At 63.7% G+C, this 904453-nt stretch carries 890 protein-coding genes, 9 tRNA genes, 18 pseudogenes and 1 riboswitch (1 of these 918 running past the window's edge); of the genes and pseudogenes, 533 read left to right on the forward strand and 384 right to left on the reverse strand.

Translation table 11 applies throughout. From position 1 onward, the window contains the following. On the forward strand, positions 1-171 hold the 3' end of the coding sequence (locus IVA93_RS12610; RefSeq protein WP_247541675.1) for an NAD-dependent epimerase/dehydratase family protein. Its footprint begins 777 nt before the window's first position; only the last 171 of its 948 coding nucleotides appear in the window; its start codon lies off the left edge, out of view; the stop codon is at positions 169-171. On the opposite strand, the gene IVA93_RS12615 is transcribed toward IVA93_RS12610, so the two are convergent. Next, positions 159-1178, reverse strand: coding sequence for an MraY family glycosyltransferase (locus tag IVA93_RS12615; protein ID WP_204511779.1), 1020 nt, complete (start codon positions 1176-1178; stop codon positions 159-161). The genes IVA93_RS12610 and IVA93_RS12615 overlap by 13 nt on opposite strands. Further along, entirely contained in the window at positions 1175-2134 is a 960-nt protein-coding gene (locus IVA93_RS12620) for a lysylphosphatidylglycerol synthase transmembrane domain-containing protein (RefSeq protein ID WP_204511778.1), read from the reverse strand. Before IVA93_RS12620 ends, IVA93_RS12615 begins: the two co-directional genes overlap by 4 nt. 210 nt (positions 2135-2344) lie before the next feature. Between IVA93_RS12620 and IVA93_RS12625 the strand changes: the two are divergent. The 10 genes and pseudogenes from IVA93_RS12625 to IVA93_RS12670 form a co-directional block, all read left to right on the forward strand. After that, positions 2345-2615: pseudogene (locus IVA93_RS12625) on the forward strand (UDP-glucuronate 5-epimerase); the annotation flags it as partial. 7 nt (positions 2616-2622) lie between these two features. After that, positions 2623-4035, forward strand: coding sequence for a mannose-1-phosphate guanylyltransferase/mannose-6-phosphate isomerase (locus IVA93_RS12630; protein ID WP_247541676.1), 1413 nt, complete (start codon positions 2623-2625; stop codon positions 4033-4035). A gap of 184 nt (positions 4036-4219) precedes the next feature. Beyond that, positions 4220-5224, forward strand: coding sequence for a Gfo/Idh/MocA family protein (locus IVA93_RS12635; protein WP_026233387.1), 1005 nt, complete (start codon positions 4220-4222; stop codon positions 5222-5224). A gap of 39 nt (positions 5225-5263) precedes the next feature. Beyond that, positions 5264-6415 carry a DegT/DnrJ/EryC1/StrS family aminotransferase gene (locus IVA93_RS12640; protein ID WP_247541691.1) on the forward strand — a complete coding sequence of 384 codons (1152 nt, stop codon included), beginning with the start codon at positions 5264-5266 and terminating at the stop codon, positions 6413-6415. Positions 6416-6458: 43 nt separating this feature from the next. After that, entirely contained in the window at positions 6459-7985 is a 1527-nt protein-coding gene (gene murJ / locus IVA93_RS12645; protein ID WP_247541677.1) for a murein biosynthesis integral membrane protein MurJ, read from the forward strand. A 163-nt stretch (positions 7986-8148) separates the two neighbouring features. Continuing rightward, entirely contained in the window at positions 8149-8565 is a 417-nt protein-coding gene (locus IVA93_RS12650; protein ID WP_085348818.1) for an SRPBCC family protein, read from the forward strand. A 285-nt stretch (positions 8566-8850) separates the two neighbouring features. After that, positions 8851-9129: a DUF1127 domain-containing protein gene (locus IVA93_RS12655; protein WP_085348852.1), complete on the forward strand. Its 279-nt coding sequence runs from the start codon at positions 8851-8853 to the stop codon at positions 9127-9129. A 278-nt stretch (positions 9130-9407) separates the two neighbouring features. Then, complete coding sequence (locus tag IVA93_RS12660; protein ID WP_247392532.1) at positions 9408-11717, forward strand: xanthine dehydrogenase family protein molybdopterin-binding subunit; 2310 nt, start codon at positions 9408-9410, stop codon at positions 11715-11717. An 88-nt stretch (positions 11718-11805) separates the two neighbouring features. Next, entirely contained in the window at positions 11806-12252 is a 447-nt protein-coding gene (locus tag IVA93_RS12665; RefSeq protein WP_018457514.1) for a c-type cytochrome, read from the forward strand. 289 nt (positions 12253-12541) lie between these two features. Further along, the gene (locus tag IVA93_RS12670; RefSeq protein WP_085348820.1) at positions 12542-13837 is read left to right on the forward strand and encodes a cystathionine gamma-synthase family protein; all 1296 of its coding nucleotides are present in this window, start codon (positions 12542-12544) and stop codon (positions 13835-13837) included. Positions 13838-13914: 77 nt separating this feature from the next. Here the strand turns inward: IVA93_RS12670 and IVA93_RS12675 are convergent, their stop codons facing one another. Then, a complete protein-coding gene (locus IVA93_RS12675) occupies positions 13915-14331 on the reverse strand; it encodes a CHRD domain-containing protein (protein ID WP_007602019.1) in 417 nt (138 codons plus the stop codon). Positions 14332-14486: 155 nt separating this feature from the next. On the opposite strand from IVA93_RS12675, the gene IVA93_RS12680 reads away from it, so the two are divergent. Further along, positions 14487-15416, forward strand: a complete 930-nt coding sequence (locus IVA93_RS12680; protein ID WP_247541678.1) for a cytochrome c — start codon at positions 14487-14489, stop codon at positions 15414-15416. Between the two features lie 24 nt (positions 15417-15440). Here the strand turns inward: IVA93_RS12680 and IVA93_RS12685 are convergent, their stop codons facing one another. Continuing rightward, positions 15441-15686, reverse strand: coding sequence for an Lrp/AsnC ligand binding domain-containing protein (locus IVA93_RS12685; protein WP_007602021.1), 246 nt, complete (start codon positions 15684-15686; stop codon positions 15441-15443). A 129-nt stretch (positions 15687-15815) separates the two neighbouring features. On the opposite strand from IVA93_RS12685, the gene thiD reads away from it, so the two are divergent. From thiD to IVA93_RS12705, 4 genes are all read left to right on the forward strand, one after another. Beyond that, positions 15816-16616: a bifunctional hydroxymethylpyrimidine kinase/phosphomethylpyrimidine kinase gene (gene thiD / locus IVA93_RS12690; protein WP_247541679.1), complete on the forward strand. Its 801-nt coding sequence runs from the start codon at positions 15816-15818 to the stop codon at positions 16614-16616. A 205-nt stretch (positions 16617-16821) separates the two neighbouring features. Then, positions 16822-17634, forward strand: coding sequence for a UDP-2,3-diacylglucosamine diphosphatase (locus tag IVA93_RS12695; protein ID WP_085348823.1), 813 nt, complete (start codon positions 16822-16824; stop codon positions 17632-17634). 13 nt (positions 17635-17647) lie between these two features. Continuing rightward, positions 17648-18691, forward strand: coding sequence for a glycosyltransferase family 4 protein (locus IVA93_RS12700; RefSeq protein WP_247541680.1), 1044 nt, complete (start codon positions 17648-17650; stop codon positions 18689-18691). Between the two features lie 63 nt (positions 18692-18754). Beyond that, positions 18755-19738 carry a threonine/serine dehydratase family protein gene (locus IVA93_RS12705; protein WP_085348824.1) on the forward strand — a complete coding sequence of 328 codons (984 nt, stop codon included), beginning with the start codon at positions 18755-18757 and terminating at the stop codon, positions 19736-19738. Positions 19739-19810: 72 nt separating this feature from the next. Here the strand turns inward: IVA93_RS12705 and IVA93_RS12710 are convergent, their stop codons facing one another. After that, on the reverse strand, positions 19811-21613 hold the full coding sequence (locus IVA93_RS12710) for a caspase family protein (RefSeq protein ID WP_247541681.1): 1803 nt from the start codon (positions 21611-21613) through the stop codon (positions 19811-19813). A gap of 164 nt (positions 21614-21777) precedes the next feature. Here IVA93_RS12710 and IVA93_RS12715 point away from each other — a divergent pair, with 164 nt between their 5' ends. Further along, positions 21778-22221, forward strand: a complete 444-nt coding sequence (locus tag IVA93_RS12715) for an RbsD/FucU family protein (protein ID WP_018457525.1) — start codon at positions 21778-21780, stop codon at positions 22219-22221. Positions 22222-22251: 30 nt separating this feature from the next. Here IVA93_RS12715 and IVA93_RS12720 read toward each other — a convergent pair whose 3' ends face one another. Then, on the reverse strand, positions 22252-22569 hold the full coding sequence (locus IVA93_RS12720; RefSeq protein WP_018457526.1) for an antibiotic biosynthesis monooxygenase family protein: 318 nt from the start codon (positions 22567-22569) through the stop codon (positions 22252-22254). Positions 22570-22656: 87 nt separating this feature from the next. Between IVA93_RS12720 and IVA93_RS12725 the strand changes: the two genes are divergently transcribed. Then, positions 22657-23052 (forward strand): hypothetical protein, encoded by a 396-nt coding sequence (locus IVA93_RS12725; protein WP_018457527.1) that lies wholly within the window; start codon positions 22657-22659, stop codon positions 23050-23052. Positions 23053-23270: 218 nt separating this feature from the next. Here the strand turns inward: IVA93_RS12725 and IVA93_RS12730 are convergent, their stop codons facing one another. Beyond that, a complete protein-coding gene (locus IVA93_RS12730; protein WP_026233391.1) occupies positions 23271-24668 on the reverse strand; it encodes a hypothetical protein in 1398 nt (465 codons plus the stop codon). A gap of 75 nt (positions 24669-24743) precedes the next feature. Between IVA93_RS12730 and IVA93_RS12735 the strand changes: the two genes are divergently transcribed. Beyond that, positions 24744-25940, forward strand: coding sequence for an MFS transporter (locus IVA93_RS12735; protein ID WP_018457529.1), 1197 nt, complete (start codon positions 24744-24746; stop codon positions 25938-25940). Here IVA93_RS12735 and dgcA read toward each other — a convergent pair. Then, on the reverse strand, positions 25910-26905 hold the full coding sequence (dgcA, locus tag IVA93_RS12740) for an N-acetyl-D-Glu racemase DgcA (protein ID WP_018457530.1): 996 nt from the start codon (positions 26903-26905) through the stop codon (positions 25910-25912). The genes IVA93_RS12735 and dgcA overlap by 31 nt on opposite strands. A gap of 143 nt (positions 26906-27048) precedes the next feature. On the opposite strand from dgcA, the gene IVA93_RS12745 reads away from it, so the two are divergent. From IVA93_RS12745 to IVA93_RS12755, 3 genes are read left to right on the forward strand one after another with little or no spacing between them, the layout of a single operon-like run. Then, positions 27049-28182, forward strand: a complete 1134-nt coding sequence (locus IVA93_RS12745) for an MlaE family ABC transporter permease (protein WP_018457531.1) — start codon at positions 27049-27051, stop codon at positions 28180-28182. A gap of 2 nt (positions 28183-28184) precedes the next feature. Then, the gene (locus tag IVA93_RS12750; RefSeq protein ID WP_247377986.1) at positions 28185-28955 is read left to right on the forward strand and encodes an ABC transporter ATP-binding protein; all 771 of its coding nucleotides are present in this window, start codon (positions 28185-28187) and stop codon (positions 28953-28955) included. 16 nt (positions 28956-28971) lie between these two features. Beyond that, entirely contained in the window at positions 28972-29847 is an 876-nt protein-coding gene (locus IVA93_RS12755; RefSeq protein ID WP_018457533.1) for an MlaD family protein, read from the forward strand. A gap of 205 nt (positions 29848-30052) precedes the next feature. Here the strand turns inward: IVA93_RS12755 and IVA93_RS12760 are convergent, their stop codons facing one another. Together IVA93_RS12760 and IVA93_RS12765 are read right to left on the reverse strand one after the other, a co-directional pair. Next, complete coding sequence (locus IVA93_RS12760; protein ID WP_247541682.1) at positions 30053-35893, reverse strand: apolipoprotein A-IV repeat region-like domain-containing protein; 5841 nt, start codon at positions 35891-35893, stop codon at positions 30053-30055. Positions 35894-36036: 143 nt separating this feature from the next. Further along, positions 36037-36291, reverse strand: a complete 255-nt coding sequence (locus IVA93_RS12765) for a hypothetical protein (protein ID WP_157643026.1) — start codon at positions 36289-36291, stop codon at positions 36037-36039. Between IVA93_RS12765 and IVA93_RS12770 the strand changes: the two genes are divergently transcribed. Together IVA93_RS12770 and IVA93_RS12775 are read left to right on the forward strand one after the other, a co-directional pair. Further along, positions 36290-36664, forward strand: coding sequence for an Hpt domain-containing protein (locus tag IVA93_RS12770; RefSeq protein ID WP_247297148.1), 375 nt, complete (start codon positions 36290-36292; stop codon positions 36662-36664). The genes IVA93_RS12765 and IVA93_RS12770 overlap by 2 nt on opposite strands. A 166-nt stretch (positions 36665-36830) precedes the next feature. Continuing rightward, positions 36831-37151: a 2Fe-2S iron-sulfur cluster-binding protein gene (locus tag IVA93_RS12775; protein WP_007602043.1), complete on the forward strand. Its 321-nt coding sequence runs from the start codon at positions 36831-36833 to the stop codon at positions 37149-37151. A gap of 12 nt (positions 37152-37163) precedes the next feature. Here IVA93_RS12775 and IVA93_RS12780 read toward each other — a convergent pair whose 3' ends face one another. Next, a complete protein-coding gene (locus tag IVA93_RS12780; RefSeq protein WP_018457535.1) occupies positions 37164-37631 on the reverse strand; it encodes an acyl-CoA thioesterase in 468 nt (155 codons plus the stop codon). 182 nt (positions 37632-37813) lie between these two features. On the opposite strand from IVA93_RS12780, the gene IVA93_RS12785 reads away from it, so the two are divergent. From IVA93_RS12785 to IVA93_RS12795, 3 genes are all read left to right on the forward strand, one after another. Next, a complete protein-coding gene (locus IVA93_RS12785; RefSeq protein ID WP_018457536.1) occupies positions 37814-38842 on the forward strand; it encodes an NAD(P)/FAD-dependent oxidoreductase in 1029 nt (342 codons plus the stop codon). A 115-nt stretch (positions 38843-38957) separates the two neighbouring features. After that, the gene (locus IVA93_RS12790; RefSeq protein WP_026233392.1) at positions 38958-39560 is read left to right on the forward strand and encodes a DUF2147 domain-containing protein; all 603 of its coding nucleotides are present in this window, start codon (positions 38958-38960) and stop codon (positions 39558-39560) included. Positions 39561-39932: 372 nt separating this feature from the next. After that, the gene (locus IVA93_RS12795) at positions 39933-40289 is read left to right on the forward strand and encodes a hypothetical protein (RefSeq protein ID WP_026233393.1); all 357 of its coding nucleotides are present in this window, start codon (positions 39933-39935) and stop codon (positions 40287-40289) included. A gap of 55 nt (positions 40290-40344) precedes the next feature. On the opposite strand, the gene IVA93_RS12800 is transcribed toward IVA93_RS12795, so the two are convergent. From IVA93_RS12800 to IVA93_RS12840, 9 genes are all read right to left on the reverse strand, one after another. Beyond that, positions 40345-40614: a hypothetical protein gene (locus IVA93_RS12800; protein WP_247541684.1), complete on the reverse strand. Its 270-nt coding sequence runs from the start codon at positions 40612-40614 to the stop codon at positions 40345-40347. 261 nt (positions 40615-40875) lie between these two features. Continuing rightward, positions 40876-42417: a galactarate dehydratase gene (gene garD, locus IVA93_RS12805; RefSeq protein WP_018457540.1), complete on the reverse strand. Its 1542-nt coding sequence runs from the start codon at positions 42415-42417 to the stop codon at positions 40876-40878. A gap of 129 nt (positions 42418-42546) precedes the next feature. After that, entirely contained in the window at positions 42547-43995 is a 1449-nt protein-coding gene (locus IVA93_RS12810; protein WP_018457541.1) for an aldehyde dehydrogenase family protein, read from the reverse strand. Positions 43996-44012: 17 nt separating this feature from the next. Continuing rightward, the gene (gudD, locus tag IVA93_RS12815) at positions 44013-45356 is read right to left on the reverse strand and encodes a glucarate dehydratase (RefSeq protein ID WP_247541685.1); all 1344 of its coding nucleotides are present in this window, start codon (positions 45354-45356) and stop codon (positions 44013-44015) included. Positions 45357-45380: 24 nt separating this feature from the next. Continuing rightward, positions 45381-46325 carry a 5-dehydro-4-deoxyglucarate dehydratase gene (kdgD, locus tag IVA93_RS12820; protein WP_247619308.1) on the reverse strand — a complete coding sequence of 315 codons (945 nt, stop codon included), beginning with the start codon at positions 46323-46325 and terminating at the stop codon, positions 45381-45383. Between the two features lie 124 nt (positions 46326-46449). After that, positions 46450-47355, reverse strand: a complete 906-nt coding sequence (locus IVA93_RS12825; protein ID WP_027518955.1) for a LysR family transcriptional regulator — start codon at positions 47353-47355, stop codon at positions 46450-46452. 123 nt (positions 47356-47478) lie between these two features. Continuing rightward, positions 47479-48819, reverse strand: coding sequence for an MFS transporter (locus tag IVA93_RS12830; RefSeq protein WP_085383951.1), 1341 nt, complete (start codon positions 48817-48819; stop codon positions 47479-47481). A 298-nt stretch (positions 48820-49117) separates the two neighbouring features. After that, a complete protein-coding gene (locus IVA93_RS12835; protein WP_247337263.1) occupies positions 49118-51070 on the reverse strand; it encodes an SGNH/GDSL hydrolase family protein in 1953 nt (650 codons plus the stop codon). Between the two features lie 154 nt (positions 51071-51224). Then, the gene (locus IVA93_RS12840) at positions 51225-52307 is read right to left on the reverse strand and encodes a lysylphosphatidylglycerol synthase transmembrane domain-containing protein (RefSeq protein WP_018457547.1); all 1083 of its coding nucleotides are present in this window, start codon (positions 52305-52307) and stop codon (positions 51225-51227) included. A 416-nt stretch (positions 52308-52723) separates the two neighbouring features. On the opposite strand from IVA93_RS12840, the gene IVA93_RS12845 reads away from it, so the two are divergent. From IVA93_RS12845 to IVA93_RS12855, 3 genes and pseudogenes are all read left to right on the forward strand, one after another. Continuing rightward, positions 52724-53230, forward strand: a complete 507-nt coding sequence (locus tag IVA93_RS12845) for a YciE/YciF ferroxidase family protein (protein ID WP_007612365.1) — start codon at positions 52724-52726, stop codon at positions 53228-53230. Between the two features lie 153 nt (positions 53231-53383). Next, positions 53384-54787 carry an MFS transporter gene (locus IVA93_RS12850; protein WP_085348844.1) on the forward strand — a complete coding sequence of 468 codons (1404 nt, stop codon included), beginning with the start codon at positions 53384-53386 and terminating at the stop codon, positions 54785-54787. A gap of 112 nt (positions 54788-54899) precedes the next feature. Continuing rightward, positions 54900-57299 (forward strand): annotated as a pseudogene (locus IVA93_RS12855) (putative bifunctional diguanylate cyclase/phosphodiesterase). 2 nt (positions 57300-57301) lie between these two features. Here IVA93_RS12855 and IVA93_RS12860 read toward each other — a convergent pair. Then, positions 57302-57736: a hypothetical protein gene (locus IVA93_RS12860; protein WP_027566871.1), complete on the reverse strand. Its 435-nt coding sequence runs from the start codon at positions 57734-57736 to the stop codon at positions 57302-57304. A gap of 79 nt (positions 57737-57815) precedes the next feature. Between IVA93_RS12860 and IVA93_RS12865 the strand changes: the two genes are divergently transcribed. Then, the gene (locus IVA93_RS12865) at positions 57816-58403 is read left to right on the forward strand and encodes a hypothetical protein (RefSeq protein WP_247337387.1); all 588 of its coding nucleotides are present in this window, start codon (positions 57816-57818) and stop codon (positions 58401-58403) included. Positions 58404-58479: 76 nt separating this feature from the next. Continuing rightward, the gene (locus IVA93_RS12870) at positions 58480-59079 is read left to right on the forward strand and encodes a YdcF family protein (RefSeq protein WP_085383989.1); all 600 of its coding nucleotides are present in this window, start codon (positions 58480-58482) and stop codon (positions 59077-59079) included. 18 nt (positions 59080-59097) lie between these two features. On the opposite strand, the gene IVA93_RS12875 is transcribed toward IVA93_RS12870, so the two are convergent. After that, the gene (locus IVA93_RS12875; RefSeq protein WP_247412201.1) at positions 59098-60441 is read right to left on the reverse strand and encodes an aminotransferase-like domain-containing protein; all 1344 of its coding nucleotides are present in this window, start codon (positions 60439-60441) and stop codon (positions 59098-59100) included. A gap of 184 nt (positions 60442-60625) precedes the next feature. Here IVA93_RS12875 and IVA93_RS12880 point away from each other — a divergent pair, with 184 nt between their 5' ends. Next, positions 60626-60862 (forward strand): DUF1127 domain-containing protein, encoded by a 237-nt coding sequence (locus tag IVA93_RS12880; RefSeq protein ID WP_162496269.1) that lies wholly within the window; start codon positions 60626-60628, stop codon positions 60860-60862. 937 nt (positions 60863-61799) lie between these two features. Here IVA93_RS12880 and IVA93_RS12885 read toward each other — a convergent pair. Beyond that, complete coding sequence (locus IVA93_RS12885) at positions 61800-62225, reverse strand: universal stress protein (RefSeq protein WP_007602088.1); 426 nt, start codon at positions 62223-62225, stop codon at positions 61800-61802. Between the two features lie 104 nt (positions 62226-62329). After that, positions 62330-62863 (reverse strand): SixA phosphatase family protein, encoded by a 534-nt coding sequence (locus tag IVA93_RS12890; RefSeq protein WP_247409401.1) that lies wholly within the window; start codon positions 62861-62863, stop codon positions 62330-62332. Between the two features lie 194 nt (positions 62864-63057). Here IVA93_RS12890 and IVA93_RS12895 point away from each other — a divergent pair, with 194 nt between their 5' ends. From IVA93_RS12895 to IVA93_RS12935, 9 genes are all read left to right on the forward strand, one after another. Continuing rightward, positions 63058-64515, forward strand: coding sequence for an NAD(P)/FAD-dependent oxidoreductase (locus tag IVA93_RS12895; RefSeq protein WP_247409400.1), 1458 nt, complete (start codon positions 63058-63060; stop codon positions 64513-64515). 85 nt (positions 64516-64600) lie between these two features. After that, complete coding sequence (msrB, locus tag IVA93_RS12900) at positions 64601-65113, forward strand: peptide-methionine (R)-S-oxide reductase MsrB (RefSeq protein ID WP_026233843.1); 513 nt, start codon at positions 64601-64603, stop codon at positions 65111-65113. Positions 65114-65291: 178 nt separating this feature from the next. Further along, the gene (locus tag IVA93_RS12905; protein WP_085383940.1) at positions 65292-67544 is read left to right on the forward strand and encodes a flagellar hook-basal body complex protein; all 2253 of its coding nucleotides are present in this window, start codon (positions 65292-65294) and stop codon (positions 67542-67544) included. Between the two features lie 35 nt (positions 67545-67579). Then, the gene (gene flgK, locus IVA93_RS12910) at positions 67580-69463 is read left to right on the forward strand and encodes a flagellar hook-associated protein FlgK (protein ID WP_085348254.1); all 1884 of its coding nucleotides are present in this window, start codon (positions 67580-67582) and stop codon (positions 69461-69463) included. A 21-nt stretch (positions 69464-69484) separates the two neighbouring features. Next, positions 69485-71887 (forward strand): flagellar hook associated protein, encoded by a 2403-nt coding sequence (locus tag IVA93_RS12915; protein ID WP_247409398.1) that lies wholly within the window; start codon positions 69485-69487, stop codon positions 71885-71887. Positions 71888-71958: 71 nt separating this feature from the next. After that, entirely contained in the window at positions 71959-72741 is a 783-nt protein-coding gene (locus tag IVA93_RS12920; RefSeq protein ID WP_085348252.1) for a hypothetical protein, read from the forward strand. Continuing rightward, the gene (locus tag IVA93_RS12925; protein WP_247542125.1) at positions 72731-74380 is read left to right on the forward strand and encodes a hypothetical protein; all 1650 of its coding nucleotides are present in this window, start codon (positions 72731-72733) and stop codon (positions 74378-74380) included. Before IVA93_RS12920 ends, IVA93_RS12925 begins: the two co-directional genes overlap by 11 nt. A 1-nt stretch (position 74381) precedes the next feature. Continuing rightward, positions 74382-75635: an ATP-grasp domain-containing protein gene (locus IVA93_RS12930; RefSeq protein ID WP_204511748.1), complete on the forward strand. Its 1254-nt coding sequence runs from the start codon at positions 74382-74384 to the stop codon at positions 75633-75635. Beyond that, positions 75632-77131 (forward strand): pyridoxal phosphate-dependent decarboxylase family protein, encoded by a 1500-nt coding sequence (locus tag IVA93_RS12935; RefSeq protein WP_247409395.1) that lies wholly within the window; start codon positions 75632-75634, stop codon positions 77129-77131. Before IVA93_RS12930 ends, IVA93_RS12935 begins: the two co-directional genes overlap by 4 nt. 87 nt (positions 77132-77218) lie before the next feature. On the opposite strand, the gene flbT is transcribed toward IVA93_RS12935, so the two are convergent. Together flbT and IVA93_RS40765 are read right to left on the reverse strand one after the other, a co-directional pair. After that, a complete protein-coding gene (gene flbT, locus IVA93_RS12940; RefSeq protein WP_085348249.1) occupies positions 77219-77659 on the reverse strand; it encodes a flagellar biosynthesis repressor FlbT in 441 nt (146 codons plus the stop codon). Positions 77660-77731: 72 nt separating this feature from the next. Further along, complete coding sequence (locus tag IVA93_RS40765) at positions 77732-77866, reverse strand: hypothetical protein (protein ID WP_256464753.1); 135 nt, start codon at positions 77864-77866, stop codon at positions 77732-77734. Positions 77867-77978: 112 nt separating this feature from the next. On the opposite strand from IVA93_RS40765, the gene IVA93_RS12945 reads away from it, so the two are divergent. The 5 genes from IVA93_RS12945 (at position 77979) to flaF (ending at position 88650) form a co-directional block, all read left to right on the forward strand. After that, positions 77979-80252: a DUF1522 domain-containing protein gene (locus IVA93_RS12945; RefSeq protein ID WP_247789818.1), complete on the forward strand. Its 2274-nt coding sequence runs from the start codon at positions 77979-77981 to the stop codon at positions 80250-80252. Positions 80253-80609: 357 nt separating this feature from the next. Further along, complete coding sequence (locus IVA93_RS12950; protein WP_204511744.1) at positions 80610-82883, forward strand: DUF1522 domain-containing protein; 2274 nt, start codon at positions 80610-80612, stop codon at positions 82881-82883. A gap of 326 nt (positions 82884-83209) precedes the next feature. After that, positions 83210-85483 (forward strand): DUF1522 domain-containing protein, encoded by a 2274-nt coding sequence (locus IVA93_RS12955; protein ID WP_204511743.1) that lies wholly within the window; start codon positions 83210-83212, stop codon positions 85481-85483. Between the two features lie 215 nt (positions 85484-85698). Then, on the forward strand, positions 85699-87990 hold the full coding sequence (locus IVA93_RS12960) for a DUF1522 domain-containing protein (protein WP_247409393.1): 2292 nt from the start codon (positions 85699-85701) through the stop codon (positions 87988-87990). A 291-nt stretch (positions 87991-88281) separates the two neighbouring features. Next, entirely contained in the window at positions 88282-88650 is a 369-nt protein-coding gene (gene flaF / locus IVA93_RS12965) for a flagellar biosynthesis regulator FlaF (protein ID WP_007612319.1), read from the forward strand. Positions 88651-88786: 136 nt separating this feature from the next. Here flaF and IVA93_RS12970 read toward each other — a convergent pair whose 3' ends face one another. From IVA93_RS12970 to IVA93_RS12985, 4 genes are all read right to left on the reverse strand, one after another. Beyond that, complete coding sequence (locus tag IVA93_RS12970) at positions 88787-89146, reverse strand: hypothetical protein (RefSeq protein ID WP_247337285.1); 360 nt, start codon at positions 89144-89146, stop codon at positions 88787-88789. Positions 89147-89305: 159 nt separating this feature from the next. Then, positions 89306-89803, reverse strand: a complete 498-nt coding sequence (locus IVA93_RS12975) for a hypothetical protein (protein ID WP_027518929.1) — start codon at positions 89801-89803, stop codon at positions 89306-89308. Between the two features lie 11 nt (positions 89804-89814). Next, positions 89815-90180 carry a flagellar assembly peptidoglycan hydrolase FlgJ gene (gene flgJ / locus IVA93_RS12980; protein WP_204511741.1) on the reverse strand — a complete coding sequence of 122 codons (366 nt, stop codon included), beginning with the start codon at positions 90178-90180 and terminating at the stop codon, positions 89815-89817. After that, on the reverse strand, positions 90180-91304 hold the full coding sequence (locus IVA93_RS12985; RefSeq protein ID WP_026233176.1) for a flagellar basal body P-ring protein FlgI: 1125 nt from the start codon (positions 91302-91304) through the stop codon (positions 90180-90182). The genes flgJ and IVA93_RS12985 overlap by 1 nt, the downstream gene beginning before the upstream one ends. A 270-nt stretch (positions 91305-91574) precedes the next feature. On the opposite strand from IVA93_RS12985, the gene IVA93_RS12990 reads away from it, so the two are divergent. After that, positions 91575-91988, forward strand: a complete 414-nt coding sequence (locus tag IVA93_RS12990; protein WP_247297193.1) for a flagellar assembly protein FliX — start codon at positions 91575-91577, stop codon at positions 91986-91988. Positions 91989-91992: 4 nt separating this feature from the next. On the opposite strand, the gene IVA93_RS12995 is transcribed toward IVA93_RS12990, so the two are convergent. Further along, positions 91993-92364, reverse strand: coding sequence for a winged helix-turn-helix transcriptional regulator (locus IVA93_RS12995; protein ID WP_026233175.1), 372 nt, complete (start codon positions 92362-92364; stop codon positions 91993-91995). A 149-nt stretch (positions 92365-92513) separates the two neighbouring features. Between IVA93_RS12995 and IVA93_RS13000 the strand changes: the two genes are divergently transcribed. From IVA93_RS13000 to IVA93_RS13010, 3 genes are all read left to right on the forward strand, one after another. Beyond that, a complete protein-coding gene (locus tag IVA93_RS13000) occupies positions 92514-93125 on the forward strand; it encodes an NAD(P)-dependent oxidoreductase (RefSeq protein ID WP_204511739.1) in 612 nt (203 codons plus the stop codon). Positions 93126-93340: 215 nt separating this feature from the next. Then, positions 93341-93706, forward strand: coding sequence for an RNA polymerase-binding protein DksA (gene dksA, locus IVA93_RS13005; RefSeq protein ID WP_008554760.1), 366 nt, complete (start codon positions 93341-93343; stop codon positions 93704-93706). Between the two features lie 521 nt (positions 93707-94227). Next, positions 94228-95007 carry a 2-keto-4-pentenoate hydratase gene (locus IVA93_RS13010; RefSeq protein WP_018456425.1) on the forward strand — a complete coding sequence of 260 codons (780 nt, stop codon included), beginning with the start codon at positions 94228-94230 and terminating at the stop codon, positions 95005-95007. 292 nt (positions 95008-95299) lie between these two features. Here the strand turns inward: IVA93_RS13010 and flgH are convergent, their stop codons facing one another. Genes flgH through flgF form a run of 4 tightly spaced genes read right to left on the reverse strand, consistent with a single transcriptional unit; the run spans position 95300 to position 98787 of the window. Next, positions 95300-96067 (reverse strand): flagellar basal body L-ring protein FlgH, encoded by a 768-nt coding sequence (gene flgH, locus IVA93_RS13015; RefSeq protein WP_247486168.1) that lies wholly within the window; start codon positions 96065-96067, stop codon positions 95300-95302. Positions 96068-96070: 3 nt separating this feature from the next. Further along, positions 96071-97210, reverse strand: a complete 1140-nt coding sequence (gene flgA / locus IVA93_RS13020) for a flagellar basal body P-ring formation chaperone FlgA (protein ID WP_247337287.1) — start codon at positions 97208-97210, stop codon at positions 96071-96073. Between the two features lie 10 nt (positions 97211-97220). Then, positions 97221-98009: a flagellar basal-body rod protein FlgG gene (gene flgG, locus IVA93_RS13025; protein WP_007602131.1), complete on the reverse strand. Its 789-nt coding sequence runs from the start codon at positions 98007-98009 to the stop codon at positions 97221-97223. Positions 98010-98025: 16 nt separating this feature from the next. Further along, the gene (flgF, locus tag IVA93_RS13030) at positions 98026-98787 is read right to left on the reverse strand and encodes a flagellar basal-body rod protein FlgF (protein ID WP_085349414.1); all 762 of its coding nucleotides are present in this window, start codon (positions 98785-98787) and stop codon (positions 98026-98028) included. 379 nt (positions 98788-99166) lie between these two features. On the opposite strand from flgF, the gene fliL reads away from it, so the two are divergent. The 5 genes from fliL to IVA93_RS13055 all read left to right on the forward strand — a co-directional run bounded on the left by fliL (position 99167) and on the right by IVA93_RS13055 (position 105949). Further along, positions 99167-99667: a flagellar basal body-associated protein FliL gene (gene fliL / locus IVA93_RS13035; protein WP_007602133.1), complete on the forward strand. Its 501-nt coding sequence runs from the start codon at positions 99167-99169 to the stop codon at positions 99665-99667. A 19-nt stretch (positions 99668-99686) separates the two neighbouring features. Continuing rightward, a complete protein-coding gene (gene fliM / locus IVA93_RS13040; protein WP_018456420.1) occupies positions 99687-100889 on the forward strand; it encodes a flagellar motor switch protein FliM in 1203 nt (400 codons plus the stop codon). Further along, positions 100886-101332: a DUF6468 domain-containing protein gene (locus IVA93_RS13045; RefSeq protein WP_026233172.1), complete on the forward strand. Its 447-nt coding sequence runs from the start codon at positions 100886-100888 to the stop codon at positions 101330-101332. Before fliM ends, IVA93_RS13045 begins: the two co-directional genes overlap by 4 nt. 9 nt (positions 101333-101341) lie before the next feature. Then, positions 101342-102100, forward strand: coding sequence for a MotE family protein (locus tag IVA93_RS13050; RefSeq protein WP_018456418.1), 759 nt, complete (start codon positions 101342-101344; stop codon positions 102098-102100). 102 nt (positions 102101-102202) lie between these two features. Beyond that, a complete protein-coding gene (locus IVA93_RS13055) occupies positions 102203-105949 on the forward strand; it encodes a tetratricopeptide repeat protein (protein WP_247789819.1) in 3747 nt (1248 codons plus the stop codon). Positions 105950-106225: 276 nt separating this feature from the next. On the opposite strand, the gene IVA93_RS13060 is transcribed toward IVA93_RS13055, so the two are convergent. The 3 genes from IVA93_RS13060 to IVA93_RS13070 all read right to left on the reverse strand — a co-directional run bounded on the left by IVA93_RS13060 (position 106226) and on the right by IVA93_RS13070 (position 109357). Further along, positions 106226-107431, reverse strand: coding sequence for a multidrug effflux MFS transporter (locus IVA93_RS13060; RefSeq protein WP_018456416.1), 1206 nt, complete (start codon positions 107429-107431; stop codon positions 106226-106228). Between the two features lie 196 nt (positions 107432-107627). Next, complete coding sequence (gene fliP / locus IVA93_RS13065) at positions 107628-108389, reverse strand: flagellar type III secretion system pore protein FliP (RefSeq protein ID WP_247789820.1); 762 nt, start codon at positions 108387-108389, stop codon at positions 107628-107630. After that, positions 108386-109357 carry a flagellar biosynthetic protein FliO gene (locus tag IVA93_RS13070; protein ID WP_085358955.1) on the reverse strand — a complete coding sequence of 324 codons (972 nt, stop codon included), beginning with the start codon at positions 109355-109357 and terminating at the stop codon, positions 108386-108388. Before IVA93_RS13070 ends, fliP begins: the two co-directional genes overlap by 4 nt. Positions 109358-109704: 347 nt before the next feature. On the opposite strand from IVA93_RS13070, the gene flgB reads away from it, so the two are divergent. The 10 genes from flgB (at position 109705) to IVA93_RS13120 (ending at position 118641) form a co-directional block, all read left to right on the forward strand. Beyond that, positions 109705-110109 carry a flagellar basal body rod protein FlgB gene (gene flgB, locus IVA93_RS13075; protein ID WP_018456413.1) on the forward strand — a complete coding sequence of 135 codons (405 nt, stop codon included), beginning with the start codon at positions 109705-109707 and terminating at the stop codon, positions 110107-110109. A gap of 18 nt (positions 110110-110127) precedes the next feature. Continuing rightward, positions 110128-110553, forward strand: coding sequence for a flagellar basal body rod protein FlgC (gene flgC, locus IVA93_RS13080; protein ID WP_007602149.1), 426 nt, complete (start codon positions 110128-110130; stop codon positions 110551-110553). Between the two features lie 16 nt (positions 110554-110569). After that, on the forward strand, positions 110570-110878 hold the full coding sequence (fliE, locus tag IVA93_RS13085) for a flagellar hook-basal body complex protein FliE (RefSeq protein ID WP_007612285.1): 309 nt from the start codon (positions 110570-110572) through the stop codon (positions 110876-110878). Between the two features lie 63 nt (positions 110879-110941). Further along, on the forward strand, positions 110942-111205 hold the full coding sequence (gene fliQ / locus IVA93_RS13090) for a flagellar biosynthesis protein FliQ (RefSeq protein WP_007612284.1): 264 nt from the start codon (positions 110942-110944) through the stop codon (positions 111203-111205). A gap of 17 nt (positions 111206-111222) precedes the next feature. Continuing rightward, positions 111223-111993: a flagellar biosynthetic protein FliR gene (fliR, locus tag IVA93_RS13095; RefSeq protein ID WP_007612283.1), complete on the forward strand. Its 771-nt coding sequence runs from the start codon at positions 111223-111225 to the stop codon at positions 111991-111993. Positions 111994-112003: 10 nt separating this feature from the next. Further along, complete coding sequence (gene flhB / locus IVA93_RS13100; protein ID WP_085358953.1) at positions 112004-113083, forward strand: flagellar biosynthesis protein FlhB; 1080 nt, start codon at positions 112004-112006, stop codon at positions 113081-113083. A gap of 154 nt (positions 113084-113237) precedes the next feature. Further along, a complete protein-coding gene (cckA, locus tag IVA93_RS13105) occupies positions 113238-115820 on the forward strand; it encodes a cell cycle histidine kinase CckA (protein WP_085358951.1) in 2583 nt (860 codons plus the stop codon). 205 nt (positions 115821-116025) lie between these two features. After that, the gene (locus IVA93_RS13110; protein ID WP_247789821.1) at positions 116026-117033 is read left to right on the forward strand and encodes a Tim44 domain-containing protein; all 1008 of its coding nucleotides are present in this window, start codon (positions 116026-116028) and stop codon (positions 117031-117033) included. Positions 117034-117174: 141 nt separating this feature from the next. Next, positions 117175-117855 (forward strand): lectin, encoded by a 681-nt coding sequence (locus tag IVA93_RS13115; protein ID WP_247337289.1) that lies wholly within the window; start codon positions 117175-117177, stop codon positions 117853-117855. Positions 117856-117933: 78 nt separating this feature from the next. Continuing rightward, positions 117934-118641: a glutathione S-transferase gene (locus IVA93_RS13120; RefSeq protein WP_018456408.1), complete on the forward strand. Its 708-nt coding sequence runs from the start codon at positions 117934-117936 to the stop codon at positions 118639-118641. Between the two features lie 40 nt (positions 118642-118681). Here IVA93_RS13120 and IVA93_RS13125 read toward each other — a convergent pair whose 3' ends face one another. The 3 genes from IVA93_RS13125 to IVA93_RS13135 all read right to left on the reverse strand — a co-directional run bounded on the left by IVA93_RS13125 (position 118682) and on the right by IVA93_RS13135 (position 120399). After that, the gene (locus tag IVA93_RS13125) at positions 118682-119356 is read right to left on the reverse strand and encodes a methyltransferase family protein (RefSeq protein WP_247486166.1); all 675 of its coding nucleotides are present in this window, start codon (positions 119354-119356) and stop codon (positions 118682-118684) included. A 113-nt stretch (positions 119357-119469) separates the two neighbouring features. After that, on the reverse strand, positions 119470-119643 hold the full coding sequence (locus tag IVA93_RS13130) for a hypothetical protein (protein WP_018456406.1): 174 nt from the start codon (positions 119641-119643) through the stop codon (positions 119470-119472). A gap of 282 nt (positions 119644-119925) precedes the next feature. Further along, positions 119926-120399, reverse strand: a complete 474-nt coding sequence (locus IVA93_RS13135; protein WP_026233168.1) for a hypothetical protein — start codon at positions 120397-120399, stop codon at positions 119926-119928. A gap of 247 nt (positions 120400-120646) precedes the next feature. On the opposite strand from IVA93_RS13135, the gene IVA93_RS13140 reads away from it, so the two are divergent. After that, positions 120647-122302, forward strand: coding sequence for a fumarate hydratase (locus IVA93_RS13140; RefSeq protein WP_247789822.1), 1656 nt, complete (start codon positions 120647-120649; stop codon positions 122300-122302). A gap of 60 nt (positions 122303-122362) precedes the next feature. On the opposite strand, the gene IVA93_RS13145 is transcribed toward IVA93_RS13140, so the two are convergent. From IVA93_RS13145 to IVA93_RS13175, 7 genes are all read right to left on the reverse strand, one after another. Beyond that, positions 122363-123412, reverse strand: a complete 1050-nt coding sequence (locus tag IVA93_RS13145) for a DUF3616 domain-containing protein (RefSeq protein ID WP_247337295.1) — start codon at positions 123410-123412, stop codon at positions 122363-122365. Positions 123413-123495: 83 nt separating this feature from the next. Continuing rightward, positions 123496-124416 carry an SH3 domain-containing protein gene (locus tag IVA93_RS13150; RefSeq protein ID WP_247337297.1) on the reverse strand — a complete coding sequence of 307 codons (921 nt, stop codon included), beginning with the start codon at positions 124414-124416 and terminating at the stop codon, positions 123496-123498. A 14-nt stretch (positions 124417-124430) separates the two neighbouring features. Further along, positions 124431-124727 (reverse strand): hypothetical protein, encoded by a 297-nt coding sequence (locus tag IVA93_RS13155; protein ID WP_007602176.1) that lies wholly within the window; start codon positions 124725-124727, stop codon positions 124431-124433. Between the two features lie 104 nt (positions 124728-124831). Then, the gene (locus IVA93_RS13160; RefSeq protein ID WP_247337299.1) at positions 124832-125386 is read right to left on the reverse strand and encodes an inner membrane-spanning protein YciB; all 555 of its coding nucleotides are present in this window, start codon (positions 125384-125386) and stop codon (positions 124832-124834) included. Positions 125387-125398: 12 nt separating this feature from the next. Continuing rightward, entirely contained in the window at positions 125399-125974 is a 576-nt protein-coding gene (locus tag IVA93_RS13165; RefSeq protein WP_085384318.1) for a hypothetical protein, read from the reverse strand. A gap of 77 nt (positions 125975-126051) precedes the next feature. Next, the gene (locus tag IVA93_RS13170) at positions 126052-126321 is read right to left on the reverse strand and encodes a hypothetical protein (protein ID WP_247789823.1); all 270 of its coding nucleotides are present in this window, start codon (positions 126319-126321) and stop codon (positions 126052-126054) included. 40 nt (positions 126322-126361) lie between these two features. Continuing rightward, positions 126362-127759, reverse strand: coding sequence for a carotenoid oxygenase family protein (locus IVA93_RS13175; RefSeq protein ID WP_247337301.1), 1398 nt, complete (start codon positions 127757-127759; stop codon positions 126362-126364). A 106-nt stretch (positions 127760-127865) separates the two neighbouring features. Here IVA93_RS13175 and IVA93_RS13180 point away from each other — a divergent pair, with 106 nt between their 5' ends. Beyond that, positions 127866-128591 carry a TetR/AcrR family transcriptional regulator gene (locus IVA93_RS13180; RefSeq protein WP_085349392.1) on the forward strand — a complete coding sequence of 242 codons (726 nt, stop codon included), beginning with the start codon at positions 127866-127868 and terminating at the stop codon, positions 128589-128591. Between the two features lie 18 nt (positions 128592-128609). Here the strand turns inward: IVA93_RS13180 and IVA93_RS13185 are convergent, their stop codons facing one another. Then, positions 128610-129230 carry a hypothetical protein gene (locus IVA93_RS13185; RefSeq protein WP_018456398.1) on the reverse strand — a complete coding sequence of 207 codons (621 nt, stop codon included), beginning with the start codon at positions 129228-129230 and terminating at the stop codon, positions 128610-128612. A gap of 165 nt (positions 129231-129395) precedes the next feature. Here IVA93_RS13185 and IVA93_RS13190 point away from each other — a divergent pair, with 165 nt between their 5' ends. Continuing rightward, the gene (locus IVA93_RS13190) at positions 129396-129956 is read left to right on the forward strand and encodes an SET domain-containing protein (protein ID WP_085358931.1); all 561 of its coding nucleotides are present in this window, start codon (positions 129396-129398) and stop codon (positions 129954-129956) included. Between the two features lie 140 nt (positions 129957-130096). Here IVA93_RS13190 and IVA93_RS13195 read toward each other — a convergent pair whose 3' ends face one another. Then, positions 130097-130495, reverse strand: a complete 399-nt coding sequence (locus tag IVA93_RS13195; protein WP_018456396.1) for a hypothetical protein — start codon at positions 130493-130495, stop codon at positions 130097-130099. Positions 130496-130533: 38 nt separating this feature from the next. Next, on the reverse strand, positions 130534-130764 hold the full coding sequence (locus IVA93_RS13200) for a hypothetical protein (protein ID WP_026233166.1): 231 nt from the start codon (positions 130762-130764) through the stop codon (positions 130534-130536). Between the two features lie 101 nt (positions 130765-130865). Here IVA93_RS13200 and IVA93_RS13205 point away from each other — a divergent pair, with 101 nt between their 5' ends. The 3 genes and pseudogenes from IVA93_RS13205 (at position 130866) to IVA93_RS13215 (ending at position 132550) form a co-directional block, all read left to right on the forward strand. Further along, positions 130866-131687, forward strand: coding sequence for a helix-turn-helix domain-containing protein (locus tag IVA93_RS13205; protein WP_204511671.1), 822 nt, complete (start codon positions 130866-130868; stop codon positions 131685-131687). Between the two features lie 106 nt (positions 131688-131793). After that, positions 131794-131892 (forward strand): annotated as a pseudogene (locus IVA93_RS13210) (helix-turn-helix domain-containing protein); the annotation flags it as partial. Between the two features lie 52 nt (positions 131893-131944). Beyond that, positions 131945-132550 carry an MmyB family transcriptional regulator gene (locus tag IVA93_RS13215; RefSeq protein ID WP_247486164.1) on the forward strand — a complete coding sequence of 202 codons (606 nt, stop codon included), beginning with the start codon at positions 131945-131947 and terminating at the stop codon, positions 132548-132550. On the opposite strand, the gene IVA93_RS13220 is transcribed toward IVA93_RS13215, so the two are convergent. Next, positions 132538-133338: a thioesterase family protein gene (locus IVA93_RS13220; protein WP_085396044.1), complete on the reverse strand. Its 801-nt coding sequence runs from the start codon at positions 133336-133338 to the stop codon at positions 132538-132540. The genes IVA93_RS13215 and IVA93_RS13220 overlap by 13 nt on opposite strands. 168 nt (positions 133339-133506) lie before the next feature. On the opposite strand from IVA93_RS13220, the gene IVA93_RS13225 reads away from it, so the two are divergent. Further along, a complete protein-coding gene (locus IVA93_RS13225) occupies positions 133507-134172 on the forward strand; it encodes a DsbA family oxidoreductase (RefSeq protein ID WP_247337305.1) in 666 nt (221 codons plus the stop codon). An 8-nt stretch (positions 134173-134180) separates the two neighbouring features. Here the strand turns inward: IVA93_RS13225 and IVA93_RS13230 are convergent, their stop codons facing one another. Next, positions 134181-135344, reverse strand: a complete 1164-nt coding sequence (locus IVA93_RS13230) for a GNAT family N-acetyltransferase (protein WP_247409387.1) — start codon at positions 135342-135344, stop codon at positions 134181-134183. Positions 135345-135515: 171 nt separating this feature from the next. Between IVA93_RS13230 and IVA93_RS13235 the strand changes: the two genes are divergently transcribed. After that, positions 135516-135944: a YeeE/YedE family protein gene (locus IVA93_RS13235; protein ID WP_085349429.1), complete on the forward strand. Its 429-nt coding sequence runs from the start codon at positions 135516-135518 to the stop codon at positions 135942-135944. Between the two features lie 5 nt (positions 135945-135949). Continuing rightward, positions 135950-136417 (forward strand): DUF6691 family protein, encoded by a 468-nt coding sequence (locus IVA93_RS13240; protein WP_085349385.1) that lies wholly within the window; start codon positions 135950-135952, stop codon positions 136415-136417. A 57-nt stretch (positions 136418-136474) separates the two neighbouring features. Here IVA93_RS13240 and IVA93_RS13245 read toward each other — a convergent pair whose 3' ends face one another. Beyond that, positions 136475-136804, reverse strand: a complete 330-nt coding sequence (locus IVA93_RS13245; protein ID WP_204511667.1) for a hypothetical protein — start codon at positions 136802-136804, stop codon at positions 136475-136477. A gap of 110 nt (positions 136805-136914) precedes the next feature. Beyond that, a complete protein-coding gene (locus IVA93_RS13250; RefSeq protein WP_085349384.1) occupies positions 136915-137319 on the reverse strand; it encodes a hypothetical protein in 405 nt (134 codons plus the stop codon). Between the two features lie 231 nt (positions 137320-137550). Between IVA93_RS13250 and IVA93_RS13255 the strand changes: the two genes are divergently transcribed. After that, positions 137551-137784, forward strand: a complete 234-nt coding sequence (locus IVA93_RS13255) for a hypothetical protein (protein WP_018456385.1) — start codon at positions 137551-137553, stop codon at positions 137782-137784. 33 nt (positions 137785-137817) lie between these two features. After that, on the forward strand, positions 137818-139833 hold the full coding sequence (locus tag IVA93_RS13260) for a pyrroloquinoline quinone-dependent dehydrogenase (RefSeq protein WP_204513964.1): 2016 nt from the start codon (positions 137818-137820) through the stop codon (positions 139831-139833). Positions 139834-139879: 46 nt separating this feature from the next. On the opposite strand, the gene IVA93_RS13265 is transcribed toward IVA93_RS13260, so the two are convergent. Further along, positions 139880-140122 (reverse strand): PilZ domain-containing protein, encoded by a 243-nt coding sequence (locus IVA93_RS13265; RefSeq protein ID WP_085384306.1) that lies wholly within the window; start codon positions 140120-140122, stop codon positions 139880-139882. 178 nt (positions 140123-140300) lie between these two features. On the opposite strand from IVA93_RS13265, the gene IVA93_RS13270 reads away from it, so the two are divergent. Continuing rightward, a complete protein-coding gene (locus tag IVA93_RS13270) occupies positions 140301-140594 on the forward strand; it encodes an HdeA/HdeB family chaperone (RefSeq protein WP_085384333.1) in 294 nt (97 codons plus the stop codon). A gap of 117 nt (positions 140595-140711) precedes the next feature. Here the strand turns inward: IVA93_RS13270 and IVA93_RS13275 are convergent, their stop codons facing one another. After that, the gene (locus IVA93_RS13275) at positions 140712-141176 is read right to left on the reverse strand and encodes a PaaI family thioesterase (protein WP_018456381.1); all 465 of its coding nucleotides are present in this window, start codon (positions 141174-141176) and stop codon (positions 140712-140714) included. Between the two features lie 360 nt (positions 141177-141536). Between IVA93_RS13275 and IVA93_RS13280 the strand changes: the two genes are divergently transcribed. Together IVA93_RS13280 and IVA93_RS13285 are read left to right on the forward strand one after the other, a co-directional pair. Further along, on the forward strand, positions 141537-141848 hold the full coding sequence (locus IVA93_RS13280; protein WP_085349428.1) for a hypothetical protein: 312 nt from the start codon (positions 141537-141539) through the stop codon (positions 141846-141848). 105 nt (positions 141849-141953) lie between these two features. Beyond that, complete coding sequence (locus IVA93_RS13285; RefSeq protein WP_085349380.1) at positions 141954-142208, forward strand: hypothetical protein; 255 nt, start codon at positions 141954-141956, stop codon at positions 142206-142208. Between the two features lie 9 nt (positions 142209-142217). On the opposite strand, the gene IVA93_RS13290 is transcribed toward IVA93_RS13285, so the two are convergent. Both IVA93_RS13290 and IVA93_RS13295 read right to left on the reverse strand, forming a co-directional pair. Further along, the gene (locus tag IVA93_RS13290; RefSeq protein ID WP_018456379.1) at positions 142218-142451 is read right to left on the reverse strand and encodes a DUF6894 family protein; all 234 of its coding nucleotides are present in this window, start codon (positions 142449-142451) and stop codon (positions 142218-142220) included. A gap of 141 nt (positions 142452-142592) precedes the next feature. Next, entirely contained in the window at positions 142593-142781 is a 189-nt protein-coding gene (locus IVA93_RS13295) for a hypothetical protein (RefSeq protein ID WP_085384305.1), read from the reverse strand. Positions 142782-143079: 298 nt separating this feature from the next. Between IVA93_RS13295 and IVA93_RS13300 the strand changes: the two genes are divergently transcribed. Next, a complete protein-coding gene (locus IVA93_RS13300) occupies positions 143080-143349 on the forward strand; it encodes a DUF2798 domain-containing protein (protein ID WP_085384304.1) in 270 nt (89 codons plus the stop codon). Positions 143350-143985: 636 nt separating this feature from the next. Here IVA93_RS13300 and IVA93_RS13305 read toward each other — a convergent pair. Then, positions 143986-144153 carry a hypothetical protein gene (locus tag IVA93_RS13305; RefSeq protein ID WP_204511666.1) on the reverse strand — a complete coding sequence of 56 codons (168 nt, stop codon included), beginning with the start codon at positions 144151-144153 and terminating at the stop codon, positions 143986-143988. 258 nt (positions 144154-144411) lie between these two features. Here IVA93_RS13305 and recA point away from each other — a divergent pair, with 258 nt between their 5' ends. From recA to IVA93_RS13320, 3 genes are all read left to right on the forward strand, one after another. After that, a complete protein-coding gene (gene recA / locus IVA93_RS13310) occupies positions 144412-145500 on the forward strand; it encodes a recombinase RecA (RefSeq protein WP_026233157.1) in 1089 nt (362 codons plus the stop codon). A gap of 104 nt (positions 145501-145604) precedes the next feature. Further along, positions 145605-146591 (forward strand): hypothetical protein, encoded by a 987-nt coding sequence (locus tag IVA93_RS13315; protein ID WP_204511665.1) that lies wholly within the window; start codon positions 145605-145607, stop codon positions 146589-146591. 9 nt (positions 146592-146600) lie between these two features. Further along, positions 146601-147593, forward strand: a complete 993-nt coding sequence (locus IVA93_RS13320) for a hypothetical protein (RefSeq protein ID WP_247789824.1) — start codon at positions 146601-146603, stop codon at positions 147591-147593. Between the two features lie 133 nt (positions 147594-147726). On the opposite strand, the gene gcvP is transcribed toward IVA93_RS13320, so the two are convergent. From gcvP to gcvT, 3 genes are all read right to left on the reverse strand, one after another. After that, positions 147727-150591 carry an aminomethyl-transferring glycine dehydrogenase gene (gene gcvP / locus IVA93_RS13325; RefSeq protein WP_204513963.1) on the reverse strand — a complete coding sequence of 955 codons (2865 nt, stop codon included), beginning with the start codon at positions 150589-150591 and terminating at the stop codon, positions 147727-147729. Positions 150592-150753: 162 nt separating this feature from the next. Next, positions 150754-151122: a glycine cleavage system protein GcvH gene (gcvH, locus tag IVA93_RS13330; RefSeq protein ID WP_027567642.1), complete on the reverse strand. Its 369-nt coding sequence runs from the start codon at positions 151120-151122 to the stop codon at positions 150754-150756. Positions 151123-151133: 11 nt separating this feature from the next. Next, positions 151134-152282 carry a glycine cleavage system aminomethyltransferase GcvT gene (gcvT, locus tag IVA93_RS13335; protein ID WP_247486163.1) on the reverse strand — a complete coding sequence of 383 codons (1149 nt, stop codon included), beginning with the start codon at positions 152280-152282 and terminating at the stop codon, positions 151134-151136. 159 nt (positions 152283-152441) lie between these two features. Continuing rightward, positions 152442-152531: riboswitch (glycine riboswitch) on the reverse strand. A gap of 222 nt (positions 152532-152753) precedes the next feature. On the opposite strand from gcvT, the gene alaS reads away from it, so the two are divergent. Together alaS and IVA93_RS13345 are read left to right on the forward strand one after the other, a co-directional pair. Then, positions 152754-155447, forward strand: a complete 2694-nt coding sequence (gene alaS / locus IVA93_RS13340) for an alanine--tRNA ligase (RefSeq protein ID WP_026233155.1) — start codon at positions 152754-152756, stop codon at positions 155445-155447. A gap of 4 nt (positions 155448-155451) precedes the next feature. After that, on the forward strand, positions 155452-156678 hold the full coding sequence (locus IVA93_RS13345) for a cyclic nucleotide-gated ion channel (RefSeq protein ID WP_247409386.1): 1227 nt from the start codon (positions 155452-155454) through the stop codon (positions 156676-156678). A gap of 4 nt (positions 156679-156682) precedes the next feature. Here IVA93_RS13345 and IVA93_RS13350 read toward each other — a convergent pair whose 3' ends face one another. Both IVA93_RS13350 and IVA93_RS13355 read right to left on the reverse strand, forming a co-directional pair. Further along, positions 156683-157177 (reverse strand): DUF3455 domain-containing protein, encoded by a 495-nt coding sequence (locus tag IVA93_RS13350; RefSeq protein WP_247337317.1) that lies wholly within the window; start codon positions 157175-157177, stop codon positions 156683-156685. Positions 157178-157276: 99 nt separating this feature from the next. Next, on the reverse strand, positions 157277-158491 hold the full coding sequence (locus tag IVA93_RS13355) for an NADP-dependent isocitrate dehydrogenase (RefSeq protein WP_247542117.1): 1215 nt from the start codon (positions 158489-158491) through the stop codon (positions 157277-157279). Positions 158492-158849: 358 nt separating this feature from the next. Between IVA93_RS13355 and IVA93_RS13360 the strand changes: the two genes are divergently transcribed. Further along, the gene (locus IVA93_RS13360; RefSeq protein WP_247337319.1) at positions 158850-160049 is read left to right on the forward strand and encodes a TrmJ/YjtD family RNA methyltransferase; all 1200 of its coding nucleotides are present in this window, start codon (positions 158850-158852) and stop codon (positions 160047-160049) included. A 99-nt stretch (positions 160050-160148) separates the two neighbouring features. Then, positions 160149-161828 carry a tetratricopeptide repeat protein gene (locus IVA93_RS13365; protein WP_247789825.1) on the forward strand — a complete coding sequence of 560 codons (1680 nt, stop codon included), beginning with the start codon at positions 160149-160151 and terminating at the stop codon, positions 161826-161828. A 99-nt stretch (positions 161829-161927) separates the two neighbouring features. Here IVA93_RS13365 and IVA93_RS13370 read toward each other — a convergent pair whose 3' ends face one another. The 4 genes from IVA93_RS13370 to mddA all read right to left on the reverse strand — a co-directional run bounded on the left by IVA93_RS13370 (position 161928) and on the right by mddA (position 165181). Beyond that, the gene (locus tag IVA93_RS13370; RefSeq protein WP_018455515.1) at positions 161928-162677 is read right to left on the reverse strand and encodes a PaaI family thioesterase; all 750 of its coding nucleotides are present in this window, start codon (positions 162675-162677) and stop codon (positions 161928-161930) included. A gap of 28 nt (positions 162678-162705) precedes the next feature. Continuing rightward, positions 162706-163683 (reverse strand): NADPH:quinone oxidoreductase family protein, encoded by a 978-nt coding sequence (locus tag IVA93_RS13375; protein ID WP_247337323.1) that lies wholly within the window; start codon positions 163681-163683, stop codon positions 162706-162708. After that, the gene (locus tag IVA93_RS13380) at positions 163680-164312 is read right to left on the reverse strand and encodes a helix-turn-helix transcriptional regulator (protein ID WP_231190569.1); all 633 of its coding nucleotides are present in this window, start codon (positions 164310-164312) and stop codon (positions 163680-163682) included. Before IVA93_RS13380 ends, IVA93_RS13375 begins: the two co-directional genes overlap by 4 nt. Positions 164313-164377: 65 nt before the next feature. After that, a complete protein-coding gene (mddA, locus tag IVA93_RS13385) occupies positions 164378-165181 on the reverse strand; it encodes a methanethiol S-methyltransferase (protein WP_085358897.1) in 804 nt (267 codons plus the stop codon). A 149-nt stretch (positions 165182-165330) separates the two neighbouring features. Here mddA and IVA93_RS13390 point away from each other — a divergent pair, with 149 nt between their 5' ends. Together IVA93_RS13390 and cynS are read left to right on the forward strand one after the other, a co-directional pair. Further along, complete coding sequence (locus tag IVA93_RS13390; RefSeq protein ID WP_247337328.1) at positions 165331-166875, forward strand: bifunctional AfsR/SARP family transcriptional regulator/alpha/beta hydrolase; 1545 nt, start codon at positions 165331-165333, stop codon at positions 166873-166875. Positions 166876-167013: 138 nt separating this feature from the next. Continuing rightward, positions 167014-167502 (forward strand): cyanase, encoded by a 489-nt coding sequence (gene cynS / locus IVA93_RS13395; protein ID WP_018455520.1) that lies wholly within the window; start codon positions 167014-167016, stop codon positions 167500-167502. A 55-nt stretch (positions 167503-167557) separates the two neighbouring features. Here the strand turns inward: cynS and IVA93_RS13400 are convergent, their stop codons facing one another. Continuing rightward, positions 167558-167881: a DUF1476 domain-containing protein gene (locus tag IVA93_RS13400; RefSeq protein WP_018455521.1), complete on the reverse strand. Its 324-nt coding sequence runs from the start codon at positions 167879-167881 to the stop codon at positions 167558-167560. Between the two features lie 310 nt (positions 167882-168191). Here IVA93_RS13400 and purC point away from each other — a divergent pair, with 310 nt between their 5' ends. Together purC and purS are read left to right on the forward strand one after the other, a co-directional pair. Next, positions 168192-168959 (forward strand): phosphoribosylaminoimidazolesuccinocarboxamide synthase, encoded by a 768-nt coding sequence (purC, locus tag IVA93_RS13405; RefSeq protein ID WP_008974302.1) that lies wholly within the window; start codon positions 168192-168194, stop codon positions 168957-168959. Between the two features lie 12 nt (positions 168960-168971). Further along, positions 168972-169214 carry a phosphoribosylformylglycinamidine synthase subunit PurS gene (gene purS / locus IVA93_RS13410; RefSeq protein WP_026232966.1) on the forward strand — a complete coding sequence of 81 codons (243 nt, stop codon included), beginning with the start codon at positions 168972-168974 and terminating at the stop codon, positions 169212-169214. 10 nt (positions 169215-169224) lie between these two features. Here the strand turns inward: purS and IVA93_RS13415 are convergent, their stop codons facing one another. Next, a complete protein-coding gene (locus IVA93_RS13415; protein ID WP_247337330.1) occupies positions 169225-170241 on the reverse strand; it encodes a magnesium and cobalt transport protein CorA in 1017 nt (338 codons plus the stop codon). Between the two features lie 163 nt (positions 170242-170404). Here IVA93_RS13415 and purQ point away from each other — a divergent pair, with 163 nt between their 5' ends. Both purQ and IVA93_RS13425 read left to right on the forward strand, forming a co-directional pair. Further along, entirely contained in the window at positions 170405-171106 is a 702-nt protein-coding gene (purQ, locus tag IVA93_RS13420) for a phosphoribosylformylglycinamidine synthase subunit PurQ (protein ID WP_018455524.1), read from the forward strand. Next, positions 171103-172074, forward strand: coding sequence for a tripartite tricarboxylate transporter substrate binding protein BugD (locus IVA93_RS13425; protein WP_247337332.1), 972 nt, complete (start codon positions 171103-171105; stop codon positions 172072-172074). The genes purQ and IVA93_RS13425 overlap by 4 nt, the downstream gene beginning before the upstream one ends. Positions 172075-172118: 44 nt before the next feature. Here IVA93_RS13425 and IVA93_RS13430 read toward each other — a convergent pair whose 3' ends face one another. Then, positions 172119-172517, reverse strand: a complete 399-nt coding sequence (locus IVA93_RS13430) for a RidA family protein (protein ID WP_018455526.1) — start codon at positions 172515-172517, stop codon at positions 172119-172121. 153 nt (positions 172518-172670) lie between these two features. On the opposite strand from IVA93_RS13430, the gene IVA93_RS13435 reads away from it, so the two are divergent. Continuing rightward, a complete protein-coding gene (locus IVA93_RS13435) occupies positions 172671-173267 on the forward strand; it encodes a TetR/AcrR family transcriptional regulator (protein ID WP_085349363.1) in 597 nt (198 codons plus the stop codon). A 31-nt stretch (positions 173268-173298) separates the two neighbouring features. Here the strand turns inward: IVA93_RS13435 and IVA93_RS13440 are convergent, their stop codons facing one another. Together IVA93_RS13440 and IVA93_RS13445 are read right to left on the reverse strand one after the other, a co-directional pair. After that, positions 173299-174255 (reverse strand): DMT family transporter, encoded by a 957-nt coding sequence (locus IVA93_RS13440; protein ID WP_026232967.1) that lies wholly within the window; start codon positions 174253-174255, stop codon positions 173299-173301. 75 nt (positions 174256-174330) lie between these two features. Further along, a complete protein-coding gene (locus tag IVA93_RS13445) occupies positions 174331-174810 on the reverse strand; it encodes a PaaI family thioesterase (RefSeq protein WP_085384292.1) in 480 nt (159 codons plus the stop codon). A 183-nt stretch (positions 174811-174993) separates the two neighbouring features. Here IVA93_RS13445 and purL point away from each other — a divergent pair, with 183 nt between their 5' ends. Then, positions 174994-177204, forward strand: coding sequence for a phosphoribosylformylglycinamidine synthase subunit PurL (gene purL, locus IVA93_RS13450; RefSeq protein ID WP_204511658.1), 2211 nt, complete (start codon positions 174994-174996; stop codon positions 177202-177204). A 101-nt stretch (positions 177205-177305) separates the two neighbouring features. Here purL and IVA93_RS13455 read toward each other — a convergent pair whose 3' ends face one another. Beyond that, complete coding sequence (locus tag IVA93_RS13455; protein ID WP_018455531.1) at positions 177306-178484, reverse strand: acyltransferase family protein; 1179 nt, start codon at positions 178482-178484, stop codon at positions 177306-177308. A 188-nt stretch (positions 178485-178672) separates the two neighbouring features. Between IVA93_RS13455 and IVA93_RS13460 the strand changes: the two genes are divergently transcribed. Then, the gene (locus IVA93_RS13460; RefSeq protein WP_007602280.1) at positions 178673-178846 is read left to right on the forward strand and encodes a DUF1328 domain-containing protein; all 174 of its coding nucleotides are present in this window, start codon (positions 178673-178675) and stop codon (positions 178844-178846) included. A gap of 187 nt (positions 178847-179033) precedes the next feature. Here IVA93_RS13460 and IVA93_RS13465 read toward each other — a convergent pair whose 3' ends face one another. After that, positions 179034-179393 carry a DUF427 domain-containing protein gene (locus IVA93_RS13465; protein WP_018455532.1) on the reverse strand — a complete coding sequence of 120 codons (360 nt, stop codon included), beginning with the start codon at positions 179391-179393 and terminating at the stop codon, positions 179034-179036. A 210-nt stretch (positions 179394-179603) separates the two neighbouring features. Here IVA93_RS13465 and IVA93_RS13470 point away from each other — a divergent pair, with 210 nt between their 5' ends. Together IVA93_RS13470 and IVA93_RS13475 are read left to right on the forward strand one after the other, a co-directional pair. Next, entirely contained in the window at positions 179604-179840 is a 237-nt protein-coding gene (locus IVA93_RS13470; protein WP_007602284.1) for a BolA/IbaG family iron-sulfur metabolism protein, read from the forward strand. A 24-nt stretch (positions 179841-179864) separates the two neighbouring features. After that, positions 179865-181058: a low temperature requirement protein A gene (locus IVA93_RS13475; RefSeq protein WP_085358889.1), complete on the forward strand. Its 1194-nt coding sequence runs from the start codon at positions 179865-179867 to the stop codon at positions 181056-181058. A 25-nt stretch (positions 181059-181083) separates the two neighbouring features. Here IVA93_RS13475 and egtD read toward each other — a convergent pair whose 3' ends face one another. Both egtD and egtB read right to left on the reverse strand, forming a co-directional pair. Next, positions 181084-182055 (reverse strand): L-histidine N(alpha)-methyltransferase, encoded by a 972-nt coding sequence (gene egtD / locus IVA93_RS13480; protein ID WP_085384329.1) that lies wholly within the window; start codon positions 182053-182055, stop codon positions 181084-181086. 52 nt (positions 182056-182107) lie between these two features. Next, positions 182108-183400, reverse strand: coding sequence for an ergothioneine biosynthesis protein EgtB (egtB, locus tag IVA93_RS13485; RefSeq protein ID WP_247337333.1), 1293 nt, complete (start codon positions 183398-183400; stop codon positions 182108-182110). Positions 183401-183640: 240 nt separating this feature from the next. Here egtB and grxD point away from each other — a divergent pair, with 240 nt between their 5' ends. Genes grxD through IVA93_RS13505 form a run of 4 tightly spaced genes read left to right on the forward strand, consistent with a single transcriptional unit; the run spans position 183641 to position 187119 of the window. Then, the gene (gene grxD / locus IVA93_RS13490; RefSeq protein ID WP_007602294.1) at positions 183641-183967 is read left to right on the forward strand and encodes a Grx4 family monothiol glutaredoxin; all 327 of its coding nucleotides are present in this window, start codon (positions 183641-183643) and stop codon (positions 183965-183967) included. A gap of 3 nt (positions 183968-183970) precedes the next feature. Then, positions 183971-184522 carry an O-acetyl-ADP-ribose deacetylase gene (locus IVA93_RS13495; protein ID WP_018455537.1) on the forward strand — a complete coding sequence of 184 codons (552 nt, stop codon included), beginning with the start codon at positions 183971-183973 and terminating at the stop codon, positions 184520-184522. A gap of 46 nt (positions 184523-184568) precedes the next feature. Continuing rightward, positions 184569-185855: a serine hydrolase domain-containing protein gene (locus IVA93_RS13500; RefSeq protein ID WP_026232971.1), complete on the forward strand. Its 1287-nt coding sequence runs from the start codon at positions 184569-184571 to the stop codon at positions 185853-185855. Between the two features lies 1 nt (position 185856). Beyond that, a complete protein-coding gene (locus tag IVA93_RS13505; RefSeq protein ID WP_247337335.1) occupies positions 185857-187119 on the forward strand; it encodes a serine hydrolase domain-containing protein in 1263 nt (420 codons plus the stop codon). Here the strand turns inward: IVA93_RS13505 and IVA93_RS13510 are convergent, their stop codons facing one another. From IVA93_RS13510 to murI, 6 genes are all read right to left on the reverse strand, one after another. Further along, positions 187120-188187 carry a threonine aldolase family protein gene (locus IVA93_RS13510; protein ID WP_247337337.1) on the reverse strand — a complete coding sequence of 356 codons (1068 nt, stop codon included), beginning with the start codon at positions 188185-188187 and terminating at the stop codon, positions 187120-187122. A 90-nt stretch (positions 188188-188277) separates the two neighbouring features. Continuing rightward, a complete protein-coding gene (rpsD, locus tag IVA93_RS13515; protein ID WP_007602315.1) occupies positions 188278-188895 on the reverse strand; it encodes a 30S ribosomal protein S4 in 618 nt (205 codons plus the stop codon). 196 nt (positions 188896-189091) lie between these two features. Next, positions 189092-189859, reverse strand: coding sequence for an acyltransferase (locus tag IVA93_RS13520; protein WP_018455541.1), 768 nt, complete (start codon positions 189857-189859; stop codon positions 189092-189094). 105 nt (positions 189860-189964) lie between these two features. Beyond that, positions 189965-190348: a cupin domain-containing protein gene (locus IVA93_RS13525; RefSeq protein WP_018455542.1), complete on the reverse strand. Its 384-nt coding sequence runs from the start codon at positions 190346-190348 to the stop codon at positions 189965-189967. Positions 190349-190410: 62 nt separating this feature from the next. Beyond that, a complete protein-coding gene (locus IVA93_RS13530; RefSeq protein ID WP_085349355.1) occupies positions 190411-191184 on the reverse strand; it encodes an HpcH/HpaI aldolase family protein in 774 nt (257 codons plus the stop codon). 61 nt (positions 191185-191245) lie between these two features. Beyond that, the gene (gene murI / locus IVA93_RS13535) at positions 191246-192043 is read right to left on the reverse strand and encodes a glutamate racemase (protein WP_085349354.1); all 798 of its coding nucleotides are present in this window, start codon (positions 192041-192043) and stop codon (positions 191246-191248) included. A gap of 176 nt (positions 192044-192219) precedes the next feature. On the opposite strand from murI, the gene IVA93_RS13540 reads away from it, so the two are divergent. After that, positions 192220-192768 carry a cytochrome b gene (locus tag IVA93_RS13540; protein ID WP_256469931.1) on the forward strand — a complete coding sequence of 183 codons (549 nt, stop codon included), beginning with the start codon at positions 192220-192222 and terminating at the stop codon, positions 192766-192768. A gap of 106 nt (positions 192769-192874) precedes the next feature. Continuing rightward, positions 192875-193516: a glutathione S-transferase family protein gene (locus tag IVA93_RS13545; protein ID WP_085349352.1), complete on the forward strand. Its 642-nt coding sequence runs from the start codon at positions 192875-192877 to the stop codon at positions 193514-193516. 16 nt (positions 193517-193532) lie between these two features. On the opposite strand, the gene IVA93_RS13550 is transcribed toward IVA93_RS13545, so the two are convergent. Both IVA93_RS13550 and IVA93_RS13555 read right to left on the reverse strand, forming a co-directional pair. Then, positions 193533-194339, reverse strand: a complete 807-nt coding sequence (locus tag IVA93_RS13550) for a Crp/Fnr family transcriptional regulator (protein ID WP_027518831.1) — start codon at positions 194337-194339, stop codon at positions 193533-193535. 278 nt (positions 194340-194617) lie between these two features. Then, the gene (locus tag IVA93_RS13555) at positions 194618-195709 is read right to left on the reverse strand and encodes a SecDF P1 head subdomain-containing protein (protein WP_247486158.1); all 1092 of its coding nucleotides are present in this window, start codon (positions 195707-195709) and stop codon (positions 194618-194620) included. 253 nt (positions 195710-195962) lie between these two features. Here IVA93_RS13555 and IVA93_RS13560 point away from each other — a divergent pair, with 253 nt between their 5' ends. The 4 genes and pseudogenes from IVA93_RS13560 (at position 195963) to IVA93_RS13575 (ending at position 203187) form a co-directional block, all read left to right on the forward strand. Then, complete coding sequence (locus IVA93_RS13560) at positions 195963-197870, forward strand: acyl-CoA synthetase (protein ID WP_247409379.1); 1908 nt, start codon at positions 195963-195965, stop codon at positions 197868-197870. Positions 197871-198037: 167 nt separating this feature from the next. Then, positions 198038-199891, forward strand: coding sequence for a caspase family protein (locus IVA93_RS13565; protein ID WP_247789827.1), 1854 nt, complete (start codon positions 198038-198040; stop codon positions 199889-199891). A gap of 39 nt (positions 199892-199930) precedes the next feature. Further along, positions 199931-201736 (forward strand): caspase family protein, encoded by a 1806-nt coding sequence (locus tag IVA93_RS13570; protein ID WP_247409378.1) that lies wholly within the window; start codon positions 199931-199933, stop codon positions 201734-201736. 126 nt (positions 201737-201862) lie between these two features. After that, positions 201863-203187 (forward strand): annotated as a pseudogene (locus tag IVA93_RS13575) (LVIVD repeat-containing protein). A gap of 106 nt (positions 203188-203293) precedes the next feature. On the opposite strand, the gene IVA93_RS13580 reads toward IVA93_RS13575, so the two are convergent. After that, a complete protein-coding gene (locus IVA93_RS13580) occupies positions 203294-204466 on the reverse strand; it encodes a M20 aminoacylase family protein (RefSeq protein WP_247409376.1) in 1173 nt (390 codons plus the stop codon). A gap of 106 nt (positions 204467-204572) precedes the next feature. After that, positions 204573-205880, reverse strand: a complete 1308-nt coding sequence (purB, locus tag IVA93_RS13585; protein ID WP_247789828.1) for an adenylosuccinate lyase — start codon at positions 205878-205880, stop codon at positions 204573-204575. Positions 205881-206455: 575 nt separating this feature from the next. Here purB and IVA93_RS13590 point away from each other — a divergent pair. Next, entirely contained in the window at positions 206456-207040 is a 585-nt protein-coding gene (locus tag IVA93_RS13590) for a TetR/AcrR family transcriptional regulator (RefSeq protein ID WP_018455555.1), read from the forward strand. A 57-nt stretch (positions 207041-207097) separates the two neighbouring features. On the opposite strand, the gene IVA93_RS13595 is transcribed toward IVA93_RS13590, so the two are convergent. The 3 genes from IVA93_RS13595 to IVA93_RS13605 form a co-directional block, all read right to left on the reverse strand. Continuing rightward, the gene (locus IVA93_RS13595; RefSeq protein ID WP_018455556.1) at positions 207098-207400 is read right to left on the reverse strand and encodes a hypothetical protein; all 303 of its coding nucleotides are present in this window, start codon (positions 207398-207400) and stop codon (positions 207098-207100) included. Between the two features lie 143 nt (positions 207401-207543). After that, positions 207544-208194, reverse strand: a complete 651-nt coding sequence (locus IVA93_RS13600; protein ID WP_204511645.1) for a response regulator — start codon at positions 208192-208194, stop codon at positions 207544-207546. A 7-nt stretch (positions 208195-208201) separates the two neighbouring features. Beyond that, positions 208202-209572 carry a sensor histidine kinase gene (locus IVA93_RS13605; RefSeq protein ID WP_085351048.1) on the reverse strand — a complete coding sequence of 457 codons (1371 nt, stop codon included), beginning with the start codon at positions 209570-209572 and terminating at the stop codon, positions 208202-208204. 179 nt (positions 209573-209751) lie between these two features. On the opposite strand from IVA93_RS13605, the gene IVA93_RS13610 reads away from it, so the two are divergent. From IVA93_RS13610 to IVA93_RS13630, 5 genes are all read left to right on the forward strand, one after another. Further along, entirely contained in the window at positions 209752-210522 is a 771-nt protein-coding gene (locus IVA93_RS13610; RefSeq protein ID WP_085351049.1) for a MotA/TolQ/ExbB proton channel family protein, read from the forward strand. Beyond that, a complete protein-coding gene (locus IVA93_RS13615) occupies positions 210519-211205 on the forward strand; it encodes a DUF2135 domain-containing protein (protein ID WP_085351050.1) in 687 nt (228 codons plus the stop codon). The genes IVA93_RS13610 and IVA93_RS13615 overlap by 4 nt, the downstream gene beginning before the upstream one ends. Next, positions 211198-211803, forward strand: a complete 606-nt coding sequence (locus tag IVA93_RS13620) for a hypothetical protein (RefSeq protein WP_204511643.1) — start codon at positions 211198-211200, stop codon at positions 211801-211803. The genes IVA93_RS13615 and IVA93_RS13620 overlap by 8 nt, the downstream gene beginning before the upstream one ends. A gap of 116 nt (positions 211804-211919) precedes the next feature. Then, positions 211920-212660 carry a metallophosphoesterase family protein gene (locus IVA93_RS13625; protein WP_204511642.1) on the forward strand — a complete coding sequence of 247 codons (741 nt, stop codon included), beginning with the start codon at positions 211920-211922 and terminating at the stop codon, positions 212658-212660. A gap of 6 nt (positions 212661-212666) precedes the next feature. After that, complete coding sequence (locus IVA93_RS13630) at positions 212667-214091, forward strand: bifunctional serine/threonine-protein kinase/universal stress protein (RefSeq protein ID WP_018455564.1); 1425 nt, start codon at positions 212667-212669, stop codon at positions 214089-214091. Between the two features lie 24 nt (positions 214092-214115). On the opposite strand, the gene IVA93_RS13635 is transcribed toward IVA93_RS13630, so the two are convergent. The 4 genes from IVA93_RS13635 to rpe all read right to left on the reverse strand — a co-directional run bounded on the left by IVA93_RS13635 (position 214116) and on the right by rpe (position 215501). Further along, entirely contained in the window at positions 214116-214307 is a 192-nt protein-coding gene (locus tag IVA93_RS13635; RefSeq protein WP_085351052.1) for a hypothetical protein, read from the reverse strand. 21 nt (positions 214308-214328) lie between these two features. After that, positions 214329-214505: a hypothetical protein gene (locus IVA93_RS13640; RefSeq protein ID WP_162847283.1), complete on the reverse strand. Its 177-nt coding sequence runs from the start codon at positions 214503-214505 to the stop codon at positions 214329-214331. Positions 214506-214509: 4 nt separating this feature from the next. Beyond that, positions 214510-214650: a hypothetical protein gene (locus IVA93_RS13645; RefSeq protein WP_162847284.1), complete on the reverse strand. Its 141-nt coding sequence runs from the start codon at positions 214648-214650 to the stop codon at positions 214510-214512. Between the two features lie 149 nt (positions 214651-214799). Further along, positions 214800-215501 carry a ribulose-phosphate 3-epimerase gene (gene rpe / locus IVA93_RS13650; protein ID WP_018455567.1) on the reverse strand — a complete coding sequence of 234 codons (702 nt, stop codon included), beginning with the start codon at positions 215499-215501 and terminating at the stop codon, positions 214800-214802. Positions 215502-215751: 250 nt separating this feature from the next. Here rpe and IVA93_RS13655 point away from each other — a divergent pair, with 250 nt between their 5' ends. Next, on the forward strand, positions 215752-216546 hold the full coding sequence (locus IVA93_RS13655) for an EF-hand domain-containing protein (protein WP_085385053.1): 795 nt from the start codon (positions 215752-215754) through the stop codon (positions 216544-216546). Positions 216547-216558: 12 nt separating this feature from the next. On the opposite strand, the gene IVA93_RS13660 is transcribed toward IVA93_RS13655, so the two are convergent. From IVA93_RS13660 to IVA93_RS13670, 3 genes are read right to left on the reverse strand one after another with little or no spacing between them, the layout of a single operon-like run. Continuing rightward, entirely contained in the window at positions 216559-216771 is a 213-nt protein-coding gene (locus IVA93_RS13660; RefSeq protein ID WP_085351054.1) for a KTSC domain-containing protein, read from the reverse strand. A 49-nt stretch (positions 216772-216820) separates the two neighbouring features. Beyond that, a complete protein-coding gene (locus IVA93_RS13665; protein ID WP_018455570.1) occupies positions 216821-217816 on the reverse strand; it encodes a P1 family peptidase in 996 nt (331 codons plus the stop codon). Between the two features lie 58 nt (positions 217817-217874). Next, positions 217875-220685, reverse strand: a complete 2811-nt coding sequence (locus IVA93_RS13670; RefSeq protein ID WP_247486156.1) for a PAS domain S-box protein — start codon at positions 220683-220685, stop codon at positions 217875-217877. Between the two features lie 240 nt (positions 220686-220925). On the opposite strand from IVA93_RS13670, the pseudogene IVA93_RS13675 reads away from it, so the two are divergent. Further along, positions 220926-221311 (forward strand): annotated as a pseudogene (locus tag IVA93_RS13675) (response regulator). 81 nt (positions 221312-221392) lie between these two features. Here the strand turns inward: IVA93_RS13675 and IVA93_RS13680 are convergent. The 5 genes from IVA93_RS13680 to IVA93_RS13700 form a co-directional block, all read right to left on the reverse strand. Next, positions 221393-222511, reverse strand: a complete 1119-nt coding sequence (locus IVA93_RS13680) for a branched-chain amino acid ABC transporter substrate-binding protein (protein WP_018455573.1) — start codon at positions 222509-222511, stop codon at positions 221393-221395. A 156-nt stretch (positions 222512-222667) separates the two neighbouring features. After that, positions 222668-223408, reverse strand: coding sequence for an ABC transporter ATP-binding protein (locus tag IVA93_RS13685; RefSeq protein WP_018455574.1), 741 nt, complete (start codon positions 223406-223408; stop codon positions 222668-222670). Beyond that, the gene (locus IVA93_RS13690; protein ID WP_018455575.1) at positions 223405-224238 is read right to left on the reverse strand and encodes an ABC transporter ATP-binding protein; all 834 of its coding nucleotides are present in this window, start codon (positions 224236-224238) and stop codon (positions 223405-223407) included. The genes IVA93_RS13685 and IVA93_RS13690 overlap by 4 nt, the downstream gene beginning before the upstream one ends. Next, the gene (locus IVA93_RS13695; protein ID WP_247486155.1) at positions 224235-225554 is read right to left on the reverse strand and encodes a high-affinity branched-chain amino acid ABC transporter permease LivM; all 1320 of its coding nucleotides are present in this window, start codon (positions 225552-225554) and stop codon (positions 224235-224237) included. Before IVA93_RS13695 ends, IVA93_RS13690 begins: the two co-directional genes overlap by 4 nt. An 11-nt stretch (positions 225555-225565) precedes the next feature. Beyond that, positions 225566-226483 (reverse strand): ABC transporter permease subunit, encoded by a 918-nt coding sequence (locus IVA93_RS13700; protein ID WP_018455577.1) that lies wholly within the window; start codon positions 226481-226483, stop codon positions 225566-225568. Between the two features lie 338 nt (positions 226484-226821). Here IVA93_RS13700 and IVA93_RS13705 point away from each other — a divergent pair, with 338 nt between their 5' ends. After that, a complete protein-coding gene (locus IVA93_RS13705) occupies positions 226822-227358 on the forward strand; it encodes a hypothetical protein (RefSeq protein WP_018455578.1) in 537 nt (178 codons plus the stop codon). Here the strand turns inward: IVA93_RS13705 and IVA93_RS13710 are convergent. From IVA93_RS13710 to IVA93_RS13720, 3 genes are all read right to left on the reverse strand, one after another. Continuing rightward, the gene (locus tag IVA93_RS13710) at positions 227320-227712 is read right to left on the reverse strand and encodes a carboxymuconolactone decarboxylase family protein (protein ID WP_085351059.1); all 393 of its coding nucleotides are present in this window, start codon (positions 227710-227712) and stop codon (positions 227320-227322) included. The genes IVA93_RS13705 and IVA93_RS13710 overlap by 39 nt on opposite strands. Positions 227713-227819: 107 nt before the next feature. Beyond that, positions 227820-228602 (reverse strand): 3-oxoadipate enol-lactonase, encoded by a 783-nt coding sequence (gene pcaD / locus IVA93_RS13715; protein WP_247409373.1) that lies wholly within the window; start codon positions 228600-228602, stop codon positions 227820-227822. 36 nt (positions 228603-228638) lie between these two features. Beyond that, entirely contained in the window at positions 228639-229994 is a 1356-nt protein-coding gene (locus tag IVA93_RS13720) for a 3-carboxy-cis,cis-muconate cycloisomerase (protein ID WP_085396098.1), read from the reverse strand. Between the two features lie 184 nt (positions 229995-230178). On the opposite strand from IVA93_RS13720, the gene IVA93_RS13725 reads away from it, so the two are divergent. The 10 genes from IVA93_RS13725 (at position 230179) to IVA93_RS13770 (ending at position 238144) form a co-directional block, all read left to right on the forward strand. Beyond that, positions 230179-230625, forward strand: a complete 447-nt coding sequence (locus tag IVA93_RS13725; protein ID WP_018455582.1) for an SRPBCC family protein — start codon at positions 230179-230181, stop codon at positions 230623-230625. A gap of 164 nt (positions 230626-230789) precedes the next feature. Then, positions 230790-231275 carry a (2Fe-2S)-binding protein gene (locus tag IVA93_RS13730; protein ID WP_007602418.1) on the forward strand — a complete coding sequence of 162 codons (486 nt, stop codon included), beginning with the start codon at positions 230790-230792 and terminating at the stop codon, positions 231273-231275. A 33-nt stretch (positions 231276-231308) separates the two neighbouring features. Continuing rightward, a complete protein-coding gene (locus tag IVA93_RS13735) occupies positions 231309-232115 on the forward strand; it encodes an FAD binding domain-containing protein (protein ID WP_027518800.1) in 807 nt (268 codons plus the stop codon). Between the two features lie 62 nt (positions 232116-232177). Continuing rightward, positions 232178-233113 carry an AAA family ATPase gene (locus IVA93_RS13740; protein ID WP_026232979.1) on the forward strand — a complete coding sequence of 312 codons (936 nt, stop codon included), beginning with the start codon at positions 232178-232180 and terminating at the stop codon, positions 233111-233113. Positions 233114-233245: 132 nt separating this feature from the next. After that, entirely contained in the window at positions 233246-234448 is a 1203-nt protein-coding gene (locus IVA93_RS13745; protein WP_247486154.1) for a vWA domain-containing protein, read from the forward strand. Between the two features lie 9 nt (positions 234449-234457). Next, positions 234458-234781 (forward strand): XdhC family protein, encoded by a 324-nt coding sequence (locus tag IVA93_RS13750; RefSeq protein ID WP_007602422.1) that lies wholly within the window; start codon positions 234458-234460, stop codon positions 234779-234781. Positions 234782-234783: 2 nt separating this feature from the next. Then, entirely contained in the window at positions 234784-235485 is a 702-nt protein-coding gene (locus IVA93_RS13755; RefSeq protein ID WP_018455586.1) for an XdhC family protein, read from the forward strand. Then, positions 235482-237086 carry an NTP transferase domain-containing protein gene (locus IVA93_RS13760; RefSeq protein ID WP_247789829.1) on the forward strand — a complete coding sequence of 535 codons (1605 nt, stop codon included), beginning with the start codon at positions 235482-235484 and terminating at the stop codon, positions 237084-237086. Before IVA93_RS13755 ends, IVA93_RS13760 begins: the two co-directional genes overlap by 4 nt. A 194-nt stretch (positions 237087-237280) precedes the next feature. After that, complete coding sequence (locus IVA93_RS13765) at positions 237281-237670, forward strand: DUF4189 domain-containing protein (protein WP_018455588.1); 390 nt, start codon at positions 237281-237283, stop codon at positions 237668-237670. Between the two features lie 63 nt (positions 237671-237733). Then, positions 237734-238144: a PTH2-like family protein gene (locus IVA93_RS13770; protein ID WP_018455589.1), complete on the forward strand. Its 411-nt coding sequence runs from the start codon at positions 237734-237736 to the stop codon at positions 238142-238144. Positions 238145-238185: 41 nt separating this feature from the next. On the opposite strand, the gene IVA93_RS13775 is transcribed toward IVA93_RS13770, so the two are convergent. The 3 genes from IVA93_RS13775 to IVA93_RS13785 are packed head-to-tail and all read right to left on the reverse strand — an operon-like array spanning position 238186 to position 239407. After that, complete coding sequence (locus tag IVA93_RS13775) at positions 238186-238599, reverse strand: GFA family protein (protein WP_018455590.1); 414 nt, start codon at positions 238597-238599, stop codon at positions 238186-238188. A gap of 11 nt (positions 238600-238610) precedes the next feature. Beyond that, positions 238611-239075, reverse strand: coding sequence for an SRPBCC family protein (locus tag IVA93_RS13780; RefSeq protein ID WP_085351066.1), 465 nt, complete (start codon positions 239073-239075; stop codon positions 238611-238613). After that, positions 239072-239407, reverse strand: coding sequence for an ArsR/SmtB family transcription factor (locus IVA93_RS13785; protein WP_085351067.1), 336 nt, complete (start codon positions 239405-239407; stop codon positions 239072-239074). Before IVA93_RS13785 ends, IVA93_RS13780 begins: the two co-directional genes overlap by 4 nt. A 108-nt stretch (positions 239408-239515) precedes the next feature. On the opposite strand from IVA93_RS13785, the gene IVA93_RS13790 reads away from it, so the two are divergent. The 8 genes from IVA93_RS13790 (at position 239516) to IVA93_RS13825 (ending at position 246152) form a co-directional block, all read left to right on the forward strand. Next, entirely contained in the window at positions 239516-240211 is a 696-nt protein-coding gene (locus tag IVA93_RS13790; RefSeq protein WP_247409370.1) for a TetR/AcrR family transcriptional regulator, read from the forward strand. Then, positions 240208-240996: an HlyD family secretion protein gene (locus IVA93_RS13795; RefSeq protein ID WP_085351069.1), complete on the forward strand. Its 789-nt coding sequence runs from the start codon at positions 240208-240210 to the stop codon at positions 240994-240996. Before IVA93_RS13790 ends, IVA93_RS13795 begins: the two co-directional genes overlap by 4 nt. Then, positions 240993-241922, forward strand: coding sequence for an ABC transporter ATP-binding protein (locus IVA93_RS13800; RefSeq protein WP_018455595.1), 930 nt, complete (start codon positions 240993-240995; stop codon positions 241920-241922). Before IVA93_RS13795 ends, IVA93_RS13800 begins: the two co-directional genes overlap by 4 nt. Further along, complete coding sequence (locus IVA93_RS13805) at positions 241919-243082, forward strand: ABC transporter permease (protein ID WP_018455596.1); 1164 nt, start codon at positions 241919-241921, stop codon at positions 243080-243082. The genes IVA93_RS13800 and IVA93_RS13805 overlap by 4 nt, the downstream gene beginning before the upstream one ends. A 31-nt stretch (positions 243083-243113) precedes the next feature. Then, positions 243114-244421 (forward strand): adenylate/guanylate cyclase domain-containing protein, encoded by a 1308-nt coding sequence (locus tag IVA93_RS13810; RefSeq protein ID WP_085385048.1) that lies wholly within the window; start codon positions 243114-243116, stop codon positions 244419-244421. A gap of 154 nt (positions 244422-244575) precedes the next feature. Beyond that, positions 244576-244779, forward strand: a complete 204-nt coding sequence (locus IVA93_RS13815; RefSeq protein WP_247542111.1) for a hypothetical protein — start codon at positions 244576-244578, stop codon at positions 244777-244779. A gap of 162 nt (positions 244780-244941) precedes the next feature. Further along, the gene (locus IVA93_RS13820) at positions 244942-245115 is read left to right on the forward strand and encodes an amidohydrolase family protein (protein ID WP_473332692.1); all 174 of its coding nucleotides are present in this window, start codon (positions 244942-244944) and stop codon (positions 245113-245115) included. 122 nt (positions 245116-245237) lie between these two features. Beyond that, complete coding sequence (locus IVA93_RS13825) at positions 245238-246152, forward strand: PhzF family protein (protein WP_247409368.1); 915 nt, start codon at positions 245238-245240, stop codon at positions 246150-246152. A gap of 149 nt (positions 246153-246301) precedes the next feature. Here the strand turns inward: IVA93_RS13825 and IVA93_RS13830 are convergent, their stop codons facing one another. Together IVA93_RS13830 and IVA93_RS13835 are read right to left on the reverse strand one after the other, a co-directional pair. Then, a complete protein-coding gene (locus tag IVA93_RS13830) occupies positions 246302-246763 on the reverse strand; it encodes a DUF488 domain-containing protein (protein ID WP_247409367.1) in 462 nt (153 codons plus the stop codon). Between the two features lie 22 nt (positions 246764-246785). Continuing rightward, positions 246786-247607 (reverse strand): DUF72 domain-containing protein, encoded by an 822-nt coding sequence (locus tag IVA93_RS13835; protein WP_247409366.1) that lies wholly within the window; start codon positions 247605-247607, stop codon positions 246786-246788. A 115-nt stretch (positions 247608-247722) separates the two neighbouring features. Here IVA93_RS13835 and IVA93_RS13840 point away from each other — a divergent pair, with 115 nt between their 5' ends. From IVA93_RS13840 to IVA93_RS13855, 4 genes are all read left to right on the forward strand, one after another. Continuing rightward, positions 247723-248103: a hypothetical protein gene (locus tag IVA93_RS13840; protein WP_085351074.1), complete on the forward strand. Its 381-nt coding sequence runs from the start codon at positions 247723-247725 to the stop codon at positions 248101-248103. Positions 248104-248192: 89 nt separating this feature from the next. Beyond that, positions 248193-248396: a hypothetical protein gene (locus IVA93_RS13845; RefSeq protein ID WP_026232985.1), complete on the forward strand. Its 204-nt coding sequence runs from the start codon at positions 248193-248195 to the stop codon at positions 248394-248396. A gap of 259 nt (positions 248397-248655) precedes the next feature. After that, a complete protein-coding gene (locus IVA93_RS13850) occupies positions 248656-249789 on the forward strand; it encodes a glycosyltransferase family 2 protein (protein ID WP_026232986.1) in 1134 nt (377 codons plus the stop codon). Positions 249790-249795: 6 nt separating this feature from the next. After that, positions 249796-251298: a glycosyltransferase family 39 protein gene (locus IVA93_RS13855; protein ID WP_247409365.1), complete on the forward strand. Its 1503-nt coding sequence runs from the start codon at positions 249796-249798 to the stop codon at positions 251296-251298. 26 nt (positions 251299-251324) lie between these two features. On the opposite strand, the gene IVA93_RS13860 is transcribed toward IVA93_RS13855, so the two are convergent. Then, positions 251325-253214 (reverse strand): CHASE2 domain-containing protein, encoded by a 1890-nt coding sequence (locus IVA93_RS13860; protein WP_247409364.1) that lies wholly within the window; start codon positions 253212-253214, stop codon positions 251325-251327. 75 nt (positions 253215-253289) lie between these two features. Further along, positions 253290-253814 carry a FecR domain-containing protein gene (locus tag IVA93_RS13865; RefSeq protein WP_204511626.1) on the reverse strand — a complete coding sequence of 175 codons (525 nt, stop codon included), beginning with the start codon at positions 253812-253814 and terminating at the stop codon, positions 253290-253292. A gap of 645 nt (positions 253815-254459) precedes the next feature. Between IVA93_RS13865 and IVA93_RS13870 the strand changes: the two genes are divergently transcribed. Then, positions 254460-255533, forward strand: a complete 1074-nt coding sequence (locus IVA93_RS13870; protein ID WP_204511625.1) for a DUF2778 domain-containing protein — start codon at positions 254460-254462, stop codon at positions 255531-255533. Between the two features lie 72 nt (positions 255534-255605). Here IVA93_RS13870 and IVA93_RS13875 read toward each other — a convergent pair whose 3' ends face one another. Both IVA93_RS13875 and IVA93_RS13880 read right to left on the reverse strand, forming a co-directional pair. Continuing rightward, entirely contained in the window at positions 255606-256430 is an 825-nt protein-coding gene (locus tag IVA93_RS13875) for an SDR family NAD(P)-dependent oxidoreductase (RefSeq protein ID WP_018455609.1), read from the reverse strand. A gap of 22 nt (positions 256431-256452) precedes the next feature. Further along, complete coding sequence (locus IVA93_RS13880; protein WP_018455610.1) at positions 256453-257286, reverse strand: MurR/RpiR family transcriptional regulator; 834 nt, start codon at positions 257284-257286, stop codon at positions 256453-256455. A 135-nt stretch (positions 257287-257421) separates the two neighbouring features. On the opposite strand from IVA93_RS13880, the gene IVA93_RS13885 reads away from it, so the two are divergent. The 7 genes from IVA93_RS13885 (at position 257422) to IVA93_RS13915 (ending at position 264355) form a co-directional block, all read left to right on the forward strand. Beyond that, positions 257422-258714 carry an ABC transporter substrate-binding protein gene (locus tag IVA93_RS13885; protein WP_026232988.1) on the forward strand — a complete coding sequence of 431 codons (1293 nt, stop codon included), beginning with the start codon at positions 257422-257424 and terminating at the stop codon, positions 258712-258714. A 105-nt stretch (positions 258715-258819) separates the two neighbouring features. After that, complete coding sequence (locus IVA93_RS13890) at positions 258820-259740, forward strand: branched-chain amino acid ABC transporter permease (RefSeq protein WP_247409363.1); 921 nt, start codon at positions 258820-258822, stop codon at positions 259738-259740. 5 nt (positions 259741-259745) lie between these two features. Next, positions 259746-260789 (forward strand): branched-chain amino acid ABC transporter permease, encoded by a 1044-nt coding sequence (locus tag IVA93_RS13895; protein ID WP_026232989.1) that lies wholly within the window; start codon positions 259746-259748, stop codon positions 260787-260789. Beyond that, on the forward strand, positions 260786-261529 hold the full coding sequence (locus tag IVA93_RS13900) for an ABC transporter ATP-binding protein (protein WP_018455614.1): 744 nt from the start codon (positions 260786-260788) through the stop codon (positions 261527-261529). Before IVA93_RS13895 ends, IVA93_RS13900 begins: the two co-directional genes overlap by 4 nt. After that, on the forward strand, positions 261526-262227 hold the full coding sequence (locus IVA93_RS13905; protein ID WP_247392683.1) for an ABC transporter ATP-binding protein: 702 nt from the start codon (positions 261526-261528) through the stop codon (positions 262225-262227). Before IVA93_RS13900 ends, IVA93_RS13905 begins: the two co-directional genes overlap by 4 nt. Next, on the forward strand, positions 262228-262887 hold the full coding sequence (locus IVA93_RS13910) for an ATP-binding cassette domain-containing protein (RefSeq protein ID WP_085351085.1): 660 nt from the start codon (positions 262228-262230) through the stop codon (positions 262885-262887). 31 nt (positions 262888-262918) lie between these two features. Beyond that, a complete protein-coding gene (locus IVA93_RS13915) occupies positions 262919-264355 on the forward strand; it encodes an NAD-dependent succinate-semialdehyde dehydrogenase (RefSeq protein ID WP_247486151.1) in 1437 nt (478 codons plus the stop codon). An 18-nt stretch (positions 264356-264373) separates the two neighbouring features. Here the strand turns inward: IVA93_RS13915 and IVA93_RS13920 are convergent, their stop codons facing one another. The 3 genes from IVA93_RS13920 to IVA93_RS13930 form a co-directional block, all read right to left on the reverse strand. Then, positions 264374-265726 (reverse strand): caspase family protein, encoded by a 1353-nt coding sequence (locus IVA93_RS13920; protein WP_247486150.1) that lies wholly within the window; start codon positions 265724-265726, stop codon positions 264374-264376. A 110-nt stretch (positions 265727-265836) separates the two neighbouring features. Continuing rightward, positions 265837-266475, reverse strand: coding sequence for a glutathione binding-like protein (locus IVA93_RS13925; RefSeq protein WP_247409361.1), 639 nt, complete (start codon positions 266473-266475; stop codon positions 265837-265839). 13 nt (positions 266476-266488) lie between these two features. Then, complete coding sequence (locus IVA93_RS13930; protein ID WP_247542107.1) at positions 266489-267082, reverse strand: cysteine hydrolase family protein; 594 nt, start codon at positions 267080-267082, stop codon at positions 266489-266491. A 132-nt stretch (positions 267083-267214) separates the two neighbouring features. Here IVA93_RS13930 and IVA93_RS13935 point away from each other — a divergent pair, with 132 nt between their 5' ends. Both IVA93_RS13935 and lepB (IVA93_RS13940) read left to right on the forward strand, forming a co-directional pair. After that, a complete protein-coding gene (locus tag IVA93_RS13935) occupies positions 267215-268048 on the forward strand; it encodes a LysR family transcriptional regulator (protein WP_247409402.1) in 834 nt (277 codons plus the stop codon). A 109-nt stretch (positions 268049-268157) separates the two neighbouring features. Continuing rightward, entirely contained in the window at positions 268158-268904 is a 747-nt protein-coding gene (gene lepB, locus IVA93_RS13940; protein ID WP_247486149.1) for a signal peptidase I, read from the forward strand. A 115-nt stretch (positions 268905-269019) separates the two neighbouring features. On the opposite strand, the gene groL is transcribed toward lepB (IVA93_RS13940), so the two are convergent. Together groL and IVA93_RS13950 are read right to left on the reverse strand one after the other, a co-directional pair. After that, positions 269020-270660, reverse strand: a complete 1641-nt coding sequence (gene groL, locus IVA93_RS13945; protein WP_085351091.1) for a chaperonin GroEL — start codon at positions 270658-270660, stop codon at positions 269020-269022. Positions 270661-270704: 44 nt separating this feature from the next. Next, positions 270705-271019: a co-chaperone GroES gene (locus IVA93_RS13950; protein WP_007611913.1), complete on the reverse strand. Its 315-nt coding sequence runs from the start codon at positions 271017-271019 to the stop codon at positions 270705-270707. Positions 271020-271393: 374 nt separating this feature from the next. Here IVA93_RS13950 and IVA93_RS13955 point away from each other — a divergent pair, with 374 nt between their 5' ends. Further along, positions 271394-271681: an usg protein gene (locus IVA93_RS13955; RefSeq protein WP_007611911.1), complete on the forward strand. Its 288-nt coding sequence runs from the start codon at positions 271394-271396 to the stop codon at positions 271679-271681. A gap of 149 nt (positions 271682-271830) precedes the next feature. Next, the gene (locus tag IVA93_RS13960; RefSeq protein ID WP_085361709.1) at positions 271831-272370 is read left to right on the forward strand and encodes a cupin domain-containing protein; all 540 of its coding nucleotides are present in this window, start codon (positions 271831-271833) and stop codon (positions 272368-272370) included. A 12-nt stretch (positions 272371-272382) separates the two neighbouring features. Here IVA93_RS13960 and IVA93_RS13965 read toward each other — a convergent pair whose 3' ends face one another. Next, on the reverse strand, positions 272383-274509 hold the full coding sequence (locus IVA93_RS13965) for an O-linked N-acetylglucosamine transferase, SPINDLY family protein (protein WP_247367929.1): 2127 nt from the start codon (positions 274507-274509) through the stop codon (positions 272383-272385). Positions 274510-274612: 103 nt separating this feature from the next. Next, positions 274613-275863: a NupC/NupG family nucleoside CNT transporter gene (locus IVA93_RS13970; protein ID WP_247789831.1), complete on the reverse strand. Its 1251-nt coding sequence runs from the start codon at positions 275861-275863 to the stop codon at positions 274613-274615. Positions 275864-276021: 158 nt separating this feature from the next. On the opposite strand from IVA93_RS13970, the pseudogene IVA93_RS13975 reads away from it, so the two are divergent. After that, positions 276022-277259 (forward strand): annotated as a pseudogene (locus tag IVA93_RS13975) (MFS transporter). A 167-nt stretch (positions 277260-277426) separates the two neighbouring features. Here the strand turns inward: IVA93_RS13975 and IVA93_RS13980 are convergent. The 5 genes from IVA93_RS13980 to IVA93_RS14000 all read right to left on the reverse strand — a co-directional run bounded on the left by IVA93_RS13980 (position 277427) and on the right by IVA93_RS14000 (position 282377). Further along, on the reverse strand, positions 277427-278185 hold the full coding sequence (locus tag IVA93_RS13980; protein WP_018455301.1) for an SDR family oxidoreductase: 759 nt from the start codon (positions 278183-278185) through the stop codon (positions 277427-277429). 26 nt (positions 278186-278211) lie between these two features. Then, positions 278212-278970 (reverse strand): proteasome-type protease, encoded by a 759-nt coding sequence (locus tag IVA93_RS13985; RefSeq protein ID WP_247368066.1) that lies wholly within the window; start codon positions 278968-278970, stop codon positions 278212-278214. 122 nt (positions 278971-279092) lie between these two features. Then, the gene (locus IVA93_RS13990; protein WP_007611900.1) at positions 279093-279941 is read right to left on the reverse strand and encodes a transglutaminase family protein; all 849 of its coding nucleotides are present in this window, start codon (positions 279939-279941) and stop codon (positions 279093-279095) included. Between the two features lie 68 nt (positions 279942-280009). Next, positions 280010-280954: an alpha-E domain-containing protein gene (locus IVA93_RS13995; RefSeq protein WP_018455303.1), complete on the reverse strand. Its 945-nt coding sequence runs from the start codon at positions 280952-280954 to the stop codon at positions 280010-280012. A gap of 4 nt (positions 280955-280958) precedes the next feature. Continuing rightward, on the reverse strand, positions 280959-282377 hold the full coding sequence (locus IVA93_RS14000) for a circularly permuted type 2 ATP-grasp protein (RefSeq protein ID WP_027518749.1): 1419 nt from the start codon (positions 282375-282377) through the stop codon (positions 280959-280961). Positions 282378-282654: 277 nt separating this feature from the next. On the opposite strand from IVA93_RS14000, the gene IVA93_RS14005 reads away from it, so the two are divergent. From IVA93_RS14005 to IVA93_RS14015, 3 genes are all read left to right on the forward strand, one after another. Continuing rightward, a complete protein-coding gene (locus IVA93_RS14005; RefSeq protein WP_018455305.1) occupies positions 282655-283392 on the forward strand; it encodes a competence/damage-inducible protein A in 738 nt (245 codons plus the stop codon). Positions 283393-283428: 36 nt separating this feature from the next. Further along, complete coding sequence (gene gpt / locus IVA93_RS14010) at positions 283429-283956, forward strand: xanthine phosphoribosyltransferase (protein WP_026232919.1); 528 nt, start codon at positions 283429-283431, stop codon at positions 283954-283956. Between the two features lie 109 nt (positions 283957-284065). Further along, the gene (locus tag IVA93_RS14015) at positions 284066-284683 is read left to right on the forward strand and encodes a hypothetical protein (RefSeq protein ID WP_247789832.1); all 618 of its coding nucleotides are present in this window, start codon (positions 284066-284068) and stop codon (positions 284681-284683) included. Here IVA93_RS14015 and IVA93_RS14020 read toward each other — a convergent pair. Next, the gene (locus IVA93_RS14020; RefSeq protein WP_247367933.1) at positions 284680-284907 is read right to left on the reverse strand and encodes a hypothetical protein; all 228 of its coding nucleotides are present in this window, start codon (positions 284905-284907) and stop codon (positions 284680-284682) included. The two genes, IVA93_RS14015 and IVA93_RS14020, sit on opposite strands and share 4 nt — an antisense overlap. 4 nt (positions 284908-284911) lie before the next feature. Beyond that, positions 284912-285934, reverse strand: coding sequence for a methionine synthase (locus IVA93_RS14025; RefSeq protein WP_247367934.1), 1023 nt, complete (start codon positions 285932-285934; stop codon positions 284912-284914). Between the two features lie 110 nt (positions 285935-286044). Here IVA93_RS14025 and IVA93_RS14030 point away from each other — a divergent pair, with 110 nt between their 5' ends. Together IVA93_RS14030 and IVA93_RS14035 are read left to right on the forward strand one after the other, a co-directional pair. Beyond that, the gene (locus tag IVA93_RS14030; RefSeq protein ID WP_247367936.1) at positions 286045-286653 is read left to right on the forward strand and encodes a 2-hydroxychromene-2-carboxylate isomerase; all 609 of its coding nucleotides are present in this window, start codon (positions 286045-286047) and stop codon (positions 286651-286653) included. After that, positions 286653-287630, forward strand: coding sequence for an NADPH:quinone oxidoreductase family protein (locus tag IVA93_RS14035; protein WP_247789833.1), 978 nt, complete (start codon positions 286653-286655; stop codon positions 287628-287630). The genes IVA93_RS14030 and IVA93_RS14035 overlap by 1 nt, the downstream gene beginning before the upstream one ends. Before the next feature lie 12 nt (positions 287631-287642). On the opposite strand, the gene IVA93_RS14040 is transcribed toward IVA93_RS14035, so the two are convergent. The 8 genes from IVA93_RS14040 to IVA93_RS14075 form a co-directional block, all read right to left on the reverse strand. Next, positions 287643-288533: a crotonase/enoyl-CoA hydratase family protein gene (locus IVA93_RS14040; protein ID WP_085351100.1), complete on the reverse strand. Its 891-nt coding sequence runs from the start codon at positions 288531-288533 to the stop codon at positions 287643-287645. Between the two features lie 149 nt (positions 288534-288682). Further along, positions 288683-290104, reverse strand: coding sequence for an amidase (locus tag IVA93_RS14045; RefSeq protein WP_204511611.1), 1422 nt, complete (start codon positions 290102-290104; stop codon positions 288683-288685). Then, a complete protein-coding gene (locus tag IVA93_RS14050) occupies positions 290097-291269 on the reverse strand; it encodes a M20 aminoacylase family protein (protein ID WP_085351102.1) in 1173 nt (390 codons plus the stop codon). Before IVA93_RS14050 ends, IVA93_RS14045 begins: the two co-directional genes overlap by 8 nt. A 13-nt stretch (positions 291270-291282) precedes the next feature. Continuing rightward, entirely contained in the window at positions 291283-292788 is a 1506-nt protein-coding gene (locus IVA93_RS14055; protein ID WP_247299781.1) for a M81 family metallopeptidase, read from the reverse strand. A 212-nt stretch (positions 292789-293000) separates the two neighbouring features. Continuing rightward, entirely contained in the window at positions 293001-294650 is a 1650-nt protein-coding gene (locus IVA93_RS14060; protein WP_247368071.1) for an ABC transporter ATP-binding protein, read from the reverse strand. Positions 294651-294664: 14 nt separating this feature from the next. Beyond that, positions 294665-295552 carry an ABC transporter permease gene (locus IVA93_RS14065; protein WP_247367942.1) on the reverse strand — a complete coding sequence of 296 codons (888 nt, stop codon included), beginning with the start codon at positions 295550-295552 and terminating at the stop codon, positions 294665-294667. Positions 295553-295572: 20 nt separating this feature from the next. After that, positions 295573-296514 carry an ABC transporter permease gene (locus IVA93_RS14070; protein WP_007602533.1) on the reverse strand — a complete coding sequence of 314 codons (942 nt, stop codon included), beginning with the start codon at positions 296512-296514 and terminating at the stop codon, positions 295573-295575. Positions 296515-296681: 167 nt separating this feature from the next. Beyond that, on the reverse strand, positions 296682-297812 hold the full coding sequence (locus IVA93_RS14075; protein ID WP_247367944.1) for a M20/M25/M40 family metallo-hydrolase: 1131 nt from the start codon (positions 297810-297812) through the stop codon (positions 296682-296684). Positions 297813-298092: 280 nt separating this feature from the next. Here IVA93_RS14075 and IVA93_RS14080 point away from each other — a divergent pair, with 280 nt between their 5' ends. Beyond that, the gene (locus tag IVA93_RS14080; protein ID WP_247367947.1) at positions 298093-299700 is read left to right on the forward strand and encodes an ABC transporter substrate-binding protein; all 1608 of its coding nucleotides are present in this window, start codon (positions 298093-298095) and stop codon (positions 299698-299700) included. A 240-nt stretch (positions 299701-299940) separates the two neighbouring features. Continuing rightward, positions 299941-301536, forward strand: a complete 1596-nt coding sequence (locus IVA93_RS14085; RefSeq protein WP_345946592.1) for a glycosyltransferase family 39 protein — start codon at positions 299941-299943, stop codon at positions 301534-301536. Positions 301537-301740: 204 nt separating this feature from the next. Here the strand turns inward: IVA93_RS14085 and IVA93_RS14090 are convergent, their stop codons facing one another. Both IVA93_RS14090 and IVA93_RS14095 read right to left on the reverse strand, forming a co-directional pair. Beyond that, positions 301741-302991: a multidrug effflux MFS transporter gene (locus IVA93_RS14090; RefSeq protein WP_247367953.1), complete on the reverse strand. Its 1251-nt coding sequence runs from the start codon at positions 302989-302991 to the stop codon at positions 301741-301743. A gap of 160 nt (positions 302992-303151) precedes the next feature. Next, a tRNA-Leu gene (locus IVA93_RS14095) sits at positions 303152-303240 on the reverse strand. 172 nt (positions 303241-303412) lie between these two features. Between IVA93_RS14095 and IVA93_RS14100 the strand changes: the two genes are divergently transcribed. Then, a complete protein-coding gene (locus IVA93_RS14100; RefSeq protein ID WP_247367956.1) occupies positions 303413-303844 on the forward strand; it encodes a twin-arginine translocation pathway signal in 432 nt (143 codons plus the stop codon). Between the two features lie 25 nt (positions 303845-303869). Here the strand turns inward: IVA93_RS14100 and IVA93_RS14105 are convergent, their stop codons facing one another. Together IVA93_RS14105 and IVA93_RS14110 are read right to left on the reverse strand one after the other, a co-directional pair. Then, positions 303870-305072, reverse strand: coding sequence for an FAD-dependent monooxygenase (locus IVA93_RS14105; RefSeq protein WP_247367958.1), 1203 nt, complete (start codon positions 305070-305072; stop codon positions 303870-303872). A gap of 19 nt (positions 305073-305091) precedes the next feature. Continuing rightward, the gene (locus IVA93_RS14110) at positions 305092-305337 is read right to left on the reverse strand and encodes a zinc-finger domain-containing protein (protein ID WP_007602543.1); all 246 of its coding nucleotides are present in this window, start codon (positions 305335-305337) and stop codon (positions 305092-305094) included. A 303-nt stretch (positions 305338-305640) separates the two neighbouring features. Between IVA93_RS14110 and IVA93_RS14115 the strand changes: the two genes are divergently transcribed. Further along, positions 305641-306777, forward strand: coding sequence for a hypothetical protein (locus IVA93_RS14115; RefSeq protein WP_085396131.1), 1137 nt, complete (start codon positions 305641-305643; stop codon positions 306775-306777). Positions 306778-306811: 34 nt separating this feature from the next. Continuing rightward, positions 306812-307567 carry an alpha/beta fold hydrolase gene (locus tag IVA93_RS14120; protein ID WP_085396325.1) on the forward strand — a complete coding sequence of 252 codons (756 nt, stop codon included), beginning with the start codon at positions 306812-306814 and terminating at the stop codon, positions 307565-307567. Between the two features lie 147 nt (positions 307568-307714). Here the strand turns inward: IVA93_RS14120 and IVA93_RS14125 are convergent, their stop codons facing one another. Beyond that, positions 307715-308677, reverse strand: coding sequence for an AraC family transcriptional regulator (locus IVA93_RS14125; protein ID WP_247367960.1), 963 nt, complete (start codon positions 308675-308677; stop codon positions 307715-307717). A gap of 214 nt (positions 308678-308891) precedes the next feature. On the opposite strand from IVA93_RS14125, the gene IVA93_RS14130 reads away from it, so the two are divergent. Both IVA93_RS14130 and IVA93_RS14135 read left to right on the forward strand, forming a co-directional pair. Beyond that, positions 308892-309662 carry an alpha/beta fold hydrolase gene (locus IVA93_RS14130; protein ID WP_026232924.1) on the forward strand — a complete coding sequence of 257 codons (771 nt, stop codon included), beginning with the start codon at positions 308892-308894 and terminating at the stop codon, positions 309660-309662. A gap of 187 nt (positions 309663-309849) precedes the next feature. Next, positions 309850-310451: pseudogene (locus tag IVA93_RS14135) on the forward strand (hypothetical protein). Positions 310452-310608: 157 nt separating this feature from the next. Here IVA93_RS14135 and IVA93_RS14140 read toward each other — a convergent pair. Then, a complete protein-coding gene (locus IVA93_RS14140) occupies positions 310609-311967 on the reverse strand; it encodes a hypothetical protein (RefSeq protein WP_162496427.1) in 1359 nt (452 codons plus the stop codon). Between the two features lie 275 nt (positions 311968-312242). On the opposite strand from IVA93_RS14140, the gene cysE reads away from it, so the two are divergent. Both cysE and IVA93_RS14150 read left to right on the forward strand, forming a co-directional pair. Next, complete coding sequence (gene cysE / locus IVA93_RS14145; protein ID WP_007602549.1) at positions 312243-313067, forward strand: serine O-acetyltransferase; 825 nt, start codon at positions 312243-312245, stop codon at positions 313065-313067. Positions 313068-313217: 150 nt separating this feature from the next. Further along, on the forward strand, positions 313218-313436 hold the full coding sequence (locus tag IVA93_RS14150; protein ID WP_007602550.1) for a DUF3126 family protein: 219 nt from the start codon (positions 313218-313220) through the stop codon (positions 313434-313436). Positions 313437-313525: 89 nt separating this feature from the next. On the opposite strand, the gene IVA93_RS14155 is transcribed toward IVA93_RS14150, so the two are convergent. Beyond that, a complete protein-coding gene (locus IVA93_RS14155; RefSeq protein WP_026232925.1) occupies positions 313526-314110 on the reverse strand; it encodes a DUF1349 domain-containing protein in 585 nt (194 codons plus the stop codon). A 263-nt stretch (positions 314111-314373) separates the two neighbouring features. Further along, complete coding sequence (locus IVA93_RS14160; RefSeq protein ID WP_247789834.1) at positions 314374-315081, reverse strand: hypothetical protein; 708 nt, start codon at positions 315079-315081, stop codon at positions 314374-314376. Between the two features lie 222 nt (positions 315082-315303). On the opposite strand from IVA93_RS14160, the gene IVA93_RS14165 reads away from it, so the two are divergent. Further along, a complete protein-coding gene (locus IVA93_RS14165; protein ID WP_007602553.1) occupies positions 315304-315633 on the forward strand; it encodes a DUF6949 family protein in 330 nt (109 codons plus the stop codon). 91 nt (positions 315634-315724) lie between these two features. Beyond that, positions 315725-316255 (forward strand): gamma carbonic anhydrase family protein, encoded by a 531-nt coding sequence (locus IVA93_RS14170; protein WP_018455332.1) that lies wholly within the window; start codon positions 315725-315727, stop codon positions 316253-316255. Between the two features lie 2 nt (positions 316256-316257). On the opposite strand, the gene IVA93_RS41180 is transcribed toward IVA93_RS14170, so the two are convergent. After that, the gene (locus tag IVA93_RS41180; protein ID WP_247371639.1) at positions 316258-316422 is read right to left on the reverse strand and encodes a ribosome modulation factor; all 165 of its coding nucleotides are present in this window, start codon (positions 316420-316422) and stop codon (positions 316258-316260) included. A 142-nt stretch (positions 316423-316564) separates the two neighbouring features. Between IVA93_RS41180 and IVA93_RS14180 the strand changes: the two genes are divergently transcribed. After that, a complete protein-coding gene (locus IVA93_RS14180; RefSeq protein ID WP_026232927.1) occupies positions 316565-316864 on the forward strand; it encodes a hypothetical protein in 300 nt (99 codons plus the stop codon). A 103-nt stretch (positions 316865-316967) separates the two neighbouring features. Further along, on the forward strand, positions 316968-317336 hold the full coding sequence (locus IVA93_RS14185) for a hypothetical protein (RefSeq protein ID WP_247367965.1): 369 nt from the start codon (positions 316968-316970) through the stop codon (positions 317334-317336). Positions 317337-317515: 179 nt separating this feature from the next. On the opposite strand, the gene IVA93_RS14190 is transcribed toward IVA93_RS14185, so the two are convergent. The 6 genes from IVA93_RS14190 to IVA93_RS14215 form a co-directional block, all read right to left on the reverse strand. After that, positions 317516-318010: a hypothetical protein gene (locus IVA93_RS14190; RefSeq protein ID WP_247367967.1), complete on the reverse strand. Its 495-nt coding sequence runs from the start codon at positions 318008-318010 to the stop codon at positions 317516-317518. A 176-nt stretch (positions 318011-318186) separates the two neighbouring features. Next, the gene (locus IVA93_RS14195) at positions 318187-318918 is read right to left on the reverse strand and encodes an aspartate/glutamate racemase family protein (protein WP_247368074.1); all 732 of its coding nucleotides are present in this window, start codon (positions 318916-318918) and stop codon (positions 318187-318189) included. A 20-nt stretch (positions 318919-318938) separates the two neighbouring features. Beyond that, positions 318939-319817, reverse strand: coding sequence for an ABC transporter permease (locus tag IVA93_RS14200; protein ID WP_247367969.1), 879 nt, complete (start codon positions 319815-319817; stop codon positions 318939-318941). 3 nt (positions 319818-319820) lie between these two features. Beyond that, positions 319821-320780 carry an ABC transporter permease gene (locus tag IVA93_RS14205; RefSeq protein ID WP_007602562.1) on the reverse strand — a complete coding sequence of 320 codons (960 nt, stop codon included), beginning with the start codon at positions 320778-320780 and terminating at the stop codon, positions 319821-319823. A 4-nt stretch (positions 320781-320784) separates the two neighbouring features. After that, positions 320785-322074, reverse strand: coding sequence for an ABC transporter substrate-binding protein (locus tag IVA93_RS14210; protein WP_007602563.1), 1290 nt, complete (start codon positions 322072-322074; stop codon positions 320785-320787). Between the two features lie 42 nt (positions 322075-322116). Beyond that, positions 322117-323103, reverse strand: a complete 987-nt coding sequence (locus IVA93_RS14215) for an ABC transporter ATP-binding protein (protein ID WP_018455340.1) — start codon at positions 323101-323103, stop codon at positions 322117-322119. 265 nt (positions 323104-323368) lie between these two features. Here IVA93_RS14215 and IVA93_RS14220 point away from each other — a divergent pair, with 265 nt between their 5' ends. Continuing rightward, the gene (locus IVA93_RS14220) at positions 323369-324076 is read left to right on the forward strand and encodes a GntR family transcriptional regulator (RefSeq protein WP_018455341.1); all 708 of its coding nucleotides are present in this window, start codon (positions 323369-323371) and stop codon (positions 324074-324076) included. A gap of 40 nt (positions 324077-324116) precedes the next feature. On the opposite strand, the gene IVA93_RS14225 is transcribed toward IVA93_RS14220, so the two are convergent. From IVA93_RS14225 to IVA93_RS41185, 3 genes are all read right to left on the reverse strand, one after another. After that, the gene (locus IVA93_RS14225) at positions 324117-325046 is read right to left on the reverse strand and encodes a Bug family tripartite tricarboxylate transporter substrate binding protein (protein WP_247367970.1); all 930 of its coding nucleotides are present in this window, start codon (positions 325044-325046) and stop codon (positions 324117-324119) included. A 162-nt stretch (positions 325047-325208) separates the two neighbouring features. Further along, on the reverse strand, positions 325209-326021 hold the full coding sequence (locus IVA93_RS14230) for a helix-turn-helix domain-containing protein (RefSeq protein WP_247367974.1): 813 nt from the start codon (positions 326019-326021) through the stop codon (positions 325209-325211). A gap of 341 nt (positions 326022-326362) precedes the next feature. Further along, on the reverse strand, positions 326363-326620 hold the full coding sequence (locus IVA93_RS41185; protein WP_018455344.1) for a hypothetical protein: 258 nt from the start codon (positions 326618-326620) through the stop codon (positions 326363-326365). Between IVA93_RS41185 and IVA93_RS14235 the strand changes: the two genes are divergently transcribed. Further along, complete coding sequence (locus tag IVA93_RS14235) at positions 326612-328105, forward strand: CYTH and CHAD domain-containing protein (RefSeq protein ID WP_524536867.1); 1494 nt, start codon at positions 326612-326614, stop codon at positions 328103-328105. The two genes, IVA93_RS41185 and IVA93_RS14235, sit on opposite strands and share 9 nt — an antisense overlap. A gap of 120 nt (positions 328106-328225) precedes the next feature. On the opposite strand, the gene IVA93_RS14240 is transcribed toward IVA93_RS14235, so the two are convergent. The 4 genes from IVA93_RS14240 to IVA93_RS14255 form a co-directional block, all read right to left on the reverse strand. After that, positions 328226-328852: a transglutaminase-like cysteine peptidase gene (locus IVA93_RS14240; protein ID WP_026232931.1), complete on the reverse strand. Its 627-nt coding sequence runs from the start codon at positions 328850-328852 to the stop codon at positions 328226-328228. Between the two features lie 331 nt (positions 328853-329183). Then, on the reverse strand, positions 329184-329795 hold the full coding sequence (locus tag IVA93_RS14245) for a PilZ domain-containing protein (protein WP_007602573.1): 612 nt from the start codon (positions 329793-329795) through the stop codon (positions 329184-329186). Positions 329796-329863: 68 nt separating this feature from the next. Continuing rightward, entirely contained in the window at positions 329864-331030 is a 1167-nt protein-coding gene (locus IVA93_RS14250) for an MFS transporter (protein WP_247411116.1), read from the reverse strand. Positions 331031-331082: 52 nt separating this feature from the next. Then, complete coding sequence (locus IVA93_RS14255) at positions 331083-332330, reverse strand: MFS transporter (RefSeq protein WP_256464734.1); 1248 nt, start codon at positions 332328-332330, stop codon at positions 331083-331085. A 250-nt stretch (positions 332331-332580) separates the two neighbouring features. Between IVA93_RS14255 and IVA93_RS14260 the strand changes: the two genes are divergently transcribed. The 4 genes from IVA93_RS14260 to IVA93_RS14275 all read left to right on the forward strand — a co-directional run bounded on the left by IVA93_RS14260 (position 332581) and on the right by IVA93_RS14275 (position 336615). Further along, on the forward strand, positions 332581-333732 hold the full coding sequence (locus tag IVA93_RS14260; protein ID WP_085385017.1) for a zinc-binding dehydrogenase: 1152 nt from the start codon (positions 332581-332583) through the stop codon (positions 333730-333732). Between the two features lie 91 nt (positions 333733-333823). Continuing rightward, a complete protein-coding gene (locus IVA93_RS14265) occupies positions 333824-335563 on the forward strand; it encodes a serine hydrolase (RefSeq protein WP_247411121.1) in 1740 nt (579 codons plus the stop codon). Between the two features lie 10 nt (positions 335564-335573). After that, positions 335574-335987 carry a VOC family protein gene (locus IVA93_RS14270; RefSeq protein WP_247367994.1) on the forward strand — a complete coding sequence of 138 codons (414 nt, stop codon included), beginning with the start codon at positions 335574-335576 and terminating at the stop codon, positions 335985-335987. Between the two features lie 115 nt (positions 335988-336102). Beyond that, the gene (locus IVA93_RS14275) at positions 336103-336615 is read left to right on the forward strand and encodes a hypothetical protein (RefSeq protein ID WP_247367996.1); all 513 of its coding nucleotides are present in this window, start codon (positions 336103-336105) and stop codon (positions 336613-336615) included. A 37-nt stretch (positions 336616-336652) separates the two neighbouring features. On the opposite strand, the gene IVA93_RS14280 is transcribed toward IVA93_RS14275, so the two are convergent. Further along, positions 336653-337006 carry a cupin domain-containing protein gene (locus IVA93_RS14280; protein ID WP_219683835.1) on the reverse strand — a complete coding sequence of 118 codons (354 nt, stop codon included), beginning with the start codon at positions 337004-337006 and terminating at the stop codon, positions 336653-336655. Positions 337007-337384: 378 nt separating this feature from the next. Between IVA93_RS14280 and IVA93_RS14285 the strand changes: the two genes are divergently transcribed. Next, a complete protein-coding gene (locus tag IVA93_RS14285) occupies positions 337385-339382 on the forward strand; it encodes a DEAD/DEAH box helicase (protein ID WP_247368079.1) in 1998 nt (665 codons plus the stop codon). A gap of 65 nt (positions 339383-339447) precedes the next feature. Here IVA93_RS14285 and IVA93_RS14290 read toward each other — a convergent pair whose 3' ends face one another. Beyond that, a complete protein-coding gene (locus IVA93_RS14290; protein WP_247335658.1) occupies positions 339448-339957 on the reverse strand; it encodes a GNAT family N-acetyltransferase in 510 nt (169 codons plus the stop codon). 145 nt (positions 339958-340102) lie between these two features. On the opposite strand from IVA93_RS14290, the gene IVA93_RS14295 reads away from it, so the two are divergent. Beyond that, on the forward strand, positions 340103-340489 hold the full coding sequence (locus IVA93_RS14295; protein WP_085385012.1) for a COG4315 family predicted lipoprotein: 387 nt from the start codon (positions 340103-340105) through the stop codon (positions 340487-340489). Between the two features lie 13 nt (positions 340490-340502). Here the strand turns inward: IVA93_RS14295 and IVA93_RS14300 are convergent, their stop codons facing one another. Beyond that, a complete protein-coding gene (locus tag IVA93_RS14300; RefSeq protein WP_085361735.1) occupies positions 340503-341057 on the reverse strand; it encodes a PAS domain-containing protein in 555 nt (184 codons plus the stop codon). A 526-nt stretch (positions 341058-341583) separates the two neighbouring features. Between IVA93_RS14300 and IVA93_RS14305 the strand changes: the two genes are divergently transcribed. Then, positions 341584-342360, forward strand: a complete 777-nt coding sequence (locus IVA93_RS14305) for a rhomboid family intramembrane serine protease (protein WP_018455359.1) — start codon at positions 341584-341586, stop codon at positions 342358-342360. Positions 342361-342549: 189 nt separating this feature from the next. After that, complete coding sequence (locus tag IVA93_RS14310; RefSeq protein ID WP_085351136.1) at positions 342550-342978, forward strand: CBS domain-containing protein; 429 nt, start codon at positions 342550-342552, stop codon at positions 342976-342978. Positions 342979-342994: 16 nt separating this feature from the next. Here the strand turns inward: IVA93_RS14310 and IVA93_RS14315 are convergent, their stop codons facing one another. Then, positions 342995-344035: a patatin-like phospholipase family protein gene (locus tag IVA93_RS14315; protein ID WP_085361736.1), complete on the reverse strand. Its 1041-nt coding sequence runs from the start codon at positions 344033-344035 to the stop codon at positions 342995-342997. 242 nt (positions 344036-344277) lie between these two features. Here IVA93_RS14315 and IVA93_RS14320 point away from each other — a divergent pair, with 242 nt between their 5' ends. Together IVA93_RS14320 and IVA93_RS14325 are read left to right on the forward strand one after the other, a co-directional pair. After that, positions 344278-345351, forward strand: coding sequence for an RgsD C-terminal domain-containing protein (locus tag IVA93_RS14320; protein ID WP_018455362.1), 1074 nt, complete (start codon positions 344278-344280; stop codon positions 345349-345351). 309 nt (positions 345352-345660) lie between these two features. Continuing rightward, the gene (locus IVA93_RS14325) at positions 345661-345942 is read left to right on the forward strand and encodes a hypothetical protein (protein ID WP_018455363.1); all 282 of its coding nucleotides are present in this window, start codon (positions 345661-345663) and stop codon (positions 345940-345942) included. 895 nt (positions 345943-346837) lie between these two features. Here the strand turns inward: IVA93_RS14325 and IVA93_RS14330 are convergent. The 3 genes from IVA93_RS14330 to thrS form a co-directional block, all read right to left on the reverse strand. Next, positions 346838-348106, reverse strand: a complete 1269-nt coding sequence (locus IVA93_RS14330) for a serine hydrolase domain-containing protein (RefSeq protein ID WP_085361737.1) — start codon at positions 348104-348106, stop codon at positions 346838-346840. Positions 348107-348169: 63 nt separating this feature from the next. Next, positions 348170-348733, reverse strand: a complete 564-nt coding sequence (locus IVA93_RS14335; protein WP_018455367.1) for a nitroreductase family protein — start codon at positions 348731-348733, stop codon at positions 348170-348172. A gap of 93 nt (positions 348734-348826) precedes the next feature. Next, positions 348827-350908: a threonine--tRNA ligase gene (gene thrS, locus IVA93_RS14340; protein ID WP_247368000.1), complete on the reverse strand. Its 2082-nt coding sequence runs from the start codon at positions 350906-350908 to the stop codon at positions 348827-348829. A 186-nt stretch (positions 350909-351094) separates the two neighbouring features. Between thrS and IVA93_RS14345 the strand changes: the two genes are divergently transcribed. Together IVA93_RS14345 and IVA93_RS14350 are read left to right on the forward strand one after the other, a co-directional pair. After that, positions 351095-352267, forward strand: coding sequence for an MFS transporter (locus IVA93_RS14345; protein WP_085361740.1), 1173 nt, complete (start codon positions 351095-351097; stop codon positions 352265-352267). A gap of 92 nt (positions 352268-352359) precedes the next feature. Further along, entirely contained in the window at positions 352360-352749 is a 390-nt protein-coding gene (locus tag IVA93_RS14350; RefSeq protein WP_026232937.1) for a hypothetical protein, read from the forward strand. Between the two features lie 68 nt (positions 352750-352817). Here IVA93_RS14350 and IVA93_RS14355 read toward each other — a convergent pair whose 3' ends face one another. Further along, positions 352818-354161 carry an alpha/beta hydrolase family protein gene (locus IVA93_RS14355; protein WP_247368002.1) on the reverse strand — a complete coding sequence of 448 codons (1344 nt, stop codon included), beginning with the start codon at positions 354159-354161 and terminating at the stop codon, positions 352818-352820. Between the two features lie 330 nt (positions 354162-354491). Between IVA93_RS14355 and IVA93_RS14360 the strand changes: the two genes are divergently transcribed. Both IVA93_RS14360 and IVA93_RS14365 read left to right on the forward strand, forming a co-directional pair. Next, entirely contained in the window at positions 354492-355859 is a 1368-nt protein-coding gene (locus IVA93_RS14360; protein ID WP_085351144.1) for an APC family permease, read from the forward strand. 2 nt (positions 355860-355861) lie between these two features. After that, complete coding sequence (locus IVA93_RS14365) at positions 355862-357076, forward strand: hypothetical protein (protein WP_085351145.1); 1215 nt, start codon at positions 355862-355864, stop codon at positions 357074-357076. Here the strand turns inward: IVA93_RS14365 and IVA93_RS14370 are convergent, their stop codons facing one another. Both IVA93_RS14370 and yidD read right to left on the reverse strand, forming a co-directional pair. Further along, entirely contained in the window at positions 357077-357289 is a 213-nt protein-coding gene (locus IVA93_RS14370) for a hypothetical protein (protein ID WP_026232939.1), read from the reverse strand. A gap of 91 nt (positions 357290-357380) precedes the next feature. Next, on the reverse strand, positions 357381-357719 hold the full coding sequence (gene yidD, locus IVA93_RS14375) for a membrane protein insertion efficiency factor YidD (RefSeq protein WP_085385004.1): 339 nt from the start codon (positions 357717-357719) through the stop codon (positions 357381-357383). Positions 357720-357972: 253 nt separating this feature from the next. Here yidD and IVA93_RS14380 point away from each other — a divergent pair, with 253 nt between their 5' ends. After that, positions 357973-358872: a COG3904 family protein gene (locus IVA93_RS14380; protein ID WP_085385003.1), complete on the forward strand. Its 900-nt coding sequence runs from the start codon at positions 357973-357975 to the stop codon at positions 358870-358872. 57 nt (positions 358873-358929) lie between these two features. Here the strand turns inward: IVA93_RS14380 and IVA93_RS14385 are convergent, their stop codons facing one another. Then, entirely contained in the window at positions 358930-359385 is a 456-nt protein-coding gene (locus IVA93_RS14385; protein ID WP_007602629.1) for an iron-sulfur cluster assembly scaffold protein, read from the reverse strand. A gap of 229 nt (positions 359386-359614) precedes the next feature. Between IVA93_RS14385 and folE the strand changes: the two genes are divergently transcribed. The 4 genes from folE (at position 359615) to IVA93_RS14405 (ending at position 363305) form a co-directional block, all read left to right on the forward strand. Then, a complete protein-coding gene (gene folE / locus IVA93_RS14390; RefSeq protein WP_007602630.1) occupies positions 359615-360307 on the forward strand; it encodes a GTP cyclohydrolase I FolE in 693 nt (230 codons plus the stop codon). 27 nt (positions 360308-360334) lie between these two features. Next, a complete protein-coding gene (hisI, locus tag IVA93_RS14395; RefSeq protein ID WP_085351148.1) occupies positions 360335-360757 on the forward strand; it encodes a phosphoribosyl-AMP cyclohydrolase in 423 nt (140 codons plus the stop codon). Between the two features lie 131 nt (positions 360758-360888). Next, the gene (locus IVA93_RS14400; protein WP_018455378.1) at positions 360889-361923 is read left to right on the forward strand and encodes a transglycosylase; all 1035 of its coding nucleotides are present in this window, start codon (positions 360889-360891) and stop codon (positions 361921-361923) included. A 206-nt stretch (positions 361924-362129) separates the two neighbouring features. Next, positions 362130-363305 carry a DUF2336 domain-containing protein gene (locus IVA93_RS14405; RefSeq protein WP_247368004.1) on the forward strand — a complete coding sequence of 392 codons (1176 nt, stop codon included), beginning with the start codon at positions 362130-362132 and terminating at the stop codon, positions 363303-363305. A 122-nt stretch (positions 363306-363427) separates the two neighbouring features. Here the strand turns inward: IVA93_RS14405 and IVA93_RS14410 are convergent, their stop codons facing one another. From IVA93_RS14410 to IVA93_RS14420, 3 genes are all read right to left on the reverse strand, one after another. Further along, a complete protein-coding gene (locus IVA93_RS14410) occupies positions 363428-364006 on the reverse strand; it encodes an Hpt domain-containing protein (RefSeq protein WP_018455380.1) in 579 nt (192 codons plus the stop codon). A 31-nt stretch (positions 364007-364037) separates the two neighbouring features. Continuing rightward, positions 364038-364583 carry a response regulator gene (locus tag IVA93_RS14415; RefSeq protein WP_007611745.1) on the reverse strand — a complete coding sequence of 182 codons (546 nt, stop codon included), beginning with the start codon at positions 364581-364583 and terminating at the stop codon, positions 364038-364040. 87 nt (positions 364584-364670) lie between these two features. Then, positions 364671-365450, reverse strand: coding sequence for an NAD kinase (locus IVA93_RS14420; RefSeq protein ID WP_085384999.1), 780 nt, complete (start codon positions 365448-365450; stop codon positions 364671-364673). A 255-nt stretch (positions 365451-365705) separates the two neighbouring features. Between IVA93_RS14420 and IVA93_RS14425 the strand changes: the two genes are divergently transcribed. Beyond that, the gene (locus tag IVA93_RS14425; protein WP_085396189.1) at positions 365706-367271 is read left to right on the forward strand and encodes a S10 family peptidase; all 1566 of its coding nucleotides are present in this window, start codon (positions 365706-365708) and stop codon (positions 367269-367271) included. Here the strand turns inward: IVA93_RS14425 and IVA93_RS14430 are convergent. Together IVA93_RS14430 and IVA93_RS14435 are read right to left on the reverse strand one after the other, a co-directional pair. Continuing rightward, positions 367258-368646, reverse strand: coding sequence for a serine hydrolase domain-containing protein (locus IVA93_RS14430; RefSeq protein ID WP_247368010.1), 1389 nt, complete (start codon positions 368644-368646; stop codon positions 367258-367260). The two genes, IVA93_RS14425 and IVA93_RS14430, sit on opposite strands and share 14 nt — an antisense overlap. A gap of 115 nt (positions 368647-368761) precedes the next feature. Next, a complete protein-coding gene (locus IVA93_RS14435) occupies positions 368762-369304 on the reverse strand; it encodes a tetratricopeptide repeat protein (RefSeq protein ID WP_247368014.1) in 543 nt (180 codons plus the stop codon). A gap of 242 nt (positions 369305-369546) precedes the next feature. Here IVA93_RS14435 and IVA93_RS14440 point away from each other — a divergent pair, with 242 nt between their 5' ends. From IVA93_RS14440 to IVA93_RS14455, 4 genes are all read left to right on the forward strand, one after another. Next, a complete protein-coding gene (locus IVA93_RS14440; RefSeq protein WP_085384995.1) occupies positions 369547-369921 on the forward strand; it encodes a His-rich protein BRANT in 375 nt (124 codons plus the stop codon). Positions 369922-370310: 389 nt separating this feature from the next. After that, the gene (locus IVA93_RS14445) at positions 370311-370706 is read left to right on the forward strand and encodes a hypothetical protein (protein WP_018455387.1); all 396 of its coding nucleotides are present in this window, start codon (positions 370311-370313) and stop codon (positions 370704-370706) included. A gap of 286 nt (positions 370707-370992) precedes the next feature. Beyond that, positions 370993-371700, forward strand: coding sequence for an outer membrane protein (locus IVA93_RS14450; protein ID WP_247368017.1), 708 nt, complete (start codon positions 370993-370995; stop codon positions 371698-371700). A 253-nt stretch (positions 371701-371953) separates the two neighbouring features. Beyond that, complete coding sequence (locus tag IVA93_RS14455; RefSeq protein WP_018455389.1) at positions 371954-372196, forward strand: hypothetical protein; 243 nt, start codon at positions 371954-371956, stop codon at positions 372194-372196. Positions 372197-372235: 39 nt separating this feature from the next. Here the strand turns inward: IVA93_RS14455 and IVA93_RS14460 are convergent, their stop codons facing one another. Both IVA93_RS14460 and IVA93_RS14465 read right to left on the reverse strand, forming a co-directional pair. Further along, positions 372236-372490 (reverse strand): hypothetical protein, encoded by a 255-nt coding sequence (locus IVA93_RS14460; protein ID WP_018455390.1) that lies wholly within the window; start codon positions 372488-372490, stop codon positions 372236-372238. A 304-nt stretch (positions 372491-372794) separates the two neighbouring features. Further along, the gene (locus IVA93_RS14465) at positions 372795-373169 is read right to left on the reverse strand and encodes a hypothetical protein (RefSeq protein ID WP_018455392.1); all 375 of its coding nucleotides are present in this window, start codon (positions 373167-373169) and stop codon (positions 372795-372797) included. 102 nt (positions 373170-373271) lie between these two features. Here IVA93_RS14465 and IVA93_RS14470 point away from each other — a divergent pair, with 102 nt between their 5' ends. Next, complete coding sequence (locus IVA93_RS14470) at positions 373272-373436, forward strand: hypothetical protein (RefSeq protein ID WP_007602663.1); 165 nt, start codon at positions 373272-373274, stop codon at positions 373434-373436. Between the two features lie 3 nt (positions 373437-373439). On the opposite strand, the gene IVA93_RS14475 is transcribed toward IVA93_RS14470, so the two are convergent. After that, positions 373440-373841 carry a hypothetical protein gene (locus tag IVA93_RS14475; RefSeq protein WP_247368088.1) on the reverse strand — a complete coding sequence of 134 codons (402 nt, stop codon included), beginning with the start codon at positions 373839-373841 and terminating at the stop codon, positions 373440-373442. A 419-nt stretch (positions 373842-374260) separates the two neighbouring features. Here IVA93_RS14475 and IVA93_RS14485 point away from each other — a divergent pair, with 419 nt between their 5' ends. The 6 genes from IVA93_RS14485 (at position 374261) to IVA93_RS14510 (ending at position 379330) form a co-directional block, all read left to right on the forward strand. Next, the gene (locus tag IVA93_RS14485; protein WP_247368019.1) at positions 374261-374980 is read left to right on the forward strand and encodes a class I SAM-dependent methyltransferase; all 720 of its coding nucleotides are present in this window, start codon (positions 374261-374263) and stop codon (positions 374978-374980) included. 67 nt (positions 374981-375047) lie between these two features. After that, positions 375048-375761, forward strand: coding sequence for a class I SAM-dependent methyltransferase (locus tag IVA93_RS14490; protein ID WP_247368022.1), 714 nt, complete (start codon positions 375048-375050; stop codon positions 375759-375761). A 102-nt stretch (positions 375762-375863) separates the two neighbouring features. Then, a complete protein-coding gene (locus IVA93_RS14495) occupies positions 375864-377702 on the forward strand; it encodes a BamB-related PQQ repeat family beta-propellar protein (protein WP_085385060.1) in 1839 nt (612 codons plus the stop codon). Between the two features lie 75 nt (positions 377703-377777). Next, on the forward strand, positions 377778-378191 hold the full coding sequence (locus tag IVA93_RS14500) for a GFA family protein (protein ID WP_085384991.1): 414 nt from the start codon (positions 377778-377780) through the stop codon (positions 378189-378191). 176 nt (positions 378192-378367) lie between these two features. Further along, positions 378368-379099: a Crp/Fnr family transcriptional regulator gene (locus IVA93_RS14505; protein WP_247368024.1), complete on the forward strand. Its 732-nt coding sequence runs from the start codon at positions 378368-378370 to the stop codon at positions 379097-379099. Between the two features lie 3 nt (positions 379100-379102). After that, positions 379103-379330, forward strand: coding sequence for a DUF6894 family protein (locus IVA93_RS14510; RefSeq protein ID WP_085396202.1), 228 nt, complete (start codon positions 379103-379105; stop codon positions 379328-379330). A gap of 79 nt (positions 379331-379409) precedes the next feature. Here IVA93_RS14510 and IVA93_RS14515 read toward each other — a convergent pair. Continuing rightward, a tRNA-Thr gene (locus tag IVA93_RS14515) sits at positions 379410-379484 on the reverse strand. A gap of 167 nt (positions 379485-379651) precedes the next feature. Then, positions 379652-380161, reverse strand: a complete 510-nt coding sequence (locus IVA93_RS14520; protein WP_085396282.1) for a hypothetical protein — start codon at positions 380159-380161, stop codon at positions 379652-379654. 283 nt (positions 380162-380444) lie between these two features. Here IVA93_RS14520 and IVA93_RS14525 point away from each other — a divergent pair, with 283 nt between their 5' ends. Both IVA93_RS14525 and IVA93_RS14530 read left to right on the forward strand, forming a co-directional pair. Then, positions 380445-380930 (forward strand): hypothetical protein, encoded by a 486-nt coding sequence (locus tag IVA93_RS14525; protein ID WP_018458105.1) that lies wholly within the window; start codon positions 380445-380447, stop codon positions 380928-380930. Between the two features lie 41 nt (positions 380931-380971). Beyond that, positions 380972-381505 (forward strand): hypothetical protein, encoded by a 534-nt coding sequence (locus IVA93_RS14530; protein ID WP_247368027.1) that lies wholly within the window; start codon positions 380972-380974, stop codon positions 381503-381505. Between the two features lie 61 nt (positions 381506-381566). Here the strand turns inward: IVA93_RS14530 and rlmB are convergent, their stop codons facing one another. Beyond that, entirely contained in the window at positions 381567-382397 is an 831-nt protein-coding gene (gene rlmB / locus IVA93_RS14535) for a 23S rRNA (guanosine(2251)-2'-O)-methyltransferase RlmB (RefSeq protein ID WP_247368030.1), read from the reverse strand. A 206-nt stretch (positions 382398-382603) separates the two neighbouring features. Between rlmB and IVA93_RS14540 the strand changes: the two genes are divergently transcribed. Continuing rightward, a tRNA-Tyr gene (locus IVA93_RS14540) sits at positions 382604-382689 on the forward strand. 121 nt (positions 382690-382810) lie between these two features. On the opposite strand, the gene IVA93_RS14545 is transcribed toward IVA93_RS14540, so the two are convergent. Together IVA93_RS14545 and IVA93_RS14550 are read right to left on the reverse strand one after the other, a co-directional pair. Beyond that, positions 382811-383842, reverse strand: a complete 1032-nt coding sequence (locus IVA93_RS14545) for an LLM class flavin-dependent oxidoreductase (protein ID WP_247335734.1) — start codon at positions 383840-383842, stop codon at positions 382811-382813. A 156-nt stretch (positions 383843-383998) separates the two neighbouring features. Next, positions 383999-384925 carry a LysR family transcriptional regulator gene (locus IVA93_RS14550; RefSeq protein WP_247368034.1) on the reverse strand — a complete coding sequence of 309 codons (927 nt, stop codon included), beginning with the start codon at positions 384923-384925 and terminating at the stop codon, positions 383999-384001. A gap of 111 nt (positions 384926-385036) precedes the next feature. On the opposite strand from IVA93_RS14550, the gene IVA93_RS14555 reads away from it, so the two are divergent. Genes IVA93_RS14555 through IVA93_RS14565 form a run of 3 tightly spaced genes read left to right on the forward strand, consistent with a single transcriptional unit; the run spans position 385037 to position 388160 of the window. Further along, the gene (locus tag IVA93_RS14555) at positions 385037-386395 is read left to right on the forward strand and encodes an MFS transporter (protein WP_247789835.1); all 1359 of its coding nucleotides are present in this window, start codon (positions 385037-385039) and stop codon (positions 386393-386395) included. Continuing rightward, complete coding sequence (locus IVA93_RS14560; RefSeq protein WP_247335739.1) at positions 386392-386889, forward strand: GAF domain-containing protein; 498 nt, start codon at positions 386392-386394, stop codon at positions 386887-386889. The genes IVA93_RS14555 and IVA93_RS14560 overlap by 4 nt, the downstream gene beginning before the upstream one ends. A gap of 17 nt (positions 386890-386906) precedes the next feature. Further along, positions 386907-388160, forward strand: a complete 1254-nt coding sequence (locus tag IVA93_RS14565) for a metal-dependent hydrolase family protein (RefSeq protein WP_247335740.1) — start codon at positions 386907-386909, stop codon at positions 388158-388160. A 2-nt stretch (positions 388161-388162) separates the two neighbouring features. On the opposite strand, the gene IVA93_RS14570 is transcribed toward IVA93_RS14565, so the two are convergent. Both IVA93_RS14570 and IVA93_RS14575 read right to left on the reverse strand, forming a co-directional pair. Further along, entirely contained in the window at positions 388163-389143 is a 981-nt protein-coding gene (locus IVA93_RS14570) for an NADPH:quinone oxidoreductase family protein (RefSeq protein WP_085361854.1), read from the reverse strand. Between the two features lie 56 nt (positions 389144-389199). Further along, the gene (locus IVA93_RS14575) at positions 389200-391257 is read right to left on the reverse strand and encodes an ATP-dependent helicase (RefSeq protein WP_247403993.1); all 2058 of its coding nucleotides are present in this window, start codon (positions 391255-391257) and stop codon (positions 389200-389202) included. Positions 391258-391384: 127 nt separating this feature from the next. Between IVA93_RS14575 and IVA93_RS14580 the strand changes: the two genes are divergently transcribed. Continuing rightward, complete coding sequence (locus IVA93_RS14580; protein WP_085351217.1) at positions 391385-391975, forward strand: TMEM175 family protein; 591 nt, start codon at positions 391385-391387, stop codon at positions 391973-391975. 9 nt (positions 391976-391984) lie between these two features. Here IVA93_RS14580 and IVA93_RS14585 read toward each other — a convergent pair whose 3' ends face one another. After that, positions 391985-392371, reverse strand: coding sequence for a YciI family protein (locus IVA93_RS14585; protein ID WP_247336197.1), 387 nt, complete (start codon positions 392369-392371; stop codon positions 391985-391987). Positions 392372-392567: 196 nt separating this feature from the next. Between IVA93_RS14585 and IVA93_RS14590 the strand changes: the two genes are divergently transcribed. Then, positions 392568-392747, forward strand: a complete 180-nt coding sequence (locus IVA93_RS14590; protein WP_247368037.1) for a hypothetical protein — start codon at positions 392568-392570, stop codon at positions 392745-392747. Positions 392748-392776: 29 nt separating this feature from the next. Beyond that, entirely contained in the window at positions 392777-392980 is a 204-nt protein-coding gene (locus tag IVA93_RS14595) for a hypothetical protein (RefSeq protein WP_247336202.1), read from the forward strand. Positions 392981-392987: 7 nt separating this feature from the next. On the opposite strand, the gene IVA93_RS14600 is transcribed toward IVA93_RS14595, so the two are convergent. Beyond that, positions 392988-393701: a substrate-binding periplasmic protein gene (locus IVA93_RS14600; protein ID WP_247335757.1), complete on the reverse strand. Its 714-nt coding sequence runs from the start codon at positions 393699-393701 to the stop codon at positions 392988-392990. A gap of 361 nt (positions 393702-394062) precedes the next feature. Here IVA93_RS14600 and IVA93_RS14605 point away from each other — a divergent pair, with 361 nt between their 5' ends. Continuing rightward, the gene (locus IVA93_RS14605; protein WP_247335762.1) at positions 394063-396468 is read left to right on the forward strand and encodes an ATP-binding protein; all 2406 of its coding nucleotides are present in this window, start codon (positions 394063-394065) and stop codon (positions 396466-396468) included. Positions 396469-396820: 352 nt separating this feature from the next. Then, positions 396821-396894: transfer RNA gene (locus IVA93_RS14610), tRNA-Gly, on the forward strand. Between the two features lie 22 nt (positions 396895-396916). Here the strand turns inward: IVA93_RS14610 and IVA93_RS14615 are convergent. The 4 genes from IVA93_RS14615 to IVA93_RS14630 all read right to left on the reverse strand — a co-directional run bounded on the left by IVA93_RS14615 (position 396917) and on the right by IVA93_RS14630 (position 398742). Next, entirely contained in the window at positions 396917-397273 is a 357-nt protein-coding gene (locus tag IVA93_RS14615; RefSeq protein ID WP_247368039.1) for a site-specific integrase, read from the reverse strand. 435 nt (positions 397274-397708) lie between these two features. Beyond that, the gene (locus IVA93_RS14620) at positions 397709-397984 is read right to left on the reverse strand and encodes a hypothetical protein (RefSeq protein WP_247368041.1); all 276 of its coding nucleotides are present in this window, start codon (positions 397982-397984) and stop codon (positions 397709-397711) included. A gap of 165 nt (positions 397985-398149) precedes the next feature. Next, positions 398150-398323, reverse strand: coding sequence for a hypothetical protein (locus IVA93_RS14625; RefSeq protein ID WP_162847287.1), 174 nt, complete (start codon positions 398321-398323; stop codon positions 398150-398152). 128 nt (positions 398324-398451) lie between these two features. Further along, on the reverse strand, positions 398452-398742 hold the full coding sequence (locus tag IVA93_RS14630; protein ID WP_247368043.1) for a hypothetical protein: 291 nt from the start codon (positions 398740-398742) through the stop codon (positions 398452-398454). A 970-nt stretch (positions 398743-399712) separates the two neighbouring features. Between IVA93_RS14630 and IVA93_RS14635 the strand changes: the two genes are divergently transcribed. The 7 genes and pseudogenes from IVA93_RS14635 to IVA93_RS14670 all read left to right on the forward strand — a co-directional run bounded on the left by IVA93_RS14635 (position 399713) and on the right by IVA93_RS14670 (position 405235). Continuing rightward, on the forward strand, positions 399713-400147 hold the full coding sequence (locus tag IVA93_RS14635; RefSeq protein ID WP_247371725.1) for a hypothetical protein: 435 nt from the start codon (positions 399713-399715) through the stop codon (positions 400145-400147). Positions 400148-400595: 448 nt separating this feature from the next. Then, complete coding sequence (locus tag IVA93_RS14640) at positions 400596-400871, forward strand: hypothetical protein (protein WP_247362258.1); 276 nt, start codon at positions 400596-400598, stop codon at positions 400869-400871. 173 nt (positions 400872-401044) lie between these two features. Beyond that, complete coding sequence (locus IVA93_RS14645; RefSeq protein ID WP_247364656.1) at positions 401045-401800, forward strand: outer membrane protein; 756 nt, start codon at positions 401045-401047, stop codon at positions 401798-401800. A gap of 357 nt (positions 401801-402157) precedes the next feature. Further along, positions 402158-402658 (forward strand): annotated as a pseudogene (locus IVA93_RS14655) (metal-dependent phosphohydrolase); the annotation flags it as partial. A gap of 65 nt (positions 402659-402723) precedes the next feature. After that, a pseudogene (locus tag IVA93_RS14660) lies at positions 402724-403838 on the forward strand (AI-2E family transporter). A 151-nt stretch (positions 403839-403989) separates the two neighbouring features. Then, positions 403990-404484, forward strand: a pseudogene (locus tag IVA93_RS14665) (acetate kinase); the annotation flags it as partial. 262 nt (positions 404485-404746) lie between these two features. Beyond that, complete coding sequence (locus tag IVA93_RS14670) at positions 404747-405235, forward strand: potassium channel family protein (RefSeq protein WP_247362262.1); 489 nt, start codon at positions 404747-404749, stop codon at positions 405233-405235. Here IVA93_RS14670 and IVA93_RS14675 read toward each other — a convergent pair. Then, a complete protein-coding gene (locus IVA93_RS14675; RefSeq protein WP_247362263.1) occupies positions 405183-405869 on the reverse strand; it encodes a helix-turn-helix domain-containing protein in 687 nt (228 codons plus the stop codon). The two genes, IVA93_RS14670 and IVA93_RS14675, sit on opposite strands and share 53 nt — an antisense overlap. A 373-nt stretch (positions 405870-406242) precedes the next feature. On the opposite strand from IVA93_RS14675, the gene IVA93_RS14680 reads away from it, so the two are divergent. Further along, positions 406243-406866 carry a response regulator transcription factor gene (locus IVA93_RS14680; RefSeq protein WP_247364663.1) on the forward strand — a complete coding sequence of 208 codons (624 nt, stop codon included), beginning with the start codon at positions 406243-406245 and terminating at the stop codon, positions 406864-406866. Positions 406867-407053: 187 nt separating this feature from the next. Beyond that, positions 407054-407428, forward strand: a complete 375-nt coding sequence (locus IVA93_RS14685; RefSeq protein ID WP_026233508.1) for a response regulator transcription factor — start codon at positions 407054-407056, stop codon at positions 407426-407428. 15 nt (positions 407429-407443) lie between these two features. Here the strand turns inward: IVA93_RS14685 and IVA93_RS14690 are convergent, their stop codons facing one another. Genes IVA93_RS14690 through IVA93_RS14700 form a run of 3 tightly spaced genes read right to left on the reverse strand, consistent with a single transcriptional unit; the run spans position 407444 to position 410035 of the window. Continuing rightward, positions 407444-408055, reverse strand: a complete 612-nt coding sequence (locus tag IVA93_RS14690; protein WP_247362265.1) for an invasion associated locus B family protein — start codon at positions 408053-408055, stop codon at positions 407444-407446. 28 nt (positions 408056-408083) lie between these two features. Next, on the reverse strand, positions 408084-408335 hold the full coding sequence (locus tag IVA93_RS14695) for a hypothetical protein (RefSeq protein WP_247362267.1): 252 nt from the start codon (positions 408333-408335) through the stop codon (positions 408084-408086). Positions 408336-408346: 11 nt separating this feature from the next. Then, a complete protein-coding gene (locus tag IVA93_RS14700; RefSeq protein WP_247362270.1) occupies positions 408347-410035 on the reverse strand; it encodes an aspartate-alanine antiporter-like transporter in 1689 nt (562 codons plus the stop codon). A gap of 130 nt (positions 410036-410165) precedes the next feature. On the opposite strand from IVA93_RS14700, the gene IVA93_RS14705 reads away from it, so the two are divergent. The 6 genes from IVA93_RS14705 to IVA93_RS14730 all read left to right on the forward strand — a co-directional run bounded on the left by IVA93_RS14705 (position 410166) and on the right by IVA93_RS14730 (position 418297). Beyond that, positions 410166-410840, forward strand: coding sequence for a YoaK family protein (locus IVA93_RS14705; protein WP_247364666.1), 675 nt, complete (start codon positions 410166-410168; stop codon positions 410838-410840). After that, entirely contained in the window at positions 410837-412573 is a 1737-nt protein-coding gene (locus IVA93_RS14710; protein ID WP_247362271.1) for a SulP family inorganic anion transporter, read from the forward strand. The genes IVA93_RS14705 and IVA93_RS14710 overlap by 4 nt, the downstream gene beginning before the upstream one ends. 168 nt (positions 412574-412741) lie before the next feature. Continuing rightward, entirely contained in the window at positions 412742-415495 is a 2754-nt protein-coding gene (locus tag IVA93_RS14715; RefSeq protein ID WP_247362274.1) for an aminotransferase class I/II-fold pyridoxal phosphate-dependent enzyme, read from the forward strand. A gap of 14 nt (positions 415496-415509) precedes the next feature. Beyond that, the gene (locus IVA93_RS14720; RefSeq protein ID WP_247368047.1) at positions 415510-417210 is read left to right on the forward strand and encodes an aspartate:alanine exchanger family transporter; all 1701 of its coding nucleotides are present in this window, start codon (positions 415510-415512) and stop codon (positions 417208-417210) included. 31 nt (positions 417211-417241) lie between these two features. Next, positions 417242-417676, forward strand: coding sequence for a hypothetical protein (locus IVA93_RS14725; RefSeq protein ID WP_247362280.1), 435 nt, complete (start codon positions 417242-417244; stop codon positions 417674-417676). Between the two features lie 177 nt (positions 417677-417853). Further along, positions 417854-418297 carry a hypothetical protein gene (locus IVA93_RS14730; RefSeq protein WP_247368049.1) on the forward strand — a complete coding sequence of 148 codons (444 nt, stop codon included), beginning with the start codon at positions 417854-417856 and terminating at the stop codon, positions 418295-418297. Positions 418298-418396: 99 nt separating this feature from the next. On the opposite strand, the gene ppk2 is transcribed toward IVA93_RS14730, so the two are convergent. Both ppk2 and IVA93_RS14740 read right to left on the reverse strand, forming a co-directional pair. After that, positions 418397-419197, reverse strand: coding sequence for a polyphosphate kinase 2 (gene ppk2, locus IVA93_RS14735; protein ID WP_247789836.1), 801 nt, complete (start codon positions 419195-419197; stop codon positions 418397-418399). A gap of 36 nt (positions 419198-419233) precedes the next feature. Continuing rightward, positions 419234-419686, reverse strand: coding sequence for a hypothetical protein (locus IVA93_RS14740; protein ID WP_247789837.1), 453 nt, complete (start codon positions 419684-419686; stop codon positions 419234-419236). Between the two features lie 181 nt (positions 419687-419867). Here IVA93_RS14740 and IVA93_RS14745 point away from each other — a divergent pair, with 181 nt between their 5' ends. From IVA93_RS14745 to IVA93_RS14770, 6 genes are all read left to right on the forward strand, one after another. Next, positions 419868-420278 carry a hypothetical protein gene (locus tag IVA93_RS14745; protein ID WP_018458147.1) on the forward strand — a complete coding sequence of 137 codons (411 nt, stop codon included), beginning with the start codon at positions 419868-419870 and terminating at the stop codon, positions 420276-420278. Beyond that, entirely contained in the window at positions 420271-421503 is a 1233-nt protein-coding gene (locus IVA93_RS14750) for an HlyD family secretion protein (protein WP_247362291.1), read from the forward strand. Before IVA93_RS14745 ends, IVA93_RS14750 begins: the two co-directional genes overlap by 8 nt. Before the next feature lie 113 nt (positions 421504-421616). Then, positions 421617-422936, forward strand: a complete 1320-nt coding sequence (locus IVA93_RS14755; RefSeq protein ID WP_247368086.1) for a TAXI family TRAP transporter solute-binding subunit — start codon at positions 421617-421619, stop codon at positions 422934-422936. Positions 422937-423090: 154 nt separating this feature from the next. Further along, positions 423091-424734: a DUF3300 domain-containing protein gene (locus IVA93_RS14760; protein WP_247541810.1), complete on the forward strand. Its 1644-nt coding sequence runs from the start codon at positions 423091-423093 to the stop codon at positions 424732-424734. Then, the gene (locus IVA93_RS14765) at positions 424731-425648 is read left to right on the forward strand and encodes a DUF2950 domain-containing protein (protein WP_247411351.1); all 918 of its coding nucleotides are present in this window, start codon (positions 424731-424733) and stop codon (positions 425646-425648) included. The genes IVA93_RS14760 and IVA93_RS14765 overlap by 4 nt, the downstream gene beginning before the upstream one ends. Beyond that, complete coding sequence (locus tag IVA93_RS14770) at positions 425632-426099, forward strand: hypothetical protein (protein WP_247789838.1); 468 nt, start codon at positions 425632-425634, stop codon at positions 426097-426099. The genes IVA93_RS14765 and IVA93_RS14770 overlap by 17 nt, the downstream gene beginning before the upstream one ends. Before the next feature lie 41 nt (positions 426100-426140). Here IVA93_RS14770 and IVA93_RS14775 read toward each other — a convergent pair whose 3' ends face one another. The 4 genes from IVA93_RS14775 to IVA93_RS14790 all read right to left on the reverse strand — a co-directional run bounded on the left by IVA93_RS14775 (position 426141) and on the right by IVA93_RS14790 (position 430552). Beyond that, on the reverse strand, positions 426141-427547 hold the full coding sequence (locus IVA93_RS14775) for a sensor histidine kinase (protein ID WP_247789839.1): 1407 nt from the start codon (positions 427545-427547) through the stop codon (positions 426141-426143). Positions 427548-428003: 456 nt separating this feature from the next. Next, a complete protein-coding gene (locus IVA93_RS14780) occupies positions 428004-428201 on the reverse strand; it encodes a hypothetical protein (RefSeq protein WP_157643029.1) in 198 nt (65 codons plus the stop codon). A 278-nt stretch (positions 428202-428479) separates the two neighbouring features. Next, positions 428480-429478, reverse strand: coding sequence for a hypothetical protein (locus IVA93_RS14785; RefSeq protein WP_198293380.1), 999 nt, complete (start codon positions 429476-429478; stop codon positions 428480-428482). A gap of 231 nt (positions 429479-429709) precedes the next feature. Continuing rightward, positions 429710-430552, reverse strand: a complete 843-nt coding sequence (locus IVA93_RS14790; RefSeq protein ID WP_247789840.1) for a hypothetical protein — start codon at positions 430550-430552, stop codon at positions 429710-429712. A 234-nt stretch (positions 430553-430786) separates the two neighbouring features. Here IVA93_RS14790 and IVA93_RS14795 point away from each other — a divergent pair, with 234 nt between their 5' ends. Further along, positions 430787-431395, forward strand: coding sequence for a hypothetical protein (locus tag IVA93_RS14795; protein WP_231190730.1), 609 nt, complete (start codon positions 430787-430789; stop codon positions 431393-431395). 89 nt (positions 431396-431484) lie between these two features. Here IVA93_RS14795 and IVA93_RS14800 read toward each other — a convergent pair whose 3' ends face one another. The 9 genes from IVA93_RS14800 to IVA93_RS14840 form a co-directional block, all read right to left on the reverse strand. Continuing rightward, entirely contained in the window at positions 431485-433071 is a 1587-nt protein-coding gene (locus IVA93_RS14800; protein ID WP_247789841.1) for a class I SAM-dependent methyltransferase, read from the reverse strand. Positions 433072-433076: 5 nt separating this feature from the next. Continuing rightward, a complete protein-coding gene (gene tssH / locus IVA93_RS14805) occupies positions 433077-435716 on the reverse strand; it encodes a type VI secretion system ATPase TssH (RefSeq protein WP_247485943.1) in 2640 nt (879 codons plus the stop codon). Positions 435717-435813: 97 nt separating this feature from the next. Next, positions 435814-436878, reverse strand: a complete 1065-nt coding sequence (gene tssG / locus IVA93_RS14810) for a type VI secretion system baseplate subunit TssG (RefSeq protein WP_018457638.1) — start codon at positions 436876-436878, stop codon at positions 435814-435816. After that, the gene (tssF, locus tag IVA93_RS14815; protein ID WP_018457637.1) at positions 436842-438809 is read right to left on the reverse strand and encodes a type VI secretion system baseplate subunit TssF; all 1968 of its coding nucleotides are present in this window, start codon (positions 438807-438809) and stop codon (positions 436842-436844) included. Before tssF ends, tssG begins: the two co-directional genes overlap by 37 nt. Before the next feature lies 1 nt (position 438810). Beyond that, complete coding sequence (gene tssE, locus IVA93_RS14820) at positions 438811-439359, reverse strand: type VI secretion system baseplate subunit TssE (RefSeq protein WP_026233415.1); 549 nt, start codon at positions 439357-439359, stop codon at positions 438811-438813. A gap of 181 nt (positions 439360-439540) precedes the next feature. Continuing rightward, positions 439541-440026, reverse strand: coding sequence for an Hcp family type VI secretion system effector (locus IVA93_RS14825; protein ID WP_018457635.1), 486 nt, complete (start codon positions 440024-440026; stop codon positions 439541-439543). Positions 440027-440075: 49 nt separating this feature from the next. Then, positions 440076-441578 carry a type VI secretion system contractile sheath large subunit gene (gene tssC / locus IVA93_RS14830; RefSeq protein ID WP_018457634.1) on the reverse strand — a complete coding sequence of 501 codons (1503 nt, stop codon included), beginning with the start codon at positions 441576-441578 and terminating at the stop codon, positions 440076-440078. A gap of 16 nt (positions 441579-441594) precedes the next feature. After that, positions 441595-442122 carry a type VI secretion system contractile sheath small subunit gene (gene tssB, locus IVA93_RS14835; RefSeq protein WP_026233414.1) on the reverse strand — a complete coding sequence of 176 codons (528 nt, stop codon included), beginning with the start codon at positions 442120-442122 and terminating at the stop codon, positions 441595-441597. 124 nt (positions 442123-442246) lie between these two features. After that, a complete protein-coding gene (locus tag IVA93_RS14840) occupies positions 442247-443560 on the reverse strand; it encodes a type VI secretion system protein TssA (RefSeq protein WP_249808161.1) in 1314 nt (437 codons plus the stop codon). Between the two features lie 348 nt (positions 443561-443908). On the opposite strand from IVA93_RS14840, the gene tssI reads away from it, so the two are divergent. Genes tssI through IVA93_RS14885 form a run of 9 tightly spaced genes read left to right on the forward strand, consistent with a single transcriptional unit; the run spans position 443909 to position 457500 of the window. Next, the gene (gene tssI, locus IVA93_RS14845; protein WP_085348546.1) at positions 443909-445777 is read left to right on the forward strand and encodes a type VI secretion system Vgr family protein; all 1869 of its coding nucleotides are present in this window, start codon (positions 443909-443911) and stop codon (positions 445775-445777) included. A gap of 5 nt (positions 445778-445782) precedes the next feature. After that, positions 445783-446346 (forward strand): DUF6931 family protein, encoded by a 564-nt coding sequence (locus IVA93_RS14850; RefSeq protein WP_085383668.1) that lies wholly within the window; start codon positions 445783-445785, stop codon positions 446344-446346. 12 nt (positions 446347-446358) lie between these two features. Then, the gene (tagH, locus tag IVA93_RS14855) at positions 446359-447729 is read left to right on the forward strand and encodes a type VI secretion system-associated FHA domain protein TagH (protein ID WP_247368055.1); all 1371 of its coding nucleotides are present in this window, start codon (positions 446359-446361) and stop codon (positions 447727-447729) included. Between the two features lie 49 nt (positions 447730-447778). Further along, a complete protein-coding gene (tssK, locus tag IVA93_RS14860; RefSeq protein WP_018457628.1) occupies positions 447779-449116 on the forward strand; it encodes a type VI secretion system baseplate subunit TssK in 1338 nt (445 codons plus the stop codon). Then, positions 449113-450639 carry a type VI secretion system protein TssL, long form gene (gene tssL, locus IVA93_RS14865; RefSeq protein ID WP_026233411.1) on the forward strand — a complete coding sequence of 509 codons (1527 nt, stop codon included), beginning with the start codon at positions 449113-449115 and terminating at the stop codon, positions 450637-450639. The genes tssK and tssL overlap by 4 nt, the downstream gene beginning before the upstream one ends. A gap of 44 nt (positions 450640-450683) precedes the next feature. Beyond that, complete coding sequence (gene tssM, locus IVA93_RS14870) at positions 450684-454214, forward strand: type VI secretion system membrane subunit TssM (RefSeq protein ID WP_247368058.1); 3531 nt, start codon at positions 450684-450686, stop codon at positions 454212-454214. Beyond that, on the forward strand, positions 454211-454912 hold the full coding sequence (gene tagF / locus IVA93_RS14875) for a type VI secretion system-associated protein TagF (RefSeq protein ID WP_018457625.1): 702 nt from the start codon (positions 454211-454213) through the stop codon (positions 454910-454912). Before tssM ends, tagF begins: the two co-directional genes overlap by 4 nt. Before the next feature lie 6 nt (positions 454913-454918). Beyond that, the gene (locus tag IVA93_RS14880) at positions 454919-455695 is read left to right on the forward strand and encodes a PP2C family protein-serine/threonine phosphatase (protein ID WP_085348552.1); all 777 of its coding nucleotides are present in this window, start codon (positions 454919-454921) and stop codon (positions 455693-455695) included. Next, entirely contained in the window at positions 455692-457500 is a 1809-nt protein-coding gene (locus IVA93_RS14885) for a serine/threonine-protein kinase (protein ID WP_247541814.1), read from the forward strand. The genes IVA93_RS14880 and IVA93_RS14885 overlap by 4 nt, the downstream gene beginning before the upstream one ends. A gap of 9 nt (positions 457501-457509) precedes the next feature. Here IVA93_RS14885 and IVA93_RS14890 read toward each other — a convergent pair whose 3' ends face one another. Both IVA93_RS14890 and IVA93_RS14895 read right to left on the reverse strand, forming a co-directional pair. Then, complete coding sequence (locus IVA93_RS14890; protein WP_018457622.1) at positions 457510-458493, reverse strand: DUF4424 domain-containing protein; 984 nt, start codon at positions 458491-458493, stop codon at positions 457510-457512. Between the two features lie 98 nt (positions 458494-458591). Then, positions 458592-459152: a hypothetical protein gene (locus IVA93_RS14895; protein ID WP_244561181.1), complete on the reverse strand. Its 561-nt coding sequence runs from the start codon at positions 459150-459152 to the stop codon at positions 458592-458594. Here IVA93_RS14895 and IVA93_RS14900 point away from each other — a divergent pair. The 3 genes from IVA93_RS14900 to IVA93_RS14910 are packed head-to-tail and all read left to right on the forward strand — an operon-like array spanning position 459034 to position 463263. Next, the gene (locus IVA93_RS14900; RefSeq protein WP_247335903.1) at positions 459034-460761 is read left to right on the forward strand and encodes a hypothetical protein; all 1728 of its coding nucleotides are present in this window, start codon (positions 459034-459036) and stop codon (positions 460759-460761) included. The genes IVA93_RS14895 and IVA93_RS14900 overlap by 119 nt on opposite strands. Before the next feature lie 57 nt (positions 460762-460818). Further along, positions 460819-462597 (forward strand): caspase family protein, encoded by a 1779-nt coding sequence (locus IVA93_RS14905; protein WP_231190732.1) that lies wholly within the window; start codon positions 460819-460821, stop codon positions 462595-462597. 18 nt (positions 462598-462615) lie between these two features. Continuing rightward, on the forward strand, positions 462616-463263 hold the full coding sequence (locus tag IVA93_RS14910) for a DUF4384 domain-containing protein (RefSeq protein ID WP_026233409.1): 648 nt from the start codon (positions 462616-462618) through the stop codon (positions 463261-463263). Between the two features lie 18 nt (positions 463264-463281). Here the strand turns inward: IVA93_RS14910 and IVA93_RS14915 are convergent, their stop codons facing one another. Both IVA93_RS14915 and IVA93_RS14920 read right to left on the reverse strand, forming a co-directional pair. Next, positions 463282-464268 (reverse strand): hypothetical protein, encoded by a 987-nt coding sequence (locus IVA93_RS14915; RefSeq protein WP_204511544.1) that lies wholly within the window; start codon positions 464266-464268, stop codon positions 463282-463284. A 154-nt stretch (positions 464269-464422) separates the two neighbouring features. Beyond that, on the reverse strand, positions 464423-466171 hold the full coding sequence (locus tag IVA93_RS14920; protein WP_446480746.1) for a caspase family protein: 1749 nt from the start codon (positions 466169-466171) through the stop codon (positions 464423-464425). An 801-nt stretch (positions 466172-466972) separates the two neighbouring features. Here IVA93_RS14920 and IVA93_RS14925 point away from each other — a divergent pair. Beyond that, positions 466973-467533, forward strand: coding sequence for a hypothetical protein (locus IVA93_RS14925; RefSeq protein ID WP_026233406.1), 561 nt, complete (start codon positions 466973-466975; stop codon positions 467531-467533). A 649-nt stretch (positions 467534-468182) separates the two neighbouring features. Next, the gene (locus IVA93_RS14930; protein WP_204511542.1) at positions 468183-469142 is read left to right on the forward strand and encodes an OmpA family protein; all 960 of its coding nucleotides are present in this window, start codon (positions 468183-468185) and stop codon (positions 469140-469142) included. A 301-nt stretch (positions 469143-469443) separates the two neighbouring features. Here IVA93_RS14930 and IVA93_RS14935 read toward each other — a convergent pair whose 3' ends face one another. Together IVA93_RS14935 and IVA93_RS14940 are read right to left on the reverse strand one after the other, a co-directional pair. Beyond that, positions 469444-469650, reverse strand: coding sequence for a hypothetical protein (locus IVA93_RS14935; RefSeq protein WP_018457613.1), 207 nt, complete (start codon positions 469648-469650; stop codon positions 469444-469446). A 95-nt stretch (positions 469651-469745) separates the two neighbouring features. Then, positions 469746-470609 (reverse strand): formate/nitrite transporter family protein, encoded by an 864-nt coding sequence (locus tag IVA93_RS14940; protein WP_204511540.1) that lies wholly within the window; start codon positions 470607-470609, stop codon positions 469746-469748. A gap of 193 nt (positions 470610-470802) precedes the next feature. On the opposite strand from IVA93_RS14940, the gene IVA93_RS14945 reads away from it, so the two are divergent. From IVA93_RS14945 to IVA93_RS14960, 4 genes are read left to right on the forward strand one after another with little or no spacing between them, the layout of a single operon-like run. After that, a complete protein-coding gene (locus IVA93_RS14945) occupies positions 470803-471255 on the forward strand; it encodes a DUF2231 domain-containing protein (RefSeq protein ID WP_018457611.1) in 453 nt (150 codons plus the stop codon). Beyond that, complete coding sequence (locus IVA93_RS14950) at positions 471252-472586, forward strand: PQQ-dependent sugar dehydrogenase (protein WP_085351260.1); 1335 nt, start codon at positions 471252-471254, stop codon at positions 472584-472586. Before IVA93_RS14945 ends, IVA93_RS14950 begins: the two co-directional genes overlap by 4 nt. A 22-nt stretch (positions 472587-472608) precedes the next feature. After that, positions 472609-472812 carry a hypothetical protein gene (locus IVA93_RS14955; RefSeq protein ID WP_007611681.1) on the forward strand — a complete coding sequence of 68 codons (204 nt, stop codon included), beginning with the start codon at positions 472609-472611 and terminating at the stop codon, positions 472810-472812. A gap of 38 nt (positions 472813-472850) precedes the next feature. Next, positions 472851-473021, forward strand: a complete 171-nt coding sequence (locus IVA93_RS14960) for a hypothetical protein (protein WP_166520788.1) — start codon at positions 472851-472853, stop codon at positions 473019-473021. 54 nt (positions 473022-473075) lie between these two features. Here the strand turns inward: IVA93_RS14960 and IVA93_RS14965 are convergent, their stop codons facing one another. Continuing rightward, entirely contained in the window at positions 473076-473459 is a 384-nt protein-coding gene (locus IVA93_RS14965; RefSeq protein ID WP_018457608.1) for a type II toxin-antitoxin system VapC family toxin, read from the reverse strand. Then, a complete protein-coding gene (locus IVA93_RS14970) occupies positions 473456-473713 on the reverse strand; it encodes a type II toxin-antitoxin system Phd/YefM family antitoxin (protein WP_018457607.1) in 258 nt (85 codons plus the stop codon). The genes IVA93_RS14965 and IVA93_RS14970 overlap by 4 nt, the downstream gene beginning before the upstream one ends. Before the next feature lie 348 nt (positions 473714-474061). Between IVA93_RS14970 and IVA93_RS14975 the strand changes: the two genes are divergently transcribed. From IVA93_RS14975 to IVA93_RS15000, 6 genes are all read left to right on the forward strand, one after another. Then, positions 474062-475453 (forward strand): MFS transporter, encoded by a 1392-nt coding sequence (locus IVA93_RS14975; RefSeq protein ID WP_085351262.1) that lies wholly within the window; start codon positions 474062-474064, stop codon positions 475451-475453. Between the two features lie 123 nt (positions 475454-475576). Continuing rightward, positions 475577-476425 (forward strand): 3-oxoadipate:acetyl-CoA acetyltransferase, encoded by an 849-nt coding sequence (locus IVA93_RS14980; protein ID WP_085357982.1) that lies wholly within the window; start codon positions 475577-475579, stop codon positions 476423-476425. Between the two features lie 114 nt (positions 476426-476539). Next, complete coding sequence (locus IVA93_RS14985; protein WP_085351264.1) at positions 476540-477745, forward strand: MFS transporter; 1206 nt, start codon at positions 476540-476542, stop codon at positions 477743-477745. A 169-nt stretch (positions 477746-477914) separates the two neighbouring features. Continuing rightward, complete coding sequence (locus IVA93_RS14990; protein ID WP_018457602.1) at positions 477915-479144, forward strand: CaiB/BaiF CoA transferase family protein; 1230 nt, start codon at positions 477915-477917, stop codon at positions 479142-479144. 189 nt (positions 479145-479333) lie between these two features. Continuing rightward, complete coding sequence (locus tag IVA93_RS14995) at positions 479334-479549, forward strand: hypothetical protein (protein ID WP_018457601.1); 216 nt, start codon at positions 479334-479336, stop codon at positions 479547-479549. Positions 479550-479657: 108 nt separating this feature from the next. Continuing rightward, entirely contained in the window at positions 479658-480050 is a 393-nt protein-coding gene (locus tag IVA93_RS15000) for a RidA family protein (RefSeq protein ID WP_162847229.1), read from the forward strand. Between the two features lie 3 nt (positions 480051-480053). Here the strand turns inward: IVA93_RS15000 and IVA93_RS15005 are convergent, their stop codons facing one another. Further along, positions 480054-480716, reverse strand: coding sequence for a TetR/AcrR family transcriptional regulator (locus tag IVA93_RS15005; protein WP_085351267.1), 663 nt, complete (start codon positions 480714-480716; stop codon positions 480054-480056). A 220-nt stretch (positions 480717-480936) separates the two neighbouring features. Between IVA93_RS15005 and IVA93_RS15010 the strand changes: the two genes are divergently transcribed. The 3 genes from IVA93_RS15010 to IVA93_RS15020 all read left to right on the forward strand — a co-directional run bounded on the left by IVA93_RS15010 (position 480937) and on the right by IVA93_RS15020 (position 484079). After that, positions 480937-482172: an acyl-CoA dehydrogenase family protein gene (locus IVA93_RS15010; protein ID WP_007611657.1), complete on the forward strand. Its 1236-nt coding sequence runs from the start codon at positions 480937-480939 to the stop codon at positions 482170-482172. Between the two features lie 132 nt (positions 482173-482304). Continuing rightward, on the forward strand, positions 482305-483363 hold the full coding sequence (locus tag IVA93_RS15015; protein WP_204511538.1) for a phosphotransferase family protein: 1059 nt from the start codon (positions 482305-482307) through the stop codon (positions 483361-483363). Positions 483364-483452: 89 nt separating this feature from the next. Further along, positions 483453-484079 carry a LysE family translocator gene (locus IVA93_RS15020; RefSeq protein ID WP_085384222.1) on the forward strand — a complete coding sequence of 209 codons (627 nt, stop codon included), beginning with the start codon at positions 483453-483455 and terminating at the stop codon, positions 484077-484079. A gap of 206 nt (positions 484080-484285) precedes the next feature. On the opposite strand, the gene argE is transcribed toward IVA93_RS15020, so the two are convergent. Together argE and IVA93_RS15030 are read right to left on the reverse strand one after the other, a co-directional pair. Then, positions 484286-485458, reverse strand: coding sequence for an acetylornithine deacetylase (gene argE, locus IVA93_RS15025; RefSeq protein ID WP_247541818.1), 1173 nt, complete (start codon positions 485456-485458; stop codon positions 484286-484288). Positions 485459-486473: 1015 nt separating this feature from the next. Next, positions 486474-487259 carry an SDR family NAD(P)-dependent oxidoreductase gene (locus tag IVA93_RS15030; protein WP_018456438.1) on the reverse strand — a complete coding sequence of 262 codons (786 nt, stop codon included), beginning with the start codon at positions 487257-487259 and terminating at the stop codon, positions 486474-486476. A 134-nt stretch (positions 487260-487393) separates the two neighbouring features. Here IVA93_RS15030 and IVA93_RS15035 point away from each other — a divergent pair, with 134 nt between their 5' ends. Next, positions 487394-488092, forward strand: coding sequence for a histidine phosphatase family protein (locus IVA93_RS15035; protein ID WP_018456439.1), 699 nt, complete (start codon positions 487394-487396; stop codon positions 488090-488092). A gap of 67 nt (positions 488093-488159) precedes the next feature. Further along, positions 488160-488927: an SDR family NAD(P)-dependent oxidoreductase gene (locus IVA93_RS15040; protein ID WP_204511535.1), complete on the forward strand. Its 768-nt coding sequence runs from the start codon at positions 488160-488162 to the stop codon at positions 488925-488927. A gap of 156 nt (positions 488928-489083) precedes the next feature. On the opposite strand, the gene IVA93_RS15045 is transcribed toward IVA93_RS15040, so the two are convergent. After that, a complete protein-coding gene (locus tag IVA93_RS15045; RefSeq protein WP_247335926.1) occupies positions 489084-490334 on the reverse strand; it encodes a serine hydrolase domain-containing protein in 1251 nt (416 codons plus the stop codon). A gap of 162 nt (positions 490335-490496) precedes the next feature. Here IVA93_RS15045 and IVA93_RS15050 point away from each other — a divergent pair. Beyond that, positions 490497-490572 (forward strand) — tRNA-Trp (locus tag IVA93_RS15050). Positions 490573-490645: 73 nt separating this feature from the next. Here the strand turns inward: IVA93_RS15050 and IVA93_RS15055 are convergent. The 16 genes from IVA93_RS15055 to IVA93_RS15130 form a co-directional block, all read right to left on the reverse strand. Further along, on the reverse strand, positions 490646-491680 hold the full coding sequence (locus IVA93_RS15055; protein ID WP_247335930.1) for a Gfo/Idh/MocA family protein: 1035 nt from the start codon (positions 491678-491680) through the stop codon (positions 490646-490648). A 3-nt stretch (positions 491681-491683) separates the two neighbouring features. Continuing rightward, a complete protein-coding gene (locus IVA93_RS15060; protein WP_247370484.1) occupies positions 491684-492889 on the reverse strand; it encodes a class I SAM-dependent methyltransferase in 1206 nt (401 codons plus the stop codon). After that, positions 492882-494099, reverse strand: coding sequence for a class I SAM-dependent methyltransferase (locus IVA93_RS15065; RefSeq protein ID WP_247335953.1), 1218 nt, complete (start codon positions 494097-494099; stop codon positions 492882-492884). Before IVA93_RS15065 ends, IVA93_RS15060 begins: the two co-directional genes overlap by 8 nt. Next, a complete protein-coding gene (locus tag IVA93_RS15070; protein WP_247335955.1) occupies positions 494092-494712 on the reverse strand; it encodes a WbuC family cupin fold metalloprotein in 621 nt (206 codons plus the stop codon). The genes IVA93_RS15065 and IVA93_RS15070 overlap by 8 nt, the downstream gene beginning before the upstream one ends. Beyond that, positions 494690-495355: a class I SAM-dependent methyltransferase gene (locus IVA93_RS15075; RefSeq protein ID WP_247335958.1), complete on the reverse strand. Its 666-nt coding sequence runs from the start codon at positions 495353-495355 to the stop codon at positions 494690-494692. The genes IVA93_RS15070 and IVA93_RS15075 overlap by 23 nt, the downstream gene beginning before the upstream one ends. 25 nt (positions 495356-495380) lie before the next feature. Then, positions 495381-495773 (reverse strand): LIC12192 family sporadic carbohydrate cluster protein, encoded by a 393-nt coding sequence (locus IVA93_RS15080; RefSeq protein WP_204511528.1) that lies wholly within the window; start codon positions 495771-495773, stop codon positions 495381-495383. After that, on the reverse strand, positions 495766-496572 hold the full coding sequence (locus IVA93_RS15085; RefSeq protein ID WP_247335962.1) for a sporadic carbohydrate cluster 2OG-Fe(II) oxygenase: 807 nt from the start codon (positions 496570-496572) through the stop codon (positions 495766-495768). The genes IVA93_RS15080 and IVA93_RS15085 overlap by 8 nt, the downstream gene beginning before the upstream one ends. Next, a complete protein-coding gene (locus IVA93_RS15090; protein ID WP_247335965.1) occupies positions 496569-497687 on the reverse strand; it encodes a DegT/DnrJ/EryC1/StrS family aminotransferase in 1119 nt (372 codons plus the stop codon). The genes IVA93_RS15085 and IVA93_RS15090 overlap by 4 nt, the downstream gene beginning before the upstream one ends. Beyond that, positions 497677-498783 carry a DegT/DnrJ/EryC1/StrS family aminotransferase gene (locus IVA93_RS15095; RefSeq protein ID WP_247335969.1) on the reverse strand — a complete coding sequence of 369 codons (1107 nt, stop codon included), beginning with the start codon at positions 498781-498783 and terminating at the stop codon, positions 497677-497679. The genes IVA93_RS15090 and IVA93_RS15095 overlap by 11 nt, the downstream gene beginning before the upstream one ends. 8 nt (positions 498784-498791) lie before the next feature. Further along, on the reverse strand, positions 498792-499751 hold the full coding sequence (locus tag IVA93_RS15100; RefSeq protein WP_247335988.1) for a transketolase family protein: 960 nt from the start codon (positions 499749-499751) through the stop codon (positions 498792-498794). 10 nt (positions 499752-499761) lie between these two features. Beyond that, positions 499762-500610, reverse strand: a complete 849-nt coding sequence (locus tag IVA93_RS15105; RefSeq protein WP_247335991.1) for a transketolase — start codon at positions 500608-500610, stop codon at positions 499762-499764. Further along, complete coding sequence (locus IVA93_RS15110; RefSeq protein ID WP_247336010.1) at positions 500607-501602, reverse strand: phosphotransferase; 996 nt, start codon at positions 501600-501602, stop codon at positions 500607-500609. The genes IVA93_RS15105 and IVA93_RS15110 overlap by 4 nt, the downstream gene beginning before the upstream one ends. Before the next feature lie 29 nt (positions 501603-501631). After that, positions 501632-502243 carry a hypothetical protein gene (locus IVA93_RS15115; protein WP_231190734.1) on the reverse strand — a complete coding sequence of 204 codons (612 nt, stop codon included), beginning with the start codon at positions 502241-502243 and terminating at the stop codon, positions 501632-501634. A gap of 5 nt (positions 502244-502248) precedes the next feature. Beyond that, complete coding sequence (locus IVA93_RS15120; protein WP_247336013.1) at positions 502249-503250, reverse strand: NAD-dependent epimerase/dehydratase family protein; 1002 nt, start codon at positions 503248-503250, stop codon at positions 502249-502251. Between the two features lie 27 nt (positions 503251-503277). Further along, entirely contained in the window at positions 503278-504849 is a 1572-nt protein-coding gene (locus tag IVA93_RS15125) for a PfkB family carbohydrate kinase (protein ID WP_247789842.1), read from the reverse strand. Positions 504850-504932: 83 nt separating this feature from the next. Continuing rightward, entirely contained in the window at positions 504933-505961 is a 1029-nt protein-coding gene (locus IVA93_RS15130; protein WP_247336020.1) for an SDR family oxidoreductase, read from the reverse strand. A 161-nt stretch (positions 505962-506122) separates the two neighbouring features. Between IVA93_RS15130 and IVA93_RS15135 the strand changes: the two genes are divergently transcribed. The 13 genes from IVA93_RS15135 (at position 506123) to IVA93_RS15195 (ending at position 526326) form a co-directional block, all read left to right on the forward strand. Further along, complete coding sequence (locus IVA93_RS15135; protein WP_231190741.1) at positions 506123-506710, forward strand: SIS domain-containing protein; 588 nt, start codon at positions 506123-506125, stop codon at positions 506708-506710. A gap of 75 nt (positions 506711-506785) precedes the next feature. Continuing rightward, entirely contained in the window at positions 506786-508054 is a 1269-nt protein-coding gene (locus tag IVA93_RS15140) for a class I SAM-dependent methyltransferase (RefSeq protein WP_204511516.1), read from the forward strand. Positions 508055-508430: 376 nt separating this feature from the next. Then, on the forward strand, positions 508431-508622 hold the full coding sequence (secE, locus tag IVA93_RS15145) for a preprotein translocase subunit SecE (RefSeq protein ID WP_007602984.1): 192 nt from the start codon (positions 508431-508433) through the stop codon (positions 508620-508622). Further along, the gene (gene nusG, locus IVA93_RS15150) at positions 508622-509176 is read left to right on the forward strand and encodes a transcription termination/antitermination protein NusG (protein WP_007602985.1); all 555 of its coding nucleotides are present in this window, start codon (positions 508622-508624) and stop codon (positions 509174-509176) included. Before secE ends, nusG begins: the two co-directional genes overlap by 1 nt. Positions 509177-509306: 130 nt before the next feature. Beyond that, on the forward strand, positions 509307-509735 hold the full coding sequence (rplK, locus tag IVA93_RS15155; RefSeq protein ID WP_018456444.1) for a 50S ribosomal protein L11: 429 nt from the start codon (positions 509307-509309) through the stop codon (positions 509733-509735). 6 nt (positions 509736-509741) lie between these two features. Continuing rightward, on the forward strand, positions 509742-510434 hold the full coding sequence (gene rplA, locus IVA93_RS15160; protein WP_007602988.1) for a 50S ribosomal protein L1: 693 nt from the start codon (positions 509742-509744) through the stop codon (positions 510432-510434). 90 nt (positions 510435-510524) lie between these two features. Continuing rightward, on the forward strand, positions 510525-511472 hold the full coding sequence (locus IVA93_RS15165; protein WP_247370495.1) for a 2-hydroxyacid dehydrogenase: 948 nt from the start codon (positions 510525-510527) through the stop codon (positions 511470-511472). Positions 511473-512049: 577 nt separating this feature from the next. Beyond that, a complete protein-coding gene (gene rplJ / locus IVA93_RS15170; protein WP_027567495.1) occupies positions 512050-512568 on the forward strand; it encodes a 50S ribosomal protein L10 in 519 nt (172 codons plus the stop codon). A gap of 54 nt (positions 512569-512622) precedes the next feature. Continuing rightward, positions 512623-513000 carry a 50S ribosomal protein L7/L12 gene (gene rplL / locus IVA93_RS15175; protein ID WP_007602994.1) on the forward strand — a complete coding sequence of 126 codons (378 nt, stop codon included), beginning with the start codon at positions 512623-512625 and terminating at the stop codon, positions 512998-513000. A 482-nt stretch (positions 513001-513482) separates the two neighbouring features. Further along, positions 513483-517598 (forward strand): DNA-directed RNA polymerase subunit beta, encoded by a 4116-nt coding sequence (gene rpoB / locus IVA93_RS15180; RefSeq protein WP_018456447.1) that lies wholly within the window; start codon positions 513483-513485, stop codon positions 517596-517598. 125 nt (positions 517599-517723) lie between these two features. Continuing rightward, complete coding sequence (gene rpoC / locus IVA93_RS15185; protein WP_026233179.1) at positions 517724-521920, forward strand: DNA-directed RNA polymerase subunit beta'; 4197 nt, start codon at positions 517724-517726, stop codon at positions 521918-521920. Between the two features lie 191 nt (positions 521921-522111). Then, entirely contained in the window at positions 522112-524172 is a 2061-nt protein-coding gene (locus tag IVA93_RS15190; protein ID WP_018456449.1) for an FAD-dependent oxidoreductase, read from the forward strand. A 132-nt stretch (positions 524173-524304) separates the two neighbouring features. Continuing rightward, the gene (locus IVA93_RS15195; protein ID WP_018456450.1) at positions 524305-526326 is read left to right on the forward strand and encodes an ABC transporter ATP-binding protein; all 2022 of its coding nucleotides are present in this window, start codon (positions 524305-524307) and stop codon (positions 526324-526326) included. Here IVA93_RS15195 and IVA93_RS15200 read toward each other — a convergent pair. Further along, positions 526254-527492 carry an FAD-dependent oxidoreductase gene (locus IVA93_RS15200; protein ID WP_247370498.1) on the reverse strand — a complete coding sequence of 413 codons (1239 nt, stop codon included), beginning with the start codon at positions 527490-527492 and terminating at the stop codon, positions 526254-526256. The two genes, IVA93_RS15195 and IVA93_RS15200, sit on opposite strands and share 73 nt — an antisense overlap. Positions 527493-528131: 639 nt before the next feature. Here IVA93_RS15200 and rpsL point away from each other — a divergent pair. The 33 genes from rpsL to IVA93_RS15365 all read left to right on the forward strand — a co-directional run bounded on the left by rpsL (position 528132) and on the right by IVA93_RS15365 (position 548672). Further along, complete coding sequence (gene rpsL / locus IVA93_RS15205) at positions 528132-528503, forward strand: 30S ribosomal protein S12 (protein ID WP_007603006.1); 372 nt, start codon at positions 528132-528134, stop codon at positions 528501-528503. A gap of 15 nt (positions 528504-528518) precedes the next feature. Continuing rightward, positions 528519-528989: a 30S ribosomal protein S7 gene (gene rpsG / locus IVA93_RS15210; protein WP_007603009.1), complete on the forward strand. Its 471-nt coding sequence runs from the start codon at positions 528519-528521 to the stop codon at positions 528987-528989. Positions 528990-529019: 30 nt separating this feature from the next. Then, positions 529020-531092 carry an elongation factor G gene (fusA, locus tag IVA93_RS15215; protein WP_026233180.1) on the forward strand — a complete coding sequence of 691 codons (2073 nt, stop codon included), beginning with the start codon at positions 529020-529022 and terminating at the stop codon, positions 531090-531092. Between the two features lie 40 nt (positions 531093-531132). After that, complete coding sequence (gene tuf / locus IVA93_RS15220; protein ID WP_018456453.1) at positions 531133-532323, forward strand: elongation factor Tu; 1191 nt, start codon at positions 531133-531135, stop codon at positions 532321-532323. Between the two features lie 82 nt (positions 532324-532405). After that, positions 532406-532714 (forward strand): 30S ribosomal protein S10, encoded by a 309-nt coding sequence (gene rpsJ, locus IVA93_RS15225; RefSeq protein WP_002712302.1) that lies wholly within the window; start codon positions 532406-532408, stop codon positions 532712-532714. A gap of 53 nt (positions 532715-532767) precedes the next feature. Continuing rightward, complete coding sequence (gene rplC / locus IVA93_RS15230) at positions 532768-533481, forward strand: 50S ribosomal protein L3 (RefSeq protein ID WP_007603016.1); 714 nt, start codon at positions 532768-532770, stop codon at positions 533479-533481. A gap of 1 nt (position 533482) precedes the next feature. After that, positions 533483-534103, forward strand: coding sequence for a 50S ribosomal protein L4 (rplD, locus tag IVA93_RS15235; protein WP_007603018.1), 621 nt, complete (start codon positions 533483-533485; stop codon positions 534101-534103). Beyond that, positions 534100-534402, forward strand: coding sequence for a 50S ribosomal protein L23 (locus tag IVA93_RS15240; RefSeq protein WP_007603019.1), 303 nt, complete (start codon positions 534100-534102; stop codon positions 534400-534402). The genes rplD and IVA93_RS15240 overlap by 4 nt, the downstream gene beginning before the upstream one ends. A 12-nt stretch (positions 534403-534414) precedes the next feature. Beyond that, positions 534415-535248, forward strand: coding sequence for a 50S ribosomal protein L2 (gene rplB, locus IVA93_RS15245; RefSeq protein WP_007611609.1), 834 nt, complete (start codon positions 534415-534417; stop codon positions 535246-535248). Between the two features lie 12 nt (positions 535249-535260). Further along, positions 535261-535539, forward strand: a complete 279-nt coding sequence (gene rpsS, locus IVA93_RS15250; protein WP_007603021.1) for a 30S ribosomal protein S19 — start codon at positions 535261-535263, stop codon at positions 535537-535539. Between the two features lie 10 nt (positions 535540-535549). Further along, entirely contained in the window at positions 535550-535936 is a 387-nt protein-coding gene (gene rplV, locus IVA93_RS15255; protein ID WP_007603022.1) for a 50S ribosomal protein L22, read from the forward strand. Positions 535937-535954: 18 nt separating this feature from the next. Then, on the forward strand, positions 535955-536680 hold the full coding sequence (gene rpsC / locus IVA93_RS15260; RefSeq protein ID WP_007603023.1) for a 30S ribosomal protein S3: 726 nt from the start codon (positions 535955-535957) through the stop codon (positions 536678-536680). Positions 536681-536712: 32 nt separating this feature from the next. After that, the gene (gene rplP / locus IVA93_RS15265) at positions 536713-537126 is read left to right on the forward strand and encodes a 50S ribosomal protein L16 (protein ID WP_007603024.1); all 414 of its coding nucleotides are present in this window, start codon (positions 536713-536715) and stop codon (positions 537124-537126) included. 5 nt (positions 537127-537131) lie between these two features. Continuing rightward, the gene (gene rpmC / locus IVA93_RS15270; protein WP_007603026.1) at positions 537132-537338 is read left to right on the forward strand and encodes a 50S ribosomal protein L29; all 207 of its coding nucleotides are present in this window, start codon (positions 537132-537134) and stop codon (positions 537336-537338) included. Between the two features lie 13 nt (positions 537339-537351). Continuing rightward, on the forward strand, positions 537352-537600 hold the full coding sequence (rpsQ, locus tag IVA93_RS15275) for a 30S ribosomal protein S17 (protein ID WP_007603028.1): 249 nt from the start codon (positions 537352-537354) through the stop codon (positions 537598-537600). Between the two features lie 83 nt (positions 537601-537683). Further along, positions 537684-538052, forward strand: coding sequence for a 50S ribosomal protein L14 (gene rplN, locus IVA93_RS15280; protein WP_007603030.1), 369 nt, complete (start codon positions 537684-537686; stop codon positions 538050-538052). Beyond that, positions 538052-538366 carry a 50S ribosomal protein L24 gene (rplX, locus tag IVA93_RS15285; RefSeq protein ID WP_007603031.1) on the forward strand — a complete coding sequence of 105 codons (315 nt, stop codon included), beginning with the start codon at positions 538052-538054 and terminating at the stop codon, positions 538364-538366. Before rplN ends, rplX begins: the two co-directional genes overlap by 1 nt. After that, on the forward strand, positions 538359-538916 hold the full coding sequence (gene rplE / locus IVA93_RS15290) for a 50S ribosomal protein L5 (RefSeq protein ID WP_007603032.1): 558 nt from the start codon (positions 538359-538361) through the stop codon (positions 538914-538916). The genes rplX and rplE overlap by 8 nt, the downstream gene beginning before the upstream one ends. A 46-nt stretch (positions 538917-538962) precedes the next feature. Then, complete coding sequence (gene rpsN / locus IVA93_RS15295) at positions 538963-539268, forward strand: 30S ribosomal protein S14 (RefSeq protein WP_007611604.1); 306 nt, start codon at positions 538963-538965, stop codon at positions 539266-539268. A 14-nt stretch (positions 539269-539282) separates the two neighbouring features. Beyond that, positions 539283-539681: a 30S ribosomal protein S8 gene (gene rpsH / locus IVA93_RS15300; RefSeq protein WP_007603034.1), complete on the forward strand. Its 399-nt coding sequence runs from the start codon at positions 539283-539285 to the stop codon at positions 539679-539681. Positions 539682-539697: 16 nt separating this feature from the next. Beyond that, positions 539698-540231, forward strand: a complete 534-nt coding sequence (gene rplF, locus IVA93_RS15305) for a 50S ribosomal protein L6 (protein WP_007603035.1) — start codon at positions 539698-539700, stop codon at positions 540229-540231. An 11-nt stretch (positions 540232-540242) separates the two neighbouring features. After that, positions 540243-540605 carry a 50S ribosomal protein L18 gene (rplR, locus tag IVA93_RS15310; RefSeq protein WP_007603036.1) on the forward strand — a complete coding sequence of 121 codons (363 nt, stop codon included), beginning with the start codon at positions 540243-540245 and terminating at the stop codon, positions 540603-540605. A gap of 47 nt (positions 540606-540652) precedes the next feature. Next, positions 540653-541240 (forward strand): 30S ribosomal protein S5, encoded by a 588-nt coding sequence (gene rpsE / locus IVA93_RS15315; RefSeq protein WP_007603037.1) that lies wholly within the window; start codon positions 540653-540655, stop codon positions 541238-541240. Positions 541241-541265: 25 nt separating this feature from the next. Next, positions 541266-541472 (forward strand): 50S ribosomal protein L30, encoded by a 207-nt coding sequence (gene rpmD, locus IVA93_RS15320; protein WP_018456457.1) that lies wholly within the window; start codon positions 541266-541268, stop codon positions 541470-541472. Between the two features lie 72 nt (positions 541473-541544). Continuing rightward, positions 541545-542030: a 50S ribosomal protein L15 gene (gene rplO, locus IVA93_RS15325; protein ID WP_027518586.1), complete on the forward strand. Its 486-nt coding sequence runs from the start codon at positions 541545-541547 to the stop codon at positions 542028-542030. 152 nt (positions 542031-542182) lie between these two features. Then, the gene (secY, locus tag IVA93_RS15330; RefSeq protein WP_007611601.1) at positions 542183-543514 is read left to right on the forward strand and encodes a preprotein translocase subunit SecY; all 1332 of its coding nucleotides are present in this window, start codon (positions 542183-542185) and stop codon (positions 543512-543514) included. A 265-nt stretch (positions 543515-543779) separates the two neighbouring features. Beyond that, positions 543780-544673 (forward strand): adenylate kinase, encoded by an 894-nt coding sequence (locus tag IVA93_RS15335; protein ID WP_247789843.1) that lies wholly within the window; start codon positions 543780-543782, stop codon positions 544671-544673. Positions 544674-544860: 187 nt separating this feature from the next. Further along, a complete protein-coding gene (gene rpsM / locus IVA93_RS15340) occupies positions 544861-545229 on the forward strand; it encodes a 30S ribosomal protein S13 (RefSeq protein WP_018456460.1) in 369 nt (122 codons plus the stop codon). A gap of 122 nt (positions 545230-545351) precedes the next feature. Then, a complete protein-coding gene (gene rpsK / locus IVA93_RS15345) occupies positions 545352-545741 on the forward strand; it encodes a 30S ribosomal protein S11 (protein WP_007603045.1) in 390 nt (129 codons plus the stop codon). A gap of 111 nt (positions 545742-545852) precedes the next feature. Next, positions 545853-546884, forward strand: a complete 1032-nt coding sequence (locus tag IVA93_RS15350) for a DNA-directed RNA polymerase subunit alpha (protein WP_007603046.1) — start codon at positions 545853-545855, stop codon at positions 546882-546884. A 120-nt stretch (positions 546885-547004) separates the two neighbouring features. After that, a complete protein-coding gene (gene rplQ, locus IVA93_RS15355; RefSeq protein ID WP_018456461.1) occupies positions 547005-547421 on the forward strand; it encodes a 50S ribosomal protein L17 in 417 nt (138 codons plus the stop codon). Between the two features lie 159 nt (positions 547422-547580). Continuing rightward, positions 547581-548369 (forward strand): SDR family NAD(P)-dependent oxidoreductase, encoded by a 789-nt coding sequence (locus IVA93_RS15360; protein WP_247297052.1) that lies wholly within the window; start codon positions 547581-547583, stop codon positions 548367-548369. Between the two features lie 9 nt (positions 548370-548378). Continuing rightward, positions 548379-548672, forward strand: coding sequence for a DUF1330 domain-containing protein (locus IVA93_RS15365; RefSeq protein WP_204511511.1), 294 nt, complete (start codon positions 548379-548381; stop codon positions 548670-548672). A 30-nt stretch (positions 548673-548702) separates the two neighbouring features. On the opposite strand, the gene IVA93_RS15370 is transcribed toward IVA93_RS15365, so the two are convergent. Both IVA93_RS15370 and IVA93_RS15375 read right to left on the reverse strand, forming a co-directional pair. After that, entirely contained in the window at positions 548703-549716 is a 1014-nt protein-coding gene (locus tag IVA93_RS15370) for a zinc-binding alcohol dehydrogenase family protein (protein ID WP_247370502.1), read from the reverse strand. An 81-nt stretch (positions 549717-549797) separates the two neighbouring features. Further along, positions 549798-551411 carry an OprO/OprP family phosphate-selective porin gene (locus IVA93_RS15375; protein WP_247541011.1) on the reverse strand — a complete coding sequence of 538 codons (1614 nt, stop codon included), beginning with the start codon at positions 551409-551411 and terminating at the stop codon, positions 549798-549800. A gap of 309 nt (positions 551412-551720) precedes the next feature. Here IVA93_RS15375 and IVA93_RS15380 point away from each other — a divergent pair, with 309 nt between their 5' ends. Genes IVA93_RS15380 through IVA93_RS15390 form a run of 3 tightly spaced genes read left to right on the forward strand, consistent with a single transcriptional unit; the run spans position 551721 to position 555725 of the window. Then, a complete protein-coding gene (locus tag IVA93_RS15380) occupies positions 551721-553127 on the forward strand; it encodes a DegQ family serine endoprotease (RefSeq protein ID WP_247370508.1) in 1407 nt (468 codons plus the stop codon). Further along, on the forward strand, positions 553124-554455 hold the full coding sequence (locus tag IVA93_RS15385; protein WP_247370509.1) for a replication-associated recombination protein A: 1332 nt from the start codon (positions 553124-553126) through the stop codon (positions 554453-554455). The genes IVA93_RS15380 and IVA93_RS15385 overlap by 4 nt, the downstream gene beginning before the upstream one ends. A 55-nt stretch (positions 554456-554510) precedes the next feature. Continuing rightward, positions 554511-555725 (forward strand): RluA family pseudouridine synthase, encoded by a 1215-nt coding sequence (locus IVA93_RS15390; protein ID WP_247789844.1) that lies wholly within the window; start codon positions 554511-554513, stop codon positions 555723-555725. A 96-nt stretch (positions 555726-555821) separates the two neighbouring features. On the opposite strand, the gene IVA93_RS15395 is transcribed toward IVA93_RS15390, so the two are convergent. Both IVA93_RS15395 and IVA93_RS15400 read right to left on the reverse strand, forming a co-directional pair. Continuing rightward, a complete protein-coding gene (locus IVA93_RS15395) occupies positions 555822-557144 on the reverse strand; it encodes a collagen-like protein (RefSeq protein WP_247370514.1) in 1323 nt (440 codons plus the stop codon). Positions 557145-557634: 490 nt separating this feature from the next. Continuing rightward, positions 557635-558080: pseudogene (locus IVA93_RS15400) on the reverse strand (hypothetical protein). A gap of 74 nt (positions 558081-558154) precedes the next feature. Here IVA93_RS15400 and IVA93_RS15405 point away from each other — a divergent pair. The 5 genes from IVA93_RS15405 to IVA93_RS15425 all read left to right on the forward strand — a co-directional run bounded on the left by IVA93_RS15405 (position 558155) and on the right by IVA93_RS15425 (position 562469). Then, complete coding sequence (locus tag IVA93_RS15405) at positions 558155-558949, forward strand: ATP12 family chaperone protein (protein ID WP_204513951.1); 795 nt, start codon at positions 558155-558157, stop codon at positions 558947-558949. A gap of 57 nt (positions 558950-559006) precedes the next feature. Then, on the forward strand, positions 559007-560605 hold the full coding sequence (locus IVA93_RS15410) for a flagellar hook-length control protein FliK (RefSeq protein ID WP_204511504.1): 1599 nt from the start codon (positions 559007-559009) through the stop codon (positions 560603-560605). Then, a complete protein-coding gene (locus tag IVA93_RS15415) occupies positions 560602-560862 on the forward strand; it encodes an EscU/YscU/HrcU family type III secretion system export apparatus switch protein (protein ID WP_085351295.1) in 261 nt (86 codons plus the stop codon). The genes IVA93_RS15410 and IVA93_RS15415 overlap by 4 nt, the downstream gene beginning before the upstream one ends. A 69-nt stretch (positions 560863-560931) precedes the next feature. Further along, entirely contained in the window at positions 560932-561750 is an 819-nt protein-coding gene (locus IVA93_RS15420; RefSeq protein WP_247541020.1) for a penicillin-binding transpeptidase domain-containing protein, read from the forward strand. Between the two features lie 62 nt (positions 561751-561812). Beyond that, positions 561813-562469 (forward strand): carboxymuconolactone decarboxylase family protein, encoded by a 657-nt coding sequence (locus tag IVA93_RS15425; RefSeq protein ID WP_085384236.1) that lies wholly within the window; start codon positions 561813-561815, stop codon positions 562467-562469. Positions 562470-562576: 107 nt separating this feature from the next. Here IVA93_RS15425 and IVA93_RS15430 read toward each other — a convergent pair whose 3' ends face one another. The 3 genes from IVA93_RS15430 to IVA93_RS15440 form a co-directional block, all read right to left on the reverse strand. Next, entirely contained in the window at positions 562577-563572 is a 996-nt protein-coding gene (locus IVA93_RS15430) for a dienelactone hydrolase family protein (protein ID WP_085384237.1), read from the reverse strand. A gap of 79 nt (positions 563573-563651) precedes the next feature. Beyond that, positions 563652-564245 carry a hypothetical protein gene (locus tag IVA93_RS15435; RefSeq protein WP_247336087.1) on the reverse strand — a complete coding sequence of 198 codons (594 nt, stop codon included), beginning with the start codon at positions 564243-564245 and terminating at the stop codon, positions 563652-563654. Between the two features lie 141 nt (positions 564246-564386). After that, the gene (locus IVA93_RS15440) at positions 564387-564791 is read right to left on the reverse strand and encodes a DUF4260 domain-containing protein (protein ID WP_247336090.1); all 405 of its coding nucleotides are present in this window, start codon (positions 564789-564791) and stop codon (positions 564387-564389) included. Between the two features lie 147 nt (positions 564792-564938). Between IVA93_RS15440 and IVA93_RS15445 the strand changes: the two genes are divergently transcribed. After that, complete coding sequence (locus tag IVA93_RS15445; protein WP_018456481.1) at positions 564939-566471, forward strand: acyl-CoA carboxylase subunit beta; 1533 nt, start codon at positions 564939-564941, stop codon at positions 566469-566471. 124 nt (positions 566472-566595) lie between these two features. After that, entirely contained in the window at positions 566596-566943 is a 348-nt protein-coding gene (locus tag IVA93_RS15450) for a hypothetical protein (RefSeq protein WP_247336092.1), read from the forward strand. 10 nt (positions 566944-566953) lie between these two features. Here IVA93_RS15450 and IVA93_RS15455 read toward each other — a convergent pair whose 3' ends face one another. Both IVA93_RS15455 and IVA93_RS15460 read right to left on the reverse strand, forming a co-directional pair. After that, complete coding sequence (locus IVA93_RS15455; protein ID WP_247370516.1) at positions 566954-567106, reverse strand: hypothetical protein; 153 nt, start codon at positions 567104-567106, stop codon at positions 566954-566956. Between the two features lie 96 nt (positions 567107-567202). After that, a complete protein-coding gene (locus IVA93_RS15460; protein WP_247370518.1) occupies positions 567203-567850 on the reverse strand; it encodes a glutathione S-transferase family protein in 648 nt (215 codons plus the stop codon). 129 nt (positions 567851-567979) lie between these two features. Here IVA93_RS15460 and IVA93_RS15465 point away from each other — a divergent pair, with 129 nt between their 5' ends. Both IVA93_RS15465 and IVA93_RS15470 read left to right on the forward strand, forming a co-directional pair. Continuing rightward, positions 567980-568294, forward strand: a complete 315-nt coding sequence (locus IVA93_RS15465; RefSeq protein ID WP_085384239.1) for a hypothetical protein — start codon at positions 567980-567982, stop codon at positions 568292-568294. A gap of 128 nt (positions 568295-568422) precedes the next feature. Next, positions 568423-568701: a twin-arginine translocation signal domain-containing protein gene (locus IVA93_RS15470; protein WP_018456486.1), complete on the forward strand. Its 279-nt coding sequence runs from the start codon at positions 568423-568425 to the stop codon at positions 568699-568701. Between the two features lie 146 nt (positions 568702-568847). Here IVA93_RS15470 and IVA93_RS15475 read toward each other — a convergent pair whose 3' ends face one another. From IVA93_RS15475 to IVA93_RS15485, 3 genes are all read right to left on the reverse strand, one after another. After that, entirely contained in the window at positions 568848-569099 is a 252-nt protein-coding gene (locus IVA93_RS15475; RefSeq protein WP_007603074.1) for a GCG_CRPN prefix-to-repeats domain-containing protein, read from the reverse strand. 203 nt (positions 569100-569302) lie between these two features. Beyond that, positions 569303-570310: an alpha/beta fold hydrolase gene (locus IVA93_RS15480; RefSeq protein WP_275974733.1), complete on the reverse strand. Its 1008-nt coding sequence runs from the start codon at positions 570308-570310 to the stop codon at positions 569303-569305. A gap of 197 nt (positions 570311-570507) precedes the next feature. After that, positions 570508-571206 (reverse strand): winged helix-turn-helix domain-containing protein, encoded by a 699-nt coding sequence (locus tag IVA93_RS15485; protein WP_018456488.1) that lies wholly within the window; start codon positions 571204-571206, stop codon positions 570508-570510. 165 nt (positions 571207-571371) lie between these two features. Here IVA93_RS15485 and IVA93_RS15490 point away from each other — a divergent pair, with 165 nt between their 5' ends. The 3 genes from IVA93_RS15490 to IVA93_RS15500 are packed head-to-tail and all read left to right on the forward strand — an operon-like array spanning position 571372 to position 572929. Beyond that, the gene (locus IVA93_RS15490) at positions 571372-571680 is read left to right on the forward strand and encodes an NIPSNAP family protein (RefSeq protein WP_007603076.1); all 309 of its coding nucleotides are present in this window, start codon (positions 571372-571374) and stop codon (positions 571678-571680) included. Between the two features lie 37 nt (positions 571681-571717). Further along, a complete protein-coding gene (locus IVA93_RS15495; protein WP_018456489.1) occupies positions 571718-572068 on the forward strand; it encodes an antibiotic biosynthesis monooxygenase family protein in 351 nt (116 codons plus the stop codon). Between the two features lie 51 nt (positions 572069-572119). After that, positions 572120-572929 carry an isocitrate lyase/PEP mutase family protein gene (locus tag IVA93_RS15500; protein WP_085384241.1) on the forward strand — a complete coding sequence of 270 codons (810 nt, stop codon included), beginning with the start codon at positions 572120-572122 and terminating at the stop codon, positions 572927-572929. 57 nt (positions 572930-572986) lie between these two features. Here IVA93_RS15500 and IVA93_RS15505 read toward each other — a convergent pair whose 3' ends face one another. Beyond that, positions 572987-573379: a hypothetical protein gene (locus tag IVA93_RS15505; RefSeq protein ID WP_018456491.1), complete on the reverse strand. Its 393-nt coding sequence runs from the start codon at positions 573377-573379 to the stop codon at positions 572987-572989. Between the two features lie 164 nt (positions 573380-573543). Between IVA93_RS15505 and IVA93_RS15510 the strand changes: the two genes are divergently transcribed. Further along, the gene (locus tag IVA93_RS15510) at positions 573544-574197 is read left to right on the forward strand and encodes a trimeric intracellular cation channel family protein (RefSeq protein ID WP_085351305.1); all 654 of its coding nucleotides are present in this window, start codon (positions 573544-573546) and stop codon (positions 574195-574197) included. Position 574198: 1 nt separating this feature from the next. On the opposite strand, the gene IVA93_RS15515 is transcribed toward IVA93_RS15510, so the two are convergent. Then, positions 574199-575425, reverse strand: coding sequence for a c-type cytochrome (locus IVA93_RS15515; RefSeq protein WP_018456493.1), 1227 nt, complete (start codon positions 575423-575425; stop codon positions 574199-574201). Between the two features lie 280 nt (positions 575426-575705). Between IVA93_RS15515 and IVA93_RS15520 the strand changes: the two genes are divergently transcribed. From IVA93_RS15520 to IVA93_RS15560, 9 genes are all read left to right on the forward strand, one after another. After that, positions 575706-579197 (forward strand): indolepyruvate ferredoxin oxidoreductase family protein, encoded by a 3492-nt coding sequence (locus tag IVA93_RS15520; RefSeq protein ID WP_247370520.1) that lies wholly within the window; start codon positions 575706-575708, stop codon positions 579195-579197. 404 nt (positions 579198-579601) lie between these two features. Next, positions 579602-580759, forward strand: a complete 1158-nt coding sequence (locus IVA93_RS15525) for a thiolase family protein (protein ID WP_247789845.1) — start codon at positions 579602-579604, stop codon at positions 580757-580759. Continuing rightward, positions 580759-581148 (forward strand): Zn-ribbon domain-containing OB-fold protein, encoded by a 390-nt coding sequence (locus tag IVA93_RS15530; RefSeq protein WP_085360844.1) that lies wholly within the window; start codon positions 580759-580761, stop codon positions 581146-581148. Before IVA93_RS15525 ends, IVA93_RS15530 begins: the two co-directional genes overlap by 1 nt. 208 nt (positions 581149-581356) lie before the next feature. After that, positions 581357-582217, forward strand: coding sequence for a MaoC family dehydratase (locus IVA93_RS15535; protein ID WP_247370524.1), 861 nt, complete (start codon positions 581357-581359; stop codon positions 582215-582217). A gap of 150 nt (positions 582218-582367) precedes the next feature. Then, on the forward strand, positions 582368-583246 hold the full coding sequence (locus IVA93_RS15540) for an SDR family oxidoreductase (RefSeq protein WP_018455294.1): 879 nt from the start codon (positions 582368-582370) through the stop codon (positions 583244-583246). A 73-nt stretch (positions 583247-583319) separates the two neighbouring features. Beyond that, on the forward strand, positions 583320-584273 hold the full coding sequence (locus tag IVA93_RS15545) for a dihydrodipicolinate synthase family protein (protein WP_247541022.1): 954 nt from the start codon (positions 583320-583322) through the stop codon (positions 584271-584273). Between the two features lie 4 nt (positions 584274-584277). Beyond that, a complete protein-coding gene (locus IVA93_RS15550) occupies positions 584278-585093 on the forward strand; it encodes an NUDIX hydrolase (RefSeq protein ID WP_085384247.1) in 816 nt (271 codons plus the stop codon). Positions 585094-585172: 79 nt separating this feature from the next. Continuing rightward, complete coding sequence (locus tag IVA93_RS15555) at positions 585173-586099, forward strand: DMT family transporter (protein WP_247370529.1); 927 nt, start codon at positions 585173-585175, stop codon at positions 586097-586099. A 124-nt stretch (positions 586100-586223) separates the two neighbouring features. Next, positions 586224-588911 (forward strand): PAS domain S-box protein, encoded by a 2688-nt coding sequence (locus IVA93_RS15560; RefSeq protein ID WP_247370531.1) that lies wholly within the window; start codon positions 586224-586226, stop codon positions 588909-588911. A gap of 100 nt (positions 588912-589011) precedes the next feature. Here IVA93_RS15560 and IVA93_RS15565 read toward each other — a convergent pair whose 3' ends face one another. After that, complete coding sequence (locus IVA93_RS15565) at positions 589012-589362, reverse strand: GrlR family regulatory protein (RefSeq protein WP_085395594.1); 351 nt, start codon at positions 589360-589362, stop codon at positions 589012-589014. A gap of 257 nt (positions 589363-589619) precedes the next feature. On the opposite strand from IVA93_RS15565, the pseudogene IVA93_RS15570 reads away from it, so the two are divergent. After that, positions 589620-590110: pseudogene (locus IVA93_RS15570) on the forward strand (hypothetical protein). Positions 590111-590155: 45 nt separating this feature from the next. Here IVA93_RS15570 and IVA93_RS15575 read toward each other — a convergent pair. After that, positions 590156-590539: a VOC family protein gene (locus tag IVA93_RS15575; protein ID WP_018455287.1), complete on the reverse strand. Its 384-nt coding sequence runs from the start codon at positions 590537-590539 to the stop codon at positions 590156-590158. A 180-nt stretch (positions 590540-590719) separates the two neighbouring features. Here IVA93_RS15575 and IVA93_RS15580 point away from each other — a divergent pair, with 180 nt between their 5' ends. From IVA93_RS15580 to IVA93_RS15600, 5 genes are all read left to right on the forward strand, one after another. Beyond that, complete coding sequence (locus IVA93_RS15580) at positions 590720-591289, forward strand: hypothetical protein (RefSeq protein ID WP_018455286.1); 570 nt, start codon at positions 590720-590722, stop codon at positions 591287-591289. Positions 591290-591448: 159 nt separating this feature from the next. Beyond that, on the forward strand, positions 591449-591979 hold the full coding sequence (locus tag IVA93_RS15585) for a hypothetical protein (RefSeq protein WP_085351315.1): 531 nt from the start codon (positions 591449-591451) through the stop codon (positions 591977-591979). Between the two features lie 152 nt (positions 591980-592131). After that, positions 592132-592208, forward strand: a tRNA-Arg gene (locus IVA93_RS15590). A gap of 980 nt (positions 592209-593188) precedes the next feature. Further along, positions 593189-594343, forward strand: a complete 1155-nt coding sequence (locus tag IVA93_RS15595; protein ID WP_247789846.1) for a hypothetical protein — start codon at positions 593189-593191, stop codon at positions 594341-594343. Positions 594344-594345: 2 nt separating this feature from the next. Then, a complete protein-coding gene (locus IVA93_RS15600) occupies positions 594346-596529 on the forward strand; it encodes an AAA family ATPase (protein ID WP_247789847.1) in 2184 nt (727 codons plus the stop codon). Positions 596530-596960: 431 nt separating this feature from the next. Here the strand turns inward: IVA93_RS15600 and IVA93_RS15605 are convergent, their stop codons facing one another. Then, positions 596961-598667 (reverse strand): ATP-binding protein, encoded by a 1707-nt coding sequence (locus tag IVA93_RS15605; protein WP_247789848.1) that lies wholly within the window; start codon positions 598665-598667, stop codon positions 596961-596963. Positions 598668-599105: 438 nt separating this feature from the next. Here IVA93_RS15605 and IVA93_RS15610 point away from each other — a divergent pair, with 438 nt between their 5' ends. Genes IVA93_RS15610 through IVA93_RS15620 form a run of 3 tightly spaced genes read left to right on the forward strand, consistent with a single transcriptional unit; the run spans position 599106 to position 600191 of the window. Beyond that, on the forward strand, positions 599106-599414 hold the full coding sequence (locus tag IVA93_RS15610) for a hypothetical protein (protein WP_247789849.1): 309 nt from the start codon (positions 599106-599108) through the stop codon (positions 599412-599414). Continuing rightward, on the forward strand, positions 599407-599604 hold the full coding sequence (locus IVA93_RS15615; protein WP_247789850.1) for a hypothetical protein: 198 nt from the start codon (positions 599407-599409) through the stop codon (positions 599602-599604). The genes IVA93_RS15610 and IVA93_RS15615 overlap by 8 nt, the downstream gene beginning before the upstream one ends. After that, complete coding sequence (locus tag IVA93_RS15620) at positions 599592-600191, forward strand: phage tail protein (RefSeq protein WP_247789851.1); 600 nt, start codon at positions 599592-599594, stop codon at positions 600189-600191. The genes IVA93_RS15615 and IVA93_RS15620 overlap by 13 nt, the downstream gene beginning before the upstream one ends. A gap of 248 nt (positions 600192-600439) precedes the next feature. Here IVA93_RS15620 and IVA93_RS15625 read toward each other — a convergent pair whose 3' ends face one another. Then, a complete protein-coding gene (locus tag IVA93_RS15625) occupies positions 600440-600946 on the reverse strand; it encodes a hypothetical protein (protein ID WP_247789852.1) in 507 nt (168 codons plus the stop codon). Between the two features lie 139 nt (positions 600947-601085). Between IVA93_RS15625 and IVA93_RS15630 the strand changes: the two genes are divergently transcribed. The 8 genes from IVA93_RS15630 (at position 601086) to IVA93_RS15665 (ending at position 609572) form a co-directional block, all read left to right on the forward strand. Next, positions 601086-601592, forward strand: a complete 507-nt coding sequence (locus IVA93_RS15630; RefSeq protein ID WP_247789853.1) for a hypothetical protein — start codon at positions 601086-601088, stop codon at positions 601590-601592. Further along, positions 601589-603394 (forward strand): phage terminase large subunit family protein, encoded by a 1806-nt coding sequence (locus IVA93_RS15635; protein ID WP_247789854.1) that lies wholly within the window; start codon positions 601589-601591, stop codon positions 603392-603394. The genes IVA93_RS15630 and IVA93_RS15635 overlap by 4 nt, the downstream gene beginning before the upstream one ends. Before the next feature lie 6 nt (positions 603395-603400). Continuing rightward, a complete protein-coding gene (locus IVA93_RS15640; protein ID WP_247789855.1) occupies positions 603401-603760 on the forward strand; it encodes a hypothetical protein in 360 nt (119 codons plus the stop codon). A 3-nt stretch (positions 603761-603763) separates the two neighbouring features. After that, entirely contained in the window at positions 603764-605422 is a 1659-nt protein-coding gene (locus tag IVA93_RS15645) for a phage portal protein (RefSeq protein ID WP_247789856.1), read from the forward strand. A gap of 295 nt (positions 605423-605717) precedes the next feature. Then, complete coding sequence (locus IVA93_RS15650) at positions 605718-606368, forward strand: hypothetical protein (RefSeq protein WP_247789857.1); 651 nt, start codon at positions 605718-605720, stop codon at positions 606366-606368. A gap of 17 nt (positions 606369-606385) precedes the next feature. Continuing rightward, positions 606386-606736 carry a hypothetical protein gene (locus IVA93_RS15655; protein WP_247789858.1) on the forward strand — a complete coding sequence of 117 codons (351 nt, stop codon included), beginning with the start codon at positions 606386-606388 and terminating at the stop codon, positions 606734-606736. Between the two features lie 220 nt (positions 606737-606956). Next, positions 606957-609131, forward strand: coding sequence for a phage tail tape measure protein (locus IVA93_RS15660; protein WP_247789859.1), 2175 nt, complete (start codon positions 606957-606959; stop codon positions 609129-609131). 9 nt (positions 609132-609140) lie between these two features. Beyond that, a complete protein-coding gene (locus IVA93_RS15665) occupies positions 609141-609572 on the forward strand; it encodes a hypothetical protein (protein ID WP_247789860.1) in 432 nt (143 codons plus the stop codon). 503 nt (positions 609573-610075) lie between these two features. Here the strand turns inward: IVA93_RS15665 and IVA93_RS15670 are convergent. Together IVA93_RS15670 and IVA93_RS15675 are read right to left on the reverse strand one after the other, a co-directional pair. Beyond that, positions 610076-611248 (reverse strand): RelA/SpoT domain-containing protein, encoded by a 1173-nt coding sequence (locus IVA93_RS15670; protein WP_247789861.1) that lies wholly within the window; start codon positions 611246-611248, stop codon positions 610076-610078. Positions 611249-611343: 95 nt separating this feature from the next. Next, complete coding sequence (locus tag IVA93_RS15675) at positions 611344-611571, reverse strand: hypothetical protein (RefSeq protein WP_247789862.1); 228 nt, start codon at positions 611569-611571, stop codon at positions 611344-611346. Between the two features lie 123 nt (positions 611572-611694). On the opposite strand from IVA93_RS15675, the gene IVA93_RS15680 reads away from it, so the two are divergent. The 4 genes from IVA93_RS15680 to IVA93_RS15695 are packed head-to-tail and all read left to right on the forward strand — an operon-like array spanning position 611695 to position 614889. Then, a complete protein-coding gene (locus IVA93_RS15680) occupies positions 611695-612093 on the forward strand; it encodes a hypothetical protein (RefSeq protein ID WP_247789863.1) in 399 nt (132 codons plus the stop codon). Positions 612094-612112: 19 nt separating this feature from the next. After that, complete coding sequence (locus IVA93_RS15685) at positions 612113-612655, forward strand: thermonuclease family protein (RefSeq protein ID WP_346771680.1); 543 nt, start codon at positions 612113-612115, stop codon at positions 612653-612655. Positions 612656-612696: 41 nt separating this feature from the next. Beyond that, the gene (locus IVA93_RS15690) at positions 612697-613809 is read left to right on the forward strand and encodes a hypothetical protein (RefSeq protein WP_247789864.1); all 1113 of its coding nucleotides are present in this window, start codon (positions 612697-612699) and stop codon (positions 613807-613809) included. A gap of 3 nt (positions 613810-613812) precedes the next feature. Then, positions 613813-614889: a hypothetical protein gene (locus tag IVA93_RS15695; RefSeq protein ID WP_247789865.1), complete on the forward strand. Its 1077-nt coding sequence runs from the start codon at positions 613813-613815 to the stop codon at positions 614887-614889. Between the two features lie 25 nt (positions 614890-614914). Here IVA93_RS15695 and IVA93_RS15700 read toward each other — a convergent pair whose 3' ends face one another. The 4 genes from IVA93_RS15700 to IVA93_RS15715 all read right to left on the reverse strand — a co-directional run bounded on the left by IVA93_RS15700 (position 614915) and on the right by IVA93_RS15715 (position 618427). Then, the gene (locus IVA93_RS15700; protein ID WP_247789866.1) at positions 614915-616153 is read right to left on the reverse strand and encodes a tyrosine-type recombinase/integrase; all 1239 of its coding nucleotides are present in this window, start codon (positions 616151-616153) and stop codon (positions 614915-614917) included. Positions 616154-616436: 283 nt separating this feature from the next. Further along, on the reverse strand, positions 616437-616589 hold the full coding sequence (locus IVA93_RS15705; protein ID WP_018455284.1) for a hypothetical protein: 153 nt from the start codon (positions 616587-616589) through the stop codon (positions 616437-616439). Between the two features lie 161 nt (positions 616590-616750). After that, positions 616751-617716 carry an AraC family transcriptional regulator gene (locus tag IVA93_RS15710; RefSeq protein ID WP_247541031.1) on the reverse strand — a complete coding sequence of 322 codons (966 nt, stop codon included), beginning with the start codon at positions 617714-617716 and terminating at the stop codon, positions 616751-616753. A gap of 438 nt (positions 617717-618154) precedes the next feature. Beyond that, positions 618155-618427 (reverse strand): hypothetical protein, encoded by a 273-nt coding sequence (locus tag IVA93_RS15715; protein ID WP_018455281.1) that lies wholly within the window; start codon positions 618425-618427, stop codon positions 618155-618157. A 312-nt stretch (positions 618428-618739) separates the two neighbouring features. Here IVA93_RS15715 and IVA93_RS15720 point away from each other — a divergent pair. Next, positions 618740-619181, forward strand: a pseudogene (locus IVA93_RS15720) (host attachment protein); the annotation flags it as partial. A gap of 50 nt (positions 619182-619231) precedes the next feature. On the opposite strand, the gene IVA93_RS15725 reads toward IVA93_RS15720, so the two are convergent. After that, the gene (locus tag IVA93_RS15725) at positions 619232-619498 is read right to left on the reverse strand and encodes a hypothetical protein (RefSeq protein WP_247370536.1); all 267 of its coding nucleotides are present in this window, start codon (positions 619496-619498) and stop codon (positions 619232-619234) included. A 289-nt stretch (positions 619499-619787) separates the two neighbouring features. Here IVA93_RS15725 and IVA93_RS15730 point away from each other — a divergent pair, with 289 nt between their 5' ends. From IVA93_RS15730 to IVA93_RS15740, 3 genes are all read left to right on the forward strand, one after another. Then, positions 619788-620234, forward strand: a complete 447-nt coding sequence (locus IVA93_RS15730; RefSeq protein ID WP_007603109.1) for a hypothetical protein — start codon at positions 619788-619790, stop codon at positions 620232-620234. Between the two features lie 102 nt (positions 620235-620336). Further along, complete coding sequence (locus tag IVA93_RS15735) at positions 620337-621209, forward strand: DMT family transporter (protein WP_018455279.1); 873 nt, start codon at positions 620337-620339, stop codon at positions 621207-621209. A gap of 179 nt (positions 621210-621388) precedes the next feature. Next, positions 621389-622102 (forward strand): hypothetical protein, encoded by a 714-nt coding sequence (locus tag IVA93_RS15740; protein ID WP_524536863.1) that lies wholly within the window; start codon positions 621389-621391, stop codon positions 622100-622102. A 9-nt stretch (positions 622103-622111) separates the two neighbouring features. Here the strand turns inward: IVA93_RS15740 and IVA93_RS15745 are convergent, their stop codons facing one another. Then, a complete protein-coding gene (locus tag IVA93_RS15745) occupies positions 622112-622426 on the reverse strand; it encodes a hypothetical protein (protein ID WP_018455277.1) in 315 nt (104 codons plus the stop codon). A gap of 66 nt (positions 622427-622492) precedes the next feature. Beyond that, positions 622493-623896 (reverse strand): cryptochrome/photolyase family protein, encoded by a 1404-nt coding sequence (locus tag IVA93_RS15750; protein ID WP_247336224.1) that lies wholly within the window; start codon positions 623894-623896, stop codon positions 622493-622495. 191 nt (positions 623897-624087) lie between these two features. Between IVA93_RS15750 and IVA93_RS15755 the strand changes: the two genes are divergently transcribed. Next, positions 624088-625818, forward strand: coding sequence for a methyl-accepting chemotaxis protein (locus IVA93_RS15755; protein WP_247336117.1), 1731 nt, complete (start codon positions 624088-624090; stop codon positions 625816-625818). 56 nt (positions 625819-625874) lie between these two features. Here the strand turns inward: IVA93_RS15755 and IVA93_RS15760 are convergent, their stop codons facing one another. Continuing rightward, positions 625875-626534, reverse strand: coding sequence for a peroxiredoxin (locus IVA93_RS15760; protein WP_018455274.1), 660 nt, complete (start codon positions 626532-626534; stop codon positions 625875-625877). 392 nt (positions 626535-626926) lie between these two features. Between IVA93_RS15760 and IVA93_RS15765 the strand changes: the two genes are divergently transcribed. Then, a complete protein-coding gene (locus tag IVA93_RS15765) occupies positions 626927-627499 on the forward strand; it encodes a hypothetical protein (protein WP_085360898.1) in 573 nt (190 codons plus the stop codon). Between the two features lie 57 nt (positions 627500-627556). Here IVA93_RS15765 and IVA93_RS15770 read toward each other — a convergent pair whose 3' ends face one another. The 5 genes from IVA93_RS15770 to IVA93_RS15790 all read right to left on the reverse strand — a co-directional run bounded on the left by IVA93_RS15770 (position 627557) and on the right by IVA93_RS15790 (position 634066). After that, on the reverse strand, positions 627557-629416 hold the full coding sequence (locus IVA93_RS15770; RefSeq protein ID WP_247789867.1) for an alkaline phosphatase family protein: 1860 nt from the start codon (positions 629414-629416) through the stop codon (positions 627557-627559). Between the two features lie 914 nt (positions 629417-630330). After that, positions 630331-630648 (reverse strand): response regulator transcription factor, encoded by a 318-nt coding sequence (locus IVA93_RS15775; RefSeq protein WP_204511440.1) that lies wholly within the window; start codon positions 630646-630648, stop codon positions 630331-630333. A 48-nt stretch (positions 630649-630696) separates the two neighbouring features. Further along, a complete protein-coding gene (locus IVA93_RS15780; RefSeq protein ID WP_106944263.1) occupies positions 630697-631920 on the reverse strand; it encodes an ABC transporter permease in 1224 nt (407 codons plus the stop codon). Next, complete coding sequence (locus IVA93_RS15785) at positions 631917-632642, reverse strand: ABC transporter ATP-binding protein (RefSeq protein WP_204511439.1); 726 nt, start codon at positions 632640-632642, stop codon at positions 631917-631919. The genes IVA93_RS15780 and IVA93_RS15785 overlap by 4 nt, the downstream gene beginning before the upstream one ends. Continuing rightward, positions 632639-634066, reverse strand: coding sequence for an efflux RND transporter periplasmic adaptor subunit (locus IVA93_RS15790; protein ID WP_085351325.1), 1428 nt, complete (start codon positions 634064-634066; stop codon positions 632639-632641). The genes IVA93_RS15785 and IVA93_RS15790 overlap by 4 nt, the downstream gene beginning before the upstream one ends. Positions 634067-634709: 643 nt before the next feature. Between IVA93_RS15790 and IVA93_RS15795 the strand changes: the two genes are divergently transcribed. The 6 genes from IVA93_RS15795 (at position 634710) to IVA93_RS15820 (ending at position 637665) form a co-directional block, all read left to right on the forward strand. Continuing rightward, complete coding sequence (locus IVA93_RS15795; RefSeq protein WP_018455266.1) at positions 634710-635369, forward strand: response regulator transcription factor; 660 nt, start codon at positions 634710-634712, stop codon at positions 635367-635369. 165 nt (positions 635370-635534) lie between these two features. After that, on the forward strand, positions 635535-635936 hold the full coding sequence (locus IVA93_RS15800; protein ID WP_018455265.1) for a hypothetical protein: 402 nt from the start codon (positions 635535-635537) through the stop codon (positions 635934-635936). Between the two features lie 119 nt (positions 635937-636055). Beyond that, entirely contained in the window at positions 636056-636448 is a 393-nt protein-coding gene (locus IVA93_RS15805; RefSeq protein ID WP_204511438.1) for a curlin, read from the forward strand. Between the two features lie 32 nt (positions 636449-636480). Continuing rightward, positions 636481-636858 (forward strand): curlin, encoded by a 378-nt coding sequence (locus IVA93_RS15810; RefSeq protein ID WP_247336127.1) that lies wholly within the window; start codon positions 636481-636483, stop codon positions 636856-636858. Positions 636859-636932: 74 nt separating this feature from the next. Beyond that, on the forward strand, positions 636933-637355 hold the full coding sequence (locus tag IVA93_RS15815) for a curlin (protein WP_276018145.1): 423 nt from the start codon (positions 636933-636935) through the stop codon (positions 637353-637355). 19 nt (positions 637356-637374) lie between these two features. Beyond that, a complete protein-coding gene (locus tag IVA93_RS15820; RefSeq protein ID WP_204511437.1) occupies positions 637375-637665 on the forward strand; it encodes a hypothetical protein in 291 nt (96 codons plus the stop codon). A gap of 53 nt (positions 637666-637718) precedes the next feature. On the opposite strand, the gene IVA93_RS15825 is transcribed toward IVA93_RS15820, so the two are convergent. After that, positions 637719-638003 (reverse strand): hypothetical protein, encoded by a 285-nt coding sequence (locus IVA93_RS15825; RefSeq protein WP_018455258.1) that lies wholly within the window; start codon positions 638001-638003, stop codon positions 637719-637721. Between the two features lie 282 nt (positions 638004-638285). Here IVA93_RS15825 and IVA93_RS15830 point away from each other — a divergent pair, with 282 nt between their 5' ends. Then, complete coding sequence (locus tag IVA93_RS15830) at positions 638286-638726, forward strand: hypothetical protein (RefSeq protein ID WP_026232911.1); 441 nt, start codon at positions 638286-638288, stop codon at positions 638724-638726. 18 nt (positions 638727-638744) lie between these two features. On the opposite strand, the gene IVA93_RS15835 is transcribed toward IVA93_RS15830, so the two are convergent. Next, a complete protein-coding gene (locus IVA93_RS15835) occupies positions 638745-639587 on the reverse strand; it encodes a GNAT family N-acetyltransferase (protein ID WP_247336131.1) in 843 nt (280 codons plus the stop codon). A gap of 122 nt (positions 639588-639709) precedes the next feature. On the opposite strand from IVA93_RS15835, the gene IVA93_RS15840 reads away from it, so the two are divergent. Together IVA93_RS15840 and IVA93_RS15845 are read left to right on the forward strand one after the other, a co-directional pair. Beyond that, positions 639710-640414, forward strand: a complete 705-nt coding sequence (locus tag IVA93_RS15840) for an SDR family oxidoreductase (protein ID WP_085384467.1) — start codon at positions 639710-639712, stop codon at positions 640412-640414. 266 nt (positions 640415-640680) lie between these two features. Further along, complete coding sequence (locus IVA93_RS15845; RefSeq protein WP_204511435.1) at positions 640681-641502, forward strand: outer membrane protein; 822 nt, start codon at positions 640681-640683, stop codon at positions 641500-641502. Positions 641503-641572: 70 nt separating this feature from the next. On the opposite strand, the gene IVA93_RS15850 is transcribed toward IVA93_RS15845, so the two are convergent. Next, entirely contained in the window at positions 641573-642628 is a 1056-nt protein-coding gene (locus IVA93_RS15850; protein ID WP_204511434.1) for a serine hydrolase, read from the reverse strand. Positions 642629-642998: 370 nt separating this feature from the next. Between IVA93_RS15850 and IVA93_RS15855 the strand changes: the two genes are divergently transcribed. Both IVA93_RS15855 and IVA93_RS15860 read left to right on the forward strand, forming a co-directional pair. Continuing rightward, entirely contained in the window at positions 642999-643415 is a 417-nt protein-coding gene (locus tag IVA93_RS15855; protein ID WP_204511433.1) for an ArsR/SmtB family transcription factor, read from the forward strand. 2 nt (positions 643416-643417) lie between these two features. Further along, on the forward strand, positions 643418-643909 hold the full coding sequence (locus tag IVA93_RS15860) for an SRPBCC family protein (RefSeq protein WP_204511432.1): 492 nt from the start codon (positions 643418-643420) through the stop codon (positions 643907-643909). 120 nt (positions 643910-644029) lie between these two features. Here IVA93_RS15860 and IVA93_RS15865 read toward each other — a convergent pair whose 3' ends face one another. From IVA93_RS15865 to IVA93_RS15875, 3 genes are read right to left on the reverse strand one after another with little or no spacing between them, the layout of a single operon-like run. Beyond that, positions 644030-645250, reverse strand: a complete 1221-nt coding sequence (locus tag IVA93_RS15865) for an ABC transporter substrate-binding protein (protein WP_204511431.1) — start codon at positions 645248-645250, stop codon at positions 644030-644032. Between the two features lie 22 nt (positions 645251-645272). Then, positions 645273-646247 (reverse strand): Bug family tripartite tricarboxylate transporter substrate binding protein, encoded by a 975-nt coding sequence (locus IVA93_RS15870; protein WP_204511430.1) that lies wholly within the window; start codon positions 646245-646247, stop codon positions 645273-645275. A gap of 36 nt (positions 646248-646283) precedes the next feature. After that, positions 646284-647162 carry an IclR family transcriptional regulator gene (locus IVA93_RS15875; protein WP_204511429.1) on the reverse strand — a complete coding sequence of 293 codons (879 nt, stop codon included), beginning with the start codon at positions 647160-647162 and terminating at the stop codon, positions 646284-646286. Positions 647163-647371: 209 nt separating this feature from the next. Here IVA93_RS15875 and IVA93_RS15880 point away from each other — a divergent pair, with 209 nt between their 5' ends. Beyond that, entirely contained in the window at positions 647372-648214 is an 843-nt protein-coding gene (locus IVA93_RS15880) for a hypothetical protein (protein WP_204511428.1), read from the forward strand. A gap of 4 nt (positions 648215-648218) precedes the next feature. On the opposite strand, the gene IVA93_RS15885 is transcribed toward IVA93_RS15880, so the two are convergent. Further along, positions 648219-648881, reverse strand: a complete 663-nt coding sequence (locus IVA93_RS15885; RefSeq protein WP_085384464.1) for a response regulator — start codon at positions 648879-648881, stop codon at positions 648219-648221. After that, the gene (locus tag IVA93_RS15890; protein WP_018455245.1) at positions 648878-650263 is read right to left on the reverse strand and encodes a HAMP domain-containing sensor histidine kinase; all 1386 of its coding nucleotides are present in this window, start codon (positions 650261-650263) and stop codon (positions 648878-648880) included. The genes IVA93_RS15885 and IVA93_RS15890 overlap by 4 nt, the downstream gene beginning before the upstream one ends. 190 nt (positions 650264-650453) lie before the next feature. Here IVA93_RS15890 and IVA93_RS15895 point away from each other — a divergent pair, with 190 nt between their 5' ends. Continuing rightward, complete coding sequence (locus tag IVA93_RS15895) at positions 650454-651326, forward strand: DUF3280 domain-containing protein (RefSeq protein WP_247370547.1); 873 nt, start codon at positions 650454-650456, stop codon at positions 651324-651326. Between the two features lie 13 nt (positions 651327-651339). On the opposite strand, the gene IVA93_RS15900 is transcribed toward IVA93_RS15895, so the two are convergent. Genes IVA93_RS15900 through IVA93_RS15910 form a run of 3 tightly spaced genes read right to left on the reverse strand, consistent with a single transcriptional unit; the run spans position 651340 to position 654376 of the window. Further along, positions 651340-652371 (reverse strand): L-idonate 5-dehydrogenase, encoded by a 1032-nt coding sequence (locus IVA93_RS15900; RefSeq protein WP_247370549.1) that lies wholly within the window; start codon positions 652369-652371, stop codon positions 651340-651342. A gap of 26 nt (positions 652372-652397) precedes the next feature. Continuing rightward, entirely contained in the window at positions 652398-653165 is a 768-nt protein-coding gene (locus tag IVA93_RS15905; protein WP_085384460.1) for an SDR family oxidoreductase, read from the reverse strand. Positions 653166-653176: 11 nt separating this feature from the next. After that, on the reverse strand, positions 653177-654376 hold the full coding sequence (locus IVA93_RS15910) for a mandelate racemase/muconate lactonizing enzyme family protein (RefSeq protein ID WP_085351339.1): 1200 nt from the start codon (positions 654374-654376) through the stop codon (positions 653177-653179). A gap of 179 nt (positions 654377-654555) precedes the next feature. On the opposite strand from IVA93_RS15910, the gene IVA93_RS15915 reads away from it, so the two are divergent. Both IVA93_RS15915 and IVA93_RS15920 read left to right on the forward strand, forming a co-directional pair. Beyond that, positions 654556-655320 (forward strand): GntR family transcriptional regulator, encoded by a 765-nt coding sequence (locus tag IVA93_RS15915; protein WP_018455240.1) that lies wholly within the window; start codon positions 654556-654558, stop codon positions 655318-655320. Positions 655321-655345: 25 nt separating this feature from the next. Further along, positions 655346-656705, forward strand: a pseudogene (locus IVA93_RS15920) (MFS transporter). A 9-nt stretch (positions 656706-656714) separates the two neighbouring features. Here the strand turns inward: IVA93_RS15920 and IVA93_RS15925 are convergent. Then, positions 656715-657965, reverse strand: coding sequence for an arsenic transporter (locus IVA93_RS15925; RefSeq protein ID WP_018455238.1), 1251 nt, complete (start codon positions 657963-657965; stop codon positions 656715-656717). A gap of 286 nt (positions 657966-658251) precedes the next feature. Further along, positions 658252-660729 (reverse strand): PAS domain S-box protein, encoded by a 2478-nt coding sequence (locus IVA93_RS15930; protein WP_085384459.1) that lies wholly within the window; start codon positions 660727-660729, stop codon positions 658252-658254. A gap of 215 nt (positions 660730-660944) precedes the next feature. Here IVA93_RS15930 and IVA93_RS15935 point away from each other — a divergent pair, with 215 nt between their 5' ends. The 4 genes from IVA93_RS15935 (at position 660945) to IVA93_RS15950 (ending at position 665539) form a co-directional block, all read left to right on the forward strand. Beyond that, entirely contained in the window at positions 660945-662015 is a 1071-nt protein-coding gene (locus IVA93_RS15935; RefSeq protein WP_085384458.1) for a zinc-binding metallopeptidase family protein, read from the forward strand. A 182-nt stretch (positions 662016-662197) separates the two neighbouring features. Further along, positions 662198-664213, forward strand: coding sequence for an acetyl-CoA carboxylase biotin carboxylase subunit (locus IVA93_RS15940; protein WP_085384457.1), 2016 nt, complete (start codon positions 662198-662200; stop codon positions 664211-664213). Positions 664214-664376: 163 nt separating this feature from the next. Next, positions 664377-665243: an isocitrate lyase/PEP mutase family protein gene (locus IVA93_RS15945; RefSeq protein ID WP_018455234.1), complete on the forward strand. Its 867-nt coding sequence runs from the start codon at positions 664377-664379 to the stop codon at positions 665241-665243. After that, positions 665240-665539, forward strand: a complete 300-nt coding sequence (locus IVA93_RS15950) for an acylphosphatase (protein ID WP_007603158.1) — start codon at positions 665240-665242, stop codon at positions 665537-665539. Before IVA93_RS15945 ends, IVA93_RS15950 begins: the two co-directional genes overlap by 4 nt. An 8-nt stretch (positions 665540-665547) precedes the next feature. On the opposite strand, the gene IVA93_RS15955 is transcribed toward IVA93_RS15950, so the two are convergent. Both IVA93_RS15955 and IVA93_RS15960 read right to left on the reverse strand, forming a co-directional pair. Next, on the reverse strand, positions 665548-667068 hold the full coding sequence (locus IVA93_RS15955; protein ID WP_085351344.1) for a PAS domain-containing hybrid sensor histidine kinase/response regulator family protein: 1521 nt from the start codon (positions 667066-667068) through the stop codon (positions 665548-665550). A gap of 147 nt (positions 667069-667215) precedes the next feature. After that, positions 667216-668070, reverse strand: coding sequence for a LysR family transcriptional regulator (locus IVA93_RS15960; RefSeq protein WP_247336146.1), 855 nt, complete (start codon positions 668068-668070; stop codon positions 667216-667218). 112 nt (positions 668071-668182) lie between these two features. On the opposite strand from IVA93_RS15960, the gene IVA93_RS15965 reads away from it, so the two are divergent. Then, positions 668183-668605 carry a tautomerase family protein gene (locus tag IVA93_RS15965; protein ID WP_247789869.1) on the forward strand — a complete coding sequence of 141 codons (423 nt, stop codon included), beginning with the start codon at positions 668183-668185 and terminating at the stop codon, positions 668603-668605. 57 nt (positions 668606-668662) lie between these two features. Here the strand turns inward: IVA93_RS15965 and IVA93_RS15970 are convergent. Both IVA93_RS15970 and lipB read right to left on the reverse strand, forming a co-directional pair. Next, positions 668663-669369, reverse strand: a pseudogene (locus IVA93_RS15970) (DNA helicase). A gap of 184 nt (positions 669370-669553) precedes the next feature. Beyond that, positions 669554-670291, reverse strand: coding sequence for a lipoyl(octanoyl) transferase LipB (lipB, locus tag IVA93_RS15975; RefSeq protein ID WP_247370551.1), 738 nt, complete (start codon positions 670289-670291; stop codon positions 669554-669556). 79 nt (positions 670292-670370) lie between these two features. Here lipB and IVA93_RS15980 point away from each other — a divergent pair, with 79 nt between their 5' ends. Then, positions 670371-670613: a FliM/FliN family flagellar motor switch protein gene (locus IVA93_RS15980; protein WP_085351347.1), complete on the forward strand. Its 243-nt coding sequence runs from the start codon at positions 670371-670373 to the stop codon at positions 670611-670613. Positions 670614-670832: 219 nt separating this feature from the next. Then, a tRNA-Leu gene (locus tag IVA93_RS15985) sits at positions 670833-670917 on the forward strand. Between the two features lie 186 nt (positions 670918-671103). Here IVA93_RS15985 and fdhD read toward each other — a convergent pair. Beyond that, the gene (gene fdhD, locus IVA93_RS15990) at positions 671104-671937 is read right to left on the reverse strand and encodes a formate dehydrogenase accessory sulfurtransferase FdhD (RefSeq protein WP_204511422.1); all 834 of its coding nucleotides are present in this window, start codon (positions 671935-671937) and stop codon (positions 671104-671106) included. Between the two features lie 156 nt (positions 671938-672093). Here fdhD and IVA93_RS15995 point away from each other — a divergent pair, with 156 nt between their 5' ends. Both IVA93_RS15995 and IVA93_RS16000 read left to right on the forward strand, forming a co-directional pair. Further along, positions 672094-674415 (forward strand): FdhF/YdeP family oxidoreductase, encoded by a 2322-nt coding sequence (locus tag IVA93_RS15995; protein WP_204511421.1) that lies wholly within the window; start codon positions 672094-672096, stop codon positions 674413-674415. Positions 674416-674449: 34 nt separating this feature from the next. Beyond that, positions 674450-675058: a cysteine hydrolase family protein gene (locus tag IVA93_RS16000; protein WP_018455224.1), complete on the forward strand. Its 609-nt coding sequence runs from the start codon at positions 674450-674452 to the stop codon at positions 675056-675058. A gap of 12 nt (positions 675059-675070) precedes the next feature. Here the strand turns inward: IVA93_RS16000 and IVA93_RS16005 are convergent, their stop codons facing one another. The 5 genes from IVA93_RS16005 to IVA93_RS16025 all read right to left on the reverse strand — a co-directional run bounded on the left by IVA93_RS16005 (position 675071) and on the right by IVA93_RS16025 (position 679913). After that, a complete protein-coding gene (locus tag IVA93_RS16005) occupies positions 675071-676231 on the reverse strand; it encodes a DUF305 domain-containing protein (protein WP_247370554.1) in 1161 nt (386 codons plus the stop codon). Then, positions 676228-676407 (reverse strand): CsbD family protein, encoded by a 180-nt coding sequence (locus IVA93_RS16010; protein WP_085351350.1) that lies wholly within the window; start codon positions 676405-676407, stop codon positions 676228-676230. The genes IVA93_RS16005 and IVA93_RS16010 overlap by 4 nt, the downstream gene beginning before the upstream one ends. Positions 676408-676550: 143 nt before the next feature. Continuing rightward, entirely contained in the window at positions 676551-678155 is a 1605-nt protein-coding gene (locus IVA93_RS16015; protein ID WP_085351351.1) for an alpha-amylase family glycosyl hydrolase, read from the reverse strand. Between the two features lie 27 nt (positions 678156-678182). Next, on the reverse strand, positions 678183-678725 hold the full coding sequence (locus tag IVA93_RS16020; protein WP_018455219.1) for a hypothetical protein: 543 nt from the start codon (positions 678723-678725) through the stop codon (positions 678183-678185). 12 nt (positions 678726-678737) lie between these two features. Beyond that, positions 678738-679913, reverse strand: a complete 1176-nt coding sequence (locus IVA93_RS16025) for a zinc-dependent alcohol dehydrogenase (protein ID WP_247789870.1) — start codon at positions 679911-679913, stop codon at positions 678738-678740. Positions 679914-680084: 171 nt separating this feature from the next. Between IVA93_RS16025 and IVA93_RS16030 the strand changes: the two genes are divergently transcribed. Beyond that, the gene (locus IVA93_RS16030) at positions 680085-680867 is read left to right on the forward strand and encodes an SDR family NAD(P)-dependent oxidoreductase (RefSeq protein WP_247541069.1); all 783 of its coding nucleotides are present in this window, start codon (positions 680085-680087) and stop codon (positions 680865-680867) included. 331 nt (positions 680868-681198) lie between these two features. On the opposite strand, the gene IVA93_RS16035 is transcribed toward IVA93_RS16030, so the two are convergent. Continuing rightward, entirely contained in the window at positions 681199-681609 is a 411-nt protein-coding gene (locus IVA93_RS16035; RefSeq protein ID WP_083926391.1) for a response regulator, read from the reverse strand. 89 nt (positions 681610-681698) lie between these two features. Here IVA93_RS16035 and IVA93_RS16040 point away from each other — a divergent pair, with 89 nt between their 5' ends. From IVA93_RS16040 to IVA93_RS16060, 5 genes are all read left to right on the forward strand, one after another. Continuing rightward, positions 681699-682706: a chemotaxis protein CheB gene (locus IVA93_RS16040; protein WP_018455214.1), complete on the forward strand. Its 1008-nt coding sequence runs from the start codon at positions 681699-681701 to the stop codon at positions 682704-682706. An 8-nt stretch (positions 682707-682714) separates the two neighbouring features. Continuing rightward, positions 682715-682981 carry a hypothetical protein gene (locus IVA93_RS16045; protein ID WP_018455213.1) on the forward strand — a complete coding sequence of 89 codons (267 nt, stop codon included), beginning with the start codon at positions 682715-682717 and terminating at the stop codon, positions 682979-682981. A 170-nt stretch (positions 682982-683151) separates the two neighbouring features. Then, the gene (locus IVA93_RS16050) at positions 683152-686319 is read left to right on the forward strand and encodes a CheR family methyltransferase (RefSeq protein WP_247370560.1); all 3168 of its coding nucleotides are present in this window, start codon (positions 683152-683154) and stop codon (positions 686317-686319) included. After that, positions 686319-687065 carry a Crp/Fnr family transcriptional regulator gene (locus IVA93_RS16055; protein WP_018455211.1) on the forward strand — a complete coding sequence of 249 codons (747 nt, stop codon included), beginning with the start codon at positions 686319-686321 and terminating at the stop codon, positions 687063-687065. The genes IVA93_RS16050 and IVA93_RS16055 overlap by 1 nt, the downstream gene beginning before the upstream one ends. A 138-nt stretch (positions 687066-687203) precedes the next feature. Continuing rightward, positions 687204-687416: a hypothetical protein gene (locus IVA93_RS16060; RefSeq protein WP_018455210.1), complete on the forward strand. Its 213-nt coding sequence runs from the start codon at positions 687204-687206 to the stop codon at positions 687414-687416. A gap of 47 nt (positions 687417-687463) precedes the next feature. Here IVA93_RS16060 and IVA93_RS16065 read toward each other — a convergent pair whose 3' ends face one another. Then, the gene (locus IVA93_RS16065) at positions 687464-687748 is read right to left on the reverse strand and encodes a hypothetical protein (RefSeq protein ID WP_018455209.1); all 285 of its coding nucleotides are present in this window, start codon (positions 687746-687748) and stop codon (positions 687464-687466) included. Between the two features lie 309 nt (positions 687749-688057). Here IVA93_RS16065 and IVA93_RS16070 point away from each other — a divergent pair, with 309 nt between their 5' ends. The 7 genes from IVA93_RS16070 (at position 688058) to IVA93_RS16100 (ending at position 692119) form a co-directional block, all read left to right on the forward strand. Next, on the forward strand, positions 688058-688264 hold the full coding sequence (locus tag IVA93_RS16070; protein WP_018455208.1) for a hypothetical protein: 207 nt from the start codon (positions 688058-688060) through the stop codon (positions 688262-688264). Positions 688265-688266: 2 nt separating this feature from the next. Then, on the forward strand, positions 688267-688467 hold the full coding sequence (locus IVA93_RS16075) for a hypothetical protein (RefSeq protein ID WP_026232903.1): 201 nt from the start codon (positions 688267-688269) through the stop codon (positions 688465-688467). Positions 688468-688547: 80 nt separating this feature from the next. Continuing rightward, positions 688548-689624: a flavodoxin family protein gene (locus IVA93_RS16080; protein ID WP_018455206.1), complete on the forward strand. Its 1077-nt coding sequence runs from the start codon at positions 688548-688550 to the stop codon at positions 689622-689624. After that, positions 689621-690526, forward strand: coding sequence for an NAD(P)/FAD-dependent oxidoreductase (locus IVA93_RS16085; RefSeq protein WP_247336174.1), 906 nt, complete (start codon positions 689621-689623; stop codon positions 690524-690526). Before IVA93_RS16080 ends, IVA93_RS16085 begins: the two co-directional genes overlap by 4 nt. Before the next feature lie 18 nt (positions 690527-690544). Beyond that, positions 690545-691489 (forward strand): cation diffusion facilitator family transporter, encoded by a 945-nt coding sequence (locus IVA93_RS16090; protein WP_018455204.1) that lies wholly within the window; start codon positions 690545-690547, stop codon positions 691487-691489. A gap of 101 nt (positions 691490-691590) precedes the next feature. Continuing rightward, complete coding sequence (locus tag IVA93_RS16095) at positions 691591-691920, forward strand: four-helix bundle copper-binding protein (protein ID WP_007611368.1); 330 nt, start codon at positions 691591-691593, stop codon at positions 691918-691920. 10 nt (positions 691921-691930) lie between these two features. Further along, positions 691931-692119: a hypothetical protein gene (locus tag IVA93_RS16100; RefSeq protein ID WP_018455203.1), complete on the forward strand. Its 189-nt coding sequence runs from the start codon at positions 691931-691933 to the stop codon at positions 692117-692119. Between the two features lie 21 nt (positions 692120-692140). Here the strand turns inward: IVA93_RS16100 and IVA93_RS16105 are convergent, their stop codons facing one another. Continuing rightward, entirely contained in the window at positions 692141-692398 is a 258-nt protein-coding gene (locus IVA93_RS16105; RefSeq protein WP_240543306.1) for a hypothetical protein, read from the reverse strand. Between the two features lie 287 nt (positions 692399-692685). Between IVA93_RS16105 and IVA93_RS16110 the strand changes: the two genes are divergently transcribed. Then, positions 692686-693060, forward strand: coding sequence for a hypothetical protein (locus tag IVA93_RS16110; RefSeq protein WP_018455201.1), 375 nt, complete (start codon positions 692686-692688; stop codon positions 693058-693060). Positions 693061-693063: 3 nt separating this feature from the next. Here the strand turns inward: IVA93_RS16110 and IVA93_RS16115 are convergent, their stop codons facing one another. Continuing rightward, positions 693064-694383: a polysaccharide deacetylase family protein gene (locus tag IVA93_RS16115; protein WP_247392995.1), complete on the reverse strand. Its 1320-nt coding sequence runs from the start codon at positions 694381-694383 to the stop codon at positions 693064-693066. 190 nt (positions 694384-694573) lie between these two features. Then, positions 694574-695347 (reverse strand): polysaccharide deacetylase family protein, encoded by a 774-nt coding sequence (locus IVA93_RS16120; RefSeq protein WP_162496377.1) that lies wholly within the window; start codon positions 695345-695347, stop codon positions 694574-694576. A gap of 116 nt (positions 695348-695463) precedes the next feature. Here IVA93_RS16120 and mgtE point away from each other — a divergent pair, with 116 nt between their 5' ends. The 4 genes from mgtE (at position 695464) to tolA (ending at position 699462) form a co-directional block, all read left to right on the forward strand. Continuing rightward, on the forward strand, positions 695464-696885 hold the full coding sequence (mgtE, locus tag IVA93_RS16125) for a magnesium transporter (protein ID WP_018455198.1): 1422 nt from the start codon (positions 695464-695466) through the stop codon (positions 696883-696885). 222 nt (positions 696886-697107) lie between these two features. Beyond that, positions 697108-697425, forward strand: coding sequence for a type II toxin-antitoxin system RelB family anti-toxin transcriptional regulator (gene relB / locus IVA93_RS16130; protein WP_085351361.1), 318 nt, complete (start codon positions 697108-697110; stop codon positions 697423-697425). A 185-nt stretch (positions 697426-697610) separates the two neighbouring features. Then, positions 697611-698429, forward strand: a complete 819-nt coding sequence (locus IVA93_RS16135) for an aldo/keto reductase (RefSeq protein WP_018455196.1) — start codon at positions 697611-697613, stop codon at positions 698427-698429. A 49-nt stretch (positions 698430-698478) separates the two neighbouring features. After that, the gene (gene tolA, locus IVA93_RS16140; protein WP_085384444.1) at positions 698479-699462 is read left to right on the forward strand and encodes a cell envelope integrity protein TolA; all 984 of its coding nucleotides are present in this window, start codon (positions 698479-698481) and stop codon (positions 699460-699462) included. A gap of 541 nt (positions 699463-700003) precedes the next feature. Here tolA and IVA93_RS16145 read toward each other — a convergent pair. The 5 genes from IVA93_RS16145 to IVA93_RS16165 form a co-directional block, all read right to left on the reverse strand. Beyond that, positions 700004-700168: a hypothetical protein gene (locus tag IVA93_RS16145; RefSeq protein ID WP_247336178.1), complete on the reverse strand. Its 165-nt coding sequence runs from the start codon at positions 700166-700168 to the stop codon at positions 700004-700006. Between the two features lie 481 nt (positions 700169-700649). Then, entirely contained in the window at positions 700650-700862 is a 213-nt protein-coding gene (locus IVA93_RS16150) for a hypothetical protein (RefSeq protein ID WP_085395607.1), read from the reverse strand. A 200-nt stretch (positions 700863-701062) separates the two neighbouring features. Next, entirely contained in the window at positions 701063-701425 is a 363-nt protein-coding gene (locus IVA93_RS16155) for a hypothetical protein (RefSeq protein ID WP_231190835.1), read from the reverse strand. Continuing rightward, complete coding sequence (locus tag IVA93_RS16160) at positions 701422-702687, reverse strand: glycosyltransferase family 2 protein (protein WP_247541084.1); 1266 nt, start codon at positions 702685-702687, stop codon at positions 701422-701424. The genes IVA93_RS16155 and IVA93_RS16160 overlap by 4 nt, the downstream gene beginning before the upstream one ends. A 1111-nt stretch (positions 702688-703798) precedes the next feature. Beyond that, positions 703799-704512, reverse strand: coding sequence for a DUF599 domain-containing protein (locus tag IVA93_RS16165; protein ID WP_018455192.1), 714 nt, complete (start codon positions 704510-704512; stop codon positions 703799-703801). Between the two features lie 124 nt (positions 704513-704636). On the opposite strand from IVA93_RS16165, the gene IVA93_RS16170 reads away from it, so the two are divergent. The 4 genes from IVA93_RS16170 to IVA93_RS16185 all read left to right on the forward strand — a co-directional run bounded on the left by IVA93_RS16170 (position 704637) and on the right by IVA93_RS16185 (position 707438). Further along, positions 704637-705299, forward strand: coding sequence for a glutathione S-transferase family protein (locus IVA93_RS16170; protein ID WP_018455191.1), 663 nt, complete (start codon positions 704637-704639; stop codon positions 705297-705299). 327 nt (positions 705300-705626) lie between these two features. Next, on the forward strand, positions 705627-705830 hold the full coding sequence (locus tag IVA93_RS16175; protein WP_007611353.1) for a hypothetical protein: 204 nt from the start codon (positions 705627-705629) through the stop codon (positions 705828-705830). 159 nt (positions 705831-705989) lie between these two features. Continuing rightward, on the forward strand, positions 705990-706955 hold the full coding sequence (locus IVA93_RS16180; protein WP_085395608.1) for a hypothetical protein: 966 nt from the start codon (positions 705990-705992) through the stop codon (positions 706953-706955). Positions 706956-706997: 42 nt separating this feature from the next. Then, the gene (locus tag IVA93_RS16185) at positions 706998-707438 is read left to right on the forward strand and encodes a DUF1489 family protein (protein ID WP_085395609.1); all 441 of its coding nucleotides are present in this window, start codon (positions 706998-707000) and stop codon (positions 707436-707438) included. Here IVA93_RS16185 and panC read toward each other — a convergent pair. Next, positions 707435-708286 carry a pantoate--beta-alanine ligase gene (gene panC, locus IVA93_RS16190; protein WP_085395610.1) on the reverse strand — a complete coding sequence of 284 codons (852 nt, stop codon included), beginning with the start codon at positions 708284-708286 and terminating at the stop codon, positions 707435-707437. The two genes, IVA93_RS16185 and panC, sit on opposite strands and share 4 nt — an antisense overlap. Positions 708287-708567: 281 nt before the next feature. Between panC and IVA93_RS16195 the strand changes: the two genes are divergently transcribed. From IVA93_RS16195 to IVA93_RS16210, 4 genes are all read left to right on the forward strand, one after another. Then, the gene (locus IVA93_RS16195) at positions 708568-709491 is read left to right on the forward strand and encodes a division plane positioning ATPase MipZ (protein WP_018455186.1); all 924 of its coding nucleotides are present in this window, start codon (positions 708568-708570) and stop codon (positions 709489-709491) included. A gap of 345 nt (positions 709492-709836) precedes the next feature. Further along, positions 709837-710697 carry an alpha/beta fold hydrolase gene (locus IVA93_RS16200; protein ID WP_007603233.1) on the forward strand — a complete coding sequence of 287 codons (861 nt, stop codon included), beginning with the start codon at positions 709837-709839 and terminating at the stop codon, positions 710695-710697. A gap of 121 nt (positions 710698-710818) precedes the next feature. Beyond that, positions 710819-711568, forward strand: coding sequence for a vWA domain-containing protein (locus tag IVA93_RS16205; protein ID WP_018455185.1), 750 nt, complete (start codon positions 710819-710821; stop codon positions 711566-711568). A 53-nt stretch (positions 711569-711621) separates the two neighbouring features. After that, complete coding sequence (locus IVA93_RS16210; RefSeq protein ID WP_018455184.1) at positions 711622-712347, forward strand: DnaJ domain-containing protein; 726 nt, start codon at positions 711622-711624, stop codon at positions 712345-712347. A 224-nt stretch (positions 712348-712571) separates the two neighbouring features. Here IVA93_RS16210 and IVA93_RS16215 read toward each other — a convergent pair whose 3' ends face one another. Next, complete coding sequence (locus IVA93_RS16215) at positions 712572-714419, reverse strand: D-alanyl-D-alanine carboxypeptidase (RefSeq protein ID WP_026232897.1); 1848 nt, start codon at positions 714417-714419, stop codon at positions 712572-712574. Between the two features lie 373 nt (positions 714420-714792). On the opposite strand from IVA93_RS16215, the gene phaP reads away from it, so the two are divergent. The 5 genes from phaP to IVA93_RS16240 all read left to right on the forward strand — a co-directional run bounded on the left by phaP (position 714793) and on the right by IVA93_RS16240 (position 719567). Continuing rightward, positions 714793-715131 carry a phasin family protein gene (phaP, locus tag IVA93_RS16220; RefSeq protein WP_007603238.1) on the forward strand — a complete coding sequence of 113 codons (339 nt, stop codon included), beginning with the start codon at positions 714793-714795 and terminating at the stop codon, positions 715129-715131. 781 nt (positions 715132-715912) lie between these two features. Continuing rightward, the gene (clpS, locus tag IVA93_RS16225; protein ID WP_018455182.1) at positions 715913-716245 is read left to right on the forward strand and encodes an ATP-dependent Clp protease adapter ClpS; all 333 of its coding nucleotides are present in this window, start codon (positions 715913-715915) and stop codon (positions 716243-716245) included. Between the two features lie 290 nt (positions 716246-716535). Next, on the forward strand, positions 716536-718941 hold the full coding sequence (clpA, locus tag IVA93_RS16230; protein WP_018455181.1) for an ATP-dependent Clp protease ATP-binding subunit ClpA: 2406 nt from the start codon (positions 716536-716538) through the stop codon (positions 718939-718941). 81 nt (positions 718942-719022) lie between these two features. Beyond that, positions 719023-719319 carry a hypothetical protein gene (locus IVA93_RS16235; RefSeq protein ID WP_245288412.1) on the forward strand — a complete coding sequence of 99 codons (297 nt, stop codon included), beginning with the start codon at positions 719023-719025 and terminating at the stop codon, positions 719317-719319. Further along, positions 719259-719567, forward strand: coding sequence for a cupin domain-containing protein (locus IVA93_RS16240; protein WP_018455180.1), 309 nt, complete (start codon positions 719259-719261; stop codon positions 719565-719567). The genes IVA93_RS16235 and IVA93_RS16240 overlap by 61 nt, the downstream gene beginning before the upstream one ends. 46 nt (positions 719568-719613) lie before the next feature. Here the strand turns inward: IVA93_RS16240 and IVA93_RS16245 are convergent, their stop codons facing one another. The 5 genes from IVA93_RS16245 to IVA93_RS16265 form a co-directional block, all read right to left on the reverse strand. Beyond that, complete coding sequence (locus tag IVA93_RS16245) at positions 719614-721035, reverse strand: MFS transporter (protein WP_247789871.1); 1422 nt, start codon at positions 721033-721035, stop codon at positions 719614-719616. 146 nt (positions 721036-721181) lie between these two features. Beyond that, the gene (locus IVA93_RS16250) at positions 721182-721403 is read right to left on the reverse strand and encodes a hypothetical protein (RefSeq protein ID WP_162496372.1); all 222 of its coding nucleotides are present in this window, start codon (positions 721401-721403) and stop codon (positions 721182-721184) included. A 26-nt stretch (positions 721404-721429) separates the two neighbouring features. After that, positions 721430-722455, reverse strand: a complete 1026-nt coding sequence (locus IVA93_RS16255; protein WP_085351373.1) for an aldo/keto reductase — start codon at positions 722453-722455, stop codon at positions 721430-721432. A 116-nt stretch (positions 722456-722571) separates the two neighbouring features. Beyond that, positions 722572-722808 carry a hypothetical protein gene (locus tag IVA93_RS16260; RefSeq protein WP_085384439.1) on the reverse strand — a complete coding sequence of 79 codons (237 nt, stop codon included), beginning with the start codon at positions 722806-722808 and terminating at the stop codon, positions 722572-722574. A gap of 98 nt (positions 722809-722906) precedes the next feature. After that, positions 722907-723863, reverse strand: a complete 957-nt coding sequence (locus IVA93_RS16265) for an AraC-like ligand-binding domain-containing protein (protein ID WP_018455176.1) — start codon at positions 723861-723863, stop codon at positions 722907-722909. Between the two features lie 197 nt (positions 723864-724060). Here IVA93_RS16265 and IVA93_RS16270 point away from each other — a divergent pair, with 197 nt between their 5' ends. After that, positions 724061-725077, forward strand: coding sequence for a carbon-nitrogen hydrolase family protein (locus tag IVA93_RS16270; protein ID WP_018455175.1), 1017 nt, complete (start codon positions 724061-724063; stop codon positions 725075-725077). A gap of 26 nt (positions 725078-725103) precedes the next feature. Next, the gene (locus IVA93_RS16275) at positions 725104-726144 is read left to right on the forward strand and encodes a phenylacetaldoxime dehydratase family protein (protein ID WP_085384438.1); all 1041 of its coding nucleotides are present in this window, start codon (positions 725104-725106) and stop codon (positions 726142-726144) included. Positions 726145-726149: 5 nt separating this feature from the next. On the opposite strand, the gene IVA93_RS16280 is transcribed toward IVA93_RS16275, so the two are convergent. Next, positions 726150-726788, reverse strand: coding sequence for an HAD family hydrolase (locus tag IVA93_RS16280; protein WP_085351376.1), 639 nt, complete (start codon positions 726786-726788; stop codon positions 726150-726152). 233 nt (positions 726789-727021) lie between these two features. Here IVA93_RS16280 and IVA93_RS16285 point away from each other — a divergent pair, with 233 nt between their 5' ends. Both IVA93_RS16285 and IVA93_RS16290 read left to right on the forward strand, forming a co-directional pair. Beyond that, positions 727022-727318 (forward strand): hypothetical protein, encoded by a 297-nt coding sequence (locus IVA93_RS16285; RefSeq protein WP_085351377.1) that lies wholly within the window; start codon positions 727022-727024, stop codon positions 727316-727318. A gap of 76 nt (positions 727319-727394) precedes the next feature. Next, a complete protein-coding gene (locus IVA93_RS16290) occupies positions 727395-727595 on the forward strand; it encodes a hypothetical protein (RefSeq protein ID WP_018455171.1) in 201 nt (66 codons plus the stop codon). 42 nt (positions 727596-727637) lie between these two features. On the opposite strand, the gene IVA93_RS16295 is transcribed toward IVA93_RS16290, so the two are convergent. Continuing rightward, positions 727638-728678 carry a TRAP transporter substrate-binding protein gene (locus IVA93_RS16295; protein WP_204513945.1) on the reverse strand — a complete coding sequence of 347 codons (1041 nt, stop codon included), beginning with the start codon at positions 728676-728678 and terminating at the stop codon, positions 727638-727640. Positions 728679-728793: 115 nt separating this feature from the next. On the opposite strand from IVA93_RS16295, the gene IVA93_RS16300 reads away from it, so the two are divergent. The 4 genes from IVA93_RS16300 to tsaA all read left to right on the forward strand — a co-directional run bounded on the left by IVA93_RS16300 (position 728794) and on the right by tsaA (position 731455). Next, positions 728794-729738 (forward strand): lytic transglycosylase domain-containing protein, encoded by a 945-nt coding sequence (locus IVA93_RS16300; RefSeq protein ID WP_247541099.1) that lies wholly within the window; start codon positions 728794-728796, stop codon positions 729736-729738. 106 nt (positions 729739-729844) lie between these two features. Beyond that, complete coding sequence (locus tag IVA93_RS16305; RefSeq protein ID WP_018455168.1) at positions 729845-730585, forward strand: AzlC family ABC transporter permease; 741 nt, start codon at positions 729845-729847, stop codon at positions 730583-730585. Further along, on the forward strand, positions 730582-730932 hold the full coding sequence (locus IVA93_RS16310; RefSeq protein WP_018455167.1) for a branched-chain amino acid transport AzlD family protein: 351 nt from the start codon (positions 730582-730584) through the stop codon (positions 730930-730932). The genes IVA93_RS16305 and IVA93_RS16310 overlap by 4 nt, the downstream gene beginning before the upstream one ends. A gap of 31 nt (positions 730933-730963) precedes the next feature. After that, positions 730964-731455, forward strand: a complete 492-nt coding sequence (tsaA, locus tag IVA93_RS16315; protein WP_018455166.1) for a tRNA (N6-threonylcarbamoyladenosine(37)-N6)-methyltransferase TrmO — start codon at positions 730964-730966, stop codon at positions 731453-731455. Positions 731456-731564: 109 nt separating this feature from the next. On the opposite strand, the gene IVA93_RS16320 is transcribed toward tsaA, so the two are convergent. The 4 genes from IVA93_RS16320 to IVA93_RS16335 are packed head-to-tail and all read right to left on the reverse strand — an operon-like array spanning position 731565 to position 734564. Continuing rightward, positions 731565-731993 (reverse strand): HIT family protein, encoded by a 429-nt coding sequence (locus IVA93_RS16320; RefSeq protein WP_018455165.1) that lies wholly within the window; start codon positions 731991-731993, stop codon positions 731565-731567. A gap of 52 nt (positions 731994-732045) precedes the next feature. Further along, entirely contained in the window at positions 732046-733290 is a 1245-nt protein-coding gene (locus IVA93_RS16325) for a GNAT family N-acetyltransferase (protein WP_204511402.1), read from the reverse strand. A gap of 54 nt (positions 733291-733344) precedes the next feature. Then, entirely contained in the window at positions 733345-734091 is a 747-nt protein-coding gene (locus IVA93_RS16330) for a glycerophosphodiester phosphodiesterase (RefSeq protein WP_018455163.1), read from the reverse strand. A gap of 5 nt (positions 734092-734096) precedes the next feature. Further along, complete coding sequence (locus tag IVA93_RS16335) at positions 734097-734564, reverse strand: RidA family protein (protein WP_007611287.1); 468 nt, start codon at positions 734562-734564, stop codon at positions 734097-734099. A 234-nt stretch (positions 734565-734798) separates the two neighbouring features. Here IVA93_RS16335 and IVA93_RS16340 point away from each other — a divergent pair, with 234 nt between their 5' ends. Further along, positions 734799-735644 (forward strand): cell envelope integrity EipB family protein, encoded by an 846-nt coding sequence (locus IVA93_RS16340; protein ID WP_247541102.1) that lies wholly within the window; start codon positions 734799-734801, stop codon positions 735642-735644. A 65-nt stretch (positions 735645-735709) separates the two neighbouring features. After that, on the forward strand, positions 735710-736111 hold the full coding sequence (locus IVA93_RS16345) for a RidA family protein (protein WP_007603265.1): 402 nt from the start codon (positions 735710-735712) through the stop codon (positions 736109-736111). Positions 736112-736120: 9 nt separating this feature from the next. On the opposite strand, the gene IVA93_RS16350 is transcribed toward IVA93_RS16345, so the two are convergent. From IVA93_RS16350 to IVA93_RS16360, 3 genes are read right to left on the reverse strand one after another with little or no spacing between them, the layout of a single operon-like run. After that, the gene (locus tag IVA93_RS16350) at positions 736121-736528 is read right to left on the reverse strand and encodes an ACT domain-containing protein (protein WP_085351383.1); all 408 of its coding nucleotides are present in this window, start codon (positions 736526-736528) and stop codon (positions 736121-736123) included. Beyond that, positions 736528-737817: a DNA polymerase IV gene (locus IVA93_RS16355; RefSeq protein ID WP_085395620.1), complete on the reverse strand. Its 1290-nt coding sequence runs from the start codon at positions 737815-737817 to the stop codon at positions 736528-736530. The genes IVA93_RS16350 and IVA93_RS16355 overlap by 1 nt, the downstream gene beginning before the upstream one ends. Then, positions 737814-738125, reverse strand: coding sequence for a DUF3572 domain-containing protein (locus IVA93_RS16360; protein ID WP_027518410.1), 312 nt, complete (start codon positions 738123-738125; stop codon positions 737814-737816). The genes IVA93_RS16355 and IVA93_RS16360 overlap by 4 nt, the downstream gene beginning before the upstream one ends. Before the next feature lie 266 nt (positions 738126-738391). On the opposite strand from IVA93_RS16360, the gene IVA93_RS16365 reads away from it, so the two are divergent. Together IVA93_RS16365 and IVA93_RS16370 are read left to right on the forward strand one after the other, a co-directional pair. After that, the gene (locus IVA93_RS16365) at positions 738392-738757 is read left to right on the forward strand and encodes a response regulator (protein ID WP_007603272.1); all 366 of its coding nucleotides are present in this window, start codon (positions 738392-738394) and stop codon (positions 738755-738757) included. A gap of 14 nt (positions 738758-738771) precedes the next feature. Continuing rightward, the gene (locus IVA93_RS16370) at positions 738772-740145 is read left to right on the forward strand and encodes a PleD family two-component system response regulator (protein ID WP_018455158.1); all 1374 of its coding nucleotides are present in this window, start codon (positions 738772-738774) and stop codon (positions 740143-740145) included. Between the two features lie 241 nt (positions 740146-740386). On the opposite strand, the gene IVA93_RS16375 is transcribed toward IVA93_RS16370, so the two are convergent. Then, positions 740387-740758: a hypothetical protein gene (locus tag IVA93_RS16375; protein WP_085384430.1), complete on the reverse strand. Its 372-nt coding sequence runs from the start codon at positions 740756-740758 to the stop codon at positions 740387-740389. A 282-nt stretch (positions 740759-741040) separates the two neighbouring features. Between IVA93_RS16375 and IVA93_RS16380 the strand changes: the two genes are divergently transcribed. Beyond that, positions 741041-741232: a hypothetical protein gene (locus IVA93_RS16380; protein ID WP_085386298.1), complete on the forward strand. Its 192-nt coding sequence runs from the start codon at positions 741041-741043 to the stop codon at positions 741230-741232. 438 nt (positions 741233-741670) lie between these two features. On the opposite strand, the gene IVA93_RS16385 is transcribed toward IVA93_RS16380, so the two are convergent. Then, entirely contained in the window at positions 741671-742279 is a 609-nt protein-coding gene (locus tag IVA93_RS16385) for a TetR/AcrR family transcriptional regulator (protein ID WP_085384428.1), read from the reverse strand. Positions 742280-742408: 129 nt separating this feature from the next. Between IVA93_RS16385 and IVA93_RS16390 the strand changes: the two genes are divergently transcribed. Then, positions 742409-743647, forward strand: a complete 1239-nt coding sequence (locus IVA93_RS16390) for an MFS transporter (RefSeq protein WP_247297033.1) — start codon at positions 742409-742411, stop codon at positions 743645-743647. A 406-nt stretch (positions 743648-744053) separates the two neighbouring features. On the opposite strand, the gene IVA93_RS16395 is transcribed toward IVA93_RS16390, so the two are convergent. Beyond that, entirely contained in the window at positions 744054-744431 is a 378-nt protein-coding gene (locus IVA93_RS16395) for a PRC-barrel domain-containing protein (RefSeq protein ID WP_018455153.1), read from the reverse strand. A gap of 1140 nt (positions 744432-745571) precedes the next feature. On the opposite strand from IVA93_RS16395, the gene IVA93_RS16400 reads away from it, so the two are divergent. The 3 genes from IVA93_RS16400 (at position 745572) to IVA93_RS16410 (ending at position 746649) form a co-directional block, all read left to right on the forward strand. After that, entirely contained in the window at positions 745572-745790 is a 219-nt protein-coding gene (locus tag IVA93_RS16400) for a hypothetical protein (RefSeq protein WP_085351389.1), read from the forward strand. Between the two features lie 203 nt (positions 745791-745993). Continuing rightward, positions 745994-746215: a hypothetical protein gene (locus IVA93_RS16405; RefSeq protein WP_026232889.1), complete on the forward strand. Its 222-nt coding sequence runs from the start codon at positions 745994-745996 to the stop codon at positions 746213-746215. Positions 746216-746268: 53 nt separating this feature from the next. After that, positions 746269-746649 (forward strand): hypothetical protein, encoded by a 381-nt coding sequence (locus tag IVA93_RS16410; RefSeq protein WP_018455151.1) that lies wholly within the window; start codon positions 746269-746271, stop codon positions 746647-746649. A 251-nt stretch (positions 746650-746900) separates the two neighbouring features. Here the strand turns inward: IVA93_RS16410 and IVA93_RS16415 are convergent, their stop codons facing one another. Together IVA93_RS16415 and IVA93_RS16420 are read right to left on the reverse strand one after the other, a co-directional pair. Continuing rightward, positions 746901-747818, reverse strand: a complete 918-nt coding sequence (locus IVA93_RS16415; RefSeq protein WP_085395626.1) for an NADP-dependent oxidoreductase — start codon at positions 747816-747818, stop codon at positions 746901-746903. A gap of 369 nt (positions 747819-748187) precedes the next feature. Then, positions 748188-749000, reverse strand: coding sequence for an aminoglycoside phosphotransferase family protein (locus IVA93_RS16420; protein WP_247296504.1), 813 nt, complete (start codon positions 748998-749000; stop codon positions 748188-748190). A gap of 212 nt (positions 749001-749212) precedes the next feature. On the opposite strand from IVA93_RS16420, the gene plsY (IVA93_RS16425) reads away from it, so the two are divergent. Further along, on the forward strand, positions 749213-749896 hold the full coding sequence (gene plsY / locus IVA93_RS16425) for a glycerol-3-phosphate 1-O-acyltransferase PlsY (protein ID WP_085395627.1): 684 nt from the start codon (positions 749213-749215) through the stop codon (positions 749894-749896). A 1364-nt stretch (positions 749897-751260) separates the two neighbouring features. On the opposite strand, the gene rpmG is transcribed toward plsY (IVA93_RS16425), so the two are convergent. Both rpmG and IVA93_RS16435 read right to left on the reverse strand, forming a co-directional pair. Beyond that, the gene (rpmG, locus tag IVA93_RS16430; RefSeq protein WP_007603295.1) at positions 751261-751428 is read right to left on the reverse strand and encodes a 50S ribosomal protein L33; all 168 of its coding nucleotides are present in this window, start codon (positions 751426-751428) and stop codon (positions 751261-751263) included. Between the two features lie 124 nt (positions 751429-751552). After that, the gene (locus tag IVA93_RS16435) at positions 751553-752878 is read right to left on the reverse strand and encodes an LLM class flavin-dependent oxidoreductase (protein WP_247789872.1); all 1326 of its coding nucleotides are present in this window, start codon (positions 752876-752878) and stop codon (positions 751553-751555) included. A 215-nt stretch (positions 752879-753093) separates the two neighbouring features. On the opposite strand from IVA93_RS16435, the gene IVA93_RS16440 reads away from it, so the two are divergent. Next, on the forward strand, positions 753094-753654 hold the full coding sequence (locus IVA93_RS16440) for a hypothetical protein (RefSeq protein WP_247338479.1): 561 nt from the start codon (positions 753094-753096) through the stop codon (positions 753652-753654). On the opposite strand, the gene IVA93_RS16445 is transcribed toward IVA93_RS16440, so the two are convergent. Genes IVA93_RS16445 through topA form a run of 4 tightly spaced genes read right to left on the reverse strand, consistent with a single transcriptional unit; the run spans position 753655 to position 759978 of the window. Then, complete coding sequence (locus tag IVA93_RS16445) at positions 753655-754404, reverse strand: NUDIX hydrolase (protein WP_085351448.1); 750 nt, start codon at positions 754402-754404, stop codon at positions 753655-753657. A 33-nt stretch (positions 754405-754437) separates the two neighbouring features. Beyond that, positions 754438-754878 (reverse strand): DUF983 domain-containing protein, encoded by a 441-nt coding sequence (locus IVA93_RS16450; RefSeq protein WP_018458336.1) that lies wholly within the window; start codon positions 754876-754878, stop codon positions 754438-754440. Next, positions 754872-757226: a ribonuclease R gene (gene rnr / locus IVA93_RS16455; RefSeq protein ID WP_247296514.1), complete on the reverse strand. Its 2355-nt coding sequence runs from the start codon at positions 757224-757226 to the stop codon at positions 754872-754874. Before rnr ends, IVA93_RS16450 begins: the two co-directional genes overlap by 7 nt. Before the next feature lie 7 nt (positions 757227-757233). Beyond that, the gene (gene topA / locus IVA93_RS16460; RefSeq protein ID WP_247393830.1) at positions 757234-759978 is read right to left on the reverse strand and encodes a type I DNA topoisomerase; all 2745 of its coding nucleotides are present in this window, start codon (positions 759976-759978) and stop codon (positions 757234-757236) included. Positions 759979-760259: 281 nt separating this feature from the next. Between topA and IVA93_RS16465 the strand changes: the two genes are divergently transcribed. After that, positions 760260-760445: a hypothetical protein gene (locus IVA93_RS16465; protein WP_018458332.1), complete on the forward strand. Its 186-nt coding sequence runs from the start codon at positions 760260-760262 to the stop codon at positions 760443-760445. Between the two features lie 33 nt (positions 760446-760478). Here the strand turns inward: IVA93_RS16465 and IVA93_RS16470 are convergent, their stop codons facing one another. Further along, positions 760479-761063, reverse strand: a complete 585-nt coding sequence (locus IVA93_RS16470) for a flavodoxin family protein (RefSeq protein ID WP_245329522.1) — start codon at positions 761061-761063, stop codon at positions 760479-760481. A 182-nt stretch (positions 761064-761245) separates the two neighbouring features. Then, on the reverse strand, positions 761246-761716 hold the full coding sequence (locus tag IVA93_RS16475; RefSeq protein WP_204511390.1) for a winged helix-turn-helix transcriptional regulator: 471 nt from the start codon (positions 761714-761716) through the stop codon (positions 761246-761248). A gap of 121 nt (positions 761717-761837) precedes the next feature. Between IVA93_RS16475 and IVA93_RS16480 the strand changes: the two genes are divergently transcribed. Next, positions 761838-762611 (forward strand): SDR family oxidoreductase, encoded by a 774-nt coding sequence (locus IVA93_RS16480; protein ID WP_166517487.1) that lies wholly within the window; start codon positions 761838-761840, stop codon positions 762609-762611. Between the two features lie 177 nt (positions 762612-762788). Next, positions 762789-762971, forward strand: a complete 183-nt coding sequence (locus tag IVA93_RS16485; protein ID WP_018458328.1) for a hypothetical protein — start codon at positions 762789-762791, stop codon at positions 762969-762971. A gap of 70 nt (positions 762972-763041) precedes the next feature. Here IVA93_RS16485 and IVA93_RS16490 read toward each other — a convergent pair whose 3' ends face one another. Continuing rightward, a complete protein-coding gene (locus IVA93_RS16490) occupies positions 763042-763650 on the reverse strand; it encodes an FMN-dependent NADH-azoreductase (RefSeq protein ID WP_018458327.1) in 609 nt (202 codons plus the stop codon). 83 nt (positions 763651-763733) lie between these two features. Here IVA93_RS16490 and IVA93_RS16495 point away from each other — a divergent pair, with 83 nt between their 5' ends. Beyond that, positions 763734-764144, forward strand: coding sequence for a winged helix-turn-helix transcriptional regulator (locus tag IVA93_RS16495; protein WP_018458326.1), 411 nt, complete (start codon positions 763734-763736; stop codon positions 764142-764144). Here the strand turns inward: IVA93_RS16495 and dprA are convergent. Further along, positions 764141-765283, reverse strand: coding sequence for a DNA-processing protein DprA (gene dprA / locus IVA93_RS16500; protein WP_204511389.1), 1143 nt, complete (start codon positions 765281-765283; stop codon positions 764141-764143). The genes IVA93_RS16495 and dprA overlap by 4 nt on opposite strands. 91 nt (positions 765284-765374) lie before the next feature. Between dprA and IVA93_RS16505 the strand changes: the two genes are divergently transcribed. Continuing rightward, positions 765375-766619 carry an amidase gene (locus IVA93_RS16505; RefSeq protein ID WP_247338480.1) on the forward strand — a complete coding sequence of 415 codons (1245 nt, stop codon included), beginning with the start codon at positions 765375-765377 and terminating at the stop codon, positions 766617-766619. On the opposite strand, the gene IVA93_RS16510 is transcribed toward IVA93_RS16505, so the two are convergent. From IVA93_RS16510 to IVA93_RS16525, 4 genes are all read right to left on the reverse strand, one after another. Continuing rightward, positions 766611-767819, reverse strand: a complete 1209-nt coding sequence (locus IVA93_RS16510; RefSeq protein WP_247338481.1) for a patatin-like phospholipase family protein — start codon at positions 767817-767819, stop codon at positions 766611-766613. The two genes, IVA93_RS16505 and IVA93_RS16510, sit on opposite strands and share 9 nt — an antisense overlap. A gap of 144 nt (positions 767820-767963) precedes the next feature. Continuing rightward, on the reverse strand, positions 767964-768560 hold the full coding sequence (gene plsY / locus IVA93_RS16515) for a glycerol-3-phosphate 1-O-acyltransferase PlsY (protein WP_247338482.1): 597 nt from the start codon (positions 768558-768560) through the stop codon (positions 767964-767966). 32 nt (positions 768561-768592) lie between these two features. Further along, positions 768593-769900 (reverse strand): dihydroorotase, encoded by a 1308-nt coding sequence (locus IVA93_RS16520; protein WP_198959261.1) that lies wholly within the window; start codon positions 769898-769900, stop codon positions 768593-768595. Then, on the reverse strand, positions 769900-770847 hold the full coding sequence (locus IVA93_RS16525; protein ID WP_007603315.1) for an aspartate carbamoyltransferase catalytic subunit: 948 nt from the start codon (positions 770845-770847) through the stop codon (positions 769900-769902). The genes IVA93_RS16520 and IVA93_RS16525 overlap by 1 nt, the downstream gene beginning before the upstream one ends. 226 nt (positions 770848-771073) lie before the next feature. Between IVA93_RS16525 and IVA93_RS16530 the strand changes: the two genes are divergently transcribed. Genes IVA93_RS16530 through IVA93_RS16540 form a run of 3 tightly spaced genes read left to right on the forward strand, consistent with a single transcriptional unit; the run spans position 771074 to position 774296 of the window. Next, a complete protein-coding gene (locus IVA93_RS16530; protein ID WP_247338484.1) occupies positions 771074-771844 on the forward strand; it encodes a M15 family metallopeptidase in 771 nt (256 codons plus the stop codon). 20 nt (positions 771845-771864) lie between these two features. Next, positions 771865-773508, forward strand: a complete 1644-nt coding sequence (locus IVA93_RS16535; RefSeq protein ID WP_247362550.1) for an acyl-CoA dehydrogenase family protein — start codon at positions 771865-771867, stop codon at positions 773506-773508. A 23-nt stretch (positions 773509-773531) separates the two neighbouring features. Beyond that, positions 773532-774296 carry a CPBP family intramembrane glutamic endopeptidase gene (locus IVA93_RS16540; RefSeq protein ID WP_018458318.1) on the forward strand — a complete coding sequence of 255 codons (765 nt, stop codon included), beginning with the start codon at positions 773532-773534 and terminating at the stop codon, positions 774294-774296. On the opposite strand, the gene IVA93_RS16545 is transcribed toward IVA93_RS16540, so the two are convergent. Then, positions 774293-775216 (reverse strand): AEC family transporter, encoded by a 924-nt coding sequence (locus IVA93_RS16545; protein WP_247338486.1) that lies wholly within the window; start codon positions 775214-775216, stop codon positions 774293-774295. The genes IVA93_RS16540 and IVA93_RS16545 overlap by 4 nt on opposite strands. A gap of 3 nt (positions 775217-775219) precedes the next feature. Beyond that, positions 775220-775711 carry a Holliday junction resolvase RuvX gene (gene ruvX, locus IVA93_RS16550; protein ID WP_007603328.1) on the reverse strand — a complete coding sequence of 164 codons (492 nt, stop codon included), beginning with the start codon at positions 775709-775711 and terminating at the stop codon, positions 775220-775222. A 46-nt stretch (positions 775712-775757) separates the two neighbouring features. Here ruvX and IVA93_RS16555 point away from each other — a divergent pair, with 46 nt between their 5' ends. After that, entirely contained in the window at positions 775758-775973 is a 216-nt protein-coding gene (locus tag IVA93_RS16555; protein WP_247338487.1) for a hypothetical protein, read from the forward strand. Here the strand turns inward: IVA93_RS16555 and IVA93_RS16560 are convergent. Beyond that, positions 775960-776850: a LysR family transcriptional regulator gene (locus IVA93_RS16560; RefSeq protein WP_085351411.1), complete on the reverse strand. Its 891-nt coding sequence runs from the start codon at positions 776848-776850 to the stop codon at positions 775960-775962. The genes IVA93_RS16555 and IVA93_RS16560 overlap by 14 nt on opposite strands. A gap of 95 nt (positions 776851-776945) precedes the next feature. Between IVA93_RS16560 and IVA93_RS16565 the strand changes: the two genes are divergently transcribed. The 8 genes from IVA93_RS16565 (at position 776946) to IVA93_RS16600 (ending at position 784990) form a co-directional block, all read left to right on the forward strand. Continuing rightward, a complete protein-coding gene (locus IVA93_RS16565) occupies positions 776946-777920 on the forward strand; it encodes an NAD(P)H-dependent flavin oxidoreductase (protein ID WP_085351412.1) in 975 nt (324 codons plus the stop codon). A gap of 17 nt (positions 777921-777937) precedes the next feature. Further along, on the forward strand, positions 777938-779014 hold the full coding sequence (locus tag IVA93_RS16570) for an NAD(P)H-dependent flavin oxidoreductase (RefSeq protein WP_085351413.1): 1077 nt from the start codon (positions 777938-777940) through the stop codon (positions 779012-779014). A gap of 178 nt (positions 779015-779192) precedes the next feature. Next, entirely contained in the window at positions 779193-779480 is a 288-nt protein-coding gene (gatC, locus tag IVA93_RS16575) for an Asp-tRNA(Asn)/Glu-tRNA(Gln) amidotransferase subunit GatC (RefSeq protein WP_007611211.1), read from the forward strand. A 79-nt stretch (positions 779481-779559) separates the two neighbouring features. Then, positions 779560-779772 carry a hypothetical protein gene (locus IVA93_RS16580; protein WP_085351414.1) on the forward strand — a complete coding sequence of 71 codons (213 nt, stop codon included), beginning with the start codon at positions 779560-779562 and terminating at the stop codon, positions 779770-779772. Beyond that, positions 779769-781244, forward strand: a complete 1476-nt coding sequence (gene gatA, locus IVA93_RS16585; protein ID WP_085351415.1) for an Asp-tRNA(Asn)/Glu-tRNA(Gln) amidotransferase subunit GatA — start codon at positions 779769-779771, stop codon at positions 781242-781244. The genes IVA93_RS16580 and gatA overlap by 4 nt, the downstream gene beginning before the upstream one ends. Beyond that, the gene (locus IVA93_RS16590; protein ID WP_085383246.1) at positions 781235-781537 is read left to right on the forward strand and encodes a hypothetical protein; all 303 of its coding nucleotides are present in this window, start codon (positions 781235-781237) and stop codon (positions 781535-781537) included. Before gatA ends, IVA93_RS16590 begins: the two co-directional genes overlap by 10 nt. Then, positions 781534-783018, forward strand: a complete 1485-nt coding sequence (gene gatB / locus IVA93_RS16595; protein ID WP_247338488.1) for an Asp-tRNA(Asn)/Glu-tRNA(Gln) amidotransferase subunit GatB — start codon at positions 781534-781536, stop codon at positions 783016-783018. Before IVA93_RS16590 ends, gatB begins: the two co-directional genes overlap by 4 nt. A 1705-nt stretch (positions 783019-784723) precedes the next feature. Further along, positions 784724-784990, forward strand: coding sequence for a hypothetical protein (locus tag IVA93_RS16600; RefSeq protein WP_085351418.1), 267 nt, complete (start codon positions 784724-784726; stop codon positions 784988-784990). A 287-nt stretch (positions 784991-785277) separates the two neighbouring features. On the opposite strand, the gene IVA93_RS16605 is transcribed toward IVA93_RS16600, so the two are convergent. Further along, positions 785278-785370: transfer RNA gene (locus IVA93_RS16605), tRNA-Ser, on the reverse strand. Positions 785371-786695: 1325 nt separating this feature from the next. Here IVA93_RS16605 and IVA93_RS16610 point away from each other — a divergent pair. Next, complete coding sequence (locus IVA93_RS16610; RefSeq protein ID WP_085357377.1) at positions 786696-788267, forward strand: porin; 1572 nt, start codon at positions 786696-786698, stop codon at positions 788265-788267. A 317-nt stretch (positions 788268-788584) separates the two neighbouring features. On the opposite strand, the gene IVA93_RS16615 is transcribed toward IVA93_RS16610, so the two are convergent. Together IVA93_RS16615 and IVA93_RS16620 are read right to left on the reverse strand one after the other, a co-directional pair. Further along, positions 788585-789403 carry a YkgJ family cysteine cluster protein gene (locus IVA93_RS16615; RefSeq protein WP_026233575.1) on the reverse strand — a complete coding sequence of 273 codons (819 nt, stop codon included), beginning with the start codon at positions 789401-789403 and terminating at the stop codon, positions 788585-788587. Between the two features lie 201 nt (positions 789404-789604). Next, the gene (locus IVA93_RS16620) at positions 789605-791998 is read right to left on the reverse strand and encodes a lytic transglycosylase domain-containing protein (protein WP_247377568.1); all 2394 of its coding nucleotides are present in this window, start codon (positions 791996-791998) and stop codon (positions 789605-789607) included. Between the two features lie 293 nt (positions 791999-792291). Between IVA93_RS16620 and dapA the strand changes: the two genes are divergently transcribed. The 4 genes from dapA to IVA93_RS16640 are packed head-to-tail and all read left to right on the forward strand — an operon-like array spanning position 792292 to position 794782. After that, complete coding sequence (dapA, locus tag IVA93_RS16625; RefSeq protein ID WP_007603384.1) at positions 792292-793182, forward strand: 4-hydroxy-tetrahydrodipicolinate synthase; 891 nt, start codon at positions 792292-792294, stop codon at positions 793180-793182. A 52-nt stretch (positions 793183-793234) separates the two neighbouring features. Further along, positions 793235-793651 (forward strand): large conductance mechanosensitive channel protein MscL, encoded by a 417-nt coding sequence (gene mscL / locus IVA93_RS16630; RefSeq protein WP_162496383.1) that lies wholly within the window; start codon positions 793235-793237, stop codon positions 793649-793651. Positions 793652-793710: 59 nt separating this feature from the next. Next, positions 793711-794184: an SsrA-binding protein SmpB gene (gene smpB, locus IVA93_RS16635; protein ID WP_007603387.1), complete on the forward strand. Its 474-nt coding sequence runs from the start codon at positions 793711-793713 to the stop codon at positions 794182-794184. A 4-nt stretch (positions 794185-794188) separates the two neighbouring features. Continuing rightward, positions 794189-794782, forward strand: coding sequence for a peroxiredoxin (locus tag IVA93_RS16640; RefSeq protein WP_085351429.1), 594 nt, complete (start codon positions 794189-794191; stop codon positions 794780-794782). On the opposite strand, the gene IVA93_RS16645 is transcribed toward IVA93_RS16640, so the two are convergent. Continuing rightward, positions 794779-795453 (reverse strand): uracil-DNA glycosylase, encoded by a 675-nt coding sequence (locus IVA93_RS16645; protein ID WP_026233573.1) that lies wholly within the window; start codon positions 795451-795453, stop codon positions 794779-794781. The two genes, IVA93_RS16640 and IVA93_RS16645, sit on opposite strands and share 4 nt — an antisense overlap. Further along, complete coding sequence (locus tag IVA93_RS16650; RefSeq protein ID WP_007603390.1) at positions 795434-796081, reverse strand: LabA-like NYN domain-containing protein; 648 nt, start codon at positions 796079-796081, stop codon at positions 795434-795436. Before IVA93_RS16650 ends, IVA93_RS16645 begins: the two co-directional genes overlap by 20 nt. A 329-nt stretch (positions 796082-796410) precedes the next feature. On the opposite strand from IVA93_RS16650, the gene rpoZ reads away from it, so the two are divergent. The 12 genes from rpoZ to IVA93_RS16710 all read left to right on the forward strand — a co-directional run bounded on the left by rpoZ (position 796411) and on the right by IVA93_RS16710 (position 808914). Then, positions 796411-796803 (forward strand): DNA-directed RNA polymerase subunit omega, encoded by a 393-nt coding sequence (gene rpoZ, locus IVA93_RS16655; protein WP_007603391.1) that lies wholly within the window; start codon positions 796411-796413, stop codon positions 796801-796803. A gap of 209 nt (positions 796804-797012) precedes the next feature. After that, positions 797013-799298, forward strand: a complete 2286-nt coding sequence (locus IVA93_RS16660; RefSeq protein WP_026233572.1) for a RelA/SpoT family protein — start codon at positions 797013-797015, stop codon at positions 799296-799298. 45 nt (positions 799299-799343) lie between these two features. After that, positions 799344-800096 carry a pyridoxine 5'-phosphate synthase gene (locus tag IVA93_RS16665; protein ID WP_026233571.1) on the forward strand — a complete coding sequence of 251 codons (753 nt, stop codon included), beginning with the start codon at positions 799344-799346 and terminating at the stop codon, positions 800094-800096. Beyond that, positions 800093-800512 (forward strand): holo-ACP synthase, encoded by a 420-nt coding sequence (gene acpS, locus IVA93_RS16670; RefSeq protein WP_007611179.1) that lies wholly within the window; start codon positions 800093-800095, stop codon positions 800510-800512. Before IVA93_RS16665 ends, acpS begins: the two co-directional genes overlap by 4 nt. A gap of 248 nt (positions 800513-800760) precedes the next feature. Then, positions 800761-801525, forward strand: coding sequence for a signal peptidase I (lepB, locus tag IVA93_RS16675; protein ID WP_018458408.1), 765 nt, complete (start codon positions 800761-800763; stop codon positions 801523-801525). Further along, on the forward strand, positions 801522-802388 hold the full coding sequence (gene rnc, locus IVA93_RS16680; RefSeq protein WP_085357520.1) for a ribonuclease III: 867 nt from the start codon (positions 801522-801524) through the stop codon (positions 802386-802388). The genes lepB (IVA93_RS16675) and rnc overlap by 4 nt, the downstream gene beginning before the upstream one ends. After that, on the forward strand, positions 802378-803304 hold the full coding sequence (era, locus tag IVA93_RS16685; protein WP_018458406.1) for a GTPase Era: 927 nt from the start codon (positions 802378-802380) through the stop codon (positions 803302-803304). Before rnc ends, era begins: the two co-directional genes overlap by 11 nt. Before the next feature lie 21 nt (positions 803305-803325). Then, positions 803326-803706, forward strand: a complete 381-nt coding sequence (locus tag IVA93_RS16690) for a hypothetical protein (RefSeq protein WP_018458405.1) — start codon at positions 803326-803328, stop codon at positions 803704-803706. A gap of 122 nt (positions 803707-803828) precedes the next feature. Further along, positions 803829-804581 carry a DNA repair protein RecO gene (gene recO, locus IVA93_RS16695; protein ID WP_085353424.1) on the forward strand — a complete coding sequence of 251 codons (753 nt, stop codon included), beginning with the start codon at positions 803829-803831 and terminating at the stop codon, positions 804579-804581. Between the two features lie 100 nt (positions 804582-804681). Then, positions 804682-804966: a hypothetical protein gene (locus IVA93_RS16700; protein ID WP_247789873.1), complete on the forward strand. Its 285-nt coding sequence runs from the start codon at positions 804682-804684 to the stop codon at positions 804964-804966. Positions 804967-805026: 60 nt separating this feature from the next. Further along, on the forward strand, positions 805027-807285 hold the full coding sequence (parC, locus tag IVA93_RS16705) for a DNA topoisomerase IV subunit A (protein WP_247370589.1): 2259 nt from the start codon (positions 805027-805029) through the stop codon (positions 807283-807285). 84 nt (positions 807286-807369) lie between these two features. Further along, on the forward strand, positions 807370-808914 hold the full coding sequence (locus IVA93_RS16710; protein WP_204511382.1) for a GMC family oxidoreductase: 1545 nt from the start codon (positions 807370-807372) through the stop codon (positions 808912-808914). A gap of 53 nt (positions 808915-808967) precedes the next feature. Here IVA93_RS16710 and IVA93_RS16715 read toward each other — a convergent pair whose 3' ends face one another. After that, positions 808968-810038, reverse strand: coding sequence for a YeeE/YedE family protein (locus tag IVA93_RS16715; RefSeq protein WP_409363670.1), 1071 nt, complete (start codon positions 810036-810038; stop codon positions 808968-808970). Positions 810039-811431: 1393 nt separating this feature from the next. On the opposite strand from IVA93_RS16715, the gene IVA93_RS16720 reads away from it, so the two are divergent. Further along, on the forward strand, positions 811432-811821 hold the full coding sequence (locus IVA93_RS16720) for a nuclear transport factor 2 family protein (RefSeq protein WP_039800398.1): 390 nt from the start codon (positions 811432-811434) through the stop codon (positions 811819-811821). Between the two features lie 196 nt (positions 811822-812017). On the opposite strand, the gene IVA93_RS16725 is transcribed toward IVA93_RS16720, so the two are convergent. The 3 genes from IVA93_RS16725 to IVA93_RS16735 form a co-directional block, all read right to left on the reverse strand. Then, entirely contained in the window at positions 812018-812713 is a 696-nt protein-coding gene (locus tag IVA93_RS16725) for a DUF899 family protein (protein WP_018458398.1), read from the reverse strand. A 278-nt stretch (positions 812714-812991) separates the two neighbouring features. Then, complete coding sequence (chrA, locus tag IVA93_RS16730) at positions 812992-814377, reverse strand: chromate efflux transporter (RefSeq protein ID WP_018458396.1); 1386 nt, start codon at positions 814375-814377, stop codon at positions 812992-812994. Then, positions 814377-815195, reverse strand: coding sequence for a chromate resistance protein ChrB domain-containing protein (locus IVA93_RS16735; RefSeq protein ID WP_026233570.1), 819 nt, complete (start codon positions 815193-815195; stop codon positions 814377-814379). Before IVA93_RS16735 ends, chrA begins: the two co-directional genes overlap by 1 nt. A gap of 195 nt (positions 815196-815390) precedes the next feature. Here IVA93_RS16735 and dmeF point away from each other — a divergent pair, with 195 nt between their 5' ends. The 3 genes from dmeF (at position 815391) to IVA93_RS16750 (ending at position 818229) form a co-directional block, all read left to right on the forward strand. Beyond that, positions 815391-816338 (forward strand): CDF family Co(II)/Ni(II) efflux transporter DmeF, encoded by a 948-nt coding sequence (dmeF, locus tag IVA93_RS16740; RefSeq protein ID WP_018458394.1) that lies wholly within the window; start codon positions 815391-815393, stop codon positions 816336-816338. An 89-nt stretch (positions 816339-816427) separates the two neighbouring features. After that, entirely contained in the window at positions 816428-817267 is an 840-nt protein-coding gene (locus tag IVA93_RS16745) for an N-acyl homoserine lactonase family protein (RefSeq protein WP_018458393.1), read from the forward strand. Between the two features lie 83 nt (positions 817268-817350). Beyond that, positions 817351-818229, forward strand: coding sequence for a DMT family transporter (locus IVA93_RS16750; protein ID WP_018458392.1), 879 nt, complete (start codon positions 817351-817353; stop codon positions 818227-818229). On the opposite strand, the pseudogene IVA93_RS16755 reads toward IVA93_RS16750, so the two are convergent. Both IVA93_RS16755 and IVA93_RS16760 read right to left on the reverse strand, forming a co-directional pair. After that, positions 818226-818418: pseudogene (locus tag IVA93_RS16755) on the reverse strand (hypothetical protein). The gene IVA93_RS16750 and the pseudogene IVA93_RS16755 sit on opposite strands and share 4 nt — an antisense overlap. A 31-nt stretch (positions 818419-818449) precedes the next feature. Continuing rightward, entirely contained in the window at positions 818450-819607 is a 1158-nt protein-coding gene (locus IVA93_RS16760; RefSeq protein ID WP_247789874.1) for an MFS transporter, read from the reverse strand. Positions 819608-819791: 184 nt separating this feature from the next. Between IVA93_RS16760 and IVA93_RS16765 the strand changes: the two genes are divergently transcribed. Then, entirely contained in the window at positions 819792-821051 is a 1260-nt protein-coding gene (locus IVA93_RS16765; protein WP_026233569.1) for an adenylate/guanylate cyclase domain-containing protein, read from the forward strand. Between the two features lie 114 nt (positions 821052-821165). Here the strand turns inward: IVA93_RS16765 and IVA93_RS16770 are convergent, their stop codons facing one another. Then, positions 821166-822410: an MFS transporter gene (locus IVA93_RS16770; RefSeq protein ID WP_247789875.1), complete on the reverse strand. Its 1245-nt coding sequence runs from the start codon at positions 822408-822410 to the stop codon at positions 821166-821168. 167 nt (positions 822411-822577) lie between these two features. Between IVA93_RS16770 and IVA93_RS16775 the strand changes: the two genes are divergently transcribed. Next, positions 822578-823930, forward strand: coding sequence for an Nramp family divalent metal transporter (locus IVA93_RS16775; protein WP_018458388.1), 1353 nt, complete (start codon positions 822578-822580; stop codon positions 823928-823930). Between the two features lie 121 nt (positions 823931-824051). Here IVA93_RS16775 and IVA93_RS16780 read toward each other — a convergent pair whose 3' ends face one another. The 4 genes and pseudogenes from IVA93_RS16780 to hemB all read right to left on the reverse strand — a co-directional run bounded on the left by IVA93_RS16780 (position 824052) and on the right by hemB (position 827977). Then, positions 824052-824828 carry an arginyltransferase gene (locus IVA93_RS16780; RefSeq protein ID WP_018458387.1) on the reverse strand — a complete coding sequence of 259 codons (777 nt, stop codon included), beginning with the start codon at positions 824826-824828 and terminating at the stop codon, positions 824052-824054. Positions 824829-824991: 163 nt separating this feature from the next. Then, positions 824992-825531, reverse strand: coding sequence for an RDD family protein (locus IVA93_RS16785; RefSeq protein WP_039800407.1), 540 nt, complete (start codon positions 825529-825531; stop codon positions 824992-824994). Between the two features lie 156 nt (positions 825532-825687). Further along, positions 825688-826703 (reverse strand): annotated as a pseudogene (locus IVA93_RS16790) (IS30 family transposase). 212 nt (positions 826704-826915) lie between these two features. Then, positions 826916-827977: a porphobilinogen synthase gene (gene hemB, locus IVA93_RS16795; RefSeq protein WP_018456862.1), complete on the reverse strand. Its 1062-nt coding sequence runs from the start codon at positions 827975-827977 to the stop codon at positions 826916-826918. A 122-nt stretch (positions 827978-828099) separates the two neighbouring features. On the opposite strand from hemB, the gene IVA93_RS16800 reads away from it, so the two are divergent. The 15 genes from IVA93_RS16800 (at position 828100) to IVA93_RS16870 (ending at position 843526) form a co-directional block, all read left to right on the forward strand. After that, entirely contained in the window at positions 828100-828597 is a 498-nt protein-coding gene (locus tag IVA93_RS16800; protein ID WP_007611119.1) for a DUF6163 family protein, read from the forward strand. 406 nt (positions 828598-829003) lie between these two features. Next, on the forward strand, positions 829004-829522 hold the full coding sequence (gene ldtR, locus IVA93_RS16805) for a transcriptional regulator LdtR (RefSeq protein ID WP_018456861.1): 519 nt from the start codon (positions 829004-829006) through the stop codon (positions 829520-829522). Between the two features lie 203 nt (positions 829523-829725). Further along, positions 829726-829962 (forward strand): hypothetical protein, encoded by a 237-nt coding sequence (locus tag IVA93_RS16810; RefSeq protein WP_026233256.1) that lies wholly within the window; start codon positions 829726-829728, stop codon positions 829960-829962. 37 nt (positions 829963-829999) lie between these two features. Further along, positions 830000-830221: a hypothetical protein gene (locus IVA93_RS16815; RefSeq protein ID WP_018456859.1), complete on the forward strand. Its 222-nt coding sequence runs from the start codon at positions 830000-830002 to the stop codon at positions 830219-830221. Positions 830222-830468: 247 nt separating this feature from the next. Beyond that, positions 830469-831767, forward strand: coding sequence for a serine hydroxymethyltransferase (gene glyA / locus IVA93_RS16820; protein WP_018456858.1), 1299 nt, complete (start codon positions 830469-830471; stop codon positions 831765-831767). A gap of 29 nt (positions 831768-831796) precedes the next feature. After that, entirely contained in the window at positions 831797-832279 is a 483-nt protein-coding gene (gene nrdR / locus IVA93_RS16825; protein ID WP_007603426.1) for a transcriptional regulator NrdR, read from the forward strand. Further along, positions 832276-833424 (forward strand): bifunctional diaminohydroxyphosphoribosylaminopyrimidine deaminase/5-amino-6-(5-phosphoribosylamino)uracil reductase RibD, encoded by a 1149-nt coding sequence (gene ribD / locus IVA93_RS16830; RefSeq protein ID WP_018456856.1) that lies wholly within the window; start codon positions 832276-832278, stop codon positions 833422-833424. Before nrdR ends, ribD begins: the two co-directional genes overlap by 4 nt. Further along, complete coding sequence (locus IVA93_RS16835; RefSeq protein ID WP_018456855.1) at positions 833424-834047, forward strand: riboflavin synthase; 624 nt, start codon at positions 833424-833426, stop codon at positions 834045-834047. Before ribD ends, IVA93_RS16835 begins: the two co-directional genes overlap by 1 nt. A 72-nt stretch (positions 834048-834119) precedes the next feature. Continuing rightward, positions 834120-834611 (forward strand): 6,7-dimethyl-8-ribityllumazine synthase, encoded by a 492-nt coding sequence (gene ribH / locus IVA93_RS16840; protein ID WP_018456854.1) that lies wholly within the window; start codon positions 834120-834122, stop codon positions 834609-834611. A gap of 2 nt (positions 834612-834613) precedes the next feature. Then, on the forward strand, positions 834614-835111 hold the full coding sequence (gene nusB / locus IVA93_RS16845) for a transcription antitermination factor NusB (RefSeq protein ID WP_007611091.1): 498 nt from the start codon (positions 834614-834616) through the stop codon (positions 835109-835111). Positions 835112-835287: 176 nt separating this feature from the next. Beyond that, complete coding sequence (thiL, locus tag IVA93_RS16850; protein WP_026233255.1) at positions 835288-836286, forward strand: thiamine-phosphate kinase; 999 nt, start codon at positions 835288-835290, stop codon at positions 836284-836286. 235 nt (positions 836287-836521) lie between these two features. Beyond that, the gene (locus IVA93_RS16855) at positions 836522-838642 is read left to right on the forward strand and encodes a sodium-translocating pyrophosphatase (RefSeq protein ID WP_026233254.1); all 2121 of its coding nucleotides are present in this window, start codon (positions 836522-836524) and stop codon (positions 838640-838642) included. A gap of 650 nt (positions 838643-839292) precedes the next feature. Beyond that, a complete protein-coding gene (locus IVA93_RS16860; RefSeq protein WP_247789876.1) occupies positions 839293-840201 on the forward strand; it encodes a class I SAM-dependent methyltransferase in 909 nt (302 codons plus the stop codon). Further along, positions 840198-843257, forward strand: coding sequence for an amino acid adenylation domain-containing protein (locus IVA93_RS16865; protein WP_247789877.1), 3060 nt, complete (start codon positions 840198-840200; stop codon positions 843255-843257). Before IVA93_RS16860 ends, IVA93_RS16865 begins: the two co-directional genes overlap by 4 nt. Then, complete coding sequence (locus IVA93_RS16870) at positions 843254-843526, forward strand: acyl carrier protein (protein WP_007603436.1); 273 nt, start codon at positions 843254-843256, stop codon at positions 843524-843526. Before IVA93_RS16865 ends, IVA93_RS16870 begins: the two co-directional genes overlap by 4 nt. A 78-nt stretch (positions 843527-843604) precedes the next feature. Here IVA93_RS16870 and IVA93_RS16875 read toward each other — a convergent pair whose 3' ends face one another. Both IVA93_RS16875 and IVA93_RS16880 read right to left on the reverse strand, forming a co-directional pair. After that, entirely contained in the window at positions 843605-844606 is a 1002-nt protein-coding gene (locus IVA93_RS16875) for a Bug family tripartite tricarboxylate transporter substrate binding protein (protein ID WP_026233252.1), read from the reverse strand. Between the two features lie 85 nt (positions 844607-844691). Next, entirely contained in the window at positions 844692-845177 is a 486-nt protein-coding gene (locus IVA93_RS16880; protein ID WP_018456846.1) for an outer membrane protein assembly factor BamE, read from the reverse strand. A gap of 98 nt (positions 845178-845275) precedes the next feature. On the opposite strand from IVA93_RS16880, the gene IVA93_RS16885 reads away from it, so the two are divergent. The 16 genes from IVA93_RS16885 to IVA93_RS16955 all read left to right on the forward strand — a co-directional run bounded on the left by IVA93_RS16885 (position 845276) and on the right by IVA93_RS16955 (position 861080). Next, entirely contained in the window at positions 845276-845827 is a 552-nt protein-coding gene (locus IVA93_RS16885) for a ubiquinol-cytochrome C chaperone family protein (protein ID WP_026233251.1), read from the forward strand. Then, positions 845824-846387: a YceD family protein gene (locus IVA93_RS16890; protein WP_026233250.1), complete on the forward strand. Its 564-nt coding sequence runs from the start codon at positions 845824-845826 to the stop codon at positions 846385-846387. Before IVA93_RS16885 ends, IVA93_RS16890 begins: the two co-directional genes overlap by 4 nt. A gap of 297 nt (positions 846388-846684) precedes the next feature. Next, positions 846685-847746, forward strand: a complete 1062-nt coding sequence (gene plsX, locus IVA93_RS16895) for a phosphate acyltransferase PlsX (RefSeq protein ID WP_018456843.1) — start codon at positions 846685-846687, stop codon at positions 847744-847746. Next, on the forward strand, positions 847743-848723 hold the full coding sequence (locus tag IVA93_RS16900) for a beta-ketoacyl-ACP synthase III (RefSeq protein ID WP_026233249.1): 981 nt from the start codon (positions 847743-847745) through the stop codon (positions 848721-848723). Before plsX ends, IVA93_RS16900 begins: the two co-directional genes overlap by 4 nt. 133 nt (positions 848724-848856) lie before the next feature. After that, positions 848857-849198 (forward strand): integration host factor subunit alpha, encoded by a 342-nt coding sequence (locus IVA93_RS16905; RefSeq protein WP_018456841.1) that lies wholly within the window; start codon positions 848857-848859, stop codon positions 849196-849198. Positions 849199-849225: 27 nt separating this feature from the next. Beyond that, complete coding sequence (locus tag IVA93_RS16910) at positions 849226-849804, forward strand: MerR family transcriptional regulator (protein WP_018456840.1); 579 nt, start codon at positions 849226-849228, stop codon at positions 849802-849804. Positions 849805-849914: 110 nt separating this feature from the next. Then, positions 849915-849992: transfer RNA gene (locus IVA93_RS16915), tRNA-Pro, on the forward strand. A gap of 359 nt (positions 849993-850351) precedes the next feature. Then, the gene (locus IVA93_RS16920) at positions 850352-851566 is read left to right on the forward strand and encodes a virulence-associated E family protein (RefSeq protein ID WP_247789878.1); all 1215 of its coding nucleotides are present in this window, start codon (positions 850352-850354) and stop codon (positions 851564-851566) included. Between the two features lie 152 nt (positions 851567-851718). Next, positions 851719-852309: a hypothetical protein gene (locus IVA93_RS16925; RefSeq protein WP_247789879.1), complete on the forward strand. Its 591-nt coding sequence runs from the start codon at positions 851719-851721 to the stop codon at positions 852307-852309. After that, entirely contained in the window at positions 852239-852472 is a 234-nt protein-coding gene (locus IVA93_RS40850; RefSeq protein ID WP_276577885.1) for an HGGxSTG domain-containing protein, read from the forward strand. Before IVA93_RS16925 ends, IVA93_RS40850 begins: the two co-directional genes overlap by 71 nt. A gap of 38 nt (positions 852473-852510) precedes the next feature. After that, on the forward strand, positions 852511-853080 hold the full coding sequence (locus tag IVA93_RS16930) for a hypothetical protein (protein WP_247789880.1): 570 nt from the start codon (positions 852511-852513) through the stop codon (positions 853078-853080). Between the two features lie 87 nt (positions 853081-853167). Then, entirely contained in the window at positions 853168-854766 is a 1599-nt protein-coding gene (locus tag IVA93_RS16935; protein ID WP_247789881.1) for a class I SAM-dependent DNA methyltransferase, read from the forward strand. After that, on the forward strand, positions 854759-856069 hold the full coding sequence (locus IVA93_RS16940) for a restriction endonuclease subunit S (protein WP_247789882.1): 1311 nt from the start codon (positions 854759-854761) through the stop codon (positions 856067-856069). The genes IVA93_RS16935 and IVA93_RS16940 overlap by 8 nt, the downstream gene beginning before the upstream one ends. 12 nt (positions 856070-856081) lie before the next feature. Further along, complete coding sequence (locus tag IVA93_RS16945) at positions 856082-857107, forward strand: SIR2 family protein (protein ID WP_247789883.1); 1026 nt, start codon at positions 856082-856084, stop codon at positions 857105-857107. Between the two features lie 60 nt (positions 857108-857167). After that, positions 857168-860308: a type I restriction endonuclease subunit R gene (locus IVA93_RS16950; protein WP_247789884.1), complete on the forward strand. Its 3141-nt coding sequence runs from the start codon at positions 857168-857170 to the stop codon at positions 860306-860308. 106 nt (positions 860309-860414) lie between these two features. Further along, positions 860415-861080, forward strand: a complete 666-nt coding sequence (locus IVA93_RS16955) for a recombinase family protein (RefSeq protein WP_247454526.1) — start codon at positions 860415-860417, stop codon at positions 861078-861080. Between the two features lie 46 nt (positions 861081-861126). On the opposite strand, the gene IVA93_RS16960 is transcribed toward IVA93_RS16955, so the two are convergent. The 4 genes from IVA93_RS16960 to IVA93_RS16975 form a co-directional block, all read right to left on the reverse strand. Then, positions 861127-861726, reverse strand: coding sequence for a hypothetical protein (locus IVA93_RS16960; protein WP_247789885.1), 600 nt, complete (start codon positions 861724-861726; stop codon positions 861127-861129). 685 nt (positions 861727-862411) lie between these two features. Continuing rightward, a complete protein-coding gene (locus IVA93_RS16965) occupies positions 862412-862597 on the reverse strand; it encodes a hypothetical protein (RefSeq protein WP_247454523.1) in 186 nt (61 codons plus the stop codon). A 63-nt stretch (positions 862598-862660) separates the two neighbouring features. Further along, a complete protein-coding gene (locus IVA93_RS16970; protein WP_247789886.1) occupies positions 862661-863257 on the reverse strand; it encodes a hypothetical protein in 597 nt (198 codons plus the stop codon). A gap of 237 nt (positions 863258-863494) precedes the next feature. Continuing rightward, the gene (locus IVA93_RS16975; RefSeq protein ID WP_247454519.1) at positions 863495-864091 is read right to left on the reverse strand and encodes a hypothetical protein; all 597 of its coding nucleotides are present in this window, start codon (positions 864089-864091) and stop codon (positions 863495-863497) included. 267 nt (positions 864092-864358) lie between these two features. Here IVA93_RS16975 and IVA93_RS16980 point away from each other — a divergent pair, with 267 nt between their 5' ends. The 3 genes and pseudogenes from IVA93_RS16980 (at position 864359) to IVA93_RS16985 (ending at position 866363) form a co-directional block, all read left to right on the forward strand. Beyond that, positions 864359-865045 (forward strand): hypothetical protein, encoded by a 687-nt coding sequence (locus tag IVA93_RS16980; protein ID WP_247454517.1) that lies wholly within the window; start codon positions 864359-864361, stop codon positions 865043-865045. Beyond that, a pseudogene (locus tag IVA93_RS40925) lies at positions 865045-865209 on the forward strand (helix-turn-helix domain-containing protein); the annotation flags it as partial. The gene IVA93_RS16980 and the pseudogene IVA93_RS40925, both read left to right, overlap by 1 nt. A 29-nt stretch (positions 865210-865238) precedes the next feature. After that, on the forward strand, positions 865239-866363 hold the full coding sequence (locus IVA93_RS16985; protein WP_247789887.1) for a tyrosine-type recombinase/integrase: 1125 nt from the start codon (positions 865239-865241) through the stop codon (positions 866361-866363). Positions 866364-866511: 148 nt separating this feature from the next. Here the strand turns inward: IVA93_RS16985 and IVA93_RS16990 are convergent, their stop codons facing one another. Then, positions 866512-866940, reverse strand: coding sequence for a hypothetical protein (locus tag IVA93_RS16990; RefSeq protein WP_018456779.1), 429 nt, complete (start codon positions 866938-866940; stop codon positions 866512-866514). A 36-nt stretch (positions 866941-866976) separates the two neighbouring features. On the opposite strand from IVA93_RS16990, the gene IVA93_RS16995 reads away from it, so the two are divergent. Continuing rightward, a complete protein-coding gene (locus IVA93_RS16995) occupies positions 866977-867237 on the forward strand; it encodes a hypothetical protein (RefSeq protein ID WP_247539363.1) in 261 nt (86 codons plus the stop codon). A gap of 664 nt (positions 867238-867901) precedes the next feature. Here the strand turns inward: IVA93_RS16995 and IVA93_RS17000 are convergent. After that, positions 867902-868141 (reverse strand): hypothetical protein, encoded by a 240-nt coding sequence (locus tag IVA93_RS17000; protein WP_007603449.1) that lies wholly within the window; start codon positions 868139-868141, stop codon positions 867902-867904. A 331-nt stretch (positions 868142-868472) separates the two neighbouring features. On the opposite strand from IVA93_RS17000, the gene IVA93_RS17005 reads away from it, so the two are divergent. From IVA93_RS17005 to IVA93_RS17015, 3 genes are all read left to right on the forward strand, one after another. Then, a complete protein-coding gene (locus tag IVA93_RS17005; RefSeq protein WP_026232886.1) occupies positions 868473-869381 on the forward strand; it encodes a dihydrodipicolinate synthase family protein in 909 nt (302 codons plus the stop codon). A 142-nt stretch (positions 869382-869523) separates the two neighbouring features. Beyond that, positions 869524-870495: an SDR family NAD(P)-dependent oxidoreductase gene (locus IVA93_RS17010; protein ID WP_085353399.1), complete on the forward strand. Its 972-nt coding sequence runs from the start codon at positions 869524-869526 to the stop codon at positions 870493-870495. A gap of 275 nt (positions 870496-870770) precedes the next feature. After that, positions 870771-871889 carry an alpha/beta hydrolase family protein gene (locus tag IVA93_RS17015; RefSeq protein WP_018455141.1) on the forward strand — a complete coding sequence of 373 codons (1119 nt, stop codon included), beginning with the start codon at positions 870771-870773 and terminating at the stop codon, positions 871887-871889. Positions 871890-871899: 10 nt separating this feature from the next. Here IVA93_RS17015 and IVA93_RS17020 read toward each other — a convergent pair whose 3' ends face one another. Beyond that, positions 871900-872406 (reverse strand): MarR family winged helix-turn-helix transcriptional regulator, encoded by a 507-nt coding sequence (locus IVA93_RS17020; protein WP_247539362.1) that lies wholly within the window; start codon positions 872404-872406, stop codon positions 871900-871902. A gap of 406 nt (positions 872407-872812) precedes the next feature. Here IVA93_RS17020 and IVA93_RS17025 point away from each other — a divergent pair, with 406 nt between their 5' ends. Further along, entirely contained in the window at positions 872813-874369 is a 1557-nt protein-coding gene (locus IVA93_RS17025; protein WP_204511371.1) for a porin, read from the forward strand. Between the two features lie 304 nt (positions 874370-874673). Here the strand turns inward: IVA93_RS17025 and IVA93_RS17030 are convergent, their stop codons facing one another. The 3 genes from IVA93_RS17030 to IVA93_RS17040 all read right to left on the reverse strand — a co-directional run bounded on the left by IVA93_RS17030 (position 874674) and on the right by IVA93_RS17040 (position 876566). After that, positions 874674-875153 (reverse strand): GcrA family cell cycle regulator, encoded by a 480-nt coding sequence (locus IVA93_RS17030; protein WP_018455139.1) that lies wholly within the window; start codon positions 875151-875153, stop codon positions 874674-874676. A 73-nt stretch (positions 875154-875226) separates the two neighbouring features. Next, positions 875227-875424, reverse strand: a complete 198-nt coding sequence (locus IVA93_RS17035; protein ID WP_007603456.1) for a hypothetical protein — start codon at positions 875422-875424, stop codon at positions 875227-875229. Between the two features lie 200 nt (positions 875425-875624). Further along, positions 875625-876566, reverse strand: coding sequence for an acetamidase/formamidase family protein (locus tag IVA93_RS17040; protein WP_018455138.1), 942 nt, complete (start codon positions 876564-876566; stop codon positions 875625-875627). 164 nt (positions 876567-876730) lie between these two features. Between IVA93_RS17040 and IVA93_RS17045 the strand changes: the two genes are divergently transcribed. The 3 genes from IVA93_RS17045 to IVA93_RS17055 are packed head-to-tail and all read left to right on the forward strand — an operon-like array spanning position 876731 to position 879528. Next, positions 876731-877498 (forward strand): YdcF family protein, encoded by a 768-nt coding sequence (locus IVA93_RS17045; RefSeq protein ID WP_018455137.1) that lies wholly within the window; start codon positions 876731-876733, stop codon positions 877496-877498. A 54-nt stretch (positions 877499-877552) separates the two neighbouring features. Continuing rightward, a complete protein-coding gene (locus tag IVA93_RS17050) occupies positions 877553-878335 on the forward strand; it encodes a DUF169 domain-containing protein (RefSeq protein WP_018455136.1) in 783 nt (260 codons plus the stop codon). Between the two features lie 14 nt (positions 878336-878349). Continuing rightward, positions 878350-879528 carry a saccharopine dehydrogenase family protein gene (locus tag IVA93_RS17055; RefSeq protein WP_018455135.1) on the forward strand — a complete coding sequence of 393 codons (1179 nt, stop codon included), beginning with the start codon at positions 878350-878352 and terminating at the stop codon, positions 879526-879528. Between the two features lie 158 nt (positions 879529-879686). On the opposite strand, the gene IVA93_RS17060 is transcribed toward IVA93_RS17055, so the two are convergent. After that, a complete protein-coding gene (locus IVA93_RS17060) occupies positions 879687-880883 on the reverse strand; it encodes an FAD-dependent monooxygenase (protein WP_018455134.1) in 1197 nt (398 codons plus the stop codon). A gap of 146 nt (positions 880884-881029) precedes the next feature. On the opposite strand from IVA93_RS17060, the gene IVA93_RS17065 reads away from it, so the two are divergent. Then, positions 881030-881506, forward strand: coding sequence for a MarR family winged helix-turn-helix transcriptional regulator (locus IVA93_RS17065; protein ID WP_051112981.1), 477 nt, complete (start codon positions 881030-881032; stop codon positions 881504-881506). On the opposite strand, the gene IVA93_RS17070 is transcribed toward IVA93_RS17065, so the two are convergent. The 3 genes from IVA93_RS17070 to IVA93_RS17080 all read right to left on the reverse strand — a co-directional run bounded on the left by IVA93_RS17070 (position 881475) and on the right by IVA93_RS17080 (position 885716). Continuing rightward, entirely contained in the window at positions 881475-882731 is a 1257-nt protein-coding gene (locus IVA93_RS17070) for an O-antigen ligase family protein (protein WP_026232883.1), read from the reverse strand. The genes IVA93_RS17065 and IVA93_RS17070 overlap by 32 nt on opposite strands. A gap of 180 nt (positions 882732-882911) precedes the next feature. After that, on the reverse strand, positions 882912-884462 hold the full coding sequence (locus IVA93_RS17075; protein WP_018455131.1) for an undecaprenyl-phosphate glucose phosphotransferase: 1551 nt from the start codon (positions 884460-884462) through the stop codon (positions 882912-882914). Positions 884463-884582: 120 nt separating this feature from the next. Next, positions 884583-885716 carry a glycosyltransferase family 4 protein gene (locus tag IVA93_RS17080; RefSeq protein ID WP_026232882.1) on the reverse strand — a complete coding sequence of 378 codons (1134 nt, stop codon included), beginning with the start codon at positions 885714-885716 and terminating at the stop codon, positions 884583-884585. A 203-nt stretch (positions 885717-885919) separates the two neighbouring features. Here IVA93_RS17080 and IVA93_RS17085 point away from each other — a divergent pair, with 203 nt between their 5' ends. Next, complete coding sequence (locus IVA93_RS17085; protein ID WP_018455129.1) at positions 885920-888196, forward strand: GumC family protein; 2277 nt, start codon at positions 885920-885922, stop codon at positions 888194-888196. A gap of 183 nt (positions 888197-888379) precedes the next feature. Here IVA93_RS17085 and IVA93_RS17090 read toward each other — a convergent pair whose 3' ends face one another. Beyond that, positions 888380-889561, reverse strand: a complete 1182-nt coding sequence (locus IVA93_RS17090; RefSeq protein WP_018455128.1) for a GNAT family N-acetyltransferase — start codon at positions 889559-889561, stop codon at positions 888380-888382. A gap of 126 nt (positions 889562-889687) precedes the next feature. Here IVA93_RS17090 and IVA93_RS17095 point away from each other — a divergent pair, with 126 nt between their 5' ends. Beyond that, positions 889688-890731 (forward strand): polysaccharide deacetylase family protein, encoded by a 1044-nt coding sequence (locus IVA93_RS17095; RefSeq protein WP_247789888.1) that lies wholly within the window; start codon positions 889688-889690, stop codon positions 890729-890731. A 21-nt stretch (positions 890732-890752) separates the two neighbouring features. Here the strand turns inward: IVA93_RS17095 and IVA93_RS17100 are convergent, their stop codons facing one another. Continuing rightward, complete coding sequence (locus tag IVA93_RS17100) at positions 890753-890974, reverse strand: DUF2842 domain-containing protein (RefSeq protein ID WP_007603477.1); 222 nt, start codon at positions 890972-890974, stop codon at positions 890753-890755. Positions 890975-891067: 93 nt separating this feature from the next. Between IVA93_RS17100 and IVA93_RS17105 the strand changes: the two genes are divergently transcribed. Next, a complete protein-coding gene (locus IVA93_RS17105; protein ID WP_018455126.1) occupies positions 891068-892150 on the forward strand; it encodes a COX15/CtaA family protein in 1083 nt (360 codons plus the stop codon). Positions 892151-892163: 13 nt separating this feature from the next. On the opposite strand, the gene IVA93_RS17110 is transcribed toward IVA93_RS17105, so the two are convergent. From IVA93_RS17110 to IVA93_RS17125, 4 genes are all read right to left on the reverse strand, one after another. Further along, positions 892164-892508, reverse strand: a complete 345-nt coding sequence (locus IVA93_RS17110) for a hypothetical protein (protein ID WP_018455125.1) — start codon at positions 892506-892508, stop codon at positions 892164-892166. A 121-nt stretch (positions 892509-892629) separates the two neighbouring features. Further along, positions 892630-893910: an O-acetylhomoserine aminocarboxypropyltransferase gene (locus tag IVA93_RS17115; protein ID WP_018455124.1), complete on the reverse strand. Its 1281-nt coding sequence runs from the start codon at positions 893908-893910 to the stop codon at positions 892630-892632. Between the two features lie 138 nt (positions 893911-894048). Next, complete coding sequence (locus tag IVA93_RS17120; protein WP_018455123.1) at positions 894049-894633, reverse strand: CoA-binding protein; 585 nt, start codon at positions 894631-894633, stop codon at positions 894049-894051. Between the two features lie 112 nt (positions 894634-894745). Continuing rightward, on the reverse strand, positions 894746-895570 hold the full coding sequence (locus IVA93_RS17125; RefSeq protein ID WP_018455122.1) for an enoyl-CoA hydratase: 825 nt from the start codon (positions 895568-895570) through the stop codon (positions 894746-894748). 86 nt (positions 895571-895656) lie between these two features. Here IVA93_RS17125 and IVA93_RS17130 point away from each other — a divergent pair, with 86 nt between their 5' ends. The 6 genes from IVA93_RS17130 (at position 895657) to IVA93_RS17155 (ending at position 899342) form a co-directional block, all read left to right on the forward strand. Further along, positions 895657-896085 carry a PaaI family thioesterase gene (locus IVA93_RS17130; protein ID WP_007603483.1) on the forward strand — a complete coding sequence of 143 codons (429 nt, stop codon included), beginning with the start codon at positions 895657-895659 and terminating at the stop codon, positions 896083-896085. A gap of 157 nt (positions 896086-896242) precedes the next feature. Further along, positions 896243-896707, forward strand: coding sequence for a 50S ribosomal protein L13 (gene rplM / locus IVA93_RS17135; RefSeq protein ID WP_018455120.1), 465 nt, complete (start codon positions 896243-896245; stop codon positions 896705-896707). Between the two features lies 1 nt (position 896708). Then, positions 896709-897188, forward strand: a complete 480-nt coding sequence (gene rpsI / locus IVA93_RS17140) for a 30S ribosomal protein S9 (protein ID WP_007603485.1) — start codon at positions 896709-896711, stop codon at positions 897186-897188. 229 nt (positions 897189-897417) lie between these two features. Then, positions 897418-898650, forward strand: coding sequence for a GGDEF domain-containing protein (locus tag IVA93_RS17145; protein WP_018455119.1), 1233 nt, complete (start codon positions 897418-897420; stop codon positions 898648-898650). 57 nt (positions 898651-898707) lie between these two features. Beyond that, positions 898708-898944: a hypothetical protein gene (locus IVA93_RS17150; protein ID WP_018455118.1), complete on the forward strand. Its 237-nt coding sequence runs from the start codon at positions 898708-898710 to the stop codon at positions 898942-898944. 101 nt (positions 898945-899045) lie between these two features. Next, positions 899046-899342, forward strand: coding sequence for an antibiotic biosynthesis monooxygenase family protein (locus tag IVA93_RS17155; protein WP_018455117.1), 297 nt, complete (start codon positions 899046-899048; stop codon positions 899340-899342). Positions 899343-899348: 6 nt separating this feature from the next. Here the strand turns inward: IVA93_RS17155 and IVA93_RS17160 are convergent, their stop codons facing one another. Next, positions 899349-900485, reverse strand: coding sequence for an AI-2E family transporter (locus IVA93_RS17160; RefSeq protein ID WP_039799329.1), 1137 nt, complete (start codon positions 900483-900485; stop codon positions 899349-899351). Positions 900486-900621: 136 nt separating this feature from the next. Between IVA93_RS17160 and IVA93_RS17165 the strand changes: the two genes are divergently transcribed. Together IVA93_RS17165 and IVA93_RS17170 are read left to right on the forward strand one after the other, a co-directional pair. Continuing rightward, positions 900622-901326: a hypothetical protein gene (locus IVA93_RS17165; protein WP_026232881.1), complete on the forward strand. Its 705-nt coding sequence runs from the start codon at positions 900622-900624 to the stop codon at positions 901324-901326. Between the two features lie 90 nt (positions 901327-901416). Continuing rightward, positions 901417-902190, forward strand: a complete 774-nt coding sequence (locus tag IVA93_RS17170) for a gamma-glutamyl-gamma-aminobutyrate hydrolase family protein (protein ID WP_018455114.1) — start codon at positions 901417-901419, stop codon at positions 902188-902190. 318 nt (positions 902191-902508) lie between these two features. Here IVA93_RS17170 and glnA read toward each other — a convergent pair whose 3' ends face one another. After that, a complete protein-coding gene (glnA, locus tag IVA93_RS17175) occupies positions 902509-903918 on the reverse strand; it encodes a type I glutamate--ammonia ligase (protein ID WP_007603494.1) in 1410 nt (469 codons plus the stop codon). A 149-nt stretch (positions 903919-904067) separates the two neighbouring features. Then, a complete protein-coding gene (locus IVA93_RS17180) occupies positions 904068-904406 on the reverse strand; it encodes a P-II family nitrogen regulator (RefSeq protein ID WP_007603495.1) in 339 nt (112 codons plus the stop codon). Between the last annotated feature and the right edge of the window lie 47 nt (positions 904407-904453).

Below are 904453 nucleotides of genomic sequence, written 5' to 3' on the forward strand. Positions count from 1 at the left end.
CCGCCGGACCTGCTCGGGACGCTGCTGAGAGTGATGGGCCGGCCGGATACGCAGGACAGCCTGATCGGTTCGCTCGAGCTCAACCTGTCCAAGGCGATTGCGACCGGGTGGCAGCCGCCGGTGTCTCTCGACGAGGGGCTGCGGCTGGCGCTGGCGGCTCAGGACGCCTGAGGACGGGAGAACCGCCGCAGCACAACGCCGATCGCGATAGCGCCCGCCAGCAGCGCGATCAACGTGATCGTCACCGAGCCGGCGCGAGCGGTGGCGATGGCAAGCCCCGCGAGCACGAGATTGAGCGCGAACACCTCGCCGATCACGCGGGAGACCGTGAAGCCGTGGTCGGTGGCGCGCTGGTAGAAATGCGAGCGATGCGCCGACCAGAACTGCTCGCGCCTGGCGATGCGCCGGAACAGCGTGATGGTGGAATCCACGAGGTAATAGGCCGGCAGCAACAGCGCCGCGGCGGGCTGCCCGCGCCAAGCGAGCTCGAGCAGGCACCAGCCGAGCAAAAGGCCGATCGGCAGGCTGCCAACATCGCCCAGGAAGACTTTTGCGACCGGCTTGTTGAACGGCGCAAAGCCGAGCATGGCGCCGCACAGCGCCGCGGCGATCAGCGCGGCCGGCCACGACAGATCGCCGAGCAGTCCCAGCAGCAGCAGCGCCGCGGTGACCGGCACCACTTCCGCCACCGTCATCAGGTCGAGCCCGTCCATGAAGTTGACGAGGTTCACGAACCACACGCCCGCCAGCAGGATCAGTCCGCGCTCCAGGGCGAGCGGCAGCGCCGGCACGATGCGCGCGGTCTCGGGCGTGGTGAACACGACGGCACCGACGGCTGCGGCCTGCAGCACGAGCCGTACCAGCACCGGCAGCGACTTGATGTCGTCGGCAAATCCGACCACGGCGATCAAGACTGTCGCAGCGATCAGCGCCGGCGGAATCGCGACGTTCGCCCAGACTGCCCAGGCTGATGCGACCAGCAGCGTCGCTGATATCACGGCAATGCCCGCACCCTGCGGGGTCGGGATGCGATGAGAGGACCGCGCGTTGGGCCGCGCCAATGCGTAACGCTGGAGCAGGGGGCGGCTGGTCCAGGTGATGACGCCCGACACCAGCGCGGCAATCGCAACGGCAAGCAGCGAGGGGACGGCGCCGAGCGCATCGATGGCCGCGCTCACTCCGGCACTCCGAGCGGCGCCGATCCCTGCGCGGCTTTCTCGGCGCTGAGGATCCAGACCAGACCGCCGATCGCGCCGACGATGAAGTACACGGCGCCGAACAGCAGCGAGACGTTGACGCCCTCGTTTGCGGCCAGGCCCGCGAAGCCGAACGCGAGGCCCATGGTGGCTTCCCGCACGCCCCAGCCGGCGATCGAGATCGGCATCATCGTGATCAGCATCACCGGTGGCACCAGCATAAAGACGTCGCTGAATCCGACCGGCGCGGCGATCGATTGCACGACGCACCAGGCGACCACGACGGCCAGCACATGCACGGCGAGCGACAGGATCACGACGGCCGGTCCGCGCGAGCGGCTGAAGATCACGCGGTTGGCGATCACGGCACAGGCGTGGATGTGATGCGTGGCCCACCAGGTTTTCAGCCAGTGCCATTTCAGCGCGCCGAAGACCAGGAAGCCGAGGCCACCCGCGAGCGCCGCGAGGTCGACGAGCAGCAGCGCCGAGCGCCCGTGCGGATCGGCGATGAGGCCGTAGCTCCAGGGCAGGCTCGCGACGATCATGATCGCGAGCGCGATCAAACCGATCGCGCGGTCGACGAAGATCGAGTACGTCGCAGCGCGCCAGCCGGCGCCGGCGCGCGCGACGAGCCACAGCCGGACCGCATCGCCGCCGATCGCCGAGGGCAGGGTCTGGTTGAAGAACGATCCGATTACGTTGTAGCGCATGGCCCGGCCGAGCTCGAGCGGGGCGCCGCATGCGGCGCTGATCTCGCGCCAACGCAACACGCCGACGAAGATTTGCAGGAACGTGACGGCGATCGCCAAGCCGATCCAGAACAGGCTGGTCAGGGTGAAGCGCGAAAACAGTTCGGACAGATCGACCTTGCGTAGCGCCAGGTATAGCAGCGCTCCGGAAATCAGGATCTTGGCCGTCGACAGCAGGATTCGGCGCATTTCGCCCGCATGAACAAGGGTTTTGAAGCAACCCGACGCAAGGCGCCGAATTCGGCCGCTTTGGTATGGTTTTGGCGCCGATCTTGCAATAGCGGTGATCAGGAGCCCGCATGCAGGGCGGCCGGCTATTGCGGCCCCGTCGATGCGGAGGCTAAAGAGGCGCCGCGGGCGAAAGATCGGGCGAAGCGGTCCTTGGGAACAGGATGAGGGATCACCGCAGATCGTCCGGCTGCCGCAAATGCGCCGTCTAAGGTCTACAATGTCGGCAACCACCACCCGGAAGAGCTGATGCACGTCGTCGGAGTTCTGGAGCCGGAGCTGGGTCGGACGGCGATCAAAGAATTGCTGCCGAGAGACCTTTTGGAAACGTTCGCGGATGTCGAGGATCTGATGCGCGATAGCGGCTTTGCACCGTCAACGCCGATCGCGCACGGAATTCGTAATTTTTGTCACCTGGTATCGGAACGACCTCAAGGTTTGAAATGACGATGGACAAACGCATTATCCCCCTGATCATGTGCGGCGGTGCCGGAACGCGGCTGTGGCCGGCTTCGCGCGAGGTGCGCCCCAAGCAGTTCCTGCCGCTGTTCGGCACGCGCTCGACCTTCCAGGACACGCTGCTCCGCGTCTCCGAGGCCTCGCTGTTCGATCGCCCGATCGTCATTACCAATGCCTCCTACCGCTTCATGGTGCTGGAGCAGCTCGCGGAAATCGGCATCGAGGCCGACGTGATCCTCGAGCCGATGCGGCGCGATTCCGGTCCTGCGATCGCCGCCGGCGCGGTGTTTGCGCAGAACCGCTCGAGTGAGGCGATCGTGCTCGCGCTCGCCGCCGACCACGTGGTGCAGGACAATGCCGCGTTCGTCGCGGCGTGCCGCCAGGGCCTCACCGCCGCGAGCGCCGGGCGCATCGTCACCTTCGGCGTCAAGCCGGAGCGGCCGGCCACCGAATACGGCTATATCAGCCCGGGCGAGGTCATCTCCGGTGAGGTGCACGCGGTCGCGCGCTTCGTCGAGAAGCCGGATGCGGTGAAGGCGGCCGACTACCTCAATTCCGGCTATCTCTGGAACAGCGGCAACTTCATGTTCCCGGCCAGCGTCCTGCTCGACGAATACCGCAAGGTCGATGCGGCGAGCGTGGAGGCGATTTCCAATGCCGTGACCAATGCCGGTCGCGATCTCGGCTTCGTGACGCTGGAGCCCGAGGCGTTCGGCGCGGCCATGGCGATCTCGATCGACTATGCGGTGATGGAGAAGACCGCGCGCGCAGCGGTCGTGCCGGTGTCGTGCGGCTGGTCCGACGTCGGCTCCTGGCACGCGGTGTGGGAATTGTCGGACAAGGACGCGCAAGGCAATGCCGCGCACGGCGCCGCCGTGTTCGAAGATAGCCGCAACTGCAACGTCACCACCGATGCCGCGCTGGTCGCACTCGAAGGCGTTGACGATCTCATCGTGGTCGCGACCGCGGACGCGGTGCTGGTCTCGCGCCAGAAGGATGCCAACGGGCTGAAGCGGCTGGTCACAAAACTCAAGGCGGTCGCACCGAAGGTCACCGAGGAGCACCTCAAGGTGCATCGGCCCTGGGGCAGCTACCAGTCGGTCGACAATGGCGAGCGCCATCAGGTCAAGCGCATCGTGGTGAAGCCGGGCGGGCGTCTGTCGCTGCAGAAGCACCATCATCGCGCCGAGCACTGGATCGTGGTCCGCGGCACGGCCCGCGTCACCGTCAACGAGACCGTCAAAAGCGTGCACGAGAACGAGTCCATCTACATCCCGATGGGCGCGGTGCACCGGATGGAGAACCCCGGTAAAATCATGCTGGAGCTGATCGAGGTCCAGACGGGAAGCTATCTCGGGGAAGACGACATCATCCGGATTGAAGACGACTATCAAAGGTCGTAACCAGCACACTCCGAATCACGCGACCCGGGCCAAAAGAGTGGTCTCTTCCAGAGGCTTAAGGCCCGGGAAACGTGTAACTTTTTGAATCAAATCGTGTCCGGACCGCTAGCTCCGCATTCGCCACAAATGTGGCGTCCGTGCTAGAAGCGCCCCGGGGATTTGCGTTGAATCGGGGTTTGCTCACATGAGTTCCACAGGATCTGCACCGGCAAAGGCCGGCTTGCGCGTCGGCGTCATTGGCGCCGGCGTGATGGGCAGCAACCACGCGCGCGTGCTCGCGGGTCTTCCCGGCGTCAGCCTGGTCGGCGTCGTCGATCCTTCGCCGGCACATCGCACGCGGGCGATGGAGCTTGCCAATTGCGCGAGCTTCGAGACGCTCGACCAGCTGCTGGCCGAAGGCGTCGATGCCGTCACCATTGCGGCGCCGACTCATCTGCATCACGAGGTCTCGCTCGCCTGCATCGCCAAGAACATCCACGTGATGGTCGAGAAGCCGATTGCGTCCACGGTCGCGGAAGGCCGCGAGATCGTCACGGCTGCGCAAAAGGCCGGCGTGACGCTGATGGTCGGCCATGTCGAGCGCTTCAATCCGGCCGTTGCCGCCGTCAAGCAGGCGATCGCGGGCGAGGATATTCTGTCGATCGCGATCACGCGCGTCGGCCCATTCCCGCCGCGCATGTCCAATGTCGGCGTCGTCATCGATCTTGCCGTGCACGACATCGATCTGATCCGCTGGTTCACCGAATCCGACATCGTCGAGGTGCAGCCGCAATTGTCGAGTGCGGTCGCCGAGCGCGAGGACATCGCGCTCTTGCAGTTCCGCACCGCCAACGGCGTGCTCGCGCACATCAACACCAACTGGCTGACGCCGTTCAAGGCGCGCAGCGTCACGGTCGCGACCCGCGGCAAATACGTGATGGGCGATCTCCTGACGCGCCAGGTCACCGAATGTTTCGGCTTCAAGCCTGACGGCAGCTATTCGATGCGGCATCTTCCGGTCGGCCATGACGAGCCGCTCCGCGCCGAACTGATCGCGTTCCTCAAGGCCGTGCGCAACGGCGAGACGCCGGCGGTCACCGGTGACGAAGGCGTCGCCAGCCTCGAGATCGCGACGCAGTGCCTGGAAACGCCGTCGCGGCCCGCCGCCAAGTCGTCCGCCCTCAAGGGCCCGCGCCGCGTCGCCGGCTGATCCCATTCCATGTTGACCGATCAAAACCCGCAAGGCGCCATGAACCAGCATCTGCGTTCCGAACCCATTCCCTTCATCGACGTCGCCTCGCAGCGCCGCCGGCTCGGCGACTCGCTCGATGCCGCCGTGAAGCGCGTTCTCGATCATTGTCAGTTCGTCAACGGCCCTGAAGTCGCCGAGCTCGAGAAGCAGCTTGCGGCCTATTGCGGCGCCAAGCACGTCATCGGCTGCGCCAGCGGCACCGATGCGATCCTGATGGTGATGATGGCGAAGAATGTCGGGCCGGGCGACGCCGTGCTGTGTCCGTCCTTCACCTTCATCGCGACGGCTTCGCCCGTGGCCCGGACCGGCGCGACGCCGGTTTATGTCGACGTCGACGAGACCACCTTCAACATGAGCCCGGAATCGCTCAAGCGCGGCATCGCGACCGCCCGCAAGGCCGGCCTCAAGCCGGTCGCGGTGATTCCGGTCGATTTGTTCGGCCAGCCGGCCGATCACGACGCCATCGCGGAGATCGCCAAGGCCGAAGGCCTGTTCGTGCTCGATGACGCTGCGCAGGGTTTTGGCGCGAGCTACAAGGGCCGCAAGCTCGGCACCTTTGGGCTCGCCACCGCGACCAGCTTCTTTCCCGCGAAGCCGCTCGGCTGCTTCGGTGACGGCGGCGCGATCTTCACCGATGACGACGAGCTCGCGGCGACGCTGCGCAGCATCCGCGTGCACGGGCAGGGCGTCGACAAATACGACAACGTCCGCCTCGGCCTGACCGGCCGGCTCGACACCATGCAGGCCGCGATCCTGATCGAGAAGCTGAAGATCTTCGACGACGAGATCGCCGCCCGCAACAAGGTCGCTGAGCGCTACGCGCGCGGTCTCGGTAATGTGGTCACGGTGCCGCGCGTGGCGCCCGGCAATACGTCGGTCTGGGCGCAGTACACGATCCGCCTCCCTGAGGGTACCGACCGCGACGGCTTTGCCGCCGCGCTGAAGGCCCAGGGCGTGCCGACGGCGATCTACTACGGCAAGTCGATGCATCAGCAGACGGCCTACAAGCAGTACCCGGTCGCCGAGGGCGGCCTGCCGGGCTGCGAGAGCCTGTCGCAGGACGTCATCAGCCTGCCGATGCATGCCTATTTGACCGAAGCCGATCAGGAGCGAATCATCGCGGCCGTGCGCGGCGCGCTTTCAGCCTGATTTCCCCGTTTTGCTGCGCGAGCTCTTCCTTTAGAAGGGAACGATGCTCGGACGTATCTTCACGGTTGGTGGCTACACGCTGCTCTCGCGGCTGACGGGATTTGCCCGCGACATCATGCTTGCGGCGATTCTCGGCGCCGGCCCCGTGGCCGACGCCTTTTTCGTGGCGCTGCGGCTGCCCAACCATTTCCGTGCGATCTTCGCCGAGGGCGCCTTCAACGCCGCCTGGGTGCCGGCCTATGCGCACGTGCACGGTGAGCGCGGGGAGGGGGCGGCAAGATTGTTCGCCGACCGCATCTTCACGCTGCTGCTGGCCTCGCAGGTGGTGCTGCTGATCGTCGCCTGGGTGTTCATGCCGCAGGCCATGAGCATTTTGGCGCCCGGCTTTTCCGAGGACGCCGAGCAGCGCAAGCTCGCGATCGAGCTGACCCGGATCACCTTTCCCTATCTGCTGCTGATCACGCTGGTGACGCTCTACGGCGGCATGCTCAACGTGATGCAGCGCTTCGCGAGCGCCGCAGCCGCGTCGATCTTCCTCAACATCTCGATGATGATGACGCTGGCGCTCGCCGCATGGCTTCCCGGCGCGGGCCACGCTGCCGCCTGGGGTGTCCTGATCTCGGGTTTTTTGCAGTATTTCCTGCTCGCCGGCGATCTCGCCCGCCATGGCGGCCTGCCGCGCTTTGCGCCGCTCAAGCTCGACGAAGACGTCCGCGCATTCTTTAAAGCACTCGGGCCGGCGACGCTGGGCTCGATGGGCACGCAGCTCGCGCTGTTTGCCGACACCATCATCGCGACTTTCCTGCCGGCGGGCGCGCTGTCGGCGCTGTATTACGCCGACCGTCTCAACCAGCTCCCGATTGGCGTGATCGGCATTGCCATCGGCACGGTGCTGCTGCCGGAGATGTCGCGGCGGATCACGGCCAACGACCAAGACGGTGCGATGAAGGCGCAGCGCCGCGCGTTCGATTTAACGCTGCTGTTCTCGGTGCCGTTCGTCGCCGCCTTCCTCACCGTGCCCGACGCGATCATGCGCGCGCTGTTCGCCCGTGGTGCGTTCTCGAAAGCCGATGCCGCCGCTGCCGGCGCCACGCTCGCGGCCTATGCCATCGGCCTGATCCCCTTCGTACTGATCCGCAGCGCGGTCGCGACCTTCTACGCGCGCAAGGACACGGCGACGCCGGTGCGGGCGTCGCTGACCGGCATCGCGGTCAACGTCGCCTTGAAAATTGCCTTGATGGGATCGCTGGCCCAGATCGGGCTTGCGCTGGCCACTGCCGTCGGCGTCTGGACCAACCTGCTACTGGTGCTGTTCTTCGCGGTGCGGCGAGGCTTTCTCGTGCCGGACCGCGCCTGGCTGTTGTCGCTCGCCAAATTCCTGCTGACCGGGCTCATCCTGGCCGCCGCCTTCTGGCTCATCGCGCGCTTCAGCAGTCCTTCGTTGGGCTCGATGCACTTCCGGGACGAATTGACGCTGCTTCTGCTGGCCGTCGGAGGTACGATCGTCTATGCGCTCGCCATCCTTGCGCTGTTCGGGCGCCGCTGGCTGGTCTCACTGGTGCGGGGTTAACTTTTTCATATTTTCAACGCATCGACGGCTCGAGCTTGTCGGCACGGGCCAGTCTCGATCGTCCTTGGATGGACACATCTCGGAAGTGCGGCGGATGGACCCTGCACACGTGACGTGATGCCGTCACCTCGAGCCGGCAAAATTCGAACCAGGAGCACTGTTTATGAGGATCACCGTCGAAACCAACGTAGCAGCCCCCATCGATCAGGTCTGGCGCGCTTATACGACGCCTGCCGACATCATGAAGTGGAACGCCGCGTCCGACGACTGGCATACGACCAAGGCGACCGTCGACCTGCGAGAAGGCGGTGTCTTCTCATCGCGCATGGAGGCCAAGGACGGCAGCATGGGCTTTGACTTCGCCGGTACCTACACGAAAATCGTCGAGCACAAGCGTATCGAATACGCGTTCGGCGAGCGAAATGCCGAAGTCGAGTTTGTGCCCGGCCCGAAGGGCATTCTGGTTCGCGTGGTCTTCGATGGCGAATCGACGCACTCGGTCGAGCAGCAGCAAGGCGGTTGGCAGGCAATCCTCGACAACTTCGCACGATACGTGGAAGCGAAGCAGACGAAGTCCTGAGGCGTGTGTAGGGGCAAGAAAGCGCCAGAGTAAGGGACTCGCCTCCAGGATGCAGCGAACCTCTACACATCTCTTGATTTTGCGCGATCGCTGTGGTAGTCGCAGCGCATGATCAAATCGTCGCGCAAACTCAACCGCAACCACATGACCCGCTTCGGCTGGGCCGTGGAAGGAGTCGTGCGCTAGGAATTCTACGACGACATCTTTTCACCAGGCCCCGCCGGCATCGGACGGGGCCTTTTGTTTGGCCACGCTTCCCTGCCGGCACAACAGCAGGAGCGTCCCATGCCACCCCAACAGACGATCATGACATCCGAGCCGGAGAGGCTCCCCCTCGAGCTTGCCTCGACGTGGAGCATCCCAGGCTTGCTCGCGCGATACTGGCGTGCGCTCCAGGACTGGCGCTGGCGGCAGGGCCCACAAATCGCCTTGCGGGACCTGAGTGACCGGGAGCTGATGGATATCGGCCTGACGCGCGGCGAGATCGACTACATCTCGCCGGAACGGGCTATCGATAGGCTGAGGGATCACGCCAGAGATCTATGGAGCCGCGGGGGGATGTAACTGATGAGCCATCCGAAGCGGAGATGCGCTTTGCGAGCAAGCAGCCGTCAGCACGGCTGCTTGTTCTCAGGCGTGCACTGCAGGCGGGTTCGGCAACTATCATGCCATCAAGCGGACCGTTCCTCACGGCGAAATGACCGAGTTGCGGCGCTCCCGTTCCATCCTGCTCTGACAGGTGAGGGCGCTGGACGGTTTTCGCATGGCTAAACCCGTTTGCCTTGCCAGTTTTTCCACGGCAATATGCCGGCAAAACAACCATGAGAAACGGGACGAGAAAAATGGCGGCTCCCATCAAGTTTGGCGTTGGCCAAAGCGTGTTGCGCAAGGAGGATGACGCGCTCATCCGCGGCAAGGGCCGCTATACCGACGATTATGCGCCGCAGGCCGTGCTTCACGCCCTGATGCTGCGCTCGCCGCATGCGCATGCCAAATACACCATCGATGCGAGCCGCGCCCGCACCCTTCCCGGCGTCGCGCTGATCCTGACCGCCGATGACGTCAAGGATCTCGGCAATCTGCCCTGCCTGTTCAATCTCGAGACCGATCCCTTCACCGGGCCGCCTTACCCGATCCTCGCCAAGGACGAAGTGCGCCATGTCGGCGATTCCATCGCCTTCGTGGTCGCCGAGACCATCGACCAGGCCCGCGACGCGATCGAGGCGATCGAGGTCAAATGGAGCCCGCTGCCGGCGGTGACCGGTGTCGTCAATGCCGTGAAGAAGGGCGCGCCGCAGGTCTGGCCGGACAAGCCCGGCAACGTGCTGTTCGACGTCTCGATCGGTGACAAGAAAGCGACCGAAGCTGCCTTTGCCAAAGCGCATGCGGTGGCCGAGATCTCGATCGTCAATCCGCGCGTGGTCGCGAACTTCATGGAGACGCGCGCGGCGGTGTGCGAATACGACGCCAAGCGCGACCATCTGACGCTGACGGTCGGCAGCCAGGGCAGCCATCGCCTGCGCGATATCCTCTGCCAGAACGTGCTCAACATTCCGACCGACAAGATGCGGGTGATCTGCCCCGACGTCGGCGGCGGCTTCGGCACCAAGCTGTTTCCCTATCGGGAATACGCCCTGTTGGCAGTCGCCGCGCGAAAGCTGAAGAAGGCGGTGAAATGGGCCGCCGACCGTACCGAGCATTTCATGGGCGACGCGCAGGGCCGCGACAACGTCACCACCGCGAAGATGGCGCTGGCCGAGGACGGCAAGTTCCTGGCGATGGATTGCGACCTGATGGGCGACATGGGCGCGTATCTGTCGACCTTCGGGCCCTATATCCCGCATGGCGGCGCCGGCATGCTGCCGGGCCTCTACGACATCCAGGCGTTCCACTGCCGGGTGCGCACCATCTTCACCAACAGCGTGCCGGTCGATGCCTATCGCGGCGCCGGGCGGCCCGAGGCTGCTTACGTCATCGAACGTCTCGTGGACGCCTGCGCGCGAAAGCTCGACATGACGGTGGATGCCATCCGCCGCAAGAATTTCATCCAGCCGAAGGCGCTGCCCTACAAGACCGCGACCGGCAAAGTCTACGATTCCGGCGACTTCGCCGCGCATCTGAAGCGCGCGATGGAGATCGCCGATTGGAAGGAGTTTGGCAAGCGCGCCAAGGCGGCCAAGAAGAACGGCCTGATCCGCGGCATCGGACTTGCGAGCTATGTCGAGGTCTGCGGCACCATGGGCGAGGAGACCGCCAATGTGCGGATGGACCCCAATGGCGATATCACGGTCCTGATCGGCACCCAGTCGAGCGGGCAGGGCCACCAGACCGCCTATGCGCAGATCGTTGCCGAGCAGTTCGGCGTGGCGCCCGAGCGCGTGCACGTCCACCAGGGCGACACCGACATGATCGCCACGGGCCTCGGCACCGGCGGCTCGGCTTCGATCCCGTCGGGCGGTGTCAGCGTCGAGCGCGCGACCCGCGAGCTCGGGCAGAAGCTGAAGGAAATCGCGGCCCAGGCGCTGGAAGCCAGCGCCGGCGACCTCGAGATCACCGACGGCATCGTGCGCATCGCCGGCACCGACCGCTCGATCTCGTTCACTGATCTCGCCAAGCGGCCCGGCGCGGATCCCTCGAAGCTGAACGCGAGCGCGACCTTCGCCAGCGCCGACGGCACCTATCCCAACGGCACCCATGTCGCCGAGGTCGAGATCGATCCGGCCACCGGCATCATCAAAATCGTCAACTACGTGATCGTCGACGATTTCGGCATGACGCTCAATCCGCTGCTGCTGGCCGGCCAGGTCCATGGCGGCGCCATGCAGGGCATCGGCCAGGCGTTGATGGAGCAGGTGGTCTATGGCGCGGGCGATGGCCAGCTCGTCACCGCGACCTTCATGGACTACGCGCTGCCGCGCGCGGCGGACGGGCCGGCCTTCGTGTTCGAGACCGCCAACGTTCCCTGCAAGACCAATCCGCTGGGGGTGAAGGGCGCGGGCGAGGCCGGTGCGATCGGGTCCTGCCCGGCGGTCGTCAACGCCATCGTCGACGGGCTCTGGCGCGAATACAAGATCGACCACATCGACATGCCGGCGACCCCGGAACGGGTGTGGATCGCCATCAACGAGCACCATCGCCGTCACAGCCTGTGACAATCTTCCACGGGAATGAAATCTGCCGAGCGGTGTTGGCCCATTGAGGGGTCAGCACGATCCTGCATCAAGGAAAGGGATTTTGCGAATGAAGCGAGTGTTGGTGGTTGGGGGCGCGCTCCTGCTCGGTATGGGCGCGGTTTGGGCACAACAGGATTCCGTCAAGGAAGTGCAGACTCTCATGAAGGGCAACGGCAAGAACGCCGGCGCAGTGGCGGCCATGGTCAAGGGCGAGAAGCCCTATGATCAGGCCACTGTGGACAGCGCGCTGGCGCAGTTCGAGGACACCGCCAAGAAGCTGCCGCACCTGTTTCCGGCGAGCGCAAAGGGTATGAAGCCCGAGGGCGACTACAGCGCCTCGCCGAAGATCTGGGAGGACAAGGCCGGGTTCGATGCGAAGGTCGCGAGCTTCGCCAAGGTCGTCGGCGAGGCCAAGGGCAAGATCAAGGATCTCGACTCGCTCAAGGCGAATTTCCCCGCGGTCGGCAAGGAATGCGGCGGCTGCCACGAGACGTTTCGTGTGAAGAACGGTTGACGGAAGAAAAAGATTCGTAGCCCGGATTGCGCTTCGCTCCATCCGGGCTACTGGGAATCGGGAAAAAGCGGTTGCGAAAGCAGCCGCTTTTTTCATGTCGGCGCGCAGCGCTGCTGGAAATTCTATCCGCAAGGCCTGACGGATCGCTACCGGAGCAGCTATCTTTGCTCCAGCCGCCGCGGCATTGGCGTGAGCTTTTGACGCTGACGCATCTCGCTCCTGACTGCGTCACGACATCAGGAGTTCCAACCCGCGGCGAGCGCCTCAATCAGCAACAGCGAGACAAGCCATGGTAAAACCGTTCCCGTCTAAGACGCACATCGGCAACCATATGCTGCATCCGGAAACGCTGATGCTGACCTATGGCTATGATCCGCAATTGTCGGAAGGCGCCGTCAAGCCGCCGGTGTTCCTGACCTCGACCTTCGTGTTCAAGACGGCCGAGGACGGGCAGGACTTCTTCGATTTCGTCTCCGGCCGGCGCGAGCCGCCGGAAGGAATGGGCGCGGGCCTGGTCTATTCGCGCTTCAATCACCCCAACAGCGAAATCGTCGAGGACAGGCTCGCGATCTACGAGCGCACCGAGAGCTGTGCGCTGTTCTCATCCGGCATGGCGGCCATCGCGACCACGATCCTGGCGTTCGTCCGCCCCGGCGACGTCATTCTGCACTCCCAGCCGCTTTACGGCGGCACGGAAACGCTGCTGACGAATACGCTTGCGCGTCTGTCGATCGGCGCCGTCGGCTTCGCCGATGGCGTCGATGAAGCCGTGGTCAGCCAAGCCGCGGAGGAGGCCATGCGCAAGGGCCGGATTTCGATGATCCTGATCGAGACCCCGGCCAACCCGACCAACGGGCTGGTCGACATCGCGATGATGCGGCGTGTCGCTGAGAGCATCGGAAAGACCCAAGGACACGTTCCGATCATCGCCTGCGACAATACGCTGCTCGGGCCGGTGTTTCAGCGACCGATCGAGCACGGCGCCGATATTTCCCTGTACTCGCTCACGAAATATGTCGGCGGTCATTCAGATCTGATCGCGGGCGCCGCGCTCGGCGCGAAGGCGGTGGTGAAAGGCATCAAGGCGCTGCGGGGCGCCATCGGCACCCAGCTCGATCCGCATTCCTGCTGGATGATCAACCGCTCGCTCGAGACGCTGAGCCTGCGCATGGAAAAGGCGGATGCGAATGCGCGCCTCGTGGCGGACTATCTGCGCGATCATCCCAAAGTGGCCAAGGTGCACTATCTCGGTCATCACGACGCGGCGTCGCCGGACGGACTTGTGTTTGCGCGGCAATGCTCGGGGGCAGGGTCCACGTTCTCGTTCGACATCGTCGGGGGCAAGGCCGCCGCCATGAAATTCCTCAACGCGCTGCAAATCCTCAAGCTGGCGGTGAGCCTTGGTGGAACGGAGTCGCTTGCGAGCCTGCCTGCCACCATGACCCACTCCGGCGTCCCCGCCGACATCCGCCGGAAGATCGGCGTGCTCGATTCCACGATCCGGCTGTCGATCGGCATCGAGCACCCGTCGGATTTGATCGCCGACCTCGCGCAGGCGCTGAACGCAGCCGAACCTGAGGTGTGACGCCTGCGCCAGCGCTACGCGGAATCGAAAAGGGCGGTTGCGCAAGCAGCCGCCCCTTTTGTTGGTCTGTGCGAAGCTTACTTCGTCACCTGACCACGGATCTCGCCCCCCGGATTGGCCGCGGTGTGGATGTTGACGTAGAGTTTGCCGCCGAGCAGATCGGCGGCCTGCGCGTCGGTCAGCGTCGCCGAGCCCTCGGCCGGGCTGGTCGCAGCGCCTGGGATCGGGATCGCAACGCCGGCGTTCTTGCCGGGCTCGGCAGGTCCGTGGAAATGCGCGGCGGTGGCAGGGCCGGACAGGCCGGAATAGGTGACCTTCCAGGACAGCTTCTTGCTGGCGGCGTCGTAATCCAGATCGGCCGTTCCGGTGCCGCTGCTGGTCGTTGCGGGGACCTCCGACTTGGCGTCGAGCGTTGCTTTCAGCTTTTCCGCGCTGGCCGAACCCGCAAAAGCAACGGCGCCAAGCACTGACATGGCGATGACGATCTTGTTCATGATTTTTCTCCCTGCTGAACCCGTTTGGGCTGCCAAACTTCCAACAGCCGGCATTGCAGTTTATTCCCGTTTCAGGCCGCGGTGGGCTAAATTCTTCGTGGCTGGAGCCGCGAGGACATCGGTCATAAGCTTCGCCGCGATGACGAAAGGACCGCATGTTGCGACGAACAATCTCCGTGGCGCTGCTCGCCGCACTCGCCACAGCCGGCGTCTATTGGTGGCTCAGCGCGCCGGTGGGGGCGGCCGTCGGCACCGCGCCTGCCCGCGTCCCTGATCTTGCCAATGGCCAGGTGATCTTCAACGCCGGCGGCTGCGCCTCATGCCATGCCGTCCCCGACCAGCCCGATCGTCTCAGGCTCGGCGGCGGCGTCGCGATCAAGTCGCCGTTCGGAACGTTCTACGCGCCGAACATCTCGTCCGATCCGACCGATGGCATCGGCAAATGGAACGATGCCGAATTCGTCAATGCGGTGATGCACGGGGTCTCGCCGGACGGAGGGCATTATTTTCCGGCCTTTCCCTATACGTCCTATCAGCACGCCAGGCGCGAGGACGTGCTCGATCTCTTTGCGTACCTGAAAACGCTGCCGGCCGTCGCAGGCAAGGTGCGCGACCACGATGTGCGCTTTCCGTTCAACATCCGGCGTAACGTCGGCATTTGGAAATTCTTATTTCTGGACGACAAGCCCTTCGTCCCCGACAGCGCGAAGTCACCGCAGTGGAATCGCGGCGCCTATCTCGTCAACAGTTTTGGCCATTGCGCGGAATGCCACAGCCCGCGCAACGCGCTTGGCGGCATCACCGCCGCACAACGCTTCGCTGGAGGCCCCAATCCGGAAGGCGAGGGATGGGTGCCCAACATCACCCAGAAGGGCCTTGGCGAGTGGAGCGCGAAGGATATTGCCTATTTCCTGAAGACCGGCGAATTGCCCGACGGCGACAGCGTCGGCGGCGCGATGACGCGGGTGATCAAGAACACCTCGCAACTGCCGGACGACGATCTCGCGGCGATGGCGGACTATCTCAAATCGCTGCCGCCGGTGGACGGTCCGCCGCGTCCCAAGCGCAAGGAGGGCGGCACCTGATCGGGCCTGCCCTTTTTCGGACGGTCAACTCGCGCCAAACGCCTTGAAGGTGATGATGGTGAGGGTGTCCTGGATGCCGGGCAGCACCTGCACCTTCTCGTTGACGAAGTGGCCGATATCGGTGTCGTTGTCGACGTAAAACTTCACCAGCAGGTCGTATTGCCCGGCCGTGGAATAGATCTCGGAGGCGATCTCGGCTTCGGCAAGCGCATTGGCGACCACATAGGATTGGCCGAGCTTGCATTTGATCTGGACGAAAAAGGGAACCATCGCGGTCACTCCGAAAGCATATCTGACGGCTAATAGGCCAAACCCGGCCGGATTTAGCAAGCGAACTTGCTGGGCTGGGAGAGGCGCGCTAGGACGGGCCATGGCTTCGAAAACGCTGAAGAGCGCCCCATGACGACACCCGTAGCGCTGACCATTGCCGGCTCCGATTCGAGCGGCGGCGCCGGCATCCAGGCCGACCTGAAGACCTTTGCCGCGCTCGGCGTTTTTGGCGCTTCTGCCATCACGGCGCTGACGGCGCAGAACACCCGCGGCGTCACCGGCATTCACGCCGTGCCCGCCGAATTCGTCACCGCGCAGATCGACGCGGTGTTTTCCGATCTCGAGGTCGGCGCGGTCAAGATCGGCATGGTGGCGCAAGCCGCCAGCATCGATGCGATCGCGGCCGCGCTGTCGCGCTGGGCGCCCGGGCGTATCGTGCTCGATCCCGTGATGGTGGCGACGTCGGGCGATCGCCTGCTCGCGTCCGATTCCGTCGATGCCCTGCGCATCAAGCTGATGCCGCTGGCCTCGGTGATCACACCCAATCTGCCCGAGGCCGCGGCTCTGCTCGACGAGCCGGTCGCGGCCAGCGAGGCCGAGATCGAAAGCCAGGGGCGCCGGCTGCTGGCGCTCGGCTGTCGTGCGGTCCTGATCAAGGGCGGCCACGGCGAGGGCGCCGAGAGTATCGATTATCTCGTCGATGCCAGCACCACGATCGCGCTCGCCGCGCCGCGCCTTGCCACAAGCAACACCCATGGCACCGGCTGCTCGCTGTCCTCGGCGGTCGCCGCAGGGCTCGCCAGAGGCGAGGATCTCGAGCGCGCCGTGCGCAACGCCAAGACCTGGATCAGCGCGGCGATCGCCGCCGCCGACCGCTTCAGCGTCGGCCACGGACACGGCCCGATCCATCATTTCCATAAATTTTACTGACCGCCGGTCGCGAGCGCGCCACCGCTAGTCCCTCCCGCCATGCAGCTCCGGGTTCGTGCGGAGGGCGCTGCGACGCCATGTCGCCTGATTGTCGCATGCGACTGATATTCGCGGGTGGGCGAGGCAAGCGCGATTCGTATCCTAAGGTGCCTCAAAGGTTCAATTGGTCATCCCCCTGTCACGGGACATTGTTACAGGCTGGCGCATGGGAAGTTACGATGTGAGTGACGAGAGCCCGGAGCGGCGCTTTCGCACGTTGTTCATCTCCGACGTTCATCTCGGAGCCCGCGGTTCTCAAGCCGATCTTCTGCTCGATTTCCTGCGTTTCCATGATGCCGACACGATCTATCTCGTCGGCGATATCGTCGACGGCTGGGCGCTGAAATCGAGCTGGCATTGGCCGCAATCGCATAACGACCTCGTCCAGAAGCTTTTGCGCAAGGCGCGCAAGGGCGCCAAGGTCATCTACATCCCCGGCAATCACGACGAGTTCCTGCGCAACTATTACGGCACGCATTTCGGCGGCATCGACGTGGTCGAGAACACCGTCCACACCGGCGCGGACGGCAAGCGGTATCTCGTCATCCATGGCGACATCTTCGACCTCGTGGTGCAGAACGCACGCTGGCTCGCCCATCTCGGCGACAAGGCCTACGATTTCGCGATTCAGCTCAATCGCTTCGTCAACTTCTTCCGGCGCATGTTCAAGGTGCCGTATTGGTCGCTGTCGCAATGGGCCAAGCAGAAGGTCAAGAACGCGGTCAACTATATCGGCGCGTTCGAGCAGGCGCTCGCCGCCGAAGCGCGGCGCCACGACGCCGACGGCGTGATCTGCGGCCACATCCACTACGCGGTGATCCGCGACGAGGGCGGCATCCGCTACATGAATTGCGGCGACTGGGTCGAGAGCTGCACGGCACTGGTCGAGCACGACGAGGGCCATTTCGAGATCATCACCTGGGCGAACCAGGCCGAGAAGCCGGCACAGGTCCCGCAGATCGCAGCCAAAGCCGCATGACAAGGGCAGCCTGATGCGCATCCTGGTCGCGACCGACGCCTGGCACCCGCAAGTCAACGGTGTGGTTCGGACGCTGACCAAGCTTGCCGACGCCGCCAAAAGTCTCGACGTCGAATTCTCGTTCCTGACGCCGCAATGGTTCCGCACCTTTGCGATGCCGAGCTATCGGGACGTGCGGGTGGCCATGCCGCGCCCGGGCAGAATCGCGAAGCTGATCGAAGAGGCGCGCCCGGACAGCATCCACATCGCGACGGAGGGGCCGATCGGCCTGATGGTCCGCCGCTATTGCCGGCAGCGCAAGCTGCCCTTCACGACCAGCTTCCACACCCGCTTTCCCGAATATGTCCGCGCCCGCGTGCCGGTGCCGGGCTCGCTGATCTGGCGGGCGCTGCGCCGATTCCATAGCCCCAGCCGCGCCGTGATGGCGGCGACGCCGGCGCTCGCCAGTGAGCTGACCGAGCGCGGCTTCGACAATGTCGTGCTGTGGCCGCGCGGCGTCGACCCCCATCTGTTCCATCCCCGCGCGATCGATCTCTGCCTGCCGGCGCCGGTGTTCCTCTCGGTCGGTCGGGTCGCGGTGGAGAAGAATCTCGAGGCGTTCCTCGACCTCGAGCTGCCCGGCACCAAGGTGATCGTCGGTGACGGCCCGGCGCGTGTCGCGCTGGAGGAGGCCTATCCGGACGCGATCTTCCTCGGCGAAAAGCATGGCGAGGAGCTGGCGGACATCTACGCGGCCGCCGATGTCTTCGTGTTTCCGAGCAAGACCGACACGTTCGGCCTCGTTCTGCTCGAAGCCTTGGCGAGCGGCCTGCCTGTCGCGGCCTTCCCGGTGAAGGGCCCCCGCGACGTGATCGGCGATGCGCCGGTTGGCGCGCTCGATCACGATCTGCGCAGCGCCTGCTTTGCCGCGCTCGACATCTCCCGGCAGGACTGCGTGGAATTCGCCGCCAACTACACCTGGGAGGCCTCGGCCCGGGCTTTTATCGAGAGCATTTTGGCCGCCGGCGCCGTGATGCCCGGCCGGAACGGGGCAGAACCGGCGCGATTCGTCGCCTGAGGGGAAGAAGCCCTCGCCCGGAGATGCCTTGCCCGCGCCTCATCCGGCGCGATAACATCAGGCATGACAGAACAGCTTCTCCCGATCGGCCCTGCCGATATCGACGCCGCAGCACGCGTGATCGCACCCTTCGCCGTCCGCACCCCGCTGTTGTCCTTTCCCGTGCTCAACGAGCGTGTCGGCGCAAAGGTCTATCTCAAGCCGGAAATGCTCCAGCGCACCGGGTCGTTCAAGTTTCGCGGTGCCTTCAACAAGGTCGCCTCGATCCCGCAGGACAAGCGCGCCGGCGGCGTGGTCGCGTTCTCCTCCGGCAACCACGCCCAGGGCGTGGCGGCGGCGGCAAAGATCCTCGACATGCAGGCGACCATCGTGATGCCCGCGGATGCGCCGTTGTCAAAGCGCGAGCGTACCAAATCCTACGGTGCCGAGGTCGTGCTGTACGACCGCGACCGCGACGACCGCGAGGCGATCTCGCGCGGCATCGCCGAGAAGCGCGGCGCGACGCTGGTCAGGCCCTATGACGATCCCTTCGTGATCGCCGGTCAAGGCACGGCCGGCCGCGAGATCGCCGAGGACATGGCGGCACTCGGTCTCGCTCCTGACATCGTGGTAGCGCCGGCCTCCGGCGGCGGTCTGATCGCGGGCGTCGCGACGGCCGTGAAGGCACGCTTTCCGTTGGCCCAAATCGTCGTCGCCGAGCCCGAGGCATTCGACGATCATAGCCTTTCGCTGACCGCGGGCCATCGCGAGCCGCACGCACCCGCCGGCCGCACCATATGCGATGCGCTGATGGCCCTGATCCCCGGCGAGATGACGTTTGCGATCAACAGCAAGCTGCTCGCGCGCGGCGTCACCGCCTCGGACAAGGAAGTCGGCGCGGCCGTCGCCTTTGCCTATCGCGAGCTGAAGCTCGTGGTCGAACCGGGCGGAGCGGTCGGCCTGGCGGCGCTGCTTGCGGGACGACTTGATGTTGCCGGCAAGAATGTCGTCATCGTGCTCTCCGGCGGCAATGTCGACGCTGATCTGTTTGCCGAGCTGGTGGCCTGATAATCAATCTTCTGACATCAAGAAGGGCAGAGCGTCACCGCTCTGCCCTTTGTCGTGTGTGGCCGACCGCGATCAGTGCATGAAGCCGCGGTGGTTGTTGCCGCCGTTGCCACCCTGGCTCTGGTTCATCGACTGCCGGAAATTGTTGCTGCCGTTGTTGACGATCCGGTTGGTCTCATTGAACTGCGGGTGGTTGTTGTTCTGCACCTGCACCTTGTTCACGGGGTTGTTGCTGATCTTCGCCCCGTTGTTGATGCGGATCGGGTTGTTCTGCGTCTGAACGTTGACGGGCTTCGTATCGATGGTCGTGCCGCCCTTGCCGACATTGACCGGCATGCTCACGATCTTGCCAGGATTGCCACCGGTTGTGCCGTTGGCAGTACCATTCGGCGTCTTGTTGGTCGCAGGCAGCGTCACGATCTTGCCGATGCCGCCATTGTTGTTGGTGGTGTTGGTCGGCGCAGGCAGGGTCACGATCTTGCCCGGGGTCTGCGACGGCGTGCCGTTCTGCTGGTTGGGCTGGTTGTTGCCCGCGGGCAGGTTGACGATCTGGCCGACATGTCCGAGCTTGCCGATGCCGTTGTTGTCGCCCGACTTCTGCACGATCGGCAAATTGCCGTTCACTTGCGCGCCGCCATTACCCTGCTGCAGCGGCATGTATTTGGGCTGGCCGAGATTGCCGATCTTGAAGGTCGGGGCGATATTCTGCGGCGCCAGGAACTTGGTCGCCTGCATCAAGGGGATCTGCTTCGGCTGCATCTGGAGCTTCAGCGCGACCTGCGCATAGGGCGTGTTGCCGTAGCTGTCGTAGAAGTTCTTGTAGCCGAGCGGCGAGTTCGCGAGCACCGCCTTGTGCCAGGCCTGCGTGAGCAGCAGGTTGTTGAGCAGCCAGCGGACGTGATCGCACAGCGGGTCGTGCGGATACATCGTGATGAATTCCTGATAGTACTCCGGCCGTGCTTCGGACACGACGTAGTCATAGGCCTGGCGCGTCGAGCGGCTCGGCAGATTGGAGGCCATCTGCACCACAGGCGCATTCACCGGTGCGCGGCTGGCGGCAACCGCGGTGTCGCCGAAGAAGGTGAAGTCGGACGTGAGCGACGAGCTCTCCCACGGGATCTGCGCGCCGCTGGTGGTCTGGTTCACTTCGAGGCGCACGCGCTTGAACAGCTGCTCGATCGGCACGTTGGGCTCGCGCGCGACGTTCAGGAAGGCCTGCGTGTAGGGGCTGTGGCCGCCGGTGCCGTCCTGCGCTTCGGCGCCCGGCGCGGTCGAGTAGCCGACGATCGAGCCGTTCGGGGCATCGACGATGGCCAGGCCGCGGCCGGCATCGTTCACGTTCGGGAACGGGTTATTGCGGCAGGCATCGAGGATGACGATGCGCATACGGCTCGGGATCGTCTCCAGCGTCGACATCACGTCGACCAGGCGGACGGAGTTGTTGACGAGTTCGGTCTGGCTCGAGACCTTGGCGTCGACCGGAACGAGGTAGTTCTCGCCGGCGAGTTGCACGCCGTGACCGGCATAGTAGACCATCGCCACCGTGTTCGGACCACGCGCCGACACTTTGGCGGAGAAGTCCTGGACGACGCGGAGCATGTCGTTCTGGGTGAGGTCGGTCGCGGCGACCACTTCGAAGCCGGCGGAGTTCAGGAACTTCGCCATGGACTCCGCGTCGTTGTCCGGATTGGCGAGCTGCGGCGCGTTCTGATAGTTCGAATTGCCGATCACCAGCGCGACACGCTGTTCCGGGCCTTGCAGCGCGGTAGGGGCCGGCTCGACCGGGGCGACTTGCGCGGAAACTGGGCCGCAGGCAAAGCCGAACAGGCTCCCCAGCAGGCTAGCCGTCATCAGGAAAGGTTTTAGGCGGAACATGGCGTGCTCCCTTGGCACTGATCTCGATACGGTATTGGTTGCCGGCAAACTTGGCCGCGTTCGAGTTTGATGTCCGTGATCCCCATCACCATGGTAGGCTGCGTGATCTGAATCACGCTTGGAACCTGCCAAGGTGGGCGCCCAATGGGAGGACAGTCCGTCACATGCTGAAATCGATCGATCCGATCCTCACGCCCGACCTGCTTTGGCTACTGGCTTCCATGGGCCACGGCGACGATCTTGCTTTCGTCGATGCCAATCACCCCTCGGCGCGCATCGCGCAGAGCACGCATTCGCAGCGCCTGATCCAGTTGCCGGGCATGAGCATGGAGACCGCGATTCGCGCCATCATGTCGGTCTATCCGCTCGACGATTTCGATCCCGATCCGGTCCGCGTGATGATGCCGGTCGACGATCCCGACCGCGTCCCCGACGTGCAGCGCGCGGTGCTCGCGGAGATCGAGCGTGCCGCCGGCCGGCCCGTCACGCCCGGAAAACTCTCGCGGCCGGATTTTTATCGCGCGGCGGCGGCGAGCTTTGGCGTCGTACAGGTCGGCGACAGCAGCAGTTACGGATGCTTCCTGATCAGGAAGGGTGTGATCAGCTAGCAGCGCACGATCGAACGATGCGGGACGGCGTCACGCGTGCTCGAATGGTCCGACCTCGCGGATCACCTTGCAGATCTGCAGGAAGCCGCTGGCGTAGAATTCGGCATGTCCTCGCTTCATCGTCTCGACATGTTCGGGATGGGTGCGCCAGGCTTCGAGCGCTTCCTCAGAGGCAAAACGGAACACGGTGAGCTCCTCGCCGTCGTCGGCCTTGAACGACTTGACCGATACAAAGCCGGGAAGACGGCTGACGATGTCGTACATGCGCGCGCCGAGTCGGTCGTGTTCGTCGACAGAGGCGCCGTTACGCAATTGTAGATCGCCAATGACAATCACTTCACCAATCATATTTCTACACCTTAATCGATAGGATTCCTGCCGCTCGATCTGCTATTCGGTTCCGTGAGGGCTTTGTTACTTGGCACTCGAAATTGAATGGTCATTCCGCAGGCGGCCGTCTATCGTCCATCCATGTCACGCTTTTTATGTCTATCTGTCGCTATCGTCCTATCGCTGCTGCCGGCTGTCGCGCCGGCTGCTTCAATCCAAAAGCGTCCCAAGCAAGCTTGGCATGGCTACGGCTTCCTGCCGGGCTATCGCCAGCCGCTGAGCAACAGCATTCCCCTCTACAAGCAGAAGGAAGCGATGCGGCGGATGTCGCCTAGCGACCGGCGCCATTGGTACATCGATCCGGTTCCGCAATATTACGGCTGGGATGGTGAGTGGCGCTATTTCGGCCGGCCCGGCTTCGGCGGCGGCCGCTACAATGGCGGCAGTTTTGGGCCGTGCTGGACGCGGACGCCGATCGGTGCGGTGTGGAATTGCGGGTGATCGGCTGAGCATCCGTCATTGCGAGCGGAGCGCGCTGCGCTCGCAATGACGTTGAGAGAGTGTTTCCTCATTCCGCTCTCGTGCCGCGGACGCAGCGTGGCGTCTCTTCGACGGTGCGCTGCAGAGCCGGGGCCATGTGGCGACGGAAGCTGTGGCTCGTGGGTCCCGGATCTGTGCTTCGCTTGTCCGGGACACGAGACGGAGCAGGCCGCATCCCCTTACGAGAAGAACGCGATCTTCTCGGCCTGCGTCATGCGGCGGATGGGCGCCATGGGATCGTTGGCGGCGGCGCGGGGCTTTTGCAGGATGCCGCTGGCGAGGATGGTGGCGCCAAGTGAGGCTTCCGGAACCGGCGACGTCATCGGGAGCGTCGTGGCCTGCGCCGCGCCGAATGTCGCGGATGCTGCCATGACGGGCGCTGGCTGCTCCATCACTTCGGCGGCGGCTTCTGCAATGGCGTTGGTGAGGCGCGCCAGCGATTCCATCGCGATCGGCGCTTCCTCTACGGGCTCCTCCACCATCGCTGCGGCGGCGACTGGCTCTGGTGCGAACGGCTCGGGTGCGATCGGCTCCGGTATCTCGGCTGCGATGGGCGCTGCGGCCTCCGCAACCACCGGCTCCGGAACCGTCGCTTCCATCTCGACCGGTTCGATGATCTCGTCGAATTCCGGGTCTGGCGCGGCCATCTCCAGCGCGATGGCCTCGAGGATGGCTTCGTCCTCGGCTTCGGCGGCGGCATCGAGCGAAAATTCGTCCGTCACCTCCGCGAAGGCCTCAGTGGCTGGCTCTTCAAAAGCGGTGTCTTCAGGCGCGATCCGGCTCTCGGCGACGGTCTCCGGCTCGAGCGCGACGTCCGTCGCCTGCTCGGCAACGGAGAAGGCCTCGGCGACGATTCCGGCCGCTTCCATGGCGGCTTCGGGCTCGATCGCCTCTGCGATGCCCTGCGGCGCCTCCGTAAGAGCCACGGGTGCTTCGCTGGCCATCGCCGCAGGCGCGGCCTCCGGCAGCGGAGCTTCCGCAACGGGCGAGGGTGCCTCCTGCACCGGAGCCGGCGAGGGGCGCGCGGCCTGCGGCATTGCGTCAGCGTCGGTCTGGTCGATCCGGTCCTTGAGCAGATCGAATGCGGCCTTGAGGTCGGCGCGGGGGTCGATGGTGGCAACCTGCGCGCAGGCCGCCTCGATCGACGCGAGCTGCGAATCAATCAGGTCGCAGATTCGCCCGTCGGCGCCGATCTCGCGCCAGCGCCAGGAGATCTCCTTGATGATGCGCAGGCCGCGCGGAATCGGCGCGAGGCTCGCCTCGATCGCCGCGGGATCGAACGCCGCGATCGCAATCGTCTCGGCTTCGCGGATCGCGTGCCGGATCGCGACCAGCGCCTCGGGGAGGCGGTCCTCGACGACGGGTTGGCGCTGTGCCGCAAGGGCTTCTTCGATTTTCGCGACCGCGTCGAGCACCATGCGGGTATCGGCATTGCGGTTGCGCTTGGCGTATTCGCCGAGGAACCAGCGGCCGCGCGCGGTCTCCATGAAGGCTTCGCGGATCGCGTCGTAATCCTGCTCGTTCGGCTCGGCCGCACGGGCAGACATAGGCGAGAGGGCGAATGCTTCGTTGGCCATGTCAATCTCGTCGCGCAAATCACCGCGCGTTACAGTAACGATCATCACGATATCGACCGAATCGCAATTGGTTTAATGGCAGGCGAATCACAAATCCCCATCGCAGCAGCTCAGAAGCGGCGATTCGCCGTGAGCCTCGCGCTGTTCTACTCGGCCGTGTTCGCGGTGTCGGGAACGCATCTGCCGTTCTTTCCGCTCTGGCTGAAGGCGATCGGCATCGACGCGGCCTGGATCGGCCTCATCAACGCGCTGCCGGCGATCACACGCTTCACCACGCTGCCGCAGATCACCGCCTTTGCCGAAAAGCGACATGCGATTCGCGCCGGCATGATGGTGTCGGTGCTGGCGACGGCGATCGGGTTCACGGCGGTCGGCTTGCAGCAGCAGCCGCTGGCGCTGTTCCTGATCTATGCGCTGACCTGCATGATGTGGACGCCGACCATGCCGCTGACCGACGCCTATGCGCTGCGTGGCGTCGCCCGCTACGGGCTCGATTACGGGCCGGTGCGGCTGTGGGGTTCGGCAGCGTTCGCGGCCGGCTCGCTCGCCTGCGGCTATCTCGTAGACCACATCGCGGCGCGCGATCTGATCTGGGTCATCGTCGCCTGGGCCGGGGTTGCGGTCGCCGCCGGCATGCTGCTTCAGCCGCTCGACGACGTTAGGCGACGGACGACAACGGTGCACGCCGGCAAGGCGCTGCTGCGCGATGCCGGCTTCTGGGCCATCATCGTTTCGGCCGCGCTGATCCAGGGCAGTCACGTCGCGTATTATACGTTCTCGGCCATCAACTGGCAGGCCCACGGCCTCGGCGGGCTGACGATCGCGGGCCTCTGGACGTTAGGGGTGATCGCCGAGATCGTCGTGTTCGCGCTGTCGCCGCGCTTCTCGCTGCATCCGTCCTCGCTCATGGCGATCGGGGGCGCGAGCGCGGTCGTGCGCTGGGTCGTCACCGCGTACGATCCGCCGCTCGCGCTGCTCGCGGTCGTGCAACTCGGCCACGGCCTGACCTTCGGGATGACGATCCTCGGCACCATGAGTCTGCTGGTGCAGCGCGTGCCGTCGCATCAGATCGCGCGGGGGCAGGGTTATTACGCGGCGTGCAACGGGCTGCTGGGTGCGACCACCTCGATCGCGTCAGGCGCGATCTACGCTCGCATCGGCGACGGCCTCTATTATGTGATGGCGGCAATGGCCGCTGCCGGCGCGCTTGTGATCTGGTCGGCGCGGCACCGGCTGAAAGCTCATCCCCAGAGCGACGAGTCCGGCGGGTAGACCAGGCTGTCATCATAACGCAGGCCATGATCGCGGTCGCGCGTCAGCAGCAGCGGGCCGTCGAGATCGACGAAGCGCGCCTGCGGCGTCACCAGCATCGCAGGCGCCATCGACAGCGAGGTCGCGACCATGCAGCCGATCATGATCTCGAAGCCGAGCGCCTGCGCGGCATCGGCCATCGCCAGCGCCTCGGTGAGGCCGCCAGTCTTGTCGAGCTTGATGTTCACGGCGTCGTAGCGCTCGCGGAGTGACGCCAGCGAAGTGCGGTCGTGCACGCTCTCGTCGGCGCAAACCACCAGCGGCCGCTTGATCCGCGCCAGCGCGTCGTCTTGGCCCGCGGGCAGCGGCTGCTCGACCAAGGTGACGCCGACGGCCTCGCAGGCCGCGAGATTCTGCTCCAGATTGGCTTCGGTCCAGGCCTCGTTGGCATCCACGATCAGCTCGGATTCGGGTGCGGCGTTGCGCACCGCGGCGATCCGCTCCCCGTCGCCGTCGCCGCCGAGCTTGATCTTGAGCAGCGGCCGGTGCGCCGCCTTGGCAGTCGCCGCCGCCATGGCCTCGGGCGTGTCCAGCGAGATGGTGTAGGCCGTGGTGCGTTCGCCCGGCGCCGGGCGGTCGAGCAGGCTCCAGGCCCGCAGGCCCGCCGCCTTGGCTTCCAGATCGATCAGGGCACAATCCAGGGCATTGCGGGCCGCCCCGGGCGGCATGGCGGCTTGCAGGGCCTGGCGGGTGAGGCCGCCGGCCACGGCGTCCTGCATGGCCTGGATGGCGGCAAGGGTCGCCTCTGGCGTCTCGCCATAGCGGGGATAGGGCACGCATTCGCCGCGGCCGGTCAGGCCCTTCCGGCGGACCTCGGCCACGACGGTAACGGCCTCGGTCTTGGCGCCCCGGCTGATGGTGAAACTGCCTGCGATGGGAAAGCGCTCGATTCGCGCAGCGAGGGCAGGAACTTTGCTGGAAGTCATTTTGAACTCTGGCGAAATCTGAACCTGCTGGTTACCTCTAGCAACTAAGGTTAACCAGTTGGGGATACCTTCTCCGGGTAAGGGCGCGTGCGCAACCATCTGACTTCAACCGTTTTTCGCGCCCCGGCACGGGAGCGGACATCTTGAACGGCGATCCGAAGCTGGAACGGATTGCGAAGGGCAATGCGCTGGCACTCTGCGCCACTGGAACCTGGACCGCGAGCTTCGCGCCGGTCCTGGAGCGGATGGTGGCTGACGCCGAGAAGCTCGCCGGCGGCCCACAAAGCATCTTTATCGACGTGTCCGAGGTTGCCAAGCTCGACACCTTTGGCGCGTGGCTGATCGAGCGGCTGCGCCGCAGCCTGACGCAGGGCGCCGTCGAGGCGCAGATCGCCGGCCTCTCCGCCAATTATTCGAGCCTCGTGGACGAGGTGCGGCGGGTCAGGGCGACGCCTGTCGTCGACACCAGCACGATCACCATCACCGGCATGCTGGAGCAGATCGGCCAGACCGTGGCTGGGGTTGCCGGCACCGTGGCAGGCCTGATCGACATGCTCGGCGCGGTGCTCGCGGCGGGCGCGCGCACCCTGATTCACCCGCGCTCGTTCCGCTTGACCTCGACGGTGCATCATCTCGAGCAGGTCTGCTGGCGCGCGGTGCCGATCGTGGTGCTGATCACCTTCCTGATCGGCTGCATCATTGCCCAGCAGGGCATCTTCCACTTCCGCAGGTTCGGCGCCGACATCTTTGTCGTCGACATGCTCGGCGTGCTGGTGTTGCGCGAGATCGGCGTGCTGCTGGTCGCGATCATGGTCGCCGGCCGCTCGGGCAGCGCCTACACGGCCGAGCTCGGCTCGATGAAGATGCGCGAAGAGATCGACGCGCTGCGCACCATGGGGTTCGATCCGATCGAGGTGCTGGTGCTGCCGCGCATGCTGGCGCTGGTGCTGGCGCTGCCGATCCTGGCCTTCCTCGGCGCGATGGCCGCGCTCTATGGAGGCGGTCTCGTCGCCTGGCTCTATGGCGGCGTTGATCCCGAAGCCTTCCTGCTGCGCCTGCGCGACGCCATCTCGATCGACCATTTCATCGTCGGCATCGTCAAGGCGCCGGTAATGGCCGCGGTGATCGGCATCGTCGCCTGCGTCGAGGGCCTCGCCGTGCAGGGCAGCGCGGAATCGCTCGGCCAGCACACGACGGCCTCGGTGGTGAAGGGCATCTTCTTCGTCATCGTCATGGACGGCGTGTTCGCCATCTTCTTCGCCTCGATCGGGATGTGACGATGGTGGGCGAGATCCAGAACCCCATCATCCGCGTCCGCGACATCACCGTGCAGTTCGGCGCGACGCGCGTGCTCGACGGGCTCGACCTCGACGTCAAGCGCGGCGAGATTTTGGGCTTCGTCGGCCCTTCCGGCGCGGGCAAGTCCGTGCTCACACGCACGATCATCGGCCTAGTGCCTAAGGTCGCAGGAAGCATCGAGGTGTTCGGCGTCGACCTGGATGCCTCCAATACCTCGCAGCGGCGCGCCGTGGAGCGGCGCTGGGGCGTGCTGTTCCAGCAGGGCGCGCTGTTCTCCTCGCTCACGGTGCGGCAGAACATCCAGTTTCCGATGCGCGAATATCTGCGGGTGTCGCAGCGGCTGATGGACGAGATCACCATCGCCAAGCTCACCATGGTGGGTCTCAAGCCTGAAGTCGCCGATCGCTTTCCCTCGGAACTGTCGGGCGGCATGATCAAGCGCGTGGCGCTGGCGCGCGCGCTGTCGCTCGACCCGGATCTCGTCTTCCTGGACGAGCCGACCTCGGGCCTGGACCCGATCGGCGCCGGCGACTTCGACGAGCTGGTCAGGACCTTGCAGCGTACTTTGGGGCTGACCGTTTTCATGGTAACCCACGACCTCGATAGCCTTTACACAGCATGTGACCGCATCGCCGTTTTAGGCAACGGTAAGATCATTGCGGCAGGGTCGATCGCCGACATGCAGGCCTCGCAGCATCCCTGGCTGAGGCAATATTTCCATGGCAAGCGCGCTCGCGCGGTGATGGGCTGAGATGCCGGAGTAGCTGATGGAAACGCGCGCAAATTACGTGCTGATCGGGTCGTTCACGCTGGCGGTGATCGCCGCCGCGATCGGCTTCGTGCTGTGGTTTCAGTCGCTGCACACGACCAAGCAGCGCAGCCCCCTGCGCGTCGTGTTCGAGGGCCCGGCCGCGGGCCTGCGCAACGGCGGCAGCGTCAATTTCAACGGTATCCGGGTGGGCGAGGTGGTCTCGGTGAAGCTCGACAACCCGCGGCGGGTTGTCGCACTTGCCATGGTCGAGAACAACGCCCCGATCCGCAAGGACACCCTGGTCGGCCTCGAATTCCAGGGCCTGACCGGCGTCGCCGCGATTTCGCTCAAGGGCGGCGAGGAGGCGGCGCCTGCGCCGCCGCTCGACGAGGACGGCATTCCGACGCTGACGGCCGATCCCAACAAGCTCCAGGACGTCACCGAGGCGATCCGCGGCACGCTGCAGAACATCAACAAGATCGTCGCCGACAATCAGGAGTCGGTGAAGAACTCGCTGAAGAATCTCGAGACCTTCACCAACTCGCTCGCCCGCAACTCCGAGAAGATCGACGGCGTGATGGCCAAGGTCGACGGCGTCATGCTCAAGGCCGACGGCCTCATGCTCGGCCTCAACACGCTCGCCGGTGGCAAGGACGGCGGCGAGCTGTTCCAGGCGGTGAAGTCGATCCGCGAACTGGCCGACGATTTCGACAAGCGCTCCGGCGCATTGATGACCGACGGCCGCCGCACGCTCAGCGACATCAGCCGCGCCGTCAACAATTTCGACCGCAACCCGACCCGCGTCCTGTTCGGCGCCAGCAACAACGCGCCGCCGGCCGCGCCGCCGCCGCCCGAGCCGCCGAAACCCGCCGTGCCGGAGCGCAGGCGGTAGTAGGCGCGTTGCACTCGACCCTCTCCTTCGTCATTGCGAGCGAAGCGAAGCAATCCAGACCGTCTCCGCATAAGCAGTCTGGATTGCTTCGTCGCAAGAGCTCCTCGCAATGACGAGTTTGTAGAGGCGCAACGACGTTCCCAAAACAAAACGGAGGCCGTGAGGCCTCCGTTTTCATTCGTCATGCGTCTTGGCGACTGACCGCTTACCCCAGCCGGCCTGCTGCGTGAGCGAGCAGCGTGTACACCAGGCCCGTCTCCGAGGTCAGGTGGTTGCGCAGCTCCTGCGGGCCGCGGCCGTCGCGGGCGACTTCGTCGAGCAGGCGTTCGAATTCGGCGACATAGCGGTCGACCGTGGCCTTGAAGTTGCGGTCGGATCGATACTTGCGGGCGACCTCGTCAAAGGCCTTCTGGCCGGCGGGCGTGTAGAGGCGCTTGGTGAAGGCCTTGTTCTCGCCGCGCTGGTAGCGGTCCCACATCTCGGACGCGAGGTTGCGGTCCATCAGCCGGCCGATGTCGAGCGACAAGGATTCCAGCGGATTGCCGCCACCTTGCGGAGCCTGCGGCTGCGGAGCCGGTGCAGCCTGGCGGCCGCGCTGGGGCTCACGTCCGCTGGGCGCGCCCTGGTTGGCGTCCGTGCGGCTAAGCAGGTCGGACAACCAGCCGTCACGGCCCTGGTCATTGCCGGCCGGCGCCACCGGGGGAGCTTCGGTGCGGCGCGAGGAGGCCGGCATGCCGAGGTCCGGCGGCGGCAGCGTCGAGGCGCTGGCGCTCTCGCGCATGCGCGTCTCGGTGCTGCGCGCGCCGACGGCCGCCAGCATCGGCTCTTCCTGGCGTTGCACGCTGGCGCGGCCCGTCGTGGAGACGTCGAGGCCGCGGCCGTGCTGGGCCACGATGCGGTTGAGCTCGGCGAGGGCCTCGATCTGGTCGACGATCACCTTGCGCATCTGCGCAGTGCTCTCGGCCGCCTCCTGAGGCATCTCGAGCACGCCGCGGCGCAGCTCGTTGCGGGTGGCTTCGAGCTCGTTGTGCATCTCGAACGCCATCTGCTTCATGCTGGAGACGAGGTTGGTGAACTTCTCGGTCGACTGCTTGAACATCGCATCCGCCTCGTCGGTGGTCTGGCGGTAGATGTCGTGCATGGCCTCGACGGTCTGCCGATGCTCCTCTTCTGAGGCCGACCGCACCGCTTCGAACTGGCGCGTGATCGCGGCGGAACCGGCGCCGGCGGTCTCCGCGACGACGCGGGCGATGTCGCGGGCACGCTCTTCGGCGGCCGCCAGCGATTCATCGAGCAGGCCGGTGAAGCGCGACAGGCGCTGGTCGAGATCGGCCGTGCGCAGGTCGATCGTGGTGACAAGCGATTCCAGCGCCTCCTTGCGTTCGGCGAGCGAGGCGGTGGTGTTCTTGTTGCTCTGTTCCACGACCTGTGCGGCCTCGACCAGTGCCTTGCCGTGCGCGTCGAACTGGGTCGACAGCTCGCCGAGATCCTGGAGCGCCCGCGTGGTCTTACTGTTGAAGACGTTGAGCTGGTCTTCCAGGTTCTGCGTCGCAGCGCCGTTGCGCGAGGTGACGTCGTTCATCGCCGAGACGAAGTCGGCGACGCGCGTCACCAGCGCCCGCTCGAGCGAGTTGAGGTTGTCGTGCGCACCGGTCAGCACCTCCTGGAGCAGGATGTTGCCTTCGCGCAGTCGCTCGAACAGGGCGACCGTGTCGGTGCGCAGGATCTTGCTGGTCTCCTGCATCTCTGTGACCGCCGCGATCGAGACCTGGCGCGACTGGTCGATCGCCGCGCGGGAGGCCTGCTCGAGGTCCTTGAGCGACTTGTTGACGGCACCTGTCGCCATCTCGCTCGCCGAGTTGATGGTTCGCGCCACCTCGGAGCCGTTGCCCATCATGGTCTGCGAGAACGCATGTCCGCGCGTCTCGATCGACTTCAGCGCGTCGGATGTGACGCGGTCGATGTCGAGCGTGAGCTGGCTGGTCTTGGAGCCGATCGCGTCCACGAGCGAGCCGCGCTTGGCGTCGATCATGTTGGCGAGACGGTCGGACTGCTGCTGCACGTAGGTGACGATCTCGTCGGTCTTGCCGGTCATGGCCTGGCCGAAGCTGCTGCTGGCGGCGAGCACCGAGCGCTCGACGTCGGCCGAACTCGACTTGACCCGCGAGCTCGCCTCGTTGGAGGCGTTGATCAACGCGTTCTGGGCGTTGAGCGCGCTGGTCTGGATGTCGTTGGTCGCGTTCGCGGTGGCCGTGCTCAGCGTACGCTCGATCTCGCTCGAGATCGTGCGGATCTGGCTTGCGGCATCCGCCGAGGTCGAGGTCAGCGAGGTCTGCGCCTCACGCGCGCTGTTGAGGATGGTCGAGGCGGTGTCGGCGCCGACCGAGGTCAGCGTGCGCTCGATGTCTATGGTCAGCGACTTGATCTGGCTCGCAGCGTCCGTCGAGGCGGAGATCAGCGTGCCCTGGGCCTCGCGTACGCCGCTGGTGAGCGCCTCGATGGTGGCCCCGCCGGCGGTCGCCAGCGCGCGCTGCATCTCGGCCGCCAGCGAACGAACCTGGCCGGTCTGTTCGGCGGAGACCGCCAGCAGGGTGCTCTGGGCATCGCGGGCGCTGGTCGTGATCGTCTCGGCGGTCGACTGGCCGACCTGCGAGAGCGAGCGATGCACTTCGGCGGCGAGAGACTTGACCTGGCTCGCCGCATCCGAGGACGCGCTGACGAGCGTGCTCTGGGCTTCGCGGGCGCCGCTCATGATGGTCTCTGCCGTCGCGGTTCCCGCCATCGAGAGCGAGCGCTGCACGTCCGAGGACAGCGCCTTGATCTGGTTGGCGGTCTCGCTCGAGGCCGCGATCAGCGCGCTCTGCGCATCGCGGGCGCCGGCGGTGATCGATTCCGCCGTTGTGGTGCCGGCCATCGACAGCGAGCGCTGCACGTCGGCGGTGAGGGTCTTGACGTGGTTGGCGGCGTCCGAGGACGCCGTGACGAGCGTGGTCTGTACCTCGCGGGCACCGGCCAGGATCGAGGCGGCGGTCGCCGAGCCTGCTGACGACAGCGTGCGTTCGACGTCGGCGGTGAGAGTCTTGACGTGGTTGGCCGCATCCGAGGACGCCGTCACGAGCGTGGTCTGCACCTCGCGGGCACCGGCCAGGATCGAGGCGGCGGTCGCCGAGCCTGCCGACGACAGCGTGCGTTCGACGTCGGCCGCGAGCCCCTTGATCTGGTTGGAGGCATCGCCCGACGCGGCGACCAGCGTCGACTGGGCTTCGCGGGCGCTGGTCAGGATCGAGTTCGCGGCACCGGTGCCGACGGCGGTCAGCGCGCGCTCGACCTCGGCGGAGGTCATCTTGAGCTGGGCATTGACGTCGGAGGAGACCGTCATCAGCGACTGCTGCGCGGTGCGCGCACCGGTCTGGATGGTCTCGCTGGTGTTGACCACGAGGTTGGTGAGCGAGCGCTCGGCGTCCTCGACATGCGAGCGAATCGCGGTCGAGATCATCTCGGCGCGGGACATCATGTCCTCGCTGGCCTGGCGTCCGCTGCTCTCGATGCGGCCGGCGACGGCCTCGACGCGCGAGCCGAGCAGGTCCTCGAATTGCGCCACGCGCACGTCGATGTCGCTGGCGACCGAGCCGACCTTGGTCTCGATGGCCTGCTGGATGTCCTGGAAGCGCGCCGTGACCGTGTCGGTCAGGTGCATGCTGCGGCCATCGATGATCTCGGCGACGCCGGTGATGCGGCGATCGACCGCCTCGATCGCCTGCGCGGTGCCGTCCGTGAGTGTCGAGGTCAGCAGGGTGAGGCGGGAATCGATCGACTGCACGGCCTGCGAGGCGCCGTTCGTCACCGCGCTGGTCAGGTAGGTGAGGCGCGTGTCGATGGATTCGAGCGCCTGCGACGCGCCGCCGGTGAGGGTGGTCGTCAGATGCGTGAGGCGCGTGTCGATCGTCTGGATGGTCTGCGACGCGCCATCGGTCAGCGAGGTCGCGAGGTGGTTGAGGCGGTTGTCGATGGTCTCGACAGCCTGAGACGCGCCGTCGGTCAGCGACGTCGTGAGGTGGGTGAGGCGGGAGTCGATCGACTGGATCGCCTGCGCGGCGCCGTCGGTCAGCGACGAGGCGAGGTTGTTGAGCCGTCCGTCGATTGTCTCGGTGACCGACTTCGCACGGGTATCGAACGACTGTTCGAGCGCGGCGACGCGGCCGACGAGCTGTTCGTCGAAGGTCTTGATGTGACCGTCGATCGTGGAGTCGAGGCTCGAGATCTTGCCGTTCAGCGAGGCATCGAGGTTGCTGACACGTTCGCCGATCGTGGTCTCGAACTGCACCAGGCGCTGGTCGAGCACAGCCGTGATCGCGCCGCCATTGGCGGTGAAGCGGGTGTCGAAATTGTCGACATAGCTCTTCAGCGATTCATGGATGTCCTGCGTGCGCTGGCCCATCCGATCGACGATCTCGCCGCCGAAGGTTTTCACGGTGCGGTCGAACTCGGAGATGTGGCGGGTGATCAGCGCGCCCAGCGTGCCGGAGTCGCGGGCGAACTTCTCGACCAGCTCGGTGCCCTGGTTCTTCACCAGCTCGTCGAAGGCGCTCATCTGGAGCGACAGCGAGTCGTGCGCGGTCTCGGTCTGGCTGACGACCTTGGCGACCAGCGTGTTGACGGTGGCGTCGAGTGCTTCGCTGGCCTTGTCGCCGGAGGTCATGATCTGGCCGGCGAGGCGGTTGCCGGCGTCGTCGATCTTGGCGGAGAGGTCGTTGGAGCGCAGCTCGAGCTCGAGCAGCAGCGAGTCCGACGAATTCTTCAGGCTGTCGTGCACCTGCTCGGTGCGCTCGGAGATGCCGTCGACAATCGCGGCGGAGCGCTGCTCGAACTCGCCGGTGATGCGGTCGATGCGCTCGTTCAGCATCTCGTGGACACGGTCGGCGAGGTCGACGAATTCGTCGTGAACGTGGCCGGTCTTGAAATTGAGGCTGGTGGTCAGCCGCTCGCTGGCGTCGAGCACGGCGCGCGTGGTCTCGTTGCTGGCCTCCTCGAGGCGGTCGAGCAGGTCGCCGCCGCGCTCGCCGAGCGCGAGGATCATGTTGTCGCCGGCGTTGCTCAGCGCACCGGTGATGTGGGCGCCGCGCTCTTCGAGTGCGCCGGTGATGGACTTGGCGACCTCGTCGACGCGCGAGGCGATCGCGTCCGAGATCAGTGCGATGTCGTGGCGCAAATCGATCTGCACGCCGGAGATGGCGCTGCGGACCTGCTCGGCCTGGCCGACCAGATTGTCGCGCTGATGCGCGATGTCCTGGAGCAGGGCGCGGATGCGCACTTCGTTGTCGGAATAGGCGCGTTCGAGCGCCGCGACCTCGTTGGCGACCAGCGTCTCGAGCTCGCCGGCGCGCGCGATGGCGCGCTCGATGCCGTCGCCCATCGCCGCAACCTCGCGGCGGATGGCCTGGCCGACGGTCACCATGGAATCCGAAGCCGAGCCTTCCGGCTCGGAGAAGCGGATCGCAACCTGGGCCATAGCCTGCGCGACCGAGCTCATTTGCTGGCCGCGCCAGACGAGGCTCGCCAGGAAGAAGAACAGCATGATCGGCGCGAAGAACATCGTGACGAGGCCGGCAATGGCCAAGACGCCGCCGCTCTGGCCCATCGCCGCCTGGATCGAAGGCAAGAAGCCGACCGTCAGTGCGGCGCAGGCGGCGAGCCAGATGACGGTGAAGATTGTCGCGCCGGTGTAGATGTTGCGGGTCGGGCGTCCCGTCTGCAACGTCTGCAAGAGCTGGCCGATGGTCGCACGGTCGTCATTGGCGGCGCGGCGCGAGGAGCGCGGCTCCTCGATCGGGTCGAACATCGCGCGTTCGTTCGCGGCAGGGCGCGCGTCGAAGCTCGGTTCGTCGAACATCGGGGGAGCCGGTGGCGCAACCGGGGGCGACGTTTCGTTGCGCATCGAGGCGTTGCGGCTGGTGTCCGCGGCCGTGTCGCTGATGTTCAGGGCTTCCTGGATTGCAGAAAGCGCATCTTCTGTGGGGTCTTTGACCTTCTTCGGAGTGTTCGCCATGTTCAGTCCGAGCCCTCGTTACTTGTACGCGTCCCCCCGCGAGCTCTGCGCGCTACGCAAGCCCACAGTCCGGATCATGCCGCTTGCGCGGATCTCCGAGCCATCCCCACCCGGACGGCTTGTCCGCCAATTTCTCCAACATCCTATTGGCAGAGCGTCGCGAATGAAATGCCCGCGATTAAGACAATCTTAATCATCGTTAACAGGATCGTGCCGTAACGCCTTAGCAATAAATGGAATTCTCCACCGGACTCGCCGGATTGCGGCAACTTTTCGTCAATAAGCAGGCAGATTTGCGCAAAACGGCCAGAACATTTCGTTAACCATTTCCATGCTTGGGTGGAGGGAACTTGACCGCCGGACCGGCGGACATCGCGCGATGCCGGGGCCTGCGCCATGACGCCTGAACTGCAACGGATGGACTGGATGCCCTCGCCCCCGCTTGCACCGATCGAAAGCCCGCTCGACCTCGATCATCTCTCACGCATGACGCTCGGCGATTCCGAGCTGGAGCAGGAAGTGCTGGCGATGTTTGCCGAGCAGACGGTGCGCCTGATCGCGACGATGGCAGCGCTGCCGGCCGAAGCCGGCGCACTCGCCCACAAGCTCAAGGGCTCGGCGCGCGGGATCGGCGCCTTTGCAGTGGCGGATGCCGCAGCCAGCCTGGAGACTGCGATCCAGACCGGCCAGGGCCGGCCTCACGCCTTCGCCGCGCTGAAAGAGGCGGTGACCGAGGCTCGCGCCGCCATCGAGGCGATCCTGAATCCTTAGGCCAACAGGGCCCGAACCGTGCTGTAGTCTTTTGTTTTGACGGGTCTTCTTCCCGCGAAGCGGTATTCGCGACTTCATCAAAACGCTATGGCGCCGGGCTGACCGACCCGTTATAGGACAGCCCGGACCCTCCTTCATTCCCTAGATCGCGGCAGCACGAGCACACATGGCCAAAATCCACTTTGTCGATCACAAGGGCGAAACCCGTACGGTGGACGTCGAGAACGGCGCGACTGTGATGGAAGCCGCCATCCGCAACAGCATTCCCGGCATCGAGGCCGAATGCGGCGGCGCCTGCGCCTGCGCCACCTGTCATGTCTATGTCGACGAAGCGTGGCGCGAGAAGGTCGGTAGCCCGACGCCGATGGAAGAGGACATGCTCGACTTCGGCTTCGACGTGCGCCCGAACTCGCGCCTGTCCTGCCAAATCAAGGTCTCCGACGATCTCGACGGCCTCGTGGTGGCGACGCCGGAACGGCAGGCCTAACTCTCTTAGCTATCATGTGCAGGGCTGCGCGACCTCGATGCCGCGCTTATGCCAGGGGCTGAGCTTCTCGAGCACTTCCGCACTCAGCGGCGTTGGCCGGCGCGACGCCTCGTCGATCATCACGGCGACCGATGTCGCCGATGCAATGCACTTCCCTTCCGAAAACACCACCTGCTCGAACGTCACCGACGTTCGTCCCAGCTTCACGACGCCGAGACCGAGCTCGATCGTGTTCGGCCAGTGCAGCTCCGCGCGAAAATGGATGTCGAGCCGCACCATGATCCAGGCAAGTCCGGGCGGCGTCAGGCCGTATTCCGGGAGCTTCATCAGCGTGACACGGCCGGTCTCGAAATAGGTGGCGTAGACCGCGTTGTTGACGTGCTGGTTAGGGTCGAGATCGCCGAAGCGGACATTGTCGCTGAGGCGAAAAGGGTAGTCCTCCAGGCGCGGCGTCGTATCGAGGCGGCTTGGTGCGTTCACCGATTGATCTCCGTCATATCGTTGCTGGTTACAGCCCAGTTATCCTGACCCGGCAAGTGGGCGCGGCCGCGGGGCGCTCCCGCTTTTATGCCTTCCCTGATCCATCCCCGTTGGCTAGACAGGCAGGGTCACCTCGGCCCAAAGGGCGCCGTCCCACCGATATCGACCGATAAAGAGACGACATGAGCGACGCGATCAAAACCGATGTGCTGATTATTGGCGCGGGCCCCTGCGGTCTGTTCGCCGCCTTCGAACTGGGCCTTCTCGACATGAAGACGCATTTCGTCGACATCCTCGACAAGGTCGGCGGCCAGTGCGCAGAGCTCTATCCGGAAAAGCCGATCTACGACATTCCTGGCATTCCGCAGGTTTCGGGGCAGGGCCTCACCGACGCGCTGATGGAGCAGATCAAGCCGTTCCATCCGACCTTCCATCTCGGCGAGATGATCGAGACCGTGGAGAAAATCGGCGATCCGCTGTTCCGCTGCACCACGGACGCCGGCAAGGTGTTCGAATGCAAGGTGCTGGTGATCGCTGCCGGCGGCGGCTCGTTCCAGCCCAAGCGTCCCCCGGTGCCGGGGATCGAAGCCTATGAAGGAAGCTCGGTGCACTACGCCGTGCGCAAGATGGAGACGTTCCGCGACAAGAACGTGCTGATCGTGGGCGGCGGCGATTCCGCGCTCGATTGGACGCTCAATCTGCATCCGATCGCCAAGCGCATCACGCTTCTGCACCGTCGCGACGATTTTCGCGCCGCGCCCCACAGCGTCGAGCAGATGCGCGCGCTGGTCGCGGCCGGCAAGATGGATCTTCGGCTCGGCCAGGTCACTGCGCTGTCAGGCAATGAGGGCAAGCTGAGCGGCGCCACCGTGAAGGGCAACGACAACAGCGTGAACGAAATTGCCTGTGACACCATGCTGCCGTTCTTCGGGCTGACCATGAAGCTCGGTCCGGTCGCGAACTGGGGCATCGCGCTGGAGAACAATCTGGTGCCGGTCGAGACATCCGCGTTCGAGACCAACGTGCCAGGCATCTTCGCGATCGGCGACATCAACACCTATCCCGGCAAGATCAAGCTGATCCTGTGCGGCTTCCACGAAGGCGCGCTGATGTCGCAAAAAGCCCATCGCTACGTCTATCCGGGGAAGCGGCTCGTGTTCCAGTACACGACGTCGTCCTCCAGCCTGCAAAAGAAGCTCGGCGTCAACTGATGGCGGGGGCGATGCCTCATGTTTCTGGTGCTGGAACAGTTCGCGAAATCGCCGTAGTCTGCGGCCATTGCAGCTGGCGGCTTAGCAAGGCGATTGGCTCAGCAAGGTGATGAAAATGCGGACTCTCTTTTTCAGCTTTCGGCTGTTCTCGCTTCTCGCGCTCGCGATGACGCTCGGTGCGGTGAGCCCGGTTGTGGCGCAAGTGCAGCAGCCGACCGCCGCAGGCCTCTGGCAGAAGGTCGAAGACGGCAAGACGGTGGGATGGTTTCTCTTCATCGACCACAACGGTGTGTTCGAAGGCGTCATCGCAAAAACCTTCCCGCGGCCCGGCGACGACCCGAACGAGATCTGCGCCAAATGCACGGACGATCGCAAGAACGCGCCGGTGCTCGGGCTCTCCTTCATCCGTGACATGAAGCGCGACGGCTTGAAGTATGACGGCGGCAACGTGGTCAATCCTCGCGACGGCAACATCTGGAAGGCCAAGATGACGGTCAGCCCGGACGGACAGACCCTGACGATGCGCGGTTTCCTCGGCATCTCCCTGTTCGGCAAGGACGAGACCTGGACGCGTCTTCCCGACGCCAACATCGCGCAGGTCGATCCCGCCATCGTCGCGAAATATCTTCCGGCGCAAGCGACCGCCGCGACCAAGCCGGTGCCTGTGGCACCGGCGAAGAAGGGCGGCGCAATGATGGCGCCGGTGCCGAAGCAGTAGGTCTACGTCGCGCGCTGTGCCGCCTGAACTTCGGTAGCTCCACACACCGCCGTCATTGCTCGCGAAGGCGGGGATCCAGTACGCTGCAGCCTGCCCGCGTTCTTGCGCGGTGTCCCCCCGTGCGCAATCGCGCATGCGGCCAGCTATGACAGCGGAGATCTTGGCCCGCGAGCAGCGGTCATACCCGTCGAAAGACCAATGCGTGCCGGACTTGCGCCAGTAGTTCCCCGGAATGCGCGGTGGCGCCGGATTTGCATAGCTATCCGCAAAGCTGTTGGGGGATGAGTCGCCGTCCTTGACGCCTTCGCCGAGTCGCGGAAGGCGGACGGCAGTTATCGCCCCGCGGCGATGATCTCGATCCGCGGAGACGACATGAGACGTGCAATATCGTGTGCCGCCATGCTGCTGGTCCTGACGGTGCTGCTGACGGCCCCGATGATGGCGCGCGACGACGGGCGCTACGCCAACTCGCCATTAAAACCCTGGTTCGAGAGCCTGCACAGCGAATACGGCCAATGCTGCTCGGATGCCGACGGCTATATGGTCGCCGACGTCGACTGGGAATCCGACAAGGGCCGTTATCGCGTGCATCTCGAGGGCGAATGGGTGGTCGTGCCCGACGGCGCCGTCATTACCGAGCCGAACAAGATCGGCCGCACCATGGTGTGGAAGCACTATATCGACGGCCATCCGCGGGTGCGCTGCTTCATGCCGGGCAGCATGACGTAGAGTGAAACGTCATCCCGGGCGACGCGCAGCGTCGAACCCGGAATGGCGTCAAGGCTTAGCGCGCCTCGTTGTTCGCGCTGACGCTCGCAAGCCGCTTCACGCGTGGCGACAGCACCGACATCTGCGCGGGCGAGGCGGGCATGCCGGCGACGATCATCGCGGGCGCAGTCGACTGCTCCTCGACGCCTGCGCCGCCGAGCACCTGGACTTGCGTCGCCGAGATCGGAAACGACATCACTTCGTAAGAGGGAAGCTCGCCGGCGAACGCGCCTGACGAGTTGGCAATCATCGCTGCGGCAACGGCAACCATCGAAAGAACGCGCATTGGAAAATCTCCGTGAGAAGTGCCAATCGGAGGTTAGGTCGCGGTGATGCCGCAACAGGTTCGCCTGTGTGCGAACATTAGATCGCGGTCGCTGATCTATTTAATTGCGTGATGTCGAAGCGCCGAAGCGCGAAGGAAGTTTTCCACGCCAATGTTTCCGGGCGATTTCGCGGAAGTGGTCGCGCGGTGACGTGTCGGTGCCCTACGTGCCGAAACGGCACCAATGCATCCACGCGGCGAGGCAGCGTCCGCGCGCGGCGCTCAGGTCACTGGCGCCGGATTGAACAGCGTCAAATCGTTGTGGATGCCCCAACGATCCGACCAGGGCTTGGTGCGGCCGCTGGCGACGTCGAGGATCAGGCGGAACAGGTCCCAGCCGGTTTCCTCGATGGTCTTCTCGCCGGTGGCGATGCCTCCCGCATCAAAATCGATCAGGTCCTTCCAGCGTCGCGCCAGCTCGCTGCGGGTCGAAACCTTGATCACGGGCGCAGCCGCAAGGCCGTAAGGCGTGCCGCGGCCCGTTGTGAACACCTGCAGCGTCATGCCGGAGGCGAGCTGGAGCGTGCCGCAGATGAAGTCGGACGCCGGCGTTGCCGCAAACAGCATGCCCTTCTGCGTCGCCTTCTCGCCGGGCGAAAGGACGCCGGTGATCGCGCTTGATCCGGACTTGACGATCGAGCCGAGCGACTTCTCGACGATGTTGGCGAGGCCGCCCTTCTTGTTGCCGGGCGTGGTGTTGGCGCTGCGGTCCGCGCCGCCACGGGCCAGATAGGAATCGTACCAGGCCATCTCGCGGACCAGCGCGCGGCCGACGTCCTCGTTGATGGCGCGCCGCGTGAGCAACTGGATCGCGTCGCGCACTTCGGTGACTTCCGAGAACATCACGGTGGCGCCGGCGCGCACCAGCAGGTCGGCGGCGAAGCCGACCGCAGGGTTCGCGGTGACGCCGGAGAACGCGTCGCTGCCCCCGCATTGCAGGCCGATGACGAGATCGGCGGCCGGGCAGGTCTCGCGGGTGCGCTTGTTGAGGATCTTGAGGCGGGCCTCTGCCTGGGTCATGATTGCCTCGACGATGGCGCCAAAGCCGTCGAAGGCTTCATCCTGCATGCGCACGATGGCATTGCTGACGCCTTCCGGCACCAGACGCTCGGGCGCAAGCTTCTCGCAGCCGAGGCTGATGACCAGGATCTCGCCGCCGAAATTCGGGTTCTGTGCGATGTTTTGCAGCGTGCGGATCGGAATCACGGCATCAGGCGCGTTGATGGCGACGCCACAGCCATAGGCATGCGTCAGCGGCACGACGTCGTCGACATTCGGATATTTCGGCAGCAGCTCGGCGCGGATGCGCTTCACCGCATATTCCATCGTGCCCTTGACGCATTGCACCGAGGAGGAGATGCCGAGGATGTTCTTGGTGCCGACCGAGCCGTCGGAATTGCGAAAGCCTTCGAACGTGAAACCTTCGAGCGGCGGCAGCGGCGCGGGAACGGCGGTGGAGATTTCCAGCTTGTCGAGGGCAGGGGCCTCCGGCATGCGGATGCGCGCTTCGTCCACCCATTCGCCGGCCAGTATCGGCGCGAGCGCATGGCCGATCACCTCGCCATAGCGGATGATCGGGGCGTCCTGCGGGATGTCGACCAGCGCCGTCTTGTGTCCCTGCGGCACGAAGGCGCGCAGCGTCAGCCCGCTGGCGAAGCGGGAGCCGGCGGGAAGCCCGAAATCATTGACAACGATCGCGACGTTGTCGCGCTCGTTGAGCTTGATGTAGCGAGGCTGCTCTTTCGCTGCGACTGACTGGTCCATCTGCTTTACCTCGGAAACTCAAGTCGTAGGGTGGGCAAAGGCGCAAAGCGCCGTGCCCACCATGCTTCGTGCCGAACGTAAGCGGTGGGCGCGCCTCGCTTTGCCCACCCTACGATATCTTGCCCGTGGTTAGCCGGGATAGGTATAGGCGGTCTTCACCGTCGTGTAGAACTCGCGGGCATAGGAGCCCTGTTCGCGGGCGCCGTAGCTCGAACCCTTCCGGCCACCGAACGGCACGTGATAGTCGACGCCGGCCGTCGGCAGATTGACCATCACCATGCCGGACTCGCTGTTGCGCTTGTAGTGCGAGGCGTATTTAAGGCTGCTGGTGCAGATGCCGGAGGCGAGGCCGAACTCGGTGTCGTTGGAGATCGCGAGCGCCTCCTCGTAGTTCTTGGCGCGAATGACGGCGGCGACCGGGCCGAAGACCTCCTCGCGCGAAATGCGCATGTTGTTGTTGGCCTCGGTGAACAGCGCCGGCTGGAGGTAGTGGCCGGGCGTTTCGCGCTTGAGCAACTCGCCGCCCCAGGCGAGCTTGGCACCCTCGTCCTGGCCGATCTTGATGTAGCGCAGGTCCTGGTCGAGCTGGCTCTGGTCGACCACCGGGCCGATATGCACGCCGGCCTTGAGCGCGTCGTCCACCGTGAGGCCTTTCAGGCGCTCGGTCACCGCCGCAACGAAACGGTCGTGAATACCTTCGGTGACGATCAGGCGCGAGGACGCCGTGCAGCGCTGGCCGGTGGAGAAATAGGCGCCGTTGACGGCGACTTCGACGGCGGTCTTGAGATCGGCGTCGTCGAGCACGACCAGCGGGTTCTTGCCGCCCATCTCGAGCTGGAATTTCTTCATGTTGCTCGAGGTCACGCAAGCCTGCGCGATCTTGCGCCCCGTCTGCACCGAGCCGGTGAAGGTGATCGCGGCGACGTCGGGATGCTCGATCAGGGTCTGGCCGACCACGGAGCCCGAGCCGACAACGAGGTTGAACACGCCGGCCGGAATGCCGGAGCGGGTGATGATCTCGGACAGCGCATGCGCCGAGCCCGGCACCAGTTCGGCAGGCTTGAACACCACCGTGTTGCCATAGCAGAGCGCGGGGGCGATCTTCCAGGCGGGGATCGCGATCGGGAAATTCCAGGGCGTGATCATGCCGACGACGCCCATCGGCTCACGGGTGAGCTCGACGTCGATGCCGGGACGGACGGAAGCGCCCTTCTCGCCGATCATGCGCAGCGCCTCGCCGGCGAAGAATGCGAAGATCTGGCCGGCGCGCGCGACCTCGCCAATTCCTTCCGGCAGCGTCTTGCCTTCCTCGCGGGCGAGCAGGCGGCCGAGATCTTCCTTACGGGCGATGATTTCGAGAGAGATCTTGTTCAGCGCGTCATAACGCGCCTGGGGTGTCGACTGCGCCCAAGCGGGGAAGGCGGCCTTGGCGGCTGCGATCGCCTTCTCGGTCTGGGCCTTGTCGGCCTTGGCGTATTCGCCGACGACGTCGTTGGTGTTGGAGGGGTTGATGTTCTTGGTGACGGCGGAGCCATCGACCCATTCGCCGCCGATGAAGTTCTTCAGGATCGCAGTCATAGCTTCCTCCAGAGTTTTTAACGAACCAGGCAAGGACGCTTGTCGTCGAAGGTCCAGCCGGGGATCAGGTCCTGCATGGCAATAGCGTCATCGCGGGCGCCGAGTCCATGCTGCTTGTAGAGGTTATGCGCGGCGTCGATGGCGGCCCTGTCGATTTCGATACCCAGGCCCGGCCTATCCGGCACCGCGATCTTGCCGGCCTTGATCTGGAGCGGCTCCTTCGTCAGGGCCTGACCGTCCTGCCAGATCCAGTGTGTGTCGATCGCGGTGACCTTGCCGGGGGCGGCGGCGCCGACATGGGTGAACATGGCGAGCGAGATGTCGAAATGGTTGTTGGAGTGCGAACCCCAGGTCAGGCCGTTGTCGCGGCAGGTCTGGGCCACGCGCACCGAGCCTTGCATGGTCCAGAAATGGGGATCGGCCAGCGGAATGTCCACCGCGCCGAGGCGCAGCGCATGGGACAATTGCCGCCAATCGGTCGCGATCATGTTGGTCGCGGTCGGCAGGCCCGTTGCGCGGCGGAACTCGGCCATGATCTCACGGCCGGAGAAGCCGCCTTCGGCGCCGCAGGGGTCCTCGGCATAGGCGAGGATGCCGTGCATGTCCTTGCAGAGGCTGATGGCCTCGTCGAGCGACCATGCGCCGTTCGGATCCAGAGTCACGCGCGCATTCGGAAAGCGCCTGGCGATCGCGGTGACGGCCTCGATCTCCTGCTCGCCGCGCAGCACGCCGCCCTTGAGCTTGAAATCGGCGAAGCCGTAATGGTCGTGGGTGGCTTCCGCGAGCCGCACCACGGTCTCCGGCGTCATCGCCTCCTGATGGCGGAGGTTGAACCATTCCGCCTTGCCGGTCTCGCCGCCGACATAGTCGAGCTTGGATTTGCGGCCGTCGCCGACGAAGAAGAGATAGCCCAGCGTCTCGACGCTGGTGCGCTGCTGGCCCTCGCCGAGCAGGGCTGCGACCGGCAGGTTGAGATGCTGGCCGAGCAAATCGAGCAGCGCGGACTCCACGGCCGTGACGGCGTGGATCATGACGCGGAGATCAAAAGTCTGCTTGCCGCGGCCGCCGGCATCGCGATCGGCGAAGGCGGTCCTGATATCGGCGAGGATGTTGTTCATCGCGCCGACGGTCTTGCCGATCACGAGATCACGGGCGTCCTGCAGTGTCTGCCAGATCTTCTGCCCGCCAGGCACCTCGCCGAAGCCGGTGTGACCGGCATTGTCGGTGAGGATGACGATGTTGCGGGTGAAGAACGGCGCATGCGCGCCGCTCAGATTGAGGAGCATGCTGTCACGGCCTGCGACCGGGATCACCTGCATCGCGGTGACGACCGGTGCGCCAGTGATCTCGGTGTTGACCATCGCAGGCTCCTCCCTGTGTTGTTGTTATTCTGCAGCCTGTTGTGACGATCGGATGGCGGGCAGATTCTCCACCAGCGCCGTGACTTCCGCGATCTCCTGCTCGGTGAGGTCGGTCAGCGGCGGGCGGACCGGGCCGGAATCGCGGCCGATCACCTTCATGCCGGCCTTGATGATCGAGACCGCATAGCCCTTCTTGCGGTTGCGGATCGCGATGAGGGGCAGGATGAAGTCCTTCAGGCCGGCGTGGATCGTCGCGTGGTCGCGCTTGCGCACGGCGGCGTAGAAATTGGTGGCGAATTCCGGAACGAAGTTGAATACCGCCGAGGAGTAGGTGGTCACGCCCATGTCGAGGTAGGGCAGTGCGAAGGTCTCAGCGGTCGGCAGGCCGCCGATATAGGTCAGGCGGTCGCCGAGCTTGGTGTAGACGCGGGTCATCAGCTCGATGTCGCCGATGCCGTCCTTGTAGCCGACGAGGTTCGGGCAGCGTTCGGCGAGGCGGGCGAGCGTATCGGGCTGGAGGATGGCGTTGTCGCGGTTGTAGACGATGACGCCGATCTTCACGGAGGCGCAGATCGCTTCCACGTGGGCAGCAAGGCCGTCCTGCTCGGCATGGGTGAGATAGGGCGGCAGCAGCAACAAGCCGTCGGCGCCGGCCTTCTCCGCGCCGATCGCGATCTCGCGCGCGGTGGCGGTGCCGTAGCCGGTGCCGGCGAGGACGGGCACGCGGCCCTTGGTCTCGTCCACGGCGATCTTGACGACCTGCGGAACCTCGGCCGCCGTCAGCGAGAAGAACTCGCCGGTGCCGCCTGCGGCAAACAGGCCTGCGACGTCATAGCCGCACAGCCAGTCCATGTTGGCGCGGTAGGTCGCCTCGTCGAAGGAGTAATCCGCCTTGAACGGCGTGACGGGGAAGGACAGGAGGCCGGATCCGATCTTCTGGGCCATTTCCTGCGGGGTCATCTTGCTCATGGGCGCTGCTCCCTGGTCTCGTGTTGTGGAGGACGCAAAGGCTGCGCGTCCATGCGCCGTGGTTTAGGAGACCGTTCGATGCGGGTCCAAGCCAAAGCCTATATCGACCGATGCGAAATCAGCATCAATCTTCCATCACCTCCGCCGAGGACAATTCGCTCGCGATTTTGACGAGTGCCGAGAGCAGCGGATTCTCGTCGTCGCGGCGCCAGACCATGAACAACTCGACCGGGACGCGGGTGCGCAGCTTCAGCGGCCGCAGGCGGACGTCCGCGATCTTCAGGCTCGCGGCCGCCGCCGGCACGATGGCGAGGCCGAGGCCGGCGCGCACCATGGCGAGGATGGAGTGGATCTGGCTCAGGTGCTGCACATAGCGCGGCAGGATGTCGGCGCGGGTGAACAGCGCCACCAGCACGTCGTGGAAGTAGCGGCTCTCATAGGGCGAATACATCACGAAGGGCTGGTTGTCGAAATCCTTGATCGTGATGGTCTCGGCATTTGCCAGCGGATGCTTTTTCGGGATCGCGGCGAGCAGGGGCTCGGCGACGACGCGGCGGCTGGCGATTTCGGGGCGCGCGATCGGCGGCCTGAGCAGGCCGGCATCGATCTGGCCCGAGGTCAACGCCTCGAACTGGTCGCCCGACACCATCTCCTTCAGCGAGAAGTCCACCTCGGGCAGCTTGGCGCGGCAGGCGGCGACGAGCTCCGGGAGGAAGCCGTAGGCTGCGGCTGCGGTGAAGCCGATCTTCAGCGAGCCGGACTTGCCGAGCGCGATACGGCGGGCGACCTGCGAGGCGCTTTCAGCAAGCTTCAGGATGCGCCGCGCTTCCGGCAGGAAGCTGCGCCCGGCAGGCGTCAGGCGCACCGAGCGGCTGGTACGCTCCAGCAGCGGCGCATCGATGATGTGCTCGAGCACCTGGATCTGCCGGGACAGCGGCGGCTGGGTCATGTTCAGCCGCGCGGCGGCGCGGCCGAAATGCAATTCCTCCGCTACCGTGACGAAACAGCGGAGCTGGTTGAGGTCGAACATCGATACATGCCTTAGATGGATAAGGCGTTTCCCCGGCGCTTCTAGCATCGATTACTCCCAAAACAAAGACGGCGGCCGTGAAGCCGCCGTTAAGTTGCCTGGTCAAGCTCCCATGGGGAGCCCTCAGGAGGAACGTTTGAGCACCACGCGCTCGATCTTGCCCACGACCACGAGATAGGCGAATGCGGCCACCAGCGCATTGGCGCCGACGAATATCAGCGCCCCGTTGAAGGAGCCGGTCGCGGCCAGGATGTAACCGATCACGATCGGAGTGCTGATCGAGGAGAGATTGCCGAAGGTGTTGAACAGGCCGCCCGAGACGCCGCCGGCTTCCTTCGGCGAGGTGTCGGAGACGACAGCCCAGCCGAGCGCGCCGATGCCCTTGCCGAAGAAGGCGAGCGCCATGAAGCCGACCACCAGCGCCTGGCCGTCGACATAGTTGCAGGCGATGATCGACATCGACAGCAGCATGCCGCCGACGATCGGGATCTTGCGCGCCATCGTCAACGAGCCGGTCTTGCGCAGGATTGCGTCGGAGATGACGCCGCCGAGCACGCCGCCGATGAAGCCGCACAGCGCCGGCAGTGTCGCGACGAAGCCGGCTTGCAGGATCGAGAGGCCGCGCTCCTTGACGAGGTAGACCGGGAACCAGGTCAGGAAAAAATAGGTCAGCGTGTTGATGCAGTACTGGCCGAGATAGACGCCGAGCATCATGCGGTTGGAAAGCAGCTGGCGGATATGGTCCCATCCGGAGCCGGGCTCGGGCGCGCGCTCTTCCTTGGGAGCGTCGAGGTCGACCAGCGCACCACCTGCCTTGATGTAATCGAATTCAGCCTCGTTGACGCCGGGGTGCTCTTTCGGCCCGTAGACGGTCTTGATCCAGACCAGGCCCATGACGATTCCGAGCGCGCCCATCACGAAGAACACATAGCGCCAGCCGTAGTCGTGCGCGATCCAGCCCATCAGCGGCGCGAAGATCACTGTTGCGAAATACTGCCCGGAATTAAAGAACGCGGACGCGGTCCCTCGCTCGTTGCTCGGAAACCAGGCCGCGACGATGCGAGCATTGGCGGGGAACGAGGGCGCTTCGGCGATGCCGACAAGGAAGCGCAGGCCGAACAGCACGGTGATCGCGGTGCCGGCGCTGAAGAAGCCGACCCAGCCTTGCATCGTCGTGAACAGCGACCAGACGATGATGCTGAAGGCATAGACAAGCCGGGAGCCGTAGCGGTCGAGCAGCCAGCCGCCCGGCACCTGCGCGATCACATAGGACCATCCGAACGCCGAGAAGATGTAGCCCATCGCGACGGGATCGAGGTGCAGCTCCTTGGAGAGCGCGGGTCCCGCGATCGACAACGTGGCGCGGTCGGCATAATTGACGGTCGTGACCAGGAACAACATGGTCACGATGAACAGCCTGACGCGAGACCTTCTCACATCCGCTGCGGACATCACTGCGCTCATGACGCGCCTCCTTAGAACTCGAAACGTTTCCCCACTGCGACTCCTAGAGGTGCGCGCGGCAAAGTGTCCAAGTTCAAGGCAGTATCGATCGATGCTGCTTTTGGATTGATGGAACGGCAGGTGGGAGGAACGATCGAGGTGACGGCGAACCCGATCGCACCACGCGCGCCGTTGTCATTCCCGCGAAGGCGGGGAATCCAGTACGCCGCGACGTCTCGATTCAATTACGTCTGTCACGAAGTACTGGATCGCCCGCCTGCGCGGGCGACGACAGTGTGCGGGTAGAGGCCGCGCGCGTTTACTGCCGCGCGCCGGGCAGCAGCGGCGCGAGCAGCCCGCGTGTCACGCCCGGCGGTGCCGCATCCAGACCCAGCACGGCGCTTGCGGCCGGGAGCGCCGCGTCCGCCATCGCGGCGTGGCCTTCGGCGCTCGGATGCACGGCGCCGCCATAGACGGCGGAGAGCACGCCCCAGGTCGCGTCATGGATGTCAGTCGGCTGGCTTGCTGCCGGCAAGCCTTGCGGATAGGTCATCGCGGCGAAATAGCTGTCATTGGCGTCGCGGATCCAGCGCGCGCGCGGCAAATAGGCGCGGAATTCGGAGGCGCCGCGGCCGCACAGCATTGGCTGGCTCGCCGCGCTCACGATGTCAGGATTGAAGCTCTGGCCGTTCTCGGCAAAGCAGGTGCGGTCGAATTCAGGATCGTTGCCCGAATGCGCGCAGAAGCCGTGATCGGCGAACGCCGCCTGATGCGAATCCACGAAGGTCATGCGATCGGCCTCGGGATCGCGGCACAGCGCGCCGCGGGTGCAGGTGGCGAGCCCCTTCAGTTGCGGCAGGAATTCGGTGTCGACGAAAGTCGAGACGCGGGCGAGGCGCTGCGGATCGGCGTTGAAGGATGGATGGATGTCGAAGCCGGCGCGGCCGCCGCGGCAGGGCACCCCGCCATCGGCGAGCGCCGGGTTGGCGTAAGAGACGTAGACCACGTGCGAGAGGTCGCCGCCGACCAGCGGCTTCAGCGCCTCACGCAGCTTGACGAAATTCTGCGGCAGCTCGCGCGCCAGCGCATCGCGGGAATCATCGACGCTCGCCATCACGCCGGAGCGCCGGAATATCGCGCGCTCGGTTGCGGTCTCGACGATCACGTCGGCGACGAGGCCGGAGAAATAGACGTCGTTGGCGCCGACCGAGAGCAGCACGAGGTCGAGCGTGCGTTCGGGCTGGCGTTTCCTGGCGGCGGTCAGCGCCTCACGCAGCTCGGCGACCTGCGCGTTCACGCTGATATTGCAGACGCCGGTCTTTCCGGGCGGGCATTCGCGGGCGCGCTGCGAGCCGAGCAGCCCGTCGCTGATGCTGGCGCCGGTGCAGGCGAGCGGCAGAAAGGTCACCGCGACATGGGTGTAGCGTACCGCAAGCGCCAGCGCGGTGCGGGCCTGGTAGCTGTAGAGTGATCGGTGGCAAGGCGAATTGAACCAGAGCGCGCTGTAGCGCTGCCAGTTTGCAAGCGTATCCGGCGCTTCGCAGGCGCGGCCGCCCTTGAAGCCGGCGCGGCTCGGCCGGTAATACTGCGCACCGGCGGTGCCGAGATAGGAGCGGAAGCAAAAACCTTCGTCCGACAGCGCTAGCGGCCGGTCCGGATTGCCTTCGCCCGAGGCGATGCTGTCTCCGAGGCCAGCGACGAAGATGTCCCGGACCTGGATCTCGGTCTGGACCCGCTGGGTCGGATCGGAGCCGGAGGAGACATCGACGCTCGCGACCGTCTGTTTGCCGTAGCGGACCCGCAGATTGATCGGCTCGGCGCAGTCGAAGGTGGATTGTTGCGGCCCGTCGCCGTCGTCGAACGACCAGGCGCAGGTGGCGCCGACCGGCACCGCGCCGGCGAGGCGCACGGTGACGGGATGGTCGATGGGGGTGAGGTAGTTTTCCTTCGTGTTGTCGCGGGTGCAGGGCTGGTTGACCCGGCCCTGGAGGTCGATGCAGAGCCGGTTGACCATGTTGCGGGCCCAGCCGCGGCCCTCGCTCTGGAGCTCCAGCGATTGCTCGGCGGCGAGGATGCTGCGGTTACGCGCGTTCTCGACATGGAGCAGGAAGTCGCGCTCCTCGCGGAACAGCCGGAAGCGGTTGCGCACCTCCCAGCTGATCTGCATGGCGCCCGCGTCCTGCGCGGCCGTCCGCTCCGGCGGGAAGGCGGTGAGGAGCCCGGCGAGCAGCAGGGCACCGGCGAGGAAACGGCGATGGAAGAAAGGGATCATGGCCCGCGTCTTCAACGGCAAAGTTGAGGCGGAAATAAGAGAGCTGCTCTCCGCCTGCAACATTGGTCTGACGGTTTTGCGGGCCGGCGTCCAGCGGACTGTCGTGGGCGCATGATCTTTTCGGAAAACCGCTTCGCACTTCTCCGGATCACGCTCAGCGTTTGCTGGCCTGCCGCAGCGACCGCTCGCGCTCCATCGCTGCCACCTGCTTGGGCAGGTTGGCCTGCGCGCAGGCCTCCGCCAGCCGGCGGCGCTCCTGCCAGGGCTCCACCACATTCATCCAGAGCTCGCGTGCGCCCATGATGGAGATGGCAAGACCGAACGGGATCACGAAATAGAGGATGCGGAAGACGAGGAGCGTGGCCAGAAGCTGCTCGCGGCCGAATTCGGGCAGCGCCACCAGCATGGCGGCGTCGAACACGCCGAGCGAGCCGGGGGCGTGGCTGGCGAAGCCGAGCAAAGTCGCCAAAATGAACACCACGGAGAGCGAGAGGAAGTCGATCTGCGGAGTGGCCGGCACCAGAAGGTACATCGCCAGCGCGCAGAATCCGAGATCGACGACGCCGATCAGGATCTGCACCAGCGTCAGCGGCGCTGAGGGCAGCACCACCTTCCAGCCTTTCTGGCCAAGCTCGCGGCGCTTCTCGCCCATGCACAGCCAGACCAGATAGGCGCCGATCGAGGCGAGGCCGCCGATCGCAATCAGCCGGTTGATCGACGACGGCAGCTGATCCATGTAGGAGGCGGCATCCGGATGGATGGCCATGCCGATCGAGAGCACGAAGATGTTACCGAGCCAAAAGGTCAGGCCCGACAGGAAGCAGATTTTTGCGACGTCGATCGCATTCAGCCCGTAATCCGAATAGATACGGAAGCGGATCGCGCCGCCGGTGAAGACGGTGGCGCCGATGTTGTGGCCGATCGAATAGGACGTGAAGCTGGAGAGCGCTGCAATGCGATAGGGCACGTGCTTCTTGCCGATCGTTCGCAGTGCAAAAAAGTCGTAGAAGGTCAGCGTACAGAACGCGAAGCATACGCAGATCGCCGCCAGCCCGATATTGCCGCGGGGGATCTCGGTCAACGCGGTCAGGATGACCCCGGTGTCGATCCCCTTGAGCGTCCGCACCAGCGTGGTGATCGCGAACGCGATGATGAAGACGCTCGCCGCAACGCCGAGTCGCCGCCAGCCGATCCATCTCTTGAAGCCGCGCTTCAGCGCGGTCAGCAGTCCGTGCATTCATCCTCCCGGCGGGGGGCAAGACCGACCAGGCCAGACATTGGCCGGTCGGATGCGATCAGTGCCCGATGTGGGCTTGGATCGCTAGGCATGATGTAGCTCATTTAAGGCAAAAACAGTGACTTGTGCAGCCCTTGACAAGGATAGGTTCTGCCTTGGACCAGCCACTTTGTCATACGCGGTTCACATCGGACGCGCGTTAAGCATATGAGTCGGGGGATCGGTCGCGTCCGTCCGTGACATAGTCTCAGATCCTGCATGGCCGGCATTGTTCCAGCGCAAGAGATGAGGGCTTTTTTGGAACGACGATGCCGTGCGCTGGTTAGTGCCGCATCAGCAATCGAACATGGCGGAATAACCGGCTTCTCCTGCAAGCCGGTGCCTCCGTGTTCCCACAACCCGAGAGGATCGGACCGATGGGATTGTTCACAAAAGACATCAAAACCATGAACGACCTGTTCGTGCATCAGCTCCAGGACATCTATTACGCCGAGCAGCAGCTCACCAAGGCTCTGCCGAAAATGGCGGATAAGGCGACCGATCCGCAGCTGAAGCAGGGCTTTTTGACGCACCTCGAAGAAACCAGGGAGCACGTCAAGCGCCTCGAGGAAGTGTTCAAGATGCACGGTGCGCAGGTGAAGGCGGTTGATTGCCCCGCGATCGACGGCATCATCGAGGAAGCCGACGAGACCGCCGGCGAAGTCGCCGACAAGGCGGTGCTCGACGCCGCGCTGATCAACGCGGCACAGGCAGCGGAGCATTACGAGATCGTCCGCTACGGCAGCCTGATCGCCTGGGCCAAGCAACTCGGCCGCAACGACTGCGCCAGCGTGCTCGCCAAGACGCTCGAGGAGGAGAAGGCCACCGACAAGAAGCTGACCACGATCGCCGAGAGCAAGGTGAATCTGCGCGCTGCGAGCTGAGGCCAGGCGTAGCCAGAATAGAGCGTCGCGCGGCCATCCGCGCGACGCTCGAACATGACGCATCCGTCACGCATCCATCATTCGATCCTTGTCGTAACATGACGAGGGGCTGGAAGCGTATCGTTCGCATGGGGCTGCAACCGAGATGGCAGCATGCGAGTAAGCACCGCAAGATACGAAGCCTTCGAAGCCGGCGTGCCGCATTCCGGCTCCCGGCTTGCAACGTCCCTCACCCTTGCCGCGATGAGCCTTGGTTATGGCGTGGTGCAACTTGACGTCACCATCGTCAACACCGCGCTCGACGCGATGGGCAGGACGCTCGGCGGCGGCGTCGCTGAGCTGCAATGGGTTGTCAGCGCCTACACCATTGCGTTTGCCGCCTTCATCCTGACGGCCGGCGCGCTCGGCGACCGCATCGGCGCCAAGCGCGTCTTCATGGCGGGCTTCGCAATCTTCACCGCGGCCTCGCTCGCCTGTGCGCTGTCGCCCAATGCGACCGTGCTGATTGGGGCGCGGCTGGTCCAGGGCCTGGCGGCGGCGATCCTGGTGCCGAATTCTCTTGCCCTGCTCAATCATGCCTATCCGGACGACCGCGAGCGCGGCCGCGCCGTCGCGATCTGGGCCGCCGGTGCGAGCCTCGCGCTCACCGCGGGCCCCTTCGTCGGCGGCGCGCTGATCACGCTGGTCGGCTGGCGCGCGATCTTTCTCGTCAACCTTCCGATCGGCCTCATCGGCCTTTGGCTGAGTTGGCGCTATGCGACCGAGACCACGCGCGCGCCCTCACGCGAGATCGATCTGCCCGGCCAGCTCGCGGCAATTGGTGCGCTGGGGGCGCTCGCCGGCGCGATCATCGAGGGGGGCGCGCTTGGCTGGCAGCATCCGGCTGTGCTCGCGGCGTTCGCTTCAGCCGCTCTCCTGGCGGTGCTGTTCGTCTGGCGCGAGAGCCGCGCGACGCAGCCGATGCTGCCCCTGTCCCTGTTCGATCACCGGCTGTTCAGCCTGACCGCGCTCGTCGGCCTGCTCGTGAACGTCGCGATTTACGGGTTGATCTTCGTGCTCAGCCTTTACTTCCAGAGGATCAACGGCCTGTCGGCGTGGTGGACCGGTCTCGCCTTCGTGCCGATGATGGCGGTGGTGCTGCCGGTCAATCTGCTGGCCCCGCGCCTCGCCGAGCGTATCGGCCCGTGCCCGACCATCGTCGTCGGAGCCTGCGTCTCGGCGCTCGGCTGTCTCGGCCTGCTGTGGATCGAGGCCGGCACAAGCTATTGGGCGATCTTTGCGCAGATGATCGCGATCAGCAGCGGACTTGGGCTGCTGGTGCCGCCGCTGACCTCGACCTTGCTGGGCAGCGTCGAGAAGGCACGCTCCGGCATCGCGGCGGGCGTCCTGAACGCGACGCGGCAGACAGGCAGCGTGCTCGGCGTTGCGCTGTTCGGTTCGCTGGTGGCCTCGGAAGGCGCGTTTGTGACCGGCCTGCACCTGTCGCTGGTCGTGTCGGCGGCCGTGCTGCTGCTCGCCGCCGCCGTGATCGGCCTCGGCGCGCCTTCGCGCGGATGAACAATCCGAGCGATTGAACACAGCTTCCGTTCACCATCCCCGAAACAGGCACGTAGCCGGTTACCGACTGTCCATCTCTGTCGGTTCAAGTGCGGGTCGATAGGGGCCCGCAATGCATCAAGTTCTCTACTGTCTCACCGAGGAGCACGACTGGCGGCTCGTCGCGCTTGGCGGCGCGGTGTGCCTGCTCGCAAGCGCGGCGGCGATCAGCCTGTTTCACCGGGCGCGCGCGACGCACGGCTCCGGGCGTCTGGTCTGGATCGCCCTGGATGCCGCCGTCAGCGGATGCGGCATCTGGGCGACGCATTTCATTGCGATGCTCGCCTACGGGCCGGGCGGTGCCGGCGCCTACAACATCCCGGTGACGATCCTTTCCCTGATCTTCGCGATCTCCTTAACCTTCGTGGGGTTGAGTCTTGCGGCATCTTCCGTGCGCGCGCCGTGGATCGTGCTCGGCGGCGCCATCGTCGGCGCCGCGGTCGCGACGATGCATTATACCGGAATGGCGGCGCTGGAGATGCCGGCACGGGTCGACTGGATCGGGAGCACGGTTGCCGCCTCGGTACTGTTCGGAATTGTTTTCGCGGCGCTCGCGCTGTTCGTCGCTGCGCGGCGCGACGACCTCTTCCACGCGCTGACCGCAAGCACACTGCTGACGGTCGCCATCGTCGCACATCATTTCACCGCAATGGGCGCTGTCGTTCTGACGCCGGATCCGACGCTCGCGATCAGCGGGTTATCGATCCCGCCGGCCTAGTTGTCCTTTCTTACCGCGGGTGCCGCAGTTGCGATCATCGCGATTGCGCTGGTGGCCGCGCTGCTCGATCGCCGCGCCAAGGGCGAACTGGGCCGCCAGCAGGTCGTGCTGGATACCGCGCTCGAGAACATGTCGCAGGGACTGTGCATGTTCGATGCGGACGGCAAGATCATCCTGTTCAACGAGCGTTATGCTGCGATGCTTGGCCGCACCGACATCCTGCTCACCGGCCGACTGCTGGTCGACGTGCTGCGGGAGGAGCAGGCGAAGGGTCAGTGGCAGGGCGATGCCGGCGAATTCTTCGCGCGCCTCGTCGCCGACGCCCGCGAGAGCCGCACCACGACCGACATCGTGACCAGGTTCGGCCGCTCCATCCGGGTCGTCAACCAGCCGATGCAGGGTGGCGGCTGGGTCGCGACCTTCGAGGATATCACCGAATGGCTGGAGGCCCAGGCCAAGATCTCGCACATGGCCCGCCATGACGCGCTGACCAGTTTGCCGAACCGCGTGCTGTTCCACGAGCAGCTCGTGCAGGGACTGCGCCGGACCGGATCGGGCGACCAGCTCGCCGTGCTTTGTCTCGATCTCGATCACTTCAAGGACATCAACGACTCGCTCGGCCACCCCATCGGCGATGCGCTGCTCAAGGAGGTCGGGCGCAGGCTGAAGGTCACCGTCGGCGAGAGCGACACCGTGGCGCGGCTCGGTGGCGACGAATTCGCCGTGGTCCAGATCGGACGTTCCGAGGAAGCCGCGGCAAGGTCCCTTGCCGGCCGCCTGGTCGAGGTGATCTCGGCGCCTTACGAGATCGACGACCATCAGATCATCATCGGTGTCTCCATCGGCATCTCGCTGTCCCCGCAGGACGGCGACAATCCCGATGAACTGCTGAAGAACGCCGACCTCGCGCTGTACCGCGCCAAGGCGGATGGTCGCGGCACCTATCGCTTCTTCGAGACCGGCATGGATGCGCGCGCACAAGCACGGCGTCTGCTGGAGATGGATATGCGCGCGGCGCTGCAATGTGACGAGTTCCAGCCGTACTACCAGCCGATCCGCGACGTCGCCAGCGGTCGCGTCGTCGCGTTCGAGGCGCTGCTGCGCTGGAATCATCCGCAGCGCGGCCTGATCGCGCCCCTCAGCTTCATTCCATTGGCCGAGGAGACCGGCCTCATCATCCAGCTCGGCGATTTCGTGCTACGCTCCGCCTGCACCGACGCCGCGACCTGGCCTGACGATGTCGACGTCGCGGTCAACCTGTCGCCCGTGCAGTTCAGGAACCCAAATCTGATCGCATCCGTGACCGAGGCGTTGGCGTTGTCGGGCCTCGACGCGCGCCGTCTCGAACTCGAGATCACCGAATCCGTGCTGCTGCAGAACAGTGAGGCGACGCTGACCACCCTGCACGAGCTGCGCGCAATGGGCGTGCGCATCTCGCTCGACGATTTCGGCACCGGCTATTCGTCCCTGAGTTATCTGCGCAGCTTCCCGTTCGACAAGATCAAGATCGACCGCTCCTTCGTGTCGGAACTCGCGACGCGCGAGGATTCCATGGCGATCATCCGTGCCGTGACTGGCCTCGGCCGCAGCCTCGGCATCGTCACCACGGCAGAGGGGGTCGAGAACGACGGGCAACTCGAGCTGCTCCGGCGCGAAGGCTGCACCCAGGCGCAGGGCTATTTGTTCAGCAAGCCGCGGCCGGCTTCCGATGTCGCGATCATGCTGGACCGACAGCCGTTGCGCGCAACCGCCTGAGGTTAGCCGCGGCGCAGTGCGAAATGCGCGCCGCAGAACGCCATCACAGCACCGAGGCCCAGCGCGGCAATTCCGGCCAGCACGCCCGAGACCGTCGGCACCGGGCTCGGCGCCGAGGCCACCTGGCCAGCACCCGCAAGCAGCAGCACGCCGACCGCGATCAGGAATTGTCGCATCCGTTGCGGGATCTGGCCCGAGACGGCGCTCTGCATCAATGTCGCCGTGAAATAGCCGCCGGAGAAGCCGACGGAGGCGATCAGCCACCAGGCGATCGCCGCGCCCGCCGGTATGAACTCGTGCGTGTCCGAGTGCCAGAGGCCGCCGAGGTCGAGCCCGTAGCGCGCGCCCAGCATGTGCACGGCGAGCGCGAGCAGCACGCCGGAGATCACGGCGGCGCCGAGAATCAGGCGGCGTGGAAAAAAAATCGTCTCAGCCATGGCTCGCTTGTAGGATGGGGCAGGGCGCTCACGCAAGCGGATCGCAGAGTGGATCGCCCGGATAGGATCGATTGTGAAGATGCGGGATTCGGGAGCTGAGATGGCTGCGGGTGCGAGCTATGCCTACAAGGCGTCGCTGATCGGCTCGGCGCATCGCTTCGAGCTGACGGAGGAGGGGCTGTCCTGGCACATCGGCGGCCGTTCGGGCCTGTGGCGTTATGGCGAGATCAGTGCAATCCGGCTGTCGTTCCGCCCGGTGTCGATGCAGCAGCACCGCTTTCGCGCCGATGTCAGCCATGCCAGTGGCGGCCGCATCGCGATCCTGTCGACGAGCTGGCAGACCGCGGCCCTGATGGCGCCGCAGGACAATGGCTTTCGCAACTTCATCGTCGCGCTGCACGCGCGCATGGCGCAGGCCGGCAGCCGCGCCGAATTGACCGCGGGCCTTGGCCGCAGGACCTACGCGACAATACTGGCTTTTCTTGCGGTGCTTGCGGTGGCGATGACGGGGCTCCTGGTCCGCGCGCTCGCGATCGGCGAATTCGCCGGCGCGCTGTTCATCATCGGTTTTGCCGCGCTGTTCGCCTGGCAGATCGGCGGTTTCGTCCGGCGTAACCAGCCGCGGAGCTACAGCTTCGATCGCCTGCCGAGAGCGTTGCTGCCCTAAATGCCTTGCCTTTGGTGCAATGGGCCGCAATCAAACGTGACTTCGCGCCGTTGCGGCGGTGTCGCATCGTGCTGCCATGTCAACCCTTGATCGCAGCACGCGGAGGCCTTCGGCGGATGAGATCTCCGAGATCAACCGCGCCCATCTCATCGATACGCCGCTGCAGCCGGCGGACCTCCTGTTCATGTTCGGCACCCGAGAGGACGTGGCGCTGCGGGCCGATACGGCGGGGCGACTGTGGCGCCAGGGCTATTTTCGCTGGTCGATTGTCAGCGGCGGCGTGACGGCGGGCTCGGAGCAATCCGAGTGCACGATCATCAAGGCGGCGATGGTCGCGGCGGGCATTCCGGCTGACCGAATCCTCGAGGAGCATCGTGCCCTAAACACCGGCGAGAACGTGATCCTCTCGCTGCCGATCATCGACGCGGCGCTCGGGCTGCACAATGTCCGCCGCGTGATCTGCCTCGGCAACACCTGGACCGCGCGGCGTTATCCGATGACGCTGCACCGGCACTGGCCGGAGGTCGAGAAAATGCTGCTCACGGTCGACAGCTTTGCGACGTCGCGCGCGCTCTGGCACACCGATCCCGAATTTTGCCGCCGCATGCTGCATGAATGGGACAAGATCGAGCCTTACAAGGCGAGGGGCTTCATCGCGGAATGGCCGGCGGCCTGAGCTTGGGACAAGCGCGCGCTACTCCGTCGAGTCGAAATCCTCTTCCTTGGTGCCGAGCAACGACACGAGCGTGCGCAGACCGGAATCAAGCTGCTCGAACGAAGGCGGAGCGAGGGCGAGCCGCACTGCGTTCGGTGCGTGGCCATGGGCGATCGCGAAGGTCGAGGACGGTGTCAGCGCGATGCCGCGCCGGGCTGCCGCGGCGACGAAGGTCTGCGAGCGCCAGTGCGCCGGCAGCGTGAGCCAGAGATGATAGGAGCGCGGATCCGCGGCGAGCTGGTAGCCGACGAGCAGCCTTGCCGCGGTCTGCTGGCGGCGCGCGGCGTCGATGCGTTTCAACCGCGTCAGCTCGGCGACGGTGCCGTCTGCCATCAGTCGCTGTCCGGATGCCAGCGCATGACCGGACGCGATCCAGCCGCCGGTGCGGACCGCGCTCATCACGTTCTCGCGCAATCGCGGCGGCGCGACCAGGATGCCGAGCGCGAGGCCAGGGGCGACCTTCTTGGACAGGCTGTCGATCACGATGCAGCGGTCGGGGCCGAGCGCGGCCAGCGGCGTGTCATCGGCCAGGAAGCCGTAGACGGCGTCCTCGATGATGGTGAGATCGAGCTTCTCGGCGACGCGCATGATGTCGGCGCGCCGCGTCGCGTTCATGGTGACGCCGAGCGGGTTCTGGATGATGGGCTGGAGATACAGCGCCGACAGATGCGCCTCGCGATGTGCCTTCTGGATGGCGTCGGGGCGCGCGCCAAATTCGTCGATCGGAATCGGGACCAGCGTCACGCCGAGCCGCGCGGCGATGCTCTTGACGTAAGGGTAGGTCAGGGCCTCGACGCCGCAGCGGCCGCCGGTGGGAACGAGGGCTGCGAGGGCGGCCGCGAGCGACTGCTTGCCGTTGGCGGTGAAGACGATCTGTTCGGCCTGCGGCGCAAAATCCTTGCGCGCGAGATAGGCGGCGGCTGCATTGCGCGCGCTCTTGGTGCCGGTGCTGGTGGAGACGCGCAGTGCGGATTCGAGCGCGTCGACGCGTTCGAGGCCCGCAAGGCTTTTGGCGATCATTGCCCATTGCTGCGGCAGCAGCGGGTAATTGACCTCGAAATCGATCCGCGCGTCGCGCGGCTCGCTCAGCGCCTCGACCTCGCGCCTGATGTCGCCGGAGATGAAGGTGCCACGGCCGACCTCGCCGACGACGAGGCCGCGGCGGAGCAACTCCGTATAAACCCGGCTCGCGGTCGAGACCGCGATGCCGCGGTCATAGGCAAAATTGCGCTGCGGCGGCAGCCGGTCGCCGGGCCTTAACGTGCCGTTAGAGATATCCGAGGCAATGGCATCGGCAAGCTTCACGTACTCGAACTTGGACATTATTGCACCGAGAGCAATGTTTCACTTGCTCCGAGTAGTGTACTGGAGCATTTAAGTTCCATCAAGCTTCACGATTGAGCCGAGGAGAGCGAGAGCAATCCAATGGCAAATTAGGTGCATGCGCTCAGGCGCTTGCGCCAACGGCATCCGCTTCGCCGCGTGGACAACAGGCCGGAGAAGGACAATGACCACGATCTCGCAGACCGCCGGGCGGAGTTTACGCTCATCCTCGTCAAACGGATTTTTCCGCAAGCTGGCCAACGGCGCCTATGCGCTGTTCGACAGTCTGGAGCGCCGCTCCGCCGTCAAGACGCTGAACGACCTCGATGACCGCGCATTGCGCGACATCGGTATCACGCGCAGCCAGATCGAAGACGCGGTCTACGGTCAGGCCAAAGCAGAGCTGACGCGGTATTTGTAAGCGCTTCGCTCTTGTCCCGGACGCGCAGCAGCGTTCTGACGCTGCTGCGCAGAGCCGACGAGACTGGAGCTTCTGGCATACCTGCTTCGACATCGTTATTGCGAGCGCAGCGAAGCAATCCAGAAATCCCACCGCGGAAAGACTTTGGATTGCTTCGCTGCGCTCGCAATGACGGCGTTTGTGGACAGCACCCGTCGCTCCTTTAGCTCGCGCTTTCATTGCAGACACACCTTCGCCCTCTCGCGGCTTGTTCGCCCGAGCTTTGCTTGATCGCCTCACCCTCGAATGAAAGAGGGCGCAGGGAAGACCGGGCGCCGGCTGGCACCCGCGGTCCACTGTGCGAAGTTGCAGTAAAAAATCTGCACAGCGGCATACAGGTGAAGCCAAAACGTCCGGCCTTCCCTGCGCAGCGGTTTTACGGCTTATGCCGTGCTCTCCCCGGGGAGCGATGCACTATTGCCCCCGTCGCCTTGCGGATGGCTGATGCGCGAACCCGGTCGGGCCGCCACATCACCACAAGACTTGACGCACAGACCCCGGGCGTCAGGACGACACGGTTTTACCGTACGCTGTCAGCACCGGTCGTGTGCGCGACGCCTTCGCTCACGGTTGCCCGCCCTGCGCAACCATTCGCGCCGGTGTGGCCCAGCGTCCGCCGCTGTCCGGCCCGCGTTCGTGACGATCGCGATACGCCCCTCTTCCTTGGGCCGGGTTGCGGCGACACATACGTGATTTCCGAATTTCGGCAAAGTAGAATATTTTTGCGCGAGCGGATTGACCTGTCGTTTAGGTGTTTTGCCCGTCGCTCAACGCAAGGGCTTGTAGCCCGGATGAGCGAAGCGACATCCGGGATTCCCACCACGAGCTGCCCCGGGTATCGCTTCGCTCACCCGGGCTACGAGCTGGCAGCTCGCAATTGCGAGTTTCGCCGCAACGCTCAGTGCCTGACCACCAGCACGGAGCATTTTGCGTAGCGCACGACATGCCCGGCATTGGAGCCGAGGAAATAGGTGCGCATCGCCGGCCGGTGCGAGGTCATCACGATCAGCTCGGCCTTCATGTGAACGGCTTCCTCCAGGATCTCGTGATAGATGCCGCCCTGGCGCACCACGCTGGAGATGCGGGAAGGCTCGATGCCGGACTCGCGTGCGACGATGGCGAGGGCTTCTTCCGAGGTCTGGCGCTGCTGCTCGTCGAAATCGGCCGGCACGTATTCGGCCAGCATCACCGGCGTCATCGGCAGCACGTTGAGCAGGCGCACCACGCCGCTCCAGGTCTGCGACAGCGTTGCGGCGGTCGCGATCGCCGGCTTGGCCAGGTCGGTGTCGGCGAGGTCGATGGGCACGAGGATCGACTTGAACATCTGCGCCTCCAAATCTTCCAGTCAGGACGTCTTGCCGGCACGTCGCGCGATCAACCCGATCGAAACAGCCTTAGCTTCGAAGCAACCTTAACTTCGAAGTAGCCTTAGCTTCGAAGCAGCCTTGGACTGACGAACAGCACCAGCCTACCGCGGCGGTAAGCCACGTCACCCCAATCCTTGACGTCAAAATCGAAGATCGCAAGCCCCGACGTGGGCAGGTTGTCGGCGAGCGCCTTGGCGGCGGCCGGATCGCCGCCGCCCGTCAGCATCAGGGCGATCTCATGCATGCCCGGATTGTGGCCGACAAGCAGCAATTGCCTCGGATCAGCCGGAATGGTTGCAGTGCGAATGGATTCCAGAATCTGGGCGGGATCGGCGGCGTAGAGTTCCGGCAGGACCTCGACCTGCGGCGCTGCGACGCGGTCCTTCATGGTCTCCCAGGCAATGTCCCAGGTCTGCCGAGCCCGGACGGCATGCGATACCAGTACGGCCTCGGGAAAGGGGGGATGGGAGGCCATCCAGTCGCCGATCTCGGCGGCATCCTTGTGGCCGCGGTCGTCGAGCCGGCGGTCCTGGTCACGGCCGCTCGGCGCGTCAGTCTCGGTCTTGGCGTGACGCAGCAGCATCAAACGGCGCATGGCACTCTCGAATCGTTACGCGTTCCAGAATAATCTACAGGTGCCGGTTGAGGGCAAGGTGACAAGGGCCTGCACAGTCCTCTAAGGCGCGATGAGATTAGGACAATCCCCATCGCGCTTTAAATTTTTGTTTTGAGCATGATCTTTTCGGAAAACCGCTGCACACTTTTCCGGATCATGCTCTAAGAAACGGCATGAGCGAGACTTTCACAAGCGTGTCCCAGGAAGAAGCCGGCTTTCGTGAACGCGCGCGACTGTCGTTTGATCTCGACGCCGACATCTGCGTGATCGGGGCGGGGCTTGCAGGGCTCTCCATTGCGCTCGAGGCGGCCCGGCTGGGGGCCAGCGTCGCGGTGCTCGAGGGCCGCCACATCGGCTGGAACGCTTCCGGCAATCAACTCGGCACCGTGATGCCGGGCTTCGCGCTGCCGCTCGCCGAGCTGATCGAGCGCATCGGCTTCGAGGATGCGCGGGAATTGTGGACACTGTCGAAAGAGGGCGCCGAGTTCGTCCGGGCCAACGCCACCGAAGAGAACATGCCCGGGATCGGCCCGACCGACGGCGTGCTCGAGGTCTCCAACGTCGATGCCGGCGACCGGCTGATCAGCCGGTTGCAGATGCTGAACGAGGATTTCGACACCGAGGCCGAGGGCTGGCAGGTCGATCGAGTCCGCGCCGCACTCAAGACCGATCGCTACTTCCACGGCGTGCATTATCCGAAGGCGTTCCAGGTCGACGGGCGCAAATATGTGCACGGCCTCGCGGCGCTGGCGCGGCGCGCAGGCGCCCGCATCTTCGAGGACACGCCGGTCGTCAGCATCGATCATTCCGGCATCCGCAAGCGCATCGTCACGCCCTCGGCGCGGCTGCGCGCCACCCATATCGTGCTCGCCGGCAACATCGATCTCGGCGCGCCGTTGCGGCGCCTGTCGGAGACGCTGCTGCCGGTCTGGCGCTATGCCGGCATCACCGCGCCGCTCGGCGAGCGCGTGCACGAGATCATCGCCTTCAAGGGATCGGTGATGGATTCCGACGGCGTCGATCATTTCCGGATCGTCGATGGCGACCGGCTGATGTGGGAAAGTCCGGAGACCACCTGGGCCGCACGGCCGCAGCGCTTTGCAGGCAGCGTCAGGCGGCGGATCCGGTCGATCTTTCCCCAGCTCGGCAATGTCGAGATCACCGACATGTTCGGCGGCGCCACCGGCCAGACCGTGCATGGCATGCCGCAGATCGGCCAGTTGCGCAAAGGCCTCTGGGTCGCAAGCGGCTTCGGCCGCCAAGGCATGAACACCTCGGCCATGGCCGGGCAGATGATCGCCCGCAGCATCCTGTGGGGCGACGAGCGCTGGAAGCTGTTCTCGCCGTTCGAGCTGGTCTGGGCGGGGGGAACGACCGGGCGGGTTGCCGGGCAACTGGTCGGAATCTGGGGCAGGGCGAGTTCCGCCGCCGCAGGCTCGCTTGCCCGCTATCGCGAGCGTGCCAGGGTCAAGGACCGGGAACGCGAGGCGCGGCTGGCCGAAGCCAACCGGGCCGCCGGGACCGGTCCGCGCCGTCCGCCGCCCGGGGTTCGGCCCCGGCCGGCCCCACCGCCGAAGCCTGTGGCGGAAGCCGTGGAACCAGTCCCGCAGGACGACAGCGCCTCGCGATAAGGTGAGAAAAACTCCGCCCGGAAGTGTAACGTCGACGGTTAGAGCCCGTATCTCAGGGCGTAGACGCTCCCGCATGGAGAATGAGATGTTTGACCGCCGCATCCTGTTGACGACCGTCGCCGGCCTGTTCGGCCTTGCGGCCTTTCGCTGGCTCAGAGCATCGCCGGCTGAGGCTGGAGAGAAAGCCGCGCAAAAATTCGAGATCGAGAAGACCGACGCCGAATGGCGTGCCCAGCTCACGCCGCAGCAATATGAGATCCTTCGCAAGGAGGGTACCGAGCGGCCGGGCTCCAGCCCGCTGCTCAAGGAGCACCGCAAGGGCGTCTTCGCCTGCGCCGGCTGCGACCTGCCGCTGTTCGCCTCCGACACCAAATTCGAGAGCGGCACGGGCTGGCCGAGCTTCTACCAGCCGATCGAGGGCAATGTCGGCAAGACCGAGGACCGCACTTACGGCATGCTCCGCACCGAGGTGCATTGCCGGCGCTGCGGCGGCCATCTCGGCCACGTCTTCGACGACGGTCCGAAGCCGACCGGATTGCGCTACTGCATCGACGGTTTCGGGCTGGTCTTCCATCCCGCGGCGGCGTCCGCAACCTAGCTTTCGTCCCGGCAATTGTTGCCGGTCCCGGCAATTGTGCCCCGGTCATCAGGCCGGGGCTTTTTCGTTAAGTCATTGATTCTATGATAAAACCCGCATTGGCATAGCCCTTGCGACAGTCTCCTCCGACTGCGGCCATGGTCGACCGGCCGCCGAGATCGGATCTGGAGACAAAGTTATGGGTATCTTCGATGCAATGAACACCTCGGTGGGTGGCCTGCAGGCGCAGTCGTACGCGCTGCAGAACATTTCCGGCAACATCGCGAACTCATCCACCACCGCTTACAAGGGCATCGGCACCAGCTTCGTCGATCTCATTCCCGACTCCTCGGTCCCGAGCAAGCAGGTCGCGGGCGGCGTGACCGCCAACGCCAAGGCCACCATCACCACGCAGGGCACAATCTCGGGCTCCAGCGTCGCCACCAACATGGCGATCACCGGTGACGGCTTCTTCTCGATCCAGAAGGCGACGGGCGTCGTCGACAATGCGCCGGTGTTCAGCGGCGTCACCTATTACACGCGGCGCGGCGACTTCCAGCTCAATGCCAACGGCAATCTGGTCAACGGCGCCGGCTACTATTTGATGGGTGTCACAGTCGACCCGAAGACCGGCAACCCGCAAGGCAACGTTGCGACGGTCCTGAAATTCCAGAACAACTTTATCCCGGCGCAGGCGACGACCTCGATCCAATACGCTGCGAACTTGCCGACCCAGCCGAACACCGTGGCGAGCACGACGGCGGCAACCAAGACGCTGCTGGCCGCCGGCGGACTGAACCCGTCGGACTTCGCCGCCAACCCGCTGCCGGTCGGCACGCCGCCTCCGCCCTATGCAAACGCCACGACGTCCGGCGCTGCCGCGACCGGCAATGTCCGCTCGCCGTACTCGTCGACCACGGCGACCGGCACAACGGCGCTCCAGAACAACTCTGCGGCGGTCGCATCGACCACCACTTCGCTCGACAACGCCCTGGGTACGCATCTCGCCTCCACCACCCTCACCGCGCTGAGCGGCCAGGTGCTCAACATCAACGGCAACACGGTCACGTTCAACGGCGGCACCACCGTCACGACGGTCGGCAGCAACACCACGATCGGTCTCGGCGCGGGCACGACGGCCACCGTGGCCAGCATCCTGAGCGCGATCCAGACCGCCGGCGGCGCCGGCGTTATCGCATCGCTCAGCGCCAGCGGCAACATCGTGATCTCCAGCGGCACGAGCACCGACGTACCGGTTGGTAGCGGCCAGGCGGCCACGGCGCTCGGCATCAGCAGCGTGACGCGCGGCGGCAACGTGCTGTCCTCGCCCGCGATCTCGGGCGCCACGGTGCTGAGCGGCGCAGCAGCGGCCGGCGGCGCCGAGGTGATCACATCGGGCTTCTCCGCCGGCGACGTCATCACGGTCAATGGTCAGCCGCTGACCTTCGTGGCCGCCGGCGCGTCAGGCCCGAACCAAATCAACGTCACCGACAACATCACGATGCTGCTCGGCAAGATCGACGCTCTCTCCGGTGCAACGGGGTCGTCGGTCAGCAGTGGCGGCGTGATCACGCTGAACACCGGCACAGCTTCCAACCTTTCGGTGGCGAGCTCCAACAGCGCCGCCTTCGCCGCGCTTGGGTTCACCTCGACCATCACCAAGAATCGTGACGGCGGTGGCGTTGCCGGCACCGGCGGCGTGATCGGCAATGACATCGCGACCTTCACCAAGGAATCGATCAGCGGTGGCGCGGTGACCGCCTACAACGCGGCCGGCACGCCGGTGAACCTGCAATTGCGCTGGGCCAAGACCGACAGTGCCTCGCTCGGCGCCGGCCATGCCGATACCTGGAACATGTTCTACCAGACCGATCCGAATGCGACCGGCACGACGGTGGGCTGGGTCAATACCGGCCAGGCATTCACCTTTGCCGCCGACGGCTCGCTGACCTCGCCGAGCGGTTCGGGTATCACCATCAACAATGTCAGCGTCAGCGGCCAGTCGCTGGGCTCGGTCTCCTTCAACATCTCCTCGGGCGGACTGACCCAATATGCCAGCACCAGCGGCGCGGTCACCATCAACACCATCACCCAGAACGGCTACGCCGCCGGTCAGCTTCGATCGGTCGCCGTCAACAACAACGGCCTCGTGGTCGGAACCTTCTCCAACGGTCAGAACCTCGACCTCGCACAGGTCTCGTTGTCGCACTTCAACGGCACCAACTACCTGAAGGCGCAGGACGGCGGCGCCTACGCCGCGACTGAACAGTCGGGCCCTGCCATCGACGGTGCTTCCGGTTCGATCAGCGGCTCGTCGCTGGAAGGCTCGAACACCGACATCGCCGACGAATTCACCAAACTGATCGTGACCCAACAGGCCTATTCGGCCAACACCAAGGTGATCACGACGGCGAATACGATGGTTCAGGATCTTTTGAACGTGTTGCGCTGATTGGGGCGTGACGTAACCAAAGGCGGCAAGTCAACATGGGTTTGAGTTCAGCCCTGGCCAGTGCGATGAGCGGTCTGCGTGCCAATCAGGCTGCGCTCTCGATCGTTTCGTCGAACGTCGCCAACTCGCAGACGCCGGGTTACGTCGTCCAGACGCCGAACCAGATCGAGGTCACCACCGGCGACTTCGGCTCGACGGTGACGACGACCGGCGTCAGCCGCGAGCTCGACACCTATGTGCAGAAACAGCTGCGCACCGAGACCGGCGGCAGCGGCTACGCCGACCAGATGGCCAACATCCTGAAGCAGCTTCAGAATGTCTATGGCACGCCCGGCAACAGCGGTACGCTCGAAACCGCGCTGAACAGTTTCACCACGGCGCTGCAGGCGCTGTCGACCAACGCGGGCTCGTCGTCGGCGCAAACGGTTGCGCTCGGCGCCGCGCAGACGCTGGCGCAGCAGCTCAACCTCACCACCAAGGGCATCCAGTCGCTGCGCTCCAACGTCGAGCAGGATCTCAGCACCTCGGCGCTAGCTGCCAACGCGGCGATGCAGCAGGTCGCCGACATCAACTCCCGGCTCCAGGGCCTGTCGGAACACGACCCCTCTGCTGCGACACTGATGGACCAGCGCGACCAGGCCATCAACACGTTGTCGAAATATGTCGACGTCCACGTCACCACCGACGGGTCCAATCAGGCCAACATCTACACGACCACCGGCATCCAGCTGGTCGGCGCCGGGCTGGCGTCGCAATTCACCTTTGCGTCCGCCGGCGCGCTGTCGGCGACTTCGCTCTACAACATCGATCCGGCCAAATCCGGCGTCGGCGCGTTCAACATCAAGCTCCCGAACGGATCCTCGGTCGACGTCATCGCCAACAACGTGGTGTCTTCGGGCCAGATCGCGGCCGATCTGAAGCTGCGCGACCAGACGCTGGTGCAGGCGCAGAACCAGATCGACCAGTTCGCCGCGACGATGTCGAGCGCGTTGTCGGACAAGACCACGGCCGGCAGCACGGTCACCGGCCCGCCGGCCGGCTTCGATCTCGACCTTGCCGGGGCGGCGCCGGGCAACAGCGTCAACTTCACCTACACCGACACGACCACCAACACCAAGCGGCAGGTCACGCTGGTCAACGTGACCGATCCGGCGGCGCTGCCGCTCCAGAACCCCACCAACGCCAATCCGATGCAGATCGGGGTGAACTTCTCCGGCGGCATGGGCGCGATCGCCTCGGCGCTCAACACCGCGCTTAACGGCTCGCATCTGTCGTTCGCCGCCGCCCCGTCGCCGGCAACGGCGACCACATTGCGGGTTACCGACGACAACAGCGGCCTCGCCAAGGTCAATTCGGCCTCGATCACCAAGACGATCTCGTCGCTGACCTCGGGCAATCCGCAACTGCCGCTGTTCACCGATGGCGGGCAGGCGCTCTACACCGGTGCGATCACGGCATCGGGCTCGCAGATGACCGGCCTTGCCGGACGCATCGCCGTGAACACGCAGCTCACCACCGACTCGACCAGGCTGTCGGTCTACAACACCTCGCCGGTGACGCCCACCGGCGACACCACGCGCTCGGACTATCTCTATTCGCAGCTCACCTCGGCGGTGTTCTCCTATTCGCCGCAATCCGGTCTGGGCTCGGCGAGCCAGCCCTTCACCGGCAGCGTCTCGAACTACCTCCAGCAGTTCCTGAGCGTTCAGGGCAATGCCGCGACCCAGGCGACCCAGCTCCAGCAGGGCCAGAGCGTCGTGGTCTCGACGCTGCAGGCCAAGTTCAACTCGACCGCCAGCGTCAACCTGGACTCGGAGATGTCGAACCTGATCCAGCTCCAGAATGCCTATGCCGCCAACGCCCATGTCATGTCGGTGGTGCAGAGCATGATGAATACGCTGCTCCAGGCTCAAGTGTAACAAGTAGCAGGGCTCTGAAACATGTCGATCAGCAGCATCAACTATTCTTCGTCGGTTCTCGGCTCGCAGATCCGCAACATCAACCAGCAGCTCACCGACCTGTCGACGCAGCTCTCGACCGGCAAGCTGTCGCAGAACTATTCCGGGATGGGCACCAACGAGGGCTTTGCGATCGCCGGGCGCGCGCAGCTCTCCAACATTGCCGCCTATACCGACACGATGACCAACGTCAACGTCAGCATCAACCTCGCCAATACCGCGTTGCAGTCGCTGACCACGATCCGCAACACGGTGCAGACGGGCTCGGCCAACACCGCGCAGGATCTCAACGTCAACGGCCAGACGGTTGCGCAGAACACCGCGGCTGCGCAATTCGGCTCGATGGTCGGCGTTCTCAACACGCAATCCGGCAACCGCTATCTGTTCTCCGGAACCGCCTTCAACACGCCGTCGGTCGCGAATGCCGGCGACATCATCAACGGCACCACGACGCAGGCGGGCTTCAAGACCGTCATGGCGGAGCGTCAGGCCGCCGACCTCGGCGCCAACGGCATGGGCCGGCTGGTGCTGACGACGCCACAGCCGACGCCGAGCTCGGTGAAGGTGTCCGAGGACTTCGCGGCATCGCCATTCGGCCTGAAGATCGCCGCGGTCTCCTCGACGCTGACCGGCGCGACGGTCACCGGCCCGAGCGGCTCGCCGGTGTCGTTCTCGGTCGACCTCAACGGCGTCAATCCGAAAAATGGCGACAAGCTCAGCGTGCAGTTCACGCTGCCCGATGGCTCGACCGAGCAGATCGACCTGACGGCATCGACGGCGATGCCGACACCTGTCGGCAGCTTTGCGATCGACCCCGGTAATCCCAATGTCGTTCCGGTCGTTCCTCCGGACCCGAACATCACGGCGACGAACCTCAACACTGCGCTGAATACCGCGATCAAGAAGCTCGCCGGCACCTCGCTGGTGGCGGCGTCCGCTATCACGGCCGGTGACAATTTCTTCAATACGGCGGGATCCGCCACCGCGAATGTGGCGGCCACCGGCAATCTGCGCTCCTATACCTCGACGACCGGGACGGGCTCGGTCGCGTTGCAGGACAGCGCATTGGCGATTGCGTCTACGACCACGTCGCTCGATTCGTCGTCGACACCCCATCTCAACGGGACCATTCTCAACGCGCTCGCCAACGCTCCGACCGGTACCACACTGACCATCACCGGCGCGAGCGGCGCCCACACGATCACCTTCGACCCTACTGTCACTACCGTCACCACAACGGCCAGCGGCAATACCACTATCGGACTGGCTTCGGGCAGCGCCGCGAAGGTGTCTGATATCTTGAATGCGATCGCGACGGCGGCCGGCATCCCCGCCGCCAACGTAACTCTGAGCGCCGGCGGCAATATCCAGATCGCGACCGGCACCGGCACGGACGTGGCGGTCACCGGCGGCGCGGCGGCCACGGCGCTCGGTCTCAGCAGCGTGACGCGCGGCAGCGTGGCGTCGACGCCTCAGATCACCGGTTCAACTGTGCTGAGCGGCATTGCGACTACGGGCGGCCCGGAAGTCCTCTCAGCGGCGTTCCAGGCGGGGTCGGCGGGTCCGCCTGCCGTTAATCCCGATACGATCACGGTGAACGGTCAGACGCTGACTTTTGTCGCCTCGGGCGCCAGCGGCCCAAACCAGATCAACATCACCGACAACATCACAACTCTGCTTGGCAAAATCGATCAGATCACCGGCACCACGAAGCCGTCGACGATCCATGGCGGCGTGATCACGATCAACACGGACGATCCCGGGAGCCTCAATATCACGAGCTCGAACAGCACGGCGTTCGCGGCGCTCGGCTTCACGACCTCCCCGGTCACGGCGGCAAAGGCTCCGCTGCGCGTCGGCTCGTCGCCCCTCGGCTCGGCGACGACGCTGGTGAACGGCTCGGCCACCACCGTGCAATGGTACCTGGGCAATGACGGCCCCGGCTCGCCGCGCTCCACCGCGATGGCCCGGGTCGACGATTCCGTCACGGTGCAGTATGGCGCGCAGGCGAACGAGGACGCGATCCGCAAGGAGCTGCAGGCGGTCGCCGTGTTCGGGACGTTCTCGACCTCACCGACCGGGCAGTATTCGGGCGGGCAGGTCGCCGCGCTGAGTCTGCGGGTGACACAGGCCCTGACGAAGCAGCCAGGCGAGCAGCGCATCGAGGACATCCAGACCGACATCGCGATGGCCCAGAACACCATGAAGGACGCAGGCACGCGCCAGATCCAGGCCAAGGCGCAGCTCCAGACCATCATCGACCAGGCGGAATCAGCCTCGCCGGACCAGGTCGCGAGCGAGATCCTGTCGCTCCAGAATGCGCTCCAGGCGTCCTACCAGGTGACCTCGAACCTCGCGCAGCTCTCGCTCGTCAAGTTCCTGTAAGCGGGCGTTAAGGCGCCGTTAACCATGCCTCTTTACCTCTTGGTGAGAATTGCAGCGGGGCGGAGCTGACGATGTCGGAGAAGATGAAACTGGTGGTGGCCACGCCATGTTTCGGCGGGCAGGTGACGAGCATCTATGCGAGCTCGATCTTCGCGCTCCAGCGCGCCGTGCACGGCATGGCCAATCTCGAGCTCAAGGTTCTGCTGCGCGACGGCGATGCGCTGATCACGCGCGCGCGGGCCAATCTGGCCGCGATGTTCCTGGACGATCCCGAAGCGACGCACTTCCTCTTCATCGATGCCGACATCGGCTTCAAGCCGGAGCAGGTGTTCCGGCTGATCGAGTGCGGCGCGGACGTCGTCGCCGGCTGTTATCCAATCAAGCGGATCAACTGGGACAAGGCCGCGCGGGCGATCCAGTCCGGCCGCGCCGACGTGCCGGCCGCATCGCTCGACTACGTGCTCGAGATCGAGGACCCCGACCGCATCGTGGTAGTGAACGGCTTCACCCGCGTGCGCTACGCCGGCACCGGCTTCCTGATGATCCGGCGCTCCGTGCTGGAGGCGATGTGCCGCCATCCGGACTACGCGGCCCTGCAATTCTTCCACGAGCATTCGCACGATACGCTGGCGGCGAGCCACAACCGGTTTGCCTTGTTCGAATGCATGATCGATGCGGCGACCGGCACCTATCTGTCCGAGGACTTCGCCTTCTGCAAGCGCTGGACTGATATCGGCGGTGAGATCTGGGCCGACATCGAGAGCTCGCTCGATCACGTCGGACCGTCGGTGTTCCACGGCGACATCACCTCGCAATTCGCACCGGCGCCCGCGGCGGCGGCCGATGCGGCGTGAGCCTTTCGGGATGAGCGCCGGCGCATCCCGTCTGTCAGCCAGCGAGCGCGCGTCCGACGGCGGCTCGCGCTATCGCCTGCGCGATCTCTTCACACCACTGGATACGCTGCTCGCCTCCGGCGGAGATCCGCGGCTGGCGCTCGATCCGAACGACAGTGTCAACGCCTACGGCTGCGCGGCTTCGCCGGAGCCGGAGCTCTGGAATTTCGCCTCCGCGACCGCATCGACGATCTCGCAGATGGCCTACGACCGCGCCGCGCTGGCGCGCGAAGAGCTGATGCACAAGTGCCTGTTCGACGAGGTCGAAATCGCCTTCGACGCCCGCTGCGAGGACATGCGCGAGGAGCTGCGCGGCCACCTTGCGCTCTCGTCGCGGATCGACGTCGTGTTCTCGCCGTCCGGCACGGACTCCCAGCTTCACGCCCTGTTCGTAGCGCGCGCGGTGCTCGGCGCGGCGCCGGTGACGATCGTGGTCGGCGCCGACCAGACCGGAAGCGGGACGCCGCATACCGCACGCGGCCACCATCTCAGCACGATGACGGCAGGCGGCATGGCCGTGCGCAAGGACGGCGCGGTGACGGGGCTCGCCGGCGACAGCATCGCGGTGCCGCTGATCGACATGACGGCCGGCATTGCGATGCGCACCGATGCCGATGCCGCGGTGCTGCATGCGGTCGAGACCAGCCTCGCGCAAGGCCGGCGCGTTTTGTTGCAGATCATGGATTCGTCAAAACTCGGTTGGCGTGCCCCAAGCGAGGCGTGTCTCGACGAGATCGCGCGGCGCTGGCCGCGCAAGGTTCAAATTGTCGTCGATGCCTGTCAGGCGCGGCTCGGTCGCCGGCGGCTGCGCGCCTATCTCGACCGTGGTTACATGGTGCTGATCACCGGCTCGAAATTTTTCGGCGGACCGGGCTTCAGCGGTGCGCTGCTGTTGCCGAAAGGCCTGTCGCGGTCGATCGACCGGATGAGCCGGATCGCGCCTGGCATCTTCGACTATGCCGGTCGCTGCGACTGGCCGGTGGCGTGGACGATGCTGCGCTCGCGCTTTGAGCGCCGGCCGAATTTCGGTCAATGGCTGCGCTGGGAAGCCGCGCTGGCCGAGATCGGCAGCTACTACGCCGTGCCCGGGGCCTTCCGCGCCAGGATGCTGGCCGAGCTCGCAGCCGGCATCGACAGCATGATCGCGTTGTCGCCGTCGCTTCGTGCCATTCCAACCGCCATCGACAAGTCCAGCGCAGACGATGAGGAATTCGTGCAAGCCACGATCTTTCCGTTCACGCTGCTGCGCGGCGGCAAGCCGGTCTCGCTCGCCGAGACCGGCGCCGTGCATCGGGCGCTGGCGTGCGACATGGCCGAGGAGATCAGCGGCAGCGCGGCGGACCGGCAAGTGGCCGCCCAGCGCTGTCTCGTCGGCCAGCCGGTCCGACTGGAACGGCAGGACGGTGCGCCGCAGGCCGTGTTGCGCCTCTGCGTCGGCGCACGATTGGTGACCGAGGCATGGTCGCCGGATACAATGCAGGCGCAACGCAATGTGCAGCACGTTCTTGATCGCATCGCCCATGTGCTGGTGAAGATCGAGCTGCTGCTTGACCGTGGCGCGGTTGCGGCCGTGCCGGCAAAGTCCGCGTTCGAGGTGTGAGATGCAACATCCAGTTTCCGCGCCGAGCGGCGTGACCGCGCCGACCTATGCCGACCGCATCGGCTTTGCGCAGTTGACGCGCCGCGCCTTCGAGGGCGGTGACCTGCATCCGTTGCGCGAGCGGCTGCTGGCGCGGATCGAGGAGGGAACGGCGGAGGCCGGCGAAGGCCTCGATCTCTCGCTGATTGCCCAGCTTCTCGGCGAGAAGGAGGCTGGGCTGGTGATCCAGACCGAGGTGCTCTCCTTCCACCAATTGTTTCGTACGCCTTGCGCGGCTCCAAAACCCCGCCTGCGCGTGCTCGCGCTCGCCGCCGATATCGACATGGGCGGCAACACGCCGATCGACTTCCTGCTTGAAGATTCCGACATCGAGCTGTTGACGCTCTACGTTGTCAAGGGCGTCGGCCTGCCGGAGACTCTGCCCGAGCACGACGTCGCCATCGTGATCGCATCCGATTCCGAGGAGTGCCGGGAGGCGCTCGCGCTGATCGAGAAGGCCGCGCCGCACTGGCCGAAGCCGCTGCTCAATCGTCCCGATCTCGTTGGCAATCTCGATCGCGACAAGCTGTATCGTCTGCTGACGGGCGTGCCCGGCCTCGACATTCCCGTGACCGCCCCCACGACGCGTGCGCAATTGTCGGAGCTTTCGCGAGGCAGGATCGTTTGCGAGGAGATCACGGGCGAACTGCGCTTTCCAATGATCGTGCGGCCGCGCGGTACGCATGCCGGCGTCGGTCTCGCGAAACTCGACGATGCTGGAGCGCTCGCGGCCTATCTCTCCGAGCGACAAGAGCAGGACTTCTTCGTCGCACGTTTCGTCGACTATGCGAGTCCGGACGGGCTCTACCGCAAATATCGTCTCGCGATGGTCGACGGCAAAGCCTATGCGTGCCACATGGCAATCGCCGATCGCTGGGACATCTGGTATCTCAACGCCTTCATGGCGTTCAGCGAGGAGAAGCGGGCCGAGGAAGCCGTCTTCATGCTCGACTTCGACCATGCTTTCGCCGCGCGCCACAAAATCGCGCTCGACGAGATGAGCAGGCGCGTCGGCCTCGATTACTTCATCGTCGATTGCGCCGAGAACCAGAACCGCGAACTGCTGGTCTTCGAAGCCGACAATACCGCCGTTGTGCACAACATGGATCCGCCGGCCGTATTTCCGTACAAGCCGCCGCAGATGCGCAAGATCTTTGCGGCATTCACGGCGATGCTGTCGCGGCATGCAAGAGCGGGTGAGGAGAGTGCAGCATGAACGAGATCATCCGCAACACGCAAAGCTCCGTCACGCACACTTCGCTCGATCCGCAGGACTGGAGCGAGTTTCGCGCGCTCGCTCATCGCATGCTTGACGAGACGATCGACGGCATCGCCAACGTTCGCGCGCGTCCGGTGTGGCAGCCGATCCCCGACGGCGTTCGTGCGGCGTTCAAGGCCGATGTGCCGCGCGAGGCGAACGATCTCGCCGACGTCTATCGCGACTTCTCCGAACATGTCGCGCTCTATGCGACCGGGAACGTCCATCCCGGTTTCATGGGCTGGGTGCATGGCGGCGGCACCGCGGTCGGCATGGTCGCGGAAATGCTCGCGGCAGGCCTCAATGCCAATCTCGGTGGACGCGACCACATGCCGATCGAGGTGGAGCGCCAGGTCGTCGACTGGATGCGTCGCCTGTTCGCCTTCCCGGAAAGCGCGAGCGGCATCTTCGTCACCGGCACGTCGATGGCCAATCTGATGGCGGTGCTGGTGGCACGTACGAGTGCGCTCGGCACGCTGGCGCGGCAGTACGGCATCGGCAATGACGGTGCGCTGCTCACGGCTTACACATCGCGGGCCGCCCATGGCTGCGTCTCGCGGGCGATGGACATCGCTGGGCTCGGCAGCGATGCGCTGCGCAAGATCGGCGTCGATGCCGATCATCGCATGGACGTTGCCGCGCTACGTGCGCAGATCGCGATCGATCGTGAGGTCGGCTTCAGGCCGTTCCTGGTCGTCGCATCCGCCGGTACCGTCGATATCGGCGCGGTCGACGATCTCAAGGCGATCGCGGAGTTGTGTCGCGAGGAAGGAATCTGGTTTCACGTCGACGGCGCCTTCGGTGCGCTCGCGATTCTGTCGCCCCAGCTTGCGCCGCTGCTCGGCGGCATTGAGCTTGCGGACTCCATTGCGCTCGACTTCCACAAATGGGGACAGGTGCCTTATGACGCCGGCTTCCTGCTGGTGCGCGACGGCGAGCAGCATCGGCACGCCTTTGCGCAGCCCGCGGCCTATCTGCGTCGCGAGGCGAGGGGGCTTGCGGCCGGCGCAATCTGGCCCTGCGATCTCGGCCCCGATCTGTCGCGCGGCTTCCGTGCGTTGAAGACGTGGTTCACGTTGAAGACGTTCGGCACAAATCGGCTCGGTGCGGTGATCGCGCGAAGCTGTGCGCTGGCGAAATATCTGGAGACGCGCGTTCTCGCCGAGCCGCGGCTGGAATTGCTGGCGCCGGTCAATCTCAACATCGTCTGCTTTCGTTACCGCGCTGCCGACGAGGTCAACCGCGAGATCGTTGCCGACATCCAGGAGTCCGGTATCGCGGCGCCCTCAAGCACGACGCTCGACGGCAGGTTTGCGATCCGCGCCGCTATCGTCAATCACCGTACCGACGAGAGCGACATCGACGCGCTGGTCGCGGCCGTGCTGGAATTCGGCGGGCGTCGCAGCCGAGACGCTGTGATCGAGGTCGATGCGCCGCCGCTCGCGGCACACTAGCTCGATGCAGGTCTGAAACGACAACGGCCCCGGAGACGATCCGGGGCCGTTGTCGGTCGTGTTGGCTGGTCGCGCGAACGCGTGGGATCAGGCGGCGGTGCTGACGTCGTCCTGGCTCGCTTCGGCCTTGGGATGGGTGGCCTCGAACTGGCCCCGCAACTTCTCTTCATAGGCGATCAACTTGCGGGCATCCTTCAGGGCGCGATAGAGGTCGCCGTTGAGGATGTTGTTGTTGATGCCTTCGATGATCGGCCAGGAGCTCGGCACCGCGGTGACGATGTCTCGCACCAGGTTGAAATAGGTGCCGTGCTGGGTCTGCGGATCCGGCGAGATGTACATGAGCTGGACTGCCAGATAGACGAGCTTGGCGGGCGAGTCGGCGGTCTCCGGCGTGAGGATGTCGCGCTCGCGCAGGATCGGCACGTTGTCGCCGTCGATCAGAAGGCGGGCGCGCTGGTCGGTGTTGGTTATCACGCAGTTGCCGACGATGATGCGTTCGTGCGGTCTGAGCTCGACCTTGAGGGCCATGCCTGTTCTCCATCAACGCTTTCGTAACCGAGCGTGTGTTGCGGCGGGTCAGGGCGCAATACTCCATCAAGACTAGTTAACGAGTTGTAAATCCCGGCCGATGCCGCGGAAAAACTCAATCATTTCAGTGCTGAAATCGCCCGGCTGCGTGACCTGGCCAGTGTGCAAATGGGCCGAATCGCGCGCCGACTCAGTGAAAGCGCGCATTTCATTTCATGTTTCGTTAGAGGACTCCGCCCCACGGTCCGCCGGTCGCTGGGTCACTCGATCCATGCAGACGCGTAACAGTAAGCGTCGTTTACCAGAAAGGTAACACCCAATGTCCGGTATCGTTCTCTCCTCCTCGGTTCGTCAGAACCTCCTCTCCCTCCAGTCCACCGCTGATCTTCTCGCCACCACGCAGAACCGTCTGTCGACCGGCAAGAGCGTCAACTCGGCCCTGGACAATCCCACCAACTTCTTCACCGCACAGTCGCTCGACAACCGCGCCAGCGACATCAACAATCTGCTCGACGGCATCGCCAACGGCGTGCAGGTGCTGCAGGCCGCCAACACCGGCATCACCTCACTGCAGAAGCTGATCGACTCTGCGAAGTCGATCGCCAACCAGGCGCTGCAGACCACCGTCGGCTACTCCACCAAGTCCAATGTCTCCGCCACGATCGCGGGTGCGACGGCGGCCGACCTGCGCGGCACCACGAGCTTCGCCAGCGCGACCGCAAGCAGCAACGTCGTGTTTAGCGGCGCAGCGGGCGGCACCACGGCGGCGACCGGCACCACGACGCTCGGCGCCACCATCGGCTCCTTTGCAAGCACGGGCGCGACGGCTGGTGACGGCACCACGGCCCTGACCGGCGCCATCACCCTGATCGCCACCAACGGCACGACCGCGACCGGCCTGGCCGGCAACGCCCAGCCTGCCGATGGCGACACGGTGACTGTGAACGGCAAGACCATCACGTTCCGCAGCGGCGCGGCTCCGGCGTCGACCGCCGTTCCGAGCGGTTCGGGCGTCAGCGGCAACCTCGTCACCGACGGCAGTGGCAACACCACCGTCTATCTCGCGACCGCGACCGTCAACGATCTCTTGTCCGCGATCGATCTGGCCAGCGGCGTCAAGACCGTATCCATCACCGCGGGTGCTGCGACGATCGCCACGAGCGCCAGCCAGCCAGGTGCTGCCGTCTCGACCGCTGTCGGCGGCGCCGTCACGCTGAAGAGCTCGACGGGTGCGGATCTCAGCGTCACCGGCAAGGCCGACCTGCTCAAGGCTCTCGGCCTGACCACGGCCGTGGGCGGCGGCAACGCCACCGTCAACGTCAACCGGACCACGAGCGCGGCCTCGCTGGGTGCGACGATCGCCGACGGTTCGACGCTGAACGTCGACGGTCACGTCATCACCTTCAAGAACGCGCCGATCCCGGGCTCGACCGGTGCTCCGAGCGTTCCGAGCGGTTTTGGTACGAGCGGTAACGTCCTCACCGACGGCAATGGCAACTCGACGGTCTATCTGCAGGCCGGCACGGTCAACGATGTGCTCAAGGCCATCGACCTTGCCACCGGCGTGCAGACCGCGACGGTCAACGCCAACGGCACCGCGACGCTTGCGACCGCCACGGGCCAGACCAACTCGTCGATCAACGCCTCCGGCCAGCTCAAGCTCTCGACCGGCGTCAATGCCGACCTCTCGATCACCGGTACCGGCAATGCGCTGAATGCGCTTGGCTTCGCCGGCAACACCGGGACCTCGACCGCGTTCACCGCGGCCCGCACCTCCGGCGTCGGTGGCCTCAGCGGCAAGACCTTGACCTTCTCCTCCTTCAACGGCGGTACGGCGGTCAACGTCACCTTCGGCGACGGCACCAGCGGCACGGTCAAGACGCTCGATCAGCTCAACACGAAACTTCAGGCCAACAACCTGACGGCGACAATCGACGCCAACGGCCTGCTGACGGTCTCGACCACCAACGATTACGCGTCCTCGACCATCGGTTCGAGCGCCGCGGGTGGTTCGATCGGCGGCACGCTCACTTCGGCGCTGACTTTCTCGACGGCTTCCAGCCCCGTCCAGGACACGGTAGCCCAGACCTCGCGTTCGAACCTGGTCAGCCAGTACAACAACATCCTGAACCAGATCGACACGACCTCGCAGGACTCTTCGTTCAACGGCGTCAACCTCTTGAACGGCGACCAGCTCAAGCTGGTGTTCGACGAGACCGGCAAGTCGAACCTGAGCATCACCGGCGTGACCTACAACTCCAAGGGTCTCGGCCTCGCTGCGCTGACCAGCGGTGTCGACTTCATCGACAACTCCGCGACCAACAAGGTGCTGTCGAACCTGAACGCCGCGTCGAGCACGCTGCGCTCGGAAGCGTCGAGCCTCGGTTCGAACCTCTCGGTGGTGCAGGTGCGTCAGGATTTCAACAAGAGCCTGATCAACGTGCTGCAGACCGGTTCGTCCAACCTGACCCTGGCCGACACCAACACCGAAGCGGCCAACAGCCAGGCACTGTCGACCCGTCAGTCGATCGCGGTCTCCGCGCTGTCGCTGGCCAACCAGTCGCAGCAGAGCGTGCTGCAACTGCTCCGCTAACAAGCGGACGACATCGCAAGACGACTACGGCGGCGGGGCTTCGGCTCCGCCGCTTTCTTTTTAGGGCGGCATCAGAGTGCCGTTCGACGAAGTGCAACGATGCATTCGGATGCAGCCGATTGCTTACTCTGAGTTATGGTTGACAAGTCGCAAACGCCGGGTCGTTGCGCGAAAAAGCATCATGCTATCATGACGATATGGTCGAGCTTGAGATGGCTCCGATTGCTCATATGGTGAATCCGCGCAAGGACTGGCGCGACACGCTTCATGCTTTGTTAGCCGTCTACATTCACCGTCCCGGCATCGATTAATCCTAATCGAAGTTTGTTGCGTTGCGTACCAGAAGGGTAACACTCAATGTCCGGTATTGTTCTCTCCTCGTCGGTTCGTCAGAACCTGCTCTCCCTCCAGTCCACCGCCGACCTCCTCGCCACCACCCAGAGCCGTCTGTCGACCGGCAAGAGCGTCAACTCGGCCCTGGACAATCCCACCAACTTCTTCACCGCACAGTCGCTCGACAACCGCGCCAGCGACATCAACAATCTGCTCGATGGCATCGCCAACGGCGTGCAGGTGCTGCAGGCTGCCAACACCGGCATCACCTCGCTGCAGAAGCTGATCGACTCTGCGAAGTCGATCGCCAACCAGGCGCTGCAGACCACCGTCGGCTACTCCACCAAGTCCAACGTCTCCACCACGATCGCGGGTGCGACGTCGGCCGACCTGCGCGGCACCACGAGCTTCGCCAGCGCGACCGCAAGCAGCAACGTCGTGTATAACGGCACGGCCGGCGGCACCACGGCGGCGACCGGCACCACGACGCTCGGCGCCACCATCGGCTCCTTTGCAAGCACGGGCGCGACGGCCGGTGACGGCACCACGGCCCTGACCGGCGCCATCACCCTGATCGCCACCAACGGCACGACCGCGACCGGCCTGGCCGGCAACGCCCAGCCTGCCGATGGCGACACGGTGACTGTGAACGGCAAGACCATCACGTTCCGCAGCGGCGCGGCTCCGGCGTCGACCGCCGTTCCGAGCGGTTCGGGCGTCAGCGGCAACCTCGTCACCGACGGCAGTGGCAACACCACCGTCTATCTCGCGACCGCGACCGTCAACGATCTCTTGTCCGCGATCGATCTGGCCAGCGGCGTCAAGACCGTATCCATCACCGCGGGTGCTGCGACGATCGCCACGAGCGCCAGCCAGCCAGGTGCTGCCGTCTCGACCGCTGTCGGCGGTGCCGTCACGCTGAAGAGCTCGACGGGTGCGGATCTCAGCGTCACCGGCAAGGCCGACCTGCTCAAGGCTCTCGGCCTGACCACGGCCGTGGGCGGCGGCAACGCCACCGTCAACGTCAACCGGACCACGAGCTCGGCCTCGCTGGGTGCGACGATCGCCGACGGTTCGACGCTGAACGTCGACGGTCACGTCATCACCTTCAAGAACGCGCCGATCCCGGGCTCGACCGGTGCTCCGAGCGTTCCGAGCGGTTTTGGTACGAGCGGTAACGTCCTCACCGACGGCAATGGCAACTCGACGGTCTATCTGCAGGCCGGCACGATCAACGACGTGCTCAAGGCCATCGACCTTGCCAGTGGCGTCCAGACCGCGACGGTCAACGCCAACGGCACCGCGACGGTTGCGACTGCGGCCGGCCAGACCAACTCGTCGATCAATGCCTCCGGCCAGCTCAAGATCTCGACCGGCGTCAATGCCGACCTCTCGATCACCGGCACCGGCAACGCGCTGAATGCGCTTGGCTTCGCCGGCAACACCGGGACCTCGAGCGCGTTCACCGCGGCGCGCACCTCCGGCGTCGGCGGCCTTACCGGGAAGACCTTGACCTTCTCCTCCTTCAACGGTGGCACGGCGGTCAACGTCACCTTCGGCGACGGCACCAACGGCACGGTCAAGACGCTCGATCAGCTGAACACGAAGCTTCAGGCCAACAACCTGACGGCGACGATCGACGCCAACGGCCTGCTGACGGTCTCGACCACCAACGATTACGCGTCCTCGACCATCGGTTCGAGCGCCGCGGGTGGTGCGATCGGCGGCACGCTGACCTCCTCCCTGACGTTCTCGACGGCTTCCAGCCCCGTCCAGGACACGGTTGCCCAGACCTCGCGTTCGAACCTGGTCGGCCAGTACAACAACATCCTTGCGCAGATCGACTCGACCTCGCAGGACTCCTCGTTCAACGGCGTCAACCTCTTGAACGGCGACCAGCTCAAGCTGGTGTTCGACGAGACCGGCAAGTCGAACCTCAGCATCACCGGCGTGACCTACAACTCCAAGGGTCTCGGCCTCGCCTCGCTGACCAGCGGTGTCGACTTCATCGACAACGCTGCCACCAACAAGGTGCTGACCAATTTGAACTCGGCGTCGAGCACGCTGCGTTCGGAAGCGTCGAGCCTTGGTTCGAACCTCACGATCGTGCAGGTGCGTCAGGACTTCAACAAGAACCTGATCAACGTGCTGCAGACCGGTTCGTCCAACCTGACGCTGGCCGACACCAACGTCGAGGCGGCCAACAGCCAGGCGCTGTCGACCCGCCAGTCGATCGCGGTCTCCGCGCTGTCGCTGGCCAACCAGTCGCAGCAGAGCGTGCTGCAGCTGCTCCGCTAAGTAGCGGACGACATCGCAAGACGACTACGGCGGCGGGGCTTCGGCCCCGCCGCTTTTTTTTGCGCGTCATTTGTCATTCGAGCAGCCGTGCGACGCTCCGAAAAGTAACCAGCGGTTATGGTTAATGGAAAGTAAGCGCGGATAAAAGCCAATGATTTCAGCCTGATTGCCGGCCCGGACCACGCCTTCCCCGCGCTTATGGTGAACCCGTGCTTAATGCGGGCGCGCCTCGTTTCACCCTTTGTTAGCCATGTCGCGGCACGCTGTCCCCGTCACTCGATCCGAAGCGATCGAACGAAGACGCGTAAACCAGAAGGGTAAGAGTCATGTCCGGTATTGTTCTCTCTGCGTCGGTTCGTCAGAACCTGCTGTCTCTCCAGTCCACCGCCGATCTTCTCGCCACCACACAGAACCGTCTGTCGACCGGCAAGAGCGTCAACTCGGCCCTGGACAATCCCACCAATTTCTTCACCGCACAGTCGCTCGACAACCGCGCCAGCGACATCAACAATCTGCTCGACGGCATCGCCAACGGCGTGCAGGTGCTGCAGGCCGCCAACACTGGCCTGACCTCGCTGCAGAAGCTGATCGACTCTGCGAAGTCGATCGCCAACCAGGCGCTGCAGACCACCGTCGGCTACTCCACCAAGTCCAACGTTTCCACCACGATCTCCGGTGCGACGGCGGCCGATTTGCGCGGCACAACGAGCTTCGCCAGCGCGACCGCGAGCAGCAATGTGCTCTACAACGGCACGGCCGGCGGCACCACGGCGGCGACCGGCACGACGACGCTCGGCGCTACCATCGGCTCCTTTGCAAGCACGGGCGCGACGGCCGGTGACGGCACCACGGCCCTGACCGGCGCCATCACCCTGATCGCCACCAACGGCACAACCGCGACCGGCCTGGCCGGCAACGCCCAGCCTGCCGATGGCGACACGGTGACTGTGAACGGCAAGACCATCACGTTCCGCAGCGGCGCGGCTCCGGCGTCGACCGCCGTTCCGAGCGGTTCGGGCGTCAGCGGCAACCTCGTCACCGACGGCAGCGGCAACACCACCGTCTATCTCGCCACCGCGACCGTCAACGATCTCTTGTCCGCGATCGATCTGGCCAGCGGCGTCAAGACCGTATCCATCACCGCGGGTGCTGCGACGATCTCCACGAGCGCCAGCCAGCCAGGTGCTGCCGTCTCGACCGCCGTCGGCGGCGCCGTCACGCTGAAGAGCTCGACGGGTGCGGATCTCAGCGTTACCGGCAAGGCCGACCTGCTCAAGGCTCTCGGCCTGACGACGTCTACGGGTGCAGGCAACGCCACCGTCAACGTCGCACGGACGACGAGCGCGGCCTCGCTGGGTGCAACCCTTACGGACGGTTCGTCGCTCAACGTCGATGGTCACACCATCACCTTCAAGAACGCGCCGATCCCGGGCTCGACGGGTGCTCCGAGCGTTCCGAGCGGCTTCGGTGCCAGCGGTAACATCCTCACCGACGGCAATGGCAACTCGACGGTCTATCTGCAGGCCGGCACGGTCAACGATGTGCTGAAGGCCATCGACCTTGCCACCGGCGTGCAGACCGCGACGATCAACGCCAACGGCACCGCGACGCTTGCGACCGCCACAGGCCAGTCTAATTCGACGATCAATACGTCCGGTCAGCTCAAGCTCTCGACCGGCATCAACGCCGACCTGTCGATCACGGGCTCAGGTAACGCACTGAATGTATTCGGGCTGGCCGGCAACACCGGCAGCGCGTCGGCATTCACTGCGGCGCGCACCTCCGGGGTTGGCGGCATTGCCGGCAAGACCTTGACCTTCGCCTCCTTCAACGGCGGCACGGCGGTCAATGTCACCTTCGGCGATGGCACCAACGGCACGGTCAAGACGCTCGATCAGCTCAACACGCAGCTTCTGGCCAACAACCTGGCTGCCACGATCGACGCCAACGGCCGGCTGACCATCACGGCGTCGAACGACTACGCGTCCTCGACGATCGGATCGACCGTCGCAGGCGGCGGCATCGGCGGCACGCTGACTTCGGCGCTGACCTTCTCGACGGCTTCCAGCCCCGTCCAGGATGCGGTTGCACAGACGGCCCGCGCGAACCTCGTGTCTCAGTACAACAACATCCTGAACCAGATCGACACGACCTCGCAGGACTCCTCGTTCAACGGCGTCAATTTGCTGAACGGCGACCAGCTCAAGCTGGTGTTCGACGAGACCGGCAAGTCGAGCCTCAACATCACCGGCGTGACCTACAACTCCAAGGGTCTCGGCCTCGCTGCCTTGACCGTCGGTGTCGACTTCATCGACAACGCTGCGTCCAACCGCGTGCTGACCAACCTGAACGCCGCGTCGAGCACGCTGCGCTCGGAAGCCTCAGCGCTCGGTTCAAACCTCTCGGTGGTGCAGGTGCGTCAGGACTTCAACAAGAACCTGATCAACGTGCTGCAGACCGGTTCTTCGAACCTGACGCTGGCCGATACCAATGTCGAGGCGGCCAACAGCCAGGCGCTGTCGACCCGCCAGTCGATCGCGGTCTCCGCGCTGTCGCTGGCCAACACTTCGCAGCAGAGCGTGCTCCAGCTGCTCCGCTAAGTAGCTAGTATCGCTAAATAAAATCAGGGCGGCGGGGCCATTTGTCCCGCCGCTTTTTTTCGTCCGGAGGTGGGCAGGGAGGTTCACCAGCCATTAACCCTATCCCTTAAACCGGCGTTAACCATACTTTAAAGGAGACCCCCTAAGACTGGACAAAAGGCCGCTTTCAAGACCGGGCGGCCGATTCGTACCAGGTTCAAGAGGAAGACTCGCCAATGTCCAACATCGTTCTCTCGGCGTCCGTTCGCCAGAACCTGTTGTCGCTGCAGTCGACGGCCGACTTGCTGGCCACGACGCAGGAGCGGCTGTCGACCGGTAAGAAGGTCAACACAGCGCTCGACAATCCCACCAACTTCTTCACGGCCCAGGGGTTGGACAACCGGGCGAGCGACATCGGCAACCTGCTGGATGGCATCAACAACGGTGTGCAGGTGCTGCAGGCGGCCAACACCGGCATCACCTCGCTGCAGAAGCTGATCGACAGTGCCAAGTCGATCGCCAACCAGGCGCTGCAGACCACGGTCGGCTATTCCACCAAGTCGAACGTCTCCACCACGATTCCCGGTGCGACGCCCGCCGATCTCCGCGGCACGACCTCCTATGCAAGCGCGACCGCCAAGAGCAACGTGCTCTATACCGGCGCGGCCGGTGGCGTAACCCCAGTTACAGGGACCGCCGCGCTCGGCGCCTCGCTGGGCTCGACCGCCGGCGCCTTTACCGGCACAGCGGCGCTCGCGGCCGACGGCACCACCGCACTGTCCGGTACCGCCACGCTGCTCGGCACCACCGCATCTACCACCTTCAGCTCGGCGCCCGCGGACGGCGACACCATCACGGTCAACGGCAAGACCATCACCTTCCGCACAGGTATCGCCCCGAGCGCGCAGCCGACCGGCTGGGGCCTCGACGCCAGCGGACACATCGCCACGGACGGTAACGGCAATTCGATCGTCTACGAGGGAACGGCGGCTGCGCCCGGCGCGACCGTCAACGACGTCGTCAGCGCGATCGACCTCGCCAGCGGCGTCAAGACCGCGGCCATCAGCGCAGGCGCCGCAACCATCACTGTCAGCGGCTCGGCCGGTCCTATCGGAACGCTCCAGGTGGCATCGTCCATCTCGGGAGGCGGCGCGGTTACGCTGAAGAGCTCGACCGGTGCCGATTTGAGTGTGACGGGCAAGGCCGATTTCCTCAACAAGCTCGGTCTGACCCCGGCAACCGGTGCAGGCAATGCCAGCATCACTGCGGCACGATCGACCACCGCGGGTTCGCTCGGCTCTCTCGTTCAAGACGGCTCGACGCTGAACATCGACGGCCACACCATCACCTTCAAAAATGCCCAGACGCCCCAATCGGCGATCAGCGTGACCTCCGGCGGCGTCAACGGCAACATCGTCACCGATGGCAACGGCAATTCGACCGTCTACATCCAGAGCGCGACCCTCAACGATCTGCTCAACTCGATCGACCTCGCCACCGGCGTCAAGACCGCCAGCATCTTCAACGGCGCGGCGACGTTGTCGACCACCGCGGGCCAGATCCCCTCGTCGGTCAACAGCAGCGGCCAGCTTGCGCTGTCCACCGGCATCAACGCCGACCTGTCAATCACCGGCACCGGCAATGCGCTCAACGCGTTCGGTCTCAGCGGCAATACGGGAACGGCGACCGCTTTCGCCGCGGCGCGCAACTCCGGTATTGGTGGTGTCAGCGGCAAGACGCTGACCTTCACCTCCTTCAACGGCGGCGCGCCGGTCAACGTCACCTTCGGCGACGGCACCAACGGCACGGTCAAGACGCTCGACCAGCTCAATGTGCAGCTTCAGGCCAACCACCTGACGGCGACGATCGACGCCAACGGCGTGCTGACGGTCACCACCGTCAACGAGTACGCATCCTCGACCCTCGGCTCGAGCACTGCCGGCGGTACGGTCGGCGGTACGATCACCGGCGTGCTGGCCTTTACCACCGCGCAGCCCCCGATTCAGGATCCCGTCGCGCAGACCGCGCGCTCCGGCCTGGTCAGTCAGTTCAACAACATCCTGGCGCAGATCGACACGACCTCGCAGGACTCGTCCTTCAACGGCGTCAACCTGCTCAACGGCGACACGCTGAAGCTGGTCTTCAACGAGAACGGCAGTTCGACGCTCGGCATCAACGGCGTCGTGTTCAACGCGGCCGGTCTCGGTCTCAGCAATCTCGTTCCGGGCACGGACTTCATCGACAACGGTGCCACCAACAAGGTGCTGGCCAGCCTGAATGCGGCCTCGAGCACGCTGCGCTCCGAGGGTTCTTCGCTCGGTTCGAATCTGTCGATCGTGCAGGTGCGTCAGGACTTCTCCAAGAACCTGATCAACGTTCTGCAGACCGGCTCGGCCAACCTGACCCTGGCCGACACCAACGAGGAAGCCGCGAACAGCCAGGCGCTGTCGACCCGCCAGTCGATCGCGGTCTCCGCGCTGTCGCTGGCCAACCAGTCGCAACAGAGCGTGCTACAGCTGCTCCGCTAATTTCGCGGCGCAAGATCACTCATCGATTTCGCGGCGGGGCTAACGCTCCGCCGTTCATTTTACGGAGATCGCTAAGGCAGGATTAGCTGAGATCGACGCGCACCACGCGTGACGTGTTTACAGCGTGTACATGCGCGCCTAGCTTCACAATGACGAAGAACTCCGAGACCCGTAATAATCCGGAGTGCTTCCAAGCACACATGTAAGCAAATCTTAAGCGGTGCTGCCTAGGGTCGGGAAAGAAATCCTTAAGCGCGTTCAACGGGCTAGGTAACCTCCAGGGTGTGATTGATGTCGAATTCCGCTGCCTCGGCCTACGCGCGTGTTGCAACGACCACCGCATCTCCTCGCGACATCGAAGCGCAGACCCTACTCAAGGCCGCGAACAAGCTTCAGGATGCGATCAACAGCGCCGAGCCGTTCAGCGAGCAGACCACGCAGGCCCTGATGTTCAATCGCAAGCTCTGGACGATTTTCCTGAGCGAGGCCATGCGCGAGAACAATCCGCAGCCGATCGACGTCCGGCAGAAGATCGCCAACATCAGCGTGTTCGTGCTGAGCCAGACCGCCGCGCTGCAGATGAGCCCGCAGTTCGATCACTTCCGTCCGCTGATCGAGATCAACCGCAATATCGCCGCCGGTCTGTCCGGCCGTCCGTGATCGAGCACGGCTCGTTCCTTCAACACCAAATTATGCTGACGATACCGACAAGACGCAGATCAGGAACGTCGTCACCGGTCCCGCGACCGCTGCGAGCGATCTCGATGTTGCCGTTGCGACGCTCGACGCCTGATGGTCAGGCGCTGCGGTCCGTGCTGGCCGGACGCGAGGGCTCGGATTTCAAATCCTGCGCATGGAAATAGGCCCGCCGGCGCAGCATTGCTTCGTCGGGGAACTGGTTGACCACCGCGTCGGTCCTGTCGTTGACGATCTGGAAGACGAACGACGCCGCCGCCTGGTCGAACACGACCTGGCGTGAGACGTTCTCGTTGCTTCGCAAATCATTGCGTGCAGGCGCGCTCGCCTCGCCAGCGGCCACTGTCTGGCTCACGGGCAGATCGGTTTGTACGGCCTCGTTCGCCGCCGCATTCGACGTCGCTACGATCTGCACGGCAACCGGTATCCCCACCGGCCTGATGCTGAAATCTGTACTCATGGCAGCCTCCTGGTTGCCTCACGTGAGTCAAATCCCAACCCCTCTCAATACGCAACCATGGAACACCGGGATTGAACATCCGGTAAGGAAACGTGCCTAACCGCGCGACGATGTTGCCGCGCGGTTTTTCGTAAAATTGTCGCTTGTTGTTGCGCGCGCTCAGAGCGAGCGGCTGACCGCGAGCGGCGTGATGTGGCGCGGGCCCGGCGTGGCGCGTCGTCCCGCGGCCGTATAGGTGTTCGGCACGTTGCGCTTCTGGATCTCGGCGTTGACGCCGCGCACGACGCTCTCCGACACGGCGTGAGCGGTTGCGAGCACGGTGAGGTTGACCTGGAGCATCGCGCGGAATGCATCGTGGTGCCGATGCAGCGTCGAGAGCAGCTCGGGCGCGGATTTGGCGAGCTGGGCTTGGTTCGCCTTCAACTGGGTGACCGCGCCGACATAGTTTCGCGACAGCTCCTGCTTCTTGCTCTCGAGGGTCATCGCCTCGCGGACTTGGCCGGCGCGCACGAGCTCGGTCTCGCGCTCGATCAGACCGAGCAGGGCGCTCATCGCATCCATCAACTGCTCGGCGATCTTGCGCGCCTCGGCGCTGCCGGGTGCGGTGTTCGGGCGCTGCGCTTGCACGGGCTGACGCGAGGCGTTGAAATGGTTCATCTCGTTTGACCTTATGCCGTGCGGATCGTTTTTGCCTGCTGCATGATCAGGGTGCGATATACGTCGCTTGCGATGCCGACGCCGCCGGCGTTGGCGAAGTTCTTGGAATATTGCTCGGTCAGCATCGAGCGCCACACGCCGGTACCAGGCGTGTCGCCGAACGGGCCTTCGCCCTTCAGGCCCGAGGTCATCTGCGAGAACATGCTGTTGAGGAACATCGCCTCGAAGTCGGTGGCGATCTTCTGCGCCTTGGCCTGCTGTTTCGGCGAGACCTTTTGCAGTGCCGCGGCGAGATCGAAGTCCGGCCGGCCGTTGCGGCTCTCTACCGAGAAGGCGGAGCTGGCGACGCGTGCGGTGTTGACCATGCCGGTCTGCATCACATCACCTCGATGTCGGCTTCGATCGCACCGGCGGCCTTGATCGCCTGCAGGATGCTGATGAGATCGCGCGGGCCGATGCCGAGACCGTTGAGGCCGTCGACGAGCTGCTGAAGCGAGACGCCGTCCTTGACGACAGCGAACTTCTTGCCGTCCTCGGTGACGCTGACGCTGCTGCGTGGTGCGACCACGGTCCGCCCCCGCGACAGCGGGTTGGGCTGGCTGACCTGCGGGCTCTCGGAGATGGTGACGGTGAGGTTGCCCTGTGCGACCGCAACGGTGGCGACGCGGACGTCGCGACCCATCACGATGATGCCGCTGCGTTCGTCGATGATGATCTTGGCGGCGAGATCCGGATCGACCTGGAGCTGCTCGATCTCGGTGAGAAAGGCGACGACGTTACCCTTGAACTCCGGCGGGATCGCAAGCTGCACGGTCGATGGGTCGATCGGCTCGGCGGTCTTGACGCCGAGATAGTCGTTGATCGCGGCGGCGATCCGCTTGGCCGTGGTGAAGTCGGCATTGCGCAGCGCAAGCCGGACGTTCGGCAGGCGATTGAGCGCAAATTCGATCTCGCGCTCGATGATGGCACCGTTGACAATGCGTCCGACGGTCGGCACGCCACGCACGATTTTCGCCGCCTCGCCCTCGGCCTGGAAGCCTGAGATCGCGAGCGAGCCCTGTGCGACCGAATAGACGTTGCCGTCGGCGCCGAGGAGCGGGGTGACGAGCAGGGTGCCGCCCTGGAGATTCTTGGCGTCGCCGAGCGCGGAGACGGTGACGTCCATGCGCGTGCCCTGGGTGGCGAAGGCCGGCAGATTGCCTGTCACCATCACGGCGGCGACGTTGCCGGTGCGGATGGTGGCGCCGCGGATGTTGACGCCCATGCGCTCGAGCATCGCTTGCAGCGACTGCTTGGTGAAGGGGATGTTGTTCAGGGTGTCGCCGGTGCCGTTGAGACCGACGACGAGCCCGTAGCCGATGAGCTGGTTCTGCCGCACGCCTTCGATGTTGGCGAGATCCTTGATGCGCGATGTCGCGCTTGCAGAATTGACCGAGAGCGCCAGCGCTGACAGCGCGGCGCAGGCCACCCCCACAAGTCTCACCCAACGAACGCTTGGCATCCTCTGCTCCCCGAGGCTCCTCAAATCAAAGGACCATCACGACACTCCCATGACGAGCTGGTCCGACGCTGTCCTTGCGAGCACTGTGCCAACTCGGGGCAGCGGGGGTAGGTCGCTGAATAGGTTGAATAAATCTGTTTCGAGCGACCTCAGCCTGCGTTGTCCCTGAGGAGCGAAACTGCCGCCTGTCGGCAGATTTTGCCGAGCTGTTTACGGGCCGTTAACCATAAAACGGCGAATGTGGCGCATCGATCACCCGGATTGCTTCCGATGCGCATCTACGGACCGAACGGCACCACGCTTGGAACGCCGGCCAGCCAGGCCAGGCGGACGAGCTCAGGCACCTTCGTGCTACCCGACACCTCGTCGGCGCCGGAGACGCGAGGCGCCGCCGCACCGAAGGCGGCCGCCAACATCGACGGGCTGCTCGCGCTGCAAGGCATTGAGGAGGATCCCGTCGAGCGTCGCAAGCGCTCGGTCGTGCGCGGAAAGACCGCGCTCGACGTGCTCGACGATCTCAAGATGGGGCTCCTCTCCGGCAAGCTCAACGCCTCGACCGTGATGCGGCTGCGTGACGCTGCGGCGAACCTGAAATCGTCCTCCGGCGATTCCGGCCTGGATTCGGTGCTGTCCGAGATCGAGCTGCGCGTCGAGGTCGAGCTCGCCAAGGCCGGGCAGGCGTAGCGGCTTACGCCGCTTCATCCTTCAACTGCGCGTCATAGCGGCGCTGGGCGGCGAGCACGTCTTTCAGATTCTGTTCGGCCCAATCGCGCAGCGGATCGACGGCGGCGGCGAGCGTCACGCCGAGCTGCGTGATCGAATATTCCACGGTCACCGGCACGGTTGCGATGGCGTGACGCTTGATCAATCCGTCGCGCTCGAGCGACTTGAGAACCTGGCTCAGCATCTTCTGCGAAATGCCTTCGATCGTGCGGCGCAATTGATTGAAGCGCATCGGATCCTCGCGCAGCAGCAGCAGGATCAGTACCGCCCATTTGTCACCGACGCGGTCGAGGATCTGTCGCGTGGGGCAGTTCGCTGCATAGACGTCTGGCTTCATCGTCGGGTCCTCACGATCCATTCCGCTGATTTGCCGGCCGCCGCCGGTTACTCCCGTGTAATCAGGTAAGCACAAAGTGCTCTCTTAACACCAGCGCTCTTTGCGATATTTAGTCACCGTTGGTTACTACAGAAGCAAAGGAGCCTTCCATGAAAATCGCAGTTGCCGGCGCCTCGGGCCGGGCCGGGTCGGAGATCACCAAGGAACTGTCCCGCCGCGGCCACGCTGTTACGGCCATCGCCCGCAACCCGGAGAAAATCGCGGTCCTGCCGAACGTCACGCCGACCAAGGGGGATGTGCTCGACCAGCCAGCCCTTGCCAAGCTGTGGGCCGGGCACGACGTCGCCGTGAGTTCCGTGCACTTCCTGGCCAGCGACGCGCTCAAGCTGATCGGCGCGGCCAAGGACTCCAAGGTCGGCCGTTACCTCGTCGTCGGCGGGGCCGGCAGTCTGGAGGTCGCTCCGGGCGTCAAGCTGGTGACAACTCCCGGTTTTCCGGCTCAGTACAAGGCTGAGGCGGAGGCGGGTTCAGCCTTTCTCGACCTGCTGCGGCAGGAAAAGGAGCTGAACTGGACCTTCATCTCGCCGTCGGCCCTGTTTATCGAGGGAGAGCGCACCGGCAAATTCCGGCTTGGGACGGATCAGCTTCTCGCAGATGCGAACGGAAAGAGCTGGATCACCTTCGCGGATTACGCCATCGCGCTCGCCGACGAGATCGAGCGGCCGGCCCATGAGAGCCAGCGTTTCACGGTCGGCTACTAGGCCGTCGGCCGCTCCCGGGCCCTCCAGGATAAACCTTCCTGTGCAAGGGCTTGGGGGCGCCGGTCAGGCGAGCAGGGAAACATTGTCTGTCACAGGAGGCCGCTATATAACGCCCCGCTCAGCGGACCCCGTTCCGTGTACGAGTCGTTGCTTAGACAGATAGGCCGCCCTTGGAAAAGTTGAAAAACTACCGACCGACCGAAAAAGAGCCTTTCATGAACGACAGGCAGAAGGAGTACTTCCGCCTGAAGCTCCTCGCCTGGAAGGATGAGATCCTCAAAGAGTCCAAGCTCACCCTGCAAGCCCTGCAGGAGGAGAATGTGAACCACCCCGATCTCGCCGATCGGGCATCGTCCGAAACCGACCGCGCCATCGAACTCCGTGCCCGCGACCGCCAGCGCAAGTTGATCGCCAAGATCGACGCCGCGCTCCAGCGTATCGAGGACAACACCTACGGCTATTGCGAGGACACCGGCGAGCCGATCTCGTTAAAGCGGCTCGAGGCCCGTCCCATCGCGACGCTTTCGGTGGAGGCGCAGGAGCGCCACGAGAAACGCGAGAAGGTCTATCGCGACGAATAGAGTCCGAGCCGCAGCGATGCGGCTCTTTGTTTTTTGAACGCAAGGTGCGCCTTTTCGCGCCGTGATCAGCATTTTGCCTGTCGCTTGCAACCGCGCGTTTCGGCGCGCGGGCGCAATCGCGAAAAGTGAATCGCGATCAATGGGCTAGACTCAACTCCTCCGAACTCACGTGAGTTCGGATGAGAAACAGCCTTCACTTCAGGTGCGAGAGGTTTTGCGAGTCGCATCAAGGACATCGACTCGAATGCTGAGGCGCTGATCCAGCAGCTTCATACATTGCTGCAATCAGGCCTGTTGCGACGCTACAAGGCGTGCATCCCCATAAAGCCCGGACCAGCTCAATATTTCCTTAAACGCCGGCGCCGCCCGTGAGGTTTGCCATGATGTGGAACGATCAGCGTCCGCATCTCATCCAGCCTGGGCTGGCATGACGTGCTGCCGCGCGGCGCCCTGCGCTTGTCACGCCCCGGCGGGGATGCTGAAGTGCCGCCCTCGATTGTGGTGTGTAGGAGCCGGCGCCGATGGACAGAATTCTCGCAGCCGCAAAGGCGATCGCGCTGGCGCGCCGCAACCATGCGCCGCTAGCGGCGCTCGAAGTTCCTCCGGCCGATGAAGCCGAGGGCTATCAGGTCCAGCGGGCGCTGCACGATCTGCTGCTGCCGCATGCCGGCCCGCTGGTCGGTTACAAGATCGGCTGCACCAGCCAGGTGATGCAGGATTACATCGGGATTCCACACCCATGCGGCGGCGGCGTGTTCCAGAAAGGCGTGCACGACAGCGGCGTGCAGCTCGCGGCTGCCGACTATGTCCGCGTCGGCGTCGAATGCGAGATCGCGGTGCGGCTGAAGCGCAATCTCGCCGCCGGCGAGGCGCCGTTCACGGCCGAATGGGTCGGCGAAGCCGTCGAGGCCTATCATCCCGCGATCGAGATCGTCGACGACCGCTATGTGAAGTGGGAAACGATGGGCGCGCCGACGTTGATCGCCGACGATTTCTTCGCCGCCGGCTGCGTGTTGGGCGAGATCGTGCCGCGCTCGTCGGTGCCGGACCTGAAGGCCGTCAAAGGCCGCGCTATCGTCAACGGCGAAGAGGTCAGCCACGGCACCGGCGCCGACGTGCTCGGCCATCCCCACAACGCACTCGCCTGGCTCGCCAACCATCTCGCCGCCGAGGGCAAGGGTCTTCACGCGGGACAGCTCGTCCTGACGGGGAGTCTGGTCAAGACGCTGTGGCTGAAGGCCGGCGACAAGGTGCGGATGGAGCTGGACGGGCTGGGCGTGGTGGAGGCGGAGTTTACGTAGGCTCTGCGGGCACCGCGTCGTCATTCCCCGCGAAGGCGGGGAATCCAGTACGCCGCGGCTTCTCGGTTCATCGCTGACGTCTCGAAATACTGGATCGCCCGCCTTCGCGGGTGATGACAGTCGAGGGGGCGGAGAGGGGATAGCGGCGTCGCTACAATCGCGCGTCGCCGAGCGCTGTATGCAGCCATCGCCAAAATACATGCGGCCCTCGCCAGGGGAGCTAGCGAGGGCCGCGTCGTACATCGTCGTCCGCGCCTAGGTTCGCGAACACGATGTGGGAGCTCGGGAGAAGCTAGAAGGGCAGCAGCACGTCCATGACTTGCTGGCCGTAGCGCGGTTGCTGCACGTCCATGATCTGGCCGCGGCCGCCGTAGGCGATGCGGGCCTGCGCGATCTTGGTGGAATCGATGGTGTTGTCGCTCTGGATGTCTTCGGGACGGACGATGCCGGCGACGATGAGCTCGCGGATTTCGTAGTTGACGCGGATCTCCTGCTTGCCCTCGATCACGAGGTTGCCGTTCGGCAGGACCTGGGTGACGACCGCCGCGACGTTGGTCTGCAACGCTTCCTTGCGGTCCACGCTTCCTTTGCCCTCGCTGGACGCGGTCGAGTCGGCGGTGAGGATGCGGCCGGGCAACACCTTCTGCGCTTGGGCCCCCAATGTCTTGGCGCCGATGAAGTCGGTGATCCCGGAATCTTCCTTGTTGGTGCGGCTGCGCTGGGTGTCGTTTTCGATATTGGCCTTGTCGGTGATGTTCACGGCCACCGTCAGGATGTCGCCGACCTGATGGGCACGCTGGTCCTTGAAGAAGGCCCGGCTGCCGCTGCGCCACAGCGAGTTCGGATTGTAGGAGGCGACCTCGGGCTTCGGCATCGGCATCTGCACCGGCTTGTAACCGGGCTGCGTCGTCGGATTGTCGATCGCCGACAATTTCGGCTGCTCGCCGATCTGCGACAGACGGTCGATCGAGGAGCAGCCGCTCGCCAGCGCGCACGTCGCCAGCAGCAGGGCAGAGATCGCGATGCGACGGGGACGAAAAGCCGAACTGAACGTGGACATGACTTACTCTGACTTGGCTGGAGCTTGCGAGACGCGAACTTGCGGGATCTGGGCTTGTGCGATCTGGGCCGGGGATGCCGGGGCTTGGACCAGGTTCCGGACGAGGGCTGCGGTATCGACGGGGGCGGGCGCCTCGTCGCGCTTGAGCGAGGAGGTCTGTTCGACCGCGGCCGGCATCGGCGCGGCCTGGCTGGCGCCCTGGACCGTCACCTGGCCGCGGCCGGTGACGACGCCGCTCAGCGTGCGCTTGGTCTGCAGGTTGAGCACGCTGATGGTATCGCCCTCGGCGCCGCTCTCGATCGCCTTGCCGCGCGTGGTGAGATAGATTCCGGGAACCTGGTAGATGACGGTGACGTTCTGGTCGCGCTGCACGAAGTCGGGCTTGACGATGTCGGCGACGCGGATCGGCGTCCCCGCCCGCATCGGCCGGCGGAGCTGCATGCCGAGCGTGCGATCGCGCGAGGCGGCCTCACCGGTGACCTCGGCCTTCGGCCGCCGCTCCATGGCGACATCGGACGCCTTCAGGAGATCGACGCGGTCGATGTCGCGCGTCAGCACGGCCACTTCCACCGTTTCGATCGCGGTGCCGGTGAAACGCAGCTTGGTCGGTGCCGGATTGTTGTCGTTGTTGATCTCGAAGGTGATGTCGAAACGGCCGCTGCGGGCGTCGTAGCGGGTTGCCACCGGCTGCAGCACGCCGGTGTTGGAGGCATCCAGCCGCATGTCGGCAATGCCGCGGTCGAACGTGACGGTGATGTTGGCGGCATCGCCAAGTCCAAAGCGGCGCTCGAGCGCCGAGGCGACCGCGGTCTCGAGGTCCTTGTTCACGAGCGTGCGGGCGAGACGGGTGACCTGGACCTCCTTGATGTCGCCGGTCATCACGCCGATCACCTGCTTTGCGCGCAACACCGCCAGCACGTGGGCGACCGGCAGCGCACCGGTGGTGCCGAGATCGGGCGAGCGGTAGACCGGGATCAGCGCGGCCGAGCCGGCATTGTCGATGAGATCGCCGACCCGCACAACGTCCGAGGTCACGGTGATGCTCGCGCGCAGCGTCGGCGTCGCGATGAAGTCGTCGGCGGCCCGTGCGGGCAGCGCCAGCACGAGGAGAGCGGAGATCGTGGCGAGGGTGGTGCGGATCATCGTCATCACCTCAGCGGAACAACGCCGTGGTCGACTGCATCATCTGATCGGCGGCGCTGATCACCTTGGCGTTCATCTCGTAGGCGCGCTGGGCGGCGATCAGGTCGCTCATCTCCGAGACGACGTCGACATTGGCCTGCTCGAGGCTGCTCTGGGTGATATTGCCGAAACCCTCGGAGCTCGCGGTACCGTCCTGCGGCGGGCCGGAGGAGGGCGTCTCGGTGAACTGATTGTTGCCGACCGGCTGGAGGCCCGCTTTGTTGATGAATCGGGTCAGGCCGATCTGGCCCTGGACGGCCGAGGTCGACGAACCCGGCAGCGTCACCGAGACCTGGCCCTGCACGTTGATGGTGAGGCCCGAGGCGTTGTTCGGGATCGTAATCGTCGGTTGCACCGGGTTGCCCTGCGCCGTGACGATGCGCCCCTGATTGTCCATCTGGAAGGTGCCGTCGCGGGTGTACTGGTAGCTGCCGTCGGGCATCAGGATCTTGAAGAAACCTTCGCCCGTGATGGCCATGTCGAGGTCGTTGCCGGTCTGCGACAGCGTGCCCTGGGTCATGCTGCGCGGCGTGCCGACGGTCTTGACGCCGCCGCCGATGTCGACGCCGACCGGCAGGATGGTGCCCTGGTCGGACGACTGGGCGCCGACCCGGCGGACGTGTTCGTAAATCAGATCCTGGAACGCCGCGGTCTGCTTCTTGAAGCCGGTGGTGCGCAGGTTGGCGATGTTGTTGGAGATCACCTGAACGTTGAGTTCCTGTGCCGCCATTCCGGTTGCTGCGGTGTGAAGCGCCTGCATGTCAGTTCTCCCTCAATCAGGCCGGAACGTCGGCGAGCTTCTCGATCGCCGACTTGTGCATGTCACTCTGCTGCTGGAGCAGGTTGGCGATGGCGGTGTAGCTGCGCATGACTTCGACCATGCGGCTCATCTCACCGACCGAGTTCACGTTCGACTTCTCGACATAGCCCTGCTGCACGGTCGACTTGGTGTCGGCCTGCGGGACCGCGGAGCCGATGTCATAAAGGTTGGCGCCCAGCTTGGTCAGCTTGGCCGGATCGTCGAACGAGGCCATGCGGATCTTGCCGCGGATCGAATCGTTTTTGGCCGTGCCCTCGAGCACCGTGACGGTGCCGTCCGGCGCGACGTTGATGTCGTGGTCGGTCGGCTGGAAGGTGATCGGGCCGCTGGTGCCCAGCACGAGGTTGCCGTCGGAGGTGACGAGCTGGCCGGTGCTGTTGAGCGAGAATTTTCCGTCGCGGGTGTAGCGCTCGGCGCCATTGGCCTGAACCGCGAAATAGGCGTTGCCGCTGATCGCCATGTCGAGCGGATTCTTGGTCGGCTCCATCGGCCCCTGGCCGACGTCGCGGAAGGTGCCGCGGTCCTGCACATAGGAGACCCGGCGGTCGGAGCCGACGAAATTGTCCTCACGCGCGTTCGAGTTGAGGTACTCCTCGAACAGCGAATGATCGGCCTTGAAGCCGTTGGTGTTGGCGTTGGCGACGTTGTTGGCGATGACATCCATCTGCCGTTCCAACGTCATCTGTCGTGACAAGCCGATCAGAAGCGCGTTCTGCATCGGAAATCTCCCCTGAGTGAGATCTGCCAGCTCGCTCTCCCAAGCGCATCGGCCGATCCCGTGAACGAGACCTCGGGTTCTCCCAAACCTTGGGTCTCGGTCCTTTCTCAGCGAAACTCGTGCCAGGCGGGAAAATTATGTACTTTCAATGCCTTGTCTGTTTTTCGAGGATGCGGGGAGGCGGCAGAAAGGGTCTGTTAGCCATGTTTGCCCGGCAGATTTTTCCTAGTGAAGGCCCAATCGAAAGGTTCCGTTAACCATTATTACCGTAGCGTTTGCGCGTAAGAGGAGCACTGCGCTGGGGCATTTGTATCGCGTCACTGTCTGCCAGGAGCTTCGCTCTTTCGACCCTTTTGAGAGATGAGCGAGCGCGGCGATCATGGCAGAGAATGAAGCGGAAGGCGGCGGAGCCGCTGAGGGCGCGGAAGCCGCTCCGCCCAAGAACAAGTTCAAGCTGATGATCATGGTGGTGGGCCTGCTCGCCGTTCTCGGCGGCGGCGCCGCGACGTGGTTCTTCTTTTTCCGTCACGGCGACGACGAGCATCACGCCGAGGCGGCGCCTCCGCCGAAGCCGCCGGCTTTCGTCGAGGTTCCCGACATCATGGTCAACCTCGCCGGCGCGCCGGGCGAGCGCGTGCAATATCTGAAGCTCAAGATCGTGCTGGAGCTGAAGGAAGAGAAGCAGGTCGAGGCGATCAAGCCGACGATGCCGCGCATCACCGACATCTTCCAGACCTATGCGCGCGAGCTGCGCTCCTCCGACCTCAACGGTTCCGCCGGCATCTTCCGCCTCAAGGAAGAGCTGACCAAGCGCGTCAATGCGGCGGTGGCTCCGGTCCAGGTCAGCGCGGTGCTGTTCAAGGAAGTCGTGATCCAGTGAGCATGACGGGCTAGGGATCATGGCAGGCACCGACCAACCAGACCAGGATGCAATTGCCGCCCAATGGGAGGCCTCGCTCGATTCCGAGGATCCCGCTGAGGCCGCGAAGGCTGCTGCCGAAAACGAACTATCCGAGACCATGGCCCTGCAATGGGCGGCCATGGTCGAGGATGGCAGCCGCGATCTCGGCGCCGGCAAGAATTCCGGCGAACGCGTGCTGTCGCAGGAGGAGATCGACAACCTCCTCGGCTTCGCGGTCGGCGACGTCACGCTCGACGATCATTCCGGCATTCGCGCCATCATCGATTCGGCAATGGTCTCCTACGAGCGTCTGCCGATGCTCGAAATCGTCTTCGACCGCCTGGTGCGATTGCTGACGACCTCCTTACGCAATTTCACCTCCGACAACGTCGAAGTCTCGCTCGACCGCATCACCTCGGTGCGCTTCGGCGACTACATGAACTCGATCCCGCTGCCCGCCGTCCTCACCGTCTTCAAGGCCGAAGAGTGGGACAATTTCGGCATGGCCGTGGTCGATTCCAGCCTGATCTACTCGATGATCGACGTGCTGCTCGGCGGCCGCCGCGGCTCGAGCCAGCTGCGCATCGAGGGCCGGCCCTACACCACGATCGAGACAGAGTTGGTCAAGCGGCTGGTCGAAGTCGTCATGGCCGATGCCGAACAGGCGTTCCGGCCGCTGTCGCCGGTGACCTTCACCATCGACCGGCTCGAGACCAACCCGCGCTTCGCCGCGATCAGCCGTCCTGCCAACGCAGCGATCCTGGTGCGGCTGCGCATCGACATGGAAGATCGCGGCGGCAACATCGAGCTGTTGCTGCCTTACGCGACCATCGAGCCGATCCGGGGCGTCCTGCTCCAGATGTTCATGGGCGAAAAGTTCGGCCGCGACCAGATCTGGGAAGGCCACTTCGCCACCGAGATCGTCCAGGCCGAGATCTCCGTCGACGCTGTGCTCTACGAAGCCGACATTCCGCTCAAGCAACTGATGCGGCTGAAGGTCGGGGACACGCTGCCGCTGGACATGCGCGCGGATGCCAGCGTCACCGTTCGCTGCGGCGACGTCACCATCACCGAAGGACGCATGGGCCGGGTCGGCGACCGCGTCGCGATACGGGTGACGAAACCCTTGCGCAAGCCAAGTACGACACTTGCGATGTTCGAAAAGGTCGACGAGCAGAACAAGATGATGGAGGCCCCATGAACCACTCCCTGGGAATGGCGATCGAGACGCTGGTGGCTATCCTGCTGATGCTGACCATCGTCTACTGCGTCACGCTCAACAAGCGACTGACGCGGCTGAAGGCGGACGAGCATTCGCTGAAGGCGGTCATCGGCGAGCTGATCACCGCAACCGAGATCGCCGAGCGCGCGATCGGCGGGCTGAAGCTCGCCGTGCGCGACGTCAACGAGAACCTCGGCAGCCAGCTTGCGGCGGCGACCCAGATGTCCGAGCAGCTCTACAAGCAGCTCGGCGAAGCCGACAACGTGGTGCGGCGCCTGTCCAAGATCGCGATCGCCGCGCGCCCCGTGACGAACCCGGAAACGGTCGCCGCGCCCGCAGCCAAGCCTTCATCGGCGAAGGCGGTGGCGGCTGCGGCCGAAGCCTTCTCCGAGCGCCGACGATCCAACGGTCTTGCGGCATAAAGTCAGGGTATGAAGTCTTTTCGCAACATCCGCGTCATTCCGATCGTGCTGGTTGCCGTCGCTGGCTTGGCCACGCTGAAGGTCACGGGTCTTGTGATCAACGGCGGCTATGTCTTCGACTATAAGCCGAGCCAGACCAAGAAGTCGTGGGCGCAGGAGAATCTGAACTTCCCGGCCAGCCGCGAGGATCCCGATATCACGGGCTCGACCCATGGCGCGCCGAAGGAGGCGCCGAAGCCGGCCGCACCCGACACCAAGTCCGAAGGCGCCGCGGTCAAGGAGGAAGCCCAGCCGCAGATCTCCGCCTCGGAGCGCGCGATCCTGGAACGCCTGCAGTCGCGTCGCCAGGAGATCGAGGCCCGCCAGCGCGAGATCGACATCCGCGAGAGCCTGTTGAAATCCGCCGAGAAGCGCATCGAAAACAAGGTCGAGGAGATGAAGGCGGTAGAAACCCGTATCTCCGCGACGCAGGCCGAGCAGAAGGCCGCCGAAGCCCAGCGCATGAAGGGCCTCGTCACCATGTATGAGGGCATGAAGCCCAAGGACGCCGCGCGGGTCTTTGACCGGCTCGAGATGGGCGTGCTGATTGAGATCGCCTCGCAGATCGCGCCGCGAAAAATGTCGGACATCATGGGATTGATGTCCCCGGAGGCCGCCGAGCGGCTGACGGTCGAGATGGCCCGCAGGGCCAATGGCGGCGGCGATCAGTCCGCCTCGGCCGGCGAGCTGCCCAAGATCGACGGCAAGCCGACGCAAAAGCCGAATTGAGGGCTCATACTTAAGAAGTCCTTAATTGCCAAAATCTACAGTCTGGGGCAGGGGCCGGCAGCAATGCCGGCGTGGACCGTCGAACCGGAAGTAATGCCGCCAATGGCGCGAGACGCTGCCGCTGGATTTGTGTCGCGAGCCCGCGCCCTGGCGCGGAGGCTGTCGCGTCATGTCCGCGCGGCGCCGCTGCTGGCAGCCAGCCTGCTGATCGGCTTCACGGCGCCTGTCCGGGCGGCCGACGCGATCAGGGGCGAGGCGACTTTCTCGGCCAGCGGCGGCTTTGCCCGTCTCGTGATCAAGCTCGGGGAGGACGTCCCCTCCGAGGTTACGACGGCCGGCTCCATTCTCGTCATCCGTTTCGACCGGGCAGTCGACGTTCCCGTCGATCGCGTCCCGGAAGGCGCGCCCGACTACGTCAACTCCGCCCGCCGCGATCCCGATGGCGGCGCCATCCGCCTGTCGCTGGCGCGGCGCGTCACCGTCAACACCATGAATGCCGGCGAACGTACCTTCATCGACCTCTTGCCGGAGGGTTGGAAGGGGCCGCCGCCGAGCTTGCCGATGGACGTGGTCAAGGAACTCGCCGAGCGCGCGCGCGTCGCCGAACGCGCGCTGCGCGCCCAGCGCGCCGCGGCGGAGAGTAAGAAACGGCCGCAGATCCGCGTGCGCGCGTCGGTGCAGCCGACCTTCGTCCGCTTCGTGTTCGAGATGCCGGATGGCGTCGGCGTATCCTCCGTGCTCAATGAACAGAAGCTCACGCTCGCCTTCAACGCCAACCTGAATTTCGATCTGGCGGACGCGGTCGTCGCAGCGCCGCCGAACGTCGCCTCGATCAAGCAGAAGGCCGACATCGACCAGACCAGTGTCGAGATCGCGCTGATCGGCGATTCCGACGTGCATTCGTTCCGCGACGAGAAGAACTACGTCGTCGACATCTCCTTCCAGCCGGACAAGGGCAAGATGGCCACGTCGGCGGAAGCTGCGATCGCGCAGGCCAAGCCCGCCGCTCATGGACCGGCGCCTGCGCCTGAAAAGCCGGCGGCCGAGAAGCCCAAGGACGCGCATCGCGAGATCGCGCCGCCGACGTCCGAGACGATCGCGCGCGAAGCCAGGATCGATGCCAAGCCCGAGGTGAAGCCGGAAGCGCCCGCCGCCATGCCGCCCGCTGAAGCGCCGAAATCGGTGCCCGCTCCTGCATCCGAAGCCGCGCCCGCTGCGCAAGCGCCCAAGGAAGCGCCCAAGGAAGTTTCGAAGTCTGTCGCGCCAGTTGCAGACGCTGCGGTCGCGCCCGCCAAGCCGGTCATGGCCGAAGCGGCTCAAGAGGTCGTGAAGGATGCTGCCAAAGAGCCGGTCAAGGAGCCCGTCAAGGCCGCGCCAGCAGAGGCGCCCGCTGCGCCGCAGCCGACTGGTGCCAGCGTCGATGTCCGCCGCGACAGCGACGGCCTGCGGGTAACTTTCCCGCTTCAGGTCGCAACCCCTGCGGCGGCGTTCCGCCGCGGCGACACCGTTTGGCTGGTGTTCGATACGGCAAAGCCGATCGACGTCGAGGCGATCCGCACCAAGGGCGGCGCGATGATCGGCGAGGTCGGCCGCGTCCCGCTCGAGAAGGGACAGGCGGTGCGCATCCGTCTCACCCGGCCGCTGGTCTATTCGCTGTCGAGCGAGGAGGTCGGCAAGCAGACCAACTGGCTCTTGACGCTCGCCGACAAGATCCAGGCGACGCCGCTGCCGCTGATGATCTCGCGCAACATCACCGACCCGGCGCTCGCCAACATCGCGATCCCCTTCGCCAATCCGGGGCTCCTGCACAAGCTCACCGATCCCGATGCCGGCGACACGCTCTATGTCATCACCGCGCAGCGGCCGGTGCGCGGCTTCATCAAGCGGCAGGACCTCGTCGATCTCGCGCTGCTGGAATCCGCGCATGGCATCGCGATCCGGCCGAATTCCGACGAGGTCGGCGTCGAGGTCGGGGCCGACAAGGTCATCCTCGGCAAAAAGGGCGGGCTAACGCTGTCCCCGGTCGACATCTCGGCCGAGCGCGCGCCGACCGCAGTGCGGCCGGTCTTCAGCCCCGAAGGTTGGCGCAAGGGCCAGTCGGAAAATTTCATAGCGCGCCAGAACGAGCTGATCACGGCGATCGCCAACCTCGAACCGGCGATGCGTTCCCTGCCGCGGCTCGACCTCGCGCAATTCTACATGTCGCGCGCGATGTATCACGAGGCGAAGGCCGTCACCGAATTGATGCTCGCCGATCCTCTCAACAAGGAGGAGAGCGGTGCGCTGATCATGCATGCGATCGCGAGCATCCTGATCGGTCGGCCGGCGCAGGGCCTGAAGGACCTCGCCAACCCCGTGATCGGCAACAGCCACGATTCCCAGCTCTGGAAAGCGCTCGCCTATGCGCGCCAAGGCAAATGGGCGGACGCGCGCGAGAAGTTCAAGAACGTCGAATTCGCCATCGCCTCGCTACCGCTCGACATCCAGCGCATCGTGACGATGGAGGCGATGCGCGCTTCGCTCGAGGTGAAGGACTATGCCGGCGCCTCCAAGCGCCGCAGCGAGCTCGAGGTGGTCGGCGTCTCGCCCGAGGCCGCGCCCGGCTTTGCCGTGCTGCGCGGCCGGCTTGCCGAGGCGCTCGGCCACGACAAGGACGCGCTCGACGACTACAAGTTCGCCGTCGGCTCGTCCGATCGGCCGGCTGCGGCCGAGGCCAAGCAGCTCGAGGTCGCGCTGCGGCAGAAGCGCGACGAGATCGGCAAGGAAGACGCGTTGCGCGAGCTCGAAACGCTCTCGATGACCTGGCGCGGCGACTCGATTGAGGTCAAGACGCTGCAGATGCTGTCGCAGATGTTTGCAGAGAACGGACGCTACCGGGACGCGCTCACCGCGGCGCGCACCGCGACAAAGCTGCAGCCGAACGCAGAAGCCTCGCGCCAGGCGCAAGACCTCGCCTCCGACCTGTTTACGCAGCTCTTCCTGGGACCCAAGGGCGACGAGCTGCCGCCGATCGAATCGCTCGGGATGTTCTACGAGTTCCGTGAGCTGACGCCGATCGGCCGCCGCGGCGACGAACTGATCCGACGCCTCGCCGACCGTCTCGCCTCGATCGATCTGCTCGACCAGGCCGCCGAGCTCCTGCAATACCAGGTCGACCATCGCCTCGAAGGCGCGGCGCGTGCGCAAGTCGCCGCGCGCCTCTCCATGATCTATCTCGCCAATCGCAGACCCGACATGGCGATCACGGCGTTGCGCGCGAGCCGGATCAGCGACCTCTCAGGCGAGCTCAGGCAGCAACGCCTGCTGCTGGAGGCGCGTGCACAGAGCGACGTCGGCCGCCACGATCTTGCGCTCGATATCGTCTCCAACGTTACAGGCCGCGAGGTGCTGCGCCTACGCTCGGATATCTTCTGGGCGGCGCGGCGCTGGCGTGAATCCGCCGAGCAGATCGAGCTCTATTACGGCGAGCGCTTCCGTGACTTCAAGCCGCTCAACGCGGTGGAGAAAAGCGACATCATCCGCGCCGCCGTCGGTTATGCGCTCGCCGACGACTCGATCGGCATGTCGCGCTTCCGCGAGAAATATGCGCCGCTGATGAGCGAGAGCGCCGATCGGCTCGCCTTCGACATCGCGAGCAAACCGACCGGCGCTTCCAGCGCCGAATTTGCCGATATCGCCAAGCTGGCTGCCAGCGTCGACACGCTCGACGGCTTCCTGCGCGAGATGAAGCGGCGCTTTCCCGACGCCACCGCCCGCGCGCCGGCCTCTCCACAGGCCAAGGACGAGTCCGACCACACCGGCTCGCTGCCCACGATCCCCGTCGTGCGCCAGATCAAGATGACGCGATAGGACGCCGCTCCTTCTTGGCCTCGCGACAGGTACCCGTGAGCCAGCTCTCAGGTGACGGGCAGGGCCGAAGACTATCGCCCGCGTACTCATCAACCCGATCAGTCCGCGAGGACGTAGGCCTTGTCCATTCAGTCTTTGAGACCGGACATGGCCCGTTTGCCTGTGCTAGTCGGCTGAGGGCTCCAGGTCCATTGTGAGAAACATATGCTCCGCGAACCGATCTTAGGGCGTAGAAACAGGGGAAGCCGCTAAGGCCAGCAAGCGACGTTAACGGGCCTAATTGAGCTTTGCCCGGACCTGATAAATTGCCGAGCCCAAGCTCGAGGCAAGCACTAGCACAAGACCAAGCCCGATCATGGGGTTGCTTGCGATCACCGCCGCAAGCGATACGCCTAGCGCCGCGGCCAACATCTGCCAGAAACCTAACAGGGCCGAGGCAGCACCGGCGCGATCGCCGAATGGCGAAAGAGCTTGCGCGCTGCAGAGCGGATTGACCATGCCCATGCCCAGCAGGAATACACATGCGCCGACAAGAAATGGCAAAAAGCGCCCGTCGAAAAGCGCGAATAGCAACACCATGCCGCCGCCGACACAGGCCAGCGCGAGACCGATGCAAATCGATCGGTCGAGACCAAGGTGCGGAACAATTTTGGTAGCGATAATGCCGGCACTAAAGACGATCATGACAGTGCCTGCGAAGAACAGGCCGAGTTGCATGGGTGTGAAGTCGAGGCCTTCTATCAAGACACGCGGCAACGCCGAAAACATTGCAAACAGCGCACCTAAGATGAGGCTAACAGTTGCGGCAGGAACCACGAAACGGCGGTCAGTCGATAGCGACCAGTAATTCTTTGCGATCGTCGAGGAATTGAACTCGGCGCGTGGCGCGTGGTGCGTTTCTCCGAAAGCCGCAAGAAATGCCGAAGCGGCGACGACGGCAAAGATTCCGACGAACACAAAGGCTGAACGCCAGCCAAAAAAATGATCCAGCGCGCCACCGACCAGGGGCGAGAATCCAGGCGCCGCTGCCATCGCAACCATAACAAAGGTGAGCACGCGCGCTAGCTTTTCGCCCTGGAAAAGATCTCTTGCGATAGCTCGCGAAAGGACAGACGTGGCACATGCGCCACCGGCCTGCACAACGCGACCAATCAATAGTGCCGCCAAATCATTGGCCAACGCGCACCATATGCTACCTGCGAAAAATACAGCAAACCCGATCATCACGGGTATGCGCCGGCCGAAACGATCCGATAACGGACCGACAACGAGTTGTCCGACCGCGAACATGGCGAGGAATATGGTGATAGCTGACGTTACCTGAGCGCTGGTGACGCCCACCGCGACGGCGATACTCGGTAGCGAAGGCAACAAAATGTTGGTGGCCAACGTGCCACTCGCAGACAACGCAGCAAGAACGGCGACCTGAAGACCAAGCGGCACGACCCGAGCGAGTAGATGGTTTTCGATGTTGCTGGTCATAAGCCGCTTCGGATCTAGGGATGATGACCATCATATCAATGACCATTGAATGCGCAACCTGAGCATATTCCGATATGTCACGAGCCGCCGAACGCGCTGACGATGGCAGGCTTCCGTCTTGCGCTGGTAAGCTCAAGTGCACGCCTACAAGCATCGGGCTAGAGAGGATGGGGTCGCTGACCGCTACCCAGGACCGCTACCCCCCGTAACTCTGCACCAGACTGCCTGCCACCAGCGACCAGCCGTCGACCAGCACGAAGAAGATCAGCTTGAACGGCAGCGAGATCGTTGCCGGCGGCAGCATCATCATGCCCATCGACATCAGCACGGACGCGACGACGAGGTCGATGATCAGGAAGGGAAGGAACAGCAGAAAGCCGATCTCGAAGGCGCGCTTCAGCTCCGAGATCATGAAGGCGGGGACGAGGATGCGTAAGCCTAGATCGTCGGGGGTTGCCGGCGGCGGCTCGCCGGAGAGATCCAGGAACAGCTTGAGGTCCTTCTCGCGGACGTTCTTCTGCATGAAGCCGCGCAGGGGGACGGAGGCGCGCTGGAGCGCGTCCTCGACGCCGAGCTGATTGGCGACCAGCGGACGGATGCCTTCGTCGTAGGATTTTTGCAGGACGGGTCCCATCACGAAGAAGGTGAGGAACATCGCTAGCGCGATGATCACCGAGTTCGGCGGGGCGGTCGCGGTGCCCATTGCGGTGCGCAGCAGCGACAGCACGACCACGATGCGCGTGAACGACGTCATCATGATCAGGATCGACGGGGCGATCGACAGCACCGTGAGCAGCGCGATCAGCTGGATCGCGCGCTCGGTGACGCCGCCACCGCCAGCGCCTCCGCCGCCGAGATTGATGCTGATGTCCTGCGCATGTACCGGCATCGCGAGCGAAGCCGCGCCGATCAGGACAGAAAGAAGAAAAACTCTACGCGGGAGGGCCGGCAGCCTCACGAAGACGGCTTCGGACGGCCGAGCAACGAGGCCATCTCGTCTTCGAGATTTTCAAAGCTGGTCTTTTCCGGAGCCGGCTTTGCGGCAGGTGCCGGTGGCGCCGGCGGCTCGCTGCGGGCCACACGCGGAGGAGCGGCCGGGGGCTCCGGGGCGACCGGTGGGGCAAGCGTCTCGCCGGCGGGGCGGCGCAGCGCAGCTTCGAGCCGCTGCGCCATCTCGGCGAGATTCTGCTCGGCGCTCGATGGCCCCCCAGGAGCGGACGCCGGCGGCGGAACGGGCGGAGCCTGCGGCACAGGCGGAGGAGGCGCGGCTACGCGCTCGGAGCGCACCGGAGGCGCCTTTACCGGCTCGCTCTGGCGGGGCGGGCGCGGCATCAGAGGGGGTTCGTTGCGCGCAACGCGCGGCGGAATAGGTTCGGGACGCGGCTCGCGCTCGGGGCGCGGCGCGAGCGGCTCGGAGGTGAAGCCGGCCAGTGGCGGCTCGTTGCGGCGTTCGGCCAGCCCGGGAGCGGGCCGGCGCACTTCGTCGGCGAAGGAGGGACGCGCGGGCCGCGGTGGCGGCTCGGGCATTTGCGGCTCGGGATGATCGAGCAGCTCGGGCCGCGGTGCTTCGTCGGCCCAGCTGCTGGTATCATGCATCGGCGCAAGACGCGGCGGCTCGGCGGCATTGGAACGCTGCGGGAGCTGGTCGCGGCCGGGTGCTGCGCGCACGATGTTGGGTTCGACGACGATGTCGGTGGGGCCACCGATCATCAGAAGATGCTCGACATTGTCACGCCGGACCAGCACCAGACGGCGGCGGCCGTCGACCGCGGCGGCATCGATCACGGCGAGCCGGGGCATCCGGCCGCGCTGGGTGTTTGCGCCAAGCCGGCTGGTGGCGAATCGGCGAACCAGCCATGCAGCGACGCCGATCAACGCCAGAACGACGATGAACGCGACGATGAAGGTGATAGGGCTGCCTTGCATACTTGTCCCCGACAAATGGCGCTTGTCTCGGGCCAGTGGTCAGATGCGCCAACCACCGGCTTACGTTGCCCCAAACTGCGATTTCTTAACGTCCCACGGCAAGTTTTGCCGTCCCCAACTCTTAATAACCCATGAATCGCTCGATCCAAAACGACTTCTTGACCTGTGAATGCGCCGCCAAGCGGTTGGGTTAATGCCGCTTTTGGAGGCGTAGAATCACGGGGCACGCGCAGTGGTGTCCCGCCGGGGGACAACTGCCTGCGACCTCCTTAACCGGCTGTTAACCATACAGGCGGCAAATTCTGCCTACTTCGGACCTGGTCCGAGAGGCGGAAGGAGCCGCAACGATGTCCATCAACGATCTTCCGGTGCTATCGGCGCTTCGCACCAAGATGCAATGGCACCAGGAGCGCCAGCGCGTCTTGTCCGAGAACGTCTCCAATTCCGACACGCCCAAATTCCGTCCGCGCGACCTGGTCGAGCCGAAGCTGGACAAGAGCGGCGCCGTCACGGGTTCGATGGGTCCCTTGGCGCTCGCCCGCACCAGCGGTTCCCACATGGCGCCGTCAGGCGCGGCCTCCGGATTCGACCAGAACAAGAATGCGGGTTTTGAGACCCGCCCCGCGGGCAACGCCGTCAATCTCGAAGAGGAGATGATGAAGGCCGCCAGCAACCAGATGGACTATGCGGCGGCGACCTCGCTCTATTCGAAGAGCCTGCACCTGCTCAAGACCGCGATCGGCAAAGGCTAGAGCTAGAGGAAGCGCATCATGGCGAATGACAGCAGCGACTTTGCCCGTTCGATGGCGATCGCGACCTCCGGTCTGCGGGCGCAGGCCGGGCGCATGCGGGTGATCTCGGAGAACATCGCAAACGCGGATTCGACCTCGCAGACCGCCGGCGGCGATCCTTACCGGCGCAAGGTGCCGACGTTCTCCTCGGCGCTCGACCGTACACTCGACGCGCAGGTCGTCACCCTCGGCAGGATCAAGCCCGACCAGTCCAATTTCCGCACCAAATACGAGCCGAACAATCCGGCGGCGGATGCGACCGGTAACGTCAAATATCCCAACGTGAACTCGGTGGTCGAGATGACCGACATGCGCGACGCGCAGCGGTCGTACGAGGCCAACCTCAACATCATCAGCGCGACGCGCCGGATGATCCAGCGCACCCTCGACATCCTCAAGAGCTGAACAGGACATTTGAACCATGGCAACACCGACAATTGCCGCCAACGCCTATGCAAACCTCGCTCGCGTGCTGGAGAACAGCGGTGCCGGCAAGGGCAGCGAGCCGAGCGGGCAGTCCTTCGCCTCTCTTCTGAAAGATACTGTCGGCAGCGTCCTGGAGTCCGGCCGTAAATCGGACGCACAGACGGTGGCGATGGCCGCCGGGAAGGCCAACGTGATGGACGTGGTGACGGCGGTCGCAGATACCGACGTCGCCGTGTCCACGCTGGTCTCTGTCCGCGACCGCGTGATCGCGGCCTATGAAGACATCATGAAGATGCCGATCTGATTTTTCTGGTTCGTGTGTCCTCATCAAGAGGTGGGGATGAGAGTTGAATAAAGGAACTGCGAAATGACCGGACCGGAAACCCTCGACGTCGCGCGTGATGCGATCTGGACGATCGTGATCGTGTCGTCGCCCCTGATGGTGGTCGGCCTCGTGGTCGGCGTCGTCGTGTCGCTGTTCCAGGCGCTGACGCAGATCCAGGAGCAGACGCTGATCTACGTGCCGAAAATCCTGGCCATCTTTGCCACAATGCTGTTGGCCTTGCCATTCATGGCAGACGCACTGCATTCCCACATGCTGCGGATATCGTCGCGAATCATCGGCGGCTGAGGCACTATGCGCCTATCATGCGCATCGACGTCTCGCTGCTGCCGGCGCTTGCCGCCTCCTTCATGCTCGCCTTTGCCCGGGTCGGCGCGATGGTGATGCTGTTGCCGGGCCTGGGCGAGACCAATATCCCGACACGGATCAAATTGTCGATCGCGCTGCTGCTCACGCTGATCATCCTGCCGCTGCATCGCAATGCCTATCAGGTCGACATGGGCTCGATCGCGCCGCTGCTGGTCCTGATGCTGCATGAGATCGTGATCGGCATCGTGCTGGGAGCGACCGCGCGGGTGACGTTGTCGGCGCTGCAGGTTGCCGGTGCCGTGATCGCGCAGCAGATGGGGCTCGGCTTCGTCACTTCGGTCGATCCGACTCAGGGACAGCAGGGCGTGCTGGTCGGCAACTTCCTGACGATACTGGGGGTGACATTGCTGTTCGCCACCGACAGCCATCATCTGGTGATCGCGGCGCTGAACGACAGCTACACGATCTTCGCGCCGGGCGAGACCGTGTCGAGCGGCGATGTCGCCGCACTGGCGACGCGCGCCTTTGCCGCCGCGTTCCGCCTGGGCTTGCAACTTTCCGGACCGTTCCTGGTGTTCGGCCTCGTCTTCAACATCGGACTCGGCGTGCTGGCGCGGCTGATGCCGCAGATGCAGGTCTATTTCGTCGGCGTGCCGCTGTCGATCTTCGCCGGCTTCCTGGTGCTTGCCGTCGTGCTCACGGCGATGATGGGCACCTTTCTCGACTACTTCATCGGTGTCATGCACCAGATGATGCCACTCAAGTGATCGGTGATCGATGGCGGAAGACAACGATCCAGAGAGTCAAACAGAAGACCCGACGCAAAAACGTCTCGAAGAGGCGCTCGAACGCGGTGACGTCGCCAAGAGCCAGGAGATCAACACCTGGTTCATGATCGCGGGCGCCACGCTCGTCGTCTCGAGCTTCTCGGGATCGGTCGGCAGCGGGCTGTTGGCGCCGATGCGCAACCTGCTCGCCAATTCCTGGATGATCAAGACCGACGGCAGGGCTCTGCTCGCCCTGATGCAGCAGATCGAAGTCGCGGTGCTGGCGGCGGTGGGCGTGCCGCTACTGATGCTGGTGCTGGCGGCAATTGCCGGCAACGTGCTGCAGCACCGACTGGTCTGGTCGGCCGAATCCCTCAAGCCCAAGTTCAGCAAGCTGTCGCCTGCCGAAGGCCTCAAGCGCATCTTCGGCAAGCAAGCGGCGGCGAACTTCCTCAAGGGTCTCGGCAAGCTGATCGTGCTCGGCGCGGTCATGACCGTGATCCTGTGGCCGGAGCGGCATCGCATGGAGGCGATGGTCAGGCTCGATCCGGCTGCCCTGCTCGGCGCCTCCACCAGCCTGACCATTCATCTGCTCGGCGCGGTGGTCGCGGCGCTCGCGATCATCGCCATCGGCGACTATTTCTTCCAGTATCGCAGCTGGTTCCAGCGGCAGAAGATGTCGCTCCAGGAGATCAAGGAAGAGTACAAGCAGTCCGAAGGCGACCCGCACATCAAGGGCAAGCTGAGGCAGCTGCGTCAGCAGCGCTCCAAGAAGCGCATGATGGCGGCGGTTCCCAAGGCCTCCGTGATCATCACCAACCCGACCCACTATTCGATCGCGCTGTCCTACGAGCGCGGCATGTCGGCGCCGATCTGCGTCGCCAAGGGCGTCGACAACCTCGCTTTCAAGATCCGGGAGATCGCGCGCGAGCACGACATCCCGATCGTCGAGAACGTGCCGCTCGCCCGCGCGCTCTACGCCACCGTCGAGATCGACGAGGAAATCCCGACCGAGCACTACCATGCGGTCGCCGAAGTCATCGGCTACGTCATGCGTCTGAAGAGCGGATTCGGTGCCGGCCGGCAATAAAACCCCTGAAAAGTACTGGAAATGGCCGTAATCTGGGAATCAGCGTACCTTTCGCCCCTGCTGCCCTTGCGCCTGCGGGTCCGATTCAGGCAGGGAGGACCCTGCGCGCCCTGTAGCGCGTTGATTCTCTGCCGACAGGCTGTGCCAGCTTGAGATGACTGCTGAGACCGACCACGACCTCACACGCGAGCCCGTTGCGGCGCACGAGCCGTCGCCGCGCTCGGGCAGCATTGCGCTGGTGCTGCTGGTGGCCGCCGGCCTCGTCGCCGTTGCCGTGGGGTTGATGACGCTCGGGCGCGCGCAGGCCCAGCCCTATATCCTCGGCATCCTCGCCGTGCTGGCCATGGTCGGCCTGTTCAACCTGTTCGCCTTCGCCGCCGGCATCATCCGCTTCGTCGACCGCAATCTCGACGATCCCGTGATGGGGCGCATCGCCGACCACGCCTTCGACGGCCTCGCCGTGACCGACCCGCGCGGCCATGTGGTCTATTCCAATGCGGCCTATCTGACGCTGACCGGCGCCGCCGGGCCACAGGACGTGCGCCCCGTGGAACGCGTTTTCATCGGCAACCCCGACGTCTCCGAAGCGGTGTTCCGCCTGTTGAAAGCCGCGCGCGAAGGCAAGCGGCAGCAGGAAGAGGTGCGCATCTCCGGCCATGACGGCAGCCAGGGCCGCTGGCTGCGCATGCGGGTGCGGCCCCTCGGCACCGGCAAGCGCGAGACGAGATACGCGGTGTGGTCGATCGCCGACATCACCCGCGACCGCGAGCGCCAGGAGGACGTGTTCCAGGAACTCCAGCACGCGATCGAATATCTCGATCACGCGCCGTGCGGTTTCTTCTCGGTCAATCCGGCCGGCGAACTCGCTTACGTCAACGCGACGCTGGCGAATTGGCTCGACTACGACCTCGCCGAGATCGGCTCGGGCGGGCTGAAGCTCACCGACATCGTCTCCGGCGATGGTGCTTCGCTGCTCACCGCGATCGTGGCGGTGCCGGGCGAGGTCAAGACGGAAGTCTTTGATATCGACCTGCGCATGCGCACCGGCAAGACTATGCCGGTGCGGCTCTATCACAAGCTCGCCTTCGGCGCCGACGGCGCGCCGGGGCCGTCGCGCACGCTGGTGATCAGCCGTGCTCGCGACGAGCGCAGCGATCCGGACCGCGCCGCCGAAGTGCGCTTCATGCGCTTCTTCGACCATACCCCGATGGCGATCGCGACGGTCGACCGCGGCGGCAATGTCGTGCGCGCCAATGCGCGCTACGCCAAGCTCGGGCAGGCGCTGGGGCTCGACAGCGCCAGCAAGTCGATCTTCCGCGCGGTCAATTCGCGCGACCGGCATCTCTTGATCGCGGCTATCAACCAGGCCGCGGAGGGCCAGGCCGACGTCGCGCCGGTCGAAGTGGCGCTCGAAGGAACCAGAGAGCGCTGGGGCCAGTTCTTCGTCACGCCGGTGGACGCGGCCGAGAACGACGCGGAAGCCGCCATCGTGCACATGCTCGAGACCACCGAGCGGCGCGCGCTGGAGAACCAGATCAACCAGTCGCAGAAGATGGAGACTGTCGGCCAGCTCGCCGGCGGCATCGCCCACGACTTCAACAACGTGCTCTCCGCCATCATGATGGCGAACGACTTCCTGCTGAACGCGCACAAGCCGACCGACCCGTCGTTCCAGGACATCATGCAGATCAAGCAGAATGCGACGCGGGCCGCCACGCTGGTGCGGCAATTGCTGGCGTTCTCGCGCCGGCAGACGCTGCGGCCGCAGGTGCTCGACCTCGGCGATGCGCTCTCCGATCTCGCTATGCTGCTGCGCCGCCTGATCGGCGAGAAGGTCAAGCACGAGACCATCCACGGCCGCGATCTCTGGCCGGTTAAGGTCGACGTCTCCCAGTTCGAGCAGGTCATCGTCAACCTCGCGGTCAACGCGCGCGACGCCATGCCCGACGGCGGCAAGCTGATCATCCGCACCGCCAACGTCACCACCGAAGAAGCGGCCAGGCTGGCCTACAAAGGCATGCCGGCAGCGGACTACGTGCGGATCGAGGTCGCCGACACCGGTACCGGCATCCCCGCCGATATCCGCGACAAGATCTTCGAGCCGTTCTTCTCGACCAAGGAAGTCGGCAAGGGCACCGGCCTCGGGCTCTCCACCGTCTACGGCATCGTCAAGCAGACCGGTGGCTTCATTTACGTGGACTCCGAGCCGGGGCAGGGCACCTCGTTCCAGATCTTCCTGCCGCGCCATCATGCCGAGGCGGAGGTGCAGGTCGAGCAGCCGGCGCCGGTCGTGGGCGCCAGCAATGGTGCCGCGAAGGACGCCGGGTCCGCGGCGGACGCCAAGCCCCGCACCGATCTCACCGGACAAGGCACCATCCTCCTGGTCGAGGACGAGGAGGGTCTGCGCGCGCTCAACGCACGCGGCCTGCGCTCGCGCGGCTACACCGTGGTCGAGGCCGAGAACGGCGTCGAGGCGCTGGAGGTGCTGGAAGAGCAGAGCGGCGGAATCGATCTCGTCGTGTCCGACGTCGTGATGCCGGAGATGGACGGCCCGACGCTGCTCAAGGCGATGCGCGAGAAGAACCCCGACATCAAGTTCATCTTCGTCTCCGGCTACGCGGAAGACGCATTCGAGAAGAGCCTGCCCGAAGGTCAGCAGTTCGACTTCCTGCCCAAGCCGTTCACGCTGAGCCAGCTCGTGGCGGCCGTGAAGGAGACGATGGCGAAGGCGGGGTGAGGGCCTCAACGCAATGACGACGGAAAAGCGGAATTCCCGTCGCAAAAGCCACCGGTAACCCGCGACCGCGGCGCCTTCGCATACCCGGCCAAGCTGCCGCCAAAGATGGGCTTTTGCCACATCCCCGCGACTGAGGGCCGCAGTCACACGTTCCGATAGTGGCTTCCTTTTTACGGAAGGCTGCCCATCTTAGGGGCACGTCCCCATGCCGGGGATCTGGGACACCAACATGAATTTCTCGCAACGCTCCCGCAGTCTCTTCAAGACGATTGCCGTCGTGCTGGCGCTTGCGCTGCCGACTGCGCTGGCGATCTCGTCCGCCGACGCGCGCGTCGGTGGCGGCATGTCGTCGGGTTCGCGCGGTTCGCGCACCTATTCGGCCCCGCCGTCAACCACGACCGCGCCAGGCTCGACCTCGCAGTTCAACCGCACCTACACCCAGCCGGGTGCAGGCATGAATTCGGCCGCAGCTGCGCCCGCGCGCGGCGGCCTGTTCGGCCGGGCCGGCGGCTTCATGGGCGGCCTTGCGGCCGGCTTCCTCGGCGCGGGCCTGCTCGGCATGCTGTTCGGCGGTGGCCTGTTCGGCGGCCTCGGTGGCCTGTCGTCGATCATCGGCCTGATCATCCAGATCGTACTCGTGGTGGTCGTGGTTCGGCTGGCGATGTCCTGGTGGCAGCGCCGCCACACCCCGCAGGCGGCCTATGCCAATGCTGACGCCAGTGCCGGTCCCGGACCGCAGGCGAACAACCGTAGTGGTCTTGGTGGTGGTCTTGGCGGCGGCTTCGGCTTCGGCGCCAACAACAACGCGCCGCTCGAGATCAAGCCGGACGACTATGAGGCGTTCGAGCGCCTGCTCGGCGACGTCCAGTCCGCCTGGTCCAACGAGGACGTGGCCAAGCTGCACACGCTCGCGACGCCGGAAATGGTCTCTTATTTCGAGCAGGACCTCGGCCAGAACCGCGCACGCAACGTCGTCAACAAGGTCAGCGACGTGAAGCTGTTGCAGGGCGACCTCGCGGAATCCTGGCGCGAAGGCGAGACCGATTACGCGACGGTGGCGCTGCGCTTCGCGCTGACTGACAAGACGCTCGACCGCAATACCGGCGCAATTGTCGCCGGCAGCGAGCAGCCGGGCGAGGCCACCGAAGTCTGGACCTTTGCCCGACGTCCGGGCGGCGCCTGGGAACTGTCGGCGATCCAGCAGACCAACTGACCACAGACGACATGAGAACAAGGCGTCGTGCTTCTTGCACGGCGCCTTTTTCTTTGGGCGCCTCGCATCGCGGCATCGGAATAAGCGGGCCTGCGTCGGGTTGAAATCTGGCGGCCAACGACACCACAAATGGAGGACAGGATGATCCGCATTGAGAGATCCGTGACGATTTTAGGCCTCGCGCTCGCCGCGGCCTTGCTTGCGGCGCCATCGGCGCAGGCGCAGTCGGCCGACATGACGTTCTTCGTGACTTCCAACGGTCCTGGCAAAGGCGCCGATCTCGGCGGCCTGGAGGGCGCCGATGCGCAGTGCCAGAAGCTAGCCCAGGCCGGCGGCGCCGGCAGTAAGACCTGGCGCGCTTATCTCTCCACGCAGGCCGCCGACGGCAAGCCGGCCGTCAACGCGCGTGACCGCATCGGCAAGGGACCGTGGCAGAACGCCAAGGGCGCTATGATCGCCAAGGACGTTGCCGACCTGCACGGGCCGGCCAACAACCTCACCAAGCAGACCGCGCTCAGCGAGAAAGGCGAGGTCATCAACGGCCGCAGCGACACGCCGAACCGGCACGACATCCTGACGGGATCGCAAGCCGACGGCAGCGCATTTCCCGCGGGTGACGACAAGACCTGCAAGAACTGGACGTCGAGCACGCAAGGCGCGGCGGTCGTCGGCCACGCCGATCGTCAAGGCCTGCGCGATGACGAGCCGTCGAAATCGTGGAACAGCTCGCATCCCTCGCGCGGTCCCGACGGCGGCTGCTCGCAAGCCGATCTGAAGAGCACCGGCGGCGACGGCTTGCTCTATTGCTTCGCGTCGAATTGAGACGCGGAACTCGCTCCGCCGTCTTGGAGTTCGTGGTTGCGTGCTACACTCGCCACCACGCAATCACGGACCCCTTCTATGAAATACGAACTCTATTATTGGCCCGAGATCCAGGGCCGCGGTGAATATGTGCGGCTGGCGCTGGAGGAGGCGGGCGCGGCCTACGTCGACGTGGCGCGTGGCCCACGCGGCATAGCTGCGATGATGAAGATGATGGACGCGCACAAGGGCACGCCGCCCTTTGCGCCGCCGTTCCTCAAAGCCGGCAAGCTCGTCATCGGTCAGACCGCGAACATCCTGCTCTATCTCGGCGCCCGCCACGCCCTTGCCCCGAAGTCGGAGGCCGGTCAACTCTGGGTGCATCAGCTACAGCTGACCATCACCGATTTTGTGGTCGAGATTCACGACACCCATCATCCGCTCGGGCCCTCGCTCTACTACGAAGATCAGAAGCCGCCGGCGAAGAAGCGCACGGCCGACTTCTGGGGCGAGCGCGTGCCGAAATATCTCGGCTATTTCGATCAGCTCCTTGAGGACAATGGCGGCGCCTATGTCACCGGCCGCAGGCTGACCTATGTCGATCTCTCGCTGTTCCAGCTCGTCGCAGGGCTGCGCTATGCGTTTCCGAAGCGGATGAAGGCATTCGAGACAGATATCCCGGGGCTTGTTGGGCTGCACGACCGCGTCGCGGCGCGGCCGAACATCAAGGCCTATCTCGAAAACGAGCGCCGTATCCCCTTCAACGAGCAGGGCATCTTCCGCCGCTACCGCGAGTTGGATGGCTAGCCGGTCCGGCGGGAAGTGCCCAGCAGAGTGATGCGCGCGCTCACCACACGCCAGGCAGCAGGCGATAGCGCACGTGCGTCACATAGTCGGCATAGCCCGGCAGGCCCTCGCGCAGCGTGCGCTCCTCGATGCGAATGCGGCCCGCAAACAAGACGAGGAATAGCGGCACCATCAGAAGTCCCCACCATGAGCCCAGAAGCAGCGGCACGCCGGCGAAGAACAGGATCATGCCGCTGTACATGGGATGGCGCACATGGGCATAAGGCCCCGTCGAGATCACGTGCTGCGCGCGCTCGGCTTGCAGCTTCACCACGGGCGCCGCGAACGAGTTCTCGCGGAACACCCAGAGGATGAACAGCGTCGAGAGCAGGAACAGGGCGAGGCCGAGCACCTGCAGCGCCATCGGCATGTCGGAGGACCGCGTACGCCGGTCGAGCCCCATCGCCGCCAGCCAGACCAGCATCGCGACGACGAAGATGGTCATGAACACCTTGTCGGCAGCGGGCTGGTCCTTTTGCAGGACCGGCCGCAGACGTTCGGCGAGCAGTGCGGGGTCGACCCGGTAAAGCCACCAGCCGCAAAGCGGGCCGAGCAGGGCGGAGGTCGCGAGGAACACCCAGGCCGACGGCCAATGCAAGGTGCCGGCGGACGCGAACAGCAGCGCGCCCATGGCGGCGGTGGTGATCGTGCTCTGCAACAGGAGTCTTGCGATCATGCAGGTCTCAGGGTAGCCGCGCACGATATTGGTCCCGCTATCCGGCGAAGTTGCGGCCGGACACGCGAAAAGCCCGATCGACCGGATCGGGCATTTCATCTCGACGCGGCTGATCAGGCGAGCTGATCGATCCGAGTACCCTGACCCGGCGGCAGCGGCGCAGGCGGCGGCGGCTTATAGGTCGGGTCGTTGTCCTTGGTCTTGGTCTGATCGTCCTGCTGCTTGGTCGTGTCGTAGCTCGGCACCACGATCGCGATCGGCGGCGGCGAAACGGTAGAAACGCTCATCCACAAATCCTCACATATGGAACAATTGACCCTGCGCCGCGAGACGCAAAATTTCCTTCAAGCCAATCGTTAAAATGCGAGGGATCCGGTGCGGTGGAGAGGCCGCTTTCGTGCCGCCACACGCGCTGTTTCCGCGAGAGGACAGACCTCTCCTCGTCATTGCGAGCGCAGCGAAGCAATCCAGTCTGTCTCCGCGGAGGGATTCTGGATTGCTTCGCTACGCTCGCAATGACGGTCTGTAGTGGGCGGTGTGCTGTCAGGCGCACACCGCGCGGGGACCGCCTATTCGTCCTTGCCGCGCGTGATCGCGATGGACGCATCCGTCTTGGTGCGGGCGCATTCCATGTTGAGACGCCGGTAACGCATGCTGATCTTGTCGCCGCGCAAGAGCCCCATCCGCTTCAGGCAGCGTGTCGCGCCCGTCGTCGTATCGTCCTTGGTCACGGTGAAGACGATCGCGGCCATCGACCCCACCAGCGCAAAGAACTCCGGCTTGGGCTTGCGATCGCCCTTGGCATAGAGCTCGATCGAATATTTGTCGCCACGGCAAGCCACGGACAATTCCTTGGCCGCCGGATGAGTCAGGTAGACGACGTTGGCGGCGCGGAAATTCACCTTGAGGCGATCGACCTGGTTCGCCAGCTCCTTGGCGCTGTCATCGCAGCGGTCCGCGCGGGCGGGCGAGGCGATGGTCACAAGGCCGGTGATGGCGGCGGCGACCAGGATCGCGCCGCGGACGTGCAAGTTCAATGTCATGATGAAAAGCCCCTTAGCGGGCGCATTCAACCGTCGTCCCGCGCGTAGCGCAAGGGGTGCACCCAGGGTCTTCACCGGCATCATGAGAGCATGGTGTCCGCCGACAGCCGCCGAAAATAGGTCGCCGTGCCGTCGAATCGGGATGCCCCGACCGCACCAGAGCGCCTTCCCTTTGCGGCAAAAAAGCTTAGAACGCTTCTATGAAAGGGGCCCATGCGAGGGCTCCAAAACCCCGAGATTCCCGCCCATGAACGCTCCCACCACTTTCCCCGACCCCGCAAAGCCCGTTCCGCCCTACAAGCACACGCCGCTGTTTCCGCTGGGTAAGGACGAGACCCCCTACAAGAAGATCACGGCCGAGGGCGTGCGGGTCGAGAAGGTCCTGGGGAAAGACATGCTGGTGGTGTCGCGTGAGGCGCTGCGGGCATTGTCGGAAGCGGCCTTTGGCGACATCAACCACTATCTGCGGCCGGGTCATCTGAAGCAGCTCCGCGCGATCCTGGAGGATAGCGAGGCGAGCCCGAACGACAAGTTCGTCGCGCTGGACTTCCTCAAGAACGCCAACATCGCCGCCGGCGGCGTGCTGCCGATGTGCCAGGACACCGGCACCGCGATCATCATGGGCAAGAAGGGCTGCAACGTCATCACCGATGGTGACGACGAGGCGGCACTGTCGGAAGGCGCGCGCGATGCTTACCTGCGCCGCAATCTGCGCTACTCGCAGGTCGCGCCGCTGTCGATGTACGAGGAGAAGAACACCGCCAACAACATGCCGGCGCAGTGCGAGATCTACGCCGAGGGCGATGACGCCTACAAGTTTATGTTCATGGCGAAGGGCGGCGGCTCCGCCAACAAGAGCTTCCTCTTCCAGGCGACGCCCTCGGTGCTGACCAAGGACCGGCTGCTCGCCTTCCTGAAGGAGAAGGTGTTGACGCTGGGCACCGCGGCGTGCCCGCCCTATCACCTCGCGATCGTCATCGGCGGCACCTCGGCCGAGCTCTGCATGAAGACGGTGAAGCTGGCGTCGGCTCGCTATCTCGACGCGCTGCCGACCCACGGCTCGCCCGACGGCAACGCGTTTCGCGATCTCGAGATGGAGCAGGAAATTCTGAAGATGACGCAGTCGCTCGGCGTCGGCGCGCAGTTCGGCGGCAAATATTTCTGCCACGACGTCCGCGTGATCCGCATGCCGCGTCATGGCGCCTCGCTCCCGATCGGGCTCGGCGTGTCCTGCTCGGCCGATCGCCAGGTGCTCGGCAAGATCACCAGGGAGGGCGTCTATCTCGAGGAGCTCGAGCACAACCCGGCGCAGTATCTGCCTGAGGTCGAGCAGTCGCTCGGCGGCGAGGTCGTCAAGATCGACCTCAACCAGCCGATGAAGGATATCCTTGCCACGTTCTCGAAGTGCCCGACCAAGACGCGGGTATCGATGACCGGCACCATGATCGTCGCGCGCGATTCCGCGCATGCCAAGCTGCGCGAGCGGCTCGACAAGGGCGAGCCGCTGCCGGACTATTTCAAGAACCATCCGGTCTATTACGCGGGCCCGGCCAAGACGCCCGAGGGCTATGCCTCCGGTGCGTTCGGCCCGACCACTGCGGGCCGTATGGATTCCTTTGTCGATCAGTTCCAGGCCGCCGGCGGCTCGATGGTGATGGTCGCCAAGGGCAACCGCGCGCCAGCCGTGCGTGAGGCCTGCAAGAAATATGGCGGCTTCTATCTCGGCTCGGTCGGCGGCGCCGCGGCGAATCTTGCCGAGCACTGCATCAAGAAAGTCGAGGTGCTCGAATATCCCGAGCTCGGCATGGAAGCGATTTGGCGCATCGAGGTCGTCGACTTCCCGGCGTTCATCATCATCGACGACAAGGGCAATGACTTCTTCAAGGAGTTGAATCTCGGCTAGCCAGGTCCTGGCGTCCTTCCGCCGGTTCTTGGACCGGCGGAGGATTTACGCAGCCTGCGCTCAGCGCTTTATGCTGAACGATACAGCGCCGCCATTTTCCGCGCTGTCGAACATGACGAGGGCGCGAATGCTGGCTGAGTCTTCCTCGAGGGGAAGTAGAATCTCCGCTTTGGCGTCCGCTGTGACGGTGCTGAGGTCGAGCGTTGCCAACGGCTTTGCCGTCTTGCTGCTGCCGTCCCACAACCAAATTGTATAGGAAACCTTTTCATTCCGCGTCGGGCCTGCGAGAATCAAGATGCCGTCGTTCACCGCGGCAAGGTCCCGGATCCCGGTATTTTCCCCGAGTTCTAACGGGATCGAGTCCGGCTTGAGGTCGTCGGCCTTTGTGAACAGTGCTCCCGCATCGACGCTGAGCACATAGGCTTGCTTGTCGAGCGACGGTCCTCGCAGCCCGAAGTACATGCGTCCGTTCCTGACCGCGATCCCTTCGATATTAACGCCGCCCTCCGCAAGAGGCTTGTTGAATTTCGCTTTTACATATTTGTCGTTTTCAATAACCTCGCGCATCCGCGGGCTCGCCTCCACGCCATCGACCTTCTTAGCGTTGGGTTCGGTCTTGGGAATACCGGTTTGCGGATCCACGGCGATCCGAAACACGACGTAGCTCGACAGGTTCTCCTTGTCTTTCTTGCGGCTGCGGCCGTGCGAGCCGGTCACATAGAAGAAACCCTTTTCGTAGGCGACGCCTTCGGCATCGGGATCCTTGTCTTCATCGGAAAGCCGGATGAGCTTCCGTGGAACGAGGACGTTTCCTTCGATCGAGAAGAACTGCGCGTATTTCTTCTCATCATTGGCAATCAGGCACGACGTGAATTTTGGTGTCGTCGGCACGCACGCCGCGCCGCTCAGATTCATGCGCGGCTGATCCTCGAAGTTGTCGTCCTTGTCTTCCTTCTCAAAGATCGAGGCAGGCTTCCAGGCAGTCGCCTCCGGCGAAATCTTCGGCGGCAACGGTTCGCCGCGGCCGGCCGACGCCGTAGCTGCCAGCACAATGCAAACGAAGGCGGCGGTCAGTGATCGATGAAATGAAAGCGTGTCGTTGTGCGGCATTTTTCCCTTCCGCGTGCAATGCTTAACTACAACCCTGAATTGTTAAGGCAAGGGCGGCGATGTCGCGGAGCGGGATTTTCTCGTCAGCTACAATTCGTGACCTGGTTAGAGCACAGCCCGCGCCACCAGCCGCGGACGCCGTCCTGGCTCTCGACCAAGCCCCAGAGGCCGCTGCAGGCAAAGATGTGCTTCGGTCCGCCGTCGGTGTCGATCGCGCCGCCGAGCTCGCGCTGGGCGGGCGTCCATTTCGCATCGACGAAGGGTGCTTGGAACAGGCCGCCCATGCGTGTCGCGCCATTGGCGTAGGACGCGCCGACCTTGTTGGAGGCGACCCAGCCGCGTCCGGCATAGGGCTTTGGCGCGCTGCGCGGATATTTCTTGTCGTCCTCGTAGTCCTTGCCCGGCGGCTTGGCGCCTTCGATCAGAAACCAGCCGTTCTTGAAGCCGATGATGCGGAATTCGGTAAGCCAGCCGCCATCCGGCGTGTTCTCGCTGCCGCCGAGCTTGAGCCGGTAGGGCGGCGGAAGCGTGCCGAGCACACGCGCCTTGATCGATGGTTCGGCACGCACGTTGAGGCCATCAGGATCCTTGTCGACGGACCATGCGCCGAAATCGCAGGGCTCGGCACCGTCCGGAAGCGTTGAGCGCTTCGCGGCGAGATCGGCATGCAGCTTTGCGAAGTCGGTGTCGTCGGTGTCAGGATCGGGCCCGCTACGCGGTTTCAATGCGACCGAGACTGCGCGCGTCGCATCCGGCGTCAGCGCGACCACGAGAGCCTGGCGCGTGGCGAACACGCTTGCAGGTGACTTCGGATCGTTCGACGAGATCGGATAGACGGCGAGGTAGCCCGTTGCCCCTTCGGTTCGATAGGCCGTGCCGGCGACATAGCCTGCCGGTAGCATGGCGAGCGCGCTTGCCCGCCACGCCGGTTCGGCGTCGTCCGCGCTAGCCGCTTGTGTCGCGACACACAGGATCGTCGCCGCGATGAGACCGAGCGCGCGCACCGTTGCCGCGCGGCTTAGGCGCGCGTGCCGGTGAACGGGAAGCTGCCCATCGGGCCGATGCCCATCTCACCGCTCATGCTGTCGCCGGAGACGGTTCCGATGAATTCGAGCGTCAAGGGCATCGGATTGGTGATCGAGACCTTCCAGTTGACGGCATCGCCGCTGACGGTGCCATCGAAAATCTCGGCTGTATCGCCTTCCGCGCCCTGCGTCCCCGTGAGCGTGCCGCCGGCAGCCGTCAGGCTCAGCGTCGCCTTGCGCTCGCCCATGGGGGTCGTCAGGGTCAGAGTCCAGTTGCCGTCGACGGCCATTCGCGTCTCCCAAGATCCCGGCGGACCGCGACGATCCGCGGGCCAGTCCCGGCCGAGCGTATAGCGCAACTCGCCGCTCGCGCCTAACGCTCCGTTGGAGGCATTTAGGCGCGGGCGGCGGCGCGTCGTCGGCTGGTGACGATGAGGCGAAGCACGACGTATTGCACGGCGAAGGCGAGGATCTTGGCGCCGCCCGCGACCACCGTGATGTAGAACGCCCACAGCTTCAGATCGCCTGTGGAGGCGACGGCGATCATGCCGGCGCCGATTACGAACATCAGCGCGGCCCAGGCATAACCTGCAGCCGTCACATATTCCGGAACGGTCTCGACGACGATCGGCGGCATGTAGCGCAGCATCCAGCCCCGCTTGAGCATGATGGCGCCGATCGCGAAATGCGCGATCGAGGGCTTTGCGAGCATGAAGCGGGGATCGTTGGTCAGCAGCGTGACCGTGCCGAGCACGACGACGAGCGCGACGCTCGCATAGGTCATGTAATTGAGCTGCTGCCCCTTGACGCGCGAGTAGATCACCTGCGCGATCGCTCCGGCAATCGCCACCGACGTTGCCAGGACGACGTTGTCGGTGATGATATAGATGACCAGGAAGACGATGGCAGAGAAGAGGTCGGAGGCGAGGCGGGCGAATACGTCCTTCATCGTCGATCCTGTTCAGCGGGAGTTGGACATTGGGCTGGCCGGCGCACCGTACTTGATCTGCCGATATTCGGGATACCATTTTGTGAAATAGATCGCGCTGTTGCGGGCGGCGAAGGCGACCGCAAGGCTCGACCAGAGCGGCAGGCCGGGGACATAGAGCAGCACGAGATTGGCGGCCGCCATCAGCAGCGCAGCCGCGGTCCAAGCGCCCGTGATGACGTAATTGGCATAGAGAAAGCCGGGCATTGCCGCGGTCTCGGCCGGCACGGATTCGACCGCGTATTGCAGCGTGAAGGGACGCCGGACCAGCATCGAGCCGAGCGAGATGACGAAGATGCCGATGTCGACCAACAGCTTGACACCGAGCGTGCCAAGCGCCGGGTCGAACAGCGCGAGGTGGAGGCCGATTGCGGCGAATAGCAGCGCCGAGCCCATAGCCAGGATCTTCAGCGAGCGACCGCGCACGACATCGATCGCCACGGTGGCCAGACAGGTTGCCGAGGCTACGAATACGCTGATCGTGGCAGACGTCATCAGCATCAGGAAAGTGAAGGCGCCGTAGGGCGCGAGGATCAGGAAAATCGCCATGGTTCGCCTCGGTCAGGCCTTATCTTTACGGTGTAAAGATCAATATGTCAGGAGCGAGGCGGGGTCAAGTCAAATCTTTACAGTGTCAAAATGACGTAAGCGACTTCCAAAAATTGGATTGCTGCAACGGCTTGGTCGGCCATCTCATCAATGAAGCCGGCCCAGGACAGGTGCGGCAGCACAGGTAACCCAAGGGCGATCGAGAGGACGAAGGCGAGCAAGATACCGCCGTTGAAGATGGTTTGGCCGCTCCGCCGCGGCCGGATCATCGGGAGCGTGATCCCGGCGCAGATCAGGAACAGGATCAGGACAGCGAGGCGGTCTGCGGTGATCGAGGGCATATGCATGAGAGACCTTTTGGTGACATCAGCGATGTCGAGAGGAGAGCTACCGCGCGCCGACCCAACTGCCGTGAAAACCGTCGGGCACGCGATGGCCGAGCTGCACCAGCGCGACGGGGCCGGCCTCGACATCCTTGGCATTGAACACGGCGAGGTCGCTGCGGTTTTCCCGCGCGCGCCAGACCACCGCCAGCAGCCAGCCGTCGCCTTCCGCCGCATCTTTCGACCGCTCGACGAAGACCGGCTCGGAGATGGTGTCGCCGGCCGGCAGCAGATAATGGCCGAGGCGCGTTCCATTGCCATCGACATGGACGACGCCGGACAGCGCGCCGAACATCGGCAGCTTCGGATTGGCGCAGGCGTACCAGCCGTGACGGCTCTTCAATCCGGCGCGGCGGTCGTCGATGCGCGGGAATTCGCCGGTGAGATCGTCGAGATAGGTCTGCTGGAAGCGGTCGGTCTTCCCGGCAAGATCGAAGGTCCAGCGGCAGTGGCGAGCGAAGGATTTCTCGGGATTGGTGGGCGTGCCGTCGGGATGCGTAAATAGTGGTGCTTCCTCGAACTGCATGACGTCCGCGATGATGCGGTCACCGTCCTCCCAAGCATTCATGACGTGGAAGACGTAGCAGGCTTCAGCACGAAACCAGACGATCTCCTTCGCGCTGCCCTTGCGCTTGATCACGCCGACATAGGCGCCCTTGTCCGGCTCCCAGGCATAGGGCGGCCGGCCGCTGATCGCGCGCTCCATGCTGCCGGTGACGGGCAGGATCGGAAACAGCACGTGGTTCTCGGTGACGATGAAGTCGTGCACCATGCTGGCATAGGGCGCCTCGAAACGTTCGAAGCGCGTCGCCTTGCCGGACGCGTCGATCGAGCCGTAGGAGAGGGCAGGCGTCAGCGGACCCGCGGCGTTGTAGCCGAAGAACACCAGCTCGCCGGTGACGGGATCGATCTTCGGGTGCGCGGTGAAGCTGCCGGCGACACGGCCCTGATAATTGTGATAGCCGCGGGTTGCGAGCGTGCCCGGATCGATCTCAGTCGGCAGATGGGCTTCTTCCAGCGCAAGCAGCTTGCCGGCATGGAAGATGATGTTGGTGTTGGCGACGCCGCCGTCGGTGAGGTCTTGCGGCGCATCCGGCAGCTTGCGGCCGAAGCCCCCGAACAACGCGCGGCCGGCATCGTGCTCGGCCAGCCATTTCGGCGTACGGACCCAGCGATTGCGATGGCTGGCGCGGCCGTTCTCGAGGTGAAAGGCGTGCAGCATGCCGTCGCCGACGAACCAGTGCGCGCCGGGCGAGTCGAACTGCGGATTGGGGCCGTTGCGATAGAGCGTGCCGTTCAGTTCGCGCGGCAATTCACCGATGATTTTCAGGAAGGGCGCGTCGGCCTCAAACGGAATCGGACCGAGGTTGTGGCGGCGTTCGGCAACGGCGTCCTGCTGCACGGCGTATCCCTTCCTTATCTTTACATCGTAAAGATCAAATAGCCGTACGAGGGTTTTGGTCAAGTGAAATCTTTACACTGTCAATATTGCGTCCTATAGCTGGCCCATGGGCAAGAGTGAGATCAGGACAGAAACCGCGCGCGGTGGGCGCATTTCGAAGAAGGCGAGCGCGCCGGCGCGTTCCGCGCGACGACCGGCGAGCGTCAAGTCCGAGGCGCCCTATCACCACGGCGCGCTGCGCGAGGCGCTGCTCCAGGCCGCCGAACGGGTGCTGGAGCGTGACGGGCTCGCCGGCCTGACATTGCGCGCGGTGGCGCGCGAGGCGGGCGTCTCGCATGCCGCGCCCACCCATCATTTCGGTGACCTCACCGGGCTTCTCAGCGAGCTCGCGGCGGTCGGCTTCCGCCAGTTCAATGCGGCGATGGCGTCGTCCTCTGACACCGCCACCACCCCGCTTGAGCACGCGCTGGCGCGGCCGAAAGCCTATGTTGCCTATGCCCAGGCTCATCCCGGCATGTACGGCATCATGTTCCGCACCGAGCGCCTCGACTATTCCAGGCCGTCGCTGCACGAGGCCGCCGAGGCGTCCTTTGCGGGACTCGCCAATGCCGTCGGCATGATGCGGCAGGAGCAGATCCGCGGCGACGCGCTGACGCTCAATCAGGGCGCTGCGATCGCGCGCGCCTGGTCGATGGTGCACGGTTTTACGATGCTGCTGCTCGATGGACGGCTGGAGGATATTCTGGGGCGTCTGCCCGAGGGCACGACTCCCGAACGCCTGCTCGAGGCCATGCTGATGTCGCCCGTGACGGGGAAGCCGCCGGGCCCCTGATCGATTGCCGGCGAGCGCCTAGCGCATCGTCGCGAGCTCGACCGCGCGGCCGCGTGCGCCTATGATCTTCACCTCGTCCTTGCCGCAGGTAAAGCTGCGGGCGAACTCGTCCGCGGCCTTGCGCGCGAGCTCATTGGCGTTCGGGTTGGCGATCGCGTCGACATAGGCGACGTGGCAGACGGGGCCGGGTGGCAGCCGGGTCACGATGAGCATGGCCTTGGTGTTCGGCCGCCCCTGCTTGTCGGGATCGGTGCCATCGGCGATGTGCCAGCGCTGGATCATCGCGAACGGCTTGGCCCCAGCGGTGCGCCATTCGACGGTGGTTTCGGACGAGCTGAACGGAGCGAACCAGACTTTAGCCGCCGGTTCCTCGGCCGCGGCCTCGCGATTGCGGCCGACGGAGACGATTTCGCGAAGATCGTCTTCGGCGATCAGGACCACGAGGCCATCCTTGCCCTTGCAGACCCGCGTGGTGCTGCCGTCGAGCTCGCTGGGCTTTCCGATCTGGCGGCAATCCTTCGGGGCCGTCGAGGTATATTGGCTGCCCACGGATCGGGCGTCGGCTCGGTCGAGACCACTGCACATCAGCAACATGGCCAAGAGCAATAAGGCCAAGCCTGCGGTGGTGATGCGGAACATGACGACGCCTTTGATCGAGTGGGAACTCCGTACCATCAGACGTCTTGATTGTGGGCAAGGTTCAAACGGGGTCAACAGACACCTGACAGCGGCGCGGAATCGTTCTAGAAGAGCGGCTTCGCTTGGGCTCTTTCAGCCTCGTTCGCGTCCTCGTTTTTCGTGATCATGCCAGCCACCTCGTCCAACAAACCTTATCGCGTCGGCCGCTCGAAAACCGGGCTCGGCCTCTTCGCCACCAAGCCGATCAAGAAGGGCACCCGGATCATCCGTTATTACGGACCGATCCTGGACTCCCGGATTCCCGAGCACGACGACATCGAGAACAAATACCTGTTCGAGCTCAACGGTCGCTGGACCATTGACGGCTCCGTGCGCAAGAACCTCGCGCGCTACATCAACCATTCGTGCAGGCCCAACGCCGAATCCGACGTGCGGCCGCGCGAGCGCAAGGTTTTCATCCGCGCCATCAAGAACATCGAGCCGGGCGACGAGATCAATTACGACTACGGCACCGATTATTTCAAAGCCTACCTGAAGCCGATCGGCTGCAAGTGCGAATCTTGCGAGAAGAAGCGCAAGAAGCTGCGCGCCGAGGCGCGGGCCGAACGCGCCAAGGTGAAGGCGCGCGCGGAGCGCAAAGCCGAGAAGGCGAGCGTGAAGTCCGCCAAAAAGAAGAAGCTTAATGGTCATGCCGTCGGCAAGGCGAAGGGCCGCGCGCGGGCCTAGCCTGAGTTCGAGCTTCTGGCATAACTGTCATGCCCCGCGAAAGCGGGGCATTCAGTACGCCGCAGCTCCGTATGCGACGACTACCTCTGGAATACTGGGTCGCCCGGTCCAGCCGGGCAACGACAGCGAGTGATGTGGCCTCAGGCAGCCAGCACACTCCCGCTCCTGCGCAATCCCACATATTGCAGTTCGGCAAACACGCCGGTCGCGATCGCCTGCGCCACGACCATGAGCTCGCCGGCAAGGTTCGGCGACACCGCGCCCGAGAGCAGCAGCGCAATGCTGCCGACGGTCCAGGCCGCGTTGCCGACCACGACCAGCAGCACGAGCGGCTTTGCCACGGAGGCGCGTGAGGCGAGCCAGCCGACCAGCGCCGTGTAGGCGATCAGGAACAGGCCGGTCTCGCGCAGCAGCGCTTCGGGTAGGTTGAACAGCGAGGCGAACGCGCTGGCGCCGAACGTGAAACCGAGAGCGGCCACGCCGCTGAAGATCGCGTCGGCAAGAAGCGCGCGGCGAAGGAAGGTGGATGCGTCGATCATCGTGGGTCTCCATGGTTGGGGTGGGCTCGAGGTGAAACTCAGTGCAATCCACGCCACCAGGCGCGGAGCAGGCGGGCGAGGCGGAACGGGCAGAGGCTCCTGCCGACGCTGTGCTCGAAGGCCGTGACCTGCGCGACGACGTAGTCGCCGGTCGAATGCACCAGCGGCTCCGGCATGTTGAGGCTGCGCGCCAGCATCCGGGTTGCGAGCGCCATGGCCCAGGGAACTAGCTGGTCTGTGACGGTCCGGTAGAGCAGCAATGCGATCATGGTCGTCTCCTGTTGCGACCCAAGATGCGCCGGCCCGAGCACCAATTCGATTACCTCCGACGTAATGGAAGGGCCGAAATCTGCGTGCTAGGTTTTCGACCATGAACGCACATGCATCCACCGCACAGGCCGAACGCAGCCAGCCGGTCCATATCGGCGACCATTTGCGCGAATGGCGGCAGCGCCGCCGCATGAGCCAGCTCGATCTCGCCGGTGAGGCCGAAATCTCGGCGCGGCATTTGAGCTTCGTCGAGACCGGCCGCGCCGCGCCCTCGCGCGACATGGTGCTCAGACTCGCCGAACGTCTCGACGTGCCACTGCGCGAACGCAACGTGCTGCTGGTCGCCGCCGGCTATGCCCCGGCCTTTCCGCAACGCACGCTGGAGGATCCCGCCTTGAAATCAGCCCGCCAGGCGATCGACCTCGTCCTCAGGGCGCATGAGCCGAATCCGGCGCTGGCCTATGACCGGCACTGGAATCTGGTCTCCGCCAACCGCATGCTGGCGCCGCTGCTCGCCGGCATCCCGCAGCGGCTGCTCGGTCAGCCCTTCAACGTGCTGAGGCTTGCCTTCCATCCCGAGGCGCTGGCGCCGCGCACGGTCAATCTCGCGGAATGGTGCGGACATCTCCTGGAGCGGCTGCACCGGCAATGCGAGGCCACGGCCGATCCCGAGCTGATCAAGCTGTATAACGACTTGAAGAGTTATCCGATCCCGGCGCGCGCGGCGCCGCTGTCGAGCGACAATGTCGCGATCCCCTTCAAGCTGCGCCACGAGGGGGAGATACTAAGTTTCTTCTCCACCACCATGGTATTCGGTACGCCCGTCGACATCACGCTGTCGGAGCTGGCTCTGGAAACCTTCTTCCCGGCCGACGAGCGCACTGCCGAGCGGCTGAAGCAGATGGCGGCTGGCTTGCAGTAGTGCCGTTTACAGGAGCCGGTGGCGCTCGCATAATCCCCGGATGACACGCTCGTCCCGGCCATTACGGTCGGCCAATCCGGTCGGCGACCTTTTGCGCCGCTGGCGCATGCGCCGTGCATTGAGCCAGGCGGAGCTGGCGTTCGAGGCCGGCATTTCGATCAAGCATCTGAGCTATGTCGAGACCGGCAAGTCGGCGGCAAGCCGGGAGATCCTCCTGCAGCTCGCGACCGCCCTCGGTTTGTCGCTGCGTGATCGCAATGCGCTGCTGGAGGCCGGGGGGTTTCGCGCGACTATACGGCGAGCGCGATCTTTCAGCGCCGGAGCTTGCCGACGCGCGGCGCGCGATCGATCTTCTGCTCCGGCGGCACGAACCGTTTCCCGCGATCGTGACCGATCGGCGCTGGAACGTGATGGAGGCCAACTGCGCCGCGTCGCGGCTGATGACGATGCTGCTTGGGCAAGAACGCATGCAGCGGCCGCTCAATCACATGCGCATGTTCCTCGCGCCGGACGAGCTCAAGCCGTTCGTCGAGAATTGGCCCATCGTCGCGACCGCGTTGTTGTCGCGTGCGCGGCACGAAGCGATGGCTGCACCGCTCGACGAGGCCCTGCAATCGACGTGGCGCGAATTGACGCGGCTGCCGGAGCTTCCCGCACTCAGGATCGAGGACAACGTCGCGCCGGGGCCGCTCTGCGAAGTGCGCTTACGAAAGGGCGACGCCCGCATCGGTCTGATCGGTGCGGTGCTGACGCTCGGGACCCCGCAAGACGTGACGCTTCAGGAGCTTCGCGTTGAAATGTTCATGCCGGCGGATGCCGTGTCCGAGGCCACTCTGATCGCGCTTGCGGCTCAGGAGGCCTGAGCTCGCTCGGCGTCGCGGCGCTCAAAGCTCATGGCTTGCATCACCTCCGCAAACGGACCTTTGAGATCGCTCAGTGTCGCCATGGTCAGGCCCGCGCCGTTGGTGCCGACGCGCGTGGCGGCGCGGATCAGGATCCATTCGCTCTCCGGCGGTCGGAAGAAGTAGAGGCTGATCTCGGGATTGATAAAGGTCCAGTTGCGCATGTCGACGATCTGCGCAACGCCGCTCGAAAAGTCCGCGGCCTGCACCGCTTGGAGCAGTGGTGTGTTCGGTTCGCCCTCGACCAGGGGTGCATCAAGTCGCATCCAGGCGGCGGCCGGGCCGGGCTTCTCCAGCGCGCCCTCGATCAGCCGCACCGACACGTTCTGGAAATACCGGCTCCATTTCTGCGCGAAGGCCGCCGGTGCTGCGCCTGTCTCAGGCGTCTTGTCGATAGTCGCGGGCCTGGCGAAGGGATCGACGGGCGATTCTCCGCTCGGCGCCGTCAAGAGCGCCGTGCAACGGCCGATCTCGGTCTCTCCGTCCATCAGCCGCACCTGGGCGGTCTTGGCCTTGCGGCCGTCGCGCAACAATTCGGTGGTGGTCTGGAAGACGCGCAGGCCCGCCGGTCGCCACAGGTCGAAGGTCAGGCGCCGCACCGCGAAGCCGGATTCGGTGGCGAGACGGTCGATGTCGCGGGTCATCAGGGCGGTGGTGGCGCTTCCCTGCAACATGTCAGGCGACCACGGGCCGCCGGCATGCTCCGTAGCCCGGAACTGCTGGCCTTCCGGCTTGAAAATAGCGGTCATCGCGGTTTCCCCTCGTGCTTGATCGTGGCCGCGAGTATCGGGTCGGGTGAGGCCTGTCACAATAACCGCAGAGGTGAAGTCGTGAGCCATGCAGGACCGGTGCCTTGCGCCGCCTCCGGTTCGGTTTATCTTCCGACGAACCCGTACCGTCCGAAGGAGACGTCCGACATGAGCACGTTGAAACCGCTTCAGATCGACGTCGTTTCCGACGTGGTGTGCCCCTGGTGCTATATCGGCAAGCACCGGATCGAGAGTGCGCTGACGCTGGTGCCAGATGTTCCGGTCAAGCTCAATTTCCGTCCCTTCTTCCTCAATCCCTGGGTGCCGTCCGAGGGCATCAGCCGGGAGGAGTATCTCACCAAGAAGTTCGGCTCGGTCGAGGCCTACAAGGGCATTGCGGGACGCGTCGTTGCGGCGGCGGGCGAAGAGGGGCTCGTCTATCGGCCCGAGCTTGTCGCGCGTCAGCCCAACACCACCGACTGCCACCGCCTGATCCTCTGGGCCGAGGCGATCGGCAAGGCGCCCGAGATGAAGCAGCGCCTGATGGAGCTCTACTTCCGCGACGGCGGCGACCTCACCGATTTGAACGTGCTTGTGCAGGCGGCTGCCGATGTCGGCCTCGATGCCGACGACGTGCGCCGGCGCCTCGCCACCGACGAGGACGTCGCGCGCGTATCGGCGGACGCGCAGGAAGCCGCCGAGAAAGGCATCTCCGGCGTGCCGACCTACGTGTTCGCGCAAAAATACGCCGTCTCCGGCGCGCAGGATCCCAACATGCTCGCGCGCGCCATCCGCGAGGTCTCGGCGGAGATCAACGCCCAGGCGGCGGAGTAGGAGCCATCCTATTTACGAAGCAGGCGAACTGCGCGACGCGCCGCCGCGTAGGCGATGCCGTGCGCCGCGAGCGCTCCGTGAACCAGCGCCACGATGGGGTCGTTCCGCCGCAACGGTATCAGCACGTCGCCGACGGCGAAGCGCCCGCGCCAGATCGGATTGATCATGGGGTGATCGGCGCTCGCCGTGGAATCCGCGCTGGCGATGGCTGGATCGGCGCAGAGGCGGCGGGTGAGCTCGAGCGTGAGCTGCACGCCCGGCGAATATCTTGCAAAGCGCTCGTCGATGCCGAGCTTGAAGAAGAAAGCGCGATCCTGGTGGCGCAGCACGATGCCGGCGGCCACCGGCGTCGCGCCGGCGCGAAGGGTGACGATCTCGCATTGCCCGGTTTCTGCCAGCGCGGAAACGGCGCGGCGGATGAAGGTTGCATCGCCGGCATGCTGGACCAGCGCGGTTCCGCGCTTCCCCTTCCAGCCGCTGGCTTCGAGCTGCAAAAATGTCTCGAGCGCCGGCCCGATCTCGTCGGGGCTGCGCGCGACGTCGAACACGATTGCGCCGTGTTCTTCGAGGCGATGCCGTTGGCGGCGTAGCTCCTTGAGCTTTTTGGTGCCGAGCGCGTCGCGTAGCAGCGTCTCACCGTCCTGGGTCGCGTCGAGGCTGGCGCGGATGTAGGAGTTGAGGAGGCGCGGCTTCAGGCCGTCGCGATTCAGAACCTGGCTGAGGGCGGTCATTGCCGCCCCATCGAGCGCGACATCGTTCAGCACGAGCGCATGCGCCCCGGTTGCGCGGGCCTGCTGCAACAGGCGCGCCGCTGCCTCGATCGGGGCATCGCGGTCGATCAGCGGGCTGCACAGCGTACCATAGGGATGCGCGCTCACCAGCGCGGGCAGGGGGATCTTCCATGCCCGCCAGAGCGAGATCACCGGCATCAGCCCGATCAGCCGCGATCCATCGTATGCGGAAAGCGCCGAGGCATCGGTGCGGCCGCGCGCGGTTGCACTGACAGCGAGCTCCCAGCCCGGCAGGTAATATCCGTTCGGCTCGATCGCGCGCTGCGCGAGTGTGCGCCACTGGCCGGGTTCAATCGCCGTGAGCGGGACGCGCGCGCGCGCCGTTGCGGCATGCTTTGCCGATGCCGGATTGATCGCAGCCTGGTGCGCGATATCGACCACGTCCCGTCGTCTCCGTTCAGGAGGCCATGCTTAGCGCAAAGATTGGAAAATACAGTTGGGACACCGTCTCAATTCGAGTGGTAATATTAACGTTTCGTTGAGCATCCGGCCGCGAGCCGGCCGGATGCGCCGATGGATACGCCAGAATTGCTCTCGACCCGGAGGATCATCATGGTCGCCACATCTTTTACGCCGATTGCGTCGCTCCTTGGCGGCGCGTTGATCGGCCTGTCCGCCGTGCTGCTGATGTGGACGACGGGACGGATCGCCGGGGTCAGCGGTATCGCGGCGCGGCTGTTTCCGCCTTACGAGGATCGGCAATTCGCCGGCCGGCTCGCCTTCGTCGCGGGCCTTATCGTCGCGCCCGTTCTGGTGCGCCTTGTCACGGGAGGCCTGCCGGCGCAAACGATCGGCGCCGGAACGCCGCTTCTGATCGTCGCGGGATTGCTCACCGGCTTCGGCGCGGTGTGGGGCAGCGGCTGCACCTCGGGCCACGGCGTCTGTGGCTTGTCGCGGTTGTCGGCGCGATCGCTGGTCGCGACCATGACCTTCATGGCGGCCGGCATGGCGACCGTATTCGTGATGCGGCACTGGAGCTGACCGCGATGACAATCCTCATTCAATTCGGGATCGGTGTGGTCTTTGGGCTTGGCCTCATCGTCTCAGGTATGTCGAACCCGGCAAAGGTCCTGAATTTCCTGGACGTTGGCGGCATCCCGGCAGGAACGTGGGACGCAAGCCTCGCATTCGTGATGGCTGGCGCGGTCGCGGTGACCTTCATCGGCTTCAGCCGCGTCCTGAAATTGGCGCGGCCTGTCTTCGCCGATCGCTTCTATGTCCCAACGCGAAAAGACATCGATCCGAGGATTATCGCCGGTCCCGCCATCTTCGGTATCGGCTGGGGCCTTGTAGGCTTTTGCCCAGGCCCGGCGTTGACCGCGCTCGGATTTGGCTCGGCCTCCGCCTTCATCTTCGTCGCCGCGATGTGTGCCGGCATGGTGCTCGCCCGCTTCATCGCGCAGCTCTCGTCGGCAACGCGTATTGTCACGCCGGGAAAACCGCTCGAGATCTGACATGGACAGGACCGGGCGAGTTATCTCGTCCGGTCCTGCATTTCATGGCTTCATCGACTACCAGCGATCGCCGACACCAACGCCAACACTGACGCCGGGTGCGCGGATGCCGACGCCGCTGCGCGGACCATCGTCCCAGTCGCGATAGGTGCGGCGCTCATAGTAGCGGTCACGCGGCATCGTCGCGTAGGAGTCGCGCACGATCACACGCGAGCCGCCGCGGGTGCGATAGCAATTGCCGGAATCGTCGCAGACCAGCCGCACTTGTTGGACGAGATCGGGGCTGGTGTATTCGCTGGTCGTATAGACGTCGGCGGCCTTCGCGCCGCTCACCGCTGCCAAGGCTCCGACGCCAGCCAGCAACGCAATCGTGAATGTCCTCATCATGTCCTCCTCGAAACTGCCCTCGGCGGTAACAAGAAGGGGAGGCCATGATCGTTCCGGCAAAATTACAGGTTTTTCCCGGAACCGGATCGGACGTCGGCTTGATCCGTTTCCTAGATCGGCTCGTAGCTTTCCGATCCGCAGATGTCGTCCGCTTCGGCGCGGCGGCGATCGACCACCTTTCCGCCTGATATGGTCACGATGTAGGTCTGTGGCCCGAGCGGCGATCCGGTCGCCGAGGTGAGCTGCGCGCGGACGCAAGCTGTCCAGCCCGGTCCTCGTACCTCACGATGGGGTGTGGCGACATGCACCTCACGCGGATAGGACGTGCTGAGGAAGACGACTTCGATCTGCTCGCGCACGACGCGTTTGACGTCGGGGGGCGATTCGGGCGGCGGCTGCTCGGCCTCCTTCATGCGCATGAACTCGGGCACCGGTGCGCGGCTGTCGGCAAACCCGCAGGCCCCGAGCGCGAGCGCGCTGCCCAGCAGCGCGGCATGAGCAATAATCCGTAACATCCGTGAAGGTCCCCTGCGGGCCAAAACATAGGCACGAATGCGATCCGACGAAGACCCGGCCGATCAAAATTTGCTGAAGCCAGAATTCCTTGGAGCCAGGATTCTTGGAGCCAAGATTTCCTGAAGCCAAGATTTACTGAAGCCAAGATTTCCTGAAGCCCTGGAGCCCGCGGCATTGGCTATTCCATAATTGCCGGCTAGTTTGTACCCCAGACGAGGGGGATTGCGCCCATGAGGATTTTGGTCATAGCGGCCGCCGTGCTTGCGCTGGCGGTTGCCTCCGCGCAGGCGCAGATGGGCGGTGGCAGGCGTCAGCCTAACGAGGGCGGCCAGAAGGCGGACAACAAGCCCAAGGTCGACGAGAAGGCCTACAAGGCCGCACTCGAGCGCATTCCCGAGTCCAAGGAGAAGTACGATCCGTGGAGCGGGGCGCGTCCGCCTGAACCTGGCAAGAAGCCGAAATAGGTGAGGCGGGCCTTGGCGACCCGCTCCTGCTATTTGGCCGCTCTCATCACGCTCCTCTTGTTTTCGTCGCGGCCAGGCATCGCCTGGGAGAGCTGGGGTGGCGATCCCGGTGGCTCGCGCTTCTCGCCATTGCGAGAGATCACGCCCGACAATGTCGGCAACCTGGTTCGGGCCTTCGAATTCCACACGGGCGATCTCGCGGCGCGGCCGCCCGGGGTGATGCGGCGAACCAAATTCCAGGCGACGCCGCTGTTCGTCGAGGACAGCCTGGTCTTCTGCTCGCCTTTCAACGAGGTGATCGCGCTCGATCCCGGTACGGGCGCGCAGAAATGGCGCTACGATCCCAGGATCGCGATGAACCAGCGTCCCGCCAACCGCTACGTCTGCCGCGGCGTCACTTACTGGATCGACGATGAGGCGCCTGTAGATGCGGCATGTCGATCGCGTATCTTCATGGGCACCAACGATGTTCGCCTGATCGCGCTCGATGCGAAGACGGGAATCCCCTGTGCCGGCTTCGGCGAGGGCGGTGAGGTCAGGCCCGACATTGGCATGAAGCTGGAATGGCCGGGCGAATTCCAGATCACCTCGCCGCCGGCGGTCGGCCGCGGGGTCGTCGTGGTCGGCTCTGCGATTGGCGACAACCGCCGCGTCGACGCGCCGAGCGGTGTGGTGCGTGCGTTCGATGCGCGTAGCGGTCAGCCGCGCTGGACGTTCGAGCCGCTCAAGCGCGACGGCATCGAAGCCGGTCACGCCAATGTCTGGGCGCCGATGTCGGTCGACGCGGCGCGCGGACTGGTATTCCTGCCGACGTCCTCGCCGTCGCCGGATTTCTGGGGCGGCAAGCGGCCGGGCAACAACGAACATGCCAATTCGGTGGTCGCGCTGCGCATCGAGACGGGCGAGCTCGTATGGGCATTCCAAACCGTGCATCACGACGTCTGGGATTACGATCTGCCGGCGCAACCGACGCTCACGCGCATCGACACCGGCGATGGTCAGCGCGATGTCGTGATCCAGCCGACCAAGCAGGGCTTTGTCTTCGTGCTCGATCGCGACACCGGCAAGCCGGTATGGCCGGTCGAGGAGCGCAGCGTCCCGCAGGGGGCCGCGGAAGGTGAACGGCTGTCGCCCACGCAGCCATTCCCGACGCATGTGCCACAGCTGATGTCGCAAAAAATCTCGGCTGAGGATGCGCTCTCGCTCGTTCCGGGCCTGCGCCGCTCAGCATGCGAGAAGCAGTTTGCGGAGGCACGCAACGAGGGCCTGTACACGCCCCCCTCAACCCAAGGCACGCTGGAGTTTCCGTTCACCGGCGGCGGCGTCAACTGGGGAAGTGCGGCCTTCGACCCCGTCAACCAGGTCCTTTATGCCAACACCAGCCGGGCCGTTCATCTCATCAAGCTGATTCCGCGGGCGGAGGCGGCCGGGTTCGATCCTCCGCCCGGTCATGATTTCGGCCAGCAGACGGGTGCGCCGTTTGCGATGTCGCGTGCGGTGGCAATGTCGCCGCTCGGGCTTCTTTGCAACAAGCCGCCCTGGGGCGAGATGGTCGCGGTCGATCTGAAGGCCGGCAAGATCCTCTGGCGTTCGACGGTCGGCACCACCGAGGATCTCGCCCCGCTCGGCGTGCCGCTGCCGTGGGGTGCGCCGCTCGTCAACGGGCTCGCGGTCACGGCAGGCGGGCTCGTCTTCACCGGAGCGATGGACGCCTATTTGCGCGCCTTCGATGCGCGCAGCGGCAGGGAGCTGTGGCAGGGTCGGCTGCCCGTGCCCGGCGTCGCCAATCCCATGACCTATCTCTGGAAGGGCGAGCAGTATGTCGCGATCGGCGCCGGCGGCCACTCCGAGGCAGGCACCTCAATCGGCGACAGCTTCGTTGTGTTTCGCCTGGCACGGCCGGGCGAGGGGCCGTCGCTGTGGTCGCGTACGATCGATCGCCCCGGTGGACGATTTTTTGCGGCATCATCGGCGATCGCGCTCGCGATCGTCGCGCTCGTGGTTGCAAGCCTGGGCTGGCGTCGCCGACGTCGTGTCGCGCGAACATGACGCAGCGTCGCGCGCGCGATGCGAATGATCGTTCACATCGTATGCACTACTGTACGAAAGCGAGGCCGATGCGCCTGTCGCTACGCCAGACAGGGCGGCATTTCCGCACGAAATTGTCGCGCGCGATCGCGAGCGTGAACGATTGCGGCAATGTGACGAGGGCATCGAGGTCGATTGCGGCGCCGTCCGCCGACATGTTTCGCACCGTGCACGTGATGCCGCTGTTTTCAAAGGTGATCTTTCCACCCTTGAAAACACGGTGACGCTGCGCAGCACGCTTCTCGATCATCCGCGTTAATCCATAATGATCTTTGTGAAGTAGTGCATAGAAATTACGTTGAACTAAACTCAATACTGGCGCTACTTGCAGAGCGCTTCAGATTTCGTTTACGACGTCGAAGCGGAAGTCACTCCGCGGATTTCCCCAAGCCGTTCCTTTGTGGCGCTACGCGCCGATGGAGATATTGATGAAGACCACGTTTTCGCTTCTGTTCGCCGCAGCGCTCTCGCTCTCGTCCATGCCCGCCCACGCCACCAAGCTCGATCTCGCGACCATGAGCTGCAAGCAGTTCCTGGAGAGCGGCGACGACACCATCAAGATGGTGCTGACCTGGATGGACGGCTGGTACAAGGGCGACGAAGAGAATGCGATCATCGACACCAACGTATTCGTCGAGAACGCCAAGCAGTTCGGCAGCTATTGCGGAAAAAATCCCAACGTCAGCATTGTCACCGCGGCTGACGAAGTGCTCGGCAAGTAATTTCTGCCGCGTGTCGGCACGACGCGCGATCACAACCGCGCTTCCCGTCTCGACATGACGCCATTGAGAGCCGCGGTGCGCTTTGCGCTCACGCGGCTTTCTTCTTTCGGATGATGCTCATCCCGGCAGCATCGCGAACGCACTCGACACCATCGCCACCGGCTTGTTGTCGGTGGCCGAGAGCAGCGTGACCCGGCCAAAGCTCATGGTGCGTCCGAGTCGCACCACGCGGGCGTCGGCCAGTACGTCCGACGAGGAGACGGCGCGCATGAAATGCGTGGTCTGGTCGACCGTCGTCATCGGACGATAGCCGCGGTTGGCGGCGAGGTTCGCGATCACCATCGCGGTGTCGGCGAGCGCCATCAGCGCCTGGCCGCAGACCACACCACCGTTGCGGCACAGCCGCTCCGAGAACGGCATGCGCAGGAGCGCTGCCGGCTGCCAGTCCGGCACGTCCGGCGGCGGCAGGTGATCGATGCGCTCGACCGACAGGTTGAGATCCTGGACCCAGGGCGCAAAGACTTCGCCGAGGATGCGTCGGGCCTCACTGATGCCGAACTCGGCTTCTGGCTGCGATGGCATTGCTGTCGTTCCCTCCTGTATTGCCGGATGTTCGGCATTTCGAGCGGACCGGCGCGGCAAAGTCGCCGGTCTGCCGCGGGTCCCGTCGGCTTGAAAATGCCTGACTTCGCCCGGTATGATGCCATGGAGTGGGTATGGGTGGGTGATGTTGCGTAGGTATGTCCTCGTGTTTTGTCTGGCCGGGCTCGGCCTGTTGCTGAACGGGTGCACCAAGTGCGGCCCGATCTGGGACGACTGGCTCCACGCGCCGAAATCGTGCAGATCGGACCGGCTCTAGCGGGCCGAGCGGCCCCTGCGGTTGTGGCAGGGGTGACAAGGCGCGGGCGACCCGCGCCGCCATGGATGATCAAGGAGTCAATGATGAAGCTTTTCCGTATGGCCGCGGTGCTGGCTGTTCTGGCGGGACCGACCGTGCTGGCGGGACCGGCTTATGCGCAAATGCCCAATCTCAATTTGCTGCAGGAGGGGCCTGGCAAGACCCCCGAGGAGAAGGCCGCGGAGGCCGAGCGTGACAGGGCCTACAAGGAAACGCTGAAGAAGATTCCAGACTCCAAGGCGTCCAACGATCCCTGGGGTGGCATGCGCTCCGACCCGCCGAAGGCGTCGGCGGCGCCAAAGGCGTCGGCCGCAACCGGTGCGCCGAAGAAGAAGTCCGGCACGACTGCCAATTGACCTTCCGCCCGATCGGCGGCGGTTGATGCCTCCGGCCGGGACTCCTCTTTGATCGGCCTGCTTCCTACATTGCGCGGGAGTGTATCGCGTCGAGGAGAGCAGAACATGGCCGATCGTCCGCGGGATCTCGCCGAGCGGATGGCGCGCCGGCGCAAGATGGGCGGCAAGCCCGGCCCGAGGGCCGGCGACGGCTATCTGCGCGAGACCTTCACGCTGCCGCGCGCGGCGGCACGGGAGAGGGCGCAGGCTTTCTTCGCCCGCTACCCCAAGGCCGGCTATATGAGCGCGGTCGAGACCTGGCGCGAGCTGCCCGGCGGCGACATTGAATTCACGATGCGGCGGCTGCCCAGCGCGGATTAGGGCCGGCCCCTATTCGAAGGTTTCGGATGTGATGCGGATCCGGAACACGGGCTCCTTGGCCTCGTCCAGCAGCTCCATATTCCATTCGGAATTTTCCTGGAGCTTGCGGGCGATGCCGGCGGCCATGTCGGCGCAGACGCTTGTCATCTCCTTCCAGGCCAAATCGCGATCGGCAAATTCCGACGCCTGGTCGGCACAGCCGGAATAGCGGCCGTTCCGGATTCGAAAGAAGTAGAGCGGCATGGTTCGCACCGATCGCGCCTGATGGCTCCGTCCCCACGGCCATAATCGCGGGCAGTCCAATCCCAAACCATCGGCAGATCAATTCCGGGCGGCTACGGAATAGCCCCATGGGCGCCAGCCCACCGATCTCGGTCCGACGGCTCAGGCTGTGTCGCGTCCGATCGCCTTCAGCTCCCGATCGATGCGCAGCTGCACCCGTCGGATCGCCAAGAGATCGATCTTGGTCTCGGTCCTGCCGGTCTTGATCTGCTCGCCGATGCGGAACTGCCACTGCCAGATGCCGGGAATTGCCGTCTTGGCGACGGTGAACTCGATGCCCCTGTGATTCATGGCCATCTCCCACGATTCACTTCCATCACTGAGAACATGCTGGGCGGCATAATATTCCAAGGGAAAGCCAAACCTGTCGGTAAGCCCCGGATAGCTCACGGCTATCGCGCAAACGCACGCGCTCCGGAACATACGAAATCGAAATTCGAAAGACGTCGGCCGCGCGCGTCGGCGCGAGACCTCATGCCCGTGGTTCTCCGGCCAAGAACAGAGTTCCGAGAATGGGTAAGGGCGCCTTCCGGAACGCGGCGGCATGTGCCTTGCTTGGCCCGATGCGGCTAAGCAACATGGACGCGTCATGCCGGGCATTCCCCGCCGCTATTCTCATTTCGTGTTCGGAATCATCCAGTCCGGACTGACCTCGCTGATCGCCGCGGGCATCGCCAGCTTTCCCGCAGGGAACGCGCTGGACTTCCTGGCGCACTGGATGGTGTCGTGGCTGATCGCATGGGCGGCGATGCTGCCGATCGTGCTGCTCGCAGCGCCGGCGATCCGCGCCTTCTCGCTGCGGCTGACGCAGGAGGAGGGCGGTTCGCAAACCGGCCGGCCGGCAAGAAAATCAGCATGAAAATCGGAATGAAAAAACCCCGCTTGGGAGAACCAAGCGGGGAGAAGGTTATTGGAGGCTGAGGTGCTGGGCTGCAACACCATAGCCGGGCGACCCTAGCCGGCTCAGCTTACGACAGCCTGACAAGGCCCGACGGTGGCAGCAAAAGCCGGAGCGCGGGGGCCGCAGACTGGCCCCGCACCGGTCCCAATTTCGACATCCGTTCGCACAACTCAGGACACAACCGCAGGCGAGATTTCGCGGCGACGGTGCTGCCATGGGGGAAACGTGGCGTGCCGGCAACGGGGTGGCATCATGGACAACGTAGAGCGGTCATTCGCCGCCGCGACGGCGGCTGGCTTCGTCGTGCTGGTAATCGGCATCGGGTTGCTGGTTCTGCTGTAGGCGCTGTTGGGTGCGGAAGATGGCTCCGAGGGTGGAAAGGCCCGTGCGCGCCTTTCAAAAACGCGAAAACAACCCCATGCACAGTAGCGTGCCTACAAATTTCCCACCCAATCAATGGCTTACTGGTAGTATTTGGATACCATATCGGCTCAGATTCGCCTTTCACGGCCATCCGAATCCCGATTCCCGTGCCGATTCCCTGAGATCAACGGGCGGCCGCTCCGGCACCGTCGCCAGCGCAGTCCCAGCGGCCTAATGAACCTTGATCGCGTCCAGCGGCAAGCGGAGTTCGGCGGCACGCTCTTCGCGGTCTTTCTTGCGGAACTCGTTTTCCTTACGCTCGAACTTGCTCAGCTCCTCCCGCGCCGCCTCCAGCAGCGGAGTGCGCCGGGTCGTATCGTGATGCGTGTTGTTCGTCATGACTGAAGTCCCCAGAGTTGCGGTCTCGTCCAAGAGCTATCCAGGAGAAGGCCGCAGACCGCGAAAGGTTCGGTGCCGGACGATTGCGGAATTCTGACGGCGCACAGCGCATCCGTCTTTGATGCGCGTCAGGCAGCCAAAATCGCAAAAGAACATATTGCGAACCTAGAACAAATAGGGTACATTGTTTTTATCGCCGCGCCACCTCGCCAATCGTTTGTCCCTCACGCGAATCCTCGTCATAAGGAGCACGACCCGATGTCCACCACTGCCCTGCGTATCGTCGAAGGATCCTCCATGGACAAGAGTAAAGCTCTCGCCGCCGCGCTCTCCCAGATCGAGCGTCAGTTCGGCAAGGGCTCGGTGATGAAGCTTGGCAAGAACGACCGTTCGATGGATGTCGAGGCGGTCTCTTCGGGCTCGTTGGGGCTTGATATCGCGCTCGGGATCGGCGGCCTGCCGAAGGGGCGCGTCGTGGAGATCTACGGGCCGGAATCCTCGGGCAAGACCACGCTGGCGCTGCACACGGTGGCGGAAGGGCAGAAGAAGGGCGGCATCTGCGCCTTCATCGACGCCGAGCACGCGCTCGACCCGGTCTATGCGCGCAAGCTGGGCGTCAATATCGACGAGCTCCTGATCTCCCAGCCGGACACCGGCGAGCAGGCGCTGGAAATCTGCGACACGCTGGTGCGCTCCGGCGCGGTCGACGTGCTGGTGATCGATTCGGTCGCGGCGCTGGTGCCGAAGGCCGAGCTCGAGGGCGAGATGGGCGATGCGCTGCCGGGTCTGCAGGCGCGTCTGATGAGCCAGGCGCTGCGCAAGCTGACGGCGTCCATCAACAAGTCCAATACGATGGTGATCTTCATCAACCAGATCCGCATGAAGATCGGCGTGATGTACGGCTCGCCGGAAACCACCACCGGCGGCAACGCGCTGAAATTCTATGCTTCCGTCCGCCTCGACATCCGCCGCATCGGCGCGATCAAGGAGCGTGACGAAGTGGTCGGCAACACCACGCGCGTCAAGGTCGTCAAGAACAAGCTGGCGCCGCCGTTCAAGCAGGTCGAGTTCGACATCATGTACGGCGAGGGCGTCTCCAAGATGGGCGAGATCCTCGATCTCGGCGTCAAAGCCGGCATCGTCGAAAAATCCGGCGCCTGGTTCTCCTACGACAGCCAGCGTCTTGGCCAGGGCCGCGAGAATTCGAAAGCGTTCCTGAAGGCCAACCCCGACATCACCGCCAAGATCGAGACCTCGATCCGCCAGAACTCCGGCCTGATCGCCGAGCAGATTCTCGCCGGCAGCCCCGAGCGTGACGCCGACGGCGAGGAGCCGGCGGACGAGTAAGCTTCAACAGTAAAGTTTTCGCGAGGAGCGGGCGCTGAGGACGTTGAGTTGCCGACGTCTTCGGCGCCTGTTTCGTTTGGGATTGGTCGTGCTCGGGGGGCGCGATGAAGCGGTTGATCTTGACCAGTTCGTCCGGAAGCGGGCTCGCCCGATCGGGCTTGGCGGAGCTTGTCATCTCATCCTCGTTTCACTTTGAGTGGGGACCGCTGCCCTCGCCCGAGAAGCTCGCAGCCTTTTTCGCCGCGCGTTCGGCGAATCTCGGGCCGGGTGATCATTGGTCCGACTGGGGCATCCGGTGGCCCAAGGACATCAAGGCCCGCAAAGACTTGTCCCTTGCGAACTTCTGCGAGCAATATGACGTGGTTGAACTTTGGTTCGACCCAGCTCCCCGGGATCAATTGCAGCTCGTCTGGCTGCTGGACCACCTCAGCTCCTGCTCCTCGCTGGTGCGAAAGCTTAAACTTCGACTTGTGGCATCCGAGCTGACCACAGAACGCGGTGAGGATCTCGCTGCGTCCGAGCCGCACATTCAAGTCGTGCGTATCACGGCTCGAGAGTTCGAGACTGCCCGGTTGGCGTGGTCGGCCTACCGCGCGACGACCCCTGAGGCGTGCGTCGATCTCCTACACCAGGATCTCAGTGCATTGCTGATGCTGCGCCCGGCCTTGCTCGATCTCTTGGCAGAACTGCCGTCGCCTTTCACGGGTCTCGGTGCGACCGAGATGCGATTTCTGGAGCTCCTTGCTAGAGGGTTTGCAAACACGAATGCGTTGTTTCACCTGCGCTCGCAACGGCGCACATATGTGTTCGGAGAATTTGAGTTGGGTTCGTTGCTCGAGGGGCTCGCGCTCGGCCCCAAGCCCGTAGTGGCCGGGTTGGGCGACGAACTGCGCACGATCGATCGCGAAAATTTAAGAGCTCGGCACGAGGTCTATCTCCGCAGCCGGTTGTCGTTGACCGAGTTCGGCAGGGCCGTCCTGGCCCATCAGGAAGATTTCAGTCGCCACAATCCGATCGACCGCTGGTGGGGCGGCACGCACCTGACCAATGATCGGCTGTGGCGTTACGGTAATGTTTTGACGAAGCCTTGAGGCCACGGCATGACGCGGCTCATTGTCACGACCGACTCGTCCATCGCCGGCGCTATTCAACAGGCGGGCCTTGCCGACCTCGTGATTGCCATCGAGCGCCGGCTGGTCTGGGGACCGTTGCCAGCCGATGCAGAGCTGGACGCATTCTTTGCGCCGCGTACGACACAGCCCCGCGGGCTTCACTGGCTCGACGATACGCCGTCCTGGCGTCTCGAGGAATCAGGCGTGAAGGATCGAGGACTGATTGAACTGCTCGCGGAATATGACACGGTCGAGTTTTGGCGAGGGCCGGAGCCAAATGCGCAATTGATCCTGCTCTGGCTGCTCGATCATTGGGGCCGCCAACACGATGCAAATCCCGACTTTGTCGTGCGCTCCCTGTTCTTGGGTGTCAGGGATGTCGACCCACCGCGAAGCGAACTCTACCCGCCGGCTGTTGCGATCACACCTCGTCAACTCAAATTGGCCAAGCGTGCATGGCGGGCCTATCGCGCGCCGACCCCGCAAAGTTGGAGGGATCTCTTCAAGACCAATTTGAGCTGTTTGCCACAACTCGCCCCTCACGTGAGGGCTCTGCTCAACGAATTTCCGCGTCCCGCCTCAGGCCTTGGAGCCACGGAAGCGCGGATACTCCAGCTCATCGCGCGAGGCGGCATGCAGCCTTTCGATGTCTTTCCGGGCCATCAGAAGTGCAACGGGCTGGATGTGTATGGTTATTGGGAAGTTGGAGCGCTGCTTGACGGCCTTGCGCGGTGCGAGAGGCCGGCCGTGTCGGGACTGGATCAAGGTCCGTTTTCGCTAGAGATGCACGACGATTCAAGTCAGTTCGATCGGTATGAGCGGTCGCAATTGACGCTGACCGAGTTCGGAAAGGCGGTGTTGGGAGGCGACCAGGATTTTCGCCGGCACAACCGGATTGATCGCTGGTGGGGCGGCACTCACCTGACCAACGAGCGACTCTGGCGGTGGGACCCCGAGACCCGCTCGTTGGTTGCGCCCTAAATGCGTGTTCCGTGCCGGAGGGTGGGTTAGCGAAGTGTAGCCCACCTCTTCCATTTCGCCAGAGACAGAAGTGGTGGGTTACGCTAGCGACTGCGCTTCGCGCAGCCGGTGGCTAACCCACCCTACAAAACGGTTACTCCGCCGCCTCCGCGTAATCGCTCACCGGCGGGCAGGAGCACACCAGGTTGCGGTCGCCATAGACGTTGTCGACGCGCCCGACCGGGCTCCAGTATTTGTCGGTGCGCGAGGTGCCCGCGGGGAAGCAGCCCTCGGCGCGGGTGTAGGCGCGCTTCCAGTCGTCATCCGCGATGTCGTGCACGGTGTGCGGGGCGTGGCGGAGCGGCGACGCCTCGATCTTGAAGCGGCCGGCCTCGACCTCGGCGATTTCCTTCCGGATCGCGATCATGGCATCGCAGAAACGATCGAGCTCCGCCCTGGATTCCGATTCGGTCGGCTCGATCATCAGCGTGCCCGGCACCGGGAAGCTCATGGTCGGCGCGTGGAAGCCGTAATCGATCAGGCGCTTGGCAATGTCGTCGACGGTGACGCCTGAGGTCGTCTTCAGCGCGCGGGGGTCGACGATGCACTCATGCGCGACGCGGCCTTTCTCGTTCTTGTAGAGCACCGGGAAGTGCGCATCGAGCCTTGCAGCCACGTAGTTGGCGTTGAGGATCGCGATCTCGGTGGCGCGCTTGAGGCCTTCGCCGCCCATCATCAGAATGTAGATGTAGGAGATGGTCAGGATCGAAGCCGAGCCGAACGGCGCGGCCGAGACCGGTCCCACAGGCGCTTTCCCATCTGTCGCGGGATGGCCCGGGAGGAACGGTGCGAGGTGCGCCTTGACGCCGATCGGGCCCATGCCCGGGCCGCCGCCGCCATGCGGGATGCAGAAGGTCTTGTGCAGGTTGAGATGGCTGACATCGGCGCCGTAATCGCCGGGCCTGCTAAGGCCGACCTGCGCGTTGAGGTTGGCGCCGTCGAGATAGACCTGACCGCCATGGCCATGCACGATGTCGCAGATCTCGCGGATGTGCTCCTCGAACACGCCATGCGTCGAGGGATAGGTGATCATGACGGCGGCGAGGTCGTTCGAATGCTTCTCGGCCTTGGCGCGGAGATCGTTGACGTCGACGTCGCCGTTCTTCTCGCAGGCGACCACCACCACGTCCATGCCGACCATCGCGGCCGAAGCCGGGTTGGTGCCGTGGGCGGAGGAGGGGATCAGGCAGATCTTGCGGTGCGTCTCGCCGCGCGCCGCGTGATAGCCGCGGATCGCGAGCAGCCCAGCATATTCGCCTTGCGCGCCCGAGTTCGGCTGCAGCGAGATCGCGTCATAGCCGGTGATGTCGCACAGCCATTTTTCCAGCCGCGCGAACAGCGCGTAGTAGCCCTTCGCCTGCTCAGGCGGGGCGAACGGATGCAGGCTGCCGAATTCCGGCCAGGTCAGCGGCATCATCTCGGTGGTCGCGTTCAGCTTCATGGTGCACGAGCCGAGCGGGATCATCGCGCGGTCGAGCGCGAGGTCGCGGTCGCTGAGCTTGCGCATGTAGCGCAGCATCTCGGTTTCCGAGCGATGCGCGTGGAAGACGGGGTGGGTGAGGAAAGAGGTCGCACGCTTGAGCGTCTCCGGCAGCGCCTCGCGCGTGGTGGCGTCGATCTCGGCGTATGCAAGCTGCCCGCCGAAGGCGCGCCAGACTGCTTCCACCGTTGCGGGCGTGGTGGTCTCGTCGAGCGCGATCCGCAATGCAGTTTCGCCAGCGCCGAGATTGATCTTCTCGGCCGCCGCGCGCGCCACGATTTCGGTACGCTTCGCCCCTGCATCCACGCTGAGCGTGTCGAAGAAGCTGTCGGACTGGAGCGCAAAGCCGAGCTTGCGCAGGCCGGCCGCCAGCACCGCGGCGCGGCGGTGCACATTGCGCGCGATCTGCGAAAGGCCTTCGGGGCCGTGATAGACTGCATACATCGAGGCGATCACGGCGAGCAGCACCTGCGCGGTGCAGATGTTGGAGGTCGCCTTCTCGCGGCGGATGTGCTGCTCGCGGGTCTGCAGCGCGAGACGGTAGGCCGGCATTCCGCGCGAATCCACGGAGAGGCCGACGATGCGGCCGGGCAGCGAGCGCTTCAGCGCATCGCGCACCGCCATATAGGCCGCGTGCGGCCCGCCATAACCCATCGGCACGCCAAAACGTTGCGCCGAGCCGATGGCGATGTCCGCGCCGAGCTCGCCGGGCGAGGCGAGCAGTGTCAGCGCCAGCAGATCGGCGGCGATGATCGCGAGTGCGCCCTTGGCCTTCAGGCTGGCGATCGCGGGCCTGAGGTCGCGCACAGCGCCTGAACTGCCCGGATATTGCAGCAGTGCACCAAGCACGTCGGTCTTGTCGAGATCGGTGAGGGGATCGCCCACGACCAGGGTCCAGCCCAGCGGCTCCGCGCGGGTGCGCATCACGGCGAGCGTCTGCGGATGCACGTCCTTGTCGACGAAGAAGGCCTTTGCTTCGACCCGTGAGTGCCGCTCCGCGAGCGCCATCGCTTCGGCGGCCGCGGTGGCCTCGTCGAGCAGTGAGGCGTTGGCGACGTCGAGCCCGGTAAGATCGCAGATCATGGTCTGGAAGTTGAGCAGCGCCTCCAGCCGGCCCTGGCTGATCTCGGGCTGGTAGGGCGTGTAGGCGGTGTACCAGGCCGGACTCTCCAAGATGTTGCGCTGGATCACCGCGGGCAGGATCGTGCCGGAATAGCCTTGGCCGATCAGCGAGGTGAAGACCTGGTTCTGGGCGGCGAGTTCGGCCATATGCGCGATCGCTTCGGTCTCGCTCAAGGGCTTGCCGAGATCGAGTGGGGCGGCCTGCCGGATCGAGGCCGGCAGCGTCTGCGCCATCAGCGTATCGACGCTGTTCGCGCCGACGGCCTCGAGCATCGCGGTGACGTCGCGCGCGGAGGGGCCGATGTGGCGGCGAACGAAGCTGGTGGTGTCGCCGTTGGATTTGCGGTGCGCGGTCATCATGGGTCCTCGCTTCAGATGTTCTTGTCGCCGTCATGCCCCGCGAAGGCGGGGCATCCAGTAAACGCAGCCGCTTCGGCTAGGGCCGATTGGCCGCGGCGTACTGGATCGTCCGCCTTCGCGGACGATGACACCGAATATGAGGTCAGAGTTCGCATCATCTCACGCCGTGTGGGCCTTGTAGGCGGCTTCGTCCATCAGACCGCCGAGCTCGCTCTTGTCGGCAATCTTGATCTTGAAGAACCAGGCCGCGCCTTGCGCATCCGAGTTCACCAGTGCGGGCTCGGCGGCGAGCGCGGCGTTGGTCTCGAGCACTTCGCCCGTCACCGGCGCGTAGACGTCCGATGCGGCCTTCACCGATTCCACGACCGCGGCGGGTTCGGCCTTCTTCAGCGTGCGGCCGAGCTTGGGCAATTCGACGAACACGACGTCGCCAAGCTGCGATTGCGCGTAGTCGGTGATGCCGACGGTGGCGACATCGCCGTCGATCGCGAGCCATTCGTGGTCGGAGGTGTACAGCGTCGTGGTCATTTTCTCGGTCCTCAGCGTTTGTAGGTGTTTTTCACGAAGGGCATGGCGGCGATTTGCACGGCCAGGCGTTGGCCGCGCACCTCGGCGAAGAGTTTTGTGTCGATCGCGCTCGATGCGGTGGGCACATAGCCCATCGCGACCGGCGCATTCAGGCTCGGGCTGAAACCGCCCGAGGTGACCTTTCCGATCGGCTCGGCGGAGGTCGCATCCGCAAACAGCAGCGCGCCTTCGCGCACCGGCGCGCGGCCCTCGGTGCGCAGGCCGACGCGGCGGCGGGATGCGCCATGGTCGAAATGGGCGAGAATCTTTGCCGCGCCGGGGAAGCCCCCGGCACGCGCGCCGCCGGTGCGGCGGCTCTTCTGCACCGACCATTCCAGTGCGGCCTCGACCGGCGTGGTCGCGGTGTCGATGTCGTGGCCGTAAAGACAAAGCCCGGCCTCGAGCCGCAGGCTGTCACGGGCGCCGAGCCCGATCGGCATGACGTCAGGATTGTCCAGCAGGGCCTTGGCGAGCCGTTCGGCATAGCCGGCAGGAACCGAAATCTCGAAGCCGTCCTCGCCGGTATAGCCGGAGCGCGAGACGAAGCAGTCGAGGCCGGCGACCTTGTGCGGACCGGAATCCATGAATTTCATGGCGGGTGCTTCTGCACACAATTTCGTCAGCGCCGATTCCGCCTTCGGCCCCTGCAGCGCGATCAGCGCGCGGTCGGCAAGCGAATCGATCATGCAGTCGTCCGAGAGATTCGCGCGCAGATGCGCCTCGTCCTCGGCCTTGCAGGCGGCGTTGACGACCAGGAAGAGGTGATCGCCGAAATTGGCGACCATCAGATCGTCCAGAATCCCGCCCTCGGCATTGGTGAACTGGGCGTAGCGCTGCCGGCCCGGCGCGATCGCCAAGATATCCTGCGGCACCAGTCCTTCCAGCGCGCGGGCGGCGTCCTCGACCTTGCCGGATTTCGGCCTGAGTGCGATCTGGCCCATGTGGGAGACATCGAACAGGCCGGCTGCGTTGCGGGTATGAAGGTGTTCCTTCAGGACTCCGGCCGGATATTGCACGGGCATGTCATAGCCCGCGAACGGCACCATCTTGCCGCCGAGCGAGACATGCCGGTCGTAAAGGGGGGTGCGTTTCAGGGAGTCTTTGTCGTCGCGCGCAAGCATCGGGGGGCCCTCGGCGGTTCCCCGGGAACGATTTCCCGTGGACACCAGTCGAAGCCCCATCTGTCGCTGTGCCTGAGAGTATTATCCCGTCGGCGGACGCTGTCCGAACCTACCCTTTAAAAGGTCTTGGCCCGTCGGCGCCTCTTTCCAGATGCTGTCAAAGCCACGCGGTCCTTTTGCCTGAGAGTTTCCGGGGCGGTTGCTCCTTCGGCGCCGGCTACCAGTGCCGGTCTCTCCCGACGTGGCCGTACGATACAGATAGGTAAAGACCACAGGCCGGCCAAGCCTGTCAACGCGGCATCGGCGGCTTTCCAACGGATTACGCGACTGCGGCAACGCCTTGATCTGGCTGCACAGTTTCTGGACAGCCAAGCTGGCCTTGTCTAAAAGCGCATTGGCCCGCAGATATCAGCCCAAACTTGCGGTTTGGATGGCTGGAAGGCGGGTGCAAGCACACCCGATTGGATGAACATGAGCGGCGTCAACGAGATCAGGTCGACCTTTCTGAATTTCTTTGCCGAGAACGGCCACGAGATCGTGTCGTCCTCGCCATTGGTGCCGCGCAACGATCCGACGTTGATGTTCACCAATGCCGGCATGGTGCAGTTCAAGAACGTCTTCACCGGCGTCGAGAAGCGGCCCTATCAGCGCGCCACCACCTCGCAGAAATGCGTGCGCGCCGGCGGCAAGCACAATGACCTCGACAATGTCGGCTACACCGCGCGCCATCTCACCTTCTTCGAGATGCTCGGCAACTTCTCCTTCGGCGACTATTTCAAGGAGCGCGCGATCGAGCTGGCCTGGACGCTGATCACGAAGGAGTTCGGGCTCAAGAAAGACAAGCTGCTCGTCACGGTCTACCACACCGACGACGAGGCGGCCGGGCTGTGGAAGAAGATCGCGGGCTTCTCCGAGGACCGCATCATCCGCATCCCGACCTCGGACAATTTCTGGGCGATGGGCGACACCGGCCCGTGCGGGCCGTGCTCGGAGATCTTCATCGATCGCGGCGAGCACATTTGGGGCGGGCCTCCGGGCTCGCCTGAGGAGGATGGCGATCGCTTCCTCGAATTCTGGAATCTCGTCTTCATGCAGTACGAGCAGGTGACGAAGGAGGAGCGCGTGGCGCTGCCGCGTCCCTCGATCGACACCGGCATGGGGCTGGAGCGCATGGCCTGCATCATGCAGGGCGTCGACAGCGTGTTCGAGACCGACCTGTTCCGTCATTTGATCGACGCGACGGCGTCGGCGCTCGGAAGCGGACCGGACGAGAAGACCGTGGCCTCGTTCCGCGTCATCGCCGACCATCTGCGTTCGTCGGCCTTCCTCGTCGCCGACGGCGTGCTGCCCTCGAACGAGGGCCGCGGCTATGTGCTGCGCCGGATCATGCGCCGCGCGATGCGCCATGCGCAGCTGCTCGGTGCGCAAGAACCGCTGATGCATCGCCTGGTCTGGGCGCTGGTGCGCGAGATGGGCCAGGCCTATCCGGATCTGATGCGCGCGGAAAATTTGATCGAGGAAACGCTGCGGCTGGAAGAAACCCGCTTCCGCAAGACGCTGACGCGCGGCCTCGCCATTCTCGACGAGAAGAGCGCGTCCTTGAAGAAGGGCGACATGTTCGACGGCGACGTCGCCTTCACGCTGTACGACACTTACGGCTTCCCGCTCGATTTGACGCAGGACGCGCTGAAGTCGCGCGGCATCAGCGTCGACCAGGCTTCCTTCACCGACGCGATGGAGCGTCAGAAGGCCAAGGCGCGCGAGTCCTGGAAGGGGTCGGGCGAAGCGGCTTCCGAGGCGATCTGGTTCCCGCTGCGTGAGAAGCTGGGCGCAACCGAATTCCTGGGTTACGAGACCGAGAGCGCTGAAGGCGTGGTGACTGCGCTGGTCAAGGACGGCAAGGAAGCCACGAGCCTCAAGGCCGGCGAGACGGGCGCGATCGTGCTGAACCAGACGCCGTTCTACGCGGAGTCCGGCGGCCAGGTCGGCGACACCGGCGTATTGACCGGCGAGGGCGGCATCAAGTTCCGCGTCACCGACACCCAGAAGAAGCTCGGTGATTTCTTCGTTCACGTCGGCACATTGGAGAGCGGCGAGCTGAAGCTCGGCACCGCGCTGCAGCTCGAAGTGGATCACGGCAGGCGTTTTTCGATCCGCGCGCATCATTCGGCGACCCATCTCATCCACGAGGCGCTGCGCCAGGTGCTCGGCGACCACATCGCCCAGCGCGGCTCGATGGTCGCGCCGGATCGGCTGCGTTTCGACTTCGTGCATCCGAAGCCGATCACGGCGGAAGAGCTCGCGCGCGTCGAGGACATCGCCAACGAGGTGGTGCTGGAGAATGACGAAGTCTCGACCCGCGTCATGGGCGTGGACGAGGCCCGTGAGGCCGGCGCACGCGCCCTGTTCGGCGAGAAATATGGCGACGAGGTTCGCGTCGTCTCGATGGGCCGGACCGCGCGCGAGCGCGGCGCCAACGCACTCGGCTGGTCGGTCGAACTTTGCGGCGGCACGCATGTCAGGCGGACCGGCGACATCGGGCTGATCACGCTGACGGGCGAGAGCGCGGTCGCCTCCGGCGTGCGCCGCATCGAGGCTTTAACCGGCAACTACGCGCGAAAACACGCCAACGACACCATGGCGCTGGCGAAGACCGCGGCCCACGAGCTGCGCACCTCGATCGACGACGTCCCGGCGCGCATTGCCGCTCTGATGGAGGAGCGCAAGAAGCTCGAGCGCGAACTCTCCGACGCCCGCAAGAAGCTGGCGATGGGCGGCGGTGCAGCTTCGAGCAACGGCGCGGCCTCAGGTGTGCGCGAAGTCGGCGACGTCAAGCTGATGGCGCGCGCGGTCGAGGGCATCGAGATGAAGGATCTCAAGAGCCTTGCCGACGACGGCAAGAAGCAGATCGGCTCCGGCGTCGTCGCTATCGTCGGCGTCACCGAGGATGGCAAGGCCGGCGTCGTGGTCGGCGTCACCGCGGACCTCACTTCGCGTTTCAATGCAGTCAATCTGGTGAAGGTCGCCTCCGAAGCGCTCGGCGGCAAGGGCGGCGGCGGGCGGCCCGACATGGCGCAGGCCGGCGGCCCTGATGGCGCCAATGCGGCCGCGGCGCTCACGGCGATCGAAAAAGCCATGGCTGAACAAAAATCGGCCGGCGCGTAGGCAGGTGCGCCCCGTTCCGCGAGGAATTGGGCTTCGCGATCCCAATCTGAGGGATCGCCTCTACGAATTGCTGGAGCATGATCCGCTGGCCTACTCGGTCGGGTCGCGCTTCATCCAGCTGATCATCGGCGTCATCGTGCTCGATGTCGCCGCGATGATCCTTGCCTCGGTGCCGGAGCTGGACGCGCAATTCGGCGCGCTGTTTTCGGCGATCACCATCCTGTCCGTGATCGTGTTCGCGCTGGAATATGCGGCGCGGCTGTGGACCGTGGCGGGCCATACCCAGCGCGCAGCGTCCGCGCTGTCCGACCGGCTCAGCTATGTCTTCTCCGCACTCGGCATCATCGATCTGCTCGCGTTTCTGCCGGCCGCGATCGTGCTAGCCACGGGCCGGCATGCGACGCTGGCAGCGCTCGGCGTGCTGCCGTTCTTCAAGCTGGTGCGCTACTCGCCGGCGATGCGGTCGCTGCTCGCGGCCGTGCACGCGGAGCGGCGGGCGCTGATCGGCTGCATCGTCATCCTGATCGGCGCGGTTCTGACGTTTGCCTCGCTGCTCTATGCCATCGAGCGCGACGTGCAGCCGGACAAGCTCGGAACCATTCCGCAGGCGATGTGGTGGGCGATCGTGACGCTTGGCACCGTCGGTTACGGCGACGTCGTGCCGGTGACGGCGCTCGGAAAGTTCATCTCCGTCTTCACCATCATCAGCGGCTTTGCCATGATCGCGCTGCCGGTCGCGATCATCTCGACGGCGTTTGCGGAAGAGGTGAAGCGGCGCGACTTCGTGGTCACCTGGGGTATGCTGGCGCGGGTGCCGCTGTTCTCGCATCTCAGCGCATCCGAGATCGCCGACATCATGCGGCTGCTGCGGGCGCGCACGATCGAGCAGGGCGAGATCCTGGTGCGGCGGGGCGATGCGGCTTCGTCGATGTATTTCATCACCGCCGGCGAGGTCGAGATCGCGCTGCCGAACCAGCAGGTGCGGCTCGCGGATGGCACGTTCTTCGGCGAGATCGCGCTGCTGCATAAGACAAAACGCAGCGGCACGGTGACGGCGACACGCAAGACCCGGCTGCTGGTGCTCGACGCCCACGACTTTCACGCCCTGATCGAACGCATGCCGACGCTGGCCGCGCACGTCCACAAGACCGCAAAGGCGCGACTGGAGGGCAGCGGTGACCTTGCGGTGGCGGAGCTGGCGCAGGCGGAGCGCGACGGCACCGACCGCTGAGCGCTCAGCCCTTCTTCAGGAAGACGTAGTCGGCTGAATAGGGCGCGCTCTTGAAGTCGCCGGCCTTGTCGCACGCGCCGTCGAGCTTGCCGCCATGGGTGTTGATGCGCTGAACCGTGGTAACGGGCGTGAGGACGCCGCTGCCGCGGTGGGCGGTCACTTCCAGCTTCAGCCAGGGAATGTCGGCGGCAGTGGTACCCGGCGCATTGCCGGCGGCCTTGGCGGCCACGGCGCTGCCGTCGGCATGCTCCCAGTTCGGTCCGGCATAGTGCCGGCCGATCGTCTTGCCCTCGGCGAGCAGGGTGGCGATCGGTTCACGAAAAGCCCAGGCGAGCTTGCCGTCGGTGCCGGCCTTGCATTCATAGACCTGCGCGCCCTCGGCGTGGACGCTGAGCACGATGCTCTCGCCGGGCGCGGCGATGGCGTCGGGAAGCGGGTCGGCGGCCACAGCCGGTCCAGCGAGCAGCAACAGGCAGGGGACGGCAAGCTTGATCGACATGGTCGCATCTCCGCGCAAAGGTCCAAATAAGCGAACGGGCCGCGTTTGCGACGCGGCCCGTGATGATGTCCGGCCCAGTCGGGCGAAATTGCAGACGGCTTACGCCGCCAGCGCCTTGCCGAGGTTCTCGGCGACCTTGTCGAGGAAGCCGGTTGTCGAGAGCCAGCGCTGGTCGGCGCCGACCAGGAGCGCGAGGTCCTTGGTCATGTAGCCTTCCTCGACGGTGTCGACGCAGACCTTCTCCAGGGTGTTTGCGAACTTGGCGAGCTCGGCATTGTTGTCGAGCTTGGCGCGGTGCGACAGGCCACGGGTCCAGGCGAAGATCGATGCGATCGAGTTGGTCGAGGTCTCCTTGCCCTTCTGATGCTCGCGGTAGTGGCGGGTGACCGTGCCGTGGGCAGCTTCGGCTTCTACCGTCTTGCCGTCGGGGGTGAGGAGAACCGAGGTCATCAGGCCGAGCGAGCCGTAGCCCTGCGCCACCGTGTCGGACTGCACGTCGCCGTCGTAGTTCTTGCAGGCCCAGACATAACCGCCGGACCATTTCAGCGCGGAGGCGACCATGTCGTCGATCAGGCGGTGCTCGTAGGTCAGGCCCTTGGCGTCGAATTCCTTCTTGAACTCGCGCTCGTAGAGGTCCTGGAAGATGTCCTTGAACCGACCGTCATAGACCTTCATGATCGTGTTCTTGGTCGAGAGATAGACCGGGTAGTTACGCAGCAGGCCGTAATTCAACGATGCGCGGGCGAAGTCGATGATGGAATCGTCGAGATTGTACATCTGCATCGCGACGCCGGCGCCCGGGGTCTTGAACACTTCTTTCTCGATGACGGTGCCGTCCTCGCCGACGAACTTCATCGTCAGCGTACCCTTGCCCGGGAACTTGATGTCGGTGGCGCGATACTGGTCGCCATAGGCGTGGCGGCCGATGATGATCGGCTTGGTCCAGCCAGGAACCAGGCGCGGCACGTTCTTGCAGATGATCGGCTCGCGGAAGATCACGCCGCCGAGGATGTTGCGGATGGTGCCGTTCGGCGACTTCCACATCTGCTTGAGGTTGAACTCCTTCACCCGCGCTTCGTCCGGGGTGATGGTGGCGCACTTGACGCCCACGCCAACCTTCTTGATCGCCTCGGCGGCGTCGATCGTGACCTGATCGTTGGTGTGGTCGCGGTACTCCATTCCCAGGTCGAAATATTGCAGCTCGACATCCAGGAACGGGTTGATCAGCTTGTCCTTGATGTACTGCCAGATGATCCGGGTCATCTCGTCGCCATCGAGTTCGACGACGGGGTTGGACACCTTGATTTTTGCCATGATCGGGGAAGCCTCTTGGGAACGGCGCTTGTGGCGCGCCACGGGAATATCCGCCGCCTCTTAGCACCTGATAGCAGCGGGCGAAAGCCAAGGGATTATGCACTTTTAGCTCATCCAGCCTCCGCAGATGGGGGGCGGGAGGAGCCCTGCCGCGGGGGCCGGGCAGAGGGTTCAGGCAAGATTCAAAAGTCGAATCCAACCCGTTATTTCCCTTGAGAATTTCGTCAGGACAGGCAAACGACAGGCGAACGGGCAGCCGGCCCGAGAGCAGGTCGAGACCAGGTCAGGACCGGCCTTGAATCAGTTCATGAAGAGCGCCTGTCCAAGACCTTGAGAACCAGTGTGAAAGCGAAGCGAGATGTCCGGGACTGACAAGAGCAAAGCGGGCCTTTCCCTCGACGGTCCCATCGTGATCCTGGTCGAGCCGCAGCTTGGCGAAAACATCGGCATGGCCGCGCGCGCCATGGGCAACTTCGCGCTGAGCCGATTGCGCATCGTCAACCCTCGCGACGGCTGGCCCAACATCGCCGCCCAGCGCGCCGCGGCCGGGGCCGACTATATCCTGGACAAGGTCGAATTGTTCGACACGGTCGGTGAGGCCGTCGCCGACCTGGACCTGCTGTTCGCCACCACCGCGCGCCCCCATGACCAGGCCAAGCCGGTGGTGGGGCCGGAAGCCGCAGCTAGCGAGATTTCCGGGCACGTCGCGGCCGGCGGCAAGGCCGGTATCCTGTTCGGCCGGGAGCGCTGGGGCCTGACCAATGAGGAGGTCGGGCTCGCCAACCGCATCATTACCTTCCCGGTCAATCCGGGCTTTGCCTCGCTCAACCTCGCCCAAGCGGTGCTGCTGGTCGGCTACGAATGGTTCAAGCGGGCGACCTCCGGCGAGCTGCCGCACGCCATGCCGGAGCGCTCTGAGCGCGCCTCGCAGCACCAGATGCAGGCCTTCTTCGACAATTTGATCCGCGAACTCGACCGGGTCGAATTTCTGCGCCCGGCCGAGAAGCGCGACACCATGCTGGTGAACCTGCGCAACATCTTCACCCGGATGGAGCCGACCAAACAGGACATGCACACCCTCCATGGGGTGGTGATGGCGATCGCGGAAGGGCGCAAGGGCCCGGCCAAAGGCGGCGTGCTCGACGGCGAGCAGGCAACGCGGCTGCGTGCGCTTTTGGCCGAGCACGGTCAGGGCGGCGGCGTCCCCGACAGCGGCTCCACCGTGCGCGGCCTCGCCCGTCTGCTCCGCCGCAACCCAACCGATGCCGAGCGGCTGCTTTGGCAGGCCCTCACACGCGACCGCCGCTTCGCAGGCCAGTTCAAGCGCCAGACTCCTGTGGGGCGGCATATCCCGGACTTCGTCTCGTTCCCGCACCGGATCGCGATCGAACTGGTGAACACGGGCGAGAATGAGACGATCGTCGCGGATCGCGCGTCGCGGCGGGCGTGGCTCGAGGCGCGCGATTATCGCGTGATCGAGATGCGGGCTGCGGACGTGGAGCGGGATCTCGAGGCGGAGCTGGTACGGTTGCAGGGGCTGATGGCGGAAACAACATAACTTTGGGCACGCCGCCGGTTTGCGAGCGCCGCAAACGAGGGCTGTGCAAGAGCATGACCGGTTGCTAATGTCGTCCCGGGGAATTGAGTTGGGGACTGCATGTTCGGAATGACAGGCCGCGCGCTCGTTTGTGCGGCAGCAGGCGTAAGCGCGTTGGCATTGGCGACCTTGCTCGAAATATCGGGCGCTCGTGCGGAAATGGCCTTGAGCGCCAAGTGCAACGCGGCCGGCAATTTCAGTGTCGATGACCGCATTGCGGGCTGCACCGCCATGATCGAGGCAGCGACCGGTATGCAGCCAGCTGTGATCATGGCGCATTTCCGCCGCGCCATGTTCTACCGCCAGAAGGGCGAGATCGACTTTGCGATCGCGGACTACAATCAGATCATCGAGCGCGATCCGGGCAATCTGAACGCCCGTATCGCGAGGGCGTCTGCGTTTATTCAAAAGCGACAGCCCGAGGCCGCGCTGTCAGATTACGCCAAGGCAATCGAGCTCGATCCGAAGAGTACCTACGCATATATCGGACGTGCTCACGTCTATTCGGCGAGACGAGACTTCGTCCGCGCCATCGCCGACTATGATCAGGCTCTCCTGATCCATCCGGACAATGTCATAGCGTATGTCGAGCGAGGCCTTGCTTACATTAGCAAGGGGGATCCGGATCGGGCCATGGCCGACTGTGATCGAGCGGTCGAGATCAGCCCCCAAACCGGCGGCGGCCAACTGTGCCGGGGTCGGGTTTACTTCGCCAAGGGCAATAGAGAACGTGCATTGGCCGAACTCGATCAAACCACGCCGATCAGGCCAAAGGAGAATTTCTACTACTTCCGAGCCGAGTCCTTCTCTCAGCTGGGCGAACTCGACCGCGCTATCGCCGACTACGACCGGGTCATCGAGCTGAATCCACAAAGCCGGACTGCCTACGGCTGCCGCGGTGTCGTCTATGCTCAAAAGGGCGACTATGATCGCGCCATCGCCGATTACGACCAGGTGATCCGGCTGCTACATCAGGATCAAGGGATCTCGGGTGGTCTGCAGACGCGGATTCAAGGTCAGGACGGTGACCCCATTTCCACGTCCGTCGCGGGTGAATCAATTGCACTCGCTTCAGGGGACGGCCCTGTGCTCCGCGCTCGCGGGGTAGCCTACTACGCGAAAGGCGATCTTGACCGCGCTATCGCAGATTACGATGAGGCGATTCGCCTAAATCCCAAGGACAAGGATGCAATATCGTCTCGCGGCAACGCGTACAGGGCCAAAGGAGACTTCGACCGCTCGCTTGCGGACTACGATCAACTTGTACAACTCGATGCCAGGGATGCGCGCGCCTACTTTCATCGTGCAAGGGTCTATTGGCAGAGCGCTTCTTTTGCAAAATCGTTGGCTGACCTCGATCAGTCAATCCAGCTCAATCCAAAGGATGCCTATCCGGTTTTATGGCGCGAAATCGTTGCAAAGCGCAGCGACCAACAGAGCCGGCTGAGCGAGGCTGCGAAGCAGCTGGACGCGACGAAATGGCCCGCGCCGATCGTCAATCTCTTTCTCGGCAAGATGACGCCGGAGCAAGTGCTCAGCGCGGCGGACGACGCCGACCCGATGAAGAGAAAGTGGCAGTTCTGCGAGGCAAATTTCTATATTGCCGAGCGCGCACTGAAGGGCGGCTCCAAGGAAGAGGCGCTTAGGCTGTTGGATCAGGCGGCGGCCGATTGCCCGAAGACCTTCATCGAGAAGCAGGCGGCCGACGTTGAGCTCCTTTCGCTGCGAGCGAGCCGCTGACCTCGATCAGGCTTCCTAAGGCGGGCAAAGCGAAGCGTGCCACCATCTCACGTACCGAGACGGAAGTGCTGGGCATGGCGCTGCGCGCCTTCGGCCACCTTACGAAGGACGTCCGAGCTGCACTTCGCGCTGGACCGCAATCCATGTCGCTCGCGCCACCGCCAGCAATCTCCCGGCTTCATCGTGAAGCGCAGCTTCGGCCGCGCGTTTGCGGCCGTCGCGGCCGATGGGCCAGGCCGTGATGATGCAGCGTTCTCCCGGGCGCGGGCGGGCTTCGATCCGTGCTGACATTCGCCCCAGCAGCAGCGGTGCCTTGTCGAAGCCGCCGCTCTGTGGATCGCAATTGCAGGCAAAACCGGTGGGGCAGTCGAGCGCCGACCAGAGGAATTCCGGCGCGACGAGGCCGTCGTCGGCGGCGAGATTCTGATCCGGCGTCCAGCTCGCCGCGAGAACGGCGTTGTGACCACGGAGCGAGCCGGCAAAAATGCGCAAGCCGTCGCCTTTCGCCCTTGCCGGACCGCACACGAAACATGTCGGCAATGGATGCTCGTGCGGCTTGACCGGCGTCAGCAATTCGGCGGCGCAGGCGTCCTCGAAGCTGGCTGTCTCCAGTCGCGAAAGCTCCACGCTTGCCGGCTGCCCGGTCGCGACGATCTTGTTGCCGTCGCGAAGCTCCCATGTGCCGTCGTCGGTTGCGACCGCATCGAGCGGAGTGTCCAGCGGCGGCGGCGCGCGCAGCGTTATCTCCGCGGCGCCGGGAATGTGGCGGGCGAGCCGGCCGCAGACATAGCCGCCGTTGCCGGAGTTCGGAGGACCGCAAAAGCGTTTGTCGATGATGATCTGTGTCATCGGTTTTGTTCTCTCTTTCCGGCTCACCTTACCTGATCTTGAGGACAATTCGCCCCTGAACCGTTCGGTTGGCCACGGCGCGCATGGCTTCTCCGGCCTCCTCCAAACGAAGGACGCGATCGATGTGCGGACGGATTTTTCCCTCGGCCAGCAATTGCATCAGCGTGGCGTTCATACGCGCGGCATCAGCTGAGAATTTCTCCGCCCAGGCGCCGACGAAGACGCCGAGGATGGAATAGTTCTTCAGCAGCGGAAGGTTCATCGGGAGCTGTGGAATTTCGCCGCTGGTGAAGCCGATCGGCATCAGCCGTCCGCCCCATTTCATCGACCGGGCCAACTGCTCGAATATCGCGCCGCCGACATTGTCGAAGCCGATGTCGATCCCTTCGCCACCGGTGATCGCCTTGATCCCGTCGCGCAGATTCTCTGTGCGATAGTTGATGACCTCGCTGGCACCGTAGGCGCGCACCAGGTTCGCCTTGTCATCGGAGCCGATACCGGCGACGACGCGCAGGCCCAGGTGGCGGCCAAGGTCGACCGCGGCAAGGCCAACTCCGCCGGCCGCACCGGTGACGAACAGCGTTTCGTCGCGCTGCGCCCGGGCCCGCTCGACCAGCGCATAATAGGCCGTGCCGTAATTGTGCAGCACCGTCGCCGCGGCTTCGAATGCGACGCCATCCGGCAGTCGCACGGTTTTCGATTCCTTCGCTATCATCCGTTCGGCGTAGCCGCCGGTCCAGGCGCTGCACGCCACGCGGTCGCCAGGCGCGAATCCCGTGACTTTGTCGCCGACCGCGACGACGACACCGGATGCTTCCGTGCCGGGCACGAAGGGCGTCGGCGGCCGCATCTGATAGAGACCCGAGACCACCAATTGGTCCATGAAACTGACCGAGGCCGCATGGACGGCGATCAGAATCTCGTCGCCGGACGGCTTCGGCTCGTCGATTTCACTAAGGCGCAAATCGCCGGGTCCGGTGAATGAGCTGCATAGAATTGCTCTCATCGTGTCGCTCCAACGGATTGTCTGCATTCGGCAGGTTTGCGTAACGGCGTCGCATATCCCGCGACAAGCTTGACGAAATCTGCCTGTCGCGCTGCACCGGTCTTTTCAAACAGGCGCCGGACATGCGTCTTGATCGTCGTATTGGCGACGCCGAGTGCCGCCGCCACTTCGGGAACGCCGCCGAGTTCGACGATCGCGAGCATCACACGCAGTTCGGCTGGCGTCAGTTTGAACGCGTTACGGAGAGCTTCCGAACGAGGCAATATTGTCAGCGCCGCCTTGCGGACGAACAGTGCGGCAACCGCGCTGCAGGCGGCAGACGCATTGCGGCGCATGCCCGATGTGAGCGACAGGACATGGGCGACGTGGCGTTCTCCGTCCAGCCCGATCATCGAGATCGCGAGTCCGTTGATGCCATGCGCCTGGTCGCCGCGTCCCGCTGCCGCGAAGACTTGCCGCAACGTCTGGCTGACCGTGCTATCGCAGGCCATCAGAACCCCACGGAGCTCGAGGAGGACGTCGCTCGCATCGAGCATGGCCTGCCCGGCGGTATTGGCGTGAATCAGACGTCCGTCTGTGTCGACGAGAAATAGGCTGGCGTCGAGCCCATCGAGGGTATCAGCGAACACGGCGGCGTTTGCTGCCACCTGAACGGGCCCCCGCTCGACCGCAAATGCGCGGCATGGCACTGCGCTCATCGGGGTGCACCAGCGGAGCGAGGGGGCTGGCGCTCGTCCGCCGGGCGGCGCGTGAAGAGACGCGGCACCAGCATCGGAACGCGATGGCGATATTGCTGATAGGTCATGCCGAACTCGGCGATCAGATCGCGCTCCTCGAACTGCAGGGCGATCAGGATGTAGGCCGTGTTCGCGAGCGCGAACAGCAGATGGCCGGCGGTCATCTCGGGCGTAGCCCAGAACGCGAGCAGGAAACCCAGCATGATTGGGTGCCGCACGATCTTGTAGAGCAGCGGTGTTCTGAACGATTGACCTGGTATCTCGCTCCCGCGGAACGCGACGAAGGCCTGGCGGAGGCCGAACAGATCGAAATGATCGATCATGTGGGTGGAGGCGAACGCGATCAGCCAGCCGAGCCAATGCACGCCGATCAGCAACCAGGCCGCTATTCCGCTCGTTTGCCAGACCGGCGTCGGGATCGGACGCCACTGCCAGAACAGCAACAGCAGGATCAGGCTGGAAAGCAGCACATAGGTGCTGCGCTGGCAGGCCGCGGGGAGGAATTTGGCCGACCATCGTTTGAAGGCCGGCCGCGCCATCACGCTGTGCTGGATCGCAAACAGGCTCATCAGCAGCAGGTTGACGACGACGGCCACGCTCAGGTCCGTCGGGCTGCCGACATCGATCGACTTATCGATCGACATATCTATCGATTTGGGCACGACATAATTGCCGACGAAACCGAGCGCATAGAGAAATGAGACCGTGAAGATGACGTAGCTCACGATGGCGTAGAGCAGGATCAGGAGGCGCGAGATCATGTTTTTTCCTATTGTGCCTGATGCAGCCGTGCCGCATTCAGGAGCCTGAATTGCTCGCCCGCGAGCAGGCTCGATCTGCCCCGACTGCTATTGCCGGACCGTCCCCTGTGCGTCCCCCGGGGGGCGCCGCAAGGGGAGGGAGGACTTTCATGACGGCTTTCTCGCTGGGGACATTCGGGTTCCCTGAGGTCCACGCCGGCGGCCGCCCGATCAAGTTGGCCTTGCGCAAGGGCCTCGCGCTGCTGATCTATCTCGCGGAGGCCAAGGGCGCTGTGGCCCGCGAAATCGTGGCGACGCTGCTGTGGCCTGAAACTGACCGCGAGACCGGCCTTGCGCGGTTGCGGCGGCTGCTTCACCGAATCGAGCTGACGCTCGGTCAGCAGGTGTTCGAGACCGACCGCACCAGTCTGCGATGGTCTCCGGCAGTCGCGCTGCAGGTCGATGCACATTTTTTCGAGAGCGCCTGCGATCGCGGTGACTTTGACGAAGCCTGCCAGACTTATCGGGGAGATTTCCTCGCAGGCTTCTCGCCGGAGGGCTGTCCGGAATTCGACGACTGGGCGTTCTTCCGCCGCGAGGCGCTGCGGGGACGGCTGATGCACGCGCTGGAGCGTCTGGTGCAGGACAAGACCGCTGCCGGAGACTACTTCGCCGCGACCGCGCATGCGACCCGTCTGGCCGAGCTCGATCCTTTGAGCGAGGTCTATGGCCGGCATCTGATCCGCAGCCTGCTGCTGGCGGGCGACCGCAGCGCGGCAGAGCGGCACCATGCGGCACTGACGCGGCGGCTGCGTGACGAGCTTGGTGTTACGCCGGAAGCCGAGACCGCGGCGTTGATGAGTCCTGCGGCGGCACACTCCGTACCAGCGACGCGCTACGTCAAGGGCGCCGGTGTGCATCTGGCGTATCAGACCTATGGCAGCGGTCCGCTCGACATCCTGGTCATGCCCGGCTTCGTATCGCATGTGGAACGCGCCTGGGAGCATCCGGCGAGCCGAACCTTTCTGGCCTCACTGACGAAGCTGGGGCGTCTGATCGTGTTCGATCGTCGCGGGATCGGGTTGTCCGACCGGGTTGGGTCGGCGCCTGATATCGACGTCACCGCGGAGGATATCGGCACCGTGCTGCGCGCCGCGGATGCGCGCCGCGTCGTGCTGTTCGGCGCATCCGAGTGCGGGCCGGCCTGCATCAAATTCGCCGTCGACGAGCCGCGTCTCGTGGCCGGACTCATCCTGTTCGGTGCATTGGCCAAGGGCTGCTGGTCGCAGGACTATCCGCACGCGTTGCGCGCCAGCCAGTACGACGCCTGGAGCAAGCACCTCATCGCGCAATGGGGAGGTCCGGTGGGGATTGAGACCTTCGCACCCAGCCTTGCCGGCGATCCCCAGGCCCGCGCATGGTGGGCGGGGCTATTGCGCGCGGCCTCCAGTCCCGGCGGCATCTCGGCCGTGCTCGAGGCGTTTCGCGACGCCGACGTGCGGCAGCTTTTGCCGCAAATTGCCATGCCGACATTGGTGTTGCATCGTCGGGACGACAAGGCCGTACGGATCGCGGCCGGCCGCGATGTGGCGAGCCGGATCAAAGGTGCGCAATTCGTCGAGCTCGACGGCAACGATCACTGGTTCTTCGCGGGCGATCAGCAGCCGGTGCTCGATGCGATCAGGGGATTTACGGAAGCATTGCCGAGGCGATGAGGCGAGGCACGTAAATCCGTAGCCCCGGTCATTGGCACGTTTCGTGCCTGCCAAAGTGGCACAAAAAAGCGTCGCGTCTATCCGCTGCCTCGAGGAAATGAGCCGGCGCGACATAGTCTTAGCCAAGGAGACCCTGACATGAAACGCGAAGACCTCACCGAGAAGCTGCTCGACATCAAGCGCGAGAAGGGCTGGAGCTGGAAATATATCTGCGAGAAGATCGGCGGCTATTCCGAGGTGCTGATAACAGGCGCGATCCTCGGCCAGATGAAACTGACGAAGCCGCAGGCGGCCAACGCCGGCGAACTGTTCGGCCTGTCGAAGGCGGAGACCGCCATGCTGAACGAGGTGCCGATGCGCGGCACCGGCACGCCGATGCCGCCGACCGACCCGCTGATCTACCGCTTCTACGAGATGGTGATGGTCAACGGCCCGGCCTGGAAGGCGCTGATCGAGGAGGAGTTCGGCGACGGCATCATGTCGGCGATCGACTTCGACATGGCGATCGAGCGCGTGGCGAATCCGAAGGGCGACCGCGTCAAGTTCACGATGAGCGGCAAATTCCTGCCGTACAAATATTACGGCGCCAGCGGCAACGTGCCGGAATATGGGTTCAAGGAGGGATAGCTGGTTGGCATTCCGGGGGCGCGTCGCAGACGTGGCCCCGGAATGATGCTTCGCCTTATTTCCCGGCCTTCACCTCGGCCGCCGCCACCGCGATCAGCTCGTTCATTTTGGCGCGAATTGCCTGTTCGGTGACGGCCACGTTCTTGGCGGCGAAATCGGCCATGACCTTGCGCAGGACGTCGGCGTCACCGGCTTCCTCGAAATCGGCCGCGACCACCTCCTTGGCATAGGCCGTGGCGGCATCACCCGTGATGCCGAGCTTTTCGGCCGCCCACAGCCCGAGCAGCCGGTTGCGGCGGGCTTCCGCCTTGAATTTCTGCTCCTCGTCGAGGGCAAACTTCTTCTCGAAGCCTTCCTCGCGCTTGTCCAACGTGCTCATGCCTTTTCCAATTCCCTGCTGACTGGACCCGGCTGGCCCTCGTTGCGAGAGCCCCGGTGCATGCCTAGATAGGGGGCAGGAATCGGCAAAACAACGAGCCGTTAAGCCGCAGGCAAGGCGGTATAAGTTTGATGCCGGACGGCCGGATCGATTGTGCTGGGACAGCCAATCGGATAGGTTGCCTCAGGCTGGGTTCCCGTTCTGTTTTCTAGGGGTTCCGGGCCGTTCACGGCAGCTCCGCTGTGGGTCGTAGTCTCGTCAACCGGAGCACACCAAATACATGGATTTCAACAAAACACGGTACATCCCCATGAGCCGTCGGCGTCGCATTTATGAAGGCAAGGCAAAGGTTCTTTACGAAGGCCCGGAGCCCGGTACCCTGATCCAGCACTTCAAGGATGACGCCACCGCGTTCAATGCGAAAAAGCATCAGGTGATCGAGGGCAAGGGTGTCCTCAACAACCGGATCTCGGAGTACCTGTTTCAGCACCTCAACGACATCGGGGTGCCGACCCATTTCATCCGCCGCCTCAATATGCGCGAGCAATTGATCCGCGAAGTCGAGATCGTGCCGCTGGAAGTGGTGGTGCGGAACGTTGCCGCCGGCTCGCTGTCGCAGCGCCTCGGCATCGAGGAGGGCACGCAGCTGCCCCGCTCGATCATCGAGTTCTACTACAAGAACGACCAGCTCAACGATCCCATGGTGTCGGAAGAGCACATCACCGCTTTCGGGTGGGCGACACCGCAGGAGATCGACGACATCATGGCACTTGCCATCCGTGTCAACGACTTCCTCACCGGTCTCTTCCTCGGCATCGGCATCCGCCTCGTCGACTTCAAGATGGAGTGCGGCCGGCTGTTCGAGAACGAGATGATGCGGATCATCGTCGCCGACGAGATCTCGCCGGATAGCTGCCGCCTGTGGGACATCAAGTCGAACGAGAAGCTCGACAAGGACCGTTTCCGCAGGGATCTCGGTGGGCTGCTCGAGGCCTATACCGAAGTCGCCAAGCGTCTCGGCATTCTCATGGAGAACGAGCGTCCGGCGGGCTCCGGCCCGGTGCTGGTGAAGAGCTAAGAGGAATCTGACGTGAAGGCACGTGTTACCGTGACGTTGAAAACGGGCATCCTCGATCCGCAGGGCAAGGCGATCGAGGGTGCGTTGAAGTCGCTCGGCGTCGACGGCGTCGCCAGCGTCCGGCAGGGCAAGGTGTTCGACATCGAGCTCGCGGGCACGGACAAGGCGAAGGCGGAGGCGGCGTTGAAGGATGCCGCCGACAAGCTGCTGGCGAATACCGTGATCGAGAACTACCGGGTCGAGCTGATCGGGTGAACGGCATGGCTCACAGCCATCCGACCCGACGAAAACGCCAATACAGCGCGCCGCACGCCGTCAGCATCACGCCGAGCAGCGTGAAATAGCCGTACTCCCAGTCCAGCTCCGGCATGTGCTTGAAGTTCATGCCGTAGATGCCGGCAAGCGCGGTCGGGATCGCGATGATCGCGAGCCACGAGGCAAGTTTCTTGGAGACCGCCGTCTCCTGGGCCTGGCCGACCAGCAGGCTCGCTTCGAAGGCGAAGGCCAGCACCTCGCGCATGGAATCGATCCGCTCCTGGATGTTGCGGACGTGGTCGGTGACGTCGCGGAACAGCGGCTGCATCGTCGCGCGCACCATCGCAAGCTCGTCGTGCTCCAGACGGCGGCAGACCTCCACCAGCGGCCCGATCGCGGTCCTGAGCCGCAAGAGGTCGCGGCGCAGCATATAGAGCCGCTCGATCTGCGCCTTGCTGATCGCCTTGGAGAGCACGTCATCCTCGATGCTCTCGACCTCTTCGTGAATGCTCTCGAGCACGGGCGAGTAGTTGTCGACGATGAAATCGAGGATGGCGTAGAGGATGTAGTCCTCGCCGCGCGCGAGCGCTCGCGGGCAGCTTTCGCAACGTTCGCGCACCGGCGTGTAGGACGTCGACGCGCCGTGGCGCACCGAGACCAGATAGCCTTCGCCAACGAAGATGTGCGTCTCGCCGAAGGCGATCCGGCCCTCGATCAGTTGCGCGGTTCGCGCCACGATGAACAGGGCCTCGCCATATTGCTCGATCTTCGGTCGCTGATGGGCGTGGTTGGCGTCCTCGATGGCGAGCTCGTGCAGGTCGAACTGCTTCTGCACCGCGCTGAGCAGCGCCATGTTGGGCTCGTGCAGCCCGATCCAGACCACGTGGCCGGGCTTCGCCCGCCAGCTCGAGGCCTCGCTGATGGCAATATTGGCGACGCGCCGGCCGTCGACATAGGCACCGGCGGCGATCACGCCCTCGGTGGACACCGGCTCGGAGAGGGATGCGGGCAGCGAGGGGACATTCATGGCTTTAATCCCGGGCGAATCGATCGGCCGATGGCGGGCTATGGCCTGTGCACAACGCTCGCGGCCGAGGCTAGCACTGGTAAAATCCCCGTCAAATGGATATGTCTGCTCACGATTTGGCAGCCGTGCCAGCCCCATTCAATCTTCGTTCGGAACCTCTGCCATGAAAGCCGCCATCCTCGTCTTTCCCGGAATCAACCGCGAGCGCGACATGGCGCGTGCCTTGAGGCTGATCTCGGGCAGCGAGCCCGCGATGGTGTGGCATGCCGAGACGTCGCTGCCTGATGGCACCGACCTCGTGGTGGTGCCCGGCGGGTTCTCCTATGGCGATTATCTGCGCTGCGGCGCGATTGCGGCGCGGGCGCCGGTGATGGACGCGGTGCGCGACTATGCGGCCAAGGGCGGCCTCGTGCTCGGCGTCTGCAACGGTTTTCAGATCCTCTGCGAGTCCGGCCTCTTGCCTGGCGTCCTGATGCGCAATGCGCGGCTGAAATTCATCTGCCACGACGTGCATCTGCGCGTGGAGCGCTCCGACACGCCATTCACGCGCGGCTACAATGCCGGGCAGGTGATCCGCGTGCCCATCGCGCATGGCGAGGGCAATTATGCGGCGGACGCGGAGACCATCAAGCGGCTCGAAGGCGAGGGTCGCGTCCTTTACCGCTATTGCTCGGCTGACGGCGCGATCGACGATATCAGCAACATCAACGGCGCCGCGCAATCCATCGCCGGCATCGTCAACGACAAGGGCAACGTGCTCGGCATGATGCCGCATCCGGAAAACCACGTCGAAGACATCATGGGCTGCACCGACGGTCGCGGCCTGTTCGCCGGCCTCACCGCGCATCTGGAAAAAGCCGCGTGATTGCGTTCGTGCTGAAGCGGCTGCCGGCCGCTGTCGCCGTCGTTGCGTTCGCGACGGCCGCGTTCGCACAGGATTTCCCCAAGCGTCCCGTCACCATGATCGTGCCGTTCGCGGCCGGCGGCACGTCCGACGTGATCGCGCGCACGGTTGCCGAGCAGATGGGCATCGCGCTCGGCCAGACCATCGTCATCGAGAACGTCGCCGGCGCCGGCGGATCGACCGCACTGGCGCGCGCCTCCCGTGCCGAGCCTGACGGTTACACCATTGCGATCGGCAATGCCGGCACCAACGCCGCGACCTATACGATCTATCCAAAGCTGCCGTTCACGCCGGACTCCTTCGTGCCGATCGCCATGGTGGCGAAGACGTTCGGCATCATCGCCGTGCGCAAGGATTTTCCGGCAAAGGACCTGAAAGAATTCATCGCCTACGCCAAGGCCAATCCGGGCAAGATCAATCTCGGCCATGCCGGCGTCGGGTCCTCGAACTACCTGATCTGCAAGAGCTTCGTCACAGCCGCCGGGATCGACGCGACGCTGGTCGGCTATCGCGGCGCCGCCCCCGCGCTCACCGATGCGATCGGCGGCCAGATCGACGGCGTCTGCGATGCGGCAGCCTCCGTCTCGCAGTCGATCAACGAGAAGCTGGCGCGCGGGCTCGTGGTCGGCTCGACCGTGCGGCTCGCGACCCTGCCGGATCTGCCGACGTCGGCCGAAGCCGGCCTGCCCGAATTCGAGGCACAGGGCTGGAATGGTCTGTTCGCGCCCAAGGGTACTCCGCCGGCGGTCATTGCCAAGCTGAATGCCGCCGCGCGTACGGCCGTGGAAGCCGACGCGGTGAAGAAACGGTTCGCCGACCTCTCGACCGTTGCCCCCGATCCCGACGAGCACACGCCCGAGGTGCTGCAAAAGCTCGTGACGCGCGACGTCGAGAAGTACCGCAAGATGCTGGCCGACGACGCCAAGTAATAGCGCGAGGCTCCTGACGGTTGGCATCATCGCCACGAGAACGCTTACCCCGCAGCAGGAATGCGGGCGATCACCTTGATCTCGAAGTCGAACCCGGCAAGCCAATTCACTCCGACTGCCGTCCAGTTCGGATAGGGTGCCTCCCCGATCTCCGCAGCGCGAATTGCCATCACCTTCTCGATCTGCGTGGCCGGATCGGTATGGAACGTGGTGACGTCCACCACATCGTCCAGCGTGCATCCGGCCGCTGCGAGAACGGCACGCAGATTGGCAAACGCGCGTCGGACCTGGTCCTCAAACACCGGTTCGGGCGAGCCGTCCTCGCGACTTCCAACCTGCCCGGAGACGAAGAGCAGGTCGCCGGACCGGATCGCGGCCGAATAGCGGTGCGCTTCATAGAGGGCGTGGCGGCCGGCCGGGAAGATTGCGTCGCGCTTGGGCATGTCTGGATCCTTGATTGATGGATGGCGGTCGCAGCTGTGGTGGGCAGGGCCTGCCACTGGATTTCCACGAGCTGTTCATATACGTAGCGTATGTGGAATATGGATCACATACGGACCGTATGTCAATAGGGTCGGCAAATGGAGTTGGGAAGCATGGCGAAGGGCAAGCGCGCCGAGGCGATGGCGGAAAGTCGGGCCAAGCTCATCCGGGCCGCGCGCAGGGCGTTTGCCACACAAGGCTATGCAGCCGCGTCGATGGACGAGCTGACTGCTTCCGTCGGACTGACGCGGGGCGCGCTGTATCACAACTTCGAAGACAAGAAGGGGCTGCTCTGGGCCGTCGTTGAGCAGATCGACAGCGAAATGGCGGAACGGCTCCGCACGGCCCGCGAGCAAGCGCCGAGCTTGTGGCAAGGACTGCTTGCAGAGGGGACCGCCTATATCGAGATGGCGCTCGATCCTGAAATTCAGCGCGTCATGCTTCTGGATGGACCGGCCGTGCTCGGTGATCCATCCAAGTGGCCCGGCGAGAATGCCTGTCTTGAGATTACCATGCGAACCATTCGGTCGCTGATCGAACAGGGGATTGTGAAGCCCGTCGATGTCGAAGCGGCGGGACGCTTGCTGAACGGGGCTGCGCTGAGCGCAGCGCTGTGGGTCGCCGCAGCCGACGATCCGCCAGGCGTCCTGACCAAGGCCGTTGACGCCTTCCAAGCGTTGGCGAGCGGATTGTTGCGCAAGCCGCATTGAGTGCCTCGTGCCGAACGGCGGAAGCAGCGGGTCACCGCAGCTTCAACCGCTCCGTCGGCACCGTCATCGCGGCGACGCCCGCCATGACCAGCACCAGTCCCAGCGCCAGGTTCGAGGGCACGCTCTCGCCGAGCAGCAGCACGGAGAGGCCGACGCCAATCGGGATACGCAAATAGCCTTGTGCGTTCGTCGTCAGCGTGCCGAGCCGTCCCAGGCACATGTAGAACAGCATCAGCCCCAGGGCGCTGGACACGATGCCCATGACAATGGTGGCTGTGATCGCGGTCGGCGTCGGGTGCAGCGTCCAGGGCTGGTCGACGATCAGCGAAGGCGGCAGCAGCACGAGGCCGCCGAACAGCAGCGAGCCGGCTGCCACCACCATCGGATCGTATTCGGACAGCCGCAGGCCGAAGATCGTGGCGCAGGCGAACGAGATGGTGGCGAGCAGGATGGCGATCTCGGCCACGATCTCGCTGCCGAAGCCGCGCAGCGCATCCAGGCCCACGATGACGATTGTGCCGGCGAGGCCGAGGAGCGCGCCCAAGAGCTTCAACAGCGTTGCCGGTTCGTGACGCGTGATCAGCGAGGTGATCAGGAAGGCGAAGATCGGCGTGGTCGAGGCCAGCACCACCGTGTTCGAAGCCGGCACATATTGCTGCGACCAGGTGATGATCAGGAACGGAAAGGTCGAGTTGATCAATTGCTGGGTGGCGAACAACTTCCACGCCTTGGCGTCGGTCGGGATCCTGACGCCGCGCATCCACAGGATCGCGAACAGGAAGGCGGCCGCGATCAGCGAGCGCGCCGAGATGAAGGTCACGGGCGGGATCGTATCCAGCGCGAGCTTCGCCAGCGGATAGGTTGAACTCCAGCAGCAGGCCAGCGCGAACAGCAGCGCATAGTCGCGCCAGTTGCGCGCGCCTGTGGCGGGCATGGACGGCAATTGCGAGACTGTGGCCCGCCCCGTCGGCGATGTGCTCTGCGGCACCTTGATGTTGCTCCCCGGCGCGACAGCGCTGGACACAAGTCTGGGCGAGGGGGCGCCAAAAGGGAAGGCGGCGAGCTATGCGTTTGGCTGCGGTGCCGGCTTCCGCTTCACCCGCTTGATCGTACCGGAGAAGGTGAAGAGAGGCCGCCCGCCCGATATCAGCTTGCCGCGCAGGAAGATCAGCGAGCCGCCGGCGCGGGAGACCTCGCCGACGCATTCGATCAACTCGCCTTCGCGCGCCGCGTCGAGGAAGTCGCAGGCGAAATTGGTGGTCACCGCCGGCCCATCCAGTTCGTGGGTGGCGATCGCGAACAGGCAATAGTCGGCAAACGCCATGAAGCAGCCGCCATGGACGTTTCCGGAGCCGTTGAGGTGCTTTTTCTCGACCCGGAACGCCGAGCGGACGCTGCCGTCGTCCTCGATCTTGTGCCAGAACGGGCCGATATGGCTCTCAAAACTGTCACGAATCCAGGTTCGCCAGCCCTGGAATTCCCCATCGGTCGCGACGTGGAGGTCGGGGCGGCGAGGCGGGGGCGCTTTGGTCAATTCATGCAAGGAAATGGGCCTTCAATTGCGGGTCTTTTGTCCTTAAATCCGATCTGTCCGCGCTGTGCAATTCCTGTTCCCGCAGCCCCCGGCCGCAAAACGTGGGACAGCGGGAAAATGCGCCATAAAGGGCTTTTCCAAGCCGTCCGATGTTCCTAAGAACGGCCAACCGCCGTCGAAAGCCCAAATTCCATGAAGAACGAACCCAAGATCACCCCCGAGCTGATTGCCGCCCACGGGCTCAAGCCCGACGAGTATGAGCGCATTCTCAAGCTGATCGGGCGGGAGCCGACCTTCACCGAGCTCGGCATCTTCTCGGCGATGTGGAACGAGCACTGCTCGTACAAATCCTCGCGCCTCCATCTGAAGGGCTTGCCGACCAAGGCGCCCTGGGTGATCCAGGGCCCGGGCGAGAATGCCGGTGTGATCGACATCGGCGACGGCCAGGCCGTGGTCTTCAAGATGGAGAGCCACAACCACCCGAGCTACATCGAGCCTTACCAGGGCGCGACCACCGGTGTCGGTGGCATCTTGCGCGACGTTTTCACCATGGGCGCGCGGCCGATCGCCTGCCTCAACGCGCTGAGCTTTGGCGCACCGGAGCATGCCAGGACGCGGCATCTCGTCTCCGGTGTCGTCGCTGGCGTCGGCGGCTACGGCAACTCGTTCGGCGTGCCGACGGTCGGCGGCCAGGTCCGTTTCCACACCCGCTATGACGGCAACATTCTCGTCAACGCGATGGCGGTCGGCCTCGCCGATACCGACAAGATCTTCTATGCCGCCGCCTCCGGCGTGAACATGCCGATCGTCTATCTCGGCTCCAAGACCGGCCGCGACGGCATCCACGGCGCCTCGATGGCCTCGGCCGAGTTCGACGACAAGTCCGAAGAGAAGCGTCCGACCGTGCAGGTCGGCGATCCCTTTGCCGAAAAGCTGCTGTTAGAGGCTTGTCTCGAGATCATGGAGAAGGGCTGCGTCATCGCGATCCAGGACATGGGCGCGGCGGGCCTGACCTGTTCGGCGGTGGAGATGGGCGCCAAGGGCGACCTCGGCGTCGATCTCGATCTCGACGCGGTGCCGACGCGCGAGATCGGCATGAGCGCCTACGAGATGATGCTCTCGGAGAGCCAGGAGCGCATGCTCATGGTGCTCAAGCCCGAGAAGGAGAAAGAGGCCGAGGCGATCTTCAAGAAGTGGGGCCTCGATTTCGCCGTGGTCGGCTACACCACGCCGAGCAAGCGCTTCGTGGTCAAGCATGGCGGTGACGTCATGGCCGATTTGCCGATCAAGGAGCTCGGCGACGAGGCGCCGCTCTATGATCGCCCGCATGTCCCCTCCGCCGCGCTGCCGGTCGTGCATGCGCGCGAGGTGGCGGCGCCGATGGGTCTCGGTGCCGCGGTCGAAAAGCTGATCGGCACGCCCGATATGTGCAGCAAGCGCTGGGTCTGGGAGCAGTACGACCACGTCATTCTCGGCAACACCATGCAGCGTCCCGGCGGCGATGCCGCGGTGGTGCGCGTGCAGGACGGCCCGAAGGGCTTGGCGCTGACCGTCGACGTGACGCCGCGCTATTGCGAGGCCGATCCGTTTGAAGGCGGCAAGCAGGCGGTGGCGGAAGCCTGGCGCAACATCACCGCGGTTGGCGGCAAGCCGCTTGCGATCACCGACAATCTCAATTTCGGCAATCCTGAGCGGCCCGAGATCATGGGCCAGTTCGTCGGCTGCCTGAAGGGCATCTCGGAAGCCTGCCGTACGCTCGACTTCCCGGTCGTGTCCGGCAACGTCTCGCTCTACAACGAGACCAACGGCCGCGCGATCTTGCCGACGCCCTCGATCGGCGGCGTCGGCCTGCTCGATGATTTCACCAAGTCCGCGTCGCTCGCCTTCAAGGCCGAAGGCGAGGCGATCCTCCTGATCGGCGAGACCCATGGCTGGCTCGGCCAGTCCGTTTACTTGCGCGACATCTGCGGTCGCGAGGAGGGCGCGCCGCCGCCGGTCGATCTCGCCGCCGAGAGGCGCAACGGCGACTGCGTGCGCGGCATGATCCATGCGGGCACCGCGACCGCCGTGCACGATCTGTCCGACGGGGGCCTGCTGATCGCGCTGGCCGAGATGGCGATGGCGAGCGGCATCGGCGCCAAACTGCTCGCGGCGCCGACCTCCTTGGTGCCTCAGGCCTATTGGTTCGGCGAGGACCAGGCGCGCTATCTCGTCACCGTGCCTGAAACCGAGGCCGGCCGCGTGCTCGCCAAGATGCGCGGCTGCGAGGTGCCCTGCGTGCGGATCGGCACTACCGGCGGCGACGCGATCGCGATCGCGGGCGAAGCGCGTGTAACGATCGAGGCGCTGCGGACCTCGTTCGAGCGCTGGCTGCCGGAGTATATGGGCGGCAAGGCGGCCTGAGGGGCTGAACCGGTAGCCCGGATGAGCGAAGCGATATCCGGGTCTTTGTCGTGAGGTTTCCCGGATATCGCTACGCTCATCCGGGCTACGGGCATCGCACCTCACAACACGTGCGACGCCCCCGGAATCTTCCGTAGGGCCGCCGTCAGACCCCAACTCAGGATCACCGTAAGCACGAAGCCGATCGTGGCTTTCACGATCGCCGGCAGGCTGTAGTCGAACAGCGCGTACTGGATCCACAACGCGATCGGGTAGTGCACCAGGAAGATGCCGTAGGCATCCGCCTGCATGCGGTCGAGCAGGTTCGGGCCCGGCGACTTCTGGTGCAGGAAGAACGCGAGAATCGCGAGCAGGATCGAGCCTGAGAACAGCACGAAGAACGTACCGTAGATCGCCTGATACCAGTGCGGTTGTGGGTCGGGATTACCGAGGATCTCGCGCTTGATGTAGATCATGCCCCACATCAGGCAGTAGGGGATCAGCGTGGCGATCACCCACAGCCAGCGCTGTTTCGGCAACTGCCCGCCGGCGCTGAGGATGCCGCGATCGAAGTTGGCCGCTCCAACGCTGACGCCGATAAAGAAATAGGCGAAGTAGAGCAGGATGCGGCTCGCCTGCACCGAGAACGGCCCGAGCTCGAACCATTTGCTGCCGCCGAAATAGAGCAGCGCCGGCACGTAGGCGATTGCCGTGACGACGACGAGCAGCAGCCAGAATACGGCCGGCTGGTCGAATCCGCGCAGCGACACCCGGTTGCCCGGGTCGACCAGATGCGCGGAGACCCGGTAGAGCAGGCTCGCGGTCAGGTCGAATGCCAGCAGCACCCACACGAACCAGATCGGGCCGCTCGGCCACGGGCCAACCGTGATCGTCTTCCACCAGAACGCCGTGAAGCTCAGCCCGGGATCGTGCCGCAGCGCGATCGCGTAATAGGCGAGCGGGATGACGGTGAGCGCCGCGATCGCGAACGGCAGCCCGAGCCGCAACAGGCGGTCGCGGAGAAAAACTGACGGCGCCTTGCGCGCGATGCCCGGCCAGGTGAACAGTCCCGACAGGAAGAAGAACATTGCCATGAAGAAGCTGTCGGTGGCCAGCACGACCACGTCGAAACCGGCCCAGGACGCCGGATCGGTGTGCCCGAAATAGGTGTAGGGAATCACGGCGTGGTGCAGCAGCACCACCAGCGTCAGGAAGGTGCGGGCGCGATCGAGCGACAGATTGCGCGCCTTGGCCCTCGGCGCCGCGTGCGCCTCTGCCCCGATCGTCGCTGAATGTGACATCGTCATCGTGGCCGCCCCGGTCGCGCTTCTGTCCCGCCCGGACTTTGCCGCCGGGAACCGGATTCAGCAAGGGTCGTTTGGGACGCCCGCAGGCCTGAGACCGCCAGGAACCAGTTCCCTGCGACGAAGTTAGCGTTCGCCAAAAGGGCTTGAGGACCGCGGCAGGCGGTACAATTTCGGAGCTGGCGATGACGATCCTGAAATGGGCACTGATCTTCTTACTTGTCTCGATCGTAGCCGGCGTGCTCGGCTTCACCGGGATCTCGGCCGCCTCCGCCGACATCGCCCGCTTCCTGTTCTACGTGTTCGTCGCGATCTTCCTGGTGCTGCTGATCCTGGGGCTGACGATATTCAGGGCGTAGCGGGGGCGCTGCCCACGCACACAGTCGTCATGCCCGGGCTTGCCGTCTTCGCTGAAGCTTCGCCGGCCCAACATTATAGCCCGGCGAAGCCTCGGCGGAGCCGGGTCCCGGGCATCCACGTTGTTCTGTATCCGCGATTGCCCAAAAACGTGGATGGCCGGGACGAGCCCGGCCATGACGGAAGCAGCTACCCCAATTCCTCGATCTTCACCTTGTCCGGATAGAAGGCGAGATGGCCCGAAATCTCGGTCATCGCGGGAAAGGGTGCCTCATAGGTCCAGATCGCGTTGTCCAGTGTCTTGCCGTCCGCCTTGACGCTGTAATAGCTCGCATCCCCCTTGTAGGGGCAGTGGGTGACGCGGTCGGTGCGCTCCAGCAGCGCCATGTTGGCGTCCTGCCGCGGCACATATTGCACCGCCGGATATTTCGCCTCTTTCAGCGTCAGCGCTTTGGTGGTCTCGGCGATCACGATATCGCCGGCTGTGACGCGGACGCGCCGGGGATTTGGGGTGATGGTGATGGGGTGGTCGGGCCCTGGAAGCTTCATGATTTCACGCCTTTTTCGATCACTCTGCCGCGCGCGGCACTTTGTCGTGGCTTTATCCAGATCGGATCACCGATATAGTGCCGGAAGGCGTGACGTAGAAGGCCGTTCACGCTAAGTTTGGCCGCGCCGGAAGGTTGGCTTTGTAGAACCGAACCCCGGCAGCGATTCGACGACAAGACTGATTGCAGCCGAGACAGGAGCACGACCCGAATGCCAATGGACGCCCACGATATCGAGGCGATGATCAAGGCAGCGATCCCCGATGCCGAGGTGACCATCCGTGACCTCGCCGGGGACGGCGATCACTATGCCGCGACCGTGATCTCGGAGACCTTCCGCGGCAAGTCCCGCGTCCAGCAGCACCAGATCGTCTATCAGTCCCTCCGCGGCCAGATGGGCGGCGTGCTGCATGCGCTGGCGCTGCAAACCGGGGTGCCGGGCGCTTGATCTGATCGTGACGGGGTGATGACGATGGCTGCGGACAATCCGCGCGGCGCGATGTTTCGCGTCATCCTGCCAAACCAGCACAGCCGCGTCACCAATGCCGAGCTGTTCTTCGACCTGGTCTTCGTTTTCGCGATCACGCAGGTCTCGCACACACTCCTGCACCATTTCACGCCGCTCGGTGCGGTGCACGTCGCGGTGCTGTTTCTCGCGGTATGGTGGGTGTGGGTCTACACCGCCTGGGTCACCAACTGGCTCGATCCCGAGCTGACGCCGGTCCGGATCCTGCTCTTCCTGATGATGCTGGGCGGCCTCGTGCTGTCGACGACGATCCCGACCGCCTTCGAGGGGCGGGGCCTGTGGTTTGCGATCGCTTACGCAACGATGCAGGTCGGGCGCACCGCCTTCTGGATGATTGCCACGCCGCGGCATCGAACTGCGGTCCGGCACAATGCAATCCGCATCCTGACGTGGCTCTCGTTCTCCGCGATCTTCTGGATCCTCGGCGGCCTCGCCCATGACGAGGCGCGGCTATGGTTCTGGATCGTGGCGCTGACGATCGAATATGTCTCGCCGGCGGTGCGCTTCTGGGTCCCCAAGCTGGGCTTCTCGTCGGTCGAGGCCTGGGCGGTCGAAGGCGGCCACATGGCCGAGCGCTGCTCGCTGTTCGTCATCATCGCGCTTGGCGAGGCCGTTGTCGTCAACGGCGCGACGTTTGCCGAGCTTGACTGGACCGCGGACAACATTTCGGCCTTCGTCTCCGCGCTGGTCGGCAGCATCGCGATGTGGTGGGTCTATTTCCACAAGGGCGCCGAGGCCGGAGCCGAGCGCATCTCGAGATCCGCCGAATCCGGCCGCTTGGCGCGGCTCGCCTACACCTACCTGCATATGCCGATCGTCGCCGGCATCATCCTGACCGCGGTCTCCGACGAACTCGTGCTGAAGCATCCGGTGGGGCATTCAGATGTCAGGATCATCGTGAGCACGATCGGCGGGCCGCTGCTGTTCCTGGTCGGCACCATCCTCTTCAAGCACGCGATCCGCGGCTTCCTCCAGCTCTCGCACGGGATTGGCATCATCGCGCTCGCGGCACTGTGGTGGTTTGCCGCCGAACTGTCGCCGCTATGGCTGTCGGTCGCCGCGACGGTGATCATGATCGTTGTTGCGGTATGGGAGTCGGTTTCGCTGGGATCGACGCCGGAAGAAGCCGAGGAGCATTGAGCCGCCGCCGTTGGCGCCGGAGCGCTTACTCCGCCACCTCCAGCGCGTGCACCGAGAACATCTTCGCCGCATCCGTCCAGCTCTCGCGCACCCGCCAACCCGCGCCTTGCGCCAGCGTCGCGAAGCGCTCGATGCTGTATTTGTAACTGTTCTCGGTGTGGATGCTCTCGCCGGCGCGGAACGAAAAGCTGGTGCCGAGCAGGCGCACGGTCTGGCTCTTCTTGCTGATCAGGTGCATCTCGATGCGGTGCCGCTCGCGATTGTAGATCGCGCGATGGGTGAAGGCGGAAAGGTCGAAATTGCCGCCGAGCTCGCGGTTGATCCGCACCAGCACATTGAGATTGAAGCGAGCGGTGACGCCGGCGGCATCGTTATAGGCGTCGTGGAGCAGGCGCTCCTCCTTCTCGAGATCGGCGCCGATGATCATCTGCGCGCCGCGGCCCAGAATGGCGCGTGCGCTCTTCAGGAAGGCCTGCGCTTCATGCGGCTCGAAATTGCCGATGGTCGAGCCTGGGAAGAACCCGACCTTGGGCATGGTCGCCACCGCCTTGGGCAGCTCGAACGGCGTGGTGAAGTCGGCCGCCACCGGGTAGATGCCGAGTGACGGAAAATCCCGCTTCAGTCCGTTTGCCTGCGCCGTCAGGAAGTCGCCGGAGATGTCGACGGGCACATAGGCCGCGAACTTGCAGTGGTTGAGCAGCAGGCGGACCTTTGTGGTCGCGCCTGCGCCGAATTCGACGAGGGCCGCGTGCTCCGGAATGATTTTCGCGATCTCGCTGCCGCGCTCCTTCAGGATCGCTAGCTCCGTGCGCGTCGGGTAATATTCCGGCAGCCGCGTGATGGCCTCGAACAATTCAGATCCGGCCGCATCGTAGAAATATTTCGGCGACAGCTTTTTAGGCTGCTGCGACAGGTCCTCGATGGCCTCGCGGGCAAAGGCGGTGGTCTGTTCGTCGGGAAGATGGGCTTCGGCCAAGGCGCTAGCGTGCACATTCATGATACTCTCCTGAACGCGCTGTCCGGCGCGCATTTGTCGTCGGATGAGAATTTTACTCGTAGTCGGCGAGCCGCAGTCCCGTGAATTGCCAGCGGTGGTGCGGATAGAAGAAGTTGCGATAGGTGATACGGCTGTGCCCCTCCGGAGTTGCAAGCGAAGAGCCGCGCAGCACCAGCTGGTTGACCATGAACTTGCCGTTGTATTCGCCGAGCGCGCCTTCGATCGCGCGATAGCCGGGATAGGGCGAGTAGGACGATCGCGTCCACTGCCAGACGATGCCGAAGGCATCGTTGAGCTGGCCCGAGCGGGCCGCGACCTCCCATTCCATCTCGGTCGGCAGATGTTTTCCGGCCCAGCGCGCAAAGGCGTCAGCCTCGTAATAGCTGACGTGGCAGACGGGCGCGTCGGGATCGACCGGCTTGAGGCCGGCCAGCGTCATCACATGCCATTGGCCGTCGATCTCGCGCCAATGACCGGGGCAGTCCCAGCCCTCGTTGTTCACGGCCGCAAAACCGTCCATCAGCCACAGCGTTGCGGTCCGGTAGCCCCCGTCACGCATGAAGGCGAGCCATTCGCGATTGGTGACGAGATTGCGTGCGAGCTTGACCGGGCCGACGAGGGCGCGGTGCGCCGGCTTCTCGTTGTCGAAATGAAAACTATCATCGACGTGACCGACGGTGTGGATGCCTTCGTTCAGCGTCAGCCAATCCTCGCTGGCCGGCGTCGCGGCCGGGAAGCGCCAGTCCGGATCATAGGCCGGCGGGATCGGGTTCTGCGCGAAGGCGTGCAGGATGTCGGTGAACATCAATTCCTGATGTTGCTGCTCGTGATTGAGGCCGACCTCGACCAGCGGCGCGATCTCGCGAAGCTTGTCCTCGCCGGCGTCGCGGAAGAATTTCACGACGGCAGCGTCGACATGTTTTCGATAAGCGCCGACCTGATCGGCGCTCGGACGGGTGATGTCGCCGCGGTGATTGCGGGAATGGCGCGGACCGGCGCTGACGTAATAGGAATTGAACAGGAAGGCGAAGTCAGGGTGAAAGGGCCGGTAGCCCGCACAGTGCTCGCCGAGCACGAACTGCTCCCAGAACCACGTGGTGTGCGCCCTGTGCCATTTCGTCGGGCTCGCATCCGGCATGGACTGGATCTGCTGGTCCTCCGGCGACAGTGGCACGGCCCGGCGCTCCGTCTCGTCGCGAACGGCGAGAAACGCGTCTTCCAACCTCTGGGCAAGGCCGCCCAAATCGACCGACAGTGACGGAGCGGGGGCCGGAGCGGAGGCTTGTTTCGTCACGTTTTTCTCCAGACAGGACAAGAGAACGTTGTTGGTGTGGACGGGTTCCAAAACGCCGGGTTCGTCCTAGATAGGGGCTCCGTGACGGTATGAAAGTCCTCCCTGACGATGATATTCGTGGCATCATGCAATGGGCCGGTGCAGCCGAGAGCGGTCCACAAGAGGCAGCTCGCCGCCATTTTACTTTGGATGCACAACGGTTTGGGCTACATATATACCCAGGTATCGGGTTAGATCGGCGGAGCCAGCCCGAAGCAATTGGAGTGGGCTCCGCCCCATAAGGACACGGATATGAGCATCGAGGAATTCATCGCCAACGAAGTGAAGTCGAACGACGTGGTTCTGTTCATGAAGGGCACACCGCAATTTCCGCAGTGCGGGTTCTCCGGCCAGGTCGTCCAGATCCTCGACCACATCGGCGTCGGCTATAAGGGCCTCAACGTTCTCGAATCCGCCGAACTGCGCAACGGCATCAAGGACTATTCGAACTGGCCGACCATTCCGCAGCTCTATGTGAAGGGCGAGTTCGTCGGCGGCTGCGACATTGTCCGCGAGATGTTCCAAGCCGGTGAATTGCAGCAGCTCTTCTCCGAAAAGGGCGTCGCTGTCGCGGCCTGATACGTGACCCAGCTGACGCGCCGGATCGGCGGCGCGGAGCTCAAGGTCATCGTTGCTGACATCACCACGCTGAGCGTTGACGCCATCGTCAACGCGGCCAACACGTCGCTCCTGGGTGGGGGCGGCGTGGATGGCGCGATCCATCGGGCGGCCGGGCCCGAGCTTCTAGCCGCGTGCCGGAAGCTTGGAGGATGCCCGACCGGCGATGCCAAGATCACGAAGGGCTACCTTCTCCCTGCGCGTCATGTCATCCATGCAGTCGGTCCGGTCTGGCACGGCGGCACTCGCGGTGAGGCAGAGGCGCTGGGCTCCTGTTATCGCCGTGCACTTGAGCTCTGCGGGGCCAATCAGCTGACCTCCGTGGCGTTCTCCGCGATTTCGACCGGGGTTTACGGCTTTCCAGCCGACCAGGCCGCGAAGATTGCGGTCCATGCGACCATTGAGGCTCTGCCGGCCGCGCCGTTGGTCGTCGACGTCATATTTTGCTGTTTCTCGGAAAAGAGCGCGGCTCTGCACGCGGACGCTTTGGCGCGGTACGGCGGCCCTTGTGCCTGATGACGTGGTCGGTACACTCCGCCGGGCCATGTTCCGGGGAGGGGATATGATTTCACAGTCTGGACTGCGCGCGCTTGTCTGCGCCGCGCTTGTATCGTTAGGTACGATGTCGTTCGCGCGGGCGGAGGGCACCTACGAGATTCCGGCCGGCGCGCATTTCAATCCGGACAAGCTCGCGAGGATCACCGAGTTCTTCAAGAACGAGGTCGCGACCGGCAAGATCGCAGGGGCAAACGTCCTCATCAAGCAACATGGCAAGCCCGTCTACCACGAAGTCTTCGGCGTGCAGGACGCCGTCAGCAAGGCGCCGATCACCGACAAGACGATCTTCCGCCTGTTCTCGATGAGCAAGGCGATCACTTCCGTCGTTGCAGTGAAGTTGATCGAGGAAGGTACGATCAAGCTCGACGATCCCGTCTCGAAATACATTCCCTCCTTCGCCAATGTGAAAGTCGGCGTCGAGAAGAAGGCCGAGGACGGCACCAAGTCGCTCGAGCTCGTGCCGCCCAACCGGCCGATGACGGTGCACGATTTGATGACGCACACCTCGGGCGTCACCTACGGCTTCTATGGCGACAGCCTGGTCCGCAAGGCCTATCGCGACGCCAACATCTATGCCGGCGATTTCGACCTCGCGGAGTTCGCCGAGCGCATCGCAAAACTGCCGCTGCACAACCAGCCGGGCGCGCTGTGGCAATACGGCCATTCCACCGACATCCTGGCGCGGGTCATGGAAGTCGCGGCCGGCAAGCCGCTCATCGAGATCGAACGGGAGAAGCTGCTCGACCCGCTCGGCATGGTCGACACCGGCTTCTTCGTCACCGATCCCGAGAAGCAGAAGCTGCTGGCGCAGCCGGTGCCGAACGACAGCGATTTCCGGGTCGGGCGGATCAACGATCCGACAGTCGTCAAGAAGATCCAGTTCGCCAGCGGCGGTATGGTCACGACCATGGCCGATTATGAGCGCTTTACGCAGATGCTGCTCCAGGGCGGCAATCTCGACGGCAAGACGATTCTCAAGCCCGAGACGTTCAAGCTGATGGTGACTGACCAGATCGGCCTCAAGTCGGGCGTCGATCGCGATTATTTTTATTTCCCCGGTGACGGTTTTGGTTTCGGTCTCGGACTTGCGGTGCGCACCGACCCCGGCAACGCAAAACCGCCGCCGCCCGGCGATCTCGGCGAATTGAAATGGGATGGCGCCTCCGGCTGCTATTTCGTGGTCGACCCCAAGCAGGACATGTTCTTCGTGCTGCTGGAGCAGACCCCGACCGAGCGCCAGCGCGTGCAGCGAACATTGAAGCAGCTGGTTTATGAAGCGATGGAGAATTGACATGTTCGGGCGCCGCGCATTGATCGCGGCGCTCGTCCTTCTCGCCGGCGGCATCGTTGCGAAGGCAGGTTCCGAGAGACCTGCGGTCCACACGCTCGCGCCCGCGGGGCTGGCGAAGGTTTCCGACTACATCCGCAACGAGGTGGCCACCGGCAAGATCCCCGGAGCCATCCTGCTGCTTCAGCAGCACGGCAAGCCGGTCTATTATCAGAATTTCGGGGTCCGCGACGTCGCGACCGAACTCTCGATGAGCGCGGACACGATCTTCCGCCTCTACTCGATGTCGAAGCCGGTTACCTCAGTCATGGCGATGATGCTGGTCGAGGAGGGCAAGCTGTCGCTCGACGATCCCGTCTCGAAATACATTCCGGCCTTCGCCGGCATGAAGGTCGGCATCGAGAAGAAGGCCGAGGACGGCAAAGTCGCCCTGGTGCTGGAGCCGCTGGAGCGACCCATCACGATCAAGGATCTGCTGCGCCACACCTCGGGGCTGCCTTACGGCTATTACGGCGGCGGCATGGTGCGCGAGCTCTATGCGAACGCCAATCTCTTCAACAGCGATCTGACCAACGCCGAATTCGCCGCCAAGATCGCCACGCTGCCGCTTGTCGAGCAGCCCGGCACGGTGTGGGATTACGGCTATTCCACCGACGTGCTCGGCCGCGTCGTCGAAATCATTGCGGGAAAGACGCTGCTGCAGTTCGAGAAGGAGCGGCTGCTCGATCCGCTCGGCATGACCGAGATGGCTTTCTTCGTCGCCGATCCCGCCAAATTCCCGCGCATCGCCGAGCCGATGCCGGAGGATCGCAACATCAATCCGACGACGCAGGTCCGCGACATCAGGCGGCCTGCGACCTGGGAATCGGGCGGCGGCGGCATGGTCGGTACGATCGGCGACTACGCCCGCTTCGCCCAGATGCTGCTGAATGGCGGCACCTATGACGGCCGACGCTATCTCAAACCGGAGACCATTGCGCTGATGGCCTCGGATCATATCGGTCCGGAGACGAAGATCGCGCGCGACCAGAACTATTATCCGGGCGGGTCTTCCGGCTTCGGCCTCGGCTTCGCCGTGCGCACCTCGGTGCCTCCTGGAACAACGTGGCCGCTTGGCGAATATCGCTGGGACGGCGTCGGCGGCACGTTCTTCTTCATCGATCCCGAGGACGATCTGTTCGGGATCTTCATGGTGCAGACCCCGACGCAGCGCGGCCGGATTCAACTGGCGCTGAAGACGCTGATCTACCAGGCGATGGGGCGGTGATTACGCTCCGCGCACGATCTCGCGGATATATCCGATCGTCTCCTCGACCTGGCTCGCATTGACGTCGAGATGCGTGCAGGCGCGGATGCGGCCATCCATCATCGCAAGCGTCACGCCGCGCTGGCGCAGCGCCGCGACCATCTTGTCGCCGGGAATGCCGGTACCATCGGGCTTGAAGAACACCAAGTTGGTTTCGGGCTCCTGCACCTCGATGCCTGCGATCTGCGACAGTCCGCGGGCGAGCGCGCGCGCGTTGGCGTGATCGTCGGCGAGCCGATCGACATGATGGTCGAGCGCGTAGATGCAAGCCGCCGCGCAGATTCCGGCCTGTCGCATCGAGCCGCCGAGGCGCTGCTTCCACTGCCAGACCGCATCGATGAAGGCGCGCGAGCCCGCGAGCACGCCTCCGATCGGCGCGCCCAAGCCCTTCGAAAAGTCGATCCAGGCCGAATCCCACCCCGCGGTCATGTCGCGCGGAGAGATGCCGCTCGCAACTGTGGCATTGAGCAGGCGCGCGCCGTCCATGTGGGTGACGAGGCCATGTTGTTTCGCGATCGCGACGATCTCGTCGAGCGCGGCCTTCTTCCAGACCGTACCGCCGCCGATATTGGCGGTCTGCTCGACGCTGACCACCGTCTGCGGCGGCTGGTAGCGGGTACGCGGATGCAGCGCTCTGCGAAAGGTCTCCGGCGTGAACTGGCCGTCGGGTCCCTTCAGCTGCGTGACCTGAAAGCCGCCGATCGCGGCATGCGCGCCGCCTTCGCGCGCGATGATGTGGGCGCTCTCATGGGCGAGGATCTCGTCGCCGGGGCGGCAATGCACCAGCGTCGCGGTGACGTTGCACATCGTGCCTGACGGCATGTACACCGCGGCTTCCTTGCCGAGCAGCTCGGCCACGCGCTCGCACAGGGCGTTCACGGTCGGATCGTCGCCGACCTGCTCGTCGCCGACCTCCGCCCGCGCCATCGCCTCGCGCATCGCAGGTGTCGGCTTTGTCTGCGTGTCCGAGAGCAGATTGATGCGCACCGGCGGCGCCTTGGGATCGATCGGGGGAGGGGTATAGAGCATGCGACGCCTCCTGAAGGTAAACGGCCGCTGAAGTGTGGCTCTTTAAGCAAAAAAGGCCCCGGCGAACCGGGGCCTTTCGATATTCAGATCTTAGCGCGAATAGAATTCGACGACCAGATGCGGCTCCATCTGCACCGGGAACGGCACGTCGGAGAGGTGCGGGATGCGAATGTATTTCGCAGTCATCTTGCCATGGTCGACTTCGAGATAGTCGGGGGTGTCACGCTCGGAGAGCTGGCTGGCTTCGAGGACGTGGGCAAGCTGCTTGGATGATTCCTTGACCTCGATCACGTCGCCGAGCTTGACCAGATAGCTCGAGATGTTGACCTTGCGGCCGTTCACCTTGACGTGGCCGTGGTTGATGAACTGGCGCGCGGCGAAGATCGTCGAGACGAACTTGGCGCGGTACACAACCGCGTCGAGACGGCGCTCGAGCAAGCCGATCAGGTTCTCGCCGGTGTCACCCTTGAGGCGGCTGGCCTCGACGTAGATGCTGTGGAACTGACGCTCGGAGATGTTGGCGTAATAGCCCTTCAGCTTCTGCTTGGCGCGGAGCTGCACGCCGAAGTCGGAGAGCTTGCCCTTGCGGCGTTGGCCGTGCTGGCCGGGGCCGTATTCGCGGCGGTTCACGGGGCTCTTCGGGCGGCCCCAGATGTTCTGGCCCATACGGCGATCGAGCTTGTACTTCGCCTCACTGCGCTTAGTCATCGCGTCCTCTTCAGGTACTTGGTTTGAGGAAACGCGCCCTCCTGTGTGACGGGCTAGCCCGGCACTGACAGGTCCGATCCCAAAGCTTAAGGGACAGGACCACGGGTCGCGAAACGCTTCGCGGGCCGAAATCGGCCCGCGAGCAAGCGGCTTTTAGGGGGATTTGGGGCTCGCTGTCAATGCGAATGGCCCGGAATCACGTTCCGACTGCCCGGATCGACTTCGACCCGGCCGCACGCAATTCGGCAGCGATTTCAGTGTTCAGGACCTGTTCCAGCCGGGTCAGGACGCGGGCGATCGGGGCGGCGTCGGTGACCCGATGATCCCAGCGGATCACGACATGGATGGTCTGGTCAGGCCCGACCACCCCATAGCTGACGATGAAGGGGCCGGGCGTGATCGGGTGAAGCTCGCCACCGCCATAGGCGGCCACCGAGCTCACCGCGAAGCTGCCGAACCAGTTGCCGCGCTGCCGGCCGAAATTCAGCCCGATCGCCCAGGACAGCCGCCGCAACGGCAGCGGCAGGCGGGTCGCCCGCATGATCTTGCGAAACATGGGAATTTCGTCGATCGGGGCGGTCTTTGCGTGCCGGATCTCGGCGTCGACCGCAGTCAGCGTCATGGCCTCGGGAGCCGCGATTCGCTGCGGGATCACGCATTCCTCGCCGCCCTCGACCCGGGCAATGGCCACCGACGCTACGCTCTTCGGCAGCTCGTAAAGCGACGGCCAGGGCCATTTGGCATAGACGGTACGCAGGACCGGCTCGTCCCTGGCGACGAGGGCAAAAGCCTTGACGAACATGGCCGCCCAGCCGGCTGGCGCCATCGCGCCCGCGCGGGCCTCCAGCAGGGGGCCGATATCGAGCGAACGGGAAAGCGACACGAAGGGCACGCCCATCGAGGCGTGCATGAGGTCGATAATCAGGCGACGCGGCAGCGAAATGGTCTTGGGCGTCCCGCGCATCGCTCTTTGGTTTCCCCTGATTAAAGTTTGTGCAGCGAGCGGGGTTCCCGCTCGCCGCCTGCTCTAGCACGAACCAACCCGCGTGGGGCCGGTCGGTTCGCCGCATCAGGGCGCCGGCGAGGCCAGCGGCTTGGTCTTGTCGACGACGTAAACTCCAAGCACTTTCATAGCCTTGTCGCCGTGGGCTTTGGCGTCATGCACGACGCCCGCCGGGATCTGGTAGGAATCGCCGGCTTTCAGCCTCTTTTCCGGCTGCCCGTCGATGAGGAGATTGAGTTCACCTTCGAGCACGTAGCCGGTCTCGATGCCCGGATGGGTATGGCGTCCGGCCGCGCCGCCCGCCGGGACCTCCGCGATGGCCGTGATGGTGTTGTAGCCATCCGGAAACTCGACCTTCTGGAGCGGGGTGCGCTTGATGCCGGGCTGCTGGGCGAAGGCCGCAACAGCGAGGCCGGTGAAGGCGAGAGCGAGCAAAGTCTTTTTGAGCATGGTTTTTCCTCCCTGGAACGGCTGAGCCTAGCAGCGCCGCGGTTCCCGGCAAGACTCAATGGCTAGCGCTTGATCCCCTCGAACGCTGCCATGATGCCGCGCTGGAATAGCGACCAGTCGAAGCCGAGCGCGATCGCGCGGTAGCCGCGGTCGACCAGGGCGTTGGCCTGGTCCGCGGTACGGGCCACACCGCCGATCGGCACACCGCTTCTGAGGATGCCGGCCTCGGCCCGCGCCACCAGCTCCAGCAATTCCGGATCGTCCATCTGGCCGCGCTTGTTGATGGAGGTGGCGAGATCGCCGGGGCCGATCACAGCTACATCGATGCCGGGCGTGGCCATGATCTCGTCGATGCGGTTGACGGCGTCGACGTGCTCGATCGTGATCATGCAGATCATCTCGTCGTCGGCGCTGGCCATGTAGTCCGGCATCGACTGGCCCCAGCGGAATGGCGCATGGAACGGACCCCAGAGCCGATCGCCGCGTGGAGGATAGCGCACGCTGCGCACCGCTTTCTCGGCCTCCGCGCTATTGGTGATCATCGGGAAATTGATGCCGAAGGCGCCGATGTCCATCGGTGCCTTCGCAAGCCATGGCTCGTTCGCCGCGATGCGCACCAGCGGCGTGCATGGGGTGCCGGTGGTGGCCGCGATCATCGCATGTGCTTCGGTCAGTCCAATCGGCCCGTGCTCGAGATCGACGATGATCCAGTCGAGAGAGCGCGCCATGATCTGCACGGTCTGCACGCTCGGGATCGTCGCGATCGCGCCGAAGGCAGGACGACCCTCGCGCCAGAGCTGGCGAAGACGGTTGAGCGGCGTGGTCGGGACGGACATGGGAAGAACCTGTAGGAAACGACGACGGCGGACCCTAGCAGCGGGGCGTCGAGGCGCAAGATCAGGCTGGAATGCGGCCGCCGAAGAACGGCGTCAGCATGGTCGAAAGGCCATGCACGCGGTTCGAGGTGAAGATCATTTCGGCGCCGGATTGCGCGATGCCACCGGTGTGCGGGCCGAGCAGATCCGAGACGCGGCGGGCGATCGCGGGCGCCGGATCAATCCAGTCGACCGGCCAGGGGGCGAGCTTTTTCAGCCGGTCGAGCAGCAGCGGGTAATGCGTGCAGGCGAGCACCACGGTGTCGGTGCGTGCGCCTGCGTCCCCGGCATCGCCCACGAAACACGGGGCGAGCTCGGCGAGGATGGCGTCGTCGCTGACGGGAGAGCCGCTGAGCTCGGATTCAGCCAGCGCGGCCAACTCGGGCGAGCCGACCAGTGTCACCTCGCAACCCTGCGCGAAATCGCGGATCAGCGCCTTGGTGTATTCGCGCTTCACGGTGCCCCTGGTGCCGAGCACCGACACGCGGCGGCTCCTCGACTGCGCGCAGGCTGGCTTGATCGCAGGCACCGTGCCGACGAAGGGCAGGGAATAAGCGGCGCGCAGATGCGATAGGACCAGCGTGGACGCCGTGTTGCAGGCGATCACGACGAGGTCAGGATCGTGCATGCCGATCAATTCCCCCATAAGCGGCACCACGCGGGCGATGATCTCGTCCTCGCTGTGGTGGCCATACGGGAAGAAGGCGTCGTCCGCGACGTAGACGTAATGCGCGTCGGAGCGCGCAGCCACGACCTCACGCAGGACCGTGAGGCCGCCAAGGCCGGAATCGAACACCAGAATCGTCGGAGAATGGGTCACGTGAACACTCTAGCCCGCCATCGTTACCATTCGGTTTTTGGGGCGGTTTTGCGGCAAGGGCACTTAGGGCTATTTTGGAGCGATTCAATTTCGCGACGGCCACATGTTCCCGGTATCAGCTGCCGTACGGCGGTGCGGATAGGGACAGGCCCGCAAAACTCCGGAGCACCGACACGATCAGAAATACCAGTCACGGCTGGGGCAGCATTTCCCGATGGCTGCACTGGAGTCTGGCGCTGATCATCATCGGCATGATCGGCTTCGGGTGGTGGATGAACCACATCCCGGCGCGTCCCGACCGCTTCTTCTACCGCTCGATCCACGCCGATATCGGCTATGTGATCCTGCTGCTCACCGTGCTGCGCCTGGTGTGGCGCCTCGTCAACCCGACGCCGATCATGCCGGCCGGGACCTCGCGCTGGCAGAAGGTCGCCGCCCATTTCAGCCACGGCGCGCTCTACCTCGCCGTCATCATCGTCACCATGCTCGGCTGGGCGCATTCCGGTGCGCACGCACCTGATTATTCGAACTTCTTCGGCCTGTTTCACGTGCCGCAATTCACGGCTCCCGACCGCGCGGCGGCTGGCGTCTATGAAGACCGCCACATCCTCTTTGCCTATGTGCTGCTCGCCTTGATCGCGATTCACGTGATCGCCGCCGTGTGGCACCATTTCATCCGCCGCGACCGCATTGTGGCGCGGATGGTGACGGACGAGGCGGGGTAGGGCGGACATGGGAGGAAGCATCGCGCCCGCGATTGCTTCGCTGCGCTCGCAATGACGGAGTAAGGTGTGGGGTCACGAAACATCCAATTGCGTCGCAGGAGGCCTCATGCTCACCGTCCATCATCTCGGCAAGTCGCAGTCCGAGCGTATCGTCTGGCTGTGCGAGGAGCTGGGGATTCCCTACGAGTTGAAGCGCTATGCGCGCGATCCCGTCACCATGCTGGCTCCGGCCGAGTACAAGGCGCTGCATCCGGCCGGCACGGCGCCGGTGATCACGGATGGCGAGCTGGTGCTCGCGGAATCCGGCGCCGTCGTCGATTACATCGTTGCAAAATATGGCAACGGCCGACTCGTGCTCGGTCCCACTGATCCCGCCTTCGCGCAGTTTCTATATTGGGTTCATTTCGCCAATGGCAGCCTGCAACCCGGTATGGGACGGATGATGATCCTGAACCGGCTCGATCTCGCCAAGGACAATCCGACCCTGCTCGCGATGAAGGGGCGTCTCGATCGGGCCTACGATCTTCTCGACGCAAGGCTTCGCGAGGCCGAATATCTTGCGGGCAGCGCCTTCACGACCGCCGACATCATGACAGTTTTCTCGCTGACCACGATGCGCTACTTCCAGCCCTATGACCTCCAGCGCTCTCCGAACGTGGTCAAATATCTCGGCCGCATCAGTGCGCGGGCGGGCTATCGGCGTGCGATGGAGAAGGGCGACCCGGGCATGGCGCTGCTCTTGGACTGAGCGGCGAGGCGATCGCTCACGCGATCCTGTTCGTGGTGGCGGCCCTCTCTGTTGCCAGCTGCTTCTGCAGGCGCTCGATGTTTTGCAGCAGCCGCTGGCTAGTCAGCACCAGGAAGTAATAGCCGAACTGCGGGTCCTGGAAGTAGATCTCGAGCAGCCGGTCGTAGGTGATCGTCAGCACCTGGCCGTCCTCGATGCACTCGACCGTTCCGGTGCGCCGGTTGTCCGGCGTGAGGAAGCCGAGTTCGCCCATGAGCGTTCCGGGCAGGATCTCGATGTTGATCTCCTTGACCAGGAACTTGCCGGTGACGGTGAGGAACATCTCGTTAGCCGGATCGCGCAGCTTGAACAGCGTATCGCCGCGACGATATTTGCGCTCGGTCATGAACGGCTTGAGCCATTCGATCGACATGTCGCCTTCGGCTGCATGGCGCGCCTTCTTGACGAGCTTGAGCATCTGCCGCAGGCGCAAGGCGTTGATCGGTAGCAGCAGGAGATAGAGCAGGAAGGTCGACACGTTGGCGGAGAGCGCGCCGAAGACGGCGAAGAACGCGCAGCCGACCATGTTAGCGACGCGCAGCGGCACCATGGTCCGCATCAGAAGGGTAGCGACGAAGAAGCCGGCGCCGACCGCGGCGAACATATTGGCCAACGTGATATTCTGGACGAAGATCTCCAGCATCCGATTGAAGATCGAGTCATAGGTGACGTTGTTCGGATCGAGGCCCATCTGGACCAGGATCTTCGCGATCCTGAGGTTATCCGTCGCCGCCTCGAGAATGCGGTCGAGGATCGACGAAATGTCTGCGCTGCCGGACGGCATGGTACTATCCCCGCGTAAGGCCTTCAGTCCCGGTCGGTATTCTCGACACCTATAGCCGAAATCGAACGACGACCGCTTGAATGAAGTTTTGGGCCGCCGTGCCGCAAGAGGCAAATTTTAGCCTGATCGGGCGTTTCGGCAATTGCCTGTTTGGCGGTGCATATGGCCGTGGCGCGCCCGCGATTCGGGGGCCAGTGGGTACGAGCCTCGGCGTGGTCGACCTCGGCGGCCGACCGGGCGAGGGGGACCAGGCGTGGGCGTGGGGCGATCCCCCCGCCTTAGGGCTTGGCGGGCGGCACGACCTCCTGCTCGACCAAGCCGAGGTGCCCCGGCAGTGAACCAGCGCGCAGCAGCATGGCGACGCTGTTTGCTTCCTCCAGGGTGAAATTGCCGGAGATCTGGCCCGAGCCGCCGGTGATGGGCTCGCGGATGATGGGGGCGGAGATCACCTTGCCGTCGAGCACGATGGCGAAGGGCTTTGCGATATTCTCTTCGGTGATGTGGGCAAAGCGCCGCGTGCCGCGGCCGTTGAAGCGGAACGAGGCGATCGGCTCTTTCGTGGCGCTCGCAAACCCCGGGCCCGCATAGCTGATGTCGTCGCCGTCGAGCACGCTGTCCTTGGCGACCAGATAAAGGCTCTTGTCCTTGAAGCCGGGCAGGACTTCCGTGCCTGCCGGTGGCGTGCCGGATTGCGCCTGCTCCGGCGGCACCGAGAGGTCGATCAGGCGGAAGCCGACCTTGACCCTGCGGGCGAAGACCGCGGTGACGCGCTCGGGCTCCATCACACCGGGCAGGAAGATGCGGATGCGGTCGGTCCCATCGGGCTGGACGCTGGCCAGCTGGACGCCGGCCTCCTTCAGACGCTGCTCGATCATGGCGATGGCATCTTCGACGAGTTCGTGCAACCGCGCGGCGGATGCCGCATTGGTCGGCACGAGCCTGACCAGTCCGTCGCCGTCGGTCACGGCGAGTGCATGCGACGGCAATCCTTCCGCGGCCGACGCGAGCTTGCGCGCGAGTTGCTCGCGGCCCTTGACGTCGGCAATCTTCAACTCGACGCCGCCGTCGCGGATCGCAAGACCGGAGAAGGCGATCTTGCCCTCGCGCAGGTTCTTGTAGACGTCGTCGCGCAAATCCGTGACTACGCTCTCGCGCAGGCCATCGGTGTCCACCTTGTAGACGATGCGTGACCCGCCGAGCTTCTCCATCTTGTCGCCGATGAAGGCCGAGATCTTGGCGCGCATCTTGTCGAGCTGGCCGTCCTCGGCGAGTGCCGCGCGGGGCAGGGCGATCACCGATGTCATGATCCCCGCTGTCGCGGCGAGCGCGATGAACAGCCGGGTAGCGCAATCCCGCGGGGGCGTAGTCATGATCACCTCAGTCTTGCGCCAGGGCGCTGGCGAGGACGCCGGCATGTGAGTCCTATGCCAGTTCTTGGTCCCCGGATCGGGCGCGCAGGTTCAAAAGCCTCTCACCACAGCCCGAGGCCGTTAGGTCATGGACGAACGCCAAATCATCCATCATTCTGCCCGTGCTCGGCCGGCCCATCGGTCGAGGCCACGCCAAACCAAAATGTCAAAAGACAGGGGGCGCGGACATGCATCTGAGGGAGGACGGAATTCCATGGCGGGCATCCACGCGCTCGATCGGCTCATCGGCAGCGACTATCCGGACCTGGCGACGGACGCCGAGGTTCGAGCCTTCGAGCAGGTCCCTTACGCCGATCGCGTCGCGGCCGACAGCACCTATGACGCCATCAGGCTGGGTGCGGTCCGCAACCCCAACGGGCCGGCGATCCAGTTCCTGCAAAATGCCGATCCCGCCGACACGCCGGTCGTGGTCACGTACCGCGACTTCATCGCGCGCGTCACGCAGGCCGCCAACATGCTTCACGCGCTGGGCGTGGAGAAGGGCGACGTCGTCAGCTTCATGCTGCCGCTGGTGCCGGACGCCTTTGTAACGCTGTTCGGCGCGGAAGCCGCCGGCATCGCCAATCCCGTCAATCCGCTCCTGGAGCCGCACCAGATCGCGGAGATCCTCGAGGCCACGAATACGAAAATCCTGGTGGCGCTCGGGCCGATGCCGGGCACCGACATCTGGCAGAAAGTCGAGCAGATCAGGCCGCAACTCAAGCAGCTCAAGGCGATCGTGCAGGTGTTCGGTGCTGGCGATCCGGCGAGAGGAATCTTTGCCTTCAACGACCTCATCAAGCCGCAGCCTTCGGACCGCCTTATCAGCGGACGCAAGATTCTCGGCAGCGACATCGCCGCCTATTTCCACACCGGCGGCACCACCGGCACGCCAAAGCTGGTGCGGCACACGCATGCCAACCAGGTCTATCAGGCCTGGGCGCTCAATCTGCTGCTGAAGTCGAAGCCGGGCGCCAACATGCTGTTCGGCATGCCGCTGTTTCACGTCGGGGGCTCCTTGACGCAGGTGCTGACGACGCTGTCGGCTGGCGGTTCGCTGGTCGTGCTGTCGCCGAGCGGATGGCGCAACCCGAGTGCGGTGAAGAACATCTGGCAACTGGTCGAGCGCTTCAAGCCGGAGGCGCTGTCGAGCGTCCCCACGGTACTCGCCGCGACGCTCGCGGTACCGCCTGGCAATGCGGACATCTCCAGCCTGAAATATGCAGCCGGTGGGGGCTCCGCGATCCCGGTCGCGGTGGGGTCTGCGATCCAGGACAAGCTCAAGCTGCCGGTCGTCGAGGTCTACGGCATGACCGAGACCTCGAGCGTGCACACGCTGGCCTATCGGTCGCGGCCGATCCGGCTCGGTTCGGTCGGCCTTCCCATGCCTTACGCGCGGGTCCGCATCGTCCAGCTCGATGCCGAGGGCAAGCTGATCCGCGACTGCGCGCCGGACGAGATTGGCGTCGTCATCATGGCTGGCCCAGGCGTGTTCGGCGGCTATCTCAACGACGAGCACAACAAGGGTGCCTTCGTCGACGAGGTCTGGGTCAATTCCGGCGATCTTGGCCGGCTCGATGCCGACGGCTATCTCTGGATCACCGGCCGCGCCAAGGATCTCGTGATCCGCGGGGGCCACAACATCGATCCGGCGCCGATCGAGGAGATCATGTTCCGGCATGCCGCCGTCGGCTTTGCCGCCGTGGTCGGCCAACCCGACGCCTATGCCGGCGAGCTGCCGGTCGGTTACGTGCAGCTGAAGCCGGGCGCGACCGTCGAGCCGGGCGAGTTGGAGACATGGGTGCGCGAGCGTACGCCGGAGCGCGCAGCTGTCCCGGTGCAGGTCATCCCGATCGATCCGATGCCGGTGACGGGCGTCGGCAAGGTGTTCAAGCCGCAGCTGCGCTGGGACGCAGCCCAGCGCGTGTTCACGAAGGTGCTGACACCGCTCACTGAGCGCGGCATCGACTGCAAGGTCAGGGTCGGTGCTCACGGCAGCCACGGTTCGATCGCGACTGTGACGCTGGCGGGCCTGCCGGCGGATCAGCGCGAGGCGGTTGCGAGCGAGGTGCACGCACTGCTTGCACCGTTCGTGATGCGCCATGAGGTGGTGCAAATGTAGCGGACCCAACAGACGGCTTCGACCGTCGGCCCGAAAGCGGGGCGACGCTTCGCCGCATTATCCATAACGCCGGTAGAGCCTCTTATGTGACAAATATCACATAGGAAGAGTTGGTAATTGAGCGATGGTCCGAATAGTCTCGTGGAATTGCATCCGGGGGGACGCAAGTGATTCCGTTTCGGATAATTGCTTTGTTGATTTTGGCCATTGGCCTCGCCTGCGGACCGGCCCATGCGGACCGGCGGGTGGCGCTTGTCATCGGCAATTCCGCCTACAAGAGCGCGCCCAAGCTCGGCAATCCCGTCAACGATGCCACTCTGGTCGGCGGCATGTTCAAGAAGGCGGGCTTTGATTCCGTCGATGTCAGGCTGGATCTCAGCGCCAGCGAGATGCGGCGCATGTTGCGCGAGTTCGCCGGCAGGACCCGCGATGCCGATATGGCGGTGATCTATTACGCCGGCCACGGCATCGAGCTGGAAGGCACCAACTATCTCATTCCGATCGACGCGACGCTGGAGACGGATGGCGACGTACTCGACGAGACCATCCCGGTGGAGCGCGCGCTGTTCGCGGTAGAGCCGGCCAAACAGCTGCGCCTGATCATCCTGGATGCCTGCCGCGACAATCCGTTTTGCAAGACCATGAAGCGAACGCTGGCTTCGCGCGCGATCGGACGCGGACTCGCCAAGGTCGAGCCGACCAGCCCCAACACCATGATCGCCTTCGCGGCAAAGGCCGGTTCGACTGCGTCCGACGGCGATTCGAGGAACAGCCCGTTCGCCACCGCGCTGGTCGAGCACTTGCCCAAGCCGGGCCTAGATTTGCGCAAGGCGTTCGGATTCGTGCGCGACGACGTGCTGAGGAGCACCGGGAACAAGCAGGAGCCCTTCGTGTATGGCTCGCTGGGCGGCGATGACGTGCCGTTGGTTTCTGCCAAGCCGGCTGCAACCGGTCCGCAGGCAAATCCGCAGGATTCGATTCGCAGGGATTACGAGCTCGCGCTGCAGCTTGCCACGCGCGACGGTTGGGAAGCCTTCCTGGCGCAATATCCCGAAGGCTTCTATGCCAATCTGGCCAAGGGCCAGATGAACAAGATCGCTGCTGAAGAGACGCGCGCGTCGGCCGAGCAAAAAGCGAACGCGGCCGAGCAGCAGAAGGCAAGGCTCATTGCCGAACGCGCCCAGAAGGCCGAGCAGGACAAGGCGGCCGCGGCTGCCAAGGCCGCCGAAGAGGCCCGGGTCGCGGCGGAGAAGCAGAAGCAGATCGAGCAGGCAAGGGCGGACGCGGCCGAGCACCAGCGCAAACTGGCTGAGGCTGCCGCGGCAAAAGCACAAGCCGAGAAGCAGGCAGCGGAGAAGGCCAGGGCCGAGCTTGCCGCCAAGCAGGCCGCCGAGAAGGCGGAGCAGGCGGTAAAACCGGCGGCCGATCGGCAGATGCCTGAGGTCGAGCAGAAAGTTGCAGCCCTTGCGCCGGCGCCGGCATCCACATTGTCGGTGGCTGATCTGACGAAATCACTCCAGAGCGAACTGCGCCGCGTCGGCTGCCTGTCCGTCACTGCGGACGGCGACTGGAATTCAGCTTCGCAGCGCTCGCTGGCGCTGTTCAACAAATACGCCGGTACTCAGTTCGATGCCAAGCTCGCCAGCGCCGACGCGCTCGATGCCCTGAAAGCCAAGCCGGGACGCGTCTGCCCGCTCATTTGCAATTTCGGCTCCAAGGCCGACGGCGATCAATGCGTGAAGATTACCTGCCGCGCCGGCTATCGCGTCGGTGATGACAACGAGTGCGAAAAGATTCAGGAGAAGAAGCCGGTCGCCACGCGTGAGGATTCGCGGAGGCGGGATACGGACCGGAAGGCAAGCGAATCTTCGCCGTCCAGGCCTGAGGCGAGTGGACAGATTATTTGCAGCTCGACGGGATGTCGCCCGGTGCAAAAGGGATGTCGGCTTGTCAGCGGGACGATCCCCGGCAGGGTTAGTTCGAATACAGCCACAGGCGGCAACTTCGAGGTCTGCAATTAGGGTGTCACAGGCAATCGCCCGTAAAAGGCTCGGCGTTTCATGATCGTCTTGCGATCTCTTTCACTGTTGATTTTCGGTCTTTGGCTGGGGTGCGGATCGGCCCAGGCCGACAAGCGCGTTGCGCTCGTCATTGGCAATTCCGCTTACAAGAACGCACCGCGGCTTGCGAACCCGGTGAATGACGCCGGGCTCGTGGGCAGCATGTTCAGGAACGCGGGTTTCGATACGGTCGAGATCCGGCTGGACCTCAATGCCAGCGAAATGCGGCGATCGCTACGCGAGTTCGCGGCCAGGACGCGCGATGCCGACATGGCGGTGATCTACTATGCAGGCCATGGCATCGAGCTGGACGGCAGCAACTATCTCGTTCCGACCGATGCCATGCTGGAAACCGATGGCGATGTCCTCGACGAGACGATCGCACTGGATCGCGCGCTGTATGCGGTCGAACCGGCCAAACAACTCCGCCTCGTCATCCTCGATGCGTGCCGCGACAACCCTTTCGCCAAGACGATGAAGCGCACCCTGGCCTCGCGCGCGATTGGTGGCGGACTTGCCAAGGTCGAGCCGACCAGTCCGAACACGATGATCGCCTTTGCGGCCAAGGCGGGATCGACGGCGTCGGATGGCGACTCCCGCAACAGCCCGTTCGCGGTCGCGCTGACCGATCATCTCCCGAAGCCCGGGCTCGACTTGCGCAAGGCATTCGGGTTTGTCCGTGACGACGTCTTGAAGAAGACCGGCAACAAGCAGGAGCCGTATGTCTATGGCTCCCTGGGCGGCAGCGACGTGCCGCTGGTGCCGCTGAGGCCAGTCGCAGCAGGTCCGCAGGCAAACCCGCAGGACAGTGTGCGCAAGGACTACGAGCTGGCGCTTCAGGCCGGCCTGCGCGAAGCCTGGGAAGCATTCCTCCAGACCTATCCGGACGGCTTTTACGCCAACCTCGCTCGTGTGCAGTTGAAGAAGATTGCCGCCGAGGAGGATCGCACGGTGGCGACCGAGAAGGCGCGTCTGGCCGAACAGGAGAAGGCGAGGCTCGCGACCGAACGAGCCCAGAAGGCCGAGCAGGAGAAAGCCGCCGCAGCTGCCAAAGCCGCGGAAGAGGCGAGGATCGCGGCCGAGAAAGCCAAGCAGATCGAGCAGGCCAAGGCGGAGGCGGCCGAACGAGATCGCAAGGCGGCGGAAGCTGCCGCGGCCAAGTCGCTCGCGGAGAAGCGGGCGCTCGAGAAAGCGGCGACGGAGGCCGCAACGAAGCAGGCTGCGGAGAAGAAGGCGGCTGATGCCGAAAGCAGGAAGGTCGCTGCGCTGGCGCCGCCGCCGAGTGCTCCGCCGCCCGGCGATCTCGCGAAATCCGTTCAGAGCGAGCTGCGTCGCGTCGGCTGCCTTTCGGTCGCCGCGGACGGCGACTGGAACGCCGCAACGCAGCGCTCGCTGACGCTGTTCAACAAATATGCCGGCACCCAACTCGACGCGAAGCTTGCAAGTGTCGACGCGCTCGATGCGCTGAAGGCGAAGCCAGGACGCGTCTGTCCGCTCGTATGCAATTTCGGCTTCAAGGCCGACGGCGATCAATGCGCGAAGATCACCTGCCGCGCCGGCTATCACGTCGGCGATGACAATGAATGCGAGAAGGTGCCGGAGAAGAAGCCGGTGGTCACGCGCGAGGATTCGAAGAGGCGCGACCAGGACCGCAAGGAGGCGGAGTCCGCGGCTCCGAAGTCGCAGTCCTCTGGGCAGATGATCTGCAACAACGCCGGATGCAGACCGGTCGCAAAGGGCTGTCACCTCGGGCCGGTGCCCAATGCGAACGCCAGCGCCAAGATCACCGGCGAGGTCTGCAACTGAGGGCCAGGCAGCGGTGATGTCCGGCCGGACCAGACACGTCTGCGGTTGAGGTGAAGGGCAGGCGACACGAGGCTTGCGTGCCCCGCCGCAAGCGAGCATCATTCCCAAAAAAAATGGGGAAAACCGATGCTTGAGCTCTCGCGCCGCAGTCACCTTCAGCAATTGTCGGCCGTGCTCGGATCCGCCGCGCTGCCTGGGTGGTCGAGATGCGCTAGGGCTTCGGAGGCAGACATTCCCCCCGAGGGCATCGGCAAGGGCATCAAGCACATCTCCTACAGCGACATCGGCGGACGGCCCGACAGCGTGCAGGTGATGTTCAACCGGCAGCATGTCTATGTCGGACATATGTTCAGCGACGGCGTGACGGTCCTGGACGCATCCGATCCGCGTGCGCTGAAGCCGGTCAATTTCTTCACCGCGGGACAATACACTCGCACCCACCATTTACAGGTGGCGGAAGACCTGCTGCTGCTTGCAAACGGCGCCAACATCGTCGCGATGCAGTCCTACGACAATATGCGCGGCTATTTCGAGAACACGCTGGTCGACAGCATCACCAAGGCCAAGAAATTCCGCTGTGGGCTGTCGATCCACGACATATCGAAACCGAACGAGATGCGCGAAATCGCATTCCTCGAAATGCCCGGCTTCGGCATCAATCGGCTGTGGTGGCCGGGCGGCCGCTATGCCTATGTATCGGCGCATCTCGACGGGTTCACCGACCACATCCTTTGCGTGGTCGATCTCAAGACCATCACCAAGCCGGAGATCGTCGCGAAATGGTGGCTGCCGGGCATGAACCGTGCGGCCGGCGAGCCGGCAACGCCGAAGGGCAAGCGCTTTGCGCTCCATCACATGATCACGGCGGGTGATCGCGGCTATGCTGCCTGGCGCGATGGCGGCTTCACCATTCACGACATCAGCGATCCCGTGAATCCAAAGCTGCTGTCCCACATCAACTGGTCGCCGCCCTTCGCCGGCGGGACGCATACGCCGCTGCCGCTGCCCAAGCGACAGCTCGCAATCGTCGCCGACGAAGCGAACGCGGACAATTGCGCCAAGGGGCTGTTCCATACATTCGTTCTCGACGTGCGCGCGCCGGCAAATCCGGTGCCGATCGCGACCCTGCCGACCCCGCGCGACCGCGATTTCTGCACGAACGGCTCTTTGGTCCGCATAATCTGCACGAGAACCGCCCGGGCTCGTTCCAGAGCGAGGAGACGATCTTCGCAACCTACAACAATGCCGGCGTCAGGGTGTTCGACGTCAGGGACGCCTTCGCACCGGAGGAGATCGCGTATTGGGTGCCGCCGACACCGAAAAAGCTCATCGATCCGCGCCCGAACGTCGCGCTCGCGGCCAAAACCTGCGACGCCTATGTCCGGCCTGACGGGCTGATGTTCGTCTCCGACTGGAACGCCGGCATGCACGTGCTGCAATATCAGGGATGAGCGGTGTTGTAGGGTGGGCAAAGGCGCGAAGCGCCGTGCCCACCATTTGCAGCGGAGAAGTTTGTGGTGGGCACGCTTTCGCTTTGCCCACCCTGCGAGACCTGCACTAACCCGCCGGCATCCGCGTCTCTACCAGGCGCGCCCAATACGACGCGCCGTGGCCGAGGATGTTGTCGTTGAAGACGTAGGCCGGGTGGTGGCACTCGTTGCCGTCGCCCATGCCGACCAGGATCATCGCGCCGGGGCGTGCTTCCAGCATGAAGGAAAAATCTTCGGCGCCCATCATCGGAATGAACTTGTCGTTGACGCGCTCGGCGCCGACGATGTCGCGGGCGACGTCGGCGGCAAGGCCGGCCTCGCGCGCATGGTTCATCGTCACCGGATACATGCGCGTGTATTTGGTCTCCGCCGAGCCGCCATAGGCGCGCGCGATGCTCTCGGCGACTTCGCCGATGCGGCGCTCGACGAGATCGCGCACTTCAGGGTCGAGCGTGCGCACGGTGCCGCCGAGCTCGGCGATCTCCGGGATGATGTTGAAGGCCGTACCGGAGTGGAATTGCGTGATCGAGATTACGGCGGACTTCAGCGGATCGACGTTGCGCGCGACGATCGACTGCAGCGCATTGACGATCTGCGAACCGATCAGCACGCTGTCGATCGACTTGTGCGGACCCGCGCCGGCGTGGCCGCCCTTGCCGTGGACCGTGATCTGGATGTTGTCGGAGGAGGCGAGCATCGCGCCGGGCGTGGTCGCGAAATGTCCTTCGGGCAGGCCCGGCATGTTGTGCATGCCGTAGACCTCCTGGATGTTCCAGCGCGTCATCAGCCCATCCTCGACCATCGCCTTGCCGCCGCCGCCGCCTTCCTCGGCGGGCTGGAAGATCACCACGGCCGTGCCGTCGAAGTTGCGCGTCTCGGTCAGGTATTTTGCCGCGCCCAGCAGCATCGCGGTATGGCCGTCATGGCCGCAGGCGTGCATCTTGCCCGGGACCTTCGATGCATAAGGCACGCCCGACGTCTCCATGATCGGCAGCGCGTCCATGTCGGCGCGCAGGCCAATGGTCTTGCCCGAGGCGGACTTGCGGCCGCGGATCACGCCGATGACGCCGGTGCGGCCGATGCCCGTCACCACCTCGTCGCAGCCGAACTCGCGCAAGCGGTCGGCGACGATGCCGGCGGTGCGGTGGACGTCGTATTGCAGCTCCGGATTCTCGTGGAAGTCATGGCGCCAAGCGGCCATTTCGTCGGAGAGGGCGGCAACGCGATTGACGATGGGCATGGAGGCTCCGTCTCTGTTGTTGTTGCCGGATGAGCGAAGAGACATCCGGGATCTTTGTGAGAGAAGTCACGGGTATCGCTGCGCTCACCCGGGCTACGAATGACGCTCAGCTTTCACCGAACACGCGCTTGAAGATCGTGTCGACGTGCTTGAAGTGATAGCCGAGGTCGAACTGCTCCTCGATCTCGGCGTCGGTGAGATACTTCTTCACGTCAGCGTCCTTCTTCAGGAGCTGGAGGAAGTCGCCTTCGCCGCGCCAGACCGGCATGGCGTTGCGCTGCACGAGCTTGTAGGCGTCCTCGCGGCTTGCGCCCTTCTGCGTCAGCGCCAGCAGAACGCGCTGCGAATGCACGAGGCCGCCGAGGCGGTCGAGGTTCTTCTGCATGTTGGCGGGGTACACCAGCAGCTTGTCGATCAGGCCGGCGAGGCGCACCAGCGCGAAGTCGAGCGTCACGGTCGCGTCGGGGCCCATCATGCGCTCGGCGGAGGAATGCGAGATGTCGCGCTCGTGCCAGAGCACGACGTTCTCCAGCGCCGGCGTCACATAGGCGCGCACCATGCGCGACAGTCCGGTGAGATTTTCCGAGAGCACCGGATTGCGCTTGTGCGGCATCGCGGACGAACCCTTCTGCCCTTCGGAGAAGAACTCCTCGGCTTCCATCACTTCGGTGCGCTGCATGTGGCGGATCTCCACCGCGAAACGCTCGACCGAGGAAGCGATCACGCCGAGCGTCGAGAAATACATCGCGTGGCGGTCGCGGGGGATGACCTGCGTCGAGATCGGCTCGGGGACGAGGCCCATGGCTTTCGCAACATGCTGTTCGACGCGCGGATCGATCTGGGCAAACGTGCCGACCGCGCCGGAGATGGCGCAGGTGGCGACTTCCTTGCGCGCCACGATCAGGCGCTCCTTGGCGCGCGAGAATTCCGCATAGGCGTAGGCGAGCTTGAGGCCGAAGGTCACGGGTTCGGCGTGGATGCCGTGGCTGCGGCCGATGGTCGGCGTCATCTTGTGCTCGAGGGCGCGCTTCTTCAGCGCCGCCAGCACCTTGTCGAGGTCGGCGAGCAGCAGGTCAGCGGCGCGGGTGAGCTGGACGTTGAGGCAGGTGTCGAGCACGTCGGAGGAGGTCATGCCCTGATGCACGAAGCGCGCTTCGTGGCCGACGATCTCGGCGAGGTGGGTGAGGAAGGCGATGACGTCGTGCTTGGTCTCGCGCTCGATCTCGTCGATGCGGGCGACGTCGAAAGTAACGTCCTTGGCCTTGGCCCAGACCGTTTTGGCGGCCTCCTTGGGAATCGTGCCGAGCTCGGCAAGGGCGTCCGCCGCATGCGCCTCGATCTCGAACCAGATCTTGAACCGGGTCTGCGGCTCCCAGATCGAGGCCATTTCCGGGCGGGTATAGCGGGGGATCATTGGACTGCTCCAGGAAGGTGGGCGGGCGACCCAGAAGGGGCGACCTGCCAAAATGCTTTTTACGCCGTGACTTAGCAGAGCGGGGAGAGCGAAACAAACGGCACCGGCAACGTAGCGGGGGATGATTGGGCTGGGTGGGGGGCATCGGCCGGCCGCGGCGCGCGATGAGCGGCACGTGCCCCGGGGCCGCAGATATTAACTGTCAATCACGGATCATTGACTGACAGATATTGAAATCTGTCAGCGAGACGTGTATATCTGTCGTCGGACGCTCCGATTGGGCGTCTGGCGGCATCCCGGGAGCCCGACGTCCCAAACAAATGGGGGATTGAGGGTCGCAATTGAACAACAGGGACCGCCAATTGATTGGAGAATTACGACAATGACGACCGAAATCATCAATTTGACCGGGACGATTGGGCACTGGCTCAATTTACTGGTGGCGCGCCAGATCGCGGCGCAGGCTGCAAAACTGCCTCATTAAGGCGAGAGCTTTCCGAAACGACCGGCACGGGCGCTTCGGAAGCAGCTCTGTCGCCGGGTAACTGAGCCCTCAACGGGAACATGGTGCTGGCATGAACGAAGCCGTTATCTTGACGCCGGAGCGGATCCTCGAAGTCACCGAGGACGTGTTGCGGCGTTACGGACTGGCCAAAGCCACCGTGGTCGACGTTGCCCGTGCGCTCGATGTGAGCCATGGCAGCGTCTATCGCCATTTCCCGAGCAAGGCTTCACTGCGCGAAGCGGTTGCCAAACGCTGGCTTGACCGCATCGACGCGCCGCTGCTGGCGATCGCCAAGGAGCAGGGCCCGGCGCCTGACAGGCTCGACCGCTGGCTGCGCACGCTGTTCGCCGCCAAACGTTCGCGTGTGCTCGACGACCCCGAGATGTTCGACACTTATCTGACCCTGGCGCGCGAAGCCTGCGCGGCCGTCAAATGTCACAAGGACACCATGATCGACCAGATCGCGGCAATCCTGTCCGACGGCGTGACGCAGGGCGTGTTCGCCGTCGATGACGTCAAGACCACCGCGCGTGCGATCTTCGATGCCACAGTCCGCTTTCACCATCCGGCCCATGCCGACGAGTGGAAGGATGCCGATCTCTCGGCGCGTGTCGATGCGACGCTGGCGCTGGTATTGCGCGGGCTGAAGGCGTAGGCCGAATACTCCACGCGCTGTTCCAAAGCCGTTCGATCGCCCGCATGGGCGGCGCTTTTATCCGTCGACCTTGTGGGCGAGGGCACCATCGCGGAGCGAACGCGGATGGTGGGACTTTTTCCGCGCACGAAGAGCGGTACCCGCCAATGGCACGACCGGCGGGCTTTCCGGATACGCATTGACTTCAATTTCGACGAGGTCCTTCGCCCGCTTTCGAAGCCTGTAGAATGCAAGCTCCTGTTCGAGCATGGGGCAGTGGAATCGAATGGTTGCTGTGTCTGGCAAGCGGCAGAGTTCATCGATGAGCTCGCCGACAGTGATGAGCGCGGGATAGGTAGCTTCGCGGATAGCCTTACTCATGGCGGAACTCCTTCACTGCGGTACTAACTGGAGTTCGATGGCCTCCGTTCCAATCCGCATCGCAAGGCGGTCGAAATATACCTGGGAGACGCCCGCATGCGGAGGATGGCTCCGTGCGCCTGCCTTCAGGGAGGGGCAAACATCTAGATCTTCGTCAGTCCACAATTGGCTGCCAGCCGCACCAGCTGCGCATCCGTGCGCGCGCCGGTCTTGGTCTTGATCAGATAGTGATAGTTCTGCACCGTCTTGACGCTGAGATTGAGATGCGCAGCGATCTGTTCGGTCGTGGCACCGCCGGCGAACTGGCGCAGGATCTCGATCTCGCGTTCTCCCAATTGATCCAGCGCCGAGCCCGCCGACAGACTGTCCTCGGCCAAGATGTGCGCGATGTCGTCGCTCATGGCGCGCTCGCCGCGGGCAACGCTGCGGATCGCGGACACGACTGCGGACGGCTCGCTACTCTTGGTGACGAAGCCGCTGGCGCCGGCACTGAAGGCTGCCTTCACCAGAACGGCTTCGTTGTGCATGGTAAAGACGAGGATGCGCGCCCGCGGACTGCGCGCGCGGATGTTGCGGATGGCTTCCAGTCCGCTCGCGCCGGGCATCGAGATATCAAGCACGACGACATCAGGATCGCTCGCCTTGAAGGCGCTGTAGGCATCCGCAGCGTTGTCGGCTTCCGCCACGACATGCAGATCACCCTGGCTTTCCAGCACGCGCCGATAGCCTTGCCGCACGATCGGATGGTCGTCGACCAGCAGCACGGAAATGCCTGTTGCCGTAATCTCGTTCATGCCGGCCTCATGCGGCGAGCGGGATGGTGGCGGCGACGCTGAGTCCGCCTCGGGCGGGCAGGATCGAGAATGATCCACCGGCCGCTGCGACGCGCTCGCGGATGCCGGTGAGGCCGAAGCCGGCCGACTGCTTGACGCGTGCCGCGTCGCCGCCGCCATCGTCGTCGACACGGATCAGCAATGCATCGTCGTCGCCCGCGCGCCGTTCCACGCTGAGCGAAATCTCGCGTGCCGCGCCGTGGCGCAACGCGTTGGTCAGGCATTCCTGCGCGACGCGATAGGCCGTGATAGCGGCCGGGCCGCTGATGTCGGTGAGGTCGCCCTTGAGATCGAGCTGGATCGTCGGCCGCGCCGAGCTCTGCGAGCGCCAGCTATCCACCAAATTCACGAGGCTCGCCTCCAGTCCGAGCTCGGCGGGCAGGGGATTGCGCAGGCGCTTCAGCGCGTCGCGCAGCGAGGCCATCAGATGATGCGTGGCCTGCGAGATCATCCGCGCGTCCTGCACGATGTCGTCGCGCTTATCTGCCTTCGTGCTCGCCGTTTCGATGGTGTTGGCGAAGGCGAGGATGGCCGAGAGATTTTGTCCGAACTCGTCGTGCAGCTCGCGGGCGAGCGCGCGGCGTTCGTCGTCGCGGATCTCGATCAGGCGCCGCGTCAGCGCCGCGCGCTGTTCGGTCGCCTCCTCCAGCCGGCCGCCGAGCTCGCCGACGGCGCTGCCGATCATCGCCAGCTCCATCGAGCGGAAGCGCGGCAGTTTCGTGCGATAATGGCCGCGGGCCATGCGCTGCAAGGCCGTGACGATCGTGCGCGCCGGCGCCAGCGCATGCGCGATCGCGAGCGAGGCCAGCAGCGCGATCGCCGCCGCCATCAAAAGCGCGACGTCGATCACGTTGAGGATGTACTCCCAGGCGAGCGAAATGGCGGCCGTTTCATCCGGCGTCGCGACCACCGTTCCGGCGGTCGCCGCGCGGGGACTGACGGGCCGTATCACTTCGGCATGGCTGCCGAGGAAGGTCGGCACGATCGACGCGAACCAGCGCGGCGGCGTCTTGCCCAGCCCCTCGCTCTGGCCGCAGAGCGGCTTTTCGAATGCGATGGCCGGTTGGAATTCGACGCAGACGCCGGGCGAGATCAGCTTCATCGTCTCCAGCGTGCGCCACTCCGGAACCGGCAGAAGCTGCTCGCGTGTTCTGCTGCTACGCAACAGGAATTCGTGCCAATACAGGGCCTGAAGCGCCTGGGCGACCCGCTGCGCCGAGGCCGCAGTTGCCCGGTCGACGCTGCGATAGGCGTCGAACGTGGCCCAGATCGTCGCCGCCCCAAGGCAGAGCGCGACGATGAGAAACAGACGGGCGACAAGCTGAAGCACAAGGCGCATGCGATCACCCCAAAGTTTGCTAAGGTCAGCCTAACAACGCCGCCGCGCCTTGCCAATTGCGAGGCACGGCAAGATGGCAGCTCGGGCAAATTTCCCAAGCCGGATTGGGCATGGCTCTTTGGACGGGGGGCGGCGGCTTTGATCTAATGGGCGGAATTCACGGCCAGGAGCGGTGCAGCATGAGTTCGATGACGATTGGGCCAATCGCGGGGCCTGCTGCCGACCCATCCGAGCGCAGTGCGCTCCTGTTCTGGATGATCTTCACCGGGCTTTCGATCTTCGCCGTCGTGCTGCTGTGGCGGTTCGGCCTGATCCGCCTGATGCTGACCTCAGATCGGACCTACATTTCCAGCGTGATCGCGCTGCTCTATGTCCTCACCTGCGGTCACTGCTTCCTGCGCACGCGGGCCATTGCCCGCGAGGGCGCGGCGGCAAGGCGCTGCCGCGCGGTGCTTGCGGCCCCCGAGGGCGGCAGGGCGCTCGACGTCGGCGCTGCCGCGCTGCCGCGCGGGCTGGTGCGGGACCACATTGAGAGCCTCGTGACCAAGGCCGCGGCGCAGGACTACCGCCCCGTCGACCAGACGCTATTGCTGCGAACGCTCGCCGACCGGCTGCGCGGCTCCAACGGCTTCGGGGCCTTCGTCTCGGATACGCTGATGAAGCTCGGCCTGCTCGGCACCATCGTCGGCTTCATCATCATGCTGGCGCCGATCGCGGGACTGGATGCCGCCGACAAGGTCGCGATGCGATCATCGATGGGACTAATGAGCGACGGCATGGCGGTCGCGATGTACACGACGCTGGCGGGCCTCGTCGGTTCGATCCTGGTCCGCATCCAGTATTACATGCTGGATGCCGCGACCCAGAAGGTGTTCTCGGATGCGGTGGTGCTGACCGAGACCTATGTGACGCCGGTGCTGGAACGTAAGGGCGCTGGAATCGCGACATGATGGATGATTTCGGTCTCTATCCGCGCGAGGAGCCGTTCGATCCCTTGGGCGTGATGCTGTTCAAGGCGCTCCAGGTGATCGCTTTCCTGTTCTTCCTCGCGCTGCTCGCGGTCTCGCCGGACGCCAAGGACGGCAAGATCGACTCCAAGGCCGAGTTCATGATCACGCTGGACTGGCCCGACAGCCATCCCGACGATCTCGACCTGTTCGTGCAGGATCCCGTGGGCAATATCGCCTGGTATCGCCACCGCGAGGCCGGCTTCCTCACGCTTGACCGCGACGATCGCGGCGGAGCCAACGACTTCATCATGGTCAACGGCAAAAAGATTGCCTCGCCGATCCGCGAAGAGATCGTCACGGTGCGGGGCATCGTTCCCGGCGAATACACCGTCAATGTCTCACATTTCGTGGCTACGACCGGCGAGCCTGTGACGGCCAATGTGAAGGTGCAAAAACTCAATCCGACGGCGCAGGTGATCTTCGATAACAAGTTCACGGTCGATCACACCGGCGACGAGAAGACCGCGGTGCGGTTCCGGCTCGACGCCGAAGGCAAGGTCGTCAATGTGGACCAGCGGCCGAAATCGCTGCTGGAGACCTTTCGCAGCGGCTGGCGCAACGGCGCCGATCTCGACCCGAGCACCGGCGTGAGCAAGAACGCTGTGAGGGTGCGCCGTGACTAGCCTGCAAACGGTCATCCTCACGCTATCGATAGCCTACGCCGTCATCGGTGCGCTGCTGCTGGTCGTTCTGGTCTATGCGCGGCTGCATTGGTCGTTCAAGGCGGTCGCGGTGGTCGTGACCAGTGCGTTCTATGTCGTCAGCTTCACCGAGATGCGCGGGCTGCTCGGCTGGGCCAGCGCCGATCGGCTGCCGGCCTCGTTCAAGCTGCTGAAGGCCCGCATCGTCGAGCCGCATTCGCTGGAGGGCGATCCCGGCTCGATCTATCTCTGGGTCGAGCAGCTCGACGAGGACAATCGGCCGAGTGGCATCCCGCGCGCCTTTCGTGTGCCCTACAATGACAGGCTGGCCGACAAGACCCATGCGGCGGAGAACGAGATCGCGCTGGGACATCCGCAAGGCGGCCGGGCCGCCGATTTCGGCGGCGGCGATGGCAGCCTCATCGACATGGTCCGGGAATATGTGACGCCCAAGACCATCATGGAGACGAGCGGAGGCGATTCCTCGACCGGCGAATTCCTGGCACCACCGGCCGGCGCGCAGGGCGCCGTGTTCACGCCGTTGCCGCCGCCCCGGATGCCGCCGAAGGACGAGCAATAGGCTCTTCACCATCGCGACAGGGCAGTGCTGGCAAACCGCGCGCCGCTGGCGCATGTTCTTGAGCTCCCTCAATTTAGCCTTATCGGCTCCCAATAAGGTTCGAGGGTGGAGGGTGCGTGCTTCTCGCTGTCTTCTCGGATATCCACGGCAACCGGCAGGCGTTCGAGGCGTGCCTGAAAGTCGCGCGGGCGCGTGGCGCCGAGCGCTTCATCCTGCTTGGCGACTTCGTCGGCTATGGCGCCGATCCGGAATGGGTGGTGGATACCGCGATGGAGCTGGTTGTCCAAGGCGCCGTCGCCGTGCGCGGCAATCATGACCAGGCGGTGAATTCCTCGGCCGAGACCATGAATGCCGAGGCGCAAATCGCGATCGAATGGACCCGCGGCCGGCTCGACACCGCGCAGCGGCGGTTCCTGGCGGAATTGCCGATGCTGGTGGAGGACGGCGATCGCCTGTTCGTGCATTCGGAAGCCTCCAGCCCCCGAAGCTGGCACTATGTCCGATCGACCGCCGACGCAGCCAAGAGCCTGATCGCGACGCCGGCTCATGTCACGTTCTGCGGCCACATCCACCGCCCGGCGATCTATTCGATGTCGGTGACGGCGAAGATGTCGGGACTCGTGCCCAAGACTGACGTCTCCGTACCGCTGCTGCGCGGCCGGCAATGGATTGCGGTGCTCGGCTCGGTCGGCCAGCCGCGCGATGGCGATCCATCCGCGGCTTTCGCGCTGTTCGACACGGTCTCGTGCCAGATCACCTATTGCCGCGCGCCCTACGACGTCGAGACGGCCGCGAACCGGATCCGCGAGAACGGCCTGCCGCATTGGCTCGCCGACCGACTGTCGCAGGGGCGTTAGAGGCCGATGCCGAAACCCCTCGTCAAATCAGGCGCAGAGATCGACGGCTACACGATTGGCGAATGCGTCCATGCCGGCGGAATGGCGACGCTGTGGACCGTCACCCGTCCCGGCCTCGACGTGCCGCTGCTGATGAAAATTCCGCGGGTGTCGGAGGGCGAGGACCCCGCGGCGATCGTCTCCTTCGAGATGGAGATGATGATCCTGCCGCGGCTTGCGGGTCCGCACGTGCCCTCCTGTTTCGGCACCGGCGATTTCGCCCACCAGGCCTATGTCGTGATCGAGCGCATCTCCGGGACCACGCTCTACAAGCGGTTGCCCGACCTACCGCTGCCGTATGACGAGGCGCGGCAGCTCGTCGCCAGGATCGCAACGGGGCTTGCTGATTTGCACCGGCAGAACGTGATCCATCACGACATCAAGCCGAGCAGCATCATGTTCCGCGAGAGCGGCGAGGCGGTGTTGATCGACTATGGCCTGTCGCATCACAACCATCTGCCGGACCTGTTGCAGGAGGAATTCCGCCTGCCTTACGGCACCGCGCCCTATATGGCGCCAGAACGGTTGTCAGGGGTGCGCGACGATCCGCGCAGCGATCTGTTTTCGCTGGGCGTGCTGCTCTATTTCTTCACGACCGGCGAGCGGCCGTTCGGCGAGGGCGAGACACTGCGTGCGATGCGGCGCCGGCTTTGGCGCGATCCGCACCCGCCGCGCGGCTTGCGCGCTGATTATCCGCCCTGGCTCCAGGAGGTGGTGCTGCGGTGCCTCGAGATCGAACCGGTGCGGCGCTATCCGACGGCGTCGCAGCTCGCCTTCGATCTGACCCATCCGGACCAGATCAGGCTCACCACACGCTCGGAGCGGATGAAGCGCGACCCGTTAAGCGTCGCTTGGCGGCGCCGCTTCAACCAGGGCGTCATGCAGCCGCGCGCGAAATCGGATGTCGCAGCCCAGATCGCATCAAGCCCGATCCTCGCGGTCGCGCTCGACACGGTGGAAGGCGCCCCCGAGCTGAACGAAGCGTTGCGCGTCACCACCGAGCGTATTCTCGCCACGCTGCCGTCGGCGCGGCTCGCCTGTCTCAACGTGCTGAGGCTCAACCGCATCGCGATTGACAGGACGCTGGATGAGCAGGGCTCCAACAAGCATATCGACCGGTTGGTGGCGCTCAGACACTGGGCCACGCCGCTCAAGCTCGATGAGAGCCGGCTCTCGGCTCACGTGCTGGAAGCCGTCGATCCCGCGGCGGCCATCCTGGAGTTTTGCGAGGTCAACCACGTCGACCACGTCATCATCGGCGCGCGGCAGGGCTCGTTCAGGCGCACGCTGCTCGGCAGCGTCTCGGCCAAGGTGGCCTCGGAAGCGGCCTGCACCGTCACTGTGGTACGGCCGCCGCGAATGGCTGCGGATGCGGGCGAGGAGGCCGGATAGGGCCGCGCTCTGGATCCTGGAGGCTCAGGCCGCGTGAGCGGTGTGGACGGAGCGCTTGCGACGGATCGGCCAGGAGAATTGCGGGCCGGGCTCGCAGTGATCCGCGCTGCCGCCGAAGAACTGGATGATCTCGCGGCACGGCTCGCAGTTGAACAGGTTACGCGACGCGGATGCCTTGGTCATTTCCTTGAGGCAGTTCGGGCAATGCGGCTTCATGAGCTTGGTCCAGAAAAGAATTCAATGCCGGCGCGGTGACCGGAGCGGGTGATCCAGGTCCATCTCGGGCCCGGTGTCGTCGCGCATCTCGCCTTCGGTGCGTTCGAGCCGACCGAAGAAAAAATCGAGGTCAGGATGTGGGCGCCGCGGGATGCGGCACCGGCGCTTCGGCTGACGTTTCACGAGCGCGATCTGCATGGGGTCAGGCCCGATACCAGTCGCGACGAGCGATGCGGGCCGAGCGTACCGAGACCTTCACCGGTCCGGCCGATGGACCAAACACAACAAACGCACAAAAACCAAGCCACAACGCCACGCCAGTCCAGACCAGGGTCGTCGTCATGATGTGCTCCCGCGAAAACAGGCAAGAATCACTTGCGGTGATTTGCGCGAATCAGGGAAGCCCGGAGGAGTACGGATCAAGTTGCAAATTTAGGCATTACGCGCCGCAACACCCGTAGAGGCCGCACGTCTGCGGAGTCGAGCGGGCCCTCAGATCGCCTCGCCGCGTGCACCCGCGGCGGCGTTGCGGATTGCGGCGATGTTGGTCTTATAGGCGTCCTGCGTGCCGCCCCTGAACACGGACGTGCCGGCGACGAAGGCGTTGGCCCCGGCCGCAGCCAGGGGACCTGCGACGTCGGGCCCGACGCCGCCATCGACCTCGATATCGATCGGCCGGCCCGCTGTCATGGCGCGGATGTCGCGGATCTTGCCGATCGCGGAGGGGATGAAGGCCTGGCCGCCGAAGCCGGGATTGACCGACATCACCAGCACGAGGTCGACCAGGTCCAGGACGTATTCGAGGGCACTGATCGGCGTGCCCGGATTGAGCGAAACGCCGGCCTTCTTGCCGAGTGCGCGGATCGCCTGAAGCGAGCGGTGCAGATGGGGACCGGCCTCGGCATGCACGGTGATGTGGTCGCAGCCGGCTTTCGCGAAGGCCTCGAGATAGGGGTCACAGGGCGAGATCATCAGATGCGCGTCGAAGATCTTCTTGGTGTGCGGGCGCATCGCCTTAATGACGTCGGGGCCATACGAGATGTTGGGAACGAAGTGCCCGTCCATGACGTCGAGATGGATCCAGTCGGCTCCAGCGGCGTCCACGGCGCGCACCTCCTCGCCGAGCCTGGAGAAATCCGAGGCCAGGATCGAGGGCGCGATTGCCAGGGGGCGGGGAGCGAAGGCTTGGGTCATGGCGGTTTCCCGTGGCGGCCGTAGAAGATGGACTCGCCTAACATGGGCCTCTCAGCCGGGCAATGCAGGGGCGGCGTGCTTCCTGTGGGCGGAAATTTCTGCCGCGACCGGCATGAATTGCCGGTGTTCCGGGCCGTGCAAAGTGCGGTGAAAGCGGATTTAATTGAGCTTTTTGCGCTGGCACGGCGCTTGCTGACTTCACCTGAACAGAACATTGGCCGCGGCATGCCGCATTGGTTGGAGTTGTGCAATGTTGTTTGCTCTTGGGGCCGTATCGAGCGCACTCGACGCGATCCAGTCGCTGACGAATTCGAAATCGTCCTCGTCGACGCAGAAGACGGGATCCTCGCAAAAGCCCGCGACCAATCCGTTCGCGATCGAGAGCGGCAGCAACAGCACGACCGGCGCGGCCTCGTCGGTCAATGCGGGCAAGACCCCGCAGATCTCGCCGGAGACGATGAACGCGCTGTTCGCTGCGCAGAGCCAATCCTCGGACAGCACCGGCAGCGCCGCCAGCTCGACCTCGTCGAGTTCGACGTCCTCCTCCTCGACGCGCCGCGACGCCGCCTTGAAGGATCTGTTCTCGCAGATCGATGGGGACGGCGACGGCAAGATCACCAAGTCGGAATTCGAGAATGCGCTCGGCGCCGGCGGCACCAATCTCGCGCAGGCCGACGACGTTTTCTCGAAGCTGGATTCGAATACCGACGGCAGCGTCAGCCTCGACGAGATGTCGAAGGCGCTGAAGGGCGGCCATCACGGTCACCATCACGCGCAAGGCGCGGGCGATGCCTCCGGCAGCGGTTCGGGTTCCTCCTCGCGGTCCAGCGGCGGCTCGACCTCGACCTCGACGACCGGCGCCGACGGTTCGACCACCACCACTGTCACCTATGCCGACGGCTTCAAGATGTCGACGACGGTCCCGGGCGCCTCCAGCTCCCGTAATTCGGCGTACGATCTGTTCGCGCAGTTGATGCAGCGGCAGGGCGGGCAGGGACAAGGCGCCTCAGCGGCTGTCGGTTCATCGATGTCGATGAGCGTGTAACCTTGCTCACGGCTAGCCTGCATATTCGTGCGTGATGTCACGATAGACATACCGATCACGGATTTCGCGGTTGAAGAACGTACCCTTTGAGCGCACATTCTTGAGCGCGGCGGCGACCTCGGGCGGAACGTCCGCGTAGACATAGACGCGTCCGCTGACGAAAGTCACCGTCAGCTCGCGCCTATCGGGGGCGTAGCGGAAAAAGCGGATCACGGAAGACGGCATGGCGGTGCACCTTGTCGGCCAGGGTAACGCCGTGTCAGCCGTTTCGTTTCTATCCGAACCGGTCCTTCCACGCCGGCATTGCGCCGGCAAAGGGCAGGGCCGTCGCATTGTAGACGCCGCGAGCGATGGCGCGTGCGACCACGTTGGCGGCGATCGTTCCGAGCTCGGTAAGGCCGACCAGCGGCTCGATCGGCTTCTCGCCCGTTGCGGCGGCGAACAGCACGTCGCCGTCGGTCGGGGCATGCACCGGATAGATCGCACGGGCGAACCCGGTATGCGCGATCATCGCAAGCCGCTTGGCCTGGGGTTTGGTCAGCGTGGCATCGGTGACAACGACGCCGATCGTGGTGTTCTCGCGCGCGTTCGCGGCGGGTCCGCCCTTGATGCGCATCGCCAGCATGTCCGGTGTGAACGTGGACGGCAGGCCGCGCCCGCCGAACTCGCCGTTCTCCTCGAAGGGCGCAGCCCAGAACCAAGGCCCTTCGCCAACGGTTGTGCTGCCGACCGCGTTGACGACCATGATCGCGGCGACCTTGATACCATTGGCCAGGACCGCGGAGGCCGACCCCAGTCCACCCTTGAAGGTCGCGGTGGTGGCACCGAGGCCGGCGCCGACGCTGCCCAGTGCGAAATCGTCGCTGGCGGCCAACGCTGCGGCGTAGCCGAGGTCGCGATAGGGCGCGAAGCGTCCCCAGGCCTTGTCGCCGCCGTTGAGCAAGTCGAAAACGATTGCGCCAGGCACGATCGGAATCACCGCCTCGCGAATCCGCAAGCCGCGGCCTTGTTCGGCGAGCCAGGCCTGGATGCCGCCGCCGGCGTCGATTCCAAAGGCGGAGCCGCCGGACAGCGCGATGGCGTCAACGCGATCGACGGTGCTGGCGAGGTCGAGCAACGCGTCTTCGCGCGTGCCGGGTCCGCCGCCGCGAACATCGATGGCCGCAACCGCGGGGGCGTCGAAGATGATCGCGGTCGTGCCAGTGGCGATTTTCGCATCCTCGGCATGGCCGACGCGGACGCCGGCGATATCGGTGAGAAGGTTTTTCAAGGCGGCTCCGCAGGCTGAAAGGCGCGCGCTTCAGCGATATCGCAGGGATGCCGCAGGCTCAACCCGCGAGCGCGGTCCTCAGCATCTTGGCGAGCTCGGACTTACGGTAGGGCTTTGCCAGCAGCAGCACGCCGGAATCGAGCCGCCCGTGATGGACGATGGCGTTCTCGGTGTAGCCCGAGGTGAACAGCGTCTTCAGGTCGGGGCGGCGGCGAGCCGCCTCGTCGGCGAGCTGGCGGCCGTTCATGTTGCCGGGCATGATGACGTCCGTGAATAGCAGGTCGATGTCCTTGTCGGCGTCGATGATGACGAGGGCCTCGGCCGCGTTGGCGGCTTCGAGGGCGGTATAGCCGAGGCTCTTGATCTGGGTCACGACATATTGGCGCACCAGCGCGTCGTCCTCGACGATCAGGATCTTCTCGTGGCCGCCGGTGACGGGCGCGTTCTGCAGCGCCTCGAATTCGGTCTCCTGCACGCCGCTCGAGCGCGGCAGGTAAATCTTCACGCTCGTGCCGTGGCCTTCCTCGCTGTAAATCTTGATGTGTCCGCCGGACTGCTTGACGAAGCCGAACACCATGCTGAGCCCGAGGCCGGTGCCCTTGCCGACCTCCTTCGTGGTGAAGAAGGGATCGAACACCCGGTCCATCAACTCCGGCGGGATTCCGGAGCCGGTATCGCTGACGGCGATCATGACGTAATTGCCGGCCACCACGTCGGGATTCATGCTGGCATAGCCGTCGTCGAGGAAGATGTTGCGCGTCTCCAGCACCAGCGTGCCGCCGTCGGGCATCGCATCGCGCGCGTTCAGCGCGAGGTTGAGGATCGCGGTGGAAAGCTGGCCCGGGTCGATCAGTGCCGGCCACGCATCCTCGGTGAGTTGCGGCATGATGGTGATCTGCTCGCCGAGCGTGGGATGCAGGAGCTTTGCGGCCTCGAGCGTCAATGCGTTGACGTCGATTTCGCGTGGTTGGAGCGGCTGCTTGCGGGCGAACGCGAGCAGATGCTTGGTCAGTTGCGCGCCGCGCTCGGCGGCGTCGTCGATCAGCTTGGTGATGGCGGCGAGCTCGGGACGGTCAGCGACCGCGTCCGCCAAAATTCCGATCGTGCCGGTGATGACGGTCAGCACATTGTTGAAGTCGTGCGCGACACCGCCGGTCAATTGACCAATCGAATCCATCTTCTGGACGTGCCTGAACTGCGCCTCGGCCGCCTGCTTCTCGGTGAGGTCGCGGCCGATGAAGAAATGGCGCTTGACCGGCTCGGACCAGGTGCCCATCCAGTTCAGCGTGACCTCGTGACCGTCGTAGTGGTAGTAGCGCGCCTCGAAGCTGCGCTTGACCGCGCCACGCCGCGCCGCGCGCATCTCGTCGCGCGTCTTCTGGAGGTCATCGGGATGAATGAACTCGGTGGCGCTGTGCCCGATCATGTCTTCCGGATTCAAGCCGAGAATGGTCTTCACGCTCGGGCTGACCTGGATGAAATTGCCAAAACCGTCGGTGACCAGGATCAGATCCTGTGAGGTCTCGAAGATCCGCTGCCGCTCCTCGACCTCGCGGCGCAGTTTTTCTCGTGCCTGCTTCTCTTCCGTGATGTCGTGGGCGATCTTGGAAGCGCCGATGATCTGTCCGTTGGCTGATTTCAGCGGAGAAACATTGAGGACGACGTCGACCCGCCGGCCGTCCTTTCGGATCCGGACCGTCTCGTGCTGTGCGATCGTTTCGTTGCCGCCGACCCGGTTCAGGATACCCCTGACCTCGGCCTTGCGGTCCTCCGGGACGATGATGTCGATCGGCTGCCCGATGGCCTCCGCGGCGGCATAGCCGAACAGATGTTCGGCGGCCTTGTTCCAGCCCGTGATGACACCGTCGAGCGTCTTCGTGATGATGGCATCATTGGCGGATTCGACGACGGCGCCGTACAGGGCAAGGCGCTTGCCATAATAGTCGCGATCCAATGCCGACTGCTGGCGCAGCCTGCCGACGAGACCCAGCGTATGCGCCTGAAGGCGGACATTTTCGATCAGGAGCACCGCGAGCACGAAGGTCGCCGCGCAGAGGCCGTAGACACGACCGGCGTAGAAGCCGAGATCGAAGCGCGCCACGTTGACGATCGCCGACAGCGCGATGTCGAACAGCCATGCGCACATCACCACCATGAGCCAGACATCGATGACCGAATGCGGACGGCGGAACCACAGCGAGACCAGCGCGGCGAAGCTCAAGGACCAGACAAAGGACACCACGCCGATCATGATCTGCGTGTAACCGCCATCGCGCAGCAGGACCGGAAGCAGGTCGTGCTGCGCAGTGACGATCCAGGTCAAGACGATCATGATCGTGACGACGCCGACCACGCTGGCGTAGATCGCCTTGCTTGCCGAGCCCGTGATCCGGGCGCCGCCGTCGGCCTCCTTCAGCCAGGCGTAGGCCAGCACGCAGAGCGGAAAGCCGCCGTGCCAGATCATGTAGAGCCAGACCGTGGTCTGCTGGTTGGCCCCCAGCAGCCCGGTCGGCGAAAAAAGTCCGGGGAAGGTGAGGGCATGGACCACGGCCGCGGCGGCTGTGAAAAGATAGCCCGTCGCGAGCACGAGCAGCGCGCTGGTCCTGAGCACCGCAAACTGCGACAACAGCAGGACGGCGGTGACAATGTCCGCGACCACAAGGGCGGATTGATAGCTGGCGACGAAGGCTGGCACGGGCAGTAGCGCGATACCCGCGAAGGGCACGGCGACTGCGAACAGGATCGACGAGACGCCCACGATCGCCAATGCTGCGGTGCGGTCCTTCGGGGTAGCCGGCAACGTCGAAAGGAATGTGCTTCGATCGGTCGTCGCAGACACGTGCAGCTCGCGCAGATCGGTTTTGAGCATCTTCGCCAATCTCATTTGGCCCAATCAATTTCTGCCCATGGTAGCGGGTTCTGGGCACGCATCATGACAAAACCCACTACGACTCAACCGAAGGTTACAGTTTACTTAATTATGGGGGGAACGCGCACCGGGGATCGGGTAAGATGCGCTTTACTGGATGGTGCAATAATGCTCTCCCGCAGCTGCGGGTTCCAGGTTTGAACCAGGCATTTTGATTTCAGGATCCGGGAGTTGTTCCCTATGCCCCGCGTTCTCATCATCGACGACCAGAAGGACGTCCGTGCGATGGTCGCGATCGTGCTGCGCGTCAACCGTTATGAGGTCGTTGAGGCCGACAGCGGCGCAGCCGGGGTGAAAGCCTTACCGAGGTCGGCTTCGACGCGGCAATCGTGGACATTTTCCTCGGCGATACCAGTGGCGTCGAGGTCATCACGACCCTGCGCGAGCTTGCACCGAGCCTCCCCGTCGTTGCCGTGTCGGGGATGACGGCGCTGGACTTCATGGAACAATCGCCCCACCTCGCCAGCGTGGTCTGCCTGCAAAAGCCGTTTCGGCCGAACGATCTTCTTCAAGCGCTGAGGAAGGCCCAAGGCGCGGTGGACGGCGCGATACAAGCAGCAGTCTGATCCTGACGCAGGAAGAAACGCCCCGGGCGAGCCGGGGCGCGATGATGATTGGAGGAGGCCTTCAGGCCCCGGCAAGCGTGCTTAGGTGCCGTTGCCGCTGATCGCGGCGTAGCCGCCCTTGGCGTCCCATTTGTAGACGACGTAGTCGAGCTGCTTGATATCGCCCTTGGAGTCATACTCGATCGGCCCGATCACGGTATCCCACTTGCCGGCCTTGATGGCTGCCATGACCTTCTTGGCGTCGGTGGTGCCGGCCTTCTTGGCCGCCTCCGACCAAACCTGCATCGCTGCGTAGGTGTAGAGCGTGTAGCCCTCGGGGTCGATGTTCTTGGCCTTGAAGGCTTCGACGATCTTCTTCGCGGTCGGCTTGTTGCGCGGATCGGGGCCGAAGGTGAACAGCGTGCCTTCGCCGGCCGGGCCGGTGATGGAGGCGTATTCCTTGTCGGCGAGTGCGTCGCCGGCCATCAGCACGGTCTTCAGGCCCTGGTCGCGCATCTGGCGCAGGAGAAGGCCGCTCTCTTGATGGTAGCCCCCGACATAGACGAGATCGATGTTGTCGCGCTTCAGCCGCGAGACGATCGCGTTGAAGTCCTTGTCGCCCTTGTTGTAGGACTCGTACATCTTCTCGGTGACGCCGGCCTTGTTGAGCGCCTTCTTGGTCTCGTCCGCAAGACCCTTGCCGTAGGTGGTCTTGTCGTTGAGGATGGCGATGTTCTTGCCCTTGTAGTTCTTGGCGATGAACTGGGCGGCGACCAGGCCCTGCTGGTCGTCGCGGCCGCAGACGCGCGCCACGTTCCACAGTCCGCTATCGGTGAACTTCGGATTGGTGGAGGCGGGAGTAATCTGGAGCACGTTGCCGTCGGCATAGGCTTCCGACGCGGGGATCGACGAGGACGAGCAATAATGCCCGGCCACGAACGGAATTTTCGCGCCGGCGATCTTCTCGGCGATCGAGCGCGCCTGTTTCGGATCGCAGGCGTCGTCCTCGACGGACAACGCGAGCTTCTTGCCGTTGACGCCGCCGGCGGCGTTGATATCGGCTACGGCCATCTCGGCGCCGTTCTTCATCTGGCGGCCGAAGGCGGACTCGCCGCCGGTCATCGGACCTGCGACTGCGACGGTGACATCCTGCGCGAATGCCGCGCTCGACAGCGCGATCGATGCGCCGAATGCCAGACCGATGAGCTTCAGTGATTTCATGAGATACCTCGAGGGTGGTCGCCTGTGGAAGTTACCGGGCATGCCCGGTTCAAACCGGCGCCATTCTTGAATGAATTCGAGGAGAAGTCACCGGCAAAATACGGGCATTGGCAGAGATATCGCCAAATTCGGCCGCACGGGTTCGCCTTGGCGGCCTCAGCCGTGCCGGCCGCCTTCCAGGTAGGCGGCGCGAATCTCGGGGCGCTGCAACAACTCGGCACCGGTCCCGGCCAGGGTGATCAGGCCATTGACCATGACATAGCCGCGATGGGCGAGCTTGAGCGCGTGGTTGGCGTTCTGCTCGACGATCAGCACGGTCAGGCCGTCCTGCCGGTTCAGAGTGCGGATCGCATCGAAAATCTGGCGCGCGATCAGCGGCGCCAGACCGAGCGAGGGCTCATCAAGCAGGAGCAGGCGAGGGCGGCTCATCAAAGCGCGGCCGATGGCCAGCATCTGCTGCTCGCCGCCAGACAGGGTTCCCCCGCGCTGGCCGTAGCGTTCCTTCAGCCGCGGAAACAGCGTGAACACGCGTTGTAGCGTCACCTCGCGTTCGGCGTCGGTGCATTCGGTGGCGTCCGCCCCCATCTGGAGATTTTCCGCCACGCTCATGCGCGGGAAGATGCGGCGGCCTTCCGGCGATTGCGCGATGCGCAAATGCGCGATCTCGTGGGTGGGCACTTCGGTGATGTCGCGGCCTTCGTACAGGATCTGGCCGGCGCGGGCGCGGGGCTTGCCGAAGATCGTCATCATCAGCGTCGATTTGCCGGCGCCGTTGGCGCCGATCAGCGCCACGATCTCGCCGGCATTGATCTCGAGGTCAACGCCCTTCAGCGCCTCGATCTTGCCGTAGGCAGCGCGAAGGCCGTGGATCGCGAGCAGGGCAGTGGGCGACGTCACGACCCGCTCTCCATCACGGCCGCCGCCTCTTCCTCATCGGTGCCGAGATAGGCGGCGATCACCTTCGGATCGTCGCGAACCTCGCGCGGGGAGCCTTCAGAGATCTTCACACCGTGGTCCATCACCACGATATGGTCGGAGATCTCCATCACCACGGACATGTCGTGCTCGATCAGCAGGATCGAGGTGCCGAGCTCGTTGCGGATCGACAGCAGCAGCTCGCTCAGGGCGGCGCTCTCGCGCGCATTGAGGCCGGCGGCGGGTTCGTCCAGGCACAAGAGCGCGGGCTCGGTGCACATCGCGCGTGCGATCTCGAGTCGTCGCTGGTCGCCATAGGCAAAATTACCGGCAGCATCGTCGGCGCGATCGAGCAAATTGACGCGCTTGAGCCAGTCGGTGGCGAGATCGATCGCGCGCTTCTCGGCGTCGCGGTAGACGGGCGCGCCAATGAGCCCGAGCAAGGTGAAGCCGGAGGCGCGCATCAGCGCGTTGTGCTGCGCCACCATCAGGTTTTCCAGCGCGGTCATGCCGGGAAACAGGCGGATGTTCTGGAAGGTGCGGGCGACCTTGGCCTGCTTGGCGATGCGGAAATCGTTCAGCCGTTCCAGCGCGATCACCTTGCCGTCGTCATGGCCGAGGCGGATGGCGCCGCCGCTCGGCTTGTAGAAGCCGGTGATGCAGTTGAAGACCGTCGTCTTACCGGCACCGTTGGGTCCGATCAGCGCGGTGATCTTCTTCCGCTCGGCAGCAAACGACAGGTCCTGCACCGCGACGATGCCGCCGAAGCGCATGGTGAGCCGGTCGACCTCGAGAATCTGGTCGCGGCTCATCCGTGCCCCTCCTTGACGAGGTCCGATGAGATCGCGTGGGCCTTGGTCAGGTACACGGTCGGCGCGCGATGGCCGATCAGGCCGCGCGGCCGCCAGATCATGATCAGCACCATGGCCATGCCGAACACCAGCATGCGATAGCTCTCGAGGCTCCGGAACAGTTCGAAACCACCGATCATGGCGAGCGCTGCGAGCGCCACGCCAAGCTGCGAGCCCATGCCGCCGAGCACGACGATGGCGAGCACCAGCGCCGATTCCTGGAAGGTGAAGGATTCCGGGCTGATGAAGCCCTGGCGGGTCGCAAAGAACGCGCCGGCAAAGCCGCCGAACATCGCACCGGTCGCGAATGCCGTGAGCTTCGTCGTGGTGGTGTTGATGCCGAGCGCGCGGCAGGCGACCTCGTCCTCGCGCAGGGCTTCCCAGGCACGGCCGATCGGCAGGCGGCGCAGCCGGATCGTCACCCAGTTGGTGAGCAGCGCGAGCGCCAGGATCAGGTAGAACAGGAAGACGATGCGATGGGTCGGAGAATATTCGATGCCGAGTCTGGCGGCGAGCCCGTTGTCGCTGTTGTCGAGCGGGATGCCGAAGAAAGAGGGGCGGGGAATGCTGGAGACGCCGTTGGGGCCGCCGGTCAGATCCTGCCAATTAATGATGACGAGGCGAATGATCTCGCCGAAGGCGAGCGTCACGATCGCGAGGTAGTCGCCGCGCAGGCGCAGCACGGGGAAGCCGAGCAGCACGCCCCAGAATGCGGCGAGGACGCCCGCTAGCGGCAGGCAGATCCAGAATGACCAGCCGAAATTGGTCGCAAGCAGCGCGTAGGAATAGGCGCCGACCGCATAGAAGGCGACATAGCCGAGATCGAGCAGGCCAGCCAGCCCGACTACGACATTCAACCCCCAGCCCAGCATCACATAGGTGAGCACGAGGATGGCGAGATCGAGGATGTAGCGCTGGTCATAGAAGATCACAGGCACCAGCAGGGTGAAGATCAGAAGCGCCGGTGCGAGATAGCGGCCGAGGAACGACATTCCGCTCTGCACCGCCGGCGGCACCAGCTTCTCGGCGCCGGTCGGACCGATCCATTGCTTGAGCAGCTCGATCACGATCGAGCCGCCGAATACCGCGGCGACGAGGGAGGCGACCTCGCCGAAGCGCGTCCAATAGGTGAGCTGGCCGTCGGAACCGGCTTCGGTGCGGACGCCGACCATCAGCGAGAACAGCACCAGCGCGATCAGTGCGTTGACGCAGGCGGTCTTCAGGAGAGCGGGGATGCCCGATGCGGTTTTGGCCGTATTGATCGAGGGAGCTTTCACGCGCGCGACCGTCAGACTTTTTCGACTTCGGGGCGGCCGAGCAGGCCGGTCGGCATGAAGATCAGCACGACGATCAGGATCGAGAACGCGGCGACATCCTTGTATTCGACCGAGAAATAGGCCGACCAGAACGTCTCGATCAGCCCGATCGCGAGCCCCCCGAGCATGGCGCCGGGCAGCGAGCCGATGCCGCCGAGTACGGCCGCGGTGAACGCCTTGATGCCGGCGACGAAGCCCATGAAGAAATCGACCAGGCCGTAATAGAGCAGGTACATCAGGCCGGCCACTGCGGCGAGCGCAGCGCCGATCACGAAGGTCATGGAGATAGTGCGGTCGACGTTGACGCCGAGCAGCGCCGCCATGGTCTGGTCCTGCTCGCAGGCGCGCATGTCGCGCCCGAGCCGTGTGCGCGACACCAGCCAGGTGAAGATCGCCAGCAGCACGATGGTGGTGATGACCACCACGATCTGGATATTGGAGAGCTGGATGACGAAGCCATCGGCGCTCTCGTGCAGCGTATAGCCGCCGGTGATCACTGGCGGCACTGGCTTCACCCGCGCGCCTTGCGCCACCTGCGAATAGTTGGTCAGCACGAACGACATGCCGATCGCCGACAGCATCGGCGCGAGGCGGAAGGAGTGGCGCAGCGGACGGTAGGCGATGCGCTCGATGGTCCAGCCATACAGGGCGGTGATCGCCATCGAGACCAGGATCACGATCAAAAGGATCACCGGGACCGCAGTCAGGCCCGTCGAGACCAGCAGAAGGAAGGTGATCAGGGCGATGAAGCCGCCGATCATGAAGACATCGCCATGGGCGAAGTTGATCATCCCGACGATGCCGTAGACCATCGTGTAGCCGATCGCGATCAGCCCGTAGATCGAGCCGAGCACGAGACCGTTGATGAGCTGCTGGGCGAAATAATCCATAGGCTGCCGTACCCAAATCTGACGCGGCTCAAAGGGAGCTCTTCGAGAGAGTGCTGGTTTCTTCTCGGGCCCCGGCAGCCCTTAAGCATTCTCGTTTTGTAACAGGAGGGAACTGGCGGCTGCAACCGGCCTCGCCTCCGCATCAAGGCTTTTACAGAGATCATTTGGCGCTCCGGTTCCCCCGCAATGGGCGGAACCGGCTCCGTCAGCGCCATCGGATGCCTGTCGGGAGGCAGTTAAGGTAAACAAAGGGTTTAAATTGCCGCCACAGTCTGATGCGAGTTAGCTCCCGGCAGAGCCTTTCATCGAAGGCGCGGCCAAACGAAGCGGGAAGCGGCATGTTCGGAAACTGGCGGATCGGTTCGGTCAACGGCGCACTTCTGGCGGCCTATTTCATCCCGACCTGGACCCTCGTTGCCTTCAACATCATGGTGGCGCCGGTGCACGGCCTCTATGAGCGGCCGAGCGTCGCAGTCGCTCTTTTCCTCAGCGACCATCTCCAGATGGCGGGGATGGACACGGTGCGCGCCGCCTGGCTGCTGGCGCTGGGGCGCTTAACGGTGGTGGCGTTCTTTGCGATCTACCTTGCGCTGCTCTGCATCCCCCGTATCCGCAAGAACGGCGGCAGCGACGAAGCGCTCGGCATTGCGCTTGCGATCGGCAGCCTGATCTCGTTTGCGAGCATGATCATGGCCTCGAAGGTCGGCGAGATGGCCGCGCTGCGGCTGCACGCCACCGAACTTCTGCTCTTGCTCGGTGCCGCCATCGTGGTGGTGATCGAGCGGCCCGCGGCGGCGCCCAAGATCGTTCAGAAGCCCGTCGAGGCCACCCCGCCGCTAGGTCTTGAGCAGGCCGAGCTCCTGCACAATCGCTGAGGCTTCCTTGACGGCGTGGTTCGCCGCCGGCACGCCGCAATAGATCGCCTGCTGCAGCAGGATTTCCTTGATGTCGTTGGGCGTGAAGCCACCCTCGGCGAGGGCGGCGCGCACATGCAGGCGGAATTCATCCCATTGCCCAAGCGCAACCATGGTGCCGATCACCAGCACCCGCCGCGTGCGCTCGTCGAAATGCGGCCGCGTCCAGATCTCGCCCCAGGCGTAGCGCGTGATCATGTCCTGGAAATCGGTGTTGAATGCATTGCGACCCGCGATCGACTTGTCGACCCAGGCATTGCCCAGCACTTTTCGGCGCACGTTCATACCGGCATCGCGGCGTTTCTGGTCGTCCATGCTGTTTCCTCCTTCGTCATTGCGAGGAGCGAAGCGACGAAGCAATCCAGTCTCTCACGGCAGACGGATTTCTGGTTGCATCGCTGTGCTCCCAACGACGGTTGTGGCTAGCGTTGCGTCAAAAAGCCCACGACCGCGTCGGTGAATGCGTGCGGCTGCTCGACATTGGAAATGTGGGCGGCGTCAATGATGGTCATGCTCGCGCCGGGAATGCTTGAGCGGATCAATTCACCCGCCGAAATCGGCGTCGCCATGTCGTGGCGGCCGGCGATCACCAGTGTCGGGTTCTTGATGTTCGGCAGCAACGCGCGCTGGTCGAGCGTCGACAGCGCTTCGCAGCAGGCGAGATAGCCTTCGAGCGGCGAGGCCAGCAGCATCTCCTTCAGCTTGGCGGTGATGTCGGGCGCGCGCTCGCGGAAATCCTGGGTGAGCCAGCCGGCGATGACGGCGTCGGCGACGGCGGCGATGCCGCCCTTCTTCACCGCGTCAATGCGCTCGAGCCATTTGGTCGGCTCGGCGTAGTAGCAGGAGGTGTTGGCGAGGATGAGCTTGCCGAAGCGCTCCGGCGCGTTCGCGCCGAGCCATTGCCCAACCATGCCGCCCATCGACAGGCCGCACCAGTGCACTTTTTCGATATTGAGGTCGTTCAGGATGGCGAGCACGTCGCGGCCGAAGCGCTCCATGGTGTAGGGGCCGGGCGGAACGTTGGACTTGCCGTGGCCGCGGCGGTCGTAGCGGATGACGCGGAATATCTGCGTCAGTGCCTTCATCTGCGGCTCCCACATCTGCAGCGTGCAGCCGAGCGAGTTCGAGAGCATCAGCGTCGGCCCGCCGTCGCGGCCCTCGACGGAGACGTTGATCAGGCAACCGTCGGCATCGATCATGGGCATGCGGGCGTCTCCGTTTTATTTGCGCGCAGGACTGCTTTATTCGCGTTCGAGGCTGTCGAGCAGGCGGTCGATCAGGGCTTGGGAAGCGCCTTGATAGGCCATCGGCTCGAGCAACGCCGCAATTTTTTCCGGCGAAAGATGCGCAGTGACATGCGAATCGGCTGCGAGCACCTCGCGCAGATGCTTCTTCTCGGCGACCGCGCGCTTGCTCGCGGCCTCGATCAGATGATGCGCATCGCTCTTGCCGATCGTCTCGGCCAGCGCAAAGGTAACCGCTTCCGCCATGATCAGCCCGTGCGTCGCATCGAGATTGCTGCGCATGCGCGCGGCATCGACATCGAGACCCTCGGCGATGTCGACGATGGCGGCAAGCGCGCCGGAGGTGACCAGCATCAATTGCGGCAGCGTCGGCCATTCCGCGTGCCAGGGACCGGCGCTGCGTTCGTGGTCCTGCACCTGTGCGGCAAAAATCGTCGCTGCGAGCTGAGGCGCCATGGTCGCGCAGCCGAGCGCGCTTGCGGCTGCGACCGGGTTGCGCTTGTGCGGCATGGTCGAGGAGCCGCCGCGGCCTTCCCCGGCGGGCTCGAACGCCTCTGCGACGTCGGTCTGCATCAGCAGCGAGACGTCGCGCGCGATCTTGCCGCAGCTTCCGGCGAGAATCGCGAAGGCTGATGCGGCTTCCGCGATGCGGTCACGGTGGGTGTGCCAGGGGGCTTCTGGCAATGGCAGGTTCAGCTCCTGCGCCAGCCGTTCTGAAACGACGAGCCCCTTGTCGCCAAGTGCCGCAAGCGTGCCGGCCGCGCCGCCGAATTGCAGTGCGAGGCCCTCGCGGCGCAGCCGCCTGAGGCGGCAGCGGGCGCGGGCAAGGCTTGCGGCATATTCGGCGGCCTTCAGTCCGAACGGCATCGGCAGGGCGTGCTGGAGCCAGGTTCGCGCCACCATTGCCGTGTTGCGATGACTGCGCGCAAGTGCGGCAAAGCCCTTGATGGCGCGGCTGAGATCGGCGTCCAATGCATCGATGCCGGCGCGAAGCGTGAGCATGGTCGCGCTGTCGATGACGTCCTGGCTGGTCGCGCCCCAATGCACGTAGCGTGCGGCCTCGGCGTCGCCCTTGCCGACATTGGCGGTCAGAGTCTTGACCAAGGGGATCGCGAGATTGCCGGATCGAGTCGCGGCCTCGGCCAGCGCAGCCATGTCAAAGGTATCGGCCTTGCACGCGGCTTCGATCGGGCCCACCGCGGACGCGGGAATCACACCCGTGGCCGCCTCGGCTCGGGCGAGGGCTGCCTCGAAATCGAGCATATTCTGAAGGGTCGACCGGTCGTCGCAGACAGCGCGCATGGCCACGCTCGACAGCATCGGCGCGAGCAGGGGGGAGAGGGATGTGCTCATATTGTGCGGGACCTAACCACCATGACCCGCCTGTGCCAATCCCAAACCGGCGGCGCAAGCTTTTTGCAGTTGCGAATATGCATTGCACGTGACCGAGGGCCACCCTTTCTTTTGCCGCCTCCGTGCGGTACTTGAGCTGCATTATAGCTGCGCGATCCAAGTTCGGTATCCCGGGAGGCACCCAATGGCCATGACGATGAACGGCGAAGTCCAGCTTGCGGCGCCGCGCGAGGCCGTGTGGGCCAAGCTCAACGATGCCGAGGTGCTGAAGGCCTGCATCCCCGGCTGCGAGGAGCTGGAGAAGACCGACGATGGCGGCTTTCGCGCGACGGCGAAAATGAAGGTCGGTCCGGTGTCGGCGCGCTTCAAGGGCAAGGTCACGCTGTCCGATCTCGACCCGCCGAACGGCTACAAGATCTCCGGCGAAGGCGAGGGCGGGGTGGCCGGCTTTGCCAAGGGTGGCGCCGTGGTCAAGCTTGCGGAGAAGGACGGCGGCACGCTTTTGTCTTACGAGGTCGAGGCGCAGATCGGCGGCAAGTTGGCGCAGCTCGGCCAGCGTCTGATCAACGGCGCCGCCAAGAAACTGGCAGACGAATTTTTCGCGAACTTCGCCAAGGCGGTACAGGGCTGAAGGCCAATACCTCGAGCATTGCGCCTTTCGGCATATCGCGTTTTGTCATGGCGCCTTGCATTCCCGGTGATGTTGCCCCGGGGCATAATGGCCCATATGATGGGTTGGAATAATTATAAGAACCGCTTCGACGGGACCCGTCGGGGCGCTGATAGAGAGTGTTTATGGCAAAAATCTCCCTCATCGTGAACGGCAATCCTGTCACGGCCAATGTCGATCCCCGCACCCTGCTGGTGCAGTTCCTGCGCGAGAATCTGCGGCTCACCGGCACCCATGTCGGCTGCGACACCTCGCAGTGCGGCGCTTGCGTCGTGCATCTGGACGGCAAGGCCGTGAAGTCCTGCACCACGCTCGCCGTGATGGCCGATGGCCACGAGGTCAAGACGATCGAGGGCCTGGCCGCCGACGGCGCGCCGCTGCATCCGATGCAGGAGGCCTTCCGCGAACACCATGGCCTGCAGTGCGGCTTCTGCACGCCCGGCATGATCATGACCGCGATCGACATCGTCCATCGCAAGGGCAACGAGCTCGACGACCACACCATCCGCGAGGAGCTGGAAGGCAATCTCTGCCGCTGCACCGGCTACCAGAACATCGTCACCTCGATCTCCGCCGGCGCCAAGGCGATGGCGAAATCCGATCTCGCGTAAACCGCGCGCGCACTCTGCGATCAGGACATTCAGATGTACGATTTCAAATACCATCGCCCCGGGACCGTTCGGCAGGCCGCCAACCTCCTGGTGAAGAACGAAGATGCCAAGGTGATCGCCGGCGGCCACACGCTGATTCCCGTCATGAAGCAGCGCCTCGCCAGCCCGCCGCATCTGGTCGACCTCTCCCATATCGATGGGCTCAACACGATCGAGATGAAGGGCCGCGCGCTCGTGATCGGTGCCACCGCCAGGCATGCCGAGGTCGCAAGCTCCGCCATCGTCGGCGAGGCGATCCCGGCGCTCGCGAACCTGGCCGGCCAGATCGGCGATCCCGCCGTGCGCCACAAGGGCACGATCGGCGGCTCGCTCGCCAACAACGACCCGACAGCGGACTATCCGGCTGCCGTGCTTGCGCTCGGCGCCACCATCGTCACCAACAAGCGCCGCCTCAAGGCGGAGGAGTTTTTCCAGGGCCTGTTCACGACGGCGCTCGAAGCCGACGAGATCATCACCAAGGTGATGTTCCCGCTGCCGAAGAAGGCGGCCTATATCAAGTTCCGCAACCAGGCCTCGCGTTACGCGCTGGTCGGCGTGTTCGTGGCGCGGCGTCCCTCCGACGTGCGGGTCGCGGTCACCGGCGCCGGCTCCGAAGGCGTGTTCCGTGTCACCGCATTCGAGGAAGCTTTGAAGAAGCGCTTCGCCGCGAAGGCGCTTGACGGCATCGAGGTGCCGGCGGACGGCCTCAACAGCGACATCCATGGCAGCGCCGAATACCGCGCGCATCTTATCGGCGTGCTGACGCGGCGCGCCCTCGACGCCGCCAACGCCAAGGAGTGAGTGATCCTCACGCCTCGGCCCAAACTTGTCCCCGGTGAGGGCGTAGCGAGACTGGCTTTTTCATGACCTCAGCGGCCAATACGTCCGGTGCCAATACTTCAGTTGTATTGCCGGCATCGGTCGATTCGATGCTCGAACTCCTGACGTCGCGCGGCTATCTCGCCGAGCGATCGCTGGCCACGGTGACCTATCTGTCGCTGCGCATGGGCCGGCCGCTGTTTCTGGAAGGCGAAGCCGGCGTCGGCAAGACCGAGATCGCAAAAGTGCTGTCGGCGGCCTTGGGGCGGAAGCTGATCCGCCTGCAGTGTTACGAAGGCCTCGACGTTTCCTCGGCGGTCTACGAATGGAATAGCGCCGCGCAGATGATCGCGATCCGGATGGCGGAAGCCGCCGGCGACACCGATCGCGATCAGCTCTCCTCCGATATCTTCGCCGACCGCTACATGATCAAGCGGCCGCTGCTGCAGGCGCTGGAGCCCGACGTTGCGGGACCGCCGGTGCTCTTGATCGACGAGCTCGACCGCGCCGACGAGGCGTTCGAGGCATATCTGCTCGAAATCCTCAGCGACTTCCAGGTGACGATTCCCGAATTCGGCACCGTGAAGGCGCCGCATCCGCCGATCGTGATCATCACCTCCAACCGCACCCGCGAAATCCACGACGCGCTGAAGCGGCGCTGTCTCTATCACTGGGTCGATTATCCCGATGCCGATCGTGAGCTCGCGATTGTCAAGTCGCGCGTGCCGGGCATCTCCGCGAAACTGTCGCAGCAGGTCGTGCGCTTCGTCCAGGCGCTACGCAATCAGGATTTCTACAAATCGCCGGGCGTTGCCGAGACCATCGACTGGGCCACTGCGCTGTCGGAGCTCGACGCCCGCTCGCTGACCCCGCAAGTGGTCGGCGACACGCTGGGCGCGCTGCTCAAATACCAAGACGACATCACGCGGATGCAGGGCGACACCTTGCAGAAGGTGCTGAAGGACGCGACGAGCGAGTAACTTGTCATTCCGGGGCGCGCGGGAGCGTGAACTCTGGTGCGCAATTGCGCACCTGAGAATCTCGCGCCACAATCTCTGGATTCCGGGTTCGTCGCTTCGCGACGCCCCGGAATGACGGAGCGAGGAAAGACCATGGCCATCAACCACCTTGCGCCTGAACAGACCGAGCAGTTCGCCGACAACATCGTGGGCTTCGCCCGCGCGCTGCGTTCGGCCGGCATGCCGGTTGGGCCGGGTGCGGTCATCGATGCCATGAGCGCGCTTGAGGTGATCGACATCGGCCACCGCGCCGACGTCTTCACCACCCTGGAGGCGATCTTCGTCAAGGGCCACGAGCATGCGCTGATCTTCAAACAGGCCTTCAACCTGTTCTTCCGGGCGTCGGAAGAGTGGAAGCACATGCTGGATTCGGTGCCGCTGCCGGAGCAGGCCAAGAAGAAGCCGCAGGCCGGCTCCCGCCGCGTCCAGGAGGCGATGTCGCAGCCGCGCATGACGGAGACGCCGCAGCACCAGGAGCAGGATTTGCGCCTGTCGGTCTCCGACAAGGAAATCCTTCAGAAGAAGGATTTCGCTCAGATGAGCGCGGCCGAGATCACCGAAGCGCTCCGCGCTGTCGAGCGGATGCGGCTGCCGCAGGCCGAGCTATTGACGCGCCGGCACCGGCCTGATGCGCGCGGGCTTCGTCTCGATTTGCGCCGCACCTTACGCGCGTCCTTGCGCACCGGTGGCGACATCATCGACATCCATCGCCTCGGGCGGATCGAGAAACCGGCGCCGATCGTCGCGCTGCTCGACATCTCGGGTTCGATGAGCGAGTACACCCGCCTGTTCCTGCATTTCCTGCATGCCATAGGGGACGCGCGAAAACGTGTCTCGGTGTTCCTGTTCGGCACTCGCCTCACCAACGTGACCCGGGCGCTGCGCCAGCGCGACCCCGACGAGGCGCTGGCGAGCTGCTCGGCCTCGGTCGAGGACTGGGCCGGCGGCACGCGGATCTCGGCCTCCCTGCACAATTTCAACAAATTGTGGGCGCGGCGCGTGCTGAGCCAGGGCGCCATCGTGCTGCTGATCTCCGACGGGCTGGAGCGGGAAGCCGATTCCAAGCTCGCCTTCGAGATGGACCGGCTGCACCGTTCCTGCCGGCGGCTGATCTGGCTCAACCCGCTGCTGCGGTTTGGCGGCTTCGAGGCCAAGGCCCAGGGCATCAAAATGATGCTGCCGCACGTTGACGAATTCCGTCCGGTACATAATTTGAGCTCGATCCAGGAGCTGATCACCACGCTCTCCCGGCCGCTGCCGCCGCATCACCGCAGCTTGATCCGCTCCGCAGCCTGAGAGGTAGCCATGCTCGATCGCGACGAGGATATTCTGAAGGCGGCGGAGGACTGGCAGAAGGCCGGCCGTGGCGTCGCGCTCGCCACCGTGGTCGAGACCTGGGGCTCGGCACCGCGTCCGGCGGGCTCGAGCCTAGTCATCAACGACGAGGGCACGTTCCTGGGGTCCGTCTCCGGCGGCTGCGTCGAGGGCGCCGTGGTCACGGAGGCCATGGATGTGATCCAGAGCGGCAAGCCCAGGATGCTGGAGTTTGGGGTTGCCGACGAGACTGCCTGGAATGTCGGGCTGTCCTGCGGCGGCACCATCCGCGTCTTCGTCGAGAAAGTCGGCTAGCCGTGAAGCTCGAGATCCTGCACGAACTCAATACCGAGCGCGCCGCGCGCCGCGCGGTGATTTTGGTCACCGACACCGAGAGTGGTGAGCAGCGCCTGGTGAAGGCCAAGGATTTTGCCAAGGATCCATTAGGCGCCGAGCTCGACAAGCAGCTTCGCATGGGCAAAAGCGCCAGCGTCGAAGCCGGCGGCAAGAAGCTTTTCCTCAACGTCTATGCGCCGACCGCAAAGCTCGTCATCGTCGGCGCCGTCCATATCAGCCAGGCCCTGGCACCGCTGGCGCGCTCGCTCGGCTACGACGTCACCGTGGTCGATCCGCGCACGGCCTTTGCGAGCCCCGAGCGCTTCCCCGACGTTCCACTGGTCGCGGAATGGCCCGACACGGCGCTGCCGCTGCTCAACGTCGACGCCTACACGGCCTTCGTCGCGGTAACGCACGATCCCAAGATCGACGATCCCGCGCTGCTGCACGCCTTCGAGCGCAACTGCTTCTATATCGGCGCGCTCGGATCGCGGAAGACGCACGCCAAGCGCGGCGACCGGCTGCGGGCGCAAGGCGCCAAGGAGGCTGACATCGCGCGCATCCACGCGCCGATCGGGCTTGCGATCGGCGCGGTCTCGCCGTCCGAGATCGCGGTCTCGATCATGGCCGAGATCACGGCGGTGCTTCGCCTGCCGCCCAAAGAAAAAGAAGAAGCCGCATGAAGTTCGGCCCGGCGAGTCCCAGGGATGCGATCGGCGGGGTGACCGTCCACACCCTGCGCCAGGGACCGCTGGTGCTGAAAAAGGGCACGACGATCGGCCCGGCCGAGGTCGAGGCGCTGGAGCGCGCCGGCATCAAGGACGTTGTGGTGGTGCGGATGGAGGAGGGCGATGTCTCCGAGGGCATCGCTGCCGCCAGCATCGCGCTCGCGGTCGGCGGCGAGGGCATCCATGTCGAGCGCGCCTTCACCGGCCGGGCCAATCTGTTCGCCGCGCAGCCAGGCGTGCTGGTGATCGATCGCGCCGCGGTGGATCGCATCAACAATATCGACGAGGCCATTACCTTTGCCACGCTCTCCGCCTACAAGCCGGTGGTCGAGGGCGAGATGGTCGGCACCGTCAAGATCATCCCGTTCGGCGTCAAAGGAAACTTGCGTGATGCCGCGGTGAAGGCCGCGGGTCGCGACGTTCTGAAGATCGCGCCTTACGTCATCAAGCGCGTCGGCGTGGTCTCGACGCTGCTGCCCGGCCTGTCCTCCAAGGTGATCGACAAGACGTTGCGGGTCACCGCCGAGCGGCTGGCGCCAGCCGGAGCCGGCATCATCGCGGAGCGGCGGGTTCCGCATGAGGAGCAGGCGCTGTCGGCTGCGATCAAGGAACTGCTGGGACTTGGCGCCGAGCTCGTGATCGTGTTCGGTGCATCCGCGATCGCCGACCGCCGCGACGTGATCCCTGCGGCCGTGACCGGCATCGGCGGCGAGATCGAGCATTTCGGCATGCCGGTGGATCCCGGCAACCTGCTGCTGATTGCCCGGGCCGGCGCCGTGCCGGTGCTGGGCGCGCCCGGCTGCGCGCGCTCGCCGGTCGAGAACGGCTTTGACTGGGTGCTGATGCGGCTGCTCGCGGGCATCAAGGTGACGCGGTCCGAGCTGATGGGCATGGGTGTTGGCGGCCTCCTGATGGAGATCGTCACGCGCCCGCAGCCGCGCGCAAAACCGGAGATCGAGGGCAACAACCAGGTCGCGGTCATCGTGCTCGCAGCAGGCCGCTCGACCCGGATGGGTGGGCCGAACAAGCTACTGGCCGAGCTCGATGGCAAGAAGCTGGTGCGAATAGCGACCGAGCAGGCGCTGGCCTCCAAGGCGTCCGAGGTGATCGTCGTCACCGGCCATCAGACCGAGCTGATCGAACAAGCCTTGCAGGGCCTGAAGGTGCGTTTTGTCAAAAATCCGGATTTTGCCGGCGGCATCGCAAGCTCGGTCAAGGCGGGCATCGCGGCCGTTCCCGAGGCGTCCGACGGCGCCGTGGTCTGCCTCGGCGACATGCCGCTGATCGACGCCGGCCTGATCGACCGTCTCATCGACGCGTTCGCACCGGACCGCGGCAATCTCATCGTCGTGCCCGTCAGCGAAGGTCGCCGCGGCAACCCTGTGCTGTGGTCGCGCCGCTTCTTCAAGGAGTTGATGACGCTCGACGGCGATGTCGGCGCGCGCCATCTGATCGCCAAGCACACCGAGGCCGTCGCCGAAGTGCCGGTCGACGGCGAGAGCGCCTTCCTCGACATCGACACGCCGCAGGCATTGGAAGCGGCACGGCGGGGATAGCGGTTCGTAGGGTAGGCAAAGGCGCGCAGCGCCGTGCCCACCATCCCTCGACACGGTGGTGTTTGATTGGTAGGCACGCGTCGCTTTGCCCACCTACCGCGCCGCCCAGGCCTCAATTCAACGCCCCGTTCACCATCTGGAAACAACCGCCGCTTACAGTCACCTTCACCTGCCTTGGGGGGAGGGGTTTTTCCATGGCTTCGAACGTCGTCGCGCGCCGTTGCGCGATGTTTTTCTTTGCGCTGTCCGTCTGCATCGCGGGCGCTCGCCATATCACGGATGCGCATGCCGCCGGTGCATTTGCGGTCGGCAAGTGCGGCGCTTACGGCCAGGCCTTTGATTATGGCGCCGAGCACGAAGCCCGTGCGGCGGCGCAGAAGCAGTGCAAGGGCGATTGCACGACCGTGACGATGAAGCGCGCCTGCGCCGCGATGTCGGTCGATCTTTCCAATCCCTGCGGCGCCTATGGCTATGCCGTCAAGCCGAAGATCTCGACCACGCTCAATGCCGCCACGCGCGAATGCTACAAATACGGCGGCAAGGAATGCGTGATCCGCGCCTGGGCCTGCGACGCCAAGGGTTGATTCCTGTTGCAGTCATTCCGATCGTGCGTAGCATCGAATCCGGAATGACAGTCGGGGAGTTGCATGCAGTTCGATACCAAGATCGCCATCGTGATTCGTACCGATCTACAAGCCTGGCAGAAGCTCAACGTCGCGGCCTTCCTCACCAGCGGCATCGCCGCGGCCTTTCCGGAATGCATCGGCGAGCCCTATGAGGACGCGTCGGGCACGAAATATCACGCGCTGATCGGTCAGCCGATCCTGATCTATGGCGCCGACGGTCCCGCATTGACGCGCGCGCTCGATCGGGCCCTGACGCGCAACGTCAAGCCGGCGGTCTATACCGAGGACATGTTCAAGACCACTCATGATGCCGCCAACCGCGAGGTGGTGAGGGCAGTGGCGCGCACCGATCTCAATCTCGTCGGTCTCGCGATGCGCGCGGAGCGCAAGGTGATCGACAAGATCGTCGACGGGTTGAAGTTTCATAGTTGACGTGAACGCGCGGTCTTGCGCGCGCTTCCACCTGCGATGCCTCACCCCGGCGGCATGCCCGCGAATTTGGGCAGGTCAGGGTCAAGACGATCCCAGTGATGTCCGCGCGCGGCGAAAGTGACCGCCTGCGGCTTGTAGCGGGCGGGCTCGTCGAGGCTTGCGGCGCGGATCGTGAAGACGTCGGGCTGTGCCGCGAAGGTCATGTACACAGGCACGCCGCACTGTGTGCAGAAACCGCGCGTCTTCACGTTGCCGCTGTTGGCGACCATGTCCCAATGCTTTGCCTCGCCCGTCACCGTGACGCCGTCGCGTGCGAATGTCATGTACGAGCCGTGGGCGCTGCCGCTTTCGCGCTGGCAGTCCCGGCACTGGCAGTGATTGCTGAACAGCGGCTCACCGGCAATCGAATAGCGGATCGCGCCGCAGGCGCAGCCGCCGGTATAGGGCTTGGTCATGCGATTACTCCTTACTTGTCTTCGCCGCTGATCTCGTCGAGCTGGCGGACGACCTTCTTCCAGCCGCCGCTCATGCCCGTGTAGGCCGATTCGTTCCTGGGCAAGACGAAGCCCGCATGAACCAGACGGATCCGCGTGCCGTCCTCGACCGGGGTGAGGGACCACGTCACGACGGTGTCGAGCGGCGCGCCGTAGCCAATGTTGCGCTCATCGCCGCCCTTCCAGGCGTAGACGAGGCGGCGGTTCGGCATGACTTCCAGGACCCGGCAATGGATGACACCATCCCATGCGCCGCCCGGCGTGGTCTGGTAGGTGAAAGTGTTGCCTTCGACGGCCTCGAAACCGGTCGGCGGCATCAGCCAGCGCGCGATCAGCTGGGCGCTGGTCAGCGCCTTCCAGATCGTCTCCGGCGCATGAGGGAGCACCTCGTCGATGACGATGTCTTTTGTCTCGGCTTTCAATTCAACAGCACTCACGGGTCGATCTCCTTCAAGAGGTCACGCAGGTTCTGGAAGCGCTCGCGCCAGAACACGCCGTAATGGTCCATCCAGGAGACCAGCGGTTCGAGGCCTTGCGGCGCGGCACGGTAATAGACGTTGCGGCCCTCGGCACGCTCGGCGACGAGGCCGGCCTGCTTGAGGGACTTCAAATGTTGCGAGATCGCGCCTTGCGTCACGCCACTTCCCCGCGTGAGTTCAGCGACGCTGATCTCCGTGCTCTCGAACACGCGTTCGAAGACGGCGCGTCGCGTCGGGTCCGCGAGGGCGCGCATGACGGTGGTAACGGGATTTGGGGCGGCTTCGATCATAGAATTAGATTAGCCGTCGCTAATGAATTAGTCAATACTAATTTGTGGACCAGATTGGGTCCGCAGCGCTGTCTTGACTATGACTGACTGGTCAGTCATATCAGATAGATGACCAGGAAACCCGCCAAAGCCGCCACGCCGCCCGCAGCTCGCGCGAACGCGAAGGCCAATTCACACGCTGGCGAGGACGCGGTGCCCGCGTCGAGCCGTGCCACGCGCGCGGCGGAGCGGCGCGCGGCGATCGTGGATGCCGCGATGGAGGAATTCATCGCGCGGGGCTTTGCCGCGACGCGGCTCGACGACATCGCGAAGCGTGCGGGTGTCGCCAAGGGCACCATCTACCTGCACTTCAAGGACAAGGAATCGATGTTCGAGGAGCTGGTCCGGACGGTGATCGTGCCTGTCGTGACCCGGTTGACGGCATTGCCGCCACCGGCGGGCTCGGTGCGCGATCTGGTCGAGGCGTTCGCGAGTAACTTCCTGAAGGAGGTCATCGGCACCAGGCGCGGCGATCTCGTGCGCCTGATCGTGGCCGAGGGGCCGCGGTTTCCCTCCGTGGCCGACTTCTACTACCGCGAGGTCGTCTCGCGCGGCATCTCCGCCATGCGCGCCCTGATCGAGCTCGGCATCGTCCGCGGCGAGATCCGCCAGAAGAACCTGGCGCACTATCCGCAGATCCTGGTTGCACCCGCGATGATCGCGGTGATCTGGCAGAGCCTGTTTGCGCGGCACGCGCCGCTCGACGCGCAGGACATGCTGCGCGTTCATCTCGATTTGATTTTTGGCGAACGGAGCACGACATGAGGCCGTCGCAAGCAATTTCTGTACTCGCATTGATCGCGGTCCTCGCGACCGGGCTTGCCGGTTGTAAGGACAAGCGTGATCCCGGCTTCCAGGGCTGGGTCGAGGCTGACATGATCTTCGTTAGCCCAGACGAGGCGGGTCGCGTGACGAAGCTCAATGTCCGCGAGGGCGATCAGGTCAAGGTCGGCGATCACCTCTATTCCGTCGACGACGATCTCCAGCTTGCCGATCTCAATCAGAACAAGGCGACGCTGGCGAATGCGCAGCAAACCTACGATCGCGCGGCTTCGCTGAGCAAGACCGGCTCGGGCACGCAGGCCAATCTCGACTCGGCGGTCTCCGCCTTGCGCGTCGCCGAGGCACGGGTGGCGACCTCGGAGACGCGGATGGCGCGGCGCAAGGGCTTTGCGCCGGTCGCCGGTACCATCCAGCAGATCTATTTTCGCGAGGGCGAGATGGTGGCGGCGCAGCGGCCGGTGCTCTCGATCATGCCCCCCGGCAACATGAAGCTGCGCTTCTTCGTGCCGGAGACCGAGCTGCCGAAGCTTGCGATCGGCGATACGGTGCGGATCGCGTGCGACAATTGCGCCGCCGATCTCACCGCAAAGATCTATTTCATCGCAACCTCGGCCGAATACACGCCGCCTGTCATTTACAGCCTCGAGGAGCGCAACAAGCTCGTCTATCTGATCCAGGCGCGGCCTTCGCGTCCCGACGCCTTGCGCGTCGGACAGCCGATCGACGTCTATCTCAATCCAAAAACTCCGGTGGCGGACAAACGATGAGCGGCAATGGCATCGCGATCGACGTCAAGGGCCTGACCAAGTCGTTCGGCGGCCGGGAGGTCGTGCACGATCTGTCGATGCAGGTGAAACGCGGCTCGATCTACGGCTTCCTCGGGCCGAACGGCTCCGGCAAGACGACGACCATCCGCATCCTCTGCGGCCTGCTCACACCCGACAGCGGCGAGGGCACCTGCCTCGGCTACGACATCCTGAAGGACGCCGAAAAGATCAAGCGCCAGGTCGGCTACATGACCCAGCGGTTCAGCCTGTATCAGGACCTGTCGGTGCGCGAGAATCTCGAATTCGTCGCGCGGCTCTATGGCCTTGCCGACGCCCGCGGCGCCGCGCGCGACATGATCAAGCGGATCGGGCTCTCGGGGCGCGAGGAACAGCTCGCGGGCGAACTCTCCGGCGGCTGGAAGCAGCGGTTGGCGCTAGGTGCCTGCACATTGCCCAGTCCGAAACTGCTGCTGCTCGACGAGCCGACCGCCGGCGTCGATCCCAAAGCGCGGCGCGATTTCTGGAACGAGATTCATGCACTCGCGGCCGACGGTCTCACCGTGCTGGTCTCGACCCACTACATGGACGAGGCCGAGCGCTGTCACGAGATTGCTTATATCGCCTATGGCCATCTGCTCGTGCATGGCACCGTGGACGAGGTGATCGCGAAATCCGCGTTGACGACCTACACCGTGACGGGCGAGGACCTGAACGAGCTCACGGCTGCGCTCACCGGCAAGCCGGGAATCGACATGGTGGCGCCGTTCGGCACGTCGCTGCACGTCTCCGGCCGCGACGTCGCCGCGCTCGAGGCCAGCATCGCGCCGTGGCGCGAAAAAAGCGGACTGCATTGGCACAAATCATCGCCGTCACTGGAAGACGTGTTTATCGAATTGATGAGCCGTTCCAAGGACAATTTCCAATGAGCGCGGTCGATCATCCTGAACCCCAGCACGCAATCCGGGAGCGCTTCGGCTTCTGGAGGCGCTCCTATGCGATGCTGATCAAGGAGTTCATCCAGCTCAAGCGCGACCGCGTGTCATTTGCGATGATCGTGATGCTGCCTGTGATGCAGCTGCTCTTGTTCGGCTATGCCATCAACACCACGCCGCACAATCTGCCGAGCGCGGTGCTGCTTCAGGAGGATTCCGATCTCGCACGCTCGATCCTGAAGGCGCTGGAGAACACCGCCTATTTCCGCTTTCTCTACGAAGTCCACGACGTCGAAGATTTCGACAATCTCCTGAAATCCGGCAAGGTTCTGTTCGGCGTCGAGATCCCGCGCGGCTTCGAGCGGGCAGTGCGGCGCGGCGATAAGCCGGCGCTGCTGGTCGCGGCTGACGCCACCGATCCAGTGGCGGCGAGCGCGGCGATCGGCTCGCTCGGCATGGTCGTGCAGACCGCACTCAAGCACGATCTCTACATCGGAGATCCCCCGGAGATGCCGTTCGAGATCCGCGCGCACGCCCGCTACAACCCCGCCGCCGCGTCGAGCCTCAACATCGTGCCGGGCCTCGTCGGCACCATCCTGACCATGACCATGCTGATCTTCACCGCGCTCTCGGTCACGCGCGAGGTCGAGCGCGGCACGATGGAGAGCCTGCTGTCGATGCCGATCAAGCCGGTCGAGGTGATGTTCGGCAAGATCATTCCCTACGTGCTGGTCGGGTTCGTGCAGGCGTTCCTCATCATTGGCATCGGGGTCGGCCTGTTTGGCGTGCCGGTGCTCGGAAATCTGTTCCTGCTGGCGCTGCTCTCGACGCTCTTCATCACGACCAATCTGGCGATCGGGTACACGATCTCGACGCTGGTGCAAAACCAGCTCCAGGCGATGCAGATGTCGATGATGTTCTTCCTGCCGAGCATCTTGCTGTCCGGATTCATGTTCCCGTTCGCCGGGATGCCGGCCTGGGCGCAATATGTCGGTGAGTGCCTGCCGCTGACGCATTATTTGCGCATCGTCCGCGCCATCATGCTGAAGGGTGCGAGCATGCAAAATTTGCGTTTCGACGCGTTGGCGCTGGCGGTCCTGATGCTGCTCGCCATGACCATCGCCGTGACGCGCTTCCGCCGCACGCTGGATTGAGGCAAGATGCCCCTGGAATCAAGGGGGCGGAATGGTCAGTTTTGCGAGCAGGAAGGCCCGGCAGCATGCCGTGATGTCCGAAGACTTCGAGCGCGAGCTGACGCGCGAGGTGCTGCGCACCGAGCTCGTGCGAGTGAGGGCGCTGATCACGACGGGCTGCGTCATCGTCGTGTTCCTCACCGCGATCTACCTCGTCAATTCCTCCGTGGTGCAGCGGGTCTGGCGGGGCACGGAGGGGCTTGCCGAGGTCTATGGTCTCCTGACCGGCTTCATCCTGTTCGAGGTCTGGGTCCACAGCCAGATCAGGCGAAACCTCAAGCTCGACCGCGATCTGCCGGTGATCCGGCGCTATATCGGCGCGCTGATCGAGACCTCGCTGCCGACCGTCATCCTGATCCTGCAGATCCGCAGCATGGGCGCGAGCCAGGCGCTCGGCTTCGTCGTGCCGCTGATCTATTTCATTTTCGTCATCCTCTCGACCCTGCGGCTCGACTTCTGGCTGTCCACCTTCACCGGCTTCGTCGCTGCGGGTGAGTTGCTCGCTGTGGCGCTGATCTTCGATCCCGCCAGCGGGAGCGGCGAGCCGCAGATCTATTTCCACGCGGTGCGAAGCACCATCATCCTGATCTGCGGCGTGCTTGCAGGCGCGGTCGGTGCGCAGCTCCGCCGCCAGTTCGCCGCAAGCATTGCCGCAGCGACCGCGCGCGACCGGGTGACCAACCTGTTCGGTCAGCACGTGTCGCCACAGGTGGTGGAGCGGCTGATGGCGGCGGGGACGAGCGCCGCCGGCGACCTCCGCCGCGTCGCCGTGATGTTCGTCGATTTCCGCGGCTTCACCGCCGGCGCGCAGTCGCGCACCCCGCAGGAGGTGGTCGACCGGCTCGACGGCGCCTTCGCCGTCCTGGTCGACATTCTCGACCGCGAGGGGGGCATCGTGAACAAGTTTTTGGGCGACGGCTTTCTGGCCCTGTTCGGCGCGCCGCTGGAGACCTCCGACGCCGCGCACCGCGCGGTCGCCGCGGGCCGCGAGATGCTGACCGCGATGGAGCGCATCAACGCGCAGACGAGCTGGCCGCTCAGAATCGGAATCGGCATCCATTTCGGCGAGGTCGTCGCCGGCAATATCGGCTCGCCCCGGCGCAAGGAATACACGGTGATCGGAGACACCGTGAACTTCGCCTCCCGGCTGGAGGCGCTGAACAAGGAGTTCGGCTCGCAGCTCTTGATCTCGGCGGCGGTCCGCGAGGCGCTGGGCGAGGACGGCGACGATGCGGTGTCGCTTGGGGAGGTCGAGGTGCGCGGCTATGAGCAGAAGGTGGCGGTGTTTCAACTGGGGTGAGGGCCGCCGCCTGCGCCTTCACTTGTGAGTCGCGTTTCGTTGAAGCGGCTCGCGTTTCGTTGAAGGCGCGTGATGAAATATCCTTGGTAGCTTTTGGGTCTTGCACGGTGGAAGCCGAAAATCTCAGCTTCCCTTTGCCACCCGGAGAAAGCCAATGACTCGATCGATCCTTGTTGCAGCCGCCCTGATCGCCGCCGCTGTCACCCAAAGCCAGGCCGCATCGGCGCGGGACAGCGTGCCGCGCCGCGCCGCAACTGACGTGGCGACCGACTGCGTCAGGGCTCCGGCAGCAGGCGCGTATGCCTCTGCGCCTTACGCACAGCCGCCTTGCCTGCCCAACACGGCGTCCGCGTACTAACTCGCGGCAGAGACGAAGCCGGGCCGGTGAAGTCCGCCAGCCCGGCGTCGCGAACGCTGATGGCGGACTGCGCGGGATCTCGCGCTGGAGGCCGAGTAGATTCGGCGCCGTATCGCAACGCGCGCGGCCGGCGAAGATTTTGCGAAGACGGCCTACCCGCTGCTGCGCAACGCGTACGGCCTCGATCGACTGCTCTGGGGCAGCGACTGGCCGCACACGCAGTTCGAGAGGGCGCAAAGCTACGCGAAGAACCGGCGATTTATCGATGGGCTGATCGTCGATCAGAGTGAACGCGCGCAAGTGCTCGCATCGCCACGTTCGCTCTGCCGCTTTTGATCCGTCTTCCGCGATTGCTCCGATTGCACTCTATTTTGGGGCATGACGGGCGATGTCGCCGGCTTGTAGAGTGCCGGCGATGCAGCCGACCGAGGCTGCGCTTGCGTGAAGAGGAAGCGAAGATGCAGCGCCGCTACATCACCGTCGACGTGTTCACCGACCGCGCCTTCGGCGGCAACCAGCTCGCCGTGGTGCTGGATGCCGGCGGGCTCTCCACGCAGCAGATGCAGGCGATCGCGACCGAGTTCAACTATTCGGAGACGACCTTCGTACTGCCGCCGCGCGATAAGGCCAACGACGCCGAAGTGCGCATCTTCACGCCGGTGTTGGAGATCGCCTTTGCCGGTCATCCCAATGTCGGCACAGCCTTCGTGCTGGCGTCGCTGGCGAAGGAGCCGAAACCGCGCCTGCTGTTCGAGGAGAAGGCGGGGCTCGTGCCGGTCGAGATCGTGCGGGAGCAGGGCCGGGTGGTCAGAACGGAGCTGACCGCGCCGCAGCCGCTGGCGCGGTATGCGCCACTGTCACCTGCTGAAGCCGCGAGTTGCATCTCGCTCGGCGCGGATGACATCAAGACCGACAACCACGCAGCGCACGTCGTCACCGTCGGAAACGCGTTTCTCGTGCTGGAGCTGCATTCGCGCGAGGCGCTGAAGCGGGCCCGGCCGGATGCCGCGGCCTATGGCAAGATATTGCCACGCGATGGCGCCCGCTCGGTGTGGTTTTATACCCGTGACGTGCCCGCAGCGGAGGCGCCATGTGAGCGCCAGGCGCGCATGTTCATGCGCGGCGCCAGCGGCCTCACCGAGGATCCCGCGACCGGCAGCGCAACCGTCGCAGCCGCCGCGCTGTTCGCCGATCTCGATCCCAGGCGCGACGGCGAGTTGAGGCTCACGGTCGGCCAGGGCTTTGACATGGGCCGGCCCAGCGTCCTGCAGACGCGCGTGCGCAAGCAGGACGGCAAGATCGTCTCCGCCCATGTCGGCGGCAGCTGCGTGCAGATGATGGAAGGGACGTTGAGGCTTGATGGGGAGGGTTAGCTCTCTATTCCATCGTCATGCCCGGGCTTGTCCCGCCTGCGCGGCCGAAGCCGCTTCGGCGACGCGAAGGCTCGGGCATCCACGTTCTTCGTGCTGTGTGGCAAGGCGTGGATGGCCGGGACAGGCCCGGCCATGACGGAGAGAGTCGTTCAGGCCTGCCGTCCCGCCAAATTCTTCACCGTCACCCCATCGCGCTCCTCGATGATCTCCGCGATCATCTGGCGGTGGCAATGGGTGTGGTCGCGCTCGTAGCAAAGCAGGCAGACGGGACCGGCTTTCTTTACTAGTGCCGAGAGTTCGTCCATCTGCTCCCGGGCCTCCGGCGTCTTCAGGTGCTTTGAGAAAACCTTCTCCAGTACATCGTATTGCCCGCTGCGGGCGGCGAGGCGGCCTTCCTTGGGCGTGCCGAGCGCTGCCAGATGGACATAGGCGATGCCGCGTTCATCGAGGTCTGCGGCGAGCTGCCTCTTGGAAAAGCCGGGCCGGCGCGATGACGTCACCGCGCGCACGTCGACGACGAGCTTGACGCCGGATTGCTCCAGCTCGTCGAGCACTGCCTTCGGCGGCGTCTGCTCATAGCCGATGGTGAAGAGCTTTTTTGCCTTTGCCATGAGACACCTTTAGCGAAATACCTCAGCTCACCCGTGCGATCAGTTCCATCGCGCCGGCTGGCGCGCGCACCTTGCCCTCGTGGATGACATAGGCGAACACGTCGCGCGGCTCCTTCTTCGGCTTGGCCTTGTCGACCTTCGGCAGGTCGTCGGGTTCGCTTCCCTCGGCCCAGTTCTGAAAGCGCTTGGCCCAGGCATCGAGCTGCTTCGGCGGATAGCAGGTCTTGATCTCGTCATTGCCCTTCTGCAGTCGCGCATAGACGAAATCGCCGGCGACGTCGGCGATGGCCGGATATTTGCCGTGCTCGGCGAACACGACGGGCGTCTCGAATTCGCGGATCAGCGCGACGAAATCCGACGTGCAGAAACTGTCGTGACGGACCTCGACGACGTGGCGCAGCGCGCGTCCCTCGAGCTTGCGCGGCAACAGCTCGAGGAATTTTCCGAAATCGGCGCCGTCGAATTTTTTGGTCGGCGCAAACTGCCACAGCACTGGCCCAAGATGATCGCCGAGTTCCAGCACGCCGGAATCATAGAAACGCTTGATGGAATCCCCGGCCTCGGCCAGCACGCGCCGGTTGGTGGCGAAGCGCGGCCCCTTCACCGAGAACACGAAACCATCAGGCACCTCGCTCGCCCATTTGCGAAAGCTCTCCGGTTTCTGCGAGCCGTAATAGGTGCCGTTGATCTCGATCGAGGTCAGCTTCGAGGCGGCGTAGGACAGCTCCTTGGCTTGCGTGAGCTTCTCCGGATAGAACACCCCGCGCCATGGCTCGAAGGTCCAGCCGCCGATGCCGATGAAGATGTTGCCGGATTTTTTGGACGCGGTTTTTGCTTTGGCCACGGGAGGATCTCGGATGCGGGAGGAGGGCCTCCATCCTAATCAAACCAGTTGTGATTGGCCAGTTGCGACGTCCCGTCTAAGCTCGCGATAGGATCTGCGAAAAAAGGAGAACAAGATGCGGATGCTGATGGTGGGAGCGGCGCTCGTCATGATGACATCTGCTGCCATGATATCTTCAGTTATGGCCGACGATGACGATGCCAAGGGTGCGCAGAAGCTCGCCACGCAGGGCCGCGACGATTATTGGCATTGCCTGGCGCGGGAATATTCGCGCGTCGGCAATCAGGGCCTGTCGGAACAGGATTTTGGCCGCTCCGTCGCCGGAGCCTGTCCGTCGGAGCGACAATACTACCGGGTGGCACTGCTCGATTATCTCACCACGCAATATCCGGATATTGATGCCGGCGCCCATCTCGCGACCGCGAACAGGGCGGTGGAGGCGGCGCAGAAGGACATCGTGACGGCCTTCGTCAAGCACAAGCCGCCGCAGAAATAGCCCATTGAACCGGTGCGTCCGGCAAGCCCTTCCGGCAGCGCGCTCATCCATGGTATCACTGGGCGCATCTGGAACAGGGATGGGTTTCCATGTCGTCTGAGTCGGTGGGGGGCATTTTGGGCGCGATCGTCGCGGCGATTGTGCTTGCGGTCGCCGTCGTCTTTGGGCCGATCGGCCAGTACGGCAAGCCGCCCAAGCCTGCGAAGGCCGAGCCGGCCGGGGCTGCGGCGCCGGCGGCTCCTGCCGCGCCCGTGCCGCGAGGGCCGGTGATCAAGGAAGTCCCGAACCAATAAGGGCGTGAAAAAGGCCTCTTTCGCCCCTTGTAAAGCGGCGTTGCCGTTCCCATTTAGCTTCTAACGGCGACGTTGAGCGAAAAACTCCGGCGCTGGAACGACCTTGGAATAGCCCAGGCTGCGCCGGATGTACGCGCCGCCCGCCGTTCCGGGGTCGTTGGCATTTTGGGACCCCTTTTTGGGCCGCTCCCCAGAGAAACCCCGGCTTGCTGGCGCAAGTTCTTGGCAGCACAGGACGCGGCGGATATACGCTGCCGTCATGAATCAAGCGATCAGACCGGGCTCCGATAACCCACGGGCGGCTTCGCCGGCGCCCGAATTGTCGGTCGTCGTCCCGACTTTCAACGAACGCGACAATGTCACGGTGCTGTACCGGCGGCTGGAGACAGTGCTGGCCGGCATCGCCTGGGAGGTCGTGTTCGTCGACGATAATTCGCCTGATGGCACCTGGGACGTCGTGCGCGCGCTGGCCCAGCGCGATAGCCGCGTGCGCTGTGTCCGCCGTATCGGCCGCCGCGGCCTGTCGGGGGCCTGCATCGAGGGCATCCTGGCCTCCAGCGCGCCCTATGCGGCCGTGATCGACGCCGACCTCCAGCACGACGAGACGCAACTGCCGAAGATGCTGTCGCTGCTCGCGAGCGGGCAGGCCGAACTCGTGGTCGGCAGCCGCTACATCGAGGGCTACAAGAGCGAAGGCTTCAACAAGCAGCGCGCCGGCGCCAGCGCGCTGGCAACGGAACTCGCCAGGAAAGCGCTGCGGGTCGAGATCGCCGATCCCATGAGCGGCTTCTTCATGGTTCGCCGCGACCGCTTCGAGCAGCTCGCGCCGAAACTTTCCGTGCACGGCTTCAAGATCCTGCTCGACCTCGTCGCAAGCGCTAACGGCACCTTGCGCGCCATCGAAATTCCCTACACGTTCGGCGAGCGCCAGCACGGCGAAAGCAAGCTCGATTCCATGGTCGCGCTGGATTTTCTCGGCCTCGTTCTGGCGAAGTTCACCAACGATGCTGTCTCGTTACGCTTCCTGCTGTTCGCGATGGTCGGCGGGATCGGCCTCGTGGTGCATCTCACCACCCTGTTCATATCGCTCGAGCTGTTCAAGGAGCCGTTCGCGGAAGCGCAGGCCTCCGGCGCCATCGTCGCAATGACCAGCAATTTCGTCCTCAACAACTTCCTCACCTACCGCGACCAGCGGCTGAAGGGCTTTGCACTGCTGCGCGGCCTGATCGCGTTCTACATCGTGTGCAGCGTCGGCCTGCTCGCCAATGTCGGCGTCGCCTTCTCGGTCTACGACCAGGAGCCGATCTGGTGGCTTGCGGGTGCGGCCGGGGCGCTGATGGGCGTGGTGTGGAACTACGCGATGTCCGGACTGTTCGTCTGGCGCAAGAAATAGCTCACGATGGGCGGGGCTGATGCGCGGATCGTCCGCAATACCGCGCTGGTGATCCTTGCGCTGGTCGGCTTGCGGCTCGTCGCAGCCGCCGTCACGCCGATCACCTTCGACGAAGCCTATTACTGGATGTGGTCGCAGAACCTCGCTGGGGGATATTACGACCACCCGCCGATGGTTGCCTACGTCATCCGCGCCGGTACCCTGATCGCGGGCGACACCGAACTCGGCGTTCGCGTGGTCTCGATCCTGCTCGCGCTGCCGATGAGCTATGCGGTCTATCGCTCCGCCGCGATCCTGATCGGCGGCGCGCGGGTGGCTGCGACCAGCGCCATCCTGCTCAACGTGACGCTGCTGGCCTCGGTCGGCACGCTGATCGTCACGCCCGATGCGCCGCTTCTGGTTGCCTCCAGCTTCGTGCTGTTCTTTCTCGCCAAGGTGCTGGAGAGCGGCCGCGGCGTCTGGTGGCTCGCGGTCGGCGCAGCCGTCGGCGCGGCGCTACTGTCCAAATACACCGCGATGTTCTTCGGGCTGGCGATCCTGATCTGGATCGCGGCCGTGCCGAAACTGCGGCATTGGTTTCTCTCGCCTTGGCCGTATCTCGGCGGTTTCGTTGCCTTGGCGCTGTTCTCGCCGGTGATTCTCTGGAATGCCGATCATCAATGGGTCTCGTTCGCAAAGCAGCTCGGGCGCGCCAGGATCGAGGATTTTCGTCCGGTCTTCATTGCCGAGCTGATCCCGACCCAGATCGCGTTCGCAACCCCGCTGGTGTTCATCCTCGGCGCGATGGGGCTGCACGCGCTGACCTGGCGCCGGGCCGGCGCGCTGGCCTCGCGCGTGCTGATCGAGACGATGTTCTGGACCATCGTCGTCTATTTTGTCTGGCATTCGCTGCATGCGCGCGTCGAGGCCAACTGGTTTGCGCCGGTCTATCCGCCCTTCGTCATCGCGGCGGCCGCCGCCGCCAATCTCGTACAGTGGAAGCCGCGGCAGCGCAGCCTGGTGGATTTCTGCCTGCGCTGGGCCGCACCCACCGGCATCGTGATGTTTGCCGCGCTGATCGTGCAGGCCAATACCGGCTGGCTGTCCGGCTATCGCCGCGATGCGACCGTGCGCAGCGTCGGCGTCGGCTGGCGCGAGCTCGCTGCCGAAATCGAAGCGGTGCGCGTCCGCAATGGCGCGTCCTGCGTGCTTGCGCCGGACTACGGCACGACGGGCTGGCTCGCCTTCTATCTGCCGCGCGGCAGCTGCGTGGCGCAGCAAAACCAGCGCATCCGCTGGGCCAACATGCCCGAGCCGGATCCAAAGCTGCTTGCGGGCAAGCTGATCTATGTCGACGAGCTGCGCTCTGACGGCCATCCCGCCGTCCACGACCTCTTTGGGAAGGTGACGCAGGTCGCGCAATTGCAGCGCAAGCGCGGCCCGCTCGTGATCGAGACTTACAGCATCGATCTGCTCGAAGGCGCCAAGGGCGACGTGCTGGACCGCTCGCCACCGCCGGAAGCGCGGTAGCTCTTCCTCGGAACGATGACGAAGGTTCAGTCGATCATCTCGGCCTTGGTCGCGGCCTGGTTCGGCCTGTCCTGGTCGCGCCAGAACCAGACGGTCACGACGCCGGAGCGGCCGCGGACCTGCGTGAGCAGGGGGCCCGACAGAACGCCGTCGGGACCGCCCTGAAAGTCGGCCGCATCCAGCAGCGTATCGCTGAGCGCGAGCCGCGCGCCGTTCTGAACGGCAACCTCCATCAACCGGCTCGCGACGTTGACGGTGTCGCCCGTCGCCGTGATGTGCTGATGGCTTTCGCCGAGGCGCGAGGCGACGATCGGGCCGAAATGCGCACCGATCTTGAAGCCGAGCTGATCCCTGATCGCAGGCGGCAGCGACGCGATCCAGCGTTCGACGCCGCGGTGCAGGTCGATCGCGCATTTCAGCGCGCGTGCGGCGTCGTCGGGCATCGCGCCGGGCAGGCCGAACAGGATCATGGCGCCGTCGCCGAGAAAGCCGCTGATCATGCCGCCGCAATCGACCGCGGTCTTCTCGATCAGCGCGTGAAACGCCTTCAGAATGTCCTGGAGTTCGCCCGGATCGATCCGCTCGCTCAGCGCCGTGAAGCCGGAGAGATCGATGAAGACCACGGCGGCGTCCTGCCGGACAGGTGTCGACAGGAAATTCGGATCGCGCGCCAACCACTCCTGCACGGCCGGCGCCTGGAATTGCGCGAGCGACCGGCTCTTGGCTGCGAAATATTGCGTGCGGCGGCCTCCCGCCCATAATTGCACGCCGGCAAAGACCGCAACCGGCGGCACGGCTGCGGCGAGCGTGGTCGCGGCGTTCAGCCAGACGCCGTGCGTGAACGCAAACAGATTGAATCCGGCCCAGGCGATCATCACCGCGGCCGCCGCGACGATGCCGAGCGCGCTGCGCCGCCAGGCGAGCAGGCCCACAAGCAGCATCGGCAACAGGATCGCGATGAGCGCGTCGGCGATGTGGACCTTGCGGTCGCGCACGATGCTGTCGCCGGCGACGAGATGGGTGATCGCGGTGGAGACCACTTCGACGCCGGGCATTAGAGAATCGAACGGTGTTGGGTAAAAATCACCGCCGCCGGCGACCGAGGCCCCGATCACGACGATCCGGTTCTCGATCGCCGCGCGACTTAACGTGCCGTCGAAGATGCTCTGTGCGCTGACGGTGCGGATGGTCCGGCGCGGGCCGTAATAGGTGATCGGTAACGCGAAGTCGGTATCGGTGGGCACCGCGCGGTCGCCGAGCATCAGATGGTCCGGCGCGATCGTCAGCGACTTGTCGAGCGCGCGCGCCGCGACCCGCAACGGAAAGGACAGCTCGACCTTGTCGCTCGTCCGGAACAGCATCGGCACCGAGAGCGGTGAGCCCGATTGTCCGGTCGCAACATTGACGACGCCGACTTCGGCATGATCGGCGAACGCCGGCAAGGGCAGCAGGAAGCGCTCGGCCTGCGGCAGGGCGGCGAGGGGGCCTTGGCCGCTGGTCTCCACGGTCTCGCTGGCGGACGGGAAGACCGCTGCGGCGGCAAGGACGATGGGACCCGTAGCCAGCGTATTTGCCAGCGTAGCGTCGCCGATCGCAGCGCTGCGATCGACCAGCAGCAGGTCGATCGCGACGACCTTCGGCTTGAACTGCACGATGGTGTCGACGACGCGGGCGAGATCGGCGCGCGGCAGCGGATAGCTGCCGCCGCGCTTCACGACGGTGTCGTCGATCGCGACGATGGTGACGAGATCGGGCGGAACCCGCACGCCGCGGACCTGCGTCCGCCAATCCGTCAGCGTCGCCTCGAGGCGATCGAGAAAACGCAGATGACCGTTGGCGTGACCGGCATAGATGCCCGCGCCCCACAGTGCGGTGAGGACGAGTGCCACCAGGATCTGAACGCGTCGGCTACTCATGTGGTCGTGTTGCAATTTCTCTATCGTCCAAATGCTGTTCGCCGCGCCCAGGTGACCCGAACCATTGGCCAAGTCTTACTGACCAAGTCTTGCCATCAACGCGTCGACGCGCGGCTGGCCCCATGTCTTGACCGTCAACGGGCCTGTGGCTTCCACGTCGACGCCTTGGCCACGGTCTAATACCACGCTGCGCCCACCATTCCTGCGGCTCACGCCGACACGGCCGTCAGCCACGAAGACGGAGGTCTTGGCCTCTGCGACATCGACCGCCCATTTCGTGCCGCGCACCGCGGCGATCGCCTGCGGCGTCAGCACCTTGAAGGGATTGCCGCCGGGCTTCTTGGGCACCTCGACCAGCAGCGCTTTGCTGCTCAACTCCACCGAGTCTATATGTCCGTCGCGGTTAGCGTCCTTAAGTTCAAATCTGGCACCGCTTTCGGCAACGATCGTGATGCCGTTGTCGCAGCGCCAGGTCTGCGTACCGGCAGCAGACGGCGCCGCCGTGCAGCCCACATTGGCGGCAGGCTGGGCAATCGCATGTCCGATCAACAGAAACGACCCCGCCAGAGCGAAAAACCCTGCGCGCACGAACTCTCTCATGCCAGCCTCCGTTTGCGTGCTCGGCACCGTTCAAGGCGATCTTGATACGGTACCGTATCACACGCAGAGGCTGCTGAAAAGTGCCGGTTGCCGTAGCTATTTTCTCGCTGCGGCCTTTTCCAGTGCGGTGCGATCAACTTTCGGTCAGGCACCTGCTCGCGTACGCGGTGTAGCTGCTGACAACCGCGCTACGGCTGCGGAGGAGAGGGTGCTTGCGCACCGGCCTCGCGCAACGCTTCCCCGCTATCTTCCGGGTATTGAAGACCACGAAAACGACTTGGTTGGATGGCCTTAGAGATGCGGCCGAAGACGGTCGCCGGCAACGCCAATCCCGCCGAGAATCATAGTTAACAGACGCGCTTAAGTCCGTAATTCTGCGGGCTTTTTTCTCGAAATGGGACACCCGAACGGGTTGCCCCACATCCGCCCGAACTTAATCCGCATTTAACTAAAAGTGGCCTTAATGACGCTCCGACCCTCTGCGAGATGCTGTTCCCGGATCGTGACCAGCGGCGCTTCGAAGGGGGACTTAGTGACACCGTTCTGGACGCAAGGCGAATGAGTACGAGTATCGCTGCGCAAGGCATCGCGGCACGAAAGTCCAAAGGGTTCTCGAGCAATTCCTATCGGAAGCCTTCCCGGAAAATGACTACCCAAAACGTGCTTGGCGCCGCCGTGATCGGCTGCGTCGTGCTTGGCGCCGGCTGGACCATCTACAGCAACATCTTTGCCGCCAGCGTCTATCCGACCGTCGGCAGCAGCGGCTACGACGAGCCAGTGGTCAAGCGCGCGCCCAGGGTCGCGTTGCGCGAGGCCGGTGAGGCCGTCAAGGACGCCTTTGCGCTCTTGCCCGACCGGTTGCAGGTGGCAGCGCCGATCTCGCGCGAGATGTTCAATGATCGCTTTGCCGCGGCTGCAACCCAAGGCGTGACATCGAATGCGGCCAGCGCCGCGCCCGCAACCAAGGTCGCCGAAGCCAAGGACGCGCCGAAGCCGAGCGTGATCGCGAGGGTCGCGGAAGTCCTGAAGCCAGGTCCCGCCAAGATCGCTGACGCCGCGAAGTCCAAGCGCGGCGCTGACGCGCCGGTGCAGCTTGCCTCGGCAGATCCGGCCGAGATCGTGCCGGCGCCTGAGGCGAAGCCAAAATCGATTGCCGATCGCGCCAAGGCTGCGGTGATGTCGATTACCGGACCGCGCCAGTCGATGGTGGAAAAGCTCTGGGGCAAGCGCGAGCCGTCGGGTGGGCTGCTCGCCTATGCCTCGGCCGATGCCAGCGTGACCGCCTCCATCGCGCCGAAGGAGCAGAACCCCATGCTCGGCGGTTCGGCGCCCTATGAGCGTGACACCGCGGTCTACGACATCTCCGCTAAAACGGTTTACTTGCCCGACGGCACCAAGCTCGAGGCGCATTCCGGCCTCGGCTCCAACCTCGACGACCCGCGCTCCTCGCGCGTCCGCATGCGCGGTGTGACGCCGCCGCACATCTACACGCTGAAACCGCGCGAGGCACTGTTTCACGGCGTGCCCGCGCTGCGCCTGACCCCGATTGGCGGTGAGAGCGCGATCTACGGCCGCGACGGCCTGCTCGCGCATACCTTCATGCTCGGGCCCAACGGCGATTCCAACGGCTGCGTGTCGTTCAAGGATTATTACGCGTTCCTCGACGCCTACCGCAACAAGGGCATCCGCAAGCTCGCGGTGCTGGCGCGCGTGGACTAGGCTCAGTCAATTCGAGATCACGCAAAGGGCCGCTTGCAGCGGCCCTTTTCTGTTTCGCTTCGCGCGTGCGTTTTAGCCCGGCCAGCACTGCCCGCCGCCGTCGATCCGCAGCACCTGACCGGAAACGAAGGCGCCCATGGGCCCTGCGAAGAATTCGACAACGCGCGCGACCTCGTCGACGGTTGCGATCCGGTCGAGCGTGCCGGTCTCGACCATTCTGTCGGGGTCGACTGCACGCGTTCCGAGGAAGCGGCCGGTGCGGGTATCTCCGGGCGCGATGCAGTTGACGGCGACGTCGTAGGGGCGGAGCTGGTCGGCCAGGCATCGCGTGTAATGGGTCACGCCGGCCTTCGAGACCGCATAGATCGAGCCTTGGGTACGTCCCTTGAAAGCGGCGACGGAGCCAAGCGTCACGATGCGGCCTCGTCGGCGCTCCATCATGCCGCGCGCGACCGCCTGGCATGTCAGGATGGTGGAGAGCAGATTGCGCTCCAGCACCGCGCGCACGTCGGCCTCCTTGATATTCACCGCATCGTTCGGATCGGGCTTGCCGCCGCCGGCCGCGATATCGCCCCCGGCATTGTGCACGAGAATGTCGATCGGGCCGAGTGCCGCTTCGGTCTCCGCGATGACGCGTGCGATGTCCTCGCCCTTGGTGAGATCGCCGAGCACGCGCTGGCTGCGAACGCCGAATTCGCGGCCGATCTCGACGGCGACCGCGGTGAGGGTGGTGCCCTCGCCATACTCGGCCGGCCCGTTCTCGCGCATGCCGTGGATGGCGACGTCAGCGCCGAGCGCGGCAAGCTTCTCTGCAAAAGCGCGGCCGAGCCCGCGCCCCGCGCCGGTCACCAGTGCAACTTTGCCTGCCAGAAGCTTGTTGGTGTCATGCGATGTCATGATCTTGTTCCTGTTGTGAATGTCAGTCTGCGGCGAGGTCGAGGCCGATCGCCAACGCCTGCACGAGGCACATCGGTGCGACAAGCGTACGCAGCGCGGGCTCAGGCATGTCCTGGATCTCGAACACGACGCTCGCGCCCTCGACGATCGGGCTCAAAAGGCTGTCGGTGATGGAAATCGTGGGCACGCCCCGCGCGACGAGTTCGGGAAACAAGCGCGCCGTATCCGGATAGTAATTTCGGAAGCTGATCGCGACCAGCGCGTCGTCTGATGTCGCCGCGTGCGACTGCTCGTGGATGCTGCCGCCAAGGCCGTCGAGCAGGACGACGCGCCGTCCGAGCTTGCGCAGCACGTAGGCGAGGTGGATCGCAACCGGGAACGAGCCGCCCAGGCCGAGCAGATAGATGTCACGTGCCTTGGCAAGGATCGCGGTTGCGGCGTCGAGTTCGCGCGCATGGACGGATTGGCTGAGCGTGACCAGCGATGATTGCGCTTCGGACACGAAACGCGACAAGACCGCGGCCGGCTGGCGGCCGAGCACTGACTTCTCCTGGCTCTTCATGCGGGCGAGGCGCGCCTTGTAGCTTGGCGCGACGCCGGCGACGAGACGGGAGCGGAACACCTGCTGCATCTCGGTGAAGCCGCCGAACCCGAGCGCATGCGCGAAGCGAACGATCGCCGACGGCGGCACCCCTGAGCGCTGCGCCACCTCCGCCACGGTGCCGAGTGCGACATCAGTCGGGTGATCGAGCACGAACTCCGCGATCTGCTGCAGCCGGCCGGACAGTGCCCGGTGCCGCTGCGCGATCGCGCCGCGCAGTTCGTCATAAGTCATGGCGCCAGCCGCCTTGTTCATCGAGTCGGATCTCCGGATCGGCCGCCTGTTTAACGGCATTTCACCATTTGGATCAAATATTCTACTTTACATAACATATGGAATGAATATTCTAATCCCACAAGAAGCAAAAGACTTCGGAAACGGGAGGACACGATGAGAGGGCGTCAGATCTCACGGCGAAGCGTTCTGAAGGGCGGCTTGATGGCGAGTGTCATCGGCGGCACCGGAAGCTTCTTTGGGCCGTGGCGGGAGAATCATGCCTGGGCGCAAGGCGCGAAACCGATCAAGCTGGGCCTGACCTGCGATGCCAGCGGTCAATACGGCAACAGCGGCCAGGATGATTTCCGCGGCATCAAGATGGCGATCGACGAGATCAACGCCAAAGGGGGCGTACTCGGGCGCCAGGTCACTTTCATCACGGCGGACACCGAGACGACGCCAGCCACGGGCAGCCGCGTCGCGGAACGTTTCATCACTCGCGAGGACTGCACCATCCTGATCGGCGCGCTGCATTCGGGCGTCGCCAACGCCATCACGCAGGTCGCCAGCAAATATGGTGTGATCTACATGAACACCAATTCCTCCGCGCCCAGCGAAGCCGGGGAGAACTGCTCGCGCGTGAAATTCGTATGGGACGGCAACGGCACCAATTTTTCCAAGGCGTCGGTCAAGAACGCGGTGGACTCCATCGGCAAGAACTGGATGCTGCTGACCAACGACTATGTCTGGGGTCACACGACGTCTGCCGCGACCAGGACGCAGGTCGAGAGCGCCGGTGGCAAGATCCTCGACAATCTGCTGGTGCCGCAGAACACGCGCGACTTTACTGCCTATCTGCTGAAGATCCAGCAGGCCAAGCCCGATGTTGTGGCGACCGCAGTTGGCGGCGACGATATCAAGGCATTGCGCGAGCAGGTGGCGCAGCTCAAGCTCGACGGCAAGCCGGCCTGGATCAACAACCAGCAGGACTGGCCCGACGTATGGGGTGCGCCTGACAGCCTGTTCGGCGTGTTCGGCACCACCTGGTATCACAAGCTGCCGCTGCCCGGCGTCGCCGAATTCGTCAAGAAGTGGCAGGCCGCCAACAAGGACGGCCCGATCCCGGTGCCGGGCAACGTCTCCTACAACGGCTACATGTCCACGCGCGAACTGCTCCGTGCGATCGAGCGGGCAGGGTCGACCAACAACGTCAAGATCATCAAGGAGCTCGAGAGCCTGAAGGTCTCGGCGACCGACCGCATGCAGCATTTCGACGCCTACATGGATCCGATGACGCACCAGATGCAGCAGACGATCTACCTGGCGCGGCGCAACGCCAAGCCGGCCGACAATACCGATCTGTTCGAGATCATCAGCTGGACGGAGCCGAAATCCGCCGCTGACGATGCGGCACCCGGCAAGTGCAAGCTCACGCCCTACGAGCAGGTGCCGACCGTCGACTCCTAGAGACGGCGCGTCACGTCGCAGAACGAGCGGCGCGCGATCTCGTGCGCCGCGCACCGGGACCATCGGCGTCCCGGGTGAGACATGCCAGTTGCGAGAGTCCAAACCTTGTTCGACCTTCTTCCGCATCTCCTGAACGGCCTGACGCTCGGCCTGTTGTTCGCGCTGATCGCGCTCGGCTTCATGCTCATCGTCGGGCTGATGGAGCAGATCAACCTCGCGCACGGATCCCTGTTCGCGCTCGGGGCTTATGCCGCCATGCAGCTTACGGGGCCGCGCCCACCATTGCCGATGGAACTTGCGAAAGCGTGGCTCGCGCTGCCGCTCGGCTGGCGCTATGCGGCGACGTTGATCATTGCTCCCGTGATCGTGAGTCTGGTCGGCATGCTGATCGAGCTCTGCATGCGGCGCACTTACGGCAAGGATCCGCTCTACGGGCTGCTCCTGACCTTCGGCGCCGCGATGGTGATCGAAGAGATGATTCGCCTGGTGTGGGGCACGCGCGACTACGTGCTGCAGGTGCCGTCCGCCATCAACGGCGGCTTCCTGTTCGGCGACCTGATCTGGTCGACCTATCGCTTCTACGCAGCGGGCATCGCGGCCGGGGTCATCGGCCTGGTCTGGCTGTTGATCGAAAAGACCTCGTTCGGTGCGACGGTCAAGGCCGGCGCGCATGACAGCGAGATCGTTCGCGCGCTCGGCATCAACCTGTCGCGGTTGCGGATGCTGGTCTTCGTGTTCGGCACGATGCTGGCCGCGATCGCGGGCATCATCGTCGCGCCGATCTGGGGCATTCGCCCGCATATGGGCGTCGATGCGGTCATTCCTGCGTTCCTGGTGATCGTGCTCGGGGGCGTCGGCAGCTTTTGGGGTGCGGTCGTGGCGGGTCTTTTGGTCGGACTGTGTGTCGGCCTTGCCGGCGCCTACGCGTCCGAATGGTCGCTGTTGTCGATGTACATCTTGCTCGTGGCCGTCGTGACGTTCCGCGCGCGCGGCCTCTGGGGCAAGAAAAGCGTGCTCGAGGCCTAAAGGGAATGATTGTGGGACCAAAATCTTCACCGGACGCTGCGCGCCTCGTGACGCCGACGATGCTGGTGCTCTGGCTCGTGCTTGCAACGGTGCCGCTCTGGATCACGCGGATCGGGCTCTATCCCTATCTCGGGATCGAGATCCTGATCTGGTCGCTCTATGCGCTCGCATTCAACCTGGTGCTGGGCACCGCCGGACTTCCGTCGTTCGGTCATGGTGCCTATTTCGGCATCGGCGCCTACGCGTTCGGTCTCTGTCAGTTCGACATCCTCGCCAATCTCTGGATATGCCTGATTGCCGCGGCCGCGGCGGCAGGTCTCGCCGGCGTGCTGGTGGCGCTGTTCATCTCGCACAGGCGCGGCATCTATTATGCCTTCATGACGATTGCCTTCGGCCAGATCTTCTGGACACTGGCGATCAAATCGCACCGGATCACCGGCGGCGAAGACGGCCTTCTCAAGATCAAACGGTTGCCGGCCGATTTCGGGCTTGTGTCGTTCGATCTCACCGACAATGTCGCGTTCTACTATTTCGTGCTCGCCGTCTTTGCGGTCGGCACCGCCGCATTGTGGAGGCTGGTGCACTCGCCCTATGGCCGCGTGGTCGCTGCGATCAGGCAGAGCGAAGTTCGCGCGAGCCATCTCGGCTATAATGTGTGGCTCTACAAAGTCGCGATCTTTGCGCTGTCGGCCGCCGTCTCGGGGTTTGCCGGCGGATTGTTCGCCATGGCGCAGCTCGCCGCATTCCCCGACGTCATGAGCCTGCATCAATCCGGCTACGTCGTGATGATGACGCTCGTCGGCGGTGGCCTCGTCAGCTTCTGGGGCCCGGTGATCGGCGTATTTCTCTTCCTCACCGCCCGAGACGTGATCGGTGCGCTGACCAATGCCTGGATGCTCTATTTTGGTCTGCTGTTCATCGCCATCGTGCTGTTTCGCCCCGAAGGCATTGCCGGCGCGATATCCGCTGCCGTGCAGCAGCACTCACTCGGCGGCTTACGGCAGCGCGGTACCTCGGCGATGCGGCTGCTGTTCGGGAGCGGGCGATGAACATGATCGAAGCCGCGGCCGTTCATGTCCGCTTCGGCGACCGCGTGGTGCTGGAGAGCGTCGATCTCGCGGTCGCGGAGGGCGAGTTTCACGGTGTGATGGGCCCGAACGGTGCCGGCAAAACCACGTTCTTCAATGTCCTCACCGGCCGGGTGAAACCGAATCGTGGTCGAGTCCTGCTCGCCGGCGAGGATGTCACGGGCCTCAGCCCGCACCGCATCGCCGCCAAGGGCATCGCCCGCTCGTTTCAGATCATGACACTGTTCGACGAATTCTCCGCGCGTGACAACGTCATGATGGGCTTGCCCGAGTTTCGCGCCCGTGGCCACGATGTCGCGCGCGCAGCGGCGGGCGACAGCCGGCTTGCCGCGAAGGCCTCTGAATCGCTGGCGGCAGTCGGGCTTGCCGACAAAGGCGACATCCGCGCCAAGGACCTGTCCTATGGCGACCGGCGCGCGCTGGAGATCGCGGTCGCCCTGGCGCAGGCGCCCCGGCTGCTGTGCCTGGACGAGCCGACCTCCGGCCTCGGCTCCGACGGGGTGCACCGGCTCGCAGCCCTGATTGCTCGCCTGAAGGGGCGGCTGACCATCGTCGCGATCGAGCACGATATGGAGTTCCTGTTCTCGTTGGCTGACCGGATCTCGGTCATCCATTGGGGCCAGGTGGTGGCGCGCGGAACGCCACATGAACTGCAGCAGAACGAATGGGTGCGGCGCTCCAATCTCGGGAAGTTCGCATGATCCTCGAAGTGGACGCGGTCGATACCTTTTACGGTGAGACCCAGGCGCTGTTCGGCGCCTCGCTTGCCATCGAGCACGCCAAGGTGTTTGCGCTGCTCGGCCCTAACGGCGCCGGCAAGACGACGATGCTCCGCTCGATTCTCGGACTGACGCGTCCGCGCCGCGGCTCCGTTTGTTTCGACGGTCACGACGTCACGCGCGATCCGACCCACGAGATTGCGCGCGCCGGCATCGGCTGGGTACCCGACGACCGCCGGCTGTGTCCGACATTGACGGTTGCGCGCAACCTGTCGATCGCGCAAAAGCGCACGCGCTTTCGCCACTGGAGCGTCAAGGAGGCCGCTGCGATCTTCTCACCGCTCGAATATCTCATGGAGCGCGACTGCGAAAACCTGTCGGGCGGCGAAATGCAGATGGTGGCGATCGCCCGCGCGCTGGTCGGCTCGCCGGGACTGGTGCTGTTCGACGAGCCGAGCCAGGGACTGGCGCCGAAAATCGTCGGCGACGTGCTCGCGACGATCTTGCGCATGAAGGACGAGGGCATTGCCTCGCTGGTCGTGGAGCAGAACGCCGAGATCGCGCTGTCGGTCGCAGACCATGCCGCGGTGATCGATCGCGGCCGGATCATCTGGACCGGGGAGGCCGCGGCCTTGCGCGATGACCGCGGGCTTCGTCAGTGCTTGCTGGGAGTACAATAAGTGGCCGCACCGCTGCTCGTTCTCGACGACGTTCGAAAGGTCTATACACGGGGCCGCGTGATCCGCCGACCGACATTCACGCTACAGGCAAACCTGTCGCTGGACGAACCTGATATCGTTGGTGTCGTCGGCCCGAATGGCGCCGGCAAGACGACCTTGTTCGAGATGATGACGGGCTCGAACGCCCCGACCTCCGGGCGCGTGCTGGTCGCGGGCACCGATATCCATGGTGTCAAATATCGCGAGCGCGACCGGCTCGCGATCCACTATCACCAATCCTATCAGGTTAGGCGCTTCCGGAAGCGCATTCCGTCCGCCTTCCTGGCGCCGTCGCCAACCCGGACGCCGCTGGTTCACCTGTTCGACGAACCGCAGTTCAACCTGCAGGATGGCTATATCGGCTTCATGCTCGATTTCTTCCGCAAGCTGCGCGACGAGGGTCGGCTGGTCGTGCTCTGCATGCATCCGACGGCGGCCTGGCACCTCGACATCCTTGCCGAGATCGCCGGGCGATTCCTCTTTGTGGCCGGCGGTGGGGTGACACGCATGGCCGATTTCGGCGCTCTGGTCGCCGAGCCACGCTTCCGCTCCTATCTTGGGCCGGAGATGACAAAGGCGGCGGACGCGATTTGTCACCGAGCCACTCCCATCCCGACCTAACGCAGAAAAAAAGCGACCACAGGAGAATCCGTTGGCCTATTCGAACACCCAGCTTTTCATTGGCGGCAAATGGCGACCGGCCCATTCGGGCAAGGTGATCGAGGTCCGCAATCCCGCGACTGAAGAGGTGATCGGCACCGTCGCCCATGCCGGACGGTCCGACCTCGACGAGGCACTCGCCGCAGCCAGCGCCGGCTTCAAGATCTGGCGAAACGTTGCTCCCTTCGAGCGCTGCCGCATCATGCGCAAGGCGGCCGCGATCATGCGCGAGCGCAATGACGAGATTGCGCCGCTGCTCACGATGGAACAGGGCAAGACTCTTGGCGAGGCCAAGATGGAGGTGATGGCTGCCGCCGACGTGATCGAGTGGTTTGCGGAGGAAGCCAAACGCGCCTATGGCCGCCTGATCCCTGCGCGTGGGCCGGGCATCTACCAGCTCGCGATCAAGGAGCCGGTCGGCCCGGTTGCGGCGTTCACGCCCTGGAACTTTCCGATCAATCAGGTCGTGCGCAAGCTCTCCGCCGCACTCGGCGCCGGCTGCTCGATCATCGTCAAGGCCCCGGAGGAGACGCCGGCCTCGCCCGCACAGCTGATCCGCGCGTTTGCGGACGCTGGCGTGCCCGATGGCGTCATCAACCTTGTATACGGTATTCCCTCGGAGATCTCGGAATATCTCATTCCGCATCCGGTGATCCGCAAGATCTCGTTCACGGGCTCGACCCATGTCGGCAAGCAGCTCAATGCGCTCGCGGGCCTGCACATGAAGCGTGCCACCATGGAGCTCGGCGGTCATGCGCCGGCGATCGTTTTCAAGGACGCCGACGTCGCATCGGCCGCGAAAATTCTGGCGGCGGCAAAATATCGCAATGCCGGGCAGGTGTGCATCTCGCCGACGCGGATGCTGGTCCAGGATGACGTGTTCCGTGAATTCGTCGACAGCTTTGTCGACAGCGCCAAGTCGTTCAAGGTCGGCAACGGCCTCGATCCCGAATCCAAAATGGGCTCGCTTGCCAATCCGCGCCGTGTCACCGCCATCGAAGGCATGGTGCAGGATGCCGTCGGCAAGGGTGCAAAGCTCGAGACCGGCGGTAAACGCGTCGGCAACAAGGGCCATTTCTTCGAGCCGACCGTAGTGAGCGACGTGCCGAAGGATGCGCGCGCCATGAACGAGGAGCCGTTCGGCCCGCTCGCGCTGATTTCGCGCTTCTCATCCTTCGACGAAGTTGTCGAGGAGGCCAACCGCTTGCCGTTCGGGCTGGCGTCCTACGCCTTCACAAGCTCGGCCAAGACGGCGGCCGCGATCGGTTCGGCCGTCGAAGCCGGCATGATGTCGATCAACAGTTTTGGTCTGGCGCTGCCCGAAGTGCCGTTCGGCGGCATCAAGGATTCCGGCTACGGCTCGGAGGGCGGCACCGAGGCGATGGAGGGTTATTTCAACACCAAGTTCATCAGCCAGACGGGCGTGTGACCGGCCGGGGATGCGCAGCTAGCGTTTGACGAAAACCAGATTGCAGGCCCGCGCCTCGTTGCGCTTGCCGGTGCCGCGGGTGCGATCGAACTGCGCATCGACCGTAAAGGCGTAGGGCGAGCCGGGCGCGAGATTGTTCAGCGTGTACGCGCTCGCTCCCGTCGTGCCGCGCGCGCTCAAGGTGGTCTTGCCGTCCGCCGGGATCTGGCCGTCGATCTCGAGCCGGTTGATGTTGTTGCCCGGACCCTGCGCCTCGGCATGAAGCACGCCGTTCGTGACGGTGGCGACCAGAGGTCTGGTGAAGCCCTGCGCCTTGCCGGTGGCCAAGCAGTTCAACGTCACGTCCCAGCTGCCGTCAAAATCCTTGCTTCCGCCGCTCCGGGCGTTGCCTGACGGCGCGAGCGCCACCTTCTGCTTCAGCCCCTCGATCCGAGCTTTGGCGAGCGTAGCGAAGATGCAATTCGGGAATCTCGCGAGGTGATCCTCGAAAGCGCCCAGCGTACCGATGCCGTCGGCGGCCTTCCAGTGTGCTTCTGCTGCTGCGCAAGGGTCAGCCCGGGGCGCGGCTTGTGGCGCCGCCGGCGCCACCGTGACCGACACCGGTCCGTTCAGGTAGAACTTGCCGATGATCGACAGCGACAGCTCCGGGAGTTGGGTCTTGCCGCTGGAATCGTAGACGTCGCTGCTGATGTCGCGAAAGACTTCGCCGATCTCCTGCGGCTCCTCGATGTGCTTCAGGAACGCCGTCGTATAGGGACTGTTGCGGCCGCTGCCATCGGCCGCCGTCTGCCCGGACTGGGTTGAGAACGACACGATCGTGCCGCGCGGTGCTTCGACTTTCGACAGGCCCCGCCCGATCGAGGCGCCGCGCGTCATGCCGGCGGAGCGTTTCAAGGTTTCGGCCAGCGGATTGTCGCGGCAGGAATCGAGGATGAGCAGGTTCTTGGCCTGCTGCAGGTCGTTCACGATGTCGTCCACCCGCACGAAGCGCTTCAAATCGGCTTCGTCGCTCAGCACGGCATCGACAGGCATCAGATAGTTCACGCCGTTGTACTGCATCGCATGGCCGCTGTAGTAGAACATGGCGACGTCGGCTTTGCTCGCGGCGCGCGCGAAGCGGATGGTGAGGTCCTGCATGTCAGCTTGGCGCAGGTCGATGCCCTGGAGCACCTCGAAGCCGCTGCGCTTGAGCGAGGCGGCGACGTCTTCGGCATCGTGCGACGGGTTGGGAAGCTGCGCCGTACTGGCATAGGCGCCATTGCCGATCACCAGGGCGACGCGGGTTTCCGCCGATGCCGGCGCAACGGAAAGCCAGCAGACCAGGAGGGCAAGGCAAAGTCCGGCCGGGCAAAATCTGGAAAGAGCACGCATGAATGCCTTCCAAGGAAATGTCGAAAAATATCCCTCCAGATTAGCGCATGCCGCGCCGACATCAATGCCCTGCCGGAGCACCGCTCAGATTTCCCGGCCGTGACATCCTGTCACGCCGGGCTCGCCGCCATCGTCTTGCGGACGGCCATTTCGGTCGCAATCGCGTCCCGCACGGCCGGTCGCGCCTGCATGCGCGCGAGATAGGCCGACAACGATGTCCATTGCGCGACGTCGATTCCCGCGGGACGGAGCAACAGCAAAGCCCAGGTGAGATGGGCATCCGCGACGGTGAAGCTGTCGCCGACGAGGAATTCGCGGTCCGTCAGATGCGTGGCAGGCATCGATAATGTCTGCGCTATCCTTGCACGCGGCTTGGCGAGCGAGGCGTCGTCCTTGTACCAGAAGGTTGGAAACAGGAACGCCTTGTGGATCTCGGCCCCGACGAAACTGAGCCATTCCTGGAGCCGATACCGGTCGGGATTTCCGAACACGGGTGCAAGGCCCGCCTGCGGCTTTAGGTCGGCGATGTATTGCAGCACCGCGGCGCTTTCGGTCAGCCGTTCGCCATTCTCCAGCACCAGGACCGGCACCGCGCCCTTTGGGGAAACGCCGAGGAAATCGCTGCCGTCGTCCACGACCTGCTTGGTCTGGAGATGGACCGGATGATAGCGGGCCTCGATGCCCGCTTCCATCAGCGCGATGCGGCTCGCAAGCGAGCAGGCCATCGGTGAGAAATAGAGTTGCAGCATCGCCTACGCTCCTTCAGGTCAACGTCTCGGTTTGTGCGATGATCGCAAACCGGTCCGACAATTCGGCCAGGGCGACCTCCTGGATGATCCTTGCGGAGAGCGCTCCGCCGCGGCCGTCGGGAAGATCGCGTGTGGCGCAGGCATCGGCTGCGATCGTCGTGCGCAGGCCGAGGTCAAGCGCGGCGCGGGCGGTCGAGCTGATGCACATATGGGTCATGAAACCGGCCAGCACGATGTTCGTGCGTCCGGTTGCGGCCAGCCGGACTTGCAGGTCGGTGCCGGCAAAAGCGTTCGGCAGCGCTTTTTCGATCACGGCTTCGCTGGCGAGCGGCGCCACATTCCTGACGATCGCGCCGCGCGCGGCCTCGCGGTCGAACAGGCTGCCGGCACGTCCCTTGTGCGCGATATGGAAGATCGCAGCGCCGCTCGCCCTCGCGCGGGCGAGCAGGCGCGCGGCGGCGGCGATTGCGGGCTCCGCGTCCGGCAAGGCGAGCGGCCCGGCGCAATATTCGTTCTGGATGTCGATTAGCACGAGGCAGGAATCGGCGAGCCTGGGCGGAGTGAGATCGGCGCCGGACAATTCAAGCAAGGTTTTTGGGGCGATCATGTGGGTCGGGCCTTCCTAAGGCATATCGGATGGCGCCACAGTAGCGCGGCGGCGGCCTGCCAATGTGCAGGACTATTGCGGCATATGGCTGCAAATTTGCAGGAGCCCGTCGTGCCTGCTAGGCTCATCGCCATGAACTGGGACGATCTGCGCATCATCGCCGCGGTCAGGGACGAGGGCACCTATGCCGGCGCCAGCGCGCGGCTGCGCATCGACGAGACCACCGTCGGCCGCAGGCTCGCGCGCATCCAGCGCGATCTCGGCGTGCCGCTGTTCGATGCGGTGGACGGCCAGCGCCGGCCGACGCGGAATTGCGAGGCGGTGCTGGCGCATGTCGAGGCGATGGCCGCACATGCCGCCGAGATTGGTCGCGTCGGCGAGAGTCTGGCAGGCCCGGTGGGACGCCTGCGTATCGCCTCCACCAACACGGTTGCCGAGGTGGTTCTGTCGCCGCGCGCGAGCGACTTCCTGCGCGCCAACCCCGGCCTGACGCTGCAATTCCTCACCTCGAGCGAGAACGTCAAGTTCTCGCGCTGGGAAGCCGATCTCGCTATCCGGCTGCGCAAGCCCGACAAGGGCGACTTCGCGATCTCCAGGCTCGGTGACGTCAAGCTCTATTATTTTGAGCCTGTCACGACCGAAGGCGAGCCGGTGCTGTGTGCCTATCCGGACGAACTCGGTGCCATTCCCGAGATGCAATTCCTGCGTATGAAGCAAGCCCACGCGCGCTGCGTTACCGACAACGTTCGCGTCATCCGTAACCTGATCCGCGCGCATCAGGCCGCCGGCGTGTTGCCGGAGCATGTCTGCGCGGACTTACTCGGCGATCGCCGCCTGCGCGCCACGCTGCTGCCTGGGCGCCGCGACGTCTGGCTGCTGGTGCAGAACCATCTCAAGCGCGATCCGGCGACGCGGCTCACCATCGAATGGATCCGCCGCTGCTTCAGCGATCTCGCGCGCGGTTGATTGCGACCCGTGAACGCGATCCGCGCGCGGCGCGACCAAGTTATGGGATTGCGTACGCGCGAGGGTTGCGTAATCTCGCGACGACTACGGGCTTGATCAGGGCAGGCGCATGACCACTCTTCAGGAAACCATCCACCCGCAGGCCAAAGCGCGGGAATGGAAGGCGATCGTCATCCTGATCCTCCTGATTCCGGTGCTGTGGTCGCCGCCGTTCCTGTTTCGCATCTTCCTGTTTCAGCCGTTCAACATCCCGTCCGGCTCGATGACGCCGACGCTGGTCGTCGGCGACTACGTCTTTGCTGCAAAATATGCCTATGGCTATGGCCGTTATTCGTTTCCCTTCGCGCCGTCGTGGATCTCCGGGCGTGTCCGGGCCACCGATCCCGAGTATGGTGACGTCGTCGTGTTCCGGACGCCAAAAGACACCTCGGTTGACTATGTCAAGCGCGTGGTCGGGCTGCCCGGTGATCGCATCCAGATGCGGCAGGGCCAACTCATCCTCAACGACCGCCCCGTGACGCGCGTCGCTCTGAAGCAGGCATTCGCCGGCTGCACCTGCGGCGTGGATGATGGTGCGAAGGCCAAGCGCTGGCGCGAGACGCTGCCGAATGGCGCGTCCTACGTCACGCAAGACTGCGTCGACAACGGCTACTACGACAACACCGACGTCTATACGGTTCCGCCGGGCCATTTCTTCGTGCTGGGCGACAATCGCGACAACTCGAGCGACAGCCGCGTGATGTCGTCGATCGGATTCGTGCCGATGGACAATCTGGTCGGCAAGGTGACGCGGATATTCTGGTCGCTCGACCAGCACGGCGAACCGCACATGGAGCGGCTGGGGAAGGTGTGGTGAAGCCCCGCTGTCATTCCGGGCTCCGCGCTGCTCCGGGATGGGACCACCGAAGAAAAACAAAACCCCGGCATCGCTGCCGGGGTTTCGCATTTTGTCGTTTGCCGGAATGGCTGGATCAGAAATCCATGCCGCCCATGCCGCCGCCCGGGGGCATCGCCGGACCGGAGCCGCCCTTCTTGGGCAGCTCGGCGACCATGGCTTCCGTGGTGATCAAGAGCGCCGCAACCGAGGCTGCGTTCTGGATCGCGGTACGGACCACCTTGGTCGGGTCGATGATGCCCTTCTTGACGAGGTCAACATATTCGCCGGTCTGGGAGTCGAAGCCGTAGGCGTACGACTTGTTCTCGAGGACCTTGCCGACGATCACGGAGCCATCTTCACCGGCGTTGATCGCGATCTGGCGAGCGGGCGCGGAGAGCGCCTTGCGCACGATCTCGACGCCGGTCTTCTGGTCGTCGTTCTTGGTGCGCAGGCCCTTGAGCTGCTCGGAGGCACGGAGCAGGGCGACGCCGCCGCCCGGGACGATGCCTTCCTCGACCGCGGCGCGGGTCGCATGCATCGCGTCATCAACGCGATCCTTGCGCTCCTTCACCTCGACCTCGGTCGCGCCGCCGACGCGGATCACCGCGACGCCGCCTGCGAGCTTGGCAAGACGCTCCTGGAGCTTCTCACGGTCGTAGTCCGAGGTGGTTTCCTCGATCTGCGCCTTGATCTGCGACACGCGCGCTTCGATGTCGGCCTTCTTGCCGGCGCCGTTGACGATCGTGGTGTTCTCCTTGTCGATCATCACCTTCTTGGCGCGACCGAGCATGTTGAGCGTGACGTTCTCGAGCTTGATGCCGAGATCTTCCGAGATCGCCTGGCCACCGGTCAGGATCGCGATGTCCTGCAGCATGGCCTTGCGGCGATCGCCGAAGCCCGGAGCCTTGACGGCCGCGACCTTCAGGCCGCCACGGAGACGGTTCACGACCAGGGTGGCAAGCGCTTCGCCTTCGACGTCCTCGGCGACGATGACCAGCGGCTTGCCGGTCTGCACCACGGCCTCGAGCAGCGGCAGCAGCTCGTTCAGCGAGGAGAGCTTCTTCTCGTTGATGAGGATGTAGGCGTCGTCCATCTCAACGCGCATCTTGTCGGCGTTGGTGACGAAGTAGGGCGAGATGTAGCCGCGGTCGAACTGCATGCCCTCGACGACGTCGAGCTCGGTCTCGAGCGACTTGGCTTCCTCGACGGTGATGACACCCTCGTTGCCGACCTTCTTCATGGCGTCGGCGAGGAACTTGCCGATCTCCGCGTCGCCGTTGGCCGAGATGGTGCCGACCTGGGCGATCTCGTCGTTCGAGGTCACCTTCTTGGAGTTCTTGACGAGGTCCGCAACGACGGCTTCGACCGCGAGATCGATACCGCGCTTCAGATCCATCGGGTTCATGCCGGCGGCAACCGACTTGGCGCCTTCGCGCACGATCGCCTGGGCCAGCACGGTCGCGGTGGTGGTGCCGTCGCCGGCCGCGTCAGCAGACTTGGAGGCGACTTCGCGCACCATCTGCGCGCCCATGTTCTCGAACTTGTCCTCGAGCTCGATCTCCTTGGCGACGGTGACGCCGTCCTTGGTGATGCGGGGAGCGCCGAACGACTTGTCGAGCACGACGTTGCGGCCCTTCGGACCGAGCGTGACCTTCACCGCGTTGGCGAGAATGTCGACGCCGCGAAGCATCTTGTCGCGCGCATCGACCGAGAATTTGACTTCTTTAGCTGCCATCTGGATTTTTTCCTTAGGTGTTTAACTGGATAAGAGAGGGGCTCTTAGGCCGCCTTCTTCTTGGAAGCGGGGACGTCGAGGACGCCCATGATGTCGCTTTCCTTCATGATCAGCAGGTCGACATTGTCGATCTTGACCTCGGTGCCGGACCACTTACCGAACAGCACGCGGTCGCCGACCTTCAGGTCGATCGGGATCAGCTTGCCAGCTTCGTCGCGGCCACCCGGGCCGACGGCGACGATCTCGCCCTGCGAGGGCTTTTCCTTCGCCGTGTCGGGAATGATGATGCCGCCAGCGGTCTTCTCTTCTGCGTCGATGCGCTTGACCACGACGCGGTCGTGAAGCGGACGGAAATTCATGCAGTTCTCCTAAGCTTTTGCACGATTTGGGAATTTTCGGTTGTTAGCAGTCTGCGCCAGCGAGTGCTAGCACAGGCACAGCTGAGATAAGGCAGGATTTGGGCGGGAGCAAGGGCTTGTAGCAGAAAAATAGCACTCGGAGACGCCGCCTGCCAAAATCTCTTTCCATCGTTAATCGCGCTCTTCGCCCGTAGTAGCACGGAGCCACATCTGCTGCTAACGCGTTGAATTTCAACAGCTTGTTAAACTTTTAGGCTTGAGATGGATTGTCAGTTTGCGTCACATTTCTCTCATGTGAGCGCATCAGCAGCGGGTGGCTCTTAAGGCGCACCGGAAAGCCACCCCTTGAATGCGCTCCTGCAAAGGAGGTTGGCATGGGCTTGCGGAGTGGAGCCGTTTCGGACGATTTCCGGAAACAGCTGCTGGGTTACGGAATGACGACGGCGCAAATTCTCTATCGGATGCCGGATCATCCCTCGCTGCTCCAGACTTACGTCTGGCAGGACTACGACATGTTTCCGAAATTTCCGGCGCTGAAGGATTTTCTGGCGTTCTGGCAGGAAAAGCTCGACGGACCGCTTCACTCGGTGACAGTGGCGCATTCCAAGCTGATCAAGCCCGCCGAGCTGCGCGCGGTGGACGGCGTATTCCGGCTGCATTGAAGGGCGGAGCTGTAGGGTGGGTTAGCGTCAGTGTAGCCCCCCATGCTTCAACGCTTGCGCAAAGAAGTGGTGGGTACGTTAGCGCTAACCCACCCTGCGATTTCGCATTCTGTGCTAGCCTCTCCCCATAACAACAGGGGAGGCCGCCCATGGCCAAGAAAGCAAAATCGCGCAGCGCATCGCAAGCCGCGGTGAAGAAGCGTAGCGGGGCCAAACCCGCAGCACGATCCACGGCGCGCACGGCGGTGAAGGCAAAAGCCCCCACGACAACGGCAAAGTCATCCGTCAAGAAACCGGCGCGGCCCAAGCAGCGCATTGCGATCAGCCATCACCGCGAGGAAGACTTCAAAGCCGACGGTCTGCGTACCTACGCGAAATATCGCGACCTCGGCATCGCCGCCGCCAGCCATGGCCTCGCGCAGGCGCACGTGATCCGGCTGCAAGGCCCCTGCAATCCGGACGAAGTGTCGAAGCTGCACTTTCACGACGTCGAATTCCAGATGGTCTACGTGCTCAAGGGCTGGGTGAAGACCTATATGGACGGAGAGGGCGAGACGCTGATGAAAGAAGGTAGCGCCTGGACCCAGCCGCCGAAGATCAAGCACATGATCCTGGACTATTCGGACGACGTCGAGCTGCTGGAGGTGATCCTGCCGGCGGAGTTCAGGACTGTGGAGTTGAAGGCGTAGGCGAGGCGGAGATCAGCCGCCGTCGTTGCAATAGCGTTTCCACATCGCGCGATAGGCATCGTCCACCGCTTGCACGTATGAGATTGGGTTGCCGGCGGCGGCAGCCCTGATCTGTCCGGGCAGTTCGCCGCGCAACTTATCGAGCTCGCCGATCTGCAACCCACGGCTCGCTGCGATTTCGACATAGGCCTCATCGCTGTCCGCGACCCACTCCGGCAGGCCCAGCGCGGTGAGGATCGAGCCGGCAGCACGGCTCGGCAGGCTGTGACCGAGCTTCGCCACCACCGGCACGCCCATCTGCAAGGCTTCCCACGTGCTGACGCCGCCATTCTGCGGGAATGGGTCGAGGCCAATATCGACGCGATTGAACGTTACCAGATGTTCGTCTCGCGACGTGGCTCCGAGCAGATCGACGCATTCGGCCGGCAACTGGCAAGCGGCAAACCGCGCCAGCAGATTGTCGCGGACCAGCTGAGCGTCCAGTGCAGTATCCTTGATCAGCAGTCGCGAACCCGGCACCCGCTCGAGAATCCTAGACCAGACTTCCACCGCCTCGTTCGAAATCTTGCTGATGCGGTTGAAGACACCGAATGTGATGAAGCCGTTCGCGAGCGCCGGCGTCGGCGCCCGCGCAATCCCGGGTGGCAGCGGCGCCAGCGTCACAAAGCACGGCAGGTCAACGATGGTCTCCGCAAACAGATGCCGAACCGCGGCAGGAATCGCGACCGGGTCCGAGAATAGATAATCGATGGTTGGCAACCCGGTCCCGGTACCATGGCCCCAGCCATGCGCCTGAACAGGTGCCGGTTTGCGCGCAAACACACCGAGGCGGTTTCCGCTGGTGTGGCCGGACAGATCGATCAGGATATCGACGCCGTCGGCGCGGATCTGAGCGGCGAGGCGATCGTCGGACCATTGCGAGGCGTCGCGCCAGCGATCGGCGATCCCCTGAAATTCGCTGGTCGTCGCATCCGTTTTCGGTGAACAAGCGTAGCACACGATCTCGAACTGTGCCCGATCATGGTGCTGCAGGACCGGCTTGAAAATGAACGCCGCTGAATGTGTGTGAAAATCCGACGAGACATAACCCAGCACCAGACGGCGATCCGGATCGCGGCTGTTCTCATGCGATCCCGCCGCTGCTGAGGCGATCTTCGCACCGATCTGCTCCCACCATACATGTCGCGCTTGCTGATGCTGCGCAACGCTGGCGTCGGCCATGAAATCGAGGGTGAATATCTTGCTGGAGATCGTGCTCTGATCAGGCTCGATGTCGAGAGCTCTGTCGAAACTGGCGAGGGCTTCGTCGACCCGGCCAAGTGCCGCGAGACATTGGCCGAGCAGGCTGTGGGCCTGAGAGAAGCCGGGATCGGCCGCGAGAGCCTTCTCGCAATCGGACAATGCTTCGGCAACTTGCCGGGTCAGGAGCAAGATACTGGCCCGCCAGAGCCATCCATTCGCGTCGTCGGGTGCGAGGGCGATTGCGCGATTGCAATCCGCCATGGCTTCGTCAAATCGCTGAAGCTCCCGCAATGCAACGGCGCGGGTCGACAGCGCCGAGGCGTAGTCAGGCTTGATCGATAGCGCGCGGTTTAAGCTTGCGATCGCTTCGTCATAGGCGCGCACACGGCAGAGCGCCCAACCCCGGCCGTTATGGGCTTCGGAAAGTCTTCCGTCGATTGCGAGCGCCTTGTCGTAGCTCTCGAGCGCTTCCTGATAAAGTTCAAGGGCCGCGCTTGCGTTGCCGAGATTGGACAGGGCCAAGGCGTAGTTGGGTCGAAGGGCGAGGGCCTTCCGATAGCTCTCGCGGGCCTCATTGTGACGTTTCAGCCCGTTGAGCGCGACGCCCAGGCTCATATGGGCTTCGGCAGATCGCGGATCCAAGGCCACCGCTCGGCTCAGCAAAATTTGCGCCTGCCGATAGTTTTTGGATTCAGACTCCAAAGCGCCCAGCAAATGCAGCGCGATGAATTGGTCGGGCGCAAGCTCCAGGAGTTCGCGATAGGCCGTCTTTGCCTCGGGGAGAAGTCCCGCCTTGTGCAGCTGGAGGGCGCGCGCGAGCAACGGCCCTAGCTCGGCTTTTTGCCGTTTCTGAAGCCGGGCATTTTGAAATGCCCGCTGGCCTGCGCTGTTGCTCATGAATCAATTCCAGCCGAATCTCCTGAAGAGATTAACATGGAAGGATTGTCGCGATTGCGCTGCGCCCCATCGGAGCTGCGAGGGCGCCAGCCTCACACAAGCTTCACGTCAACACCCCCACCACTGCTCCCATCAGGCACGTCGTCAGCGTTCCCGACACGATCGACTTCAGCCCGAGCGCATTGATTTCCTCGCGCCGTTCCGGCGCCATCACGCCGAGACCGCCGATCATGATGCCGAGGCTGGCGAAATTGGCGAAGCCGCACATCGCATAGAGCATGATCAGGCGCGAGCGCGGATCGAGCGTGCCGGGCGGCAGCTTCGAGAAGTCGACATAGGCGATCAGCTCGTTCAGCACGGTTTTCGTGCCCATCAGGCTGCCGGCGGTGATCGCCTGATCCCACGGCAATCCCATGAGCCAGCACACCGGCGCCATCACGAGGCCGAGCAGGCGCTGCAACGAGATCGCAGCGCCGCCGACATCAGGCAGCAGGCCGAGGATCGCATTGACGAGATAGACCAGCGCCACCAGCACCAGCAGCATGGCGACGATGTTGATCAGCAGCTCGATCCCCGCGCCCGTCCCTTTCACGATCGCGTCCATCGTGCTGGAGACCTCCATCTCGGGAGCCTCCAGCGCGCCGCCGGTGCGCTTGTCGGATGTCTCCGGCACCATGATGCGGCTGACCAGGATCGCGGCCGGGGCACCCAGCACCGAGGCGATGACGAAATGGGCGGCTGCGTCGGGAATGAGGGGAGCAAGGAGCGTCGCATACAGCACCAGCACCGTGCCGGCGATGCCGGCCATGCCGCCGGTCATCACCAGGAACAACTCGCTGCGGGTCATTTGCGCGAGATAAGGCCGCACGAACAGCGGCGCCTCGACCATGCCGAGAAAGATGTTGGCGGCGGTCGAGAGTCCGACCGCGCCGCCGACGCCGAGCGTCCGCTCCAGCAGCCAGGCCATGCCGCGCACGACCGGCGGCAGCACGCGCCAATAGAACAAGAGCGTCGTCAGCACGCTCATGACCAGCACGATCGGCAGCGCCTGGAACGCCAGGACGAAATCGGCACCCGGTGCTTTCAGGTCGAAGGGCAGGGGACCGCCGCCGACATAGCCGAACACGAAGGAGGAGCCGGCGCGCGAGGCCGCCGAGATCGCGCCCACCGCGTCGTTGATGGCACCGAACGCGCGCGCGACGACGGGCACCTTCAGGAGAACGATCGCGGTGACGAAGGTGGCGACGAGGCCGATCGCCGCCTGGCGCAGCGAGGCCGCGCGGCGATTCTCGCTCAGGACCAAGGCGATCAACAGCAATGCGAAAACGCCGAGTGCCGATTGCAGCCGCAGCATGATGTCCCCAAACCCCGATGATTATGGCCACCCCTGCGTTGCAAACGCAATGCCGGGAGATTGTCGAAGCGTCTCGCTGTTGACAAGCAGGTCCGCGTCAGCCACGCGGAGCACGTCGACATCAGGAGCCGGATAGCCCGAGCGTGACCGAAGAGGCGATGCCAGACCAGCCCATATCGGGAAACCCGCCGGTCAGTGCCCGCGCGCTCCTCTCCCATCGCGCCTTTCTGTTCTTTCTGCTCTCGCGCAGCCTGTCGCGTTTCTCCAGCCAGATTGCGGCGGTCGCGATCGGCTGGCAGATCTACGATCTCACCGGCTCGGCCTTCGATCTCGGCATGGTCGGCCTCGTGCAATTCCTGCCCACGGCGCTGCTGGTGTTCATCGCCGGCCATGCCGCCGACCGCTACGAGCGCAAGCGCGTGGTCCAGCTCTGCCAACTCGTGGAAGCAGCGACCGCGCTCTATCTCGGCGTCATCACCTATCTCGGCTTGGTCAGCGAAGTTCAGATTTTCGTGGCCACCTTCGTGCTCGGCATTGCCGGCGCGTTTGAGAGCCCGACCACCGCGGCGCTGCTGCCGGCGATCGCGCCGCAGGGCTCGCTCCAGCGCGCCACCGCCGTCTCCAGCGGTGCGGCGCAGGTCGCGACCATTACCGGTCCGGCGCTAGGCGGTTTTGCCTACGCGGTTGCGCCGCATCTCGCCTACGCGGTCATGGTGCTGTTCTGGATCTTCGGGATGATCCTGACCGGCTTCATCCGGCCGCGCCCGCAGGCGATCGCCAAGGACATGGCGGGCGCCGACAATATCTTCGCCGGCGTCCGCTTCATCCGCGGCAATCCCGCGATCCTCGGCACTATCTCGCTCGATCTGTTCGCGGTCCTGTTCGGCGGCGTCACCGCGCTTCTGCCGATCTATGCCCGAGATATCCTCCAGACCGGTCCGATGGGGCTCGGGATCCTGCGCGCCGCGCCCGCGGTCGGCGCGCTGCTGATGACCATGGTGCTGGCCCGTCACGCCATTTCGCGGCATGTGGGCCTGCGCATGTTTCAGGCAGTGATCGTGTTCGGCGTCGCAACGATCGTGTTCGCGCTGTCGTCCTGGATGTGGCTCTCGGTGCTCGCGCTCGCCGTTCTCGGCGCGGCCGATACGATCAGCGTCGTGATCCGCTTCTCGCTGGTGCAGCTCGCGACGCCCGACGAGATGCGTGGCCGGGTCGGTGCGGTGAACTTCCTCTTCATCAACGCCTCCAACCAACTCGGCCAGTTCGAGAGCGGGGTGGCTGCCGCACTGTTCGGCGCGATGCCGGCAGCCGTGTGGGCGGCGTCTGCACGGTTGCGGTGGCGCTGTTGTGGATGAAGCTGTTTCCGAGTCTGCGCCGGGTGGAGAGTTTGGAGTAGGGGACTCGCTCCCTCCCCCGTCATTGCGAGCGCAGCGAAGCAATCCAGAATCTTGCCACAGTTGGCAGTCTGGATTGCTTCGCTGCGCTCGCAATGACCCGCTGGCGGAAGGCAGGTTGCAACCCCACGCATTCTACTGTGCATGGGGTTGTTTTCGCGTTTTTTGTTCAGCCGCGTCCCACGAACGGCATCTTGGTTGCCATGACCGTCATGGTCAGCACGTTGGCATCGAGCGGCAGGCCGGCCATGTAGGCAACGGCATCGCCGACCGCCTTCGCGTCCATGCGCGGCTCCTGCTTCGACGTGCCGTCGGGCTGCAGCACGCCGGGACCGTTGACCATGCGGTCGGTCATGGGCGTTGCGGCATTGCCGATGTCGACTTGGCCGACCGCGATGTCGTACATGCGCCCGTCCAGGTTGGACGCCTTGGTGAGGCCGGTGATGGCGTGCTTGGTCGAGGTATAGGCCGCCGAGAATGGCCGCGGCGCATGCGCCGAGATCGAGCCGTTGTTGATGATTCGGCCGCCGCGCGGGGTCTGGTCCTTCATGATGCGGAAGGCGTGCTGGGTGCACAGGAACGGTCCGGTGAGGTTGGTGTTCACCACCGCCTGCCACTGCTCGAGGCTGAGATCCTCGAAATTCACCGGAGGGGCGCCCATGCCGGCATTGTTGAAGAGCACGTCGAGCCGGCCATAGGTGGCCTTCACCTTGTCGAACAGTGCCGCAATCGAGTCCGGCTTGGTCATGTCGGCGGTGACGCAGAGGCTTTTTCCCGCGGGGCCGAGCTTGGCCGTCTCCTCGAGCATCTCGGGCCGGCGCCCGACCAGCACCACGGTGAAGCCTGTGTTCATCAGCGCCAGTGACGCCGCGCGCCCGACTCCAGTGCCGGCGCCCGTCACCACTGCGATCTTTTTCGCTTCACTCATCGTTTCCTGCCTTTTCTCTTGATCTGTCAGGTTTTGGATTCTTTTTCGTTCTTGTAGGGCGGCCGCGGAATGTTCTGATGCGCGGCGCGCAAGGCCGCCGACCAGCGCGAGCGCAAATCGTGGAAATAGGGCTCGCCCGCCTCGATGCGGTGGTTGAGGTCGGCCTCGCAGGCGTCGGCGCGCACCACCAGAACGTCGATCGGCAGGCCGACGCCGAGATTCGAGCGCATGGTCGAATCCATCGAGATCAGCCCGGTCTTCAGCGCCTCGTAGAGTTCGACGTCGTAATGCATGGCGCGGTCGAGCACCGGCTTGCCGTATTTGTGCTCGCCGATCTGCAGATAGGGTGTGTCGGTGGTGCATTCGATGAAATTGCCGGCGGTGTAGACCATGAACAGGCGCATGCGCGCGCCGTTGATCTGGCCCCCGAACAGGAAGGACACGTCGAACGATACGTCCTCAGTCCTCAGTGCGGGGCCCTCGGTCGCGTGCACGGCCCGGATCGCCCGGCCAATGCGCTGGGCGGCCTGGAACATGGTCGGCGCGTTCATCAGCGTCTCGATCTCACCGGTGTCGGGGTCTTCGAGGCCCTCGGTCAGCGTCGAGAGCACCGACTGGCTGATGGCGAGGTTGCCGGCGCTGGCAATCGCCATGATGCGGTCGCCGGGCTTGGAGAAGATGTGGAGCTTGCGGAAGGTCGAGACGTTGTCGAGGCCGGCATTGGTGCGGGTGTCGGCGATCATCACCAGACCGTCCCGAACCAGAATTCCGCAACAATAGGTCATTTCCTGTCCCCGAACGCGTTTGCGCGGATTACTAGCCAATTTCAAGGGCCGCTCCAACCCCCGATTGCCGCGGGGCGGCAGGGTGGAAACCGACCGTGGGTGAGCGGCGCGCGGGGCGCGGCTCAGCTCTGCCGCTGGGACTGCGATTGCGACTGGCCGCCACGGCCGGCCTGCTCGACCTTGACCGCCACCGACAGGGTCTCCGCGCCGCCGCCATAGCGGGTGCCGCGTACGGGGGCGGCGCCGAGATAATCGAGCCCGATCGCGACGCGGACATGGGCGTCGGTGGCGCAGATGCTGTTGGCGGGATCGAAGCCGACCCAGCCGAGACCGTCGACATAGGCCTCCGCCCAGGCATGGCCCGCGTCCTGATGCACCGTACCGTCGGAGCGCAGGAAATGGCCGGAGACGAAGCGCGCCGGCACGCCGCCGCTGCGGGCGCAGGCGATGAAGATGTGCGCGTAGTCCTGGCAGACGCCGCGCTTGAGCGTGAACGCTTCCGCCGCCGACGTGCCGCTGTTGGTGGGGTCCTCGTCGAAGGTCATGTGATCGCTGATTTGCGTCATCAGCGTGTGCAGGAAGCCCAGCGTGTCGCTCTCGGCCTCGCTACGCAGCTGGCGCGCGACCGCATTCATCGCCGGATTGACCGTGGTAAGGTCGGTGGCGCGCAAGAACATGCCGGCGGGAAAGCGCTCGTCGGCGCCGCGGAGAACGCCACCGGTGTCATGGGTCTCGATCAGGCCCTCGGCGGTGATCTTGATATCGCCGACCGGTCCGCAGGACAGCACATGGGTGACGTTGCCGAACGCATCCTCGTGGGTGTCGAGCTTGGTGTCGGTCGACACGTCGATCTGCCACTCCGCCACATATTGCCCGTCATGGCTGCCGGGCGTCATGCGCAGGATCTGGATCACGCTCGTGGCCTGCGGCTCGTAGCGATAGGTCGTGGTGTGCAGGATTCGCAGGCGCATGGTGGACCGTTGTTGTAGCGTCATCGATCCGGGCTAGCCCTGCGGGCGTCCCCGGAATGACAGCAGTATCAGATCAAATACTGCTTCGTGATGATTTCGCCCAGCCTGGAATTGTCTAAGATGAATTCCTGAATGAATTCATGCACGCCATGCTGGAAAATGTCGTTCATATTGCTGTGTTCCAGCCGGTTGCGAATGCCGCGGGCATGGCGCTGGGCCGGACCCTGGCGGCCATAGGCGACGCCGATCTGATCGAGATTGCGCACCAGATTGCCGTAGCAGCTTGCGAGCGAACGCGGCAGCGAATCGTTGAGGATGAGCAAATCCGCGATCAGCCAGGGCTTCAGTGTCTCGCGATAGACCCAGTGATAGGCCGTCAGCGCCGAAACCGAACGCAGGATCGAGGTCCATTGGTAGAAATCCAGCGGGCCGCCGACATGCTCCTCCTCGGGCAGCAGCACATGGTATTTCACGTCGAGAATACGAGCGGTGTTGTCGGCGCGTTCGAGATGCAGGCCCATCCGCGAGAACCAGTAGGCGTCGTTGCGCAGCATGGTCCGGTAGGCCGAGCCGTCGAAGCGCAGCGAGGTCTCCTGCACGAAGCGCAGGAACTTTGCTAGATCCTCGCGCGTGGAGGTCCCTCTGCTCCAGACCTCCTGCAACTCGATCCAGGCCGAGTTGATGGTATCCCACATCTCGCTCGTCAGCGCTGTGCGCACCGAGCGCGAATTCAGCCGCGCGGCCTCGATGCAATTCCTGATCGAGGACGGATTATCCGCCGAGAACGAGAGATAATCCACGACGTTGCGCTCGTTGGCTTCTTCGTACTGCTGATAGAAGCTTGCGGCGACGCCGGCGGTCAAGAGCGCCGAGTCCCATTCGTTGGTCTTGCCGATATAGGCGGCGGGAAGCGCGGTGACGCGCAGCGTCGCATCGATGGTGCGCGCGAGATATTCGGCCCGTTCGACGTAGCGGGCGAGCCAATAGAGGTTTTCGGCGGTACGCGACAGCATCTCTCTACTCGTCCAGGATCCAGGTATCTTTGGTGCCGCCGCCCTGGCTCGAATTCACCACCAGGGAGCCTTCCTTCAGGGCAACGCGTGTCAACCCGCCGGGGACGATCGTGGTGCTCTTGCTGCCGGTGAGCACGAACGGCCGCAGGTCGACGTGGCGGGGCGCAAGGCCGGATGCCGTGCAGGTCGGGCAGGTCGAGAGCGCCAGCGTCGGCTGCGCAATGAAGCCCTCGGGCTCGCGTTTGAGCTTCTCGCGGAAGGCTTCAATCGTCGCCTTGGTCGCGGCAGGGCCGATCAGCATGCCGTAGCCGCCGGAGCCGTGCACCTCCTTCACGACGAGCTCGCTCAGATGGTCCAGCACATAGGCGAGATCCTTCGGCTCGCGGCAGCGCCAGGTCTGCACGTTCTTCAGGATCGGCTCCTCGCCGAGGTAGAATTTTACGATGTCCGGCATGTAGGAGTAGATCGCCTTGTCGTCGGCGATGCCGGTGCCGACCGCGTTGGCGAGCGTGATGTTGCCGGCCGCATAGGCCGACATCAGCCCGGGCACGCCGAGGGCGGAGTCGGGCCGGAAGGTGAGGGGATCGAGGTAGTCGTCGTCGACGCGGCGGTAGATCACGTCGACCCGTTTCACGCCCTCGGTCGTCCGCATGAACACTTCGTTGTTCTTGACGATGAGGTCACGGCCCTCGACCAGCTCGATACCGAGCTTGTCGGCGAGGAAGGAGTGCTCGTAATAGGCCGAGTTGTAGACGCCCGGCGTGAGCAACGCGACGGTCGGCTCGCCGGAGGCGCTTTGCGGCGCCACCGAGCGCAAGGCGGATAGCAGCTCGTCCGGATAGCGTTCGACCGGCGCCACCCTGTGGCGGGCGAACAGGTCCGGAAACAGCCGCATCATGATCTCGCGGTTTTCCAGCATGTAGGACACGCCCGAGGGCGTGCGTGCATTGTCCTCCAGCACGATGAAGTCCTCGGCATCGACCCGGACGATGTCGATGCCGGCGATGTGCACGTAGACGTCGTGCGGCACCTGCTGGCCGTTCATCTCGGGACGGAAGACCGGGTTCTGAAAGATGAGGTCGTCGGGCACGATCTCGGCACGGAGGATATCGCGCCCGTGATAGATGTCGCGCAGGAACATGTTGAGCGCGCGCACGCGCTGCTTCAGGCCCTTCTCCAGCAGTGACCATTCCTTGCCGGACATGATCCGCGGGATCACATCGAAGGGGATCAGGCGCTCCGTGGACTCGGAGTCGCCATAGACCGCGAAGGTAATGCCGATGCGGCGGAAGAGGAGCTCGGCCTCCTGGCGGCGATATTCGAGCGCCTCGGGAGGCGTCTCCTTGAGCCAGCGCGCCAGCTCCTGATAGGCGGGGCGAAGGTCCCCACCGGGAATGTTCATTTCATCAAACGCGACTGCCATAGATCCCGACTTGTCTCCGCAAGGCGTTGCGCCATTCGACAGGTCGCGAGGCCCTGGTGAAGACCGCAACGTCCTGGCCATGCGGCAAGAGTGCATGACTTTCATGCGGTAGCAAGGGCCGGGCCAGCGCGATAAGCATGGGGAGAGGACATTTGCCGGGGATGGCCGGCGGCTTGCCTGAAAAAATGGCTGAGGACTGCTTATTTCGGCAGCAAAACCGCGTGACTTCAACGCGTTACCTCGGCAAAGTCGGGCCGATAGGTGAGGGACTTGAGGTATGAGCGAGATCGTCACGGCGGGTATTCTGGTCATTGGGGACGAAATCCTGTCCGGCCGGACCAAGGACAAGAACATCGGCTTCATCGCCGAATACCTGACCAATATCGGCATCGACCTGAAGGAGGTCCGGGTCGTCTCCGACGACGAGTCCGACATCATTGCGGCGTTGGATGCACTGCGGCATCGCTACACCTATGTCTTCACCACAGGTGGCATCGGGCCGACCCATGACGACATCACCGCTGATAGCGTCGCCAAGGCGTTCGGCGTCGGCATCGACCATCACCCGGAGGTGGTCGCCCGTTTCCGCGAGCGCTGGAGCGAGCAGGACCTCAACGAGGCCCGCCTGCGCATGGCCCGCATTCCTGATGGTGCCGAGCTGATCCAGAGCGCGACCATCCTCGCTCCCGGCTTCAAGATCGGCAATGTCATCGTGATGGCGGGCGTGCCCTCGATCATGCAGGCGATGATGGACATCGTCTCGCCCAAGCTGAAATCGGGCGTGCGCATGCTCTCTGAATCGGTCCGCGCCAATGCGCGGGAAGGCGACATCGGCAGCCCGCTGCGGGCGATTGCCGCCCAACATCCCGACACCATCATCGGCAGCTATCCCTTCATGGATGAAGAGCAGAAGCCGAACACCAATCTGGTGGTGCGCTCGCGCGATGCGGACAAGCTCGCAGCCGCAATGGCGGCGGTGAAGGAAATGCTGGCGGGATTGAACATCACCCGCTAGCAACCTAGCTGCCGGCAGACGAAGCAGGAGACGACGATGGCTGGTGAAGCACCGGAACTAAGTGCGGAAGAACGGGCGGGCCGCCCCTTTCCGGTGTCGTGGGACCAGTTCCACCGGGATTGCCGGGCACTGACCTGGCGGCTCAATGAAGTTGGTCCGTTTCATGCGGTGATCGCGATCACCCGCGGCGGGCTTGTGCCGGCGGCGATCGTGGCGCGCGAGCTTGGCGTGCGCGTGATCGATACGGTCTGCATCGCCAGCTATGACCACGACAAGCAGGGCGATCTCAAAGTGCTGAAGGGCATCTCCGAAGACGTGATGACGCTTGGCGGCGGCACCGGCAAGGGGCTCCTGATCGTCGACGATCTCGTCGACACCGGCAAGACCGGCAAGCTGGTGCGCGCGATGCTCCCCGACGCGCATTTCGCAACCGTCTACGCCAAGCCGAAGGGACGTCCGCTGGTCGATACCTTCATCACCGAAGTCTCGCAGGACACCTGGATCTTCTTCCCCTGGGACACCGCGCTGTCCTATCACCCGCCGCTTCGCGACGGGGCGGCGTGATTATCGCCGTCATTGCGAGCGCAGCGAAGCAATCCAGAAATGTGTCCGCGGAAACAGTCTGGATTGCTTCGTCGCTTCGCTTCGCTCGCAATGACCGGTGGAGGCGACCATGCCCCTGCAAAACCGCGTCACGCCGACCGGCGAGATCATCGCGACACCGCACCGCGGCATGTTCACCGGCAACCGCGGCATCATTCATGATCCCGCGACGAAGACGCTGCTGAAAAAGCGCTGGTCGTCGCCGGCCTGGATCACCTGCCTGTGCGAATTCCGCGGCTGGCGTCGGCCGGTGATGGCGCGGCGGAGCTGGACCGAGCTGTTCTTCCTCGACGAGGCCACGGCTTTTGCCGCCGGCCATCGGCCCTGCTTCTTCTGCCGCCGCGACGATGCGAAGCGATTTCGCGTTGCATGGGAGATGGGCAACGACGCCCGCGGCATCAGCGCCAAGGCGATGGATGCCGTACTGCATCGGGAGCGGCTCGATCGTGGCAAGAAACGGCTGCATGTGCTGTCGATGCCGCTCGCGGAATTGCCTGACGGCGCGATGGTGCAACAGGGCGATGACTGCTTCCTCCTCGCGCAGGGCAAGGCGCTGCTGTGGTCACCCGCGGGCTACGTCCTGCATCCGAGCGCCCTCGATCACCCGATGCTGTTGACGCCGCCTTCCACGCTGCGCGCGATCATCGCTGGAAATCAACTTGTGCTGCATCGGACCGCGCGCCGCTAGCGCAGCGGCTTGCCGTGCTCATCCACTGCGGTCCGCGCATCGCGCAGTGCCCATTCGCGGATCACTTGGCGGCAGCGCGTCAGCTCGGCTTCGCTCGCGGCATTCGCATCCTTCGACGCACGCTCCACGATTGCCTTGCAATTGAGAAGCACGGAACGATCCTCTGCGCGCGCCGACAGCGCGAACGCGGCAAGCGTTGCAATGGTGAACGCCAGACGGATCACATCCCTAACCCAGCTTCTCGCGTGCCAGCGCGGCACCCGCGCCGAGCGCCATCAGCTTGGCTTCGGCGATCTCGCGCCGCATCGGCGCCATGCCGCAATTGGTGGTGGCGATGATGTTGCTCTTGGGCACGAATTTCGACACCGCGTCGATCACCTGCACGACATCCTCGGCCGTCTCCACCGTGTCGCTGGCGACATCGATCACGCCGGCCTGCACGATCTTGGACTTGAGCAGCGCAAGCAGGTCAAGCGGCACCTTCGAGTTGCGGCACTCGATCGCGACCTGCTGGATCGGGCTGGCGTCGATCGCGGGAAATATCTGCTCGTACTGCCGCCATTGCGAGCCGAGCGTTTCCTTCCAGTCGGTGTTGGCCTTGATGCCGTAGCCGTAGCAAATATGCACGGCGGTGGCGCAGGTCAGGCCCTGCGCGGCGCGCTCCAGCGCCTTGATGCCCCAATCGTTGACCTCGTCCATATAGACGTTGAACGCGGGCTCGTCGAACTGCACGAGATCGACGCCGTCGGCCTGGAGCGCCTTGGCTTCCTCGTTCAGCAGTTCGGCGAACGCAAAGGCCATCTTGACGCGGTCGCCATAGTAGCGATCGGCAATGGTGTCGATGATGGTCATCGGGCCGGGCAGGGTGAATTTCAGCTTCTTCATCGTGTGCGCGCGGGCGACACGCGCCTCGTCGGCGTGGACGCGGCTCTTCAGCCGGAGCGGGGCGACGACCTGCGGCACCATCGCCTTGTAGCGATCCTTGCGGATACCCATCTCGACCTTGTGGGCGAAATCGATGCCCTCGATCTTCTCCAGGAAACCGTGGACGAAATGTTGCCGGGCCTGCTCGCCCTCAGTGACGATGTCGATCCCGGCGTCCTCCTGGACTTTAACGGCAAGCATCGTCGCATCGCGCTTGGCGCGGACGAGCTCGTCGCCTTGCGACTTCCAGGGCGCCCAGAGCATGTTGGGTTCGGCGAGCCATTCCGGCTTCGGCAAGGAGCCGGCGATCGTGGTTGGAAACAGCATGGCGGCCCTCTCGGCGGGTTATGATTGCGCCCCTTCCTGCCATGTCTTAACGTCGAGGTACAGAACAACAAAAGCCGCCTTGAAACCGGCGGCGCCGGACCGGAAACGCCATGATCGAATTCTTCTTCGACTGTTCCAGCCCCTGGACCTATCTCGCCTTCCACAACATCCAGCCGCTGGCCAGGGAGGTTGGCGCGGAGATCATCTGGCGGCCGATCCTGGTGGGCGGCATCTTCAATACGGTCAACCCAAGTGTCTACGCGCAGCGTGAGACGCCGGTGCCGCTGAAGGCGCGCTACATGAAAAAGGACCTTGCCGACTGGTCGCGCTCGGCCGGTCTCGCGATCAAGATGCCGCCGACGGTATTTCCGGTGAACAGCGTGAAAGCGATGCGCGGCTGCATCTGGCTCGGGCACGAATCGGTGCCTTTCGCCACGGCGGTGTTCGAGACCTATTGGGGCGAGGACAAGGACATCTCGCAGGATTCAGTGCTCGCGGAGATCTGCAGGAAGGTCGGCGTCGATGAGCAGAAATTCTTCGCGGGCATTTCGGGGCAGGGGATCAAGGATCAGCTCAAGGCCAACACCGAAGAAGTCGTCGCCCGCGGCGGCTTTGGCTCGCCGACGATCTTTCTCGGCAAGACCGACATGTATTTCGGCAATGACCGCCTGCCGTTGATCCGCGAGGCGCTGCTGCGCGGCAAGGCGAGCGCGGCCTGATGGTGCGGGCTGTCGTTTGCCGCGCGCTCGGCGCGCCCGAAAAATTGCAGCTCGAAGAGTTTCCGTCGCGCGAGCTGAAGCCGGGCGAAGTGCGCGTCGCGATCCGTGCCGCCGGCCTGAATTTTCCCGACGTGCTGATGGCGGCCGGCGAATACCAGCTCAAGCCGGAGCTGCCGTTCACGCCGGGCATGGAGGCGGCCGGCGACGTGACCGAAGTCGGCGCAGAGGCGAGCGGCGTCGCCGTCGGCGACAAGGTCATCGTCAAGATGCGGCACGGCGCCTTCACGGATGAAGCCGTGGTGACGCCGTCGCAGCTCACGCCGAAGCCATCCACGTTCGACTATGCGGAAGCCGCGACCTATCTCGCCGGGCACGGCACCGCCTATCACGCGCTGATCGACCGCGGCCGGGTGGTGCCGGGCGAGGTGCTGCTGGTGCATGGCGCCGGCGGGGGCGTGGGCCTTGCTGCCGTCGAGATCGGCAAGATGCTGGGTGCCACCGTAATCGCGACGGCGTCCAGCGACGAAAAGCTCGCGATCGCCAAGGCGCGCGGCGCCGATCATCTCGTGCGCTACGACCGCGAGCCGTTTCGTGATGTTGTCAAACGTATTACCGACGGGCGCGGTGCCGACGTCGTGTTCGATCCCGTCGGCGGAGAAGTGTTCGAAAACTCGATGCGTTGCATCGCCTGGGGCGCACGGCTGCTGGTGATCGGCTTCACCGGCGGCATCGGCTCGGCGAAAACCAATCTCTTGCTGATCAAAGGCGCCAGCGTGCTCGGCGTGCGTGCCGGCGAGGCCGTGCGGAAAAATCCACCGCTTGGCGAAGTGCGCCTGAGGGCGCTGCTCACATGGGCGGAAGAGGGCAAGCTGCGCCCTAACGTCTCGCATCGCCTGCCGCTGGAGGAGTTTGCGCAGGCGATGCGGTTGCTGATCGACCGCAAGGCGATCGGGCGTGTGGCGCTGGTGATGGACTAAGCGCCTACAAGGTCACTTGTACTCCCGCTCAGTCCACCACGGGAAATAATCCGGCATGTCGCTCGATACCTTGTTCTTGAACTGCGCGGGGCGCTTTTCCAGGAACGACACCACGCCTTCCTTCACGTCGTCGGAGCGGCCGCGGGCGTAGATGCCACGGCTGTCGACCTTGTGGGCTTCCATCGGGTCGTCAGCGCCCATCATGCGCCACATCATCTGCCGGATCAGCGCCACCGATACCGGCGCGGTCTTGGCCGCGAATTCCTTGGCGAGCGCGCGGGCGGTCGGCAGCAGATCATCGGGGGCCACGACCTTGCTGACGAGACGTCCTGCGAGGGCTTCCTGGGCCGGGAAGACGCGGCCCGAATAGCACCATTCCAGCGCCTGCGAGATGCCGACGATGCGCGGCAGGAACCAGCTCGAGGCCGCCTCCGGCACGATGCCGCGCTGGGAGAACACGAAGCCGAAGCGCGCGGCATCGGAGGCGATGCGGATGTCCATCGCGAGCTGCATGGTAACACCGATGCCGACCGCGGGACCGTTCACCGCGGCAATCACCGGTTTCAGGCATTTGAAGATGCGCAGTGTCACCTGGCCACCGCCGTCGCGCACCTGGGAATCACTGTAGTCGACCTTGCCGTCGGCGAAGCGCTTCACCGGTCCGCGACGCGCGTCGCGATCAAAGGTGTCCGCGCCCGACGAAAGATCTGCGCCCGCGCAAAACCCGCGACCGGCGCCTGTGACGATGATGGCGCGGACGTCGTCGTCCTTGTCGGCGGCGTCGAACGCGTCGATCAGCTCTCCTTGCATCTGCGCGTTGAAGGCGTTGAGCTTGTCGGGCCGGTTCAGCGTGATGGTGAGGATCTGCTCGGCGACCTCGTATTTGATCGTCTCATACGCCATGGTGGTTTCCTTCCTGTCCTGAATTCTGTCTCGAAGAGACGTCATGCATAGCCGCCAGCGTCCGTCTTGCGCGGACTGGGCATGTGGCGGCCAGTAAGAGAACGCGGATGGCCAGTCTAAACAACAAGCCCGGCCATGACGGAGTGTATCTAATTCGCCGGCGGGCTCGGCCAGGGCTTCTGCGGCCCGCGCAGGCTCTCGAAAGCCTTGGCCATGCCAAGCACGCCGATATCGTCGAAGCGGCGGCCGACGATCTGCACGCCGATGGGAAAACCCTTGGCGTCGAAGCCGCCGTTGATGGAGATCGCCGGATTCTCCGACATATTCCATGGCACGGTATAGGCAATGTGTTCGAACGGCTTCATGGGATCGTTGGTCGGCGAGGCCCACTCCGCCGGATAATTCACGTTCGGCGCGGTCGGCGAGATCACATAGTCGAGCTCGCAGAACAGCTTTGATGCCGCAGCGCGGATTGCCATGGTCTGGTTGAAGCCCCTGATGACGTCGACGCCCGAGAGCTTCGCGCCGGACTCGCCCCACTTGAAAATGTAGGGCAGCACCTTTGCCTGTTCGGCGGGCGTCAGCTTGGACAGATCGTCCCACATCCGTGCGCGCCAGAAGCTGTCGAGCCCGTCGAGCATCTCGCGCGTGAGGATGCCGTCGACCTCGGTGACGACGGCGCCTGCGGATTCGAACGCTTTCGCCGCCTTTACCGCGACCTCGCGCCCCGGTTTCTCCAGCGCCAGGCCAACGCCGGGATCGAGCATCAATCCGATGCGCAATTTGCGCGGGGATTTCTCCGGCCCCTTCCAGTTGAGGGGCTCCGCTGGAAGGCTCATGCCGTCGCGCCGGTCGGGTTTTGCGATCACGCTCATCATCAGCGCGCAATCGTCAACGGTGCGGGTCATGGGGCCGGCGACGCGGCCGACATAGGTGGGATCGATCGGCACGCGGCCAAAGCTCGGCTTCAATCCGACGAGGCCGCACCAGCCCGCGGGCAGGCGGACCGAGCCGCCGATATCGGTGCCGAGATGCAGCGGACCATAGCCAGCCGCCGCAGCGGCGCCCGCGCCGGCGCTGGAGCCGCCGGGGTTCTTGGAGAGGTCCCAGGGATTGCGGGCGAGCGCGTGGAAGGAGGACAGCCCCGAGGACAGCATACCGTAATCGGGCATGGTGGTCTTGGCAAAGATGATCGCGCCGGCTTCGCGCAGGCGCGCGGCGGGCGGTGCGTCCTTCTCGGCCGGCACGAGCTTGACGCTGGCCGCGCCCAGCGGCACCGGCACGCCTTTGGTCGCGATGTTGTCCTTCACCGTCACCGGCACGCCGTCGAGCGCTCCGGACGGCTCGCCCCCGGACCAGCGCGCGGTCGAGGCCTTCGCGGTCTCGCGCGCGCCGTCGGGATCGAATGCATAAAGCGCCTTGAGGTGCGGCTCCCACGCGGCGACGTGCGCGAGCACGTCTTCCAGCACCTCGCTCGGCGAGAACTGCTTGGCGCGATAGCCCGCGATCAGATCGACCGCAGAGAGATCGTGCAGCGAGGTGACTTCCTCTTCGACACCCTTTTTATGCATGGGCACCCACCGGCATCCGGGTCTCGATGATCCGGGCGAACATGCTGGCACCGATCGGCAGGATCTTGTCGTCGAGCACGAAGCCGGGATTGTGCACGGGCACCGAGCCGTCGTGGCCGACCCAGAAATAGGCGCCGGGAATGGTTTGAAGCATGTCGGCGAAATCCTCGCTGCCCATCTTCGGCTGGGCGCGGGTGATCACGTTGGCGGGGTCGACGATGGTGCGCGCGACCTCCTCGACCACCTTGGACTGCTCGACCTGGTTGACCAGCACATCGAAGGTGTCGCGGATGTCGACGTCGATCACGCACTGATAGGCGCTCGCAATGCCGGCGCAGATCGTGCGAATGCGTTCGCTGATCAGGATGCGGACTTCTTTCGAGAAAGTGCGGATGGTGCCGCAAAGATGCGCTTCGCCGGGGATGACGTTGTACGCCGAACCGGCGTGAATCTGCGTGATCGAGACGACGGCGGCCTGCAGCGGCTCGACGTTGCGGCTGACGATGGTCTGGATCGCCTGCGCCAGCGTGGTCGCGATGATCACCGCGTCCTTGGAGCGTTCGGGCATCGCACCGTGCGCGCCGTAGCCAGTGATGCGGAGGTCGAAGAAGTCGGCGCTGGCCATCGCGGGGCCGGGCAGGATCGCGATCTCGCCGTGGTTGAGGTCGGGCGCGTTGTGCAGGCCGTAGAGTTCGTCGCAGGGAAATTTCTCGAACAGCCCGTCCTTGATCATCGCGCGGGCGCCGCCGAGACCTTCCTCGGCCGGCTGGAAGATCAGGTGCACGGTGCCGTCGAAGTTCCTGGTTTCGGCGAGGTAGCGCGCGGTGCCGAGCAGCATGGTGGTGTGGCCGTCATGGCCACAGCCGTGGAAGCGGCCGGGGATTTTCGAGCTCCATTTCAGATTGGTGTTCTCCTCCATCGGCAGCGCGTCCATGTCGGCGCGAAGCCCGATACGCTTGCCGCTCGAACCCTTGCCCTTGATGACTCCGATCACGCCGGTGCCGCCGAGACCGCGATGCACCTCGATGCCCCAGCTCTTCAGCTTGTCCGCGACGATTCCGGAGGTGCGCACTTCCTCGAAGCCGATTTCCGGATGGGCGTGAAGGTCGCGCCTGATAGCAGTGAGTTCGTCGGCATAGCCGTCGATGCGGTCGATCGTGGGCATGTGTTCTGTCCAGTTAGCGTGAGGAGGGAGTGAAAATCGGGCCGTTCGGCTTGATGCGGATGCCCGGCCGCAGGCGCGTCCATGGCAGCGTGGCTGTGTCCGCGGGCATCGCGCCGGGGGCGGCGCAGATCATCAGCTTTTCTGCGATCGGCTCGAAATCGGCGCGGAAGTGCACCGAGCTCTTGTTGACCAAAATCTTCTCTTCGGTCGGCTCGATGCCGACATAGCGGTACATTGCCTGATCGGCGAGCTGCGCCTTATGCGAGGATACGACGACCCGGACATCGCCGATGCGAAGGCAGGCCGACGGGCCCATCTCCATCTCGCGGCCGCCGTAGTAGGGACCGGGCGCGATGAAGCGGCCGTCCGAAAGTTTTTCGACGACGAAGGTCGCACGATAGGGCTCGTCGCCGGGAATGCCGGACTTGCCGCCGAGCGACAGCGTCACGGTGGCACCGGCGCCGGCTGCATGCGCGGCCTTGGCCGATTCCGGATCGTAGATCGCGCCGGTCGCCGCGCTGGCCTTGTTGCGGACCAGCGCGCGTAGCATGCCGGTGGTGTCGGAATCGCCGCCGGCGCCGGGATTGTCCTGGGTGTCGGCGATGATGATCGGCTTGCTGGCGCCCTTCGAGAGTTCCATCGCGTGGCGTACGCCGTCATCAGGTGACCAGATCTTGCCGTCGAAATCGTCCTCGTGGCTTTCGATCAGCTTCACGATCGCATCCGCCGCGCGGTCGGCATCGGCTTGCGTCTTGCCATAGGCGAACACGCTCGGCCCGCAATCGCGGAAATCGGCGGCGGGGAAGCCGGGGGCAAAGGACAGCGTCGGAACCGCGTCGCTCTCCAGCGCGGCAAGCTTTTCGTAGATGCGTTTGGTCGGCTGGTCGTTGGTGCACTGCCAGCTGATCGGAATCAGAAACGGCAATTGCCGGAAGGCCTTTGCGAAACGCCGCTGTGTCTTCAGAAGCAATGCGAGATGTTGCGCGCAGGCGCGGCCGGTCTCGGCCATGTCGACATGGGGATAGGTGCGGTAGGCGATCAGCGCGTCCGCATGCTCAATCATTTCGGGGGTGACGTTGGCGTGGAGATCGAGGCTGGTGACCAGCGGAATGTCCTTGCCGATGACGCGGCGCACGCGCGCGAGAATCTCGCCTTCGCCGTCGTCGAGATGTTCCGTGACCATCGCGCCGTGCAGATCGAGATAGACGGCGTCGATCGGGCCGGCGGCTGCAATGCCATCGACCATGACCTTCACGATGCGCTCGAAGGCGTCCTTGGTGACATGCGCCGAAGGGCTCGCGCCGCAGGCAATCGTTGGAATGAGTTCCCAGCCGTGGGCCTCGGCGCTGTCGACGAAACCGGCGAGGCCGACATTGATGCGGCGCATCACCTTCAGCACGTCGGGACCTTGCGTCATCGCCGGCCAGCCGCCGCCGTGCTGGAAGTCCGCGAACGTCGCCTTCGTCGGAGCGAAGGTGTTGGTCTCGTGCAGGAAGCCGCCGACGGCGATACGTGTCATCAACTCAAGTCCAGCAATTGAAAGTGCGCGACGTTAGCCCTGTGCTTGCGGCGAGAGCAAGCCGGGAAGCAATCGCGCCGCGCATGGCGTCAAGCCGTTTTGGGAATGCTTGTCGCAACCACCGTCATTGCGAGCGAAGCGAAGCAATCCAGAATCCCTCCGCGGGGACAGTCTGGATTGCTTCGCTGCGCTCGCAATGACGAGGCGAGAGACTAGGCGCTGGCCGCCGCGCCCTCGGCCACCGGCCGGAAGTTCGCAAAATCCCAGCCGCGGCCTGGCGCTGCCTCGAGCAAGGCTCTGGTGTACGCCTCCTTCGGATGCGTCAGCACTTCGGCGGCCGGACCCTGCTCGACGACGCGGCCGTGTTGCATCACCATGACCTCGTCGCAGATCTGTGCTGCGACGCGTAGATCGTGAGTGATGAACAGGATGGCGATGCCGAGCCGCTGCTGGATCTCGTCGAACAGTTCCAGCACCTGCGCCTGCACGGAGACGTCGAGGGCGGAGACCGCCTCGTCCGCGACCAGCACGTCGGGATCGAGTGCGAGCGCGCGGGCGATCGCAATGCGCTGACGCTGGCCGCCGGAGAACTGGTGCGGATAGCGCGCGACCGCATCGGCGGGCAGGCCGACCAGCTCGAGCAATTCGCGCGCACGCTTCGTTGCGTCGGCATGCGACACGCCGTAATTGATCGGGCCTTCCGCGATGCTTTCGCCGACGGTGACGCGCGGGTTGAGCGAGCGGTAGGGGTCCTGGAATACGATCTGGATCTTCTTCCGATGCGGCTGCAACAGCCGCCGCGAAATGTCCGAGATCTCGCGGCCGGAGAGGCGCACGCCGCCCGAAGTCGGGTCGATCAGGCGGACGATGCAGCGCGCCACGGTCGATTTGCCTGAGCCGCTCTCGCCGACGATGCCGAGCGTGCGGCCCTTGCGCAGCGTCAGCGTGACCTTGTCGGCAGCGACGACTTCGCGGCCTTTACCGAAGAACGCGCGCTCGCGGTAGACCTTCCCAAGCTCGTTGGCTTCCAGCACCACCGGTTCCTTGGTCTCAAGCCGTGCCGCGCGCGGCACCAGGCTCGGCACTGCGGAAAGCAGGTTGCGGGTGTACTCCATGGTCGGATTGCGCAGGATGGAATCCAGCGTTCCGGTCTCCACCAGTCGGCCCTGCCGCATCACGGCGACGCGGTCGGCGATCTCGGCGACCACGCCCATGTCGTGGGTGATGAACAGCACTGCGGTTCCGTGATCGCGCTGGAGGTCGCGGATCAGGGTCAAGATCTGCTTCTGCGTGGTGACGTCGAGCGCGGTGGTCGGTTCGTCCGCAATGAGCAGCTTCGGTTCGAGCACGAGCGCCATCGCGATCATGATGCGCTGGCGCTGACCGCCGGAGAGTCGGTGAGGGTAGGAGGCAAAGATACGCTCGACCTGGGGCAGACGCACCTGCTCCATCATGTCGAGGATGCGCTTCTTGCGCGCCTTCGCGTCGAGTTTGGTGTGCGCGCGCAGGACTTCGTCGATCTGGCGGCCGACCGGCATCACCGGATTGAGTGCCGTCATGGGCTCCTGGAAGATCATCGCCATCCGGGTCGCGCGGAGCTGCCGCAGGCGGCGGTCGGTCGCGGTGAGAATCTCCTCACCGACCAGCTTGACGCTGCCGCCGGTGGGAACCAGCGTGCCCTTCGGCAGCAGACCCATGGTGGTCAGCGAGGTCACCGACTTGCCCGAGCCGCTTTCGCCGACAAGGCACAGCGTCTCGCGCTCGTGCACCTGGATCGAGATGCCGTCGAGGATGTTTGCAGCATTCGGCTTCTTGCCGACGGACACGATGAGGTTGTTGATGTCGAGGATGGGGCTGGTCATCGCTTGATCGGTCATCATTTGCCTTCCCGCTGCTTCATCCGCGGATCGAGTGCATCGCGGGCGGCGTCGCCGATCAAATTGATGCTGAGGATGGCGATCGAGAGCAGCAGGCCCGGCCAGAAGATCAGCGTCGGCTTGAGCTGGAAGTACTGACGGCCCTCGGCCATGATGTTGCCCCAGGTCGGCGTTTCCGGCGAGATGCCGGCGCCGAGGAAGGAGAGGATGGCCTCAGTAAGGATCGCGGACGCGCAGACATAACTGCCCTGCACGATCAGAGGTGCGATCGTGTTCGGCATCAAATGCCGCCACATGATCTTTGGCAGGGATGTGCCGACCGAGATCGCCGCTTCAACATAGGGCTCTTCGCGCGCCGATAGCACGACCGAACGCACCAGGCGTGCCACGCGCGGAACTTCGGGGATCGTAATCGCGATCAGCACCGTCCAGAGGCTGGCGCCGGACAGCGACACCACGGCGATTGCCAGCAGGATGCTGGGCATTGCCATCAGGCCGTCCATGATCCGCATCATGACGGAATCGACCAGCTTGAAGAAGCCGGAGACGAGGCCGATCGCCAACCCAATGACGATCGACATGATCGCCGAGCCGATGCCGATCAGAAGCGAAATGCGTCCGCCATACATCACGCGCGATAGCAGGTCGCGGCCATAGGCATCGGTGCCGAGCAGGAATTGCGCCGAAGAGGGCTTCAGCCGCTGCGAGGGCGCAAGCTGGATCGGATCATACGGCGCGATCAACGGTGCCAGGATCGAGATCAGCACAACCAACACCAGGCAGATGGTCGCCGCCGCGATGATCGGCGTCGAGGTCAGGAATCCGAGGCGCGGTCGCATCGGCGACGTGATCGGGATGGAGGACTGGGGAAGGGTATCGACCGACATTTTTGTTGTTATCCTTAGCCCTAGTACCGGATCCGGGGATCGAGCAGCGTGTAGGCGACGTCGATCAGGAGATTGACGACGACATAGATCAGCGACGTCAGCAGGATCATCGCCTGGATCACCGGATAGTCGCGCGCCAGCACCGCATCCACTGTGAGGCGGCCGATGCCGGGGATGTTGAACACGCTCTCGGTGACGACGACCCCGGAGATCAAAAGCGCAAAGCCGGTACCGATCACCGTGATCACGGGCACGGCCGCGTTGCGCAGCGCGTGCCGCATCATCACGGCGACCTCGTTGATGCCTTTTGCGCGCGCGGTGCGGACGTAGTCCTCGCCGAGCACGTCGAGCATCGCCGCGCGCGTCATGCGCGCGATCAAAGCGATATAGATGAAGGACAGCGCACAGGTCGGCAGGATGATGCGCTCGAAGAACGGCCCAAACCCGTTCGAGATGCTGCGGAAGCCCTGCACCGGCACCCAGCGCAGGTCGATCGCGAAGACCTCGATCAGGATGTAGCCGACCACGAACACCGGCACCGAGAAGCCGAGCACGGACAGGCCCATCACGAAGCGGTCGATCCAGGTGCCGTGCTTCCAGGCCGCGATCACGCCCAGAGGAACAGCGACGATGACGGCGAGGATGATGGTCGACAGCGCGATCGAGATCGACGGCTCGACCCGCTGGCCGATCATCTTCATCACCGGAAGGTTGGAGATGAGTGACGTTCCGAGATCGCCATGCAGCAGCTTGTTCAGCCAGGTGATGAACTGCACGATCAGCGGCTCGTTGAGGCCGAGCGAGGTGCGGATGCGCTCGAGCCGCTCCGGCGTGGCGTTGTCGCCGGCCAGAATCGCGGCGGGATCGCCCGGAGTGAGGCGGAGCAGGAGGAAGACGAACAGCGCCACCACGCCCATCACGGGCACGGCGGCGAGAATTCGGCGAAGGAGATATCCGAGCAAGTTGGATCCCGTCAGATGAGAGTCAAATCAGAGACAGCGGCTGGAGCCTGGGGTTCTGCCACCAGCCTAACATTTCAGCAATTCCCATGCCATCCGGGCCACCGTTTTTGCAGTGCGGTCAACTTGTTTCGGTGATCTGGCCCGTTTTGGCGATGTGGCTCGCGCCGTTACTCCAGAGTCGCGAGCAGCCCCGCCATCAGCCGGCCGCGTTCGACCAGACTTTCAACCTCGATATACTCTTCGAGCGTGTGGCCGTTGCCGCCACGCACGCCCAGGCCGTCGAGAGTCGGGATGCCCATTGCGCCCGTGAAATTGCCGTCGGAGCCGCCGCCGGCGCTCGCATGCGGCAGTTCTGCGCCAAGCGACTTGGCGATCCCGCGCGCCCTTTCATACAGCGCTATGGTGCCGGCATCAGGCTCCCAAACCGGACGTGTCACGCCGCGCGTCACCTTGAAGGTGACATCATTGGTTGTACCGGAGAGCGCCAGCATCCTCTCGACGCCGCGATCGAGGTCAGCCTGGCGCTTGGCCATCGAAAGCGCTTCGCCGGTGGCGGTCGTGGCAACGCAATTGACCCATTGACCCCCGTGCACGACGCCGACTGAAAACGTGCAGTCTTCGCCCGTCATCGCATCGATGGTGAGGATTTGCCGCGCCATCTCGCGAATCGCCGAGCGGCCTGCCGACAAGGTCGCGCCGGCGTGGCTGGGTCGGCCGGTCGCCTCGAGATTGAAGCGCGCGATGGCGTAACGTCCGGTGGTGACGCCGTTGTCGGCGCGGCCGGGCTCCGGCACCAGCACGTATTTGTTGCGCGCGGCTTCCGCCTCGATGATATCGCGCGTGGAGGGTGTGCCGACTTCCTCGTCGGGCGTGAACAGCACGGTGATCGGCAGTGGCGTCGTGAACGAGGCGCGGGCCAGTTGTCGGATGGCTTCCAGCGAAAGATAATTGCCGCCCTTCATGTCGTAGATGCCGGGGCCATAGCACTTGTTGCCCTCGCGGCGCCATTTCAGCTTCTCGATGGTGCCTGTGGGGTGGACCGTATCCATGTGTCCGGCGATCAGGATGCCCGGTTCGCCCTGCTTCGGATGCGGAAAGCGGGCGCGGATCACGCCGCCAAAGCCCTGGCGACCGGCGATGCGCTCGATCGTCGCACCCATGATCGCCATCTCCCGCGCTGCGATATCGAGCATGCGGTTCACGGCGCTCGCGTCCCAGGTCGGGCTTTCGCATTCCACCCAGCCGCGCAGACCCTGGAGCATCGCTTCGGAATCGAAGGGAAGATTGGCTGGATTCATCTCAATGTCTCTCCAATGTCTCTTGGGCTTTGGAACATGGAACGCGCATTGCATCGGCGCGGGGCAGGACAGGCGGAGAGTGTTGTAGAGCCAAACCGATCCTTGTGGAGCCCGTGTGCGCGCCGCTTGGGCTTGCGGCGAAACCGGATTGACGCGCTCGGCACCGTCTGCAAGTCTCGAAAAGATAAAGGCATTGCATGAGGTTCGTTCGCCTAAAGAACGAACCGGATGCTCAATCAATAACCTGCCTTTGAACAGTTTCACGTCAGGAGAACTTTTTATGTTTAAGTTGATGCGCCGGGGGCCTCGCGCGTTCGCCTCCAAACTTGCGCTGTCGCTCGTCGCGCTTTCGACCGCACTGGCCTCGCCGGTGCTTGCGGCCGGCAAGACCATCACGGCGGTAATGCATTCGGATCTGCGCATCATCGATCCGATCTTCACCACGGCCTACATCACGCGCGACCATGGCTACATGATCTACGACACGCTCGTGGCGCCCGATTCGAACTTCAAGATCCAGCCGCAGATGGCGGACTGGAAGATCTCCGACGACAAGCTCACCTACACCTTCACGCTGCGCGACGGCCTGAAGTGGCATGACGGTGCGCCGGTGATGGCGGAGGACTGCGTCGCCTCGCTCAAGCGCTGGGCCGCAGTCGATGGCATGGGCCAGAAACTGCTCGACTTCACCGCCAGCATCGAGGCGACCGATGCCAAGACCATCACGCTGAAGCTGAAGGAGCCCTACGGCCTCGTGCTCGACTCGATCGGCAAGCCGTCCTCCCGCGTTGCCTTCATGATGCCGAAGCGCCTGGCCGAGACGCCGCCGGACAAGCAAATCCCCGAGCAGATCGGTTCGGGTCCTTTCAAGTTCGTGCAGTCGGAATTCCAGCCGGGCGTGAAGGCGGTCTATGTCAAGAACACCGATTACGTGCCGCGCAAGGAGCCGTCGAGCTGGACCTCCGGCGGCAAGGTGGTGAAGGTCGACCGCGTCGAGTGGATCACCATGCCGGACTCGCAGACCGCGGTGAACGCGTTGCAGTCGGGCGACATCGACTTCGTGGAAAATCTGCCTTACGACATGCTCCCGTTACTGGAAGCGAACAAGGACATCACGATCGAGGTCTCGAACAAGTTCGGTTTCCAGACGCTCGGCCGGATGAACTTCCTTTATCCGCCGTTCGATAATGTCAAAGTGCGCCGTGCTGCCTTTCTGGCGATAAACCAGAAGGACGTTCTCGACGCGCTCGTCGGCAACGCCAAATATCAGAAGGTCTGTGGCGCCTTCTTCGTGTGCGATACGCCGTTCGCGACGGAGGCCGGTGCCGAGACCCTGGTGAAGGGCAACGGCATGGCCGAAGCCAAGAAGGCGCTCGCCGAATCCGGCTATGACGGCACCCCGATCGTGATCATGGCCCCCGGCGATGTCACGACGCTGAAGGCGCAGCCGATCGTTGCGGCTCAGTTGCTGCGCGAGGCCGGCTTCAAGGTCGACCTGCAAGCGACCGATTGGCAGACGGTGGTGAGCCGCCGCGCCAGTCAGAAGCCTCCGAAAGAGGGCGGCTGGAACATGTTCTTCACCAACTGGGTCGCGGCCGACGTCTCCAACCCGATCGCCAATCTCTCGATCGGCGGCCAAGGCAAGAAGGGCTGGTTCGGTTGGGCCGAGAACGCCAAGATCGAAAAGCTCAAGGACGACTTCGTTCGCGCCGCCTCGCTCGACGATCAGAAGAAGATCGCCTCTGACATCCAGAAGGAAGCCTATGAGCAGGTGATCTACATCCCGCTGGGGCAGTATCTCCTGCCGAGCGGCTGGCGCAAATCGCTGACCGGCGTGCTCGACGGTCCCGCGACCCCGCTGTTCTGGAACGTCGACAAGTCGGAGTAGGGCAAAGGCCCTTCCTTTCGTCCGGATCATCATGCGGCGCCGCTGTCATCAGCGGCGCCGCTCTTTTGCCAGTCTCGGTCCTTTGTTGACCTTACGCCGGCTGAGAAAGCGGATGCTTTCAACGTTCCCAGTCTGCGGTCATTGCTATTTGTTTCGATCCAGAACTAGATGTGTCGTGCTCGCGCATCATCTTCCTCCCTCCATTTGATTCCAGTGCCGATCGATTTTGCATTCCAGGCGATGGCCGAACGGTCCGATCGCGCGCCGGCACGATGGCGCCGGCCATTCCGGCGTTGGCTCGATGGCGTCGAGACGGGCTGGGCCGTGCCGCTTCTCGTCGCCTGCTTCGTCGGGATCTGGACGCTCTATCTGGCAGTCGCCTATGCCGGCAGCGGTCTGCACCCCGATACGCTGGAGGCCTGGACGCTGGGGCGGCATTTCGCGTGGGGCTATCCCAAGCATCCGCCATTGACCGGCTGGGTTGCCGCGAGCTGGAGCGCCATTTTTCCGCTCACCGACTGGTCGCTGCAATTGATGGCGATGGCCAACGCCGGGCTCGCGCTGGTCTTCGTCGATCGGATCGCGCGGCAATTCGTGAGGGGGCACAAGCGCGTCCTGGTGCTGTTGCTCCTGATGCTGACGCCGGCCTATCAATTCCATGCCCAGCGCTTCAACGCCAATGCGGTGCTGCTGGCGGTCTGGCCGCTGGCGACCTGGTGCTTCCTGCGCGCATTCGAGACCCGAGCGGCGTCGTGGGCGGTTGCCGTGGGATGCACGACGGCACTGGCCATGGTCGGCAAATATTATTCGATCTTCCTTGTCGCGAGCTTCACGTTTGCCGCGCTGGCGCATCCGGCGCGACGCGCCTATTTCACTTCCGCCTCGCCCTGGATTTCGGTCGTCGTCGGGCTTGCGGCGCTGTCACCGCATCTTCATTGGCTCGCGACCACGGGGGCATCGACCTTCACCTACGCGCTGAACCATGCCAACGGCACTGCGGCGAGTTCTGCTGCTGATGTCAGGAACTTCCTTTTGGGCCTGTTGGCGGCCATGAGTGTGTCAGCCGTCAGCTGGGTATTGATCGCCGGCACGCGGCTGAAGCAGTTTCCGGACGATTTCGCGGCGATGAATCCGGGCCTGCGGCTCCTCTTTTACGTTGCCGTCGGCACGATTGCGCTGCCGGTCCTGATCTCGCTCGTGATGGGCACCGATCTGCCGTCGCTATGGGCTTTGCAAGGGTTGTTTCTGTTCGCCATTCTCGTGGTCTGCGGCGCAAATTATTCAATCGAGCGCTTTTACACCGTCAACCTCACCGTGGTCGTGGCCGGTGTCGCGCTCACGGCCGTCCTCGTCGCCGCGCCGACCCACGCGGTCTATCGCAACGATCACGGTTACGAGGAGGGGCGCAATTTCTACGCGCAAGCGGCGAGCCGATTGACACGCGAGTGGCGCGAACTGACGGACGAGCCGCTCGCCGCCGTCAGCGGCGACGATTCACTGGCCTTCGCGACAGCCTTCTACAGCCCGGACCACCCGCACCACGTGCGGCCGTTCGAGGATCAATATCTCGGGGGCTTGCCGCACAAGACGACGCTGGAGCGCGGCTGGGCCGCGCTCTGTTTTCGCGATCAGGATGATTGCAGCCGGTGGATGGACTCGGTGGCCGGGCGCGCCGGGCATTTCATCAGGCGGGAACTTATCATACAGGCGCAGCTATGGGGCCGGCCCGGTCTCACGCGGGAAGTGGTTGTGCTGATGGTGCCGCCCCGTGGAAGCGGCGCGGCACCCGAAGGCATTGCGGACGATTTCAGCGCCAGCAGGCGCGCAACGGAATAGGCGTCTTGCTCAGCAGTGGCTGTCGCGGACCCGCTCGAGCCCTTCACTCGCGAATGGCACGGTGACGGCGGTCTTTTCGGCGCTCGACGGCGTGCGTTCCGTCTCCGCCCGTTCCGCGGCGTCGTGGTCTTTACGGTGTTTCGGTTCCATTGAAGCGCCCTTTCAAATTGTTGCAGTACAACATCGAGAGCGCCACGGAGTTCCTCAGCCGATGGCGCGATGATGCGGCCTGAACAACCGTCCTCTCTCCACCACCAGCACGATCGCGAGCGCGGCGAGGGACGACACGAAGAAGCCGACCGAGTACGGCAGCAACGTGCCGTCGAAGCTTTGTCCGATGGCCATGCCGACGGCGATGCCGATCAGCGTGGTGATCGAGCCGTAGAGCGAGGACGCCGTGCCGGCGATGTGGCCCTGCGGCTCCATGGCGAGTGCAGTGAAGTTGGCGACCATCATGCCGAACGAGAACATCATCAGCGCCGAGAGCACCATGAACAGGGGAAGCGGCAACGCGGCGAGGCTTTCCGTCAGCAGCATCACTCCCGCCACCGCGGTGTAGAGCGTCAGCGCGCCGTGCGAGATCACGCGCATGCCGAGGGTCCCGACGAATCGCGCATTGAGAAAGCCGGCAATGGCGGTGCCGGCCGCGATCCCGGCGAAGGCGAGCGGAAAATAATGGCCGAGGTGATAGATGCCGACAAAAACTTGCTGAGCCAAAAATACGTAGGCGAACAGCGCGCCCATGACGCTACCGGCGGCGAGCGCATAGCCGAGGGTTTGGCGATGGGTCACGGTCTGCCAGTAGGCCGTGAGCACGTCGGCCGGCGCAAGCGACCTGCGTTCGCTCTCAGGCAGGGTCTCCGGAAGCCGCAGCACGGACCATGCAAGCGCGAGCAGCCCGTAGAGCATCAGCACGACGAAGATGCCGCGCCATTGCGTCACCAGCAGCACCGCCTGTCCGAACGAAGGGGCGATCACGGGGACGGCGATGAAGATCATCATCGCAAGCGACATCACGCTCGCCATGCGGCGGCCGACGTAACAGTCGCGCACGATCGAGGTCGCGATCACGCGAGTCGCCGAGGTACCGAAACCCTGCAGTGCGCGTGCCAGCAGCAGCGTCTCGAACGACGGCGCCGCAATCGCCAGCACGCTTGCCACCGCATAGACCGCCATCCCGCCGAGCAGCACCGGGCGGCGGCCAAAGCGATCCGACAGCGGGCCCATGACGAACTGCCCCGCGCCAAAGCCGATCAGGAAGGTCGACAGCACCAGCTGAAGATGGTTGGCGACGGGGATATTGAAGGCCGACCCGATATTGGGCAGTGCCGGGAGCATCATGTCCATCGCAAGCGGATTCAGCGCCATGATCGACGCGATCACGATGACGAATTCGGGGAAACCCATGGGACGGTGTCCCGAGGACACCCAGTCGTCGGCATTGACGTCGGACAAGAAGCTCACCTCTGATTTGAGGCCCTTATCTATCTTCAATGCTGCGTTGCACAAGCAACGTTTCGGGATGGCTGGCAGGCGGTGCAGGAGCAGACAGGAATTGATGAGGTATCAGCGCTCGCGGCCGCCGCGCGCGGCGGGATCCTCCGCGCAGCTTTCGTGGTGCGGGCAGCCGGGGTCGAACCGGCACAGCGCTTGCGCGCCGAGGGATTTTAAGTCCCTTGCGTCTACCAATTCCGCCATGCCCGCTTGATCCAACGAGATCAGCCACTTAAGTCCCTTGCCGGCGGTCTGGAATTGGCATTTGCAGGCCGGAGGGGTGGTTCTTCCATAGGCGAGCCGGCGGCACAAGGCAAAGCCTCAATCCGGACATCTGTTGTTGCTTTAGGCATTCTCAATCGACGGGGACTATTCATCCGGCATGTCAGCTTTGATGCAATATCGCCTGCGCCCGTGCTGCGTGGTCGCCGCGCTGCTCGCGGCCGACTTCGCGCTGTCCGGCTGCGCCGGCATGAGCGAGACGGTCGCTCCGGCCTTTGCCGATCCCGCCAAGTACGAATTGTACGATTGCAAGCAGCTCGAAGGCGAGCGCAAGTCGATCGCCAACCGCACCGGCGATTTGCAGAGGCTGATGGAAAAGGCACAGACCGGCGCGGGCGGCGCCGTGGTGTCGGAGCTTGCCTATCGCAACGACTACATCGCAGTACGCGGGCAGGCGCAGATGGCCGATGACGCTTGGCGCCGCAACAAGTGCCGGGAAACGCCCCCCGAGGCGACGCCGGCCGCCGCGGCGCCCGCAGCCAATCCTGGCCCGATCAAGCCTGGCCCGAAATCGACAAGAGCCGTGCGCTGAAACGTCCTGACATCAGCGCCTCGCGTCAGGGCCGCCAGCCGTAGATCCAGTCCTGCCGTGCCAGCATGCGTTCCGGGCCGAGGGCGCGGACCGCAAGATCGCGCGCGAACGCGAGCGGCCCACTGAAATGATAGATGCGGCCCTGCTGCCGCGCGGTCCGCTGCACCCGCCGCACGCGCGCCTGGCGCGTCCGGCCGTATTGTCTCAGCGCTGCCGTGATGCCCGCGGTGGTCTCGGCGATCTCAGGGCTCAAATGCTGCGCGAGCACTGCGGCGTCCTCGATCGCCATGCCGGCGCCCTGGGCCGCAAACGGCAGCATCGCATGCACGGCGTCGCCGAGCAGCGCGACCGGGCCTTTACTCCAGGGGCAGTCGTCGGGGACGCCGAACAGCGCCCATTTCCGCCAGCTGTCGACTGTGGCGAGCATCATGCGCGCCGGCGGCGGCCAGCGCGGCGCGGCGAAGGCGTCCAGCACTTCGCGGGGATCGCCGGGCGTGCTCCAGCCCGGCCTGTTCCAGGTGCCCGGCAGCACCGCGACCACGTTGATCTGGCGTCCGCCCGCGATCGGGTAGGCGACGAGATGGGCATTCGGGCCCATCCAGAGCTGGACCCGGCGCGCTGTGTAGTCCTTCGGCAGTTGCGTGGCATCGAGCGTACCGCGCCAGGCAATCAGCCCGGAGAAGCGCGGCTGCACCTCGGGGAATAGATGCTGGCGCACCGTCGACCAGATACCGTCGGCGCCGATCAGCGCACTGGCGAGATCGCTGCGCCGGATCGTGCCGCTGCGATGAACCACCGTCAGCCCCTTGGCGTGAGGCGCGACGTCTTCGAAGGTCGCGCCGAGTTTCAGGTCGATATCGGGATGGTCGGAAACTGCGCCGGCGAGGGCGGATTGCAGGTCGGCGCGGTGCACCACCCAATAGGGGGCGCCGGCGCGCTCGGCGGCGGCTTCTCCCAGCGGCATGCGCAAAAGCTCACCGCCGGCCCGCGCGCTCATGATCGAGACTGCCTCCGGGATCACGGCGCGCAACTTGAGGCGCTCGGTGAGGCCGAGCTCGACCAGCACGCGGCTGGCGTTCGGGGAGAGTTGCAGACCGGCGCCGACTTCCTCGAGCCGCTCGGCCTTTTCCAGCACGATGATGCGGAAGCCGCGGGCCGCGAGCGCAAGCGCAGCCGTCAGTCCACCGATGCCGGCACCGGCGATGACAATCGTTCGGGAGAGCGCCACCCCTGGCCGATGGAAGCGGTCAGGCCACCTTGTCCTTCAGGACGCATTCCGGCGGACGGGCTTCGCCCGCCTTCAGGTCGGCGGCGAAACGGTACAGAGTCGAGCAGTACGGGCAGATGATCTCGTTGTCGTTGCCGAGGTCGAGGAAGACGTGCGGATGATCGAACGGAGGGTTGGCGCCCACGCACATGAACTCTTGCGAGCCGATCTCGATGACGGGGACACCGGCATCGTTGTGGAAGTGCGGGACGACATGGTCGGACATCGTACTCATCCTGGAGTGGCAATGGCGGCAGACACAATCACGACTGCCGCGGCATTATTAAGGCGCCGCGGACCATACTGGTGGGTGGAGATGATTGCTAGTCCAGCGGAACCGAAAGCTCCGCAATGCCCCATGCTCATTTGCTCATGCAAATTCGACACAATCTTGCGGCCTGAGAGAAGCCCTTCTTTCGTCGGGGACGTTGTGTCGCAATTTTGGCATACTATGTCTGTGGACGAGCGTAATTGCGACGAAAGACAACCGTTAGGCGTCAACGATCTCAGGACCGTCCAGGCTCTCCGCATGAAGTGGTTGCGAATCAGCACAGCGTTGACCGGTATCGCGGCATGCGGCTTCATGCTCGCGCAGGTAGCACCGCACGCCCGCGAGGCCGGGGCGATTCTGGCCGCCCAGGACGATCCCGCCGCGCTCTCAGAGATCAAGCTCGACGCGCTGCTGCGGCACAACGACCGCCTGATTCAAGACAACATCGAGGTCGCGCTCGCATCGGGCGATGCCGATCTTGCCGACAGTTTTGTCGCACTGGCGCGCGACCGCAACATCGCGCTGCCTGACGACCTCCTGAGCCATGTCGGTGACGCGGTCAAAGCCGAAAACTCCACCTCGCATTTCGCAAAACGGTTTGCCGCCGGTCTCGTTACCGGCAACGCGGATGATGTTGCGAGCTTGTCGGGAACCGTGGCCGGCGATCTCTTCGTCATCGGTGACATCAGGGACGTCGTCCGCGAGGGCAAGCACCTCGCCATGGGCGAGGAGACCGATCGCCTGGTGCTGGGCCTTGCGGCCGCGGGTCTCGCGGTCACGGCCGTGACCTACGTCTCCGTCGGCGGTGCCGCGCCGGTTCGCGCCGGGCTGACGCTGGTGAAGGACGCGCGCAAGGTCGGCCGGCTCGGCGAGGGACTAGCGGCATGGGCCGGCCGGTCCGCGCGCGAGGTCGTCGATACGCCGATGCTCCAGAACGCGGTTGCCTCCGGCTCGGTGCTGCGGCCGGGCCAGACCTTGAGCGCGATCAAGGCCGCGTTCCGCGCCGAGAAGGCCGGCGCGCTGGTTCGGCTCGGCAAGGATGTCACGCGCGTGGTCGAGAAGACCGGCACGCGCGGCGCGATGGATAGCTTGCGCATCGCTGAAGGTCCCAAGGACGTCGCACGCGCGGCGCGGCTCGCGGAAGCGCAGGGCGGCAAGACGCGCGCGATTCTGAAGCTGCTCGGCCGCGGCGCGCTGCTGCTGATCGGCGGGGCGTTCAATCTTGCACTCTGGCTGTTCGGTGCGGCGTTGACGCTGCTCGGCCTGTTGTCCTCGATCAAGGCGACGACGGAGCGCCTGACCCAGGCCTGGTGCGATCGCAGACGGGCGCGGCGACTTCGCCGGGCGCGGATCGCCGCCGAAGCCGTTCTGGCAAGCCCTGCCATCACGGCCTAAGATACCTCTTCCCCTCAAGATTGCGGAACTGATGATGCCGAGCTTTCACAACGGCGCCGTTGAAATTGCCTATCTCGACGAAGGCGAGGGCGATCCGATCATCCTGGTGCACGGCTTTGCCTCCAGCAAGAACGTGAACTGGGTCTATCCGACCTGGGTCTCGGAGCTGCGCAAGAACGGCCGCCGTGTCATTGCGCTCGACAATCGCGGCCATGGCGAAAGCGCAAAGCTCTACGAGCCCGCGCAGTACTCCATCCCGACCATGGCCGGCGACGTGCTCGCGCTGATGGATCACCTCGCCATCCCGCAGGCCGATCTCATGGGCTATTCGATGGGCGGACGGATGACGGCCTGGCTCTCCCTCAACGAGCCGCAGCGCCTGCGTTCGGCAATCCTTGGCGGCATCGGCATCGGCGGCCTGATCGAGGGCACCGGGCCCGGCGAGAACGTCGCGAAGGCGCTGGAAGCGCCCTCGCTCGACGACGTCTCCGATCCCGTCGGACGCACGTTTCGTGCTTTTGCAGACCAAACCCGTTCCGACCGCAAGGCGCTGGCCGCCTGCCTGCGCGGCACGCGCGATCTCATGACGAAGGACGAAGCCGCGCGCATCGACGTGCCCGTGCTGATCGCGGTCGGCAGCACCGACGACGTCGCGGGTTCGGCCAGCGCACTCGGTGCCATCATCCCGGGTTCGGAAGTGCTCGATATTCCCGGTCGCGATCACATGCGCGCAGTCGGCGACAAGGTCTACAAGACTGGCGTGCTCGATTTCCTCTCACGCCGCGCCTGAGGCGATGAGGCGGTTTCAGCTATCCTGAAATGTCTCGTTACAGTGGGCCATCCACTCCCTTCGGCAACCGTCCATTCCTGTACCTAGGGATCGGGGTTCGCTAAGGGCGCATATGAGACTCAGCTCGAAGCCACAGCTTTATCGAGGTCAATCGGATACTTGCAATTCCGATCCGTCCAACTGCGCACGGCCTCCGTCGGCGCGTCGCGCAGCCCGGTAACGGCCGGGCGACTGACCAATGTGCCGGTGAAACAACTTCGAAAACGCCGCTGCAGTCTCGTAACCGATCCGGTTGGCAATCCGTGCGATCGGTTCGTCGCTGGTTTCCAGCAGGAACGCCGCCTCCGCCATCCGGCGTTCGATCACATAACGTTGCATGGGCTGGCCCACGAGCCTAGTGAAGCGCGCCGAAAATGCCGAGCGGCCGAGCCCGACGCGACGGCCTAGGTCGCTCAGCGTCCAAAGCTGCTCCGGACTTTCGTGAATCAGCTTCAGCGCCGGTCCGATATGGGGGTCAGAAATGGCCCCGATCCAGCCGCCTTGCCCGGGACTGAGAGACGCGATCCAGCTTCGCAGCACCTCGACGAAGAGCACTTCCGTCAGTCGTGAAAGCGCGACGCCTTGGCCAGGACGCTCGAGCGCGGACTCGCTCATCATGCGGCGCAGGATGGCTTCAAGCCAACCACGGTCGGACGTCGGCTTCAGCAAGAGCACGGGTGGAAGCAACTCCAGCACGCTGCCAAACGTCGGCCGCGACACCGTGAAATTGCCGCAGAGCATGGTCGAGAGCGGCTTTGCACGGCTGCCGTGACGAACGAATCCGAGGCGTGGCGACGACCGTTCGATATCCACGATGCGCAAAGGCTCGGCCCGGCGATCCGAATAAAACACATGGGGCTCGCCACGTGTGATGACGACAAAATCGCCCCCGGTGATCTGGATTTCCTCTCCCTGTTCGAGCGCGAGGGTCGCTGAACCTTGGCTGAGATAGTGAAACAGGGCGTAGGGGCGCGCCGGCAACTCAAGATGCCAGGGATGGCCGAGCTCGAAGTGAAAGAGCAGCGTCCCGCCGAGACGAACCCGATCGAGCACCTGGGTGAGTATATCCATCCCCCGAGACTAGAACCGCGGACGATCGGACACAAGACACGGACGATTGGTCCCTATCGTCCGAGAGGTCCACGGAATACGTCATGCCACGGCGGGCCGACCGGACGTGCGGCAACCATTTCGCCAACGGCAGATGGAAGAACCGCGACCTTGCTGGAAACGCCTGTCCATTCCCCCGGACTACTTTCGTCCGACATGCCAACAGGAACAAACAATGCGAACTATTCTCCTCTCAGCCGCCACCGTCCTCCTGGCCGGAACGACGTTGGTCGGAGCCGTACATTCCGCCGAACTGCCCAAGGGGGCAGCGCACAACGTCGTGCTCGTGCACGGCGCCTTCGTAGACCAGACGAGCTGGCAGCCGGTTGCCGATATTCTCACCAAGAAAGGCTACAACGTCACGCTCGTCGAAAATCCACTCACTTCGCTCGCCGCCGACGTCGATGCGACCAAACAGGCGCTCGCGAAGCAAGCCGGCAGGACCGTTCTGGTCGGCCACTCATGGGGCGGCGTGGTGATCACGCAAGCCGGCAACGATCCCAAGGTTTCGGCGCTGGTTTATGTGTCCGCCTTTGCGCCGGAGGTCGGTGAATCGCTGGCGTCGCTGGCAAAGGCCGGTCCGCCGACCGAAGGCGGCAAGGCGATCCACCCCGATGCGAAGGGCAATCTGTACATCGATCCAAAGGTGTTTCCGTCAGCCGTCGCGGCTGACCTTCCTCCGGAGATCGCCGCGCACCTGGCCAACTCGCAGCTTCCGCTGAACCACGTTGCATTCGAAGCCCCGGTCGACGTTGCGGCCTGGCATGACAAGCCGACGTTCTACGTCATCAGCACGAAGGACAAAGTCCTCGCGCCCGAGGCCCAGAAGTCGTTCGCGGCCAGGATCCACGCCCAGACGACGGAAGTCACCGGCAGCCATGCCTCGCTCGTCGTCCATGCGAAGCAGGTCGCTGAGGTGATCGAAAAAGCCGCCCTCACGAGGTGACGGTGCCGCTCCCGGCGCTGTGGCGCCGGGAGCCCGCGCGCTCCCGCTCGACCATTTTAAGCCAGGCATCCGTAGAGTGCTGAAACGTCCTGACGACACTTCAGCTCACGGACGTGAACACCTCCAATCGCGGAACGCAACAAGTGTTGTCATGATGTGAGCGACGCATTGGAATGGACATTCCTGCATGTATAAGGCACTTCTTGTCACCCTCACTGCTGTGGCTCTTACCACCGTGTCTGCCGCGTCTGCTCCCGCCGTCAGCAGAGAGCCGCTGAATGCTGCGACGCTCAGCGCAATCAAATCGAAGTTCGGAAGGCTGATGAAATTGGCAAACAAGCATGATTTCAAGGCTCTGCATCGGATGTTCTGGCAATCGCCCTCGGCCCTTTTGGTGGCCAAGAGCGCGATCCCGTCCGAGGGAAACTGGGCCGGCTTATGGGGTAACGCGGCGATTGATCAATAGCTGCATTATATCGGTAGCCCGGTCCGGTCGTACTCGAGCCAGATTTTTCGAAGCTCAGGGTTGTCGGCCTGACGCGCGACGTCGCCGAGTCCTATGTGCCGATGAACATCACCGTCTCTTATGCGGGGCAAGATGGAACAGCCAGGCCGTTTCTCATGATCAGCAACTGGCTTCGCGTCGGGAAGGACTGGAGGGTCGCTTCCGAAATCATTCTTCCGGTGCCGGCGGCACCGGCACAAAGAGCTAGCCGCGGAACGCCTCAGTTGTTGTACGGCACTGACCGTCTCGCACTTGGGTCCGTTTTCACGCAGCCGGCTGACTAACGGCTGGTCGTGCTCATGCCACCGCCCCGCCGCGTGTGCCGATTTGCGGGGGCGATGAAGGGCTCCAAACACCCTTGAGAACGAATGCGCTGGTCTTACTGGATAAACGCGATCGCTGCTCGGACGAAACCAGGCACGATGGCGCTTCACCCCAATCTCACCGCGCTTTGCTGTCTTCCCCAAGGCGGCGCGCCAGCGCCATCAGCACGGTGAAGGTCGCAACCCACACCATCCGCGCGCCGTAGCGGTCGTGCGGGCCGGAGATCACGCCGCAGATGAAGGCATTGCCGAGCAGCGCCAGCGTGATGGTCGCCGCCAGCAAGGTCAGGTCGTCGAGCCGGCGGTTCGCGAGGGCATGCGCCAGCAGCGCGACCAGCGCCAGCATCGAGGCCAGCGCGACGGGAACGTGCAGCCAGTTGATGGTGTCGAAATCGAGTCCCCAATTCTGCTGGCGCGCGGCGCGCATCGGCGCGGCCTGCGAGGGGACATAACGTTCGATGATGCCGCGGGTGTGCGGGATCCAGCCATTGGTGCCTTCGCCGGTCGCCACATGCAGCAATTGCTGGCCCAGCGCCTGCAAGGCCGCGCCGGCCTGCCAAGCCGGATAGTCGGCGAGCGAACCCACGACGATGGTGCCCATCTCGTCGTTCATGCCTTCGAAGCGGCCGAGCGTGTTGAACATGCTCTTGCCCCACAGGAATTCGTCGGCGCTCGCCGGCAATTGGTCGCGATAGGGGCAGAGCTTGAGTTTTTCGCGTGGGCAATGGTCATTGAGATAACGCGCAACGATGCCGTCCTGCATCATGCGGCCGAAGGCGACGCCGGTGCCGCCGGGCGTCCACGTCCACTTGCCCGACAAGGCATGGTTCGCCGACACCAGCATCAGGCCGCCAGCGAGGATGGTGAGGCTCGCTTGGGCCAATCCGGCGATCGGAAGCCGGCGCCCCAGCAACGGCCGCGCCATCCAGCCGGCGATGCAGAGCCCGAGCAGCACGCCGAGCGTGGCGCTGTGGGTCGCGGCGGCAAAGGCCGTGAAGACGAACAGCGAGATTTTTTCGAGCGCCGAGGTCCGCGGCCCGCCGACGACCAGCAGGAATAGCGACAGCACCGACAGGCCTGCAAAAATGTCGGTGAGCAGCATGCTCGCAAGCCAGGGCAGCGCAGTCGACAGGATCAGGAGCAGGCTGATCACGACGAAACGGAACGTCTGCATCATCGAGAGCACGCGCAAGGTGAGCTGCAACAGCCACAGCGTGGCCAGCGACTGGACCGCGAGGTTGATCCAGAACCCTGAACTTTCGCCATAGTGCAGATAGATGCCGAAGACGGTGGAGCGGCTCGGGACGAGATAGCCCTCGTACCAGCGCGCCAGATAGCCTCCGGTATCCCATTGCAACAGCGGATAGCCGTTCCAGAATGCCGGCGCGATCAACAGGAGCGGCAGGGCGATGGCGGCGAGCCGCAGCCAGAGTGAGCCCGCGGCGCCCGCGCGCGCATGATCGGTGGTGATGGTCAAATCCGCTCCGTCCTCACTCGGACCATGCCCGTAATTACCGTTGAGGCGGAATTCACCAATAGTTTGACGCCGCCCGGCTTGAATTTGGCGAAACCCTGACCATTTTGAGCCGACCTTGCCGCCCGGGGTGTCGGAAGAAACTGTTGTGATTCAACGCGTTGGCATGCCCCCGCCGGACAACGCACTGTTCACTCTCAGGCAAGCCCGTCAGGACTTTGTCGCCTAGACTGTGTTATAGAACCAGTGAAACGAGCCAATTCGAAAGAGCAGATCTCATGGCAGTGCATCAGGTCAATCCGGGAGGAAAGCTTGCAACGCTTGATCCGATCTGGGATCGGATCCGCGGCGAAGCGGAGGACATCGTCCATCGCGAGCCGGAGCTTGCGACCTTCATCTATTCGACGGTGCTGCATCACAGCCGCCTGGAAGATGCGGTGATCCATCGAGTCGCCGACCGGCTCGATCATTCCGCGCTGTCGGGCGATCTCGTGCGCCAGACCTATGACGAGGCGCTGCGCGACGATCCCGATCTCGGCAACGCCTTCCGCGCCGATCTCGTCGCCGTCTACGATCGCGACCCCGCGACCTCGCGCTTCATCGATCCCTTGCTCTATTTCAAGGGCTTTCACGCCATCCAGACCCACCGCCTCGCGCATTGGCTCTATCTGAAGGGCCGCAAGGATTTTGCGTATTATCTGCAGAGCCGGGCGTCTGCGGTATTCCAGACCGACATCAATCCCGCCGCGCGCATCGGCCGCGGCATCTTCCTCGACCACGCCACCGGCTTCGTCTGCGGTGAGACTGCGCTGATCGAGGACGACGTCTCGATCCTGCATGGCGTTACGCTCGGCGGCACCGGCAAGGAGAACGAGGACCGCCATCCGAAAATCCGCCACGGCGTCCTGATCGGCGCCGGCGCGAAGATCCTCGGCAACATCGAGATTGGTCATTGCGCGCGCATCGCGGCGGGCTCGGTCGTGGTCAAACCGGTGCCGCACAACGTGACGGTCGCAGGCGTGCCTGCCAAGGTCGTCGGCGAAGCTGGCTGCGCCGAGCCGTCGCGCACCATGGATCAGATGATCAACGCCATGGGACTCTGAGATGGGCCTCTGAGGCGGGCCTTCGAGCTTGTCGGAAGGGGCGGATTTTCCGCCCCTTTCGTCCCAAAATTCTTTGGCAATTCATGCTGGCGGTTGGTCGCGTCTCGTCCTAAAACCCGCGCCAACCCAGATTTCGATTGGAGACTTGCCGTGGACGTCAAGGAAGTTAGGAAGCTCGACGCGTATTTGAAGCGCGTATTCGGCAATCCCAAGATCCGCGTCGTGCCGCGGCCGAAGAAGGATGATTCCGCCGAGGTCTATATCGGCGAGGAATTCATCGGTGTGCTCTTCGTCGACGACGAGGACGATGATCGCTCGTTCCAATTCCAGATGGCGATCCTCGAGGACGACCTCGTCGACCAGGAATAGTTCGGCGATCGTCTCGCTCAACGGGGCCGCGCGGGCGCGGCTCCATGCCTTTGCTTTCTTGCAAGAACATATATCTGCGAGGGTGATGTTCAGCTCAGGTCGTGCAGGTCTTTTCCGAGGGGAGGTGTCAGACGGAACGTCGAGAATACGACTTCTAGCCCCGCCCGTTCGGGTGTGCAGGCCATCGGTCCCACAAGGTAGGAGTTTGCTTTAGGAAACGCCGCCAGCCGCATGAGGGGCCAGGATTTGCCGTCGGCCGAAACCTGCAGACGAAGGACACCGTTGGCGATGGTCGCGCGGACCCAGAAATCGCTGGCATTATGCTCATAGGGTGCTGTCGCCCAGTCTGATTGCCCGTTTGTCAGCACGCTCGCGAGCATAGCGCGGCCATCCGACAATTCGATTCCGGCTTTGACCCAATGATGCGCGTCGAGGCGCACCATGATGCCCGCCTGATCATAGAGCGCCCGGAAATCGCCCTGAACACGCAAATCTGCGGTGAATGCTTCGCCTGTCGGAAAGCCCAGGAAATGTCCGCTATCGCGATTGAAGCCGTAATGGGTTTCGCGCCAGAAATCCGTGGCCTTGTCCGTGAGGATCCGCAGGTCATCACCCTCTGCCGCCCATCGCTGCGGTTCATTTAGCCACACACCGTCACTTCTGCGGAGAATCATGACTAACCTCTGTCGCGGATGCCTGCCGGTTCGGTCCGTGAGTCGGACGAGCACGGCATCGTGCATTGAGATGAAAAGGCAATGTAGCCGAGATTGCTTCGCTTCGCTCGCAGGGACGAGCAACAGCTTCACCGCCGCCCCATCCTGACACCATACGCGCGAAGCTGACTTCGAAAAATACGAAGCATTACAGGAGCTTGGCTACTGTGCATGGGGTTGTTTTCGCAGTTTTTGTTTTGGAGGCGCAGGTCGCGCGGTCGCGTTCAGCCCTTCGGGCCGCGCAGCTGCGCCGTCAGCTTCTCCATCGCTTCCGCCGTATCGCGCCACTGCGACAGCCAGCTGCGCGGAAAGCGGAAGGTGAGGTCGGCGCCGCCGACGCGGCGTTCGGCGAGGCACATGCCGGGCGTCGCACCATCGCGCGTGCAGCGCGCGGTCAGCGCGGGACTTGCGGCAGAATAGAGATCCTCGGTGCCGTAAGGCGTGTCAGCGCGGAACGTCCGCATCGTCAGCCCGTCCTGGGGCATTGCCGCGGCCTGGTCGAGATAGCGCGGATAAATCGTGGCTACGCGCTGCTCGGGCGAGAGCGCATCGCGATGTGCGGCGATCGACAGGAAGATGCGGTCGATCGGCTGCACCGCCGCATCCACGCTATCGGCGGTGACGTGCTTCGGCGCGCCCGGCGGCTCCAGCGAAGGGTACAGGAAGTCGAGATCGATCCGCTCCTGTGGCCCGGAGTGGCGCTGGATCTTCATGCGGATCGCGTTGGTCGGCAGGTTGAACAGCGTGCCGCCGACGCTCACCGGCAGCTTGTCCGGGGCGTTCGCGCCGCTCGGCCCCCAGGTCGGCCACAACAAATAGGCGACGAGCGCGACGGCGCACACCGCGGCAATGCCGCCGAGCACGATCGGGACGACGTGGGCCCGGGTGCGCACCCGGGGAGATTGAGGGGAAATTGCCGAAAACACCGTCATGAGCCGCGCGAATGAGCCGGAAGTCGGCCGATGGCCGACGAATCAGCGGCGAATATGCCACGTGGTGGCGATTTCGCGGAGCGTTGGCCGGCTGCAGGGAAGGGAGAGAGGCCTGCGTGGAACGGCTGGCGGCGTTAACCTTCCCTTAAGGATAATGTAGCGTTAACCGGCACTCTTTGTCACAGGAAGGTACCTCGCGTTGCGTAAGGGCGGACTGTTCCGATGACACCTGAAGCTCTCAACACATTCTTCTCGATCGGCATTGGTTTCGCGCTCGCGGGAGCGCTCGTGAGCGGATACCAGACGGTCGCACAGCGGCCGGCCGGCTTCGGTCTGTTGCAGGACGGCGTGGCGCCGAAGACCTTCGCGGCGGTTCCGTTCCTGGTGTTCGCGGCGCCTTTCATCATCATGCGCAATACTCTGCGCGGCAGGCAGGTGGAGAGCCGCCGCGTCGAATTCGTGATGATGGCGACCGTCATCGCCGGCTTCTGGAGCATGATGAGCGGCACCTTCTTCCTGATGACGCTCCGCGCGGCCGGCGTTCTGGTCTGATGCGCGCCGCTGTAGGGCTGCCTGCGCGGCGGCCCTTTGCGTCAAGGCCGCCGTTTCGCTATGGCTGGGGTTGACGCCACAGGAGACCCTCATGGCGATCTACGAGCTCGACGGGCAGGCGCCCGACCTTCCCGCCGACGGCAACTACTTCATCGCGGAGACCGCTACCGTGATCGGCCGCGTGCGCCTGAAGCCGGGCGCGAGCGTCTGGTTCGGCGCGGTGCTGCGCGGCGACAATGAGTGGATCGAGATCGGCGAGGGCGCCAACGTGCAGGACGGCTCGACCTGCCACACCGATCTCGGTTTTCCGCTTCAGATCGGCAGGAACTGTACGGTCGGGCATAACGTCATCCTGCACGGCTGCACCATCGAGGAGGGCGCACTCGTCGGCATGGGCTCAATCGTGATGAACGGCGCCAGGATCGGGCGCAACAGCATCGTCGGCGCCGGCTCCGTCATCACCGAGGGCAAGGAGTTTCCCGAACGGTCCCTGATCATCGGCTCGCCGGCGCGGGTGATCCGCACGCTCGACGATGCTCAGGTGCAGAAGATGGGGAGTGCTGCGAAGTTCTACGTCGCCAATGGACCGCGCTTCACAAAGGGCCTCAAGCGGATCGGGTGAACTCAGCTTCCTTCGGACTCGCGCGCTTCTATTGCGCTTGCGACCTTCTCGTGCCCCGCGGACCATAGGGCATGCTCATCGCTACCGTCCTGGTACGGATTGGCTTCCGCCGGAATGTTTTTACGCGCCGCGCGTTCGCCTTCTGCAAAAGCATCGCGATCGTTCATCGTGACTGCGCCTTTCTGTTTGCGGAGCAGAAGATCAGCTTGCGCGTGATCGTGCCCGCCTTCCCGGTTTCAAGCTGATGCGACGGCATTTGTTCCGGAACCGGTCCTTGCTGCGGCGGTTGATCGGCGAAGGAGAATTTCAATGGCCAGATTGCCTATAGCCCGTTCAATCAAGACCGTGATCGTGATCTTCGCCCTTGCCGCGGTGCCGGCCGCATCGTTCGCGCAAGCCACCGGCGGCTCCACAGGATCGGCCGGAGGTGTCGCCAATTCTCCGGCTCCCGCGCCAGGCACCAACAGTCTGGGGACCGCCCAATCGTCCGGTGCGAATGCACCCGGCGTCACCACTGGGACCGGCGCAGGTGGGTCCACCGACGCCGCCGTCAACGCCGAGAACCGGCTGCTCGACAAGAAGCTCAAGAGCATCTGCCGCGGCTGCTGACGCTCGCGGGGAAGTGAGACAGTGAGGCTGTCAGGAACGCCTCAAGCCGATTAGCTTGGTCCTGCTTTGGAGCGTGGAGGGTATCCACGCAGAGGATCGAGTGATGTTACGGAAGATGATGTTGACGGCGCTGGCTGTGGTGGCGGTTGGGTCGTCGATGCCGCAGGCGGCACAAGCGGGCGGTCACGGCGGCTGGGGTCATGGCGGCGGTGGCTGGGGCCATGGTGGCGGCTGGGGTCATGGCGGCCACTGGCATGGCGGTGGCTTCTGGCCAGGCGTCGCCATCGGTGCCGGTATCGCCGGCGCAGGTTACTACGGCGGGTATTACGGCTACGGCCAACCGTATTACGGCAATCCATATTACTATGGTACCGGATACGATGATGGCGGTTATGGCGGCTGCTACGTTGTGCGGAAGCGCGTCATGACGCCATCGGGCTGGCGCGTCCGCCCCGTGGATGTCTGCGAATAGGCGGCGGTACCCGTCAAAAAACAAGGCCGTTGACGCAATATACCGTCAACGACCTTGCCAGCCCCGGACATTGAAATCGGCTCACGCCATCCGGTAACGGCGAGCATCGCTTGGAATCACACGGGCGAATGTGATCCAGTTCACAAGTCCAAAAATTTAAGGGTGGCGGCGCCGGCTGCTCAGCCGCGCGAGCGCTTGCGTGCACTGGCATGGACACGATGCCGTGCAGGTTTCCTGCGGGTAACTGAGGGAGTCTCCGCCTCGCTCGCCCGGGCGCTGGCAAAGGATTGCCGCAGGCCATCGATGGACTCGTTGAGTGTCGAGACCTGCTCGGACAGACGCTTGGTGTCGGCCTGCTGGAATGCGAGCAAGCGCTTCACACTCTGGAGCTGGTCTTGCACGACCTGGAGCTGGTCAATCGATTCCTGCTGGGTTGCCTCCAGCCCCTTGGTCTTCTCGACCAGCTGCTCGGATGCCTGTGCGGTGCGAGCCTGCAGCTGCCGCGACGCCACCACCCGGTCGGTCTCAGGGGCCGCACCGGTATAGGCACGCCAGATCGCGATCGAGGTCACCCCCGCGATCAGGAGCAGGAGCGCGGCGGCGGTCAGCGCGATAGGCTGGGCGCCAAGGCGAAGGAGGGGATGGGACCGCGTGTCCTCTGCGAGATCGATCATCGCTGACAAAACCCAAATTGAAACTTGGTGAGTGGCGAAGACCGGCAACCTGAGGTTACCGGGGCGTCCCGAAAGCGTTACGTGTCGGCAAGGAATGGGACCAAAAAGAGGCTAAGAGCAAAAAAACCAACAATCAGGATGCCTTAGGGCATCCGTGCCCCCGTCAGAGGCAGAGATCAGGGCTGAAACAGCGAAAACGGACCGGAATAGGTCTTCGAGCGCGGCGCCGCGTAGGGCCCGAGCCGGGAGGTCTTCAGTCCCAGTCGCACCAGTGATTCTGCCAAGGTCACCGCGGCGGCGACGCCGTCGATCACGGGCAGGCTGTGCGTGGCGGCGAGTTCATTGGCGAGATCGGCCATGCCGGCGCAACCGAGCACGATGGCCTCTGCGCGATCGTCGCGGATCGCGGCCGTGATTTCCATAGAGATTTTTGCGAGCGCATCGGTGTTGCGCTCCTCGAGCGCGAGCACCGGCACCTCGGCGGCGCGGACGCGCGCGCAGCGTTCGGCGAGGCCGTATTTCCGCAAATTATGCTCGATCGGCACGATGGAGACACCGAGCGTCGTCACCACGGCGAAGCGCGCGGCAATCAGGCTCGCCATGTGGAAGCCGGCCTCGCCAATGCCGATCACTGGTGCCCTTGCCGCAGCGCGCGCGGCGTCGAGGCCGGTGTCGTCGAAGCAGGCGATGACATGCGCATCCGCGCCGTCGCGGTCGGCCTCGCGGATGCAGCCGAGCATGCCCGGCACCGCGAACGCCTCGTCGTAAAATCCCTCGATCGAGACCGGGCCCATCGTGGGCTGGCGCGCATCGATCACGGTGTCGGGCAGGGCGACCGCGCGCGCGGCAGCGGCGATCTTCACCGTCATGGACGCAGTGGTGTTGGGATTGACGACGTGAAGCCGCATCGGATCAGACAAGCCCCTTCTCAGACAAGCCCTTTGCCGGCGTCCGAGCCTTTGGCCGCCTGTCGCTTGTTGAGCATGTGGATGGTGCCAAGCGCAAGCGCGATCACCGTGAACGAGACGGCCGAGATCACGGTGCCGAGCGCATAGAGGTCGGGGTTCGTCACGGTGGTGGTGAGGCCCTGGAGATCGAGAGGCAGCGTGTTCACCGCCCCGATCGCCTGGCTGGAACGCGCGAGTTCGTCCCAGGACAGTGTGAAGCCGAACAGTCCAATGCCGATCACGGAGGGCAGGATGATCGGCAGCACGACATGACGGAACGCCTGCCACGGTGTCGCACCGAGATCGCGCGCGGCTTCCTCGAGCCTGGGATCGAAGCGATTGAAGATCGCGAACATGATGAGAAGGCCGAACGGCAGCGTCCAGGTCAGATGTGCACCGAGGCCCGAGGTGAGCAGACCCATCGAGGTCTCGAAATTCTCGTTCCAATGCGCCTTGATCAGATCGTCGATGATGCGGAATTCAAGCGAGATGCCGAGCGAGGTGATGATCGAGGGCACGATGAGGCTCGCGATCGCGGAGTAGAACAGGATGCTTTGCGCCTTGAACTTGCGGCGAAACGCCATGCCCGCTGCGACCGACAGCACGACGGTGACGATCATCACGATAATGCCAAGCAGCAGCGAACGGCGGAAGGCGGCGCCGAGATCGACGATGCCGGTGCCCTGGAACAATTTTGCGATCCAGAAAGTCGATACACCGTTCATCGGGAAGGTGAGGCCGCCCTGCGGTCCCTGGAACGACAGCACATAGATCGCGATCATCGGGCCGTAGAGGAACAGCGTGTAGGCCGCGAAGAAGATCGCGAGCACGTAGAAAGAGCGCGGGCGTCCTTCCTTCATGCTCTAGAGCTCCTTCTTGATGTCGACGATACGCGACATCATGGTGATGATCAGGAACGTGATGACGAGCAGGATCACGGCATTGGCCGCTGCTGCCGGGAATTGCAGCGCATTCACCCGCGTCTCGATGATCTTGCCGGCGGCCGCGATCTGCTGCCCGCCCATCACGCCGATGGTGATGAAGTCGCCCATCACGATGGTGATGACGAAGATCGAGCCGATCACGATGCCGGGTTTTGCCAGGGGAATGATGACGTTGACTAGCGTCTGGAAACCGGTCGCCCCGGCGTCATAGGCGGCCTCGATGAGCGATTTGTCGATGCGAACCATTGAGTTGAAGATCGGCACCACCATGAAGAAGGTGAAGAGGTGCACCAGCGCCAGCACCACGGAGAATTCGGAGAACAGCAGCCATTCAACGGGATGGTTGATCAGCCCCGTCTTCACCAAGCCTGAGTTGACAAGGCCATTGCGCCCGAGCAGCGGAATCCAGGCGATCATGCGGATCACGTTGGAGGTCCAGAACGGGATCGTGCAGAGCAGCGACAGTCCCATCTGCCAAGTTTTCGACTTGACGTGAAAGGCGAGGAAGTAGGCGACCCAGAAGCCGATGAAGAGTGTGATGACCCACACGAGGAAACAAAGCTTTAGCGTCTTCAGATAAGTCTTGGCGATGGTGCAGAGATCGGGGAGCTGCGCGATGCAGCCCTCGAACGTGTCGGTGTAGCCGCGGCCCGAGAAGGCCGGCAGCAACTGGTATTCGTTGTAGTCCCAGAACGAGACGATGACGACGAAGACGAGCGGGATCAGGAAGAAGGCGAGGAACACCAGCATCATCGGCCCGGCCTGGAGCCAGGAGATGAAGGAGGGTGACAGCCGCGCCGCTTTGCTGCGGCGCGCCGTCTCCGATCCCCGGACCAGGTCCGGAGATGCCTGTTGCAAAATGTCCTCCGACGTGTCCATCAGATTACGCCGCGATGAACTCGTTCCACTTGCGGACCATGTAGTCGTTCTCGTCCATCACGGCGTTCCAGCACGCGACGCCGCCCATGCGGTCCTCGTAGGAGCCGCCGTCGCGCACGGCGCCAGCCTTCTCGAGCAGCGAGCCGTCGGGCGCCTTGATGTCCTTCTCGGCCGCCTTGCCTTCCATCCAATAGGCCCACTCGTAAGGCTCCATATGCGCCTTCGCGGTGGAGAGCACGGCCGAGTAGTAGCCCTGGCGGTTGAGATAGGCGCCGGCATAGCCGGACAGGAACCAGTTGACGAACTCATAGGCCCATTCGAGCTTCGCACCCGAGACGCCCTTGGAGACGCAGAAGCCGGAGGCCCAGGAGCGATAGCCTTCCTTGAGCGGCTGGAAGGTGCAGGCAATCCCCATCGAGCGGACCTTCGTCACCGCCGGCGACCACATCGACTGGATCACGGTCTCGCCCGAGGCCATCAGGTTGACGCTCTCGTTGAAGTCTTTCCAGAAGGCGCGGAACTGGCCTGCCTTCTTGGCCTCGGTCATCACCTTCATGGTGAGATCGATCTCTTCCTTGGTCATGTTGCCCTTGTCGGCATATTTGTACTTGCCGGTGGCTTCCACGACCATCGCGGCATCCATGATGCCGATCGAGGGGATGTTGAGGATCGAGGCCTTGCCCTTGAACTCGGGGTTGAGCAGCTCGGCCCACGAGCTGATCGGACGCTTGATGATATCGGGGCGAATGCCGAGCGTGTCGGCGTTGTAGACGGTCGGGATCAGCGTGACGAACTCGGTGGCAGACGTCGCGAACTTCTTGGAGTCCTTGCCTTCGAGATAGAGCACCTTCCAGGGTGCGGTGCCCTGGCCGCCGATCTTCTTGCCGCCGGGCGTGACGCCCTTGGTGAAGACCGGCGTGATGTTGTCGAATTCCTTGATCTTCCTCGCGTCGAGGGCAAGGATGTTGCCCGACGGCACGATCTTCTTTAGCGCGAAATATTCGGTGTCCAGCACGTCGAAGGAATTCGGCTGGGTCATCACGCGCTTGGTGACGTCGTCGGTGGTCGCGGTGATATATTCGATCTTGATGCCGGTGTCCTTCAGGCACTGCTTGGAGATCTCGTCACCCTCGTTCACTGCGGTGCCGAGATAGCGCAGCACCTTCGGCTCGGCCGACATTACATAGGGAAAGCCTGTGATGGCGCCGGAGCCCGCGGCAAGTCCGGCGAGACCCGCGGTGCTCTTCAGTAGCGTGCGGCGGCTAAGGCCCTTCTTCCTGGTCGTTTCGGTCATATCAGTCACTCCTCTGTTGCGCATTCCGGTGATTGATCGGCGCTATTGCAGACGTTGCGCCTTGGCGGGATCCCAGATGGCCAGCACGCGATCGCCCGGCCGGAACTGGTGGACGTCGAAGGCGGCCTCGGGAAGGTGGGAAAACAGTGCGGTCCCGTCGTCGAGCGTGAGCGAGACGGCGATGTAGGAGCCCTGGTACTCGGTCTGGGTCAGCAGCGCGGGCGCGCCGAAGGCGCCGTCAGTGAACGGCGCGATGCCGAGCTGATCGGCGCGCACGGCGATGAGTTTGCCTGCGTCGCTGAGGACGTTGTGACCGCCGATGAAGCGCGCCACGAATTCGGTGCGGGGGTGATGGAAGATGTCGCGGGCGCTTCCCTGCTGTTCGATCCTGCCCTGGTTCATCACCACGATGTGGTCGGCCAGCGCCATCGCCTCTTCCTGGCCGTGCGTGACCTGAACGAAGCTGATGCCGAGTTCGCGCTGTAGCCGCTTCAATTCGCCGCGCATCCTTACCCGCAGGAACGGATCGAGTGCCGAGAGCGGCTCGTCGAGCAACAGGATCTGCGGCTCGGTGATCAGCGCGCGGGCGAGTGCGACGCGCTGCTGCTGGCCGCCGGACAGCTGTGCGGGGAGGCGGGCCGCATAGGGCGTCATCGCCACCAGCTCGAGCAACTCGCCGGCGCGCTTGTGCCGCGTCGCCCGGTCGATGCCGCGCATTTTCAGGGCAAACGCCACGTTGTCGAGCACGGTGAGGTGCGGAAACAGCGCGTAGGACTGGAACATCATCGCCGTGCCGCGCTTGGCGGGTTCGAGATCCGTGACGTTCTGCGGACCCAGGATGATGTCGCCTTCGCTGACGGCCTCGTGGCCGGCGATCATGCGTAAGGTCGAGGTCTTGCCGCAGCCGGAGGGGCCGAGCAGGCAACAATAGGTGCCGGCCGGGATCTTCAAATTGACGGTGTCGACCGCCAGCGTCGTGTCGTAGCGCTTGGTGACGGCGACCAGTTCGAGGGCGGCGGGAGTGGCCATGGCGTGTCCGGGGCGAGGGCGATGCTGCGCCTCTCTCCGCAAGGTCCATGCCAATCGCGCTTGAATCGTTCTCGGCCGGCCGAATTCCAAAACAGTGCAGCGGAGTCAGATCGTTAGATCGAATCCCACGGGCTTGGGCGGTTCGCTGCCTTCGCAGTTGCGTGCACACAAAACAGGCGCGGATTGTATAAAGTTTCGCCTGTGATTGGATACAGCTGGTCGATTAGGATTCAACGCCCTCGTCGACGATCGAGTCCTCACCCCCATGGCCGTCAAGTCCCGACCGAAATCCGACGCGCCAGATGCGAGCGATCGCGTCAGCCGCATCCGGGAAGGTGTGACTGCGGCGATCCTCGAGCATCGCCTGTTGCCCGGCACGAAACTCGGCGAGGACGAGATCGGCGAGATCTACGGAGCAAGCCGAACGCTGGTTCGCACCGCGCTGCAACAGCTCGCGCATGAAGGCATCGTCAACATCGAGAAGAACCGCGGCGCCTTCGTCGCGCGGCCGACGCCTGCGGACGCCCGCGAAGTGTTCGAGGCGCGCCGCCTGATCGAGCCGACAATCGTCGATCACGCCGTTGACGCGGTGTCGCCGGCCTGGATCGGGCGTCTCCAGCGGCATCTTGCCGAGGAGCGCGAGGCGGAGCTGCGTGGCGATGCGCGTGCTTCGGTCCGCCTCTCCGGCGACTTCCATCGACTCGTCGCCGAGATGAGTGGCCACAGCATCTATCTTGGTTTTCTCAAGGAGCTGATCGCGCGCTCCTCGCTGATCATCCTGCTCTACCGCCGGCACGACACGCCGGCCTGCGGCACCAATCATCACGCCGGAATCGTCGCCGCGATCCGCAAATGCGACAGGGAGGCCGCGCGCGCGCAGATGTTGTCGCATCTGAACGAGATCGAGGCCGAGCTGTTCCTGAAGGATCCCGCCGCCGACGAGTTGCGGCTCGCGGACGTGCTCGGGGTCTGACCTCCAGGAGGTGTCCGCACCCGGCTGGGCGCGGCGACGGCTATTGCGGCTCCAACCCGAGAGTCTTGATCGACTCGAGCCAGACCGGCCCTTCCTTTTCGTAGAGCGCAATCGAGGATGCGCGATCCATGGCCGGCTGGTCGACGCCGAAGGCATCGAGCAGCTTCTGCACGCGCTCCGTCTTGCCGCCTTCGACCATCAGCTTGGCGAGCATGTCGATCCGGTCTGCCGGTATCGTAGCGGGCGCCACCAGCGCGGTAAAACTGATGAGCTGGAAGACATTGCCCGTGACCCCTTGCTCAGCAAATGTCCTGGTCTCGGGCAGCTTCTTCATGCGCACTGGTGTCGGCACGGCAATCGGGCGGCCGATGCCGGTATCGAGCACCGGCAGCGCAGCCTGATAGCTGCCGACCGCCGCCTGGATCACCCCCGCGGCCAAATCCTGCCACATCGGCGCTTCGCCGCGGTAATGCACGATGGAAATGTCGAGACCGAATTGCCGGTTGAGCTCGGCGATCGCAATATGCGCGAACGAGCCGATGCCGTACGAGCCGGCCGTGACCTTGTTGCCACGTGCGTACGCGACGAACTCTTCGATCGTCTTTGCATTGGTGGCGGAATGGACCACCAACGGCAGATGCCCCGAAGGCGTCATCGCGACGATCGTGAAATCCTTGTCCGGATCATAGGCCAGCGATTTCAACAACAGCCGGTTACCGAGCAAGGTGGACGAGATCGTGTACATCAGCGTGTAGCCGTCGGCCGGAGAATCCTTCACCGACTGTGCCGCCAGCGCACCGCTGGCTCCGGTTTTGTTTTCGACAATGACCGGCTGGCCGAGCTTCTGCGAGATATAGTCGCCATAGGCGCGGGCGAAGGCATCGGTGATGCCGCCTGCCGGCGTGGAGACGACGATCTTGATTGCCCGGGTCGGCCACGCTTCGCCCCAAGCCGTTTCAGGGGCGGCCATCGTCAGGCATGCAATCGCGGCAGCCCAAATTCTCGCGGATGTCCGCACTTCAGCCTCCCCTTTTCCCTGTGTCATTGGGCAGCCGGCAGCCACCGCAACGAGGTTTCACACGGGCAGGAAGGGGGTCAAGAAATCAAAATATCGTTTCACTGTGTGAAATGATCATCGCCGACCTGCAGGAGAACCCGGCGCAGCAAGCTTGGCAGCGAGCGCCTCGGCAAGTGCGGAAGCGACCTTCTTCATCGGCGGTACGAAGCGCCGCACACCGTCCTCCAGACCGACCGCCTCGCGAAGCATCATCACGTTCATGCTGCCGAACAGGCGATTCCGCAAAACGACGGGTACGCCGATCGCCCACACTGCGCCCCCGAAGACGCGGCGGCTGTAGGTCTCGTCCATGACTGCGAACCCCGCGCTACGGATCGTGCGCAGCACTTTGGCAAGTCTGCCGGGATTGCGCGCCAGATCGTTCCAGGGCTCCGGACCAAGGGCCAGCCGTGCGGCAATGCGCTCCTGCTCGGCGGGTTCGCAGAAGGCGAGATAGGCGCGTCCCATCGAGGTGCCGAGGACGGGAAAGCGAAAACCCGGCGGGCGGCTGAACAGCAGCGATCCATCAACGCGCGTCGTGTGGGCGATGACCATGGACTCCTGATCGAGCACCGCGATGTCTGACGGCCAATGGATCTGCTTGCGGAATTTGTTCAGGATGGGTTCGGCGATGCCGCCAATCCAGGTCGGCTCATCATAGCCTGCGCTGAGCAGCAGCGCCCGTCCCGTCGGCGCGTAGCTGGCCGGCTCGGTACGACGTACCACATAACCTTCATGTTCCAGCGTCTCGAGCATGCGGACGATCGTTGACTTGTTCAGCCCCGTCGCCTTGTGCAGCGAGCCGACGGTCGACTGCCGTTCCTGATTGATCACCCGAAGGACTTCGAGGCCCCTGGACAACGCGATGACGGGACGGAACGACGTCATGCCAACTCCTTGTGATTGCCTGTGCCGCTAGCCGATGAAGCAACAGCCGGAGGGACAGGGCAGCGCGCTCGACGCCATCGCCACCGATTGCGGGAAGGTTGGCATGAGTCAAGCTCGCTGACGCGTTCATCTCGGTTTCGAGAAGGGCGGGATTCGCAGTCAACTCGATCGCTTGCTGTGCCCAGCGGCAATTTAGTTCCTGTGGTCAAGCTGGATTGTGCGCTCCCAGCCTCGTGTGGACGGTAGGGCGCTGCGACGTCAAGTGACTATTCCTCGCGAGCCACACCGGCTATAGGATGGCGCTCTGTCATCGAACTGTCATGTTACCGTAAATGCTGAAGTCAGACGCAACGCCGGTTCGCAAGGCTCCGAGCGCGCGGGATGGAAATCCTGTTGCAAGGGAAAACAAGAGAACGCAAGTCGTTGCTGGCTTCTTCAGGCAGCGTGAGCCGGCCGAACTCGTCGCGGAACCTGTGATCGATCAGACGCCATTGCAAGACGCGGAACCGGCAACGGAACCACTGCGGTCGAGCGCTGCCGCGCATGGTGCCGGTGAGATCGAGCTCAAGCTTTTCGTCGATGCCGATCGCATGGCGCATTTCAAGGCCGCGCCTGTGATCGCGATGAACGCGCGCAACAAGGGCGCGCGCAAATATCTCAAGTCCGTCTATTACGACACGCCGGAGCGGACGTTGCGTCGCCACGGCTTGAGCTTGCGCGTTCGTCAGAGCGGCGCGCGCTTCGTGCAGACCGTGAAGACCGATGCGGTGGACGATCCGCTCCGCCGTGGTGAGTGGGAGATGAGGGTACTGTCGCTTGCGCCCGATCTCGGTTTGGCAATGCCGTTCATTCCCGAGAAGCTTCGCGGCAACCTGGAAGCGCAGCCGCTCGAATCGGTCTTCACTGCCGATGTCCATCGCCATGCGCGGCCGATCGAACTGCCGTCAGGCACGGTCGAGATCGCCTTCGACCAGGGTGAGTTGACGGCCGGCGACCGTTCACTGCCGGTGAGCGAGATCGAGCTGGAGCTCAAGAGCGGCAGCGCGAGCGCGGTCTACGAGATCGCGCTGCGGCTCGCGGAGCACGGCGACGTAAAGCCGTCCATTCGCTCCAAATCGGCACGCGGCTTCGATCTTGCCGCCGACAAGCCACCCTCGGCGCGGCGTCCGCGAAAACTTCGTCTCGATCCGTCGGTGACATTGGACGAGGCGTTCGCGACAATCCTGCGTTCCTGCTTCCTCCATTTGCTTCAGTCGCTGCCGGCGGCCGAGGATGGCCGCAATCCGGAAGGAATCCATCAGCTGCGCGTCTCGCTGCGCCGGCTTCGATCGGCGTTGGATCTGATGGGGTCGGTCGGCGCGCTCAGCAATCTCGATGCGCTGCGGTTGGAAGCCAGATGGCTGGCGCAAGAGCTCTCCGCCGCGCGCGACTGGGATGTGTTCCGGCTCGATACCTTGCCGAAGATCGCAACAGCCTGTCCGTCGGTCGCGGGCTTCGATGCACTGGGCCTGGCTGCGGCCGGGCGCCAGTCCGACGCCTATCGCAAGGCGCATGGCGCCCTCGAAGATCGCCGCTGCGCCATGTTCCTGCTCGGCCTCGGCAACTGGATCGAGGCGCGCGGCTGGCGCAACGACGTCGCCACCGAGGATCTCGGCCAGCTCGCCGAACCCGCGGCCGACTTCGCGGCACGCATCCTATCGGCGCAATACGCCAAGGTGCTCAAGCGCGGCCGCCGCTTCAAGTCGCTTTCCGCCGAACAGTTGCACCGCCTGCGGCTCGCGACCAAGCGGCTGCGCTATCTCAGCGAGTTTCTGCTGCCGCTGTTCGCAGACCGCAAATCCACGCGAAAATTCTCGCGAAGGCTCGCCGGCTTGCAGGAGCAGCTTGGCGCCGTCAACGACATGGCGGTTACGGCATCATTGCTGGACGGGCTTGATACCGAGCCCGACGGCACCATCGCCGCGGCGGCGATCGCAGGCTGGCAGGCGCGCGCGTCGATCGGGGTGCAACCCGTCCTGCAAAGCACATGGCGCGATTTCACCGTCGCGCGCGTGCCCTGGTCGCGGCAGGCGCCGCAGAACTAAGCGAAGTACACCCTAACAAAGTTGCGGCCAGCCATTGGGGGATGGCTGGCCGCGCGCGAACCGGTCTGGGACGGGGAGGGGTGGGGATGTGACCGGGTCGCGTATCTCTTTCGTTTGTCTCTACTGATCCCTTGCGCTGGCGGTGGAGACCGCCGGCTTGGTGTCGCCGAGCGAGACCCAGACATTGGGATCGCTCTGCGACTGGCGCTTGACGAAGCGGTAGCCGGTCTCCGTCCAGGCAACGACGTTCTCGTTCTGATTGTCGAGAACGAACTCGCCCTTGTCGGTCTTCACCGTCAGCACCGCGTGTCCTTCGCCCTTCTTGTCGCGCACGACGGTGATGAGCAGGGCCTCGCGCGGCCATCCGGCATCGATCAGCATCTTGCGCTTCAACAGCACGTAGTCCTCGCAGTCGCCGTAACCGTCCGACGGCAGCGACCACTTTTCGATCACGCCCCAGTGCTCCTGGTCGGTCAAAGGCTTGACGGTCTCGTTGACCCAGCGATTGACCTTGACGAGGTCGCGCCATGCAGCCTGCGACATCACGATGTCACGCGGTTGCGTCGGTGCGCCCTGGCACTGAGCGGCATTGTCCGCACAGAACTCGACCCAGCCGATCGGCGCACGCGTGGTGTCGCCGAGGCTTGCGTAGAGCAGACGGCCTTCGCCGGCCTGCGCTGCCGCGCTCATTCCGAAGAGCATGGCGGCGAGCGCCAATCCCTTCCCCTGTCCCCTGAAATCAAACATTGCGGCCCCCGTTTCTTGTTGGGACCACATTGCGCAGGCAGCTTTTGAGTTGCCGCTAAGTCAGTCAAGTCAAGTCGAGACGAATGCAAGTAAAACACGCGGCGAATTCGATCTATACTTGAGTCAAATTTGAATAAAATTCGATATGACTGCAATTGATTCAAATTTTATGGATTAACGCGGAAACGCTGGCGGAACCGTTGTTTGCACGCTCCCGCAGCCTCCGCGTTAACCCGCGCGAGCCTCGACGCCACCCATGAAAAAGGCGGCGTCCGCATCGCGGAGGCCGCCTTCAGTACTGGAAATGCAGTGGTTTTGGTGCCTTCGCGCTTTACCGCGCGGTAACGCTCTCTTCGAGAGTTTCAATTGGCTGCGAATGCATGAACTCGAGCGCGAAGCCATCTTCGAGGTTTCGGACCACGCGGCCCTGCACCCGGCCGAGCAGAACCGTCGATTTCAGCGGGGGGCGGTTCTCCGCGGCGATGGCGGCGCCCGACAGCGAGAGGTCGATGATGCGGCAGGTCATCTTGGTGCCGTCCTCGAGCGTCAGCACCGCGATCGGATTGCGCGGCACGATACGATCGTGGCGGCGGTCTTCCGGCAAATTGAGGATGTCGCGGTTGGCCAGCCAGGTCAGCTGTGCGGCGAGCTTGTCGCGCTTTCGCGGCGTGGCACCGACCGTCATGGCGAAGCCATTGTCGATGATGCGGGTGATCTTGCCCTCGACGCGCCCGATATGGTCGAGATAGGCGACCACGCGGTCGCCGACATTGCCGATGCCGGGGGCCAGCAGCGCCAGCCCGCCCGGCGACATGTTGATCACCTGGCAGGGGAATTCACGGCGGTCCGGCAGCATGTAGCGGCCGAGCAGGTGAACCTTCACCCGCTGGAAACGCCGACGTTCCTCGGCGGCCGGAAGAAATTTTTTGTGCGCCAACGCCATTTTCACAACCCGACCCCCCGCCTGGCGGAGTCCGGGACGACCCTAAGGTGCACAGGGTTAATGCCGCGTTAGGATCGGGCACGGCGGTGACGAACAGACACAATGCGTTCGAAAAGCCACATCAGGGGCGGGCAGGCCAGCACTGTCAGCGCGCCGAGGTCGAGCGCGACCGCGGCCGTGCCGGCCGATTTGGCGAGCCGGCCCGCCACCGCCGGCCCCAGCATCATCGCGGCATAGAAGAGAGTGTAGAACACGCCCATCCCCATCGCCCTGGTTTGCGGCACGAGCACGCGGGCGGTCAGGCTCATGATCGGGCCGGCCGGATGGCCGCCGATCAGGCCGATCAGGACGAGGATCGTGATCACGGCGTCGGACCGGGTCAGCCAGGCCAGCAGCCCGGCGACCATCAGGCTGGCCGCGATCGCCAGCACGAAGGGGCGCTTGAAGCGATCGGCGAGATAGCCGCCTGCCGGCACCGAGATCACCGACAGCCACATCACGAGGCTGATCGCCGATCCCGCCGCGGCAATGCTCCAGCCTCGCTCGGCGAGCAGCGAGGGGCCGAACGAGAAGATCATGGCGAAGCCGACATTATAGAGGCCCCAGATCGCGCCTGCGACGATCACCGCCAGAAGCGCGAGCGGATCAAGCCGCCCGGAGCCGGCCGCGCTGGCGGTTGCTCCCGGCGGTGCTTGGTAGAACGTGATCAGCACAATGCCGATCGCGGTAAGCGCGCCGGCCACGAGGAACACGGCGCCCGCGCCATAGGCCGTGCCGATCGCCGGCAACACCAGGAGCGAGATCGCAACGCCGGCCGGCCAGGAGTTGACGAAGATCGCCATTGCGGTGGCGATCTCCTTCCCCGCGAACCAGTCAGTGCCCATCTTGGTGAGCTGCACGGTCAGCAGCACGCCGCCGGCGCCGGAGGCGAGCCGGCCCGCCATCTGCCAGCCCCAGACGTCGGTGGTGGCCATGACGAGGCTGCCCGCCGTCATCAGCAGCAGCGCCAGGATCGTGGTGGGCTTGTCGCCAAGCGTCCGGCCGATCGCGCCGCCCGGCAGCGCCAGCACGATGCCCGGTGTGAAATAGAGTCCGATCAGGATGCCGATATCGGCGAGCCCGACGCCGAAGCTCTGCTGCAGCAGCGGCGCGACCGCGGCCACGCTCTGGAACTGGAATGCGATGGTGAGGCGAACGACGAACAGGATCGCAAGTATGCCCCAGCGATTGCGCAACGCTTCATCTCCCCAAACCCTGTATCGAGCGTGCGGTGGGGAGACGCCGGAGTCAACCGGCCGTCTTCCTCGTCGCGCGCCCATAGAGAAGACATAGCAGTGCCAGCAGCACTGCGGCTGAGAGCCCGAGCGACCAGTGGATGCCGATCGCCGCACCGAACAGTCCGACCGTGATGCCGCTGAACGCCCGCATCCCAAGCCCCGCCATGTTGTAGAGGCCGACGACGCGACCGCGAATGTCGGACGGCGCGTTCAACTGCACCAGCGCCTGCGCCATGGTATTGAACGACAGCTCGAAGAAGCCTGCAAAGAACAACAGCACGATCGCGACCGGATAGATCCGCACCGAGGCGAAGCCGAGCAGCGCCACGCTCCACAGCATGGCGAGCATGATCGCGATGCGCGGCGTGCCCTTGAGCCGCCCCCAGGATTCCAGCGCGATGCCGGCGAGCAGTGCGCCGGCGGCATCGGCCGCGAGCAGCACGCTGTAGGAGATTCCGGGATCGCCGTGGCCGAGATCGCCGGCAAAGCCCGGAATCTGGGCGTGATAGGCATTGCCGATCATGAAGGAGGTGAGGCCGGCGAGCCATGTCATCGCCGTCAGCACCGGCTGCGTGCCGATGGCGCGGATGGTCAGCATGATGTCGGCAAGGCCGCGCACGGCGAAGCGCCGCACGGCGACACTCTTGTCCCGCACCGGCGCCCAGAACAGCCACAGCAGCATCGGCAGATAGAACAGCGTGTTGAAGATAATGCCATGCGAGGTGCCGAGCGTCAGCATGATAATGCCGCCGACGGCAGGTCCGACCAAAATGCCGAGATAGCGCGCCATCGCATTCAGCCGCACCGCGCTCGGAAGATCGGCCGGACCGACGAGATCATAGAGCAGCAGCTGGTTCGGCGTCTGCCACAACACGCCGGCGCAGCCATGGATCACCAGCAGCAGCATGGCGTGCCACATCTCGATGGCGTCGGTGATGAAGAAGAAACCCCATCCAGCCGAGGCCACGATGAACAGCAGCATGCCGCATTGAATGATGCGGCGCGGATCGACCCGGTCCGCCAGCCCGCCAACCGCGACCGAGAACAGCAGGAACGGCAACCAGTGCGACAGCACGGCAAAACCCGCCAGCGCCGGCGAATGGAATTTCTGGAACACCACCCAATAGCTGATCACATGCTCGATATTGTCGGCCATCATCGCCAGCACGTAAGCGATGAACTGGAGCCGGTAGGGCACCGACCTCATCGCTGCGAACGAGCCGGACGCGACCACGGGATTTTGAGGGAGGGGGTTCAAGCGGGCACCTGGGGTGGGACTTTGGCGCCGTGCCTACACGTTCGCCGTCGAGCGCTCAAGGCACTTGGGTGTGTGGAGACCAGGGTCCCGTAGCCCGGATGAGCGAAGCGATATCCGGGAATGCTGGCCCCGCATGTCGCTTCGCTCATGCGGGTTACGAGACCGCGGCTTGGCACCAGCGCGCATCTCACATACGCTTCGCTTCAGCCCGCACCAATCAATCATAACAGACGGGCAGCGAGGACACGCCATGGACCAGATCCGCGTCTGCACCCACGCAGGGCCGGGCAGCGAACCCGTCATTCGCACCGTGCCGTGGCCGAAGGTCGGCAAGAGGGCCGCGCTGATCAAGGTCGGCGCGTGCGGCGTCTGCGGCACGGACCTGCACATTCTGAAGGGGCATTGGCCGAAGCCGCTGCCGTGGCCGTTCACGCTCGGCCACGAGCTCGGCGGAATCATCGTCGAATGCGGCGACGAATTCACCGAGGACTTCATGAGCAAGCCGCTCAAGGTCGGATCAAAAGTGATGATCCCGCCGCTGATGCCCTGCGGCAGCTGCTATTACTGCATCCATTATCCCCTGACCGCCAACAAATGCCTGACGCCGGTCTATTACGGCCGCTATCTCGGCTTCGACAAGGCGCCTCACATGTGGGGCGGCTGGGCCGAATATGTCTATGTCGATCTCGACATGCTGCCGGGCACCAAGATCTACAAATTGCCTGACGACATGTCGCTGCGGTTGGGTGCGCTGTCGGAGCCGCTGACGTCCTGCATCCGCGCCTTCAATCGCGCCAGCCGCGCCGGCGGTTTTTCCTGGGGCGACACTGTGGTGATCCAGGGCTCGGGCCCGATCGGCATTCTCGCGGTCGCCGCCGCGCAGGAGATGGGAGCAGGGCGCGTGATCTGCGTCGGGGCGCCGGAGGAGCCGCGGCTCAAGCTCGCGCGCGAGTTCGGCGCCGAGGCGACGGTGAACATCGAGGAGATCAAATCGCCCGAGGCACGCATCGCGCGCGTGCGCGACATCGTCGGCGGCTTCGGCGCCGATCTGGTGATGGATTGCTCGGGCCATCCCTCCGCCGGCCCCGAAGGCATCGAGATGCTGCGCGACGGTGGCACTTATGTCGAGATGGGACAGTTCACCGACGCCGGCTCGATCGAGACTTCATGGCACCGCATCTGCACCAAGGATATCAACGTGCTGGGCTCCTGGGGTTTTACCGCCAACGATCTGCCGCTCGGCGTCGACATGCTCCATCGCACGGCGGGCAAATATCCCTGGCTGAAGATGCAGACAATCTATCCGTTCACGGAAGAAGGCGTCGCACAGGCGGTCAGGGATGCCATGGCGATGAAGACGGTGAAGTCGACTATCGTGCCGTGGCCGGAATTGGTGGAGTGAAGAGCACGCTATCGCGAAAAAAATCGTATCCGCGACTTCCATTTTACGTTGAACCAGCTAGCCTGCGCACCTCGCAAGGCCGGCAGGTGTCATGAACATTTCATCCGAATTTCCCGACGTTTCCCTCGCATCCCTTATCCCCGACATCGACCGACTTGCAGCTGACGCGATGGCGGTCTGGAAGGTGCCGGGCGCAGCGCTCGCCATCGTGCAGGACGGCAAGGTGGTGCTCACAGGCGCCTACGGCCAGCGCGACGTCGAGGCCGATCTGCCGGTCACGCCGCGTACCCAATTCGTGATCTGCTCGATCACGAAATCCTTCACCGCGACCGCGATTGCATTGCTGCATAACGAGGGGCTGCTCGACTGGACCAAGCCGGTCCGCGACTATCTGCCGGAGTTTCGCCTCTCGGATGCGGTCGCGACCGAACGCGTCACCGTTCGCGACCTGCTCAGCCATCAGTCGGGGTTACCGCGACACGACTGGCTTCACCTGCCCGGAGACCTCGCGCCGTCCGAGATGCTGCCGCTGATGCGGCATCTCGAACTGAGCCGGGACATCCGCGCCGCCTGGCAATACTGCAACCTCTGCTACAACGCCGCCGGTCTCCTCATCGAGCGCGTAACCGGCCAGAGCTATGAGGCTTTCGTCCGCGAGCGCCTGACAAATCGGCTCGGCATGACGGTCAGTTTCTCGCTCGATGAACTCGAAGCTGCACAGGAGCCGGCGCGGCCCTACAAGATCGACGTTGACACGCGGTCGCCGGCGCTGCGGCTGCCGATCCGCACCACGGCCGCAGGCGCCATCAACACGTCGGTGGCCGATCTTGCCAACTGGATGCGGCTGCATCTCGGCAGGGGCGAATTCGAGGGCGAACGCCTGCTGCCGGCATCGCTGGTGGACCAGCTGCACGCGCCGCTCGCGCCTGTTGGCAAGTCGGAATTTTCCGAGTTCGGCCACTGGCACTATGGATTGGGGCTTCAGTCCAACACGTATCAGGGCGAGCGCGTAGTATTGCACAGCGGCGGCTGGAACGGCTGGGGCTCGCTGATGACGCTGGTGCCGGACGCTGGCATCGGCGTGGTCGTGCTGACGAACCGCAGTCGAAACGAGGTCACATCGATCCTGACGTGGTACATCATCGACCGGCTGCGCGGCCGGGAGCCGGTCGACTGGCTCTCACGCTTCCGCAAGATGCGCGACGACTTCATCGCTCACATTCCTGCCAACAAGGAGGTGCGCGAGAAAGCGCGTCACAGGGACACAAGGCCGGCGCATGCTTTGTCCACTTATGCGGCGGACTATGCCCATCCCGCCTATGGTCTTATATCGATCCGCGAGCGGGACCACGCGCTGCACTGGTCGTGGCGCGGCATGGGCGCGCCGCTATCGCACTGGCATTTCGAGACGTTCGTCACGCCAGAGATCATCGACCAGCTCCATCCGGACAACCTGCCCATCACGTTCCAAACCGACCGCGACGGCAATATCGTGCACCTGTCCGTGCCCCTGGAGCCGATGGTGAAGGACATCGTGTTCGCACGCCGCGCCGCCGGCGAGTGTATAGATCCTGCGTTTTGCGAGCGATGCGCCGGGCTTTTCAAGAGCGGTGGCGTGAACCACAACGTGAGTCTCGACGCCGAAGGCCGGCTGATCCTGAAGTCCGATTTCCAGCCCGCCTATCGTCTCGAGCCGCAGCAGGGCCGCCGGTTTCGGATCGTCGAGCTGGACGGTTTTGCCATCGAATTTCGCGGAGAGGACGATCGGATTGACCAGGTCGTCTTTCATCAGCCGAACGGCATCTTCGTCGGCGACCGCTCGGTGAAGTAGGAGACGACCCATGGAGCCGCACTCAAACGACTCCCGCTCCCCCTTCAGCGCCATCCGCGCGATCGACTACACTGTCATTTTCGTGCGCGACATGGTGGCCATGCGCCGCTTCTACGAGGAGGTCCTCGCATTTCCGCTGCTGCGCGAACTGTCGCCGAACTGGATCGAATACGGCTTGGGCAGCAATACGCTGGCCCTGGCGAAGCCGGGCCGAACCGCGACTGACGCGCCGACGCCGGCGGGCAGTGCCGCGCTGCAACTGGCCTTCAAGGTCTCCGCAGCCGACGTCGATGCGTGTGCCAACGAACTGGTACGGCACGGCGTCGCGCTGCTGTCGCCGCCGACCGACCAGTCTTTCGGGCATCGAACCCTGTTCTTCCGCGACCCCGACGGCAATCTTTTGGAGGTCTATGCGGAGATCTGAAACGCGCGAGCGGCGGGCCCGTGCACGAAAAGTTCCACCGAAAATCCGCGAGTTATTCACGCCGGGGTGAAACTTAGGCCCAGGTTACGGCTTTGAGTTCACGGGAGAGTTCATCGTGAAGCAGATCCTGAAGCCCCTGACCTACATCGCGGCCGCCATCTACTTCCTGGTGGATGCGGTCTTCATCGCTGTGGCGAGGCCAATCTCGCGCTGGATCGGGCGGCATCTCCAATTGAAGCGATTGCGCGCCTGGATCAGATCGCTGTCGCCTTATTGCTCGCTCGCCCTGTTTTCCGTGCCCGTCATCATCCTGGAGCCGGTCAAGCCCGTGGCAGCCTATCTCGCGGCAACGGGCCAGGTCCTGAGCGGGGCGGCGACTTTTATCGTCGGCGAGCTGCTCAAGCTCGTGCTGGTCGAGCGCCTGTTCCATCTCACGCGTGACAAGCTGATGCGGATTCCGGCATTTGCCTGGACGTACGGCAAGTACTCCGAGGTGAAGGCGTGGCTGCAGGCAACCGACGCCTGGCGCGCCATCCGCGCACTGAGCCGCGCGGCCAGGGACACTCTTGTGCGGGCAAGAGCTAGACTGGTCGGCGGCTTCAGCAGCCTGGTGACCTCCAGGGATTAGGGCTGCAGGCATAGAGCTGCGCTGGGCGAGTTGCCCTCTATGCGAGCTTGCGGGCCGCGGCGGTGGCCTTGTCGCCCGTGTTCGGCGTGCCGGTCGGCTCGATGAGCAGGAGATGAACCTCCTCGCGCGCGACCGGTCGATGCTCAACACCTTTGGGCACGACATAGAGTTCGCCCGGACCGAGCGTCACCGTGCGATCCCGCAATTCGATGTCCAGACTGCCTTTCAAGACGAGAAAGAAATCGTCGGTGTCGTCGTGCTTGTGCCAGGTGAACTCTCCCTTCACCTTCACCACCATCACGTCGCAGTCGTTGAAGGTCGTGATCGTGCGCGGAGACCAGAAATCCCCAAAAGTCGCGAGTTTGTCGGCAAGCGATATGCCGTCGGCCATGTGTCACCCGTTGCTCTTTCGTGAGGCACGATCTGGGGTCGAATTGCCGACACGGCAAGACTTCTGGCCAGCCAATCGGCCGATCCTGCCTAGCGACGCGGTCTTCCACCCTGCCTCGCCCCAAAATCCCGCTATATGCAGTAAAATGCCCCGAAAACGCTGGATGTAGTGGGTCGAGCTGGCCAGTAAGCTTCTTCTCGGCATCACCAAAGCCATGCGTCATAGGCATGGTGATTTGCCCGCACTTGGCGTAAAGAGCGTCCAAATCAGATCACCACGCGTGCGGCTGGACCATTTGCCGCCTACGCAGCTTCAGGTCGCGCGGCTCGACGTTCCGCGCCTGGACCAACCAAGGTTTATCCCGTGTCTTTTCCGACCATGAGTGCGCCGCTCGCCCGAGCTTTGGCCGAGCGCAATTACGACCGTCCGACCCCCGTTCAGCTCGCCGTACTCACGGACGAGGCCGCTGACCGCGATCTCTTGGTTTCGGCACAGACCGGCTCCGGCAAGACCCTGGCCTATGGGCTCGCCATGGCCAAGGACCTGTTGGGCGACGCCGAGCGGTTCGAGCGGGCGGGTGCACCGCTTGCCCTGATCGTGGCGCCGACCCGCGAGCTTGCCTTGCAGGTCCATCGCGAGCTGGCCTGGCTGTACGAGCATGCGAGCGGGCGCGTCGTTTCCTGCGTCGGCGGCATGGACCCCAGGCGCGAGCAGCGCGAGCTTGCGGCCGGCGCTCATATCGTCGTCGGCACGCCCGGCCGGTTGTGCGATCATTTGCGCCGCGGCCGTCTCGACATCTCGGAATTGAAGGTAGTCGTGCTCGACGAGGCCGACGAGATGCTCAATCTCGGCTTTCGCGAGGACATGGAGTTCATCCTCAAGACCACGCCGGACACGCGCCGCACCCTGATGTTCTCGGCGACGTTCCCGCGCGGCATCGTCGCGCTGGCCAAGCAGTATCAGCAGCGGGCGTTCCGGATCGAGGTCGCCGGCGACGAAGGCGGTCACGCCGATATCGAGTACCGCGCGATCCGGATCGCGCCCGGTGATGCCGAGCACGCCGTCGTCAACGTGTTGCGCTTCTACGAGGCGCCGAGCGCGCTGGTATTCTGCAGCACGCGCGACGGCGTCCGGCACTTGCAGGCGGCACTGCTGGAGCGCGGCTTCTCCGTGGTCGCTTTGTCAGGCGAATTGACGCAGAACGAGCGAACCACGGCGCTGCAGTCGCTGCGCGACGGACGCTCGCGCGTCTGCGTGGCGACCGACGTCGCCGCCCGGGGCATCGATCTGCCGAGCCTCGATCTCGTCATTCATGCCGACCTGCCCAACGACGCCGAGGTCATGCAGCATCGCTCCGGCCGCACCGGCCGCGCGGGCCGCAAGGGGACGAGCGTCATGCTGGTGCCGCCCGTGCGGCGGCGGCGTGCGGAAATGCTGCTGAACGTCTCGGGCATCGACGCGGTCTGGGGGACGGCGCCGCAGCCGGATGAGATCCGCAAGCTCGATCACGAGCGCATGAAGGACGTGCTGTTCACGGAGGAGACCACCGCCGACGATCTGGCGCTGGCGCAGGCGCTATTGGCCGAGCGGTCGGCCGAGGAGATCGCCGCGTCACTCGCACGGCTCTATCGCGCGCGGCTGCCGTCGCCCGAAGACATTATGGATCCCGGCGAGCGGAGCAGCCGGCCGCGCGAGGATCGCGGCCGCAATGATACGCGCGCACCGCGCGACGATATCCGCGCATCGCGTGGCGATGATCGGCCCGAAAGGGCGCGGCCCAAAGCGGGAAAGTCGTCGTCGAAACATGGCATGGCGGATGGCAGCGTCTGGTTCCGGGCCAACATCGGACGAAAAAAGAACGCGGAAGCGCGCTGGCTGTTGCCGATGATCTGCCGTCGTGGCGGCATCGACAAGAACGACATCGGCGCGATCAAGATCATGGACACCACGACCGAGTTCGAAATTTCCGAGCGGGTCGCGGAATCCTTCGCCGTGAAGATCAAGCGTCCGGACAAGGAAGACAATATCCGTCTCGAGCCGATGGCGGATGCGCCGCAACGGCAGGCGGCATCGGAAGAGCGGCCCCACGCGCCGCGGCGCGAGAGCGGCGACAGCGATCATCGTGAACGCCAGGGCGAACGCGCGCGCGAGCCGAACGGGTTCAAACCGCAAGGCAAGCCACACGGCAAGATACACGGCAAACCGCACGAAAAGCCGTACGCCGAGCGCACGCCGAAATTCGACGATGCGCCTTCCTTCGCAAAGAAGAAAAAGCACAAGAACAAGTCGGGCCACGCTGAGCCCTCGGTCACGTCGTGGTCTGAGAAGGGCGCCGCCGGAAAGAAGCCGAAGACTAAAAAGAAGCATCGCGCCTGACTGGCGCTGCCCAGCGCGGACGGCAATGATGCCGCCGGATTGCGCCGGCGGCATCGTCTCAGAAATCAGGTGTGAGCAGCGAGATCGCGCAGCATGTAGGTTGCGCTGTCGCCGTAGGTCGCGAGCTTTACCCGCAGCTCCGCATCCGCCGTGACCGGCCGAAAGCCGAGACGCTCCCACAGCGGCCGCGTGGCGTAGACCGACACCAATGCGAGCGTCGCGATTCCTGACGCGCGCGCGAGCTGTTCGGTCGCAACGACATAGTCGCGCGCGACGCCGCCGCGAAAGTCGGGCAGCACCGCGATGTCATGCAAATAGAGGCAATCCGCATCGCCGGGCAATTGCTCGAGGAAGCCGTCGAGCGGCGGAATCCGGTGCTGCATCCAGGGATGCGCCAGACCGTAGCCGACGATCCCGTCGTCCGCGACGATCACGCGGCAGCCATAGGGATAGAGCCGCATCTTTTCCGCAAGCACCTCGGGGCGTTCAGGCAGATCGGGATGGATTTGCGCTGCGATCTTGCTGATCGCCGGCAGATCGGAGGCGCGGGCGGGACGCCAATGCGGCTTGCTCATGTCGATCCGTCGTCCATCTCCATCATCCCAGTTTATTCCGATGCGACGAGGCTTGCAGCGAAAAATATCTTTGCCGCGATCTCAGGAATACGACGGCTCGCGCGGCGTCCTACCCATGCAAGCCCATTGCCTGACAGGAGAGACCATGACGTCATCGATCCGCCTCGCGCTCACGCTCGCAATATCGCTGGCGCTGCTTCCCGCTGCCTTCGCGGCACCGCCGACCAAGACCGGCAAGACCGACAAAGGGAACGTGCTTACCGACGCCAAGGGCATGTCGCTCTATACTTTCGACAAGGATGGTGACAGCAAGTCGGCCTGCAATGGTCCGTGTGCGACCAACTGGCCGGTGCTGAAGGCCGAGGCGAGCGATGCCGCCGCCGACGGCTACACCGTCATCACGCGCGACGATGGCTCGAAGCAGTGGGCCTACAAGGGCAAGCCGCTCTACACCTTTGCCAAGGACACCAAGCCCGGCGACGTCACGGGCGACGGCTTTCTGAACGGCGCCTGGCATCTGGCGATGCCGTGAGCAGGGTGCACTCCTAGCGCAGCCCCTCATACACCATCAGCCCGCGTGCGATCTGCAGCTTGCGGATCGCGCGCGGCAGCAGTTTTTCCGGCTGGTGCAGATAGCGCCAGGAGGTGAGGGCGAACGGGCCCAGCGCGCCGCATTCGTCGTCGAACGGCGCGAGCACGCCCGTCACGCTCACCGGTGTATGCGGGCGGGCGTTGAACGGCAGCAGCAGCAGCTCGAGATACGCCTTGCTGCCGTCCTCGCGCGCGGCGGTGACGCCGGCGATTGCCCCGAGGCTCTCATCGGCGACGATGGTCGTGATCTCCTCGATCTCGCGGCGGCTAGCCTCGTTGAACAGCGCCGCAAAGCTCGCATCCTTGAGGTCGCGCCCTGCGAGGGCGCAGACGCGCGTGCCGGCGACGCGGAACGGAAAGCCGAGATGGGGCTCGCAGGACAGCACGAAGATGTCACCGAGCAGGCCGCGCACGGCGGCCGGATCGATATCGGCCCGGTCAGGGGCCCGCGCGGTGCCCCGCTTGGTGTCCCAATATGCGAAGAACTCGCGGCTCGACGGATGTTTCATGGCTGAACGCTTACCCCGGGGCGCAACCTCGCGGGACAAACCTGTCCCGCTTCAGTGCAGCCGCGATCCCTGTGTTGTTGTGCAGGAGGGGCTTTGCAGCGTCCATGCCGCAGCGGCATTTTCGGTGCTCCTGGCGCTGCCTTTGCGTCGTTAACGTTAAATTAACTATTCGCTTTCCGTGCACCGCCCCGCTGCTATGGTGATCGCGGTCGCAAGCCTCGCCGCTTTTCTCCAGGTTCTCGGCGAAGCCTGTACACAGGCGTCAAACAGTTTGGTCACCGGCCGCGGGGAGGGGTGGGGATACTCCCGTCTCTCTGGGTACCGGAAGTCCGACACGGATAGGCAGGGCTTTCCCAGGGCCCTGCCTTTTCCTTTTGTGCACTTGCGCAGCGCGGGCAAAGGCGACTATCTCCAAGGCCTGTCGTGAAGCCTGTCGCTCCGATCGCGCCTGAAAGCGAAGCCGCCCTTGGAATTCCCGCCAAATTCTCCGCCGCAAGATCCTTCGTCGCAAGATGCTTCGCTGGGGGTGCCGGCCGTCGTTGAGGAGGCTCCGCGCGAGCCGATCCTGACGCTGCCGTTCGCGCTGACCGCCTATATCCTCCTGCTCGCGGTGATCCATCTGCGGGTGCTGCTGCCGCCGGAGCTCGAGAACTGGACCATCGACGTCTTCGGCTTCATCCCCAAGCGCTACGATTCCTCGCTGCTCAATCTGGAGATCCCCGGCGGAGCCGGCGCCAAGGTCTGGACCTTCGTCACCTATTCGCTTCTGCATGCCAATCTCACCCATCTCGGCTTCAACGTGCTGTGGCTGTTGCCGTTCGGCAGCGCGCTGGCGCGGCGCTTTGGCGCCATCAGGTTCTTCCTGTTCCTCGCGGTGACGGCGGCGGCCGGCGCGCTCGCCCATCTCGTCACCCATGAGCACGCGGTGGCGCCGATGATCGGCGCCTCGGCCTCGGTGTCCGGCGCGATGGCGGCGGCGATCCGCTTCGCCTTCGTTCGCGGCAGCTTCCTGTCGTTCAGCCGATCGGATGCCGATACCGCCGCAAGAGTTCCGGCGCTGCCGCTGTCGCGCGCGTTGCGCGACGGGCGGGTGCTCGGTTTTCTTGCGGTGTGGTTCGGCGTCAACATCGTCTTCGGCGTCGGCGCGATTGGCGTCGACAGCGAGACCACGAGCGTCGCCTGGCAGGCGCATATCGGCGGCTTCCTTGCCGGCCTGTTGCTGTTCGCGCTGTTCGATCCGGTGCCGCGCGTGCGAAGTGATGCTGCGGATGCGTCATCACGGGACATTTCAGACCGCATTTGAAGCGGCGCTTGCGGCGCCGCCCGAATTCATCCATCATTCCCGAGAAGAATGTTCCGAAGCGACAGGCTGCTAGCGGCGATGCTTCGCAAAGCGCCTGAACGTGAAACCGGCGCTGAAACTGTTAGTTGAAGACTCGAAGAACAAGTCCGGACCGCGAACAGCGGACGGTTGCGATTCAGGGAGGCGACAATGACGGTACGTTCGATTCTCAACACCAAGGGCCACCAGATCATGAGCGTCGAGCCCGACGCCAAGCTGGCTGCCGCGGTCAAACTGCTCGCCGACAAGAAGATCGGCGCGGTGCTGGTGATGAACCAGAGCCGGCTGGAAGGCATCCTGTCGGAGCGCGACATCGTCCGGGTGATCGGCGAGCGCGGCGCCGGCGCGCTGGAGGAGCCGGTCTCGCAGGTCATGACCCGCAAGGTGGTCACCTGCAAGGAGACCGACACGGTCGCCGAACTCATGGAGATGATGACCACCGGCAAGTTCCGCCATCTGCCCGTGGTCGACAACGGCAAGGTGGTCGGCCTGATCTCGATCGGCGACATCGTCAAGCGTCGGGTGCAGGAATACGAGGCCGAGCAGGAAGCTCTGCGCGACTACATCAAGACTGCCTGATCAGTAGACCGCCTGATCAGGCCTGCTGGTCGGCTTTGGGCGCAGCGCCCTCGGGCGCGGGCGCCAGTTCGTGGATTGCCTCCTGGATGGACTCCAGCGCACGCTCGGCTGCGCGGGTGCCCAGCGCGATGAGGTCCTCGGAGCGGTGGAAATCGAACCAGCCGAATTGGCCGATCCGCGGTGTGATCAGCATGTCGGGCGGATCGCCGGCGAGGCGGGCCCGGGTGATACGGTCCTGCATGATGTTGAAAGCGTCGACCATCACCGAGGAGAGGCCGGGCCGGGCGCTGCCGCCGCCGAAGAACTCGCGCTTCACCGTCTTCTCAGGCGAGAAGAATCTCGGGAAGCGCCGCTTTGACGCCGGCTCTTCGGTCGCGGGGATCACCGGTTCAGGCATCGCGCCGTGCGAATAGACCGTCGTCGAATAGGTGAAGATGTCGCTGGAAAGATTTGCGGCGATGACGATTTCCGCGCCGAGCGCGCGGGCGGCCGAGACCGGCACCGGGTTCACCAATGCGCCGTCGACCAGCCAGCGATCGCCGATCAGGACCGGAGAGAAGATGCCGGGCAGCGCGTAGGAGGCGCGCATCGCGTCGACCACGCGGCCGCGCGTCAGCCAGATCTCGTGGCCGGTGCGGACCTCGGTCGCGACGGCGGCGAACTTGACCGGGAGATCCTCGATCTGGCTCTGGCCGCAGGCAGCCTCGAGCCGGGTCGCCAGCTTCTCGCCGCCGATCAGGCCGGAGCCGTTGAGGCGGATGTCGAGATAGCCGAGGATGTTGCGCATGCCTTGCAGGCTGCGGCCCCATTCTTCCAGCGTATCGAGCCGGCCGGCCGCATAGAGGCCGCCGACCACTGCGCCGATCGAGGTGCCGACCACGACGTCAGGCACGATTCCGTTGGCGAGCAGGGTCCTGATAATGCCGATATGAGCGAAGCCGCGCGCCGCGCCGCCGCCGAGGGCAAGGCCGATGACCGGCCGGCGGATGCTGCCCAAGCCGACTTTCTCGCCGACCTTATCGCTGTTCGAACCCCGACCCTTCAATATGTCCAGCACCGAAACTCTCCTACGCCGGGACCCGCCATCAGACTAGGCACCGCACTCGCGCTCCGCCAGAACCGGGCCGAAGCATGGTTTATGCCGGTTTGGGAAGCGCGCGGGGCAGGAGTATGGCGAGGAACGGGTGCCCCTGGGGTAATCACGCAGGCGTCAGCCGGGTTCCAAAGAACCGTATTGGCCGTATTTCTCGGGGATCCAGAGGCTTGAATTTGCCGCGTTTTCGGTGAAAAGCAGGTGGCATGACTCTCGGGGGTGACGGCATCATCGGATGGCGGCGCAGCGCATCGCTGCTGCCGGTGCTGGTCCTTGCTGCCTGCCTCTATACTCTTGGCCAAAATGCTGCGCAGGCGCAGCTTTTCTCCGATCGTCCGCCGCCGGTGCCGCCCGCTTCGGTGCCCGATCCCGGCGGTGCCGTCAGTCTGGCGCCGCCCTCCGGCCCGGGTGCCGGACCGCCGAGCCTGCCGCCGACCCTGTTGCAGCCGACCACGCCCAGCATGCCGCCGCCCGCGGTCACGACTGTGCCATCCGCCCCGCCGCTCAACGCGGCGGTGCCCGGACAGGGCGTGCTGTCGCTGACCGCGAAATACGGCAAGGACACCCCGCCGATCACCAGCGGCCTGGTCTGGCGCGTGTTTGCCGATCGTCCCGACGAGAACGGCACCTTCAAGCTGATTCGCGAAGATCGTAATGCCACGCCAAACATCGTGTTGCCGCCCGGCAATTACGTCGTGCATGTCGCCTTTGGCCTCGTCAGCGCGGTGCGCACCGTCAGCCTGAAAGCCGAGACCGATCGCGAGTCCTTCGTGCTGCCCGCCGGCGGCTTGCGCATCGAGGGCCGCGTCGGCACCAGTCGCATTCCGCAGAACCAGATCTCGTTCGCGATCTACAAGGGGAGCCAGTTCGAATCCGGCGAACGCGCCTCCCTGGTGCCGAACGTCGCCGCCGGCGACGTCGTGCTGCTGCCGGAGGGCACCTACTACATCATCTCGAATTACGGCGACGCCAATTCGGTGGTGCGCTCGGACATCCGCGTCCAGGCCAGCAAGCTCACCGACGTCACCATCACCCACCGCGCTGCCGTCATCACGCTCAAGCTCGTCAGCGACAGGGGCGGCGAGGCGCTCGCCAACACCGCCTGGTCGGTACTGACCCCGGGCGGCGACGTCATCAAGGAATCGATCGGCGCCTTTCCCCGCGTCGTGCTCTCCGAAGGCGAATACCGCGCCATCGCCAAGAACGAGGGCAAGGTCTACGAGCGCGGCTTCAATGTCGTCAACGGCGTCGACGGCGAAGTCGAGGTCGTCGCGCGGTAGTGCTTGAGCGGTGATGCCGCATGCGGCCCGACGCTGGTCTTCGTGCCTGGTGAACACTTCTCATTCAGCGCATGGATTCCCATATCTTATTACCGCCAGTCCCGTGTGCGAAATCAGATGCTTTCCGCTGCTCCGCTTGCTGTTGCGATTGTTGGCGTTTCGATTTGAACAGCTCTGGCAGCGCTACCAAGCAGGACCGATCAACACCGGCACCGCCGTATTCCAGCGGCGCCGCGACTTCCTCACAGCCGGTGCAAGATACCTATTTCCGATAATCAATTTTATTCGCTTTCCATCCTGCCGCGTTATATGTCGGACATCACTCCAACGGGGGAGGCCGGAGCAGGCTCGTGCGTCTGCGAGACCGGCAAGGAGCAGGGGACCAAGCTCGTCGGCATGTTCGAAGTGATCCTCACCAGGCGTAAGCGGTTCGGCTGGCGGTGGCAGGTGTGCGACCAATCCGGCAAGAAATTTGCCGATGGCTTCGAGCGCACTCGGCCGTCCGCCAAATATCATGGCGAGCGCGCATTGTTCTTTCTGTTGTCGCAGGCCCATCTGCGCAACCGCTTGGCGACGTCCAGCGAGGACTAGTCGGGACTGCGCGTGCAGTCCGATAAGTCCCGTAGCCCGGGTGAGCGAAGCGATACCCAGGACAGCTCGTGGTCGGAATCCCGGATGTCGCTTCGCTCATCCGGGCTACAAGACCTTGCGTTGCCCGACGGGCAAAACACCCAAATTGTCGGTCAACGCGAGCCGCGAAAATATTCCGCTTTACCGAATTTCGGAAAGGGTATGTGTCGCCGCAACCCGGCCCAAGGAAGAGGGGCGTATCGCGATCGTCACGAACGCGGGCCGGACGGCGGTGGACGTTAGTCACATCGGCGCGATCGGCTTCGCAGGGCGGGCAACCGTGAGCGAAGGCCTCGCGCACACGACCGGTGTGATCGGCGTACGGCAAAATCGTGTGGTCCTGACGCCCGGGGTCTGTGCGTCAAGCGTTGCGGTGATGTGGGTTGCCCAACCGGGCGCACGCGTCAGCCATCCGCAAGGCGACGGGGGCAATAGTGCATCGCTCCCCGGGGAGAGCGCGACATAAGCCGTAAAGCCACTGCGCAGGGAAGGCCGGATGTTTTGGCTTCACCTGTATGCTGCTGTGCAATTTTGTTCACGACAATCTCGCACAGTGGACCGCGGGTGCCAGCCGGCACCCGGTCTTCCCTGCGCCCTCTTTCATTTGAGGGTAAGGCATCGAGGCAAAGCTCGGGCGAACAAGCCGCGAGGATGCGAAGGTGCGTCTGCGATCCGGAATGCGATGAAAGTGCGACGCTTCCACCCACAGACTCCGTCATTGCGAGCGCAGCGAACCAATCCAGAGTCTTTCCGCGTGGGCAGTCCGGATTGCTTCGCTGCGCTCGCAATGACGAGGATGATGGGAGTATACGCCGCCGAGATCGCAAAGCTGCTCGCCGATTTCGGCGAGCGAGATTCACGGACGGCGTAACTCGGACGGATAGCAGTCGTAGACCAGCGCCTTGAAGGCCGGCGTGATGCGGCTGCGCTCGTTCTGGGTCTGCTGCATCAGCAGGTAGACCATGTCGAGCTTGGGATCGACGCCGAAATAGGTGCCACTGCCACTGTCCCATTTCAACTCGCCGAGTGAGCCCGGCGGCGGCGGTTTGGCGTTGCCGGGATCGGTCCGCACCGCGAGGCCATAGCCATAGCCGAAGCCGTCGCCCGGAAAATAGAAGTAATCGCGTCCGACGCCCGAGCCCGGCCCGACGTGATCGGTCGTCATGGCCTTGAAGGCAGCGGGGCTCAGATAGCGCTTGCCGTCGAACTCGCCGCCATTGAGCAGCATCTGCGCGAATCGCTGGTAGTCGGTGATGGTCGAGAGCAGCCCGCCGCCGCCGGACTGCCATTCGGGGTGATCGAGGCGCTCGCGCTCGGCGGCGAGCAGGATGTTGTCGTTCGGCAGCGGCCGCGCCATCCGCGCAAGCTCGTCCTCGGTCGCCAGCGCGAACTTGGTGCTGCTCATGCCGAGCGGATCGAAGATGCGCTGCTTGAGGAATTCGTACAGCGTCTGGCCCGAGATGATCTCGATGACGCTGCCGAGGACGTCAGTGGAATGACCGTAGCGCCACAGCGTTCCCGGTTGCCGTGCCAGCGGCAGCCTTGCGATGCGTTGGGCGAATTCCCTGTTGTTGAATTGACCTTCGAAGATATTTGCGGCCTTGTAGGCCTGCTCGACCCATTTGCCGCCGATGTAGTCGTAGCTGATGCCCGAGGTGTGCCGCAGGAGATCCTCGATGTTGACGGGACGGACCGGGGCCACGAGATCCAGGTGCAACGTGCCGTCGGGATTGGTGACCTCGAGGCCCACCTTGGTGTCGGCGAAGAGGGGAACGTATTTCGACACGGGGTCGGTGAGCGCGAGCTTGCCCTCGTCGATCAGCATCATCGCGCCAAGGCAGGTGATCGGCTTGGTCATCGAGTGGATGGCGAAGATCGTATCGGGCGTCATCGCGAGACCGGTCCTGGTGTCGCGCACGCCAATAGTCTTCAGATAGACCGGCTTGCCGTGCTGCTGGACCAGCACCACGGCGCCGGGCAGCCGGCCATTCGTCACCTCGTTGTCGAAATACGCTGTGATACGGTCGAGCCCGTCGGACGACGGCGCGGGGACGTCGGCGGCGCGGCTTCGCGCCATCGTGCCGGCCAGCAGCGCGGCTCCGACCAGAAATTCACGACGCTTCATCCGGGCTTCCTCCCTCGCCGGGATCAAAGCCGCAAGACGTCGAAGGCGTCAACACGCCTTCGATTAAAATCGCGTCACGATTTCAGAAAGGACCGGTCGCGGACGGTCTTCGCTCGGCCTGGTCGGCTTGCCGATATGGACGAAGCCCGCGAGCTTCTCGTCCGGCTTGAGGCCGAGGCCATCCAGCACGTCGCGATCGAACGCGAACCAGCCGGTCAGCCAGCAGGCGCCGTAGCCGAGCGCCGCCGCGGCCGTGACGATGTTCATAACGCTGGCCCCGGCCGACAATTCCTGCTCGAAGGCCGGCACCTTCGGATGCGGCTTCGTGAAGCTGACGATGCCGATCACCAGCGGCGCATCCGTGAGGCGTTTGCGCTCGGTCTCGACGTCGGCCGCCGGCGCGCCGGGATTCTTCCGGGCAAACACCTTCGCGATCACCTCGCCGGCGCGCTGGCGCGCATCGCCCTCGAAGATGATGAAGCGCCAGGGCGCGAGCTTGCCATGATCAGGCACGCGCGCGCCGATGGTGAGGATCGTCTCGAGCTCGGCCGGGGAGGGGCCAGGTCCGGACATCTCGCGCGGCTTGACCGAGCGGCGGGTCTTCAGGAGTTCGATGGCGTCGGGCACTGCGGTTTCCTCTTCGGCTGGTCGTCGGGCGTGCAGTCCCCACATAGGAATGCACGCCCGCAACCGAAAGCGAGTTTAGACCGATTTCAGATGTCAGGTCGCGCCACGCGCCCGCTTCACATCCGGCGGGGTCGCTTCGTCGACGAGGGCGGCGATGGCTTCCACCGTCGTCGTCACTTGCTGCCCGTCGCTGCCGAGCCGGCGGATCGAGACCGACTGCGTCTCGGCCTCTTTCTTGCCGACCACGAGCAGTGCCGGAATTTTGGCGAGCGAATGCTCGCGGACCTTGTAGTTGATCTTTTCGTTGCGCAGGTCGATCTCGGCTCGAAGTCCCGCACGCCGAACCTGCTCCAGCACCTGCTTGGCATACTCGTCGGCTTCCGACGTGATGGTGGTGACCACCACCTGCACCGGCGACAGCCAGAGCGGGAAGTTGCCGGCATAGTGCTCGATCAGGATGCCGATGAAGCGCTCCATCGAACCGCAGATCGCGCGGTGCACCATGACCGGCGGCTTCTTGCCGCTGTCGTGGTCGATGTAGAACGCACCGAACCGTTCCGGCAGGTTGAAGTCGACCTGCGTGGTGCCGCACTGCCAGTCGCGGCCGATGGCGTCGCGCAGCACATATTCGAACTTCGGTCCGTAGAAGGCGCCTTCGCCCGGATTGATCTCGGTCTTGATGTGATTGTTCTGCGACTGGATCTCGCGCAGCACCGTCGCCATCACGCGCTCGGCGTGATCCCACATCGCGTCGGTGCCGACGCGTTTCTCCGGCCGGGTCGACAGCTTCACAGTGAGATCGCCGGTGAAGCCGAAATCGGCATAGGTCGACAGGATCAGCTCGTTGATCTTCAGGCACTCGTCGGCGAGCTGATCCTCCATGCAGAAGATGTGCGCGTCATCCTGGGTGAAGCCGCGCACGCGCATCAATCCGTGCATCGCGCCGGACGGCTCGTAGCGGTGCACCACGCCGAACTCGGCGAGCCGCAGCGGCAGGTCGCGGTAGCTCTTCAGGCCATGCTTGAAGATCTGCACGTGGCCTGGGCAGTTCATCGGCTTCAGCGCGAACCAGCGCTTGTCTTCGGCCTCCTCGCCGGCCGACTGCGCCGCGAACATGTTCTCGCGGTACCAGCCCCAATGGCCGGAGGTCTCCCACAGCGACTTGTCGAGGATCTGGGGGGCGTTGACCTCGCTATAGTCACCGGCCAGGCGGCGTCGCATATAGGCGATCAGCTGCTGGAAGATGGTCCAGCCCTTGGCGTGCCAGAACACGACGCCCGGACCTTCCTCCTGGAAGTGGAAGAGGTCGAGTTCGCGCCCGAGCTTGCGATGGTCGCGCTTTTCCGCTTCCTCGATCTGCTTCAGATAAGCGTCGAGGTCCTCCTGATTGGCGAATGCCGTGCCGTAGATGCGGGTCAGCATCGGGTTGTTGCTGTCGCCGCGCCAATAGGCGCCGGCCACCTTCATCAGCTTGAAGGCGTTGCCGACCTTACCGGTCGATGTCATGTGCGGGCCGCGGCAGAGATCGAACCAGTCGCCCTGGTAATAGATCTTGATCGGCTCGTTGCCGGGAATGGCATCGACCAGCTCGACCTTGAACGCCTCGCCCTTGTCGCGGAACACCTGTTTGGTCTTTTCGCGATCCCAAACCTCCTTCGTAAAAGGCTTGTCGCGCGCGATGAGCTCGCGCATCTTCTTCTCGATCGCGGCAAAGTCTTCCGGCGTGAACGGCTCGTTGCGGAAGAAATCGTAATAGAAGCCGTTCTCGATCACGGGGCCGATGGTGACCTGCGTGCCCGGCCACAGCGTCTGCACGGCTTCGGCCAGCACGTGGGCGCAGTCATGGCGGATCAGCTCGAGCGCGCGCGGATCGTCCCGGTTGATCAGCTCGATCCTGGCATCGGCTTCGATGGGATCGTCGAGGTCGGAGACCACGCCGTCGAGCGCCATCGCGACCGTACGCTTGGCCAGCGACGGCGAAATTCCCTTGGCGAGTTCGAGGCCGGTGATGCTCTTGGCGTATTCGCGCCGGGCGCCGTCGGGGAAGGTGAGGGTGATTTTTTCCGGTGGGGTCACGGGTCTCAAATTGCTGAGGCTGTACTGGAAGCCGGATTCGGATTTGGGCTGCTCGGACTTGGATTGGTCCTTGGATGGGTCCTTGGGCTGGTCGGTCATGGCATGTCTCCTGAGGCTCACTCCTGCGAACGAGCGCAGGTAAGCGGGAACGAGCGATATATCAGGCGAGTCGGCCTGCGCAATCCGGCATTTCCAAGAAACCGGCGCGCAAAAGCGGAGGCGCTGCACGAACTATTCCGGGCAACGCCCTTTAACTGGTCGCAAGGCGGCTCTACATGCGTTTGCATGGAAAATGCACGCGCCGGCCGTTTCGCGCCAACCGCCCTGATGCTCGGCAATCTCGTCACCGGCTGCTCAGTACTGGCGCCGGCGGGCATGCTGCCGGAATTGGCGACGGGGCTCGACGTCAGCATCCATGCGGCTGCGCTCCTGATCACCTTCGGGGCTGTCATCCTCTGCATCGGCTCGCCGCTGACGGCCTGGCTCACCAGCCGGATCGAGCGCCGGGCGTTACTCACCACGACGCTGGCGGTGCTCGCTTTTGGCAATCTGGCCTCGGCCTTTGCGCCCGACTATGCGAGCCTCCTCGTCATCCGCCTGGTGATGCTCGCGGTCGGCGCGCTTTACACGCCGCAGGCCGCCGGTACGGCGGCGTTGATCGTGCCGGTGGAGCGTCGCGGCAGCACGATTGCCTACATCTTTCTCGGCTGGTCGCTCGCTGCCGCCGTCGGCCTGCCGCTGATCACCTTCATCGCCAGCCGCTATGGCTGGCGCGCGGCCTATGGCGGAATCGGCGCGCTCGGTTGCGTCAGCTTCCTGCTGTTGCTGATGCGGCTGCCGGGGGGCTTGAAGGGGACGCCGGTGGATCTGAAGACCTGGAGCGCGGTCGGTCGCAACAGAACGATCCGGCTTCTGCTTGCGATCACGATGTTGCAGATGTCCGGGCAGTTCGTGGTGTTCACCTTCATGGGGCCGCTGCTCAACAAGCTGACCGGTGCAGGGCCCGATGCGATCGGCCTGGTGTTCGCTCTCTATGGCGTCTGCGGCTTCCTCGGCGTTGTCATCGCGACCCGCATCGTCGACACCTCGGGACCCTATCGCACCTCGCTGCTGTTCACCTGCCTGCTGCTTGCAGGAATCACGGGCTGGGCACTCGGCGCCGGCACGCTCGCGTTGATGGCGGGTGCGGTCGCGATCTGGGGCCTCGGTTTTGCCTCGACCAATTCGATGCAGCAGGTGCGGCTGGTCTCGGCCGCACCGTCGCTGGCATCGGCGACCGTCGCACTCAACACCTCCGTCCTTTATATCGGCCAGGCGGTCGGCTCTGCCGTCGGCGGACTGCTGTTCGCCCGCGAGCTCCTGCATACGCTCGGCTTCGTCGCAGTCGGTTTCGTGGTGGTGGCGCTGATCCTGGTCGTCCTGACCCGGCCCCGGCCGGCAACAGCCGCCCCGGCCTGAACGGAAGCGTGCCTGTGTGCGCAAGGTGCTTGGCAAACCGCGCGCCGGGAGGCTAGAAGGCCGGTCATGGGGACCAAAGAGGGTTGACTGAGATGAGGATGATTCTGGCGGTTGCCGCGGTGCTCTATTCAGCTTCCGCTTTCGCGCAAGCCGACAAGCCACCAATGATCGGAGACAAGCCGTTGGTGCAGGTCAAGCCCAAAGGGACCAAGGCGGGCACCAAGGAGGCTGCGGCCAAGCCGGCTGCCGCGCCGAAGGGCAAGCCACAATCCATCGCGGCGCGGCTGCAGGCTTGCCTGGACCTCGATGACGGCACCAAGGACCGGCTCAATTGCTACGACGCCGTGATCCCGCCGACGCCAAAGCCGAAGCCGGCCAAGGCCAAGGGCTACGCCGATTGCCGTTTCTTCAAGGAAGAGGACGAGCGGCTGGCCTGCTTCAACGGCTTTGCCGAAAGCATTCCGAAGCTGCCAAAGACCTGAGGCAGATCAGGGCCTGCGACAGTTACAGGCCCACCTAGCCAAAATACCGACGGCGCAATATCGCGGGCTTACCGGCTCGACGGGGATGGATTGGTGGAGGCCACGCGCGTGAGCGCGAGTGATGGCGTCGCCGACATCTTCACCAGGACGTCCTTGAGCGGGTCCCGCGTCCACGCTCGCGTCACATAGTCACGATGCGTGATGCCGTCCCCGGTTTCGACGAACACCACGCTGCCCGGACGCAAGGGGCCGTCCATGTCTTCGGAGACGGTTATGCCTTTCTGCCGCAGCGTGCTCATCAGTTCGCGGTCGCGCCGTGCGGTGTAGCGGGTGTAGGAGCTGACGAAGAAGCCGGAGCGGTGGCTCTCGATCCATGAGGCGAACTTGTCCATTTCGCCATAGACGGCGTCGAGCAACACGACGCCGCGGACACGGTCACTGATGCCACCAACCTCGAGGCTCCAGGCCGTCGGCAGGAAGCCGCCGCTGTAGCCGACGATCACGATCGGCATGTTGGCGAAGGCGCGGGCGCTGTTGGGATCGCCGGTGAGGCGGGCGAGATGGTTCGCCGACTCGTCGATGAAGCGCTTGAGGCCGCCAGCCTGCCAGAATTTTCCTGCGCTGGAATCGGCGGCATCGACCGCCATCTGCGGTGCGAGCAGGATGGCGTTGGCGCCGGAATCAGTGATCTGTTGCGGCACCAGCTGGCGGTCGCGCACGTCGCGCTCCAGCGTCGCGCCATTGCCGTGGAAGAACACCACGATCACGCCTGGCTTCCGCACGTCGAAATGTTCGGGCACGTGCATCAGGACGCGGTTATCGTTGTAAGTCTCGTCCTGCCAGAACACGCGCCCGGAATAGCTGCGGTGGCCGCGGCGGTCGCCCTTGGAGATGTTGAGGAATGGCGCGTCGGAGGCAGGGTTGTTGCCGAAATAGGGGAAGGCTGACGATTTCATGCTGACGAGCGTCGTCAGGTCCTCGCGTGGCGGACGCTGGTAGGGGGCCTGCGGCGCGAGCGAAGCAACCTTGTAAGGCGCCTGCTCCGGCTGCGGCTGCACGGCGCGCTTGGGTGAGAAGTCCGACATCTGCCGTTGCAGAAAACCCTCGCTCGCGGATGGGAAGCGCTCCCTGAACTGGGGGGCCGGGAATCGATCCTCGAACGTGTCGTTGCTTGCGACTTGCTGGTTTGTCTTCGCAACGACCTGGACGTTGGCTTGGACGTTGCCTTGGGCATTGGCCTGCGAGTTCGCCGCGAGTGCTGCCGGATTGGGCGCCTTGCCGCATTGAACCAGTGTCAGCGACAACGGCACCAAGGCTGAGATCAGAGCGGTCCGAAGCGCACGACCGCGTGCGCCGGACGTGGTCCGGTCAGCGCGGATGTCAGCTCTCGGCTTCGGAACGGCCCCGACCATTCACCCATGACCCCAAGTCATGACCACAAGTCCATCGGCAATCATTAAGGCAATTGAGCCGATGGGCGTTTAGGCGACGTTAAGTATCCGGAGAAACTTCCCCACATCCGGAACGCTCAAAGGGACCACGCAATCGTGTCGTGATTGTGGGGGGAGGGAGACGGGATGTCCCGGTGTTTACGACGCTTTATTGCCCGCATCGTGCATTGATGGTGCTGCAGTACCGATTCGGCCCCGCCTCATTTAACCCTTGTTAACCCTGCTTGAATTGACTGGACCGAGCTGCACGATGCTTCCCACGAGACGTGACGCCTGAGGTTGAGGACGGCGATGACGGCATCAGATGCGGGTACTGCACCCTGGACCGGCCGGCTGACCGGAAGCGGGTCGGGGGTCTCCGTTCTGGTCGCAACCGCCATCGTCGTGGCCGACATGATCGGGGTCGGCGTCTTCACCAGCCTCGGCTTCCAGGTCAAGGACATTCCCTCGGGCTTCTCGATCCTCTTGCTTTGGACGGTCGGCGGCATCGTCGCGCTGTGCGGGGTGTTCTCCTACAGCGAGCTCGGCGCCATGTTTCCGCGCTCGAGCGGCGAATACAATTTCCTCGGCCGAGCCTATCATCCCGCCTTCGGCTTTCTCGCCGGCTGGGTGTCGGCGACGGTTGGCTTTGCAGCACCCGTCGCGCTCGCCGCGATGGCCTTTGGCGAATACGCCAAATCGGTGGTCCCCGATGTGCCGCCGATCCCGCTTGCCATCGCCGTGGTGTGGCTGGTCTCGCTCGTGCAACTGACCGGGGTCAGGCATTCCTCGACGTTCCAGTTGATCTCGACCATCCTGAAGGTCGTGCTGATCGTTGCCTTCCTGGTCGCCGGCTTCATCGTCGGCGTGCCGCAGCCGATCGCCTTCACGCCGCAGGCGGGTGATCTCGTGCATATCGTCAGCGCGCCTTTCGCGATCGGGCTCGTATTCGTGATGTATTCGTTCTCGGGCTGGAATGCCGCGACCTACATCATCGGCGAGATGAACATGCCGCAGCGGGACCTGCCGCGTGCGCTGCTCGCGGGCACGCTGATCGTGCTCGTGCTGTACGTCGCGCTGAATGCGGTGTTTCTCCATTCTACGCCGGTGGGCGCGCTCGCGGGTCAGCTCGATGTCGCCAGCGTCGCCGGCAGCGCGATCTTCGGCAATCTCGGCGGCCGGATCGTCGGCGCGATGATCTGTTTCGGCCTGATCTCCTCGATCAGCGCGATGATGTGGATCGGCCCGCGCGTGATGATGACGATGGGGGAGGATATTCCGGCGCTGCGCGTGTTCTCGCGGAGATCGGTGCGCGGCGCGCCGGCCTATGCCATCCTGTTTCAGCTCGCCGTCGCCAATTTGCTGCTGTTCACGCGCAGCTTCGAGGCCGTGCTCGACTTCATCCAGTTCGCGCTGCTGTTCTGCTCGTTCTTCACGGTCGCCGGCGTGATCAAGCTGCGCATCACGGATCCCGATTTGCCGCGGCCCTATCGTGCCTGGGGATACCCGTTCACGCCGCTCGTGTTCCTGCTCGTGACCGCGTTCATGATGTACTATTTATTGACTGAGCGGCCGGTGCAATCGCTATCGGGGATGCTCGTCCTGGTCTCGGGCCTGTTGATTTATGCTGTTTTCCGCAGGCGGCCGGTCGCCGCTGGCACGTCACACAATCGCGAATAGACATGTTTCGACCCATGAGAATTGCGGCCGTGGCTCTCGCCTTGCTGGCTGCGGCCGTCTCGTCCGCACGTGCTGCCGAGGCAACCTTCGACGACACCGCGCGCTTCCTCGCGGGCATGCAGCCTTCGGCGGATTCGCCGCTGGTGCCGCTCACAAAGGACTCGGGTTGGCAACGCCACGCGAGATTCTTCGACAGTGCCTTCGCCCAGCTCGAGGAGCGCCAGCTCGCGAAGATCCGCAACTGGGCCGACGTCAATTTGGCGGCGACCAAGCCGACCATGTTTTATTGGTTCAGCGGCCCCGACTTCCTCTACGCCAACGCCTTCTATCCCAAGGCCAGCACTTACGTGCTTGGCGCGCTGGAGCCGGTCGGTGCAGTGGCTGACCTGACGCGATTGCCGCGCAGTTCGGTCGGCGCCGCGCTCTATAATGTCGAGCGCTCGCTCGGCTCGATCCTGAGTTTTTCCTTCTTCATCACCAAGCAAATGAAGGTCGACCTGCACACCAACCAGGTCAACGGCACCTTGCCGATCCTCTACGTCTTCCTCGTCCGCTCCGGCAAGATCATCCGCAATGTCGAGATGGTCGCACTCGACGACAGGGGCGGCGTGCATGTCGGCAACGACAATCCAGGACCGAACGCGACGCGCGGCGCCCGCATCACCTTTGCGGGCCCCGACGGCGAGGCGCGCACGCTGTATTATTTCTCGACCGATCTCTCCAATTCAGGTGCACGCGCGGCAGGATTCCTGAAGTTCTGCGAGACGCTCGGACCCGGCAACAGCCTGATCAAGAGTGCGTCCTATCTGCTGCACTCCGGCAATTTCACCGTGGCGCGCGACTGGTTGCTCGCCAACAGCGCGACCATCGTCCAGGACGATTCCGGCATTCCGCTTTCGAGCTACAATTCGCGGCAATGGCGGTTCTTCCCGTTCGGCCGCTATCTCGGACCGATCGGCGAATTCCCCGGCCGCTACCAGGAACGCTACGCCGCGCTGTTCACGCGCGCCCAGCCGATCGATTTCGGCGTCGGCTACCGCTGGCGGATGCACGAGTCGAACTTGCTGCTGGCGGTGAAGGTGCCGGGAAGCGAGACGGCGCCGGGGGCGGAGACCACCTCGTCCGCCGAGCCGTCGCCGAAACCGCTGCGTCCGAAGCGGCCACGTCCGCCTGAGCCGGTCCCGCCGCCACCCGGACGCTTTTTCTGGTCCCGCTAATTACCAGTGCACGCTCTGGCTCGGCACGATGAATGCCGTCGTGCTAGGCGGCGTGGCAAGACTCGTCTCCAGATACCAGCCGGAGCCGACCACGAGCAGCAGCAGGGCGATGATGGCGAGCATGTCGAGGGTTCTGGGATCGTGGCCTCGCGAACCACCCCGGGAATCCGGTCCAAGTCTGACGTGAAAATGAGGGCTGATTTTCCAGCGCATTGTTGTTTCCTCCCGCGGGAGCATCACAGCAACGCGAGGAGAGAGTTTCGGTTCCACTCAAGGTAGCGACACCTGAGGCGCCGCATCATGCTCAGGATGCGTTGACGCCGCGCCAGCGGCCGTAGCGCCAAGGCAAGTACCAGCGCGCGCCCTGTGGTGCGGTGAGGGGCACGTTGTCGATGCCCGAGGTGCCGAAAGGGTTGCAACGGAGCAGGCGTGCGAGCGTCATCCAGCCGCCGGCCCACAGCCCGAACCGTTCGATTGCCTCGTCGCCATAGGTGGAGCAGGTCGGCACGTGCCGGCAATTGTAGCCAACCAGCGGCGAGAGCGTGTGGCGGTAGAGCCAGATCAGCGCGCGGGCGAATCTGCGTGGAAGCCGGAGCGCGCCCGCGACGGGATTGGAACAGGGCTCGCGGGCTGATTGCTTCATGGGCGCTTTGCTGAGATCGTGGGCGAGGTTTTGCGCGGTTCCGGTGCAGGGAACTGTAAGCTGTTGTTTGTACGTCATATTTTGCGTGCTTTTTGGGAGCAGTGCAGCAAATGCCTATGGACGAGCTGTATTCCCCCGGATACCATTTTTGTGACGTCCATGTGAGACTCATTGGAATGTCGGAACGGGGCTTGGCTGAGTCGGCTCGCCGTAAGGCTTGGGCTAAAGCTTGGGACTTGGGGAAGGGACCAGTTTGAAACTTCTGAAGGCACTCAATCTTCGCGGCTGGTTGCTGGTGGGAACCGCTGCTTGTGGAGTCGTGCTGGCTGGCGCCGTCGCGACGCTCGGGTCGTCTGCCCGGGCCGGTGCTGCCCTCGAAGAGCGCAAGCTGCCGATGAAGTTCAATTGGGTCGCCTGCGAGCCGAATTGCCGCGGTTGGGTCAGTGCAGTCGGCATCATCACCGCCGATACGCCCCGGGACTTCGAAGAGTTTTCCCGCGGGCGCCAGCTCGGCGGCGCCACCGTGGTGCTGGATTCCAGCGGCGGTTCCGTCAACGACGCGATCACGCTCGGCCGGCGCTTCCGCAATCTCGGACTTCTGACCACGGTCGGCGTTAGCGTTCAGAACCGCGGCGGGCAGTCGGCCCGTCCGGCAGTCGCGCCGGAGGCCTATTGCGAATCCATGTGCGTGTTCCTGCTGTTGGCGGGCAAGAAGCGCTACGTGCCGGAAGCGGCCCATGTCCGGGTTCACCAGATCTGGATGGGCGATCGCGCCGACGATGCCAAGGCGGCGAGCTACAGCGCGCAGGACCTGATGATCGTGGAGCGCGACATCGGCCGGCTTGCCAAATACACGTTCGACATGGGCGGTGCCGGCGATCTGCTGTCGCTCGCGCTCAGCGTCCCGCCCTGGGAAGATCTGCATCAGCTCGATGCAGGCGAGCTCAAGCTGACCAATCTCGTGACGACGGATCTCGTGGCCGACGTGCTGCCGCATGTCGACATCTCCGCGCCGGCAATGGCGGAGCTTGCACCGAAGACCCAGGCGAGGTTCGGTGCGGAACCGGAGCAGCCTGCGAAGTCGACCAAGACGGCGGAAGCCCTGGTGCCCACGGGCGGCGTGGCCACGCCGGTTGCGGCGTCGCAGAAGTAGCCTCGAATCTCTGATCTATTTCCGGGTCGAGCGACGAGCCCGGATCAGCCTCCGGAATCAGCCTTGCGCCGCAGCCGGCTGCTTCGCCTTCGCCTCGATCTGGCCGATGGCATCGACCACGGCATCGAAGGTCAGGAGCGTCGAGGCGTGGCGCGCCTTGTAGTCGCGGACCGGCTCGAGGAACTTGATCTCTTCCCATTTGCCTTCAGGAGGCGCGCCGTTCTCCTTCAGCATCTTGCGAACAGTTTCGCGTAACTCACGGAGTTCGCTCGCAGTCGATCCGACGATCTGACTTGCCATGATGGAGGAAGAAGCTTGTCCCAGCGCGCAGGCCTTCACGTCATGGGCGAAGTCAGTGACCTTCTCGCCCTCCATCTTGAGGTCGACCTTGACCGTCGACCCGCACAGCTTGGAATGGGCGGTGGCAGTGGCATCGGGATCCGGCAACCGCCCGAGCCGCGGAATATTCCCGGCCAGTTCGATGATCCGCTTGTTATAAATGTCGTTCAGCATGTGATGGAGTCCAGCAGGACCGGCCTTGGCGTGCGCCGTCCACAGCCTTATATAGGGTCGGAACTGGCGAAAAACAGTCCAGCGCTGCAGCAGTGGTGTGATCCAGAACCCTGCTGCCGGCGTTACGGCTTGCAGACTTTTCGCCGAAACTGTTCTCTCAGGCGTCCGGCGGTTCGCCGCCCCGTCTGCCGGTGACACTCCGGCCGCAAGGCCGTCGAACGGAGTCGACATGGACGCTACCATCAAATCCATCCGCCCCAACAAGCCCTCCGATCGGCAGCCCGAGAGCCGTCCGGCGGAGCTTGATCCTTCCGAATTCCTCGCCGCCGCCGTCCGCGCCGACCAGCCGCGCCCGGCGCGCGCCGAGGCCGAGCAGGCGGTGAAGACGCTGCTTGCCTATATCGGCGAGAACACCAACCGCGAGGGACTGCTCGACACGCCGCGCCGCGTGGTCGAGGCTTTCGACGAACTCTATCAGGGCTACCACCAGTGCCCGGCCGAGGTGCTCGATCGCACCTTCGGCGAGACCGCCGGCTATGACGACTTCGTCCTTGTGCGCGACATCGAGTTCACCTCTCAATGCGAGCATCACATGATGCCGTTCTACGGCAAGGCGCACATTGCCTATACGCCGGTGGAACGCGTGGTCGGCCTGTCGAAGCTTGCGCGCCTCACCGACATCTTCGCCCGCCGGCTCCAGACCCAGGAGCACATGACCGCGCAGATCGCGGCAGCGATCGACGAGATCCTCAAGCCGCGCGGCGTTGCCGTGCTGATCGAGGCCGAGCATACCTGCATGTCGGTGCGCGGCGTCGCCAAGCATGGTGCCTCCACCTTCACCAGCCGCTTCACCGGCATGTTCCGCGACAATCCGGCGGAACAGGCGCGTTTTCTGTCCCTGGTGCGAGGCCTGCAGCGCTGACCTCGCGAATAGACCGGCGAGGGCGTTGTGTCCGCTCACTCCCATGAAACCGAGGAAGGTCTCGCCTTCCTTCCGAGATTCGATGCGGCCGGGCTCGTCACGGTCGTCGCGACCGAATTTGCCACCGGCGACGTGCTGATGGTCGCGCACATGAATGACGAGGCGCTGCGCAAGACCATCGCGACCGGCGAAGCCTGGTACTTCAGCCGCTCGCGCAATGCCTTGTGGCGAAAAGGTGAGACCTCAGGTCAGACCCAGCGCGTGCTCGAGATCCGCACCGATTGCGATCAGGATGCGGTCTGGCTGCGCGTCGAGCAGATCGGCGCTGCGTGTCACACCGGCCGCCGGTCCTGCTTCTACCGCAAGGTCGAGGCCGAAGACGGCGGCGCCAGGCTCGTCTTTGTCGATGCGGACAGGCTGTTCGATCCGGACGCGGTGTACAAGAAGTAGTCCTGCCGTCATGCGGAGGGCGGCGCTGGCGGCCCGAATTTACCCCGCATTAACCATATCTGTCCCACGGTGAGACGACAGGGCGTCGAATTGCCGGCGCGCCTCAACGCCATGCGGGCGGGCACTTCATCATGTCGGTCGACAATTCCAGTGTCTCACAGGCGGCGGTCCTTGATCCGTCGCGGGCACGCGTCGCCAGTGCGATCAAGCAGGCCTCGAACGTAGGTGGCGTCAGCTTCCAGTACATGCTGACCACCGCCAAGATGGAATCGGATTTCGATCCCACGGCGGGGGCGACTACGTCATCCGCGCACGGGCTCTACCAGTTCATCGACCAGACCTGGCTTGGCACGGTGAAGGAAGCGGGCACCCAGCTCGGCTATGGCAACTATTCGGACGCCATCACCAGGACGTCGTCGGGCACCTACACCGTCGATGATCCCGCGATGAAGCGGTCGATCATGAAGCTGCGCGACGATCCGGAGGCCGCCTCCAGCATGGCGGCTGCGCTGACGCAGTCGAACAGCTTCAAGCTCACCGGCCTGCTCGGCCGCAGGCCGTCCGACAGCGAACTCTACATGGCGCATTTCATGGGCGTCGGCGGCGCCGCGAAACTGATCGCCAATGCCGAGGACAATCCGCAAGCGGTTGGCGCGCGGTTGTTTCCTAACGCGGCGTCCGCCAATCGCTCGATCTTCTACGCCAAGGACGGCCGCGCGCGCAGCATCTCCGAGGTCTATTCCGTGCTGGATGCACGCTACGCCGGCGCGGCAAATTCGAAAACCACCCGCAGCGCGATGGCGATGTATGGCGGCACGTCGACCACGCAGGTCGCGAGCGCCAACGGCGTACAGCCTGCCGCGCCCCTGATCGACAATGCCGCGTATCTCCAGACCTTTCCGAACACACGCGCGGTGATGCCGGTCAGCGCGACAGTGCCAACGACGGCCGCGGACAATACACCGATCACGCCGGTGTTTCGCTCGATCTATCAGCCCGGCGACACCACCCAGCCGGTCTCGACGACCGTGCAGAAATTGTGGGGCAACAATGCCTCGCTCACTTCGGTCGCACCCGCGACCTCGGCCGCATCGGGGACGCCTGACGTCCGGCCGCCCCAGCCGCTTGATCTGTTCAGCGATCGCAGCGGCACGTTCTCAAGCTAATACGCACTCCCGTGTCTCGGACACGTCGCAGCGGGAACGCTGCTGCGCAGGGCCCGGTGCGTGAACGGGCCGCCTTTGTTCCCTTAACAAAACGTCAATAAAACCAGCCAGTTATGGTGAACGCTTTATTAAGCGTCGTGGTTTATTTTGTGTTGCAGGTGACAAGCCGTCACCGCTTCGTCTTCGTTGCGTAAGCCGGAAGCACCATGATTGTTCGGCAGTTCATCAATTGGATCAGGACGGCGCCCGCCGGCGAGCGGGCCGAGGCGACGCGGGCGCTGGCCCGGGCCTGGCTGATCTCAGACCTTTCCCATGACGACCGTATTGCCGCTGAAGGCGCGCTTCTGATGCTGCTTGACGATCCCTCGCCGCTGGTGCGGCAGGCGATGGCCGAGGCGTTTGCGCGCAGTACCGAGGCACCGGCGTCGATCGTGCGGGCGCTGTCGGCGGACCAGCCGACCGTCGCGCTGCCCGTGCTCGAACATTCTCCGCTGCTGATCGACGCCGATCTCGTCGACATCGTCGCGACCGGCAGCGACGAGGTGCAGTGCGCGGTCGCCCGCCGCATCGCGCTGCCGGTATCGGTCTGCGCCGCCATTGCCGAAGTCGGCTGCGCGGCGGCAGCGCTCGAGCTGATCGAAAATCCTCATGCCGAGCTTGCGCCGTTCTCCTGGGATCGCATCGTCGAGCGTCACGGCCATCTCGCCGCGATCCGCGAGGCGATGCTGGTGCTGGAGGATCTGCCGTCCGCAACGCGCGCCGCGCTGGTGGCAAAACTCTCGGAGACGCTGGCTCAATTCGTCGTAGCCAGGAACTGGCTGAGTGCCGACCGCGCCGAGCGCATCGCGACCGAGGCGCGCGACCGCTCCACAATGAACATTGCGGCGCGCTCCCGCGGCGAAGACATGGAAGGGCTTGTTCGGCACCTGCGCATCACCGGCCAGCTCACCGCGGGTCTCATTCTGCGCGCGCTGCTGTCGGGCAATCTCGACCTGTTCGATGCGGCGCTGGCTGAGCTCGCCGAGCTGCCGCTGGCGCGCGTGTCCGCGCTGCTGCACGATCGCGGCGGCAACAGCCTGCACGCGCTGCTCCGCCGCGCCGGGCTTCCCGAGGCGACGTTTGCAGCCTTCCAGGTCGCGCTCGATGCCTGCCACGAGCAGGGCTTCGTCGACAGCGACGACAATGCAGCAAGGCTGCGCCGCCGCATGGTCGAGCGCGTGCTCACCCATTGCGAGACCGACCGCGGCGCGACCGAGCCGCTGATGGTCCTGCTCCGCCGCTTCGCCACCGAATCCGCGCGCGAAGAGGCAAGGCTGTTCTGCGACGAGCTGGTCGCGGACGAGACGGTTGATCCGGTCTATGACGATCTGATTGCGGCGTAACGAGACGTGTAGGGTGGGCAAAAGGCGCATTGCGCCGTGCCCACCGTCTCTCCGCACAATTCATGTCGATTGGTGGGCACGCTTCGCTTTGCCCACCCTACAACACCTCGCGAACGGCGAAGCTACCCCGCCGGCGCGATACTCGGTGCCAGGATCACCTCGAGATGCTCGGGGCGATCGCGGTTGGCGTCGGCGAGATAGTCATCGGCGACCTTGCGCAGGCGCCGGCTGAGTTCGGCGGAGACGCTGATGCTGTCGAGCTTGGTGTTCTCGTGCACGATGGCAAGGATGGCGTTGATGTGGTGCGTGAACAGCTCGGCCGGTACCTTTTCGAGATCGGGCGCGTGCTCGATGACGCGGCACAGGCTCTCGGCTACGCCCGCCGCCGCCGGATAGCCGAAAGTCGCGGCATCGCCCTTGATGTCGTGCGCGGCGCGAAACAACTCGTCGCGCCTGTCCTTGCTGAAGCCGTCGTGCCGGATGGCGACGTAGGCGGCCGACAGCCGGTTGATCTCGGTCGCCATCCAGTCCTTGAACTCGCCAGCAAGGCCCGCGAGCGCCTGTTCGGCGCGGCCGATCGGATCGTCCATGTCTTTGTCTTCGACGCGGCGCAGGACCGACCGCAGCGGGTTGGGCTGCGTGATGATTTGATGCGTGGCGAAGGCCGTGATCTCGATGTCTCTTGCGCTGTTCTTCGCCATGATATCGGCCTCGATCGTGAGAGACGTTGCGCTAGATGGAGGAGCGGGCCTTGTCGAGCAGCGAGGGCTGCTGCAGCACCTCGTGCTTTTCGCCGACGCGGCGCTCGGGGCCCATATAGGCTGAGTTGATGTTGCGGCGGCGGTCCGGGCCGAAATAGGTCTTGGTCTTGATGAAGGGGCGGGGACTGGCGACCACGTTGAGGATGCGCTGGTAGAGCCCCTTGGCCGAGATCGGCTTGGCCAGAAATTCGGTGACGCCGGCATCGCGCGCCACCGTGACGCGGCGCTTCTCGGAATGGCCGGTCAGCATGATGATCGGCGCGTAGGGATTGCCCTTGGATTCCGGCTGCCGGATCATCTGCGCCAGTTCAAGCCCATCGAAGATCGGCATCGCCCAGTCGGTGATGACGATGTCGGGCACGTAATGGCTGTACATTTCCAGCGCCGTGGCGCCGTCCTCGGCCTCGTAGACTTCACGCGCGCCAAAGGAATGCAGCAGCGTGCGCAGGATGCGGCGCATGTGCGGATTGTCGTCGCAGACGAGGAAACGCAGCTTGTTGAAATCGATGCGGAACATGGAGCCCGGGCCGAAGTGGTCAACTTTCGTTAACCATATCTCGCCGGGGGTTAATGAAGGGTTGCGATCGGCAGTCCGGCGGGCGGCTCAGGAGCCGAACTGTTCGCGCAGAATGCGCTCTTCCAGGCTGTGACCGGGGTCGAACAGCATGCGCATCGAGATGGTCTTGTCGGACAGCACCTCGACGCGGCGAACATCGCGCACCTCGTCGTGGTCGGCGACCGCCGCCACGGGGCGCTTGTCGCCCTCCAGCACCTCAATCACGACATAAGCCGTGTTCGGCAGCAGCGCGCCGCGCCAGCGTCGTGGGCGGAAGGCGCTGATCGGCGTCAGCGCCAGCAGCGCGGCGTTGATCGGCAGGATCGGTCCTTGGGCGGACAGATTGTAGGCGGTCGAGCCGGCTGGCGTTGCCACCATGATGCCGTCGGCGATCAGCTCGGACATGCGCTCGCGCTCGTCGATCAGGATCCGCAGGCGCGCGGCCTGGTAGGTCTGCCGGAACAGGGCGACCTCGTTGATGGCGTGATGCAGGTGGACGCGGTCGTTGGCGTCGGTCGCGCGCATCAGCAAGGGGTGGATTTCGGATTCCTGCGCCGCCTCGAGGCGGGCTCGAAGATCGACCGTCGAGTACTCGTTCATCAGGAAGCCGACGGTGCCGCGGTGCATGCCGTAGATCGGCTTGCCCGTATGCATGTGCTGATGCAGCGTCTGGAGCATGAGCCCGTCGCCGCCGAGTGCGACGACGATGTCGGCGTCCTTCGGGTTGCAATTGCCGAAGTCCCTGGTGAGCTGGCCGAAGGCGGCTTGCGCCTCGCTGCTGGGGCTGGCGACGAAGGCGATCCGGTCGTATCGCGCTGGCTTGGTCATGGCTTCCGGGCAGGGCCGCTGGCTCGAGAAAGTTCCGCCGGGCTCGTCTAACGATCTCGACCCCGATTGTCGAGGATGACCACCCTTCACAGCAGTCCGGCAACTGCCCATTCCGATTTGAGGATGAAACCGGGTCGATTTGTGCCCCACCGGGCTCTTCAGGCGCCGCCGGAGCCATGATCCCCCAAACCGTCGCAATTCCGCGCTAGCCTTGCGGTCCGCACCGGTGGTCGTCGCCGGGCAGGGAGAACGACCATGAATATGAATATGCCGGTGCTCCGCCGTGCGACCCTGGTGCTGGCGGTATCGGCATTCGCGCTCGCAGGATTGGCGCGCGCCGACGATCCGCCGCAGCCGCGCGCCGAGGCGGCAGCGCCAGCCGGACAGAAGGGCGGGCGCGGCGGCGCACAAAGCGCGTCGCAGAATGCATCGCCATCCGCCGAGCCGCACCGTCTTCCGTCGGATTCGACCACGAAGCAGACACTCGATCTTCCCGGCCGCAGCCTCAATTTCGCAGCGACCGCTGGTTCGATCCGCGTGTTCGACGGCAAGGGTGAGCCGGTGGCCGACATCGCCTATACATCCTATGAGCTCGACGGCGCAGACCGTGCGACGCGTCCCGTGACGTTCCTGTTCAACGGCGGGCCCGGTGCGTCGTCGGCATGGCTCCAGTTCGGCGCGGCCGGGCCGTGGCGGCTGCCGCTCGATGGCGAAGCGCTGTCGCCGTCCGCCTCGCCCGAGGTGAAGCCGAACGCGGAGACCTGGCTCGATTTCACCGATCTCGTCTTCATCGACCCCGTCAGCACCGGCTACAGCCGCTTCGTCGCGACCGGCGATGACGCGCGCAAATCGTTCTACTCCGTCGACGGCGACGTCAATTCGATCGCGTTGGTGATCCGCCGCTGGCTCGAGAAGCACGACCGGCTGACCTCGCCGAAATACGTCGCCGGCGAAAGCTATGGCGGCATTCGCGGGCCGAAGGTGGTGCGCCAGTTGCAGCTCCAGCACGGCGTCGGCGTCAGGGGATTGATCCTGGTGTCGCCGCTCCTGGACTTCCGCGAATTCACCGGCACCAGCCTCCTGCAATATGTCGCGACGCTGCCGAGCTATGTGGCGGTGGCGCGCGAGGCGAAAGGCCCGGTCAAGCGCGCCGATCTCGCCGACGTCGAGGCTTACGCGCGCGGCGAATTCCTGGCCGACCTCGTCAAGGGCGAGGCGGACAAGGAGGCCACCAATCGTCTTGCCGACAAGGTCGCCGAGCTCACCGGCATCGACCAGGCGGTGAGCCGTCGGCTTGCCGGCCGCTTCGACGTCGGCGAATTCCGCCGCGAATTCGACCGCAAGAACGGCAAGGTGACGGGGCGCTACGATGGCTCCGTACGCGGCCTTGATCCCTATCCGGATTCGAGCAGCTCGCGGTTCGGTGATCCCTCCGGCGATGCGCTGCAGGCGCCGCTGACGAGTGCGGCGGTTGACCTGTTGACACACAAGCTCAACTGGCGGCCCGACGGCTCCTACGAGGTGTTGAACGGCGCCGTCGAAGGCCACTGGGATTTCGGCCGCGGCATCAACCCGCCGCAGTCGGTCTCCGAGCTGCGCCAGATCCTCGCCACGGATGCGAAGCTGAACGTGCTGGTCGCGCACGGCCTGTTCGATCTCGCCACCCCCTATTTCGGATCGAAGCGGGTGCTCGACCAGTTGCCGGCCTTCGCAACGCAGCGGGTCAAGTTCGTGGTCTATCCCGGCGGCCACATGTTCTATTCGCGCGACGGCTCGCGGCAGGCTCTTCGGAGCGAAGTCGAGACTCTCATTCGGGAGTAGCCCGTCGCTTGCGCGGCTTGTATCGCCGCGCGATCTCGCGGGCTACGACGGCCGCAGGCTTGATATTGGCGCCCGCGATCCAGACGTCACTGACCTTGCCGCGCTTGTCGCGGACGCGGCGGACCGGCTCGCCGTGGCTGGAGTAGCCGGCGGCCCAGGCGAGCTTGCCGGTGTCGCGGCCGGTGACCTCGATCTCGGCGGCGTCCATGAACGGGTTGTTGAACTGGGGATTGGCGACCAGCACGCGGTTGCCGACCGGCACGAGGTCGTTCGCGCCCCAGATCGTCCACCAACGGCCGGTCCAGTCGCGCACGCGGCGGTCGGGTGCACCACGGGACTGGAAGACGCGCAGGATCTGCATCGCGCCGTCCATCCAGAACGGGGCCGCGCCGTCGATGGAGTTGCTGAGGATGCTGATCGCGAGCTCGCAAGCGGGGATGGAGCAGGTCCTGGAGATGTAACCTTGAAAGCCGCCGCCATGGCCCAACCAATCCCAGCCGTCGGTTTTGCCGGCGTTGACGCCGAGGCCGTAATAGGCCTCGAAGCTTTGCGGCACGCGCCAATGGTTTCGCGTCATCTCGCGGCGGCTTGCGACCGATAGCACGCTCTTTTTCGCATTGGGCGCGAGCTGCGCGTAGAAGCGGGCGGTATCGGCGGCGGTCGCGATGAAGCCGGCGGCGGAGGCCATCGCGTGCGCGGGATTGTCGCCGGGGATCACGCATCGCTCTCCGTACGGCAGCTTGCGAGTGTGGCCGCGCGCGAACGACGCGCCCTTGGGAAGCGGCGCGTCCGGCTCGGTCTCGCGCAGGCCCGCAGGTTCGATGATCTCGCGCTTGATCCAGACCGGGTAGGGCTCCTTCGTCACGGCCTCGATGACGAGACCGATCAGCCCAAAGCCGTGATTGGAATATTTGAAGCGTGTGCCCGGCTCGATTACGGTCGGCCGCTTCAATTCCGCGAGCAGCTCGTTCGCGTCGAGATAGGGACGGCTGTCGATGAACTGGCCGGAATCGGCGCCGTCGCGCGTCAGTCCCGCGCTGTGCGAGAGCACTTGCGCAATCGTCGTTTCGGCGACGCGCGGATGCAGGCCGGCGACATGTTGGCCGATGGAATCGTCGAGCCGGAGCTTGCGCTGCTCGCGCAGCTTCATGACGCCGGCCGAGGTGAAGCTCTTCGAGTGCGAGGCGATGCGGAAGCGGTGGCGCCGGGTGAGCTTCTCGCCGGTGTCGAGATTGGCGAGGCCGAACGCATGCTCGGCAACCACCTCGCCGCGATGGACGAAGGCGACCATGACGCCCGGCTGCTGGATTGTGGTGTGCTGGAATTCGATCCAGGAGCCGATGTAGTCGATCGCGGATCGCAGCCACTTGTCCATTGCGCACCGATTTACCAGGAGAGTGTTTGATGCGAGAGGCTAACCGAGAACGCAGAACGGGCACAACCCTGAGGTTGTGCCCGTTCGTCTCATTCGGAGATGCGATGTTCTGTCCTTAATAGACCAGCGTCGCTCCGGTCGGCTTGTCGAGCGCGGCGGCGAGCGAGCGATATTCGGAGCTGTCGGTGCCGGCGAGCGAGGCGAGCTTGTTCAGGTGATACTGCGCCTGCTCGCGGTTGCCCTGCTCGAGCTGCCAGAGGCCATAATACTGCCAGGTGCGGACGTGGTTCGGATCGTCCTTCAGCGCGAGCTCGTAATAGACCTTCGACGACTGGTAGTCGCCGAGCTTGCGATAGGAGTAGCCGATCAGATTGGCGACGTCGGCGACGTCGTCGCGCTTGAGCGACTTCAGCTGGCCGATCGCGCCGGTGTAGTCGTGATTGTCATAGATCGTGGTGTAGGCGGTGCGATAGGCAGCAAGGAATTTCGGATCGCTGACCGAGGAGCTCTTCTTCTTGCCCTTCTTGGTCGAGGTGTCGGATTTCGGTGGCGAGGAGGGCTCATCGCTGCCGGCGGCATAGGCGCTGTTCAGCACCGGAGCCGCTGCCAACGACACGGCGACAAGTCCCGGCACAAGAAGCATTGAGAGTTTGCGCATATAAGTTCTCCGGTATGGAACGTGGCGATCCTACACGATTGCCCAAAGACCGGAACACCCATCAGGCAAAAACATTCCCGGCATCCTGGCCTAGGGCGGATGACAAACTTGTCATCCAGATGAACGGGAGCCTGCTGTGGGCTTCAGATTGGGTTCAGTGCGAGCCTCCTAGGCTCCAACCTACGATCAGAGGGTTGGCGAGAGGGCGCCCGCCTCAAGATCCTTCCAAGAGGAGACCAACCATGTTGAAGACCATTTCCGCAGCCTTGCTCGCAGCCTCCGTGATCGCAGCCCCGGCCTTCGCAGCCGAGACCACCGCGACCACGCCGGTGATCAAGGCAGACCAGAGCCAGACCAAGGTGTCGACCACCGCCGCGAAACCCGATGCCGGCCTCAAGGCCAACGCCAAGGCTTCGGATGTCAAGGCTTCGGACGTCAAGGCCGATGCCAAGGTGGACACCAAGTCGAAGGCGATGAACGCCAACGCCGCCGTCACACCGGACGAGCACAAGACCGTGCGCAAGCATCGCCACCACCACAAGCATCTGTCAGCGAAGAAGTCGCTGAAGACGCAGCCGGACGTCACCAAGCCGGCGACGATGGAGAAGCGCAGCTAACGACTGAGCCTGCGCGGCGGCGTCCTAGCATTGCCCCGGCCGCCGCGTGAGGAATTCAGGCCCGGCCCGTTCGTCACGCCTTGCGCGAAAGCTCGAGGTGCTGGCGGCGGGCCGGTATGACCATGCTGAAGCCCGCGAGCAACGTCCCAGATTTGGCGGCCGCAAACAAAACCTCGAAAACAACCCCATGCACAGTAGCGGGTCGTAGATAAATCAATGGTTTAAGGGGTGGCGTATTTGCGGATTTTACGAATCCGTTTGACTCGTCGGGCAAAACACCTGTAGACATGCATCATTGCAACCTTGGGGCTGGAACGTCTCCGAGACTGATCGAGCGGAGAGCGTAAGCGGTGCGGCGACTAGCGGAACGCGCAGTGAGCTTGGCGTTGATGCTGGCACTGCCGCTGGCGCTCACGGGATGTTTCGGCAGCGATGGTGACCGTCCAACCCTGATGGAGGGGACCCAGGCCGGAGGTCCACAACCGTTCCCGGATAATTTCCGTGGCGACACGCTGGCCTTGATGCGCAGCTATCTGAACAATCCCGTCGGCGTGCGTGACGCCAGCATGGCCGAGCCGGCGCAGCGCGAGGTCGGAGGCCGCCAGTTCTACGTCAGTTGCCTGCACTTCACCCCACGCGAGACCGACGGCACCTACAAGGCCATGAGGGAGCGCGCCGTGATCTTCGTCAACGGCCGGGCGGACCGCGTCGTCGATCGCGCCAGCGAGCTGTGCGCGGGCGCGGTTTACGTACCCTTTCCGGAACTTGAAAAGATGACGCGGTAGCGCAAAGCCCACCTTCATCGCTTGGTGATAGACAAAGCCCGCCGGAGCTGCCGGATCACATTTCGGGGAGCTTTGAACGGGGTGGTTTCGCGTTGCGACTAATCGTTACGGAAGGTTTTGTTTCCGACGGAAAAAACCGTCGGCACGCGCCTGTCGGACGGAACAAAATCGCGCTGTTGCCGCTCCGTCACAGTAACGAACGATCAACGTTCCGGCATCGCCTCGAAGCAACCCAATTCACGCCACGTTGTTTCCTGAGTGTCGAATTGAAAGAACGGGGATAATCATGAAGAGGATTTTGCTGGGCGCGGTTGCCCTGCTTGCGCTGGCTGCGCCGGCTGCCGCAGCCGACATGCAGGCGCGCACCTACACCAAGGCTCCGGCCTACACGCCGCCGCAGGTGATCTACAACTGGACCGGCTTCTACATCGGTGGCCATGTCGGCGGCGCCTTTGGCGGCGACAGCAGCTTCCAGTCGAGCGACGCGCGCTTCCTCGGCGGTGTTCAGGGCGGCTTCGACTACCAGTTCGCGCCCAATTGGGTCATGGGTGTCGAGGCCCAGTATTCCTGGCTGCCGACCAACAACGGCGGCGCTACGTTCCCGCTGGGCACGCAGGTGACCTCCAATACCGACCAGCTCGGCTCGGTGACCGGTCGCATCGGCTACACTTGGGGACCGGCGCTGCTTTACGCGAAGGGCGGTTATGCCTGGCGCAATGGCGGTCTTGGCGTCAATGTCGCCGGCGTCCCGCAGCCCTTCACCGCCACCGGCAACAGCAAGGACGGCTATACCGTTGGCGCTGGCCTCGAATACATGTTCGCGCCGAACTGGTCGGCCAAGGCCGAGTACCAATATTACAACTTCGGCAACACGACGATCACCTCCGGTCCGGCTGACGTCGTCGGCGTCCGCGGCCGGGAGGACGAGCATACCGTCAAGGTCGGCGTGAATTACCGCTTCGGCTGGGGCGGTCCGGCAGCCTCGCGCTACTGACGCGCCACCAGCGACCCACGACCTGACAAAGGCCGGCTCTCGCCGGCCTTTCGTTTGCCCAGCCCTCGTTCGCAAGTCCTTTGTTTGCATCGCGTCAACCATCTGGCGCGTCATTTGCAGGCAAACGTTCTGGCGGGCGCTTTCTCACGCGCGTCATGGAGCTCGGGTAAAGCAAAAATAATTTTTGCAGCTTACGGAACTCGCGCGCCGGAACGCGTTATATGACAATTACCGGGCTGGTGGGACGACGGACATGCGTATCTTGGTGTCGGCTGTGGTGCTCTCGTGCTTCGTCAGTTTGCCGTGCGCTGCCCAAACAATCCTCAAATCCGAGCCTCTGATGCTGGCACCCTACGAGGTGGCCTTCGTCAAGGACGCCTCGTGCTCCTCCGGTAAGGTGCTGAAGGTCACCGGCGCGATCCGTGGGCTGCATCGCCGGAAGGCGTGCGTGGCTCTGGCGGGCGAGCAGGCGTCACTGGCCACCGCGACCCCCTAAGCTTTTCCTGAGCTCTGGCTTCCCAGCTTCGATTCCTCTTTAGGAATTCAGCTCAAGCTCCATCCTCGCTTGGCGATCAGCCTCGGCCTTGTTCCGGGCCGGGTCCTCGCCCTGTGCGGCCCGGCACGGCTTGATCTCGTAATCGTTGTCGAGCACCCGGCGTGGCCCGGGACGGTTGTCATCCGCAGTTACGTCCACGACGAGGCCACTTCGCTGCGCGAGCCTCCAGACGTCGGACTCGTCAGGATAGGCCTTGCTGATCTGGGCATCGTTGCAGAACAGGGCGTAGGGCATTGTTCCCGCTCCTGGAAAGCGCATTAACGAATTTGACGGGGTAGGGGTTCCGCTCGCCGGTCGATCACGCGGCCGTGATCAGGGCCGCCGGGTCCTGAGTCCTTAACGAGTCCTGAATCCCGAAAAAAAGAATCCACGGGACTCATTTGGCGGAATCAGCGGATGTTTTCGGTCATGACGACGGACCTGAAAACCTCTTGCGGGCACATGCTGCTGCCCCTCACGCTGGCCCTGTTCGGCGCCTGCGCGGCCAATCTCTGGCTAGTGTGGTCCTGGCTTTAGGCCAGCGACGGGAGATCCGGCTTTACTTGTCAGCCGGTGGACGGGAGGAGGGCTCGCGGATGGCGGCCCGCAATTTGGTCAGGGTGGCCGCGCAATATTCCTCGCGCTCCCGCTCGAACCGCTCCTGATGCTTGCGGAAATTGGCGATGCGGGCCTGTATTTCGGTGCGGACGTCGTGGCTCGCCACCCGGGGCGACGGGAGAGGTAACGGCTGCGGCGGAGCGGCCTTAAGTGGCTCGGTCCCGATGATGGTGTTGACGGGGGCGATCTGCACCGACGCGGCCACTGTCGCCGTCGGGATCTCCGGTGGATGCAAGTCATCCTTTTTGCCGGTTACCGATTGGACGAAAGCCATTGTCTGCGCGATCAGCGCGTCGCGTTCCGCGATCCACTTCATGGTGCACCCCTGTTGGCGCCATTCCAGCAAAGCTGGCCGGCCGAATCAAGAAGGTGTTGGGTGGGGGATTGCATATTTTTCCCGGCCGCCCGACAGTGGGGAATGGATGCCAAAGCAGACCATTCAGCCGAAGCCGAGGGCTTGAGGCTCGTCCGCGCGTTCCTATCGCTGCCGCCCGACAAACGGGCGGAGGTGATCGCGTTCGTTGAGGAGTTGGCCCGCGCCAAACGCCGTCCGGAGGAGGGCGCCGACGTCTCGCCGGGGTGAGCGCTAGCGCTCCCGCGGATTGAGGTTGGGCTCGAACGGCGCCCCGACCACCCGAACCGGCGTCGGCGTGGTCCCGTCTATTGCTACCGTTTCAGCCCGCTGCTTTGCCGGAGCCGGCCAGGGAGCCTGTTCGAACAGCGCAACAGCCCCGGCCAAGGCGCTACAGCACAGCGTCACCGTGGCCAGCAGAAACATGTTTCGATTTTCTTCCCTGATCCGCATGGGTCGACAACGGCCGACGCCCTTGACGGGTTCCGCCTGACCATGCCCGGATCGCTCCCCAAACTGCCGGCGGGACGCGATCGGGACATGGCCAGGACAAATCTGCAAAGACAAATCTTCAAAACCACGGATCGAGGTCGTCTCACGGCAGCGCAGATCGAGGTTGAGAAGCAAGCCGCCCATCAGCGCAAGCGCGATATGGTCAACCTTGCCGACGGCTTTGAGCGCGCAGCCGGCGAGATCAAGACGGTGGGCGCGGCGTCCACCGAGCTTGAAGCGTCGTCCTCGACGCTGGCCAAGTGCTTTCCACGGCCAAGATGCTGGTGAGCGACAGCAACCGGCTGGGTGGCACAAACTCCGGCGGCACGGCCCCCGGCAAGCAGCTGATTTATTGCGGCAGCAAGAGGGACATCGCGATCGCGAACAGGAAGCCCGTTGCGACGATCGCCGCGACAGCACCCGCGGTGATCTTGGCGATCTCTCGGCTGGTATAGGGACGCATGGGATGCGCATGCTACCTCATGTTGAACTCTGATCCAATCTGTGGTCAGTAGCCGCGCCCGAAATGCGTGCGGCCAACGTCCATTCCCGAAGGTCGATCCATGAACGAGGATATCAGCGACGGCTGGACCGCGTCCGCGGCTGCTTGGATCGTCGAGCAGGGTGAAGACGGCGACTATGGTCGCCGCTTCGTGCTGGACGCGCCGATGCGAGCGCGGATCGAAGGGCGCGGCTTCCGCAATGCGCTCGACGTTGGCTGCGGCGAGGGGCGCTTCTGTCGCATCATGCAGCGCGCCGGCATCCGCACCACCGGCATCGACTCGACCGAAGCGCTGCTCGCGCGTGCCATGGAATTGGACCCGCAGGGCGACTACCGGCTTGGCCGAGCTGAAACAATGGAGATCGAAGCGCCATTTGATCTGGTCGTCAGCTATCTCAGCCTGGTCGACATGCCCCATCTCGGTGCGGCGATCGGGAAGATCGTGGCAGCGCTGCGGCCGGGCGGTACGCTGCTGATTGCCAATCTGACCAGCTTCAACACCGCGGGTCCGCCCGACGGCTGGACGCGTGACGGCGACGGCGCCTTGCGCTTCAACATCGATCATTACATGGAGGAGCGGCCGACTTGGGTGACTTGGCGCGGCATCCGAATTCTGAACTGGCATCGTCCGCTCAGCACCTACATGACGCTGCTACTCGATCAGGGGCTCCTGTTGCGCCTTTTCGTCGAGCCGCAGCCCAGCGGCGGCGACCCCGACAGGAATGCCTTTCATCGCCGGGTGCCTTACTTCCACATCATGGAGTGGCAGAAACCGGTTTGAGGATGGGATGAGATTCGGATGGAACGCATGACCACAGTGTTCACAACGTAATCTTAAGGTCCGGACGATGATCTCCAAGCGCCCACCCGTGCTCGCCCATGAGCGGTTCACCGCCGACCGCGAGAATTTTGTCGGCCTCGGCCTCGCCGCGCGGTTCGAGCGGATCGAGCGGACCAACCTGTGGGGTGCGGCCAGTTCGGTGTCGGGCCTCGGCTCGGAGGATCCCGCGACCGTCGCGGTCCGCGAGATGCTTCCTGCACTGCTGCAACGGCTCGGCGCGCGCTCGCTGCTCGATGCGCCCTGCGGCGACGCGGGGTGGATCGGCCGCCTGAAGCTGCATCTCGACTACACCGGCATCGACATCGTGCCGTCGCTGATCGCAGCCAATCGCAAGCGCGTGGCTGGCGGTGAGTTGTCAGGCCGGTTTCTCGTTGCCGACATCACGCGCGGTGCACTGCCGCGCGCCGATGTGGTGCTGTGCCGGGACTGCCTGGTGCATTTGAGTTTCGACAACATCGTCCGCGCCGTCGCGAACTTTCGCGCCAGCGGCGCACGTTTCCTGCTGGTCACGACGTTTCCCGAATGGGACGATAATCGCGATTGCGAGGACGGCGACTGGCGGGCGCTGAACATGGAGAAGGCGCCGTTCGACTGGCCGGCGCCGCGCGAGCTGATCAACGAGCGTTGCGAAGAGGGCAGTGGCGGCTGGCGCGACAAGAGCCTCGGGCTGTGGCGGCTCGATGAACTGCCCGATCGTGTCCTCACTGCCCGGGGGATATGACGGACGCGGGCGGCACGTCCGTTGCGTGAGTGATTGCTCTCGCGCTATACTTTGGGTTGCATGATGCCGTCTCGCATTGCGGTGACGATGTTGGAGCACGCCATGAGACCGAGTGTTGTCGCCGTCGCCATGCTGGTCTGGTGCTGCGCGCCCGCGTTGGCGCAGCAGGACGTCGCTGCGCTCTACGCAAGCCACTGCGCGCAATGTCACGATGGCGGTGATGGCCAGAGCCGTGTGCCAGGCCGCGGTGCCATGCAGGCGATGTCTTTCGATCATGTGCTGGGAACGCTGACTTCTGGAAGCATGGCGGCGATGGCGAGGGACCGCAGCGACTCGGAACGGCGCGCGATTGCCGCCTTCGTCACCGGCAAGGCCGCGGTGGGCGACAATGCAGTCGATGCGGAGGGACGCTGCACGCAGCAGGTCAATTTCTTTCCGCAGCCGCTCGATGGTCCGCGCTGGAATGGATGGGGCGTCGACGCTGCCAACAGCCGCTTCCAGTCGACCGAAATGGCCGGCCTCACCGCGGAAGAGGTGCCGCGCCTGCGGTTGAAATGGGCTTATGCCTTTCCCGGCGCCTCGGTGTCGTTTGCGCCGCCGACCATCGTGGGCGGTCTGCTGTTTATCGGCGGCACTGACCGCAAGGTGCACGCGCTCGACGCGCGAAGCGGCTGCACGAGGTGGACGCTGCCGACCGATGCCGCGGTGCGCGGGGCGATCAGCTTCGGGCCGCTTCCCGGCACCGATCAGTTCGCGATCTTCTTCGGTGACCTGCGCGCCAATGCCTATGCGGTGAACGCACTGACTGGTGCGCTGATCTGGAAGACCAAGGTCGAGGAGCACCCGGCAGCGCGCATCACCGGAGCGCCGACGCTGCATTCCGGCGTGCTCTATATCCCGGTCTCCTCGCTCGAGGAGGCCGCCGGTTCGCAGGCCAGTTACGAATGCTGTACTTTCCGCGGCAGCGTGGTCGCGCTCGAGGCAGTGACCGGCAAGCCGGTGTGGCAGGCCTACACGATCCCTGAGGTGGCGCATCCGACCGGCAAGAATGCGAGAGGCACGCAGCTGTTCGGCCCGTCCGGCGCGGCGGTGTGGTCGGCACCGACGATTGATCCGAAACGCAACGCCGTCTACGTCGCGACCAGCAATTCCTATTCGAATCCACCCGCCGCAACCGCCGATGCGGTCCTCGCTTTCGAGCTTGCGACCGGTAAGCTGCTCTGGAAGCAGCAGGCGACGCCGAGCGACGCCTTCATCGTCGCGTGCTTCGGCGCGGACAAGACCAATTGTCCTGAAGATCACGGGCCCGACCACGATTTTGGCCAGTCGCCGATCCTCGTGACCTTGCGTGACGGCAGGCGCGTTCTTGCCATCGCGCAGAAGTCCGGCGTCGTGCACGCGCTCGATCCGGATGATGGCGGCAAGATCCTGTGGCAGACGCGGATCGGGAAGGGCGGTGCGCTCGGCGGCAGCGAGTGGGGCTCGGCCGCCGACCAGGATCGCATCTATGTCGCGAACTCCGACGTGCGGTTCCTGCGCGATGGTACGCGGCGGCTCGATGCCACCCAAGGCGGCGGTCTGTTCGGCCTCGACCTCGCCAGTGGGAAAATTGCGATGGAAGTATCTCCTGTCGCCTGTGGCGATCGCCTCCAATGCAGCCCTGCGCTGTCGGCTGCCGTGAGCCTGATCCCCGGCGTCGTGTTTTCCGGCGGCGTCAGCGGCTTTCTGCGCGCCTACGCGACGGCCGACGGAAAGCTGTTGTGGGAATACGACACGGCGCGAGACTATACGACGGTGAACGGCGCCCCTGCTCATGGCGGCGCGATCGACGGCCCCGGGCCGATCATCGCCGGCGGAATGCTCTACACCAATTCCGGCTACGGCCAGTGGGGCGGCGTCGCCGGCAACGCACTGCTGGCGTTCGAGGTTGCGAAGGAGTGAGGGTCCGTCCTGGATTGCTCTGCGCTCCAGCCGAGCGACAGAACCTGTCAGCCAATTGAGGAGGAAGGAGCTTCGATGATCGATGCCCAATGCAGGTGCGGCGCTCTCGCGCTGTCGCTTCCAGGACCTTCCAGCCTCGTCGTCGCCTGCCACTGCATTGACTGCCAGCGTCGAACCGGCGCGCCGTTCGGGGTCGGTGCGTTCTATCCGGCGGAGGGCGTCAGGATCTCAGGGACGTCGAAGGAGTACGTCCGGACAGCCGCAAGCGGCGGCAAGGTCCGCAGCTATTTTTGCCCCGAGTGCGGTTCGACGGTCTATTGGAAGGCGGACAATCTGCCTGCGATGATCGGCGTTGCCGTGGGCGCGATCGCGGTTCCGAACTACCCGGCGCCCATCCGCTCGGTTTTCGAACAGTCGAAACATGCCTGGGTGGAGATATCAGGCGCCGAGCACTTCCAGCAAAGCAGCGCACCGAAGCATTCGAAGTGAGCGTTGCGCGTCAAATTTCGCTCCAAGGCTTCGCGGCAAGATGAATTGACGCCGTTCCCGTGGGTTCCGCCGAGGGTTGGAATTTGCGGCAGTCCCTTTGCTTCGCGTGAGACAATAGCTAGCAGTCCGGTTTGGAACGAACGTGACAAAAACTCGTTTGCCGACCGGAGCCAACGATGAATAACGCCGAAATTTTCGAACCTTTCTTGAGGCGGTTGCGGGTCAGCACCGAAATTGATGAAGAGGACGAGGCCGCTATCCGTCATCTGCCAATCACGGTGAAACGGATGCCTGGCGGTCAGCCGGTCGTTTCTCTCGGAGATCGACCTTCGGCGTGCTGCCTTGTCGTTGATGGCTTTATCCTGAGATCAAAGATCGTCGGCAATGGCCACCGCCAAATCATGGCCTTTCACCAACCCGGCGACATTCCCGATCTGCAGGGTCTCTTTCTACATGTGATGGACCATGACGTCAGCACGCTTGGCGATAGCGTTCTCGGCTTCATTCCGCATGCAGCGGTGCGCTCACTGATAAGAAAGCGGCCTAACGTGGCCGAAGCGCTTTGGCGCGATACACTGACCGACGCCGCGATCTTCCGGGAGTGGATTTGCAACGTTGGTCAACGCGAAGCCACAAGCCGCGTGGCGCATCTCGTGCTTGAGCTTTACACCAGATTGAAGGCGATCGGCCGAGCGGACGGCCTGTCCTTCGATTTTCCGGCCTCTCAGGCACTCCTCGCCGACGCCGTCGGCACGAGTGTGGTCCACATGAATCGGGTCGTTCAGCAGCTACGTGCTCAGCGCGTGTTGGACCTGGAGCGGGGAAGAATATCGATTCTTGATGAAGCCAGGTTGCGCGAAATAGCAGACTTCGACGTGCTTTACCTTCATCTCAATCCGTCGCTCTGAGCCATGAAGTTCTACTTCGATATCAAGGACGACTTTTTCGCTGCGGTCGACGAGGATGGGGTGGATTTGCCCGGCCCGGAAGCCGCCGAAAGAGAGGCGATCGCAATGGCGACCTCGATTGCCAGAGACGTTGCGTCGGCAAAGGGGGCGCAGGTCCTCATTATAGTCAGGAACGAGAAGCACCCGCTGCTCGAGTTGAGTGTAACGGTCGCCCGGAAAGCTCTGACGTGATTGCGTGGGAAATCGATTCTAGCTGTCGTTAGACGGAGGAGTGCCCCGATCTATCAGGCCGCGGTGTTGGCTAAATCGGTGGTGCCGGCTGAGGGGATTGAACCCCCGACCTTCGGTTTACAAAACCGCTGCTCTACCGCTGAGCTAAGCCGGCGACGCCTGGAGAAGCGGGGCAGGCCCGGCCTAGGCCGGGGCTGTCCGCCCGTGCGCGCCGCAATACCAGACTTGACCGGAAAGTGCCAGAACCCGGGAGCCCCGATGCAGACATGAATCAGGCGGCCACGAGGGCCGCCCGATCTGTCGCGTTCGGTTCAAACCGCCTTACTGGCAGATGTGGCGGCGGCCGTCTTCGCCCTTGAACCAGGTGCCGGGCGTGCAGACGAAGCCGTTGCGCTGGGCGTAGGTGCGGGTGTCCCAGCCGCGGTTGTCCCAAGAATTATTCCACGAATTATCCCAGCCATTGTCGTAGGCGTAGGCGTCGTTGGTGGCACGGAACGGGGCGGTTGCGATCGCGCCCGCAGTCCCGATGGCCGCGCCGGCCACGCCAGCGGCTGCTCCGACTGCGCCGGCGGCGACGTCGGTCGGCCAGAAGCCGGTGCGGCTCCTGTTCCAGTCGTTATTCCAATCGCCGTTGTTGGTCTGGCGATAGGACACGCGACGATGCCGATAGCCGCTATCGGTGTACGGATTTCCCGGTCCGACGTTCTGGCAGTTGGCGTTGGGGAATTGCGCCGCGCAGCGGCCGGGATTGGTGATCACGGCCTGCGCCATGGCAGAGCCCGTCACCAAGGTCGCCGCAATCGCCGTGGCTCCGAGAAGTTTGATGTTCATGATTGTTTGGCTCCCGTTTTGTTGACGGGGGCTAAATGCCGAGGGCGCCGGACGTTCCGCTGAAACCGCCGGATTTTCGTCAGCCATAGTCAAACGGAAGTGAGCACGCGCGACGGTTCCGGACTGCAGGATCCGGCGGCGTTAATGCTTCGCTAGTTCGCTTTGGCGCATTTGAGCGGCGCGCAATCCTTACACATTAGGCTTACCGGCAATTGGTGAGAGGGCCTTAACCCTCTCTGCGCCGCCATCGGGTAGGTTGTCGCCGAATAAATGGGGTCCCCTCATGCGCGCTGTGGCGCTCGCTGCCTTTCTGATCGGACTGCCCGCGACGGCGTTTGCCGGCGGCGGCTTCGATATCGTCGTTCCCGGTCGCCCCGGCGTGCCCATCATCATCAACAACATCGACGCGTCCTATGCCGTGATCGAGGGGACCTGGGGCCTGGGGAAGAACGTCCAAGTGCAGCCCACGATCTATGGCGGACGCTATGTCGCCGAGCGCCAGCCCACGGACGTCGGCCACTACTACCCGACGCTGGGCCTGCGGCCCGGCTATGGCCGGCTCGAGGTCGAACCGCCCGCGAACCGCAAATTGCCCAAGCCGCCCGATAGCTATCACCAGAGCTGGGGCGCCCAATCGGCGCCGCTGCCGCCGCAGATGGACGTGCCCGTCAATCCGCCGCCGGTGATCCTCGCGCCTGAGTTCAACGACCAGCCGCGGCGTCCTCGGCCGCGGCCGCGTGCAGAGATGCCCGGCAAGCCGCCGGGTTAAGAAACGACAATCCAAAAAACGGAAATCAACAGGAGAGAGTAATGCGTCAGATGATTTCGGGACTGGTCGCGGCGGCTGCCGTGATGTTCGCCGCCACCGCGCCCGCCGCGGCCTGCGGCTTCGATCTGTGCCAGCCGGTCGCGCCGGTCTATTCCGGCTGTAACACCGGCTGCGGCGGTTATGGGGCAGGCTACGGGTATGGCTACGGCGCCTATGAGCGTCTCGCCGAGCCCACCACGCAATATTATCACGTCAACCAGGGCCCGACCTACACCGGCCCGGGCGCCTTCGCGCCGTATCCGACCTATCGTGAGGACGCGGTGGTTGCGCCCGCCAATTACGGCTACGGCCGTGGTTATGGCTATGGGCACGGCTATGGCTATCGTGCCGCCGCGGTCGAAGCGCCGGCCGCCTATCCCTACCGCCGCCCGTATTACCGTCCGTATCGCTACGGCTACGGCCCGCGCGCCGGCTATCTGCCGCGCACGCATTACGGCTACGGTCCGCGCTACGGCTACGCCCCGCGCCATGCGCCGTATTATGGCGGCCACCGTGTGCTGCGCCGCTATTACTGATCGCTTGATCGGTTGAGCCAACGAGACGCCCGTCCGCGATGCGGACGGGCGTTTTGTTTTGTTACCGCTTCATCAGCCCGAGCCGGCTCGCGCCGACATAGAGCGAGAGCACGGCGGCATTCGAGACGTTGAGACTCTTGATCTCTCCGGGCATGTCGAGCCGCGCCACGACGCTGCAGGTCTCGCGTGTCAATTGCCGCAGGCCCTTGCCTTCCGCGCCCAGCACCAGCGCGAGCGGCTCGCGCAGGGTGACCTCGGAAAGATCCGCACTGCCTTCACTGTCCAGCCCGACAGTCTGGAAGCCGAGCTCGTTCATCGTGGTCAATGCGCGGGCGAGGTTTTGCACCGTCACCATCGGGACCAGCTCCAGCGCGCCGGAGGCGGCCTTGGCCAGCACGCCGGTCGCTTCCGGACTGTGACGCGCGGTGGTGACGATCGCCTTCACCGCAAAGGCGGCCGCCGAGCGCAGGATGGCGCCGACATTGTGCGGATCGGTGATCTGGTCGAGCACCAGCACCATGCCGTCCTGCTCCAAATCCTCGATGTCGGGCGAGGGCAGGGGATCGGCCTCGGCGAGCAGGCCCTGGTGCACGGCGTCGGGCGACAGCAGCCGGTCGATCTCCTGGGGCCGGACGATCTCGGGCGTGACCGGGATCGCGATGTTCTCGTCCGCCAGACGCCTTGCGGCGTTCTCGGTCAGCGTCAGCTTGCGGATCTGCCGCTGGGGGTTGGCGAGCGCCATGGAGACGGTGTGCCAGCCATAGAGGATGACAGGCCCGTCGGCGTCCGAATCGCGATCGCGGCGGGCCGGGCGACCGGCCGATTTTCCGGGCCTGTTGAAGGGCTTAGACCCGCCGCGGGGGCCCCTCGGGTTGAATTTTCGATCCTTCATGGGCTCGCTTGTGTCACGGGTCCCGGAATATGGCAATTTGGGTGGTGTCGGGGGCGATTTTAGCTGTTCGCCTCGGTTGACTTTACCCCATCGCTTCGCCGATAACCGCGCCCGGTCGCGCCCCCATCCGGGCTGTCGCGGCCTTCACGTTCCATGGCCGTCTTCGGTCGCCGGCAAGGTCCGGCCCGATTGTGCTGCCGTCGAGCGGGGGAGTGTCCCGAGTGGCAAAGGGAGCTGACTGTAAATCAGCCGCCTTATGGCTTCGCAGGTTCGAGTCCTGCCTCCCCCACCAGCCTTCGCTCGCTTCGCGAGCTACGGCTCGGCAAGCCGGCACCGATGGTCATGGCGCGAAGTGAGCGAAGGCTGTCGCGCCGCAGCCCGGAGGGCGCAGGCGGACTGGGTAAGCGCGCAAGTCACCCCATCATCTCCCGCACCATCGGCACTACCTTCCGCCCATAGAGCTCGATGCTCTTCATCAGCTTGCCATGCGGCAGCGGGCCCGCCGAATACTTCAGCTGAAACCGCGAAATGCCGAGCGCCTTTGCCGTCTTGGCGATCTTGCGCGCGACCGTCTCGGGCGAGCCGACATAGAGCGAGCCGTGCTCGGCCTCGTTCACGAACTCGTCGCGGCCCATCGGTGGCCAGCCGCGTTCCCTGCCGATGCGGTCGCGCATCGCCTTGTAGTCGGGCCACAGCTCCTCGCGCGCCTGTTCGTCGGTCTCGGCGACATAGCCTGGCGAGTGCACGCCGATCGGCTGTGCCGGGCGGCCGAACTCCCTGAACGCGCGATGATAGAGCTCGACGAAGGGCGCGAAGCGCGCGGGATCGCCGCCGATGATCGCGAGCATCAAGGGCAAGTCGTAATGCGCCGCGCGCACCACCGATTGCGGACTGCCGCCGACGCCGATCCAGGTCTTGAGCGTGCCGTTCTCGACCGGGGGATAGACCAGCTGCCCGTTCAGCGGCGGACGCAGCTTGCCTTCCCAGGTCACCGGCTTCTGCGACAGCAGCGCCGCGAACAGATCGAGCTTCTCCTCGAACAGCGCCTCGTAAGCCCGCAGGTCGAAACCGAACAGTGGAAAGGACTCGGTGAACGAGCCGCGGCCGAGGATCACCTCCGCACGTCCGTTCGAGAGCGCGTCAAGCGTGGCAAAGCGCTGGAAGACGCGGATTGGATCGTCCGAGCTCAGCACCGTCACGGCCGAGCCGAGATGGATGCGCCTGGTTCGCGACGCGATGGCGGCCAGCACGGTCTCAGGGGAGGAGATCGCGAAGTCGGCGCGGTGATGCTCGCCGAGGCCGATGAAATCGAGGCCGAGCTCGTCGGCCAGCACCGCCTCGTCGACGACGTTGCGGATCACCTGTGCGTGCGGAAGCATCGCGCCGGAGGCGTCCCTGGTGACGTCGCCAAAGGTGTCCAGTCCGAATTCGAGCGGTGCGGTCATTGATGAGGTCTCTGCGGGCGCGGCTTGCGCGCCTGTCACTGGGGGAGGGGATTGCCTTGGTTGGAGCTAAGCAGCCGGGTCTGATGCACAATGCTGCTTCGAGAAACCCATTGTTTCCCTTTTTCATGGTGTCGGGGGGGCCCGCCGCCCGCGGCTTCAGTCGGACCTGGCGAACATGTCGACCAGGGTGTCGCGCAGCCAGCGCTGCGCCGGTACGGTGTCGTTGCGCTGGTGCCAGAACAGGCTGACGATGCGCGGCGGCGCCTTGAGCGGAAGCGGCATCCCGTGCAGGAACGGCGCGTGCCGGGATTGCGAGCGCAAATCGCTCGGCAGCACGGCGATCAGGTCGGACTGGCGCACGATTTCGTAGGCGGCGCTATAGTGATTGACGGTCGCGACCACGTTGCGCGACAGCCCGCGCGAGGCGAGGAAGAGGTCGTAGGACGGCAAGGTCTTGCCGGCGAGGCTCACATCGACATGCCCCGCGTTGAGGAAGCTGCGCGTGCTCAGCCGCTTCATCGCGGCGAGCGGATGGCTGCGCCGCATGAAGCAGGCGTAGTCGACGGTCCACAGCGAGCGCGAGCGGATGGCGGCCGGCTGCTGCGCCTCGTTGACATAGACGCTGAGGACGCAATCAACGCGATTGTCCTCGAGCTGGTCGGCGATCTCCAAAATGGTGTTGGGAACGGTATGGATTCGCGCCTTGGGCGCGACCTTGCCGAAATGGTTCAGCAGGTTCGGCATCACCAGCGAGGCGACGTAATCCGACATCGACAGGCTGAACTCGGTCTGCGCACGGTGCGGATCGAACACCTGCTCGTCGAGCGCGCCACGGACGGTTTCGAGCGCTTCGCCGATCGGTTCCCACAGCACCACGGCGCGCTGAGTCGGACGGATGCCGGTGCCGGACCTGACGAACAGGGGATCGCCGAGCGCGTCCCGCAGGCGTGCGAGCGCATTGCTGACCGCCGGCTGCGTCATCAGAAGCGCGTTGGCGGCGCGCGTGACGCTGCCCTCGGTCATCAGGGCCTCGAACACTTTCAGTAGGTTGAGGTCGAGCGAGCGAAACGACAGAACATTCACCCCAGTGATGTACTAGATCATGATTATAAATTATGACGATAATATCTCCTTGTCTATGGTTCCGCCCGGGAATGAGCGGAGTGCCGGGCCGCCAGACAGAGGGGGACTTTCATGTCGATGATCTCGGCGCGCATCGAGCGCCTTCCATTCGCACGCTTCCACGGGCATCTGCTGCTGATGGGCGGGCTCGGCTACATGTTCGACGCGATGGACGCAGCCGTGCTGGCGTTCATCCTGCCGGTGCTGCGCACGACCTGGAATCTGTCGAGCGTCCAGATCGGCGTGCTCGGCAGCAGCACCTATATCGGCTTCCTGTTCGGCGCGCTGCTGGCGGGCACGCTGGGTGACCTGATCGGCCGTCGCGCGGTGATGATGTCGGCGCTGGCACTCTATTGCGTCGCATCCATCGTCAGCGCTGCGGTGAACGACTGGTCGTCCTTCTTCGCCGCCCGCGTCTTCGCGGGCATGGGCACCGGCGCGGAGAGCGCGATCATTGCGCCCTATCTGGCGGAATTCGTCGCACGGCGTTACCGCGGCAGCTTTACCGGCGCGCTGGCCGGATTCTTCTCCTTCGGTTTCGTCGCGGCGGCCTTGCTCGGCTATTTCATCGTGCCCGCCTCTGAGAACGGCTGGCGCATCGTACTGGTGATCACCGCGGTGCCGGTCGTCATGCTGCTGTGGTGGCGCAGGGCGCTGCCGGAATCGCCGCGCTGGCTGGAAAGCCGGGGCCGGGAGAAGGAAGCCGCAGCCGTGCTGGACAGGATCGAGGCCGGATTTGCGAGCCAAGGCCATGTCCTGCCGCAACCGGTCGTCGAAATCACGGCGCCTGCCGTGACTGGTGGTACGCTGCTTGCCAATTTCGCCGCGCTCCTCGCCGGCCGCCAGGCGCGCATCACCATCATGACCTGGATCATGTGGCTTACGATCACGTTCAGCTACTATTCCTTCTTCGTCTGGATCCCCGGCCTTCTGGTCCAGAACGGCATGAGCATCACCAAGAGCTTCGCCTATTCGATCGCGATCTATTGCGCGCAAATTCCCGGCTATTTCAGCGCTGCGTACTTCAACGAGCGCATCGGCCGGCAGGCGACGATTGCCTCCTACATGGTGCTCGGCGGCGCCAGCGCGCTTGGACTTGCATTCGCGCAGAGCGATCAGCACATCATGGTCGCCGGAATCTTGCTGTCCTTCTTCATGAACGGCACCTATGCGGGGGTCTATGCCTATACCGCCGAGGTATTTCCGACGGCCGTCAGAACCACCGGCGCCGGGCTCGCCTCCGCGATCGGCCGCATCGGTGCGATCGTCTCGCCGATCCTGGTCGGCTATCTCTATCCCAATTTCGGCTTCGCCGGCGTGTTCGGCCTCACCACGAGCGTGCTGCTGTTAGGCGCGCTCACCGTGGTGCTGATGGGCGTGCCGACACGCGGCCGTTCGCTGGAAGAGATCGCGGCAGGCGAAGTCGCATGAGGGATACGAAACACCGATCCGATCCGCTGCTCTGCGCGGTGGCGGCCGCGCAGGGCAGGGCGAATCAGCCGGATGCCCTGTACTCGGCGCTGGACGGCGCCCTGAAGTCGGCGATCGGGCACAAGCTGTTCACGATCCTGACCTATGACGACGACACGAGGGAAGCCGCGCGGGTGTATTCCAATCTGCCCGGACCTTACCCCGCGGGCGGCCGCAAACGCCTGGCGCCGGGGCCGTGGACCGAGGCCGTGCTCGACCGCGGCGAGGCCTATATCGGCCGCACCCGGGACGATCTGCGCGAGGTGTTCTCCGATCACGAGCTGATCGCTTCGCTCGGCTGCGAAAGCGTGCTCAACATGCCCGTGCGCTGGCGCGGGCGCACACTCGGCTCGCTCAATCTGCTCCATGAGGCAGGCTGGTACGTCGAGGACGATAGCGCCGCGTGTCTTCCATTCGCCCAGCTCGCCTTGCCCGCGCTGCTCATCCAGTCCTGATAAGACAGGAGGTCGTCATGTCCCGTGTGCTCTTCAAGAACGCCGCTCTGCTCGATCCGCTTCAGCCGGACCTCCTGGAGGGACATCACGTGCTGGTCGAGGACGGTCTGATCAAGGAGGTCTCCGATCGGCCGCTCCAAGTGGAAACCGACCGCACCGTCGATCTGAAGGGCAAGACGCTGATGCCCGGCCTGATCGACCTGCATGTGCATGCGATCGCCGTCGAACTCAATCTGGCGCAGCAGGTGCACATGCCGAACGTGCTGGTGACGCTGCGCTCAACGCTGCTGCTGCGCGGCATGCTGCGGCGGGGCTTCACCACCGTGCGCGACGCCGGCGGCGCCGGCCATGCGCTGAAGCAGGCGATCGAGACCGGTCTCACCGACGGTCCGCGGCTGTTCGTCTCGGGACGTGCGCTCAGCCAGACCGGCGGCCACGGCGACATGCGGGCCCGCTCGGATTATCTTGCCAGCGACGCACCGTGCCCCTGCTGCGTGCGTGTCGGCGCGCTGGCGCGCGTTGCCGATGGTGTCGACGGCGTGCGCAGGGCGGCGCGCGAGGAACTGCAGATGGGCGCCGACCAGATCAAGATCATGGCTTCCGGCGGCGTTGCTTCACCGACCGATCCGGTCGGCGCCTTCGGCTACTCCGAGGACGAGATCCGCGCCATCGTCGAAGAGGCGCGCGGGCGTCAGACCTATGTGCTCGCCCACGCTTACACCGCTGCCGCGATCGAACGCGCGGTGCGCTGCGGGGTGCGCACCATCGAGCACGGCAATTTGGTCGATGCTCCGACCGCGCAGCTGATGGCCGAGAAGGGCGCCTATGTGGTGCCGACGCTCGTCACCTACGAGGCGCTGGCTAACGAGGGTGCCCAATATGGCCTGCCGCCCGAAAGCGTTGCCAAGATCGCCGATGTCCGCGACGCGGGCCTGCGTTCGCTCACGATCTACCGCGACGCCGGCGTGAAGATGGGGTTCGGCAGCGACCTGCTCGGACCGTCGCAGCGTCTGCAGAGCGACGAGTTCCGCATCCGTGCCGAGATTCTCGGTCCCCGCGCCGTCATCGCCAGCGCGACATTGGTCGGCGCCGAGGTGCTCGGCATGGAGGGCAAGCTCGGCCGCATCATGCCCGAAGCCATTGCGGACCTGCTCGTGGTCGATGGCAATCCGCTCCGCGACGTGGCCTGCCTGCTCGGCCAGGGCGAGCACATCCCGATGGTGATGAAGGCAGGCAAGGTCCAGTTCGACCGGCTGGGGGCGCGTAGCTAATCCTATTTCGAGATGCGCACGACCATCTTGCCAAGCGCCCCGCGCGTCTGCATCGTCCTGAACGCTTCCCGGAAGTCATCCAGCGCGAAGATGCGACCGACCACAGGCTTCAGCTGGCCGTCGACCAACCAGGCCGTCAGCTCCGACATCAGGCGCTTCTGCACCTCGGGCTCGCGGATTGGAAGCTGCGCGAGGTCGACGCCGAGCAGGGCGCCGCCCTTCAGCAGTGGCAGGTTGAATGGCAATGCAGGGATCGCGCCGGCGGCAAAACCGACCACGAGATGACGGCCGCGCCAGGCGATGGAGCGAAAGGCCTGTACCGAGATCTCGCCGCCGACGGGGTCGAAGATCACGTCGGCGCCGTGTCCTTCGGTCAATTCCTTCAGCGTGTCGCGCCAGTTGGTCTGCGTGTAGTCCACCACGGCGTCGGCGCCGTGCTGTCGCGCGAACGCGCGCTTGTCTGGTGTCGATGCCGCTGCGATCACACGGGCGCCGAGCTGCCTGCCAATCTGGACGGCCGCGATTCCCGTGCCGCCCGCTGCGCCCAGCACCAGAAGCTGTTCGCCTGCGCCGAGCGACGCGCGCGCACTCAGCGCATAGAGGGCGGTCAGGTAATTGGCACGAAACGAAGCGGCGACCTCGGCGGCGACGCCGTCCGGCAGGGGATAGAGCGCTTCGGGGGTGACGACGATCTCTTCGGCAAGCGCGCCCGAGCGCGTCATCCCCATTACGCGCATCCCGGGTTGATAGCCGCCTGGTGCGCCGGGGGCTTCGTCCACGATGCCTGCGAATTCGGTTCCGGGAATGAAGGGCAGGGGATCCTTGGTCTGATAGCGCCCCTCCATCTTCAAGCCGTCCACAAATCCGATTCCTGCAGCCTCTACCCGGACGCGCAGCTGGCCGGGCCCGATGCGTGGAGACGGAACGTCCTTCAGGGCGATTTGATCGATCGACGCGTATTGCTCGACGACGACGGCTTTCATGTCGGACCTCTGTTGTCCAGTTATGCTGACACGTCTCGACACCAGCCTCTTGTGTCTTACCGCCACATTCCGCGCATCCGCGCCCCGATGTCGACCTTCGGCCCTTGCGCCGCCGTGCGGGCCGCGCCTGCCCCAGCCTTCGGCCAGGCGGTGCGCTCGAACAGATAGACCAGCGGCTCCGGGATGAAGCGGGTGCGCGAGGCGTAGACGTGGCGGTCGCCCTTGGCTTGCTGGCCATGGGTGAAGAAGCGCTGCGGCACCACGAGGTGCAGATCGTCCTTGGCGCGCGTCATCGCGACATAGAGCAGGCGGCGTTCCTCCTCGAGCTCGGCGCTGGTGCCGGCGCCGAGATCCGACGGCATGCAGCCGTCGACGACATTGAGCACGAATACCGATTTCCACTCCTGGCCCTTGGCGGAGTGGATGGTGGAGAGGATCAGATAGTCCTCGTCGCGCAAGGGCGGCCCGGATTTGTCGCTGGCCGCATCCGGCGGGTCGAGCGTGAGCTCGGTCAGGAATTTCTCGCGCGAGGCATAGCCACTCGCGATCTGCTCGAGCTGCATCAGGTCGGCGCGTCGCGTCTCCGAATCCTCGTGGAGGCGATCGAGATGCGGTTCGTACCAGAGCCGCACGCGTTCGAGATCGGCCGGCCATTCCGAATAGCGCAGATTTTCGATGGTGCGGACGAAGTCGGTCCAGTCCGCGCCGGTGCGCGGCGGCACCGGGAGCTGGCCGAGCGCGGCGAGCGGATCGGAGCTCTCCGCCATTTGATCGAGCACGCGCTGCGCCGTCGCGGGTCCGATGCCCGGCAAGAGATGCAGGATGCGAAATCCCGCGACGCGGTCGCGCGGATTTTCGGTGAAGCGCAGCAGCGCGAGCACGTCCTTGACATGCGCGGCATCGAGAAATTTCAGCCCGCCGAACTTGACGAACGGGATGTTGCGGCGGGTCAGCTCGATCTCCAGCGGGCCCGAATGCGAGGAGGTCCGGAACAGCACTGCCTGGTGCTTCAGGAGCGCGCCTTGCTCGCGGTTGGCCAGCACTTCCTCGACGATGTAACGGGCCTGGTCGGTCTCATCGTGCACGGTGACGAGCTGCGGCTTTTGCGCGGAGCTGCGGTCGGTCCAGAGGTTTTTTGTGAAGCGCTCGCGCGCCAGGCCGATGACGCCGTTCGCCGCCGCCAGCACGGGTTGCGTCGAGCGGTAATTGCGGTCGAGCGTGATCATCTCGGCGCGGGGCGAGAAGCTCTGCGGAAAATCCAGAATGTTGCGGACCGTGGCGGCGCGGAACGAATAGATCGACTGCGCGTCGTCACCGACGACGGTGAGGCCGCGTCCGTCCGGCTTCAGCGCCAGCAGGACCGAGGATTGCAGGCGGTTGGTGTCCTGATATTCGTCGACCAAGACGTGATCGAAGCGGCCGCCGATTTCTTCCGCGATCAGCGCATCGCTCATCATCTGCGACCAGTAGAGCAGCAGGTCGTCGTAATCCAGCACGTGCTGGGCCTGCTTGGCCTCGACATAGGCCGCGAACAGGCCCTTCAGCTCGGCCGCCCAGCCTGCGCACCAGGGATAGTGCGCCCCCAACACCTTCTCAATCTCCATCTCGGCATTGACGCAGCGCGAGTAGATCGACAGGCAGGTGCCTTTGGCGGGAAAGCGGCTCTCCGTCTTCGACAATCCGCGCTCGTGCCGGACCAGATTCATCAGGTCGGCGGAATCCTCGCGGTCGTGGATGGTGAAGGCAGGATCGACGCCGATCCGCTCGGCATATTCGCGCAGCAACCGTGCGCCAATGCCGTGGAACGTGCCGGCCCAGCTGAGCGCGTCGCGCATGATCGCGGCATTGTTCTCGCCGAGCACTTTTCGGGCGATGCGCTCGACCCGGCCGGCCATCTCGGCCGCGGCGCGGCGCGAGAACGTCATCAAGAGGATACGGCGCGGATCGCTGCCCGCGACGATCAAATGCGCGACGCGGTGGGCCAGCGTGTTGGTCTTGCCGGAGCCCGCACCGGCGATGACGAGCAGGGGCGCGCCCACGGTCGCACCATCGGCCACGCCATGCTCCACGGCGCGGCGTTGCTCCGCATTGAGCGTGTCCAGATATGTCGCCACGAATCGCCCCGGTGAAACAGCCAGAGTCGGCGATCCCGCTGCGAATCGCAATGCGTCTGGACGGGACCGATGTTAAGACCTAGGGACAAGACGGCCCAAGGTTCCATTCCGAAAAGCGCCACCCGGCATGACCGAGCTCAAATCCGACCAGTTCGAGATGCGACGGCTGGAATCGCTCAGCAACACCATCTTTGGCGTCGCCATGACGCTGCTCGCCTACGACCTGCCCAGGGCCGCGGTCTTCACCAGCGCGCCCGACTGGAACGATCTCGCCCGGGTCTATTCCGGCAAGCTCGCGGGTCTTGCGCTCAGCTTCATCATCGCCGGCGTGTTCTGGATCAGCCATCACCGGCGGCTGGCGCGCCAGCCCGTCGGCAGCCGCGGCGCGGTGATCCTCAATTTGTTCTTCCTGCTGTCGATCGTGCTGCTGCCGGTGACCAACGGCCTCTACACCAACTACGCCACGAGCAGTGCGGTCGCCGTGCTCTACGGCCTGCACCTGACTGCAATCGCCGGCCTCAATGCCTGGCTGTGGTGGAGGATCCTGGGTGGCTGGCGCCACGAGATCATGGCCTCGCTGTTTCCGCTGCTGGTGTTCATCCCGGGCACGGTCGTTGCGGCGTTCGCGCCGCAAGTCGCGCCGTTCGTGTGGTTCATCGCCTTCGGCGGGCTGCTGATCCAGCGCTTCTATGTCGGGCCCACCGGGACGGACAATTAGGCCTGCCGTTCATTCGCCGGAGGGCGTCGCGCCGAACCCGTCGGCCGGCACGTAAAGCTTGACCGGGCGGATTTCGTAGACCGCTGAGGGATTGACCTGGCGCAGCGTCCGCGCCGCCGCGATCGCCGCCTCTTCCGTGTCGTACTCGACGAGGTGGAAGCCCAGAAGCTGCTCCTTGGTCTCGGCAAATGGGCCGTCCAGCACGACGCCCGCGCCGGGGCCGCGCAAGGTACGGGCCTTTCGGGTCTCATCCAGGCGGGCGGCCGGGCCAAAATGCCCGCTTGCCCGGAGGGGAGCCTGAACCTCGATGACCTTTGCCACGACCGCGGCGTCCTTCTCGGGCGTCCAGGACAAGATCTCGTCTTCCACATGATAGGCCAGGATGGCGTAAAGCATCGTCACCTCGTTGATTTCGCTGCGCGCGTCCAAAGGACGTATCACCACCGTCGCAGCCGACAATGGGGCTGCGGAAAATATTGCGCCGCGGGGTGCGGCGACGAAACCTTCCCGAAACCCGATTGCGGCCGAAAGGTGTGAACGCCGCGCGAAATCGGCGCGACTGATTGCCACCAAGAGCACTTCGGAGGCGGCCATGTCGACCATCAAGATCATCTGCGACGCGCGTCGGACGGGAAAGTCGGAGCTTGCGGATCTGCACGACCAGAGCAGCCACCATCGCTATTACGGCAGCTCGGCCGAGAGCGGCGGCGAGCGCATCGTTGAAAGCCGGCGCGGCAAGCGCCCGCGCGCAATGAACGTTTGCGGCTTCTAGGCCCAATGCTTGCGAAACAGCCTGCGACCATGAACGTCGTGCAGATATCGATCGCCGCGATGCCGTTCCTGCTCTCGCTCGCGAGCAGGTCCGGCAAGGCGATGGCGCCATGCCTGCTCGCGGGCATCTTCACCGTGCTTCTCGGCAGCGAGCCGCCGCGGGCGGCCATGGCCTGGTGCGTCGGGCTGTTGATCGCGGCGGTTGCGGTGCGGGAGCGGACTCGCACGACCTGACCGCGTGTCACATCCCGCTCAGCACCTGCTTGATCAGGGTTTCCCGCAACCGGGCGATTTCGCCGCTCGCCTCCATCTGCTCGATAATCCTTCCGACCTTCGGCACGAGATCGCGATGCCGTTCATGCAGATGGTGGTAGATGCTGATGCGCTCGAGGGGTGGTGAGAGCGGATGGATCCTGGCCTGGAGATTGAGCTTCCTCACCGCAGCCAACCCGCTGAAGAAGTCGGTGACCATCACGTCGATGCGGTCGGCGTCGAGCATCTTGACCATGTTGTCGAGGCTTGTCGTCGCCGTGACCCGGGTCATGCCGCGCGTACCGGCTTCCGACGAGCCGACGCCGCGTACGATGCCGATGCTGTAGTCCCTAATTGAATTCCAGCCGGCGACGTCGAACTGCAGTTTCGTGGTGAAGACAGTAGGCTCGATGTAATTGATCGCAGGTGTCACCTGGATCAGCGTCGGATAGTCGCGAGAGAGCGTTCCAATCCGCTGGACCTCGCCGTCGACCTCGCCGGTGCTCGACAGCGCGAGCGCGCGCTTGCCGGGGACATCCTCGAATTCGAGCTTGATGTTCAGCCGGGCATAGACCGCGCGGAGCATCTCGCCGCCGACATATTGATCGGGGATATCGGCGATGCGCGCCAGCCTGATGACCTCTTGCGCCTGCGACGGGCCTGCCGCGAGCAGCAACAGGCAGACCACGACTATCCGCCTCATGACGCATCTCCCTGGCCATGCCTCTTGGGCGTGCCCTGCTACCATCGGATTCCGGTGCCGCGATCTACCGGAGATGGCGGCTGCGCCGGTCCGCAACGTTGAGAGCGCGTTCCCGCTGTATGGCGGCTCCGGACTTTCACCGATGTCATTCTAGCACGCGAGGTGGTAGTTTGCCTGGGAAGCCTGCTGCTGGGCGCAAGATATGACCCCGTCGAGCTCAAGCCGCCCAAGGGCCAACAGGATCATCGGCCGACAAGATCGCCACGTGTATCGCGTGCTGAGGCAGCGCCTCAACCGTTCACCTGCTCGCGGCTGCGATCTGTAAGCTGAGCAGGTGCCGCCATTTTCGAGGACATGGTGCATGGGCGACGCAGGTGACGATGATATCAAGCGTGGCCGCGCCATTGCGCCGGCGGCTGCGAAGCAGGATTTGACCGGCATCGGCGCCCCGCTCGCGCCTCCGATGTTCGCGGCGCTCCTGTCGCGGATCTTCAACTGGTCGCGCAGCGGCGTCGGGCCTCGGCTGCTTGCCGCCGTGCTGCTGTTCTCATCGGTCGTGACGCTGACCCTGACCGCGCTCCAGCTCTATCTGGATTACAATCGTGAGGTCGGACTGATTGAGACGCGGCTCGACGAGATCGGCCGCAGCACTACGGGCAGCCTCGGAGAGAGCCTGTGGAATCTCGACCAGAACCAGCTCAAGCTCCAGCTCGATGGCATTCTGCGGCTGCCTGACATCCGTGCGGCGGAGGTCCGCGAGATCGCCGATCGGCCCAATCCGATCCGTGTCGAGGTCGGCGAGCGAAACACCCGTTCGATCATGACCCGGGACTTTCCGCTGAGCACGATGGTGCAGGGGACCTCGCGCGCCATCGGCACGCTCCGGGTCGAGGCGACGCTGACCGACGTCTATCAGCAATTGCTGAACAGGGCCCTGGTCATTCTGGCAAGCCAGGCGGCAAAGACGTTCCTCGTCTCGTTGTTCATCATCTACATGTTTCATCTGCTGGTGACCCGGCATCTCGTCGCCATCGCCGAGTACGTCGGCAAGTACAGCCTCGGACGGCCGCCGCCGCCGCTGCGCCTGGAGCGCCGGTCGCCTGACGATGCCGACGAGCTGGACAAGGTCGTCGTTGCTTTCAACGCCATGTGCGCCAACCTCGAACATGCCTATGGCGAGCTGCGCGAGGCCAATGGGAATCTCGAGCGTGACCTGAAGATACGGCAGCGCGCCGAGGAGAACGCCCGCGCGAGCGAGCAGCGCTTTCGTGATTATGCCGAGACCGCATCCGACTGGTTCTGGGAGACCGGCCCGGATCACGTGTTCACCTATATTTCAGATCGGGCCGGTGCTTTCGGCATGGACCCCAAGGCGCTGATCGGCAGGCGCCGTTCAGACGCCGCCTTCGACCACGATGCCGAGCCGCAGAAATGGCGCAGTCACTGGGCCACGCTGGATCGCCACGAGCCGTTCCGGAAGTTCGAGTATCGCGGCCGCGATGCGGCTGGCCGCGCGCACCATTTCAGCGTTAACGGCCAGCCGGTGTTCAGCGCCGACGGACGCTTCATGGGGTATCGTGGTTCGGCTACTGATCTGACCGAGCAGCACGAGACGGAGGAGCGGCTTCGCCAGTCGCAGAAGATGGATGCGATCGGTCAGCTCACCGGTGGCGTCGCGCATGACTTCAACAACGTGCTCACTGTCATCACCGGCACCATCGAGATCATCCGGGAGGGACTGGCGGACAAGCCCGACCTCGCCGCGATCGCCCAGCTCATCGACGATGCGGCGGCGCGAGGCGCGGAGATCACCTCGCAGCTCTTGACCTTTGCGCGTCGCCAGCCGCTGGAACCGCGCGAGATCGACGTCAACGGCCTCGTGCTCGAGACGGCGAAGCTGTTGAAGCCGATCCTGGGCGGAAACGTCGAAATCGTGACCCGCCTCGCGGACGACGCCTGGCCGGCGATGGCCGATCCGTCGCAGCTGTCGTCGGCGATCATCAATCTCGCCGTCAATGCGCGGGATGCGATGCCTGGCGGCGGCACGCTGACGCTCGAGACCGCGAACCGCGAATTCGATGGCGCGGATGGTGCCGGTGACGGCGACGCCACGCGCGGCGCCTTCATCATGGTCGCGGTGGCGGACACCGGCCATGGCATCCCCGCCGACATCCGCGACCGCGTGTTCGAGCCGTTCTTTACCACCAAAGGGGTCGGTCGCGGCACCGGGCTCGGCCTCAGCATGGTCTACGGCTTCGCCAAGCAGAGCGGCGGCAGCGTTGCGATCGAGAGTGAGGAAGGCCGCGGCACCGTGATTCGGCTGTTTCTGCCGCGATCTGCGGGCGGAGCGCAGGCGAGGGCCGGGTCGCTGCAGGCGCCCGCGGCGGCACGCGGGCACGAGACGATTCTCGTCGTCGAGGACGATCCGCTGGTGCAGGGCTATGTCATCGCCCAGCTCGGCAGCCTCGGCTATCGCACCCTCGCAGCCGGCGACGGCGCAACCGCGCTTGCGCTGGTTCAGCAGGGCGCCCAATTCGATCTGCTGTTCACCGACATCATCATGCCCGGCGGCATGAACGGGCAGGAACTGGCCGAGGCCGTGCGCCGCCTCCGCCCGGGGATGAGGGTGCTCTATACGTCCGGCTATACCGACAACGCCCTCGACGGTCATCTCGATCCCGGCGTTGCGTTGCTGAGGAAGCCGTACCGGAAGGCGGACCTGTCATCGAGGATCCGCGAGGTGCTCGCCGGCGAGCCGCTCGCCTGAGCAGCCGGCGCGCGATGCCAACGAAAAAGGCGCGGCGGGGGAAGGCCCCCGTCGCGCCCGATTTCTTGCTCGCTGGTCCAGGGCTGAGAGCGCCCCGATGCCAAGCCTCTATTCAAGGCTTAGCGGGCGATCCCAGCGAGGTGACAGCGCTTGGTAAAAGACACTGGATCACCTCCTTTCGTTGGTTGCGGAAGATTTCAATATAGGCGGCAATTCCGCCATTGTTAAGGGGAGGCGGGTCCGGAGGAACCAGCGGCTGTTCGCAAGGCCGGGAAAGCGCTGGAAGCCCCATCTGGGCAGTTGATCCTGGGCAGTTGAGACCGCCGCCCGGCCGTGTTAGGGAGCCCCTGTCGCGGGTGTAGCTCAATGGTAGAGCAGCAGCCTTCCAAGCTGAATACGAGGGTTCGATTCCCTTCACCCGCTCCAATTATTTCAATAACTTAGCGCGTTAAAGGCCTTTCCATTCTGACAAGCCGCGCATTCTCATTCTGACAAACGTTCCTTTCGCTTGTTTTGCACGGCGCTTGATGCGTTTCATTTGCGCATCTTGCTTTGCCTGATCGTCGTCGTGCAGATAGTGCGCCATAGCTGCCGTCGACGACCACTGACCCTTCTTCATTAGCTGCGTTTCCGTTAGCCCGGATGTGCTTGCTTCGGTCGTGCCGCCGTGGCGGCCGAAAGAGGTAAAAGTTAGCTCGGGCCGTAAACCTGCAGCCAAGATAATTTTCTTCGTGATGCGTTGGACTTGAGTCAGCGTCTCGCCCTTGCCAAACCAGGGTAGACTGCTCCCATCACGTCGCAACATCAGACCTCCTGTCGGACGCAGCTCCTTGATCGCACCGAGCTCTGCCATTAGCAGCGGGTAACATGCCTTCCCCTTGGCTTCTTTGAAGAGCTTTCGAAGAGCTGATCGACGAAAGCGGTGTCAATACTTGCGACCCGGCGCGTCCCCAGTCGTCGGCCATCTTGCAAGATGTACTCACCGATCATTTTGATGCCAGTCTCATGAACCCGGCACTGACCGGGGCTCAAAGGCTGAAGTCGCTTAGCTGTCTTCTGGGGACCACGTTTGACGGTAGAGATGAAACATCCAATCTACCGTGCCGATGACCACGCCAATGCCAATCGCATTTTGCGTCCTCGCCGCCCATGCGCCAGCTATCTGAAGCTCGACCTGAACAGCACATCCTGCAAGAACTCATCCTGCAGGATGCGGTGTACATACTGCCAGCAAGAGATGTTAGCGGCAGACGTAGCTGCCGTTAACCAGAACGCGGACACACGCGGTGCCCACCGCAGCCGCACCAACTGCCGCGCCGCCTACGACCGCACGCCTGGTGGTGCGCCGTGCAACGCCGGCCACTGACACGGGTGTCAAGGGGCGTCCGACCCGTGCTTCTGCCCGGCCTAGCGAGAGCGACAGGCCTTCGTCGGCCGACCAGTCGATTGAGCCGGACACTCCGAGGGCGATCACGGCACCTGCGAGTGATAATTTTGTGAGCATGCCATGCTTCATGATGGTCTCCGTCCTGTGAGAGTGAATTTGGATCGCTCATGGTTCGCTGCTCGGACCATTGATCAAGGTCAAGGAATCGCAAGAAAACGGTGCAGCTGGTAAGCGCGGGCGACACGCGAAGACGCTTCCAGCAGAATGGGGGCGGGAGCGAGCTTCTCCGACTCTTTACTTCTGCACGCAGAGCGGTCTCAGCGTCTCGTCGCTGCTGCGCGCTTTCGCGTATTCCATCAACGCCATCCGGGCTACCTCGCAACGCTCTGCGCTTGAAAACTCTTGTGTCGATATGACGGCGCCATTCGCGACGCCAAGCCAGCTGATGACGACCAGAACATAGGTCATGGTATCCTCCCCCTAGGCGTCGATCTCCTGAGCGCAGATTGGCGCGAGAGGCGGCGGCTCAATGAGCGCCGCCCATCGCGCCATCATCAAGCTCTATTGGCACACATACATGATGCCATCACCGCCCTTCACCAACGAGCCTGGGACGCATCCGGTGCCGTTGCGCGCCGCATAGTCGGCCAGCCGCTATAGCCGTAGCTCCACGGCCCGCCGAAGTAATAAGCTCGCACCGCGTACCAGGGCAAACCGTCATTCGTGTAGTAGTGACCGCGATAATAAGGAGTGACGTACAATCGGGCGGCCGCTTGGGCGTTGTCGAGTCGCAGCGAGATCCCGCTTCGGTCGGTCAAGCCAATGAACAGCGTCGTGCCGCATACGAGCGCGGCGACGGCAATCTTCCTTGCGCTTATCGACTTCATGGACGTTCTCAAAAAATGAACTTCAACGCCACAACACCAACGCCACAACAGGGCGGCGATTTGCGTTAGATCAAGGGAATCAAACAAATCGAATCTGCTTCTCCTTCGAATTCGCAGGATCAGTTCGGATCAAATAATGCGAATCTGGAGGATAGCACTCCAGCCCGACAAGTGCGGCCCACCATCGGAAAGCTCGCTGTCACGGTGGCAGCGCCGGCTCTCTCTGCACTGGAGCCAAGTATGCAATTGTGCGAGTGCTTTTCGCCAGAATGCTTCAGGCAGTCGGGGACGAGCTCGGAGACGGCATCGCGGTTCGGGATCTGCTCTTCATCAGCTCTGCCGATCGGTTCGTAGGATCCTGTTGCGCAGCGACCAATTTGCTGAACGCAAAGAAGAATCTGGCGACGACACCCTCGTCCGATCCGCGCTCATCACGAAGCGCCTCTGCCGCCATAAGCGACCAGCTTCTTGCCTCAGCCATCCAGACGGTGCGGTTTGCCGCATCCTCGCTTGCGAGCTGCCGACAAAGTGCTGCGCGCGAACTCAGCTCGAATTGACTCATCATCGTCCCTCCCTGCCAGAAGCTCGATGTACGCGGTGAGAACTCTGCGTTGCGTGCCACGTCTCTGCAATTGACCTTCCGGTCATTGTACCAAGGGGCATGTCACAGCCACTGACCAAGCCGCGCGATACTACGCGAGGCGGTGTTGCGAAAATTCAGTTTGTTGATCTGGCTCAAGCGACGCCGCATTCGAACGCGGTGAACATTAGCCTGCTGCAGCGTGCGTGCGCTTACCAGTGAAGCGCCACCGATGCATCAGCAAGTGCTTCACCAGGGGCGCGCCGCGGCGGAAGCAACGGCGGCTCGATTTAGGCAGCCATGCCCATGCAGGTCGCATTTCTTCACCAATCCTGCCGCCGTGGCCCGTTGCTTGCCAGACGAAGGTCTGCGGCGGCAATGGCGCCGACAATGCCCATCTCGCGATATCTGGTCTATGTCGGCGGTGCGTTGCTCGCGATGCTCTTCGTTGTGGACGCCCTGGTGCAGGATCGGCCTGCCATCCACGGTGGAGCTGCGCGCTCCGCGACCATCCGCATCCATTCCGATTGGAAATTGCCCGAGCGGGTCGTTCTCGACACTAGCCTGCCGACGATCGTCGCAACCGACATCGCCAAGGTCGAGCCTGGTGCCCTGCCGGGCGCCGACCTCTCACAGAGGCGCGCTCGCGAGGCCTTCGCTCAGCTAGGAGCAGCCGATGCCGAACGACCGCCGGCGCGTCCGTCGACAAAAGCTGATGTGAAGCCGCAGCGTCAAAACAAAAGTGCGCGGAGGCACATCGAAAAAAATATCCGCCTCGTCGCGCGGCCGCCGCAGTACGGCTGGTTTGGCAACCAGGTTTGGTGAGCGTCTCCGATCGTCGCATCTTCGGCGTGGGGCGCCTGCCATCGATACTATCAACGAGTGCACGTCGAGGGATTGCCCAATCAAATGTCCTTCAAGATCGGGAGTAACTGACATGAGTGAAACGTCAAGGTTTGAACGGTTAGATCGTCGCGGGGCTCTTTCATTGCCCGGATGGGCCGCTGTACTCGGATTGGCGGCACCCGGCACGGTGCTGTTAGGAACAGAAGCGCCGGCGCAGACGATCGGCATGGAGCGACGCCAGGAGAGGCGGGGAGCCCGCCACGAGCGACGTCAGGAACGGCGCACGGGCCGGACTGAACGCCGCCAGGAAAGGCGTTCAGGGCGCACGGAGCGCCGTGAAGAGCGGCGCAACTAGGACGTCAACATGCTCTCACCGATCATCGCTCGCCGGCAGAAGTCTGCTTGATCGCGATCCGGAAGCTGGCGGATGCCGCAGACCTGCTACGTCACATTCGAGGTGCACAAGCGTGGGACCTTGCCGAAGCGGCGAAGTCCACGGGAGACACGCACATTCGAGAGCGAAGCCGAGGCGCGGGCTTTCGCGCGAGAGAAATTCAATGAGGGATTGATCGTGTTTGCAGGCACGCTCAATCCCTTTTTGCCACGACGGCTGATTCCCTCGAGCGACATTCCGTCCTGGATAGAGCAAGACCGAGGCGGCGAGGTTGGCGGCCACGATGACAAGCGCGAACCGGAGAAATAGGCAGCATGTCTTGGTGCTTCATGCCGATGTCACGTTCGAAATGTCTTGAGTGTTGCCATTATGGCACGTGGAGTTTGTGCCCTCGCCCGTAGAGTTTCAGCTGGAAGTTGGGGGATGATCGCAGTGCAACAAGCCACCGTTCGAGCAATCAAAAAGCGGCCGGCAAGGAGAGCATGATGAAAAGACTTCTGCTGACAACCATTGGCGTGGTGACGCTGGCCATGGGACCCGCCATGGCTGCCGATATGGCCGTGAAGGCGCCGCCCCCGGCACCGATCATTCCGATCTACAATTGGACGGGGCTCTACATCGGCGGCAATGGTGGCTGGGCGCAGAACCACAGCTGCGTCGATTTCCTTGACGCGGCCGGCGTCGCCGTCGCTTCCGGCTGCCGCGATCGTTCCGGTGGTGTTATCGGTGGCCAGCTTGGTTATCGCTGGCAGGCCAGCCAGTGGGTGTTTGGTCTGGAAGCTCAGGGCGATTGGGCGGATCTCAGCAATCAGCGCGTCAGCCTGTTCGATCCAACGCTCTCCACGCGCGCCAAAACCAGCGCTATCGGCCTCTTCACCGGCCAGATCGGCTACGCCTGGAATGCGTCACTGCTCTACGTGAAAGGCGGCGCTGCGGTGACAGACAATCGCCTCAGCGTACTTGATACTGCGACCGGCGCCGAGCTCGCGGCGCAAAGCGCAACCCGCTGGGGTGGTGTCATCGGTGTCGGATTCGAGTATGGCTTCACGCCGAACTGGTCGGTGGGTCTCGAATACGACCATCTGTTCATGGGGCACCGGAATAATTCGTTTACGGTCGCTGATCCGCGACTTGCTGCTTTCGTGAACGATCGGATCACCCAGGACGTGGATATGCTCACCGTGCGCTTCAACTACCGGTTTGGCTGGGGCAGCAATCCGGTCGTCGCGAGGTACTGAACTTTCCTGGTCTGATGTCTTCAGGAGGCCGGCAGCGACGCCGGCCCTCATTTTTGCGCTTTGGCGCGTCCTATCCTCGGCGCCTGCCAACGCGATCGACCGGACCGCCGCGATTGGTCGGTGTGCCGGGCCGCACTGCTTCTCGTGCGCCAGCGCGCGCGACAGGACGCACCCCCAGGACGACGCCCGGTCTTGCAACGCAATGCGCGGGATAGTCCACGTATTGGCAGTATGCGACGGCGTTGGCGCTCCCAGAACTCGTGAAGACGAACCCGACCGTCATCAATGCAACTGCTAATGCGATGGATGGCTTCATTTTTGGCCTCCTGTTTTTGGAGCCGTAGTGGAAGCCTGCGCGTTGCGGACGTTACCGGCAAAACGGTTCGTCTGCCGCGAGAATCGTCCGATGCGGCTCTCGCGCCATAGAATGTCGATCGCTCAAAACTGTTCGTGCTGGAGCGGTTGGATTCCGTCGAGCGGCCGGGTTGCTCGGGCGATCGAATACACTCGGTTTCCTTACACGATGTCTTCCAATGATAGCCTGATCGAGGAGGAAGGATTGCTGTTGCGGGCCGCCGATCTCATCGGTCAGCTCGGCGATCCAACTACCTGAAGAAGTCCAACGCGCTGTTCTACGAATTCGAGGAGATCGGCCTCAACAGGACCTTGGGCTACGCGACGCCAGCGGACATCGTTTACAAATATCCGCCATTCTATTGGAGTAACGTAGCTCCCCAGATCCAGCCGGCGATACGTCATCTCAACGTGACGTCCCGAGGCCGGCAATGGATAGCGAGTCTCTACGGCAACATATTTCGGGCCGAGCGCGAGCTGACTCTGTCTGGACCTCAGCCCTAGAAGAGGCTCGACGCTTGATCTGGATCAAGCGTGCGGCGTGAGAGCAGGGGCTAGTTCGCCTCAGCATGCGCGGCATGGCTGAAGGCGCGTCCGTGAAAACACTCCGTCAGATATTCTCCGGAGACGAGATCATCCAGCTTCTGATCCGACTCGGATTGCTGGGGCTGCTGCTCGTCTGGGCGCTCCTCCTGGTCCGTCCATTCATCCCCATTTTGGCCTGGAGTGTCGTGCTTGCTGCTGCGCTGAACCCGGCGTTTCGGCGCCTCAGCGACATTCTCGGCGGACGGCCGAGCTTGCGGCGACGATCCTCACGCTCGTGAACCTGGCTGTGGTGATCGGACCGGCGACCTGGCTGGGCATGGGCGCGGTCGACGGGATCACCGATCTTGCCGCCCAGGTGACGGCCGGTGAATTGCATGTGCCTTCGCCGCCGCAGTCGCTCAAAGAGTGGCCAGTCATCGGGCCTCAGCTCTTCGATCTCTGGGATCAGGCGACGACCAACCTCCGGTCGCTCTTGCGCGCGGTCGTGCCCTATTTGAAGCCATTCGCGTCCACCTTGCTTGGGTTTGCCGGCAATGCTGGTGTGGGAACGGTCAAGTTTCTGCTGTCGGTGGCGGTGGCCGGCGTGCTGTTTCCGTATGGACCTCAGCTCGTGGCCGCAGGGCGCAGCTTTCTGTCCCGCATCGTGCCGGACCAAAGCGAGCATTTTCTGGACCTGGCAGGAGCCACGATCCGTGCGGTGGCTCAAGGCGTGATCGGCGTTGCCATCATCCAAGCCTTGCTGGCGGGAATAGGTTTCAAGCTCGCCGGCATCGCCAGCGCGGGCCTTCTTGCTTTCGTGGTGCTGTTGCTGTCGATCGTGCAGATCGGCGGGACCATCGTCATCCTGCCGGTCATCATCTGGATATGGACCGACAAGGAATTCCCGATCGCGCTCCTACTGACGGTGTTTCTCGTGATCGTGTCGGTGCTCGACAATATCCTGAAGCCGCTCGTCATGGGGCGCGGCCTGACCACGCCAGCGCTGGTCATCCTGATCGGGGTGATCGGCGGAACTCTCTTCCACGGAATCATCGGCCTCTTCATCGGACCGATCATTCTGTCTGTCGTCTGGGAGTTGACAGTCGCCTGGATCCGCGCTGAACGGGCTGCGCCCGCACAGCTGGCAATCGAGCGTTGACCTCGATGAGCTCGATGGAAGCTCTCGGGTGAAGATACGACGACCGGTCGGAGATGGTGGTGGATATGCCTGGCTCGCCCGCTGACGTTGCTCGGACCATCAGAGTCGATGCGGGGCGTCGGCATGCTGCAAAATTTGCGGTGTGAGTGCCATGGACACCATCCTTGTCATCAATGCCGGCTCCTCTGATCTCCGATTCCAGATCTACTCTGTCGAAGGAGAAGGCAGGCTACGGCAACGGCTCAAGGGGCAGATGGACGGCATCGGGCGCTGTCCGCGCTTGCGGGCGAGCAAGGCTGGCGGTGGTCCGCTCGCCAATCGCGCTTATCCAGTCGAAACAGTGCCGGATGTTGCGGCTGCGATGGACATCACCAGCACCTGGTTGCGGGACGAGCTTCATATAAATCCGATTGCAGTCGGGCACCGCGTCCTTCACGGCGGTCCAGAGCATGACCGCCCCGTCTTAATCGATCATGAAGTCATGGCCCGCCTGGAGCGGTTGACCAGGTCCGCACTTTTTGATCTGCCGCACAACTTGGCGCCAATCCGTTCCATTCTGGCGAATTTCCCGGCAATCCCGCAGGTCGCCTGCTTTGATGCCGCATTTCCCCGAACGCATGCCGCAGTCGCCGACCATTCTGCGGTTTCTCCGGCGAGCCGCATTCCGGTCCATGTCATCCCCTCCGACGAGGATCTTATGATCGCCAGGCACACGCTGGCACTGCTGATGAAGGGTAGCCCGAGAGCGCCAAGCTGAGCGTCATGACCGGGCTCCTTGGTGGCCGGGGTGCGGGCAATGAGCGTACACGCCCGCGCCACGTTGATCTGCATCAAACGCCCGCATCATACCGCGGGCCGGATGGCAGCGCTGACCAACCAAACCCCGGCAGCGTCGGAGGGAGCTCGCGATGGCTGTCCAATTTCTGCTCGGCACTTTCATTAGCGTGATCAACATCATGATTCACGCGCTGGTGACCGTTGCAGCGATCGACATCGCCCGCAGCGCGGGATTGAAGCATACAATGCGGCCCCGATCTCACATGATGGCGGTGATGGTCACGATAGCTGTCATTTTGATGGTTGCACACACGGTCGAGGTTCTTGTCTGGGCGCTGGCTTACGCTCTGGTTGGTGCCGCGCCCGAGGGGAGCGAGTTGCTGTATTTCACCTTCGTGAACTACACCACGCTGGGCTACGGCGATGTCACGCCAGTGCAGGGATGGCGGCTGACGGGGCCGATGACTGCCATGAACGGCATTCTGATGTTCGGCTGGTCGACCGCAGTCCTGTTCGAGGTGTTACGCAAGACCCTTGAACATCTCTCGGCAATCGCGGCGCCCGGCTTCAATTCTGGAGATCATCAAGAGCTGCGAGCTGATGCCGGTCCAGGAGCATGATCTGCCGCTGGGTGTTGCCGATGAAGCCGAGGATGCCGAGGTCGTGAAGGCGGGACAGGGCGCGGGACACGGTCTCCAGGGTCAATCCGAGGTAGTCCGCGATGTCGCGCCGGGACATTGGCAGGGCCAGAATTCCTGCGGCCGTTAGCCGCGTATCCATCTCGAGCAGGAAGGCCGCCACCCGCTCCAGCGAGGTCTTGCGGCCGAGCAGCAGCATGTGATCTTCCGCATGCTGAAGGTTGTTGGTGGTCATGCTGAGCAGGTTTCGGGCAACCATGGCATCGCCTTCTGCGACGAGTTCGAGGCTCTGCCGTTTAACCAGGCGTACGGTCGTGTCGACGATCGCTTCCGTTGTGAATCTATGCTCGCTGCCGTTTTCGAGCCCGAAGATGTCGCCAACCAGGTGGAAGGCGCCGATCTGGCGACGCCCGTCTGACAGGAGCTTGTAGCTTCGCACGGCGCCTGATTTGACCTGATAGACGTATTCGGCCGGCTCTTTCTCGCCGTAGATTTCGGTGCCCTTTTTATAGGTAAATTCGTTTAAACTGATGATCGGATTTGAACTGGTATTCAGGCCAAGCTCGCGGAGTGAATGATGCCGCGAGGAAGCGTCGGCAGCGTTGCGAACCAGCATGGTCAACTCCCGAACTGGTGCTGACGCGATAATCGCGAGCAGCTTATTTCCGTCACCGGGAATACGGAGCCGCCGATAAATCACCCTTCCCGCAAAGGTTGTTTAAGCCAAAAGCAGGCTTTGCAGCCATTGTCTGTAGGTGCATTGTACCAAAGTACAGGGACGGCGATGGTGCGCTGGATGAGAAACCTGTCAGAACATCTGTCGGATTGCGCGGCGTAGGCTTACGTCGCGCATTCCGCCCGAAGTCGTGCCACTGCGGGCGGGCTGCTTTCATTGATGTTGACCGCGGGCTGCGAGGCGTCTTGAATTGCTTCTAAGGCTTGCGCGAGCGGTGGTGTTCTGCTTGCAAGAACAGGTCGGGAGGAAAACATTGCCTGGCTTCGTCTATGTGGTCGACGACGACCCATCGTTTCGCACCGCCATCCAGCGTCGGCTCAAGCTTGCCGGCTATGAGGTTGTGACCTACGCGTCGGCGCAACAATTGCTCGAGGATCCCCCGGGCTCCGAACATCCGGGCTGCATCCTGCTCGACGTGCAGATTCCGGGCCTGAGCGGCCCTGAGTTGCAAGCGTGCCTCGCCCAACGACCTTCGCCGTTGCCGATCGTGTTCCTGACAGGGCATGCTGATACCGCAACGACTGTTCGCGCGATCAAGGCCGGCGCGGAAGACTTTCTGACCAAACCAGTATCTTCGGAACAGTTGATCGACGCGATCGAGCGCGCACTGGTTCGACAAGAGGTGGTGCGCGGCCAACAGGGCAAGCTGGATTCGTTTCGTGCTCGTTTGACGTCTCTGACGCGACGCGAGCGACAGGTCTTCGACCTCATCGTGCGCGGGAAGATCAATAAGCAAATCGCTTACGAGCTTGGAACCACCGAGCGCACCGTAAAGGCGCATCGGCACCAGGTGATGACAAAGATGCAGGTGCCGTCCTTGGCCGAGCTGGTCTCCGTCGCCGAGCGGCTCGGACTTCTGAGCTCGCAGCCGGCGTGAACCGTCGGACTGTTTGCGGTAGGTGACGTCAATCTCGCGATCAGACCTGTACGATAGGACAATACGAAATATTGTTGACAGATTCTGGCAACGACTGCCTAGTTGGCCGTTGGATTTGCGCAGGAACATTTGCGGCGCCTCGTCGTTGTGAGGCGGGTGCAGAGTGTTCGATGAGAAAGCTCACCCATTGTTTGCACGCAGGTCAATATACGTTGTGGATGACGATTCATCGATGCGGCGAAGCATGGAGCGGTTGCTGCGGAACCACGGCTTTACCGCGGTTGTTTTCGAGTCCGCCGGTGCATTGCTTAGTCATGGCCACCTCGAAGACGCGTGCTGCCTCGTGCTGGACGTCAATCTGAACGGCGAGTCGGGTATCGCCCTGCGGCGCAAGCTGGCAAGTGACGGCGCTAAGGTGCCTGTCGTCTACATCACGGGCAACGACAGCCAGGCAAATCAGGCGGCCGCGATCGATTCCGGCTGTGCGGCCTATTTGAGCAAGCCCTTCGCGGCCAGCGAGCTGATCGCAACGGTTGAACGCGCCTGCGCCAAGAGCGCTTGAGTTGTTCTCACCTGCTCACTCCTCGATGTCCTGCTCCAGGATCTGTGCAGGCGCGCCTTTGTGAGCCGGGCCGAACTGTGCCAGCGGCAATGACGTCGTCAGAGACAGAAGGTTGGAGTCGGTGACCTCAAGGACGAGAGCCGTGCCGGCATCCATGTCGTTGATGAACTTGGGATCGGCTGCGTCGGCGGCAATGCAGGTATTGCTCAGGCACCAGGTGTAAGGCAATGACTGGACGTTGGCCCCGTCGATCGTCAGCTTGACCGGCTTCTGCAGATACATGCCGACGGGAACAAACACTTGTAGGCGCGCAATGGGGTCGCCGTCACGCTCGATGAGGTCCACGCGGATTGCCATCTGACCCGTAGCAAACCGCCCCGTGATCGAGGTTCGGCACAGCATCGGCGTTCCTGCAGGCCGTACGCAAAGCTTTGTCCAGCCGCCATAGGTGATGTCCTTGGCTTCGCGCTGCCCGCGAGGTGCGATTTCGGCGGACTTTACCTCTGGGGTCGGCTTTGGCGCGGCTATATTCTGCGCTGAAGCTGGTCGGGCAACAGCCGCCGCGAACAATATCGACACGCAGACGAGCGCACGCCCGGACAAAAGCACTGAAGTTGCGTCGATCATGTTCTGCCTCCAGGCGCCAGCTCTGCGGCTATTTCTGCGCGTCAAGGAATCGTTCGACGAGCGGTGCCCACATCGGAATCGTGTAGGGCAAGCCGATGAGGAAATGTCCGTCGCTGACGGGCCGAACCACATAGGCGAACATAGGTAGCGGCAGTGGCAAGGCCCAGACCTCTTCCTGGATACGAACATTGTGGTCGGCGCCTCCCGGGGCTAGAAAGCAGGCCAGGATGCTCAATGCCGCGGCGAAATAGGTCACTGTCGAAGCATGCCGCAGGTTCACGCGCGCCTCCTTCAGCCGGCGAAAGTGCTGGCCACGATGATCGGTCCAAGCACGGTGAGCACAACGTTGCCGACAGCGTAAGGCACGGCGACTCCGAGGACGGGGGTTTGGCTTTCTGCAACTTCGCAGGCGCCGGTCACGGCCGCGTCGACCGTCATGGCGCCGGCCAGCGCTCCGCAAATGATGACCGGGTTCATGCGGAGCACGCGATGGGCAAACAGGGTGGTCACGATCAGCGGCACCAGCGTGACGACCAGGCCCATGCCGACCAGTAACAAGCCGTGCGACTGGATCGCGACCCAGGCCGCGTGGCCGTTGCCGAGCCCGATCGCGGCGATGAAGCCGCCGAGCCCGAGGTCGCTCAGCGTCTGCTGCGCTGCGGGAGGCATTGCACCCATCGTCGGCCGCCGAGAGCGCAGCCAGCCGCAGAAAAGCCCTGCAATCAGGGCGCCGCCGCCACCTCCCAACGTCAGGGGCACAGACCCGATCTTGACGCTCACGAGACCGGCAAGCAGACCTATGGCAATGCCTGCGGCAAGGAATGCGATGTCGGTACGGTCTTCGGAGCTCAGGATCTGTCCAACCTGCGAGGCGGCGCGCTCGATGTTGCGGGTGCTGCCGACCAGCGTCATGACATCACCGACATAGACGCGGGTCTCCGCGCTCAAGGGGACCTCGCGTCCCATCCGCGTCAAGGTGCGCAGGAACACGCCGCGCGCGGCGTCGCCGACGCGGTCGGCCACGTCCTTGACGGAGCGGCCGTGGAGCTTGCGATTGTCGACGAGGACGTCGACCACATTGCCTGGAAGAGCCTTCAGGATCTCGTCGGCGTCGATTTCGGTGCCAACAATCGGCTTTGCGGCGACAATGGCCGCCGTGCGACCCGCGATGACGATGTCGTCGGCCGCTTCAAGAACCGTGTCACGATGCGGCTCGACGTCAGCTCCCCCGCGCACGATCCGCTCGATTACACTGCGGCTGCCGATCTCGTCTTCGACGGCGCCGACCGTGCGTCCCGCCGCTGCCGACACCCGGTACGCGCGCGCCTGGAACTTTCGATAATGCAGATTTTCGGTCTGCGGCGGGTTTCCTCCTGACAGCTCCGCTTCCAGCTTCGCAGCCTCCGCCTTCAAATCGATCCGCATCAATTTCGGCGCGACAAAGGGTACGAACAGAAGCGTGAGGATGTAACCAAGGACGTACGTCACCGCGTATCCGGCGGCGATATTCGCCTCCTGCTGCTCCAGCACGTCCTTGGCGAGCCCGAGTTGGGCCAGCGCGCCGGACGCGGTGCCGATCACCGAAGATTGCGTCAGGGCTCCCGCAGCGAGCCCCGAAGCGGTGCCGGGACCGAGTGCGAATGCCTTGGCAAATATGAGAACGATGACAAGCCCGGTGCCGCCAAGCACGAGCGCGAGGGCGACCTGCGCCAAGGTCCGGATGCTCAGAGAAGCAAAGAACTCTGGCCCCGACCGGTACCCGATCGTGAATACGAACAGGCTGAAGAGGATGACTCTCAGTAGCGCTGGAAATGTGAAGGTGCCGAGCTGCCCGATCAGGACCGCCACGATGAGCGTGCATGCGGTGGTGCCGATCGAAAATCCAAAAATACGGACGCGGCCAAGGATGGTGCCGAGCGCGACCGACAGCAGCAGGAAGATTTCCGGCGCGGCAGAGATGATCCACCTGACGGTAATCATGGCGCATTGCCTCCAGTAGTTAGGGGCCAATCTCGTTGCCGAAAGCTGGCGACAGTTGATCCAGATCAATCCTGGTCGGCGGCAAGCTCGCTTCTTGTGGAGCCTCAAGAGTCAAAGCCGACCTTCGGACATGAGCACGATGGATACTGCCGCTGCTTCGTCGATACGCCGCGACGAAACGGTGCCGATTGCGCTGCTGCTTGCCTTCGCCGGGGGCTATATCGACGCCTTTACGTGGATCATCCACGGCGTGATGGCCAATGCCCAGACCGCAAACCTTGTGCTGTTGTGGGTTTATGGCTCGATCGGAAATTGGACGAAGGCGCTGCACTTCGTTCCGCCGATCCTTGCATTCGCCGCCGGTATCCTGGTCGCTGCATGGCTGCGACGGGCAACCGGAGCGCGCGCCAGCGCGATCGGTACGCTGATCGAAATCCTGCTGCTGGTTACTATCGCCATCCTGCACAATCGCCTGCCGGATCTTGCGGGAACGCTTGGCATTTCCTTCGTCGCCGCCGTACAGAGCGCCGTCTTCACGAGGGTCGAAGGCGTGCTCTACAGCTCCGTCATGATCACGGGCAACATGCGGCAGGCGATTGAAGGTGTGTTTGCTGTAGCGTCTGGCGAGGGGGCGCTACGGCTCCCCGGCATTTTCGTTGTCTTGTGTATCACGTTCGGCCTCGGCGCGGCTCTTGGCGCCTTCGCGACCAAGCAGATCCCGAATTTGGCGCTCGGTGTCCCCGTGATCGCGCTGCTGGTTGTGCTGTTGCGTTGCGAAAGTCCAGGCGAGGAGGCCAGCTCATGACCTCATCCAACCGCAGATCGCGCTGGACTTTCCTGTTTCCGCCGGCGACATGGTTGGCGCAGTACCGTAGCGCTTGGCTGCGTTCGGACGCCATCGCCGGCATTACGCTTGCGGCGTACGCCCTCCCTGTGTCACTTGCCTATGCGACGCTGGCGGGCCTGCCGCCTCAGATCGGCATCTACGGCTACATGCTCGGCGGCATCGGCTATGCGCTGCTGGGGTCGTCGCGCCAGCTTGCAATAGGTCCAACCTCGGCGATCTCGCTGATGATTGCGGCGACCGTCGGGACGCTGGCCGGCGGAGACGCGGCGAAATATGCCGAGATCGCGAGCCTGGCCGCCTGCGCGGTGGCGCTGCTGTGCCTGATCGCCTGGTTGTTCAAGCTCAGCGTTCTCGTCCGCTTGGTGAGCGACAGTATCCTGGTCGGTTTCAAGGCCGGCGCGGGACTTACCATCATGATGAGCCAGTTGCCGAGCCTGTTCGGCGTTGCCGGAGGCGGTCACAATTTTTTCGATCGCGCCATCAAGCTCGCGGGTCAGCTCGGCGGCATCAATTGGCTGGTTCTGGCGATCGGAGCCCTCGCTCTCTTGTCCCTGCTTGTGGGAGAGCGGTGGCTGCGGGGAAAGCCGGTCGGGCTCACGATCATGGCGCTATCGATCATGCTGGCGACACTGCTTGGCCTTCCATCGCTTGGCGTGCCGGTGACCGGCAAAATTCCGGAGGGATTGCCGGCGTTTGGACTACCCAGCTTTGGTCTGTTGGAGCCGGACGAACTGTTCCCGCTGGCTGCGGGATGCGTGCTGCTGGCCTATATCGAAGGTGTCTCCGCCGCGCGCAGCTTTGCTGCCAAGCATGGCTATGCCCTTGATGTCCGTCAGGAGTTTTTGGGGCTTGGCGCGGCCAACCTCGTCGCCGCATTCGGCCACGGCTACCCCGTGGCGGGCGGATTGTCGCAATCTGCCGTCAATGACAATGCGGGGGCGCGCACGCCCCTGGCTCTGGTGATCTGTTCGACGACGCTGGCACTGTGCCTGCTGTTCTTCACGGGAGCCCTGACGAATCTGCCCAAGGCGGTGCTGGCGGCGATCGTCTTTGCTGCCGTTTACAGGCTGGTGGACATCCGCGCGCTGTTGCGGATGTGGCAGGTCAGCCGCATCGACTTTAACGCTGCGGCAATTGCGCTGGTATCCGTGCTGCTCCTGGGGATATTGCAAGGCGTTCTGCTGGCGGCGATTGCCTCGATTGTCCTGCTCCTGGCGCGAGCCTCACGTCCGAATGTCGCCTTCCTCGGCCGGCTCCCGGGCACCGGCCGCTACTCCGATGATGCGAGGCACGAAGGCGTCGAGCCATTGGTCGGTATCATCGCCTTTCGACCGGAAGCCTCGCTGCTTTACATCAATGCCGAAACAATCCTGGAAACAGTGTCGGATGCCTTGCTGAAGTCGTCCGATATCAGGCTGGTTGTCTGCGATCTCTCCGCTTCGCCCTACATTGATTTGGCTGGGGCGCGCATGTTGCACGACCTTCACGACAAGCTCGCCTCGGTCCATATCGCCTTCTGCATCGTCGGTGCACATGCACAATTGCGCGATCTGCTGCGGGCCGAGGGATTGGCGGAAAAGACCGACAGTGCGATTTGGCTTCGCTCGGTCGACAGCGTGCTCGGTGAAAGCAAGCAATCGTCTGATCCCATATCGGAGGATCCGGCCGGCGTGTTGGCCACCCGGCTCTGATCCGATCTCTCTCGCCTGCAATCGGAATCGGGCAACCACCTCGGACGATATTGCATCGCGAGGTGCTTCGGGTCTCTTCAAGATGCGCGTCCGTTGACTTGGATCAATAAACCGAGGTGAGCGGGCATCACGATCCGGCTGCGACCTCGCAAAGATCCGGAGAGAGACATGTCCAAGGACGCCAAGCCTGCAGAGAAGCGCATCGATCAGTTCATTTCCGGGCCCGGCGGACGGGCAGACAACTGGCGCGATCTGGTCGAAGCAGCCAAAGCATGGGCGCGCGGCGGCGACCGTGCGATGTTTGACGCGGCCCTGGCCGATCTCTCCGTGATAGAGGAGTTTCACGGCTATCCGGGGCTGCAGTTGATGGCGGCTTTGCGGGAAGCCGCCTCGGCCGGGGATGCGGCGGGTTCACTTGCTCTCGCGACGCGCATTACGCAGGCGTTGATGACGAGATCCTTCCGCCAGCTTGCCGGCGACTGGGATGCCAAGGACGACGGCGACGGTGATGCGCCCGAGCTTGTGCCGTCAACTTTCGGATCGCATGCAGCTCGGCGACCCTATTTCGAAACGCTGGTCGTCACCGGCGTCTCCTCCGAGAAGTGGCCAGCTCTCGCTGCCGAATGGCGCAAGTTGCGGCGTCCGGTCGATTCGTTCGTCTATGAGCCGGTGATCGTCGGAAGTCTGGAAGACGCCTTCTGCGCGACGATGCTCAACCCCAATATCGCCGCCGTCGTCATCAACGAGGGGTTCGCTCTGCGCTCGCGTCACGACGCGCCGGTATTGCGCACCATGACCGCCGCCGCGGGGATCAATGACGAGTCGGACGCGTCCGCGCTCCGGCTAGCCCACGTCATCAAGCGGGTACGTCCCGAGCTCGACATCTATCTGATGTCGAATCGCGACGTCGAGGAAATGGCGGGGAACCCCGAGGCCAATGTGGCTCGGCGGATATTCTACTCCATCGAGGAGCTCCTCGAGCTCCATCTCTCCATCCTCGAAGGGATCCAGGATCGATTCGATACGCCATTCTTCGACAACCTGAAGAAATACGCGCAACGCCCGATCGGCACGTTCCATGCGCTGCCGATCGCTCGCGGCAAATCTGTCTTCAGGTCGGACTGGATCCGCGACATGGGCGAGTTCTATGGCTTGAATCTGTTCCTGGCCGAAAGCAGCGCCACCACCGGCGGCCTCGACAGCCTGCTGGAGCCGACCGGCACCATCAAGAAAGCGCAGGACAAGGCGGCACGCGCGCTCGGCGCGGATCGCGTGTTCTTCGTGACCAACGGCACCTCGACCTCCAACAAGATGGCGGTGCAGGCGCTGCTCGGGCCAGGCGATATCGCGATCGTGGATCGCAACTGCCACAAGTCGCACCACTACGGCATGGTTCTGGCCGGCGCCCAGCCGATCTATGTCGAAGCGTTCCCGATGACCGAGTATTCGATGTACGGCGCGGTGCCGCTGCAGACCATCAAGCAGGCGCTGCTGAATGCGCGGGCAGATGGCCGGCTGGACCGCGTCAAGATGCTCGACCTGACCAACTGCACCTTCGACGGCCACATCTATAACACCCGCCGGGTGATGGAGGAATGCCTCGCGATCAAGCCCGATCTGATCTTCCTGTGGGATGAAGCCTGGTTCGGCTTTGCACGCTTCTCGCCGTTCCTGCGGCGGCGGACCGCGATGGGCGCCGCGAACGAGATCGAGGCCTGGATGCACGACCCGAAATCGGTTGCGGCTTACGAGAAGCAGCAGGCCGAGCTCGACAAGAATCCATCGGACGAGGTGCTGCTCAAGACCCGACTGATTCCCGATCCGCGTCAGATCCGCTTGCGCGTCTACCAGACCAACTCGACCCACAAGTCGATGTCGGCAATCCGGCAGGGCTCGATGCTGTCGGTCAAGGACGTCGAATTCCATACCGTCGAGCAACAGTTCAAGGAGGCGGTGTTCACGCACGCGTCGACCAGCCCGAACCAGCAGCTCATCGCGAGCCTCGACGTCTCGCGGCGTCAGATGGAGCTCGAGGGCTATGGTCTGGTAGCGAACGCGATCGAAATCGCGTTCGCGATCCGCAAAGCGGTCAACAACAATCCACTGATCTCGAAATACTTCCGGATTCTCGGTGCGGACGCGATGGTGCCGGCGCAATACCGCCAGAGCGGCTTCACCGACTATCTGGCCACCGGCACAAACTGGGCGAGTGTCCTGAAGAGCCTTGACGACGACGAGTTCTGCCTCGATCCGACCCGCATGACGTTGGTGTGCGGCACCGCCGGATACGACGGTACGCAGTTCAAGGGAATCCTGGCAAACGAGTACAACATCCAGATCAACAAGACCTCGCGCAATTCGGTGCTGTTCCAGTCCAACATCAACAATACCCGGAGCGATGTTGCGCATCTGGTGAGGGTGCTGGCCGAGATTGCGGGCGAGGTCGATCGTGGACTGGTTCAGGGTGGCGCCAATGCGAAGAAGACCTTCGAGGCGCGGGTCAAGAGCCTGATGACCGATGTGCCCGACCTGCCGAACTTCTCGCAGTTCCACGACAGTTTCCGTGGCGATGCCGGCACCAGGACCAATGAGGGCGATATCCGCAGCGGCTTCTACTCGGCCTACGACGCGGCGGGATGCGAATATATCCGGCTCGGCGATCCCGAGATCGACCGTCGCCTCAAGGCCGGTCCCGACCTCGTCTCTGCCAGTTTCGTGATCCCGTATCCGCCGGGCTTCCCGATCATGGTGCCGGGGCAGGTCATCACCCAGGAAACCATCGACTTCATGCGCAAGCTCGATGTGAAGGAAATCCACGGCTACGACGCCAAGGAGGGGCTGAAGCTCGTACGTGCCGAAGCCCTGGCGAAGATTGGCCGGCCCAAGCCCGGCGCCGCGCCGAAGCTGAAGGCGGCATCGTAATAAAGGGGACGGACATGCAGAGCTTTTTCACGTTCTTGCAGCAGAACCCGTTTCTGTTGCTGTTCTTCGTCGTTGGCCTCGCCGTCTGGATCGGCCGTGCCAGCATCAAGGGTTACGGCCTCGGCATGGTCGCCGGCGCCATCGTGGTGGGCGCAGCCCTTTCGGTTTGGGCGTCGGTCTACGGCGTGAAGCTTGAGCTGAACACGTTCGCCAAGAGTCTGTTCTACTATTTGTTCATGTATGGCGTCGGCTTACGTGTGGGACCGTCCTTCATCAACAGCCTGAAGGGCGACGGTCTCAAGTTCTGCATCCTGGCGCTGGTGTCGAGCGTTCTCGGTCTGGCGCTTGTCGTTATGCTTTCAAAGCTCTTTGCGCTGCCGATCGGCGCTGCCGGCGGCATGCTGGCGGGGTCGCAGACGATGTCCGCCGCGATCGGCTCAGCCGAGCAGGCCATCACCTCAGGTGTCGTCAAGCTTCCTGACGGCATGAAGCCCGAGGACGCGTCGGGCATGATCGCGCTGTCCTACGGCATTACCTATATCTGGGGCACAGTCGGCATCATCTTGATCTGCAAATACCTGCCGCGCTGGTGGGGCGTCGATGCCAAGGCGGCTGCCAGGCAATACGAGAAGGAATTTGGCGTCAAGGATCTCGAGGGTGGCGGCCTGACCGGCTATCGGCAGTTCGGCCTGCGCGCCTACCGGCTCGAAAATCCGGCCCAGGTCGGCATGAGCATCGCCAAATTCCGCACGATCAACCCGGAATACCGCATCGTCAACGTGGTGCGAGGCGGTCAGCCGTTGGGAGCCGATCCCGACGTCGTGCTGCAAAAGGGAGACCTCGTCGCGCTCGGTGGCGCGACCGAGCATCTGACCGACAAGATGGGACTGATTGGCCCTGAGGTTGCCGACGCCAAGGCGCTCGGCATTCCCATGGATCAGGCGGACATCCTGGTCACCAACAAGGAGATGGTCGGACGCACCTTCGAGTCCTTCCGTGAGACCGCGATTGCCGGCCAGCTGCAGGTCACCAAGGTCGAACGTGGCGGCGTGCAGATTCCGGCCGGTCTCAAGACGGAGTTGCAGCGGATGGACATCGTCTCGGTGGTCGGTATCAAGTCGGCCGTCAACGAGCTCGGCGAGATGTGGGGACGCATTGCGCGGACCAACACTTCGACCGATCTGCTGACGCTCGCCGCCGGCATGATCATCGGCTTCCTGATCGGGATGATCGAATTTCCAGCCTTCGGCGCCAAGATCGGCCTCGGCAATGCCGGCGGACTGCTGCTGTCCGGCGTGATCGTCTCGTCGCTGGTCTCCCGACTGCGCTTCTTCGGCAACACACCGAACGCGGCGCGCAATGTGCTGGAGGATCTCGGCCTCGTGGTCTTCGTCGCCATCGTCGGCATCAATGCCGGCGCCGGGTTGTTGGCGCAGCTCACGGGTGCGGTCGCGTTGAAGATCTTCGTCGCTGGCTTCATCGCCTGCACGATCCCGCCGTTCGTCGTCTGGGCGATCGGCTTCCACGTCTTCAAGATCAATCCGGCCGTGCTGATGGGCGGCGTTGCCGGTGCGCGGTCGCACTCCGGTCCGTGCCGCGAAGCCGCGGTGGAAATCCAGAGCTCCGTGCCCTGGATCGGGTTCCCAGTCGGCTACGCCGTATCGGGCATTCTGCTCACCGTGTTTGGCTACTTCGCGATGATACTGGCTCAATAGATCGGCATAACAACCAGAGGAAACGAATCTCATGAGAAAAGTCGCCATCCGTGTCGCCTTGACTGCTCTGCTGATAAGTGCCGGCTTCAGCACGCCGTCGCAGGCAGAGACCGGCCAGGTCGCCGTGGTCTTCACCAAAGGCGGATTCATCGTCGGCGTCGGTGGCGGCGAGGGCGTTCTGCTGCTGCGGGGCCACAAATATCCCTTCACCGTCTCGGGCATGAGCGTCGGCTTCACAATCGGCGCCTCGACCACCAAGCTGGTCGGCCGCGCTCTTAACCTGAGGGGGCCGGAGTCGATCGAAGGCTCTTATGCTGTGGGCGGTGCGGGCGGTGCCGTCGCCGCCGGCGCAGGTGCCGTTCAGCTGCAAAACGGCAACGGCGTGATTCTGCAGCTTAGCGGGCCGAAGGTCGGTGCGGAGCTGTCAGCCGCTGTGGGGGGCGTGACGATAGCTTTGAAGCGGTAGAGCGGCAGTCGCGCCGCTTCGGCGGTCGCGGCGCTCTAGCTTGAATGGCGGCTGCTTCTCTCATGCACATAGGTCAGGGAAGCGGCCGCAACTCAGTGCCACGTTCGGGTGCCAACCGCGTTCCGCGAGGCATCGTCGAAAGCGGATCACGGCACCCATATCGAGGGAGGACATGCCATGCTTCGTTATCTTCTGGCTCTTGTTGCGGCCGTCGTTCTTCTCACGGCCACGCTCATTCCCGATGATGCCTATGCCCGCCGCGGAGGTGGCGGTGGTGGCTATCGTGGAGGTGGAGGGGGCATGCGCGCCGGAGGTTTTCATGGCGGCGCCGTTCACGCCGGACGGATCCATGGCGGAGGCGGGCGCCACTATGCAGGAGGTCCGCGGCCAAGCCATCCGATCGCCGGTCGTCCTGGCCGTCCAGGTTACCCCGTTGCGGGCCGTCCCGGTCGTCCGGTCGCCGGTTATCCGCGATATGGCTATCGAGGCGCGGCTTACGGTGCCGCCGCCGTCGGTGCGGCCGCCGCGGGCGCCTACGGATACTACAACAACAACTACAATAACGGTTGTTATCAGGACACGTACGGCAATTGGGTCTGCCCCAACCAGTATCCGTATTGAAAGAATGCGCTGCTGACGGACCCAGCGAAGTCCGTCGGCAGCATCGATCTGACCGTCAACGATCGGACCGCGCCCGCCGTGCGGCCCGCGATCACTTCGTCAATATCGTTCCGCGACGAAGTTCATCCCGCGCAAGGGGGCCTGGTCATTGTAACGTCCCTTGTCGGAGCGCTTCGGCAGCTTCACCTTGTCCTTCTTGATCCGCTTGTGCGGGATACCCTCCAGGATGTGCGCGATACAGTTCAGCCGCGCCCGCCGCTTGTCGTCGGACCGAATGATGTACCAAGGCGCGTCCTTCGTGCTCGTCTTCTTGAGCATCAGGTCGCGCGCGCGCGAATAATCATACCAGCGCTTGAAGGATTCGATGTCCATTGGGCTGAGCTTCCATTGCCGCACCGGATCGTCGATGCGGGCGTTGAAGCGGCGCTCCTGCTCGTCCAACCCGACCTCGAGCCAGATCTTGATCAGGATGATGCCGCCGTCGATGGCGTACTTTTCCATTTGCGGGCAGAGCGCGAGGAAACGATCGTGCTCGGCGGGCGAGCAGAATCCCATGACATACTCGACGCCGGCCCGATTGTACCAGCTCCGGTCGAAGATCACGATCTCGCCCCCGGCCGGAAACTGCTTCATGTAGCGCTGGAAGAAAAGCTGCGTCTTTTCGCGATCCGATGGCGCCGGCAGTGCCACCACCCGGAACACGCGCGGGCTGACCTTTTCCGTGATCGCCTTGATCGTGCCGCCCTTGCCGGCCGCGTCGCGGCCTTCGAACAGGACGATGACCCGAAGTCTATTTTCCTTCACATAATCCTGAAGATGGCAAAGCTCGATCTGGAGCTTTTCGAGCTCCTTCTCGTAGTCCTTGCGCTTCATCCGCTCTGTGGCTCGATCCTTCGCCATGCTGCTCCGCCTTCCGTCAATCCGGCCGAAACGTGATCAGTCGCCCCACGAAATGATGACGCCGATATCCCCGGGCACGCCGCCAGGAAAGTCGATGACCTGATAGCCGATCCGGTAGCCGCGCGGCTTGAGGTATTCGGTCCAGAGCTCGAATATCTCTTTTGGAATTCCCGTCAGCGTTTTCTCCCATCCTCCCTCCATCTGGTTGATGGCGCGGCCCTTGTCGGTGCACAGGGTGTTCGGGAAGCGGTAGACCTGCACCTCGGTCAGACCGTTGCGAACCGCGCGCTGGATGATGGTCGAGGCGAGCTTGATCTTCTCCTCCTTGGTCTTGCCGGACGGCTTGCTCAGCCGCTCGATCAGGGCGCGCTTCTCGGCTTCGGCGGCGGCGGCGAGGCGCACATATTCTTCGGCCTTTTTAGTGTCTTCGAGCGCCGCTTCCTTGCGGATTTGCGCGGCGTGGGGGATGAGATCATCGATGCCGGGCATGACTGACGAGCTCCTGGCTTGCTGTGGGGTAGAGTCAGGGCTAGGCTAGGTTCCGCGCCGTTCGGACCTTTGATTCATATCAATCAATTTCTCGCCTGCGTTGCCACGGTCGTTGTCTAGAGCGCGTACTGCCCTCATTCCTTTTGGTGGAGAGCTACCGTTGACCGAGCAAATTCACCCGTTGGCCCCGCATCATCTGCCGTTCTATCTCGCGCCGGGAAGCGGCACGGACGTGCTGATGGTGGTGATGGGGATCTTCCTGATCGGCAGCGTGCTCTGGGTCGGTACGCTCTATTGGAAGCTGCACAGCCTCCCCGAACGAATGGCGCACAAGTCGCAGAAGCTGCAGTTCGAGATCGTGGCCGTGCTGGGCATCATCTCGCTCTTTACGCACATGCACATTTTCTGGGTGGCCGGTCTTCTGCTCGCGATGATCGACCTACCGGATTTCGGCACGCCGCTGCGGAGCATCGCAGGCTCGGTCGAGAGAATCGCTGACGCGGCGCCCGGTGAGGGCCGCGAGCCCGAACTGCCAATCCTGCCGCCGGTCGAGAAGCCGATCGTCAAGGGGAAGGAACACAGCCATGTTTGAGCTCATGTTCTGCTCTCTTCTGACCATCCTGCCGGACTACCTCTACCGCCGCTATGCCCAAGGCAAACGTTTCGGCAAAGAGATCACGTTCTTTTCCATTTGGTACGAATTGCGATGGGGCATCACCGGCTGCCTGATGCTCACGATTTCTCTGATCACGATGATCTTCTACTTTCATCCGTCGACGACCTCGGCCACGCTCTATTTCCGCACGGTGCCGATCCTGCCCGAGGGTTCGGGCCGCGTCGCGGAAGTCAATGTCGGCTACAGCGAGGCAGTGAAGAAAGGCGACGTACTTTTCAGGCTGGACAGTTCGAAGCAAAAGGCGGCTTTGGAGACGGCCACTCGCAAGATCGCTGAGGTCGATGCCGCGATGACAAGCGCGGAAAACGACGTGGTCAAGGCCGAAGCGCAGATCCAGGAAGCCAAGGCCAGCCTTCAGCAGGCCAAGGACGAGTTGGACGTGAAGACGGAATTGCAGCGCCGCAACCCCGGCATCGTCCCGCAACGCGATATCGAGAAATTACAGGTCGTGGTCAACCAGCGGCAGGCTGGTGTGGACTCGGCCACTGCGTCCAAGACGTCGGCGACGTTGCGGCTTTCAACCCTGTTGCCGGCTGAAAAAGCGAGCGCCCAGGCGGCGTTGGCCGAAGCGCAGGTCGATCTGGACAAGACCTTCGTTCGCGCCGGCGTCGATGGCCGCGTGGAGCAATTCCTGGTCCGCACCGGTGATGTCGTCAATCAGCTGATGCGGCCGGCCGGCGTGCTGGTTCCGGACGGCGCCGGCCGGCGCGCCTTGCAGGCCGGCTTTGGTCAGATCGAGGCACAGGTGATGAAGGTCGGCATGGTGGCGGAAGCAACCTGCATCTCGAAGCCGTGGGTGATCATTCCCATGGTCGTCACCAGTGTTCAGGATTACATCGCAGCCGGCCAGTTCCGAAGCGGTGAGCAGCTGATCGAGGCGCAGAACGTCGGGCGGCCCGGCACGATCCTGGCCTTCCTTGAGCCCCTCTACAAGGGCGGCCTCGAAGGCGTGACGCCGGGTAGCAGCTGCATCGTCAATGCCTATACCAGCAATCACGAGGAGATATCCGCGAAGGAGACGGGCACGGGTCGGGCCGTCGCTCTGCATGTTGTCGACGGTGTCGGCCTCGTGCACGCCATGCTCTTGCGGATTCAGGCGCTGCTGCTGCCGATCAAGACGCTGGTGCTGAGCGGGCACTGACCGGTTTCGCTTTGGTTTGAATCGCACTTCGGTTCGGCGATGCGCCTCAGTTGAGCCGGTCTGGCATCATGAGCCAGTCCGACCACCCAGCGCATATTCACTATGAGGGCCACATGGTCCCTGCAAAAATGCCGATCTGGCTTCGTTCCTTCATTGTCGCCAGCGCTGTTGTGCTCGTGCTTGGAGCGGGCCTGTTCGGCTACCGCTGGTACTCTCACCCGACGACGCTGACCATCGCGGTCGGGTCGCTGGATGGCGAAGCCACGCGTCTGGTATCGGCGTTGGCGAGCCGGCTTGCCGTGGTGAACGCCCCGGTCCGGCTCAGACTGGTGGAAACGACCAACGCGGTTGATGCTGCCGAGCAGTATGCGGCGGAAAAGGTCGAGCTTGCTGTCGTCCGCGGCGACGTCGGCGACCTATCGCAGGCGCAGGCTATCGTGGTTCTCGCCCACGCCGTTGTCCTGCTGGTTGCGCCGCCGGGCTCCTCCATTACCGAAATCGCTGGTCTGAAGCGCACCAGCGTCGGCGTGATCGGCGGCGAGATAAATCGCAAGGTCGTCGACGTCCTCAGCGACGAATACGGCCTCGGACGCGCCAACGTGACATTCCGCAATCTCCAACCGGCAGACGCGCGGCGGGCACTCGATGCCAAGGAGGTACGGGCGATTCTGATCGTCGTTCCTCTTGCCGAAAAGTATCTGGCCCTCTTGCGCGGTCTCTTTCTGCAGACGCCGAAGACCGCGCCGGTCCTCCTTCCCGTCGAGGCGGCTGGTGCCATCGCGGAAAAGCAGCGCGCCTATGAAAGCTTCGATGTCCCGAAGGGCACGTTGCGCGGTTCGCCGCCTGTCCCGAGCGAGGATCTTACCACGCTGCGGGTTTCGTTCTATGTGGTCGCGCAAAAGCAGCTCAGCGCAGAGGTGGCGGGCAGCCTGGCCGACGCGCTGATGAAGGCGCGCAGGGACCTGCTCGGCGAATTGCCGATACTCTCTCAAATGACCGCGCCGAGCACGGATTCGGACGCCTTTCTCCCGGTTCATCCCGGCGCCGCGGCATTCTACAACGGAACGCAGCAGAGCTTTCTGGACGAATGGGGAAACATCATCTTTCTCGCGCCCATGATTTTCGGCGGCCTCATCTCGGTACTGGCGGCTGCCTGGAAATTCCTTCGGGTAGGCGATCCATCGAAGGCCGAACGGGGGCTGGACTTGCTGTATGCGTTGGGTGTGCGGATACGCAGGGCGGAGGCAGTAGCCGAACTGTCCGATATCGAGGCCGAAATCGACCGGGTTCTCCAGGCTCAGCAGGCCAAAGCCGCGGCAGGAGACGAAAATGCGCTCGATGTCACGACCTTGAATGTCGCGGCGCATCGCCTTCAGAGCCTGATTCATGATCGCCGGGTTTTGCTGTCCGCGCTCCCGGGCTCCAGCGCCTGAGCGGCGCGGCCGGATCTCGACCGGATCAAACGTCGGGCCGCCGTGGAATGTATAGCGCGGACTTCGAGAGAGCTCCTTGTTCCTTGATCTTGATCAATAAAGGTCACTGATCGTCCAAGATGCTTGGCCCAATGAGGGTTCAAGGGAGGACGCGATGCTTCGTTGCGGTAGAACTCTGATCGCGATGGTCCTGCTCTTGGCGCCCGTGCCCGCGGCAGCCCAAACTGCGGACACTTCGGCCGCCTCAGGTGCCCAAGCCCAAACGCCGGGTCAGCCGCGGGCGGCTGCCGAAATGCTCAAGCCCGAGCAGCTCGAAGCTCTGGTCGCACCGATCGCGCTCTATCCCGACGAGTTGCTTGCCAACGTGCTGGCGGCATCCACCTATCCTCTGGAAGTCGTTCAGGCCGATCGCTGGCTGAAAGAGCACAAGACTCTGAGGGGTGATGCCCTAAAGACTGAAGTCGAGAAGCAGCCGTGGGATGACAGCACCAAGGCGCTGGCCTCGACTGCTGAGGTCCTTTCCATGATGAGCGACAAGCTCGACTGGACCAAGGTGCTGGGCGACGCGGTGCTCGCGCAGCAATCGGATGTGATGGATGCGGTCCAGCGGCTGCGGACCAAGGCTTATGACAACAAGAAGCTGCTGACCACCACGCAGCAGAAGGTGAGCGTCAAGACCGAGGAAAGCAGGCAGGTGGTCGTGATCGAGCCGGCGGTTCCCGATACGATGTACGTGCCGTACTACGAGCCTGCGACGGTCTACGGCGCGTGGCCCTACACCGAGTATCCACCATATTACTTCGGCTACCCGTCCTACATCGGCGCAGGCGTCGTCGCGGCGGGTCTCGCGTTCGGCACAGCCTGGGCTATCGGTCGCTGGGGCAATTATTGGGGCGGCGGCTGCAACTGGGGTAACCGCAACGTCTATATCAATCACCGCACCACCAACATCGGAACTGGCTGGCAGCACAATCCGTCGCATCGCCAAGGGGTACGCTACAACAACGCCAACGTTCAGCAGCGCTTCGGCAATAGCAATCTGAAGGCCGGCGCCGCCGACCGCATGGATTTCCGCGGCCGCGACGGACAGCAAGTCTTGAAGCCGGGACAGGATCGGCCTGGTGGCGCAGATCGCGCTGGGGATCGTGCGGCAGATCGCGCTGGCGACCGAGGTGGCGACCGTCAAGGCGCCGGGGATCGCGCCAAGGCGGGAGGCGATCGCGCCAAAGGCGGTGGCGATCGCGCGGCCAAGGGCGGTGGTGCCAAGAATGCCGGCGCAAAGAGTGCTGGCCCTAAAGCCGGCGGCGCCAAGGGCGGGGGCGCCAAAGCCGCGAACCGCGGTGGTAGCGGAAGCGTGCTGAACGTGTCGTCGGGCCGCTCGGCGGCCGCAGCATCGGCGCGTGGTCATGCGAGCATGGCGAGCATGGGACCGCGCGGTGGCGGTGGCGGAGGTGCGAGCTTCGCCGGCCGAGGCGGCGGCGGAGGCTTCCAGGGTGGCGGAGGCCGTGGTGGTGGTGGTGGCGGCGGACGGCGTTCCGATATCGCGCTGAAGCATGACGTCGTTCTGCTCGGCCATCTCGCAAGCGGTCTTGGTTATTACCGCTTCAGCTATATCGGCAGCGACAAGGCCTATGTCGGCGTCATTGCGCAAGAAGTCGAGGACGTGAAGCCGGTAGCCGTCACCCGCGGAGCCGACGGCTATCTCCGGGTCTATTACGAAAAGCTCGGTCTGAAATTCCGTACCTATCGCGACTGGCTCGAGAGCGGCGCGCGGATTCCTGGCGAGGTGACGCCATGATGGGTTTGAAGTCGCTTCGTCTCGCCATCTTGCCGGCCATTATTGCGGTGGGGCTCCTGAGCTCGCCATCCCTTGCGCAGCAGTCCTATCCGACACCGGAGGATGCGGCAGCGGCGCTCGCTGCCGCCGTGAAAAGCGGGCCGGACCGGGCCATCCTGAAAGTCCTCGGCAGCGCTGCCGAGGACATCGTTTCCTCCGGCGACGAGGTCGCCGACGTCGACATCCGGAAACGCTTCACCTCGATGTATGATGCGAAGCATGCGATCAAGGCGGAAGGTAACAGGAAGGCAGTGCTGATGTTGGGTCCGGACGACTTTCCGTTCCCGATTCCGCTCGTCAACACCAGGACCGGCTGGGAATTCGATACCGCCGAAGGCCGCATTGAGGTGCTGTATCGCCGCATCGGCCGCAATGAACTCGACGCGATCCAGACCAGTCTCGCCTTTGTCGATGCCGAGAACGAATACGCCGACAAGGATCGCGGTGAGGGTACTGGCGTGTACGCGCAGCGCATCGTCAGCAGCGCAGGCAAGAAGGACGGGTTGTTCTGGCGCGACGACAGCGACCCGAGCCCGCTCGGTGCATTGGCGGCGCAGGCTTCCGCCGAAGGCTACAAGGCCGAGGAGGGGCCGGCGCCCTATCATGGCTACTATTTCCGCATCCTGAAGGGGCAGGGATCGAACACGCCAGGCGGCGCGCTGAACTATGTCGTCAACGGCAAGATGATCGGAGGTTTCGCACTGGTCGCCTGGCCGGCCGAGTACGGCAATTCCGGCGTCATGACCTTCCTGGTCAACCATGCGGGCGTTGTCTACCAGAAGGATCTCGGGCCTCGGACCAAGGTCCTCGTTTCCCGCATCAGCGCGTTCGATCCGGACCAGACCTGGAAGAAGCTGGATGGTGCAAAACCCTGAGCGACGCACGCAGATCTTGCGTGTGCTTCTTTGGCGTTTGGCACGCCTCGTGCTGCTCGCACTCCTTATCCCGACGACCCCGTCGTTTGCACAGGCATCCGCGCAGGTCCGGATCAAGATCGTAAAGGCGGGACTGCTCGTGGGCGGTGGCGCTGGGAGCGGCGTGCTGACCTATCGCGGCCGCCATCATCCGTTCCGCATCAGCGGGGTAAGCTTCGGTTTTACCGTCGGCGCTACCGTTGGGTGGCTCGAGGGCGGGGCTTCAGGCATTCGAGAGGTCAGCGATTTTGCCGGCGCATACAGCTCGGTCGGTGGCGGGGCCGCCCTGATCGGCGGCATCAATGGCGCTCAGCTGCGCAACGACAAAGGGGTCACGATGGTGCTGCAGGGACCAAAAGCCGGGGTGGAATTCGCCGCTAATCTCAGCACAATCATGATCTCTCTGAAGTGAGCGCGCGCGAAAGGCGGAATGGTCGTGACGGTCCCGTACCGTCATTGCACCGAAGCGGGGGCGGAGACGGGCATTTCCAGCTCGAAAACGGAGCCCCTGACGTCCGATTTGACCAGCCTCAGCTTTCCACCGCACCTTCCGACCAGGTTGGAGGAGATGGCCAGCCCCAACCCCATACCGCCTTGTTTCGTCGTGAAGAACGGATCGAAGATGCGCTCTTGGTGACGGGGTGTGATGCCGGTGCCGGAGTCTTCTACGGACAAATGGACCGTTGCGCCACCATCAAGGCTGGTTTTCATACGGAGCTGTCGTTGATCGGCGGGGACAGAACTCATTGCGTCAAGCGCGTTTTTGCAGAGGTTCAGGACAATCTGCTGAAGCTCAGTGCCGCCCAGAGCGACTGGGGGAATGTTGCCCTGAAACTCCGTAATTACTGTTACGCCATTGGCAAGAAGATCGTGCCTCAACAGTCTCAGCGCAAGCTCGGCGACATCCTCGACGTTTGCTGAAGCGCCGCCCTGCGCCGTTTTGATTGTCATCTCGCGAATGTTCGATATGATGTCAGCGGCGCGGCTGCTGTCCGCTTCGATGTCAGACAGGATGTTCTCGAGGTCCTCCAGTTCAAGGGGGGCAGCTCGCAGGTGACTCAGGCCTGTCGCAGCATTGAGCGAGATGGCCCCCAATGGCGATCTTAACTCGTGGGCGATCGCGCCAGTGACCGCGTCGATGCTGAGAAGCCGGTTCGCTCGTTCGCGTCGTTGCAGGGCAATGACGCTGGCAAGGCGCGAATAGATAAACATCGTTTCGATGAGCAATACGGTCAGCAACATGCAACTGCCGACGAGAACGAAACCGCGTGCTGCGTACCAACCGATGGTGAACCGAACCGAGCTGCCGATGATTGCTACCAGAAAGTTCGGCAAGTAGGCGAGCAAAGTCACCATCAGCCAGAGGTCAAGAATGGTGCGCATGCGTGCAAACAAAACGGTGAGAGCAGTCAGATTCCATAGCAAAAGCATCAGGTTGACCTGATTGCCGAGAGGGGTCTGGTGCCTGACGTCGTTCACGTAGAAATTAGGAAGCCATTCGGCTTTCGCGTTCACGATCCACGTCAGTCCTGCCACGGCGGCGCCGATGCACCCGACAACTATTATGATCGCGGCTGTTGCAGGTTTGCCTGGTCTGCCGCCGGCGGAATGATCCTTCGTGAACCCGTAGCCGAAAATCGCCGCGGGGAACGTTGCGTGCCATAGCACGTAAAGCCAAGCTGGGCTGTTCAGTCCATCCCCAATGACACCCGCGGAAGCGTATCCGTTCGGAAAGGCGAGCGTTTGCAAGAATGCGAATGATCCGCTGAAAACGTATCCGCTTGCCAGTGCGAGAAGTGCCCGTTGAGGCTGGATCGAAAATTGAGCAAATAGCAGGGCTGCCGTGATGAACTCGGCCAAGGCCAACGCGCCTGCAACACTGGAACGAAACCATTAATCTGGCCCAATTGGATCCGGGCGAACGGCGCGATGACCGCTGCAAGGACGATGAGCAAGACGGCGACACCCACCGCCCAGGCCTTTTGACGAGGGGTTGCGGGGATGTTCGCGATGATCAGTGGGAATTCTTGCTCATCATCGTAACCGGGCTCGGCGGCTGCGTTGGCTGATCGCTGGCTCGCTAGCGCAATGCCCGGCCCTGATGCTGTCGCACCGCCGACAAGTCCCATGAACTTGCGCTGGCTCATGCCGCCTCCGGGCCACGAGACAGCATCTTACTCGTCCCCACGCCCGTTGAAAGCCCGTAAGGGCAGACCAGGTTGAAGCCCCTCCGAGGAACGATCATGAAGCTTTGCGCCGCGTATACACCGGAATCCTGCAAGGACTGTGCGAAGCTTGCTAAAGCTTTCCCCAACCTTAATCCACAATAGTGTCGCGCCGGTTCACCGCGCCGGGATAATCATCCGGATCGTTGCTCGCCGGTTGAGCCCGGCAACACACCGGAAATTCGCCATGCGGGGCAATGTGCTGGTGTCGAGTTTGCTTAGTGTAGATTTGAACCTCGATCGATGATTTTGCGGTCTGGATTTCGTCGGCGGCTGCGAGGGCGAGCAAATTGTACGTCGAGCCCAGGCTATTCTGACCGCGGTTGTCGCGAGCTATGCGCCGCGCGCTAGCGACGCAGAAAACAGTCTGCCAGGACGTCGATTGCCTGTCGCATGGCGGCCGCGCAATTCTTCTCCGTGTGCTTGCGCTATGAAGCTGACCAGCACGCTGGACAAGTCGTAAAACTACTCTCGGAGAGAGGAAGAATGCGCTACCGCACCGCGTCGAATTATCGGCGTGTTGGTGCATCACTTGAGTAAGCTCCCGACCACTCCCTTGCGGCGGACCTACTCCAGGTGCCTTGCGCGCAGATCTTGAAGGTCCTTTTTCAATGCCGCCAGATCCAGCCCGCGAGGAAAAGTGAGGCGTCCAGATCGGATCACGAGCCGGACGTACGGATAGCGTTCCTCGGCAAGCATCGGCAAACTGATTTTGTATTTGTGCCAATCTTCAACGATGTGTGCCTGTTGCTCGACGTTGTATGAGTCCCAGGAGTCGCCGGGCGTGTACTCGTAGCCGGCACCGATTGTCTGCGCCCAGAAGGAGCGCGCCATCGTCCAGTTCGAATCGTTGAACGCCTGCCACACATGGGTCATTTCGTGCACGAAGAGGTCGCAAATTCGACCGAAGTTGTCGCACAGGAGGCCGAAGGTGGGGCTAGGAGATGCCAGGTTACTGAACGCGACATTGCCAAGATTGATGGCATACCGCATGCTCGGCACCATGGGATTGCTTCCTCTAAAGAACGGTCCGTCGTTCGTCCACGGTCTTCCGCCTGCTCCCAGGCCGTTGGTAATCGCGATCGTCTCCCACGGCGGCAGGGTCGGGCCAAAGACGTTGCGCGCGAAATCCCGTTCGCTGACGTCCAGCACGCGGGCGAAGTCGGGTCGGCTTCCTTCACATGCCGGTGGGATCGGGGCCACTGGTGTGGGCGCAACCGGTGGAATGGGCGCAATCGGCGGGGGAGGCGGCGTACCTGGCGGTAGATAGATGAAGCCGCCTTTCCATCCACCTTTCCCGCCGGTCGTACCGGAAGAAAACGCAAAATTCTGGCGGTCGGGCGATATCGCGCGGCAGCCTACATACTCGGCTAGGTACCAGTTCACCTGCCTTGTGGCTTGTTGGAAATCGCGCTGTTTGACGAGCTTGATGCCCGGAAAATTGAACTCGATGAGGTCCCATGGATCGATGCCGATCCGCTTGGCGAGGGATATCCAGGTCTCGCCTGCCGCCACCGCATGTCGCGTTCCCGCTGGCGGTACGTAGCTTGCGACGACAGGCTTCAAGGGCCTTTCCTGGTTCGGCAATGTAAGGACCTCCCTTGCTGAGTCCTGCAGAACTACTCTTGCCACCAATATTCATTGGTCGCCGTTACCTTGAGGCGGTTCGATGGTTCCATTCATTCGGACCGCGAACAGGTAGGCTAGGGAGGAGCCTCATTCGTAGCTTGGAGGCGTGGACAATCGAACCAGCAATCCCCGCTTTAGCGTCGGCCTTTTGACCTCGAGCCTAGCAGGTCATGCGTGCCGCTCGCTCACGGTTCCGGAGCACTCGAAACCGCCGAAAATTCCGCAGGAGCCGGTGACCGTGACGCGCAGATCTTTGCGCTGGTACATGTCGACCGAAACGCCCACGCGCGAAAAGTCGTTCGCGCTGTTCGGCAATATCAAGTCGATGTGTTCGGCCGCCCAACGCGGCACATGTGAGTTGCTCTTCCAGAACAGCTCATTGCCGGCGTGGTGCATGAAGTTCGGCCCGACCGTAAGGGCACCGTCCACGCCCTCGAACACGAAGCCTGTTTCGTCGATGTGCACGTTCACCCGGTCGGGTGCTACTGCGAAATGCAGCGAGGTGATGTCCTGGGGCTGCGGGTCTTTGCCGAATTGCGAGCTGTAGGCATCACTCCATTGTCCGCGGTCGCGTCCGAGCCCGAAGCCGTGCCGGCCCGGGAGATCCCGCGTTGAGAGTGGCTTGTCGGACAGCTTTGGGCGCCAGATCTCCCGAAACCCCTTGCCGATCGTTGCCGCCATCGACAGATCGAGAGCCCAATGCGACGCCTTTTCCGGGCTTTGCCCTTCGGCGAATGCGTCGAATCCGTCCGTCGTCTTGGCAATGCGCAGCTTCTTGATCAGCTCTTCCCAGTCCTTGGGCAGGAAGGTGACGCCGTCGAGCGTGGTCGTCGCGGCAGCGACACCATACTTCTCGAGTTGGTGTCGGATGTAGGGCTTCTCGTCATAAAGGCGCACATTCGGGTTGGCGCCGGCAAAGTAATTCTTCAAATCGATCTGCGGTCGCAGCATGGTCAATCGCGCCGCGATCTTCCGGTAAGTGTCGGTCGTCGTCGGATCGGTCGTCGTCATGGCGCGCCCTCCGTGGCAATCCTCACCTCAGATTGGTCTCGCCCGAACGGGTTCGGGTTCAATGTCTGCTCGTTCTATGAAGTTACCGAACGCCCCATGCCAATTACGGCAAGAGTCAAACCCCTATTGCCCCAGCACCGATGCAGTTTGAACCCGCCAACTGGAATCGGCGACCACTATGCAGGGGGTACTTTAAGCGGCGAGGACGATCAGATGTCACTGCGAGGCAGGGTATTGGATATACTCAATGGGCCGGCGGTAGCACGCATTCGTTTCCGATTTCCGATCCGCGGCAGCCACGTGACGATTGCGCCGCAAACGTTCCATCACGTCGCCCGCGCGATCCGGTTGGGGCGGGTCACCGTCAGGGCTCCGACGGATCTCGCGGCAGGCGTTGCCGCACAATATAACGATGTGGCGAGAACCAGGGCGGACGGCACAGCGGTCGCTGCGAACACGCTGGAGGTCGTGTCGGCGGCGGGGCGGATGGACGGAGCCTATATCGTCCATGAGAGCCTGCATGCAGCCTACGATCTGTTGCGTACCGGCCTCGACGCCAATGCCGAAGAGGCGTCCGCGTACGTCTGCACGGCGCTCTATTGCCGCATGACCGGCCTCCCGCGGCCGCGCTGGGCCAACGGCCCGATTTACGCCAATGCCGCTGAGGTCGCCAAAACGTTACTGTCGCAATACCAAAAGGGCGATCCTGGCATTCCCTGGGTCGGCGAGAGTGAATGGCGGATGCTGCGCGCCGGCGTGGGCCTTCATCCGGTCTATACCAGCGGACCCGGTGGTATTCTCACCGGATGGCTGCTCGGCCAGCAGTACACCCACGATGGCTGAGTGATGGGCACCTCGCCTGTTTCGGGAGGTAGCAGATCTTCTGGTTCCTTCCGCCACTCCTTCCACGGTGCCCGGCGCACATGAGCGCGTCAGGCGATTAGCAAGCCCAGCTTGCCGACCATCGCAAGCGAGCGTTGAACGCTTTCTCGCGTTGATAGCAGCAGCGGCTCGGCGGGCTTCCTGGCACGATCCTTCTGACCTACCTGGATGGTCGGGCCGAATTTCTCGGTCATTTCGGCCGTGATCTGGTCGATAGTCCGCGTACCATCGAGCAATTGCAGGAAATCCCTGGTTCGGTCGTCCTCCAACTGCACGGTTTGGTGGAGGAGATTGGTGACGAGCGGACCTGTTTGCGCTTGTTTTCGCGCGAGCAGGCTCGCCTGCGGATGCTCGGTCGCTTCCGTCAATAAGAAGGGACGCGACAGCAGGAACGAGACCTCGCCGCTGCAAGCTAGGATAAACATCGCCTCGGTCAACGCCTTTTGGTCATCATCTGCCTGCCCGCCGCCAAGCAGCACTCGCGCCCCATCGAGCAATTCGTCAAATGACAGCGCGCGAGGCCAAGCGCGGCCGAGGCATAGGTGCGCCGCCTTCAAGAGCGAATTGGTCACCGTGATCCTGCTACCGTCCTCATTTTCGAATTCCATCGCTGAATCGTCCGTTACGCAGGCGTCCGGATCAACCGGGCTCGTCGTGCTCAGCAAATAGAACCGGGTGACGAAATCGAGGTCGGTCTGGCGGGAGAGCGAGACGTTGTCGTGGCAGAGCAAGGTACGGCGAAAGCCGTTACCGTCGATAAAGTCCTGATACTGATCGCGTGCCATGAACTCGGTTTCCGGGAAGCGTTGCAACGTCGCGCGTACCTCCTCGGAATAGCCCGCCAGATTGCGTCGCGAGAAATCGGCGTCGCTTAGATATTGCAAGCCATGAGAGCCTGCAAGCTCGACAACCTCGTGCAGCAGGAAGGCCTCGGCGCCTTCGTCGAGATCGTCATGAAACAACAGCTCGTCGGGCGCCTTGAGGACGCGGTTGTACTGATCGCGCATGATCGCGCCGTGAACCGAGTTGGCTTTCGATCCCTCGCTCAAGAACTTCAAGATTGCGCGGGCCTGTCCTACTTTTTCTTTCATGCCGGTGAGGCGGCGGGTGTGATACCGCATCATGTCGCGGACCATGTCGCGCATATGTGAGTACGGGTGCGCATTGTAACTGACGTAGCAGACCCCCTGCGGCGCGAGGTTCTGTTTGAAGATCATCATCATCTTCTCGCGCACCGCCGGTGGCACCCAGGAATACACGCCATGCGCGATGATGTAGTCGAACCGTCCGAAGCTTGCATCGACATTCATGATGTCGCAGTGGAGAAGCTTGATGTTCTCCAGGCCCAATGTAGCGACATTGTTCTGACCGCGCTCGATCGTCACGCCGCTCAGGTCGACACCGACGAATTCGCTGTTCGGGTATTGAAAGGCCATCGGCAACAGGTTGCCGCCGACGCCGCAGCCAAGCTCCAGCACCCGGCAACGCTCGACCGGCGCCGGCTGCATGCCGTAAACGGCGGCCATGGTAGCAAGATGGTTGGGATGAGTAAGCCCATAAACATGGCCCGGGTAGTAGACCTCGTCGTATGGCGTTGGACCGATGTTTGGGTGACGATGCTCGGTTTGAATGTTCATCGTGCTCAATTCCACGAATATGCGAACTTGTTGTTGTCGATCGAGACACGTGCTTCCTTCACCTCTTCCTTGGCGAGCGACTTGCTGAGGAATTCGCGCGACAGCTCGGGGAGCAGGGTGTTGGTGATGATGTTGTCAATCATTCGCCCACCGGAGTCGGGGTCGTTGCAGCGCGACACAATGTGCTCGACGACCGCGTCGTCATAACCGAAGGTCGCGTTATGATTGTCGCGAAGGCGCCTTCCGATGCGGTCGAGTTGCAAACGCACGATCCCGGACAGCATCTCGTCCGATAGCGGGAAGTACGGTATCGAGACGATGCGTCCGAGCAGCGCCGCTGGGAACACCTTGAGCAACTCCGGCCTTAGCATCCTGGCGAGCTCTTCCGGCTCGTCGCGATACTTTGGATCGCGTGATAGGCCCATGATCATATCGGTGCCGACGTTGGTGGTAAGGATGATCAAAGTGTTCTTGAAGTCGATCCGTCGCCCGTTGCCGTCCTCCATGGTTCCTTTGTCGAATACCTGAAAGAAAATCTCATGGACGTCGGGATGAGCTTTCTCCACCTCGTCGAGCAGAATGACGCTATAGGGCTTGCGCCGGACGGCCTCGGTGAGGCGCCCACCTTCGCCATAGCCGACATACCCGGGAGGTGCGCCTTTCAAGGTCGAGACGGTGTGCGCTTCCTGGAACTCTGACATGTTGATCGTAATCATGTTTTGCTCGCCGCCATAAAGAGTCTCGGCAAGCGCCAGGGCGGTTTCGGTCTTGCCCACACCGGATGGGCCAGCCAACATGAATACGCCGATCGGTTTCGACGGGTTGTCCAGCTTAGCGCGGCTGGTCTCAATTCGCTTGGCGATCATTGTCAGCCCATGGGACTGGCCGACGACGCGGCGGTTGAGGATCTCCGGTAGCTTCAGCACGGTTTCGATCTCGTCGCGCATCATCCGGCCGACCGGGATGCCGGTCCAATCAGAGACAACGGACGCCACCGACTGCTGGTCTACATGGGCATAGACCATTCGCTTTTCCGGATTGATGGTCTCAAGTGTGTCGAACTTGCCGCGCAGCTCCGCGCGCCTGGCAGCCGGATCTTCGCCTTCCTTGGGCCTGGACAGGATTTCACGAATGCTGCGGATGTCCTTGATGAGCTCCTGCTCGACCGCCCAATCGCCATCGAGGTTCGTCAGCTTGTCTTTCAGTGCGGCGATGTCGTTGTCGATCGCGACAATGCGCTCGTTGTCCTCTATCCCAAGGTCGCCGTCGCTGACGAGCGCAGATCTCTCAGCTTCACGAGCGGCAATCGCCACGCGTGCATCCTCGATCAAGGCCGGCGTCGCGCTCTGGCTGATGGCTACGCGTGCCGAGGCTGTATCAAGCAGGCTGACCGCCTTGTCCGGCAACTGCCGTGAAGGAATGTATCGGTGGGACAGGTTGACTGCTGCGACGATCGCAGCATCCGAAATGCGAACGCCATGGTGCTTTTCCATCGGACCGAGAAGTCCGCGAAGCATGATGCAGCAGGTCTCCACATCAGGTTCATCGATCTGGATTGGCTGGAAGCGCCGGGTGAGTGCGGGATCCTTCTCGATGTACTGGCGATATTCCGCCCATGTGGTGGCGGCGATCGTACGAAGCGTGCCACGGGCGAGGGGAGGTTTCAGGAGATTGGCCGCATCGCCGGTACCGGCGGCGCCGCCGGCGCCGATGAGTGTGTGGGCCTCATCGATGAACAAGATGATGGGAGTAGGTGAGCTCTGGACCTCGTCGATCACCGACCGCAAGCGCTGCTCGAACTCGCCCTTCATGGAGGCGCCGGCTTGCATCAGGCCGATGTCGAGTGCGCAGAGCCTTACACCGCGCAGCGGTGGCGGCACGTCGCCGGCGGCAATGCGCTGCGCAAAGCCTTCGACAACTGCGGTCTTGCCGACGCCAGCCTCGCCGGTGAGAATTGGATTGTTCTGCCGCCGACGCATCAACACGTCGATCAGTTGGCGGATTTCTTCGTCCCGGCCAAGGATCGGATCCATTTCGCCCGATTTAGCCTTGGCAGTGAGGTCCTGGGAGAACCGGTCGAGCGGCGTCGTGCCCTTCGGACCAGCTTGGGCCGCGCCTTCCGTGCCGGCGCCAACCAGGCCCGATCCGTCCATCGGCCGCATGTCCTCCTCGTCGGAGCCGGTCCAGACAGCGCGGCGTTCCGCCGCCAGTGCGTCGACGTTGACCTTGGCAAATTCTCGCGAGAGGTTGTTCAGCGTGCGACGAATATCGTTCGATTTCAGGCCGGCAACGAGCAGATGACCGGTGCGGATCTGGGTCTCGCCAAAGAAGAGTGTGGCATAGTGCCAGCCGCGATCGAGCAGATCGATGACCGAATTCGCGACGCCCGGCATGTCGGTCTCGTTCTTAGAAAAGCCGCTGATCACGCCGGCCAGGTCCGACAATAAGCGCGCCCGGTCGAGCTTGTAGTGATCGACCGAGAGGCTGAGATCGTTGCCCTCCTGCTGCAGAATATGAAACAGCCAGTGCGCAAGCTCGACGTTGCGATTGCCGGCGCTCTTTGCGTGGCGCAGGGCCTGTATGAAGGCATCATAGCCGGCCCGGTTCAGCTTGCCCGTTACAGCTTCAATGCTGATGTCGGTCACGGCGGCTCCTCCTGCTCAACTCCTCCGCGGATGCTTGTCATCATGCGGAATTGGCTTCAAATTCCATAGCATTAGGCGATCAGCACTATGGATAGGTTCAAATCGCCGTGGCATTGGCTGCGGCGCTCCGGCGGGATCTCAATCGCTCCCCGAGCTGAAAGCGGGCATCGCGGCGATATTCTTCTGTGGAGGCCCAGTTCGGCGAGACCCAAGAAGTCCATCCAAGTCGACCACTTTGTCCGAGCCTGACCGGTACAACCTCTCCGGCAGGAATGGCGAGCTCTACCTCCCATTCCAATTCGTCGCCGACATAGAAGAAAACGGCGTCGGCCAGTGGCTCCGACAGGTTGGGTGTTTCGGTCGGCAGGAATTGTTCGTACTGAGCAAATGTTCTGACAAAGACCCGAACTCTGATCTTGTCCTCGACGCTGAACACGCGCGAGCCCAGAAGGGCGTCCTGACCGAGCCTCGCATGCGTTCCGCCGAGCCGGCTGCAGTGACTTGGGTCGAACGAGAGCCAAGTGCCGACGAATTCGTCGATCTCGACTTTGACCTCGAACAGTCCTTGCAGGAATCGCGTCAACCGTGATGCACACTTCGCCCTTGGCGCGACCAGTCCAGCGAAGCTGAGCTTCGCCATGTCCGGAACGGTATCGCGATCGGCGAAAACATCGGTGCCCAAGCCGGCGAAGGAGCCGACATAGGCAATGAAGCGATCGTCCGCCGGGCGGTCGTGCTGCGCGATCGGGCGCGCGTCGGCCCAGGCACGAAAGAAGAGTTGCAGGAAGCGCCCGTTAAACAGATCGAGAAAGCGCGGGAAAGCGTCATCCCGCATCAGCCACCAGCTGAGGCTTTCGTCGGTGGTGGCAATGGGCAGGGCGCCCTGCGGGCCCAGGAGGCCGAGAAATTTGACGAGTATCCTGAGCCGGCCACTCTGGTCGTCCACGGCCGCGAGATTCGAGGCGGGAAACTCCAGATAAGGCACTTGGCCGAGGTCGACATATTCGTCGCGGCGCGCGGCACTGTCACCGATCCGCGGTCGATCCGGGTTGGCGCGCTCGAACTGGCGTAACGTATGGAAGAAATCGAAACGCCAGGGCTCGGCCTTCATCTGGTCGATCAGGGTCATAGCGGTCTCCGCGTGCCCATGCGCGGCGGCCATCGCATGATCTCGCCGCGCTCCGGCGTCGAGATGACCGTCTGGGTGAAGGTGTTGAAGCCGGAATAGTCGGCAAAGAAGCGTTCCAGGATCGCCCCGAGCAAGAACACGCCGCTGCCCTCAAATGCCTTCTCGTCGAGTGTGACGATAATCTCTAAGCCACGTGCTGCGCCGCTGCCGGTGCGCTCACGCACGCGTCGCACGATGGGGCGGCTTTCTATGCTGCGCACGCCGCGGATCTTGCGTTCCGTGGCGTCGTCGAATTGGTCGGCGAACAAGGACAGCATCTCGCGCAGCGCTCCGGCGTTCTTGCCGCCACCGCGCTCGACGAGCCCAAGATAGTTGAGGCTGAGCATGTTGATGAGCCGCCAGCTGACAACGCCGCTGTTGACGATTTCGCTGCGGCTGCGCAATTGGGCCACCACCGGCTCGCGCGGCGGAGTCGGACCAGCGACGCACATCAGATCAAGAGATGTGTCGTCCAGCAAACGAAAATCGGCGCCGCCCTGGCCGACCGGCAAGTGCTCCGTGAGATGGCGATTGGAGCAGAGAGCCCGAACGCTCAGTTCGGCGACAGAGCCTTTGCCGCTCAATTCACCGGGCTCGAGCAGTGACAGGAACATGTCCGTCCCGGTGTAGTCTGAGGAGGCGCCGTATGTCTTTTCTTCCACTGTGCGGCGCCGCGGCAAGCGGCGCACAGTGAAATAAAGCCTGTCGGCCGACCCGCCGCTCCGGTCGACGGCGGCCGAATATAGCGGGCGCACGGGGCGCTTATCCTTCTCTGCCGGAAGGTGTGCGTAGACTTCGAGCACCTGGTGCGGTTCGTATTCCAGATAGCGGCTGCGATCTGGCACCACATGGTACTCGTGCGTATTCGACTTGACCGGAATACGGTCACTCGTCTTCTCGAACAGATTGATCGCCGGCGCGGTATAGAGCCTGAACGTCTCGGGGCGCACCGAGGCGGCCAATCGTGAACTGTGTTCATCGAATGCGAAGACAATATCGATCGATTTGCTGCGCAGCCGTGACATCACCCCGCGAAGTCCGGTGAGGGTAATGCCGAGGAACTTGCGTGGAAACATGAAGTATTCACGCAGCAATTCCGAGCCACGAAAGATCCGGTTATCGTTAGGAAATAGAGACTCATTCTCGTCGAAACCAATTTGCTGCACGCTGTCATGGGGGGCACGAGTCACCACCGGATCGCCAAAGTCGTCGAGATGCCGGAAGTAGACCCCCCTGCAATTCGAGATCAACTGCTCGTAAAGCGCGATGGCGTCGGATTCCGCACCGGACAGGTAGATCGGAAGCTCGCTCACGCGGCAGCCTGCGAACCACGTTTCCGGCTTGGTCCGAGCCTCCGCGTCCGGCGGCTCGTCCTCGAGCCGGGCCGCACTACGATGGGTCAACGATAGCCTCAGCCCCGCGATGACGTCACTGTCGATCGGGATACCAAGCGCCTGCAGAGCGCCCGCCGTCGAGAAATACTCGGCGCTTGTGACGTCAAATGGCCAGAGCACGATGTCGCGGCAAAGTCGAAACCGGCAGGAAAGACTTCGCTCTCTCTCGCGATAGGTCGCGTCGAAATAGGCGCCGCGCGCGATCTTCCTGCCGTCACGCAGCGCCGGGTCGGCATAGGGTGGCCGTGCGGTCACCAGCATGGCCGAAGGTGTCGGCGCAAGATAGTTCGGTACCAGTTGCTCGAGCAGGTTTGCAGTGAATTCCGGGAACTCGTGCTTGAGCTTGAGTTGAACGCGGGCGGCAAGAAAGGCAGCGCCTTCCAGCAGTCCCGTGATCATCGGGTCCGAGCGGTCTCGGATCAGGCCGCCGAGGCGCTCTGCGATACCTGGATATTCTTCGGCGAAATCTCCCGCCTGCTCGTACAGCAATGACAGTTCACGATTGTAGAAATCGAGGAATTCGCGATTCATGCTAAAGTCGATTGATCTGGATGTCGCCGCTGTCGAGATCGACGTCGGCGACAAATTCCACGGGGACGTTGAGCGGCTCAGCTTTGAGGTCGGCGTGAACGATGAAGCGCAGCTTCAGCTGCTCAGGGCCGACCGAGCCGTCGCGACGAACCCGAATCGTCTTGCGGTCGAGTCTGGGTTCGTAGGTCGCTAGCGTCTCGCGCAACGCGTCGGTGAGTTCGTCGTCCGTAACCTCGTCGATCGAGCGGTGGGCGATATCGGGGAAGCCGTAGTTCAAGATCGATCTCCGGACGCAATCCCGGTCGCTCAGATCCAAAGTCGATTCCAGAGCAATGGTATTGAGAAGGGCTTCAAGGTCATGAGAGATTTCCCGCCGCAACAGCGTTTCCGAGATGGGAAAGCGGCCGGCGCTACGCCGTCCGGCAATGACCCGTTCACCGAATTCATCGCGCAAATTGAGCTTCTTGCGCGCATCGCGAGCTTCATGAGCCAAGCGAAAGGCCAGCATTAGCGGGGGAGAGAGACGATCCCTCTTTGGAGTAATGGTCATTTACCTTCCCCAAGATGCCGGGCCCGCTATGCCCTTTCGCGGAGCATCAGCTGGTCTCCAGGATGGTTGTCGCCTCGGCAGGCGGTCGTGCTCGTAACCGCTCCCGCCGAGACGTCAACGCAATCGCACCGTGCGGCGCCGGCTCAGCTAATCGCAACCAACGCCAAGCAGAAGCCGACGATCAGGCCCATTCCTTGTTGGCGGGAACGTCCCAGCCAAACACCGGCGCCGCTCCAGCGCCGCCTTTTTCCGTCTGGGTCTTGTACGTCATCTTGACCTTGGCGAAATTCAGACTCACGTTTTCAGTGAGGCGATCTTCGCCGTGCGATCCGCCCGTCGATACACTCGTGACCAGAATGTGCTTCATCTCGATCTTGAGATACTCCAGCGGATTTTCGCCCGCCTTGCGCACCGTGAGGATCGCCGTATCAATGTGCTTGCCGTTCGCACAGACTTTGAAAAGCTCCGGCGTGGCCTTGTCGACGAAGTGCGTGAAGTGCAGGTCCTGGATGCTGACCTTACCGGCACCGCCGCCCGAACCGCTGTGGAAAGTGCCTGACTGGCTCTCGCCGAAAGACCAGCTCAAAATATCGATTTCGTCCTTGTGCTTGTCGTCCAGCGACTCGCCCTTAATCGGATCGAGTTTCAGGAAAATGTCGACAGCCATAGCATAGTCCTTTCAAATTTCTGCATGTTACGGTTGCGATGCTGCGGCGTCAGGAGCCGGGGCCGGGAAGGCGCGAAACCAGACTGAGGCCGACGTCCATCGCCTCCAACTGAAAGTGTGGACGAAGAAAGAAGCGCGCGTTGTAATATCCCGGGTTCTCCTCGTTTGCTATGACCTCTACCTTCGCAGCGGCCAGCGGCTTGCGCGCCTTCTGAGCTTCTGACGACAGGGCTGGATTGGCATCAACGTACTCGTTGATCCAGGTCTGCAGCCAGACCGTCAGCTCATCCTTCTCCTTCATGGATCCGATCTTGTCGCGAACCATGCACTTCAGATAGTGCGCAAAGCGAGACACAGCGAACATGTAGGGCAGTCGTGACGACAGGTTATCAGAGGCGGTGGCATCCACGCCTTTCTCGCCGAAATACTTCTTCGGCTTGTAGAGCGACTGAGCGCCGATGAACGCCGCCTTGTCGGTGTTCTTGCGATGGATCAGCGGGATGAGGCCCGCCTTCGCAAGTTCGTGCTCACGGCGATCGCTGATGGCGATCTCGGTCGGGCATTTCAGGTCGACGCCGCCGTCATCGGTCGGGAACGTGTGCGTCGGCAGGTTGATAACTTCACCGCCGGACTGCACACCGCGGATGCGCGTGCACCAGCCAAACTCCTTGAAGGCGCGGTTGATGTTGACGGCCATTGCGTAGGCGGCGTTGATCCAGCCGTATTTGTCGCCGGTGTGTCCGTCCGTCTCCTCTTCGAAGGCGAACTCTTCCACGGGCTCCGATTTCGCGCCGTAGGGGAGGCGGCCGAGCGCGCGCGGCATGCACAGGCCGAGATAGCGCGAGTCGTCCTGATCGCGCAGTCCCTTCCATGCGGCATATTCCGGCGTGTCGAACACCTTGCCGATGTCCCGAGGGTTGGACAGCTCGGTCCAAGAGTCCATTCCCATCAGCGTCGGCTCGGCGCCGCTGAAGAAGGGGGCGTGTGCGGCGCCGGCGATCTTGCTGAGATCGCGGAGCAGTTGCACATCGGTGGGGAGGTGACTGAAATAATAGTCGCCGATCAGGCAGCCGAAAGGCTCGCCACCCAGCTGGCCGAATTCATACTCATAGATCTGCTTGAAAAGGGGGCTCTGGTCCCAGCGTGCATCGGGATAAAGCCGCAGATTTCGATACAGCTCGTTCTTTGAGACGTTCATCACCCGGATTTTCAGGTTGGCGTCGGTCTCGGAATTGAAGACGAGGTAGTGGAGACCGCGCCACGCACTTTCGATTGCCTGGAACTCAGGTGTATGAAGAATCTCGTTCATTTGCGCGGTCAGCTTCTGGTCGATCCGCGCGATCATCTCCTCGATGGTGTCGAGGACGTCCGACTTTATGACGCTTGTGTCCTTCAACGCCTCTTGAACGAGCGTGGATACGGCGTTTTCGACTTCGGTCGCTGCACGTTCAGTGCGCGGTTTGAAGCTTTGCTTTAGCAGGCTGGCAAACTCATCAGCTTCGACGGTTTTGACTTGGGTAGGGCTCTCTGTGTGAACAGCTTCTTTTGCCATGGTCCCCATTCCTTCCTTAGCTCTCGGTGCCAGGTTCGCTCGACTGGCTTGTCGCGCGTTCCCGCAGCGCTGCCATCAGTTGAGGATCGGCGAGAAGTTTTTTCAGCTGGTCCTCGGCGGCCACCTTGCCGTCCATGTAGCGCAGCAGGTTGGCGAGTTGTTCGCGTGCCTCGAGCAGCTTGGCGGTGGCCGGCACCTGGCGGGCGACTGCCACAGGAGTGAAGTCTGCCATCTTGTTGAAGCGCAAGTTGACCGAGATCTTTTCGTCGGAACCATCGCTGAGGCGATTGGCGACGCGCGCCGTCACGCCGGGCTGGATTGCGGCCATGCGGTTGTCGAAATTGTCCATATCGAACTCGAGGAACTTACGCTCCTCGACCTTAGACTTCTCGATGCCGGGATTATTGCCGGAGAGGTCGGAGAGGACGCCCATGACGAACGGCAGCTCGATCAGCCGCTCGGCATCGTAAGGATCCTCGTATGTTATGTGCACGCGTGGTGCGCGGTTTCGTCGAATGAATTTTTGACCGCTGTCAGTAGCCATGGTTCCCCTCCCTGCGAAATCGCATCAGAAGCCAAATTGCACGACGCAGATTGACTAAGGCGTCTCAACTTGCGGTCGGCAAAACATCCTTATGTCCAGTTAGTGCCTTCGAGAGAAAGGTGGTTCAATACGATTTGTCGATTGTCTTGAGAGCGCCCTCAGGAAGGACATCATTCAAAAGGCTGAGGAAATCCCGCTGTGCGAGGTCGCGCGCGCGATCGACCAAAAAGGGGATCGGGCTGGACGGCTCCGTGGTTCGGAAAAACGACGCCACCTTCGTCAGCAGACCCAAGGCCTGCGCTCTATTTTCCACCGAAAAAACAATATCTTGGGCGCTCTCATCCGTCGTTGATGAGAGCGGGGTCGCGAGCTCCGCCATCCGTTCGATCGGCAGGTCGAAGACTTTGTCCCGCCCGATGTTGATGGCAGCGCTCTCCACGTGGGACGGCACCAGCATCCGCATCACTTCAATAAATGATTTGCCGACCATCTCCTGCGCTTGACGTACCAGCAACAGCGCCGGGTTGGATGGTTCCATTCGGGCAAAATAGGCGGCCGCTGCGCCGAGCGCTGCGGACGCCTGTGCAGATGAAGCAAACATCGTGGTTGCGTCCAACGGCACCTGCGTATCGACGGGACCGGCATCTTCCGCAGTTGCGGCAATCGCCACCGGATCACGCAATGCGACAAGACCCGCAAGCCATGCAGCCATGCCGTCAACCAAGCCGGAGAGCCTGTCGAGGCTGATAGGTTGCCCCGAATTCATCTTCTCACGCCAGGTCGCCTTGATACCTGCGATTTCAGCAGCGACCGCGGAGCACCGCGCGCTGATTGCCTTGAGAGTATCGAGATCCGTCTCGCTGACGATGCGCTCGATAGTCGCGAGATCGAGCCCGTCGGCGTCGGCATCGCCGGCGGGAATTTCGCCTTGCGCGATTTGATAGGCACGGTAGTTGAGGTTGCCGTGTCTGCGGTTCTCGATCAGGGGGAGGAACTGGAGCGGGTTGATCACGGTCGGAAACACGTCGATTGCTTCGACCGTGACGGCCCGAAGCGCGTAGTCGCCGTTCTCACCCCTCGGATGTACCGCTTCCCACTGCTCGCGCAGCAGCAAGTTGGTCGCCCTCAGGCAGTTAAGAAAGCCGTCGAGATCGCGGTTGAGGATTGAAAACTTCGCGAGCAGCAGGTTTAGGCGCAGATCGCGGGTACGCGCCAGGAGGGGCTGTGCAGCGGCAAATTGGCCGGCAAAATCGACTGCCTTTGGATCGAAGCGTCCACGCTCCCCATTGGCATTGACGACCTCGAAGAACGACATTGGCAGCAGGGATTCCGCACCTGCGAAGAAGTTCAGATATTGGACGTCTCCGATGGCGTCGAGATCCGGTCCGCAGGGATCGTCAGCGGTAATGGGCAGCGTCAGGGAGGCGACATCAAGCATGCGAGGATCGTCCATCTGCTCGGTCACGGCCCCGCTGCCGAGCCGTGACGACTAAGGGATCGCGCGGGGCGCATGATCCGATTCTATACCTATGGGTCAGATGCCTGCTGATCTTGGTTCATTCCCGAAGATCATGCCATTTTCCCGTGAACCGGCAAGCTCTTGGAGCCGACTACTTGATGGCCAGGGTGGTTCTTTGGACGGCTGTCGTGAAACGTCAGGGGGCCAGCCCCGGGGCGGACTTGCCGGTACTGCCAATTGGCGGGGCAGGATTTCCGCGGATCTTGCATACGTCTGATCAGCTCTTTGCAGCGGGTCATTCGATCGAAGGAGGGAGTTTAAGCCCACATGGGCCAGCTTACTCAGGATACCCGCCTCTGCGAACTCAAGACGCCTCTTGGCAAAGACGTTCTGGTTTTTGCCGGATTCGAGGGCTCGGAAGGTCTCAGCGAACTGTTCGAGTATCGCATAGAGTGTCTCAGTGAGGATGCCGACCTCGACTTCGACCGAGCCATCGGTCAGCAATGCACGCTGACCATAAAGCTGCATGAAAAGGAGCGCGAGTTCAGTGGCATTCTGACGGAGGCCCAGTGGCTCGGGGTAAGGAACGACTATTTTAGCTACCGGATCGTGCTGAGGCCCTGGTTTTGGCTGTTGTCGCGGACCACCGATTGCCGGATCTTTCAGGACAAGAAAGCGCCCGACATTATCAAGGAGGTATTCAACGAACGCGGCTTCACCGATTATGAATCCAAACTGACCGAAGAGGGGTCCTGTCCGAAGCTCGAATATTGCGTTCAGTACCGCGAGACTGACATGAATTTCGTGTGCCGGCTGATGGAACAGCACGGCATCTACTACTTCTTCAAGCACGAGGGCGGCAAACATACGCTGGTGTTGGCGGATTCCAAATCGTCGCATAGCCCGATCAACGGTCTTGCTACGATTCCCTATATCCCGTTAACAGGGGCAGATCGTCGAGGCGAGCAGCATATCTACGAATGGGTCTCGGAGCGCCGGTTTCGAACCGGCAAGATCGAGCTTAACGACTACAACTATCAAAAGCCCAACGCGCAGATGATCAGCGACGCCAAGGGCTCCGAGCACTACACCCGGTCGGAGATGGAGTTTTACGACTATCCAGGGAAGTTCAAGGAAAAATCCGACGGCGAGCGCTACGCGAAGATCCAGCTCCAGGCCGAGCAGGCAATGGACCGAAGGCGCCGCGGCAACGGCGACGCCGTCAACCTGTTCCCCGGTGGGTTAACGAAGCTTGAAAAGCACTCCAAGGATTCGCAGAACGTGGAATATCTCGTGGTGCGAGCCACGCACTCGTTCTCGATCGAATCTTATCGCACCGGAGGTCCGAGCGACGCCGGGCAACACGTCTATTTCGGCAGCTACGAGTTTCTGCCGAGCGATCGGCCGTTTCGAGCGCCAATGACGACGCCGAAGCCAAGGATCAATGGCATCCAGACTGCCAAGGTAGTGACCAAAGACGACAATTCGAGCGAGGAAATCGACGTCGAGTCGCTCGGCGAAATCTATGTCCGCTTTTTCTGGGATCGCAAGAAGAAGCGGTCGTGCCGGTTGCGCGTCGCCCAGGTTTGGTCTGGCAAGCGCTGGGGCGGTCAGATTATCCCACGCGTCGGGCAGGAAGTCGTTGTCGAATTCCTGGAAGGGGATCCGGACCGTCCCCTGGTGATCGGCACCGTGTACAACGACGAATACAAGCTGCCTTACGATCTGCCGTCGAAAAAGACGATTGGCGGCTTGAAGTCGGACTCCACCAAAGGTGGCGGCGGCTTCAACGAGTGGAGCTTCGAGGACAAGAAGGGGTCCGAGAAGATCACGGTGCATGCCGAGAAGGACCATGACGTGACGGTCCGGGACACCGAGACACGGACCATCGGCGAAGCTGCATTCGGCGGCGATACCCGCAAGACCACGCTCAAGAAAGGCAATGACAAACTCGATATCGAATTGGGCGGTCAACACATCACGCTGGCCATGGACCAGTCTGTCAATGCGGGCATCAGCATCACGCTCACGGCCAACGCCAATATCACCCTGCAGGTTGGTCCCAGCCAGATTATCCTGACCCCGGCGGGCATCGTCATCAACGCGCCGACGATCGCCATGACAGCGCAGGCCGGCATGGCGCTTGCTGCCGGCGGTCCGCTGGTCGCTCACGGCACTCCAACTCTTGTCGGCTGACGATCATGGGGCAGGTTCGATTCGGAACGGTACAGGATCTGTTTCAGGCCTATCCGTTGGCGCGCTATGATGTCGGCAGAGCCGACGCTGACAAGCCTTCGCTGGATTTCCTTCAGGAGGCCGCCGACGCGTGCAATTGGCACGCGGCCGTGTCTTATTGTGCATACCTACTTCCAAGGCGTGTGGCAATTGGCTGGGGATGTCGCTCTCTGCGACGGATGTTCGATCATTTCGATGCCAGCGATAGCAGGTCGCTCAATATTGTGGAGACCTGGGTCCGGCAACCGGACGAGCAGTCCCGGAACAAGGCGCTGGCTGTCGGCAATGCCAACGATCCTGAGCAGCCGGCAACGTGGCTGGCGCTGGCGGCCGGCTGGTCCGGCGGAAGCGTGGTTCCCCCGGAATTTGCGCCCGTGGAAGCCAAGCCAGATCAGGCCGCACGGGCGGTGCGTACAGCACTGCTGATTGGCCTCTGCCGGCTCCCCCGTGACTTCCGGGACCAGATAATGACGTCGTGCCTGGAGGATGGTATTCAATTGGCACGCGGCGAACCGCGCCCTCCGCGCTAACGAGACGATGTGATGGTGCTTCGCTTTAATATCGAGAACGAACCGAATCTTCCGGACGGCGGACCTGTGACGTTTACGGTCACCGGCAGGCGTTCGGTCGATATTGGCCGGGACCGTCACCTCGACTGGACGCTGCCGGATCCGGCGCGGACTATTTCCGGAAAGCATTGCGAGGTGCACTTTCGCGACGGTGGCTATTGGCTGCACGACGTCTCGACCAACGGCACCTTTCTCAATGGTGCCGACCAGCGCATGCGGGGGCCGCACCGCTTGCGCGACGGCGATCGGCTCACGATCGGCCACTACATCATCGGAGTTTCGCTGGAGGATGAGGCTGGCGGGCGTATCCCAAATCAAGCGGCGCAACTGCACGAACCCTCGGTCCAGCAGCATGCGGATTACGGAGAGCTTTGGACGGCCGATCGTGACGTTCCGCCGCCGATCGATCCGCAACTGTTGAAGAAGCCACGCGAGGCGGCGCGGCCCGTCAATCCGGGGTTCCTTGATTGGGCAGCGAGCGTGCCGGCGCCGGGTGTAGACCCATTTCGATGGTCATCGCCGACGTCTACGTCCCAACCGTCCGTGCAGGACGATGACATGAACTGGGCAGCCGGTCCGGTCACCGCGCCGAAACCGCAAGTCGAGCGCCCGCAAGCCATCCCGACTCCACGCCGGCCGTCGGTTTGGATCGATGATGAACCAGTCGCTGCCCAGCCGCCAACATCGCCATCGCACCCGCAGGTCGAGACGGCGCAAGCAGCAGACGAGCGACCTGTCGCGGCCAAGCCAGTCGGTGGTACCGAGTTCGCGCGACTGGTGGCGCGCGCTGCGGGATTGCCGGAGAATTTCTTCGCCAGCAAGTCCGATGCCGAACTCGCCGAACAGCTTGGCATCATCTTGCGTATGACCGTGGACAATCTGATGGCGCTGCTGCAAGCGCGAACCCAAGCCAAGCAGCTGACCCGTAGCACCAGCCAGACCACCGTCCAAGCCCTCGAAAATAATCCGCTGAAATTCTCGCCGACCTCGGAGGAAGCGATGCGCATTCTCTTTGGGCCGCCGACACGCAGCTATCTCGATGCACAGCGCGCCTTTGCACAGGGCTTCAGTGATCTCAAGTCACATCAGTTGAGAACCTATATGGCGATGCAGCACGCTGTCCATGAGCTGATTGCGGGCATAGATCCGACGCTGATGGCGCGCGAGCTCGAGCTTCAGCGTGGCGCAAGCTCCTGGCTCGGCACGAACAAGGGCAAACTCTGGGACGAGTTCTTGACGCGCTGGAAAGCGCATCTTGGCCGCGAGAACAACGCGCCGATCGAAACCTTTATGTTGCTTTTCTCGAACTATTACGACCGCGGTGATAAGCCCGGCTCAAAGTAAACTCTCGGCGACCCACGAGGTTGCCTACAATTTCTAAGTGGATATAGGAATGTCTTGGTACAGCAAGGTCTTCTGGTCGGAAGGTTTGTTTCTGCGGCCGCATCATCTGCAGCAGAACGACCGCTACATCGAACACTTGCTGGAAAAGCGCGTTCGCTACACGACACCATACCCTTGGGGCTTTGCCGAGCTAGAGATCGATAGGGATCTTACCGAACAGAGCAAATTCGCGGTGCGCAGTGCGTCCGGCCTCATGCCGGACGGTACGCCGTTCGATATCCCTGCGGACAGCCCAATACCCGAATCGATCGAGGTGCCGGAGACGGCTGCAGGCCAGATCGTCTGGCTGATGATGCCGGTCGCGGCGCCAAACACCCGCGAGGTCGACGAGGACCGCACCGACAGCGCCAGTCGTTATGTTCGCACTTCGGAAACCTTCATCGACTCGACCTCGGCGCTCCGCATCGAGGAAGAGATCGACATCGCTTATCCGCGCCTGTCTTTCGAACTGCGCAAGACGAGCAAGCCCGGATACATGGGCCTGGGCATCGCGCGCATTCTGGAGGTGCGCGACAAGAACATCCTGTTCGACGACAAGTTCGTGCCGCCGATGCTGGTCTGCGCCGCGCATCCGATCATCGATGGCTGGCTCAACCGCATCATCGGCTGGGTTGAGACTAAACTCGACGAGTTGGCGCGTTACGCCGTCGATCCGTCATCCGGTGGTGGGTTGCAGAGCGTCGACTATCTGGTCCTGCAAGTGCTGAACCGTACCATTCCCGTGCTGACTCATTTCCAGCGCTCCGGCAGCGTTCACCCGGAGCGCCTGTACGAGGAATTGCTGAGGTTCGCGGGTGAACTTGCGACGTTTTCCACGGCGGAACGGCGGGCGCGCAACTATCCGGCGTACAATCACGACGATCTCGAGAACGTCTTCACACCCTTGGTGAGCGACATCCAGGACTTCTTGAGCGCGCGGCTGGGTCGGCGGGCGATCCGCCTGGAGATCATCGAGCGCGCACAGAATGCGTTCGTATCGCCGATCCGCGATCGAGCGCTATTCCGAAATGCGACCCTGGTGCTGGAAGTTGCCGCACGGCGGCCGCTTGTGGAGATCCAGAACGATTTCCCGCACCTGTTCAAGGTCGGGCCGAACACAAAGATGAACGAGATCGTGCACGCAAACCTGCCGGGCCTCACGTTGGCGCATTTGCCGACGCCGCCGCCGCATATCCGGGCCATCACGGATCACGTCTATTTCTATCTCGACCGCAAGTCACCGCTGTGGCCCGAGTTCAGTACGGCTGCGTCGATCGGAATGCATTTTTCCGGCGACTGGCCCGAGCTTGAGCTGTATCTTTGGGCTATCCTGGAAGACAGGCCATGAGCGACAAGGACAAGCCGGTCAATCCTTTCGGGCGGGGCGAACGGACGATCATCCGTCCCAACCCCGGCGGGAAGTTGCCGCCGGCGCCGATCTCTCAACCTCCGCCGGGTGGGGGGCCCGCAGCACGCCCAGCCTATTCGCCATCACCCGTACCCTCTCCCGGCACGCCGGCCCCACCACCATCCTTTTCGCCCGTTCCACAGGGCTCGAACTACGCCTCCGCGCCGGCCAGCCATCCAGCCGAGGAATGGATTTCGACACCCGCGCAAGGCCAGGTGCCGCAACCCTTGATGCCGCCAGGGCCGCCGTTGCGCGTTGACGATCTGGTCGCGCCAAATGCCAATCCGGTGATGCGCGCTGCGGGCCCGTTGCTGCAACTGCTCGGTCGGTTGCGTGTGGCGCTCATGCGAGCGTCGTTCGCCAGCCTGATGGAGCAGGTCGCAGACGCGATCAAATTCTTTGAGAAGGACATCCGTTCAGCGGGCATTTCCGAGCACCAGGCCAACACAGCAAAATACATCCTGTGTGCCACTGCTGACGATATCGTGCAGCACATCCCAACCGAAGAGCGTCACGTCTGGACGCAATATTCGATGCTGAGCCGGTTCTTCGGCGAGCGTGTCGGCGGCGTCCGTTTCTTTGAGATCCTCGACCATTTGAAGGTTGATCCACTGGTCAACTATCCGGTCCTCGAACTTCAGCACGCCTGCCTTGCGCTTGGTTTTCAGGGCATCCACCGGACGTCAGGGGGCGGACTTGCGAACCTGCAACTGATCCAGCGCAACCTCTATGAATTGCTGCGCCGGGTTAGACCGAAAACGATGAGCGACCTGTCGCCCAACTGGCGCGGGCAGGCGCTGGCGGGGCGCCGGCAGCGTCTGCGTGTTCCGGTCTGGCTCGTGGCAGCCGTGGTCGCCGCGCTGCTGACCGGGTCCTATTTCGTTCTGCGGACGCTCCTCGCTGGACGGGCAGAGAATGCTGCTGAGGTGGCGCTCGCGCTCCATCCGGCCGGTCCGATCGAACTCAAGCGTCAGGTCGTTGCACCACCCCCACCGCCGCCGCCTCCGCCGCCGCCGGATCGCATTACCCAGTTGCAACGCATCCGCAATGCGCTCGCGAAGGAGAACACCGCCTGCGCCATGACGGCGGACCAGACCCCCAGCTTCATCGTGATCAGGGTCTGCGACCTGGCCTTGTTTGCGTCGGGCCAAGCGACCATCCTCGACGGCTTTAAGCCGATCGCTCTCCGCGTCGCAGCAACCCTCGACAAGGAGCCGGGACGGATCCGGGTCGTCGGCCATACTGACAGTTCGCCGATCCGCACAGTCCGCTTCCCGACCAATTTCGAGTTGTCGGTCGAGCGCGCCAAGGCGGTTGCCGCGGCACTGAAACCTGGCTTGAACGATGGTTCGCGCGTCGACGTCGAGGGCAAAGGAGCAGATGCGCCGATTGCCAGCAACACAACGCCCGAGGGACGTGCCAAGAACCGGCGCGTCGAGATCTTTATCGAACGCAGCGAATAGGCACACACCGCCGGATCAGGTGGTTTTGCGACGGGTACGGTTAGATGCTTGCCAAGGACATTCTTCGCATCGTTCTCTACGGGGTCGGGCTCAGCTCGCTCGGAGCGGTGATCTATTTCGCCGGTCCCTTCATCGCATTCGGCGATTGGCGGCCGCTGGAGAACCATATCGTCCGGCAGATCGCTATTCTGCTGCTCACCACGGCCGGGGCAGGCATCGTTGGCCTCAATCTGTTCAAGCGGCGCAAGGGTGCCAAGGAGATTGCCGATGGTATCGCTGGTGCAGACCAGCCCGTCAGCGATGAACCAGTGCTCAAGGAGCGCATGAAGGATGCGCTCGCGACGCTGAAGACCGCCAGCGGCAACAAGTCGGGCTATCTCTACGATCTCCCCTGGTACGTCATCATCGGTCCGCCCGGCGCCGGCAAGACGACGGCGCTTGTCAATTCCGGGCTCAAATTTCCGCTCGCGCGCGGGGCAACGCCCGCGGCGATCGCAGGGGTCGGCGGTACCCGCTACTGCGATTGGTGGTTTACAGAGGAGGCGGTGCTGATCGATACCGCCGGCCGCTACACCACCCAGGACTCCAACAGCAAGGCCGACAAGGACAGCTGGCTGGCGTTCCTGGACATCCTGAAGAAAAGTCGGTCGCGCCAACCGATCAACGGCGTTCTTGTCGCCATCAGTATCGAAGACATCCTGACGCTGCCGAAGCAGGAGCTCGCACTTCATGCCGATGCCATCAGGATGCGCCTGCTCGAGCTGCATCAGAGACTCAAGGTCAGCTTCCCAGTCTACGCGCTATTTACCAAAGCGGATCTCGTTGCCGGCTTCACCGAGTATTTCGCCTATCTCGGGGAGGCCGGCCGCCGTCAAGTCTGGGGTGCCACGTTCCAGACCGCCGACAAGACCCAGAATCTGGTTGGGCAGATCCCGTTCGAGTTCGACCGTCTGCTGGAGCGCCTGAGCGAAGAGACGCTCGACCGTCTGCAGGACGAGCCGACGCCCCAGCACCGCGTGCAATTGTTCGGTTTTCCGGCACAGATGGCGCGGCTCAAGCCTCAGATCCACGATTTCCTCAACCTGATCTTCGAGCCGACGCGCTATCACGTGAACGCGAACCTGCGCGGATTCTACTTTACCTCGGGTACGCAGCAGGGCACGCCGATCGATCAATTGATCGGATCGCTGGCGCGCACGTTCGGCGCTGAGGAAGTCGGTTCCGGATCCTATTCGGGCACGGGCAAGAGCTTCTTCCTTGCCGATCTGATTTCCAAGGTCATCATCGGCGAGGCCGACTGGGTCTCGACTGACCGTGCCGCGGTGCGCCGCGCGCTGGTCCTGAAGACCGCAGCCCTGTCATTGATCGGTCTGGTCTCGATCGGGCTGATCGCAGCTTGGCTGGTGAGCTACAAGCGGAACGCCGATTTGATCGAGCAAAGCCTGCAGGCGGATAGCGAGTATGCAACCGCCGGCGCGGCACTTATCAAGCAGACGTTGATTGCCGATCATGATCTCGACAAGGTGCTGCCGCTACTCTACCGGCTTCGCAACGCCCCGGCGGGCTACGGATCGCGCGGCGAATCGGTGCCTCTGTCGGCTCGCTACGGGCTCAGTCAGCGCGCCCGGCTGCTGTCACCCTCGAAAGCGGCCTATCACACCGCGCTTGAACGCATGTTCCGACCGCGCCTGCTGTATCGCCTGGAAGAGCAGCTCAATGCGCGCATAAACGAGCCTGCCTTCGTCTATGAGGCGCTCAAGGTCTATCTGATGATCGGTGGCCTGCAGTCGCCGGATCGCGAGCTGATCCGCTCCTGGATGCAACGTGACTGGGCGGATAATCTCTATCCTGGCGCCACCAACGCAGAAGGGCGGCGCCTGCTCGACGAGAACCTCGTGGCAATGTTCGACCTCGAGACCGAACAGCCGCCCTTGGTCGAACTCGACGGCCGGTTGATCAAGCAGGCCCAGAACTCCTTGGCGCGCCTGAGCGTGTCGCAACGAGCGTACGAGTTTCTGAAATCGGAGGCTCGCGCGTCGATCGCCGGCGACTGGATCGCCAGCCGCCATGGCGGACCCGACATGGGTGTCGTGTTCGAAACCACGACCGGGCAGCCTTTGGACGCCGTGCGGGTACCTGAGTTCTTCACGTATAACGGCTTCCATCAGAAGTTCGTCGCCCGGCTGTCCGGATTGTCTGAGCGGATGAAGCGGGAGCGATGGGTTTTGGGGGATGCCGGCCAGCAGTCGGCCATCAACCAGCAGTACGACAATCTGGCCGGCGATCTGCTCAGCATCTATTCAAACGATTTCGTGACGACCTGGCGAACGGCGCTCGGGAGCCTGCGCCTGAAGAAGCTGCTCGCCGACAAACCGAAATATGAGGTGCTTCGGGCGCTTTCGGCGCCGACCTCGCCGATGCGGCAAATTCTGGAGTCGGTGCGCGACGAGACGGTGCTGACCAAGGAACGGGCGAAGAGCGCTTCGGCGCCAGCTGCCGCATCGGCGCCAGCACTCTTCACGAATGCTCAGGATGGACCGCCTGGCACGATGATCGAAGCACAGTTCAAGCCTTACCACGCAGCGCTCGAAGGCGAGAGCACCCGCCGGCCAATCGACTCGACCGTCGCGAACCTGAACGACATCGCGCAGAACCTGACGCTGATCATCGAGAATCCCCAACTGACCGCACAAGCCACAGCTGCGCTCCAGAACCAGGTCGCAGCGCTCCGCAACAACGCCTCGCGCATGCCGCCGCCATTCTCCGATATGTTGCGAGCAGCAGCCGCGGAGTTCGAAGGTAGCATCGCGGCTTCAACCGCCGGACAAATCCTGCAAACGTTGCGCGATCAGGTCACGCCGGTCTGCCAACAGACCGTGACTAACCGCTACCCGTTTATCCGCGGCAGCGGCCAGGAAGTTCCGCTCGCGGATTTTGCCAAATTGTTCAGTCCGAATGGCGTTATGGACAGGTTCTTCACCCAGTACCTGGCACCTTATGCCGACACGTCGCGGTCGGACTGGGCTTGGCGAAAGGAGAGCCCCGTTGGTCGGTCGTTCTCGCCCGAGACGCTCAAACAATTCCAGAACGCGGCTTATATCCGGGATGCGTTCTTCCAGACGGGCGGCGGTGTGCCCGCCGTTTCATTCGCGATCCGACCCCCTGGGGCACCGGGACCAGGCGTGACAGTTAAGACCGAGATCGGTGGCACCACAATTGCGAGCCCAACCATTCCCGGATCGGCCCCTCCGTCCTTGTTCGGCGGGCCGCAACCTACGCCACCGCCACCGCCGCAGACCAACTCGCCGACTACTATCCTATGGCCGGGCCCAGCGCCGCGAACGGCAATTTCAGTCAGTAACGATACCGGCCCGCCATCCGTGCTTGAGCGCATTGGTCCCTGGTCGTTGTTTCGGATGTTGGAGGCGGGCTCGTTAGTGGTGAAAGCGGAAACCGCCAGCGCGAGTTTCATCGTCGCCGGGCGCGAGCTCAACTATCAAATTTCGACCGGATCGTTGCGCAACCCGCTGAACCTGTCAGTGCTGCGCGAGTTTCGTTGCCCGACCGGGATATGACCATGCGTTGCGGGATATTCGGCAAAATCGGTGCGAAGCGCGATTTCATCGCGATCGCGACCCCGCGCAGCTTCCTGGAAGCCTGGGAGCCGTGGGTACAGGCTGCGCTGTCAGCAAGTCGCCACCAGCTTGGCCCAGGATGGCAACAGGCCTTTCTGACCGCGCCGGTCTGGCGGTTTTGGCTCGGCGCCGCGATCTGCGGCACGACAGTGGCGGGTGCGATCATGCCCTCGCTCGATGGGGTGGGGCGATACTATCCCTTGACCCTGCATGCGGTGACCGGCGAGGCCGTCTCGCTGCCGCCGCCGAGCATTGATCCGCAGGACGAATGGTTCGGGCAAGTGGAGGCGTTCCTGCTTTCGACCCTGGATCGGGCCGCAACCTTCGAGCAGATCTCCGATGCATTGGATCGGCTTTCGGTGCCACGACTGCAGGAGACCATCACCGGCGATCCGCCGGTCACGTCGCTTGGTACTGCGGCAATGGGGAGGGCTTCGGCGGTCGAAGCCTTCGCGGCGTCGTTTGCAGCACTTTGCGCTGCCAACCCACAGGTCTACGCCGCGGCTAGCTTCTGGTGGACCGCCGGAGGGGAAGGCTTCCCGCCAATGGCGCTGAGTTGTCGCGGATTGCCAGATCCGTTTCACTACGTCACGCTGCTGACCGGTGATCTCGGACCCGCGGCATCCGGGAATGGATGACGCGCGATGGTGCATATTCCGTCCTTGTTCGATGTTGGCAGCGTCACCCATGCCGGACGCGTGCGGGAGCGGAACGAGGATTCATGTTTGGTACGAACCGACGTTGGTCTGTGGGCGGTCGCCGACGGCATGGGGGGGCACGAGGCCGGTGATCTCGCCAGTCGCATCGTAGTGCAGTCGCTCGACGCTATCGCTACACCAGAATCAGCCGCAGACCTGCTGGCGGAATGCGAGGAGCGGCTTTTCAGCGCAAACCAGCAGATACTGGCGCTTAGTCATGAACGACAGGGTGCCACCGTCGGGACCACAGCGGCGGTTCTGCTCGTTCGCGATAACTATTATGCCTGCATATGGGCGGGTGACAGCCGGGTCTACCTTATTAGTCGCGGCGCAATTCGCCAGGTCTCGCATGATCACAGCGAACTGGAGGAGCTGATCGCAAAAGGTGCGCTGTCGCGCGAAGACGTGAATGATTGGCCGAGCAATGCCATTACGCGTGCCGTCGGTGTCGCCGATGATCCGGAATTCGAGGTGGTGACAGGCCCGGCCGAGCCAGAAGATATCTTCGTGATCTGCAGCGATGGCCTGACCAGGCACGTGCAGGACGACGAGATCCTGCAGCACGCGGCTACGCGACGCGCCCAGGCGGCTTGCGATGACATGCTCGCGCTGGCTCTTGATCGTGGCGGGCTTGACAATTTGACGATTGTGATCGTGCGACTACTGACGCCACGATCTCAGGGGACGACAAGATCTCCGCTCAATCGGGAGCCGCAACCATGAGTCCGAGCGATCCGTTCCGATCGTCCTATCACGGCGTGCCGCCCGGCACCCGTCTCAATGGCATTTACGAGGTCGAAGCGGTGATCGGCGCGGGCGGCATGGGTGAGGTCTACAAATGCCGTGAGATCCAGACTGGATCGCCTATTGCGGTGAAAATGCTACTGCCCGACGTGGTTGATAACGAGGCCGCGCTCGCGCTGTTCCGTCGAGAGGCCGCGGCACTCCACAATCTTCCGCACGACGCGATCGTTCGCTACTTCCTGTTTACCGTCGAGCCGGTGCTGCAGCGACCTTATCTCGCGATGGAGTTCGTGAATGGCCGCTCGCTCTCGAACATGCTCGATGATGGGCCGTTGACCTTCGAGGCGCTGATCAGGCTGAGGCAGCGTGTCGCATTGGGACTGGAGGCCGCACATGAGCACGGCATCATCCATCGCGACGTGTCTCCGGACAACATCATCATTCCGCTCGACGACGTCAGTCGGGCCAAGATCATCGACTTCGGCATCGCTCGGTCGACCCAAATGGGCGACAAAACCATCATCGGCTCGGGCTTCGCCGGCAAGGACAACTACGCATCGCCGGAGCAAGTAGGGTTGTACGGCAATGACGTGACTGCGAAATCCGATGTCTACAGCCTCGGTCTTGTGCTGTTCCATGCGCTGACCGGACAGAAACTCGACATGGGCGGCAGCCAATTTCAACTGGTGGAGAAGCGCCGGCGTGTGCCCGATCTCGGTGGTGTGGATATGCGCATCCGACCTTTGCTGGAGCGGATGCTGCAGCCTGATCCGGCATTGCGCCCCACTATGGGGGAGGTCGCCAGCTGGACGCCAACCGGTTCCGCCCAGACGCCGGCCGCGCCGTTATATGGCTTCGATCCGCTGCGGCGGCCGGAAAGCGCGCCGCCGGCGCCGCAGGACAGGATGCCGGAGATCGCGCGGAGTCCGCGCCGCCTCTGGCTGGGGGCGGGCGCCGCGGCATTGTTGCTGCTGGTCGGCGGTGGTGGATATGCCTTCTACAAGCTGGTTTGGTCAGCGCCAGGCACCGCGGTCTTGTCGCCACCCCCGAAACTCGCCGGAGCAATGGCGCCGCCGAAGGTCGAGCCCGCTGGACCACAGCCCGGACGCCAAGAGCCGGAGAAGTTGCCCGCGCAGCCGACGGCGACGCAGTCTCCGGCACTCGATGGGCCAGGGCGCGCCGAGCGCATCCGCAAATACGTGGCCCAATATTCCGGCGGTGACTGCTTCTTCGTGTTGCCGATTGCCGTGAGCCCAAATGCCGCTGTCATCGAAGGGTTCGGTACCTCGACCGTCCCATTCGACACGTTCGACAAAGCGTTTCGGCGTGAGCAGGGTTTCGAGGCTTCGATCGGCGTCAGGCAAGTGACCCAGGCGCAATGCCCAGCCGTCAAGTTCTTGAGTCAGGTCGGGAGCGATCAGGCGCGAATGCCACGCATCACCTTGTCAGCGACAGAGCTGAAGGGCGGTGAAACCCTCAATGGGACCATCGAGAACTTTGCCAACCGCGTGGTGGAGCTCCTGATGGTATCTGATCGCGGCGAAGTTCAGAGCCTGTCTTATCTTCTGAAGCCGGGCATCGACTCACTTTCGTTTACGCTCCCGACGGCGCGCGCGAGCGGTCCGCAACTGCTATTGGTCGTGGCGGTCCCGCAGGTTCTCGACTCGTTGCGCCAGCCGCGACCGATCGCCGCCGACACGTTCTTCCTGCAGGCGCTAAGCGAGGCTCAGCGCAATAAGATGACTGTCATCGCGGCCGTGCGCTACGTGCTGCTCACCAATTGACCGGCACGCTCAGAATGTTCCGATCACCAGGATTTTCAGGTCGGCATCCGGCTTGAAGTCGCTTGCCGTATATTCAAGCGTGTTTCCAGTAGCGGACGATGCCTTTAGCCGCCCAGGACAGAAGCTCACCAAGCGGTCGCTGCCGCCTGGGTCGATAGTCAGCTTGAATGACCGGATCGGCCCAGCCCAATTCGCGCCGGTCTTGAGCACGTACGATATGCGCCGCTCCTGGAGATTTGCGCCGTTGGTCTGGTTATTGCCCGTGCGCTTGTCGAGCTCGGCAAGGAACGTATCCTGGATGCAGTATTCTTTCCGGTAACGCGCAACTTCCTGACCGAGTGCGCTGCTGCGGCGCAGGCTCGAGCGCAGAATGGTGTCAGGACTGGAGCCGACGCTCGGCCGGTACTGGTGTTCGACCGTGACGCTGCGCACGGGCGGAAACAACTGCTGGCGCACAGCCGAGGTCTTGACGGTCCACCCCGGCGCATATTGCTGGCGACCGTTGTCGCTCATTCCGGCAGGCATCAGAAGTCCGTCGTCCACAAGCCGGGTCCGGGTCGCCGCGGGCAGGTCGGTCACTCGGATCTCGCGGCCACCAATCGGCAGCAGCGGCAACTTGAGTTCGCGGAGCAGGGCACTGACATCCCTGTTGCCAACCATGGCGCGCTGATCGACGGTCAGCGGCGCCGGGTTGCCATCGACCTTGGTCTCGAATTCGACGAAGTTGATCGGATCACTTGACGGCAATGCAACATTCTCAGCCTCCGACAGGTCGATGTCGGGCAGCGGAAAGGCAACATTAAGCGTGACCGGCTTGGCGGTGAGGTTCGCGAATTGGTAGCGAACGCTGATTCTGTCGAGCGTGATACGAAGGTTCTCGCTCTCCATGGCCACGTCATTGGTGCGTACGAACTGGAGCCCACCGATCGACAATTCCGCAGCCGAGTCGTTGGCGCGTGCCGGCCAGCCTGTCGCAACGAGCAGCGCGACCATCAGGGCCGGTATAAGGAACGACAGTCGGGCGGAGGGTTCGTTCGGCAAGCTAGTCTGTATGCGGCGTCGCAGCATTTGCCGGCTCCATCCGATGCGGGTCAATCGATCGGTTGATAAAGATCGCCCCATTCGGGCTTCCAGACCCCGTCTGGATCGCACACCACGAGCGCGAGCTTGACGTCGTTAGCCAGCCGGATCGCGCCGCGAAAAGCATCCTGAGCCGGCAATTGCGCGCTGACTTGGTCGGTGGTCAGCCGCCCTTGGCTCGCGGCGGCAGGCAGCACGATCGCTCCGGAGGCACCGTCACTGTCGCGTTTCAGGAGCAGCGTGACCGCGTCGGGCTGGACTTCGTTCACTTGCTCAAATCTATTCCGGGCCATGGTTTTCCTCCGCAAGCTGAAGAAATTTCGGACTATCACCGTCCAGTGATAGAATTGAACGCGATTGAGATTGCTCACCACTAATTGACGCGCGGCATCAACGGCATCTCGGATTAGTCGATCCGACGCGGCGATCGGTTCGGGGTACATTGAGGCGAATATGCTTCGTCCAAAACATTGGATCTGGGTCTTCATCGTTAGCGCGGGCATTTTCGGAACCAAGGCGCACGCCGACGATACTGTCGTACGCAGCTTTACCGGCGGTTCGGCTGCTTCCATGGTCGGCATAGTCCCGGCCAGCGAGGACGTGGAACTCGCGGGACCGCAAGCACTCAGCGCCGACGGGCAGGGCAACCTGTTTTTGCTCGATCAGATCAACGGTCGGATCATCCAGTTTGACCCGAAACAGCCGAACTCCGATCCCGACGTCCTCAAGATGCCGAAAGACGTCCAGCCGACCGATCTCGTCGTCCATGACGACGACATAATGGTTTGGGACGGCGGCGTACGGACGCTGAAGGCGGCGCCGGGGCAATCCACGCGCGGACTCGGCGGTGACGTGATCCAGCTTGAGGAGGTCTCGAGCCGTGGGGCAAACGACCAGGTCGCCGTCTCCGCTTTCGCCCAGATGGGATCGCAGGCACCCGGCAGCGCGGCGGACCTGCTCGATCAGAACACCCGCGCGGCCATCATCAGGACGACCCGGCAGCCTGACCGGCAATACGTGGCTTCTCGAAGCAAGGGCTCGGTGATCGCCGACATCATTCCGGACAAGGGCAATGCCAGCGTACGGGTCGAGATCCAGACCATGGTCACCAACGAAACCATCGGCCAACTCGGCCTGCGCGTGCGCAACCAGCTCGGCACGGTGGAGTTTCTCGAGATCGACAACAGCGACCGCTTCTACGTGCTGGCCGAGGACGTTCCGCCATCAGGAAAGAACGCCTCCACGTTCGTCGCACGCTATGCCGCGAACGGGCGTCTCGAGGGAATCTATGAGCTTCCTCTGGAAAATACGCCGCTGACCAGACGGTTCGTCACGGTGTCGGGCAGTGGCGATGTCTATTTCCTGCGAACCAAGCCGGACGGTATCGAAGTGATTGGCGTCGGGTTCCGACCTCTGACCAATGCCTCGATTATCGACGTGCGGCCGTCGCGAACGACGACGGCGCCGGCACCACAATCCGGCGTCAAATTTGACGCTTCGGCCGCCGTGAGGCCGTCCAATCGCCAGCAGGCGATCGAGACCGCGTTTGCGTTCGAGGGTATCCAGTGGAAGCTGACGCAGGCGAACTACGGCAACGATCCCGACAGCCAATGCAGCGGCTTCAGCCGTGTTCGTCGGCCGTGGTATCTGCAGGGAAAAGTGAACCAGGAGGTGCGCGGCGTACCGTATTGCTGGGGCTGCCACGGTTCGCTCGCGAACTTCCGGCAGCGGATCGAGAGCGGAACGCTGGCTGGCAATGTGTGCACCCGCAATGCGCCACGGCCCGATGTGGCGGGCGTCGACTGTTCGGCATTCGTCAGCGCCGCGTGGGGGCTCTCCGTCCACTATACGACTGCAGCTATCCCCGCGATCGCTGCGCCCGTGGCAAATCCTTGGGACCTGAGGCCCGGCGATGCGCTGAACAAGCCAGGCTCGCATGTGATGCTGTTCCTGCGGTTCACGCCTGATCGCAAGGCCGAGGTGATGGAATCCTCGACCGGTGGCTGCAACGGCCGCGTCTGTCGCAACGTCTATCCATTGGCGAGCTTGCTCGCGCGCGGCTATGTTCCGGTCCGCTTTCGAGCGTTCGCGGATGATCAGACGACGGTTTCAGCGGGCGCCTATCAGGAGCAGACTGAACAACCGCCGGCGGGCCGCAAAACGGCAGGCAAAAGGCGCTGAACCCAGTGTGTCGCCAGAGCTACAAAATGGGTAGGCATGATGTCGAGGTGGATCACGATGCGGATGCCCAGAGGACTTGACTGCGGGATCGGGCGGCTGTGCGCCACCATCGGGCTCGCCGCGTTGATCGGACTGACAATCCCGCGGGCGCATGCGGCAGGAGATTTGTCGCTCAGCAATCCAGATGGGGCGGCGGTGCGTGCGCTCGTGATCGGGATCGACGACTACCAGCACGTGCGCAAATTGAAGGGTGCGGTCGCTGACGCTACGGACATCGTGACCAGCCTTAAATCCATGGGGGTTGGCGACGTCGTCGAACTGACTAACGCGCAGGCCGACAGGGCAGGCGTCCTGCGCGAGATCAGTGCACTGGTGGAGCGGACCAAGAACAACGACCTCATCTTTCTGTCGATCGCCGGCCATGGCACCCAGGAGCCGGAGCGCGTCAAGGGCGCGGAGCCGGACGGGATGGAGAACGTGTTCCTGCTGCCAGGCTTTGAAACCACGCCAACCGGGTCCGTTGAGCGGGTTCTGGGCAGCGAGTTCAACCATTTCATACGGCAGTTCGAGCTGCGCGGAGCGAGGGTGATCTTCGTGGCTGACACCTGCCACGGTGGCGGTATGGTGCGCGACATCGATCCGCGTGCCGCTGAGATGAGCTTCCGGCAGGTCCCGCGCTACACGTTGCTGGTCGACGAACTGAAGCCGATGTCGGACAGCAACGATCCGAAGTCTGAACTTGACCTTGACCACACGGCGTTTCTGGCCGCGGTGGACCGCTACACCAAAGCGCCGGAAGTCCGCATCCCTGGCATCGATGGCCTACGCGGGGCTCTCAGCTATGCGGTCGCGCGTGCGGTGGAAGGTAGCGCGGACATCAATCACGATGGGAAGGTGACGCTTAAGGAGCTTTTCAGCAACGTTCGGCAGGTGGTCTATCAGCTCTCGGACCAGCGGCAGAATATCGTGACTGTATCATCGCCAGCTCAGACGCCGGATACCGACGTCGCCTTCGGATTGACGCGCGGTGTCGTGCTGATTCAGGGGCCGGCCGCGAGAGCGGCCTCGGGTCAGGCCGGAGCCGGGGTGCCCGTCGATGGACAGGCGCCCGCACCGTCGGCTGTCACGGCCAAGGCTCCAACCATTCCGACCCTTGCGGGGGCGGCCAAGGAACTTCCGATCGCCGGCGCGCCGGGGCCTCTACGCCTCGTTGCACCAATCCGGCTGGCGGCGCTGGACGGCAAGACTAGCTATTTTGTAAGCGTGAAGCCAAAAGATGTTTCCGTGCAGGCTGTTCAACCGACGGACAATCCCGACCTGATCTGGGATCCTGTGTCGCACGACGTGATCGCTTGGGGTGATGTGGTCGCCTACGGGATGGACGTTGCCAGCCTGCCGACGGTGATTGATAGGACTGCGGCAATTCGTGAACTCAAGCGCATTGCGACACGGTCGCCGCAGGTGATGCGTATTTGGCCAGACGATCGCCAACAACGTGCTGGCCAGACCATCGAAGTTGACTTGTCTGATGTGGCATCAAGGGCGGTGCTGCTGTTCAATGTGTCCGGCGATGGCACCATCCAATTGTTGTATCCGGTGGGTGCTGATGCGGCGTTGGCCAGATCGGCGAGTTTGCGCCTACCGCTCAGGGTCGGCGAGCCGTTCGGTGCGGAACAGATCGTTGCGGTGACTTCGCAGCAACGCATGGTCGAGCTTGAGACAGCCCTAGTGCAGTTCAACCGGCGTCGCGCCTCGGGGCAGGTGATCAAGAGTCTCGAGCGTTACTTGCCCGCGGACGCGCGAATCGCCTCGATCGGCTTCTTCAGTGCTCCCTGACTCTTAGGGGAGCACGCCATGCCGTCATCGCAGTCGATCCGCCGCAAGCGAGCATGGTTCGCATTCCTGCTGCTACAGGCGGGCAGCGGACCTGCGTCCGCAGCACCGTTGCCGACGGGGGCGTTGCATATCGGCACGACGTACGTACCTTGGCTTTGGCCCGCACAAGCGGTGCGCAGGCAGACCAATACCGCGAGTGTGTCCCTTCAGATCCTGCCGAGTCAGACCGTCAACGTCGGCGCCAAGGTCTCGTTCGGCGTCACCGCCAGGAGGCCTGGATATCTCATTCTGGTTGACGTCGACTCGGAAGGGCGGATGTCCCAGATCTTTCCGACCCCCGAGCTATTGGCGCAGTCGAACGAACGCGACATTAATCTCGTCAAGCCGGGTGTCGAATTTGTCGTCCCTGCTCCGGCGGCGCGGCAGCGTGGTTTTGAATATGTCGTCGCACCGCCGACGGGGTCCGCAGTGATGATCGCCATCCTGAGCGAGCTGCGCGTGCAATTGCTCGATTTGCCGGACATGCCTCGCAAGCTGGAAGGTCAGGCGGACGCGTTGAGCTATCTATCGGCCTGGACCAGTGAGCTGCGCGTGCCGGACAACAGCAGCGGAAAGCTCGTGACGAACAATTGGTCGTTCGACGTCAAATCCTATTCCATCAAGTGAGTCCTGTGAGGCTTGGGGCTATAGCTTGCTCAGTCGGCTGAAGAAGCCACCGCGGGCGATCATGTAATGAATGTCCTTTGGAAAGGGAAAAGCACTGCGAATGTTGGAAATCGCGTGCTGGAGGAATTCCCCGTCCAGCGGCGCAGGCTTATGCCGCGGTTGGTCCGCGACCTGCGGTATCATGAAGCGATCCACGAAAGCCGCGTCAAGATCGTTGACCCTGACCATCTGTCCAAATGCCGGGAACAGGTCGTAATGACCCAAGCTTACGTTGAGATTCTTGAGGGCAGGGCGCTGAGGCTGGGTTTGATTGCCATCGGCCGTCGCCAGCCCGCGCCCGATCAGGTCCAGCTTCACCGATTGCGGGAGAGTTGACGGACCATACACGATCTCGAGGGCGTGGCCGCTCTGCCCAGATAGCCACTGGTACCAAAAGGTCGCATCGTCGGGCCGCGCATTGGCACCGTAAAGGCAATCAAATCCCCAACAAGCCGTCAGCTTCCCCTGATACTTTCCGAGGCTCCCGACGAGATTGCGCATGCCGTCACCACCGCCGGAGTGGCATGCGATGATGAGCTTGCCGATCTGGAGCTGAGGAATGGACGTCGAGGAGATACCCAGGAACCTGGCCAGAGCTCCAAGGATCTCCTCGAGATAGCGTTCACCCCAGTTCGCGGTGGCCAGGTCGGACACGCTGTAGTTTCCGGCAAAGGTGTTGCCCACAGCGTATTCGTAGCCCAGGAACGGCGCGATGAGCACCACGTCCTTGCCGGAATCCCGCACCTGTTCGCGCAGCCGCGCTGGATCGTTGTGGAAAAGGAATTCATGGTTTTTGACGTAGAAGCCGTGAAGCCAGATCACGACATCGAATTTGGTGGCGGCTGTTGGGTGCTTTGGCGGAAGATAAACCGCCGTTGGTTTCATGCCGGGCGCCTGCCGCTTCGTGAAGAGCGTCACCCCAGGAAAGGCGTTGGCGTCCTTTTGCTCAAGCTCACACGCAACCACGCAGGTCGCTCCGATTCGGCCACATCAGGCTTGGCACTTGGTCGACCTGACGTTAGCTCGGCCACTCGTCATGCTTGCGATCCCAAATCCACCGGGCCTCGCACCGTGGCAACTCGGCGCCGTGCCAGCGCGCAGTTGTGTAGGAGCGGTGAGGCTAGTGGCATACCTCGACATTGGCCTCGTTGCCTGGCCCGCCACCGCCGCGATATTCAAGATGGCAGCCGCGCTGGACCGGACGGCAGCTGCTGGCGTTGCATATGATCTGAGGACTGACCGTCGCATGGCCCACCGCAGCGCCATAGCCGCCTGCGCTCGCCTGCGCCCGCTGACGCAATGGCCGATCCTGCCGCTGACTGTCATTGCTCTTGGCGGCATTGGCGGGCCTGGCGCGCTGTTTCTCGCATTCATTGTCGTCGTTGAGGAACGAGCCCCTTGCACAGGAGATTCTGCTGCAGTGGTCGCCGTCAGCCTTGTAGCCATGATCACAGATCAGGGGACAGACCCGGGACGGCTTGAGCTTGATTGCGTCAAGCGCGTCGAGACTTGCGAGCTTGGCGTCAAATTTGGTTCCGGCGTGCTGGTTGAAGAGAGCCAAGGAGCGCTGGGAGGCCGCATTCCATCGGCCATCTACGCTACCGGTGAAGCAGCCGACGCGGTTCAATTCGCTTTGTACGGATTTGGTGATATCGGCTTTTGCGATATCGGTCTGGCGCGGCTCGGCGCTGAGTGCGGCAAGCTTTGGCGGCGTATTGTCGTCAGCCAGCGCAGCGACTGTAGGATTGTCCGCGAAGGCACTCCCAACAGCCGGCTTATTCCCGGAGAGAGCCGCAACGATTGTAGATTCGGACGCAATTCGTTTCCGTTCTGCCTCGGTGGCCTGCTCCTGCGCGGCCTGTTTCGCCTTCTCGGCGGCAATTCGGGCGTCTTCCGCAGCCTTCAGATCCGCGGCCGCCTTCTCTTGGTCGGCACGCTGGGCGCCCTGCGACATCAGCCGAGTTTTCTGCTGTTCCGCCTGCTGCGCCTTCGCCGTTGCCGCGACGCGTGCGTCCTCAGCATCGAGCTGATTAAGCTGCAGCTTGGCAAGATTTGCGTAGTATCCGTCCGGATGCTGGTTCAGGAACGCGTCCAGAGCGGGCTTGTTGCGTAGTTGCAAGGCCAATTCGTAATCACGACGAATTTCTGCCTGGGGGTTGGCTGCTTGCACCGGCTCATCAGCCTTGGCAGCGGGAACAAGTGCAACGTCTTCGCCGCCCAGCGAGCCGTAGACATAGGGCTCCTGTCGGTTGCCGGTGGCTTGCAAGACATCATCGCGGACGAAGCCGAAGGCCCTACGCAAGTCGAGCCCCGGCTTTGCGATGTACTTTACGAGAGCCGTCGCATACGGACTATTCTTGCTGTTGCCATCGAGTGCGGTTAGTCCGGCTTTCGCGGCAAACGCGATCAGCGTGTTGGAGACGGCGGGTTCGACCCTGGCCAGCCCGCGGCTGATTGATCGAGAGGCAACTGTACGCTTCATCGAATCGGCAAACGGATTGTTGCGGCACGCGTCGACGATCACCACGCGCAACTGTCTCGCAGGCTCGATTGCCAGCAGGACGCGGTCGAGTGAGAATGCTTCGTCATAAATATCAGTGTCACGTTCGAGTCTGGCGTCGGTCGGGATCAGATAGTTTGTCCCGTCGATCTCGATGCCGTGGCCAGCATAGTACACCAGGGCTATGTCCGCATTGCGCGCCTGATCGGCGAATTCTCTCAGGGCCCGCCGCATATCGGTCGCGGCGAGGTTGAGCCTTGAGTCAACCACATCGAAACCTGCGCCCTTCAAGGTTTCAGTGATGGCGGCAGCGTCGTTGGCCGGGTTTGGGAGCAGAGGGGCATTCTGATAGTTGGCATTGCCAACCACCAAAGCCACGCGCTTTGTCGCCCAGGCTGGCTGGGCTGCCAGTAACAGCGAAGCGGCAAGAAGAAGCAAAACTCGAAGGTGCCTGTATAACCTCATGGCGAACACCCAACCTATGCTCATCGAATGATAACGTCGCGAAGATGGCCGCGTAAGGCATAATTACTGAATTCACACGCCACTGGCCGCTGGCCTATCTCCGTACAGTACCAGTTTCGAGCCCGATCCATTCCTATGTGTTGTCTGGCACTGCGCTCGCGTTCAAACGGCACGGAAGAAATCGCGGGCCGGCGCTGTGTGCCGTTTCATGAGGATGATGGGCACCCGCCAGTATCGATGTCTCGCGCTGGCGAATTAAGCTTTTGAAATTATAGGATTATTGCACTTAACCGTGTTCGCGGCAGTGCAGCAGAGCCTCTGGCTTAGTTCAAACGAAGATTCCGCGGTCGGCAGATCGAGGGGACGTGAAGTCCAGAACGCCGGCTTGCGGGTCAATCTCTCGGTTACAGCTTGCGCGGAGGTCAGGAGCCCGTCAGTTCGGCTTTCCATGGTCCCCGGTGCTCGATCTTCAGGTTCCTGCCGGACGCTCGCCCCGGCAACTGCTCCTTCGCAATGAGGGAACCAGTCTCCGAGTCGCGAAGGCGGGCCTTGGTCGACCAGTCGATCGCGTCGGTGGCCGCTGCCGGAAGTCGTCACTGCGCAAGTCGCCAGCCGACTTAATCAGAAAGCCCTGAATATAAGCCGCTCTATTTCGAACGATAGCGTACGGAGATACAATCGCAATTCCGAACTTTGGAGAAGTTGATGCCCATTCCGTTGAGGATTTACATCACGCCATTTGCCGATAGGGGGAGCGTTGAGCCCGGGCAATGGAGCAGCGAGACAGCCAAGAAGGCGCTCGACGTGGTCAATACGATCTGGTCAAAGGCCAAGATCGCGTTCGTGATCAGCGATTGCTTGATGGAGAAGCCGCTCGACATGGCAAAGAGCGCGCGCAGCAATGACCAGCGATTGCTGGGTGTTCTTGCCTCTCGGCACGATCCGGACAATGCCGTCCACATCTACCTCGTCAATTCGATTGAAAATCTGGCCGCCGGTGGAAGCTCATACCCCAATAGCCAACCGGAGCCGGCAAGCTTCGTCCAATGGTATGGCAATGACCACGCCAATGGACGCGCCTGGGCTCACGAGCTCGGCCATCTAATGAGCCTCGATCACGTCGAGATCGACTATTCCAATGAGAAGCAGGCGGCGCGGCGTGTCAAGAACCTCATGACGATAGGATTGAGCGTCGGTTCTGACCTGACGGGCCAGCAGATTGATGCAGCCAAGGGTTCAAAGCTGGTCAAGCGATTTGGTGGATAAGTCCGTGGCCGGCCGCAGAATTTGTCAGCTCCGTCGTTCTGCACATTGCGCGCCTTCGCCAGGTTCCTATTCGCGAGATCCTCGTCGCTCCAATCCAGGCGTTGGGCGCAAGAGTCCATGATTGCGATCACGCTGGTAGCCACTTCTCCCGCTTTGGGAAACGCCATCCGCGATTAATATGCAAATGACCCCAACGATGAGATCACCAACGACCATATCAAGTGCTTCCGGGATATTGCAGCTGCGCTAGACGACGCTTACCGTTTCGCTCTATTTTTGATGGGCGATCAGGCAGACGCAGAACAAGCCGGTAACCGTACTATCCAGATGCGCTGCCGATTTAACGTGGTTGGGTAGCGGCCCTCCAAGTCTAGGGCGATCGCGCGAAGTCGTCGTGCTGTACGAATTCCAGGGCCCGTCCTATCGCGACTCTCTTATATCGTAGCTGCTCCGATCGCGACAGTGATGTCGCGTATTGCACAAGCGCATACTCCTTCGGTGCCAGATCGAAATGGGAGCAAGGTCACAACCTTCGTTGCAGCTGTCGATTTGAACTTCTCTTTTCCTGCCTGCACTAAAACAAGGTGGTCCTGCGGCCGTCCGGACGATCACCGACGAGTTCCTATTTGTCGATTGCAGGTCGAAGAGAATGTTCCACAAAACCGGTCCGGGCAAGGTTGACGTCGATCTGGATTTTTCGGGAGTGGGGGTTTTGCACGCGCGGCTTTGGAATTTCGATTTCGATGACTTTGCCGGCTACCAGTTTCGGGGCTTGAAGACAGAGCACTTCGAATTTCTGAAGAACAAGGTGGTTCCCCTGGTGGAGCACGACGCTGGTCAGATCTGGATGACGGGATCCGCGAGCCGGATCGGTACGGCTGATTGGAATATGACGACATCAGCCAACCGCGTCATTACGGTCGCGCGGTCTCTGTCAGAGATGGGCATCCGCCCGGAGCAAATGCAGACGCACGCCATCGGCAATACGCAGACGGCAAATCACAGGCTGGACGAAGACAACGATAGATCAGTGGTCCTTTGGGTTCTGCCTAAGGTCTATTTCGAACCGATCATAAAGCCAGACTTGCCCCGACCCGTTCCGCCGAAGCCAAAGGTCAGTCGAAATTCCAAGATAGCCATGCTGCTTGAGGTCGACGGTTCGATCTCGTTTGCAGCGAGAGCGGCCATCAAGCGCATCGTGAAGGGCAGGGCCGGAGCCGGGATTGCGTTTGCCAGCGCGTTGTTCTCCATATGGGACACGGAAAACAATTTGAAGTGCACCTACGTCTATGCCGCGGTCGGCCTAGGCTTCGGCTTGACCCTTCCGAAGACCGGCGGCAGATCGGGGACTCTGCATGGCCCCTGGAATTCGTTTACGACCGAAAAGCCCATCTCCTGTTCGCAGTTCGGCAAGTCAATGCGCTTTACGACTATCGGGATAGGGGACTTAAGCAAGAACTGGATCTTGCTGGAAACGCCCAGAGGAGTGAAGGACGTCTACTTGAGCATCAGCACGGGCACGACCATCGGCGGCGGCGCGTCGACCTACCCAGCCCATTTGAGCGCTTTCGTCCCGCTGGAGCGACCGAAGCCGTTTGGCGGGCCTTGAGTGAATCGGCTCATCATAACCTTTAGCCGGCGTCGGCGAGGGGAGCTCCGGGTTGACCCGCCGTAGTGATCTCAATGGGTCAAAAAACGCCGAAAATGTCAGAATAGCCTTTGAAGACACTACAGTATTTCGAGACTTCCAAGCTGAATACGAGGGTTCGATTCCCTTCACCCGCTCCATCCCAACAATTGATGCATCTTGATTGACCGACTTTGACCGTCAAGTCGGTCCCGGTGACGGCTGGAGCTTGGAGCGGGCGGCCTTGCGATAACCGGGTGCGTTTCGGGTCGGCAGAGCGGCTCTATTCCTGTTTGCTGTCCTTCTCCTCGCGCTGCTTCCGGGCACGATCGACTGCGCCGCCCTGGGGCTGCCCGCTGACCTTCACGCCGGGGAGATGATCGACCTTGTTGTTGGCGGTATCTTCGGCACGCTGCAATTCACGATCGATGATGTCGCGTGATCCTTCGGCCGGGTCCTTGTCGAATGGGCTCTTGGTATCGGTGCTCATGATTGATCCTGCTCGTCGGCGCGCGTTGATTTGCCGAGGCAAGCTCGGCTCGGGCCCATCGTTCCTGTCGAGGCGGCAGCTTTTGTGCAGGCTCTTTACTCCCTGTGGTCGCGGATTTCGGGGGCGACCTGTCCGTAGTTCAGCAGGGCCACGAGGGTCGTTCCGCCCAGAATATTGCCGAGGAGTGTCGGTACGAAGAAGTCCGAGGCATATTGCGAGAGCGACGCCAGGCCGCTCTGCACCAGGAAGGCGCACTCGACCGAGCCCGCGATGATGTGCGCGAACTGGCCGAGCGCGACCACATAGGTCATCACGACGACGAGGTGCGGGCGCGATCCCTTCACGGCAGGCAGTAGCCACGCCATCAAGGCGATCAGCCAGCCGGCAAAGATCGCCCGGACAAGGGTCGTCGCGAACGTACCCTCGATGGTGTGGCGGCTGAGATCGACGAAGGCGCCCACGATGCGGGGTTCGAAGATGCTGGTGTGCGCGAGCACGGATCCAACGGCCCAGGTTCCTGCGATGTTGGAGGCGAGGACCAGGCCCCAAAGCTTGATCACGCTCCCAAGCGTGCCGAGATCCCTGTTGTGCAACAGCGGCAGCATCGGCGTCAGGGTGTTCTCGGTGAAGAGCTGCTGCCGTCCCAGCACCACGACCAGGAAACCGACCGTGTAGCCGAGCGGAGCCACCAGCCGTCGGGTGGCCTCATCGGAAATCAGCGCGTGAAACTCGCCCTGGACAATCAGGGACAATCCCATCGAAAGGCCGGCGGCGAGGCCGGACAGCACGATGGCCCACCATCGCCGTTCCAGTTCCTGCTCACCCTCGGCGCGGATTGTCTCATGGATCAGCGCTGCGCTAGGCCGGCTCTGGGATTCGATCTGTTTCGTCTGGCGCCGCGAGACGCCGTCGAGCTTTGAGGCTGGATTGAAGGAGGCGCCGTCGCCAGGCTGGTCCACTCCGCGGTCTCCTGAAGGGCAGGTTCATCTCAATGCCGGGATCAAGGCTCGGAGCGGCAAGGGGTTCCTGGTAAGTGCTCGCACGCCGCAGCATTGTTGAGGCACAGCGGCGCCGTGGTCGACCATCAGGAACCTTCGTGGAAAGCGGGTGTTTTCTACCGGGGCGGGGTGGCGATCTGACGAGAGGCCAACCGTGCAAGACAATTTGCGTGTGCGCTCGACCGCGCAGATCGCGGGCCATCCGATTCATCCGATGCTGGTGCCGATACCGATCGCTTGTTTCATCGGAGCGCTGTTGACCGATATTACCTATGTCGTCAGTGCCGAGATCATGTGGGCGGATTTTTCCGCCTGGCTTCTGGTCGTCGGCGTCATCTTCGGCGTACTGGCGGCGATCGCGGGCCTGACCGATTTTCTCGGCAACCGTCTGGTGCGGGCGCAACCGCCGGCCTGGCCGCATCTGATCGGCAACGCGGTGGCGTTGGTCCTGGCGATCGTCAATGCGTTGATCCATACGCGCGATGCCTGGACCTCGGTGTGGCCGACCGGGCTCATTCTTTCAGCCATCACCGTATTGATCCTGCCGGTCACCGGCTGGCTCGGCTGGGCGATGGTGTATCGCCACGGTGTAGGAGTTGCGCGATGAACTCCGCAATCGTTCGGGTGCTGTTGTGTGCCTCGCTGCTGTGTCTCGCCGGCTGCAATGACGGCAGTGGCGATCCGAAGGCGCAAACCGGCGCCAACCCGACGCTGCCCGACATCCAGCAATACCTGCTGCCGCCGATGCACATCGCCCGTATCGTCGGCTGGAAAAAGGACGAGACCCCGGCCGTCGCGCAGGGCTTGCAGGCCAAGGCCTTCGCGACCGGCTTGCAGCACCCCCGATTCCTCTACGTGCTGCCCAACGGCGACGTGCTGGTGGTGGAATCCAAGGCGCCGAAGGGCGCTCCGATCAAGCGGCCCAAGGAAATCGTGATGGGATACATCGAGTCCTGGGCGACATCAGGCGGCGACACCGGCGCGAGCAACCGCATCACGCTGCTGCGCGACAGCAACGGCGACGGCGTGCCGGACGTGCAGAGCGTCTTCCTCGACCATCTCAACTCGCCGTTCGGCGTCGCGCTGGTCGGCAACGATCTCTATGTCGCCAACACCGATGCGATCGTCAGATATCCCTACACGGAGGGTGATACGAAGATCACCGCGCCGGGCACGGTGCTGACGCCGCTGCCGGGCGGACCGATCGATCATCACTGGACCAAGAGCCTGGTCGCGAGCCCCGACGGTTCAAAGCTTTATGCCGGCGTCGGCTCCAACAGCAACATCACCGAGAACGGCATGGAGGCCGAGCACAATCGCGCCGCGATCCTCGAGATCGACCGTGCCAGCGGCCGCTGGCGCATCTTCGCGAGCGGCTTGCGCAATCCGAACGGCCTCAGCTTCGAGCCGCAGACCGGGACGCTGTGGACGGTGGTGAACGAGCGCGACGAACTCGGTCCCGATCTCGTGCCGGACTACATGACGTCGGTGAGGGACGGCGGCTTCTATGGCTGGCCCTACAGCTATTACGGCCAGCACGTCGATCCTCGCGTCAAGCCGGAGCGTCCTGATCTCGTCGCCAAGGCGATCGTGCCTGACTATGCGCTGAGCTCGCATGTCGCGCCGCTCGGCATGGCCTTCAACACGAGCGCGAGTTTGCCGGCGGCCTATCGCGGCGGCGCCTTCGTCGGCGAGCACGGCAGTTGGAACAGGCAGGTCTTGAACGGCTACAGGGTGGTGTTCGTGCCGTTCACGGATGGCAGGCCGAGCGGCCCGCCGCAGGACGTCGTCACCGGCTTCCTCAACAGCGACAACCAGGCGCGCGGGCGGCCCGTCGGCGTCGCCATCGACAAGACCGGCGCGCTGCTGGTCGCCGATGACAGCGGCAACACGGTGTGGCGGGTGACGGCGGCGCACCCGCAGCTCACGCAGCGATAGATAGATCTCGAGGAGTTACACCATGGGCCTTGCTCAATACACGATCGTGCCGGTGCAGGACGAATGGGGCGTGCTGCACGACGGCGACGTCAAGAACAGATACTCCACCAAGGAAGCGGCCTTCGAATCGGCGGTGGCTGCCGCCTCGCTGGCGCTTCGCGAGGGACACGAAGTCCATGTCAGCGTGCCCGGCCGCGAAGCCGGCGAGAACGCGCTGGGAATTTGATGGGACACTCCGAGCAGAACACACTTCAGGAGGCTGCGATGACCAAGCCCCGTGAACCGAACGGCATTGAACCCTCCCGCTCTGAAGACGACATTCAGCGAGACCAGCTCGGGCCGCGCGGCGTGCCGGGTGCGCCGGATCCGGCCAAGATGACACCCCAACGCGACAAGAAAACGCCGAAGCACGTCGATCCCGGTCACACGGCCTGACGGCTGCCCCGCGGCTTTTCTGTTCGGCCGGTAAGTCGGCGCCCGGCCGTCGACTTACGCCGCCGCAACGATATCCGTCTTGGCAAAGTCGTCGCCGACATAAAGAAGTGCGCAGCCATGCTCCTTGGCGACATCGTAGGCGAAGCAGTCACCAAAGTTGAGACCGGCAGGACGAATGCCTTTGCCCCAACGCGAGTAGATTTGCGCCACGCGTTCGGCCGAAGCTTGGGTCACCGAGATCACGTTCAAACCGAGATCGTTAATCAGCTTGTTCATCTCTTCGTCGACGCCCCGCCGTGCCGCGACGATCAGGCTTTCTGCAACGGAGGCCGCCGAGATCAGGATGTCGTCGGCGGTGTCCAGCGCGGTGATGCAAGCATCGGCTTGCGGTTCGTCGAGCACGATCGCCATCAGTGCGGAGGTATCGACTGCGATCATTCCGGCAGTCCGTCATCGCCGAAAAGAAAGTCCTGACTGCGCGCGGCGCTCGGTCCGGGAATAGCTTTGGCCCCGCCGGTCCTTCGCGCCGCCTCAAGCGCGGTCCGGCGGGTGGCGCGGTCCGGCGAAAGCTTGACCGGGACGAGCCGTACCGCGGGATGCCCATGTCGCGTCAGGATCACCTCGTCGCCGGCCTCTGCGCGGCGGACAAGATCGGTCAATTGTCCTTTTGCGTCGGTAACGGAGACCCGCATCTCATTGTCCTTCCTCAGTTTCCATAAAATGGACCATGCAATGGTCCAATGTCAACCACCTCCCACCCCACCATCGCCGGACGCGATCTCGCGGTTGATCTCGGCATGAGCCTGCCGGCGGTGTTCGCCGGAACGTGGGCTCTCCGTACAAAATAACATCATGTTAGGTTTGTCGAATAACTGGGTAATTGTGTTAGCCCGGCGAAAGCTTATCGTCGCCACCAAGCAGACACCCATCGGCAATGACAAGCGCTCGCGAAACTCCGCAGAGCGGCCGGAGAGTGCTGCCCAATTTTGAGCGAAGCCCGTCAACGGGACGTCAGCAAAACCCAAGGGAGGAATCTTGAGATGACCGCGATCCATCAGATGAGTCAGTCCAGGAAAGCCGCTGCCAGCGGCTGGATCGGGTCGGCTCTCGAATATTATGACTTCTTCATCTACGCGACCGCCGCGTCACTGATTTTCCCGCAAATCTTCTTCCCGTCGGAGAATCCCACCGTCGCGATCGTCGCCTCGTTGGCGACCTATGGCGTCGGGTATGTGGCCCGGCCGATTGGCGCGTTCGTCCTCGGGCACTGGGGCGACACCCATGGCCGCAAGACGGTTCTCATCATCTGCATGTTCCTGATGGGCATCTCGACGATGGCCGTGGGTATCCTGCCGACCTACCAGCAGGTTGGCATCCTGGCGCCAATTCTGCTCGTCATTCTGCGCCTCGTGCAGGGATTTGCCGTTGCCGGCGAAATCTCAGGCGCAAGCTCGATGATCCTGGAGCACGCGCCGTTCGGCCGGCGGGGCTTCTATGCCAGCTTCGCCCTTCAGGGGGTGCAGGCCGGACAGATCCTCGCCGCAGCAATCTTCCTGCCGTTGGCGGCCTATATGCCGACCGAGGCCTTCAACAGCTGGGGCTGGCGGATTCCCTTCCTGCTCAGCTTCTTCGTCATCGTCGCGGGCTACATCATTCGTCGCGAAGTCGACGAGACCCCTGCTTTTGCCCGCGAGGGCGAGCGGGGAGAAACGCCGCGCGCGCCCATCGTCCAGGCGATCAAGCTGAGTTGGCGCGACATGCTCAGGGTCATCTGCATGGCGCTGATGAATGTCATTCCTGTCGTTGCGACCATCTTCGGCGCGGCCTATGCGGTGCAGCCGGCCTACGGCATCGGTTTTGCCAAGGACGTCTATCTCTGGATTCCCGTGCTCGGAAACATGCTGGCCGTGTTCGTCATTCCCTTCGTCGGCAATCTCTCCGACAAGGTCGGCCGCAAGCCCCCGATCATCGTCGGCGCGCTTCTCTCTGGCTTGCTCGCCTTTGGCTACCTCTATGCCATCAGCATCAGGAATGTGCCGCTGGCAATATTGGTGTCGCTGCTGATGTGGGGCGTCGTCTATCAGGGCTACAACGCGATCTTCCCGAGCTTTTACCCGGAGCTGTTTCCGACCCGCACCCGCGTCTCGGCGATGGCGATATCGCAGAACATCGGAACCACCATCACCGCATTGCTGCCCGCCCTGTTTGCGACCGTCGCGCCTCCCGGCTCGACCAACATTCCGTTGACGGTGGGGGCGATTGCCTTCGCTATCACGGTCATCGCCGCGCTGGCCGCCCTGACCGCGCGGGAAACCTATCGGATCAGGATCGACGATCTCGGCAATCCCAATGCGGTTCCAATGCTGCGGGCAGATTATGACCGTCAGCGCGCCGGCGATGCGGTGAGCGGGGCTGCCACGGTTCGGACCTGACGGGTATGGTAGAGGCAACTGCCGCCGCGATCGATGATGTTCGCGGCGGCAGGGCCTCACTGCATAGTCAGGCCGCCGATTCGAATTTGGTGCGCGCGAGCGCAATCAATATGAGGTTGCAAGATGAACCCCGTCGTCATTGCCGTCGCAATCACCGGCTCCGTTCCGCGCAAGAAGGACAATCCCGCGGTCCCGATTCTGCCGTCCGAGCAGATCGAGTCGACGCACCAGGCCTTCGAAGCCGGTGCCACGCTCGCCCATATCCATGTTCGCAACGATGACGAGACGCCGTCCTCCGATCCCGAGCGTTTCGCCCTGGTGCAGGCGGGGATCAAGAAGCACTGTCCTGACATGATCGTTCAGTTCTCGACCGGAGGGCGGGGCCGCGATCCCTCGGCGCGCGGATCGTCGCTCTACCTGAAGCCGGACATGGCCTCGCTCTCCACCGGTTCTGTGAACTTTCCGACCATCGTCTACGAGAACAGCGCCGCGCTGGTCGAGACCCTCGCCACCGGGATGAAGGCGAATGGCATCCGGCCGGAAATCGAGATCTTCGATTTGTCGCATCTGCATGGCGCCCGCCGCCTGATCGAGGCGGGGCTGATCGACCAGCGTCCGCACGTGCAGTTCGTCATGGGCGTCAAGAACGCCATGCCCGCGGACGAGCATGTCCTCGACATCTTGCTGGGAGAGCTCAGGCGGCTGATCCCGAAGGCGACATGGACGGCAGCGGGGATCGGACGCCACCAGGCCGAGGTCATGGGCTGGGCGCTCGCGCGGGGCGCCGATGCGGTCCGCACCGGACTCGAGGACAATATCAGGATCGACAAGGCGCGCCTTGCCGCCAGCAACGCGGAACTCGTGGCCATCGCCGGTGAGGCTGTCGCGCGTCACGGCCGCCGCGTGGCGACTGCGGCCGAGGCGCGATCCCTGCTCGGGCTCGCGGGGCTGGGAGCTCCTGCCGCCACCTGACATGCTCCTGGCCGCCTGCTGCCATTCGACCGCCGGCGTTTCCCTGCGCTGAGTCCGGGGGTAAGACAGATATCACAGGCGTGATCGGCGCCTGCCGGGCAGGCGACGATTGGAATGCGGTTCTTGAAATCTGACAGCAGGCTCATCGGGGTCCTGCTGGTGCTTGCGGTCTCCCAGCTTGTCGGGTGGGGTACGATAGGTCTTCCCGCCATCGTCGGACGCGATCTCGCGGCTGATCTCGGCATGAGCCTGCCGGCGGTGTTCGCGGGGACGTCCGTTCTCTATGTGTCGATGGGGCTGTGCGCGCCCTGGCTCGCCAGGTCGTTTGCGCGGCACGGCGCACGAAAGGTCATGATCTCAGGCACGGTCCTCACCGTGCCGGGCTTCATCCTGCTGTCCCTCGCGCGCGAGCCGATGCTGTATTTCGCGGCCTGGATCGTCCTTGGCATCGCCGGCAGCGCCACGCTTTCGACCGGCGCCTATATCATGCTGAACGAGGTCGCCGGGCGGCAGGCCAAGAATGCCATCGGCGCGCTGATGCTGGTGACGGGCCTGTCGAGCAGCATCTTCTGGCCGACGACGTCGTTCCTCAGCGGTTTGCTCGGCTGGCGCGGGACGTGCCTCGTCTATGCAGCCATGATGGTCGTCATCAACCTTCCGCTCTATGCATTCTTTGCACCGCGCCGGAAAATCGTCGGTGATCGTGGCGGCGAGCCGGTGAAATCTTCGCCGCCGCCTACGATTCCCAGGAGCACCTTCAGCCTCGTCGTTGCCGCGATCACGCTGAATGCCTTCGTCAATTTTGGCATCGGCGCCATCATGATCGAGTTGCTCCGGGCGGAGGGGCTTCCCCCGGCGCAGGCGCTTGCGTTTGGCTCGATGCTGGGCGTGATCCAGGTCAGCGCCCGCGGACTCGATTTTCTCGGCGGAGGGCGGTGGGATGGAATCACGACCGGGCTCGTCGCCGGCACGGCGCTGCCGATCGCCATGCTGCTGCTGATGACGAGCGAGGGCGCGACCTGGGCGGTTGCGGCCTTCATCCTGCTCTACGGCGCCGGCAGCGGCGCGATGGCGGTGGCGCGGGCAACGATCCCGCTCGTGTTCTACGATCAGACCGAGTTCGCCAAGGCGATGTCGATGATCGCGTTGCCGCTCAATCTCGCCTCCGCGGTCTCGCCGCCGCTCCTTGTCGGCCTGCTCACCCAGTTCGGCAGCCGCGGCGCGCTCGGTCTCACCTTCGTCTGCTCCTGCGCCACGGTGCTGATCCTGGTCCTGCTCGGCCGCCGCCGGCCGCAGGTGGCTGCAGCGGCTGCAACCTGAGAATATTCGCCATGCGGAAATTCACCGCGCGGTGACCTGCGCCGGGCGGGCTGGGGGATGGCCGTATGCCCACAGTGCAGTGCTCGGACCGCCAAAATAGTGTATCCGCAGGGAGCGCGTCCCGCGATCTCGCCGCCGCGCCAAGATCCAGTTCCCGGAGGAATTCGACATGTCGGCCCTGCCGCTCTCAGGCATCAAGATCCTTGACCTCACCCGCGTGCTTGCCGGGCCCCTGTCGGCCCAGATGCTGGGCGATTTGGGCGCGGAGGTGATCAAGATCGAGCGGCCGGGCACCGGTGACGACGCGCGCGCCTTCGGCCCGCCTTATCTGACCGACCCCGACGGCAAAGCCAACAACAACAATTCATTCTACCTCTGCGCCAACCGCAACAAGAAGTCGGTCACGGTCAACATCGCCAAGCCCGAGGGGCAGGCGATTATCCGCGAGCTCGCCAAGGATGTCGACGTCTTCATGGAGAACTACAAGGTCGGCGATCTCAAGCGCTACGGCCTCGACTACGAGACCATCAAGGCGATCAATCCCGGCATTATCTACTGCTCGGTGACCGGCTTCGGCCAGACCGGCCCCTATGCGCCGCGCGCCGGCTACGACGCCATCCTGCAGGCGATGGGCGGCCTGATGAGCGTCACCGGCCATATCGACGGCGAGCCCGGCGAGGGCCCGATGAAGGTCGGCCCGTCGATCGTCGACTACATGACCGGCATGAACACCTCGATCGGGATTCTCTCGGCGCTCTATCATCGCGACGCCAATGATGGCGTGGGGCAGCATATCGACGTCTGCCTGTTCGACACCGTCATCGCGTCGTTGTCGCACTGGCTGCAGATCTACCTCGTCAACGGCAAGACGCCGCCGCGCCGCGGCACCTGGGGCAATGGCGGCATGCCGGCCGGCGTGTTCCGCTGCACCGACGGCGAGCTGATGCTGGTGGTCGGCAATGACGGCCAGTTCCAGCGCACCTGCGCCGTGCTCGGCGCGCCCGAACTCGCGAGCGACAAGCGTTTCGTCAGGAACAACGACCGCGTCGTGCACGGCAAGGAGATCATGGCGATCTTCGCCGGCCTGTTCCTGAAGCAGCCGGTGGCCTATTGGCTGGACAGATTGGAGGAGGCCGGCGTGCCCTCCGGCCCGATCAACAATTTCGAGCAGGTGTTTTCCGATCCGCACGTCCAGTCGCGCGGCATGCGGGTGAAGGTCGATCATCCCTTCCAGCCCGATCTCTCGCTGATCCGCAACGCGCTGACGCTCTCGGAAACCCCGATCAAGGATTACCGCGCCCCGCCGCTGCTCGGTGAGCACACCCAGGAGGTGCTCGCCGGCAAGCTCGGCTACGATGCCGGCAAGATCGAGACGCTGAAGCAGCAGGGGATTATCTAGCTTCGGCGGAGCGGCGCGCGCGGTTTGGCCTGATCGCCACTGGATAAAAAGGGACGTCAGCATGACGCTCCTGCGGCCTTGCGCGAACCTTGCGGGCAATCCCCAGATAATTCCGGTCCGTACTCACACAGGCTTCCGCTCCGCGCGCGACTCAGATTCGATCGGTCCACTCAGTCCGGGAGGGAACGCATGTCCTACACGATCGGGTTTCAGGCCAAGAACCAGAAGGCAATTCTGGCGACCGAGGCGGCAACGGCCAACCAGGCCGTCGCGATCATTGCCGCGTTGCGGCAAAGCGCCGACGAAATAAAGTTCATCCGCTCGCCGCAGGAAGGCGACATGGGCATCGAGATGCTGCTGCTGCTCGCCAAGGAAGAGGCCGAGGAGATGCCGCAGCACGCCTAGGCGGCTCGGCGACCAAACTTCGATCAGAAGCGAAGCATGACGGCTGCAACATGCTGTAGCAAGCCGTCATCTCGCTTGGACCGAAGGTGGCCGCCCATGAATCTCGAAATGAAACGCGAAGCGCTCCGCGTCGAACCGATCTCGACTTTCCTCGATCGTCGGCAGGCGCCGGTCTCGCCGGTCACGCGCGCCGGCAACATGATCTTCGTCGCCGGCCTGCCGCCATTCGACCCCGAGACGGGCGAGATCGCGGACGTGCCGATCGAACGGCAGAGCGAGCTGATCATGGAGCAGATGAAGCTGTGCCTTGAGACGGCGGGCGCGAGCCTCGACAACGTCATGAAGTGCAACGTCTACTGCACCTCGACCAAGCACTTCGCCGCGTTCAACAACGTCTATGCGCGCTATTTCCCGCACGATCCGCCGGCGCGGATCTTCGTCTGTACGCCGGAATGGTTCGGCCCCTTCGACGTCGAGATCGACTGCATCGCGATGATGTGAAGGTTAGCGCGCCGCCACTTTTGACGGCGCCTTCGCCTCCGTCCGTCCCGCCGTCAGCGCCATCGTCGCCACGCTGACGACGCGCGCGACCACGTCCTCGACATCGTCGAGGTCGCATTTGCCTTCCGACAGTTTCGTCAGCCGCTCGCTCTCGCGGATGGTGTGGTGCGCCATGGCGAGCGCGAAGTTCAGGCCCCAGTAAATATCGACGTCGCTGCGGTCGGGCAGGGACCTTCGCATCGCGCCGGCGAATTTGCGCAAATGGTCGATCTCGCGATTCTTGATGCGGCGGATCGGCGGCACGGATTCGATCGAAGCGCGGATCATGAAGCGCGCCGCGCTCGAGCGCTGGTTCTCGGGACCGAGGCAGCCGCGCAGCGTCGGGCCGACCAAGGCATGCAGGATTACCTCGATCGGCGCGCGGCCGCCGCCTTGTTCTTCCGCCGCCTTCAATTCGCGCAGACGCTCGCGATTGGTGGCGATCGAGCGTGTCACGAACAGCTCCGCGATCAACTCGTCCTTCGAGCCGAAATGATAGTTCACCGCCGCGAGGTTGACATTGGCCTCAGCGACGATGTCGCGCAACGTCACGTCGCCGAACCCGCGATCGGCATAGAGCCGTTCGGCAGCGGCGAGAATGGCAGTCCGGGTATGATCGCTGGCCATGGGAGCCCCTCGGGGAGGGAGTTGCAATTCAAACAGTTGTATGAAACTATCGTTTGAAGGCCGGGAAAGTCAATCCGCAATCGGGACTCGTTCGCAAACGCGAATGGGTTCCGGAGCATCCGCAAGCCGCGCATTCGCACTTGCGGGTCGCACAATGCGGGTGGACAGTCCGGCGCAAAACAAGTTCGCCAAACGAGTTGGCAAAGACGAGGAGCGTCCCATGGATTTCGATCTGTCGCCGAAGCAGAAGGAATGGCTCGACCGCGTGCAGTCCTTCATGGCCAAGCACGTGCGCCCGGCGGTGCCGGTCTATGATGAGCAGGATCGCAGCGGCGAACGCTGGAAGGTGATCCCGGTGCTCGAGGATCTCAAGAAGAAGGCGAAAGCCGAAGGCCTCTGGAACATGTTCATGCCGCCCAACGAGCATGAGGACGACGAATTCCGCGGCGCGGGACTGACCAATCTCGAATACGCGCTGCTCTCCGAGCAGATGGGCCACATCTCCTGGGCTTCGGAAGTCTTCAATTGTTCCGCGCCCGACACCGGCAACATGGAAGTATTCATGCGCTACGGCTCCAAGGAGCAGAAGCGCAAATGGCTGCGTCCGCTGATGGACGGCGAAATCCGCTCCGCCTTCCTGATGACGGAGCCGGCCGTGGCCTCGTCTGACGCCACCAACATCGAGACCAGCATTGTGCGCGACGGCGACCACTACGTCATCAACGGCCGCAAATGGTGGTCGTCCGGCGTCGGCGATCCCCGCTGCAAGATCGCGATCCTGATGGGCAAGACCGACTTCAAGGCGGCCAAGCACCAGCAGCAGTCGCAGATCCTGGTTCCGCTCGACACTCCCGGCATCAAGGTCGAGAAGATGCTGCCCGTGTTCGGCTTTGACGACGCGCCGCACGGCCACGCCCAGGTGCTGCTCGAGAACGTGCGGGTGCCGAAGGAGAACATCCTGCTCGGCGAAGGCCGCGGCTTCGAGATCGCGCAGGGCCGCCTCGGTCCCGGCCGTATCCATCACTGCATGCGCACCATCGGCAAGGCCGAGGAGGCGCTGGAGAAAATGGTGAAGCGGCTTACCTCGCGCACTGCCTTCGGCAAGCGGATCGTCGAGCATTCGGTGTGGGAGCAGCGCATCGGCGAGGCCCGCACCAACATCGAGATGACGCGGCTGTTGTGCCTCAAGGCCGCCGACATGATGGACAAGGTCGGCAACAAGACCGCGCAGGCCGAGATCGCCATGATCAAGGTCGCAGCCCCCAACATGGCGCTGAAGATCATCGACGAGGCGATCCAGGCCTTCGGCGGTGCAGGCGTCTCGGACGAAGCCGGCCTCGCCAAGGACTACGCCCACATCCGCACGCTCCGTCTCGCCGACGGCCCGGACGAGGTGCACAATCGCGCCATTGCCAGGCTCGAGGTTCGGAAGTATGCAAACTCTTCCAGTCATTAAGCGGGAGAGCACGCTGGCGCTCCCGATTTGAAGAAATGACAGGGCATGATCCGTGATCGGATGACCGCTTGACGCAAGTGCGCTGGGGGTTACCGATTAGGATCATGTTCGGACTGAAGAGGGAGCGTCATCGTGGCTGACGGCGTCAGGAAAGACGAAGAGTTCTCGGGCACCAAACCGGTCGAGGAGCGTCATCGCATCGACGAGATGCGGCTCGAAGCCTGGCTGCGCGAGAACGTCGAGGGTTATGAGGGACCGCTGGTCGTGCTCCAGTTCAAGGGCGGCCAGTCCAACCCGACCTATCGGCTCGACACGCCGAACCGCTCCTATGTGATGCGCCGAAAACCGTTCGGCAAATTGTTGCCGTCGGCGCACGCGGTCGATCGCGAATATCGCGTGATCGCGGCGCTGGGAAAGCAGGGCTTTCCGGTCGCGAAGGCCTATGCGCTGTGCCAGGACGACAGCATCATCGGTTCGGCCTTCTACATCATGTCAATGGAAGACGGCCGGGTGTTCTGGGATCCGACGCTGCCGAGCCAGACGCGGGATGATCGTCGAAAGATCTTCACCGGCAAGATCGAGACCCTGGCAAAACTCCACATGTTCGATCCCGTCGCGATCGGTCTTGGCGACTTCGGCAAACCCGGCAACTACTTTGCCCGGCAGATCGACCGCTGGACCAAGCAGTACCGCGCGTCCGAGACCCAGACCATTCCGGAGTTCGAGAAGGTCGCCGAATGGTTGCCGAAGACCGTGCCGGAGCAGGCGCGCGTCTCGATCGTCCACGGCGACTATCGCCTCGACAACATGATTTTCCACGCGACGGAACCACGCGTGCAGGCCGTGCTCGATTGGGAATTGTCGACGCTCGGCGATCCCATGGCCGACTTCACCTATCTGCTGATGCAGTGGGTCATGCCCGGCCTGGACGGCGCCGACCTCAAGGCGCTCAACATCCCGAGCGTGGAGGAGGCCGCGCAGATCTATTGCAACGTCACCAAGATGACGGTGCCTGACCTCAACTGGTATTTCGCCTACAACCTGTTCCGTCTCGCCGGCATCACGCAAGGCATCGCCGGCCGGGTCCGCGACGGCACCGCGGCGAATGCCAAGGCGCTGGAGTCAGCCAAGCGCACCGTTCCGCTGTCGAAGGCGTCTTGGGAGTACGCGCAGAAGGCGGGCGCGGTTTAAGGAATCCGAAGGCGCGGCTGACGGCCGCGCCTTTGCTTGCGTTCCTCTCGTGTCTGGACACGGGACAGAATGACGAGAGAGATGCCCGCATGATCGATCACACCACCCTCATCACCTACATCCTCATCGTCCTCGGCTTCGTCTTCATTCCCGGACCGGCGACACTCCTCACCATGGCGCGCGCCGCGAGCTCGGGGACCAGGGTCGGCATCGCGACGGGCGCGGGAATTGCGGCCGGTGACGTGGTCCACACCACCATGGCGATCGTCGGCCTCTCTGCGATCATCGCAACGTCGGCGCTCCTGTTCAGCGTCGTCAAATACGCGGGCGCGGGCTTTCTGATCTATCTCGGCATTCGCGCCATGCTCGACAAGACGCCGCTCGAGGTGAATGGCGGCGCGCCCGCGATCAGCGCAGTACGGGCATTCCGGCAGGCCGTGCTGACCGAGGTGCTGAATCCGAAGACCGCGCTGTTCTTCCTCGCGTTCCTGCCGCAGTTCGTCCGGCCCGAGCATGGTTCGACGACGCTGCAGCTCGCGCTGCTCGGTGCTGTGTTCGTGTTGCTCGGCCTCCTTAGCACGGTGGTGTTCGCCGTCGGCGCCGGCCGTCTCGGCGATTTGCTACGCCGCCATCCAGCCGTCGTGAAATGGCAGGGCAAGGTGGTCGGGACCATCTACTGCGCCGTCGGCGTGCGGCTGGCTTTGCAGGAGCGATGAGGCGCACCGCTCATTCGTAGCCCGGATGAGCGCAGCGATATCAGGGACAGCGACCCCGCATGTCGCTACGCTCATGCGGGCTACGGGGGTCTCCAGACGCTCGTCATTGCGAGCGAAGCAGCGAAGCGAAGCAATCCAGAATCTTCGCACGGTGGCAGTCTGGATTGCTTCGTCGCAAGAGCTCCTCGCAATGACGCGGAAACACCTCACCCCTTCACGCAATGCGCGATCAGCTTCTCCACGAAGCCTGCGCATTTCTCCAGCTCCGCCATCTCCACGAACTCGTCCGGTGTATGGGCCTGCGCGATCGAGCCGGGGCCGATTACGACGGACGGGATATCGACCATGCTGGCAAACAAGCTCGCCTCGGTACCGAAGGCGACCTTGGCGTGGTCGTTGCGCCCCGCGAGGCTCTTGGCCAGCGTGACAATGGCTGCGTCGGCGGCGGTGTCGAGCGCGGGATAGTCGAGGATCTCTTCGAAGTCGATGCCGCACTCCGGGTGTCGCGCCTTCATCGCCGGCTCGATCTCGGTCTTGGCCCAGGCGACGATCGCATCCGTCACCTCCCTGGACTCGGTGATGCCGATGCCGCGGCATTCGAAATCCACCGTGCAGGTATCGGGCACGATGTTGAGCGCGGCGCCGCCATGCACGATGCTGGTGAGCAGCGTCGAGTGCGGGACATCGTAGAGGCTGTTCGTAGCTTTCGTGCTTGCGAGTTGCAACGCGCGGCGGCGGATTTCGACGATCAGCTCGGCGGCGTATTCGATCGCGTTGACGCCCTCGGGCGCGATCGAGGAGTGGCGGGCGAGGCCCTGGAACGTGGCGCGCACGCCGTGCTTGCCCTTGTGACCGATGATGACCTTCATCTCGGTCGGCTCGCCGATGAAGGCGCCGAGCGGCTTGATCCGTTTCTTCGCGACCTCGCGCAGCATCGGCCGCACGCCGACGCAACCGATCTCCTCGTCATAGGAGATGGCGAGATGAATCGGCGTTGTCAGCTTCGCCTCCAGCATCTCCGGCACCATGGCAAGGCACACCGCGACGAATCCCTTCATGTCGGTGGTGCCGCGGCCGTAAAGCTTGCCGTCGCGCTCGATCAGCTTGAAGGGATCGTGGCTCCAGTCCTGGCCGACCACAGGCACCACGTCGGTATGGCCCGACAGCACCAGGCCGGGGCGGTCCTCGGGTCCAATGGTGACCCATAGCGCGGCTTTCTGTCCGGTCTCGTCGACGATGCGCTCACTCTTGACGCCGTGTGCGGCGAGATAGCTCTCGATATGCGCGATCAGGGGCAGGTTGGAGCGATCGCTGATCGTGTCGAAGCCGACGAGGTCGGCGAGCAGCTTGCGAATACGGTCGGGTCTTGAGCTTGGCATTGTCACGTTCTTGTCAGGGGGATGGAAGCTGAAGTGCTTGCACGAACCATACCAACGTCGCCTCTGGTAGAGCAAATCAACACAGACCGGTAGCCCGGGTGAGCGAAGCGATACCCGGGACAGCTCGTGGTCGGAATCCCGGATGTCGCTTCGCTCATCCGGGCTACAAGACCTTGTGTTGCCTGTCGGGCAAAACACCCCAATTGCCGGTCAACCCGCGCCGTCGAAAATATTCCACTTTACCGAAATTCGGAAATCACGTATGTGTCGCCGCAACCCGGCCCAAGGAAGAGGGGCGTATCGCGATCGTCACGAACGCGGGCCGGACAGCGGCGGACGCTGGGCCACACCGGCGCGAATGGTTTCGCAGGGCGGGCAACCGTGAGCGAAGGCGTCGCGCACACGACCGGTGCTGACAGCGTACGGCAAAACCGTGTCGTCCTGACGCCCGGGGTCTGTGCGTCAAGTCTTGTGGTGATGTGGCGGCCCGACCGGGTTCGCGCATCAGCCATCCATGAGGCGACGGGGGCAATAGTGCATCGCTCCCCGGGGAGAGCACGGCATAAGCCGTAAAACCGCTGCGCAGGGAAGGCCGGACGTTTTGGCTTCACCTGTATGCCGCTGTGCAGATTTTTTACTGCAACTTCGCACAGTGGACCGCGGGTGCCAGCCGGCGCCCGGTCTTCCCTGCGCCCTCTTTCATTCGAGGGTGAGGCGACCAAGCAAAGCTCGGGCGAACAAGCCGCGAGAGGGCGAAGGTGTGTCTGCGAACGGGAATGCGAATGGAAGCGCGACCCTGCCACCCACAGACTCCGTCATTGCGAGCACAGACTCCGTCATTGCGAGCACAGCGAAGCAATCCAGGCTGACGCCGCGGAAAGACTCTGGATTGCTTCGCTGTGCTCGCAATGACGATGCTGAAGCAGTTGCGCGCCAAAACTTCTGTCTCGTGCCCCGGACGCAACGCAGCAGCGTGAGAAAGCTGCAGCGCGTCCCGGACGCGAGAGTGCGTGAACTAAACCGGCTTCCCCGTATACGGCATCGACGCCGTCAGTCCGCCGTCCACCGGGAAGGCCTGGCCATTGACGTACGACGCCTCGTCGCTGGCCAAGAACAGTCCCATCGCGGCGAGCTCGTGCGGCTGGCCGGGGCGCTTGAGCGGATTGAGCTGGCCGATCTTGTCGGCGGTGCCGCGCTCCTTGGCGCGGTCGAAGATCGGCTTGGTCATGCCGGTCTCGATCAGGCCCGGGCACACCGCGTTGATGCGCACACCGGTGCCGGTGAGCGAATAGGCGGTGGTCTGCACCAGGGAGATGACGCCGGCCTTGCTCGCGGCATAGGGATGTCCGCTGGCGCCGGCCTTGAGGCCCGCGACGGACGCGGTGAGCACGATCGCGCCGGACTGCTGCTTCACCATGTGCGGCATCGCATGCTTCACCGCGAGAAACGGCCCGATCAGGTTGATGCGCAAGACTTCCTGCCATTGCTCGACGGTCTGCTCGCCGAGCGGAACGAGTCCGCCGGAGACGCCGGCATTGGCCCAGATCACGTCGAGCCGGCCGTGCGTCTTCACCGCCTTGTCGATCACGGCCATGACGTCCTTTTCGGAGCCCGCATCCGCCATCATGGCTTCCGCGACACCGCCGGCCTTCTTCACCTCGTCGACCGTCTCCTTCACCGCCTCGCTGCGATCGACCGCGATCAGCTTGGCGCCTTCCCTGGTGAACAGCAGCGCGGCCGCGCGGCCGATGCCGCTGCCGGCACCGGTGATGATGACGGATTTGCCTTGCAGACGGCCCATGCGGTTTCTCCCTTTGGTTCGCGCGCGACGCTTGCCGCGCGACGGAATTTCAAACAAGATTTCAAACGGTAAAGTGTCTTGAGACACGTTCGCTACTGACGTACAGCGACATCAGACGGGATGGAAGGGTTTCGATGGCAGGTGCAGACAAGCCCAAAGTGGTCACGACACGCTGGTGGTGGGTCCGTCACGCGCCCGTGCGCAATGACGGTGGCAACATCTACGGTCAGTCCGATCTCGCCTGCGACACCAGCGATACCTACGTCTTCAATGCTGTTGCCAAGGTGCTGCCACGCAAGGCGGTCTGGTATTCGAGCAATCTGATGCGCACCCATCAGACCGCCGAAGCGATCTGGGCCGCCGGATTCCCGAGGCCTGCATCGATGAAATGGGAGGCGGACCTCGCCGAACAGAATCTCGGTCGCTGGCAGGGCATGAACCGCGCCGAGTTCATCGCCAGCCGTCCCGTCGGCTCGAGCTGGTTTGCCGACATCAACGAGCCTGCACCCGGCGGCGAAAGCTTCATGGACCTCTACAACCGCACCCGCCGCACCATCGAGCGGATCAACAATGAGGCCGCCGGGCAGGACGTGATCGCGGTCGCACATGGCGGCACCATCAAGGCGGCGCTGGGGCTGGCGCTCGACAATCAGCCGGAGCGAGGGCTCGCGTTCGATATCGACAATTGCTCGGTGACGCGGCTCGACTATTTCGCAAGCCCCGAACGCAATGTCTGGCGGCTGCCGATGGTGAACCAGCAGCCGTGGATCGCGGACGATGCGCATGCGGCGATGCATCAACCCGCGGGACCGGAAGTCAAGAAGCTCGCCTGAGCAATTGCCGGGTGGCGCGGACGCGGCGTAAGCTTCAAGCAATCAAAACGTACTCTGGGAGAGAAACATGACCTTGTTCGACATGAAGGGGAAAGTCGCCGTCATCACTGGTTCGACGCGCGGCATTGGGCTTGCGATCGCCGAGCGCATGGCCGAGCACGGCGCCAAGGTGGTGATCTCCTCGCGCAAGGCCGACGTTTGCGACCAGGTCGCCAAGAGCATCAACGACAAGTTCGGCAAGGGCACGGCGGTGGCGATCGCCGCCAATATCTCGTCGAAGGAAAACCTGCAAAACCTCATCGACGAGAGCAACCGCGCCTTCGGCAAGATCGACGTGCTGGTCTGCAACGCCGCGTCGAACCCGTATTACGGCCCGCTCGCCGGCATCTCCGACGATCAGTTCAGGAAGATTCTGGACAACAACATCGTCGCCAACAACTGGCTGATCTCGATGGTGGTGCCGCAGATGATCGAGCGCAAGGACGGCTCGATCATCATCGTCTCCTCGATCGGCGGCCTGAAAGGCTCGACCATCCTCGGTGCCTACGCGATCTCGAAAGCCGCAGACATGCAGCTCGCGCGCAATTTGGCCTGCGAATACGGCCCACACAACATCCGCGTGAACTGCATCGCGCCCGGCCTGATCAAGACCGATTTCGCGAAAGCATTGTGGGACAATCCAGAGAATTTGAAAGCCTCGACCGCGCGTTCGCCGCTGCTGCGCATCGGCGTCCCCGACGAGATCGCGGGCGCCGCGGTGTTCCTGGGCTCGAAGGCCGGCGACTTCATGACCGGCCAGACCATGGTGATCGACGGCGGCGCCACGATCAGTTGACGCCCCAGTAGGTGTCATCGTCCGCGAAGGCGGACGATCCAGTACTCCGCGGCTGTAGTCGTGTGAACGAATTGCCGCTGCGGAGTACTGGATGCCCCGCCTTCGCGGGGCATGACAGCAAGTGTGGAGGTGCGACGCTGCGACCAGGCGAAGCCCTCAATCCACCGCCGCGTACACCAGATCCCGCACCAGCGTTCGCGTAAAATCGCGCTGCCCCGGGCCCTGGCTCATGAACACGACGAACAGATCCTCCTTCGGATCGATCCAGAAGAACGTCCCCGCAATGCCGCTCCAGAAAAACTGGCCGACGCTGCCGGGGAAGGGGGCGATGCCGGCCTCGCGGCGCACCGCGAAGCCGAGGCCGAAACCATGGCCGGGTGACAGCAGCGTGCCATTGGTCTGCACATTCGGGCCGAGATGATCGGAGGCCATCAGCTCCAGCGTCTTGCGGCCGATGATCCTGTTGCCGTCGAGCGTGCCGCCATTGCGCAGCATCAGCGCGAAGCGAGCATAGTCCATGGTGGTGGAGACGAGGCCGCCGCCGCCGGACTCCATGATTGGCTGCTCGAGCATGTTGAACAGCGCGACCTTGTCGCCGGTCCAGGGATCGGCCGCGAACGGTTCGGCGAGCCTGTTGGCATTGGCCTCCGCTGTCGAGAAACCGGTCTCGGCCATCTGCAACGGCGCGAGAATGCGCTCGGTGAGGTACGTGCCGAGCGACTTGCCGCTGACGACCTCGATAATGCGCCCGAGGATGTCGGTCGAGCGACTGTAGTTGAACTCGTCGCCGGGATGGCAGACCAGCGGGAAGCTCGCCACCAGGGCGGCGTGCTCGGCATTGGTGATCTTGCGGCTACGCACCCGCGAGTTTTGATAGATCTTGTGCACGGGGCCGTCGCCCTGGTGCTCGTAGGTCAGGCCGGAGGTGTGGCGGAGCAGGTCCTGCACCGTCATCGGGCGCTTCGGCGGAACCAGTTCCAGCTTGCCGCCGCTGACCACGCCGACCTTCTGGTCGGCGAACTCCGGGATGAATTTCGCGACGGGGTCGGCAAGAATCAGGTGCCCATCTTCGACCTGCGTCATGATGCCGACCGACACGATCGGCTTGGTCATCGAGAAGATGCGAAAGATCGAATCTTGCGCCATCGGCGCCGCGCCCGTCGGGCTCTGCCTGCCGAGCGCCTCGAACCAGCCGACCTGGCCGTGCCGTGCCGCCAGCACGGTGACACCCGGAATGGTTCCCTTGTCGATCTCGCGCTTGAAGGCGTCCGACATGGCCTGCAGGCGAGGGCGCGACAGCCCGAGCGTCTCGGGGCGGGATTCCGGCAGAGGCGGAGTCTTCGGTGCGATCGAGGGCCAAGGGGCGGCTGTCGCGGACGCTTGGGCAGTAGACGCTTGGGCAGTCATGGGTACTCCCGGTGCTTATTATTGTTCGGAGCGGACTGTGGCCCAGAAGGCGCGGCACAAACAAGCGAAGCCAGCGCGCTTCACCCTTGCAATCCGGTCTTGCAATCCGGCCGCCCCCTGTGCTTCAAAGCGGCCTGATCCGGGCGGCAACGCAGGGTCCGTAGGAGTGTAGCTCAATTGGTAGAGCACCGGTCTCCAAAACCGGGGGTCGCAGGTTCGAGCCCTGCCACTCCTGCCAGCGAAATCAAACACTTAACTGGGACGCGGGCGATCAGCCATAGTCCGGATATTGCTGCCGGAGGGCGTGAAGCCTAGCCGCTGACCTGCCGTTGCCAGATCGCCTCAGCAAGGGCGATATCGGCCACGGAATCTGCGCCGGACGCCAGCGGCGTCCTCTGTTCCACGATATCGGCGATGAATGCATCGGCCTGACGCCGAAACGCCCAACTCCTTCCGCGCGACAATCGCGTGCGTTGTCCTTGCTGATCGAGGATGACCTCCGTCTCCTGCTCGGCAAAAGGCGGGGGCAATTCGATGGTCAGCGCGCCCCGCTCGAACGCGATGCTCAGCCCCTCGCGCCAGACGCCTTCGGACCCATTGGCGAGTTGCAGCGCGCAGGCGACGCCGTCGAAATCGAGTTTCACGGTCGCCGCGCCCGAGCTCTCGATGGTGCTTTCGGCGACTGCCGGCGACGATCCGAGCAAATAGCGCGCGAGATTGATGATGTGGCTGAACACGTTCAGAAAATTGTCGTAGCCCGGTCGCATCGCGCCCGGCATCCAGTCGGGGCCGTCCTGCCAGAGCTCGAGCCCGTCCGGCCGCACTTCGCCGGTCATGACGAAATTGTCCTGCGACCGGCCAGTGCTGCCGCCGAAGCACCAGCCTCGCGCGCCGACAATGCGTCCAAGCGACTGATCCGCTCGTAGGCGCGCCAACTCGGCCATCGCGCGCGCCACTCCGGCATCGTGACGCTTCATGTAGCCGATGCTGTAGACGAGGTTGTGCCGCCGCGCCGCCTCGGCCAGCGAAACGGCCTGAGCCGCGGTGTAGGCCATCGGCTTTTCCGACAGCACGTCGCGGCCGCTGTTCAACGCATCCAGCACGATCGGGCCGGTGGCGCGGCGCTTCGTCACCACGACGACGGCCGACACCTCGCTATCCGCCAGCATTTCCCGGTGCGTGCGGTAGACCCGCGCGATGTCGAATTTTTGCGCCGCTGCGGCGGCGAGATCAGGCCGCAGATCTGCGATCGCGACAACGCGGCAGGCGGGGTTGGCGGCGAAATTGGCGAGGTGGCACATCTGGCCGACCATGCCCGTTCCGATGATGCCAATGCCTGGCCTCACTTGCTAGGACCCCTCGAAGCGTTTCCGGATGACGAGAAAATGCGCCGGCTGTCCCCAGGTGTTGATGAACGCCTGGTCGGACTGGGTGAGGGCCGTGACTGTGGACACGTCCCGTCGCCCGATCGCGAGAAAGATGCGATGGAAGCTGTCGAGGGTCGCGACGATGGCGTCGATGTCGGACGCATCGTCGGCAAGGATGTCTGTGTCCGGTATCGTCTCGCGCAGTGACGCGAGGCTCGCGATCGCACGGGGCAGGCCGTCGCCGAAGGGATCGTCGATCATCGCATCGACATCGACAACCAATGTCTCGATCGAAGCCGAGATCGCCTCGACCGCTTCGGTCTTCCCGGCCAGATAGAGCTTCCGTCCGCCGAGAAAGCTCAGACGGCTGCGGCCGAGGTGGCGCGTCGCGCGCCGCAGCTTCTCGTCGTCGGAGAGGACCTTCTTGTGCCAGTAGACGTCCAGGCCGTCGCGATAGGCGGGCCACGCCGAATGGATATCGAATCCCTGCTCATGCGCCGCCGTGCACAAGGCTCCCGCCTCGAGGAAGTAGCGGTGCCGGACGAAAGGATTTTCGAGCACGTCCATCAGCCAGGATTCAAAGCTGCGCGTGTGCGGAATGCTGCTCCATTTTGCGTCGAACAGCAGCTTCGCCGTTTCGAGGCCGGGACGGCCCGTCAGTGCCTTGCCCGCCGCATGAATCGCCTTGAGCGCGAGCTCGAAGAAGCCGCCGTAGCGCTCGTAGTAGGAAACGACGACGTAACCGTCTGGATTGAGCAGCCGGTGAAAGATGCCGAGCCAATTTTCAGCCGGCTGGACCGTGTAGATGAATCCTTCGGCATCGATAATGTCGAAACGACGATCGCTGCGAAATCCTTCGACATCGAACGATACGAGTTCGCGGAGACGTTGGGCCTGGTTGAAATGGGCGAAGTAAGCCTGGATCTTCGCGTGCGCATGCCGGTTCGGCTCGGCGAGCGCCATGTTTGCGCCCCAGCCCGCGAACACCAGCGCGTTCTCGCCGGAATCGGGGCCGAATTCGAGCACGTCGGCGTCGCGGAACAACCGCGGCGGCAGCACCAGCTTGTCCGAAAACAACTCGCGCCGCAGGCCGGCATAGGCTTCGAGTTCGGCGGCGGATTTGAAATTCCCGAACGTCGGCAGGACGTCCTGACGTTCGTAATAGTTGAAGAGCTTGTCCTCAGCCATGCCGCGACCCTGCGGCCGCATCGAGGCGATCGAGCTCGCTCCAGATGTCGGAGGGCGCGAAGATCGAAACGATGTGGAGCGGACGCTTCACGTTTTCGCGCAGCCGGCTGCCGACCTTGTCTTCGTTCTCCTGGTTCACGGCCAGAAGACAGACGAGCGGACCCGACTTGCCGGCGAGGTCCTCCGGCGGACGGATCGGAATCCCGGTGCCGGGCAGGAACAGACCCTGGCGCTCCTTCTGGTCGTCGACCGAGAGGTCGACGAGATCAGCGAGTTCATGGGCATTGGTGAAGGTGCAGGCGCGGCAGCCGGCGCCGTAGATGGCAATCTCGGCGCCGTTGGCGCGGGCGTTGGCGAGGATCCGGCGAAGACGCGCGCCGTACTCCCTGGCGCGCCGACCGAATTTCTCGCCGACGCCGGACGGCGCGGGCGGGCCCGTCACCCCGCGCGCGGCGCGTCGCGCTGCGATCGCGAGGCTGCCGCCGCTGAAATTGTATTTCTTCACTGAAACCGCCTCGAAGCCGTGGCGCGCCAGCAGCGCGAGCAGCGTCGGCTCGGTGAAGTAGCTGACGTGCTCCTCCCACAGGACCGAAAGGTCGCCTGCCGTCGAGCCGGGCTCGAAATCAGGCACGTCGATGAACAGCAGCCCGTCGTCGCGCAGCGCGATTTTCACGCAGTCGAAAAAGTTCTCGAAATCGACGATGTGCTCCAGTACCTGGCGCGAGACGACGAGGTCGAACTTGCCGGCCTCTGCGACCGCGTCATGACACAGCGACGGGCTGATCATGTCGGCATAGACCTTGATGCCACGCTCGCGGGCGATCTTGCCCGATACCGGGTTGGGCTCGACGCCCACCAAAACCTTCGCACCGCGTTCGCGAAGCCTGTCCATGAACAGGCCGTCATTGCATCCGATCTCGAACACGGATTGATGGCTCGAGAATTTGGCGATCGTGTCGAGTTCGTCGACCTGGTGCGGCTCCGGCTTCCAGCTGCTGAAATTGTAGTTGAACTGCCGGTAGAGAATGTCGGGATCGATCGGCTTGACGATCTGCGGCAGGCCGCACTCGCCGCAGGCGAACACCTCGAACGGATACCGTTCCTCCTGCTCGCTCCGGCTATGCCGAAGCCGATGTGCAATCGGCATCTGTCCAAGGTCGATGACCGGGCGCAAATGGGTCGAATGGCAGAGGCGGCAATGATCAGTCATCGGTAGGAACCTCTGCTGGAATAGCTCGTGAAGCATGGCGATGGGCCAGATGCTCCGCGGCGAGCGCACCAATCTTCGTGACGTAGTCCTGGACTAAGGCCACGTCGCTGCCGTCAGGCGCCCAGTCGGGGAATGCCGTGCGGGAGGGGTCGAACGGACCGGCGGTGGTTTCGTGAAACACCAGCCATTCCGAAGTGATCAGGATCGAGTGAAACACCTGCTCGGGCATCCGATAGTAGCAGAGCGCGCCCCGACCGTACGGTGCCATCTCGAGCACGTCGCGAATGCGGCCGTCGTCCTCGAAGATCACGACCTGCGCAGTGCCCTCGATCAGGTGAAACGACTCAGGTTTGTCAAAATGCTTGTGAGGCCGCACATAGGCTTCGCGGTGATGCACGATCAGCATCTCGTGCAGGTCGGACGAGGGATCGGGATGCGTGCACAGCCGGCTGCGCAGACGCGGATTGCCTGCGGCGATGCGCTTCAGCTCGGCGATCGTTGCGTCGTCCGCCGTAACGATGGCGTCGTCCGAATAATACACTTCGGGATTTTGCGCCCGCAACGAGGTCGAGCGGCGCAGGCCCGTTGCTTCATTCGAAGAAGATGAACCCATGGTCGCCCCGATAGCCGCATTTGTCGTAGATCCAGGCCCAGGTTTCCGGACCGTGGAAACTCAGGCAGGTGAGCTGCCAGTAGAGCAGGTTCGCCTTCTCGCGCTCGTCGCGGAACGATTCCACCATCAGATATTTCGAGGCGCCGCGTCCAACGCGCTCGATCTCCGACACGGCGCGGAAGACGTCCTCGAGCGGAAGATTATGAAGCATGCCGAGCGACACCACGAGATCGAAGCTGTGGTCGGGGTAGGGAAGCTCGACGGCGCTGCCGACCTTCAATTGCGGTCGCACCTCCTCCTTGGCGTTGGTGATGCCATAGTCGGAGATGTCGATGCCAGCGATGGTGAGGCCGGGGACGAGCTGGGTGAATTCGTAGAGCAGATAGCCCTTGCCGCAGCCGACATCGAGCACGCTCATCCCGGGCTTGATGCCATAGCGGTCGATCAGCGTCTGGGCGAGCGGCCGCCAGCGTCCGTCGTAGCTATAACCGCCATAGCCATAGCGGCGGTCGCCGTCCCAGTAGTCGCGTCCCCATTGCCGCGCGACAGTGGCAGATTCCGCCTTGTCGTGCTCGACGACCCGCTGAACGTAGTTCCGCTTGGTCGATGCGTGCATCGGCTGGAGCAGGTTGATCTCGGTCATTGTCCTCAACCGGTCCGCTGCATCGTCACAGGATGGTCGCGAATTTGTTGACGAGCAGGATGTCCTCGACGGCCTGGATGTTGTCGCGCGAGGACAGCGTGATCTCCTCGACGGCCGCGTGCAGATCGCAGCCCTCGCTCAGCACGCGGTCATAGATCTGCCGCCGCCTAGCCTCGTCGGGCGGCAGCATGAAGATGCTGTAGAGAATCAGGCCGCGCAATCGCGGCAGCTCGTCCAGGATGTCCTCGAGCACCATGTAGCTGCCTGGCATGGTGTGCTCGGCGGCGCTCAGCAGATAATGCAGGTTCTTCCGCCGCGCATAGTCGCGGATCACGATGTTCTGGACGTGCTGGGGGGTGCGGCTGCCGTTCAGCGGCCGGGCGCCGATATAGCCGCGGTGGCCGGCTCGCTCAGCCATGGAAGCCTCCAGGCAGCTTGTACTGCATGCCGACGCGTGTCGCCGGACGCAGCAGGATCGGTTCAAAGAATTCGCCGAATCGCTTGTCCGCATAGGGCGACATGATGCTCTTGAAGCGGCAGTTCATGCTCCAGCGCGAGCCGGCTTCCTCGTTGATGCGATTGCCGTGCATTAGGGTCTGGTTGAACAGCATCACGTGACCGTAGGGAATCTCGATGAAGGTCGCGTGCGGCTTGATGGTCTGGTAGAGTTCCTCGGCGCTGCGCAGGCTGGCCATCCGGTCCTGCATGTCACCGTCCAGGGATGGCGGCAGCAGATACATCGATTTGGTGCGGTGGACGTCGACCAGCGGCACCCACACCACGACCTCGAATGGCGAGTCGCCCGACCAGACGTCGGAATGGGTGGCGAGGAGCGACGAATCGTCTCCGGGCAGCTGGATGCTGAGATTGACGCGGCGCTGCATGCAGAGCTCATTGCCGACGATGGTCTCGATCGTCGAGCGCGCCAGACGGAAATAGGTCGGCCGGAACCAGGGCTCGGCGTTGAGGCCGTTGAAGACGTGCAGCCGCAGACCGTTGAGATCATCGACGCTCACCCGCGTGTGGATGGTGTCGAGCATCGCATAGGGGTCGTTGCCGTGTGGCAACTTCAGATAATCCGCCGCGAGCTCGGCGGCGCGCCGCTGGATCCGGTCGAGCCCGGCGCGATCGTCGGCCGGCGTGGTGACGAATCCGTCGTCGATGAAGCGTTGCGCCAGTGCCTGCTCATCGGCCCCGAGGAAAGCCGTGTCCGTCATGCAAAATACTCCCGGGCGGTCGCGCAAACATAGCTGATATCCGACGCAGAGAGGAACTGGTTGATGGGAAGCGTGAGGATCTGATCCGCCTGCCGCTCGGTCACCGGGAACGCGCCGCGACCTTGACCCAGATGCGCCGCCGCCTCCTGGAGATGGATCGGTACCGGATAGTGGATCGCGGTCTCGATGCCCTTGTCGGCAAGATATTTCTGGAGGTCGTCGCGACGGTCCGTCTGCACGACGAAGGTATGGAAGGTGTTGAACTCGATGTTGCGGCAAACCGGGATGAACAGGGGAAGGCCGGCGAGCTCGGCGCGGTATTGCGCGGCGTTGCGGCGCCGGCGTTCGATGACAGAGGGCAGGTGACGCAAGCGAATGCGAAGCACCTCGGCCTGGACCGTGTCGAGGCGTGACACGATGCCCCATTCCTGAACGTCGCTGCGATTGATCAGACCGTGATTGCGCAGGCGGCGAATTCTCGCGGCAAGCTCGGCGTCGGCGGTGACGACGAAGCCGGCGTCGCCCGCGGCATTGAGGTTCTTCAGCGGGTGGGCGGAGAAGCAGCCGAACGTTCCGATGGTTCCGCTCATCCGGCCGTCATAGGTCGAGCCGACGGCCTGCGCGCTGTCCTCGATCACCGCGAGAGCGTGCTTGGCCGCGATCGCCATCAGCGGGTTCATGTCCGCCATGCGCCCGGTCAGGTGCACCGGCATGATCGCCCTGGTGCGCGAAGTGACGGCGGCCTCGACTGCGGCGGGATCGATATTCTGATCCGGCAGCACGTCCGCAAACACAGGTGTGGCGCCGACGGCGATGATGGCCGCGGTCGATGCCACGAACGAATTCGGCGGAGCGATCACCTCGTCCCCGGGACCGATGTTGAGCGCCCTCAAGGACAGGATCAGCGCATCGGTGCCGGAATTCAGCGTCACCACATGCGGCGCGCCGAGATAGGTGGCGAGCTCCTCTTCGAGCTTCGCAACGGCCGCGCCGCCGATGAAGTCGCCGCGCCGGAACACGGCCTCGACTGCGTGCATGATCTCAACGCGCTCTTCCTCAAATTGCGCGGGAAGATTGACGTAACCGATGCGTCGGCGGCCGGTGTCAGCGTCCATTGCAGAACTTCCGAACGATCTCGATGACGCGGTCCTGCTGCGCCCGTGTCAGATGCTGGTCGACGGGGAAGCTGATGACTTCCCGGGCATGGCGGTCGGTGACCGGGAAGGTGCCCGGCGCGTAGCCGAGATGCTTGAGACCTTCCTGCTGGTACAACGGGATGGGATAGTGGATCTTCGCTTCAATGCCGTTGTCCAGACAGTATTTGTAGAGCTCGTCGCGACGCTCGGCGAACACCATGTAGAGATGGTAGACGTGCTTCACGTTAGGCCGGCGCGGCGGAATGCGCAGGCCGGGCAGGCCGGCAAGGCCCGAATCGTAATAGGCCGCGTTCTCGATCCGACGGCGCGTGATCTCGCTGGTCTGGCCGATCAGCCAGTTGCCGACGACCGCCTGGAGGGAATCGAGCCGCGAATTGCAGCCGAGGATCGCGATCTCGTCGCGATTCCTCATGCCGTGGTTGCGGATCAGGCGAAGTCGCTCGTTCATTCCGTCGTCGTTGGTGACGACGACGCCGGCATCGCCCCAGACGTTGAGGTTCTTGAGCGGATGCAGGGAGAAGCCGGCCGCGATACCGTGGGTGCCGGACCGTTTTCCCGCGAACTCCGACAGGATGCCTTGGCAGGAATCCTCGACGACGGGAATGTTGTGACGCTGGGCGATCGCCATCAGCTTGCCCATGTCGGTGACTTCGCCGGTCAACTGAACCGGCATGATCGCCTTGGTCTTCTCCGTGATCGCGGCTTCGACGTAGTCGACGTTCATGCAGAAGGAGTCGTCGCAGTCGACCAGCACCGGGGTCGCGCCGGTCTCGGCGATGGCGCCAACGGTGGCGATGAAAGTGTTGGCGGCCGTGATGACCTCGTCGCCATGGCCGATGCCGAGCGCCTTGAGCGGCAGCTTGAGCGCATCGGTGCCCGATCCGACGCCGATGGCGTGACGCACGCCGATCAGCTCGGCAAAGCGCCGTTCGAATTCGGCGACCGGCTTGCCCAGGGTGAAGTCACCCGTCGCCACCAGTCGGCCGATTTCGGCCAGGATCGGTGCCGGGTCGGAGAATTGCTCGAGCAGATAGGAATATCGAACGTCGTGCATGGGACCCGTCAGGTGGAATGAAGTTGCGGAGAGGAGGTGAGCGAGGCGACGAGCGCGCGCTCGATCGAGGTCGCAATGGCATCGGCGGAAAGTCCGTGCTTCTTCAGCAGCGAGTCCTGCGATCCGTAATTGTGCATGAACCGGTCCGGCAGCGACAACCGCAGCATCGCGGGCAGGCCAGAGCCGAGCTTGTCGATCAGCGCCTCCGCGACCGCGCCGCCGAGGCCACCGGAGGGCACGTGCTCCTCCAGCGTCGCTACCAGCCTGGTGCCCCGGATCGCTTGCAGCAGCGCCTCGCTGTCGAGCGGCTTGACGGTGTGCATGTGCAGGATGCCGGCGCGAATGCCCTGCGCCGCCAGCAGATCTGCCGCAGCGAGCGCGCGCTGGAGCATGATGCCTGTCGTGACCATGACGACGTCGCCAGGGGGCCGCATCAGGATGGCCTTGCCGATCTCGAAGCCGTGCTCGGCCTTCGAGACCACGGCGTCACCGCCTTTGCCGAGCCGGATGTAGATCGGCCCGGTCCAGTCGAGCGTTTGCTCCATCAGCCGCGCCGCCTCGTCGGCGTCGCAGGGGCAGACCACCGTCATGTTCGGCAGCGCCCGCATGATGGCGATGTCCTCGATCGCCTGGTGGGTGGGGCCGAGCGGCGCGTAGACGAGCCCGCCGCCATTGGCGATCAGCCGCACCGGCAGATTGTGCAGGCACAGATCGACGGCGACCTGCTCGTAGCAGCGGCGGGTGAGGAATGTGGCGATGGTGTTGACGTAGGGCACGAAGCCTTCCATCGCGAGACCGGCCGACATGCCGATGATGTGCGCTTCCGAAATGCCTTCGATCAGATGGCGCTTGGGAAACTCCTTGCTCATCGCGCGCAAGGTGCCCGCGCCGGGATCGGAGCCGATGTAGAGCACACGCTCGTCGCGCGTGGCGAGCTTGTGGACCATGTTCATCGCGGTGTTGCGCATGAGGAGCCGATCAAAAATCGCCGACCGCGACGCGGATGGCGTCGAGCTCGCTGTCGGTCAACTTGTTCTTGTGATGCCAATTGGCGTTGGATTCCGCGGCCGGCAGACCCTTGCCCTTGACGGTATGGCAGATGATCGCGGTGGGTTTTCCCGGAACGGCCGGGACCTGCTTCAAGACGGTGCGCAGGGCCCCGACGTCGTGGCCGTTGAGCTCCTGGACGGCAAAGCCGAAGCTGCGCCATTTGTCGGCGAGCGGCTCCAGCGGCAGGACGTAATCGGTGGGCCCGTAGCTCTGCAGCTTGTTGTAGTCGATCAGCGCGACCAGATTGTCGAGCCCGTGCTTGGCCGCGCCCATGGCAGCTTCCCAAACCGATCCCTCGTTGATCTCGCCGTCGCCAAGCAGGACGAAGGTGCGGTAGGTGCGCTCGCGCATGCGCGCGGCGAGCGCGAGGCCGACACCGATCGACAGACCATGCCCGAGAGCGCCGGTCGAGGCCTCGACCCCCGGCACCATTCCGTATTCGGGATGTCCGCCCAAAATGCTGTCGGGGCCGCAGAAGCCGTCCAGCTCCGACAGCGGAAAGAATCCGCGATCGGCCAACAGCGCATAGAGCGCCAGGCAGCCGTGTCCCTTGCTGAGGATCGCGCGGTCGCGGGCCGGATCGCGCGGGTTGTTCGGGTCGATCCGCAGCACGTCGTCGTAGAGCACGCGGACCATCTCGATCAGCGACAATGCCGGTCCGACATGTCCGCGTCCCGCGGAGCGGACAGAACCCAAGACCAGGCGGCGCAAATAAAGGCTGCGCTCATCCAGCGTGCAGGTGAGGGCGGCTTCAGCGTGGGGTGAGATTTGGGTCACTTCGGTAAATCGGTTAGCCGAATCGTCTGGTGAAGCCGGCGGGCCTTGTCGAGCTGACCGGCGAGGCGGATCGTAACATCGCCACCTTGCGCAGCCATTGCGCGCCGGGAGCGGCTGTCCGGCAAATAGGCGTTCAGGACAATCAGGCACCAGATTCCCTTGAACACAGGATACAGTACGTCACGTCGGATCGCAAACGCATCATCGCTCGCCTCGAAGGCGCGCGACAGCCGTTCGATCAAGCGATTCGCGCTTGCTTCCGGCAGGTCGCTGCCGGGGTGAATGGCGGTGTCGGACACGAGCTTGACCGGATCGTCCCAGCCGAAATATTCGAAGTCGATGAATCGCAAGCGCCCGTCTTCGGCGCGCAACGCGTTGTGCAGTCCGAAATCGGACGGACTCAGCGCGCGATGGGTGGGCGCGAGGTCCGCCGTGGGATCCCTGCCCAGTTCCGCGTAGCGCCGGCGGAGCTGCCGAATCGCGACGGCCGTGCTGGGAACTAGGCTGCCTTCGATAAACGCACGCAGGTCGGGATGATCATCCGAGGCCCGCCTCAGTGCGTCCAGGCGCTGCTCGTACTGGGTGATGGCCGCCTCGGGCGAGAAGATGCTGGCTGAGGCGTTGCGCAGATTCTGCGCGCCTTCGGCGTCGCGCAACTTCTGGAGCTCGATGAGGAAATCGGCGAGCTGATCGGCATCGTCGTCTTGAGGGCGCAGCACCGCCGCCTCGCCGTCGAACCATTGGTACAGCGCGCAGAACGCATGTGCATCCTTCGCGACTGGCTGCGGTGTCGACGTGATGCCATGGCGCGCCAGGAACGAGAGCGCATCATACTCCTGTCCCAGGCGATCGCGTCCGTCGGACGGGTAATGCTTGAGGGCGAGGGGCGGTCCGTTCGCCATCTCCAGCCGAAACACCCTGTTGTTGCCGCCGGATCGTGCCGGCTGGGCGGACGCAACACGCGCACCGGCCAGGCGGCTGCCGATCGCCATCGCATCCGGCGCGGTGATGTCGGTCTCGCTCATGCCGCAAACACCTCGCGGCGGATATCGGCCCATGTCGCGATTGGCTTGCAGTGTTCGGGGTGGGGCGGCTGCGACTGCGTGAACAGGATCGATCGCGTGGCCTTCGGAAAATGCGGTTGCTCGAAGACGTCGATGAGGTCATCGATGAAGACGTCGAGCTTCAGGCTCACGAGCCTCTCGACCTTGGCGGGCAGTGTGTCCTCGAAATAGACATCGTCGATAGCCAGCGCCGCATCCGCAGCGTCGACCAGGTTGGCTCTCCGCAGCCAACTGCGCGCGGCGTCACGCAGATCGGTGCGGTCGGGGTCCTGATGACCGAATCGGGTCTTGTGGCTGACGATGCAGACCTTCGAGCCGGCCTGCTTGCACGTCGCCAGGAATTCCCGCACTCCTGGATAGATTTCGGCGCCGCCAATTCCCTTGCCGTAGACGAAGCCTTGCAGTCCTTGCCAGGCGAGCTCGCCGCCCGCGCGGGACCGGAGATGATCCCGTAGGTCGGTCTTCAGCCCCTCCCAGCCTTCCGGCACCAGCCCATGCTGACGTGCGACGGTGGCAAAGACCTTGTCGTAGCAGATGATCGTGTTGTCGAAATCGATGCCGATCCGCACGCCGCTCACTTCAGGCTGATGTTCTGCATCATCTTGATGTTGAAGTACCGGGGGTCGTTGAGCGAGTTCGGCAGGCGACCGCCCTTGAAGGCGTTGACGAGGCCGGACACGGCCTGCTCGATCGTGTGGGTCGGCGCAAAGCCGAGCTCGCGGCGGATCTTCTTCGAAGAGACGTGGTAGGAGCGGAGATCGTCGGTCGGCTCGACGACGACGTCGACATTGCTGCCGACCACTGACTTAACGATGTCGGCGATCTTCATCAGCGAGTGGTTCTCGTAGCCGATATTGTAGGTCTTGCCGTCGATCTTCGCGTCATCCTGCTGGAGCAGGAACAGATAGGCGGCTGACATGTCCTCGATGTGCAAATTAGGCCGGCGCTGCGTTCCACCGAACACGCGAATGCGGCCGGTGTTGACCGCGAGATTTGTCAGGATGTTGACGACGACGTCGAGCCGCTGCCGCGGTGCGTAGCCGCAGACGGTGGCGGGACGAACCGTGCAGGTGACGAAACCGGACGCGGCCTCGTCGGCAAGGTCGGTCTCGCACATCGCCTTGAACTTCGAGTAGTCCGTGAGCGGCTCGCAGGACAAGTCCTCGGTCACCTCGGCCTCGTCCTTGATGCCGTAGACGCTGGACGAGGAGGCATAGATGAAGCGCTTGATGCCCGCCTTCTTGGCGGCGCGCACCATCGGCCGGAAGCAGTCGTAGTTAATGGATTTGCCGAGCCCCGGGTCCAGCTCGAACGACGGATCGTTGGAGATGCAGGCAAGGTGGATCACGGCGTTGTTGCCGCGCAGGGCCTCGTTGATCGCGGCCTCGTCACGGATGTCACCCTTGATCAGGCGCAAATCGGGATTGTTGCGGATGGCATCGAACACATCCTCGCCATACATGAACAGGTCGAGCACGGTGACCTTGTGGCCCGCAGCGAGCAATTGGGGAACCAGCACGCTGCCGACATAGCCGGCACCCCCGGTGACCATCACATTCCATTTTTGACCAATCACTGTCGTTCTCCAGTATCTGCCGTCGCGCTACTTCAGCAAGGCCGTGACGAACTTGACCAGCGGCACCTTTTCGACCGAGCTGCGGTGGCCGACGATCCCGACCTTGATCGCGCCGGCCGCGTTGCCGATGAAGGCGACGTCCTCGATATTGCCGCCGGCGGCGACCAGCGGCGCGGTGATCGTCAGGAAGGCGTCGCCCGCGCCGACAGTGTCCACGACGGTCTTGGTGAAGGCGGGGACGCGCGTGACGCCCGTTTTCGACGAGAAGGGGTAACAGCCGAAGGAGCCGTGCGTGATGATCATGTTGTCGCAGTCGATCTTGCCGTGCAGGCCGGCCTCGATCACGGACGCGATGTCGCTGAACTTGTCGGTTGCAGCCAGACGCGCCTCCGGCGCATCGATGCAGATGTAGTCCGCCCGCGGATACCTCGTGATCAGGTTGTAGCCGTGATTGCCACTGTTGCTCTGGGCATTGACCGCAAGGAACTTGGAGTTGGCGATCAGGGTGTCGATCGTGCTCGACGCGATCATGCCGTGACCGAAATCGGTGGCGATGACTACGTCCGCGCCACGCACGCGCTCCGTCGTGATACGGTCGATCTCCTTCCGATCGGCCTCGTCGAGCGGCGTATCGTCCATGGTGTAGACTTCGAACAGCTTGTGCAGATATCCCAGCTCGACGTACCGCGATTTGCGGGTCGTCGGACGGCTCGGAAGGCGGATCGGCGTAAACGTGACATTCGGGCGGACATGCGCACGAATGAACTCTTCGGGGTAGTCGTTGCCGCCCAGCGTCGTGACGACTTCCACCGATTTACAGAAGCTCGCGACATGGTTGGCCGCGGCGATGACGCCGCCGGCAAATTGCTCGCCGCTCTTGAAGAGCGTGGCGACGATGTTTTCCTTCGATGCCTTTCCGAGCGCCGTGACGTACTGGTATTCGTCGATGATGGTGTCGCCGACCAGCACGACGTGCATGTCCTGCACCTTGTCGATGAGCTTCAGCAGGCGATCGGCGCCGCCACCTTCACGGACCTTTTGCAGGTAGTCGCGGAGTGGCGGATCGTAGATGTCGACATACCGGTTCACCAGCGACGAGGAGCTGAAGGTCACGTCGCGCGTGAACACGATGCGTCCGCCGTGACGCTCGACGGCGTCGCGCTCGGTCCGGATCTTGCCGGTTACGTCGTCTTCGGGGTTTTCGTAGTCGGACCCCTTCACATAGATGTCCGGCCGCACCGTATCCAGGATCGGCTCGGCGCTGGAGGTGTGATTGATGCCGACCCAATCGACGTTCGCGAGCGAGGCCAGCATCTCGGCCCGCATGTTTTCGGGGAAGATCGGCCGACCCGGTCCCTTGTTGACGTAACGGTCGGCGGTGATCGTCACCATGACGACGTCGCCCTCGTTGCGCGCCGCCTGGATGTGCCTGATATGGCCGAGATGCACGAGGTCGAAGACTCCGTGGCAGAGTGCAACCTTCCGGCCCCGCGCTTGCGCGGACCGCGCGATCTCGCCCAGTTCCTCGATTGTCTTGATCTTTTCGTGCGTCGCCAGTTGGTCGTTCAACGCGGGATTGCCGGTCGGAATAGTGCCCATGTGAATAACCCAAAGCGCCAGCCGGCCTCAGCCGGGCGGCCCGGAATTGATCGATTCGCGGCAACAATACCCGGCGAGCCTGTTCACTGGCTTGCCTTCTGCGGCGCGCCGGACGCCGCGTCGTTGTTGTCCCCGAGATATTTGAACCAGTCCTTCGTGGCGTCCGCGATCTTGTCCACCGTCCACAGGGGAGCGTCCTTGTACTGATCCATCGACTTCAGCATCGTCGCGACCCCATCCTCAAATTTTACCTTCGGCGTCCATTTCAGGATCCGCTTGATCTTGGTGATGTCGGCATAGGTGCAATCGGGCTCGCCGGGGCGCTTGGGAATGTGGACCTTGTCGCCGCCGAGAAGCTCGACCAGCCGGTTGACGCTGTAGGTGTTGTCTGAGCCGACGTTGAAAATCTCGTTCGAGACGTCGGAGCGCGCGGCGGTCACGAAAGCGTCGGCGACATCGCTGACGAAGGTGAAGTCGCGGGTCTGCTCGCCGTCGCCGACCACCGTGAAGGGCTTGCCGGCGAGCTTCTGCGCCATGAACACGCCGAACACGGCGCCGTAGGTGCCCGTGGTGCGGTGGCGGGGCCCGTACACGTTGAACAGGCGCAGCGCGACCGCGGGCAGCTTGTAGACCTGGCACCAGTGCATGACGCACTGCTCGCCGAGATTCTTGGTGAGGGCATAGGGATACATCGGCCGGATCTCGGCGCTCTCCGGCGTCGGATAGACGTCGGGAATTCCGTAGCAGGACGACGACGCGGCATAAACGAAGCGGCTGACGCCCGCCTGCCGTGCAGCCTCGAGAACGTGGACCGTGCCATCGACATTGGCGCGGTGATACGGGATCGGGGACTCGATCGAGGGAACGATGTCGGCCAGCGCTGCGAGATGGAATACCCAGTCGATGCCGTCGAAATGCGGCTTGATCGATTCGAGTTCGGTGACGTCGGCCCGCACGATCTTCAGTCGATCAGAATCGACGCGCGAGGCCAGATTTTCGGGGCGTCCGATCACAAAATTATCGAGCGCGACGACCTCGTGGCCATCGTCGAGGAGGCGGTCGACGAGGTGACTGCCGATGAAGCCGGCGCCGCCAGTAACGATGCACTTCATAGGAACATCCGTGATGCGAATGCCCAGCGAAACAGGCCCGCCAATGTTGAGTGTAAGGTGGAAACCGAATCGGCTGCGGTCAACTTCGAAGGTAATATACCTTTGCAAATGCTGGTGATAGCCGGTATCAGGGCGTCATGTCGCCGTCGAGCTGCCAACCTATGCCTGTGGAGCACATCGATCCCGATCACAAGGCTTTCCTCGACGATTATGTGAGGCGCCTCCATCACGCGACGGCAATTGACGACGGGGTTTTCGCCAGGATTTCCGACACCCGCACGGCCTGGTTGCGTGCGCGCGAGCAGGGCGGCCGCGTCATCTTCATCGGCAATGGAGGTTCGGCCGGCATTGCTTCCCATCTCGCAATCGATCTGGCGAAGAACGCATCGGTGCCGGCACTCTGCTTCAGCGATGCCAGCATGATGTCGTGCCTTGCCAATGATTACGGCTTCGAGGACTGGCTTGCGCATGCTGTGAGGCTGAGCGCCCGCTCCGGCGATTGCCTAGTCGCGATCAGCTCGTCGGGACGCTCGAAGAACATTCTCAAGGCGGTCGCGCAGGCGCGGACGATGAAGCTCGATGTGATCACGCTGTCGGGCATGAACGCGGAGAATCCGCTGCGCAATCTCGGCGACGTCAATTATTACGTCGACAGTCGCAGCTACAATATTGTCGAGACCACGCATCAGTTCTGGATGATGGCCGCGATCGACCTCATCATCGGTCGCGCGGAATATCCGGCGTCCTGAGGCGGTGTCGTCGATCTGATCACCACGTGGTGAGATACCTCACCCGCTCGCATGTCTCCGTTTTACGGTCCTACGATGAAAAACTTGTTTTACGTCCGCCATACCTGCCGCCTCTGTCATTCGGACAAGCAAGAGCTTGTCGTCCCGATGGCAGGCATGCCCATCGGCACGCCGAACTTCCAGGTGCCGGATGCAAGCGTCGAGGATCCCGTCTTTCGGGCCGCGGTGCCGATGGCGCTGCACCTGTGCGCGGACTGCGGCCACCTGCAGATTCTCCACGTCGGCAATCCAGAGATCCAGTATCGCAACTACGTTTATACCACCTCGCTCTCGCTTGGCCTGCGGGAGCACTTCGCGGGCTATGCCAACGACGTCGTCAGCCGATTCGCCATCGCGCCGGGCTCGCTGGTCGTCGAGCTCGGCAGCAACGACGGATCGCTGCTCGGTTTCTTCAAAGAGCGCGGCATGCGGGTGCTGGGTGTCGATCCCGCCGTCGACATCGCACGGCGTGCGACGGAAGCGGGAATCGAAACCATCGGCGATTTCTTCACCGATGCCATCGGTCGCCGCATCCTGCAAAGCCACGGCGCGGCCAGCGTCGTGATCGCCAACAACATGATCGCCAATGTCGACAATCTCGATCCGCTGGTGATCGGGGTTCGCGACGTGCTTGCGCCGGACGGGCTGTTCGTTTTCGAAACGCAATATGGCGTCGACGTCACCGAGAAGAACCTTCTCGATACCGTCTATCACGAGCATCTGTCATATTTTAACATCAAGCCGCTGACGCGCTTCTTCGCGCGGCTCGGCATGGAAGTGATCGACGTCCAGCACATCGAGACCAAGGGCGGCTCGATCCGGGTGACGGTGCAGCGTGCCGGCGGCGCGAAGAAGCCGTCCGCGGAGGTGGCACGCTTCATTGCCGAGGAAGACCGGCTCGGCGTCGATCAGCCGGCCTACTATGTGCCCTATGCGAAGAGAATCGCCGCCATTCGCGACGAGTTGGTCGCGATGGCCGACGCCGCCCATGCGCGCGGCCAGCTCGTGGCCGGCTACGGCGTCTCGGTCGGGACCACGACGCTGCTGCCGCAGTTCGGCCTGGAGAACAAGATCGACTTCCTGGTGGACGACGACCCCAACAAGGGGAACGTGATGGCCGGCCCCGGGTACGACATCCCGATCCTGCCGCCCGCCGCCCTTTACGAGCGCAAGCCGGCGTTCGTCGTCGTCTTCGCCTGGCGCTATGTGGATCCGATCCGGGCCAAGCATGCCGGCTATTTCGCCGAGGGCGGAAAGTTCGTTGTGCCGCTGCCGGGTATTTCGACGATCGATCGGGCCGACTGACCTTGAGGGGGCGCCAAAGGGGCTGCAGGTGAGGGGGCCCCCGGCGGTGTCGTTCTCCGTGGAACCGGCTGAGGTGCTGGGGCGGCGCTTTGCAGGCGGCAGATAAGCCCTTGATCGGCCTGATCTCTAATCGGTCGCCCGCGGAGGTCGGTTTACTCGCGCGGGCCCTCTCTATCTTGACCTTTGGTCCCATCCGCAGTAGATACCGCGCACTCGCAGCCGGCCCGTTAGACGCGGATCTCCGGCGCGGCTTTGAAATCCCCGAACAATCGAGCCCGATTTCCGGCTCATCCTTCGACAGAGGGCTGGGCCAACGGCGGCTGTTCGGATCCCTGAAATTCATTCGCGTCTGTCGACGGACGTTGGACATCAAACGATGGCAGTCAGCCCGTTCAAGTTCTTGCAGGAAGTCCGCTCGGAGACCGCCAAGGTCACTTGGCCGACCCGCCGCGAGACCACGATCACCACCATCATGGTGTTCGTGATGGTCGCCGTGGCCTCGATCTTCTTCTTCGCCGCCGACCAGATCATCCGCGTCCTCATCACCTTCCTTCTGGGCATTCACTGATGGCAACAGCAACGGCTCAATTGTCTGACAAGCGCTGGTACATCGTCCACGCCTATTCGAACTTCGAGAAGAAGGTCGCCGAATCGATCCGCGAGCAGGCCAAGCAGCGCGGGCTTGAGGAGTTGTTCGAACTGGTGCTGGTTCCGACCGAGAAGGTCACGGAAGTGCGCCGCGGCCGCAAGATCGACGCCGAGCGCAAGTTCTTCCCGGGCTACGTGCTGGTGAAGATGAAGCTGACCGACGAGGCGTTTCATCTGATCAAGAACACGCCGAAGGTGACCGGCTTCCTCGGCGCGGAAAACAAGCCGATGCCGATCTCGGAAGCCGAGGCCATGCGCATTCTGCACCAGGTGCAGGAGGGCGTGGAACGGCCGAAGGCGTCGGTGTCGTTCGAGATCGGCGAGAACGTGCGCGTGGCCGATGGCCCGTTTGCCTCGTTCTCGGGTGTGGTCGAGGAAATCGACGAGGCGCGCTCGCGCGTGAAGGTCGCGGTGTCGATCTTCGGCCGCGCCACGCCGGTCGAACTGGAATTCGGTCAGGTCGAGAAGGTCTGATCGGGTAGGCGTGAGGCTTCGGTCTCGCGCAACAAGAGGCCGTGGGAGGGAGAGGGCGGTTGCCAGCCGCATCCGACCCAGACCACGAACCTGAAACCGCCGGCCCAGGCCGGCCCAACAGGAGTGATACATGGCAAAGAAAGTGACCGGATACCTGAAGCTTCAGGTCCCGGCCGGTGCGGCGAATCCTTCGCCCCCGATCGGTCCCGCGCTCGGTCAGCGCGGTCTCAACATCATGGAGTTCTGCAAGGCGTTCAACGCCCAGACCCAGAAGGAAGAGAAAAACACCCCGATTCCCGTCGTGATTACGATCTACGCCGATCGTTCGTTCACGTTCGAGATGAAGACGCCGCCGATGTCCTTCTTCCTCAAGCAGGCTGCCAAGATCCAGTCCGGCTCCAAGGCGCCGGGCCGTGACAAGGCGGGTGCGGTGACCAAGGCCCAGGTGCGCGAGATCGCCGAGAAGAAGATGAAGGATCTCAATTGCGATTCCATCGAAGCGGCCATGAAGATGGTCGAGGGCTCTGCCCGCTCGATGGGTCTGGAAGTGGCAGGGTAAGCGGTCATGGCAATCGGAAAACGTTTGAACAAAGCCCGCGAAGGTATTGATCGCGAAAAGCTTTACCCGCTCGCAGACGCCATCAAGATGGTCAAGGAACGCGCGAAAGCGAAGTTCGACGAGACCATCGAGGTCGCGATCAATCTCGGCGTCGATCCGCGTCACGCCGACCAGATGGTCCGCGGCGTTGTGACCCTGCCGAACGGCACCGGCCGTACGCTCCGCGTCGGCGTGTTCGCCCGCGGCGCCAAGGCCGACGAGGCCAAGGCTGCCGGAGCCGACGTCGTCGGCGCCGAGGACCTGGTCGAGAAGGTGCAGAACGGCACGATCGATTTCGATCGTTGTATTGCGACCCCCGACATGATGCCGCTGGTCGGTCGTCTCGGTAAGGTGCTGGGCCCGCGCGGCCTGATGCCGAACCCGAAGATCGGCACCGTGACCATGGACGTCACCGGCGCCGTGAAGGGCGCCAAGGGCGGCTCGGTCGAGTTCCGCGTCGAGAAGGCCGGCATCCTGCAGGCTGGCGTCGGCAAGGCCTCGTTCACCGAGGAAAAACTGGTCGAAAACATCAAGGCCTTGGCTGACGCTGTCTCCAAGGCCAAGCCGGCCGGTTCCAAGGGCACCTACATCCAGCGCGTTGCGGTGTCCTCGTCGATGGGCCCCGGCGTGAAGGTCGAGCCGGGCACCATTCTCGGCTAAGGTTTGCAAATGACATGAGGCGAGGGGCGGAATTGGGCAACCGATTCCGCCCCTCGTCGTTTGTGACGGCGTTCACCGGAAACAAGAACAATGACTGACAAGGTCCTGATCTACTCGCGCTTTCCCAAGACGATGATGGCGCGCTTCGCCGAGCGGTTCGAACTGCTCGACACCGGCGGCAAGCCGGCGCGGGAGATGTTTTCGGCCGACGCGCTCGGCGATATCCGTGCAGTGCTCACCGCCGGCGGCACGCCGCTGGGCGCGGAGGCGATGGACCTATTTCCCAAGCTCGGTGCCATCGTCTGCTACGGCACCGGCTATGACGGTGTTGACCTGAAGGCCGCTGTTGCCCGCAATATTGCGGTCGGACATAGCCCGGGTGCCAATGCGGCCTCCGTCGCCGACATCGCGATGACCCTGATGCTCGCGGCGACGCGGCGAATCCTGGTGGCCGACCAGTACGTCCGAAGCGGCGATTGGGCCGCGTCAAAGCCCTCGCCGATGATGCGCCCGCAGGCCGGGATGCCGGGCCGCCGCATCGGCGTCTACGGCATGGGCGAGATCGGCCGCAAGATCGCAGCGCGCTGCGCGTCCTTCGAGAGCGAGATCGGCTATTTCAGCCGCAGCAGGTACGATCTGCCCTATCAATATTTCCCGACCTTGGAGGCGCTGGCCGACTGGTGCAGCGTGCTGATGATCGCGGTCCGGGCAGGAGCCGAGACCCAGCATGCCGTCAGCGCCGATATCCTCAAGCGCCTCGGGGCGGACGGCTATGTCGTCAACATCTCCCGCGGCTCGGTGATCGATGAGAAAGCCCTGGTGCTGGCGCTCACGGAGAAGACCATCGCCGGAGCCGGTCTCGATGTCTATGACAAGGAACCGCACGCTCCTGACGCGCTGACGGCACTGCCCAACGTCGTGTTCTCCCCCCATATTGGCGGCCACACCCTGGAATCGCACGTCGCCATGCAGAACTGCGTGCTGGCGAACCTGACCGCGTTTTTCGAGGGCAAGAAGTTGCCTTACGCGGTCAAATGAGCGGAAACCGGCCCTTTTCGGCCATGGTTAAGCGCGAGCGGCAACGGATTGGAACTGGTGTGAATTTTGCTCTTGGCAAGCAGGCCCCGAGCGGTTAAAGAACCGCTTCCGGACGTGCCGGCCTCGGCTGGCGCGTTCGTGCACGCATTCCGAAAACAAGCGATGGAGATCATTCCTTTTCAGGGCGTCCGTGAGGATTTGCTGGAAAGGGAGGGAAAACCGTCGGGTGTGGGGTGCGGGCAGAGGTCGGGCGGTTCGCCGGCTGACCTTGTCCTGTCCAAGACTGCAGGCGCCCGCGGGGAATTCCGATTTCTCAACGGCTTAATCGCATGGCCTGCATAGACGGGTGAAGACCGGATTTCACTTCGTGGCCACCTTAGGGTCGGTTGCGGAATGGGTTTGGTTCGGACCTCGACACGCCGTGGGCTCTAACGGGCTCTCGGAGGGCAGGCTTTGAATTGTCGTCTTGCCCGGCGTGTCCGATGGGTTTGGCCCTGAGGTTCAGGTTTGGGCGGGACGATGGGTGCAACCCGGCGGTCCCGCTTTCGCGATGACCGCCAACCGGAAAGAGCTTGCTGTGGAACGAGCGGCAAAAAAGGAAGCGGTCGAACAGCTCAATGGGGTCTTCAAGACCACGAGCGTCGCGGTCGTTGCCCAATATTCCGGCCTGACCGTTGCCCAGATGCAGAAGCTGCGCTCGCAGATGAAGCAGGCTGGCGCCTCGGTGAAGGTCTCGAAGAACCGTCTCGCCAAAATTGCTCTTGAAGGCACTGACGTCGTTGCCATCGGCCCCATGCTGAAGGGACCGACCGTGATCGCCACCTCGGACGATCCGGTAGCGGCGCCAAAGGTCGCCGTCGAATTCGCCAAGGCGAACGAAAAGTTCGTCATCATTGGTGGCTCGATGGGAACGACCGTCCTGAATGTCGACGGCGTGAAGGCTCTTGCCTCGCTGCCGTCGCTTGACGAACTGCGCGCCAAGATCGTCGGCCTGCTTGTGGCCCCGGCGACCAAGATCGCTCAGCTCGCCAACGCGCCCGCGGGCAAGCTCGCGCGCGTCATCCAGGCTTATGCCTCAAAGGGCGAAGCGGCCTGACGCCCTTCGCAAAACTCAAACCCGAACCAGACTTACATTCAAGGAAACTGAACAATGGCTGACCTGCAGAAGATCGTCGACGACCTCTCGAGCCTCACCGTGCTCGAAGCTGCCGAACTCGCGAAGCTCCTCGAAGAGAAGTGGGGCGTTTCGGCTGCCGCGGCTGTCGCCGTGGCTGGCCCGGCTGGTGGTGGCGCCGCCGCCGCTCCGGCCGAAGAGAAGACCGAGTTCACGGTCGTTCTTGCCGCCGCCGGCGACAAGAAGATCGAGGTCATCAAGGAAGTCCGCGCCATCACCGGCCTGGGCCTGAAGGAAGCAAAGGACCTCGTCGAGGGCGCGCCGAAGCCTGTCAAGGAAGGCGTGAACAAGGACGAAGCCGAGAAGCTCAAGGCCCAGCTCGAGAAGGCTGGCGCGAAGGTCGAGCTCAAGTAAGCAGCGCTTACTGGCACGAGATCCCGGTCAGCATCATCGCAACCGGGATCTCGGTCCGCTCTCCGAAACGGCGGGCCAGATGCAAAAGGCGTGCGACGGAACGACCCGACGCAGGCCGAACACGAAAAAGTGTGGGGATTTGAGGGTTTGTCCCTCGAATCTGCACTAATGTCGCCCCATATCGGGTCGGCAGCACGAAAGCGCGGTGGGCAGGGATGCCGCATTCCCTGTAAGCCGTTGGGAGAGCAAGCTATTTCGGGCTTTTGCAGTCCGTGAAGAGGTTGGTTGTGACGGGCGGGCGCGCTCCTGCGCCCCGCGCGTCGTTTTGCGTTTTGAAGGTCTGAAGAACAGATTCAGGACATTCCTGCCTGAAACTGAGTCTCCGGCCCCCAAGACGGGTTCGAAAAATTCAACCCGGGGAGCGGCGGTCGCCGCGTTCCGGAGGGCGCGCCCAAATCGGGCGACGAAAATGAGAGGCCACGATGGCGCAGCAGACATTCACCGGTCGCAAACGCGTTCGCAAGTTCTTCGGACACATCAAGGAAGTCGCCGAGATGCCGAACCTCATCGAGGTTCAGAAGGCGTCCTATGACCAGTTCCTGATGGTCGACGAGCCCCAGGGCGGTCGATCGGACGAGGGCTTGCAGGCGGTGTTCCGCTCGGTGTTCCCGATCTCCGACTTCTCGGGCACCTCGATGCTGGAATTCGTCCGCTACGAGTTCGAGCCGCCGAAATACGACGTCGACGAGTGCCGCCAGCGCGGCATGACCTTCGCGGCCCCCCTCAAGGTGACGCTACGCCTCATCGTGTTCGATATCGACGAGGAAACCGGCGCGAAGTCGGTCAAGGACATCAAGGAGCAGGACGTCTACATGGGCGACATCCCGCTCATGACGATGAACGGCACCTTCATCGTCAACGGCACCGAGCGCGTCATCGTCTCGCAGATGCACCGTTCGCCGGGCGTGTTCTTCGACCACGACAAGGGCAAGACCCATTCGTCGGGCAAGCTGCTGTTCGCCGCTCGCGTGATCCCATATCGCGGCTCCTGGCTCGACATCGAGTTCGACGCCAAGGACATCGTCTATGCGCGTATCGACCGTCGCCGCAAGCTTCCGGTGACGTCGCTGATGTTCGCGCTTGGTCTCGACGGCGAGGCGATCCTCAGCACCTTCTACAAGAAGATCCAGTACAAGCGGATCAAGGAAGGCTGGCGCGTTCCGTTCGACGCCAATCGTTTCCGCGGCTACTCGACCATCAACGACCTGATCGACGCCGATACCGGCAAGGTCGTGCTCGAAGCCGGCAAGAAGCTCACCGTGCGCGGTGCGCGTCAGATGCAGGAGAAGGGGCTGAAGGCGCTGCGCCTCTCGGATGCTGAGCTCGTCGGCAACTACATCGCCGAGGACCTCGTCAATCCCAAGACCGGCGAGATCCACGCGGAAGCCGGTGAAGAGATCACCGACAAGTCGATCAAGGTTCTCAACGAGCACGGCTACAAGGAGCTGCCGCTGCTCGACATCGACCACGTCAATGTCGGCGCCTACATCCGCAACACCCTCGCGGCCGACAAGAACATGACGCGCGAGGACGCGCTGTTCGACATCTACCGCGTGATGCGTCCCGGCGAGCCGCCGACGCTGGATTCGGCGCAGGCAATGTTCCAGTCACTGTTCTTCGACGCCGAGCGCTACGACCTCTCGGCGGTCGGTCGCGTCAAGATGAACATGCGCCTCGACCTCGATGCGCCCGACACCCAACGCACGCTCCGCAAGGAAGACATCCTCTCCGTCATCAAGACGCTGGTGGATTTGCGCGACGGCAAGGGCGAGATCGACGACATCGACCATCTCGGCAACCGCCGCGTGCGTTCGGTCGGCGAGCTCATGGAGAACCAGTACCGCATCGGCTTGCTTCGCATGGAGCGCGCGATCAAGGAGCGCATGTCTTCGGTCGACATCGACACGGTCATGCCGCAGGACCTGATCAACGCCAAGCCGGCGGCCGCCGCCGTGCGCGAGTTCTTCGGCTCCTCGCAGCTCTCGCAGTTCATGGACCAGACCAACCCGCTGTCGGAGATCACCCACAAGCGCCGCCTGTCGGCACTTGGACCGGGCGGTCTGACCCGCGAGCGCGCCGGCTTCGAGGTCCGCGACGTGCATCCGACGCATTACGGCCGCATCTGCCCGATCGAGACGCCGGAAGGTCCGAACATCGGCCTGATCAACTCGCTCGCGACCTTCGCGCGCGTGAACAAGTACGGCTTCGTCGAGACGCCTTACCGCAAGGTCAAGGACGGCCGCGTCACCGACGAGGTCGTGTACCTCTCGGCGATGGAAGAGGGCCGCTACACGGTCGCGCAGGCCAACGTGCCGCTCGATCCGAAGGGCCGCTTCACCGAAGATCTCGTGGTCTGCCGTCACGCCGGCGAAGTCTTGCCGGTGACCCCGGACAAGGTCGACTACATGGACGTGTCGCCGAAGCAGCTCGTTTCGGTCGCGGCCGCGCTGATCCCGTTCCTCGAGAACGACGACGCCAACCGCGCGCTGATGGGCTCGAACATGCAGCGCCAGGCGGTGCCGCTGGTTCGCGCCGAAGCGCCGTTCGTCGGCACCGGCATGGAAGGCGTGGTTGCGCGTGACTCGGGTGCTGCGATCGCGGCGCGCCGTTCGGGCGTGATCGACCAGATCGACGCCACCCGCGTCGTGATCCGCGCCACGGAAGATCTCGATCCGACCAAGTCGGGCGTCGATATCTACCGGCTGATGAAGTACCAGCGCTCCAACCAGTCGACCTGCATCAACCAGCGTCCGCTGGTGAAGGTCGGCGACATTGTCAAGAAGGGCGACATCATCGCCGACGGTCCGTCGACCGATCTCGGCGAGCTCGCGCTCGGCCGGAACGTGCTCGTCGCGTTCATGCCGTGGAACGGCTACAACTTCGAAGACTCGATCCTGCTGTCCGAGCGGATCGTGAAGGAAGACGTGTTTACCTCAATTCATATCGAAGAATTCGAGGTAATGGCCCGCGACACCAAGCTCGGACCCGAGGAAATCACCCGCGACATTCCGAACGTCTCGGAAGAAGCGCTGAAGAACCTCGACGAAGCCGGCATCGTGTACATCGGCGCGGAAGTACGCGCCGGTGACATCCTGGTCGGCAAGATCACGCCGAAGGGCGAAAGCCCGATGACGCCGGAAGAAAAGCTCCTGCGCGCCATCTTCGGCGAGAAGGCTTCCGACGTCCGCGACACCTCGCTGCGCGTTCCTCCGGGCGTGCAGGGCACCATCGTCGAAGTGCGCGTGTTCAACCGGCACGGCGTCGACAAGGACGAGCGTGCGCTGGCGATCGAGCGGGAAGAGATCGAGCGTCTGGCCAAGGACCGCGACGACGAGCAGGCGATCCTGGACCGCAACGTCTACAACCGTCTTGCCGAGCTGCTCGAAGGACGGCAGGGCATCGCCGGTCCGAAGGGCTTCAAGAAGGACACCAAGATCACCCGTGCGGTGCTCGAGGAGTACCCGAAGTCGCAGTGGTGGCTGTTCGCTTCGCCGAACGACAAGCTGATGGCCGAGATCGAGGCCATGCGGAAGCAGTACGACGAGTCGAAGAAGGGGCTGGAACAGCGCTTCCTCGACAAGGTCGAAAAGCTTCAGCGCGGTGACGAATTGCCGCCCGGCGTGATGAAGATGGTCAAGGTCTTCGTCGCGGTGAAGCGCAAGATCCAGCCCGGCGACAAGATGGCCGGCCGCCACGGCAACAAGGGCGTGGTGTCGAAGATCGTGCCGATCGAGGACATGCCGTTCCTCGAAGACGGTACGCATGCCGACATCGTGCTCAATCCGCTCGGCGTGCCATCGCGCATGAACGTCGGACAGATCCTCGAGACCCATCTCGGCTGGGCCTGTGCCGGCCTCGGCAAGCGTATCGGCCAGACGGTCGATGCCTATTTGTCGAAGCAGGACATCCGGCCGCTGAAGGAAACCTTGAAGAAGGTCTACGGCGAGGACGAGACGATCAAGTCGCTCAACGACAACGAGTTGATCGAGCTCGGCCACAATCTGAGCCGCGGCGTTCCGATCGCGACGCCGGTGTTCGACGGCGCCAAGGAAGCCGACATCGAGGAGATGCTGAAGCTTGCCGGTCTGGACGCTTCGGGCCAGTCGACCGTCTATGACGGCCGCACCGGCGACGCCTTCGACCGCAAGGTGACGGTGGGCTACATCTACATGCTCAAGCTGCACCATCTCGTCGACGACAAGATCCACGCGCGTTCGATCGGTCCGTACTCGCTCGTTACCCAGCAGCCGCTGGGCGGCAAGGCGCAGTTCGGCGGTCAGCGCTTCGGCGAAATGGAAGTGTGGGCGCTCGAGGCTTACGGCGCGGCGTACACGCTCCAGGAAATGCTGACCGTGAAGTCGGACGACGTCGCCGGCCGTACCAAGGTGTACGAGGCGATCGTGCGTGGCGACGACACCTTCGAGGCCGGTATTCCGGAATCGTTCAACGTGCTGGTCAAGGAAATGCGCTCGCTCGGCCTCAACGTCGATCTGCACAATTCCAAGGTCGGACCGGGGACGGCGGAAGCGGCCGAGTAATACGACCCTCATGCCCGGCCTGAATGGCCGGGCATCCCGCCCAGTCCTCGAATCGAGGGCAGGGCGCCCCGCATAGTGATTTTCGAATTTGCTGCCGGAGGCGACCGGCACGCGAGGAGAAGACGATGAACCAAGAAATTATGAATCTCTTTAATCCGACGACGCCGGCTCAGGTCTTCGACCAGATCCGGATCTCGATCGCGAGCCCCGAGAAGATTCTGTCCTGGTCGTACGGCGAGATCAAGAAGCCGGAAACCATCAACTACCGTACCTTCAAGCCCGAGCGCGATGGCCTGTTCTGCGCCCGCATCTTCGGGCCGATCAAGGACTACGAGTGCTTGTGCGGCAAGTACAAGCGCATGAAGTACAAGGGCATCATCTGCGAGAAGTGCTCGGTCGAGGTCACGCTGTCGCGCGTCCGGCGCGAGCGCATGGGCCATATCGAGCTCGCAGCCCCCGTCGCCCACATCTGGTTCCTGAAGTCGCTGCCTTCGCGCATCGGCCTCCTGCTCGACATGACGCTGAAGGATCTCGAGCGGATCCTCTACTTCGAATATTACGTTGTGCTCGAGCCGGGCCTCACCGCGCTGAAGGACCGTCAGCTCTTGTCGGAAGACGAGTATCTGAAGGCGCAGGACGAATACGGCCAGGATTCCTTCACCGCCATGATCGGCGCGGAAGCGATCCGCGAGCTGCTCAAGGGCATGGATCTCGAGAAGCTCGAGCTGACCTTGCGCGCGGAGATGCAGGAGACCGACTCCGACATCAAGCACAAGAAGCTCGCCAAGCGCCTGAAGATCGTGGAAGCGTTCCGCCACTCGGGCAACAAGCCGGAATGGATGATCATGACCGTGGTCCCGGTGATTCCGCCGGACCTGCGTCCGCTGGTGCCGCTGGACGGCGGCCGCTTCGCGACCTCGGACCTCAACGACCTCTACCGCCGCGTCATCAACCGCAACAACCGCCTGAAGCGGCTGATGGAGCTGCGCGCGCCGGACATCATCATCCGCAACGAGAAGCGCATGCTTCAGGAGGCCGTCGACGCGCTGTTCGACAACGGCCGCCGCGGCCGCGTCATCACCGGTGCCAACAAGCGTCCGCTGAAGTCGCTCGCCGACATGCTCAAGGGCAAGCAGGGCCGGTTCCGTCAGAACCTGCTCGGCAAGCGCGTCGACTATTCGGGCCGTTCGGTGATCGTGGTCGGTCCCGAGCTGCGCCTGCATCAGTGCGGTCTGCCGAAGAAGATGGCGCTCGAACTGTTCAAGCCGTTCATCTACTCGCGGCTTGACGCCAAGGGCCTGTCAACCACCGTGAAGCAGGCCAAGAAGCTGGTCGAGAAGGAGCGGCCCGAGGTCTGGGACATCCTGGACGAGGTCATCCGCGAGCATCCCGTGCTGCTCAACCGCGCACCGACGCTGCATCGCCTCGGCATCCAGGCGTTCGAGCCCGTGCTGATCGAGGGCAAGGCGATCCAGCTCCACCCGCTGGTCTGCGCCGCGTTCAACGCCGACTTCGACGGCGACCAGATGGCCGTGCACGTTCCGCTGTCGCTGGAAGCGCAGCTGGAAGCGCGCGTCCTGATGATGTCGACCAACAACATCCTGCATCCGGCGAACGGCCAGCCGATCATCGTGCCGTCGCAGGACATCGTGCTCGGTCTCTACTACGTCTCCATCATGCGCGAAGGCCTGCCCGGCGAGGGCAAGATCTTCGGCGAGATGGCGGAGCTCGAGCACGCGTTGCACGCGAAGGTCATCCACCTCCACACCAAGATCAAGTACCGGTGGGAAGGCATCGACGAGACCGGCAAGATCTCCAGGCGCTGGATCGAGACCACCGCCGGCCGCGTCATGCTGGGCAATTTGCTGCCGAAGAACCCGCGCGTTCCGTACGAGATCATCAACAAGCTGATGACCAAGCGCGAGATCTCCGGCGTCATCGACCAGGTCTACCGCCACTGCGGCCAGAAGGAGACGGTGATCTTCTGCGACCGCATCATGGCGCTCGGCTTCTACAACGCGTTCAAGGCCGGCATCTCGTTCGGCAAGGACGACATGGTCGTGCCGCACTCCAAGTGGAAGATCGTCGACGCTACCCGTACGCTGGCGAAGGATTTCGAGCAGCAGTACAACGACGGTCTGATTACCCATGGCGAGAAGTACAACAAGGTCGTCGACGCCTGGTCGAAGGCCACGGAAGAAATCGCCAAGGCGATGATGAAGGAGATCTCCTCGACCAAGAAGACGGCGAGTGGGGCGGATGCCGACATCAACTCGATCTACATGATGGCTCACTCCGGTGCCCGCGGTTCGCCGGCCCAGATGCGCCAGCTCGCCGGCATGCGCGGCCTGATGGCCAAGCCGTCGGGCGAGATCATCGAGACGCCGATCATCTCGAACTTCAAGGAAGGCCTCTCGGTGCTCGAGTACTTCAACTCGACCCACGGCGCCCGCAAGGGCCTCGCGGACACCGCGTTGAAGACCGCGAACTCCGGCTATCTGACCCGTCGTCTCGTCGACGTCGCGCAGGATTGCATCATCACGCAGGACGATTGCGGCACCAAGCTCGGCATCAAGATGCGCGCCATCGTCGATGCCGGCACCGTGGTCGCTTCGCTCGGCTCGCGCATCCTCGGACGCACGGCCTGCGAAGACGTGCGTGACAGCACGGGCAAGGTGATCTTCAAGCGCGGTACGCTGATGGAAGAGAGCCATCTGGATGCCATCCATCAGGGCGGCGTCCAAGAGGTAAAGATCCGCTCGGCGCTGACCTGCGAGCTCGTCAACGGCATCTGCGGCAAGTGCTACGGCCGCGATCTCGCTCGCGGCACGCCGGTCAACCACGGCGAAGCGGTCGGGGTCATCGCGGCCCAGTCGATCGGCGAGCCGGGCACCCAGCTCACCATGCGCACCTTCCACATCGGCGGTGCGGCGCAGCTGAACGAGCAATCTTTCGTCGAATCCAACTTCGACGGCAAGATCGTGATCAGGAACAAGGCCATCGCCCGCAATAGCGAAGGCCACCTGGTCGCGATGGTTCGCAACATGGTGATCGCGATCGTCGATGCCGACGGCACCGAGCGTGCGACGCACCGTATTCAGTACGGTTCGCGCCTGCACGTCGACGAGGGCGACATGGTCAAGCGTGGCCAGCGTATCGTGGAATGGGATCCCTACACCCGTCCGCTCCTCACCGAGGTCGAAGGTACTATCGGCTTCGAGGATCTGGTCGAGGGACAGTCGATCTCGGAAACGCTCGACGAGGCCACCGGTATTGCCAAGCGCGTGGTCATCGACTGGCGCTCGATGCGCGGCGGCGGGGACCTGCGTCCCGCCATCGTGATCAAGGGCAAGGACGGCAAGGTGCTCAAGCTCGCCCGTGGCGGCGATGCCCGCTACATGCTGTCAGTCGATGCCATTCTGTCGGTCGATGTCGGAGCCAAGGTCCAGGCGGGCGACATTCTCGCCCGTGTCTCGACCGAAAGCGCCAAGACGCGCGACATCACCGGCGGTCTGCCGCGGGTGGCGGAACTGTTCGAGGCTCGGCGTCCGAAGGATGCGGCGATCATCGCCGAAATCGCGGGCACCATCCGGTTTGGGCGCGACTATAAGAACAAGCGTCGCATCTCGATCGAGCCGATGGACAAGACCGAAGAGGCGCGCGAGTACCTGATCCCGAAGGGCAAGCACATCCACCTTCAGGACGGCGACGTCGTCGAAAAGGGCGACTTCATCGTGGAAGGCAACCCGGCGCCGCACGACATTCTGGCGGTCAAGGGCATCGAGGAACTCGCGGCCTATCTGGTCAACGAGATCCAGGAGGTCTACCGGCTCCAGGGCGTGCTCATCAACGACAAGCACATCGAGGTGATCGTCCGTCAGATGCTCCAGAAGGTGGAAGTCACCGACCAGGGCGACACGGACATGATCTCGGGCGAGCAGATCGACAAGATCGAGTTCGACCAGATCAACGCGAAGGCCAAGGAAGAGGGCAAGAAGATCGCCACGGGGACGCCGGTTCTGCTCGGCATCACCAAGGCGAGCCTTCAGACCCGCTCCTTCTTCTCGGCGGCCTCGTTCCAGGAGACCACCCGCGTCCTCACGGAAGCGGCGGTCAACGGCAAGGTCGATCCGCTCGAAGGCCTCAAGGAGAACGTCATCGTCGGCCGGCTGATTCCGGCAGGCACCGGCGCCTCCATGGCGAAGATCCGCGAAGTCGCTGTGAAGCGCGACAAGATGATCCTCGACGAGCGCGAGAAGCAGGCGGCGGTCGTGCCGCCGGCGCCGGAAGTGGAGCCGATGGCGCTGCCACCTGCGGAATGATCGTTCATCCGTAGGAATACCGAGGACACTGAAAAGGCCGGCGAAAGCCGGCCTTTTTGCTGCTTTGTTTCCCTGTTGCGGTGCAGGATCAACCTTTGTTCATCTTTCCTTCAGGCGCAAAAGCGCTTCTGCTAGGAGAGCTTAGACCGGTGGTCCCGTGAAGGGGGCGGGCCGGAGACCACGGAATTCTCATGCTTGATCTCGCAATCGTAGGCGGCGGCCCCGGCGGGCTGATGAGCGCTTGGTATCTGAAGCGCAAGCTTGGCGACCTCTGCCGCGTCACCATCTACGAGGCATCCGACCGGCTCGGCGGCAAGATCGTCACGCGCAAATTCGATTCCGCGCCCGCGATGTACGAGGCCGGCGTTGCCGAGATCTACGACTACTCGATGACCGGGCCGGATCCGTTGCGCGAGTTGATCCAGCATTTCGGCCTGCAGACCATTCCGATGGATGCCGAGCAGGTGCAGTTCGGCGGTGAGCTCCTCAACGACGTCGCGGGCATGCGCCGCAAATACGGTGCCAAGACCGCAGCCGCAATCGAGGCGTTCCGTAAGCGCTGCGCCGAGGCGATGACGCCGATCGAGTACTACGAGGGTGTCGGCGCGCACGACAACGAGAATCCCTGGGCCTACAAGACCGCCGAACAGGTGCTCGACGAGGAGGTCGAGGACGAGACCGCAAAGCGATTCTTCAAGGTGATGGCGCGCTCGGACCTCGCGACCGAGAGCCACAACACCAACGGGCTCAACGCGCTCAAGAACTACCTGATGGATGTCGACGGCTATATCGGCCTCTATTCCATCCAGAACGGCAATGAGCAGCTCATCGAGTGCCTCCAGTCGGAGGTCAATGCCGACATCCAGCTCAATCACCGAATCCTCACGGTCGGCAAGGCGCCGACCGGCCGCTATCAACTCAAGATGATGAACGGCAAGGGGCCGGAGACGCGCGACTTCGACCTTGTGCTGGTCTGTCTGCCGCATTCCTGGCTTGGGACCGTCGGCTGGGAAGGCGAACAGCTCCGCAAGTCGATGGTCAAGCACGTCGCGTACTTCGACCGTCCTGCGCACTATTTGCGTGTCTCGATCCTGTTCGACACGCCGTTCTGGGGCGACAAGATCGCCGGCGCCTGGTTCATGTCGGAAGCCTTTGGCGGTTGCTGCGTCTATAACGAGGGCGCCCGCCATGATGTGGGCAAGCACGGCGTGCTGAACTGGCTGATTCCGGGCTCCGATGCGCTGGCCTTTGCGAATCTCTCCGACCGGGAGCTGATCGATGCCGCGCTGAAATCGCTTCCGGCATCGCTCGGCGATGCACGCGCGCATTTCATGGAAGGCAAGATCCACCGCTGGCTGTCCTCGGTGAACGCGATTCCGGGCGGCTTGCCCGTGCGCGACGTCATGACCAACCACCGGCCCGAGCCGAAGGAACATCCCGGAATCGTGGTGGTCGGCGACTATCTGTTCGACTCGACGCTGAACGGCCTGCTCGATTCCTCGGACGCGGCGACCGACATCATCTTGACCGAGATGATGCGCTTGCGCCGCGAGCGTTCGCAGGACGACAAGCCGCTCTCGGACAAGATCGATCGTGCCTATTTTGACAATTATCGCGGCCAGGGCCCCTACAGCGAGGTGTGGCAACACTTCACGGATCCCGACTATCTCACAAAACTGATCGGCATCGTCTGGGGCAAGGCCAAAGGCACGAAGCTCTTGATCGCGGGCTCGGCCAGCGGCGAGCTTGTCGGCGCGCTACGTGATCGCGGCATCGATGCCTTCGGTATCGAGAACAACCGCACCATTCACGCCAGAACGCCGAAGGCGCTGAGGAAGTACAACAAGCTCGGTTCGATCACCGACATGCCGTTCAAGGATGGTGCGTTCGACTTCGTGTTCGAGACCAGCCTCTGCCATGTTTCCCCGAAGCAGGTGGTCCGTGCGATCAGGGAGCTGAACCGTGTGGTCAAGACCGGGCTCGTGTTCGGCTCGATCACCTCGGACATGGCGCCGGCACTGATCGACCGCTACGACCTTCTGCGCGGCGTCAAGAAGCTCGGCACCTGGTGGGAATGGTCCGAACTGTTCTTCGGCAACGGCTTCGAGCTGTCGATGCACCGCAAGGACTGCACGGACGCGCTCTGGGAGACGACGCTCGCCGCCAACAAGGGACCGGGCCAGTGGTACGCCGACGCCGATTCCTTGCGCTATTCCTTTTTCGACAAGGTCGAGGATGAGGAAGACGACTAGCCGCCTGAAGCGGGCGCCTTCGCCAATTGTTTTGCCGAATTCATCTTGATCGCATAGAATCGATGCAGTAGCGGTTGGCGCTATTTCCTGCTTTCTCTGCGGTCATGCCGGCCGTCAGCATCGGTTGGTTTCATGGCGTCCAAGCCCCTCCCGCCCGACAAACAGAAGCTCGCCGCGGAAGAGGCGGCCGAGCTCGACGACAAGCTTGTCCCTACCGCCAAGCCGGACCTTGAAGACGACGAGGACGATGAAGACGAGGAGGATGGCGGGCTGGAGCTCGATGACGACGATGAGGACGAGGACCTCGTCGTCTTTACCGCGCGCGAGGCCGCCGGCGCGCTCGCGACCATCCTGGGTTTCGTCAAACCCTTCCTGTTCAACTACAAGCAGATGCTGTCCTTCGTGGCGTTCGGCGTCTTCGTCGAGACGCTCTTCAACGTCATCATGCCGCTCAGCCTGAAGTACCTGATCGACGACGCGCTCGGCGAGGAGGATTTTCAGGCGCTGTACAAGATCCTCGGCGTGCTCGCGGTCGCGGGCATATTCACCTCGATCGTCGCGGTCTGGTACGAGCGCTGGGATGCGCGGCTCGCGGCGTGCATCATTTCCGACGTCCGCAAACGGCTGTTCGAGCACGTCCAGGACCTGCCGGCGGCCTATTTCGGCCGCACCAAGCGCGGCGAGATCCTGTCGCGCTTCTCAGTCGACCTCGCGGCCTTCGAGGGTTCGGTCAAGACCTTCGCCAACAGCGCGGCATTGCCGTTCCTGGAGCTGATCGCGGGCATCATCCTGATGGTGTTCCTGAACTGGCAGCTCGCGGCGGTTGCGCTGCTGGTGTTCCCGATCACGCTGATCGGTCCCCGCATGCTGACGCCGAAGGCTGTCCAGGCGAATTACGAGCAGAAGCTCAATGAATCTGCGCTGCTCGGCATGGTGCAGGAGAACGTGGCGGCGCAGGCCGTGATCAAGGCGTTCAGCCTGCAACGCCGGATGTTCGGCTTCTTCAAATTCCGCAACGACGAGACGCGAAACAGGATGGCCTCGGCGGCGTTCCTGTCGACCATGGTGGAGCGGACGGTCACCATCTCGGTGCTGCTCTTGCATCTCGTCGTGCTCGCGATCGGCGCATATCTGGCGACGAAGGGGCAGATTACCATCGGCACCTTCGTCACCTTCGAGAGTGCGTTCTGGGAGGTGTCCTACAACATCGCCCATGTGATGCATTTCATCCCCGTGTCGATCTCCGCGGCAGCCGCGATCCGTCATATGCAGGAGTTGCTCGACGAGCCCACGCGCAGCGCCGATCGTGCCGGCGCGCCCGATCTGCCCCGCATCACCAACGACATCACCTTCGACCACGTGACGTTCCAGTACGAAGGCAGCCAGACGCCAGTGCTGGACAATCTCAGCCTCAAGCTCAATGTCGGCAAGCGCATTGCCATCGTCGGTCCGTCCGGCTCCGGCAAGAGCACGCTGCTGAATCTGATCCTGCGGCTCTATGTGCCGGACGAGGGGCGCGTCACCATCGACGGCGTCGACGTCCGCAAGGTGACGCTGGACTCCCTGCGCCGGAGCATGGCTGTGGTGTTCCAGGAGAATATGCTGTTCAACATGTCGATCCGGGAGAACATTCGGCTCGGCAAGGAGGGCGCGACCGATGAGGAGGTGGAGGAGGCGGCCAAGAAAGCCGAGATCCACCGTTACATCATGAGCCTGCCGCAACGATACGACACGCCGGTGGGCGAGCGCGGCGATACCTTGTCGGGCGGCCAGCGCCAGCGCATCGCGATCGCGCGCGCGGTCATCCGTAATCCTTCCGTGCTGCTGCTCGACGAAGCCACTTCGGCGCTCGACCAGACCACGGAAGCTGCGATCAACCGCACGCTGCTGAAGGTCGCCAAGGGCCGCACCATGATCTGGTCGACCCACCGCCTGACCTCGGTGGTCGAGATGGACGAGATCATCGTGATTTCAGGGGGCAGGGCGATCGAGCGCGGCTCGCATGCCGAGCTGCTCGCCAAGAACGGCACCTATCGCAAGCTGTGGAACGACCAGATCCACCAACCGCATGGCGCGCCGGCTCACGTCGACGAGGACAGCGACGAAGACGACGAGGATGAAGACGACCTCGACGAGGACGATGAGGAGGAGTGACCGAGGAAGTTCGGCTCCAGATCGAAGGCTGCTCCAAGCGGCCGCAATAGTCCCTGAACCGACCAGGCAATGAAGCGTGCCCAGCGCTGCGCCGTCCAATAAGGGCTTGTCGCAATGGAGACTGAGCGGAAATCGAAGGCCTTCGCGGCCGACCAATCGTCGCACTCCCGCTTGACCGGGTCTGCGTAGAAGGCGGCGATCTTGCTTGTATCCATCCCGTCGGAGGCCAGCCACTGCGGGATATAGACGTTGCAGAGCCGCTCGACGTCGGTGAAGACCTTGTCGCACCCGGTGCCGGCGGCCGGGCAGGAGGTCGAGAAGGCATCGCCCACCAGCACGAGACCCGGCTGGACGCTGGCATCGTTCACATAGAGATCGACCGGACGGATTTTCAGCTCACTGGGAATGTCGAATGGTCCGGTGATGTGCTTGAGCCGTGGCAGCGCAGCGTTCAACGTCTCGGCCGGCGCGCGGCGCAGCTCACGCAGCCAGGGATCGTCGAAGCTGCGATAGACGAACAGATTGGCGCGCATCCGCGTCCCGATCGGAAAAAGCGTGAGGTAGGGGATGCGGTCGCTCGGCCGTTCCGAGAAATAGGTCAGCGCAGGGAAGTCGAACGAGTCCCGTCCCGCGGGCACCACGTCGAACCCGATCGAAATCGAATGGCAGGCACTGACGACTTTTCGGGCGATTCCCAGCTGGTGGCGCAGGCCGACATTGAGTCCGTTGGCGAGCACGACCAGCCGGGCGGAGACCATCGCGTCGTTGGAGAGAGTGACCTTCTGCCGCTCCGCACTCGTCTCGACCGAGACAGCCTTGGCGCAGATGCGCTCGACGCCGGCAGGAATTTCGTCGCGGACAGCGTTGACGAGGGAATCGTAGAGGATGTTGAACTGCCGGCTCGGCGCCTTGTCGAGAAGGCGGCCGAAGCGCGCGATCCAGTTCTCACCCACAAAGGTCGCGCGGTGCAACACCGATTCGGCGATTCCCGTCTGCAGGAATCGCCCGACCTGCACGTGACCGCTGAGTTTTTCGACCCGAAAGTCCGCCGAATAGCTCTCATGCGGATCGATCAGGATGGTCGAAATGCCGCTACGGCCGAGCATCGCGGCGGCGGTCGAGCCGGACAATCCCCCGCCGATAATGGCAATGTCGGTGTGCCGCATGGCGCTAATCTCTGCCCAAGGCGGCACATTGGCGCTCCAACAGGAAAGAAAGCCTTAGCCAATGGTTATAAAAGTATATTTAGCCCGGGTATAAATAGGTTTCGAGGTGGCGGACGCGCTCTTCGTTTCCATCTCTCGAAGGCGCAGCGAGCGGCCCAAGAAGCGATTTCGGCAGGTGCGGGAAGCGCTTCTGACTGACGTTTCGCCTTGACTTGACCGACTCCCACTTATAGAACCCCCTCACTTAACGACAGGCGGTGAGCATCGCCAACGTCGGAACGGGCCACCTGTTTGATCCCCTGGGATCACCAAGACAGGCACCAACCTCGACGAATGCCGCTCAAACGCTGTCGATCATAGCTAGGCAATGCCAGTGCGATTTTAGTTCTCTTGAGCATGTTCTCTCGAGATCGAATTCGGATGCATGACCTCGGTGCGCGGGCCGCAGCTTCAAGCTGACCGGTTCAACTACCGCGGTCCTCTGTGGCGTCGAAGCGCTTTCCGCCCGTTGACGGGTGGTTGGCGCGATTTCGCTTTGTGCGGATTGTTCCGCGGAAGGCGGCCTCGTCGGGCGGGTAGCTCGAAAGAATTTGCGGACCCGGTGACGGGCCGCGGCAGAACACAAAGGGTAATGCCAGGATGCCGACGATCAACCAGCTGATCGCTCAACCGCGGGAAGTGCAGAAGTCGCGCAAGAAGGTGCCGGCGCTGCAGCAGTCGCCGCAGAAGCGCGGTGTTTGCACACGCGTTTACACCACGACCCCGAAGAAGCCGAACTCGGCGCTTCGTAAGGTTGCCAAGGTGCGCCTGACCAACGGCTTCGAGGTGATCGGCTACATCCCCGGTGAGGGCCATAACCTCCAGGAGCACTCGGTGGTCATGATCCGCGGCGGTCGCGTCAAGGACTTGCCCGGCGTGCGCTACCACATCCTCCGCGGCGTTCTGGATACCCAGGGCGTCAAGAACCGTAAGCAGCGCCGTTCGAAGTACGGCGCCAAGCGTCCGAAGTAAGCGGGAACCAGGTCCATGTCTCGTCGCCATTCTGCCGAAAAGCGCGAAGTCCTTCCCGATCCGAAGTTCGGGAATATCATCGTCACGAAGTTCATGAATTCGGTAATGTACGCCGGAAAGAAGTCGGTCGCCGAAGGCATCGTCTACGGCGCGTTCGGCCTCATCGAAAGCAAGACAAAGCAGAACCCGCTCGGCGTGTTCGAGCAGGCACTCGAGAACGTCATGCCGACGATTGAAGTGCGCTCCCGCCGCGTCGGCGGCGCGACCTATCAGGTTCCGGTCGAAGTTCGCTCGGTGCGCCGTCAGGCGCTGGGCATTCGCTGGCTGATCTCGGCTGCGCGCGATCGCAACGAGAAGACGATGACCGAGCGGCTCTCTGCGGAGCTCCTGGATGCGTCGAACAACCGGGGTAACGCCGTCAAGAAGCGCGAAGACGTGCACCGGATGGCGGAAGCCAACCGCGCCTTCTCGCACTATCGCTGGTAACGGCGACACACGGAATCTAAGGAACACTCCATGCCCCGCGTTCATGCCATAGAGAATTACCGCAACTTCGGTATCATGGCGCATATCGATGCCGGCAAGACCACGACCACCGAGCGCATCCTCTATTACACCGGCAAGAGCCACAAAATCGGCGAAGTGCACGAAGGTGCCGCGACGATGGACTGGATGGAGCAGGAGCAGGAGCGCGGCATTACGATTACGTCGGCCGCGACCACCGCGTTCTGGGAAGGCAAGCGTCTCAACATCATCGACACTCCCGGCCACGTCGACTTCACCATCGAAGTCGAGCGCAGCCTGCGCGTGCTCGACGGCGCCGTGTGCGTGCTCGACTCGAACCAGGGCGTCGAGCCCCAGACCGAGACGGTCTGGCGCCAGGGCGACAAGTACAAGGTTCCGCGCATCGTCTTCGCCAACAAGATGGATAAGACCGGCGCTGACTTCTACAAGTGCATGCAGGACATCGTCGACCGCCTCGGCGCAAAGCCGATCGCGATCCAGCTTCCGATCGGCTCCGAGAACAACTTCAAGGGCCTGGTCGACCTCGTTCGCATGAAGGGCGTGGTCTGGGAAGAAGAGAAGCTCGACGCCAAGTTCGTGGACATCGATATTCCCGAGGACATGGTCGAGAAGGCCAAGGAATATCGCGAGAAGTTGTTGGAAGCCGCCGTCGAGCTCGACGACGAAGTTCTCGCCGCTTACCTCGACGGCAAGGAGCCCGATGAGCCGACGTTGAAGCGCTTGATCCGCAAGGCCGTGCTGACTGGCGCGTTCTTCCCGGTATTGTGCGGCTCGGCGTTCAAGAACAAGGGCGTGCAGCCTCTGCTCGACGCGGTCGTGGATTATCTGCCGTCGCCGGTTGACGTGCCCGCCATCAAGGGCGTCGATGAAGACGGCAATGAGGTCGTTCGCCTGCCGGACGACAAGGAGCCGCTGGCTCTGTTGGCCTTCAAGATCATGGACGACCCGTTCGTCGGCACCATCACCTTCTGCCGCATCTATTCCGGCACGCTGCTGTCGGGCACCGGCGTGATCAATTCGACGCGCGACCGCAAGGAGCGCATCGGCCGCATGTTGCTGATGCATGCGAACAACCGCGAAGACATCAAGGAAGCCTATGCCGGCGACATCGTCGCACTGGCTGGCCTGAAGGAAGCGCGCACCGGTGACACGCTGTGCGATCCCGACAAGGCGGTGATCCTCGAAAAGATGGAATTCCCCGAGCCCGTCATCGAGATCGCGATCGAGCCCAAGTCCAAGGCCGACCAGGAAAAGCTGGGCGTGGCGCTGGCGAAGCTCGCCGCGGAGGATCCGTCCTTCCGCGTGTCGACCGATCAGGAGTCCGGCCAGACCATCCTCAAGGGCATGGGCGAGCTCCATCTCGACATCAAGGTCGACATTCTCCGCCGCACCTACAAGGTCGATGCCAACATCGGCGCGCCGCAGGTGGCGTTCCGTGAGCGCGTCACCAAGAGGTCCGAAGTCAAGTACACCCACAAGAAGCAGACCGGCGGTACCGGACAGTTCGCGGAAGTGTCGATCATCGTGGAGCCGAACGAGCCCGGCAAGGGTTACGAGTTCGAGTCCAAGGTCGTCGGCGGTGCGGTGCCGAAGGAATACATCCCCGGCGTCGAGAAGGGCATCAACAGCGTGCTGAGTTCCGGCGTGGTCGCGGGCTTCCCCGTGGTCGACGTCAAGGTTCAGCTCGTCGACGGCAAGTATCACGACGTCGATTCGTCGGCGCTCGCCTTCGAAATCGCATCGCGTGCTGCATTCCGCGAAGCCTTGCAGAAGGGCAAGTCCGTCCTGCTCGAGCCGATCATGAAGGTCGAAGTGGTGACCCCGGAAGATTACACCGGCTCCGTCATCGGCGACCTGAATTCGCGGCGCGGTCAGATCCAGGGTCAGGACATGCGCGGCAACGCCAACGTCATCAACGCGATGGTGCCGCTCATGAACATGTTCGGTTACGTGAATAACCTGCGTTCGATGAGCCAGGGTCGCGCAACCTTCACCATGCAGTTCGACCACTACGCAGAAGCGCCGGCCAACGTGTCGGCAGAAGTCCAGAAGAAGTTTGCCTGATTGTCGTCGGTCTCGAACTGACGATTGAACGGAGAGTCAAATGGCCAAAGCAAAGTTTGAACGTAACAAGCCGCACTGCAACATCGGCACCATCGGTCACGTCGACCATGGCAAGACGTCGCTGACCGCGGCGATCACCAAGGTCCTCGCCGAAGCCGGCGGCGCGACGTTCACCGCGTACGACCAGATCGACAAGGCGCCGGAAGAGAAGGCGCGCGGCATCACGATCTCGACGGCGCACGTCGAATACGAGACCAAGAACCGCCACTACGCGCACGTCGACTGCCCCGGCCACGCCGACTACGTGAAGAACATGATCACCGGCGCCGCCCAGATGGACGGTGCGATCCTGGTCGTGTCGGCCGCCGACGGTCCGATGCCGCAGACCCGCGAGCACATCCTGCTCGCCCGCCAGGTCGGCGTTCCCGCGCTCGTCGTGTTCCTCAACAAGTGCGACATGGTCGACGATCCGGAACTGCTCGAGCTCGTCGAGCTCGAGGTCCGCGAGCTGCTCTCGAAGTACGAATTCCCGGGCGACACCATCCCGATCATCAAGGGCTCGGCGCTTGCCGCCCTCGAAGATTCCGATAAGACGCTCGGCCATGACGCCATCCTCGAGCTGATGAAGCAGGTCGACGCTTACATTCCGCAGCCGGAGCGTCCGGTCGATCTGCCGTTCCTGATGCCGGTTGAAGACGTGTTCTCGATCTCGGGCCGCGGCACCGTCGTGACCGGCCGTGTCGAGCGCGGTATCGTCAAGGTCGGCGAGGAAATCGAGATCGTCGGTCTGCGCGCCACGCAGAAGACCACGGTCACCGGTGTCGAAATGTTCCGCAAGCTGCTCGATCAAGGCCAGGCCGGCGACAACATCGGTGCGCTGCTTCGCGGTACCAAGCGCGAGGACGTCGAGCGCGGCCAGGTGCTGTGCAAGCCGGGTTCGGTCAAGCCGCACACCAAGTTCAAGGCTGAGGCCTACATCCTCACCAAGGAAGAGGGCGGCCGCCACACTCCCTTCTTCACCAACTACCGTCCGCAGTTCTACTTCCGCACCACCGACGTGACCGGTGTCGTGCATCTGCCGGAAGGCACCGAGATGGTGATGCCGGGCGACAACATTGCGATGGAAGTGCACCTGATCGTGCCGATCGCGATGGAAGAGAAGCTCCGCTTCGCGATCCGCGAAGGTGGCCGCACCGTCGGCGCCGGCGTCGTCGCCTCGATCATCGAGTAATTACGAGAATAGGGATCGGCGAATAGCGAATGTGACATTCGCTATTCGCTATTCGCCACCCCATTGAAGAAAGACCACGGCAATGAACGGCCAAAACATTCGCATCCGTCTCAAGGCGTTCGACCATCGTATCCTCGATACGTCGACCCGCGAGATCGTGAACACGGCGAAGCGCACCGGCGCGCAGGTCCGCGGACCCATTCCGCTGCCCACCCGCATCGAGAAGTTCACCGTCAACCGTTCGCCGCACGTCGACAAGAAGAGCCGCGAGCAGTTCGAGATGCGCACTCACAAGCGCCTGCTCGACATCGTCGATCCGACCCCGCAGACCGTCGATGCTTTGATGAAGCTCGACTTGGCCGCCGGTGTCGACGTCGAGATCAAGCTCTAAGATTTTTGGATCACGTTCGCCACTAGCGGACAGAAAGAACAGGAAGCACGCCGATGCGCTCCGGAGTGATCGCACAAAAGGTCGGGATGACGCGGGTCTTTACAGAGGCCGGCGAACATATCCCCGTGACCGTGCTGAAGCTCGGCAATTGCCAGGTCGTAGGCCACCGCACCGAAGAGAAAAACGGTTATGTCGCGCTCCAGCTTGGTTCTGGCAGCCGCAAGACCGTGTACATGCCCAAGGCGGAGCGCGGCCAGTTCGCGGTCGCCAAGGTCGAGCCGAAGCGGCAGGTCGAGGAATTCCGCGTCTCCGCGGATCAGATGATCCCCGTCGGTGCAGAGATCCTGGCCGACCACTTTGTCGTCGGTCAGTTCGTCGACGTCACCGGTACTTCGGTCGGTAAGGGTTTTGCCGGCGGTATGAAGCGCTGGAACTTCGGCGGTCTGCGCGCCACCCACGGCGTGTCGGTCTCTCACCGTTCGATCGGTTCGACCGGTGGCCGTCAGGACCCGGGCAAGACCTGGAAGAACAAGAAGATGCCCGGTCACATGGGCGTTGACCGCATCACCACGCTCAACCTTCGGGTCGTTCAGCTCGATGTCGAGCGCGGTCTGATCCTCGTCGAAGGCGCCGTTCCCGGTTCCAAGGGCGGCTGGATCCGCGTGCGCGACGCCGTCAAGAAGCCGCTGCCTAAGGAAGCTCCGAAGCCCGGCAAGTTCAAGGTTGCTGGCGAAGCGGACGCTGCTCCGGCTGCGCAGGAGGCGTGAGATGGAATTGAAGGTCACGACCCTCGAAGGTAAGGAAGCCGGCTCGGTCCAGCTTTCCGACACCATTTTCGGCCTCGAGCCGCGCCAGGACATCATTGCACGTTGCGTGCAGTGGCAGCTCAACAAGCGCCAGGCCGGTACGCACAAGGCCAAGGGCCGCGCCGAGATCTGGCGCACCGGCAAGAAGATGTACAAGCAGAAGGGTACCGGTGGTGCTCGTCACGGCTCGGCCCGGGTGCCGCAGTTCCGCGGAGGTGGCCGTGCCTTCGGTCCGGTGGTGCGTTCGCACGCCACCGACCTGCCGAAGAAGGTCCGTGCGCTCGCCCTCAAGCATGCGCTCTCGGCCAAGGCCAAGGACGGCGATCTCATCGTGATCGACAAGGCCGCGCTGGAAGCTGCCAAGACCAAGGCGCTGCTCGGTCATTTCTCCGGTCTGGGTTTGACCAACGCGCTGATCATCGACGGCGCCGAGCTCAACAACGGCTTCGCCGCTGCGGCCCGCAACATCCCGAACATGGACGTGCTGCCGATCCAGGGCATCAACGTCTATGACATCCTGCGCCGTCGGAAGCTTGTTCTGACCAAGGCCGCCATCGATGCGCTGGAGGCGCGCTTCAAATGACGAAGAACATCGAGCCTCGCCACTACGACGTGATCCTGTCGCCGGTCGTGACCGAAAAGGCCACGATCGCCTCGGAGCACAACAAGGTGCTGTTCAAGGTGGCCGCGAAGGCGACCAAGCCGCAGATCAAGGAAGCGATCGAGAAGCTGTTCGACGTCAAGGTCAAGAGTGTCAACACGCTGGTCCGCAAGGGCAAGACCAAGATCTTCCGCGGCAATCTCGGCTCGCAGTCGAACTCCAAGCGCGCGATCGTGACTCTCGAAGAGGGTCACCGGATCGACGTGACCACCGGTCTGTAAGGTCGTACGACGATGGCACTGAAGACATTCAATCCCACGACGCCGGGCCAGCGCCAGCTGGTCATGGTCGATCGTTCGGCCCTCTACAAGGGCAAGCCGGTCAAGGCGCTCACCGAAGGCAAGCACTCCTCCGGCGGCCGTAACAACACCGGTCGCATCACGGTGCGCTTCCGCGGCGGTGGTCATAAGCGAACGTTGCGTACCGTCGATTTCAAGCGCGACAAGGTCGATGCGCCCGCGACGGTCGAGCGGCTGGAGTACGATCCGAACCGCACCGCATTCATCGCGTTGGTCAAGTACGAAGACGGCACCCAGGCCTATATCCTGGCGCCGCAGCGTTTGGCCGTCGGTGATTCCGTCGTCGCCGGCAACTATGTCGACGTGAAGCCGGGCAATGTCATGCCGCTCGGCAACATGCCGGTCGGCACGATCATCCACAACATCGAGGTCAAGATCGGGAAGGGCGGCCAGCTCGCCCGTTCCGCGGGCACCTATGCCCAGCTCGTCGGTCGCGACCAGGACTACGTGATCATCCGCCTGAACTCGGGCGAACAGCGCCTGGTGCACGGCCGTTGCCGCGGCACGATCGGCGCGGTGTCGAACCCGGATCACATGAACACGTCGATCGGCAAGGCCGGCCGCAACCGTTGGCTGGGCCGCAAGCCGCACAACCGCGGCGTTTCGATGAACCCGATCGACCATCCGCACGGCGGTGGTGAAGGTCGTACCTCGGGCGGCCGCCACCCGGTTACTCCGTGGGGCAAGCCGACCAAGGGCAAGAAGACCCGCTCCAACAAGTCGACCAACAAATTCATTCTCCTAAGCCGCCACAAGCGGAAGAAGTAAGGAACGCCGGACATGGTTCGTTCAGTCTGGAAAGGCCCGTTCGTCGAGGGTTCTCTGCTCAAGAAGGCAGATGCCGCGCGCTCGTCCGGCCGTCACGACGTCATCAAGATCTGGAGCCGTCGCTCGACGATCCTGCCGCAATTCGTCGGCCTGACCTTCGGCGTCTACAACGGTCAGAAGCACGTGCCGGTGGCCGTCAACGAGGAAATGGTCGGTCACAAGTTCGGCGAGTTCTCGCCGACCCGCACCTTCCATGGCCACTCCGGGGACAAGAAAGCCAAGAAGGCTTGAGGATTAAACGATGAGCAAACCTAAGCGCGAACGGAGCCTCGCCGAGAACGAGGCCAAGGCGGTCGCCCGGATGCTGCGGGTGAGCCCGCAGAAGCTCAACCTGGTCGCCCAGCTCATTCGCGGCCGGAAGGCGGCTGCTGCGCTCGCCGACCTGCAGTTTTCGCGCAAGCGGATCGCGGTTGACGTGAAGAAGTGCCTGGAATCGGCTATTGCCAACGCCGAGAACAACCACGACCTCGACGTCGACGATCTCGTCGTGGCGCAGGCCTTCGTCGGCAACGGCCTCGTGATGAAGCGCTTTGCCGCCCGCGGCCGTGGCCGTTCGGGCCGTGTCTACAAACCATTTTCACAGCTGACGATCATCGTTCGTCAGGTCGAAGCCGCAGCAGCGGCTTAAGGGACGCAGGAGAACACGATGGGTCAAAAGATCAATCCGATCGGTCTGCGTCTCGGCATCAACCGGACCTGGGATTCCCGCTGGTACGCCGGCAAGCAGGAATACGGCAAGCTGCTGCACGAGGACGTCAAGATTCGTGAGATCCTGCACAAGGAGCTCAAGCAGGCAGCCGTTGCCCGCATCGTGATCGAGCGTCCGCACAAGAAGTGCCGCGTCACCATCCACTCGGCTCGTCCGGGCGTGGTGATCGGCAAGAAGGGCGCCGACATCGACAAGCTGCGCAAGAAGGTCGCGGACATCACGGCGTCCGACGTGGTCATCAACATCGTCGAAATCCGCAAGCCGGAGCTCGATGCGACGCTGGTGGCCGAGTCGATCGCGCAGCAGCTGGAGCGCCGCGTGGCGTTCCGCCGCGCCATGAAGCGCGCCGTGCAGTCAGCGATGCGTCTCGGTGCGGAAGGCATCCGCATCAACTGCTCGGGACGTCTGGGCGGCGCGGAAATCGCGCGCATGGAGTGGTACCGCGAAGGTCGCGTGCCGCTGCACACGCTGCGCGCAGACATCGACTACGGGGTTGCGACCGCGTTCACGACCTTCGGCACCTGCGGTGTCAAGGTCTGGATCTTCAAGGGCGAGATCCTCGAGCACGATCCGATGGCCCAGGACAAGAGAATGGCCGAAGGTGAGACTGGTGGCGGCGGCGATCGCGGCGGCCGGCAGCGCCGGGACAACGCTGCAGCCTGACGCCAGCACAGAGAATTTGAGGGCTTGAAGCCATGATGCAACCTAAGAAAACGAAGTTCCGGAAGGCGCATAAGGGCCGTATCCACGGCGTTGCGTCTTCGGGCGCGACGTTGGCGTTCGGCCAGTTCGGTCTGAAGGCGACCGAGCCTGAGCGCGTCACCGCGCGCCAGATCGAAGCCGCTCGCCGCGCGCTGACCCGCCACATGAAGCGCGCCGGCCGCGTCTGGATCCGCATATTCCCCGACGTTCCCGTGTCGAAGAAGCCTGCCGAAGTCCGCATGGGTTCCGGCAAGGGCGCGCCGGAATTGTGGGTCGCGCGCGTCAAGCCGGGCCGGGTGCTGTTCGAGATCGACGGCGTCAACACCCAGACGGCGCGTGAAGCGCTGACCCTGGCGGCAGCCAAGCTGCCGATCAAGACGCGCTTCGTCGAGCGCATTGCGGAGTAATGGCCATGGCCCAGATGAAAATCGAAGACATCCGCGCGTTGAGCCCCGATCAGCAGGACGACGCCATCCTGAACCTGAAGAAGGAGCGCTTCAACCTGCGCTTCCAGCGCGCCACCGGGCAGCTCGAGAACACCTCGCGCCTGCGCGAAGCCCGCCGTGACATCGCCCGGATCAAGACCGTCGCCGCGCAGACGCGCGCGAAGAAGAAGTAAGAGGCTTACGAAGATGCCGAAACGTACTTTGCAGGGCGTGGTCGTCAGCGACAAGCAAGCCAAGACCATCGTGGTGCGCGTCGATCGCCGCTTTACGCACCCGATCTACAAGAAGACGATCCGCCGTTCGAAGAACTACCACGCGCACGACGAGAGCAACGAGTTCAAGCCGGGCGACATGGTGTGGATCGAGGAATCGAAGCCGATTTCGAAGTTGAAGCGCTGGGTCGTGATCCGGGGCGAACACAAGAAAAGCGCCTGATCTGTTGGCTTTAGCCGACTGACTTCAGGTTAATGTTGAGCGCCGGCTGGGCTGGCGCAAAGAGAAGAGGACGAGGTGCATCAATGATTCAGATGCAGACCAACCTCGACGTGGCCGATAATTCTGGCGCACGCCGTGTCATGTGTATCAAGGTGCTCGGGGGCTCCAAGCGCCGCTACGCCACGATCGGCGACATCATCGTTGTCTCGATCAAGGAAGCTATTCCGCGCGGCAAGGTGAAGAAGGGCGACGTGATGAAGGCCGTCGTGGTGCGCGTCCGCAAGGACATTCGCCGCGCCGACGGTTCGGTCATCCGCTTCGACCGCAACGCCGCCGTTCTGATCAACAATCAGTCCGAGCCGGTCGGTACCCGTATCTTCGGGCCCGTGCCGCGCGAGCTGCGCGCCAAGAACCACATGAAGATCATCTCGCTCGCGCCGGAGGTGCTGTGATGGCTGCGAAGATCCGCAAGGGCGACAAGGTCGTCGTGCTGACCGGCCGCGACAAGGGCCGCACCGGCGAGGTGTTCGAAGTGCGTCCCGACGCCGGTACGGCGCTGGTGCGCGGCATCAACATGGTCAAGCGTCACCAGAAGCAGACGCAGGCCCAGGAGGGCGGCATCATCTCGAAAGAGTCGCCGATCCAACTGTCCAACATCGCGTATGTCGGCAAGGACGGGAAGCCGACCCGCGTCGGATTCAAGATTCTGGCGGACGGCAAGAAGGTCCGCATCGCCAAGAGCTCGGGAGCTGAGATCGATGGCTGAGGCCGCTTACACACCGCGCCTGCGCGCGGAATACGACGCGAAGATCCGGACGGAAATGACCGAGAAGTTCGGTTATGAGAACGTCATGCAGGTTCCGCGCCTGGACAAGGTCGTGCTGAACATGGGCGTTGGCGATTCCGTCAACGACCGCAAGAAGGCCGAGAACGCCGCTGCGGAATTGACCCAGATCGCCGGCCAGAAGGCGATCGTGACCTATTCGCGGATCGCGATCGCGACCTTCAAGTTGCGTGAGAACCAGCCGATCGGCTGCAAGGTCACGCTGCGCAAGGCCCGTATGTACGAGTTCATCGATCGTCTGGTGACGGTCGCGCTGCCCCGCGTCCGCGACTTCCGCGGCTTGAACCCGAAGAGCTTCGATGGCCGCGGCAACTACTCGCTCGGCCTCAAGGAACACATCATTTTCCCCGAGATCGACTTCGACAAGGTCACGGAATCCCGCGGTATGGACATCACCGTCTGCACCACGGCCAAGACCGACGACGAGGCGAGGGCCTTGTTGACCGCATTCAATTTCCCGTTCCGGCAGTGAGACGCTGACCTAAAGCCTCTCAAACGCGGATACCCAGGAGCCAAGCATGGCAAAGAAGAGTTCAATCGAGAAGAACAACCGGCGCAAGCGGATGACGAAGAACGCCGCCCCGAAGCGCGAGCGGTTGAAGGCGATCATCGCCGACAAGACGTTGCCGATGGAGGAGCGGTTCGCTGCGACCCTGAAGCTGGCGGAAATGCCGCGCAACTCGTCGGCGACCCGCATCCGTCTGCGTTGCGAGCTGTCGGGCCGTTCGCGCTCGAACTATCGCTTGACCAAACTGTCCCGCATCGCAATGCGGGACCTTGGCTCCAAGGGCATGGTCCCGGGCCTCGTGAAGTCCAGCTGGTAAGGAGGGTCGTTTAGATGTCTACGCACGATCCAATCAGCGATCTGATCACCCGCATCCGTAACGCGCAGATGCGCTCCAAGAACAAGGTCTCCACGCCTGGCTCGAAGATGCGCGAGAACGTGCTCGAGGTGCTGAAGAGCGAAGGCTACATCCGCGGTTACGCGACGCTCGAGCATTCCTCGGGCCGCAGCGAGATCGAGATCGAGCTGAAGTATTTCGACGGCGAGCCCGTTATCCGTGAGATCGAGCGTGTCTCCAAGCCCGGACGTCGCGTGTACGCCTCGGTGAAGAACCTGCCGCGGGTCAATAACGGACTCGGCATTTCGGTGTTGTCGACGCCGAAGGGAATCATGGCTGACCACAGTGCGCGTGAAGCGAACGTGGGCGGCGAAGTTCTCTTCACGGTGTTCTGAGAAGGATTTTTGATCCATGTCACGTGTTGGCAAAAGACCGGTAGCGGTGCCGTCGGGTGTGACCGCGACCGTCGACGGGCAGACCGTCAAGATGAAGGGGCCGAAGGGCCAGCTTCAGTTCGTCGTCCATAACGACGTCGAGGTGAAGCTCGACAACGGCCAGGTCAAGGTGAACCCGCGGGTCGAGACCAACCGCGCGCGGGCCCTGTACGGGACCGCTCGCGCCCAGGTCGCGAATCTGGTCGAGGGTGTCACCAAGGGTTTCGAGAAGAAGCTCGAAATCACCGGCGTCGGTTACCGCGCCGCGCTGCAGGGCAAGAACCTGCAGCTCGCGCTCGGCTACAGCCACGATGTGGTCTACGCGATCCCGGAAGGGATCACGATCACCGTGCCGAAGCCGACCGAGATCACGGTGACGGGCAGCGACATTCAGCGCGTCGGCCAGGTCGCCGCCGAGATTCGCTCCTATCGTCCGCCGGAGCCCTACAAGGGCAAGGGCGTGAAGTATGTTGGCGAATTCATCTTCCGCAAGGAAGGCAAGAAGAAGTAACGGAGCCGGTCATGTCGAAAGCCAAGGTTACGAATGCCCGGCGCAAGCGCAGTGTACGTCTGAAGCTGCGCCGCTCGGGTGGCGGCCGTCCGCGCCTGTCGGTGTTCCGCTCGTCCAAGCACATCTACGCCCAGGTCATCGACGACCTGAAGGGCGAGACGCTGGCCTCTGCCTCGTCGCTCGAGAAGTCGATGCGCGATGGCGGCAAGACCGGCGCCGACATCGATGCGGCGAAGGCGGTCGGCAAGCTGCTGGCCGAGCGCGCCGCCGAGAAGGGTGTCAAGGAAGTCGTGTTCGATCGCGGCAGCTATCTCTATCACGGGCGCGTCAAGGCTCTTGCCGACGCGGCGCGTGAAAGCGGGCTGAGCTTCTAACAGAATTTGAGGATTGAGGCGTAAGCCTCTGAAGGACTGGAAAAACCATGGCAGAACGCGAACAACGTGGTGGACGTGATCAACGCGGCGGCGGACGTGAACGCAGGGAAGAGCGCGACAGCGAGTTCGTTGACAAGCTCGTCCACATCAATCGCGTCGCCAAGGTCGTCAAGGGCGGCAAGCGCTTCGGTTTCGCAGCGCTGGTCGTGATCGGCGACCAGAAGGGCCGCGCCGGCTTCGGTCACGGCAAGGCGCGCGAAGTGCCCGAGGCGATCCGCAAGGCAACCGAATCCGCCAAGCGCAACCTGACCCGCGTGTCGTTGCGCGAGGGCCGCACGCTGCATCACGACATCGCCGGCCGTCATGGCGCGGGCCGTGTTTACCTGCGCGCAGCTCCGGCCGGTACCGGCATCATCGCCGGCGGTCCGATGCGCGCCGTGTTCGAGACGCTCGGCGTCCAGGACGTGGTTGCGAAGTCGATCGGCTCGTCGAACCCGTACAACATGGTTCGCGCGACCTTCGATGCGCTGAAGCATCAGGATTCGCCGCGCTCGGTCGCTGCCCGCCGCAACATCAAGGTGTCCACCCTCCAGTCCCGCCGTATCGGTGGTGACGCCGAGGCGGTTGCCGAATAACGGAAGCTTTTCGGAGTAGACGCCTATGGCCAAGAGTGCCGTTACGACCGCAAAGACGATCAAGCTCGAGCAGACCGGCAGCGCGATCCGCCGCCATCACTCGCAGCGTTCGACGCTGATCGGGCTCAAGCTCAACAAGATCGGCCGCATCAGCGAACTGCCGGACACCCCGGCGGTCCGCGGCATGATCTTGAAAGTTCACCATCTCGTTCGCATTGTCGACGAGAAGTAAGCAAAGGCGCACGATCCCGAAGCGAGACCCGTTTTCGGTGAAGGTCATGCGCAAGAAACAAGGAGCAGGGCGATGAAGCTCAGCGATATCGCCGACAATGCCGGCTCGCGCAAGAAGCGTATGCGCGTCGGCCGCGGCATTGGTTCGGGCAAGGGCAAGCAGGCCGGCCGCGGTGGCAAGGGCCAGACCGCGCGTTCGGGCGTGCGCATCAAGGGTTTCGAAGGCGGCCAGATGCCCTTGCATCGCCGTCTGCCCAAGCGCGGCTTCAACAACATCTTCCGCGTGGAGTTCGCCGAGATCAATCTCGACCGGCTCCAGGATGCGGTCGATGCCAAGAAGATCGACGCCGGCAGCGTCGTGAACGTCGAATCCCTGGTCAAGGCCGGCGTGCTGCGCCGCGCCAAGGGTGGCCTGCGGCTGCTCGGCCGCGGCGAGTTCAAGGCCAAGCTCAACATCGAAGTGCACGGCGCCTCGAAGACCGCGATCGCGGCAGTCGAGAAGGCCGGCGGCTCGGTGAAGATCCTCGCGCCTGCCAAGGAAGAAGGCGAGGCGGCGTAACAACTGCGTCATCGGCCCGCGGCTCGCGGGCCTTTACGCACGCGGGACGATGGACTTATCGAAGCCGTAGCCCCAGATAATGTCCGGTGTCCGGTATAATGTAGCCCGGCCGCGGGCATAACGGCGCAATAAGCGGCGGGAGAAAGTCCAAGATGGCCTCTGCAGCGGAACAACTGGCAGCCAATCTCAATTTCGGTGCGTTTGCCAAGGCCGACGAACTGAAGAAGCGCATCTGGTTCACCCTGGGCGCGCTGCTCGTTTATCGGCTCGGGACCTACATCCCGTTGCCCGGCATCGATCCCAACATCTGGGAGCAGGTGTTCCGCTCCCAGGCGGGCGGCATCCTCGGCATGTTCAATATGTTCGCTGGCGGCGGCATTCACCGCATGGCGATCTTTGCGCTGAACATCATGCCGTACATCTCGGCGTCCATCATCATCCAGCTCCTGACCACCGTCTCGCCGCAGCTCGAGGCGCTGAAGAAGGAAGGCGAGTCCGGCCGCAAGCTGCTGAACCAGTACACCCGTTATCTCACGGTGATCCTGGCCGCGTTCCAGTCCTACGGCATTGCGGTGGGTCTCGAAGGCGCTGGCAACGTCGTCAGCGACCCCGGCATGTTCTTCCGCCTGTCGACGGCGATCACGCTGACCGGCGGCACCATGTTCCTGATGTGGCTGGGCGAGCAGATCACCTCGCGCGGCATCGGCAACGGCATTTCCCTGATCATTCTCTCCGGCATCGTCGCCGAGCTGCCCGCGGCGCTCGCCAACATGCTCGAGCTCGGCCGTCAGGGTGCGATGTCGACCGGCCTGATTCTGGTGGTCATCATCATGGCGGTGGCCGTGATCGCCTTCATCGTGTTCGTGGAGCGCGCCCAGCGCCGGCTCTTGATCCAGTATCCGAAGCGCCAGGTCGGCAACAAGATGTTCGAGGGGCAGTCCTCGCATCTGCCGCTCAAGCTCAACACCTCGGGCGTGATCCCGCCGATCTTCGCGTCCTCGCTGCTGCTGCTGCCGACCACGGTTGCGAACTTCAACGCGGGCAGCGGGCCGGAATGGTTCCAGTGGATCAACACCCAGCTCGGCCACGGCCGTCCGCTGTTCCTGATCATGTATCTGGCGCTGATCGTGTTCTTCGCCTTCTTCTACACCGCGATCGTGTTCAATCCGACCGAGACCGCGGACAATCTGAAGAAGCACGGCGGCTTCATTCCGGGTATCCGCCCGGGCGAGCGTACCGCGGAATATATCGACTACGTGCTGTCGCGGATCACCGTGCTCGGCGCGGTGTATCTGGCGATCGTCTGCTTGATTCCGGAAATCCTGATCTCCTACGCGTCGGTGCCGTTCTACTTTGGCGGCACTTCGCTGCTGATCGTCGTCAGCGTCACCATGGACACGGTGGCGCAGGTGCAGGGCTATCTGCTGGCGCATCAGTACGAAGGCCTGATCCGGAAGTCGAAGCTGCGCGGCCGGCGCCGTTAAGCGCGGCGTCCCTCGGGCGGCGCGATTGCGCCGCCGATTCGCCGCGCGTGCAATGCGCGCGGACGGCGAGCCGGCCATTCGGTCGCCTCGGCAGAGTCGCTCTTCCTGTCGTGCAAGCATTGATCTCAAAGGCTTCTTGGCGTCCGGCCATTTGCCCCCCTATGATATGGGTAGCGGTGCGGCGCTGATTATGATTTGCACTGTAACTGGACTTCAAAACACGGGCGCGCGACGTATCGCGCACCAATCGGGGGGGCGTACGCCGATGAGAATTATACTTCTGGGGCCACCGGGATCGGGCAAGGGCACCCAGGCGCAGCTGCTGGTGCAGCGCTATGGCATCGTCCAGCTCTCGACCGGCGAGATGTTGCGTGCAGCGGTGGCGGCCGGAACGCCGGTCGGGCTCAAGGCTAAGGAGATCATGGCCAGCGGCGGTCTCGTGCCAGACGATGTCGTGGTGGGGATCATCTCCGATCGGATCGATCAGCCGGATGCCAAAAACGGTTTCATCCTTGACGGTTTCCCTCGGACCGTGCCGCAGGCCGAGGCGCTGGATGAGCTGCTCAAGCACAAGCACCTCAAGCTCGATGCCGTGATCGAGCTCCGCGTCAACGAAAGCGCGCTCCTGAATCGCGTCGAGACTCGCGTCGCCCAGATGCGCGAGCGCGGGGAAGAGGTCCGGCTCGATGACACCCCGGAGGTCCTGACCAAGCGACTCGCCAGCTACCGGAGCCAGACGGAACCGCTGATTCACTACTATTCCGAGCGGCGCAAGCTCTCGACCATCGACGGCATGATGGCCATCGATGAGGTCACCCGCGCCATCCATCGCCAGCTCCTGGCGCTCGGGGCGGTCGAGCCCAAGACGCATGGCAAGGCACATGGCAAGACGCGCGCCCGGAGTGCGACAAAGGCGGCCCCGGCCAGAAAGGCCAAGGCGGCGAAGAAATCGGCCAAAAAGCCTGCGAAAGCGGCCAAAAAGGCTGCCAAATCCAGGAGGGCGGCCAAGAAGGCTACGACGGCAGGCACGAGAATCGTCAAGAAAGCCGCCAAGAAGGCGGGGAAGAAGAAGGCAGCCAAAAAGACCGCCACGAAGGCTGTCAAGAAAGGTGCCAAAAAGGCCGCAAAAAAGGTCACGAAAAGGCGAGCTAAGCGCTAGCAGCGGTTGACGAAAGCCCCCTGAATCCCCTAATAAGCCCCGCATCCAAGTCGGATAGTTTCAAACGATGCCGGGCCCTAGGAAGACCAGGGGTGGGCGTCGTGTTCGCGTTTGTGAACACCTGCCCGAGAAACCAAGCACTTAAAGCCCGATTCCTGACGAGGGATTGGCGACAGGAGAGAAGGCCGTGGCCCGTATTGCCGGCGTGAACATCCCGACCAACAAGCGCGTGCTGATCGCGCTCCAGTACATCCATGGCATCGGTCAGAAGATCGCCGGTGAGATTCTGGAGAAGGTGAAGATCCCGGTGGATCGTCGCGTCAATCAGCTCAGCGACGCCGAAGTGCTCCAGATCCGCGAAGTGATCGACCGCGACTATATGGTTGAGGGCGATTTGCGTCGTGAGGTCGGCATCAACATCAAGCGTCTGATGGACCTCGGCTGCTATCGCGGCCTGCGCCATCGTCGCGGTCTGCCGGTGCGTGGCCAGCGTACCCACACCAACGCGCGTACGCGCAAGGGTCCGGCCAAGGCCATCGCCGGCAAGAAGAAGTAGGTTTTCGCATCCAATCACGGCGTGTGGCGACCCGGGGATGACCCGTTCGCCACGCGCCTTTCGTTCCACAGGTGTAGCCGCTGGCATTACGGCGGCGTTGAGATCTTCAGGAAAGGTAGTCTATGGGCAAGGAAGCCACCCGCGTTCGTCGTCGTGAGCGCAAGAACATCGCCTCCGGCGTCGCGCACGTGAACTCGTCGTTCAACAACACGACCATCACCATCACCGACGCGCAGGGCAACACGATTGCCTGGTCCTCCGCCGGCACGATGGGCTTCAAGGGCTCGCGCAAGTCGACCCCGTATGCCGCACAGGTTGCCGCCGAGGACGTGTCGAAGAAGGCGCAGGAGCACGGCATGCGCACGCTGGAAGTCGAAGTCGCCGGTCCCGGTTCGGGCCGCGAATCGGCGCTCCGGGCGCTGCAGGCCGCGGGCTTCACCGTCACCTCGATCCGCGACGTGACCACGATCCCGCACAACGGTTGCCGTCCCCGTAAGCGTCGGCGCGTTTGATACCAGATTGCGGGCGCATTGGCGCCCGCGATGATTTTTTGCAAAGCCGTGGAAATGATCTGCGGCCTTTCTCCAACGCCGGTGCCTGCAACAGCAGTCTGACTGGCCTGTATGGGTGAAACAGTGACGATCCAGAAAAATTGGCAAGAACTGATTCGGCCGAACAAGCTGCAGGTACAGCCCGGCAGCGATCCGACCCGTTTCGCGACCATCGTCGCCGAACCGCTCGAGCGCGGCTTCGGCCAGACGCTCGGCAACGCGCTTCGCCGCATTCTGCTGTCCTCGCTCCAGGGCGCGGCAGTGCAGTCGGTGCACATCGACGGCGTGCTGCACGAGTTCTCCTCGATCGCGGGCGTCCGTGAGGACGTCACCGACATCGTGCTCAACATCAAGGACATCTCGATCAAGATGCAGGGCGAAGGCCCCAAGCGCATGGTCGTCAAGAAGTCCGGACCGGGCGTCGTCACCGCCGGCGACATCCAGACCGTGGGCGACGTCGTCGTGCTCAATCCCGACCTGCAGATCTGCACGCTCGATGAGGGCGCCGAGATCCGTATGGAGTTCACGGTCGCAACCGGCAAGGGCTACGTTCCCGCCGAGCGCAACCGCCCCGAGGACGCACCGATCGGCCTGATCCCGGTCGACAGCCTGTACTCGCCGGTCCGCAAGGTCTCCTACAAGGTCGAGAACACCCGCGAGGGCCAGATCCTCGACTACGACAAGCTGACCATGACGATCGAGACCAACGGCGCGCTGACGCCGGATGATTCCGTGGCCTACGCGGCGCGCATCCTGCAGGATCAGCTCAACGTGTTCGTCAACTTCGAAGAGCCGCGCAAGGAAGTCGCCCAGGAGATCATCCCGGACCTCGCCTTCAACCCGGCCTTCCTCAAGAAGGTGGACGAGCTCGAGCTGTCGGTGCGCTCGGCCAATTGCTTGAAGAACGACAACATCGTCTACATCGGCGACCTCGTGCAGAAGAGCGAAGCGGAAATGCTCCGCACTCCGAACTTCGGCCGCAAGTCTCTGAACGAGATCAAGGAAGTGCTGGCCCAGATGGGTCTGCACCTCGGCATGGAAGTGCCGGGCTGGCCGCCGGAGAACATCGACGAGCTCGCCAAGCGCTTCGAGGATCACTACTGATCCGAGCGACAACAGGCTGAGGCGCGAATTCATCGCGCCTTAGCGGGCGAACGCAGGCAGCCCACCTGAGCAACTGGTCCGACGAACCGTCGCGACGAATGAAATTCAAGGAATAGATAAATGCGTCACGGCAAGGTTCATCGCAAGCTCAACCGCACCGCTGAGCATCGCCGCGCGATGTTCGCCAACATGTGCGCCGCGCTGATCAAGCACGAGCAGATCGTTACCACGCTGCCGAAGGCGAAGGAATTGCGTCCGATCGTCGAGAAGCTGATTACCCTCGGCAAGAAGGGCGGGCTGGCCATGCGCCGTCAGGCCATCTCGGAGATGCGTGACAAGGATCAGGTCAGGAAGCTGTTCGACACGCTCGCGCCCCGCTACAAGGATCGCCAGGGTGGCTACACCCGCATCATCAAGGCCGGCTTCCGCTACGGCGACAACGCCCCGATGGCCGTGATCGAGTTTGTCGATCGTGATGTCGATGCCAAGGGCCTGGATTCCGGTCCGGTGCAGGAAAAGGAAGCCGAGGCGGCATAAGCCGACCGGCAGAGAGTTTTCAGAAAGCGGCGCCTTCGGGCGCCGCTTTTTTATTGGCCGTCCTGTTGGTTACGTCCCGCTCCTCACGCGTCGGTGAGTGCCGATTGCTATCGTGCCGGCAGCGCCCAATATCTCCGCAAGCATCAACGGAGATCACGCATGAACATCGACCTGTCCGGAAAGACCGCCCTCGTCACCGGCTCGACTGCCGGCATCGGCCACGCCATCGCCAAGGGCCTTGCCGGCTCGGGTGCGAGCGTCGTGATCAACGGACGCGGCCAGGACAAGGTCGATGCGGCCGTGCGCAAGCTGGAAGGGGCGGGCGGAAAGGTCCGCGGCATCGCCGCCGACGTCTCGACCGCGGCGGGCTGCAAGGCGCTGGCCGCGGCGCTGCCAGACGTCGACATCCTCATCAACAATGCCGGCATCTTCGAGCCGAGGGACTTTTTCGACATTCCGGACGAGGACTGGAGCCGCTTTTTCGAGGTCAACGTGATGAGCGGCGTGCGTCTCTCGCGTGCGTATATGAAAGGCATGCTCAAGCGCAACTGGGGCCGAATCGTCTTCATCTCCTCGGAGTCCGGGCTCAACATTCCCGTCGAGATGATCCACTACGGCATGAGCAAGACGGCGCAGCTCTCGGTCGCGCGGGGCCTGGCGCAGCTCACACGGGGCACCGGCGTCACCGTCAATTCCGTGCTGCCGGGCCCGACAATGTCGGAGGGCGTCGAGACGTTCGTGAAGGATCTTGCCAAGCAGAACGGCCAGTCGGTCGATGAGGCCGCGGCCAATTTCGTCAAACAACATCGCCCAAGCTCGCTGCTCCAGCGCTTCGCCAGCGTCGATGAGATCGCCAACATGGTGGTGTATGCGGCTTCGAAGGAAGCCTCGGCGACCAACGGCGCGGCGTTGCGTGCGGAGGGCGGCATCATCAATACGATTGCCTGAGGCCTGCGGATGCCGGCCTATGTGATCTCCGAGGTCGAGGTACGCGACAGAGCCGCGATGGAAGCCTATCGCGAGCTGGCCGCAGCAACCATCGCGCAATATGGCGGCCGCTATCTCGTGCGCGGCGGCGCCGCCGAATTGGTGGAGGGCGGCCCGCCGCCCAAGACCATCATCATCGTGGAGTTCCCATCGATGGCGCGGGCGCAGGAATGGTATGCCTCGGCCGAGTACGCCGAGGCGCTGAAGCTGCGGCACACGGCGCTGGAGCGTCGGCTGCTGTTTGTCGAGGGCGTGGCACCGTAGACAAGCCCGGGCATGAGGAGTGAGTGGCCGCTACCACCCCTCCAGCACGATCTTGCCGCGCGACTTGCCACTCTCGAGCAGTGCATGCGCGCGCTTGAGGTTGGCCGCGTTGATGGTGCCGAAGGTCTGGTCGAGCGTCGTGCGCAAGACGCCCTTGTCGATGAGGTCGGCGACGTCGTTGAGCAGATGATGCTGCGCGATCATGTCGGCGGTTTGAAAGGAGGAGCGCGTGAACATCGATTCCCAATGCACCGAGATGGCCTTGCCCTTGAACGCGCTCACAGTGAATTCCGGGGGATCGTCGATCAGGCCGAATCTGCCCTGCGGCGCCATGAACTCGGCGATGCTCTTGTAGTGCTGGTCGGTGAATGTGAGGCTCGCCACCAGCGCGACGGGCGGCAGCTTGAGCTTCTCGACCTGCTCTTTCATCGGTTGGCCGTGGTCGATCACCGCATGCGCGCCGAGACCGAGGCACCATTTTTGCGACTCCGGCCGCGTCGCGGTCGCGAGCACCGTCAGCCCGGTGAGGCGGCGGGCGAGCTGGATCAGGACCGAGCCAACGCCGCCAGCGCCGCCCGTGATCAAGAGCGTGCGCGGATCGACACTCTTGCCGGGCACCGCACCGAGCCGATCGAACAACAGCTCCCAAGCGGTGATGGAGGTGAGGGGAAGGGCGGCGGCTTGCGCGAACGACAGGCTCTTCGGCTTGTTGCCGACGATGCGCTCGTCGACCAGGTGGAATTCGGAATTGGTACCCTGGCGCAGGATCGAGCCGGCGTAAAATACCTCGTCGCCTGGCTTGAACAGCGTGACGTCGGGACCAACGGCGTCGACAACGCCGGCCGCGTCATAGCCCAGAATCTTGGTCTCGCCCTCGTGCGGGGCTGCGCGCTTGCGCACCTTGTAATCGACCGGATTGGCCGAGATCGCCTTCACAGCCACGCGGATATCACGGCCCTTGGGTTCGGGCTTGGCGGTCTCGAAATCGAACAGCGCGTCCTGATCCTCGATCGGAAGCGACTTCCTGTAGCCGACGGCCTTCATGGCTTGTCTCCTTCAGATAGTGTTGCAAATGCCGGGTCCCGGGTTCGCGTTTTCGCGCGCCCCCGGGATGACAAGCGAGACCTAGAACGCGAACTGCGTCCGCATCGCGACCGCATCGAACTTCGAACCGACATCAGCGGTCGAGATCGGCGAGGCCTGCCTCGACACCGTGCCATGCAGATAGTCCAGCATGAAACGGACGTTGCCGTTGACATACCAGTTCAGCGCTGCCGTGTAGACGGTCTGCCGGCCGCCTGCGATGCCGGTTGCGGTGCCGAGTTGATCGTTGAGGTCGATCGTGGAGAAGCGTCCCGCGACCTCCCACGCGCCCCAGCCGCCGCCCTCGAGGGAGAACGGGTGTGCCGGCTTGACGCCGCCATAGGCCGCATTGGCCGCATTATAGCTGCGACCCTCGCCCGTCAGCACGTAGCCGGCTTGCGCATAGCCGCCCTGGAATTTGAGGCTTGGCGCACCCAGCGGCGGCAGGCCGGTATTGGCGCTGCGATCGATGTTGTACCAGAAATACTCGCCTTGCAGGATCAGCGGTCCATAGGTGGCGGCCGCTTCGACGCTGTAGACCTGCGCGCCGGAGGCATTGGCGATTGCGCCGGTCGTAGCCAGCGCCGTGGGATCGATGCGCAGTTCCGGACGATCGTTCAGCGTCACCGTCTGTGCACCCGTCACCAGATTGCGCGTCGGCTGGATCAGCCATTCGGCATTGCCGCCGAGATGGACCGAGTAGTCTTTGCCGCTGACGACTTGGCTGGCGACACGCGCGACCGCGCCGTATTGTTCCGTGGTGCCGTTCGGCGCAACGCTCGACGCTGAGTGGATCGCACCGGTGGCGGGACCGGTGACATAGGCGCCAGCCCAGAACACGTCGTTGTACCAGCGCGTGCCGACCGCCGAACGGAAGTCGCCCGCAGCGATGCTCGTGGCGACGATCCCCGCCGAGGCGCGTTCCATGAACATGATGTCGTTGGAGCTCGTGGCCTCATCGAGGGTGTAGGGCAGGTCCATGATGCCGCCTTCGATGGCCATCTTGCCGCCGAACGGTTTCAGGCCGGTATAGCTGAGATAGGCGTTCTCGATGCCGGAGACGCCGCCGCCGGGCAGCGAACCCGGAGCTGCGCCGCCAAACCCGTCGGAGGAGCCGCCGAAGTCGTAGACCAGCGCGAAATTCCAGTCGTGGAAGAACTTGCCGGCGACACCGATGCGCGCGCGGCGGACGTTCTCGCCGCTGTCGAGCTTTTGCGGCACGGTCGCCGCCGTGTTGGGCCGATAGTCGTAGCCGCCGACATCCCAATGCACGCGGCTTGTGATCCCGACGCAGTTAGCCCCATCGGCAGTGCAGATGGTCGGTCGGTTGTTCGGCATTGTCACGACGACGCCGGATGCGGGCGCCAGTCCCTTGAGCGGGATCGCCGCGTTGGCGTTGGCGACGGCGGCCTTCGCTTCGGAACGCGCTTCGGCTTTCGCCTCCGCCTTCGCCTCAAGCCTGGCCTTCGCTGTGGCCGCGGTATTCGCGGCGGTCTGGCTCTGGAGCTTGTCGAGCTTCTGCTCCAGCATCTTCAGCTGCTGCTTCAGGAGCGCGATCTCCTGGTCGCTGCTGCTCGCCGATTGGGCCTGGGCCTGCGAGGCTGCCAGTGCGGCGGCGAGACCCATCGCCGTGGCTGCAATTCTTGTCCTGCTCACGTCATGACTCCATCGTTTGACGAACTTCCCCAAGTCGCTGGCGGAGAGCCTAGGTGTGATCGATGACTGCCCCGCGACGCTGCGCCCGGTTGCACGGTTCCCACTGGTGTAAATTCGCCGCAACCGAATCCGCCTTGCACCACCATGCAAGATGACGCACATCATGCCAATCCACAGCCCCGGCAAATTGCTATTTCGCACGCACAGCTTGCAGGCCGGACACGCCAAAGGGGTCGAATATGCCGCCGGGCGCCCTTCTAATGGGGGGCGAACGCGCCTATATTCCGGCGTCTTTTCCAAGAGGTAGGAATGTTTCGATCGACCTGGACCGCCGTCGTCACGGCACTGTGCATAGCTTTTTCGGCCAACTTCAATCCGGCCGCCGCGCAGGACCGCCGTGTGCCGTCCTCGCCCGCCGAACTGCGGCTGTCCTATGCGCCGATCGTGCAGCGGGTGCAGCCGGCGGTTGTCAACGTCTACGCCGCCAAGGTGGTGCAGAACCGCAACCCGCTGCTCGACGACCCCATCTTCCGCCGCTTCTTCGGCGTGCCCGGCCAGCAGCAGGAGCAGGTGCAGCGCTCGCTCGGTTCGGGCGTGATCGTCGATGCGTCGGGGCTCGTTGTCACCAACGTCCACGTCATCGAAGGCGCCGACCAGGTCAAGGTGTCGCTGTCGGACAAGCGTGAGTTCGAGGCCGAGATCGTGTTGAAGGACTCTCGCAGCGATCTCGCGGTGCTGCGTCTGAAGGACACCAAGGAGAAGTTTCCGGCTCTCGAATTTACCAATTCGGACGAGCTGATGGTAGGCGACGTCGTGTTGGCGATCGGCAATCCCTTCGGCGTCGGCCAGACCGTGACTCACGGCATCATCTCGGCCTTGGCGCGCACGCAGGTCGGTATCACCGACTACCAGTTCTTCATCCAGACCGACGCGGCGATCAATCCTGGCAATTCCGGCGGCGCGTTGGTCGACATGAACGGCAGGCTCGCGGGCATCAACACCGCGATCTATTCGCGCTCCGGCGGCTCGCAGGGCATCGGCTTCGCGATCCCCGCCAACATGGTGCGCGTCGTCGTCGCCTCCGCCAAGGGTGGCGGCAAGGCGGTGAAGCGGCCCTGGCTCGGGGCGAAGTTGCAGGCGGTGACGCCGGAGATCGCCGAGAGTCTCGGCCTGCGTTCGCCCACCGGTGCGCTGGTCGCAAGCGTTGTCCCGAACGGGCCGGCGGCCAAGGCCGGGCTGAAATCCTCCGACCTGATCGTCTCGATCGACGGCCAGACCGTGGATGATCCCAACGCTTTCGACTATCGCTTCGCCACACGGCCGCTCGGCGGCACCGCGCAGATCGACGTGCAGCGCGGCGGCAAGCCGGTCAAGCTGACGGTGGCGCTGGACGCCGCGCCCGATGCCGGCCGCAACGAGCTCGTCATCACCGCGCGCTCGCCGCTCCAGGGCGCGAAGGTCTCGACCATCACCCCGGCGCTCGCCGACGAGCTGCATCTGGACGCCGATACCGAAGGCGTGGTGGTCACCGATCTCGGCGGCGACAGTGCGGCCGCGAATGTCGGCTTCCAGAAGGGCGACGTCATCCTGGCGGTCAACAACCAAAAGATCAGCAAGACCAGCGATCTCGAAAAGGCGGCGGCCGAGCGCCAGCGCATCTGGCGCATCACGCTGGTGCGCGGCGGCCAGCAGATCAACGTCACGCTGGGCGGATGAGTCCGAAGCGACCACAGGAGACGCCAACTCTCTTCGCCGCGGCGGGGCTCGATCACGAGGCTCCACATCCGCTGCCGGATCGGCTGCGGCCGCGCGCGCTCTCGGAGGTCGTCGGCCAGGATCACATCCTGGGTCCCGACGGCGCGCTCACGCGCATGCTGGAGACGCGCACGCTGGGCTCGCTGGTGTTCTGGGGCCCGCCCGGCACCGGCAAGACCACGGTGGCGCGGCTGCTCGCGGACGCCACCGATCTGCATTTCGAGCAGATCTCCGCGGTGTTCTCCGGCGTTGCCGATTTGAAGAAGGCCTTTGAGGCCGCGCGTGCACGCCGCGAGATGGGCAAGGGCACGCTGCTGTTCGTCGACGAGGTGCATCGCTTCAACCGCGCCCAGCAGGATTCGTTTCTGCCGGTCATGGAAGACGGCACGGTGGTGATGGTCGGCGCCACCACCGAAAACCCCTCCTTCGAACTCAACGCGGCGCTTTTGTCACGGGCGCGCGTGCTGGTGTTTCGCTCGCTCGACGCGGCCGCGATCGAAAAGCTGTTTGCGCATGCCGAGGAGGTCGAGGGCCGCAAGCTGCCGCTCGACGAGGAAGCGCGCGCCGTGCTGGTGCGCATGGCCGATGGCGACGGCCGCGCGTCGCTGACGCTCGTCGAGGAAGTCTGGCGCGCCGCGCGCAAGGACGAGATTTTCGACGCCGCGCAGTTGCAGGAGATATTGCAGCGCCGCGCGCCGATCTACGACAAGTCGGCCGACGGCCATTACAATTTGATCTCGGCGCTGCATAAGTCGGTGCGCGGCTCCGATCCCGATGCCGCGCTGTATTATCTCGCGCGCATGCTCGATGCCGGCGAGGACCCTCTGTTCCTGGCCCGCCGCGTCGTGCGCATGGCAGTCGAGGATATCGGGCTTGCCGATCCGCAGGCGCTGGTCATCGCCAACGCGGCCAAGGACGCCTTCGACTTCCTCGGTCATCCCGAGGGCGAGCTCGCGATCGCGCAGGCGGTGGTCTATCTCGCCACCGCACCGAAATCGAATGCCGTCTACACCGCCTTCGGCAAGGCGATGCAGGTCGCAAAGCAGGCCGGCTCGCTGCTGCCGCCGAAACACATCCTCAACTCGCCGACCAAGCTGATGAAGTCGGAAGGCTACGGCGCATCTTACGAATACGACCACGACACGCCCGACGCCTTCTCCGGCCAGGATTATTTCCCGGAAGCCCTGGGCCGCCAGACCTTCTACGACCCGCCCGAGCGGGGGTTCGAGCGCGAGATCCGCAAGCGGCTGGATTATTGGGCGAAGTTGCGGAAGGAGCGGGGTGGCTGAAGCAAAATCGCCATTTCGCCGTGACGCGAGGCTGCTTTTGAGCTACGCAGGCACCATGAGCCGCCGCATCAAAAGAACCGATCCAAAGCCCCGTTCGCGCGATGAGCGCAAGGAGGCGCGTCCGTTCAAGGCGCGCAGCGCGAAGCCTGCTGGGCTGCGGCCGGGCAGCAAGCCCGGTGCGAAGCCGCCGCGCTTTGCGAGCGAGCGCGTCGAGCGGCGCGCGCCCAAAGCCGAACCGGAAAAGGCTGCACCGGCAAAGCCCGTCGAGGTATTGCTGCCGACCAAGGTGCAGACCGTCAAGGTGACGGCCGACGAGAACAACATGCGCGTCGATCGCTTCCTTGAAGCGCACTTTCCCGGCCTGTCGTTCTCCCACATCCAGCGCGTCGTTCGTAAAGGCGAGCTGCGCGTCGACGGCAAGCGCGTCGACAGCAAGGACCGCCTGGAGGAGGGCCAGAGCGTCCGCATTCCGCCGCTGAAGCTCGACACGCCGAAGGCACCCAACCCGCAGTCGGAGGCGGCGCAAAAGACGCTTGCCGCGCTGAAGGAGATGACGATCTACGAGGACGACGACGTTCTCGTGCTGAACAAGCCGGCCGGACTTGCCGTGCAGGGCGGCTCGGGCATGACGCGACACATCGACCAGATGCTGGAGGTGATGCGCGATTCTAAGGGCCAGAAGCCGCGCCTCGTGCACCGCATCGACAGGGAGACGTCGGGCTGCCTCCTGGTCGCCAAGACCCGCTTTGCCGCCTCGCATCTGACCGGCGCCTTCCGTTCGCGGTCGGCGCGAAAAACCTATTGGGCGCTCGTGCCGGGGCTCCCGAAGCCGAAGCAGGGCCGCATCTCGACCTTCCTTGCCAAGGAGGAGAGCGAGGACGACACCATCATGCGCATCGCCCAGCATGGCGACGACGGCGCAAGTCACGCGGTGACATACTATGCGGTGGTCGAAACCGCCGGTAACAAGCTGACCTGGGTGTCGCTGAAGCCGGTGACGGGGCGCACCCACCAGTTGCGCGCCCACATGGAGCATATCGGCCACCCCATCGTCGGCGATCCCAAATATTTCAACATCGAGAACTGGCAACTGCCGGGCGGCCTGCAAAACCGGCTGCACCTATTGGCGCGCCGCATCGTCATCCCGCATCCCCGCGGCGGCTTCATTGATGCCACCGCGCCGCTGCCGCAGCACATGCAGCAGTCATGGAACCTGCTCGGGCTCGATGCGAGCCGGTTTGATCCGATCGAGAACGCGCCGGAAGAGTAATTAAGTGCGGCGCGCAGGTTGGCTGGCTACGTCATTCCTACCGCTTGCGAAACCGGTCAAACGCCACTGCGGGATCCCGACGACGAAATACCAGCGCTACGGTTGCGGCTCCGAAATTCGTACCAGGTAGCCCAAGAACAGGAAAAGCAGCCCGTCTCGCGCCAAATCGCCATGAGCAAAGCTTAGCATTGCCACGAAAAGGAAGCCCATAAAGGCAAATCTGGCCTCGGCTCGTTCCAAGCGGGCGGTCATGGCAAGCGCTCCAAGCGCTATAAATCCAAGCAGCACGCCAGCCACCCATCCGAACTCAATGACAACCTGGGCTAGGCTGAGGTGGGTTTCCATGCCCAGGCATGTCATCTGGGTGAAGCTCGAAAGGCCGTGACCAAAGATCCCCGCACGAGGTATGGCGCTGGCCACGTCGCTGATGAGCTTCTTTCGTGTCAGGACAGAATTATATTGTTTTAGGTCGCCGCACGGCGCTGGGCCCGCCTCAGCCTGAGGAACGACCTCAGCCTGAGGACTGACCTCGCCCCGAGGACCGACGTCGCCCCGAGGACCGAGCTCGCCCGGAGCGCCCACCTGAGCAGGAGGGCCCACCTGAGCGGGAGAGCCCACCTCAGCAGGAGGAGAAGCCGATATGGCGACGGCGAGACGCTCGGCGGTAGCGACGCGAGTGTAATACCCGGCGGCCCAGGAGGTCGAAACCACCAAGATGGCGACGAGTGCCTTAGTTCGGGTGCGGCGAGAGATAGCAGCTTCGCAGGCTAACGTGCACAGCAGCGCCACAAACGAAAAACGCAGGAGTGACGCCGCCAAGATGGCAAATACCACGCCGGCACATATGTAGCCGATAACCAACCATAAGCGATTGAGGTGTGAGGCGACGAGACCAGCCAGCAGAAGAGCAAAGCAAACGGAAATCTGGGCCGGAGCGGCATCAAAAGTGCCGAAGACCAATGGTTTCCCGTGGAGATCGCTCCATTGATCTCGGAGCGCCACGACGATGCATACCAGGCCAAGGAACCCGACCAGACCGAGCACCGCGAAAAATGGTCGCCCGGTCGTTCCAGACAACCGAGCTGCGGGATAAGCCGCCAAGGTGAGGATAAATAGGATTTCCTCCTTCAGAGGCCCTGGGCCGTTGACGACGGTAGAAATGCCAAGCCAAAGCACGAACAGGAGGAAGACGGAATCCCAGATCGTATTCCGGAAGTGGCCCACGGCGACAAGACCGACCAGCGGGCAAATTAGCACTGCGGCGCTTGACCACGATCCGAGCCCGATCCCATGCAAGAGGATCATGATGGCGCCGGAACACACCAAAATGCCCAACAGAACGGACGTGACGGGCTGTTTATTTCCCGACCATTCCTCTACCGGCTGCAATAGCCATTTGCTCGATGTCTCCTGGTCCATCCTCTAGCAAATCATCCAAAGCTGACTCGTTCTTGCCCATGATAGGTGGGAGCTACCAAAACTAGCCTGATCTGACGTCGGCTGTGGCGGCCATCGGCGAAGCTCACCGGTATTGATTGTCCACCAGCTCTTTTCCAAACCTTTAGTGGCTCTCGCGCGCAACGTCTATTGCCTTGGCCAGATCGACGGCCTTGGTCCCGTGACTTTCGCCATTCCTGCAGACGGAACGGAAGGCGCTGGGCCCGGGCTTTCGGCGGAGGAAATCTCTGTCCTGTGTGTAACCTGCCGGGACATGCTGACGCAACCTGCCGCACCTCAAAGACGCTCCATCGAAGCAACTGAGCAATGCTCTCCGCCTTGAGTGACAAAGCACCTTACGATAAGCCCGTCCTCTATCGCTCAGGCTCTATAAGTCCCACTGCAATAGTCGCATGTAGTCATTGCTTCCTTCTGCAAGACATGGCTGGCGACGAACGCCAGATCGGCTAGGTTACGTCAGTCGAAACTGCTCGAGAAACATCCGCAAGCTGTCGTGCGTGCTCTCGACATCCGTGATCAGCCAGCCCTCCGGGCCGTTCACCAGGATGAAGTTCAGCCGGAGCGGCCGGCCGCGATTGTCGAAACTCGCCGCGACATAGGTCTTGTCGTATTGCCTGCGAACGACCGCGATCGCGACGGGGCCGAGCTTCCAGCTCGGGCTCTGCACCAGGAAATCGTAGGGCTCGACCCGCGGCACCACACCTTGCGCAACGAGGGGTCGAAGAATTGCCGGGCGGTCGCGCCATCCTGCGGCAGGCCTTTTGAGAGCTCCGGCGCGCCCTGGCCGTAATGAGCGTAGACGTTGCGGACCACCGATTCCGGAGTCCGAAAGCCGGCCTGCGCCGCGGCCGGCCAAAACCCGGCAAGGAGAGCCGCAATGCCCGCAAGTTCCCTCATACCTGCCGCTCGCTTTATCGGTCGTCGCTCTTACCTTACAAGGCTAGCATTGAGTGATCAGGGCCGAAAACCAGATGCGCGAATTGTTCGATGAAGCTGCGGGGCGATCCCCGCTTGATCCGCAGGAGTTGGTCCGCCAGGCCTCGCGCGTGCCGCTGCGCAAGCGCTTCTACAAGGAGGTGGGGGTCGCTGAGGCTGAGGGCGGCTTTGCCATCACGCTTGACGGCAAGGCGATCCGCACGCCGTCCGGCCGCCAGGTGATCATCCCTGCGCGCGTGCTAGCCGACGCAGTGGCTGCCGAGTGGGCGGATCAGAAAGAGACGATCAATCCCATGACGATGCCGCTGACGCGGATCGCCAATAGCGTGGTCGAGGGCGTCGTCGACTGCGTCGATCTCGTCAGCGACGACCTCGCAAAGTATCTCCAGTCCGATCTGCTGTTCTATCGCGCCGGCCATCCCGAGGGGCTCGTCGCCCGCGAGGCCGCGCATTGGGACCCAGTGTTGTTCTGGGCCGCTGAGACGCTGGGAGCGCATTTCATCCTGTCCGAAGGCGTCATGCCTGTAACGCAGCCGGAGGCGGCCGTCCAGGCCGCGCGTGCGGCGCTGCCGGGGGATGCCTGGTCGGTCGCCGCCCTCCACGTGATCACCACCCTGACCGGCTCGGCCCTGCTGGCGCTGGCGCTGGCCCATGGCGTGCGCGATGCCGGCCAGGTCTGGGCGGCGGCTTATGTCGATGAGGACTGGAATGCCGAGAAATGGGGAGTCGACGAGGAAGCCGCCGGCCGCCGCGCCGCCCGCCTCAAGGACTTTCATGCCGCCGTGACCGTTTTGGCCGCTGTGAACGCGCCCGCGGCCAAAGGTCCTTAACGAGAGGTTTACGAGGGCGGCCTTAGGGTAGGGCCTACGCTCCCCAGGCCCCTCGCCATGCCGACGCCGATAAGCTCGATCGTTCCCGTCAGTGCCGCCAGCCCTGTTGCTGACGCGGTGACGCCCGATCTTGTGCTGCAGGCCGGCAGCGTCGTCGACGCAAGAGTCGTCAGCGTGCTCGCCGGCAATCTGGTGCGGATCGCGATCGCCAACCTGTCGATGGATGTGATGTCCGAGGTGGCGCTGGCACCAGGCCAAAATCTCCAGCTTGCGGTGTCGCAGAACGGCGGCACCATCCGGCTCGCCGTCATGGGCGGGGCAGGCGAGGCGAGCGCCGATCAGGTCACGCTGACGCCGGCTGCGGCCTCGCTGGTTGACAGCCCGCCGATTGCTCCGTCGGCGAGCGCGGGACGCAACGTGCTGACGCCATCGGAGCAGGTCGCCGTTACCGCAGCTTCGGCCGAGGCGGTCACAAAGCAGGGCAGCCAGGCGCCGCTGTTCGCCAATCTGGCCGCGGTCGTCACCGGCAGCGATCTTCCGGCGGGGCTGAAGCAGGCGATGCTGGGCGTGCTGGCGCAGCAGACGCCGCTCAACACCGGGCTCGATGGCGGCGACATTGAATCCGCATTCCAAAAATCCGGCCTATTCCTCGAAGCCTCGCTCGCCGAGGGCGCGACGTCGTCCTCCGGCACGATGCCAGACCTGAAGGCGGCATTGCTGGTGCTGCGCCAAACGCTGACGACGCTCGAGGCGATTGCGCCACAGGCGCAAGGTGCCGCGCTTCCGGCTGGTACCGTGGCGACACCGCAGCTCACTGCCGCGGAGACGCAGGCCGCATTGCCCGCAACCGAACCCGAGATCGCCCAATCACCGCAAATGCCGCGCAGCGTCAATATCGCAGCCTCTGTGTTGGCGGACATCGCTGGCGGTGCTCCGCAGGCCGCGGTGCCGCGGGCCATGACCGCAGGCCTTGCCGCGAGCCTCCTGCAAGAGATCACGCAAAGCCTGCCGCGAATGACGGGAAACGTGCCGGGCTCGAACAAGGCCGTACCCGAGGGACATATTTTCGAAGCCGCCGCGCGCGCGACGCCACCACCGGTTCGCGGCGCGCTGCCGTCGCCGCAATTCATTGCCTCGCCGTCACTCGTACCGGATACGCCGCTCGCTGCGACCGTGCATCGCCTGCTCGATGACACCGATGCCGCTCTCGCGCGCCAGACGTTGCTCCAGGTTGCTTCGCTCCCCGATCGCACCGACGCCAGCGGTCACAAGATTGATCCGAGCGTGCCGCAGTGGAATTTCGAGATTCCATTCGCAACGCCGCAGGGCACGGCAATGGCGCAGTTCGAGATCTCACGCGACGGCGGCAATGAATCCGCCGATCCCGCCAGGCGCGCCTGGCGCGCGCGCTTCACGCTGAATGTCGAGCCGGCTGGCCCCGTGCACGCTTTGATTACGCTCAACGGTGACAAGACCTTCGTGCGGATGTGGGCGGAGCGGCCGACGACCGCACAGCAGCTTCGCGCCGGAATCGGCGAGCTCAACCAGGCACTGACCAGGGCCGAGCTCAAGCCCGGCGACATCCTGGTCCGCGATGGCACGCCGCCACAGCCCGCACCGGCCCGCGCCGGCCACTTTCTGGATCGCGCTACATGAGCGACCCGTCGAAGCTTGCGATTGCGCTGCATTACGAGAGGGGCAGCAACGCGCCGGTCGTCGTCGCCAAGGGCAAGGGCACGATCGGCGAAAAAATCGTCGAGATCGCCAAGGCCAACGACATCCCGATCGAGGAGAACGAGATCCTGGCCGGTGCGCTCTCCAAGGTCGAACTCGGCGAGGAGATCCCGCCGGACCTCTACAAGGCCGTCGCCGAGGTGCTGGTGTTCGTGCTGCGGCTGTCGGGCAGGCGGTAGCTGTCATCGTTTCACCACGTTAGCGGCTGCATGGTCGCGGCCATCTTCATCGCGTAACGGACATCGCCAGTGCTTACCCGCCGTTCCACTCTCGGCCTTCTCGCCGCAACCGCGATCCTGCCATCGCGTGCATTCGCTCACGTCGCGCCACCGCGAAATGAAATCCGTGACACCCTCGCAAAGCGCTTCACTGACCTCGGCACGGCGGGGACGTTCGTCGGCTACAAGGTCGAGGACTATCTGGTCGTCGCCAGCGACAAGGAACGTTCGGGCGAGGCGAAGCTGCCGGCTTCGACCTTCAAGATTCCGAACTCGTTGATTGCGCTCGAAACCGGCGTGGTCACTGACCCCGACAAGGACGTATTTCCCTGGGACGGCGTGAAGCGTCCGATCGAGGCCTGGAACAAGGACCACACGCTGCGCAGCGCGATTCTCGTCAGCGCGGTGCCGGTCTATCAGGAGATCGCGCGCCGGATCGGGCAAGAACGCATGCAAAAGTACGTCGATCTGTTCGACTATGGCAATCGCGACATCGGCGGCGGCATCGATCAGTTCTGGCTCACCGGCGCCTTGCGCATCGATCCGGTCGAGCAGGTCGATTTCATCGACCGGCTGCGCCGCCGCGCACTGCCGATCTCGAAACGCAGCCAGGATCTCGTCGCTGACATCCTGCCGGTGACCAAGGTCGGCGATAGCGTCATTCGCGCCAAGTCCGGGCTGCTTGGCGCCGAGCGCGGCGAGCCATCGCTTGGCTGGATGGTGGGCTGGGCCGAGAAGGGCGAAGCGCACACCGTGTTCGCGCTCAACATGGACTGCAAGGAGCCGCGCCTGGTCGGAGAGCGCATGCCGCTGACGCAAGCCTGCCTTGCCGAGATCAGCGCTATCTAGCGATACCGCGCTGGCGCCGCTCGACTAGCATCCCCCGGGTCAAGAAAAACCGGGAGGAGAACATGAACTCAACGCCACTCTGGCTGCCGTCGCTCACGCTTGCCGCCGCAGGCGGCTGGCTCGCCGCCACGATGTTTGCCGGTCCCGCCACCAGCAGGGAGCCGCGCTTTCCTCAGCTCACCATGGACCAGCTCGACGCCAAGCAGAAGCCCCTCGGCGAGCAGATCATGAAGGTCTCGAGCGTCGGCATCGGCGGTCCCTACAATCCGATGATCCGCAGCCCGGTGCTCGGCCAGCGCCTGTTCGACCTATTCCACTATCTGCGCTGGGAGACCTCGGTCCCGACAAAACTCAACGAGTTCGCGATCCTGATCATCGGGCGGCAATGGCGCTCGCAGGTGGAGTGGTACGCCCATGCGCCGCTCGCGGCGAAAGCGGGCCTGTCGCCCGACATCGTCGCGGAGCTGAAGGCCAATAAGCGGCCTGCGAACATGGCCGAGGACGAGGCCGTCGTCTACGACTTCGTCACCGAGCTCACCGCGACGAAGAAGGTCGGCGACGAAACCTTCGCGCGCGCGAAGAAGGTCTTCAACGACCAGCAGATCGTCGACCTCACCGCGGTCGCCGGCAATTACGTGATGGTCGCGATGTTGCTCGCAATGGCCGAAGAGACCGTGCCGCCGGACAAGCAGGAGCCGTTCAAGCCGGGCGAGCCGTAGCCTTCGTCATTGCGAGGAGCGAAGCGACGAAGCAATCCAGACTGCCTCGGCGGAAAGATTCTGGATTGCTTCGCTGCGCTCGCAATGACGGAACATGTCGCGCTGGCCTAACCCAGCTTGAACAGCGCCTGCAAAAACTCCTCAACGGCCTTGCGCGACTCGGCGGCAGTCGTTGGATTGCCGCCGACATGCGGATTGAGCTCGACGCAAGCGTCCTGGTAGGTGAACGGCGCTTTCGTATCGGCGTTCATCAGCACGCCGCCGTCGCCTTCGCGGATCTGGCAGTTGCGCACGGTCTGCGCACCCGTGGACACGGCAACCGTATTGACGCCGAGCAGCCCACTGTCAAAACCATGCGCGCTGTCGGGGTATTCGGTCAGCACCACGTCGCGGCCGGCCGTCTTGAGCCGCTCGATGAAAGCCTTGCAGCTCTTGACGGGATTGTAGTCGTCGGGCGTGCCGTGGAAGATGCGGATCGGGCGCGCGGCGATGTCCGTGTCGTTCTGATAGGTCGTCGAACAGTCGGGGTAGAAGGGAATGTAGGCGGCGAACTGGATGCCGGACTTGTTCCAGAGCTTGTGGAAGCGCTCGAGGCTCGCATAAAGCGTCGCCTGTCCGCCGCGTGAAAAGCCCATCAGCACGATGCGATCCGGATCGACGCGGGGATGCTTTGCAAGGATCTCCAACGAGCGGTAGATGTCGATGACGAGGTTGAGCCGACCGAGCAGGGCCTGGTTCGGCCCCACCACCGTCAGCCCGCGGCCGGTAAAGCCGTCGATCACGAAAGTCGAGATGCCCATGGCGTTGAACGCGTGCACCCAGGCTTCGGTCGTTGCGCCGACGCCGCTCGAGCCGTGCATCAGCACCACGACGGGGAGTTTTCCGCTGCCTTGCGCCACGCGCAGCTCGCCGGCGACCGTCACCGGCTTGCCGGCCGCGGCGTCGCCGCTGAGGAATTGCTGGTCGGAGAGGGTGAGCGAGGGGATCGGGTAGATCTCGGCGCGGGTGGCGACTTCCCGGGGAAGCGATTGTGCGTTGGCGCCCATGCCGACGAACAGCGTTGAAATGCAGAGCGCCATGGCGACGCGGAATGCCGTCGGCATCGGATCCTCCCCCGTGATTTTCAGTGAGTAGAACAACAGGCCCGCGCGCTGTCAAATTGACGCAAGCCGGCGGTTCGCCTCAGGCGGTGTCAGGCTTCTTCACCGTCAGCGCCTGGTCGATCGCAAAACCGCCAATCTCGCTCATCGCCTGCGAGATCACGTCGCCCTTGCGGGCAAAGCCGGCAGAGAGGAAATCGAACTGGGTGCGCGCCAGCCGCAGCACCTCGATCGGCACGGAGATGGCGGTCTCGTTGAAGCTGTCGACCGAGGCGTGCAGCGTCTCCAGCTCGCTAGTGAGCTTGCCGATATGGCTCTCGGCGTGCTGCATCAGGCCGAGCAGCTTGCCACGCTCGGCATCGAATGCCGCGCGCTCGGCCGCCGCGGCCGCGGTGATTTCGGCAAGCTGGCTGCGCAGCCCGTCGATTTGCTTGACCATGGCGTCGGACGCCATCTCACCGGCCTCGCGCAGCTCGCTGTTGCGCGTGTTCTCTTCGTGCTCCCGGTGATAGAGGCGTTCCGCCGACATCGCCCGTTGCGCCAGCGACTCGATCAGCGCGGCGGCGCGCAGCAGCATTTCGCCGTTCCGCCCCGACACCATGCTGGCCATGCGCCGCAGGAAGTCGGTGGTTTCGGACGATGGGTTCGGCGGCAGGGGAACGACCGTCGCGGACATGGGGGTGATGCTTGCAGCCGGAAATGATGACCGCCGCCGTACCGACTGAGCTCACGCAACATTCGGCGCCTGATCGCAAGCCTGGAGCAAGCCTGAATCGCCGCGCCCGGTCAACCGGGCAGGGCCAGATTTGCAACTGCGTCACGTATCCTTCTGCCAGCCGATCCGGCCGAGATGGGTGAAGCCGAACCCGGCCGAATATTTCAGGCCGTAGCCCAGTGCCCGATCGATGCCGATATGGGCGAGCCAGATCAAGGCGATGGACAGGGTGAGTGGCGAGGCGAGGCCGAAGCCGAGCGTCAGCAGCGCGACCGGCGCCATGTAGCTGTGGGCGGCGTTGTAGACCATCGCGCCGAGTTTGGCGTCCGACAGGTATGCCAGGAAGCTGAGATCGGGGACGAAGAACAGCAGTGCGAACACCAGCCAAGAGCCGTCCCAGGTCCAGTAGAGCATCACCATCCCTACAAACAGGGTCAGGCCCTCCAGCCGCAGCAGGATGTTGACGCCGCCCGTCGCCGCGCCGGTCTCCGCCGTTCCTTCGGTCATGCTCGCCTCCAGGCAAAACTTTGAAATTCCTTGCGCTTTCCCGCTGCGGCAAGGCAGCCCTGCGGGGCCGAAAGCCGCTTCCCGGCCCGCAAAATGCCGTGTTAGAACCCCGGCAATCGCATTTAGGCTAAGAACTGGCGGGAGCAAATGAAGAATATCCTGGACGCCCTCGAAGACCGTCGTGCCGGCGCAAAGCTCGGCGGCGGGGAGAAGCGCATCGAGGCGCAGCACGCCCGCGGCAAGCTGACCGCGCGTGAGCGCATCGAGCTCTTGCTCGACAAGGGATCGTTCGAGGAATTCGACATGTTCGTCGAGCACCGCTCTACCGAGTTCGGCATGGAGAAGAACAAGGTGCCCGGCGACGGCGTCGTCACCGGCTGGGGCACCGTCAACGGCCGCAAGACCTTTGTCTTCGCCAAGGACTTCACCGTGTTCGGCGGCTCGCTGTCGGAAACGCACGCGCTGAAAATTACAAAGCTTCAGGACATGGCGATGAAAGCGCGTGCGCCCATCATCGGCCTCTATGATGCGGGCGGCGCCCGCATCCAGGAAGGCGTCGCAGCACTCGCCGGCTATTCCTACGTGTTCCGCCGCAACGTGCTCGCCTCCGGCGTGATCCCGCAGATCTCCGTCATCATGGGCCCCTGCGCCGGCGGCGACGTCTATTCGCCTGCGATGACCGACTTCATCTTCATGGTGAAGAACACCAGCTACATGTTCGTCACTGGCCCCGACGTGGTGAAGACCGTCACCAACGAGGTCGTCACGGCCGAAGAGCTCGGCGGCGCCTCGGTGCACGCCACGCGCTCCTCGATCGCCGACGGCGCCTTCGAGAACGACGTCGAAACGCTGTTGCAGATGCGGCGCCTGATCGACTTCCTGCCGTCCAACAACACGGACGGCGTGCCGGAATGGCCGAGCTTCGACGACATCGGCCGCCTCGACATGTCGCTCGACACTCTGATCCCCGACAATCCGAACAAGCCCTACGACATGAAGGAGCTGATCCTGAAGGTCGTGGACGAGGGCGACTTCTTCGAGATCGCGGATGCTTTCGCCAAGAACATCGTCACCGGCTTCGGCCGCATCGCGGGCCGCACGGTGGGCTTCGTCGCCAACCAGCCCATGGTGCTGGCCGGCGTGCTCGACTCCGACGCTTCGCGCAAGGCGGCGCGCTTCGTGCGTTTCTGCGATGCCTTCAACATCCCGATCGTCACCTTCGTCGACGTGCCGGGCTTCCTGCCGGGTACCGCGCAGGAATATGGCGGCCTGATCAAGCACGGCGCCAAACTGCTGTTTGCGTACTCGCAGTGCACCGTGCCGCTGGTCACCATCATCACCCGCAAGGCCTATGGCGGCGCCTTCGATGTCATGGCCTCCAAGGAGATCGGCGCCGACATGAACTACGCCTGGCCGACCGCCCAGATCGCGGTGATGGGTGCCAAGGGCGCGGTCGAGATCATCTTCCGCGCCGACATCGGCGACCCCGACAAGATCGCCGCGCGTACCAAGGAATACGAAGACCGCTTCCTCTCCCCCTTCATCGCCGCCGAGCGCGGCTACATCGACGACGTCATCATGCCGCACTCGACCCGCAAGCGGATCGCGCGGGCGCTGTCGATGCTGAAGGACAAGAAGGTGGAAACGCCGGCGAAGAAGCACGACAATTTGCCGTTGTGAGGGCGAACTTGTAGCCCGGATGAGCGTAGCGACATCCGGGTTTGTCTATCCAAGTCCCGCATGTCGCTTTGCTCATGCGGGCTACCGATTCTGTTTCTGAGTTGGCATCCTCGATCCAAATCCAATGACCGAAGACGATCCGACCGACGAGATTTCAGACATCGAAGCGCGGATCGAGGCTTTGGCCGAGATCGCCGAGCGATGCCGCAAGTACATCCTGGCGTCCAAGCTCGCGATCGGGGGCGGCGGCGCGCTGTTGTTGATCACGATCTTCGGTTTGCTTGGGATGGGTCAGACCGCCGCGCTCGGATCGATCGCTCTGGTGCTCGGTGGGATCGTCTCGCTCGGCTCGAACGTCAGCACGTTGCGGCAGACGGAGAGTGCGATCGGGGATGCGGAGGCGCTTCGGTCTCAACTGATCAGCCGCATCGACCTTCGCGTGGTCGCCGATACGCCGATGAAGCTCGTGTAACCGAGCAGCCTTACGCCGCAGCCCTGCGCGACAGCACCTGCAGCTCTTCGCGGCATTCGGCTGCGAACGCCTGAAGCTGCTCCGCGGTTTGCCGGTCGAGGATCGCCTTTGCCAGCCGTTCGGCGCGGGCAAGCTGGTCTCTGAGATATGCGATGCTGGCCATGTGTCACCTTCCGCAGGGTTGATTTGATGGCCGTGACCCTACGGCCATCGCCGGATTCATTATGTGAGGCACGTCACACCTCACGCGGGCGCGGCGTCAGCGGGTCGCGTCCGCCGCAGCGAAATGCGCCATCTGGTCCGCGTGAGCCTTGGCGAACGCCGGACGGGCGGTGGCGCGCGCGACGTAGGCGCGGCAGGCGGGGCTGTCCGCCAGCCCGTCGAAACTATCGACGACGCGCAGCACGTCGGACATCAGGATGTCGGCGACGGAGAACGTGCCTGCCAGCCATTCGCGGTTGGCCAGCACCGCCTCCATGTGCTTGAGGCGGAGTTTGAGGAAGTCGTCCACGAATTTCCACGCCGCCGTATCGGTCGGATGTCCCATGAACTTCGACATCCCCCAGGGCAGGCTTGCCATCTCCACCGAATTGAGTGCGGCGAACAGCCATTCCGTGGCTTCGTTGCGGCCGCGCGGATCTGATGGCATGAGCTTTGCGCTGAGGCCGCCGAGATGCAGCAGGATCGCGCCGCTCTCGAAGATCGAGAGATCGCCGTCGGTCAGCCACGGCACCTGGCCGAACGGCTGGTGCGCGAAATGTTGGGCGCCGCGCCCGTTGAAGGGCGCGCTCGCGACGCGATAGGGCAATGCGGCCTCTTCGAGCGCCCAGCGCACCCGAAGGTCGCGCACGAAACCGCGCGGGGGCGGGGGAACCCAGTCGAAGGTGGTGAGCGTGAGGTCGGGCATGTGGTGTCTCCGTCTGCTGTTCAGGCATAGGACGGGTGAGAGATGCGCGTTCCGACACCGGTGCCGTCCTTTTTTGTCGTCGCCGACGTCATCGGCTAGTCTCACCCCAAACAACAGGAGGAAAATCCGATGCCGTCAGCCTTCTTCGTCGTCCGCGCCGTCGTCGCCGATGCCGGCAAGCGCGCCGCCTTCGACAGGTGGTACGAGACCGAACATCTGCCCGACGCGATGAAGGCCTTCGGCGTGAGCAAGGCCTGGCGGTTCTGGAGCCTCGACGATCCCTCACTGCATCAGGCGATGTATCAGTTCGCGAGCGAGGCTGCGCTGCACGCCATGCTGAAGGGCGAAGCGCTGACGCAACTGGTGGCCGATTTCAACCGCGATTGGCCCGACGTGACGCGCACGCGCGAGTTGCTGGTGCTGGCGCAGGAGTTTGGCAAGTAGCGCCCGGCGGCGGGCTGTCACCGTCGGAGTCGCAGCGAAGCTGAACGCGCGATTCAGCTTCGGTTCATGTCGTCACCACGACACTCGCCTCTGCATCACTGGCACGACCATCCAAGAGGAAAGAAGTCATGGAGCGCCGGAACTTTTTAAAATTTGCAATCGGTGTCGCGGCCGGAGCTGCCGCGTTCACGACCGCCGCAAAGGCTGCGCCGCTGGCGCCGCAGCCGCTCGGTGACCCCCGCATGCCGCAAGGCAATCCCGACGCTCATCCCGCAGTCACCAGCAGCGAAGAAGCCGCGCAGTTGAAGCCGGAGCAGGTGCACTGGCACGGCCGCCATCGCCATTGGGGTTGGCGCCGCCGTCACTGGGGCTGGCATCGCCGGCGATGGCACCGCCGCCATTGGTAAGCTTCGCGCACCAGGCTTGAACGGGGACCGCGATCGCGGTCCCCGTTCTGATTCGAAACATCCCGGTGCGACGTCAGGCGCTCAAAAAGAAAATGGCCGCGCAGGCTTTCGCCGCGCGGCCATTTCGCAATGCGAAAAAAACGAGATCAGAACGGGCGGCAGCGGCCGGCGTACCAGCGGAAGCCGTAGGGGCACACGCGGGCGCGCGGCACGACCACGACAGGGGCCGGCGCAACCACGATCGGACCCGGGCGGACAACGACCGGACCGCGCATCGGGCGGCAGCCGCCATAGGCGCCGCGGTACCAGCCGGGGCCGCAACCGCCGGCGGCGCTCGCCGCCTCGCTGAAACCAACGACCGCGCTGGCGAGCATCACGGCGGCAAACAGGTATTTCATTTGATCTTCCTTCTCGTCCTTGGGTGTAGGTTTTGGGGGCAGGTAGGAGGGCTTGGCGCTTTTCGGCGCACCATGAATCAAAAGACACGATTCGACACGTTAAAATCGCAACATGCCGACACGACGCCAGCCAAATCTGCCAATCATGACCTGAATGCGGCATGAACATTCCCCGCACGCGGCTCCGGACGACAGCAATGACGCTAGCGGCCGAGAAAGCCCAGGACTAGCTCCCTGTACTTCTCAGGCGCCTCGAGGAAGACGAGATGGCCGGTGTCCGGGATCACCTCGGCCCGCGCATTCGGCATCTTCGCCGCGAGTGCCTTCGCCAGCTCGGCGTTCTCTCCCATTTTCGCGCGCAGCGCCTCCGGCGCGTTCGGCCGGCCCGGCGCGTTGTGGTCGTCGGCGCCCATGATGAATAGCGTCGGCTCGGTGATCAGTGCGATCTCGTGCGCCACCGGCTCACGATAGATCATCTGGCCGGAACTGACGAAGGCACGCAGCCAGCGCGGATAATCCGGGCTGCCCTTGATGTTGAAGCGGGCGTCGATGAACGGCGTGATCGCGTCCGGCGGCAGCTTGATCGCATAATTGGTCTGAAGCTGCTTGCGATAGCCATCGGCCGTGAGCTTGTCCTCGGTCTCGATGATCTTCTCGGTCGGCGTCGGCGGTACATAGAGGCGGTAATCTTCCAGCCCGATCGGGGCCGTCAGAACAAGGTGGGCGACGCGGTCGGGAAAGGCGCGGGCGATGCGGACGCCCAGCATGCCGCCGAGCGAATGGGCGACGATCTCGGCCTTGTCGATCTTCAGATAATCGAGCAGCGCGATGGTGTTGCGCGCCAGATTGTCGAAATGCAATTCGCCGATCGGCTTGGAAGATTTGCCGAAGCCGATCTGGTCCGGCACCACGACGCGGAGGCCGGCCTCGCTCAGCATCTTGATAACAGGTGCCCAGTAGCTCGACGGGAAGTTGCGCCCGTGCAGCAGCACGACGGTGCGGCCGTTCGGCTGCGCAGGCGGCACGTCCATGTAGGCCATGCTGAGCTGCTCGCCGTCATTGGTCAGAGGCAGCAGGTGTACGGGATAGGGATAGGCAAAGCCTTCGAGCGCGATGCCGTAGGGTTCGCGCGGGGCGGTGTCGGCGGCGTGGGATGTAAGAGGAGCGGCGAGAAGAGCCGTGCAAAGCACGGCCGGGAGGAGGCGGATCATTGAAGGCTCTGAGTCATGTTGGCGCTAGGAGACACATTCTCCGTCATGCCCGGGCTTGGCCCGCCTGCGCGGCCGAAGCCGCTTCGGCGAGGCGAAGGCCCGGGCATCCACGTGGTGCCACGCAAACTGCACTAAAGACGTGGATAGCCGGGTCAAGCCCGGCCATGACGACGAGAGACGCTTACACGCGCTTGTGTTCAGTCCTTCGCAGTCCCGAACAACGCGGCAAACTGCTTCTCGCCGGTGCGCGTAAAATTCACCACGCGGCTGCCGGGCGTGGCGTCGCGGGCAGCCCATTTCAGCTCGGCGAAACGCTGCATCATGGCGGCGCCCAGCGTGCCCGCGAGATGGTGACGCCGCTCGCTCCAGTCGAGGCAGGCCTTGCAGACCGGCCGGCGGGGATGGGCGAGCATGTCGGGCGAGATCTGCAAATGCTTCGCCAGGAAGCGCTCGCCCTCGGCCGTCAGCTCGATCTCCTGCTTCTTCTGCCTGACCAGGTTTTGCGCGCGGAGGGTGTCGAGCATCTGCACGCCGAGATCGCCGGCGAGATGGTCGTAGCAGATCCGGGCACGCCGCAGCGCCGGATCCTTCGGCCCGGTGCGCACGCGCATATGGCCGGTCCGCGCGGCGAGGCCCGCAAGCCCCTCCAGCACCCCGGCGACATCGTCGTCAGTGAGGCGGTAGTAGCGGTGGCGGCCCTGCTTCTCCGGCTCGATCAGGCCACCGGCCTCGAGCTTGGAAAGATGCGAGCTCGCGGTCTGCGGCGTGATGCCGGCCTCCTGCGCCAGCTCGCTCGCGGTGAGCGCGCGGCCGTTCATCAGCGCCGTGAGCATGTTGGCGCGTGCGGGATCGCCGACGAGCGAGGCGATCATGGCGATGTCGGGACCTGATTTCATGCTTCGATGGTAGCCGAAGCATTGCGGTCGGGCAAGCGCGTAGCGTGGGGTTGTTCGTCATTGCGAGGCGCGAAGCGACGACGCAATCCAGGCTGCCTCCGCAGAGGGATTCCTGGATTGCTTCGCTGCGCTCGCAATGGCGGTGTGGAACCAGAGGAGCCCATCATGTCCGTCACCGTCTTCATCCGCTACCAGCTCGATCCCTTCAAGCGCGCGCAGTTCGAGGAGTATTCGAAGCGCTGGCTCACCATCATCCCGAAATGCGGCGGCGATCTGATCGGCTATTTCATGCCGCACGAGGGCACCAACAACATCGCGTTTGCGCTGATTACCTTCGAGAGTCTGGCTGCGTATGAGGCCTATCGCGCCCGGCTGCGTCAGGATACGGAAGGCATGGCCAACTTCCACTTCGCCGAGGAGCACAAATTCATCCTCGCGGAAGAGCGCACGTTTCTGCGCCAAGTGGTTTTGTAAGTGCTATCGTAGGCCATCAACGACAGGAGAGACGCCCATGATCGCCGTGATCTTCGAGGTCTGGCCGAAGCCGGAACACCGCCAGGATTATTTCGACCTCGCGGCCGACCTCAAGCCGATCCTGCAAACCATCGACGGCTTCATCTCGGTCGAGCGTTTCGAAAGCCTGACCGAGAAGGGCAAGATCTTATCGGTGTCGTTCTGGCGGGACGAGGCGGCCGTGCAAGCCTGGCGCAACACGATGGAGCATCGCCGCACCCAGGCCAAGGGCCGCGCGAAAATCTTCGCCGATTATCACTTGCGTATCGCCAGCGTCATCCGTGACTACAGCATGAATGATCGCGAGCAGGCGCCGAAGGACAGCCGCGCGGTGCACGACGCGCACTAGCGCTCGTGGCGGCACGTCCCCATCTCTGCGCGGCCAACAAGGGAGAGAAACATGCACGTGACAACTGCTGACAAGCGCGCGGCCTTCAGGAAGCTGCACGAGAGCGGCTGCTTCATCCTGCCCAATCCGGTCGACGTCGGCAGCGCGAAAGCGTTGCAGCATCTCGGTTTCAAGGCACTCGCGTCGTCGAGTGCGGGCTTTGCCTGGACCATCGGCAAAGCCGACAACCACGTCACCGTCGAGGACGTCTGTCAGCATCTGGCGGCATTGAGCACGTCGGTCGACATCCCCGTGAACGCTGATTTCGAGGGCGGCTTTGCGGTCGAGCCGGACAAGGTCGCGGAGAATGTCGAGCGCTGTGTGCGCACCGGCGTTGCCGGCCTGTCGATCGAGGATTCCACCGGCGACAAGGACAAGCCGATCTACGAGCGCGCGCTCGCAGTCGAGCGCATCAAGGCATCGCGCAAGGCGATCGGCGATAGCGGCGTGCTGCTGGTCGGCCGCTGCGAGGCCTATCTGTGGGGCGTGACCGACCTCAAGTTGGTCATCGACCGGCTGACGGCCTACGCAGATGCTGGCGCCGATTGCCTTTACGCGCCGGGCCTGAAGAGCCGCGAGGACATCGCCGCGGTGGTGAAGGCTGTCGCACCCAAACCGTTCAACCTGTTGATCGGCGGCTCCGGGCTGTCATTGCAGGAAGCTGCCGATCTTGGCGTGCGCCGGATCAGCGTCGGCGGTTCACTCGCTCGCGCCGCCTGGGGCGGCTTCATGCGGGCCGCGAAGGAAATGGCGGAGAAGGGGACCTTCGCGGAGCTGGCGAGCGGCTATCCCGGCGGCGAGCTCAACAAGATGTTCAGCTAAGACAAACGAAAGCGGCGGGATCTGAATCCCGCCGCTGTTGCATATTGTTGCAATTCGTTACTTCGCGCCGTCAGCGGGTGCCGGCGTATCCGGGGCCGCCTTGCTCGGCGCGGCGCCCGTGGTCACGCCCGGCCCGGTATTGGTGCGCGGCGTCACGTCGCGCATGCCGGGAGGTGCGGCCGGATTGGTGGCCGGTGCCTGCTGCGCTGTCTGCGTCGCCGGCGTGGTGCTGGCCTGGTTGCTGGTGCCGGTGTTGTTCAGGCCGTAGAATACGGCACCCAGCACCAAGGCGATTGCCACTGCGAACAGGGCTACTTTGCCGCTGGAGGCGGGGCCTTCGCCAAGCTCCGGGTCGACCTGAAGCTGGGCATCCCGTCGCGCCGCATTGCGATACTCATCATCGGCGAGATTCGGGCGGTACGGATCGTTGATAAAACGGTCGTCAGCCATCGATTGGTTCTCCTCGATTATTGCGGCGGGACAACCCGTGGATGCGAGATTCTGTTCCGCCCTCCTTAATGCTTTCGTCGCATGTTGCGCCCGCGGCGGGAATCGGGAACCTGTTCGCTGGGGAACCTGACGCGTAAGCTCCGCTGACGGAAGGGAACAAAGCGATGTGGAGCTTGCCGCCGAGCGATTATAGCGTGCTGCATCTGTTGTCGCTGGTTGCGGTCGCGGCGCAAGGCATGACCGCCGCGCTCGCTGCCGGCCGCCGCAGCATGGATTGGCTCGGCGTCTGCTTCCTCGGCTGCATCACGGCGCTCGGCGGCGGCACCTTGCGCGATCTCTTCCTGGGGCATTATCCGTTGGCCTGGGTGCAGAACCCCATCTACCTCGCACTGGCCGGAGGCGCCGCCTTCCTCACCATCCTGATGGCGCGCCTGGTGCACCGGCTGAAACTGGCCTTCATCGTGCTCGATGCCATCGGCCTCGTCGTCTTCACCATGACCGGCTGCGACATCGCCTGGCAGATGGATGCCACGCTGCCGATCGTCATCGTCTCCGGCATGGTGACCGGTTGCGCCGGCGGCGTGTTGCGCGACGTGCTCTGCAACGACGTGCCGCTGCTGTTCCGCTCCGAGCTCTACGCCAGCGTCTCGGTGGTGACGGGATTGTTCTATGCCACCGCGTTCGGTCTTAAGCTGAACGCCGAGCTCTGGACCATTTTGACATTCGTCCTCGGCATCAGCTTCCGCCTGCTGGCGGTGCGCTACAAATGGGAGATGCCGAAATTCGTCTTCACGGAAGAGGAGGAGCGGGAGCCTTGAGCTACGGCTCCTGCTTCCGCGCCCTCGCCACCTGCGCCGGCGTCACCAGCGGCGCGGCGTTGCCCCAGGAATTGCGGATGTAGTTCGTCACCGCCGCGATCTCTGCGTCGGACAGCTGGTTGGAATAGGCCGGCATCTCCCCGGTGTTGGGCGCGCGCGGGGTCGTCACGGTGTGGGCGCCGTCGAGGATGATGCGCAAGGTCGAGGACGGATTGACCGATTGCAGCAGCGCGTTGGCAGGCAGCGGCGGATAGATGCGCGGTGCGCCGGATCCGTCGGCCTCGTGGCAGGCGATGCAGAACTTGGCGTAGATGGCCTGGCCGGCCTTCATCTCGGCATCGTCAGGCGGCGTCACGATCGTCTCACGCCGTGCCGGCGGCAGGTTCTTCAGGTAAACCGCGATCGCGCGCACGTCGGCATCGCTCATCTTCGAAGTCGAATTGACGACCACCTCCGCCATCAGCCCGCTGGCATGGCTCCTGGCGTTGCGCCCGCTCTGAAGATATTCCGTGATGTCTTCGACACTCCACGATTTCAGCCCGGTGCGGGCGGCGCCATCGAGCCGTGGCGCGTACCAGCCGCCCACCTCGTTGCCCGCGAGGGCCTGCGCCTGCTTGTCCGCGCCAAAATAGTTCTTCGGCGTATGGCAGGCGCCGCAATGACCGAGCCCGGTGACGAGATAGCCGCCCCGATTCCACGCCGCGCTCTGGCTCTGGTCCGGTTCGAACAGGCCGGGTTTGAAATAGACCATGTTCCAGATCCGCATCAGGCCGCGATAGCCAAACGGCCAGCGTAGTTCCGGCGGCTTGTTGCGGCTGGTGACGGCCGCGAGCGTTCCGAGATAGGCCCGGATCGCCAGCGTGTCGTCCTTCGTCATCCGCGTGAAATAGGGGTAGGGGAACGCCGGGTAATAGTTGGAGCCGTCTGGGGCGACACCGGTGCGCACGGCGCGAGTGAAATCGGTGTCGGTCCAGGCGCCGATGCCGGTGTCGCGGTCCGGCGTCAGGTTCGGGGCATAGATCGCGCCGAATGGTGTGTCGATGCGCTTTCCGCCCGCGAACGGTTTGGCGGGATCGGCGGTGTGGCAGCCGGCACAGTCGCCGGCCTCCACCAGCGACTTGCCGTAGGCGATCAGCTCCGGTGACGGCTCGGCGGCGCCGGCCGCGCTCGCAACCGCACTGCACAACGCCAGGCCCACGAGAGCCAGGCCAGTGAGAATCGTCCGCATCGAAAGCCTCTCCTGCGACCCATCGACGCCGTCCCGGATGACGGGGCGTCAATTCGTTGCGCGACGGCGGGGGTATGGTGACACAAAATGAAAATCGCGGATGCCAATGCAGCCACGAAATTGCGATTTTTACCCGGCGCTCCCTTTGGTCCAGAATTGTGATGCGGAGCGTGAAATATCCGACATAGAGTGGCGGAAATGGTCGGCGCGCCCTAGCTAAAAACAACGGGCAGGCAACGGCTTAAGCAGCCAAGCGCTCAAAAGGGCGGAAGAGGACATAATGGGCATCAACCAGGGTCCGATCAGTCTCGATCAGAAATACACCCAGGACACCGGACATATTTTCACGACGGGCATTCAGGCCCTGGTCCGGCTGCCGATGGCCCAGATCCGGCGCGACCGTGCCGCGGGATTGAACACCGCCGGCTTCATCTCCGGCTATCGCGGCTCGCCGCTCGGCGGCTATGACCAGCAGCTCTTCGCCGCGCGCAAGCATCTCGAGCAGTACAACATCAAGTTCCAGCCCGGCGTGAACGAGGATCTGGCCGCGACCGCGGTCTGGGGCTCGCAGCAGCTCAACCTCTCGCCGGGCGCCAAGTATGACGGCGTGGTCGGCATCTGGTACGGCAAGGGCCCCGGTGTCGATCGCTGCGGCGACGTCTTCCGCCACGGCAATGCCGCGGGCTCCGCCAAGAACGGCGGCGTCTTGTGTCTCGCCGGCGACGACCACGGCGCAAAATCCTCGACGGTCCCGCATCAATCCGACCACGCCTTCATGTCGGCGCTGATGCCCTATCTCTACCCGTCGAGCGTACACGAGATGATCGAGATGGGTCTTCTGGGTATCGCGATGTCGCGCTACTCGGGCTGCTGGGTCGGCATGAAGGTGATCACGGAGACGGTGGAGACCACCGCCGAGATCGACCTCACCGACGAGATGACGCCGTTCGTGATCCCGACCGATTTCGAGATGCCCGAAGGCGGCCTCAATCTGCGCTGGCCCGACGACCGCTTCGCCCAGGACCGCCGCCTGCAGGACTACAAGGGCTTTGCCGCGATCGCCTTTGCACGCGCCAACAAGGTCAATCGCGTCACCATGGACTCGCCCAACGCCCGCTACGGCATCATGGCGTCCGGCAAGAGCTACGAGGATATCCGTCAGGCGCTGCGCGAGCTCGGGATCACGCCCGAGGTCGCCGCCAAGATCGGACTTCGATTGTACAAGATCGGCATGCCGTGGCCTCTGGAGCCGGAAGGCGTCAGGCAATTCGCTGTAGGACTCGAGGAAATCTTCATCATCGAAGAGCGCCGCGAGATCGTCGAGAACCAAGTGAAGCAGGAGCTGTTCAACTGGCGCGACGATGTCCGTCCCCGCATTATCGGCAAGATGGACGATCACGACAAGCGCTTCCTTCCCTTTGCCGAAGAACTCAGCGTCGCCTCGCTGGCGAGCTCGCTGACCGAGCGGCTGCTTCGACTTGATCTCAATCCCGAAATTGCAACGATGCTGCGCGCCAAGGCCGATTGGTTCAACGGCCGCCAGGCGTCGCAAATGCAGGCGACCGCGCCTGTCGCCCGCACCCCGTATTTCTGCTCCGGCTGCCCGCACAACACCTCGACCAAGGTGCCCGAAGGCAGTCGCGCCTTTGCCGGCATCGGGTGCCACTTCATGGCACTGTGGATGGATCGCTCCACCGAGACCTTCACCCACATGGGCGGCGAGGGTGTGCCGTGGGTCGGCGTTGCCCCCTTCACAAAGGAAGAGCACGTCTTCGCCAATCTCGGCGACGGCACGTATTTCCACTCCGGCAGCCTCGCGATCCGCCAGGCGATCGCCTCCGGCGCCAACATCACCTATAAGATCCTCTACAACGACGCGACCGCGATGACCGGCGGCCAGCATGTCGACGGGGAATTGTCGCCGCAGCAGATCACCTTCCAGCTACACAGCGAAGGCATCCGCGAGATCTATCTGGTCTCAGAAGATCCCGACGCCTATCCGGCGAACGAGATCGCGCCCGGCGTCAAGACCGCGCATCGTGACGAACTCGACGCGGTCCAGAAGACCCTGCGGAAAGTCAAGGGCGCGTCCGCGATCGTGTTCGTGCAGACTTGCGCCGCCGAGAAGCGGCGCCGCCGCAAGCGCGGCACGATGGAGGATCCGGCGCGCCGTGTGCTGATCAATCCCGCGGTGTGTGAAGGCTGCGGCGATTGCTCGGTGCAATCGAACTGCATTTCGGTCGAGCCGCTCGAGACCGAGTTCGGCCGCAAGCGCGCCATCAACCAGTCGACCTGCAACAAGGATTATTCCTGCGTCAAAGGCTTTTGTCCGTCCTTCGTCACCGTCGACGGCGGCAAGATGCGCAAGCGCGCGCCGGCGGGCGTCGGCGATATCGGCGATCTGCCCGAGCCGGCATCGCGCCCCAACCTGGACAAGCCCTACAACATCGCTGTCGGCGGCGTCGGCGGGACCGGCGTGCTGACCATCGGCGCGCTGCTCGGCATGGCCGCCCATATCGAGGGCAAGGCCTCGATGATCCTCGATATGTCGGGCCTGGCGCAAAAGGGTGGGGCGGTGCTGAGCCACGTCCGCCTGTCCGATCATCCGGCAGAGGTGACCTGCTCGCGCATCGTCACGGGCACGGCCGATGTCGTGCTCGCCGCCGATGAGGTGGTCGCGGTTGCCAAGGACACCATCTCGCTCTGCGACAGCAGCCGCACCCGCGGCATCATCAACAGCCACGTCATTCCCACCGCCGACTTCGTCCTCAACCGCGATTTCAACTTCCAGACCCGCAAGCTGAACGGGTTGCTGGAAACCGCGCTGCACAAGGACTCGGTATTCTTCGACTTCACCAAGCCGGCCGAACAGCTGCTCGGCGACAGCATCGCCACCAACATGATGATGATGGGCTACGCCTATCAGAAGGGCCTCTTGCCGTTGTCAGCGGAGTCGATCGAGCAGGCGATCGAGGTCAACGGCGTCTCGATCAAGATGAACAAGGAAGCCTTCCGCCTCGGCCGCCTCGCGGTCGCTGATCCCGCACGGCTTGCCGGCATGCTGAAGGGAACGGATGAGGTCGTTGCGCCCAAGTCCCTGGACGCAATGACGCTCGACGAGGTCATCGAGCATCGCACCAGGCATCTCACGGCGTACCAGAACGGCCGCCTCGCGAAACGCTACCGCAAGCTGGTCGATCAGGTCAGCGACGTCGCCAAGCAGGGCGGCTATGACGAGGCGCTGACCCGCGCCGTTGCGGTCAACTACGCCAAGCTGCTGGCCTACAAGGACGAATACGAGGTCGCGCGCCTCTACACCGATGGCGCGTTCGAAAAGCAGCTCCGCGACCAGTTCGAAGCCGACTTCAAGTTCAACTTCAACCTGGCCCCGCCCATTCTGAGCAGGGGCGTCGATGCGCTCGGCCGCCCGAAGAAGCGCGCCTTCGGCCCGTGGATGCTTCCGGTGTTCCGCGTGCTGGCAAAATTCAAGTTCCTGCGCGGCACGCCGCTCGACATCTTCGGTCGCAGTGCCGACCGCAAGCTCGAGCGCGATCTGATCGCCGGCTACGAGAAGGACGTCGCCACCGTGCTCGGCCTGCTGTCGCCGCTGACGATCGATACCGCGGTGGAGCTGCTCTCGCTGCCCGACCGCATCCGCGGCTACGGCCCGGTGAAGGAGAAGGCCGTAGCAGACGCCAAGGCCCGCTACGCCCAGCTCGCCGCCGACCTCGCGAACCCGCCGCCGGCGCCGAGGCAGATCGCGGCGGAGTAGAATTTTCGTGGGGTGGACTCGCTAATCCACCCTGCAAATTCCTGTTTGAAATCAACCACCGTTCTACTGTGCATGGGGTTGTTTTCGCGAAAAAACATTTTTCGATAAAACGAAATCCCTTGTGCCGTCGGGCAAAACAGCTTTAGGGTTCTGCCCGTCGTTCCCATCATTGCGAGCGCAGCGAAGCAATTCCAGAGTGCGTCCGTGGAAAGATTCCTGGATTGCTTCGCTGCGCTCGCAACGACGACTGCGGCAGCAGGGCCTTCCACCGCACCTCGGATGATGCGGCGGCCATTTGCGCCAGCCCGCTGCCCTCTCGCCCGACGGAATATTTCCGCGCTTGCCAACAGGGCGGCAGCGGTTCAGAAAAAACCGGAAGTGAGAAACGCCAGCGGAGACCTTATTTGACCATCAAGGGCAAGGCCTACATTGCCGGGATCTACGAACACCCGACCCGGCACGCGCCGGACAAATCCACCGCGCAACTCCATGCCGAGGTCGCCAAGGGCGCGATCGAGGATGCCGGGCTCAGCAAGGACGATGTCGACGGCTATTTCTGCGCGGGCGACGCCCCGGGCGGCGCCTGGCCGATGGTTGATTATCTCGGGCTGAACACCAAAAAACTGCGCCATGTCGATTCCACCGAGACCGGCGGCTGTTCCTACATCATCCATCTCGGCCATGCCGCTGAAGCGATCGCCGCGGGCAAGTGCTCGATCGCGCTGATCACGCTGGCCGGCAAGCCGCGCACCGGGCCGATGCCGCCGCGCGCGGCGGGCACCGAGGCCGATTTCGAGACGGCTTACGGCGCGACCACGCACAATGCCTATGGCATGTGTGCCATGCGCCACATGCACGACTATGGCACCACCAGCGAGCAGCTCGCCTGGATCAAGGTCGCGGCCTCGCACCATGCGCAATACAATCCGCATGCGATGCTCAAGGACGTCGTGACCGTCGAGGACGTCCTGAACTCGCCGATGATCTCTGATCCCTTGCATCGCATGGATTGCTGCGTGGTCTCCGACGGCGGCGGCGCGCTAATCGTGACCACGCCTGAAATCGCCAAGAGCCTGAAGAAGCCTCTGGTCAAGCTGATCGGACATGGCGAGGCGATGAAGGGCCCGCGCGGCGGCAAGGATCTCGACCTCACATACTCCGCCGGCATCTGGTCCGGCCCGCGTGCCTTCGAGGAAGCCGGCATCACGCCGAAGGACATCAAATACGCCTCGATCTACGACAGCTTCACCATCACCGTCCTGATGCAGCTCGAAGACCTCGGCTTCTGCAAGAAAGGTGAGGGCGGCAAGTTCGTCGCCGACGGCAATCTGATCTCGGGCGTCGGCAAGCTGCCGTTCAACACCGATGGCGGTGGCCTCTGCAGCAACCATCCCGTCAATCGCGGCGGCATGACCAAGATCCTCGAGGCCGTGCGGCAACTGCGCGGCGAGGCGCATCCGAAGGTGCAGGTCAAGAATTGCGATCTCGCCATCGCCCACGGCACCGGCGGGCTTTTGGGTGTTCGCCACGCCGCCTCGACGGCCATTCTGGAGCGCGTGTGATGAGCGAAGCCAAGAAATATCCGGCCCCGGTGACGAACCCTGAGACAGCCGCGTTCTGGGATGCGGCCAAAGAGGGCAGGTTCATGATCAAGCGCTGCACCGCGTGCGGCGAGGCGCACTATTTCCCGCGTGCGATCTGCCCGTTCTGCTACTCCGACAAGACGGTGTGGGAGGAGTCTTCGGGCGAGGGTACGATCTACACCTACAGCTTGATGCGGAAGTCGCCGACCGGCCCTTACGCGATCGGCTACGTCACGCTGAAGGAAGGCCCATCGCTCCAGACCAATTTCGTCGATTGCGATTTGACGACGTTGAAGATCGGCCAGAAGGTGAAGGTGGTGTTCAAGCCGACCGACGGCGCGCCATTGCCGTTCTTTACGCCGGCGTAGTCGCTTTCTTCCCTTCTCCCCTTGCGGGAGAAGGTGGCGCGAAGCGCCGGATGAGGGGTCTCTCTCCACCGAGAGATTGTTCGATGCGGAGCGAACCCCTCACCCAAACGAGTTTGTTGCGACCACCTTGGAGCCCTCTCCCGCAAGGGGAGAGGGCGCATCAATGGGCGCCGCCATTCGCTGAAACTGCCGGGAGGAAACAACAAAAATGTCCGCCAGATACGACGAACTCAAAGGCCTCAAAAACCTCGGCCAGAAATATGCCTACACCGACCGCGAAGTGATGCTCTATGCCTACGGCATTGGGCTTGGCGCCGATCCGATGGACGAGAACGAGCTCGCCTTCGTCAACGAGGGCACGCTGACGCCGCGACCGCTCAAGGTGGTGCCGACTTTTGCATCCGTCGCCGCGTGGGGCGCGGGGCCTGGCGAGATGAACCTCAACCGCGTGATGGTGGTGGACGGCGAGCGCGACATCACCTTCCACCAGCCACTACCGGTCGCCGCGCACATCACCGCCGATTCCTCCGTGGTCGAAGTCTACGACAAGGGCAAGGACAAGGGCGTGGTCATCAGCCATCAGACCGTGCTCAAGAACGAGAAGGGCGAGAAGCTGGCAACTCTGGTCGCCTCCCGCTTCGCCCGCGGCGACGGCGGCTTTGGCGGGCCGAACCTGACCCAGCCGGATCCGCACAAGAGCCCGTCCCGCGCACCCGACACGAGCATCGACATCGTGACGCGTCCCGACCAGGCGCTGGTCTATCGTCTCTGCGGCGATCGCAACCCGCTGCACTCCGACCCTGAGTTCGCGAAGAAGGCCGGCTTCCCACGTCCGATCCTGCACGGCATGTGCACGTACGGCATCACCTGCCGCGGCGTGCTCCAGACCTATGCCGATTACGACGCTTCCGCCTTCCGCCAGCACGTCGCGCGGTTCTCCTCGCCGGTCTATCCCGGCGAGACCGTGACCATGGACCTCTGGAAGGACGGCAGCGTGATCTCGTTCGAAGCCAAGGTAAAGTCGCGCGGCGTCACTGTGATCAAGAACGGCAAGACGGTGCTGGGGTGATGATGCAGCTCGACGCGCTCTGAGTTATTTCGTCATGCCCGGGCTTGTCCCGGGCATCCACGTTCTTCGCGCGGTTGGCGATCAAGTTCGTGGATGGCCGGGACAGGCCCGGCCATGACGGAGCAAAAGAACAAAACAGGGAGAGCCACCATGGGACTACTCGACGGCAAGGTTGCGCTGATCACCGGCGCGGGCGGGGGGCTCGGTGAGGCCTACGCAAAGCTGTTCGCGCGGGAAGGGGCCTCCGTCGTCGTCAACGACCTCGGTGGGCCCCGTGACGGCTCCGGCGCCGACACATCGATGGCGCAGCTCGTGGTGGATGCGATCAAGGCCGAAGGCGGCAAGGCGGTCGCCAACGGCGCCGACATCTCCACCATGGAAGGCGGCCAGTCGGTGTTCGACGACGCCATCAAGCATTTCGGCCGCGCCGACATCCTCGTCAACAATGCCGGCATTCTGCGCGACCAGACCTTCGCCAAGGCGTCTGAGTCCGACTGGGACAAGGTCATCAAGGTGCATCTGAAGGGCACCTTTTGTTGCACCATGCCGGTATTTCGCTGGATGCGGGAAAATGGCGGCGGCGTCATCGTCAACACCTCCTCGACCTCGGGCCTGATCGGCAATTTCGGTCAGAGCAATTACGGCGCGGCCAAGGGCGGCATCTGGGGCCTGTCCAACGTGCTGGCGATCGAGGGCCGCAAATACAACATCCGGATTTGGACGCTTGCGCCGGGCGCGCTGACCCGCATGACCGCAGACCTGCCCCGCTATAAGGAGAACCCCGGTGCGGCGCTGGGGCCGGACGGCATCGCGCCGGCCGTGCTATACATGGTCAGCGACTTGTCCGGCGACCAGACCGGTAAGGTGCTGGGCGTGTCCGGGCCCCGCGGCGTGCGCGAGATGCGGATGATGGAAATGGACGGCTGGAAGCCGCCGCACACGGGCTGGAAGGCCCAGGACATCGCCGATCATGCCAAGGAGATCTTCTTCTCCGAAGAGCAGATCAAGATGGGGGCGCGGCGGTTTTAGCTACACCGTCATTCCGGGGCGCGACGAAGTCGCGAGCCCGGAATGACGACAGACGATAGGACAGAGAGAACCAATGAAACTCACCGCCGACGCCAAGGGCACCTTCGCAATCGCGCCGACGCCGTTCCACGATGACGGCCGGATCGACGAGCGCTCGATCGACCGCCTGACCGATTTCTACGAGGAGGTCGGCTGCGACGGCGTCACTGTGCTGGGCATCCTCGGTGAGGCCCCGAAGCTCGATGCCGCCGAGGCCGAACAGGTGGCGGTACGCTTCGTCAAGCGCGCCAAGAAGATGCAGGTGATCGTCGGCGTCTCCGCGCCGGGCTTTGCCACCATGCGCTCGCTGGCGAAGGCCTCGATGGATGCGGGCGCGGCCGGCGTCATGATCGCGCCGCCGCCGTCGTTGCGGACCGACGACCAGATCATCGGCTATTACAAGCAGGCGGCCGAGGCCATCGGCCCCGACGTGCCCTGGGTGCTCCAGGACTATCCGCTGACCTTGTCGGTGGTGTTCACCCCGGCCGTGATCCGCAAGATCGTCACCGACAATCCGAACTGCGTGATGCTCAAGCACGAGGACTGGCCGGGGCTGGAAAAGATCTCGACGCTGCGCAATTTCCAGAAGGACGGCTCGCTGCGGCCGCTTTCGATCCTCTGCGGCAATGGCGGGCTCTTTCTGGACTTCGAGATGGAGCGCGGCGCCGACGGCGCCATGACCGGCTATGCCTTCCCCGAACTCCTGATCGACGTCGTGCGGCTTTCGAAGGAAGGCAAGCGCGACGCCGCCCATGATCTGTTCGACGCACATCTGCCGCTGATCCGCTACGAGCAGCAGCCCGGCGCGGGCCTCGCCGTGCGCAAATACGTGCTGCAGAAGCGCGGCATCATCGCCTCCAGCGCCCAGCGCAAGCCCGGCGCCACCATCACGCCGGCGGCGAAGGCAGAGGTCGAGTACCTGCTGTCGCGCGTCGCCCGCGTCGACAGGCGCGCCAATCTCGGCCCGCAATCCAGCGCCGCAGGTTAATCGAATGGCCGAGGCATCAGCATCACGCCCTGCGTCGACGATCCTCCTGCTGCGCGACGGCGCGAAGGTCGACGGCAAGAGCCGCGACGAAATCGAAGTCTTCATGATGGTCCGCCATCATCAGATCGAGTTCAATTCGGGCGCGCTGGTGTTTCCTGGTGGCAGCGTCGATGCCGGCGATCAGGAGATCGTCAAGCGCTCCGACTTGTATTCAGGCGGCGAGGGCCTGAGCGAAGCGGATCGCGGCTTTCGGATCGCCGCGATCCGTGAGACCTTTGAGGAAAGCGGCATCCTTCTGGCGCGCTCGAAGGATTCGGGCACGCCTGTTGACGCCAGGCGCGCTGGCGAGATCGCCGATGCGCATCGCGTCGCGCTCAACGAGCACAAGATCAGCTTCCTGAGCATTCTGGCCGACAACGGCCTCCAGCTCGCGCTCGATACGCTCGTGCCTTACGCGCACTGGATCACGCCGGAGGGCATGCCAAAACGTTTCGACACCTGGTTCTTCCTTGCGGCAGCACCGCCCGACCAGCTCGGCGCGCATGATGGCCGGGAGTCGACCGACTCGATCTGGGTCTCGCCGCGCGAGGCGGTTGAGGGCGGCGAGAGCGGCCGCTTTAAGCTGCCGTTCCCGACAACGCGCAATTTGATCCGGCTCGCCAAGCAGGGCAGCGTGAGCGCAGCGCTCGAGCACGCCCGCGGCATGTCCGTCGTGACGGTGATGCCTGTCATGACCAAGACCGAAACCGGCCGTCAGCTCCGCATTCCCCGCGAGGCCGGCTATGACGGCGAGGTGTTCGAAGTCGGGGCGATCGGCTAGGACACTTCGACACAAAGCGAAGTATCTGCGATGGCAGGTGCGCTAGGTTCCGTCCCTGACAACGGGACGGGCGCGCAATATGGACATCCGGCAGAACAATCGGCAGGACAACAATATCGCCGTCGAGCTGGCGCTGCTCCTCGCGCTCGCGACGCTCTGGGGTGGCTCCTACACCTTCATCAAGCTCGGCGTCGCCACCATTCCGCCGATCACGCTGATCGCGGCGCGCACAACGATTGCGGTCCTGCTGCTGCTCGCGATCATGTGGGCGCGGGGCATCAGGCTGCCGACGGATGCCGCGACCTGGCGACGCTTCGCCTTCCAGGCCGTGCTCAATAGCGTGATCCCCTGGACATTGATCGCCTGGGGCGAGCGCCACGTCGATGCCGCACTTGCGACCATCCTCAACTCGGCCGGCCCGATCTTCACCTTCCTGCTCACGGCCGTTGTGACGCGTCACGAGGCGACGACACCGCGAAAGCTGGTCGGGGTGGTCGCTGGTATGGCCGGCATCCTGCTGATCGTCGGCGTCGATGCCTTCCATAATGTTGGAAGCGGCCTCGTCGCGGAGGCCGCGATCGTTGCCGCCACCATCTGCTACGCCTGCGCCGCGATCTTCGGTCGCGGCTTCAAGGGCCTCGATCCCATGGCGCCCGCGGCCGGCTCGTTGCTGGCGGGGGCGGCGGCGCTGCTCCCGGCCTCGCTCATCGTCGAGCAGCCCTGGACGCTGTCGCCCTCGCTGAGTTCCGTGCTGGCGCTGCTCGCGCTGGCGACCTTCTCGACGGCCGCGGCCTTCGTGATCTATTTCCGCCTGATCCAGACCCTGGGCTCGGTCGGCACCACCGCGCAGGCCTATCTCCGCGTGCCGATCGGGGTTGCCATCAGCGTCGCCTTCCTCGGCGAGAGCCTGAGCCGGACCGCCTGGATCGGCCTTGCCTGCGTCGTCCTCGGCGTCGCCGCCATGACCATCCCGGCGCGGCGGCCGGCCGACGTCAAAACGTCATAAAACCGGGGCCAAGGAGGCCGGCAGGGCTTCAACATTAAGGATATTCGGCGGCCAGACGCATGTTCCCCCGGGACTGCAATACGTCGTATATTGGAGCTCCAATGGCCCGGTCCACACATCACCAATGTCCGCCGAATTGACGCCGACCCCTGAGAAAAAGCGAACATTCTCGCTCTCCATCGGCCAGCTCACGTTCGGCAGCTTCCTTCTGGTGCTGGCGGTGATCATCGTCACCTCGACCGCGAGCGTGATCGCGATCCGGCACATCGACACGACCTTCGCCGAGCTGCAGCGGCTGCAGAGCGTCGGCGACCTCGCCGAGGACATCGACCGCCGCATGAACGAGCTGCGGCTCGCCGCGCGCGACTTCGTCACCGACCCTGGCGCCGGCATCCAGTTCAAGCAGGTGGGCGAGGCGGCTTCGACGCTCAGTGACATCCTGAAGAAGACCCGCATCGAGCTCGTGCCCGAGCAGCAGGATATGATCGACGGCGTCAGCGAGCGGCTTGCGACTTATCGCAGCGGCCTGGAGCGGATCTCGACCTTGATCGACCGCCGCGCCCAGCTGCTTGCCGGGCTGCCGCCGCTCCGCGACCAGTTCGACGCAGCTGTCTCCGGCACTGCGGACCGAGAGCTGGCGTCCCGCCTGTCGGAAGCGCAGAGCCGGATCGCGCTTGGGTTGCTTGCGCGCAACCCGTCCGCGGCCGAGCAGGCGGCGCAGAGCATGCGGGCGATGGGCGTCACTGATCCCAAGCTCAGATCCGCGGTCAACGAGTACGCCGAGGCGATCATCGCGGTCGCGGTCCGTGAACGGCAGATCGCCGACATCGACCGCGAGGTGCTGGGAACCGAGGGTCGGCTGATCGGCCGCGTCACCGAATTGCTGCGCGAGGTCAGCGCCCGGCGCGGTCACGTGCTGTCGCGCGACTTTGCCCGCACGCTGACGGAGGCGCGCTGGCAGAGCATCGTGCTCGGTACCATCGGTGTGCTGATCGGCATTCTCGCGGCCGGCTTCGTGGTGCGGCGGACGGTCCGTCCGCTCGCCCAGATCGCGCGGTCGATCCGCGCGCTCGCAGCCGGCGAGAAGAACACCTCGATCCCGTCCGCCGACCTCGACAACGAGATCGGCGACATCGCGCGGGCGGCCGAAGTGTTCCGCCGTGCGCTGGAGGAAGCCGACACGGCACGCGAGGCGGCGGTGCGCGCACTGACCGAGCAACGCCTTGCCGAAGAGAGCTACCGGAAACTGTTCGAGGGCTCGGTCGACGGCATCTATGTCACGACGCCGGCCGGCGACCTCCTCAACGCCAATCCGGCGCTGGCGCGGATGATGGGCTATGACAGCCCCAAAGACCTCATCGACAGCATCAACGACATCGCCCACACCATCTACGTCAATCCCGAGGCTCGCGTCGAATATCAGCGGCTGATGGCACGCGACGGCATGGTGCGCGAGTTCGAATACCAGGTGCGCCAGCGCGGCGGCGACATCCTGTGGCTGTCCGACAGTGCCACCGGCGTCCGCGACGAGGCGGGCAACATCGTCCGCTATGAGGGCACGCTGCGCGACATTACCGACCAGAAGCGCGCGGAAGACGCCATTGCCGAAGGACGGCGCCTGCTCCAGCAGGTCATCGACACCGTGCCAGCGGTCATCAACGTCAAGGACCGCGACCTGCGCTACGTGCTGATGAACCGTTACATGGCCGGCATCTTCGGAATCGAGCCCGGCGATGCGCTCGGCCGCACCACGGCCGACCTGATGTCGCGCTACGGCGCGGCCAAGTCCGACGAGAGCGACAAGCGCGTGCTGACGCTGCGAAAGGGCCTCGGCTTCTACGAAGAGGAGTACATTGATTCTTCCGGCCACATGCGGCAATGGCTCGTCAACAAGCTGCCGTTGCTCGATGCCGAAGGCGAGATCGAGCGGATCGTCACCGTGGCGCTCGACATCGGCGAGCGCAAGCGCGGCGAGCAGGAGATGCGGAAAGCCAAGGAATCCGCCGAGACCGCGCTGCGCAATCTGCGCGAGACCCAGGCCTCGCTGATCGAGGCGGAGAAGCTGGCGGCGCTCGGGCGCCTCGTCGCCGGCGTCGCGCACGAGGTCAACAATCCCGTCGGCATCAGCCTCACGGTCGCCTCCGCGCTGGAGCGCAAGACCGCGATGTTTACCGCCGAAGTCGAACGCGGCGAGCTGCGCCGCTCCACGCTCAACGACTTTCTCCATACCAGCCGCGACGCGTCCTCGCAGCTCGTCGCCAATCTCAATCGCGCCGCGGAGCTGATCCAGTCGTTCAAGCAGGTCGCCGCCGACCGCAACTATTCGGACCAGCGCAGCTTCGATCTCGGTGACCTCACCGAGCAGGTGGTGATGAGTCTGCGGCCCGGCCTTCGCAAGCACAATCTGACGCTCAATGTCGAGTGCCAGCCTGATCTGACCATGAACAGCTATCCCGGACCCTACGGCCAGGTGCTGACCAATCTGTTTCTCAACGCGGTGGCGCACGCCTTCCCGGCCGGCCGGCCGGGGACCATCGACATCCAGGTGCGCGAGTCCGGCAAGGACAATGTCGAGATCATCTTCTCCGACAATGGCTGCGGCATGTCGCTCGACGTCCGCCGCCGTGCCTTCGATCCGTTCTTCACGACGCGGCGCGATCAGGGCGGCACCGGCCTCGGGCTGCACATCGTCTACAGCATCGTCACGAACAGGCTCGGCGGACGGCTCGATCTGGATTCCGAACCGGGCAGCGGCACACGTATCCAGATCATCCTGCCGCGCGTGGCGCCGCTCGAGCAGGCCGCGGAATAGCTCACGCGTTTTCGAGCGAAGTGGATGCCGGTCCGCGTGACGAAAATGCGTCGAAACAACAATTGAGAGCTTCAGTTCTGATTTAATCAGAACCGAAGCTCTAGTCGGCCTCTGCAAGCTTATGCAGCGTCGCGCCGAAAATCTGGCTGGCCTTTCCGACCAGCGCGGTGCCCGTCATGTCCCCGCGCGTCTCCGTGAACGTGCCGCTGAGGCCGATGCCGACCGCGGCAGGCCCGCCGAACAGCGGATTGTCGTCACCCCGCGGCGAGGTGTGACGCTGGACCAGCACCTCGCCCTTGAAGGTGTTGTCCTTCACCGTGTAGCTGCCGGTGTAATAGAGATAGGCGTCGCCGCCAAGAATCTTGCCGTCGCGAAAAAGAATCACGCCGCTGCCCTTGCCGACCCGACCATCGAGCAGGTTCACGTGAATCGAATAGAGGCCGTTCTTCATAACGTCCCGAGGCCGGCCGCCATCGCCCAATGGCGTAACCGGTGGTGCATTTATGCCAAAGGGCATGCGGCCACGCAACGCGGCAGTTTGGCCGCCGACCTTGCGAGCCTGCCCGTGAGCCGTAATTGCCCCGGCTTGTCTATGACACCGCCATGACGGTCTGATCATGAAGCGAGGCCAGTCGTTGCGAATCAAGTTGGACCGCGAAATGCATAACCATTGTTGCACTGGCCGCGGGGTGCTGGAGCAAGACAAACGTGAGCAACTGGATCGATTCCGGCGGCGAGAAGCCGCGTCTGTACAGTGTGCGTCCCACGATTTGCGAAACACGACAACGGCGGATCGGCGGCGCAGCACGCTGGCGAACCGTGGCGAACCTAGCATGCGTCTGATCGCACTCGCGGCCCCCTTCGGCCACGCGCGCGACCGCGGCCAGTTCGTCAACACCAATGCCGAATTGAAGGCCTGGTTCGACGGACTGCGAAGCGGCAAGGGGCCTTGTTGCTCCGATGCCGACGGCTCGGCGCTCTCGGACGCCGACTGGGACAGCAAGGACGGGCACTATCGGGTCCGCGTCCCGCGTTATGGCTACGTGATCGACGGCCGACCGCAGGAGCTCGTCTGGGTCGAGGTGCCCGAGGAGGCCGTGATCTCGGAGCCGAGCCGGGTGGGGCGCACCATGGTCTGGCCGATCTATGGCTACATGGGCGTCGCCGTCCGCTGCTTCATGCCCGGCAGCATGACGTGAGGCACGCCGGGCGGCAACGTCGCCCGGTGAGCGGCGCGCGCCGTGTCAGGTATATTTCTTGTCGCGCTCGAGCAGCTCGATGGAGATGCCTTCGGGGCCGCGGATGAAGCAGATGCGCACGCCGGGGCGGATCGTGGTCGGTTCGCGCGTGAAAGTGACGCCCTTGGCCTTGAGCTCGGCGGCGACGGCGTCGATGTCCTTCACCGTGAGACCGAAATGGTCGAGGCCTTGATGCGGGTGCGGCGGCGGCGGGTTGACCGCATTGTCGCCCTCGAGGGGCGCAATGAAGATCCTTGCGCCGCCGAGATTCACGTCGATCCGTCCGGGCGCTTGCACGATCTCGCCACCGAGGATGTCCCGCAGCCAGGCCGCCGTGGCCTCCGGATCGGGGCTGCGCAGATGGACGTGATCCCAAGTGACGACTGGCATTTCGTGTTCTCCCGACGGATCTTGATGTTGCAGCGCATGTTAGCGGGCTCGGCCCGTGACCGCCACCGCTCTTGCCGACTCGGCAGCTGCGCGGGAACCTTGGTTCGCCTTCCGGATTAAGGTAAGCAGTGGCCGAATCCGTTGTCGAAACGTGCTTCCGCTGCGATCGGTGAGGCAACCATGAGCGCTGGGTTTGACCGCATCGGGTTAGGGCGTTTCGCCGGGACCGGCGAACGACTGGCGCGGGCGGTGACGATCGCGAGCGTTTCATTTGGGCGAGGCCTGCTGTGGCTGTTGGCGGCCATCATCGTCGGTTGCGGCATCTGGATGCTGCTCCCCGTCTCCAGAGGCAACAGTGCCGAACCGGTGAGGTCTGACGTGGCAGCCGTCGAGACGGCGCCTTCGCGCGATGCGGTCGCCGTGTCGCCGGCCTCCGAAGCTCAGATTCCGACAATGGCAGAACTCGGCCGGATCAGGATTTCATCTCAGACCTGGCGCCGCGGCGGCCTTGGATCGAAGGCGCTGGTGACGCTCACGCTGCGCAACGACAACGACTATGCCGTAAAGGATGTCGAGATCGTCTGCGCTTTTGCGCGGCGTGATGGCAGTCATCTCACCGACCGCACCCGCGTTCTGGCGGATCCGGTCAGCATGAAGAGCCGCAAGACTTTTGCGCGCATTCCTGTCGGCTTCGTCAACGTGAATGCCGATCAGGCGAAGTGTTCGCTTGTGGCAGCACGCCGGACCTAAGGCCGGCAGTGCCGGGTAGCGGAAAAGTTACTGTCCTGGGGGTTGGCCGAAAAACTTGGTGTCGCCATTTGAACCGAACGGCTGGGCCAGGAACTAATTAAATGATCGCCTGTTAAGGCGGAGAGCCCACGCGGGGATGCGGCGGGCGGAGCGTGGCCAATGCCCATCTTTCGGTATTTCTTCTTTGTCGGTGGAGCCTTGCTCGCACTGCTGTTCGCGGCGAACTACGTTCTGCCGACTTCGCCTGTGACGCAGTCTATCGCAACCGCAAGCAACGAACAGCCGTTGATTCGGATCCGGTCCGATCGCCACCTGCCGGAGCGTGTCGTACTCGACACCAGTCAGCCGACGCTTGCCGCCCCTGCGGCGAAGATCGCCGCCGTCGCGGCTCCCCAGCCGCCCGTGGAGAGCATGTCACCCGCTTTGGCCGAGATATCAGCCAAGGCGCGGGTCCGCGAGACGTTCGCCCAATTCACGCCGGCCGCGAAGGCCGATACCGCTGCGGTCAAGAAGACCGAGGCCAAGACGCAAATTCAGCCGCAAGTTCAGGCGCAGGCCCAGCCTCCTCAGACCCCGGCGCAGCAGCCCAAGCGCAAGGTCGCCAGAACGCATCCGGTGCCGCAGCAAGGGCGGCCGATGATGGTGATGGCGCAGCAGCCGCATTTCGGCTTCTTCAACAGCACCTGGTGAGGGCGGGTCTGACCCGTCTCGAATCGAGGCCGGAAGGGCTTTTTATTGGCCGGCCTCTCTGCTAATTCGAACCCATCCGAACGTCGCCCGGCCTGCTGGCTCGCCAGCAGCTATCTGGGGCGTCTCGGTTACGGTCCAAGATCTGGGCCAGGGCGCTCGTAGCTCAGCTGGATAGAGCATCGGATTTCGATTCCGAGGGTCGGGAGTTCGAATCTCTCCGAGCGCGCCAGCAAAATCAATCACTTAGATATCCCTGGCTGCTTCCCGAATTTACCTCGGGAAACCGCCGGGAAACCAGTTTGTGCGTCAGGGAGCCACGGGGAACGTCTCAACGAGGGGGCTGCTCCGGGGGCGATTTTTTTTTTAGAAAACGTGCGCACCGTCTAAATGCGTCATGCTTCGGCCGGAGACACTCGGAACAGCTCGGGGCCGCCTTGGACTGTCCATTAAGTTGACGTTCGGAGCCGGGCTGTGAGACCTTCTACCTACGGGCTGGCAACAGCGGCAGATCGTGAGCGGATCGCCTAGACCGGCGCACTTCGCGATAGCGTTCCAGACTTAAGCACCATTGCCCGGCCTGCCGGGCATCATCGCTGACACACCCTTGGGAGCCATGGCTTGCCGGGGAGGGGAGACCTTTGACTATGACGACCGTACATCCATGATTCGTTGATCGCCCTTTCTGGATTGCCGCGGGTGAACGCTCATACGCCTGTGCCCCATGGGTCTATGCCCCATAAATAGACAATCCAGTTCTGCCCGTCATAGAACAAAGAAGACCGTTCGGAGCCGATTAGCCCAGCCTCGGATAGTCCCCGGTGTCACTGGAGCGGTTGTGGCGTGAGCCTGTCCGAGGACGGCAGCACACCGCTCGAAGCGCGCCCATCGTCCTCATCCCCGGCCCAGCCGGATCATCAGCAACGTACCTAGCGGCGAGCTAAGCGCTCACGCGAGGACAGGAGAACTCATGCCTATGAACGCCTCAGAATTACAGATAACCCCGGCAGCCCGCCCGAGCATTCCCCGCGACGCCGCACTTACCGTCAGTGAGGTTTGCAGCTTACTGCACGTATCGAAGGCTTGGCTTTACTCGCCTGCTGGGAAGGCGGCGGTCGGATCGGGCTTCAAGCTCGGAGGCTCCCGCCGATATCGGGCCAGCGTCATCGCTGCCGTTCTTTCCGCTTAAGCAGCCCGTTTCGAGATTTCGACATGCCCAAGTTTCACCACCCGGCTTCGCTGTTCGAGAGCCATGAGGCGCTTGCTCGCGACGGCGAGACGCCTTCAGCCATGCCGTTGACCATGGCGCCCACCGCTTCAAAGCAATGCGAACAAGACGCGGATGCCACGTTGAAGCGAGCCGGTTTCGACGCTTCAGGTAATCCGCTGAATGCCGCACCGAGCGAAGACATGATGACCCGCTGCAAGCGGGCTATGATGAAACGTGAAGAGAAAGCCCCTGAATCCGACTGGTTAACCGTGGCAAATCTCGCCAGCGGCGAACAGGTGACGCGAAGCTCTGATATCGAGGCGGAGATTGATTCCGCGAAGGCGTACACAGTCGCGTTCGCTAAGCATTGCGTTGGCTTTGCGGAGCCGTGCAGCGAAACGCAATTGCTCGCACGGATCGATGCAGGGTTGTTGCTCATTCCTGAGGCTCGGTCCCAGTATCACATCGACTTCCTCACCTTCACAGTCAAAAGTGACTGCGAAACGCTTGGCATTAAGTCGATCGGTGAATTGGCAGTCGCTCTGGGGTGCAGCACGTCCTCCGTCTATACGAAGATCGGCAACGGCAGCTTTGAGTTTGCGTTAGCCGTAATCGCTGACGACCGTCAGATGACGATACGTGAGGCGCGGCAAAATCGTTGGCGCAAAATCGACATTGACCGGGCCATTCGAGGGAGCCGCTTCGATACGGGCGAGATGCGCGAAGCCATCAAGGTGGCGCCGCTCAGTCTTAAGCTCTCTGTCGCTTTCGCGATTGTCAAAGAAGCGACATTCAGCGCTCTTGCTGAAGCCAATACCGCCGATAAAGGCGTGCACATGATCCCGCGTTCACGCTTGCGCAAGTTGGCGGAGATGGGATTGTTGCACTTGAGGACGCTCGAAACGCTGAGCCACATGAGTCCGCAAGAGCGCGATGACTGGATCGCTGAACACGAAACGGGGCAACTCAAGGCACTCTTCGGCAGGACAGAGCAACGGCAAGCGGCGCGTCGGAGATATGACTCGCGAGAGTATAGCCGCCTAATTCGAGAAGCTGTTGGAACGGGGGACAGGTTCGCTCCCACCAAGCCGAACGTCCCGCCGTCGCTGGCAGACATCGCAAAACGCAAGTTTCCGATTAGGAAGAAAGCTGCATAAGAATGAACAAGCAAGTGAATGCGCCTGCGCAGGTGGTCGATAACTCAGGCGCTCGGCGCAGCAGGAACCGCAAGAACGCATTCCAGTTCGCGCAGGTTGGCCTCTACGTCTTCCCGAGTGACGGGAAGGTGCCGCTCGTGCCGCGCTACAATCGCGCGGACACCTCGCTCAGCCCGGCCGAAGTCGAAGCGGCCGTGGAAGAGTTCAAGGCGAGGCATGAAGTTGAGCCCGCTTGGGTGGGGTCCACTCGTGATCCCGAAGTAATCAAGAAACTGTGGCGCAGATACCCCGATGCCGTGCCGTCGATCTCGTGCGGTCCTTCCAAGCTGGTCGTGCTCGATGCCGACAAGAAGGACGACGGCCCTGCCAAGATGGCAGAGCTATTTGCCGAGATCGGCGGCGTGCCGGAAGGTGTGCCCGTCAACCCGACGCGCTCCGGGGGCCAACATTTCGTGTTCGCCGATCCCGAGGGCAAGTTCTCGAACAAAGCGGGCCTGCTCAAAAAGCAATACGGGACCGACGTGCGCGGAACGGGCGGTCAGTTCGTCGGCCCCGGCTCGATCCGCGAGGACGGCAAGACGTACGGCTCAGACGCCGACCGTATCAACTTCCTGCGCGCGATCACGGGCGGCAAGATTCCGCAGCTACCGGCAGAAATCGTCGACCTGATCGGCGCGTCGACTGAGGGTGAAACGCCGCTCAGCGATAAGGACTCAGACGTTCGGAAGTACGTGGCAGAGCTAGCGAGCGGTGAGCGCGAAGACCATGCGGCGCTCTTTGATCCCGTTGTCGGAAAGTTTCCGCTCGACTATGTCAAACAGTGTCGGCCCGACTTTGGATTTGCATACGATCACCCGGGCGAGGACCGTTCGGCAAATCGTATGCAAGCCGCAACGTTCCTGGTCGGTGCTTATCCCGAATTGAGCGTGAATGATTACGCTGTGTTTTGCGAAGAGTGGGACGGAGCCGGTGACCCCGACGACCGTCAGATGGCTAGGGAGTTTGCGCGTGCGAAGATGAACCCCGCGCATGTGTCAAAGCCGAGTGACGGAAGCGCATTCGAAGCTGTTGACGACGAAGAGGAGGACAGCCTTAGCGGAAAATCGGGATTGACGCAGCGCGCGGGAGAGCTTGTCGCAAATTACAGGCCTATCCGCTGGTTGGTAAAAAGACTCATCCCGCTCAATAGTGTGGGTGCCTTGTACGGGCTGCCGAATGTCGGAAAGTCGTTCGTTGTCTTCGACCTCGCGAGCCATGCGCGCCGCGGCCGGGAATGGTTCGGCCGTAAGATTCAGAGCGGGGATGTTTTATATTGCTACGCCGAAGGCGCCGAAGGATTTGCCGGGCGTGCAAAGGCGTGGGCCGACAACCATGACACGAGTGGAGGCGACGTGGCTCTAATGAACAATGTCCCCAATCTGTTTCGGGACAGCAAGGCGGCCGACAAGCTGATCGCGGCGGCGCGAGAGTGTGAAGTGCAGAGCAGACAACCCGTGAGGCTCATTATTCTTGACACCCTAGCCGCCGCGACAACTGGCGCCGACGGGAGCAGTGATAAGGATATGGGCACGGTTTGCGAGCGGCTGCGCAAAGTCGCTACCGCGCTTGATTGTGCTGTGTTGGTCGTACATCACAGCGGCAAAGACGTTTCGAAAGGAATGCGCGGGTCTAGCGCGATCCTGGGCGCGGTCGACTACACGCTTCTGGCCAAAGAGGGGAAGGGCGCCTCGACGCTCAGCGTCGAGAAGATGCGCGACGCCTCTAAGGCTCACTCTATCAGATTCAGACTTGTCGAAGTTGTGATCGGCAAGGACGACGACGGCGAGGACGTGACGAGCTGCATTGTTCGGCCCGTCACGGTCGGGGACGGCATTGATATGGCTGTGGACGACGAAGCCCCGCCGCTCAAAGTCGCCGATAGACGGGAAGACCGGGTGGCGATGCTCAAAGCCGTTGCGCGCGAACAGGCCGAAAAGGCCGCTGCGGCGGATGAGCCGCTGAGTTCGGTGCGCCTCACGCCTAAGGCGCTCGGAGAGGCTCTCAACGCCGAGCGGCGGCAGCTTTGCGACCTGGATGGGAAACCGCTCACACTGTTAGACCGCACGGGCGTTAAGCGTGTCACGGATACTGCTGTCGAAGACGGAGTGCTGACGCAGCGAAGAGGACGGCTGTTTATCGCCGAATAGAGGCGTGTCAGAAGGCGTGTCAGTTGGTCGGGTGACACGCCGACTGACACGCTCGATTTTCCAGCAAGGTGACACGCCTTTGACACGCTTTCGCAACGTCGCGAAGTCCAACAGAATCAACCCGTAAGCAGCAAAACGTGTCAGGCGTGTCAGCGCGTGTCACCCGACACACTTCCGGTCCAAACTCCCCATGTGTCGCTTCCCCGCAGCCTGTAAGGCTGCGGGTGACACGGGTGGACTGAAAGAATGAAAAAAGTGGCTATAGTTAAGTCCACTCCTAGCCTCAGAGCGGGCATGTCTTTGTCGGGCTCGGCTAATCCATTGAGTCCATAGCGGACATGCGCCCCTGTCAAAAAGAAAGGCCGCCTTGCGACGGCCTTCCTGATCCAGTCATTAGCGTCGGCAAAGTCACCGACGGTGAACGTCGCCGATCAATCCAGCAGCGCCGTCACATTCATCGAGAGATATCGGCGATACTGTTCGAACAGCCGTGCAGTTTCCTCCTCGTCGGACATCGTAAATTCGCAGAATCCAAGGACGTAGAGCAATTGCTGGATCGCCGTTGTTGCGCGACGTGGGACGCTTCGTTTTGATGCCGCCTCTGATTCAGCGGAAGCTTCGAAAACAGCCTTCGCAAACGGGTGTGACACGTTTACCTCGACAACCAGGCCGACCTCGGCGTCCCACAATGGTCGGTATAGAACTCCATCAGGCAGATGATCTGCAGGCCGTAGAAATCCGCCGAGACCAGCCCTGGGGCTTGTCGAAGTTGGGCTACCAACACGATCTGTGCCAGCCGGAAGTTCTGCTGCCTTATCGTGCTGATCCTCAGGAGCCGACTGGTTCGCGGGTGGAGACCCCATCGGCTTTGCGATCGGACGAACCTTCGATCCGGGCTTCGGCAGACGGAGTTCGCCAGGCTTCTGATGGACGGCCTCGATGAGCAGGTTTGCACGAGACCCGATCAATCGGTTGGACTCATTGAACAACTCTTCAATCTCGACCTTCGTGGGGACATCTTTCTGTCGCCAGAGCGCGTTTGCGGTCTTCGTTGAATCGGAGACCATCTTCTCCAATTTCCCCTCAGCTTCATCGTCGAGCACGATCGTGGATTTCGCCACGTCGAGGTTGAAATGAGCTTCGGCCGAACTGTCGTATTCAAGTTCTGCGCGGAAGTTGTTGATATGGAAGTCGCGACCAAACAGCCCAAAGGTTTCGCCAGAGCGGATCAACCGGCCGTTTCGATAGACATAAATGCCCTGATTTCTCTGCGTATAACGATAGCGCCTTGCAACCTCTGGCGCCACTTGGTTGGGATGTGGCAGTGCGACGGCAGTAAAGAATGCAGACGAACCGTCCGCGAACTCGATCCTCTCTCGCTTGTAGATATACTGTGTACCCGGATCGTCGCGGTGCAAAGGATCGAACGCCTCAACTACTACCTTGTCGACGGCGATCGCAAGCCTGCGGATGTCTCGATCAGCCATAGCCGAAAGAAACTTGCTGTACGTTTCGCCCGCCCTCCTTACGAGTTCGCTTCGCAGCTTGGCCAGATCGCGCGTCTTGAGTTTCACGTTTTCCAGGATGATGACCGTACCGGTTTCGACATCCTCCGGCCCGGGTAGTGCGCCCAAGGTCTCCTCGAAGAATGCCTGTTCTTCGGCTGTGGGTTCGCGAGTCTCTTGTTCCCACCGATCCGTAGCCTCGATCCGCGCCTGATCAATCGAACGACGCACGATTGCGCCGGAAGTGTTTCGCGTCAGGAAGGTGATCGTGGTCGCGAGCGCGAATCCAGCACCCTTTAGACCAACTCCGAACCTGGACAGCGATGTCGTGCGATAAAGGTGGTTCGTCCGGCTGCCAGCACGCAGTACTTCGTTGACGATATCGCCGGGGATACCTGTCCCATTGTCCGCGATAACAATTCGTTCGATGAGTTTGTTTTTGCTGGCGAATTGGACAGAAACGCCTCTCGCCCCGTTCTCGACGCCGTTGTCGACGATGTCCATCGTCGCAGTCAAATAGTCGTAGGGGAAAGCGGCAATCGCGTGCGCGATTCGGGCTGCCGAAGGCTCGGTTTCGAGCAGGGTTGCGGCGTTCTTTACGGGCGCAACTAGAGTCTTAGCGGTAACGCTCATTTTTCTATCTCCACACCGGCGCACATTGCGCGAGCCGGATATCTGACACCGATTATCACCGAGGGACGTTGCGTCCGTCAGTTATCAGTACACAAGGAATTAGGGCGCAGTTCTTCTCCTGTCAAGGCCGAAGCCGTCGCGCTGCCTGCTCTGGGTAAAGAGTGGCCGACGTGATGCGCGCACATCCGAACGGGGCGGCTGGCCCAAGAGGCGGGTTATCCGCAAAAATTCAGACAGTTCATTGGCTTGGCTCGCCAATTCCAGGACTTCGATGATTCTTCAGCAGGTCGCCCCATAGGTGAGAGCGCGCGCAGCGGGAGCGCGTTTCTCCCGCGTGAGTGGGGCACGCGGCGCGCTGAAGCCGTCGCGCCGGTCCGTTATTGCTTCGGGCTCTGATCGGCGCGGCGTGTCCCCCCGCCCATCCAACAGAAAGCCGCCATGACCAATCAACCTGACCAGACCATAGGTCTGACCGACTTGCTCGCGCTGTCCGAAGACGCCCGCCTGGGGCGTGCCGCTGACGCGCTCGAAAAGATTGCTGCCGCCGCGCCTCAGCTCGAACGCGTCGCCGATGCCTTGGAAACACTGACCGCATTGCTCGCAAGTTGCGTGGGCGTGGGCTCTTCCCGGTGCTACGTCGAAGGCGAGGGGCGGGGCAAAGAAGTGCCGCTCAACTATTTGCGCACCGGCAACGGCGCCAAGCCGTTTGCGTGCGACGCCGACAGCGTCGAGAACGGCAATGACTGATCGCGCCATGATTACAGCACTGGACGACCTTGCCGACTCACTCAACGAAGCAGCGGCGAAGCTGGATGCAATCAGCCGCATGCGGACCGGTTCGCCGCTCGCGCGCATGGTCGAGCAGGGCGAACAGTTCGCCAAGATCATGCCGAAGCCGAGCGAGCCCACGACGTGGAAGCCCGAATGGCCGAGCTGAAAGTAATCATTGACGGGAGCAAGCTGGAGAAGTGGGCGACCGAGCTATCCGCTCGCGGCATGCGTAATGCCATTCGGCGCGCTGTCGATAAGTCCGCCACGGCAGCGCGAAAGATCGCTCTAGATATCATCGCTAAGGACATTGGCGTGCCTAAGGCGCGCATCAAAGACGGCGTGACCAAGGTCAAGCGTACGACGCAAACCAGCCTCTCAGCGTCGTTCACGGCTAACAAGATGCGCATCAACATGCTCGCGACGGGCGCGTCCGTTGGGCGTCCTGGCGGCATGATGGGAAGCACGTATCGGCTAACTGGTGGCGGCTCGGCGAGCCTAAAGGTTCGGGACGCGTTTCTAGTGTCAGCCAACGGCGGCACATTCATTGCGATCCGGCGCAGTAAATCGAGACTTCCTATCAAGGGCGTGTTTGCCGAGACACCGAGCACAGCGCTCGGGCAGGACGGCGCAGCCGCACGCAAGGCGTGGGACAAGACAGCCAACAGCGAGTTGGCGACCCGCTTACCGCAAGAGATACAGAAGCAGCTTCTGGCTGAGGGCCTGCCGTACTCGGCTCCGCCTAACTCTGACTAGCCTTCGCAACACCGTCGCTGAAGCACGGGCGACGATCAGCGCGCCGCGCCTAGCAAAAGCGAGAGTAAGACGACGCCCTGCCGGGCGTGGCGCGCGTATGTAATGCCGATCAGCGGCACAATGGGGCATTGCGAGCGTCTGACGCCCGCTTGGGTCCTTGGACGGCTCAGGCCGAAAGGCCGAGCGGTGCGCTGCCGCAGTATTTTTGCTCAAAACGCATCAGAATTCGATAGCAGAACACCGCAGCGTCATCTGCGCGGGTCAGCCATAAGCTCGTTCATGTAGTCCTCGGTACCCTGCCAAGTTTTCTCGCCGAAATCCGGCCCGCAACCCTTTGCACTACACGTTGGAACCCACGGCTTCTTGTAGTCGGGATCGAAGATATTTCCATGCTTTTTCCCTTCTTCGACCGAAGCCGTCGCCAAGAGATCGTCGGTTTGTAGATCAAAGACTTGGTCCGATTCATGGTCCAAACGGTGGCTCGGTTTGACAATGTGCACATAGATACGGCCGTAACAACGATTGCTCACTGGATCATACTTCGCCGTGTTCCAGGCGCCCACGATTTCCCATTTGAGCATGCTGTTTAGTTCTGAAACTTGTTGCGCTTTCTCATCTGAAAGCTTCTTGCACTGTATTCTCAGATTGAATGCCTCGGTCGCCGTTGGGGGTGATTGAGCGGAGGCGTGAGCAGCAAGCATCACGAAGGTTAAGGCAACGGCGGAACTCAAAATCGTTCGATGCGGCGCATTCATTCCTTATTCTCATTTTGAGTGGGTCGGGTAGGCGATCTAGGGAGTGAGTCTTCCCTTTTGCGTACCTCGCATCCGCATCGCACCGAAAGCGGACTAGATCAACCAAAAATGTAGTCACACCGCCCTGGAGGGAGGAGATTTGAAAGGCACAATTCGCACTGCTGCCGACGTCGCAGGGCTGGATCAGGCGACGGTGCGGCGTGCCGTTGCGGCAGCCGGATTTAATCCAAAAGCGATCACCTTCGCGGAGGCGTCGCAACTCGCGAAGTCAATAGCCGATCCAGCCCGAGTTCTCGGGCATGCCACAAACGGGAGAGGCGAGGGCGCGCACACAGCAACAGAAACCCTCGTGGACGCTCGCGCGCACGCGGAGCGACTGAGAGCCCGAAAGATTGAGCTTCAAAATGCCCAGCTCGAAGGTTCTTTGATTTCTCGCGAGGCAGTGACGGCTACCGGCCAACGCATTCTTGCGGAGGCGCGCACCGCGCTTCTGTCGCTAGGCCACCGCGTCGCCGCGAAGGTGGCGGGAAAGACTGACACGCGGGAGATCGCGCGCATCGTGGAAACGGAAGTCCGTGACGTGCTTGGCGCGCTCGCAGATGACAAAAGATTCTTTGCAGACTTGGAGGCCGAAACACTATCATGATCGATGAGCAGCTTGCGCGCGGCTGGCTGCGCGCGCTAGCACCGCCGCCCATTGTCGCGCCCACCGCATTTGCGGAATCGCAGATTATCCTCCCCGGCTCAGCCAACGCAATCCCGGGGCCTCTGAGACTAACAGCCTATCAGCGCGAACCCATTGACGCGATTGCGGATGACGACGTTGAAATCGTCGTCCTCATGCTGGCCTCGCAGACAGGCAAATCGACAGTCATCAATGCGATCATGGGGCATTGCGTTGCCGGTGATCCCGGCCCGATGCTGCACGTATCGCCAACCGGCGCGCGCTCTGAAGAGTTTGTGCGAGAGCGGTTCGACCCGTTGGTCTCTTCGTCGCCTGCGCTGAGAGAGCTGATCGGTAAGGGCCAAGATACCCGAAAGGGGAGCAGCGGGGGCACGAACTCGCTCGCCGCGAAGACGTTCCCTGGCGGGCAGCTCAGCTTCGCTTCGTCGTTCAAGGCGGACGAGCTTGCGGCTCGCGCGATCAAGTACCTGTTCCTAGATGAAATTGACAGGTTTGCCGCTTCCGCTGGCCCTGAGGGTGATCCCATTGGGCTCGCGATAAAACGAACAAAGACGTTCGAGGGCAAGGGCCGTAAGATCGTTGTCGTGTCGACGCCGACCTCGCGCGTCGGCTCGCGGATCAATCAATGGTACTTGCGCGGCGATCAGCGGCGTTTCGTCGTGAAGTGCTCTGACTGCGGGCACTCTGCGCCATTCGCCTTTGAAAACCTCGAGTGGGACGAAGGTAAGCCCGCGACTGCGCACCTAACATGCGACAGTTGCGGAGTCGTCATCGACGAGGCCAAACGTCGGGCGATGATAGAAGGCGGACGATGGGAGGTGACTGCAACCGGCGAGCCGGGCATTCGATCTTATCATATCACGGAGCTGTCTTCGCTCTTCTCGACAATGGCGTCCGTAGCTCAGAATTTCGAGGCGGCGATCACGCCTGAAGCCAAGCAAGTCTTTTACAATACAACTTTGGCACAGGTGTATGACGCGGGCACCGAGGTTGAGCTGTCTTCGTCGGAGCTGCAACAGCGAGCCGAGAAGATCGCGCCGCCGTATGCGCCCAATGTCATATTCGTTTCAGCGGGCGTTGACGTGCAGTCGGATCGCCTTGAGTGCACTTTCTTAGCTCACCACGTCGACCAGACGCTGAGCGTGCTCAGTCACTTCAAGGTGCCTGGGGACACAAGCGGCGATGCCGTGTGGCGGCAGCTCGACGATGCAATGGCGACGACGTTCGCAACGGCGGACGGTCGGGCATTGCCCGTCTACGTGCAGGCGATCGATTCCGGCTTCAACGCCGATCAGGTCTCAAAATTCGTTCAGGGCCAGCGGCGGAAGTCGCGCGCGGCGTATGCCGTAAAGGGCGTCTCCGGCTTTGATCGGCCAATCGTTGCGCGCGGCGGTCGGTTGCGCGGGCAACTCGGTCTCATGCTGGTAGGCGCGGACAGCGGCAAGCTCACCGCACAAAAGGCGCTTGCACTTCAGGAGATCGGACCCGGCTTTATCCGTCTGCCTGACCATTTGGACGTGGACTACTTCGAGGGCCTCGCGTCCGAGGAACTGCGGGTTCGGTACGTCAAAGGTGCACCGCGCTACGCATACCATCGCACAATCAAGCGAAACGAGCCGCTTGATTGCCTGGTCTATGCCCTCGCTATCGGAAGGCATGCCCAGGCGTTGACGGCTAACAAGCCGTCCCCACCGACACAACCCACACCATCACTAAGAGAGTCGGCCCGACGATTGGCCGCGCTCTCGCAACCTACAAGGTAACTAAAAATGCGCGCACAGAGGAAGCCGGTCGTCGTGACCGGTGAGGAAAACGCAGCTATCGCCAGCGAGCGGCTGCGTATCACTGGAATCATCATGAGTGCCGAAGGCCGACGCAATCCCGAACTTGCACTTGAGATGGCAGAGTCCGGCCTAGATGTCGAAACGGCCAAGCGTCTATTGGCCAAAGCTCCTCCGGCCAATCCCTACATCGCCGCGATGGAGCGTGAGGGGCAAATCGGGCTGAGCGCCGCGACGGTAGACATCACAAGCGATCCCAAGGCCGCTCGGCTTAAGGAGCTTGGGGTCAGCGTGGCGGCGTTCAATGCCGAACGGGGTTGGCCCAAGAAGACCAAGGCTGAGGACTGAGATATGTCTTTCACTGATAGGGTTCGCGCGCTTTGGGGCGGCAGCGTGAAGCCCAAAGCGATAGCGTCCACTGCCAACCCGCAAGCGGGCATCATGGACGGGACGGACGGCAGACCGTCACTTGTGTGGGCTCGATATGATGCGCGCCCCTTCACCGCGGGTTATCTGTCGGGCTGGCAGCCGAGCTTTGGAACGCCCGGATCAGAGATCAGCCGCGAGCGTTCGCTTGTGGCATCCGTCAACCTTGATCTCTTGTTCTCCAATCCAATCGTCGCTGCCCTGGTCGAGACATTCGCCACCTACGCGATTGGGACCGGGCTCACGCTCTCTTCGCGTCCAAACGCCGAATCCCTCGGCATTTCGCCCGAAGACGCCCGCGCGCTCGCCCACCAAATCGAAACGGCTTGGGCTGCGTGGGCGGGCAATCCCGTTGAGTGCGATGCGTCCGGCAGGCATACACTGCACCAATTAGCGACGGCTAACTTCAAGTCCTACCTGCTTACGGGCGAGGCGGTCTTTTTGGTCGATTGGAAGCGAGGGGCGGGAGCCGCAACAGGGACGAAAATCAACCTGTTGGACTCCCGGCAGCTCGACCAAAGCATTACGCGCGTCATCGAAGGCGCTAGCATTACGCAAGGCTGTCAGTTCGACAGGACCGGAACGGTCGACGGCTATTGGATCAGGCCCTTCGTGCTCGGCAACGTCAACTCCGCGCCTCAGCCGGTGTTCGTCAAAGCTCGCACATCGTGGGGCCGTCCGCGCGTTGGGCATCTCTTTGACATGATCGCCCCGGGTCAGGTCCGGGGTGTCTCTCCTTTGGCTGCGGCGCTTACATCCGCACATTCAAAAAGGACCTTGCAAGAGTTCAATCTGGCGGCTGCTCTGGTGCAGAGCATGACAGCTACCACAGTGGAGTCAGACTTGCCGCGTGACGCAGCTCTGAGATCGATAGCCACGGACGACCCGTTGGGCGCGCAAGCTCCCGCAGGCATCTCACCTGAGGCTTGGGCGAAGGCGCAGACGGACTATTATGGCGGCGATGAGGGCGTAAAGGTCAATCTTCAGCCGGGTGTCATCACCCACATGATGAAGGGCGACAAGCTGGTCATGCACCGGGCGCAGGCGCCCAACTCGACCTATGACGCGTTCGATAAGTCGCTCAGCCGCGAGGCAGCGAAGGCCGCTGGCGGCAGCTATGAAGATGCCAGCGGCGACTATTCGAACACGTCGTTCAGCGCCGCGCGATTGGCTCAAGAACTGCCTTGGCGAATCAACAAGCGCAGACGAGCAGCCATCGTTGAGCCGTTCTATCGCGCGGCGTTCGTCGCTTGGCTCGAAGAGGCGTGCGAGACGGGCCGTATCAAGCTTCCAAGCGGAGCGCCCGCGTTTTGGGAAGCCACCGACGCTTACAGCAACGCGGTATGGCGTGGCGAAGGCAAGCCAGTTGCTGATCCGCTGAAGGCGGCCCAGGCGGACATCTTGGAAATTGAAAACGGGCTCTCTACGCTCGAAGCCAAGCTTGGCGAGCGCGGTTATGACTTTGAAGAAGTCACGGCTCAGCGCAAGGCTGAGAAGGATCAACTGACGACGGCGGGCTTGCCGTATCCGGTTCCTAAGAACCGAGAGGACTTCACGCCCGAAGACGATATGCCGTCGAAATAGAGGCAACACGAAATGAACAACTGCAATCCCAGCGGGGGTACGCCCCCCGCTGTCGAAAATCCTTGCGCCATGCTGCCGCAACTGCGCGCAGCTCTGTACCAGCTCATGGCCGGACAGGCTCGCGCGGAGGTTCGCCACGGCGACCAATGGCTACGTTGGCAGCGCTCGGACGTGAAGGCTCTGCAACATGAGGTGCGACGGCTCGAAGTAATCTGCGAGTCGGGCGCCAATGCGGGCCGCGCCGTCCGGGTGGGTGCCTACGTCGCCCACGGTCACCGCTAACAGGCAAATCATTATGAACGATAAGATCGCAATCCCGCTCAACGGGGCTCCTGGCGTGGTGCTGCTCGATAATGGCGAGCGGACGACGCGCAAAAATGCGCTGAAAGCAGGATATCGCATCGCTGATGCCGCTTCGCTAGCGCGGGCAGACAGCGAACATAGCGGGATTACGCCACTATCCGCGTGGCGTTCGCAGGTCACGAGCCTGCCTGAAGCGCAGGGGAGGCCGTCCGCCGCCGCCCAACTCATCGAAGCTCAGCCCTTGATGTCGCTTGAGCGTGTCCGCTCCTTCTTGCGCGGGCTTCCCATCGAACAAACAGAAACCACGGAAGAAACCATGAAGACCGACGACGACCCGTACGCTGCACGCCGCGCCCAAATTTCTGGAAGCGCGCAAGCGTTCAATCGCTCGCGCGGCTACGCGCAGCCTCATAGCGCCGCGCCGAAGCCCGTACCGGCTGTATCGGGCGTAGAGCCTGAGAAGCTGAAGCGCTTCGCTGAAATCAGGTTCAGCGCGCTCCAAATGAACGGGCACGGACACACGCAGGAAGCCAAGAAGCTGAAATGCGCACTCGATGCGCACGCCACGACGGGAGCGCCGCTCAGCCGATTGCTGGCACAGCTAGGAGTCGACACGGCGAAGCTCAATCTCATCAACATTTGACAAAGGACCGCGCAGCAATGACTACCGAAACCTTCAACCTGTCTCGACCGCTCAAGACGCACAGCGGCGAGTTGACCGCGCTCACACTGCAAGAGCCGACCGCGGGGGCCTTTGTTGACTACGGCGAGCCGTTCACTCTGAAGCCCCGGAAAGGGGTAGACGGCGAGCCCGAGGGCGTGTCGTTCGTATACGACAACAATAAGGCCTTCATGCGATTCCTAGTCGACATGATCGCAGAGAAAGGCATTGACGAAATTGTCCTGAAGGTGATCAGCGCAAGCGATTTCCAGCGTCTTCGAGCGGCCGCGACGAATATCATCCTGTTGGGAGTTCCTGACAAAAATTTTACGGCACCGTCCGCCGATTGATTGCGGTCATGATCGGAGACCATGGGCTCAGCGTATCCGACGTTGAGTCCATGCGGCTTGGACGGTTTATGCAATACGTCGATATGTTCGCGGACCTACGCAAGGTTCGTGAGAAGAATGCAAGGTAAGACGGATGTCTAGTCCTTCAGTTACAGCAACAATCACGGCAGACGACAAGGCCAGTCCGAAACTCCGCGAGCTAGTCGAACTGACACAGCGCTTGTCACAGACGGCCAAGGCCGCGTTCAGCGAGAGCACTGGCGGCGCGTATACGAATAGCTTCCGGCAAGCCACGTCGGCCGCCATGCAGCACCTGTCTGTGCTGGAGAAGATACATAAAGTACACTCTGCCATCGGCGCGACAGTCGCGGGCGTTGCAGGAGCAAAGGCGTTTCAGGTCGCGAAGTCCGCCGTCGCGGACTATATCCCGTATGAGCGGGGTGTCCGGTATCAGCGAGCTATTCAGCACTACAGTGACGCTGACATGGCCTCGCTTGAACGGCAGCGCATCAACGCTGCAACGGTCTACGGCCTGAAGCCGGAAGACACGCTGCACGCTCAGCAAGCCTTCGTCACGCGAAATTTCTCCGCGCCGATCACAGAGGCCGCCACGAGGCAAGCTATCGTACTTTCGAAGGCGATCAACGTGAAGACGGACGAAGCGGCCAAGATCGTCGAGGGCTTGACGTTCGGGCAGGGCATTCATTTGCACAATCCGGCCCAAGCGTCGAAGGAGATGGGCAGGCAGATTGACTTAGCGGCTATCGCCGCTAAGTCCGGTGCGATGTCACCTGAGGACATCACCCAATTCAGTAAGTTCGGGATGGGGATGTCGCACGCGGCGGGGATCAGCGCAGAGCAGGCGTTTGCTGCGGCCATGACCCTGAAGCGGGCGAATGTTGGGGGCGACGAGTCGGGCGTGTTTATGCGCCAGTTCTCAGCTCGCCTGCTCGCGCCGACCAAACAGGCGTTCGAAGCGTTGGCCCATATGGGCATCAACTATGCGGACTATGCGCCTCAGGGCAATGTCAGCCCCGATGCAATCGATGCTTCGCTTCGGCGTCGGTACGGCAAAGGCTTATCTGAAGCGGGCAAAGCGAGCCTGTCGGGAGCGTTCAGTGATGAGAGCCGCAACGTGCTCGGCAGCCGCGAAGACTTCAGCGCTGCTGTTCGCGAAGCCGTCGAGGCTGGCGGCGAAAAGCTCTCTAAGATGGATCAGAAGCATCTCGTCGATACGGCGCTTCGCCAGTACGACTTAGCGAAGGGGAGTTTGAACGGAGGGGCGCTGTTTGATGCAATTCTGCAAAAGGCGAGCGCACGCGACATTCAAGCGATCCTGGGAGACAAACAGGGCGGCAGGGCATCCCTTCTGCTCGGTGCCCGCGACCAGTACAGCGAGTACCTCGAAAAGTTGAACCACGGAGAGGGCTTCGCGCAGAAGATCGCCGAAGAGCGCATGCAGGGCTTGGCCGCTGCCGTTGATAGGCTGTCAGCCTCAATCGACTCGGCCGAAAAGCAGATGGTCAAAGCGAACGAAGGCTGGCTAACACCGCTCGCCGACGCCGGTGCCAAGCTGGCAGGCTTTGCCGCTGGGCTCTCAGACGCTCAGAAGCAGGCGCTTAGCGTCTCTGTCGGGCTCGCCTCGATGTCCGGCCTCGCGGCGGCTGGCGCGACCATCGCATCCGTCGTAACGAGCTTCACGGGCCTAGCGGCAAGCGCCAACGTTGCTTCTGTCGCCTTAACGCGCATGGCAGGCGGCAGCGCCGTAGGGACGGCGGCCAGCGTTGCCGGAGGCGTGGCAGCCGGGGCGGCGGGCTCCCGCGTCGCCAGCGGCCTCGGTTTAGCTTCTAAGGGGCTTGGGTGGCTGGCCCTCGGTTCTCTTGTCGGTCCCACATTGTGGGACGAGATCGGCAAAGAAGCTGCCGGAACGGACGACGCTAAGGGAGGCGGCGCGGCTAACTATCGACGGCAGCTCGCTCGCCTGCACAAAACGGAGTTCGAGGACATGGTCGCGGACGACAGCGGGCCGTTTGACCGCTACCAGCCTGCGAACCCCTGGAAGCGAAGGCGAGGCGCAACTAGCGAGTATCTTCGACAGCTTGGCGCATCGGACGATGGGGCGAACAGCGCGCTCGGTTGGCAGGACTCAATTCGCTCAGTCGGTCAGTCGTCCGGCTTTAAGGACGTGGCCGTCAATGGCACGGTCACTGGTTCGGCCGAGCTGCACAATATGATCCAGGTGGATGTCAAGCCGACAACCTACTTCGAGGGCCTGGTGAAGCGTGCCGAGAGCGTCTCGAACATGAGCCTGAACGGGCGGCTCGGCACTTCGATGCAGGGTCCTGGCGATAACGCAACGAAACCCAGTCAGGGCACCACGATGGGCGCACAATAGGAACAGAGAATGTTGTTTCCAAATACCAATAGCTGGCGCGCGGGCATGCAGGACGCGTCCGCCGCCATTGATGAGACCATGGGTGAGTTGGTCTCGGTGACGCCATACGTTGGCACGCCGGTACCCAACTTTCCCGTGGTGCCTGATCCTTCGAGAGCTGTCACCGTGACGGCTGTCTTCACGAACAAGGCAAAGTCCGTGATCATGGGCGAGAACAATGGCCGGATTGCATCCGGCCACTCTATCAGCCCGATTGTCAGCACGTCCGAGCCGGTGTTTTCGTTTGGCTATGGCGTGTTGCCGTTCCCGTTGATGCAGGGTTATCGCATAATGCGGCTCTGCAACCGCGCCCTATATGAAGTGAGGGACGCGAAGCCCGATGGCGTTTCGCGGATCGAGGTCAATGTGCTTCAGCTTGGCCTAGCAAAGGAGGAGTTCTAGTGGAGCGCATTCAATACGCCCCGCGACAAGGCGCAACGTATGAGCCGTCGCTAGACATCTTGGTCCCGGCGCTCGCAAGGCTTCGCGAGTGTCGGGACTCGCTTGACGCGCTGGTGATTATCGGTTCATTGCCGGACATGATCTTGCCCGGCCTTGCCTGGGCAGCATCGCGCAAGAGCTTCATTCCGGCTGTTGCTGTGCAGGCGGTCGTGACGTACTGCGGGCCGTTGTTCTTAGAGCGGTGTTTGGGAAAGAAGCGGTCTCGTGAATTGCTGACGCGTTATCCGAAGCGCGCAGCACTTTCGGGGCTTGTTCGGTATGATGCGTAGCGCTGTAAGATTCGTTAGCTGCGTCACCTGCATCTAACACCAAATGCGATGGCCATCCAAATAAACCCTTTGACCGCAATCGTCGCCTTTGCAACAGACGAGACGCATCAACGTTAGGGGTAAGGGGAAATGCAACTGATCGCTATCCCCATGACGCTCAAAGATGGCGGCGGATTATTTCCAGCGCAGTTTGCTTCGTCCCTTCAACCAAGCAAGATTCGCTGGCTCCCGCGGCCTAGATGCAACGGTCTCTTGTGGACGCACTGTATATTCCTGCACCGGCTTGCCTTTAATAATCTTGCCGAGCTGCATTTTGAAAAGCTGCACGTCACCGAAATAATTCGGATAGGCGGCCTTAAGGTTTTCCAGCTTGTCTGCCTCAACGAGGACGACGTTCTGTCGGCGAGTATCAGAATGGTTATCCAATTCCTCCGCGTTGTCGTATTGCAGCATCGCCTCCTTTGGTGCGAAATACGGCTCGACACTCATTTGCTTGGTTGCGTTGTCGAACTTCAGAAGGTAGTAGGTCGGCTTTGATAATGGATTTTCGACCAAATCATCCGTTGCGTGAAACGCGTAGCTCATATTCTCCAAATGCTTTGAAGCTTCGAGCTTTTTGTCTAGAGCGATAATCTCGGTGCAACGTTCTTTATGTGGTGGTGCTTTGGGAGGCTCCGCGCAGTTTTCAGCGCGCGCAAATTCCGCCGACATCAAGAAGAAAAGACGAAGCCAATCTGAGCTTCCCTTGTTGCCCTTAAGGTCTTCTCCACGAAGTAAACCGATAGCTTCGACAGTGGTTGCCCACGAGTGCTGCATCCGCGTTCGGAATTGCACTTCAACTCGCTTGCCATCGTAGATATTCCTCGCGCCCCTGCCGCGATACTCCAAAATCATGTGATGGCTGCGGTATCCGTCTTTCTTCGGTCGATCGATATGAGGGCTTTCGTGATGAATGGTGTGCCGACCATTCCGCATCAAGTCGACAAGACGGCGAACGTCGGCAATTGACGATACGATGACTCGACATCCCCCCAAATCTTGCATCAGATGGAGATCGAGAGGCCGGAGCCCCGGCCGTGCCAGCTTGCGCCTGATCGCTTGCATTCTTTTCAATCGAGCGGCCGTCACGCCTGCTATGTCGTGGTGATGCATGTACCAGCGCAACGATCCGCGTACGCTGCGCATCGGAAAGGCGTGAGCGTCACGCCAATTGTTGGCGATCTGGAATGCCTCTCTGATCTGCGCTTCGGTTTCGGTTGTCCAATGAAGACCACCAGCAATCACTGCGCTGACGCGTTTCACATCCTCCGCCCCATAGTCGAAGCGCGGGTACTCCCGCTGGCCCATGAGAATCTGCGCCTCCAAAAAAGAAAGACTAGTTCGCAATCAACAGCGCCTGCACGGCCTTGCGTCGCAAGCTATCACTCGCAAAAGGTGCTTGGCTATCCCGAGTACGTGTTGAATCTGCCATGCTTCACGCCACGAATGTACCCGCGCGACACGCGCTCTTCCATCTCGCGTTCTAAGAATTCGTTGGCTATCAACAGCGCCTTCACAGCCTCGCGCGCGTCACCGCCGCAAGCGGCGATTGCCTGATCGGCTGCCGCGTTCAGTCGCTCCGCGTCGAACGGTAAAGGTGCCGCGGTTCTCTCGGGCTTCGAATTGTTCATGGTTGACCATCTCGCATGTTCACATTATGTTCCAAAGCTAGTCAACGTTGTTTTTGCTAGACGCGTGCGCAAATGCGTGCGCGATCATAGATGCCGTTGAAGTCTATCTTCGGGAGGGTGCCAATGACTGGATTGGCGAAGGCGTTCGCAGCCTTTGGGGCGGTTGGTAAGAACCAAAGGTGGAGCTGGTCAGCCAGGACACCGGACAACCAAACAGTAGTTATGACGTTTTGGAAGGATGCGCTCGACTACAGCACCGATCCGATTTCTTACACCACATTTGGAAGTCGAAGGCTTCACTTGTGGAAGGATAAGCCTGGCAACCATGAGCGCATTGAAAACCTCAAGTGGGCGCGGGATCATTGCAATGGTCTGATGAAGGTCGTCATCATTGAGGCCAAGGACGTAAATGCGGACGCGCGCGAAATAGCAGATTCCTTCGTGCAGCAGCGCATGGTCATGAAATTGGTAGATTTGAACGAAGAAACGGGTGAATTTCGTGCAGTGAATGTGGGCTCATAGCGAGAGCGCATCGGATTGAATGATAGCATTGCGTGGGGTTTTGATCCTTGCCGTATTCGCATCGAGTTGTTCGGCGGGATTCGCTGATAATCTCAGGGGGCAAGCGAGCGTCATCGACGGCGACACGCTCGAAATTCACGGCACGCGCATTCGCCTGTGGGGCATTGATGCGCCCGAAAGCTCGCAGCTCTGCCGTGGTGAGGACAGCTTGCCGTATCGTTGCGGAGCGAAGGCCGCGAATGAGCTGGATAGGTTTATAGCAGGAAGGCCGGTGAGCTGTGAGCCGGTGAGCCGCGATGTCTACGGGCGTACAGTCGCAACGTGCTCAGTAGGTGGTACTGATCTCGGATACTGGCTAGTCGATAGCGGACTGGCATTAGACTGGCCAAAATACTCGGCAAAAAAGTACGCCGAAGCTCAGCGCCGCGCGGAGAATGCAGAGCGTGGAATTTGGGCGGGAAGCTACGTCGAGCCTTGGCTCTTTCGAGAGTGTATAACTAAAGGCGGTAGAACCAGAGATTGTTCTGACGAGCCAAACGTGTATCAATCGGAAATGCATTAGCCGACGAGAACAACGGCACACCTTATTATGGGGCGCGACGCGTGAATACCGAGCGACTACTTGAGCTATGCGAAAAGCTAATCGCGGTCGAAGCCAAATTCGATGTTCAATCAATTTTGCAGCAGCTCGTCACTGACGTGCAAAACATGGTCGGGAATCCCGGCCAGCCGCAATTTCAGAACGCTTACGCGTCCCGGCTCGTGGAACTTACGAGCGCGTGGAGGTCTCTGACCTCGAGCTTTGAGCCGCGAGAAGCCGAGCAAATTGCTGAGATAGGCGGCACAGAATTCTTTCTGTCTGACTTGCCGAAAGAGATAGAGGATATCGCTCAGGCCAACCCGCACACGCCCTCAGTGACTCAACAGTTTGTTTCGCAGTTTCATGGTCGAAGAAACACCTACTTGGGTAATTTGGCGCAGCTACGCGATCGTCTTCGCGATATCGGGGTCGAGATCGCGCCTTTGCCGCCCGGCTCAGCCGAAATCGGCTTGTTAGTTCCAAGGACACTTTTTCACAATGCATTCGATGAGCTTATTAAAGAGCTGGGGACGCTTAACCGGATAATACGGGCATTCTCGGAAATCGCGACGGGCAGTGCTGAGCGTGTTGAGGTCCATCAAATATCAACGAGTGACCCCACGTTCTTCCTTGGCCTCAGCGTTGAGACGGCTCAGCTCCTGGGTGGCGCGATTACATGGGCGATTACAACGTGGGCTTCGGTTGAGGGCATCAGAAAACTGAGATCGGAAACGAAAAAGAATAAGAGCTTCACCGACGAAGAAATTAAGCAGTTCTTTGAATCGAAAATAGAGAAGTCTCTTAAGGCAGCGGTCGACGAGAAAGTGGCCGAAATACTCGGGCCGCCGACTGATAAAGCGGGGCGGAGTAAAGAGCAAAGGACAGATCTTGCGTGGGCGCTGGAGTCAGTGCTCACGAGGGTCGAGCGAGGCATGACCATGGAGCTTCGCTTCCTCCCACCAAAACCCGAGCAGGACGCTGACGGAAAAGAGGTTCCCGAACCGGAGGTCTACCAGCAACTCCGCGAGATGGCGCCGCAATTGAAGTTTCCTGCCTCTGAACCATCGCCTGTTCTAGAACTGCCGCCGCCAGAGCCACCAAGCGAAACTAAGCGCAGCAAGAGCGGGACTGGTTAGGGCATGAGAGATGTTTGGAATGTAGTTGGCGTCTTCGGACGGATTGCTACAGCTGCTGTTATTTGTTTTGCGGCGGTGGCGCGCACAGACGCAATGGAATTCACCTGGCGTGCCCCCAAAACAGTGCATGCGACAGGGGCGATTGAGATAGGTGACGCCGCTAAATTCGCGGCGTTGGCGACTTTCGATACGTTAGAGCTAGACAGCCCCGGGGGCTTCGTCGGCGAAGCGCTCGCTATAGCTGCAAGGATGGACGAGCGCGGCGGCATCCGAACTGTAGTGAAGGCGGGCGCATCATGTGCCTCCGCATGCGCGATGGCCATCTTTGTGTCGGGCGAGAGGCGCATCGTGCATATGGGCGGGAGACTTGGCATTCACTCCTGCGCGATGCCGGATGGCACCCAAGCTCCTGAATGCAACAAGGCCATGGCGGCTAACGCCACAGCTCACGGTGTGCCCTGGGGAGTCATCGAGGGCTTTGGCAACTATACGAAGCCCTCAATCATGATGTGGTTAGGGGCCGAAGATGCAGAGTGCTGGGGGCTTATGAAGTGGGGCCCGCAAGACACCTCCAATGACGGCGTTGACTGTTTTAAATGGGCGAGCCGGATACCTACGCCGGACATCACCTCTGCCAATGCGAAGAGCGCAGACTACATAGCCTGTAGAGCCAACGCGGGGACCTCACGCACTTCCTTGTCAACGAGCGTCAGCGGGCAGGGTTTTTCGAATGCCTACCGCGCAGCTTGCAAGCGCGTTGTAGCGGACCCAAAAACTCCAAGGTATGCCGCAGTGGATATCATCATGTGGCTGACGCTCACAGACCCGCAAGTCCTGACGCTGAAACCGGGGACATTGATGGTGAACATTCTAGATCGGGACGAAAACCAAATTGGCAACTGCTGGAAGTGCGTGACCATAATTGCCATGTCAGAGCTGATGAACGGCTACCCGAAGCAGGCAGTAGAAGATTTTAAAAAGGCCGTGGCATTGGTCAAACGTGACGATGGCTCGGTACCCGCTTGGCTCACCTCCCGAGTCGATCTCGCCGCGGCCGAAGCTGCAAAGAAAGATCGATAGGATGAAGCCGGAGCGTTAGGCTGTGCTAAGCGGCCTTTTGCGCAGCAGCATCGCTACGCCGCAGACATTGAGTAATGTATTGCGCTATCGCCTTTACCGCTTGTCGCTTCTCAGCCTGCATGTCGTATCGGTCATAGGTCTTCCCGCTGCCCACAATGGCGTGATGCGTGAGTGCCTCAGTTGTGTCGCGCGGGATACCCATAGCCCGTGCCCAGGTCGTGGCTGATCGGCGCGCATCGTGGGGAGACCACTCGGCCATCTTCAACTTCAATCGCAATCGACGAACAGCCTGGGACAGCGCATGCCGATCAATCGGCTTGTCGCCTTTGCCCCGTGTGGACGGGAAGACGTAAGGGCTGTCTTCGTACAGTCGCTCTGCAAGCGCCTGCTTGATGAGCTTCACCGCCTCAGCGCTTAGCGGGACCGAGTGGGGTTTGGGACGCTTCATCCGAGACGCGGGCAGGTCCCAGCGCGGCGCGGGGCCGTCAAGGTCGATCAGTTCGTCAAGGCGCATCCCCGAGACCTGCAACGGCCGTTGTGCGGTCAGGAAGATCAGGCGAACAGCAATGCCGACCGCGACCGAAAATACGGCATCGGGCGGCGTGACGAAGGCAGGCCAAACGGCCCTCAGTTCGTCGTCGCTCAGAACGCGGTCTTCTTCGCGCTCCTTTCCGCCGATCTTGGGGATGCGGGCAAGGGGGTTGATGATCGTCTCGTCTTCGAGGTTGGCCCAATTGTACATGGTGCAAATGGATGCCTGGGTCTTGTTGGCGTTGCGCACCGAGGTAGCGGCGAGCCCACGTAGGAAGATGACCAACTCTTTCCGGGTGATGGTTGATACGATTCGGGGGCCAAACTCGGGCCTCGCTCGCTTAAGGACCCACTCGTCATCTTTCCAAGACTTCTTCCTGGGCTTCGCATATTCGTTCAGGTAGCGGTCGGCTAGCCGGTTGAAGGTTATCGCGTCGGCCCCGACCCGGGCCTCTACGGTCTCGCGCTGGGCTTCCGCGAGCGGGTTGCGGTTCTCGTGCAGGTCGGCATATCGGCGATTTGCCGCGATGACGGCCTGGGCCAGCGTCATGACGGGGTATTCTCCGAGGGTGACGCGCTGCATCCGCCCTTCGTACTTGCACCGGAAGCAGAAGGTTTTCCGGGATGAAGTCACCCTGATCGCGAGCCCCTTGCAGGCGTCGTCCTTGATCTCGAAGCGCTCCGTCCCTTCGGCCTTGAGGGAAGCGATAAATCGGTCGGTGAAGCGGGGCATCGGATTCCGGCTCCGGGGTTCGGCGCGCGGTTTCCCCGGGAAACTTTTGCACCAAGATTGGCTTGTTCGTTCCTGTTCTGTTTAAGACAAGCCTGGAGGCGGCGTCAATTAAAGGGGCAGCTGGATCAATAGGTTACGTGGACCGCCCTGGACAGGCGTAGACAGTCCTAGAATCTAAATTTTTGGGATTTCGATTCCGAGGGTCGGGAGTTCGAATCTCTCCGAGCGCGCCACTTGCAGGGCCAGAGTTTTCTCGGATCTGGCGCGAGGCCGTGAGCCGCCTCTATTTGCCTTGGATCTTCAGCCCGTTGGGACCGACATTGATTTGCAGGCCATCGGGCTGCTTCTTCGTCTGGTAGAGATTGTAGCCGAGCACGGCCGCCGTGACGACCAGAGCACCGATGATCAGAAACAATACGTTGCGGCTAATAGACATTTTCTTCCTGAACCACTTAGTTGACGGCGAGAAAAACCCCGCGCGTAGGGCGCGCGGGGTGCTTCAGTGCGCTGCCGGCGCACCGCTCGGATAATGCAGCGCGAGGGAACTGGTTCCCTTTGGGCGCGTGCCGCACTGGAAAAGACTTGAGCCGTGTCTGGTCAGCCAGCCGTCGGACCGGCTTGCCGGCCCCGTGCCAGCGTGTCGGACGGCGCTTCGTGGAAGGTCGCGCGGTAAGCTGCGGCAAACTCCCCCAAATGGTGAAAGCCTTGGGCGCGCGCGCATGTGGCGACGTTGGCACCCCCGCCTTTGAGAAGGCGAGACCGCGTCGCCCACAATTTTTTCAGGCGAATGTATTGATGCAGGCTCATGCCACGCACCTTGCTGACGGCGCCGCCGAGCGTCCGGATCGAGACGCCAAACTCGCCGGCGAGATCGGCGGTATAGATCGCAGCAGTCGGATGTGCTGCGACGTAATCGTCGATCCGCTGCACGAGTTTGATCGACCGCTCGCCCTCGACGGAGGCACTCCGGTCCGAGAGCGAATCAATGCGAAACAGATCGTCGAGCGCGAGCAGCAGGCCTTCCTGGAGATGGGCGGCGACCTCGGTCGTTTCGAACAGGGCCGGCTGCACCGACGCGGTTCGCAGAATGTCGAGCAGGAGCTGCCGAATGTGGAGCAAAGCGGGGCGGTTCGCGACATAGGCCCGCAAGTCGTCCGCCTGATCGAACCAGCCCCGGTCGCTCATGCCGGGTGAGAAGATGATCATCGCATGATGATTGGTCCGGCGCTCGACGAAATGGCATTCATCGCTGCCGCGGAGCGCGATGAAGAAACGCGCGTCCAGATCCATGCCCTTGGAATTGACCTGAAGGTCGTCCGTCATGGGCAGGATCACCATCCCCCCAAGCATCCGATAGGCGGCGTCGAGGATGCGCGCGAACGAGCGCATCATGACGATGCGGCAGCCGGGCAGGGAGACGACAGCACGAGCCGCCGCGAAATTCCGGACGTCGAGCGGAATGCTTCTCGCATCCTCCATCGACTCGATCGGCCGAAACGCATCGACGTCGGCAAAGCCGATCAATTGAAGCGCCGAGGATGGGGCGAGGGCGTCGAACAACATGCGTGTGGCCCGCGGTCGCAATGTGACAATCAAATGAACGTCAGTACATCGCCATCAATGGCGAAACATCGCGCTTCAGTAAACCGGATTCCGGGCCGTAGTATTGCGGACATCATGGCATGAAGCCCGGCGGATCGATGTCGCCGTCAACGGTCCCGAGTCATCGGCTGGCCGGATGCGAGGTCGATGAAATGCAGCCGCGTGCAGGCGGGACAGGCGAAGGAGGCAAAGCTCTGCGCCTCCTGTCTCAGTTGCTTCTCCAGACGTGTCTGCACATTCATACCCGTCTGGGGACATCGAAAAACGATCAAATCGACCATCGTCGGAGAATGACGGCGTGGCGGATTGCGTCTTTGATCTAGATCAGTTTTGGAATGACTCCAGACCAACATCCTTGATCTCGCAAAAGCGAAGGGGCCCCGAAGGGCCCCTTTAGAATCACCAGCGGCGATAGCGTGGTCCGTAATAGCGAGGGCCACCGTAAAAGCGCGGTGCATATCGGGGACCGTAATAGGGCCGCGGGGCGTAGTATCCATAGTAGTTCGGGCGCCAGAAGCAGCGTCCCCAGGCGTCACAGACCATGCGGACCTGCTCGACGTCGGAGACCTGCGGCGTCGCAGGAGCAGGCGCGATGGGCATGGCAGACGCCGCCGATGATGCGACCAACGCACCGAACAGGGACGCGGCGACGAGGCCAATTCTAAGCTTCATGATGTCTTTCTCCGCTTACGCAATACAGGGATATCGAAGTTTGTTCTGATCAAATTGTGGCGGGACCGAAATGTAATGCTGATGAACAGGTCTTCAGCCCAGCCCGCCGCAGGCCTGACCTTTAGCTCCGCCAGACTATCCCAGGTTCGCGCTCTTGACCAATGCTGCGCTTGCGTTGCGCTCCGCAGGACATCGCCGCCATCCTTGATCCCGCGCAATTCGTCGGTGCAGCTTCGTCCCTAAGCTTGGCGTCGTGGCCAGCTTTCGAGCATTTCGATGAGCTGGCTAGCGAGGTGGCTTTGGAGCTGTGCAATGGACCAAATGAGAATCGACAAGGGTGACTGGCTGGTCGTGTGCGACGGGCGCAAGGCGCTTATTCTGGAAAACCTCGGCGACGAGATGTTTCCGAACCTCCACACCAGGGAGGTGCACGAACAGCCCAATCCCTCGACCGTTGCGCAAGGGACCGACGCGCCGGGCAGGCTCCACGGCGCGGCCGGTAGCACGCGCAGCTCGGTGGAGCAGACTGATTGGCACGACGAGGTCGAGCGCGCCTTCCTGCGCGGCCTGGCCGGACGGCTCGATGCCGCCGTCAGCTCAGGCGAGAACCTCGGCCTTGACCATGGTGGCCTCGCCGCGTGCGCTTGGGATGATTCGCGCCGATTGTTCGGATGTGGTGCGCAAGGCACTCCAGGGCGAGGTCGGCAAGGACCTCCTCAAACTGCCGGTCTACGAGATCGAGAAGCAATTACTGCTGTCCGCGCCGCCAAATAGCGGCCCCCGCAGAGGACCCGCCTGCACCCCTCAGAAGCAGGGGTGCCGACGGCGGTCCTGGCCGACATAGGCGGCTGCGCTCTGGTAGCAATGGTTGGTCGACGGGCCGTCGTAAAAGGCGAACGTCCCGGGCGTGATGCCGGGCCCGTAATTGTGCAGATAGCTGATCGGGTAGGGCAGCGGGTTCGTGTAGTGGCGATGGTACCGGTGGTATCCCCGCGCCTCTGCGAGGCCAGGGGCAAGGATTGCGGCCGACAGGACAGCAACCGCGGCTACAAGCTTCTTCAACTTGCTCATCTCGAATCTCCGGAACCCGCACGAATAGGTCAGCCGTTTATAGCCAGTTCGGGCGGCCGGAACACCCGTCTGCAGCCCGGAAATCGACGCCAATCCCGCAGATTCCGGGGTGGGTGTGACAGAATTGCCGGTTCTGTGGTCCGGACTTGCCCATTTTTGGCCTTTTCGAGATGCTTAACGAATTCCCCACACAAGTATGACCAAAGAGAATTAGCTCAAGACTCCTGTTGCCGGCTTCTCGGGGTTCATAGACCGGTCCATTCCTGAAGGCTTTCGCCGTCACCTCGCCATGCGCATCACGCTTCTGAGCCTGCTGTTGCTCTCGGTCGTCGCCGCCACGCCGGCGCGGGCCGAGCTGCATATTACCCGCGACCACGGCGGCTATGTCGAGGAGTACAAGGCCAAGTACAAGCGCGTCCGCGAGAAGGGCGAACGCGTCATCATCGACGGCATCTGCAACTCGGCCTGCACCCTGGTGCTCGGCATCGTGCCGATGAACAAGATCTGCGTGACGCCGCGCGCCAGCCTCGGCTTCCACCAGGCTTACTACGACAAGGCCTTCACTTTCGGCATCAAGGTCACCAGCGCGGAGGGGACGTCCGACCTGATGGCCTACTACCCCGACACGGTGAAGGACTGGATTCGCCGCAATGGCGGGCTGACCACCGACATGAAAAAGATCAAGAACGGCGTCGAGCTCTGGAAGATCATCGATCCGTGTCCGGACGAATGGTGAGCCGCTGAGCCGTCCGGTCCGTCGCAGCGCAGCATCGCCCGGACGAAATTGGCCGAAATTCGCATTGCCGCATCGGCCCCCTGTGAGGCAATGAGGGCGGCAATGAACCACAATCAAGAAGCCCTGGCCGCCCGCGCCGCGCCGATCCTGTTCGTCCTGCTCTGGAGCACGGGCTTCATCGGCACCAAATACGTCGTCAACAATGCCGATCCCTTGACCTACCTCGCCATCCGCATGGCGTTCGTGGTCGGTCTGATGGCGATCATCGTCGCGATCGCGCGACCGAAATGGCCGGATCGTATCGGCATCGCGCACAGCGCAGTCGCGGGCATTCTCGTCCATGGCTTCTATCTCGGCGGCACCGCGATCGCGATCGCGCACTCGATTCCGGCCGGGCTCTCCGCGCTCATTCCGGGCCTTCAGCCGATCCTGACCTCGACCATCGCCAACCGCTGGCTCGGGGAGAAGGTGACGCCGGTGCAATGGGCGGGGCTCGTGCTTGGCCTCGGCGGCGTGGTGCTGATCCTGCACGGCCGTCCCATGACCGGCGAAGCCGGGCTCGGCTGGCTCGCCTCGGTGGTCTCGCTGATCAGCATCACGCTCGGCACGCTCTATCAGCGCCGCTACTGCAACCACATCGACTGGCGCGCCGGCAATCTCGTGCAGTACGTGTCCGTCACGATCTTCTTCGCGATCGGCGCGTTCCTGTTCGAGGACCGCGTGGTGCACTGGACGCGCGAGTTCATGCTCGCGCTGGCCTGGCTCGCCGTGGCGCTCTCGATCGGGTCGATCGGGCTGCTGTACTGGCTGATCCGCCACGCCGCCGCCACGTCTGTTGCAAGTCTGTTCTATCTGGTGCCCGCCGTGACGGCGCTGATGGCTTATCTGCTGTTCGGAGAAAAGCTCGATGCGCTGGCGATCGCGGGCATGGTGATGTGCGCGGCCGCGGTGTTCGTGGTCAACCGACGCTTCTAGGGCCGGCGGGCCAAGCCGCTCGAATACATCCCTGACGTGCGCGGCGCGTTCGTGCTAGGGTCGGCGCATTTCAGTGCCCCTTTCACAGGTGATTTTCCATGAAGAAGGCGAGACGCGCATTGCTTGTCAGGTCCCTGAAGCCAGTCCGGATTGCCTGCATTAATTATGCAGAGGAGATGATGAGCGAGCAGGTGATGGCGCGGCTCACGGCCGCGCTGCAGAAATGCTATGACGAGCACTTCCTGCCGGTCTGGGGCTACCCCGTCGATCTCGACGTTACCCGCAAGCCGAAGCCCACTGACTGGCAGTTGGTCTATTTCGACGATGCGACCCACAAGAATTTCCTCGGGCGGCATGAATTGACGCATCGGGGACAGCCGATCTCGAAGATCTTCCTCAAGGCGCTGTCCAAGGACGATCCGGTCAGTCTGGCAGCCTCGCATGAGCTGTTCGAGATGGTGCTCGACCCTATGGCCAATCTGTGGGCCGACAAGACCCGGCACACCCAACACGCCTACGAGGTCTGCGACGCAGTGGAAGAGGACGCCTTCGTCGTCAACGATCTCCCGATGTCGAACTTCGTTTATCCGTCCTGGTTCGAACCCTTCAAGCATCCCCGCGGCACGAAGTTCGACCACATGGGATTGCTCAAGGAGCCGTTCTCGATGACCGAGGGCGGCTACGTCATCAAAAAGGTGAACGGCAGGAGATTGATCAAGCAGTTCGGCTCGCCCGAGAAGCGCCGGCGCTTCAACGCCGAGGACCGGCGCGGCCATCGCAGCGAATTTCGCGATCCGCAAGGCGAGCATCACCCCGGGCCGGCGCGCAGCCAAGCGGTGAGGGTAGGGTATCGCTGGAGCCGTCTCCGGGCGCGTCCGCCCCCGGAGACTTGAGCGTTGCGATCAGCGCTTGGCCTTCGTGGCCTTCTTTTTCGACTTGGCAGCTTTCTTGGTGGCCTTCTTTGCTGTTTTCTTGGCCGCCTTCTTCGACGACTTCTTTGCAGCTTTCTTCGAAGTCTTCTTGGTGGCCTTCGAAGTTTTCTTCGGAGCCTTCTTGGCTTTCTTCTTGGACGCCTTCTTCGGCGCTACCTTCTTCGCAGCCTTCTTGGCGGCTTTCCTGACCTGCTTCACCGCAGTGACAGCGGCGTCCTTGGTCGCTTCCACGGCGGTGGTGATCGTGTCCATCGCCTGTTCGGTGATCGGCTTGTCGTCGTCCATATCGTCCCCCACGGTTTGCATGGAGCGGTGACGATAGCGCGTTTCATAATTGTGTCAAAGCAACGCTCAACCTTTGCGGATCTTTGCGTAGGCGGTGAGCGCGCGCTCTCGTCCCTTGGCATGATCGACGATCGGATGCGGATAGCTCTTGCCGAGCGTGACGCCGGCGCTCGCAAGCTCGATCGGTGTCGCCTGCCAGGGCTGATGGATCAGCTCGGGTGGCACATCCTTCAACTCGGGCACCCAGCGTCGCACATAGGCTCCATCCGGGTCGAACCTCTCGCCCTGGAGCACCGGATTGAACACGCGGAAATAAGGCGCCGCGTCGGCGCCGCAGCCGGCGACCCACTGCCAGTTGGCGGGATTGCTGCCGGCATCCGCATCGACCAGCGTGTCCCAGAACCAGCTTTCGCCGTCGCGCCAGTCGATCAGGAGGTGCTTGACCAGGAACGAGGCGACGACCATTCGCACCCGGTTGTGCATCACGCCAGTGTGCCAGAGCTCGCGCAGGCCGGCGTCGACGATGGGATAGCCGGTGCGGCCGCGCTGCCAGGCGGAGAGCGCCTTGGCGTCGGGCTTCCATGGGAAGCCGTCGAAATTCGCTTGCAGGTTTTCGGTTGCAAGATTGGGGTGGTCGTGCAGCAGGTGCCGGCAGAACTCACGCCAGCCGAGCTCGCTCAGGAACTTGTCGACGCCGGGTCCGATCGCGGGATTTTCCGCCGCGGCGAACCGCGCGGCGTGCCAGACCTGGCGCGGGCTGAGCTCGCCGAACCTCAAATGCGGTGACAGGCGTGAGGTGCCCTCTCGGTCCGGGCGGTCGCGATCGCCGACATAGCCTTGTGCGGTGTGCTTGAGGAAGTCGCGCAGGCGAGCGCGGGCGGAAGCTTCGCCCGGGGTCCATGTCTCGCGCAGGCCGCCGGCCCAATCTGGCTTGCCAGGCTCAAGCTTCCAGGTCTCCAGCGTGTCACTGGCGACCGTCGGCGCAGGACGCAGGTCCTTCGGCGCCGGCAGGGGCTTTGGCGGATCGCCGAGCGCCAGCACGCGCCGCCAGAATGGCGTGAACACGCGCAAGCCGCGGCCTTCCTTGTTGCGGATTACCGCGGGCGGAACGAGCAGGTCGCCGGGGAAACATTGCGAGTCCACGCCGATCTTTGCCAGCGCGGATTCGAGCTGCCGCTCAATCGCCTGATGCGGCGCCTGTGCGATCCCGTTCCAGTGGACCGTGCGGGCTCCGCTCTCACGCGCCACCTCCGCGATCACCCTGGCTGCCGGCCCCTTGCGCAGGATCAGCGATCCGCCGCGCGTGGCAATGTCCGCGCCGAGCGCCCGCAGCGACTGCGCCAGCCACCAGCGCGCCGCGGCGCCCGGCGCTCGCCCGGCCGAATCGTCCAGCACATAGAGGCAGATCACCGGCGCGCCGGTCTTCGCAGCCGCCTTGGCGGCAGCGTGGAGGGCGGGGTGGTCGGACAGGCGGAGGTCGTCGCGAAGCCAGACGATGATAGGCGGAGCGCTTGGCGTAGTGCTTAGCGTAGTTCTGGGCGTGGTCAGGGTGGCCTCGTTAACGATTTGGAAAGCATGTCGCGTGCTGCGATGGAACCGTCATTAATGCGACCGTAAGCCGATTGCACGAGTATGCAGGAATTACGGAGGTGATTTCATTCATGTACGGACGAGCAACGGCGAAGTTTCTGCCGCAATTCAAACTTGGCACCAAGGCGCTCCTGTGCGCGGTGTTGCTGATCGCCATGAATACGGCGCTCGTGGTTGGCGCCGGCTATTGGTCGCTCAGCTCCGCTTTCAACGATCGTGCGCTCCGCGACATCGAGGTTAGCCTGCGGACGCTGGCCCTGGCCTTTGCCGAAATCGTTCCCGATGCGAAGATCACGATGCGGGATGGCGCGGTGGCGCGCGCCGAGATTCCCAAGATGCCGGACTTCAGGGATCACGCCATCGTCGATCGCGCGGTGTCCTATGTCGGCGGCAACGCGACCCTGTTCGTGTTCGACGATGCGAGCGGGCAGTTCGTGCGGCGGTCGACCAACGTGAAGAAGGAAAATGGCGACCGCGCCGTCGGGACCCAGCTTGCCGCCGATCATCCGGCGCAGGCGCTGCTGCGTCGTGGGGAGGCCTACAAGGGCCCGGCCACCCTGTTCGGCAAGTCCTTCATGACCGCCTATTTCCCGATCGCCGACGCCAGCGGCAAGGTCGCCGGCATCCTCTATGTCGGCATCCCGATGGCCCAATTCGAGAGCATGCTGGCCCACACCATCGAAAGCATGGCGATCGCCGCCGGGCTCGCGGCGCTGCTGGTGCTGGTTCTGACCTTGCTGGTCGTCCGCCGCGTCACCAAGCCGCTCACCTCAGTGACGCGCTCGCTGACCGCGCTCGCCGAAGGCCAGAGCGACGTCGAGATCGATTGCGAGAATCGCGCCGACGAGATCGGCGAGATCGCCCGCACGGTCGGGGTGTTCAGGAGCAATTCGCAGGAGCGGGCGCGGATGCGCAGCGAGCAGGCGGCCGCTTCGGCTGCGGCCGCCGAGCAGCGCAAATCCGAGCTGCGCAATTTCGTCGAGGAGTTCCGGGGCGGTGTCGGCGGCATTCTCGACAAGGTGCTGACATCGTCAGGCGAATTCGAGCGGACGGCGCGGCAGCTCACCGACACTGCGCGCTCCACCGCCGATCTGTCGGCGCGGTCGGCCGGAGCTTCCGAAAGCGCCTCCGAGCACGTGCGTTCGGCGGCGTCCGCCTCGGACGAGCTGTCTCAATCGATCTCCGAAATCACCCGGCGGGTGCAGGAATCGAACGTCATTTCCGCTGAGGCCGTGCGGCAGGCCGAGGCGACCGATCAGCGCATCGCGCAGCTCTCCGAGGCGGGCGCGCGCATCGGCGATGTCGTCAAGCTGATCACCTCGATCGCCGAGCAGACCAACCTGCTGGCGCTGAACGCGACCATCGAAGCCGCGCGCGCGGGCGATGCCGGCCGCGGTTTTGCGGTGGTGGCCCAGGAGGTCAAGACGCTCGCCGGCCAGACTGCCAAGGCAACCGACGAGATCTCGAACCAGATCGCCAGCATGCAGCTTGCGACCGAGGAATCGGTTGTCGCCATCAAGGCGATCAGCCAGACCATCGAGCGCATCAGCGGCATCGCGGGCTCGATCTCGGCGGCGGTCGAGCAGCAGAAGAGCGCGACCCAAAACATCGTCGCCAGCGTTCGCGCGGCGGTATCGGGCACGGCCGATGTCGCCGTCAACGTCCGTCAGGCCGCCGAGGGTGCGAACGAGACCGGTGAGACGTCCAGCCGGATGTTTGCTTCCGCTCAGGCGTTGTCGGGCGAGAGCCTGCATCTGAAGGCCGAGGTCGAGGGCTTCCTCGAACGCGTGCGCGCGGCGTAAGAGCTAACATCGTCGTCCCGGGCGGCGCTGACGCATCGCCCGGAATGACAGTTCCGTTATTTCGGCTGCGGCACGATCCGGATGTAGGGCTTCGGCTCCTTCCAGCCTTGCGGGTAGATCGTCTTGGCCTCGTCGTTGGAGACCGAGCCCGCGATGATGACGTCGTCACCCTGCGACCAGTCGGCCGGGGTCGCGACGCGGTGCTTGGCGGTGAGCTGGAGCGAGTCGATCACGCGGAGGATCTCCTGGAAGTTCCGACCCGTCGTCATCGGATAGACCAGCACCAGCTTGATCTTCTTGTCCGGCCCGATGATGAAGACGTTGCGGACCGTCTGGTTGTCGGCGGCCGTGCGGGTGAGGGGATCGCCCGAAATCGCGGCCGGCAGCATGCCGTAGAGCTTGGAGACGTTGTAATCGGTGTCGCCGATCATCGGATAGTTCGGGGCCGCGCCTTGCGTCTCCTTGATGTCCTCCGACCATTTGGAATGGCGGTCGACCGGATCAACCGAGAGGCCCATCAGCTTGACGCCGCGCTTGTCGAATTCCGGCTTCAGCTTGGCCAGCGCGCCGAGCTCGGTCGTGCAAACCGGTGTGAAGTCCTTCGGGTGCGAGAACAGCAGCGCCCAGCTATTGCCGATCCAGTCGTGGAACTTGATCTTCCCTTCGGTGGTCTCGGCTTCGAAGTCGGGGGCGGTGGTGCCAATCGGAAGTGTCATGGTTCTACCTCATGTTATTGAATTTACTTGCGAATTCATCTTTGACCGTCGCGGCCATTATAGGGTCTCCGCGATCCCAAGTGAACGCTAACTGAACCGCTTCAAGTAAAATGTGAATTCCTTCTTTGAAGGCCTGATTTCCTAGCACCTTTTTGTTACAGCCGCGCCCGCGGCGAAACATCTCCACCGGGGCTATACGGGCGTGATTGCCCCGAGAAAGCCTTTTATGACTTCCATCACGCTCGCCCGGCGCTCGCCAGAACCAAAATGGTCCTGACAGCGACCAATTGGCAACTATCTCAAAGAGTCGCGATCCCGGTGCCGAATCATTAACCACCCCTTTACGCCGGCATGAAAATGCTGGCCGATCAGAAGAAATCTGGAAGTGAACTATGTCTGCCGCTGCGCATAAGTCTGTTGAGTCACCGTCCCTCGAACCATCCTGCCGCGATACCTCGACCCATGCACTGACCATCGTGCGCGACGGCGTGATCACGGGCGAAGGCCCGACCACCAAGGGAAGGGTGCACTTCTCCCGCTCGCTCGATGCCGATGACACCGCCTGGTGCGCCCGCATCCTCACCGCCACGGCCGTCAACGACCAGCCGGTCAGCCGCACTGAGGCCGAAGTGCTGTTCGAGATCAACGAAGCCGCCACCGAGCGCACCGATGGCGGCCGGTTCGACGACCTGCTCGCCAAGGCGGTAGCTCATTATGCCGCGAGCGCCTCCGGCCTGAAGGTGCCGCCGCGCAGCGTGGCGCTGTCGGCCGAGTCCGACATCGAGAGCTGGGCGCCGTCCTATGCCTCCAAGGTCAACAGCGAAATGCTCGAGTGGATCGCCGGCCAGATGCGCGGCAAGCGCCAGAACAACCGTCGCCTGATGGCGATGGTGGCGACCTTCCTGGGCGCCACCGCGCTGCCTCTGGCGGGCCAATTGCCGAACGTGTTCGACATCGGCATGTAAGATTTTGGGCATGTAAAATTCTGCGCCTTTCACGAAGGACGCATTTGAACGGCGGGGTTATTTCCCCGCCGTTTTTTGTTTGCCGGCGTCCGGCTCCAGCCCGAGCGTGCGGCCGGGGAAGCCGGCCGTGTCGAAATAGCGCTGGCTGCCGACGCGCTGGAAGTTCAGCACGGTCTGCAGGCCGTTCTCGGACTTCTTCGACTTCTCGACCCCCTTGTAGGCCTTCGGCACGATGCCGTTGGGCAACGCCTCCGACATCACGCGGCCGACGAGACCGCCGTTCTGAGAAGCGCGCAGACCGAGGAGCTGGGCGGCCGTCATGCCGACGTCGGCATTGCTGACCGGGATCTCGCTGACATAGCCGGCTTTGAAGTCCGGACCGACCGCGGCCATGAAGTTCATGGTGTCGCCGCGGCTGAAGCTGCCATGCATGCCCTGGCCCTGGCGCAGCACGGTGTCGGCGACCTGCACCGAGCAGTTGGTCGGCGCCTCGCCGCAATCGCTGGCATAGGAGCGGAAGTTGACCACGATCGCCGGCGTCGGCGTCGCCGCCTTGCCGCGCAGATTGATGCTCGACAGCGGCAGCGTGCCGGGGAAGCGGCCGAGCGAGTCATCGACGAACAGGCCGGAGACGTAATCCTGCTCAAGCAGCAGCTTGACGGTCTTGGCCGCCAGCTTCTTGTCTTTGGTCGGCAAATAGATCAGGTCAGAGCCGCCATTGGTGGCGACGACGAGATCGGGCTTTTCCGGATCCTTGCCGAGCACGCCGTTGCTGGGATGCTTGTTGCCCTCGACCTTGGCGTTCTTGTCGTTGGGATCGAACAGCGGCAGGTCGAGCGCCTTCGCCAGATCGAGCGCCAGAAAACCCATCGGCAAAAAGTCCTTCGGCGTGTCGTCATAACTGACCTTGGCCGAGGGGCTGGTCTTGCTTTCCTTGGAGATGGTCGAGAAGCCGTGGTCGGCCTGGACCATGATGTTGGTGGTGGCGGCAAGGCCGAGCTCGTCCAGCGCCTTGCGGAGCTGGGCGAGGTTGTTGTCGGCATTCTTGATGCCGGCCATCGAGGTCGGCCCGTTGATGCCGGGCATGATCTGGTTGAGGCTGTCGCCGGTGTTGTGCTGACTGCCATCGGGGTCGCGCGACCAGAACACCAGCACGAACGGCTTGTTGCGCGCCTTGAACATCGGCAGCACGACCTTGGCCGCGACATCGGCGAAATAGGCCTGCTGCGCGACGTTGGCCGCCGTGGTGCCGGGCGTATTGGCATCGCCCGCCTTGGAGTTGTCGCCGCGCGGCGGCGTGGCGAGGGGCAGGCCGGCCTTGGTGAGAGCGGCCTTGACCTCGTCCGACAGCGCCACGCCGTTCTTGCCGCCGGTCGCATCGTCGAACACGACCGAATGCAGGCCGGCCTTTTCGGGCTTGTCGGTGTGGTCGAACTGATAGGTCGGACCATGCTTGCCGAGCGCGGCGGTGCTGTAGCCCTTGTCGCGGGCCAATTTCAGGATCGTGTCCTCGTTGAGGTAGTCGCCCTTGAAATGCTCGTCGATGTCGCCAAGCACGGCGTCGTTCTCGATGAAGGGGACCACGGTGTCGCCGGCGGGTACCGAGGTGTAGTTGGTCCAGATCGTATTGGAGAACACGCCGGTATCGCCGAGATAATGGCCGGTCGACATCGCCGAGCCGTTGGCCATGGTGAAGGTCGGGAACAGCGAATGCGAATTCTTGAAGTTGACGCCCTTGTCGCGGATTTCGGCCATTGCGGGGGCGGTCTCAGGCGTGACCTTCAGCGCCCGCAGACCGTCCGGAATGAACAGGATCAGGTTACGGGGCGTGTTGTTCTCTGCGGAGGCAGGTCCGGTCGAAAATCCTGCGGACAACACTGTCAGTCCGGCTGACAGCAAAACCAGCGAACGGCGCATCAAAATCTCTCCCTGCGAGGCGGCTTGGCCGCCAACCGCGGCCCCCGGCTTCGTTTAGTTTCGCTGCATGACGGTTTTGTTACAAGAGCGGAGCGCCATGTAAAGAAGGACAGGGGCCCCGCTCTGCGCGGCGTCCGGCGGCACGAGATCGCGGTGTCGGCACGCGCTGCTTCAGCATCGTTATTGCGAGCGCAGCGAAGCAATCCAGAATCTTCCCCCGGCGGCAGACTGGATTGCTTCGCTGCGCTCGCAATGACGGAGTGAGTGGCTGGCAGCGTCGCGCTTCGATTCGCATTCCGAGCGGCAGACACACCTTCGCCCTCTCGCGGCGCATTTCGCCCGAGCTTTGCTTGGTCGCCTCACCCTCAAAATGAAAGAGGGCGCAGGGAAGACCGGGTGCCGGCTGGCACCCGCGGTCCACTGTGCGAGATTGTCGTAAGAACAATGCACAGCGGCATACAGGTGAAGCCCAACATCCGGCCTTCCCTGCGCAGTGGCTTTACGGCTTATGTCGTGCTCTCCCCGGGGAGCGATGCACTATTGCCCCCGTCGCCTTGCGGATGGCTGATGCGTGTGCCCGGTTGGGCAACCCACATCACCGCAACGCTTGACGCACAGACCCCGGGCGTCAGGACCACACGATTTTGCCGTACGCCGATCGCACCGGTCGTGTGCGCGACGCCTTCGCTCACGGTTAGCCGCCCTGCGAAGCCATTCGCGCCGATGTGACTAACGTCCACCGCCGTCCGGCCCGCGTTCGTGACGATCGCGATACGCCCCTCTTCCTTGGGCCGGGTTGAGAAATTCCTAACAAAAATCCGAATTCTAATAAAGAGAAATATTTTGTCGCCGTTGCGTTGACCCCGGACTTGGGTGTTTCGCCAGAAATGACGCAAGGGATTGTGGCCGAGCGGTCAATCCGGTGCCGTCGGCACCGGCGTATTCTGAGCGACCGCCTTGGCCGGCGCGGCCGTCGTGGAATTGCGGCCGCCATTGGCCAGGTTGCGGCGAAGCGATGGCGGCGCCGCCTGCAGGGCAAAGATGATCGCGATCTGGGTCCGGTTCTGAAGGCGGTATTTGCGCATGATGTTGCCGATATGCGCCCGCACCGTGTTCTCCGAGATCTTGAGCTCGTACGCGATGTTCTTGTTCTGCATTCCGCGGGCGATCAGCGTCATCAGGTCCCGCTCGCGTGGCGTTGGTGTGATCGAATATTTCGGATCCGGACTCATAACTGCTCCTCCGTGGCCATTGGTCGATGCGAACACTCCAGCATATTCTCACTCCGTCTTGAGTGCCTCGATCGGGCTGAGCTTGGATGCCTTGTGGGCGGGATAAAAGCCGAAGATCAGGCCGGTCGCGATCGAGAAGGCGAGGGCAAGGCCGATCGCCTGACCGTCGATCGAGGTGATCCATCCTGCCATGCGAGCGACCGTCATCGAGAGCGTGACGCCGGCACCGACGCCGATCGCGCCGCCGAGCAGGCAGAGCACGAGGGCCTCGCAGAGAAACTGAAGACGGATGTCCCGCATCCGCCCGCCAAGCGCGCGGCGGATTCCGATCTCGCGCGTGCGCTCGGTGACCGAAACGATCATGACGTTCATGATGCTGATGCCGCCAACGAGCAGCGAGACCGAGGCGATGGCGACGAGCAGGAGCGCGACGGTGCGGATCGCTCCCTGCTGCGCTTCCATGGCGGCGGCCGGATCCTGGACCTTGAAGTCGTCCTCCTGGCCAGCGGGAATGCGGTGGCGCTGCCGCAGCAGGTTTTCGATCTCCGTTCGCGCCCCCGCCATCTGTCCGTCCGCGGCCACCTTGGCGATGATATAGGCGACCGAATCCCGGTTGATGTTGCTTGCGCTGCCGAGGAAGCGCAGCTTGGCCGTGGTGAGCGGCACGAAGGCGACGTCGTCCTGCGCCGGTCCCTTGCGATCGAGAACGCCGACCACTTCGAGCGGCACCTTCATGATCCTGATCTGTGCGCCGATCGGGTCTTCGCCGGGCGCGAACAGCTCATGCGCCACCGTGCTGCCGAGGATCACGACCTTGCCGGCGCCTGCCTCCTCGCTGCCGGAAAAATAGCGCCCGGTCGCAAGCTGCCAGTCGCGCACCATGAAGTGCCCGGTCGTCGTCCCGTTGATCGTCGTGTTCCAGTTCTTGCTCTCGTGAATGACCTGGGCCGTTCCTGCAATCGAGCCGGCCGCTGCCTGGATCTCGGGGATCTGCTCGAGGATCGCCTGCACGTCGCTCTCGGTCATGGTCAGCTTGCTGCCATCCTTGAGGCGCACGCCGCCCTGGTAGACCGCACCGGGGTTGATCATCAGCACGTTGGCGCCGATCGAGCGGATCTGCTCCTGCAGGCGAAGCTGCGCGCCGGACCCGATCGCAAACACCGTCACGATCGAGGCGACGCCGATCACGATGCCGAGCATGGTGAGGATGCTGCGCAACGGATTGAGGCGCAACGCGTGCAAAGCGATTTGAAAGCCCTGGAGCATGGTCATGGCGCAGCGTTCCGTTTCGGCAGGATCGGGACCAGCGTTTCGTCAGCGACGAGCTCGCCGTCGTGCAGGCGGATCGTGCGCCGGCACTGGGTCGCGATGCCGGGGTCATGCGTGATCATCACGATGGTCTGGCCGGACCGGTTCAGCGCGGCGAACAGGGCCAGTATCTCGGCGCCGGTACGGCTGTCGAGCGCGCCGGTCGGCTCGTCGGCGAGCACGATCAGCGGGGAGGCGATCAGGGCGCGCGCGATCGCGACGCGCTGCTGCTCACCGCCCGAGAGCTGTCGCGGGAAGTGGTGGGCCCGGTGCACCATGCCGACGGCCTCCAGGCTCTGCTCGGCGCGGGCCAGGCGTTCCTTGCGGCTGATGCCGCAATAGACCAGCGGCAGCGCGACGTTCTCAATCGCATTGTGGCGAGCGAGCAGATTGTAGGACTGGAATACGAAGCCGATGCTGCGGGCGCGCAGGGACGACCGGTGGTCTTCCGAGAGATCGGCGACGTCGGCTCCCTCGAGATAGAGCGCGCCCTCGCTCGGCAGGTCGAGCAGCCCGATCATGTTCATCAGCGTCGATTTTCCGGAGCCCGAGGGTCCCATCACCGCGACGATCTCGCCTCGTTCGATGTCGAAGCTGACATTGCGCACCGCAGTCACCGCTACTCCGTCGGCGCGATAGGTCCTGGAGACCGACTGCAGGCTGATGAGGGGCGGGAGGGCCGTCATGATCCGAACCTTATGCCGAGAAATTCCATGCCGGCCGGCCGGATGGCCTGACCCACGGCGACCTGGCTGCCCTCGACGAGGTCTCCGCTCCTGAGTGCGACCTGTTCGGTGCCGGCCGCGCCGACGGTCACCGGAATACGCCGGAGTGAGCCGCTGGCGGTGCGCGCCCACACGGCGCTGCGCGCCGCGGCGTCCGGCCGCGTGCCCGAGGGCTGGAAGCGCAATGCAGCAAGCGGCACTTTCAGCACGTCGTCCTGCCGCTCGATCACGATCTTTACCAGGGCGGTCATGCCGGGCAGCAACGCGCCGTCGAGATTGGAGGTGGCCAGGACGACGGTGTAGGTCACGACGTGCTGCTGGTTCTGCGGTGCCTTGCGCACCTGCCGCACCACCGCCTCGAAGCGACGGTCCGGGTAGGCATCCACCGTGAAATGCGCGCGCTGGTCGGGGGCGATGCGTCCGATATCGGCTTCGTCGACCTGCGCGTGGATTTCCATGTCCTCCAGTCGATGCGCGACCACGAACGTGGTGCGCGATTCCAGTCCGACCGCGAGCGTCTGGCCCTCGTTGACGAACCTGCCGACGACGACGCCATCGATCGGCGAGCGGATCACGGTGCGGTCGAGATCGGCCTGGGCCGCAGCGAGAACGGCCGCCTTTTCCGGCACGGCCATGCGTGCCTGCTGCAATTCCGCCTCGATCCGGCGGACGTCGGCCTGCGCCCCATCCACTGCATAGGAGTTGAGGGACATCAGAACCTCGGCCTCGCGTTCCTGGGCCAGACGCGCGGTGAACTCCGTCTGCGCGTCGTCGACCGTCGTCGTGGCCACCACGTTTTGCGACTGGAGTGCCTGCTTCCGCTGCAAGGTCTTTTGCGCCGAGCTCTTGACTGCCTGGGCACTCTCGAGCTTGGCGGCGAGCACGTCCCGGCTACCCCTTGCGTTTTGCAGATCGATCCTGGTGCGATCGAGCTTGGCCCGTGCGACGTCGACCAGAGAATTGGCAACGGCCAGAGAGGCCCGGGCTTCGTCGACCTTGGCCGCAAAGCTGCGCGGATCGATCAGGGCGAGCGGCTGATCCTTGCTGACCGTGTCGTTGAAATCGACATAGACCCGGGCGAGCTGCCCGGACAGCTGGGAACCCACCTCGATCGTCTTGACCGGCTGCAGGGCTCCGGTGACGGTGATGGTCTGCTCGATGCTGCCGCGCTGGATTGAGGCAAAGCGGAATACGGGGGCGTCCGATCCGAAGCTCCGTGCTTCCAGCCCCACGGGTCTGAGCAGCCGTTGGCTCGATGCGTAGGCAAGGGCCGCCTTCTGCGCCGCGGCCCCGGCCGCGTCGGTGATGACGGCCGGCCCCGCGGCGTAGACCGCGGCGAGGCCACATGCAGTTCCGAGCAAGGCAATAACTGGCACAAATCGCATATCAAAAACCCGCCTCTTGAAATGGCATCGTTGGCGGCAAAGGCAGAGATCGCGCTATGGTTGTAAACCCGCTATGGTTGTAAATCTTGAAAAACGCGGGCGATCGTCAGTGTGTCGCCGCTGCCGGGGCGACGGTCGGGTGCGCTTGATGATCCAGAAGTAAAGTCCGCGGGTGCTATTTTTCACGACTTGCCCGAAATGCATACGGAGCGTATCGATATGACGCGCGCGGTATCGAACTCGACAAGCTGACTGAACGTCTCGTCTGCTCTGGCCGAAGCGGCCAGCGCCCGGCGTTCAAGTCGGCACGTGGGTGGCGACGCCATGACGCACTCGGCGATACCGAAGTTCCCACGCCAGATCGTCGCGTTTCCGGTCGTCGCATTCCCAATCGCAGCATTGCCGATATCGCGCCTCGCCATGATGCCGCAGGTCGCGAGGGCGCATCCCCGCAATCACGAAACCCGATGTGTGAACACCTTCACTCGTCTTGAACGGGTGTTGGGCCTAAGACGTCGAAGCGGCGGATCGGAGCGACTCGCTCGATCCCCGCGAATTCATCCGAGCACCTTGATCTCGCTTGCAAGAAGAATGGATGGCTCGTTGCTTGTTCATCGAGCCCCAATCCGGGGAGCCCGTTTCCATGAGTTCAGGTCAAGCCACAGTTTATGTCATTGACGACGAGATCCAGATTCGAACCGCGATAGGAAGTCTCTGCGAGGAGACCGGGCATCAGGTGAAATTGTTTGCGTCGACCGACGAGTTTCTCGGGGAGACTATTTCCGGCGGGCCTTCATGCCTTGTGCTCGACGTCCGCTTTCCCGGCACGGCGCCGACCGGCCTCGAGCTTCAGCGCCGGCTCGCCGAGACGGGCGTGCTTATCCCGATCGTCTTCATCAGCGGCCATTCCGACGTCCGCGTCTCGGTCGAGGCCATGAAGCGCGGCGCAGTCGAGTTTCTTCCAAAACCCTTTCGCGAACAGGAGATCCTCGACGCGATCAGGCACGGCATCGAGCGCGACCGCAGGCGGCTCGAACGCGAAGATAGCGTGCGCGAAGCGCGCCAGCGCGTCGAGACGCTGACGGCGAGGGAGCGGGAGATCATGCTGTTGATGGCCGAAGGTCTCGTCGCCAAGCAGATCGCGGCGAGGCTCGGGGTGAGCGAAGTGACGGCCAAGGTCCATCGCACCAGGATGATGCGAAAACTGGAGCTTCGCTCGCCGATCGAGGTGGTGCGGTTGGTCGACAGCATGGGACGCGAAGAAGAGACGACACGAACCGGCACGGGACAACCGTACAGCTAGTGCCGCAGGCACCAAGGCGCCGCGCAACGTCTAGTCCGTACCGATTAGCATGAACTGCAGTCTGTCGCACGCAGCACGATCGGTTCAAAGTCGGTCCTGCGATGTCGGCCTCCTCCAAGACGGCATCCGAACCCAGTCAGAGATCTTAGCCAGAAAGGATATTCCATGCGCAAATTGTTTTTTGCTTCCGTTGCCGTGCTCGCCCTCTCCTCCGCCGCGCAGGCCGCCAACACTGCGACCACGGTGCAAGTGGGCGTCGTGAACGGTTCCAGCGTCTCGCAGCAGGGCCTCACCAACGACAGCTCGTCGACCAGCCAGCTCGGCATCATCAACAGCGCGACCACGATGCAGGGCACCAGCGCGGCCTCGCTCAACAACGGCAGCACGGTCAACCAGGTTGGCGTGCAGAACTCGGCGACGACCGGCCAAGTGGCGTTCGGCAACAACGGCAGCGCGATTACCCAGAACTCGTTCGGGCCTGCCGCGCTTCAGAACAACGCCGCCGCCGTCGGACAGCTCAGCGTGTTCGGCGTCAACAGCAGCACCGTCTCGCAGACGGCGCACTAAGCCAGCCCCGTTTGGCCGGACGCGTCATCTGCGGCGCGTCCGCGCCATCCTTGAAAGCACCGCCTCGGGCGGGACGACTCGGTGAGAGCTTGTCCGCCGACTTTCGCGGAGGAAATGTCATGCATCAAAAATATCTCGTTGCCACGATCGTCGCGTTCGGCTTGCTGACCGCTGTCGATGCCCAGGCCGGCAACTCGGCCAGCGTGCTGCAATTCGGCACCACCAACAACTCCTTCATCTCGCAGAGTGGCGGCACCAACAACAGCGCCACCACGATGCAATTCGGCGCCACCAATACTGCGACCACCCTGCAGACGGGCTCGCTCCTGACCGTCAACACCTCAGTGATCGGGCAGGGCGGCACCACCGCGACGGCGTCCAACACCGCGTTACTCGGCCAGGCCGGTGGCTCCAATTCGAGCCTGATCGGCCAGATCGGCGCGAACAACGCGGCGGCCGTCGGACAGCTCGGAATCCTGAACGGCTCGACGATTTTGCAGCAGACTCCTTGATCGCAAATCCATTTTCAGTCGCGAGGCATGTCATGAGACATTTTTCCGGCGCCGCCTGCGGCGCGTTTCTCACCTTGTGTTGCATAGGCGCCGGATCGGCCGGTGCCCAGACCGCCGACATCAAGACCATCGTGTCGCTCGGCGGCCCGCCGGTCGTGCTGAACCAGAACAGTCAACTCAACATGGCCGGCGTGTTCATGATAGGCAGCAGCACCAGCGCGACCGTCACTCAAAACGGCACGAACAACGCGACCGGAATCCTGCAATTCGGCGGGACGACGTCGGCATCGGTCGGGCAGGCGGGCGTGAACAATGTCGCGTTTGTCGGCCAGGCCGGCCAGTCGACCAGCAGTTTCCTGTCCCAGTTCGGTGCGTTCAACTCGGCGACTGTTGTCCAGAATAGCCATTGAGTTGGGCGCGACCTCAGCGTCGTCAGAAATGCAATGGGGGCAAGGCAATGATATGCGGTAGACTGCTCCTGGCATTGGCGGCATTGCTCGCCGCCGTCAGCGTCGCGTCCGAGGCATCCGCCGGATCTGTCCAGCGCGGCGTGACGAACCGGAACGTGAGCATCGAAACGATCGTGCAATTCGGCAACGACGTCCAGCCGGTCACGATCGAGGAGAACAGCAGCATCAATATTGCGCGTGTCATCCAGATCGGTGGCACGGGAACGGTCGATGCGACGATCATCCAGAACGGCACGCGAAATTATGTCGATGTGATCCAGGTGGGTGGCACCACCAATTTGGCGATCGGTCAGTCGGGTGTGAGCAACATCGCCGATATCACTCAGGTCGGCAATTCCACCAATGCCCTCCTGCTCCAGATCGGCGATATGAACACGGGAACGGTGCGACAATTCGGGCGCTTCAACTGGCTGTCGATATTTCAGTTCAGCCGGTGATCAGAAGGTGAGGTGCAATATGAGGTTCATCGTACTTGCAGCAGGAATGAGCATCATGATGGCAATGGCAGCGAGGCCGGCCGGAGCCGGCGAGTCAGGTGACGGCCACACCACGATGGTTCAGGACGAGAACGGCACGTCCGTCATCACCCAGAGCGGCGATCCGGCGCAGGCTGAGGTCAAGATCGAGAAGGAGCCTGGGCGCACGACGGTCTATCGTCGCAGCGGCGGCAACACCGCCATTGTGACGCAGGGCACCGGAAATCCACAGGACATGCTGGACTGGCTACGCAAGCAGCAGGGCCGCTGACGCACGAAGGCCCATCGTCCGTGATGGACGATGGGCCTCATCGTGAGCGGGCGTTACCAGCTGCGATAGACGCCGGTCAGGGTGCCGTTGTTGTTGCCCTCCGGGCCGACATCGCCCTGCGTCGAGCTCGGCGCGGGATGGTTGGTGCCGTTGAGCGCACTGTAAGGTCCGGCCACATCAGGATAGTACGCGCGTGGCTGAACCGGTTGGTAAGCGGGGGCGGTGCGATCCCAACCCGCGCGGGATCCGTTCCAATCATAGCCCTGGGCCGAGGCGGCCGTCGTGCCCGCGACGAGGGAAGCCGTGATCAGGCAGAGGAGTTTCGATTTGTTCTGCATTGGAGATGCTCCTTGCTGGTGTCGGGAGCCAACGACCGCAGTGCGGGAGCGTTCCGGGTGTTGTCGGCCGAAGCGATCAACTCCGATCAACTGGTTATGAAGTCCGTTTCCCGGGAACACGAGCGACATCAGCCGGAATCCCGGGCGTCTTGCCGCAGCTTGTTCCCTGTTCATCCCGTGCCTTAACCAATAATTAATTATACGTTTGCGGGTGGGCGACAGCCCGGCCTAGCGTGCGGTGGGGAGCCGCTATTCGCGAAGCCAAACGAGTTGGTGCGTATCATGATGTCGAGATCATTTGGGGCGTTGCTCGCCTCGCTCAGCGCAGCCGCGCTGCTCCTTGCCCCCAGCGTCGGTTTTGCCAGGCCCGGTGGCACCGTCGCGCATGCCGCCACGCCTTCCGGTCCGGCGGCGCGTCCGCCGATTGCGCCGGGCGCCAGGTTCCGTGGCCGCAACACGCCCTGGGTCTACTGGCCGGGCGGCGGCGGGTTCTACTATGACAATGCTGGCTACGGCCAGCCTTTCGCCGAGACCGCCCAACCCGTCTCCAGCGACGTGCGCTACACCTATACGTACGACGTTCCCTGGGACTGGACGCATCGCTTCCCGCCCAACGTGGTGCCGTCAGACCGGCCCTACGTGCCGAGCTGTCCGACGGAGCAGGTCACTGTGCCCGGCCGCGGCGGCGGCGAGCACACCGTCAACATCATGCGCTGCTACTGAGCAGCGAGTTCGGCTCAGCTAGCCCAGCTCAAAACTGGTCACGCCGAAGACGCGGTCGGTCCGCAGCGGCGCGATCGGCCCCGTGTACATCCGCGCCGTCTCGAACACCGGCTTCAGCCCGAGTGATTCCACAAGCGCAATCGCCTCGCGATTGACGGCGGGGACGTCGAGGAAGATCTCGCCGCCGTTTGCGCTTTCCAGCAAGGCCTGCACGATCGCTTCCGCCGCCGCGCGGTCGTCGGCGACGAGCGGGCCGATCTTGCGGCCGATCCGGCACGGCCGGATCACGCCCCATGCAGCGAGCTTGCCGTCGCGCAGCAGCGCGCGCCCGACATGTCCTGATGTGCCGATCCAGGCACGCAGGAAGGCACTGCGCGGAGCCGGAAAAACCGTTGCATCGTCGGCTTCAACGAGCGCGAGCGGGATCGTGTCGAGCGCAACGACATCGGCGGGCGGCCTCGATGGCGCGGCGACGAAGCCGCCATAGCGGACATTGGCGTGAGCAAGCTGGAAGCCGGACTTTCTGTAATTGTCCTGCTGTGCCACGACGCCGTCGAGGCCGATCACGCGAGCGCCCGCATGCGCGATCGCCGCGTTCCACATGCGCAGGCCGTGGCCTCTGTCGCGAAAACCCGATCGCACGATGTAGAAGCCGAGAAACGCGAAGCGATCGTCGTAGTTGACGCAGGAGACGGTCGCGACCGGCTCGCCGTGGATCTCGCCGACGAAGAAGCCCTTCGCGTCCGGGATCGCGAAACAGGCGGCGTCGGAGTGGCCCGGATTCCAGCCCTCGGCCGCGGCCCAGTCGACGGCGATGGCGATCTCCTCGGGGCGCAAATTGCGGATCTCCAAATCGCTCATCTTTCAAGTCGCCTTCGACGGTGGACCTTCCGGCCGGTCCGGCGGTAGAAGGCCTCATGATAGGCCGGGCCCACGGCTCGCCTCCACGATATCACAAAGGATGATCGCTCATGGCAGCAGAGATGGCAGCAGAGAAGGTCGCACTCGTGACCGCCGGCGGCAGCGGCATGGGGGCAGGGGCTGCGCGCCGGCTCGCAGCCGACGGCTTTCGCATCGCCATCCTGTCTTCTTCCGGCAAGGGCGAGGCGCTGGCAGCCGAGCTCGGTGGGTTAGGGATCACCGGTTCCAACAAATCGAACGACGATCTGAAGCGGCTTGTGGACGGGGCGCTTGCCCGATGGGGACGCATCGACGTGCTCGTCAACAGCGCGGGCCATGGGCCCCGGGCGGCGATCACCGAGATCACCGACGAGCAGTGGCACACCGGCCTCGACACCTATCTGCTCAACGTGATCCGTCCGACCCGGCTGGTGATGCCGATCATGCAGACGCAGAAGGGCGGAGCCATCATCAACATCTCGACCGCCTGGGCGTTCGAGCCGAGCGCGATGTTTCCGACCTCTGCGGTGTTCCGCGCCGGCCTCGCCGCCTTCACGAAGATCTTCACCGACACCCATGCCGCCGACAACATCCGGATGAACAATGTGCTGCCGGGCTGGATCGACAGCCTGCCGCAGCTGGATGCACGCCGCGACAGCGTGCCGATGCGGCGCTACGGCAAGGTCGAGGAGATCGCCGCGACGATCTCGTTCCTGGCGTCCGACGGCGCGGCCTATATCACGGGACAGAACATCCGCGTCGACGGCGGACTGACGCGTTCGGTCTGAGACGCGGAGCGTCGGATCGCGCGCGGGTTGTCGCGATGCGACAGTGGTGTGCGTCGCGCGTCACGGAGGAGGGATGACGCGTGGCCCTCCAGTCACACCCGTCACGCGTTCGCGTGCCGCACGGCTCACACTACGTCACAGTCCCTATGAACTTCGCCGCAGCCCAAGACGGCCAGGGACCGGCAGCCTATGCCCAATCTGCGCCGGACAACTTCCGCCCGCGCATTCGAAACGCGAGATCAATCGCGCGGGGCAAGGAGACTGGAATGAAGAAGTTTTTGCTGGCGGTTGCCGCGGTTGTTTTGGGCTCCGCATCCGTGCAGGCGGCCGACCTCGCGGCGCACTACACCAAGGCGCCAATGATGGCGACGGCCTACAACTGGACCGGCTTTTACGTCGGCGGCAATGTCGGCGGGCAATGGGGCAGCGCCGATCCGGCCACCTCGACCGCGTTCGATCCCGCCGGCTATTTCGCGGACACCAGTGTTACCGCGATTGCTGCAGTCGGCGCCCAGCGTGTCAACAGCTCCAGCGTCACCGGCGGTCTTACCGCCGGCTATAACTGGCAACTCAACAACGCCGTGCTCGGCCTGGAAGGCGATATCAACTATTTCGGCTTCAAGGGCAGTGCGACGGGTTCGGCGCTCTATCCGTGCTGCGCACCGACCGGCTTCACCGTGTCGTCGTCGGTCTCGGCCGACTGGCTCGCCACCATCCGCGGCCGCATCGGTTTCCTCGCTGCTCCGACCTGGCTGCTCTACGCCACCGGCGGTGCGGCGATCGCCGAGGTGACGGGCAATTTCAACTTCGTGGACACGTTCGCTGCGGCGACGGAGTCGGCCGCGTTCCGCGACACACGCCTCGGCTGGACCGCAGGTGTCGGCACCGAATATGCCTTCGGCGGCGGCTGGTCGCTCAAGGCGGAATATCTCTACGTCGACCTCGGACGCAGCACCGTGACCAGCACCAATCTGTTGGGCGGCGCGTTTCCGACCAACGTCTTCACCCACTCGGTCGATCTCAAATCGAACATCGTGCGCGTCGGCGTGAACTATAAGTTCGGCGGACCCGTCGTTGCCAGGTACTGAGCATTCCCGTTCCGACCTGGCGTGGAAAGCCCCGGCTTAGCCGGCGCTTTCTGTTTTTCGCTAGGCGGATTCAGTGCGATGCCGCCAGATGCGCCAATGCTGGCAGGATCCTGTAGCGCGCGATCTCGTGCGGATATTCGCCCCGATTGGCGAGCAGGACGATCCCGATCCGCTGCGCCGGCACCAGGCCGATATAGCCAGAGGCGTTGTTGAGCCCACCCGGCTTGTCGACGACGGTGACGCCCGGCAGACGCACCGTCTCCCAGGCCATTCCCTGCCCAAACTTGTCGTCGACGCGGAAGATCTCGTGCTGAGTCATCCGCAGGGCCTCGCGCAAGTGAGGCTCGGTCGACTGCCCATCGACGCAGGCCGCAACGAATGCGGCGAGATCCCGCGGCGAAGAAAACATCTGGCCGGTGCCGGGGAAATCAAAATAACTCTGCTGGTTGCCGATGGGGCCGATTGCCATGCCCTGATCCGAGTAGCCCTGGACCGCGAGCTGCATCCAGGCGTCGTGCATGACGGCACGGCTGTCCTCGCCGCGTTCGGGCACGGAGGTCGCATTCATGCCGATCGGCTTGAGGATGTGTTGTTCAAACAGGGTTGCGATCGGAGCGCCGTAACAGCGCTCGAGCACGAGTTGAAGCAGCACGTAGCCGGCGTGGCTGTAGACGCGCTGCTTGCCGGGCACTTCGCCGGCTTGCGGTCTCCAGCTGTTGAACATGTCGATGAGCTGCGCGCGGGAAAACGCGTCGCTCGGCCACGGCGGATGATCGGTCGGCAGCAGCATGCCTGAGGTGTGCGTGACGAGTTCGCCGACAGTGATGCGGCGAACATAGTCGCCGGTGAGCTCCGGGAGATATTTCGCCAGACGATCGTCGAGCCGCAGTTCGCCGCGGAGGGTGCCGAGCGCAACCAGCGTCGCCTCAAACGGCTTGCGTAGGGAACCGAGGTTGAACAGCGTGTCCGGCGTGACCGGCCTTCGCGTGGCGCTGTCGGCAAAGCCGTAATTGAAGTACTCGACATGGCTGCCGGCATAAAGTGCAGCGGCGAGACCGCCCGGCTGGTCCGGCGTCGCGGTCGGCGTCAGTTCGTTCGCAACGATGTCGCGCATCTGCGCGATCATGTCGGAATCCGCGGCGGCCCCGCGCGGCCATGCAAGCGCAACGGGAACGAGCGCGGCCCGGGCGAGCGCCCGTCGGGTGAGATACGATGAGGTGACAACAGACGACACGGCTCTGGCGCAAGATTCGATGCGCCCCCAGTCTCTTGTAGTGGGAAGGGCCGATCCTCCCTATTCACGATTGCGCGTGGTGGGTTCCGCGCGAATGGTCCGTTAGCCCGGATGGAGCGAAGCGCAACCCGGAAAGTGCCGCAGCCGAGCGAGCGGCCCCGATTACGCTTCCCTTCATCCAGGCTACCAGTCGGCAAAATTAACTTAGCTAATTGGCTTACAATTGTTGACGCGAGATCATGGCAGCCCTATAGTTAGCCCCATGGCTAACCAACTATCCCGGCTCGATCAGGTTTTCGCGGCCCTTGCCGATCCCACCCGGCGGGCGATCGTGATGCGGCTCTGCGCCGGCGAGGCGTCGGTCGGCGAACTCGCCGATCCCTTCGCGATGGCGCTGCCGAGCTTCATGAAGCACATCCATGTGCTGGAGACGAGCGGTCTCGTCCTGTCGGAGAAATCCGGCCGCGTGCGCACCTGCCGCCTCAGTCCTGACGCGCTCCTCACTGCGGAGGACTGGTTCCAGCACCAGCGTGCGATCTGGGAGGCGCGGCTCGATCGCTTCGAAACCTATGTGATGAAGCTGAAGAAAGAGCGGGCGGCTGCCAAACGGGCGACCAAGTCAAGTAACAAGCCGATCGACAAGACAACCGGCAAGACAACCAGACGGAAAGGTTCCTGACGATGACGAATTCTGCCAATCCCGCGCTGTCGCAATGGTCGCTCGACCGTGAGATCGTGATGTCGCGCGTGATCGACGCGCCGCGCGATCTGGTGTTCGAAGCGTGGTCCGACCCGAAGCATCTGCCGCAATGGTTCGGCCCGAAGGGCTTCAAGGTTGAGACCTTCGAGATCGACGTGCGGGTCGGCGGCGTCTGGCGCTTCAACATGATCGGCCCGGACGGCACGGTCTACCCGAACCGCATGCGCTTTCGCCGCATCGAACGGCCGTCGCTGATGGAGATGGATCACGGTACCGACCAGGACGAGGATCCCGGAATGTTCCGTTTCACCGTCACCTTCGCCGAGCAGAGCAACGGCAAGACGGTTCTGATGATGCGGCAGCTGGCGTCGAGCGCGGCGCAGCGCGACGGCATGATCAACTTCGGTGCCGTCGAATACGGCTACCAGACACTCGACAAGCTCGCGGCCTATGTGAGTGGGATGAAGAGGTAGGGCGAGCAGCCACTTCCTCTCTCATGCGGAGGAGGCCGCGGAGCGGCCGCCTCGAAGCACGAGGACCATTGGTGAAGCCTTCATTCTTCAAGGCGCGCGCCCCTCGGGATGAGGGGCGCTTCATTCCTTCGCGTCGTCCGTGACGATGTCGCCGAGTTTCTGCCAGCGCTGGCCGTCGAACTGCACCATCTGGAACTGCTTGTTGACGCGATAGTCCGTCGGCGTCGTCGTCACCGAGATCCCCGGCAGCGTCAGGTCGAGTGCGATGTTGTTCAGGCTGGCGGCCTGGCGCATCACGTTCTCGCGCGTGAGATCGTCGCCGCATTGCTTCAGCACCTGCACCAGCAGCTGCGCGGTGATATAGCCGTAGACGTTCAGGTTCGAATCCTTGTCGCCCTCCGGGTAGTACTTGGCCATGAAGGCGAGATATCGCTTCATGCCGGGATCGTCCTTCCATTCGGGATCGGCTGAATCCTTGACATAACCGACGCTGACGACGCCCTTGGCGTTGTCGAGTCCGGCAGGTTTCAGCACCGCGCTGACCGAGGAGGCGTTGATGTCGATGATGTGCAGCGGCTTCCAGCCGATCTCGGCCACCTTCTTGATCGCCTGCGCGGCCTGTTTCGGCGTGGTGGCGCTGAACAGCACGTCGGCACCGGCATCCTTCAACCGCAGGATCTGCGAGTCGATGGTCGGCTCGGTGATCTCGTAGGACGTCTCGGCGACGATCATCTTCGCTTTGTCACCGAGACCTGCCTTGAAGCCGGCGAGGTAATCCTTGCCGAGATCGTCGTTCTGATAGAGCACGCCGATCCTGGCGTTCGGATGGTTCTTCAGAAGATATTGCGCGTAGATCCGGCCCTCGACGAGGTAGGACGGATTGAAGCCCATGGTCCAGGGGAAGTTCTTCGGATCGGTGAAACGCGCCGCGCCCGTTGCCGCGAAGAGCTGCGGGACCTTCTTGGCGTTGAGATATTTTTGCACGGCGACATTGGGCGCCGTGCCAATGATCTGGAAGGTCAGCAGCACCTCGTCGCTTTCGACAAGCTTGCGGGTCTGCTCAACCGTCTTCGGAGGCGAATAGGCATCGTCATACTGGATCAGATTGACCTTGCGGCCGTTGACGCCGCCCTGGTCGTTGATCATCTTCATGTAGGCGGCCTGGGTCTTGCCGATGACGGCATAGGCCGAGGCCGGCCCGCTGAGCGGGACGGTCTGGCCGACCTTGATCTCGGTGTCGGATGCGCCGGGATCGTATTTCTTCTGGGCCTGTGCCGCCGGGATCGATAGCGCGAGAACGATCGCGACTGCCGGGACACGGTTGAGAAGTACGTTTTTCATTTCCATTCCCTGTTCGTGACCGTCACTCGCCCTTGAGACCGGCCTCGCGGATCAGCCCGGTCCACTTTTTTGTTTCGTTGTCGATGAACTGACCGAACTCGGCCGCGGTGCCGGCGCGCACTTCGAGGCCCTGGGCGGTCAGCTTGTCCATGACCACCGGCTCGGCCAGCGCGCGCAAGACTTCGGCCTGCAGCTTGTCGACGATGGCCCGCGGCGTCGTCGAAGGCGCCATGAAACCGTACCAGCCGGCCGCGGCCACGTTGGGAAAACCCTGCTCGCGCAGGGTCGGCGCTTGCGGATAGAGCGCGCTGCGTTCGGCCGAGGCGACGCCGAGCACGATGAACTTGCCGCTCTGGATGTAGGGCAGTGCGGTCGGCAGCGCCGTCAGCGTGGCATCGACGCGGCCGGCGAGCAGTTCGGTGTAGGACGCGGCATCGCCACGGAAGGGAATGTTGAGACCCTTGACGCCGGCATCCTTGAACAGGAGTTCGCCGGCAAGATGCGGCTGCGAGCCGGCGCCGGGCGAGGCGAAGGTCAGGCCATCCGGCTTCGATTTGCCGTAGGCGATCAATTCGGGAAGCGTCTTGAACGGCGCATCCGCGCTGATGATCAGGAACAGCGGCGCGATCACAGCCATCGCGACGGGCTGCAGATCCTTGCGCTCATAGGTCAGCTTGCCGAACAGCGCTTCGGCGGTCGCGTAGGGCGCCGCGACATAGAGGAGGGTATAGCCGTCGCCCGGCGCATGCGCGACCGTGTCGTTGGCGATGCGGGTGCCGGCGCCCGGCTTGTTCTCTACGATGAACTGCTGGTGCAGGTTGCGGCCGAACTCTTCGGCCAGCAGCCGCAGCGAGATGTCGTTGGAGCCGCCGGGCCCGTAAGGCGAGATCAGCCGCACCATACGCGACGGCCAGGCGTCCTCAGCGCGTGCGGCGAATGGAAGTCCGGATATCGAAAGAGCGAGGGTGCCCAAAAATGTTCGCCGTGTGATGGTCATGGTGGCCTCCCGATGGCGGAGCGCCGATTGTCTTGTTCATCGCCTGGCGCTCTTCTTGTTCTGCTTTTGTGTTTCGGTCGCCGGTGCCGCCCCAATCATGGTGCGGATGCTGTCGGCAAGAGCGGCAATGCGCGGGCCGATCTCGCCCTCCAGCTGGCCGGGCTGGAGCCGGAATGCGGGGATGCCGCAATTGATCGAAAAGGCCTGCTTCGCCTCACGCGCATGAAACAGCGGCGCGGCGACGGCATGGATCGAGGCGATGTACTCGCCGAAGCAGGTGCAGAAGCCACGGCTGATGCATTGTGCGAGGCCGGCGCGGTATGTCTCGCGGAAGGCCGACCACAGCTCGGTGTCCTCGCTTGCAATGCGCTCTTCGAGCAGCGCGGCATCGGCCTGCGGCAAGGTCGCCGCCGCGGCACGGCCCATCGCCGTCATCACCACGGAAATGGGCATGCCGATGTCGGGGACGTGCGGGCCGACGTCGCCGGAGCGCGCGGTCTCGACATAGATCATGGAGGTCGCATCGAGCAGGCCGATCGAGACCGTGCCGCGCACGCTTTGCGCGAGCTCCTGCATCATGGGCCGCGCGACCTGGCGGAACTGCATGTCGGCGAGCAGCGGATGCGCCATGCGAAGGGCGCGCGCGCCGACGCGATATTTGGCGCGTTCGGAATCGTAGCGGAGGTAGCCGAGCTCGGCGAGCGTATGCGTCAGCCGCGCCACCGTTGGACGCGGAATCCCGGTCAGCGTCGACAGCTCCATGTTGCCGAGCTGCGTCGCTCCCGCCTTGAACGCTTCGAGCACCACGAGACCCTTTGCCAGCGTCGTCGCGAACGCGGCGTCGTCGATGCTGTCCGCCAGCACGGCGGCAGCGGACGAGGAGGCGCGGATCGGTTTGGACGCGGTTTTGGCCATCGAGGATTAAATGAACCCGGTCGGGGCGGTTGTCCAATAGATTCATAAAATAGTATTTTGTGTCCACTATCCGGACACGCCGGCGTTGCCCGTGCGGATAAAATGTGCGCGACGAGCTCCGCCGCACACAGATTCTAGTCGTGATTCCGTGGGTTGGTGTGACAGGATTATTACGACTGAATGTCATATCGATTACAGCGGAGCGATTCATGTTGCAGTGGCAGGCGCGGACAAATCCCCTCGCGTGGTGGTGGGGGTCCCTGACGCTGGTCAGTGCTGCCAACATTCTCGCCTGGTTCATGCTGTACCGCGCGTTCGATCCCACGTCCGCCGGCCGCATCAGTGGCGGCTCCGACATCGGAGTGATGTTCCTGCTCTGCGCCGGCTATGTCTTCGGCTGCGCCTTCCGCTCGTTCCTGCCGCGCGCCGACGTGCAGCGAATCTGTCTGTTCGACACCTGGCTCTCCAGCGTCTTCGTCGGCCGCACGGTCGCGACCGTGGCCGAACTGTGCTTCGCGGCGCAATGGGCGGTCATCCTGCATCAACTCGGGACCATGACGGGCGCCGAGACGGTTGTGAACATCGCGTGGGTGATCGTGCCCATCATCATCATCGCGGAGTGCTTCTCCTGGTATGCGGTGGTGACGACAAACTTCCTTTTCAACGCGATCGAGAACTCGCTGTGGGCGGTGACATTCTTCCTCGCGGGCATCGCGCTGTGCCGGCTGATGCCGGAATTCCAGGGGCCGGTGCGCTGGGCGCTGATTGCCGGCATCGTCGGCATCGCCTGCTTTCTGGCCTTCCTCGTCACCGTCGACGTGCCGATGTATCTCAGCCGCTGGCGGGCAGGGTATGAAGAGGGCAACCGGTTGCTCGGCTTCCTCGAAGGCCTGCATGACGTCTCGACGCGCTGGGTCGTGACCCACGACATCGCGCACTGGAAGGGCGAGCTGACCTGGATGTTCCTGTATTTCACCGCCGCCGTGTGGTCGAGCCTTGCGCTTTGTGCGCTCTACGCGATGGAAGGCTATCTCACGCGCTATCTGGCTTGAGCAATCAGGCCTCGCCGAGATCGACCTCCGTCAAGATGCCCTGGCGCAGCGCCAGCCGGACCAGCTCGATGTCGGATCCGACGCCGAGCTTGTCCTTGATCAGGGAATGCAGGTTCGCCACCGTCTTCGGGCTGACATGGAGCGTCTCGGCGATCTCCTCTGTCGTATTCTCGGCGAGCAGCAGCCGCAGCACTTCGAATTCGCGCGGCGTGAGGACGTCGGCGGCAGAGCTTTCCCCGGCCAGCCGGCTCAGCGCGAGCTCATGGTCGATGTCGGGGCTGATTGCGATCCTGCCGGCGAGCACGTCCATCACGGCGCGCACCAGCGTCTCCGGCGGACTGGTCTTGGTGACGTAGCCCCTGGCGCCGGCGCGGATCGCCTGCACGGCAAAGCCGGCATTCTCGTGCATGGTGAAGACGAGGATCCTCGCGCCCTTGTCCCACTGCCTGATGCGCCTGACCGCCTCGATGCCGCCGATGCCGGGCATGCTCAGATCCATGATGACGAGGTCGGGCGCCTCCGATTTGTAGAGACGATAGGCCTCGGCGCCGTCGGCGGCTTCGGCGATGACGCGAAGTCCCGGCTGCTTCTGGAGCACGGAGCGATAGCCCTCGCGGACGACGGAATGGTCGTCGACCAGCAGAATGGTCGCGCCGGCCGCGCTCATGCGGCGTGCTCCAGCGGCGGCCGATCGGCGGCTGCGAGCGGAATGACGACGCGCAGTGCGGAGCCGCCGTTCGGCTTGGCCTCGAAGCTCAATTGGCCGCGCAAGGCCGCGACGCGCTCGCGCATGCCGAGCAGGCCCATTCCGGATTTCGCGACGGGATCGGTCGCGCGTCCGTCATCGTCGATCGCAAGCGCGATCTCGCTCGCCCCCATCGTCAATTCCAGGCTGACCCGCGTGGCGACGGCATGCTTGGCGGCATTGGTGAGCGCCTCCTGCACGATCCGGTAGAGGCTGGCGCTGATCGTGGCCGGCAGGGTCTCGAATGCGCCGTCGAACCGGATCGAGAAGCGCGTCTCGCCGCGGCTGCGCCCGTTCCAGCCCGCGACCAGGCCTTCGAGGCTGGCGACGAGCCCGAGCTCCTCGACATCCGGCGGCCGCAGCCGGAACAGTGTGCCGCGCAACGTCTCCATCATGCCGGTTGCGGTCCGCGCGATGCCGTCGCATTCGCCAAGCAAGGAAGGGCAGTCCTGCGCGGCGGTCTGGCGGGCGGAGGAGGCGAGCGCCCGGATGGCGGCGAGCGACTGGCCGAACTCGTCATGCAGCTCGCGCGCGAGATGGCGGCGCTCCTCGTCCTGGAGCGCGATCAGCTTCCGCGTCAGCTCGCTGCGTTCGGCAAGTGCGGTCTCGAGGCTTTCGGCGAGATGGTTGAAGCCGTCGCGGATCGCGGAGAGCTCGGCAAGGTCGAACGGCGGCAGCCGCGTGGTGAGGTCGTTGGCGGCAATCCGCTCCAGGCCGGTGCGGATCATGCGGGTGGGGCGCAGCGCGCGTGCCAGCGCGGCGTAGACCAGGGCGCAGAGCAGCGGCAGCGCGATCGCCAGCGCCAGCATCAGGCGGCCGGCCTCGTGCCAGGCCTCCGCCGTCTGCACGGCCGGCTCGACCGAGACCACGGCGTCGCCAAGCTTCGCTCCGCGCACGATCACAGGCCGTGCCGCTTCGCGGCCGGGGTCGAACAGGCTGCGATAGAAGGCCGTGAAGGCTTGCGGCGGCGGGTTTGCCGGGGCGGGCGCGCCGCTGCAGAAGCGCTGGAGGATGTCGCCGCTCGTGCCGCGGAATGCCAGGCACAGGCCGGGCGTCATCACATAGGCCGAAACGGGGTCGAGGTTGGGAAAGTCCGAGCGCGGGCTGGCGACCCACTGGATCTTGCCCTGCTGTAGCTCCAGCGTCTTGGCGACGATGGCGGCGATGTCGTCGAGGCGCGCATGCGCCGCGCGGTCGGCCGTAATCAGGAAATAGGCGGAGATAACGGCGAAGCAGGCGGCCGATATCGCGGCCACGCGCAACGTCAGACGGACTTTGAGATCGAACCTCGGGCGGTTCCACATCGGCGGGCACCTGGTGCGAACGGGTTGTCGCGCCCGCATTAAACGGCAGAACGCACCTAGCGCAAAGCCGTCAGGTGTGAGTGCGGTGCACCGTCGTGAAATTTTCCCGGTCATCGCCGGGACCGGCGCTGCTGCGAGCCCTGATTACGCCGTCCAGATTGTGCGCCGCTCCGTCATACGAGGCACATTTATGCACCTGCGCCGGTTGATCCTCTCAGTCTGTCTCCTTGTCGTCCTTCCGCCGGCTTATGCGCTTGGTGCCGAGACTGCCGTCGGCGTCGCCATGGACGATTTCAGTTATACCGATACGTCAGCGGAGCCTGCCAACCAGACCGCCGCCCACGAGCGACGGCTGGCGGCCTTCATGGCTGCGCTCCGGCAAGATATCGGCGGAGACCGGCGCTACCGGCTGGTGCCCTCGGCCCAGGACGGCGCGGCGTTCAAGGTGATCGGCGGCATCCAGAAGACGAGCACACTGGTGCTATGGGCCAAGGTCGCCGTGATCGACGTTGGCGCCAGGAAGGTCGTGATGGACAAGCTCTACACCTTCCGCGGCGACAATGATGAATCATGGGAGCGTGCCGAGATCTTCGTGTCCCGCGAGATCATGGCCGCGCTCGGCGCACCCGCGCCGATCGCGCTGGCGGTGTTCGAATTCGAGCTCGAGGACAACACCGCGGCGCCGGCCGCCGGTCTCGCGGCCGCAGATGCATCCAATCTGGCCGAAGTGACCGGCAGTGTGCGCGATGCCCTTGGCCAATCCGGCCGCTACCGCCTCGTCGATGTCGGCAGCGCGAACGAGGAGGCGGTAAAGGCACGCGCTTTACGCGACTGCGGCGGCTGCGAAGCGGCGATGGCGCAAGGGCTCGGTGCGGATCAGTCTCTGATCGGGGTGGTGCGGCGGGTCAGCCGCACCGAATACACGCTCGGCTTCCAGGTGCGCGATGCCAGGACCGGCGCGGTGCTGGCACGCGGCGACAGCGGCCTGCGCCTGGGCGCGGACTATTCCTGGAAACGGGGCGCCGTGCGGCTGGTCAGCGACCGGCTGATCGAGAACCAATAGCAGCGCTCATCGATCAGAACGTCAATTGCACCTTCATCGACTGCGAGCGGTCGCTGGCGAGCTCGAACGCTGCGACCGCGTTCTCGAACGGCATGGTCGCCGTGATCAGCGGCTTGACGTCGATCAGGCCTTCGCCCATCAGCCGCACCGCCAGCTCGAATTCGGGATCGAAGCGGAAGGTGCCGCGCAGCTGCAATTCCTTGGCGACGATGGAGTTGATCGGCAGCGTCATTTCGCCGCCCAGGCCGAGCTGCACCAACGTGGCACCCGGCCTGAGCACGTCGAGCGCGGTGCGGAGTGCGGCCTGGTTGCCCGAGGCTTCGAACAGCGTGTCGAACACACCCTTGCCGGTGCGCCACGGATCGAGCGCCGCGGCGTCGGCCGCGACATTGATGGCATGACTGGCCCCGAGCTTCCTGGCGACCGCAAGCGGCGCCTCCGCGACGTCGGTGACCACGATCTCGGCCGCGCCGCCGAAGCGCGAGACCAGGATCATCAGCGCGCCGATCGGGCCGCAGCCGGTGATCAGCACGCGCTTGCCGAGCAGGGGCCCGGCCTGCTTGCCGGCATGCAGGCACACCGCGAGCGGCTCGGCGACCGCGGCTTCCGCCAGCGACAGCTTGTCGGCGATCGCAACGGCCTGCGCCGCATCGACCGTGATGAATTCGCGAAAGCCGCCCTGCACATGGGGAAAGCGCATCGCGCTGCCGAGAAAGCGCATGTCGAGGCACTGGTTGCGCATACCCTCCTGGCAATGCAGGCACCGGCCGCACGGCTTGCTCGGATTGACCGCGACCCGAGTGCCCGGCTTCACGTTCGTGACGCCGTCACCGACGGCTGCGACCACGCCCGCGATCTCGTGCCCCAGCGCCATCGGCTGCTGGATGCGCACGACACCGAAGCCACCGTGATGATAGTAGTGCAGATCGGAGCCGCAGATGCCGCCGTTCGCGATCTTGACGCGGACTTCGCCCGGACCGGGCGCTGCATCTGGATAGCTATCGATCCGCAGATCTTTCGGTGCGTGAATGACGACGGCGTGCATGGTTGGCTCCCTCAGCGTTTCGCGGCTCACATCGCAGCGATCATGCCGCCATCGACATAGATGATCTGGCCGTTGACATAGGTCGAGGCATCCGAGGCCAGGAAGATCGCAGCGCCCACCAGCTCGTCCGGTCGGCCCCAGCGCTTGGAGGGAACGCGGCCCATCAGCCAGTTGTTGAAGTCGGTGTTGTTGACCAGCGCCTCGTTCATGTCGGTCAGCATGTAGCCGGGGCCGATCGCGTTGGCCTGGATGCCGTGCTGGGCCCATTCCACCGCCATCGAGCGGGTCAGGTTCTTGATGCCGCCCTTGGCAGCGGTGTAGGGCGCAATCGTGGGACGCGCGAGCTCGCTGCCGAGCGAGCCGATATTGATGATTTTGCCGTACTTGCGCGGGATCATGCGCTTGGCCGCCTCGCGGCCGATCACGAAGGCGCTGGTGAGGTTGGTCTCGATCACCTTGCGCCACTCGTCGGTGGTGAACTCCACCAGCGGCTTGCGGTGCTGGATGCCGGCATTGTTGACGAGGATGTCGACCGCGATGCCCCTCTTGTCGAAGTCGTTGAAGGCGGCGACGATCGCAGGCTCGTCGGTGACATTGAAAGCGGCGCCTTCGGCCTGGTGGCCGGCGGCGCGAAACTCGGCGACGGCCTGCTCGACACGCTTGGGATCGACGCCGTTGATGATCAGCTTGGCGCCGGCCTTGGCCATGCCCTCGGCAATGGCGCGGCCGAGGCCGCGGGAGGAGCCGGTCACGAGCGCGGTGCGGCCGGAAAGATCGAAGAGGGCGGTGCTCATCTCAAGAATCCTCAGACGTTGGAACGGCGCACGGTCAGATCGGAGCGGTCGAAGACGGCAGGCAGAAGGTCGACGCCGAGGCCGGGGCCTTCCATTGGATAGACAAAACCATCCTTGATCGTGGGCATGGTGGTCACGAGCTCATTGTACCAGCCCTTGTAGAAGGCGCGCACGGATTCCTGGATCAATGTGTTGGGCTGGCTGAACGACATGTGGATGGCAGCGATGAAGCCGATCGGGCCGATGCAGTCGTGCGGTGCGAAGGGCCGGTGATAGGTCTCGGCCATCGCCGCGATCTTGCGGCCCTCGGTGAGGCCGCCGGTCCAGCACAGATCCGCCATCACCACATGCATAGCGTCGCGGTCGAGCATGTCCTTGTAGGGGAAGCGCGAGCCCAGCGTCTCGCTGGCGCAGACCCAGACGTCGGTGCAGCGGGCATATTCGGCCAGCGCCTGCGGCGAGTTCATACGGATCGGGTCTTCGTACCAGGTCGGCTTGTAGGGCTCGAGCGCGCGCGCGATCTGTTTTGCGGTTGGCAGGTTCCACAGCGAGTGAAGCTCGACCATGATCTCCATCTTGTCGCCGACCGTCTTTCGGATCTTCTCGAACGGCTCGATCGCCTGCTTCATCTGCGCGGCGGAGATGTAGAGACCCTTGTTCTCCTGCGCCGCCGGATCGAACGGCCAGATCTTCATCGCGGAGATGCCGCTCTCCAGCAGGTTTTCGGCAAGCGCGTCGGCGCGGTGCATGAAGCCGTCGAGGTCTTCGTAGGGACTTTTGGCAGCGCCAAGATTCCAGTTCGCGACCGGGCTGATATTGGTGGAGCGGACATATTGGGTGCCGGCGCAGGTGTTGTAGATGCGCTGCTTGTCGCGGCAGAGGCCGCCGAGCATCTGGTGGACCGGCTGATTGCAGACCTTGCCGAACAGGTCCCACAGCGCAATGTCGATTGCCGAAGCCGCGCGATATTCGACGCCGGTGGACGACTGCGCCATCGGCAGGTTCAGCATGTCGCGATGGATCGCCTCGATGTGCAGCGGATTGCGGCCGAGCAGGCGGCCGGCAAAGGTGTCGTGGATCTGCGCCTCGACTGCGCCGGCGCCATAAAAGGTTTCACCGAGGCCGATCATGCCCGTGTCGGTGTGGACGCGCACCCAGATGACGTTGGAGAATTCTTCGGTGCGCAGCGTCTCTATCGACGTGATCTTCACGGCAATACTCCTCCCGTCGCAGGCGCGCGCAGCGCCGTCTTGTTGTCATTCCGCACCGCAACATGGTGCGGGCGCATGCGAAGTCTTACGCTCGCTTGTAATATATCACAACATGTTTTAGGGATATCACCAACAAGGCGCCATCCAGCAACGACGGCGCGGGCTGAGGGAGAGACGGCATGGCAACGCGCAAGCGCGCGCTCGAGGTGGTGAGGAACGACGACGGCGAGGGCAAGCCCTTCCGACGCAACCGTCTCAACTTCTTCGAGCTCGCCTACCAGAGGATCGAAGAGCTGCTCGTCCATTGCGAGCTCAAGCCAGGCCAGTTCATGACGATGCTGGAATTGCAGCACATCACCGGCTTCGGCCGTACGCCGGTTCATCACGCCGTCAATCGTCTCTCCGCCGATACGTTGATCATCATCCGACCGCGCCACGGTCTGCGCATTGCGCCGATCGATCTGGCACGCGAGCGCATGCTGCTGGCCTTGCGCCGCGACATGGAGCGCTTCGTGATCCGGCTTGCGGCCGATCGCGCCAGCCTCTCGCACCGCAATCAGGCGCTGCATATCGAGCGCCTTTTGCGCGAGCGCCGCGCCACTCTGACCCTCGACGAGTTCAACAGTATTGACCGCCGCATCGACGCGCTGGTGCTGGAGGCGGCAGGCGAGCCGTTTCTGGTGCACACGCTACGGCCGTTACACACGCTGTACCGGCGCATCGGCTACATCCACCACCGGTTCATGCCGGGACAGGCCGAACTGTCAGGCACGATCGATCGTCACCTCGCCATTCTCGCCGCGGTCGCCGGCCGCCGCGTCGAGGACGCGGTGAAGGCGAGCGATGCACTGATCGACTACATGGGCGAGATGTTCACCGGCATGGAGGTCGGGATCGACCCGCGCCTGCTCGATTGCAGCATCGAGCCGCTGCTTGGCACGTAAGAAAGTTTTGAAGAGAGGACCAAAGATGTCGACGATGGCGATGCCACAACCGACCGCGAGCGAAGCCGCGGTCCGCTACCTCATCACGAACTACAGTCCCAAGGGCAACAAGGTCGGCTGGCTGATGATGGCCTCGATCCTGGTCGAAGCCTGGGATCTCTATTCGATCGCCTTCGTGCTGATCTTCATCAAGGAGCAGTTCAATCCCGATCCGCTGATGCTGGGCCTGGCCGCGGCCGGTACGCAAGGCGGCGCCCTGATCGGTGCGCTGCTCGGCGGCTGGCTCTCCGACAAGATCGGCCGCCGCGTCATGTTCCTGGTGACGATGGTGCTGTTCATCGTGCTGGCGCTGGCGCAGGCCTTCGTGCCCAATGTGTTCTGGCTCGTCGTGATCCGCTTCTTGCTCGGCGTTCCGCTCGGTTCGGACATCTCGACCGGCTACACCTACATCATGGAATCCATGGCCAAGGGTGAGCGCGAAGTCATGGGCAACCGCTGGCAATTCATGTTCGCGGTCGGTGAGGTCCTGACGATCGGCGTCATCGTGATCTTCCTGCTGCTCGACATCAACCACGAAACGCTATGGCGGGTGACGCTCGGCCTCGGCGCGCTGCCGGCGCTGATCATCCTGATCATGCGGCACGACGTGCCGGAGACGGCGGTCTGGCTGGTGCAGAAGGGACGCTACCGCGAGGCCAAGCAGGTCGCGCGCGAGATGTTCAACGACGACCTCGCCATGCTGCCGGACCATGACGTGGAGGTGCCCAAGGTGTCCACCCGCGACTTCCTCGCCGACCTCAAGAAGGATCCGATCCGCTGGCGCGCCACGATCTACGGCTGGATCGCCTGCTTCGCGCAGGCCAGCGAGTTCTCGACCTTCGCGTTCTACCTGCCGGTGCTCTTCGTGATGGTCGGCGTGTCGAGCGTGCTCGGCATCAATCTGGTGACGATGGCGCTGTTCTCCTTCGCTGCCGTGTCGGGCTGGGTCGGTCCGCTGCTGACCCCGAAAATCGGCCACCGCGGCATCTCGATCGCGGGCTTCTCGATCGTGCTGGTCTCGCTGCTGGTCGCGGCCTTCGCGCTCTACACCGACAACAAGATCCTGCTGCCGTTCGCGGCTGCCGCGATGCTGTGGGGCCATTATTGGGATGCCTCCAACTGCATGACGATCCCGACCATGGTCGCCAAGCCATCGCGGCACCGCCAGCGGCTTCGCCTACATGTTCGTGAAGCTGCCGTCGTTCCTCGCGATCTTCCTGTTCCCGTCGTTGTTCGCGGCGATTGGGCAGGCGAATGCCACGCTGTTCGTCGCGATCTTCCCGCTGATCGGATTGCTTGCCGCAATCTTCATCCTGCCGGAAGTCTACGGCTACGAGAACGACTGATCTCGCAAGTTACCTGATCGCGGCCGCCAGGGCCGCGATCAGGGCCGGCGGCGTCACGAGCAGTCCGAGCTTGAGGAACGGCCAGGCGCCGACTTCGATCTTCTCCCGCCGCAGCGCCACCAGCCACAGGATGGTGGCGAGCGAACCGGTCACCGACAGATTGGGACCGAGATCGACGCCGATCAGGATGGCGCTCACGACCGGCGCGGGCAAGTGATCGCTGGCGGCGACCGAGCCGGCAACGAGACCGACGGGAAGATTATTGGCGATGTTGTCGGCGACCGCGGTGGCGATGCCGACGCTCCAGGCCGCCTTCGTCACGGATTGTCCGACAGCTTCATGCAGCAGCGCGCTGAGCTGCCCGATCACGCCGGTCTTGATCAGCGCTTCCACCATCACGAACAATCCGCCGACCAGCGGCAGCACGCTCCAGGAGACGCCGCGCAGCACGGGGAGCGGCGATTGCCGGTTGAGCAGCAGCACGATTGCGGCTGTCACCACGCCGCAAACGAAGGTCGGCAGGCCCAATTGCTTGTCCAACGCGGAGGCCGTGACCAGCACGACGCCGATCGCCACGATGCCGATCGCCGTCAGCTTGCCGCCGCGGCCGAGCTTGGGATGCGGCACTCTGCGCGCGATCGTCTCTTCCTTCAGGGCGCGGTGCTGGGTCAGGCGCAGCACGACATAAGTCAGCAGGATCGAGGCCGCCGAGGGCAGGGCGAACAGCCGCAGCCATTCGGTGAGCGCAGGCATGTGGGCGCCGAACACGACGAGATTGGCGGGGTTGGAGATCGGCAGCACGAAGCTCGCGGCATTGGCGATGAAGGCGCAGACGAAGAGATAAGGCAGCGGCTTGGCGCCGGCCGCACGCGTCGCGGCATAGACGGCGGGGGTCAGCACGATCGCGGTGGCGTCGTTCGAGAGCAGGACGGTGACGAGCGTGCCGACAATGTAGATCAGCAGGAACAGCCGCTGCGGCGAGCCGCCGGCATGTTCCACGGCGAGCGCTGCGAGATAGTCGAACAGGCCTTCGAGCCGCGCCAGCTCGGCGATCAGCATCATGCCGATCAGGAAAAGATAGACATCCACGCCTTTCTCGATGCCGGTGAGCGCATCCCGCCAGGGCAGCAGACCGAACAGCACGAGCGCACTGGCGCCGATGATGGCCCAGATCGCCTCCGGCAGGCGAAAGGGCCGGATGATGACGCCTGCGGTCGCGACGACGATGATGCTCCAGGCCCAGATGGCGTTAGACGGCACGTTCGATCCTTGAGATGTGTCGGTTCATTCGGCAGCGATAGCGGAAGCCGATGTCGATGTCTTCCCCCCGCGAGCGCGGACGGCTATCTGCGATTGCCGCGTCTCGGCCCGAGTTTCAGTCCACAATGTTGTTCAAAAGCCCGTTGGGTTGGAGCGGCGCGATAGCGCCGTCATTGCGAGGAGCGCAGCGACGAAGCAATCCAGACTGTTTCCGCGGAAAGATTTTGGATTGTTTCGCTGCGCTCGCAACTACGGAGTTTGTGGCAGCTTCGTGCGACCATAACACTCATCGCGCCATCGACGGCTTTGCCGTGATTGCCTTGCGCAAGATGCGCGACAGCGCTTCGACCGAATACGGCTTCTGGATCAGCTCGAAACCGCGATCGGCGTTCTCGGCGAGAACGTTGCTGTAACCAGAGGTGAGCACGACGGGCAGGCCCGGATAGCGTTCGCGGATGATGCCGGCGAGCTCGACGCCGTTCATGCCGGGCATGATGACGTCGGAGAAAACGAGATCGACGGCGAACTCGTTCTCGCCGAGAATGGCGAGCGCCGCATTGGCGTTGGCGGCGCGGCGGACGACATAGCCGAGGTCTTCCAGCAGCTCGGTGGAGAACCGGCCGACCTCGTCGTCGTCTTCCACCACGAGCACGCGATAGCCGCGCCCGGTGGCCGCGGCCTCATAGGTCAGCGCCGCGGCTTCCTGATCTGTCGCGGGGCTGTGCGCCCGCGGCAGATAGATGGTGAAGGTCGCGCCTTCACCATGGGTGCTCGTCACGGCAATGTCGCCCTCGGACTGCTTTGCGAAGCCGAAGGCCTGGCTCAGGCCGAGGCCGGTGCCCTTGCCGACCTCCTTGGTGGTGAAGAACGGCTCGAAGATGGCTTCGATGTTTTCGGGCGCGATGCCGCTGCCGGTGTCGGCAACGGAGATCGCGACATAGTCGCCGCCGCGCGCCGGTTGCGTGCGGAGGTCGGGGATTCCCTGAACTTTCCGGACCGCTATGGTGAGACGGCCTTCGCCGTCCATGGCGTCGCGGGCGTTGATGGCGAGGTTGATTAGCGCGGTCTCGAATTGCGCGATATCGGCGACCGTGAAGCAGTCGCCATCGTGAACCTCCACCGCAATTTCGATGCGGCCGCCGACCAGCGGCCGGACCAGTTGCGCCACGCCTTCAACCTGGCTGCCGACGTTGAAGATCTGCGGTTTCAGCGGCTGCCGGCGCGCAAACGCCAGCAGCTGGGCGGTCAGCTTGGAGGCACGCTCGACGGTGTCCGAGATAGCATCGACATAGCGGCGACGGCGCTCCTCCGGCAGCTCGCGGCGGCGCAGGAAATCGGTGGCCGAGCGGATGATGGTGAGCAGATTGTTGAAGTCGTGCGCGACGCCGCCAGTGAGCTGGCCGATCGCCTCCATCTTCTGCGATTGCCGCAACGCTTCCTCGCCGCGGCGGCGCTCGGTGATGTCGACAGCCTCGGGCACCGCGCCGGTGATGTTGCCGTGGCGGTCGAGCACCGGGCGCATGCCGAACTCGAAATCGCGCTCGCCGATGGGAAGGCGCAGGCGCATCTCCAGCCGCACGGCTTCGCCCTTGAGCACGGTGTCGAAGGCCTCGCGCACCCGCACGCTCATGCCGTCCGTCGTGCTGAACCAGGGCGTCTGCCACAAGGGCTTTCCGATCACGTCCGCAGGGCTCGCCTTGATGGCGTCGAGCACGGTCGTGTTGGCGTAAAGCAGCTCGCCCCTGAGATTGACGAGGCCCTGATATTGGTTGCTGGTCTCCAGGATCGCGCGCAGCCGCGCCTCGTTGGATTCGAGCTCGGCGGTGCGCTCGGCGATGCGTTCTTCCAGCGTCTCGTTGAGCTGCCGGAGCTCGATCTCGGCCTGCTTGGCCACGGTGATGTCATGGGCAACGCCGATAAAGCCGATATGCCTGCCGGTCGGGTCCCAGCGCGGCTGCGATTCCGAACGCAGCCAGCGCCATTCGCCGGCGGCGTTCTTGTAGCGGGCTTCCAGCACGAACGGTTTGAGTGATGCTTCGCCCTGAACGGATTGCTGTAGCACGTGGGGCAGGTCGTCCGGATGCAGCACCTTGCGCCAGTCGAAGGCAATGGCCTGGTCGTAGGGCAGGCCGACGAAATCGACATAGGCCTGGTTGGCGAAGGACCGTGTGCGGTCGAGTTTGGTGACCCAGATCGGCACCGGGGCGCTGTCGGCGATCAGCCGGAAGCGCTCTTCGCTCTCGCGCAGGGTCTCACGCACCAGCATCTGGTCGGTGACGTCGATATGGGCGCCGACGAGGCGAAGGGCGCGGCCGCCACCGTCCCGCTCGATCTTGGCGACGACGCGGATCCAGCGGGTCTCGCCGTCGCTGGGGCGGATGATGCGGTATTCTGCGGTATAGTCCTCACTGGTGCCGGACAGCGCTTCGATGAAGTGCTTCACCGTAGCGTCCCGGTCGCCGGGATGAATGCGATTGATCCAGTCCTCGTGCGACTCGTCGGCAGCTTCCGGCGGCAGGCCGTGAAGCATCAGATATTCCGGCGAACGGCGGTTCTTGAAGCCTTCGCGGAAATCGACTTCGAGACCGCCGACCTTGCCGATGCGCTGGATGCGCGCAAGTTCGGCTTCGCGCTCCTGGAGCGCGCGATAGGCGTTGTCGCGCTCGCGCGCAACATCTTCCAGGTGCTGGCGCAGCTTTTCGGCGGCGATGGTCTCGGGCAAAGGATCGTTCAAGGCGTTGGCCGTTGTGATGCGAGAGCGCACGTGGCGGACCGATATTCACACAGACGTAGCGCGATGGCCATTGCTCAGAGGGAATATGGAAAGAAAGGCGTCGCCGGATGCAGTATGGTGGGCATGAGCGAACGCCAAGTCTGGCTATTTGTTCCGAACATTGGAACGATGAGCCCGCCGCGCGCGTATCCGCGAGGCGCCACAACTGTCATTCCCAAAAGCTCCCTTTCCGAAGAGGCTAAATCTTGAAGCTTTTTGTCTGCCAGGCCTGCGGCAACGTCCTCTATTTCGAGAACCGCACCTGTGAACGCTGCGGCCATCGGGTCGCGTTCCTGCCGGAGAAGGAGACGATGTCGGCGATCGAGCCCGACGGAGAGGTCTGGGCCACGCTCGCCGACAAGGGCAGCGGACGCATGCCGTGCCGTAATGCCGAATATGATTCCTGCAACTGGCTGACGGATGCAGGTGATACCACCGGCTATTGCCGCGCCTGCCGGCATAACGGCGTCGTGCCGGATCTGTCGGATCAGGCGCAACTCGCCGGCTGGCGCGAGCTGGAGATGGCGAAGCACCGGCTGTTCTATTCCCTGATCCGCTGGAAGCTGCCGCTCCAGACCCGGCAGGACAATCCCGAACATGGCCTGATCTTCAATTTCCTCGCCGACGATCCGCAGAGCGGGCAGAAGGTCCTGACCGGCCACGACAACGGCCTGATCACGATCGCGCTGACCGAGGCCGACGACATCGAGCGCGAGCGGCGCAGGCTGGAGATGGGCGAGCCCTACCGGACGCTGCTCGGGCATTTCCGCCACGAGGTCGGGCACTATTTCTGGGACGTGCTGGTGCGCGACGGCGGCATGCTGGACGAATGCCGCGCCGTGTTCGGCGACGATTCCGCCGATTACGGTCAGGCCTTGCAGCGCCACTATGCCGAAGGCGCCCCGCCGGACTGGCAGCAGAACTACGTTTCTGCCTACGCGACCACGCATCCCTGGGAAGATTTCGCCGAGACCTGGGCGCACTATCTTCACATCGTCGACACTCTGGAGATGGCTAGCGAGTTCGGCATGGAGGTGCGGCCCAAGGTGGACCGCGACGGGGAGTTGACGGCGCGCATCCGCTTCAACCCGTACGAAGCGAGGGACGTCGAGGCCATCGTCAACGCATGGCTGCCCTTCACCTTCGCCATGAACAGCGTCAACCGCGCCATGGGCATGCGCGATCTCTATCCGTTCATCCTCTCGCCGGTCGTTGTCGACAAGCTCGGCTTCATTCACGGCGTGGTCCGGAACGTGGGCAAGGCCGGGAAGCCGTAGGCCGTCCGGGGCCTGTCAGGCCCGTTTCGGTCTTGCTTCGGTCTTGCGCTGGTACGCCAGAGGGGCCGGATTTGACCGTTGCCTCCAGCCTATTTTGATGTACCACGGGAGCCACACGGCCCCTCCCATAGGCTCCAACGGCCAGGGAAGGGTCCCGCCCAAGGTCGAGACTCAAGAAAAGCATGTTCAAACGCATTCTGATCGCCAATCGCGGCGAAATCGCCTGCCGGGTCATCAAGACCGCTCGCCGCATGGGAGTTCAGACGGTCGCGGTCTATTCCGAGGCCGACCGCGACGCTCTCCATGTCGAGATGGCCGACGAGGCCGTGCTGATCGGCCCGCCGGCTGCGGCCGAGAGTTATCTGGTGATCGAGAAGATCGTGGAGGCCTGCCGCAAGACCGGCGCCGAGGCCGTGCATCCCGGTTACGGCTTCCTGTCCGAGCGCGAGGCGTTTCCGCGCGCGCTGGAGGCGGCCGGCATCGTCTTCATCGGCCCCAACCCGGGCGCGATCGCGGCGATGGGCGACAAGATCGAATCCAAAAGGGCTGCCGCGAAGGCAAAAGTCTCGACCGTGCCCGGCTATCTCGGCGTCATCGAGGACGCTACGCACGCGGTCAAGATCGCTGACGAGATCGGCTATCCCGTGATGATCAAGGCCTCCGCCGGCGGCGGCGGCAAGGGCATGCGCATCGCGCATTCGACCTCCGAGGTCGCCGAAGGGTTCAACCTCGCCAAGGCGGAGGCCAAGGCCTCGTTCGGTGACGACCGGGTCTTCATCGAGAAGTTTATCGTAGATCCCCGCCATATCGAGATCCAGCTGCTCGGCGACAAGCACGGCAACGTGATCTATCTCGGCGAGCGCGAATGCTCGATCCAGCGCCGCAACCAGAAGGTCATCGAGGAAGCGCCGTCGCCGCTGCTCGACGAAGCCACCCGCCGCAAGATGGGCGAGCAGGCGGTCGCACTCGCCAAGGCGGTGAATTACGACTCCGCCGGCACCGTCGAGTTCGTCGCGGGGCAGGACAAGAGCTTCTACTTCCTGGAGATGAACACGCGCCTCCAGGTCGAGCATCCTGTCACCGAGCTCGTCACGGGCGTCGACCTCGTCGAGCAGATGCTCCGCGTCGCCGCCGGCGAGAAGCTCGCCATTGCGCAGAAGGACGTCACGCTGACCGGCTGGGCAGTGGAGTCGCGCCTCTACGCGGAGGACCCGTTCCGCAACTTCCTGCCCTCGATCGGGCGTCTGGTGAAATACCGTCCGCCGGCGGAAGCGAGCCAGGACGGTATCACCGTGCGCAACGACACCGGCGTGCAGGAGGGCGGCGAGATCTCGATCCATTACGATCCGATGATCGCCAAGCTCGTCACCCACGCGCCGTCGCGCGCCGCCGCGATCGAGGCGCAGGCCACTGCGCTGGACTCGTTCTATGTGGACGGTATCCGCCACAACATCCCGTTCCTGTCGGCGCTGATGCATCATCCGCGCTGGCGCGAAGGCCGGCTCTCCACCGGCTTCATCGCCGAGGAATTCCCCAAGGGCTTTGCCGTGCGCGTGCCTGAAGGCGAGGTCGCACGGCGGCTCGCTGCGGTCGGCGCCGCCATCGATCACGTGCTCGGCGAGCGCAAGCGGCAGATCTCGGGGCAGATGGGCGGCCGCATCGTGCAGCGCGAGCGTCGCCGTGCGGTCTGGCTCGACCGCCAGGAGATCCTGCTGGAGATCGCGCGCGAGGGCGAGGCGGTCGCGGTGCGTTTCGTCAATGCTGACGGCAAGACCGGCAATGCGCATCTGTTGCTGTCGCCGTGGAAGCCGGGCGATCCTGTCTGGCAGGGCAGCATCGACGGGCATGTCGTCGCGGTGCAGGTGCGCCCGATCGCGAACGGTATCCGCCTCGCGCATCAGGGCGTCGAGGTGCCGGTCTATGTCTGGACCGAAGCGGAAGCTGCCTCGGCGCGGCTGATGCCGGTGACCACGGCTGCCGACACCGGCAAGAAGCTGCTTTGTCCGATGCCCGGTCTCGTGGTCTCGATCGCGGTGACCGAAGGGCAGGAGGTCAAGGCCGGCGAGACGCTCGCGGTGGTCGAAGCCATGAAGATGCAGAACGTTCTGCGCGCCGAGCAGGACGGCACGGTGAAGAAGATCCACGCCAGCGCCGGCGCGACGCTCGCGGTGGATGCGCTGATTTTGGAGTTTGCGTAACGTCATTGCGAGGAGCCACCGGGTCCGCGCGAAGCGCGGCCCGATGACAGGCTCCGCGACGAAGCAATCCAGTCTGTCTCTGCGGATGCATTTCTGGATTGCTTCGCTTCGCTCGCAATGACGGAGTATGCTGCGGCCTCCGTGACCTAACCGAGACATCACCATGGCCTTTCGTTCCCGCCGCGAAAAACTGCGATCGATCCTGTCGGGCGGGACGTGCGTCCATCCCGGCTCGGTCTACGACGCTATCTCGATCCGCATCGCCGAGGATCTCGGTTTCCCGCTCGGCATGTTCGGCGGCTCGGTGGCTTCGCTCGCGGTGCTCGGCGACCCCGACATCACGCTGATCACGCTCACGGAACTTGCCGAGCAGATGCGGCGGATGTCGCGTGCTGCAGCGCTTCCGGTGTTGGTCGATGCCGATCACGGCTATGGCAACGCGCTCAACGTGCGTCGCACGGTGCAGGAGCTGGAAACGGCGGGCGCCGCCGGCCTCACCATCGAGGACACGCTGCTGCCGGCTGGCTTCGGCGAAGCGAAGACGCAGCTGATCTCGCTCGAGGAGGGCGTCGGCAAGATGAAGGCGGCACTCGACGGCCGCGGCGACCCCTCGCTCGTCATCATGGGCCGCACCGGTGCGGCCTCGATCACCTCGATCGAGGATGCGATCCGCCGCGCCAGAGCTTATGAGGCTACCGGCGTCGACGCGCTGTTCTTCACCGGCATCAAGTCGCGCGCCGAGCTCGAGGCCATCGTGTCTGCGACGCGCCTGCCGATCGTGCTCGGCGGCGCGCCGGAGGAGTTGAACGTGCTCGAATACCTCGCTGGCCAGCGCGTGCGCATCGCGCTTCAGGGCCACGCGCCGATCGCGGCCGCAACGCAGGCCGTCTACGAGACGCAGAAGGCGCTACGCGACGGCACTGCGCCGAAGAATCTCAAAGGTCTCCCATCGTCGGACTTGACCAGCCGCGTCACGCGGGAGGCCGACGTCAAGGCGCGGAGCGCCGATGTCCTCGGACTGAAACAATGAGCCGGGCGATCCTCCAGGTCATGATCCGCGGCCGCGTGCAGGGGGTAGGCTACCGGGCCTGGCTCGAGTATCAGGCGACGACGTGCGGTCTCGAAGGCTGGGTCCGCAACCGCCGTGACGGCAGCGTCGAAGCGCTGTTCGCGGGGCCGCCGAAGCACGTCGCGGACATGGTTGCGCTGTGCCGCCACGGCCCGCCGTCCTCGCGCGTCGACAGCGTCACCAGCGAGACGGCCGACGTCGATGAACTGAACTTGCGCCGAGCAGGCGAGGCGTTTTCGGTGTTGCCGACGGTGTAGCTAAAGAATCACCGCGGCAGCTTGGCGATCGCTTCGCTCAATTCGTGGATCTCGTAGGGCTTGCGCAGGATCGGGAAATCGCCGCGCACGCCTGCGGCGACTTCGCTGTAGCCGGTGGCGAGCAGAATCGGCAGGCCGGGGCGGATCTGGCGGAGGTGATGGGCGAGGCTGAGCCCGTCCATCTTGCCGGGCATGACGATATCCGAGAACACGAAGTCGACGCCGTTCTTCTCGATCTCGCTCAAGGCGGCTTCGGCGTCCGCGACCCGGCGCACCTGATAGCCGAGCTGCTCCAGAAGGCCGATGCTGACGGCGGCGACGTCCGGATTGTCCTCGACCAGCAGCACCGTGCCGCTGCCTTGGAACGCCGGTTCTCCCGCCGCCTCACGCGATGGCTCGTCTTCTCCGCGCGGCAGCAGGATGGTGAAGGTCGTGCCCTTGCCGAGCGCGCTCGCGACCCGGACCGTGCCGCCGGCCTGATGGGCGAAGCCGTGCACCTGGGAGAGACCGAGGCCAGTGCCTTTTCCGATCGCCTTGGTCGTGAAGAACGGCTCGAAGATCTTGTCGAGAACGTCGGAGGGAATGCCGAGGCCGGTATCGGTGACGTCGATCGCGATGAATTCGCCCACGAGGGGGTCCTCGTCGAGCACGAGATTGCGCGCTGCGATCGTCACCGTGCCTCCGTCGGGCATCGCGTCGCGGGCATTGATGACAAGGTTGAGCAGCGCGGTCTCGAGCTCGGAAACGTCGGTCCTGATCGGCCAGACGTCGTCGCTGACGTCGAAAGCCAGGCGCACGGAGCTGCCGACGCCGGCATCGAGTACCTCGCGGATCGCCGCGATGCGGTCGGCGAAGTCGATCGCCTGCGGATTGACGCTCTGCCGCCGCGCGAAGGTGAGGAGCTGGTTGGTTAGCGCGGCGCCGCGCCTGGTAGCGGTTTCGATGGCCGAGATCGCGCGCTGAAGCTTGGCTTCGTCGTCGGCCCCTCGTTTCAGCATGTGGAGGCTGCCGCTGATGATCATCAGGAGGTTGTTGAAATCGTGGGCGACCCCGCCGGTGAGCTGGCCGAGCGCGTCGAATTTCTGGGATTCGGCGAGCTGCTTCTGCATCGCCTCGAGCTTGAGCTGGGTATTGCGCCGCTCGGTGATGTCGCGCGTGATCTTGGCGAAGCCGACCAGCTCGCCGGCCTCGTAGATCGGATCGATCACGACGCTGGCCCAGAAGAAGGTGCCGTCCTTGCGGACGCGCCAGCCTTCCTCCTCGTAGCGGCCCTTTTCCCGCGCGATGCCGAGCGCACGGGCGGGCTTGCCGTTGGCGCGGTCGGTCTCGGTGTAGAACCGGGAAAAGTGTTGGCCGAGGATCTCCCCGGGTGAATAGCCCTTGATGCGCTCGCCGCCAATGTTCCAGCTGGTGATTCTCCCGGTGGGATCCAGCATGTAGAGTGCGTAGTCCGCAACTCCTTCAACTAACAGGCGGAAACTGCGTTCGCTTTCGAACAAATCCCTCTGCTGACTAGACTTCTCGACCATTCCCGGACCCTGCCTCAACGGGGGCAAACGCAGTAGGTGGCGGATTGTTCCCGGAGGTTGGAACATTTTTAGGCAACATTGCGCGTCCGTATGCAGGACGCAAGCCAGCAGACGCTCGCCCGCATTCGAGCCGGAAAGCCGTGCGCGTCAGACCGCCGCCACGCTACGGAACGTCGCCGCCACCGCACGCAGCGCCGCCAGCTTTGCGGGATCGCTGACCTTCGAATGGAGCATCACCTTTGAGCTGCCGAGTTTCGGCAGCTTGTGGGCGGGGCCGACGTCGACCAGGCCTGCCGGCGCGATCCGTCGCGCCAGCGGCGCGATTGCAAGTCCGGCGAGCGCGGCTGCAACCACGGCGGTGACGCCTCCGCCGACGAAGCGCTCACGCCATTTCAGGCCGGCCTTGTCGAGCGCGCGCACAGCGATGGCGCGGACGCCGCAGGGCGGGGCGAGCGTCGCGAGCGGCAAAGGCTGCCCCTTTGGCACGGTGAAGCGTCGTGACGCGAACCAGCCGAATTCGTCCTCGGCCAGCGTCTCTCCGCCGCGCCGGCTGCCTTCCTGGCGCACGATCACCGCATCCAGTCGGCCCGCATCATAGGCCTCCTGCATCTCGCGCGAGAAGCCGATGATGACGGCAAGCGTGAGGTTCGACGACATCGCATGCAGGCGTTCGAGCAGGGGTACCAGCTCCGGCCCCGCAGCATGGTCGGAGATGCCGAGCGAGAGCGACTGCGCGACCGAGGCCTCGCCCGATAGCGCGCGGTCATGCGCCGCGATCAGCGCGCGGGCGCGCTCCAGGAACGTCGCGCCGTCTGCCGTGAGCCGGACCGCGCGCGGCGAGCGCTCGACGAGACGTTTTCCCAGCAGCGTCTCCAGCCGTTGCAGCTTGAGGCTGACAGCCGCCTGGGTCGTGCCGAGCGCTTCGGCGGTCCGCGTGAAACTCTGGAGGTCGGCGACCAGCAGGAAGGCCTGGACGGTGGCGATGTCGAGCGTTGCTATCATTACGATTTCTTATCACTGGTATCAACAGAGATAAGATACCAAGATGTCGAGGGCGGGTCTAGCTTCTCACCAACGCCGCGCAACATCTGCGCGACATCCGAGGAGAACGACCATGCCGCTGATCACCGTGTCCTACACCACCCCACGCCAGTCGCCGCCGCTGAAGGCCGACATCGCGAGCGCCGTATCCGAGCTCACCGCAAAAATCCTGCACAAGGACCCTGAGGTCACGGCCATTATCGTGAAGTCGGTGGAGGCGAGCGACTGGTTCGCTGGCGGCAAGTCGCTCGCAGAGCAAAAGCTCGCGAGCTACTGGATCGACATTCACGTCAGCGAAGGCACCAACACCAAGGACGAGAAGGCCGCCTATCTCGCCGCGATGTTCCAGCCCATGGCCGGGATCCTGGGCCCGCTGCATCACGAGACCTATCTGCATGTCGACGAGGTCAAGGGCGACGCCTATGGCTTTGGCGGCCTGACCCAGGAGCGGCGCTACATCGCCGGCAAGCTCGAGGTTTCGCCGGAGAAGGCGTGAGGAGGGAGGCCGCGGGTGAATAACCGCACCCGCGGCCTGAACCGTTGCCAGGGATCGTCAGCTCGCTATGCGAAACTGAACTTCGTCCTTGTTCAGGAAACAGGTCTTGTCGAACAGCTTCAGGTCGAGCGGGTTCGGCAGCCTGACATCGTCCAGGTCAGGGCAGGGTTTGAGCGAGGAATCATAGGAACGGTCGATCTGCGAGATGAAGACGACGATCAATCCCTTGTCGTGCGCGAATGATTTCAACGCGCGCACCTGAACGGTGAGGTCGGGATTTTCCCGCCGCTGGTCCAGCAACTGCAGATAGTCGATCACCACGACCGTGCCGCGCGGTGCTGCGGCATGACGACGTAGTCGGCACTGATGGCGTCGGAGCAATCGACCTCGAAGAGTTTTTCGAACCCCGCCAGATCCACGCCGATCGCCCGAAAGCGATCCAGAACGTCTTTCTCGGTGTATTCGAGCGAGAAGAACGCGGCGCGGTGGCCCGACCGCATCGCCTCTACGGCAAGCCCGAGGCTCATCAGGGTCTTGCCCTGGCCGGGACGCGCGCCCACCAGCACCAGGTCACCCGGTTGGAATTGCGGGAAAAGCCGGTTGGCCGGCGTCGCCGTGGCCGCTTTCGCCGCGAGCAGGCTCCATGCGGAAAAGCCTTGCGTCGCAGCGACGCGGTCGAGCGCATCGTGCAGCGGGATGCCTACCTCGCGGGACAAGCGCTTCGCTTTTCGTTTCAGATGATAAATGGGTGCAGACAGTCTCATCGCAAAAACCTCCCATTGCGAGCTGAAGCGCAACCCCTCCTTATGCCTTGGCGCTCGAACAGTCGGTCCGATGATCAATTCGCCCGGCATGACATCTGCTTTCCCGGCGGAGGGGGGAGGCGTGGGCGACACCGGAATCGAGGGTAGCTGATTCCGGGTTTGCCGAGAATGAGGGAGACCGAAGTTAGGCCGCTGCTTCCGGCATCAGCGCCTGGGTCGGCCCGAACAGCCCCTCGAAGGCTTGCCGAAGCGCCACGTCGACATCGCTCATCGTCAGGAGCTGGCCGAGATCGACCAGCGAGGTGACGCCGTAGCGGGGATCGGCGACGCCGCAGGGCACGATGCCGGCGAAATGTGACAGCTCCGGCTCGACATTGATGGCAATGCCGTGAAACGAGACCCAGCGCTTCAGCCGGACGCCGATCGCGGCGATCTTGTCCTCGTGCTCGGGTCCCTTGTCGGGCCGCTTGACCCAGACGCCGACCCGGTCCTCGCGCCGCTCGCCACGGATGTTGAAGGCGGCGAGCGTCTGCACAATCAGCTCCTCCAGGCTCGCGACATAGGCCCGGACATCCGGCCGGCGGCGCTTCAGGTCAAGCATGACATAGGCCACGCGCTGGCCGGGCCCGTGATAGGTGAGCTGGCCGCCGCGCCCGGTGGCAAAGGTCGGGAATCGGGCATCGAGCAGGTCGGTGGTCTTGCCCGAGGTGCCGGACGTGTAGAGCGGGGGGTGCTCCAGCAGCCAGACCAGCTCCGGGGCTGCACCGGCCGCGATCGCCGCGACGCGCGCCTCCATTTCGGCGACCGCCTCCGGATAGGGCACCGGCGCGTCCGAAATCCGCCATTCCACCGGCTCGCCGGTGGAAGCGGAAAACGGCGTCAAATCGAGCTCTTGGCGGGGGTGTTGGGGCGAATTAACCATTGGCTAACCATAACCGGGTGATGATCCCAGGAGCAAATACCAGTCCCTAGTCCTAGTCCCAAGTTGCGGTGGTGCTGAAGTGCCTACTCTCGACAAAGTCACCGTGGACCTCATGGTCGTCCTCGGGACGACGACCATGCCGATCCATCAGGTATTGCGTCTTTCCCGCGGCGCCATCATCGAGCTGGACGCAACCGAGGCCGACGAGGTCAAGGTTCTGGCCAATAATTTGCCGGTCGCCTCCGGGGTCGTGCTGGTCGACCGCAACCGCATCGCGGTCGAGGTCAAGCAGATGCTGCCACGTGTCCCGGGCACACGGTAGCGGCCCGGGCAGGCGTCGCGGCCCGGGCACGCGTCGCGGCCTGGGCACGCAGTAGCGGCCGGGCAGGCGGAAAAGGCCGATCCCGGCGCAAGGAGCCGGAACTTTCCTGCCAAGCTTGTGGAATTCAGGGCCTTTGGAGGCTTGTACCCCTCTGACGGATTTGTTAGATCGGCGCCGTTGATCCGGTTGGCCTTCAAGCCTCAAGCCGGCATCCCCAAAGCGCTCGTGGCGGAATTGGTAGACGCGCTGCCTTGAGGTGGCAGTGAGTAAAATCGTGGGGGTTCGAGTCCCTCCGAGCGCACCAAGCAAACAGACACGCGAAAGATTGTTTCGCGATTTTCGGTGCCCGCCCTGTTCGCGCTGCGGACCCTGGAACGGGGCCTCCCCAAGTCTTCGATGTTCGATCTCGCGGCCGAGGGTTCGCTCCCTCGGCGCGATCGGGCATGAAGTTGCCTGGCGAAGTTCGCTATGCCCTCACGTCCGGGTTCCCTTAGTTTGCCTGCGGTCGAGACTCCGGCTCGATCTGCGTGGCGGCGGGCTTAAACACCCTCGCCGGATGGCTGAAGATCTCGAATTCGTCGCCCCGCGCTATGCCGACAAGCGTGATCCCGCTGGCTTCGGCCGTTCGGACTGCGAGCGCGGTCGGTGCAGACATGGCAACGACGACGCCGGCGCCGATCGCGGCGGTTTTTTGCACCATCTCGACCGAAATCCGGCTGGTGAGAATGACGGCGCCAGCGCGGCCGGATGCTCCTTCCGTCGCGAGAGCGCCGGCAAGCTTGTCGAGGGCGTTGTGGCGCCCCACGTCCTCGCGCACCGTCATGGTCTTGCCGACTGGCTCGAAAAAACCCGCGGCGTGAGCGGCGCGTGTCTTGTGGTTGAGGATCTGTGACTCGCTGAGGGTTGCGACGGCCGTGCTGATCTGCTCCGCCGTGAGGTTCGCTGGCTGCTCGACGCACTGAACGATCCGCCCGGCTTCCCGCAAGCTGTCGATGCCGCACAGGCCGCAACCCGTCGGCCCGACCAGATGTCGCCGGCGCTCCTTCAGGCGGCGCCCGGCGTTCGTTCGCAGCCATAGCCGCAGTTCGATGCCGTCGCGACCGGGAACGACCGTGAGCTCCTCGATCTCGCCGATGTCCCCGATGATCCCTTCGGTCAGGCTGAATCCCACAGCAAGATCGGTCAGATCGGCGGGAGTTGCCATCACAACGGCGACGGTCGTTCCGTCGTAGACGAGTGCCACGGGACATTCCTCCGCCAGCATCCGCTCATCCCGCGTTCCGCTCGACGTCAGCCGGGGCATTCTCACGGATGCCGTGGGCATGGATGCGCGATCGTGTGCGCCGGATCGAGAGCCGTGCATGGGTGTTCGTCCTACGTCGATTCATCGACGCACGAACCGGAGCAAGGTTCCGAACGCTTGGAACTTGCCATCCCATCTCGGGTTTTGCGTGCAGGGCTTGCGATTGAAGGAAACGCCATGCGGCAAAAGGCAAAGGTCGAGAACTATGATGCGCCGGCAGGCGGCTGGGGCTCGCTCAAAGCCGTTGCCAGTATCCTGACACAGGAAGAGGTCGCCATTCTCGGCAGCGAGATCCTGCTCAAGCAGAACAAGCCGGACGGATTCATGTGCGTGAGCTGCTCCTGGGCCAAGCCGGCCAAGCCGCGTCCGTTCGAGTTCTGCGAAAACGGCGCCAAGGCGACCGCCTGGGAGATTACGCGCAAGACCGTGACACCGGAGTTCTTTGCGCAACATACGCTGGCTGAACTACGAACCTGGTCCGATCATCAGTTGGAGGAGCAGGGGCGCCTGACGACGCCGATGCGTTACGACAGGGCAAGCGACAAATATCTGCCGGTCGACTGGGAGGAGGCCTTTGCGGCTATCGGCGCCGAGCTGAACCGGCTCGATCCCCGTTCGGTCGTGATGTACACGTCTGGACGTGCCTCGCTCGAAACCAGCTACATGTACCAATTATTCGGCCGCATGTACGGCACCAACAATTTCCCCGACAGCTCGAACATGTGCCACGAAACCACGTCGGTGGCGCTGCCGGAGGTGATCGGAGTTCCGGTCGGGACCGTTCTGCTGGAGGATTTCGAGACTACCGGTTGCATCTTCTTCTTCGGCCACAACACGACCACCAATGCGCCGCGCATGCTGCATCCGCTCCAGGAGGCGGCGCAGCGCGGCGTGCCGATCATATCTTTCAATCCGCTGCGCGAGCGCGGCCTGGAGCGTTTCGTCAATCCGCAAAATCCGGTCCAGATGATCGCCGGCGGCACGCGCATCAGCTCGCAATATTATCAGGTGCGGGTCGGCGGTGATGCTGCGGCGATCGTCGGGATTTGCAAATGGGTGATCGAGGCGGACGACCTCGCGCGCAAGAATGAAGCTGCGCGCGTGGTGGATGTCGAATTCATCCAGCAGCACACGGCCGGCTTCGAGGAGTTCGCCGCATTCTGCCGTACACAGGATTGGGACGAGATCGAACGGGCCTCGGGGCTTTCGCGCGGTGCGCTGCGCGAAGCCGCGAACACCTATATGGAAGCCAAGGCTGTGATCGCCAATTACGGCATGGGCATCACCCAGCACAAGCACGGCGTCGAGACGAACAAGATGATCGTCAACCTGCTGCTGCTTCGCGGCAATATCGGCAAGCCGGGCGCGGGCATTTTGCCGATCCGGGGCCACTCCAACGTGCAGGGCCAGCGCACCGTCGGCATCTCCGAGAAGACCAAGCTGGTGCCGCTCGACAAGCTTGCGGAGCTTTACGGTTTCGAGCCGCCGCGATGGGAGGGACTGTCCACCGTCGACGCCTGCCAGGGTATTCTGAAAGGCGACGTTCGCGGCTTCGTCGGCCTCGGCGGCAATTTCCTGCGCGCCGTTCCGGAGCGGTCCCTGATGGAGCCCGCCTGGTCCTGCCTGCGCCTGTCGGTGCAGATCGCGACCAAGCTCAACCGGACCCACCTCGTGCCGGGCGAGGTCACTTATCTGCTGCCGTGCCTCGGCCGGATCGAGATCGACCGGCAGGCCAGCGGCGCACAAGCGGTGTCGATGGAGGATTCCACCACCTGCATTCACGGATCGCGCGGCCAGCGCAAGCCGGTGGCCGACCATCTCCTGTCGGAGCCGGCGATCGTCGCCGCCCTGGCAAAGGCAACGTTGAAGCCCAACCCCAAGATCGATTGGGACGCCTGGGTCGCCGACTATTCGCGGGTTCGGGACGCCATCGAGCGCACCTATCCCGACCAGTTCAAGGACTTCAATGCGCGCATGTTCGAACCCGGCGGTTTTGCGCGGCCGCTCGCGGCGCGCGAGCGGAAGTGGAAGACCCCGAACGGCAAGGCCAACTTCACCGTTCCGAAGTCGGCCTTCGCGCCGCCGCGCGAGACCGACGGCGTCTATGAGCTGATGACACTGCGCGCGGACGGGCAGTTCAATACGACGATCTACGCCGAAGGCGATCGCTTTCGCGGCATCGAGGGCGGCCGCTACGTCGTGTTCATGAATCCCGCCGACATGGAGGGAGACGGGTTGAAAGCAGGAGATACCGTCACGCTGGTGACGGAGGCGGGCGACGGTGTCGAACGCAGCCTGAGCGAACTCCAAATCGTCCCCTATGGCATCCCGCGCAGGAGCATTGCGGCTTATTATCCGGAGTGCAACGTGCTCATTCCGCTCTGGCATTACGCGGAGGGCAGCAAGGTCCCTGCGGCAAAATCCATTCCGGTGCGTCTGTTCAAGGACATCCTTCCAGAGATCGTCGAGGCCGGAGAGGCTCCGATCTCGGCGTCGTGAACGCCGTGGATCACGCCCACAGGAGTGAAGGACGATGAGAGACAGCGCGTCGGACGTGACCGACATCAGCGACGCCGTTCACTTGTGCATCGACATGCAGAACATCTTCGCTCCGGGTGGCCTTTGGGAGACGCCATGGATGGCGCGAGTGTTGCCGACGATCGCCTCGATCGTTTCGCGCCATCAGGCCAGAACGATCTTCACGCGATTCATCACGCCGGAAGATCCGGAAGATCGTCCCGGACAGTGGCAGCGCTATTTTCGTCGCTGGCGCGAAGCGACCCGCAAACATCTGCCGCCATCCGGCCTCGAACTCGTGCCGGCTCTGAGCCGCTTCGTTCCGCCGGCTGCCGTCATCGACAAGCCGGCCTATTCCGCGTTCAGCAATCCTGGCCTCGCGAGCCTGCTGATCGACAAGAACGTCGGCACGGTCGTCATCACCGGGGCGGAGACGGACGTCTGCGTGCTCTCGACGGTCCTGAGCGCCGTCGATCTCGGCTTCAGGGTCGTCATCGTCGAGGATGCGCTGTGCAGCTCGTCCGACGTCGGCCATGATGCGCTGATGACGATGTATCGCACCCGCTTTCACGGCCAGGTCGATCTGATGACCGCCGAGGAATTGGCGGAGTTCTGGCGCGAGTAGGGCACGACCCGCTCAATTGACATTGTCGCCGAGCATGTTGCGGAAGGCGGCGGCGACGGCGGCAATGCCGCTGGCGCCGTGCATCAGCGCGATCTCGCCCTGTTGCTCATGGCGGATGGCGTGGGCCATCACACGCAGGCGCAGATCGCCGCGGCTAAGCCACATCTGGTCGGCCATCCTGACCGCGCCTGCGTGATGCTTGCTCATCGTCTCGACGAACACCGTGTCGAATTGGTCCGCCGGCGCGGCCTTGACCTGTCGCATCTCGGCCTGTGTCAGGAAGCCCGGCATGGCGGCACGTTCGTCCGAGCTGCAATCGGGCATCTCGGTGTCGAACCAGCTCAGCCACCACGTCTCGAAAATCCGGTTCTCGCCGGTCTGGCTTGCGACCATCAGCATCGCCAGCTTTCGCAGATGCGGGTCCTGCGCGCGCTCGGTGGCGATCCGGGCCAGCGCGATGCCCTGGGCGTGATGCGCAGTCATGTGACGGATGTAAGTCTGGTCCGCGTCCCTGTCGCGGCCCGCCCACTGCGGCTCGTAACCATGGCTGCCGAACAAGGCAGCCGCGCCGAGCAGTGCGATCAAAGCCAGCGCGCCGGTGATCCAGGCATTGGTGAAGCGAACGTCGCGCGCGGGTGCTGCTCCCCCCGTCCAGCGCAGCCGGGCAAACAGGGGGTACATCACGGCCGAGGAGCCGTGGACGAGCAGGCCGATCCAGTAGGGCTGCTGCAGCGTGAACAGCGGTTGCCAAAACGGAAACAGGGGCACCAGCACGAACCATTCCATGCTTGACGAGAACACGGCCCAGGGCAGCGCGAGCAGCAGGATCGTGAGCGGCCGCAGGTCAGCGGTCCAGCGCCCGAGCACACCGAAGAACACCAGCGCCCAGGAGAAGTCCGCCCATTGGTGGAAGGCGATCCCGGCAAGGATCGCGCTCCACGACGGCTCTGCGCTGATCGCCCAATCGCGCGCGGGAATGGCGGCGACCGTCATCCAGTCGACCGCGGCGTCGCGTCCGATGCGCGCGGCGAAGAGCTGGCTGACGATGGTCGAGAAGGTGCTGCTGATCAGGCCGAGTTCGGCAGCGGCGACCCAGCGCGAGCGTCGCCGTGAGGCGCCTTCATCACCGGTGCGAATTGACTTGGAAATGGCTGACGGCGCGGCAGCGTTCACGTCAGCTGATTGAGTTTCTTCAACGGATTGAGCTCGCTCGGCTTGCTCTGTTCGTCCCGGCCGCGCTCCGCTTGCTCCTTGCCTTCCTCATGGAGATTCTGATCGCCGACGATCTCGCCGACGGCCTGTTTCGCCTTGCCGGCGATCCGCTGACCGAGGCCCTTGGTCTTGCTCATGATCCGCCTCCTGGCTCACGCCGCCACCCCGGCGCTTGAAGGGGGTGAGCGCCGGGGCTGCGGTTTCGTCTATTCAGCCTCCGGCAGGGGGGACGTCGGAGGCGTTGATGAGACTCTCTGACGCGCGGATGGTTCCTCGGCCGTCACCGTGGCTCGAGTTCGATGATCACGCCTTCATTGCCGCGGAGCAGGATGGAGGCGTCCGGCAGCGGCTCGGACGGCAGGTCGAGATGCGTCGACATCAGCAGGCGGCCGCGACCTTGCCAATGCAATTTCCGCGGCTCGGCGGCAATGTTGAGCGCGACCAGAATTTCCTTGCCGCCATCCGTCCGCCTGTAGGCAAGAACGTCGTTCTGCGCGCGTAGGGGCTCGTAGCCGCCGTGGCGCAGGCACGCGCGCTCGCGCCGCAGTCGCATCAGCGCGCGAAACAGCGCCAGGATCGAACGTGGGTCGCGCTGCTGCGCGGCCACGTTGGCCGCGCCGTCGCGCGGCTCGAGCGGCAGCCATGGATCGCCGGTTGTAAAGCCGCCGTTGCTGCTGTCATCCCATCGCATCGGCGCGCGTTCGGGATCGCGGCAAAGGCCATACCCCGGCACGAGCTTCTCGAAGGGATCGTGGACGCGGTCGGGCGGAATGGGAACGCGCTTGCGGCCGATCTCGTCGCCCATGAAGAAGAAGGGCGTTCCCCGCAGCGTCATCAGCAGCATCGCCAGCACGCGCATTTGCGGCTCGCCGATTTGGCTCGCGATCCGTTGCTTGTCGTGACCACCGATCACCCAGACCGGCCATGCATGATCCGGGATGGCGTTGAAATACGCGTCGATCGTTGCTTGCAGGGACAGCGCGTCCCATTGCGAGTCCAGCAGTGCGAAATTGAGGGGCAGATGCAGGCGCGGTCGGTCGTTGCCGTAGAAGTGGCCGATGCGGTCGGTCTTGCCTTGGACTTCACCGCACAACATCCGCCCTGGATAGCCGTCGATCACCTCGCGAATGAATTCGATGCAATCCATCGTCTCCGGCCGGTCGTCGGTAAAGACGGGCGTTTGGCGCTGCGGCGGCGGCTTGCCTTTCGCTTGCGGGTTATGCGGATTGTCGCGCAGCAGCGCGTCCTTGATCAGGACCGCGCTGGCATCGACGCGAAAGCCGTCGACGCCGCGATCGAGCCAGAAGCGCATGACGTCGGCGATCGCGGCGCGCAGTTGCGGGTTGCGCCAGTTCAGATCGGGCTGCTCGACCAGGAAGGAGTGATAGTAATATTGCCGCCGCGCCTCGCACCATTCCCAGCCGCTGCCGCCGAAGCGGCTCAGCCAGTTGTTGGGCGGGCCGCCGTTCTCGGCTGCGTCGGCCCAGATGTACCAATCGGCCTTCGCGCTGTTCCGTGAGCTGCTGCTCTCGATGAACCATGCGTGATCGTTCGCGGTATGATTGGGCACGAGATCGAGGATCACGCGGATATCCGCCGCGTGCAGGGCCTTGAGCAGGCGGTCGAACGCCTCGAGGCTGCCGAACGCAGGATCGATCGAGCAGTAGTCGGAGATGTCGTAGCCGAGGTCGCGAAACGGGCTCTTGTAGACCGGCGTCAGCCACACCGCGTCGACGCCGAGCCATTTCAGATAGTCGATGCGGGATGTCAGGCCGGCGAGATCACCCTTGCCGTCGCCGTCCGAGTCCTGGAACGAGATCAGTGCGATTTCGTAGATGACGGCGGATTCCCACCACGCACCTTCGTTACGGGACGCTTCGCTCATTGTCTTGCATCACCTCGTCGCGCGTTCTCAGGTCCGTTCCGTCGCGGCGTGCGCTGCGATCTGCTTGGCCGCGGTTCGGGCGCTCTCGATGCCCTTGGGAAAGCCGCTGCGGTTCGGATACAGCTTGCGCCGTGCGTCGCGCTGCGGCCGCTGCGGCTTGGTGTCCTGCGCGGCGCGGTAATCGAGCATCGCGATGCCGCCGACCATCAGCAGCGCCAGCGCGATATTGCCCTTTTTGGGATTGTCCGCGGTCAGCCCCGAGAGCAGCGCGGCGGCATCGAGGCCGTCGCCGCCGACGCGGGCCCACAGGCCGGCGTTCTTCTCGACCGAGAGCGTCATGACCCCGGCCAGGATCTCGCGCAGGCCGAAGGTGCGGACCAGCGTCTCATGGCCCTCCATGCCCAGCGTTTCCGTGACGCGCCGCGGCGCGAAGAATTCCACGACGCCGAGACCGATGCTGAACCAGCCGAGCGCACGGGCGAGCTGGTCTTCGGGCCGCTTCAGGCTCGGGCCGCCCTCGACGATTTTCGGGTCGCCCTTGGTGCGAACGATGTTGGAGAAATGAAACATGGGTCTTGCTCCTCAGGGCTTCAGCACGACCTTGACGCAGGAGTCGCGCTTGTCGCGAAACACCTGGTACATCTCGGGGCCTTGGCTAAGCGGGACGGTGTGGGTGATGACGAAGGACGGATCGATCTGACCTTCCTCGATGCGATGGAGCAGGTCGTCGGTCCAGCGGTTGACGTGGGTCTGGCCGGTGCGCATCGTCAGGCCCTTGTTCATGAAGGCGCCCATCGGCAGCATGTCGGAGAATCCGCTGTACACGCCTGCCACCGAAATGATGCCGCCGGGCCGGCAGACATACATCATCTCGCGCAGCACATGGGGCCGGTCGCTCTCCACCATGACCATCTGCTTGGCGCGGTCGAGCAGCGTGTCGGGCAGGGAAGCCATCACATGCGACTCCATCCCGACGCAATCGATACATTTTTCGGGGCCTCTGCCGTCGGTGAGCTCCTCGAGCCGCTCCAGGACGCTTTCTTTTTCGAAGTTGATGGTGGTGGCGCCGCCGGCTTCGGCCATGCTGAGCCGTTCGGGCAGGCAATCGATCGCGATCACCTGGTTGGCGCCGAGCAGGATGGCGCTGCGGATCGCCATCTGCCCCACGGGACCGCAGCCCCAGATCGCGACCGTGTCGGTCGGCTCGATGTCGCATTGCACGGCGGCCTGCCAGCCGGTCGGGAAGATGTCGCTGAGAAACAGCAACTGCTCGTCGGGAATGCCCGCGGGCACCTTGATGTGCGTGGCGTCAGCGAACGGCACGCGCAAATATTCGGCCTGGCCGCCGGGATAGCCGCCGGTCAGGTGCGTATAGCCGAACAGGCCGGCGCCCGAATGACCAAACGCTTTTTCAGCGAGATGACTCTTGCGATTGGTGGTTTCGCAAACCGAGAAATTGCCACGCTTGCACTGGTCGCATTCGCCGCAAATGATTGTGAAGGGCACGACGATGCGGTCGCCCTTCTTCAGCTTGCCGTCGACGCCCGAGCCGACCTCGACCACTTCGCCCATGGTCTCGTGGCCCATGATGTCCCCGGGCAGCATGCCCGGAATGTAATTGTGAAAGAGGTGCAGGTCCGAGCCGCAGATGGCGCAGCTCGTGACTTTGATGATGGCATCCCGCGCGTCCTGAATTTCCGGATCGGTAACGGTGTCGCAGCGTATGTCTTCCTTGCCGTGCCAAACCAGCGCCTTCATCTCTTTTCTCCCGAGCTACGAGGCAACCAAGTCGAACAACGAACGATGGTTGCTATTCCACAGTGCAAAATCTTTGCGCCGCACCAGCGTGCGTCCCCGATAGGAACGAGCGCGCATTGCGGTGATTGGAGCGTCATCAATCCCCCTCGAGGATTAGCGAAGGATACGCTCATGCCCGCCAATCAACTCGCCGTCGTCACCGGCGCCTCCACCGGCATCGGGCTGGAACTCGCCAGATGCTGTGCCCAAGCAGGTTTCAACCTTGTCATTGCGGCGGACGAGCCCGAGATCGAGAGGGTGGCCGTCGATCTGCGCAGGCTCGGCAGCAGCGTCGAACCGGTGCAGGCCGATCTCGCCGCCACCGAAGGCGTCGACAAGCTCTGCGCCGCGGTCGGCGACCGGCCGATCGACGCGCTGCTGGCCAATGCCGGCGTTGGTCTTGGCAAGGCCTTTCTCGACCAGGATTTTGCCAGGATCAAGCACCTCGTCGACACCAACATCACCGGCATGCTGTATCTCATCCATCGCGCCGGCAACGCGATGCTTCGCCGCAATTCGGGGCGCATCCTGATCACGGGCTCGATCGCGGGATTCACGCCGGGCAGTTTTCAGGCGGTCTACAACGCCAGCAAGGCGTTTCTTGATTCATTCTCATTCGCGCTCCGCGAGGAGTTGCGCGACAGCGGCGTCACCGTCACCTGCCTGATGCCTGGCGCCACGGAAACGGAGTTCTTCCGCCGCGCCGACATGATGGATACCAAGGTCGGCACCGAGCCGAAGGACAGTGCCTACGACGTGGCGAAGGCCGGCTTCGACGCCATGTTGCGCGGGGAGTCCGACATCGTGACCGGAATGAAGAACAAGATCCAGACCACGATCGCCAACGTCACGCCGAACGAGATGCTGGCCAAGCAGCATCGCAAGATGGCGGAGCCGGGCACGGCGAAGTCGTAGAACGATACCGTCGCAATCTAAGCTAACCAGTGCGGCGCGGACCGATAAGGAGGACGCCGATTCACATAGCCTAATGCGCAAAGCTCCCCGCGCCGTCAGACTGGTTCGGCTGGAAAAAGGGGGCTGTGATGCCGATGGATCGCGTCGAACAGGCCTTTGTCGCAACGGCAATCACGGGTTTTCTCGTCATGATGGCGGCGATCGTCTGGATGATGATGGGTTGATGACCGGGAGGGCTGCTGATTTGCGGATCGCGTTGCCCTATGCTGCGGTGCTTCTGTGTCTGGCGGTGACCGCCTGGCTCGCTTTCGCGCATCTGTTCTGATCGCCGTCAGGCTCGGCCGTGCGGATCGGCGATCAGCGCCGCCAGCCTCTGTGCCATCGCAGGCATATCGATCGGTTTCTCCAGGATCGGCACGTCGTGGAATTCCGGACTGATCGTGACCTTGTCGTATCCGGTCGTGAAGAGGAAGGGGACGTTCCGTGCCTTCAGTTCGCGCGCGACCGGAAAGATCATCTCGCTGCGGATGTTCACGTCGAGCACGGCGGCATCCAGAACACTGCCGTCGTGCAGGATACGGAGTGCGTCGTTGAGATCGCCCACCGGGCCCGCGATGTCTGCGCCGAGCGCGCGACATGCTCTGCCAATGTCGTCGGCGAGAAAATATTCGTCCTCGACAATGAAGATGCGTCGCCCGCTGAGCGCCGACTCTGGACCTGACGATCGAGGCGACATCGCCATGGTGCCTTCCACCCCTTCGTTGCCGGTTCATAGGAACATAGGGCGGTGACCCGCCTTGGTACAAACGAATACAACCGATAGTGGGTTCCATGAGCAACCGCGACATCATCGTCATAGGTGGCTCGGCCGGCGCGACCGCGCCGCTGAAGCAGATCCTGGGCCGGCTGCCGCCGGATCTGCCCGCGGCGGTGTTCATCGTGCTGCACATCCCGGCGCAGGGCATCGGCATTCTCTCGACGGTGGCCAGCAGCGCCGGTCCGCTCCCGGTCCGGCAGGCCGAAAACGGCATGAAGATCGAGCCAGGCCGGGTTTATCTGGCCGCACCGGACCACCATCTGCTGCTGTCCGAGGATCGCGTATTCCTCGGGCGCGGCCCGCGCGAGAACATGGTCCGGCCGGCCATCGATGCCTTGTTTCGCTCGGCCGCCATCAATTACGGCCCACGTGTGATCGGTGTGCTGCTCAGCGGCCTGTTGTCGGACGGTTCGGCCGGTCTCAACGCCATCAAGCGTTGCGGCGGGATTTCGGTGGTTCAGGACCCCTCGGATGCCATCGCCGATGAAATGCCAAGGAGCGCCCTCGAGGCGACCATCATCGATCTTTGCGTTCCCGGCGCCGGAATGGGCGACGTGCTGTCTGATCTCGCCAGGGAGGCTGCCGGCGCCGCACTGCCGATCCCGCCGGAGATCCGGCTCGAGGTCGAGATCGCGGCCGGCGAACGGATCGGCAGTGACCGTCTCGTCTCGATGGCCGATCCGGTTGCGCTGACCTGTCCGGCCTGCGGGGGCGTCCTGTCCGAGATGAAGGAATCGCACCCGATGCGCTTCCGTTGCCAGGTCGGTCACGCCTTCGCCGCCGACGTCCTCGCAAAAGAGCAGGAGGGGCAAGTGGATGAAGCCCTGCGGGTCGCACTGCGCATCATCGAGGAGCGGGCCGAGCTGGTGCAGCGCATGGCCGCCGACGGACGGCGCAACGGCCGGCCGGCGGTGGCCGAGATGTACCAGGCGCGCGCTGCCGAATATCGCGAATATGCCGACATGATCCGGCGCGTTGTGCTAAAGTCGCTCGATCCTCCCATTCGCAAGCGGGAGGCTTGAGGGTCGCGATGGCCATTTCCCTCGCCGAATGGACCGAGCAGCTCGATACCGAGCGCCGCCATCTGATCAAGGCCGATCGGGATATCGAGGAGGGTTCGCGGCGCATCCTCGATCAGGAGGCGCGCATCCGCGAGCTCAGTGCCGGCGGCCACGACGCGGGCCAGGCGGAACGGTTGGTCGAGGCGCTGAAGCAGACCCTCACGGAATGGCTGCGCCATCGCGTCCTGATCGAGCAGCGGATCGCCTATCTTCGGCAGCAAGTCGGTCCGGAGTGATCTGGGGGCGTTGGCAGGCCACCCAAGCTCAATGCCTAATGCCCAATGCTCGCTGTACGGAACGCAGCGTGACGTTTCCGCCTTGCACCTGTTGGGATAATATCAATTCTGCTATTTGCGGCGAGCGGGCGTCCTCTGGTTCCCGTCAATGAATGAGAGCTACCGAGACCATGCATGAAATCGGCGACCAGTCGGTCGAAAGAGAGCGCCAGACCAGGTCTCCGCTGATCATCGGGGTGGGCGCCGCGCCGACAGCTCTGGATAGCGTCGAGCGGTTCTTTTCCAGGCTGACCGTAAACGCCGACCAGGCCGTCGTGCTCGCATTCCAGCATCATGAGGCCCTCGACGAGCCGCGGCTGCGCCAGATCGTGCGAAATTCCCACGGTGGCAAGATTTCCGACGTCGGCAACGGCCAGACCATCGAGGGTGGCACGATTTATCTGTGCCCGCCGGCGATGATCACGACGATCCAGGACGGTCGCTTCGGCGTCCGCCCGGCCGAGCAGGCGCCCGGCGAGCGGGCGACGATCGACAGCTTCCTGGTGTCGCTGGCGGAAGAACGCGCCGAGCAATCGATCGGCGTGATCCTGTCCGGCATCGGCGGCGATGGCACGTTGGGTACCGCGACACTGAAGGACCACGGCGGCCTTGCCATCGCCGAAAAAGGCGCGAGCGACGACGCGGATCATCTGAAGGACGCCGATACGCCGGCGGCGATCGCCGACTACGTGCTGACCGCCGAAGACATCGCCGAGCACATCCAGGTCTATGCCCGTCATCTGCGGCGGCTGGAGGAGAAGCAGGGGTTCGATGAGGTGCTGGCCGCTGCAGCGACCTCGCTGTCGCGCATCGCCGACATCCTGCGCAGCAAGACCGGCAATGATTTCCACGGCTACAAGCAGAACACCTTCCTGCGTCGCGTGCAGCGGCGGATGCAGGTGGTCCAGATCGGCGACATTTCCGCTTACGTCGATTTCCTGCGCAACGACCAGGACGAGGCGCAGCACCTCTTCAACGACCTCTTGATCGGCGTCACCGAATTCTTCCGCGACAAGCGTGAATTCGAGGTGCTGGAGAACCAGATCGTCCCGAAGCTCTTCGAAGGCAAGGACGCGAGCCAGCAGGTTCGCGTCTGGGTGCTCGGCTGCGCAACCGGCGAGGAGGCCTATTCGATCGCTATCCTCCTGCGCGAGTACATGGCCAAAATGGACTCGCCACCGCAGGTTCAGATCTTCGCGACCGACATCGACGGACGGGCGCTGGCGGCTGCGCGCGTCGGCCGCTATCGCACCAAGATCGAAGCGGAGATGACCGGCGAGCGCCTGGCGCGCTGGTTCGTGCGCGAAGGTGACACCTATTGCGTGGTCAAGGAGCTGCGCGAGATGTGCATCTTCTCGCAGCACAACGTGATCAAGGACGCACCGTTCTCCAAGCTCGATCTCGTCTCCTGCCGCAACCTGCTGATCTACCTCAATGCCGAATTGCAGAACCGGGTGATCCCGTTATTCCACTTCGCCCTTCTGCCGGATCGGTTCCTGTTCCTCGGCAATTCCGAGAACGTCACGCGGCATCCAAAACTGTTCGTACCGGTCGACCGCCGCGCCCGCATCTTCAAGAAGCTCGAGACCGGAACCCGGCTGCCGCCGGAATTTCCGATCACGACCGCCGCGGGGAGGGCAAACCTCGAGATAGCGCCGGCGCGCTCCTTCCGCCCTGATATCGGGCTGGAGCGTCGCGCGCAGCGGATCGCGGAGCGCTATGCGCCCGCCTATGTCATCGCCGACAGCAACTTTCAGGTCCTGCACTTTTCCGGGCGCACCGGACGCTACATCGAGCCGACGGCAGGCGCCGCCACGCTCGATCTGCTCCAACTCGTCCACCGCGATCTCCGCCTGGACCTGCGGGCGGTGCTCAGCCGCGCGGCGGAGACCAACGAGCCCGCCCATGCCGAACAGGTGCAGCTCGGCGCCAACGGCCAGCACATTCCCGTCGACATCACGGTGGAGCCGATCCAGGAGAGCGGCAGCGGCGATCGCAATTTTGTCGTCCTGTTCAAGGACGGCCCGGTGCGCGCCATCGATGCCGGCGCAGGCAAGCCCAATGCGTTGGTGCAGACCGAGCATGTCGAGCGTATCGAAGGCGAGCTGCGGGCGACGCGGGAGCGCCTTCAGGCGACCATCGAAGAGCTCGAAAGCACCAATGAGGAGCTGAAGTCCTCGAACGAGGAATACCAGTCCCTCAACGAGGAGCTCCAGTCCGCGAACGAAGAACTCGAAACCTCGCGCGAGGAATTGCAGTCGGTCAACGAGGAGCTGACCACCGTCAACGGCGAGCTTGCTCACCGCGTCCAGGAATTGACGCGCGCCACCAGTGACCTCCGGAATTTCCTGGAGAGCACGCAGATCGCGACCGTATTCCTCGACAACGAGTTGCGCGTGATGAACTTCACGCCGGCGATCACGCAAATTCTGCATCTCGTAGAAACCGACATTAGCCGGCCCATCGCGCACATCAAGGCGCGCGTCCCGATCGAGGACCTCTATGACGACGTTCGCAGCGTGCTGCGGACGCTTGCCAGCGCCGAGCGCGAGCTGAGGGCGCCGGACAGCGGCACGCGCTACATCGTGCGAATCCTGCCCTATCGCAGCATCGAAAACTTCATCGCCGGGGTCGTGATCACCTTCGTTGACATCACCGCCATGACCCGCGCCGAGGAGCGGCAGCGCCTGCTGCTGGCCGAGCTCCAGCATCGGGTCCGCAACACGCTCGGCGTGGTGCGCTCGATCGCCCGTCGCACGGCCGATACGAGCTCGACGGTCGAGGAGTTTGCCTCTCATCTCGACGGCCGGCTCAACGCTTTCGCCCGTACCCAGGCGCTGGTGACCCGCGATCCCGAGGGCGGCGTCGATCTCGAATACCTCGCCGTCGAGGAGATGCTGGCCTATAATGCCAGGGAGGGCGAGCAGGTACGTGTCAGCGGTCCCCCGGTGCGTTTTCAGTCGAAGGCAGCGGAAACCTTTGCCCTTGCCATTCACGAGCTCGCGACCAACGCACTCAAATACGGCGCCCTGAGCCGGCCGACCGGTCGCATCGAGATTTCCTGGCGCCTCGAGCAGGGCACCGACCCGGCGGAGCTGGTGTTCGAGTGGCGGGAGCGCGGTGGGCCGCCGGTTGCGCCGCCGCCGCACAAAGGATTTGGGACCGAGCTTCTGGAGCGCACACTCGCGTTCGAGTTCAAGGGGCAGACCAGGTTGGCATTCAGTCCCAAGGGATTGGAATGCACGATCACCATTCCCCTCAGCAAGCGGGCGTTTCATACACCGGCGGTGGCCAGCTGATGCCCTTGTCGACGCTAGATCGCAGCCAGGTGGACCCGGTCATTCGCCGGCTGAACGTGCTGAGGCCGCTGTCGACGGAGGCCCGCACCTCGCTCGAATATGCAATGCTCGAGGGAATCCAGCGCGCAGGAGCGGGCGAGGATCTGATCTCGGAGGGCGATCCGGTCGACAGCGTGCGCCTCGTGCTGTCGGGCTGGCTCTGCCGCTACAAGACGCTCGAGGACGGGCGGCGCCAGATCGTCAATTTTCTCTTTCCCGGCGAAAGTTGCGACGCGCACGCGTTCCTGTTGTCGGTGATGGATCATTCCATCGCGGCGATGACGCCGGTCGTCTACACCGAAATCAAGCGCGCGCGGTTCGAGAGTCTGGTGGCGAGCGACCGCGCGCTGGCGGAAGCGTTCTGGTGCGAGACGCTTGTCAACAACGCGATCCAGCGCGAATGGGCCATCAATCTCGGCCGCCGGGTGGCCTTCGAACGCGTGGCCCATCTGTTCTGCGAAATCATCGAGCGGCTGCGTCCTGTCGGCATGGTCGAGGGCAATTCCTGCGTGATGCCGGTGACGCAAATGGATCTTGCGGACGCCACCGGCCTGTCGGTGGTCCATCTCAACCGCACGGTTCAGGAGTTGCGTGCTTCCGGTCTGATCGTGCTGCGCGATCGCACGCTGACCATCACCGATCTCGATGCGCTCAAGGACGCGGCGCTGTTCTCGCCGAGCTATCTGCAACTCTATCGACGGAGCTAAGCGTTTGCTCGGTTGGGGAACGGTCGTACTTGATCCAGGTTAGCGTTCGCGAATGTTTTTTGAGCGGATGGCTGGTTTTGAGTAATTGACGTAACTTACGTAAAGGCAGTTTCGTCCCGAATCCTGTATTGTCGTTCCATGAACGACGTCCTGCTTGCCCGCGCTGAGCGCGCGATCGAAGCAAGCCGCGCCCTCCGGGCGCAGCGCAGAGCGGTCGCGGACCAGCTTGATCACGCCACGCGCCAGGTGCGCCGGGTGGTGATGGAAAGCGCGATGTTGCGCTCGGAGCTCAAGGCCCTCCGCGACGACCGGGAAGGACAGGATCTCCGGCACCGCGCGCCGTCGGAATAGGAGCCGACGACACTAAACGTCTAGCTGCGCCGGGATGGGTGCCTCGCTCAGCGCCGCTTCGCTGCTTTGGATCGCCTGTTGTAAGGCGAGCGGTTGACGGGCTTGAGCGAAATGCCTTCGCGCTGCGCCTTGCTGCGAATGGCCGCGACCGGACGCTGCAGCTTGATGCTCATGACGCCCGTGGGCGTGTTTCCTTTTGCGAGCTGCTTCAGCTTGCTCACGTCCGCAGGTGTCCATCGTTCGCGCGCCCGCCGCTTGTACGCGGGGTTTGCCTTGCGCGGGCCCTTGCGGCCGATCGGTGAACCCGGTTGTTTCCATGCTGCTTTCACCATGATGATCCTCCTTCAAGTCCCTCATCAATAAGCGAATCAGCATTTCGGTTCCGGCGCACTCGAGGCAGTGCCGGCGCGCGAAGGGAATGCGCGCATCCGTCGCTGCTCGGCCGTTTCGTTTCGCACCAGCAAAATCACGCACCGTTAACTTATTGAAATGCCGGAACCTGCGGTTGCGGCCGAAGCTGCCAACACTGCCGGGCTGGGCCGCCCCAACCGGCACGAAACTCTGGCCCCGGCGCCGACCTCCCGCCGGGGCCAATTCCTCCCATCCCAATCCTTCCATCTGAAGGGCTTTGTGAAAGTACAATGACCGCGAAACGCAACCGCAGGAAACAGACCCAATCGCTCCAGGAGCGGTTGGCGGCATTCGCCCAAACCGCTCGCGAGCGTGCGCGCAGCCTGCCGCCCGGCAAGGAGCGCGACATGCTGCTTCAGCGCGCCAAGCAGAACGAGGTGACCTCGAACCTGACGGACTGGCTGAGCGAACCTGTCTACCCGAGACGGGGAGGGTGACGATGCGGAGCATCAAGCACTACCGCGCGTTCCAGATCGATCCGGACGGGCATGTGTTTGGATGCATCAACCTGGTCTGCGACGATGATGAGCAGGCCAAGCGCGAGGCCGCATCGCTCGTGCTGGTGCACCGCATCGAACTGTGGCGGCTGGACCAGCGCATCGCGCAGTTCGATGTGCCGCCGGAAGTTGTCCGCCAGTAGGGCGACGAGAGGAGAGCGAGAAGGAACCGCGCGCTGCGCCCCGGGTTGGTCGAACTGTACCGACCTCGCGAGGAGCCAGCATGACGGAAGCCGACATTCGCAAGGGGATGCCGCCCGTCAAGCTCTCGCGCGAGGCCTTCGAGCGCCGCTACAGGAGCCGGTTCGTCGATCCCGCCTTTGCACCGCTCCAGCGCGAGCTCGACGCCATCGTCGGCGCGGCCTGGGACGCCTACAGCGATTCACGCAAGGCCCCGCTGACGCGAAAGGCGGGCGCGGGATTCTCCGATCCCGATTACGACATCGCCATCGACTGGCTCGATGCGCGCGCGAAGATCCTGGCGGCGCAGCGACGCCATGACGATGCGGACGAGACGCCGCGCATCCTCATCATCAACGGCTCGGCCCGCAGCGAGCACACCTGTCCCGGCGAGATGTCCAAGACCTGGCGTCTGGTCGAACTCGCCGAGCCGGTCTTTGCCGAGCTTGGGTTTGCCGTCGACATCCTGGACCTGTCGCGCCTGGCCTCGGAGTTCGGCAAGACGATCCATCCCTGCAAATCCTGCGTCGGAACCGCGATGCCGCTCTGCCACTGGCCGTGCAGCTGCTATCCAAACTATTCGCTGGGGCAGACCGACGACTGGATGAACGATATCTATCCGCTGTGGGTCGCGGCCCACGGCATCCTGATCGTGACGCCGGTGAACTGGTATCACGTACCCGCCGGACTGAAGGCGATGATGGACCGCATGGTCTGCGCCGACGGCGGCAATCCCGATCCGACCTCGACCCACGGCAAGAAGGCGGCCGAGGCGAAGGCGCTGGAGCTGAAGGGCTGGCCTTATCCGCGCCATCTCGCCGGCCGTCATTTCGGCCTCGTCGTTCACGGCGATGCGGTCGGTGCCGAGGGCGTGCGCCGGGCCTTGTCGGATTGGTTGACCGATATGCAGTTGATCTCGGCGGGCCGCTTCGCCGAGCTCGATGGCTATGTCGGCTACATGGAGCCATACGCCACCTCGCACCGCGACCTCGATGACGACAGGGCATTCCAGACGGAGGTGCAGAACGTCGCGCGCGCACTCGGCAACGCGGTCCGCCTGGCGCGGAGCGGACAGCTTCGCGAGCCCGGTGCGGGCCTGTCGGATCCAAACCCCAAATGATGGCGAATGATCAGCCGTATGATTGCCTGATCGTCGGCGGCGGCCCGGCCGGGCTGATGGCTGCGATCTACCTCGCGCGATTTCGGCGCCGCGTCTGTGTCGTGGACGCAGGCGCGAGCCGGGCGGCGCTGATCCCGCGCAGTCACAATGTGCCGGGCTTCGTCCACGGCCTCTCCGGCACTGACCTGCTCGCGCGCATGTCCGCGCAACTGGGCGAGCTCGCGGTCACGCGCGTTGATGCCGAGGTCACCAGCTTGCGACGACACGATCACGGTTTTCAGGCGATCTGGAACGGCGGCGCGCATACGGCCGCCACCGTCATCCTTGCCTGCGGCATCGTCGACGCCCATCCGCCGTTCGACGAATGGCGCGCGGCCGTCGCGGACGGGCTGTTGCGCTACTGTCCCGTTTGCGACGCCTTCGAGGCGATCGACCGTCGCATCGGCATCGTCGGTCCGCTTCACCGCGCCGCCGGCAAGGCGCTCTTCATGCGCGGCTACTCGCGCGACGTGACGCTGCTGGCAACGGGCGAGGATGACGGGAAGCCCGCGGCAGCGGAGCTCAATGAAGCCGGTGTCGAGATCGTCGTCGCGCCCGGCCTGCGCCTGAGGCGGCGAGACGACGGCGTTGAAGCCGTCTTCGCCGATGGCCGGACGGCGCAATTCGAGATGGTCTACCCGGTGATGGGTGCGGAAGTGCGCTCGCATCTCGCGATGACGCTTGGGGCCGAACACACCGCAGACGGCCATCTGAAAGTCGACGACCATCAGCGCAGCTCGGTCGACGGGCTCTACGGCATCGGCGACGTCGTCACCGACCTGCACCAGATATCGGTCGCGTTCGGCCACGCCGCGCTCGCCGCCTGCACGATCCACAACAGCCTGCCGCGGCGGCTGGCATGAGGAACGGGGTATCGGACATTGGCAACAGAATCATCCTCGAAGACCGCGGTCTATGCGGCGCTCTTCGGCAATGTCCTGGTCGCGGTCACGAAGATCGGCGCCGCCGCGTGGACGGGAAGTTCGGCCATGACGAGCGAAGCGGTGCATTCGCTCGTCGATACGACCAATGAGATCCTGCTGCTCTACGGCTACCGGCGCGCGAGCCGCTCGCCCGACGAATCCCATCCGCTCGGCTATGGGCGCGAGCTGTATTTCTGGAGCTTCATCGTTGCGCTGCTGATCTTCGCCCTGGGCGCCGGTGTCTCGCTGTATCAGGGCATTCTGCATGTCGCCGCACCCGAGCCGATCGAAAGTCCGATCGTCAGCTTCGTGGTGCTCGGGCTGTCGTTCCTGTTTGAAGGCGGTTCCTGGCTGGTTGCCCTGCGGCGCTTCAGCTCCGACGGCCAGCGGTTCGGGTATTACCAGGCTTTCGTTCGCAGCAAGGATCCTCCGGCATTCATGGTGCTGCTCGAGGACAGCGCGGCGCTGGTCGGCATCGCCATTGCCGCGGCGGCCACTGCCGCGGCCGTATGGCTGCGCCAGCCGGTCTGGGACGGGATCGGTTCGATCATGATCGGGATATTGCTGGCGATCGTGTCGATCGGTCTCGCGCGCGAGAGCAAGAGCCTGCTGATCGGCGAGCCCGCCGATCCGGAACTTGCGCGATCGGTCCTCGACATCGCAAGGCGGTCGCCCGGCGTGCTCAGGGCCAACGGCCTGCTGACGGTGCAGCTGTCGCCGGCCGAAATCGTTGCGGCCCTCAGCATCGAATTTGCGGACGACAAGCGCGCCGACGATATCGAGCGATGCGTCGTTTCGATCGAGACCGAGATACGCAAACGCCATCCAAGCGTGGCCGCCTTGTTCATCAAGCCGCAGACCGATGCTCGCTACCGGGCGGTGCGCGCCAGGCGTTACGGCTAGCTTTGCGAGGTTCCCTGGACGTCACAATCGGCACGACGGCAGGAACGATCACAACATCCCCCTGGTTGACCGGTGCAGGGGGCGAGCAATGGAGACACCGGATGGCTCAATCCGAAGACATGACGCGCTGCATCGCGCTCTGCATGAGCTGCTATCAGACCTGCCTCGGCACCGCGATGAACCATTGCCTCGAGACCGGCGGCAAGCACGTCGAGCCCAAGCATTTCCGCCTGATGATGGCGTGCGCCGAAATGTGCCGGACGGCGGCGCATTTCATGCTGATCAATACGCCGCATCACCGGCACACATGCGGCGAATGCGCCGAAATTTGCAGCGAATGCGCCGAGGATTGCGAACGGGTCGGCGGCATGGACGAGTGCGTCGCCATGTGCCGCTCCTGCGCGCAATCCTGCCGTGCGATGGCGGCCTGAGGACAAGCCCATGCTGGAAGAGAAACTCACGGAAGCCATCGTCGAGGAGCTGAAGCGGCAGGCGGCGAACCGGCCGCAATCGCTGAAGGTCGAACGGGCGCACGACGCGAAAGCCTCGGAGGAGCTGATCGTCAACGGCAAGATCGACTTGGCCGCGCTGGTCATGGTGATCGCCGGATCGGTCGCCGGCGGGCCTTAGGTCCGGCCGTCAACGGCGCCCTCAGCCATATTCCTCGCCGATGCCGTATTCCCGGTAGATCTCCAGCGGATCGAGGTCGGGAAAAAGCCGGCATTTGGCCTGGGCGAGATGCAGGGTCACCGCCGCCGGCTCCTTGCCGTTCGCGAGCATCTTGCGGATGTCGTCCATATGCGCGCTCGGCTGGTGCTTGGTGTCGAGCTGCTCCAGCGCGACCAGCGCAGTCGCCAGCGCCTCGGTCAGAACCCAGTCGTCGTGGCCGGTGATTCCCTTCTTCGGCATCGGCAGACCCCACATGTGGCGACCCCAGTCTATCGGGACTTCCGCCAAATCTCCAAGGAGCCGTTGCAGCCAACAGGCGCGCGGACGGCTCGACGGCCGGGGCTCCGGCTTGCATTATGGCCGGGCGTGGCTAAAAGGCGGCATCGCCGGGGCAATAGTATCTTTGTTGAAACAAAGTTGGCGTAGACGGGGCTGCATGGCATTCAGGCCGGCTGTTCCGGTCTGGGCTCCTGATCCCCGCATTTGCAACACGGTCGGTTGCGCCACCCTTCAAGGCTTAAGCCCGCATGGTCTTTTTAAGCTTCGTCTATCGCTTCGTGACCAACTTCGCATTCATGGCGATGGTCTATTTCAGCCTGAATTTCATGGAGAAGTACCAGAACCGGGCGATTATCGCGATCCTGGTGCTGGTCTATACCGGCATGCGCGCAGCTTCGACGCTGCGGGCGTTCTACTTTTACCAGAAGATCGAGAAGCTGGAAGCCGAGACCAAGCGCCTTCAGGCTCCGCTCAATGACGGCACTGGCGGAACGAGTGTGCGCAAGCAGGTCGTGGTTGACGTCGCCCGGCTGCGGCGCGACGGCGAGGTCAAGTCCTATATGGACCTGTTCTTCCTGGCGCTGATCGTATTGCTCTGCGTCGCCAACATCATGCGACAGTAAGCTCTACTGCGCGCGCTTCTTCAGGCTTGCCACACGGGTCGGGCGCGGCGCTGTGCTCTTGGGCGCGGCGCTCTTGGGGGCAGTGCTCTTGGCTGCAGTGCCCTCGGTCTCTGCGGCGTGGTTCGGTGTGCCATGAGCAGCGCGCGCGGTGCGGCGAGCGTGCCACTTGCCGGCTTTGACCTTGGCCGCAGGAGGCGTCTCGGCCGCCATTGCCAGGCGCGTCGCGGCGCGCCGCGACAAGGTCGTCGACAGCAGCACCTCGACCGAGCCTTCCGGGATCGCAAAGAGATCGCGGCCAGGCGCGGGCAGGGTGGCCGCGACATTGGCGAGCGCCATGGTCTTGCGCGGCAGCAGCGGTTGGTGCGCGGCCTGTGCGTTGAGGTCGGCCAGCGAGGGTGCCGGAAGCGTCTTGGTCTGCGCGAACACGAAGTTCGGCACGGCCGGCCAGCGCGCGATCGGTGTGGTCTCGGTCGGCGGATGCAGCAGCCATTCCACCGGCGTTGTCGGCGTCGCCAGCTGCTCGGCGGTCGCGGGCACCACGTGCACGATGCGATAGCCGCGCGCCTTGAGGTCGCGGATGATCTTCGGCAGCGCCGCCACCGTGCGGGCCTGGATGTCGTGCAGCAGCAGGATGCCCTTGCCCTTGGCCTCAAGCCGCTGGATTGCGAGCTGATAGACGCGATCGGGCGACACATGGCGCCAGTCGTCCGCCGGGAAATCGGCGCTCCAGACCTGGATGCCGCGCGAGATCAGAACGTTCTCGACGCCGTCGGCGCGCATCAGGCCGGGAATGCGGAAGAACGGCGCGAGCTTGGACGGATCGGTCATTGCGGCCGATGTCCACTCGATGCCGCCATTGATCTGCGCCTCGGCCTTGTCGAGCGGCATCCGGTCCATTGTGAGCGGATGCGTCATGCTGTGGGTGCCGACGGTATGGCCCGCTGCGACCAGCTTGCGCACGCCTTCCGGGTTCGCCTTGGCCTGTTCGCCAATGATGAAGAAGGTCGCCTTGATGCACTCGTCGGCGAGGATCTGCAGCACCTGGTTGGAATATTTCGGCAACGGACCGTCGTCGAAGGTCAGGACGACTTCATGGTCCTTCAGCGGCAGCGTCTCGCGGTACTGCATGGTGCCGATGCGGGGATGCTCGTGCGGATCGACCACGAGCGTGCGGGAGGTCCCGAGCGCGTCCGGATGGCCGGGGCAGTCGGCCGCAATGGCCGGCGAGCCGATGGTCAGGACACCAAGGAATCCGCCAAGAAAGCTGCCAAGGCAAAGGACGATCCACGATCGCGTCCGAGCAACAACGCTACTTCCGATCATGAACCCGGTCTGCCCTCTTACGCGATTGCCGCCATAGTAGGTCGGAGACATCAGCAAACGGTTCAGGCGCAAGAACCCCGACCCAGAACCCTGCCGCGACAAGTCCCCTTGATACTTGCATGGCGTAGCATGAACGGACTGTTAATAGGGCCCAAATCACCCCATTTTGCACCGGCGTGACATTCCGGCATCAATGCGCGTCGGCACTCTTCTGTGATGCACCCGCCGGCACGACGTGAACCACCCGATAGCGGTTCTCCCTCAGATACCGCAGGAAGGCCGGCATGATCGCAGCCGTACGCGCCTTGGGATCGTGGAACAGGATGATACCCTTGCCGGCGGCGGCGAGCCGCTCGGTGACGAGCTTCATTTCCTGCTCCGGCGTCATCTCGTTCCAGTCGCTGGCCCACAGGTCGGCCCCGAACACCACGATGCCGCGGGACTGGAGCAGGTCAAGCTCGGCTGGCGTCGCCTCGAAATAGGGGAAGCGGAAGAACGGGGTCGCGGGCGTCGTTGTCGAGGTGCCGTGCAGAGCCAGCTCGACGGCCGCGATGCCGCGGTCGATTTCGCTCTTCGCTTTGTCGAACGGAATGCGCGCCATGAACGGGTGCGAGAAGGTGTGGTGACCGATGCTGTGGCCCTCGCGCGCGATGCGCTTGACCATGTCAGGGTGTTCGGAGGCGTGCAGGCCGATCAGGAAGAAGGTCGCGCGCACGCATTCCTGCGCCAGTGCCACCAATACCTTCGACGTCGTCGGCGGATGCGGCCCGTCGTCGAAGGTCAGCACGACCTCGTGATCGGCAAGCTCCAGCGTCTGCGGAAAGCTCTTCAGGCCCACGCGCGGCGCGGTCTTGGCGTCGACGCTCAGAATGCGGGAGGTGCCGAGCGCGTCCTTGCGCGGGCACTCGGCGGCTTCACTCGAGGCGATGCCGGTGAGGGCGGCGAGGGCTGCGCCTGCCGACATCGAGGTCCACCTCAGTCGAAGCATCTTTGTCATTGCGCTCAGAGTTGCCTTGTGGGTATTGCCTGAACCGTCAGCTCAGACCACTCGTTCCAACCTGTCGAACGGCGAGGCGCGCCATGGATGAACATCTGGACGGTGCCGCATCTGCCGCGGAATCGGTACTCGACCACGTGCCGATGCGCAATGAAGACGGCGAAATTCGTCACGAATTCGTCGCGGAAATTACCCATGCGATCGAGGCCGGCGACAGCGCCGCGCTGCGCGCCTGCGTTGCCGAGCTGCACGAGGCCGATCTCGGCGATCTCATTGGGGCTCTCGAGCCCGACGATCGGGTCCGCCTGGTTGAGCTGACGGGGCGCGATTTCGACTTCTCCGCGCTGAACGAGCTCGACGAGGGCGTGCGCGAGGAGATCCTCGAGGAACTGCCGCCGCAGACGGTCGCGGAAGGTGTGCGCGAGCTCGAATCCGATGACGCGGTCGAGCTGCTGGAAACGCTCGATCAGGCCGATCAGGAGGAGATCCTCGAGAAGCTGCCGCTCAAGGAGCGCGTCGTGCTCGAGCGCAGCCTGCTTTATCCGGAGAACTCCGCCGGCCGCCGGATGCAGACCGAGTTCATCGCCGTGCCGCAGGATTTCACCGTGGGGCAGGCGATCGACTACATGCGCGAGACGCCGGATCTGCCAGACCGCTTCTACGAGATCTACGTCGTCGACAAGGAGCAGCACTGGCAGGGCGCGGTCTCGCTCGACGTGCTGCTGCGCGCCCGCCGCCCGGTGGCGCTTGCCGAACTGACCGACGAGGATCGCCGCCGCGTCTCCGTCCTGGAGGACCAGGAGGAGGTGGCGCGCATGTTCGGCAAGTACAATCTCGTCGCAGCCCCGGTGCTCGACACCCAGGACCGCCTCGTCGGCGTCATCACCGTCGACGACGTCGTCGACGTCATCGAGGAAGAGGCGGACGAGGACCTCAAGGCGCTCGGCGGCGTCAACAGCGACGAAGAGCTGTCCGACACCGTGTTCACCATTGCACGCGCGCGGTTCAACTGGCTGCTGGTCAATCTCGCCACCGCCTTTCTGGCGTCGTCCGTGCTCGGCCTGTTCGAGGGGCAGCTCGAGAAGATGGTGGCGCTCGCCGTGCTGGCGCCGATCGTCGCAAGCCAGGGCGGCAATGCCGCGACCCAGACCATGACGGTCGCGGTGCGGGCGCTGGCGACGCGCGAGCTCGGCTCCTCCAATGCCTGGCGCGTGGTGGTGCGCGAGGGCCTGGTCGGCCTCGTCAACGGTCTCGCCTTTGCCGTGATCACGGGCGTCGCTGCGGTGGCCTGGTTCAGGATCCCGGGCCTCGGCCTGGTCATCGGGCTCGCCATCATCGTGAACCTCTTCGCCGGCGCACTCGGAGGCATCCTGATCCCGATGGCGCTCGAACGTGTCAGGGCCGATCCGGCCGTGGCCTCCGGCACGTTCGTGACAACGGTCACTGACGTCGTCGGCTTCTTCTCCTTCCTCGGCATCGCGACGTTGTGGTTCGGGTTGAGGTAGGGCTACACGCACTCTCGTCTCCCCGGCGCGCTGCAACGCCCTTGGCGTTGCTGCGCAACCGGGACCCAGAAGCGGCACAGTATTGCAGCGACATGGGCCCCGGCTCTGCAGCGCACCGCTGAAGAAGCGCTGCGCTGCGTCCGGGGCACGAGACCGTATACGCAGCCATCATCTTTAATCCGAACTTAAGCGAGCTGCCGCATCATCGCCTTGCTTGGGGGAATGAGCATGCGTGTGCGGTTGAAGGCGGACGGACGGATTGTCGAGTTGCGGGATGGGCGGGAGTTTCCGGTCCAGCCGTTTCCAATCCAGCCCGTACCTAACGCAGCGCCGCCCGACACCAGCTCGCTCGCCGTGCGCGATTTGCGCCGCCGTGCCTGCCTGACCCAGATGGAGTTCGCGGCCAAGCTCGGCGTTCCCGTCGAGACCATCCGCAATTGGGAGCAGGGCAAGCGGGCCCCGCGGGGACCCGCCCGCGCGCTGCTCGCTGTGATCGCGCATGCGCCTGACACCGTATTCCAGGCGCTTGCCAAAGCCTGAGCTCGAGGCCTGACCTCAAGGCCTGACGTCAAGGCCTGACGTCAAGGCCTGGCACGAACCTCCCGTTAGCATTGCGCGCAAGATCCGACCCGGCGGCCGGTGTCGCCCGTTGGCAGTGTTGCCAGCCGGGTTCATAATGACGCCTGGATCATGATTTGGGGCGACCGCGACAGAGAGGATTCCTCATGCTGTTCGTCGAGACCAATGGCGCAAGGATACCGGCGATCGGGCTGGGGACCTGGGAGCTGAGCGGGCGCATGTGCACCCGTGTGGTCGAGCAGGCGCTGCGGCTCGGCTATCGCCACATCGATACCGCACAGGTCTACGAGAATGAGCGCGAGGTCGGCGACGGCTTGCGCGCCTCCGGCGTGCGCCGCGACGACATCTTCCTGACGACAAAGGTCTGGACCAATCATTTCGCGCCCCACGATCTCGAGCGCTCGGTCAAGGAGAGCCTGGCGCGCATGCGACTTCCCTCCGTCGATCTCCTGCTGCTGCACTGGCCCAATTCGCACGTGCCGCTGGAGGAGACGCTGGGCGCGCTGTCGCATGCCAAGCGCATGGGCCTGACCCGCCACATCGGCGTTTCCAATTTCACCGTGGCGCTGATCGAGCAGGCGGTGGCGTTGTCGCCGGAGCCGCTGGCCTGCAACCAGGTCGAATACCACCCTTATCTCGACCAGGCGAAGGTGAGGGCGGCCTGCGATCAGCACGGGCTCGCGCTGGTCGCCTACAGCCCGATCGCCAAGGGGCGGATCAAGACCGACCGGACGCTCGCCGAGATCGGGCGTCTGCATCACAAGACGCCGGCGCAGGTCTGCCTGCGCTGGCTGGTGCAACAGAATGTCGCTGCGATCCCGCGCACCTCGCGCGTCGAACGCCTGTCGGAAAACATCGAGATCTTCGATTTCGAGCTTTCGGACGACGAGATGGCCCAGATCGCCGCGCTGGCCAGTCCCAGGGGCCGCCTGACCGATTTCGCCTTCGCGCCAAAATGGGATTGAGAGGGGCCTGCCGTATGCTAGGACCAGCTTGGCAACCTGAAGTCAGGCGATGGAACTGCGGAAGATCATACGGACGGACATTGCAGCGTCGGCGATCGCCCATCTGACGCTGGTCGCGCTGATCATCGTGATCAGCGAAGTCCATCCGTTTCACGCCAGCCCGCCCGAATCGGTTTCCGTCAGCATCGTGACGCCGGAGCAGGTGAAGCAGGAGGAGGCCAAAGCCGAGGAGAAGACCGGGGAAAAACTCAAGGCGAAGCCGCCGGAGCCGACCCCTGACCTGAAACTGCCGAAGTTCGATTTGAACGATAAGGACAAGGCGGCGGCCGCGCCGAAGCCCGAGGCGAAGCAGCAGGCTGCGGCACAGTCCTCGAAGCAGCAGGCCTCGCCTGAACCGCCGCAGCAGAAACAGCCGCAGCCACAGCCTTCACAGACGCCGCAGCAGCGCGAGGCAAATGCGCAGCCGCAACCGCAGCCTCCACAGCCACAGCCTCAGCCATCGCAGTCGCCGCCGCCTCAGGCGACGCCGCAGCCCCCGGCGCCACAGCTACTGCCACAAGCGATGCAGCACCCGGAGGCCGCGCCGCCGCCGTCCTATCAGGCGCCGGAGCCCGACGTCACTGTCAAATACGGCGTCATGCTGGGCCTGCCGCCGGAATTGCCGACGGAGCTGCCGAAAGACGCCCCCAAAGACGATGGCGGCGATGCCAAGGATTCAATCGCGGCGAAGCTGCCGGTCGAAATCATCGCCGAGCTGCGTCGTCATTTGCGAAGCTGCGCCAAGCTGCCGGCTGGGGTCGCGCCGACCGACAACGTCAACATCAAGCTGCGCACCGTGCTCGCGACCGACGGCACGCTGGCGCGCGAGCCGATCCTGATCGAAGCCCCGCCGTCCGCAAAGGGCGTCGCGCTCGTGAAGTCCGCCATGAGCGCGCTTCAGGCCTGCCAGCCCTACAAGATGTTGCCGGCCGACAAATACGGGGAATGGAAGGTGATGGACCTGCCGTTCAGCCCGCGGGATTTCGGCGGCTAAACTCTCGCTTGGGCTACGGCCTTGCTTTGTCGCTCTGCTGTCAATCCATCTTCGCAAATATATTCCACTTTGCCGAAATTCGGACACGGCGTATGTGTTGGCCATCCCGGCTCATCCTTGAGGGGCGATCTTGTGGTCGTCATGTTCGCGAGCCGGCTTGCGGTGGACGCGGCAGCGTTCGGGTGCGAGAGGCCAAGGGCAGGGCGGATTGCTCTCTGTGAGCCCAAAGCTTCGTGCCGACGAGCGGCGCTGCAAAGCTTCGTCACGGCGCCGCCTGTCAAACCGCCACAGACGAGACGCCGGCAGCGAATACAACCTCAGCCTGAGTCGGGCGGCGAAATTGAAGCGCAGCCGCCGCGCGTGCACGGCGATTGCCGCGTCGGCGGGAGCATCAAAATGCAAAGATAATCAATGCCACCAGCAAGACGTTGAACATGCCCAACGTGAGTACGGCGATATCGAAAACGCGGATCAAGCTGATCATGGTGTCCTCCGATACACGCCAACCGGGTGCTATGATGCCTCCGCTACGACCGGGTGTCTATGCAGTTTGTGCCTGCTCGGCGACCATCGCCACAATGTCGGCCAACCGCGTTGGGTCCAGAACGCCGTGTGTGGGAGCGCGGGCGCGCTTGGGAAAAGTGGTGAAAATTCCGCCTTCGTCAACTCGCGCGGCATTGTTGACCGATGCGCTGTTGAGTTGCAACCATTTATCTCAAACCTCACTCGCCCTGTGGAGACAGGCGAGACCGTCGAAACTATCGTAGTTACCGTCGGGCATCGTGCTACCGACCAAGGCAGCTCTACCTGGCCGCTGAAGCTGCCCTCTGCTTGTTCTCTGTCCAACTCTGCTCGCCGCAGTCGCACTTGAGCGACGGATAAGCCGAGATCGCCGCTAATCCTTACAAGCCAGCCGGAGCACACGCTGGGGACACCACCATCTCGACCCAACACCTTGTGCACCGCGCGCTAGTGCCCACGATCTCGCAAGCTGGGTCGGCCGACACAATGTCGCGGCAGCACTTCGGGCACGTATATCCCGCGGTGTTTGGTGCGAAGTCATACTCCGGACCAACATAGGCGCAGATCATGTGGTGGAATACCGGAAACAAGATCAGAGCGGATGAGCCGCAAGCCGGGCAATTCGTTTGAGTCCCTTCGATCTGCATGCTGCACCTCGCTTCCTCTCACAGCTCGTCGAGCCCGAATAGTTTCACCAGCATGGAAGCGATCCGCGCGCTGAGTTGTGTGTAGTGCATGTGAACGTCGACGGCCGAGTTCAGCGCCGGGGGATGCGCGCCTGGGCTGAACTGAATTCGCGCGATTTGCGAGGCGGTACGCTCGCGCGCCGCCGATGAGCCCGCTCCGGGGTACACGTCTGACACCGGCAGAATTTCCACGATCTCGCCCAGAATTCGCCGGTTGCCGAACAGGACAAAGACTTCGTTGCCGACTTTCGGGTCGGACAGGCGTTCGTTGGGAACGTACCAGTCGACGAAGACATCGGTGGGGTCGAGAATTTGTGCGATCGGAGTGCCCGCCCGCGAATCTCTCGACGCGGCGCGCTCACATCTGCAGCTTGCTGAGGAAGCTGTCCAACTTATCGCAACCTCATCGGCCGCGAGCCTGAATTACCGCATTGACAATAAGTAGCGACGATTTCATCGTGCTGCGGAGACCGCACCCTTCCGATTTCTTCGCCGGCCTTGACCGATCCACCTCTCACCACGGTGATGCTGTTGATCTGCACGATGTAGGGCAGTGAAACCAAATATCTTGGCGAGGACACGCTGCCCGGGCCGCCGAGATAGAGAATTGGCCTCCCGAAATAGACGACAAAGAATGCGAGTATGCCGAATACGATTGTCGCATAGGCGGCGCGGACGGTCCGTCCGGCCGCGCGCCGACGGCTCTCGATAGGATCGGGAATATGCGGATCGAGTCGCGTCAGGGCCACCGTCATTTGGCCACCTCTTTTGTCCGATCTCCGAATAGTGCACGGCGAACGCGCGGTGGCACGAAATCATCGTTCCGCGACGAGGCAAAGATGATTTCCGAAGAGTAGGAAAAAAACCGCGCGCACTTCAGAGAGACGCCCTGGTACAAGGGAAAGATCAGCGCCATCTTCCAGCCAAAGTTTCCGACGGATCGTTGGAATAGGGCGAACACAAGTGCCATATTGAATACCGAGATCCAGAGCAGCAGCAGGTAGATCGCCGAGAGAAACAACACGGCATCCGGGCCGAACAACAGCACAATGTAGGCCAAGTAGAACGGCAGGCTGAGCGTCGGAACGAGATCGAAGACGATGAAGTCCAGCCTTTGGATCGTGTCCGGTAAACGCTCTAGCGGATGGCGAAAACTCAGCTCGCCATACATCATGAAACGGATGCGCAGAGCATCGCGATCCCAGCGCGCGCGCTGGCGCAACAGACTGATGCCGCTTGCGGGGCCGGCTGTTTCCGCCCAGGCGTCGGACACGAACCGAATGACATAGCCGAGCCTGCGGAGCCGTAAGGTGTACTCCATATCTTCGCCAGGGCCGACGTCGAGCCCGCCCTGCTGCGTGAAGATATCCCGCCGATACATGGAACAGGCGCCGGACAGACACGCGATCGCATCCACCACGTCGAGGATCGACCGCCCCGCAGTGATCGACATCAGGTATTCGACGCTTTGAAGTCCTGTCCATATCGAATCGCGCTCATTGCTGATCGCGATGTTGCAACTTGCGCCGGCGACGAGCGGATCGCCGAACGCAGCCGCGAGGCGCTCAACCGCGTTCGGTTCGAAGACAGTGTCGGCATCTACGGTCAGAAGAAGATCGCCGCGGGCAAACCGTGCTGCAGCGTTGATGGCAGCGCTGCGGCCGCAGCGGGTCCCATGGCAGATGACCATATCAACTAGCCCCTGCGCTCTCGCCCGCTCCGCGACCGCGCGTGTTTGGTCGGTGGAGCCGTCGTCGACGACGATGATTTCGACAGGTCGCAGGGTTTGCCGGCGCAGCGAGCTGATCGAAGGAGCAAGCCCGGAGCCGCCGTTGAAGGTCGGGATAATCACGCTTACCGTCGCCTCGCAAACCGTCCCACTGGCGCTTCGCCGCTTCGAGCTGAACAGAGCAAGAGACACCAGCGATAAGGTGTAGCGGGGTATGTCGAATATCAGCAGCGAGAAGGCGAGCAGAAACAAACTCGTTCCGGCGAGCACTTCTACCATTTCGGACATGCCGGCCACCTCCGCTGCGAAAGGACCATTCCGAGCATCCGACCAAACAAGGCGCGCAAGGCAATTATCAGATGGGAAAATGAAGACCATCGCGTTGATGGTCGAGTGGTAAATTGCGTAAACATTTGCTTTGTGTGTCTGCGCTATTCACCTCCAGCATCGGCTTGGCCAATTGACGATGGAAGCGTGCTCTCGAGTTTTGATTTTGTTGGCCTGCTGGCATCAGCATTGCGGTTTCATGCTGTTGCCGGGTCGATAAATCCGACAAGGTGACCGGTCCGGCCAACCTTTCAGGCGCAAGACGGCCTCAGTCTGGAGGGCTGAGGCCGGGGGCCGTTGATGTACCGTTGGGGTCGGTACTCTTCTATTTTAATCATGGCGAGACCACTTTGCGGTATTGTCCTGAAGGACAAGCAATCAGCACGTTGTTCCTCTCACACATCTGCGGACCGCCCGACGGGTATGACGGACCGTCGTCCGTGCTACGCACACGCCGTTGATACGTGTCCTACCGACGCCGCAGGCAGCAGCAACTTCCGTAACGAGGCTTTCGGGCTGTGCAATCGGGGCAGGTGTCATCGCCTGAGCCGATACTGCGAAGCAGAAGGCGAATGTGGCAATTCCGAGCGACTTGATCATATCGAGCTCCCTGGAAGCGCCCAACCGCCCGGCCGGCGCGGCGGAGCGATGACGCGACTCTCTCAAGTTGATGCCCGCGTCTGTAAGAGAATTGAGATAGATCAAAGCGACTTTAGGGAGTTCCATGCGGCAATCGCTGCACATAGCAGATCGAGACGCCGGCTTAGGACTATGACCGCAGACTTCCCTGTGCCTCTTGGGACAAGAGGGTGAAGTGGCCAGACTCGGGCAAAATGCGCCGCGAAGGTGCGAAGCTATAGTCGCAATTCAAGATGCGAGCTGGAAAAGTGGCGCTGCCGCCTCATGCTCCGTCATTGCGAGCGCAGCGAAGCAATCCAGTCTGCCGCCGCGGGGGGATTCTGGATTGCTTCGCTGCGCTCGCAATGACGATGTGGAGAGAGGGTGCGCCACATTCGCTCTTGTGGACGCACCGCTACTCAGCGGTGCACTGCAGAGCCGCAACACGAGCGCGTCAGGGACCGCGCCGCGTCTCCTCGCCATTCACCACCTCCGGCGCCATCGCTTCCCACGCGCTCGAGGCGAACTGCCGCCGCCAAGTCACGATCACCACGGTTGCCGTGGTCACGAACAACACCCAGGGGCTGACGAACCAGCCGAGATAGCCGAGTGCGAAGAAGAAGGCGCGCTGGCCGCGGTTGAAATGGCGGCCGGCGGATTCGAACAGGCGCGAGGTGCGGATCACATGAGCTTCGGCCTCCGGCGTGTCACGCTGCGCGGCTGCCGGCATGCCGCCGAACAGGATCGCGACATAGTTGAACAGGCGGTACGACCAGGCGAATTTGAAGAAGGCATAGACGCAGATCAGGACGAGGCCGACGCATTTCAGCTCCCACATCGCCGGCGAGGTACTGAGATCGATCGGCAGCTTGCTCAAGATCGTGATCGCGTCGTTGGTCGCGTGCAGCAGCGCCAGCGCGCCGCCGAGCGCGATCAGGCTGGTGGAGGCGAAGAAGGCGGTGCCGTTCTGCAACGAGGCCATGATCTGCATGTCGACCATGCGCGCGTCGCGGTCGAGTAGCCGGCGCACCCACACCTCGCGGTAGCGGTTCATGCGCGCCGACAGGCTGTCGCGGCCATAGGCCGATTGCTCCAGCGTCAGGGCGTAGACCAGCCATTCGATGATGAAGAAGCCGACGGCTGTGATGTCGACCCAATGCCTGCTCATGTCAGTCTCCCGGAGAGGATCGCAACGCTTGCCACGCATGGCGAGGTGCAGCAACGATTGATTGGCGGCAGGCGATGGCGTTAAAAGCGGCTCGCTTCAAGGCGTATCGAGAAGGACTGATGACATGGCTGCGCTGAAACTCGCAATCGGCAACAAGAATTACTCGTCATGGTCGATGCGGCCCTGGCTCGCGCTCCGCGCCAACGACATTCCGTTCGTGGAGACCCTCATCCCGCTCTACACCGACAATCCCGCGGACAAGGAGCAGATCATCTCGTTCAGCCGCGCCGGCAAGGTGCCGGTGCTGGTCGATGGCGACATCACGGTGTGGGATTCGCTCAGCATCATCGAATACATCGCCGAGCGCTATCCGGAAGTGAAGCTGTGGCCGGACGAGGCCGCCGCGCGCGCCCATGCCCGTTCGGTGTGCGCCGAGATGCATTCCGGCTTCATGGCCCTTCGCAACGAATGCGGCATGAACCTGCACCGTCCGGTGCGCCCCGTGACGCTGTCGGCGGACGCCGAGGCCAATATCGCGCGCGTGCAGGAGATCTGGCGCGAATGTAGGGCCCGGTATGGCGCCAATGGACCGTTCCTGTTCGGGCGCTTCGGCGCAGCGGATGCGATGTATGCCCCGGTCGTGCACCGCTTTCGCACCTACGCGATTGAGGTCACGCCGGAGACCAAGGCCTACATGGACACGATGCTGGCGCTTCCGGCGTTCCAGGAATGGACCCGGGACGCGCTCGCCGAAACGCTTGTCATCGAAAAGTTCGAGAACGTGTAATCTGCGGTGATCGGCCTCGCTCGACGTCGAGCAAGCCGGCGGCGCTCCATGCCAGGATGGTCGGCAGGGAGAGGGACCTCACGGCCCAGGAACCGCCCAAGATGGTGGATCACGCCAGCCCCGACGGCCGTTTGCCCCATACCCCCGGAAGAACCGGTTCCAGCGGTATCGTCGGCTGACGGCATCACTCTGAAATAACTGCAAAATTCGCACGTTTGCCATGTCGCATACTGCTGGCCAAAAACGCTCGTCGCATGCTATACAGCGGCCGGGTTTCCGGCCGGCCGACGCAGTGGGACCATGGGCGTGGCAGGCGTTGTTTGAGTGATGGAGAGGGTGTTGAAGCACAAATTCCCTATTGGCGCGCGCGTATTGTTCACCGCCAGCAATGTCGCACGCCCCGCTGCCAGCGGTTCGTATGAGGTCATCCGCCTCCTGCCGACCGATGGTGACGACTGTCAGTACCGGATCAAGAGCTCGACCGAAGCCTTCGAACGTGTCGCCAAGGAAAGCCAGCTCGCGCTGTCCTGAAGGCCGACGCTATCCGCGCATTGGCGCGTCCCCGGGAATTTGTATTCTGCCGCCGTCAAAAGGCCCGCTTCACCTTCAAAAGGTGGGCCGGGGGCAGTTGCCGACTCTCGGTACTCGCTTTGACCATTCGCTCTCTGCTCGCGTGAGGGGACGTCGCGCATGAACTGGGCATGGGCCTCGTCGCTCGACCAAATTTGGCGCTCGCCGGCCTTTCCAATGTGGATGATGCTGGTGGCTGCCGGCTTCTTCGGGCTGATCCTCCTGGTCACGCTGCTGCGCGCCGAACGATCGGTCGCCAACGGCGCGCTGACCGTCCTTGCGCTGCTCGCCATTGCCATCGCGCTGGCTGCTGTTGTGCGCGTCGATGGACCGGCGGGGCAGACCACGCCGACCGAGGCGCGCGCACAGGCGGCGATGACCGCGAGCCTGCCGGCGTTGTCCTGTCTCGACGATCTCGCCGGCGATGCCGTGGCCATGGGCTGCGAGAAGGCGCTGTTCGGCGCGCCGGACGTGGCCGCTGCGGCCGTCTCCACGACCGCGGCCAGGATCGACCGTCTGACGGCGCTCGGCGATGCCGCGACCGCCGAGAAGAGCCTGACGCCCGACATCAAGGTGCTGCGCAAATCGCTGGAGCGTGATCGCTATGGCTTGGTCGCGCAGGTACTGGTCGTGCGCGACGGCTGCACGCAGTTCGACTGTGCGGCCTTCCGCTCGCTGACCGACCAGCAGCAGGTCGCCGCCAACATGGATTCCCATCTCTACGACACGCTGGTCGCGCGCTACGCCCCGACCTGGAATGCGCCTGCAGCAGCGCAATCGTTGCCGGCCACTGCCGCACTTGCGGGACTGCCGCCGTCGATGCCGACGGGCAAGCCGACCAATGCCGAGTTCCCGAGTGCCTCGTCGACGCCGCCGGTCAGCATCATGAATCCCGAGCCGCCGACGCGTCAGGCGGCGCCCACCGCAAACGCGGCGGCTCCGCGCGCCCCCGCAGCGGCCTCGGCGCAGGCCGCAGCTCCCGCCGCGAAGAAGCCGCCTGCGCCGAAGGCTGCGCGGGCGCCGGCGGCAGCACCGGTTCCGCTCACGCCGCCGGCCGCGGCTGCCCCGGCTGCGGATAACGAGTAGATCGGCATTCCAAATGCGTGGCTGTCCGGCTAATGCTGGGGCATGCCACTACATCTGATCAAGCTCGCCGTCGGCTGCGAATCCGTCAAGGAATTGAAGGAGTGGACCGCCGAACGGATCCAGACCGCCAAGAAGAAGGGTCTGCCGCAACATCACATCCACATCACCCGCATGGTGCCCAAGCGCGACGCCGAGATCCTGTCGGGCGGGTCGCTCTATTGGGTGATCAAGGGCGAGGTCGCCGCGCGCGAAAAGATCATCGGCATCGAGCCGTTCCGCGACAAGGACGGCATCGGGCGCTGCCGGATCGTGATGCAGCCGAAGGTGATTCCGGTGTCGCCGCGGCCGATGCGCCCGTTCCAGGGCTGGCGCTATCTCGCCGACGATTCGGTGCCGCCCGATCTCGGCAAGTCCGCCGCCGGCTCGATCGCGGCGATGCCGGAGCCGATGCGGCGCGAACTGCGCGATCTCGGGCTGCTCTAAACCGCGATATTGTCGATCAACCGGGTGGTGCCGAGCTTGGCCGCGACCAGGATGCGCAGCGGTCCGTCGTTGCGCGAGCTGACCTGTGCCAAGGTCGCTGCATGGCGCACTTCGAAATAGTCGAGCTCAAAGCCGGCCGCCGTGATCATCGCGGCACCGCGCGCCATTGCGGGCGCGACCGCTTCGCCGGCGCGAATGCGCCCGGCGCTCTCCTTCATGGCGCGGTATAGCGTGGTCGCGGTCTGCCGCTCCTGTGGCGACAAATAGACGTTGCGCGAGGACATCGCGAGCCCGTCGCGCTCGCGCACGGTGCGGGAGCCGATCACCTTGACGCCGAGCTCGAGGTCGCGGGCCATCTGCGCCACCACCCGCAACTGCTGAAAATCCTTCTCGCCGAAGATCGCGACATCCGGCCGGCACTGGGTGAACAGCTTGCCGACGACGGTGGCGACGCCGCCGAAGAAATGCGGGCGGAAGCGGTCCTCGAGGCCAGCCAGCGCCGGTCCCTCCGGCATGATGCGGGTGGCAAAGCCCTCCGGGTACATGGCCTCGGCGCCGGGATGCCAGACGATATCGACGTCCTCGGCGGCGAGCTTGGCGAGATCGGCCTTCCAGGTTCGCGGATAGGCGCCAAAATCCTCGGTCGGAGCGAACTGGGTCGGGTTGACGAAGATCGACACCACGACGCGGCTCGCGCGCCGCTTGGCCAGGCGCACCAGCGACACATGGCCGTCATGGAGCGCTCCCATGGTCGGGACCAGCGCGATCGTCGCCTTTCGCTTGCGAAGATTGTCGACGGCGCGTCGCAAGGTGGGGACCGTGCGGGCGATCAAGGGGCTGCGTGACATCAGAACTCGACGGGATTGGGAATCGACGGGCGCGTTCCGGCGCCCGGCAGGCTAACCTTAACAAGCGGCGACCATGGACGCCATGCATCCGGATGCGGCACAGCATCCCGCGCAAAGCCGCGCAAGCGTCGCGGCATTGTGGGCTGGATCACAGACGCGAAGCGGCGCCGCGATTCATGATGAAGGTCAGCGCGCCGCGATTTGTCTTGCCTGTCACGCATTTCACTTGACCGCAGACGCGGCCAACTCGAAGATATTCGTTAGGGGTGTTGAGGATCGCGATGCTTGTGCAAGCTAGCCAAGGCCAGTCCGGCTCGGCGCATGTGGTCGTGCTCGGCAACGAGAAAGGCGGCTCCGGCAAGTCGACCACCGCCCTGCACATCGCAGTCGCGCTTCTCAAAGCCGGCCAGCGCGTCGCCACCATCGACCTCGACTGCCGTCAGCAGAGCTTTACTCACTACATCAACAACCGTTCCGCCTGGGCGCGCCGAACCAAGCTCGACCTCGAACTGCCGTTGCATCGCTGCATCAAGCTTGGCGAAACGATGCAGGTTGCCGAGAACGAGAATTCGGAGTTCCTTCAGTTCATGGAGGCGGTCTCGGCGGTCGAGAGCAGCTTCGACTTCATCGTCATCGATACGCCCGGCACCGACAGCTACCTGATGCGGCTTGCGCACTCGATGGCCGACACGCTGGTGACCCCGATCAATGACAGCTTCCTCGATTTCGATGTGCTCGGCACTGTCGATCCCGCCAATTACGCGGTGACAGGCGAGAGCCACTACGCCGAGATGGTGCGGGATGTCAGGCGCAAGCGCCGCCAGCTCGACGGTGCGACCACCGACTGGATCGTGGTGCGCAACCGCCTGTCGATGCTCGGCTCCCGCAACAAGCAGCTCGTTGCCGATGGGTTGAAGGATTTGTCGCTGCGGCTCGGCTTCCGCTACGTCGACGGCTTCGCCGAACGGGTCGTCTATCGCGAGTTCTTCCCGCGCGGTCTGACCGCGCTGGACGAGATCGACGAGGCCACGCTCGGCATGCGGCCAAATCTCGGCCATCTCACCGCACGGGAGGAGGTGACGAGCCTGCTCCGCCAGCTCAAGCTTCCGCTCGACGAGCGCGGACGTCGCCGCGCGGCCAATCGCGCCGAGTGGTTCAACCAGGTCGACAAGCCGCTCGAGGTCCACGACATCCTCGGCGCTTGAGGCGGCGGTACATCGCTACTTCCAGTCGATCAAGAGGCCGGTCTCCCCCGGGGAACCGAGCCCGCGCTCGACCGTTTTCACCCCGTGTTTACTGCAAAACGGAACCCGATCGAGACAGGTTGCGTCGGATGGTGACGTGCACCCTGACGTAGCCGTGTGAGAGCGAGATGCCCAAGAAACGTGTGCGCCGCACAATGAAAGGGCTGCCGGTTCACAATATTTGGCCTTCCTGTCACGCGGCTGTGACATATATTAGGGAATAGGCGACCAGGGGCCGAAGAGCTCCGGAAGAACACGATTTTCAACAGGGATTCAGGCCGCAAGAGCCTGAGGCTGAGGACGAAAATGAAGCGTGGAATTGCCGTTCTGGTTTCGGTCAGTGCCCTCTGTGGCGTCGCCTATTTCACGGCGAGCAAGTGGGCAATCAGGCACGAGACCATCACCTTCTACGATGCCTCGCGCGACAACCGTGCGGTGCCCGTCGATATCGCGATCCGTCGTGACAAGGAAATGCAGGCCAATGCCGGCATGATCACGATGCCGGTCGCCGTGATCAACCACGGCAACACCGTCAAGAACACCGAGTACGGCTTCCTCGCCAACATTTTCGCCGCGCGCGGCTACCTCGTCGTCAGCCCGCAGCATGATTTGCCGACCGATCCACCGATGGTGACCAAGCCGGGCGAGATCTATGTCGGCCGGCTGCCGCAGATCCTGCGCGGCGTCGCCAACATCCATCTCGCCATGCAGGAGATGAAGAAGGTTCAGCCCAACGCCGACTACGAAAAGGTGACGATGGTCGGCCACTCCATGGGCGGCGACATCACGATGTATTTCGCCAAGCAGTATCCGGATGAGGTCAAGAAGGTCGTCACACTCGACAATCTTCGCGTGCCCTTCGTCACCGCCGGGAAGTTCAAGATCCTGTCGTTCCGCTCCACCGATCCGCAGTTCAAGGCCGATGCGGGTGTGATCCCGACCGACGAAGAATGCGAGAAGGCCGGCATCCAGGTCGTGAAGACCGAATTCCAGCACAACGACATGCGCGACACCGGTCCGGATGCTGCCAAGAACTCGATCCAGGGCATGCTCGACAAGTTCCTGAGCGCGACCGACAGTGAAGTGGCGCCGGTCGACACGCAATCGTCCCCACCCAAGATTCTCGAGCCCGGGCCGGTCGCTTTGATGGCGCCCGCCAAGAGCTGACGCCTTCCTCGTCGTCGATACCAATTTCAAAGCCTCCGCCGGCTGCCGCCTGCGGGGGCTTTGCGCATTGACCGGGCTGCATGTGCTGACCACATTAGCCGCTCACGCAAGGGTCAAGGAAATGTCCGGCGAACCCATCAAACCGCGCGGCCGCGATGCCGTCTCGGCGCAACCAGGCGACGCTGTGCCGCAGGCGGGGACCTCGACCTCGGAGGACATCGCCGCCTTCGTCGCCAACGCGCGCGCGCTGTCACCGCATGCGCCCGGTGCAAAAGGGCGGCTGATCTTCGCGCTGGATGCGACGATGAGCCGGCAGCCGACCTGGGACATGGCTTGCGCGCTTCAGGCCGACATGTTCCGTGAGACCGCCGCGCTCGGCAGTCTCGACATCCGGCTCGTCTACTATCGCGGCTTCGACGAGTGCCGCGCCACGGGATGGATCTCCGACAGCGCCAGGCTGGCGGCGCTGATGAGCAAGATCGATTGCCGTGGCGGCGACACCCAGATCGGCAAGGTGCTGAGCGAGGCGCGGCGCGAGGCCGTCGCATCCGGCGTGCGCGCCGTCGTCTTCGTCGGCGACGCCATGGAGGAGAACGTCGACCAGCTCTGCGCCAAGGCAGGCGAGCTCGGCATGCTCAAAGTGCCTGTGTTCGTCTTTCAGGAAGGCCATGACGCGGTGGCCGAGAAGGCCTTTCGCGAGATCGCGCGCCTGACCGGCGGCGCTTGGTGCCGGTTCGATCCGGGCGCGGCGGCGCAGTTGCGCGAGCTGTTGCGCGCAGCCGCCGCCTACGCGGCCGGCGGACGCGAGGCGCTGTTGCAATTGGCGAAGACCGCCAGTGGCGCGGCCAGGCTGATCGGCCAGATGAAGTAGCGCTGGCGCAAGGACACGATGCTTTTTGGCGGTAGGCCGACTATATTCCGGCCATGACCCTGATCGCCGGCGCTATCGCCATTATCACCCTTTATTTGCTGCTCCAGATGTTCCGTTCGGCCAATCCGGCCGTGCTGGCACGCGCGATCAGGTTCGGTGGCGGCGTGGTGGCGCTGGCTGTCGCAGCGTTCACGGGCTTGAAGGGCGAACTGGTGGTGGCGATCCCGCTCGGGATATTCGGCGCCGGGCTCTTGGGCTGGACACCGATGGCAAACGCCGGCTTCGGCAATATCGGCGGGCTGTTCGGCGGGGGCGCGACGCGCCCGGCCGGTCAGGCCTCGCGCGTGCGCTCGCAATTCCTGGATATGCGGCTCGATCACGATTCCGGCCAGCTCGGAGGCCAGATCGTCGCCGGGCCTCACGCCGGGCGCGATCTCGATGAGTTTGATCTCGCGGCCCTGCTGGCAATGGTCCCGGCGTTCGACGCCGAGAGCGTGGCCCTACTTGAAAGCTATCTGGACCGCCGGTTTCCCGCTTGGCGTCAGAACGCGCAGGGCGACGCGGCAGGGGGGCAGCGCCGCACGGTGGCGAGCGGTAAAATGACGACGGAGGAGGCCTATCAGATCCTTGGCCTGCAGCCGGGGGCGGGGCGTGACGACATCAGCCGGGCTCACAAGTCCCTGATGAAGAAACTGCATCCCGACCAGGGGGGCTCGACGTATCTCGCTGCCCGTGTAAACGAGGCCAAGGATACTCTGCTTCGCACGCATAACGGCTAACTCCGGCACCACGCTACAAACGCTCGTCCCGCGTGAGCTCTGCTTGCTCTGTTTGCCGTCGCCCCGATGCCCGCCATTGTCGGCGTGGTCGATCCCTTGCGTAAAGTTTTAACCGTAAATCCTTGACGAGAGGTTGTCGTGGAACAGCCTCGTCGGTCACCGCATCCCGAAAATGAAAATGCCCGCGCAAGGCGCGGGCATTTTCATTGGAGCGGTGCGAAAGTTCAGTTGCGGACGGTCATGCAGGAGATCTCGGCGCGCTTCAGGGTGCGGCAGACGGCTTCGGCCTGGTCCCGGTCGAGCCCGGCGAAGCGGGCGCGGTAGAGCTTGCGATTATCTTTCGCGACGACCGGCTCGGTGAACGGATCGGCCTTGCTGAGCAGGCCGCGAGCCGAGCTGCGCGCCGCGTCGATGCGCTGCTGGGCTTCGTTCTCGCTCTCGAGCGCGCCGACCTGAACGATCCAGCCGCTGTGGGTAGCAACCGGCTTCGTGGTGGCGCTCATCTGGATCGGCTGCAGCGCCGGGTCGGCTGATGCGAGCTTCGCAGCAGCCGGGGCGGGTGCGGCGGCGGTGGCGGCCGGCAAGACGCCGAGGGTGCCGTTGCCGGTGCCGAAGCCCGCCGGCTGCCGCGGCAGCTCGGCACGGGTGATCTCGGCCCTCGGAGCTTCCGGTTGGCTGGCCTCGGGCTTGTTGATGAGGTCTGCGCGGGCGACGACGGCACCGGAGGTTTCGGCGACTTCGGAGCGGGATGCGATCGTGCTCGTGACCTGCGGTGCGATCTGAGCCGGGGCGGCGGAGGCGACCTTCACCGCGCCGGCCTTGACCTGGACGGTCTTGACCCGGACCGGCTTCATCGGTTCGGACGAACCGGGGATGATCGAGAGCGGCTGGCTCGAGATCACGCCATTGGTGAGCGGCGCAGGCTCGATCTTGGATTCTATCGGCCGAACTTCAGGCCTATTGGCTTCAGATCTGGGCTGAGCCGACGGCACCGCGGCAGCCGCAGCCGCAAGCGTCGAAAGGCGCGCGGCGAGACGCGACGGGGCTGCTTCGGGAGCAGGGGCAGCCGACGCCTGGACCTGCGGAGCGGAACGGGCCGGGGTGTCCGATGTATCGGCGACTTCGGCAGCGGCGTCGGAGCCGTTGCGTTCGGTGACCGCGGCGACGGTGTGGGCGGTCGCGGCCTTATCGAGGTTCTCCGCGAGCAGGTTACGCATGATGGCGTCGCGCGAGCCGCCGCTACGGCCGCCCAGCACCACGCCGATCAGGTGGCGGTTGCCGCGGCGCATCGAGGTCACGAGATTGAAGCCGGAGGCGCGAGTATAGCCGGTCTTGATGCCGTCCACGCCCTCGACATTCCCGAGCAGATGATTGTGGTTCCGGATCGACTGTCCGCGCCAGTTGAACGTCGAGGTCGCGAAATAGCGATAGTAGCGCGGGAAGCGCTCCTGGATGGCGCGGCCGAGCGTGGCCTGGTCGCGCGCGGTCGTGACCTGCTCGTCGTTGGGAAGACCGTTGGCGTTCCGGTAAACCGTCCTGGACATGCCGAGCGAACGCGCCTTGCGCGTCATCATCTGGGCGAAGTCGTCCTCGTCGCCGCCAATTGCTTCCGCGATCACAACGGCTGCGTCGTTGGCGGAGCGGGTGACGAGACCTTTGATCGCGTCCTCGACGCGAATGGTCTGGCCGGCACGCAGGTTCAGCTTGGTGGGATCCTGATCGGCGGCGTGCTGCGACACCGGCATCTCGGTGTCGAGCTTCATCTTCCCGGACTCGAGGCGCTCGAACAGCAGATAGAGCGTCATGATCTTGGTCAGCGAGGCCGGATGGCGGATCCCGTCGGGACTCGTGGCCTGAAGCACGGAGCCGGAGTTGCCGTCGACGATGATCGACGCGAATTTCGGGCTGGAACTCTCGGACACATCGCGCTGCACGCGGTGTTGCGCGTAGTGACGCCGGTGGCGCCGCGCCTCGGCAGCATCGGTGGTGAAGATGACTGCACTCGTGACCGCAAGAAGCCCAAAAACGCCAACCCGCGCCAAGCGCGAGGAAGACAAGTTTTTACGAAGCATGAAACCCCGTCCCCGTTTGTGACTTGATCACCGGCTCGTGAGGCGAAATTGTGCCCAAGGGACCCGGGATCATTACCTGCTCAGGCTGTCCTCCGCAGATGTTCGCCGCGGGGGACGTTGGACCTGAGCCGCTGTTCTGGCTAAGGTGATGTTCTCCAACGGCTTTTGGCCGCTTGTGGAAGTTGAACACGTCCAGGGAATCAAGGTAGGGGGCCGCGGTTTCCAAAAGCTTAAGGAACCATTGCGGGAAACCCCGGGAATCTTGGCAAATTTTGTGCGACGCACAAAATTCTTGACTTTTTTGTGCGTTGCACTAATCGTGAGCAGAGTCAGGGAGCCGGGGCTTCCGACAGGCTAGGGAAAAGGATTCCGAATGTTCAAGGTTGAAGACTTTCAGGGCTACGGGAAAGAGCACTTCGAGCAGTACGTCGCCTCCGCGACGTCGATGCAGCACGGCCTTCAGGCGATCGCCAGCGCTTATGGCGACTACACCAAGAAGTCGTTCGAAGACACCAAGTCCTTCGTCGAGAAGCTTTCCGGCGTGAAGTCGCTGGACAAGGCCGTCGAAGCGCAGACCGAATTCGCCCGTTCCGCCTACGAGTCCTTCGTCGCGGAATCGCAGAAGATCGCCGGCCTTTACAGCGACCTCGCCAAGCAGGCGTTCAAGCCGGTCGAGACCATCGTGTCGAAGTTCACCCCGGCCGCCAGCTAACGTTTCCTGACGTCCTGGAATCAAAGGCCCGGCTGCAGTAGCCGGGCTTTTTTTGTTTGTCTCGAAGTGTAGGTCTCAGCGCGCCATCGCAGCTTCCACAGCGTGCCGGTTTCCTTGAACATCGAGACGTCTGATCTGCCTTCGTCATCAGATAGAACTTGTCGGTGCGGCTCGCGCAATACTGCAGCACGCGGGAGGTCGGGTCGCTCCGGTGTTCACCTGCACCGTATGGATCCTGATGTTCGCCGCCTTGGCGTTATCGCACAGCTTCTTCTGCCGCGCGTCGATCTGCGAGGCGTGACGATCCCCGGAAATCTGTGCCTTTGCCCGTTTTCGCGTCACGCCATTGAGGGTAAATTGGTCCGTAGATAACCGGAGATAGCCCGCGCGAAACCGCCGCAGCCGCGTTGCTGGCCGGGTTCCTGGTGAACATCTTCTAAACCGGCGGGGCGGAAGCTTTTGTCAAATCAGTCCGGATTGATTAACCTTGGTGAGGATCGCCCGGACCGGGAATCGGGACCGCCATGGCCGCATCGGCCGAACTGCCGCACGCTTGCGGCGAGCCGGGGGCAGGCCCATATTCGGTGAGGCCGATCCGGTTTGGACCGGACCGGCTGGAAGCGGCGATCCAAAAAGGCGGTGCGCCTGTGCGAAGCTCCGAAGGCCGGGGCTGCGCGGCGAACCGTCATACGCTTCCGTGGGGAATTTGAACGCCTGAGCCATGCCGCAACTGTCTTCCAGACCAGATCCCTCCGCGGCCGCCGCCGCCCACGCTGCCCTGATGAGCAACGACGAGAACCGTTCCGGCGGTCCTTCCGCGCCAAACACGTCCGTCATCACCAAGGTCAAGCCGAAGACCAAACGGCCGAACCTGTACCGTGTGCTGATCCTGAACGACGATTACACGCCGATGGAATTCGTCGTTCATGTGCTGGAGAAATTCTTCCAGAAGGACGCCGAGGCCGCAACCAAGATCATGCTGCACGTTCATCATCACGGGATCGGGGAGTGCGGCGTGTTCACCTACGAGATCGCCGAGACCAAGGTGACGCAGGTGATGGATTTCGCTCGCAAGCACCAGCATCCGCTGCAATGCGTGATGGAAAAGAAGTAAGACACGTTACGGCGCATTCGAAGCCGGTTCTTGTGCATGTCGCAGTGTGATTGCCGCGTGATGTCTGCGCGCGATGTTCGTTGCAGAGGGCAAAACTACGGAATTTCGGACCGGTGCTGATCGTGCCCAAACCGGAACGGGTTTTGCATCAAAAAATACCGTAGCTGTGCAGCCGCCTGAGTCGCGGAACCGGTCTTTCGCCGCGATCTTGTATAACTATATGTGACAAAGGTTGTTGTTGCCTGACCGGGCGATGGCGATCATGATGGTGGGGGCCATAGAGGACGCGAATGCCGACTTTTTCCCAAAGCCTTGAACAATCCCTGCATCGTGCACTGGCGATCGCAAACGAGCGTCATCACCAATACGCGACGCTCGAGCATCTTTTGCTCTCCCTGATCGACGACTCCGATGCAGCCGCCGTCATGCGCGCCTGTAGCGTCGACCTCGACAAGCTCCGTACGAGCCTCGTCAATTATCTTGAGACCGAATTCGAGAACCTGGTGACGGACGGCGCCGATGACGCCAAGCCGACCGCAGGCTTCCAGCGCGTGATCCAGCGCGCGGTGATCCACGTGCAGTCGTCCGGTCGCGAAGAGGTGACCGGCGCCAACGTGCTGATCGCGATCTTTGCCGAGCGCGAGAGTCATGCCGCGTATTTCCTGCAGGAGCAGGACATGACGCGCTACGACGCCGTCAATTATATCAGCCACGGCATTGCCAAGCGGCCGGGCGTCTCCGAGGCGCGGCCGGTGCGCGGTGTCGACGAGGAGACCGAGACCAAGGGCAGCGAGGACGCCAAGAAGAAGGGCGAGGCGCTCGAGACCTATTGCGTCAACCTCAACAAGAAGGCGCGCGACGGCAAGATCGATCCGGTGATCGGACGCAATTCCGAGATCAACCGCGCGATCCAGGTGCTGTGTCGCCGGCAGAAGAACAATCCGCTGTTCGTGGGCGAGGCCGGCGTCGGCAAGACCGCGATCGCGGAGGGCCTGGCCAAGCGCATCGTCGACAGCGAGGTGCCGGAGGTGCTGGCGGCTGCGACCGTGTTCTCGCTCGACATGGGCACGCTGCTCGCCGGTACGCGCTATCGCGGCGACTTCGAGGAACGCCTGAAGCAGGTGCTGAAAGAGCTCGAGGCGCATCCCAACGCCATCCTGTTCATCGACGAGATCCACACCGTGATCGGTGCGGGCGCGACCTCGGGCGGTGCGATGGATGCCTCGAATCTGCTCAAGCCTGCGCTGGCTTCCGGCACCATCCGCTGCATGGGCTCGACCACCTACAAGGAATACCGCCAGCACTTCGAGAAGGACCGCGCGCTGGTGCGGCGCTTCCAGAAGATCGACGTCAACGAGCCGACGGTCGAGGACGCGATCGCGATCCTCAAGGGCCTCAAGCCGTACTTCGAAGACTACCATCGGCTGAAATACACCAATGAGGCGATCGAGGCTGCGGTGCAGCTCTCTTCGCGCTACATCCACGACCGCAAGCTGCCGGACAAGGCGATCGACGTGATCGACGAATCCGGCGCGGCGCAGATGCTGGTCGCCGAGAACAAGCGCAAGAAGACCATCGGCATCAAGGAGATCGAGACCACGATCGCCTCGATGGCGCGGATCCCGCCGAAGAGCGTGTCGAAGGACGATGCCGAGGTGCTCAAGCATCTTGAGCAGACCCTGAAGCGCACGGTGTTCGGTCAGGACAAGGCGATCGAGTCGCTCGCCGCTTCGATCAAGCTGGCGCGTGCCGGCCTGCGCGAGCCGGAGAAGCCGATCGGCTGCTATCTGTTCTCGGGTCCGACCGGCGTCGGCAAGACCGAGGTCGCGAAACAGCTCGCGGCGTCGCTCGGCGTCGAGCTGTTGCGCTTCGACATGTCCGAATACATGGAGCGGCACACCGTGTCGCGCCTGATCGGCGCGCCTCCCGGCTATGTCGGTTTCGATCAGGGCGGCCTGCTCACCGACGGTGTCGACCAGCATCCGCATTGCGTGGTGCTGCTCGACGAGATCGAGAAGGCGCATCCCGATCTCTACAACGTGCTGCTCCAGATCATGGATCACGGCCGGCTCACCGACCACAACGGCAAGCAGGTCAACTTCCGCAACGTGATCCTGATCATGACCACGAACGCGGGCGCGTCCGATCTCGCCAAGCAGGCGTTCGGCTTCACGCGCTCGAAGCGGGAAGGCGACGACCACGAGGCGATCAACCGGCAGTTCGCGCCGGAATTCCGCAACCGTCTCGATGCCGTCGTGTCGTTCGGCCATCTCAGCGTTGAGGTGATCGGTACGGTGGTCGAGAAGTTCGTGCTTCAGCTCGAAGCGCAACTCGGCGATCGCGATGTCACCATCGAGCTGTCCGATCCCGCCAAGACCTGGCTGGTGAAGCATGGTTACGACGAGCAGATGGGCGCACGTCCCATGGCTCGCGTGATCCAGGAGCACATCAAGAAGCCGCTGGCCGACGAGGTGCTGTTCGGCAAGCTCAAGGGTGGCGGCCATGTCCGCGTCGTTCTGGTCAAGGACGAGGCCGACGAGACCAAGGACAAGATCGGCTTCGAGTTCGTCGAGGGTCCGGTCACGCCGAAGCAGGAGAAGCTCCCGGGTGCCCGCAAGCGCCCGCCGGGCAAGTCCAAGCCCGGTGGCCCCGGCGGCTCGAAGGGGCCGACCAAGAGCCCGCTGGTCAAGGCTTGATCTGCGCGCGATGAATTGAAAAGGCCGGCTGAGAAGCCGGCCTTTCTCGTTGGCAGCCAAATATAAGCAAGAAGATCCGGTATGACCAACACGCCTTCTGCAAACTCGTCGTCAGCTTCCTCGATCCCCGCCGACGATCCCGGCCGCGCCCTGACGGTCGCCGATCCCGACGGCGCTGACGTGCCGCATATCTCTGTGGCCGGCGGCACCTACACGGTTCTGGTGTCGGGCGCGCAGACCGCAGGACGCTATTGCCTGGTCGACATGCTGGTGCCCGCCGGCGGCGGGCCCCGCCGCACCGCCACGACTTCGAGGAGATGTTCACGCTGCTCGAAGGCGAACTTGAATTCACCTTTCGCGGTAAGTCCCATACCGTAAGTGCGGGGTCGACCGTCAACGTCCCGGCCAACGCGCCGCACGCGTTCAAGAACGTGTCCGGCAAGACGGCCCGTATGCTCTGCATGTGCGCGCCAGCGGGACAGGACGAATTCTTCCTGGCGGTTGGCTTTCCCGTCGAAGGCCGCACATCGCCACCGCCGAAGCCGACCCCGGAAGAGATGGCCGAGAAAGGCAAGCTGATCGCAGCACTGCTGCCGAAATATCGCACCGAGATGGTGAAGATGTGAGGCGCGGCGGACGCAGCCGAAATCGGCCTTCCCAAATGGTCGCGCGCTATTCGCCGCGCAGGCGCTGGTCGTCCTGCACGCGAACATGCTCGGCGCCGCGCGCACCCGCGGACGACAGCCGCAACATGCTCAGCGCTGCGCCGCAGAGCGCGAAGCCGACGCCGGTCAGCAACGCGATCCTGGTTCCCTCGATCGGATAGCGGCCGAGGAAGAGTGCCACCAGCGCTGCGCCGGTGGTCTGCCCAAGCAGCCGCGCCGTCCCCAGCATGCCGCTGGCGCCGCCGGCACGCTCGCGCGGGGCGGCCGCGATCATGGTGCGGTTATTGGGGGTCTGGAACAGGCCGAAGCCGGCGCCGGCCAGCGCCATCCGCCAGACCACGTCGAGCGGCGTGGGCGCAGCCGGCAGCAAGGCGAGCGCAGCGAGGCCGCAGGCGAACAGCGTAAGGCCGATGCCGCCGAGCAGGCCGGCCGGATAATGCTCCACCAGGCGGCCGGCGAGGGGGGCTGCGAACGCCACCGCGATCGGCCACGGCGTGATCAAGAGGCCCATATGCACCGCCGAATAGCCGAAGCGGCTCTGGAGATAGAAGGGGATCGCGACGAAGGCCAGCATCTGCCCGCAGAACGAGGCGATCGAAGTCGCAATCGACAATGCGAACACGGGGATGCGCAACAGGTCGATCGGCAGCAGCGGCGAGGCCATGTGGGTCTCGCGGTAGATCAGCAGCGCGCCGGCGACGAGCGCGATGGCGAACTGCACGAGGCAGGTGATCGCGGCTTCGCCATGACCGACGCTATCGACGGCCGCGATGCCGACGCCGAAGGTGATCGCGGACAGCCCCGCGCTCTGCCAGTCGAAGGAATGGCTCGCAGGCCTGGTGTGCGGCAGGCTGCGCAGGCCCAGCACCAATGTCACCACGCCGAGCGGAACGTTGATGGCGAACAGCCAGGGCCAGCTGCCGAACGCCAGGATACCGGCGGCGAGCGTCGGGCCGACCGCGGCTGAGAAGGCGACGACGAGAGCGTTGAGCCCGATGCCGCGGCCGAGCTGGCTGCGTGGGTAAGTGAAACGCACCAGCGCTGCGTTGACGCTCATGATGCCGGCCGCGCCGAACCCCTGCACGATGCGTGCAATCGTGAGGAGCGGCAGCGTGTGCGCCAGCGCGCAGAGTGCGCAGGCAAATGTGAACAGCACCAGGCCGACCAGATAGACGCGGCGATAGCCGACGATCTCGCCGAGCGAAGCCAGCGGCAGCAGCGAGATCGTGATCGCGAGCTGGTAGCCGTTGACGATCCAGATCGAGAACGCCGGGCTGGCGTCGAGGTCGGCCGCGATCGTCGGCAGCGCGACGTTGGCGATGGCGCTGTCGACCACTGCCATGATAATGCCGAGCGCAATGGTCAGGACCGCCTGGCCACGCTGCGGCTGCGGCAGGCCGTCGGCGTGCTCCATGGAGGCTGGCAACATGATGGCGGCGTGCTTGATTCGAGCCGTGGTTCGTCTCCGGATTAGGAAATTGCGAGATGCATCGCAACCCGGCAGGATACGGGCGGTTCCTGCGCCGGGAGCGGGTCTCCCGGCAGCGCGGGCATGGGTCGGCATGGCCTCGCGGCTCACCAGCGGGAGGTCGACTTCCCGAACACATAGAGCGCGCCGAGCCCAACCGTCACCGCGGTCGAGACGATCAGGATGGTGCGCTCCCAATCGATCCGCTCCGCTCGGCGCGGTTGAGATTGAGAGCGGTGAACAGGGCCTTCATGGCAAATCGGCGCATCGGCTGCCTCGCGTGAGCGCACGATGCCACTGTCGGCGCGGGCCGGCTTGATGCAGCTCAAGCCGGACTGCGCCGGCGTGCCGGTCTCTACACCGCCGGCGGATTGCGGTCGGTGAAAGTTGTGCGCTGGTGCCAGTAAGGATAGGGCAGCGTCACCTTGCTCGCCGCATCGAGCTTGGCGATCTGGTCCTTGGTCAATGACCAGCCGACCGCGCCGAGATTTTCGCGCAGCTGCGTCTCGTTGCGCGCGCCGATGATCAGCGTCGAGACGGTCGGACGCTGCAGCAGCCAGTTCAGCGCGATCTGCGAGACGCTCTTGCCCGTTTCCCTGGCGACCTCGTCGATCGCATCGACGACGCGATAGACGTGCTCGTCCGGCACGGGCGGGCCGAACTCGGCCGTCTTGGGCAAGCGGCTTACGTCAGGCTTTGGCTGGCCGCGGCGGATCTTTCCGGTGAGGCGTCCCCATCCGAGCGGCGACCAGACCACCGCGCCGAGGCCCTGGTCGAGGCCGAGCGGCATCAGCTCCCATTCGTAGTCGCGCCCGATCAGTGAATAATAGGTCTGGTTGGCGACGTAACGCGGGAAGCCATGCTTGTCGGCAACGCCAAGCGATTTCATCAGGTGCCAGCCCGAAAAGTTCGACACGCCCACGTAGCGGATCTTGCCGGCGCGCACGAGCACATCGAGAGTCGCGAGCACCTCTTCAGGCGGGGTGAAGGCGTCGAAGCCGTGAAGCTGGAACAGGTCGATGTAATCGGTGCCGAGCCGGCTCAGCGAAGCGTCGATGGCTGTAAGCAGATGCTGCCGCGACGACCCGATGTCGTTGGGGCCGTCGCCGAAGCGGAACGTCGCCTTGGTCGAAACCAAAACCTTGTCGCGGCGGCCCTTGATGGCTTCGCCGAGAACGCGCTCGGACTCGCCGAGCGAATAGACGTTCGCGGTGTCGAACATCGACACGCCGGCATCGAGGCAGATATCCAGAAGGCGCCGGGCTTCGGTCGCGTCGGTGGTGCCCCACGCAGCGAGGCGGCCCACGCCGCCGAAGGTGCCGGTCCCAAGACTCAAGGCGGGCACCATGAGGCCCGAGCGGCCCAAGCGTCGGTATTCCATCGATTTGCTCCTCGGCTGGCCGCTGATTGATCCCCGCGACCTCTGTGCCGGATCGTAATGCAAGGCTGCGCCGTGTCCTACCTCGCGCTCACATACCGGCCTTGCTTGGAAACGGCCTAGTCGTGCAGACGCATGTCATCGAATGCCGCGTCAGTCACGCGCGGGCTGGCCGTCGTCGCCGGAAGCGGAGCCGCGCCCCTCGTTACTGGTGATTGAAGGCAGGTGGCCTCGCTCTCGCGCGCCGGCCGCGGCAGGAGCGTCAGGCTCCAGCCCACCGCAACAAGCACCGCGAGCCGGATCGCGATCACGCCGAGCAAGACTTCCGATCCGCTTATCGTGGCGTTGGTTCTCATGTGCAGAGCCTGATCCCGGCTGCAGCACCTGACAATCTGGAATTCACGAGCACGGCCTTCGCCTGAAGCGAAGGCTCGGGCCATTGGCTGCCCGGACGTCAATGCCGCGACTGGCTCTGCCGGAAGTCGCGCGGTGACATCCCGAAATGCTCGCGGAAGACGCGGCCGAAATGCGAGAGGTCGTTGAAGCCCCAGGCGAAGGCGATCTCGCTGATGTGGCGGTGAGCGAGCACGGGGGAGGCGAGGTCGCGCCTGCATTGAGCGAGGCGCTCACCGAGGACGTAGCGCTGGAACGAGGTGTCCTCGTCAGCCAGGAGATCGTTGACATAGCGGGACGAGATGCCGAGCGCCGCTGCGGTCTCGGACAGCGAGAGGTCGGGATCGGCAAGATGAGCCCGGATATGCGCCTTCAATCGGTAGAGCAGGGCGGAGCGATGCGTCGAGGACGGCAGCGGCGTCTTGCCCAGCCGCTCGCCCAGCGCCATCGCCAGGACATCGACGGCCTGTTCCGACAGAGCGGCGGCGTGGTGCAGATCGATCTGATCCGCGCTCTGGCAGAGCCGGTAGATGAAATCGTAGGCGATCCTCTGCAGTGGCGAGTCCGGCCCGAAAGAGGTGGCAGTAAGAGTTTCGGTCGCGCCGAGCCGGCGCTGCAGCATCTCGCGCGGCACCTTGAAGATGGTCTGCGTGAAGATGCCGTCGAATTTCAGCTCGTAGGGACGGGTGGTGTCATAGAGCGCAAACTCTCCCGGACTGACCACGGCCTCGCGGCCGTCCTGCACCACGCCGCCGGCGCCGCGATTGCCGAGCGCGATCAGGATGAAGTCCTGATCCGAGCGCGCGATGCGCGACGGCGTGCGCAACACGTGTTGACGGTCGGAGCAGACCTCGGAGCATTCCGCCTTGCCCAGTGGCGCCCGGGTGACCGTGCCGCGAAAGGCGCTGCCAAGATCGGACCTGCAGTCGAGCCCGACGAAGACGTCGCAAACGATTTCCTGCCAGAGCGCAAGCCGGCGGTGGCCTGGGCTGTCGTCCGTGGTGAACTGGATTGGCATCTGCAGAGCCTCCCTTTCACATCCCGCAAAATCGCGTGTCGGCGCTGGTCCCGACTGACGAAGGCAAATCCCGTACCGGGTCGGTGAATCCCGTCCGGTCGAGTTTTTGTTCCGCCGCGGTCGAGCGCCCGCCGCCCGGCTTGGTCAAATAGACTGCATCGGACCTGGCTTCCGATCAACCGGCAAGGGAGGCGGGAATGGGCATCGAACATCCGAAATACAAGGTCGCGGTGGTGCAGGCGGCGCCCGCCTGGCTCGATCTCGACGCCTCGATCGACAAGTCAATCGCCCTGATCAGGGACGCCGCCGAGAAGGGCGCCAAGCTGATCGCTTTTCCGGAAGCCTTCATCCCCGGCTACCCCTGGCACATCTGGATGGATTCGCCGGCCTGGGCGATCGGTCGTGGCTTCGTGCAACGCTATTTCGACAATTCGCTGTCCTATGACAGTCTGCAGGCCGAGCGGCTGCGCGACGCCGTGCGCAAGGCCAAGCTCACTGCCGTGCTCGGTCTGTCCGAGCGCGACGGCGGCAGTCTCTATCTGGCGCAATGGCTGATCGGGCCCGATGGCGAGACCATCGCAAAGCGCCGCAAGTTGCGGCCGACCCATGCCGAGCGCACGGTCTATGGCGAGGGCGACGGCAGCGATCTCGCCGTGCACGCGCGGTCCGACATCGGCCGCATCGGCGCCCTGTGCTGCTGGGAGCATCTCCAGCCGCTGTCGAAATACGCCATGTATGCCCAGAATGAGCAGGTCCATGTCGCGGCCTGGCCGAGCTTTTCGCTCTACGATCCTTTCGCGCCGGCGCTCGGCGCCGAGGTGAACAACGCCGCCTCGCGCGTCTATGCGGTCGAGGGCTCCTGTTTCGTGCTCGCGCCTTGCGCGACGGTCTCGCAAGCCATGATCGACGAGCTCTGTGATCGGCCGGACAAGCACGCGCTGCTGCATGCCGGCGGCGGCTTCGCTGCGATCTACGGCCCCGATGGCAGCCAGATCGGCGATAAGCTCGCGCCGGACCAGGAGGGCCTCTTGATCGCCGAGATCGATCTTGGCGCCATCGGCGTCGCCAAGAACGCCGCTGATCCAGCCGGGCACTATTCGCGCCCCGACGTGACCCGGCTCCTGCTCAACAAGAAGCGATACCAGCGCGTCGAGCAGTTTGCGCTGCCGGTCGACACCGTCGAGCCCACGGACATTGCCGCGGCGGCGAGCTGATCGCCGCAATCGAGGGAGGCACGATCATGGAATCCGCAATTCCTCTGCATCTCGAGACGCCGCGCACGCGCCACAAGCGCGTGCCGGACGATTACCAGCCGCCATACCCGTCCTTCGTGGCGCGCTATAAGCCTTCCGTGAACCGGGTCGTGATGGCCTATTTCGGCCTTCAGTATCGCGGCACGGCGGCAGCTGCTGCAACGGACGCTCTCGCCGAAATCGCGGCGCGGTTTGCCGCGGAAGGCGGTCCTTCGCATTGGGACCGGGCGCAATATGTTGATCAGGCAGGCTACGAGAACGTCGTCTCGGTGGCCTATTGGGACGACATTGCGCGGTTCGACAAATGGTTTGCATCGGCGCGCGAGGCCTGGACCGGAGCGCAGCCCGAGGGCATCGGCACGTTCATCGAGGTGCTGCGCCCCACGGTGGCGCGGCACGAGACGCTGTTTTCCTCGCTCGGCCGGCCCGAGGGCGTCGCCGCAATCTCCGGCGGCATGAGCGGCGAGGTGCAGGAGCACGCCTATTGGGGCGGCATGCGCGACCGCATCCCGCTGTCACAGACCGGCCCGATGTCGCCGGGCGGCAATCCCGAGCTGATCCGCGACGGCGCGCGGCTGCGCGTGAAGGCGCACGACAATCTCTGTCTGATCCGATCAGGCCAGGATTGGAGCGATACCGAGACCTCTGAACGAAAGCTCTATCTCGACGACGTCGAACCGGTGTTGCGCGAGGGCATGGATTTCTTGCGCGATGACGGCCTTGGCATCGGCTGTTACGCCAACCGTTACATGCGCGTGCTTGCAGCCGGCGGGGACGCGAGTGAAAAGTCCTACGGTCAAAGCTGGTGGAAGAGCCTGGCGGCGCTGGAGCGGTGGGCGGAATCGCATCCGTCCCACGTCAGGATATTCGGCGCCGCGATGAAGTACCTGTCGACGCTCGGCCCCTCGGCAAAACTGCGGCTCTACCACGAGGTCACCGTGGCTGCTGCCGACGAGCAGTTCTTCGAGTACCTGAACTGTCACGCCAAGACCGGCATGCTGGCGGCGGTGGAGACCGTCGCCGCTTGATAGAGTTAGATCACGCAATGGCCGAGCAGCTCGGGATGCGCGGCGCAGATGTGATGCGCGCCGGCGTCCCGCAGCTCGGTCTCGCTGCCGTAGCCATAGAGCACGCCGATCGCGGTCATGCCGTTGGTGCGGGCGCCGACCACGTCATGGCTGCGGTCGCCGATCATGATCGCGCTGGCGGGATCGACCCTGGCTTCGTCGAGCGCGTAGCGCAGCAGGTCGCGCTTGTCGACGCGCGTGCCGTCGAGTTCGGAGCCGAACACCCGCTCGAAATACGGTTTGAGGCCAAAATGCTCGACGATACGGGTGGCGTAGACCGCGGGCTTGCTGGTCGCCACGAACATGCGCGGTGTTGTCGCGGCAAGCGTTGTCAGCGTGTCCACGATACCGGCATAGGCTTCGTTCTCGAACAGGCCGACGTCGCTGAAGCGCTCGCGATAGAGCAGCAGCGCCCGGTCGGCGAGTTCCGCGCTGCCCGTGAGCTTTTGCAGGCTGGCATGCAGCGGCGGCCCGATGCACCAGGTCAGCTCGTCCTCGCTCGGAACCGCAACGTTGAGCCGCTCCAGGGCGTACTGGATCGAGCGCGTGATCCCGGGCTTCGGGTCGGTCAGCGTGCCGTCGAGATCGAAATAAATGGTCACCATATTGTCGCGCCTGTGTTGATACCGCCGCCTATTGCCAGACCTAAACGAGGCCGGGGGCCAAGGCAAACGCGCAACCATTGTCACGCCGAAAATCGCCTTCCCGATACCGCGTATCCCTTAAAGCTCGCTATTCGCGGGAGGGAAGCGTAGAGTCGCGCCATCACCGCCTTTCCATTGGCATCGACCGGTGACTGAGGGTCACCAGCGCTCCCGCCGACTGAGCAGGAGCGTGCATGACTCGATTTCGTCTGGTCGACTGGATCCGCCGGAGAGCGCTTCTCGTCGCATTGATGCTTGGCACATTGATACTTGGCACACTGTCGCAAGGCGCTGTCGCGGCAGGACCGGACTGCCGGGCGATCGAAAGCACGAGCGGACGTCTCGCCTGCTACGATGCTGCGTTTCCTCCGAAGGAAAAAAAGCCCGCTGCTGCGGAAGGCGATGGGTCCCGTGCTGCCTACAAGGACCCGTTCGTGGCGGAAGAGGCCAGAACCGCGGCGAAGCTGAAGAACATCTGCCGCGGCTGTTGAGGGTTGCTCGTTCGCCGCGCTCGTCGATCAACGAGTCCGGACGAGGGATCGAGACGATTTTTTCAGGAGAGGCCGGATGAGCGAGCGACTTGAAACCCTGAAGAAGGCCCGTGAGCGCATGATCGAGGACAGGGACGCGCATGCGAAAGTGCTGGCCGCCCCCTTTGTGCGCGACACGGCCGAGCGAGCGCGCAACAAGTTTATCGAGATCCAGGCGCTGATTGATGCCCTCGACCGCGCCATCCGGGGCGAAATCCCGGTTGCGGTCAAAAACTAAGGCGGTAGGCAGCGAGACCAGCGGAGCGCCGCTACCGCTCCCTCATTGCTGTCTCGCCCATTCGACGATGGCGGTCGCCTCCGCGCCTGCCCGGGTTTCCCAGGCGGTGATCGCGCCCGTTGCTGCCTTCCGCAGCTCCGTGACAAGGGACGCAGGCGCCGGCTCGGCGATATGGACGCCATTGTCGCGCATGCGCGCATAGTTCTCGATGGTGCGGTGGCTCAATAGCGCCAGCTGGCTCTGCTCAGTCTCGGCCGCCGCCGCCAGCACCTCGCGCTGCATCGGTTCGGACAGTTCGGCAAAGGCGTCGCTGCGGACGAAGGCGATCGAGATTGGCATCGCGTAGTTGATGGCCGTGAAATGCGGCAGGAAGTCCCACAATTTGCGTCCCGCGCCGCCGTCGCCGGAGGTGAGGAAGGCATTCAGCCGGTGTTCCCTCAGTCCGGCGAGCGCCGCATCCATCGGCAGGAATTGCGCGTTCGCGCCGGCTGCGCGCATGACCTCGGTGGAATTGGCATCGTAGGTTCGCAGGTTCAGTTTCGGCAGGTCGTCAGCACCGTCGAGCGACTGCTCCGACCAGAGGCCCGTGGCCGGCCAGATCGTCACATAGAGCAGCTTGAGGCCGCGCGCAGCCAGCGCCTTCTCATAGAGCGGTCGCGCCCGCAGATTGGTGGCCCGGGCGAGATCCACCGATTGCACGAGAAAAGGCAGGGTGGACAATCCGAGCACAGGGTCGAGGCCCGAGAGCGCGCCCGCGAAGGCATCGCCGCCCGCGATCCGGCCGTCCAGCGCCGCGCGCGGCATCTCGCCCGAGTTGATCTTGAGCTGGTTGTCGAAGGCGTTAGTCACGGTCACGAAGCCGTGGGTACGGTCGGAGACGCGGCTGGCGAAAGTCGCCAGCCCAATCCCGGAGATGTTATTCTCAGGGTATTCCGTGGTCATCCGCCAATTGACTTGAGACGCGACTTGAGACGTCACCTGCGCGGCGGCTGGCGCGACGCTCAGGATGAGCGCGGCGAGGACAAGGATCGCGCGGATCCGGTTGGCGGGGTAACGCATTGGGAGAAGCAGGTCAGGCAGCATAATATTGGCGACCCGTCGAACCATGGCACGATGCCACAACATTGTTGATCACACTGTCGCATGCCGCGCCGAGGCGCGCTACCGCCGTGCCTGCGCGCGATGGGTGCAGATTGCGATGTGCATCATCTCCGCGCTGCTTGTCTCGTCGACCCAGGCCGCGGCATGGGACAGTTCGCCCGCCAAGACCGACGTTGCCATCCCAAGCGTCGAAGAACTCACTGTGCAGCCGGAGAAGCCCGGTGCGCGGGAGAGCGACACGCGGGAGTCGATCTGCCTGATCATCGAGGCCGCGGCGCGCGATGCCAATCTTCCGCTGGAGTTCTTCGCCCGCGTGATCTGGCAGGAAAGCCGCTTCCAGACCGATGCGGTCGGGCCGGTGACGCGCAGCGGCGAGCGGGCGCAGGGGATCGCGCAATTCATGCCGGGCACCGCGAGCGAGCGCGGGCTGCTCAATCCCTTCAATCCGGTGCAGGCGCTGCCGAAGTCGGCGGAATTCCTGAACGAGCTGCGCAACCAGTTCGGCAATCTGGGGCTGGCGGCGGCCGCCTACAATGCCGGGCCGCGCCGGGTGCAGGAATGGCTCGCCGGCACCGGCGGCATGCCCGAGCAGACCCGCAATTACGTTCTTGCGATCACCGGCACGAGCGTCGATGCGTGGGCCAAGGCAGGCGCGACCGGCAAGGGGCCGCCCGGCGTGCCGCCGACGAGCTGCCGCGATCTGATGGCGCTTTTGAAGCGCGCGCCGAATGCCTTCGTCGCCGAGCTCGAGCAGCATGTGGAGCTTGCGGCTGCAAAGGTCTGGGGCGTGCAGCTCGCCGCGGGCTTTGACCGCAACCGCGCGCTGGCGATGTACTCCCGCGCGGTCACGCGGCTGAGCGCCGTGATCGGCGAACGTGATCCGAGCCTGCTCAGCTCGGTGATGCGCAGCCGCGGCACGCGCGCCTTCTACCAGGTGCGCATCGGCGCCGATACGCGGAGCGAGGCGGATGAACTCTGCGGTCGCATCCGCAAGGCCGGCGGGGCGTGCTTCGTGCTGAAGAATCGCGGTGTGAGCGGGTAGGGCATCTGTCCCAGCGTGCATGCCAGCCCCGCCGTGCGCTTTCTTGACGCGAGGCGCCGCATTGCCCGTTATGCGGGCACGATTCCTCATCCGGCCAAGACTCCCCGTGGCGCTTCCTCCGCTCAATTCACCTCAATGGCAAAGTCCCTGGCGCGCCTTTGCGTGGGGGCTGCGCTCGATCACGCAGACCATCCTCACGCTCGTGCTGTTCGTGACCTATCTCGGCATCGGCGCGCTCGCCCACGACACACATTTCAGCCTGCTCTGGGCGCTCTGCTCGACGCTGTTCGTCTGGGCAGGTCCGGCGCAGATCATCCTGATCACCACGCTTGGCTCCGGCGCGACGATCGTCCAGTCCGCGATCGCGGTCACCGTCAGTGCGATCCGGCTGTTTCCGATGGTGGTCTCGGTGCTGCCGTTGATGCGCACGCCGACGACGAAACGGCGCGAGCTGTTTTTCGCGGCGCATCTCACCGCGGTGACACTGTGGGTCGAATGCCATCGCTTCCTGCCGCAGGTACCGCGTGAACGCCGGATCGCCTTCGTCAACGGACTTGGCTTCGGTCTTGTCTCGGTGTGTCTCACCGCCAATGCGGTCGGCTATTTCCTTGCCGCCAATCTGACTCAGACGCTTGGCGCGGCGATCCTTTTGCTGACGCCGCTGTCCTTCCTGTTCTCGACCGCACGCAACAGCCGCGAGCTCGCCGATGTCGTCGCCCTCGCGCTGGGCATATTGCTGTATCCACTGGCCGCGAAGATCAATTCCGGCCTCGACATCCTCGTCAGCGGGCTCGTGGCGGGCACGATTGCCTATGGCGCGCATTGGTGGCGGGAGGTGCGCGCATGAGCTTTGCGCAGCTCATCGGCGACTGGCACGCGCTGGCGGTGCTGTTCGTCGCCGGCGTTGTTCCCAACCAGATATGGCGCATGCTGGGCCTGTGGTTCGGCGGCGGCATCGACGAGGGCTCCGAGCTTCTGGTCTGGGTACGGGCGGTCGCCACGGCGACCCTGGCCGGCGTCATCGCCCAGATCGTGGTCGAGCCCCCCGGGGCGCTTGCGAGCGTGCCGGACGCCCTGCGCTACGGTGCGGTCGGCGCCGGCCTCGTCGTCTTCCTGCTGGCCCGCCGCTCGATCTTCGCGGGCGTGGTCGCGGGCGAAGTCTTCATGCTGGCCGGCAAGTGGTGGTTGGGCTAAAACCGCCGGCGAACAGCAGGGAATTGGACATATGGTTCGCGAAAACCAGCTCCGCGAGGGTGAAGTCTCCATCGAGCTGCCGCCGACGCAAGATGCCGGACTCGTCTTCATCGGCCGCATCCGCACGCCCTGGAGCTCGCGGATGGAGACCCCGCGGCAGGGCCGGACAGACGGCCCGATATGTCGGCTCGAGATCTTCGAGCCGTTCGTGCCGGCGATCAAGGGCGTCGATTTCTACAGCAATCTCGAAGTGCTTTACTGGCTCGACAAGTCGCGCCGCGACATCGTCCTGCAAAGCCCTAAGAACAACGAGAAGACCCGCGGCACGTTTTCGCTGCGCTCGCCGGTGCGCCCTAATCCGATCGGCACGTCGATCGTGAAGCTGGTCGGCATCGAAGGCAACGCGATTCTGGTGCGCGGGCTCGATTGCCTCGACAACACGCCGCTGATCGACATCAAACCAGATCGTTGCGAGTTCACGCCGCTGGCCGCCCCGCAGCCGGGAGATTTTCAGACGGAGTGAAGTGTCTCCTCCGTCATTTCGAGGAGCTCTTGCGACGAAGCAATCCAGACTGTAGCCGCGGAGGCAGTCTGGATTGCTTCGCTGCGCTCGCAATGACGAGTGGAGAGCGTCAGCCCGCCTTCAACGCCGCGATCAGCTTGGTCGCGTTCTCTTCCAGCACCTTGACGTCTTCCTTGCGGCTGGCGGGCGGAAGCATCGCCACGCCGTCGTGGCGCGGCATCACGTGCATGTGGAGATGAAACACCACCTGTCCGCCGGCCGCCTCGTTGAACTGCTGCACGGTGATGCCGTCGGCCTTGAACGCCGTCATCGCTGCGGCAGCGATTTTGTGTGCGCCGCGGGCGACGTGGGCGTAGTCGTCCGGCTTGATGTCGAGGATGTTGCGGGCAGGAGCTTTTGGAATCACCAGCGTGTGGCCCGGTACCCGCGGCATGATGTCGAGAAAGGCGAGCACGTGCTCATCCTCGTAAACCTTGTGGCAGGGGAATTCACCGCGGAGGATCTTCGCGAAGATGTTGTCGGGGTCGTAGGCGGTCATGGCGGCGGCTCCCTGGAATTTTGCGCTTACTGTCACCAGCCGCAACGAACCGTCAAGGCGCCTCGTCGGCGCCTTTGCGGAACGGGCCGAGCTCGGCCAGCTCCCGTCCGGCTTCCGCAACATAGGCGCGCTCGCGCTTGAGGTAATCGTCGATGGCGCGGCGCAAGCCCGGATCAGCGATGAAGTGAGCGGAGTGGGTGGTCCGCGGCAGGTAGCCGCGTGCGATCTTGTGCTCGCCCTGCGCGCCGGCTTCGACATTCGCCAAACCGCGTTTGATGGCGAAGTCGATCGCCTGGTAATAGCAGACCTCGAAATGCAGGAAGGGATGATGCTCGACCGCACCCCAGTTGCGGCCGAACAGCGTGTCCGAGCCGATGAAGTTGATCGCGCCCGCGATCCAGCGATCGTTGCGGCATGCCATGACCAGCAGCACGTCCTGGCTCATGGTTTCGCCGATCAGCGAGAAGAATTCCCGCGTCAGATAAGGGCGGCCCCATTTGCGCGAGCCGGTCTCCATGTAGAACATGAAAAACGCATCCCAGGCATCCTCGGTGATCTCCTTGCCCGTGAGGCAGTGGATGGTGACCCCGGCAGCCAGCGCATCGCGCCGTTCGCGCTTGATCGATTTGCGGTGGCGGGAGTTCAGCGTCGCCAGGAAATCGTCGAAACTCGCAAAGCCTTCGTTGTGCCAATGGAACTGCTGGTCGGTGCGCTGGAGGAAGCCGTGCTCGGCGAGCAGCTTCCACTCCGCCTCGCGGGCGAAAGTGACGTGCACCGAGGAAGCCTTGCTGACACCGCACAGCGCCACCAACCCGCTCGCCAGCGCTTCCATGATGTGCTCGCGGTCAACGCCGTCGCGGACCAGCAGCCGCGGTCCCGTCGCCGGCGTGAACGGAACCGAAACCTGCAGCTTCGGATAGTACCGCCCGCCGGCGCGCTCATAGGCATCGGCCCAGCCGCGGTCGAAGACATATTCGCCTTGCGAGTGCGATTTCAGATAGCAGGGCACGACGCCGGCGACGCGACCGTCGACCTTGGCCACGAGATGCCGCGGTCCCCAGCCGGTGCGGATCGTGGCCGAACCCGATTTCTCAACGGCCGATAAAAACGCGTGGGAGACGAAGGGGTTATAGCCGGGCTTTGAGAGGCCGAGGGAATCCCCTGGAAGTCCGGATGAGGTTCCCTTGCCATGCCCATTACAAGACTTGCCGCCGGGATTGGCGCAGGCGTCCCAGTCGTCCGGCGATACTTCGCCAATGGAAGGTACGGCCTCAAGGGTGATTTCGGATGGTGCCATCGTGCCCAAGATCGTGCATTGCAGCAGCGACTTCAAGAGTGGGAAACATCAAGCCTAGGGTACGAAGCCCTCGAAGATCATCTGATCCGCATATTGCGCGACCCGCGTCCGCTGCTCGGTCGTACGCACGGTCCAGCCCAGTAGAGCGCAGCCGAACACATTGCGGGCGATCCAGAGGGCGGGGGCGGGCAGGTCGTCGACCCTAAAGGCGACGAACTGCGGCTGGGTCTGAAAACCATGGCGCAGGTACAGCATGCTGTCGCGCTGCTGCTGCGTCAGATGAGCCCAGTAGTCGTCCTGATAGCTCCGTTGCGCGACGATGCCGCGGGGGCGGGATGGCAGCAGCTCGCGCAGCGCCAGCACCTGGTCCGGGTCGAACGACATGCCGACCGCGGGGCCATCATAGGACGCGAGCACTTCGGCCATCCGCTTCACCAGCTTGCGGTCGCGGTCAAAACGGCTCTTAACCTCGATCACCAGCGGCACGCGGCCGCCAACAAGGGCGCAGAGGTCGCTGAGCGACATCATCCGCTCGGCCGTGTCCTTGAACGTGAGCGCCTTCAGTTCAGTGGCGGTTTTCTCGACCAGCGGGCCGGTGGCCTCGGTCAGGCGGCCGAGCGCATGGTCGTGATGCACCATGGCCTCGCCGTCGGCGGAGAGCTGGATGTCGACCTCGATGGAGAAATTGCCCGCAATTGCAGCCTGCACCGCGCCCGGCATGTTCTCGACGATGCCGCGGGAAATGTCGTGCAGGCCGCGATGGGCGACCGGGCGGGCTGTCAGCCAATCAGGAGCGCGCATTCGCCTCAGGCGACCTCAAACACGCCTTCGACCTCGACCGCCGCATCCGCGGGCAGGGAGGCGACGCCGACAGTGGTGCGGGCATGACGGCCCTTGTCACCGAAGGCGGCGACCATCAGGTCGGAGGCGCCGTTGAGGACCTTCGGCCCGTCCAGGAAGTCCGGCGCCGAGTTGATGAAGCCGCCGAGGCGCACCACGCGCACGACCTTGTCGAGGTCGCCCAGCGCCGCCTTGACCTGGGCCAGCAGATTGACGGCGCAGCCGCGGGCGGCCGCGGCGCCGTCTTCGATGGTCACGCCGGCGCCGAGCTTGCCCTTGGCGATCAGCTTGCCGGCGGGATCGAAGCAAACCTGGCCGGAGACGAACAGCAGATTACCGGTGCGCACGAACGGCACGTAGTTTGCCACGGGGGTGGGGGCCTCGTGCAGCTTGATGCCCTGTTCCGCCAGCTTCTGCTCGACCGTGCCCGCCATGTCCGACCTCGTTGTCCAAAAATCCATCCGCCCCGGCGCATCCCTTGCAGGCCGGGCGGGCCCTGTTTCGCCCATCGTGCCGCCACATGCAAGCAACCGTCGGGGGTGGCATTTTGTTGAGGCAGGGCAGGAGGTTCAACGCAAAGGCCGCAACTTTACGTGAAACGGCCTCAGTTGCGACGCAATGGAACGGTCATTAAAATGTCGAATCTGCGCTTTCCTCAGGAACCAGACATGCTGCACCTTTTCTGGACTTCGCTCGGTGTGACGGCGCTCGCGGCGGCCGCTCTCGGCCCCGGAGGCGAGGCGTTGGCCGCGAACGGTCCGTTTCTCGCGCATCAGGCGCTCTATGATCTGAGCCTGGTGAAATCGCGCTCGAATTCGATCAACAGCGCGCGCGGCCGCATCCTCTACAATTTCACCGGAAGTTCGTGCGAGGGCTACACCTCCGAATTCCGCCAGGTTTCCGAGCTCGACAGCGGCGAGGGCAAGGTCACGCTCAGCGACCTCCGCTCCAATTCCTGGGAGGACGCCGGCGGCAAAAGCTACCGCTTCAAGATCGAGACGCGGATGAACGAGGCGGATGCCGGCCGGGTCGACGGCTCGGCTGAGCGCGACGGCGACCACATCAACGTCAAGCTGAAGCTGCCGGCCCCGAAGAGCTTTACGCTCGACGGCAAGATCGTATTCCCGACCGAACAGATCCAGCGCATCATTGCCGCCGCCAAGGACGGCAAGTCGCTGCTCGAACTCTCCGTCTATGACGGCTCCGACGATGGCCAAAAGGTCTACAACACGCTGACCGTGATCGGCCAGCCGATCCCCGCCGAACGCGAAGGCTCGCCCGATCCCTCGACGTCCGACGAGCACATGAAGTCCCTCAAGCGCTGGCCCGTCACCGTCAGCTATTTCGATCGTGAGGCCCAGCAGAAGGAAGGCGAGCAGACGCCGGTCTATGCGATGGCGTTCGAGCTCTACGAGAACGGCGTCTCGCGCCAGCTTGTGCTCGATTACAACGATTTTGTGATTTCGGGCGCGATGGGCAAGTTCGACGCGAAGGACAGCAAGCCCTGCAATTGAGGGCTGGCCTGCAACGCGGTCTCTGGCTACGCTCCTCCCAACCACAAACATCCGGGAGGCTCGTCATGCCCAAGCTCGATCATCTCCGTCCCAGCGGCCTGCATCACAATCCCGCCTATTCGCATGTCGTCACCGCCACGGGGGCGCGGACGATCTACATCTCCGGCCAGGTGTCGGTGGACGAGGAGGGGCGGATTGTCGGCGAGGGCGATCTCGCGGCGCAGACCACGCAGGTGATGCAGAATCTCGGGCATGCGCTGAAGGCGGCCGGCGCGAGCTACGCCAACATCGTGAAGATCACGACCTTCGTCGTGAACTACAAGCCGGAGCTGCGCCCGATCATCGGCAAGGCCCGCTCGGCCTTCTTCGAAGGTATGGAGCCGCCGGCGAGCACGCTGGTCGGCGTCTCGGCGCTCGCCGCGCCGGAATGGATGATCGAGATCGAAGCGGTGGCTGTCGCGGATTGAGATCTTTCGCTACAAGTGTGTTGCGTTGGACATCTCTCGCAGAAGAACCATCGCGTCGTCGGCCCTGTCTGCCGGCACAAACAAATGATCGTGGTGAAACGCCGACACGGCGTTCACGCTGATGCCGGCTGCGGCGAGACGTGCCGTGATCGCCGCCAGGAAGCCGACCGCATCGAGTGCGGAGTGAACCGTCAGGGTGATCAGGCACGATGCAAATGCGTGGCGTAGTCCTGCCGCTTCGGCCTCTTCGCGCAGGAGCACCAGCGTCGTTCCTTCCTGCTCGCAAAACGTCAGCAGTGGACTGAGCGCTGCGGGAACTGGCTCGTTCGTCGGGATCGTGCAGAACACGAAGATGCCCGGCCGCATCTCCGGCTTCATGTGTCTCAGCAGTGCGTGGAGGTCGCGTTCGCCTGTCATCACTCCTGCGCCTTTTCCGGCCCCTCATACGCGATGCCGCGGATCACTGCGGCGCTGCCGAATTTCTTGCGCAAGCTGTCCACCGCGCGCTCGGCATGGGCGGCGCGGCGGTCGAGCATGTCGGTGTCGTCGGCGACTGAACCCTCGCGCAGGGCGCTGACGCCGGCGCCCATCAGGCGGAAGGCGGTGCCGTCGATCTCTTTCGCCAGCATCTCGCGGCAGATCGAGAAGATCTTCGCGGCAAGCTGCGTCGGGGCCGTGATCGACTGCGAGCGGGTGCGCTGGCGGAAATCGGCGGTCTTCAGCTTCAACGTGACGGTCAGGCCGGCGAGCTCGCTGCTCTTAAGGCGAGACGACGTCTTTTCGCACAGCCGCCACAAAATCTTCTCCAGCGTCGCGAAGTCCCGGATGTCGGTCTCGAACGTCGTCTCGCTCGAAATCGTCTTGGCGCCCCGATCGGGCTCGACGCGGCGGTCGTCGATGCCGCGCGCGAGTCGCCACAGCCTGCGGCCGTCACTCGGAAACTGCCGCATCACCTCGATCTCGTCGGCCTTCTGCAGGTCCGCGATGATGCGGAAGCCGCGTTGCACCAGACGCTCCTGCGTCGCGGGTCCAACGCCGAAAATGAAACCGACCGGCTTCTCCGCCAGCATCAGGCGCGCTTCGTCCTGGTCGAGCGCAGCAAACCCGCGCGGCTTGTCCAGGTCGGAGGCGATCTTCGCCAGGAACTTGTTGCAGGAGAGGCCGACCGAGACGCTGATGCCGATGTCGCGCTCGATGTTGCGTGCGAACCGCGCCAGCACCTTGGCCGGGATCATGCCGTGCACCCGCTCGGTGCCGGAGAGATCGAGGAACGCCTCGTCGATCGAAAGCGGCTCGACCAGCGGCGTCAGCGCTTGCATGGCCTGGCGCACCTCGCGCCCGACCCGGACATATTTCGCCATGTTCGGCGGGATCACGGCTGCATGCGGGCAGGCTTCCAACGCCTTGTACATCGGCATGGCCGACCGCACGCCGTAGGTGCGGGCGATGTAGCAGGCGGCCGACACCACGCCGCGCTTGCCCCCGCCGATGATCACGGGCTTGTCGGCGATGTCGGGATTGTCGCGCTTCTCGACGGTCGCGTAGAAGGCGTCGCAGTCGATATGGGCGATGGTCAGGCTTGCGAGCGCGCGGTGGCGGGCGAGGCGGGGGGAACCGCAGGCGGAACAGCGCCGCACGCCCATATCCAGATCGGCCGAACAATCCCGGCAGAAGCAGCGGGGCCCGGCCGTCTCCAAGGAGGTCACGGCACGTCGCGCTCCCAATTGGGGTCGCCGAGCGCGTCGCCGAGAACCTGCCGCGCTGCGGCAACGTTGGTCGGATGCAGTTCCGCCGTGCTGGCAAAAGCCTTCACGGTGGCGTCGTCGCGCATCACGAAATCGAGCACGCTCAGCAGGAAATTGGGGTCCGAGGCGGCATTGCGCAGCATCTCCGGGCCGACCCCTGTCTCGGCCAGGAACAGGCCCAGCCGCTCGGGTTCGCCCGCGACGAAAGACAGCGCCTGAAGCGCAACGATTTCAGCGACTTCGCGCGGGTTGTGAACAGGCTTTTTCACGTGGCCGGTTTGCCTTTCCGTTAACTTTCGGTGTCTACTTTGGGGCCACCATGCCCGAGTCTCGTTTCCAAGTCTCTTGCCCAGTCTCTTACCCAAGTCTTGCGACCCCCGACAAGCAACTGGAAACCACATCGCAGAAAGTCGGCCCTCGGGTTTAACGAAACTCAAGCGAATTCGAGGCTAGTTTGAATCCAGTTTTCGAAGCGCCGGCGACCGGCGCCTGAGGCGTCACATGCATCGGTCTGCGGACCAATCAGGAGGGCGGGATGGCTAAGACCGTCCTGATCGTGGAAGACAACGAGCTCAACATGAAGCTCTTCCGCGACCTGTTGGAGGCGCACGGCTACCAGACCACCGGCACCAGCAACGGCTACGAGGCGCTCGACCTCGTTCGCAAGATGCGGCCCGACCTCGTGCTGATGGATATCCAATTGCCGCAGGTCTCGGGCCTGGAGGTGACGCGCTGGATCAAGGACGATCCGGAGCTGCGCAGCATTCCCGTCGTCGCCGTCACGGCGTTCGCGATGAAGGGCGACGAAGAGCGCATCCGCGAGGGCGGCTGCGAGGCCTATTTGTCCAAGCCGATCTCGGTCGGCAAATTCATTGAGACGGTCCGACGTTTCATCGGATAGGAAGTGAGTTCACAGTGTCCGCGCGTATTCTCGTCGTCGATGACGTCCCTGCCAACGTCAAGCTGCTCGAAGCCCGCCTGTCCGCCGAATATTTCGACGTGATGACCGCCGCGAACGGCACCGAGGCGCTGGCGATCTGCGCCCGCGCCGAATGCGACATCATCCTGCTCGACGTCATGATGCCGGACATGGACGGTTTCGAGGTCTGCCGCCGGCTCAAGACCGATCCGGCCACGCATCACATTCCCGTCGTGATGGTCACCGCGCTCGACAGCCCGTCCGACCGCAACCGCGGGCTGGAAGCCGGCGCCGACGATTTCCTGACAAAACCCGTCTCCGATGTCGTGCTGATCGCGCGCGTGCGCTCGCTGACCCGGCTGAAGATGATGACGGACGAGCTGCGCATGCGCGCCATCACCTCGCTCGAGATCGGCATGCAGGCGCCCGAGCGCAGTGCGATCTCCGACACCGGCAAGGGCGGCCGTATCCTGCTGGTCGACGACCGCCAGTCCTCCTATGAGCGGCTGGCGACGATCCTTGCCGCCGAGCACACCATCGACGTCGAGCCGAACCCGACGGAGGCGCTGTTCCACGCCGCCGAGGGCAATTACGATCTGCTGATCGTCTCGCTCGACCTCAACAATTTCGACGGCCTGCGGCTGTGCAGCCAGGCGCGCTCGCTGGAGCGCACGCGGCATGTGCCGATCCTGGCGATCGCCGACCCCGAGAACGCGACGCGGCTGCTGCGCGGGCTCGAGATCGGCGTCAACGACTATCTGCTGCGTCCCATCGACAAGATCGAGCTGCTGGCGCGTGCCCGCACCCAGATCCGCCGTCGCCGCTACACCGACCATTTGCGCGACAACGTGCAGAATTCGATCGAGATGGCGATCACCGACGCGCTCACGGGGCTGCACAATCGGCGCTACATGGAGAGCCATCTCGCGACGCTGGCCGAGCAGGCCGCAACGCGCGGCAAGCCGCTGGCGCTGATGATTCTGGACATCGACTACTTCAAGTCGATCAACGACAATTACGGCCACGACGCCGGCGACGACGTGCTGCGCGAATTCGCCGTGCGGGTGCGCAAGTCGATCCGCGGCATCGACCTTGCCTGTCGCTACGGCGGCGAGGAATTCGTCATCGTGATGCCGGAGACCGATCTCCACGTCGCGGGCATGGTCGCCGAGCGCCTGCGCCGCTCGATCGCCGGCGAGCCCTTTGCGATCCACAAGGGCACCAAGCGCATCGAGGTCACGATCTCGATCGGCCTGACCACGCTGGAGCAGAAGGGCGAGGCGGTTGGCGACGTGCTCAAGCGCGCCGATACCGCCCTGTACCGCGCCAAGCACGACGGCCGCAATCGCGTGGTGTCGCACGCGGCGTGAGGCCGCTGGCACACGCCCGCGTAAAAAAACGCGAAAACAACCCCATGCACAGTAGCCGACACTAGTCGGATCAATGGCTTACGTCGGCTGCAAAACGGCTGATGCGCACAGCATTGCCGTTTGACTCGTCGGGCAAAACAGGAGCATCCTGCTAGCATCCAACATCCACAAACTCTGCTGTCATCCCGCTAGCGAGGAATCCGGCACGCCACGGCGAACAAGCGGGCGTCCACCCTTCAGGTCAGGGAGGATAGGGCTCCGACCATTCTGCCTTGGCCAGGGCCGCGCCCGTGCTGGACTTCGCGATGACCTCATAAGTGTACAGGCCGGAATTGCAGGGGCCCCAGGTTCGCAAGCTCTCCGGCTTCACGATGTTGTCTGAAGGAAATGGGATCTCCTGGCCCCCCATCTCGTAGTTCTTCTCTCTGCGAAACTTGACGACGATCGTGCGCGTGCCGGGCGGAACACTCTTCATCTTGATTTCGGGATTGGGAAAGACGGTGGTGCAGGGCCGCGGAGGTCCAAACGTGAATTGGATCTTCATCTCGTCGGCCCAGGCCGGGGTGCAGATGATCAGAAATGAAATTGGCAGCAACGACGAAAATCTAATCATGGGCACGCCCCAAAAAAAACCAGTGTATCGGCAGGGCCGCCTGATGCCAAGTTTACTCCATGTCTCGCCCTCGCAGCCCTAGGCCTCGTCCACTCCCTTCAGGACGTCACAGAAAGGGCCCGCCGTAGCGGGCCCTGTGGAGATGGAGAAAGTCCGGGTCACTTCTGATCGACGTTGCTGGTCCCTGAACCGGGCGTACCGATCGGCAAGCCGTTCGCCGCATGACCGACGCCAACACCCGGCGCACTGACGGCTCCTGGAGTTTGATCCTGTGGAAGCGTCTTGATCCCCGTTCTTGCCTGCTCCGCGGGGCTCATCTGGTTCTTGTTGTCGCTGTTGGCGCCGTTGGTGGACGTGATACCGGACCTGTCGGTCCCGTTTGGCGTGCCCGCCTGTGTCGATCCTGACGCGGTGTTGCCCGCGCCGGTGGTGGTCGGTGTGCTCGCGGTATTCCCGTTCGGCGTCGGGGGCTGAACGTTCGGGTTGATTGGAGAGTTGTTGGTGTGAGCGCCGGTTGAGGTTCCGTTTGTGCCCATGCCGGATGGCGCCGAGTGGCCTCCATTGGCGGCGCCAGACGTGCCAGTGCCTGCGCCTGAGCTGGCGGATGATCCGGACGCGCCGCCGCTCGCAGCTGCGCCACCCGCGCCTCCGCCGCCACCACCTCCGCCGCCGCCTTGTGCGAAGACGGGAGCGGCAACAGCGAAGGACAGTGCGGCTGTAAGAAGAAGCGATTTTCGATTCATGACCTTCTCCGGTGTAAAGAAGGTCAACTACGCCGAAATGACGATGGTTCCTCTCAGTCCACTCGCTTCAAGAGATCGAAGGGTGAAGCACGGCAAACGGACCTTGCGGTGCGTGCTTTCCGATCCGTACTTCTTGCGGCGAGCGGCGGGTTCTGATGTTGCAGCTGCTTCAGGGATGCCGGGCCGGCCGCTTGCCTCGCTTCACCGTAGTCTGATCTCCCACCGTCACCCCCGCATTCCGCAGCAGCACCGTCGCCGCTTCCTTCGCGGCGCGGGCCATTGCGGGGTCGTCGCGGACGAGGTCCTGCGCGATCGAGCCGTCGACCAGCAGCACAAGCTGCGTTGCGAGTGCCTCTGCGTTCGCAACGCCGAGCTCATTGAGGCGATCGCGAAACCAGGTGCGGCGGCTTTCCTTGAAGGCGATGGCAATCTTCTTTACGGCGCGGTCCGCCGGGCCAAGTTCGGCGACGGCATTCACGAACGGGCAGCCGCGAAAATCTTTTGCGGCGAAGCGGCGCTCCAGCGAATCGAAGGTGGCGAGGATCTGCTCGGCCGGGGGCTTGTCGGAGGGGCGGGGCTGCACGAAGCGGCGCTCCAGGTAGGCGGCGATCAGCGCGTCCTTGGAGGGGAAGTGGTTGTAGAGCGTGCGCTTGGAGATGCCGATCTCGGCCGCGATGGTGTCGACGCCGATGGCGCGAATGCCCTGAAGATAGAACAGTTTGTCGGCGGTCTCGAGAATCCGCTCTTTCATCGTCTGTGGGGCGGGCGGGGGAGCCATGCGGCGGTGAATGTCCTGTTTGCTTGACAGCGCACGCTATTCATAGCCTAAGTACACAGGTCTGTGTAACCAAAATCAACTGATATTGCAGACGACGGCGCTCGCGCCGCGCCGATGAGGGAGACAAAAATGCCCCTGTTGCAGGTCCTGCGCCCGACATTGCCCATCCTGATCGGCGCCTCGATCATGCTGACGCTGAGCATGGGGCTGCGGCAGAGCCTCGGCATCTTCATGCAGCCGCTGACCCACGACATCCATCTGTCGATCTCCGATTTCACGCTGGCGCTGGCCGTGCAGAACCTCGCCTGGGGCTTTCTCCAGCCGCTCGCCGGGGCAATGACCACGCGCTACGGCTTCCGTCCGATCATGATCGCAGGCTCGTTCATGTACATCGCGGGCCTGGTGCTGATGGCAACCGCGAACGGTCTCGTCGCCATCATGATCGGCGCCGGCGTGCTGATCGGCACCTCGCTCGCCTGCACCGCGGCGGCAATCGCGATGTCGGTGGCGGCGCGCGCGGTGCCCGCGACGGTGCGTTCCACCGTGCTCGGCATCGTCTCCGGCGCGGGCTCGCTCGGCGCGCTGCTGTCAGCGCCGATCGGGCAGATGCTCAACGAGGGCTTTGGCTGGCGCATTGGGCTGGCCGGCTTCGTGGTGATGTCGGTGCTGATGATCCCGGCGGCCTGGTATGCCGGGCGCGTCGACGCGGTCCCGCTGCCGAAGCCCGCGACTGACGAGATCGTCGATGCCACGGCGATGATTGCAGCGAAGACCGCCTTCGGCAATGCGTCCTTCGTGGTGATGACCTGCGCCTATCTCGTCTGCGGCATGCAGCTCGTGTTCCTCACCACGCACCTGCCGTCCTATCTCGCGATCTGCGGCCTCGATCCGATGCTGAGCGCGCAGACGCTCGGGATGATCGGCGGCTTCAACGTGCTCGGCTCGCTGTTCTTCGGCTGGGCCGGCCAGCGCTGGAACAAGCTGGCGCTGCTCGGCGGCATCTACGTCCTGCGCTCGCTGGCGCTGGCCTGGTACTTCATGTTGCCGGCGACGCCTGCCTCGACCTTGCTGTTCGGCGCAATCATGGGCTTCCTGTGGATGGGTGTCGGACCGCTGGTCGCGGGCGCGGTTGCCGAGATGTTCGGCCTGCGCTGGCAGGCGATGATCCAGGGCCTCGCCTTCATGAGCCACCAGATCGGCAGCTTCCTCGGTGCCTACGGAGGCGGGCTGCTCTACGACGCGCTCGGCTCGTACACGATGGCCTGGCGCATCGGCGTCGCGCTGGGGCTGGCCGGCGGCATCATCCAGGTCGCGTTTGCGCTGATCCGGCCGTCGCAGCCGCCGGCGCCGGTGTTGCGGACGGCGTAGGCGAGGCGTCCAGCGGCTTGAGCGAACTTCGTGGAGCGCGGCATCATCAAACGGAGTGGTACCGCTGCCCCGATCAGTGCCCAGCGCCGCGCCCAATTTGGGACTTCCGTAATTGGTGCGAAGCGGACCTTCACGGTAATGCCCGCTGGGCGCCGCTTGAACCCATTGCTGACTCTAGAGAGAAGCTGAGCAAAACCAATGAGCGACATCCTCCGCCTCCGATGCGGGCGGCAGGCGTTGTTCGCTGCAAGGCTCATCAATCAAAACTGCCTGAACTTCGCTGGACGGTGTCCAGCGAAGCTCAATGCTGGTATGGGTCGGAAGATCGATCCGACAGCATCCACGAGGGTCGCCGATCAATTCAGCTGACACTCACGATTGAAAAATTCCGGCGCGTCGTCTGGCGTTATAGGCCACCTCGCGCTTCCCAGTAAGTGGGTGTCCCATAATACCGGTGGGTTCGCGTTTCCCAATCTCGATCCTGCCAGGAGTCATCGCTGAACTCCGGCGCATCCCTGAGCTGTTGCTCTGTGATATTGGTTCGGAAGCCCTCGATCGACGTATCATACGTCAGAGCGCTCCATGGAATGGGGTAGTGGCTGTGACCCAAGCCAACAAATCCGCCGAAGCTCATGACTGCATAAGCTACGCGGCCTGACACCTTGTCGATGATGAGGTGATCAATCTCACCGATATTCTTTCCATCTGCTCCATACACCTCGGTTCCCTGAATGTCTTCGCTCGAGATGCAGTGATGATCCGGGTGGGCCGTTGCGCGGGCCATGACTTTGTCTCCCTCACAGGTGATTTTGGCGGCTTAACTTGGCAGCTACGAGGACGTTCCTGCGTTGAGCGCCGCAGCGCCAAATCGACGCGATTGGTCCGTAGCTGACCTACGGAGCGCGGCCAGTCGAGGACCGCTAGTGGGCCCAAAGCGGACTCCAGCGCATCGCGCTGCCCCTGAGGGAGTAGCGAAGCCTCGAATAGCCTTGGAGCAACTTATGGGCGCACTTTCGTGACCGAGCCCGTTAACATAGTTAAATTGATTTGCTGGTTTTTCCCGATAGTTTTTTGCGCAGGGGAGAACATTCATGCGAAGCTCTCGCGCAATCCTTTATGCCCAACGACTTAGCGAACTCACCTCTCAGCTCTCAGAATTGGAATATATTCGAGGTCTAGTCGAAGAAGCAGAGCGAAGCGCCCGCAGTGTGCCTCCATTACGCTTGACACATCCTGCTTCGCGCCGCCTTCGAACTCGTGAACCAGGCGCCCTGTCTGTCCGCTTCCGTCGCCGCGCGCCACCAAGCTGGAATGCAGGCCCTATCAGCCCCTGACAACGACAACCAAGTCAATCGGACTTTGCTGGAGCCATTCCCCGACGGATGGTGGGCTTCCTCCTAAAACCTCTCCAAGCGCTCGCCTTCACTCCTGCTGAGAAGGAGGGGACGAGAAGCGCCAGCAATGATAAGCGACTTCGCACATTGATACGCATCGCCGGCCGAGGGTCTAACCGTAGGCGTCGGTGGCTGAGAGACAATTCCGCGCTCCCGCCTGCATGTTAGGAGCGCAAAATGGCCGAAGAATTCAGCGCCGAGACACGTGCCTGCTCGAGCGAGCCAACGAACCATCGCTCAAAGTCGTCACTTAGCCACGGAACATCGCCCACTCGTCCCTGAGTGCGAACTAAATCTCCGACACAGGCTGCTCAACATAGTCGCCCTGCATACTGATGACCGGAGATTGCCGGGTCCGCGCACCTGACGACGCTTGAGGGCTTCGGTCCGCTGCCCCTGAGGAAGTTCCGAAAAGTGCGAAGCCGGACGAAACTTATTGTCGCACTTTGTGACCGGACTTATTAACATGGTTCAATTGATTTAATAATATTTAAGGTATTTAATCTCTGCGCCAGCTCCGGAGAGACCCCATGCCCGACGAAGACGATGACCGCCGCGAATTTCTGAAGACCTGCGGAAAGTTCGCGGTGGTGACACCTCCAGCCATAACGCTGCTGCTCTCCACCTCCCTCACGTCCGATGCAATTGCTAAATCGGGTGCGAGCGCGGTCCATCACCACGGCAACAATGGCTGGGGTAACGGCGGCGGCGATGGTAGTCCCAACGGCAAGGACGACAGAGGCCGCTGAACATTTGTAGGCGGAACGGCAGTTTGGAACGACTCGTCAGTTACCAAGTTTTCCCAATGCCCATCCCCAAGTGGGTGATTCAGTCGGGCCCCAGCTCTTCCCCCATTGCCCCCCGGGAGCTGGGGCCCATTTTGTTGCGCCTTCCGGCGCCGGTTTCGGAGCTTCGACAACATTCAGTCATGAAGCAACAAGGAGGGATCCGCATGCCGATCCAAGTCGTGATGGACAGTACCGGCGACAGCCGTCACTTTTTCGACGCCAACGATGCACGAGAAGTAGCCAAGGCGGAGCAGCGATTCCGCGAGCTGAGGAACGTCGGCTTCACCGCCGCGGTCCGGACCGGTTCAAATCAGGTGTCGCAGATCCGATCGTTCGACCCCACTGCGGAAGAAACTCTCTTCTTCCCCAGGCTGGTCGGCGGCTGAATCGCTGAGCCGTGTGGCTGTTCAGGCCGTCCCGGCCGGGTGAACGCTCACGGATGAGGGCTGCAAAGGCGCTGTTCATTAGACACGGCGCCGAGAGCACTCCCGAAGGACGCGCGCTGCTGCTGCTGCGGCATTGCCTCTCGCCCCTCCAGCGGCGGCAATTCACGCAAACAGGCTATTTCGATGTGGTCGGCGGCGATACGGGCAACCGCTATAGGATCTATGCGGGAGCGGCTGCGAATGTCTGCGAGATCGGCGAAAACGGTCGCCCAAAGATCGGCTTGTGCTTCCTGCCCGTTGGCGATCTTCCGATTGGCGACGTCATGCTGGCCCAGAAGATCGCGCTCGAAACGTGCGAGGCCAGCGCGCTCGCAGTAGCCCGAAAGTTCACTCCCAGCGGTTTCTTGTTCAGCCGGTCCCGCCCGCTTCGCTAGCCGCGGTGTTGCGTCAGTCAAGTTTGGGCGTCGGTGACGTCTCCCATTGGCCCATCTGCGACCTCGAAGGCCTTCAGGTCTGCGGCCGATGTTGGCGGTAAACCGGACATCTGGCGGGCGGCCGCTTAATGAGTACACGCCCTGGCAGGGCGGAAGCGCATGCTTCGTCTCCATCGCGGCGGATAATCCAGCGGGCATCCGAGCTGCTGGTGATCGCCGGCCGGTCGCGCGCATCAATGGGCGTGCGTCTCTCAGGGACGAATGTGGATAATCGTATTCCCCTTGCGTCGCTTGGTCGGATTTAACGCGGCGACGGCATCATCGAGGGTCGAGACGTTGCCGATGTTCGTCCGCAGTCGTCCGTCCCGCACCCGCCGTACGATCTCACTCAGTTGGGCTCGATCGGACTCGACGACGAAGTCGACCGCCAGGCCATCGGAGGGCCGCGTCTCGGCCGGCCCCACGATCGTCACCAATGTTCCTCCGGCTCGGATCAGTGCTGCGGATCGCTTCTGGATGTCACCGCCGATGACATCGAAGACCAGATCGACTTTGCCCACGTCCTTCAGGGTATCGTTGTCGAGGTCGACGAACTCCTTCGCGCCGAAGTCGAGCACCGTCTGACGGTCGGCGGCGCGTCCAGAGCCGATGACGTAGGCGCCGGCCTCTCGTGCGAGTTGCGTCACCATCGATCCGACTGCGCCGGCCGCGCCGTGTGCGAGGACGCTTTGCCCCGCCTGAAGGCGGCCGTGTTGGAACAGCCCTTGCCACGCCGTCAGGCCCGAGATCGGCAGACTCGCACCTACCGTAAAGTCGACGTCGCCCGGCAGCGGTGCAAGGTTGCGTGCCTCGATCGCCACATACTCGGCCAGCGTGCCGTCGCGATACCAGTCCGCGAGGCCGAACACCCGCTGTCCGACTGATAGTCCCGTTGTGCCATATCCGAGGGCGGAGACCACTCCGGCCAGCTCGTGCCCAGGGATCGACGGTGTTCGGTCACGTTCGAGGCGATCGGTCCAGGTCGAGGGCCACGCCAGCTCAGTCGGTACAAATCCCGACGCATGAACCTGAACGACGACGTCGTTTATCGCTGCCTGCGGCTCGGGCCGGTCCATGAGCTTCATCCCGGCCCTTCCTGCGGCCTGGTCCGTTACAACGATCGCCTTCATGGGAATTATCTCCTCGGTCATTTGTCTCTTGGGCGAATAATGCAAAGAGCGTGGACGCACCGGCATCCACAGAATGTCAGGCTGTGTGGAACTCGTGTCTTCGTGTCCGCAATCTCCGCTCTCCGCATTGACCGGGGCTCCCACTCATCCTGATGGATAGGGATCGCTCCGGTCGCCGGTCGTCAGCGAATAGATGCGTTGCGCCCGGCTATAAAACAGGACCAAGAATGCCGATTTTGGCTGTACCAAGCGCGAGGGCCGCCTCCCGATACAACCCGATTGTGCCAAACGGCTCCACTGGCTGCCGAGATTTGCTCGGTGATCGAGAGCGCCTTGAGACGGCGAACAGGAATCGAGGTTGCGGACGGTTCAGTCTTTCGCGCGCAGCCCCGCTTCGATGCGCTGGATCAGTTGCTCCCGCAGCGCAGGCACCACGTTTCCGAGGACGACGAAGGTGCGGACGATAGGCAAATACGGCTCCATTGCCGCCGTCAACTCCGCCAGAGACATGCCGGCCAGCCGCGCATATTCGGATTGCGCCGCCGCATTGGTCGCGCGCGGCCGCTCCGGATTGTCGGCTATTTTCGGGCCGAGCTCGGACAGGATGACATGCAAGAACCCAAGATCGAGGGCGGCGGGCCCGCGCATCGCGAAGGTCCAGTCGACGAGCTTGGGGCCTTCCGCAGTCATGATCACGTTGCCGGGGCTAAGGTCGCAATGGCAAAGCCCGCCGCCGGTCGACAGGCGATCGATCAGGGTGAGGATGTCAGTGGCGACGTGCTTCGGGACCTTGCCGTCGTCGTGCCGCAACTCGCTCTCCATATACGCGCGCATGGAGGGGAGCTCCGGCGGTGGCGACGTCTTGTGAAGAGACATGGCCAGAGCCGCGATGATCGCGCCCGCCTGTTCGAACGTCACCGCGCCGGTGCGCGAGAGATGCCGCAGGGTCGGTCCGTCGAGGCGCTCCAGCACGATGCCGAAGCGCCCGTCCAGCGTCACCTCTCCCAACACCGCCGGCACGGGGACGCCGGCGGCGTGCACGGCGCGGATCATGCGTACCTCGTGTCGGCCGAGCAGATGAGAGACGCCGGCCTTAAACAGCTTCACGACCTGACCGGGCGCCCAGGCGTAGGCCTCGGAGAAGGCGCCTTCACCGATCTTTTCCCCCAGCGATCCCTGCATGTCCGTTCTCCGCCGCGCAGATGAAACACCGGCGGCGAGAAAAAAGGAACCCTTCCCGTCGCGGGGGCAGCCGGACATTATCATCGCGTTTCAACCTGCAGAGACCTTCGATCGCAGTCGCAGCCTCGGGGCCGTGATCGGCCACTTGTGACGTATAGCGGTCAGACGAAGTCGGGGATAAAACAGCGTTCAGGAAACTGGATCCAAAACCCATGGCTTTTTGGACAGCGGGCGCGGTTGGGTTGTTGATCGCCTATCTCCTTGGCTCGGTCCCCACGGGCCATCTGGCGGGGAAGCTGCTCAGGGGCATCGACATCCGAAGGCATGGCTCCAAGTCCACCGGGGCAACGAATGTCTTGCGCACTCTCGGCAAGGGGGCTGCCTTGTTCGTGCTCGTCGGCGATGTGCTGAAGGGCGTGGGTGCCATCATCGTCGCGCGTTCGTTCTGCCCTTGGCTGTACGCGGAAATATCCCCGCCGCCGACAGCGTCTGATCTGCATGTCTGGGTGCCATGGGCTGTTTGTCTGGCTGGACTTGCTGTGCTGTTGGGACATAGCCGATCGATCTGGCTGAACTTCACGGGCGGCAAGTCGGCTGCCGCGGGGCTCGGTGTGTTGCTGGCGATGTCTTGGCCCGTCGGATTGGGGGCTGCAGCCGTCTTTGGCCTCGTGCTGGCTATGACCAGGATCGTTTCCTTGAGCTCGATGCTCGCGGCTTTGACGTCAATCGTTCTTGTCTGCGCGGTCGAGCACCCATTGCCGTATCGGTTGCTGGTGATCGGAGGCGGCCTCTACGTGATCATCCGCCATCGTGCCAACATCCAAAGGCTTTTGGCGGGAACGGAGCCGCGTCTGGTTCGAAATGGCCAGGGTACGAAAGCGGAAGTGCAGGTTTAGCAGACGACTTATTTGCCGCGCTTATTGAGGTGCAGCAACGCTCAGTTGTCGAACGGCGCTGAGCGATATCAATTCACAATAGCGAACCCAACGGAGGGAACATGGCCTTCAGATCAGCGAGCTTTGTCCTCAACGCTGGAACATGGGAGGCCAAGGTAGGAGACCGTCCGTTTCACGGTTATTACTCATCCATACTGACCAGCGAAAATGGACAACTGAGGATTATCGAAGAAACGGTTGCAGTCGCAGCGCCCTGATCGTCTCGGTGATCAGCCGAAGCGGGAGCGCATAGCGGAGGCGACAGTTCCAGAAGCACGCTTCCTCGCGCTCTCGTGCCCCGGCGCAGCGCGGCGCTTCTTTAGCGGTGCGTTGCAGAGCCGGGGCCCAGTCGCTGGTTGTATTGTGTGGCTTTCTGGGTCCCGGTTCTGCGCAGCAACGCTTGCGCGTTGCAGCGCGCCCGGGACACGCGAGCGCCCAAGACGGGCCAGAAAAAGCCCATTCAAGCTCCGTGACGTCCGCGAACTTACGACAGGAGAGCTAAGTTCAACTGCGCCAGAAAGCCGGCGGACGGGATGGACTAACGCGTGCGTCCTGACCGCTTGAGATCGGCGACCTTAAACCTGTTGCCGGCGGCCAGACTGCTGCACAACCAGTGAGCCTTGTTTCGGTTGTCGCCCAGGAACGTCCTGGTTTCGACGCAGTCCAGGTAGGATTTGTGGGTGATGGTGTCTCGGCAGGTCGGCGAGAAAGGTCCGTAGTCTATGTTGCCGCCCGACACGCTGCATCCAACCCAGGGATCTTTGCCGCTTGGGAAGCTTGATGCACAGCCACCGTTGCAGCTGCTGGCGACTTTCTCCAGGCTGGCAATCCTCCCCATCACAGAACCCGGCGCATACGAAGGCGTTCGCGCGACTGACGTTTGAGCTGTTGAGGCAGTCCGACGCGGCGCAATTGTGTTTGCTCCTCGCTCCGACACGTGCGGCCTTGCCACCTGTTTCGGCGCGTCGACCGTGACGGGAGGAATCGTGGCGGCGGAGCCGGTTGGGATTTGCGACGCTGCCGGCGCGCACAGCAAGACGGTCGACAAGACAGCGATGGTTGAAGGCACGACAAGGCTTGATGCGAATCTCATGACCATGTCCTTCCAAATCCGGACGGAAATTTCCGCCCGGCAAGTGCACGGTAACATACATTCGGGAGCGAGCAACCGAAGGTTGAAAAAAATCTGGCCATGACTCGCTGTGCCCAGCTCGCAGCGTAGCGTCACGTCCACGGGGCGCTGCTGCGTATCCGGACACGAGAGAGGGGCCAAAATAAAACGGGACCCGAAAGGGCCCCGCAAAAGTCTTCTACGTTCCGCGATCTTACTTGATCTTGGCTTCGCGGAATTCGACGTGCTTGCGCGCCACGGGGTCGTACTTCTTCTTGACCAGCTTGTCGGTCATGGTGCGCGAATTCTTCTTGGCGACGTAGTAGAAGCCAGTGTCGGCCGAGGACACGAGCTTGACCTTGATGGTGACCGCTTTGGCCATGTTCAGAACCTCAGGAATGAAGGGAATCTGGAGCCGGCCAAATGGCCCGCGTTGGCCGGCAACCTAGCCAGAAACCGCCTGATGTCAAGATTTTAGGGCTCGAAAAGCACCCAGATCAGGCCGATTACGCCTCGAAGAACCGGTTTTTGGGCCGAGGCAGGCCCAGATTCTCTCTCAAAGTGGGCCCTTCGTACTCTTTCCGGAAAATCCCGCGGCGCTGCAGCTCCGGGACCACCTTGTCGACGAAATCGTCGAGGCCGGCAGGCAGGAACGGGAACATGATGTTGAAGCCGTCGGAGCCGCACCCGACCAGCCATTCCTCCATCTGGTCGGCGATGGTTTTGGCCGTGCCGACGAAGGATAGCCCGCCATAGCCGCCGACGCGTTGGGCGAGCTGGCGCACCGTGAGCTTGTCGCGGGCCGCGAGGTCGACCATGCGCTGGCGACCGCTCCTGCTGGCATTGGTCTCCGGGATTTCCGGCAATTGCCCATCCGGATCGAAGCCGGAGGCATCCGTGCCGAGGATGACCGAGAGCGAGGCGATGGCGCTGTCGTAATGCACGCGGCTGTCGAGCAGCGCGCGTTTCTCCTTGGCCTCGTCGACGCTGTCGCCGACCACGACGAAGGCGCCGGGCAGGATCTTGAGGTGTTCAGGATCGCGGCCGACCTTCTCCATGCGGCCCTTGATATCGGCATAGAGTTTCTGGCTGTCGGCAAGGCTGCCGCCGCCGGTGAAGACGGCTTCCGCGGTCTCGGCGGCGAGCTGCCTGCCGTCCTCGGAGGCGCCGGCCTGCACGATCACCGGCCAGCCCTGGACCGGGCGGGCGATGTTGAGGGGACCGCGCACCTTCAGATATTTGCCGTGATGGTCGAGCACATGCATCTTGGCGGGATCGACGAACACGCCGCTTTCGACGTCGCGCACGAAGGCGTCGTCGGCAAAGGAATCCCACAGGCCCGTGACGACGTCGTAGAACTCGCGGGCGCGCTTGTAGCGCTCGGCGTGCTCCATGTGGTCGTCGAGGCCGAAATTCAGCGCCGCATCCGGGTTCGAGGTGGTGACGATGTTCCAGCCCGCCCGCCCGCCGCTGAGATGGTCGAGCGAGGCGAAGCGCCGTGCGACGTGATAGGGCTCGTCGAACGTGGTCGAGCCCGTCGCGATCAGGCCGATCCGCTCGGTGACGGCCGAGAGCGCCGACAACAGCGTGAAGGGTTCGAACGAGGTGACCGTGTGGCTGCGCTTGAGCGCATTGACCGGCATGTTCAGCACGGCGAGGTGATCGGCCATGAAGAAGGCGTCGAACTTGCCGGCCTCGAGCTTCTGGATCAGCGTCTTGATGTGGCCGAAGTTGAAATTGGCGTCCGGCCAAGCCCCGGGATAGCGCCAGGCACCGGTGTGGATGCTGATCGGGCGCATGAACGCGCCAAGCTTGAGTTGCCGTTGTGCCATCGCCCGGTGTCCGTTCTTGGTGTCGTTCCCGAAGACATAGGCACGCCGCGGAACTCCGCCATCGGGGGAGGTAGGAAGATTATTTTGTTTTTCGCGACGCCCTGAGCACATTCGCGTCATTCCGGGCCGCGCCCGGAATGACGGAGGAGTCCCATCGAACCGATCCACGGCTCACTCCGACCAAGCCATGACTTTCGCTCCCGAGGAGACCTTCGATGGCAGGTGCAATGACCGTGGACGGGCGCATCGTCCGCATCGACCGGCCCATGCCCTGGGTCGGGCGGCTGCTGTCATTGCCGCTGCTGGCGGCGAGCTTCTATCTGCTGTGGAATGTCGCGCTCGGCCTGCGGCAGGATTTCTCCGGTTTTGGGCGGCTCGCCGATGATCTCATGCCGGTGGTGGTGTTCACGGGACTCGGGCTGCTCGTGGGCATCCCCGGAATCATCCTGCTCACCTTTCGCACCTTCGTCGTGCTGAACGAGACGCTGCGCCAGATCGTCATCACCAGGCAGTTCGGCCCGCTGAATTTTCGCAAGCATCGCGATCTCGCCGATTATCATTTCATCAGCATTACCGACGACGACGATCCGGAGCTGACGACATATGATGTCAATCTCTGCGGCAACAAAGGGACCGAGCCGATCACGCTGATGAGCTTCACCAAGCGCGAGGAAGCCAGTCGCTTCGCCAGCGAGCTCGGGCGAGTGCTGAACCTTCCCGCGCGCGACTATGTCGGCACCGAGCCCGACGCGGACAATGCGGACGTCACGAACTGATCAGCTCAAAATATCCTTCTGCATCTTGCCGCCGTAGAAATGGAAGAACGGCACCGGCGCATCGTGGCGGAGCGGGCCGGTGGCAAGGCGCGCGTCGAGCTCGTTGAGCACATTGCGCGTCATCGGATGCAGATCGGCGAGCGGCTTCGAGCCGAGCTCGACCCAGACCAGCTCGACAAGCTCGGCATCGGCGTGGATCACGCCGTCGACGCGATGGGTGATCGCGGAGGCGTCCGCCGTGAAGAAGCGCGTGTCGAACCGCTTGACGCGGCCGGGCGGGGTGATTGCGCGCGCGATCAGGAACAGGCTGGAGGGATCCGGCAACAGGCCCGCATCCGCGAACGGCTTCCAGGCGCCTTCGAGTTTTGTCTTTACCTCGGCCTTGCGTCCGAGGCAGAGACCCGTTTCCTCGCAGGCCTCGCGGATCGCGGCGATCGCCAGCGATTTTGCGCGGGAGGCCGGCGTCTTCGGGCTGCCCTTGGCGAGATTGGCTTCCAGTTCGGCGGTGATCGGCGCCGCGCATGGTACGCGATAATCGTCCTTGTCGACGCGGCCGCCCGGGAAAACGAATTTTCCGGGCATGAACACCACCTTGTCGTGGCGCTTGCCGACCAGGACTTTTGGAATGGCTCCGCTGCGGTCGACCAGGATCAGTGTCGCGGCATCCCTAGGGCGGAAATAGGGATGATGATCGGCTTCCTTGCCCTCGTGGATCTTTGCCTTGTCGGCTGCCTGCGACGTATCCGTCATGTCCTCACCCAAACCACTACTTGTTTATTTTGCTTACACCGGCGGAATACCATCCGTCGGGTTCTCGTCAAACCCGTGCATGCGCAGAGCCCATTGCAATCCGACCACGGCTCCCTTCACCGGCTGCAGCAGTGCCAGCGAGGCGACGAAGGTGAAGGGCAGATAGGCCGCGAAGCTGATCCAGACCGGCGTCGTATAGTTGGTCTCGATCCACAGAATAGTCGGCACCACGATGTGCCCGACAATGACGATGACGAGATAGGCTGGCAAATCGTCGGCCCGATGCGGCGTGACATCGAGGCCGCAGACGGAGCAGTTATCCGCGGTCTTCAGGAAGGCGCGGAACAGCTTTCCCTCGCCGCAGCGCGGGCAGCGGCCGCGAAAGCCGCGCCTCATCGCAGCAAAGACGTCGCGCTTCTCGACGAGGCCGGTGTCGCGGGTCCAGATCTTCGGCGCCGTGCTCGTCGTCACCATGCCTTGCCCTTCTGGCCCTTGCCCTTGCTTTTTCCCTTGGCCGTTTTCCCCTTGCCGGGCTTCTTCGGCTTGTCCGGCTTGCGCTTCTTGTCAGGACTGCGCCCGGGGTGCGCCTTGAACGAGCGGCGGCGTTGCGGACCGGAGGACCTGCGGCCCCGCGGTGCGGTCTCGCCGGACGAGGACAGCAGCTCGAAGCGCAACGCGCCTGCGATCGGAGCCGCCTCGATCAGGCGGACGTCGACAACATCACCGAGCTGATGCATGGTGCCGCTGCGGGTGCCGACCAGGGCGTGGCGGCCCTCGTCATAGTTGAAATATTCCGTGCCGAGGGATCGGATCGGGATCAGGCCGTCGGCGCCGGTCTCGGCGAGCTTGACGAACAGGCCGGCGCGCGTGACGCCGGAGACGCGGCCCTGGAAGCTCGAACCGATGCGGTCGGCGAGGTGATGGGCGATCAGGCGGTCGACGGTCTCGCGCTCCGCTTTCATCGCGCGCCGCTCGGTCACTGAGATATGAGCTGCGACCTCGCTCAACGTTTCCGGCGTCTCGGTGTCGGGCAGCGCGCCTTCGCCGAGGCCGAGCGCGCGAACCAGCGCACGGTGCACGACAAGGTCGGCGTAGCGGCGGATCGGCGAGGTGAAATGCGCATAGCGGCGCAAATTCAGGCCGAAATGACCGTAATTCTCCGAAGAGTATTCGGCCTGTGCCTGGGCGCGCAGCACGACCTCGCTGACCAGCGGAAAGTGGTCGTGGCCTTCGAGCTGCGCCAGCACGCGGTTGAACAGAGCGGGGCGCAGCGCGCCGCCTTTCGCGAACGGAACGTCCAGCGTCGCCAGGAATTCCGCGAGCGCGTGGACCTTTTCCAGGGTCGGCTCGTCATGCACCCGGTAGATCAGCGGCAGCGACTTCTTCTCGAGCATCTCGGCTGCCGCGACATTGGCGAGGATCATGAACTCCTCGATCAGCTTGTGCGCGTCGAGCCTGTCGGGCACGACGACGCGGTCGACCGTGCCGTCGGGCTTGAGCAGGATCTTGCGCTCGGGCAGATCGAGATTGAGCGGATCGCGCTCGTCGCGCGCGCGCTTGACGCAGGCATAGGCGGCATAAAGCGGCCTCAGGATTGGATCGAGCAGGGGGCCGGTGGTGTCGTCCGGCCTTCCGTCGATCGCGGCCTGCGCCTGCGCATAGTTCAGCTTGGCTGCGGAGCGCATCAGGATGCGGTGGAAGCTGTGCGACCGTTTCCGCCCGTCCGGCGCGATGATCATCCGCACCGCGAGCGCGCCGCGCGGCTCGCCCGGCACCAGCGAGCAGAGATCGTTGGAGATGCGCTCGGGCAGCATCGGCACGACGCGGTCGGGGAAATAGACCGAGTTGCCGCGATCGAGCGCATCGCGGTCGAGCGCGGTGCCCGGTCGCACGTAGAAGCTCACATCGGCGATGGCGACATCGACGATGAAGCCGCCCTTGTTGTTGAGATCAGGATCCGGCTGCGCGTGTACCGCGTCGTCGTGATCCTTGGCATCCGGCGGATCGATGGTGACCAGCGGCACATCGCGCCAGTCCTCGCGCCCCTTCAGATTGGCCGGCTCCGCCGCTTCGGCTTCGCGCTCTGCCGCGGGACGGAATTGCAGCGGGATGTCGTGCGCGTAGATCGCGATCAGGCTGATCGCCTTCTCCGACTTGACCGAGCCGAGCTTCTCCTTGACGCGGCCTGACGCCAGCCCAAAGCCGCGCGAGCGGATGATGTCGACGCTGACGAGATCGCCGTCCTGCGCGCCGTGCGTCTCAGTCGGGGCGATGTTCAGCTCGCGGTCGGCGGACTTCTTGTCGACCGGGATGATCCGTCCGCCGCCTTCGGGCAGGCTGCGGAAGACGCCGAGGATGCGGCTCTTGGTCTTGTCGAAAACCTTGATGATGTGGCCGCGATAGGCCGGGCCTTCGGTCTCGTCGGATCGCTCGACCCGCAGCAGCGCGCGATCGCCAACGCCGGCCGCGGTGCCGGGCTTCGGCCGGCGCGGCATCGTGATGAGGATCTTTGGCGGCTCGCCGCTTTCGACCTCGTCCCATTCAGTGGGGGAGGCGACCAGCTCGCCGTCGGCGTCGCGGCCGGTAATGTCGGCGACCAGCGTCGGCGGGAGGCTGTCCGGCTCTGAAATCGTATGGCGCTTTTTCTTGACGAGCCCGTCGTCGGCGAGCTCGCGCAGCATGCGCTTGAGCTCGATGCGGTCGGCGTTCTTCAGGCCGAACTCGCGTGCAATTTCGCGGGTTCCGACCTTTCCGGGATTTGCCTTGATGAAGGCGACGATGGCTGCCCTGTCGGGAAAGCCACGGTCATTCTTGCGTTTCACTTAGCCTCTATTTGGTGCCGGCACTTTTCTTGGCCGGAGCTTTGGCGCCAGCTGCCTTGGTCGGTGACGTTTTGGCCGTCGACGACACGGCTGCGCGCGCCTTGCTGGTGGATTCGGATTTGGGTTTGGCCGCCTTCTTCGCGGCCGGCTTTTTGGTTTTTGGTGCGGCGTCATCGCCGTCGGCGGCCTTCGCCGCAGCCTTCTTGGCCTTGGCCGGCTTCGCCGCTTTCTTCGGCTTCTTGCCGCCGCCCTTGGCCGCACGCTCGTCGATCAGCGCGATTGCCTGCGGCAGCGTGATGGCGTCTTTCTCGATGTCGCTCGGGATCGTGGCATTGACGCCACCCGCGGTGACATAGGCGCCGTAGCGGCCGCCCTTTACCGTGACGGTGCCGAGGGTGGGATGATCGCCGATCGCCCTGCCGGGATCAGCGCCGAAGCGGCGGCTCGGGCCCTTGGCGATCTTCTCCGCGATCAGCGTCACCGCGCGGTTGATGCCGATGTCGAACACCTCATCGCCGGCCTCGAGGCTGGCATAAGTCTTCTCGTGCTTCACGAACGGCCCGAAGCGGCCGAGACCCGCGGTGATCGGCTCACCGGTTTCCGGATGCTTGCCGATCTCGCGCGGCAGCGACAGCAGCTTGAGCGCAAGCTCGAGCTCGACATCTCCAGGGGACATCCCCTTCGGAATGCCTGCGCGCTTCGGCTTCTCGCCCTCCGCATAATCCTTCTGCTCGCCGAGCTGGATGTAGGGGCCGAACCGCCCGGCCTTGACCCAGACATCGCGGCCCGTATCCGGGTCCTGGCCGAGCGAACGATCGGCCGTTGCCTCGCCGTCGGCGGCGAGCTGACGGGTGTAGCGACATTCCGGATAGTTCGAACAGCCGACGAAGGCGCCGAACTTGCCGGCCTTGAGATTGAGCCGCCCGTTGCGGCAGCTGGGGCATTGCCTGATGTCGCCGCCATCGGTGCGGGGCGGGTAGATGTGCTGTCCCAGCATGTCGTCGAGCACGTCGAGCACCTGCGCGACGCGCAAATCCTTGATCTCGTCGACCGCGCCGATGAAGCCGGTCCAGAAATCCTTCAGCACCTGCTGCCAGGAGATCTCGTTGTTGGAGATGCGGTCGAGCTGCTCTTCCAGATTGGCGGTGAAGTCGTATTCAACGTAGCGGGCAAAGAAGCTTTCGAGGAACGCGACTACGACGCGGCCCTTGTCCTCGCCGTGCAGGCGCTTCTTCTCGAGCTTGACGTAGCCGCGGTCCTTCAGCACCTGGAGGATCGAGGCATAGGTCGAGGGCCGGCCGATGCCGAGCTCTTCCATGCGCTTGACCAGCGAGGCCTCGGAGAAGCGCGGCGGCGGCTCGGTGAAGTGCTGGGTGACGGCGAGCGACTGCCGCTTCAGCGCATCGTTGGGGCTCATCGCGGGCAGGCGGCGGGAGTCCTCGTCCTCCTCGTCGTCGCGGCCTTCCTGGTAAAGTGCGAGGAAGCCGTCGAACTTGACGACCTGGCCGGTGGCGCGCAGGTCCAGCGTGCGGCCGCCGACCTTCGCCGTGATGTCGACCGTGGTGCGTTCCAGCTCGGCCGATTCCATCTGGCTCGCGATGGTGCGCTTCCAGATCAGTTCATAGAGTCTCGCCTGGTCGGACTCGAGCTTGCGGCTCATGCTGTCGGGACGGCGCGACATGTCGGTCGGCCGGATCGCTTCGTGGGCTTCCTGGGCGTTCTTGGCCTTGGCCTGGTACTGACGCGGCGCGTCCGGCACATAGGCGTTGCCGTAATCCTCGCCGATCACCTTGCGGGCCTGGGTGATCGCGGACGGGTCGATCTGCACGCCGTCGGTACGCATATAAGTAATGAGTCCGGTGGTCTCGCCGCCGATGTCGATGCCTTCATAGAGCCGCTGCGCGATGCGCATGGTGTGCGCCGGCGCAAAGCCGTATTTGCGGCTGGCTTCCTGCTGCAGCGTCGAGGTGGTGAAGGGGGCCTGCGGATTGCGGCGGGCCGGCTTGGCATCGACCGCGGTCACCGCGTAGGCGGCTGCTTCCAGCGCCTTCTTGAAGTCTTCGGCTTCCGCGCCGGTGCCGATGTCGAGGCGCTGGATCTTCTTGCCGTCGGCGCCGACGAGACGGGCCTCGAAGGCGTCGCCGCGCGGCGTCAGCAGGGTCGCGATCAGCGACCAGTATTCGCGCGCAACGAACTTTTCGATCTCGAGCTCGCGGTCGCAGACCAGACGCAGCGCCACCGACTGCACGCGGCCCGCCGAGCGGGCGCCCGGCAGCTTGCGCCACAGCACGGGGGAGAGGGTGAAGCCGACCAGATAGTCCAGCGCGCGGCGCGCCATATAGGCGTCGACCAGCGCACCGTCGATCTGGCGCGGATTCTTCATCGCGTCCGTCACCGCCTGCTTGGTGATGGCGTTGAACACCACGCGCTCGATCTTGTGGTCCTTGATCGCGCGCTTCTCTTTCAGGACCTCCAGCACGTGCCAGGAGATGGCCTCGCCCTCGCGATCAGGGTCGGTGGCGAGAATCAGGCGATCGGCGTTCTTGAGGGACTTGGCAATGTCGTTGAGCCGGCCGGCCGCCTTGGGGTCGACCTCCCAGATCATCTTGAAATTGGCGTCGGGATCGACGGAGCCGTTCTTTGCCGGCAAGTCGCGGACATGGCCAAACGAGGCCAGAACCTCGTAGGACGAGCCCAAATACTTGTTGATCGTCTTGGCTTTCGCCGGCGACTCCACAATGACGATATTCATGTAGTTCCAGTAACTTATGGGGAAATTTGGGGCCGAATTCGATGAGATTCGGGTCGGCCCTTTCGTCCCGAACATGGGTGGTGAGGCCGTCGCTGTCAAATCGAGGGCTGTTGAGAGCCCTCCCGATGGGAAAAGTTTCATATCGAGAAAGTTGCAAAATACCACCTTTGAGTTGCGGTCGATGTCGGCGTAATGTTGCCGCGGGGCATGGATTCGGGTGGGGGCTGGTGACTAAGCCAGGAAAGAAACGGGCGGGCGCCGCATCGCGCGCGGGGGGAGGCTTGCGTCACGAGGAACCGGGGGAGGGCGGCGTCGAGGAGGCGGTCGCCTTCATCGCCGAGCAGGTCGGGGCCCTGCGCAAGCTTGCCGAACGGCACAGGCTCGACGTGCTGCATTATCTCCTGGGAATGACCAAGCTCGAGGCGGACGAGCATCTGCGGCTGAGGAGCAAGCGCAGGCTGTCGTGAAGGGGGCGATGTACTGCTCCAACGACGGTGCGGTTAGCCGTTGCGGCTTGCCATTTTGGCCAATCGCAGGCCGAGATATGCGGCCGTGCCGAGGTCGCTCTCCGGCAACGAGCCGTCAATCAAGTGTGTTGCCAGACCAAGCTGGCTGCCCAAACGATTGCGGCCGCTCGGATCCTCGCCACCGGGAATATCCAGTCCGCACCAGAGCATGCCGTGCTGCGCGGCCAGAATGGAAAAGTAGGACAGTGTGTGGAGTTGATCGCCGCTTGCGCAGGCGCCCGTGGTGAACCCGGCTGCGATCTTGTTGGCCCAGCGCTGCTGGCTCCATCGATCACTTGAAGCATCGGCAAACGCTTTGAATTGAGCGGCTGGCCCGCCCATATAGGTCGGGCTGCCAAACGCAACTGCGTCGGCGCCATCGATCGTCTCCAGTAAGCTCTCATTCTGAAAGCGGCCTGACACGATGTCGCCGCCGGTGATGCGACACAGCGTGACCTGCGCTTTGCCATCTGCTCCGCGCGCAACCGCATGCGCCAGCTTCTCGGTGGTGCCCGAGATGGAAAAATAGGTGATGGCGAGCAGGGGCATGGTGGTGCCAGTTTGGTGGGACCTCGCCATCTTTGACGCTGTCGATGGCTTGTACAAGTCCGCCACGCCATATTGCGAGTTGGGACGCTCGGGTACATGCCGACCCGCCTTCGATGAAAGTGGGTCAACCTGCGGAGCAATCGCGGGCTGTCGTAGCCGCGAAGACCGAGCGGAATCGGTCGCCAGGACGACGTTGAAGAGACAGCGCACCGCTATCCCGCTGACCGTCGCCGCGGCGCAGGCCGCGGCTTCAGCGAGGTGTCCGCGAGGCTGAGCAATCGCCCGTCCTCCGCGCGCAGTTCGAGCTTCTTCACCGGTCGGCCTTTCTCGCGATCGACCAGGATGGTCGCGATCTCCGACGGGCGATCGTCGAAATCCTCGCCCCATTGGCGCAGCGCTACCAACACCGGGAAGACGCCGCGGCCTTTCGGCGTCAGCACATATTCCTCGTAAGGGCTGCCGTCGGAGGCGGGGGCCGTGGTCAGGATGCCGTGATCGACCAGCGCGCGCAGCCGCGTCGACAAGATGTTCTTGGCCATGCCGAGCTTGCTCTGAAACTCACCGAAGCGGCGCAGCCCAAACAGCGCCTCGCGGATGATCAGCAGGGACCACCGGTCGCCGATCGCCTCCAGCGATCGCGCGATCGGGCAGGCGTCCCCCTCGAAGCTCGTCCGTTTCACCATGATCTGGTCCTTTCGCGATCGCACGGTCCTGTCACCGTTCACGCGCTCTTGTGGTTGCATCTTAAAACCAGGTGGCCTAGATGGCAATCGTAGTTTTATGATGAAACCACTGGAGGCGAACGTGAGACTGAAGAACAAGACGGCCCTGATCACCGGCGGCAATAGCGGCATTGGACTGGCAACGGCAAAGCTGTTCGTGGCCGAGGGCGCCAAGGTGGTGATCACCGGGCGCAACAAGGAGACGCTCGAGGCGGCCGCGAAGGAGCTCGGGCCGAACGCGCTCGCGCTCGCCGCCGACGCCACCGACATTGCCGCGACCGAATCTGCGATCAAGAAGGGCGCCGAAAAGTTCGGCAAGTTCGACATCCTGTTCGCCAATGCCGGCATCGCCGGCGGTACGCCGCTGGGGTCGGCCACGCTGGAGGTCTTCGAGAAGGTCATCAGCACCAATCTGACCGGCGTGTTCTTCACCGTTCAGTCCGCGCTGCCTTATCTCAACGACAATGCTTCCATCGTCCTCAACGGCTCGGTGATCTCCGTGCTCGGCATTCCCGGCTATTCGGCCTATGGCGCCGCCAAGGCCGGCGTGCGGGCGATGGCGCGGATCATGGCCTCGGAGCTCTCGCCGCGGGGCATTCGCGTCAACGTGGTCGCGCCCGGTGCGATCCGCACGCCGATCTGGGGACCCGCGACCGCGACGCCCGAAGCCGAGAAGGCGTTCGAGAAGCGGATCGCGCTGACGACGCCGCTGGGGCGCATTGGTGAAACAGATCACGTCGCCAAGACTGTGCTGTTCCTCGCCTCCGACGATTCCGCGCATGTGCAGGGCCAGGAAATCTTCGTCGATGGCGGCGCGGTTGCCTCTCCGAGCGGCGCGCCGATCTATCGCGGCTGATCAATCTTGGTGCAAATTGAATCGGTCGGCGCAGCGGCGAGCGGTTGCGCCGGCCGGTTCCCACGTCTCGCGAGCTGTATTTTCTGAACGTTGCGGGAGGCATTGAACCTTCGCTTGCGCTGCCAAGACACTTTTACGGGCAGGGGGTCACGAAGACTCATTTCAAGGGAGCCCGATATGCCAAAGGCAGCTCGTATTATTTCCCCGATTTCAGCACCGCGTATTTACACCGAAAACTCCGCCGTTCCTGCCAAGCGTTCCGACACCTCCGAGTTCGTCGGGGTCGCTCTTTTCTCCGGCATCGGCCTGTTCGTTTCCCTCGTCGCCGTCATCCTGGGCATTCAGGGCGCCTGGTTTTAGCTTCGCCGATCGCGCACCGGTCGATCAGCCGCCGCAAGCGATGTTGCGGCGGCTGATGATGTGCGCGTTATCAGGCCGCGCGGAGGGCGGTCGCCGCCTCGAGCGCGCTTGCGAGCGACTTCTCGCGATGCTCCGGGCCGACCTGGATTCCGTCGGCGCTGATGAATTCGGGATGATGAATCCCCATGAAACCGAACACGCCACGCAGATAGCTTTCGAGGTGCTCCAGCGACGCGGCGGGCGAGCCCGCGCCGTAATAGCCCCCGCGCGAAACCGCGAAGATTACGCGCTTGCCGCCGGCAAGGCCCTGCGGGCCGTTGGCCCCATAGCTGAACGTCTTCCCCGCCACCAGGACCCGGTCGATCCAGGCCTTGAGCTGGCTCGGAATGGTGAAATTGTACATGGGCGCGCCGATCACGACGATGTCGGCGGCAAGAAACTCGTCCAGCGCGGCCTTGCTGGCGGCGAGATCGGGGCCGAGCTCCGCCGGCGCAGGCGCGCCTTGCGCGGCCGCCAGATGCGAGCCGGAGAGATGGGCGAGCGGGCTCTGCGTCAGGTCGCGATAGACGATGTCGAGCGATGGCGTCGCCTGCCTGAGACGGTCGACGATGGCGGCGGAGACTTGCCGCGAAACGGAGTGGGGGCCGAGCACGCTGGAGTCGATGTGGAGGAGTTTCATTCGGGATCACCCTGGTATAAGTTTGTAACCAGAGCTACATGAGTGACTATCGAAATCCCCGCAAGAACGCACCTTTTTGAGCCATGGGCACATCCCTGAAACCTGCGCACATCGATTTGCCCGCCTCACCAAGGCCGGATCCCAACCATGCGGACTGCCGCGGCGTCGCCTCGATCCTCGCGCGCGTCGGCGACAAATGGAGCGTGTTCGTCATCATGATGCTAAGTGACGGGCCCAAGCGCTTTAACGAGCTCAAGCGCATGATCAATGGCATTTCGCAGCGGATGCTGACCTTGACGCTGCGCGGGCTCGAGCGTGACGGCCTGGTCACACGCACGATCTTCCCGACCATTCCGCCGCGGGTGGATTACGAGCTGACCGATCTCGGCCGGGGACTGCAGCAGCCGGTAAAGGCACTCGGCGAATGGGCGATCACGCATCAGCAGCAGATCGCCGCGGCGCGTACGCGCTTCGACGAGCGGACCACTCCTTAAAGCAGCGAGACCAAGCCACCGCCGTGGCGTTCGAGCCGGCCGGCGAGCTCGAGTTCCAAGAGCACGGTACGCACGATGGCCGGCGAGGCGCCGGACATCCGCACGAGATCGTCAATCGTGACAGGGGCAGGGCCGAGCAGGCCGGTGATCTGGTCGCGGTCGTGCCCTTGAGGATCGCTCTCGAACGGCTCGCTGTCGGGCTCGCGCGCGGTACGCATCAGCGGCCGCTCCATGATCGGTGCGACCGCGTTGACGACGTCGGCCGCTTCGGTGACGAGCGTCGCGCCCTGCTTGATCAGATCGTTGGTGCCGGCGGCGCGCGGGTCGAGCGGCGAGCCCGGCACGGCGAACACTTCGCGACCCTGTTCGGCGGCCATGCGCGCGGTGATCAGCGAGCCCGAGCGGTGCGCCGCCTCCACCACGACCACGCCGAGCGCGGCGCCCGAGATCAGCCGGTTGCGGCGGGGAAAGTCGCGGGCGCGCGGCTCGTGGCCGAGCGGCATCTCGGAGATCGCGGCACCCTTGCGGTCGAGGATCGAGGCCAGCAGATCGCCGTGCTCCGGCGGATAGATGCAGTCATGTCCGCCGGCGAGCACGGCTATGGTGCCGCTCTCGAGGCTGGCGCGGTGCGCGGCCTGGTCGACCCCGCGGGCAAGGCCGGAGATGACGACAAAGCCGGCTTCGCCAAGCTCGCGGGCGAGCTGACCGGCGAATTTCAAGCCTGCGCCGGATGCGTTGCGCGAGCCGACGATCGCGATCATCGGTCGCGTCAGCGTTGCATTGTCGCCGCGTACGGCGAGCAGCGGCGGCGCATCGTCGAGCGTTGCCAGCCGCGCCGGATAACCGTCCTCACCGGGCGCGAGCCAGGCAATTCCGAACTTGCGGCTCGCGGCGAGCTCGGCTTTCGCCTCGTCGGCGCTGCAGATGCGCGCCGATCGTTGCGCGCCGCCGCGGCGTGCGAGATCCGGCAGCCGCTCCAGCGCCGCGCGCGCCGAGCCGAAATGCTCGACCAGCGACCGGAACGTGCGCGGCCCGACATTGTCGGACCGGATCAGCCGCAGGCGGTCGATCCTGTCGGCTTCGGTCAGCTCTACACTTGGATTGATGGCGTCCACGGCGGCTCCTTGCAGGGACAGCATGGAACAACCTGAGGGCGTGGGCAACAGTGACGTACGCTTGCGCGACCTTGCCCCGATGCTAAAAGCGATCCCAATAAGAAGGGTATTGCCCATGATCTCACTCGCCGACCTCCAGCGCCGCATCGAAGCGGGCGAGCTTTCGCCCGAGGCCGCCATCGCGCAATCGCATGCAGCCATCGAGGCGCGGGAGAAGGACGTCCATGCCTTCGTCCGTCACGACAGCTCCGCGAAGGCGCAAGCTTCTGGCCCGTTGCGCGGTATCGCGGTCGGGATCAAGGACATCATCGACACCGCCGATTTCCCGACCGAGATGGGATCATCGATCTATCGCGGCTGGCAGCCGCGCGCGGACGCGCCTGTGGTGATGATGCTGAAGCGGGCGGGCGCCACCATCATCGGCAAGACCACGACCACGGCATTCGCCTCGCGCGATCCGACCCCGACGCTCAATCCGCATAACCTCGGGCATACGCCGGGCGGCTCGTCCTCGGGCTCGGCCGCGGCCGTCGGTGCCGGCATGATTCCGCTGGCGCTGGGTACCCAGACCGGCGGCTCGGTGATCCGGCCCGCCGCCTATTGCGGCACCGCCGCGATCAAGCCTTCGTTCCGCATGCTGCCGACGGTCGGCGTCAAATGCTATTCGTGGGCGCTCGACACCGTCGGTCTGTTCGGCGCCCGCGCGGAAGATCTCGCGCGCGGACTGCTGGCAATGACCGGCCGCACCGAATTCGCCGGCATCGTCCCGGCGAAGGCGCCGCGCATCGGCGTTATCAGGCAGGAGTTTGCCGGCGCCGTGGAGCCGGCCGCCGAGGAGGGGCTGCAGGCCGCGATCAAGGCGGCGACGCGGGCTGGCGCCAGCGTGCAGACCATCGATCTGCCGCAGGCGGTGCAGGAGGCCTGGCGCATCCACCCTGTGATTCAGGACTTCGAGGCGCATCGCGCGCTCGCCTGGGAATTTTCCGAACGCCACGACGAGATCGCGCCGATGCTGCGCGCCAGTCTCGATGCGACGGTCGGTCTCACACCCAAGGACTACGACGACGCACGCCGGATCAGCCGCCACGGCCGCCGCGAGATTGGCGAATTGTTCGAGGGGTTCGACGCGCTGCTGACCTATTCGGCGCCGGGCACGGCGCCGGCCAAGGAGCTCGCGAGCACCGGCGACCCCCGCTACAACAGGCTCTGGACGCTGATGGGCAACCCTTGCGTCAACGTGCCGGTGCTCAAGGCCAATGGCCTGCCGATCGGCGTGCAGGTGATCGCGCGCTTCGGCAACGACGCGCATGCGCTGGCGACGGCGTGGTTCCTGGAGCAGGCGCTGGCGAAATCAGGCTAGCGCAGGTTCGAGAGCGACGATGCGCTGGCCGGATGCGGCCGGCGCTGCGCTGTGATCTGGACCTTGCTTGAGCCAGCGCCCGGCAGCCTCGCGGCCGCTCCGGTGCAGCGCGCGAATGAAGCCGCGGCCGAGATCGGTCGATGAGCGCTGCGCCAGGCCGTCCACGAAATCTTCCGCGGCGATCCTGGAGAGCCGCAACGACGATGCGGCCTGCGATTGCGCCCATTCGATCGCCGCGATCTCGGCATTGAGGGCGGCGTTGGCCGCGATCTGATCCAGCCTGCGGTCGATCGCGGCGAGCGTGATCGGCACGTAGCTGTCGCGCGCCGGCGTGGCCTGGACGAGCAGGATTTCGGCGCTCGTCGTGTCCTGCACGAGCCGCAGCAGGGGCGGATTGCCGCCGAGGCCTCCATCCCAATAAGCCTCGCCGTCGATCTCGACCGCGCAATGAACCAGCGGTGGACAGGTCGAGGCCAGCGCGACGTCGGCGGTGATCACGTCGTTGCGGAAGATCTGCTGCTGCCCGTCGCGGATCCGGGTCGCCGCGATCAGAAGCTTCGGGCAGCGCGGGTCGCGCAAGGCGGAAAAATTGATGTCGCGCGACAGCGCCTGCCGCAGCGGATCGAGATCGAACGGATCGAACTGGCCGGAGCGCAGCGTCGGGCCGAACGCGACCGAGCTTCCCGCCGGCGAGAAGCCGCCGATCAGCATCAGCGATCGGAACGAGGCTTCGTGCATCAGCCGGATCCAGAACCGGTTCAGCCGCGCGCGGGCGCCTTCACGGCCGCCCTCGGCGAAACCGGACGCGAGCAACAGCGCGTTGATGGCGCCGGCACTGGCGCCGCTGATGGTGTCGATCGCGATCGATGGCTCTTCCAGCAGCCGCTCCAGCACGCCCCAGGTGAAAGCAGCGAAGGTGCCGCCGCCCTGAAGCGCCAGCGACAATTTTCGCGGCGGCCATTGCCGCGGGGTCCGATCGTGCGTGACGGGCGCTGCAGTTAGGATTTCGGCTGGTTTCCCCGCTTCCACGATCGGATCGGGCTCGCGCGGTGGAGGTGGGACGGAAGCAGGCGCTGGAGCGACAAGCGGCGAGGGCGCACCAGACCAGATGTCCGTCGTCGAGAGTAGCCGGCTTGCCGCGGTGCAGGCAGCACCTCGCAAATCGCCATCGTCTTGCGCGCTGACAATCTTCTCGCTCATTCTGAGCAACCGCGTAGAGCCATGCCCACGTCAGGGCCAAGCCAGGAACCCGTTCGTCCATACAGCCGTGATTCGGCTGCAAGTTGCGAACACCATTTGAGATATAATGCAGAAGGGGTGCCGCGGTATCCGTGGATTCCCGGCTTATGTCTTCTCGCCGATCCGGCTTTCCTTGCCCGATTGCAGCCGCTTGATGTTCTCGCGATGGGCGTAGAACAGCAGCAGCGTCAGCACCGCGGCCATCGCTGCTAGTGCGAGATGGCCAAACCACCACAGGAACAGCGGCGTGATGAAGGACGCCACCAGCGCAGAGAGCGAGGAATAGCGGGTGGTGAAGGCGGTCGCGAGCCATAGCAGGCAGAACACCAGCGCGGCCGGCCAGAACAGCCCGAGCAGAATGCCGATATAGACGGCGACACCCTTGCCGCCGCGGAACTTGAGCCAGACCGGGAAGAGATGGCCGAGGAAGGCGCCGAGCCCGGCCAGCATCGCGGCGTTGGGACCGGCGATGTAGCCGGCGATCACCACGGCCACGGTGCCCTTGAGCGCGTCGAACAGCAGGGTCGCGGCGGCAAGGCCCTTGCGCCCCGTGCGCAGCACGTTCGTGGCGCCGATGCTGCCGGAGCCGATCGACCGCAGATCCTGCGTGCCGCCGAGCCTGGTCAGGATCAGCCCGAACGGAATCGAGCCGAGCAGGTAGCCGATGACGAAAGCGACCGGCAGAAACAGTTCAAGCGCCATGTCTGCAAATTCCCTGGCTGCAGCTCCGCACGTCAGACATGCTCGTACACTGTCCGTCCGCCGACAATGGTGCGCACCACGCGGCCTGTAAAGCGGGCCTCGTCGAACGGCGTGTTCTTGCAGGGCGATTTGAGGTCGGCGGGATCGACCACCCAGGGCACATCGGGGTCGATCACGATGACGTCGGCGGGGCTGCCCGTGCGCAGGGTTCCGCCAGGCAATCCCAAAATCTCGGCCGGCCGGGTCGACATCGCCCGGATCAGCGTCTTGAGGTCCAATTCGTCATTGTGCACGAGGCGCAGGCCCGCCGGGAGCATGGTCTCCAGCCCGATGGCGCCGGGGGCTGCTTCTGCGAAAGGCAGGCGCTTGACCTCGACGTCCTGCGGGTTGTGGTCGGACATGATGACGTCGACGAGGCCGGAGGCGACGGCGGCGACCAGCGCGCGGCGGTCGTCCTCGGTGCGCAGCGGCGGCGACAGCTTCAGGAACGAACGGTAAGGGCCGATGTCGTTCTCGTTCAGCGCAAGGTGGTTGATCGAGGCTGAGGCCGTCACGGCAAGGCCGGCGTCGCGGGCGCGCTTGAGCACGTCGAGCGACTCGATGCAGGTTAGCGACGCCGCGTGATAGCGGCCGCCGGTGAGCGCGACCAGGCGCATGTCGCGCTCCAGCATCACGGCTTCCGCCGCGTTCGGGATGCCCATCAGGCCGAGCCGCGAGGCGAACTCGCCCTCGTTCATCACGCCTTCGCCGACGAGATCGCGATCCTCGGTGTAGTGCACGATCAACGCGTCGAAATCGCGCGCGTAGGTCAAGGCGCGGCGCATCACCTGCGCATTGCTCACGCTCTTGTCGCAGTCGCTGAAGGCGATCGCGCCTGCTGCCTTGAGGAGGCCGAACTCGGTCATCTCCTCGCCGTGCATTCCCTTGGTCAGCGCCGCCATCGGCTGGATGTTGACGATCGCGGTGTCACGGGCGCGACGCATCACGAAGTCGACGGTCGCCGAGTTGTCGATCACCGGCAAGGTATCGGGCTGGCAGATGATGGTGGTGATGCCGCCGGTCGCAGCCGCCTGGCTCGCGGACGCAAAGGTCTCGCGATGGCTGAAGCCGGGCTCGCCGACGAAGGCGCGCATGTCGATCAGGCCGGGGGCGACGATCTTGCCGGCGCAGTTGACGACGTCGGTGCCCTCGGGGACGCCGGCAGCGCCAATGCCGCGGCGGGTCTCCCGGATGATGCCGTCGGCAATCAGGACATCGCCGGGGCCATCGAAATCCCTGCTGGGGTCGACGAGGCGGGCATTGGCAAGCAGGATGGGTCGGCGGTCGGTCAACATGAGCATCACGCGTTCGGCAGGTTGCGGGCGAGCGCTTCCAGCACCGCCATGCGCACGGCCACGCCCATCTCCACCTGTTCGCGGATCAGGGACTGCGCGCCGTCCGCGACCGCGGTGTCGATTTCGACGCCGCGGTTCATGGGGCCGGGATGCATGACAAGGGCGTCTGGCTTGGCGTAGGCGAGCTTCTTCTGGTCCAGCCCGAAATAATGGAAATACTCGGAGGTCGACGGCACGAAGGAGCCGTTCATGCGCTCGCGCTGGAGCCGCAACATCATGACGATGTCGGCGCCGTTGAGCCCCTCGCGCATGTCGCGCGCGACCTCGACGCCCATCCGCTCGATGCCGGGCGGCAGCAGTGTGGAGGGGCCGACGACGCGGACGCGGGCGCCCATCGCGTTGAGCAGGATGATGTTGGAGCGGGCCACGCGCGAATGCAGCACGTCACCGCAGATCGCGACGACTAGGCCCTCAAGCCGGCCCTTGTTGCGGCGGATGGTCAGCGCGTCGAGCAGGGCTTGTGTCGGATGCTCATGCGCGCCGTCGCCGGCATTGATCACGGAACCGTCGACCTTGCGGGCCAGCAGTTCCACCGCGCCGGAGGCGTGATGGCGCACCACCAGGATATCCGGGTGCATGGCGTTGAGCGTCATGGCGGTGTCGACCAGCGTCTCGCCCTTTTTGATGGACGAGGAGGACACCGACATGTTCATGACGTCGGCGCCCAGCCGTTTGCCGGCGAGCTCGAACGACGATTGGGTCCGGGTGGAAGCCTCGAAGAAGAGGTTCACCTGCGTCCGTCCACGCAGGACGGTGCGCTTCTTGTCAACCTGGCGGTTGAGCTCGACATATTCTTCGGACAGGTCGAGGAGGCCGGTGATGTCGGCCGCGGAAAGGCCCTCGATGCCCAGCAAATGCCGGTGGCCGAGGACGAAGGTCGATTTCGATGTCATTAAAGCGAGAGCTATAGGCGGGGATGGCCGGGGGGGCAAGGGCCAAAGCCCGGGCGGGGAGTTATCCCCCGATCTGTCGGTCTTATCGCTGGCGTGAGCTGTCCCCGTCTTCTCCGTCATGCCCGGGCCGAAGCGCGAAGCGCGTCTTCGCGCTAGACGTCCCGGGCATCCACGTTCTTAAGGTGCTGTCGCAGAAAAGGCGTGGATGGCCGGGACAAGCCCGGCCATGACGAAGGGGAGATTTCCGCTGAAAACAACTCTAACAGCGCTCTTGGTCGCGGCTTTTGTTTCCGGGGCCCACGCCCAATCGCTTCCCGGCGGTTTCGTCTATTTGCACGACATCGAGCCCAGCATCATCCAGGACATCCGCTACGCCACCTCGAACAATTTCGTCGGCCGTCCGCTCGCCGGCTACGGGGCCGGCGAGTGCGTGGTGAAGCGGGAGGTTGGGCTGCGGCTGAAGGCGGTCCAGCAGGAACTGGCGGCGCAAAATCTCTCACTGAAAATGTTCGACTGCTACCGGCCGGCGCGGGCCTCGCTCGACATGGTCAGGTGGTCGCAGAACGGCCACGAGACGGCCGCCGAGCGGCGCTACAATCCCAAAATTCCCAAGACCGAGCTGTTCCGCCTCGGCTACATCGCAAGCCGCTCGCAGCATTCGACGGGCGCAGCGCTCGATCTCACGCTGGTCGATCTCAACGCCGACAATTCAGGCAAATACGACCCGTCAAAGACCTACGCGGACTGCACGGCACCGGTCGAGGCGCGATTGCCGGAGGGCAGCGTCGACATGGGCACCGGCTATGACTGCACCGACGTGAAAGGGCATACCGCCGCACCAACGATCAGTCCGGATCAGCGCGCCTGGCGCAAGCGGCTGGTGGCTGCGATGGCAAGGCAAGGCTTTGTGAACTATGCAAAGGAGTGGTGGCACTTTTCGCTGCCGGGAGCGGGCGGTGCGCCGTATGATTTCCCGATCCAGCCGCGGCGGAACTGATTCCGCGCCGAGGACACGAGATGACCCAGCCCAGCTTCGCGACCCACGAGGTCTTCAACCAGTCGCCGCCGTTCGAGGACGCCGATCTCTTCGCCGTGGATCAGCCGCTGGTCGCGGCGGTCAGGGCCAATGGCGCTGCGGCGGCGGAACCGGAGCTCTCGGAGTTCGGCAAGCATTGGGGCTCGGCTGCGATGGCCGATCGGGGGCGCGTCGCGAACGAGAACACGCCGAAGCTGCGCACCTTCGATGCCAAGGGCAATCGGCGCGACCAGGTCGAGTTTCATCCGGCCTATCACGAGCTGATGGCTCACAGCGCCCGTGCCGGCGTGCACAATTCGACTTGGACTGCGGATGGAAGACCCGCGGGCGATGCCGCAGAGGTCATCCGCGCGGCAAAATTCTACATGGCCTCGCAGGTCGAGACCGGCCATCTCTGCCCGATCACGATGACGCGCGCCTCCGTTGCGGCGCTGGCGATGCAGCCTGATCTGCGCGCCAAGGTCATGCCGGTGCTGTCGACGAAAAGCTACGATCCCAGCTTCGCGCCGTGGTGGGAGAAGCGCGGTATGACGCTCGGCATGGGCATGACCGAGAAGCAGGGCGGTACCGACGTGCGCGCCAACATGACGCGCGCGGTGCGCGAGGGAGGCGCCTACCGTATCACCGGCCACAAATGGTTCATGTCGGCGCCGATGTGCGATGCCTTCCTGGTGCTGGCTCAGGCGGACCAGGGACTGACCTGTTTCTTCATGCCGCGCTTCGCGCCGGATGGTTCGGTGAACGCGATCCAGTTCCAGCGGCTGAAGGACAAGCTCGGCAACCGCTCCAACGCGTCATCCGAGGTTGAGTTCGTCGGTGCCTATGCGGAAGCCGTCGGCGATGAGGGCAAGGGCATCCGTACCATCATCCAGATGGTGCAAATGACGCGGCAGGATTGCGCGATCGCCTCGGTCGGCCTGATGCGCTCGGGGCTCGCCCACGCGCTGCATCACACCCGGCACCGCAGCGTGTTCCAGAAACATCTCGCCGATCAGCCGCTGATGCAGGCGGTACTCTCGGACATGGCGCTGCATGTGGAGGCGAGCACGGCTGTGGTGATGCGGCTCTGCCGCGCCTTCGATCGGACGCCGCTCGATCCGGCGGAGGCCGCCTACATGCGGCTGCTGACGCCTGCGATCAAATACTGGACCTGCAAGAGCGCGCCGCCGTTTCTCTACGAAGCTATGGAATGCCTCGGCGGCAACGGCTATGTCGAGGACGGCATTCTGGCGCGGCACTACCGGGAGTCGCCGGTCAACGCGATCTGGGAGGGCTCGGGCAACGTCATGTGTCTCGACGTGCTGCGCGCGCTCTCGCGCGAGCCGGAGGCAGCGGTATCGGTCCTGCAAGCGCTTGCTGCCGAGACCAAAGGTCTGCCAGGGGCAGGCGAGACTGCGGGATTCATCGGCAAGACCTTCGGCCGCCCGGACGGCGAGCGCGTAGCGCGCCTTGCGGTCGAGAAGCTGGCGCTGCTTGCGGCCGCCGCCGCGCTCAACGGCGTGTCACCGCGTCAAGCAGAACTGTTCGCTGCCACGCGCCTCGCCACGAACCACGCCAGCATGTACGGCGCGGTCGAGCTCGAGAGCGGCGACGTGCGCACGCTGCTGGAGCGGGCGCTGCCGTGAGCCTGCCAAACGAAAGCCTCCTGATGGACTCCCTCAATCCCGATCTGCCGCCGCTCACCGAGACGCCGGCGCCGCCGCGAGTCTGGAAGTTCTGGGGCACGGCGCTGTGGGGCATCGCCATCTTCGCAGCCATGTTCGTCGGGCAGATCGGGGCCATCGTCTATCTGGTCTGGGTCGCCCGTGACCCAATCGACCTCGCATCGATGCAGCACATCGGTCGCGAGCCGGCGTCGCTCGCGTTTTCGGTCACGATGGGCCTGCCGGCGACGCTGGCCGCCGTGTGGCTGGCCATCCGCATCAAGAAGGCCTCCTTCGTCGACTATCTCGCGTTCTATTGGCCGTCCTGGAAGCAACTCCTGTTCGGCGCCGTCGGGCTGATCCTGATCGTGGTCGCCTGGGAGACGATGTCGCGGAGTCTGGGCCGCGAGGCGACGCCGGGCTTCATGACCGACCTGTTGAAATCCGGTCGCGACAAGGGCGCGGCGCTGATGCTGCTGTTCGCCTTCAGCGTGGCCGCTCCGATGTCCGAAGAGGTCCTCGCCCGCGGCTTTCTGTTTCGCGGCTGGTCGGCGAGCTTCCTGCGCGTGCCCGGCGCCATCATCCTGTCGTCGCTGGTGTGGACGGTCGTGCATCTACAATACGACCTGTACTTCCTCGCCGAGGTCTTCTCCATCGGCCTGTGGTTCGGCTACATGCGCTACCGCAGCAGCTCGCTCTGGCTCACGATCGTGCTGCACGCGCTTAACAATCTGACGGCAGTGGTGCTGACGATGTGGCTGGGGAGTTAGGCCACCAGCGCGATCGCGATGGGCATGGTGATCGCCGCCAAAATCGTCTGCAGCGTGATGATCTGCGCCAGCAGCGGTGCATCGCCGCCCATCTGGCGGGCCAGCACGTAGGCGCTGGTCGAGGTCGGCACCGCGGCGCAGATCGCGACGATCGCAAGGCTGTCGCCGGACAGTCCGAACCAGACGGCGAGCCCCAGCGCGACCATCGGCATCAGCACCAGCTTGAACACCACGCCGATAGCGGCACCCGTGCTGGGGCGGAGCAGGCCTTCAAGATGCAGTCCGGCGCCGGTGACGAGCAGGCCGATGGCGAGCGAGGAGCGGCCGAGTGCGTCTGCCACCTCATGCCAGATCTTCGGCAGCGGCAGGTGGATGACGTTGACGACGAGCCCGATCACGCAGGCCCAGATCAGGGGATTGCGGACAACCGTCATGACAACGGTGCGCGCGGATTGCTTCTTCGGCGCTGCGTAGTGGGCGAGCACCGCGACGCTGAGGACGTTGACCAGCGGAATGATCGCCACCATCGCGACGGAGGCGAGCGCCAGCCCGACCTCGCCGAACATATTGGCGGAGACGGACAGCGCCACATAGGTCTGCCAGCGGATCGCGCCCTGGAAGATCGAGGTGAAGGCGGGGCCGTCGATATCGAGCCGCGACAGGGCCGGGCGGAGCGCGAGGCAGAGCAGCGACATCGCGAGCGCCGAGAGCAGCAGCGCGCCGCCGACGCCTGCGACCGGGACCTTGGACAGGTCGGCCTTCACCAGCGTCTGGATCAGCAGCATCGGAAACAGCACGAAATAGGTCAGCCGCTCCAGCCCGTTCCATTGCGTATCGAGCCGCATCAGGGTGCGCTTCAGCACCACGCCGAGCACGATCAGAATAAAGACGGGGAGGAGCGCCGCGATCACGACGGCCATGGATCAGTCAGGCCCCGGGGCTGCGCGCAGATTGGCGAGGCGGTCGAGCGCGCCTTGCAGGATGAAGATCGCGGCGTGCTCGTCGATCACTTCGGCGCGCTTGGCGCGGCTGACATCCATGCCGATCAGCTCGCGCTCGACCGCGGCGGTCGACAGGCGCTCGTCCCAGAGGCCGATGGGCAGCGCGGTCAGACCGGCGAGGTTGCGGGCAAACGCCCGGGTCGATTGCGCGCGCGGGCCCTCGCTGCCGTCCATGTTGATGGGCAGGCCGAGCACGAAGCCGACGGCCTTGCGTTCACTGGCGATCGCGAGCAGCCGGGCGGCATCCTGCTTGAACGCCTTGCGCTGGATCGTTTCGACGCCGGTAGCTAACCGGCGGTCTGGATTGGAGACGGCAACGCCAATTGTCTTGGTGCCGAGATCAAGGCCGACCAACCCGCCGCGTTCGGGCCAGTGGGTTGCAGCATCGACGAGAGGCAGGATAAGAGCCGGCATGGTGTTAGCGCATATCACGCGTCGCGCTACGGAGTGAACCCGGAACATGGATGCGCTGACATTATTCGGCTTGTTCGCCGTGACAGCGATGCTGGTCGCTTACGCCCTGGAAGACCGCAGCCACTGGTTCGTGCTGACGTTCGCAATGGCCTGCGTGCTCGGTTCGGCTTACGGCTTCCTGCAAGGAGCCTGGCCGTTTGGCGTGGTCGAGGCGATCTGGGCCGTCGTGGCGCTGCGGCGCTGGCATCTCAGGCCGCGATGACGTCGTCGTCTTGCTTCAGGCAGGCGGCAAATCCGTTCAGTGCACTGGTTTGATGTCCGGCACGACGCTGGATGAAGAGCGTCTCGACCTGCGCGTGCGAATGGCTCAGCGCGTGGATCGAGACGCTGCCGTTGATCGCACTGCGTTCGACCACGGCGCGCGGCAGCAGTGTCACGCCCATGTCGGCGGCGACACAGCCGATCATGCCGTCGAGCGTGCCGAGTTCGAAGCGTGCGGCTGACGGCCAGCCGAGCTCGACAAAGATCTGTTCCAGCCGCTGCCGGTAGGTGCAGCCGGTGCGGAACGTCAGTGCGGTCGGGCCCGACTCCGGCGTGCCGGCGCGCAGCTCGGCGAGCGTGGCCCAGCGCCGCGCACTGACCAGCACCAGCTCTTCGCGGAACGCGCTTGTCGCGGTGAGATCGGCATGCACGATCGGACCTGCGACGAAGGCGCCGTCGAGGGTGCCTTCGAGCACGCAGGCGACGAGGTCGGCGGTGGGTGCGGTGCGCAGGCTCAGCCGGACGGCGGGAAAGCGGCGATGAAAATCGGCCAACAGCGGCGGCAGCCGCACCGCTGCGGTCGTTTCCATCGAGCCGATCGCGAGCGGTCCCTTGGGCTCGCCGTCGTCGCAGGCGGCGAGCACGGCCTCGCGCGCTAATGCGGACATCCGTTGCGCGTAGGGCAAAAGGCGCTTGCCCGCACCGGTCAAGGTCATGCCGCGGCTGTGCCGTTCGAACAGCGGCGTGCCGATCTCGGCTTCCAGTGCCTTCACGCGCTGGGTGACGTTCGACTGCACCGTGTTGAGCTCTTCCGCCGCGCGGGTGATCCCCCCGGTCCGGGCGACGGCAGCGAAGGTCTGGAGGTCGCTGAGTTCCATAATATCGTTTCTCTTTTGAGATGGCAGCGTTCGTAAGAAATCAATTTTGGAGAATGGTATTCTAGACTAATATTCGTGTCGAGAGCGGAGGAGCCATGCCGATCACCACGCCGCTGACCCAGCTCCTGGGGATCAAGCATCCGATCCTGCTGGCTCCAATGGACACGATCGCCGGCAGCCGGCTGACACGGGCTGTCAGCGAGGCCGGCGGCTTCGGGATCCTGGGTGGTGGCTACGGCGATCAGGAACGGCTCGAGGCCGAGACCAGGCAACTAAGCGGCTTTGCTTCGTTCGGTATCGGCTTCATCACGTGGAGCCTGGCAAGACAGCCAAGACTTCTCGACATCGCACTCGACGCCAATCCGCAAGCGATCATGCTGTCATTCGGCGATCCTGCACAATTTGCAGCGCGCATCAGGGCGTGCGGGGCGCGCTTGATCTGCCAGGTGCAGAGCGAGGACATGGCGAAGCAGGCACTGGATGCCGGTGCGGACATCCTGATCGCGCAGGGTACCGAAGCCGGCGGTCACGGCGCATCGCGCACAACCGTCGATATCGTACCTGCTATCGTCGATCTCACGGCCGGGCGCGTGCCGGTGGTTGCCGCCGGCGGAATTGCCGATGGTCGCGGGCTCGCCGCGATGATGATGCTGGGCGCCTCCGGCGTGCTGATCGGCACGCGCTTCTATGCGAGCGTGGAGGCCAATGGCGCGGAGGAAGCCAAGCAGCGCATTCGCGACGCTGATCCCAATGACACGGTGCGCGGCGTCATCGTCGACTGGTCACGCAGCCTGTTCTGGCCGGCCCCGTTCACCGCGCGAACGCTGGTCAACGATCATATCAGGCGCTGGACCGGCCGCGAGGTCGAGCTGATGCAGCGCGCCGCCGAGGTGACCGTCGAATATGCCGCGGCAAGGGCCGCTGGCAATTTCGAGGTCGCCGCGGTCTTTGCCGGCGAGGCCGTCGGCCTGATCAATGATATTCCGTCCGCCGCCGAAATCGTCGAACGGATCGCGACCGAGGCCGAGCAACTGCTAACCGGCCGGCGTAATTCCAGCGCGTCCGCCTAAACTGCGAGAGAACAACCATGTGGCCGAACCGTCGATTGATCGATCTCTTCAAGACCGAATTCCCGATCGTGCTGGCGCCGATGGCCGGCGTGATGGACGCGGAGCTGGTGATCGCCGTTGCGCAAGGCGGGGGCCTCGGCTCGCTGCCGAGCGCGATGCTGTCGCCGGAGAAAGCGCGCGAGCAGGTCAACATCATCCGGCAGCGCGTCTCCGCGCCGGTGAACATGAATTTCTTCTGCCACACACCGGTCGAGCTCACGGCCGAGGCGGAGGCGCGCTGGAAGCAGCGCCTCGCGGGCTACTACAATGAGCATGGCCTCGATCCCGCCGCACCCATCAATGCCGCGAACCGCGCGCCGTTCGACGCCGGCTTCTGCGAGGTTGTGGAGGAGCTGAAGCCGGAGATCGTCAGCTTCCATTTCGGTCTGCCCGAGGCCGCGCTGCTCAAGCGGGTCAAGGCGGCAGGATGTCTCGTCATCTCGTCGGCGACCACTGTGAGCGAAGCGGTCTGGCTCGAGCAGCACGGAGCTGATGCCGTCATTGCCCAAGGCGCGGAGGCCGGCGGCCATCGCGGCATGTTCCTGACCGACAAGATCTCGGAACAGCCCGGCACCTTTGCGCTGGTGCCGCAGGTGGTCGACGCGGTGAAGGTCCCAGTGATTGCGGCCGGCGGCGTTGCGGATGGCCGCGGCATTGCAGCCGCCTTCGCGCTCGGCGCGGCCGGCGTGCAGATCGGAAGTGCCTATCTGCGCTGCCCGGAATCCAAGGTCAGTGCGGCGGCCCGTGCGGCGCTCGCCGAGGGACAGGATGATTCCACCGTCATTACCAATGTCATGACCGGGCGGCCGGCGCGCGGCGTTCAGAACCGCCTGATGCGCGAGGCCGGCCCGATTTCGCCGGACGCGCCGCCATTTCCCCATGCCGCAACGGCGCTGGGACCGCTCAAGGCTGCGGCCGAGAAGCAGGGCAGGGTGGATTTCACCAATCTCTGGGCCGGGCAGGCGATCGCCCTGGGCCGCGAGGTCCCGGCAGCTGAACTGACCCGGGATCTCGCCAAATCGGCGCTTGCCCGGATGAAGGCGTTGGGCGGATAGGTCCCTAAAGCGCGATGAGCTTCGGGCGAAGCCTCATCGTGCTTTAGGTTCTTGTTTGCGCATGATCTTTTCGGAAAACCGCTCCACACTTTTCCGGATCATGCGCTGGCGCCGGTTGCGGCGCAAAAGCGGCCTCTGCTATACGGCACATAGGTTTTGCCGTGAGAGGCCTTATATAATGTCCGTCGACGCCGCTACCGTCCGCCGCATCGCGCATCTGGCGCGCATTGCGGTTTCCGAGGGCGAGGTTCCGCATCTGCAGGGCGAGCTCAACGCCATGCTCGCCTTTGTCGAGCAGCTCTCGGAGGTCAATGTCGAGGGCGTGGAGCCCATGACCTCGGTCACCCCGATGCAGATGAAGAAGCGGCAGGATGTGGTCAATGACGGCGAGATCGCCGACGATATCGTTGCCAACGCACCTGCGACCGAAGGCCACTTCTTCCTGGTGCCGAAGGTTGTTGAGTAATTTACGTAGCGTTTTCGAGCGAAGTGGAAGCCGGTTCGCGTAAAGAAAACGCGTCAAAAGAGTCTCAGGACGAAGTCCGATGTGCATGCTTTGCGACGACGAGAAGGCCTATCAGGCTTACATGAACTATCTCGACAAGATGGAGCGGCAGGGCAAGGCTGCCGACCCCAACGTCGCCGTCAATGCCGTGCTCGACGAGATCGAGGCGGCTGCGAAAGCGGCCACCAAGAAAGACGACCCGGCCAACGACAAATCCCTGTCTCCGTTCTTCTGCAGCCCGATCAATAAATGACCGATTTGACATCGCTGACGCTCGCGGAGGCCCGCAAGGGCCTCGCGGCAAAGACTTTCACGTCCCTCGAGCTGACCGACGCGCATCTGAACGCGATCGAAGCCGCCCGCGTGCTCAATGCTTTCGTCATGGAGACGCCCGACCGCGCGCGCGACATGGCGAAGGCCGTCGACGAGAAGATCGCCAAGGGTGACGCGGGGCCGCTTGCCGGCATTCCGCTCGGGATCAAGGACCTGTTCGCGACCAAGGGCGTGCGCACCACGGCGTGCTCGAAAATCCTCGGCAACTTCGTGCCGACTTACGAGTCCACGATCACCTCGCAGCTGTGGCGCGATGGTGCGGTGATGCTGGGCAAGCTCAACAATGACGAGTTCGCGATGGGCTCGTCGAACGAGACCTCGTGCTTCGGCCCGGTCGGCAATCCCTGGCGGCGTGATGGCTCCAACACGACGCTGGTGCCGGGCGGCTCGTCTGGCGGCTCGGCCTCCGCCGTGGCGGCTCTGCTCTGCATGGGCGCGACCGCGACCGACACCGGCGGCTCGATCCGCCAGCCGGCGGCGTTCACCGCGACCGTCGGCATCAAGCCAACCTATGGCCGCTGCTCGCGCTGGGGCATCGTCGCCTTTGCCTCCTCGCTGGACCAGGCTGGTCCGATCGCGCGCAGCACGCGCGATGCCGCGATGCTGCTGCGCTCGATGGCTGGCCACGATCCCAAGGACACGACCTCGGTCGACATAGCCGTGCCGGACTACGAGGCCGCGATCGGCAAGTCCGTGAAGGGCATGAAGATCGGCATTCCCAAGGAATACCGTCTCGACGGCATGCCGGCCGAGATCGAAAAGCTTTGGGAAGCGGGCGCGGCCTGGCTGAAAGCGGCCGGGGCCGAGCTCGTTGAAGTGTCACTGCCGCACACCAAATACGCGCTGCCGGCCTATTACATCGTGGCGCCGGCGGAGGCGTCCTCCAACCTCGCGCGCTATGACGGCGTGCGCTTCGGCCTGCGCGAGCAGGGCCGGAACGTCAACGAACTCTACGAGAACACCCGTGCAGAAGGTTTTGGCGCTGAGGTGAAGCGCCGCGTCATGATCGGCACCTACGTGCTCTCGGCCGGCTATTACGACGCCTATTATTTGCGCGCCCAGAAGGTGCGCACGCTGATCAAGAAGGACTTTGAGGATTGCTTCGCCAAGGGCGTCGACGCGATCCTGACGCCGGCGACGCCGTCGGCGGCCTTCGGCATCGGCGAGAAAGGCGGCGCGGACCCCGTCGAGATGTACCTCAACGACATCTTCACGGTGACCGTGAACATGGCGGGCCTGCCGGGCATCGCTGTGCCCGCCGGCAAGGATGCGCAGGGCCTGCCGCTCGGCCTGCAGCTGATCGGCCGTCCCTTCGACGAGGAGACGCTGTTCTCGCTCGGCGAGGTGATCGAGCAGGCCGCCGGCCGCTTCACGCCGGCGAAATGGTGGTGAAGATGGCGGCGTATATCGCCAGCCTCGACGGCGCCGCGCCGCCGCCGGACCTCAGCGCTCCACTTGCCGCACTATGGTGGGCCGCCAAGGGCGACTGGGACGAGGCGCACAAGATCGTCCAGGACGAGAGCGGCCGCGCGGCCGCTTGGGTGCACGCCTATCTGCACCGGGTCGAGGGCGACCTCGGCAACGCCGGCTATTGGTACCGCCAGGCCGGCCAGCCCGTGGCAACGGATTCATTACAGGCAGAGTGGGAGCGGATCGCTGCCACGCTGCTCGGGAGCAAGCCATGAACGCACCTGCCGCACCCCACAAACTTCTCAAGGGCTCAACCGGTGACTGGGAGATGGTCATCGGCCTGGAGGTCCACGCTCAGGTGACGTCGAACGCGAAGCTGTTCTCCGGCGCCTCCACCGCATTCGGCGGCGAGCCGAACTCGCATGTGTCGCTGGTCGACGCGGCGATGCCGGGCATGCTGCCTGTGATCAATGAGGAATGCGTCAGACAAGCTGTCCGGACCGGCCTCGGGCTGAACGCGCAGATCAATCTGCGCTCGGTGTTCGATCGCAAGAACTATTTCTATCCAGACTCGCCGCAGGGCTACCAGATCAGCCAGTACAAGTCGCCGATCGTCGGCGAAGGCGAGATCGTGGTCGAACTGGACGGCGGCAAGACCGCCACCATCGGCATCGAGCGGCTGCATCTGGAACAGGACGCCGGCAAATTGCTGCACGATCAGTCGCCGACCATGTCCTATGTCGATCTCAACCGCTGCGGCGTGGCGCTGATGGAGATCGTGTCGAAACCCGACATCCGCGATGCCGAGCAGGCCAAGGCCTATGTGACCAAGCTGCGCTCGATCCTGCGCTATCTCGGCACCTGCGACGGCGACATGGAGAAGGGATCCTTGCGCGCCGACGTCAACGTCTCCGTGCGCAAGCCCGGCGCGCCGCTCGGCACCCGCTGCGAGATCAAGAACATGAACTCGATCACCTTCATCGGCCAGGCGATCGAGTACGAGGCCCGGCGCCAGATCGAAATCCTCGAGGACGGCGGCGCGATCGACCAGGAGACCCGGCTCTACGACCCCAACAAGGGCGAGACGCGGTCGATGCGGTCCAAGGAAGAGGCGCACGACTATCGCTACTTCCCCGATCCCGACCTGCTGCCGCTGGAGTTTTCGCAAAGCTTCGTCGACGAGTTGAAGGCTGAGCTCCCCGAGCTGCCGGACCAGAAGAAGACGCGCTTCGTCGCGGATCTCGGCCTGTCGGCCTACGACGCCAGCGTGCTGGTCGCCGAGCGCGAGAGTGCAGTGTTCTACGAGACCGTGTTGGAGAAACTCGCCAACCGCGCGCGCGACGGCAAGGTCGCCGCGAACTGGGTGATCAATGAGCTGTTCGGTCGTCTCAACAAGGAAGGCCGGGATATTACGGACTCTCCGGTCGATGCCGCACAGCTCTCAGGGATCATCGACCTGATCGGCGAGGGTACGATCTCCGGCAAGATCGCCAAGGATCTGTTCGAGATCGTCTGGCAGGAGGGCGGCGATCCCCGCGCACTGGTCGAAAGCCGCGGCATGAAGCAGGTCACGGATCTTTCGGCGATCGAAAAGGTTGTCGACGACATCATCGCGGCCAATCCCGACAAGGCGGCGCAGGTCAAGGACAAGCCGCAGTCACTCGGCTGGTTCGTCGGCCAGGTGATGAAGGCATCCGGCGGCAAGGCCAACCCGCAGAGCGTCAACGAGCTGCTCAAGTCCAAGCTCGGCATCTGACCTCGCGCGTTCGAACGAGGTGACGGACAGGCGTCGTCACCTCGCTTTCGGTTCGCGATGCGACGCTCGCGCACATCCTCTGCGACGAACTTCATCCCGATCGAACGCGACACGCCGACCGAATCGCCGTCACGCGATTCGCGCAAAACGGCGACTTGCACGCGCTCTGACGAGCGCTCGCGCCGTTAATCATGAAAATATTTTCGTTGCCAAAAGTCGCGACTCAGAGTCCGCGAAGCGCCTTCGCGAGGCGCTCGCGCGATCGGCAGGATGCATCATTGCAACGATCGTGCGCGATGCACGCGTGCAAGAAAATACTTGCTGCATAGTGTTTTTCTACAATCGCATCTTTTGCAAACGTCGATGCCGCGGGCACTCTCTGCGATCGCAAGCACACCTCATGCAGTCCGTTTGCATCGCGTTCGCCAGCGCAGGCGCGTTTCGCCGTCAACACTTCTTTAAGCGAGACGCTGTTTTTTTCGTTGTGTTGGTGTATTCGGGATGAGTGTGCACTCGATCCCCGACTGCATGCAGCGATTAAGCCATCTCACACATCGGAGGGCAACATGGCCAAGAAAGCTAAGAAGGCAAAGAAGGCGAAGAAGGCGAAGAGCGCAGTGAAGAAGACTGCGAAGAAGACCCGCAAGGTCGCCAAGAAGAAGTAACTTCGCTTTTTGAAGTTGCCGGCTCCTAGAGAGCCGGCACGTCATCAGCGCCTCTCAAAAGGTTCTGGTCGACGATAGAGGGTGTCGGCGAGACATCAGGTCAACGGTCGGATCGTTCTCTTCGCGGGTTCGCTCGCTAAGTCCGGTCCGGCAGAAGAAACAAGTTTTCTTCGTTCGGTGCGGCTCTCCGTAAGGGGCTCCGCAATTTCACAGGCGGCCTTCGGCCAACGTGGAATCTGGTCCTGACGTGTTCGCCGACGCCCTCGTTCTCATGAGGCCGGGGTATTGCCGGCATTCCCATATCCCGACATTGTTGATCTGACCGCGATGTGGCCGTTCTGCCCTTGAGCAGTCAGGGTTGTCGCATATGACGTCAGCGGCGCCTGAGCGAGCACCTCGTCCTTCGAGAGGACCGCTTAGCCGTCCCCTCCGGATGAGGCTCGGCTGCATCCATCTGCGTTGATGCTGCCGCATCCTCATCCCTCATCCTGAGGGCCCGCCGCAGGCGGGCGTCTCGAAGGATGGCCGCAGTCGAGCTTCCAGCCATATACTTCTTCATATGCGCGCCCTACTTGAGCAGGGAGGCTGCAGCGCAATTGCAGGCAGTTCGCGCACCTCTTCTCCATTTGCGGTGTCATCGCCCGGCTCCGACCGGGCGATCCAGTACCCCGCAGCTTCTCGTGGGACCATTGCTGTTTCTGGAATACGGTGACGACAGCAGGCGGGGACACCACAGGACGCGCGTCACCGTGCGCAATGGTTATCGTTCTCCCAAAATCCCAAGGTAAACCGAATCTGACGAATTGCAGAAGTCCCTGCAAAATAGGGATTTCTTGCATTTGTCGTGCGCGCCTGGCGCGGGCGCGTTTACGTCTGCTTCATCGCGATACTTAAACTGCCATTCAAATTTGCCCGCCATCATTACCTCCAACAAGCCGGCAAACGGCACGGGCAAAAAGCCTCGGGGATGAGTTGAACAGTTGATCGGACGGGAGCCGCGCTCGGGGTACGAGACGGCATAAGAAAAAAGGGGATGCGTTATGTTTCAGGGTACTTTCGATCTGGAGACCGCGACGCCGATCGACGCAGGCGCGCTGTCGGACGTGCTGTTCGAGCGCGGCCTCTATTGGGCGAGCGGACGCGCCGGCCTCGTTGATCTCGTCGCCGCGCACAAATGGTTCAACCTCGCCGCGCTCAAGGGCCGCAAGGACGCCGTGACGCTGCGCCAGGAGGTCGCCGGGCAGATGTCGGACGCCGACATCTCGGCCGCCCAGCGCGAGGCGAGGGCCTGGGTCTCCGCCCACTGAGCGGTGAATCACGTCCCGGCGGTCGCAGGCGAACCTGATTTTCGCTAATCGGGTTCCCTCGTGGTCCGCCATCCGGGATTCCGAGCGGCGTGAGCGATCTCGACGAGATGACTGGGCGCAGATCAGAGGCGGCGGATTCAGATCGCGCCCTTGCACTATGATCTGGGATACTTCGACCCGGAGCAGAAAACCCTGCAACCTCTCGACAACCCGTTCGGCACGAGGCTGTCACCCATGTCTTAGGTACGTTCCGTTACCCATGTCTTCGGGCCGGACAAGCTGCGGAGTGGCGGAGAGGGAGGGATTCGAACCCTCGATACAGCTTGAGACCGTATGACGCTTTAGCAAAGCGTTGCCTTCAGCCACTCGGCCACCTCTCCGGTGCGAGCCTTATGCATCTAATTACTTGGGCTGGTCAATTTGGAAGCGTGTGTTTTTGCTCGAATATTCCCAGCGAATTCCGAAACCAGGCGGTTTGCTCTCGGGCCGAGAACGTAACGCCGCGATAACGGACGCCAAGCTGGAGGTTCTGGCGCTTGTATTAAGAGTGGTTCTGACGCGCATAAAGGCTCCCTTCATCCATATAAACGATTGATTTTGCTTTCAAATTGGATCGGATGGCCCGCGTGTGGGACGACTGCCTTCGTCGCCGACCGCCTCTATCAAGTGATTCATTTGCAAGCGATTGATTTGATTGTCTCTTCCGCGATTCGCCACAAACTATGAGCGGTGATTGCCCTCAGATCGGCCGACGGGGCCCCGTGTCAGGGCTGCGGGAAGGGCGCTCTCACTATTAGTCGGGATAACTCGCTCGCCGGCCGAGGATCTGCCCCGTCGCGCCAGGCGTCGCCGCAACCAGGGAGGGCCTTGTCTGGCGATTTCTCTTTCCGTGGAAACGGCTTTGGAAATCAAAGCAGGGATGATCTGGCACGCTGTTTCATTCTTCAACTGTCAGGACTCCGCCGCTACGGATCTCATCTTACAATAGTCAGGACGTAGAGCATCCAGCTGGGTAGCTCACTGCGAGATATCGATAGGCAATATCCCGACCGCTTCGAGACGTACGCGTTTTCAATCGGTCCTGACGACAACAGCGATCTCCGCAAGCGGCTCGAAGAGTCATTTCATCGCTTTGTCGATTGCGAGACAAGCTCGACGGTGAAGTCCTGCAAGCGATCGACGATGCGCAGATCGATATTTTGTCAATCTTGCAGCCGCTTGATGGTCAGGCCAGCCAGTTCCCGAAGGACTGGCGCGCGGCGAGTCCCTGGTTGATTCCACGATTCGGGCGCCCAGACCCACAGCGAGGCGTCTCCACGAATGTGAGGGGCTGGTGCCGGAACTTTTGATGGCAGATTAAACCCGTCGAAAAAGATCAGCAGATTCAAAGTGTTACAAAGTCGCCCTGATCACATCTGCGTGTTATTTGTGCAACACCCGTTGGAAAACACGCTCGATCGGCCGGTTCTGAAGCGTTCTGTTGTTGTGTGTGCAAGGGGGTTCGGTAATTGTGACTGAGCGACGGAGGGGGGCATCCCGAGGTCGTCCCGTCTTAGGTGGTTCGCTTAAGTCCCTCGCGTTCAGCGGGTGTGTCCGAAGGCGCGAAGCGACTAAGCGGTGAATTTAAGGGACAAGGGAACCAACCTTAGGGTGTCTTCACCCAGCGGATCCGGAACCTTCCCTATGGCAAACTTGGAGGTTTAACATGAAGTTGGTTAAGAGCCTTTTGCTCGGTTCCGCGGCGGGTCTGCTCGCTGTTGGCGGAGCGCAGGCAGCCGATCTCCCCGTGAAGGCCAAAGCGGTCGAATACGTGAAGATCTGCTCCCTGTACGGTGCGGGTTTCTACTACATCCCCGGCACCGACACCTGCATCAAGCTGGGTGGTTATCTGCGCGCTGAAGTCGCGCTGAACACCAACTCGGACTTCAGCGGTCAGCTCACGTCGAACAACGGCGCGCGCAACCGTCTGACGAACTACTACACCATGCGCGCTCGTGAAGATCTCAACATCGACACGCGCACCGCGACCGAGTACGGCGTCGTCCGTACCTTCTTCGACGGCGTGTTCTCCTGGACCACCGGCAACTACGCCGGCACCGGCAGCGCGACCGGTACCACTGCCTACAGCAGCACGCTGGCGCTCAACACCTCCGGCGCCGCCCCGGCGCTCGTTGGTTCGGCCGTCAACGGCACCGACGGCGCGACCTCCGGCGGTTCGCTCGGCGTGTACTACGCCTTCATCCAGTTCGCTGGCTTCACCATGGGTAAGGCCGTGTCGCAGTTCGACGCGCCCTGGACCAACTATCCCGGCAACAACTTCGACAGCCTCGTCGGCGGTTCCGGCACGGTCACTGGTGTCAACCAGTTCACCTACACCGCTGACTTCGGTCAGGGCGTGACGGCGTCGTTCTCGGCTGAAGATGCGACGGCCTATTACCAGGCTGGCAACCTGAACATGACTGGCGCGACTGCGGCTGGCATGATCGGCGGTTCGTATGGCTCCAACGCCATCGGCGGTTCGCGTTCGCCGAACCTCGTCGGTATGGTCCGTGTCGACCAGGCTTGGGGTCTGTTCCAGGCGTCGGTCGCTGCGCATGACAACCACGTTGCCTACTACGGCGCCACCGAGCCGACTGGCCATCCCGACGACAAGTGGGGTTGGGCTGCTCAGCTCGCTTTGTCGATCAAGAACATCCCGACTGGCGCGGGTGACGTGATCAACATCCAGGGCGTCTACACCGACGGCGCATCCCGCTACAACTTCCAGAACCTGGCGGGCGGCAGCTACTCGATGTTCGGCAGCTCCGGCGTTGCCTACCAGAGCGTCGGCTTCGCCATCGCTCCGGACACCGTGTTCGTGACCGGCAGCGGTCAGGAAACCGTCAAGACCTGGGGCTTCCGCGGTGCCTACACCCATAACTGGGATCCATACTGGAACACCGCGATCTACGGTGCTTACGCTCAGGCGCAGTACGGCACTCTTGCCAAGACCACCCTCTGCGGCGCTGGCGGTGCTGGCGGCGTGTTCGGCGGCCTGGCGGGCGTGACGGGTTGTAATCCTGACTTCGCCATCGGCCAGGTCGGTGTCATCACTCGCTGGACCCCGGTCAAGAACCTGACGTTCTCGGCCGACCTCTCCTGGACCCATCTGGACCAGAAGTACGCTGGTACGGTTGCTTACGCTGGTGCCGGCACGACGGCCAAGCCGGCCGCCGTGTACGAGCTGAAGGATCAGGACACGCTCGTTCTGCTCCTCCGCGCTCAGCGCAACTGGTAAGTTCGGTCTGACGACCTGACAGAGAGCCCCGGCGGGAAACCGCCGGGGCTTTTTTTGCACCAGGCGGACCACGGATCTCCGACATGTTCTGAAGAACGAGTGGAGTGTGGAATGATCAGTAGCTTTGGGTGATCAAGAGCTGGGTTCGGATCGCGCGATCAAGACCACTTCAGCCGCCGCGGCAAGAGGCGGAGGCGCCGGCAGGTCCTTGAGATTCATGGCCACCACGGCGTCCAACGTGGTCTGCCCGTCTAGACCGCAACCAGCGCGAGTCGAGCGGCATAGAGCGGGTTAGGCCGCGTCGACGACGTCGGAGTTTAGGCGTGGTGCGACAGCCGTAGAAGCGCCGGCCGATAGGGGGCTTGCGGATCGTCGTCCTCATTCGAGGGAATTGTGCAGGAGCCGAATTCCTGTCTGATCCGCTCGATCTCGGCGATGCGCTCGTGCAGCCGCTGCAGATGCTCCGGGGATTTCGCCCGCCAGAATCGAAATGTGTCGGCGGTGAGCGGGAGGAACGCGGTGCCGAACAGCGTCGGCTCCGGAACGACGGTTCGCCCGAGCAGCAGGAACCGCCCGGCACCGGAGACGACGAGGGTCGCGTAGCCGCGGTTTCCGATCCTCTTGATGCCATTCAGCGACCATTCGGCGAGCTTGCTGAAATAGGGCTCCTCCCGCCAGCGATCGGGGCAATGGTCATCGACGGTAACGTTGACCGCGTCCTGGCTGAAATGCACGATGATGCCCGATTTCGCCGGAAACCAGTCGTCATCCAGATGGCCCTGCAGCCAGGCGCAGACGAAGGAACGGCACATCTGCGGACGGCGCTCGTAGATGGTGCATCCAGTGCCCGTCTGCCAATGCCTGCACAGCTGGTTCACCGGCTTGTCGACGGCCGCCACTTCGAGGATATCGCAGCAGGCATTGCACGAGCCGCATTGCCGGGCTGGCTGGGCTGTCCTCGTCGGGCTGGTTCCGCGAAAACCCTGCCCGTCGCGGACCAGCAGCTTCTGCTTTTCCAGCGCATTCAACGCACGTTCGATTTTGAGACGAGATAGTCCCGTGGCGTCGATCACACCCTTCATCGTCGTCGCGCCCGCCTCTACTGCACGGGCGACGCTCAACATTGCCTGATCCATGTTTGTAGTTCTTTTCTTCTCTTATTGAGGCGCGCCCGATCCGCCCTGCACGATCTTCTCGTTCAGCTTCTCACCGTACGGTCTGGAGCACTCCGGCCCATGTTGATGGCCCCGCCTCAAACGCCGGGAGCTGACCGCGTTACCCCCTCGCGCGGATACCTTGTTATCGGATCGCCGCAAGCGAGTCTCATAGGCACGCCGCTATTCCACGCTGCCGGCGCCACGGCGCAAATCAGCCTCGATCTGCAACCGGGTGCCGCCGCCGAAGCGGGCGCGGTAGACCTGAAGGTTCTCCATGATCCGCTGCACATAGTTGCGCGTCTCGGAGAACGGGATCAGCTCGACCCAGTCGACCGCGTCGACCTTGGGGTCACGCGGATCGCCGTAGCGGTCGATCCACTTCTTCACACTGCCGCGGCCGGCATTGTAAGCGGCGAAGGTCATGATGTAGGAGCCGCGATAGTCTTCGAGCAGTCCACCGAGCTCGGCCGAGCCGAGCGTGGCGTTGTAGGCCGAATCGTTCTTCAGACGCCCCAGATCGTAGGTCCCGCCGTGCCGCTTGCAGACATAGCGCGCAGCGTCCGGCGTCACCTGCATCAGCCCATAGGCCTGCGCCGGCGAGACGACCGAGGGATTGAAGGCGCTCTCCTGCCGCGCGATGGCGTAGATGATGCTGCGCTCGACCTCGGGTCCGATCGGCGTGAATTGCGGAATGCCGTTGACGGGATAGGCATAGAAATCGAACGGCAGCCCGCGATTGAGCGCGGCCTTGCCGAGCAGCAGCATGCCGCGCGCGTCGCTGTGGCGCTGGGTGAGCTCGCCGAGGCCGGCTAGCGCTTCGGGATCGCCGTTCTCGCCCATGTCGGCGAGCAACGGTATCACCATCTCGCGCTCGTCGAGCTCGTAGAGCAGCTGCGCGGCGCGCACGATCTCCAGCCGTTCGGCACCGCGGCTGCGCGGCTGAGCGTTGAGCTCGATCTGCGGCAGGCCGAGCTTGGCGCGTGCGAGCTGGCCGTAATAGCTGGTGGATTGCTCGGCGGCCCGCGCGTAGGCGTTGCGCGCCTCCTGCTGGCGGCCTGCAGCTTCGGCGGCGCGGCCCTGCCAATAGCCGGCGCGCGCCAGCGTGGTCGGATTGACGCTGCCGATCCCGATGCGGGCAAAGTGCTGGGTGGCGGCCGCGGGATCGTTGAGGAAGCGCAGCGCGATCCAGCCGGCGGTGAACTCTTGCTCGGTCTTGTAGATGTCGCGCGAGGGCAGGGCCGCATCGCGCGCGATCAGATAGGCGCTGCGGAATTCCTCGGTGTCGATCATCTTGCGCGCCAGGAGGCGCCGTTCGATCCACCATTCGTCGAGATTGTAGAGCCGGCCCGGATCCTTCGGTGCCGACAGCATGAGCTGGGCGGCTTCCGCAAATTTCTCCTCGCGGCGCAGCAGCTGGATCTTGCTGAAGATGAAGCCCGGATCGCCGTGCAGCTCGCGCGGCACGGCTTCGAGCAGCGCACGAGCGTTCGGCGCTTTCTTGAGGGAGGCGATGCGGGCTTTGGCGAGTGCGACATAGCCGGCCCCGAGGCGCTTTGCAGCCCGCAATGCGGCCTCGTTCTCGCTGCCGTAGAGCAGCGTATCCATCCGCGCCTTCTGATCGCCGGGCGTCAGCAGCGCGCCGAACTGGTCGAGTGCGTTGTTTTCGGTCTCTTCCGACATCGGGTCGCTGCGCCAGGCATCGCGCACCAGACGTTCGGCGTTGGCACGGTCGCCGCGCGCCAGCATCGCCTTGGCGAGCGTGAAGCGGCCCTTGGCGGACACGGGGGATTCGTTCTCGAACCACGACCACGCGACCTGGTCGTCGCGCCTGTCGTCCCACATCGCGGCCTCCAGGCGCCGGCGCAGGAAGGTCTGCGAGGGCCAGCTCGGATTGGCGGACAGGAAGGCGCGGTAGCGCTCCACAGTCGCGCCATTGTCCTCGCTGCGAAGGATGATCCATTCCGCGAGTTTTCGCGCGACCGGATCCGAGATCGTGGCCGCGGCACTGGTGGCGTCGCCCGCCTTGCGCTTGCGCACGAGCTCGATCACGGTCTCCAGCGTGTCCTTGTCGGCTTGCGGCGTCGAGGAGGTCGCAGCAACCGCAGCCGGTGTGACCGGCTTGCGCGGGGCGGCATGCTGGCGGGTCGCCGGAGCCAGGACAGGAGCCGCGACGGGCTTGGCGGAGGCCGGGGCGGTCGGTCTGACGATGGCCGTTGCTGCCGGTGCGGGTGCGGTCTTCGGGACCGAGCCGCCAGCGGCCGGCTGAGGTTTCGGCGCGACAGCCGCAGGCTTCAGCTTGTCCTTTGCAGGTTCCTTGGCTGCGTTCTTGCCAGCATCCTTGCCAGCGTCCTTGGCAGGCTTCTTCGCGGCATCCTTGGCGGGTGGACTGGTCGCGCCCTTGCTTGCGCCCTTGGCGGCGTCCTTCGAAATGTCCTTGCCGGTTCCCTTGGACGCCCCCTTCGTGGTGTCCTTGGCGGCTGGCTTTGCGATTTCCTTCGCGGTTTCCTTGGCGGTCTCCGCGGTTGTCTCATTGGATTTGGCCCAGGCGGCGCAGCCGGCCGACAGCCCTGCCATCAGGCACACGACCAGACCGGTGGATCGCCATGCGGCGCGCGGAAAGGAGATCACGGCGTTTCGTCGCCCCGAATCAGTCAATTGGCTCAAGACCTAGCTGTACAAGATCTGGCTATATTTGATTGAATATGCGGACAAATACCAACAGCCGCTTACCTTTGCCGGGTTTGCACCACCACCGCGGCAAAATCGCGGCCTAAACCCGTGCGTCACACGGAAGCGGGTCTTTTACCGGCGGGATAGACCCGATATGAATGCGGCTTGCTCGAGATCGCCGCGTACGGAGGAAGTCCATGGCAGCCAAGACGAAATTCCGGGGATCGTTCACCGCCTTGGTCACGCCGTTCAAGAACGGCTCGCTGGACGAGGCGGCGTTCCGCTCCCTGGTCAACTGGCAGATTTCGGAGGGCACCAACGGCCTGGTCCCGGTCGGCACCACCGGCGAGAGCCCGACGCTGAGCCATGACGAGCACAAGAAGGTCGTCGAATGGTGCATCGAGGAAGCGAAAGGCCGCGTGCCTGTCGTCGCCGGCGCCGGCTCCAACTCGACCAAGGAGGCGATCGAGCTCGCCCAGCACGCTGAAAAGGCGGGCGCCAACGCGGTTCTGGTCGTGACGCCCTACTACAACAAGCCGACCCAGGAAGGCATGTACCAGCACTTCAAGGCGATCAACGACGCGATCGGGATTCCGATAATCATCTACAACATCCCGCCGCGTTCCGTGATCGACATGTCGGTCGACACCATGGCGCGGCTGTGGGAGCTGAAGAACATCGCCGGCGTCAAGGACGCCACCGCCAGCATGGTTCGCGTCTCGCAGCAGCGCGCGGCAATGGGCGAGGACTTCAACCAGCTCTCGGGCGAGGATGCGACCATCCTGGGTTACATGGCCCATGGCGGCCATGGCTGCATCTCGGTGACCTCGAACGTCGCGCCGCGGCTGTGCTCGGAGTTCCAGGCCGCCTGGGCGAAGGGCGATCATGCCACCGCGCTGAAGCTGCACGACAAGCTGATGCCGCTGCACAACAACCTCTTCATCGAGAGCAATCCGGCGCCGATCAAGTACGCGCTGTCGCTGCTCGGCAAGCTGGACGAGACGCTGCGGCTGCCGATGGTGCCGGTCACCGAGCCGACCCGCGTTGCCGTGCGCAGCGCAATGGTTCATGCCGGCCTCATCAACTGACGCGCTGGCCGATCGGGGAGCTTTCATGGCGATCGAGGAAAGAGGCACGCGGATGCTCACGGAGTTCCGCGAATTCGCCATGAAGGGCAACGTCGTTGACCTCGCGGTCGGCGTCATCATCGGTGCGGCCTTCGGCGCCATCGTGACGTCGCTGGTCGGCGACGTGATCATGCCCATCATCGGCGCAGTTACCGGCGGCCTCGACTTCTCGAACTACTTCACGCCGCTTTCGAGCAAGGTCACCGCCGCAAATCTCGCGGACGCGAAAAAGCAGGGTGCCGTCTTGGCTTGGGGCAACTTCCTCACGCTGACGATCAACTTCATCATCATTGCCTTCGTGCTGTTCCTGGTGATCCGTGCCATGAACAAGTTGAAGCGCAAGGACGAGGCGGAGCCTGCCGCTCCGCCGAAGCCGTCGGCCGAGGTCGAGCTGCTGACCGAGATCCGCGATCTCCTCAAGAAGTCTTGACGCGCGCGCTTCATCCAAACTGTTAGCGTCCTCGCGCATCTCGATCAGGTTTGTCCCCCATGGCCGACAAGAATGAACGTCCGATCAAGGTCATGGCGGAAAATCGCAAGGCCCGCTTCAACTATGCGATCGAGGATACGATCGAGGTCGGCATTGCCCTGACCGGCACCGAGGTCAAGTCGATCCGCAACGGCAAGAGCACGATCGCGGAATCCTACGCCGATTCCAAGGACGGCGAGATCTGGCTGATCAACGCCACCATTCCGGAATATCTTCAGGGCAACCGCTTCAATCACGAGCCCAAGCGGCCGCGAAAACTGCTGCTGCATCGCAAGCAGATCAACAAGCTGATGGGAGCGGTCGACCGCGAAGGCATGACGCTGATCCCGCTCAAGCTTTACTTCAACGAGCGTGGTCGCGCGAAATTGCAGCTCGCGGTTGCAAAAGGCAAGAAGCTGCACGACAAGCGCGAGTCCGAGAAGAAGCGCGACTGGAGCCGGGAGAAGGGCCGCCTGATGCGGGCGAGGGGATAGCGGGATGACTCAGAGAAACCTGCTCGAGGTTGATTGGACCCGGATTCCCGCCCCCGCGGATGACGGCGGCGCCGCGCACCTGAAAGGCATGACGCTGCCGCCGGTCAGCCTGCTCGCCACTGACGACACGTCAGTCGCGCTGTCGGCGCTGCGTGGCCGGACCGTGGTGTTCGCCTATCCGCGCACCGGCGAGCCCGGCAAGATCGCGCTGGTCGACGATTGGGACATGATCCCGGGCGCGCGCGGCTGCACGCCGCAGACTTGCGCGTTTCGCGATCTGTTCGCCGAGCTGAAGGCCGCCGGCGCCGCGCAGGTGTTCGGCCTCTCGACCCAGAGCAACGCGTACCAGACCGAGATGGCCTCGCGGCTGCATCTGCCGTTCCCGGTGCTCTCGGACGAGAAGCTGGCGCTCACGCGCGCCCTGAATTTGCCGACCATGGAGGTTGCGGGCCTGACGCTGATCAAGCGCCTTGCGCTGATCGTCGACGACGCCAGGATCACGCATGTGTTCTATCCGGTGTTTCCGCCCGACCGGAACGCCGGCGATGTGCTGGACTGGCTGAAGGCCAATCCGGCCAAAGGCTTGTCTAGGGATTAGTCGAGGTCGGCCTTCACCTTCGCGAACACGGAGCGGAACATGTCCGGCGTCAGCACGCGGGTGTTCGTGTTGTAGCGGGAGCAGTGATAGCTGTCGTAGAGCCTGAATGCGCCGGCCTGATGCACGGCGCCGTGGCCGAAGGGGGCTTGCGATCCCTTCAGGTTCAGCGGCTTGAGCACGGTGTCGTGCGCAATGCGCCCGAGGGCGACGATCGCGCGCAGGTTCGGCATCGTTGCGAGATTCGCGGCGAGAAACTGCCGGCAGGTGTTGATCTCCACCGGCAGCGGCTTGTTCTGCGGCGGCACGCAATGCACCGCATTGGCGATCCGGCAGTCGACCAGCTTCAGGCCGTCGTCGGGACGCGCCCGATATTGGCCCTTGGCGAATCCGTATTCGAGCAGCGTGGTGTAGAGCAGGTCGCCGGCATAATCGCCGGTGAAGGGACGGCCGGTGCGGTTGGCGCCCTGCATCCCCGGCGCAAGGCCGACGATCAGCAGGCGCGCCTTGATGTCGCCGAAAGGCGCAACCGGTGCATTGTGCCACAATGGCTCGCGCGCGCGGTTCGCCTCGCGAAAGGCGACCAGGCGCGGACAGAGCGGACAGTCACGGTCGGGGACGAGGCTGAGAGGCTGGCGGCTTGACCGGGCCGCCTCACTCCTCGAAGTCGTCATCGCCCCTCGCCGGCGCCATCGTGGTTGCGCGCTGGAGGAACTGCGGAGCGTGGTGGCGCGCCTCGCGGTCGCCGCGGTCACGCGGGGCGGGGCGTTCGGACGGGTCGCGACCGAGCTTGGACTGCAGCTCGACGAGGTCGGTGAAGACGTCGGCCTGCCGGCGCAGCTCGTCGGCGATCATCGGCGGCTGGCTGGCGATCGTGGAAATCACGGTGACCCGCACGCCGCGGCGCTGAACGGCCTCGACCAGAGAGCGGAAGTCGCCGTCGCCCGAGAACAGCACCATCTGGTCGATGTGCTCGGCGAGCTCCATGGCGTTCACGGCGAGCTCGATGTCCATGTTGCCCTTGACCTTGCGGCGGCCGGAGGCGTCGATGAACTCCTTGGTCGCCTTGGTGACGACGGTGTAGCCGTTGTAGTCGAGCCAGTCGATCAGCGGCCGGATCGAGGAGTACTCCTGATCCTCGATGATCGCGGTGTAGTAGAACGCCCTAAGTAGCGTCCCGCGGCTCTGAAACTCCTTCAGCAGGCGCTTGTAATCGATGTCGAAGCCCAGAGTTTTTGCCGTCGCGTAGAGATTGGCTCCATCGATGAAGAGCGCGATCTTGTCGGTAGAGGAAGGTGACATTCAGTTTGCTCGCGTAGAGTTCGTGATTGATCGTTTATTGTTGGCGCGGCGACAGCAAGCCGCGCGCTTCTAAAGTCCCGCCGAAACCCGTCGAAACCGCAAATCCGGAGAAGTCGGGGCAATCAAGGTATAGTTATGGCCAACTTGCACATACCCGGCGCCGCCCTCGCCGGCGGCCCGGGTAACCACCCATCCCAGCGCCAATGTGGGGGTAGCAGAGCCGTTTGGCGAGGCCAAATCACAAATTGGCCTTGCGAAACCCTCCCGGTCCCTATAACTACCGGCATTCATCCACATATTTCGTCCCACCCACAACGGAGCGACAGTCGATGGCTCGCGTCACCGTAGAAGATTGTATCGACAAGGTCGACAACCGGTTTGACCTGGTCCTGCTGGCCGCCCACCGCGCCCGCATGATTTCGTCTGGTTCACAACTAACGGTTGACCGTGATAACGACAAGAACCCTGTTGTGTCTTTGCGCGAAATTGCTGAGACCACCATTTCGCCGGAGGACCTCCGCGAGGAGCTGGTGCACTCGCTGCAGAAGTTCGTCGAGGTCGACGAGCCCGAGCCTGACACTGTGCCGCTGATCGGTTCCGCCGGTGCAAGCGTGGATGCAGACGATACCGAAGTCGCCGTTGAGCGCATGACGGAAGAAGAGCTCCTGAAGGGTCTCGAAGGCCTCGCGCCGCCCGAGGAGCAACCCGAGGAAGACGAGTAAATCGTCCCGTCGCGCTCATCGACTTCTTTGTGATCTGATCAAAGGCCCGAACCGTTGTTCGGGCCTTTGCTTTTGTTGGCGTTTTCGTGGTTACCATAGCGTCGTCGGTTCGCGCCTGTCCCTGTCACTGAATTGATCGGACACGCGCGCGATCGGAGCTAAGATGTATACAACGGGCTCTGTCGTGGTCCGTTTGAAGGCAGGACGGCATGGTATATCGACGCCGCACACCAACGCAGATGCAGGCCGCAACCGAATCGGTTGCCGTGGCCCCGACTGCGCCGGTGGCGCGCCCGGCGAAGCCTCGCGCACGCATGATGCGTCAATATGACCTCGTCGAGCGCGTCAGGTCCTACAATCCCAACACCGACGAAGATCTGCTGAACCGCGCCTATGTCTACGCCATGAAGGCGCACGGCTCGCAGACCCGCGCCTCGGGCGACCCGTACTTCTCCCATCCGCTCGAAGTGGCGGCGATTCTCACCGACCTGAAACTCGACGACGCCACCATCGTGGCTGCGCTGCTCCACGACACGATCGAGGACACCGAAGCGACGCGGGCCGAGATCGACCAGATCTTCGGGCCCGAGATCGGCGCGCTGGTCGAAGGGCTGACCAAGCTGAAGCGGCTGGAGCTGGTGTCGCGGGAGGCCAAACAGGCCGAGAATCTGCGCAAATTGTTGCTGGCCATTGCCGACGACGTCCGCGTGCTCCTGGTGAAGCTCGCCGATCGCCTGCACAACATGCGCACGCTGGACTTCGTGCCGACGGAATCGCGACGGCGCATTGCCGAGGAGACGCTCGATATCTATGCGCCGCTGGCCGGGCGCATGGGCATGCAGGAAATGCGCGAGGAGCTGGAGGACCTGTCGTTCCGGACCCTCGACCCGGAAGCCTATTCGGTGGTGATGCAGCGGCTCGATGCGCTGGCGGAACGCAACCGCAATCTGATCGGCGAAATCGAGGACCAGCTCTCCAACAATCTGCGCCACCGGGGCTTGGGCGCGCGGGTCTATGGCCGCCGCAAGAAGCCATTCTCGATCTGGACCAAGATGGAGCGGAAGTCGGTCGGCTTCGAGCAATTGTCCGACATCTTCGGCTTCCGCGTCGTCGTCAACGACATCGAGGCCTGCTACCGCGCGCTCGGCATCGTCCACACGAACTGGCCGGTCGTGCCCGGGCGGTTCAAGGACTACATCTCGACGCCGAAGCAGAACGACTATCGCTCGATCCACACCACCGTGATCGGCCCCGGCAACCAGCGCGTCGAGTTGCAAATCCGCACCGAGGCGATGGACCAGATCGCCGAGCGCGGCATCGCCGCGCACGTGTTCTACAAGGAAGGCGTGGGCTCGCCGACCGAATTCCTCAAGCGCGAGTCCAATGCGTTCGCCTGGTTGCGCCACACCATCGGCATCCTCTCGGAGAGCGCCAACCCCGAGGAATTCCTCGAGCACACCAAGCTCGAGCTGTTCCACGACCAGGTGTTCTGCTTCACCCCAAAGGGCAAGCTGATCGCGCTGCCGCGCCATGCCAACGTGATCGACTTCGCCTATGCCGTGCATACCGACGTCGGCAACAGCGCGGTGGGCTGCAAGATCAACGGCCAGTTTGCGCCGCTGTCCTCGGAGCTCCAGAATGGCGACGAGGTCGAGGTGCTGACCTCCGAAGCGCAAGCGGCGCCGCCGTCCGCCTGGGAAACGCTCGCGGTCACCGGCAAAGCGCGCGCCGCAATCCGCCGCGCCACCAGGACTGCGGTGCGCGATCAATATGTCGGTCTCGGCCGGCGCATCGTCGAGCGCCTGTTCGAGCGCGCCAAGATCGAATATGCCGACGACAAGCTCAAGGGCGCGCTGCCGCGGCTAGCACGAACCTCGATCGAGGACGTCATGGCGGCTGTGGGACGCGGCGAGATCAAGGCCTCCCACGTCGCGCGTGCGATGTATCCCGACTACAAGGAGGAGCGCATCGCGCGCTACGGCGTCAAGAAGGGGCTTGCCGGCAAGCTCAAGGAGAAGTCGTTCGAACCGCCGCGCACCCCGGTCGCGATTCCGATCCGCGGCATCAATTCCGACCTGCCGGTGAAGTTTGCGCCGAATGGCGGCGCAGTGCCCGGCGACCGCATCGTCGGCATCGTCACGCCGGGCGAGGGCATCACCATCTACCCAATCCAGGCGCCGGCCCTGAAGGATTTCGAAGAAGAGCCGGAGCGCTGGCTCGACGTGCGCTGGGACATCGAGGACTCCGCGCCGCAGCGCTTCCCGGCCCGCATCAAGGTCGAGAATGTCAACGAACCCGGCGCGCTGGCGCAGATCGCGACCGTGATCGCCGAGCACGACGGCAACATCGACAACATCAGCATGCAGCGCCGCTCACCGGACTTCACGGAGACGACGATCGATCTCGAAGTCTACGATCTCAAGCATTTGAGCGCGATCCTGGCCCAGCTGCGCGCGAAGGCGGTCGTCGCCCGCGCCGAACGTGTTAATGGATAGACGCCTTCCGTCATGGTCCATTCCTATGATTCCGTGAGTCCTGAAATGCCTGCACCTCCGCTCCGCCTCGGCGTCAATGTCGACCATGTCGCGACCCTGCGTAACGCGCGCAGCGGCCGCAATCCCGATCCGGTGCGCGCGGCGCTGCTGGCGATCGAGGCCGGCGCCGACGGCATCACCGCTCATTTGCGCGAGGATCGCCGGCACATCCGCGACGAGGACATGGCGCGGCTGAAAGCCGAGATCTCCAAGCCGCTTAATTTCGAGATGGCGGCGACCGAGGACATGATGCGTATTTCGCTCGCCACCAGGCCGCATGCGGTGTGCCTCGTGCCGGAGCGGCGCCAGGAGGTGACGACCGAAGGCGGGCTCGACGTCGTCGGCCAGCACAATGCGCTGGCGCCTTATATCGCGCGGCTGAACGATGCCGGCATCCGGGTGTCGCTGTTCATCGCGGCCGATCCCGCCCAGATCGAGACGGCGGCGCGGCTGCGCGCACCCGTGATCGAGATCCACACCGGCGCCTGGTGCGACGCCGTCGTCGAGGGTCACGCCGACAAGGCCGAGGCCGAATGGCGGCGGATCGTGGCAGGGGCGAAGCTGGCGAAAGAAGCAGGGCTGGAGGTTCACGCCGGACACGGGCTGGACTACGCGACAGCGGAGACGATCGCCGGCTTGCCGGACATCATGGAACTCAACATCGGCTACTACATGATCGGCGAAGCCCTGTTCGTCGGTCTCGCCGAGACGGTTCGCAGCATGCGCGCGGCGATGGACCGCGGCCGGAGCCGGGCATGATCATCGGCATCGGCTCCGATCTGATCGACATCACCCGGGTCGGCAAGGTGATCGACCGCCATGGCGAGCGCTTCCTCGACCGCATCTTCACCGCGGCCGAGCGGGCCAAGGCGGAGCGGCGCGCCAAGAACGAGAAGATGGTGGTGGCAACCTACGCCAAGCGCTTCGCCGCCAAGGAGGCCTGCTCCAAGGCACTCGGCACCGGCATCAGGCGCGGCGTGTGGTGGCGCGACATGGGGGTGGTCAACCTGCCGGGAGGGCGGCCAACCATGCAATTGACGGGCGGGGCGCTGGCCCGGCTCCAGGCCCTGACGCCCGAAGGGTTCGCGGCGCAGATCGACCTGTCGATCACCGATGACTGGCCGCTGGCACAGGCCTTCGTCATCATTTCGGCCGTGCCGCTGGCCAAACCCTGACGGTGCTCCGATAATTTTATAATTCGCATTCAAAATCAAGCGCTTATGCAGTTTTGACGCGATCCTTGATTGCGTGGTCTCCGACAACCGTCTAAAAGTCCGCGGACGCAAATCAGGCTGGGCGAATTCGGCTTTACGCCGGAATTGGCCCTCATTATCAGAATCAGGACAATCTCCTTGGGCCGCGAGCGATGGGCTGTTCGCGGGAGGAGGGCGCGCTGTGACCGCCCGCCGGAATTGAGAGAGCAATGAGCGTGACTTCAGGAACGAAAACTGAGAGCGGCATCGGCGAAACGATCCGGGTCGTGATCCACGCTCTCCTGATCGCTCTGGTGATCCGCACCTTCCTGTTTCAGCCGTTCAACATCCCATCCGGCTCGATGAAGGCGACACTGCTGGTCGGCGACTATCTGTTCGTCTCGAAATATTCCTACGGCTACAGCCATTACTCGATCCCGTTCTCGCCGCCGCTGTTCTCGGGGCGGATCTGGGGCTCGGACCCGAACCGCGGCGACATCGTCGTATTCCGCCTGCCGAAGGACGATTCCACCGACTACATCAAGCGCGTGATCGGCCTGCCCGGCGACCGCATCCAGATGCGGGACGGGCTGCTCTACATCAACGACACGCCGGTCGAGCGGCAGCGCATGAGCGAATTTGTCGGCGAGGACCCCTGCGGCGCCGAAGGCAGCGGCGTCTCCCGGGTGAAGCGCTGGAAGGAAACGCTCCCGAATGGCGTGTCCTACGAGACGCTGGACTGCGCCGACAACGGCTACGTCGACAACACCAACGTCTACACCGTGCCGACCGGCCACTTCTTCATGATGGGCGACAACCGCGACAACTCCACCGACAGTCGCTTCCTCGGCCAGGTCGGCTACGTGCCGCAGGAGAATTTGATCGGGCGCGCCCAGATGATCTTCTTCTCGATCGCCGAAGGCGAGCATGCCTGGATGTTCTGGCGCTGGCCCTGGGCGGTGCGCTGGAATCGCTTCTTCAAAATCGTCCGATGAAAGACGAAGCCAAGGACATCGCGATCCTACCGACCGAGGCGCAAGCGGGCCCCGACGGCGAAGCTGCGACCAAGACTCTTGATACCAAGACCCTTGAGGTCAAGACGCCTGAGATCAAGACGCCCGCAAAGAAGAAGCGGGTGCGGAGCAGCAAGGTCAGGGGCTCGGATGCGAATGCGGGGCTCGAGGCACGCATCGGCTACAGCTTTGCCGATCCGAACCTCTTGATGCAAGGCATCACGCATGTCTCCGCGCTGAAGTCCGGGCGCAAGCGCGGCGACAGCTATCAGCGGCTGGAATTCCTCGGCGACCATGTGCTCGGGCTCGTCGTCTCCGACATGCTCTATCACGCCTTCCCGAACGCCGACGAAGGCGAGCTGTCCAAGCGACTTGCCGAACTGGTGCGCAAGGAGAGTTGCGCCGATGTCGCCAAGTCGCTCGGTCTGCTCGACGACATCAAGCTCGGCTCGGTCGGCTCCAGCGCCGACGCGCGCCTGCGCAAGAGCGTGCTCGGCGACATCTGCGAGGCCGTGATCGGCGCCGTCTTCCTAGACGGCGGCTACGCGGCAGCGGCCGATTTCGTCAAGCGCAACTGGACCGAGCGCATGCACAAGCCGCGACGTCCCTTGCGCGATCCCAAGACCGTTCTCCAGGAATGGGCACAGGGCAAGGGATTGCCGACGCCGGTTTATCGCGAGGTCGAGCGCACCGGCCCGCATCACGATCCGCAATTCCGCGTCGCGGTCGACCTGCCGGGGCTGGCACCGGCGGAAGGCATCGGCGGCAGCAAGCGCGCGGCAGAGAAAGTGGCAGCTTCAGTGATGATCGAACGTGAAGGCGTTGGCGGCGGCAATGACGGTTGAAGCAAGCGGCGAGGCGCCCACTGCCACGCGCTGCGGCTTCGTCGCGCTGATCGGCGCGCCGAATGTCGGCAAATCCACGCTGGTCAATGCGCTGGTCGGGGCCAAGGTCACGATCGTCTCGCGTAAGGTGCAGACCACGCGCGCGCTGATCCGCGGCATCGTGATCGAGAACAACGCGCAGATCATCCTGGTCGATACGCCCGGAATCTTCCTGCCCAAGCGCCGGCTCGACCGCGCCATGGTCTCGACCGCCTGGAGCGGCGCGCATGACGCCGACCTCGTCTGCGTGCTGCTGGATGCCAAGGCCGGCATCGACGAGGAAGCGGAGGCAATCCTCACCAAGGTCGCCAGCGTCAAGCACGAGAAGATTTTGGTCATCAACAAAGTCGACCTGGTCCAGCGCGAGAAGCTGCTGGCGCTGGCGCAGGCTGCCAACGAGCGCATGGCCTTCGCAAAGACGTTCATGATCGCGGCGATCTCCGGCGACGGCGTCGATGACCTCAGGCGTACACTGTCCGAGATCGTACCGCCGGGGCCGTTCCTCTATCCCGAAGACCAGATGTCGGACGCGCCGATGCGGCAGCTCGCGGCCGAGATCACGCGCGAGAAGATCTTTCGCAAACTGCACCAGGAACTGCCCTACCAGTCCACCGTCGAGACCGACAAGTGGGAAGAACGCAAGGACAAGTCGGTGCGCATCGAGCAGACGATTTTCGTCGAGCGCGAAAGCCAGCGCAAGATCGTGCTCGGCGCCGGTGGCGCCACCATCAAGTCGATCGGCGCGGACTCGCGCAAGGAGATCGGCGAGATCCTGGGCGTGCCGGTGCACCTGTTCCTGTTCGTCAAGGTGCGCGAGAACTGGAGCGACGATCCCGATCGCTACCGCGAGATGGGCCTGGAATTTCCCAAAGAATAACCAAGAAAAGATCGGTCGACGATGAGCGTACCCAGCAACGTACGGCGCTTCGAAGCGTTGCTCTATGCATCGTTGATGCTGGATGCCTTGTCGGTGGCGGTGCAGGACCGCACGCCGACTGCCGAGATGACCGAACAGATGATCATGACGTCGTCGCTGCTCGCCGGCGGCATGATCCTGCTGCTGGTGTATTTCGTCCGGCTGGCCGCGCACGGGCGCAAGAACTGGCCGCGCTGGGTGCTGGCGGCAGCGCTCGTGCTGTCGGTGATCTCGCTCGGCCAGATCATCGGCGAGAAAGGCATGGAACTCGACAGCGCCATCGAGATCGTCTCCTGCGTGCTGACCGCGATGGGATTGTATTTCTCGTTCCGCGGCGACGCGCAGGGCTGGTTCAACGCGTGAGGCCGTGTCGGGTGGATTGGCGGCGCGCAATTCACCTTCCAGGCGTGCCCCCGCGATTGGCCGATTAGGCCTTCGGCCAATCCGCCCTACGATTGAAGACCGGAATCCGCTAGACTTCACCGATGGAATGGACCGACGAAGGCATCGTGCTGGGGGTGCGGCGGCATGGCGAGAGCAGCGCCATCGTCGAGTTGCTAACCCGTGCCCACGGCCGCCATCTCGGTCTCGTCCGCGGCGGCGCCGGCTCTCGGATGCGTCCGTTGCTGCAGCCCGGCAACAGCCTCCGCGTGGTATGGCGGGCGCGGCTCGACGAGCATCTCGGCACCTATGCCATCGAGGGCCTCAAGCTGCGGGCGGCGACGCTGCTGGGATCATCCCACGGCGTCTACGGCATCACCCATCTCGCCTCGATCGCGCGGTTGCTGCCGGAGCGCGATCCGCACGAAAACCTCCTGGCGCTGCTCGAACATTCGCTGGACGATTTCGACGACATCGGCAGCGCGGCCGTGCACGTGATCCATTTCGAACTGGCAATGCTCACCGAACTCGGCTTCGGGCTGGCGCTGGAAAACTGCGCGGTGACAGGAGAGACCACCGACCTGATCTACGTCTCGCCCAAATCCGGCGGCGCGGTGTCCCGCGGGGCGGGCGAGCCGTGGCGCGACCGCCTGTTGCGGCTGCCACCGTTCCTGCGCCAAAGCGAGGTGCAGGGCGACCTCACCGATCAGGATCTCCAGGACGGCTTTCGACTGACCGGCCTGTTCCTGCTGCGCCACGTGCTGGAACCACGCGGGCAAGGCCATTCCGATGCGCGGGCAGGCTTCATCAACGCGCTGACGCGACAGCAGGCAAAGGCCGCCATTCCCGCGCCATGAGCTTGGCGCGGCTCTGCGTTGCCTCAGTGGACCAGCCCTTGCTGGAACAAAACTCGGTTCCCCGGACTTGCCATTTTGGGTTCCAACCGGGGATAGCCTCATGCTGATCAAGGGACTTGTGATATCGGCAGCGCTGATTGCGCTGGCGCCGGACGCCCTCGCGGGTGAGCAGCCGGGCGTCTTTCGCCGTGCTTCCTGTACCGTCGTCAGATTCTATGTGGCTAAATATTCCGCTGCAGCCGCAGAGGCATGGGCACGGTCCAAAGTGGCGACGGAGGCCGAGATCGACACCGCGCGGCGGTGCCTGACCAATGCCCCGGCCACCACGCAGGCTAAAGCCGCGCCACCCACCCAGACCTTCACCGCAGGCTGGGCCGGCCAGTAGGCCGCCACAGGGAACCAATCGATCCTTGCCCGATTCGCTTCCACGGTTTAACCGGGCGGCATGGGAAAACGATTGATTCCGCCGGAGGAACCGGCCGAAATTCACGAGGTGCCGCTGCGTGAGGCGTTGGAAGAGCGCTATCTCGCCTACGCGCTCTCCACCATCATGCACCGCGCGCTGCCGGATGCGCGCGACGGCCTGAAGCCGGTACACCGGCGCATCCTGTATGGCATGCGGCTGCTCCGGCTCGACCCGGGCACGGCATTCAAGAAGTCCGCCAAAATCGTCGGCGACGTGATGGGCTCGTTCCATCCGCATGGCGACCAGGCGATCTACGACGCCATGGTGCGGCTGGCGCAGGACTTCTCCTCGCGCTACCCGCTGGTCGACGGCCAGGGCAATTTCGGCAATATCGACGGCGATAATCCCGCCGCCTATCGCTACACCGAAGCGCGCATGACCGACGTCGCGCGGCTTCTGCTCGACGGAATCGATGAGGACGGCGTCGAATTCCGCCCCAATTACGACGGCCAGTCGAAAGAGCCGATCGTGCTGCCCGGCGGCTTCCCGAATCTGCTCGCCAATGGCGCGCAAGGTATCGCAGTCGGCATGGCGACCTCGATCCCGCCGCACAACGCCGCCGAGCTCTGCGACGCCGCGCTGCATCTGATCGAGAAGCCCGACGCGAAGTCGAAGGCCTTGCTGAAATGGGTCAAGGGTCCGGACTTTCCAACCGGCGGCATCTGCGTCGATTCCAAGCAGGCGATCGCTGAAGCCTACACCACCGGTCGCGGTTCGTTTCGCGTCCGCTCCCGATGGGAGCAGGAAGAGGGCGCGCGCGGCACCTGGGTCGTCGTCGTCACCGAGATACCCTTTCTGGTGCAGAAGTCCCGGCTGATCGAGAAGATCGCCGAGCTGCTGGACCAGAAGAAGCTGCCGCTGGTCGGCAATATCAGGGACGAGTCGGCCGAAGACGTTCGCATCGTGATCGAGCCGAAATCGAAGAACGTCGATCCCGCGCTGATGATGGAATCGCTGTTCCGGCTGACCGAGCTCGAAAACAAGATTCCGCTGAACCTCAACGTGCTGATCAAGGGCCGCATTCCCAAAGTCGTTGGGCTCGCGGAGTGCTTGCGCGAATGGCTCGACCATCTGCGCGACGTGCTGATCCGTCGCACCAACCATCGCAAGGCCGAGATCGAGCGCCGGCTGGAGATCCTCGGCGGCTTGCTGATTGCCTATCTGAACATCGACGAGGTGATCAGGATCATCCGCAATGAGGACGAGCCGAAGCCGGCGCTGATCAAGGCGTTCAAGCTCACCGAGGTGCAGGCCGAAGCCATCCTCAACATGCGGCTCCGAAGCCTGCGCAAGCTCGAGGAGATGGAGATCCGCGGCGAGGACAAGGATCTTCGCAAGGAGCTGAAGGGCATCGAGGGACTGCTGGCGTCCGAACCCGAGCAGTGGAAGAAAGTCGGCGAGCAGGTCGGCAAGGTTCGCGACATGTTCGGACCGAAGACCCCGCTCGGCAAGCGCCGCACCACCTTTGCCGACGCGCCAGAGCATGATCTCGCTGCGATCGAGGAGGCACTGGTCGAGCGCGAGCCGGTGACGGTGGTGGTCTCCGACAAGGGCTGGATCCGCACTCTCAAGGGCCATGTCGAGGATCTCTCGGGGCTGGCCTTCAAGCAGGACGACAAGCTCGGATTCGCGTTCTTCGCGGAAACGACCTCGAAGCTGCTGCTGTTCGCCACCAACGGAAAATTCTACTCGCTCGATGTCGCAAAACTTCCGGGCGGCCGCGGTCATGGCGAGCCGATCCGCCAGTTCATCGATCTCGAGCCGGAGGCCGCGCCGGTCACGCTGTTCGTCAACAAGGGCGGACGCAGATTCCTGGTCGCGAGCCACGAGGGCCAAGGGTTCGTCGTCAGCGAGGACGATTGCGTCGGCACCACCAAGAAGGGCAAGCAGGTCCTCAACGTCGACATGCCGAACGAGGCGCGCACAGTCACCGAGGTGATCGGCGACACCGTCGCGGTCATCGGCGAGAACCGCAAGATGCTGGTGTTCCCGCTCGACCAGGTGCCGGAGATGGCGCGTGGCCGCGGTGTGCGTCTGCAGAAGTACAAGGACGGCGGCCTCTCCGACATTGCAGTGTTCGACGCCAAGACGGGCCTGACCTGGAAGGACTCCGCCGGCCGCGAATTCTCCGCGACCATGAAGGAGCTCGCCGAGTGGAAAGGCTCTCGCGCGGACGCCGGCCGTCTGCCGCCGAAGGGATTCCCGAAGTCGAACAAGTTCGGCAGGGGGATCGGGTAGTCGGGCGACAGTCTGGTTCCGCCGGTGCGCGCGGTCTGATACCGTCCGCCATCCCGGTGTTCTGGAACGTTGAGAAGTAGCGCGATGTACGATGTCATTGTTGTCGGCGGCGGCTCGGCCGGCGCTGCTGTTGCGGCGCGGCTCTCGGAAGATCCCGCACGGCGCGTCCTGCTGCTGGAGGCGGGTCTGGACTGGCGCGCCGACGAGGCGCCCTGGGAGGTGATGACGCCAAATCCCATCCCGATCATCCACAAGCGCGAGTACCAGGAGAAGTGGCAATGGCCGGATCTTCTGACGCGCCGTGTGGCCGGCCAGGAGCCGCGCTTCTACTGGCGCGGCAAGGGGCTCGGCGGCTCGTCGATGATGAACGGCCAGATCGCCATCCGCGGCGTCGCTGCTGCGTTCGACGAGTGGGCCGCCAATGGCTGCACCGGCTGGTCGGCCACGGACGTGATGCCGTTGTTCTCGGTGATCGAGGATGATCTGGACTTCGGCGACGCCGCCGGCCACGGCCGCGGTGGACCGCTGCCGGTGTATCGCGCGCCGGCGGAAAAATGGGGGCCGATCGACCGCGGCTTGCGCGATGCGGCGTTGGCCAGCGGCTATCCCTGGTGCGCTGACGTCAACGGGCCTGACGGCGAGGGCGTCGCCTGCTATCCCATCAACAGCCGCGACAGCCGCCGCATCACCACCAACGAGGGTTATCTGGAGCCCGCGCGGGGCCGCGCCAATCTGGAAATTCGCGGGCATGCGCTGGTCGACCGCGTGCTGATCAGCGACGGCCGGGCAACCGGCCTCCGCGTCCACATCGAAGGGCAGGGGACCAGCGACATCAGCGCGCGCCAGATCGTGCTGTGCGCCGGCGCCATCCACAGTCCGGCGATCCTGCTGCGCTCGGGCATCGGACCTGCGGATGAGCTGAAGGCGATGGGGATTGCGGTCGAGCGGGACTTGCCGGTCGGCCGGCACTTCTTTGACCATCCGCTGTTTCGCGCCACGATCCAGCTCCACGAAAATCTGCGGCCGACCGATCCGGACACCCGCCATACCAATTGCTGCGTGACCTATTCGTCGGGCCTCGCCGACGGCGGCAAGCGCGACATGATCCTGATCGCCTTCAATCACCGCGGCATCGGCGTGCCGGGCGCGATCGGCGCCGGGCTGTTCAACGCGTATTCGCGTGGTTCGCTCAAGCTGGCCTCGACCGACCCCGCGATTGATCCTGTCGTCGAGGAAAACATGCTGGCCGATCCCCGCGACATGTTGCGCATGAAGGATGCGGTGAAGCGGCTCGCCGTGATCACCTCCCAGCCGGCGCTATCAGGCATCGTCGACTGGATCCGGCTCGCGGACACCGATCTGACGCTGCCGCAAGCCGCGGCCTTGCCGGAGCATGAACTGGATGCGCTGCTGCGCCGTGAGACCGGCGATATCCAGCACGCCGCCGGCAGTTGTCGTATGACCGGCTTTGAGAGCGCCGACGGCGTGGTCAACCCTGACGGCACCGTGAAGGGCATCTCCGGCCTGCGCATCGCCGACGCCTCGATCATGCCATCGGATTGCCGGGCCAACACGCATTTCACGACCGTGGTGATTGGCGAGGCGATCGCGCGGATGATGATGCGTTAGGTTCAATCGTCGTCCGCCATGGCGGTCTGATGAAACCGCGCGCAGACGAAAACCTACCGCTCGACGGCCAAGCCGAACAGCGGTCGGAGATGTGTCCCCAGAATGTTGCCGACGAAAGCCGCCACCAGCCAGCACCAGCCATGCAGGCTGCCCGATGCGATCCCGCTGAAATAAGCGCCGATATTGCAGCCATAGGCGAGCCGGGCGCCATAGCCGAGAAGCAGGCCGCCGATGATGGCGGCGAGGAGCGAGGATGCGGAGATGCGCCATGTCGGATGGAATTTGCCGGCGAGGCCTGCGGCCAGCAACGCTCCCAGGATGATGCCGAAATCCATGACGGAGGTGATGTCGGCGAAGACGCTTTGGTGCAGCGAGGTCGCGCGAGCGCCCTGCCAATAGGGCCATGACGCGACGTCGACGCCGAGGCTCATCAGGATCTTCGATCCCCAGAGCGCGAAAGCGGAGGTGATGCCCCAGGGACGTCCCGCAAGATACAGCGTGGCGAAATTTCCGATCGCGAGCAGGATCGCGCCCCACAGCAGCGGCCATGGCCCCTGCATGAAGCGGCGCGCGCCGCGGAGCTTCGTCCGCGCTCCCGGCTCGAGTTCGCCGTGGCGGCCGATCTCGGCCCTGAGGGTGATGAGATAAATTGCAGCCATAACAGCCCAGCAGAGCACGAGCGCCGGCAGCCATCCGAGCCGTTCGATCAACGAGACGGCGCCGATGTTCGGCAGTGCGCTCCACCACGGCAGATGCAATGCACCGAGCGTCGATCCGGCGATGAAGGCCGCCAGTGTCACAAGCATGCGGGTGTTGCCGCCGCCGGCGGTATAAAGCGTTCCCGACGCGCAGCCGCCGCCAAGCTGCATTCCAAGGCCGAACAGGAATGCCCCGGTGAGCATGCCCACGCCCACCGCGCCGAGCTCGCCACGCACGGCGACGCCGAACAGAGTGCCTTGCGCCAGGGCCGGGAAGAAGAGGGCGGTTGCCAGCACAAGCATGACCATTTGGGCGCGAAGGCCGGCGCCTCGTCGTGCGACAATGAAGACGCGCCAAGCCGAGGTGAACCCGAACAGCGCATGGTACAGCGTCAGGCCAAGTGCGCCTCCGAGAAGAAACAACAATCCCTGTTGCCACGAAATCGTGCCTGACAAGGCCGCTGCGCCCGCCAGCCGCCGCGACAGCGACGACCGTGAGATTGGCGCCGTGCCGGTCATTGTCAGGGGCAAGCAGCCGCGCATCGATAGATAGATCGGTCATGGCTCATCCAAAAGCGGATTTCTTCGGCAGTGAGAGCTAACCGGGGCGAATTCTCCCCGTTCCAATCTTTCGACCTTGGAACTGATGCGATAGCGCTAGCCTGTCATGCCCAGGCTCGACCGGGGCATTCAGTACGCCGCGGCCTCTCTTCTCAAATCTCGACTGTCTCGGGCTACCGGGTCGCCCGGTCAAGCCGGGCGACGACAGCGAGAGTGGGCAAGATTAGTCGTCGCGCCGATGCACGTTTCAAACGGCGGACGAGAGTTCGCGATCTCGCGGCGCGTTCCGCCCGAGTCTTGCGTCGTCGCATCGCCCTCATTGAGACAAGGGCGCAGGGAAGGCCGGGCGCCGGCTGGCACCCGCAGGTCCGTGCGCGATAGAAATGCACACGGGGTGGACCACAGGTTCGCCGGATCGCCCGGCCTTCCGTGCACGATGGTTTTAACGTGTCCTTCGTGCTCTCCTCGGGGAGCGATGCACTATTGCCCCCGTCGCCATGCAGATGACTGATGCGCGCGGCCCGGTTGGGCCGCCACATCACCGCAGGACTTGACGCACAGACCCCGGGCGTCAGGACCACACGACTTGTTCGTCCGCGCACGTCCTCGCTGGGACTTCGGGTGCTGGCGTGTGCTCACACCCGAAGCCATGCCAAGACGCTTTCGGCATCGTGTCGTAGGCACGAAAGCCATTGCTCACAGCCGAAGCCGCCCTGCAATGCCTATTATGCCCGACGCCGTCGCGTCCATCGCTGCCCAGCCCGCGGTTCGTGACGATCGCGATCCGCCCCTTGTCTCGGGCCAGGGTATGTCGCTTGTACGTCAAATCCGAATTTCGGTAAAGTGGAATATTTTACGAGGTGGGCTTGACGGGCGATGTGGCGGAAGTGGTCGTCGCTGTTTTGCCCGACGGGCACGGGCAGGCGAGGACGACGGCTTCGCCCAAAGAGTTGAGACGGCAGCTTTTGAGGACAGAGAGTAAGTCCGCCGGCGCGGTCATCATCGACGGCTTGTGCCCCTGGACGGACATTCAACGGAAACCTCGAAATTCCTCATGGAATTCTGGCCAAGCGCGTGCAGCGCGAGCCCGGAACGATTTTTACCGAAGGTTGTTAAGGCTCAAATTATCTGATGTCGCTTCTATCGTGGCATGACGCCAGCAAGGGAAGGCGCTTTCGCCCAGCTTGAGGCCCCGAGCTCTTTGTTGAAGAGTCGCGGTCGGCCTTACGTTCGGTCGAACTCTAAAAGGAAAAACGGCATGACGAAAAGCACGCTCGATCTGGCACGTGCCAGGTTAAAGGCATACGTCGATAAGGATCGGACAGCGATCGAAGCGCTTCTTGCGGACGACTATCACTTCTCAAGTCCAGTCGACAATGAGTTGGATCGTGCGACTTATCTGCGCCGTTGCTGGCCCAACAGCGAGAAGACCAATTCGTTCGATGAAGTCATCGCGACCGAGGATGGAAGCCGAGCAGTCATCGTCTATGAGGCAGCTGCCGCAGGGGGGCACAGGTTTCGTAATTGCGAGGTAACCACTGCTCGCGGAGACAAGATCGTTCGGGTGGAAGTCTACTTTGGATGGGATATGCCTCACAAAGCGCCGAAAGGCGGCTCCGTCGAAAATGACGGCGAGGGTCACGCTTAGCGGGATGCCGGTCGAGCTACGATCAACAACGCAGCTTTGGCATTTGTAGGCCCTTGGTCTCATCCCATGCGCGGTCATCCACGTCTCGACCTCGTCCGGGTTCGTCAGGATCACAGGCATCGCTTTCGCGCGGATGGCATTGCAACATGCTAGCGAAGCCGCGCGCGCATTATCACTATCACTGACGGCAGGAGGCTCAGTAAGCGAGCTTTGGGTACCAGTCGGTGCCGCGGCCTTCTGGCGTGGTATCGAGGATGGTCCAGAGCGGATCGAAGTCGGGCGCGCCGCGCGGATCCTGTTGGGGGTCGGCCATCGTGCCGCTCATCTCGCCGGACCAAAAATGTCGGATCGTGCCGTCGCGCTGTGTGAACACGCTGTAGCCGGGCACGTCGGCATCCTCGGCGCTGACATAGTCGCGCGTGTAATCGCCGGAGATGTCAGAGAAGACCTTGTGCCGCGTCCAGCCGCGCGCCTTCTTTGCCTCGATCAACCTGGCGATCGGTGACCGCGCGATGAAGACGAACCCGATACGCTGCTCGATGTCGGGTAATTTGTGCTCCCATGTGCTCATGAATGAGGTGCACATCGGGCAGGGCGTCTGCCGCTGCGGCCCGAACATGTAGCTGTAGACCGCGAGCGTCTGCTTGCCGTCGAACAAATCGGCGAAATTCACTTTGCCATTCTCGCCTTCAAACACGTAGTTTTTCTTCACCTCGCCGCCGGGCGGAAGCGCCCGGCGCAGTTCAGCGACACGCTCGATCTGACGACGCAGCTCGATCTCCTTCGTCAGGAGGTCTTGCCGGGCGCGGCGATAATCGACGCTTTCGTTGGGAAAATGAGCCTTGTTCGTACCAGCAAGCTCCGAAGCAGGCTTCAGGATGGAACTATCCATTGCATGACCTCTGGTTGGGGCCGATATCTGGGAAGACGTCCGGCGGCACCTCGTTCCGACACCTTCGCTCAACTATTTGGAAAGCGCTCGGTTGGTCCAAAAGATCCTGCTGCGGGTCGCTGCGGTGTTTCGAGCGCGCGTGGCCTCTAGGCCAAACGCCTGCTCATCAAGGTCGGTCCTTGGGTCCTTGCCCCTGAGCATAGTCGCCATGCAACCCTGACCGCTTAGCGATGCCTTCCATTGGCAAACCGGACGTGACGAACCAATCAGTCGGTGTCCTAGATCACCCCCGCCAGCCGCAACGCCACGCCCGCCGCGCAACTGCCGGCCAGCACCGTCAACATCCCCAGCTTGAACCGGAAGATCGCAGTTGCCGCCGCGATCGACAGCAGCAGCGCGGGGATGTCGATGCTGGTCAGCACCGGCATGTCGAAGTCCAGCGGAAACGCATGCACCGGCACGGTCTCGCGGAACAGCGTGTGCAGCGCGAACCAGATCGAGAGGTTGAGGATCACGCCGACGACGGCGGCGGTGATAGCGCTCAGCGCGCCCGCAAGCCCGGTGTTGCCGCGCAGCCGTTCGATGTAGGGAGCACCGACAAAGATCCAGAGGAAGCAGGGCGTGAAGGTGACCCAGGTCGCGAGCAATCCGCCGAGCGTGGCCGCAAGCATCGGCGACAGACCGCTGGCGTCGCGGTAGGCGGCCATGAAGCCCACGAACTGGAGCACCATGATCAGCGGACCCGGCGTGGTCTCGGCCATGCCGAGGCCGTCGAGCATCTCGTGCGGCTTGAGCCAGTGATAGTGCTCGACCGCCTGCTGGGCGACATAGGCCAGCACCGCATAGGCGCCGCCGAAGGTGACCAGCGCCATTTTCGAGAAGAACAGCGCGATGTGGCTGAAGACATTGTCCTGTCCAACAGCGAGCAACAGCGCGATCACCGGCACCAGCCAGAGCGCCAACCACAACGCGCCGACGCGAATAGTGCGCGCGGTGTTGGGGCGTACATGCTCGGGCACGGCGTCGCCGAGCATGCTGTCGATCACGGCGCTGCTGCCGCTAGCGCCGTGACCGGCCGGCGCGAATTCCGGACGTCCCTGTTTGGCACCGATATATCCGATGACGCCTGCGGCGATGATGATGACCGGGAAGGGGATCGCGAAGAAGAAAATCGCGACGAAGGCGATCGCGGCGAGCGCGATCATGATGCGGTTCTTCAATGCGCGCTTGCCGACTCGCACCACGGCCTCGACGACGATGGCGAGCACGGCGGCTTTCAAGCCGAAGAACAGCGCCTCGACGAAGCTGACATTGCCGTAGGCGGCGTAGACGTAGCTCAGTCCCATGATGGCGATGATGCCGGGCAGGATGAACAGCCCGCCCGCCATCAGGCCGCCGGCGGTGCGGTGCATCAGCCAGCCGACATAGGTCGCGAGTTGCTGCGCCTCCGGGCCCGGCAGCAGCATGCAGTAATTGAGCGCGTGGAGGAAACGGGCTTCCGAGATCCAGTTCTTCTCCTCGACCAGGATGCGGTGCATGACGGCGATCTGGCCCGCGGGCCCGCCAAAACTCAGGCAGGCGACGCGGAGCCAGACGCGAAAGGCTTCGCTGAAGCTGACGCCGTGACCGGCATCAGCTCCTGCTTCGATCGTGCGGGTATCCATCAAGCCTTCGCCTTGTTGGTCGGCCAGTTGTGGGTCTCGGACGTGGCGTCACGGCACCAGCGATAGAAGGCGTCGTAGAGCAGCATGCCGGCCTCGAGCTGTTCGAGGTCGTCATCATACATCCGCGACAGCCCGAGCGAAGCTGCGAGCAGGCCGGGCGCCTCCGGCGCAAGGTCGGGCCGCCCGGTGTCGGCGCCGCGCACCAGTGTTGCGAGCCGGAGCAGCGCCGGCGCTGCAATCCCGAACTCCTCGATCATCACGTCGAAGGTGCAGAGCTCGCCACGGTGGCTCCAGAACACGTTCTCGATGTCGAAGGGGGCTGCCTTGAAGCGTTCGCCGACGGCGACCACTTCGGAGGGCGCCACGAACAGGAACACCGCATTGGGATCGACGAAGCGGCGGATCAGCCAGGGGCAGGCGATGCGGTCGACCTTGGGCCGCGCCCGCGTCACCCAGACGGTGCGTCCCTTGGCGTCGCGCGGCGGCAGCTTGCGGGTATCGAGCAGCGGCAGCTTTGCGTCCTTCCAGCCCTCGAAGCCGCCTTCCAGCGTCTCGGCCTGGACCCCAAGCTGCCTGAGCCAGGCCGCCGTGCCCTGCGCCAGCTTTGCGCCGCGCAGGCAGGAGACGATGGCGGTGCGGCCGGCGAATTCGGCACCCCATTCCGGAACATTGTCGTGGCTGAGCTTGATCGAACCTGGGATCAACCGCCGGTCGGCGGCAAAATCCTCGTCGGTGCGCACGTCGATCAGGGCAGGGGCGTTCGCCGTGCCGATCAACCGTGCCAATTTGTCAGATGATATCGTCGTGTAGGAAGACATGATGCGCCCTCGTAAGAACAAACGGGACGCGATACTTGGGCATGTCGCCTCGTGGGGAGATCGCTCAAATCCCCATGGCCGTCATTACACCGAAACGGCACCTACCTGTCAATCGGCTCATTCCGGCGATTTTGCCCAGAAGACTCGCAGGTCTATATTAGGGGTCAACGGCCCGGACCTTTCGGAGACTTTGCGATGCATTCCCATTCCATCGAACAATGGACCCATGACCACGCCTTTCTGGGCGACAAGCACGACGAGAACGAGCGGCGCACCTTGCTCGTCGTCATCCTGACGCTGGTCATGATGGTCGGCGAGATCGTCGCCGGCTCGCTGTTCGGCTCGATGGCGCTGCTCGCTGATGGCTGGCACATGGGCACGCATGCGGCGGCGCTGGGGATTGCCGCGTTCGCGTATCGCTTTGCGCGGCGGCATCTGGGGAGCTCGCATTTCAGCTTCGGGACCGGCAAGTTCGGCGATCTCGCCGCCTTCGCCAGCGCGATCATCCTCGGCCTGATCGCGGTCGAGATCGCCTATGAGAGCGTGCTGCGGCTGATCAATCCGGTGCCGATCGTCTATGGCGAGGCGATCGTGGTCGCTGCCCTCGGCCTGTGCGTCAATCTCGCCAGTGCCTGGCTGCTCCGCGACAGCCATGGTCATCACCATCACGGCCATGCGCATGATGATCACGACGATCATGACCATGATCACCACCACCATCACGACAACAATCTCCGCGCGGCCTATGTCCACGTCATGGCGGACGCAGCGACCTCGGTGCTGGCGATCGCCGCGCTCGTGGTCGCCATGTATTCGGGATGGGCCTGGGCCGATCCGGCGGTCGGCCTGATCGGCAGTGCCGTGATCGCAAGCTGGGCGTTCGGCCTGATCAAGACATCAGGCGCGGTGCTGCTCGACGTGCGCGCCGACGAGAAGCTCGAGCGTGTGATCCGGGCGCGCATGGAGATCGGTGACGACCGCGTCACCGATTTGCATCTGTGGCAGGTCGGCCCCGGCCATTGCGCCGTGCTGGTGTCGGTGGTCTCGGACAAGCCGAAGCAGCCGGCGGTCTACAAGAAGCGGCTCGCCGGGCTGAAGGGCCTCAGCCACGTCACCGTCGAGGTCGAGACCTGCCCGCACTGAAGCGGTCTGCGGGAATTCTGCGAACGGACCGGGGTTGACCCTCGGTCACAGCCGACAAGACAGCCGACCTGGCTGCAAGGGAGGAACGAATGATGCCAAAGATCAAAAAGATCAAGCTCGCCGTCGTTGTCGCTGCACTCGTTCTGTCCGGTCATGCGGTGCTCGCGCAGTCCGAAAAGACCGGTGTCGAAAAACTCTACGTGCTCAATTGCGGCGAGGGCACCGCCGGCGACATCTCGCGCTGGACGCCCGGTCTCAATGAGGGCAAGACGATGGACTTCGTCGACAGCTGCTATCTCGTGAAGCACGCCAAGGGCTGGTTCCTGTGGGATACCGGCATCGCCGACGCAGTCGCCGCGATGCCGAATGGCCTTGCGCCCGCCGATCCCAAAGCCGTGACCTGGCGCCGGCCGAAGACGCTTGCCGCGCAGCTCGAACAGCTCGGCCTCAAGCCCGGTGACGTCAAGATGATGGCCGTCTCGCACACCCATCCCGACCATACCGGCAATGTCGAGCTGTTCCCGCAGGCCATGCTCTATGTGCAGAAGGCCGAGTATGACTGGCCCGGCGCCAACAACGAGCCGCGCTTCAAGCCGTCGCATCCGGTCGAGCTGCTTGCGGGCGACAAGGACGTGTTCGGCGACGGCAGCGTGACCATCCTGTCGACGCCCGGCCATACGCCGGGACACCAATCGCTGCTGGTGACGCTGCCGAAGACCGGCGCCGTCGTGCTGTCGGGCGATGCGGTGCACTTCAAAGACAATTGGGACAACCGCCGTGTGCCGAGCATGAACGCCAACAAGGACCAGAGCGCGGCCTCGATGCAGAAGATCGCCGACACGCTCGGCAAGGAGAAGGCGCAACTCTGGATCAACCACGACAAGATCCAGCGCGACAGCCAGAAGATGTCGCCCGAGTTTTACGACTAGCTTCCCGCGACGCCCCTGTTGCCACTACGGTGGCAGCAGGGGCGTGCTAGCGCCCTCAGCAAGCTCCGCAACGGGAGACGATTGTGGGTGAGTGGGCCGGGGTTGCGATCGCGCTGGCGTCGAGCAGCCTTGGCGGCACTGCCGCGGCGATCACCCGCTATCTGGTCGGCGGCGCCGATCCGATCCTGCTCGCGATCCTGCGCTGGGGGATCGGCTTTCTCTGCCTGCTGCCGTGCGCGCTTCTGCTCGGCGTGCGCTGGCCGCAGCGGTCCGACTGGCCGGCCGTGGCGCTGCTCGGCATCTGCTTTTTCGGCGTGTTCTTCATCCTCTACAACATCGCGGTGTCCTACACGACCGCCGCGCGCGCCAGTCTCGCGCTGGCGACGCTGCCGCTCCACACCATGGTGGTCGGCGCCATCCTCGGCGTCGAGCGGCTGACGGCGCGCAAGATCACCGGCGTCGGCATCGCGGTGCTCGGCGTGGCGGCGGCACTGGCCGCGGGCCTGGCGCAAAGCCCGCCCGAGGCCTGGCGCGGCGAGCTGATCATGACCGGTGCCGTGTTCTGCATGGCGTTCTACAACGTGCTGTCGCGCCCGCTGATGCAGCGCTCCAGCCCGCTCGGCTTTCTCACGGTCGGCATGGGAGCAGGCGCCGCCGTGCTGGTGCTTGCGGGTATCGTGAAGGGCAGCTTTGCAGCGCTGGGGCAGTTCACGACGGCGCAGTGGATTGCCGGCATCTATCTCGGCATCGGCGGCGGTGCGCTCGCCTTCGTCCTCTGGGTCATGGCGCTGGCGCGCGCGACGCCGACCCGGGTCGCCAATACGATGACGGTCAATCCGATCGCCGCCACCTTGCTCGCCGCGCTGCTGATCGGCGAGCCGATCACGCCAAATCTACTGATCGGGCTGGTCGCCGTGTTCGCCGGCATCTGGATCGCGACCGGCGAAACGAAGCCGGCCTAGGTGCGCGGTGCCGTGACCGGCGGCGGGCTCGCTTCCGGCGCCTTCTTCGGTTTCAGCGAGCCGGCGTAGAAGGAGATCAGCCAGACCAGGATGACGGCGAGGAGATAGACACCCCAGGCCTGCGGCGGGCGTAGTCGCCCAGCGCAGGAGGCCTTTGAATGTGCGGGGTGGGCGCGTGTCTTCGGTCATGCTGCGCTTGTGCGCGAAAGCTCCGGCCCGGTCAATCCGGCCGCGGTTGCGCGCGGATCATGAACAGCGCGGCCAGCGCCGAGAGGCTGAGCGCGGAGGAGACGATCAGCACCTTGGCGCCCATGACGTCGATGAGCAGGCCAAAGGCCAGCGGCGCCACGGCCTGCGCCATCCGTGCCGGCGCGCCGATGATGCCGAGGCGATAGCCGAAATCCTTGGGGCCGAAGATCGACAGCGGCAGCGTGCCGCGCGCGATGGTCAGGATGCCGTTGCCGGAGCCGTGGAATAGCGCAAACGCACTGGCCGCGGCGCCGCCGAAGATCGCCACGACCACCGCGCCGATCGGGTGAGTGAGGCAGGCGAGCCGCGTCGACCACAGCGGATGAAAGCGGCTGAGGAAGCCTGCCTCCAGAACCCGTGCGGCCACTTGCGCGGGGCCGATCAGCGCACCGGCCGCGATCGCCTCGACCGGCGTCGCGCCGGTTGCCTCCAGGATGCGCGGGAAATGCGCGGCCATCGCGCCGGTGACGGTCCAGACCGCGGCAAAGATGAAGGCGAGCAGCACCATGGTGCGGTCGAGCGGCAGATGCGGCTTCGCCGCTGTCGCCGCTGCTTGCTTGGCGCCCTTGATCGTCGGCAGCAGGAAGAAATTGAGCGGCAGGCCGATCAGGATATTGGCAGCGGCCCAGGCGAAGCAGGTGTCGCGCCAGCCAAAATGCGACAGGCCCCAGGCGGTGAGCGGCCAGCCGACGGTCGATGCAAAGCCCGCCATCAGCGTGATGCCGGTGATCGGCCTGCGCGCCTCGGTGCCGTAGATGCGCCCGAGCGCGGCGAAGGCGGCGTCGTAGAGACCCATCGCCATGCCGATGCCGAGCACGAGCCAGGCCATTGCCATCACCGCCACCGATTGCGAGAGGCCGAGCAGAACGAGGCCGGCGGCGATCGTCAGGTTCGACACCGAGAGGACCTGCCGGCCGCCGACCAGATCGATCTGTCGCCCGATGTGCGGCCCGAGCAGCGCCGAAATCACCAGCGAGGCCGAGAACGCGCCAAACACCCAGTTGGAGGAGATACCGAGATCGCGCGCCATGGGATCGGCGAGCAGCGCCGGCAGATAGTAGCTCGAGGCCCAGGCCAGGGTCTGCGTGGTACCGAGCGCCAGGATGATCGGAAGCTGGCGCTGGCTCATATCCCCGTATTTCTGATCGGCGGTGTCATCATTCGCATTTGCCGCCCGAGGCGGGAGCGCGTCAACAGCGTCCGCGACATATGCGACCTGCCGCGGGCGGGAGCCTTGGCCGTGAGCGGAGCTTTGGCGACGCAAGCTCCGCGCGCCGCCTTTCGCTCGTCACGAATGCACGCCATAATGGCGCATGCAATTGACCTCTCGCCTTGCGCTGATGAACTGGTTGGCCGGCCAGGGGCTCACCGGCCTGCCCGAACCCGAACTGCTGCGCGGCTTCTGCGAGCGCTGCCGCGCCGAGGGGCTGGAACTCTCGCGTGGCCTTGTCGTCATCGATACGCTGCACCCGATCTACGAGGGTCGCGCCTTCCGCTGGAGCGATACACCGACCAACGAGAGCGACGTCGTCGAATACGGCTCGACGGCCGAGGGCGACGCGGCCAACAATTGGCGCCGGTCGGTTTTCTATCATTTGCTCGAGCACGGTCACGACGAGATGGTGATCGACCTCGCCGACGCGCCCTCGCTCGATTTTTCGCAAATCGGCGAGCTCGCCGAAACCGGTCATCGCCATTTCCTGGCCTTTGTGCACCGCTTCGGGGAGACCGGAGCGCTGGGGCAGATGGACTGCCTCTACTCCTCCTGGACAACGCGACGCGACAGCGGCTTCGCCGACGCCGAACTCGCCGCGCTGCGCGATCTCGTGCCGGTGCTGGGGCTCGCGATCAAGTCGGCGCAGCAGGTCGACATCGCGCGCACGCTCGGCCGCGTCTATCTCGGCCGCGATGCGTCAGAGCAGGTCTTGAGCGGACGTATCTCGCGCGGCGTCACCGAGCGCATCAACGCCGTGCTGTGGTATTCGGATCTGCGCGGCTCGACCGGAATCAGCGAGAGCATCGGCCCCGACGAGATCATCCCGTTCCTCAACGACTATGCGCAGGCCGTGATCGACGCGATCCACGACGCCGGCGGCGACGTGCTGAAGCTGATCGGCGACGGCGTGCTTGCGATGTTCACCGGTGAAGACATGGCGCATGCCCGGCGCGCCGCGCTGCGCGCCGAGCATCTGTTCCGCAAGAACGTCGCTGCGCTGAACCTGAGGCGGGGCGCGGAGGGCCGTCCCACCACGTCCGCCTATATCGGCCTGCATGTCGGCGAGGTCTTCTACGGCAATATTGGCAGCGAGGACCGGCTCGACTTCACCGTGGTCGGTCCGACCGTGAACGAGGTCAGCCGCATCGCCTCGATGAGCCGTTCGGTCGATCGCGAGCTGCTGGCATCGGCAGAATTCTACAAGGGCCTCGACGCCGCCGGCCGCCGCTATCTCGTCTCCACAGGCCGCTACGCGCTGCGTGGCATCGGCCGTGCGCAGGATCTCTACACGCTTGATCCGGAGGTGGACGCGAGCGAGCCGGTGACAGGCAGCTACGAGCGGTATCTGGCGAACTAGGCTGGCCGCTTCAACATACTCCGTCATTGCGAGGAGCTCTTGCGACCAAGCAATCCAGACTGTCTCCGCGGACGGATTCTGGATTGCTTCGCTTCGCTCGCAATGACGGTGCAGCTAACACCGCGCCACCGCCTCATCGCCCACCATGTCCGGCTGCCGGTCCAGCGCCACCGCGGGCGAGAGCCAAATGACCAGCGCCTGCACGCCGAACACGGCGGCGGCGAGATAGAGGCACGCTTCGGCGCTCCACAGGCCGCCGACGATCGCACCCAGCGCCGAGCCGACCGGACGGGCGCCATAGCTCATGATGTTGATGGCGGAGACGCGGCCGAGCAGGCGAGGCGGCGTCACCGACTGGCGCAGCGTCGTGGTCGAGATCACCCACAGGATCGGCCCGACGCCGAGCAGAAAGAAGCTCAAGGCCGCAAGCCAGGGCGAGGGGACCAGCACCGTCAGCGCCATCACCACCGCCGCGACGAAGCCGGTAACGGGGCCGAGGCCGATGACCGTGCCGAACGCGATGCGCTTCATCACCGGCGTCGCGAACAGCGCGCCGATCACCATGCCGACACCGTACATCGTCAGCACGGTGCCGACGCCGACCGCGTTTAGGCCGAGGTGACGTACGGCATAGGGCACGAACACCGCGATCTGCAGGAACCATCCGGTGTTGAAGATGAACTGGGTGATGAACACCGGCCGCAGCAGCGGATGATGAAACACGAAGGCCGCGCCTTCGCGGATGTCCTGAAACGGATGCCGCCGTGGCGCCGGCGTGCGGGCGGGCTCGTAGATGCCGGAGAGCAGCACGACGGCGATCGCGGACAGCGCGGCCGCAAAGCCGAAGGCCGGGCTCGCGCCCCACCACCCGACCAGCGCGCCGCCGAGCGCAGGGCCGCTGGCGAAGGCGATGGTGCGTGCGAGCTCGATCCGCGCATTGGCCGCCGGTAGCAGGTCCGAACTCACCAGCGAGGGCACCAGCGCCGGCGCGGCCACGCTGTAGACGACGGTGCCGCACACGGCGGCAAAGCCGAGCAGCGCCAGCAGCGGCAGATTGAGCGCGCCGAGCGCGAGCAGCAGCACGATCGCTGCAAGGGCCGCGGCCCGCAGCGCCTCGGCGCCCGCCATCAGCGAACGGCGGGAGATGCGGTCGGCCAGCAGGCCGGCGGGGATGGCGAAGAGGACGAAGGGCAGGGTCAGCGCGGTCTGGAGCAGGCCGGTCTGGCCTTCTGCCACGCCGAGCGTCAGCACCGCGACGATGGGGGCCGCGGCCAGCGCGATCTGTTCGGCCGACTGTGCCGCCAAATTGGACCAGGCGAGGCGGTTGAATGTCTCGGGGAGGCGCGGGGGAATTGACATGGCTCGTTTCCTGCAAAGTCGGGTTGGCGCCAGTATCCGCCTCGGGAGGCTCCCAAACCCACCCGCTTCCCGACAGGGGCGACACATAGCGACCGCCGAGGGACCGACGCGGCTAGATGCAGTTGCAAATGAGTTGCAATAAGGCTCGACTTCGGTATTCTCGCCGCATGGATGCTCGCTCTCCCGATCTGACCCGAGATGCTGCCGGCTGGCGCAATGACGCGCCGATGACAAAGAGCCTGGCCGAGGTGAATGCCTCGGTCGCCCTCCCCATCGCGGGGGTGTGGTGGCGGCGCCTGCTCGCCTTCGTCGGCCCGGGCTATCTGGTTTCGGTCGGCTACATGGACCCCGGCAATTGGGCGACGGATCTCGCCGGCGGGTCCAAGTTCGGCTACACGCTGCTCTCCGTCATCCTGCTCTCGAATTTGATGGCGATCCTGCTGCAATCGCTGGCGGCACGGCTCGGCATCGTCACCGACCGCGACCTCGCGCAGGCCTGCCGCGGGACCTATTCGCCGGCCGTGAACTTTCTACTCTGGCTTGCCTGCGAGGCGGCGATCATCGCCTGCGATCTCGCCGAGGTCATCGGCACCGCGATCGCGCTCAAGCTGCTGTTCGGCATTCCCCTGATTGGCGGCGCGCTGATCGCCGCGCTGGATGCCTTTTTGCTGCTCATCCTGATGAATCGGGGCTTCCGTTTCCTCGAAGCCTTCGTCATCGCGCTGCTCGTCGTGATCGCAGTCTGCTTCACCGTCCAGCTTGCCGCGGCAGCCCCGCCGGTCGCCGAGATGCTGAGGGGATTTGTGCCGAAGACCGAGATCTTCACCAACCCCGAAATGCTCTACATCGCGATCGGCATCATCGGCGCCACCGTGATGCCGCATAATCTCTATCTGCACTCCTCGATCGTGCAGACGCGCGCCTATGAGCGCAACGACGAAGGCCGGCGCGAGGCGATCAAATGGGCGACGACGGATTCGACCATCGCCCTGATGCTGGCGCTGTTCATCAATGCCGCGATCCTCGTGGTGGCTGCTGCAACCTTCCACAAGAGCGGCCATTCCGACGTCGCCGAGATCGGCCAGGCCTTCGAGCTGCTGTCTCCGTTGCTCGGCCTCGGCATCGCCTCGACGCTGTTCGCAGTGGCGCTACTCGCCTCAGGCCTGAATTCAACGGTGACGGCGACGCTCGCCGGCCAGATCGTGATGGAGGGCTTTCTCGACCTGCGCCTGCCGAGCTGGGCGCGGCGGTTGCTGACCCGCGGCATCGCGATCATTCCCGTGATCGTCGTCACCGCGATCTATGGCGAGCGCGGCACGGCTGATCTGCTGGTATTCAGCCAGGTCGTGTTGTCGATGCAATTGCCCTTCGCCGTCATCCCGCTGGTCCGCTTCGTCTCCGACCGCCGCAAGATGGGCAAGTTCGTCATACCGGTATGGGTCGCGGCGATCGCGTGGATCGTCGCCGGCATCATCGTGGTTTTGAACTTGAAGCTGCTCGCGGACACGCTGTTCGGGTGACCACACCACGGCTGTCGTCGTCCGGCTTGACCGGACGACCCAGTATTCCAGAGACAGTAGTGACTGAGCCGAGGCGCCGCGGCGTACTGGATGCCCCGCTTTCGCGGGGCATGACGGAGAGCTAATCCTGCGGCTCGGACGTCGCATCGCCTTGCGCGTCGATGCGCAGCCAACCTGACGGCGCGAGGCGCTGCTGCGGCAGGAAGCGGGCCTTGTAGTCCATCTTCTTGGAGCCCTCGATCCAGTAGCCGAGATAGACGTAAGGCAATCCCTGCCGCCGGGCGCGGGCAATGTGGTCGAGGATCATGAAGGTGCCCATCGAGCGGCTGACTTCGCCCGGCTCGAAGAACGAATAGACCATCGACAGGCCGTCGCTGAGCACGTCGGTCAGCGCCACCGCGATCAACTCCTCGCCGCGGCCGGTGATGCCGCTGTCGGGACCGCGCTTGCGGTACTCGATGATACGGGTCTCGACGTGGCTGTCCTCGACCATCATGGCGTAGTCGAGCACGGTCATGTCGGCCATGCCGCCATGGCGGTGACGGGAATCGAGATAGGCGCGGAACACCGAATATTGCTCGGAGGTCGGCACCGCGCTGCGCTGCTCGCCGATGATGTCGGCGTTGCGCGCGATGACTTTGCGGAAGTTGCGGGAGGGGCGGAACTCGTTGGCGATCACCCGGACCGAGACGCAGGCGCGACACTGGTCGCAGGCGGGACGGTAGGCGATCGACTGGCTGCGACGAAAGCCGCCATGGGTCAGGAGGTCGTTGAGGTCACCGGCGCGCTCACCTACGAGGTGCGTAAACACCTTGCGCTCGTGCCGGCCCGGCAGATAGGGGCAGGGGGAGGGCGCCGTGAGGTAAAATTGTGGGGTGTCGCGCGAGTGCTGGGTCAAGGGACGTCGTGGGCCTCCAAAATGTGCATCAGCATCGCGCTACGAAAGCCCCCGGTCAATCGGTCTACTCGGCAGGTCAGATCGGACAGCATAGCGGGTCCAGGTTGATAGGTTCTTGATCCAGGTTGGTTGATCAGTAGGTCCTTGATCGAAAGGTCGCTGATCAGTAGGTCCTGGCGCCCTGGGGCACCGGCGCACGAACGGAATTGTTGATCACGACCGTTCCCAACAAGAAATCCTGCAGCAAGCGCCTGCGGCCGTTGAAGAGGCCGACCAGGACGACGAAAGGCGACAGGAACGAGACGGTCACCCAGAACAGCACGGCGTGGGTGGCCCCGAGCACGAAATAGCCGGGCGCGCCGTACCAGGTGCGCAACTCAAGATCCATCACGCGCATGCCGATGGTCGCGGACGACGGACCGCCGATGCAGGCGCCGTAATAGACGATGGCCCAGATCACGGAGGCCGGCCAGGCCAGCCAGAACAGCGCCCAGCCGATGCCGAGCGTGACCACGCCGAACACCGCGATGAAGAGGTAGCCGAGGATCACCGGCACCGAGATCACAACCATGTCGATCAGGAAGGCGAAGACCCGCCGCGTCGCAACGCCGCGGAACAGTTCCGGGTGCAGATAGGGATCGTAGGCATGTGGCTGCGCCCCACCGTCATTGCGCCAGGCATTGCCCGAGTCCGAGTACGACATGACCATTCTCCCGAGGGAAACTCCCGTGGCAGGACTCCCGTGGAAGGACATGGGAACAGGCCGTCCGCGTGCCAAGGGCGCCGAGATTAACAAGCCGAAATATTCCGGCGATTCGGGGGCGGCGGAGGCGGGAGGAAAGGACGCGGCGCCACACCCTCAGTGTCGTCCTGGCGAAAGCCAGGAGGTGGATTCACACTCGAAGTGCAACAGTTGAGAGGAGAAGGCCTCTGCCGGGGTTCTGAAGTCAAGGCATTTGCGCGGGGTGTTGTTGTAGGCGGCAATGGACTGACGGAAGCGCCTGGTTGGGAGCTTTTCGAGGTCGGTCTTTCGGGGGATGAAGCGGCGCAAGCGGCCGATGGCGTTCTCGATGCCGCCCTTTTGCCACGGCGCGTGCGGGTCGCAGAAGAAGGTCTTCATCAAGAGGCTCTGCAAGGAAAGGTGGGCGGCGAACTCGGTGCCGTTGTCGAAGGTGACGGTACGGCGCAGTGCCTCCGGTACGGCTTTGAACAGGCGTACGAGATGGCTAGCGATACCGGCGGCGAACTTGCGTTCGATGGGAACGGCGAGCAGCAGGCGCGAGGTTCGCTCGTGGACGGCCAGGATGGCCTGCCGGTATTTGGAGAACATCATCAGATCGGCTTCCCAGTGGCCCGGGACTTTGCGATCGGCGACCTCGGCAGGCCGTTCTGCCAGCGAAACACGGCCTTCGATGAAGCTTGCGGGGCTCCCGCCTCGTTTGCCGCGGTGGCCTCGCTTGCTCTTGCCTCGAGGCAGATAGCGCCGCCAGGTGAAGTCCGTCGTGCGTGTGATCTGGGCGTAGATGAAGCGTAGATGCTCTCGCAGGAGATCACCCTACGGCCACGTTCCCGGGCCAGCCTGCCTGCGACCTGTTCGGGTGACCAACCGCGGCTCAAGCCTGCCAAGACCTCGCGGCGCAAGCTGGCGTCCCGCTCGAGGCGAGAGCCCTTCCAGCGCCGCGCCCGGGTCTGCTGCTGAGCATAGCTTGGCTTGTAGCCGACTTGCCTGCCACGGTTCCGCCTCAGCTCCCGAGAGATCGTTGATGGCGGCCGATCCAAAGCTGCCGCGATTTGCCCGACCGAGCCGCCATTGGCCGAAAGGCGGGCAATCTCGCATCGATCGTCAAGGGAGAGCTGTTTGTAAGTCCGCCCCATGGCAACACCTCCAGATGGAAGTGTTGCACTTCGTTTGTGAACTCAGGGGACCCATTACCCCAGGGACAAGCTTGGCGAAAACTGGAAGTTAGTACGTTCGCCGGTATCGATACCGCGTGCTCTCGCTAGATCACCCGGTATGGGTCCTGGCTTTCGCCAGGACGACGATTAGAGACAGGGGCGCTCGGCCTTCGCCGGGACGACCTTGGGGCCTACCCCTGCGTCCGCAGCTTCTCCGCCGCCTTCGGTGCGAAATAACTCAGCACACCGTCGGCGCCGGCGCGCTTGAAGGCGAGCAGGCTCTCCATCATGGCGCGGTCGCCGTCGAGCCAGCCGTTGTTGGCGGCGGCCGCGATCATCGCGTATTCGCCGGACACCTGATAGGCGAAGGTCGGCATCGCGAACGTGTCCTTCACGCGACGGACGACGTCGAGATAGGGCATGCCGGGCTTGACCATCACCATGTCGGCGCCCTCGGCGATGTCGAGCTCGACCTCGCGGAGCGCCTCGTCGGTGTTGGCGCTGTCCATCTGGTAAGTGCGCTTGTCACCGGTGAGCGTCTTGGCCGAGCCGATGGCGTCGCGGAACGGGCCGTAAAAGGCGGAGGCGTATTTTGCGGCATAGGCCATGATCTGCACGTCGAGCAGGCCGGTGCGATCCAGGCCCTCGCGGATCGCGGCAACGCGGCCGTCCATCATGTCGGAGGGCGCGATGATGTCGCAGCCGGCTTCGGCCTGCACCAGGGCCTGACGCACGAGCACAGCGACCGTCTCGTCGTTCAGGATCTTGCCGTCGGAGATCAGGCCGTCATGGCCGTGGCTGGTGAAGGGATCGAGCGCGACGTCGCAGAGAATGCCGATCTCCGGGAATTCCTTCTTGATCGCGCGCACCGCCTGGCAGACCAGATTGTTCGGGTTGGTGGCTTCCGAGCCCTCCTCGTCGCGCAGGGACGGATCGGTGTAGGGAAACAACGCGAGGCACGGGATGGTGAGCTTCATCGCCCGCTCGGCGTCGCGCACGGCCTGGTCGACACTGAGACGCTCGACACCCGGCATCGAGGCGATCTGCTCGCGCTTGTTGTTGCCGTCGATCAGAAACAGCGGCCAGATCAGATCGTCCGTCGTGAGCACGTTCTCGCGGACCATGCGCCGGGCCCATTCGGCCTTGCGGTTGCGGCGCGGGCGGACGGTCAGATCGAGGGCAGGGGAGGCCCCAGTGCCATCCCGGCGCGAGACCTCGCGCAACTCGATCGGACGTCCGTATTTGATCGCCATTACTTTTCCTCCGGCTGGAATTATTCTTATACCAGCTCGCATGGTTCCCGTCACCGCGGGTTGACCTGTCGCAAAAGATGGCAGCCGATTGATTTTGCGGGGCAAAGCAGCCAGAAGGGGGCATGTCCGAGATCTCCACCCGCGATGCGGCCCGCGACAGCACCAGGGATGCCGTCCGAGACAATGCCAGAGACAGCGCCATGTCGGTGGCGGCGATCTCGTCGGAGCGGGCTGAATCCGACGACAATGTCTGGACGCGCCGGCTCGTGCTGTTCCTGCGGGTGATGGCGCTGCTCTCGATCCTCAAGGGCCTCTATCATTGGGCGCAGGTGACGGGCTTCGTGGGCGGCGAGGACGAGGCCTTCGAGAACCAGTCGATGGCCTGGCAGGCCTCGACCATTTACTTCGCCGTGATCGAACTCGTTGCCGCGGTCGGGCTGTGGCTGGCGACGCCTTGGGGCGCCGTGGTGTGGCTGACGACCGTGGTGTCGATGGCGGTGATCGAGCTGATGTTCCCGGGCATCTACGGCGGCAGCCTGGTCGTGGTCGGCGTCGAAGCCTTCATGCTGGCGGCCTATCTCGCGCTCGCCTGGATGGCCGCACGCGAACGACCGCCATAGCAAACTCTCTTGCCCCGACTCTGCGCTCGGCTTCGCTGTGCTGGTCCGGGACACGAGATTGTCGCGCTTGGTTGACGGTTGGTTGCGTAAAATTCGACGTAAGTTTTCGCTAACCAGCGTGTTCCGCCACAGCTCTTACGCGGCCGTTTCGAAACGGGGCGGGGCTGTTCTGGAATGCGACAATCGGGGCGGACGGAGGGTGAACAGGACCTTGCGAGAGTCAACAGACTGTTGCGAAAAGTGCTTGTGGGACAGGCTTAATCCGCAATTCACTGTCTTAAATTCATGATCTCTTTATTCTCTTATTTAAGCCGATCTTCAAACGAGCCCCTTAAGTTGCACCTATCAGACGGGACACAAGTTTCGTCGAATGAGTGTCGATAAAAACGACAACAGGGGAAGTGTCATGATGAAAGCCGTCGCAACTGCGGCAGATACCGCAGAGCGCGTCTCCGGCCAGCAGGGTTCGGTGCAGACGCTCTATCTGGAAGCTTTGACTCTGGTGGAGCGGCTGCATCGCCGGCTGCTCGACGTCATCAAGGACGAGTTCGATCGCCGCGGCCGTGCGGACATCAACTCGGTGCAGGCGCTGCTGCTCTACAACATCGGCGACAAGGAGCTGACCGCGGGCGAACTGCGCACGCGCGGTTATTACCTCGGCTCCAACGTTTCCTACAATCTGAAGAAGCTCGTCGAACTCGGCTTCCTCGACCATCAGCGCTCGCGCGTCGATCGCCGCTCGGTGCGCATCCGCCTGACGCCGCAGGGCCAGGAAATCCGCCGCATCGTCGACTCGCTCTACCAGAAGCACGTCAAGACGGTCGAACAGGTCGGCGGCATCTCGGGCGAGGAGTTCTCGACCCTGAACAAATCGCTGCACCGCCTCGAGCGGTTCTGGACCGACCAAATCCTGTATCGTCTCTGAGTTCTTTTCGACGGGACAAGGCCAAGCCGGCCCGCAACAAGACCGGCAAGCCTCCCGAACGTGCCTGAGCTTCCCCGAGCGCGCCGGCCCGGCTGTGTGTCCGGACCGGTGCGTTTTTCCATTTCGCGGTTGCGAAAAAATCCCCGACACCAGGGAACGAGTTCCCGGTTCGATGCTTATCTCCTCCGGATCGGAGGTTGACGATGCTGGTCGAGCGTGGCGTGGGGGTGATGAACGTGGAACTCGTGAGCGAGGCCTACGCCATCGCCGCGAACTATCTTCGCCGCTCCGGCGCGATCCGGGACACCCTCGTCACCGACGAGCGCCTGCTCGAGATCGTCATCAAGTTGCTCCAGCACGGCGAATTCAACAAGATCAGGCTGGCCAACAAGGCCATTGTCAGGTTCGAGGCGCAGTCCGAGGCCAAAGCGGTTGCCTGATCTCAAGTCCCAAACGCGGCAAGAACCAGAGGGTGCCATGGAAGCTGCCATCGACCGGATCATGCATACCTACGATTTGCTCGCCAACCGCACGTCCGCGGCGAGCGCGGAGGCGCGGGAAAAGGTCACGAACTACATCACCACCTTGATGGAAGCCGGCGAGAAGGACACCCACAGGTTGACGGTTTGCGGCCTGACCTATCTGCGGCAGCTCGACGGTAGCGTGGATCCCGTGAAGGCGGGGTATACCGGGCTGTAGAGGCCGGCCGCTCGCACCCGCGCGGCCTTTCGAGTCCAAAGCGGACCTTTCCTGGACATGGACGCCGGATACCACCCCGTCGTCCCAATCCTCCAATCCCACCATATCTTGCATAAATCACAGGTCCGACCCGCAAACCCTTGGCCTGTTGCGGGCGATGTGGTAGATCGCGCTCGCCGCTTCCGATCGCCACACCAGACCCGCCCGTAGCCCGCCAAAAGGCTGCGGCGGTGGAGATATTCGCAAGATGACCTTCGCCAAAACCGCCTCCGCGCCCGATTCGTTTTTCACCGCCTCGCTCGAGCAGGCTGACCCGGAAATCGCAGCCGCCATCAAGGGCGAGCTCGGCCGCCAGCGCCACGAGGTCGAGCTAATCGCCTCCGAGAACATCGTCAGCCGTGCCGTGCTGGAAGCGCAGGGTTCGGTGATGACCAACAAATACGCGGAAGGCTATCCGGGCGCGCGCTACTACGGCGGTTGTGAGTGGGTCGACGTCGCCGAGAACCTCGCGATCGATCGTGCCAAGAAGCTGTTCGGCGCCAACTTCGCCAACGTGCAGCCGAACTCCGGCAGCCAGATGAACCAGGCGGTGTTTCTGGCGCTGCTTCAGCCCGGCGACACCTTCATGGGCCTCGATCTCGCGGCCGGCGGCCATCTCACCCACGGCTCCCCGGTCAACATGAGCGGCAAGTGGTTCAAGGCCGCGCACTACACCGTGCGCCGCGAGGACCAGATCATCGACATGGACGCGGTCGCCAAGCAGGCCGAGGAGGTCAAGCCGAAGCTGATCGTGGCCGGCGGCTCGGCTTATTCGCGCGCCTGGGACTTCAAGCGCTTCCGCGAGATCGCGGACAGCGTCGGCGCGTATCTCCTGGTCGACATGGCGCACTTCGCCGGTCTCGTCGCCGGCGGCGTGCATGCCTCGCCCGTGCCTCACGCGCACATCACCACCACCACGACCCACAAGTCGCTGCGCGGTCCGCGTGGCGGCCTGATGCTGTGGAATGATGAGGCGCTGACCAAGAAATTCAACTCGGCGATCTTCCCGGGCCTGCAGGGCGGCCCCCTGATGCATGTCATCGCGGCCAAGGCGGTCGCCTTCGCCGAGGCGCTGCGGCCGGACTTCAAGGTCTATGCCAAGAACGTCGTCGAGAACGCCAAGGCTCTGGCGGAGGCGATGAAGGGCCACGGGTTCGACATTGTCTCGGGCGGCACCGATAATCATCTGATGCTGGTTGACCTCCGGCCGAAGGGCCTGAAGGGCAACGCCTCGGAGAAGGCGCTGGTTCGCGCCGCCATCACTTGCAACAAGAACGGCATTCCGTTCGATCCCGAGTCACCGTTCGTCACCTCCGGTATTCGTCTGGGCACGCCGGCTGCGACCACGCGCGGCTTTGGTGTCGCTGAATTCCAGCAGGTCGGCGGCATGATCGCCGAAGTCCTCAACGCGATCGCGCAGTCCGACGACGGCAAGGCGCCGCTGGTGGAAGCCGCGATCAAGGAACGGGTCAAGGTGCTCACCGACCGTTTCCCGATCTATCAGTAAGGCTCAAGAAAACCGGTCAAGGTCAACGGATGCGCTGCCCGAACTGCAACAGTCTCGATACGCAGGTGAAGGACTCGCGTCCGACCGAGGACTCTTCCGTGATACGCAGGCGGCGCGTGTGCGTCGCCTGCAATTTCCGCTTCACCACCTTCGAGCGCGTGCAGCTGCGCGAGCTCACGGTGATCAAGCGCAACGGCCGCCGCGTGCCGTTCGACCGCGACAAGCTGATGCGCTCGGTGTCGATCAGCTTGCGCAAGCGGCAGGTCGAGCCGGAACGGGTGGAGAAGATGGTCTCCACCATCGTGCGCGAGCTCGAGACCGGGGGCGAGGCTGAAATCTCCTCGGAGGTGATCGGCGAGACCGTGATGGAGCATCTGCGCACGCTCGACGACGTCGCCTATGTCCGCTTCGCCTCGGTCTACCGCAATTTCCGCGAGGCCAAGGATTTCGCCGACGTGCTCGGCGAGCTCTCCGGCGAGGAGGAAGCGCGGCTCGCCGCGATCCGCAAATGATCTTCCGCATCCTGGAGGATCAATTCGCGCAGAAGGCGCGCGAGTCCAGGGATGCCGACCGGCGCTTCATGGAGCTTGCGCTGGCGCTCGGCCGGCGCGGGCAGGGAAGTACCTGGCCCAATCCCGCCGTCGGCGCCGTCATCGTCAAGGACGGCGTGATCGTCGGCCGCGGTTGGACCCAACCTGGCGGACGGCCGCATGGCGAGCCTGAAGCGCTGCGGCGCGCAGGCGAGGCCGCGCGAGGCGCCACGCTCTACGTCACGCTGGAGCCGTGCTCGCATTTCGGCAAGTCGCCACCGTGCGCGGACGCCGTGATCGCCGCCGGCATCAAACGCGTGGTGGCCGCGATCGAGGATCCCAATCCGGAAGTCGCCGGTCAGGGCCACGCACGCCTGCGCGCCGCCGGCATCATGGTGGATGTGGGTCTGTGCGCGCGCGAAGCCGCCTTCGATCACGCCGGGCATTTCCGTCGCATCAGGGATCGCCGCCCGCATGTGATCCTGAAGCTCGCGGTCTCGCCCGACGGCAAGATCGGCGCGGCCGGCGGCAAGCCGGTCGCGATCACCGGCGAGGCGGCGCGCAACCGGGTGCATCTCCTCCGCGCGCAAAGCGACGCCATCCTAGTCGGCATCGGCACCGTGCTGGCGGACGATCCGCAGCTCGACTGCCGCCTGCCGGGCATGGCGGTGCGCTCGCCGGTGCGGGTGGTGCTCGACCAGAATCTGCGTATTCCCGGCGCAAGCAGGCTCGTGGGCTCCGCGCGCGAGATTCCGCTATGGGTGGTGGGTTCTGAACTCGCGGAGGCCGCGGCCGCCACGCGGCTCGGTGCGGCCGGTGCGCAGGTGATCCGCGTGCCGCCCGGCAATGCCTCGGGACTCGATCTTGCGGCCGTGCTGCATGCATTGGCCGGCAAGGGCATCACGCGGCTGATGGTCGAGGGCGGCAGCCGCGTCGCGGCGTCCTTCGCCGCCGCGGACCTCGTTGACGAGATCTGGCTGTTCCACGGCGCGGAAGCGGTGGGCGCCGACGGGGTGGATGCGCTCGCTGCATTGCCCCTGTCGAAAATCACGCAGTCGCAGGCCTACAAGGTTCATGCTAGCGAGACCTTCGATCAGGATACTCTCACCATCTACGAGCGCGCGTGATGTTCACCGGCATTGTCACCGATATCGGCGAGATCGTCGGCTTCACGCCGACGGCGCAGGGCCAGTTGCACCGGCTGCGCATCGCCTGCCGCTACGAGCAGACCACCATTGCGGACGGCGCCTCGATCGCCTGCAACGGCGTCTGCCTGACGGTGGTTGCTTCCGGCGTCGAAGGCGGCAAGGACTCTGCTCAAAGGACCTGGTTCGACGTCGATGCCGCGGCCGAGACGTTGGCGCTGACGACCGCAAAGCATTGGAGGGTCGGCACCAGGCTCAATCTCGAGCGTGCGCTCAAGATCGGCGACGAGCTTGGCGGGCATATCGTCGCCGGCCATGCCGATGGCATCGCGACCCTCGTCAGCCGCGAGGACCTGCCCGACATGGCGCGGTTCGAGCTCTCCACGACGCGGGAGCTGGCGCGGTTCATCGCGACCAAGGGCTCGATCACGCTCGACGGCGTCTCGCTGACGGTTAATACGGTGAAGGACGTGACCTTTTCGGTGCTGATCATCCCGCACACCCTGACGGTCACGACGATCGGCGGCTGGAAGGCGGGAGATGAGGTCAATATCGAGGTCGATCTGATGGCCCGCTACGCGGCGCGGCTGACGGAAATGAAGTGACGGCGTCTTTAAACTTGGCTTACCCGCTGGTGGCGACTACATAGCGCCAACCCCTGTGGAACGGATTTGACGATGGCAGACGCGCGGCGCGCACCCCTGAAGGACCAGACCGACGTTTCCGGCGCACGCGCGCTGATCGTCGAGGCGCGGTTCTATGACGATCTCCAGGACGCGATGCTCGAAGGCGCGGTGGCCGAGCTGAAGGCGGCCGGTCTGACCCACGACGTCATCACGGTTCCCGGTGCACTGGAGATTCCTGCGGCGATCGCCATCGCGGTTGACGCCGCGGCGACCAATGGCAAGCCCTATGATGCCGCGATCGCGCTCGGCTGCGTGATCCGTGGCGACACCATCCATTTCGAGATCGTCTCGCAGGAATCCTCGCGCGCGCTGATGGACCTGGCGGTGGCGCGAAAGCTGCCGCTCGGCAACGGCATCCTCACCGTCAACACCGAGGCGCAGGCCTGGGCGCGGGCGCGCGCCAGCGAGCTGAACAAGGGCGGCGATGCCGCGCGGGCCGCGATTGCGATGCTGCGCATAAAGCGCCGGCTGGCGCGGGCTTGATCATGGCCGATAACAACAAGAAGCCGCCGGCCGGCACGGAGAAGAAGGCGAACCGGCGCGGTGCGGCGCGGCTCGCAGCCGTACAGGCGCTGTACCAGATGGATATCGGCGGTGCCGGCATCAACGACATTTTTGCGGAGTTCGAGAGCCACTGGCTCGGCAACGAGGTCGAGGGCGACACATATCTCCCGGCGGAAGCGGCGTTCTTCCGCGACGTCGTCTCCGGCGTCGTGCGCGACCAGAAGAAACTCGATCCGCTGATCGACGAGGCGCTGTCGAAGGGCTGGCCATTGAAGCGCATCGAAGCGATCCTGCGCGCGGTGCTGCGGGCAGGGGCCTACGAATTGGAACACCGCAAGGACGTGCCGGGCCGCGTCGTCGTGTCCGAATATGTCGACGTCGCCAATGCCTTCGTCGACCGCGAGGAGACCGGCATGGTCAACGCGGTGCTCGACCAGATCGGCCGCCAGTTTCGCGGTGACGAGTTCGGGCGGGGGTGAATTGAGGCGCAGGGCGGTGAATTGATGCGATGTGGCTGCCCCATATTCCGCCGTCATCACCCGCGAAGGCGGGTGATCCAGTACGCCGCGGCCTATCGATGTCACACGATCGTCTCTGGAATACTGGATCGCCCGGTCAAGCCCGGCGATGACAGCGAAGTGTGTGGCTGACGCTGATGACAAACCCGCACAATCCCTCCGCCGAAGACTCCCTCATCGCGCGCTATTTCAAGCCGCTGGCGACTGATCCCGGCGCCTTGGGGCTGGTGGACGATGCCGCCATCCTGCAGGCGCTCGGCAGCGACATCGTCGTCACCACCGACGCGGTGGTCGAGGGCGTGCATTATCTTGCCACCGATCCGCCCGATACCATCGCGCGCAAGGCGCTGCGGGTGAACCTGTCCGATCTCGCCGCCAAGGGGGCCGTGCCGGCCGGCTTCGTGCTGACATTGGCGCTGCGCAGCAAGGAAGACGCTTGGCTCAGGCCGTTCGCGGACGCGCTCGGCGAGGATGCGAAAACCTTCGTCTGTCCGCTGCTCGGCGGCGACACGGTGTCGACGCCGGGGCCGCAAATGATCTCGATTACCGCCTTTGGCCGCGTGCCGCAGGGGCGGATGGTCGGCCGCACCGGCGCCCAACCGGGCGACCGTATCCTGGTGACGGGGACGATCGGCGACGCCGCGCTTGGCCTTGACGTGCTCAAGGGCGGCGCGGTCGCGAATGCGCTGGCCTCCGATCCGCACGCGCGCGAGACGCTGATCTCGCGCTATCGCGTGCCGCAGCCGCGCAATGCTCTCGCGCAGTCCGTGCGTGACCATGCGACGGCTGCGATGGATGTCTCCGACGGCCTTGCTGGAGATCTGACCAAGCTCTGTGCGGCATCAGGCGTCTCGGCCACGATCGACGTGACGAGCGTGCCGCTCTCGGCCGCTGCCGCCGGCCTGATCGCAGGCAAGGTCGTTTCCGTCGAGACGCTGCTGGCCGGAGGGGACGATTACGAGGTGCTGTGCACCGCTCCGCCAGCGCAAGCCAACGCGCTGATTGCCTTGGGGCGTGCGGCAGGCCTTGCCGTCACGGCCATCGGCACGATCGTCGCGGGCCATGAGCGGCCGCGCTTCCTGGACGGGCAGGGCCAGGAGCTGGTCTTGAAGCGGCTCTCCTACAGCCACTTCTAGGAATTGCTCCAAACCGGCGTCCCGGCTGCCAAGACAGGCTAAATACCTGCCGAGATCGGCTTTTCGGCCTTATCTGGCGTTGCACCCTCAATTTGATTTTGGCAAGGTCGTGACCGACTAAGGCCGCGCCTTCGGGCAAGGAGCGGCCTTCTTCAAAATCAAGGCGCCGCACCGCACGACGGAAAACAAAAGGCGCCGGGGGTACGTTCATCAAGGATCTGAGGCAAAAAATCACATGACAGCATTATGGTTGATTGTGCTCTGCGGAGTGCTTTCCGTCGTCTACGCGATCTGGGCGACGTCTTCGGTGTTGAGCGCGGATGCGGGGTCTCCGCGCATGCAGGAAATCGCGGCAGCGGTGCGCGAAGGCGCCCAGGCCTACCTGCGGCGTCAATACACCACGATCGGGATGGTCGGCATCGTCATCTTCGTGCTGCTTGCCTATTTCCTGGGACTCTACGTCGCGATCGGTTTTGCCATCGGCGCGATCCTGTCGGGGGCGGCCGGCTTCATCGGCATGAACGTCTCGGTCCGCGCCAATGTGCGCACCGCCCAGGCGGCGACCACGTCGCTCGCAGGTGGTCTCGAGCTCGCCTTCAAGGCGGGCGCCATCACCGGCATGCTGGTGGCGGGTCTCGCGCTGCTTGGCGTGACCCTCTATTTCGGCTTCCTGGTCCATTCGCTGAAGCTTGCGCCTGACAGCCGCGTCGTCATCGACGCCATGGTGGCGCTCGGCTTCGGCGCCTCGCTGATCTCGATCTTCGCTCGTCTCGGCGGCGGCATCTTCACCAAGGGTGCGGACGTCGGCGGCGACCTCGTCGGCAAGGTCGAGGCCGGCATCCCCGAGGACGATCCGCGCAACCCGGCCACCATCGCCGACAACGTGGGCGACAATGTCGGCGACTGCGCCGGCATGGCCGCCGACCTGTTCGAAACCTATGCGGTGACCGCGGTCGCCACCATGGTCCTGGCGGCGATCTTCTTCGCCAAGACGCCGATCCTCGCCGACATGATGACGTTGCCGCTCGCCATCGGCGGCATCTGCATCATCACCTCGATTATCGGCACCTTCTTCGTGAAGCTCGGGCCGAGCCAGTCGATCATGGGCGCGCTTTACAAGGGTCTGATCGCAACCGGCGTCCTCTCGCTGGTCGGCATCGCCGGTGTGATCCATTACCTGATCGGCTTCGGCAAGCTCGCCGGCGTCGACTATACCGGCATGGCGCTGTTCGAGTGCGGCGTGGTCGGCCTTGCCGTCACCGCGCTGATCATCTGGATCACCGAATACTACACCGGCACCGACTATCGTCCGGTGAAGTCGATCGCCCAGGCCTCGGTGACCGGCCACGGCACCAACGTGATCCAGGGCCTCGCCATCTCGATGGAAGCGACCGCGCTGCCCGCGATCGTCATCATCGCCGGCATCCTGGTCACCCACAGCCTCGCCGGCCTGTTCGGCATCGCGATCGCGACCGCCACGATGCTGGCGCTCGCCGGCATGGTCGTCGCGCTCGACGCGTTCGGTCCGGTGACCGACAACGCCGGCGGTATTGCCGAGATGGCGGGCCTGCCGAAGGAGGTTCGCAAGTCGACCGACGCGCTCGATGCAGTCGGCAACACCACCAAGGCGGTGACCAAGGGCTACGCGATCGGCTCCGCCGGTCTCGGCGCCCTGGTGCTGTTCGCGGCCTACAACGAGGATCTCAAGTTCTTCATTGCGGACTCCGCGCACCACGCCTACTTCGCCGGCGTCAAACCGGACTTCTCGCTCAACAATCCCTACGTCGTGGTAGGCCTGTTGTTCGGCGGTCTCTTGCCGTATCTGTTCGGCGCGATGGGCATGACCGCCGTGGGCCGCGCGGCGAGCGCGATCGTCGAGGAGGTCCGCCGACAATTCCGCGAGAAGCCGGGCATTATGCAAGGCACCGACAAGCCGGATTACGGCAAGGCGGTCGACCTTCTGACCAAAGCGGCGATCAAGGAAATGATCATCCCCTCGCTGCTTCCGGTGCTGTCACCGATCTTCGTCTACTTCGTGATCTATGCGATCGCGGGGGGCGGGGCGGCCGGCAAGTCGGCGGCGTTCTCGGCGGTGGGCGCGATGCTGCTCGGCGTGATCGTGACGGGCCTGTTCGTCGCGATCTCGATGACCTCGGGCGGGGGCGCCTGGGACAACGCCAAGAAGTACATCGAAGACGGTCATTTCGGCGGCAAGGGCAGTGACGCCCACAAGGCGGCCGTGACCGGCGACACCGTCGGCGATCCCTACAAGGACACGGCCGGCCCGGCGGTGAACCCGATGATCAAGATCACCAACATCGTGGCGTTGCTGCTGCTGGCAGTCCTCGCGCACTGAGGTAGACGTTGCTGAACGAAGACCCCGCGGCGCAGGCCTGCGGGGTCTTTCTTTGCGTGTGTGCTGCCGGAGGCCGGCGCATCATCTGAACATGAAACCCGCCCGGCGGGACGCGGAACGCAACAATCCGGTCATCAGAGCGATCCATCGATGCCGAGGGCGTAAGCCGCCCGAAAATGTGCACCCTACGCGTGCGCACATTTAGGGTTGCTTAACCGGCCGAGTTCTAGAAATACGAGAGACTGTCAGCGGCATCTTAGGGAGCTCCGCAGCACGCGTGTGGTGCTCCGCGCGCGGCGCGCTCTCGACATGCTCAGGGGTTCGCTGCCCGCCGCGAGAGGGAGGTTCCGTTGCCTGCACGGCCTGTGAACGAGATTGAGCGGGCATTGATGGCGCATCCGGGCGTGGCGGATGCTTTCCTCAGCGCCGAGCCTGGCCACGGCGGTCAGTCCGAGGTCGCTTTCGTCGCAATTGACCCCGATCATCTGAGCGCCGGCAAGGCGAAGCATCTCCAGGCCGAGTCGGATCGCAGAGTTGCGCAATGGCGTCGCGCTTTCGATCAAGCATATCGCCATGACGCCGACGGTGTTGTGCCGTCATTCGTCGGTTGGACCAGCAACTTCACCAACAGGCCCATTCCCGAACCCGATATGGTCGATTGGCTCGATCATACGATCCTGCAAATTCGTGCTCTTGGCGCAAGGCGGTTTTTGGAGATCGGGTGCGGCGTCGGCTTGCTCGTCGAAAAGCTCGCGCCCGGCTGTGACGTATATTGCGGGACCGACCTCTCGCCGGTGGCCGTTCAGCGGCTGCGTGCGTTCGCGCAGTCGAAGCCCGAGCTTCGGCATGTCGAGTTTCTAGAGCGGGAAGCCGCCGATTTGAGCGGCTTGCCGCTGAATTCGTTCGATGCAGTGGTGCTAAATTCGGTCGTGCAATACTTTCCCGGCATCGAATACCTGCACTTAGTCTTGGAGCAAGCCGCAGGCCTGGTGGCTCCTGGGGGGCACATCTTCGTCGGCGACGTTCGTAACCTCGAGCTCCTGCCGGTCTTCCATCGCGAAGTTCAATCCGCGAAAGTTTCGGGAGCCACGGATGCCGCGCTCGCGCGAAAGATCTTCCTGTCGATCGCCCAGGAGCGCGAGTTGGTGATCGACCCCCGCTACTTTCAGGGTATTTCCGGATCCATCCGGCGGATATCGGGTGCGGAAATCCTGCTCAAGCGCGGATCAAGCTACGAACTGACCCGCTATCGCTACGACGTGGTGCTGCGTGTCGATCGCGAAGCTGCTTCAGCTGACAGCGAGAACAGCAGCCTCGTGCCGGACATGAAGCAAGGGGAAAGTGAGGGCAGGCCGCTGGCGACCGATCCGATGGCCGCCGCGTTCCTTCAGCATCTCGGCATGGAGCTCGGGGACGTGTTGCAGGCCCAGTTTCCGGACGCGAAATTGCCCGCGGCCGTGATCGCGCTCAACCAGCGAGATTTTGCCGAGATCGTGCAGGCCTCGTCGAACGCGCCGGGCAATCCCGGCGACAATGAATTGATCGAGGCGTCGGTATGACCGCCCATAATCTGGCGCTGCGTTTCGAAGAGACCGTTGCGTCCTCGCCGGACGCCGTCGCCCTGTTGTGCGAAGGCGACAGCTTTGCCTTTTCGGAGCTCAACCGATTGGCAAACCGGTTGGCGCGCTGGTTGACATCGCGTGGCGTCAACAAGGGCGCCGTCGTGTGCCTTGAATTGCCGAAAATCGCCGAGGCCTATGCGCTCGCGATCGCCTGCATCAAGATCGGAGCACCCTATGCCTTCCTCGATCCTGCGGCCCCCGAGGAACGTGCCCGGCTGATGCTGGAGCGATGCCGGCCCGCGCTGATCGTCAGCGTGCGCGAGGGAGCTGGGCCGCGGACATTGATCGGCGATGCAATTGCCCGGGCTGCCTTGCATCATGCCCTGTCGCAGCTTGAAGACGACAATCTGCCGCTGACATCCCTGATCACCGGGGCCGATCCGGCCTATGTCATGTTCACCTCGGGATCGACGGGCGAACCGAAGGGCGTGGTCATCCCCCATCAAGGGGTGCTTCACCTGATCGCCTGGGCGAAGAGCGATCTTGGAATTGGACCCGGTGACCGGCTGACGAATGTCAACCCGATCTATTTCGACAATTCGGTCTTCGACATCTATGCCGGCTTCCTGAACGGAGCGGCGGTTGTCGCGCTGGACGCGCAGAAGGGGCGGCCCCCCGCAGAGCTGGTGTCGGAGATCACCAAGCATCAGTGCACGTTCTTCTTCGCCGTGCCGACCCTCTTCATGTTCCTGGACTCCATGCACCTTCTGAGCCCGGATTGGCTGCCGAGCGTCAGCCGATTCATGTTCGGCGGTGAGGGGTTTCCGCTGGCCCGGCTTCGTCGGTTCCACGACGCGTTTGCCGGCAAGGCGAAGCTGATCAATTGCTACGGCCCGACCGAGACGAGCTGCATTTGCAGCGGTTTCGAGATCGTCGAATCCGTTTTTGAGTCCAAGGACGGGTTGGCCCCGCTGGGGCGACTCAATCCCAATTTCAGCTACCGGATCCTGGACGAAGAGATGAAGCCGGCGCTTGCGGGCACTGCCGGCGAGTTGTGGCTGGGAGGCCCTGGGGTAGGGCTCGGCTACATCAACAACCCGGAAGAGACCGCCCGCCGTTTCTGTCAGGACCCTCTGATCGACGGCTATCGGTCGATCCTCTATCGGAGCGGCGACCTCGTGGAGGCCGACCTTGAAACCGGCGTCCTGCGTTTCCGCGGTCGCGCGGATAATCAGGTCAAGCTTCGGGGGTATCGGGTCGAGCTGGAGGAGATCGACCACGCGCTGATGGCGTGCAGGGGAATAACCCGTGCGCTCGCCGTGGTGCAGCACGACGCCAGTGGCGCCAGTCGGCTGCTGGCCGCGTATTCGGGTGCAAGAATGGCGGAAAGCGATCTGCGCCAGCACTGCACTGCGCACCTTCCCGCCTACATGGTGCCGGGCCGGTTCATCTGGATGGAAGACATTCCCGTCACTGCCAATGGCGGACCGGCGCTCGGTAGCGTCACTGCTCGGCGAAGCTGTTGCAAGGGCCTCGTAGATGCAACAGCTCGTAGTGATCGCGCGCGTTGTCCGATGAGTGTTGAAAGCCAGCCCTACGGCTACGCGCCATCGGGTCCTCTTGCGAAGCCGTCGTGGCGGTTGATCCCCAAGATCGATCGGGACCCGAGGCTCGTGGCGGGGGTCCAGGACATCGGTGGCCGCGTGCTGCTCTGCTGCGCGGTCGGACTGCTCGCGGTTTTGTTTCGGCAGATAGGTATCGATTTTTCAGCGGCGGGACTCGCGCTGGTGTGCGCCTATGCCGGCCGGTACCGGCGCGTCCTGATCTTGCTCGCAACCTTGTTGCTGCTCTATCGCAGCGGCTTCCTGATCGACCGCGGTTTTCTCGAACGGCTGACGATCGACGAAGGCGTCGGCGACCGGATCCATCAGCCGCTGCTGGAAGCGGTCATGCTGGTCGTCGTGTTTGCGCTGTTCGCGGGCCTGCTGATCATGCACGGGCCAGGGACGGTGGTCTTCCGCCGCCCGACGCTCAGCCTGTTGCTGGCGTTCCTGGCACTCGTCGCGCTGACGCAGGCCACGATGATGGCCGGCCTGCCGCGTGTTCTGCTGTGGTCGTTTCTGATGACGTTCCAGCCCTATTTGTGGTTTCTTGCCTATGGTTTGGCCGATGCGGGCAGGAAGCGATCTCCGGTGTGGCGGCACCTGAGCGTTTTCCACCCCTTCTGGGGATCGTCGCTGACGCCGTTCGGGAAGGGGCTGTCTTATCTCGACCGCTTCGAGGCCAAGACACCCGAGGAGCTTGCAGTGACGCAGCTCAAGGGCGTCAAGCTTGCGGTCTGGATCCTTGTGCTCGCCATCGTCAGAGTCTGTCTCGTCGAGATCGTCCACGGACGTTTGCAGCTTCCAATGTTCGACGACAACCTGCTGCAATATCTCGCGCGCCATCCCTGGCCGCGTTTCGTCGGATGGGCGAGCCTCGTCAGCTTCTTCGTCGAGGACTTGCTGAGCATGACCGTGTTCGGCGGCGTCATCATCGCCACGGCGCGACTTGCCGGCTTTCGCCTGCTGCGCAACACCTACCGGCCTCTGGAGTCAACGACGCTGGCGGAATTCTGGAATCGCTACTATTTCTATTACAAAGAACTGCTCGTCGACCATTTCTTCTACCCCACCTTTGTTCGCTGCCTCCGCGGCCATCGCCGGCTTCGCATGTTCTTCGCCACCTTTGCCGCGGCCTGTGTCGGCAACCTGCTGTTTCACTTCATCCGCGATATTCATTTCGTCGGCGAAATGGGCCTTTGGCGGGCGGTGGTCGGTCAGCAATCGCACGCGTTCTACACGTTTGTCCTGGCCATCAGTGTCGGGCTCTCGCAGATGCGCCGCGCCCCGCAACTGGCGCCGCGAGGATGGCTGCGTGGCCGCTTGCTGCCTTGCCTGTGGGTGTCGAGCTTCTTTTGTCTCATTCACGTCTTCGATGCGCCGCTCGACCGCGAGCATTCGCTCGGGCAACGCGCCGAATTCCTGTTCTATCTCCTGGGAGTCTCGACATGACCACGAAAGCCGGCCCTGAAGTCAGATCGCAGATGCGACGCTACATCGTGCAGCGGCTGCTGATGAAGGGCGACAGCGCGCCGCTTGGTGACGATGATCTGCTGTTCACCAGCGGCCGCCTCGATTCGCTCGACGCGGTCGAGCTGATCATGAGCATTGAGACCGACCACGGGATCAACTTCTCCGACATCGGCTTCGATTTGACGCGCCTGGACTCGATTTCGGCGATTGCCGCTTTGGTGGGACAGCCGTCGGCCGAGCTTGCATAGCAACCGAGGGTCGCCACGCACTCAACGCGAAAGCGCGGCCCGGCGCTGCATGTTGGGCCGCGTCCGCGGATGCGAAAGCTACTGCACGTCCATCTGCAGCCCTTCCTTCTGGATGATGCCGGCGAACTTCTTCGTCTCGGCGTCCACGAAGGCGGCAAACTGGTCGGGCGTGCCGTAGTCGGCGCGGGCCCCCATGGCCAGGATGTTCTTCTTGATGTCGTCGCGCTCGAGCATCGCCTTCACTTGAAGGTTGAGCGCTTCGAGAACGGCGGGCTGCACACCCTTCGGCAGGAACACCGAGAACCACGACGAGACGTCGAAAGCCGCAAGCTCCGGCGCGCTCTCGCGCATGGTCGGCAGGTTCGGCGCGAGGTCGCTGCGCTCCGTCGTGGTGACGCAGAGGCCGGTGAGGGTGCCGTTCTGTACCTGCGGCAGGCTCGGATAGAGGTTGTCGAACAGGATCTGGATGTCGCCGGCGAGCGCCGCCTGGAGCGCGGGACCGGCGCCGCGGAACGGGATGTGCGTCATCTTCAGCCCGGTGAGCTGCAGGAACCAGGCGCCGGTGAGGTGAGGGCTCTGGCCGACGCCGGAGGAGGCGTAGCTGAGCTTGTCCGGATTGGCCTTGAGATAGGCGACCAGCTCGGCGATCGACTTGATGCCGGTCTTGGGATGCGCCGAGACGATGTTCGGGATCCGGATCATGTTGGAGACCGGCTGGAGCTGGTCCGGCTTGTAGGTGAGGTTCTTGAAAATGCTGTAGGCGATCGCGTTCGGGCCGGGATTGCCGATCAGGATGGTGTGGCCGTCCGGCTTGGCGCGGACCACCTCGGCCGTGCCGATCGTACCGCCGCCGCCGGACCGGTTTTCCACCACGGCCGATTGGCCCCAGGCGGCCTGCAGATGCGCCGCCAGAAGCCGACCCATCACGTCGGTCGAACCGCCGGCGGCAGCCGGCACGACGAGGCGGACGTTTTCGGTCGGCTTCCAGTCCGCCAGGCTCGATCGCGGCAGGATCGCTGCGGCCGAGATAGCGGCAGCGCCAGTGAGCACGCGACGGCGGGACAGCAATTGATTGGGCACGAATCCACTCCCTGCATCTTATTTTGCAGGAGCGTATGGAAGCGTATGCGCAACGGCAAGCCGCACGAAGCCGCAGGCTGAAGGCTCAGTTAAAGCTGAGCAGCTTGAAGATCGGCGTGAGGTAGCTCATCTCCTGGCCCGAGGTCGGCGTCGTCCGGCTGATGAAATCGAAGATCTTGCCGTCCTGGAGACCGTAATTCGCAAGCCGGCGCACACGCCGGTTCTTGTCGAAATAGACCGCGATGACGCGCTGGTCGACCACCCTCTGGTTCATGAAGGCGACAATGCGCTCGGAGCGCTGGGAGATGTAATAGAACACCTCGCCGTCGAGGGTTGCGACGGTGGAGGGGGTGCCCATCACGATCAGCACCTGGTCCTGGCTCGCACCGATCGGGATCTGCTCCAGTGCGCCGGGCGGCAGGATGTAACCCTTCTGGAACTGCTCGCCGGTGCAGCCCGCAAGCGCGGCGCCAACCAGGGCCGCGGCCGCGAAAAGGCGCAAGCCGCGCCAACGTGCATGAAGGCCGCGCGGCTTGTCTGCACGCAGGCTGGTCTGGTTCGTTATCGTCATAGCGGAACTGATTCCGTCCCCTTGCGTCGCGCGAGGCGCTGAAGTACCGGGCGGAGGCTCTGAATGCAACACGGGCGCGCCCGCTTGCGGAAACCACAATGCTTTGGCCGTTCAATCACTTCAGGAAACCCCGCCTAGCCTCGCCGGGCACCATTGAAGCCATCTATGGCATGATCGTGACGCAGGCGCGAGAACCCATGTTTTACCGCGACTTGGGCGTGCCGGATACCGTTAACGGGCGTTTCGATCTGTTGCTGCTGCACCTCTGGCTGCTGCTGCGCCGCCTGCGCACGGTCCAGAGCGCCACCGAGCTGTCGCAGGCGCTGTTCGACCGTTTCTGCGAGGACATGGACGACAATCTGCGCGAGATGGGGATAGGCGACCAGACCGTGCCGAAGCGGATGCGGGCCTTCGGCGAGGCGTTTTACGGCCGGGTCCAGGCCTACGATCAGGCCATGGAAGGCGGCGGCGAGGCGCTGGCATCCGCGATCTGCAAGAATATCTTGAATGGGGCCGGCATGGACCAGGCGCAGCAGCTCGCAGCCTATGCCAGGGCGGCCGAGGCCAACCTCGCCCAGACCGGCGAGGCCGCACTGCTGGGTGCGTCCTTCAAGTTTCCTCCAGCGCTTCCTGAGGATGTGACGCCATGACCCGACCGATACCAGCATCCGGGCCCGATCCCTGGCGGGTGCCCGTCATCGTTGCACAGATCCCGGATACCGGCCTGCATCGCAAGCTCGAGGCCTCGGCCGCCGAGCGGCAGGCCATGGCTGAGACGGCAGGCTTGCGCGAGGTTATCTCGGTCCAGGCCGATTTCGATGTCGTGCCGAAAAGCGGCAACCGGATCCAGGTCACGGGGCACGTTCGCGCCCGGATCGGCCAGACCTGTGTGGTCACGCTTGACCCGATGGAGAGCGACATCGACGAGGAGGTGGACCTGATATTCGCCCCCGAGGCCGAGGTCCGCCGCCTGGCCGACCTGATGGAGGAGGGGCACGACGATCGGGAGCAGGTCGCCGACCCGCCGGAGGCGATCGTCAATGGCATCATCGACCTTGGGAGGCTTGCCACCGATGCCCTGTTCCTGGCGGTCGATCCCTATCCGCGCAAGCCGGGGGTCGTGTTTGAGCCCGAGGTTATCGCCCCCGATCCGGAGGACCACCCCTTTGCGGTCCTGAAGGCACTTCAGGACGGGAAGAAAGACAAATAGGTGCCACCTTCTCCAGAGGACCGCTTCGGGACGGGGCGAGATGTTTGCGGCGGTGGTTTGAAAAGCTCGATTATCCGTTTGATTTTGATGTACTTCTTGTGAATTAGTCCGTCCGCAGCCCGATGCTCCCGAATGCAAAAGGCTGGGGGCAAGAGGTTGTTTCGGGATAACAAAACGCTATTGTCGCGCCCCGGTCCGGGTGCGGCGTGGCGCTTGACCGACCGCCATGTTCGTGGCGAACCCATTTGCGGCCCCGCTCGTTCAAGACCGCACCAGACCCAGGTTTCCAGGACTTTTATGCCAAGCAAGGTTCGCATCGCGCTTGACGCCATGGGGGGCGACGCCGGCGCCGCGGTGGTCATCCCAGGCGCCGCCATCTCGCTCCAAAGGCATCGCGAGATCGAATTCCTGCTGATCGGGGACCGCGCCAAGATCGAACCCGAGCTCGACCGCCACCCCGCGCTGAAGGCGGCCTCGAAGATCATCCACACCGATGTCGCGGTCAGCGGCGAGGAAAAGCCGAGCCAGGCGCTGCGGCGCGGCCGCAGGACCTCGTCCATGTGGCTTGCCATCGATGCGGTGAAAAAGGGCGAGGCGGATGTTGCGGTCTCCGCCGGGAATACCGGGGCGCTGATGGCGATGTCGCGCTTCCACCTGCGCACGCTGCCGGGCATCGACCGTCCGGCCATTGCCGGCATGTGGCCGACCAGGCGCGGCGATTCCGTCGTCCTCGACCTCGGCGCCAGCATCGGCGGCGATACGCATCATCTGGTGTCGCTCGCCATCATGGGCGCGGCGATGGCCAGCGTGTTGTTCAACAAAAAGCGTCCCACGGTCGGCCTGCTCAATATCGGGGTCGAGGAGATCAAGGGGCATGAGGAGATTCGCGAGGCCGGCGAAATCCTGCGCGCCAGGAACCTGCCCGAGCTCGACTATCTCGGGTTCGTGGAGGGCGACGGCATCGGCAAGGGGGTGGCGGATGTCATCGTCACCGAGGGCTACAGCGGCAACATCGCGCTGAAGGCCGCGGAGGGAACCGCGCGGCAGATGGCGGAATTGCTCCGGGACGAGATGAAGCGGGGCTGGCTGTCAAAGCTCGGCTATCTCTTTGCGCGCAACGCCTTCCAGGCCCTGCGCAACAAGATGGATCCGAACAAATCCAACGGCGGCGTGTTGCTGGGGTTGAACGGGATCGTGGTCAAGAGCCATGGCGGAATCGCTGCCGAAGGCTTTGCCTATGCGATCGATGTTGGCTATGAGATGGTCAAATTCGATCTCCTCAACAAGATCAATCAGATGCTCAATCGCGAAGGTGGTGCACTCAGTTCCGTGCAGGCCGCGCAGGAGGCTGTTTCGTGACTCAAATTCGTTCGGTCGTGCTGGGCTGCGGCTCTTATTTGCCGGAGCAGGTGGTGACCAACGCCCAATTGGCGGCGCGCATTGACACGTCCGACGAGTGGATCGTGCAACGCACCGGCATTCGCGAGCGGCATATCGCGGCCGAGGGCGAGTTCACCTCGCATCTGGCGCTGAAGGCGGCGCAGGCTGCGCTCGCGGACGCCGGCGTGGACGCGCAGTCGATCGACCTGATCGTGCTCGCGACCTCGACGCCTGACAACACCTTCCCCGCGAGCGCGGTCGCCGTGCAGCACGGGCTCGGCATCAACCATGGCGCGGCCTTCGACCTTCAGGCGGTGTGCTCGGGCTTCGTGTTCGGGCTCGCCACCGCCGATAATTTCCTGCGCACCGGCGCCTTCAAGCGCGCGCTGGTGATCGGCGCGGAAACCTTCTCGCGCATCCTCGACTGGACCGATCGCGGCACCTGCGTGCTGTTCGGCGACGGTGCCGGTGCGGTGGTGCTGGAGGCGCAGGAGCAGCCGGGCAATGCCGCGACCGACCGCGGGATCGTGACCACGCATCTGCGCTCCGACGGCCGTCACAAGGCGAAGCTGTTCGTCGACGGCGGCCCGTCCTCGACCCAGACTGTCGGCCATCTTCGCATGGAGGGCCGCGAGGTCTTCAAGCACGCGGTCGGCATGATCACCGACGTGATCGTCGACGCCTTCAAGGCGACCGGGCTCAATGCCGACAGCATCGACTGGTTCGTGCCGCACCAGGCCAACAAGCGAATCATCGACGCGTCCGCGCACAAGCTCCATATCGCGCCGGAGAAGGTGGTGCTGACGGTGGACCTTCACGGCAACACCTCGGCGGCCTCGATCCCGCTGGCGCTGTCGGTGGCGCGCAAGGACGGCCGCATCAAGCGCGGCGACCTGGTTCTGCTCGAAGCCATGGGCGGCGGCTTCACCTGGGGCTCCGCGCTGGTGCGCTGGTAAGCCACACTCGGTAAAATTTTGCCCGAATCAGCGCGGATTATCGATGCGCCTGCATTGATGAGCGCTGTTGACCGCTGTATCGTAAGCTCATAATTTCAGACAACAATTGTTCGCCGTGATGTGGGGCAGGGCGATGACCGATCAAAGTAAAACCGTAACGCGTGTCGATCTGTGCGAAGCCGTCTACCAGAAGGTGGGGCTGTCGCGCACGGAATCGTCTGCGTTCGTGGAACTCGTGCTGAAGGAGATCACCGATTGCCTTGAGAAGGGCGAGACGGTGAAGCTGTCCTCGTTCGGCTCCTTCATGGTCCGCAAGAAGGGTCAGCGCATCGGTCGCAACCCGAAGACCGGCACCGAGGTGCCGATCTCGCCGCGCCGGGTCATGGTGTTCAAGCCGTCGGCGATCCTGAAGCAGCGGATCAACGCCCAGCACCGCACCAATGGCGACGCCAGCAAGGCGCAACCCGAGGCGTAATCCGCCCTCTGGATAAGGATTTGGCATTTGGACAAGGCGCCGGATGCGTTCCGAACCATCAGCGAAGTAGCGCAGGAACTCGACATTCCGCAGCACGTGCTGCGGTTCTGGGAGACCCGATTCTCCCAGATCAAGCCGATGAAGCGCAGCGGCGGCCGCCGCTATTACCGCCCCGACGACGTCGACCTGCTCAAGGGCATCCGCCGTCTGCTCTACGGGGAGGGCTACACCATCCGCGGGGTGCAGCGGATCCTGAAAGAGCACGGCGTCAAATCGGTGCAGGGCCTCGCCGACAGCGCGGCCGCGGTCTCGTTCGGCGCCATCGAGGACGCCGTCGGCGCCAGCCTGATGGAGCCCGAGGAGGAGACCGGCGTCCGCGGCGCCCGCGACAGCGACGATGACGACTACCAGGGCGAGGAGGAGGAGGGCATCGACTTCCGCTTCTCCGAGACCGATGACGAGGAAATCCTCACCACCTTCCGCAAGGGCGGCACCCCCGCCGCGCCCGCAGGCCCCAGCGCCATCCACCGGGAGCGCCTCGGACGGGTGCTCGCCGAGCTCATCGCCTGCCGCGAAATGCTGGATCAGGCATTGAAGGACGCCTGACGCCGGACTCCGTCGGCTTTGGGCCAGTTCCGAGGCCTTTCGGCGGAGACAGCAAAATGGTGTCACCTCGCCTTGCGCAAAGCGGCGATCCTAGCTAATGGAACGACGTTCGGAGCGTGGCGCAGCCCGGTTAGCGCACTAGTCTGGGAGACTAGGGGTCGGAGGTTCAAATCCTCTCGCTCCGACCATCAAACCCTTTGATCTACAAGGGTTTTTGTTTTCGGCGCGGGCATCGGTCCGCCACCGAATGAGAACAAATAGGCGCCGGTTTGCACCGTTCGGCGCAAAAACTCCCGAAATAGTCCCGAACTGCGTTCTTGGACCGTTCGCTACGGAGGCGCCGAATGTTGGCACCCCCTGAAACGAAAAGCCCCGTGCCAGCTGGGGAGCAAGGGCACAGGGCGGGATCGCAGAGTTCACTTTCGAGCAACGAAGAATCTGACACGTCGCTGATCACTCTTCAAGCGGCCAAGCTGAGTCGGATCTACTGTTTTGGCTACACGACTGCCTGCACCATCGCCAGCCTCGCCTTCGCCGGAGCTCCGCGATGAATGTCGTTGCTCAATTCCCGGTCAAAGATACGTGGCTAGCCCAATGTATCAGCGAAAACGGCAAGCCGCTCCCGATCGTAACCAATGCTCTGGTCGCTCTCCGGCGAGATCCGAACATCAGCGACGCCTTCGCGTATGACGAGATGCAGCGTTGCGTCATGCTGGTGCACGAGATCGGCCAGCCGCTCGCGCCGTTCGATTGCAGGCCCGTGGTGGAGGAGGACGTCACAATACTGACGGAGTACCTTCAGAAGGCAGGCATCCGCAGGATCGCCCGCGATACGGTACGCGATGCGGTCAATGCGCGGGCCCGCGAGCGCAGCTTCCACCCGATCCGTGAATGGCTTCAGAACCTTGTCTGGGACGGCCAGAAGCGCGTCAACGTATGGATGACGACCAAGCTCGGCGCCGCGCTCAATCCCTACACTCAGGCGATAGGGAAGATGTTCCTGATTTCCCTGGTCGCCCGGATCTGCGACCCCGGAGCCAAGGTGGACTACATGCTAGTCCTTGAGGGTGCCCAGGGCGCCATGAAGTCCTCGGCCTGCGCCATACTGGGGGGCGACTATTACTCTGACAATCTCCCCGAGATCGGCGAAGGCAAGGACGTCTCTCAACATCTTCGTGGCAAGTGGCTGATCGAGATCGGGGAGATGCACGCCTTGAAGCGCGCCGAAAGCGCGCAGCTCAAGGCGTTCATCACGCGGCAGGTCGAGCGTTACCGGCCTAGCTACGGCCGCTTCGAGGTCACCGAGCCTCGGCAGTGCGTATTCATCGGCACCACCAACAAGGACGCGTATCTCCGAGACGAAACTGGAGGACGTCGGTTTTGGCCCGTGAAAGTCGGGCAGGTTGATATCGCAGGGTTAGCTGAAGATCGCGAACAGCTCTTCGCAGAGGCGGTTCACCTCTACAACAAGGGCGAGCCATGGTGGCCAGATCGCAATTTCGAACGGCAGCATATCAGGCCGGAGCAGGAGGCGCGCTTCGAAGCGGACGCCTGGCAGGACCCGATCGAGAACTACCTTACGACCCAGCACAAGGTGATCGTCGGTCAGGTCGCTAAGGAGGCCCTGTTCATGGAGGCAGCCAGGATCGGCACGGCGGACCAGCGCCGGATCACGGGCATCATGGAGCACCTCTGCTGGAAGCGGGACAACGACGGCAAGCCCGATTGGCAAGGCAAGAGGTGGTGGATCAAGGCGGACTGACCACACCCACTGCGCACCACAGCCCACTTTCCAATAGAGGGTTGGTGGCTAATGGAGCTTCTATTGGAAATACGGCTGTTCTGCGCTGTGTGCGCTGTGGTGGCGCGATCTGAATGAAGAAAAGCCAAGCAGAGCCATTCGAGAGGACGTGAATGAACGCACCGAAAACACTAGTCGCCAACCATCCCGAGGACCGAAAAGGGCGGCTGAAGGATCTTGGCGGATCCGAATCGGATCACTGGAACAATATTCTTGCCAATCAAGCCCTCCAGTCGCTCTGGTTAAAGAACTCCAGCCAGGAAGACCGCGACAAGCAGTCGAATGCCATCCTTGCCGCGCTCGCCGGGATCGGGCCGAAGGACGAGCTGGAAGGCATGATGGCAGCGCAGCTTATAGCGGCCCACAATGCCGCGATGGAATGCTACCGGCGCGCCATGATCGGCGAACAGACTTTCGAGGGACGACGCGAGAACCTCGCCCAAGCCAGCAAGCTGTCGCGCACCTATGCGGCCTTGCTCGAAGCCTTGAACCGCCATCGCGGAAAGGGCCAGCAAAAGGTCACGGTTGAGCACGTCCACGTTCATGCGGGCGGTCAGGCAGTGGTCGGAATGGTCGACCCCTCGGGGGGTAGGGACGGGGCGAAAACGGAGGATCAACCCCATGCACTTGGATATGCACCGCGCGAAGAGATGCGGAGCGCGGACTCGAGAGGGCAAGCCTTGCCAATCACCCGCGATGAGTAATGGAAGGTGCCGGATGCACGGCGGGGGGTCTCCAGGCGCTCCTAAGGGCAACAGAAACGCCTTCAAGCACGGCCGGTACAGCGCCGACGCGATTGCACGCCGGCGCGAAATTTCGAGGCTGCTCGCCGGAATGAAGGATGCAACCCGGCAAATAATCGAATAGGCAGCGCCAAAATGCCGCGATCGAGAGTACGTGTTTGCTTGCAGGACGGCCTGAAGCTGGACCTGAACCGTCTTGTTCGCAAGCAATTCATCAAGCCAGGCGCGAACATCGGCGTTCGGGGCATTACTTGGACGCACTCTTATTGGGGTGAAGTTGCCACTGGCGCGATTAGCGCCGACATGAGCGGCCAAGCCGATGGCTGGTTTCGCATCCAGCTTGGCAGCTTAGACCAGCGGATTATTCTCGTTTCGCGTCCTCGCCATTTCGGGGGGCGACAATGGTATTTTGTGTGCCCGGTCATGAACCGGCTTGCGTCTGTCCTGTGGAGGCCGGCGGGCGCCATCCGATTTTGCAGCAGACAGACTTGGGGCCGACAAGTTGCGTATCATTCCCAATTTAACGATGCGACGAACCGCGCTCACGCTGGAAAGGCCCGAATCAAGTCGCGGCTGATAGCGAACCTAGATCCAGATGAATGGGATTTCCCACCCAAACCGAAATGGATGCGGTGGGCTACTTACAGAAGGTACGAAGTCCGTTACGACCAGCTTGAGGATGTGTTGGATTCTGGCTGTCTATCTCTGGTAGCTAAATTGACCGCCAAATAATATCGTTTGAATCCAATGGATAGAATCAAGTTACCCAAGATATTTCGATTTGTTCAATCCTAACGCTTGCAAGGGGACGAAAGCTGGATGGCTGAAAACGGTTCAACCGCCAAAAATCGCAAAACGAATGGCAACGGCGGCAACCTTGGCTTCGAGGCCGATCTTTTCAGGGCTGCGGACAAGTTGCGCGGAAACATGGAGCCGTCCGACTATAAGCACGTCGCGCTCGGACTGATTTTTCTTAAGCACATCTCCGACAGCTTTGAGGCCAAGCGCGCCCAGTTGCTCATGGATTATCCCGACGGTGCGGAGGACCCAGACGAATATTCCGCGGAGAACGTCTTCTGGGTGCCGAAGGAAGCCCGCTGGTCGCACCTTCAGGCGAATGCGAAACAGCCCTCGATCGGCAAGATGATCGACGAGGCGATGATTACAATTGAGAAGCGCAATGAAGCTTTGAAGGGCGTGTTGCCGAAGGACTATGCCCGGCCAGCGCTCAACGCGGTGATGCTCGGCGAACTGATCGATTTGATTTCCGGCATCGCACTTGGTCACGAAAAAGGCGAGGCGCGCGACGTTCTCGGTCGCGTCTATGAGTATTTTCTCGGCCAGTTCGCCGGTTCGGAAGGCAAGCGCGGCGGCGAATTCTATACGCCGCGTTCGGTAGTGCGGGTAATGGTCGAGATGATCGAGCCTTACAAGGGGCGTGTATACGATCCCTGCTGTGGATCGGGCGGAATGTTTGTGCAGTCCGAAAGGTTCGTTTTGGAGCATGAGGGGCGGATTGGCGACATTGCCATTTACGGGCAGGAATCGAACTACACGACATGGCGGCTGTGCAAGATGAACCTCGCGGTGCGGGGCATCGATTCCGAGATCAAATGGAACAGCGAGGGCAGCTTTCACAAGGACGAGTTACGCGATCTTAAGGCTGACTATGTCCTCGCAAACCCGCCCTTCAACATCTCCGATTGGGGCGGCGATCGGTTGCGCGAGGACGTGCGGTGGAAGTACGGCACTCCGCCTGCTGGCAACGCCAACTTCGCCTGGATTCAACACATCGTGCACCACCTTGCGCCGGCCGGCACCGCAGGTGTGGTGCTCGCAAACGGCTCGATGTCCTCCACCCAAAACGGTGAAGATACCATCCGCCGAGCACTGATCGAAGGAGTTGACGGCAAGTCGGGTGTTATCGATTGCATGATCGCACTTCCGGGCCAATTATTTTATTCGACGCAAATTCCGGTGTGCCTGTGGTTCCTTGCGCGCGACAAGTCCAACGGGTTGGCGCGAAACTCGAAGCTGCGCGACAGGCGTGGCGAAGTTCTGTTCATCGACGCGCGCAAGCTTGGTCACATGGTTGACCGCACGCGTAAGGAATTTTCAGATGACGATGTTGCGAAAATCACCCGCGCATATCACGCCTGGCGTGGCGAAGGGAATGCGGGCAGTTATGAGGACGAGCCGGGCTTCTGTAAATCGGCGGGACTGCAGGAAATCAAGGATCGCGGCTACGTCCTGACGCCAGGGCGATACGTTGGTGCCGCTGATATCGAAGATGACGGGACGCCGTTCGCGGAGCGATTTTCTGCGTTGAAAGCGCAATTAGAAGAGCAATTTTCGCAAGCAGATTTTCTAAACATTGAGATCGGGACGAAGCTTGGGGGGCTTGTTCCAAATGAGTGATTGGGACGAAGTCACAATCGGCGACATTCTTGAACGCTCGGGCGGAAGTATAAAAACTGGTCCGTTTGGCACTACTTTGAAGGCTTCTGAATATGCGTCAGCCGGCGTACCGCTTATTTCAGTAGGAGAGGTGGGGTATGGACGATTTTCAATCCATTCAAAGACCCCCCGCATCGGAAAAGAGACAATTGCAAGGTTGCCTGAATACGTTCTGCAAGAGGGCGATATTGTCTTTGGGAGAAAAGGCGCAGTGGACCGATCTGCTGTGGTTGGTCCAAACGAGACGGGCTGGTTTCTGGGATCGGACGGAATTCGACTGAGATTGCCAACTTCCTGTGATGCCCGATTCATCGGCCACTGGTTACGAAGCCAAGCAATCAGGGATTGGTTGTTACAGCACGCCGGTGGCACGACCATGGCATCGCTCAACCAAGGAACTATATCCCGAATCCCAGTTCGACTACCCAAGAGTCTTGCTGAGCAAAAAGCCATCGCTTCCGTTCTGAACACGCTCGACGAAAAGATGGAATTGAACCGGCGAATGAACGAAACGCTCGAAGCAGCCGCGCGAGCGATCTTCAAAGACTGGTTCGTCGATTTTGGTCCGACCCGCGCAAAGTCGGAAGGCCGAGCGTCCTACCTCGCGGCGAGCATATGGCTCCTCTTCCCCGACCGCTTCGATGACGAAGGTAGGCCGAACGGGTGGACTACTTCCACCATAGGACAAGAAGTTGAAGTCCTCGGAGGGTCAACGCCCAGCACGAAGGAGCCTGCCTTCTGGGGCGGCGATCTCTCATGGGCGACCCCCAAAGACCTTTCCTCGTTGAGCACACCAGTCCTGCTGAGCACAGAGCGCCAGATTACTCAAGCCGGGCTTTTGCAGATCAGTTCGGGATTGCTCCCCGTTGGAACAGTGCTGCTCTCTTCACGCGCACCTATCGGTTACATGGCGATTGCTCAGACTCCGGTCGCGGTAAATCAGGGGTTCATCGCGATGGTTTGCAAAGCGCGCCTGTCTAACCTGTTCGTCTGGCTGTGGACGCAGGCCAACATGGAAATTGTTCACCAAAACGCGAATGGATCAACCTTCCAGGAAATCAGCAAAGCGAACTTTCGGCCGATCAAAGTGACCATAGCCACGGCTGATCTGCTTCGACTCTTCGACGATACCGCGAGGCCGTTGTTTGATCGAATAGTGTCCAATGAGAAGGAAAACCGCGTTCTCGCCGCCACCCGCGACTTTTTGCTTCCGAAGCTTATGTCGGGCGAAGTTCGCGTCGGTGACGCCAAACAGTTTGTTTGACGGGGGCATCGCGTGGAGTATTTTCGCCAGCGCTTCGTCGAAGAACTCAACGACGAAAGTGTCGTCAAAGTCCGCACGTTTGAATGGCCACCTGCTGATGTCTTCCAGACAATGGCACCACATGACTATGGGGCGCATTTCCTAGACTGGGTTGCCAGCCAGAAGCAGAACGCCAAGGATCGAGCTCGTGATTTTCTTGTGCGGTTTGGTTGTCTTGATCGATTCAACAGGTTGCATACTCAACTTGAACGGCAAAGCGTAATTCCGTTCGTCGGTGCTGGTCTTTCTCGGCCGACCGGCTTTCCCTTATGGGGGGCATTCTTGCAAAGTCTCACGATCGACTTTCCCGCCGTCGTCGATCAGGTGCGAGCCGATTTGGCCGCATACCAGTATGAAGATGGCGCGCAGCTACTCCTTGACCGGATGGGTCCCGCAGTTTTTGGGGAGGCAGTGCAGAATGCTTTTGGTTCTCGCATCAAGACGTTGAAGGGACCGGTGCAATTGCTCCCGCTGATGTTCACGCGGGGCTGCATAACGACGAATTTTGACTACGTCTTGAACCGGGTCTATGAAGCTTCCGATTGTCGTCTCAAAGGCGAGTTCGCAGGGACGCGGCTGACGGAGGCGCCCCGGAGGTTGGCCGACGAGCCACACTGTCTTCTTCGGCTGCACGGTGAAGCGGATAGCGCACAAGGCCGCATTCTCACTGCCGCTGAGTATGCTGCTTGTTATGGGGATGACGGAAATTATCGAGAACTTTTCAAGCTGTTGATTGCCAATACCAGTCTTCTTTTCCTTGGATGCAGCCTGTCGGTTGACAGAACTGTTCGTGCGCTTCGTGAGATAAAGCAAGCAGCCGTCGTCGAGACGCCCCGGCATTTCGCTTTTCTTCCACTGAATGAAGGAACTGATCGTGAAGCTCGGCGAAATGAGCTCGGGCAGGCGGACATTCATCCCATTTGGTACCCGCCCGAAGACCCTGACCAAGCGATTGAGGATCTGCTTATCTCGCTCTTGGAAGGAGGCTTCCATGACTGAGATGATCTCAATGGCGGTTACGGCATCCTCAATTTCGAGCCCCATGGGGAGGATCGGGTGATGGCCTACCTATCCGAAGCTGCCGTTGAACAGGTAGTACTCGATCACCTCGCTGACCTTGGCTACGCGATTTCAACGGATGCCGAGATCGGGCCTGATGGAAAGGTGCCCGAGCGGGAGGCCTACGCCGATGTGGTGATGGCCAAACGGCTCGTCGCAGCCATCGAAAAGCTGAATCCGGCGATCCCTGCTGACGCGCGGGGGGATGCCTTTAGAAAGGTGCTCGCGACGGAGATGCCCTCGCTCGTCGAAGAAAACCGTCGCTTGCATAAGCTGTTGGTTGAAGGCGTCGATGTCGAGTTTTACGGCGATGACGGCACCATCAGAGGCGACAAGGTTCGTTTAGTCGATTTCGACGACCTGGCCGCCAACGATTGGCTTGCGACAGGCCAGTTTACGGTGATCGAGGGCGGCATCAATAGGCGGCCGGATATCGTGGTCTTCGTTAATGGGTTGCCGCTTGGCATAATTGAACTAAAAGCTCCTGGCGGTGAAAACGCCACGCTTTCCGGAGCACACAACCAGCTTCAGACGTACAAAACGCAGATTCCCTCGCTCTTTCGAACAAACGCGGTCCTAGTAACCTCGGATGGCGTTACCGCTCGGGTCGGCTCTCTGACCGCCGATAAAGAGCGGTTCATGCCTTGGCGCACGACCGATGGAACGGTCATCGCCGGGAAGGGGCAGCCGGAACTTAATATCCTAATCGAAGGCATCTTCGACCGCCGCCGCTTGCTTGATCTGCTGCATGATTTCACGGTCTTCGGCGAAACCGGCTCGGGGCTCGCGAAGATCATCGCGGGTTACCACCAGTTCCACGCAGTGCGGCATGCAGTGGAGAAAACAGTCGAGGCTTCCGCTCCGCAAGGCGACCGGAAGGTCGGGGTGATTTGGCACACGCAGGGTTCGGGCAAGAGCCTCTTAATGGCGTTCTATGCTGGACAGCTCGTTCGCCGCCCTGAGCTTGAAAATCCGACGATCGTGGTCATTACCGACCGCAACGATCTGGACGACCAGCTTTTCGGAACTTTTTCCATGTGTCGCGATCTGATCCGACAGTCGCCCATCCAGGCGGACAGCCGCGACGATCTGCAAACGGCATTGAACCGAGCCTCCGGCGGTGTGATTTTTACGACCATTCAGAAATTTTCGCCGGCGACCGGGGAATCCAAATACCCGATGCTTTCCGAGCGCCGGAACATCGTTGTGATAGCTGACGAAGCGCACCGTAGCCAATACGGTTTTCGGGCGCGGATTGAACAGAAGACTGGAGAAATCGCTTATGGCTTCGCGAAATATTTGCGCGATGCCTTGCCGAACGCGTCTTTCATCGGTTTCACGGGGACGCCCATCGAAACTGACGACGTAAACACGCCCGCCATATTCGGCGAGTATATCGACGTTTACGACATCAGCCGAGCGGTTGAGGATGGTGCAACCGTCCCGATCTACTATGAAAGCCGCCTCGCCCGCATTGAACTTCTCGAAGAGGAAAAGCCGAAGATCGATTCTGAAATTGATGAACTAACGGAAGACGAGGCAACGACCGAACAAGAGCGTATTAAGCGAAAATGGGCGACAGTTGAGGCGCTAGTTGGGTCAAAGAAGCGGGTTGAAATGGTCGCCGCTGATCTGGTGAGGCACTTCGAGGATCGCGTCGCTGCCATGGAAGGCAAGGCGATGGTGGTTTGCATGAGTCGCCGCATCTGCGTGGCGCTTTACGATCAAATCGTTGCGTTGCGGCCGGAGTGGCATAGCGACGATGATGCCGGCGGCACGATCAAGGTGGTGATGACGGGTTCCGCCGCGGATCCCCAAGGCTGGCAGCCGCACATCGGAAGCAAGGCGCGGCGCGATCTCTTAGCGAAGCGAGCTAAAGACCCCAAGGACGGGCTAACGCTCGTCATCGTGCGGGATATGTGGCTGACCGGCTTCGACGCGCCGTCGATGCACACGATGTATATCGACAAGCCGATGAGGGGCCACGGGCTGATGCAAGCTATTGCGCGCGTGAACCGCGTGTTTCGCGATAAGCCTGCCGGCCTAGTGGTCGACTATATCGGCATCGCGCAAAACCTGAAGAACGCCTTGAGCCAGTACTCCGGTTCGGATCAGCAACAGGCAGGCATTCCAGAGAGCGAAGCAATCGCTGTGCTTCTTGAGAAGTTTGAGGTCGTAAAGGCAATCTATCATGGCTTCGACTACGCACGCGGCCTTGATGGAACACCACATCAACGGTTGTTGGTGCTCGCCGAGGCCATCGAGTGGATTCTCGACCACCAACACGAAGCTGCGGCGCAGCAAACGACGGAGGAGGGCAAACGGCTGGAGAATCGCCGCTATCAGGATGCCGTGCTTGCGCTAACGAAGGCATTTGCGTTGGCGTCGGCGAGCGACCAGGCCCGCGATATTCGAGATGAGGTCGGTTTCTTCCAAACAGTTCGCGCAGCCCTTGTGAAATCCGTCGACAGCGCTGGCCCCAACGGCGGAGTTCGCGAGTTTGCGATTCAGCAGATTTTGGACCGGGCCGTCGTTTCAACCGAGATCGTTGACATACTTGCGGCAGCGGGCATTAGGACCCCAGATTTATCGATTTTGTCCGACGAGTTCCTGGCCGAGGTTCAACAGCTTGAAAGGAAGAATCTGGGCCTTGAAGCGCTACGCAAGCTCCTAAACGACGAAATCCGATCTCGAAGTAAAACCAATGTCGTCGAGACGAAACGCTTTTCTGAACGATTGGAAAGCGCTATCGCGCGCTATCACACAAACGCGATCAGCACTGTCGAAGTGATGCAAGAGCTGATTGCACTCGCTAAGGAAGTGCGGGCCGCCCGCAAGCGCGGTGAAGACGAAGGATTGTCTCAAGACGAAATCGCATTCTATGACGCACTGGCGGAAAGCGAAAGTGCGGTCGAATTGATGGGGAATGAGGCACTGAAACTGATCGCTCACGAACTCCTTGTGAGCCTGAAGAGCAGCGCCAGTGTGGATTGGTCTCATCGCGAAAACGCGCGGGCGAGAATGCGCGTTCTAGTGAAGCGAATCCTGCGCAAGCACGGCTATCCGCCGGATTTGCAGGATGCGGCTGTTCAGACTGTCCTTCGGCAGGCGGAGGCCTTGTCGGCAAGTTGGGCGATGTAGTGTCTGAAGTGGTCGCAAAAGAGCCCCTCAACGGGGCTTGCAAACTGATACCGGCCTGTTACAAATCAATCAACGAAGGTTGGTTGGTTTGTAACGAGGATGCGATATGGACGGAAAGTGGATTTCCTACCTGCGCGTGAGCACCGATCGGCAAGGCAAGTCCGGTCTCGGGATCGAGGCCCAGCGCAATGGCGTGGCGGAGTACCTCAACGGCGGCAGCTGGTCGCTCGTGAAGGAGTTCGTCGAGGTCGAGAGCGGCAAGCGCACCGATCGCCCCATGCTGGCGGAGGCAATCAAGGCCTGCCGCGTCTACGGCGCCAAGCTGGTCATTGCCAAGCTCGACCGGCTCTCGCGCGATGCTCACTTCCTCCTGGGCCTGGAGAAGGCTGGTGTCGACTTCGTCGCGGCCGATATGCCCAACGCCAACAGGCTCACGGTAGGGATCATGGCCATGGTGGCTGAGGAAGAACGGCGGATGATCAGCAGGCGCACCAAGGATGCGCTGGCAGCTGCGAAGAGGCGAGGGACCAAGCTCGGCGGTGATCGCGGTGTCATTCCGAGCAAGAAAGCCCGGGCAGCGGCCACCGAGACTCTACAGGCTCGTGCCAACGCGCGGGCTACAGATCTAGCGCCGATCATCGCCGAGCTACAGGCGGCGGGGAAAACGAGTCTACGGGCCATTGCTGAAGGATTGAACGATGCCGGTATTTCGACCCCACGTAATAGCCAGTGGTCTGCAGTCCAGGTGCAGCGAGTGCTGCAGCGGCTGTGAATGGAGGCGGTGACGCAAGTTGCTGAGAAGCGCGGACGGAGGCCCTCTAGGATTTTAATTCGGGAACGAATTTCTTGAGTGCGCCGTACAACACGCCAGATGAAGTTCCTTCATCTTTAGCGGGGGTAAACCCTTGGCTAAGATACCATTTCCAGAGTTTGGTATCAGGACCACCTTCGCTATCGAGCATCAAACCCCAAGCGGGCATATCAGGGTTCCGGTGTACGCGGCGGGCAGCGTCGACGATCAGCGACTCCCCGATGCCTTTTGGCGCACTGTCGCAACGGCCCATGAAGCCGACCAGGCACATGGGTATCGGAAGGCCCTTAACGACCCGCTTTTGGTCACTGCCAGTTGCGCGATTGCGGGTTAGAAGCGAGGGGGAAAGGGTATAATAGCCCAAGATATGTGTGGGATCAGACGGATTAGGCAGGATAAAAACCCTACAATAACCCTTCTCGATAAACTCAACGCATTCCTTGCTAAAGAACGCAGCGATCCGCGCGCTGCGTTCGCAACGGAAGTCGGTAACGCGATGGTTAGCAGAAAGAGGAAGAGTTCTTAGCGGTTCGGGCCGTAAAGCTTCCGCAACAACGCTGCCCCCCGATGAGCCGCTTCCGTGGGCTCCCCCGGATTCGTCATGCATTTTTCCGCGCGCGCAAATTCCGAGGCCGTCAATGCGACGGCGCCGTTGAAACTGGGAGCAGTCTTTCTGCTTTTAAATTTGGATTTTTGGCTTGCACTTCGACCGGAGAAATCGCCGGCCGGCGCAGCCTTGTATTCGCGTTCCATGGCTGGTGCTCGCTGGGAAATATTGGCGTTAGCTGGGTAGAAGTAGCATGCCTAAGAGAACGTGCAATGGGCTTATTTGTTTCTTTCTTAACTCTTTGGTTGCACATCACCTTATTGCTTCAACCGGCCGCTATTCGGCCGATTCTGCTATTTTCCGTAGCTGTGAGTACATGAAAATTACTAGCCAAACCGGGCCTATTTTCTTTTCCTTCCTCTATTACCATGAACTTCTGGCGCCGATTTGGCGGGCCTCAGTGGGCAGTGCAGGGCCGCAGCGAGCTGCGCCCACAGGCTGGGCAAACTGTCCTATGCCGCTCAGCAAGCCCGAGCAGCCTCGCTGGCGTCGCATGCTCGCAAGCTGTAACGTCATAGCCACAGAGTCAGTCTTTTAGACGTCCAGGTCCGGCTCAAAAAAGTGAAGACGATCAACCGGCCTGGTTTAGCTGGCGGTGGGTCACCGCGTTCACTGGCCGGGCAGGTCAGACGGCGAAGCTTACGCGCCTATGACAAGCGCGCCCGAGAATTGAAATTACCGTCAACTAACGCTGGTGTCCCAATGGAATGCCCAGCGATCCAGCCTTTTGACGCAACGACCCTACGGTCCGCTTGGTCATCTTGGCAATCTTCACCACGGGCGTCTTTGCTTTAGAATGCGCACGCAGCTCCTTCACGTCTTCTTTGGTGTATTCCCGGCGTACTCGCTTCTTCGCTGCTTTTTTAGCCACACGGTGCTCCTGTTTGTGAGCCGCCGTTCTAATAACCGCGCAAAACTTTGTCTATTGTCCAATTCAAAATGGCCACTTCCATAGGTAGCTTAGAAACTCTCCGAAATGCTTTTTAGCGAACTCTATCATCGCTCCTTTAGCTGCGGTGATAGCAACTTCCTTGATCGTTCCAGAAAATCGAAGACTCAACATCCGAAGCCGTTCGATGGCAATTCGCACATAGCCGGGACTGATTGAGGCCGCCTTGAACTTTTCGACCGTACCTTGAAGCCCTTCCAGGATGTGGTCACGCTCATGCGGATACGTGGCACTATAGCCATTGTCGGACCGCACCTCCTCAATGATTTGCTCCAGTGATGCGATCGCCTTCTCTGTTGCGGGATCATCGAGGTCAATTTTGATCGGCGTCCATTCGGCGTCCGGATTGTCAAAATCCTCAGCCGTCATGCCCATATTTACGAAATGATTCTCGACTGAGTGAAGGGCGGGCACGAGCCAATCGTCGCTCTGGTCAGCGGCAGCGAAAGTCGAAAACGGCGTCTCTTCATCTTGGCACAGGTCATTCCATTGCGTTTCAAACTCTGGCCCCTGAGAGAGCATCGGCGGTCCGAAAGGGTCCTTTTTAACCCTGACCATATCGCGGGCCATCAGCCAAGCCATTGCTCGATCCCAAATCACCCACCGATCTAACAGAGTACCGTCCTCTTCAGGACTCGATACATCTATGTGCGGAAATCTGCTCCGTATCTTAAACTCCGGCACAGGAGCTCTCGTTTTCAACAACGCAACAGAGATGGCTAGCGCGTAGTAGATCGGCGCCCGCTGAACAAATTCAGCCTTATCCATTTTCCCCCACAAGCCTGATGGCCGTAAGCCCTGAAATTTAAGAACCCGTGCCTAGTTGACATCCCACTTCAACTGTTCTGGTCGGTAACAGCCGGATGGAAGAGCCGTACGGGTTGGCTTTTCCAGCGTCAGCACAAAGGAGCCAAGTGGCTTCACAGGATTTCCCCAAGACTCCTCCATCGAATACCGAAGCTCATCAGCAAGACACTCCACACTGTTTCGCAGGCTCTCATGCGGCGCATCTCCCTTCTCGACCGCAATCATCTGCTTGATCACGTCCCGCATCGCTAGCCGAACGACCGGATTCCCCGCCAACTCAAGCGGTCCCCATCGCAATTCGAATATCTTTCGCTTCGCCTTATTCCATTCGTCTGACTTGACTTCAACAGCGACCAAATTACCTGCCGTCTGCGCCGCCTCGAAGAATAAGTCCATCTTCTTTGTTAGAAACGGCTTCTGCGCCTCTATCAGCTGCGCCTTTTCAAATTCCTGTGCCTTGTTGTGCTTTTCATCAAAATACTTCCAAGCGCCGTAAATGCCGGCAACGGCTACGCTGAGAATGGGCAGCCAGACCTGAATAAAAATAAGTACCCGCGACTTATCATCACTCGTTGGTGGGCGCCTGCGCGCAAACCTGATGGATTTCATTGGTACCCCCCCCCTGCAATCATCGCGAGCATAGTTGCCTGTAATATCATTTGGCAATGAATGCCGAAACCGTTGTAGGCATTAGTTTCACCGTCAGAGCGCTCTTCGGCACCGTATTCACAGCGTGGAACGTCATGCCAAATAAGAAAGCGATCCAGGCACGGCGATTTCGGACATTGTTGTGCACAGTCCATCCGCGCTTAACGCAAATGGCTTGCGAAGCGGCACCATTTGAGCTAAACGCAGATGGAAGGTACGAGGAGTTATATGGCAACGCCGGGCCAGTTGGTGAAATGCATTGCCGAAGCTCTGGGTATCCCGGAGCCGACCGTCGTTCAGTATGATCGAATGTTGGCTGAAAACGACCTGCGAACTAAGGGCGGCCGAGGCACCAGCGCCGCGAAAGTCACGGCCGTCGATGCTGCGAACCTTTTGATCGCCATCATGGGATCGCCTGTGGCTGGCGCCTCGATAAAACCGGCCATTGAGGTTTGCAAAACATATGGAGGGCTTCGGGTCAGGCTTGGGCAGGACTCCGAAACCGTAAAAACCCTCCGAACACTCGGATTTCCCACCATGAGCAAGCTGCCAAAATCGCACAGCTTCCGGGAGGGACTTGCTTCTTTAATATCGGCGGCATCTGTCGGCGAAAGCCTGATCATTCCAGACGAGGACGGAAGGCCTCCTTTAGTTGGTCCTGCGAACGACTGGTTCGTTGACCTAAGGCTGGAAGGCCCCGCTCCGTGGGCGCATATCATGGTTGATGCGTCTTTGGGCGAAGCGAGACCAGGAAGAATGGCGCGCTTGGTCTACCACAACCAAAAGCGCGATCGGGATGGGGGTTACTGGGCTCCTGCTAAATCCGGCAATTTGCATCAGTCGCGTAGTGTCGACTTCAAGACGATCCGGCGAATAGGCGCGCTGCTTGGGCAACCTCCGGCTAAGGCTATCTGATGTCTACGCCGCTCCTGTCACCCAAAGGTGCCGCTGACCGACTGGGCGTCTCGGTGAAGACGCTGAAGGGTTATGTCAGTGATGGCGAGCTGCGTTACATCAGCGTGGGGCGGGGCCCCAAGAAGGTTCGGCGTAAATTTACGGATGAAGATATTGATGCATTTATCGAGCGCCGCGCGCAGAGAGACTTGCCATGTCAGTCTACCGGCACAAGGAAAGCCCGTTCTATCACTTCGACTTCCAGTTCAAGGGTAGTCGCTTTCACGGCTCTACGGGATGCACGAGCAGGCGCGAGGCCGAAACCTTCGAGCGGGCCGAACGCGACAAGGCGAAACGATTCGTAAAGACCGCAGCATCCCCGGCGTCGACCAAGCTGGATGACGTCGCCGGCAGGTATTGGAATGAGGTCGGTCAGCATCACGCTGGTGCAGATACGACATGGCGGGACATCGAGCGATTGATCAATTATTTCGGGCCGACAACGTTGCTGACCGAGATCGGCGACGACGAGGTGGCGAAGCTGGTCGCGTGGCGACGTGGGCATCGCGTCACCCGCCACGGGCATCCAAAGAAGAAAGCCTCGATTCCGCCCTTGATTGCCCCCGCGACCGTCAACCGCAGCACGACCGAAGTTCTAAAGAAGCTGTTCACCCGCGCCAAGGCGTGGGGCATCCGGTTTGATCGCGAGCCGAACTGGAAACAGCACTGGCTGAAAGAGCCCCAGGAGATCGTGCGCGAGCTTCGAGGAGACGAGGCCGATCGGCTGGAAAATGCCACCCGCGACGACTACCGGGCCATCTTCGAACTCGCTAGCGCGTCCGGCATGCGTTTGAACGAGTGTCTCTTGCGCTGGTCAGAGGTGAACTGGGAGGTGCGCAAGATCGAGAAGCAAGGCAAGGGGAACAAGCGCGTCTCTGTGCCTATTACCGACGCAATCCGCCAGATCCTGTGGCCCTTGCGCGGGCACCATCCCGAGGCCGTGTTCACCTACGTTGCCCGGCGCACGAAAAGGGGCGCTGGGTTGATCAAGGGGGAGCGATACCCCGTCACCTATAACGGGCTGAAGACCGTCTGGAAGCGAACCAGAGCCGCAGCCGGCGTCTCCGGCTTTAGGTTTCACGACTTCCGGCACGATTTCGCGACCAAGCTTTTGCGGGAAACCAAGAACCTCAAGCTGGTACAGAGGGCACTCAACCACGCCGACATCAAGACGACCACCAAGTACGCGCACGTCGTTGACGACGAGGTGGCGGCTGGCGTGGATGCAATGCAGAAGTCCCGAAAGAAGTCCCGAAGCACCGCCCGTAAAGTCAGCTAAGCTAATGAAGGGATTACAGAATGCTGCAACGTGAGTATCCCACTGGGAGACTAGGGGTCGGAGGTTCAAATCCTCTCGCTCCGACCAAAACTTAGCCGGATTTCAGGGCGTCCGGATTTTCTCAAGGGTAACGGATAGGGTAACGGGCTTATGTCGCCGGGATGTGAATAGCCCGGATAACCAACGACAGCTTGCCCGCGTGTACGTGGGGCGTACCACCATCGCGCGTTGATTCGCCCGGAGCCAGGCACATGGGCACCTCGGATCGTAGATCGCTGACCTTTGAACAAGCGAGGGTTTGGCACCTCTCCCGGCGCAGCTCGACCGCAAGGAACTTAGTCGAGAACTTCGGGCGAAGCTTTGGGCCTGCATTCATGCAAGGCTTGATCGAGCCTACACCGACATTCTCCATTATCGTGGAAACTGGTCCAGAATTCTGAAGGATCTGCATGTCGACCACCACCACGTTCGCATCGACAAATTCAATCCGAACGGGATCGTCACCAAGATCGGTGACTTGTTCGAAAAAGCCGAATGCCACAAGGTGTACGGTTGGCTTTAGGCTGTTCTTCGGCACCCAAATTGTCCGCCTGATCTCGGTCCAGCAGTTCAGTTGGTATTAGAGAACTGCCGCGCGGCTTACCGCATTGAAGACGGTGTGTTCTGGCCGACTGCCTCAACAGAGGAAGCCGACGCGCTTATCCAGGCGAACACAGCATTATCTGCTTCGCAATTCGGTGGCGCAAAAACTCACTTAAAAAATGCTGCTTCGAAACTCACCGAAGGAGATTACCCAGCAAGCGTTCGTGAAAGTAACCAAAGTGAAATCAAAACGATTGGAGCCTTCAACCATAGAAGTCGCGCTGGAGCTTGAACGGATCGCTGCTGTGTTGCGGAATAGCCAAGCCATTGCGGACCAATCTCGGAAGCAAATAGCTGAGATGGGAAAGAGCGCTTCACCTTGGCAAAGGATCAAAGAAGACGGGTATCGAGGATTTGCCGATTCAGATTTGATCAATGCCTTCGAGAAGATATGTGTTGCGTCGCAGGCCATAGGTCTTCTGATCTTAAGGGAGGGAGAGCTAGAAGGCTTTTGCAGGAGCTTTTCCCGCAGAAACAAGGCCGAATGGTTAGCGTCAGTCTTACAGCTGGACCTTGACAAGACGAAAGACTGGTCGAGGCTCGAATCTTTGCGACTAGCATGCTGAGCGTCGTCGCTCGAGTAATTGATGGGCTCCCTCGACTCAAACCTGGATCAGCCACTCTGTAGTTTGATGCCGGGGCGAGGGCGGCGGGCGTGCCGGTCGAGCTGCATCTGCTCCGCGAACAGCCGCACAATTACGCGCTGATGCCGACGCCGGAGGGCGACGCGCGCGTGCGATCATTCTGCGAGCGGTGGCTTAAGGGGAAGGTGTGATCGTTGTCACAAGCGTGCCGCCGCAATGGGGCTGGCGCTGTCGATGCCCGCGCGGAAGGACGATGCGGCCTCCGGGGCGTTTCCTCGTTCGTCGTCTTGGTGTCGGTAGTTTTGCGGGGCCTTAGGCGTGGCCCTTGATCTCGTAGCGACCCGGAACGCATTTGTAGCGATCGAGCCGCCAGTTGGCGTGGTAGATCGGATGCTCGCCCATCCATTTCGCCAATGGAGCCTGTGCGCCGATCGCACACTGCATCATCGACATCTCGGGCGTCATGTTGCTGTCGGTCACGATTTCCTCGATGCAACTGCCTGAGCTGGCTGCACTCAGCCGGCAGAGCACGGCAACGACGGTCACGAACATTCCAGTCACCTCATCGGTAGTTTCTGACCACGAAGAGGATGCAAGCGGAGTGCCAGAGCCTGTGACGCAAACAACACGCTGGCCTGGCCGACTCGACCCAGCGTCCGGACTCCATTTAACGATTCGGATTGTAAAAAAATTGCCCCTGAACCGAAGCCGGGCAAGTACGGGGAACCGGGTCAGTAACAACCGCAGGGATGTCGAATGCTGGGAGCAGCGCCGCGTCGGTGGCGCTTCACAGGCCGCGCGCAGCCGGTAGGCTCGCAGCACCGTGGCCACTCGCCAAAAGAGCGGGGCCGCCACAAGGGATATGGAAACGCGAGGGCACACCATGAAGACACGACCGACCGGCGTAATCCCGCCGATGACGACGCCGTTCCGGAAGGATGGCGAAATCGACTACACCCTCGTAGCAGCCCAGGTCGACTGGATGATCGGCGCCGGCGCACACGGCGTCGCGGCCGGCGGCTCGACCGGCGAGGGGCATACGCTCGATCACGAGGAATATCGCGACCTGATGGAGGCGACGGTCGCCGCGGTGAAGGGGCGCATTCCCGTCATCGCCGGCATCATCGTCGACTCCACCCGCGATGCGATCCGCCGCGGCAAGCTGGTGCGCGACATGAATGTCGCGGCGCTCCAGGTCACGCCGGTGCATTATCTGTTCAAGCCGGACGACGAGGCGATGGTGGCGCATTTCCGCGCCATGGCGGACGAGACCGGCATGCCCATCATCATCTACAACGTGGTGCCGTGGTCGTACCTGTCGCCGGCGCTGCTGACGCGGATCATGACCGAGGTGCCGCTGGTGGTTGGCGTCAAGCAGAGCGCAGGCGACCTGAAACTGTTCGCGGACCTCATGATGATGGCGCCGGACAAGCTGATCTACAGTGCGGTCGATGCCCTGATGTATCCGTCCTACACATTGGGGGCCCATGGCTCGATCGCCGCGATCCTGACCGCCGCGCCGTATGCCTCCGTCGCGCTGTGGGATGCGGTGAAGGCGGGTGATCATCCGCGCGCGCTCGATCTGCACAAGAAGCTGCTGACGCTGTGGAACGCTGTCATCGCCGACAATCTGCCGGCCTGCACGCGCCATGCGCAGACGCTGCAGGGCCTGCCCATGACTTATCCGCGCGCGCCGATGCCGGAGGCCTCAAGCGCGCAGCAGGCGGCGATCCGCAAGGCGCTGGACGGCCTCGGCGCGTTGAACGGGCGGCGGGTCGAGGCGGCCGAATAGTCCGCGCCCCGAAATAACTGATGAGCACGGCAGCGCCGATCCGCTTTTACCTGCGGATGCGGCGCTGCTACATTTTGCGCGCGCTCCGATGCGTGGCGTAGCCATGAAGAAACATACCGACAAGGGAGGGGCCGAAAGTCCCATGAATGATTTTGCAGGAAAGATCGCCGTCATCACCGGCGGCGGTACGGGAATGGGACGCGAGCTCGCGCGGCAGCTCGTCGCCGAGGGCTGCAATGTCGCGATGTGCGACGTCTCGGAAGCCGCGATGGCCGAGACCAAGCGGCTGTGCGAGGTCGAGAAGCTGCCGCAGGGCTTGCGCGTCACGACGCATGTCGCCGACGTCTCGATCGAGGATCATCTCAAGCGATTCCGCGACGAGCTCGCCGAGCAGCAGAAGACCGACCGGATCCACCTTCTGTTCAACAACGCCGGCATCGGCGGCGGCGGCAGCCTGTTCACCAACACACGCGAGCAGTGGGAGCGCACCTTCAACATCTGCTGGGGCGGCGTCTATCTCGGCGTCCGCACCTTCCTGCCGATGCTGGTCGCGGCCGACGAGGCCCACATCGTCAACACCGCGAGCGTCAACGGCTTCTGGGCCTCCATCGGCATGAACCAGTCGCACACCGCCTACAGCGCGGCGAAGTTCGCCGTGAAGGGATTTACCGAAGCGCTCATCAACGACCTCCGCCTGCACGCGCCGCATGTCAAATGCTCGGTGGTGATGCCCGGCCATATCGGCACCTCGATCGTCTCCAATTCGCGCAAGGTGCAGAGCGCCGACGGCTCGGAGCGGCTCAACGCCGACGAGATCGCGCTGACCCGCAAGCGCATGGTCGCGGCCGGCGTGCCGGATGCCGACAAAATGTCGGACGAGGACATCCAGGCGGCGTTCGCCGAGCGCGCCCGCAGCTTCCTCGAGGATGCGCCGACGACGGCGGCTCAGGCCGCCAGGATCATCCTCGACGGGGTCAAGGCGGAGCAATGGCGCATTCTCGTGGGTGAGGATGCAAAGCGCCTTGACGAGCGCGTTCGTGCTACGCCGGAGCAGGCCTACGACCGCGCCTTCTACGAAAGTTTCACGCAGGAGGTCGGCTGGCGGCTCGGCTGACGCAGGCGACGAGCGCGCGCCGATATAGGTATGATGCGCATCATGGCAAGAGGCGCGCAGGCAATTTCACGTGCCACCTCTTGCCAGTTCGCTGCCGGCGTTTCTTGGCCGTGTCGGCCACTCCTGACGCATTGGAATGTCACGCATGCGACACATCCCTGCGTTCAAGCGATGGTGATCTCGAACGGCTCTCATTGGGCGCGCCGCAGCTTGGTCAGGGAACCAAAATAGTTTATTCAGTCACGTGTAAGGCGATGACCAGAGCGTAGCTCCCGATGATACCCGCATGCCTCTCCGACGACTGGATCCTTTGCCCGGAGCGAGAGGACATCTCCGCTGAGTTCACGCGGCTCCTCACCGCGGCCCAGGACGGCGGCGCCACGATCGCCGAATGCCTGATGATCGCGCGGCAGCTGAAGCGGGGCGACGACCAGTCCTGGCATCGCGAGTGGAAGAAGCTGGCGCAGGCCAATCGCCATCGTGCCGAGGCCGCGTTCGCGGAAGGTCACAGGGCGACCGCGCAGCGCAATTGGCTCCGCGCCATGAATTACTACAGCGCGGCCGCAATGCCGCTCGATCAGGCGGACGAGCGCCGCTGGGTCGCGGTCCTCGCGATGCAGGATTGCGCCCGCCGCTTCCTCGCCGCGCGCGACCCTGCCGGGGAAGTCGTGACGATACCCTGGCTCGACGGACATTCGTTGCAGGGCTATTTCCTGCCCGCGCACGCGCCGTTGGGACGCGTGCGAGCCCCGACCGTGATCTGCATCGGCGAGCCCGGCCATCGCAAGGAAGAGTTTCTGTTCAAGCTCGCGCCGCACGCGCGCGAGCGCGGCTTTTCGCTGCTGGCGCTGGACCTGTTCGGCGACCAGCGCGACGATTATCTCGACGCGCTGTTGCGGCGCCGGGATCTCGAGAGTGCGATTCCGTGCGTCATGGACTATCTGGAGACGTGCAGCGAGGTCGATTTCGAGCGCGTCGCGATCGTCGCCGATGGCTGGGGCTCTTCCTTCGTGGCGCGCGCGGTGCTGCAGGAGCCGCGGCTTGCCGCCGCCGTCTGCGATGGCGGCCTATGGGACCTGCACGAGCGGGCCTTCTTTGCCAGCCGATTCGCGATGAGCGACGTCAGCATCGTTCCGGTGCCGCATGCTCCGCTGATGGCCTCCAGCGCCGACTGTCCGGTGCTGATCACGCTCGGCGAGGACGGCTGGCTCAAGGCCGATCGGGCGCGTCAGATCGTCCAGACCTCCCGGCTCGGCAGTTCGGATGTCATGTTGAAGGTGTTCACCGCGGCCGAAACTGGCGCGGCGCAGGCCCATGCGGACAATCCGAGCCTTGCCAATGAATATATCTTCGATTGGCTGGAATCGCGGCTCGGCGCCGCGGGGCGCATCTGAGGACGTCGCCTCAGAAGTCGAGGGTCAGGCGGACGCAGGCCTTTTCGAGACGGGTCTTCAACATCGCGAGCTTGGTGGTGAATTCCGTCAGCTCTTTCTCGTCGAACTCCTGGAAGACGAATTCCTTGATCGTCTTGTACTGCTCGTTGAGGCTCGCCAGGTGCTTTTGCGTCTTCTCGGTCAGTGATAGTCGGACCACCCTTGCGTCGGTCGGCGAGGGGCGCCGGCGCAACAGGCCCTTCTTCTCGAGCAGCTTGGACTGGGTGGTGACGAACGACGGATCGACGTGGAGCAGTTTCGAGACGACGTTGACCGGAATGCCGTCGTGCTTGTCGAGGTCGGAGATCGCCATCAGGATCAGCCATTGCGGGCCGCTGATGCCGAGCGTTCTCGCCCAGAACTGACGCAGCTCCTCCAGATACATGTTGATCGACGATATCTCCCAGGTGAAGCGCCTGATGATATCCAGATTGCCGATGGTGCGGAGGCGCGCCCCTTCTTTCCTCGTCGCTGACACAGCGTCACTCCCGTGATCTGATTTGTATGCGGCCGGTGTCGTGCAAGCCATAGTCCACGCAAGCCTGCTCTGACGCAAGTGCAGAGCAGGGTAATTTTGTCAGTAAAACTACAAAGATGATCAGCTCACGGAATCGGTTCGCAATGGTGTTGCGAACGGGGCACAGGTTTAGCAAAACCAACAAAGCTGACTAAATAAGGTATTTTGATTACCGAAAGGCGCAGGCATATTGCTTCGTGGCGGTGGGGGGTACTCGATCGTCCCGTTGCAGGTGGTTTGCTCACGTCCCTCGCGTCGAAAGAGGGTGTGTCCGAAGCGCAAAGCGGCCGAGCGGATTTCAAAGACGGGGATCTTGGGGGGCCTCACGGTCCGGTCTTCGTAAAATGAGCAACTTGGAGGTTTTAATATGAAAGTGGTGAAGAGCCTTTTGCTCGGCACTGCGGCGGGTCTGATCGCCGTCGGTGGAGCTCAGGCGGCTGATCTTCCGGTCAAGGCCAAGGCGGTCGAGTATGTGAAGGTCTGCTCGCTCTACGGCGCGGGTTTCTATTACATCCCGGGCAGCGACACCTGCATCAAGCTGGGCGGCTATCTGCGTGCCGAAGTGGCGCTCAATGCCGGCGGCAATTACAGCGCCCAGTACAACAACGTCTTCGCGGCCAACAACCGCCTGACCAACTATTACTCGATGCGCGCTCGTGAAGATCTCAACATCGACACCCGCACCGCAACCGAGTACGGCGTGGTCCGCACCTATTTCGATGCGGTCTTCACCTGGACGACCGGCAACTATGTCGGCGCCGGTTCGGGAACGGGTGCGACCCAGTACAGCGGTACGCTCGGCCTCAACGCCGCAGGCACGAGCCTGATCGGCTCCAGCGGCGGCGCCGTCAACGGCACCGACGGCACGATCTCGGGCGGCGCGCTCGGCGTCTACTACGCCTTCATCCAGTTCGCCGGCTTCACCATGGGTAAGGCCGTGTCGCAGTTCGACGCGCCCTGGATCAACTATCCCGGCAACAACTTCGACCAGCTCGTCGGCGGCAGCGGCACCACCAACGGTGTTGCCCAGTTCACCTACACTGCCGATCTCGGCCAGGGCGTGACGGCGATCGTCTCGGCCCAGGACCAGACGCAGGTGTTCCAGACCGCGCTCTGGAATACGGCCGGCATGTCCACCGCCGGCGTCCTCGGCGGTGCCTACGGCTCCAACGATCTCGGCGGCACCCGCTCCCCCGATCTCGTCGGCACGCTCCGTGTCGACCAGGCCTGGGGCCTGTTCCAGGCCTCGGTCGCTGCGCACGACAACCACGTCGGCTATTACGGCGCGAGCGAAGTAACCGGTCATCCTGAAGACAAGTGGGGCTGGGCCGTCCAGCTGGCGCTGTCGATCAAGAACATCCCGACCGGTGCAGGCGACGTGATCAACATCTCGGGCGTCTACACCGACGGCGCGAGCCGCTACAACTTCCAGGAGCTGGCAGCGACCAGCTACTCGATGTTCGGCGGTTCGGGCGGCGCGTATCAGAGCATCGGCTTCGCCGGCGTGTCTGACGCGGTGTTCGCACCCGGCAGCGGCCTCGAGCTGACTAAGACCTACGGCTTCCGTGGTGCCTACACTCACAACTGGAGCCCGTACTGGAATTCGGCGCTTTATGGTGCGTGGGCTGCCGTCAACTACAGCGGCACCGCCAAGGGCATGATCTGCGGCAGCGCCGCGTTCGCGACCCTGACCGGCACCTGCAACCCGGACTTCAACATCGGCCAGATCGGTGTCATCACCCGCTGGACCCCGATCAAGAACCTGACCTTCTCGGCTGACTTCACCTACAGCCATCTTGACCAGAAGTACTCGGGCGTGATCACCACGCCGGCGCTCACCAGCGTTGCCAAGCCCGCGGCGACCTATGAGCTGAAGGACCAGGACACCTACAGCCTGTTGGTTCGCGCCCAGCGCAACTGGTAAGCTCAAGACCTTCGGATAGGACGCAGCCCCGGCGGGACACCGCCGGGGCTTTTTTATGAGGTGGGCTTCTTTGCGAGCGGGCGTTCGGAAATCCGGCGGCACGTGCGGGCGACGAAGACGAGCCATGCGAATCGATCGGCCCAACTTTATTTACTTACCTGAGCTACTAAGCTATATAGCTCCCAGCCGATGACGAAAGTTGCGGCTCTGACTTGATGCTAAACCTCCAGAAACCTCCGGCAATGCCCTGCCGGAGGTTTTTCGTTTTGGGCATGGCTCCAGGACTCGCCTCCAGGACTTGGCTCTAGCCGCGCATGACGCGCGCGCGGGAATTCGGCCGGTAGGCGAGGCGGCTGTGGCCGGCGCAATAGGACTGGCCGTCGGGTGCGGAGTTGCCGCAGAAGCAGAAATCGTCCGCGCCAGGCGTCGAGATCGGCCAGCGGCAGCGGTTCTCGGCAAGCTCGAGTAGCGAGCAGCGATTGGCATCGTCGATCGGACCGGTGACCATCGGCGCACCGGTCTCGCCGTAGATCGTGGCGAGCATCTCATATTGCAGCCGCGGCACGGTCCGCGGCGCGCGCGCCGGCGCCAGGCCCCTGTCGTGAACCTTGCGATCGTCGATGGTTCGGCCGCGCGTGAGATTGAGGCGAGACAGCTTGCCGATCACGGCGTTGCGGCTGACGCCAATGTCGGCGGCGATCTCGCGGCAGGAGAGCCCGGCCTCGAAATGCTGCCTCAGAAGTTCGATGCGTTCGTCGGTCCAGGTGGGTGAGAGAACAGGCATGTGTAACGGTCCCAGGTTGCAGATGTCGGCCATCCGCCTCTCGAGATCCGTCCGCCTCACGTTCGGCGCGCGCTCACGTCCTGCCATTGTCGCGAATCGACAAAAGCCCGTCCTTGATGGCGAGACGGATGCCTTCCTCGATCAAGGTACGTGCGACGCCGGGAACGCTGGTGCCGTGGGTGCCCTGTCTCACCAGCTTCTCCAGATAGGTGATGGTCGAGAGCGCCAAGGTTACAGGAATGCGGTCAGTCTCGGCTTTTTCGGTGGCCATGGCCGAACGCTAGCCTCTTACTCAGGTACATAAAAGTTACGATTAAGACTCTATTTAGGTTTGGAGGCAGAAGTCAAATGCAGGCTGCGGCGCCTGGTCAGCCCGTTGGAATCGCGAGGGAAATTTAGGCATGACAAGGCACGCCGCGCGGCAGGCCGGCGGCGGCGTGGCTTCGACCGGTCAGGAGTGGGCTGGTCGGCTCAGCCGTGCACGATCGTCTTTTCGATCATGCAATGGATGCCCTTGGAGCCGTTGACGGTCTGGGTCACCCGCAGATCGGCCGCCAGGCTGCACAGCGTATAGGCGTCCTCGCGCGACAAATTGCGCCTCTCGCCGAGCAGCACGATCATGTCGCGCAGCGCCCGCACCACGCACTGGTCCAGATCGGGGTCCATCGCCATGGTCATGTAATGCGTCGCCGTCTCGCCACGGGGATAATCGAGCCTGAGGTCCTTGCGCAGCGTCAGGCGAAAGCGGCCCTGAAGCGCGGTCTCGATCGCGGTGACGCAAACCTCGCCGTCGCCCTGCACGCCATGGCCGTCACCGCAGGAGAACAGCGCGCCCGGGACGAACACCGGCAGATACAGCGTCGCCCCGGCGCCAAGCTCCTTGTTGTCGAGATTGCCGCCCATGGCGCGAGGAACGAGCGAGGAGATGCGGCCCCAGGCCGGCGGCGGCGAAACGCCCATCACGCCGAAGAACGGCTTGAGCGGCAGGTCCAGCCCCCACGGCATGCGGGCGACCATCCGGGAACGGTCGAGCGGGATGTTCAGAATGCGCGTCTCGTGGAAATCGTCGGGCAGGGTGCCGGACAGCGGCTTGATCATGTTCCAGCCCCAATCCTGCCGGAGCTGGACGTCGAGGATCTCGACCGCGAGCACGTCGCCGGGCTCGGCGCCCTCGAGCGCGATCGGGCCGGTGAGGATGTGGCCGGGCAGCATGCGCTCGTTCTGGGCATGAACCTCGTGCATCTCGGGCGGAATGTGAAATTTGCTGCGGTCGGGCAGCATGTCCGGACCGCCACTGATGGTGTCGACCGTGACCTCGTCACCGCTCGCGATGGTGAGGACGGGCTTGAGCGCAGCCTCGAAGAACCCCCAATGGCAGGTCTCGGGGCTGGAATGCAGGTGGTGATGGGTCATGTGGCGTCCGTCCGTTTCACAGGCCCGGGCTTGACCAGGCAATCGATCCTCTTCCAAGAAGCTTTCTGAAGATCGACGGGCGGGTCAAGCCCGCGCGCAACAGGCACGATCATTCCAGCGAGGCTCCCCTGCTTTTTGTCCTGTCCAAGACCCTCGGCGCAGCGGTGCTGCCGATCAACTTGATGATCGAGCTCGGAATCGTCTCGGTCGTCCTGATGGCGACGCGCTTTGCCGCCTTCGGCCGCAAGCTCGCCGCGGCCACGCTGATCCTGCTGGCGCTCGCCGCGTTTTCGCCGCTCGGCAACCTCTTGCTCTATCCGCTGGAGTCGCGTTTTCCGCCGTGGGATCCGTCGCGCGGTGCGCCCGATGGCATCATCGTGCTCGGCGGCTCGATCGACACCGATCTGTCGGCGGCGCACCGCACGCCGGTCGTCGCGCACGCGGCCGATCGCCTGTTTGCGCCGGCCGAGCTCGCGCGCCGCTATCCGAACACGCGCATTGTCTTCACCGGGGGCACCGCGAACCTGGTTTCGACGGACTCCCGGGAGGCCGACTACTCCGCGCCCATCCTGGAGAATCTGGGCATCGCGAAGCAGCGCCTGATCCTCGAGCGGGACTCCCGCAACACCTACGAGAATGCCATCTTCACCAAACAATTGGTGGCGCCCAAGGCGGGCGAACGCTGGCTCCTGGTCACGTCGGCCTTTCACATGCCGCGTTCGATGGGGATCTTTCGCAAGGCGGGATTTGACGTCGAAGCCTATCCGGTTGACTGGCGAATGGGCGGGCGTGACGATCTCTTCTCTTTCACCAATGTCGGCACGGACGGGCTCGGCCGAACCGAGGTCGCCGTGCGCGAATGGATCGGGCTCGTCGCCTACCGCCTGATGGGCCGGACTGGCGAGTTGCTCCCGGGACCGGCGAAGGACTAGAACCGTTCAAGAAGCAATAACAGCCGGCGCGCCACTGCCGGCCGGGAGGACGCCATGCAACAGCAGAGTGCAGACAGCATCGATCTTGCCGGCCTCGTCGCCGATCTCAACAGCCTGTTGCGACTGAAGACCACGGTGATCGGCATGAAGCTGTTCGCGCGGACCGCGGACATGGAGGCAATCCCGAAAGTCCGGCGGCCGAACGCGGTCCACACCACCGACCAGATCGTCAGCATGGCCGCGCGTCTGGGCTGGACCGTGGGCATCACGGCCGATGATCTCGTCGGCGCGCAATGCCGCGCGGTGATCGGCCTTGCACCGCAGGACGAAAAATGGCTCGCCGGCGAAAACTATGTCGGGGTCTGGCACGGCACGGCGGAGGACGCACGCAAGCGCCAGGAGGCGCTGGACGTGGTTCCGTTCGGGCAATATCAGGCGCTCGCGGTCAGTCCGCTGGCGAGCGGCCGGCTCGATCCGCCGGACATTTGTCTCGTCTATGCCACGCCGGGGCAGATGATCATCCTAATCAACGGGCTGCAATACACCGGCTACAAGAAGTTCGAATGGGGCGTGGTCGGCGAGACCGCTTGCGCCGATTCCTGGGGCAGGGCGCTCAAGAGCGGTGAGCCCAGCCTGTCCTTGCCATGCTACGCCGAACGGCGCTATGGCGGCGTGCCGGACGAGGAGATGCTGATGGCCCTGAAGCCGGAACATCTCGCCAAGGCGGTTGTGGGCATGAAGGCGCTGGCCAAGAACGGCCTGCGTTATCCGATCCCGCCCTATGGTATTCAAAGCGACGTCCGTGCCGGCATGGGCGTGAGCTACGCGAAGAAGTAAAGCAAAGGCGGATCATGAGCTCTGCGAAATTCGACATCGTCGTTTATGGCGCGACCGGTTTTACCGGCCAGCTCGTCGCCGAATACCTGACCCAGCGTTACAAGAGCGACCACGCGCTCAAATGGGCGATGGCAGGCCGCAGCCTCGGCAAGCTGAAATCGGTCCGCGATGCGATCGGCGCGCCCGGGAATACGGCGTTGATTGTCGCGGATGCGTCGGATGCGGCTTCGCTGAAGGCGATGGCGGAGCAGACCATGTCGGTGATCACCACCGTCGGCCCGTATCAGCTCTACGGCGAGGAGTTGCTCGCGGCCTGCGTGGCCACGGGCACGGATTATTTCGATCTCTGCGGCGAGCCGATCTGGATGCGCCAGATGATCGACAAGTACGAGGCGGCTGCAAAAGAGAGCGGCGCGCGGATCGTGTTGTCGTGCGGCTACGATTCCGTGCCGTTCGAGCTCGGTACATTCTTCGTCCAGGAAGAGGCTAAACGTGTCTTCGGCGCGCCGGCCCCGCGGGTGAAAGGGCGTGTGCGCGACATGCGGGGCACGCTCTCGGGCGGCACCGCCGCCAGCGCTAAGGCGACCTTCGATGCGGTGGCCAAGGATCTCAGCCTTGTCGCCATTCTCAACGATCATTTTGCGCTGACGCCCGGCTTCACCGGCCCGAAGCAGCCGAAAGGCAACAGGGCCGCCTTCGAGGAGGATCTGCAATCCTGGGCCGCGCCGTTCACGATGGCGCTGATCAACACGCGCAACGTTCACCGCTCCAACATGCTGATGGGATTCCCCTACGGCCAGGACTTCGTCTACGACGAGATGGTCCTGACCGGTCCCGGCGAGAAGGGCGAGGCCAACGCCAAGCTCGTGATGGCTGCCAATGCGGGCAAGACCGGCCCCGACGCACCGAAGCCGGGCGAGGGGCCGTCGAAGGAAGAGCGTGAAAACGGTCTGTTCGATCTGCTCTATGTCGCGATCGCACCCGATGGCCGCATGGTTCGCGCCGGCGTCACCGGCGACCGCGATCCCGGCTACGGCTCGACCTCGAAGATGATCTCCGAATGCGCCATCTGCATGCTGCGGGACACGACCGACGTCGCAGCCGGCTTCTGGACGCCGGGCGCGGCGATGCAGCACAAGCTGATCAAGCGGCTTCAGGAGAATGCAGGGCTGACGTTCGCTGTGGAGAAGTAGAGGCGCTCACTTGCCGCAATCACGGTGTCATCGTCCGGCTCGACCGGACGATCCAGTATTCCAGAGACGGCTCTGATCGAATCGAGAGGCCGCGGCGTACTGGACGCCCACCCCAGTGCGCAAGTGCGCATAAGGCGGGCATGACAGCGTTCGTGCCACTACACCGCCCGCGCGTCGTAGGCGTACATGAACTCCATGCTTTTCGCGCCCAGCGGCAGCAGCCACTTCATCATCTGATTGCGGATCCACGCGCCGGTGGCGCTGAACTCGCGCTTGTTGTTGCCGTTGCGGCGGGCCATGGCGACGATCTTTTCCGTGCGCGGGCGCCGTTCGGCCTCGAAGGCCTGGAAGGTGGCGCCGAGCTCCCGGCCTTGCTGCATCAACCGGGCGAGGCGCATCGCATCCTCCAGCGCGAGCGAGGCGCCCTGGCCGGCATGGGGGCTGGTCGCATGGGCGGCATCGCCGATCAGCAACGAGCGCTTGCGCGACCAGGTCGGCAGGGTGGCGACGTCGAGCGTGTCGGTGACCACGATGTTCTCGGCTGCCTCGATGATGCCAGGGATCGGATCGTGCCAGCCGCGGTGGAAGCCGCGCAGGTGCTGCTTCAGCGTTGCATGGTCGAGCGCGCGAAACATCGCCGCGTCCATGCCGTGCGCGGGTTGCGTGCTCCACCACATCACGCCGTCGTTCGGATCGGGGCTGCAATAGCCGTAGCCGAAGAAGCCGCTCTGTCCGAACGTGGTTTCGACGTGCCGGCCGATCGGCCGGCCATCGAGGACGGCGTGCGGTACGAAGCCGCCGAAGCCGATCAGTCCGGTATCGAACGGCTGCGGCCCGTCCGGGACGACTTGGCGCCGCGTCACCGAGTGCACGCCGTCGGCGCCGATCACGAAGTCGCCTTCGGCCGTGGTACCGTCGGCGAAGTAGGCGATGATCGGCTGGTCGGCGCGATCCTCGATCTTGATCAGGCGCTTCTCGAAATAGAGCGAAACGCATGCGCACCAGGCCTTGTCGATCAGCATCTCGTTCAGCGTGGCGCGGCAGACATTGACCGCGGGCTGGCCGAAGCGCCGCGCCATGTCGCGATTGATCGAGCCGAGCCTCTCTCCGGCTTGCGAATAGAAGTCGAACGATTCCGCGATCGAGCCGCGGCTGATCAGCTCATTGGAAAGGCCAATCTCGTCCATGACTTGCATGCCGTTCGGCGCGATCTGAAGGCCGCCGCCGATGCCTTTCGAATAGGGCCAGCCTTCGTAGATCGCGGACTCGATGCCGGCGCGGCGCAGCAGGACCGCCGCGACGGGGCCGGCGATGCCGGCGCCGATGATCAGGGCCTTGCGAGGACGATAGGACATGGCTTGCTCCCGACGTTTCCGTGGTGCTAGGAGAATTACAGTCGCTAAATCTCTTAGTCACTAAGATATATATCGACTAAGATACGAGGTTTGCCTTGTCAAGGACGAAGGCGCGCGCCGCGCTGCTGCAGGAGCTCGAGGAGGCGATGCGCAGGTCGTCCGCGCAGGGCGTGCTTTATGGCCAGACCGTTGCGAACGTTGCCGGAATCGCCAATTCCGACCTCGAATGCATGGACATCCTGTACCTCGAAGGCCGCGTCACCGCCGGCCGGCTCGCCGAAGTCACGGGGCTCACGACCGGCGCCATCACCGGCGTGGTCGACCGGCTCGAAAAGGCGGGCCTGGTCCGTCGTGAGCGCGACGATGCCGATCGTCGCAAGGTCTTCATTGCCGTCGTGCCGGAGGCGATCGAAAGGCTCGGCCAGTTCTACGTGCCGATGCAGCAGGCGATGGAGAAGGTTTTTGGCGGCTATTCCGACCAGGAATTGCGCCTGCTGCTGCGCTTCGCCAATGAGGGCTACAAGGGCGTGCTCGCGGCGACCGCGGCGCTGAAGGGCCTGCTCGACACGCCGCCGGAGAAACGCCCCGATCTCAAGCTGAAGAAGCTTCGTCGCCAGACCTAGCCTTGTAGATCTGTGCAGCCGCGATCATGCCCCACATCGCGCCCAGCATCATCCAGAAGTGCCGCCAGTGGTCGGTGTCGATCACGAAGCTTTCGCCGACGGTGCCGACGAAGGCGGAGAACACCGCCAGATAAGCGCGCTGCCAGGGCACGGGCACGAAGATGTGCCTGACACCCATGATGACGGTCGTGAAGACCAGCGCGGGATAGCAGATGCCTGACAGCCAGCCGCCGGACATGAAGGCGTTGAGATAGGAGTTGTGGGTGTCCTCGGGGAAGAAGCGGTGGAATTGCAGAGGGCCGATGCCGAACGGCAGGTCGAGCGCCATCTCCGCTCCCAGGATGTGCCGCCCGAACCGGCCGAAGCGGCCTTCGTCATAGCTCTGATCGAAGCTCGCGCGCTGCTTGAACATCTCGGCGGTGGAATCGAACGACATCAACACCGCGATCAGCGCAAGGCCCAGCACCGCGGCCAGGATCGCCATGACGATGATACGCGAGCGTTGCGCGTTGGTGCGGCTGGTCAGCACCATCAGCGCCAGCATGAAGGCGGATGTCAGCACCAGCCCGCCCCAGGCGGCGCGGGAGAAAGCGAGCAGGATCGCCAGCGACATGATGCCGAAGGCGATGACGTTGCGAAACGCCTTGCCGAACTTGTCGGAGACGACGCTCTGCAGCGAGAACAGTGCCGGCAGGATCAGGAAGGCGCCGAGCACGTTCGGATCCTTGAAGGTGCCGCGCGCGCGTCCGTACAGCGTGAGGAGGTCGTCGCCGCCGGGAACCAGGTGGAAGTAGCCGGCGACCGCCGACAGCGAGGCGACCATCGCGCCGATCACGAGCCCGCGGCGGAGCATATCGAGCCGGGCGGCGGTGTCCTCCGACGTGACCATGGCGAAGAACACGACTGTGACCGCCATGTACCAGGAGGTCGCAATCCAGCTCACCACCTCGGACTGCTCGAACAGCGGGATCGCGCTGATCGTATAGCCGATATTGAGCAGGACCAGCATCAGCACCAGCGGCATCAAAGCGAGCCGCAGACGCAGTCCGGTGGCGAAGAAGGTGACGGTGGCCAGCAGCGTCACGATCTCGTAGGGGCTCGGCTCGATGAACACGATCGCGCCGGAGGCGCCGACCAGCCATACCAGCGCGCGCTGGAGCGCCAACACGCCGGGCGCAGCCCGAACCGCTGCATTCATCTCCCCGGCTGTTGCCGCATACGCCATCACACGCTCATACGTTTACGCAACTGGTACGCCACAAATACCGCTGTCATCGCCCGGCTTGACCGGGCGATCCAGTACTCCGCGGCGTCTATTGCGGAAGCGGCCGGCGCCGCGGAGTACCGGATGCCCCGCCCCAGTGCGCAACAGCGCACAAGGAGGGGCATGACGGAAAAATTCAACTCAATACGCGTTCTCGTTCTTGGTCAGCAGCGAGATCGGCGTCTTCAGCAGAATGACGAGATCGAACAGCACCGACCAGTTCTCGATGTAATAGAGGTCGAACTCGACGCGCTTCTGGATCTTCTCTTCGTTGTCGATCTCACCGCGCCAGCCGTTGATCTGGGCCCAGCCGGTGATGCCGGGCTTGACCCGGTGGCGGGCGAAATAGCCGTCGACGGCTTCGTCGAACAGGCGGCTCTGCAGCTTGCCCTGCACCGCATGCGGACGCGGGCCGACCAAAGAGAGATCGCCGGAGAAGACCACGTTGAAGAGCTGCGGCAGCTCGTCGAGGCTGGTCTTGCGGATGAAGCGGCCGACGCGGGTGACGCGCGAGTCGTTCTTGGTCACGACCTTCGAGGCCGTCGGATCGGCCTGATGATGGTACATTGAGCGGAACTTGTAGACGTCGATGCGCTCGTTGTTGAAGCCGAAGCGCTTTTGGCGGAACAGCACGGGTCCGGGGCTGTCGAGCTTCACGGCCAGCGCCACCAATCCCATCACCGGCAAGGCCACGAGCAGCGCGAGGGTGCCGACCACGCGGTCGAACAGCCATTTCATCACCAGGTCCCAGTCGGTGATCGGCGCCTCGAACACGTCCAGCGTCGGCACCTCGCCGATATAGGAATAGGAGCGGGGGCGGAAGCGCAGCTTGTTGGTGTGTGCGGAGAGGCGGATGTCCACCGGCAGCACCCAGAGCTTCTTCAGCATCTCCAGGATGCGCGTCTCGGCGGAGATCGGCAGCGCGAACAGCACGAGATCGACGCGGGTGCGGCGGGCGAATTCGACGATGTCGTCGACCTTGCCGAGCTTGCGCGCGCCGGCACAGGTGTCGAGCGCGCGGCTGTCGTTGCGGTCGTCGAACACGCCGAGCACATGGATGTCGGAATCCTCCTGCTGCTTCAGCGCCTCGACCAATTGTTCGCCGTTGCGGTCGGAGCCGACGATGATGGTGCGGCGGTCGAGCCGGCCCTCGCGCCCCCAGGCGCGCACCAGCGAGCGCAGCACCAGACGCTCGCAGAGGAGCGCGGCGAGCCCGAGGACGTAAAAGGCGGCAAGCCAGAGCCGCGATATTTCGCTGCCGAACTTGGCGAAGAAGGAGATGCCGATGAACAACAGGAAGACGAACGACCAGGACGAGATCATCCGCGTCATCTGCCGGAGCTGACCGCGGAACAACTGCACCTGATAGATGTCGGCGGCTTGGAAGCAGACCACGGCGGAGACCGCGACGGCGATGATCTGCGCGGGATAGATCCAGCTGAACGAGCCGGCGTGCGGCATGACATAGCCGAGATAGAGTACAATGCCGACGAGGCTCAGCAGCGCGAAATCGGCGAGGCGCACGAAGCCGGTGATCACGATCGGCGAATAGGCGCGGGCGACCTTCTGGTTGACGACGTCGAGCGCGGCGGCCGAGAGCCGTTGACGCCGCTCCACAAAGGGCCGGTCAGCCGGCTTCGCCGCGGCGCTGGTCGCGGCATCGAGCATCGAGCGTGCGTTGAGCGGTTCCACGGGCGTCCACGTCCATTCCAAAAACCCGCGGGCCACGTCCTTGCGTCCCGGGCGAGCATCCCCTGGCGCTTGGGTTATCGGACAAATCGGAAGATTCTCTAAAGCGGGTCTTAAGAATGGTTAGTGATTGGTAAATGCGTCGCGATAGCCCGCGAGCACGCCCTCGACCATCGCCTGCTGCGAGAAATGCGCGGAGATGCGCTCGCGAAGCGACAAGGCGCGCTGCGCTGTTCCCAGCGGATTGTCGAGCGCGGCCGCGATCGCCTCCGCCATGGCTTCCGCGTTGCTCGGCGCAAACAGAGCCGGGTTCTCCGCGCCGAAAATCTCGGGAATGCCGCCGATCTTGGACGCAATCATCGGTATCCCGGCGGCACCGGCCTCGATCACGACATAGGGCATGGAATCGCCACGCGAGGGAACGACCAGCAGCCGCCCCTTGGAAAAGCCGTAGCGTGCCTTGACGTGACCGATGAAGCGGATGGCGCTGGAGAGGCCGAGCCTCTCGACTTGCGCTTTGAGCGCCGCGGTCTCCTCGCCGTCACCGCCGAGCGTCAGCGTGACCTTCTTACCGCCCTCGTGCAGGCGCGCCACCGCGTCGACCAGCAGATCGGCGCCCTTGATGTGCCTGAACTCACCGACATAAGCGAGGTCGGTGGCGTCGTCGGCCATGACGACAGGTTCGAATTCCTCCGGCGTCACGCCGTTGAAGACGCAATGCACCACGCCCTTCGGCTTGCCGACGATGCGCTGATAGGTGTCGCGGGCAAACGCGCTTTCGAACAGGAACAGGTCGGTCGCGTCCATCAGCGCACGCTCGAGCCGCGCGTAAAACTCGCCCTTGAGGGTGTTGAGGGGATAATGCAGCGAGCCGCCATGCGGGGTGTAGATGCGGATGGTGTCGTCGGATCGCCGCCGCATGCGGATGAAAGCGCCGGCCTTGGCGCCGTGGCCATGCATGACGTCGGGCTTGAGCGTGGCGATCAGGCGCCGCAAGCGGAACCAGACCAGCACATCGTCGGGCGACGGTTCGCGGCGGATCGCCATCCGGTGCACGCCGAGCTTCAGCCGCGGTGCGAGCTCGGCAAGGGCCTTGTCGGCGCGCTCACCGCCGGTGAGACTGTCGGCGAGGATGCCGACATGATGGCCACGATCGACCTGGCCGTTGGCGACGTCGAGGATGTGGCGGAAGATGCCGCCGACCGGAGCGCGCACGGCGTGCAGGATGCGAAGCGGCTGGTCGGGAGAGGGGGGCATGATCAAAACCAGCGCTCGACGGCGAATGCTCGAACAATCTGACGAAATATCGAGACGGATTAAGAGGCCTCGTGGTTAACAAACGGTGACGGACGCACCTGCGCGAGCCGCCCGACGCTGCGATTAACCCAGCGGCAACCTTAATGGAGTGTAATCGCCCTGGTTGAGGTAGGTTCGTGGCGTTGCGCCTGCGGGAGTGTTCGATGCGTTTAGCGTTCTGGCGTGCCGGCAAGGACAAGGCGGTGGTCAAGCGGGCTGTCTCGAAGGCAGCAGCCAAGCGGGCTGAACTCGAGTCCAGCTTTGAAGCAAAGCCTGCGCCCGTTGCTCCGCGGCCGGCGCCAGTCGAATCCGGCGACATCGACCTGCACGCGCTCGGCGCGGCATTGGCGCGCAAGCGCGGCTGGATCATCGTTCCGACGGTGCTGGCGCTCGTCGCATCCATCGCAATCGTCAATCTCATCACGCCGCGCTACAAGTCTGAATCCCGTATCCTGATCGACGGCCGTGAGAACGTGTTTCTGCGGCCCAATAGCGATCGCGCCGAGGAACGGCAGGCGCTCGACGCCGAAGCCGTCACCAGCCAGGTGCAGCTCGTGCTGTCGCGCGATCTCGCGCGCGAGATCATCAAGAAGAACAAGCTTGCGGAGCGGCCCGAGTTCGATCCGGTGCTGCAAGGCGTTTCGCCGCTGAAGTCTCTTGCGGCGCTGGTCGGCATCGGCCGCGATCCGTTCTCGATGACGCCGGAAGAGCGGGTGCTGGACGCCTATTACGAGCGCCTCCAGGCCTACGCTGTCGACAAGTCACGCGTCATCGTGATCGAATTCCAGTCTGCCGATCCCGATCTCGCCGTGCGCGTCGCCAATTCGATCGCCGACGGCTATCTCGTGCTCCAGCAGGATGCGCGCCAGGACCAGGCCCGAAACGCCAGCCAGTGGTATGCCGGCAGGATCGACGAGCTGCGACGGAATGTCTCCGAGGCCGAAGCGAAGGCCGAGGACTTCCGCTCCAAGTCGAGCCTGTTCGTCGGCACCAACAACACGACGCTATCGAACCAGCAGATGGGCGAGGTCAACACCCAGCTCAACAATGCGCGCGCGCTCAAGGCCGATGCCGAGTCCAAGGCGCGCCTGATCCGCGAGATGATCCAGAGCGGCAAACCGATCGAATCGTCGGAAATCTTGAACTCGGAATCGATGCGCACGCCTTCGCAGCAGCGCGTGGCGTTGCGGGCCCAGCTGGCCGAGCAATCGTCGACGTTGCTCGGCAACCATCCGCGCATCAAGGAGTTGAAGGCGCAGCTCGCCGACCTCGACACCCAGATCCGCGACGAGGCCGCCAAGCTCGCCCGCACGCTCGAAAACGATGCGCGCGCCGCCAGCGGGCGCGTTCAGGAATTGTCGGCGAGCCTCGAGCAGCTCAAGAAGCAGGCGACGGCCACCAACGGCCAGGACGTGCAGCTCCGCGCCCTCGAGCGTGAGGCCAAGGCGCAGCGCGACCTGCTCGAAACCTATCTCGCGAAGTACCGTGAGGCCAACACCCGCGAGACCATCGACACCGCGCCGACGGATGGCCGCATCATCTCGCGCGCCGTCGTCTCGAACACGCCGGCCTATCCGAAGAAGCTGCCGATCGTGCTGATCGCGACGATCGCGACACTGCTGCTCTCGTCCGGCGTCGTCGTCACCGGAGAGTTGTTGCGCCAGACCGCGCCCCGTGCGGTGGCGGTGTTCACGCCAGCCCTGACGCGGGCGTCGGCTCGCCAGGAACAAATCGTCCAACCGGAGGTCGTCGAGCCCTTCGCCGATCCGGTCGTCGATCCCGTCATGGCAGAACCCGCGCCGCTGCAGCCGGAGATGACGGCCGATGCCGATGTCGCCGAATTCGCGGAGATCGAGCATCTGGCCGACAGCCTGCGCGCCGCCGGAGCCATGGCGAAGAAGGTCACGGTGCTCGGCACTGCGAGCGGCGAAGCCATCACGCTGTCGACCCTGACATTGGCCCGGCACCTGGCGCGCGATGCGCGGGTCGTCGTGGTCGATCTCGCCGCGTCCTCGCCGACCATGGCCGCCGTGTCCGTCGATGCCTCGGCACGCGGCCTCGCCGAACTGATGCAGGGCGAGGCGTCGTTCGCGCAGATCATCACCCGGGACAAGCTCTCGCGGCTGCATCTGGTCATGGCAGGCCGCCCCGGCTTCGATCGCAGCCTGTTGCAGTCGCCCCGCGTGACGCTCGCGATCGACGCGCTGCTGCGCGCCTACGACCACGTGCTGCTCGATGCCGGCAGTGCCTCCGACCTTCCTGCGGAGCTCCTGACGGCGAATGCCCGCGCCGTCGTCGTGCCCGACGCGTCGATGGCGCCGGATGCGCGCGCACTGATGTGCGAGCAGCTCAGCGCCGTCGGATTCAATGAAGTGACGATGCTGAGCAGGTCCGTGCAGCCGTCGGATGCGAGGGACGCGCCGCGCGTCGTGGCGGCGTAGGCGTTTCTTACCCTCTCCCCCTGTGGGAGAGGGTGGCTCGCCGCGATAGCGGCGAGACGGGTGAGGGGTCTCTCTCCGCGCGTGCCTCTCGCATTTTGACTTGCTGATACAACCCCTCATCCGGCGCTTCGCGCCACCTTCTCCCACAAGGGGAGAAGGTGGGCAGTCGTGCAATCGCGAGAGCTACCCGAACGCTCGCCGCAGCCGCTGCGCCAGGTCGAACAACATCTGGTTCTGTTTCACCAGCCGCTTGCCGTGGCTCAGCGAGGACATCGCCATGGCCGCGAGCTTTCCGCGTGACGTCAGCGGAACGAAACTGTCGAAGATGTCCTGGTCGTCCTTGCAGAACATCCGCTTGTACTCGTCCGAGCCGATGCCGAGGTCGAGCGAGCGGTAGCCGCGCTCGGCGCAGCGGTCGATGATGTAGCGCATCAGGATCAGCCCGGGGCTGTAGCGGGCGTGCTCGGACATCGTGTAGGTGTTGAACATCATCGAGAAGCGCTGGCCGTCGGCGACGCCAGCGAAGATTGCGATCACCTCGTCGTCGCATTCGAGCGCGTGGATGTCGATGACGCGGCCGTCGCCGCGTGGTGCAAGGCAGGCGCTGCGGACGAATTGCTCGACGCCGGGCTCTGCGAAGACGTTGGGCAGCTTCTGTTCGGCCATCCGAGCCGGCTTGATACGGAAGAACCAGTCGAGCAGGCGGGTGATGTCCGCATCGGTGGTCGCCAAATGATAGCGATGGCCGGCGAGCGCCTGGAGCTTCTTCTCCTTGCTCTTGAGGCGGCGGCGGAAGGAGTTGCTGATCCGCGATGCCGGCGGACCGCCCGGTTCCATCGTGAGCAGCGGGCAGCCGTTGATCGCGCTTTGGCGTGGCAAATGCGCGAACGGGTTCTGCTGGTCGTTCCAGTGCAGCGGCTGCTGCGTCAGTGCGAGCACGTCGGCATGTTCGTTGAGCGGCGCAAGCAGCGCGTCGAGATCACCGCTGGCGACCTGCGCTGCAAATTCGGCGTTCCACAAGCCCATGTTGAAGGTCGTATGCTTGCCGCCCATGAAGCAGGCGGTGCGCACGCCGTGGCTTTGGCGCAGCGAGAGCGGCAGCAGCAGCAGCGGCCGATGCTCGGAGTCGCGGGCAATGACGATAAAGGGGCGGGCGCGTTCCTGCTCGCCGACCAGACGCTGCCAGGGACTGAGCAGATCAAATCGCTGATAGGGCGTGAAGAGATGACCGGGCTGCTCGAAGGCGCGCCAGACGGCCTCGGCCGCGCCGAGATCGGTCACGATATCGACATGCGCGATGCGGCCCGCTTTCGACTGCGCTGGCAATTCTGCCGTCCGGCTTTGCATCGCCGCAGCCATGGTCATTCGCGAACCTGTCGAGAAATCAAAAATATGCGTAATTCGGCCTGTGGCCGACCTTTGCAAAGAAATGTCAACAAAGGGTAATGACTACAAGAGGGGACCGGCCGCCGACGGGCGCGAGGTGGGACATTGGCATCCGACGACAGATGGCTGGAACGGCTGCGACTTGAGCTGACCTGGTTCACGGGCCAGGCTGCGCTGCGCAGTCGTGGAGCCGGCGCCATCCTGCGCTTTGCGCATGTGCTGTCGCGCCGGCGCGGCGGGTTTCAGCCGCTGCGCGAGAACGAGATCACGCCGCATTTCCTCGATCGCGCCATTCGCGCGCTGAAGCGGTGGAACTATGATTTCGTCGGCATGGACGAGGTCTGCCGGCGCGCGGTGACGCTGTCGGAACAGCGGCGCTTCGTGGCACTCACCTTCGACGGCGCCGGCAAGGATCTGATCGACTTTGCCTATCCGGTGCTGGCGCGCCACGCCGTGCCCTTCACGATCTATGTGCCCACGGCGTTTCCCGACGGCGTCGGTGAGGCCTGGTGGCTCGGACTCGAACAGGTGATCGCGCGCGAGAGCCGTGTCAGTCTCTTGATGGGCGAGAAGGAGCAGCGCTTCACTGTGACTGGCAACGCGGAGAAGCAGGCGCTGTTTTCGTTCCTCGAGGCCTGGCTGCGCTCGCTGCCGCCGGCGGATGTGTCGGCTGCGATCGCAGACCTCTGCACGCGCTACCGGGTCGACCTTGCCGCGCTCTCACGCCAGGCATCGATGAATTGGGAGGATCTGGCAAGGCTTTCGGCCGATCCGCTGGTGACAATCGGCAGTGCGACCGTGAACTATCCCGTTCTCGCCAACATGAAGGATGCGGCCGCACTGCGCGAGATGACGATGGGCAAGGCGGTGGCGGAGGCGGCCTTCGATCGCGACATCCGGCATCTCGCCTTTCCGTTCGGTGATCGCGCCTCGTTCCGGCGCAGCCATGTCATCATGGCGGAGGAGGCGGGCTTTGCCAGCGCGGTGACGACGATCCCGGGCGTGGTGGACGCGGAGGGACGCACCAATCTGCGCGCGCTGCCGCGCATTTCCTGGGACGGCCGGGTGCGCTCGCTGCGCATGATGCGGGTGCTGGTGTCGGGGGTCGCTTTTGCGCCGGTGAAGCCGACTGGCACTGCTGGGACCTAGAAGCGCTACGAACTGGAAGCGCTACGAACTCGACTTGGCCCGGTCCGGCCGCTGCATCCAGCTCACGATCGGCATCGCCGGCAGCACCCAGCCCATGCCGACCACCACGTAGTAGATCGCCTGCCGCCAGCCGGATTCGGCGATCCACGGCATCTGCGCCAGCGCCATGCCGAGCAGTGCCCAGACGGTGGCGAGCACCAGGAGCAGGATGGTGCCGAGGAACTTGCGAGTGCGGATCGTCATGACGGAATATCGCGGCTTTCGCGTAACTTGCGCTGCGGGAGCGGGGGACTATAAGGGGCACGCAGTCCGGTTCAAGCTCTGGTTTTGCCTCGAATGACGACGAATTCCGCCCCGTCCGAGCCGTATCGCGCCGTGCGCTGGTGGCTGATCTCAGTGGCTGCGCTGATCGCGCTGATGGTGCTGGTCGGAGGCGCAACGCGGCTGACGGAATCCGGGCTCTCGATCGTCGAGTGGAAGCCGGTCACGGGCAGCGTGCCGCCACTTTCGGAAGCGCAGTGGACGGCGGCCTTCGAGGCCTACAAGACGATCCCGCAATATCGCGAACTCAACGCCGGCATGAGCCTGTCCGAGTTCAAGGAGATCTTCTGGTGGGAATGGAGCCATCGGCTGCTCGGCCGTTTCATCGGCGTCGCCTATCTGTTGCCGTTCCTGTTCTTCCTCTGGCGCGGCGGCCTGTCCGGTGAGTTGAAGCGGCGGCTGTGGCTATTGTTTGGGCTCGGCGGCCTCCAGGGCGCGGTCGGCTGGTGGATGGTGGCCTCGGGGCTGTCCGAACGCGTCGAGGTGTCGCAATATCGGCTGGCGACACATCTTATGCTCGCGCTCGTGATCTTCGCCGGCATCGTCTGGACGGTGCGGCGGCTCGCCGGGCGTCCGCAGATCGCAGCATCGTCGCGGCTGCGCTTTACCAGCGCCTTGCTCCTCGCGGTGACCTTTATCCAGATCTATTTTGGTGCTCTGGTTGCGGGCCTGCGCGCCGGCCGCGCCTACAACACCTGGCCGCAGATCGACGGCGCGTTCATTCCCTCAGGGGAGCGGCTGTGGTTCGAGACGCCGTGGTGGCGCAACATGTTCGACAATGTGCTGACGGTGCAGTTCGAGCACCGGATGACGGCCTATGCGCTGTTCGCGCTGGCGGCGTTGCACGCGTTCGACGCCGTGCGTTCACGCGCGGGTTCGGCGGCAAGCGGCGCGCTTTTGCTGCTGGGCGCGGTCAGCCTGCAAGCATTGCTCGGCATCCTCACGCTGCTCAACCAGGTGCCGATCGATCTCGCGCTCGCGCATCAGGCAGTCGCCATCGTGGTGCTGACGCTTGCGGTGATGCAGACAGAGCGGCTCGCGACGCGTGGCGCAACCGAAGCGCAGCCGCGCGCCGTTCCCGTCGGTCAGGCCGGCTGATCGGATCTGCTCTTCAGCAATAGCCGTAGATGCCGCACGAGTAGGGCAGGCGCCAGAAATAATCGACCTGCTTCCCGCCGTAATACGCGCCCTGGTAATCGTAGTCCCAGGGGCGGCCGTAATAGCCCGGCAGCGTGTGCGAGCCCGGCAGCAGTGGCGTACCCGGTAAATTGCGGATGTAGCTGCCGATGCCGTAGGCCGGCGAGATCAGCGCATCCGGATCGGTCTCGACATAGACCTGCGGCAGTTCCTGCGGCGGAGCGGCGGCCCGCCGCCTCGGCGTGGCCGGCAGATCGGCGGCGAACGCAGCTGAGACTGTCAACATCGCCGCAAGGGCAGGCACCATCCAGCGCAGCATCGTCGGCTCCGAATCAAAGGGGGCGATCCAGTGACGATGTATGCGGCAGATATGGTTAATGACTGTTAACTGGAGCCGGACTCCCGGGGCACATCAAAGCGCCCCGGAATGTCCAGGACAGCTACGTGCCCAGTGCCTGTTCCAGATCGGCGATCAAATCTTCCTTGTCCTCGATGCCGATCGAGAGCCGCACCACGTCGGGGCCGGCGCCGGACTTGACCTTGGCGGCGTCGTCGAGCTGGCTGTGCGTGGTCGAGGCCGGATGGATGACCAGCGAGCGGGTGTCGCCGACATTGGCCAGATGCGAGAACAGCTGCAACTTCGACACCAGGCTGACGCCGGCATCGTAGCCGCCCTTCAGGCTGAAGGTGAACACGGCGCCGGCACCCTTCGGCGCGTATTTGCGCGCGAGCTGGTTGTACTTGTCGCTTGCAAGGCCCGCATAGTTCACCGCGGCCACCGCCGGATGGCCGGCGAGGAATTCGGCGACCGCTTTCGCGTTGTCGCAGTGCTTCTGCATACGCAGCGGCAATGTCTCGATGCCGGTGAGGATCATGAAGGCGTTGAATGGCGACAGCGCGGGTCCGAGGTCGCGCAGGCCGAGCACGCGGCAGGCGATCGCGAAGGCGAAATTGCCAAACGTCTCCTGCAGCCGGATGCCGTGATATTCGGGCCGCGGCTCCGATAACATCGGATATTTGCCGCCGGTCGACCAGTCGAAAGTGCCGGCATCGACGATGATGCCGCCGATCGAATTGCCGTGGCCGCCGAGAAATTTCGTCAGCGAGTGCACGACGATGTCGGCGCCGTGGTCGATCGGGCGGATCAGATAGGGTGAGGCCAGCGTATTGTCGACGATGAGCGGTACGCCCGCCTTGCGCCCCACCGTCGAGATCGCCTCGATGTCGGTGATGCTGCCGGCGGGATTGGCGATGGACTCGATGAAGATCGCTTTCGTGCGCGGCGTGACCGCGCGTTCGAAGCTCGCGATGTCGTCGGGATCGGCCCACACCACGTTCCAGCCGAAGCTCTTGAACGCGTGGGTGAACTGGTTGATCGAGCCGCCATAAAGCTTTCGCGCGGCGATGAACTCGTCGCCGGGCTGGAGCAATTGCTGCAACACCACGACCTGCGCGGCATGGCCCGAGGCCACCGCCAGCGCGGCCGTGCCGCCTTCGAGCGCCGCGACGCGCTCTTCCAGCACGGCGTTGGTGGGATTGCCGATGCGGGTATAGATGTTGCCGAAGGCCTGCAGGCCGAACAGAGAGGCGGCGTGGTCGGCGTCGTTGAAGACGAACGACGTCGTTTGATAGATCGGAGTCGCGCGCGCACCAGTGGTGGGATCGGGCTGTGCACCGGCATGCACGGCGAGGGTCGAAAATCCCGGAAGGCGATCGCTCATTGAGGGCGTCCTGTTCTCGTGGTCTGAAATCGCGCGGCATGCTGATTGGCGCCGCGGCTGCCGTCAAGGCGCGGCTTCACATCGAAACGATCGTGCTACGCATTGTCGCGTTCGCGAAATGAAACCTTCGCAATTGCGTCAGCTTTGCTCGGTCTTGTTTTTGGCGGCGCGGTCCGATGCCGCAGTGTCGCCGCCGCCGACACTCATCCGATTGAGGGATAGCCGCATGCCCTGCGTCGGCACCGGAGCGCGTTTCGAGCTCAGCGTGCGTGAATTGACGCCCATCCACGAGATCTCCGACGACAGGCGGCCATATTCGATCTTGGGGCAGCGGTTCATCACCACCTTGATACCGACCGATTCCGCCTTCAGCGCCGCCGCATCGTCGCGCGCCCCCAACTGCATCCAGATCACCATCGGCAGCGGATCGAGCGTGAGGGCTTCCTCGACCACGGGCATGATGTGGCTGGAGTTGCGGAAAATGTCGATCATGTCGACGGGACGGCCGATGTCGGACAGCGAGGCGACGAAGGGTTTTCCGAGCAGCTCCTTGCCGACATGGCCGGGATTGACTGGGATCATGTCGTAGCCACGCTGGGCCAGATATTTGAACGCGAAATAGCTCGGCCGCACGTTGGCCGGCGAGGCGCCGACCATCGCGATCGATTTCACGTTGTTGAGGATGCCCCGGATGTAATTGTCGGGATAGGCGTCGTGGTTCATTGGCTCATCTTTTCGGGCTCACGCCGTCATTGCGAGGAGCGAAGCGACGAAGCAATCCAGTCTGTCTCCGAGGAGGGATTCTGGATTGCTTCGCTTCGCTCGCAATGACGAATTACTCATCCCGCCATGTCGGCGTGCGCTTCTCGATGAAGGCGCCGATGCCTTCCTCGGCGTCGCGCGCCATCATGTTCTCGGTCATCACCTCTGCCGCATAGCGATAGGCATCTGCAAGGTTCATCTCGGCCTGGCGGTAGAACGCCTCCTTGCCGAGCTTGACGGTATAGGCGGATTTCAGCGCGACCTGTTCGGCGAGCGCAATGGCGGCATGGCGCTCGTTGCCGGCGGCGACGACACGATTGACGAGCCCGATCTCGCGGGCGCGTGCGGCCGGGATCGGCTCGCCTGTCAGCAACATCTCCATCGCCTGCTTGCGCGGCACATTGCGCGACAGCGCCACCATTGGCGTCGAGCAGAACAGGCCGATGTCGACGCCGGGAGTGGCGAAGTGTGCTGCTTCCGAGGCGATCGCGAGATCGCAGCTTGCCACGAGTTGGCAGCCGGCCGCGGTCGCGATGCCCTGGACGGATGCGACCACGGGCTTGGGCAGGTGCACGATCGCCTGCATCATCGCGCTGCAGGCGGTCATCATCTCGGCGAAGAAGGCACGGCCCCGATCCGGATCGGCGCGACGCGCGGTCAGCTCCTTCATGTCGTGGCCGGCGGAGAAGGCGGGACCGTTGGCCGCGATCACGACGCCGCGGACGGTCTTGTCGTCGCGGATCTCGTTGAGCTCGGCGTGCAGGCTTGCGATCATCGCCGCCGACAGGCTGTTGCGGGCGGTCGGGCGGTTGAGGGTCAGGACCGCGATAGGGCCGACGGTCTCGCGCAGCAGGATCGGCAGTTGCGGGGAGGGGGCGCGGGCGGCCTGGACGGACATCAAAGCGTTTCCGGTTGGATTTTTGCGATTGGATGACGCAGATAACTTAATGTAACAGGGGACGTGAAGCGAGGGTGAGGGGCAGCATGGCGTTAGCGAAAATGAGCGTGGCGGAGCTCGAGCAGTTCCTCCGCAACGAGTTTCCCCAGGCCTTCAGCGGCGACGACATCACGATCGAGAGCGCGGACGGTCAGGCCTGCCTTTTGCGTCAGCGCTATAGCGAAAAGATGCTGCGGCCGGGTGGAACCGTGTCCGGCCCGACCCTGATGGCGCTCGCCGATTTCGCGATGTACGTGGTGCTGTTGTCCGCGATCGGGCCGATCGGGCTCGCGGTGACCACCAATCTCAACATTAACTTCCTGCGCAAGGGCCAGCCCGGGCAGGACGTGCTGGCGGAGGCGCGGCTGCTCAAGCTCGGCAAGCGCCTCGCAGTCGGTGAGGTGAAGCTATTGTCCGGCACCTCGCCCGACCCGATTGCGCATGTCACCTCGACCTATTCCATTCCAAACGTTTGAACTTTTTACGGGTATCTTAATACCATATTTCTAAGTCGTTGATATTGAACAAGTAAATTCCGCCTTTGGGCATTGACCGCGGCGCCTCTGTTCTCTAGAAAACCGCCAGTCCGGTGCGGTGTTCGCGCCGATGCTCCCCGTTCACGGAAACTCTGACATGAAAACCTTTTCGGCAAAGCCGGCTGAGGTGACGAAGAAGTGGGTACTGATCGACGCCAAGGGTCTGGTCGTCGGCCGTCTCGCCACCATCGTCGCCATGCGCCTGCGCGGCAAGCACCTCCCGACCTACACCCCGCACGTTGATTGCGGCGACAACATCATCATCATCAACGCGCAGCATGCGGTTCTCACCGGCCGCAAGCGCGAGCAGAAGACCTATTACAAGCACACCGGCTATGTCGGCCACGTCAAGGAGCGCACCGCGCGCCAGATCCTGGAGGGCAAGCATCCCGAGCGCGTGCTCGAGAAGGCCGTCGAGCGCATGATCCCGCGTGGCCCGCTCGGTCGCGTCCAGATGGGCAACCTCCGCGTCTATGGCGGCGCCGATCATCCGCACGAGGCCCAGACGCCCGAGAAGATCGACATCGCCAAGTTGAACCGCAAGAACACGAGGGCCGCATAACATGGCCGAATCCATCCAGTCGCTCGACCAGCTCTCGCAGCTCAAGACGGCGGCCGCGCCCGACGCGCCCAAGCACGAGAAGAAAGTCGACAAGTTCAACCGCGCCTATGCAACCGGCAAGCGCAAGGACGCGGTCGCCCGCGTCTGGATTAAGCCAGGCGCCGGCAAGGTCACGGTCAACGCGCGCGAGGTCGAGGTCTATTTCGCCCGTCCCGTGCTGCGCATGATGATCGAGCAGCCGTTCTCCGTGGCCGCGCGGTCCGGCCAGTATGACGTGATCTGCACCGTCGCCGGCGGTGGTCTGTCCGGCCAGGCCGGTGCCGTCCGTCACGGCATCTCCAAGGCACTGACCTATTTCGAGCCGGAGCTGCGCACCGTGCTCAAAAAGGGCGGCTTCCTCACCCGCGACTCCCGCGTGGTCGAGCGCAAGAAGTACGGCAAGGCCAAGGCCCGCCGGTCCTTCCAGTTCTCGAAGCGTTAATCGCATCGGTCGCATTCGTCGCGAAAGCGGCTTCAATGAAATGCAAAAGGGCGCTGATTTCAGCGCCCTTTTTGCTGTTCGTTTGTATGCAAATTGATGACGTGTTTCCTGAAAACTTGGGCTCGCATGAAAACCTGAATGGAACCCGCGGGACATAGCGTCGCTTTTGGAAGGGCGCGCAAATCGGTTGATCCGATCGCGTAACTGCTATGTCTAGAAGGGGGCCGACATGATGTCGCTCGATAGCATCACGCTCTATTTGGTCGCCACCATGGTCGCCGCACTGCTCGGCGCCATGATGGTGTTTTTCGGAAGGCAGGAGAATAGCGCTGCGCTGAAATGGTGGGGCACCGCCTATCTCCTCGGCGCCGCATCGGTCGCGCTCTGGACGGCGGCGGGCGACAGATTGGGGCCGCATCTTTACCTTGCGCTGAACGCGGTCGGCTTCGTCGCGTGCGGCATGGTGTGGAATGCGGCGCGCGTCTTCCACGGCCGCAAGCCGAATTGGCCGGGTCTCCTGGTCGGCGCGCTCGCCTGGGTCGCTGCCGCCACGTTGCTCGATCCCGCCGCGTCCATGCTGCGCATGATCGTCGGCGCCGGCATCGTGTCGGTCTATGCGGCGTTGACCGCCAGCGAGCTCTGGGTCGAGCGACGCAAGAGCCTGCAACGGCGCTGGCCGGCCTTCGTGGTGCCGGTGATGCACGGCTGCGTCTTGATGCTGCCGATCGTGCTCGGCAGCTTCCTGCGTCCGCACGATGCGGGTTTCGCCAGCAGCATCTGGGTCACCGTGTTCGCGGTCGAGCTCGTGCTTTATGCCGTCGGCACCGTGTTCGTGATCTTCATGCTGGTGTCCGAGCGCACCGTCACCGCGCACCGGACCGCCGCCTCCACCGATCCGCTGACCGGCATGCTCAACCGCCGCGGCTTCTCGGAAGCCTGCGGGCGCGTGATCGAGCGCGAGGCAAAGGCCGGACGTCCCGTGACCGTGATGATCTTCGATATCGATCATTTCAAGTCGATCAACGACCGGTTCGGCCATCCCGCCGGCGACGAGATGCTGAAACTGTTCTCGACCGTCGTCGTCAGCAATCTGCGCATCAGCGACATGTCGGGTCGCATCGGCGGCGAGGAGTTCGCCGCCCTCCTGCCGTGTTCGCTCGAGGAGGGCGTGCTGGTCGCTGAGCGCGTGCGCGAGGCCTTCGAGACCTCCGGCGTCGTCGTCGACGAGGGCCCGGTCGACACCACCGTCAGCATCGGCGTCGCCGGCGGTCCGGCCGGCACCGAGCTCGAAGTGCTGCTGGCCTCGGCCGACACCGCGCTCTACCAGGCCAAGCGCGGCGGCCGAAACCGCGTCGAGTCGGCGGAGGAGCTGCCACTGTCGCTGGAGAACTGGCGCCGCCAGAGCGCCGCGCGGATCGGCGTGCCCAACACGCAGTCCAAAGCGCAGCCGGCGACCGCCTAGGCAAAGGAGGCCTCGCGGTAATCCCCTGTTTACCATTCGATCCCTACCATTGCGGTCATGGAATCGATCCGTCGACAGAACCCGCAGACCGCCTTGATGTCGCTCGAAGCCGCGGCGACTTCGGCACGCGGCGGCTTCGCGTGCCTGTTCTCGACCGCGGACGAATACGAGAGCGCGCTGATCACCGAGCGCCGCGCCCAGGGGCGCTACACGCAAGGCCGCAATTACTGGCCGCTCGCGCTGTTCGCCGGTTGTGCGCTGATGGTGGTGGGCACCGTTCTGCTGCTCGCCTGAGTGATCTGCATTCTTGGACCGGGCAGGGCGCCGTTTCGGCGCCTTTTTCTTTGTCGCGGGCTGCGGTAGACACGCCCATCGAACAAAATGGGTGGAAACAGATGATCACCGAGATCGCGCAAATCGACGTCAAGCCGGGCAGCGAGAAGGATTTTGAGGCCGCCGTTGCCAAGGCGAAGGCCGCTTTCGGCCGCTCCAAGGGTTTTCACGGTTTCGAGCTGCACAAGTCGATCGAGAAGCCGCAGCGCTATCGTCTGATGGTGAAGTGGGAGACGCTCGAGAACCACACCGTCGATTTTCGCGGCTCCGAGAATTTCACCGAATGGCGCGGCCTCGTCGGCCAGTATTTTGCGGCACCGCCTGAGGTGGAGCACACCGAAACCGTGCTCATCACCTGAGGCGGCTCAGGCCGCCTCCGCCAGAGGCGGCGCTTCATACGTCTTGAAATGGTCGATCACGACTTTGGCGATGGCGACCAGTGGCAGCGCCAGCGCCAGGCCCCAGATCCCGAACACGACGCCGAGCAGGATCTGGAACGCGAACAGCGTGGCCGGCGGAATGTCCAGTGCCTGCCGCTGCAGCAGGGGCGTCAGCACGTAGCTCTCCATGGCGTGGACGCCCATGAAGAGGAGAAACGCCGACAGCGCCGGAATCCATCCTGAGGCGAGGCTCGCCAGCACGACCACGACGCCGGCTATGATGGCGCCGACGGTCGGAATGAAGCCGAGCAGTCCCGCCTGAATCCCGAGAATGAAGGAGCCCGGGATGCCGATGATGAGAAGCCCGATCCAGGTTACCGCGCCGACCGCGAGCATGACGATCATCTGTGCGATCAGCCATCGTTCAAGTGTCTCGCTGACGCGGTCGATGATGACGGCCGTGCGCGCGCGATGTTTTGCAGGCGCGATGAACAGCAATCCCTCGCGATAGACGCTGGGTTGGGCGGCGAAGGCGACTCCCAGAAACAGCACGATGAAGATGTTTCCCACGCCGTGGATGGTGCCAAGCAGCAGCTTGAACGTCTGGCTCACGATCGCCCCGCCGCTGGAGGCAAGGGCGCCTGCGCCGGGTATTGCCCCGCGCGACGCCGTGCCGGCCGACGGCGTCGGCTCCGGTTGCGCGTCGGGAGACGAACCGGGTCCGGAGCTCCCGAAATCGAAGAAGCTGGTGTCGATGCCGTGATTGTCCAGGAATGATTTGACGTTGCCGATCTGGGATTTGATGGTTTTGCTGAGTCCCGCCGCCTGATCGGCGATGGTGGCGCCGCCGAGATATGCGATGCCCGCGAGCATCAGCGCGAGGGCCAAGCAGACGATCGCGAGCCGCAGCGTATGCGGAAGACGCGCGTGCCGGCCAAGCGCGTTGGTCAGCGCGTTGAGCCCAAGGCCCAGCAGCACCCCGGCGAAGATCAGGAGCAGGGTGGTGGCGAAGTACCAGGAGAACGCGAGCAGCACGGCGAACAGCACCACACCGATGCCGCCGACCGAAATGCCCCAAGCCAGATCAAAACGGGTCGGGGGTCGTTCATTCGGGAATGTGATCACGCAATGTCCTTTAGGTGGACCGGGGGGCACTCTTTCGACAAACACGCTTTTGATCAAGACCGCGTCAACGCGCTGGTTTGACGCTGCCGTATGAACGGTGCAGACCGACGAGGAGAGAACAGGTGGGGCGCGCTTGAGTTTCATCAGCAAATGGGTGGGTCTGCTCGGGCTTCTGGCCGTGCTCGTGATTGGCGACCAGATCCGGATCAATCGGCCCGGTCACAAATATCGCCTCGCGGTCGAGGTGACGACGCCTGACGGGATCAAGACCGGGTCGGGCATTCTGTCCGTCGTGCCCGATCGCGGCTATAGCCGGGGCGGCCGCACCACGATGCGCGGCGAGGCCGTGTTCGTCGACCTCGGCCGGGGAAAGAATGTGGTGGCATTGCTCGCGCATCAGCAGGGCGCGAAGCTCGATCTCGACGACATCAACTATGTCGCGCTCCGCGCTTATGGCGCTGCGCGAGGCAACCGCGTCTCGTTCAACGAGCTCAACCGGCAGACCGGCGTCGTCGCGGTGCAGGGCGACCTAATGCCCGTGCTGGTGAGCTTTGGCGATCCCCTGGACCCTACGACCGCGCGCCTTGTCGCCGGCGACCATGTGGAGGCGGTGCTGGGCGACGGTTACGCACTCCGTGGCCTTACCGCCGAAACAGTGCCCAACGGGCTTTGGCCGATCGATTTCGGTGGCGCGCTCGGGGAGCCCGTGACGCGCGGAATCGAGACGAAACTGCCCTGGTTGGCTGCGCCGGGCGACCCGGCGGCGACCGCGCTGAAGATCGCCGGCCTGCCCCTTGGCGGCGCGATCGTGGCCCGGGAGGCATTTGCGCGAAAATAGCATTGCCGTCCCGCGTACCCTTCTGTTGAATTTGTTCCACCCCAGGGGCATGTTTGGAGAATCGTCTTCGGCGAGAGGTCTGAACGGGAGATGAGAAAGCCGGTCGTCGGCGTGATCGGGAACGCCCATCGCGTTGAGAATCGATTTCAGGTCCAGATGGTCGGCGAGCGTAATCTGCGCGCCGTGGCCGAGGTTTCCGGCGGTCTGCCGGTGATGTTCGCGGGCTCGCCCGACATCACCGATATCGGCGCGCTGCTCGATACCGTCGACGGAATCGTGCTCACCGGCGCCCGCGCCAACGTCCATCCGACCCGTTTCAACGTCGATCCGTGTGAGGCGCACGAGCCCTACGACATCCACCGCGACGAGGTGGCGCTGGCGCTCTCGGTCGCCTGCGTTGCCCGCGGTATCCCGCTGTTCGGCATCTGCAGGGGCCTCCAGGAGATGAACGTCGCCTTCGGCGGCTCGCTGCATCCCGAGATCCGCGAAATCCCGGGCCGCATGAACCATCGCATGCCAAGGCTTGAGAACGGTGAGATCCATCCCGACCCGACAGTGGTGTTCGCCGATCGTCACGACGTCGATCTGACACCGGGCGGCGCGTTCGCGGAATTGCTCGGCTGTGACAAGATCAGGGTCAATTCGCTGCACGGCCAGGGCATCCTCGATCCCGGCAAGCGCGTGCTGATCGAGGGCATTGCCGAGGACGGCACCATCGAGGCGATCCGCATCGCGGAAGCCAAGACCTTTGCGCTCGGCGTGCAATGGCACGCCGAATACGACCCGCAGCACAATCCGATCAACCGAAAACTGTTCGAGGCGTTCGGTCAGGCCATGGTGGCGAAGCAGCGCGCGGCGGCGTAGCTGCGGGGCTGCGCCGAGGCCTATAAGGCTATCGATCGTTGCGACCGGCGGCGGAGGATTGGCGATTTTCGCAAACAGGCACGAGAACTAGTCTCCAGGATGGATTTCGCGGCGCTGAATGCATCCTGCGAATTACCAACAGCGCTCGCGATCTCTCGGGCGCAATAAACCAGATATCAAGAATTGATGCGCGCCAGTTTTCTCGATTCCGATTCGTTCTTTGAGAACGAAATGGAGTCAGACGCAGAACGAAACTCGATGACCACAAAAAAGGCGCCCCGAGGGGCGCCTTTCGTGCGTCGTGGTCGTTCGGGCCACCTAGCCCGAATAGTACATCTCGAACTCGACCGGGTGCGGGGTCATTTCGAAGCGGGCGACTTCGGTCATCTTCAGCTCGATATAGGCGTCGATGAAATCGTCGTCGAACACGCCGCCGTTCTTCAGGAAGCCGCGGTCCTTGTCGAGGTTTTCGAGCGCCTCGCGCAAGCTGCCGCACACCGTCGGGATCTGCTTCAGCTCTTCCTTCGGCAGATCGTAGAGGTCCTTGTCCATCGCCGGACCCGGATCGATCTTGTTCTTGATGCCGTCGAGGCCAGCCATCAGCATCGCGGCGAAACCGAGATAGGGATTGGCGAGCGGATCGGGGAAGCGCACCTCGACACGCTTGGCCTTCGGCGAAGCAGTGTAGGGGATCCGGCAGGAGGCCGAGCGGTTGCGCGCGGAATAGGCGAGCAGCACGGGAGCCTCATAGCCCGGGACCAGACGCTTGTAGGAGTTGGTCGACGGATTGGTGAAGGCGTTGATCGCCTTGGCGTGCTTGATGATGCCGCCGATGTAGTGGAGGCAGGTCTCCGACAGGTCGGCGTATTTGTTGCCGGCGAACACCGGCTTGCCGTCCTTCCAGATCGACTGGTGCACGTGCATGCCCGAGCCGTTGTCGCCGAAGACCGGCTTCGGCATGAAGGTGGCGGTCTTGCCGTAGATGTGCGCGACCTGGTGGATGCAGTATTTGTAGATCTGCATGTGGTCGGCCATCAGCGTCAGCGTGTCGAACTTCATGCCGAGCTCGTGCTGGGCGGAGGCGACTTCGTGATGGTGCTTCTCGACCTTCACACCCATCTTGGCCATGGCGCCGAGCATCTCCGAGCGCATGTCCTGCACGGAATCCTGCGGCGGCACCGGGAAGTAGCCGCCCTTGGTGCGGACACGATGGCCGAGATTGCCGCCTTCATATTCGGTGTCGGAGTTGGTCGGCAGCTCCGAGGAGTCGAGGCGGAAGCCGGTGCTGTAGGGATTGGCGGAGAAGCGCACGTCGTCGAACACGAAGAATTCGGCTTCGGGGCCGACGAAGACGGTGTCGCCAACGCCCATCGACTTCACCATCGCCTCGGCCTTCTTGGCGATGCCGCGGGGATCGCGGTTGTAGGGCTCGCCGGTGGTCGGCTCGAGCACGTCGCAGGTGATGACCATGGTGGTCTCGGCGAAGAACGGATCGATCGTCGCGGTCACCGGATCGGGCATCAGGCACATGTCGGACTCGTTGATCGCCTTCCAGCCGGCGATCGATGAGCCGTCGAACATCGTGCCTTCGGCGAAAATGTCCTCATCGATCATGCTGATGTCGAAGGTGACGTGCTGCCACTTGCCGCGCGGATCGGTGAAGCGCAGGTCGACGTATTTGACGTCGTTGTCCTTGATCGATTTCAGGACGTCTTTGGCGGTCTTCATGCATACCCCTTTTGGCTCTGCGGGTCGGTTTCCAAACTTCGAGCGACCGTGTTCACGCTTCTTGAGGCGCGTGAGGCACAAACAAAACGAGGCCGCCGAAGCAGCCTATTTCTTGTCAGAATGTCGCAAAATGCGGGATAGCACCCGGCTCAGATAGCGTCCAGCCCGGATTCGCCGGTTCGGATGCGGATCGCCTCTTCGATGTTGGAGACGAAAATCTTGCCGTCGCCGATGCGCCCGGTTTGCGCGGCGCGGCGGATTGCGTCGATGGCGCGCTCGACCAGATCGTCGCCGATCACGATCTCGATCTTCACCTTGGGCAGGAAGTCGACGATGTATTCTGCGCCGCGGTACAGCTCGGCGTGACCCTTCTGCCGGCCGAAGCCCTTGGCTTCGGTGACGGTGATGCCCTGAAGGCCGACTTCCTGAAGCGCTTCCTTCACCTCGTCGAGCTTGAATGGCTTGATGATGGCTTCGATTTTCTTCACTGCGCGCCTCCCGGCCTTTCGAACAAATAGCAACGTCTTCGTCAGGA

The organism is Bradyrhizobium sp. 155 (genome assembly GCF_023101105.1).
Classification (GTDB): Bacteria; Pseudomonadota; Alphaproteobacteria; order Rhizobiales; family Xanthobacteraceae; genus Bradyrhizobium; species Bradyrhizobium canariense_D.

Excerpts from the sequence above, each read along its gene's own strand:
- IVA93_RS12620 (WP_204511778.1), bottom strand. The coding sequence starts at position 2,134 with ATGCGCCGAATCCTGCTGTCGACGGCCAAGATCCTGATTTCCGGAGCG.
- IVA93_RS12630 (WP_247541676.1), top strand. The coding sequence starts at position 2,623 with ATGGACAAACGCATTATCCCCCTGATCATGTGCGGCGGTGCCGGAACG.
- IVA93_RS12635 (WP_026233387.1), top strand. The coding sequence starts at position 4,220 with ATGAGTTCCACAGGATCTGCACCGGCAAAGGCCGGCTTGCGCGTCGGC.
- IVA93_RS12640 (WP_247541691.1), top strand. The coding sequence starts at position 5,264 with ATGAACCAGCATCTGCGTTCCGAACCCATTCCCTTCATCGACGTCGCC.
- murJ (WP_247541677.1), top strand. The coding sequence starts at position 6,459 with ATGCTCGGACGTATCTTCACGGTTGGTGGCTACACGCTGCTCTCGCGG.
- IVA93_RS12650 (WP_085348818.1), top strand. The coding sequence starts at position 8,149 with ATGAGGATCACCGTCGAAACCAACGTAGCAGCCCCCATCGATCAGGTC.
- IVA93_RS12655 (WP_085348852.1), top strand. The coding sequence starts at position 8,851 with ATGCCACCCCAACAGACGATCATGACATCCGAGCCGGAGAGGCTCCCC.
- IVA93_RS12660 (WP_247392532.1), top strand. The coding sequence starts at position 9,408 with ATGGCGGCTCCCATCAAGTTTGGCGTTGGCCAAAGCGTGTTGCGCAAG.
- IVA93_RS12665 (WP_018457514.1), top strand. The coding sequence starts at position 11,806 with ATGAAGCGAGTGTTGGTGGTTGGGGGCGCGCTCCTGCTCGGTATGGGC.
- IVA93_RS12670 (WP_085348820.1), top strand. The coding sequence starts at position 12,542 with ATGGTAAAACCGTTCCCGTCTAAGACGCACATCGGCAACCATATGCTG.
- IVA93_RS12675 (WP_007602019.1), bottom strand. The coding sequence starts at position 14,331 with ATGAACAAGATCGTCATCGCCATGTCAGTGCTTGGCGCCGTTGCTTTT.
- IVA93_RS12680 (WP_247541678.1), top strand. The coding sequence starts at position 14,487 with ATGTTGCGACGAACAATCTCCGTGGCGCTGCTCGCCGCACTCGCCACA.
- IVA93_RS12685 (WP_007602021.1), bottom strand. The coding sequence starts at position 15,686 with ATGGTTCCCTTTTTCGTCCAGATCAAATGCAAGCTCGGCCAATCCTAT.
- thiD (WP_247541679.1), top strand. The coding sequence starts at position 15,816 with ATGACGACACCCGTAGCGCTGACCATTGCCGGCTCCGATTCGAGCGGC.
- IVA93_RS12695 (WP_085348823.1), top strand. The coding sequence starts at position 16,822 with ATGGGAAGTTACGATGTGAGTGACGAGAGCCCGGAGCGGCGCTTTCGC.
- IVA93_RS12700 (WP_247541680.1), top strand. The coding sequence starts at position 17,648 with ATGCGCATCCTGGTCGCGACCGACGCCTGGCACCCGCAAGTCAACGGT.
- IVA93_RS12705 (WP_085348824.1), top strand. The coding sequence starts at position 18,755 with ATGACAGAACAGCTTCTCCCGATCGGCCCTGCCGATATCGACGCCGCA.
- IVA93_RS12710 (WP_247541681.1), bottom strand. The coding sequence starts at position 21,613 with ATGTTCCGCCTAAAACCTTTCCTGATGACGGCTAGCCTGCTGGGGAGC.
- IVA93_RS12715 (WP_018457525.1), top strand. The coding sequence starts at position 21,778 with ATGCTGAAATCGATCGATCCGATCCTCACGCCCGACCTGCTTTGGCTA.
- IVA93_RS12720 (WP_018457526.1), bottom strand. The coding sequence starts at position 22,569 with ATGATTGGTGAAGTGATTGTCATTGGCGATCTACAATTGCGTAACGGC.
- IVA93_RS12725 (WP_018457527.1), top strand. The coding sequence starts at position 22,657 with ATGGTCATTCCGCAGGCGGCCGTCTATCGTCCATCCATGTCACGCTTT.
- IVA93_RS12730 (WP_026233391.1), bottom strand. The coding sequence starts at position 24,668 with ATGGCCAACGAAGCATTCGCCCTCTCGCCTATGTCTGCCCGTGCGGCC.
- IVA93_RS12735 (WP_018457529.1), top strand. The coding sequence starts at position 24,744 with ATGGCAGGCGAATCACAAATCCCCATCGCAGCAGCTCAGAAGCGGCGA.
- dgcA (WP_018457530.1), bottom strand. The coding sequence starts at position 26,905 with ATGACTTCCAGCAAAGTTCCTGCCCTCGCTGCGCGAATCGAGCGCTTT.
- IVA93_RS12750 (WP_247377986.1), top strand. The coding sequence starts at position 28,185 with ATGGTGGGCGAGATCCAGAACCCCATCATCCGCGTCCGCGACATCACC.
- IVA93_RS12755 (WP_018457533.1), top strand. The coding sequence starts at position 28,972 with ATGGAAACGCGCGCAAATTACGTGCTGATCGGGTCGTTCACGCTGGCG.
- IVA93_RS12760 (WP_247541682.1), bottom strand. The coding sequence starts at position 35,893 with ATGGCGAACACTCCGAAGAAGGTCAAAGACCCCACAGAAGATGCGCTT.
- IVA93_RS12770 (WP_247297148.1), top strand. The coding sequence starts at position 36,290 with ATGACGCCTGAACTGCAACGGATGGACTGGATGCCCTCGCCCCCGCTT.
- IVA93_RS12765 (WP_157643026.1), bottom strand. The coding sequence starts at position 36,291 with ATGGCGCAGGCCCCGGCATCGCGCGATGTCCGCCGGTCCGGCGGTCAA.
- IVA93_RS12775 (WP_007602043.1), top strand. The coding sequence starts at position 36,831 with ATGGCCAAAATCCACTTTGTCGATCACAAGGGCGAAACCCGTACGGTG.
- IVA93_RS12785 (WP_018457536.1), top strand. The coding sequence starts at position 37,814 with ATGAGCGACGCGATCAAAACCGATGTGCTGATTATTGGCGCGGGCCCC.
- IVA93_RS12790 (WP_026233392.1), top strand. The coding sequence starts at position 38,958 with ATGCGGACTCTCTTTTTCAGCTTTCGGCTGTTCTCGCTTCTCGCGCTC.
- IVA93_RS12795 (WP_026233393.1), top strand. The coding sequence starts at position 39,933 with ATGAGACGTGCAATATCGTGTGCCGCCATGCTGCTGGTCCTGACGGTG.
- IVA93_RS12800 (WP_247541684.1), bottom strand. The coding sequence starts at position 40,614 with ATGCGCGTTCTTTCGATGGTTGCCGTTGCCGCAGCGATGATTGCCAAC.
- garD (WP_018457540.1), bottom strand. The coding sequence starts at position 42,417 with ATGGACCAGTCAGTCGCAGCGAAAGAGCAGCCTCGCTACATCAAGCTC.
- IVA93_RS12810 (WP_018457541.1), bottom strand. The coding sequence starts at position 43,995 with ATGACTGCGATCCTGAAGAACTTCATCGGCGGCGAATGGGTCGATGGC.
- gudD (WP_247541685.1), bottom strand. The coding sequence starts at position 45,356 with ATGGTCAACACCGAGATCACTGGCGCACCGGTCGTCACCGCGATGCAG.
- kdgD (WP_247619308.1), bottom strand. The coding sequence starts at position 46,325 with ATGAGCAAGATGACCCCGCAGGAAATGGCCCAGAAGATCGGATCCGGC.
- IVA93_RS12825 (WP_027518955.1), bottom strand. The coding sequence starts at position 47,355 with ATGTTCGACCTCAACCAGCTCCGCTGTTTCGTCACGGTAGCGGAGGAA.
- IVA93_RS12830 (WP_085383951.1), bottom strand. The coding sequence starts at position 48,819 with ATGAGCGCAGTGATGTCCGCAGCGGATGTGAGAAGGTCTCGCGTCAGG.
- IVA93_RS12835 (WP_247337263.1), bottom strand. The coding sequence starts at position 51,070 with ATGATCCCTTTCTTCCATCGCCGTTTCCTCGCCGGTGCCCTGCTGCTC.
- IVA93_RS12840 (WP_018457547.1), bottom strand. The coding sequence starts at position 52,307 with ATGCACGGACTGCTGACCGCGCTGAAGCGCGGCTTCAAGAGATGGATC.
- IVA93_RS12845 (WP_007612365.1), top strand. The coding sequence starts at position 52,724 with ATGGGATTGTTCACAAAAGACATCAAAACCATGAACGACCTGTTCGTG.
- IVA93_RS12850 (WP_085348844.1), top strand. The coding sequence starts at position 53,384 with ATGCGAGTAAGCACCGCAAGATACGAAGCCTTCGAAGCCGGCGTGCCG.
- IVA93_RS12860 (WP_027566871.1), bottom strand. The coding sequence starts at position 57,736 with ATGGCTGAGACGATTTTTTTTCCACGCCGCCTGATTCTCGGCGCCGCC.
- IVA93_RS12865 (WP_247337387.1), top strand. The coding sequence starts at position 57,816 with ATGCGGGATTCGGGAGCTGAGATGGCTGCGGGTGCGAGCTATGCCTAC.
- IVA93_RS12870 (WP_085383989.1), top strand. The coding sequence starts at position 58,480 with ATGTCAACCCTTGATCGCAGCACGCGGAGGCCTTCGGCGGATGAGATC.
- IVA93_RS12875 (WP_247412201.1), bottom strand. The coding sequence starts at position 60,441 with ATGTCCAAGTTCGAGTACGTGAAGCTTGCCGATGCCATTGCCTCGGAT.
- IVA93_RS12880 (WP_162496269.1), top strand. The coding sequence starts at position 60,626 with ATGACCACGATCTCGCAGACCGCCGGGCGGAGTTTACGCTCATCCTCG.
- IVA93_RS12885 (WP_007602088.1), bottom strand. The coding sequence starts at position 62,225 with ATGTTCAAGTCGATCCTCGTGCCCATCGACCTCGCCGACACCGACCTG.
- IVA93_RS12890 (WP_247409401.1), bottom strand. The coding sequence starts at position 62,863 with ATGCGCCGTTTGATGCTGCTGCGTCACGCCAAGACCGAGACTGACGCG.
- IVA93_RS12895 (WP_247409400.1), top strand. The coding sequence starts at position 63,058 with ATGAGCGAGACTTTCACAAGCGTGTCCCAGGAAGAAGCCGGCTTTCGT.
- msrB (WP_026233843.1), top strand. The coding sequence starts at position 64,601 with ATGTTTGACCGCCGCATCCTGTTGACGACCGTCGCCGGCCTGTTCGGC.
- IVA93_RS12905 (WP_085383940.1), top strand. The coding sequence starts at position 65,292 with ATGGGTATCTTCGATGCAATGAACACCTCGGTGGGTGGCCTGCAGGCG.
- flgK (WP_085348254.1), top strand. The coding sequence starts at position 67,580 with ATGGGTTTGAGTTCAGCCCTGGCCAGTGCGATGAGCGGTCTGCGTGCC.
- IVA93_RS12915 (WP_247409398.1), top strand. The coding sequence starts at position 69,485 with ATGTCGATCAGCAGCATCAACTATTCTTCGTCGGTTCTCGGCTCGCAG.
- IVA93_RS12920 (WP_085348252.1), top strand. The coding sequence starts at position 71,959 with ATGTCGGAGAAGATGAAACTGGTGGTGGCCACGCCATGTTTCGGCGGG.
- IVA93_RS12925 (WP_247542125.1), top strand. The coding sequence starts at position 72,731 with ATGCGGCGTGAGCCTTTCGGGATGAGCGCCGGCGCATCCCGTCTGTCA.
- IVA93_RS12930 (WP_204511748.1), top strand. The coding sequence starts at position 74,382 with ATGCAACATCCAGTTTCCGCGCCGAGCGGCGTGACCGCGCCGACCTAT.
- IVA93_RS12935 (WP_247409395.1), top strand. The coding sequence starts at position 75,632 with ATGAACGAGATCATCCGCAACACGCAAAGCTCCGTCACGCACACTTCG.
- flbT (WP_085348249.1), bottom strand. The coding sequence starts at position 77,659 with ATGGCCCTCAAGGTCGAGCTCAGACCGCACGAACGCATCATCGTCGGC.
- IVA93_RS40765 (WP_256464753.1), bottom strand. The coding sequence starts at position 77,866 with ATGCGCGCTTTCACTGAGTCGGCGCGCGATTCGGCCCATTTGCACACT.
- IVA93_RS12945 (WP_247789818.1), top strand. The coding sequence starts at position 77,979 with ATGTCCGGTATCGTTCTCTCCTCCTCGGTTCGTCAGAACCTCCTCTCC.
- IVA93_RS12950 (WP_204511744.1), top strand. The coding sequence starts at position 80,610 with ATGTCCGGTATTGTTCTCTCCTCGTCGGTTCGTCAGAACCTGCTCTCC.
- IVA93_RS12955 (WP_204511743.1), top strand. The coding sequence starts at position 83,210 with ATGTCCGGTATTGTTCTCTCTGCGTCGGTTCGTCAGAACCTGCTGTCT.
- IVA93_RS12960 (WP_247409393.1), top strand. The coding sequence starts at position 85,699 with ATGTCCAACATCGTTCTCTCGGCGTCCGTTCGCCAGAACCTGTTGTCG.
- flaF (WP_007612319.1), top strand. The coding sequence starts at position 88,282 with ATGTCGAATTCCGCTGCCTCGGCCTACGCGCGTGTTGCAACGACCACC.
- IVA93_RS12970 (WP_247337285.1), bottom strand. The coding sequence starts at position 89,146 with ATGAGTACAGATTTCAGCATCAGGCCGGTGGGGATACCGGTTGCCGTG.
- IVA93_RS12975 (WP_027518929.1), bottom strand. The coding sequence starts at position 89,803 with ATGAACCATTTCAACGCCTCGCGTCAGCCCGTGCAAGCGCAGCGCCCG.
- flgJ (WP_204511741.1), bottom strand. The coding sequence starts at position 90,180 with ATGCAGACCGGCATGGTCAACACCGCACGCGTCGCCAGCTCCGCCTTC.
- IVA93_RS12985 (WP_026233176.1), bottom strand. The coding sequence starts at position 91,304 with ATGCCAAGCGTTCGTTGGGTGAGACTTGTGGGGGTGGCCTGCGCCGCG.
- IVA93_RS12990 (WP_247297193.1), top strand. The coding sequence starts at position 91,575 with ATGCGCATCTACGGACCGAACGGCACCACGCTTGGAACGCCGGCCAGC.
- IVA93_RS12995 (WP_026233175.1), bottom strand. The coding sequence starts at position 92,364 with ATGAAGCCAGACGTCTATGCAGCGAACTGCCCCACGCGACAGATCCTC.
- IVA93_RS13000 (WP_204511739.1), top strand. The coding sequence starts at position 92,514 with ATGAAAATCGCAGTTGCCGGCGCCTCGGGCCGGGCCGGGTCGGAGATC.
- dksA (WP_008554760.1), top strand. The coding sequence starts at position 93,341 with ATGAACGACAGGCAGAAGGAGTACTTCCGCCTGAAGCTCCTCGCCTGG.
- IVA93_RS13010 (WP_018456425.1), top strand. The coding sequence starts at position 94,228 with ATGGACAGAATTCTCGCAGCCGCAAAGGCGATCGCGCTGGCGCGCCGC.
- flgH (WP_247486168.1), bottom strand. The coding sequence starts at position 96,067 with ATGTCCACGTTCAGTTCGGCTTTTCGTCCCCGTCGCATCGCGATCTCT.
- flgA (WP_247337287.1), bottom strand. The coding sequence starts at position 97,210 with ATGATCCGCACCACCCTCGCCACGATCTCCGCTCTCCTCGTGCTGGCG.
- flgG (WP_007602131.1), bottom strand. The coding sequence starts at position 98,009 with ATGCAGGCGCTTCACACCGCAGCAACCGGAATGGCGGCACAGGAACTC.
- flgF (WP_085349414.1), bottom strand. The coding sequence starts at position 98,787 with ATGCAGAACGCGCTTCTGATCGGCTTGTCACGACAGATGACGTTGGAA.
- fliL (WP_007602133.1), top strand. The coding sequence starts at position 99,167 with ATGGCAGAGAATGAAGCGGAAGGCGGCGGAGCCGCTGAGGGCGCGGAA.
- fliM (WP_018456420.1), top strand. The coding sequence starts at position 99,687 with ATGGCAGGCACCGACCAACCAGACCAGGATGCAATTGCCGCCCAATGG.
- IVA93_RS13045 (WP_026233172.1), top strand. The coding sequence starts at position 100,886 with ATGAACCACTCCCTGGGAATGGCGATCGAGACGCTGGTGGCTATCCTG.
- IVA93_RS13050 (WP_018456418.1), top strand. The coding sequence starts at position 101,342 with ATGAAGTCTTTTCGCAACATCCGCGTCATTCCGATCGTGCTGGTTGCC.
- IVA93_RS13055 (WP_247789819.1), top strand. The coding sequence starts at position 102,203 with ATGGCGCGAGACGCTGCCGCTGGATTTGTGTCGCGAGCCCGCGCCCTG.
- IVA93_RS13060 (WP_018456416.1), bottom strand. The coding sequence starts at position 107,431 with ATGACCAGCAACATCGAAAACCATCTACTCGCTCGGGTCGTGCCGCTT.
- IVA93_RS13070 (WP_085358955.1), bottom strand. The coding sequence starts at position 109,357 with ATGCAAGGCAGCCCTATCACCTTCATCGTCGCGTTCATCGTCGTTCTG.
- flgB (WP_018456413.1), top strand. The coding sequence starts at position 109,705 with ATGTCCATCAACGATCTTCCGGTGCTATCGGCGCTTCGCACCAAGATG.
- flgC (WP_007602149.1), top strand. The coding sequence starts at position 110,128 with ATGGCGAATGACAGCAGCGACTTTGCCCGTTCGATGGCGATCGCGACC.
- fliE (WP_007612285.1), top strand. The coding sequence starts at position 110,570 with ATGGCAACACCGACAATTGCCGCCAACGCCTATGCAAACCTCGCTCGC.
- fliQ (WP_007612284.1), top strand. The coding sequence starts at position 110,942 with ATGACCGGACCGGAAACCCTCGACGTCGCGCGTGATGCGATCTGGACG.
- fliR (WP_007612283.1), top strand. The coding sequence starts at position 111,223 with ATGCGCATCGACGTCTCGCTGCTGCCGGCGCTTGCCGCCTCCTTCATG.
- flhB (WP_085358953.1), top strand. The coding sequence starts at position 112,004 with ATGGCGGAAGACAACGATCCAGAGAGTCAAACAGAAGACCCGACGCAA.
- cckA (WP_085358951.1), top strand. The coding sequence starts at position 113,238 with ATGACTGCTGAGACCGACCACGACCTCACACGCGAGCCCGTTGCGGCG.
- IVA93_RS13110 (WP_247789821.1), top strand. The coding sequence starts at position 116,026 with ATGCCGGGGATCTGGGACACCAACATGAATTTCTCGCAACGCTCCCGC.
- IVA93_RS13115 (WP_247337289.1), top strand. The coding sequence starts at position 117,175 with ATGATCCGCATTGAGAGATCCGTGACGATTTTAGGCCTCGCGCTCGCC.
- IVA93_RS13120 (WP_018456408.1), top strand. The coding sequence starts at position 117,934 with ATGAAATACGAACTCTATTATTGGCCCGAGATCCAGGGCCGCGGTGAA.
- IVA93_RS13125 (WP_247486166.1), bottom strand. The coding sequence starts at position 119,356 with ATGATCGCAAGACTCCTGTTGCAGAGCACGATCACCACCGCCGCCATG.
- IVA93_RS13130 (WP_018456406.1), bottom strand. The coding sequence starts at position 119,643 with ATGAGCGTTTCTACCGTTTCGCCGCCGCCGATCGCGATCGTGGTGCCG.
- IVA93_RS13135 (WP_026233168.1), bottom strand. The coding sequence starts at position 120,399 with ATGACATTGAACTTGCACGTCCGCGGCGCGATCCTGGTCGCCGCCGCC.
- IVA93_RS13140 (WP_247789822.1), top strand. The coding sequence starts at position 120,647 with ATGAACGCTCCCACCACTTTCCCCGACCCCGCAAAGCCCGTTCCGCCC.
- IVA93_RS13145 (WP_247337295.1), bottom strand. The coding sequence starts at position 123,412 with ATGCCGCACAACGACACGCTTTCATTTCATCGATCACTGACCGCCGCC.
- IVA93_RS13155 (WP_007602176.1), bottom strand. The coding sequence starts at position 124,727 with ATGGCCGTCGACGGCAACTGGACTCTGACCCTGACGACCCCCATGGGC.
- IVA93_RS13160 (WP_247337299.1), bottom strand. The coding sequence starts at position 125,386 with ATGAAGGACGTATTCGCCCGCCTCGCCTCCGACCTCTTCTCTGCCATC.
- IVA93_RS13165 (WP_085384318.1), bottom strand. The coding sequence starts at position 125,974 with ATGGCGATTTTCCTGATCCTCGCGCCCTACGGCGCCTTCACTTTCCTG.
- IVA93_RS13170 (WP_247789823.1), bottom strand. The coding sequence starts at position 126,321 with ATGCATATGCCCTCGATCACCGCAGACCGCCTCGCTGTCCTGATCCTG.
- IVA93_RS13180 (WP_085349392.1), top strand. The coding sequence starts at position 127,866 with ATGGGCAAGAGTGAGATCAGGACAGAAACCGCGCGCGGTGGGCGCATT.
- IVA93_RS13185 (WP_018456398.1), bottom strand. The coding sequence starts at position 129,230 with ATGTTCCGCATCACCACCGCAGGCTTGGCCTTATTGCTCTTGGCCATG.
- IVA93_RS13190 (WP_085358931.1), top strand. The coding sequence starts at position 129,396 with ATGCCAGCCACCTCGTCCAACAAACCTTATCGCGTCGGCCGCTCGAAA.
- IVA93_RS13195 (WP_018456396.1), bottom strand. The coding sequence starts at position 130,495 with ATGATCGACGCATCCACCTTCCTTCGCCGCGCGCTTCTTGCCGACGCG.
- IVA93_RS13200 (WP_026233166.1), bottom strand. The coding sequence starts at position 130,764 with ATGATCGCATTGCTGCTCTACCGGACCGTCACAGACCAGCTAGTTCCC.
- IVA93_RS13205 (WP_204511671.1), top strand. The coding sequence starts at position 130,866 with ATGAACGCACATGCATCCACCGCACAGGCCGAACGCAGCCAGCCGGTC.
- IVA93_RS13215 (WP_247486164.1), top strand. The coding sequence starts at position 131,945 with ATGCGCTGCTGGAGGCCGGGGGGTTTCGCGCGACTATACGGCGAGCGC.
- IVA93_RS13220 (WP_085396044.1), bottom strand. The coding sequence starts at position 133,338 with ATGACCGCTATTTTCAAGCCGGAAGGCCAGCAGTTCCGGGCTACGGAG.
- IVA93_RS13225 (WP_247337305.1), top strand. The coding sequence starts at position 133,507 with ATGAGCACGTTGAAACCGCTTCAGATCGACGTCGTTTCCGACGTGGTG.
- IVA93_RS13235 (WP_085349429.1), top strand. The coding sequence starts at position 135,516 with ATGGTCGCCACATCTTTTACGCCGATTGCGTCGCTCCTTGGCGGCGCG.
- IVA93_RS13240 (WP_085349385.1), top strand. The coding sequence starts at position 135,950 with ATGACAATCCTCATTCAATTCGGGATCGGTGTGGTCTTTGGGCTTGGC.
- IVA93_RS13245 (WP_204511667.1), bottom strand. The coding sequence starts at position 136,804 with ATGATGAGGACATTCACGATTGCGTTGCTGGCTGGCGTCGGAGCCTTG.
- IVA93_RS13250 (WP_085349384.1), bottom strand. The coding sequence starts at position 137,319 with ATGTTACGGATTATTGCTCATGCCGCGCTGCTGGGCAGCGCGCTCGCG.
- IVA93_RS13255 (WP_018456385.1), top strand. The coding sequence starts at position 137,551 with ATGAGGATTTTGGTCATAGCGGCCGCCGTGCTTGCGCTGGCGGTTGCC.
- IVA93_RS13265 (WP_085384306.1), bottom strand. The coding sequence starts at position 140,122 with ATGATCGAGAAGCGTGCTGCGCAGCGTCACCGTGTTTTCAAGGGTGGA.
- IVA93_RS13270 (WP_085384333.1), top strand. The coding sequence starts at position 140,301 with ATGAAGACCACGTTTTCGCTTCTGTTCGCCGCAGCGCTCTCGCTCTCG.
- IVA93_RS13275 (WP_018456381.1), bottom strand. The coding sequence starts at position 141,176 with ATGCCATCGCAGCCAGAAGCCGAGTTCGGCATCAGTGAGGCCCGACGC.
- IVA93_RS13280 (WP_085349428.1), top strand. The coding sequence starts at position 141,537 with ATGAAGCTTTTCCGTATGGCCGCGGTGCTGGCTGTTCTGGCGGGACCG.
- IVA93_RS13285 (WP_085349380.1), top strand. The coding sequence starts at position 141,954 with ATGGCCGATCGTCCGCGGGATCTCGCCGAGCGGATGGCGCGCCGGCGC.
- IVA93_RS13290 (WP_018456379.1), bottom strand. The coding sequence starts at position 142,451 with ATGCCGCTCTACTTCTTTCGAATCCGGAACGGCCGCTATTCCGGCTGT.
- IVA93_RS13295 (WP_085384305.1), bottom strand. The coding sequence starts at position 142,781 with ATGAATCACAGGGGCATCGAGTTCACCGTCGCCAAGACGGCAATTCCC.
- IVA93_RS13300 (WP_085384304.1), top strand. The coding sequence starts at position 143,080 with ATGCCGGGCATTCCCCGCCGCTATTCTCATTTCGTGTTCGGAATCATC.
- IVA93_RS13305 (WP_204511666.1), bottom strand. The coding sequence starts at position 144,153 with ATGACGAACAACACGCATCACGATACGACCCGGCGCACTCCGCTGCTG.
- recA (WP_026233157.1), top strand. The coding sequence starts at position 144,412 with ATGTCCACCACTGCCCTGCGTATCGTCGAAGGATCCTCCATGGACAAG.
- IVA93_RS13315 (WP_204511665.1), top strand. The coding sequence starts at position 145,605 with ATGAAGCGGTTGATCTTGACCAGTTCGTCCGGAAGCGGGCTCGCCCGA.
- IVA93_RS13320 (WP_247789824.1), top strand. The coding sequence starts at position 146,601 with ATGACGCGGCTCATTGTCACGACCGACTCGTCCATCGCCGGCGCTATT.
- gcvP (WP_204513963.1), bottom strand. The coding sequence starts at position 150,591 with ATGACCGCGCACCGCAAATCCAACGGCGACACCACCAGCTTCGTTCGC.
- gcvH (WP_027567642.1), bottom strand. The coding sequence starts at position 151,122 with ATGACCACGACGCTGTACACCTCCGACCACGAATGGCTCGCGATCGAC.
- gcvT (WP_247486163.1), bottom strand. The coding sequence starts at position 152,282 with ATGCTTGCGCGCGACGACAAAGACTCCCTGAAACGCACCCCCCTTTAC.
- alaS (WP_026233155.1), top strand. The coding sequence starts at position 152,754 with ATGAGCGGCGTCAACGAGATCAGGTCGACCTTTCTGAATTTCTTTGCC.
- IVA93_RS13350 (WP_247337317.1), bottom strand. The coding sequence starts at position 157,177 with ATGTCGATCAAGCTTGCCGTCCCCTGCCTGTTGCTGCTCGCTGGACCG.
- IVA93_RS13355 (WP_247542117.1), bottom strand. The coding sequence starts at position 158,491 with ATGGCAAAAATCAAGGTGTCCAACCCCGTCGTCGAACTCGATGGCGAC.
- IVA93_RS13360 (WP_247337319.1), top strand. The coding sequence starts at position 158,850 with ATGTCCGGGACTGACAAGAGCAAAGCGGGCCTTTCCCTCGACGGTCCC.
- IVA93_RS13365 (WP_247789825.1), top strand. The coding sequence starts at position 160,149 with ATGTTCGGAATGACAGGCCGCGCGCTCGTTTGTGCGGCAGCAGGCGTA.
- IVA93_RS13370 (WP_018455515.1), bottom strand. The coding sequence starts at position 162,677 with ATGACACAGATCATCATCGACAAACGCTTTTGCGGTCCTCCGAACTCC.
- IVA93_RS13375 (WP_247337323.1), bottom strand. The coding sequence starts at position 163,683 with ATGAGAGCAATTCTATGCAGCTCATTCACCGGACCCGGCGATTTGCGC.
- mddA (WP_085358897.1), bottom strand. The coding sequence starts at position 165,181 with ATGATCTCGCGCCTCCTGATCCTGCTCTACGCCATCGTGAGCTACGTC.
- IVA93_RS13390 (WP_247337328.1), top strand. The coding sequence starts at position 165,331 with ATGACGGCTTTCTCGCTGGGGACATTCGGGTTCCCTGAGGTCCACGCC.
- cynS (WP_018455520.1), top strand. The coding sequence starts at position 167,014 with ATGAAACGCGAAGACCTCACCGAGAAGCTGCTCGACATCAAGCGCGAG.
- IVA93_RS13400 (WP_018455521.1), bottom strand. The coding sequence starts at position 167,881 with ATGAGCACGTTGGACAAGCGCGAGGAAGGCTTCGAGAAGAAGTTTGCC.
- purC (WP_008974302.1), top strand. The coding sequence starts at position 168,192 with ATGAGCCGTCGGCGTCGCATTTATGAAGGCAAGGCAAAGGTTCTTTAC.
- IVA93_RS13415 (WP_247337330.1), bottom strand. The coding sequence starts at position 170,241 with ATGAATGTCCCCTCGCTGCCCGCATCCCTCTCCGAGCCGGTGTCCACC.
- purQ (WP_018455524.1), top strand. The coding sequence starts at position 170,405 with ATGAAAGCCGCCATCCTCGTCTTTCCCGGAATCAACCGCGAGCGCGAC.
- IVA93_RS13430 (WP_018455526.1), bottom strand. The coding sequence starts at position 172,517 with ATGCCCAAGCGCGACGCAATCTTCCCGGCCGGCCGCCACGCCCTCTAT.
- IVA93_RS13435 (WP_085349363.1), top strand. The coding sequence starts at position 172,671 with ATGGCGAAGGGCAAGCGCGCCGAGGCGATGGCGGAAAGTCGGGCCAAG.
- purL (WP_204511658.1), top strand. The coding sequence starts at position 174,994 with ATGAAGAACGAACCCAAGATCACCCCCGAGCTGATTGCCGCCCACGGG.
- IVA93_RS13455 (WP_018455531.1), bottom strand. The coding sequence starts at position 178,484 with ATGTCACATTCAGCGACGATCGGGGCAGAGGCGCACGCGGCGCCGAGG.
- IVA93_RS13460 (WP_007602280.1), top strand. The coding sequence starts at position 178,673 with ATGACGATCCTGAAATGGGCACTGATCTTCTTACTTGTCTCGATCGTA.
- IVA93_RS13465 (WP_018455532.1), bottom strand. The coding sequence starts at position 179,393 with ATGAAGCTTCCAGGGCCCGACCACCCCATCACCATCACCCCAAATCCC.
- IVA93_RS13470 (WP_007602284.1), top strand. The coding sequence starts at position 179,604 with ATGCCAATGGACGCCCACGATATCGAGGCGATGATCAAGGCAGCGATC.
- IVA93_RS13475 (WP_085358889.1), top strand. The coding sequence starts at position 179,865 with ATGGCTGCGGACAATCCGCGCGGCGCGATGTTTCGCGTCATCCTGCCA.
- egtD (WP_085384329.1), bottom strand. The coding sequence starts at position 182,055 with ATGAATGTGCACGCTAGCGCCTTGGCCGAAGCCCATCTTCCCGACGAA.
- grxD (WP_007602294.1), top strand. The coding sequence starts at position 183,641 with ATGAGCATCGAGGAATTCATCGCCAACGAAGTGAAGTCGAACGACGTG.
- IVA93_RS13500 (WP_026232971.1), top strand. The coding sequence starts at position 184,569 with ATGATTTCACAGTCTGGACTGCGCGCGCTTGTCTGCGCCGCGCTTGTA.
- IVA93_RS13505 (WP_247337335.1), top strand. The coding sequence starts at position 185,857 with ATGTTCGGGCGCCGCGCATTGATCGCGGCGCTCGTCCTTCTCGCCGGC.
- IVA93_RS13510 (WP_247337337.1), bottom strand. The coding sequence starts at position 188,187 with ATGCTCTATACCCCTCCCCCGATCGATCCCAAGGCGCCGCCGGTGCGC.
- rpsD (WP_007602315.1), bottom strand. The coding sequence starts at position 188,895 with ATGACTAAGCGCAGTGAGGCGAAGTACAAGCTCGATCGCCGTATGGGC.
- IVA93_RS13520 (WP_018455541.1), bottom strand. The coding sequence starts at position 189,859 with ATGCGCGGGACGCCCAAGACCATTTCGCTGCCGCGTCGCCTGATTATC.
- IVA93_RS13525 (WP_018455542.1), bottom strand. The coding sequence starts at position 190,348 with ATGCTCAAAAAGACTTTGCTCGCTCTCGCCTTCACCGGCCTCGCTGTT.
- IVA93_RS13530 (WP_085349355.1), bottom strand. The coding sequence starts at position 191,184 with ATGTCCGTCCCGACCACGCCGCTCAACCGTCTTCGCCAGCTCTGGCGC.
- IVA93_RS13545 (WP_085349352.1), top strand. The coding sequence starts at position 192,875 with ATGCTCACCGTCCATCATCTCGGCAAGTCGCAGTCCGAGCGTATCGTC.
- IVA93_RS13550 (WP_027518831.1), bottom strand. The coding sequence starts at position 194,339 with ATGCCGTCCGGCAGCGCAGACATTTCGTCGATCCTCGACCGCATTCTC.
- IVA93_RS13555 (WP_247486158.1), bottom strand. The coding sequence starts at position 195,709 with ATGACTACGCCCCCGCGGGATTGCGCTACCCGGCTGTTCATCGCGCTC.
- IVA93_RS13560 (WP_247409379.1), top strand. The coding sequence starts at position 195,963 with ATGGCGGGCATCCACGCGCTCGATCGGCTCATCGGCAGCGACTATCCG.
- IVA93_RS13570 (WP_247409378.1), top strand. The coding sequence starts at position 199,931 with ATGATCGTCTTGCGATCTCTTTCACTGTTGATTTTCGGTCTTTGGCTG.
- IVA93_RS13580 (WP_247409376.1), bottom strand. The coding sequence starts at position 204,466 with ATGCCCATCGTCAATCGCGTTGCCGCCCTCTCCGACGAAATGGCCGCT.
- purB (WP_247789828.1), bottom strand. The coding sequence starts at position 205,880 with ATGATCCCCCGCTATACCCGCCCGGAAATGGCCTCGATCTGGGAGCCG.
- IVA93_RS13590 (WP_018455555.1), top strand. The coding sequence starts at position 206,456 with ATGAACGAAGCCGTTATCTTGACGCCGGAGCGGATCCTCGAAGTCACC.
- IVA93_RS13595 (WP_018455556.1), bottom strand. The coding sequence starts at position 207,400 with ATGAGTAAGGCTATCCGCGAAGCTACCTATCCCGCGCTCATCACTGTC.
- IVA93_RS13600 (WP_204511645.1), bottom strand. The coding sequence starts at position 208,194 with ATGAACGAGATTACGGCAACAGGCATTTCCGTGCTGCTGGTCGACGAC.
- IVA93_RS13605 (WP_085351048.1), bottom strand. The coding sequence starts at position 209,572 with ATGCGCCTTGTGCTTCAGCTTGTCGCCCGTCTGTTTCTCATCGTCGCG.
- IVA93_RS13610 (WP_085351049.1), top strand. The coding sequence starts at position 209,752 with ATGAGTTCGATGACGATTGGGCCAATCGCGGGGCCTGCTGCCGACCCA.
- IVA93_RS13615 (WP_085351050.1), top strand. The coding sequence starts at position 210,519 with ATGATGGATGATTTCGGTCTCTATCCGCGCGAGGAGCCGTTCGATCCC.
- IVA93_RS13630 (WP_018455564.1), top strand. The coding sequence starts at position 212,667 with ATGCCGAAACCCCTCGTCAAATCAGGCGCAGAGATCGACGGCTACACG.
- IVA93_RS13635 (WP_085351052.1), bottom strand. The coding sequence starts at position 214,307 with ATGAAGCCGCATTGCCCGAACTGCCTCAAGGAAATGACCAAGGCATCC.
- IVA93_RS13640 (WP_162847283.1), bottom strand. The coding sequence starts at position 214,505 with ATGCAGATCGCGCTCGTGAAACGTCAGCCGAAGCGCCGGTGCCGCATC.
- IVA93_RS13645 (WP_162847284.1), bottom strand. The coding sequence starts at position 214,650 with ATGACGACGACCCTGGTCTGGACTGGCGTGGCGTTGTGGCTTGGTTTT.
- rpe (WP_018455567.1), bottom strand. The coding sequence starts at position 215,501 with ATGACCCAAGCCTTCGCTCCCCGCCCCCTGGCAATCGCGCCCTCGATC.
- IVA93_RS13655 (WP_085385053.1), top strand. The coding sequence starts at position 215,752 with ATGTTGTTTGCTCTTGGGGCCGTATCGAGCGCACTCGACGCGATCCAG.
- IVA93_RS13660 (WP_085351054.1), bottom strand. The coding sequence starts at position 216,771 with ATGCCGTCTTCCGTGATCCGCTTTTTCCGCTACGCCCCCGATAGGCGC.
- IVA93_RS13670 (WP_247486156.1), bottom strand. The coding sequence starts at position 220,685 with ATGCTCAAAACCGATCTGCGCGAGCTGCACGTGTCTGCGACGACCGAT.
- IVA93_RS13680 (WP_018455573.1), bottom strand. The coding sequence starts at position 222,511 with ATGAAATCACTGAAGCTCATCGGTCTGGCATTCGGCGCATCGATCGCG.
- IVA93_RS13690 (WP_018455575.1), bottom strand. The coding sequence starts at position 224,238 with ATGAGCCGCGACCAGATTCTCGAGGTCGACCGGCTCACCATGCGCTTC.
- IVA93_RS13700 (WP_018455577.1), bottom strand. The coding sequence starts at position 226,483 with ATGGATTATTTCGCCCAGCAGCTCATCAACGGTCTCGTGCTCGGCTCG.
- IVA93_RS13705 (WP_018455578.1), top strand. The coding sequence starts at position 226,822 with ATGTTCGGAAACTGGCGGATCGGTTCGGTCAACGGCGCACTTCTGGCG.
- IVA93_RS13710 (WP_085351059.1), bottom strand. The coding sequence starts at position 227,712 with ATGGACGACCAGAAACGCCGCGATGCCGGTATGAACGTGCGCCGAAAA.
- pcaD (WP_247409373.1), bottom strand. The coding sequence starts at position 228,602 with ATGCCCATGATCGATGCCGACGGTTGCCTGATCAACGTCTCCGTCGAG.
- IVA93_RS13720 (WP_085396098.1), bottom strand. The coding sequence starts at position 229,994 with ATGAGCACATCCCTCTCCCCCCTGCTCGCGCCGATGCTGTCGAGCGTG.
- IVA93_RS13725 (WP_018455582.1), top strand. The coding sequence starts at position 230,179 with ATGGCCATGACGATGAACGGCGAAGTCCAGCTTGCGGCGCCGCGCGAG.
- IVA93_RS13730 (WP_007602418.1), top strand. The coding sequence starts at position 230,790 with ATGGCAAAAATCTCCCTCATCGTGAACGGCAATCCTGTCACGGCCAAT.
- IVA93_RS13735 (WP_027518800.1), top strand. The coding sequence starts at position 231,309 with ATGTACGATTTCAAATACCATCGCCCCGGGACCGTTCGGCAGGCCGCC.
- IVA93_RS13740 (WP_026232979.1), top strand. The coding sequence starts at position 232,178 with ATGACCTCAGCGGCCAATACGTCCGGTGCCAATACTTCAGTTGTATTG.
- IVA93_RS13745 (WP_247486154.1), top strand. The coding sequence starts at position 233,246 with ATGGCCATCAACCACCTTGCGCCTGAACAGACCGAGCAGTTCGCCGAC.
- IVA93_RS13750 (WP_007602422.1), top strand. The coding sequence starts at position 234,458 with ATGCTCGATCGCGACGAGGATATTCTGAAGGCGGCGGAGGACTGGCAG.
- IVA93_RS13760 (WP_247789829.1), top strand. The coding sequence starts at position 235,482 with ATGAAGTTCGGCCCGGCGAGTCCCAGGGATGCGATCGGCGGGGTGACC.
- IVA93_RS13765 (WP_018455588.1), top strand. The coding sequence starts at position 237,281 with ATGGCTTCGAACGTCGTCGCGCGCCGTTGCGCGATGTTTTTCTTTGCG.
- IVA93_RS13770 (WP_018455589.1), top strand. The coding sequence starts at position 237,734 with ATGCAGTTCGATACCAAGATCGCCATCGTGATTCGTACCGATCTACAA.
- IVA93_RS13775 (WP_018455590.1), bottom strand. The coding sequence starts at position 238,599 with ATGACCAAGCCCTATACCGGCGGCTGCGCCTGCGGCGCGATCCGCTAT.
- IVA93_RS13785 (WP_085351067.1), bottom strand. The coding sequence starts at position 239,407 with ATGATCGAAGCCGCCCCAAATCCCGTTACCACCGTCATGCGCGCCCTC.
- IVA93_RS13790 (WP_247409370.1), top strand. The coding sequence starts at position 239,516 with ATGACCAGGAAACCCGCCAAAGCCGCCACGCCGCCCGCAGCTCGCGCG.
- IVA93_RS13795 (WP_085351069.1), top strand. The coding sequence starts at position 240,208 with ATGAGGCCGTCGCAAGCAATTTCTGTACTCGCATTGATCGCGGTCCTC.
- IVA93_RS13800 (WP_018455595.1), top strand. The coding sequence starts at position 240,993 with ATGAGCGGCAATGGCATCGCGATCGACGTCAAGGGCCTGACCAAGTCG.
- IVA93_RS13805 (WP_018455596.1), top strand. The coding sequence starts at position 241,919 with ATGAGCGCGGTCGATCATCCTGAACCCCAGCACGCAATCCGGGAGCGC.
- IVA93_RS13810 (WP_085385048.1), top strand. The coding sequence starts at position 243,114 with ATGGTCAGTTTTGCGAGCAGGAAGGCCCGGCAGCATGCCGTGATGTCC.
- IVA93_RS13815 (WP_247542111.1), top strand. The coding sequence starts at position 244,576 with ATGACTCGATCGATCCTTGTTGCAGCCGCCCTGATCGCCGCCGCTGTC.
- IVA93_RS13825 (WP_247409368.1), top strand. The coding sequence starts at position 245,238 with ATGCAGCGCCGCTACATCACCGTCGACGTGTTCACCGACCGCGCCTTC.
- IVA93_RS13830 (WP_247409367.1), bottom strand. The coding sequence starts at position 246,763 with ATGGCAAAGGCAAAAAAGCTCTTCACCATCGGCTATGAGCAGACGCCG.
- IVA93_RS13840 (WP_085351074.1), top strand. The coding sequence starts at position 247,723 with ATGCGGATGCTGATGGTGGGAGCGGCGCTCGTCATGATGACATCTGCT.
- IVA93_RS13845 (WP_026232985.1), top strand. The coding sequence starts at position 248,193 with ATGTCGTCTGAGTCGGTGGGGGGCATTTTGGGCGCGATCGTCGCGGCG.
- IVA93_RS13850 (WP_026232986.1), top strand. The coding sequence starts at position 248,656 with ATGAATCAAGCGATCAGACCGGGCTCCGATAACCCACGGGCGGCTTCG.
- IVA93_RS13855 (WP_247409365.1), top strand. The coding sequence starts at position 249,796 with ATGGGCGGGGCTGATGCGCGGATCGTCCGCAATACCGCGCTGGTGATC.
- IVA93_RS13860 (WP_247409364.1), bottom strand. The coding sequence starts at position 253,214 with ATGAGTAGCCGACGCGTTCAGATCCTGGTGGCACTCGTCCTCACCGCA.
- IVA93_RS13865 (WP_204511626.1), bottom strand. The coding sequence starts at position 253,814 with ATGAGAGAGTTCGTGCGCGCAGGGTTTTTCGCTCTGGCGGGGTCGTTT.
- IVA93_RS13870 (WP_204511625.1), top strand. The coding sequence starts at position 254,460 with ATGACTACCCAAAACGTGCTTGGCGCCGCCGTGATCGGCTGCGTCGTG.
- IVA93_RS13875 (WP_018455609.1), bottom strand. The coding sequence starts at position 256,430 with ATGACATCGCATGACACCAACAAGCTTCTGGCAGGCAAAGTTGCACTG.
- IVA93_RS13880 (WP_018455610.1), bottom strand. The coding sequence starts at position 257,286 with ATGAACAAGGCGGCTGGCGCCATGACTTATGACGAACTGCGCGGCGCG.
- IVA93_RS13885 (WP_026232988.1), top strand. The coding sequence starts at position 257,422 with ATGAGAGGGCGTCAGATCTCACGGCGAAGCGTTCTGAAGGGCGGCTTG.
- IVA93_RS13895 (WP_026232989.1), top strand. The coding sequence starts at position 259,746 with ATGATTGTGGGACCAAAATCTTCACCGGACGCTGCGCGCCTCGTGACG.
- IVA93_RS13900 (WP_018455614.1), top strand. The coding sequence starts at position 260,786 with ATGAACATGATCGAAGCCGCGGCCGTTCATGTCCGCTTCGGCGACCGC.
- IVA93_RS13905 (WP_247392683.1), top strand. The coding sequence starts at position 261,526 with ATGATCCTCGAAGTGGACGCGGTCGATACCTTTTACGGTGAGACCCAG.
- IVA93_RS13920 (WP_247486150.1), bottom strand. The coding sequence starts at position 265,726 with ATGCGTGCTCTTTCCAGATTTTGCCCGGCCGGACTTTGCCTTGCCCTC.
- IVA93_RS13925 (WP_247409361.1), bottom strand. The coding sequence starts at position 266,475 with ATGCTGCAACTCTATTTCTCACCGATGGCCTGCTCGCTTGCGAGCCGC.
- IVA93_RS13930 (WP_247542107.1), bottom strand. The coding sequence starts at position 267,082 with ATGATCGCCCCAAAAACCTTGCTTGAATTGTCCGGCGCCGATCTCACT.
- IVA93_RS13935 (WP_247409402.1), top strand. The coding sequence starts at position 267,215 with ATGAACTGGGACGATCTGCGCATCATCGCCGCGGTCAGGGACGAGGGC.
- lepB (WP_247486149.1), top strand. The coding sequence starts at position 268,158 with ATGACCACTCTTCAGGAAACCATCCACCCGCAGGCCAAAGCGCGGGAA.
- groL (WP_085351091.1), bottom strand. The coding sequence starts at position 270,660 with ATGGCAGCTAAAGAAGTCAAATTCTCGGTCGATGCGCGCGACAAGATG.
- IVA93_RS13950 (WP_007611913.1), bottom strand. The coding sequence starts at position 271,019 with ATGAATTTCCGTCCGCTTCACGACCGCGTCGTGGTCAAGCGCATCGAC.
- IVA93_RS13955 (WP_007611911.1), top strand. The coding sequence starts at position 271,394 with ATGGGCTTGCGGAGTGGAGCCGTTTCGGACGATTTCCGGAAACAGCTG.
- IVA93_RS13960 (WP_085361709.1), top strand. The coding sequence starts at position 271,831 with ATGGCCAAGAAAGCAAAATCGCGCAGCGCATCGCAAGCCGCGGTGAAG.
- IVA93_RS13965 (WP_247367929.1), bottom strand. The coding sequence starts at position 274,509 with ATGAGCAACAGCGCAGGCCAGCGGGCATTTCAAAATGCCCGGCTTCAG.
- IVA93_RS13970 (WP_247789831.1), bottom strand. The coding sequence starts at position 275,863 with ATGCTGCGGCTGCAATCGGCACTCGGCGTTTTCGCATTGCTGTTGATC.
- IVA93_RS13980 (WP_018455301.1), bottom strand. The coding sequence starts at position 278,185 with ATGAGTGAAGCGAAAAAGATCGCAGTGGTGACGGGCGCCGGCACTGGA.
- IVA93_RS13985 (WP_247368066.1), bottom strand. The coding sequence starts at position 278,970 with ATGACCTATTGTTGCGGAATTCTGGTTCGGGACGGTCTGGTGATGATC.
- IVA93_RS13990 (WP_007611900.1), bottom strand. The coding sequence starts at position 279,941 with ATGCGCCTGCGAATCCTGCACACCACGACCTATCGCTACGAGCCGCAG.
- IVA93_RS13995 (WP_018455303.1), bottom strand. The coding sequence starts at position 280,954 with ATGCTGTCGCGTACCGCCGAAAACCTCTATTGGCTCGCCCGCTACGTC.
- IVA93_RS14000 (WP_027518749.1), bottom strand. The coding sequence starts at position 282,377 with ATGGCAGTCGCGTTTGATGAAATGAACATTCCCGGTGGGGACCTTCGC.
- IVA93_RS14005 (WP_018455305.1), top strand. The coding sequence starts at position 282,655 with ATGAGCGAGATCGTCACGGCGGGTATTCTGGTCATTGGGGACGAAATC.
- gpt (WP_026232919.1), top strand. The coding sequence starts at position 283,429 with ATGGCTGGTGAAGCACCGGAACTAAGTGCGGAAGAACGGGCGGGCCGC.
- IVA93_RS14015 (WP_247789832.1), top strand. The coding sequence starts at position 284,066 with ATGCCCCTGCAAAACCGCGTCACGCCGACCGGCGAGATCATCGCGACA.
- IVA93_RS14025 (WP_247367934.1), bottom strand. The coding sequence starts at position 285,934 with ATGCTGTTTCCAACCACGATCGCCGGCTCCTTGCCGAAGCCGGAATGG.
- IVA93_RS14030 (WP_247367936.1), top strand. The coding sequence starts at position 286,045 with ATGATCGAATTCTTCTTCGACTGTTCCAGCCCCTGGACCTATCTCGCC.
- IVA93_RS14035 (WP_247789833.1), top strand. The coding sequence starts at position 286,653 with ATGGTGCGGGCTGTCGTTTGCCGCGCGCTCGGCGCGCCCGAAAAATTG.
- IVA93_RS14040 (WP_085351100.1), bottom strand. The coding sequence starts at position 288,533 with ATGGCGTATGAGACGATCAAATACGAGGTCGCCGAGCAGATCCTCACC.
- IVA93_RS14045 (WP_204511611.1), bottom strand. The coding sequence starts at position 290,104 with ATGCATAAAAAGGGTGTCGAAGAGGAAGTCACCTCGCTGCACGATCTC.
- IVA93_RS14050 (WP_085351102.1), bottom strand. The coding sequence starts at position 291,269 with ATGCCCACGATCGACCGCATCGACGGCTATGCCGACGAACTCACTGCT.
- IVA93_RS14055 (WP_247299781.1), bottom strand. The coding sequence starts at position 292,788 with ATGACACGTATCGCCGTCGGCGGCTTCCTGCACGAGACCAACACCTTC.
- IVA93_RS14060 (WP_247368071.1), bottom strand. The coding sequence starts at position 294,650 with ATGACCAGCCCCATCCTCGACATCAACAACCTCATCGTGTCCGTCGGC.
- IVA93_RS14065 (WP_247367942.1), bottom strand. The coding sequence starts at position 295,552 with ATGTCGGTCGATACCCTTCCCCAGTCCTCCATCCCGATCACGTCGCCG.
- IVA93_RS14075 (WP_247367944.1), bottom strand. The coding sequence starts at position 297,812 with ATGAATCCAGCCAATCTTCCCTTCGATTCCGAAGCGATGCTCCAGGGT.
- IVA93_RS14080 (WP_247367947.1), top strand. The coding sequence starts at position 298,093 with ATGTTTAAGTTGATGCGCCGGGGGCCTCGCGCGTTCGCCTCCAAACTT.
- IVA93_RS14085 (WP_345946592.1), top strand. The coding sequence starts at position 299,941 with ATGGCCGAACGGTCCGATCGCGCGCCGGCACGATGGCGCCGGCCATTC.
- IVA93_RS14100 (WP_247367956.1), top strand. The coding sequence starts at position 303,413 with ATGTCAGCTTTGATGCAATATCGCCTGCGCCCGTGCTGCGTGGTCGCC.
- IVA93_RS14110 (WP_007602543.1), bottom strand. The coding sequence starts at position 305,337 with ATGTCCGACCATGTCGTCCCGCACTTCCACAACGATGCCGGTGTCCCC.
- IVA93_RS14115 (WP_085396131.1), top strand. The coding sequence starts at position 305,641 with ATGAAGTGGTTGCGAATCAGCACAGCGTTGACCGGTATCGCGGCATGC.
- IVA93_RS14120 (WP_085396325.1), top strand. The coding sequence starts at position 306,812 with ATGCCGAGCTTTCACAACGGCGCCGTTGAAATTGCCTATCTCGACGAA.
- IVA93_RS14125 (WP_247367960.1), bottom strand. The coding sequence starts at position 308,677 with ATGGATATACTCACCCAGGTGCTCGATCGGGTTCGTCTCGGCGGGACG.
- IVA93_RS14130 (WP_026232924.1), top strand. The coding sequence starts at position 308,892 with ATGCGAACTATTCTCCTCTCAGCCGCCACCGTCCTCCTGGCCGGAACG.
- cysE (WP_007602549.1), top strand. The coding sequence starts at position 312,243 with ATGGCAGTGCATCAGGTCAATCCGGGAGGAAAGCTTGCAACGCTTGAT.
- IVA93_RS14155 (WP_026232925.1), bottom strand. The coding sequence starts at position 314,110 with ATGATTCTCCGCAGAAGTGACGGTGTGTGGCTAAATGAACCGCAGCGA.
- IVA93_RS14160 (WP_247789834.1), bottom strand. The coding sequence starts at position 315,081 with ATGACGGTGTTTTCGGCAATTTCCCCTCAATCTCCCCGGGTGCGCACC.
- IVA93_RS14165 (WP_007602553.1), top strand. The coding sequence starts at position 315,304 with ATGACACCTGAAGCTCTCAACACATTCTTCTCGATCGGCATTGGTTTC.
- IVA93_RS14170 (WP_018455332.1), top strand. The coding sequence starts at position 315,725 with ATGGCGATCTACGAGCTCGACGGGCAGGCGCCCGACCTTCCCGCCGAC.
- IVA93_RS41180 (WP_247371639.1), bottom strand. The coding sequence starts at position 316,422 with ATGAACGATCGCGATGCTTTTGCAGAAGGCGAACGCGCGGCGCGTAAA.
- IVA93_RS14180 (WP_026232927.1), top strand. The coding sequence starts at position 316,565 with ATGGCCAGATTGCCTATAGCCCGTTCAATCAAGACCGTGATCGTGATC.
- IVA93_RS14185 (WP_247367965.1), top strand. The coding sequence starts at position 316,968 with ATGTTACGGAAGATGATGTTGACGGCGCTGGCTGTGGTGGCGGTTGGG.
- IVA93_RS14190 (WP_247367967.1), bottom strand. The coding sequence starts at position 318,010 with ATGATCGATCTCGCAGAGGACACGCGGTCCCATCCCCTCCTTCGCCTT.
- IVA93_RS14195 (WP_247368074.1), bottom strand. The coding sequence starts at position 318,918 with ATGCGGCTTCACGTCGTCAATCCCAACACCACTGCGTCCATGACGGTG.
- IVA93_RS14200 (WP_247367969.1), bottom strand. The coding sequence starts at position 319,817 with ATGAAGGAAGGACGCCCGCGCTCTTTCTACGTGCTCGCGATCTTCTTC.
- IVA93_RS14205 (WP_007602562.1), bottom strand. The coding sequence starts at position 320,780 with ATGGACACGTCGGAGGACATTTTGCAACAGGCATCTCCGGACCTGGTC.
- IVA93_RS14210 (WP_007602563.1), bottom strand. The coding sequence starts at position 322,074 with ATGACCGAAACGACCAGGAAGAAGGGCCTTAGCCGCCGCACGCTACTG.
- IVA93_RS14215 (WP_018455340.1), bottom strand. The coding sequence starts at position 323,103 with ATGGCCACTCCCGCCGCCCTCGAACTGGTCGCCGTCACCAAGCGCTAC.
- IVA93_RS14220 (WP_018455341.1), top strand. The coding sequence starts at position 323,369 with ATGGCCGTCAAGTCCCGACCGAAATCCGACGCGCCAGATGCGAGCGAT.
- IVA93_RS14225 (WP_247367970.1), bottom strand. The coding sequence starts at position 325,046 with ATGGCCGCCCCTGAAACGGCTTGGGGCGAAGCGTGGCCGACCCGGGCA.
- IVA93_RS14230 (WP_247367974.1), bottom strand. The coding sequence starts at position 326,021 with ATGACGTCGTTCCGTCCCGTCATCGCGTTGTCCAGGGGCCTCGAAGTC.
- IVA93_RS14235 (WP_524536867.1), top strand. The coding sequence starts at position 326,612 with ATGGCGCATTTCAAGGCCGCGCCTGTGATCGCGATGAACGCGCGCAAC.
- IVA93_RS41185 (WP_018455344.1), bottom strand. The coding sequence starts at position 326,620 with ATGCGCCATGCGATCGGCATCGACGAAAAGCTTGAGCTCGATCTCACC.
- IVA93_RS14240 (WP_026232931.1), bottom strand. The coding sequence starts at position 328,852 with ATGTTTGATTTCAGGGGACAGGGGAAGGGATTGGCGCTCGCCGCCATG.
- IVA93_RS14245 (WP_007602573.1), bottom strand. The coding sequence starts at position 329,795 with ATGGCGTTGGCGCACAAAAAATTTCTTCCGGCCGCCGAGGAACGTCGG.
- IVA93_RS14260 (WP_085385017.1), top strand. The coding sequence starts at position 332,581 with ATGGACCAGATCCGCGTCTGCACCCACGCAGGGCCGGGCAGCGAACCC.
- IVA93_RS14265 (WP_247411121.1), top strand. The coding sequence starts at position 333,824 with ATGAACATTTCATCCGAATTTCCCGACGTTTCCCTCGCATCCCTTATC.
- IVA93_RS14270 (WP_247367994.1), top strand. The coding sequence starts at position 335,574 with ATGGAGCCGCACTCAAACGACTCCCGCTCCCCCTTCAGCGCCATCCGC.
- IVA93_RS14280 (WP_219683835.1), bottom strand. The coding sequence starts at position 337,006 with ATGGCCGACGGCATATCGCTTGCCGACAAACTCGCGACTTTTGGGGAT.
- IVA93_RS14285 (WP_247368079.1), top strand. The coding sequence starts at position 337,385 with ATGAGTGCGCCGCTCGCCCGAGCTTTGGCCGAGCGCAATTACGACCGT.
- IVA93_RS14290 (WP_247335658.1), bottom strand. The coding sequence starts at position 339,957 with ATGAGCAAGCCGCATTGGCGTCCCGCCCGCGCCTCCGATCTGCCGGCG.
- IVA93_RS14295 (WP_085385012.1), top strand. The coding sequence starts at position 340,103 with ATGACGTCATCGATCCGCCTCGCGCTCACGCTCGCAATATCGCTGGCG.
- IVA93_RS14300 (WP_085361735.1), bottom strand. The coding sequence starts at position 341,057 with ATGAAACATCCGTCGAGCCGCGAGTTCTTCGCATATTGGGACACCAAG.
- IVA93_RS14310 (WP_085351136.1), top strand. The coding sequence starts at position 342,550 with ATGACGGTACGTTCGATTCTCAACACCAAGGGCCACCAGATCATGAGC.
- IVA93_RS14320 (WP_018455362.1), top strand. The coding sequence starts at position 344,278 with ATGACTCTCGGGGGTGACGGCATCATCGGATGGCGGCGCAGCGCATCG.
- IVA93_RS14325 (WP_018455363.1), top strand. The coding sequence starts at position 345,661 with ATGTCGGACATCACTCCAACGGGGGAGGCCGGAGCAGGCTCGTGCGTC.
- IVA93_RS14330 (WP_085361737.1), bottom strand. The coding sequence starts at position 348,106 with ATGAAGCGTCGTGAATTTCTGGTCGGAGCCGCGCTGCTGGCCGGCACG.
- thrS (WP_247368000.1), bottom strand. The coding sequence starts at position 350,908 with ATGACCGACCAGCCCAAGGACCCATCCAAGGACCAATCCAAGTCCGAG.
- IVA93_RS14345 (WP_085361740.1), top strand. The coding sequence starts at position 351,095 with ATGGAAAATGCACGCGCCGGCCGTTTCGCGCCAACCGCCCTGATGCTC.
- IVA93_RS14350 (WP_026232937.1), top strand. The coding sequence starts at position 352,360 with ATGAGGATGATTCTGGCGGTTGCCGCGGTGCTCTATTCAGCTTCCGCT.
- IVA93_RS14355 (WP_247368002.1), bottom strand. The coding sequence starts at position 354,161 with ATGGTCGGGGCCGTTCCGAAGCCGAGAGCTGACATCCGCGCTGACCGG.
- IVA93_RS14360 (WP_085351144.1), top strand. The coding sequence starts at position 354,492 with ATGACGGCATCAGATGCGGGTACTGCACCCTGGACCGGCCGGCTGACC.
- IVA93_RS14365 (WP_085351145.1), top strand. The coding sequence starts at position 355,862 with ATGTTTCGACCCATGAGAATTGCGGCCGTGGCTCTCGCCTTGCTGGCT.
- IVA93_RS14370 (WP_026232939.1), bottom strand. The coding sequence starts at position 357,289 with ATGCGCTGGAAAATCAGCCCTCATTTTCACGTCAGACTTGGACCGGAT.
- yidD (WP_085385004.1), bottom strand. The coding sequence starts at position 357,719 with ATGAAGCAATCAGCCCGCGAGCCCTGTTCCAATCCCGTCGCGGGCGCG.
- IVA93_RS14385 (WP_007602629.1), bottom strand. The coding sequence starts at position 359,385 with ATGCTGAACGACATTTATAACAAGCGGATCATCGAACTGGCCGGGAAT.
- folE (WP_007602630.1), top strand. The coding sequence starts at position 359,615 with ATGGACGCTACCATCAAATCCATCCGCCCCAACAAGCCCTCCGATCGG.
- IVA93_RS14400 (WP_018455378.1), top strand. The coding sequence starts at position 360,889 with ATGTCGGTCGACAATTCCAGTGTCTCACAGGCGGCGGTCCTTGATCCG.
- IVA93_RS14405 (WP_247368004.1), top strand. The coding sequence starts at position 362,130 with ATGATTGTTCGGCAGTTCATCAATTGGATCAGGACGGCGCCCGCCGGC.
- IVA93_RS14410 (WP_018455380.1), bottom strand. The coding sequence starts at position 364,006 with ATGGCGAAGAACAGCGCAAGAGACATCGAGATCACGGCCTTCGCCACG.
- IVA93_RS14415 (WP_007611745.1), bottom strand. The coding sequence starts at position 364,583 with ATGTTCCGCATCGATTTCAACAAGCTGCGTTTCCTCGTCTGCGACGAC.
- IVA93_RS14420 (WP_085384999.1), bottom strand. The coding sequence starts at position 365,450 with ATGACCAAGCCAGCGCGATACGACCGGATCGCCTTCGTCGCCAGCCCC.
- IVA93_RS14425 (WP_085396189.1), top strand. The coding sequence starts at position 365,706 with ATGAATATGAATATGCCGGTGCTCCGCCGTGCGACCCTGGTGCTGGCG.
- IVA93_RS14430 (WP_247368010.1), bottom strand. The coding sequence starts at position 368,646 with ATGGACAAGTGGCTGCGATCCGCGATCGACTACATCGGCTCCTGGATC.
- IVA93_RS14435 (WP_247368014.1), bottom strand. The coding sequence starts at position 369,304 with ATGCGCAAACTCTCAATGCTTCTTGTGCCGGGACTTGTCGCCGTGTCG.
- IVA93_RS14440 (WP_085384995.1), top strand. The coding sequence starts at position 369,547 with ATGTTGAAGACCATTTCCGCAGCCTTGCTCGCAGCCTCCGTGATCGCA.
- IVA93_RS14445 (WP_018455387.1), top strand. The coding sequence starts at position 370,311 with ATGCTGGCACTGCCGCTGGCGCTCACGGGATGTTTCGGCAGCGATGGT.
- IVA93_RS14450 (WP_247368017.1), top strand. The coding sequence starts at position 370,993 with ATGAAGAGGATTTTGCTGGGCGCGGTTGCCCTGCTTGCGCTGGCTGCG.
- IVA93_RS14455 (WP_018455389.1), top strand. The coding sequence starts at position 371,954 with ATGCGTATCTTGGTGTCGGCTGTGGTGCTCTCGTGCTTCGTCAGTTTG.
- IVA93_RS14460 (WP_018455390.1), bottom strand. The coding sequence starts at position 372,490 with ATGCCCTACGCCCTGTTCTGCAACGATGCCCAGATCAGCAAGGCCTAT.
- IVA93_RS14465 (WP_018455392.1), bottom strand. The coding sequence starts at position 373,169 with ATGAAGTGGATCGCGGAACGCGACGCGCTGATCGCGCAGACAATGGCT.
- IVA93_RS14470 (WP_007602663.1), top strand. The coding sequence starts at position 373,272 with ATGGATGCCAAAGCAGACCATTCAGCCGAAGCCGAGGGCTTGAGGCTC.
- IVA93_RS14475 (WP_247368088.1), bottom strand. The coding sequence starts at position 373,841 with ATGGGCGGCTTGCTTCTCAACCTCGATCTGCGCTGCCGTGAGACGACC.
- IVA93_RS14485 (WP_247368019.1), top strand. The coding sequence starts at position 374,261 with ATGAACGAGGATATCAGCGACGGCTGGACCGCGTCCGCGGCTGCTTGG.
- IVA93_RS14490 (WP_247368022.1), top strand. The coding sequence starts at position 375,048 with ATGATCTCCAAGCGCCCACCCGTGCTCGCCCATGAGCGGTTCACCGCC.
- IVA93_RS14495 (WP_085385060.1), top strand. The coding sequence starts at position 375,864 with ATGAGACCGAGTGTTGTCGCCGTCGCCATGCTGGTCTGGTGCTGCGCG.
- IVA93_RS14500 (WP_085384991.1), top strand. The coding sequence starts at position 377,778 with ATGATCGATGCCCAATGCAGGTGCGGCGCTCTCGCGCTGTCGCTTCCA.
- IVA93_RS14505 (WP_247368024.1), top strand. The coding sequence starts at position 378,368 with ATGAATAACGCCGAAATTTTCGAACCTTTCTTGAGGCGGTTGCGGGTC.
- IVA93_RS14510 (WP_085396202.1), top strand. The coding sequence starts at position 379,103 with ATGAAGTTCTACTTCGATATCAAGGACGACTTTTTCGCTGCGGTCGAC.
- IVA93_RS14520 (WP_085396282.1), bottom strand. The coding sequence starts at position 380,161 with ATGAACATCAAACTTCTCGGAGCCACGGCGATTGCGGCGACCTTGGTG.
- IVA93_RS14525 (WP_018458105.1), top strand. The coding sequence starts at position 380,445 with ATGCGCGCTGTGGCGCTCGCTGCCTTTCTGATCGGACTGCCCGCGACG.
- IVA93_RS14530 (WP_247368027.1), top strand. The coding sequence starts at position 380,972 with ATGCGTCAGATGATTTCGGGACTGGTCGCGGCGGCTGCCGTGATGTTC.
- rlmB (WP_247368030.1), bottom strand. The coding sequence starts at position 382,397 with ATGAAGGATCGAAAATTCAACCCGAGGGGCCCCCGCGGCGGGTCTAAG.
- IVA93_RS14545 (WP_247335734.1), bottom strand. The coding sequence starts at position 383,842 with ATGACCGCACCGCTCGAATTCGGACTGGACACCTTTGGCGACGTCACC.
- IVA93_RS14555 (WP_247789835.1), top strand. The coding sequence starts at position 385,037 with ATGTCGATGATCTCGGCGCGCATCGAGCGCCTTCCATTCGCACGCTTC.
- IVA93_RS14560 (WP_247335739.1), top strand. The coding sequence starts at position 386,392 with ATGAGGGATACGAAACACCGATCCGATCCGCTGCTCTGCGCGGTGGCG.
- IVA93_RS14565 (WP_247335740.1), top strand. The coding sequence starts at position 386,907 with ATGTCCCGTGTGCTCTTCAAGAACGCCGCTCTGCTCGATCCGCTTCAG.
- IVA93_RS14570 (WP_085361854.1), bottom strand. The coding sequence starts at position 389,143 with ATGAAAGCCGTCGTCGTCGAGCAATACGCGTCGATCGATCAAATCGCC.
- IVA93_RS14580 (WP_085351217.1), top strand. The coding sequence starts at position 391,385 with ATGACCGAGCTCAAATCCGACCAGTTCGAGATGCGACGGCTGGAATCG.
- IVA93_RS14585 (WP_247336197.1), bottom strand. The coding sequence starts at position 392,371 with ATGCTTTACGCCATCCTGGCCTATCATGTGGAAGACGAGATCTTGTCC.
- IVA93_RS14590 (WP_247368037.1), top strand. The coding sequence starts at position 392,568 with ATGTCGACCATCAAGATCATCTGCGACGCGCGTCGGACGGGAAAGTCG.
- IVA93_RS14595 (WP_247336202.1), top strand. The coding sequence starts at position 392,777 with ATGAACGTCGTGCAGATATCGATCGCCGCGATGCCGTTCCTGCTCTCG.
- IVA93_RS14600 (WP_247335757.1), bottom strand. The coding sequence starts at position 393,701 with ATGAGGCGGATAGTCGTGGTCTGCCTGTTGCTGCTCGCGGCAGGCCCG.
- IVA93_RS14605 (WP_247335762.1), top strand. The coding sequence starts at position 394,063 with ATGGGCGACGCAGGTGACGATGATATCAAGCGTGGCCGCGCCATTGCG.
- IVA93_RS14615 (WP_247368039.1), bottom strand. The coding sequence starts at position 397,273 with ATGTTGCGACGTGATGGGAGCAGTCTACCCTGGTTTGGCAAGGGCGAG.
- IVA93_RS14620 (WP_247368041.1), bottom strand. The coding sequence starts at position 397,984 with ATGAAGCATGGCATGCTCACAAAATTATCACTCGCAGGTGCCGTGATC.
- IVA93_RS14625 (WP_162847287.1), bottom strand. The coding sequence starts at position 398,323 with ATGACCTATGTTCTGGTCGTCATCAGCTGGCTTGGCGTCGCGAATGGC.
- IVA93_RS14630 (WP_247368043.1), bottom strand. The coding sequence starts at position 398,742 with ATGAAGTCGATAAGCGCAAGGAAGATTGCCGTCGCCGCGCTCGTATGC.
- IVA93_RS14635 (WP_247371725.1), top strand. The coding sequence starts at position 399,713 with ATGCCCATCTCGCGATATCTGGTCTATGTCGGCGGTGCGTTGCTCGCG.
- IVA93_RS14640 (WP_247362258.1), top strand. The coding sequence starts at position 400,596 with ATGCCGCAGACCTGCTACGTCACATTCGAGGTGCACAAGCGTGGGACC.
- IVA93_RS14645 (WP_247364656.1), top strand. The coding sequence starts at position 401,045 with ATGATGAAAAGACTTCTGCTGACAACCATTGGCGTGGTGACGCTGGCC.
- IVA93_RS14670 (WP_247362262.1), top strand. The coding sequence starts at position 404,747 with ATGGCTGTCCAATTTCTGCTCGGCACTTTCATTAGCGTGATCAACATC.
- IVA93_RS14675 (WP_247362263.1), bottom strand. The coding sequence starts at position 405,869 with ATGCTGGTTCGCAACGCTGCCGACGCTTCCTCGCGGCATCATTCACTC.
- IVA93_RS14690 (WP_247362265.1), bottom strand. The coding sequence starts at position 408,055 with ATGATCGACGCAACTTCAGTGCTTTTGTCCGGGCGTGCGCTCGTCTGC.
- IVA93_RS14700 (WP_247362270.1), bottom strand. The coding sequence starts at position 410,035 with ATGATTACCGTCAGGTGGATCATCTCTGCCGCGCCGGAAATCTTCCTG.
- IVA93_RS14705 (WP_247364666.1), top strand. The coding sequence starts at position 410,166 with ATGAGCACGATGGATACTGCCGCTGCTTCGTCGATACGCCGCGACGAA.
- IVA93_RS14710 (WP_247362271.1), top strand. The coding sequence starts at position 410,837 with ATGACCTCATCCAACCGCAGATCGCGCTGGACTTTCCTGTTTCCGCCG.
- IVA93_RS14715 (WP_247362274.1), top strand. The coding sequence starts at position 412,742 with ATGTCCAAGGACGCCAAGCCTGCAGAGAAGCGCATCGATCAGTTCATT.
- IVA93_RS14720 (WP_247368047.1), top strand. The coding sequence starts at position 415,510 with ATGCAGAGCTTTTTCACGTTCTTGCAGCAGAACCCGTTTCTGTTGCTG.
- IVA93_RS14725 (WP_247362280.1), top strand. The coding sequence starts at position 417,242 with ATGAGAAAAGTCGCCATCCGTGTCGCCTTGACTGCTCTGCTGATAAGT.
- IVA93_RS14730 (WP_247368049.1), top strand. The coding sequence starts at position 417,854 with ATGCTTCGTTATCTTCTGGCTCTTGTTGCGGCCGTCGTTCTTCTCACG.
- ppk2 (WP_247789836.1), bottom strand. The coding sequence starts at position 419,197 with ATGGCGAAGGATCGAGCCACAGAGCGGATGAAGCGCAAGGACTACGAG.
- IVA93_RS14740 (WP_247789837.1), bottom strand. The coding sequence starts at position 419,686 with ATGCCCGGCATCGATGATCTCATCCCCCACGCCGCGCAAATCCGCAAG.
- IVA93_RS14750 (WP_247362291.1), top strand. The coding sequence starts at position 420,271 with ATGTTTGAGCTCATGTTCTGCTCTCTTCTGACCATCCTGCCGGACTAC.
- IVA93_RS14755 (WP_247368086.1), top strand. The coding sequence starts at position 421,617 with ATGGTCCCTGCAAAAATGCCGATCTGGCTTCGTTCCTTCATTGTCGCC.
- IVA93_RS14760 (WP_247541810.1), top strand. The coding sequence starts at position 423,091 with ATGCTTCGTTGCGGTAGAACTCTGATCGCGATGGTCCTGCTCTTGGCG.
- IVA93_RS14765 (WP_247411351.1), top strand. The coding sequence starts at position 424,731 with ATGATGGGTTTGAAGTCGCTTCGTCTCGCCATCTTGCCGGCCATTATT.
- IVA93_RS14770 (WP_247789838.1), top strand. The coding sequence starts at position 425,632 with ATGGTGCAAAACCCTGAGCGACGCACGCAGATCTTGCGTGTGCTTCTT.
- IVA93_RS14790 (WP_247789840.1), bottom strand. The coding sequence starts at position 430,552 with ATGACGACGACCGATCCGACGACGACCGACACTTACCGGAAGATCGCG.
- IVA93_RS14800 (WP_247789841.1), bottom strand. The coding sequence starts at position 433,071 with ATGAACATTCAAACCGAGCATCGTCACCCAAACATCGGTCCAACGCCA.
- tssG (WP_018457638.1), bottom strand. The coding sequence starts at position 436,878 with ATGGCCGCCGCGCATGGGCACGCGGAGACCGCTATGACCCTGATCGAC.
- tssF (WP_018457637.1), bottom strand. The coding sequence starts at position 438,809 with ATGAATCGCGAATTCCTCGATTTCTACAATCGTGAACTGTCATTGCTG.
- tssE (WP_026233415.1), bottom strand. The coding sequence starts at position 439,359 with ATGACCATTACTCCAAAGAGGGATCGTCTCTCTCCCCCGCTAATGCTG.
- IVA93_RS14825 (WP_018457635.1), bottom strand. The coding sequence starts at position 440,026 with ATGGCTGTCGACATTTTCCTGAAACTCGATCCGATTAAGGGCGAGTCG.
- tssC (WP_018457634.1), bottom strand. The coding sequence starts at position 441,578 with ATGGCAAAAGAAGCTGTTCACACAGAGAGCCCTACCCAAGTCAAAACC.
- tssB (WP_026233414.1), bottom strand. The coding sequence starts at position 442,122 with ATGGCTACTGACAGCGGTCAAAAATTCATTCGACGAAACCGCGCACCA.
- IVA93_RS14840 (WP_249808161.1), bottom strand. The coding sequence starts at position 443,560 with ATGCTTGATGTCGCCTCCCTGACGCTGCCCATTACCGCTGACGATCCC.
- tssI (WP_085348546.1), top strand. The coding sequence starts at position 443,909 with ATGGGCCAGCTTACTCAGGATACCCGCCTCTGCGAACTCAAGACGCCT.
- IVA93_RS14850 (WP_085383668.1), top strand. The coding sequence starts at position 445,783 with ATGGGGCAGGTTCGATTCGGAACGGTACAGGATCTGTTTCAGGCCTAT.
- tagH (WP_247368055.1), top strand. The coding sequence starts at position 446,359 with ATGGTGCTTCGCTTTAATATCGAGAACGAACCGAATCTTCCGGACGGC.
- tssK (WP_018457628.1), top strand. The coding sequence starts at position 447,779 with ATGTCTTGGTACAGCAAGGTCTTCTGGTCGGAAGGTTTGTTTCTGCGG.
- tssL (WP_026233411.1), top strand. The coding sequence starts at position 449,113 with ATGAGCGACAAGGACAAGCCGGTCAATCCTTTCGGGCGGGGCGAACGG.
- tssM (WP_247368058.1), top strand. The coding sequence starts at position 450,684 with ATGCTTGCCAAGGACATTCTTCGCATCGTTCTCTACGGGGTCGGGCTC.
- tagF (WP_018457625.1), top strand. The coding sequence starts at position 454,211 with ATGACCATGCGTTGCGGGATATTCGGCAAAATCGGTGCGAAGCGCGAT.
- IVA93_RS14880 (WP_085348552.1), top strand. The coding sequence starts at position 454,919 with ATGGTGCATATTCCGTCCTTGTTCGATGTTGGCAGCGTCACCCATGCC.
- IVA93_RS14885 (WP_247541814.1), top strand. The coding sequence starts at position 455,692 with ATGAGTCCGAGCGATCCGTTCCGATCGTCCTATCACGGCGTGCCGCCC.
- IVA93_RS14890 (WP_018457622.1), bottom strand. The coding sequence starts at position 458,493 with ATGGTCGCGCTGCTCGTTGCGACAGGCTGGCCGGCACGCGCCAACGAC.
- IVA93_RS14900 (WP_247335903.1), top strand. The coding sequence starts at position 459,034 with ATGCTTCGTCCAAAACATTGGATCTGGGTCTTCATCGTTAGCGCGGGC.
- IVA93_RS14895 (WP_244561181.1), bottom strand. The coding sequence starts at position 459,152 with ATGGAAGCAGCCGAACCGCCGGTAAAGCTGCGTACGACAGTATCGTCG.
- IVA93_RS14905 (WP_231190732.1), top strand. The coding sequence starts at position 460,819 with ATGCGGATGCCCAGAGGACTTGACTGCGGGATCGGGCGGCTGTGCGCC.
- IVA93_RS14910 (WP_026233409.1), top strand. The coding sequence starts at position 462,616 with ATGCCGTCATCGCAGTCGATCCGCCGCAAGCGAGCATGGTTCGCATTC.
- IVA93_RS14925 (WP_026233406.1), top strand. The coding sequence starts at position 466,973 with ATGCCCATTCCGTTGAGGATTTACATCACGCCATTTGCCGATAGGGGG.
- IVA93_RS14930 (WP_204511542.1), top strand. The coding sequence starts at position 468,183 with ATGTTCCACAAAACCGGTCCGGGCAAGGTTGACGTCGATCTGGATTTT.
- IVA93_RS14935 (WP_018457613.1), bottom strand. The coding sequence starts at position 469,650 with ATGAGCACCGATACCAAGAGCCCATTCGACAAGGACCCGGCCGAAGGA.
- IVA93_RS14950 (WP_085351260.1), top strand. The coding sequence starts at position 471,252 with ATGAACTCCGCAATCGTTCGGGTGCTGTTGTGTGCCTCGCTGCTGTGT.
- IVA93_RS14955 (WP_007611681.1), top strand. The coding sequence starts at position 472,609 with ATGGGCCTTGCTCAATACACGATCGTGCCGGTGCAGGACGAATGGGGC.
- IVA93_RS14960 (WP_166520788.1), top strand. The coding sequence starts at position 472,851 with ATGACCAAGCCCCGTGAACCGAACGGCATTGAACCCTCCCGCTCTGAA.
- IVA93_RS14965 (WP_018457608.1), bottom strand. The coding sequence starts at position 473,459 with ATGATCGCAGTCGATACCTCCGCACTGATGGCGATCGTGCTCGACGAA.
- IVA93_RS14970 (WP_018457607.1), bottom strand. The coding sequence starts at position 473,713 with ATGCGGGTCTCCGTTACCGACGCAAAAGGACAATTGACCGATCTTGTC.
- IVA93_RS14975 (WP_085351262.1), top strand. The coding sequence starts at position 474,062 with ATGACCGCGATCCATCAGATGAGTCAGTCCAGGAAAGCCGCTGCCAGC.
- IVA93_RS14980 (WP_085357982.1), top strand. The coding sequence starts at position 475,577 with ATGAACCCCGTCGTCATTGCCGTCGCAATCACCGGCTCCGTTCCGCGC.
- IVA93_RS14985 (WP_085351264.1), top strand. The coding sequence starts at position 476,540 with ATGCGGTTCTTGAAATCTGACAGCAGGCTCATCGGGGTCCTGCTGGTG.
- IVA93_RS14990 (WP_018457602.1), top strand. The coding sequence starts at position 477,915 with ATGTCGGCCCTGCCGCTCTCAGGCATCAAGATCCTTGACCTCACCCGC.
- IVA93_RS14995 (WP_018457601.1), top strand. The coding sequence starts at position 479,334 with ATGTCCTACACGATCGGGTTTCAGGCCAAGAACCAGAAGGCAATTCTG.
- IVA93_RS15000 (WP_162847229.1), top strand. The coding sequence starts at position 479,658 with ATGAAACGCGAAGCGCTCCGCGTCGAACCGATCTCGACTTTCCTCGAT.
- IVA93_RS15005 (WP_085351267.1), bottom strand. The coding sequence starts at position 480,716 with ATGGCCAGCGATCATACCCGGACTGCCATTCTCGCCGCTGCCGAACGG.
- IVA93_RS15010 (WP_007611657.1), top strand. The coding sequence starts at position 480,937 with ATGGATTTCGATCTGTCGCCGAAGCAGAAGGAATGGCTCGACCGCGTG.
- IVA93_RS15020 (WP_085384222.1), top strand. The coding sequence starts at position 483,453 with ATGATCGATCACACCACCCTCATCACCTACATCCTCATCGTCCTCGGC.
- argE (WP_247541818.1), bottom strand. The coding sequence starts at position 485,458 with ATGCCAAGCTCAAGACCCGACCGTATTCGCAAGCTGCTCGCCGACCTC.
- IVA93_RS15030 (WP_018456438.1), bottom strand. The coding sequence starts at position 487,259 with ATGGGCCGTCTGCAAGGCAAATCCGTCATCATCACCGGTGCCGGCAGC.
- IVA93_RS15035 (WP_018456439.1), top strand. The coding sequence starts at position 487,394 with ATGGCAGGTGCAGACAAGCCCAAAGTGGTCACGACACGCTGGTGGTGG.
- IVA93_RS15040 (WP_204511535.1), top strand. The coding sequence starts at position 488,160 with ATGACCTTGTTCGACATGAAGGGGAAAGTCGCCGTCATCACTGGTTCG.
- IVA93_RS15045 (WP_247335926.1), bottom strand. The coding sequence starts at position 490,334 with ATGACTGCCCAAGCGTCTACTGCCCAAGCGTCCGCGACAGCCGCCCCT.
- IVA93_RS15060 (WP_247370484.1), bottom strand. The coding sequence starts at position 492,889 with ATGGCTGAGGACAAGCTCTTCAACTATTACGAACGTCAGGACGTCCTG.
- IVA93_RS15065 (WP_247335953.1), bottom strand. The coding sequence starts at position 494,099 with ATGACTGATCATTGCCGCCTCTGCCATTCGACCCATTTGCGCCCGGTC.
- IVA93_RS15070 (WP_247335955.1), bottom strand. The coding sequence starts at position 494,712 with ATGGGTTCATCTTCTTCGAATGAAGCAACGGGCCTGCGCCGCTCGACC.
- IVA93_RS15075 (WP_247335958.1), bottom strand. The coding sequence starts at position 495,355 with ATGACCGAGATCAACCTGCTCCAGCCGATGCACGCATCGACCAAGCGG.
- IVA93_RS15080 (WP_204511528.1), bottom strand. The coding sequence starts at position 495,773 with ATGGCTGAGCGAGCCGGCCACCGCGGCTATATCGGCGCCCGGCCGCTG.
- IVA93_RS15085 (WP_247335962.1), bottom strand. The coding sequence starts at position 496,572 with ATGACGGACACGGCTTTCCTCGGGGCCGATGAGCAGGCACTGGCGCAA.
- IVA93_RS15090 (WP_247335965.1), bottom strand. The coding sequence starts at position 497,687 with ATGGACGCTGACACCGGCCGCCGACGCATCGGTTACGTCAATCTTCCC.
- IVA93_RS15095 (WP_247335969.1), bottom strand. The coding sequence starts at position 498,783 with ATGCACGACGTTCGATATTCCTATCTGCTCGAGCAATTCTCCGACCCG.
- IVA93_RS15100 (WP_247335988.1), bottom strand. The coding sequence starts at position 499,751 with ATGCGCAACACCGCGATGAACATGGTCCACAAGCTCGCCACGCGCGAC.
- IVA93_RS15110 (WP_247336010.1), bottom strand. The coding sequence starts at position 501,602 with ATGGCGATCGGCAGCCGCCTGGCCGGTGCGCGTGTTGCGTCCGCCCAG.
- IVA93_RS15125 (WP_247789842.1), bottom strand. The coding sequence starts at position 504,849 with ATGGGCACTATTCCGACCGGCAATCCCGCGTTGAACGACCAACTGGCG.
- IVA93_RS15130 (WP_247336020.1), bottom strand. The coding sequence starts at position 505,961 with ATGAAGTGCATCGTTACTGGCGGCGCCGGCTTCATCGGCAGTCACCTC.
- IVA93_RS15135 (WP_231190741.1), top strand. The coding sequence starts at position 506,123 with ATGCCTGTGGAGCACATCGATCCCGATCACAAGGCTTTCCTCGACGAT.
- IVA93_RS15140 (WP_204511516.1), top strand. The coding sequence starts at position 506,786 with ATGAAAAACTTGTTTTACGTCCGCCATACCTGCCGCCTCTGTCATTCG.
- secE (WP_007602984.1), top strand. The coding sequence starts at position 508,431 with ATGGCAGTCAGCCCGTTCAAGTTCTTGCAGGAAGTCCGCTCGGAGACC.
- nusG (WP_007602985.1), top strand. The coding sequence starts at position 508,622 with ATGGCAACAGCAACGGCTCAATTGTCTGACAAGCGCTGGTACATCGTC.
- rplK (WP_018456444.1), top strand. The coding sequence starts at position 509,307 with ATGGCAAAGAAAGTGACCGGATACCTGAAGCTTCAGGTCCCGGCCGGT.
- rplA (WP_007602988.1), top strand. The coding sequence starts at position 509,742 with ATGGCAATCGGAAAACGTTTGAACAAAGCCCGCGAAGGTATTGATCGC.
- IVA93_RS15165 (WP_247370495.1), top strand. The coding sequence starts at position 510,525 with ATGACTGACAAGGTCCTGATCTACTCGCGCTTTCCCAAGACGATGATG.
- rplL (WP_007602994.1), top strand. The coding sequence starts at position 512,623 with ATGGCTGACCTGCAGAAGATCGTCGACGACCTCTCGAGCCTCACCGTG.
- rpoB (WP_018456447.1), top strand. The coding sequence starts at position 513,483 with ATGGCGCAGCAGACATTCACCGGTCGCAAACGCGTTCGCAAGTTCTTC.
- rpoC (WP_026233179.1), top strand. The coding sequence starts at position 517,724 with ATGAACCAAGAAATTATGAATCTCTTTAATCCGACGACGCCGGCTCAG.
- IVA93_RS15190 (WP_018456449.1), top strand. The coding sequence starts at position 522,112 with ATGCTTGATCTCGCAATCGTAGGCGGCGGCCCCGGCGGGCTGATGAGC.
- IVA93_RS15195 (WP_018456450.1), top strand. The coding sequence starts at position 524,305 with ATGGCGTCCAAGCCCCTCCCGCCCGACAAACAGAAGCTCGCCGCGGAA.
- IVA93_RS15200 (WP_247370498.1), bottom strand. The coding sequence starts at position 527,492 with ATGCGGCACACCGACATTGCCATTATCGGCGGGGGATTGTCCGGCTCG.
- rpsL (WP_007603006.1), top strand. The coding sequence starts at position 528,132 with ATGCCGACGATCAACCAGCTGATCGCTCAACCGCGGGAAGTGCAGAAG.
- rpsG (WP_007603009.1), top strand. The coding sequence starts at position 528,519 with ATGTCTCGTCGCCATTCTGCCGAAAAGCGCGAAGTCCTTCCCGATCCG.
- fusA (WP_026233180.1), top strand. The coding sequence starts at position 529,020 with ATGCCCCGCGTTCATGCCATAGAGAATTACCGCAACTTCGGTATCATG.
- tuf (WP_018456453.1), top strand. The coding sequence starts at position 531,133 with ATGGCCAAAGCAAAGTTTGAACGTAACAAGCCGCACTGCAACATCGGC.
- rpsJ (WP_002712302.1), top strand. The coding sequence starts at position 532,406 with ATGAACGGCCAAAACATTCGCATCCGTCTCAAGGCGTTCGACCATCGT.
- rplC (WP_007603016.1), top strand. The coding sequence starts at position 532,768 with ATGCGCTCCGGAGTGATCGCACAAAAGGTCGGGATGACGCGGGTCTTT.
- rplD (WP_007603018.1), top strand. The coding sequence starts at position 533,483 with ATGGAATTGAAGGTCACGACCCTCGAAGGTAAGGAAGCCGGCTCGGTC.
- IVA93_RS15240 (WP_007603019.1), top strand. The coding sequence starts at position 534,100 with ATGACGAAGAACATCGAGCCTCGCCACTACGACGTGATCCTGTCGCCG.
- rplB (WP_007611609.1), top strand. The coding sequence starts at position 534,415 with ATGGCACTGAAGACATTCAATCCCACGACGCCGGGCCAGCGCCAGCTG.
- rpsS (WP_007603021.1), top strand. The coding sequence starts at position 535,261 with ATGGTTCGTTCAGTCTGGAAAGGCCCGTTCGTCGAGGGTTCTCTGCTC.
- rplV (WP_007603022.1), top strand. The coding sequence starts at position 535,550 with ATGAGCAAACCTAAGCGCGAACGGAGCCTCGCCGAGAACGAGGCCAAG.
- rpsC (WP_007603023.1), top strand. The coding sequence starts at position 535,955 with ATGGGTCAAAAGATCAATCCGATCGGTCTGCGTCTCGGCATCAACCGG.
- rplP (WP_007603024.1), top strand. The coding sequence starts at position 536,713 with ATGATGCAACCTAAGAAAACGAAGTTCCGGAAGGCGCATAAGGGCCGT.
- rpmC (WP_007603026.1), top strand. The coding sequence starts at position 537,132 with ATGGCCCAGATGAAAATCGAAGACATCCGCGCGTTGAGCCCCGATCAG.
- rpsQ (WP_007603028.1), top strand. The coding sequence starts at position 537,352 with ATGCCGAAACGTACTTTGCAGGGCGTGGTCGTCAGCGACAAGCAAGCC.
- rplN (WP_007603030.1), top strand. The coding sequence starts at position 537,684 with ATGATTCAGATGCAGACCAACCTCGACGTGGCCGATAATTCTGGCGCA.
- rplX (WP_007603031.1), top strand. The coding sequence starts at position 538,052 with ATGGCTGCGAAGATCCGCAAGGGCGACAAGGTCGTCGTGCTGACCGGC.
- rplE (WP_007603032.1), top strand. The coding sequence starts at position 538,359 with ATGGCTGAGGCCGCTTACACACCGCGCCTGCGCGCGGAATACGACGCG.
- rpsN (WP_007611604.1), top strand. The coding sequence starts at position 538,963 with ATGGCAAAGAAGAGTTCAATCGAGAAGAACAACCGGCGCAAGCGGATG.
- rpsH (WP_007603034.1), top strand. The coding sequence starts at position 539,283 with ATGTCTACGCACGATCCAATCAGCGATCTGATCACCCGCATCCGTAAC.
- rplF (WP_007603035.1), top strand. The coding sequence starts at position 539,698 with ATGTCACGTGTTGGCAAAAGACCGGTAGCGGTGCCGTCGGGTGTGACC.
- rplR (WP_007603036.1), top strand. The coding sequence starts at position 540,243 with ATGTCGAAAGCCAAGGTTACGAATGCCCGGCGCAAGCGCAGTGTACGT.
- rpsE (WP_007603037.1), top strand. The coding sequence starts at position 540,653 with ATGGCAGAACGCGAACAACGTGGTGGACGTGATCAACGCGGCGGCGGA.
- rpmD (WP_018456457.1), top strand. The coding sequence starts at position 541,266 with ATGGCCAAGAGTGCCGTTACGACCGCAAAGACGATCAAGCTCGAGCAG.
- rplO (WP_027518586.1), top strand. The coding sequence starts at position 541,545 with ATGAAGCTCAGCGATATCGCCGACAATGCCGGCTCGCGCAAGAAGCGT.
- secY (WP_007611601.1), top strand. The coding sequence starts at position 542,183 with ATGGCCTCTGCAGCGGAACAACTGGCAGCCAATCTCAATTTCGGTGCG.
- IVA93_RS15335 (WP_247789843.1), top strand. The coding sequence starts at position 543,780 with ATGAGAATTATACTTCTGGGGCCACCGGGATCGGGCAAGGGCACCCAG.
- rpsK (WP_007603045.1), top strand. The coding sequence starts at position 545,352 with ATGGGCAAGGAAGCCACCCGCGTTCGTCGTCGTGAGCGCAAGAACATC.
- IVA93_RS15350 (WP_007603046.1), top strand. The coding sequence starts at position 545,853 with ATGGGTGAAACAGTGACGATCCAGAAAAATTGGCAAGAACTGATTCGG.
- rplQ (WP_018456461.1), top strand. The coding sequence starts at position 547,005 with ATGCGTCACGGCAAGGTTCATCGCAAGCTCAACCGCACCGCTGAGCAT.
- IVA93_RS15360 (WP_247297052.1), top strand. The coding sequence starts at position 547,581 with ATGAACATCGACCTGTCCGGAAAGACCGCCCTCGTCACCGGCTCGACT.
- IVA93_RS15365 (WP_204511511.1), top strand. The coding sequence starts at position 548,379 with ATGCCGGCCTATGTGATCTCCGAGGTCGAGGTACGCGACAGAGCCGCG.
- IVA93_RS15370 (WP_247370502.1), bottom strand. The coding sequence starts at position 549,716 with ATGAAGGCCGTCGGCTACAGGAAGTCGCTTCCGATCGAGGATCAGGAC.
- IVA93_RS15380 (WP_247370508.1), top strand. The coding sequence starts at position 551,721 with ATGTTTCGATCGACCTGGACCGCCGTCGTCACGGCACTGTGCATAGCT.
- IVA93_RS15385 (WP_247370509.1), top strand. The coding sequence starts at position 553,124 with ATGAGTCCGAAGCGACCACAGGAGACGCCAACTCTCTTCGCCGCGGCG.
- IVA93_RS15390 (WP_247789844.1), top strand. The coding sequence starts at position 554,511 with ATGAGCCGCCGCATCAAAAGAACCGATCCAAAGCCCCGTTCGCGCGAT.
- IVA93_RS15395 (WP_247370514.1), bottom strand. The coding sequence starts at position 557,144 with ATGGACCAGGAGACATCGAGCAAATGGCTATTGCAGCCGGTAGAGGAA.
- IVA93_RS15405 (WP_204513951.1), top strand. The coding sequence starts at position 558,155 with ATGCGCGAATTGTTCGATGAAGCTGCGGGGCGATCCCCGCTTGATCCG.
- IVA93_RS15410 (WP_204511504.1), top strand. The coding sequence starts at position 559,007 with ATGCCGACGCCGATAAGCTCGATCGTTCCCGTCAGTGCCGCCAGCCCT.
- IVA93_RS15415 (WP_085351295.1), top strand. The coding sequence starts at position 560,602 with ATGAGCGACCCGTCGAAGCTTGCGATTGCGCTGCATTACGAGAGGGGC.
- IVA93_RS15425 (WP_085384236.1), top strand. The coding sequence starts at position 561,813 with ATGAACTCAACGCCACTCTGGCTGCCGTCGCTCACGCTTGCCGCCGCA.
- IVA93_RS15430 (WP_085384237.1), bottom strand. The coding sequence starts at position 563,572 with ATGCCGACGGCATTCCGCGTCGCCATGGCGCTCTGCATTTCAACGCTG.
- IVA93_RS15435 (WP_247336087.1), bottom strand. The coding sequence starts at position 564,245 with ATGTCCGCGACGGTCGTTCCCCTGCCGCCGAACCCATCGTCCGAAACC.
- IVA93_RS15440 (WP_247336090.1), bottom strand. The coding sequence starts at position 564,791 with ATGACCGAAGGAACGGCGGAGACCGGCGCGGCGACGGGCGGCGTCAAC.
- IVA93_RS15445 (WP_018456481.1), top strand. The coding sequence starts at position 564,939 with ATGAAGAATATCCTGGACGCCCTCGAAGACCGTCGTGCCGGCGCAAAG.
- IVA93_RS15450 (WP_247336092.1), top strand. The coding sequence starts at position 566,596 with ATGACCGAAGACGATCCGACCGACGAGATTTCAGACATCGAAGCGCGG.
- IVA93_RS15455 (WP_247370516.1), bottom strand. The coding sequence starts at position 567,106 with ATGGCCAGCATCGCATATCTCAGAGACCAGCTTGCCCGCGCCGAACGG.
- IVA93_RS15460 (WP_247370518.1), bottom strand. The coding sequence starts at position 567,850 with ATGCCCGACCTCACGCTCACCACCTTCGACTGGGTTCCCCCGCCCCCG.
- IVA93_RS15465 (WP_085384239.1), top strand. The coding sequence starts at position 567,980 with ATGCCGTCAGCCTTCTTCGTCGTCCGCGCCGTCGTCGCCGATGCCGGC.
- IVA93_RS15470 (WP_018456486.1), top strand. The coding sequence starts at position 568,423 with ATGGAGCGCCGGAACTTTTTAAAATTTGCAATCGGTGTCGCGGCCGGA.
- IVA93_RS15475 (WP_007603074.1), bottom strand. The coding sequence starts at position 569,099 with ATGAAATACCTGTTTGCCGCCGTGATGCTCGCCAGCGCGGTCGTTGGT.
- IVA93_RS15480 (WP_275974733.1), bottom strand. The coding sequence starts at position 570,310 with ATGATCCGCCTCCTCCCGGCCGTGCTTTGCACGGCTCTTCTCGCCGCT.
- IVA93_RS15485 (WP_018456488.1), bottom strand. The coding sequence starts at position 571,206 with ATGAAATCAGGTCCCGACATCGCCATGATCGCCTCGCTCGTCGGCGAT.
- IVA93_RS15490 (WP_007603076.1), top strand. The coding sequence starts at position 571,372 with ATGTCCGTCACCGTCTTCATCCGCTACCAGCTCGATCCCTTCAAGCGC.
- IVA93_RS15495 (WP_018456489.1), top strand. The coding sequence starts at position 571,718 with ATGATCGCCGTGATCTTCGAGGTCTGGCCGAAGCCGGAACACCGCCAG.
- IVA93_RS15500 (WP_085384241.1), top strand. The coding sequence starts at position 572,120 with ATGCACGTGACAACTGCTGACAAGCGCGCGGCCTTCAGGAAGCTGCAC.
- IVA93_RS15505 (WP_018456491.1), bottom strand. The coding sequence starts at position 573,379 with ATGGCTGACGACCGTTTTATCAACGATCCGTACCGCCCGAATCTCGCC.
- IVA93_RS15510 (WP_085351305.1), top strand. The coding sequence starts at position 573,544 with ATGTGGAGCTTGCCGCCGAGCGATTATAGCGTGCTGCATCTGTTGTCG.
- IVA93_RS15515 (WP_018456493.1), bottom strand. The coding sequence starts at position 575,425 with ATGCGGACGATTCTCACTGGCCTGGCTCTCGTGGGCCTGGCGTTGTGC.
- IVA93_RS15520 (WP_247370520.1), top strand. The coding sequence starts at position 575,706 with ATGGGCATCAACCAGGGTCCGATCAGTCTCGATCAGAAATACACCCAG.
- IVA93_RS15530 (WP_085360844.1), top strand. The coding sequence starts at position 580,759 with ATGAGCGAAGCCAAGAAATATCCGGCCCCGGTGACGAACCCTGAGACA.
- IVA93_RS15535 (WP_247370524.1), top strand. The coding sequence starts at position 581,357 with ATGTCCGCCAGATACGACGAACTCAAAGGCCTCAAAAACCTCGGCCAG.
- IVA93_RS15540 (WP_018455294.1), top strand. The coding sequence starts at position 582,368 with ATGGGACTACTCGACGGCAAGGTTGCGCTGATCACCGGCGCGGGCGGG.
- IVA93_RS15545 (WP_247541022.1), top strand. The coding sequence starts at position 583,320 with ATGAAACTCACCGCCGACGCCAAGGGCACCTTCGCAATCGCGCCGACG.
- IVA93_RS15550 (WP_085384247.1), top strand. The coding sequence starts at position 584,278 with ATGGCCGAGGCATCAGCATCACGCCCTGCGTCGACGATCCTCCTGCTG.
- IVA93_RS15555 (WP_247370529.1), top strand. The coding sequence starts at position 585,173 with ATGGACATCCGGCAGAACAATCGGCAGGACAACAATATCGCCGTCGAG.
- IVA93_RS15560 (WP_247370531.1), top strand. The coding sequence starts at position 586,224 with ATGTCCGCCGAATTGACGCCGACCCCTGAGAAAAAGCGAACATTCTCG.
- IVA93_RS15565 (WP_085395594.1), bottom strand. The coding sequence starts at position 589,362 with ATGAAGAACGGCCTCTATTCGATTCACGTGAACCTGCTCGATGGTCGG.
- IVA93_RS15575 (WP_018455287.1), bottom strand. The coding sequence starts at position 590,539 with ATGCCAGTCGTCACTTGGGATCACGTCCATCTGCGCAGCCCCGATCCG.
- IVA93_RS15580 (WP_018455286.1), top strand. The coding sequence starts at position 590,720 with ATGAGCGCTGGGTTTGACCGCATCGGGTTAGGGCGTTTCGCCGGGACC.
- IVA93_RS15585 (WP_085351315.1), top strand. The coding sequence starts at position 591,449 with ATGCCCATCTTTCGGTATTTCTTCTTTGTCGGTGGAGCCTTGCTCGCA.
- IVA93_RS15595 (WP_247789846.1), top strand. The coding sequence starts at position 593,189 with ATGCCCAAGTTTCACCACCCGGCTTCGCTGTTCGAGAGCCATGAGGCG.
- IVA93_RS15600 (WP_247789847.1), top strand. The coding sequence starts at position 594,346 with ATGAACAAGCAAGTGAATGCGCCTGCGCAGGTGGTCGATAACTCAGGC.
- IVA93_RS15605 (WP_247789848.1), bottom strand. The coding sequence starts at position 598,667 with ATGAGCGTTACCGCTAAGACTCTAGTTGCGCCCGTAAAGAACGCCGCA.
- IVA93_RS15610 (WP_247789849.1), top strand. The coding sequence starts at position 599,106 with ATGACCAATCAACCTGACCAGACCATAGGTCTGACCGACTTGCTCGCG.
- IVA93_RS15615 (WP_247789850.1), top strand. The coding sequence starts at position 599,407 with ATGACTGATCGCGCCATGATTACAGCACTGGACGACCTTGCCGACTCA.
- IVA93_RS15620 (WP_247789851.1), top strand. The coding sequence starts at position 599,592 with ATGGCCGAGCTGAAAGTAATCATTGACGGGAGCAAGCTGGAGAAGTGG.
- IVA93_RS15625 (WP_247789852.1), bottom strand. The coding sequence starts at position 600,946 with ATGAATGCGCCGCATCGAACGATTTTGAGTTCCGCCGTTGCCTTAACC.
- IVA93_RS15635 (WP_247789854.1), top strand. The coding sequence starts at position 601,589 with ATGATCGATGAGCAGCTTGCGCGCGGCTGGCTGCGCGCGCTAGCACCG.
- IVA93_RS15640 (WP_247789855.1), top strand. The coding sequence starts at position 603,401 with ATGCGCGCACAGAGGAAGCCGGTCGTCGTGACCGGTGAGGAAAACGCA.
- IVA93_RS15645 (WP_247789856.1), top strand. The coding sequence starts at position 603,764 with ATGTCTTTCACTGATAGGGTTCGCGCGCTTTGGGGCGGCAGCGTGAAG.
- IVA93_RS15650 (WP_247789857.1), top strand. The coding sequence starts at position 605,718 with ATGAACGATAAGATCGCAATCCCGCTCAACGGGGCTCCTGGCGTGGTG.
- IVA93_RS15655 (WP_247789858.1), top strand. The coding sequence starts at position 606,386 with ATGACTACCGAAACCTTCAACCTGTCTCGACCGCTCAAGACGCACAGC.
- IVA93_RS15665 (WP_247789860.1), top strand. The coding sequence starts at position 609,141 with ATGTTGTTTCCAAATACCAATAGCTGGCGCGCGGGCATGCAGGACGCG.
- IVA93_RS15670 (WP_247789861.1), bottom strand. The coding sequence starts at position 611,248 with ATGGGCCAGCGGGAGTACCCGCGCTTCGACTATGGGGCGGAGGATGTG.
- IVA93_RS15675 (WP_247789862.1), bottom strand. The coding sequence starts at position 611,571 with ATGAACAATTCGAAGCCCGAGAGAACCGCGGCACCTTTACCGTTCGAC.
- IVA93_RS15680 (WP_247789863.1), top strand. The coding sequence starts at position 611,695 with ATGACTGGATTGGCGAAGGCGTTCGCAGCCTTTGGGGCGGTTGGTAAG.
- IVA93_RS15685 (WP_346771680.1), top strand. The coding sequence starts at position 612,113 with ATGATAGCATTGCGTGGGGTTTTGATCCTTGCCGTATTCGCATCGAGT.
- IVA93_RS15695 (WP_247789865.1), top strand. The coding sequence starts at position 613,813 with ATGAGAGATGTTTGGAATGTAGTTGGCGTCTTCGGACGGATTGCTACA.
- IVA93_RS15700 (WP_247789866.1), bottom strand. The coding sequence starts at position 616,153 with ATGCCCCGCTTCACCGACCGATTTATCGCTTCCCTCAAGGCCGAAGGG.
- IVA93_RS15705 (WP_018455284.1), bottom strand. The coding sequence starts at position 616,589 with ATGTCTATTAGCCGCAACGTATTGTTTCTGATCATCGGTGCTCTGGTC.
- IVA93_RS15710 (WP_247541031.1), bottom strand. The coding sequence starts at position 617,716 with ATGTTGTTCGACGCCCTCGCCCCATCCTCGGCGCTTCAATTGATCGGC.
- IVA93_RS15715 (WP_018455281.1), bottom strand. The coding sequence starts at position 618,427 with ATGAAGCTTAGAATTGGCCTCGTCGCCGCGTCCCTGTTCGGTGCGTTG.
- IVA93_RS15725 (WP_247370536.1), bottom strand. The coding sequence starts at position 619,498 with ATGAGCAAGTTGAAGAAGCTTGTAGCCGCGGTTGCTGTCCTGTCGGCC.
- IVA93_RS15730 (WP_007603109.1), top strand. The coding sequence starts at position 619,788 with ATGCGCATCACGCTTCTGAGCCTGCTGTTGCTCTCGGTCGTCGCCGCC.
- IVA93_RS15735 (WP_018455279.1), top strand. The coding sequence starts at position 620,337 with ATGAACCACAATCAAGAAGCCCTGGCCGCCCGCGCCGCGCCGATCCTG.
- IVA93_RS15740 (WP_524536863.1), top strand. The coding sequence starts at position 621,389 with ATGAGCGAGCAGGTGATGGCGCGGCTCACGGCCGCGCTGCAGAAATGC.
- IVA93_RS15745 (WP_018455277.1), bottom strand. The coding sequence starts at position 622,426 with ATGGACGACGACAAGCCGATCACCGAACAGGCGATGGACACGATCACC.
- IVA93_RS15755 (WP_247336117.1), top strand. The coding sequence starts at position 624,088 with ATGTACGGACGAGCAACGGCGAAGTTTCTGCCGCAATTCAAACTTGGC.
- IVA93_RS15760 (WP_018455274.1), bottom strand. The coding sequence starts at position 626,534 with ATGACACTTCCGATTGGCACCACCGCCCCCGACTTCGAAGCCGAGACC.
- IVA93_RS15765 (WP_085360898.1), top strand. The coding sequence starts at position 626,927 with ATGTCTGCCGCTGCGCATAAGTCTGTTGAGTCACCGTCCCTCGAACCA.
- IVA93_RS15770 (WP_247789867.1), bottom strand. The coding sequence starts at position 629,416 with ATGCGCCGTTCGCTGGTTTTGCTGTCAGCCGGACTGACAGTGTTGTCC.
- IVA93_RS15775 (WP_204511440.1), bottom strand. The coding sequence starts at position 630,648 with ATGAGTCCGGATCCGAAATATTCGATCACACCAACGCCACGCGAGCGG.
- IVA93_RS15780 (WP_106944263.1), bottom strand. The coding sequence starts at position 631,920 with ATGACCATGCTCCAGGGCTTTCAAATCGCTTTGCACGCGTTGCGCCTC.
- IVA93_RS15785 (WP_204511439.1), bottom strand. The coding sequence starts at position 632,642 with ATGACGGCCCTCCCGCCCCTCATCAGCCTGCAGTCGGTCTCCAGGACC.
- IVA93_RS15790 (WP_085351325.1), bottom strand. The coding sequence starts at position 634,066 with ATGCGATTTGTGCCAGTTATTGCCTTGCTCGGAACTGCATGTGGCCTC.
- IVA93_RS15795 (WP_018455266.1), top strand. The coding sequence starts at position 634,710 with ATGAGTTCAGGTCAAGCCACAGTTTATGTCATTGACGACGAGATCCAG.
- IVA93_RS15800 (WP_018455265.1), top strand. The coding sequence starts at position 635,535 with ATGCGCAAATTGTTTTTTGCTTCCGTTGCCGTGCTCGCCCTCTCCTCC.
- IVA93_RS15805 (WP_204511438.1), top strand. The coding sequence starts at position 636,056 with ATGCATCAAAAATATCTCGTTGCCACGATCGTCGCGTTCGGCTTGCTG.
- IVA93_RS15810 (WP_247336127.1), top strand. The coding sequence starts at position 636,481 with ATGAGACATTTTTCCGGCGCCGCCTGCGGCGCGTTTCTCACCTTGTGT.
- IVA93_RS15820 (WP_204511437.1), top strand. The coding sequence starts at position 637,375 with ATGAGGTTCATCGTACTTGCAGCAGGAATGAGCATCATGATGGCAATG.
- IVA93_RS15825 (WP_018455258.1), bottom strand. The coding sequence starts at position 638,003 with ATGCAGAACAAATCGAAACTCCTCTGCCTGATCACGGCTTCCCTCGTC.
- IVA93_RS15830 (WP_026232911.1), top strand. The coding sequence starts at position 638,286 with ATGATGTCGAGATCATTTGGGGCGTTGCTCGCCTCGCTCAGCGCAGCC.
- IVA93_RS15835 (WP_247336131.1), bottom strand. The coding sequence starts at position 639,587 with ATGAGCGATTTGGAGATCCGCAATTTGCGCCCCGAGGAGATCGCCATC.
- IVA93_RS15840 (WP_085384467.1), top strand. The coding sequence starts at position 639,710 with ATGGCAGCAGAGAAGGTCGCACTCGTGACCGCCGGCGGCAGCGGCATG.
- IVA93_RS15845 (WP_204511435.1), top strand. The coding sequence starts at position 640,681 with ATGAAGAAGTTTTTGCTGGCGGTTGCCGCGGTTGTTTTGGGCTCCGCA.
- IVA93_RS15850 (WP_204511434.1), bottom strand. The coding sequence starts at position 642,628 with ATGATCGCGCAGATGCGCGACATCGTTGCGAACGAACTGACGCCGACC.
- IVA93_RS15855 (WP_204511433.1), top strand. The coding sequence starts at position 642,999 with ATGGCTAACCAACTATCCCGGCTCGATCAGGTTTTCGCGGCCCTTGCC.
- IVA93_RS15860 (WP_204511432.1), top strand. The coding sequence starts at position 643,418 with ATGACGAATTCTGCCAATCCCGCGCTGTCGCAATGGTCGCTCGACCGT.
- IVA93_RS15865 (WP_204511431.1), bottom strand. The coding sequence starts at position 645,250 with ATGAAAAACGTACTTCTCAACCGTGTCCCGGCAGTCGCGATCGTTCTC.
- IVA93_RS15870 (WP_204511430.1), bottom strand. The coding sequence starts at position 646,247 with ATGACCATCACACGGCGAACATTTTTGGGCACCCTCGCTCTTTCGATA.
- IVA93_RS15875 (WP_204511429.1), bottom strand. The coding sequence starts at position 647,162 with ATGGCCAAAACCGCGTCCAAACCGATCCGCGCCTCCTCGTCCGCTGCC.
- IVA93_RS15880 (WP_204511428.1), top strand. The coding sequence starts at position 647,372 with ATGTTGCAGTGGCAGGCGCGGACAAATCCCCTCGCGTGGTGGTGGGGG.
- IVA93_RS15885 (WP_085384464.1), bottom strand. The coding sequence starts at position 648,881 with ATGAGCGCGGCCGGCGCGACCATTCTGCTGGTCGACGACCATTCCGTC.
- IVA93_RS15890 (WP_018455245.1), bottom strand. The coding sequence starts at position 650,263 with ATGTGGAACCGCCCGAGGTTCGATCTCAAAGTCCGTCTGACGTTGCGC.
- IVA93_RS15895 (WP_247370547.1), top strand. The coding sequence starts at position 650,454 with ATGCACCTGCGCCGGTTGATCCTCTCAGTCTGTCTCCTTGTCGTCCTT.
- IVA93_RS15900 (WP_247370549.1), bottom strand. The coding sequence starts at position 652,371 with ATGCACGCCGTCGTCATTCACGCACCGAAAGATCTGCGGATCGATAGC.
- IVA93_RS15905 (WP_085384460.1), bottom strand. The coding sequence starts at position 653,165 with ATGAGCACCGCCCTCTTCGATCTTTCCGGCCGCACCGCGCTCGTGACC.
- IVA93_RS15915 (WP_018455240.1), top strand. The coding sequence starts at position 654,556 with ATGGCAACGCGCAAGCGCGCGCTCGAGGTGGTGAGGAACGACGACGGC.
- IVA93_RS15940 (WP_085384457.1), top strand. The coding sequence starts at position 662,198 with ATGTTCAAACGCATTCTGATCGCCAATCGCGGCGAAATCGCCTGCCGG.
- IVA93_RS15945 (WP_018455234.1), top strand. The coding sequence starts at position 664,377 with ATGGCCTTTCGTTCCCGCCGCGAAAAACTGCGATCGATCCTGTCGGGC.
- IVA93_RS15950 (WP_007603158.1), top strand. The coding sequence starts at position 665,240 with ATGAGCCGGGCGATCCTCCAGGTCATGATCCGCGGCCGCGTGCAGGGG.
- IVA93_RS15955 (WP_085351344.1), bottom strand. The coding sequence starts at position 667,068 with ATGGTCGAGAAGTCTAGTCAGCAGAGGGATTTGTTCGAAAGCGAACGC.
- IVA93_RS15960 (WP_247336146.1), bottom strand. The coding sequence starts at position 668,070 with ATGATAGCAACGCTCGACATCGCCACCGTCCAGGCCTTCCTGCTGGTC.
- IVA93_RS15965 (WP_247789869.1), top strand. The coding sequence starts at position 668,183 with ATGCCGCTGATCACCGTGTCCTACACCACCCCACGCCAGTCGCCGCCG.
- lipB (WP_247370551.1), bottom strand. The coding sequence starts at position 670,291 with ATGGTTAATTCGCCCCAACACCCCCGCCAAGAGCTCGATTTGACGCCG.
- fdhD (WP_204511422.1), bottom strand. The coding sequence starts at position 671,937 with ATGCCCACGGCATCCGTGAGAATGCCCCGGCTGACGTCGAGCGGAACG.
- IVA93_RS15995 (WP_204511421.1), top strand. The coding sequence starts at position 672,094 with ATGCGGCAAAAGGCAAAGGTCGAGAACTATGATGCGCCGGCAGGCGGC.
- IVA93_RS16000 (WP_018455224.1), top strand. The coding sequence starts at position 674,450 with ATGAGAGACAGCGCGTCGGACGTGACCGACATCAGCGACGCCGTTCAC.
- IVA93_RS16010 (WP_085351350.1), bottom strand. The coding sequence starts at position 676,407 with ATGAGCAAGACCAAGGGCCTCGGTCAGCGGATCGCCGGCAAGGCGAAA.
- IVA93_RS16015 (WP_085351351.1), bottom strand. The coding sequence starts at position 678,155 with ATGAGCGAAGCGTCCCGTAACGAAGGTGCGTGGTGGGAATCCGCCGTC.
- IVA93_RS16020 (WP_018455219.1), bottom strand. The coding sequence starts at position 678,725 with ATGTTTCATTTCTCCAACATCGTTCGCACCAAGGGCGACCCGAAAATC.
- IVA93_RS16025 (WP_247789870.1), bottom strand. The coding sequence starts at position 679,913 with ATGAAGGCGCTGGTTTGGCACGGCAAGGAAGACATACGCTGCGACACC.
- IVA93_RS16030 (WP_247541069.1), top strand. The coding sequence starts at position 680,085 with ATGCCCGCCAATCAACTCGCCGTCGTCACCGGCGCCTCCACCGGCATC.
- IVA93_RS16035 (WP_083926391.1), bottom strand. The coding sequence starts at position 681,609 with ATGGCGATGTCGCCTCGATCGTCAGGTCCAGAGTCGGCGCTCAGCGGG.
- IVA93_RS16040 (WP_018455214.1), top strand. The coding sequence starts at position 681,699 with ATGAGCAACCGCGACATCATCGTCATAGGTGGCTCGGCCGGCGCGACC.
- IVA93_RS16045 (WP_018455213.1), top strand. The coding sequence starts at position 682,715 with ATGGCCATTTCCCTCGCCGAATGGACCGAGCAGCTCGATACCGAGCGC.
- IVA93_RS16050 (WP_247370560.1), top strand. The coding sequence starts at position 683,152 with ATGCATGAAATCGGCGACCAGTCGGTCGAAAGAGAGCGCCAGACCAGG.
- IVA93_RS16055 (WP_018455211.1), top strand. The coding sequence starts at position 686,319 with ATGCCCTTGTCGACGCTAGATCGCAGCCAGGTGGACCCGGTCATTCGC.
- IVA93_RS16060 (WP_018455210.1), top strand. The coding sequence starts at position 687,204 with ATGAACGACGTCCTGCTTGCCCGCGCTGAGCGCGCGATCGAAGCAAGC.
- IVA93_RS16065 (WP_018455209.1), bottom strand. The coding sequence starts at position 687,748 with ATGGTGAAAGCAGCATGGAAACAACCGGGTTCACCGATCGGCCGCAAG.
- IVA93_RS16070 (WP_018455208.1), top strand. The coding sequence starts at position 688,058 with ATGACCGCGAAACGCAACCGCAGGAAACAGACCCAATCGCTCCAGGAG.
- IVA93_RS16075 (WP_026232903.1), top strand. The coding sequence starts at position 688,267 with ATGCGGAGCATCAAGCACTACCGCGCGTTCCAGATCGATCCGGACGGG.
- IVA93_RS16080 (WP_018455206.1), top strand. The coding sequence starts at position 688,548 with ATGACGGAAGCCGACATTCGCAAGGGGATGCCGCCCGTCAAGCTCTCG.
- IVA93_RS16085 (WP_247336174.1), top strand. The coding sequence starts at position 689,621 with ATGATGGCGAATGATCAGCCGTATGATTGCCTGATCGTCGGCGGCGGC.
- IVA93_RS16095 (WP_007611368.1), top strand. The coding sequence starts at position 691,591 with ATGGCTCAATCCGAAGACATGACGCGCTGCATCGCGCTCTGCATGAGC.
- IVA93_RS16100 (WP_018455203.1), top strand. The coding sequence starts at position 691,931 with ATGCTGGAAGAGAAACTCACGGAAGCCATCGTCGAGGAGCTGAAGCGG.
- IVA93_RS16105 (WP_240543306.1), bottom strand. The coding sequence starts at position 692,398 with ATGCCGAAGAAGGGAATCACCGGCCACGACGACTGGGTTCTGACCGAG.
- IVA93_RS16110 (WP_018455201.1), top strand. The coding sequence starts at position 692,686 with ATGGTCTTTTTAAGCTTCGTCTATCGCTTCGTGACCAACTTCGCATTC.
- IVA93_RS16115 (WP_247392995.1), bottom strand. The coding sequence starts at position 694,383 with ATGATCGGAAGTAGCGTTGTTGCTCGGACGCGATCGTGGATCGTCCTT.
- IVA93_RS16120 (WP_162496377.1), bottom strand. The coding sequence starts at position 695,347 with ATGTCGGCAGGCGCAGCCCTCGCCGCCCTCACCGGCATCGCCTCGAGT.
- mgtE (WP_018455198.1), top strand. The coding sequence starts at position 695,464 with ATGGATGAACATCTGGACGGTGCCGCATCTGCCGCGGAATCGGTACTC.
- relB (WP_085351361.1), top strand. The coding sequence starts at position 697,108 with ATGAGCATGCGTGTGCGGTTGAAGGCGGACGGACGGATTGTCGAGTTG.
- IVA93_RS16135 (WP_018455196.1), top strand. The coding sequence starts at position 697,611 with ATGCTGTTCGTCGAGACCAATGGCGCAAGGATACCGGCGATCGGGCTG.
- tolA (WP_085384444.1), top strand. The coding sequence starts at position 698,479 with ATGGAACTGCGGAAGATCATACGGACGGACATTGCAGCGTCGGCGATC.
- IVA93_RS16155 (WP_231190835.1), bottom strand. The coding sequence starts at position 701,425 with ATGACGGTGGCCCTGACGCGACTCGATCCGCATATTCCCGATCCTATC.
- IVA93_RS16160 (WP_247541084.1), bottom strand. The coding sequence starts at position 702,687 with ATGTCCGAAATGGTAGAAGTGCTCGCCGGAACGAGTTTGTTTCTGCTC.
- IVA93_RS16165 (WP_018455192.1), bottom strand. The coding sequence starts at position 704,512 with ATGAGCAGGCATTGGGTCGACATCACAGCCGTCGGCTTCTTCATCATC.
- IVA93_RS16170 (WP_018455191.1), top strand. The coding sequence starts at position 704,637 with ATGGCTGCGCTGAAACTCGCAATCGGCAACAAGAATTACTCGTCATGG.
- IVA93_RS16175 (WP_007611353.1), top strand. The coding sequence starts at position 705,627 with ATGGAGAGGGTGTTGAAGCACAAATTCCCTATTGGCGCGCGCGTATTG.
- IVA93_RS16180 (WP_085395608.1), top strand. The coding sequence starts at position 705,990 with ATGAACTGGGCATGGGCCTCGTCGCTCGACCAAATTTGGCGCTCGCCG.
- IVA93_RS16185 (WP_085395609.1), top strand. The coding sequence starts at position 706,998 with ATGCCACTACATCTGATCAAGCTCGCCGTCGGCTGCGAATCCGTCAAG.
- panC (WP_085395610.1), bottom strand. The coding sequence starts at position 708,286 with ATGTCACGCAGCCCCTTGATCGCCCGCACGGTCCCCACCTTGCGACGC.
- IVA93_RS16195 (WP_018455186.1), top strand. The coding sequence starts at position 708,568 with ATGCTTGTGCAAGCTAGCCAAGGCCAGTCCGGCTCGGCGCATGTGGTC.
- IVA93_RS16200 (WP_007603233.1), top strand. The coding sequence starts at position 709,837 with ATGAAGCGTGGAATTGCCGTTCTGGTTTCGGTCAGTGCCCTCTGTGGC.
- IVA93_RS16205 (WP_018455185.1), top strand. The coding sequence starts at position 710,819 with ATGTCCGGCGAACCCATCAAACCGCGCGGCCGCGATGCCGTCTCGGCG.
- IVA93_RS16210 (WP_018455184.1), top strand. The coding sequence starts at position 711,622 with ATGACCCTGATCGCCGGCGCTATCGCCATTATCACCCTTTATTTGCTG.
- IVA93_RS16215 (WP_026232897.1), bottom strand. The coding sequence starts at position 714,419 with ATGCTTCGTAAAAACTTGTCTTCCTCGCGCTTGGCGCGGGTTGGCGTT.
- phaP (WP_007603238.1), top strand. The coding sequence starts at position 714,793 with ATGTTCAAGGTTGAAGACTTTCAGGGCTACGGGAAAGAGCACTTCGAG.
- clpS (WP_018455182.1), top strand. The coding sequence starts at position 715,913 with ATGAGCAACGACGAGAACCGTTCCGGCGGTCCTTCCGCGCCAAACACG.
- clpA (WP_018455181.1), top strand. The coding sequence starts at position 716,536 with ATGCCGACTTTTTCCCAAAGCCTTGAACAATCCCTGCATCGTGCACTG.
- IVA93_RS16235 (WP_245288412.1), top strand. The coding sequence starts at position 719,023 with ATGACCAACACGCCTTCTGCAAACTCGTCGTCAGCTTCCTCGATCCCC.
- IVA93_RS16240 (WP_018455180.1), top strand. The coding sequence starts at position 719,259 with ATGTTCACGCTGCTCGAAGGCGAACTTGAATTCACCTTTCGCGGTAAG.
- IVA93_RS16245 (WP_247789871.1), bottom strand. The coding sequence starts at position 721,035 with ATGTTGCCAGCCTCCATGGAGCACGCCGACGGCCTGCCGCAGCCGCAG.
- IVA93_RS16255 (WP_085351373.1), bottom strand. The coding sequence starts at position 722,455 with ATGGAATACCGACGCTTGGGCCGCTCGGGCCTCATGGTGCCCGCCTTG.
- IVA93_RS16260 (WP_085384439.1), bottom strand. The coding sequence starts at position 722,808 with ATGAGAACCAACGCCACGATAAGCGGATCGGAAGTCTTGCTCGGCGTG.
- IVA93_RS16265 (WP_018455176.1), bottom strand. The coding sequence starts at position 723,863 with ATGCCAATCCAGTTCACCACGGACGACAGCCCAGGCCACCGCCGGCTT.
- IVA93_RS16270 (WP_018455175.1), top strand. The coding sequence starts at position 724,061 with ATGGGCATCGAACATCCGAAATACAAGGTCGCGGTGGTGCAGGCGGCG.
- IVA93_RS16275 (WP_085384438.1), top strand. The coding sequence starts at position 725,104 with ATGGAATCCGCAATTCCTCTGCATCTCGAGACGCCGCGCACGCGCCAC.
- IVA93_RS16280 (WP_085351376.1), bottom strand. The coding sequence starts at position 726,788 with ATGGTGACCATTTATTTCGATCTCGACGGCACGCTGACCGACCCGAAG.
- IVA93_RS16285 (WP_085351377.1), top strand. The coding sequence starts at position 727,022 with ATGACTCGATTTCGTCTGGTCGACTGGATCCGCCGGAGAGCGCTTCTC.
- IVA93_RS16290 (WP_018455171.1), top strand. The coding sequence starts at position 727,395 with ATGAGCGAGCGACTTGAAACCCTGAAGAAGGCCCGTGAGCGCATGATC.
- IVA93_RS16295 (WP_204513945.1), bottom strand. The coding sequence starts at position 728,678 with ATGCTGCCTGACCTGCTTCTCCCAATGCGTTACCCCGCCAACCGGATC.
- IVA93_RS16300 (WP_247541099.1), top strand. The coding sequence starts at position 728,794 with ATGTGCATCATCTCCGCGCTGCTTGTCTCGTCGACCCAGGCCGCGGCA.
- IVA93_RS16310 (WP_018455167.1), top strand. The coding sequence starts at position 730,582 with ATGAGCTTTGCGCAGCTCATCGGCGACTGGCACGCGCTGGCGGTGCTG.
- tsaA (WP_018455166.1), top strand. The coding sequence starts at position 730,964 with ATGGTTCGCGAAAACCAGCTCCGCGAGGGTGAAGTCTCCATCGAGCTG.
- IVA93_RS16320 (WP_018455165.1), bottom strand. The coding sequence starts at position 731,993 with ATGACCGCCTACGACCCCGACAACATCTTCGCGAAGATCCTCCGCGGT.
- IVA93_RS16325 (WP_204511402.1), bottom strand. The coding sequence starts at position 733,290 with ATGGCACCATCCGAAATCACCCTTGAGGCCGTACCTTCCATTGGCGAA.
- IVA93_RS16330 (WP_018455163.1), bottom strand. The coding sequence starts at position 734,091 with ATGCGCGCTCCTGATTGGCTGACAGCCCGCCCGGTCGCCCATCGCGGC.
- IVA93_RS16335 (WP_007611287.1), bottom strand. The coding sequence starts at position 734,564 with ATGGCGGGCACGGTCGAGCAGAAGCTGGCGGAACAGGGCATCAAGCTG.
- IVA93_RS16340 (WP_247541102.1), top strand. The coding sequence starts at position 734,799 with ATGCTGCACCTTTTCTGGACTTCGCTCGGTGTGACGGCGCTCGCGGCG.
- IVA93_RS16345 (WP_007603265.1), top strand. The coding sequence starts at position 735,710 with ATGCCCAAGCTCGATCATCTCCGTCCCAGCGGCCTGCATCACAATCCC.
- IVA93_RS16350 (WP_085351383.1), bottom strand. The coding sequence starts at position 736,528 with ATGACAGGCGAACGCGACCTCCACGCACTGCTGAGACACATGAAGCCG.
- IVA93_RS16365 (WP_007603272.1), top strand. The coding sequence starts at position 738,392 with ATGGCTAAGACCGTCCTGATCGTGGAAGACAACGAGCTCAACATGAAG.
- IVA93_RS16375 (WP_085384430.1), bottom strand. The coding sequence starts at position 740,758 with ATGATTAGATTTTCGTCGTTGCTGCCAATTTCATTTCTGATCATCTGC.
- IVA93_RS16385 (WP_085384428.1), bottom strand. The coding sequence starts at position 742,279 with ATGGCTCCCCCGCCCGCCCCACAGACGATGAAAGAGCGGATTCTCGAG.
- IVA93_RS16390 (WP_247297033.1), top strand. The coding sequence starts at position 742,409 with ATGCCCCTGTTGCAGGTCCTGCGCCCGACATTGCCCATCCTGATCGGC.
- IVA93_RS16395 (WP_018455153.1), bottom strand. The coding sequence starts at position 744,431 with ATGGCCCGCGCAACGGCCCACCCGGATCATCACTGCATCTCGAGCGAA.
- IVA93_RS16400 (WP_085351389.1), top strand. The coding sequence starts at position 745,572 with ATGCCCGACGAAGACGATGACCGCCGCGAATTTCTGAAGACCTGCGGA.
- IVA93_RS16405 (WP_026232889.1), top strand. The coding sequence starts at position 745,994 with ATGCCGATCCAAGTCGTGATGGACAGTACCGGCGACAGCCGTCACTTT.
- IVA93_RS16410 (WP_018455151.1), top strand. The coding sequence starts at position 746,269 with ATGAGGGCTGCAAAGGCGCTGTTCATTAGACACGGCGCCGAGAGCACT.
- IVA93_RS16415 (WP_085395626.1), bottom strand. The coding sequence starts at position 747,818 with ATGAAGGCGATCGTTGTAACGGACCAGGCCGCAGGAAGGGCCGGGATG.
- IVA93_RS16420 (WP_247296504.1), bottom strand. The coding sequence starts at position 749,000 with ATGCAGGGATCGCTGGGGGAAAAGATCGGTGAAGGCGCCTTCTCCGAG.
- plsY (WP_085395627.1), top strand. The coding sequence starts at position 749,213 with ATGGCTTTTTGGACAGCGGGCGCGGTTGGGTTGTTGATCGCCTATCTC.
- rpmG (WP_007603295.1), bottom strand. The coding sequence starts at position 751,428 with ATGGCCAAAGCGGTCACCATCAAGGTCAAGCTCGTGTCCTCGGCCGAC.
- IVA93_RS16435 (WP_247789872.1), bottom strand. The coding sequence starts at position 752,878 with ATGGCACAACGGCAACTCAAGCTTGGCGCGTTCATGCGCCCGATCAGC.
- IVA93_RS16440 (WP_247338479.1), top strand. The coding sequence starts at position 753,094 with ATGGCAGGTGCAATGACCGTGGACGGGCGCATCGTCCGCATCGACCGG.
- IVA93_RS16445 (WP_085351448.1), bottom strand. The coding sequence starts at position 754,404 with ATGACGGATACGTCGCAGGCAGCCGACAAGGCAAAGATCCACGAGGGC.
- IVA93_RS16450 (WP_018458336.1), bottom strand. The coding sequence starts at position 754,878 with ATGGTGACGACGAGCACGGCGCCGAAGATCTGGACCCGCGACACCGGC.
- topA (WP_247393830.1), bottom strand. The coding sequence starts at position 759,978 with ATGAATATCGTCATTGTGGAGTCGCCGGCGAAAGCCAAGACGATCAAC.
- IVA93_RS16470 (WP_245329522.1), bottom strand. The coding sequence starts at position 761,063 with ATGGCGAGGTCCCACCAAACTGGCACCACCATGCCCCTGCTCGCCATC.
- IVA93_RS16475 (WP_204511390.1), bottom strand. The coding sequence starts at position 761,716 with ATGGTGAAACGGACGAGCTTCGAGGGGGACGCCTGCCCGATCGCGCGA.
- IVA93_RS16485 (WP_018458328.1), top strand. The coding sequence starts at position 762,789 with ATGCCAAAGGCAGCTCGTATTATTTCCCCGATTTCAGCACCGCGTATT.
- IVA93_RS16490 (WP_018458327.1), bottom strand. The coding sequence starts at position 763,650 with ATGAAACTCCTCCACATCGACTCCAGCGTGCTCGGCCCCCACTCCGTT.
- IVA93_RS16495 (WP_018458326.1), top strand. The coding sequence starts at position 763,734 with ATGGGCACATCCCTGAAACCTGCGCACATCGATTTGCCCGCCTCACCA.
- dprA (WP_204511389.1), bottom strand. The coding sequence starts at position 765,283 with ATGCTGTCCCTGCAAGGAGCCGCCGTGGACGCCATCAATCCAAGTGTA.
- IVA93_RS16505 (WP_247338480.1), top strand. The coding sequence starts at position 765,375 with ATGATCTCACTCGCCGACCTCCAGCGCCGCATCGAAGCGGGCGAGCTT.
- IVA93_RS16510 (WP_247338481.1), bottom strand. The coding sequence starts at position 767,819 with ATGAGCGAGAAGATTGTCAGCGCGCAAGACGATGGCGATTTGCGAGGT.
- plsY (WP_247338482.1), bottom strand. The coding sequence starts at position 768,560 with ATGGCGCTTGAACTGTTTCTGCCGGTCGCTTTCGTCATCGGCTACCTG.
- IVA93_RS16520 (WP_198959261.1), bottom strand. The coding sequence starts at position 769,900 with ATGCTCATGTTGACCGACCGCCGACCCATCCTGCTTGCCAATGCCCGC.
- IVA93_RS16525 (WP_007603315.1), bottom strand. The coding sequence starts at position 770,847 with ATGACATCGAAATCGACCTTCGTCCTCGGCCACCGGCATTTGCTGGGC.
- IVA93_RS16530 (WP_247338484.1), top strand. The coding sequence starts at position 771,074 with ATGACGAAGGGGAGATTTCCGCTGAAAACAACTCTAACAGCGCTCTTG.
- IVA93_RS16535 (WP_247362550.1), top strand. The coding sequence starts at position 771,865 with ATGACCCAGCCCAGCTTCGCGACCCACGAGGTCTTCAACCAGTCGCCG.
- IVA93_RS16540 (WP_018458318.1), top strand. The coding sequence starts at position 773,532 with ATGGACTCCCTCAATCCCGATCTGCCGCCGCTCACCGAGACGCCGGCG.
- IVA93_RS16545 (WP_247338486.1), bottom strand. The coding sequence starts at position 775,216 with ATGGCCGTCGTGATCGCGGCGCTCCTCCCCGTCTTTATTCTGATCGTG.
- ruvX (WP_007603328.1), bottom strand. The coding sequence starts at position 775,711 with ATGCCGGCTCTTATCCTGCCTCTCGTCGATGCTGCAACCCACTGGCCC.
- IVA93_RS16555 (WP_247338487.1), top strand. The coding sequence starts at position 775,758 with ATGGATGCGCTGACATTATTCGGCTTGTTCGCCGTGACAGCGATGCTG.
- IVA93_RS16560 (WP_085351411.1), bottom strand. The coding sequence starts at position 776,850 with ATGGAACTCAGCGACCTCCAGACCTTCGCTGCCGTCGCCCGGACCGGG.
- IVA93_RS16565 (WP_085351412.1), top strand. The coding sequence starts at position 776,946 with ATGCCGATCACCACGCCGCTGACCCAGCTCCTGGGGATCAAGCATCCG.
- IVA93_RS16570 (WP_085351413.1), top strand. The coding sequence starts at position 777,938 with ATGTGGCCGAACCGTCGATTGATCGATCTCTTCAAGACCGAATTCCCG.
- gatC (WP_007611211.1), top strand. The coding sequence starts at position 779,193 with ATGTCCGTCGACGCCGCTACCGTCCGCCGCATCGCGCATCTGGCGCGC.
- IVA93_RS16580 (WP_085351414.1), top strand. The coding sequence starts at position 779,560 with ATGTGCATGCTTTGCGACGACGAGAAGGCCTATCAGGCTTACATGAAC.
- gatA (WP_085351415.1), top strand. The coding sequence starts at position 779,769 with ATGACCGATTTGACATCGCTGACGCTCGCGGAGGCCCGCAAGGGCCTC.
- IVA93_RS16590 (WP_085383246.1), top strand. The coding sequence starts at position 781,235 with ATGGTGGTGAAGATGGCGGCGTATATCGCCAGCCTCGACGGCGCCGCG.
- gatB (WP_247338488.1), top strand. The coding sequence starts at position 781,534 with ATGAACGCACCTGCCGCACCCCACAAACTTCTCAAGGGCTCAACCGGT.
- IVA93_RS16600 (WP_085351418.1), top strand. The coding sequence starts at position 784,724 with ATGTTTCAGGGTACTTTCGATCTGGAGACCGCGACGCCGATCGACGCA.
- IVA93_RS16610 (WP_085357377.1), top strand. The coding sequence starts at position 786,696 with ATGAAGTTGGTTAAGAGCCTTTTGCTCGGTTCCGCGGCGGGTCTGCTC.
- IVA93_RS16615 (WP_026233575.1), bottom strand. The coding sequence starts at position 789,403 with ATGGATCAGGCAATGTTGAGCGTCGCCCGTGCAGTAGAGGCGGGCGCG.
- IVA93_RS16620 (WP_247377568.1), bottom strand. The coding sequence starts at position 791,998 with ATGGCAGGGCTGTCGGCCGGCTGCGCCGCCTGGGCCAAATCCAATGAG.
- dapA (WP_007603384.1), top strand. The coding sequence starts at position 792,292 with ATGGCAGCCAAGACGAAATTCCGGGGATCGTTCACCGCCTTGGTCACG.
- mscL (WP_162496383.1), top strand. The coding sequence starts at position 793,235 with ATGCTCACGGAGTTCCGCGAATTCGCCATGAAGGGCAACGTCGTTGAC.
- smpB (WP_007603387.1), top strand. The coding sequence starts at position 793,711 with ATGGCCGACAAGAATGAACGTCCGATCAAGGTCATGGCGGAAAATCGC.
- IVA93_RS16640 (WP_085351429.1), top strand. The coding sequence starts at position 794,189 with ATGACTCAGAGAAACCTGCTCGAGGTTGATTGGACCCGGATTCCCGCC.
- IVA93_RS16645 (WP_026233573.1), bottom strand. The coding sequence starts at position 795,453 with ATGACGACTTCGAGGAGTGAGGCGGCCCGGTCAAGCCGCCAGCCTCTC.
- IVA93_RS16650 (WP_007603390.1), bottom strand. The coding sequence starts at position 796,081 with ATGTCACCTTCCTCTACCGACAAGATCGCGCTCTTCATCGATGGAGCC.
- rpoZ (WP_007603391.1), top strand. The coding sequence starts at position 796,411 with ATGGCTCGCGTCACCGTAGAAGATTGTATCGACAAGGTCGACAACCGG.
- IVA93_RS16660 (WP_026233572.1), top strand. The coding sequence starts at position 797,013 with ATGGTATATCGACGCCGCACACCAACGCAGATGCAGGCCGCAACCGAA.
- IVA93_RS16665 (WP_026233571.1), top strand. The coding sequence starts at position 799,344 with ATGCCTGCACCTCCGCTCCGCCTCGGCGTCAATGTCGACCATGTCGCG.
- acpS (WP_007611179.1), top strand. The coding sequence starts at position 800,093 with ATGATCATCGGCATCGGCTCCGATCTGATCGACATCACCCGGGTCGGC.
- lepB (WP_018458408.1), top strand. The coding sequence starts at position 800,761 with ATGAGCGTGACTTCAGGAACGAAAACTGAGAGCGGCATCGGCGAAACG.
- rnc (WP_085357520.1), top strand. The coding sequence starts at position 801,522 with ATGAAAGACGAAGCCAAGGACATCGCGATCCTACCGACCGAGGCGCAA.
- era (WP_018458406.1), top strand. The coding sequence starts at position 802,378 with ATGACGGTTGAAGCAAGCGGCGAGGCGCCCACTGCCACGCGCTGCGGC.
- IVA93_RS16690 (WP_018458405.1), top strand. The coding sequence starts at position 803,326 with ATGAGCGTACCCAGCAACGTACGGCGCTTCGAAGCGTTGCTCTATGCA.
- recO (WP_085353424.1), top strand. The coding sequence starts at position 803,829 with ATGGAATGGACCGACGAAGGCATCGTGCTGGGGGTGCGGCGGCATGGC.
- IVA93_RS16700 (WP_247789873.1), top strand. The coding sequence starts at position 804,682 with ATGCTGATCAAGGGACTTGTGATATCGGCAGCGCTGATTGCGCTGGCG.
- parC (WP_247370589.1), top strand. The coding sequence starts at position 805,027 with ATGGGAAAACGATTGATTCCGCCGGAGGAACCGGCCGAAATTCACGAG.
- IVA93_RS16710 (WP_204511382.1), top strand. The coding sequence starts at position 807,370 with ATGTACGATGTCATTGTTGTCGGCGGCGGCTCGGCCGGCGCTGCTGTT.
- IVA93_RS16720 (WP_039800398.1), top strand. The coding sequence starts at position 811,432 with ATGACGAAAAGCACGCTCGATCTGGCACGTGCCAGGTTAAAGGCATAC.
- IVA93_RS16725 (WP_018458398.1), bottom strand. The coding sequence starts at position 812,713 with ATGGATAGTTCCATCCTGAAGCCTGCTTCGGAGCTTGCTGGTACGAAC.
- chrA (WP_018458396.1), bottom strand. The coding sequence starts at position 814,377 with ATGGATACCCGCACGATCGAAGCAGGAGCTGATGCCGGTCACGGCGTC.
- IVA93_RS16735 (WP_026233570.1), bottom strand. The coding sequence starts at position 815,195 with ATGTCTTCCTACACGACGATATCATCTGACAAATTGGCACGGTTGATC.
- dmeF (WP_018458394.1), top strand. The coding sequence starts at position 815,391 with ATGCATTCCCATTCCATCGAACAATGGACCCATGACCACGCCTTTCTG.
- IVA93_RS16745 (WP_018458393.1), top strand. The coding sequence starts at position 816,428 with ATGATGCCAAAGATCAAAAAGATCAAGCTCGCCGTCGTTGTCGCTGCA.
- IVA93_RS16760 (WP_247789874.1), bottom strand. The coding sequence starts at position 819,607 with ATGAGCCAGCGCCAGCTTCCGATCATCCTGGCGCTCGGTACCACGCAG.
- IVA93_RS16765 (WP_026233569.1), top strand. The coding sequence starts at position 819,792 with ATGCAATTGACCTCTCGCCTTGCGCTGATGAACTGGTTGGCCGGCCAG.
- IVA93_RS16770 (WP_247789875.1), bottom strand. The coding sequence starts at position 822,410 with ATGTCAATTCCCCCGCGCCTCCCCGAGACATTCAACCGCCTCGCCTGG.
- IVA93_RS16775 (WP_018458388.1), top strand. The coding sequence starts at position 822,578 with ATGGATGCTCGCTCTCCCGATCTGACCCGAGATGCTGCCGGCTGGCGC.
- IVA93_RS16785 (WP_039800407.1), bottom strand. The coding sequence starts at position 825,531 with ATGTCGTACTCGGACTCGGGCAATGCCTGGCGCAATGACGGTGGGGCG.
- hemB (WP_018456862.1), bottom strand. The coding sequence starts at position 827,977 with ATGGCGATCAAATACGGACGTCCGATCGAGTTGCGCGAGGTCTCGCGC.
- IVA93_RS16800 (WP_007611119.1), top strand. The coding sequence starts at position 828,100 with ATGTCCGAGATCTCCACCCGCGATGCGGCCCGCGACAGCACCAGGGAT.
- ldtR (WP_018456861.1), top strand. The coding sequence starts at position 829,004 with ATGATGAAAGCCGTCGCAACTGCGGCAGATACCGCAGAGCGCGTCTCC.
- IVA93_RS16810 (WP_026233256.1), top strand. The coding sequence starts at position 829,726 with ATGCTGGTCGAGCGTGGCGTGGGGGTGATGAACGTGGAACTCGTGAGC.
- IVA93_RS16815 (WP_018456859.1), top strand. The coding sequence starts at position 830,000 with ATGGAAGCTGCCATCGACCGGATCATGCATACCTACGATTTGCTCGCC.
- glyA (WP_018456858.1), top strand. The coding sequence starts at position 830,469 with ATGACCTTCGCCAAAACCGCCTCCGCGCCCGATTCGTTTTTCACCGCC.
- nrdR (WP_007603426.1), top strand. The coding sequence starts at position 831,797 with ATGCGCTGCCCGAACTGCAACAGTCTCGATACGCAGGTGAAGGACTCG.
- ribD (WP_018456856.1), top strand. The coding sequence starts at position 832,276 with ATGATCTTCCGCATCCTGGAGGATCAATTCGCGCAGAAGGCGCGCGAG.
- IVA93_RS16835 (WP_018456855.1), top strand. The coding sequence starts at position 833,424 with ATGTTCACCGGCATTGTCACCGATATCGGCGAGATCGTCGGCTTCACG.
- ribH (WP_018456854.1), top strand. The coding sequence starts at position 834,120 with ATGGCAGACGCGCGGCGCGCACCCCTGAAGGACCAGACCGACGTTTCC.
- nusB (WP_007611091.1), top strand. The coding sequence starts at position 834,614 with ATGGCCGATAACAACAAGAAGCCGCCGGCCGGCACGGAGAAGAAGGCG.
- thiL (WP_026233255.1), top strand. The coding sequence starts at position 835,288 with ATGACAAACCCGCACAATCCCTCCGCCGAAGACTCCCTCATCGCGCGC.
- IVA93_RS16855 (WP_026233254.1), top strand. The coding sequence starts at position 836,522 with ATGACAGCATTATGGTTGATTGTGCTCTGCGGAGTGCTTTCCGTCGTC.
- IVA93_RS16860 (WP_247789876.1), top strand. The coding sequence starts at position 839,293 with ATGGTCGATTGGCTCGATCATACGATCCTGCAAATTCGTGCTCTTGGC.
- IVA93_RS16865 (WP_247789877.1), top strand. The coding sequence starts at position 840,198 with ATGACCGCCCATAATCTGGCGCTGCGTTTCGAAGAGACCGTTGCGTCC.
- IVA93_RS16870 (WP_007603436.1), top strand. The coding sequence starts at position 843,254 with ATGACCACGAAAGCCGGCCCTGAAGTCAGATCGCAGATGCGACGCTAC.
- IVA93_RS16880 (WP_018456846.1), bottom strand. The coding sequence starts at position 845,177 with ATGACGATAACGAACCAGACCAGCCTGCGTGCAGACAAGCCGCGCGGC.
- IVA93_RS16885 (WP_026233251.1), top strand. The coding sequence starts at position 845,276 with ATGCTTTGGCCGTTCAATCACTTCAGGAAACCCCGCCTAGCCTCGCCG.
- IVA93_RS16890 (WP_026233250.1), top strand. The coding sequence starts at position 845,824 with ATGACCCGACCGATACCAGCATCCGGGCCCGATCCCTGGCGGGTGCCC.
- plsX (WP_018456843.1), top strand. The coding sequence starts at position 846,685 with ATGCCAAGCAAGGTTCGCATCGCGCTTGACGCCATGGGGGGCGACGCC.
- IVA93_RS16905 (WP_018456841.1), top strand. The coding sequence starts at position 848,857 with ATGACCGATCAAAGTAAAACCGTAACGCGTGTCGATCTGTGCGAAGCC.
- IVA93_RS16920 (WP_247789878.1), top strand. The coding sequence starts at position 850,352 with ATGAATGTCGTTGCTCAATTCCCGGTCAAAGATACGTGGCTAGCCCAA.
- IVA93_RS16925 (WP_247789879.1), top strand. The coding sequence starts at position 851,719 with ATGAACGCACCGAAAACACTAGTCGCCAACCATCCCGAGGACCGAAAA.
- IVA93_RS40850 (WP_276577885.1), top strand. The coding sequence starts at position 852,239 with ATGCACCGCGCGAAGAGATGCGGAGCGCGGACTCGAGAGGGCAAGCCT.
- IVA93_RS16935 (WP_247789881.1), top strand. The coding sequence starts at position 853,168 with ATGGCTGAAAACGGTTCAACCGCCAAAAATCGCAAAACGAATGGCAAC.
- IVA93_RS16940 (WP_247789882.1), top strand. The coding sequence starts at position 854,759 with ATGAGTGATTGGGACGAAGTCACAATCGGCGACATTCTTGAACGCTCG.
- IVA93_RS16950 (WP_247789884.1), top strand. The coding sequence starts at position 857,168 with ATGGCCTACCTATCCGAAGCTGCCGTTGAACAGGTAGTACTCGATCAC.
- IVA93_RS16955 (WP_247454526.1), top strand. The coding sequence starts at position 860,415 with ATGGACGGAAAGTGGATTTCCTACCTGCGCGTGAGCACCGATCGGCAA.
- IVA93_RS16960 (WP_247789885.1), bottom strand. The coding sequence starts at position 861,726 with ATGCATGACGAATCCGGGGGAGCCCACGGAAGCGGCTCATCGGGGGGC.
- IVA93_RS16970 (WP_247789886.1), bottom strand. The coding sequence starts at position 863,257 with ATGGCTTGGCTGATGGCCCGCGATATGGTCAGGGTTAAAAAGGACCCT.
- IVA93_RS16975 (WP_247454519.1), bottom strand. The coding sequence starts at position 864,091 with ATGAAATCCATCAGGTTTGCGCGCAGGCGCCCACCAACGAGTGATGAT.
- IVA93_RS16980 (WP_247454517.1), top strand. The coding sequence starts at position 864,359 with ATGGCAACGCCGGGCCAGTTGGTGAAATGCATTGCCGAAGCTCTGGGT.
- IVA93_RS16985 (WP_247789887.1), top strand. The coding sequence starts at position 865,239 with ATGTCAGTCTACCGGCACAAGGAAAGCCCGTTCTATCACTTCGACTTC.
- IVA93_RS17000 (WP_007603449.1), bottom strand. The coding sequence starts at position 868,141 with ATGTTCGTGACCGTCGTTGCCGTGCTCTGCCGGCTGAGTGCAGCCAGC.
- IVA93_RS17005 (WP_026232886.1), top strand. The coding sequence starts at position 868,473 with ATGAAGACACGACCGACCGGCGTAATCCCGCCGATGACGACGCCGTTC.
- IVA93_RS17010 (WP_085353399.1), top strand. The coding sequence starts at position 869,524 with ATGAATGATTTTGCAGGAAAGATCGCCGTCATCACCGGCGGCGGTACG.
- IVA93_RS17015 (WP_018455141.1), top strand. The coding sequence starts at position 870,771 with ATGATACCCGCATGCCTCTCCGACGACTGGATCCTTTGCCCGGAGCGA.
- IVA93_RS17025 (WP_204511371.1), top strand. The coding sequence starts at position 872,813 with ATGAAAGTGGTGAAGAGCCTTTTGCTCGGCACTGCGGCGGGTCTGATC.
- IVA93_RS17030 (WP_018455139.1), bottom strand. The coding sequence starts at position 875,153 with ATGCCTGTTCTCTCACCCACCTGGACCGACGAACGCATCGAACTTCTG.
- IVA93_RS17035 (WP_007603456.1), bottom strand. The coding sequence starts at position 875,424 with ATGGCCACCGAAAAAGCCGAGACTGACCGCATTCCTGTAACCTTGGCG.
- IVA93_RS17040 (WP_018455138.1), bottom strand. The coding sequence starts at position 876,566 with ATGACCCATCACCACCTGCATTCCAGCCCCGAGACCTGCCATTGGGGG.
- IVA93_RS17050 (WP_018455136.1), top strand. The coding sequence starts at position 877,553 with ATGCAACAGCAGAGTGCAGACAGCATCGATCTTGCCGGCCTCGTCGCC.
- IVA93_RS17055 (WP_018455135.1), top strand. The coding sequence starts at position 878,350 with ATGAGCTCTGCGAAATTCGACATCGTCGTTTATGGCGCGACCGGTTTT.
- IVA93_RS17060 (WP_018455134.1), bottom strand. The coding sequence starts at position 880,883 with ATGTCCTATCGTCCTCGCAAGGCCCTGATCATCGGCGCCGGCATCGCC.
- IVA93_RS17065 (WP_051112981.1), top strand. The coding sequence starts at position 881,030 with ATGCGCAGGTCGTCCGCGCAGGGCGTGCTTTATGGCCAGACCGTTGCG.
- IVA93_RS17070 (WP_026232883.1), bottom strand. The coding sequence starts at position 882,731 with ATGGCGTATGCGGCAACAGCCGGGGAGATGAATGCAGCGGTTCGGGCT.
- IVA93_RS17080 (WP_026232882.1), bottom strand. The coding sequence starts at position 885,716 with ATGCCCCCCTCTCCCGACCAGCCGCTTCGCATCCTGCACGCCGTGCGC.
- IVA93_RS17085 (WP_018455129.1), top strand. The coding sequence starts at position 885,920 with ATGCGTTTAGCGTTCTGGCGTGCCGGCAAGGACAAGGCGGTGGTCAAG.
- IVA93_RS17090 (WP_018455128.1), bottom strand. The coding sequence starts at position 889,561 with ATGACCATGGCTGCGGCGATGCAAAGCCGGACGGCAGAATTGCCAGCG.
- IVA93_RS17100 (WP_007603477.1), bottom strand. The coding sequence starts at position 890,974 with ATGACGATCCGCACTCGCAAGTTCCTCGGCACCATCCTGCTCCTGGTG.
- IVA93_RS17105 (WP_018455126.1), top strand. The coding sequence starts at position 891,068 with ATGACGACGAATTCCGCCCCGTCCGAGCCGTATCGCGCCGTGCGCTGG.
- IVA93_RS17110 (WP_018455125.1), bottom strand. The coding sequence starts at position 892,508 with ATGCTGCGCTGGATGGTGCCTGCCCTTGCGGCGATGTTGACAGTCTCA.
- IVA93_RS17115 (WP_018455124.1), bottom strand. The coding sequence starts at position 893,910 with ATGAGCGATCGCCTTCCGGGATTTTCGACCCTCGCCGTGCATGCCGGT.
- IVA93_RS17120 (WP_018455123.1), bottom strand. The coding sequence starts at position 894,633 with ATGAACCACGACGCCTATCCCGACAATTACATCCGGGGCATCCTCAAC.
- IVA93_RS17125 (WP_018455122.1), bottom strand. The coding sequence starts at position 895,570 with ATGTCCGTCCAGGCCGCCCGCGCCCCCTCCCCGCAACTGCCGATCCTG.
- IVA93_RS17130 (WP_007603483.1), top strand. The coding sequence starts at position 895,657 with ATGGCGTTAGCGAAAATGAGCGTGGCGGAGCTCGAGCAGTTCCTCCGC.
- rplM (WP_018455120.1), top strand. The coding sequence starts at position 896,243 with ATGAAAACCTTTTCGGCAAAGCCGGCTGAGGTGACGAAGAAGTGGGTA.
- rpsI (WP_007603485.1), top strand. The coding sequence starts at position 896,709 with ATGGCCGAATCCATCCAGTCGCTCGACCAGCTCTCGCAGCTCAAGACG.
- IVA93_RS17145 (WP_018455119.1), top strand. The coding sequence starts at position 897,418 with ATGATGTCGCTCGATAGCATCACGCTCTATTTGGTCGCCACCATGGTC.
- IVA93_RS17150 (WP_018455118.1), top strand. The coding sequence starts at position 898,708 with ATGGAATCGATCCGTCGACAGAACCCGCAGACCGCCTTGATGTCGCTC.
- IVA93_RS17155 (WP_018455117.1), top strand. The coding sequence starts at position 899,046 with ATGATCACCGAGATCGCGCAAATCGACGTCAAGCCGGGCAGCGAGAAG.
- IVA93_RS17170 (WP_018455114.1), top strand. The coding sequence starts at position 901,417 with ATGAGAAAGCCGGTCGTCGGCGTGATCGGGAACGCCCATCGCGTTGAG.
- glnA (WP_007603494.1), bottom strand. The coding sequence starts at position 903,918 with ATGAAGACCGCCAAAGACGTCCTGAAATCGATCAAGGACAACGACGTC.